Genomic DNA, 922,746 nt, shown 5'->3' with positions numbered 1-922,746 from the left:
TATCGATGGCCAGATAATACTTATTCATTCGCCCGATCGCTCCTTTCTGTACTTACCGTGTTTTATATGTTAATCATATACATTTCGCATATATAAAAAAAGAACACCTTTTGTTTAAAAAAGTGTCCTCATTTGCCATCTGCCAGGTTCTTCTGGCTGACTCTGTATTTTCTTGGTGTAATACCATATTTCTTTTGAAATAACCGATGAAAATAACTGATATTATCATATCCCACTGCCATACTGATATCCAGTACGGACATAGAAGTCGTATTCAGCATATAGGCTGCCTGACTCAACCTTTTAGCCTGTACCAGCTCAGTATAGGTTCTGCCGGTTCGTTTCTTCACCTCTTTGGAAAGCCAGTAAAGATCATAATGAAGGCTCTCTGCAAGTTCTGATAATTCCCCGTCTCTGTAATGTTCCTCAATATAGCTTAATACTGTAAGAATTAACTTCTGCCGCCCGCTTTTCCCGTCTGTTTTCAACTTGTCCATGTAATTCATAAGCTGCAGGAATAATAGTCCCATAGTTACCTGATTGGTACTGCGCTTATTGGGCTGCTTATAGATAATCGACCAGATCATATTTTCCATGAGATTCTGTACCGGAAGAACATCTGATACCTTAAAATGCAGATATGCTGACAGCTCATTCTCACCCCTGAGGCAATCCACAATAAAATCACGAAGCATATTTTCCTCTGTGCCAATCATATTAAGCCCATAATGAAAGAATTCCGGAAGTATAATGAAATTTACTGCTATATCATCTTTTCCTGCCGGATAGATTTCCTGCGTTGCCTTTTGATTCAGGAATAGTATTTCTCCCTGCTGCAGTATGACATCTTCTCCGTTTATTACATGATGGGTACTGCCGGAACACATATAAATTACTTCAATGTAATTATGGGTATGCTTCGGAAAATGTATGAACCTGGTGTGTGTACGTACTTGGATGAGCTTACCGGCATCCAGCATCTTTTTTGCATCAATAATATTTGTCTCTGAAGACATGTACAGGTCCTTTTCAATCTCAGCCCTGCCAGACAATATTTTCTGTTCTTCCGGTGTAATGGTCTTCAGTTCGGATAGAATTTCTTCTCTCATGGCACACCCTAGCGCTTTCATGATTTAATCGGTACTTCTTACTTTATTCATAGTCCGGTATTGTTCCGGTGTTTTGCCGGTTACCTTTTTAAATACCCTAAAAAAATATTTAATATTATTGTACCCTACAGCTTTGGATATCTGGTAAATAATCTGGTCTGTTTCCTTAAGCAGATAACACGCTCTTTCTATCCTGATTCTCGTTAAATAATCCGCAAAATTCACACCTGTTTTCTTTTTAAATAAATGGCTGCAATAGCTTCTGTTCAGGTAAAAAAGAGAGGATACAAATTCAATGCTAACATCTTTCCTGTAATTTCTTTCTATATAGATTTTCATCTTCTCCGTAACATCATCAATAGCATAAACGCTGTTTATCTTCATGCTTAATGATATATTTGTAAAAAACCGTATCAAATACTCTTTTAACTCATCAAAGTGGAAAATCACACTAAAAATACGCTGTACACTCTGGGAATTCTCCTGTCCTTTTAGTGTATCGTTATATTGGCTGTATAAGGATTTCGTCTTTTGACACAAATCTGCACAATAGAATTTTGCTTCCAGTAAAGTACATTCCTCTTTATTCTGAAATACTTCAAAGAGATCTTCCAGCAGCGTACCAACTTCCTCTTTTTCACTTGCTTCCACACGGAACAGAAATAAGTCTTCATTTTCCCATATAACGGGCTTTTCGGATGAATCTTCTTTGGTACAAAAGTAAAAGCAGTCCTTCTCATTATACCTTCTTTGATTTAATGCCTGGACTGTTTCCGCAAAAGCTTCATTCAGCTGAATCAGGTTTTCCTTCGGAGAACTGATACCAATGGACAGGCAGACGGTATTATCTCTTAAAAGTTCTATGATTCCCTTACAGATATCTTTCAAATATGTATCCAGTTTCTGCGGCAGCGGTATGGGAAAAAATAAGAGCAAAAAGCCAATAAATTTATTATTCGGATGAGGGATAAAAATGGATAAGTCCCCATGCCCAATTGTTAACGCATAATCACATAGTTTGGAATTATCGAATACTTTAGTTGAGTGAATTGTTAATAACACTGACCTATGCATTTTCTCAATGATTTTCAGTTTCTCACTGGTCAATTCAAAATTTGTTGAATTATAACCCAGAATAACACTCTGAATCATATTCAAGTCGTAATAAAACTTTGTCTTTTGCTCTTCATCCTTTAAGGAAGCCAACTTTATTTCATTGCTTTTGGAGTTATCCAGCAATTCGACAGCTCGTAGAATTGCACTTTGTATTTCCTCCCTGCCAAAGGGCTTTAAAATATAATTAATAACATTCGCTTCAATGGCTGTTTTTGCATAGAGAAAGTCTTTGTAACCGCTAATGACAATAATATGAATATCCGGGTATACCTCGCGTACTCTCTTTAGCAGGTCACAGCCATCCATAGTAGGCATGTACATATCTGTTATCAGAATATTAGGCATCACCTGTTCAATCAGTTTTAATGCTTCTTCTCCATTTTCTGCTTCTCCTGCACAGATGATTTGCTCCTTTAAGGGCTCAAGTTTCTTTATGGTTCCCTTTCTGGTAAGTATTTCATCATCAACTATAATGTAGGTATACATAAATTCACACACCCTCCTTGATTATTGGCAAGTTCACTGTGATACTGGTTCCAATTTTCTCTTCGCTTGAAATCGTAAGCCCGTATTGCACTCCATAGTACAATTGGATACGGGAGTGGATATTTTTTAATCCAATACTCTCCTTGGTACGGTGTCCAAGGGAGGTAAAGGAAGTAGGCTTTGCCAAAGCCGTGCGAATCTGCTCAACCTGTTCAGGGGACATTCCCAAACCATTATCCGTAATTGATATACAGATGTTTTCATTCTCTTCATGAACTTTTATATGGATGTTCCCTTCTATCACACAGTGATTGAGTCCATGAAAAAGTGCATTTTCTACGACAGGCTGAATAATAAGCTTTAATATTCTGGTCTGGTATAAATGCTCTTCTATCTCGTAAGATACAGTAAAACTGTAATTATACCGTATTTCCTGGATGGATACATAATTCTTTACATGCTGTAATTCTTCAGCCAGGGTTACCAGTTCACTCTCCGTCTTGATTGAATACCTGAACATATCACCCAGTGCCAGGGCAATGGTGGAGATACTCTCAACATTTTCAATCTCTGCTATACTATTAATTGCCTCCAGCGTATTATAAAGAAAATGGGAATTAATCTGAGCCTCAAGGGATTTCATCTGTGTATCCAAAAGAATTAGTTTATTCTGAAATTCTTCTTTAATATAGCGGTTTATTTCAATTATCATGTTGTTGTATTCATTGTAGAGAACTCCGACTTCATCCACTCGGTTTAAGTATTTTCTCGAGGTAATCGGTCCTTTTTTACTCTTGTCACCCATCCGGTCACTCAAAGCAGTTATGGGCTTTGTCAGATATACGGAAAGAATATATGATATAATTGCCAGCACCACCGTACATACTATAACAAGAATAATCAGGGTAACTTTGGTGTAGTTATAGCGGGCAGTCAGTTCGGAAAGCGGAAGACTTAGCTTTATTTTCAGGTTATATTTCTTGGCAGGCAATTCCAGGACATATTGCTGTTTGGAAGATTTCTGGTTTACAATTGTTTTTTCATCGGAAGAATTATCCGTAGTATAGAGCAGGTTATTATTACCGTCTACCACAGAGAGAACTGCAATGTCGGACAAGGTGTTAATAGAATCCAGTTCAAAAACATCAGGGGAACAGTCGATAAACAATACCCCCAAAAAGTCATGGGTATTCACATCATACAACGCTCTGGCAAAGGAAATTGACCTGTCTGCATTTAGAATAAAATTTTTTGTACTGTTGTCACTGATATACAGCTTTCCTTTCAAAGCAACCGCATCCTTGTACCATTTATCCTCAAAAGGTTCATATTCATATTTGATATCTATGTTATTTCCCCAGCCATAACCTAAATTAACACCGCTGGGTGTAAAGATAAATATTCCATTGACAAAGTCATTGGTATAAATGATATTCTGGCAGGTAAAACGCATGTTGTTCCGGCTTTTTACGATATCATAATAGGTATAGTTACCTTCTTTCTCGTACTTTTTCAAATCATCTATTATGGAATAAGTATTTTCTGTATAAAGTTGAAAAGTTGAGGTCATATCATTAATTTCTGACAGCCGCTGGTTGATTTTATATTGGGCATTGGAACCTATGTTATCAAGGACGCTCATGGATTGCTCGTTGATAAGTACTGTATACCTGTAATAGACATAAGTAGAAATGAGGATAATAGGTATAACAGAAATACAGGTAAATATATACAAGAAACGTTTTCTTAAACTCATTTATTCTTATCCCCCTTATAAAAATCTAACAAAAGTATACCATAATATCGAACCAAAGTATACTAATTCTATGTTAAATTATAAATGTAGCAAAAATCAATTAGGAGGTATTTTATGAAAGCAAGGAAATTTGCAGCAATTTTTATGATGTTTGCCCTAATGGTGACAGCCCTGGCAGGCTGCAGCCAAAAGTCGGGAAATACCGGCACTACCGGTACTGACACTTCTGCAACAGGTAATACTGCAGGCACCGATACATCCGCCACGGATGCATCCGCTAAAGATATTACCATTACTATGATGTTATCCGGCACCCAAGCTGACAACGATTTTGAAACAGAGCAGCTTCCCAAGTTAGTGAAAGAGAAATTCCCCAATATAACACTTGAAGTTACCAAACTTCCGGATGACCAGTATTACACCACTTTAAAAACAAAATTAGCTTCCGGTGAGTGCCCGGACATTATTCTAGTACAACCCAAATATGCAGGTTCCAATTCCGTAATCGGTCTTGCACAATCCGGCTACCTCTTAGACCTCACAGGTCTTAATGCCTTAAAGCTTGCCGGTACTTCCGCTACAGATGTCATGTCTTATGAAGGCAAGACCTATGCCGTATCAGAGGGTGTTTCCATTCTTGGTACATACTACAACAAAGATTTATTTGCTAAGTATAATCTTTCCGTACCAACAAACTGGGATGAATTCTTAAAGGTTTGTGAAACCTTAAAAAGCAACGGTGTGCAGCCGATTGTTATGGGTGATAAAGATTCCTATGTCATGCAGTTTGGACTATACCAAATTGCTGCAAATACCCTTTACCCGAAGAACCCTTCTTATGATGATCAGTTAAGAACCGGAAAAACCAAGTTTACCGACAAGGATACCTGGGATAAAGTGTTGGAGATGTACAATACCTTATATGAAAAAGGCTATATCAGCAACACCTCTCTTGGACTTGGAGCCGCTCAGGCAATTCAAGAGTTTATTGATGGAAAGGCTGCTATGACCTTTGATGGTTCCTTTAATGCTTCCGCTCTTAGTGCAGCAGGTGCCGTTTCTTTTGAAAGAGGTTACTTTCCGTTACCTGGTAATGCTGCCGGTGAACAGATATATGCTTCTATGGCTCCCGGTGCAGGCCCTGCCATCTACTCCGGCACAAAATATGCCGATGAATGCAAGCAGATCTTAGAATACTGGTTCGATGGTAAGTCCGATTTATACAAAGCTTTTGCCGATACCGGAAGATTCGTTGTAACCTATGGCTACGGAGTAGACAAAAATAATCCATTATTCAGTTCTTTTATGGATTTATATAACCAAGGCAAAGCATTCTACTGGTGTAACCAGGGCTGGCCCTCCGGAACAGAATCCGAAATGGAATCACTGTTCGGCGAAATGATTGGTGGCCAGGGAACGAAGGTCTCTGATATCACTGCCGGAATGCAGCTAAAATTCGAAGAATTGTCAGAATTATCACAGTAACAAAATCGACTCTTCTTTAAAACTCAATAACTTCTTACAGCAGAATACCGGCCTCAGCCGCACACACAACAAATCTGACTGAGGCTGTCTGCTTCAATCCTTATAAAAAGAAAGCAGGATATGAAATGAAAAAAGTAAGAAAAACCAAATCACTGGTTATGCCAAGGAGAATGTATCTCTTCGTTCTGCCTGCCTTAACTTTGTTTTTAGTATTTTGGATTTTTCCGGTATTGCAGTTATTTTACTACAGCATAACGAATTTTAACGGAATTAATTACAACACATATAAGTTTGTAGGTATGAATAATTACATACGGCTCTTGAAAGAAGGCACTCTGCTAAATTCCATAGAGAATACCTTAAAGTATACCTTTATCATTGTACTTTTGTGTAATCTTCTTGGATTACTGCTGGCAATGCTGCTTAACTTAAAGATAAAAGGCAAGACCTTTTTTCGAACAGCTGCTTATATACCTGCTCTATTCAGCGCTATTGTCATTGGTTATATCTGGTCCTATGTATATATGCCAGAAAACGGAATGATTGCTTCCCTGGTGAATCTTTTCGGTATGGATTCATCCAAATTAAATATTCTAGGTAATTTCAAAACTGCCCTATTCGGTATCTCCATTGTGGATGTTTGGAAGAATGTAGGTACTACAATGATAATATATTTAGCCGGTCTGCAAACCGTAGATGACAGTCTCTTGGAAGCCGGCCGAATCGACGGCTGCTCCGAATGGGGGATTATCCGCAGAATAAAGATTCCTTTGATATCTGCTACTATTACGATAAATGTTGTTCTAACAGTAATAAGCGGCTTAAAGGCCTTTGACTACTCTTTCATTATGACCAACGGCGGCCCAGGTAAATCCACCAATACTTTAATGTATACTATCTATAAAATTGCTTTTACGGACCAGATGATGGGAAAAGCCAGTGCCTTCAGTGTAGTATCCTTTATCGTAATTATCCTGATTACCATCGCCATGCTGGTTGTATTAAATAAAAAGGAGGTTGAACTATAATGAGTAAAAAAATCAGCAGAGGCATTATCTACCTTTTCCTGATCTGTTATGTGGTTACTTCGGTTTCCCCCCTTATCATTGTATTATCCAGTTCTTTTCGTTCCGTAGGTAATATGAAATCGCCTCTTATGTTGTTCAATGAATTTAAACTGGAAAGCTACCTCCGTGCCTTTACCAATATGAATTATCCCGGTGAGTTATTAAACAGTGTCCTGACCACCGGAGGTTCTGTTCTGGTTGTTGTAATTATTGCCTCCATGGCTTCTTACCCTATCTCCAGAATCAAGAGTAAATTAAGCCGCTTCCTTTACTACTTCTTCATTGCAGGCCTTGTAATTCCCGCCCAGATGGTAATTGTTCCGATTGCACAGACCTTCGGCCGTCTTAATATACCCAATACCAGATTTACACCTATGATTATGTTTATTACCTGCAGTCTGCCCTTCTCCACCTTCTTATTTGCCGGTTTTATTAAAAGTGTTCCGGTAGAGGTAGAAGAATCCGCCTTTTTAGATGGTGCCGGGCTCCTAAAGCGTTTTTCTATAATGGTATTTCCACTATTAAAACCAGCCACCGTATCCGTTATTATTACCCAGGGGTTATGGATATGGAATGACTATTTCTTCCCTATGGTATTCGTATCAAAGTCCTCCCAATATTCACTTCCTGTGGGAATGATTCAATTCCTGGGGGATAGGGAGAATCCAGCTCAATGGAATGTACTTTTTGCCGCCTGTATCTTATGTGTATTGCCTTTAATCCTGCTTTTCGCTTTCCTCCAAAAGCAATTTATTAACGGTATTGCCGCAGGTGCTGTAAAAGGATAAACAGGAGGTTAATAATGAATCATAAAGAATTTGAAAAGGCATACAGCCTAAAAGAATACAGCATTTCACCCTTCTGGTTTTGGAACGATAACATAGAGGATGAAAAAATGCTGGAACAGCTTGCCATCATGCACCGGATACATGCAGATGCCCCAATCATACATGCCCGGAGCGGGCTCATCAATGAATATCTGAGTGATGACTGGTTTGAGAGAATAAAAACTGCGGTGACATATGCTAAAAAGAATGATATGCAGATTGTACTATATGACGAAGATAATTGGCCAAGCGGAAATTGTAATTTCACACTTACAAAACAGGAAGAAAGCCGAGAGCATCACCTTGAATTTCATTGCCGCAGTATAAAGAAGGGAGACACTTATCATGCCAGTACGGCAGATGAGAATTATCTGAATATTACCCTTATAAGCACAACAGATGGGGATAATTACAGCGGTAACACGGAAGACACCTATCTAAATCTGTTGTCTCACTCGGATAAAGACGGAAATATAGTTTATACAGCTTTAAAATCAGGCCTCCTATATGAGGTAATTTTAAAAGTTAATGCATATGAACCCTTCGGTAAATTTTGCATCGACTATTTAAGCAAAGATGCCATCCAAAAATTCATAGAATCCACTCACGAAAAATATTATACTCATTTTAAAGAAGATTTCGGAAAGACCATTACTGCTGTCTTTATGGACGAAACCAGATTCTTCAATGCGATTCCCTGGACAAAGGAATTACCTGCTGAATTCAAGAGGCGAAAGGGTTATGAGATTGCCCCTTATCTGCCTTTGTTAATATATGATTCCAAAGAAAGTGCACTGTTTCGCTATGACTATTACGATGTTATATCGGATATGTATAGAGAAGCTGCTTTTCAACAAATATATGACTGGTCGGAGGAACGAAACATAAAAACCACCGGACATCTTCTGGGAGAAGAAAGTCTTGCCTCCCAAGTCCGATTTAACGGAGATATCATGCGGCAATATGCTGCTTTTCATATTCCTGGTATCGACCATCTGGGAAATGGCCTGGGAAGCCTGGATGCGAAAATCTGCGTCAGCGCTGCCCGAAATTACGGTAAAGACCGAATATCCTGTGAAGCCTTTGGAGCCTCCGGATGGGATATGGAATATGAAGATATGATAAAAATCTCAAACTGGCTCTTCCAGCAGGGAATCAATTATATTATTATCCACGGCTTCTATTATTCCATCAGAGAGGAAAGAAGCAAGGACTGGCCTCCCTCTTACTTTTACCAATGGCGCTACTGGGACAGCATGGAGAATTACACCAAGATGGCTTCCCGAATGTCCTATATGCTAAGCGGCGGTAGGAACGAAGCAGATTTATTAGTGTATTATCCGGTAGAAACCTTCTGGACACATTTTAAGCCCGACTTTACCATACAGACCTGCTATTTTAAGGAAGGACCGAATATAAAGGATGATACCGCCGAAAAAATGGACAGAGAATTTCAATACTTGTGCAGTATGCTTATGAATAAGAACTTGGACTACGATATCTGGAATTCTGATGCTGTATCGAATTTCAAAGTCCTGAATGGTAAATTAGTAAATATCCTTACCAGTACTTCTTATTCTGTGGTTATACTCCCCTTTGTAGAGCTGCTGCCGGAGGAAGTAACTATACTCCTAAATGAATTCCTGTCTCAGGGAGGTACTGTTTTAAATTATAAATCCAACGACATAAAGTCTGTTAGGAAATCCGGAAAGCATCCCCTTGAAGCTGCTCTGACATCCTTACAAGAAGATAAATGTATTGCTCTTGGTCATTGCAATGAAGTCATAGAAGAATCCAAAAAACATCTCAAACCTTCTTATGAAATAATCGATGGAGAATCGGAAACTTACAGGACCCAGATGAACTACCCTAATCGTATTCATGATCCTTATCTTCATGATGGGGAAAATGTATTCGGTATCGGTATTACCCGTTACCTCAAAGATGGCAGACGTATCTATAACTTCACGAATTACAATGACCGTGATGAGTATGTGAGGGTAAAGCTCTTCTCCCTGAAACCTCCTGTCCTTTATATCCCTGAAACCGGAGAAGAAAAAGAAGTACAGCAATATTCTTGTAACAACAATGAAACTATCATTGGCTTCAATATTCCCAAAAACCGCACTTACTTCCTGGTGGAAGAGCTGGATTAAGAAGCAAAAGGGGCTGTTGTAAGATGAACTCTGCAGGATATGATTAGCCATATACTGAGTCATTTTACATCAGCCCTTCTTTTTTCAGATTCCTTTACTAGCTTTCTGTATAAAAAAATTTATTCACTTTGTGCTCCTCTACACCTCTAATTCCGTCACTTCTTTTTTATACTCTCTTTCTCCTTCCTTTTTATCATGAAGGGGATTCCAAACCTGTGCAAAGAAAGGATCAACCTTTGCTCTGGCAGAATAATTCCAACTTGTTCGTTCACATTCCGGACACCAGTGTCCCCCTTCCAATACAAGACGGGGACTGGCTTCAAATTCATGTCCAAAGGCACACTTAAAGTTAAGTTTCCCCTTCCAGTCACCCTTTTTCATCGTTGTAGATTTACATTCGCCTCCCCGGAATTTAGCAGCATCTTTTATGTCCTCTATATCAAGTTCATCTTCCTGCTTTGATTCATCGTAACCATGGTCAATATGCACCACCTTATCCCAGTTTTTAAAGTGTTTAAAATCATTGATATTTACCGGAATTTCTTCCCAGGCCTTTTTACTTCCCCAATAGGCATCAATGTGGTCACCCATATTCTGCTCGATGAAACGGACAGTACCGTGCTCCGTTCTGGCATCCTTTATAAACATCTTCTTCATGATACTTCCCATGAGTTTCTGCCCTCCGGGTAGTTTGCACATAACCCTTGCAACTGTCGCAGTTAATCCGAGATTTTCTAAATAAGCATCGTAAAAATACTGCATGGAATCATGTCTGAAATGCAGATGTTTCTCCAGTTTATCCGAATCCAGATAAAACTGCCCATGGAAGTTTCTCGTTGCATACCACTTAGGTTCAATGACATATTTTAAATCTTTAAATCCAATAGCTCCATACAATTCCTTATACATGGTAAAAGTATCTACCCTACAGCTTTCTCCTCCGCCGATGTTATAAATATGTCCCCAGAAATCTTCTGACAGTTCACCGGTGTAATGAAAACGTGCAAGATTTCCAAGGAGTATTCCCGAATCCCTGTCAGATACGTATTCCAGCACATTATCCAGGCAGTTATGAAACATAATGGCATCCTTTATCTTACTCATGGCAGGCCCCATAATTCCAGTCTGTCTTAAGCTGGCCCAATATTTCAAACCCGATTCAATGAGGAGACGTTCTGCTGCTATTTTAGATACGGCATAATAATCATAAACACTAGGTTTTAAGGGATCGCCCACTCTTCCCCAATGAATAGGCGGCATACGATCTCCTGTTTCCGCTATGGTACCAATGGATACTACTTTTACTTCCTCCATTCTTCCCTGTTCTTTGATAGCCTCTATAATATTTTTCATGGACCCATAATTAATCTTCATGGCAAGTTTTGGTTTGTAATCAGCCACCGGTGATACCAGGGCTGCTACATGGAGAACAATATCCGCATTTTTGATACACTTATATACATCTTTATAGTTGGTAAGATCACCCCAAACAATAGTAAGACCTTTTTTATTTTCAAATTCTTTCATCTTCAATCTGTCCGCTTCGGTATCCAATACTAAAACAGTAATATCCTGCTTATCCGCATCCTTCAATAATTCCTTTAATCCGAGAGACCCCATACCACCCGAGGCTCCGGTCAATAATACTCTTTGTTTCATCCTAAATTATTCCCCTTTCCTAACAAGCACTCTTTTGCTTGACTTATTATTTATGTAGCTATATAATAACTGACACACTGTCTATTTTACAACCACCAGTTGTTTAATTATTGACGTTAGATAGACAGATTCAATAAAAATGTCATTAAACGAACATTCTCGCTAAAATAAACCATAAAATAAATTAGAAAGGAATAACATCCATGAAGAAAAAAGAAAATCAACGGATAATGCTTACGAAAACCCTGCTTAAAAATAGTTTAGTTGACCTGATGCATACAAAATCCATCAATAAAATTACCATTAAGGAGCTCTGTGAAAATGCGGATATCAACCGCTCTACCTTCTATCTTTACTATACAGACCAATTTGCCCTGTTGAAGGAAATCGAAGAAGAACTCTTGCTTCAAGCCAGGGAACATTTAAAAAACATTGACTCCAATTTAGACAATCTCCATTATCTAAAGGAATTACTGTATTATATGAAAACAAATTCCAATATTTTTTATACACTTTTATGCTGTCAGGAAAATTTGTCCTTTCAAATTTCTTTTATCGAAACCTCCATCCATAACTTAAAAACTAACCTGTCCCTTAAATGCGAAGAAAAAATCTCCGACTATATTTACCGTTATTTAACCATGGGGTGCTTAAGTATAATTATAAAATGGTTTGAAGACGGTTTTGATATGAGCCCTGAAGAATTGGCGGAAATGATTTTCCGATTGTCCGATAATGCCATTTCTATTTATGATGGCGGTAAGTAACCCTTCATAATAACCAATTGTAATATTGTTTTAATCATTGCAATCCTTTTTTAATTATCACAGTCTTGTTTTACTGTGTATAAACTATATCTTATGGAAATGATAGTTTACCTGGTTCCCATGAGAAGTGGAACGTACGCCTGCCAGGCGCAACTAAAAATAACGGAGATTGCAGAAAACTGAAATCTCCGTTATTTTAGTCAGCGCCAATACATCCAGCCTTTATACATCTAATAAATCTCAACTTTGTTTTTAAGCCGTCATTTTTTCGTCAATCACTGATAGTTATATTAATATTCAGGATACTTATTAAGCAATATCTTCCTGTCAGGAAATAGCCCTTACAGCTTCATTTGCCTCAGCTACTGCGTTCAGAGCCCGTCTTGCCTGAAGTGCATCCCCGATAACATATACCGGAATATCCTCTTCCTTGCAATAGGTTTTAATATCATCAAATCCTCTTGATCTGGAGCCTATTGCTACTACAACACTGTCACAGGGAATTTCCTCAATATTTCCTTGTCTCTCAACCACAACGGCGTCATTTCTGATTTCTATACATTTAGCATTTGTTACTGTCTGTACTCCTCCGGTATAAAGGCTCTCCATAACACATATGTTTCGAAGTTGCCCCAAATCCTTAGCCACTTTATCAAGCATTTCTACCACCGTAATGCTGTCAGTACTATTATGGATGTACTCGGCAACCTCAAGACCCACAAGTCCTCCTCCGATAACTACTGCTCTTCCGGTTACTCTGCTCTTTCCAGCGAGAACATCATGGGAATTCGTAACATGAGGCAGTGTGGCACCGGGAATTTTCAGATCAATCGGAGCTGAGCCAATGGCTATAAAAACTTCATCCGGCTTAAGTTCTCCTATAAGCTCTTTGGTAACCGGAGTATTCAATTTTACTTCCACACCTTCCCTCATTACTTGTTCCGCCATAGCCAGTGCTGCTTCCTTCATTTCTCCTTTCCTTGGAGCTTCTCCCGCAAGAGCAAACTGTCCTCCCAGAGAGGAAGAGGCTTCGCAAAGTACCGGGCTATGTCCCCTTTTCTTTAACTGAAGGGCAGCTTCAAGACCGGCAATTCCGCCTCCAGCTATTAATACCTTCTTCGGGTTCTCTGTCATACTAAACTGATATTCCTCTTCTCTTCCAAGGGCAGGATTACGTAAACAAGTAATAAAAGGCATTTCGGTTGATACAAAACCGTCATAACAACCCTGATTGCATCCTACACAGCGGACTATGTCCTCTGCCTTTCCCGCCAGGGCTTTATTGCAGAACTCCGGATCCGCGAGTTGGGCACGCCCCATTACAACCATATCCGCCTTGTCAGATTCCAGAATATCCTCTGCCTGGGAAGGATCGTTTATTCTGCCCACGGCTATTGTTAACATGCCGGTTTCTTTTCTGATTCTGGCCGCATTGTCCACGTTAAAACCTCTGGGCAAATCAATGGGCGGAACTTCGTATTTAATGGCGGCGCTGGAGAAATTTCCTCTTGAAACGTCCAGTACATCTACTCCGGCAGTTTTTGCCATCTTGCAGAATTCGATAACTTCTTCAATAGTAAGACCGCCATCCAAATAATCATCCTGTGCATCCAAACGCATAAACAAAGGCATATCCTCCGGTATGTTGGAACGAATAGCATCGATACATTCCAGCAAAAATCTGGCTCGGTTCTTAAGTTCACCGCCGTATTCATCTGTACGCCTATTAAAATAAGGGCTTAGGAAGGAATGAGGCGTATAATTATGCCCTGCATGGAATTCAATCACGTCAAATCCAGCCTCTACCGCTCTTCTAGCACTGTCTCCAAAAGCCTCCACCGCTTCTTTAATCGTATCAAGACTTGCTCCCGGCAAGGTGAATTCCGTTCCCGGTATAGGCATCGGACTTGGAATAATTATCATCTGGCTTTGGTCGCTTCCTACTGCAAGGCCGCCCAACCATAATTGGATTCCGGCTTTGCCCCCTTCCTTATGGATAGCCTCCGTCAAATCTTTCAGTCCGGGTATATATTTATCTTCACTGATAGCAAGAAATTTCTTCGGGGCAGCTTTACTGTATACAGAACAAACCTCGGTAAAATTCAGCCCACAGCCTCCCTTCGCTCTGGCCGCCTGATAATGAATTAACTGCTTCGTTACAAATTTATCCTCCGTTGCCATTTTTGTTCCCATGGCAGGAAATACAATTCTGTTTTTTAACTCCATTCCTCTTATCCGAATAGGACTAAATAAGTGCTTATAATTCATGACCCTTCTCCTTTTATGTTTATTTTATGTGTTCAGGCTTATTTATAGAGAATATAGAAACTTTTCCTGTTGTCTGAATTATAATACAAGGATTTGTTTAAATCAATATGTTTAAAACAATTTGTTTTAATATTAACAAATAAAAAGCACCGCAGTAATTTATTACTTACGGTGCTTACATTTTTATTAGTATCCATTTAGTTCTGCCTACTGATGAAGCATCAGTAACAACTGTCTGATATAAGCGATTCTGTTTTCCCTGCTATTTAATAATTCAGAATCAAAACTGGTAATACCATTATCCTCTACCGGGTAATTAATGGCAGACCAGAAAAGGATATGATTATACAAAATACCTTCGTTCTTATTTATATATTTATCCAGCAGAACATTTATTTCCTCTGTCATTTCATTGGATACCTTAAGTATCCTCTCCGATGTTTCGTCGTCTCTTTCTTTCGCATCTCTCAGAAGGACAGTAATACCGGGATACCTGATAATGTATTCCATAATTTCATTAGCCACAGTAATTAGTTTTTCTTCTGCCTCCAGAGTAGTATCGGTCATAATGGCTGAGATGGAGAGCGTATTGGTGATGTAAAGTTCCCGTACCTGCCGCATCATTTCTTCCTTGGTGCGGAAATAGTAATTAATCGCACTTACATTAACTTTTGCTTCCTCCGCAATGGCTCTGACAGAAATATTCAGGGATCGTTTTTTCCCAATCAAATACAGGGCTCTGTCCAATATATTTTCTTCAATACTTTTTAATTCTCTCAATTTAAACCTCTTTATCAACTTCCCTTTCCCATTTTGTTGAATGAATTGGGATTTTATTTTTTAAAATTATAACATAATACTTATTACTGATAAAGAATTTTTCTCTCTTTTAATTGATATGAGTATAAGCCATACTTTACTGCTTTCATTTTTACATTGATATGGATATTCTCTTAAAATTAAACTTAAGATAAATGCTCTGCCTTACTGCTTTTTGATTTAATATATCTATATATTTTCCAAATCACCGTTGTCCATATAAATACCTGTATAACAAGGAATCCTGCAAAATAATATTGTAAACCAAATAATAAGATTACTATGATCATCATTACAGCCCAGCCGATAAAATACCAAACAATTTCTTTACTTATAGTTATTTTATCTGTATTTCCAACCGTACTAACGGTATTATCTTCCCTATTAAATCTCGTGCTATTAATAGTTTGAATTTCGCTTTCACTTGTATTTATGGATTTGCCCTGTTCTCTTAGCAACTCATCCAGTGAAATACCAAAAAAATCCGCAATTTCAACCAGCTTTTCAATTGCCGGATATGACTGGTCCAATTCCCATTTTGATACAGATTGTCTTGTAACACCCAAAACTTCTGCAAAAGCTTCCTGCGACAAGTATTTATTCTTCCTTAATTCCTGTATCTTATTACCTAATGTCATCTCCCACACCTCCTATAGCTATTATAACATAATTACCGTTATCTTCCACCAAGCAGCGGTTGATTGTTGTCAACTAAAAGTTGCTAAGCGGCCGCAACCATTTAAGTTTATAAAGACTATAGAGAAGGTTGTATTATATTTCCCTGAGAATCATCATGTTCTGGCAGTTCTTAATTTAATCTATACCTTTGATGAAATTCTAAAGAACTAAAATCATTCTTCTATAATGTAGACTTCAAGAATTTTATCGGCATATTAAAATATGATGTTCTCATCATTTTTAATCCTATCCTGAATCTCATCGGCTGCTTTTAAATACTTAAACGCATTCTGATAATCCTCCATGGAAGAATATATTTCACTCATGCTCTTGTTGGCAAATATCAGGAACCAGGAATCACCCACAACGGACATCTTCTCAATACCTTCCCTGACAGCTTCTGCTGCTTCTAGGTTTTTGCCTAATTTATTAAGGATAAGACCTTCATACACCTTGGAAGACCACATATTGAGATAATCGAATTTATGTGTCTCATAGACAGGATAATCCACTTTTAGGATTTCTTCAAAGGCTTGTTCGTACTTTTCCATTAGAAAATATGCTCTTGCTCGAATTAGATGAAAGATATAAATTTCTTTACCATAATAATATTTGTTCTTATCTGCATAGAGAAGTGCTACCTCCGCCTGGTTATTTTGGACAGCCACTATTCCCTTCATTGCATATATTCTTGCAAGGCAGGGATTATCATTGGTGACCGTTGCAAACTGCAAGGCCATTTCAATGCTGTGCTCATATCCATCAGAATTATGTGTTAGATAATAGAAAATTGCATCAAGGCGGTAAATTTCACCTGTCTTATAATAAACCGATGTTTCTTCAGATAAACCTAAAGCTGCTTTTATGGCTATCGCCGCCTGTTTTAAATCCCCCACAGCAAACAGGATAATAAGCTTATAATAGTATAATTCGATTTCAAATAATGAGTCTTTATTGATACTTTTACGATACAATTCAAAGGCTTTTTCTGAGATAACCAGACATTCTGTGTAATCAAGGTTCTGATAAAAAGTTTTGGCTAATTCAATGTAAGCTTTGGCTGCTTCTAACAAAAATTCCCCTCTGCTATAATAATCAATGGATTCCTTCAGATACTTTTGTGCCTCCGCCTGTTTTTTCTTCCCTGATAAGGCTGCCCCCAGCTTAAATAAGATATCCGCAAATGGTTTACCAGTATTGTCAGAAATCTTTTCGCTAAGAATTACATTGATTTCTTTTTCTGCTTCTATTAAGCAGTCTTTTTCTATTAATTCATCTATCCGAACCACTTGCGCTGCCAGACTTTTAGTTGCAGCCTCCACCGATATAAAACTCTTATCCCGGTCTGATGAGTCTTCTAAAAAATAGGTTACCGGACGATTCAAACGGTCCGCGAGATATTTTAAGGTCTTAAGAGATGGATTCGACTGATTATTCTCTATTTGACTTAACATGCTCTTTGTGAGTTCTTCGCCGGCTAACTCAGTCTGTGTCATCTTTAACTCTTTTCGTAAAGCCTTTATCTTCTCACCTGCAGTAATCATTTCTTTTCTAACTCCTCCGCCCTATAATGTTTAATATTATTTAACTACATTCAAAAAACCTTTTTGCTTTTGTTTCCCTGTATATAATAAAATATATTAAATTAGATTTATTTTTATTTATGCTATTCGTTTTAATAATGATAGGATATACAAATTTCAATCATGTTAAACATTATTATACTCTAACTGTCGTTATTAATCAACAAATCATAATTATAAAATTATATTAAACTTGATATTGACAATTAATAGAAGAATGCATACAATAAGTTTAATAATATTAAACTTATTGTATAAAAGGGAGACTTGCATATGAATACAAATCTTAACATTTTAACGAAACCCGTAAAAGAATCATCCGATGTGGCAGTACATGATAGAGAAAACTCTAATATCTTACGTTTTCTATCCGCTAAGACCTTCTCGTTGCTTGGAACAAATTTATATACCTTTGCATTAGCACTTTACATCCTGAAAACAACCGGTTCCGGAACTTCTTTTGCTATCAATGTGCTGATTAGTATGCTGCCAAGAATCCTGATTGGTCCCTTCGCCGGAATTCTGGCGGATAGAGTAAATAAGAAAAAACTGACAGTCGTTTTTGATCTGATCAGCGGCGGGGTTATGTTTTCTCTTGCTGCATTTGCACAGATTTATGGGCTAAAAATCATGTTTATCTATACAGCGAATCTATTCCTGTCAATCCTTAATATCTTTTACGATACTGCGATGAACTCTGCTATCCCAAGCCTTGTAAGCAGTAAGAAACTTGTTAAGATTAATTCCTTTACCGCAACGTCAAGTTCTATGGCAGGTATACTCTCCCCAGTTATTGCAGGTGTTATATATAGCTTAGTCCCTATTAAATTATTTATTATTGTGAATGGTATTTCCTTTTTAATATCATCTATTCTGGAAATAAAAATTGATTTTAACTATAATTCGGATGAAGATAGGAATACTCAGTGCAAGATAACTTTCCAAACAGTAAAAAAGGACTTTAAAGACATATGGTGCTTTCTGAAAGAGCAAAATGAGCTGATGCATCTGTTAAAATACCTGTTGATTATTAACTTCTTTTTACATGCTTTCATAAATGTTCTATATCCCTATCTGATAAATCACGTATTACACTTGGCTTCTGTTCAATTTGGTGCTTTTCAGGCCTTTTATTTTGCAGGTATGATCGTTATATCCGTTCTGATTGGGAACAAAAAAGAACAGAAGAATACGAATATTGGAAGAGGAATCCTATTAACCGGCATAATCTCATTCCTTCTCGGAATTCCAAGCCTTGGGGTTTCTGTACTTACAGGTAATTTTATAATTACTATTTATAATATATTTCTTATCTTTACGATGGGTGCCGCACTAACCTCAATCAATATCCCGGCCATGGTTGCAATCCAACGTATGACACCTGAGGCTATGAGAGGAAGAATTATGGGAGTGCTTGGCATTTTAATGGCAGGCATTGCTCCCCTTGGAATTTTACTCTTTGGTATAATAATTGATATGGTTCATCCATTTATCCTGTTTTCCCTTTCAGGGATATGCATCACAATTACCGGACTGCGTCTTTCCAGAGATAAATCACTTATATTTATTCAAAAATCAGAAGCCGTTCAATCATAAATAATTGTATCACGCAGTTTTCAATTGTTTTCATGAGATACCTGAGAATCAATGAGATCATAATGCCGGTTGATAGCTTGTATCCCACGGGAAAGATCTTTTATCACAAGTCCTCTTAACATGTCTTCATGGACATTCATGAGCTGCTGAGCAGTTTCAGGACTAGAATTGGTAATTACTTCTTCAATTTGTCTTCTGCAAACGCTGGATAGAGAGGCCATAATACTAATAATTAAGGTATTACCGCTGCCTTCGGTAATTTTATCATGGAATTTTTTATCCAGCAGTACCTTTTCATCCCCTATACTATTTCCCATACACTCTGTTATATCGGCAAGTTCTTTTAAGTCAGAATCAGACATTTGCTGAAAGGCACAGTCATAGGTATAAAGCTCAATAGCACGGCGCAGCTTGCTAATCTGGCAGTAATCAATTTCCTTCATCAGCAGCATTAATTCCATGGATTCGATAAGACTTTTCTCTATGTTAGCAATGAGATAATTCCCGGAGCCTTGTCTGCTCTCAATCATACCTAAGGCGTCCATAATTCTTATTGCCTCCCGGATAGAATATCTCCCTACTGACAGAACTTCCGCCAGCTCCCTTTCGGTAGGCAGCTTCTCACCGGAATGTAACTCGCCCTTTGCTATTCGTTCTTTTACATAAGCTATAACTTTTGTATATTCTCTGTTCTCCATCTACTACCTTAAATATCCTTTTCTTTTTTCAATAAATTCTGATATCAAATGAGTGCAGGCATCAATACCGATCTCTCCGCTATCTATCGCCAGATGATAATTTCTTGAGTCTCCCCATTCCTGATCTGTATAAAATTTATGAAAAGAAGCCCTTTGTTTATCTATCCTTTCAATATACGTCTTCATATTCTTCTCTTCTATTCCGTATACTTCTCTGACACGCTGTATCCGTTTCTGCATGTCAGAATGAATAAATACGCTTACCATCTCCTTTTCCTCTTTAAAAATATAATTACCGCACCTTCCTATCATAACAAAGTCTTTCTTTTCGGAGATGCTCCTAATTAAATCAAATTGCAGGCGGCCGATATTTTCAGAATAGCTATTCATGGCTATGGCATATAAAAGGCTGTTTACTGGTTTTTCATCATAGAAAGAAATGATTTTATCATAAAAGCCTTTTTCCTTTGCTGCTTTTACTAGTGCCGCTTTATCAAAGAAGGGTATCTGATATTTGTCAGCCAGGCTTACTCCGATTTCATGACCACCGCTTCCATATTCTCTTCCAATTGTAATTATCATATTAATCTCCTGCAAGTTTACTTGCGAAACTGCTTAAATTTCTCCACTCTAACAAACACCCAGACCTATGTATGCCAATATCACAAGTTCCTTCATCCACATTTCCTATAAGAAGGTTGAAAACACAGAAGCTCCGATAACAGTGATAAGTCCGGCAACAGCTATTGCAAGGCTGCTCATGGCTCCTTCTATATCTCCCATTTCCATTGCTTTCGCAGTTCCAATGGCATGGGCTGCCGAACCGATTGCAACTCCTTTGGCAACGGGATCTGTGATGCGAAATATCTTACATACCTTCTCTGCAATAATATTCCCAATTACTCCGGTTACGATTATAACCGTAACTGTAATTGTAACAATACCACCCAATTCTTCCGATATTCCCATTCCAATCGCTGTCGTAATAGATTTCGGAAGCAGTGTTACATATTCGGCATGGGAAAAATGAAACAGAACCGAGAAGATTAATATACTCCCAAGGCTTGTAAAGACTCCGGAGAGAATTCCTGTAAGGATTGCTTTCAGATTATTTTTTAATAAATCCATCTGTTCATAGAGAGGTATTGCAAGACATATTGTGGCAGGCGTAAGCAGATAGCTTAAGTATTTGGCACCATTGTTATAACTGTCGTAATTCACATGAAAAATCAATAAAACACCAATCACAAAGATAATAGAAATCAGTAAAGGATTGAAGATGGTAAGTTTCAGCCTACGTTTTATATACAACCCTATCTCATAACCTATAATACTGATTAATACCCCAAAGAAAGTAGATTCTACCAGTATATCCTTCATGATTTGTTCCTCTTGTCCCTTTTAATAACAGCTTGTGTAACTCTACCGGTAATTATCATAACAAGGATTGTTGTAACAATAGTAATAATACTGATTGGGATAAAGATTCCTTTTAATACTCCCCACGTGTTCAATATTTGGACTGAAGCCGGAATGAACATTAAAGGCATTATCTCAATAAGGAAAGCAGAGACTTCTTTTACCTGCTCCAAATGAATAATTTGGGTCATTAAAGCCACAAGCAGCAATACCAAACCATATATTCCAGCCGGGATTGGCAGCGGAATAAGATACTTGCATACTTCTCCAAGAAAAGTAAAGAAAAGTATAATTCCAAATTGTTTCACAAATTTCATAGATATGTTCCATAGTATCGATTTTAATTTACTCGATTTCGTCCTTTCCCATGATGTCTTTTGTACTCATATTTAATCCAAAATTGGTAACACCAATTTCATTTAATTCTAGTCCTATCTCATAATAATGTCAATATGCTGTAATATACAAAAAGACATATGAAACAATATTATTACTTTCACTGTTTCATATGCCTTCTGTAATATATTTAATTAATATGAAAAATATTTATTCCTATACAAGAGCACCGCCGCCGTCAACGATAATAAATTGCCCCTGTACATAGCTGGAGGTATCACAGGAAAGATAGAGAATAGTACCGTTTAATTCTCCTTTGTTGCCAGGACGTCCGGCAGGGTTGGCAGCATTGTAGGCATTTAAGAACTGCTCTGATTTAAACAGAGTACCGGCTGTCATTTCAGATTCAAAAAGTGCGGGTCCAATAGCATTTACTGTAATTCCATATCTGGCATAAGAAGCTGCCATACCTTTGGTTAGACCAAGAACAGCTGATTTGGATGCATTATAAGAATGTCTGATAAACATATCATGCTTGTCAGCTACCACTGCATTAACAGATGCAATATTTACAATCTTTCCATATCCTCTTTCTTTCATATGGGGAACCACATATTTACTAGCTAAGAAAATCCCCTTCACATTCGTATCAAAAGACTTATTCCATTCCTCTTCAGACATACTATCCACACCTCCGCGAAGTGCGATACCTGCATTATTTAACAGAATATCAATATGACCGAAGGTAGTTAATACGGTTTCCATTGCAGCTTTTACACTATCTTCTTTTGTAACATCACAAACAACAGCGATAGCCTTATGACCAGTTGCTTCAATGGCGGCCTTCACTTCATTAAGCTTCTCAAAACGTCTTGCTAACAGTGCCACATCTGCTCCTGCATTCGCATACGCTAAGGCAGCATCTGCTCCAAGTCCTGAACTTGCTCCGGTTACAACTGCTACTTTTCCGGTTAGATCAAAGAAATTCTCCATTTTTTTATCCTCACTTTTTATTATATTTTTAAAAATAGAACTATAAAAATACCTTACAAAAACTGACTACTATTAAATTCTTCCCGTTTCCATAAATGCAGTACGATCGTAGCGCCCGGTCAGAAGATAAGGAATTATCTCATCTGTATCCAGTTTTTCTACCAGATTCAACTTATGCACCAATAGGCTGTTTTTAGAATAAGCGCCTCCTATAATGGTATTAACAGGAAGTTCTCCCCAAGGATCATCAACACTTGATTTTAAGTTAACAGTTACAAGCCCGGGCTCCCAGGATTGGTAGTTATATTCACACTGGTTCATAAGCAGTGCCCCATTCATAAAGTGAGACACTCCGCTTTCATCGGGTTCACGATCAAAATGGAAGTAGAAACCACCTCCGAAGGTCTGCTTTCCTGCTGCGGGGAATTGATAAAGAGCTGCTGTCAGAGAGCTGTTATATTCCCCCAGTTTCATAGTTGCTTCAATGAGCTGGGTCCCTCTTCTGGTTACTCCTGCTGTCACCGTATCACCGTTTCTTCGGATAACAAATTCTCCTCCCAATTTCTTTGGAATACTTCCGTTATCACGACCGCATTGAACCGCCATTTCTGCTCCTGGTCCTCCAAGAACTAACCCCATGGTATATAGTCCCAGAGTTTTACCATAGGTTGCATAAACCCCAAGTATTGCCTCATAATAATCGTCCGCAAAAGTAGGGTTATTCACATGGCAGATAGATAAGGTTACAACTGGCATAGAAAATGGCTTTAAAGGCGGAGGAAGTATTTTAGCAATCGCCGCAGGGTCCGTCAGATAACTGATATAGAGTCCTTCCTGGTTATCCATAAGAGAAACCTTACCAAAATTCGGTATATCCTCTTTGGGTATGTGAAAGCTTGAAGTCTTCTCTTCCTCTTTGAATAAATCACAAGCTGCTTCATAAGCCGTACGGGTTGCAGGTGCAATCGTTCCATCCTTTATAGCACTTCCGATTACAACTGTTCTCACACCTTTTTCTTCTAGTTCAGAAACCAGGGCTCTGTCCGGTCGAAAGCCCAAAGAAAGCACTACTGCATCTGCTTCTGCTTCTACTTCCTCTTTACTCTCTACCTTTTCCAGTAAAACCATGTCTCCTTTGATTTCCTTTAGAGAATGTCCCAGCATATATTTTACCCCTGCTTTGGTCAAACGACCGCAGACATCCGCTACATTTGTATGATTAGCACCAGGAGCCGGTTTATCAAGCATATCGATAATCGTTACCTGATTGCCCTCTTCACATAAAAATTCAGCAGTTTCCAGTCCTGTAAGCCCTGCTCCGATTACTGCCACCTTTTTCCCTTTTAAAGCAGCTTTCCCGGATAATACCTCTTCTACCGTATAAACATTCTTACCTGCTACTCCAGGTATTTTATCCGGTATAATGGAGGATGAACCGGTGGCTAGTAGTACCGCATCCGGATTATATGCCAATATTGTATCTGCATCTGCTTTTGTTTTTAGCTTAACTTCCACAGAAAGTCTGTCGAATTCATTTCCATAGTAATCCGCAATCCATTGCATGCGCTCTTTTAAAGGAGGTTTCTTCGCAATATTAACGGTTCCTCCAAGTTCGCTTTGATCATCGAGCAGTGTTACCTTTACTCCTCGTAATGCCAGTGTCTGGGCCGCACACATTCCTGCAGGCCCGGCTCCTACTACTACAACTCTGTGTTCTTTCGTATCGTGGAGGAGATTGCCATACTTCCTCTCTCTTGCATACCTAGGATTAAGAGCACATTCCGGAGGCATCCCTGCGGCATTGTATTCATTTAAGCTCTCAAAACAACGCAGACATGAGATGCATTTGCGAAGTTCCTTTTCTCTTCCTTCCTGAACTTTCTTACCCCATTCTTCATCTGCATTCCAGGAACGGCCCATGGAAACAAAATCAACAACGCCGTCTTCTAGGAACTTCTCAGCAGCAGCCGGTTCTCTTATAACAGATACTCCGATTACTGGAATCTTTACATGACTCTTCACCGCTAAGAGGATATCCCGTCTCCAGCCTTGAGGAAAGGAAATTGGTTCAATGCATGTCATTCCTGTTTCATACAAACCACAGCTAGGGTCGATAAAATCAATGCCTGCCTGTTCTAATGCCATGGCTATTCTAACACCATCCTGTACATGAATGTACTCCTCGGTTACTCCGGTCTTATCAAGGAATTCTTCGATACTAAGACGGACACCTATAGGAAAATCCGGACCGCAGGCCTTACGGATACCTTCTATAATTTCAACAACCATCCTTAAACGGTTCTCAAAGTTTCCCCCGTATTCATCTTCTCTTTTATTTGTGTAAGGGGAGAGAAATTGATGCAGCAGATATCCATGAGCTGCATGGAGTTCCACACCATCACAGCCTGCCTTTTGTACTCTGACAGCTCCTTCTATAAACTGATGGATAAGCTGCTTTATTTCTTCTGTTGTCAATGCTCTTGTTTCCTGATTCACTAACTTACAGGGAATAGCGGAGGGAGCCACCACCGGCTGACCTCCTATTAGAGCCGACACGGTTTCACGGCCAGGGTGATGTAACTGGATAAATATTTTACTGCCATGTTTATGTACTGCTTCTGCAAGTTGGGCAAGTGGCTTAATATGCCTGTCCTTTGTAACAGATAACTGTCTTAGAAGCCCCGCACCATTGACATCATTAATACGAGTAATTTCAGGTATGATAAGTCCTGCCCCGCCGATTGCTCTTGCTTCATAAAAAGCAATCATATCTTCTGAGGGAGTTCCGTCAAGATTAGCCAGTCCACAGCCCATAGGAGACATTACCAGCCGATTTCTCATAGTTACTTTCCCAATACTTCCTGCTTCAAATAATTTCTTGTACATCCTTAACCTCCAATTAGCATTGTATACCATAAGAATACTTGATAATTAATTTTTTCACAATGTGTATCATAAATGATAAAACTTTGACAATTTGTGTACCATGCACTAAAATATTAATTGAACATTGAAGACCGCACTGATACATTCCTTTGCGCTAAAGGGATAATTTTTGATAGAATGATCGGAGTAGATTATGACTTTAAAAAAACTGGTAGAAATGATAAAAGAAGAGTATCAGATAGATATACTTTCTCTCAAAGAGAATATAGAAATACAAGACATTGCCTTAATTGATGGTCGACAGAGCTATCTGCAAAACACCTTATATTTTGGTTATGATAAACAAATAAAGAACGCCGTCTTTCCGCCTCAATGTATCCTGGCTCATACCGGCAATGTGCAAAATTCAATTAACAACTTAAGTAATGCGGCCTTAGTAGAAGAAGAGGCTCTCTTCCCGGTGTTTAATGTTGCAAAACTTCTCATTGAGACTAATCGCAGCAAAGGTATTTTGGAAGAACTTACTTCTCTGGCAGATGAGACCCACAGCATCGAAGCAGTGATAGACGCTGCCTCAGTCAAGCTGGGAAATTTCCTGGTCTTTTGTGATATGAATTATAAAATCATAGCCAGCTCAGTTTCTATTCCTGTAGAGGATTCTCTTTGGAAAGAGAATATCCGCCAGGGTTACTGCGATTATGAATTTATCAATGCAGTAAAAGAATTGAGCTCTGTGCGTAACGCTTCCCAATCTACAACCGCCGTGGAAGTCACCTGCATCCAATCCCCTTATCGAAAAATCAGCTGTAAAGTCTTTCATAACAAATTACAGATTGGCTTTCTATTAATGATAGAAGGCAAAACCCCTTTTCAAGCTTCACATCTTGAAATGTTAAGTACTGTAAGCACTGCCATCAGCTATACTGTCGCCTACTATACGACGGATATACTGGAAGGCAACAGCCGTTATAATGAAATCTTATATGATATGCTGATTGGAGCTTCTGCCAAGGATATTATGCCAAAGCTTTCCCTCCTGCATTTTCCTCCTCAAATGCTGGTATTATTCCTGCGGCCTACCAGGTATCTCGGACAGCAATATCTTAAAAATTATACCTGTAAGAATCTGAAAACCATCATACCAGGAACTCATGTTACCTACCATAAAAACGGCATGGTTGCTATTATTCCGCTAAAAGCTGAGACGGATGGTACAGCCGAAGGATTGGAATTATTAGAATTATTGAAAGATTTTTCCGCAAAAGAATACGTCAGAATCGGAATCAGTTACCCTTTTACCAATATAGAGAGCTTTGTCAACCGATTTGACCAGGCATATGCTGCTCTGGAAATCGGGCAAAAATTAAAGGCAGAAGGAATGCTCTGCCTCTATCAGGATTATCAAATATTTGATTTGCTTTCAGAAGTAAAATGCCCTGATGAGCTTGGACGTTATTGTCATCCGGCTCTGGCTGCCCTAAGACAGTACGACCATGCAAATAACGCCAAGCTGTATCAGACCCTATGTACCTATATCGAAAAGGGCTGCAATATTAAGTTAACCTCTGAAAGCTTATTTATACATCGTAATTCTCTTGTTTACCGTATTTCCCGCATTACTGAAATATGTGGAATCGATTTGACCGATATTAATACACTATTTCTTCTCAGATTATCTTTTCTGATAGACCGCTTTAAAGAACTGAACACCAGCAATGAATGGGGGTAATCTTCTACTTATCTGCTACCGTTATCGATTACCGCCGATATATTCATCAATAGCCGCTGCAGCATTCTTTCCAGCTCCCATTGCCAGGATTACAGTTGCTGCACCTGTAACGGCGTCTCCGCCTGCGTAAACCCCTTTCCTGGAAGTCAGCCCTGTCTCTTCTTCTGTAATGATACCACCCCACTTCTGCGTTTCCAAACCTTTGGTAGTGGCTTTTATCAACGGATTGGGAGAAGTTCCGATAGATATAATTACACAGTCCACTTCCTGAAAATAGTCACTGCCTTCAACTGCAACAGGTCGTTGTCTTCCGGAAGCATCCGGTTCTCCAAGGGCCATCTTCTGACATACCAGCCCTTTTACCCATCCGTCATCCGTACCTTCAATCTCCAGTGGATTAGTTAAGAATGAAAATTGAATTCCTTCTTCTTTGGCATGTTCTACTTCTTCCAGACGTGCGGGCAATTCTTTCTCTGTACGGCGGTAAACTATAGTAACCTCTGCACCAAGGCGTTTTGCACATCTGGCAGCATCCATCGCTACATTACCGCCACCTACTACCGCCACTTTCGTTCCCTTTTGAATTGGCGTCATAGCATCTTCTTTATATGCCTTCATAAGATTGATTCTGGTTAAGAATTCATTTGCTGAATATACACCCTTCAGGTTTTCGCCTTTTATATTCATAAAATTAGGTAAACCAGCGCCGGAACCGATAAACACCGATTCAAACTCATAATCCTCAATTAATTCATCAATGGAAATGGTTTTTCCGATTACTACATTCGTCTGTATTGTAACACCTAGTTCTTTTAGAGAGTTGATTTCTTTTTGAACTATAGCTTTTGGCAGTCTGAATTCCGGTATTCCATAGACCAGAACTCCTCCCGCAAGATGCAAGGCTTCAAATACCGTGACCTCATAACCTTTGCGTGCTAAATCTCCCGCACAGGCAAGGCCGGACGGACCGGAACCTATTACAGCAACTTTATGGCCATTTAACACCGGTTTTTGTACTTTTGTATTACTGTTTGCATTGTGAAAATCTGCCACAAAACGTTCCAATCTGCCGATTGCTACCGGTTCTCCTTTTATGCCTCGAACACATTTTGATTCGCATTGTGATTCCTGGGGACATACTCTTCCGCATACAGCAGGCAGAGAACTGGAGCGGCTTATTATCTGGAAGGCCTCTTCAAAATTTCCTTCTGAAACTTCATGAATAAATTCCGGTATATCAATACGTACAGGACATCCTGACACACAGGGTCTGTGCTTACAGTTCAGGCAGCGTTTTGCTTCGTCCATAGCCTGTTCTTTCGTATATCCAAAGGTTACTTCCTGAAAATTTTTATTTCTCACATCTGCTCTTTGGGCAGGCATTTCATTCTTAACTAAAGACATATTTACAGCCATTTTATCTTACCTCCTTTACCAATAAGTTGCAGGTTTCCTCATGTGCATTACGCTCAAAGGTACGATACATGGTAGATCTTTCCATTGCTTCATCAAAATCAATCTCGTGGGCATCGAATTCAGGGCCATCCACGCAAGCAAATTTTGTCTTGCCACCTACCGTCAGACGGCATCCGCCGCACATTCCGGTTCCGTCTATCATAACCGGATTCATACTTGCTACCGTTTTGATACCATATTCTTTGGTTAATTTGCTTACGAATTTCATCATGATAAGAGGACCTATCGTGATTACTTCATCATATTTTTCACCGGATTCTATCAATCTCTTTAACGCATCTGTAACCAATCCCTTTTCACCACAGCTGCCATCATCGGACATCAAAAACAACTTACTGCTATTATCCTTAAATTCTTCTTCCAAAATCACTAAATCTTTATTACGAAAGCCGACAATTGCATGTACTTCCGTACCCTGCTCATGAAATTTCTTAACCACCGGGTAAGCAATTGCGCAGCCTACACCTCCGCCTACAACAGCAACTTTTTTCTTTCCCTCTGTATGTGTAGCCTGCCCTAAAGGCCCTACAAAATCATGGAGGTCATCACCGGCTTCCATATGGTTCAAAGCTTCTGTTGTAGCTCCAACTATCTGAAAGATAATAGTAACTGTCCCTTTTTCCCTATTATAATCTGCTATTGTTAAAGGAACTCTTTCCCCATTTTCATCTGTTCTAAGAATAATGAACTGCCCGGGTTGTGCTTTTTTAGCAACTAAAGGGGCATCAATCTCCATTAAAGTAACGGTTGGGTTCAGTATTTTCTTCTTTAAAATTTTATACATTAAATAGCCGTCCTTTCCGGCGCTTGCGTAAAGCACCAAACCTGTGTATAACCGGTAGCCTGACTTTCCGGTCTTTCTATTAATCACTAATAATAAAAAAGCTACGGCCCTTATGGCTGCAGCCTAATCAACACAGTATAACTAGAGTGTCAAAAGCCCAATCCCGTTTAGGACTTTTGACACCCAGTATATAATCTATATAAATAACTCTTGATTTTTTTCGGAGGAGAGGAATCCCCATTTCTCTCGTCCATTTAGCATTGTTTGGTTTTTAACCATTTATACGTCTATAGAAGATCTCTTATATTTCTAAAAGCGTAACTGCAAAGTAAATGCAATCTGCTTTTACTGAGTTTATATCAATATGATGAATAATTATTAAAATGTAACTTCGGTATCATAGTAGCAGCAATATAATAATTTTTCCATAACCTCAGGAGTTATCGCTCTGGGGTTGGAACCGGTGCAGGCATCTCCTACTGCAAGCTCAGCAACCTTAGGAAGTTTTTCTAAGAATTCCTTTTCATCAATGATGCCGCCTTCGTATTCCTTGATAGATGAAGGAATATTTAATGATTTGTTCATTTCCTTTATATGTGAAATAAGGGCATCTGCGCTTGGCTCTAATCCAAGGAAGGAAGCAATTTGTGCATATCTTGCTGCAGCAGCTTCATCTTTTGCATTGTATTTAATAACTTTAGGAAGATACATAGCATTAGCACAGCCATGAACAATATGTCCGCCGCTGTAAGCAGCTCCTGTCTTATGTGCCATAGAATGTACAATCCCAAGCAAAGCATTGGAAAATGCCATACCTGCAAGACATTGTGCATTGTGCATTTTCGCACGGGCGTCCATATCTCCATTGTAAGATTTAATCAAGTTCTCACTTACCATCTTAATTGCATGGAGGGCAAGAGGATCAGTATAATCGCAGTTTAATGTGGAAACATAAGCTTCAATCGCATGAGTCATAGCATCCATACCGGTGTGAGCTGTAAGCTTTTCAGGCATTGTTTCTGCAAGATCAGGATCAACAATTGCAACATCCGGTGTTATATTAAAATCTGCTAAAGGATATTTAATACCTTTTGCATAGTCTGTAATAACAGAAAATGCAGTTACCTCGGTAGCAGTACCGGAGGTTGAGGGAATCGCACAGAATTTAGCTTTTGTACGAAGAGTGGGAAAGTTAAAAGGAATGCAGAGGTCTTCAAAAGTTGTATCCGGATACTCATAAAATGCCCACATAGCCTTTGCAGCATCTATAGGAGATCCACCGCCGATGGATACAATCCAGTCAGGCTGAAAACTGCGCATTGCTTCTGCGCCTTTCATAACTGTCTCTACGGAAGGATCCGGCTCTACACCTTCAAATAAATGAACTTCCATACCGGCTTCTTTTAAATAGTCTTCTACTTTATCCAGAAAACCGAAACGTTTCATACTTCCGCCGCCAACAACTACAAAAGCTCTTTTTCCGGTTAAGGTTTTAAGAGCATCAAGACATCCCTTTCCATGATAGAGATCTCTTGGAAGTGTAAATCTAGCCATAATACTAATCTCCTTTTCAAAATATATTTTAGAAAGAATTCGATTTATACTTATGTATCACTTGCTATCGATTACTTGTTTATATTTTAACAATCTTTTTTGAATATGTAAAATTCATAAATCTTATATCGATATTCCATTATCGATATAATTCCTTATAATCCGATAATGTCTCATAACATTTCTGAAAGGATAATAGATTTCTTAGCGCTGTTCTAGTGAAATTCTTATTGTTCTGATATAATTTTAACAAACCGCAGAATATCCGCTCCGGCTCCTAATTATCCAGTATATTCCTAAATAGAATACAGAATCTCTAGTCTCCCTATTAAAAGAAACCTCCAGAGGATAATATATGATTAATTTCAATACAAATATAGAAAGAATTGTATATTTGATATTTCAAAATTTGAATATCGATATTCCAGTACTGATATAGCACACTTTACGCGAATAAAAGAAGAGATTCCAGGATTACTGAAATCTCTTCTTTGTATATTTTATTTATAATTACAAAAGGTAACTTCGTTTTTTGCTTCAAATAGTCGATTTACAAATCGATGGTCAAGCTCTGTAAATTTATAATCTTTCGGATAGATCAATACATCCTTATATATATTACCGGATGTTTTACATTTTCTTTGAACTAATTGATATCGTTTTAACCATTTTTCCGGTATTGGTGATACCCACATATAGGTAGTAGGAATGGCAGAAAGCAGATCATACTGGCTGCATCGTTCATAAACATAGATACATTTCGCAGTTTTAGACGGCAGTTCGATTCCTCCATTAATATTTGGCATAATATAAGGAATTGCTGTATCTCCATGAGAAATCTCCGTATAAAGTTTTAATTCCTGATAATCAACCTTTTCCACTTGAGCAAGTGGATGTCTTTCCGACATCAGCGCCAGATATTCATATTCCCATACAGTTTCATACCCTAACTGCTTCTCCGTCAGATAATCTTTAAAGTAATTCTCATATTCCGCTTGAAAACGGATAACGCCTAAATTAAACGGTCCGTCAATGATATTATTAACAACCTGAACAGAATTCGTCTCCTGCACATTCACATTCAACCCCTTATTCTGGTCCAGTTCCGCTACTAGGCTGGTAACTGCATCTGCAATATAGCTTCCTCTTGGAATGGAAATATTAAAGTTCTGGATATCAGCGTCGGCTGAATCCGATAACGCTTCCATCTTTTCAATCTGGTGAAGAACATTTCTGGCATAAGTCAGGAATTTGACTCCCTTTCTGGTAGGTATAACCCCTTTAGAGGTACGTTCAAATACGGTAAACCCAAGAGAATCTTCCAATTCCCTTATCGCTTTGCTCAGGCTTGGCTGTCCCATAAACAAATTCTCCGCTGCCTGTGAGATAGAGCTGGTCCGCTCCACTTCGATTGCATATTTCAAGTGTAGTGTATTCATACTTTTACCTTTCTGGCTCGAAAACGGAAGAAGCCCTGTTTATCATCGTAAAATATAAGGTTCTGTTACTTACAAAGATTGCTCTGAACGGCTTAATCACAAATTTTTCTTTAAATGATTGGTTAATACAGCATAGGATGCCGTAAAATTCTCATCTTTAACCTTGACATACTCCGGAACAGATAAATGAGCTTCTGTAAAATTCCAGATTGAAATTATACCCCCTGCTACCAATTGGTCACATACCACTTGTGCCTGGAAACCAGAGTCCGCAATTATACCGATATGTATATTCATCCGGCGGCAAAGATTGCTGATTTTATCAAGTGATAATACTTTAATTCCGTGAATTTCTTTCTCTGTTTCATCTAAACTGAAATCAAAAGCGGCTACAATCCTAAGTCCAAGACCTTTTAACCTCTCGTCGGATATAATAGCTTGCGCTAAATAGCCGCTCCCAATAATAACCGCTTCATTTATATTGTAATATCCTAAAAGTTCTTCCATATTATGAAGCAGTTCTGCAACTAAAAAACCAGTTTTAGGTTTTCCCTTGGTTGTATAAACAGCAGCAAAGTCTTTGCGTACCTGAACTTCATTTAAATTCAACAGCTCCGCAATTCTTGGTGCGGATACGGTCTGCACCATATTTTCCTGCATTATTCTTAATTGTTGAACATAATAAGGCATTCTCTGCAATGCCTGGATTGTAACCGTTTGTTGATTACATTCATACATAAGCTACCCCACTTATCAGTATTTGCATACTGATAAGTATAATACTGATAGTACTCCCTGTCAATTAAAGGTGTTTAGTCAGTTATAAATACTTTTCTATAATCTTTAGTATATCATTACCGTACTTCTTTACCTTCGCTTCTCCAAATCCTGCTATGGAATTAAGTTCATCTTTTGTTTTAGGCATCTTAATAATCAAATCTTTCAATTGACTATCATTATAAATATAATAAGGTTTTATTCTCTCCTCACGGCTTTTTGTCAAGCGGTATGCTTTCAACTCCAAAAAGATTACTGAATCTTCTATATTTTCAGTATAAACACACTCTTCTGCTTCACCTTCAGTTGCTTTCGTTCCAAGCATATTTACTACTTGTTTTTCTCTATCTTTTAAATCGATTTTTTGAGTCTCTATACCACTTGTTATTATCTCATTTATTTCAATTGTTTCATCTTTTATCTCTTCTATCAAATTATTGTGTTTAGCTTTATTTTCTAAATTCATAATTTCAGAAACATCACTAACAGCAGACTCTTCTTCAAATATTTGTGAAATGTATTTATCAACTCTGTAGGAATCATACTTATGGGTATAATCTTTCACAATTTCTTTATGCAAATTCAGATATGAATTTGCCCAGGTAAGTAGACCTTCATCGGACTCCTCCGCTGCTTTCGACTGTTTACAAGTCTCTTTTATATAAGTTATCAACTGATCTGCACGGATTACCTTTTCTTTGATCTCTTTTTTAGCATATTTAGCATTCAAAACTGTTTTAGGATTTGCCAACACAACAATGGATTTATTAAAATCATAAAATCCTTTTTCAACTAGGTATTTTATAAATCTATTATTTTTCCTATCTAAACATATTTCCTTCATCAACTCCAAATGTCGTTGATTTTGTGTTATCGGGGAATAAATTCCTTCTTTTTTACGCTTACCCCCTACCTCAACAGAACGTATGAAATCACCTGTATTATTGATTTCAATGTCCCCATAAAGATTTTTACATTCGATAACAAAACATATTTTTCTGGTAAATACAAGGAAGTCAATTTGTGCACTTAAGTCTCCTAGTTCCAAATATATATCATGTAGGATATACATAGGGATATGGCTATTCTTAAGTTCAAATATAATATTCTTTTCGCCTGCTATCCCATATTCAAGAAACTTTATATCTTGTCTGATTTTAGTTTGTCCTTCAGAATTTAAAAAGGGCTCTAACTTTTGTAATTCTGTTAATTGTATCTCTGCGTTGCTATTTTCCTTTAAAAAGACCGGCTCTTTTAATTTATTAAATAATCCCATATAACTTCCCTCTTTCGACTTATAATATCCATATAATACCATATATTCCCTGTTAAATAAACGATTTTCATATAATTCAATCAATTATATTCAGAGTTAATGTCGCATATTATCTGTTCTAAAAAGGTACAAAAAAAACTACCCCAAATAATATCTAGGGTAGTATCTTTTATACCTATTCTTAAATATTCTTTAAACATCTCCTTTTATCTCATTAACTGAAAATCTTCTAAACTCTGCATTACCATTTATTGCATAGATTCCAAGATATGTTCCGGTAAAAGTCATAGTCATAGTTCCTTCTGTGGTTAAACCAGCGGTTGCTGCCTGTCCTACATAGAACCTCTCTTTATTGACGATATAATAGAATTTATAGTATTGGACTCCTGTTACAATTTCTAATTCAATTTCATCTAAAGGCTCAATTCTTATGGATACAGCCTCACTGGTATAGTTATGGACTGTATTAATCAGTTTTATATAATACTCGTCCTTTTCTCTGGTGAGACATAATCCATAATAATATTCCTTATTGTAGAATGCTGTTATTCCTGCAATAGTCCCCATCTGAATATTTCCGACAGATAGCAGGGTTTTGGCACTCATATTGAATTCCTTCTGGCGAATACCAATAAAAGTAGGGGCAAAGTCTGATAGGGTTGCCTCTGTACCTTTTAACCTCATAATTCCCGGATGCAGTTCATAATTCGACATGATAGGATTACGTACATAATTCCAATCCAGCCCTAATTTGTCTGACTTAAATTCATCCAAAAAATCCTCTGACTTTAAATCCACCATTCCTGGCAGCTGTCCTTCCATATCAAGGGCTGTCCTTCCATTCGCCCCAACAATCGGCCAGCCTTCTTCACTCCAGGTAACCGGTGTTAAAAAAGTCTCTCTTCCAAGATTATGTAACATGACCCAAGGTAAGGTTCGGATTCCCAGGCTTACCAGCCACCAGTTCCCATTGTGATCTTCAAATAAATCAGAATGACCTGTAGCCTGTACAGAAGTACCCATAGCATCTCGATGTGAAAGGATGGGATTATCAGGGCAGGGTTCATAAGGGCCATATGGAGACTTGCTCCGCTGTATCGTTGTCATATGTCCATATTCCGTTCCGCCCTCAGCCAGCAAAAGGTAGTAAAACTCGCCAATCTTATATATATGAGGTGCTTCACAGTATCTTCCTCCGCAACCATAGGAAATAACTTTGGAATCAGTCAGCTTAGTTCCTGTTTTAATATCAATTTCACAAAGCAGAATACAGGAAGTTCCTTTCTCATCTGCGGATGCACTGCAATAATATACCTTTCCATCATCAAATAAAATTGATGGGTCTATTCCGCTCTGGTCTATTGCTATGGCATCTGACCATTCACCGGTAATATCCTTTGAGAAAACTATAAAATTTCCGAGATCACTTGTATTGGTAGTAGTCATATAAAAGGTATCTTCATAATACCTAATTGTCGGTGCATAGATTCCACCTGAATTTCTGCAATTCTCCAGATTCACCTGATTTTTTCTAGTAAGGCAGTAGTTCACCAGCTCCCAATTCACCAGATTCCTGCTGTGATAAACCGGAACCCCAGGGTAGAATTCAAAGGTAGAAGTTACAAGATAATAGTCTTGTCCTACTCTGCATATACTGGGATCCGGGTTAAATCCTTTGATAACGGGGTTATTATACTTCATATTGTCTCTCCATTCTTTTCGCTGTTCATAATCCGTTCACTAATGTCTATTGTAGTCCACGCTTTCTTTATTATATTCTATAATTAGTATTGCAACAATACTACTATTTAGAGTAATTGTACATTGTAATTTAGATACTTAATATTTTGTAAGGGACTGGGACTTTTGTGCCTGAAAATCGTGAAGTGACAGCATGAGCAAGTTGTAAAATAATTGGGATATATTTTGCTTGTTACATGTGAAGGACTTCCTCGGAAATTAGAATATTTATCACACCTCGCACAAAAAAGCAGGGAAATTATTATCTATAAAGAGAGGTTTGAACGTGCCTCTGTTAGAAAATAACTTCTCTGCAATTTGTATTCCTAAATATAATAAAATTCACTCATGTGAAAAAGGGCGCCGTTAAATTTAGTGCGACAGCCCCCATCATTTATGAAACTGCTATTAATCAGAACTATTACTTTTATCTTAGAACTAAGCTTGATTTATTTACTCAACCGTAAACATCCAATTGATACCAAACTTATCTTGAACTTGTCCATGAAGCTTTCCAAAGAAAGTGGGACTAAGTTCCATAAATATCTTTCCACCCTCTTTTAAAGTGTCCCAGGCTTTTCTTACCATTTCCTCATTACTTGTAGTCAGGGTGATATACATATTATTACTGGAGGTAGGTTTCTGTGAACTGTCCGCACACATAATTCCTGTACCATCAATAACCATTTTTGCGTGAAGAACAAGTTCCTTATCATTCTCAGCTATGGGGAAATCAGGATTTTGAGGCATGTTTTTGTATTTCATTACTTCGCCTGCTTTTGTATCAAATGCTTTCTCATAAAGATGTAACGCTTCTTCACAATTTCTGTTAAACATCAAATAATGACCTAACATATGAGCCACCTCTTTCTATTATTTTTTATTCAAATTTCCGCTCACACAATCAGCAATTCATTTATAGAGACAGGAAATATGCTTTTAAGGATTGTTTCTGCTTAAGACATCTTTAGTTTCTTTTTCTGACCAGTCCAAAACCCGCCCCGCAGATTCCGCCTATGATGTGAGCTGCGTGTGCTACTCCATCCTTTGCTCCGACACTTAGTACTTCTCCTCCAAGGTATACTACAAGAACCAATAACAGGGTAAGTGGAATCTTTCCATCTCTCATACCGGCAGCAGAGGATAAAACAATCATCATAAATACAATGCCGCTTGCTCCTAACAATATATTTCCGGGATAAAAAAACATATAAAACAACCCTGATACAAGAGCGGTTATAGCAATCATAAAAAAGAAATCCTTTGACTTATACTTCTCTTCCAAAATAGGTCCTAGCACCAGAAAAAGGACCATATTACCGGAGTAATGGCTCCAGCTGGCATGTCCCAGTACATGTCCGAAAGCCCTGAAATAAGCCAATGGATCTGTTAATGGTGAACGATAAACACTAAAAAATAAATGTGTAGACAGCCCTCTTGTAAGATATCCAAGTATTAAGGCTCCGAAAGAAATAAATGCAAACGTCAATGTTACCGGTGAATTATATTGAAATTTTCCAAGCAGTCTTTTCATATTAACCCCTTTCGTAAGTAACAAATCTTCGATTTGATACTCCTGAATAACTAATTGAAAAAACTGTCATTTGTTTTTTCAACCTAACCTCCACGAGAATATTCAATCTTTGCTTGAATATTCCTGAATCTGAAGTTGAAAAAACAGTCTTTTGTTTTTTCTACAAACCTCTTTCACGAATACTTGAACTATTTTATCATAAAAGCTTCCATAGTTCAATTAGCATACAGTCCTGCTATTCTTCTAGAAGTTCATAAAAAATCCCTTTCTTCTGGTAGAGTTCCAGAAAACTTCCCTGTTCTGTAATTCTCCCTCTATCCATCACAATTATTTCATCGAATTCGTCAAGATTTTGATTGACGTTATGCGTAATGACAAGACAGGTTGCTTCTTTTTGTGAGATTATCATCTTTGTAAGATTATTCTTACTGATATTGTCAAGTGCGGAATCCATCTCATCACAGATAATCACTTCCTTATCCGCAAGAATGGTTCTTGCTATGGCGATTTTTTGCTTTTCACCTCCCGATAATGGCAAGCTCTCTCTATCCGGATCAGAATCTTTAAAAAGCAAGTCTTCAATATTCATACGATTTACCAACTCATCCACGGATCTGGCACTATATTTTCCAAACAAAGATAGATTATCAGCAACTGACTCAAAAAACAGGAAAACCTCCTGACCGATATAGGATAGATTTTCGATACATTTATCTGCCGCTCTCTCTGCAGATATATTGTTATATGTTAGTTCTCCCGAAAATCCCTTAAGCCTTCCCGCAATTATTCGTGCCAGTGTGCTTTTTCCGCATCCGTTTTTCCCCACAAGAGCATACTTTTTACCTTTCTCCAGAGAAAGTGTGACATCCGATAAAGCTGGTTCCTCACTTCCGTCATAAGTAAAATTAATATTAGATAACTTGATACTATTAATTTTCTCGTCAATTTCTTTTACAGTCATCACAGGTGAAATATTAATCTCAGAAGAACTAAGTTCTTCTAAACTATGTTCTCCTGATCCATGTTCATCTGATCCATATTCTTTTGATCCATATTCTTTTGATCCATATTCTTTTGATATCTGTTCTTCTGAGCATACCAACTCTTGAAAACTAAGCTGCTCATCTAAGGATAATTGTTTTCCCAAACCAGACTGCTCACCTGTATTCATTAATTCCAAACATTTATCTTTGATATTCTTAACAGAATTTCTTTCGTTTATGCCATAAAGTACATCTGTTATAGGTGCAATCATATTGTTGGAAAGCTGAACCAGGGCAATCAGGGCACCGATGGTAATCTTTCCGGCTATGACAGAAGCGCCACCGGCTAAGAAAATCAACAGTATAATTATGACACTTATAAATGCCACAATAGTGTTCCCAAGAATCATTTTATTACTAAAATCAGCACATTTATCTTCTCTTTGCTTTATGGTTTTCATAAATTTATTTTCAATAACCTTTTGAATTTGAAAACCTTTAATTACTTCAAACCCTTGGAGATATTCCTTGGTTTTGGATAGAAGAAGTTCATTTGCCGCTACAAAAGCATCATTTGCCCTTTGCATAATACCGGTAAAGAAAACAGGTATTACCATGGACAAAAAAATACTGATAGCAACAACAGCAAAGGCTAGGGGATTAATAGTAAGATAAGCAATACATGTAATAAGTATCAAGAGTATCTGTCCCAGCATATCTACGGTTACCTGAATATAACTGTTCTCTAACATTCCTAAATCATTCGTAAAATAAGTCAGGTAGTGGGTGAGATTCTCTTTATTAAAATCGTGATAATTCATACGAAGGAGTCCCTTAAAGGATTCGGCTTTAATATGATACATACAGTTTCTTACATACTTCACTTTTAAGGTCATGGATATCACCGTAGTAATAACCTGAGTGCAGACCACAATGAACGCATAAAGCAAGCCTAACCGAAAAGCTGCCATATTACCCTGGGTCAGAGCGTCAGTAATTCTCATTAAAATAAAGGCAAACATTACATTGGAAAAACAATATAATGTTTGCCAGAACATAACAATGATTAATTTATATTTTTGATGAAATAAGCTCATCTGGTATCATTCCCCTCATGTTCTGATATAGGTACATAATTCAAAACTGGTTTTTTTACTGTTCTATTTTATCTCTTTTCCCTGCATGCTTCACCATAAAATAACATAGGACAAAGCTTACAAGCACTAATAGAATCATACCGCTCACAGGCGAATTATTCGTGGAAACCTCTATCATATCAGAATTATACCGCCTGCTGGTTTCGTAGATTGTATTCAAGGTATTTCCTGTATTTAACTGAACATTTACAAATATCCAATAAAGAACATTAATTCCCACATAAGGTATGACAGTAGGAATTTCCTTCATACTGTTATGTTCTTTCTGCATTTTAGTTCCTACAAAAGCCAATATTCCGCTTACTATAATTGGTAAACCCATGAATAAAATCAAGGTAAAGACATCCAGTTTGTTCTTAACTGCCATAAATATTGCTAACAGAACTGCATGTGCTAAAAATGAAATAACATAAACTATATTCTTTTTCACTTTTACTCCTTTCACGATAAACATCTTTTAAATACTAGTTAACATGTTATAAGCAAAATGTACCATTATTGAATAATGAATCTTTTTGCTTCTGTCATATACCACTCCCATTAAGATCGCACCAGGCAGACGGTATACTAAATTATTGTAAAAGCCTCTGTTGATATGAATGAAAAAAGCAAAGATTATACTGGAAAGCAGGATAATCGCTATTCGATTCGTTGTTAATTTACGAATTACAAAAAATAATATCCCTCTGGCCCATATCTCTTCGCAGAAAGCCACGGCCAATGTCTGAAGAGATAATAACAAGAGGCTGTAACTGTCCGTTTTACCTGTTAAATAGCAATAAAGCAATGTGAGAAGAAAAATCCCTGCAAGGATTTCTGCTATTTTAAGTCTTCTAACTCCAATATCCTCCCACGTTATCTTATATTTCTTATTAAGTATTAGAATTGGAAGTAAAACAAAGGAACATCCCATAACTGCCCAGGTCTGAAATAATTCTATCCAATCATTACCGGATTTAAATACAGCAAAGAAAATAAAACTAATTAGCAGAACTGCTGTCATCGGTGTGATAATTATCAATCCCAGAAACATTACTCCATCTATTGAGGAGCTTTTTACTTGCACAGTCCTGTTCATCATATATCACTCTTTTCCAGTTTGTTTTTGCCTGCGATATAAAAAAGCAGACAATAGAACACTGTAACCGCTGTCATAGCCAACAGCATCCAAATAGCATCTTGTGAAGTATCCATTATTCTTTGTGTATAATAAGCCGGTGAGAGAAACTTTACATAAGGAAATTCCTTTATGTACATGCCTGCTACTACAGTCAATGCATAAATTCCAAGTGCAGTACCTGATTTTAAATAAGCACTCAGCATAAAACTATAGAAGATTGACCAGACAAAGAATAAATAGACGCTAAAAAAGTTTGCAAATAGATACCCTAATTCATCACCATGAATAAAACTCGCCTCAGAAATGTCAGTCCTTTGCATTACCAAAGTGTAATATACCAGAATTGATACCATTGCAACGAACAAAGTTACCAAACTAAAGGCTGCAACCATAGCAAGATTTTTTGATAGGTATATCTTCTTTCTGCTGTTAATACGCTGTGAATATAACCTTATACTTTTATTTTCAAGCTCCCCTCGCAAAGATCGAATCACGCTCATGGACAGCAGAAAGAAGTAAATGAAAATCATGTAGATAAAAGAATACATATCTACAAAATATTTTAACCCATAGGATTTTTCCGTCCCCTCATATGTAACAATAGATGAATGAGTTGCCACTCCTATGGCATAAAATATCGGGATAATTATCATGGTATTTAAAATCCAAAAGTCTTTTCTTTTAAGAATTTTATATAATTCAATTTCAAATAAATATCTCATGTAAACCTCCTGCATAGTAAAAAATACTTTCGGATTTAATACTAATTTAGCAAAATCTGTTCCAGCTCATTTTCAATAGAACGGATTTTTAATATGGTGGAATAAGCTCCCGCAGTTTTCAGTATTTCATGTAGTTCTAACTTGCCCGGAAAATACAGCACTCTTCTATCAAGATCCATCGTAATCCCACAAAATTTTCTCATCTTAAGAATAAGATCTTCGCCTAGTTCATCTACATAGACCTCATACTTTGTTTCATTCTCAGGGATTCCATCATATACCTTGATGCCCTCCTTCATACATACCACACGGTGGCAAAGCTCATTCACTTCGTCCAGATTATGATCGGAGAAAATAACTCCTATGTTATTTTCCTTCGCCAGTCTTCGAATATGGTCTTTTACCAAAGCTCGTCCTTCAACATCCAGCCCTGCAAAAGGTTCATCCAATATAAGCATTTCCGTGCCGCTAAGAAGAGCCTGAGCAAATCCTAATCTTTGTTTCATGCCATAAGAAAAAGAACTGACATGCTTTTTAATCTGGTCCCCCAGTCCCACTAATTGAAGTACTTCCGGAATAGCCTTTTGAATATATGTTTTATCATGAATCCCCCCCGCCTTCATTAACAAAGCCAGATTTTCATAGGTATTCAGATAATCAACAAAACAGGCTTCAATCGATATACCGAACTTTCCTCGTACTGCCCCCTGTTTTAGGATATTACAGCCATCATAAAGCACAGTACCTTGTATGGGATGGATATTACCAGAAATACAATTTAATAAGGTAGTTTTGCCTGCACCGTTCTTACCGATTAACCCAACAATTTCACCACCTGTAACAGTCATAGAAAAGTCAGTCAACGCTGCCTTTTCACCATAAGTCTTACTAACCTCTGTAATTTCCAAGCATCCCATTTTAACACTCCCTTTACTTGTTCTCAGCTGCTGCAGCAATATTTTCCATGATATCTGAATAATAATTTTTAATCATGGTGCAATATGCATCTTTTTCATCCAGTACTGAATAATATAAATAACTTCTGCCTCTGCAGCCACCACCGCACAAATACTTATAATTACAGTTTCTGCATCCTTTCATATTATCCACAGATAAATGCTGAAAAGGATTGCCTTCTCTAAAAACAATGTCACTTATACTTTGCCGTAAGACATTTCCTAAAGCAAACTGCTCTTTGTGAAGCATATGACACGGGTAAACTGTACCATCTGCTGCTATACTAATAAGCTTATTTCCCGCTTCACATTTCTTTCTGCATACCAGATTGAAGCCATCAACAGGGAAGTCCTGCAAAGAAACCTCACCATTCAAATCCATAAGCTTCTTTTCTATCGAAAACAAGTCTTCATCCGTTAATACATAATCCCGAAACATCTCATTTTCCGGCTCTGCCGTAAAGATGCTAAAAGAATAATTCACACCCAGATATGCTGCAAAGGCTCTGTAATCCTCCATATAATCCTTATTCTTTTTATGTAATGTAACTATCAGATTGACTGTTAATCGTTCCTTTAATTTCTTAATCGTCTCTATTACCTTTGGCATAATACCTTTATCCCGTATGAATTCGGTATCCTTATTAAACCCATCTACTGATACATTAATTTCATCCATATAGGGAATTGAACTCTCGTATAAACTAAAATCCAAAGTACCATTGGTAATAACCGTTATATATTGGATATTGCATACTTCCTTGCCGTATCTTAGAATTTCTCCTAAGTCTCTCCGTAAAAAGGGCTCCCCTCCTGAAATAACCAGTTTTTTTATGCCGGCTTCACGTAAGGACAACAGTATGTAAAAAAAGTCATTGGTACTTAGGTCTTTTTTTTCATTGCGGCTGTCGACAAATGAATAGCAGCCAAGGCAATGGAGATTGCATCTATCCGTAACATGCAGATATGCTGCATCTATCTCTTTTTCTGTCTTGTGCTGATAAAAATCTAATTCAAGCAGCGCCTCTCTCAGCTCTGCAATATTGCTGCTGATTACTTCTGTTTCATCAATCATTTGGTTATTAAGTATATAGTCTTTTCCTTCCTCATCCAATCCGATAACCGCCCCATTTTGAAAGTTACCAAGGATGGAGATTCCATCTATCTGAAATAATTCCACATCTTTATTAAGATAATTATGCATTGTATACCCCCTCTAAAATTCTTTCCTACGTCTCTAACATGACCATGAGAATCTGCTGTACAGCTCTCATGGTCATATTAAGACAAGCAGGTGAATACACTCGGACAACACAAAAACTATGTAAACCAAACTAATTTTTAGTAGGTCTTACCATAGCTTATACAAATGTAATAACCGACACTTACACAGCCAGGAGCTGCAACTGCTTTTTTAGATCTAAATAACATGATGTTTACCTCCTTTCCTGCTTTAAGATGTTTTTAGTTTATCAGATAAACCTTAATCTAAGACATTTCCTTTCTTAAAATTACCTTAATCTGTAATATTTACCTTTTTTTGCCATTTATCTTTCGAATTATCTGTCGCAATAAGTGGTTATACAATAAAAACCGCCAGGAAGTTATATACTCCTTGACGGTTTTTTCAGTTAAGAATTTTATATAATTTAGCATTAATGCCACTTATCGTAAACTTTTCATTTATAATGCAATTTAGCATACTGGCAGAACCCGGGTTATCTTACAGCAATTCAATAATAAAGGCTTTGGTATAATCTCTCCAGTTATCTTCAATCCTTATGTTTCCATGATGCATACTGATAATACGGTTAACTATAGATAACCCCAGACCATTATGGCTGCTGTCACTGCGGGAAGCCTCCCCGCAGACAAAAGGTTCGAAAATATGCTGCTTTAGGATCTCTGGTATTGGATACCCCGAATCAGCAATTACAAGTGAAAGATACTCATTCCTTAAGATGGTCACATTGATTTCTGTTCCGGGTTCATTATGTGTAATTGCATTATTTAACAGGTTCACAATTGCTCTTCTCATTTCTTTTTCATCCACTTCCGCAAAGATATCTTCCTCCGGAATGTTTATTTCGATGGAAAGTGCTTTTTCTTCCATTATCTGATAATAATCAATAATAATCTTTCTTACAAGTTCTGTAATCTCAACTCTTTTTATATCAAGTTTATAATCAGCCCGGTCAAATTTTGTATAATCTAGTAGCATCTGCATTAACTCTGTTAAGTGCATCGTATTATTAAAACAAGCTTTTAAATACTCTTCTCTTTTCGCTCCTTCTTTAATATCTCCATTTAAGATGGCAGTTAAATAACCCTGAATAACAGTGATCGGAGTCTTTATATCATGTCCGATATCTGATAAGAGCCTGGTTCTGTTTTCTGCTTCCTTGAGATTCTCTTCTTTTAAGTATTCAAGCTCCTGAATCATATAATTAAAAGCATCCCGGATATAGATAAATTCATTATCAGCCTCCAATTCAAGGCGTGTATTATATTCACCTTCCCGGACGCGTCCTAAGGCCTCTGTTATAACATAGATAGGCTTTGTGACTTTTACATTAATCTGCCGTGCGAGTAATACAACGGTAGCCCAGTAACCTCCTAAAAACAGTACCACTGTAAACAGCATAATACCCACAAACTGTGAACCCACATCGGAAACATTTAAGATTGTGGATGTAATCTGTACCTTATCTGCGGGTATACAGGCAAGACAGACATAGGTTCTGCCGTCATCCCCCTGAAAACTCGCCATGGAAGCATACAACTTTCCCTGTTTTCCCTCATATTCACCATTTACCAGAAGAGAGATGTCTTCTGGGGTTAAACTTTCTCGTTTAGGTGCATTCGTTCCTTTGCTATATACTACCTGTAATTTATCATTCAATATGTAGAGAAAACCGCCGATTTTTTCGATCTTTGTAATATCAATCTTCTTATAATCTGTCTTTGCAATACCTCCTGCAAAATATTGACCTGCATTATGAATTACATAATCCTCCAGGATACTTTTGGCAACCATTGAAGAAATCTGAAAGAGAATAATGATAAGTATGGAAAACATAATAAAATTCTTTATTAATAAGATATTGGTTTTTTTAATTTTGGTTTTCTTCAAATTTATACCCCAACCCTCTTACCGTTTTTATGTATTTTGGTTCCTTCGGGTTATCTTCCACCTTATCTCGAAGCTTACTTATATATACCATAATGGTATTCTCGGAATATAAAACATCTTCTTCCCATACATGGGTAAATAGCTGTTTCTTTGTGTATACCCGCCCTGGGTCTGACATCAGGAACTTAAGGAGCCTATATTCCATATAGGTAAGGTCAATATAGTTTCCTCTTTTTAACAGCTGACATTCCCTGCACTTTAACATTAGCTCCTTAACCGTTATATCCGGCTCTTCTTCTGTTATCTCTCCTGCTCCCAGCTTATGAAACCTGCGAAGCTGAGCTTTCACTCTTGCCATAAGCTCCAGCGGATTAAAAGGCTTGGTTACATAATCATCTGCTCCCAGATTTAGTCCAAGTATAATATCGTTGTCCATGTTTTTTGATGATAATATGATAATGGGTAGGTTATGCTTTTCTCTCACTTTCTTTAGAACTTCATAGCCATTAATAATTGGGATCATAATATCCAGAATTATCAGATCTACTTTTTCTTCCGTTACATATTGTAACGCCCTTCTTCCATCCCCGGCTATCAAAATATTGAACCTTTCATTTTCCAGATACAATTTAATTAATTCTACAATTTCCAAACTATCTTCCACTATCAAAACTGTCAGTAGCTGTTCCATTCCATGCTCCTCTTATGCCCTGCTGCAGGGTTCTCCTCTGTATAATACCACTTTATCATACCACAATGCCCATATAATGTAAATTCTTGTTATGTTTATACGAGAAATGTCAATGCTTGAGTAATTCTGCTACACGAAGAGGATATAAGGATAGCTGCATCTTGGCTTTGAATATTTATCAAAATTTCTATGGAATGGATATCCTTAACGCTCCAAACCTTACATCAAATAGCTGGCATAAACCTTCCGCCGCATACCGGTATATAAGCACCTGTCGTAAAGGCAGCCAAATCAGATGCAAGAAAGCAAACCATGTTAGCAATATCCTGATCCGTTCCCCGGTGTCCTAAGGGTACCGTTTTATCATAATCCGGCTGAATTTCTCCGTGTTCTTTGCGGTCCTTCTCACTAATGGTCCAGCCTGGTGCTACCTGGTTTACCGTAATATTGTATCTTCCGATTTCTTTTGCAAGGCAGCGTACAATACCATCCAAGCCACGTTTACCAGCAACATATGCCGCGCTGCCTGCATCCGCCAAGCCCGCACATTCTGTGTTTATCACGACAACCCTGCCATATTGCTGTTCAATCATATGTGGCACAAATGCCTTGTTCATATATACATTGTGCATTACACAGCTTTCAAACTGACCGATAAAATCTTCATCCTCCTGCTCAAGTATATTCTTCCAGGTATATTGGATTACGGCATTATTAACTATGATATCCGGTTTTCCAAATTCACTATATACTTTATCTCTCATTGCAAAAACACTTTCTTTTTTCGTAATGTCTGCCTGATAAATACCGGAGAATCGTCCCATTGTCTTCAGTTCTTCGGCCAGTTCAACTGCCTGATTTGAATTACTGTGATAATGTATGGCAACATCCGCGCCGCACTGCGCCAAAGATCTTACAATACAACGTCCCAGCTGGCTGGAACCTCCTGTTACAATCGCTTTTTTACCGCTTAAATTAATTTCCATTAAATTATACCTGTCCTTTCTAATGTATTTATTTCTAACTTTATTTACGCCCCCTGTAAAAGGAAGGCGGTACCCCCTCTATTTTTCGGAAGGCACGGCTAAAGGTGTTGATATTCTCAAAACCGACCATGGTGGCAATATCCATCAAGCTAAAATTTGTAAACTGAATTTTTTCTTTTGCCTTTTCTATACGCAGCAAACAGTGATAATGCATTGGCGTATCCCCAAAGGTTTTTTTAAAAAGTCTGATTAAATGGTATTTACTGATATGAAAGTTCTCGGCCAGCTGTACTAAGGATAGCTCTTCCTCTGCATGGACACGGATATACTCCCGGATATGCTTTAAATCATCCATTCTGCAGTTAATCACTTTGTCATTGCCATAGTGATATTCACGCAATATATAAGTCCAGAGCTTAATAAATAAGCCTTTTATACTGATCTCATAGAATGGCATTCTATCTTGGAATTCTTCAATAATTTCAAAGAGCATTTCTTCAAAATAACTTAGGTTTCTAACACTTAACTTATTAGGAAGTTCTAAAAGCTTATTTTCTCTGAAATACCTCCTTTCCTCACCTGTCATCTGTTCATATGCTTTAAAGGAAACCTTTACTTGCGGACTATCTTCTTGATAAACCAGGTCAAAATGGAGGTGTGGCTGTCGAAGCGGCACCTCGCCAATTATTTTAATGGAATGCTTCTGTCTTGGCTTAAATAAAAAAATATCCCCAGGTCTTCCCTCATAGTTCTCTTCCTCAATCGTTATCTTTACATGTCCCTCTTTGATATACAAAAGCTCATAATCAAAAATATCCCTGGGAGCAAGGTACCATGGCGGACATATGATGCTATCCATGGCAACTCGGATATAAGGTGATAAATAGCTGTAATCCATGTAAAACCTCCATACTGCCAAAACATTAAGTACTTTTCATTAATAAAAATATCTCATACTTTTTATTGTACGGGCTGACAGTAAAATAAGCAATATATGTTTAATGAAAGTCAATCTAGGATAGATACAAAATGTTTAAAACAAGGTAATGTGTAGGTATATCATATGAGGAGGTCAATTTTATGAGTGAATTTAACGGATTAGGTCTGAATCTTGGTAATCTCTCCCGGCTGTCTACAGCCAAGACCCGTTCCATCAGCCCTGAGAATTTTAAAGGAGAGAAAGGCAAGGGCGGTATGGCAACGGAGGGCTTCGCATCCTATGAAGCGAGAGAACTGGGACAAGGCTGGAAAGTTTCTCCCTGCGTATCAATCAAACAAGGTGAGGTATATGAAGTTGCAGATATTGAAGGTCCGGGAGCCATCCAGCATATTTGGATGACACCAACTGGTAACATGCGCTTTAGTATCCTCCGGATTTATTGGGATGGACAGGAATATCCATCGGTAGAATGTCCGGTAGGTGATTTTTTTGCTAATGGATGGGGTAAATATGCTCAGTTAAGTTCATTAGCGGTCTGCATCAATCCAGGAAGCGGCTTAAATTGCTATTGGGAAATGCCTTTTAAAAAGCATTGCCGTATTACCCTCACAAATATAGACCCTGAAAATCCTATGGTGCTGTATTACCAAATAAATTATGTACTAACAGATATACCCACCAATTGCGCTTATTTTCATGCTCAGTTCAGAAGGGTAAATCCGCTGCCCTACAAGGAAGTATATACAATACTCGATCATGTGAAGGGACAAGGACAGTATGTAGGTACTTATCTGGCATGGGGCGTCAACAATACCGGTTGGTGGGGCGAAGGAGAAATAAAATTCTACCTGGATGATGATAAAGAGTTTCCTACCATCTGCGGTACCGGAACCGAGGATTATTTCTGTGGTTCCTATAATTTCGAAAATCCATTTACCCATGAATATCAGCCTTTTACAACACCTTATTCCGGTCTTCACCAAGTGATTAAACCTGACGGAGTTTATCAGTCACAGACTAGATTCGGAATGTACCGCTGGCATATTACCGACCCTATTCGATTTGATGAAAATCTTAAAGTTACTATACAAGCATTAGGCTGGCGCTCAGGAAGAAGGTATCTTCCGCTGCAGGATGATATTGCTTCCGTAGCCTATTGGTATCAGGTCCTGCCAACGGTTGAGTTTAACAAACTGCCGGATAATAATTGCCTGGAAATCATATAGAATTTTTATCACAGCTGAACAACTTCATTCTAAAGGTTTAAGGTCATAATCAAAAAAGCGGCAGTTGAAATTCTTATTATTAATTTCTTGCTGCCGCTAAACATATATAATTAAATATTGATATTATTTTTACTTCCTTCCTCCTGGAATAGCTTTATACTGCCCCGCAGGACCTTTCCCTGATATAACGCCTGGTCTGCACGGACAAATAATTCGGAAGTATTAATATCCTCGTTATATTCCGCCAGCCCAAAGCTAGCCGTCATTTCAATTCTTAGGTCTTCATCTGCATCCAGATATTTTAATTTACTTTGAATTAGTTCGCAGGTCTGTAATGCTTCTTTTCTATCTGCATTTTGGAATAACAGGCAGAACTCATCCCCGCCATACCGGAACGGAATTGCTTTTCCGCTGTTTTCCTTTAGGACTTTGGCGAATTCCACCAGACATTTGTCGCCAATCTGATGACCGTATCTGTCATTAATCATCTTGAATTTATCAATGTCAATAATAGCTAAGATAAAGGCATCATGCTGGTTATAGTCTTCCATGTCGCTTAAGGCATCATGTAATGCCTTCCGGTTATATATTCCGGTAAGTTCGTCGGTTATGATACGCTCCTGCAATAAGATTCTTTCCTTTTCAAGTTGTATACTCACCAGATTCTTCTTTCTCTCATAACGAATTACAATCATACATATGATTGAAAGGGCAAGAAGAATAAAGAGCGTAACAAGAAAATTACTCAGCCTTAGGATGCTGTGAAATATACTAATCTTATCAACATCCCATGTAATAAATAATTCCGAAATGCTCATTAAGGCTATACTGCAGATAGCTGTTGCCAAGGTCACATAAAAGCTGGCATAAACCGTCGTCAAAATGATAGCTCCTGAGATTATGTAATAGCTTGAGGTAAAAGCACCATGAACTGTAAATAAAACGAAACAGATAATAACATATACGATTGAGACAATATAAATCTTAGTTAATTGTGAGATCTTTTTAGATTTCATTATAATAGTTTCTGCTCCAATGCAAATAAAATTAACACCGCTTGGTATAGCAATAAACTTTATAACGTATTTTAGAAACGTTGTATTAAGTAAATCTGAATTTACAATAAAGATACTCATGACACATTCAACGATTAGAGCAAAAATAACCGTTGCTATTGATATCATATAATGTAAAGTAAGCCAATCTTTATCAATCTTTGAATATTCCCTTTGTATATCATTTTCTTGTGAATTATCCTGCTGTTCCTTGCGCATCTTGTCTCCTATTAGTTCAAACTACCTATATAAATCTATTTTAACACATTTTCCAACTTTTTGAATAGTGGTTTATATAAAAAGTGCATCTTAAATAAGGATTTATTTACCTAATTTAAGATGCACTTTATTTGATGGAGTTTTGTTATTTAATTGATGGAGTTTTGTAATTTACATGAACAATTCTGCGGCTTTCAACATTCGTTCTGCTATTGGAACTCCAAAAGGACAGCGCTCTTCACAGGACCTGCAGCTGATACAATCCGATGCATTGGCTGATAAACCGGTATAATGTGCTTTTACAGTAGACGGAATTTCTTCCTGCATAAGTGCTAAATCATAAAGTTTATTTACCATCGCAATATCGATGTAAGAGGGACATGGTGCACAGTGACCACAATATGTACATTGTCCTGAGTATGCATGAGCAGGTGCATTTGCCAAGACAGAAGCGTAATCCTTCTCATTCTCCGTGGCCACCTCATACGCGACGGCAGCATCAACTTCTTCCGTTGTCCTGCATCCCACAAGGACACTTGCTACTGCCGGACGTGTAAGTGCATAATGGAGGCATTGGACAGGTGTTAATGCAACTCCAAAAGGTGAATTTTGTGCACTGAATAATCTTCCGCCAGCATAACCTTTCATAACAGTGATACCAACATTTTCACTTTCACAAATTCGGTAAAGCTCTTCTCTTTCAGGTGCAATACCTTTCAAGCTCTCGTTATAATGTTCTGCAAAAAGATCATTAATATTCTCGCTTGCCGGAAGCATATCAAAAGCCGGATTCAAGCTAAATAAGATCATCTCAATTATACCGCTTAAGGCCGCCGCTTTCGCAACATCCGGATTGTGTGTACTTAAACCAATATGAAGGATTGTGCCTGCTTCCTTTAAATCCTTAACATATTGTAGAAATTCTCCTTCCATAATAGTATTAAATTCAGCAATCTCATCCACAAAGTGAATCATACCAAGATCTATATAATCTGTTCCCAGGCGGTGCAGTAAATCCTGAAATGCTTCCTTCACCTTATCCAGTTCACGTGTACGTACATATTGTCCATCCTGCCAGGTGGAACCAATATGCCCTTGTATAATCCAATAATCTCTTTGTCCGGCAATAGCTGCTCCGATATTGGAACGTACATTAGGCTCTGACATCCAGCAGTCAATGATATTAATCCCCTGAGCTCTGCTGTGTTCAACCACTTCTTTTACATCCTCTGCACTGTAACGCTCCAGCCACTCAGCTCCAAGTCCGATTTCACTGACATATAGCTCTGTTTTCCCCAATTGTCTGTACTTCATCCTGCTTCCTCCGTTTTAATTTTAGTAATATTTTTCCAGTAATATATATTAATAGTTTAGAAATTAACTAGCCTATATAACCGGACTGTTACTTGCTCCTAAACATAATTTACCAGAAACAGAGGAAAATCTCAAGAAAATTAATATGTTACTCTTCAAAAGTATCGCATATACACATAACGACAGGATTATGGTCCTTGCATCTTGTATAGAATAAATCCCCAGCCGGCTTTTTACCGGCTGGGAATTGAAATAAACTTTATTTAATTTCTATTGTCTTTTTTATTATCTTTTTCTTTCCGCTTTCAAGTTGTACTGTCACAGTAATATCTACTTTTCCCGGTTTCATGGCTGTCACATTACCTTTTGCGTCAATCTGAGCGATACTATCATCGCTTACTTTGTATATTACCTGTGCCTCTTCCTGTCCTGCAGGATTAGTCTTTTTGTTGAAAGATGTAACTTTTTGTATATCTGCAGGAAGAGATACCTTCATATTTGTAGTATTGCCAGTTTTCATTGTTGTCACAGTCGTATTAACAGATACCTTATCAACCAGAGTTGTAATCTTGCTGCCTGTAAGTTTATCGGTACTAACGACAAAATCACCACCGTTAACTGTAGATGTTGTAACTGTCCCATCTTTACCTACTATTACGGCATTATTAGCAACTTCCTCTAATTTATTGGTTTTGCTGTTATATCTATAAATGTATACCTTATCTCCAGCACTAATATTTTCAACATGGGGTAAATCATAGGAAAGTGTCATAGCTGCCCCAAGTGCTTTATTATCTGAAAAACTCACAATCTGAACTTCGGTGTCAGTTCTTAAAGCTCCTTTAAGTGTTTCAGCAAATTTTGAATCCACTTTCGCTACCTCATTATAACTTGAGACATTGAGTGCAAGATTCATATCTTTGCTTAACTTCCCTAAAGAATCAGCCGAAATCTTTACTGTGTAATCAGCAGCATTTCCGTTTACAAAGTTAAGCTCCAGATCTTTCTTATTTCCCGCAGCCAAACTTGCAACATCCTTTGATAAATAGGCACCATCTACATTTACATTTTCAATGGATGGAACTTTAATTGTTAAGGTGACTGCTTTCGTACCTTTATCCGCTAATGCTGTTTTCGTAATATCTGATGTTATCTTTATAGAAACATTTGTAGGGTTCTCCATATCAGCAACTGCATTCAAAATACTAAGTGGCATATCTACAGTTACAACAGTCTTACCATTTGTTTTAGAAACTTCAGAGGTACCTGGAGTAATTGTGGCTATGGATGATGTAATATTGCCATCCTTATCTGTTTTTATAGATTTTTCTGCCGTTGCTGTACTAGAATCAAGCGCAATTATTGATTGCTGGGTAGAACTGCCATCAGCTTTTTTAGTTGTAATTGCTGTTGTTGTTATTACAGAGGTTGTACCATCTGCTGCTGTTATGGTCTCTTTTATGTTCTCTGTTGTTTTGCTGGAACCATCTGCATTCTTTGTGGTTGCACTTGTATTTTCTTTTACTGTTTTACTTCCATCGGGTTTTATTGTGCTTACCGTTGTTGATACGGAACCATCAGCATTTTTAACGATATCTGTTTGTGTAGTTGAACCATCATTATTTTTTACGGTTGTACTTCCTGTGCCGCTTCCATTACTGGGATTTCCGGAAGAACTACCATCAGAAGGATTACCATTAGAACCACCGCCTGGTGCTATATATTTCGTAATTATAAAATCTTGCACTCCTGTAGTAGTATCGATGGAAAGTTCTAGATTTTGATCTAAGTTTGCTTCATCCTTCAATAAAGTAGCTCTAATCTTATACGTTCCTTCTGTTGACGGAAGTTCCTTGCTCCATACAATAGCACTGCCAGATATTGCACCGTACTCTGTTTTAATCTTATCATAAGAAGTTTTGCTATAGGGAACCATCGTAACTTTCGGTGCCTGGATAGCATTGGAAGTCTGATTTAAATTACTTAAGCTAAGAGTAACCGCTGAAGCTTTTCCAACTGTTATACTGATATATTTACTCTCCGCTGCATGATAGTAATCTGTCTCTGCAAGCCCTATCTCTACAACATACTTTCCGGTTATTGCTGAATTAATATGAACCTTTCCATCTGCCGCTATAACAAGACCTGAATCTGAGCATTTATACGTAATCGTTCCATCTACATTATTGGTTATACCTTCTAAATAAAAATCCGCATCGCCATAGGTTTTATGATAGGTCTCTTTATCGGTTGCAATCGATATTATTGCATCTGCCTTGCTTACAGCAGAATCAACAGTATCTTCAAGTTTTCCCGTATAACCACCAGCGCTAACCTTTACGGATATTGTTTTACCTATATCAGCAGCTGTTATTGTATATTCATTACTGCTTCCGGTTTTTATTGGTGTACTGCTTCCACTTCTATACCAATCGTAGACTAGTTCAGCATTGCTTTGATAATCAGTGACATGGGCTATTAATACCTGGTTATATTTTGGTGTCCCTGAAATCTCTACACTGCCTTCTAAAGAAGCTGTAAAAGGGGAGTTATTTGATATAGATAGACTTTCATTATAAAGTGAAGTTGCCTTTGCTCTGACCTGTAATTTCCCTATTTCAACTGCATTGTTTCCTACAGTTATTGTACCTGTTGTACCTGTAAGCTCAGGCACATCGCTCCAGGAAGAACCATTGTCTAAAGAATACTCATAAGTAACTCCAGAAACCCCAGTAAAGGTAAAGGTCTTATTAGCTCCATTATTATTAACTGTACCTGAAACCGGTACATTTACCTGCGGGCAATCTGCTTTTTGTACAATATCTGTTATTGCTTCTAAAGCCCCGCTGTAATTTGCTGAACTTACTTTCAACTTCAACTGGCAGTTAATATCATCTGCTGTAACAGTGTAAGTACTGCCTGTATTGCTTACTTCAGTTTCATTACCACCACTAACTCTGTACCATTTATAGGCAATTGTACCAGGATTAGAATTAGTAATATTATTAACTACTGCTGACATAGTTTGGCCAAATTTTGCATTCCCAGTTATAGAAACTTCACCATTTAAAGCCTCCTTGCCATAATTGTCAAAAGGCTCAAAGGTATAATGAAAGGTAGTCCATGTATTATGAAGTGGCGAAGTTTTAATTAAATCATTATCAGTATAAATATAATCCAAAGAAGTATCATTAGAAATAATACTTTCACCAATTGAAGTAACAGAATTTGGAATAGCAATGGATTTTAATGCACTCATATAAGCGAAGGCTGTATCCTTGATTGTCGTAACACTTTCAGGAATCTTTAAAGTAGATATGTTAGTACAGCCATAAAAAGCATTTTTGCCTATCGTTGTAACTGAATTTGGAATAGCTACGTTTACATATACATTTTCACTAAAATTAGCATTAGAGAATATTTGATCATTTATTATAGTTGTATCACTTGGTAGAGTTATATTAGCCGGTACAGTTAAACCATAATATGCATTTAAAAGCACACCGTTAATAACCAAATAAGGATGATCATCAGTTATTTTGGTTTTCAGCCATCCGGTATCACCAAAAACCCAATTTCCAAAATTAACTGCCGTATCAGGAATGCCTGATATAGAAGTAATAAATCTTGAATGGCCGAATGCATAATTACCAAGAGTTGTTAATTTCGATTCAGGTTCAAATGATATCTCGGTCAGATTTAAACAAGTATCAAAAGCTTCCTCGTTGACTGTTGTTACATCAGCTGGAATTACATAGGATGTTCCAAGCTTAGCTGGCGGATAGGTATAGAGGGTTGTCCCATCAAGACTATATAAAACCCCATCCACTGATTTAAAATTCGTACTGCCAGCTTCAACCTGAATATTCACCAGGCTTTTACAACCACCAAAGATATAAAATCCAGTTAGCTTTTCAGGATTTGTATATAAAACACCTATTTCCTGAACAGAAGCTGGAATTGTAATGTCAGTTAATTTATCACAGTTACCAAATGCATACCTTTGAATTACTTTTACCTGGCTTCCGCTTTCAAAATTAACTGTATGAAGGCTGGACCATCCCCAAAAGGCCATGGAAGAAATATTAACAATAGTATTTGGTATCGTGACACTGGTAACTAGTGTACAACTACTTAATCCAGAAAAGGATGTTACATTCTTTCCGTTTATCGTACTTGGAATAGTCACATCCCCTTTAACGGTATCTGATTTGTATGGTTTTACAGCATATGTATCACCGCTAACAGCAATCCCCATACTGTTGTCAATCATATATTGCCATACATTACCATCATTATCTGTATAAGTCAGGTCCTCCGCTAATACATTTGTACGGGATGTAAATGGAGTAATTGTTATTACCATTATCAATACCAATAAATAACTTAAGCTTTTCTTAATAATCTTATGCATTTATACCTCCTGGTTTTCTTTTTAAATTTGCACGAAATTTCTTAATATAAATATACCTCCTCTCTTCCAATTTGTGCAAACAGTATAGAAAATATTAACATTTAAGTATAATAATGTCAATTAAAATATCATATTTTAGATTATTATGTAATTATATGTATCCTATTGTTGTTTTTTAGTATGCCACTCTTTCTTAATTAAATCTAAAATTCCTAAAAAGGATTACAACGTTAAAGGAGCAGTTTGCTTCGCTGTAATGTATCAAACGCATTACAGCGAAACAAACTGCTCCTTTGAAAAATAATATGTTATGGCTTATGTCAGTTTATTATTTTACTTACCGTTTAACAGCTTTTACATAATAATTCCCGCAAGACTTTGCAGAATTCTTATATAGGCGTATGTAATACGTACCGGCCGGCAGTGATTCCTTCAATTTCTTATCTTCATAATAAACCAGCTGTTTCCTATCTGAACCTCCCACATCACTTAAATATCCGGTCAGCTTACCGCCGATTGCGGAACTGGTAAGTTCATAGTTGATATAACCGGCAGAAACATTGCCGCTAACCACTAAATCTACTTTTGTAGGTTTCGTTAAGGTGAATTTGAACCATTCATTTTTACTGGTTTTATCGTCAAGATAGAAAACTCCGCCTTTGGCTGCCCCCAGACTTAAAGCAGTTGCTTTGCTCTTAGAACTTCCACTGCTGTCCGAAACACTCTGAACTGACGTCTTTAACCGTACCCACCAGGCATTGGTGGTTACCTTCAGGTAATATGTTCCGGCCTTAACTACAATTGCTTTTTTACCTTCTATACCGGAAACCGTCATATCCTCTGTAAGTGCTTTTTTACTGCTGTTACAAAGGGTAATATACGAATTGGTATTTTCAGCCTGAAAATCCACCGACAGCAGAACTGCTTTCTTCACGGACACTTTAAAATAAACGGGCTTTGTATAATCCGTCACCCCGGCAGCCTGCCATTTACCTGCCTTTAATTCTGCAGCACCGGGATAGAGCTGGCAGCTAAAATCTGCCTTTAAGTTTACCACATCCTCTGCACCATAATCGCCATAAGAATTCACGAATTTCACATAGTAGGTTCCTGCTTTCGGTATTATTCCATAGGCATTGTACTCATTATAATCAAGTGGTGTGGTGCAAGCGGCATCACTATAAAACTCAACATCAATGTTCTCTGTTTCATCTTTAAAAAGCACCTGAAATACACCAGCATCCTCCGCTTTCAACGGAACAACCAACTCCTTGGCATCGGAAGATAAATTCAACTCATATTTCTCCCCCTTTGCCACATCCGCCTTATCACCAGCGGTCAAAGTATGAATCTTCATCTCTGTCACTGTCTGACCTGTCGTCTTATCCACTATTTGAGCAGTTTGTGCTTTCACAATCCCTTGGCTCACCAGGAACATTGCTGTTATCAGTACAAGAAGAAGTACTCCTTTTCCTCCAGTGAGCTTTTTCGTTAATTTTTTTACCATCATAATCTCCTTTCGTGAATATTCAATCTTTGATTTTGTATGAATTATACTTTTCAATAATTCACACACTCCCCTTTCTTTTGAATCTCAACAGTTACTCAAAGTAATCTGTTTCTGCCAGTATATATGAAAGCTCTATTACTGTATTGTAAAAGAACGACATCTTAAAGTTTTGTTCAATAATCTCTGATTACAATCTTTGAATAGACTTGTATTCTGGTAAAATATGGGCTCATAATTTTTCATAATTTTTTCCCACTGACCTATTAATTTTTTTCCTTCATACTATTCTCATAACAAGAAACAGAAGGTAAGTTTGAAAGTACCTTTCAAACTACTTTTTAAGACAATATCACAAGCAAGCTTGTGATATGCAGGAGGTAAAGAGTGAAAGAAAATATTATTTGAAAGGATGCCACAAACAGATTCTTTCACTCCTTTTATTTGTGGCAGTATCGCAGGCTAGCCTGTGATTTGCAATGGGTGTAAAAATGAATCAGATTATTTCTATGAAAAATGTAGGGAAGCAGTATATTATCGGTGAAATTACCATCGACGCTTTAAAGGATGTAAGCTTTACCATTGACGAAGGTGAGTTTGTTATTATTCTGGGAGCTTCAGGTGCAGGTAAAACAACTCTCTTAAATATTCTGGGAGGAATGGACAGCGCCACCAGCGGAAACGTGATGGTAGGCGGTGAAAATATCCGTCTGTATAACGACAATCAACTTACCAGATACCGGCGTGATAAAGTCGGTTTTGTCTTTCAATTTTATAATCTTATCTCTAACCTGAATGCTTTTGAAAACGTAGAGTTTGCAGCAGAAGTTTGCAAGAATCATCTTGATCCCCGTGAAGTCCTGGCTCGTGTGGGATTGGCGGAACGTGCCCAGAACTTCCCCCCTCAATTGTCCGGTGGTGAGCAGCAGCGTGTGGCAATTGCACGCGCTGTCGCCAAGAATCCGCTGTTGCTCCTTTGCGATGAACCCACAGGTGCTTTGGATTATCAGACGGGTAAAAAGGTGCTTTCTCTTCTGGCAGAGGTGAATATGACTTATCATAAGACAATAGTGCTTATTACTCACAACTCTTTGCTTTCTCCCATTGCTGATAAAGTAATCCGGGTGAAAAGCGGGCAAATTGAAAGTATAGAGATCAACCCTCACAGAATGGATGTAAAGGAGCTGGAATGGTAATGGGAAAACTAAATAAACGTATGATACGGGAGATCCGCATTAATTTTGGCCAATTCTTGTCCATTACAATGATTATTGCTATCGGAGCTATGCTGATGTCCGGTATGTTTTCAGCAATTACAGCTATGGACAATTCAACCAAGCAATATTATGAGAAGCAGAAGTTGGCGGATCTTTGGATATATTTTAAGGGCATCAATACGGAAGACGCACAAAAGCTGATAGAGGACACCGGTACTGAGGAGGCTGAGCCTCGTTATACTCTGAGTGAACAGTTCTCTGTAAATGGCTCAGATGCTACACTCCGTCTCCATAGTCTGACAAATATCAACAGTCCTCTTCTGACAGCGGGAGCATTACCCCAAAAAGAGGGGGAGATTATTTTAGATTATAAATTCGCACAGGCAAACAATCTTACCGTCGGAAGTGTATTGCAGGTAAACAATATCACACTTACGATTACCGGCTTGTTTATGGACCCGGAATATGCCTATAAACAAAAGGATAGCGGTGCCTCCGTCAATGCAAACCGCAGTTTTGGCATCGGTTATGCTTTAAAGGACACTCTGATTACTCAGATTAAGGCTTCTGATTCCTATCAGGAGGTCAATAAGCAGACTCAAGATAAGTTAGACGAAGCACAGGCTCAACTGGAGGATGCTCGTATCAAATTAAACGACGCAGAGCAGCAATATAACACTAAAAAAGCAGAATCCGAACACTCTGTGGCTGACGCTGAGAATAAGCTCCTTTCAACCAAGGAAACACTGGATAAAGGACAGTCGGACTTAAACTACCAGAAGAAACTTTCTGATGAGAAGGCTAAGAAGGCACAATCAGAGCTTGACGGATACCAACAACAGCTGGAAGCAGCAAAAGCTCAAACCGACCAGAGCTATGCACAATACGAAAAGCTACGGGATACGTTGCCGGAAGACCAGCAGAAAATGAAGGATAAAGCCTTTGCGAAGCAGTATCAGGAGCTTAAGGATAAGCAGGACGAACTGGATTCCAAACAAAATATATTGAACCTCCAGAATGCAAAAGTACAAGACCAGCTTTCTCAAAAGCAGTCACAACTGAATTCAGGATATGCCCAGTATGAGGATAGCATTTCAAAGCTAAACCTAACGAAAGAGGAAAGTTCCACAAAGCTCTCCGAGACCCGTAGTGAGCTGGATAAGAGCTGGAAGGAGCTGGACGAAAACGAAAAGGAATTTCTTTCTCAAAAGGAGGAAGCCAAAGAGGAGCTTATAAAAACCGCTGAAAGTTATCAGGAAATACTATTCAGAACCAGCCAGCCGGATACCGTTCTATCTGCGGCAAAAAAACTAGAGAGCTATCAGACTTATGTCAAACGGGAGAATCAACCAAGCTTTGTTAATGTAAACAGCTCACTTGACCCCATACGTTCGGTTTCCTATATCTTTCCGATGATTTTCTTTCTGGTAGCCGCAATTGTTGCTTTTATTTCCTTGTCTAAGACTGTAGAAAACCAAAGGACACAAATTGCAGTCATGCAGGCTCTTGGAATCTCAAAGATGCGCGTCCGTTTTTATTTTCTAACCTATGCGGCCCTTGCTTCCCTTTGCGGAGCCATACCCTTTGCCCTGCTTGGAAACTTCCTGATTCCAAAGCTTTTAATCCGGGTGTTTATGAGCCGCTTTGCTCTGCCCTCTCCGGTGGTTCCCGTTTACCTTATGTACTTTGCCATTCCTTTACTTTTAGCTCTATTATTCAGTGGTTGTGCAGCATTAATTGCAGTGCAGAAAGTTCTTCGGGAAATCCCTGCACAAGCCATGCGTCCCAGGCCGCCGAAGGGTACAAAGACTATTTTGCTGGAACGCATCCCTGTACTATGGCAAAAACTTGGTTATTCCGGTAAACTAATTCTTCGTAATATCTTTTTGAATAAAGGTCGGATTGTACTTAGCTCTATCGGTGTCATCGGAAGCTTCATGCTGATTTTTACCGGGCTTTCCCTGCAAAATTCCGCTTCACAAGTTATTCGGACTGCAACGGACAGCATTGGCTATGATCTATCCGTCAATTACAAGGAGCCTATTACTGACAAAAACAATTTACAATTTGATTTACCCGTGGAGCGAAGTGAACTTAGTGAGACAAAAAAAGCTACCCTCAAATTTTCAGAAGATGTGGATATCACTCTACAGCTGGTCGAAAGCTCCTCAACTATGATACATCCCTCCGGAAAGGACGGAAATCTAATTCAATTTAATGCTTCCAGCGTTATTCTGCCGGATTCGTTGGCTACGGAATATGGACTTTCCGTGGGAGATTCCCTTCAGCTTGCAGTGGCGGATGAAAACTACACGGTAACAATCACCGGATTTTGCACACAGTATACTTCCAAAACACTTTATATGTCTTTTGAAAGTGCTGCTGGCGTCGGTATGGATGCTTCCGCCCATACCCTGCTTCTCACTCTTCCTCAGGGTGAAAGTGCTGTAGCGGCCGCAGAATCCCTGTCAAATCTTGAAGCTGTAAAAAGCGCCGGTACCAGAGAGGATTTCATCTCACGAAGCCAGGAGATGCTCAAAACCTTGAACGCCACGATACTTATTCTTCTTGTATCTGCAGCAATGCTTGGCATGACAGTCATTTATAATATCACCTCCATCAATATTTTTGAGCGGACAAGGGAATATGCCACTCTGATGGTACTAGGATATTACAAAAGAGAAGTAAACAGGCTGATTCTCCGGGAAAATATGGTTCTAACCCTCTTTGGAAGCCTCTTCGGACTCCCTTCAGGCTATTACCTGTTTGTCTACCTGACACAGGTGATTTCCCAAAGTAATTTGAGTATTCCCAACAGCTTTGACCTTAAAATGGCTGCCGCCACCCTGCTGCTCACCGCTGTGTTTGCTTTGGTTACTAACCTACTGCTGCAGCCTAAGGTTAAAAAAATCGTACTGGTGGAAGCACTGAAAAGTGTAGAATAGGAGAATAAAATGATGCAAAAAATCATATTGGCTTTTACAACTATTATATTTTTAATCTTTATATGCCTTGTTTTCTTTCTGACCAACAAAACCGGTCAGAAAGAAACTTTCACCATCCCTACTGCTGCTCTGACCACAACACCAGTTGTCTCAGACTCTGCTCTAGCTACTCCCTCCGTAACTTCCTCCGCCCAGGCCACACCCTCAGCTGCCTCACCTTCTGGTTCCTCTGGTTCCTCAATTCCCTCCAAACCTTCCTCTGACAAGGCTACACCCCCTGCTCCAACCACAACCCCGGTTGACCAGACCATAGCTCCGGATACCTCCACTTCCGCTGCCCCAACCACAGGACACACCACCCCATTAACTACACCTCCTTTACCTTCAAAACCAACCAAAGCACCCCGCACCCCAACTCCCATTCCCTCTGATGTATTATCTGAGGCTAAAAAGTGCTCTGAAACACTTATTGAAAATAACCAGCTACTCGCTAAATATATCAAAGCCTCCGGAAACGGTATGATCGCACTGGTTGGTTTAGGAGAATTGATGGATGAAGTGAAAGGCGAGGCCGAGACAGCCTCCCAAAATACCGACGAATGTCTGACTCTTCTAGCCCATCCCACAGCTTCTATGAATTTGTCGGGATATAATGAAGAATTTAAAACGGTTCAATTGAATTTAAACTCACTAAATGCTAGAATGAAAGAAGCAAAGAAAAGCAAAGATATAGATGCAATTGAAAGTTCTCTAAACAGTATTCTGTCCGAGCTGAATGACTATAATAAACTATTGGAACAATTTCTTAAGAAAGTGGGGTGAAGCAAATGGCTCACATACTAATTGCCGATGATGATGCGGGCATCTCGACTCTGATTGCGGACAGTCTGCAAGATGAGGGTTATACGACTATTACAGTTCCGGACGGTAATGCAGCCCTTCTGACCGCCCAATCCACTGATTTTGATCTGATTCTACTGGACATTATGATGCCCGGAATGGATGGTCTAGAAGTCTGCCGAAAAATACGTGATAAGGTTTCCTGCCCCATTCTTTTTGTTACAGCCAAAGGACGCACCCTTGACACTGTACTGGGTCTGGAGATCGGAGCAGATGACTATATCACCAAGCCCTTTGTAGTGGAGGAGTTGGTTGCAAAAGTAAAGGCACATCTGCGCAGAGAACAGCGGCATGCAGCTTCCGGGGAGCATACCATTTCCATCGGAGACCTGCAGATTCACCCGGACAGCTTTGAGGTAGTAAAGGGTGGTGTACCTTTTCAGCTTACCACCAGGGAATTTCAGCTTCTTGTCTACCTGGCGGAACATTCCGGTAAGGTATTGACCAAAGAACAGCTTTTTGATGCTATCTGGGGAATGGACTATTCAGATATCGGCAGTGTGACTGTCACTATTAAAAACTTAAGGGATAAGATTGATCCGGACAACCGCATGATTAAGACAGTGTGGGGTGTCGGATATAAACTGGTACGCCCGGGGGTGTTTCCATGAGTATTAAATTGAAGATACCGCTAATCATGCTGGCAGCATTACTTCTGAATATTGTTATATTGCTATGTTATTTTGTATTTTATCTCTCAGTACGAGTGGATACCTATCAAGTGAAAATGCAGCAGACTGTATCGGAAGTAGCCCAGGAAATTGCTGCTGCGATTGATGGGGAGAGCTTAGACCTTGCGTCAGAATATCTGTCCCTCTATAAGAACCCCAAAAAGCTTGCCTTTGTATTGACCGACACGCAAACGGGAGAAGAAACTAACTGGAATATGGGCAAAGCTGAATCCATCGGCTTCACACAGACGAGTTTACTTACTCTGTCCGGCCATTCCTACGTGCTCCTGGTAAAAAAGCAGGTAGAACTGTTTAATTTTAGGACACACGGTGTATTTCAGGAACTGCTTTATTTTGAATTCGCCGTCCTCCTTGTTATTTTTTTGTTGTTAGGTGTAATCATTCACTTCCGGTATGTATCTTCTCTATTGAAGCTGAATGGAGCTATGCACTTGTATAAAGATAAAAAGCAGGTATTGCAGGAAACAGACCGCAAGGATGAAATCGGCAAACTGCAAACGAGCTTTGCAGCGTTATCAAGATCCCTTGAAGCAGAAAAACAGGTACAAAACCGTATTATATCCTCTATTTCTCATGATATCAAGACACCGTTAACCTCAGTACTCGGGTACAGTGAAAGGCTTCTAAAAAAAGAACTTAGCCCGCAAAAACAACAGCAATATACCCAAACTATCTATATGCAGGCACGGGATATAGAGGCCATCGTCGAGGAATTTGACGATTACCTGAGCCTGTCGGCTCCCCGGAAAGAACAGCTGCAAAAATATAAAGTTTCCTATATTTGCACCATGTTGGAGGACGAATACCGGCTCCGCCTTGAAGAGCAGGGAATCGTGTTTACACTTTGGAATCAATGCAGTGACAATACGGAAATATATACCGACCTATTAAAGCTGCGAAGGGTTTTTGCCAATATCATCGGAAATAGTATCCGTCATGCCAGAGTGACAGGCTTGCAGATTCAGGTAAGTTTTATAAGTTCGGCTGATAAGCTTTTCATTACCATGTCGGATAACGGAAACGGTATCTCCGAAACCGATCTGCCATATATCTTCGAGCCGTTCTACACCTCTGATCAAAGCCGGCGAATCTCCGGCCTAGGGCTTTCCATCTGCAAACAGATTGTAGAAGGGAATGGTGGCTCAATTTCAGCTGAAAATCTACCTGAGGGCGGGCTGTTGATCCGGTTTACCCTTCCTCTTCTGCCAATACCTTCACGGATTTAAGCAGGACAGCGATTTCTGCTGCAAGTTCCATGGACTTTTCCTCTGCCACAAGGTGGCCTATATCACAACCGGTTCCCCACACCTTCATCTATGTAATGCATCCTTTTTTAGCCCATAGAGAAGCTGGCAAAAAATATAAAATAATCAGTACTGTAAAACCACAGATGCTTGCCCAGGAATTTATAAGTGCAAGCAGGGTACACTGCAGATACAAGAATGGACCGCGTATGAAATGGCGCTTTATATTGAACAACTCCTTTTTCATAATGCCCTCTGCCAACAAATTATCATGCTTTAAGGCGTACCCCCATAGCCAGTTAAAGGGTATCCCACCCAGTGTAATCCAGCTTCCATAAACAAGTGAAGCAATCATTGAATTTCGATTACCCTCTGCCGCATATCTTCCCAATAATGCAGCACAGAAGGGAATTACAACAACATTAAGCATTAATAAGGTATTAATCAGCATCAATGGATGGTTCACGTACCGAATGTAATGAAACATTGTATGATGATTAAACCAGATAACAGAAATAATTAAAAAGCTGATTAAAAAGCTGATATAAGACGGCCAGTTTAGCAGTAATGAGCGAAACAAATCATTTTTCTCTGTAGGCCCGCTCTCTGGAATCTTAATCTCCAACATCAGCAGAGTTAATGCAATCGCAAAGATGGCATCACTATAGGCAATGATTCGTTCAGAAGGAAATATATCGTGTTTTATTTCCATTTTTACAATCTCCTCGTAAAGAATAAATAATAATTTCAATGAACTCACTATTTTAACTCATCCAGAAAAGTTATCAGGGAAGCTGCAAGAAAATATATGTTCTCATAGCCGGGCTCCTCCTCCGGTACTTCCTCCTCACTATCCCATAAAAATATCTTTCCTGAATTCTCTCCCACAGTACAAATGCAAATCTGACATCCACCTACGTTAGCAATGGGCAAAAGCTCTTTTGGTATACGGGAACGGTATTCTCTGCATACCCAAATCAAATCACACATACCATCATCCTTCATTCCATAAAATAATTCTACACTGTCAAAGCGATCTCTGTAGGGATTATAAAAATCACAGCGTTCAGGATGTCCACCATTATATAGCATCAGAAATTCAACGTAATCAGTTGGGATACTTCGCCCTATTCTCTCCTCTGCATGTTTTATATCCGTATATTCTAGTTCTGACCCTTCCATTGTGATTTGGTTCGGGTTGTTATCCCATTGTTCTAACAGGTCATAATTAAGTGACCGTACAGATTGCTGCTTCCAATGTATGGGGATATCAATATGAAGCATCCGCCTCTCATAAAAATGCAGCAGCAAAGCATCCTGCTGCTCAAAATTAGCTCCCCTTTCAAATAGATAGATAAGAGGTTCAAATGGATTTTCAGAAAGTTTTTCTTCCCGATTTTCCAGTTCACAGAATACAATCCACTCCAGATACCAGCGGCAAACCATTTGGTTGGATGGATTGGTTATTGCGGATAACACCCTATGGGTATACCCCAAAAGAGCATTGGAACCTCCTGTTCTTCCCTCCAGCATTGCAATCAGCTCTTCCGGCTTATGCCCATTATACTCTTTCATATAATGGCTTATTCTTACCCCAAACTCATGAAATAGTTTTATCTGAGAGAATTTTTTCGAGTAGGTTTTCTTCCAGTCAATCTGTGCAATTCGGTTCACTGCTTCCATGATTCTCGGCGAAGGTAAGGTTTCCTCTCTGCTATTCCATAGTTCTAATAGCCCTTTCTCTGCCCGCAGCTGCCTGACCTCTCTAAAAAACTGTTCCTCCCCTACTTCTTCCACATCATCGGTACTAAAATATATCTCCGCTAAGTATTCACTTCCTTCAATAAAATTGCCTGAATCCCAGTCATATTTCCAAACAGAATAAACCTTCTCAGGTTCCTTCATCATCCGTATGGGCCTGATTCCACATATGTGATATTCATTGATCCAGTTGCCGGGTGTGTCTTCTATATCAATAAACATGGATTCATGAGTTTGGTTCACTCCCAAATATACCGTATAATTTGTCAAATGGAATTTCATTTCGCCGCGATGATTGCCCACTCGCTTTTGCCAAGGGTATATCTTGTTATCCTGGCAAACAAGCATTCTTTGTACACCCCTGATTGCGTTGATTTTATTCTCTGAAAACTGTACTATATCTTTGGCTGCTTCTTTTAGTAGCGTATTGTAATCAGAGACCTTTTGATACTCTGCCATCTGCTGCTCCTTTCGTCATCTCTTTTTCCGAGGTATCAAAGACACGTTAAATTTCTCCTGCCCGGAACTGGAAGCTTTGAAAGTTTCCGGAGATGAACTATTGCTTTTCCATTTCTAGTTCCGGCTGATTCTTATGGAAGGTTGCCAGCTGCTCTGCCCCCTTTTGTTATCCTCTTCATATTCTTCTTTGCTCTCCTCGTCCTTCGGGGTTTGGAATTGGAGGATTGCCACCGGATTCCCCAGGGGCTCCAATATCAGACTTCCATACAGATATTTTTTACTTGTACAATTGTATTCCGCAATAATACGAAGCTTTTTCTCACCTGTTACCCTGCTCATCCTATGTGCAATATATAAAATGCAGTCCATCGAATCAGGCCAGTAGGGCGGTGCTTCGATTCCATCCTTGCTGGTAACAATCCAACCCTGTGGGTCACTGACATAGCAGCCCCAAAGAGAGCCATGTTCCGGATGTTCATACTCCTTTATCTGAAACAGCAGTCTTTCCTTGATTGTTCGAAGCTGTCTCTCCCCTTGTGCAAACCATTCTTCTCCGGGTTCAATCCCTCGTTGTACACGGGTTCTTAAACTCCCCGCATACATACGATCAACCGCCTCTTGTGCTTCCTCAAAAACTTCTTCCTCCCGTTCCAGATAGCAAGCTTGATAAGCTGCATACTCCTTACGGATAAATTCCTGTATAAATTCTATTGCTTCTCTCATTAGTTTTCCTCCTAGTTAAATTCTCGTAGTAAATACTCCCGCAAAAAGGCCTGTGGCAAAGGTTCCGCCCAGAATGAGCGGATATTCAATGGAATAAGGCGCTTGTACAATGTCCAGCTCCCCCCTGCCCTTTAACTTCTCCTTCAACATTTTTCCGGCCTGTTTGAAAGCCTTAATGGTTTTGGCATCCAGGTATTCCTTTAACATGGCTTCTTCTCCCTTTCCCCAGAAGATACAGCTGCGTTCTGTCCGCATATAGGATTTAAAATCCGTACCGGGCAGATTCGTACTGATCTTGTTAACAAAGCTGGGGAGATAAGCCAGCTTCTCATCCCTGCAGAGAAAAGGATAATATCTTCGATCCCCTGCAGAGCCCAGAGAGGTGCAGCCGCCTTCTTTTAAGATGTCTGTGACCTCATTCAAAAACTTCGTCGCTGCTATGATATCCTCCCAAGGGAGATTAGCCCGATATGGATCACTTCCATCAGGGAAAAAGCCATGGGTATAAAAACGTCCGCCAAGGAGCTTCAAACAGATTCTATAGTCCTCTGCCTCCCATAGAATCTTTTCTTCCAAAGCACCAAAGATACGGATAAATTCCTCCTGCCCGGGACTGGAGGCTTTGAAAGATAACTGTGCAGACGGAGTGTGGCTTTCCGCTACTTTTTCCGGTTTTTTTTCTACTTCTTCCGGTCCTTTTTTCGATTCCTGCAGCTTCTTGACAGAAGCTGATAGCTGCACTGCCAGCCTGCTGTCTTTTTCATATTCTACCCTGCTCTCCTCGTCCTTCGGGGGCTGGAATTGAAGGATTGCCACCGTATTACCCAAAGGCTCCAGCAGCAGACTTCCATAGATATATTTTTTACTGGTAAAATTGTATTCTGCAATAATGTAAAGATTTTTCTCACTGGTTACCGGACTTGTTATGTACGCTACGTATAAAATACAGGAATAGGAATCAGACCAATAGGGTGGTGATTCTATTCCATCCCGGATAGATGTCCATCCATGAGGGTCACTGACATAACAGCCCCATAGGGAGCCATATTCCTGATGTTCATATTCCCTTATTTGAAACAACAGCCTTTCCTTGATTTCTTGAATCTTTTTCTCCCCTTCTGTAAACCATTCTTCCTCCGGTTCAATCCCTCGTTGTACCTGGGTTCTTAAGTCACCTGCATACATTAGGCCCACCGCCCTCTGAGCCTCCTTAAAAACTTTTCTTTCCCGTTCCAGATAGCAGGCTTGATAAGCTGCATACTCCTTACGAATAAAATCCTGTATAAATTCTATTGCTTCTTTCATTGGTTAAATTCCTCCATTCCTCTACTGTCCATATAGTGCTGATAAATAGCTCCGACAGAAGTTGAGCAGCCCTAAGTGCCCGACGGATTAGTTCCTTATCCGATGTTTCTTCGTCTTCCCAATAGAAGGTGCTTAAAAAGCAGTTATCCCGGAAAAGAAAGTCGATTGGGAGCATGTTCCATCCAATCCTCTAAGACAGAAATCAATTCCTCTTCCTCATGAAATTCCAGCCCTATAATTCTGTTTTCCATATCATCTTCCTGAAATTTCAATTCATAGAATGGAACCTGCCGGTCCTTATAATAAACAGTGATGCATCCTACCTTATGTTTCTCTGCCTGAAACAGCAGCTGTGACGGAGCCTCTTCCCCCGAACTGCCGCCAAACTGTCTTCCTGTCTTATACCATTGGTTATAGTGAATCTCCCAGCCCGTTGCAATTCGAAGCGGAACCAGGGAATTCGCTTCCGGTTCGTCCTTCTCTTTCCATAAGGATAGGGTCATCTGAATTTCTTCCACTATATTTAATATATCATCACTTTGATATTCGTGGTATGCTTCTCCCTCATCAGCATTGTTTTTGAGACATACCTGGTATTTACCGGACAAATCCAAATCAATGCTCCAGCCCAAATCCAAACTTTTACTTCCATCCATTTTCTGAATGAAAAGAGTGTCTTCTGTAAAGTATTTTTCATAGTTACCCGGATGCTTTCTCGCAAACTCTGGCTGTATATCGCAAAAAGTATTCCATACAACTTTATATCCGGAAGGGATTCCCAAAGAGACTTTTCGAATTGTATTACCCGATGTGGGTTCGAAAGGAACTATCCTTTCATAACGATGGTCGGGAAGCTTTTCCATTACGATTTTCTCTTCTGATTTACCATCGACTTCCCAATAAGCAGCAATACCCTCATCTAACATACGAAGAAGTAATCCGGTAAGATCATAATTAAGTACTTTCCTAAAGTAAGTTATATTTACAAAAATCGTTTCCAACTCTTCTATATTTGAAAAGTCAAAACCAACCTCCACCACATTTTCATAGGTGAGATTATTTGTGATACTGGTAAACGATATATGTCTTTTTTTCGGATGAAACGTAACTTGTAGCTTACCTTGCCAGGAAGAACTCTTCTCCTCATAGAAGGCTTTCATTGGATTATCCAAAAGCAAATCATGATATTGGTAGATCTGTTCAAATTGCCAGCCATCTTCTAAAAAAGCATTATAAAACTGATAATTCATCGTAAATACGGTTGAATTTGCCGCCATAGTAAGCCATTTCACACATTGTTTTTTTACAGATTCGCTTGATATTTGGTAGTCTGCTTCTGTTACATACCATGTATGCCATTTAACTGGAGAACAAATGGGCTCCATGTTTCTCCAATCCTCATTGCAGTCCTCTTGGATAATTCCATATGCTTCTTCCTGATCAGCTGCCTGTAGAAATATCATCCATGGGCGGTAATTTTTGGTTTCAAAAGTCCAGAAGTCAATCCACACTTTTCCTGTTTCCTCATAAAAGTCATCTCCCTCTGGAGAACATTCACAGTAACCAACCAGTCGATACCAGGAAGCCTTCTGTTCCTGCAGGATACGTGAAAGTATTTCATCCCTTTTGTTCTCCACTATGGTTTCGGCAAGATCCTGTCCTTTAAGATTATTATTAGAAATATGCGGATATAAAAGTCTGATTATTACAGGCCGGGGATAGATTGCACCCGGGATTTTTAATTCATAGAGACAATAAAAATTATAACTGCCGTAATTATCAATCATTGTTTCTTCACTCATACGTAATAATTCCTTTCACTGGTATAGCCCTTTTGTTCTGTCATTTTACTTTGCAGCACTGCCGTCCTCATTATATCCGTAATCCTCCGAAAGTATATGCACACTCATAGTTTCTTTCGTGGAGGTATCATATTGCACCACCAAAAAATAACCTTCGTAGCCAAAATGTGCTTCGCCATTTACATCCTGTGACGGTTCTCCGAAGACCTCCTTGAATTTTTCAATAGCATCCCCTACGTGGGCGCCATTAAAATCAATGGTCTTATCAATCGTCCATATCTGAGAAGCATCTCCCCGCTCAAACCATACCCGGATATTTGCCTTTTTATAATCAAAGGCCTCATCCTCTGTTTTTTCCGGCTCCTCTCCTAATATCGGATTAATCTCATCCTGATGCTTCATAAGGAGACTTAAGTAGAGAGAAAAGCGGTCTTCTTCCAATTCCGCTGCCGCCTCCGATGGGGTTGGGGTCTCTGAGAGCTTTTCTCCCTCCGCAGAGGATGGTGTCACGGAAGCTTTTTCTCCCTCGGTGTTGGAACCGACAGCTGTATTTTTCATACCACAGCCAATCATAGCAATCATAACCAATACCAGGGTCAACATTCCTGCAATCTTTTTTCTCATATCCATTCTCCGAATTTTCATAAAAGCTGAAGTAATTCCTGTTTTTATCGTTACTCCTACGTTTTCTTTTATTGATGTCTTACAGCTGCTTCTGATTGTCTCTGTTATAGATAGTATCAAATTCCGCTTTTCCAATGTGGATACCGGAGCTCAGGAAAGCAGCGAAAAGGATTTACTCCAGCTTGGCAATATTGTAATTCAATAATTATGATTTGACACGCTTTCTGTTATAACTACCTGCTGTATTCTTCTGCAATCCCATTCAGCTCCTTCGCCAGCTCTTTGGCGTTGCTTATCATGCACATGTGGTCACTTTCCAGATAACGCAGGTCGGTTATAGCCAGATTGGCAGCATAATCCTCCTGCTGCTGTCTGGTCAGGGTCTTATCCTCCGTACACAGAATATAGGTCTTTCCAATGGGTGGGTAGGACTGCCAGTCCACCCTGTGGGTCAGTACACAGACCGGCTCCGGCTGGAATTCCTGCTGTAAGATATACGCTATATCCTCTTCCGAAGTCCGGTTGCAGAAATAAGTTCGGAAGGTGCTCTCCAGCAGCTTCATCGGAATCCGGTCAGCCTCGGCCTGCTTAGCTACTCCCTCGATGTTCTTCTGCCTTATTTCCTCTGCGAAGGAATCCAGCGCTGTCCCGCCGCTTGCCGGCAGATTGGCCGCAAGAAATACCACATGCTTTATTTTCGGGTTTCTTTTGGCAAGCTCCCCAGCAATCAGCCCCGCTCCGGAATGTCCCACCAGAATAATCTCTTCCAGGTCGGACTCTTTGATCACCTTGTCTGCATAGTCCAATATTTCCTCAAAACCGCCGTTCAGACGGTTCTCATAAGTATTTACTTCCATTCTCCTTGGTATGGTAACTGCTCTTTGCTTTAACAATGACGCCAGCTTTGTCCAGATCCAGTCGGACATGCCGGCTCCCGGTATTAAGATAAATCCTCTTTTCATTTTAACTCCTTTCGTAGTTGAAAATTCATATAGGCATTTTTATTCAACCTTCCACTTCTTAATTTTTTCACTATTCATAGCTTCTTTTGAAACCCTCCTTCTCTCTCTGCTTTTCTCTGAGTCTCCATAAACTTCTTTCTAAAGTTCTCCCAGTCAGCTTCGATCTTTCTTTGTTCTGCTGGTTCAAGCTTCTCATATTGCAGTGTCAGAAATTCAAGCAGTGTGTTTGTCAGAAAGGAAGGCCGTTTATCAAGAAAGAAATCACTCTCAAGTTCCTCGCAAACATCTATAAATAGCTTTGCAGATGGTTTCTCTTTCCTTACGTAATAGCTTTTCAAGGCTGCTTCCGGGTCAATTCCATAGAGGAGAATAAATGCAAAGCCTTGCAAATAATCATCCCCCAGATTATCCGTGATAATTTTACCTCCAAGCTGCAAGGCAAGTTGAGAATCACGCCCCTTTAATTCCAGAAGAGCTTCTCCCGCTTCTTCAAACCCTTCTATATTTTGGATAATAGTAAGAAGTTCCTGTGTTTTCAATGTTTTTATATATAAGAAATCCATCTCCTGTCTTCCCCTATCAATAACTGACCATCTATAACAGTTCCCAGCCCATCCCTGGAATTATCTAATTGACGAAGCCAGCATTCTTTACCTTATAATTATTCCTTCTTGCTCAAGACGGTAAGCGGCATTTATAATATCCGCCTCCGTAATACCCAGTTCCTCCAAAATACCATCAATGGGATATTGCTCTTGCTGTTCCTTCGTTTTAAGAATCGTCTGCTCCGTGGAATTCTCCCCCTCGCGATAAGACCTTATGAGTTCGCCGTCCATACAGCTTATTTCTTCAAAACCTTTCTCCGTCAGCTTTAAATTCTCTTCAAAGTCATCCATGTCACAATAAAGATGGGAATAAAGACAGCACCGCTCCTGCTGCTTTAGGAGCTCCTCCTTAATCTGAAAGAGCAGGGCTTCTTCCCGAAAGAGCTCGCATTGCAGATTGAAGCACTGCATTCTCCTGGCTATTCCATGAATAAGATAGAATACCGCAGACACCTGGTCATTAATATCAATATGAACAAAATGCTCCTCCGGAATTAATTCGGGTGCCTGTAATTTCTCAGGTAAATTCCTTAGAAAGTGAAAGAGAAACTCCTGATTTAATTCCTGTTTTTTGTATAATATAGTTGTAATGCATGTACTCATACGTTCCCTTAAGCCCTCCTGTATTTTCTCTTGAATGCTTCTTCTTCCTTCGCATAATCCTCTGTCTGGTAGACTTTCCATCCTCTATTCTTTATGACCTTATCTAATTCTTGTTTATCCAGAAGAACAGTCACGCCATCCCATATATCCATCTCATCAGCGGCATAAATATAATAACAACATTTTCCAGGTTACAGAATAAGTGCTTCATAAAGCCACCAATTCCAGAATTCCCGGAATTTTTCCGGCTTCCCGGTTTCAAAGCCCTCCATTTCATAGGGCAGGCCATCGGCAAAAGTACAGGCAGCATAAAAGTACATATCCTCCCTGTAGAAATCCTCTGCGGTATCCGTACCACCTGTCCTCCCCCAGGAATCTTCCGAAAATTCCCGGTTAACCTGTTCGTTTACCAGCTCTTCTATTTCTTTCTGCCTTTTATGTAATGCCTCCGGTGAAGAAGCCTCCACATCTCTGCCAAGTGTCTTCCATTTCTCTATAACCTCCATGTAGCGCTCCATTTCATAGTGAAGAAAATAGGCTCCCTGCATGATGCAATATCCTGCCAGTGAAGCGGGAAACTTGTGCGTTCTATGCTTCATATCACGAATCGTGGTGTGTTCCATAAAATCCCGGAGAATGCTCCAGATATTCTCCAGCTCTTCCATGATTATACGGCGTTTTACAGAGTTCTCTTCATATACCAGCTCCCTGCATTTTGTAAGTGCCAGGGAAAGATTGTTCTCCTCCCACCATGTATCCTGCCAAATCTGTGCAGCACGGGTCATGATATCCAATTCCAGCTTTAATCGAAAAGCGGCGTTTAAGAGATTCTCTGTCTGATAAAGACGAATATACAGGGAAAGTTCATGACAGATAGCCTCTCTGAGCCCCCGTTCCAGATGATGAAGAGGGTGTGCCTCCACCTTGACCATAGCTTTACGAATTAACTCTCCTTTTTTCCGCTTCTTTTCAAGCCAGTAAAGCACATCTTCGGGAGTGCAACACAAAAATTCCGTTCCGTCCCAGCCATATGGAAAAGGGAAGGCCTCCTGCTCTGGGTCCTTGATTATAATTTTACAAACAGCTATTTTCTCCTGTGCGTTCAATAGGCTTTGAGCAAAACTGCGGTAAATCCGCTCCTGCTCCTTACCGCCAAGGCTTTCTGCCCGCTGCCGGATATCCAGCGTAATATAATCCGCAGTACCCTCCAGCCAAAGGACAGCCACCGGCTGCCCCTCCTTTTCCACCAGCAGATAAATATTATAGCCACCGCCGTCCCCAAATCCTTGATTATCCTGCCCTAAGCTTGCGATTGCATTACGAATTCCTCCGGCAGTTAGCTGCCAGAGTCTTGCAAGGAGCCAGGAGGCAGCGTATCTGTCAGCGCCATGTTGCAGACGCAGCATATTTGCCTGTGAATAAGCCTGCTCCGGGTTGCCCTCCTGGTTGCCACTCCCATATTGTTTACGCAGCATTTCATAAATTTCCCCAGTAACATCAGAGCCGTCATAGAAGAAATCTCTGTCTGCCAAGCCACGTTCTGCTTCACGTGCCAGCTCTGCCCAATATTCCTCTCCCATGGTACTGGTCGGACACCAAGCGCTCTCATAGTGCAGATTGTCAATTAAATCTGCCAGTTTTTCTTCTGAAGTTCCGAGGATAATCCGGCAGGAAAAACCACCGCCAACAGTAAAATACAGCTGTGGATCTTGCTCATTATCAAGCAGTTCCATTCAATCTCTCCTTCCAAAAAAATCAGCGTCATATTCAAACCAGTCCTTGTAGTATATAATGCCTTTCACCCCTTCCAAGCGCCATACCATTTATTTTTTAGTTAAGACGTTATAAAGGTATCCTCACGGCCCTTTTCCGTTTTCCATCAGACCGGACACAAATTCAATGGATATCAGCAGCAAGGAACGATACTCCAGGTAGCGGACAGAAGCATCGGCCTCCACATTGATTTGAATCCACTCACGCATATTCTTTTTGCCCATGGGCTGAAAGGGTACAATCCCCTCCCGTCCCAGCCACAGTCTGGCCACGTCTTCGGGAACCTTGATTCCCAGTCCTCCCTCATAAAGACAGGCAAACATTTTTCTGTTCACATAATAAGCCGGATAACCAAACATTTTTCCTGCCCTTACATCGGGGATTTCCAATAGAAAAGAATCGAGAATCTGTTTGTGCCCGGGATGAAAAGATGCCATATCAGTTTACCTCCTCTTTTGCTTTCCTTCTTTTACTATACAATGCCGTCTTCTTTGCTGTATTGTAAAAGAACGACACCTTATGGTGCCGTTCCTTTAACAATTTTGCAGCCTTGAAGGTTTGCGGTTTTTCTTTGAATTCCATACTAAGTTCAATACCTTATGTTATGCAGGTTTATTGATTTCAAATACTGGCGAACCTCAATCATTCCTTTTATAGACCTCATACTCCTTCAGCTTTTTCCGGTCTTCCTCCGTCATCATGGAACTTTCCTTTTCTTTACTATAGATTAGCAATAAGTATTTCATTCTCAAACCTCCCCAAAAGTTCGTACTGTAAACTTTACTTTCCGTTATCTTCCTGGCTTGGCCTGTCCTTTCCTAAAACTTCCGCTTACTCACCAAAGGTTCTGGCCCACATCACATCCTTGATTGCGGTTTCATAAGGAATGCCCAGCTGTACCAGTCCGTCGGCAATGGAAGCAATGGAGGCGGTCGGGTTGTCTGCAAAGAATTGATTGCACAGCCTGTTAAAGTGCTTGATTTTCTCCTCCTGTTCTGCTCCCTCGTCAAGCTGCAAAGCATTCACAAAGCTGCTGATTACCTCACTGAATGTCTCATTTATTTTCTTCTGTACCTCCTCGCTTGCGCCCTTTGCAGGCTCAGCCACGGTGTAAGGAAGAAAATCGCTAAGATCCCCCAGATACCCCATCCAATGACGCTCTCGGGGCATTCTGACACTCAAACCCGGATCCTCCGGGTGCGGGAAATTCACCTCAACGAGCAGATGATCCATGCTTGGTATTCCGAGCACCCGTCCAACACAAAGGCACGGGTTGTCACTCCAAAAAACGCTGCCCGATTCCGTCCACTTTGTAGAGAAAATGAAGACGGGATCTTCCTCCTCACCAAATTCAAGTTCAGTCTTTCCCTCCGGGGTCAGGTGGAGCTCATATGCCTCCCAGTCATAGCCCCAAAGAAACTGTGTGATGGGCAGCGGTATTTCAAAACTCTGTTCATCATTGATTAAAAACATTTCCTCAAATTTCGGAAAATCCTCCTTTTTACGAATTCCAAGCCGCTCCAGTTCCTTTTGAATTGCCGGTAAAAATGTAATTTCTGTTCCTGACATTGTAATGTCCTCCTCTATGTTTTATAATCTTCCACAAATGCTCAAAATCTCCTATCATTTCTCTCATCCATATATCCGAAAAGCACTTATATTTTGTTCTTAGCCATCATGCTCCTCAGAAGACGCTTCATGCGCTCACTGCCCAGAGAAGCCCCCAGCCCGGCCTTTCCAAAACCTCTTGCAGGAGATTTAGCCAGGCTTCCAGATAAAAAAGAAAATCCTCCGCCGAGAAAATGAAACGGGGTGCCTCCAGCCTCAAGGAGGATTTCTGTATTTCTTCCTTTCGCTCTATGCTCCACTTTGCAAGAACGACGCGGATTTCCTGCTGGCTCAAGCAGGCGGAAAAATCAATTTCTGCAAGCCAATCCCCCTCCGGCTCCGGTTCTGCTTCAAAATTTTTCCAATACTGACAAAAGGAGTGGCTGAACAGGCGGCTGATGATAAAATCAAGACTTTCTTTGCACCCCTGTGACAGCTCCTCACGTAGCCGCTCATAAAACGCATTCGCTTCCTCCGCTACATCCCAATGCTCCACCAGTCTATCCCCAAAAGCGTCTATTTCCAAAATCCATTCCTGATATTCCGATTTCACAATTCCTTTATCATCTAAATACTTCTCCCAGAAGTCGCAGCTCATATTTCCTCGCTTCTCCCAATCGATGGTATAAAATAAACCATCCCAACTCATGCTATTGCCTCCCATTTATCTATTTCCATATAATCAGTTTTCTTCTAAGCTCACACTCCAATAATGGCGATTCATATCTTCCTTACTTACCTATGCCTCCTGTGACAGGTATCCATTGTCAGATTTTCCAGCTAGCTTAAGCCTCTCTAAAAATCCGTCAAATTTATCATGAGACCGCCTCGTTAACCCTTTCTTTTCAGAAGAATATCTCCCCAGTTAAGTGTTAATCCCCGTCCTTCATCCCCCTCCAGCTGGTAGTTTCCCCAACAAGTCCGGTCATTTGTTTCATTATCAATCATGATACGGTACTCATAATACCCATGTCCTGTCAGGGTTGGAAGGAAATGAAGAAAATACCTTCCCGGAGCATCAAGATTATTTTTTGAAAAAAGTTCCAATCAGATGCCAAGCGGTAATATTACACACTTTCACTATGGAGCAATTCACTTAATATCCCCATGATCCGTCGCGCATCCTCCACTGTCGGTGCATCCACGGAAAACATGCCCACCTCACAGTCAAACAAATACTTTGTTTTGTCCTTTTGCTGCTTCAGCTTTTGCCTGACCATCTGCTCTAAATCAACATTATGCTTGCCGTTCAGCTGGTCTGTAAAATCCCCAAACACGCAAAAGGTAATGCCCTTTACCGTTTTGTGCTCGTACAGCGAAATGTCTTGAACCATTTCCATAAATTGCAGAGAGGTTGTAGTCAGTTCGTTGTTCTTAAAATACAACGCTCCCCACGGATGGGTGAGCAGAATATCACAAAGCTGCTCCTGCAGTGCAGGCACAACGTTTATTTCCAGCTCCTGCAGCAAAGGCAGCTGCTTGAGGACAGACCAATCCTCCCCGGGACGAACCACAAACAGCCGAAGATTCTGCAGCTTCTGTGCCCGCAGCAACGCCTCCGGATGAAGCACCTTGGTAATGCTGTCCAGAAGGAGCACCTGCACGGTTTCCAATGAGCCGATGCTTTCCAGGTCAAGGACGGTATCCAGATGATCCAGAAACATTCTTAACATCCCTGTGTTATGGATCACACTTTTTGCGATTCCCGTGTGGTCGCAATTGAACACCTCAAGCTTTAAGGAAAGCTGCTCTTTGTCGGAGGTAAACTTACGAACGCCGAAGAAATAGAGCTCTCTTAAATTTGGCATCTGCTCAAGTAAATGCAGGTTTTTTATCTCGCCGACGCTGCTGAAATCCAGGCTTTCGAGCTGCGGATAGGCGAGAAGCTGCCGGATGTCAACACTTTTAAGAAAAATAAATTTGACGCTGTTGTATTCTGTGAGAGCTTGCCAGACTTCCTCCGTATTGTTATCCTTCCGGATATCCAGATTTTTGCGGCGCTCCTGTGAGGCCTCCCATGGTTCTATGTAGCTTTTGCGTCTTTCTGTATATCTTTGCCTTACCTCCCTAAAAGCTTCCTCCAGCTCGTCCTCGCTTACCTTCGACTTCAGATTATAATAAAAAGTCCCCCACAAGCCCAGCCTCTTGAAGGACGGCAGGATATCCTCCGTCCATTTCACATCCGGCTGAGACTCTGCAAATCTGCGGATTCGGTCCCAGTTATTTCCGCCCCTTGGGGTGTTCCATTCCCTCAGGCAGCAATCTAAAATCATTTTGTCAATCCAAAGCGCTCTTTCGTTCATAACGAACTCCTTTCCTTCAAACAAGGCTTCCTTTATAAAATTAACAGCTCCAGCAGCCCACTTTCGATAAATCTTTGTTTACGCCGCACTGCATCCTTCAGGTCCAGCTCGTCCGTTTCCGGAAAGATACGGAAGGCCTCCTCCCAAAAGCGTTCTCTGTCCTCCGGCATATGTTCAAAGGTCATCAGCAGGCACTCAAAATCCAGCTCCTGCAAAAGCACCCCGTACTTTACGTCCCATTCGCGCAGGGTATTGATATGCAGCTCTATGCAATCATCATAGAAAAACATATGTGCATAAGCCAGCCACTTATCCTCTGCCTTAAAAATAGTATAACGGGTAATCTCTATGTTGGTGCCGTTCTGCTCGTCATAAGCTAGGAAGCTCTTCCAGACCTGATAGCCGAAAGGTGCCAGCCTGCTACGGAGTGCTTCAAAAAAACGTTTCCGATTCTCCTCTGGGTCTTCTATGCCAATCGCCAGGAAAAGCTTGATTGCATCCGGCTTTTCTTCCGTTTTCACAAACAGTTTCTGGGGAGCATTTTCATACCAGTAGCTGCCATACTGGTAAAAAAGTGGCTCCTGACCCATGTAGTCCCATTCACCCCAACCAAACTCTGTAGGGATCATTCCCTGCTCCAGCGCCAAATCGGTGGTGATTGCCTCAAGCAAAAGAAGCAGTGCTTCCTCCTCCAGAAAACCTGCCAGCTCCAGAGGGGATTCCCCCGGCCGGTAGCCGTCAAGCACCTGTGCGCCAAGAGACAGCAGCAGGCTTACCAGCTCGGCATCCTTGTTGCGTATCGCGTATTGCAGGGGTGTACCACCCTCCGGCATCGTCTGCTCCATGGGAAAACGGTTATGCCCCGCAAGCATGAGAATGCGACTGAAATCACGCTCCTGCAACACTTTGACAGGATCTGCGGAAAGTGCTTCCTCTGTTTGGCGTTGCTCCCCGTAAACAGTCCGCCAATAGCTCCGGTTCTGCTCTCTACGGCGAAACAGAACCCGCTCCATCCACATTGGGTAAGTGAGGCAATCCAGCTTGTCCTGCCCATCGGCGAACCCCAGTCGTTCCCACCAGAGGTGCTGACTATCGTCCTGTTTGTTATCCATCCTATCTGCCTCCCTTCTTCCTGCATCATATTTTAAACTTCCATATATAGGTGTTTCTTGCCACCTGCAAGACCATTACGGTTTAATCTCCCCATGGGTCTTGTTATGATATATGCTTTTGCACTCCTCCAAAGCCTGATCCGCCCACCTTTCCATATAGGCCAGAAAGCCGGAGGCTTGCTTTGCACCCAAAACTAGTTTTCCTCTTTCATAAAATCCGTCCGGTTGTGCTCTCATGCTCTGACCGGCACATCCATCTACCTGCCAGACAGTTCCTGCCATCTCGCCCCCGACTACCAACACGTCCCAATACCTGTGTCCGTGATTCGTAAGAACTACACCCCCTTCTATGGAAAGGACACGAGGAACAATGTTCATAAAATACCGGTCGCGCTCCCCTGCACTCATATTCTCCTGCAGCGGAGTCTCCAACAATCTTTTGTATCGTTTTACATGCTTGCCTTTCAGCTCATGAAAATAAGTAATTCTTCCGTAGCCGGTATCCTTATTAAAATCTCTTTCTTCAAACCAGCCGCCGGTGTCTGCACACTCAGCATAATAACTGACGGAACTGTAGATTTGCTGATACAGCTCTCTTGACTCCGCAGGAGATAAAAGCCCATAACCCGGTCCGGTTCCGTAGCCTGCCAGTTTTAAATATTCCCGGTATTCCTCCGGTAATTTCAGACTGCAATCCGTTTCCCATTGCGCCAATTCCTCCTCGAAAACCGGATGGAACGTATACCGGTGCCCCGACTGCTGTCCAGCCGCGCCGAATATGCGAAGCTCTGTGTCCGTTTCCTTTAATCTCTGCAGCTTATCCCGAAGTGCCAGAATTCTTTCCTGCCTGCTCTTTTCCTTCATCTGACCGCTCCCTTCCTTTCCTTCACCGCACATTCCTTACCGCCGTTACGCCCATGGCATCTGTAAAATGCTATAGGAGAACAAAAACTTTCCCTTTATTACTTTTCCTCCTCAGCCAGTCTTGCCAAAACGCCTTCATCCATGGGTAAAAATGAGAAGCTTGGGTGCCCTGCCAGCTCCTTTAGCTCTGAAAAAGAACGGTCAAATGCGGCGGCCGCCGCTCGAATCAGCTGTTCCGGCTCTACCTTGTCCAGACTGTCATACCCCTCGCTGTTCTCAAACTCGCTTAGGCTTGCCTGAAAGGACAGCAATTGGTCAACCTTAAAAAGACTGTACGCGTCCTCCAGGCTGCTCCAAAACTGTTCAATACTTGCGTTGTCCGGATAGCCAATCCTTTCGGCGATTTCTCTGCCTCTGTCCGGATATTCCTCAAAGGGCAGGGAAATGACTCCACCCGTTTCAAAGGAAAGCACCAGCTTATAATATCTGCGCCCATAGTTTATTCCCCACACATAGGCAATCGGAACACCCGGAATGAAACGGTCTTTCGGACCAACCTTCCACATATCGTCATAGGAATAAAGCTGCAGGCAGGCCGCTCCAAACCCATTAAACTCCATGGGGCCATCCAAATTTTTTATGCTCACTGTATCCAGTAAATACTTTTCAGCCAACGGATGCAATATCCTTGGCCGATAGCGCTCCTTCACCGCTTGCAGGAACGCTTCCCGCTCATTTTGGGTGATGGCCAGAAACATCCCCTGTTCCACATCGTCCGACCCTTCCAGCAGCTGGATTTCTTCTTCCGAATACACTTCCATTTGATTTTCCTCCCTTGTAGTCGCAGGATATCTGCTCTGCATCATTCTTGTTCCCTGCGGTATACCTCCAGATTTTCAAGCGCCATTTGTTCTCCCATGGCCGCTGCCTGTTCCCAAAGTGCCTTCGCTTTTCTGACATCCTTCGGCAAAATCCCATGATAATAGAGCCGACCTAAATTATTCATGGCTCCCGTATGTCCTAACGCAGCAGCCGCCTCGTAAAGCCCGGCTGCCTTCTGCGGGTTTTTCTCCGTTCCTTTTCCATTCTCGTAGCATTGCGCCAAATCGAAAAGTCCGTGTTCATCCTTCTGCACAGCGGCCTTCCCATACCAGTAAAATGCCTTCTCAAAGGATTGCTCTACACCCTCGCCCCACTCATAGCACAGCCCAAGACCGACCTGTGCCGAGGCATCTCCCTGCTCCGCCGCAAGAAGATACCAATGGGCTGCCTGAGTAGGATCTATGCCGGTTCCTTTTCCGTATTTATAACACAGCGCCAGATTTAACTGTGCCTGGGCGTATCCCCTTTCCGCCGACTTTTTATACCACTTTACAGCCTGAACCATATCAATCTCCGTACCTTCTCCAAGCTCAAAGCAGGCGCCGGCCTTTGAGCAGGCAAGCACATTATCATTCTCAGCTGATTTTAAATACCATCGAAAGGCTTCCTCTGTATTCTTTTGGCAGCCTATCCCTTTCTCATAGCACATGGCTAATCTCAACTGGGCTAAGGGCTCCTCTTGATATGCTGCTTTCTGATACCAGAAAACCGCAAGCCCGTAATCAGCCGCAAGCCCATTCCCAAACTGATAAAACTCTCCCAGCTTTGACTGTGCGGCGGCATATTCCTGCTCAGCGGCTTTTCTATAGTAGAACAACGCCTCCAAAAGATTGCTCTCCACTCCTTCGCCCCGCTCATAGCAGCTGCCCAGATAATACTGTGCCCTGGAATGTTCGTGGGCTGCAGCTTTTGTAAACCACCGGACAGCTTCCTTTTTATCCTGTAAAACACCCTTGCCCTCATAATAACAAAGCCCCAGGTTCAGAAATGCATTGGGATAATCCCCTTCCGCAGATTTCCTGAACCACTCCAGCGCTTGCTCCATATCCTCAGGCACGCCTTCTCCATACCTATAATGCCACCCCAGATTGTTCTGTGTCCGGGGGCTTCCCCACTGTGCTGACTTTGATAGTAGGGCCACTGCTGCCGGTGCATTTTCCGGAACACCTCTTCCAAGGCTAAAGCATCTGCCAAGCTCGGCCATCGCCCCTGGCAACCCCAAAAGTGTGGCTTTCCCATACCAGTAAAAGGCCAGAATATCACTTTGCGACACCTTACTATCGCCCTTCTCGTAGTCCTGTGCCAGGGCAAACATGGCCTCCGCGTCCTCAGGATACGGTCCTGATTCCGGTGTTATCGTATCCAAGGCCTCCCTGATTCTTTTTTCCTCATATTCGCTCAGTGTCAGAACCGGTATTTTATCCTTTTCCATTGGTGCCTCCTTGATTTATTTTCCACGGCTTCCACAATCTCGTCCGAACGGAACATAACTGCACACACGTTCCAGCATTTCAGCGTAAGAGGGGAATGCTTTCCTAAAGGATACTTTCATACTCTTTTAAGAATTCTTCCCAGTTTAGTTTGGGATTCCATTTCATATATTGTTCCTTATTAAGAGGCTGCCCTTGAAATATGCGTTCCAATTCCACGACATCGAGCTCCACCTCATAATAATCCTTTGCCCAGCTGGCATAAGCCTCAGCACCGTGGATAATACTCTCAAGAATCGAAAGCTCACCAGCCTTCAGTTCATAAAGAGAATTCCAATTCTCGTTCTCAATCTGCCAGATACAGAAGCTGGTTTCTTCCGGAAGAAATGCCGGTTGAGAAAAGAAATCACAAAACTCTCCGGGAAGCAGGGTTTCAAAGGGAAACTCTCCCTTGACTCCGCTTATCCTTTTATGTATCCACGGACAGCCTCTCTCCAGTCCTTTGATGATTACATTATTCCCACGGAACAGTGCAAAATAATGTTCTCCGTCACTACCCCTCATGGAAGCCATAATTTCATCGGAGCCCCAGTATGCATCGTAAGAATAGTAACGATACTCCCAATCCGGCGATAATATGGCATCCATGACTGCCATTATCCTCATGGACGATTTCATTTTTTGAGCATCTGGTAATACACTTAAAATCTTATGATTCATCACTCTCCACCTTTTATTCCGTGGCTTCTACAATCTCATCCTCGCTGAACATAACCGCCGAAACACGTCCCAGCATTTCAGCATAAGAGGGGAAGGCCTGCTGTACCATAGACGCAGGGATTTCTCCTTTGCCGCCGTCCAGCCTCTTCACATCCTCATAGGAAAAATCATATACCGCCAAATCTCCGCTGTCGCCGCTCTTCACTGCAAGAACAGAACGCAGGTTTTCCATAATCGCCGCAACAATCAGCAGGGGTTCACCCTCCACGAGGATTTCTGAATACTCACCTAAATCCTTTGCAAAGCACTGGTCATTATAAAAGCTGTCCTGAAACCGGTAATCGTCATATTCCGAATGATCAAAGTGATTGAACTGATACCACAGCAGATTTTCGGAATCAACGCCCAGCAGTATGTTTCCCAGCTCCCGCAGCCAGGCCGGGTCTGATTCACGTCTCTCTTTTTTGAAAAATGTTTGGGTGGGAAAGCTGGAAATAAACTGCCCGAGGGCGGCCTTCTGTTCCTCTACCAGAGTGGACTCCATTACCCAGTTCTTTGCTTCTTCTGCTGTTCCTTTGATTCTCTTTGCCATTTTTTTCCTCTTTTCTTTTTATTTTCTGTGCATACACTCGACCGTCACAATGGACTCATACGTTTATTCCTTTAGCTCTTTTGAAAAAGCTGTCAGGGAATCTGCCAATAAATAGATATTTTGATAATAGGGCTGTTCCACCTCCGGCATTTCTTCCTCGCTGTCCCATAAAAATATTCTTCCGAAATTTTCTCCCTCTGTACAAATGCAAATCTGACGTCCGCCTGAATATGCAATGGGCATAAGCTCTTTCGGCATACGGGATGCGTATTCTCTGCACTCCCAAATCAAAAGTCTCCCCAAGGCCGTAAAATAATTCGGCACTATCCAAACGATCCGTCTCAGGATCTAGAAAGTTGCAGTGCTCAGGATGACCGCCATTATGAAGCATAAGAAAGTCAATATAATCCGTTGGAATATCACGCCCAATTTCAGCTTCTACTTTTTTTATGTCTGCGTATTTCAGCTTTGGGCCTTCCCTTATAAAGTGTTTTTCTTCCATACAAAATTCCCTTTCTCAGTTTTCCTCTTTTGTCATTGCGATAAATTCCTCCAAGGAATAGTCCTCTCCCGATTCCAGCTCATACACTCTGTCTGCTGTCAGAAAGACGCCGTCTATCTCCACTTCCTCCTGCAAGACAAGCGGCTCTCCGGTCAGCGCGCCAAGCTGTCCCTCCCAGTCGCCCAACTGTACGGTCTCTGTCTCTTCGTCATAGGCTCTGTACTCAAAAAGCAAATCCGAAACGTATCCGTCCGTCGCTGTGTTTCCGTCCTCGCCCTTTATGACAGGGGTACCCCCCTCTGTAAAGGAAGCGGTCAGCTTGCCCGGAACTGTTATGTTAAGGAATGGGTGAATATCCACAAAGTCCGTCTGTTCCCCGGCTGTATAGCACGTTATCCGAATGGTCTGCCCGTAGGACAGCAAGGCATAGAAGCCAAGGCTTGCTTTGATTCTGGTGAGCAGCATCTGCCGAAGCTTCTCCGTATCAGAGGATATCATGCGGAAATCCTCGCGCATACCCCCTGGCTCCGCAAGCATTTTCAGGTAATAAAAGCTTTTGCCATGCCCCTCTTTCTGTGCAAGGAGTGCCTGATAGTCTGTATTACTGCGCAGGGGCGCATAGCACGGATATGTATCCAGCTTACTTTTTAGCTCCGGCGCAATTTTCACGGCCTTTTGCAGCCACCGAACTGCTTCTTCCGCATTTTTGGCGGCAACGTACAGCTCCGCCATGGTCAGGTAGGGGAGCGTATTTTCCGGCTGAATGCGTATGCATCGCTTGAGACCATCGATTCCCTCCTGAAACTTTTCCTTTGGGATGTATGTATCACATACAAGATGGTTGACAGCGTCTACCACCGCCTCTGGGGTAATCCCCTCGGGCGCAAGCCTGATTACCCGCGGATCATAATCCAGCGCTCTGGCTAAATCCTCTGCCGTACCGGAGGACACGAGCAAGTCCGAAACCCATCACGTGGGACTGCCGCTTTGGTATTTCTCTGCCCCTGCACGGAAAAGCTTCTCCGCCGCCTCAGCCGCAAGCCTTTCCTCCCCGATGATTTTCCCATACCGGACATAGGGCTTTAAAGGCGCATAGCAGCCGTAACCCTCCAGCTTCCCGGCCCTTCCCGGTTCCTTTTCCACCGCTTTTTCCAGCCATTCCAGTGCATCATAAGGTTCTCCAGCCGCTGTCAAAAGCTCCGCCATGGTCAGCTGCCCCATGACATAATCCGGCTTTAGAAACAATGCGGAATCCAAAAATCCTCTCGCAGCGGTAAAGTTCCTGCCTCCAATATTCTGGCAGGCAAGGGAATTGAGCTGGGACAGTACAAAATCCAGCGAAAAGCCCTCCTTGTCAAAAAGGTTCTCCAATGTCCGATTAAGACGTAAAGCGCGCACGGCTTCCTCCGCCGCTATCCATATGCTGCCCTCATAATAAGCGGTCTGTGCCCGGCGAAAGATTGCTTCAGGCCATAAGGGCTCCTTCTCCGCCGCCATGCTGAAATACCGGTAAGCACTTCTGTTGTTCCCCTTCTCCAGGTACTCCATGCCAAGCCTGTAGTACTCTTTTCTCAAAGTATCAATTTCTACATTCATGTTGTCATCCTCCGTTTAATTGCAAATTTCTGCTGCAAGTTCTTATTTTTGCTTCTATCCCTAACTGCCACTACGATTTATTATTTCTGCTTCAAATCGTTACTTTTGCTACAATCACTTGTTCAGTTTCAATCTCTTCACTTCTGCTTCAATCCCTTGCTCTGACAATACTTGCAGCATTTTTTCATATCCATACATCCTGCCATTCATGTCATATTCAAAACAATCCCTATAATACAGGAAGCTTTCCAGTATTCGAAAAAAATGCCTGTCCTGACTACAGTCAAAGCGAAGCTCAAAATTTATTTGTTTGCTCATTGGTAAATATGGTTTCATTGAAATAGACAGTGATTGATAAATTGGCTCATAACGAACTGTGATTTCAGGCTGGTCTTCCCGGTTATGATACCATGCCTTCAGTTCTTCCTGATTCTCTGTATCGAGTATCTCGTATACCTGATCAAAGCTCCAACCATCTTCAAGAAAATCCTGAAGGAAGCGTTTCTTCCTGTATAATCGCATACAAGCCTCCTCAGAATCATTATATAATCCCTCAAGCTCCTTCGTCGCTCTCTCCTGAATCTGTTCCTCTTCGAGCAGAAAATCATTCTCTGTATGAAAAAGAGCTTGAACCCGTTCTGCCGGATAAATTGGACCAAGAGCATACAGCACGCCGTCAGCTTCTAACCAATCATAGAATTCTTTCTCTGTCTCTGCCTGCGATAATACGATTCGGGTTGGACCCGAAGCGGTACGGGTAAACCAAAGATTAATCACACGACCTCCATGTGCTTCCAAAAGCTCTTTGCCCCAAGGAATGTTCATAAAGCATCCCAGAAGTCGGAATCGCTTATAGTTATTTTCCTTCCACACCCGTCTCAGCATCGCATCCCGTTTTCTATTCATTTGAATTACTGCAAGCTCGCCTGCATCATCATCTTTGGGATCAGAATCTTCCTTTGCGACTCGAAGAAGGAGTTCATTTTTATGCCACTCTGTTTTCGTAAATTCATATAAGAAATATTCATCCATGGACCTTACTCCTTAACTTAAGGTTGCTCTGATTTCATAAAAGATGTTGTCAGTGCTGTGCTTTTGTTGCTTTCTCTAAAGCCAATGCAGGCAACTCCTTATTTCCATCCTGATATTTATAATTGAATTTCATCTTGGTAATTTTCCATTCCTCCTGAACCATTTTCAGATTAAAATCATAGCTTCCGACCACTATCCAGACATTTCCCTTTTCGTGTTCCAGATAATGACTTGCTGTCCCATAACAGAACACTGCAGCCTCTGTGGGTTGAGCCTTAATAATCATATTACCAAGCTGATGATGGGTACATGTGAATCCAGGCAATACATATTTCCAACCTGCTATGATGTCTTCTGCTGTTAATTCAGCAGCCGGCTGTCCATTCATAGATGAATAATCAAGAACCAGTTTTTCAGCAAAACACTCTTTCACTCTTGACCAGTCCCGTAAATCCACAGCAATAAATAAATGATTGATCATTTCTTCCATAGTCATATCATATTCCTCCTGATATTGATTGTATTTTATGTATTTTATTTGAAGCATCTCAAAATGCATGCAAGTTTTTATACTTTTAGCAAAGCATCCATTGTCACAATTTACAATTTATAGAATTCGGTTCTCACCTTCCCTGACTGCTTCTACTACACTCAGCTCACCTGCCAGAAGTTTCAGCAGGGACTCCTCATATCGGAACATGGTTTCAATTGCAATTTGAAACAGATCCTCCAACATACCCTTTGTCGGCTCCATTCCGATACAGCACATGGAATTTTTAAAACGTACTTGCCCATCGGAAGGATTAAATTCAAAATTTCCGTAATTCATGTCCTTATTAACCCTATGTATATATTCTGATACGGCTGCTCTTTTTTCTTCCTCCACCTCGGGAAGCATCTCAACAATCAAATCTGCATAGTTTCTTCTGATAAATGCTCTATAACTGTAATAATCAATTTTACTTTGATTTAACTTAGACTTAAAATTAATAGCGGCGTAATTTTCCTCTTCCTCAAAGTTGAATTTGAAATTCTTATTCTCCAAGTACTGCTTAATTCCACTTGTAATTTCCTTTGAATATGTACTCATACTCTGTCTCCTTTATTCATTGAAGGCTTCCTTCACCTGTGTTCTTCGTATCAAAGTGCCACAATTGCATATGCTTCATCCTGATAGGGCGGAAGGGCGCTCCAGCCGGCGATAAATCTAGCCTCCGGCATGAATTCTTCCAAATCCCCAAGATAGCAATCCTCTTCGTAATCATCTTCTTCTGTGTAAAAGTCAAAATGACTCTGCAAATAAAGCAGAAAACCAATTATTTTATTGTCCAGACCTTCCTTTATGAACGTCGGCAGACCTCGGTATCCTCCCCAGGATTTTGGATTTTGATTCCCATGTCCTCTGGATTCCATTCCCATAGTCTGAAGCAGCTTAACGACACTGTCCTCCTCCGCTAATGACTCGAAGAGGGATTCACTGTAGGGATTATATCTTAAAAAAGCAAAGCTTCCACCGGTAAATTCCTTGCACTCTCTGCCCTGCATCCATTCCCCCATAAGGTTCAATTGCCAGGAGAGTTCTTCCTCCTCATCGTCATCTGAGTCATCCTCCTCGTATTCCTTACCCTCATCTTCATCACCGGTCCTTCTACGAGAAAGCCCTCCAAATCTTCCGTTTTCAAAGAAATAGGCATCCATTTCACTTCCATCAGCAAACACAAAGGTTGTAACAGAAGCTCCGTCTTGCTGCTGTTCTTCCTCCACATGCTCTGTCAAACCAACGGCTTCCTTCGGTGATATGGTTCCTGCCATAACCTTTTTTAATCCAACAATATTTTCAGTGTATCCTGCATATGCCATTAGAATTGTTTCCTGCAACATCTCAATGGTTGGATGGATATCAGGCATCATCAACGTACATTTATAGTAGATTACTCCTTCGTCGAAATCGAATTCAAAATTTCCTCTTTCATTGTAATAATTGACCCAATGCAGATATTCCGCTACTCTCAATTTGTTGCTCTCATTGGCAGATAAATCTGTTTTCATAAAGACATTAACAAGTTGTTCCGACAACTTAATGTAAAACAGACCATTCAAACGAAACTTATCCAGTCTCAAATCAACAAAAAATGAACTATCTTCTTCATCAAATTTAAATTCAAAACCAAACTCATCTAATATTTTTTTTATATCCTCTGCTACCTGTTCTGAATACATGCTATCTCTCCTTATTATATTAATTCCGTGTAAATGTTCTTGTTCCAACTATACACAATGTCTGTTCCTATTGTATTGTAAAAGAACGACACCCTTCGGTGTCGCCCCATAATATGAGTATTTTTAGTTTTTTGAATATTTGTACAATAATGATTCCACTAGTAGACTTCAGGTCCGAATGTTCAAAATATGATCAGCCGCACACTCCCTGTGCAAAGACTATCCATATCTTCCTCGGAATCCAATCGAAATCGACCTAGACGACTTAGACTCTCCTTACAGTTTTGATAATCCGAAAATTAAATTCCATAAAGATTTAGATGGTTCAGATGTTCCAAATTCGATATAACGTAAATTGCAGACTGTCCGAGTATTTCACAGTCTTGCTGTCCATGCAAAAACTATAATGACTCATTATATGTCCTCCGGATACCAAGAATCATCTTCTTAATATGATTCTTCAAAGTCTCCGCATCACCTTCTGCTTCGATGACAAGAGCATGTCCCTCCATCATTATTTCACCAGACCAATAGTCGAACTCGGTACTCTCCGTCTGAAAACCGTCACTAAGACAGTATTTACCGTTACTAACCTCTTCGAAATTAGCATTAGAATTCTTCCATTCCTCAGAATCAGTAGCATAGGTGTAGAGGAATCGGATTTGCTGCTTCTCTAGTATAAAATAAATCGGAAAGATTTCCTTTTCCTCTTCATCATAATTAAATTCCGCTTCATAAGTTCCGGGAAGAGGTATCTCCCATCCACCGGGCAGGGTGTGGAGCAGAAAGCCATCTCTATATCCAATCACAGGAGAATTAACGGAAGAATTCGTACCAGACTCATAATCCACCTGCTGATTCCATACGATATAGGTTTTCAGGTTCGTATCATATTGCTCACCCTGTTCGCTCGTAAACCAAAGAAAATACCCACCTGCAAAAATCCGTTGTTCCTCCCCGGATTAAAGCATTCTGGAATAATTTGATGAAAAAGCACCCATAGGAGTCAGTATTTCTTCCTCTCGGATCGGTCGGATCTCAATTCCCTGCATGGCTGGAAGAAGTTTGTCCTTGTCCAGATAGCCTTGCTCGCCTGAAGCAGAAAGCTCCTTCAACGCTTTCATTAACTTTTCTACATAGAGGTCTTGAAGCTTTTCAAAATCACGATCTGCAAAAAATCCGCTGTCGTCGGTAAGTATCAGCCTCATTCCAAAATCTATCCCTATTTGATCTAAAAGCAGTACCACAGCTCGATGAAATCCCGGGCCTGCCAATGAAGTATCTGCCTGTCCTGATATTTGCTCCGATGCAAAAGAAAATTCAATCAATCCATTACCACTGCAGGTTTCCATCACAAGCTTATCCCCTTTTTGATAAATGGAATCCGGCGGGCATAGGGATTGTCCGTTGAACAGATAGTCAAAGAGCTCCTGCTGTGTTAGGAGCTCAGATGTTTGCAATGTTACAAAGGAGAACTGAATTCCTCTTTCTTGATAGCTTCTTATTTTCATATTCCCCTCAAGTTCTTCATAGGCTCTAACGGCCCGCTTGTGTGCCTCTGCACGAACATCGCAGTTCTTCCAGAAGTGAATTGTCAAGACATTTCACTTTGTGAAGAAGAAGTTAAAACTGAATTTCCTATGGAATTCAGTTTGGAGTTCTTTAGAAAGAATTCGGTCTCTCACGAATTCTTTTCATACTTTGATAAACCTTCCAGAAGTAGTGACGCATGTCTCCTAACTTCTTCCTCTTTATCATTTAGAGCCATTTTCACCAAGGGAATGATTTCCTTCCAGCATGTCCATGCCATTCCATAAAGTGCTGCGATCTTTACCTCCGCTTGTTCCTGTAGAAGAATCTTTTCAAAGATATCATAAATCGGTTGCTCAAATGGTTGTCCGCACCACAAGATTCCAAGCTGGTATATCGCACTCCTGCGGTTTAAAATATCTTTACCGTCCTTTAACTGATCAATTAAATCCTCCGAAGTCAGTAGTGGCATATTCTCCATGAGTCGTTCCTTGACTGCTTCAATATCCTCACCTTCCAGATAAAAGTATCTTGATGTATAATATGGCCTGTGCTCTGCTCTATAATATATGTATGTCTTTGTTTCATCTTCTTCAAACAACCTAGTATAAGGGCTCGTACTCGTCTCGTCTATTTCATCTCTCCATGACCAACGAAAAAAATAAATTTTCTTCATGATTTCTGCTAAGGTTATCGAAAGATGCGCAAGATATTTTCAGACAAATAAATATAATAGCTGTTATTTTCTTTCACACCATCAACGACATATCCTTTTATTCCTTCTTGCTTAAATTCTATTTTATTAAAATACATTCCGTATAACGTTCTGTAAAATGTTGGGCATTCCGGCTGAAGCCGGTTTAGATATGTTTCTGTTTGATCATTTACCAATGCCTTTAGGTTCGTACTATCACCGTAACTACTCCCGCAAATATTCCGGGAGCGAAGGTTCCGCCAATCACATAAGGAAATTCCGTTCCTTTCTCAATCTGAAATTCCACCAAATCTTTCAGATTCTCTCTCAGTAACTTATCCACTTCCATATATGCCTGATATGCCGAGTCCTCCGTCCCTTGTTCAAAGGTTTCTATAATGTCCTCTTCTATTTCATCAAACCAGAAACAGTTTCGTCGTTCTTCAACCGTATCATAGACTACCTTGGCGCCCTCAGGCACCTCATCCTTTGCAGCAAAATCCGGAAGGCCATCCAATAAAATCTCTCCACAGTATACGAAGGGAAGATAGCCGCAATCTCCTTCCGAATTCAAGGCACTGCATCCATCCGCATTTAAAATATCGCTTAGAAGATCTGCAAACTTCAATGCTTTTTTCTCCTGCTCCCCGGGTAACACCTCTGCCTCTGAGACCTTGTTATTACGAAGGAATCCATTGGTATAAAAGCGTCCCTCCAATAAGGGAAGCACACGGCTAAGAATGGAATTAGTACGAACATCTTCAACAAGTTTTAAAGACATCGAATTATTTATTGATTTATCAATTTTTAGATAAGAATCCTTGTTGCGTGTATCAGAATATTTATTTCTATTTTTTTCTTCCTCACTTTTCACCGACATTGGATCTCTATAATCTATACCCCGCTCAGACTTATAATCCTCGAGATCAATCCCATTGTCTGGTTCTACCACTCTCCATACTCTGGTAAAAATAGGAGCTTCCTTCTCAAAGTTTACTCCCTGCCTTCGTTCCCATCCATTGTGCCTCTGATTGATGAAATAGACAGAAATGATACGGTAGCCCTCCTCCAGTTTTGCCACATAATAGCTGTTGAAATAAACCTTACCCTTTGTTCGATCCGTTCCCGTATAGAAGCGATATACTGTTCCATAATCCTTATGCTCATAGCTTCGAACCAGAAAGCAAGTTCGGCATGCCTTAATCTTGATTGTCTCCTTTTGCTCCTCAAAACCAGGAGCTCCTAGCTGACGAAAACGAAGAACTCCTGATTTCAACCCCTCCCGGTAAAAGCCGTCCAGCTTCTCCACCTCTTTGATAAACCCTTCTGCATCGATATCATCACGTACTGAAGCTAATGTCACTTCATATTCCCTATCTAAAAAACTCTGAAAAAAGCGAATCGCCTCAAGATCAGGTAAAATATTCTGATATGGTTCAAATTTGATTTCCTTTAACATAATCCTACTCTCCTTTTATTGACCATAAGAGATGGGCCATACCACATCTCGTTGTTTACTCCATCCTTTTACTCCATTCCTCTGTTGATACAAACACTTCGGGATAAATCCGGATATATCATTTCTTTATACCGGTTCATAATCGTATATATCTGCGCTTTTTCTGTTCCGGTGTAGTTGATGCAGCCGGATCAGCTCTGCATAGTTCTCACGGCCAAGCCCTCGATATGCCTTTTTAAGAATCTCAGTAGCCTCCTCACTGTATTTCATTCCAAAGCTCCAGAGATTCTTACCAATCTGCAATGCATTTCCATAAAGCTGTTGCTCCAAAAACACCTCAGCCTGCTGACATATTCTTGTCACATCCTCTGTACCAAAGTTTTAGCCATAAGCCGATGGTTTCAGGTACCCATCAAAGTACTTTTCCTCCCAGCTTTGGAATGTAACCTTGGGAACGACAATTCCCATCCCTTCCCATGTTGGAGCCATACATGGTCTAATGTCCCCTTCAGCATAACAAATACAATATTCCTCGCCCTTCAGCTTGCGATCACCGGTTCCATATTTCATCAGAATATTTCGTAGCCCCGTCAGTTTACGTAACACCTTCTTTGTATAACGGATATCTTCCTCGTCTTGGTATTCTGACTCCTCCACATAAGCGCTTACCATAGTCTCCAATTCATAGCGGATAAATTCAAAAAGATTTGTCCCGTAATAATCGATTCCAAATGCGTCATTGTTGTAATAGCCAGCGATGCAGATATTCCCTTCACGAATATCATCCACCCAGTAGCCAAAGTGCAGCCCGTCATCCCGTCCCAGAAGGATGGTGTGAAATTCCGGCGGATCCATACGAAATCTCATATGATGGGGTATTGGCAGCTTCAACTCTTTTCCATCAAATTTACCGCTTAACACATCAAAAGGTCCTGTCGGATATATACCCAAACCATCAAAATCCTCCAGCGTTTTCTCATTGGGGGTTCCTTTGATTTCTTCATAGAAATTAAGAAAAATCCAAAAATCCTCCGGAAACTCAAATCCATAGATTCCCTTAAGAAGTTCTCGTTGCTCATTTGTCCCAAATAGATTAACCAATTTCTTGCTTCCTCCTATTTCTTAGAAACATGTGTAAGTTTGTTGACATTTTCCAAGTGTATCAATCTTCAAATTACATTAGTCGATTATAAGTTTTATACGCAGATTGTGATCTATATGATTGAATACACAAAATGCACGTATTCAGGATGAATCTTCCTTCTACGTGCACTTTAATGCTTATTATTTCAATACCATAATCATATATTAAGAATCAGGTATTATATTCATAAGTGCCCAAAGAAAAAATTAAATAATATCCCTCAGCATAAATATACCCGATAAAGACAAAACCTGTATTGTAATTTAACGACATTATTTAAGGTCTCATGAGCTTTTTAAGACTGAATTATCCTAAAAATGCTTCAGTATATAAACAGTCCTTCCTTTTTTAACTCAATAAACAATTATTTTATCTTTTCTTTATGATTTCCACCGGGCAGATATCCGCACAGTCGCCGCAATTGGTGCAGGTATCCGGGTTAATGGAATAATAACCGTCTTCAATCCACTCCTTAGACTGATTGTTATTCCCTGTCATACTCTTATCCATATTGAAAATCCTCTCTTTTTTTAATAATTTTATAAGAACTAGTTTTGGTTACTACTTATTCCTGATATCCCTTATTCTTTTTCTCAGTGGCTAATCGTTTCGCTTCTTTGAAAGCTGCCTCTGGTGAATCAAATTCCTTAATCTTTTTCTGACCTTCGCTTCCGTTTTTACCAAAACGGATCTCCTGCCGGTTACCAACTACTTTTATCTCCCAGAATTTATTTGACTTTTCATCCTCATAAAAGAGCCGCAGATTCATGGCTGTATATTCATCTTCCCACTTGTCTTCCGTAGTTAGCCCCACAAGAAAACCACTTAAGGAGTCCATATGGGAAGGCTCTTCCGACACAGAATCATAGGTGTAAACATCCGGATCTCCCATATTCTCATCCTTTAAGGAAACACAGATATAATAGGGTTGTCCGCTGCTCTTAAAGTAACCAATTACCAGATAAACGGTTTCATTGATACAAAAGCTTTCCTCCGCATAAAAGGAATAGGATATAGTAAGTTCCTTCTCTCTTTGCAGATACTCCTCATCCCCATCACAGAAGTCTTCATCATTCCAGGTCTCTTCACAGGAAAATGGTGGTTCCTTCCACAGAAGTTTCATCTCATTCCAGTGAACTCCCCACAAAAGCTGAACCATAGACGGCGGAATCGCCGCTTCCTCCTCTGTATCCAGGGGTGTAAAATAACGTTCCTCGGTGTCAATCTCCTCTAATCTAAAACCTAATCGAGCAAGCTCAGAAAGCACTTTCGGTGATAGCAATGGAGCCGTCCTGGTGGAGTTGGAGTTGTCTTCTAATTTACCGTTATTTAACTCGTTAATCTGATCTGTGATAAAATCCGGCCGTTCCTTCCGAATCTTCATAATCCGTTTCTGCTCTTTTTTTAGTTTGTTACCCTCCCCATAGAACTCACAAAGAGAGGGCAGTTCAAGCAGACCCTGCGGAATCGTTTCAATAAAATTATTTTTAATACTTAAGGAACTTAGTTTCTGCAAAAAGCAAAGGGAATCCGGAAGCTTCTCAAGAAAGCAGTTGTTAATGGATAATCGCTCCAATTGTTCCAGCTTTCCAAGCTCTCCTGGTAAACGAAAATGTAAATTATATTTATCTTTCATATATGGATGGGTGCAATCATTCATTTTCAATTCTTTTAATGATTTCATTTTCCCCAATGCCTGAAGTGCTTCTGAATCAGGGAAATACATTTCACTGATATCCAGACTTTCTAAATTAGTAAATACGGAAAGCTGTGTTAAAAGAACCGAATTACAGCCAATAAGACTGACTTTATGTATGTTAGGCAGATATTCCAGTTCCTCCGGCAAATTTTTCAGCTCAGGATTTCGATCTAAAATCAACTCTTCCAAATTGTCGAACCCCAATATCTCCAAGTCAATCTCCGTAATTCCTGCTTCTGATAAATCTAAAACAATAACCTTCTCCGGGCATTGCCTGCCCTCTTCCATTGTGAATTTGATTTTTTCTTCCATGAGCCATCCTTCTTATATTATCTTTGTTTATACTTTTGCCTCCAGCACACATCCGTCCTGGAACCGAATTGCTTTAATATGTCCATACATGCTGCAATAGGAATCGAATACAGGGGTCGCAGCCGCTGTCTCCAGATAACCAAACCCGTCCATTGGAATTTCAAGTTCTTCCAGTTCTTCCTCGTCATCCTCACCATTGGGGTGGACATCCTGATAATCAAATTCATATATGCTCCGATCCTCTTCATCAAAGCGAAGAGCCAGCATTGTCTTATAATGCTCCATATCAACTCCAACAAAATAAAGCATCTTTTCTTTGAAAATGACCTTCTCATGTTCGTCGGCTACCATAACCTGCTTTGTCAATCGATACCAGGTATCAGGAATCTTATCTGCCAGCGGATGATCGACTAATCCATGGTCAAATCCGTCAAATTGCACCCATATCTGCTGACCTCGTTCAAAGCCTGACAAAACCCCGCAATAATCAGATAACCACGCAGGAGGTGTCCCTCCTAAAGTCTGTTTGAAAAAAGTAAGTCCCTTAAAACACTGGACAAACCTCCTCAACGCTTCCTTATCTGCCTCTGATAAAGAAGACTCCTCAATCCATGATAAAACATCACCTGATTTTCCCTCTGTAATTATAACTGCCATAATTATCAACCTTTCCTCAATACAATTTAAGTTATCTTGGTCACCAATAATAGGAAATGTAGGGTATCAGCTTCCTTTCTTCAATTTCATAAAGCTTACCCGCTTACTCTCCCTTCCTATGAGACCTGAATCACCTTACAAATTTACCGCTTACTATTCCCTTATTTTTATGTTCTGCATAGTGCTCCGATATAGAACCTTTCATACTGCTCAGATTCAAAAGAAATATCCATCCCATCACGATATAATGCAATTGCCAGCGCAGCATTATAGTCCGGTTCAAAGCACGGGTAGTCCTCCGGCGCATAAACAGGTGTCCCTGTTGCTTCACACTGCTGCCAAAAGTACCGGGCAAAATCAATACACGCAGCCTTTACGCCGTGGGAATCCCCGGCGGCCAGCGCATCATAGAAGCGAAGCCAAATCCCATCGTCATAAAGTGCTCTGCTTCGGTCAATCTTTAGGGGCTTCCCAGTCATCAGGGCATACAGAACCAAATCCTGCGCTGCCTGGCTATTCGGAGCACTTGACCATTGCCCGAATTTTTCCTGCGAATATTCCCCAGAAAGCGCCAAATAGATCATATACTCTGATATATGAAAGGGCAGCTTTTCCTCTTTCCTCTGAAAAGAGCAGATTTCTGAAATTAACAGGTACCACTCTCTGCAATCAGCTTGCTCTGCACCCGCCCCGCAGGCAAGGGTAGCGAGTAAAATTGCGTGATTCTTTACCTGCTCCAAAGCCAGAAAAAGCTGATAATCATAGCTCCAGAATTTTTCTTCCCACCGGTAAACATCTGTCAAATATTCCATATGCTTCGGATAAAGGGTTAAAAAATCTAACTTTGCACCGGGAAGCCGTTCCTCTGTCAGGCAATGCCAATGATTCTCTAACGCCTTTATACCTTCCTTTAATCTAGTTACTTGTTCCAATCGTTCCATTTTCTAACTCCTCCCGTGCCCAGCCCAGTACCTCAGATAACTCTGTCCACTGATTCTTAACTGCAAGCTCCTCTGCAAAAGCAATGGCCTCCACCGGTGCTTTCTGCTCCCTCGCAGTATAAATAGCGGCGGCATTGGAGGCCTGTGTATAGGCAAGCAGCGGATTCTCTTCTGCTATCTCTTTTGCAAAGGCCAGATGTATCTCCCCATTATAGGTATCACTCTGAGCCCATGCTGCGGCAGCCTCATAAAGAAGCGGATACTCCTTTGAACAGGAATTGTCTCCGGATTTGATCAGCCACCGGATTGCATTTTTCATAGGAATCCAGGAGGAACTAGACCGCATCACAATATAGGAATCACAAATGATATCCTCTTTTATCATCTTCCAGACCATTTCACTCACATCCACACCGGCAGCACTTCGAATACAGCGATCCGCATAGGTGCTGATGAGTATTTTATTGTCCGGATATTTTTCCATCAACCTCTGGGTCTTCTCAAGGAGACAGCTCTTATCCTCCTCCAGAAGCTCCCCAAACACTTCAAAATATTCTGTCCTTACGCAGGCCCTCAGCAGCATGTTCTCATCCCATACCTCGGGCGAGTATACCTCCAGTATTGCCCTGGTATTGGAGGTATCCCCCCATACTTTTGCAAAGTCTGTTAATTCTTCCTTAATCTCCTTTGTCAGTATATTCCCTCTAACTCTTGAAAAGGCAAGTGCACCTGCCCCAAAGTCTGAGATCCTTGGTGCTATGGTTCTGGCTTGTGAAATTCCTTCAAAACAAATAACCACGGCTGCCTTTTCCAGGGGAACCGTGGGTAGTATTCGAAGTGCATATTGTTCATTCGGCGGCTTTAACGCAAAGGGAAGCCGCCCTGACATTGCAAAGGGAAGCATTCCAAGCATTCCACGGGCTGCCAGTTCCACCGAAGCAGACCGTATGGACTCCGTGTCTCTGAACAATAACCCTAAGCATTCTTTTACTGTCTCTGGAGTCTGTTTAGGAAGATGTTCTATGAATTCTGTAATTTTGGACATATATTCAACTCCTTTGAATCTGCAATCCGTACTGCAATCTGGTATGCAGGCTTATTCTTTGCATTGCATATTTCCTGATTATGTGGCCTGTAAATACAAGCTTCCTGTTAATTACATTTTATCGATTTTGCTTCTATAATTTCATCAGAAATCCTGATTTTCGTTACTCTGTTAAACATCTCATAAAAGGATGGGAATACCAGCTGAACCTCTGTGGTTTCCAACAATCCCTCCAAGGAGGATTCACCAGCTTCTTTTACATCATAATAAGAGAAGCGGTAGACTCCCAAATCCTCCTGAAGATATTTGGTCTTTTCAGCTTCCCTTTCCTCCATTTTTATGGCGAGGAACACCATCTCATTTAGGCAGGAAGCGATGATTAAAAGTGGGGTATCCTCCAGCATAATCTTCTCATACACCCCACAAGCCAGCGGGAATTCCGGGATACCATAGAAGGCATCTTCCAGTGTAAAATACTGCTCCTCATACTTTTTCACTTCCCACTCATCCGAATATTTCCCCCCATCCATGGAACTGAAATGATATCCGGGTAAGCCATTGTATACCCCCATAAAGATTTCTCCCCAGCTTTGCATCCAGGCTGTATCCATTTCAGAGCATAGCCTTTTATAAAATGTCATGCCCGGAAACCGGAGAATGAAATTCTTGATTTTCCTCTTCTCTGCTTCTGCAATTTTAAAGGTCTTCAACCACCCCTTCGCTTCGGTGGAATCTCCCGATGTAATATACTCCATGACCTATCCTCTCACTAATTTCCGTTAAAGCTCCTGGCCAATTCCAGCTGCTTTTGTGGTACCTCTGGGTTATCCCAAACTGATAAGCTGCTTCTCTTGCACTAGAACCGGCAGAAGCTTTCAGAAACTCTATAAAAACGCATTCAGAAGTGTATCAAACTCAATAAAATAAAGTGTATTTTCCTTTGACCTTCCATCAGGTCTTATTTGATTGAGAGAATCTCCTCCAGGAGTAACTCTCCTTTCTCCAGTTCCTTTAATAATCTAAGAGTATCCTTCACTGACATTTCACTCATGTCCAAATACAGCACCCGTTCCTTGTCTCTGTCTGCCTCTCCGGCAGTTCCTTTCAGCTCTGTTCCATCCGAAAGTCTGCATAGAAACGGAAACAGACCTGGTAATCCTGACTCCCAGTATGCCTTTTCTTCCAGAAAGCTGCCCATGACATATATCCTATTAAGCCTTTGCAGGCAATTATATTCCACCTGATACGTTATCCCCGAAGAATCCCTCAAGCGCAGACCGGTGTCCTCCATTATCCGCCTGTAGACTCTTAAAAGCGCAGAAAAGCGTTTATCTTTCGAGGATATCTCCATTTGATGAAGCGGCTTAGCGGCAGTGCTCACTCTCGGAATGTTTACATACACCGGAACCCATTCCCGGTCAATCGCAAGGTCATAGTATCCCCAACGAACGGGCGGCTGTATTGCAGCCAAATTAAACCGAATGATGATTTCTGCCCTCTGAATCCGTAGATATTCCCTGGTTATCAATCAAACACCTCCAAACTCTTTTCCTTTACTCCCATTCCATGTTTTTTCTGATATGATAGATTAAGAAAACAAAAAGCTGTTTTTTTAACTATGTATTCAGGAATATCAAATCGAAGATTTAATATTCACAAAAGGAGATAAAATAATCACTTTTCCAGATATTCAAACACAAAACCCTCTTCTTACTCTTCTGCCTCCAGCTCTGTATCATCGGAAAACCGTATGGCCGCCACTCGGTTTAACAATTTCTCCGCTGTGCTCTCCATACTGGCCTATTAAGGTGCGCTTCCTGCGCCTTCTCTTGGGTTTTTATTACCTTTGGCTTTTATTACCTTTGTCCTTTAACCTCACTCCTTGCCATCTTCCGTATGAGCCAGATTCCCTGCACAATAACCAGCATACTGCACACCATAGCCATAACCTGGGCACCTTCATCGCTGGCTGTTATCAAATCAAAGCCGCCGTGCCAGATAAGTACCGGGATGACAGAGAACCCACTGCCGTTACTTAGCCATGCCAGTAATACGGACCCAAAGGTAAGGCTGATTGCCCAGCCAATGATTCCCGGTCCCATATTCAGATAGGTGGGATTAAAGAAAAAGGCCGGCAGATGCCAGAATATCCAGACCAGGGCTACTAATAAGGAGCTAATTCGAAGAGAATACCTCTTGGTCAGCTCCGGTAATAAAAAACCTCTCCAGCCGGATTCCTCTCCCAATCCAAAGGTCAGAATCCAGACCAAAGCTGTCTGCCACAGATTAAAACCTGGTAGCTTTTCCGTCAAGCCGAACCGGCTAAAATCCGGCCACACCCCCATAGCCAACCGATGGGCAGCTATTCCGATAATTCCATAACTGATTGGCATCAACACTGCAATAGCCAGCCATTTCTTTGAAAATTGAAAGGAATAGGTTCTTTTAAACCAGGTTCTGATCTCCCCACCTCCGCAGAGCAGTGAAGTTATGATTGCCCCCAGAATAGGTCCAAAAGAAGCCAGGTAAAATTGACCGGGCAGCAAAGGAATATCTGCCCCTAATTGATAATTTAAGAGCAAGGGAATCCATAAAGCCCAGGTAATTCCATACGATAATATAATATAGATTAGAACTTTTCGTTTTTTCATCAAGTACCTCTTTTCACTCTTCTTGTTAATGAAATATCTTACCAGCTTCCGCCGCCACCGCCGCCGACTCCTCCTCCCACACCACCAGCAGAATCACTTCCGGAAGACATATTTACTTCAAAGCCTCCCATTCCTCTCTCAAGATACATCATATAAAATACAGGTTCAAACCCCATGTTTTGAGGTCCCATATACCAGGATGGCGGGCTTTCTTCCAACTTTTTAAAGGCAGACGCCCATTTCTTCGCCCGTCCAAAGACAAAGGCATAAGGAAGTTCCTTGTAGGAAAACTCTTCTTCCTTCTCTTCCCCTCTTTTACCTTTCTGTAAGAGAACTCTTCGGTAGCCAAGCACCTGCCCGAGAAGCTCTCCGCCGTATTTAGTCCTTCCCCCTGAAAAAGCTCCGAAGATGGCACTGATGCCGGCTGCCAGCCCGCCGACCGAATAAGGTAATGGCTGCAACATATATTTTCCGGTCCACCAGGCAAAAAACCATAGAAGTAATCCGTAAAATACTCCAAAGATAAGAAAGCCTAGCCATTTGCCTATAGAAAGCCGGTCAGCAAAGTATCCAAGGAAGGCAGAGCAGACAAAGGACATAAGGTAAAGCATGAGGCTGATAAACAATGTAAGTAAAAAGCCTCCCACTCCGATGCTGGTAAAGGAAAGTGCCTGCCCAGTCAGTAAAGCTATAATGAAAGCCGAGATAAGATATCCTCCAAGCCTTCCATATTTCGCTTTTTTTTCATGCATTGCTTGACCAGTACCTTCTAATTCTTCCCGCAGGGCCCTCTTAAATTCTTCCACTGCTGCTTGAAAATCCTCTTTTAGGTCAGAGGCCTTTACCTCATCCCTTCCTTCAAATAGCTTTCTTAGAAGCTGCTTTTCATAACCAGGTATATCCTCGCCTGGGTCACGGCCATTTACCAGCCGCAAAATATGTTTACCTTCATCCGCTATGTATAAGTAGCCGAGATTTGCCCAATAAAGTATCATAGCCGAGATTGCCCTCCGGCTCACATTTCCCTCTAAGACATAGCTGATTCCTGCAGGACTTAGCTGCTTTGGCGGTACATATTCCTCCGTAATCTTAACCTGTCCTGACCGTCCAAAGCGAAACCAAAGTAAAAGGCTGATAACTGCCATTCCTCCAAATAAAATACTCTCACCAAGGGGCAGCCATTCCTTCTTCTTAGTAAAATACCCATCAGTAAGGGGCAGCTGTATACTAAGGCCTTCTCCCGGCTCAAGTATTCTTTGTACGGACCCGGTAATACTATTGCCCTTTAAGGCCCAGGTAATATCAGCAGTTTCATGGCTGTCGGACCTGCCGGAATAAAGTAACAGGTTCTTGGCATCAAATTCCTTTGGCATATCAAGGGTGAACCGGATATGACTGATAGTAGTATCCCAGCCGGTGCCAATCAGGTTATAGCTCAGAATATCCCCCTTTGTATTCCTGTTAGCCCTAAAACCGTAATGATAATGAAGCTCATAGGTCTTCTCACCGGTAAGGGTGTGTTTGGAATCACCTATCTTAATGGTAAGTGAGCCATTGTCTGAATGAAGGGAATAAGGAATCACTTCTTTCGTGTCACCGTCTTGTACCGACACCTGCGATATCTTTGCAAGATAACGCTGCTTTTCTCTGAACGCTCCACCTTCTGCTTCGAAGGTTCCAGCAAAGGGAATTACTCTATAGATTCCATGCTTCTCACGGCTGAAAGAAACTGTTATTCGTTCAGTAATATCCATGGAAGCATCCTCTTCCACTTTTACGAAAATATCATAGCCTTTTATACTGTAACCGTTATATTCCATTTGAAACTCAAAGGTCTGTGCAGCATCTGCTTTTTCTGTAAAGCATATTACTATGGCGGCAACTATAAATATAGTTCTTATAAAGCTTTTCCATTTCATCTGCTATAATCCCTCCTCTGACTGCTTTTATCTGCCTTCCGGGTCTGTTCACCCATCTTATATACAAATTATATATTTGAAAGGATATTCTGTATTGTAATAAAACGACACATATTTATTTTGCTTTCAATAGAAAAAGACCGCTTATTCTCAAAAAGTTTGAAAATAAGCGGTCTCAAATTTTTTTCTTACATGGCGCATTGCCGTCGGAACATCAAGTCTTGATACCTGGCTGGGAGAGAATCCTGTCATACGACGGAATTCATGGTTCATATGGGATTGATCATAATAACCTGCCGCCACTGCCGTGTCTGCAAGACTGTTCTTATCCAATTCAGAGAAGGCTTTATAAAATCTCTGAATATTAAAATACTCTTTAGGTGTTACCCCAAAGAAGGCGGCAAATTGTCGCTGTAAATGCCGGCAGGATACAGGTAATTCTCCACTAATGTTTTTCCAATCCATCTTACGGCAAGCCGATAGAATTCTGGCTGTCTGTATTACATATTCGTATTGTCCTGTATTTATGGAAATATTAAGGAGAAGACCTCCAATATATCTTTCTGCTATATTACACCATTGTGCTGGCGGCAAATGATACAGCTCTTTGCCCAAAGCATAGAAAGGATTCTCTTCCGTAAGTAATTTGGACTCTTCTTTGAAAAAGGCAGGTGTCATCCCTGTCAAAGAGTAATAGAGAAGATAATCCATATCTATGGAGAACATAGACAAATTTTTAATATTCCAGCTGGTCAGCGGCTCATTATTCATTCCGCTTACAAACATGTGTCCTTTACTGACATTTAATCCATTGTATATGCATTCTCCGCCTGTAACGTAGATAATATGTACAATCGTATCAACAGGTGTGACGATAGGTTGATTACTGTCCAGATGCCAGTATACATACTGGAACAACCCCTGTTCTTTATACTTTGACGGGACGCAGCGAAAAGTTTCGTATTCTTCTTTTTCAAGTAAATCTCTGCAATAGTCCATGCTAAACCTCCATGCTTTCAAAGCTCCACAAATCCCGGTGCCAGCACAAATATTTTCTGCCATGCTCCTGAAACATAATATCATTTACTATATTTCGGATTATACTTTATTTAGTCATGACTTCGCAACTTATAAAATCATTAAAAATTTTAATAAATTTTTAATACGAAACATTCCGAGTTAATTTCTTTTATTTATTTCCATCCAAGAGTTGTACTTTCTTTCGGCTGAGGTACCGTTTTTATAATGGATGCCGCCAGACGGTTAAACGGTAGGGATTGCAGCCAGACCGTTCCAGGTCCTGTCATTGTGGCAAAAAAGAGTCCTTCCCCTCCAAGCAGAGCAGATTTCACTCCCTTTACCAGCTGAATATCATATTGTACTCCCTCTGTAAAAGCCACCAGACACCCGGTATCCACCTTAATTGCTTCTCCTGCTGTAAGTTCTCTCCGAATGATTGTTCCGCCGGAATGAACAAAAGCCATTCCATCCCCTTCCAGCCTTTGCAGAATAAAGCCCTCTCCTCCAAATAAACCAGCTCCGATTTTCTTGGTAAATTCCATCCCAATAGAAACTCCCTTGGCAGCGCACAGGAAACAATCTTTCTGACAGATGAGCGTATTCCCAAAACTATTTAAATCCATCGGTATGATTTTACCCGGATAAGGAGCAGAAAATGCAGCTCTTTGCTTCCCTTCAACGGTATTCGTAAATAAGGTCATAAAAAGGTTCTCTCCAGTGAGCAGTCTTTTTCCTGCCCCCATGAGTTTTCCCATAAGACCGCTGCCCTTCTCCTTATCGGAACCGTCCCCGAAGATTGTCTCCATCTGTATTCCCATATCCATATAGAGTAGTGAACCTGCTTCCGCCACTACACTTTCTCCATTGTCCAGTTCTATTTCTGCTATCTGCATTTCTTCACCGATAATTCGGTAATCCACTTCATGATTCATACTTAGCTCCTAACTGCATGCTCCGCACGCATACAAAATCAAAGGTTGTGAAAATTTCTCTCTCCTTCTTAGGATGTGTTTGTAAACACGCCCTAACCTCAATGCCGGTAACATATACTCTCATATGCTATATCTGGCTGGATTCCTCCGGCGTAAGTTCTCTTCCAGTTGTTATTTCCCGGAATATAATCGTATTACCGATACAACTTACGAACTCGTATCCTTTTGCCTTTTCCATTTCTTTGACACGGACTTCTGTTTCTTCTATATCTTTCTTTAATTTAGGAAATGGTGCAGCCCCAAATCCACTCAAACGCTCTTCGTTTCCATAGCCTTCCTTCCCGCCTGTACAGTAATAACGGGCTGCCTCCAGGTCCTTCCTGACAAACCAGAGTACTCCTTCTTTCTCCAGGTACTGTTTTGGATTTCTCTGAAACGCCGTATAGCTGTCTCTGTTAATAGGCGCCAGTCTCTTGTATGCATTTTCAAGATTGACTGTGGTGTTTTTCACACCCTGCTCCAGTCTATCAGAGGCTTCGTTTGCTGCATTTTGCAGCATATCTTTTCCAAGATTTTGAACATCACCCAGATTAGCTTTACCGTGTCCTGCCAGGCTTTGTGTGATATTCTCCAACAGTGAGCTTAAAAATCCCATATCGTTCTCCTTTCATTCTTTTATTCGGTAAAAACCGATATATCCTCACTGTTATTGTAATTTGAATACCATTCCTTTGTCTTGTAATTTAACGACAAGTTATCTTAAGGCACTTTCCTAATACATCTGTAAGATGCGCTTGTTATGCTTATTGGTATGGCAGGAGGGATGATACCACAGGAGCGCATTTTACCGGCGTCCAAGGTGAAAACCTTGCAAAATCCTTTGTCATATGGGACTGATCATAATATCCGGCCAGGATGGCTGCTTGTGAAGGTGTATTGTCCCTTAACAACCCAAGGGCATGCTGAAACCGGACAATCTGTTGATATTCCTTCGGTGTCATTCCAAGTACCTGTTTAAAGTTTCTTTCTATCTGCCTGGGTGAAATTCCTGCATCCCGGGCGATTCTATGTACATCCTTGGAGGATTTTTGATAATTCAATACGTAATTTTCATTTTCAAACTGAGTAGTATTGCAACCTGTCGGAAAAATGTTAACTGGCCTGCGGTACGTATGAGAACTTTGAAGGATTTTATTCGAAATGTAGTGAACACGTTCCAGATTTAGAGAATGGACACAATGTTTTTTTGCCAGATAGGAAGAAAGATAATTATCGGCAAGCCTTCGCCAGCAGTTTTGCGGAAACTCAATCAGTATTCTGGAAAGTTCCGACAGGGGATTCCAAACTCCCAGCTGCATTACCCCGTCTAAATCCCCCGGCAATATACCCGTGATATCATAAAACAATGTAAAATCCAAGGTCAGAATAAACAAAGTCATATTTTCAGAAATACCAGTAATCGGCTGCCTGTTAAGACCCAGTACCACCACATCTCCTGCCTTTACGCGAATGCCCTCATACTGTCCCGCCCCTTTCATGACAAATATGGCATAAAGAGAGGTATCCGCTGGCATCGGTATGATTCCGGCTCCCAATTCATAGATTATATGCTGTCTGATACCGGGACACTTTTCCGAGGTATAAGGAAGATATTTTTCCATTTTTAATTCCCACGCTGTATTCATCCCGTTTCCCACCTTTCTTATCGGCTCTGAAGATTATTACCTATTCATTATCCCCTTTGTGCAGGTTATCATTTTCATTCTTTTTCCCTAGCAGTTCCTCTGCTTCCTTTGCCCATTCGATATATGCATTGTATATCTTTTCTCCAAAAAGGACTGTTAAATAATAATATAGATGGTCTTCGCTCTCTTTTAGTACTTGTTCCAGATTAGTTCGAAACATTTTCATAATAGCCGCATTCTGAAGATGGCGCTCCTGAAATAATTCAATACGCTTTCGGTTCTCTTCTTCTGATACCAGTTTTCCAAAGAACAGTTTTACCAGGATTTCATATTTCGTATATTCCTTTGCTTCCGGAAGTAAAAGCCATTCTTTTAAGACTTCTCTTCCGCTGTCCGTAATAGAATAAAGATTCTTCTCCGGCCCTTTGCTGGTCTCACTGACTTTCTTTGTTATCATCCCGTTTTCTTCCATTGTCTTAAGGGTAGGATATATCTGTCCATATCCAATTTCCCAAAAATGGCTTATCATAAAGTCAATCTTTTTCTTAATATCATAACCGCTTAAATCCTCATGTTCTAATAATCCCAAGATGATATACATAGATGTATTTTCTTTTGCCATTAATAACTCCTTTCGCGAATATTCAATCTTCGATTGGATATTCGTAAATCGCTAGGTGAAAAAACTTCTTTTTTTTCACCCTAACCTCTTTTCTAAATTTCCACGCGAATTCTTTTCCTCTAACTTTTCGTTGCGGAAATCTCTTGACAAGACTATATTATGTTGATATAGTTTTCTTATAGTAACTATATCATGTTGTTATAGACTCTGTCAAATAGAATCTATATATGAAAGTAAATTATAAAGAAAGGATACCACTAAATTCTTCCTTCACTTATTTTTGTGGTAAAAGGTCTCTCCTATGAAAAGACAAAAAACAAGAAAATTGCTGATAACCCTATCCTTTTTCCTATTTCCGATAACTTTATTCTACTTCTCCCCCTACCTAATTATCCAGGGTGGTGCTGCCGGTATTATCTCAGGAAGTTTCCTGACCTTCGCTTCCCTTTTTCTCTTTTCCTTATTCTTTGGCAGGGCCTTTTGCGGATGGGTATGTCCTGCCGCAGGGTTACAGGAATCTTTATTTCCTGCCGTGGATAAGCCTGTTAAGGGCAATATAATAAATCGGATCAAATATTTCATTTGGGTTCCCTGGCTCCTTGGAATTATTGCAGCCTTCTATACCGCGGGAGGAATTCATTCAGTGGATTTTTTCTATATGACAGAGCATGGTATCTCCGCATCCTCCCTGCCCGGAATAATTACATATTTCGGTATTGTTTTCCTTATTACTATTCTGGCTCTCCTGATCGGAAAAAGAGGCATGTGTCATTCCATCTGCTGGATGGCTCCCTTTATGATACTTGGAAACAAACTAAGAAATGCTTTACATATACCCGGACTTCGTCTGCAGCCAGAACCTTCCTCCTGTATTAACTGTAAGCAGTGTAACAAAAAATGTCCCATGAGCCTTGATGTAAATAACATGGTTACTGCCGGAGACATGCGAAACAGTGAGTGTATTCTGTGCGGTGAATGTGCTGATATCTGCCCCAAGTCTGCAATCAATCTCTCATTCCATAATACTAAAACTCCCACATCTACCGAAAAAATAGAATAAAGTACTCTCTAGATACTTGTGAAAATAAGAAGAATAAGGATACATTAATAGTAATTATCATGATGTAATTACCATTGGTGTATCCTTATTTTTTTGAAATAAGGGGCTGTTGCAAAAAACCCTGGGTCTGTGGGAATAAGTCCTCTTAATTGGTAAATATCCTCAATTAATAATAGTTTACTTCTTTTCTCTCCATCTGTTATAATGGGTTGGATTGTACAAAGCCAGATAAACTAGGACTAATTTCCCATAATATGGAGGTATCACATTGTTTCATAAATTTAAGCTCAGCCAAAAGCTATATTTTGGCTTCGGAATAGTCGTAGTCAGTATGATATTCCTGCTTGGTTATACCTATTTCAATTACAACAAGCAGGTGGATGCTGTTAATCTAAACTTGCATACTTATCAGGTAATGCATGAAGCCGACGGTATTTTAGAAAGCATGCTGAGTATGGAAACCAGTGCCAGGGGCTTTGCCCTTACAGGTAATGAAGATTTTCTGGAACCATTTCAAAGTGCAATAACAGATTATGAGCAGCATTTTAGTACTATTAAAAACTTAACAAGTGACAATACCTCTCAGCAGGTAAGACTAGAGAAATTACAAACAAAATATGAAGCCTGGTATCAATGGGAATCCGGGAAGATTATTGAAGGAAGAAAAAAAGTTAATTCCGGACAAATGTCTTTGGATGAAATTATTGTAATAGCAAAAACAAACATCGGAAAAAAACAAATGGATGGTATCCGGCTGCTCGTAAAAGATATTAATAAAGAAGAACAGCGACTGCTTGACATTCGAAACCGTAATTTGAGAGATACCCAAAAAACCACGGCTTATGCAATCATAATAGGTGGTCTCTTAACTTCCTTGATTGCAATATTTATATCCCTCTTTACTGCCAGAGGAATCTCAAAGCCGGTAGGACTTCTTATTAGCGCCACACAGGAAATAACGGAAAAGAATTATCATTCGACTATTGACCTGAAAACAGACAAAGAATTAGACATTCTTATAAATCGTTTTAATGAAATGCAAAGAGCTATACTGCTTCGGGAAGAAGAATTGGAGAAAAAAAATGAATTGTTAAAAGCCCAGATGGCTGAGGTTAACGAAGCCAACCGACTTAAGAGCCAGTTTCTGGCAAACATGTCCCATGAGCTTAGAACACCGTTAAACTCCATCATCGGCTTTACCACTCGTGTTATAAAAAAGAGTGGTGACAGTTTGCCGGAAACACAAAAAGAGAACCTTGGTATTGTAAAGGAAGAGGCTTCCCACCTCCTGGAGCTTATAAATGGTCTTTTAGATTATTCGAAGATTGAATCCGGAAAAATGGAAGTTCATATTGAACCCTTTAATCTTGTAAAAGTATTAACAGAAGTATACCTCATGACAAATACTTTGGCAGATGGTAAGAATATCGATTATATTCAGGATATTTCAGGTTATGAAAATGCCCTGATTACCAGTGACAGAATTAAAATTAAACAGATAATGATAAACTTACTGAGCAATGCCTTTAAATATTCCGACAAAGGTACTGTTAGCCTATCGTTAAATCAAGAAAATGATTTATATTCTATTAAGGTAACAGACCAGGGAATAGGAATCTCCCCAGAAAATCTTGATAACATCTTTGACGAGTTCAGACAGGTGGACGGTTCTTATACCAGAAAAGTAGGCGGAACCGGCCTTGGACTCTCAATTACAAAGAAGCTCATTGAAATGTTAGGCGGAAAGATAACTGTGACCAGTACCCTCAATGAGGGAAGCTGCTTTACCGTTACCTTACCTGTCAATTACAATGAAAACTACAAACCTTTAGATGATCATCTGGAAATCAGGCCTATAAAAACCGGTAAAAGAGTTGTCTGTATTGATGATGACTTTAATGTACAGAGACTCTATACTCAGTATCTTACTGAGCATAATTTTGAAGTAATTCGATTCAACGGTCAGGAAGATGTTGTTGATAAGATAATCGAGCTCATGCCGGATGTCATTATACTTGATATTATTCTTCCCTATAAAGACGGCTGGGAAATATTAAGCGAATTGAAAAACAATATCAAAACAAAGAAGATTCCTGTTATTATGGCTTCTGTATTAAGTGAAAAAAATCTGGCTTACCGGATGAAAGCCGATGAATATCTGATAAAACCGGTTACTCAGGAGGAACTCATAGACACCATTACAAGAACCATAACAAATATGGCAGATGCTGATATACTGATTGCTGATGACGATCCCAATTTCTTGAGCCTCATGGAGCAATTCTTAAAGGAGGAATCCCTTACTTACCGCTTTGCCATGGATGGAGAAGAAGCTATTAAGCAAGTCAAGCAGAAAAAACCGGATGTTCTTATTCTGGATTTGATGATGCCCAAAAAGGACGGTTTTACTGTTCTGGATGAAATAAGGAATAGCCCTGGTATCAGTGATACTCCTGTAATTATAGTAACTTCGAAGGACCTGACCAATAAAGAAAAGGAAGAACTATCATTACACGCCGGTATGGTCATACAAAAATCAGGCGTAATAATTGAACAGGTTATGGATGTATTATTAGCAAAAATCAAGGAGAAATCAAATAATGACAAAAAAAATTCTGCTAGTTGAAGATAACCCTAATAATATGCGGCTTATCAAGCAGCTTATGGAAGATATAGATGAGAGCATTGAATTAATATGCGCAGACTGCGGAAAAACAGCTTTGCAGCTTGCTGCTGATACTTCCTTTAAGCTGGTATTAATGGATATCTCGCTTCCTGATATGAATGGAATAACCGTAACCAATAAATTAAAGGAATATCCCCAGTTGAAAGAAACTCCTTTTATTGCAGTCACTGCTTATGCTATGTCCCAGGATGAAGAAAGCTTTCGGATGACCTTTGATGACTATATCTCCAAACCAATTGATGATGATATATTTACAGATAAAATAAACCACTGGATACAGGGATGACAAGCTAGAAGCACTCGCCCCCTTGATTTTATAAGTATACTAAACCTACAAGTGCTTCGAATGAGCGCATAGATGGGAGTCAACGATGAACGAAAGAATTTTAATTGTAGATGATAATAAGAATAATTTAAGATTGCTCCAAAATATTCTGGAAGATGAAGATTTTGAGATTTATGCTACTGTCGACAGTACCGAAGTTGTGGATTTGGCTGTCAAAGTAAAACCTTCTGCTATCCTACTGGATGTCATGATGCCCATACTCGATGGCTTTGAAGTCTGTTCTCTATTAAAACAGGAGCCATTGGCTAGGGATATTCCGGTAATAATTGTTACGGCAAAAACAGAGACTCAGGATTTGAAAACAGCATTTGATTTAGGCGCCTTTGATTATATTAAAAAACCAATTGATGAAATTGAGGTTATATCGCGGGTAAAGTCTGCTCTCCGTTTCAAAGCCCAACAGGACAAATTAACAGAGATGGCTTCTCGAGATGGTTTAACCGGTTTATTTAATCATGCTCTTTTGATTGATCTTTTTGAAAAGGAACTTCTGAAAGCAAAACGCAATAAAAGCAGCCTAACCTTTATCATGATGGATATTGACTATTTCAAAAAAGTTAATGATAACTATGGTCATTTGGCTGGAGACCTGATTCTCAAACAAGTTGCTGAAATCCTCACAAATTCCGTCAGGAGCAGCGATATCGCCGGCAGATATGGTGGTGAAGAGTTCGGACTTGTGCTCCCTGAAACCAATGTTTCTAATGCCTGTCTGGTAGGTGAAAAAATACGTTCTGCTGTGGAAGAAAACCATTTTGATATTGGCAATGAATCCATACAGATAACCATTAGTATCGGTATTTATTCCAAAGAACCGGAAGAATCTATTGATTCAAAGGAAATGATTAAAAGAGCAGATGAAGCTCTTTATAAGGCTAAGACAAATGGCAGGAATAGAGTAGAGCTAGGATAAAATCATCCCTCATTTTCAACCTCACTCTAAAACTACAAAAGTAAGGGACTTGATTGAAATCAGCCCCTTACTTTTTACTATACATAACTTTTAAAGATTGGCTTTATAAACTTTTCTTTTGTATATACTTTTAGTGTTTTTCTTTTACTTTTCTTTTTACTTTTCTTTTGTATTTTTCTATTGTATTTTCTTTTATGTTCTTTCCTTTTAGTACTTTATTGTACTTTATGCATTAATTCTCGTTGCCGTAATTTTTATAGCTTACTATTTTAGATATTACATCCCAAAACGACAACTCATGCTTTTATAAATTTCATCCAATTCAAATTAAATCCACCGCCGCTGATATATGTTCTAATGGTATAAGTACCTGCAGTTAAGCTAAAAGTCCCGCTTGTAACAGTCGCCCATATATCTCCGGTATTGGTATTAACGGTAGCCAATACACTGCCATCTTTTATTAACTGTATTTGTGCTCCCCCATCCCATCCTTTTACTCTAAAATCGGCAGTATAGGTTCCCGAGCTGGTAATATTGATACTATAATCCATCCAGTCTGCGGTATCCAGATACCCTACATTTTGCCCGCCGCCAGCATCCGTACAGGGCTCAGATGCCACACCACTCATAGCTGTGTAATTCTCTGCTTCTACCAGGACAGATACCGTTCCGGAAGTGATTGTAATAACTGACGAAGTAATATCCGAATCTGTCATACCGATTTTGCTGGCAATTGCTTTCACTGTAGTTGTGGCTGAGACTGTAAAAGTCCCTGTATATAATGTTCCGTTTGTCTTTGAGGGAGTTGAACCGTCTGTAGTATAGTATATTGCTGCACCTTGGGTTGCATCTGTAATTGTTACCGTCTGAACCGAACCATAGGACCCAGAAGCCGGAGTAATTACCGGAGCTGCCACCTTTGCAGCCGCTCCCTGTAACTTAAATTCCATCCAATTGAGATTGAACCCTCCGCCGCTGCTGTATATTCTTATAGTGTAGGTACCGGCTGTTAACGAAAAGTTTCCGGAAGTTATAGTTGACCACACATCTCCCGTATTGGTACCGGTAGTTGCAAGTACATTCCCATCCTTCATCAGCTGAATCTGTGCTCCTGTATTCCAGCCATTTACTCGGTAATCAACGGTATAGGTTCCAGCGGTTGCAACTGTGATGCTGTAATCCATCCAATCGCCGGTATCAATATATCCCACATTCTGTCCGCCACCCGTATCACTGCAGGGTTCATTTGCCACGCCACTCATACTGCTATAGTTCTCTGCCTCAACTTTCAGTGACACCGGTGCGGAAGATATGGTAATTACAGATGTGGCGATATCGGAAGCTGTCATTCCTGATTTGTATGCGATGGCCTTCACAGTTGCTGTAGAGGATATAGTAAAGGCTCCGGAATATACTGTCCCAACAGTTTCTGAAGGGTTGGTTCCATCCGTCGTAAAACGCACGGTTACTCCGCTCGTTCCGTCGGTAATGGTTACACTCTGCGCTGCTGCATAAGTTCCTGTAGCAGGGGTAATCACCGGGGTAGCTGCTTTCTGTGCCTGAGACACAGGCTTAAATTCCAGCCAATTCAGGTTGAACCCACCGCCTCCTGCATACACTCTTATTGTCTGAACTCCAGCTTGTAATGTAAAAGTTGCTGAAGTTACGGTATTCCAGGTATTGTTCGTGTTCACTCCCGTTGCGGCTAGAGTTGTACTTCCTTGTTTCAACTGAATCTGTGCCGCCGTGTTCCAGCCCATTACCCTGTAATCTACGGTATAGGTGCCTGCAGCAGGGATATTTACTGCATAATCCATCCAGTCATCGGTATCAATATATCCTATATTCTGTCCTCCGCCATTGTCTGCACAGGGTTCTGCTGCAACGCCGCTCATGGCGGTATAATTTTCTGCTTCTATCTTAAGAGATTGGGACACTGCAGCTATGGTAATTACGGAGGTTGTTACATCCGAATCCGTCATTCCTGTTTTATAGGCAATGGCTTTTACCGTTGTGGTAGCTGATACGGTGAAAGTTCCCGTATATAATGTCCCATTTGTCTTTGAGGGAACTGTTCCGTTGGTCGTATAATAGATAGCCGCACCTTCTGTCGGTTCCGATATTGTTATGGTTTGTGCTGCCGTATAAGTTCCGGTAGCCGGTGTAATTACCGGATTCTGAACCTTTGTAGCATTCCCTGAAAGAATAGAGAACCAATTCAGATTAAAACCACCTTTGCTAAAGAGAAGTCTCAGTCTTTGTTTACCTGCCTTCAAATGAACAGTTCCCGTAAAAGTCGTCCAGCTGCCGGTGACAGGAATGTCTACTGTTGATAGTACCGCACTGCCGCTAAGATTTGACTTCAATTGAATCTGTCCCTGTGCGCTGCTGTTATTAATAGCTCTGACAGAAAATGTATAGTCTCCTTCCGTCTGTACATTTACATCATAAAGCGCTGAATCTCCCGAATCAATATAAGCAAGGCTTAAACCTCCCTCAGAACAGCTCTCAGTCATACAACTAAAGTTCGTATAATAGTTTTCTGCCTCAACTAACCCCGGAATTGCAATGGGTGCCGGATCAGCTACTGCCGCCGGAATCGTTAGTGAAGGTACTCCATTATTAATAAAAGGATTTACCGTCAATGTTGCTTTCGCAGGTACATAAGCTGAGCCGATATTGCCGTTACTGTTGCAAAACTGTACAAATTTAGTAGAATCGGTGGGATTCCAGATGACCGCACTGTACTGGTTTCCCTTTTTAAATACCTGGTAACCGGTCCAGTTACTTGACCAAATATCGGTGGCACGGTTTCCTTTTGCCGCCATATTCTGTACAAACCAATAAGAGTTAAATCTCTCATCATCCGGCAGTTTACTGTCATCCCATTTATTGATAACCGCTTGGGGATCTGAGAGTGCTTCAAAAGGCCAGGTAATATGAAACCACCCTTCCGGATCGGCATTTGGCGTTCCCTGAGCTGCCAGCTTCGCCTGATAATCGTTTTCATCCCTTCTGTAGTCACTGTTAATTCTGGCAGCGACAGCAGGTTTATATCCCAGGTAAGTTAATACCGGAGAAACCGGCAGCCAGTGGATTCCATAGATACAGCTTGGATTTCCGGAAAAATACGTTCCGTAGGTATAGGCATTTCCCCAGACCATTCCGGTAACGCCCGGGTCATAGTCACTTGCCCAGTTATCCTGGTCATAGTCAAACCAGTATTGTTCTATGGCATTTACCTCCAGGGTAAATCCCCAGATTCCCGCATCTCTGTAAGTATTATTTCCGGTAGCCAGTCCCCACAGATACTCTCCTGCCCAGGCAAAGGTTGCCTCGGAAGAGGATTCCTGATTGTTACTGCTCTGATTGTCTCCATATCCGCCTGCCCAGGAATGTCCTTCGTAAGGATCAAAGTTTCTCATCCAGGGATATATGGTATCATTCCTGTAAGGATTTTGTGCATCCCTTAATAACTGCTCAACCATTCCGCCATAATTATTCACAAAGTCTTTATCATAAGAGGCAACCACTCCTGCCGCAAAGGTAAAATACCCCCACAGGAAATGATGGTCTGACAGATTAATACCCATTCCATGATCTCCGCCCTGTCCTATCAAAGTTCCCCAGTCAGAGGAATAGTACATATAGTAAGGATAGTCCTCTGAGCCGTCATAAGTCAGCCAGTTTACCAGAATTTTTCTTAAAATACTGATGAATTCATCCCTCATTTCGTATTCGCCCAGCTGCTGAGAGATAAGGATGGCCATTGACAGCGGATGCATCTTCTTCCCTTCCCAGTAAGGATCTGCCACCCAATAATCCTTCGTGACACTTGCCTTAAAGGTATTCAGATAATTCATCATCTGTGTACGGCTATAAGAGCCGGATTCCGTAGGTTCACCAAAGGATGGTGTAATTCCATAGAATTTATTCGTTGTAGTAAAGGCATTTCCCTCAAGTACTTTCATGGTACCTCTTGCAGAGGTATAACTTAAATTCGTCAGTCCTGCAGTGGTGTATTTCCATTGGGTAGGAAACAGCGTCATGAGGGAATTTGAGGAAAAACCTGTTCGTTTTAAATCTACCGTATTGGTGTAGGTGGTAACAACATTTGCGGAAGCTTCTTCGTAACGGTAGGATACTGAAGTATTTGTTACAAAGGCATAGGCATGCTGGTAAGCATAACGTAAATCCGACCTGGCGGGAAGCACTCCCACAACCATATAGTTCTGGCCGCCTCCAAGGCTTATCTTTATCTTACTTCCCACTCTGGTAAATACGGTACCCTCCGGTGCAAATATGCCATAATCATGAATTAATGTATCCGTTACCGGTGCCGTATCGGTGTTGGTTACCTCAATACCGATATGATCCGCTGTAACAGTATCGCCGTCCTTTGCAAGAATTGCTTTATTGTTATCATCAAACAGACCTACAATTGTAGTACCTGAGACCTCTACAGAAGCCGGATCGGTAAAAGTGCTATATATATAAGGTGAGCCTTTAATTAAGGTATTCCTCATCTTTGGCGTGTCATTATCACTAAAGACAATAGTCGCGGAATAATCGCCATAAGCGTCCAGCTTTGCCACCGGCGTATTTACGATACTGCTTGTACTGATATACAAATCCATATTATTGCATTTCGTATCCATTCCACCATCATTTGGAGCTGTAAAGAGCTTGCTGGCATAATAGAATCCAAGTCCTGTGTCATAATACTGATACATTAAAGGCAGGGCCGCCATTCCGTCACTAAGGCGCTTGTAGATAACGGAGGTCCACCAGTCGTTGGAGGGAATCGGTCCCTTTATATTGCTTGTGATATATTTAGGGTCTCTTGGCTGTGCCAGGGTAGTATCATTGGTTAGATAACTGCCCTGTCCAACAGTCACTGTCTGAGGCGTGGGCAAAGCTCCTATGGTATAGGTGGTATGAGGGTCTCCTGTTACATATTGCAGCACCTTAAATTCATGAATAGAATAACCGGAGCCTCTTCCCATTGCAATTCCCTGCATTCTTACATACCGTGCCGTAGCATAGAGGGGAATGTTCTCTGCCTCTCCGGTTCCATGGAGCTGACGGTAAACAGTAGTCCAGCTCTGCGCATCATTTGATACCTGTATGTCATACACTCTTCCGAATTCTGCGTCCCAGGTAATATCTATCTCTCCAATGGTATAAACCTGTCCGAGGTCCACATACATCCACTGAGTATTAGGATCGCCTGTGGTATCCGACAGCCAGTAAGTGGACTGATTCCCATCCACCGCCTGGGCACCTGTTAAGGGAACCGTAACATTGCCATTGGCATCTTTTGACCACCAGGGTTGTAAAAAGGACGAAACCGTAACCTGCTTATTCAGGGCAAGATTTACTGTATTCTTAGGTGGAAGTGTGATGCCTCCGGTTCCGTAAATCTTATAATCACGAAGAGCAACGCCATATCCCGTAACGCATTTTGCCGCATACATTCTTACATATCGTCCGTTGCCGCTAACCGTCAGATCTTCCACACAATAATTATTTCCATTCACATCCGGAACTCTGACACCTCCGGTACCATTGTTCTGTGTATAGATGGTCTGCCAGTTTACTTCATCATTAGATACTTGTATTTGATACTGTGTCGCATAGGTATTAGGACTTTGCCAGGATAATACTACCCTGTCAATCTTCGCTGAAGCACCCAGGTCTACATCTATCCATTGGTTATCTACGTTCCAGGATGCTCCCCAAGCTGTATTAATATCCTCATCCGTCGCTCTAGCAGGCACATCTCCGCCATTGGCTGTTGATGCATAAGCAGGTCTGCCCAGTGATAAAAGGTAAGAGCCTGCAGCCGCCTTTACCTGCTGAATCCCTATCATTTCAAAAAGCATACTTAGTATACAAAAAAAAGCGATATACTTATTTCTTTTATTCATACTTTTCTCCCATCTGCGTGGTCATTAGCACCTTTCATGGGTACTGATACACGCGTTTAAAATCGGGGGAGTGAAAGATTTATCTTTCACTCCTACCTCCTCACCTTTTCTAATCTCATCTTTATTTTTCTATTAATTTTCAATTAGTCCCTTGTAGTCATCACCCACCTTTACCTAAGCAGTGAACTTTGAACAGAAGTCACAAATTTACGTTTAATAAGCTTGATCTTGATCTTCAAACCACCTCCTTGCTAATTTTTTTGTTCCTGTTTTGTTACTGTTTTGTTACTGACCTCATTCCTGACAATTGCTAAAAGGGGCCGATGCTTCTATATCACTCTAGCAGCGGCCCCACTCATCTAGTATATTAAGTTATTTATTGTAAGTTAAAGTTCATCCAGTTGATGTTAAATTTACCTCCACTGATATATAATCTTATCGTATAGGTACCTGCTGCCAGGTGAAAAGTTCCGGAGGTTACTGTTGTCCACACATCTCCAGTATTAACACCTGTAGTTGCTAGAACAGCTCCATCCTTCATTAACTGAAGCTGAGCTCCTGCATCCCAGCCCCTGACTCTGTAATCTACGGTATAGGTCCCTGCAGTGGATACCGTGATACTGTAATCCATCCAGTCACCGGTATCTATATATCCTACATTCTGCCCGCCGCCAACATCCGCGCAGGCTTCTATTGCTACTCCACTCATGCCCGTATAATTTTCCGCTTCTATCCTAAGGGATGCGGGTACTGCAGATATGGTGATTGCAGAGACTGCTACATCTGAAGTTGTCACACCGGACTTATAAGCCACTGCTTTTACTGTTGTTGTCAAGGTTACGCTAAAGGCTCCTGTATAAAGGGTACCGTTTGTCTCTGTCGGCACTGTTCCATCTGTCGTATACCTTATAGATACACCCTCCGTCGTATCACTAATCGTTACCGTCTGTGCTGCTGCATAGGTTCCTGTGGCAGGTGCTATTACCGGTGCTGCTGCTTTTTGAATCTGGGATACCGGTTTAAATTCCATCCAGTTCAGATTAAAACCGCCTCCGCTGATATTCAGCCTGATGGTATAGGTTCCTGCCGGTAAAGTAAATGTTGTGGAGGTTACGGTTGCCCATACATTACCGGTAGTTGTACCGGTAGTTGCCAGAACCGTACCATCCTTTATTAACTGAATTTTAGCGTCTGTATTCCATCCGTTCACTCTGTAATCCACGGTATAGGTTCCTGCGCTAGTGGTTGTAACAGTGTAATCCATCCAATCGCCGGTATCAATATATCCTACATTTTGTCCGCCGCCGTTATCAGTGCAATTTTCCGTTGCCACACCGCTCATAGCGGTATAATTCTCAGCTTCGATTTTTAGTGCCGCAGATACGGAAGATATGGTAATCAAAGAAACTGCCGTATCTGAAACTGCCATGCCTGATTTATAAGCGATTGCTTTTATTGTCGTGGTTGCGGATACAGTAAAGGCTCCCGTATACACTGTTCCGTTGGTTTCTGAAGGTACTGTTCCGTCGGTTGTATAACGAATTGCTGCTCCTTCCGTTGCATCTGCAATAGTTACTGTCTGTGCTGCCGAATAGTTTCCGGATGCGGGGGTAATAACCGGCGTTGCTGCCTTTTGAATCTGGGACACCGGTTTAAATTCCATCCAATTGAGATTGAAGCCTCCGCCGCTGATATTCAGCCTGATGGTATAAGTCCCTGCCGCCAGGTAGAAATTTCCGGAGGTTACAGTTGCCCACACATTATTTGTATTGGCACCTGTTGTCACAAGAACAGAGCCATCCTTCACCAGTTGTATCTGAGCTCCCGTATTCCAACCGTTTACTCGGTAATCTACGGTATAGGTTCCCTCACCGGCAACTGAAACCGTATAATCCATCCAGTCACCGGTATCAATATAACCTACATTCTGCCCGCCGCCTGTGTCACTGCAGATTTCTGTTGCAACTCCACTCATAGCACTGTAATTTTCTGCTTCTATTCTAAAGGAAGCTTGTGCAGCCGATATGGTAATTACCGCCCCCGCTACATCGGAAGCTGCCATACCGGACTTAAAAGCCGCTGCTTTTACGGTAGTGGTGGCCGATACTGTAAAGGCACCTGTGTACAGCGTTCCGTTTGTCTCTGTAGGCGTAGAACCGTCTGTTGTATAACGTATAACTGCTCCTACTGTGGTATCACTAATGGTTACCGTCTGAGCTGTGGTATAGGTTCCGGAGGCAGGCGTAATTACCGGAGTTGCTACTTTTGTCTGAGTAATAGTAATCGTGCTGCTTGCAATATCTGAATTCGCAATTCCTGATTTGTAAGCAATTGCCTTTACCGTTGTAGTTGCTGACACAGTAAAAGCTCCTGTGTATAATGTTCCATTGGTCTCAGAAGGGACTGACCCGTCCGTTGTATACCGGATGGAAGCTCCAGCCGTTGCATCCGTAATGGTTACTGTCTGTGCTGCACTATAGCTTCCGGTTACAGGTGCGATGACCGGTGCCGCTGTCTTTTCAACAGGCGTTCCGTTCACTTCGAATTCCCACAGGGAATAACCATATCCGGTTAACCTTGCGCTTCCCAGTAATCTTACATATTGACCCATTACAGGTGAATCAAAGGTAAGGGTCTCAGTTCCTCCCGTTCCTCCGGTCTTCTTATAGGCATCCTTCCAATTCACGTTATCTCCCGATACCTGAATTTTATAATCCTTTCCTGCCGCTGTCTCCCAGGTAAGCTTTGCTCCCGTTACATTGTAGCTTGCGCCTAAGTCCACAGTTATCCATTGGTAATCAGACCAGTCTGATGCCCACCGGGTGTCCGTATAACCGTCAAAGGCCAGGCATCCTGAGCCGGAAGAAGCGATTCCCGTCTTATTCAATGCAATATTATTGGCCAGAGAAGTATTAATCTTGATTGCTGAAGTTGCCACATAGGAAGTATTCATGCCGGCTTTGTAAGCAATTGCCGTTACTGTTGTATCAGCACTTACTGTAAATGGTCCTGCATAGACCGTTCCCGCCGATGCTGTCGGGGCAGAGCCATCCAGCGTATATCGAATAGTGGTTCCCGGAGTCACATCTGTGATAGTTACTGTCTGAGCCTTTGCATAAACTCCTTTTATCGGAGTAATATCCGGCTGTTCCACCTGATTGAAATAATCCGTAATAAAAGTTCTCATAATACCGGCTTTGGCAGTGTCTCCGGTGTTATTCACAATATGGGTTATTTCGCCATTACCATTTAGGAATACACTGGTCGCATTATGTATTTTTACTCCTGTGCTGTCAGGACACTTAACCGCACTGTTTAATTTGATGACAGCATCCCTGAAGTAAGAATATACTCCCATTCCCCATACTTCATGAGAAGTTACGGAGTCGGAAACTTTGTAGGAAGCATATCCATAATCGCTTCCGTCCATAAAGCTTGCCTGATTCGGGACATCATATGCAGTTTCACTTTGATAGAAATATACCTTTCCTCCATTACCGTTCCATATAGTGCAGTACTGGTTAAAATGCTCACAGAACAGGCCATACATGGTTACATTATTACCATTTACAATAAGACCGTTCTTAGCTGTATTCTCATTCCAGCCTACTCCCGTTCCATGGTCCGCACGCCATACCCAGAAATGGTCTCCTATTACATCACTGCTGTTTATGGCAACGCAAAGGTCTGTTTTTCCCGCATCCGTTCCGCCGACACGGAAGAATAAATCGCTTAATACCGTAGGATTTGCAGAATGTGCTGCCGTACTTCCCGCAGGTCCCACCTGAAGCAGTACCTTTGAATTATTAAGACCTGCTTCAAAAAGAATACCGGCTATCTTTACGCCGTCAACATCCGCTACATTTACGGCCGCTGTTCCATTATCCGGAATCAACGTTGCCAGTCCAAGACCAAGTAACACGGTGTTAGCACCTGTCACGCGAAGAGGTTCGCTAAGGTGATAAATACCCGGTGTGAACAAAATATTCTTTCCGTTCTTTAACGCCTGATTTAAACTTGCTGCAGTAGAGGTATCCGGATGTGCCACTACAAACTGATCAAGTGCCAGAGATGAACCCACTCCTGAATCATTCTGCCAGCTCACTCCCTGAACATTACTTCTTAATCCCGGTACGAAAACACGGTAATTCGTGCCGTCAAAATATAGAAAAGGCTTCTCACTGATAATCGGTGTCTGATTAATTACCGTAAAGCCTCTTGACTCATAGGAATCCGTTGGTGCTCCGGTATCTCCGACAAACATCATATTCCAGTTGGAATCATTCCAGGATGCCATCTGGCTGTTTCTTGTAAAGAACTGCTGCTGGGAACCGGAATAAATGGTTCCGTCAATGATGGAATCGGCTATGTAACCGCCGCTGGACCAGCTTCCGTCATAGTTGTTCGGATTAGGATCCCAAAGCATCAAATTGCCTTTTATATGTACCCTTCTCATGGGAGCAGCCTGTGATACTGCCCATGTTTCCGTCCCTGCAGTGGCCAAAGGATTGGCAGAATAGGTAGGAATATCCGTAAGGTTTTCAACGGACCGCCAGAAATTCATCGTAGCATTTCCTCCATTCCAATCAGCTTCACTTCTCACGGAACCGGTAATCGTAACATCACCGGGTTTTTGTCCAAGCCCTGCTACCTGTGTATAATAACCTACATTCACATTGGCATTATAGGAACCCGGTTTAAAGAGAAGGGCATACCGTTCGGAACCGAATTCATTGTATTGCATCTGACCAAGTATCGTATCGCATATGGTCTGAATGGTGGAACTGGACATAGACGGGTCAAATATCTTAACATTTGCTCCAAAGTCCAGCGTTGTAACTGCAGATACGGCAGAGGATAACAGTGATTCCCCGTTTCCGTTTACGGAAGTAACTTTATAATAGTAGGTTGCACTGTCAAGTCCGGTATCTGCATAATTCACTGTAGTTACAGGAGAATCATTCACCTTTACATAAATACCGCTTCCGTTAAAAGCCCTGTAGATATTATAACCGGCTGCACCAGACACTGCCGTCCACTTAAGGTTCACAGATGTTGCTGTAGCGGAAGCTACACTAAGGCCGGAAGGCGGATTAATGTTTACAGGCTGAATGGTGATAACGGAGGCCGCCACATCCGAATCTGTCAGTCCTGTCCGAATTCCCATAGCCTTTACTGTAGTCGTAGCTGCTACTGTGAAAATACCTTCATACACCGTTCCATGAGAGGCCGTGGGTGTTGAACCGTCCAAAGTATACATGATTGTATCACAAGGGGTATCCACCTTTATGCTTACGGTCTGAACATCAGCATGAACTCCTGTCCCAGGTGTAATCACTGGTGTAGAGACTTTTGTCGGTATTGCAATCGTTATGGCAGAGGTGGCCACATCTGATAACTTCATTCCGGCTTTATAGGCAACTGCTTTTACTATGGCTGTGTCAGAGACGATAAAGGCTCCGGTGTAAATAGTTCCGGTAGTTGCAGTTGGCACTGAACCATCTAATGTATACCGGATAGTTGCGTTTTGAGTTGAATCGTTTATACGTACGGTTTGTTTAACCGCATAAGTACCTGTTACCGGAGTAATAACAGGAGTCTGAGCCTTTTCCGTAGGACCAATTGCTGTGCCGTAAACCTCAAATTCCTTTAAGGAATAACCCGCAGCAGAAGTTCTTGCAGTTCCGGACATTCTTACATACTGCCCGGTCACAGGCACCGCAAAGGTAATATTCTCGATGCCGCCGGTTCCTCCGGTCTTCGTATAAGCATCCGTCCAGTTCGCATTATCGGAGGAAACCTGAATTTTATAGTTCTTTCCCGCACCGGTACCCCAGTTAAGCTGTACGCCCTTTACTTTGTAAACAGATGCCAGATCTACCGTTATCCATTGGGAATCGCTGGCAGCAGACTCCCACTTTGTAGTACTGTTGCCGTCAAATGCATAGCTTTCTATATTACCTGACGCAGTCGAAGAAGCTGTGCCGCTCTTGTTTAATGCGATATTCTGGCTGTATACATTAAATTCTCCGATTCTCCACCACTTCTCTGTACTGGAGCCGGTCTGCGTTATTTTGATGTATCGTGCGGATTGGCTAACAAATTGAAGCACCATCTTACTTCCGAATCCTGCGCCGCTCTTTAAGGTCGTCCAGGTATTTCCATCATTTGATACCTGAAGGAGGTAACCAATGGGATAATCTCCGGAATAGGCTGACGTAGTTTCAAAAGAAACCTGGTCAAAGGTTTTGCTCTCACCCATATCCACCTGGAACCATTGCCCGTTCGCCTGGTTTGTTCCGGTACTCCACCAGGTGCCTTTGTCGTTATCTAATGCATTCCCTGGCACCTGCCCTGTTTCTGTTACAGAGGCTGTGGCAGTCCATCCGGTTCTTGCATAAGCACCTCTGGATACCGCGATACTGCCATTGGTATATTTACTTACTACATTGATAAAATCCGTATTAGCTGTAAAGTTATCCGTACTGAATTTGTTCCATTTTGCAGCAATGGTACTGGCATCATCATGGTTAACATCCGGCACCGGATTCAGATTCGTGTTATAGAAACCGAAATTACCGCCGCCGCTCTCACTCATCCCTCCCCGTACCTTATAGGTCCAGTTAGCCCAGGATATATGGTTTTCATTCATTTTAGACATCCATTTCTCCCAAAGATCCTGGAAGAAATAGAAATTATATTCTCCGAAATTAACGGGTACATTATAACTGTTCTGAAACTGAACAGCTTCCTCAATCTTGGTATCAATCAGGTCATTCTGCGCATCCCAGCTGGTAGGCTGTTCCATGGCATAAGGATGGGCCGTATAAACAACATTAGTCCACCCATAAGTAGCAGGCGGTGTGATTGCATCAAGACTGCCAAGTGCTCCAAAAAATATGATATGATCCGGGTCAATGGTTCTGACAGCCGAATAAAGTCTGTTCAAGAATGTATTTTTCTGATTCTGCTGATCTTCCGTCTCCGGGAAGCCAAGTACTGGCTCATTTACCAATTCATAGCCGGCAATGGTTGCATTCCCTTTATAATGCTGTGCAATACCCTGCCAGATTGCTACAGTTGTATCCTGATTCCAGGTGTTGGTCCATAGTCTATTGGGGTTGGGCCCCGCCTGTCCGCTGCTGGCCCAGGGGCTTGCACCGCCAGGTGAAGCATGAAGGTCTAATACCACATAAATCCCTCTTTGCTTACAGTTGTTCACCAGCCAATCCAGTTGAGTCCAGGCTGAGCTCTTCCAATTTCCGCTCATATCCATGAGTTCCAGCCAGCTTATAGGTACACGTACATAATTCATGCCCATGTTCTTAATATTATCCAAATCACTGGTCTTAAACCAGGCATTCTGATAGCCATGAATTAAAGCATCTCCCTGGGTTTGTCCAAAGCGGTCATATAATGCTTTACGCATACTGTAATCATCGCCCATATAGATGTTGAGCTCGGAGATAGACCAGGGATTGCTTTTACTTTTGCTCTGAAATATCAGGATATAACGTGCTGCCTGTGCGCCGCAGGTTACCGTAATACATTGATCTTTCAGAGTTCCTGCCGGCATATTTGACCAGCTTATTCCATCAGCAGAAATCTGTATAAGACTTCCCGCAGGATAACCTCCTGTATTAGAACCTGCATCAAAAGTAATCTTATCAAAATACTGTATAGAGCCCATATCCACCTTAAACCATTGTCCGTCAACCTGAGGTACACCGGTGGACCAGGAAGTGTTCATATTACCGTCAATAGCATTTCCCGGGTTCGCTCCCGCAGAAGCTGTTGCTGTCCATCCGGTCTGGCTTAACACACCTCCTCCCAGAGGGGAAAGCCAGTCTTCCTGCATCAGCCACCCTCCAAGGTTGGTTCCGTGCAGGTCTACCACTGTTCCTGTTCCGTTGTTATTCTTTATTACTGTTCCGCTTGTTTTTAGAAAGTCAGCCGATGTAATCTCAGCCGCCTTCGATGGTACCGGAACTGAGAATACAGTACTAACGATCATCACAAGAACTAATACAATAGCTAGTCCTTGCTTTTTACGTGTATAAATCTGTTTTAACATAATTATCTCCCTTCTGCATACTCATTAGTACCTTTCATCGGTTCTAATGTTCGCAACATAATAAATAGATGTGAAAGCTAATCTTACACTCTATATCCTCCTCGTAAAATCCCTTTAAAATATTACTACTTCACCCCAATAAGCATACCCCCTTTAAATAAGTGCTTTATCAGCCCAATTAAAAACCGGATGTTAATTATAAAAAAACCAATGCATTATAAAATCAGTCCAAGCATTGGTAACTAGTTAATAGATCTAATATGAAGTTTTATATTAAGTAAATGTAGCTGTGTGGATAAAAGAGTAAGGAATTGTTAAATGAAATTATTAAAGTAATAGTAATAATTAAAGTAATTTAGATAGGTCTTTATTCTGATAATACTACTATACAAAAACATTGTGATATTATCATTAGATATATTTAAGACATTTTATTGTAAAATATTAACACAAAAATACGTAAGTTTTATAGTTCCACTCCTATACAGCTCATCATTTGAAATAGTTCAGTTCATTTCCCTTACTTTATCTAAAAAAAGTACCGCTTGTCATTCCAAGCGGTACTTGTATATTTTTAACAATGAATAAATTTCAAAAGTTGGAAATTCTCAATATATCTGATTAATTTAATTAAAATACTCACCCAATACCTCTTCTTTATCGATAATAATATTGCTAAATATTCCTTTATTCTTTAGATACCTGATAACTTCCTTAACAAAGTCATCACTTCCAACTATGTAATAAATGGAACTATCCTTATTTGATACTTTATCCAGAACCTTATAAAAATCACTTCTTGAATCTATCCAATAATTTTGATAACTGGAGCATTCCAATTTTGCTAGTTCCTTTTTATAAATAAAATCCTTAGCTGAGTTCACATTAATATTAATGACATCCGTTATATGAGTCCTGTCTTCTAAAAATCGATATATCAATGGTCTCATAGTTGCTATCCCAACTCCCATTGATAACAATACAACCCTTTTATCTTCCCGCCTTAAAAACATTCTTGAGCCACTTTTAAATAATATGACATCATCCCCGACATGCAGCTTGGACAACCTTTCTTTGAATTCTGACATAGGTTCAGAAATTCTAGTTGTAAATCCAATTTTATTCTCCTCCGGTAAAGTAATGATTGACATATGTCGGACAAGATCTTTGTTAGGTTTCTCCCCCTGGTCAAATCCCGGAATTCCTATATGTGTATGAGCACCCTCAAGCCAGGTGAAATCGGAGGGTTTTTCAAGAAGGTATGTTTTAACTCCGGGTGCTTCCTCTATAATGTCAGTAATCTTAAGCCTATACTTATCCATATATACTTCCTCCTTAACAAAAACCTCTGAATATTATTTACGCCAGAAGTTTGTGCATTCTGCTTTGTCTGCAATATTAAATTCAATAATTTTCTCAAGTAATGTAAAATCAACCGGACTGCTCCATGGAATGCGTATTAGACCTTTGGTACTATCATAGCCTGCCTGAGTAATTTCCTTAGCGAAACGAAGGATACCCGCTTCTTCAGGAGCTACCGCCATATGCTGCTTGGAGGCGCTAAAACCTATAATAAATGTTCCATGATCTGTAAACATAGGCTGTTTCCAAGCAAATTTAGGAACCAGGTTAGGATATTTATCTGCAACCCAATTAAATATTTCTTCCATGCGACTTCGATATTCAACATTATCTATACCTGCCAGATAATCTGCGAAAGCTTCCATAAGATTCCCTCCTGTTTAAATAATACATTTTTATTATATTTTCCATTTTTCTTGAATTTACTACAATCTTATATACCCTTTATAAATGACTCCACCTCTTGATGTGGAATAGGTTTGCTATAATAATATCCTTGAGCGATGTCGCAATTATAAGATGTTAAGGCTTCCTTTTGTTCTAAAGTTTCAATTCCCTCCGCCACCACCGTTAACTCCATTCTATGCGCTATTTCAATAATAGAGCGGACTACAACTTCCTCAAAAGTCTGTCGTTGAAGGTTCTGGACAAATTGCTTATCAATTTTTAAATGGTTAATTGGTATATTCTTAAGGTAATTCAAAGAGGAATAGCCAGTACCAAAATCATCCAGAGAAAATGTGATACCCTTTTCTCTTAGCTGATTCATGATATCAATGGTTTTTGATATATTTTCCATCGCAACACTTTCGGTAATTTCTAAGATTAGGTGTTCGGGAATCATATGAGTTTCATCAATTATATCCAAAATATCCTGAACAATATTCAGACTGTTGATCTGCTTGACAGAAATATTAACTGACATCATTATCCCTGTAAGTCCTGCTCTTTCCCATTCCATGCTTTGCCTGCAGGCAGTTCTTAGTACGTATTCTCCAAGAGGTATGATTAGACCGGTTTCTTCTGCAAGGTCAATAAAGTCACCTGGCATCACAAGTCCTCTTATGGGATGCCGCCAGCGTACTAATGCTTCCACTCCACTTATTTTACCAGAAACGATATTCACCTGAGGCTGATAATATACGACAAATTCCTTATTTATAATGCCCTGACGAATTTCATTGCGTAATTTAATCTTCTTAACCATCTCATCATTGATACTCTGGTCATAGAACTTATAGCGGTTTTTGCCTTCGACTTTCGCCTGATACATCGCACTGTCTGCTTTCATCAAAAGAGTCTCAATATCGACTCCATCCTCATGAAACATAGCAATTCCAACACTGCAAGATAGCAGATACTCATAATCTTTTATAATCCTGGGAGCATGTACCAGATTCACGATTTCTTTCGCAATTATTTTAACCTGTTCGTAGTCACAATCCTCCAGAATGAAGATAAATTCATCCCCGCCTATCCTGGCTATTGCATTGTACTTAATTTTTTCTTTTAACTCATTTGCAAGATTTTTTAATACCTGATCTCCAAAAGTATGCCCCTTCGTATCATTAATAGTCTTAAAATCATCCAAATCCATGAAAATGATAGCACCATTTTTCAGATGAAATTTTACCTCAGCAAATATCTTATCACCCTGTTCGTATAGCATTACACGATTAGGAAGTCCTGTCAATGTATCAAAATAAGCCAGCTGCTGAATTGCTTCCTCCGCTCTGATTCGCTCAGTTATATCTGTGTAGAAACCGGATACCCTAAGTAATTTGTTCTTTTTATTCAGAATTCCTTTTCCTCTGCAAATGAGCCATTTGATATCTCCTTTGATGTTAATAACTCGGAATTGAATTTCTTGATAAGAATCAGGATCACATTCAAAGTTATGCAGATAATATTCAAAAGAAAATCTGTCCTTCTCATGAATATGGGAAATCCAGGTTTCTAAATCAATCTCTTTATTATCTGCTTCTCCAATCATCTGGGCGCCTCTGGCTGATACATAATAATCATTTGTTTCCAGATTCCAATCCCATATGGCATCATTAGACCCTTCCACGGCATAACGGTAACGTTCCTCTGAAGCCTTTAGATCTTCCTCCTTTGTCTGCAACTTTAAATAGTTTTCATGCAGCATAATATCAGAGGCTACGATCCTTTGGAACATGATATTTATCCGGTCAGCCAACCGTCTGATCTCATGACTGTCATTTACATATATCCGTACGTTTCTGTCACCTTCCGCAAAAGCTTTAACGCCGGAATCAATATTATCAATAGCTGCTGTAACATTTCGTGTAAAAATATATACAATGAACCAGATTATAAAACTAATAATAATCGTCTCATAAAATCCGAACATAATCTTTTCTCTTACCATTTCATGGAGGTAATAAGCAGTAACTACAATATGTATATTACCAATTTTAATGCCTTCATACATTACATAACGGGTAAATGCCGGATACAATTGTTTATCATCATATTCTTTTCCTGTTTTATTAACACCATAGATTACATTGTTATTCTCATCCATTATATTAATTATGGCTACTCTTTTATAATCAGCAATTGCATCACAAATCTGTACAAGACTATCATCATTGTAAGTCCATAATGCATCTGTAGCAGACGCGACTGCCATGTTCATCAATTGCTCTGTACTGCTCTCTAATTCCAGTGTAAGACGTTCTTTATTTTGATATGCATTAAGCAGCGTTAACATCATCGGAATAACAAATATAACCATTAATATAGGAAATACATAGGCTGTACTGAGCCTTTTACCTCTCATTTTGTAAGTTACCTCCTTTGTGAAACACTTCTCATAGTAGAAGGCAACTCTGCTCTACTTCTGACTCTCACTGCTTTTTGTCTTTAAAAATTCTTCATTAAATTCTTTCAGAAGCTTTTCTGAATCCGGATAATACTTGGATGCCAGCATATAGTAATCCACTTGCTTTGCTTCTGTTTCTAAGGTTGCAAATGCATTCACATCCTCCGGAAACAGTCTGTGAATAGCATCTTTGCAAACCAATTCGTCTTCTATCATAAAATCAATTCTTCTTGTATAGAGCATTTTTAATAATGCATCCGAATCCTCTGCCCATTCTGCTTTTACACCAAGATTCAGAATATCCCGGCGGTTGCCATACCAGTAAGCGTTAGCTCCGCCAAAAACAAAATCCGTAAAATCGTCTAAGGAATCAAAATTCTTAGCGCTTCCTGCAAATTTCTTATTATCTTTCCTATAATAATATCTATGTTCTGTACTGTATATCATATTAGAAAGCAAATAAGTCTCCCTATTGATTTTCGTATCACCATAAGGGTAGGAAGCCCAGGCCAGACCTTTTTTTACCATCTCACGGCATCTTGCCCAAGGGTAGAATTTGATCTCATAATCAAAATCACAGTTTTTCAAGGTATTTTCAATCATTTCCGTAAGAAATCCCTGATTATTCAGTTTTTCTCCTACGTAAGGGGGATATTCGCCTGTTACAATCAGCACTTTCCCATCCTTTTCAGGTATTGAGGTAATAGTAGATGCCAGCACTTCCTCATGGGTTTTCATTTGTTTATCCGTATGCTGGCACCCTGTAAGCATCAGACAACAAATCATAATTAAGATTCCTATGGCCTTTAACTTTTCTAATCTACTGCTCATAATTATTAACAGCTCTTCCTCTATGAAATTCGCTAATTTTTGTGCTATATCGACAAAATACGGTATATATAAGCGTATTATATAATAAATTTTATAGAATATCAAGAAAGGGAACTGCCAAATCAAAGTAATTTATGATAATTATAACTTTTTTTCAGTCAGATAATAGCCAAAGGCAAGAACTGGAAGAATAATGCCTATAATCGAAGATGCCATCCAATTTCCCTGCGCATAAGACCAGCCTCCCAAAGCAGAACCAATAGCGCCTCCGACAAAAAAAACTGCCATAAAAACTCCGTTTACTCTACCTCGTATTTCATCTCCCAAGGAATAAATTGCCTGCTGCCCAAGGACAAGATTACCGGAAACAGACATATCTAATAGAATTGCCGCAGCACAAAATATCACAAGTGATATTGTATAATTGCTTTTCATTAAGTGGGTTATCAAAAAAGCTGCTGCTGCTATTACAAAAGCATACCCCGTCAACCTTTTCGTCCATCCCCTATCAGCCAGTTTTCCGGCAATAGGAGCAGCAATAGCTCCTGTCACACCTGCAAATCCAAATAAAGCAATCTCTTTTTGTGTTAAGTGGAAATGCTGCGACAAATATAAGGGTACTACGGTCCAAAATAAACTGAAACTTCCAAACAGTGCTGCCTGATATAATGATCTCCGGCGTAATACTGGCTTTACTCTAAAAAGGTACCACATGGATTTTAGAATAGCCTGATAATTATCTTTTTTTTCAGGTTTTCTCTTGGGAAGTAAACATCCTAATAGAATTGCAACTATACCCATAATAACTGCAGACATTAAGAATACCGACTTCCAGCCCCAGATTCCGGTGATAAGACTTGCGGCTGGTCTTGCAAGCATAATTCCAAGAAGAAGTCCACTCATTACATTTCCAACAATACTACCCCTCTGCTGTGCAGGAGCCAGATGTGCGGTAAATGGAACCAGAATCTGAGCAGCTACGGATCCCAAGCCTATCAAAATGGTTGCAGTAAAAAAGATAACTGTATTTTGGGATACGGAAATAGTGAAAAGTCCTATTATGGAAACAATCAGCACAGAAATTACCAGACGCTTGTTTTCCAATAAATCACTTAAGGGAACAAGAAGCAGAAGCCCTGCTGCATAGCCAAGTTGTGTCATTGTTACAATTAGTCCTGATAAGCCGGCAGATATTCCTGTATCGGCACTGATAGGTCCCACCAGGGGTTGAGCATAATAGAGATTAGCAACAATTAGTCCGCAGGAACTTGCTAACAAAAATATTAGCCAGCGGGGTAATTTTTTTTCTACAGATAAATTTGTATTCATATAATATCCTCCATTCAAGATTTATTTAATATACTGAACGTTTAGTTTATGTTTATATAATAAACGATGCGTTTAGTTTTGTCAATACTTTTTTTATGAATTAAAATATAGTATAATATACGTATCGTTTATATATGGCTTACTAATAAGCAAGAAGGAGATTTATATGGATAAAAAAATTGGGCGTCCACGAAGCGAAGAAACGAAGAATTCAATACTTACAGCTGCTTATGAGTTATTATTAGAGAACGGTTTTAAAACTATTACCGTTGAAGGTATTGCAGATAGAGCCGGAGTAAGTAAAGCTACTATATATAAATGGTGGCCCAACAAAGCCTCTGTCGTACTAGACGGCTTTTTCGCCGCCACTGAAACTATGCTCCAAGTACCTGATACCGGCTCAATAAAAGATGATCTTTTCATCCAAGTCAATAACTTAGCTTCCTTTCTTACCAGCTCTAAGGGGAAGGTAATTACTGAACTGATTGCTGAAGGCCAATTTGATCCTAATATTGCACAAGAGTACCGTAACAGATACTTTAATCCCAGAAGACTTATTTCACAGCATATCTTTGAACGCGGGGTGCAAAGAGGAGAATTGAAAAAGGAATTGGACATAGAATTATGTATTGATATCATGTTCGCTCCGCTTTTCTACCGCCTGCTGATAACAGGTGAAACCGTGAACACAGAATTTGTAAAAGATTTGATAGCAAATGCACTTTCTGGTCTTGCCGTTTAAGTTTCTTTTTATAATTAGTATAATTTCACTCCTGACAATAAAGAAAGGGAAGAATACAGTATTACACTTGCTGTATTCTTCCCCTACTAAATCAAAAATCTATTTAATCAATAAAACTAAGCGCTTGTGTATACTCTCTTCTATAACCGCATTTTCCTGTTTGTCATAGTAGGTACATGTCAAGTTAATCATATCATAATATAAGGTTATAAAACAATATTTTACTTTTACAACTTCTTAAGGTTGACAATTTGAGCTACTCCTGTTATTATATGAATGAATATTTTATTATTCATTCATATAATTAGTATACACATTAATATAAAGGAGGAAAAATATATTGGAAGATAAAAAGGCAGAAATATTTCGTTGCGGTAAAGAACTATTCAGCTCAAAAGGTTTTAAAGATACTAATGTTTCTGATATCACGAAATTATCCGGGATAGCCGTAGGCACATTTTATAACTATTACTCTTCTAAGGAGAAGCTATTTCTAGATATTTTCATGGCGGAAAATGAACAGCTTAAAAAAAACATTATGACATCTGTAGATTTTAATGAAACTCCGTCAAAATTAATTAAACGGTTAATGGAGTTAAACATAAGCGGCATGAAAGCCAATCCTATCTTGAAACAATGGTATAACACAGATACCTTTGGAAAAATAGAACAGCTTTACCGTGAAGAAAACGGAGTACAAAGTGTTAATTTTTTATATGATGATTTTATTGAATTGATTAGAACATGGCAGAAAAACGGAAAGATGAGAAATGATATTGATTGTAATCTTATTATGGCTTTTTTTACTGCACTGATTAATCTTGATACTCATAAGGAGGAAATCGGAATCCAGTACTTCCCCCAGCTTTTGGATTATATGGCAGACTTTATAATGGATGGATTATTGGACAATTCCCATAAGTAATATAATGGAGAAAGGAATATCCCTATGAAATCAAAAAGAAAATTTAAAATACAAATAGCCATTGTTGTAATCATTTTACTGATAACGGCAAGTTTGGCAGGTGGATTCTTTTTTACAGCAAGTGAACGGCGGGAAGCCAAGAACCTCCCTATCGACAGCATCGACTTCAGTCAGCTTAAGGATGGCACTTTTGTCGGTGACTATGAAGGCGGCATGTATAAATGGCGGGCTAATAAAGTCCAGGTAACGATAGCCTCCGGCAAGGTAGTAAACATCAAGTTACTGGAACAAACGGAGAAACGGCCGACTGAGTTTACAGAAGAATTGTTTGGGAGAGTGATTCAGACACAATCTCTGCAGGTTGATGCTATAAGCGGTGCAACTCTTACTTCCAAAGCATATCTTAAAGGGTTGGAAAACGCACTTAACAAGGCACAGATAAATAAATAATAATAAATTTTGGAGGTTTTCACATGAACATTAAAGTTATTTCATATTCCTTTACCGGCAACAATGAGTCTTTAGCATGCAGTATTGCACAGGAATTGTCCGCTGAACACATTAAAGTATCCGAACCCAAACCACGCACTATGGGAATTATAATTCTGGATATGCTCTTTAAAAGAATACCTCGGGTACAGCCGACACCTGAAGAATTGAATGGCTATGACCTACTACTCTTCCTTGGACCAGTATGGATGGGGCAAGTGGCAGCTCCTCTTCGCTCATACCTGAGACATCTCAAAAGTCACCCCGCCAACTATGCTTTTATTTCGATAAGTGGCGGAGCTGACGCAGGAAATGGGAAGCTTGAAGGTGACTTAGAAAAAAGAACGGGTATAAAACCTGCAGCAATTATTGACTTGCATATAGCAGATTTATTGCCTGTATCCAATAAGGTAGAGAGAAAAGATACCGCCAGTTACAAAATCAACAATAATGATATTACAAAACTAACTTCAATTACTATGACTCAGTTAACTTCTGCTATACCAAGAATAAAAGGTTAATGTACAACTTAAACTGATATTTGATGTTGGATTATTTTAGCCTAAATAGTACATATCACCAAATATCTTATTGAATAGGTTCAATCTATTTTTTAAATGCACTATCAACGGATTAAAGGCTTTCGTGAGGTAAGTTTTCTTACCAAGTTTCTTTCTTATCCCAACGACTAATTCACAGGTATCTGCATAATTATCATCCTGTAAAAAATAACAGCCTTGTGCTTCCTTTAGAACCAGCTCTATAATACAACTGCATAACCGATCTACATGTATCATGCTCCTTTTATTATGATAATCAGGAAAGACAGGTGTAAACCTGGCAATTTTACTTAGTTTCTGGTAATTCCCCTTACAGCCGTCACCATACACCATAGGTGCTCGGATAATTACTATTTTAAATTCTGTGCTCTCTAACTTAACAAGCTCCTTCTCAGCTGCTAATTTTGTCTTACCATAAAGTGTTGAGGGCACAGGTATCGTTTCCTTTGTTATACAGCCGTTAATTTCTCCGTACACAGCGGCAGAACTCATGAAAACAAACTGCTTCACATGATTTTCCCTAGCTTTATATGCAATTCGTACAGGAAGCCTATGATTTACTTTTTCATAGAGCTCTTTTGTTCTTTCATTTTCTTTTTCATATACAATTGCAGACAAATGTAATACCGTATCATATAAAGATAAATCTACACTTTCCCAAGCTCCATTTGAAGCACTCACCATATCAACCTCAATAAACTCTTGATTCAGTGAATGTATATATTCACAGAACTTCTTACCTATATAACTATTCGCTCCGATTACTAACACTCTCTTCATAACATTCTTATCCCCCGATATCAATAAAAAATAATTAAGTATTATAGTTAATATTTAATTATTTATAATATATGAAATCAGGTTATAAAATTACCGATATAAGGGTGTTATAATTACAGGATTAATCTAGTTCTTTCTTTTCCTGAGACCGGCAGCAATCCATTCTGGAGCATAAGCTGAGGTACAGCCTTTTGCCACTTTCATCTCCTTGTAGACTGCTAGGGTTTCACCAAGTGTAATGCACCTCTTTGTATACTTCGGATAACATATCCCGATTTCACAAAGAGCATGATTCATTGCCCATTGCTTAGCTTCAGGGGCAGTTTGTAAACCGGCTTCAAGGATTGCAAGAAGTTCTTCCAGTACCTCCTCTTTTAATTTACCTTCTGAAATTTTATAAGCAATGATATCCCAGCCGGCTCGTCCAAGATTGTCTCTATCTGAAGCAGACCATTCTTTCGCAAGTTCATCCGCATAACTTAGGTCACAAACAACCTCACCAATGAACTTATCAATCAAATCTGCATATGTCAACTCAGAAACCATACTTTTCACTTCATCCGGTGTCAGCTTCTTCCCCTCAAATATCATACAGGCAAGCCACCTGGCATCGGTATTTTCACTTTGCCATAATTCTAATGCCAGCTCCTGATTTGGCCCAAGCTGTTTTGCCAGCTTCCTTAATTCTCCCATTAAAACACCATAAGTGTTATCGCCGGCTCCCTTCTTCCTATACATCTCTTTTCGTTTCTCATTGCCTAAATCTGAAAGTATCTTGAGTACTTCATTTTTTGTCATTTAATCACGCTCCTAATTATAAATTTTTCTCATAGGTCAGAATGGTTATAAAGCAAATAAAATTGCCGTTTAGCTCTTATGTTGTTTCATTCTGTGGGTTTTACAGCTTGAACAATCTGAAAATAAGGTTTAAATTACTGTATATTATAACTGTTTAAATTTCAGGTAATACCTTGTTTATATTATACTGAGAATTAATTACCAGCCACATCTGGGCAAAATAGCTCATGATATTCCATATAGCTGAACCTTGTAGTTCATATTCCGGTACAAGCTTAATTAGCGCATCTATACTTCTTGCATCTTTAAACCAGACAATATGCCTGTAAGGCCTTCCTGAAATTTCAACAGTATATTCAAAGTAAGGTGTCTGCGAATTTTCTTCAAACATAATAATAGAATTTGTTTCCAGTGCTAATCCTATAGCCGCATCCGTGGTCAGGGCGTTGGCTCTTGATATACCCAGCACATATGGACTTTGCCAATCATAACCGATAACTGAAATTCCCGAAAATATTTTCTCTGAAGGAATCATAATAACTGCATTTTGAAGTAACATCCGTGTAAGAAAAACAGGGGAAGAAGGAGAAGGAGGAGCTGCTAAGGAACCCCATCCATATGATATTATCTGCAGATAATCTGCTATTCTTCCTAATTCCGTATAATCTAATTGCTCAAAAGATATTTCAGTCGAGCTTACCATGATTCTGGGTGTTATACTAATAAAAAGTAAAAAACCTTCTGCCTTTAAACGCCTGGAGAGTATTGTCATAAAATTTTCATATGCCGGTTTGTTCTGTGAATTAAGATTTATCAAAGAAACATTGAGACCATAAAATTCTTTCTCTCTTAGAATAGTTAATATATTACCAATATGCCGTTCCATAATATCTGTATTATAAAGAATATTATTAGTTGCCTCAATATTGCTTCTTCCCTGATAGGATAAGGTGGACAATGACATAAGTGGCGCAACTCCATATTCTCTTGCAGCAGCGATAATCTCTGTATCATCCTGTCCAACTATATCACCATTTTCCATTGCTTGATAATTAAAAATCGTTAAAAAAGTCAAATAAGGCAATGTCTTCCTGAGAGTTTTTTTATCGATAAACGGATACGCATATGCATTAATAGATACACTATCCTGGGTTTCATAACTAATTACTATCGTTTCTCCCTGATAAACAATATTTCTGTCGAATAGAAAAGGATTATTCCGAAGCAGCTGCATCCTTGTAACGCCAAAAGCCTGTGATATACTATCAAGGGTATCTCCTTCCTGTCCGATATAAACCTGCTCAGGATATGCAATAACAATAGTCTGCCCTACAACCAGATTCTCAGGGTTTACCAGCCCGTTTTCCTCTACCAGTCTTGTCACATCAACATTATAATATGCAGCTATTGTATAAATCGTTTCTCCGGCTTGAACAACATGTATAATCATGTTTTCCTCGATTTATTATTTTAGATAAATATATGATTCATTTCAACAAAAATAACCATTTCTTAATTATGGTATCTGCTCCTTATTGAGCTAAAAAGGAAAAGATATAATACATATTCTCCGGAAGTTGTATTTCAGGATTTGTAAGCTTCTCAAACCTTCCTGCTATACCCTTTTCTAAAACTGCCAAATGAAAATGACAGGCTGCGATACCAATATCCACTCGCTGGATATCAAGGGCAAGCTTCTCACTGTATCCTGGTGTCCTCGCTTCATAAAAGTGGTAAGTGTTGTCTTTTTGCACAATCCTCCAGGGCTGTTTATTGCTGGCAGAAGGTGCAAGACGCAGCATTTCCAGAGGGAATTCAAATTCACCTGCTTCTGCTTTCGTAAGGGGATGGGAAAAATCATCTTTAAAAAAGAGTTCATTCCAGTCTTTTCGCTGGTCTGCTTTTACTACTTTTCGAACAATTGACTCTGTTAAACGCTTTTTCTTTAAAGGGTACCCTATGGGAGTAATAGCAGGAAAAAGCTCATTTTCCTTTATCTCCATTGCAAGAGCAAACTGACTGCGTTTAAACGTACCACCCAGCCAGCAGGTTCCAATCCCCTTTGAGGCAGCATAAAGAATTAATTTTTCAAAGGAATAACCTAAAGCTTCCAACGCCAGTTTCTCGTCTGCTACGGTTGCTCCGATATAATCTTTCGCTCCTTTTATCATACCGTAAGTGCCTAACTTATCTCCATTTACTGCATTCTTAGATTCCAACAGGTGAAAGGAAACCTGAACGGAAAAGGGATTGGATACTGTTTCTGAGTAAGCTTTAAGTTGACTTTTTTCCTTCTCAGAAAGCAGACGTTCTTCGTAACTTCTGACACTGTATCGTGCTCTGACTGCTTCTTCTACCGGAAACTCCATCTTCATATTGTATATCCTCCTTTAAAAGTAAACTCTTTCATCATGAAATAAATATAAATGTTTCCATTATCATATATATGCCTTCTTATTTTATATAATTATTTTATATAAAACGCCATATATAAACAAGACCATAATATAAATGCGGGTGTATATTCGAAAGAACATACACCCGCTGCTCCAGTCTAGCTGTTTTTATCATTAATAAGAAGCTGTGCTGCTGAAAACACTTCTTCCATTGCAGCTGATACATTCATGATCTTATCGGACACATTTTCAATGTTTAAGAATATTCCATTAAAAGTTTTGCCGGCATCTGCGATAACAGCCTCTCCGTATTCTACATCTTTATTTACATTTTGTATGGTTTCAGCTGTCTGTTGAATCTCCTCCTCGATTGCATTGATTAATGCACCAATATCTTTTGCTGCTTCGGAAGATTGTTCCGCTAATTTTCGCACTTCGTTAGCAACCACGGTAAACCCTCTTCCCTGTTCCCCGGCTCTTGCGGCTTCTATGGAAGCATTTAAGGCTAAAAGGTTGGTCATCCTTGCTATTCTTGTAATCATTTCAACAATATTTTTTATTTCACCAGATTTTGATGCCAGCTTATCAATTGCATGAACAACGGAGTTAAAATTTCCGCGGATGGTAGTCATTTGGCTGACTCCGGTATTTATAACCTGCATTCCCTCTTCTGCCTTCGATGAAGCTTCTACAAAGGATTCCACAACATCCTGAAGATTTACATCAACCTCTTCGATTCCTGAATAAATCCGCTCTGTTACTGTCTTCATCTCATTCGTCTTGGATTCATTGCCTTTCAGACTATCTTTATTCGTATAATCTGAGTTATGTGATAAAAACATATCTGTACCTGAACTTGACTGTTCCATCAAGGTATCCTCCACTTTCTTATCCGTTGTTACCTTCCCAGTATTTATACTGGTACCTTTTCTTTTGTGCTTGTTATTCCCCGCATCCATTCCTTATAAAATTTTCAATTGCTCTGGCTGCTTCTTTAATAATTTTAGTATAAGGAGTTATGACAAAAATGTAAAATAAAAGAAAATAAATTATGTCCTGACAGTAGGTGACATGATTGGCATTATGCACTTTATATAACGTAATTTATATTATATGTTCTATATTATACAATTTCAATAATTAAATTGCTTTTTCAGAAAATAAACTGTAAAAGGACAGTATCAACGGTTTTAACCATTTTTACTGTCCTTTAAGTGAGTAAGCTTATCAGCCTTTTATATCTGACAAACTTTATGAGGATTTAGAATATTCTTAGGGTCAAAAGCTCTTTTGATTCCCCTCATTATCTCTACAGTTGCAGGATCCATAGATTCCATAAGATAAGATTTTTTTGCATAGCCAATACCATGCTCACCGGATACCTGTCCGCTCAATTCTCTGGCCTTTCCGTATATTTTATCCATAGCTGCCTTCATCTTTTCTTCCCATTCCTCCTGATTTAAATCATCCTTAAGTATATAGGCGTGAAGGTTACCATCTCCTGCATGACCAAAGCTCTTGATTCGGATATCTACTTCCTTGTATAATCCATGAATATATTCTACCATCTCATTAACGGAACCTCTCGGAACAACCACATCAACTTCATCCATATAAGTAGTTGAGCCCTTGATAGCTTCCAAAAAAGCCCCTCTTGCTTTCCATATAGACTCTTCTCTTTCATTGGTGTCAGATATTAGAATGTCGATTGCTCCCTGCTCAAGACAAATTTGAGCTACATTGGCATAATCTTTCTCAATCTCTTCAGTGGAATTGCCGTCAAATTTAAGCAAGAGATATGCATCTGCACTATTATCCGGGAACTTCTTACCCAGATATTTTTCGGCATCCAGTATTACTTCTCTTTGCATAAATTCAATTGCTGTCGGAATAGATTTGGATTTAATGATAAAAGGTACTGTACGTATAGCTTTTTCCAGGGTCGGAAAAGGAATCAGAAGGCTGATAGCTTTTTTGGGTAAGGGAAGGAGCTTTAAAGTTGCTTTTGTAATAATGCCCAGAGTTCCTTCAGAACCTACCATTAAATCCTTCATAGCATATCCGGTACTGTTCTTCACCACTTTACCGCCGAATTCCACAACCTTTCCATCTGGCAGAACTACTTCAAGTCCTCTTACATAATCTCTGGTAACACCGTATTTCACAGCTCTCATACCACCGGCATTGGTACTGATATTTCCGCCGATGGTCGCAGATTTTTCACCCGGATCCGGAGGATAGAATAAATCTCTGTCCTGAACGTAGGCGGACAGTTCCATTAACAGAACTCCCGGCTCTACAGTAATGGTAAGGTTATTTTCGTCCAGCTCCAGAAAACGGTTCATCAGGCTTGTATCCAACATGATGCCGTGCTCAATTGATACAGAAGCTCCTACTAAGCCGGTACCCGAGCCTCTTGGGGTAACCGGTATATTGTTCTCATAGGCATATTTCATAATCTCAGAGACCTCATCTGTGGATATTACCTTCACCACAACGTCCGGGTAACTGACAGTATCACTTAATTCATCATGACTATACTCTTCATTAATCTCCTCGGCATATAGAATTCGTTCTTCCTCTTTTATAATACTTCGGATAATTGTTAAATCATCCTCGTCTAATCTTTTATAATTCATATTTGGCTCCCATCTGCGTGCTTTAGCACGCGTATATAATCAGGGGGAGTGAAAGATTTATCTTTCACTCTTCCTCCATTCCTGCTGCTTAGCACTAAAGGCTTCAATGCACACTAATCCTATAACAAAGTTCCTTCTAAAAAAAGAGAATCTAGGCACTTACCGACCGGCTTTCCTTTATCTTACTAATTAAATCCGGTATTATATCATATAAATCGCCTACCAAACAATAATGTGCAGTCTTAAAGATAGGTGCATTCTCATCCTTATTAATAGCAATTATCTGTTCGGAGTTATTCATACCTGCTGTAAACTGTACAGAACCGGATACCCCACAGGTTATTATAAGTCTTGGTCTTACTGTACGTCCGCTTAAGCCTACCTGACGTTTAGCTTCCAGCCATCCGGCCTCCATAACCGGTCTTGTACAGGCTATCTGCCCTCCTAAAAGGTCAGCAAGTTCTTTTATCATAGCCAAATCTTCTTCTTTTTTTATCCCCCTGCCTGCTACCACAAGAACTTCCGATGCTTCTATAAACTGTTCCTTTTCTTTCTCAATGATATCCAGAACAGTAACCTTACTTGTGAGTTCATTCGAATCAATATCACATGAAATAATCTCTCCCCCAGCAGAATCTTTTCTGGTCGGTGCGTTCATAACCTTATAACGTACCGTAGCCATCTGAGGCCTGTGATTCGGCGTTAATATCTGCGCCATAATATTACCTCCAAAGGCTGGTCTTATCTGTACCAAATCTGTATTCTCATTGATATCCAATATTGTACAATCTGCTGTCAGTCCGGTTTTTAGTCTGGCTGCCAGTCTTGGTGCTAACTGTCTTCCTACAGTAGTAGCCCCCATTAAAATAGCCGTAGGTTTAATTTTTCCCACAAAATCTTCAAAGACTCTTGTATAGGGTTCCATCTTAAAACGTTCTAATTCTTCTCTATCATATACATATACTTTGTCGACCTCATAATGGAGCAGTTCTTCACACTGTGCTCCGATACCATGTCCTATCATAACAGCATAAACCGGGTGATTTATTTTCTCTGCCAATTCCTTTGCTTTTCCGATTAATTCATAGGTTACGGGATGAATAACTCCATCCATATGGTCAACATATACAGCAATTCCCTTCCAGTTTTCCTTATCTACCGTTTCAACTGTCTCTTCAATATATTCGATTGCCCCTTGAGGACCTTTCTTTACACATAGCTTACACATCTTACAGGCTGCATTTATCTGAAGTTTATTATCCTTTTCCTCCAGAGCCCCGAAGGGACAAATACGTATAAGCTCCTGGATGTTTCCGACTTTTTCCTGATTTATAATTAACTTAGCCATTCTTTTCTCCTTCTTATGCGAATTTAAGTTCTTTCAACTTATGAAGCAGTCTGCCTGTTAGCTCAGAGCCGTCACCGTTCCAGACCTCCCTGTGGTCATTTACTTCCGGAGGGAAAATACGCTGCACCTGAGTTGGAGAACCATTTAACCCATAATGCTTTTCCTCTTTGTCATCCAAATCTGCAAGAGTTATAACTGTTATCTCCCTGTCTTTTGTCTCCTGTTTTTTCACATAGGAGGGGAGCCTGGGAATAAATATATCTTTATCAACAGCCAGTAAACAAGGGTATTTTATTTCTGCAATTTCTATCTCATGGGTCATATCCATCTCCACAATGATGGAATCCTCTTTTAATTCCACAATCTTTGAGACGTTGGAGAGGCTTGGAATTCCCATCCATTCAGCCACTTCAGGGCCAACCTGGGCAGTATCGCCATCTGTTGTTTGCTTCCCGCATAAGATTAAATCATACTCACCGGACTTCATAATCCCTTGAGATATGGTATAACTTGTCGCTAGAACATCAGCCCCGCCAAATTTCCTGTCTGATATCAAGACGCCATAATCCACTCCCATGGCAAAAGCTTCTCTTATAATTCCAGCTGCTTGATTTGGTCCCATGGTTAAGGCAGTAATGCTTCCTCCCTGCTTCTCCTTAATGCGAAGTGCCGTTTCAATAGCATATAGATCATATGGATTCATCTTAGATTCCACACCGTTTCTCTTCAAAACTCCGGTAACCGGATCCACCTCAACCTTATTGCTGTCAGGCACTTGTTTGATACACACTAAAATATTCATTTCTTAACTCCTTTCGCTCCCATTTTTTAGGGAGATTCCATCTATTCACTTTCTTCCTGCTGTTTTTCCGTTTACATCAAGAATCTTGAACCTATATAAGTAATAATTCCTACTATCACGATAAACAAAATATAAAAATTTATTGTTCCTCTTAGGAGCTTATTTTCTTTGCCTTCCAATTTAACGGCAGCTACAGCAATCGCAATACTTTGAGGTGAAATCATTTTTGCCATAACTGCACCTGCGGTATTAGAAGCTGTAATCCAGGATTGATTTAATCCCAATGCAGTAGAAGTTTCTGCCTGCAATCCACCGAATAATACACTGGAGGAGGTTCCGCTACCGGTTACAAATGTACCGATAGAACCTAAGAAAGGTGCAAATAAAGGATAAAAAGAACCGGTATAGGTAACAAATACCAAAGATATGGAAGCAATCATACCGCTGTACCCCATCAATTTGGCTGTTGCCATAATAGCAATAATCGTTATAACGGTCTTCATCATCTGCAGAATTGTTTTTTTTAGAATAATAATCATTTCCTTTAAACTGATTCCCTGTATCTTACCGCCAATAAAAGCTGCGAGCATAATCCAAAGCCCAGGTGTTGCCAGCCAGGAAAATGTATAGGGTGCTCCACCCTTTCCTGCGTAAATACTAACAGTAGTTTTAAAAGTAGCAAGAAGCTCATTAAAAGGTGCTACCAGCTTAGATGTTCCAAGAAGGAATAAAAATATTAAAATAAATGGACTCCAGGCAATGAAAGCTTCCTTAACTGAAACTTTTTCTTCCTTCTTATCCTCTAAGAGATATTCTTGTTCAACCTTTCCTCTGCCAAGAAATTTGGCTGCCAGAACTGTAGCTGCCATGGAACAGACAGAACCGATAACAACGGGAAGCTCTGCACCTAAATATTTTGCAACCAGGTATTCCGGTATCAGGAAAGCTACTCCGGAAATAAGTGTAATGAGTACGACGCCTTTTAAGCTTCTTTTGTTTTTTCCTGTTAATAAGACTAAAACAAAAGGTGTTAATAAAATAAGTACTGCTAAAAGAATAACCGTATTGGTGGAAAGGCCAATTACGTTAAGTCCGGTAATCTTAGCCAGTGTTGTAGTGGGAATCCCGATGGAGCCAAAGGCTGTCGGTGTTGCGTTGGCAATCAGACAAACGATAGCAGCAAATACCGGATCAAATCCCAATCCCCATAGCATACTGGCAGGAATGGCAACAGCAGTTCCAAAACCTGCCATTCCTTCCATAAAACCGCCAAAGCCCCAGGCGATAATAAGCACGAGTATCCTTTTGTCCTTTGTTACACCGGCCAGCATTTTTTTGATTATCTCCATCTTACCTGTGGCAACACAAACATTATAGGTAAATATGGCTGCAATAATAACAATAATAATTGGCCATAATGCAAGAGCTGCCCCTTCTGCTACTGCACTCAGACTGTCGGTAAACGGCATATGCCACACGAATACGGCAAGTACATAAGCTATTGCCAATGCAATGGAACAAGCTTTAAACCCCGGAATCTTTAAAGCTGTAAGTGCTATTATTAGCCAGATAATGGGTAATAATGCCAATGCAAAATCAAAAATCATCTTCATGCCCTTCTCCATTCTCTAAATGATTTTATATTGGTCCTACCAATTTTATTTCCAAAAAAAAGGTGCTGCAAAACAGTTGTTTTACTACACCTATTTTCTACCAATACATCCTAATTGGTAGGACCACTTTGTAATTTTATTATATCTGTACTTGGCACATATGTCAACAAACGTCATTTTTTTAACAACCGCTTTGTGCATTTTCTCTTTTATAGGTCTTTTTTCACTATTTCTACGCCTTTTTTATCTAATTTTTCGTCAATAACGCCAAAATGTTTGTTAATAGATTCATAAGCAAGATTTTTATCCTTTGTAATTAAACTCTCAATCATCCCATTATGAGCTTCCATCAGGATTTTTCTGCTGTCATCTTCACTTAATATTTCTCTTCTTAAATCTACAATGAATTTATCCAATACTTCAGAAAGTGCCTCAAGTACATTAATGATTAAAGTATTCTTTGATGCCTGAGCGATATTATAATGCATTTTTTTATCCAGGATGACATTGTTTTCTTCTGTTTCTTTTTCTAGTTGGAAAATAACTTTTCTGAGAGTCTCGATTTCTTCCTCCGTAATGTTATCAATAGCTAACATCAAGGCTTCCATCTCAAGAGCCCTGCGCAGCTGACTGATTTGTTTATAATCTATCTGATTCAATAAAAACATCATGGACAGAGATTCTACCAGATTATTTTCAAAGTTTCCGATTAGGAAATTACCTGCTCCTTGCTGGCTTGATATCACCCCCATAATATCCAGGCTGCGGATTGCTTCTCTTACAGAATTACGGCTTATCCCCAATGTTTCTGATAGTTCTCTTTCCGCTGGCAGTCTGCCTCCGATGGTAAGTTCACCGTTTCGTATTTGTTTTTTTATGAAATCAATTACCTTCATATAGGATTTCTCCTGAGATACATGTCCTTCCATAAATTCCTCCGACTGTCAATATTGTTTTAAAGGTATCGAAATTTTAAATCCCGATACCTTAACAGTTATGTATTTATATTTTTCTTTAAGATTTGTTTCTCTTTGTACATTAAAATATCTGCTTTTTCAATCATTTCTTCTAGACTACAGTCCATACCGGTACGGTAATAAATTAACCCATGACTTACTACAATTTGGTAGGGTAATTCTCCATGGGCATTTTTTTCATGAATTTTTTTAACTAGTCCGTTCCAGATATTTTCTACCTGTTCCTTATTTCTGTCCTTGAACACAACGATAAACTCATCACCGCCCATTCTAAAAAAGATATCCTCTTCCTTCAGCACATCCTTAATAATATCACAGAAGGTTAGAATATATCTATCCCCTTCATTGTGTCCATAAGTATCATTAACATATTTTAAATCATTTATGTCTAAATAGCAAAGCACAAATTCCATAGAAGTTTTCTGTGCTTCTTTAAACAAATCTTCTAATTTCTTAGAACCCATTCTCCTATTCAGTATTCCTGTTAAGGAGTCAATAAAAGCATAGTTGCTCAGTTCTTTTTCATTTTCCTTTAGTTGTTTTCGATAGAAAAATTCCAGCATCCTATTACGGTAAAAAATAAAACAAAGTAAAAAGGCAGCCCCTGTAAAAATTGTTGCGTTCACCATTTTTGTAAGAAACTGACCAGTATCCTTACAAAGGATACTAAGACCTATAAAAAAAACAATATGATTTACACCGAAAGCCCAAATCATAAAGGATGGTTTTAAAGTAAAAGCTATCGCTGTTATCAACAGCAGTATGATATATGAATAAATATTTCCGGTATACCTTTGACTGTTTATGGAAGATAATGCTCCAAATAGAATATATAAAAACACATATACCTTAATTACTATAATAATAGTTCGATAATTCTTCTTTGCATTAGCGGTTATCCGTCGATAAAAAATCAGAAATGCAGCTGATGCGACCTCACTGATTGTATGCATTACAATTAAAGTTGTTGTGTAGATCCTGTCGGCACCTTTATCAATAATTATCCAATCCATGCAAGCCCAAAAGACTGATAGGAAAATTGTGGCAAGGGATATTAACCGTATTCTTCTAAGTACGAGTAAACTGTTATATTTCTCGAACTCAAGTTGTTCTTTGTCCGAACGACTTATTAAAAGTTTTAAGCCTTCCTTTATCCATTCCATGAGGTATTGTTCCTTTATTTTAACAATAACTACTTTGCTGATAATACAAGAAAAGCATTCCCGATTTTCAGGAATGCCCTTAAGATACTATTTTATTATAGCAAAATACAGCTTGAGAAGCAAGACAATTTTACTTTTCCTAACGTTATCTCCCTTTATTCGACTATTGCTAACACCCCTCTTGTCAACTTCAACGAACAATTCCTTTACGTTCTCTCTTTACCTTTACATGGACTTATCTGCTTTCTCAATTAATACTTCCATTTCGATACCATCTTCACTAAAGAGTGCATATCCAATGCTAACAGATGCTTCATACTAGGAGCTTTCTTCCGATTCGAATATATTCCATTGACACTTTTTCATATCAATATGTCCGTTTTTCAGAAAGATAACTCCTTCCTGTTCCAGTAATAAACGTTGTTTGCCTTCTCCTCCGAAGACATGAAGAGGAGCCATCTCTCCTGCTTTATTTACAACTCTATGGCAGGGGAGACCTAGCCCTTCAGGAACTCTACTCATTGCATAACCTACCACCCGATGAGCTCCTGGATGCCCGGCCATCCAGGCAACCTGTCCATAAGTAGCAACTTTACCTACAGGAATATCTGCTACAACTTCATAAATTTTCTCATATATATTTGAATGCTCCATTCATCTAATACCTTCCTACGCCTTACATTCTTATCTTTTTGTCCTATCTTTCCTGATTTAAAACCTGATTATTTTCCAGATATAAATTCAAGGCATTTTCAGAAATTATACTATTATCAATAACTTTCCATTTTTCTAAATCCAACACCAGGGCTTCTCCAAAAATTTTCTCGGATAACCCCTTGCTAATCAGGAAAGAGGCATATGGATGCGTCAGCGACTCATCATCCTTTGCCTGAAGAATTATATTCTCCAATATGTGATATGTATTGGGGTAGTAAATCAACTCTGCAAGTTTTGCTCTATATTCTAATTCTGCTCCTTGTATCTTCGGATATTTCTCATAATCACTTAAATGCTGTGCTTCATGCTTTAGGAAACTACACTGAAAATCATCCGAGTTAATATCTACCTCTTTCTTCCCGTTCATAACGCAGTATATTCCTTCTTCATTCGCCCATTCGCCAGTATAATGCCTGCCAAAAGTTGCAAAATGCAGCCAGCTGATCATAAGAAAGTCCGAAATAAAATACAATGTAATCTCCTGTTTGTCACATGGTAACTCTACCAAAAAGTCTTCTCGTCTTGTTGTCTTCCAGATATATGGACCATAAAAAGGCATAGTCATCCCCCCTAAGAAAGAGTATCCCTTTTCCTGAAAAATCATTTCTAATTTCATTTCAATATCATCCATACCCATATTTATATCAACTGAAAGCAACTCAGTTAAACTGCCGGTTAACGCTTTTTCAGCTTCCATGGCATTCTTATCCGTTAATACTGCAATAAAGTATTGGTAATAACAATTCACTACATCTTTTATCCAGGGGTCATCTGTATCGCTAATCAGAATTTCATCCTGTAAAACAAATCTATGCTCATACTTTTCTTCCAATTCTATCATATCTTTGCTTTTATTCTCAAAAGATTTTAAATAATTAATGGCTTCGAAAACATTTCCCTGAATGCATTTTGCATAGAATCTTTTAATGTCAAACATTTTTGCCTCCGTCTATTTCATTGCATCAAGTATAAACATAGATGCATCTTTATTCATAAATATTTTACTCCCGGAATAAAAAGTTTTCGATTGAATTTTTTGAAAGCCTATATTTTTTAGGAGTACAGTTAGTTCGTTCTGGTCAAAGCCATTATGAACCAGGTCGGAAATAATATCTTCATTTTTATTGAAATCTACAATTAATAAATGACCCCCAGGGTTTAGCATCTCGAAAAGTCTAGATAAAACAAAATCAGTTTCCTTAATATGAAGCAGTACTTGAACCATAAATATATAATCTGCATGGAATGGGGATGATTTCTCTTTCTCCAGGTCAAAGCATACTGTATCTGCCTTTACAATGTCATATTCCGTAATTTTTTTCTTTATCTGATCAATCATACTTTGGGATGAATCCAAAAAAAGAATTCTTTTAAACTCATTTAACAGATTCATACCAACAAGACCGGTTCCACATCCAAAATCAATTGCCTGCTTCTCCTTTCCATTTATTAGACTTTCTCTAATAGCATCGGATGCAAGTTTAGCAATTTGGATTCTTTCAGTAGTGTCATATTCATTTGCCATTGCATCAAATATTTCCGTATTACCCATATTTACTCTCCAATCTATTAAAACTGTTTCTTTTCTGCCTGTATTGAAATTCAGTATATCAAGTTAAGGCAATAATATCAATGAAAACAACAATTTCCTGGGTTATTAATATCCTAGTCGATTCCAGTTAATTCTAAATTTATTTCCAGCTTTTCTAAATTGCATTTAATAAGTCCTCCCCCCTATAATGAATTGTAAATGTATCAAATACATTTATAAATTACAATTGGAGGAATATATGAAAAAATTAAAGGGTTTCCTGTCTGCTATTTTATTCTTGTTATTAATCACGATGTATGGCAGCTTTCTATTCCCGGGTATAAATGCTGTTGCCGAAGCAGCAACTATTAAAATCAGTCACACTGAAATTTCCCTTCCTGTTAACTCAACGAAGACAATAGCAATCACCGGTACCTCAAAGAAAGTAACCTGGTCGTCCGGGAATTCGAAGGTTGCAACAGTTAATTCTAACGGATTAATAACCGCTAAATCAGAAGGAACAACAACGATAACCGCTTATGTTAGCGGCAAAAAGCTTAATTGCAAGGTAAATTCATATATTCCAATGTCTATCAGCAGTAAAGCATTTAACTTAAACACTAAAAAGAACTGCTCCTTAGAGGTTATCGGAACAACGAAGAAACCTACCTGGAGTTCCAGTAATGTTAAGATTGCCACAGTTTCAAAATACGGTACAGTAACCGGTGTTTCAAAAGGTTCTGCAATAATTACCGCAATGGTTGGAAATAAAAAATTCTCCAGTAAAGTTACAGTCCTGGAACCAATAACTATAAATACAAAAACAATTACATTGACAGAAGGTCAGAACTATAATCTTAAGATAAACGGTATATCATACCGGGCTGTATGGTCAACTAGTAACAGTTCCATCGCAGCTGTATCCATATATGGAACAGTTACAGCACTAAAAGAAGGTAAGGTAACAATAACAGCATTTGTAGATGGCGAAAAGTTAAATTGCGTAATTACAGTAAAAAAACCAACTGGTATAAGTGAATATTCCTTCCTGTTAAAGGCTGGGGAAAGTTCTGTACTAACTCCTGCTGTGATTACAGTAACTCCCACCCTTACCCCTACAGCAACACCTACAGAAACTCCTGATGTAACGGTAACTCCGACAGATACTCATGATGTAACGGTAACTCCGACAGAAACTCCTGATGTAACAGTTACTCCTTCAGCTGACAATAGTGAAATAACAATGTCTTTAAGCGATACTTCTTCAGAAGCATCTCCGACACCTGAAGCCATTCAATGGAACTCCAGTAACCCGCAAGTAGCTTCCGTTTCTGAGAATGGTGAAGTAAAAGGTATTAAGCCTGGTACCGCTATTATAACAGCGACCTATAATAATCAGACTTTTACTTATCAGGCTATTGTCCTTAGTCAATATAACCCTTACATTGGAAAGGCTCCTTTTAGCGTAAAGCAGGAAACCTATGAAAATATTTCTTATCTTCTTCCGTCAAATTGGGAAATCGAAACAGACCAGACGGTAAACGGAGAAGCCTCAATGGCTTATAATGCGACAGACAGTTCTAATATTATCATTACCTTCGAAAAAAACAGCACCTATGCACCAAATTATTTTAGTGCTAAAAAAGAGTTAAAAGGAGTTTATTCCTTAAACTCTGTAAAACTTATGTATGACAGTATATTTAAGGATACCGGAATTAGCTATAGCATAAAAAACTATGTCCAGAGTGATTATCAATCAGACAACGGACCAGTGTTAAAGACCCAGTATACAGCAACCATTGACGGTCAAAAAATAACTCAGACTATTTATGACTTGTATCTGGGTAAATATTCAATTGAAATCGTTGTTTCAGACAACAGTAAGGGAAGTACCATTCAAAAAATGGGTGAATTCATCCTCAATTCCATTACTATGAAGAACTAATTTTCTTTTCATCTGAATTTTTTTTAAAAAAAGTGTTGAGGCGAAGTAAACTGATGTGACCTCCCAAAAGCTAGATTTAAATCTAACTTTTGGGGATCAGTTCACTGCCTCAACACTTTTATATTCTTGAAATCCCTATTAATAAATCAGAATGTTGTCAAAATGCGCATGAACATTATAGTTTCTAACTCCGATAGCACCTGAGCTATAGGTTGAATCAGTAACACTAATCTTCGGCGTACTCATATCTGCTACATATATTTTTATAGATGTTCCTGCAGCAACAACTTTTACATGGTAAGCAATATCTGCATCTATTGCCATAGTAACCTTGCTAAGCTCTGTCCAGTTATTATTTGCTTTCCCAAGCTGTATATAGTCACCATTGGCACTTAAGCCCACATAATATCCACGGTAATTGTCCGCACCCACACTGGGATTACTTGCCCTGAATAATAAGCCTGCATTGTTATTACCCGATCCAGAGCTGATTTTAATATCTGCTTCATAAGTAAAATTAGTGAAATTTGTTCCGTCTGCAACAGCTTTTACACCATCACCTGCTTCCGTACTGTATTCACCGCTCTGAACTGCCCAGGTTCCCCCATAAGTAGTCCAGCCGTTTGCATTACCATCACTGAAATCATCCGAATATAAGGGAGTTACCGGGGGATTTACTGTCAGCCCTTTGGATTCTCTTATAAGTTGGAAATAATTATCTGTTCTTACTACCTGAACATTGGAATTTAATGTACTTGCAACATTTTTAATCATGGTAGGAGTAACATCCCAGGGTTCGCATTGTATTGCTACAAATCTCGGTGACGTGCCATTCCAGTTGGCAATTGCATTATTAACCTCCATTTGCAGGGAAGCCTGATCGTAACAGTATGTAGCATTCAATCTTTGAGATGGCAGCTTAGAATTATAGATATCAATCTGTCCTCCAGGTCCATTCATCGCTGTCAGACCAAGCAATGAAGGTGAATTATTTGCAAAACTCTCACCTACATTTGTATTAATTCCGCCGGTAATTGTATTCCAGATAGTTATTACACGAAGACCCGCACGCTTACAGTAATCTTCCGTCATCTTCGCAAAGTTATCTAAGCCCGTCTGACTCGGCCAGTAGTTAGGATATGTATACCCCACTCCTGAAGGTCCGCTGATAAAACAGTCATTAGCTGTTGCTGTATTATAATAATAGTTAAGTAAGGCAGGTGCAGCATCCAGTACTGCAGGTGAGATGGTCCAACCAATGGGTACACTTCCACGGTCAGGATTATCCCAGTGCTGCTTCATCTTATGCTCCATATATTGCAGGTTATCTCCGTCACTCATGATAAAGGTCAAATAAATTTTATTCTGCAGGACCGGTTTCTCAGGTACCGGTTTTACATTGACAGTTCTGGACATCCCAGCAAAGACTGAAAGGTTTGTGGACCAGTCACTTGCTACCGTAGATATACTGTATTCCGATGCCAACATAACTCCGGCTCCCTCATCCGTCCACCAGCCCATATAAGCAGACCCTGCCGGCATGGATGATAAAAAGCTTCGTAACAGTGTATTCTCGGCAGAAACATTGGGATCCAGCCAGATAACAGCCGCCCCTATAGCTACCGCATAATCACGTATAGTACCTTTGTGGGCATCGGGATTCAATCCAATTAACACCCGGTGTGTTGACAAGGGCCAGTAATTATTATAGAGATACTGATAGATCTGGAGTTTACTGTTAAATTGTCCTCGCAAATCTGCTAGGATAGGAAGGTTATAGGGAGCTGCGGTAAGAGCTGCCACCTGTGAAGGAGCTGCCACTATTGCATTTGATGTTCCGGCTATGGTTGTTGCCAGGTTGATAGTATCAAGGTAATTATCATCATAAACAACGATGCCGCTTATCTCATTTCTGTATTTTGTAATCATTGTCATCTTATCGGACACCTGATTATAGTTAAGATTAAGATTATTTAACCAGGTATACTTACCTTCTCCATTAACCGTATTGGTATCGTAGGTATAGATACGTGGCTGTGTCTTGTTTACAACTCCTTTTAAAGTAGTAAAGAGAACAGCATCTTCGCTCCATCGTTTAGGTGAGCATGTCACCCAATCAACCTTTATATAGGCCCGACCATACCAGTAAACCCTGAATTCCAGGGAATGTCCTGCAACAGGGTTAATATAGGCCAGATTAAATTCCTGGTATTTACTGGCGGTGGTAAACTGCTGCCTTGTGATATCCTGTGCAGCCAGAGAAGTACCTGTAGTTGCATCATAAACATCGATACGAACCTGTGGCAAGTTATCTGCTGTATTATTGTCAATCTTGATCTTAAAAACAGCAGTACCTGCTCCAGCTGGGATACTGGTATCATAAGGTCCATAGATCATATGCTGGTTGGGAGTATCAATTCCCGTCTGGCACAGCCATCCGTCTCCATCATTATGTCCTGTTCCATGAGCTACCAATGTGCCTTCACCTTCATAAGTCTTACTGGTCTCAGTGCTTATCACATCAAGAGTGGCTGCCGGCGCAGAAAGTGAGGGCAGGAACTGGTTCGCCGGCCAGCTCACCGCTGCTAAAGAAGATACATCATTCATAAATAAAGAAATGAGTAAACTAAGTACAAGAATCCAACTGACTTTTTTGATCCGTTTCATAAAAAATCCTCCTTAAATTAATTGAGTTTATTATGTAACTACGCAATAACTCCATAGAAACGTGACTATGTACTTATGCAATCCTCAAATGTCAATTATATCGATGTAATTATGCAATACCTGGTTGTTATCGATGCTGTGTATAAATAAAGCTATTTTAGCCCTGAACCACTTATCCTTTAATACCGGCAGAGGCAATACCCTGAATGATATATTTCTGGAAAAAGAGAAATATCAAAAGCGGTGGAATAATGGATACGCAGGATAAACCAAAAAGTTTTGGGAAGTCTCTATCCCCGCTCATTTCCTGAAGGGAAGTTGCCAGCATACCGATATAGGCCGGTAAGGTGGAATCCTTAATTCGGTTGATATACATAAATGGAGTAAACCAATCGTTCCAAGTACCAAGAGCTGTATTTGCTGCAATTACCGCAAGGATTGGCTTTTGCATGGGCAAAACCACCCGGGTAAGGGTAAGTCTGAAATTACAGCCGTCTATCTCGGCAGCTTCTTCAAAGTCCTTGGGCAGTGATTTCATGGACTGCATAAAGAGGAATACCCATAAAAGAACTCCCCATCCAAATGGCAGGTAAAGTACTAAAGGATTATTAATAAGTCCATGGCCGCCCATACCCATCCAGTTATTCCCTCCCAGGAATGGTATCTTAGACATCATTACGAAGGAAGGAATCATTGTGAGTACACTGGGTACTACCTGAGAACAGATGATAAATACAAGAAAGATTTTCTTTCCCTTGAATTCATACCTTGCCATTACATATCCAATCAATACAGCTACAAGAACATTCCAAAAAGTATACCATACCGTACGATAGAAAGTATTTAACAGCGGTGGAATACCTGTTTTACTAAAGGCGTATGTAAAATTATTAAACTCTACCTTTTTCGGTATAGGTAATAACGTTCCCATATTGGCAAAATCAGTTTTGTTATTTAAAGCCCCAAGAAAAGAGTATATAAAGGGATAGAGCATAAATAGAACTAGAATCATCATAGCTGCTATCCAAGCTATTTTTAATATATTACGCAATGCTTTATTCATTATTATCTCCTTTCGAAATGACTATAAATACCAGGAATGCTATAACGATAGTAACAAGTCCCAGTACAGTCGAAGCAGCACCGGCCATTCCCATATTAAAACTAACTACACCGTCCCGGTAAATTCGGTACATTAAGACATCCGTCTTTCCATAGGGGTTTCCATGGGAAATCAGCATGACAACATCAAACATTTGCATAACACCAATCAATCCGGTAAGCAGAATGTAGGCTGCAATAAAACGAAGTCCGGGTATTGTGATATAGAGTATCTGCTGGAATCTGCCGGCACCATCCACCTTTGCTGCTTCGTAAAGAGACGGATCGATGGATTGAAGCCCACCCAGCCAGATTATGGCTGCCGGTCCGGCAGAACGCCATACAAAGAAAACAATTATCCAGAACACCATCCAGAATTGGCTGTAATTCCAGATAATCGGGTCCATCCCAAGGGACTTAAAAAACATGTTTATTCCGCCATTAAACGGATTCAATAAAGCAATAAATACACCTGATGTTATTGCTGCCGCTGCTATATTCGGTATGTATACGGAAGTACGGAAAAATCCCCGCAACGGATGCTTAATATTTAATGCCAGAGCCAGCATAAAGGAAAGCACTACATTTGCAACAAGGCACAGGCTGCCCATCCACATCTGTCTTCCCAGTAATGTGAGATAGTCTTTTGAGGAAAAAAATGTCGTAAAATTCTTTAGCCCGACCCATTTCGGCAAGCCATTCAATGCATTAAAATCAGTAAATCCAAGTAGTAGTCCTATCACTAATGGCAATAAGCTCCATATTGCTATGTATATAAAAAACGGCAGGATAACTGCATAAGCTCTGCGGCTCTGCCGCTGCTTTCTGGTTAAGATACGTTCCCTTCTGCCGACTGCTTCCATTTTGGCACCCCCTAGTTATGTAACTGTTATGGCAGGCGGATAGCCACCCGCCATAACAGGATTGATTATTTCAATAAATTTTCTATTTCCGACTGCGCTTCTTTACAGATTGTTTCAATGGAATCGTTCGTCATAGTAGTACGTGCAAGAACTTTCGTATCAATGATCTCCCAAATCTGAGCATCATTCTTATCAAAGGTAGTAAGTCCTTTAACAGTACCGCTCTTTAAAGCATCGGCTGCTGCTTTTAAGGTTTCATCATCAGGATATTCCGCACTGCTGTCGATATAGATATTCAACGCGGAAGGAGTACCTTCATGCAACCAGTTCTTTTGAAGTTCATCATCCAAAAGAACACGTATAAGATTAAAGCAATCTTCTTTATGTTCTGCTGTAGTGGGGACACCAACATATACCGCACCTACCATACAGTTCCCGGTTACACCGCCTTCCGGTAACGGAAGTGCAGTTACACCCCAGTCGTATCCGTTATCAATTAATGCACCCTTCTGCCAGGAACCATTTACAGCAAAGGCGATGGTTCCTTTGTCCTTATCCTGGAATTGGCTCCAAAGAGGACCTTCATCACTGTTATTTCCAAGTCCGGCAGGGAAATTTGCATTCATATCTCTTATAAACTGCAGTGTCTCTTGAAGCTTAGGATCCGTTAAGTTAATGGATGAACCCCCTCCAAAATCCACACCCATCTGACGGAAGAAAGGTGTTGCACGAAGAGCACCTCCGGCATGAGGAAATGAAGGAACACCACCGCCAAATACTTCACCTTTGCCGCTTGCTGTAACAGCATCAGACATCTTCTTCCATTCATCCCAGGTTTTAGGAGGGTTCTCCGGATCAAGACCTGCGTTCTTCAAAAGAGTCTTATTATAGAATAAAAGAAATACGGAAGATTTATATGCTACCGAAACAGGTCTTCCCTGGGAATCATTAATCAGGAAGGAAGGATTCACCTTATCAACGATATCCTGAGGTAAAGGTTCAAGCATTCCGGAGGATGCATATACCGGCATAAAAGTCTCACCAGCAACAATACTTGGAGCGTTTCCGGATAAAATCAAAGAACGCTGTTTTTGATCAAGGGTCTCAGCCCATCCCCAATCTACATATTCCATTTCATAATTAGGGTAATCTTGTGCAATCTTATTTGTAACTCCTATGTAAAACTGATCAGCTGGTGATAAGTCTCTATTCTCCTTTTTCGCATTGTCCTTCGCTAGTTGAATTTGTTCATCAGTGAGCCCAACCTTTGGTGCTATCAGATGTATCTTTTCCGTAGATGCCTTTTTTGTTGGTTCTGAGGTAGTACCTTTTGAATTGTTGGTTCCCGTCGGTTCATTCTTGGACTGCGCCCCGCACGCTGTCAGCATAAAGACCATAATACACACTAATAATGTAACAAGCCATTTTCTCATAACTTTCACTCCTGTTCATAATTTTTATTCCGTCAAACCTTCTCCTCTTTTACAAACATAACTTTATAATTCATACTCCTAAAGCCTTTTCCTGTTGAGTATGAATTATGCTTTTTATAATTCATACTCCCCTCCTTTCATTCAATTATACCTATGGCAGTATGACGGTCTGCTGCCATATTCTAGTATTCTATCTTTAAGGTATGGATTTCAAAGGGTTTAAACTTAATGTTCACCTCGCACCCATACACTTCAAGAGGCATTATCTCTTGTTCCATAAGGTCTGTTAACACCACCCCTTTAGGAGGCAGTCCGAATCGAATTCCGGTAACAGTAGTAGTGCCATGACATTCATAGACCCTCAGAATGATATGACTGCTGTCCTCCGCTTTTTTAACAGTTTCTACAATAATATTGTTATTATCTATTTGAATAAAGCTAAAATCCTCAGACTCAGTTTTGCAAGTATTCTTCTCAAAATGAACACTTAGAGGCATATTTAATTCATAGGCAGCCTGTGCTACCATTCCGGTTGTCTCATTTCCTGTATGAGGATACAGACTATAAGTAAATTCATGCAGTCCTTGATCTGCAATTTCGTCTGGATATCCAGGGCTTCGCAGGAGATTCAGATCCAGTATGTTTTCCTTCAGACAATAGCCATATTTACAATCATTTAGAAGAGCTACACCATAGTCTGCTTCTGATAAGTCCACCCATTTGTGAGCACAAACCTCATACCTTGCCATATCAACTCCGGTATTACTGTGAGTAGGCCGTTTTACAGAACCGAATTGAATATCACAGCTGGCTTCAAGGGCTTTTAACTGCAGGAAAAAGGAGGTTCTTAACATCTTATTACTTTCATGCCAGCCCACTTTTGTTATAAAATCCAGCCTGCGGCTGCCTTCTGTCAGAATGATTCTCTGTTCTATCTGTGAAGTTCCAAATTGATATACCTGAACTACTTCTGCCTTGGGTCCGTTCACTGATGTACTGACTTTTATCAGAGCACAAGGCTGTGCTTCCCTTTGCCGGTATTGGATAGAGAAATCCCAGGCATCACCTGTATCATGATAGACCCTTAATACGTTTCCGGGACAATCTGGCTCTAAGATTTCCCTTTTTATTTCCTTATCATAAATAGATTGAATGGAGCCATCCTCTTTAAACTCTACCTTGAGGAATTCATTCTCCAATTTATTTTTTGCTGCCGTCAGGCTTAAGAATTCTTCCTGTTCCTTCTGGCATATATCACAGTTTAGAGTTGTAAATCCCATAGGCTGCGCTTCAACTCTTATGTAACGACCCTCAAATTGTACCCATTCCCTCCTTTTCCATGATAATGTATTGATTATAAAGGGAGTTGTCTGTCCAAGATGCTGGCAGGCATCTTGTAATAAATCCTTAATTTTAATTTCCAAAGCTTCATAGCGCCGTAGAGATTCATCATATACCCTATGAATGGACGAACCTGGCAGAATATCGTGAAACTGGTATAAAAGCATTTCCTTCCATATCTCTTCTATCTGCTCTGCTGGGTATATACTGTCCTTTCTAAGCCGAGCCATAGCTGAAACAAATTCCAGTTCACGCAGCAGGATTTCCAGTTTCCTGTTAAAGCGCTTATTTTTCCCTTGAGAGGTATAGGTACCCTGATGTTTTTCCAAATAGAGTTCTCCATGCCATTTAGGATAATTCTCATATTTACCCGACAATCTGTCAAAAAACTCTATACCAAATTCTTGTTTTACAGGAATCAGTCCGTTAAGATTTTCTTCTCTTTTAAGCCTCTCAAGATGCTCTTCTCCCGGGCCGCCGCCGCCGTCTCCTATACCAAAGAGCATCATACAGTCTGTCACAACACCTTTGTCAAGGTACTCCGTTTCAGCTTTATGGATGGAGGTTGGCGATGCTGCAGAATTATATGTTCCTTCCGGAGGCATATGGGCCAGTACCTCGCTTCCGTCAATTCCGGACCACAAAAAGGTATGGTGTGGAAACTTATTATAAGTGTTCCAGGATAGCTTAATCGTCATAAAGTAATCAACCCCTGATTTTTTCAGGAGCTGAGGCAGTGCACCGGAATAACCGAATACATCCGGAAGCCATAAAACTCTGATATCCTGACCAAATTCCTGCTTGAAATATCTCTTTCCGTACAAAATCTGCCTAATCAGTGCTTCCCCACCCGAAAGATTGGTATCTGCTTCTACCCACATTGCTCCTTGAACTTCCCAACGTCCTTCACTTACTTTATCCTTAATTTTCTCATACAATGCAGGATAATCCTCTTTCACCCATTGATATAACTGAGGTTGGCTGGCTCCGAAGACATAATCTTTGTATCTGTCCATCATGTTCAGAGCAGTTGAGAAAGTCCTTGCTGCTTTTCTTTTCGTTTCCCTGATTGGCCACAGCCATGCAAGATCAATATGAGCATGGCCGATAGCACTGATTGACAGAGAAGCATCCCCGCCTTTTTTCTCCAGTTCAGCTGCCAGAATCTCTCTTGCCTTACCTGCTTCTACATCCGTGTACTCATTAAGAAACAGGGAAGCAAGATTTAAGGAATGTATAATACTATGAAATCTTGCACTGTTTTCAGGTAAATTCTCTAATAAGTCCAGTAAAACTTCAAAATCATAATACAGCTCTTTCATTACTTTATTGCATTCAGCAATATGTGCTTCCATCAGACGCCCATGGTCCTGATACTTTCCAAAAAGGTCATTACAGCCTGCATCCGCCCAGAGATCAATACTCTCACCGCCTTTGGAAGAATTCGCTATCTCTACTACTCTTTTTCCCGGCTTTCCAAGACTTAAATCAAACTCCGAACTGATATTGGTCAACCCTTGTACCGGACACCCCTCTTCATTAAACAGGCAAGCTTCCCCGCTGATATCAATAAGAAGTACTATCTTTTTATTAACAGCTTCCTGCGGTACCTCCCCTTCAAAATGAATCCAGGCGCAATCCCAGATGTCTCCCCAGCTGTCACCAATACTTAGGGTTTTCATTTCTCCGCTGTAACGTTGTTGAAAGGAGACCGGTTCTGAGGTTTTCCACATTGTAACATTTAAAGGTTGCAGTTTTTTGTAAATAGCTCCTTCAATAGCTTGCAAAGTGCTTATAAAGTTGCGTCTTATCTCCTTCATAGGATATGGCATATTAGGTCTCCTTGTATGTATCGATATTCTTATTTGATATACTATATCACTTGATATGTTTTATATATTAGTTGATATGTTTATATTATGTTATAATTTTATAAATGTCAACAAGAATTTATGTAATATATACAAAAAATCAGTCCTGCCGTTAATTACTGAGGACTGATTCTTCAAGAAATATAAATCTTTTATTTAGTTATTGTGTTATTTTTATTTCTTTTACACTATCACGCTCTATAATATCTGTTTTTATCCGGATCGTTCTGGGCGGTCTGCTGCTATCGGCAATCTTATCCATAAGAACTTCTACCGCCTGTGTACCCAATTCTTCCACTGGCTGCTTTACGGTAGTCATTTTTAAAGGGATAAAGTTTAATATTTCATTATCGGTAAACCCCATAATAGACAAATCCCCAGGCACCGACTTTCCAAGCTCTCCTGCTGCATAATAAAGATAAACTGCAATATAATCATCCGAGCAAAATACAGCCGTCAGACTATCGTTGTTTATCAAATATTCTTTCAGTTCACTTACTAACACCATATTATCGTTTGTTTGAACACTTTCTAATCGAATCCGCTTATTTCCTTCCATCATAGCAGCCATATAACCCTGATATCGTTCCTCACGACTGGTTACATTTGAGATACTTTTTGATATAAATCCAATTTTGGAATGGCCTTTTCTGATTAGGTAACTTACTGCATCCTTTGCCCCTTGATAATTGTCATGGCATATGCTGTCAAATTCAACTTCCTTATATACTCGGTCAACTATGACGATGGGGTAGTTATGCACCTTATAGCTTAAAAGCTCTATACCACAAGTATTATTATCACCAGGAAATAAGATTACTCCCATAATCTCCGGTACCTTGGATATTTCCGAAAGTATCTGTTCTTCCGTTTCACTTATTCCGTCGGAGTACTTCACCACAACATGATAATTATACGCTTCTGCAGCTGTTAAGATTACTCTTACTATATTCCCGCAATAAGAATCCATCTTAGGAATTACAAGTGCCAGATAGTTACTTTTTACAGCCGAATAATTAGATGTACTATTTGAATCCACCATACTGCGTATCTTATTCAGGTCTACATCAGCTAAAAAGCTGCCCCTCCTGGGTATCCGGTAGATAATATGTTCCTCTGCCAATGAATTAAGTGCTAACTTGCTTGTCATTTTACTGACATTGCATAACTCAGCTATCTCCCCTTCGGAAGGCAGGAGTTCATTTGAACCAATCTGTCTTTCTATAATTATTTTTAGTATTTCGTTGCGGACTTTGTTGTAGAGTGTATCAGATGCACTCCCTCTGCCTGTTTTCGCCTCATCCATGTATCTATCCTTTTGCTTCATTCTTCACCCACATCTTCTGCATTATTTTTTATATATCATTGATATAGATTATACCAGATGATTGAAAAAGAATAAATACTTTATCACAAACTAATTATATTCGTTGATTTATACAAAAAAGAGCTGTTCCAAATGATATCAAACAGGGTATTATACCATAATATACCTGTTCTGTTTACCATTTGTAACAGCTCGAAAGGTTTTAGATATTATTTTTTAATTTCCTGGACTCCGGATACAGAACTTGTCGCATCCATAGTGAAACTATCTTTTACATCCTGGCTGGTAAAATAAAGATTACCTTGAACTACATTGTCAATTAGCTGAAAATTAGGTGCGTCAACGATTACATCCCCAACAAATTTTCCATGTTGCAGACTTGCATAGGGGCTCTTAATGGTAAGTTTAGGTGCTGTCAAGGTATATCTGGCAGTAATATTTCTTTGTTCATCCTGTGAATATAAAGCAATCTTACGCTGAACAATATCTTTGCCATTATCATCTTTCTTGCCGTTTGTAAATTCACCATCCAAAACAAGATCTTTATCAACTGTTAGATCTTTTGTAATAGCTATAATCCAGGTGCCTTGTGCACTTATAGCTTTCTCAAATGCACTTTGGGTATCTACTATGGATGCAGAGGATACCGCATCGGTATCACCGGTTTTTGTAGGGGTGGGTGTTGAGGTAGCTGTAGCTGTAGCTGTGGCTGTGGGAGTCGGTGTGCCTGTGTCGCCTGTTGAATTCGTATTCTTACATCCTGTTAATAAAAATACCATCATGGTGCCAGTTAATACAGAAACAATAGTACGGCTGAATAAACTTTTCTTTTTTGATTGATTCATTTTTATCATTTTCTCTTTCCTCTCATATCAGAATTTATTGGGAATTTTATATAATATTACCATTCTTTATATTATCTATCCATAAACAGGATTTTATACACAATTAATAAATTTTTTTTAATTCCCATCTGATAAAGGGAGGTTACTAGTATTCCCCTTTAATTACAAAAAAAGAACCGCGAATTGTTCCTGCCAGTTTAGACTTCTGCCTGGCAAATTTAAATTTTCCCTCTAATTCCTTTGGTATCTCCATCCCATCAGAGAGTTTAATTCCAACTGCTCGCTTTTTAGAATCATCAACCGTATACATAACATTAATTCCAAGCCCATCCTCATAAAACACATAAGCCATTTTTATATTTTCCACTTGAAAACGTGATGTTTCCAGAGGCTTGGCTGAAAACTCAATTCCACGTTCTTCCTTTAATATCCGGTTCACGTAATTTAGTGTTTCCTGGCTTTCGCTTGCCGGTTCCACCGTAAATTCATGTTTATACTTGGTCATGTAATAACGAGCTTCATTGGCTCGTAAGCCTGCAAGGGCTTCAGCTACAGGAGAAGATTCCAGCCCAACGGTAGAAACATTTTTAAAATCAACGATATAAGACATATTATTACCTCCTATTTATTATTTATTTTCGAACAACAGGAATCCACATTTCACCATAGATGAAACCGTTCTGTCTTTTCATCTCTACTGTAGTGTTTGGGCCGCCAACATAGGCGTAGCTTTTTGCATCCGGTAAAGCCTGTCCAAATGCCAGACCTGAAAGCTTATTCGCCAGTTCATCAGAGGTATTGCCTTCCCCTTTCACAACCAGATATTCACCTTTGGGAAATTGAATAATCCTAGCTTCCTCCGGTCCCTTGGCTTCCGTCATAACACCGGCATAGTGCATCATCTTGTTATTGATTGCTTCATTTACAGCAAAAATATAGTCATTAATGGCTATTGCCTTTAGAGCCTCAAGTCTTCCATCCTGACTAACAGCCTGCCAAAAGTCAGTTTTCTCCTTGTTTAAACCAGCAAAATCCGTATAATTACTTTTCAGTTCTGTTCCAATTCCTACAACGCTAAATCCATCTTTTTCTTCTATTGTATAATCTGCCATATTTTTGTCCTTTCTATTAAAAAAGTAATCAATTGACTTGTCATCTTCATTTGATAGGTATATTATAACCTTAAATCATGTCAAAAATTGATACTGTTTAGGAGTTTCGATGAAAAAAGTTGAAAGAATCAATATCATCATGCGGTATATCAATAATCGTACCCACTTTACAATATCTGAAATCATGCAGGAATTTCATATCTCACGTTCAACAGCCATCAGAGATATTAGAGAAATTGAAGCCTTGGGAATGCCTCTAGTCGCAGAAGTCGGCAGAGAAGGTGGTTATTTTGTCATGCGTAACTCTGTCCTGCCCATTGTCCGTTTTACCGACAATGAGGTCAAAGCACTTTTTATAGCCTTTATGGCTACCAGGAACCAACAATTGCCCTATCTAAAGAGCCGGCAGTCATTAGCAGAAAAACTACTGGGTCTGATATCAGAAAATCAACAGGATGATCTTGTACTTCTAAATCAGATTCTACTTTTTGAGGGGACCAACCCCAATAATCCTGACCTCCTTGATCTTTCAGACCTCCCTCATCCAATGCTGGAAAAGCTAATACAATTCCTGCTTTCAGACAGTTATCTGCTGATTACTATAGATGAGGATAAGGTATTAAAATCTTATGCAATTTTTCTCTTGCATCTGTATCATGAAAAAAGCCTATGGCTGATTGAAGGCTTTGATTTAGAAGAAGAAAAGAAAAAAGTATTCTCAGTTGACAATCTTATAGATGTGAAACCATACCTTGTTAAAAAAAGCCTCAGCAGGAAGAAAATCCTGGCTAAACTAAGTGTGCAGGAGGAATCTATAAACCTTATTATTGAATTAGGTCCAAAAGCCATTGCACAATTTAAGAAATACCACCCGCTTACAATCACAATCTCCTTTACGAATCCCTATCAAACCACAGCTATCTTACGAACCTTCATCAATGTGAATCAACCGGATGAATTAACTGAAATAATAAATTGGCTGCTTTTCCTGGGTGAAGATATTAAGATTCAAGAAATCCCGGAGAGACTGCTGGAAGCTTTACAGGCTAGAGCTAACATTTATTCTAATTAAATACACTTTATACTAATTAATATAAAGGTTTGCGCCATAATCAAAGATTATCATATAGATTTTTACTAAAATACCGGTCTCCACGGTCCGGAAATAAAGTTACTATAGTTCCTTCACCAATTTCTTTTGCTAATTTTGTTGCACCGGCAATTGCTGCTCCTGAAGAAGAGCCAACAAACATCCCCTCTTTCCGGGCAAGTAAGCGCGCTCCTTCATAAGCCTCCTTATCTGAAACTTTCAAGACTTTATCTACTAAACTCATATCCATGGTGGCTGCGATGAAATCATTTCCGATTCCCTCAATGTCATAATCACCATGTTCGCCGCCTCCCATGGTGGACCCAATTGGGTCTGCCAGCACTCCTCTTATTTCAGGCTTCTTCTCTTTTAAATACTTTACAACGCCTGTAAATGTCCCCCCACTCCCTGCTCCAGCAATAAAATAATCTATCCGTCCATCCAAATCCTCGTATATTTCCTTTCCTGTGGTTTCATAATGTGCCAGAGGATTAGAGAGATTTTCAAATTGTTTCAGAGATATTGCTCCCGGAATCTCTTTTACTAACTCAATAGACTTTTCCTGTGCTCCTAACATCCCTTTTTCTCTGGGAGTATTCACAATTGTTGCTCCAAGAGCCCTTAATAATGCTTGCTTTTCCTGAGAGAATTTTGTTGGAATTACGAAGATAATTTCATAACCCTTGTTTAATGCTGCCATTGCAATACCAAGACCGGTATTTCCTGCTGTAGCCTCCACAATTGTTCCACCCGGTTTGAGAATCCCTTTGCGCTCAGCATCCTGGAGCATATAGATCCCTGTTCTGTCCTTAACACTCCCGGAGGGATTCCAATACTCCAGTTTAGCAAATAGCTGAACTTTCTTTGGCAGCTCGATATGTTCCAACTTTACAAGTGGTGTATTTCCTATTAATTGCTGAATATTCTTATAATACATAACCCTTCCCCTCGCTTCGGATTAATCGATTTCTTTATCATCCACTGTTTTTAATGCCTGTTCCAGATCTTTTAGAATGTCATTTACATCCTCAATCCCAACAGAAAGTCTAATCAGCCTATCTGTGATACCTACTCTTTTGCGTATTTCTTCCGGTATAGAAGCATGTGTCATACTTGATGGATGGCATACTAAGGACTCAACTCCTCCTAAACTTTCTGCCAATGCAATGAGATGCAGTCCATCATAAAACTTCCGAATGTCCAATTCGTCTTCCAACTCAAAAGAAATCATTGCACCAGGCCCCTTAGCCTGTTTTTTTTGGATAATATATCCTGTGTCAGACTCCAGGCCCGGATAATATACATTCTTAACATTTTTTTGTTTTACAAGCCAATTTGCTACCTTTCTCGCATTTTCCTGGTGGCGGTCCATTCTAATCCCTAAAGTTTTTATACCCCTTATTAATAAAAAGGAATCGAATGGTTGAAGAATTCCACCGGTGGCATTTTGTATGAAATATAACTTATCAGCCAGTTCCTGATTGTTTACAACCGCAAGCCCTGCAATCAGATCGCTGTGCCCCCCTAAGTACTTTGTTGCACTGTGAATTACTATGTCAGCGCCTAATGTCAAAGGCTGCTGCAGGTATGGAGTCATAAAGGTGTTATCTACAATAAGAAGCTTGTTATGATGATGGCAAACAGCTGCCACAGTCTGTATGTCTGTGACTGTCATCAATGGATTGGCAGGACTTTCAATAAATACAGCTTTTACTTCATTGGTAATTGCCTGTTCTAGCGCACTAAGCTCCCTGGTATTAACAATTTCATAGGACAAACCAAAAGGTTTGAAAACCTTATCCAATACTCGAAAGGTTCCACCATATACATTTTCTGAGATGAGTATCTTATCCCCAGATTGAAACAGATGAAGGACTGCAGTTGTAGCCGCCATACCGGAAGCAAATGCGAAGCCGTACTTCCCTTCTTCCAGCTCTGCAATCAGCTTTTCCAGTGCTTCCCTGGTTGGATTTCCAGTCCTGGAATATTCATATCCCTTATGCTCCCCCAGATGTATTTGCTTATAAGTTGAGGTCTGATAAATGGGAATATTCACTGCTCCAGTTCTTTCATCTCCATCAATTCCTCCATGTATTAGATTTGTTAAAACACTGCTGGTATGGCTCATATTTTACTCTCTCCCTTCATTGTGTACTATTCATAGAGAATTAGTATGATATAGTATATTCATCTAAGATAAAGATGTTAACTTTTTTTACAAAAAGGTGTATATTCGAATCTGTCATTACAATAAAATACTTGAAAAGCAGATAATTGTATTAAGGTAATTTTAAAGCCTTAAAGTTCTAATAACCAAAAAAATCCCTCTGCAATATTCTATTTTGCAAAGGGACTATTTTAGCTTATAATATATAATCCTGTAATATCTATAAAACGTCATAATTTCAACATCTGGTTATTTTGATAAAAGTCTTTCCAGGGGTCCTCTCCCTCTATCCTTTTAAGTGCATCTGCCATGCTTATACCATCCGGAGCAACTGTATCAAGTTCCTCCCAGGCAATTGGCATAGATACTTTAGCGCCTTTTCTTGCTCGGATGGAATAGGGTGCAACACTGGTAGCTCCTCTGCCATTTCGAATCCAATCAATAAATATCTTATCTGTACGTTTTGCTTTTCTTACATTACTTGTGTAACGATCAGGCCACTTTTGCTCCATTACTTCCACAACACGCTTTGAAAAGTCATGAAAAGTATCCCAGGCAGCGAAAGGTTTAAGCGGTACCGCTACATGGTATCCCTTGCCGCCGCTGGTCTTAAGATAGGAGTTTAATGAAAGATCCGAGAGAATGTTTCTCATGTCCCGCACCCCCTGACGTACCTGACTTAAATCCATTCCTACATCCGGGTCTAGATCAAAAACCATCATATCCGGTTTTTCAAGCTGGTCAATGCGGCTGCCCCAGATATGAAATTCCAAGGTGCCAAGCTGCACCTGAGAAATAAGCCCGGATACATTTTCGATATAAAAGTATTCTTCTGTCTCTCCGTCACTATTGGTAATTGGTATTGTAGCGATTCCTTTGCTGTCCGGCCCCGGATGTTTCTTAAAAAAACATGCCTGTGTTATTCCTTTGGGACAGCATACAATGCTTAAAACTCTCTGACCTGCAAGAGGCAGCATACGTGCTGAAACCTTCTCATAATACCTCGCCACATCCGCTTTTGTAATTATGGGGTCATCAAACATAGCCTTGTCCGGGCTGGATATTTTTACTTCTTGAATAATTATATTTTTTGAATTTCCTTCCATAGGTTGCTCCGCCGTTTCACTGGATGATTGATATAAAAAAGCATCTTCTGCATTTTCTTTTCGTATTTCTTTCGGGTTCTTATCCATCCGTAAGCCTTTAAAACTTGCCTGCCTTAACAGATTCTCTTTTGTCCATTCGGCAAATTTGATTTCAGCTACCAATACCGGTTCAAGCCAGGTTACCTTCTCCGTCGATTTTGTTTCTGGCTCCCTTCGGAAAGGAGAATCTTGTCTCTTTAAACTTTCGAATTTTCCCTCCAGCATCCTCCTGTCAGCCTCGCTCATACCGGTACCGGCACGTCCGGCATATATTAACTCTTCACCTTCATAAACCCCAAGAATAATTGAGCTTACTCCCTCTGTTTTTTTATCCGTCAGTATATAACCTCCGATAACGAATTCCTGCCGCTTTTCACATTTTATTTTTATCCAATCTCCGTTTCGTGTTCCGCTATAGATGGAATCAACTTTCTTACCTACAATTCCTTCCATACCGGATTCCTCTGCTGCTGCAAAGCTCTCTTTGCCCATTCCTATTACATAACGGCCATAGTAAAGTCTTTTCGGTGCTGCCTTCATGAGAACTTCCAGTTTCTCTTTCCGTTCAGTAAGGCGAAGTTTACGAAGATCTTCACCATCCAGTGCTAAAAGATCAAAGACAATGTAAGTCAGATTCTGACCTTTGGGATTTCTCATATAGTTTTGTAACGCTTGAAAATCTGTCTTTCCTGAGGTATCTGTAACTACTAATTCTCCGTCCAGTACCATAGCTCTTCCATTAGCAAGCTCATTAAGGGAAGAAGCAATATCCTGAAACCTGGCTGTATAATCATTGCCATTTCTCGTCATCAGCCGAACGGTATTGCCTTCCACATATGCTATAATCCGATAACCGTCATATTTAAGTTCATAAAGCCAATCCTCACCTTCCGGAATTTCCTTTACTAATTTGGCTAGCTGTACATCAAGGCTTTGAAAGGGGTTCTTTACTAGTTTTTCATTTTCACCTTTCTCTATTTCCTCTACCGTACGTCCGGTTCTGACACTGGTTGTGAACTCCGATATACCGTCCGACGTTTTGACATACTCATCCTTTTCCTTTAGCAGGAGCCAATTGTCCTTTGACTCATTATCTTTTGCCTTTAAACGAACCAAAGCCCATTTTCCTTTCAGTCTTGTTCCCTTCAGAACAAACTTGAGTTCGCCTTTTAAAAGACCATCTTCTACATTTACATAAGGCTCCCAAAATCCCTCATCCCAGAGCATGACCACTCCACCGCCGTATTCTCCCTTCGGTATGGTCCCTTCAAAGTTCCTATAATCCAATGGATGGTTCTCTACCTGAACCGCAAGCCGTTTATCATGTGTATTAAAGGAAGGGCCTTTAGGCACCGCCCAACTAAGCAGCACTCCTCCCCATTCCAGCCTAAAATCATAATGATCTCTGCGGGCCAAATGATGCTGAACAACAAATCTCAGACTTTCACCAGCATATGCTATTTCACCTTCCGGCTCCAGGGTCTTATCAAAATTCCTTTTTTGATTATATTCACTTAAATTTCCGGCCATATAATCACGCAGGTTCCTTATCTCTCTTGGCTTTCTCTACACTGGCTTTAAGAGCTTCCATTAAATCTATTACTTTACCGGTATTATCAGCCTCCGGAGCAACAATTTCTTTACCGGATATTTTTGTCTCAATCAGAGCACGGAGCCTGATCTGATACTCATCTTTATATTTGGATGGATCAAAAGGTGTATCCATGGAATTGATTAAGGTCTTAGCCATATTAAGCTCCTGCTCTGATACCTCCGGTTTGGTGTATTGTTTTTGCAGCTCTTTGATATCATCAGCATAAAACATTGTAGAGATAAGAACCCCTTCTTCTCGCGGAATAATTGCCATCAGTGTATCCTTTGTACCTACTACCGTCTTGCCTATCGCTATTTTCTGTTCCGCCATTAATGCGCTTCGAAGGAGTTCAAATGCTTTTTCTCCTCCTGCCTCAGGTACTGCCTGATATGTCTTTTCATAATATACCGGTGAGATTTGGTTTAGTTGTGCGAAATGCAGAATCTGAATCGATTTTTCTTTTTCTGTCTTTATTTTCTCAATCTCCTCATCTGTTATGACGACATATTTATCATCATCGTATTCATAGCCTTTTACAATATCTCCTGTATTAATTTCCTTCCCGCAATGGGCACAAGTCTTTTTATACCGGATGCGGCTATTGTCATTTTTATGCAATTGGTTGAAATGAATATCATTATCCTGTGTTGTCGTGTACATAGCAATTGGTATTGCTACCATACCAAAAGTGATTACCGATTTACGTGTTATCATATTTAAACACCTCCTGGAACTATTGTTTCCAACCAAATTATAACTATTCGAAATTGGTTTACAAAGATTTATTGCCAGGTTTGAATACGTATGTTTACAAACCTGGCAATTCGTATATTTCATATAGTGGAATCAGATAGAAATAGGTTCAGATTGCATTTTGAAAATAATAATCTGCTTCCTTTTGGTCTGATACTAGATGTTGTCCTTCTATAATTTTACCTTCTCTGAATTTCCAAAGTACGCACATATTCTGATTTAAATTAATGTTATCTGTTCTTTGGGTATGAATATACTGGCATTCCGAAACATAATCCTCGCTGATTCCTAAAACCAGTTTTTCAACCTGTGTATTGGAACTGCCCATAATACTGCCCATGATATCAAAGAATTCTATTACTTCGCTAATACCTATCTTGTTCCCGCTTAGTTTATTATTACCTGGAAATATCCAATGAATATCTTCAGAAATAACTTCTTTTAAACTTTCCATATCCCTTTTGCCATAGGCTTCAAAAAATTTATTTATTCTGTCTAGATTTTCATTCATCCTAATGATTCCTTTCGATTATACCAAGCATCTACTCCCAAAATAATTCATTCAAAGTTTTATTGACCGCTTTACATATTGAAATGCAAAGGTTAATAGTAGGATTATAATCCCCTTTTTCAATAGCATTTATCGTCTGTCTGGAAACTCCTACAATATCTGCAAGCTGCTGTTGGGACATATCCAAAGCGGCTCTTGCTGATTTCAGCTTAAGATTTTTCATGCCGCCTCCTGTTCTCCCTTTCCATAACGTACTTTCTTAGCTAAAAGTGTGGCAAATAACACGATAAACATAATACCGCATGTTAAGTTACAGCTTCGAAAGTTTACCATTCCATTTGTTACAAACGTCCCATTTATGATATTGATGCATCCAATAACGAGGTTGAATATACCTATAAATCCAAAACCAATTAATACTTTTCTGGGATTTTCATTCAAAGAGAAATATGCGTCCTTCCAGATACAATATACTATATTCACTGTTATGGATAAACAAATTCCAATAACCATAGCAGATATCGTATCTAATAAAGGCTTTTCAACAGTCATATCCACAAAGCCATATAACACATTATATATCATCAGTGTAAAGAAACTTAACTTGTATGCTTTACCTCTTATATTGGACTGCCGCTCATCATATTTACATTTTGAATCCCCATCAGTTTTTGTAAATCTTAAGAAAATAGCCACAACTACCAATCCAACAATAAAACCTGCGAATAAACCTGCTTTCAAATAGATACTCATAAACCACACCAAATCCTTCCTGTTTTCATTTTTTTTAATAACATTAAAATGCTATCACTGTATTTAGAGAATAACACAGCAATAGCATTTTGTCAACTATATATTACATTAAGTATTGTTATTTTTACTTAATGTGAAATTTTACTGGCATTAAGCGTTATGCGTGGTTAATTGTGGTTAATTGTAAAGCGAGATGCCACTTTGTAAAACGAGACGTAATATTTATAATTGACAATTGAATATTTGTAAACAAAAAGGCACTTTTGTTCATATGATTAAAATCAGGTCAAGGTAATGCTTAATTCATTTTCTAAAAAAAAATACCTCTAACGTAATGATAAAAACACATCATTTACTATTAGCGGTATTCTTTCTGATTGCAACTCATCTTTCACTTCTATTATGTATGAATTTTGATAAACATATCCTTATTTATTTATTACATGATCCTCCCCGACAGTACGCGCAACCTCCACTCCATAAGTTGCCATAGCATCTGCAGGACTGGTTCCTGACACAACGGATTCCACCATAGTCTGAATGTTTGCAGAAACCGCCGCATATTTGCTGTCTTTCGGTCTAAAAAAGGCTACTTTTAAATAATCTGTAGCTGTCTGCATGAAGGGCATAGCAGAATATTTTACATTTTCCATGACATCTGTTCTTGACCCTATACTACCAAGTGCGATGACCGCATCCACGTAAACAGATGGTTCCATTAAGTGCTTGATAAATTCCATGGTAATGTCTTTGTTATCTGACTTGGACGGAATAGACCATGCCCAGCCTCCGGCCATTGTTATGTAACCAGAGCCTTTACCATTCTGAGTTGGCATAGGAGCAAAACCCAAGACACTGCTGTATCTCGGCCAGGGAGAAGCACCTGTTTCCAGATAATTCCCGGTAATCCAACTGCCGTCCAGAGAGATAACAACCTTACCCTGAGGCAGATATTCTCTGGCTGATATATTACTTGCCTGACCGTTTAACACCTTTGAAAGCGGTGGTCCGAAATCACTTTTATAAATCGTATCTAAAAAAGTTAGTGAGTCTAAGATTCCCTGACTGGATATAATCCACTTACCGGTCCCATCATCCTGAAGGCCCTCACCGGTTCCATAAAGCAGCATCTCGTATGTCTGCATTGACGTTGCCTCGCCGGTTGCAACAGAAGAATTGCACCAAAAGGGTATTACATCGGGAACATTTTCTTTAATCGTCTTACAGGCAAAGAGAATATCATCCCAGCTCTTAGGCTGCCAAACCTCTGGCAAGCCTGCCTTTTTAAATATCTCCTTGTTATACCACAAGCCCCTGGTATCAGTATTATAAGGCACACCATACACTTTGTTATCGGGACCGGTTACACCTGGTTTTAGGGTATCATAATAAGTACCGTCATTCCACTCTGCATATTTTGCCAGATAATTATCCAATGGTGTAAGGTATCCGGCTTCCACATCGGCTGTAAGTTGAAAGGTATCCTCCGCTACTAAGTCAGGAGCAGTTTTATCAGACTGTAGCATAAGAGCTATCTTTGAAAAATAATCACCTTCACATGCTGTAATCGGTGCAATATTTAGTTCACAGCTGTCCCTTTTATCAAAACTATCAAAAGCTGCCTGCAGCCATTTCCATAAGGCACTATTTTCACCCTGTCCGTCATCCCGGAAAGAGACTGTAATGACGCTTTTTTTAGTCAGAGCAACATCTTTGGTTGCGACTCTATAATGTTCACTACGGTCTTTTGACTGTAAGTCATTTGCATCTGCATCAGAATCCGCCGTATTTTTTGATTTCATACATGCGGTTAATATAAAAATTATAACAGCCAGCATCAACATACCCAATGACTTTTTCATCATAACCCCCATCTGTGTTTGTAAGACTGTTTGCAGTTTGACAAATATTTGTAGTCTAATAAACTATTTACAGTCTGCAGTGTGCGTAATATACCTAAACCATTGTGGCTGATTAACTACTACTTATCTACTAAATCTTATGCATTTAAAGGATGGTAACATAACACCTTCCGCCCATCGGCAGCAACTTTTAAATCAGGCTTTGACTTTCTGCATTCCTCCGTCGCATAAGGACAGCGGGGTGCAAACTTGCAATAGGTGATTGCATACTCTTTATCCTCTGTATCCGGCATAACCATTTCCTGATTCCACTTCTCACCTACCCTGGGAACTGCATTCATGAGCAGTTCAGTATAAGGATGAGCCGGTTTATCCATGATTTCTTTTGCAGGACCGTATTCAATCAAACAGCCTCGGTATAAGGTAGCAATATAATCTGAAACATAATAAGCAGTGGATAAATCATGGGTAACATAAATGAATGAAACATTGTACTTATCTTTTAATTCTTTAAACAAATTAACAATATTCATTTTCATGGATGCATCAATCGCCGCAACCGGTTCATCCGCTATGATTATCTTAGGCCTTGTAATTAATGCTCTCGCGATGGAAACTCTTTGCAATTCTCCTCCGGAGAACTGGGTAGGATATTTACCCTTAACAACTTCCAAGGATAAGCCCACACTCTTTAAAGTCTCATCTATCAGCTTTTCAGCTTCCTTCCTGTTCTTAGCGATTTTTAATCGCAGCGCGGTATTAAACAGGTATGAATCAACCGTTTTCCTCATTGAGAATGATTCATAAGGATTCTGAAATATAGGCTGTACATCCAGCCTGAATTGAAATGGGTTATATCGCTTACGATCTTTATAGGACCTTCCGGACAAGCGAATATCACCCTGGTCGTAATCATAGAGCCTGAGTATCATCTTACATAAGGTAGATTTTCCGCAGCCGGACTCACCTACAATGGAAAGAATGACCGGTTTCGTACCGTCAATATCAATGTTTATATCATCTACGGCGACAAGCTTCTTTTTACTGAGCATCCCGCCTATATGGAAGGATTTGCTGATATTTTTTATTTCAAGCAGTTTTTCTGACATATTAAAAACTACACCCTTTCCTGTACCTGCAAACCTCCGGTTCAGGCACACATTTGAGTATGTAAAACGTTAGTTTGGATTGTACTGTGAATCTCCAAGGCATATTCTTTTGCAGGATAATCCCTTTTATTTTTCCTACACTGTTGTATCATTTAATAAATGACAGGCTGCAAAACGCCCTGGTTCTACTTCATGAAACTTCGGTACCGTCTTTCTGCATTCATCTGTTGCCTTTTGGCAGCGAGGTGCGAACCGGCATCCTTCCGGCGGATTGGTAAGTGCCGGAGGCCTTCCGGGAATTCCGGTCTTCTGGCTCTTATCTCCAACTCTGGGAAGAGCTCCTACCAGCATCTTTGTATATGGGTGTAAAGGCTTTTCAAAAATATCCTCTGTTTTTCCCAACTCCACTAACTTTCCTGAGTACATAATGCCCATACGGTCCGTTATCTGGTAATGTACACCCATATCATGACTTACTATAACCATTGTATTTTTCAACTGCTTTTGAAGACGCATAAGCATCATAAGAATACCGCGCTGTACCACAACATCAAGGGCTGTTGTCGGCTCATCAGCCAGAACTACATTAGGTGACATAAAGGTAGCAAGTGCAATAATAACACGCTGCCTCATACCGCCGGAGAGCTGAAAAGGATATGCATTTAATAAATCCGGGGACAGGCTGAGTTCTTCCAGATAGTCAGCCACCTTTTTTAAGGTCTCTTCCTTTGTTTTCTTCTTTTTATCTTCCTTGCAGATAGAATCCAGGAATTGGTTCTTAAGCGGAACAATCGGATTTAGTACACTCTGTGCTGCCTGGGGTACATAGGATATATTATTCCACCAGGTATTTCTGATCTGTCCTGTTTCATAGGAAAATGCCTTCCCATTTTTTTCACCTGATAGTATCATCTTGCCCGAATCCACTACCAAAGGAAATTCAATAATATCATACAATGCTTTGAGCAGAGTTGTCTTACCGCATCCTGATTCACCGGCTATACCAAAAATCTCATTATCATATATTTCAAAATCCACATCATTAATTACATGTACAGGCCCGTTTATTGTTGAATACGAGGTGGATAAATGGTCTATTTTTATCATCTTGACTCCTTTCGTGAATATCATTTCTCCGATTTGATATTCCTGAATCTGTAGTTGAAAAAACTGCTCTTTGTTTTTTCAACCTAACAGCCATGCCCTTTCCAACGCGCCGCAAGATTGGGCCGAGGATTTCGCAGGCACAATCTTGTGTGCGAATTATTCTTTTCAATAATTCGCACTACCTTCCTCTCTTCTTAGATAAATAATCGTTATAGCCAGTTATCAAGAGGAACAGTCCGATAAACATAACAGCTGTTGTTACTATCGGAGAACCGATCCAGAACCACTGCTTGGTAAAGATTGCGTTACGGTCTCTTGCCCACTGGATCATATTTCCCAGAGAGATAAGATTACCGGGAGACAGACCAAGAACTGCAAGGCTCGATTCCGAAGCAATCGCAGCGAGAGTTGCATTCATAAAGTTAGAAAGAGCCCAGGTAAATGCATAGGGAAGTATTTCTGTTACCACCACCTGAACAGTACCTTCACCGGAAAACCATGCTGTATGAATAAAATCACGTTCCCTCATGGAAAGCGCCATTGAACGAATCTGGCGGCTCGGCCAGGCCCAGGCAAACATTGCCAGTACAAGTGCCATGATGAAAACAGTAGAGGTTCCCTTCATAAAGGATGTCATCAAAATAAGAATTGGAAGGGAAGGAATTACAATAAAAGTATCAGTTACAACTGTCAGTACCCTATCAAGGATTCCGCCGGAAAAGCCAGCCAGAAGTCCGATAAAAACACCGGCAACGGTACCTATCGTAGCTACGATAAGACCGATTAGGAGTGAGTTATGTATTGCTTCTATTAATAACCATAACACATCCTGTCCCATACTCGTTGTCCCAAGTATGTGTTCCGAGGAAGGTTTTAGTTTTCCTGGGTAGGAGTTAAAGGTAAAGGGATTAATATGGGGCAGAAAATAAATGCCAAAACCAATTACAATAAATATCGCTGTCAGTATTAACCCTGCTTTTAAGCTTAAATTTGTATTTCTCCAGAATTTCTTCACGCTTTCCACCTCTCCCTTTTAATTGTATCGAATACGTGGGTCGATAAACGGGTATATCAAATCCACAATTAAAGTTGCGGTTGATATTGCCACGATAGAAATCGTGATACATCCGAGTATCATATTGTAGTCTGACATCAGGATAGCCTTTTGCACCAGCGAACCAACACCCGGATACCCGAATACAATTTCAGTCATAATGGAGCCGCCGAATACACCGCCAAGACTCATTGCCAAAGCAGTAACCTGAGTAAGAATGGAATTTCTGAATACATAACTTCTTCCAATTTTGCCCTCTGGTATTCCCCGATAACGTGCAAAAAGAACAAAGTCTTCTTCTGAAGTAGTACCTGCAAGGGATTTCATGGATATAATCCACCAACCTGTTCCTACTAACAGCATAGACATTGCCGGAAGAATTGAGGCTTTTAAAAGGGAAAGGAACCAGACAGCAGTACTTCCCTGGGTATTTATAGTTGTTTGTATCGGAAACCACCCCAGAACAAACGCAAATACGATCTGCAGTACCAACGCAATAATAAAATATGGCACCGGATAAATACAAATAGCGATAGCTTCCAGTATTTTAGAGGAAGCTTTATTCTTTCGAAAACCTGCCAGAAGCCCGATTATATTACCAATAATCCAAGCAATCACCGTAGTTGTAAGGGAAAGAAAAAGTGTATATGGCAAGTACATTCCAATGATCTTGCCTACAGGCGTAGGATAACTCATAAGGGATGGCCCGAAATTAAAATGCAGTAACCCCCTCCATAAGAAAGTGCCATATTGCTCCAGTAAAGAACCTTCCAGCCCAAACTGAACTCTAAGCTGTGAACGAAGTGCCTCCATTTGAGTAGGATCCATCTGCCCAGAGCGCGACTGCATCTGACCAATCATATTTTCAACAGGATCCGAAGGAAACATCCGGGGTATAAAAAATATAAAGGTAATCCCTATCCAGATAGTTAATAAATATGTTAAAAATCTTATACCGAAATATTTGCGGAATTTCACTGTGTCACTCCTTTTCATCCGGAAAAATTATTCAAAAATGCCGCTGCTGCCTGGTGCACACCACCAGGCAGCAGCAAACCTTGTTACTTACTTTTACCTATAAACGTATTCATGACCTGGAACTTATTTACTTATTGAACGGGAGAAATTTCAGTTGTGATATATTTAAAGCAGCTCCACCACCACCAAGGTCCGTTATAAGGATTTTCAGCATTCGGATAGTTGTTCCAATATGTGCTGTTGGTAGGAACAAACTTAACACCTGAATGGAATCCAATAAAGGGAAGTTCTTCGATGGCATTCTTAAAGAATTCAATACCCAAATCGTAGGATTTCGGATCATCTGGCGAAAGCTTAGCCAGTTCATGAATAATCTCTGTTGCTTTGGCGTTATTCCAACGACTGGACTGTCCGGAACCCCTCTCGCCAATAGGAACAATAAGATCTGCATCCCATCCGTTTATCTGGGAATATATATCTTTGGTTATGAAACCGGTAGGCCAATATCCTGCTATATCGAATTGTCCTGTAGCACCATTGGTATCCCAGGTGGCACTGGATTCACTGACAAGGTTAATCTTGAAGCCAAACTTGGTCAACTGGTCATAAGCTGCCTGAACACCACGGCCTGCCTGAGCTTCTGTATCTGCCAGGTATGACATATTAAATGTAAAAGGTTTGCCGTTAAAGTACCAGCCGTCAGATTTCTTCTCAAGTCCTGCTTTGGTTAAGAGTTTCTCTGCAGCCTGAGGATCATACTTCCAGCAGCCTACACCGAACATGTCAATAAGTGTATCTTTATCAGTCGGAATATCATAGCCTTTATCTCTTAAAACACCTGCGATTCTTTCAGCATAACCGGAATCGAAAGGCTTAACAGTAGTGCCGTCTCCCAGGTCTAACTGGAAGGACTCTAACCATGAAAGGATAGGCTTAACATATAATTCCTGAGCAGCACTGGTATTGGTGAGGATAGGGAACGGTGACGCACGGCCTACACCATCAAATATATTCTGTGATATTTCATCAAAATTCATAGCAAGTGCAATACCCCAACGGAAATCCTTGTTATCATAAGGAGCACCTTTACCCATGGAGAAGGAAAGACCTTTTGAACAGGGATCATCACTGGTAGCATAAGGGAAATCCTTATACCAGCATGCAATATTAGGATTTTGCTCTGTCATAACCTGTAACATTTCAGGAGTAACCTCGCAAAGGATGTCAACTTCGTTATTAATAAGACTCATCTGACGGCTGGTATCATCGCCAAGATTTCTAAACCATACATACTTAGCTTTTGGCTCTTTTCCTGTTACAACACCAACAGTACTGGACTTCCAGTCTTCACGGCGTTCATAGAGAATCCATTTTCCTAACTCATCGTAAGCTTTCACGGTGTAAGGACCAGCAACAACCGGCTTGGAATCCTTAAACTGAGTAACATCAGCCTGTTTTGAGTAGATGTGTTCGGGAACAATTCTTAAATCATTACCCCAGATAGTAACACCAAACCTTTGAGCAAGTCTGGGAAAAGACTCTTTTGTAACAAGTTTAACAGTATAATCATCTACCTTTTCAACAGATTTGAAAATCTGATTGTAATAAGCATTCTGGCTTATTCCGGTATTGGTCATTATCATGTTAAAAGTAAATACAACGTCATCTGCAGTTAAATCTTCGCCATCCGACCATTTGATACCATGACGGATTTTAACGATATGCTCTGTAAAATCAGCATTGGACTCCGGCATACCTTCTGCAACTTCACCAAACTGTTCACCTTTTACCGTATCAATTTCCCACATCATAGCTGACATAAGCTGATGAATACCAAACCCCATCTGGGTTCCCTGCATATAGGAATTGAACTGTCCTGGTGTATCAGTCGGTGACTGACATTCAACAATTAATGTTTCATTTCTTGGAGTCCCAACCTCTGTCACCTCTTTTGATGGTGCAGGATCACCACTTCCATTGTCCGTATTGCCATTTGCTTCTTTTGTAACTTCTGCGTTAGTAGCATCCGTCTTGTCGCTTTTTTTACAGCCAACAAGCATTGACGACATGAGCATAATAATCATTACACATGCCATTACACGGTGCATTCCTTTTTTCATCAAGATCCTCCTCTACCCTTAAGAATATGTAAGCTGGTTACTTCTTTATCTTAACTCCTAAAGGTTTTTCTTAAAATTCCAATATTTTAAGAAAGGAGTAAATTCTTAATCTAATAAATATATTTAGTTTTCGATAATCGCTATTCTTACTTTGTCCTGCATTTGATCCGCTATTTCCCTTAGAGAAGGATCAGTTTGGCTGATTATTTGATAGATTCCATCCGATATCGCGGTGGAAATATCAAACCAGGAATTCAATGAACTTTTAGCTATTCCATGCTCTTTCTGTTTTTGTATAAATTCCTTGTCCAAAACAAATCCGTCATTTTTATAATTATAATTCACGTCCATTTGCACCGGAATGGTTTCTGTTGCCTCTGCTATCTTACTTACAATATTTTTATCTGTAACATAGTCAAGAAATTTAATTGATTCGGCATAGTCTGCTGTTATGGAAATGCCGATATTCTTACCATGAAACATATAATTTTCTTTTTTATCAAAAGGAACCGCATCAACTCCGACTTGAAAATCCACATTGCTGTTCTTTATGACAGACAAGGCGCTTAGATTATTTATCATCATGGCAACTTCCCCATCCATAAATTTATCGGTCAGGTCCGGTTGATTCCAATTGATGCATTGTACCGGCAGCAGCTTATTCGTCTTTAGGAAATTCAGCAATTCGAAAACTTTCATGCCTCCATCCCCATTAATCTCCCGAATAGAGCCTCCGGTGGAATACAGCAGCTGCATAAACAAAGCTGTTATCTCTTCCGGCTGTCTTGCACCTATTCCAAGCCCGTAAATACCTACTTTTTGGACCTTTCTGGCAGCGGTTTTTAGGTCTTCCCAGGTTCTTGGCACCGCTACATCACTTTTAGCAAATAGGTCTTTATTCCAGATTAGTACATAGGGGTCACAGGTAAAGGGGATTCCGTAATATTTACCGTCACTTCTGGTATTATTCCACTGTCCCAAGAAGTAATGAGGCCCTTTTGATGTCTCCTCGATGTAATCACTTAAATCTCTGAGTACATTCAGGTTTATCAGAGCAGGCATAACGGAATTGTCACAGATAATCAAATCTGCCAGCCGGTTCTGATCCAAATTCATACAGATTTCTTTTTTAAAATCATTTTTTGATATAAAATCTATCTCCACTTTCGGGTTATTCTCAATATAAGAGTATTGGGTCGCAATATCCTGAAGCATCTTGCAGCTTGCAGTCGTATCATAGGGAGATAAGATTCTAAGGACTTTCCTTTCATTCGCCTGACTTACAGTTTCCGTCTGTTTTAGACTATTCCGGGAATAATCGCTGATTAAAAGAAATAAGATAATCAGTACTCCTAATGACAGCAATACATTTACGCGAAACATCTTCATCTATATCACCTTCTTATACTCGGAAGGCGAAATACCGCAGACTGTTTTAAATACCTTATTAAAATATTTGGGGTCTTTAAATCCAACCTGATCGGCGATATCTTGTATACGATATTTTCCGGAGAGTATCATACGCTTTGCAACACTAATTCTAAAATTCCGTAAAAATACAACAAAATTAACATTGATTTGCTGATAAAACAATTTGCTTAAGTACTCAGGTGTAACCCCTACCAGATTAGCGGCATCTGATAAGGTGATATCTTTGCTGTAATTGTCTCTGATATAATTTATTACCTTTAAGATGGTCAAATTATCCGTATCGCTCTCTTCGTAATTCACCGCCAACAGAGTATTCACAATCTTTTCATAATTTGATATCAATTCTGCCTTCGTCTTGCTTTCAATGATATTATTAATAAAATAGTGAAATATCAGTAAAGGCTCAGCTTTCGCATTGTATTCCTTCGCCGCATTATAAATACTGGAGGAAAACCTGGCTGTATACTCCTTTACTAATTCAGGTCTGCCCTTGCTATCAATAATCAGCTCTTTAAATCTGCTGCTTACCTTAAAAGCCTTTTCATAATCTCCGTTCATGATTTCTTTCCGGATACGGTTATCCAAATCCAAGGGATAACAAATCTGGGCAAATTTAAGTTTCTCCACCATTTGCTTCTCCAATATAACGTCATTGTCATAAACAAAAGCATAGGATAAAAGGTCATTAAGCTCTGTAATGGCATCCTTTAGTCCTGTCAGACCTACCATTGAGGAATAGCTGCAATGACAACTGCCTATTGCTTGTAAGTTCGGAAGAATGCAGGTAGCAAACATTCTGTTTATATGTTTATTTTTCTCCGTATCAATAATCAGCACCAGGATACCATAGGAAAAGGATAGATGTATAACCTGAAAATTCATAATACACAAATCATTCATCCTTTTTCTGATACAATGGACCATTTCATCTGCAGTTTCCTGGTCTATACTATCCGGTTTAACCAAAAATGCTGTGATTTCCATTCTATCGCTTACATGCAGTTGCATGGACAGATTGCGAATTAACTGCTCTTTCATTTCTGTCTTGCATGTTATCAGACTCCATATTAAATGTCCCAGATCAATCTTCTCAGACTTTTCTTTTAAAATTTTTGCCTCCGTTTCCCTTAATACAGATATAAAACTTTCCATATCAACGGGCTTTAAGATGTAATCTACAACCCCAAGCTGTAATGCTGTTCTGACATAGTCAAATGATGAAAATCCGGTCAGAATTAATGCATAATATGGAATTTCCTCCTGTTCCACCTGGCGAAGCATAGCCAACCCATCCATTTCAGGCATTTGTATATCAGTTATAATTAAATCCGGTTTTAACTCTTTCATTCGCTCTAAGCCTTCCACCCCATTGGAAGCTACCCCGCATATTTCGTACTCTGTAAATTTACTGATTATCTTGATTAATCCTTCTTTGGTTTTTGGTTCATCTTCCACAATTAGAATACGCATCAGTCTCCTCCGATTCCCCACAACTTTAGCAGCTTTACGTAATTCAGCCAAGATACTTATATTTCAAATGGAATCCTAAGGGTTACCACTGTCCCCTGCTCTCCGGAATCCACATGAAAATAGCTGTTGCTGCCGTAATAAAGCTTTAGTCTTGTAATGACATTTCTCACCCCTATACTAGTTTCCACATTATCCGTCCTGTAATCATAGTTATTAAACAGTTCCACCAAATCAGAGGACATACCTTTTCCGTTATCCTTTACCTGAATTTCGATAAAGCTATCATATTGTTTTTGAATCAGGATGTGGATTTCATCATGACCTATCCCCCCCGGAAAGCCATGAACAATGGTGTTTTCGATTAGCGGCTGTATCAGTAATTTATGTATTTTGTTATTCTTTAGCCCGTCCTCCATATGAATGGTACATTGGAACGAATAACAAAACCGCTCCTGCTGCAAATATATATACTTTTTCAGATATTCCAGTTCTTCTTGGATGGTCACAATCTCATTGCTTCTTTGAATACTGTATCTTAGTATGGAGGCCAGATGAATCAGCAGTTTACTGATATGAAACTCTTCATGCTCAACCGCAACCCAATTGATTGCATCCAATGTATTATACAAAAAGTGCGGATTAATCTGGGCTTCCAGAGATTTGATTTCCGCATTCTTTTTCCTGACCAATGCTTCCTTTTCCTGCCTGTTGGATTCCTTTATCCGTACTATCATGTCATTAAAATGGTGAGCGATTCTTGCAAATTCATCCTTTCCCTCCAGAGCTATTCTGACATCGTAATCTCCCTGATCCGCTTTTCTCATTCCATGTATGATTTTCTTCACGGATTTGTCCGTATCAGCAGCAAAGGACATTGCAATTAAGACGCAAACGATACCAAATAAGATACCTATTAATATGATAATCCCTGATATATTCTGGACATCCTTTAAAGCATATGTTAAGTTCTGGACATTAATCAGAGTAAATACTCCGTCTTTTATACTGCTGGTATGCACCTCCAGTTGTTTCGCATTCATTAAATGCTTATCCTGAAAGAATTTTTTTGTGACCTCTTTTATACTTTCATCACCATATTCCTGATATAAATTCAAACCAATATAAGTTTTAATTGGGAAAGATATAATATCTCCTTTTTCATTTATGAGAAAAGTTATATTGGAATGAAAATCCATCCCTGGTGAATAAACATTACGAAGTGCATTTTCATCTATACATAAAATAATACTGCCCACCGGACCATTCTTATAGTTATTGAAGTCTGTGAGTTGATGGGCAATGTAAAAAAAGTTTTTACTGCCATAATTTATGTCTGCCTTATGAACGGTACTGGAATATATCGCATGCTTTATTTTAAGCGAATCCTTAAACATTGGATTCGTCCTTATATTGTTTACATCAAAACAAAAACTCTCTTCACCTGAACGTGTTATGGTATCATAAAAGGTAGCATCCCCATTCAAACCTACGATAGCGATACCAAGTATCTCAGAATAGACATACCCGATGTTTTCAAGTTTTTCCTCTAATTGATGTTTAGCAGGAAAATAATTCTTCGTATCCCATACATTGATGTACTTTAAGTTCTCAATATAGCTGTTATCCGTATAGATATCCAGCATTATATTATCATAAACATGAAAAAAGCTTAAAACACTGCTGCTGGACTGTTTAAGATTCGCGCTGATTAGTTCTTTTGTCTGCTTCTCGATAGTAGACGTACTTATCTTATAGGACGTAAACTGTATGAGGAATATAGGCAGAATCGATATTAGCAATAACATAATCATTAATTTTGTAAACAAATTCATGGATAAAAATATTTTAGAAATCATCTTGTGCAGCATACAACCTATCCTTTTGATGTGCTTATAAAATTAATAAGTTCTTTATTGCCTTCTTTTTATGTATATATTTCCTAAAATAATACCTTAACAGCACCATTTTATGTATCTATTGTCCAACTAATTATTTATAGACTAACATAAAATGTAAATGTTGTCATCACTTTTTACAATAATTTTATTTTCATTTTTCGATTTCTGGTAATTCAGTACCTGTTATTCCTTTTTCCTCATGGATTTTACAATTGCATTAACATTTTCTTCAGTAATCTCACTCTGTGAATACTTTTGATAATTCTTAATGTTAACATTATTAAAATCAATTTCCATTAATCTGGTTATAATTTCTTGATTAAAACGATATTTAAGGATGCGATTTCCTGCATAGATTGCATAAGGTGGTATATCTTTTGCAACCACACTGCCTGCTCCTACCACACATCCCCTTCCTAAGGTCACCCCTGAAAGGATAATTGCTCCAAATCCAATCCATACATCATCTTCAACCGTAATAGGTCCTTTACAGATGGCATCATATTGTGTGTGGTACGTAAGTTCCGGATATGGATAATTGGAAGCTCTTTTATAATTATGTTCACCTCCCAGGACAAAATCTACATTTCCGGCTATCGAACAGAAATTTCCAATATTGAGTCCTTCCTTCTTCGATCCATAAAAATGTGCATTGATATGTCCGTAGGTGCCTTTCCCTACTTTTATCAGATTCATTGGACTATTGTAGCTTATCGTTGTCAGGTTATGACGGTTGGCTTTCCGCCATTTTGCATTTCTTCTTTCCTGAAGGTATTTTGAAGCAAAAGGCGAAATCAATGCTCTAAAAAGTATCATATTAACTCTCCCCCTTGGTTTCCTGATAATATACTTTTATAGTTCTAATATATGTTAATATATTTCGCTATTTGCTTTCTATCATTATGTATACTATTAATTTAGTCTTTAAACAAAGGAACTAAGGTTTTATTTAAAATCGGCTCACCGCTATCCGGAAGCACTGATTCCTGAATACCATAGAATCCTAAGATACCTATGTACAGCGTATGGAGTATAGATTCCGGAATATTCCATGATCGAAAGAGTATCCTCAAAATACTTGAAATAAAAGCCAATAACTCGACATGCTGCATATCAGCTGTCAGGCTATTGGCTTCTATTATTTCTAGTATTTATCTTTCGGCCCATCACACTGCTTCCTTAAATTACAGGATATTCATAGGTAGCTACGCCTTCGACTTGAAGAAATCCTTCCTTTAAGTACAGTTCTTTTGCCTTTTCATTATCTGCATTGACACAAAGCATTACTTTTTTGTAATTCCTCTTTTGTGCAAAATCAATGGAGGCTCTTAACAGCTGCTTTCCTAACCCTTTACCCTGGTATGCCGGAAGGATAGCTAAGGGGCCAATATTCATGGCTGGTTCCCCTTCATAATCATCATGAGCACCTCTGACAATCCCCACAGGACTATTATCATGCATCAAAAACAACATGCCGCCTTCCAGGTATTCCGGACTGTTTATCTGCTTACTAACCATCTCTGCAGTAATAGTTGTCGTGTTCCCTTTCAGCGCTGAAAAGGCTGTATTTCTGATATGGCACCAACTCTCTTCCTCTGAACCAACCTGAAGACTTTTAATCCCATAACCCACCGGTAATTCTATTTTCTCCGGCTGCCTGATTTCTTTCAGAAGGAGATATACATATCTATCAATTGTAAAATGTAAACTTTTCATATTCTCAGATAACTGAGTATTAACAAGAGGAACAAACAAGAACAGCTTGTCAATTTCTTTTAAACCATTTAATATTTCTTTAAACAAGACAGAATAAGTATCAAACTCCTTGTCTTCAGAATAAAAGATTCGAAAACGCCCATTCCTCCCCCTTCTATGATAGTCGTCCAATATTAGAGAGACAGCTGCTATGATATTTCCGTCTTCTTTCACAATATATGTTGGGTTTTCCTCATTCGGAGAAAAGTTCTCCAAGTCCTTTTCATATAAGAAGGAATCATCTACTTCATGTTTATGCTTTAAGCAGAATGATATAAACTCCTCTTTTTCCGTATGTAATAATATTTCTGCCCGCATTCAGCACCTCATACTTGATAATAATTTATTTATAAATCTCCTATCTAATTTATCAATTTAACTCTGGAATCAATTTAATTGACATGTCACCCTCTAAAGAAAGTTTAATACCCTTCGGCAGATATACATTCTTTATTTCACTGACATCTTCCTCATCAAGTCCAAATACCTCATTAATTCCTACATCATCCGTGCTGAGATTACCGGAACCTGACACTGCTTCTATATTATAAACACCGGCTGGAAAATGTCTGCCAGCCACGTAATTTCCGGTTGTTAACTCCTTTGCCCCTGACATATTATAATTACGTCCGGAAAAGTTATCTTCCACTGATTTATAGATTAGTTGAACTGTCAGCCTTCCCGAAATCTCCAATATAACACCTCTAGACAATTTCAGCCCTTTGAAAGAATGTACATCCCCACGTTCGGTGCCGAATACTTCATTGATTTCATAATCTGAGCTGGAAATATTACCGCTTCCTGAAATAGCAGATACATTACAGATGCCTATTGGAATATCAATACCTGCCGTATAAAAGCCCGTTGACAAGGAATATTCCTTATCCAAGTTTGTTAAGTCCAAAGCTTGCTTTGTAGCAGTTGAGGTTTTAGTACCTGACTCAGAGGGTGCTGTATTACTAACTGCAGGATAACTAAGCGGTGACCCGCAATACTCACAAAAAGTGTTATTGCTTATTTTATTTGGAGCACCGCAGCTTTCGCATACAACAGTTATTGTTTCAACGGATCCATTTTCTATAGTATTATCTTCTTCCTCTGTCTCCTGTTCTTCTCTTCCTCTAAATAAATTCCTTATTCCTTTCATCATCAGTAAATTCTACCTTTCTTATGTGTTCTTTAGGGATACTAATGGACGCCTGTTATTCAAAATGAGAATGGTGTTAAAGACGCAATAACCGTTCTTTTTACTAAGCCATATTATAACACAATAAACCATACTCAGCCAATATATCGTAGAATTATATTGGGTATATAAATTATTATATTAATAGAAAGAGACTACACACTTTCATTTAATTGAAAGAATATAGTCTCTTTACCCATTTTACTCTTTTCTTTATACAGCTACTTCAAACTGGCTATTATAAAGTTCTGCATAGAACCCGCTGTGTGCAAGCAGTTCGTCGTGACTGCCGCTCTCAATAATATCTCCATCTTTCATCACAAGTATCAAGTCTGCATTTTTAATGGTAGAAAGCCTGTGTGCAATAACAAAGGAAGTTCTGCCAGCCGTTAACTGGTCCATTGCAGATTGTACAATGCGTTCCGTACGGGTATCCACAGAACTGGTTGCTTCATCCAGTATAAGAAGAGGTGCATTCTGTATCATGGCACGGGCAATGGTAATCAGCTGCTTTTGTCCTTCCGACAGACTGGCTTTATCATTTAGGACTGTATCATATCCATCCGGCATGGTTTTGATAAAATGGTGCAATCCTACAGTCTTGCAGGCCTTAACCACCTGTTCATCTGTAATTCCCTGTTTACTGTAAACAATATTCTCTTTTATTGTGCCTTCAAAAAGCCAGGAGTCCTGTAATACCATACCAAATTGTTCATGGACATTCTCCCTGGGTACCTGACTGATAGGTGTTCCATCCAATAGAATCTCACCACCATCCAAATCATAAAATCTCATGAGTAAATTTACAATCGTAGTCTTACCTGCACCAGTAGGACCAACTATTGCAACCTTCTGTCCCGGTTTTACTTTTGCAGAGAAATCATGAATAATAATTTTTTCAGGTACATATCCGAATCTGACATGCTTAAATTCCACATCACCCTTTATATTCTGTAATCCCTTCACCTTCTGGCTCTCGTCTTCCAGTTCGGTTTCTTCTAAGAACTCAAAAACACGTTCTCCGGCAGCAGCTGTCCTTTGTAAATTATTTGCGGCCTGTGCCATCTGAGACAGCGGCTGTGTAAACAAACGGATATACATCATAAATGCAACAATTACACCAAAAGAAATATTCCCATTCATAGCCAATACCGCACCGACAACACAAACAGCTACATAACCGAAATTTCCGATGAACTGCATTAACGGCATCATCAAGCCGGATAAGAACTGTGATTTCCACGCACTGTCATATAACTTGTCATTAATCTCTTCAAAGGTCTTTTTTGCTTCTTTTCCACCGTTATATACCTTAACGATATTATGACCGGAATAAATCTCTTCAATATGCCCATTAACACTGCCAAGTCCTTCCTGCTGTGCGGTAAAATATTTCTGGGATTTTGCCATAATAATCATCATTAAGGCAAAACCGATTACACTTGCAAGTACTGCAGTCAGCGCCAGAATCCAATTTGTATAAAACATCATAATTAATGAACCGACAAACATGGTAATGGAGGTAACCAGTGTACCAATACTTTGATTCATAGTCTGTCCAATAGCATCTACATCATTGGTAACCCGGCTTAGCACATCGCCATAGCTGGTACTGTCAAAATATCGAAGGGGCAGCCGGTTAATTTTTTGTGAAATATCGGTGCGCATGGTTTTGGATATTTTCTGCGTAACCGTAGCCATTATATAACTTTGTGTAAAATTCAACAGGGCAGAGCCGGCATAAAAACATACGAGCAAGGATGCAATACGGACTACCCTGTCCATATTAATTACCCCTATCACCGCTTTCCCATTTATTAAGGCCGGTAACCCTTTTGCAATCTCATTGGTCATATCTTTTAATCTATCAGGACCAATAATCTGCAGCACTGTACCGATAGCTGCTGCCACTAATGCAAAGATAATAACAGGAAGATATTCTTTACAATATTGAATCAGCTTAATCCATGTACCTTTAAAATCCTGGGACTTCTCAACTGCTCCTCCCATTCCTCCCATTCCTCCGGGACCATTCATTGTTCCTTTATTATTCATTTGCCTATTGCCCCCTAGGGTATTCTTGCTATTCATTGTCTTTTGTTTTCTTTTGATATTCTCACTCATTATGCCAGTTCCTCCTCACTAAGCTGTGACATTGCAATTTCCTTATATACCTGACAGGTTGTCAGTAGTTCTTTATGGGTACCCTCACCAACAACCCTGCCTTCGTCCAAAACAATAATCTTATCTGCATCTATAATTGTCCCGATTCGCTGTGCTATGATCATACTGGTAACTCCGGAGGTTTCTTTTTTCAAAGCACTCCTTAGCACACGGTCCGTTTTGTAATCCAAGGCTGAAAAGCTGTCATCAAAAATATAGATTTCCGGTTTTCGGCTTACTGCACGGGCAATAGCAAGCCTTTGTTTCTGACCGCCTGAAACATTCTTGCCGCCTTGTGAAATGTCTGCATTATATCCGCCATCCATTGCTTCTACAAAGTCAGATCCCTGTGCTATTGATACAGCCTGTTTAATCTGCTCTATCGTAGCAGGTTCTTTACCATTCTCCCCATATGCCACATTTGAGCTTACTCTGCCGCGGAATAACACTGCTTTTTGCGGAACATAGCCTATTTTATTATACAAAGCTTCACCTTTATAATCTTTCACATTGATCCCGTCAATCAGCACCTCCCCTTCCGTGGCATCAAAGAAACGGGGAACCAGATTTATCAATGTACTTTTACCGCTGCCTGTAGAACCAATAAATGCGATGGTCTCACCTTTTTTTACGGAAAAGCTGACATCCTGCAGTACATATTCTGCTGCGCCGGGATAACGAAAGCTTACATTTTTAAATTCCACTTCACCGGTAAGACTTAGGTTCCCTTCCGTCAGAAGGCCATCTAAGATAGTCGGCTGAGTATCTAACACCTCATTAATACGTCTGGCCGATACAGTAGCTCTAGGCATAAGGATAAAGAGCATGATCAACATCATGAAGGACATAATTACCTGTACGGCATAGGAAGAGAATACCACCATATTTGAGAATATTGTCAGCTTATCCATTGCCTGTGCACCGTCGATTAAATAAGCTCCAATCCAGTAAATGGCAAGGGATATACCGCTCATAATCATACTCATTACCGGCATCATAACTGCCATTCCACGACTAGTATAAAGCTGTGTTCCGGTTAATTCATCATTCGCCTTCTCAAACTTCTCTTCCTGATAATTTTCAGCATTGTATGCACGAACCACACGAAGCCCTGTCAGATTCTCCCTGGTGACCTGATTCAGGTTATCTGTAAGCATCTGCATTTTTTTAAACTTAGGGATAACAAAAACCATGATAAACGCAATCATAACAACCAGAACCAATACTGCCGCTCCTGTAGCCAGTGACCATTCGAAACCCTTGCCTGCAATTTTGGTAATAGCCCAAACAGCCATAATTGGTGCTTTTATTATCATTTGCAGACCCATAGTAACAAGCATTTGTATCTGTGTAATATCATTTGTAGAACGTGTTATCAGACTTGAAGTAGAAAAACGGTTGATTTCCTCCATGGAAAAGGAATCCACTTTGGAAAACAGCATACTGCGAAGTCTCTGTGAAAAGGAGGCTGCTATCCGAGCAGCAAAAAAACCTACAATGATTGCAGAAATAACACTTCCAAAAGCACATAGAAGCATATAAATACCTTGCTCCCAAATATCACTCATCTTACTGCCGGGCATCTGTACCAGTTTCGTAATTCCTGCCATATAATCCGGCAGCTTAAGGTCAAGCCAGACCTGTGTAATAATGAATATAAGACTGATGGCAGCCTGCAGCCATTCTTTTAATTTTAAATACTTAAATATTCTAAGCATATGAACTCCTCCTGTTTTATTAATGGTATTTGATACTAATAGTGTTAGTATTTTTGGTATTTTTTTGCGGCCACTTAAGTGACCGCAATATTGATATTGCTGTATTATTATTCTTTTTCCATTCTAACTTTCATTTCATAATCAAAGAACTTAGGCATCAGTTCTGTAAGTTTATCCATTATACGTATAAGATTTTTCGAATCCTCTTCGCCAAGCAATTCCAGCATATGTGCAGTAGCTTTTAATGCCATTTGTTTGTGTTTCAGTGCAAGCTCTCTGCCGTCTGCTGTTAAATCAACCAGAATCTTTCTCCGGTCGTTAACATCTATCTGGCGAGTGATCAGCCCTTTTTTCTCAAGATTATTCAGTGCTGCAGCAATCCGGGCTGTACTGATATCCATCTCACTGCTGATTTCACTTGGCAATACGCTTCTTCCGGTTTTCTCAATAAATATAACTACAAAGATTTCTCCATGCATTATGCCATCAATTGGTTTATGATGTTTGCCTTTTTGAAACTGATATGATTTTTCCAAAAATTGTATTGCAAGTTCTTTATAATCCATAGATACATTCACCTCACTTCATTAATATCTAACACTGTTAGTATATTAACCCTATTAGTTTCTTTTGTCAATAGAATTATGAAAAATATTATGTCTATGTATTAATACTCAGAAGGTTTCTTTTTCAATGATTTTAAGCTTTGATATTCTTCCATGGTAATCGTCAGGATGGTACCATGTTTAAAACCATAGGGGAACCAAAAGGATTGATCTGAACGAATAAATCTGCCGGATGATAAGGTATCCGTAAGGAAGGGTACATACCCCTGCTCTTCAGCTGAGCAGCCATAATAATCTAAAAACAGACACCACCTTCCGTCCTCCAATTTTACTGCTGTTGGTGCTTCATATAGTCCCTGGGCAAGCTCCTCCATACTCTTATCAAACTCCTTTAACTTTTTGAATGGACCGGTTATTATCTCTGACTCCATCAGAATAATTTTTTCCGGGTTTTTTTCACTCTTGAGAAATAAATAATATTTTCCTTTTTCTTCATACATGGCTGAATCAATAACCCCACTGTCTTCCTTCTGATATAATAATTCTGCCTTTGTAAAGGAGGTAAAATCCTTTGTTCTGGAATAATAGATGCCCTTATCACCGTAGTTGTTGCTGCTGTGAGGAGAGGACCAGTGTATCAGGTACTCATCCTGTACCTTATCATATATAATATCCGGAGCCCACAGGCAGCCAAAGTTTTCATCTCCCAATTTTACCATTCGCTGCGCTGACCAATGGACTAAATCCTCAGACTCCCATAGCACCAGACTTTTACTCCCGTTTCGGCTGATTTCAGCCCAAGAATTATGATATTGATTCAACATACCGTAGGAAAGACTTAGGTCTGTAGCCATAATAATAAATTTACCAGCTTTCGTTCTTATAATAGTAAAATCTCTAACTCCCTTATCCCCATAGTAACTCCATAAAACCGGATTGCCGTCGTTTACTTCTTCCCAATGAAAGCCATCTTTACTGAGAGCAAAGTATACCTGTTCACCATCAGGGGTTCTTTTTTCTTTAAAATGCACAAATAGATATGCCTGCATATTATTAACTCCTGTATTATAATATTTACTTAAAATATCTTCAGATTGGCTTAAAGGGCAGCTTAATACCCGGTAATTCTATCTTCTAAATAAGTAAATATCAGATATTTTCTTTATCATAACAGGAATCCTCTGGATTAACAGAGGCTTTCTTCCGGTATCCTTGACCTTCTTTCCGCTATAACTGGCCCAAGCAGTGATAAAAATAACGGGACACTCTTGTAAAGTGTCCCGCATTAATAAATAGCTGCTGTTTATGGTCCCCGAATTATTTTAATCCTTGGTATAAGGCATTCAACAATATTTTGTTCGGATCCTGGCTTAATTCCCAGACCATTGCACCGCTTAATCCATTTTTCTTAATATAGCCTGCTTTTTCTGTAATGGATTGCTCATTCTCATACGAGATGAATGTAGACCCGTTAAATAACCAGGGTACCCTTTGCGTAGAGTGAAAGAAATGTTGATAACCACTTGCGTTCAGATAATTAGCCGCAATGTTTCCATAACTGATAGAGCTACCGCCGGAGAAGGTCTGGTTTAATCCATTATTACTGTTTGGTACTGACTTATAGACATACCCATAAAAAGGAATCCCCATTATCATTTTATTCTTTTCAAAACCGGCATTTACCCAGGAAGTTATACCAGTATCCACACTATCATAGGAATTAGAAGCAGCATCACTATATAAAGGTGAATTAAACCCGGTATATGAATCCCAAATACCATTAATATCATAGGTCATGACATTAGCATAATCAACATACTTACTTAACTCACTTAATTGAGTGTTATTTGCATACCATTTCCCTGCCCCTCCCGCAAAGGAAAGAATGTAATGTTTTCCGTCAATTAAACCTCTGGCATCCAGCTTTTCCCTTAAAGTCTTCATGAATAAAGTAAAATTATATTTATCCTCCGGTCTGTAAATATTAGTGGACAAACCACCGGAAACCGGATACTCCCAATCAATGTCAATCCCGTCAAAGCCATACTTGATAATAAAATCTACTGCACTGTCAGCAAAGGTATCTCGGGAAGCTTGAGTCAATGCTGCATCTGAGAATTGATCTGACCAGGACCATCCCCCTACTGCAATGATTGTCTTAAGTTTTGGATTTATCTGTTTTAACTGGTTCAACTGGCTGATATTAGCTGCATCAACATCCGGATAGCCCAAAATAATTTTATGGTCACTATTGATATTGGCAAAGGCATAATTAATATGCGTTAATTTAGTGGCATCTAATTTATCCGGTGAAAATCCGGAATATTTAGCCCATGCGGCATAATAGCCAACTAATTTCAGTGATGTATTGACTTCTGGTACTACAGTCGGCACCGGTGTTGGCGTTACCGTTACTTTCGGTGGCTTCACCGTTACTTTACTGGATAATCTTTTACCAGATACAGAGGCATAGATTGTTGCCGTTCCTTCACTCTTCCCGGTTACTTTACCTCCTAAAGCAACCGCTGCAACAGTACTTTTACTGGTTGTCCAGGTTACCTTACTTGTTGTACCGGTTACTTTCAGTGTTTTTGCCATACCTTTTTCAAGTGTAATTGAGCTGTAGTTTAATTTTATAGGCTCTTTTACTATAACTTTGCAGGATAATTTCTTTCCTGCTACAGATGCATAAATTATCGCTGTACCGGATGCTTTCGCCGTAACTTTACCCCCGGTTGAAACAACAGCAACCGACCTTTTGCCGGAGGACCAGCTGACTTTACTTTTGGTGCCTGCTACATACAATGTTTTTGTATTACCTGTTACCAGCGAAATGGTGCTATAGTTTAACTGAATAGTGCCTGCCTCAATATTTTCTTTGTGCCCCATATAAAGAATTGACGGAATGATTAGACACAAACATAAGATAAATACTTTGCATATTAAGTTGATATGTGACCTCAAATTATCCCCCTTTTACCATTGGTTTATGTAGTTTGATTGATAGACTAATTATACACAAAGATTCATAATAATTCCTTATTAAAATACTGGATATAATGAAGCAGGCATCCGGATATTTTTCCGGATGCCTGGGATTTTTACTTTTTGCTCATTGCAGACTATTGCTTTTATTTGGCTCTTTTAAAAACCAATATCATCATTGAACCTGCGCCACCAACACATTGAAAGTTAACAAGTTCCCAACCTTCATTACCACATGTTTCAAGTATGGCATTGCATTTTTCTTTTAGCGAACGTTTAGTATCAAAAATTGAATCAAATGTCTCTGTCCTGTATTCCCACATAGTATACCTCCCTTAATAATTTTTGTTCGAAATATAATACAAACATGAATTACTTTCTTAAATACATACTACAACAAATATCATAATTTTTCCATTGTAAATATCCGTTGCATATAGGCTATTGTACCCTAAACACTAAGTTTCTGACCTTTTACTACTCTTTAATAAGTTAAATCTGAATCAGAGAAAATGAAACAAGGCATTAGGATTGATACTCCTGATTCCTTTGCCGGTTGGAATTTATATTTGAAAGAAGTAATTATCTATGTTATAATTGCTGACAATTACGATTACGAAAGCTGGTAAATAAATGAAATTACAAAAAGACAAAAATACAGACCCAGAGTTGTTGGATAATGAACAAGCTGAAATTCTACAGCACGCCAAAAAGCCACTCTTTGCATTCTTTAAAAATTTTCATTCCGACCGAAACTTTAATCTCTTCTTAATTGCAGGCCTTTTTGCCGGTGTCGGCGGTGGTATTAACTCATCAATATTTAATAATTATTTAAATGATATCTTTAAATTATCGGAAAACACAAGAGGTTTTCTGGAAGTTCCAAGAGAAGCCCCAGGTTTTTTTATTATGGTTATTCTAGCTGCATTAAGCTTTTTGGGTGACGTGCGTATCGCAATGTTTGGGATGGCGGCAGCTGGACTTGGGATGCTTGGTCTAGGCATGTTATCCCCGACCTTTGCTTTTATGATTATATGGATGATGATGTACAGCCTTGGCACACATATGGTCATGCCGGTTACACCTTCCATTGGCATGTCCTTGTCAAACCAGGAATCTTTCGGAGCAAGACTTGGAACAATAAGCGCTTTCAGCTTATCCGGAAGTATTGTTGCTTATGTTTTTATATTTCTGGGTTTTAATTTTCTACATATAACTTACCAGACTGCTTTTATTACAGGCACTGTCTTCTACCTTTTCGCAGCGTTTTCAATGGGGTTAATGAAGAGAGGTAAATCAGAGACTAGAAAAGTTAAGTTTATTTTTAGAAAACGTTATACACTGTATTATGTACTATCCGTGATAAGCGGAGCAAGAAATCAGATATTTATGACCTTTGCTCCCTGGGTGTTAATCAAAGTCTTTGGTGTAAAGCCTCAATTGTTTGCTATTTTGGGTATGGTAGTTGCACTTGTTAGCATCGGCACCAGAAAGCTGATTGGTAAATTAATTGACACTCGTGGTGAACGTTTTGTCCTGACTGTGGAAGCAGTTCTGTTATTTGCTATCTGTCTGGGATATGCCTTTTCCGCCAGGATTTTCTCCTTTGGTGTCGCTGCCGTTATCATAGCCGGTTGCTATGTCATTGATAATTCAATGTCCGCAGTCGAAATGGCTCGCTCTACTTATGTTAGAAAGATAGCTGTTGATTTGGCTGATGTAACACCAACCTTGTCCACCGGAGTTAGCTTACAGCACATTGCTTCTATGGTAATCCCTGTTTTTGGAGGTCTTTTATGGGCTGCTATCGGATATCAGGCAGTATTTATAGCTGCGGCAGTTATTGCTTTTTTAAATTTGATACTTTCACGTAAAATAACACTTGAAGTGTAATTTAAACACCCGACTATAGTTATGCCATATCTCTTCTGAACCTACACTATAACCATCCCAAACAGCTGCTGCAGCTTTTGCAGCAACTGTTTGCTATAATCCCCAAGGATGTATTCTTCTAGGATATTGTTATTCAGGTCACTTTTGGCTGTTGTATCTCCTTCTTTCTTTGAGGCGTAATAGTTTAAATAGCCCCTAGAAAATCCCCGTAGCCTTCCTTCTCCATCTCTTCTTCCGGTATAAATTTTAGCGATGCACTATTGATACAGTATCTCAAACCTCCCATTTCAGCAGGTCCATCCTCAAATACATGCCCCAAATGGGAATCTCCCACTTTACTTCTTACTTCTATACGTTTCATGCCATGGCTATGGTCAGTAACTTCGATTATTGAGGTACTATCAATGGGTTTAGCAAAACTTGGCCATCCGCAGCCGGATTCAAATTTTTCGCTGGAAACAAAAAGTGGTTCACCGGTAGTGACGTCCACGTATATTCCCTTTCTGAATTCATTAAAATATTCATTCTGAAAAGGCCTCTCAGTAGCACTGTTCTGTGTTACTTCATACTGGGTTTTGGTCAAAATACTTTCTAATTCTTCTTTTGATTTCTTTGAGTATTTATTATTCTTATTCATAAGCAATTACCTTCTTTCTATAATTCGCAAAATTAACTTAATCTATAGATACACTATCTATAAATTATGCCCATTTGTTATTTAATAATGATAATTATCTATTAGGTGCGTTGTTTTTCAGAATAAAAATGCGCGAGAGTCTTTAGCTCCCACGCATTGATTATAACTCATTCCATTCCTTTATGCACCATCTCCGGTACAACCATTCGTTATTTTAGTTTGTGCAGCTAAGGCTCCGCGTATAATCGCTTTTTCAAGAACTACTGCAGCAGCAGTACCTATCACTGTGATAGCAGCATCACCTTTATAATAATTGGAATCAGCGCCTGTCGCCAGACAAAAGACCGTATCCCCATCCCACTGTGTATGCACTGGTGAAATTGCACGTGCCATACCATCCTGTGCAAGAGCAGCCACTCTGCTGGCTTCTGCCTTATTAAGCTGTGCAGTTGTAGCTATTACTGCAATTGTGGTATTCATTTCACTAAACAGATAGGATGGTACTCCCTCTAACATTAACTTTGTCTGATTCACAAATTTACCATCTGGACATAATGCTCCAACCACAATACGTCCATGATCCCAAACATCTCCAAGCGGATTGACAATTGCTAAAGCCGCAACTACTGGCCCTCCCGGAATATGAATAGATGCACTGCCCTGTCCGCCTTTCATTGACTCACCATAGAATTTACCAATAGTTGCTCCTGCACCGGCACCATAATTTCCTTCTTTTACAGGACCGTTATTAGCTGCCTGGCAGGCGGCATATCCTAATGCGGCATCAGGCGGGTTTGAGCCCCTGGCATAAAGCAGGTCAAATATGACGGCAGCCGGTACATGGGGTACCTCTGCAATCCGTTGTTCATAAAGCCATCGCATTACTCCACTAGCCGCAGCCAATCCAAATCTACTTCCTCCAGTGAGCAGGACAGCCTGCACCGGGTCTTCTTTGGTACCGGGACGAATGCTGTCTGTTTCCATGGTGCCTGGATTTCCTCCAACTACTGATACCCCCGGAACTGCTCCGTTGGGGCATATAACTACTGTACATCCTGTACGTCCGCTTTCGTCCTCAGCAGTCCCAACTAGAATTCCCGGAACATCTGTTAGACCTCCTATAGTATTCACTAAAACCTTGGAATCCTCATGGATCATTTCTCTCCTCCTTGTCTTATATTACAAAAGTAAAACATTAATGCTCTATTTAAGTCAAACAATCTAATTCAAGGCTATTATCCTTATATTTATGTTATTCCCGTTTTTGCGTAATGTGCCGTTTATATTAGAATAATGTCTTTTATGCTCACAATATGGCGATTGCAGCATATTAATAATATACATGAAAAATTATTACTTTCAGGAATATAGAAACCAAATAAAACCAGATATGATTAACATTCTTGGAGAGGAGGATAGATAAAATGAATCAGGAGAATCTCTATGATAAGGAGAACTTACATTTACAGATAGATAATTCAGAACAACAGGTGTGGAATTTTATCTCGGCACCTGATCTACATCCTATGAAGGTAACAGTAAATGTAGCCAAGTACAGATCAGCACCCGGTTTCATATTTGTAGCGCCTTATACTTTATACGAAGCCACTATGATAGGACAGACAGGTTCATTAATTATGGATCAGTCCGGCAATCCGATATGGTTTAATCCCTTATGCAGTACTTATATTCAAAATAGTGACTTTCGAGTCCAAGCTTACCACGAACATCCGGTTCTTACTATGTGGCAGGGTACCATATCCGGGACTCAATCCTCAGAGTTAAATCTGCCGGCAGGAGATCCGGAACCTGGTGCATATTATCTTATTCTAAATCAGCACTACGACATCATCAAGAAAATCTCAGCACGTAATGGGTTTACTTCTGATTTGCATGAATTTACTATCACTAACCGAAATACCGCATTATTTACAGCCATAAAGCAGGTACCTGCTGATCTTACTCCATATGGCGGCCCGAAAGAGGGCTATATTGATGATTACTCCATTCAGGAAATTGATATTGAAACAGGAAAATTATTATTTTTTTGGAATGCCCTCTCCCATATTAATCCAGGCGAGTCCATGCTGCCTGCCGCTTCAGCTGCTGAAAGTAACAATATATGGGATTGTTATCACATGAATTCCATCGATGAAGGGCCTGATAATTCACTGCTCATTAGCATGCGTAATATGTGGGCAATATATAAGCTTGATAAAGAAACCGGAAATATTATCTGGCAGTTAGGCGGAAAGCACAGCGATTTTACAATAAGTCCAGATGCTTCTTTTTCCTGGCAGCATGACGCCAGATATAGAGCCGATAACCGAATAAGTATGTTCGATGATGCCTGCTGCGCATCTTCTACCTCTCCGCCTCAATGCCAATCACATGGTCTGATCCTTGAACTCGATTTCTGTAACATGACTGCTATTGCCCTTCGGAAATATTTTCACTGTCCGCCGTTATATGTTCCCAGTCAAGGAAATGTACAAAAGCTTCCGAATGGTAATCAGCTTATTGGATGGGGCCAGAAACCTTATCTTTCTGAGTTTGAAGAAGCGGGTAATACCATATCAGAACCATGTATAAATATTTTATATGATGTACAATTTCCCAATGAAAATATGTCTTATCGTGCATTTAAGAATAAATGGATTGGTCTTCCTCTATATTCTCCAAGTATTGCAGCTGTTAAAACTTCTGACTGTACTGAGATATATGCTTCGTGGAATGGTTCCACCGAAACTGCCGCGTGGCAAGTGCTTTCGGGGCCATCACCCTGTTGTCTTACCGTTATAATAGAAAGACTGCCTAGAACCGGGTTTGAGACTCATGCTAAAATAAATTCTGAATGTGCTTATTATCAGGTAAATGCTTTAGATTCCTGTGGTCATGTCATCGGTACCTCAAGAATTATTCATTTAAATGGCCAGTGAATCCACTAGCAAAATGTCTTTAAACCACAAAACCATGCATACCGAATTTATCATTCGATTCCTGCATGGTTTTTGTCATACCCCTATTCAAACGGAAATTTATATTTTGTTAAGCCAAGTTCATCTCGAACTTTTATTAATTCCTGTTGTACGGCCTCACTAATCGGAACTCCGCTGTCCTTGCGTTTCTGCCAGATGAGATACTCTTTTTCCCCTGCTGTATAAATACGTTCACACCCCGGTGCTTTTTGGGAATCTCTGAGTTCACGCAGTATATCTCCACATGTCTTTTTAAAGGCTTCCAACCCCATAAATGCTTCTGTATCAATTGCAATAAAGAAATGCCCCAAATGATAAGGTCCTCTTTTTCCATTTTCATCAATGCCGGTTAATCCCAGAAGAAAATTTCCCTGTTGTAATGCTGCGGAAAGAATTTCCACCACTGTAGCATATCCATAGCCTTTATAACCCGCAAGTTCCTCACCAATTCCTCCCAGAGGTGCAAGTGCCGCATGTCCGGTATTCAAGTCGGTTAATATCTGATCAGAATCCGTTATGGTTTCCCCATCCCTCCCTATTACCATACCGGCTGGCGTCTGTTTACCAACACGTGAATAATACTCAATGCGTCCACGCTGAGTTATCGAGGTTGCACAATCAAGCACAAAAGGGAAATCTTCATCTGTAGGCATACCAAAGGTAAGAGGATTGGTTCCAAGCATATTCTCAACTCCGAAGGTTGGTGCGATTGATGGTCTTGCATTCGTCCCGGTAATGCCTATACAGCCGGCTTTGGTTGCCATGGTAGCATAATAACCAGCGATGCCATAATGAGTCGAATTACGAGCCACAACCATGCCCATCCCATACCTCTTGGCTTTTTCAATTGCCAGACTCATAGACTTTACACCGATTACCTGCCCCATGCCATCATGTCCATCTACAACTGCTGTTGTTGGCGTTTCTTTTAGAATCTCAAAGTTTGTAACGGGACTTTGAATACCTGCTTTTATACGGTCCAGATAGATTGGTTTGAAGCGGTTAACACCATGGGATTCTATTCCTCTTTTATCCGATTCCAGCAATACATCCGCGCAGATCTTGGCATCCTCTTCTGGGATACCATACCCTATAAATGCCTCTGTTACAAAACTTGTAATCGTATTCCAGTCGACTATATTGGATTTTACTGACATTATTCTTCCTCCTTATATATGATACTTTTATGGATATTCTTAGCTCTCAATATACTTATACAATTTCTAATTATGTAGTACCTTTAAATTGTATGTTTACATTATTTCGCCACCGTTTCTCTTAATATATTTCATAGTAATTTATCTTTTTATTGTTATACATAAGAGTATCTATATACCTGAAAAAGTCATCGGATTTCATTCTCCGCTCATAATCGTATACAGCTGAACCAATTGCGAAGCTTAGCTTGTACTCTTTGTCGGAATTGCAATTGAACTTATCTACATTGCTTTTCATTCTTTCAACTGCTGTCTCCAGAATATGTTCATCACTGCTGTCTAATATTACAAAGAATTCGTCTCCGCCATACCTTGCAACGAAATCATCTCTTCGTAAAGAATTTCTAATTATTTGAGCAGCCTCCTTTATCGCTTCGTCACCGGTATCATGGCCAAAGGTATCATTAATTTTTTTAAATCCATCCAAGTCTATCAACATAGCGGAAAAAGTTTTGAGTTCATTGCTGTTCTTAATTCTTATATTAAGATATTTATCTAATTGACGTCTATTATATACACCTGTCAGATAATCCGTGTCTAAACTGGAATCCTGAATATTAATGTAGATTATTAATAATGACACCATCATTCCAGTCCAAGAAAGAGCCCAACCATAAAAAAGTATTTGAACCGTTGCCCTTATTGTGATTGGTAAGATGAACACCAGCATGGAATAATAATACCTTTTGTCTACATTTTTTCTATGTTTAAGAACGTAGTACATAGAGTATATCAATAAAATATAACAGTAAAAGATATGCACCAGGTAAATACTTCCTCTTGTGTATATATTGTTACTATCTACATAGAAAAACCAACCTGTATATAAACTTAATACTGATATAACTCCATTAATAAGAAAGAAACTTAATAATAAAAATTTTAGTCTCTCAACCCACTTTTCACTATGTTTAATCTGATAGCATACATATAATACCCATAGGGTACCTGTAAGAGGCTCAACCACGAATAACAAGAGATTAAAAATTCTATTCATCAGCAAAAACGATAGGCCTGGCAAGCCATCAAAGATCCAGCCTCCAATATCAATCAGTATTAAAGATATGTTTGTCTTAACCAAACCCAGATATATTCTATTACTAACAAATATCTTTTCTAACCGGTTCCTAGCATTGAAAAATATAAATACTAATATTATTAATGATAGTATACTTGAATCTAAGGTTTTAAATTTATCCATCTAATCCATCCTATTTAATAATAAGTCTTTTGCAATCATTATATCATTAGATGCATATTGCCTAAAGTACGAAGAATTCATTGCCCGTATAATACGAAAGGCAGTCATTCAAACAATTTTATGTTTTTCTTTTACAAATGCATAGAATTATATAAATAACTTGGTATAACAAGCATACCGGTAAAACCGGTATAATACACAGTGCCATCATTGTCCATATAAATACCTGATAAAAGGCATCCCATCCATATATTGTTCGAAGGTATTGCGGTAAAATCAATGTATATATATCATATCCAAAGATTGCATGATAGAGTGAATATCCCATTAAAAAGAAATATGGAAATAAAGATAACCAGAATATTATACGTAGAATTTTTACCTTTTTCACCATATGCCATTACCTCTGGTTTGAAATATAATAGTTGTTCTTTTACAATAATTATATCACTAATTACTCGTTGCCGAAAGCACAAATACTTTTCTTTGAGTAAACCTTTTATAAAGTAAAAGAAAAAATAAAACAAAGGCACCAGAACCTTTGGTTCCGATGCCTAGAGCTTTGTTTCTGTGAGATTTGTAATGAAAGTGCTATCCTATATTTAAGGGGAGTGTTAAACCTTTCTGTACGTTTCTGGATTTATCATACCTGTGCTTGTGGTATTAATAAAGTGTAGGTACCGGAACGCATGCTACTTCATCAATCAAATCAGGATCAAAACCAAAGAACGTCCATTTTCTTCCTGTCCAGCGGTACCCTACCACCCCGCCGTACTGAACACTGATTGGATAAAACCAAAATTCATCACCAAAACGTGGCCATACATACGTATAACTATATACACAGTCAATAATATATGAATTTCTTGGTTTTCTAGGTGGAACTCTTGGAGGAGGAGAAGAAGGTGCGCCATAAGGCGGCATATAATCTGACATTATATTAGCTCCTGTTATTTACTATAATTCATGATATGTATGATCACAAATTTTGTTCAATCCTCTAAGAATAAATTAAACCATTCAACATATCAGTCAGATTTTTACCCAGTTCATAACTGAAAATTAACCTAATCTTATTTTATGCTCCATCAATATCCTTAAGTATCTGTTTAACATAGCGGGTAACTTTTCCTAACTCTTCATCTAAAATCATATGACCGCTTTCCTCAAACTCGATGATTTCTAGTTGCTTTACTGCTGATTTATATTTTGATATATCCTCATCCGACAAATTGGATGGGATATATGAATTTACGTCTGTTCCCCTAAACAACCAAACTGGACAGAGCATCTCATGAAAAATATGGTAGAACTCTTCATAAGTTGACTCATGTTCTATTCCTTCTAATGCGTGAACATCAACATAATTATCCAGACGATATCCATTATAGTTCATATTACTCCAAAACAAGGCAGCACCCTTCTCCAACTTTGAGTGAATAGCCGGATAATCTATAATAATAATTCCTTTTGCAATTCGTAAATTAGCGGATAGATAACCTAACATATAGGAAACACCCTTTGAAAATCCTAAAAACACTGGCTTATTGATTGGTTCGTTTTGAAGCACACAAGCAAGGTCTGTCATATGATCATCCCAGTTAAATCCCGATTCCGGAGTACCGCTACCGCCGCGGCCCCGATAACTAAGTACTATACAATGTCTTTCTATAAGGCGTGAAATTAAAGGGAAAGCACGTTCAGCGGGTTCCCATATTCCCATTGATACTATCAAAGTGGCCTTCTCATTCATTTGATTGCTCACATAGTATTCGATTTCATTTCCGTTATTATTTACTGTTTTCTTTTGCATCGTAATCTCCTTAACTTACCTTTCCATGACATTCACTAATGAATCTTTCATCAAATCCTTCACTTAAAATACTCCATTGAATTACTTATTCATCAGCAAATGAGCCACTACTATTCCTTATCAGTACTTAGAATTGAGTATACGACCAGATCAACAATTCCTATCCCTTGCCAATATTGTGATTGTCTCAATATACCTTCTTTCACAAACTTGTTTTTTTGTAAAACTCTTTGGGACTTATAATAAAAAACATTAATCTAGTTCGATCCACTTTCCTTTGACTTCATCATCTATTTTAATATAAACCGGTTTATATTTATTTGCATCAAGATCTGTTACAGAAAACTCTACTGTATACTTACTGCGAACCACTGCCCCATAAGTATTCTGAGCATCAAAATAACCTTGGACTGCTACAATCTTTCCTTTTCTTTGCATCCCTACACCAGAAGAATCCATATCAGGAAATCTCGCAGTGCTTGGAGTCTTTATATTATCCGTAATAATATCCTCGGCATACATATAATACTTCACACTGTCCACTAACTGTCTATCAAGTACCCCTTGCTTATCTATTTTGATTACTTTGCCGGCATATAAAGTATAGAATTGCCACTTAATAGAAGATACCCCGCCATCCTTAAAGGCTACCTTTAAGTTAAAACCATCTGCCTTAAAGTCATATGTTGCTTTTCCGGTTTTACTTTTCTGAACAATATCAATCGTTTTAAATCCCATCTTTTTATAGAATAAATCATATAAATTACCTGCTGTTTTCTGGGTTATTCCGGTTTTAGCCGATACCTTTTTAATAAATTTTTCTTTCTTTGATACTGGTTTCTTTGTTGGAGCAGGTGAAGGCGTAGAAGTAAGAGTTAGGGTCGGGTTGGAAATAGGGGTTGGGGTATTTTCTGCTGCCACTTCAACTGTTTTCGCATTACCTGATGCTGTGGTATTCGTTGTTTCTGGCAAACCATTCATTTTTGTACCGAAATATATCATCAAAACATAAAATAATGTTATTATAGTTCTGGTAGAAAATTTAAATACTTTGTTTGTCCACATCAAAAATAATCCAGCAGGAAAGAAAACAATAAGTAAAAACACGATAAATCCTCTTGTTTCTGTTAACCTTTTTCTCTTCTTATGTTTCTTTGTATTAAATGCAGAAGAATCAGTTCTATAACCGTTATCAGACGTGTAATTATCAGCAGCATGACTATTTATTGTGTAGTAATTCGTTGTGTAGTTATACGTTGTACTGTTATCATCGGCATTGGTATTAATTGACTCGTTGTCTGTACTATAACGGTAATTACCTGCGGTATTGTTGTTTGTACCATAAGTATTGTTACCTGTGGTATCGTTGTTTGTACTATAAGTATTGTTACCTGTGATTTTGTTGTTCGTGGTAGTTGTAACCGGATGTGGAGCACCGCATTGAGGGCATTCTTCACCATCATATTCAAATCCACAATATTCGCATTTGTATGTCATTTGTCTCTCCTATGTATATAGTAATTACTATAAGTATAGGAAGCATGGTCATTTTTGTCAATAATAATGCGTTGTTAAAAAAATAGGCATAGCGAAAGCTATACCTATTTTCATTGAATCATGCATTTATGCACAAACTACCAGATCTCCTATATCGTCTTATCGGCTGCAGGAATCATTGACCATACAATTCTAATTCGTAAATTCTTGCAGCGCTATCGGTTGTTTGAGTTGGTGTTGTTATATAAAGTCTTACGTACCTGGCACTAAAGCTCGAAACACTTCTGTCAGTAATATTTGCGGTATTATTTGTAACGGTATCAACATCAGTCCAAGTCGAGCCATTACTGCTTGCCTGAAGTTTGAAATTTTTCGTATTCCAGGAAGTGGTTTCTCCGCCGGCTCCGGCATGTTTTACAACCCATCTGTTTATGTTATAGGCCGTACCTAAATCAACTGTCAGCCATTTGTCTCCACTTGCTGTTGAACACCATTTACTATTATTTGTAACGGATCCATCAACTGCTTTTGAGGGTGTCTCCCCTGTTACATATGAGTTTGCCGTGGCAGTTTTATTTAATGCTATATTTGTACTGGTTTGACCGCCGCTAAAAGCTGAGTTGATTGCATTAGCATAATCGGCCGTTTTATTCGGACTTGCAAGCTTCATCATATCATCATAAAGCCACATAAATCCGCCAGCTGAAGAACTCTTCCAATTAGTCAGCTTGGTATTTACTGAACTTGCAGAATCGCCGCCTGATGAATTATTGATACACCACAGACCAGGTATAACCTTCATTCCCATATAACCCATCCAAGTTGAAGGGCTATTTCCTGCTCCGCCTGCATAGCATTGCAGATATACTCTATCTACACTGGAACCCAATTGATTTTTTACACTTATCCAAAAGCTGCTGTTTGTATAGGGACAAAGTGTTACTTTATAGCCAAGTCCTACACACATCTGCCCAAAACTTACAGCTGATGCCACATCATAGCAGGACTCATCGTCAAAATCGATTGCATCAGCACCTGTGGCTTGCTTTAGAGCAGCAAAGTTTTTGTATAAAATCGAATTAGAACCCGTGCCCTGAGAAGCAATCAAGCTTTTTATATTCTCAAAGTCAGCACATCCCCATGCTCCCACACTAACTTCAATCCGTTTTACAGTGGTCGGAGCAGTTTTTAAAGAAGCCCACTGTGTTACCCAGGCTGAATTTCCAACATAGGAACCATTTGAGCAAACCAAGGAGTCATTTAGAACTAAATCTCCATTTGCATTCACATGGACGGACCATATAATTACAGTATTAAAACCGGATGCTTTCAAATCATTCATTACACTTTGCCCGCCCTGGTAAAAAGGTCCACCGCCAAAAATCGCCGATACACTCTCATCTGCTGCCGAAGCGGTAGGTCCAATCATGGATACCAATAATAGACATGTAATAATAAGACTTAATAACTTTCTTTTCATAGTAAAATTCCCCTCCTTAAGTTATAAATAGTTTAAACGTCTTTTGTAATCAGTCTAATCTCATAAGTTGGTTTTACTATTTCAGTAATCATATTATATGTATACAAGCATATCCATAAAATTATTACAATAATTGTACAACATATGGCTTCTAGTTATTCTTGTGTAACATTGAATTCCGCTGTTAACAGTATATTAGCCGAATTATTACCTACCATAACTTCAAATTTACCCTCTTCTACAACCCATTTAAAGCTTTTATTTAATACACGCAGCTGCTCATTTCCTAAAGTTAATGTAATAGTTTTCGTCTCGCCTTTCTTTAAATGAATACGTTTGAATCCTGCTAATTCCTTGTATGGACGCAAAACGCTGCTGTACTCGTCATGAATATAGAGCTGTGCCACCTCTTCGCCATCCAGGTCACCGATATTCGTAACGTCAAAAAGTACTTCAACTGTTTCATTTGCCTTAATTTCAGACTTTGATAATCTTATATTTGAGTACTTAAAATTCGTATAACTTAAACCATATCCAAAAGGATACAGAGGTAACCAATCCATTTCCACATATTTTGTTGCGCTAAACGGGCACCTGTTATAATGAACCGGCAACTGACCTACTGATTTTGGAAAGGACATAGGCAGTCTGCCTGCAGGATTAACCTCACCGAATATAACCTCAGCAATTGCCTTACCACCCTGCTCACCAACATGCCAGGCTTCAATTATAGCGGGTATATTATCATTTTCCCAGGTAATAGATAATGGTCTTCCATTTTGTAATACCAATACTATCGGAGTACCGGTTGCATAGATTGCTTTCACCAGGTCCAGTTGTTTACCTGGTAGATTCAAGTCAGCTCTGTCCAAATTTTCACCGCAGGTTTCTTCACTGTCCCCAACGGCTACAATAGCCACCTCTGCCGCTTTCGCTATACGAATAGCCTCCTCCATATTCAGGCGTCCGGTATTATATCCCAAGATAACTCTTGCACCTCTCTGGTCGTTTTTATATTCGATATTAATCTTATATTCTCTGCCTTGGATGAAATCAAAATCTACCATTTGGTTAGCATTCAATTCTTCCCAGCCATCAATTATTACTTCATCGTCAATCCATAATTTCATACTATCCATGGTACTAAGTCCTATACAGCCCTTAAAACTATGGTCTGTTACTAATGTTCCGCTCCAGCGTACTGCAAATCTATCTGCATTTACCCCGGGTGCCGGTTTTGAATAGATAAAGTTAAAGTTTATCATACAATCTGTTCTTGTACATACGGGGTCGCCGGAGAAATCAAGTTCATTATAATATTCGCCGGTCAAACCGCTTTTACCATTTCTGTCACGAAGCCAATTCTGTGGAATAGGTCTTATATCCGCATCTAAAATACTGCAGCCGGAGTTATAAGTAACAATCGTATCATCTGAAACCATTCCTTTAATTCCATCTAATAATGTAATTCCGCGGTCCACACTGCTTGCTGAGCTATAATCGCCAAATCTGCAAGCTGCCGCACTTGGACCAATAACTGCAATATTTTTAATGGACTCTTTAAGGGGTAATAAATTATTACTATTTTTAAGAAGACAGATTGATTTTTCCGCAACCTCTAATGCTATATTCTTATATTCCTGACAGTTTACAACCTTTTCACTTAAGGACTCATCGGTAAGCGGATTCTCAAACAGGCCAAGCATGAATTTTACCCTTAATACTCTGCTGCAGGAAAGATTAATCGTTTCTTCCGGAACTTCTCCGGTTTTAACAAAATCCATCAGAGTATTTTGATATTCTTCATGGGGATAATCATATAACTGCATGTCCACACCGGCCTCTATCCCCATTTTTATAGCTTCTCTGTCACTTTTAGCTGTATAATGGCAGGTATGCAGCATACGGATAGCTGTCATATCAGAACGTACAAACCCCTTCATCCCTAATTCGTCACGAAGCACTTTGGTAAGTAATTCTTTGTCTCCTGCAACCGCCACTCCATCGATGGTGTTGTAAGAGCACATCGTATTAAGAGCTCCGGCTCGAAAAGCAGCTTCAAATATCGGCAGGCAATAATTTGCATGGTCACGCCTTCCAAGCATTGCCGGACCACAGTTCAGTCCTCCGCTTGGTGCACCATATCCTGAAAAATGCTTTGGTTCCGATACAATGGCATTGTTTTGTGTCAAATCATCACCTTGCAAGCCTTTTACCATATCATAGGCAAACCTGGCCCCTAAATATGTATCTTCACCATAACCTTCTTCCACTCGTCCCCATCTCGGGTCTCTGGCTAAATCCAGTACCGGTGACCACCCCTCATGAACACCAACGCTTCGTGTTTCTGCAGCTATTGCTCTTCCCTGCTTATAGGCAAGCTCCGGTTCAAAGGTACCGGCTAAAGCAATCTGCTGTGGAAAAATAGTAGCTTCCGGCCAGACTAAGCCATGCAGCGTCTCTTCACTAAATAAGATTGGAATCCCAAGCCTTGTATTTCTAATATGGTATTCCTGTATTTGATTGTTGAGCTTAGCGGATGAATATCTGATTTGCAGGCAGCCGATGCCAGTCTCTCCATATAACTCCTTATATTTCTCACCATCAAAATTCGTTAATACTTTCATATCACCTAATAGCTCTGCTCCTGAATAAATATCAAGCTGACGCACTTTTTCTTCTAAGGTCATTCGATTTATCAAATCCGAAATACGTTCATCAATTGGTAGATTTTTATTCATAAAAGGATAATTTTTCAAATCTTCCCTCAGCATAATTTCACCTCATTTTCTCGTTTGTATAACAAGTTTATCTGTTTATTTCAACTATAAATTTATTTCTTTCTCCCGGGTAAATACTCTCCGAGTATTCAATTACAGAACCATCTTCCCCGTATCCGAAGGAAGAGATATAATGAATTGGAGAACCCTCACTGATTTCTAAAAGTTTACTGGTTTCTTTATTTGACAGCTTAGCTTCAATTTCCCTCACAGCTTTTTTAATGAATATATTATTTTCTTCTAAAACTTCATAAAGGGAACGCTTTTCAAAATCATAAAGCATTAGATTTGGGAATTTTTTAAAAGGGATATAAACGGTAGTGAGTAGAATAGGTTTATTATCCTGCTCCTCTTCACCATAGGCATAGCGAAGTCTTTTCAGCTTAATGATTTTTTCTCCCTCATCAACTCCAAGCTTCTCCAGCAGGATATCCGGACAAACTTTAATTGATATTTCTAATACTTTTGTTTCAGATATCAATCCTTTTTTGTTCATTTCACGGTTATAGCTCTCGATAAAACGGGTATTTTCCTGGATGATTTTTGGCTTGGTAACAAAAGTTCCCTTCCCCTTCTGCCTCTTTAAGTAACCTTTGGAAGCCAGGGTATTTAGCCCCTGTCTGACCGTTGGACGGCTAATATGAAACATATTGCTAAGCTCCATTTCTGTAGGGATGAAATCTCCTTCTTTCAGCTGATTGCTTTTAATAAGATCTAATATATAATTCTGCACCTTATAATATAAAGGTGTATTTGAATCGTACTCCATCTCTGGGAAAGCTCCTTTCTATATAAGATAAACCCAATTAAACATCCAGGAAAATTCAAAAGGGATACTTATAGTATTAATTTTTCTACTCTTCATCAATCATAAATGTCACAACACCGAAACCATTATCTTTCATTGTTTGAAAACTTTGCTCAGCATTAGTTGATTTCATGAGGTCAAGTGTATAACAGAACTCGGTGATACCTGAGAGGTCCATCTTAAAGTTCGTCTCCCATGTATTATTCATAATCCAGGAATACACATCCCTTTTATTATTCTCTTCCCTGTTATCACAAAGCAATATTGGGTGGTGTTTCAATTCCCCCATATAGATTAGCGGTGCATCCTTCGTTTGTATTAGGATAGTGTTTTCCTTTGATACATATGCCAGACCGTTATCCGTAAGATAATATTCCATACAAGTCCCCGGAATTTGGTCAATCCCCGGTCTCATAACGGCATCGCTTTTATCAATATATAATGCCCCATCAAGATTATCTAAGGTTAGCGGCAGATAGATACTCTCAATATCCGTTGATAAATTCTTAGCTATTTTATATTTAAATTCCAACTTTGGCAGAGTATTATAGAGCTTTATTACAACCGAACTGAAATAGGTACCTTCCAGTTCATAGACGAGCTCAATGGTAGTAAAAATAACACCATTCTCAATGATTTTAACCTCTGTCAAATCACCAATGTATTTCTTTGCATGAAGACCTCTTATGTTTCTTCCTAGAAGTCTTCTCTCTTCATAAGTATTTGTTCTAATCTTTGTGTTTTCATAGATTGGTGTAAAGAAGGTAGCGTCTCCTGTTTTCAGCATTTCAACCTTATCTGATTTATTATAGAAAGAAGTTACACCCTTCCCTATTTCATATGATATTTTAAAATATTCATTCTCTAGTTGGTAGGGTAATTTATAACTTGGATCGTAGTTGTTTACAATATCTTTTACTCTCTCCGCTCCAATATAAGCTACTCTTGAATTGATAGCTTCAATCTTGCCCAGAGCTTCTTCAAAACGATAAATTTTTTCTTCACCGGCTTCAAAGGAATCAATAAAACTGACAAGAACACCTCTTGGATGGGAAGACAATTGTGTAATCATTTCCTTCCCTGTGGTTTCACATACAACTTTTACCCCTGAATACTTCCCGGTTTCTATATAGAATTCAACAACTTTTTCACCTTTGCTCTCCGATACATTAATGGCCTTTACTTTTCCGTTCCGATCATAGTATCTGAGCTTATCTCCTCTGCTATGTGCTATACGGTTTAAGTTTTTTGCGGAGGCTTCATGAGCTTTTGAGGCGTAGCTTGTCTTTCTGATATCCAGATTCTGCACCATGGTATCATATGGATTTGTAATGGTAGCCGAATGACCCCAGGTATGCTCTGCATATAGCAGTAAGTTATCTTCTGCTTCTCTTATTAAATCTTTTTTACCTGCAATGCCATGGTTATCCAATCTTTCACATAAATGATACAGCCTTTGAGCTTCTTTATAATGTTTAACCGCATAAGGCGTGCTTCCCACACCATTGGCCCACCAATCATTTAAGTCTCCCCTGTAAACCGGCGCTCCTTGTACCTGCTCCTTGATTTTATCATACAATTCTTGAATTGTTACCATTTCCAATCGTATCTCATCGCCATAAATCTGATTAAACTCTGCAATCATCCTTATAATATCAGGATTAGGGGGAGCGTTATCGCTGAATACGCCCGATACACACGCAGGAATAAAGCTATAATCATAGCCATTTTCTTCACAGGAGGTCAAATAGGTAACTATATTATCCTTCAGAGTCTCAATCGGTGTTTTTTGAGCAAACCCCAAGAAATTGCCAAGATTATAGTGCTCTCCGTTAAAAACCAGAAGCCTTTTACCTGCTTTGTTTTCCCAAAAGTAAGGTTTTTGATTCTGATAAAGAGGATACATTCCATGGTGTGTATGAATGTTTGTAAAAAAGAACTCTATTCCGTTATCGATAAGTACATCAAGGGTTCCCAATGACACCCCGTTTACATCTGCATTCATGGCAGCCTTTACCGCAATTCCCTGGGCTTTAAAATGCTCAACCATTTCCCTGGTTCTTTTACTTAGTATCTCTTTATCCACTAAATCGTTAAAATTAAGATAAGTGGCTGATAAGCCGATATTATTTGTTTTAATCATGGAATAAAAATCTTGCTTCTCTTCTTCTGTTGCTTCCTCTAAGAATCTTTCCACACAGTAGTAAGTCTCACAGTTCCATTTGAAATCTTTATCGATTGTTCCGGTTTTGTGTCCTTCTTTTGCAGTTTTTACTGCTGTTCTTATATAGTCAACATGATTGTAAATTATTCTCTCCTGCAAATCGGTATAACCTATATCTGTATGAGAATGATGCAGGATATACACAGTCCATTTTCGATTTAACACAAATAAGCTTCCTCCTTAATTAATTTGAATTTGTAATTTTTTATTTTTTAATTGTGTAAATACAAAGTAAGATATGTATTTACATTTAAGGTATAAACACATTATATAATTATCTTTTTTTAATGTAAAGTTATTTATTTGTTCTTTTTCTGATTATGTAATTACTTGTTTAATCATTTAAATTTTGTTTGTAATTACATTTGCTTTTCAATAAATTTAAGTAACGACTGATTTCCACTATGAGATCTCCCAGGCACAAACCGTATTATTCTTTGAGTACAGATATTCTAGTAACAGATAGTATAGTTAGAAATTACATTTATTGCATTGAATCATTACGACTAATGGGTATACTTATATCAACAAGACTGTGACAGATTACTGTCACTGAGATTCTACTGCAATATTAATTTAGAGGAGGAGAAGCATTATGTCTGTTAAACCTTATAAAATCAAAGTATCCGATGAAGTTCTAAAGGATCTGAAGTATAGACTTTCTCATACCCGCTGGCCCGGTCAAATCGTAAATTCCGGTTGGGAGCGAGGTACGGAAGCCGGTTATTTTCAATCACTTCTTTCTTATTGGAGAGAGAATTTTGATTGGCGTAAACAAGAAGATGAATTAAACCATCTTTCTCAATTTCACTGTAATATTGAGGGTTCAGATATTCACTTCGTACATGAAAGGGGTAAAGGCACCAACCCTATGCCAATTATCCTTACTCATGGCTGGCCAGATAGCTTTCTACGTTACCAGAAGATCATACCTCTTCTTACTGATCCTGCTCGTTTCGGAGGTGACCCTAAGGATTCCTTTGATGTAATCGTTCCCTCATTGCCCGGATTTGGTTTCTCCACCTTGCCGCGTAATCGTAGTATTAACAATTTTCAGATTTCAGAACTCTGGGCTAAACTTATGACCGAGGAATTAGGTTATAAGAAATTTGCTGCCGTCGGCGGTGATGTAGGCTCTGGTGTCACCAGATACTTGGCATTTAATCATCCAGAGCTTTTAATTGGTATCCATCTAACAGACATCGGTATCCTAAGAAATCTTCTTTCTTCAAAGGATACTGCAAAGCTTACAGAAGAAGAATTACAATACAAAAGAAGTGCTCAGGACTGGATATCAAATGAAGGTGCTTATATGTCAATTCAATCTACCAAACCACAGACTCTTGCATATGGACTTTCTGACTCACCGGTTGGTCTGGCCAGTTGGATTATTGAAAAGTTTCATGGCTGGAGCGATTGCAACGGTGACCTCCAGCATAGTTATAACATGGATGAGCTGCTTACAAACATTATGATTTACTGGGTTTCTAATACCATTGGATCAGCAGCAGCGATTTATTATGAAAATACCCATTCTCTGCCACCCATGGGATATATTGAAGTCCCGACAGGTATTGCCCTTTTCCCGTCTGATGTATTACTGCCTCCGAAAAAATGGGCTGAGCAGAATCTAAATATTACCCATTGGGTTTTAATGCCTCGCGGCGGACATTTTGCAGCCATGGAAGAGCCGGAGCTTCTGGCAAAGGATATTCGTGAATTTTATAGACCCTTCAGAAATATATAGGTAGGTTATTATTGTATCACCTTGCAGGAGATGTATCGTAGACTTCTTATTTCTTTTATGCTATGATATAGTTCTTATTGAAAAAACAATTAATTTTAACTAACCAAGGTGAAAGTATGGAACATAAATACATTACAAACGATAATTTAAAGCAGATTCCTAAACTCCCGGGAATATATAAAATGTTGAACTCCCAAGGTGCTATTATTTATATTGGAAAAAGTAAATGCCTGCAAAAAAGAGTTCAATCCTATTTTGTTAAAACACCAAAGTGGGAAAAAGTTAATCGAATGGTACCCTTGATTAGAGATATTGAATATATTATTACCGATACCCATCTGGAAGCCCGTTTGTTAGAATGTTCCTTAATTAAAGAATTCAAACCCAGATTCAATGCCCAGATGAAAAATGACAGGAATTACTTTTTTATTAAAGTTGAGGATTATAATAAATATAATCCTCTAACTGTAATTGATGATAGAACAGAGCATTGTTTCGGACCATTCAGAAGTAAATATACGATAAGCGAATTTCTGGTTCATCTAAAAAATATTTATCCGATAACAAAAGACGGCGACCAATACAGATTTGAATATCATATATTCCCCATTACTCTGGAAAGGGAACTATTTGATCTCAATAAAACGGTGCTTTTTGAACTTCTTGAATCTGAAGACAATCTTCAATTAATGGTTAATACATTGCAGTCTAAATTAGAGGAAGCTGTTGAGTCTTATCGATTCGAAATGGCTGCTATCTACAGAGATATGATAGCCTGTTTTAAAATGATAAAAAACGGATTGAGCGGCTATAAAAATCTATCTTCACAAAGTATTCTGCTAAAGCTTCCGGTAGATAATGACCGATATAAACTGTTCTACATAAAAAATGGCAGTATCCTTCATAAAATGATTACAGACAAGGTTACAAACGAAATCCTGAAGAAATTTATCAATAGCAGTGAACAACTAATACCTTCTGTAAACAGTATTCAGGAGAATGAGAAAGAATGGATAGATTACCGGGATATTATATATTCGGAAATCTCTGCCTTACCCGAAGAAATGATTGTATTGCTGTAGTTATGTATAAAAAGGGCAAGACCGCTTTAAACGGTCTTGCCCTTTGATATTAATCATATAACTGCATAGTCATTCCTATTACACCTTTTTTATCATCGATCTCTAATTTGAAATACTTATCATAATCTGAGGAATAAGTATAAACCCAATATCCTAAATCATCCGATCTATAGGTGTCATCTGGTTTACCATAAGCTTTTACAACTTCTTTTAAAGTGCTTCCTTCCTTAATCCCGGCAGGTAAGGCAAAAGAAACAGGATTTTTTGCAAACCGATTGTTAATATTAATGGTCCATATTTTGCATTTCTTAATATCTTTTGCTTTCTTATCTGTATTGATGAATCCTACTGTAATATCAGAATCATATTTTGAATTCTCAAGACTTATCGTTCCGGTAATTTTATCACCGCTGTTCATGGTATAACTGTCATGACCATAATCTGATAAGTCAAAATCCCAGCCATTATCTTTTATCTGTTTGAAATCAAAGAACAAGGTATATTTTTCATTGTTCATTTTAAACTCAAGGTCTTTCCAATCAGCTGATAACTTTTGACTTCCTTGTACTTTAACTTTACATGTATATTTTTTGCTGTCAACCTTAGCAGTAACAACAGCTGAGCCATTGGATACAGCAGTTACTTTACCGCTTTTTGAGACCGTTGCGACATCTTCATTACTGCTTGACCAGCTTACTGTGCTTGAAGTTCCGGTTATTTTAAGGGTTTGAGACTTCCCTACACTCAAAGTCAAAGTTGTATTGCTGATTTTAACAGTTGCTGCTTCTGTTTGTTGCCCGTAAATAAGAGTACAGGAGGCAATAATCGTGATGCATAAAAGAATGCTGGTTAATAGTTTTAATGTTTTTTTCATAGACTTTCTCCTCTGTAATTATAATAAAATAGAAATCATAGTATTATTATTCCTTTTATACCATAATATCCCTGTAAATATTATACCTATTCATACATAAGATGTAAATCATTATTTGTATTAATTTGTAGAAAAAAACACTTTTTAAATTATACTCTCTACTATATATTCAACCCGATGTTAAGTTCAATCTTTCCCTGATCTGATTCAAAATCAATGGCGATAGTTTCAAAGCAGTTAATTTCAGCATTTTCTGTAATTACTCTAGGTGGATTAATCCTTGTCGCTAATCCAAAAGAAGAAATTTTTGTCGCGGAAGCCCCTGCTATCATACTGGATAATTCTCCTATTGCACTTTTGGCCATATCATCGATGGATGTAATACTCATGCCCATCATCATTATTGAGACTAATCTTTTAGCAGTCTCGATAGGCATAGAAAGAGCGATATCCCCTTGAACTGCTCCTTGAAAACAAATTATTGTAGATAACTCTGAATTCAAGAACATTTTGCTTTTCTTTTGAATATTACACCTTTTGATGTCATGTACCCCAAATTGTTCTAAAGTAGCAATGAAAGTTTCTAATATCGTATTAATATACTTAACGTCCATAACTTTTAAAATCTCCTTCTAGCATGACGCATCTATAAAGTATGAACGGTCAATTATTCGCAAAATATCCCTTTCTTTGATTAAAATCATCAATCAGCTGTAAGATTTTTATTTTTTGATACATTAAATACTGCAGTTCTTCATTACTTGATGTATTTTGTTCAATTCTTGAATCAATATTATCTAATACGATATGTAAGTCATTGATTGTCTGTTCACTCATAATATAATTCTCCTCTTCATTGTTTATGTAATAGGTTTCGACATTTCAGAAGAATAATATTACCGCTTTCAGACTATAGACCTATGAAGATAGGATAAAAGAACTAGGGATAAATAGCCCAAATATTTGCCTCATATGGCCTCAGAAAGGACAATCTGTCCTTCGAGGACAGGATGTCCTCGGTATAATTAGATAACAAAAGCCTGCCTTTTGGATGTTTTGTACGCTTTTTATTGGTGGTACTTAGGTTTATCTCAATATACAGAGCTTCGTTTTCGTCTTTACGATAGTAGGTAAACAGGTCTTTCACTTTTTTATTGCTAACAATTACATTTCCATAATAAATAACCTTATACTCCTTGCGCAATGCAATCAGCTTCTGAAAAAAGCGAAGGATGGAGTTCTCATCTTGAAGCTGCAGCTTAGCATTGCAGCTTTTATAATCCTCATCCATCATAATCCATGGCTTCACCGTAGAAAAGCCTGCATACTGTTCACCACTCCATTGCATTGGTGTCCTGGCATGGTCCCTTGAACCGGTTAAAATCTTAGAAAAAGCCTCTTCTTCTTTCATGGTATTGCATAACTCATCATATAGATTCAACGACTCCACATCCCGAATCTCCGAGATGGTTTTAAAACATTGATTTATCATTCCAAGCTCCTGCCCCTGGTAAATAAAAGGCGTACCTCGTAGTGTAAGCTGTATTACAGCTAAAAGTTTCCCCAGGACATACCGATACTTTTGATTTGCATTTATTTTAGAAATCATCCGAGGGTTATCATGATTTTCATAAAAGAGTGAAGGCTGGCAATGATTACCGTAATTCTCCATCCAGTTGACCATACAGCTTTTCAGGTAATTAAGGTCATATTGATAATCATCATAACGTGTATGCCCGGGTGTTTCCAGATGGTCAAAGGAGAACACCATATCAAGTTCCTTACGGTAATCAGCAGTCAGCAGTTTACTCATTTCCATCCCAGCTCCCGGAGTTTCGCCAACCGAAAAAGCATTATACGGCATAAACACCTTCTCCTTCAATTCATGCAAATAATCATGAAGACTAGGTCCATAAAAATAATGTTCCACACCATAATATCCCATTAGCTTACCGATGCTTTTATTTCCATCCGGCAATCCTTTACGCTTAGAGATATAATTAATTACATCCAGCCGAAAACCATCTACCCCCTTCTCCAGCCACCATTTTACCATGTCATGAATCTCATGACGCAGAGCTTCATTTTCCCAATTTAAATCCATCTGCTTCTTAGAAAATAAATGTAACGCATATTGATTCCGCTCTTCTACATAGTTCCATGCACTGCCGCTGAAAAATGATGTCCAATTGTTAGGTTGAGGTTTGAAAATATAATAATCACCATACTTGGAATCCGGTTCGTGAATAGCCTGCTGATACCACTTATGCTCATCTGAGGTATGGTTGACCACAAGATCCATAATAAGTCTCATGCCACGGTTATGAATCTCCGTTAATAATTTATCAAAATCCTCCATTGTTCCAAAGTCAGACATGATTTTATGATAATCTCTTATGTCGTAGCCATTATCATCATTGGGAGAATCATAAATCGGTGAAAGCCAGATAGCATCAATACCCAATTCCTTTATGTAGTCCAATTTACTTATGATACCCTGCAAATCACCAATTCCATCTCCATTGCTATCTTTAAAACTTCTAGGATAAATCTGATAGAAAACAGCTTCCTTCCACCATTCTCTGGGAATTATCTCGTCCGTGCTCCTTACTGTTTCATCTTCCGTATTCAAAAGTGTAAGCAAAGTATCCACAAATCCTTCATCCAATTGATTTTTTAACAGCTTCGGTAAAACCATTATTTTGAGATTTCCAACAATAGGATTCGTAACTGCCTTTCTATTTATATTCATTTGTAAGAGCATTCGATTAATGATATCCCGTCCAATGGGATTAGCGTATACATCTTTGATGCGGCTTTTTTTCGTCAGCATAGAATCTCACTCCTATTCGTAATTTATTTACCATCAGCCAATACCATGATAATCTTATCAGCTATCCGCTTTATGTAAATTATACCATAGAATCTTATATATGGAAATTTTATCCTGTATTCTAACCTCTCTCTCACTAACCGTCCCCTTAGGGTACATTGTTCGAAGATTTTTTATGAAGGGTTTGCTATTATTCCCTGAATTTGATATCATGTAACTGGTAAGAATATTCAAAAGTACAAGCTTAGCAGACGCTTTTGATTATATAAAAATAGCTAATTAAAAGGTGGAATCAATAATGGATAATCAAGAGCAAAAACATCAGCGCCGTCCCAGGTATAAAGGTACCCATCCGAAAGCCTTTAAAGATAAATATAAGGAATTACAACCGGAGTTATATGCTGATACAGTAGCAAAGGTTATACAAAAGGGCAATACACCTGCAGGTATGCATCGTTCCATATGCGTTAATGAAATATTGGAAATTTTACAAATCACCCCCGGGCAAACCGGATTAGATGCAACCTTAGGTTATGGCGGTCATACCTTAGAGATGCTTAAATGCTTGAACTCCAAAGGACATTTATACGCAACTGATGTGGATTCGATAGAATTGCCGCGTACAAGAGAACGTTTAGAGCTCTTAGGATATGGACCTGAAATTTTAACGATCAAACAGACTAACTTTTCAAATATAGATCAAATCACCTCGGAATCCGGACCATTGAATTTTGTATTGGCAGATTTAGGTGTCTCTTCTATGCAAATAGACAATCCTGAAAGAGGATTTTCTTTTAAGACGGAGGGGCCATTAGATTTAAGGCTAAATCCTTCCAAGGGCATCTCTGCTGCAGAACGGCTTAAAACCATCTCACAGGATGAATTACATGGAATGCTGCTAGAAAATGCAGACGAACCGCATTCCGCAGAAATAGCTCGTGCCATTATATCAGCAACAAAAAAAGGAGTGGCCATTACAACAACAAGTCAGCTTCAGCAAATCATCAAAGATGCGCTGAAATTTATACCAGAAAAGGATAGAAATGAGGAAATTAAAAAATCCTGTCAGAGATGCTTTCAGGCATTGCGAATTGATGTTAATAAAGAATTTGAAGTATTATATGAATTTTTAGAAAAACTTCCTGCTGCCTTGGCTGAAGGAGGACGTGTTGCAATCCTGACCTTTCATTCCGGTGAAGATCGTCTTGTTAAAAAATCTTTTCAGCATTTCTATCGTGAAGGCCTCTACAAAGAAATTGCTACAGAAGCTATACGGCCATCAGCCGCCGAATGTAATTCCAATAGTCGTGCCCGGTGTGCTAAATTACGTTGGGCGATAAAGGCTTAATCACCTATTTCTGCTCAAAATAATCCCCTTCCTCGAGATCTGTGAGCAGAGAAACATGCACTGGCTTCCAGTTCAGAAGTTCTTGCGTCTCTGCACTGGACCTTGGGATATCAAGAGCCGCAATGGGCCCTAGAAAACCAAAGTGGGATTCTGCCTCCTCACGTGAAATGCTGACTAAGGGCAGGTTTAACCTGCGGCTGATTATATTAGCGATATCATAAAAAGGTATCCCCTCATCTCCAACTCCATCCAGCTTAGATCCTGCCGGAGCAGACTCTAATGCCAGGCGGAAAAGGTGTGCCGCATCAAGACGATGTATCGCAGGCCAGCGGTTGGCTCCATCACCGATATAGGCAGAGAACCCTTTTTCTCGAGCAATACTGATTAACCTCGGAACAAATCCCTTATCTCCATCACCATGCACTGACGTAGAAAGTGATACAACCGATGCCCGTACACCACGCTTAGCAAGAGCCAGAGTTGCATTATCAGATAATGTACTATTAGCATGCGCAGTAGTTAAAAACGGCTTGCCGGTGCCCTCAAGTACTTCTCCTATTGCTTCAATTGCATGTAAATCCGTATTTAGTGAACCGCCAAAGTCCGAGAAATCATGCTTAAATGCCAAGTGAATAACACCATCAGCCATTGCGGCACCACTTCGAAGGCTATCCGGATCATCAAGTGCGCCAAAGTGTGCTTTAGCTCCGGCTTCCCTTAATTTTGATGCCCCTTTCTCTGAGCGTGTTAAACCAATGACTTGATGTCCAGCACCAAGGAGTTCTCGTACAACTTCAGAACCGATATAACCAGTTGCTCCTGTTACAAAGACAAGCATATTAAATCCTCCTTAAAAGATTATTAGCTGACATTTAGCCCCCCAGGTTATTTAGGATAGGCTTTAAATCATTTCGATTACTTGTTACATGTTTTTTATTTGGTTTATGTTTATTAATTAGTTACATGTTTGTTATTTTGTAACTTGTAATATAATGATAATATCATATTGAGTTACATATTACAATATAAATATTTTGTAACCAGTATAAATATTTAATTACAAGTAAATGCATCATTACAGTTAACCGCTTATAATTTAAATTCTGAAAAAAATAAGCCCTTAACCATCCTATATGGAAGGTCAGGGGCTAGTTTACTTAACATATTATTTATCTGTTCTATTAGGATTTTTAAGTCCTCTTATCAGAAGATCTACTACTGATTCAATATTTTGTTTTCGATTAGAATCATCGAAGGAATTTGGATGAATAAATACGCTGGTTGCAAGATAGACTGTTTTCGCTGCCTGATCAGGATTTTCTTCAAAAAATATACCCTCAGCAATTCCTTGAACTATAATATCTTTAATACAATTAGTTCCCTCTTCCACACTTTTCTCTATAACATCCCTTGAGCTTTGTGCTAATTTAAGATAGTTAGCAAACATTTCCGGGTCATTAACAGCACTGCGGCGTTTTGCTTCGGCAAAGTCCTCTAAAAGATGAAAGAGTTTTATATCTGCTGGTTTATCTTCTTTTATTATTTCATTTGAAGCAGCATGAAGATTTGAAAGCCAGCGTTCGGTCACCGCATTCCATAGAACGTTTTTACCATTATAATATCTGTAAAGAGCAGCATGGCTAACATTTAAAGATTTTGCAACGTCAGAAATATTTGCTTTTTCAGGTCCGAAACGTCGAATAACCTCTTCTGTTGCATTAAGTATCACTTCTTTATCTAACGAGATCTTGTCCAAAATCATCACCTCTCGTACTAAACTTAGTAATTTGTTTAATAATTATATCACTGTTAGTTTTAAGTTTCAAGTTATGTAAATTGTCATTATTAACCCCAAGATTAAATGAAGCCAAAAACTCCGCTAACAAGATAAAAAAGTATTAAAAAACTGCTTAAATACCCGGGCTACTTAGAAGCCCTCCATAGTGTTTAAGCAGTTTTTTCAACTTAATTCATTTCATCGCTTTACTAATATTTCACGTTTTATTAATATTTCGCGTTTTATTAAATTGCATTATGGCAAAAAGCTACAATACTACAAATGGGGATTTCACATACTGAACCAACCGAACGCCTTCTGTCACGATCTCTGTCATGATCTCTGTCACGATCTCTATCACAGTCTCTGTTATAATCTCTGTTATAATCTCTATTATAATCTCTGTTATAATCTCTGTCGCCTTCTCTGCCGCGACATCCATAATTATCGTTATCATTAAAGTCAGCGCTAAAAGAATTTTCTAGAGGACAAGCGGGAGCAAATCCCTGTCTTGAGTCAATGCGGATGGTATCACAATTAACGGAAAGAAGTACACCTGTAAAACCACTTCCAGAAACACCGCCGCTAGTTGTAAATACAATAACCGTCTGCCCAATAAAACGACAGAGGTGTCTGGTAAAACTTTGATCATTGTTAAATCCATCAAAATTATTGAATGACATAAAAACCTCCTTCTATTCTATAAGATTAAATTGCATTGTGGCAGAAAGCTGCAATCTTGTCGATCGGGATATCACATACTGAACCTAAACTGAAGGGTTCATGACGGCGATTATCATTATCTAAATCTCTGCAGCAAGAGCTATTGGGACCACCGATAGGATTAGCCGGTGAAGAACCCGTATCCGTTACCAATTGTACAAAATCATTGTTTATTCCAAAGAGTACACCTGTGAATCCACATCCGGAAACACCGCCGCTTTTCGTAAATATTGTTACTGTTTCTCCGACAAATCTGCAAAGACTTTGAACTAAGGATTGGTTTGAATTAAAACCTCCGCATACCATATGATTTGATTTCCTCCTTTTGATATTTTAGGTCTTTCGATTGTAAATCGTTATCAACCATACTTTATAATATGGTCTTGTGCAGATATTGTGACATTTTTTAATTCGAAAATACAAATTTTTTTGAAATTTCCTGTCAGTTTGGCAAAAACATTGTCTTTAAAGTTCGTTTTACAGATACTAGTCCATTTCCTACGATATATTTATAACAGTCTACCATTTACTCAAGGGTATAATGGGACATTGCGAAAAATAATGTTCCCTTATCGAGCAATTAGAAGGCTATGAAATAAAAGGTTCAAAATCTCATTTTTATCATGAATAAGAAATACAAGACCCCAGGTAATCCAATAATCACAGATAATATTGTGATTAAAATACATACTTTTTTCTCTTTTCCTAATATAGATAATAAAAATTTATACCCTATAACACCTATGAAGCCGCCCAGAGTGTTTAGAATAATATCATCAATATCCGACACACCAATACCGAAAAGTCCTTGAATGATTTCGACAATTATACTTGCAATCAATATAAATAAAAGATTAACAAATACCCTTTTATCTCTTTTAAATAACGGCAAATATATACCAAGAGGAATAAAAATAGCAATATTTCCGGCTACATTGACAAAAGCAAATCTTCTTACAGTATCAGAGCTGCCGGAAATATAGGCAAGAATACTACGAAAAGGAACTAGATTAATTGACCTAACTACTGTTCGCTCATTATGAAACAGTTCCGTTAGGGAGACTCTTGATAAAAACAATATTTTAATTAACAAAAAGATATAAGTAATGAATATACTGTATAACAACGCTGTTATAATTCGTTCTCTTTTCTCCATAATTCCTCCGATTAATTCCTGCTAATTTGATGCTTGTACTGCGTATGAAGATCTTCCTATTCTCCCATACTGTTGTATACTGTTAATGCATCAGTTATATTATATTGTTCAGAATGATGATTCCCTTTCGCCCCGGCTGAAATAAAAATATATTCCTGTTTATCCACTCTAGCGAGACTGGCAAGGCATAAGCCGGCTTCAGTTGTATACCCTGTCTTTCCCCCCAAAATTTCTCCATCGTTAATATTCTTGTCATTTAGCTTTTCAAACATAGTGCTATAGAAAGTCATTCCGCCCGGGTGTTTATTGGTTGGTGATGTAGAATGACGAGAGGATGTAAAAATCTCTCTAAAGGTATTATTATGCAAAGCATAGCTTAGGAGTAAAGACAGATCTTTCACTGTGGTATAATGGTTTTCATCCTGAAGTCCGGTGGTATTTTCAAAATGTGTAGCTTTCATGCCAAGATCAGCTGCCTTCTGGTTCATCCTATTTACAAACTCCTGCTCAGACCCCGCAATATGGTCAGCAATACCAATACAGCACTCCGCACCACTAGGCAGCAGTATCCCGTATAACAGATCGATTGCCATAACCTTTTCACCTGGTTGAAAACCAGCCATTGAAGCACCAGCCTCATAAAGTCCCTGAAATGTAGCATTTGTCAGCTTGATTTCTTCTTTCAGATCAGGCAAATTTTCTATAGCAACAATAGCTGTCATCATTTTAGTCAAAGAGGCAGGATAGATTTTCTCTTCGCTATTTTTCTGCATTATGGTAGTTTGATCTGATAACCGGATCAGTATAGCATTAGGACTATTCAACCTATCAAGAGACAGGGAATCAAAAGAAGGATGTTTTGTGTCTGTGGCTGGAGACGAGGTTGTCCTGGTATCCGATATATTAGGTTTGGCTTCTAAGGCGCTATACGAGGTGGTGTCATTGTCATATTCTTTCTTAGCACTTTCATGATTCCCTGGAATAATCGCTGTATTATTAATGACCGCAGCAATCCCTGCCATCATTATAAGTATTATAAATACTCTTATTTTTACTTTTTTCTTTTTTCTTCTTCCTATCATAAAAACAACTCCTTATTCTGTGATGAACTAATTTAATCACACAATAAGGAGTTATATTGGAATTCCAACTTATGAACTTCTTAAGATTATCTTATAACGGTATTTTTACAATAAATACCGTAGTTTCTGTGCTGCTTTCAACAGAGATTGTTCCGTCGTGAGCTGTTATTATTTCTTGCGCAATTGCCAAACCCAGCCCTGTTCCTCCTGCATTTGTGGAACGGGCAGAATCTAAACGGTAAAATTTTTCGAATATTGTTTCAAGTTTTGCTTTTGGAATTGGATTTCCCTGATTCGTAAAGGTTATAACCATATCCTTGTCCTGCTGTTTAGCGGAAATGTTAATGATACTGTTTTCATAACTATAGGCAACTGCATTTTTCAGAATGTTATTAAACACTCGAGCTAGTTTATCTGCATCTCCATTTATATTTAATCCGTAAGGTACATTGACAATCACCTGTTTTCCCTGTGGTGTCAGCATTGGAAAGAATTCATCTGCCATCTGCTGAAGCATTAACTGTAAATTGACCTGTTCTTTATTTAAAACAATTATTTGCAGATTAAATCTTGTAATTTCAAAAAACTCATTTATAAGCTGTTCCAGCCGATAGGCTTTTTCCAAGGTAATTCCGACATACTTAGCCTTCTGTTCAGGCGGCATATCAGGAGCTTCATCCAGCAGACTTAAATATCCTATTACAGAAGTAAGAGGTGTCTTAATATCATGGGCTAAGTAAACTACTAAATCATTCTTACGTTGTTCGGCTTCAAGAGCTGCCTTCTTTTGTTTTTCCAAGTTACTTTTTATCTGATACAGTTTATTTTCCATGAACTCCAATTCAGGTGATAAAATAATATCTTCCTTTGATTCTTCAGCAAGCCTATCCATTCCGGCACTTATTTCATCAAAATATTTTGTGAACCAAGAAACAGAAATTTTAAGAAAAATTACTAAGACTATGAGAATCACAATAAGTGTTATCGTTTCTATATTATTAATAAAAATAAAATGGGTAATCGTTAAAGCAGTTCTGTTTGACATATGAAATACATTTATAAAAAAGCTAGTAATAAGATCTCCAAAATCAAAGAAATCTTTTATCATAAAACGCAGGAGGATAACGGTTACTGTGACGGTGAGAATCGTAAGCAACATTCGAGCATATATTTTCTGTTCTATTTTTACATAATCATTCTTCTTACTTTTCAATTTTATAGCCCACCCCCCATACAGTTTTGATATATTTAGGGCGTTCTGCACTATCATGCATTTTTTCTCTTAAATGTCTAATATGGACCATAACCGTATTATTACAGTTCGTAAAATATTTATCCCCCCAGACCTCGTGGAACAAATCTTCCGAGCTGACCACCCGACCCCGTCTGGAACAGAGGAGCCAAAGAATAGAAAACTCTGTAGGAGTAAGGGACAGTTTTTTCTCGTTCAACGTACATTCATGGGTATCCATATCCAACACCAAGCCGGAAAAGGCAATTAAGTTATCTTCTTTTTCTGGACCCGAAGAATTATATTTCGTAAATCTGCGAAGCTGTGCCTTCACACGTGCAATAAGTTCCAAAGGGCGAAAGGGCTTGGTGATATAGTCATCAGCACCTAGTGTCAGCCCCGTAATCTTATCGATTTCTTCTTCCTTAGCCGTCACCATGATAACCGGAAATTTATGTCTCTCTCTTATCTTCTGACAGAGTGTAAAACCATCAATATCCGGCAGCATGACATCAAGTATGGCAAGCTCCAGCTGTTCCGACTGGGCACACAAAAGTGCGTCATGACCATTATAGAATTTAAATATTTTAAATCCTTCATTTTCCAGATAAACTTCAATTAGATCTGCTATAGACTGCTCATCGTCAACAATCATAATATTAATACTCATATGTTTTATCCCTTCCTCCTGCTTAAGCACTCATTGATATACTACTGCAAAACAAAAAACTATGTCCTTGGATTGTCTTATGAAAACCTTAAGGTTTTATTAATATCCGTTTCTATTTAGTTATCTGTAATAAGAAAACAGGACAGTATCTATAATGATGATACTGTCCTGCATATTGTTTTCCTCCTTCGGAAGAAATTAGCAGATAAGCTCTTAAGTTTTAATGCTTTTCTTTTTTACGGCTCCACGCCCCAGACCAGACTTCCAGCCAGATAACCTGTGGCTTTACTCCAGTCTATATAGCTGGAACTGCTTCCTTCAAAGGAATAATCCCCTGTCTGTGTGTAGTTAGACCAGTCTGCCTTTGAGAATCTGGCCTGAACTTCTATGGCCTGCCCTGCTGCTAAAGTACCTGCAGCGGCAGTAAACCCTACTTCCAGATAATTATCCGCTCCTGTCTTTGCAGATGGCATCTTTACAAAAGTTCCTGTTACATTTGCCGAACCCGCACTTGACCAGTCACACCAAAAATTCTGAGCCTTCTCCCCATCAATGGTATAGTAATAACGCAGCTTAACATCTGACAGGTTAATAGCTGTCGTTCCTGTATTATACAATTTAAATCTTGGTGCAATGCCATTAGTGGCGGCAGATACATTTCCGTTAAACATCTGAACCTTAATATTACCGGTTACTACGATAGAACTATCAATGATTGTTACGGTAAGTACCGGGTCATTACCCTTATTAAAATCAAAACTCAACTCTAATTTTCCCACAGCTTTTGCAGCAAGATAGGTTTTAAGAATTGTTATTGTATTACCGGACACCGTATAATCAGTACCTTGGGTCAGTGCTGTACTTCCGTTTTTTATACCAACAAAGGTATTCCCATTTAATGTTACTGTTACAGGAATATCCTGCTGATTACCTGTACTCTTATCAAACTGAGCCTGTGTGACAGATATGGTTCCGCTCGGTGCGGAATCTGTCACTGTAACAGTAAGTACAGGATCAATACCGGCGCTGAAATCAAAGGTGAGTTTTGCTGTGCCTGTTGCAAGGCTTGACAGATAGGAAGAAGCTAGTTTTATGGTATTACCGTTTACAATATAATCCGTTCCGCTTACCAAAGCTGCAGTGCCGTTTTTAATGCTATTTAGGGTATTTCCATTATAATTCACAGCAACCGAGAGATCAGCAGGTGCATATTTATCAAAGGCAGCTGTAACAGGATTGATGGAAGAACTGCTGGCAGCATTTCCCGGCTCGTTGCCAAATACCTTTACCCCAGTATCGTATACCGGAATGTAATTTGTTTTAACAACACTTCCGGAGGATACACCACTTAAATCAGCAAAGGAATAGTCATTGGTATTATCCCAGAAGGTTGTGTTCATTGGTCCGGAAATACGGAACTGGATTTCTTTCTTGTAAGCGGATTGTCCGCCGGGATAAATTTTTGTTCCTGTAAAATCCACATTTACATAATAAATATTCTTAGCTGCATCCCAAGGCAGGAGCTGAGATACGGTTGCACCTGAATTGTAATTGGTAGTTACGGTCAGATTACTTGCCGTATAACCTGCCTTGACTGCCTCGGTAATGTCTATGAAATACTTAAAGGATAATTTATCTCCCAGCCTGGCAGGCCAGCCAGACTGGTTGTTTAACAATGCTTTAATTTCAATGAAATTACTGCCTGAAGCATTGATGCCGGCTTCTACGAAGAATTCATCGTTGGTAATTGGTTCAATTGCTTTTAAATTGGCAATCGGTGTACCGCCGTATTCTCCGTATAATTTAGCCAGTGCTCCTACAAAACCTGCATTATAGTCACAGGCAACTTCATTATTGGTATAGTTGCTGATTGTATCCGTATAACCATCATCCTGACCAGGTCCTCCGACCAAGGCTCCATAGATAGTATGTCTGTGATTAGCAGGAGTTGTCTGGCTGTCAGCCCAGGAACTGTGTGCCGTTCTGTGATGCGGATGTACCGGTGGATTTGTACCAAAGCCCACTTCGTAACTGCGGCCTGAACTACCTAATGCATAATCCACCTGTTGCTTTGCAAAGGCTTTATATGCAGCTGATTTTGCTGCGCTGCAGCCGGACCAGTCAGCATATACACTTGCTAGAAAAGCAGTTGTAGTAGCATACCTTAAGGCTCCCCAGGAATCCAGCCAAGCCAGACCTTTCGGGGTATAGGTAATACGGCTTCCATTATATCCGGTGCTCCAGTAATCCAGATGCATTTCTGTGCTGGTCTTATATATCTGCTTGCCGGTTATTTTGGCTAGCAGCAGAGCTGCTCCGTAATGTACATCATCCCAATTCTGAGCCCATTTATAAGAAATCGTAGTAGATTGAGGCTCTGTACCCCAATTTGGAACATAGGACTCTGCCTTATTCAGGTATGTGCTGTCCCCGGATGCCATATAAATCCATACAGCTGCCCAGGACAACTCATCATAAAATCCACTATAGGAAGTATAGAAACCACTTGCAGCCGTATAACCGCTGTCACTCTTTGTAGTATCTGCAAAGGAAAACAGTTCCTTTGCATGTTTTAAGCAAGTTGCCGCATAAGCCGGATCACTTTCAGCAAATACGGCTGCTGCTGCCGCCAATGCTGCCGCCGCTTCTGCAGATACTGTAGAACCGGGACTGGTCAGATCCACCTTATAAGAAGGTCTGGCCATTTGCATCACTTCTGCCGGTCCCCACCAGGAGTGATCTGTGTTGCCATTGCCAACCTGATAATAGAAGACATTGGCTGACGGATGGCATTTGATAAGATAATCTGTTACCCACTTAATTTGCTTTAACAGGTAGTCTAACTGCCCGCTTTTATTTAATGCTTCCCTTGATTCATAGACACTCCAGGCAAGCATGGCGGCTGAATACGACATAGGCAGGTTGAATTTTACATGATCACCGGCATCATACCATCCACCGGTCAAATCCAGACCCACATCAGCACCGTCAGTCAAGCCGGAATCCCCTCTCCAGTTGTTGCGGATATCACTTGGCAGATCACCGGATTGTTGGAATTCATAGAACATAATTGCTTTTTGTAATGCTTCCCCATAATTATAATTTGTATCAGCTTTCGCAGTCTGCAGATATAATCCGGATGTCAGTAAACACACTGTCATAATAAGACTAATCACTTTACGCATACCAAAACCTCCTTCTTATGGACAACGCATCCAGAAAGACCAGGTAATTGATTTAGCAGAATAGCAAATCCATATCTCCCCAATTTTACAATGGATACGCTGACTCAATATAAGTTACCCTCAATTTTTATTGAATTTTTACCGTTATCTCATGGATACTCTTCATCCATACAGATTTCGTTCAGATTCATCGGTCTGTGTATAATTCGTCCGGTCATTTTTTAATAGAACTTACTTGTACCCTCATAGCTTGTCCTGCTGCCAGATTTAAAACTCACTCTGGTCATACATTCTATAACCTCCTTATAGTTTTATCTAACAATTAATTCAACAGCCGGCCCTGACCTGTGTAACACCCCTCACCTACTCCTTTCTCTACATATTGCAGGTGGATTTACGGCTGCTTGAAATAATTGAAAGCCCCTCTGAGAATTCTTACTCCTTTCTCGTTCCTATTCCTTGGCCTTACTCCCCAGTATCCAATGAATATATAATGTCGTTCTATTATTTATATAGATACTAAATTTTCGTAATTAATCACAAAATATTTTCCATATATAAATATTTTATGGAACTATTTAACATAAAAATAACATATATCTTTCATTAAGTCAATTAAAATAGTTAATATTTTACATATGTGAATCATCTTATTATATCGAAATTTTTCGTTGTTACTGCGATAGTCATCAACATTTAAACAAGTAACATTCTTTCTTTCGTTGTGTTTCTATATTATCGTGTATTGAGCTGCCATACTCAACCATAATTGGGGATACCATTGCATAATACTCCAAATACCAACACCGTACAAATTAAACTCCGGTACCAGTTTTAAAAATACCTCATAACTTCTAACATCCCAGAAACGTACAAGGTATTCATCTCCCGAATAGAAATAAAAAGAGACAGAATTAGTTAATGGGTCATAAGAAATCTGTGCATTGTTCTGTGCCGCCAGCTCAAGAGCAGCCTTATAACTGATAGCCCTGCCCTGGGACGCTCCGGCAATAAAGGGTAATTGATAGATATAACCTTGCATAGGTAAACCAAAAGATACCATATCCGAAGGTACCATTTTCGTAAAATCACCTATTACTCTCCGATAATTCTCTGTGCATAGAGTTCCAAGCGACAATCGATCGGAGTATCCGAATTCGTATACTATCAGCGTAATTCCTGACAGACCGCTTGTCATAAACTTGTAGTCAAAACCAAAAATTGGATTTTCAAAAGTATCCATTACTTTATAACCGGCTGAATTTATACAATCCAGCATTTTTGTGGCATGTCTCCGATAATTTTCTCTGTATCTGGGATGGATATAAGGTGTATGAAAGCTCACTCCGCTGTACCCTTTGGTTTTCAGGGTATGAAGTATTTGACTGATAAACCTGTCTTCAATTGCTATGTCAGATATGATAGCATCGACCACCGCCATAGCTTCGTCATTATTATGAGAAGCCGGAATAATCATCATTATGGGTTCTGTTCCATAAGCCTTTGCAAGTTTAATAATTTCATCGTCATCCAATTCACTTAAATCACCGGTGGCCGATACCGTATAACTGTAAACAGTGAGATAAGACAGATAAGGTAATGTCCTTAACAGGGTTTTTGTATCAATAAAAGGATATGCAAAGCCGTTAGTTGCGATTGTATGTCCTTTTTCTCCGCGAAAACTGATAACTATTTCATCTCCGGAATAGAGGGCTTGCTTCTCCGACAATTCCGGATTATACCTGAGAAGTTCAATTGGTTTCGTACCAAAAGCATCTGCAATCTGTACTAAAGTATCTCCTTCTTTCACAGTATAAGTTATTTCAGGTATAAGTATAATCAAGGCTTCTCCTACTACCAATGAGTCCTCTTCTGTCAAGTTATTATATATTTTTAGTTTTTTAACTGAAATACCATAAGAATCTGCTATGGAGAGTATAGTCTCTCCAGGTTTTACAATATGAATAATCATTACTGCTCCCGAAGGGTTTTGTTCCATTATATGTAGTTTATGAAGAGAGGTTTCTTATTCGGTAAAATTATGAATACCTGCTTGTAGCTTTACAAAGCATGAGCGAGGGTAATTTAACGTTAAACCCTCGCTCGCTGTAATATCAACTTAAATAATTTCAGCTCCTAGTGCGCCGTCGGATGAGTACTGGTTTTAGGAATCAATCCCTTCAGCATTTTGGTAATATCTCCGGTAAGTCTGAGATAGAAATCGGATGTACAGTGTATACCATCCGCATCCAAAGTGAGGAAGTATTGGTTGGTTGGTATCATGGAGGAATCTTCTGCCGCTTTTGCTATTGCAGTGCCTTCGTCGTATTCGTCAAACATAGCAATATAAGCGCTTGTTATCCCTAAGGTAGCAGTATTGTAGGCCTGATTCCACATAAAATCACCATGCAGTCTTGGAATTTCATTTTTAGGCGTTGTACCATTATGCATGTTAGACCATGCAAATCCCGGGAAGATTACCGGTGCATAATCCATTCCATTAACCTGGCAATAGTTATAATCCGGACCTATAATATAAGTTTTAAAATTGTCTGCACTTCCAGCTCCTGTGATACCCCTTATTCTTCCAACCATCCAAGGCTGAATCATATTAAATGCTTTGTATACATTTTGAAATCCAGTTTTGCTATCATTTGTAGCACCTGGATCGGAAGCGAGAGGATGTGCATTATCACAATCACGCCAATACGTTGGTACACCGCCTATAACATAACAACCCTGAGCTTTAAACCAATTGATTATGCTGATACATTCAGCCGCATCACCAGGGTGACCGCCATCGTTAAAGCCCATTCCCCAGATACATACGACCGGCTTACCGTTTTGCTTTGCATAAGCAGAAGAACTCAACAGATTCAGGGAACCGGTTATTGTCGAAGTCCAATCTGCTTCAAGCTTTGTGCCAAAATCCGAACCCATTCCTGAGATATCATACATAACATAGAATTTACGTCCATAGGTCTCGGAAGCAGTTTTCACCTTCATGGTCACACTGTCGCGCTGTGCCTTTCTGTTCGGGTCGCTTAATTCACCGCCGAATCGTTGAATTGCAGCACCATCAATTCCGTAAGTCTGCATCCATTCAAAATGCTTGTTCACCGTTTGGGTAGAATAAGACGAGAACAGCCTAGCAGGTGAACCATTTAATAGGTTAGCATAACCTGTGTTAAAAAGAGTAGTATATTCTCTTGTATCCGGATATATTTCAAAGTTCTGGTTCCCTGGTGCAGGCATGCTGCCGTTAGCCCAGTGGACCCAGTTATTTGCAGGTGCACCGTCTCCGGGTGCGTCAAACCACCCCTGATAGCCTACAATTACTTTTCCTACGATATCACCGGAGGAAGTTCCGCCCACAGTGATACTCTTTGTGAAGATATTGTTGGACTCATTGGACTCAGCAATCCGGTTCACATCGTCCACATAGGCTGTAATTGTATGGGTTCCGGATATTGCTGTCCATGTCGTCCCATTGGTTCCTCCATTCACTGTCAGAACAATGGATGACCCCGGCCCAAGAGATGCCGTATAGTTGTCGCTCCAAAGTGAAGTGGCTGCTCCATCTATCTGGAAGCCTACACCTAAGATAGTTCCTGCCGGCGTTGCCGCATTTCCCTGATTCTTAACCGTGGCACTTAAGGTTACAGCATTCCCAGGCTGCGGACTTGCAGGTGAGCAGGTAAGATCTGTTATTATGAGATCGGACAAACCTCCCCCTCCATTCCCATCCGTAAAATAAACATCATCCAGCTTGCAGGTTATACTCCCCGTCAGAAAATAATAGACCCTTACGAAGTTAATGGCAGTTAGATCCGGATTTCCTATCTTTGCGGCATTACTTAGTTTAAGGCTCAGCTCGTTCCATCCGGAAACAAGCCCGGCATTCATAAGATTCCAGGAATATTCGTTTACATCCGGACCGCCTGAGCTTGTAATTTCAAGCTGAGCTCCTGTTGAAGCTAATTTACCAGCATCCGATACATAAAGCCACAGGTGTATATAACCGTTGCTTTCCGAAACACCTGAGTTAACGGCGGGACTGAGCGTTTTCTTGAACCAGTCGGTTCCACTTCCTGTTTTTGTCAGACACCCTGTACCCTCTTTCTTGTTGGTGGTATCCAAAGACACGGAATCAGAACCAGACCATCCGGCTGTACTATCACATTTGTCAATGGCAGTAGATACTGCTTGAACGGTGGAGTCAAACACCATAAAACTGCTCAATAATGCCAGACAACAAATTATCATTAAAGCAACTCTGTACTTTTTCATTAACGGCCTCCTTTTACCTCTGAAATTCTTAAGGAAACAATACTTACTGGATCGTTATATAATCCAGATTAATGCCTCCATTTCCACCTACAAATTGAATATTATTATTTGTCCCGGAATTCAATGTAATAGATTTTTGAATACTGCCGGTAAAAGTACTCCAACCGCCGGTAGCTGTGCAACTGAGCGTTCCTGCAGGAGTCCCGTTCACAATTACTGTAATCGTTGATGCCTCGTTGGAAGCATAACTAATCTTTAATGTCCTACTTCCGCCGCTGCCACCATCGATATTGTTAATCCGACAGGAGGCGTTGGTAAGATGCATATTTTGCAAACATTTTCCTCCTGATGCAGCACTATCATTCGCAATAACCACACCATTTGCAAGGCTCCCGCTCTCTGCCTCGTATTTTGCTGTTGAAACTCCCTTCTCATTAAAGGAACTGATGGTGATATAGTCAATATTTACACCACCGTTTCCGCCGGTAAGTTTAATTGTATTGGCGGTACCTGGATTCAGCGGAACAGTCAGATATGTATGGCCGGTATAATTATTCCATCCCCCGGTAGAAATTGTATTCAGAAATGAATAATCAACTCCATTTAACGTTAAACCTATCTTCGCACCTGTATCATTGGTAGCGTAATAGATATCAATTGTTGCTCTGCCACCGGTGCCTCCATTTATATTGTTAAATTGGCAATAAGAATTGGTAAGATGCAGATTCTGTATACATTTTCCACCCGATGCCAAGCTGTCGGTTCCAACGGTTGCACCATTTCCTAAAACAGCATTCTCTGCTTCATATTTAATCAGGTTCGGATTAGGAGTTGGCGACGGTCCTACGGATGGTACACCGGTGGTAGTTGCTATAACCTTTTGTATTGTCCCATCTGCATTAAAGTTTAGCTTATCCACACAGGTAGTTCTTAACCAGTCATTATGAGAAACAGAGCTGTCAAAGTAGAATTGATACCACTGCCCTTTATATTCCACTACAGAACCATGAGCACAATAGCTATCTGTCGGATCCATATATACTCCTCTGGAAGTCCATGGTCCTAACGGATTGGTACTGGTAGCATATTGCAGTCTGTTATCTCCGGTTGAATCCGAATGATTATCTGCATAGGTCAGATAATATAAGCCATTTCGCTTAAATACCCAGGTCGCTTCATGAAAATCCGTTAACCCCGTCATCGTTTGCATTGATCCGTCTATTTCCATCATATTATCTTTCAGTTTCCCACCTTTGCAGACACCGCCGCCTCCATAATACAGATAGGTCTGACCGTCATCATCCTGAAATACGCAAGGATCAATCAAAGATTCAAGTCCTGGAATATACCCTTGCACTGTAAAATCACTGGCTGGTTTATTACTGGTAGCAACTCCAATCTTCCAGGTATTACCCCAATCGGTACCACTTGGATGCGGGAAGTAGAAATAGTAGGTACCATTTTTATAGGCACAATCAGGTGCCCACATGAAACCGCCTTCTGCTCTTCCCCAAGGCACTTGGCTTGCATTCAATATTTCACCCTCATCGGTCCAATTCACCATATCCGAAGAAGAATACACATGATACTTGTCCATTAAATCACAGCCTTGATTTGGGTCAATATCATGGGAAGCATAAATATAAATTTTACCGTCCGCCCAAACATGTGCAGATGGATCTGCTGTATAAATGCTTGTGATAACAGGATTCTGAGCAAAACAGACTGCAGAAGGTGCTGCCAGTAACATAATCGTAAATAAAGCTATTAGAAATAATTTTTGAGATCTTGTTAATACTTTGATACTTCCGCTTAATAACTTTAACATACTCATTCCCTCCTAAATAGGTATTTTATTGTGTTAAATGATGTTTCTTCAAATGAGGCATTCTCTACTCACTTGACAGTATGAAACTAAATTTACACCTCCTTTTTCCTAAAGTATTATTTGTACCGGAATGAAACATGATGTTTTGCTTGTCACAAGTAGAATACCCCTCCTTCGGCCGTAAACTGCCGTAAGTATTCTGCATCCCCGGGCGAATTAGAATACAGGATAGAGGATTTACCCAATTTATGCTATAAGTTGATGCGAAGTAAAACACTCATGTAAGAAATCCGGTAAAAATCTCTTAAGAACTTCTAATAAATATAATTACGATGCCGCTGTCATCGAGTATGCTTAATTTTTTGTATTTTATATGTAATATATTTGTTTTTATTTGATGATATTTAACATTCTATATTCTTCATTTGTTTAATGAACCAACTATCCATCGATGAATTTTACCCTTGTTGTTTTATTTTCAAAATAGCACATCTGTAAATTATTGTCAATATCTTATAATATAACTTTTCTTTCAAAAAATCTACAAAAAATGCCGGGATTTTATTTCATTAATCCCGGCAATCATATTATAATTGAAAAATCTTAATTCTTTCCGCCATAACTCTTATATGTGCCGTACACTTCATCTGCATATAAGTTTGCCAGAATAGGACGGCCATAAGAATCCGTAGCGCCCGGATACCAATAGTCTCCCCCGTTATAATGCAACAAACCATTATATATATTACCGAACTTTGTAATCTTTTCATTTAATATCAGCGCACCCAGATATACCTGATCCTGCTCGCTGCTATGGTTATATGCGTAGCCAAATGTTGAGCTGAATAAAGACAAATAAGCGCTGCGGGTGTTTGGCTCTACTTGCATCAAGCCATCACCGGCTGAGGGACTACCCGGTAAGCCTGCTCCAAAGCTGCTTTCCTTTTTAATAACAGCGCAGAGTAATAAAGCAAAATCTCCGCCTTTACCAAATTTATTGTCCGCATTCACTGTATAAGTCCAGATGTTGTTTGGTACTTCGGAAGGCTTTGTTACTGACGTGTTCGGTGAGCCAATATAAATCTTTACCGATGACATTTTATCATTTACAGAATCGCCCACCCAAGAGGAATCTGAAGTGTAGGTCCATTTCGTTCCTCCAAAATTATCATTCTCATAGACCTCAACTGTCCATCCGCCAGGAACCTTAAGAGAAGACATCCAGTCATTCGGTATCCCTTTTGCATTCAACTGAGATAAGGTATAATTACCTGCCCCAAGTATCACTGCAGTTCCTCCGAAATTTATGTCTGCATAGAATGTCGCTCCGTTTGTTGCTGGTGGTGTCGTACCGCCCCCTAATTCCCATAAAGCCGGAACATTAGATGGTTCCCAGCCTACGAGGGAAGTATGTGCCTGACGGCAGGTATAAGTACTTCCATTGTAAGTTACCGTATCACTTACTGCATATGCAGTATTTGGTGCCCATGCACCTCTGGCAGCAGCACTCACAGGTAAGGTCAGGCAGAATGTGGTTATTAATACTGCTACTGCAAATATTACCATGAGTGTTTTTAAAGAAAACCTCTTTTTAGACATTATCAAACCTCCTTGTAATTTATATTATCTGTGCCTCAACTCTGCGGGGCCACAGTTAACCGTACAATTTTGGTTGTTGCATAACACATAGCAAATACTTCTAATCATATTCGTTATGCTATTATTTTATGCCTATGATTTTCAGGTATACTCATTTCCTTTTACAGTTTTCACTATAGTATTTGAGGGCTTCCCCTATAAATTTTGTCGCACCTTTTCCATATTTTTTATCATGGATTTTTGTACATGCGGGCTTTGTTAAATACATATCCGCCATCAGCTCAAAATAGTTTTCTCCCATATCCATCTTAACAATTTCACTCTGCTCCTTAACCATATCATCCATTAATTTTACAATCTCCTGAATATCAGATGAAAAAGGATTTTTACTTAAATCAGATGTCAAAAGTTTCATTAATTGATCCATTTGTTCTGAATAAACATCTATATTATCTTTAATTGACTGAAACCCTTCCATAATCAATGGCAAATTACTGAGGTTATTTTTTATCGCTTCCGTGTATTTTTCGATACTGCCAAACTGTTTGATTGCCATTTTAGCACCCTCAAACTCTTTGGATTTCATTGTTTCAAGGATTTTGCTGAATTCCTCTACGCTGCCGTAATACTTGACAACTTCATTTTCATGCTCCTGCATAAATGCTTCCAGTACATTAAAATATTCACTCATATCAAATTCTTTAAAATTTACAGTACCATTATTATTTAGTTTTTCTTCAATAAGTCCAATTAGTTCATTTAATTTATCTCTTTTTAGGGAAAGTAATTCTTTTTGATTATGAAGCATCTGCACTTTGTCGTTTTGTGAACCATCCAAAGCTTCTTTCATCTTTTTCAAGGGAACATCAAGCTCCCTAAAAAAAAGTATATGCTGTAGAGTTTCTAAGGCCTCATCACCATATAGCCTATATCCCGCTTCTGTTATAGTAGTCGGTTTTAACAAACCGATTTTATCGTAATAATGAAGCATTCGAACACTAATACCCGTTAGATCCGAAACCTGTTTTATTGATTTCATATTTATACTTCACCTCCTGCTCATTTGCTCATATATTACACTATTACACAATGTCAGGGTCAATACTTTTCAGATTTAAATTCAGGTTTTCCCATTAAGTTAAATCATCCCGAAGTGCGTCAATGATATCTTCTTTTTTTATCTTGCTAATAGCATATAACATCGTAACAAACACAATAAAGAGTACGCTGAACACACTGATTACCATACTGCCCCAAGGGAATACAAAATTTAAGTTATCCATCTTTTCTGCAGACACTAACCCCTTGTATATCAGCCATGAAGAGATTACCGACAACGGAATTCCATACAGCAATGTCCTCATACCATAAAAGACACACTCGAAGTTCATCATTTTATTGAAATCCCTGTCGGACATACCTACCGAGCGGAGCATGGCAAGCTCTCGCCTGCGCAGTCTGATACTTGTGGATATCGTATTAAATACATTTGCAACCGCTATCAGTGAAATCATAATAACAAAAACATAGGTAAAAACATCTATCACAAAGGTCATATTGTGGTATTGCTCCACTAAGTCATATACATTGTATAGATTATACGACGAAGTAATTCCCTCACCTTGAATCATCTTTTCCATTTCAATCACCGACTGAGAAGGATTTTTTGACAAAAAGCCCAGGGCTATAATCGAATGGGTATCCGGGGTTTCAAACTTTTCTTTCAGCGAATAAGGTGCAACCACCATAAAAACGCTGGAATTTTGTTCAGAGGATTGCTTTGGCGGCGGACTTATCGGATATGTATCGACAAAGGTAATGTTTACATTCTGTTCCTGCTCCAATTTTGGTTTTTTGTTAATTTCTGGTGCAACTGTACTATCCAAAGAGCGATTGGCAAATATATCAAACAATTCGCTCCCTTTGTTTTCCCTGGCAACCCGCTGTTTAGCAACAGCAACCATTTTTGCGTTCTGCCCGGTATATTCTTCCGGAGACAAGCCCAAGTCCTTGATAAAACTCAGATATTCACTGTCCGAAATAAACTGAATGTCCATTGGCAGCGAAACGGTTTCATCAGCCTTCTTATACCCCCTATATTCCCGGTATTTGTCTGATAAATCCTCTGCCTTAACTAAACAGGAATACGCTAATACTGATTGATAAGAGCTTTCGTAAACCCCATCTGCAGTTTTTAGTTTATCATAAAGGGGAAACATCTCGCCATCGTTCATGTCCTGATTGGTAAAATAGATATCATAATCAATATCCACTGTATACTGATTCGAAAGCCTTTTTAACGTTGTTCCAAAAGCACTTCCCGATACAAACAACACAACACTCAAGGTGAGTGATAACACGATGCTGCGGTACCGCCTCTTATTTCTCTTAAAGTTTTTTAATGCAAGAGTCCCCTCTAACCCGAAAATATACTGAGTGAGCTTTGAAGTTTTCACGGCTTTCGCATCTGTTTTAATTTCATTAGTCTGTCGAATGCTCTCCATAATGGGAGTATTTGCAGCTTTTTTTGCAGGGATATAGGCTGAAATCAGAATGGTAACCAAACTGACTGCCCCTGCGGCTACAATTGCGGGTACGGATACGGATAGTGTTAAAGGCACAGTGCTTTTTAGGATATTCCTGAACTTCCCGTCAACTATTGGATTTATAAGCCCTATACTGCCTATACCTACCATAACTCCAATGGGTATGCCAATGGCTCCAATGCAAACCCCTTCAAACAATACTGAATTTCGCAGTTGTTTCGCTGTGGCACCAACTGATGAGAGAATCCCGAACTGTCGTGTTCGTTCATTCAAGGAGATATTAAAGGAATTATAGATCAGAAAAATTGAACCTAACATTATTATGGCGACTAAAATACTGCCAACCATATATAAAAACCCATTGAACAGTTTATTATCTGTAATTCCCATGAATCGCAAGACATCATCATTCAGGAGATAACCTCCCGCTCCGGCTGTGCTGTTTACATAAGCTTTCACTTTATGGGGATTTTTGAGCGTGACAAACAGACTGTTGCTGTCTGCTTTGTCTACAGTATCTGCTTTTGTTATCAATGTGTATCCCGGAGCGGAATGTTCCTCAAAAGCAGGTCTGTTACAGATGCCTACAACCGTGTAGGTTCTCTGTACTTTTGATACAAGAGTTTCTTTCCTGTATTGGTAAGGGTCATGCTGGCTTAGCTTTTTATCTCCCTCCAAGCGATCTCCAACAGCAAGTGAAATTGTGTCACCCACCTTAAATCTTACACCGCCCTTTGCAGCAACGTGGGACGGAACAAGAATTTCCCCACTGTTCTTGGGCAGTCTTCCGGCAATCAAGCTTATAGGCAAGGTATCAAACGTTTCTTTATTAAAACCGGCGATAAACAGATAAGGCTTCTCAGGGCTTTTTGCTCCTTCAAGGTCTGCATATCCTATATTTTCAAAGGCTGCGGTTTTGGTAACATTATGATCATGGGCTCTCTCCTGTACAAAAGAGGCGGCAGCATCAAAAAACTCAACGTGCCAGTCACCATATTTCTGGACAGAAACCTTTAACATAAAATTTAACAGGGAAGTACCAAAGGTAGCAACTGCTGTTATCATAGCGGCCGAGAGAATAACTCCAATAATCGTGACAACTGTCCGGGTATGGCTTTTTTTCATATTTTGCAGGGTGACTTTGTTAAAAATATTCATGGCTGTACCATCCTCTCATCCCGCGTAACTTTGCCGTCTGAGATACCGATAATTCGGTCTGCCTGCAGAGCAATATTTTCATCATGAGTAACGAGAAGCAGGGTCTGTCCATACTTTTTATTGCTTTCTTTGAGCAGTTTGACGATTTCATGTCCATTCCGGCTGTCCAAGCTGCCTGTGGGCTCATCGGCAAGCATTACGGCCGGAGCATTCATTAAAGCACGTCCTATGGAAACACGCTGCTGCTGTCCACCTGACAGCTGATTAGGCAAATGATTTTTACGTTCCTGCAGTCCAAGCATTTGGAGCAGGTCATTCAGTCGTTCCTCGTTAACCTTACGCTTATCCATCAGGATTGGTAACGTGATGTTTTCCACCACATTCAAGGTAGGGATGAGATTGTGAAACTGATATATCAGTCCAACCTGCCGTCTGCGGAAAATAGCGAGTTTCTCATTGCTTCCTGCATAAACATCCTGCCCTTCCAAATATACTTTTCCACTTGTCGGCACATCCACTCCGCCGATAATATGAAGTAAAGTAGATTTACCGGAACCGGAGGAGCCTATAATCGCAGTAAACTCTCCTTTTTCAATTGTAAGGGAAACATTGTCTAGAGCGATAACCTGATTCTCACCTTTTCCGTAGCTCTTACATAGATTTTCAATTTTTAAAAACTCCATTATGTGAGTCTCCTTTCCTGCGGATATTTTCTTCGCATTCAAGATTTGTGCCAAGAGTACTGCATTCACAAACCTTGGAGGTTGAATTGCAATCAACCTATACCCATATAATAGAACCTTAAGCTTACACCTTTGTGACTTTTAAGTGAGAGATTCGTCACTTTGAGAAACGGAGGGAAAAGATTGCACCACCCTGGGGGTGATTTTTAGCAGTAATCGTTCCTCCCTGCCGTGTTATAATCATCTTACAGAGTGCCAACCCAATTCCATATCCCTCGGCGCTTGAATTCTTCCCACGATAAAACCTGTCAAACAGGCACGGTAAATCTTTATTTTCAAATCCTAACCCACTGTCGTGGATCGTAATCTCCGTAAACAATGGATTATCCGTACAGATAATCTCAATCTTCCCATTCTCGCCTGCGCTTTCCATGCAATTTTTAAGAATATTTTGAATTGCTTCCGAAAGCCAGCCGGAATCCCCTTGAATAATCATTCCGGCGGGAGCATTTATTTGCAGTTCAATATTATGCAGATCCATTGGAATTAACAATGGGCGAAGGGAAGTTCGAATCAAGTTATTTACATCTATTGATTCCCATTGGAACACCACAATACCGGCGTCCAAGCGGGATAATTTGAGCAGTGAAGTAATCAGCCAATCCATTCTCACAAGCAATTCCTCTGTTTCCCGCATAAAGGCTTTACGCTCATTTTCATCCGAATTATTCTCTAGTAAGGAAAGTATAAGGTTTACTGAAGTGAGAGGGGTACGAAGCTGGTGGGCAATATCCGCCAATGAATCGGCAAGATGCTCTTTTTCTTTCTTTAGTGCTTCATTTTGCTCCCTAATGCGCAGTGTCATTTTAGTAATCTCACTTTGCAGTATAGAAAGCTCACCTTCTTCTGATTCACCAATATACAGATGGTCAGCATTATGAAGTACAAGGTCTATTTGATCTGATATTTGCTCAATGCTTTTATACCTGGCTTTGGTAAATAGAAAAAAACTTGCTCCAAAGGCAGCGGCAGCGGATAGGGAAAGGATGCCTGCTGCCACATTGATTATAAATCCCAGTACTACAGTGCCTGCGGCAATTACGGAGTACAAAATGACAAACTGCCGAAACTCTCTATTCCGAAGCATGCCAATCCCCCAATCGATACCCGGTACCACGAACGGTCAGGATTATTTGCGGATTTGCCGGGTCGTTTTCTATCTTCTCACGCAAGCGTTTTATGTATACGGTCAAGGTATTATCATTGACAAACTCTCCCGCTGCATCCCAGAGTTCGTCAAGCAGCCTGACCCTCGTTATAATACTTTTAGGATTGCTAAGAAACACCAGTAACAATCGATATTCCAAGGCAGAAAGAAAAACCTCACTGCCGTTTTTTTTCACAATACCACTTGCCGTGTCGACATAAAGACCTCGGATTTCATATTCTGAACCGGAACGGCTGCTTTTTCGCAGAGCGGTTCCAATACGAGCTATCAATTCCCGGGGACGAAAAGGCTTGGTAATATAGTCGTCTGCCCCCATGTTCAACCCGGTAACAACACTTGCCTCATCACCGGAAGCAGTCAGAAAGATAACCGGAATATCTTCTGTTTCTTTGATTTCTGTACATACCGTGAAGCCATTTCCGTCAGGTAAAGAAATATCAACCAATGCTAAGTCAAACTTGTTTCCGGCAAGGGCGGCAAGAGCTGCATTTCTTGTCGGGGCATGAGTGACTGTATAGCCTTCCGAGCGGAGTAGCAGTATAAGGTTCTTAGCGATAGCCTTATCGTCCTCAACTAAGAAAATCCGTTTCATTTATTATCACCCGCCTTTACTTTACTTCTTTTATAGCTGGCTTCTTTTGTTATTATATGATCCACGTATAGCACCTCCATAAGCTTATTATATTTCTTATGACAGAAATATACAAGCAGACAGCGGCTTAATGGTATCCATCAAGTATTTCTCCCAAGTAACGGTTGTTAAAAGTACGTATACCTATTGTTCCAAAAATCCAAGGTATAATGTTGATACGACTGGAAATGCTACTATAATTATTATATTAGACAGGCTGGTCATGATACTGGCCATACCAAAAGCAATAGGTGGTGATTCATATGTGGAAAATTTATACCTTAGCTATTGTAATATTTATTATTATAGCTTTTATATTACAACGAACGCTCTTTATAACTCTTGATAATTATTGGCTTCAAGCAATAATAGTAGGCTTAATCGGTGGCGCGGAAGCCTTTATATGTGAGCGGATAAAAGGGAAGTTCAATCAAAGAAAGTAAACTTAAGAATTTTTCATCATAATGGCAAAGATAGGGGATAGATTTGATTTTTATAGAAGAAATGAAATCTCAGATAAACTATAATCAAAATTAGAAGGACTTACCTTATGTTAAAAATTATTTTAGGAATAATATATTTTATTCTATTTGCAATTGGGAGTATGTTCTTATACTTTGGTATAAACTCACTAAAGAAAGCGCAGATGAACGATGATTCGCTATACGATAAAGCTATTCTCTATTTCAAATTATTTATTTTGATTTTGGTAGTAAATGGCATATTCACTATAATGTGTTTTGTACTCTTGCAATAGTTCCAATAAAGTGGCGGTAAGTTATACCGCCATTCTATTAGAATCTATTCTCCATAACCACTTATAGATATTCAATCTATTATGATATTTTGTTAGGTCTAGCGAATTCTTGCCCTATATGCTTATTTTTCTTTTCGACTTTGCCGGAGCCGATCTTTTTTTCAGCCTGTAAATAACCGCCTTTTGTTTTTTTCTCTTCTATAAATTTTTTCATTTTTTCCTTATCATTTATTGACATTTTGCTTTTCCCTTCAAGTATTAATTCGATTTAAGATGCTTCGAAAATAAAGTGCTTATTCTATTTATCTTATTCGGAACACCTTAATCTCATTATACTCATCTTTAACACTTCTGTCTATTAATACTGTTGTTAGCAAAATATAACTTATGGTAGTTTAATTGTCTTATGTCAATGGTGATATCGGTCCCACTCTATTCCTCTGTCAAACCAAGGTCAATCATGCTTTTCGCAGTCGCTATAATGGCTTCTTCTGCTGATCTTGGCTGCCAGCCAAGCAGCTTTTTGGCCTTTGCGTTGCTACAGGCTGTATTCTGGCCTAAAAATGTAGCCGGCATACGTAAGTCTTTCTTAAATAATGCCAGAACTTTTATAAAGAAATCCGGCATTTCTTTTGTGGAGACTTTTTTTGCTGCGCTGCCTAAGCTCTTCTGCAGAATTTCTGCTTCCTGCTTATATGTCAGATTCTCTCCGGAGGTTGCCAGGAAACGCTCTCCCAGGGCTTCCGTACGGGTCATTGCAAGCAGATGTAAGTCTGCTACGTCTCTGACATCTACGCAGTCAAAGCCGATTTTTAGGAGATATGGCATTTTACCCGTCAACATTGCTTTAATAATTTGATTGGAGTGAGAATAGTCCTTGCCAAGTATCGGACCCATGACCGCTACCGGATTGACAGCGGAAAGTTCTATATTCTCTTTCTTTGCAAACTCCCAGGCTGCACGTTCTGCCATTGTTTTCGAGCGTTGGTATGCATCAATATTACCTGTGAGATTCGTCCAATCCTCTTCCGTAAAAAGTCCAGAGTGTGCTTTATTCCCTGCTATTACCGCACCGGAAGCAGAAGTCAGGACCACACGTTTAACACCTGCTGCTTTCGCTGCCTTCATCACACGTAAGGTACCTTCCACTGCCATTTTAACCATTTCGTCGCCATCCTTCGGACGCGTTGCCGGTGTCGGCGATGCTACATGAATGACGTATTCTGCTCTGTCCACAGCTTCTATCCAATTCCTGTCACTGGTCAAATCTGTTTGGATGAACTCCAGTTTACTAAAATCAGTGATACCTCCCTGAGTGAGCATCGCTTTGACCTCATCCTGACGTGACATTGTTCGAAGGGTTGCTCGAACACGGTATCCTTGATTCAAAAGCTTTAAGATTATGTGTACGGCGATGAATCCGCTGCCGCCTGTTACTAAGACTAATTCTTTTTCCATACTTATTTCCTCCATTATCTAATGTTTCACTTGTAACCTCAGTGTCCTCAGTATATACTATCATTAGGTTGAATTCAACACGGAAACAATCATCTGTGACAAGGAAAGAGGTATTGTAATGGCAGCAACGAAACATGCACAAGCTATCAAAAATGATACAAAGGATTATATCACAACTGCACTTCTACAAATGCTTGCAAAAGAGAAGTTGCAGACACTGACAGTTTCTCAGGTTTGTAAACGGGCAGGTGTAAGCCGTATGGCTTTTTACCGCAATTTTGATGGGCTTGAACAGATTTTGTATCAGTATTATCAGCCAAAGATTGCGGCTGTCTTTGATATCATACATCAGAATTCACAAGACTCTGTCAAATATAACAGCCAGATGGAATTTTTCACTATGTTTGGTGATTCACTAATTATCTCTGCGGATCATGGGTTTGAACCAATTATTCAACAAATTTTTATCGAAGAAATAAAAAAATTCTATGCCCCTGACAGCGAAGGTTATTGGACTACTTTCATGTCTGCCGGTGTTTATGCAATTTGGCGGAAATGGTTACTTGAGGGACAGCAAAAACCACTCAATGAAATAATGGATTTTCTAAAGCAATTTGATTTAAGAACTGAAGAAAGTAACTTATAATCATAGATAATATAAAAAGAAGAGAACCAATGCCGGATTAAGCTATCGTCCTCATTGGCTCCCTTCTTTATCAAAACAAAATTTCATTATTCTATCGTGAAAGTCTTACATATCTTTCTACTTATACTTCTTGAAATAAACCTTTGGTTCCCTTTTGAAGAAACATATGCTCGATTCTTGGCAAGGAAATTCCCAGGGTTTCTTTCAATACATCTTCAATTGTTTCAACAGGTATTACCGTAAGCTGATTCTTTACTTCTTCCGGTACCTCCTTTAAATCAATCAAATTATCTCTTGGTATAAGCACTTTGTTAATACCTGCCCTCTGAGCACCTAATAATTTTTCCTTCAAACCTCCAATGGGCAGTACGGCTCCTCTTAAGGTAATCTCACCTGTCATGGCGATTTTGGAATCCACTTTAAGTCCTGTAATTAAGGAAGCAAGAGCAGTAAATAATGCAATTCCGGCTGATGGGCCGTCTTTGGGAACTGCTCCGGAAGGCACATGAATATGGAGATCTCTTTCTTTAAAATTAACAGTGTTTAAAGGAAGTCTGGACTTTAACAGGCTTAAGGAGATTCTTGCTGATTCCTTCATGACATCTCCCAGTTTACCAGTCAGCATAACCTCACCGCCGCCCGGCATATCGGTAGCCTCAATAAATAAGATTTCACCGCCTACCGGTGTCCAGGCAAGTCCGGTAACAACTCCGGGCGGATTATCCTGCTGAGCTTTATCATGTCTGGAAACTTGTCTGCCAAGAAGTTCCTCCAGCTCTTCCAGCTGAATCTTATACGGAAGTTCTGCTTTGTTTGAAACTATTCTTTCAGAGGCGACTCTGGCAAGAGCTGCTAATTGTTTCTTCAGTCCCCTGACTCCGGCTTCCAGGGTATAGTCATTAATAATTTTATAAAGGATTTCATCTTCTACCACCAGCTGTTCCTTTGTCAAACCATGCTCTTCTAAGACTGCCGGTATCAAATAATTTTTACCGATATGGAATTTTTCAACCACTGTATAGCTGGAAACCTGAATCACTTCCATTCTGTCCAATAACGGTCCCGGTATGCTCTCCAAAGAATTAGCTGTTGCAATAAAGAAGACATCTGACAGATCATAAGGAAGATCCAGATAATGATCGGTAAAACTGTTGTTTTGCTCCGGATCAAGGACTTCCAATAAAGCGCTGGCAGGATCACCACTGTAACCGCCGGCTGTCAGCTTGTCTACCTCATCAAGTATCATAACCGGATTATTTGCTCCTGCCTTTCGGATACTTTGAATAATCCTGCCTGGCATAGCTCCGATATACGTTCTGCGGTGTCCACGGATTTCAGCTTCGTCCCTGATACCACCTAAGCTCAAACGGATATACTGTCTGTCCAATGCTTCTGCAATACTCTTTCCTAGACTGGTTTTACCTGTTCCGGGAGGTCCCACCAACAAAAGTATGGATCCTTTTTTGTCATTTTTCAGCTTCATAACGGCCAGATGTTGTATAATCCGGTCTTTGACCTTATTCAGTCCATAGTGCTGTTCATCCAGAATCTGTCTGGCTTTGTCCAAATCAATTGAGCTTTGCTCTGCCTTTTTCCAGGGAAGCTGAACCAGCAACTCCAGATAATTGCGGATTACATTATATTCAGCACTGTTAGGACCCTGGGCATTTAGTTTATCCAATTCTTCAAGGGCGGTCTTTTCAATATCTGAGGGCATCTGCGCTTCTTTAATTTTGGTCAGATAATCCTTCTCTTTTTTATTTTCATCCTCATTGCCTTCATTTAATTCTTCCTGAATGGCTTTCAGTTGTTCTCTGAGTACGGATTCTCTGTAATACTTGTTGGCTTTTTCAGAGAATTTCTCTGAAATCTGTAACTGAAGCTCTATGGCTTCCTTTTGTTTTAAGAGATGATCCATAAAACGAAGACTTCTCTCCTTTAAGGACTCAATTTCAAGCAGTTCATACCTCTCTTCATTGGTAATAGGTATATACTGGCTTAAATAGACCATTAGACCATTTAAATTCTTAAAATCTTCTACAATCCGGATATATTGTTCGCCACCTTGGAATTTTACACTGATTTCACGAATTACTTTCTTAAGATAGTCAAGCATCTCTTCCTGACTCTTATGATCTAAATCCATTTTATCCGAGAATGTCTCATATCCGGCTAATATCAGACCACTATCGATATTCAGCTCCTTTACTTCTACTCGTTCTGTAATATGAACTGTAAGCATCATACCATTCTCTGTTTTTAAAGTATCCTTAACCGTAAATACTACTCCCATTCGATAGAAATCTTCTGTTCTCAGACCTTTCTGCTCGAAATTCTGTTTCAATGGCAATGCAATATTGGTGCTATTCTCGTTTCTTAGAAATTGCAGCTGCACATCTTCCGGTGTTTTAATAAAAAACTTAGTTGTTACCCCCGGCAATAAAACTGTATTGGATACAGGGAAAACAACTCCCCTACTTTTATTATTCTCTGACATACTATCACCCTTTCTTTCTGTTTAAATGAATATTCATTTATTATAAAGTGTTAATAATTGCGAGATTTCTTTGCGTATTTTACAAAAACATCTCGCTGAAACTTCTAATGTATTAGTACCGCATCCTGTATGATTATAATCATCTCCTTTAATAATTCAGCTCTCTCTTCCTCGCTTTTATGATTATCAGCTGCGATGGCTTTGACCGGATAAAAGATTATTGCTAACAGATTATCATAACGGTAATTCTTAATGATCTGCTTATTCTTCATATCTTCAATCAGGCTGTAAATATGACATACTCCCTTTTTTCCTGAGCAGCTGTTAACCAGGGAGGGACAATTGGAAAACTGCTCTACAAAACTAAAGATTTCCTTATTTTGAATGATATAGTTATAATAACTTCGAATGAGTATCTCAATGAGCTGCTGCCCGTCCATCTTTAAGTCAACACAGCTAAGTAAATAATCAAAAATGTCTTCAGAATATTCATTATATATATTCTGGAGCATGTCTTCTTTATTCTGATAATAGATATACACGGTTGCCGGTGAAACCCCAGCCATCTTCGCGATTTTTGAGATAGAAGCACCATGAAAACCTTCCTCAAGTATGAGTTTGATTACCGCTTCTTTTATGCTTCTTTCTTTTTCATCATCTTTTTTTCTCATGATATCACCCTTCGTGAATATCAAATCTACGATTTAATATTACTGAATCCATAGTTGAAAACTACCTTTGATTAAACTTCTTATTTTCAACGTATTTTTATAATAAACGAACATTCATTAATTGTCAATACTTTTTCTGCATTAATTGCATACTCAGCAGATAACTTGACATGCTATTGTCAGGTTATCCGTTTTATAATGAGATTAAGAAGATTAAGGAGATGGTACAATGCAGATAAACAGATTGTTTCAAATCGTTTATATTTTACTTCATAAAAAAACGATAACCGCCAAAGAACTGGCAGAACGCTTTGAGGTATCGGTAAGAACAATTTACCGGGATATCGATACCTTATCTTCCGCAGGGATACCAATCTATGCGAGCCAGGGAAAAGGCGGCGGTATCTCATTGCTTGATGATTACGTTCTTGATAAATCCGTACTTTCCGAACGGGAACAAAACGAGATTCTATATGCACTGCAGGGACTCTCAATTACACAGGCTCCGGAGACAGATAAAGTTCTTGCCAAACTGAACAGTCTTTTTAACAAAAACCGGACAAATTGGATTGAAGTGGATTTCAGTCCATGGGGTAGTGATGAAAAAAGAGCATCCCAATTTACAATTATAAAAGATGCGATATTAAGCCGCCGAATCCTGGAATTCAATTATTATAGTTCTTCCGGTGAAAAAAGCTTCCGTATAGTAGAACCGGTTAAACTCGTGTTCAAAGTAAATGCCTGGTACCTGCAAGGGTTTTGTTTGACGAAAAACACAGATAGATTCTTTAAAATCACACGTATGTCTGATGTTGTGATGACGGAAGAGCTTTTCTCGGAAAAGTCTCTTAAGGAATCATCAGACAACAACCAGATAGAAAAAACACAGAGCTGGATTGAGGTACGCCTGAAGATATCTGCTCAAGGAGCATATCGGGTGTACGATGAATTTGACGAAAATGACATTATTAAAAATAAAGATGATTCCTTCACCATTACCACCTCTTTGCCGGATAATAGATGGTTGATTCAGTATATCCTTTCTTTTGGCGCTGATATTGAAGTGCTAGCTCCTCAGAATATACGCGATATCCTTCGGAAGGAATTAGAACTGATTATCAGAAAATATTAATATAACCTGACTCGATGTTGTCAAGTTATAGTTGCTATAATCAATACATGATAACAATCATAATACAAAAACAGGAGGTTACATTTATGGAAAATTCGGGCCATATAATGATTGATTCCAAGGAACTGGCCGGCAAACGCGTTCTTGTTACCGGCGGGACAAAGGGCGGCATGGGGGAAGCGATTGTTAAACGTCTTACCAAAGCCGGAGCAACCGTCATCACAACTGCCCGCTCAGCCCCGGATGAATTAAAGGATTCTGAGTTATTTATTCAGGTAGATATCAGCACGCCTGAGGGTACTAATAAAATTGTGGAATATATACTTGAGCGCTTTGGAGGTGTAGATATTCTTGTTAATAATGTGGGAGGCTCTTCAACCCCGACTGGCGGCGTTCTAAAGCAAACCGATACAGACTGGCAGCGAACCTTCGACACCAATTTATTTGCTGCAGTTCGTTTGGACCGCGGATTGCTGCCACCAATGATAAAGCAAGGCTATGGTGTTATCCTTCATATCACCTCCATACAGCGAAGATTCCCCGGAGAAAACACAATGGCCTATTCGGCGGCCAAAGCAGCTCTTGCAAACTATAGCAAGGCTCTTGCAACAGAACTAGCTCCTAAGGGCATCCGCATAAACAGTGTTGCCCCCGGCTTTACAGAGACAAAAGCTGCCGAAAGACTCATCGAGCGCATGGCACAGGAACGTGAATGCGACTATAAAAACGCCCGGCAAGCTTTGATGGACTCTCTTGGCGGTATCCCAATAGGACGTACAGCACGCCCGGAGGAAGTAGCAGAACTTGTTGCTTTTCTGGTATCCGATCGTGCTTCCTATATTGTTGGTGCCGAGCATACAATTGACGGCGGCATTGTCCGCACACTTTAAAGGAGAATATTATGAAAAACGATAACTTTCAATCATCCAAACCAGCCAACATATCTTTTCAAGAGCTAAGCAAAAATGTTCCTGACAGCAAAGTAATATCATTGCCTCAGCCAATTGCAGCCTATTATCATGCCTCAGATACTTATGACGCTGCCCTGCTCGCTGCCTGCTTTGCAGAGAATGCCATATTAGTTGACGAAGGAGAAGAATATCATGGTGCCAAAGCTGTCAGCGAGTATATTCTAAAGGCAAACAAGGATGCAAATGTTATGACCGATATCACTAACTGTGCAGAAAAAAACGGTATGACAGTTGTCACCGCCACCATCTCAGGAGATTTCGATGGCAGTCCAGTACCGCTTGATTTCTATTTTACTCTTGCTAATGATAAAATCAAAACCTTGAGTATCATATTGGCCGGTGAATAATATGACATCAGAAAATTTCATCCAAGTGAATCAGTATAAATGTATAAAATGCGGCCTTTGTGTGAAGGTCTGCCGCGGTACTCTCGGTATGGGAGAACATGGTCCAGAGGTAGTTGATAATTTCTGTATAGCCTGCGGGCACTGTGTGGCTGTTTGCCCTAATGGTGCCCTGGACCACAAGTTGGCACCACTGGCTAATCAGGTCTTACTTGAAGCACCTTCCATACTGAATGCCGACATGGCAGCTCATTTTCTCCGTTCCCGGAGATCAGTTCGTTCATTCCAAAGAAAACGCATTCCGAGAGAAACCATTCAAGAGCTCCTTGCTATTGCACCTTTTGCACCTACCGCCTGCAACTCTCAGGGTGTATCATACCACGTCGTAGATGATTCAGTTACCTTAAAAGGAATCACAGCTGCAATTGCGGATTGGGCAAAGGAAGATTTAAGAAACGGCGTCTTAGGAAAATCCCCCTGGTCGGAAAACACTGCAAATACAATCCAGCGCTATTTCCAATATGGAGAGGATACGATATTACGGGATGCGCCCTGCCTCATCATCGCAACGGCGGATAACAGCAGCTTTCATCTCGGCAGAGACAATACCCATTTTGCACTTGCCTATACCCAGCTTTATGCACCTTCTCTTGGATTAGGTACCTGCTGGTCCGGTTTGTTTGAGTATTGTGCTGGGGCTGGGTATGAGCCTTTGCTTCAACTCTTAAAGCTTCCTGAAGGCAGAAGTGTTACAGGCGCAATAATTGCAGGATATCCCAATTACACATTTAAACGGCTGGTAGATAGAGATCCCTTACAGATAACCTGGCAGTAAATTTACGGAAGAAATTTCGTTCCTACTCTCTGTTGCAAACCATTCTCTACAGTATTATATAACCAATCGCAAAGACTGATTTCCTCTTCCTTTGCATCATAAAAGCTGTTTGCAACACTTAAAGTATGAGGGGTTGTTCCTTTCTTAGGGTCAAGTGAGTAGTCCGTTATAAAATAGTTATAGTTCTTATAAGTTTCTGCTAATTTTTTCATTGAGATAAGCATTTGTTTCGACCATATATCTTTATACTCTGAATCACCCTTCCAAACTCCATTCAATCTCTTCTGAAAGTTTATGAGCAAGTTGTCATATAGGGTATTTGACTGTAAAAAAGTTATATTGGGATATGCAGCGGCATCGTAAGAAAAGGCCGCTGTAATCAAATCTGCTTGAGGTTCATAACCAAAGTTATTTTTAAAATCAGCATTCCAATAGGTATTAATAATATCTTTCCATCTATTCGTTGTAATATAGGAGCTGTCAGAATACTCGAAGATCTGTGTATCTGGTTCCTTCTCAGCAATATACGGCGTCCAGAAAGCGGCTCCAAAGCCTCCGGCACTTTCACCGCATATGAATAATTTATCCGGATGTTCTGCATTACTAAAAAACCAGTCTAAGGACGCAAGAACATTGGTTCTTCCATTGTGATAAGAAGAATGGGTTATATCATTTTTTTGATATGTCACAGTATTATTCCCGATATGAAAATCGCCGGTACTGTAAGGAATATAGATAATATTCCAGTCATTGAACGGATTTCTTTTGTTGTCCGCTTCTAAGATTCCGCCCATGGTATTGAGCTTATAAAATGGAATATTGTTAAAGTAGGTAAGTGCCTTCCCACGAAGTATACTGGAAATAGTAATAGGTGCAGCCGTACTATTTACATCCCAATTCATTCCGCCGCCCGAAAAGAAGATAATCCATTTGTTGCTGTTACCTCTTTTGGTCAGCAGGTAATACTCTGAGCCATCTCCTGATTTCACCGGACTGGATAAGGTTATTTTGTTCCATTTGTTTACTTCTGTTTTACTGAAGTCATTGATATGTGTTGGTCTTTTGATGAAGAAGATAAATAATATTGCCAATAGCATAATGAAGAGCACAATAACAATGGATAACGCTATCAATATTCTTTTCAGTACTTTATTTTTTATTTTCATATGTTTCACCCCAAAAAATCAATCAAATTTCATATTCAAATAAACTCCAGATTTTGACTGAGCATTATTTAACAGTATTATATACCATCCAAGTTATAGACTCAACAGGTCTTGCAGAGTTTACTTTGCAAGCATCCTTTCATCTCCATATTAATTTTATTGCCAAATGATGTACAAGCCGGAAAGATGAATAATATTCTTTTACCTGACAATAATAACTGCAGCCGCCGAAAACCTTGTAATAAAAAAATAAACTTACTACGTAAAGGAGTACATTATATGAACCGTGATAAACTCATCGCCCAAGTTAAAAACGAGTATGCACGAATAGCCTCATCTGAATCCCAGCAACATTTCTACCAAACCACAACCGATATAACACCGGAAGCTTATTACGAAAACCTGTTAAGTAAAGCTATCAGCGAAATTAACAAAGGAACTTTTGACAATTTTAAATCCGGAGAGGAAGTAGTTACTGCTATTGCAAATGACAAAACCTGGCTTTCAGATTGGAAGTAACTTTAACTTATACAAAGGCGGCGCCATATATTCCATTGACAGCGCCGCCTTTTTCTTATAATTACACAATTGATTTTCTTGTATAACTTAACATTCCTTTATACTATAATGAGTGTAGTTGGTTCGGCTTCCCATATCATTTCCAAATCCAATACAGCCATTTTCATAAATAGAATCTATTTCCTTTTGAAACAGATTGTCATCATTGACCCATATATCAATCTGTTTATTTATTACCACAATTTTAAACTGATAAGAAACTCCATGCTGCCAATGAAAAGGAACCTCCTCCAGAATCTGATATTCCTTCTCTTTTCTGTATAATCTAACTGTGTTATTCTCCGCTAATCCTACTGCAATATTTTTAATTCCTCCCTGTACCCGGAATAAAACATTATGTCTTACTCCTTTCACCGGAATTAGCGTAACATTAAATTCGTAATTTTTCCAGTTGATATTGCCGGTATAACATTCTGCCGGTTTTCCGCTGCCGCTGACTGCAAGTCCATTTGTTTCAATACGAAGCATTCCCCTGAGATAACTAAAATGAGCAGGCTGCACATGTAAGGGATTCCATTTCTCCAACGGTAATCTATTTAACTCCATTTCATAATCTGCTTGATGAAGGATTTCGAACTCATCCAGATAGAGAACTTCTGTAAATTGTGTTTCTCTTATACCGCCTTCTAAGCATACAACATAAAAGCCAACTTCTTCTATAATTTCAGTATGTCCCTTTGGTAATTGGAACTCTATTTTTTCCCACTGGTCGGATAACATTTGTTCATATTCATATAAATAAACCAACTGATCTTTTATTCTGTCTTTGAAGTATGGAACCACCTTAATACGGTTTGCCTGCCATCCATTCTCCTCCCCTTTCAAATAAGCCCTTATTCTATCTCCCGGATATACGGTAGGTGAAAGTTCCGGGTTATACCGGCTGTCATCAAATTCCTCCGGACGGTAATACGGTTTATAATACAAATAAAAGGAATCTCCATTGTCAGTCCAAGGTGATACAATTTTAAGAGAATGCTTTCCTTGATAAGCATCTTCTGTTGTATTGGATAAAAGTATTTTCTTACTCTCATGGCTTCTTGCCCGCATTCCATGGATCGCTGTTGGAAATTCGAAATGAAAATAAGAACCTTCTTCCTTTTCGAATATTCTCTTCCAGATATCATCGGGTTTCAAGTCATAAATTCTGCTGGTTATCTTTGCACAGTATGCAGCTACCTGCGATACTGTCTGTATATTTAAAAAACCAATCGAGCTGGATGCACAGATAAAATCATGGACTTGCGGAAGCCATTTTCCATCAATGCCATCGATTCCATTGCGAACACCCAGGATGGCTCCCAGATTTCCCACATTACAGTCGGTATCCCATCCACACATATTCCCAATATTGATTGTCCTACTAAAATCCCCCTGCCCATGAATCAACGCTAAAAGAATAACTGCCGAATTCGGGATGATATGACAGCTTCCTTCATAATGCTGGTATCCAAAATGTTCTTTTACATATAGAAAACTTTTTTCCCAATCGTTATTATTTTCTTTACATACAGGGATTACTTGTTCTGCCATTCTTGCATATTCACTCTCTTTTGGTATCTCGGATAAACCTGCTTCTATAATACTATCAATATCTTCTGTCAGAAAAGCCTGTGAGATACAAGCGGCTATGAATCTTGCTCCATATATTCCATTTCTATCATGAGTTATGGATGCCATTTTTGCAGCCACTGCAGCCGCTTCCCCCGGTCTTCCGGGATATACGAGACCCCAGCAATCCGAAAAAATCTGGCCGCCGATCTGTTCTGCCGTAGCGCTACCATTTTGAGCAATGGAGCCGCTATCCGGAGCTAGAATACCGGATAGCAAATTCTCATAAGCAGTATGCTCAGTTGAAACGCCATAACCGCCCCACCAGAAAAAGCCATGTCCGTCCCCTACATAATTCAACATATTATCTGCTAATTCCTGCTCCGATATCTCACTCCCCTTATAATAATCCTCCAAAGCCCGTAAATAAAACAGAGGTCCATTGATATCATCATCCGAACAGAAATTTTTGAATTTCACCGGATAATCTTCAATATTTCCAAAACTCTCTTTAATTCTTTCATAGGGCCAGCCTTCAATATTGGCGCCATGAATGACTCCGATTACTTTTCCTATCCAGCCTCCGTACAATTGACTATAATACTTCTCATCTAATATCATCGTTTTTCCCCTATCTTAGTGGTTCCAAAGTAACACTGCTTTGCAGTAAACTGCATTCTTACTTATTTTCATCCTGCTTCCCTTATCAATTTCCTTCTTGCTTTTGAGCGGGATTATATAGCTATCCGTATATTATGATTTTCGTCATATTATTATCCTTTCACTGCCCCAATAATGATGCCTTTTATAAAGTACTTTTGAAAGAAAGGATATATCATCAGAATAGGTACAGCACCCATAACAGCTATCGCCATTTTGATACCTGTTGAAGGTAATACAATATCCTGATTAATAGAGGCACCGCTCTGGGCATTGGATAACAGGAACTGGACATCCATCAGCATTTTATTCAGCAACGACTGAATACTGTACATGGTGTCTTTATTGATATAATATAAACCGTTAATCCAATCATTCCAATAGGATAAGCCGACTAATAAAGTTACAGTTGCCACAATTGGAATTGACATCGGCAATACAATACTAGTTAAAATGTGTCTCTCTGTTGCCCCATCCATACGCGCTGCTTCTATAACTGCTTCCGGTATATTCGTTGTAAAATAAGTTCTCATCATTATAACATAAAATGCGCTCATCATTAAACCGGGAATAATATATGCCCACCATGTATTTTTGATATGAAAGACCTGTGTCCACATAATATACGAAGGTACCAGACCACCATTAAATAACATGGTAAAGAATATAAAGAACGAAAATATCTGCCGTCCGGGCAAATCCTTTCTTGATAAGGGATAAGCAAAGAGAACCGTTAGGAATACGTTGGCAAGGGTTCCCACAATTGTTACGCCAAAGGATATAATATAAGATTTAATAATAGTAGTTGAATCCACTAACAGATATCTATATGCATCCAATGACAGTTTCTTGGGGAAAAATCTATAGCCATAATGAGTTAAGGTTAATTCGTCAGTAAAGGAAGAAACAATCAGCAGTATAAATGGCAGCAAACATAATATTGCTAATATTATTAAAATTATATTTGCCATTATTTGAAAACTTATTTTTCTTTCAACCATTTTGTCTTTTCTCCTTTAGAATAGTGCATTTTCTTCGCTTAATTTTTTCACTACAAAATTCGCTGTCAGTACCAAAATAAAACCGACCACAGACTGATAAAATCCTGCTGCCGATGCCATACTCACGTTATTTAGCGTAATTAAACCTCGGTATACGTAGGTATCAATTGTATTGGTTACATCAACTAATAACCCACTGTTTAAGGGTACCTGATAGAACAATCCGAAATCCGAATAGAAGATTCGTCCAATTGACATCAAGGTCAAGGTTATGATTGTAGGTTTTAAACAAGGAAGTGTAACATGTTTGATTTGCTGCCATCTGGAAGCACCATCTATCGCTGCTGCTTCAAAATATCCCTTATCGATACCGGCTAAGGTCGCGAAATAAATAATGCTGGTATAACCAAAGCCTTTCCACAGATGCACTATTGTTAAAATAAACGGCCAATACTTTGGTGATGAGTACCAGGGTACCGGCTTTATTCCAAGAGGAATCAGAATACTATTATTGATGAAGCCTGAGTCCGAACTTAAGAAAGCATAAGCTAAGTAACTGACCACTACCATTGATATTAAAAAAGGAATTAAGATAATGGTTTGATAGATTTTCTTTAATCTGACTGCTTTAATATCATTCAATAATATAGCAACCGCTATAGCCAACACTGTTCCCAAAATAATGAAAGCAGCATTGTAGCATAAGGTATTTCTGGTTATTACAAAAGCATCTTTTGTTTTAAAAAGAAATTCAAAATTTTTAAATCCCACAAATTTGCTTGCTGAAATACCTTTGGTATAATTATACTGTTTAAAAGCGATTCGCAAGCCAAGCATAGGTATGTAATTATTGATGATGATATATATGACACCTGGTAACATCATCAGATATAACGGGATATACCGATTGAGGTGTCTTAATTTTTTCCTTACCTTAAGATTCATCCAAAACCTCCGATACAGAAATATAAGGGGGACAGCCGCGTCGCCACCGTTCCCCCTTATATGCTGTTATAATATGTGAATTATTATTTCTTAGCAGCCAGCCATTCATCTAATTGGCTCTGCTTTTCCTTTATAATGTTATCCACACCTGCAGCTTTTAAATCTTTAATGAACTGAGGTAAAGCCACCGCAGGATCTACCGAACCGCATTCTAATGCATTCGCATATTTATTTTGAACATTTTTACATGCGGTAACTTCGTTAATTACATTTTCATTATTCCAGCCAAATCCTTTTGCCGGTGAAACAATTGCAGTTTTATTATATTCATCTGTTAATTTCCAAAGATTTTCGTCGGCACCTTCCCAAACAGGAGTAATCATTTCATTAAGCCATGCCCAAGGATAGCTGGGATATCCTGTATTCGTTCCATCAACGCCTTTTGGATAACGAACCATGGTCTTTGCTGCATTGGCATACTCATAGTGTTTTCCTTCCACACCATTGGTTAAAATATTCTGTAATTCAGGGTTTGTATAAATTTCATTCATAACCTGTACGGTTCTTTCCGGTTTTTCACTATTATGAGCAACATACCAAAGAATATCAAGTCTGTTTGTAGTTGTATAGGCATCTGTCATTGGCAGTACTACTATTTCTTTACCAGAAGCCTTCTGCATTTCGGCTTCGATTCCGGGTTTTACATTGGTAAAACGTCCAAATGCCTTATTTGAAGCAATCATATTGGCCCAAGGTTCTGTATTGGAGGCTGCATCCGGCATGATTAATCCTTTTTGTGCCCATTCATATCTTCTCTCTACGATTTTACGATAGGTATCTGTTTCATACCAGTTTACTACTGTTTTATTATTAGGATCTGTGCAATTTTCTAATATACCAAAATCGCCTCCTAATTCATCATTCATAGTCATAGTGTTCATTGATCCGCCATTGGACATTACCGGGTACATATCCGGATATTTCTCTTTTACTGCCTCTAAAAGCGGTACTAAGTCTTCTTCTGTTTTAATTTTGGAATAGTCAATACCTAATTCATCCGCTACTGATTTTACAAAAGCAAATCCCCAGGCTACTGCTTTTTCTTTATTGGCAGGAACTGCATAGATGCCGCCATTTATTGTGGTACAAGCCCAATCGTCTGCACTGATCTGTGCCTTCATTTCAGGTGCATATTCATCCAGATACTGTCCGATTTCAACAATTTGCCCATTACTTACAGCTGATGTAAAACTACCCCTGTCATTATAGAGCATATCCAGTTTCTCACCGGAAGAAAACATAAGATTAACCTGCTGTGCATATGTACCAAATCCAACACGCACTATTTCAAGGGTCGTATTGTACTTCTTTTTCAATATCTCACTTGCCAAGGCGGAAACTTCTTCACAATCATTTGTTCCAGCTGTTCCGGGCAGCATGAGTTTAACGGTATAAGGTTCCTGTTTGCTATAATCTTTCACCCCTGTACTGCCTTCATCGGAAGTACCCTCTGACCCCTTTCCTGATACTGCTTCGGAATCCTTTGTTTCATTGCCGTTTGCTTTATTCTCACTCTTTCCACATCCAACAAACAATGTGGTAAAAAGAGTAATGACAAGCAAAAACGAAATAAATTTTTTCATCTTTCAACACTCCTCCTAGATTTTTATTAGGCATGCGCTTACTGCTGCCTACTGTTAAATTATAGCTGACTTCGCTTTACAGCAACTACCCGAATAATGACACAAAGTGTTCCAATGATGACTTATGATCTGAATACTTTGCAATTCTATTTATGATTTTCTTGTTTCATTTCACTGGGTGAGAGTCCAAAAATATGCTTAAAAGACTGGGCAAAATGCGAAAAATTACTATATCCAACTTTTGAAGCAACGATGCTGACAGAGAAATTGGTTGTCTTTAATAAATGATAAGCAATATTCATCTTTTCCTGCTGAATATAATCTGACAGTTTCATTCCCTTTTCCTTTTTAAAGAGTCTGGATAAATACTCAGGATTCAGATAAACTGCTTCCGCAATATCTTTCCTGGTAACATTCTTCTGTATATTTTTATGGATGTAATCCAATATTTCATCCATTCGTGATTCATTAATATTCTCCTGATTGTCCATACCCTTTAGATAATTCATTGTAAATACAATTAAGCTTTTCATTCGTGTCACAGAAGTATAAGAATTCATCAGAGCTTCATAATTATAGTCACTTTCACCTTCCATATAAAGATCACTCTTTCCATTGCCGCAATTCTTTATCCCCTCTAAGAATAAATAGATATAATCCTTATGGAACTTTCGCAGTGCTTCATCGTTCATTCTGCCGGACTGAGTCATATGATCCAGATATTTGCAAGCCTCCTTCTTAAGTAAATCATAATAACCATCCTTAATGTATTGTGCCCATTTATTACAATCCGGTGAGATATATTCCAGTCCCATCTCCATGGTATCATCCGCTTCCAGAATACCGTCTTTTTTAATTACATTTTTCCTACTTCTTTTTTCCAGCCTTTTTGCTTCAGCCGGTAATTCAGAAAAACAAGTTGTTCTGCCCGGATACAGGGCAATTTTACATTGAAACAGCTGTTCAGCCGTCTGCAGGAATAAGTTCATTTTCTGTTTTATATCCAGCTCTTCGTTCTGTTTTTGAAATAAAAGAATAAAATGCTCCCTGTCCAGACAAATAATAATTAATTTACCTTTTCTTATAGTAAGTAATTCATTCCAGATATTATCGATGGCATAAAACAATAAATCATTTTCCCAGTTCTCTCCCTCAAAATCAAACAATTGAATCATAATCATTTCATACAAACTGTCTGCTTCCACCGTATAGGATAGAGCGGATACATACTGAACCACTTCTTTCACATCACTTCGCAGTGTAAGCAAATACTCCCTTAAAAGACTTCCAAGGGTCTCTTTTTCTCTTTTTTTCAAGCCTAAGGCGTAATTATAATAGCTCTTTATTGTAGTATCCTTTTTGATCTGATCAATTGCCTTTAGAAGAGAATTCTCAATTTCTTTATAGGTGACCGGTTGTAACAGGTAATCAAATCCCTGCAGATGTACTGCTTTTTGAGCATAGGAAAAATCAGAGTGGGCTGTAAGAAAAATGCATTTCATAGTGTAATGATGTTCCAATACCCACTCATATAAATCCAAACCACTTCCCATCGGCATCTCGATGTCACAGAGTAATAATTCTATTTGCTGCTTTTGAATGATATTCTTTGCTTCAATAATATTGTGTGCTGTAAATTTCTTATCAATATTAACCAGCTCCCAATTTACACCGGCTAAAATTCCTTCTACCACAGTAGGCTGATCATCCACAATTAACAGATTCATTTTACAATCTCCTCCCTTATGCTTTCCCTTGGCTCCCTGGGCACTTCCACAGGTAAAATAATTTCACATTGTGCCCCTTCCTCCAAGTTGTTACATTGCAATATTGCTTTCTCATCATATATCAGATATAACCGCTGACAGATATTTGCTATGCCGACGTTATTCTCTGTGTATTGATAAGGTGTCTGCTCATTTAATTGTTCCAGTACTTCCTGGCGAAAGCCATTCCCATTATCTGTAATAATGATATCCAGCAGGTTACCTTCTTCCGTTTCTAGTTCAAATATTCGAATGGTTATCCGTAATGCCTGATCTGCTTTTCTGCCATACTTAAAGGAATTTTCAACAAAGGGCTGAATTAGTAGCACCGGTATAATACATTCCTTCAACTGATCTTCTATTTCAATATCACATTCAACATCTTGTTCTAAGCTGTACTTCTGTAATGAAATATAATTTTTTACATGATTAATTTCATCTCCGATGGTCACCAAGGACATATTATCTTTAAAAAAATATCTCAAATAACTGGAGATCTGAATGATCATATGCTGTATCTTTTCATAGCGTTTCAGTTCTGCCATACCATAGAGGTTTTTTAAACAATTGAGAAAAAAATGCGGTTTTATCTGTAGCTGGAGATATTGCAGTTCTGCGTGGTCCTTCTGCAATCGCCTCTCCCAGGATTCTATTTTAAGATTTTTGATTTCTGTCATCATCTGGTTAAAGGTAACATTTACTTCTTGAAACTCTCTTATTTTATAATTAGAATCTACTTTTTCATCAATGTTTCCATCCCTGATCTTATTCATCGTCTTAATGAGAGCTTCCATTGGTCTAAAATATGCCTTGGATATCATTACATAACAAACAGGAATCAATAATACCATAAAAAATGACAAAAATAAGAATAAGGACTGCATCCAATCCATGTGCGAGAAATACCCTTTATAGGGAATAAAATAAAAAAAGCGAACGTGCAGAAAGTCAGAATATTGATTCACCACCAGATACTTGGTCTCATTCTCCGTCAAATAATATTCCTGGTCCAATTTATCCGTCACAAGCTCTCTCTTCCCTATTTCTTCCTGTTTCGAAAGAGCTGCACCCTTCATTGTTGTATAGTAAAGAAAGCCGTCTCCATCTGATCTGTTATTTATTTGATTTTGAATGGTTACACTTAAATCCACAAACAGGAATGTATATCCGCCGTTATATCCTAACAGACGTACCAAAAATCCTTGTCCGTTAATACGAAAGGGCTGCCATCCTAATGAACTTTTCTCTTTCGGATTCAGAAGGTATTCCTCTACAATTCGGCTCATACCCTCCTTGGTTTTTATAGAATACCTGCTTTCCTGGTAAAAAAAACGTATTAGATCATTTTTTTGAGATACCAGACAGACACTTCCCAAATTCTGGCCATTCGCTAACAATGTTCTATATTTTAATCCTATTTCATAACCGGACAAATGCTTGGTTAATTTATCCACCTTATGTAACATATTTGCATGATCATAATCGTTTGCCCAGTAATCGGCGATGGTCTGACTAACCTTTTGCAAATCATACTCTACTTGTGATTGATATAGAATTATCGTATTCTTACCAACTTCTGCGACCTCATTGTTTAAGGTTTTAATAGAATAATAATTATAGAACAAAAGGCAGAAAATCATCGGAATCACAAATATACCCAGGGTATAAATCAAATGTTTCTTCAATGAGATTGATTTGAATTTCATATGTATAACCCGCTTTCTTTTTTTACATTACACTCTTTTCATAAGTTTGCTGCAGCTTTAATATTAGTATAAAAAAAAGTGAATAAAAAAGCCACTTAAACTATGATATGAACTATCACTATAATGACTTTCTATACACAAATTATGATAATCTAATTTCTTCCTATTGACCACTGAATGACCTTCTGTTAGCTTAGACTTTATAAAGATCCCAAAAGATAAATACATAAAAGGAGAAGCATTATGAAACAGTTACTTATCAAACAAATTTTAGAGGCACTTGCTGTTGGTGACAGTTTCTCAAAAGCAACGGAGTTTGCATCAAGAGAGCAGATTAAAGCCTCTTTTTCTTCCATAGATTCCCTCTTGTTACCTTCAAAATCCCTGGCCCACAAGGATATGCGCTATGGGCAGGTTACAGATGACACTGAGCAAAATCTCTTTCTGCTTGAGGACTATTGTAAAAGCGGTACTATTACGCCTGAAGTGGCAGCAAAGAGTCTCATACGCTGGTATAAGGAATCTCCAGAGCCGGAAAAATATATTGGTCCCAGCTCCCGAAAAGCTATTCTTGCCTTAATAGATGGTATTGATATCCGGCTAACAGGAACTTCGGGAACTTCCTGCGGCGGAATCATGCGTGTACCCTCTGCTTTTTTATGCAGTACAGATTTAAATTCTCTGCAAAGTAATATTATCAGCACCTTACTGCCTACCCATAATACAAATGCAGCCATGGAAGCAGCTATGGGCTATGGCTATGCTCTATTTGCCATGACAAAAGAACAGGATATGGATACCATCATACAGGCAGCCCAAATTGGCTGCAAAATAGGCCGCAGGATAAATAACGAAGAAATGGATCTGGCCTGTGCTCCTTCCTGTCAGGCCCGTATTCCGGTTCTTCTTCACTATCTTCCGCAGTTTGATTCGGATGACAAACTATTAGACTTTTTATTCTATGTGTTTGGAACTACAATTTCTTCCTGTGATGTATTTATAGCCGCTTTTGCTCTGTTTCTTTGGTGCCGTCAGGATGTATATAAAGCAATACGTATGTCTGCAATGCTTGGCGGAGACACCGATACCATAGGCTGCCTCGCTGCTGTTCTCTGCTGTTGTTATGGGAAGGGACACAATATTCCGGAAGAGATTGTTCAAAGTGTTGTATCGGCTAATCATCTTACCCTTGACGACTTATCTATACAAATCACTCAATATAGAAATCAAGACAATACAATAAGAAAGGAAACCTTATGAAAATAAAATATCTAGGTACTGCCGCTGCTGAAGGCTATCCAGGCATATTTTGCAACTGTTCTTATTGCCAGGAAGCCAAAAAGCTAGGTGGTAAGAATATACGGACACGTTCCCAAAGCATCATAGATGACCAATTATTGATTGATTTTCCGGCAGATAGCTATTCCCATATGCTGCAACATTATATAGATTTCCCAAATATCCACAGCATACTTATCACTCACACTCATCAGGACCATCTATATCTGGAAGATCTGGGGCTTCGCTGCGAGGGTTTCTCCCATTTCATTAACGGCGAGCTGACTCTTTATGGGAATCCATCCTTAAAGGCAAAATTTTCTCATATTTACAAACAGAATCCAAACGATACCCATTTATCAGGAAAACTGGATTGTGTTGAATTAGTAGAATTTATTCCAGTTCCTATTGAAAATTATATCGTAACACCTTTACTGGCGAATCATGATAAAAATGAAAAGTGTTATATTTATTTAATTGAAAAAGAGAATAAACTTCTCCTTTACGGAAATGATACCGGATGGTTTCCGGAAGCCACCTGGCAATATCTTTCTGGTAAAAAAATAGATTGCCTTTCCCTTGATTGTACTCATATGAAATACAAAGAAGGAAGCAATCATATGGGGTTTCCTGATATCCTGGAACTCTTGAAACAACTTGATACCCTTCATTGTATCAAACCGGATACCAGGAAGATATTAACTCACTTTTCACATAATGGACATCTATTACACAATGATATGGAGGCTTTCGCTTTTCCCTATGGCATCCAAATCGCTTATGATGGCCTTGAGGTAGTTTTCTAAACTGCCCTAGGCCCCCCTGATTTTATGGCCTTACTGCTGTACCATCCGGGAGACGGCTGAACATCCAATCATGATTCATCTCTACTGCAGGATACTTCTTAGCCTCTTTCTCATCGAATTCAACACCAATTCCAGGTCTGTCATTAACATAGGCATATCCATCATTAACGACAGGACAGCCCGGAAATACAAGTTCCTCCGCTTCATTAAAGCCGCAAAATTCCTGGATTCCAAAGTTATGACAGTGCAGGTCCAGATGCATCTGTACAGCCATTCCAATTGGTGAAAGATCATTTGGCCCATGCCATGCCGTACGCACTCCATAAGCTTCACAAAAGTTAGCAAGTTTTTTTGCAGGTGTCAAGCCACCGATATCGCTTAGGTGGACACGAATAAAATCAATCCATTGATTCTGAATTATGGGCATCCATTCTGCCGGATTAGTGAACAGCTCGCCCATTGCAAAAGGAACTGCTGTCTGCTCTCTAAGGTATTTATAGTAATTCACCTGCTCCGGTGGTAAAGAATCCTCCAGGAAAAACAACTCAAACTGCTCAAGTTCTTTCGCGAATGCTAAGGTGTCTGATAGAGAAAGCCTTTCATGTACATCATGCATCAATTCAAGCTCCCAGCCAAAGTCACTTCGTATCCTGCCTAATAGCTTAATAACACTATCCATATACATCTTTGGGTGGTAGTAGGCCCCATTCGGTGCACCTTTTGGCTTCACAATCTGCTGACGTTTTCCTCCAAAGTTCCCTCCATAAGTACCCATATGACATCTGATATAGCGATAGCCCTCCTCTTGATATTTCCGAATACACTCTTCTACTTCCTCAATACAGCTTCCATCCGCATGTCTATAGACTGCAATTCCTTCTCTGGATTTTCCACCCAGTAAACTATACAAAGGCATATTAGCAAGCTTTCCTTTTATATCCCAAAGCGCCTCATCCACACCTGATATCCCATTATTAAGAACCGGTCCATTGCGCCAATAAGAACTGCCCATCATTGTCTGCCAGAGGTCCTCAATATTATGTACGGATCTACCTTTTAACATAGGGCGCAGATACTCCTCTATGGCTGTAACAACTGCCTTATGTCTCCAGGTAAACGTAGCGCAACCATATCCAAAGAGTTCCGGTTCAGAAGTCTCCACCTTTACAACCACAAGATTAATTCCTCTTGGGGCTGTGACAAATACTTTCACATCCCTTATTGTTATATTATCCATCTCTTTTCTCTCCTTTTGTTATACTTATCAGCGTAGAGCCTGCATTCTCTGCGATTAGAAAAGCTTTATACTGTAATCATACACCAGCTTGTATGCTATTTCTTTGCATTATTTGGCTAAAAATCACCATTTCTTTCTCTATTTGAAGGACATAAAAAAAGCAGATACTTTTCTTAGCATCAGCTTTTTTTCTGCTTATCCCTCAAATCATGTACAAATTTTCGATATTGAAGAGGTGAAAGCTCCATAATATATTTAAATTGTCTCATAAAGGTATTCATACTGCTATAACCACATTTTTCAGAGATGGTAAATACACTATCATTATTATTTTCTAAAAGTTTGGCGGCTTCACATACCCGGACCATATTGATGTATCTATTCAACTGATACCCACAGTATTTTTTGAAATCCTTACTGATGGTGGAAGGATGTAAAAAGAATTTTTTGCTTAGGGAATTAAGATTCAATTCTTCGGTAAAATGTGTATCAATATATTCTTTTATCTCAAGGATACTGGTATTGGATGCTGCAATCGCTTTATTATTTCTCTGAAAATGGAAAGCCCTGAATAACACTACGGCTATCTGTGTGATAATGCTTCTTTGCATTTGGGTCCGGAATTGCTTATGAGGCTCTTCTTCATTTTTAAGATAACATAACAGATATAGTATTTCATGAAAAATATCCCGGTCTATCTTCTTATAATAAGAGTTAAACTTCTCAGGTGTAGGTGTTTCAAAGACTTTCAGTAAATCATCATCCGTAATGATACTTCTATAGTAATTCGATTTTATCGTAAACCCGTACCTTAAAAACGGAAGCTGGTCAATTCTCCTAAAATGGTGTTCCATGGCTCCGATTACCAGGATATCATAAGGCTCCACATGATATTTTTGACCTGAAATATAATAATCCGCAGAACCTTCCTCAATAACCAAAATCTCACAGGTGTTATGGATATGGTGCATTTCATTCTTCTCATATTCACAGGTTCGTGATATGTTGAATTTGTCTTCGCTGATAGCTCTGAAATGTTCCGGTTCCTGATAATCATTAATTTCTATTTGCATTTCAATTCCTTCTTTCCAACTAGGCAGATGCTATAAGAATACGAGATTTTTGTTCTGTTTGCAACCTACAATTATACCAACTTAAATATTTTATTCAACATAGTCAAGTGTAAAAAGGCATAAGTACTCATGAATTAATACCTACTAAAATCGTATTTTGTGTTTCTCGTAAAAGAGCAATAAAAGTTTCACCAGAAGAAGCAACCCATGGGTCTATCAATACAAATAGTCGGATGTTTTAATACTACACTATTTAAATAAAAAGGCAGTATGTTATACAAATCATGGTATACTTCAAGGAATAATAAAATCTACATAAAGGGAAGTAGCGATTTATACCTGACACTAACCAGTAACTGCTCACTAAGAAAATATTTTAACGGTTATCTTTTATAATGTTTTTAGATAAGAATCATAACTGTTTAGAACACCTTCAATAGCTATATTTTGGTCAGAATCAATCTCTAGCCCTTCCATTTTCTCCATCCGCAGAAATAAATCAATGTTTACTCTGACGACATATGGACGAATGTTTCGTTTTACCTCCATGGCACTTACCACGAACTTCACCTGCGCCAAATGTTTCTGAAGAATTGGAATGATCACGTAATATAGAGAATCTTCTGCAAGAGAAAGGTGTCCTAAAGAACCCCCTTTCTCATCAGAAAGCATAAGCCTGTTGTCCTTTAGAGAATCTGCATACAATAGGTCTCCGCTTTTCAGCTTTAACATAACACGAAATATCTTGCTGTCCCCTTTCGTTCCTAAAAATGCCTGAAATTTATATATATGTCTTCCTTCTTCATCTATTCTTATAGGACTAGCAAGCTTTTTCAAACAGGATACCGGCAGGATATACTGACCTGCAAGCGCATGAAATAATTGTACCTGATAGGGAAACCGCTGTGTTATTAAATCATATTCATAATCCTGAAAGATACCATTCTGATGCTCTGTTTTTTCCAGTAATTCCAATACTGCCTGATTCAGACTTTTCAACAGACAATCAAATTCCTCTAAATCAGGATCCCATTCATATCTTCCTCTTGTAACTTCTATATATTCTTTTTTATGGTCTTCCCATAGAATCATATAGATAGTTCTAACTGTAAAGGCATTTTCTAAGACTTTAGCTTTCCATACAGGAGTGGATGCAGGTATTTCCTTTCCCTGCATCAAATTTTCGCGGAGTATGGAATAAGCCTCATTAATTAACTGGGCTTTTTTGATATGTTCCGGTTCATCCGACCCTACCGCATCCGGATGATATTGTCCTATCATTTTCCGGAATTTCTGTTTGATTGTGCTGACATCGTCCTGTCTTAAAACTCCCAGAATATTTGCTGCTTCCTGTATCGTCATTTCCAATTTCACTCGTTTCTGTTATATCTTTGCAGGGTTTGAAAATATAAAGTCTTACATGTCTTTCATGTTTCAATTCTCCCTTTTTAATACAACTGTTACTGGGGTGTTAGCGGCTCGTTCAGAAGAACCATGTGAATATGATCCTCCCATTTACCATTTATATTTAAATATTTACGAGAAAGACCTTCGTTGTAAAATCCTGCTTTTTCGGCAACTCTTAGCGATCGTATGTTTTTTGGCATAATATTTGCTTCAATCCGATGAAGTCCAAAATCCCGAAACATAATTTCTGTTCCTGCTTTAAGGGCTTCTGTCATATATCCCTGGTTAATTTCCTGCCCATCCAGCTTATACCCAAGGAAGCAGGATAAAAATGCTCCTCTCATGATATTGGTAAAGCCAATGCAACCAATAATTCTTTCTTCATTCCCTTTTTTGAATATCCAAAGCCTGAAGGAATCATTGTTTTCCATATCATTACATAACAGTTTTTTCTGATATTCACTGGTATAGAATTTCTCTTCCCTCACTGGCTCCCACTCCTCTAAAAAGAATCGATTTCTTATGCAATAATCTGCTACCATATCCGCATATGAGTCATGAGAGGGTTTTAATAAGAGATGTTCTGTTTCGTAAACTGCTTTCATATGATACCTCCACTTATCTATAATGTTAAAATTTTGTAGAAGAAATATTATACAGTTTTTTGAATAAATGTCAATAAAAGAGGCATTGTTTATATAGTGGCGAAGCTTCTTGGATTCTTTTGGATAAATTTATTGATATAAAGCAAACAAATAATGTATAATAATATAAAGGGTTCCAATAGTTAGCATCTGTAAACCCCAAAATTTAAATTCAAATGAAAATAATTCTAGTCGGGAGGGGAGCAAATGAAAAAACAAAGGAATTTTCTATTAATAGCGATTATTTGGTTCATTGGTGCAATTACCTGGCTCATTACTGCATTGCTTTGGGCTAGTATACCTGCATTAAGCGAAAATATGCTTGCTTGGATTACAGGGGCATTGAGTTTATTTACTGGTTGTCTATATATAAGGAAGCATATATTAAGTTCAAAAACAAAAGAAAATTAAATCAAAAATAAATTTAGGAATTTTGTACTTTTCATTATCTTTTCATGATGAACAGTGCAATTTTTTCTCAAATAAAGATGTAAGGCATTGTCCTGCAATTGTGGCATTTGTGTCTCTTTTTATTCTGATATCCAACGACCCAGGATATTAACCCATTATACTTCAATTCTTTCAATTATCGTTTTTACACCATCCGCATAAAATGTGATACAAATCGGCTTACCAATCCAATAAATATACAATATACTATTAATAATAATATCGATAAGATAGGGATTCTGACACTCACAGATGACCCTGTTTACCGAAGATTAGCTTATAAACTACATCGACGCCTCCTTCAGGTAGCAGTTCGAGCATGGCAAGGAGTTTACCCGTACCAACTCTGTATTTCAGTTTTGGATGTCTGGATTCCATTGCATGAATCACCGTTTTTACCAAGCGGCGGGAGTCATTTTTTTGATTCAACTCCATCATCATGAGGGGCTTCATTTTCGTTAGAAGCTTTTTGTAGTACTTTGTATTCGAAATTGTCTTGTCAAAATTCTCGTAAACCTGTTGAGTAATATTCGTTTCATAGGAGCCAGGCTGAATTTTAATAACAGGGATACCTAGATATATAAGCTCACGACGCAGGCTGTCGTTATACGCATCGACAGCATATTTTGACAATACGTACGGTCCGGCAAAAGGCTGAGGTGTCATCCAGCCTGATTCTGAACTACAGTTGATAATCCTGCCATGACCTTGATAAAGCATATCAAAAAAGGTTCGGTTCACCCTGGCCGTACCTACCACATTGACATTAAGAAGTTTTTCAATGGCTTCTACGCTCTCACCTTCGATCAGAGAAGTAAAGGAAGTCATTCCAGCAAAATTCACAATGGCATCCAGCTTATTCGTATATGATTTAATTATTTCCAGTGTTGCATTCACACTCTCCTGTTTTGTAACATCCAGCCGGACGGGAATGATATTCGGCAGTTTCCCTAACTTCTCCAGTTCCGCTTCCTTGGTACCGCCTGCAAAAACCATCCAATTTGCCAATCGAGATAGTTCTTTCACGCAAAGCGTACCAAGACCGCCTGTCGCTCCTGTAAATACTGCATATTTCACGAGTCATCACCTCATTTCATATTTTACCGATTAATGTGTAACCACTATTTTTGCAATTCAATATTAACAAACTTGATCTTTTAAAATCAACATGGATTATAATAATATTAGCAGATACTCATAAAAAATGATAGTGATTACGTTTATTTGATTCTATTTCATCAATTACCTTCTGTACGATAGAAACTCAATCCAATATTTTTAAACTAGCTTAACTATCATAATACTGAGGTTTTTCACCAACAGCATAAAATTTTCATAAAATATTACATATTTTGCTATATTTATGCTTTTATCGCACCATATAACTATATTTATTGTAGAAAGGTAGTTAAATAGTATGTCTTACTCTGTTGAACAAAATTATCTTCTCTTTCGAACACAGGCTGGTGCAGTTACCATTCCCCCAGGCGAAACACTTCGATTGACCGCCGAGCTGCCCAATGGAATTCCAATAGAAAAATATAAAACCATCCGTGTTTACAGTAACTGCAGACCTGGTGGTACTGTGTCGGTTTCCATTCTTATTGGCGTTTTTCAAGTGGAAGCCGATGAGCTGATCTTTCCTCTTGATTCCTTCACCCTGCTGCCCGGTAGTACAACAACCAAAACCTATGATGTTCCGGGTCGATCGATTGTTGCCTTTGCCACAGCAAAGGAAGGAACCGGAAGTTCAGCCATTGATTTCGGTGTTTTGGGATTTGGTCCCTCCCCATGTAACTTTTAACTTTCAAATAAAAAAGCGGAGTTGATATCATGAATATTCCTAGTTATCTTATGCTCGATAACCGAGATGAATTTCTCAAGAAAATAGAAGCAACATCAGAACCTGCACAAATTATTGGTAATGATGCAGAAAATCAAGTAGTAATTGCCAGGTGCAAGGAGCACCCTTTGGCATATGTCTGCGTATACGGAAGCAATTATGTCTCGGTAGTAGATATCGTAGAAGCAAGGAGGCTGTTGGATATTACTGTTGATGAAGGACCATTTGATATCTGCATCGATAAGAAACATATGCTTGCCTATGTTTCCAATTTCTTTTCAAACACACTATCTGTTATTGACTTGTATATAAATAAAACCATTAATACGACCCCTGTGGGTAAACTGCCCATAGGAGTTGCGGTACTGCCTGGCGGTCGTTTTGTATATGTTGTCAATTATGGAGAACCGAGTGTTTATGTGCTGGAAGCACGTACGCTGAAAAAAGTGACAGAGATTGCACTGCCTTCCAACGGCTTTACAATCGATATCACTGCTAACGGCACACTGGCTTTTGTCAGCCTGCGGGATGCACAACAAATCGCCGCAATTGATTTGACCCTCAATAAGGTTATAAAGATAATTCCAGCAGGTCCCGGAACGGAGGTCGTTAAGGTCAGCCCCACCAATCGTCACGTATTTGTTTCCAATGAAGACGGTAATTCAATCACACCAGTTAACGTTGCGCTGGTTGAGGCAGCTGCCCCTTATACAGGACAAAGCGGACCTGTGGGTATCGCGTTCACAGACGGCGGAAATACGGTGTACTGTGCAAACCGTTTCGCTCAATCTGTTACTTCCTTCGATGTCTTCAGTCATCAACCGCTTTCAACAATCCCTGCCGGACAGGGTCCATATGGATTGGCTGCAGCCAACGGCGGTAAATTAATGGTTGTTTCAAATTCATATGAGGATACGATTTCGATTCTTGATACTCGTTCAAATAAATTGCTTCAATCCGTCGTTGTAGGAATTCCAGCGTTCCTTACGATTCTTTAATGCTATAATTATGGGCAAGACCATTTTCATTGGTTCTTGCCCATAATTATATATGTCAAACAATAAAAGTAACTTAGATTATTTACTTATAAGTTCCAATAACTCCAAAGTCATATGTTTTGTTATATATAGGATTGTTTGAGATAAAATGAATATATACAGGTGTATTATCAAGGTTTGGTTCTTTATCAAACAAGAATCTGTCAGCTTGGCGTAATGCTTGAAGTGCTGTAGGCATTTCGTTATAGAAAATCTCATCTCTTAAATGTGCATTTCCTATTACACCATCACCATCCACAATCACGGAGCCAATTAAAGCATATCCTTCTCTATATAGCTCCCAGGCAATTCTTACCTCATCACGCATTCTTGTGACTTGATCTTCCGCATAATTTTGACCTACAAACACAAATAGCTCTGCTGTTATATCCGAATGTGTAATAGTATATAATCTGCTCCTAACTGGTTCATATGGTCTTATATTATCCCGATATTGCACAAATACCTTTTGAGGATTAAGTTCTTTCACATTTCAAGCCTCTTTCATATATTATTTCGAAATGGAAAAGCTGTTGGCCATTATATGGTTGCCAACAACCTTCACAGCACATTTTATATGATATAATATATGCTTTATTTTATCCATGTGATATCTTTATGCTTATTTGTCACAGCCATTCAATATTTCGATAATTTTATGCAGACATTGGTCATAGGTGTTTATGATCAGATCTGCCTCTTCTCTATTCTGTTTGATTCCTGAACCTCCGTATCCAATAACATATGCTCCAGCATTTTTTCCAGCCGTAATTCCAATTGTTGAGTCTTCAATAACAATACAATCTTGTGGCATTGCACTCAGATATTCCATTGCTTTCTGGTACACTTGTGGATCAGGTTTTTTTCGATCACACATATCGCCGCATACAATACATTCGAAATAGGGTAACATATGCATTCTGTTTAATGCAGTTATGATTAATTTTGTTGATGTAGATGTTGCAATGGCCATTTTAATTCCTCTATCTCGTAAATATACAATCAATGCAATAAGACCTGGCATTGGTTGAATCTTACTATTTTCATATGTATTTCCGATTTTTTTACGTGTTTCCATAAATTCTTCCATTGTAATCTGCTTTGAAGCTCTATTTAATATGCCCTGCAATTCACTTGAATTATTCAGTCCTATTAAGCGATACATGTCTTCCTTAGTAAATCTTATTCCATACTCATTAAAAGCCTTCGCTAAAAAATTCCCGTTGCTCTCTTCTGTATTGGCTATTACTCCATCGAAATCAAATATTACATATTTTATATTCATTTTTCTATTTTTCAAATAATATTCTTGCGGTTTCCTGGATGTAAGAAATTTCATTCTTTGACAGATTCATAAAATCACTGTTTTCCATTGAGCAGTTAGAATCCTGAACATACATCATTTTTGTGTCTTTCTGTGTTATGGAATAGAACCAAACTTCCTTTGGAACATTATATACTTTCCCCTGTTCCATCAATGTTAGCTCAATATTAAAATGATCATTTTCACGCTCTGCAGTAATTAAAATTGCTTTTCCAGCAACAAGAATAAACTGTTCATCTGTTGAATGATGAATTTCGAGATGGGCAATTCCATTAATGTCATTATCTGGTTTCCAGTTTTTGATACTAACCAGCCATTTTTCATTTTTATATACACATAAAATACCTTCATTATTGTTTTCATATACATCTGGTCTCATAATTTTATCCTCATCCTTTTTTATTATTAATTTGGGTTTTTATATCTCTGTCTTTCCGACGATTGGTACTCCATATCCGAAGGCCCCTTCTATAGAACAGACCTTTGCGGCAAATGCAGCTCCTTGATTCATTGCAGTCAGTAAACGTGTTTCCATTTTGTTATTATCTTCTTCTATTAGCTCACCTGCTTCAGATGTTTCTAATAATGAGCAAAGAAATGCGGAAAAATATGAGTCACCTGCACCCATTGTATCAATCACATCGTCTGCATGTACGGCTTCTGCATAATAGAACTTATTCTTGTATAATACATAGGAACCATCTTCACCGACTGTTCCAAGTACAATTTTAACTCCATTTTCCTGTGCCTTACGCATCTCTATTTCTCTGTTTTTTTCATCTAAGTGCGCGCAGGATAGTATTGCAATTGTTACATATGGGCATATTTTTTCCAGATATTCATCCGTCCATCTGGTAGAAAAGTCATATGCAATCGGTACACCTGTTTCTTTCAGCTTTTCCAGGTCATTTTCAATATAGCTGTTCAAATTTGTGTAAATCAGCTGGAAATCTTTAATGTATGAAAAATCCTCATCAGTAAAATTAAAAGAATTCTCTTTCGCAATTCCTCCTTTATTGGAGCCCAGAAATACCCTGTCGCTGTTTATTAAGGTTACTAGTGCAAAACCATTTTCTCCTTCAAACATTCTGCAATGGCTGTCATCAATTCCTAACTTCACAAGAGTATTATGGACACAATCAGCCACATCATCATTTCCATACTTTCCAAGATATGCAGCTTCTGCCCCATTCATTTTCACATAAACACAAGTGTTAACACATTGTCCACCCGGATACATTATTCCTCTAGAGAGATATTTGTCGCAAACATTATCTCCTATAGCAATTATCTTACAGCGTTTCATTTCATCACATCCTTCTTCTTATTTATAAGGTAAATTTAAAGGCTACTACATTTAATACATTAAATCTTAATTATAATAGTTCATTTGTGTTATTTTTTAACCATGCTACTATGTCATCAATGGCTTTATCCGGATCATTATAGTAACGGCGGTCACTTATTTCAAAAGAAACCGATCCTGCATAGCCACGTTTTTTAATTGCTTCATAATATTCTCTCATAGGAAAATCTGAATCTCCTGGAACAGTATGTCCTCTGTCATTGAAATGAATATGCTGTAGTTTATCTCCGAGTGCGTCAAACCAGTTATCTATAGTTTCATTCGCATAAGTCATCTGATCCATATCCACCATTCCGACTACTGCCTTGGAATCAATTTCTTTTAACATTCTAGCAATATCGTTACTGGTAATCAAAACATTCGTCGTAGTTGTTTTAAGTTCCTCAAGGAGAAGCTGCACTCCTTTTCGTTCACAATAAGCAGCCAGTATATGCATAGATTCTAGACAGTATTTCCATGCTTCTTCACTTGACTGATTAAAATAGCCAAATCCCGTACTAATCTGAACACTTGGACATCCTAAAAATTCGGCTGTATCAATTGCTCTCTGATAATATAAAATACTGGACTCTCGAGTCAACATGTCTTGTGTACAAAAATTTACTGGATAAGTACAGTTTTCTGGTGTCATAGCCATAATCTCTAAATTTCTTATTCTTATTTCTTTGTCAAGACGAAGTAATCGCTGAAGCGGATAATTGAATATATTGAATTGTGGTGCAGAACAATAAAGGTCAATACTGTTAAAGGGAGATTGTTCGACTTTATCCAAGAATTTTTCAATTGGATACCTGATATAATGATAACTCATTGGTGCAAAATTCATATCAAATCCTCCTTATTATTTTATTTATAACTACAGCCTGCTATCAGCCCTTAATGGCACTGACACCAAGCTGTTGTCTAATTAAATCTGTTTAACTGATGGTCTGTTCTAGAAAATCACCGCACCAAGCAATATTGCTACTACTACAGATACAACAGTACAAACTAGACCCGGAATCATGTAACTGTGGTTGATAACAAATTTTCCAATTTTAGTTGTTCCAGCTGAATCAAAGGCTAGAGCAGCAACACACTGTCCTGATGCCGGAACAAAATAATTTGATGAACAAGCAATCCAACCAGCAACAATAATATTAACAGGAAGCCCTAACGCAATACCAATTGGTACCATTATCATTGTTGTAGAAGACTGACTGGTAGTAATCGCTCCAACAATAAATACTGCTATAATGTAAATCCAAGGATATTTATTAGTTAGAGCAGACATATTATCGGTGATAAAAGATGCCTGATCACCAATAAATGTATTTACTAACCAACAAAGTCCAAATGCTAAGACTACTGCAAACATTCCGGTACGAAATACAGGCTGATCCAACACTTTATTACTATCAAGTTTCGTTACGAGCACCATGATTGCTGCCGCAACTAACATAAAGATCTCAATAACTGTTGTTAATGGCAACTTGGATCCATCAGGTAGGATTGGAACTAACGCTTTAACTGCACCTAAAAGGACAATTCCTACCATTGCAATTAAAAATATTGCAACAGATCTCTTTGCTTCTTTTGTAACTTCTTTCTTTTCACTATGCTTTTTAGAGAAATCTTCAATCTGTCCAACAGCTACACGCCTTTGGAATTCAGGATCATCCGCAAGCTCTTTTCCCTTTTTAATAACTGCAAGTGCTGCTGCTACTGTTCCAATCAATGTTGCTGGAACACAAACCATAAGCAAAGTAAAAATATTTACACTTTTATATGTAGACTCTGCCATGAATGCTAGAATAGCAACGGTTGCTGCAGATATTGGGCAGGCAGTAATCGCTTGTTGGGATGAAACAATAGATGCAGATATTGGACGTTCCGGTCTTACCCCTGTATCAATAGATATTTCATTAATAACCGGAAGCAAGCTGTATACAATATGTCCTGTTCCACACATAAATGTGAAAATATAAGAAACAATTGGTGCTAATACTGTAATCATTTTAGGATTCTTACGAAGAATCTTTTCTGCAATCATTACTAAGAAATCAAGACCACCGCATGCTTGCATTGTTGATGCGGCGCAGATTACTGCAATCATAATTAAAATAACTGTGATTGGTGGGTCAGATGGTGCTACATGTAATACAAATATCATGATAAACATTCCAATACCACCTGCAAAAGCTAAGAATGTTCCTCCTTTACGTACACCCAGGAAAATAATTGCCAATACAATAGCTAATTCAATCCAAAACATAATGGATCCTCCTCTTAAATTGAGTAATTTTTCTCTAAACAACAATGTGCGCACATCATTCATTTTTAATACTCGCAATCTTTCGATTATATTTTTTGCATATAATGTATTGCTTTGTATTAAATACAATGATATACATTAGATGTTTTATTGTCAACAATTATTATCAATTTCTACAAATTATACAATTTTATTTATATATTTTTAGCTACTTTTAACAAATGAAGTATACTACAATCTATATTACATCTACTCAGATACCACTCCATAGTTATTATCATTGCATTTTCCTGATTCATAATGTATCTTCAATCTAAAATCTCAATGCTAATGCTCACGTCTAGTATTCTACTTTCCACATATAACGACGCGTAGCCAATGGATGCTGACGTATTGTAGCCAATTCATGATTATAAATAGGATATACATTGTTAAATAAAGAATGATTGAAATAATCTACAACTGAAACATCAATAACGGATAATCCCAGCTCTTTAGCATCCAGAATTTCAATATTCTTTGCATATTTTTGCAAAAATATTAATGCACGTTCATCCAGCGAACGAGTACTTCCTTCTGAAATTTGAATTACAAAAGGTCTATTCGCATCTGTTATTTCAAATGGGCCATGGAAAAATTCACCTGTATGTATTGAACTGGAATCCAGCCACTGCATTTCCATAAATATACATATGCTCTCCATGTATGCTGCACCATAAGACGCACCACTTCCCATTGTATAGATAACACTATCATTTTTGCGTGCTTTTGCAAAGATTTTTGCACGCTCTTTCACATGCGTTCTTGCATTTCGGATAATGTTTGTAATCATTCCTGCACCTTCATAGAATTTATCATAATTTTTATAGCCTTCTTGTGTCTGCGCAAGAAGTTCTACTGCCACATAAAGTGCACAAAGTGTCTTTTCGCCTGCATAATCAATATCGCCAGCCAAATGGTCCTGGCTTGCATCAAATGAATATAGTACAATATAGTCTCCAAACTCAACTATTTCAGATTCCTCTAACCATGTAAGTATAATAACTGCAGCGCCTTTTTCTTTACCTAACTTCGCTGCCTGAATTGTTTCAGGTGTATTACCTTTATGACAAGCCATAACAAGAATTGAGTTTTCTCCAAAATCATTCGGTGTGCAATGTACAAATTCGTTACTATTTATCCATGCACTCTTAATGCTTGCACTTTCTTTTTCCATAAATGTTTTAGCTGGATAGAGTGCTCCTAACGATCCCCCACATCCTACAAAATAAAGAGACTTAATGCCTCCTTTGTCTCTTTTAGCTTCCAAAATTTCTGCTACTATACTTTTAATGTCTGTGCTCTTGTATCCCATTGTTTTTTCTCCTTTTTGCTTTAATGTTTTATATTGTATTTTATATGTCTCGATTCAACAATAATACAATACAATACATTTGTCAATATTAACTTAATTTTTGTCTGATTTATATTTTACGATATACAAATATTATCAATTGTATTATAATTATATTAATAAAACGTTATTACTGATTTTAAATACTCATACATATAGAAAGGTGACACTAACATGGAATTAGATAATACTATCGCTACTCCGCTGTACCAGCAGCTAGGAGATATTTTACAAGAGGAAATAGAAAGCGGTCGTCTGCCAGCAGGGGCACGAATACCAACCGAAAAAGAACTAAGTGAACAATACAATGTAAGCAGAGTCACAGTAAGAAAAGCGCTTGGAATGATGTCTGATTCAGGATATCTAGAACGCAAATCAGGAAAAGGTACTTTTGTTGCTGAAAAAAAAATACAAAGGGGTCTGTCCTCTGGTGCTATAAGTTTCACAAACATGTGTAAAATGATTGGAGCCATTCCCGGATCTAAAACAACAAAAATTGCACTGGAGGATCCAACACCACGAGATATTGAGTTAATGGAATTAAACCCTGATGATAAAATTGTTGTGCTGGAGCGAATCCGTTATGCTGATTCTAAACCAGTTATATTAGAATCCAATAAGTTTCCTGAATTTTTTTCTTTTTTGTTCAGTGAAGATCTTAATAATCATTCTCTTTATGATTTATTAAAAGTTAAGCATAATATAACACTTGAACACTCTTCGAAAGCAATTGATATTACTTTTGCTTCCTCAAAGGAAGCAAAAGCACTTCAAATTACAAAAGGTTATCCTTTGCTCCGGATTGATAGTATTGTTCATGACCCAGAGAACAAAATTACTAATCTATGCCAACAATTATGTATTGGCGATAAATTCAAATTTTTAGTATAAAATCATAGCCACCAATACTGGTGGTTGATTGCAATCAAAATTTTTATTTAAACAATTAGATATCTCCGTTCATTGGAATTGTTTTACAATTGATATTAATTAAATACACAGCAAATATAAACTGTTATATTTCATTCCGATATTAGAGTTATGTAGATTTATTTAGAGATTATATTAATGGTCTATGTTGAACTTAAATTTACTTACATATTTTACCTTGTCATTGTTTGTTTTATATAAAACTAAAAGATGTATACATTTTCTATGCAGCTTTATGCTGCCATCAAAACATATACATCTTTATTAATCTCAAGATATTAAGCCAGCCGAATATTTCAAATTAAAAAACGCATATCTCCGTATATTAGCACCATGATTCTACGTCACTAACATCATCTGACTATTAGCTATTTCTTTGTGTTTTATAAGCCGATTACCTTACGTTCAAATACCGGAGAGTATTCGATTGGTGCATCAACTGATACTGTTATGCCACCCGTATATGTTTCTCCGGTAGAGGTCAAGATCCACTTACCTGCTGGGAGGTATACATCTCTTTTGTATTCATATAAATGAAGAATCGGAGCTACGAGATATTTGTCACCAAACATATACTGATCCTGAAGTTCCCAACATTTCTCATCTTCCGGAAATTCGTAAAACATAGTACGAATTAACGGAGAGCCATTTGTATGAGCCTCTTCATAAAGCTTTTTAATATATTCATGCATACTGATACGGATATCGTAATATTTCTTCATGATCTTATAATTATCTTCTCCATAACTCCAGAGCTCATTTGGCTGGCCAGTATGAAGGTAGCCGCCACCCCAGTCTCTGTTATCCAGCGGTGGAATATTATAAGGGCCTCTGTCCCCGTGCATACGCAGAACAGCGGAATATACTGCGAACTGATACCAACGAATTAAGAGATTTCTAAAATCAGGATCATTTACATCATCCGTCATGAAACCGCCGATATCAGTGGTCCACCAGGGTATGCCTGCCAGTCCCATGTTCAGACCGCACTGTAACTGATCTGCGAAGGCTTCAAAGGTACTTGGTACGTCACCGGACCAAACCACGTTGCCATACTTTTGAGAGCCGGCCCAAGCACAGCGAAGCAGATTCACAACAGGCTTATTTTCCTTACTCATCTCATCATAGAATACGCGGCTGTACATCTGAGGATACATATTACTGATACTAAGTGCTGGTCCATCACAGTATCTGTAATTTTCAAAATCATACACTCCATAATCCGGTTCAGAGTTATCCAGCCAGAAAGCATCAATGCCTAAATCGTAGTAATTCTTCTTGCACACTTCCCATACATACTTACGTGTCTCAGGGTTGAAAGGGTCAATCTCCACACAATCCCCTTGATAATCATAAGTCTGGGCAGCTCCGCGCTCTGTCTTAATCAGAAGACCTCTTTCCATCATCGGACCAAAGTTTTCACTCTTACGATCCACAGAAGGCCATACAGATACGATGACCTTGATGCCCATTGCGTGCAGCTCATCCACCATAGCCTTAGGATTCGGCCAGTACTGTGAATCGAATTTCCAGTCACCCTGTACTGTCCAATGGAAAAAGTCAATGACAATCTGGTCAATCTTAATGCCTTCCTTCTGATATTGACGAGCAACTGTCAGAACCTCATCCTGGGTTCTGTAACGCAGCTTACATTGCCAAAGCCCCATCAGCTCTTCCGGAAACATATCCGCGCGACCGGTAACTGCGGTATAGTTAGCCAGTATCTGCTTCGGTGTTTCTGCCACAGTGATCCAGTAATCCATTTCCTTGGTAGATCTTGCAATCCACTCTGTATAGTTCTTACCAAAGGTTACACGGCCGACAGCCGGGTTATTCCAAAGGAAACCATAGCCTAAGGAAGATACGGCAAAAGGAACAGATATCTGCGAATTACGCTGTGCCAGTTCCAATACACAGCCCTTTAAGTCCATATCATTTTGCTGATATTGGCCCATACCGAAGATTTTCTCATCTTTATTACTTTCAAATTTTACATTCAAGGAATAATCGCTTCCACCAATGATTCCCTTCCACTCACGGTTAATCACTTTCAAGCAACGACTTTCTTTCGAAATGGTTCCGTCATACATACGGAAATATTCACGAAGGAACAGCTTATCCTTTTTGTAAAATGAAATGATACCCACAAAATTCACAACTACTTTCATATTACCATTGGTAATAGAAGCAATTTCCCTCTGATCAATGGTCCCATCTCCAACCCAATGGTCTTCCATTTCAATCTTTACACTGGTATCTATATTGTCAACCTTTTCTGTCAAAGCCCAGTCATTTCCATTAAACTTGCCAAGCATAGTGGTACGTACTCTGACAGAATCCTTACCCCATGCTTCGATTCGCCCCATTTCACCATTTTGGTAAAATACCAAGGCCCCATTGTCATCTAAAAATTTCATAGTACCTCCTATATGTTAATTGATTTTTCGGATTACAATGATATAATACTCTATAGACTATTATATTTCTTCTGAAATACTATATATTTATGATACTATTCTATGATTTAAGTTTAATTCATGTTTGAAAGTTCCTTTCAAGCTTCTTATTAAAGAAGTATCGCAGGCAAGCCTGCGATATGCACGGGGTATGTTTGAAAGTTCCTTTCAAGCTTCTTATTAAAGCAGTATCGCAGGCAAGCCTGCGATATGCACGGGGTATGTTTGAAAGTTCCTTTCAAGCTTCTTATTAAAGCAGTATCGCAGGCAAGCCTGCGATATGCACGGGGTATAAATATGAAATATACGATTACTGCATCTCAAGGTAATAAAGAACAGCGCCAGCACAGTTCCTCATTGGTTCCCTATAGTATTTATGATTGCCATATACCAGATTCTTTTCCCAACGTACCTATGCACTGGCATAGCGAGTTTGAAATTGATTATGTATTTCAGGGAAAGGGCGACTTCATCTGTGGTGATGAACACTTTCCTGTAAGTCATGGAGACGTAATTATGATTCCACCCAATATGCTGCATGCCGCCTACCCTTCTTCGGGCAGGAAGCTGCATTATATTGCCTTTGTATTTCATGCCAGCATGCTCGGAATTGAAAGCAATGATCGCAGCAGCACTCACTGTATACGTCCTCTTATTACAGGACAACTACATGTAAATTTGAAATATAATCCGGACCATCCGGATTATTCGGTTATACGCTCCCTCACAGAAACCATCGTAAGTTGTGCAAACAAAAACAATCCATATGATGATCTTTTACTAAAAAGCGTACTATTACAACTTTTCTGGTATTTTGAAAAAAACGATAATCGGTCTTCCTTTCAGGGTGATGATATCAGTTATTCCTCCCTAATCCGTCCTGCACTGGAGTTTATGACCTATTACTATATGGATTCCATTACGATTAACGAGCTTGCCGCTAAATGCGCCATCAGTTCAAGTCACTTCATGAATTCCTTTAAGAAAGCCGTTGGCTGCAGTGCTATTGAATTTCTGACACATCTGAGGATCAAAGCCGCATGCACAGCGCTGACTGAAACAACAGAGGACATATCAACTATCTCCTTTAGCTGTGGCTTTAGCAACCTGTCCAATTTTAATAAGCAATTTAAAAAAATCACAGGAAGTTCACCTCGGGAATATAGGAAACGATAAACCTATGCTCTTTTTTCCGCTGTTTCACTGCATTTTTATTCTCACTGGTATTCATCTTGTTCCTGTCCTTCCTAATATTCCTTCGTCTTAATGCTTTCCAGCATTTCTAAAATCATATTTTCCGTATGTTCCATTCCTAATGAGGTATCAATGCATAGCTGATAATTAGAAGCCATTCCCCAAATTTGATGCGTATAATAGCGGTAATGTTCTGCTCTTTGTCTATCCATCTGCTGTATCTTTTTTCTTGCCTCTTTCTCACTTAAGCCTTCTGTCTCCATAATTCTTTTTACACGGAATTCTATTGGGGCGTAAAGATAAACCTTTAAGCATTCACGACGTTCTCTTAAGATATAAACGGCCCACCGACCTATAATTACACAATTGCTTTTCTGTGATGCTTCTTTTACTACACTTGCTTCCGCTTCAAAAATAGCATCCTCCGGTGCTGTATGCTCCTGGGAATACACATACATTTGATTAATCATATCAAAAATAAGGCTGTTGGTCATTTTTTCTTCTCTTTCGGATATGTACTTCGGCGTATAACCTGTTGTCTGCCTATAAACCTTGCTGTAAACCCTACCAGTACTGCTGCCACAATTGTGCCTTCCCGTACACCGTAAAGGCGTTTTTCATAGCAAAAGGATAATACCCCTGCTGACACTGCCATAGTAATATCAAAAGCAATCTTTGTAATGCCGAATTCTGTTTTCCATCGAAAAACAACAGCCCTAACAAAGGCTTCTCCCGGCAGCATAACAACATCCGCAAGAACTTCCATATACACACCGATTCCAAGAATGAAACAGCCTGCCAAAAGGCATAAAATTTTAGTTATATACCATCCCGGTTGAACATCTTTAAATAAAGCCATACATAAATCAATAAAATACCCAAATACAATTGATACCGGAACCTGCAATAAATGTTCCGGCTTAAAATTATTCCTTAATATCAGCAACTGCAGCAAAATCAATAACAAGCTGAAAAATATAGTAAAATTTCCCGGTGAAAAAGGGAAATTCAAGCTTAACACATAAGGTATAGATGAAATCGGCGATGTCCCCAAATTCGCCTTTGTAATCAGGCTGACCCCCAGTGAATTAATGAAAATTCCTACCATAAATATGACATAACGCTTAACTTTTTCCATCTTCAATCATTTATCCTTTCGTCTTCAAAAAACTCTTGCTTTTGCATTTTCATAGTTTTTCCTTTAAAGATTTTTTCTGACATTCGTTTTTCCTCCATTAGTATGAAAATAAAAACATGTAATTAATTACATATTAAATTTTCAATATTTATGCTATACTAGATTAAATTAAATGTCAACCAGATTTTTGGAGGAGTGATATGGCTCAAAAAAACTTATTAAAATATATTCTTTTAGGCTTGCTGGAGAACGAAAAAAAAACAGGTTATGATTTAAAAAAATTATTCGAAACAGAAATTGGTGAATTTTGGTCTGCGAAGCATAGTCAGATATACTTAGAATTAAAGCGCTTGGAAGAAGAGGGATATATTTCATCCGAAACTGGTTTATTCGGAAATAAGCTTGAAAAGACATATTATACCATTACAGATAAAGGACAAAGGGTACTAAATGAATGGGAGGAAACCCCCACCGGAGAACTTCCATTAAACAAGGATGAGTTTATTCTTAAATTATATTTTATTCACGATAAAAATGACGAACGCATTCAAAAAATGCTGTCCGAGCAATATAGATTACATACTTCAAAATTATCCCATTTAAAAAAGCGAATGATTCTGCTATTCAAGGATGAAGTAACTCGTTCTAAAAACTACGGTCATTTTTTAATACTTGACCATGCTATTCGAAGAGAAGAAGAATATATTGGCTGGATAAAGCAATATTTGCAATAATACTGGGAATACCGGGAGTATCCCCCTCTAATCTGTTGTAAAATATGCTTACTCAGCTCAGAGGGGTCAATGCTGCTATAAAGTTTTTCTTATTAGGGTATTTAACTCTGCAGCTGTTTCTCAAGTTTGGACAAAAAGCCGTCCATCGCCTCTCCAATATCAATCTCCATGCGTTGCGCCAGAACTATCAGCCACCATATACCTTCACTAAGCTTATGTTTCAGTTCGGCTTCTGTATTACTGCCATTCGGCCAACGCCCTTGTTGGGACATGGTTAAACGGCCAACCAGACCGGCATCTGTTAGAAAAGCGAGGGCATCTTCCTCAACCGACCACTTTTGACCATGATATTGTTCTTCCAATTTGTGATAAGTTTCTCTTATGGCGATGGAGCGTTCAATAATCTTGTTAAAATCCATATCTTTCATATTTTCCAAACCTCCTGTAAGTTTTCCATATTCTATTTGGCTAAATAGCGATTTTGTTAAATTCCGAACCGGAACTAAAAAATATATTACAATTGTTACGATACCCTTATTTTCTAATTGTCATAAAATTTTTTCTGATAGCATTTGTTTTCTCCTTAAGATAGAATCGAATAAATTCGGTGTTAATTTTCGGGTTGCTACTAATAAATAATAGCATATATAATATGACAACACACTGTCATATTATATATGCTATTTACAACGTAAACGTATTCATGCTGATTGTATATCTCGTCTTGTTCCCACGCATATGACAAAGCTCTTAAAATATTAAACCTGTACTCTCAAGAATTGACCAGAAAGAATTATATAGATAAAACCTTGCTAAAATTCGATAGATAATACCTCCTGCTTATTTAACATTTCCAAAGAAAAATGAATATCCATCAGACTTTCCAAGTTGCTCTCTCGATGTTTTGTCTACTATGAGAATTGCTTCTATCAGCGATTCCACCTGTTCCCTCATGAGACTAATATTAAATTTGTCCATTTCCATGCCTTTACTACTTACCGTTAAATAATCAGGCATTTGAATAAGCCCAATAACCGGAATGCCTGCTTCGAATAGAGGCTGACTTTCACCAAATTCAAACTTATTATGCCCTCTAATCATAACTGTTCGTGTCAGGCTTCTATTTTCAATTGCCTGTTTCCATATTTCTCCCATCTTTTTATTTCCTATATAAGTATATTCCGTTTGAATATTTCCTGTTGCCTCATATTCTCCTTCTGCATTTTCTTTCCATTCCATGCTGCCCAAATGCTCTACTGTGATTCCTGCAACCGCTTTTTTATTGCCATTCTCTCCATCCCATAATTCTGGATGCTTCAATAACCAGGTTGAGGTTGCTTGTGAGGTTCCTTTAAATACTGGCAAACGAAAATGTCCCGTTATAAAAGCAAAAATCATGGTGCGCTCCGGGTGGCTGTTTTGTAAATAACGTATCATGGAGAGCATTCCAAGAGCTCCATTTTCCTCTACCACATTAATCCCATCCGAATGAGAATTAATCAGAATCGTTTCTTCTTTGTTTTTACCTTCTATTTTCACGTAAAAGCTTTCCGTTGATGCGCTATCTTGTTTCTCTGCTTCTAGTATGATTGTCCCTTGTTCTTTTCTTTCTGCTGCTGCAAGCACTTTTTTTCCTTCTGTCTCATTCACCCATATCGCCGGTATACCCTTATACTGATCTGTAAATGGTAAATACTGATCTTCTACCTTATTATTGGATACACCGTTCCAAATTAATATAACCGCTTTTACACCCTTTTCTCTTGCCTTTTTTAAATTAGGATTTTTTAATACAGAAGTCAATACAAGATCACCATCTCCTGCTGCAATCCCTGTATTACTAGGAAAAGCCTCCCTTTTATTCATAATAAGTCCAATCGGGAGTTTTTTTACTGTATTGATTTTTATGACAGCAATTTTCCCTTTTGCTTTATTATAGTTTCCGTTTTTAACATAAATCAGTTCTCCAGTTACTCCATTATGATCCGTCTCACCGGAATATGGGTAAACAGAGGATACATGAATTTCTTGCTGGTTTATAAATAAAGCCCTTTTCTTTTCCTCCCAGCGTTCAAAAGTATAGGTATCACTATATATTTCAAATCCCATAGAACCAAGCTGCTGCTTAATCCATGTGATAAATTCTTGATGACCTTTTGAACCCGTTGTTCGACTTCCAAAGGAGTTCATCATTTCTATTTCTTTTTTCATCGTTTCTTCCGAATCTAATCTACTCTTCTCTATTATCATTTGACATCCTCCACAAAGATGATCTTTTTCTATTGTACACAGTTACGAAGTATGACTTTACATTTGTAATGTCGATTACTATGTAGTATAATAAAAAAAATTCCGTAGAGCAATATCATTCCGCGGTACACCTGGAAAAACGAACAAAAGGGAGGAAAGTGTAATGTCAGCTTCAACCAAATGCTATTCAAATAAAGAAACCAACCGCTTGACAAGGGAAGCAATATGCACTGCTCTTATCCTACTTATGAAAGAACAAGCCTTTGATAAAATCAGTATTACCGATATTGTAAGACGAGCAGGAGTATCTCGTACCGCATACTACAACAATTATTCGTCCAAGCAAGAAATTCTGTACGATCTTGTGGACACTCTTATTTTCGAAGTCAACCAAAAACTGCTTCCCTATACAGATACTCGAACCGGTAAAGCAATGCAACCAAGAAAATTTATCAACGCTATGTTAGAAGTTTTCACTCAGCAACAAGAGATCTATAAAATATTATTTCAAGCACATTTTAATCATATTATTTTAGACTGCTTAAACGACAGTATGCTTTCCAATATAGAAGACAAGTCGGATGAAAATGTATACCGCATTTATTTTAATGCTGGAGCTTTATATAATGTCTTTTCAAAGTGGATTCAGTCCGAAACGACCAACACAGTTGAAGAAATGACTGATATTTGTCTTAAAATATATCATACTCCCATGTCACAGGATTAAGATAGTCTACTCTTGGAAGATAGCGGTCTATATGCTTCTTTAACTACAATTTTGTAATCACAGGGAAGATAATCAGCAGCTTCCATCAATTTTTTAACAACTGATTCTCTGGCATAGCAAAAAAATCTGATTTGCTGTCTATTTGACTTCGAGATTCATCAATCAACAAATTTTTGTGAACATTTCTTAGTGTTATCATTTTCTCTTTATTATCAGTACATGTAACATTTAAAATTCTTTCATCATTTAAAGTATCATAGCATTCTAACTCCATCATTTGCTTATTTTCCAAAACAGCAATCCTTTAATATTCTAAAATCAGTCTTGGCTCAAGAAATTCCAGAGCACAGTTCTATTCATGCGTTACTCAATATAAGTAGTCCACTTACCACATTTATTGCACCAGTATATAACGAAGTCTAATGTTTCATCAGCTGCTTCTATATCAAAAGTAAATATTTTACCTTCTTTAATGAAACCTATATCCCTTCGACAGACACTAAAGCTTTCCGCATCACATTGTGGACATTCAGAATCACATTTCCCAACATACTCAAAATCGTCAATTGTTATCTCGTTATCTTGTAAAAATTGAACGATAGCTTCTTCATAACCTTCATCTGAAAGCTCAATGAAATCTTCTATCCATTCCCCTTTCATTAAATATTCGCTAATTTTTCGCCAAAGTACTCTGCCTGCTCCCTGACATCAATTTTTTCTAAAAGCACATTTCGATCTGCGTTACAAGACGGGATAACAAATGAATACAACCTGGTTTTGAACTCCAATGCGAAATCCTTCATATATTCCTCCAGAAGTGGCAGACCGTTGCTATTCTCGGCTCCTGTGGTTGCAATAATAACAAAAGCCTTGTTTTCAAATTTAGGATTAGCCATATGACCGTTATTAATTTTAATATGACTATACATACGATCCATAAAACTCTTCATCTGAGCAGGAACCGTTCCAAAATACAATGGCATTGCAAACACAATAACATCATAATCTGTCATTGCGTACACTGCTTGAGAAATATCATCGTTAATGAAGCAACGATATTCATCTGAATTTTGGCATCTTCTACAGCCAATACAACCATTACCCACATTCTTCATTGATGTTAGATTTAATATATCAACAGTAGCACCTTTTGAATTTGCTCCTTCCTGCACCCAATGAACCGCAATCGAAGTATTTCCATTCCTTCGAGGACTTCCGTTAATAATCAATATTTTATGCGACATATAATCCTCCCTTAATATGCTCTCATTTTTTAATTTGGCTTCTTAGCTACAAGTTTATCATTCTATAAAGTTGAGAACCGAGGTTAATTACGAATCCAAATATTGTGTAAAAGAATAATCCCATTTTTCATCCTTCTCAATTTCAATAATTAGCTCCTCCGTTGTTTTGATTTCCATCAGCAATCGATTTTGCTGGTAGATCAGCATCATCTTCATGTTAAACGGTATTTTTGTGGCGTAAAGCTCGAGATGTTCCTGTGTGTCCGAAAGCAGCGTCTCTAATTTGACAAGGCGCTCTCTTAAGTAACTTAGTGCGTCCTTTTTTTCAATCGAGCTTATATGAAAAAGTGCTATGCCGAAATTGCTAGCTTCCGCTTCGTAGGAGGCTAAACCATTTGCCAGATCCTCACTCAGTTCTTTTTCCCCGGATTCGGATAATGAATATACTGTTTTTACCGGAAAATTCCCCTCCTGAACACTTTTACCAGCGATGTATCCCTTTTTTTCAAGATTCTTAATTGTTGTGTAAATTGATGCCGCCGTCATCGGAAACCATCTTTGAATTACCTCTTTGTCCGACAGTTTAGCGACTTCATATGGATTCATGGGTCTTTTATGAAGCAACCCCATAACATATTTTGATAATTTCGAAACCATTCTAGCCTCCTTGTACTTAACCTTCATACATTGGTGTGGATAGATACCTTTCGCCCGTATCAGGTAACAGTACCACGACCGTTTTGCCTTTGTTTTCTTCTCTGGCTGCCACACGGGAGGCAGCAAAAGCGGCAGCCCCCGACGATATCCCGACAAGTAGGCCTTCTTTTTTCGCAAGCAATTTTGAAGCCTCATAAGCTTCTTCAGTCTTTACAGAAATAATTTCATCAACAACTCCCGGATTATATATGTCAGGAATAAAACTAGGAGCCAATCCCTGAAGCTTGTGCACTCCGGATTTTCCTGAGGATAAAATAGGTGAATCAAAAGGTTCCACTGCGATTATCTTAATATCAGGCTTTTTCTTTTTTAAAGCTTCTCCAACTCCGGTAATAGTTCCGCCTGTTCCGACTCCGCCTACAAAAAAATCGATTTCTCCTTCGGTATCCCGCCATATCTCCTCAGCAGTAGTCTTACGGTGAATTTCAGGATTAGCAGGATTTCTAAACTGTTGAGGGATAAAAGAACCGGGTATGCTTTGGGCTAATTCTCCTGCTTTTCTGATTGCGCCTGGCATTCCTTCACTACCTGGAGTTAAAACCAATTGGGCTCCCAAAGCAGTAAGCAACTTGCGTCGTTCATGACTGAATGTCTCCGGCAGAACAATGATTACCTGATAACCTTTTACCGCAGCTACACAGGACAATGCGATTCCGGTATTTCCGCTAGTCGGCTCTATAATCACGGAATTCTTTGTCAATAGTCCCTGTTTTTCTGCCTCCTCAATCATTGCCAGCCCGATTCTGTCTTTAACGCTTCCGCCAGGATTAAAGTACTCCAGCTTCGCAATAAGCTCGGCTTGTAATCCACTTTCGTAGTGGGAAAGCCTTAATAAAGGAGTATTCCCAATTAGGTCTGTAAGACTCTCGTATATTTTCTTCAAATGAACACCTCCTACTACTATTAATTCTTACTACTAATATATATAAGTAGTATGATACTACTATATTCATAAGCGCATCTAATGTCAATCAAAAATTTGAATTATTATCCTTTCCATACAAAATGTGCAGATACCTTTATGTACTAAAACAAATTTAGTGATGTATTTCAAAGTCTTTGTAAACTTGAAAAACTGCAATAAAACAACACACCAATAAAAATGCCAGGGAACTTGTTAAAGCTTAGTTTCCCTAGCATTTTTATTGTACCTATTAAATTTCAGAACATCTCAGTTTTTATTAAAAATAATCTTAATAATTGAACTGTCGATAATAACGTCGAATAACCATTGGGTGTCTGAATTCTTTTTCCATGTAGGCATCTACACGATTATTGACTGCATGCATTACCAAATGAGAAACAGATCCTCTATACTCAGACCGAATACCTTTCAGTTCATAGTCTTTGGTATCAATTACGGTATAATTCTTACATACCTTCGGTAAAAATGCAGCAACCCGCTCGGACAATGGTCTTTGTTCATCTTCCCCAATAAATACGGTTACAGGTGTTTCTGCCTCGATTATCTCCAGCATTCCATGGAAAAATTCAGCGGAAGTAATTGATTTTGTTCGAATCCAGAGCTGTTCCTCCCAGTAACACATCGCATACGAATAGGTGGCTCCCCATTGGTTACCCGCACCGATGAAGTAATGCGGCATATCCGGATGCTCTTTATAGTATTGGTATTTTTCTTTTGCGTATACCGCTGCCCATTCGTCGGCTTTCTTTTCAACTTCTACAAGGGCCATAGGAAGATATTTCTCCATTTCCTGATTATAAATATCATAATCCGGAAATTCACCATTGTTATACATTAATCGGTTTGCTACCATGTAAAATTTTAATTGTTCATTCATCGGATAAGAAATGCAGGTATCACATAATTTTGCCAGTGGTGTATCTTCTACATCAATAAAGCCCAACACTCTTGCTCCTACCTCTTTCGCTTTTTTTATGGCATCTACCATCTCTGTTGTGCTTCCTGTTACAGAAGAAAAAATGACTACTGATTTATTGGTAAAACGCTTATTTCCAGTGGTAATAAATTCCGCAGCATTTTCCACATATACCGGTAATGAACTTCTTCCTCTTAAATATACCTCAACCTGCATACCAGAAGCCCATGTACCTCCAATTCCTATAAAATAGAGTCCGTCAAATCCCTCTTTTTGGATTTCATCAACTGCTTTTTCTATTTGAGGACGGATCATTAAAGCACCCTTCACACTATCTATTTGTTGTTGTTCATTGAATTTTAACATAATTTACTCCTATCTGCTTTATTTATGAAAATGTACCGTGAAATTACATTTATCTCCTCTTGTATACGAACGAGAATATTCTATAACATTTTCGCTTTCATCATATGTAATACAAGAAAATAGAAATACGGTCTGATCTTTCGTAATATCAAGAAGTCTCGCATCCGCCTGTGTCAAACTTACCAAATCAAGAGTCTGCCATGCCCTTACCGGATTTATCCCATAAAATTTATAGATTTCAAACATACTGAATACGGAAGGGTCTATTCCTTCCATTTTCGGCACAAGATTATATGGGACAAAAATCTCCTGCAAGGCGATTGCTTCTCCATTAGCATAATCCAGGCGTTTTATATAATACAAATCGTCTTCTTCGTTGATTTTGAACATCTCGGCATATTTACTTCCGGCTTTACGTTGGCCTCTTTGTAAGATTTTCGTCTTTGGCTGCAGATTTTTATCATACATGGTTTGTGAAAAACCGCCTAAGACTTCTAAGTCACGCTCAATTGGTGCAAGGACATAAACACCCTTTCCCTGTACCCGCTTTAACAGACCTTCATTTACCAATTCATCAATTGCATTGCGCACAGTAAGCCTATTAATTCCATACATATCTGCCAATGCATTCTCGGATGGAATTGCTGTACCAGGAAGATATTCTCCCTCTTCAATTTTATTTCTTACAACTTCCCTTAGCTGTAAGTAAATGGATGACTGATAATCTATTTCTGCTGACTTTTTCAACGTAAATCTCCTTCCGTTCTACCAAGCTCCCCGATATTCCAGCGTAATACTGGAATTGGAGGCTCCCATTTTCATACATTCTTCTATGGTTTTTTCTTCTAATATACCTTTTAAAAATCCTGCTATATAGCTATCTCCGGCTCCCATTGTATCTACCACATTACATGGAATGATTCCAAACCGGACAAATTCAGTTCCATCATATACAATGCTTCCACGCTCTCCTAATGTTGCAATTACAAGCTCGGGACCCTTTTTGTAAATCTCAATCATTTTTTCTCTCAGCTCTTCTGTCTCTGAGTCATCTGTCGCAAAAAACAAATAATTCACATGTGGTATTGCTATTAATGATGCTTCATCATCTGGCCTTGTTGCAGCATCAAAAGCAACTTTTACACCCCGTTTGCGAATTTCTGCTAAATTATGTTCCACATTTCCCCATAGTCCCGATACAACCAAGTCCTGACTGCAAAGAAAATCGATATCTTCCTGTGTTAATTTAAAATCGGCAAGAACGCCTTCCTCATAGTCTCCAAAGACACGGTCTCCGTCCTTTAGCTCCACATGGGTAATTGCTGTAGTTCCTTCCAGAAAATGAATGTGGGATGTATCAACACCTTTTGCCCCAATCGCATCCTTCATTCGTTTTCCATATACGTCCGTTCCGACTGCACCCGTATAGGAAGCCTCACCACCAAGCCTTACAAAATATACCGCAACGTTTACTGGATTTCCACCTGGATAAGCGTCACCCAAACCGTCATATACATCCATACAATTATCCCCAACCGCTGCTATCTTCATCGCAAGTCCTCCTTCAATCACCCGCTTAGAGCCGCTTTAATTCGCTGGCAAAGCAGACATACTCTGAGCGGGTAATAGATTTAAAATATTCAAATATCTTACCATTTTCATCAACCGCAACACCCGTCTGATAAATAACCGGAGCACCTTCATTAATCTCAAGATAATGTGCTTCTTTTTCATCACAATAAGCAATGCTTAATTTTTCTTTTCCCCCCGTAATATCCAAGCCATATACTTTTACAAGTATCTGATACAGCGAAGAAGTCTCTGTTATATATTTGTCTATTTCTGGAAAACGTTCATAATCCAGATATGAAGTTTCATACATCACCGGAACCTCTTCTAAAAAACGGACACGTATCACCTGTAAAAGCTTATGTCCTAATGGCAGTTCCATTTTTCTTCCTAATTCTTTTGTTGTCTCACAAAGCTCAGAACTGATTATTTTACTTAAAACAATCCGGTCTTCTTTCCTTGCCGTCTCATAAAAACCTTCCACATCCTGGAGATTTTTCATAAGCTTCTTTCTTGATACAAAGGTGCCGGAACCATTCTTGTTGTAGATTTTTCCTTCCGAAATCAACTGCTTGATGGCACTTCGAAGGGTGGTACGGTTGAATTCCCACATCATACACATATTTCGTTCCGAAGGTAATTTATCATTTGGTTTTAATTTGTTTTCAATAATATAACTTTCTATTTTTTCCATCGCATCTTCGCGTGGTCTTTGATTGTCCATACTCATGGCAGATATTCCTTTTCTTCTTAATTGATTAACTTTGTCCTAGTTAAATCTTAAGTCATCTGCCAGCAAGTGTCAATCACACCTTATAACAAAAGTTATCTTATGCCTTATTCTGTTCTTTTTTATTTCTGCTTTCCCAGAAATAATATACCGGTAGTCCTGTTGCAACTGCAATGACAGCACAGGTAATTCCTGCTGTGGGAGCCCACATAAAGGTTGACCAGATTAAGGTTCCTGTCATAAGCATAGCGACTGCTACCATCAATAATCTGGCCGGCATTCTGTAGGTAGGCTTATAATTTAGTTTGTTACGGAGTACAAGTACCGTACCAAATGTCAGGAAGTTCTTTAACAGTGCAACTAATGTAAAATATCCCAAAAGGTCTGAAAGAGAAGTTGCAAATATCAGAATAATTGCAACAGCACACTGTACAATAATTGAAAAATATGGTGTTTCATATTTGGGATGTACCTTAGCAAAAGATTTAAAGAATAATCCATCTTTTGCCATTGCGTATTCGATTCTTGGCTGGAACATAATACAGCTGGATAGAGAACCGATAACAACAATAACTGCCATAATTGCGACAACCGTACCAGCATATCCACCAATTAAAGGTATCTTTGAAGCAAGTAAAGCAATTGGAGCATCTGATGTAGCAAGTTCATTAACAGATAAAAGACCTGATGCTGTTAAAGTTAAACCTACATATAATGCAAGGACTATAAATGCTGTTAAAATCAATCCTTTTGGAATGTTTTTTTCCGGTTTTTTGATTTCACCTGACATATAGCATGCAGCACTCATACCATCAAAAGACCAGGTTGTTGCAGAAACCCCTGCTAAAAGAGCTGTAATTCCAGTAGCTGCAATTCCAGTAAGTGGTGCTGCAGAAAGGAACAAATCTCCTTTAATAAAGAAAATACCAATTCCAATAATCAAAACGAAAGGTATTATCTTCAGCGCTGTTATGATTGTCTGGAACTTACTTCCGCCCTCTACCGAACGCAGATGAAGCATCATGAAAATCAATACAAATCCAACTGCAACAATTCTCAAAACAATTCCATGAACCGGTATGAAGAATGCAAGATAGTTTGCAATTGCCAGTGCCATGATAGAAATTGACGGCGGATCGGTTGCCCAAAAGCTAATCCACCCACATAGAAAGGCAAGTGGACGAGAACCAGCTTCTCTGAAATATATATACTGTCCTCCATCCTCCGGAAATGCACTTGCAAGCTCTGCATAGCAGAAGTTTGCTGGAATCTGAACAATTCCTCCAATTAAAAATGCTAATACCAAAAACAGGCTGCTTCCTGCTGCACCCGCAACGGATCCCAAAGACGAAAAGATTCCTGATCCAACGGTTGTTCCAACACCTAGCGCAATGACTGCACCCAAGCCAAGTTTACGCTTTAATTCTGTTTGATTGTGTTGATTTGACATGCTTTTATCTCCTTTTTATTTTTTTCAGGCTTACAGTGCCCACCCTTTTTATCAACATCACGCATGATTGCATGTTGTTTCTTTACTCCCCGATTACCTGTACCAACACTGTTCGCTGTGCTGGTCCATCAAATTCACAAAAATAGATATCCTGTGCATCTCCTTTTAAGACATCCCCATCACTGATTACAAAATGACAATGGTTACCCGTTAGATGTGCCTTTAAATGTCCGGTGGGATTACCCGCCGTAGAGCCGTAGTCCGGAAGCATTCTGGCATGCGCATATGGTAAATGTTCCGGAACAAGGCGTGTCAAAAACTCTTCGATGTCACTTTCCAGACATTCCAGTGATTCGTTGACGGTAATTCCGGTTGTTGTATGTTTTGTAATTACATGAACCATTCCATTCTTTATGTTGCTTTCGCGTACAAGCCCCATTACCTGTTCCGTTATTAAAATAAACTGATTATATTCGGTTGTTAAAAGCTTAATCTGCTTTAATTGAACCATCTGCTTACACCTCCTTTTACCGCCCATTCAAAAATTCCAGTGCATTCCCACCTTTTATAAGCTCCAGTGTGCTGTCCCTGAATCCAAGTTTTGTGATTGCATCTGCCATGCGTATCTGCTCAAATCGTGGATTGTTGCTTCCAAACATAACCTGATGGCGAAGACTTCGATCAATCCATGTTATCGGAATATCTTGGTGAAATACCCGTTCATAAAACTCATAGGCATTATCAAAATATAAAAGTCCGGTATCCGCATATACATTAGGATATTTCAACATTAACATGGCAGTTTCCTGTACCCATGGCCATCCAAAATGCGCCAGGCAAATCCTTAAATTCGGATGATTTGCCGCCAGTTCTTCAAACTCTGTCGGTCTTGCATACTTTGTATACGTATTTGGTTCAATCGATAAGCCGCTGTGAAATATAATCGGTTTATTATATCGTTCACAAACTTCAATTAAAGGTCCCAGTATTGCATCACTGGGATAAAAATGCTGTCTGGACGGATGAAGTTTTAAACCACTCAGCTTAAGTTCGGTGAATGCGTACTCTAGTTTATCCGCTGACTTCTTATCATATGGATCTGCCCCTGCAAACCCAATAAATTTATCTGGTGCCAAATCCAAGAGCCTTCGGATTTCTTCGTTTGTGACAACAGCTCGTCCTACCTCAGTGGAATAATCCTCCGGCAAAAGACAGAGACGATCTAAGGAAGCGCACTTCATCTGATTGAATATATGTGCCAGCGGCGCAGTTCCGTTTTTATGAATATTAAGCACTTCATGTCGCATTTCTTCTACTCCGGCATCCTCATTGATTGGCTCAAAAAAAGCCGGATGGACATGCATATCAATAAACATCTTTTTACCTCTTTTCTTATTTTAATATCCTGCATCCCTCATATAGGTACGAACCTGATCAATGGCTCTTCTTGCATAAAGTCTTGGCTCATTGATATAACCCGTCACAAGTTCCAGCGTCACAGTTCCATCATATCCGGCATAGTTTAATTCTTTGAATAATTCCGGAAGTGGTATTGATCCTTCTCCTGGCACAATATGGCTATCCGTTCCCTGTTCACCATCAATAACGTGCATGTGGTACATTTTCTTTCCCAATTTTTCTAAATATGCCATGATGCTCTCATGTTGTACAAAGGGTGGTACGAGGTCACACATTCCAACAAGATAGGGTGAATCAATACGCTTAAATAATTCCAGTAAATCATTTGCACTTTTAAATGCATTCGTCTCATAAGGAGTTAATGTTTCTACTACCAGTTTCACTTTTGTCTTTTCTGCATGTTCCGTCAGTTCTCGAATCGTTTTAACCATCCTGTTCCATATCTCTTCATAGCTGGCAAGGTATCCTGCGTGTGCAGGAGAAATCAGCATATAATCGGAATTCATTTCTTTTGCCATATCCAGACAGAGTTTCAGATAATCAACTGCATCCTGTCTCTGGTGTTCACTTCCAATCATAAAGTTATAGGGATAGGCATTGTGCTCTGGTGTATAGCCAAGAACCGGCATCTGATACTTCTCTACCAGACGTTTCACTTCGTTAATTTCACCAGCTTTCAAATCCGGTGCATAAGCATGAGGCCGTCCTCCCCATAGTTCGATAAAGTCATACTCAAACCGTTTTGCATCTTCAAAACAATGTTCCAACGGATTTCTCTGATATCCGGATGTAAACATACCAAGTTTCATTTAAAGTTCTCCCTTCTCCTCTTTTATTGTCAAAATCTTATTTTATTTACATCACCCACGGTTCAAAAACAGAAACGATATCCGCCGCCAATTTTGCTCCGGTATCAAGACAACTTTCGATATCCTGCCCTGTTAAGATCCCGTATAGAAATCCTGCAATAAAACTATCACCAGCACCTACTGTATTTACAATCTTTGCCTTATATATTTTCCCATCAAAAAAGTGTTTTCCATCATATGCCAGACTACCTTTTTCTCCAAAGGTAACAACTGCCACCTTCATTCCACGGTCTACTTTATCTTTTAGAAAATTTTCAATAAAAGAATCTCTTTCGGAAGAATTATTTTCATTATGATAGGAATAGAATCCATAGTCTACAAATGGAAGGGTGCTTTCAACCAGTTCATGAGTAAGTCTGTCCGCATAGTCAAAGCTGATCAGCACATTCTTATTCAGCTCCTTTATTTTTGGAAGTGTATCCTCCGCCTTTCCCCAAAGAGCAGAATGAACCAGTGTGTGCTCTGCAGCAAAACGGATGTCTTCCTCATCAAATATCATAGTTTCCAAAACACCCTCAATATAGTCTCCATGCACTCGGTCCAGACCATTCATATCCATATAGGTAATCGCCGTTGCACCTTCTGCAGTCTTAAAATGACTCAGTTCCAGATGTTCCTTCAAAAGTGCTTCTTTCATCCAGTTTCCATTCTCATCCGAACCAGTTGTACTAATAATTGAAACTGGAATACCCAAGCGCTGTAAATTCACACCAGTATCCACGATATTACCAGTCGGATATTTTTTCCCAATTTTTTCATAAACATCAATACAATTATCTCCGATTGCTGCTACCTTCATGCCTTCCTCCACATATACATCTCAGTTGTTTTGTTATACCAATTCAGTAAATAAAATAAAGACCTTTTGTGTGAATCAAATATATACTTTTCTTTTTTTTAACATATTTTGTTACTTTTTCATATTACAAAACATCTTTTAATATCACTCTCAACGATGGTAACCTCTTACCCAAATATAGTATTCCCCAGCGTCGCATCCATGGGAAGCATTGCTATGATTTGTTTTTATGTCTGGAAAATCTCTTCCATCAAAAGACTTTAAGCATCTTTCCTCCTTCTATATCTACATATGTTTGCTTGTTTATTGTACCACTTATGATATCATCTGTTTTTTATTAAGTCAACAACTTTTCTATATATTATACCACATTTTATTTTAATTTGTATAATATGCACAATTATGCGCTTTTTAATTAGCACATATAACGAATTTATAGCTTAAAATGCTTTTACAATTGAATCAACAACTTTGTTGTGTTATCATCATGAAATAATCGGTATATTTATCTACCGTACTTATATATAATCATTCAACCAAAATGGAGGTATTTTATGAAAGCAGATATTGTATTACAATCCAATGCTATTTTCACTGGTTTAAGCAAGCACCCAATCAGCGGATGCATTGCAATGAAAGGAAACACGATTCTTGCTGTTAACAAAACCGATGGTTCTGAATACATTGACTGTCATACAAAGGTATTAGATTTAGGAGATCGGCTAGTATGTCCTGGTTTTACTGATGTCCATTGTTTCTTCACCGGTTATCTGCTAAGCATTGCCGGAATTGATTTAGAGCAATGCGAAACAGAAGCTGAGTTGTTAGAAACTTTAAATACATACAAATCGAAGCTTAGTGAAGGTGCTACGATTCTTGGAAGAGGCGTGAATCCTAATTTTTCCACTCTAAGCAGCGATTTTTTGGATAAAACCTTTGGTATGGTACCTGTTATCCTGTTTCATAAAGATAGTGAAAGTTGTTTTATGAATACGGCAGCTATCAATACCTATCAATTCACGCCAGAGAGCTGTTACTCAGAGAGTTATTGGAGACTGCTAAAATATGTACTTAGCGATACTAAATTTTCCGTACCTGCCTTTATAAACTATCTAAAATTTATGAACTCCAGAGGTATAACCTCTATAAAAGAAATGGGATTTGATGATTTTTGGGGATTCACAGAGATATTGGATCAATTAGAAAAAAACAAAGAGCTTACCGTTCGTGTCAGTTTTATGAGTCAACCCGTAGGCGCGCCTATGAACTTAGCTTACGGACGTAATATGCGTGAGAAATTTACTGGAGATTATGTACATTTTTCCGGATACAACCAGATGACGGATGGTTCTATCAGTCAGTTAGAAGGAGAAATGAAAGAACCATATCTTTGTAAGGATACCTTTTGTGTTAAAGAAATTGATTGGGATATATTAGAGCAAGACACCCTTGCTGCTGATAACGAAGGCTTTCGTTTTTCCCTGCATGCACAAGGAGACCGTGCCATTGAGAAAGTTATTGATATCTATGAAAAATGCCATAAAAATGCAGATGGAACTCTAAAAAACCGTCATGCCATTACCGATTTAGAATGCACTGATCCAAAGGATTTAGAACGTATGGGGCAGCTTGGAATTATTGCAGAAATATACCCACAGATTATGTCCCTTGCAAATCGCAAGGATAAACTTTCTATGATTCAGGATAAAATCGGATTAGATCGTGGAAAAAATTACTGGAACCGCAGAAAAATGGCAGATAGTAACATCACCATTTCCTGTGGCACAGATTTACCCCTTTTGTTTGATGATATACCAGAATCTGTCTACCATACCGTAGGTGCCAGATTTCCTGAAGGCGGGGAGCCGTATAATGCCGAGAACACGCTACTTTTACATGAACTATTGAGAGCATGGAGCTTTGGTGGTCAATATAATCTAGGCTTCGAAAACCGCCTTGGCACGCTTGAAGCCGGTAAACTCGCAGATATCACAGTACTTAGCCATAATTTGTTTACAACGCCGCTTGAAGAAATCCGCGAAGCAAAGGTCTGCCTTACGTTGGTAGATGGCAACATCGTATATAACAATTTGTAACAGATTTCCATAAAGTGGTACAGTGTCCTCTATGCTCTTATGATATACCAGAAACAGTTTGGATAAAACTACACTTGTATCAATAATCTTTAATAAGGATGGATTGTTCGTATTCTTTTTCCAATAAGCATTTGCTTCAAATAGTTTTCCCATCTTTAAATACTCTTAAAGATAACTCATCAAACGCTGATAACATACTCAATCAGATAAATATAGAAATACCTATAAAGAAAAAACAGGAATGGCTACTTACCATTCCTGTTTGTTTAAATTATGATTTTTTATATTCTTATTTACCGAGTGTCTCTTTGGGTCCCTGAGCCGGTGTCAGCGTAACAATATCAGTTTTGAAAAGATTTCCGTCATCCGTAACATAACCATAATCATCGGTTTCCGAACTAAAAAGTTTATTTTCACCAGTCGAATTTTCATAGAGTTCACTCTTTGCTGAGAGACCAGTATCCGGATCAATAAATTCAATCAGCTGCATATCGGCCTGAGTAGTGTCGTTGATATAAGATTGATAGCTCCTTAGAATCTTATTCAATGTCTTTCCCTCTGAAGTTGTTTCAGTACCGATTGAAGTCCAGGCATCACTATTCAGATATTCCTTATCTGAAGCAAAATTGTCGAGGTTCATTTCTAACTTTTCAAATACAGCCGGCTGATCAGCTTTCTTCATTATTGTACCGCTTAAAGGCTCTCCATTGTTATCTCGTTGGATGATAACCAGGTCATTACCGCCATTGGTCAAATATGTGCTCTGAAATTTTATAAGTTGACCATCTGATGAGTATTCATGAATATCAGATCTATTCTCCTTCGTTTCAGGGTTATACCAACGCTCATATGTCACGTTCTGGCTACCATCCGCCCTTGTGTAGACTCCTTTACTGTACTGGATCGTACCTTGTGTTATTACCTTCGTATCTGACATCGCCTGTGTGTTGGGTACCGTGACTACGCTGTCTTTTGATACGACATCATTTAAAGTTGACGCATATACCGCTGTCATTCCCAATCCGCCGATAACAAGAGCCGCAGCCATCGCAATCCCTGCCATTTTCACTTTGTTTCCAGTTTTTCTAATCATATTAAAATAACCTCCATTTTTTATTGTATGTTGTCCAAAGCAACCTTACAGATACATAATAAAAAATCGTTATTTCAGAAGTATCGATATGTTGTAAAATAGTTGTATTATTTAAAAAATCTGATTTTAACTGTGGTGCCTTCACAAAGCTTACTCTCAACATCAATCTGCCCCTCATGCAAACGAACGATTTCGGCACAGATTGCAAGACCTAGCCCAAATCCATGATTCGCCTTGGATTGGATACTGTCTACAACAAAAAATGGTTCAAATATCCTTGAGATATTTTCCGAAGAAATCCCGACTCCATGGTCTTGGATATCCAATACATAACCCATATCTTTTATAACAGAGCCTCTTAAGACAATTTGACCGCCAATATCCGAGGCTTTAATAGCGTTGTCCAACAAATTGGAACATAGCAGTTTAAACAAATCTCTCTCCAGCAACATTGTATAGGATTCTGCTTTCACCAATAACGTAATTTGTTTATTTTCCAGTTGCGGTTTCAATGCAGCCTCTAATTCACCGCATATAACAGCAATATCCATATATTCCATCTCCGGCTTTTTATTTCCAATGAGAATTAAATCCATCAATTTAAAGGAAAGGCTCTCCAATCTCTTTCCTTCTGAATAGATATAAGTCAGCGCCTTGAAGAATGTCTCTTCATTGTATTTAGCTGTTCGAAGTAAGTCGGCATAACCAATAATAGAAGTGAGCGGCGTCTTGAGTTCATGGGTTAAATAGTTGATAAACAGCTGACGGCTTTTTACCGTTTCCTCCAATTCAGCCACTTTGCTCTCTACTGCTTCAGCCATCTGATTGAAATTCTCTGCAAGGATGCCAATCTCGTCACTTGAAGAAATTGGGACCCGCTGTGAATAACCCCCTCCGGCAATAGCCCTTGCCGATTCATTAAGTGATCTGATTGATCTTGTCAGATACCAAATTAATAAATACAAACCACCCGCTAGTATAATGGTAATGACAATATTTATTTTAAAGAACAGGCTGACTTGTGAGTTTTTATCTTGGTAAGTCTTGGAGATATCACGAATGTATATGAGTTTAAAAGCCTTTGCACCCAGTGATAAATTACCACTTATAAATAAATATGTTCTTCCTTCCACGTCACGGATGATGTATTTTCTGTCATCACTTTCCGACAAGTTAAGTTCTTGCCGATTTTTGTCATTCTTCCCTGGGAAACTGGTGAAGACGGTCTTGTCATGATTGTCTAATATTTCGAGAAAAACCTCATTGCTATTAAAAAAGCGCGTATATTTGTCTGCGTTATTTTCTAAAAAATCTTGAGCATTACTGGTCAATTGAATTTGTCCGTTCAAGGTACTGAGATAAGTCCAATCAGTCCGAACCTGCGATTGAATGATCATCTGTTCAGAAAGTCCACGTTCGATTACCGCACTTAAATTGCTGTTGAAATTATGCTCAATCAGATAAAAAGAAGAAGTGTTAAATAAAACTTCAAATAATAAAAATGTGCCAAGGAAAACTTTTTGCCAGAGCTTCATGCTTTGTCCTCCAGCCGATACCCATATTTGTAAACGGTTTTAATCTGCTCTTCCCAGCCCAGTTTCTTGCGGATTTTCTGAATGTGAATATCCACCGTACGTGTTTCACCTAAGTAATCATAGCTCCAGACTAATTCCAGTATTTTTTCTCTGGAGAGCGCTTTGTTACGATGCTTTATCAAAAGGAGCATTAGCTCATATTCCTTCATAGTCAACTCAACAAGTGTGCCATCTTTTCGTACTGAACGTTCTTCCGTATTGATTTCCAGATTCTCAAAACGAGTTACCTCCGGGGCTCTGGTATTTCGGCGAAGTACGACTTCTATTCTTGCCAGCAGCTCCAGTGCTTCAAAGGGTTTGACAATATAATCATCAGCACCCATTTTCAATCCCTTTAGCTTATCTGACAGACTGTTTCTAGCTGTAAGGAAAATTACCGGCAGCGCTTTCTCCATCAGTAGTTCCATAAGTTCAAAACCTTCCATATCTGGCAGCGATATATCCAGAAGCACAAGTTGAGGATTGAATCCTGTAAGCACTTCCTGTGCTTCTTTACCGGAATACGCCTGCTGGCCTTTATATCCTGCTAATTCAAGATTCCAAAGAATTAAATCTGAAATGGCTTTATCATCTTCTATAATAAGAATATTATCCATAGTCATCACCTCCATAGGTGAATTAAACAATTTATACTAACATTTGATTAGCACATTATATCACAGAAACAAATTAAAGTTGTAAAATAGTTGTAAAACTGAATAAGTTTAATCACATGCCCCAATATCTACATGATCATCAATTTCCGTATTCCCATTCATAAATTCAGGATCACGGATACTACCAATGACAATGATTGCTACAATAAAAATAGAGAATGTAAACATAAATGGCAAGCGACGGTCAAAACTTGATAACCATCCAGCTAAGTAGCCAAATGGTGAGGCAAAAGCAATGGTAAAGGACATAATCAAAGCATTAATTCGAGCCCGCTCCTTCGGATTAATATTTAACTGAAGTAAGGTATCTTTTCGAGGCATTACAAGAGCATTGGCTACTGCAGCAATAATAACATAAAGAATAACCAACGATATCTTCTCCTTTGGAGTCAGTATCAGAAGAATTGAGCACCCAGCATATAACACCAGACCAGTCCACATAGGTATCCGTAATTTCACAGTTTCTAAACGATGCTGTATTCCAACCATAAACATCAGCATAACAGCCGCATTTAAAATAGGGAAAAAGGCTAAATAACGATCTGCTATACCTAATCTTTGTGTTACATACAAGCTAAAGAAATTGTTACTGACAAGATTGGTTATATGTAATATTACGCATACAAGAAGGACTTTCATAATCTCTTTATTCTTCAGCAACTTTGGTATCAAATCCTTATATTCATATAACAACTTTAAAGCAGAGGTATTTTTCGTCTCAGCTTTACGGATCTTTCCTTGTCTGGTTTCATTACAATGCTTATAAGTAATAACCACCTTAATCAGCATATTTATTGCAAATACAAGATATAAAACACGGACAACCGGAACTACAGTAAAAGAGCTTATCAATAGCCCTGAAATAGGAGCAAAAAAGATTGCAACGAGACCACCTATATTTACCCAGGTATATATCCCTAATAAGTCCTTGGGTTCTGCATCTTCAATCAACAAACAAAACCAAGCCGTCTGGTTTATTTGTTCAAAACTGTTAAATAAAACTGCAATTAAAAAGAGCCAAAAGTTATCAGAAATTGCCCATATTAAACACGCAATGCTCCATCCAAAGAAATCACCCAACATTGTTGTATATTTGCGTCCCAACTTATCAGTAAGTATTCCGCCAAAAAAAGAAAAAAGCACTTGAACAAACATAGCTATTGATAGAATCAGTCCGATTTGAACATCTGTTATTCCCTGAGTGTACATATATAGTGTGGCAAAAGGTGCGATTAAATTATACGGAATACCCCAGAGAGGTTCCATTAATATTAGAGTTCTTGCATTTCCTTTGTTATTTCTTAATAGTTCAATTAGTGGGTGCTTTCGCAACGTTTTTTCTTTATTTACTATACTCACTGGTATCTCCATTCTGCTACTTTATCTATATTTATAACTCCCTTTTATAAACGGTATATTATAATCCTTGAAAATGTCGCATTAATAAAAATCTTTCGATATTGCTTCTGTCGCTTTATCAATAAAAGCAGCAATTTTACTGGGACTTTCCTTCATACCACTAGTAACCCATTTTTTTATTATGGCTATACTGCCATATGCGGTAAATGTATACCATTTATCAAATAACTTTTGATCTATATTTTTTACTTCCTTCTTCCATTTTTCAATATTAATATCGTGGCTGATATAAAGAATACGTTCTAATAATTCCTTGTCCCCATTCTCTGAAAATAACACCTCACATATATTGCTATTTGCTTTTATATACTTGCAAATTTCATAGGATAGTTTTCCGGAATTTTCAAGGTTCATAGTATGCCCCACAACCTGTCTGATTTCTTCATATAACTCATCTTCAATTTTTGAAAGAAGCTCAAACTGATTCGCATAATGTGTATAAAAAGTATTGCGATTGATATTGGCCTTCTTGCATATATCTGTCACTGTAACTTTGCTGACAGGACGCTCTTTCATAAGTTCCAGTAAACTATTTTTTATAACCATCTTTGTATATCTCACTCTTTGGTCTGCTTTTTCGTATGCCATAATATCCTCCCTAATTAATTAGTAAACGAACAACGTGTGTGTTGTTTGTAAGATATCGAACGTAATGTTATCGAACTGCCTGTTGATTAAGTAACTCTGTATCAGTATAATATATTTGAACGTTCAACTCAATCATAATTTTACATGGAGGTAAAACAATGGGAAATATAACGATTGTTCCTGTTTGGATTATTCAAGATATTTTAGTTCTAATCATCGCTACATTAATGGTCTTCTATATAATTAAAAACGAAGAACGTCCAAAAATTGTATTATTGCAATTCATATGTTTTGTCTTTTTCTACGCCTCAGTCTTTGAAAATGTTGCGGTATCTATGGGACTTATGGGAAATGAAGGTTTTTACGCATATGGGCATAGTATCCTAATGATATTCAATATACCATTAACTGTTCCAATTATCGAGTTTCTTATCGTTTACTCAACGTTACGTGTTTTGAAGACGATAAATATACCATCTTGGACTAAACCATTCATTACTGGACTTTGTGCTATGATTTTTGACTTTTCACTGGATCCAGTCGCAGTAAAACAGATATTCCAAACTTCGGAAGGAATCATTGGCAGGTGGAGTTATTTCCCGATACCTGGTGAGCCTGTAATATATGGGGAACCTGTCATGAATTTTACAGGATGGATCTATATAGCCGGATACTGGACTGCCTTTATTTTAATCGGTGAATGGTGGCATAAAAAGAAAGGCTACAGTAATCTTATTGGTTATTTATATCCGTTTTTGGCTTCCATTCTTTCTGTAGTTTGTTTGGTTTCACCTCTATCCAATTTCTTTAATTATATGGGACCATTTTTCGCCAGAACTTCAAATATGCAATGGGTAATGTTGATCTCTCTTTCTGTTATTTCAGTGGGAATTTTAGTGTTAGCTTTCGTCAAGTTCTGGGATCGTAAAGTCCTTCGTTCTATGGATTACAAAAACGATTTCCCTATCATGTTTACATTCCTGGGTTTTCCTATGGTTAATACCATATTCTGCATTATTGGTGGATACTGGAAGATACTATGGCTTGTTGTACTGGCACAGGTATTATTATTGCTATGCTGGGGTGGAATTCGCATTTTGAGTAAAAAAGGTATTTCTCAAAAAGGTTAAAGTATTAATCTTCTGATCCCTCGCATATATTATGATAAATTATTAATAGAGCGAAAAATATGGCAACCATCAGAGAAGATGAAAACCCTGGTAAGAAAATGGTGTTAACAGGGAAAGGTCAGGTATCCGTCAATCCGGATCTCGCCATTCTAAGGCTTGGTGTTCTAACTACCGGAGAGGATGTTACGTCTGCTCAGTCTGAAAACGCGAAAATTAGCCAGCAGGTACTGGAAGTGTTGAGACAGCTCGGAATTACAGATATAAAAACGGTACAATATCAAATTGAAAAGATTATTGATTACCAAAACGGTAACCAGATCGACCGCGGATATTCTGTCCGCAATCTTTATGAAGTTAGTATAGAGGATTTAGGGTTTGTTGGAACCATCATCGATAACGCTGTATACAACGGGGCAAATATTATTGAATCCATACGCTTTGAAGTAGCTGAACCTGATTTATATTATCAGCAGGCACTTAATTTAGCAGTGGAAAACGCTTATGAGAAAGCGAAATCCATCTCGTCCAGCTTAAGAATTATCTTTGACCCCATTCCTGTCTTAATTACCGAAGTAAGTACACAACCGATTCCTTTTTCTCCTTCCTTTGCACTAAGAGAAGGTACCTCAGCCACACCAATCGAATCCGGAACTACAAAGATTGAAGCCTCAGTAATTGTGGAATTTATCTATTAATAAGTATTAGAGTGTCAAAAATAGAATCAAAAAGGCCGGCGTATGAGTTGTAGGTACTCTCATCAGCCGGCCTGGCTTTTTTATAAAATCCACCCATACGAACGATGAGGCCATGCTATTCCACCCCATCAAAAGTTATAAGTAATCAAATAAGTTAGATTAACATGCACTTCATTCTGCTTATTCATTAACTGTAATAATTTTTCCTTTTTTCTATAGTTCCTTTCTTAATGAATAAATAAGAAGTATAGTTGATATGAAAAATGCCATTATAGTTGATATGGGAAAAGAATACCATACTCCATTTAACCCATATATTCTGGACATGATTAAGGTAACTGGTATAAAACATAGAATATAATTACACAGTGATAATATCAGGGAAGCCAGCTTTTTCCCCACTGCCTGAAAATAAGTCGACTGTATGGATTGTATACCGCTGAATAAAATTCCTAGGTTAATAATTTTTAAAATATAGCTGCCCATACGAGTTACCGCCGGATCAGATGTAAAAATATACATAATCGGTTCTGCCAGTACAATTAATGAGAGAGATATCACAACTCCATATATACCTGTTATAAAAGAGGCTCTTTTAATAGTTTCCCACACTCTTTGTTTCTTTTGCGCTCCATAATTATAGCCAATAATCGGTTGAATTCCCTGTACAATCCCATTCATTGGAATAATCAAAAATGTATTAATCTTACTAACGATTCCATAAGTACTTATGGATAAATCACCTCCGTATTTTTTTAATATATGATTTATGATAATAATTGAAATACTATATCCAAACATTTGAATGAAGGATGGCATTCCAATGAAAATTATCTCCTGCAGGATTTTTCCATTCGGAATAAAATGTCTCAATTTTATCTTTAACGAACTCTTTCCTGATAAGAAGAAATAATTAATACTCATTACTACTGAAACACATTGGGCGATAACTGTAGCAACTGCCGCTCCGGTAACTCCCATATGGAAGCCAAAGATGAATACCGGATCCAGGATAATATTCGTAAGCATCGGGATTACCCATACATACATAGCATATTTACTACTGCCCTCTGCTCGGATCAAACTCGAAAAAGCTGTACTCGTTACAGCTCCGATTAAAATGATTTTAGTAAAGCTCTTCGCATAGGGCAAAAGTGAATCCGTAACCCCCATAGCATAGAGTAGCTGATCCAAAAATATCAGACCAAAAATTGTAATGAGAATAGCTATGAAATAAAATAATCCGAAAGTATTTGCTGCAGTTTTATTTGCTTTTTCATAATCCTTTTCCCCAAATGCTCTTGACATAACAGATGCAGCTCCGCTGCCTAAGGTTGTTGTTACTGCAGATAAAAACAAAAATAGAGGAAATGAAACTGCTAAGCCTCCGGCAGCATTTGTTCCTACACCTTTTGCTACAAAAATAGTATCAATGATGTTATAAACATTATAAGCCATCACTCCTATGATTGAAGGAATTGACATTTTCCATATTAATTTGCTAACTGAAGCCTCCCCTAGCAAAGACTGGTATATATTTTCCATGCTAATCTCCATTCTGCCCTTCTACAGCATTCCAGGTTATAACTGTTCCAGTTCCTTCAAACATTTCCTAACAATACTTTTTGAAAAGGTGCCCTGTAAGTGTGCATATAAAAATCCATATCGGAAGGTTTCCGCGGCCATAATCGTAAAGATATACATCCGGTATAATTGATATCTTTTTGCATCCGCTTCCGTATATTGCTTCTTTTCTTTGTTTTCCTTCAAATAGCTATTTAAAAAGGCTTCGTCTTTTCGTATATCATCCAACATGATAAAGGCTGCCGGGAAATCAGCGATAGGATCTCCCCAGAAAGCACGTTCAAAATCAAGAATACCTTCTATTACATATTCCTCTTCAACCTGCTTTACAAAAATATTACCTTCATGACAATCATACTCCACCAGTGACGGGATTGTTATCTCTTCCAGATAGTTCGAATTATCCTTTAAAACCTTCTCGATTCTCTCGTAGGGTAATTTAACTTTATGTTCCCTGCCGTCCTTCAAAATCATATCAAACATATGTAAAAATGCATCTTTCCAGGTAGTATACTGATATTTTTTATCATCGGTAAAGTATCCAAAATAATCACCTCTAATCTGATGCAGCTGTGCGAAGTAGCCTGCCAGATCAGTTTTAATTTTCTCCAGGTTATGCTTTTCCATTTTTCTGGATATTTTATTCAAGGAGGTACCTTCCAGGGCTGTCATGAAAAAATAATTACTATTAATATGTTTTTTGCTAAAATCGAATGCTAAAATCTTAGGTGTAGGAATTGTTGTCTGCTCTTTAATTAATTGAAAACATTTAACTTCCGTCGGCATTACATCCTGCTCATAGGTTAACAAAGTAGTTCCTGGTATTACACCTACTTTTAACACAATCTTATCTTTTTCATTGATCCTCTCAATCAAATACACTGAATTAAACATGCCGCCTTTTAATTCTGTTACACTTCCAACCTTACATAAATCTCCAAAATTAACTTTTACAAGTGTCTTAATCTGCTCTTCTGATAACAAATTCTTTGTTTTGCTCTTCATTACTAACCCTCCATTAAAAAATCTCCTATGGATTTCTATATATTCCATTATATTTACTGGAAATTATTATTCAATCTTTTTTCATAACCTTACATATCCTTTAAAATGACTTTTTAAGTCATTTATTTAATACAGGTAAAAGCCCCAAAATAAGGGGTAAGTCAAATTTCAGATGTCCGCTATAAAAAGAGCAAAAAAATGCCGCCTAAAGCTAGTAAAGCCTTAGCGGCGACCTATATTTCAGGTGAAGTACCTGTTCCGCTGATTTATAATAAAATCCGGTGTATACATTTATTTTACATCACAAGTTAAAAGTATGTAACAAAAGCTTATTGAAATAATGCTTCTATTTATTAACTTTTATTAAACCGACAAGCTGTTCAGAGACTTCTGTAATATTTTCTAAAATTGCTGTGAATCGAAGGTTTTTCTAGATTTCCATGTAAATATTTAACCATTTCATTGGGAATATCAGGCATAAGATACTTTTTGTTTTGAATATCTACTCCATTGTAAAAAAGAATGATAAATTTATAAAGTGTAAATATTATTAAACGAAATATGTGTAAAATTTTAAACATAATAATATTGATTATGAAACATCCACATCCCATTAATATTAAAGAAAAATAACAGCAACCTTTTTTTATAAAAAGAGGTTGCCCTGAAACTAATAATCGTTCCGGGCAACCTCTCATAAACCTCATATTTAATACACATAAGACTAAAAGTTAATTTTTAAACAATTCGTATATCCGGTCGGCAGTACAGCGGGAAGCTTTACTGTTAAAACCCCATAATACTGGCTATAATCCACCGGACCATAACCTAATAATGATACAGCAGAAACTTTCTCATCAGATGTAAGTGTTTTAATAACAGCCACTCTGCTATCCGGTGCTTTCATAAGATATGCATACAAGGTATTATCTTTTGAAGTGAAACGGTAATCGGATGAATTCCATTCGGTCTTGTCTTCCTTAAATCCTTCAATCATAACTCTTGTATCGCCTTCCCCAAATCTCCTGAAAGGTCTGGTATCATAAACTGCTTCCCCGCAAATTTCAAACCATTTTGCTAACTCCTCAAGGATAAATCTGGCTTCCTCATCAATGGTTCCGTCCGGCCTTTGGAGTATATTTAACAACATGGTTCCATTCTTGGAAATAATGTCCACCAGCATTTCTATAATCTGATCCGGTTTTTTATACTTTTGCTTTGCATCATAAAACCAGTTGCCAATACAGGTATCTGTCTGCCACGGTTTCTCCTGGATTTGATCCAGCTGGCTTTTTTCTATATCCAGAACTCCTACCCTGTAGATTTCTGCCTCTCTGTTCTTCTGGTTATATACCGCCTGGTTTTTACCATGTATTTTAATTGAATCATTATACAGGTAAGAGACTGCCTCAAGCCCCGGCTGATAACCCTCCTCTTCAAAAGGCAGCCCACTGTCGGAATAAAGTAGATCAGGGTGATACAAATCGGTTAACTCTTTTATGGTATCCAGCCAATATTGGTGAAACTTTTTATTTTCGGTCAACCACTGTGCCATTTTGCCTTCTGGGAGAATATGCTCATTATTTGCATGATAAAAGTCTATATGCTCTATGTTATTGCCGTCATAGGGTACCCCTTTGTAAGGTCCGTATGTATCTGCTCCCTTGTTGGTATGCCACCAGGAAAAGGAGGCTCCTAAATGTTCCGTCAGTCCAAAAGGCATATGATATCTTTCGGCCGCAGCTTTCCACATCCCGCATATATCCTTACCAGGCCCAATATTAACAGAATTATACCGGTTTATTTTTGATGCATAGTTAAAAAAATTATCATGGTGCATTGCCTGTGCCACAAAATATCTGGCACCTGCTTTATAATACAAATCCATAAGCTCATCAGGATCGAATTTCTCCGCTTTCCAGCGTTTACATAAGTCCAGATAACCGAATTTTGAGGGATGTCCGTAGTGTCTAATATGATAATTGTACTGGTCAGTTCCCTGTATATACATATTTCTTGCATACCAGTCCCCGCACATAGGTACACTCTGTGGTCCCCAGTGACTCCAGATACCGAATTTAACATTTCTAAACCATTCCGGGCATTCATAGTTTTTCAATGATTCAAAGGACGCTTCGAATTTTTCAGGCATAATAACCCTCCTATAAGAATTTTTATGCTTCTATTATATCAGTTGAAACTCCAAGATGAATGGAGAAAGTTAACAAATATGTGGACAATATTATGATATTATATTATACTATCCGCATATAAATCTTTATAACAGAAGGGCATTATGAATTCTTATTACTCTACCTATTTTCAACAGTTTAATCCTAGTCTGCTTGTTGCCAGCCTGAATGTGGTTGCATCCAATTGGGGGGAAACTAATTGCTGCTACGATTACCACAAGTTTTATTATTTTCAGGACGGCGAAGCCACCCTTACCATCCAGCAAAATACCTTTCATCCCCAAAAAGGAGAGCTTTACTTAATCCCTGCCGGCGTAAAACACACTTACAGTCATAATCCGAAACACCCTGTTTATAAATACTGGTGTCATTTTTCCATAAATCCTTCCGACGTCTGGCATTTTTGCTATCACCGTGATACCTTGTTTTGCTACCCTGATCCGGATAGTATCATTCCTTTATTTGAGCAGCTGATACAGACCTATCAGGCTCCTTCTATGTTGTCAGCAATGAAACAAAACTATTTGCTTACTAAATTATGTTATGAATTTTTCAGCAAGGTTGATTTTCCACTTCTTTTGCGTGAAACCAAGAGCAGCTTTTACTCCAGTATAAGTAATTATATCCAGGAGCATATCACAGAGAAGATTCTGCTACAGGAACTTGCTGACCTTACACACCTGCAAAAGAATTATTTTATTTCCAGATTTACAAAGGAATTTGGCAGCACTCCCATTGATTATATTAATGCTCTGCGGCTTGAGAGTATAGCAAGATATTTGCATGCTCAGCCATCCGCAAGTATTAGTGAAGCAGCATTTCTATACGGTTTTCAGGACTATCGCTATTTCACCCGTCTATTTAAGCAAAGATATGGGATTACACCCTCATCCTTTCGAATGAGTTTACAAGCCACTTCTCCTAATATAAACTAATATATGACAGTACCTCTGCTTTACAGAAAGAGGCTGCCAATAAAGACACATTCACAACCAATAGTTCTGTTCGATATTACCTGTTATTTCCTTTTATTCAATTGTCCGTATATACTATTGGAGTACTTACTATTGCACACATTTCAACGATTGTATCTTGTATATTTAAACATCAATTATCAAAACTGACGGAAAAGCTTCACGCCTATAACACCAAGTTCTTTTTACAGCTTACAGCCAGTGCTGGGCGATCAATAATGCCATTTGCAGCCAAAGGTGAATTTATCGCACCCTAACCGGTATCAAACAAGTGAGATCCCAATATTCAGCATCGCGCCTTAAATACTGAGGAAATCAAACAAATTGTTCAGGCGTTTGGCAGTGCAGCGAAAATCTGCAAAGATTGCCGAGCCGATGGAATCGAAGTACACGCTCTTCACGAAGGCTATATGCTTGACTGTTTTGCAATGGAATTTTTTAATCAGCGCATAGACGAATATGGAGGCAGCCTTGACAACCGCCTGCGGTTTGCCAAAGAAATTGTAGAGGCAATCAAAACTTCGTGTGGTCCTAATTATCCTGTAGCGATGAGATTCAGTTTAAAAAGCACTCATATCAAAGAATTCTTCAATTACAGCGGTCTTGAAGCAAAAAGTCGCACACCTTTTTTGTAACATTTACAAGTGCATGTCCTTCACCCTCTAAATAATTCGTTTGTGCTTGCGGTAAAAGTTTTTTTATTCTCTGGATTGTGTCTTGGGAAGAAAGCATAATATCTTTCTCTCCGACAATAATACAACAAGGAACTGCCAAATTCTGAATCTCTTCATCAGATAATATCGGTATTTTTCCCGTTCTGTATTGGAATCCATTTCGAATACACTTTTGATATCGTAACATATTTGGGTGCAGTTGTTTTCCTCCATTTATCTTGCTTATTAGCTTTTCTACACCTTTCTCTCCCCTTAAACCATACCAAATAGCATATAATAAAAAAGATACTTTTTGTTTCCCAATTCCTGAAGGCGATATAAGAACAAGTCTATCGACATCGTCTGGAAATACGATTGCATAATTTAGAGCCATCCATCCCCCCAGTGATATTCCTACAACATTTGCTTTTCTAACATTTAACTTCGTCATCACGTCATGTAACCATTTAGAATAGGAATTATCAGTAAGTGGCATTTGTATTGGGAAGCTCTTTCCTGGCTCACCTGGTATATCTACCGCATACACTCGGTAATATTTTGCATATTCCTGAAGCTCTCCCAGCCACATGGAAGAATTCATCCCTGATCCGTGGAGTAAGATCAATGGTGGTTTATTTTCCTCTCCACACACTAAAACATGAGTTATCCCTTGAATGGTCTCAATTTGAATACTTTTTACAAATTCATACCTTTTGACAAATTCGTCATACATACTAATGATCTCATTTTTTGCATCATCTGATTTATATATTTCATGATTTAACTTCATCTGAATCCTCCTTATCTAACAGCTTAATAATAGATTACCACACGCAATAAATCCACGAACAGTTTTATGGTGCAATCCTAAAATATCCGCAACTTCATATACCGTTAAGAAACTATTATTCATGTAACTCACTCCATTTCAATCACTTATGCATATCAATGTACAACAAAATCTCATTTATGTCAATATGTATTGCTATTTATTTAACTTTTATGTATTTTGTTGTACTATACAAGCATTAAGAAGTGGAAAATCCGCCAAAAACAATTTGTCCCTTTTTGGCCGTTTGATTCTCCTTCGCAAAACAAAACAAATCTATTTCAAAGGCGATGTATCTGAAGGGCCAGCAAATAGTATAGGATATAGTAATGATGCAAATGATAATCTTACAACCATTATTGCAACGGCCGGCACTGCAAGTGTACACTATTCTTAAATTTATCCTTTGGAATGGCAATGGCTAAAGTATGGGACAGATTTGATATTCATAGAAATAATGGAATCTTAGATAAAATATCTTAAGAGGAGGTTTACTCTCATGCTAAAGATAGTTTTAGGGATCATATTTTTTATTTTATTAGCTGTTATTGGTGTATTCTTTCATCTTGGAATAAAATCACTGCAGAAAGCTCAGAAAGATAATGATATTGATCTAAATCGTAGAGCTGTAACTTACTTCAAAATGCAAATTTTATTTATAGTACTAACCGGTATATTCTTTATAATATGCTTAGTACTTTTAAGTTAATTTGTCTTGTTTTTGGTTAAAAAAAGTGAAATAACATATTCCTCAGCTCAAACCCTTTCAAGAAGAAAGGCAACCCTACGATGGGAAAATGGACAATAATACAGCGCTGTTGTGGACAATAATGTGCTATGTTGTGCCAACGATTTTTCGAATCTGTTTAAAAGTCTGAGTAAAATGAAAAACTAGTATATATTTTAAAGTGTAATTATGGGCAAGAACCACTTTTCAGTGGTTCTTGTTTTTTTTAGTGCCCGCAACGCGTTGTATTCTCCTGATCTGTCAGATATTTTGCTTTCTTCTAAAGTATTAACTGCAAGCAAAGGATTTCTTTGAAGAGAAGATTACTATTAGAGTGATTCTTTCACTTAATTCATGTTTTTCACTTTTATGATATCGTTCCGAAAAATTCATATTCATTTGGTGCTAATTCTAGTATAGGTTTGCCACCAAAATTAAAAGAAAATGGCTTTCCGATATGAATACTTGCAAGCCACAGGTGGCATAGTGCAATTCCAATGTCGATCTGGTTGTTTCGCGAGTAGCGTTTTTGTACTTCATCCGATACTTTTTCGCGTTTTAATTCAAAGTTACCATCGTTGTTAATGAAATTATCAGATTCTGCCCTCTTAACGATATATACTTCAATACGTCCGTCCTGACACACAAAAAACCATGGCTGTGAGTTGGAAGTAGACGGCGCTACACGGGCATACTCAATCCTTTCGTCCTGACCTAGCATTATTTCAGATATTGGTTTACGTTTTGTTGAAATATCATAAAGTGTACTCATGTTGAATTCCGAAAATCCGAGGCGGGGCGGGGCGTCCGGTATACCGAAAGCAAGAACGATAACATACTCCATGTTATTCTTTACTTTTTGTTCCGGTCTCCCTACTCCTAACCAAAGGCTTCCAAGACCGATGGTGAAGAGATAAAGATCCATCTGCTGTAACATAAAGCCTGCATTGGTCAAATAGCCCTCTTTTTTCTCTGAGTAAAATACAATGTAATATGGTGCAGTGATGGGCAAATTAAAGTCCAGCTTCACCGCAGCTCCGGAGACAAAATCCATTTCAGTTTTTATGCTTTCATCCAGCGGTTTTACACTCCTGCTGAATGATTTAATCTGCTCCATAGTATTTGTTGAGATTTCTTCCGAAGTGTACTTGCGGATTGATCTTCTTTTAGTTATTGCATCTAATAGTTGCATAATATCCTCCTTAAATTTGCACTTGTTTGGTTAAACTAGATGTTACAAAAACCTTCAGTGCTGATGCTTTCACCACTTAACTGACTTGTATATTGCTCTTCTAATGATATCTGCTCTTCATCTAAGAGTCTGTTGAGCATATTCCTAAATACCTGTTCGGGCTGTGCGCCAGATATGGCATACTTTAACCGTATGCTGTTCCGCAAATTGACTAATTACGTTCTCAAGTCTTTTTTTCCAATGAAACAGAACGGGCAGGAATAATCACTCCAAATATCTATTTCTATTTTCAATGTCATCATCTCCTATCTATTTATTATATCTTGGCTTTATCTACCTGGTTTAGGTATTATCGATGTTCCGTAACATTTCTAACACGTGTTGCAAAAGCGACTTGTGTATGTTATTATATTAAAATTAAGTATACACTATTTCAACCATCAGATATCGGATTGTGTTGCATATACAACACATGAATTAAATTGATGTGAATTAATAAAAATATTTGCTAAACATGAGGATTTTAATATGAAAATTAATTCTAAAAAAAATGATCCGCGGGTTAACAGAACACACAATTTAATCCAAGATGCATTTTTGTCCTTAGCAAGTGAAAAGGATTTTGAAGCTATAACAGTTAAGGATATAGCGGATAGGGCAATAATAAACAGGGCAACGTTTTATGCGCATTTTGAGGATAAATATGCACTTCTAGATAATTTGATTTCAGAGACATTTACGAGCTTAGTGTCAGATAAAATAAAACCTGAAGCAGAGTTAACAGAAGAAACTCTTAAAGAATTGATTTTAATCATGTGTGATTATAATGAAACAGTTAAATCTCACTGTAAACAAGTATATCGCTCTGCTTCTTCGCTATTTGATTCTAAGATACAATTAAAACTGTATACTATTGTTAAGAACTTGCTATTGAATAAAGTTACTAGTACTAAGGTTGATGAAAAAAAAATAGATACCTATGCCATAATGATCAGTGGTTCCATATATTTTGCCACAAATCAATGTCATAAGGAGGTAAAATCTAATAACAATTCTGAATTGGTCTCACAAATACTTCCTTTTATATTAGCAGGTATAGAAACAGCATATGTATAGAATTTTATATATTGAATTTAAGGAAATGATATCTACTTTAGACGAAAGCGTTTGTTGGGAGTGTCCCAAAGTTTGTACACAAGGTTGAAGAGCAGTTTCTGGCGGACATCGGAAAGTCTGTTGTGGTGCTCCTGGATCAGATGTCATTTGAAAAACTCAACATCGCCCATCGTAGGAGAAGCTGCATCAGAAAGCACTGATGACATTATTGCTTAACTAAGCTACCTAAATCATTTGAGCTAAAACGCCATTATATTTAATCCCGAAATGTAAAAAGCCGCCCATCAAAGAAGCAAAAATCTTCGATAGGCGGCTATTATTACCATTTATTAAAATGAATTTTTTCTGACTCAAACCTATCGGGCTGTTGGTGATGCTCATTTCCATACCCCAAGGCTATCCCACAAAAGGGCTTAATGTGGTCGGGAAGTTGAAATAAATCCGAAAAAGAGTTCTCCCATTCCTTGTAAGGGTAAAAGCTAATCCAACAGGTATCCAAACCGAGTGACTTAGCGGCAATCATAATATTTTCTGTGGCAAGACTGCAATCGGCAACATAACTCCCCGGATAAGATTCCTGTTCTGTATCTCCACATACCACAATACATATGGGAGCGGTATCAAGCATTTTGGTCCATTGATGAACCTGCTGTATTTTTGAAAGGGATTCCTCTATATCACAAACAATAAAACTCCACGAACGCTTATTTTTTGCAGATGGGGCATACATTCCTGCCCGAATTATTTCTGTAACCAAATCCTGACTTACTGGTTTATCTAAAAACTTTCTTATACTTCTTCGTTGGAAAATAGCATCTAACATATATTATTGCTCCTTTAATCATTATTTGAACGTATTCACTCTTTACGAAACATAATACCAGTATTACACAAAAAAGACAATACGCACTATTTCGTAACATACTTACTAAAAGGGGGAATTTCAAACAAGACTTGCATCTATATTAGGGGGAAAACTGAGATTTATCAAAGATAAGAATCGCTCTGGATGATAGAAGTTGGCAATATTTTATGCTTAATAATAATTTTTATCATTTAAATTGTAATAAATTAAAATGTTTACAATATAATTTTAACAAGTACACCAGATAAAGACGAACTATAAACAATTCCTTAAAATAATACTCAAAAATTAGATTTTAAGAAAGGAGAAAAACATGAACAAAAACTCATTCTACACACCAGATATTAGCAAGATATCTAATAACCATCCGAACACCACGATAGAGCTGACAAACAAACGCACTCAATTTTCCACTTGCTTTGCAAATCCGGATGGCAGTTTTACAGAAGTTATATATAACACACCTCAATTTTATCAGGACACGCAAGAAAAACAATGGAGAAAAATAGATAATACCTTACACACTGTCGCAAACAACTTTGAAAATACTTATAACCGTATGAGAGTAAAGTTTAAGAATAAAGTTTCTACAGCTAATCTTTTAATAATTTCAGAAGGCGAAAAAAGTATTTCATTGAACCCAGTAAATGCAAATACTGTGAAAGGAAAAGTAGACGGCACTGGGATTACTTATACAAATATCTTCCCAGGTACTGACTTAAGTTACCAATTACAAGGCATGTCCGTAAAAGAAAATATAATCTTTTCGCAATTGCCAGATAACAACACTCTTACCTTTGAACTCAACTTAAAAGGAGTAATTGATGTTGTTGAACCAGATGGCACAATTACATTCTCTACAGATGACGGTGATAAGATATGGGTTTTTAGGAAGCCATATATGATCGATGCTAATAATAAAATTACAGATAAGGTAACTTTAGTATTGCGCAAGGAGGAGCAAGGGACTTATCTGGATGTGGTTGCGGATTATGACTTTCTTCAAGATGATTCGACTCAATATCCGGTTGTTCTTGACCCGACTATTGACACTTGGGATGTCATGGAAGATACCTTTGTAGCAAGCCAGTTTCCCACTTCAACTTTCTCAAATTTGCCGTTGACTTACACAGGAAATGATCCTTCCTATTATGGTATAATGCGTTCTCTTACAAAGTTTTTTCTGCCAAGTCTTCCGAGCAGCAGTAGAATTTTAAGCGCTTCCTTTAATGCATATCAGACTAATTCTGATACAACAAACTCTACAATTGGGCTGCATCGAATAACCAGTAACTGGGGAAGTTCGGTAACGTGGAATACTCAACCGGTAACAAATACTGCGCCTGAATCTACTACAACGAATAATGCTTTCAATACCTATTGGCAATGGGATATTACACAGCTCGTAAAAGATTGGTATAACGGCAGTCTATCAAATTATGGATTCGTACTGAAACAGCAGCCTGAAACGGCTTCCTTCCGGTCATTCAGAAGTGTTAACAGCGGTAATTTCACACCAAGACTTTCAATTAATTATTATATTGATGCATTGGGCATAGAAAGTTTTTGGAGCTATACAAAGGATGGAGTTAATCCTTCAAACGGTAACCTAGTACAGCAATATACCGACTTCTCAATTCAGGGGAGAGGTATCCCTGTAAGTGTTGTACGAACATACAATAGCCGAAGCTTGGCCGCAGGTATCTTTGGCTACGGCTGGAGAAGCAATATAGAGCTACAGGTCGTTGATGCCGGAACCGGTCCTATAACTTTTATCGACTCTGATGGTACAAGACATATTTTCGGGCAGGCAATAGATGGAACTTATACTGCTGCCGGTGGCATTTATCTTACTCTTGTGAAACATACAGATGGGACATACTCAATTACCCAAAACAATGGAACAATAACTAATTTTAACACCACCGGTAACATTAGTTCTATTGTTGATACCAACAACAATATCACAAATTATTCTTATACCAGTGGCAGATTAAGTTCTATTACAGACGCCTCCGGAAGAATAACAACAATATCCTATGGGACAAATGGATATGTATCAACCATCACTTATGCAGGAAGCAGAACTGTCACTTACGAGTATGATGCTAATAATAATTTGACGAAATATACGAACGCTATAGGTAAATTCATTACTTATGGCTATGATGGTAATCATAATCTAACTTCGATTACGGACGAAAGGAATATTACAACAGAAACGATTGCATATGATACTGCAAATGACAGGGTCAGCAGCGTAAATAGGCTTATTACAATTAACGGTGTCGTGCAGACAAGCGCCAGTACCTATGCATATGATACGACAAATAACGTCACCTCTGTGGTCGATGGAGAAGGCAGACGTATCGACTATACCTATAATCCCAATGGAAATATAGTTCAAACAACGGAAAACCCTTTGGATCCATCAACCAGAGCTATTACAACCTTCTTCTACGATAGTAATAATAACCTTACACAAATAGTTGATCCAAATTCGAATAGTGCCGGGGGCACAAGCTCTTATGTCTATACCTATGATTCCAATGGCAACATAACCAGTTATAAACAACCAGAAAATCAAATAGCTAATTACACTTATGATAGTAAAAATAATTTAACCCAGGTAAATGATTTTAACAATAATATTACCGGCTTTGATTACAATGCGAATAACAATTTGACAGATATAATTGATTCTAATATACAAGCTACCGCGAGCAGATATTTTTCTAATGGAAATACTGCTTATGATACGTTGGCTATGTCAACCACAAATAACCTCATTCCAAATTCCAGTTTTGAAATCTTTGATAGTAACAATAATGCTTCCTACTGGACAAAGGTAACTGAAACAGGGAAAACCGCAACTTTTACTTTGGTGAACAATCCGAAATTTGGTCTGAAAAGCTATAGCATTTCAAATACAACGGGCTGGGCTACTATAGCCTCCTCTAACATTCCTGTTACAACCGGACAGAGTTATATTGTGAGTGCCTATTATATGGCACAAAATGTTGTAAGTAGTAACCGTATAATTATTAAGATAGAATTCTTTAACAGCACTAATGTAAAAATAGGCGAGCAAACTTATCCTTATGGGCTGGGGGCTTTCTATATAGCTGACTGGGCACGCATACAAGCCGTAATAACTTCCATTCCGAACGGAACAAGTTACCTAAGGGTTAATCTTGGGATAAGCGGAGCCATGAGCGGCATCCTTTATTTCGATGGTGTTCAACTTGAGGCAGGCACAGTTGTCAGCGCATATAATCTTGTTGAAAATTCAAGTTTTGAACGTTCCACTATCACTTCTCTTATGCCCGACTACTGGATTGGAAGCAGTACTTTAACTGCTGCCGACCACTTGGACTCGTCCGAAAAATTAGTAGGATCCTATTCCTTTAAGATTACCGGGCAAAGTGGTATAAACAAATTTATCAGACAACGTATTAATCTTTCAGGTAATGGTAACAGCAGGTTTACATTATCCGGATGGTCAAAACAAGTCGGAGCTAATCCCTCCGGAGGGTATTATGAGTTACAGATAGCGATTAACAACACGGATGGCACCACAGACTGGAGTAATGCAAACGACTTTCGTGCAACCACCGAAGGCTGGCAGCATATTGCGGTAAAAGTCCAGCCTGCACAAAACAAAACATTCAATTCTATTGACGTATATTGCTATTTCTATAATCAAACCGGAACAGCATGGTTCGACGCAATGCGTTTAGAAATGGAATCGACTATCACTGCCTATAGTTACGATACCAATGGCAATTATCAAACAAGCGTCACGGATCCCTATGAGAACGAAGTTATATCTGTATTCGATGCTGTTGGAAATGTTACTTCCGTTACAGATGCCAAAAACAATACGAGTTCCTTTGCATACAACAACATAAACCTTCTAACCCAGATAACAGATGCCAAAAATGGAATTACATCTTTTGAATATGATAATGCAGGTAATTGTGTCACCGTAAAAGACGCTAAGAACCATTCTACCTTCTATCAATATAATGAACAAAATTTACTTACAAGCATTACAAATCCGTTGGCTCAAGTAACGAAATTTGACTTTGATAAAAATGGAAATACAACAAAACAAATTTATCCCAAAGGAGACACCATAACCTATTCTTACGATGCCCTAAACAGAAAAAATGGTGTATATTACAATGGTGTTCAAGTTTGGAGCTATCAATATGACAGGAATAGCAACATTACGAATACAAGTAACCTCCTGACAGGAAAATCAACAGCTTATACCTATGATGGAAATAATCAATTAACGAATGTATCCGAAGGGTCAGCCAACAGTATAGGATATGGTTATGATGCAAATGATAATCTTACAACCATTACTGCAACGGCCGGTACAACAAGCCTACAATTTGGAGCTACTTATGACAAATTAAATCAATTGATTGCGCTCCAAAGAAATTCAACAAACCTTGCTAACATCATTTATGATGAACGTGGAAATGTTGTAACAATTCAACGTTCAAACGGAATTTACACAACTTTAGTCTATGATGCTTTGGGCCGGATAGCTTCCATAGGAAATTACAATACGGGTAGTACACCATTTGATTTCTTACTATACTCTTACGATGCAAACGGAAATACCACCAATATAATAACCGGTGTGGGAAATCTTTCCTATAATTATGATTCATTAAATCAATTAGTAAAAGAAACATCTTTAGAAGGTGCAGAAATAGATTATCAATATGATGCGGCCGGCAACATTGTTCAAAAAAAGTATATACCGCCTTTTGGAAGTGCTACTACAACTACTTATACTTATAATAGTGTAAATGAACTTATATCCGTTGGAACACAGCAATACACCTATGATGTCAATGGTAACCTGATAAATAATGGTAATCGAATCTTTGTTTATGATGAGATCAATCAACTAAAACAGGTGAAGGACTCAGCCGGAAATATGATTGCATCCTTTGTATACGATGATAAAGGACGACGGATAAGTGCAACTGTATCGGGTGTTACAACTTATTTTCATTATAATGATAATAACAATAAGGTTATATACGAAACAGATGCTGCTAACAATATCACAGCCGAATATACTTGGGACTCTTTCGGAAACCCTGTAACATTTACCAAAAATGGTATAACTTACTATTATCATTTAAACGCACATGGTGATACAGTTGGATTGACGAATAGTAATGGAGCTATTGTGGCAACCTATGAATATGATGCTTGGGGAAATGTCACAGGACAATTGGGAACCATGGCATCAGCTAATCCATATCGGTATGCCGGATATCGGTACGATGAATATACGGGCTTATATTATCTGATGGCGAGATATTATGATCCGAGTATTGGAAGATTTATTAATGCAGACAATCCTTTATCTGTTAAAGAATTAATAGATACATTAACAAAAAATCCAGTACCTTTAAAAACCCCTTTAACATTCATACCAAATGGTTACCTATACTGTGCAAACAATCCTGTTAACTATACAGATCCTTTCGGGCATTTATGGAACTTTAATCAACCTTGGAATAGCGTGAATAATATTGCCTTCACTATTGATGCAGCTATCTTCGTTATAGGTCTGGCGATTGGCCTTGTAGGTGCTACAGGAACGATTAAAGAAATATTCAGAAAAAATGCTAAAGGCCTAGTACTTCAGGCAACAAAGCAAGCATTGCTGAAAGCCCGTTTAAAACTAGCTTCAACGATTATAAATGGAATTGTTGCAGGACTGAGTCTATTCTTAAATTTATCTTTTGGAATGGCAATAGCTAAAGTATGGGACAGATTTGATATTCATAAAAACAATGGCATCTTAGATAAAATATCTTAAGAGGAGGTTTACTCTCATGCTAAAAATAGTTCTAGGTATTATATTTTTTATTTTATTAGCTGTTATTGGTGTATTCTTTCATCTTGGAATAAAATCACTGCAGAAAGCTCAGAAAGATAATGATATTGATCTAAATCATAGAGCTGTAACTTACTTCAAATTGCAAATTTTATTTATAGTATTAACCGGCATATTCTTTATAATATGCTTAGTGTTATTAAGTTAATTTGTCTTGTCTTTGGTAAAAAGGACAATAACATATTACTTAGCCCAAACCCTTTCAAAAAGAAAGGCAAACGTATGAAAAAGAAACTTGTTGATTTGACAGCAATGATAATTGTTGGGATTGTTCTGTTTCTATTTATAAAACATAATGGGAAAATGGACAATGAAACGGCCCTGGTGTGGACAATAATGTGCTATGTAATACCAATGATTATCGGTTTAGTTGTACTCCCGTTTATTACGCGTATCATTATGAAAATCTTTAAAAAATGATGGCTTCAAGCGTAGAACTAGTCTGGCTAAATTATCGGAGCTGTTTCGAGACCGTTTCAAAGTCCATGTAAACACAAAAAACTGATATAAAATTTTAACTATAATTTATGGGCAAGACCATTTTTAGGTGGTTCTTGCCCATTCTTGTATTATAAGTCTTATACACACTACGCCTTGAGTTTCTCTTTCTGATACCCTATAAATTCATCCGTTGTCAGAAAAATCTCATCATAGCCTAAACTTCTACACAGCTTAGTGACATTTGGCTGCTCCAAATTAGCCTGCCTTAATATATCTTCCTTCGCAAATACCTCTCTTGTTGTACCATCTATAAGAATCGTTCCATGAGCAACAACTATAGCTCGTTCAAATGTATCTGCCACAAAATCCATGTCATGAATTATTGTTATAACGGTCTTTCCTTCAGCGCGCAGCTTACGAATGACGGTTTTAATCAATTCTTTTCCATGATAATCCTGAGCGATTGTTGGCTCATCCAATATAATTACCTTCGTATCCATCGCCAGAATGGAGGCGATTGCCACCAGCTTTCTGCTCGACAGTCCTAAATCATATGGATTTTCATCAGCTAACTCCAATAACCCTACCTGTTCAAGAGACTCCATTGCTTTTTGTTTCGCTTTCGTCTCGTCCATACCAATCTTTAAAGGACCAAACATAACTTCATCCAATACACGATTTTTAAAAATCTGATCGTTTGGATTTTGAAAGACCATACCAATATGTTTTGCCAATTGCGCTACTGTCATTGCTGTTATATCTTTACCTTCAAAATCTATGGAGCCACTTGTCGGTCGGAGCAGACCTTTTAGTAGCTTTACAAGAGTTGTTTTACCGGCACCGTTCTGGCCAATGATTGCAGTGGAACGTTCATCCAGCTCAAAATTGAGTCCCTTCAGAATCTCCTCTCCCTTCTGATAGGAAAAAGACAAATCCTTTATTTTCAGTATTGGGTTTTGATCCATTATTTCTCCCCCTCTACTTTTTTGATAAAATCCTCGGCTTCATCTAAGGTCACCGGATAGCAACCCGTCTGTTTATTTGTGATGCCTAATCCTCGGCATATTTTTGTAAATACCGGTGATTCTACACCATAATACTCCAAGTCATCTCTTGAGAAAATCTTCTGAGGAGTATCAAATGCGATTTGCTTTCCTTCATGCAACAATAGGACGCGGTCACTGTAAGCAGCAATTTTCTCCATATTATGATCCACCATAATAACAGTAATACCGCTTTTACTCAGCTTCTGAACCGCCTGATATACTTCTTCTCTACCTTGTGGGTCAAGTTGGGAAGTTGGTTCATCCAAAACGATAACCTCCGGCTTCATTGCAATAATGCTGGCAATAGCCATACGTTGCATCTGACCTCCGGATAAATCAAAAGGATACCGATCCCCTAAGCTTTTGATATCTAATAGTTCCATGGCTTCATCGATTCGTTTTATCATTTCGGATTTTGGCACTCCTAAATTCTCTAAGCCGAAGGCTATTTCTTCACAAACTGTTAATTTTGATCCGGTAACCTGATTAAAAGGGTTTTGAAATACAGTTCCCACCTTTTTACATAGGTCACTGATTTCTTCATTCTTAACTTCCAGGTCATCAATCAGAACCTTCCCGCCATATGCCCCTTTATAAAAGTTTGGTACCAAACCTGCAATTGCTTGGCAAAGTGTGCTCTTACCCGATTCGTTCTTGCCTATAATCCCTATAAATTCGCCCTCCTCAATGGAACAAGAGATTCCATCCAAGGCCAGATGTTCGGTAGCCGGGTATTTGTATTTCAGATTTTCTATCACTATTTTAACCATACCACAATCCTCCAGCCAATACCAAGCAGCAATAGCAAAAGCATTGCAATCTGTATTATTTTATCCATTCCCGATTTCTTCTCATCATTATAAAATGTCTTCTTATTCTTAGCATTAAAGCCTCGAACCTCCAGTGCTAGTGCCCGCTCCTTCGTATTAATCAAAGAACTCATGACAACCGGGGATATCAATGGTATAAATGCTTTCATTCTTACAAACAGGCTGCCTTCCGTCTCCATTCCTCTGCTTCGCTGGGCATCCGTAATCGTAGCCATCGTTTCCGTCATCTGCGGAATGATTTGAAATACAGATAACAAGACATATCCGAATCTTGGTGAGAAGCCTTTACGAATTAAGTTCTCAACCATATCCGAGGGCTTGGTGGTTAAAATCAGGACACAAAAGCTAAGTAATATGTTTAACACATTAATTACGATGCTTAACGCAAACAATAAGCCTTCTTTATAAAATACCAAGGGGCCAACATGAACCAATGGTGTTACATTACCTGCCCTGAACAACCCTTGAATAATGACAACGGTTACTAATACAAAGCCGGATAATCCCAGTATCGGCAGCGTATGCTTTATGACTTTCGAAGCTAGCAGAAGGCAGAGGCTGCATAGAATAAATACCACGCTTACGATTCTACTGCCTGTAATTACAGGTAGTAATAATGCAATTATGATATATAATATCTTACTTTCCGGTGCCAGTTTATTTAATATTGAATTCTTTTCCCTATATAAGCTGATACTTTTCATGACCACTCCTATTGTCTTTTGCAGGTCTGCTTATTCACCTTCATGCTATCCTACTTATTATTTATCATCCAGGCTTTCTACCTTATCGCTTGTCTGATAGAGTGCGATCAAACTCTTAGGTAAACCTTTGCTGATTGCAAAAACGATTAAAATTACAGCAATTTTATCCGGTAAATCCACAACAATCTCATCAAAGAAAGATGCAATAAATACAGGAAAATGATTTGCTATTGCAGTTGCATAAAGAGCATCTCCCCATACATTACCGGTCTGTCCGCCCCAGAAGATAACATTCAAAGGAGTTGATACGACAACTGCTGCAAGTCCGGTCAGAATTGCTGTCAATAATGCCGCTAATATATTCTTCATATACCCGTTATATGCCATAACACCAACTACCACACCGATTGCTATATTGGTCAATGCATAAATTGTCGACACCGGATCCATAGTCAAACCGTAGATAATATTATTTACTGCGCCAACGATTGCTCCGGCGATGGGACCGGCAAGAACAGCAGCCAGACAGGTACCGATGGAATCCAGCCACAGTGGAAGTTTTAATACTCCTGCAAATAATTTACCAAGATAGTTAATACCAATTGCTGCCGGAATCAATACCAATGTTGCTGTGTTAAATTTCAGTGACCATAGATTTTTCCCTTTTTTACTCATTGTCCCTACCTCCATTATTTTTATTTTCTATCACAAAGGCTTCCAGTGCCGTGATAATTTCATGCACCTCACCTTGTTTTACTACTGATTCTCCATCCACATAGTCATTGATGTTTTTTGTCAGATCCTCTTCGTATTCAACGACAGTATTCAAAATCGAAGCACATTTGACTCCTCTGAGAGCTCCAATGGTAAATAGTGCAGCCGTCTCCATATCTGCTCCTAAGATACCGCGTTTTGACCAATAGGTATCAATCTCTTCTTCGCGGTCTGTGTAAAAACTGTCATGGCTTCTTGCCCTTCCAATGTGGAATCGGCATTTCAGTTCCTCGGCCGCTTGAATTGTAGCCATTAATAGTCTTGTATCAGGGATAGCAGGATAAATTGCCTCTATATAAGCCTTCGATGCCCCCTCATCACGAACCGCCCCATTGACCAGTATCAAATCCCCCAGTTGGATGGATGGCTCCAGTGCTCCGCAGCTTCCAATCCGTATCATATATTCCACACCAATATTATGAAGTTCCTCTACTGTGATACCAGTTGACGCTCCTCCCATTCCGGTGGACACGGCTAGTACTTTAATTCCTTTATAATAACCACTGATACTTCTCATTTCGCGGTTATATGCAAGTTCCTTCACATCGGATAGATATTCTTTGATTGAGTCAATCCTTCCGGGGTCTCCGGGTAATAAAGCATACCTGGCACTTTCCTGTCTCGACAATCTGATGTGCGCCTGTTTTTCTTCCATGATACATACCTCTTCTTCTGTCTTTGTTATGTTGTACCATTACCTTACGACAACAATTATAATATCTAATCGCTAATCCTACAAGGTAGTTTGTCTTAATTATGAAAATTTACCATTTAATAATAAATAAACCAGGAATTGCTTGTTAAGGACAGGATTGAAGTTATTAGAATTTTGGAACACCTTCTAATTAGCTACCATCTTGATCATTTCTTCATACATATCTTTGCTGATATAGCAGCCGGATGCAGGATACTTTGTAGCATTTATAGCACAATCAAGTACATCAATCATACCAGAAACAGGCTGAAGGAAACCACTCCACTCAGGTCCATACTCCATATTTAGTCTCTTCCAATCAGTAAACATACGAACTGCATCTCTATTATATTTTCCTTTCATAGTTGGAAAATTTATTTGCAGTCCCTCCTTGAGTACAGTTTTTCCATTTTTATCAGCTGTAGGTATTTCTCCTTCTGACTGCATTGGAATAATAAACATGGCTTTGGTCATCTCAATAGACATGAACCTGTAATATAACTTATAAATAAGCTCTGTATCTGGAGTTTCTGGATGTCCAAGCTGTCCTATAAGAAGCATCCATCTCATAAGATCTGGATTAGTAACCGGGATATTAATTTGTGGTGTATCACCATAATCAGGCTTTGGCACAAGCTTGCTGGCATCAATTGCAGTCTGCTCAGAAAGAATTGCAACACCACATGCTCCGTTTAAATAAAATGTACTTCCCAGAAAATTATAAATTCCATCCTTATTTGTACCATTTTCGATTTTTCTAATTTCAAATTGATCTGCAGAATACATGGCTTCATATTGTTTTGAATAGACCTTTGAAATGATCATGATATCCGGCGGTGTGCACATATATGAATCGTTATCTTGCTTAATCGTATGTGAAAACATATGAGGCTCGCCAGTTACCTTATTGAAAACAGTATAAATCTCATCTGCGGCTAATATCTTTTTACATAAAGCACAAGCAAGTTTTTCTATCTTTTCACGATTTGCAAGTTTTTCCTCTTCTGACTCATTTGCAGAATTCTTTGAATGAAACCAGTTAAATAATCTCCAAGCTTCAGTACAATCAGTTATACTCATAGATGCAATCTCATCATCGGATAAATCTAAATTTTTACGCAATACATATACGTCACCTATTGCTGAAATATACGCATCATGAACCTCCTTCGTACTAATGTCTCGTGTATGTACAATTGAGCCTATTTTTATATCAACCTTTTGACCTGCCTCAAGCTTTAATGCCACCAAACAATCGGTAGCCGTATCCACGGGTGTTTGATCGATCTCAAGTCCTAAAACTGTTGTAACGAGTATTGAACCATTATCATCTCCAAAGTTAGAAACATAAACTGCCATACCTGGATATACTGTTCCCTTTACTCTGCCAACAACTACAAGATCATTAGAATTGAGTAATTTAAATGTATCCTGGACGCCATATACAAATGAACCGCTAACCAATTTCTGGTCGGCTGAACTTGCTTCGGTTAATTTAGTCTCTTTGGCATTCTGCTGCTCAGCAACCTGCTTATCTTCTTTTTTTCCAAAAAGGTCCCATAGCTTTCTCATATAAATCCTCTTTCCTATATATTATTTCTAATACTTTTTTTTCATTATCTGCATATTGTTATTATTGAGGTTATACTTTGCAATAAATAATACCATGGTTTTCCACATTGTTCCACCAAAACTTACAAATAAACAGGTGTTACTGATTGTATAAGGTATTCTATTGTCATCATAATAATTCTATAGTCTCTACCTACTTATTAACTATCCTATCTTCTCGACCAACCCAATATTCATTCTTTCAACTCACCCTATAGCTTTTTTCAATGGATATATTTTTACAGTATTAAAACATAAAAAATCCGAGAGCTATGAATTATGAATTAACTCTCGGAATATCTCAGTATTTCTACATATTCAATTATTTATTTCTGAACCCTTGACATCAATACTACCATTCCAATGTGCCTTGAGTACAGATTGTTATTTTCTGTTGTTCGCAGCAATCATCTCTTTCAAGGAAACATCAGGGTTCCGCCATCTTACTTCATTCTTTTCATGTCTCAAATGGATCGCATTTTTTGGGCAAAGGTGGACACAGCCCAGGCAGCCTTCACATTGATCTGCAAATATCACTTTATCAGAAACGGTAATATTTCCGGCAGGACAGACCTTTGAACAGGTGCCACACTGATTGCAATTTTGATTGACTTCATAACGCTGCCCCTGCTTGCCGTTCACTAAGAGATTTTCACCACGTTTTATCATTGCAGTCATGAACCTCCAACCGATTCCGGCCGTAGCATCAAGCGTTTTCCGGTTTTGAATATCTGCTATGATTCGTGCAAGATTTTCGTCAACGCGTTTCTCCGGCAGCTTAGCAACCTGGTCATTTATATTAAAGCCCGGCAGATAATTGTCAACCATCAGCAGACTTTCGGCATAGTCAAACTTGTAACCATGCTGCTCGGCGAATCTCTGGACATTCAACATACACGCGCCGGGAAGATTGCCGTAGGTACCGATGGCGAACATATAGGCTCCTTGAAGCTTTGCTGTTTCAAGGAACTTTTTCACCATTTTCGGCAGTCCAAAACCGTAAATTGGGAAGACCACACCGATCACATCATCTGCAAAAGCCAAGTCTGGTTTGCCAACGACTTGCGGAATGGAAATGAGTTTCGTGTTACCGTTACCGATTTTCTTTGCAACGGCAAGGCAATTCCCTGTGGATGTAAAATAGAAAATAGTCATTGTTTTCCTCCTGCCATCTGTTCTGCAATTTTCAGCACCGCACCGAACCAAAAGGGTTCTAGTTTCTTCTTCACGTTGCCTAGTTCTAATGGAATGTTTATATGCTGCGGACATTTTTTCACGCAAGCACCGCATTTTACGCAGTTTGTAACCCGCTTACCGCCCGATGAATGAAGGGCATCCGTGCTTGTGAGATACTGTGTCATCCCCGTGACAAAGCCGTTTGCATAGCTTGCATTGTATGCCGCAAAGCATCCGGGGATATTGACGTTTTTCGGGCAGGGCATACAATAGTTGCAACCCGTACAAGGCACTTTGTAGCTCTCCTCGAACACTGCTTTGACTTTGCGAAATACTGCGAGCTCGCTATCCGCAAGCGAGTCGGCAAACGCATTTTCGGCGGTGCTGATATTATCATCAAGCTGCTCGGAAGCATTCATTCCCGACAGCACTACCGTCACCTCCGGCTGATTCCACAGCCACTTCATAGCCCAGGCGGCAGGTGTAATGTCAGGATTTGCCTCGCCAAACAGCTTCACAGCCTTTTTCGGGACACCACTTGCAAGCCGGCCTCCCAACAAAGGCTCCATAATAATCACAGGCAAGCCTTTTTCATGAGCCTTTTGCAATCCAAGCCGGCCTGCCTGATAGGTCTCGTTCATATAGTTATACTGGATCTGGCAAAACTCCCAAGGGTACACGTCAAGCAGCTCCAAAAACGCCGCTTGTGTGCCGTGAAAGGAAAACCCGACGTGACGAATTTGTCCGCTTGTCTTCTTTTTGGCGAGCCATTTCTCCAAGCCGACTGCCGACACAGCGTTCCAAGCCGCCATATCGGGTAGATTATGAATCAGATAATAGTCGATATAGTCCGTTTTCAGTCTTCTGAGCTGTTCGTTGAACAAACGGTCGAAGTCTTCATAGGTTTTGCATTTGCCATGGGGTAATTTTGTCGCAAGAAAAATCTTCTCGCGCACATTATTTTTGTACAAAATTTCTCCGAGCGTGTCCTCGCTTCCACCGTAAACATAAGCGGTGTCGAAATAATTTACTCCTCTTTCAATAGCATCAAGCACCAGCTTTTCGCTTTTAGCAAAGTCAATGCTGATTCCTCGAGGGAAACGCATACAACCAAAGCCCAACACTGACAGTTTATTACCCGATTTCGGGTCAACACGGTATTGCATATTATTCTTCCTCGCATTCACAAATTTTTCGGAGTTCCTCAATATGGTTCACAAGAGTTACAAGTTCCCCCCAAGCCCCGCCGAGTTCTAGATAATAAAAGTTCATCGTGGCTTGTCGGCGCAGCCCAATCACTTCAGTATCAAGCAGAATTTTAAGGTGATGCGACACGGCAGGGCGGGATAGGTGCGTCCTTTCGGTTATCTCCCCCACGCGCATACCCTCTTTGCAGTCAGCGCTGGCGAGTACAGTGATTATCATCTGCCGCGTTTCATCGCCAAGTGCACTCAATAGCTTGCGACAAGCGGCAAATTGGTTTAGCATTGCTTTGTCATCCATAATATTACCTCGTCAATAAGTTTAATCGTTCCTTTGTTTAGACTATTGTATCTCCATTAAGTCTGTTTATCAAGATTCGATATGATTGAGAAAGAAAATCGAGACGAAAGAAAACAAGTACCCCGACAGCTTTAAGATTTAATTCTGTTTATTGTAATAGTTTGTTTTCAGATGTAGAAAGCTTAATTATAGAAAAATGAACAGAACTTTTTCATTTAGACTAGTCCTACGGGTTTCCATAATCTCTTATTGACAAATAGTCAATAAGAGATTATGATTAAGCCTGTCAAGACTAACCAACATAAGGAATGAAAAATGGGGGTATGCAATTATGAGAATACTTGTTTATGGTGCAGGAGTATTAGGATGTAATTTAGCACATTTACTCTATAAATCCAAAAAGAATGTAACGCTTCTTGCAAGAGGAAGTTGGTATGAGGAAATCAAACAAAATGGTGTAACAATCAGACATAAATTTAAGATTAGAAATACAAATGATAAAATACGCGTGATTAATTCTTTGACGGATCAGGATTTCTATGACATAATCTTTGTTGCCTTGCAATATACACAACTGGAAAGTATCATTCCGATTTTAAATCAGAATCCGAGTAAGAATATTGTTTTTATTGGAAACAATACATGTGCAAAAGGATATTTAGATCTATTGAAAGAGAAAAACGTATTGTTTGGATTCTTTAGTGCAGGTGGGCAAAGAACCAGTAAATATGTTGATTCTTTTTATTTAAATGAAATGACGATTGGAAGGATAGATAATTCTCATGAAAGTGATGAATGGATAAAGAGTATTTTTCAGGGAACAAAAATGAGACTTACCATTGAAAATAAAATGGATGATTGGCTAAAAAGTCATGCAGCATTTATTCTTCCGTTTGTATATGCAGCATATTATACAGGGTATGATTATAGAAAAATCAAGAAGGATAAGGTGTTTTTGTATAAAATTATAGATTCTGTCAGAGAGTATTATGATGTGTTAAAAGAACTTGGGTATGAGGTGTTGCCGAAGAGTGACTACGAATTTGTTACCTCGAAAAAAATCAAGTGTTATATATTTTTAAAATTGTGTTGCTATACGGCACTGGGTGACCTGTGTGTATGCGATCATGCAAAAAATGGTAAGAATGAGATGATAAAATTAAATGATGAATTCAGAGAATTGTTAGCAAATGCAATGTTGAGAACACCCCATGCAGATGTTCTTGAAAAATACATACCAAATAAATAATGGGGAAAAATCTATGACAAAACGAATTAATGATACAAAACAAAGAGAAAAGCAAATAGTACAGGCTGCTCAAAAAATATTTCTAAAAAAAGGATACTTTAGAACGACGATTGATGATATTGCCGCAGAAGTAGGCGTAGTAAGGGGAACAGTTCTTCACTACTATAATAGTAAGGAAAAGTTAATGGAAGCAGTGCTAAACCATAAGGATGATTCTTTTATACCATACGTTATAAAGATTATGGAAAATCAGGATATTTCCGTAACAGAACGTCTATGCAAAGTTATAGAACTGTGCTCAGAGCAGTTTTCAAATGTCAAACCGCAATTGATAAGATACCAGAGAGATTATGAAAAATTTCGTTTTCTTCTTGATCAGATGAGGATTCAGACATTTTATCAACTGTGTGAACCCTTTCAAAAGCTGTTAGATGATGGTTGTAAAGAAGGTGTCTTTTGTATTCACGATACTAAAGCCAGAGCAAATAGTATTGTGTTTGCAATATTCGGAGTAACCGGTGCTGACATCTCAACGGAAGCACTCCTTGCAGAACTACAAATTATAATTGATAAATTTACTCAATCACATATAAATTAAGCACTCACCATTTCCATTTGTAGGGTACAACTCGGAATCAACAAGAGCATAATATTCAGTTGGTAGAAGCCCCAAAAGAGGTTTCAAATTCTCAACGGACTCTTCGAGAGAAATAAATTTTTTATTTAATACATCTCTCATTTCCGATATTACTTTCTGGTCGCTCATATTTAATCCATATCCTGCTGCAACAAGCTTTTCACAAATTGGACAGTAATAGGGTCCGTCTCCATGGAATTTGATTAAGGGAGTATTTCCGTAAGCCAAGGTAGCGAATGTTTCATTTTCTAATGAACCATATTTTACAGACAATAAGCTTTTACCGTTTTTTACATAGAAAACAACTCCATTTCCTCCCCAGCTTGGCTGATGGGTATTAATTGTTTCTATTGTAATTATCTCTATATTGGATTTATTTAAAAGTTTACGAAACATTGTTCCTCCGATAACATTCAGGCAACCTCTGGTACTTGGGTTTGGGTTAATCTTTGACCTTCTGACTTTCTGGTAAATCTTCATACATACAATAGTATATCCTAAATACCATCATATCTCTCAGCTCTCTAAAACCTGCTGCTTTAATCATTTCTAATATTTTTAAATTAGTATCCAAGCCGGTTATCCTGATACCACATATAATTTCCCATTCTTTTTTATGTTCCAATGCCCATGATGTAAGTTTTTCATTGTATTGGTCCCCTTGCATTTTTTCACCCTCTTTTTGATATAATCTAGCATTAAAATTAAAACTCTTAATTATTATCGTATAAAAGCTCCTTAAACAATTTATAAAGATGCCGCCTAAATCTGATTAGGTTTGGCAGCAGTATATAATATTAAATTATCCTGTCACTACTAAAGTATCAGAAAATTCATACCTCCCTCTCTCGAATATTATTCAGTCATACTTACCCCTTCAATTATAATACGCCGTCATTATGCCGTCAATAATTAATTAGCCGTCATTTAGGCGGTATAATGATGTCATATAAATCTGATAAAGGAGGTGTTTTTATGCCGATTCAATTGTCTAAGTTCACGCTGCGGATAGATACTGAATTGTTAAAAAAGTTCCGTTTTATCTCAGATTATAATGCTCGCTCTGCTAATCGAGAAATAGAAGTGCTTATGAAAAATCATGTTGATGAATTTGAGAAAAAACATGGCAAGATTACAATCGAATGATTATATTGGTAACCGTCAAATAAGCTAATTTATATAAAAACAGTCAACTTTCTGATATATTTGAAAAGTTGACTGTTAACAGTATATCTTTTATTTAAATCTAAGTTATATCATTTATATTTTTAATTCTTCTCTTTTATCTATCATCCATTGACGTACCGCTTGAACGTAGCTTTCCCATCTACTATTATCAGACACTTTGTTAATTATACACAGAAAGAAATATTCACAACTGAAAAATATCTGTATTTGAAAGCCTTACGAGGTATTGCAATTATTGTCTCAACAAAAGGTACCGATAAAAATGCAGACAAAGCCATTCGTGGAACTTTGAGAGAAAACGGGAAATTGATTATCAGTTTAACAAATAAAGATTTAATTACCATGATAGAACGGAAAGCAACTGACAATAATTTACCCGCAGAATTTTTAAGCGAAAAGTTAGATAATATGTTAGTGGACCTTGAAAAGTAATGTAATATAGAAAAAAAGAGTTGACACATGGCAGCTCTTTTTTCTTACCCTAAAGACAAATCCATTGCTAATTGCCTTTCTTGAACTAAGCAATCTAGCTACTTTACTTAATATAATCATTACTGTTGACGAAGTTCATTGATTAATCGATCTTTTATCTCTATAACATTAACCTCATCAATATCATATTGAAAAATTGATGCAATGATAATTTGATTATCAGAAAAGTCACGATTTAAAATATCAATCATAGCCTTAACGTTTTCTTTTGTAATCTCTCTACCACTTGGAGAGTCGAGAATGATTGGTAAAGTCATATTTATTTTCTTCTGCACCTCTATTATGTAGGCAAGCTTAAAAGCAAATACAATCTTATGTAATATAGTTCCTGATAAAGATTTTAAATCATCAGTAAAAATATAATCTGAAGAAGGAGTAATAAACTGCTCAAAATCTAATTCTTTAGCATACTTCATAACAGTTTTATGGATACTTGTCACAACATCGTTATTATATTTTGTTAAAAAAGTAATTTGCTTATTTAACCGATTTTTTTCCTTTTCCAAACTTGAAATCATATTTGACACCGAAAGTTGATCTACTTCAATTTTGGAGATGTTTCGGTCAAAACTTTCTATAAGAGTTTCTGTTTTAAATAGTTGCAATTGCCCTTCCAGGCTTCGCTCATACTTCTCTGCCTTGCTTTTCAAAGAGGAAATTTTAGACGAAATCATTTTTCTTTTTGCTAATAAAAATTCAACCGAAAAATCAAAGCCAATAATAGTATCTCGATTAACGGGAATTGACTCTCCGTTAGATCCTTTAACTGCAATTTTCATTCTTTCTATAAAATTTTTAAATGAGTTGTTTTCAGCAATAACAGTATTAACCCGTTTCAATTCAGCTTCTAAGGAAGTAATCTCCGAGTTTAGAATTTCCAGAAGTTTTTGTTCTTCTTCATCTTTAGTATCAAAAACAATATTATTTTCAGCTTCGTTTAGTTCTTGCTGATATTGCGAAATATTGAACATCTGCTTATATTTATTTAATTGTTGTTTAACAGAACGTAGGTCTTTGGTTAAGTCGTCACAGCTTCTGTCAGATAAGCCACGTACCAATTGTTCAATATTAAATCTGATTTTGCCAATAATGATACCACGATTAAGTAAGGTCCAGCCTTTTTCTTGGTCGACATAGAATACACCCAGAATATTATTTAATAAGTCGTTATTTTGAGTTCCATAAATTTTAGCATGGAAAAGATTTTGGTCAGTTGGAAGAACAAAATTTTCTTTGCAGCCATTTTCAAGACTAACTTCCAGATATTCATCATTTCGTAGAACTGTAATCTTTCCCATTGAGCAAGTTAGGTTGACCTCTGTTATACATTTTTCAAAACGTATATTTTTGGTGCTTGGTACTGGATAAGCCAAAGAATATAAAAAAAAACGTATCAATGTTGTTTTTCCCGTACTGTTTTTCTTGCTATATATTAAGTTGGATTTTTCCGTAAGATCTATGACTCTCTCAAACATACCTTCTGTTATTTTAAGAGAATGAAATATCATAAATTCACCTTCTTTACAATGTCATTTGCCAGAAATCTATTAGTAATAATTTTTTGCAATATTATTTTCACAACAATGTCTTGCACTTCGTCACGGATTTCGTTTAGCTCAAAAACGTCTTTGTAATCATCACATTTTGTAGCAATAAATTCCGCTACCTTTTTATTACCCTTTTCATCGGATCTAAACTCTTGAAAGTCAAACAAAACTTGAGAAATAAATTCAAATTTTTCACAACGATTATTTATCAAATATCTATAGGAGCGAATAATTTCTTCGACTGCCCCATCGTCATAATCTCCTAAGAAGGTATGCTCCGGATGAAGTTGCGATTGTAAAACAATTATTGACCACATAAGGTCTTTTTTCTTTATAACTAAATCTAAATCACCCTGTGTGCAATTTTGAAAAAATTCATGTTGCCATATTTCCAATAATTCATCTGCCATCCCACGGGTATTATTATTAAGCTCAAATAAGAACTTATCAACACTATCTTTAATCACTCTGTATCTTTGCTGAAAATCATCTGTAAAAAACGGAATTACATGTATTTCTAGTTCGGATTTATCGATATGTATTAATGGCTTGTTTTCTATCTCTTTATCAATTATCTCTTTACACGATTGTGGCAAGTCATTATATGACAAACGAGAGTGTCCATAAAAAGCACTCATAGAATTTTCAACATTAAAAGGATTTGGTGAATTCGTAACATAAATTAGCTTATGATAATCATCACAAGCTGCATCATCATTTAGCGTTTCTAAACCAGCCTTTAAATTACTTCTTACATTTCTATAATCATCAATTCGCATTACTGATTTCGCCTGTGCATATATGTTTTTCTTGCTTTCCAAAAAAAGTTCAATATCTTCTTTTTTGCCTTCAACTCGAACGCTTTTAATTGTTTTAATATTTTCAAGCATTAGTACAATTGCTGCATTTATTTGAAAATCCCAGCCAAAAGATGAAGGGGTCGCATTTCTACTCATTGAATGCACCTCCAAACTTATTATTATCCACAATAATTATATCAAATTAATCCCTGAAATACAACACCAGAAGGAAGTGTTACTATCGCTACCACACGTTTGATTTCCATGCATCAAAACAAAGGTAAATCTATTGTGGATTGTCTTGCTAACCGCACCTATTACGCCAAAAATCCTGCTAAAACAAACCAAAGCGAATACATCAGCTCCCATGAATGCGCCACAAAAACAGTGAAGAGAGAATTTCTTCTATCCAAGCGGATTTACAGCGACATTACAGGCAGAGAACACAAAAGATGTGATTGCCTATCAGATACGCCAGTCTTTTAAACCGGGGAAAATAATATACGTACTGTCTGCCGTTGCTGAAATAGAGCGTGAAAATATCATTGAGCAGACAAGAGACATCAGAATCTCCTGAGCTCAAACTAAAATAATTCAATCATACAATGATTTTTTAGATAAAGCATTTAGCGTAACTTATCTTCTGACAAGCCATTTATATATTTAATTAATTTTCTTTTCAATTTCTTTATATTTGTTAAAATATATTATCAAATATAAAGGAGCATACTACTAATGAAAAATTTACAAACTATCATTTCAGATTATTTATTATTCTGTCACAACCAGAAAAGACTGGATTATAAAACTATCAAGGCATACAAAATTGATTTATCACAATTTTCGAATTTTCACTCATGTGATTTTTCTAAATCTATTAATCCTGACTCCATAGAGGATTTCATTTCTACACTTCACCAATCTTATAAACCTAAAACTGTTAGACGTAAGATAGCAAGTTTGAAAGCTTTTTTTCATTATTTAGAATATAAGGAAATCATTCTAATTAACCCATTCAATAAATTACAAATAAAATTTCGCGAACCTATAAACTTACCAAAAGTCATACCTTTACACATAATTGAAAGCTTTCTCATTACATTATATAAACAAGAAGATTTAGTCTCAACTTCATTTCAAGCAAAATGTATTTCACGTGACATTGCAGTCATAGAACTCCTATTTGCAACCGGAATTAGAATTTCAGAACTTTGTTCTTTAAAACAATCCAATATTGATTTTATAGAAAAGAATGTACTAATTAATGGAAAGGGATCAAAAGAACGTCGAATTCAAATCGGTAATGATGATGTAATTTTAGCCTTAAGAAATTACCATGAATATTTTAAGAAAGAACTTATAAATTCGGATTATTTTTTTATAAATCAAAGAAATAATCGTCTTTCTGAACAATCTGTGCGGAATATGATAGATAAACATTCTAAATTAGCTGCTATTGAGCTACATATTACACCACATATGTTTAGACATTCATTTGCAACATACCTTTTAGAAGAAGATGTCGATATTCGTTACATACAAGAGATGTTAGGGCATAGTTCTATAAATATAACACAGATTTACACACATGTCACAATGGCTAAGCAAAAAAATATTTTAACAAAAAAGCATCCTAGAAATACGTTTCTATTCAAATGATTTAGATGCAGCCTTGAAAAATTAGGCTGCACTTTTGATTATTATACTTAATATTTTGAAATCTACAAATCTCCTTTTTGGATAAAGGATAATCAACTATTATCCTTCAAAGAATTACTTTAATAACGAAATGATTATTGATTGTTAACTTATATATATATCGTAGAATTTAAAGTTTTGTCCTAAAAACATCGATGAATAAATTTCATATAAATAGGTAAATGAGCGTAAAAACTCTAAAAGCCCAATATAATCTATAATTAATAATGCTATGATTCACTCACACAAAGGAGAATGACAAAATGACAGATAATAAATTGCTTGAATTTATTTTATTGTATTATAAAAACATTAACATAGATTTTGACGTATATGTTATAGCCGATACACAGGTGAAGACTAATCAATATGGAAATGGAACCGTTATTCATTCTGATGAAAGTGAATTTTTTTCTCGCACAGAATTTGCAGAAATTGCGTCTGCGATTTTTTATTGTTTTGGGTTTGTCAAAGTCTTTTATAGTGAACTTGAATTTATTAAATATATACTAGAAAATAATATAATTAATACTAAATATATTGTTTATAATTTTGCTCGAGACGGACGATCAAATGGCAAAAAATCATTAATACCAGCTTTCTGTGATTTATTAAACATAAAATACACCGGTAGTAATGCTTTTGTTATTTCTTTGCTGCGTAATAAATTTATTTATACAAAATTTTTAGAAACAAATGGCATAAATGTACCTAAGAGTGAAATCTACTGTAATAATACCAATTTTGATGATTTATATCCTACATACAAAGCGCAGAAAGTCATTGTAAAGAACAACCATGAATCTGCAAGTATAGGCTTAACAGACGAAAATATTTTTTTATTTAACGACACTTCTAAAGAAATCCTTGATAAATTGATAGATAATATGAATACTAATACTTTACTTATACAAAATTATATAGCTGGAATTGAATGTGAAGTTTTGGTATTACAATACAGTGGAAAATATTATGCTTTGGACCCAGTTGAAATTGTCTTTCGCAATAATAATTATTTCATTGATACAATAACATCTAATGCATATAATTATGATTTTGCTATTTTAAATTCACCAATAAAAGAAGATATTAAAATAATTGCCCAAAATGCCGCTGAACTACTAGGAGTTAAGGATTATGCTCGTTTTGACTTTCGAATCAAAGATAATACACCATTTTTAATCGATATTGCAGGGACTCCATATACTATTTATCATAGTTCAATTGCATACCTGTTTACACAATATTACAAATTGCCATATGAAACAATATATAAAATAATTGTTGCATGTATGATATCCAATTATGATAAGTAAACTAAAAATATGATGTATATTGTAGGTCAGATACCATCAACCCTCGATAAAAAAACTTAGATATAGTCTGTTCATTTCGATTTGTATCAACTAGATTATTACAAAAATCAAACGGGTTAGTAGTTTGCTTATTATCGATCATATATTGTACTGAACTGTTTTTCTTTTCCCAGAATACTTCTTGTTTTTTAAATAATGCTGGAACAAAATCTTTTAGTAGTTTAACATATTGTTCTGCTTTCGCCCACTCACAATTATGAATCATTCTGAAAAGCTCAAACCACCCAAAATAGTATCTATAAAAATCATCGATGTTTTTATCTTCTAAATCATCAATTCTTTTACAATTATATGATTTTTCTAATAAATGTTTATATTTCAGATACTGTTTATCATTATTACAATATAATGATAGTGAACATATATTAGTAAGTATTACAAATTGGGCTGTGTCAGCAGTCTTGTTAACACATTTTTTCAACTTTACTAACGCTTTTTTTGCGGACGATATAGCTCTATTTATATTTTTTGTTTTTTGTTCTGCTAATAGAAACTCCGCAATAATTTGATTGTTATATAATTTATTAATTTGTGGGAGCAATATATTCTGTTCTTGACATATTTCCTGAACTTTACAGCAAAGCTCAAGTGCTTCCTCAAATTGTTGTATAACAATACTAGTACCAGCTTCACATACAAGTGTAATACAATATTCATCCCATATTTTATTGGTCAAGAAAAAGTTTTTAGCTTTTTCATAATATATCTTACAAGCAGCTTGATTAACAAATAGAAAAGCCTTTCTATTAAATACATTTTCTATATACTGTCCTAAATTACATCTTTTTGAATTATATTTGATTTCAGAGAGTTCTTTACTTTTTTGATATAACATTTGAAAGCTATCATAATCATTTAACTGATCCAATATACATGGCGCAATATCATAGATAATTTTTAAACGTAAGATAGTTTCGTCTATACTAACAACAAAATCTATATCAGATACGTTGAGTTTTAATTTTTGTAACGCATATTCTTTACACTGATATAAAACATTTAAATAAGCAGAATCATCCATTTTGGTATTAGTATAAAGATAATGAAAATATTCACATGTTAATTCTGCTTTAACCACTAATTCCAAAGAATCAATATGAACTGCTTTATAATTTCCCTTTACTTCTGATAGCGATTTATTAGCAAACAGACTATCATAAAAATTAATAATACGTTGGAAATTATCATTTTCAGCGGACTCTTTTATATATAAATTTTTTAAATCAATTACCTTTTTTGTGTTAATATCATCAGACATTTTCCGTGCCGCAGAATAAGCAAGTACTAAGAGTGAAAATGAAATAGAGCTAATTTCATCTTGATATTTAATTAAATAATAAGCTCTAAGATAATATTCATCTTGTTCGTTTTCTGAATAATAATTGTAGTAAGTAATTAACCAGTTTTCATGATTTATTATTGTCATATCCGCTATATGTTTTTGTATATCATTAGATATAAATCTATAATATTTTTTCATATCCTGAGTCAGTAGTGCTTCTTTTTTAGCGATTTCAAGGCTGCTGGAGATATTTGTAATGTTTTGCTCAACTATTTCTGTTAGTAATCCTGCTGAAAATTCTTTTATAGCCAACGAAGCTGAATAGATAATATTTTCAATGTCTTTACCAGCTAATTCTTTTTTTTCGCCTTGCATTTTTATTAAAGCCATTTTTTTATTTACAATATCATTTAACGTCGAAAGATGATTATTCCCATATACTAGAATTTCCTCAAAAAGAAAATCTGCTATGTGTAAATTACCACTACTTAACTCAAATATTTTTTCTATATTTAGTTCATCAAAATTAAATATTTCATGCCTCTGTTTTAGAAAAATTTTCACATCGTTTATATCATAATCTTGTAATTTAATTATTTCAGTTGATATATTGTATTTGTAAATAGTGTCTTGTTCGTATACATCAGTAATGAGGACAAAGATTCTTTTTTTAAATTCTTTTTCTAATTTCTCTATATTATAGATTATATATGATAAAAGTATCCGTATACTACTATTCGCAATACTTATATTTTCTACACAAATAAGTATATTCTTATTCATATGCTTAGATAACATATTTCTTATTTTGTCATAATTTGAATGCCGATTTTCCCAACCCACCCCTACACCTAAGGAAAAAGCTGGTATACCAAAAGAAAAATCAATAGAATTTAATTCTTTAGATTTAGAAGAACTAGAACACAATATAAATTCATCTTCTTGATTTGTAAAAATTTTTATTTCTTTATAATTTTTAGATAGATCATCAATTAACAAATTCATAACATATGTCTTGCCCTGTCCATATCCCGCATTTATTACTGTGACCGATTTAGCTACTTTATTTATATATTTATCCTTTAGTTCATCAGTTAACAGCTTACGACCTACAATACCTCGAAAATTATCCATAGCATACCTTTCGTATAATAATTGAATAAAGGATAATAGTTGATTATCCTTTATTCATTATACCAATTTTACTGACAAATTAAAACATATTTTTTATTATCTGGAAACATTGTCATTTATTACTTTAAATCACTCTTAAATACAATAATTATAGTCCTTTATTCTCTAGTAAACATTTCAAACGTTTACAATATAAAAATATACCTTTACAAACTTTGATTTTCATTAAACCCAAACCGTTTATAAAGGTATACTTATATAATAATTAATCTTCCAGACTATAATCATAAATTTATATGGAATTATTTAAATCTTTTCTTTAACTAAAAGGCAAATACTTTCACAGTGATTCGTATTCGGAAACATATCCACTGCACAAGCCCTTTCCACCTTATATCCTCTCTCCTGCAATATCACCAAATCCCTTGCCAAACTGGTCGGCTTACAAGATATATACACCATCCTATCTACCCCATACTGTATAATCTTCTCCAACGCTTTCGGATTAACCCCATCTCTCGGCGGATCAATCACAATTAGATCCGGCTTCTCTTCAATAGTATCAATCACCTTCAGCACATCCCCTACAATAAACTCACAATTCTCAAGCTTATTCCTAGCCGCATTTTCTCTCGCTGCAACTACTGCCTCTTCCACAATCTCCACACCAATTACCTTCTTGGCTACTGGTGCTAGCAGCTGCGCAATCGTTCCTGTCCCACTATATAGATCGAATATCAACTTGTCCTTCGTCTCTCCAACAAATTCTCTGGCAGTATCATAGAGTACTTCCGCACCAAGTGAATTCGTCTGGAAGAAGGAGAAGGTTGATATCTTAAAGGTTAAACCTAATATCTCTTCATAGAAATAATCCTGTCCATACAGGATATCTGTTCTGTCACTTTGTACCACATCCGCCTGACTGTCATTCACTGTATGAAGAAATCCTACAATCTTTCCTTCAAGCGGTAATGCAAGGAGACGTTTCTTCATTTCTTCCAACATTTCATTCTCAGCTAAGGTATTCGCATCTAACGTATTGTCCGCTCCCAAATCTCCCCACTGCGATGAAGTTACCAGGTTAATCAGAATTTCCCCTGTCTTTTCCGCCCTGCGAACAAGCAGGTGTCTTAAATAACCCACATGTGACAATTTGCGGTAGAAGGTCATGCCCAGTTCCCTGCTATATTCTAATACGCAGCTAAGTATCTGATTATAATCTGAATTTACGATACAGCAGCCGGTAGTTGTTACAATATCATGAAAGCTTCCCTTCTTATGAAGCCCCAGGCACAAAGGTCCGTCCTTTACCTCATCTCCAAAGGAGAATTCCATCTTATTACGGTATTCCCAATACTTCGGGCTGCCTTTGATTCCCTCAAAGGGCAGATCTGTGGTAACTGCTCCAAGCAATCTCTTTACCTGATCCTCTTTAATACCTAACTGAGTTTCATAAGGAATCGTCTGGTAATTACAGCCACCGCAGGGTCCAAAGTGCTTGCACTTTGCTTCTACGGTTTCAAGCGGGGATTTCTCTAAGGTTTCAAGCAAACGGCCTTCGCTTTTTCCTTTTCTGGATTTACTGATTGAAAAGTTGACTTTTTGTCCTGTAATGGTGTCTTTGATAACGACTTTTTCACCTTCTATATTTACAATCCCTTTTCCCGGGAAATCAATTCTTTCTACTGTTCCTGTACACATTGTTCCTTTTTTCATCTTTAGCTCCCATCTGCGTGCGTTAACACGCGTACAAAATCAAGGTAAGTGCCGGATTCATGCCGGCGGCAGGTATTCATCTGCGAAGCTTATTATACGTCATCTTAAGAACTTTTGTCTATAAAAAGTAAGAATTTTGCACCTTTACATCGGTATCGTATGGTGCTAGAATGTGTTTCATCTTACAAGAAGAATATATCATTCCATATAATGGTTTTTTAATATTAACAGACATTTGGACGTAAGACCACTTAATGCCTGAGGTGAAATGTTTATTGTTTCATAATATCTTATAAATGATATTATTGGCTTTGGGTTATACTATGGAAAAGTATTTAATATGTGAAAGAAAGGACTTCCCTATGAAATCACACAAATCTATTTTTGTTTGTTTATTATTAGTATTAACTTTGCTTACCAGCGGCTGCAGCAGAATTATTCCTTCCACTCCCGGCGGTACTGCTGCAACAGATACTGTTACACCTACCCCAGATACCGGGACCGGCGATATTACGGATACCCCTGAGGGAACCGGAACCCCTGCCACAAATGTACCGATACCTTCCATTAATCCGGATGATAATGCAGTTTCCGGTCCGACCGACGGAGCAGATGATGGTATTACCAGTCCTGTTTCCGGTAATGGCACTGTTTCAGGCACTCCTACGGTAACACCAACGGACTCCTCATCTTCCAACGGCTCAGACGGCGGCACTAAGAATGACGATTCTTACGAAGCAAGAGCCACGGAACTAGTCTCCCATATGACCCTTGCAGAAAAAGTCGGGCAGATGTTTTTCGTTCGCCTTCGAAAAGACACCGGAGTAAAGGATATCACAGATTACCAATTAGGCGGCTATATTCTCTTCGGGGACGATTTTAAAGACGAAACCCCTACCAGTATCAAAAAGCTGTTAAACAGCTACCAGAAAGCCTCCCCTATTCCCATGCTGATAGGTGTGGATGAGGAAGGCGGTACGGTTAACCGTGTCAGCAAATATCCTGCCTTTCGCAGTACTCCTTTTGAATCCCCTATGGACTTGTACAAAAAAGGAGGTTTTGAAGCAATACAGAATGACACCAAAGAAAAAGCAAACCTGCTATTAGGGCTTGGTATTAATGTGAACCTTGCTCCTGTCAGTGACGTATCTACCAATGCTTCAGACTTTATCTACAAACGTTCCTTTGGTAAAGATGCAAAAGCAACTTCCAACTTCGTTACCACAGTTATCCTTGAGATGAAGAAAGACCATATCGGAAGCGTATTAAAGCATTTCCCCGGCTATGGAAGCAATGTGGATACCCACACAGGAAGTGCTACAGATAACAGGAAACTAGAACAGTTTGAAAAGAATGACTTCCTTCCCTTCGAGGCTGGTATTAAGGCTGGTGCTGACAGCATTCTGGTATCCCATAACGTAGTTACATCCATGGATAAGAACCGTCCGGCTTCCCTTTCTCCAGCCGTACATGATATCATAAGAGATGACCTAGGCTTTGAAGGCGTTATAATGACAGATGACCTTAGTATGGACGCCATAAAGAATTATGCCACAGAAGATGCCGCTGCAGTTCTGGCAATCCAAGCCGGTAACGACCTATTGATAGCAACAGACTTTGACAAACAAATTCCAGCTGTAATAGCCGCCGTAAAGAAAGGCACAATAAAAGAAGAACGGATTGATGCATCCGCTATTCGAGATATTGTATGGAAGCTGCGTCTAGGTATCCTTCAGTAAAAAACTAATGAATTAACATAATAAATAAAAGTGGCGGTATCCTCCGAATTGCTTCATTCAGAAGGTCCGCCACATTTTTATGATATTCTCACCTTATTGATTTCAACTCCATGCTCTGGAATTTATGTTCTATTCCTTATGCGCTGGTTTCAACTTCATGCTCTTGAATTTATTCCTTATACTCTGGTCTTCTTATCTGACCTTCATTATATAACCCACATAATCAAGTCTACATACTCCGACCATCAAAACCTAAATCCCAATCAATACACAGGCAATCGGCACAAAACAGAAAGAACGAATGCGCCTTGGAACCAGCGCATGAGTCTTTCTGATTTGTGCCGATTGCCGTCCCATTGCCATAAACCAGTTTTACCAACAGCTCCAACAATAGACTATTCTCCTGCCAGTCTCCCGATATCCTCACCCGTCAACCGGTAAGTCCTCCATTCATCCATATGCCTGGCATTAAGACTTTCATAGAATTCAATAGAAGGTTTATTCCAGTTAAGGCAGGACCATTCTAGCCTTGGGCAGCCTTCTTTGCTGGCCACGGCCGCAACTTCGGCAAGCAAAGCTTTCCCATAACCTTTTCCGCGAAACTCTGATTTTACATAGAGATCTTCCAGATAGATACCGGCCTTTCCCGTAAAGGTGGAGAAATTGTAGAAGTAAATGGCATACCCGATAGGCACTCCATCGTATTCAGCAATCAATGCCTTTGCCACCTTCTGCCGAAAAAGAGATTTCTCCAGTATCTCTTCCGTTGCAGTTACCAGATGATCCATCTTTTCATAGGCTGCCAGCTCTATAATTAAATCCAATATAACTCTTACATCCTGTCGTTCTGCATCTCTTACGTTGAAATGAACGTCTTTTATCATTGGTATCCCTGCTTTCTGCAATCTTATAAGATTTCTCTTTGGATTTTGGTTATCTCACCTTCGGTGTTGCTTTCGATAAAGGTAAGAATATTGTCTAATATACTGTCTATCTGCCTGGTATCCTCCGCCACACAGGCGATGCCGAAGACGGCCGTCTGATGGGTATCCTGCTCTTCTACTTCCGCCACGGATACATTGAATTGATTCCGAAGCTTGGCACAAAGGCTCTTTACCACCATACGTTTCTCTTTTAACGAATGCACCCAGGGCATATACAGCCAGAGTTCTAGTGTTCCTATTCTCATCCTTTAGTTCTCCGTAACCTTCTTACCCACAGCTGCTGCATACACGGTGAATTCACTGTCTTCTTCCGATGAATATGCATTGGACAGACCAATTAAGCTGTCTGTCAGCTGTTGATCATAAGCTCCGATTGCGCAAACCCCGCAACCTATGGCTTCTCCTGCCAGGTAAAGGTTCTGACAGATATGTCCTGCATCCAACAAGGCATACTTTTGCGCATCCACGGAATAACGCCACTCACTGCGATAGGGAACTACGCTCCATACGAAGCTCACCGGCGCACCTCCTGCAAAGCTCTGCCCTAAGAATGCTTTTGTCACTTTATTTTCCTGGTCGGCATCTTCTCGTATTAACTCAAGTTCATGGGTCAAAGCCAGATAGTGATACATTCCCTGTTTTAACCCTTCCACATTATTTACAAACAAATATGTTTCAAAGGGATGTCTGGCTCCCGCAGAGGGAACTGTCCTGAGAGTTGCCTTTCTGTTATTACCGATAACCCTCTTAACCCCTTGAGTAGCCCAGAGTAAGAAGGACAGTTCTGTTAAGGTTAAGGCGTCCTCGGCATATTTTCTCTTACTGTTTCTGTTATTTAATATTGTTAGAAAATTGTTGTCTGTCAGGACGTCTTCAAATTCTTTGGAAAGCTTTATTATGTTATCCGTAGACTTTTCATTTGACAGTGACGGCTGGGGTACTCCCTTTGCCTCATCACTTTCCACATCAAAATCGGATGCTTTCATGATTTCCCTTCCTTGAATTATTTTCTGTTTATAGTTATCTTCCATAGGTATTCTCCTTCCAGACAGGCATTTCTTGCATGCCTGCCACTTTTATTATGAGTATCTGGTGGCTTCTTATACTTGGTTTCAGCTGTATGCTTCTATCTATCTGCATCTATATGTGTAAAAACAAGAAGTCCTCTGCAAATGCAGCTATAATTATTGTGATCAACCATAAGTGACACAAATCTTAACCATACAGTTACCGCTTAAAACCGTTCTTTCCTACTTTAATTTCTTTTGCAGGAAATTACATAATGCTTCTACGCTTGCAGGAGTTGTAGCCCAGGAGGTTACAAAACGGATGGCACTCTGCCCATTTCCCATGTTCTTTTGAACGGAAAATAGGAATTCTTCCTTCAGTTCTTCTAAGAATTCCTCTGAAAGAATAGGAAACAGCTGATTGCTGACAGGTGGTGTAAGAAACTCCACACCCAATTGTTTTAGGGTACTGCTTATCTTTTCAGCCATATCATTGGCATGTTCCCCTAACTCAAAGAAGAGATTATCCTGAAAGAGTGCTTCAAACTGTATCCCTGCTACAAAACCCTTTGCCATCAAAGCACCTCTTTGTTTAATCAGGTAACGGAAGTTGGTTTTAAGCTCTTCTTTTACGATAACAAGGGCTTCACCCAGAAGGGCACCATTCTTCGTGCCGCCAATGTAGAACACATCCACAAGACCGGCAATATCAGATAGCTCCATATCATTTTCCTTAGAGGTAAGCGCTGAACCTAACCTTGCACCGTCCAGGAATAAGAGGAGACCTTCTCTGTTACATAACTGACGTATCTGATAAAGTTCTTCCTTCGTATATACCGTTCCTAGTTCCGTGGAATCAGACAGGTACACCATTGCAGGCTTTACCATATGTTCGTCACTATGGTAACGTACTGCATCCAGAATACCATCAGTAGTAACCTTTCCATCTTTATTCGGTATTGTTATTACTTTATGCCCGGTAGCTTCAATTGCGCCTGTTTCATGAACATTTATATGTCCGGTATCGGCTGCAATGACTGCTTCAAAAGGTCGTAAAAAGGAAGATATCACCAATAGGTTGGTCTGGGTTCCGCCGGGAATAAAGTGGATATCTACGTTTTCTTTTCCAACCAGCTTCTTTATATAATCCTTGGCTCTAAGAGTATGGGTATCTTCTCCATAACCGGTATTTTGCTCCAAGTTGCTCTTCATTAGCAGTTCCAATACTTTGGGATGAGCCCCTTCACTATAATCATTCATAAAACTATACATTATCTGCCTCATTTCCGCGCCTGATGCGCCTATCTGGATTTACATTATTTGTTTGTTAAATTGACCTCTTATCAAATACAGCATCTGCTCTTTGCTGCAAGTAAGACCTCTTTTACTATGTATCTGTTTTACAGATTCACCGTCTGAGGTGTTTTATCCTACCGATGAATTATGTCTGTATATTCCCTTATCTCAAGGTATTTCTCTTCTAATCGGACACTTTTCTGAGACAAAAGAAAAGAACAGAGTGTAAGGTCTGTTCTTTTCATTATAGTCATATGGGAATATATTTGCAAGGGATTCAAATAGCAAAGATAATTAACATGATTAGTATCGCTACCAACATATTTATCTTCCGCTCTAAATAAGCTTTTACGTTCATAGCAGCTCCTTTCCTGCTCTTGTGTTATCGAATGTTTGATAACACACTACATTTCAACAAATACCATTCCGGCAGCCTTGCAGCTTAACTGCTTTTGCACCCCATCCAAACGGATGGTAACAGGACCCTCCAGGGCTCCGAACTTCTCAACGGTTACTTTACTTCCTATGTGTATATTAAGCTCCTGCAGGTAATCCATCAGGTCATTTTCCTCTGTTACTCTCCGGATTACGGAAGCTTCTCCTTCTTTCATTTCAAGTATGCTTTTTAAGTTTGGCTTCTGTATTCTGCCATCTGCCCGGGGGATTGCATTGCCATGGGGACAAAAGTCCGGGAAGCCTAAGTATTCTTCCAGTCTGTCAATCAATCTGGCGGGTGCCACATGCTCCAGCTTTTCAGCATCATCATGTGCTTCGCTCCAGGTATAGCCAAGTCGTTCTATGAGAAAGACTTCCCAGAGTCTATGTCCTCTTAATAACGTAACTGCGGCATCCATACCCTTCTCAGTTAATTTAGATCCTTTATAAGGTTCATAAACAATCAACTCTTCCTTTTGAAGCTTTCCTAACATTTCCGTAACCGAGGCTGGCGCTACATTCAATATTTCTGAAATCTGCTTATTATTTATCTGTTCTTCTGCCCCGCCAAGCTTATAGATTTCTTTAATGTAATCTTCTTTATTCCGAGTCATATTGTTCACCTCTTTTTTAGGTATCCCTAAATTTAATTTTATTATATACCTAATTATTTGCATTATCAATAGGTTTTATAAAATATTTCAAATATTTTTTCTTTTTCCTATATTTAAAGAGTATGACAATCTCTAAAGCATCTGTGATATAATCAATATTGATACATAGTTTTAATCTATATATGCAAGTAGATATACTAATTAATATAATAACTATAACGATTATAAAATGAAAAAGAGGGGGATTTAACATGTATAAATTAATTCAACCCACGTTTGACGAATGTTGCTCATTTGATAAATTCGAGAATGGCATAAATACTATAAAACATGAAAAATTTCAAACCCTACTTGATATTTGCTTTCATTCAGCATCCTGTTTCTCCCTTTCTAAAGCACCTTGGACTATTTGCACAGAGGTAGAACTCACCAAAGAACTAGAGCCGTTTTTGGTGAAAAAGGTTCGGGTACAGAAGTGGTTTTGTTATGATTTTTCTTCAAGTGATCAATTTATGGAAATAAATATATATAAAGCCAATCCCTCCACACAAAGCATTTTGCAGAAGTATTTTTATGATATATTTCTACGTGATCAAAAAAATGGTTGTCTGGTGGATTCTACTCAAACATTAGAGGATTTATGTATATTTACAGAAACCTCACTTTTATTGGGAACAGTCTCACATGAATATATGTGTCATGTTTATCCGCCAAACGAAACTGCAGCACAAAAAATTGTTCTGACTGGAAGATGGAAGTATGGCCCCGATATTCCTTCGGAGCAAATTAATATTGAACAGTTAATTTAGAATTACCGAAACTCATCTGAATGCCAGATTCTTCTTTGTTAGTCTCTTGAAGTATAGAAAATCTAAACTATAAAAGTAAAAACAATATTTAAAGTATAGGGGCAATAGATAACTCCACTTTCCATAATTCTTTTCTCATATGTCAGATAGTACCGTTCGAACATACGGCAAAAATCTTTATAAACAATGTCATGGCGGAGTCTCCCCTTTTGCCTTTTTGTTATTTGATAATATTTCTGCTATCTTTTAATTTGAAGAATCTTTATAATAATCCTGAAAAAAGCAGCAGGATCTGTTCTAATCCTGCTGCTTCTATTATTTGATCTTGATTCATCCAGTTATTACGTTTGTTGTATCATCGGTTCTGATTTTTAACTACAGCTATCTAACTTAAGTTTTATGCTGTATGTGCTAGGCTAGTCGTTTGACCCTAACCAATATCTATGTTCTCATTTACCCACTATGTTCTTACTAACAATTTAATTATCAGTTCCTGCTCCACTAACCAAGAATGCCAAGATGCTGCAGCAATATCTTGGTGCCAAGACAGACAAGAATAATACCGCCTGCCATCTCCGCCTTGGATTTTAACTTTCCGCCAAAGATATTTCCGATATATACACCGGCAGCGGATATCAGGAAAGTCACAACGCCGATAAAGGAAGTAGCTGCCAGAATATTAACCTTTAAGAAAGCGAAGGTAATACCTACAGCCAGAGCATCAATACTGGTGGCAACAGAAAGAATCAGCATCTCTTTTACCTTCAGAGAGTTATCCACATCCTTACAGTTCTCACATTCAGCCTCTTCATCCTCTTCCTTTATTGAGCCTCTGATCATATTGATACCGATGATTCCCAATAAGATAAATGCTACCCAATGGTCGATTGCACTTATTTTATCGCTGAACTGCTTTCCCAGGAAATATCCGATTAACGGCATGACTGCCTGGAAGATACCAAAGTATAAACCTACAATTACCGGGTGCTTAACGGATATCTTCTTTATGGATAACCCCTTACAGACGGCTACAGCAAATGCATCCATTGCCAGTCCTACAGACAGTATAAGTAATTCCAACAGATTCATAATAATTCTCTCCTTTTTTGTCTTAGTAAAATGTCTTTGTGTTATGTATCCCTTGCTTACTTCAAGAATTTCGGCAAAAAAAAGACCCACCTCCAGCCTGACGGCTGTAGGTAAGTCTCGTTATTTAAAATAAAACCAGATAAAATTCTATCAGTATGTTGGCTCTATTACACACAATCGGCTAACTACTCCCTTACTACAATATATAAATGATACTTGATACAGGATAGTTTGTCAATCTTTTTTTACCTTCCAACCATGACAGAGTCTCCCAGAATTCGTCTATAGACAAAAGCCGGAATTCTTAAAATGTTTCTCATATAAGCTATTGCTGCAAACAGCAGTCAGCTTTATTGCTTCTTCTCCGTAATCAAGAGCGGTCACCGTCCCGTTCTCCTGCAAGAATGCCACCCATTTACTGTCTTTATAAGGAAGACTTAGCTGTAGGCTGACCTCCCCTTCAAACAAATCTTCTGTGACATAATTAACAAGCTTTTGAATGTCTTCTTGCTTCTTAGCAGACAGATAGATACAGTCAAGTTCACCATTTTCCTCTTTGATACTCTCAAGTTCTTCTGCTGTGAGCTTATCTGTCTTATTAAATGCATAGACTACGGGAATATCGCTGGCACCTAACTCCTCTAAAGTGCTCTCTGTAACAACCATCTGCTTCTTATATTCCTTATCCGAAATATCTATCACCTGAATCAGAAGGTCAGCCATCAGAACTTCCTCCAAAGTTGAACGAAAAGCCTTTATCAGATGATGAGGCAGTCTGCTGATAAAACCTACCGTATCTGTTAACAGGAAAGTCCTGTTCTCCTTGGTGGTAATCTTTCTGACGGATGTTTCAAGAGTTGCGAATAACATATCTTTCTCAAGCACCAGCTTATCTTCTGCAATCTTATGCAGCCCCAGGACAGAGTTCATAACTGTTGACTTTCCTGCATTGGTATAACCTACTAAGGCTGCCAAAGGAATCTCATTCTTTTCTCTCTTCTGTCTCTGGCTCTGTCGTCTGCCTACCAGCTCATTTAAGTCTCTCTCAAGTCTTGCTATTCTCTCTTCGATTCTTCTTCTGTCAAGCTCCAGCTTTGTCTCTCCTGCTCCCTTATTGTGTAGCCCGGAGCCGCCGCCCTGTCTGCTTAAGCTGCCGGTAAGACCGGATAGTCTTGGCAGCATATACTTTAGCCTTGCCATTTCCACCTGCATTTGTGCTTCTTTTGTTTTTGCACGTCTCGCAAAGATATCCATAATAAGCACCGAACGGTCTATCACTCTGCATGCTAAGAATCTTTCAAGATTCCTTGTTTGAGAGGGTGAAAGTTCTTCGTTGAATATAACAAGGTCTGCCTGTAATACTTCCAGACTCTCCTTTAACTCTTCCGTCTTTCCCTTTCCAAAATACAAATCTATATGGATTTTCTCGAGGTTCTGGGTTATCTCTCCCACAACTTCCATATCACAGGCAAATGCAAGTTCTTTTAATTCTTCCATGGATGAATTAAATTCTTCATCCCCTTTTCTTCTTCCTCCCGCAAGGAGGACTCTTTCTCTTTCCATCATATATGGTCTCCATTTCTAAGCAGCTGCCTGTTTAGAGAGGTGTAATTACGAGAGTACGAATTTTACGCACAAAAAAAGAAGGCACGATTCTCCTTCCCTGCTGACACCTGCTGTTTGCGTGGTTCTATTACAATTCTATTGCAATACCTTGCATTACAGCTGACAAGCTAACTGTGATTTATTCCTTGTACACAGTATCTTATCCGATAAGTGATTTATTAAAAAAAGGCAGATTAATCCCGTTTACTCTCTGACAGACAGAGCTTTAAGCACTATGAAATTAGCAGCATAAAGAAAATAAACGTAATCTAATCCACATTTGTTAAGTACCTCCTTAGGTTAACTACAGGTATTATAACAAAGTATAATGTAAAATACAAGAAAAATATGAAATCTCTTGCATATACATTAATAAGAAAGCACATAGAGATGAAGCCTATCCGGAATACATAGTCCTTCATCTTATTAAGGAAAAGTATGATTATGAATAAAAGGCGCTGTAGATTGTCTTCCTGTGAACTTGTTACTCTTGTTACGGCAATTGCCTGCAATATTGCTAATTGTTACTCCGAAGAAGAGGTGGAACTTTTTGCCGTCGTTTTTGCTCAGCTTGGGGATACCCTTGCTACCATTCAGGTAAGAGAAGCTGCCTTATCCGCGAATAACTCAGAGGAACAAGAAGAGGACTCCTCCTGCGGTGATACGAATGAGGACTCCTCTGATGATTCTGATAATAATTCAAATAAGGGAACTTCTAACGATTCCAATAATGATAACAAGAATAATTCTGATACAGATTCCGATAAGAGCTCCAACCCATGTTCTGATAAGAGTTCTGATACGAGCTCTAACCCATGCTCCAATAAGAGTTCTGATACGAGCTCTAACCCATGCTCCGATAAAAGTTCCGATAAGAGCTCCAAACCATGCTCCGATAAGAGTTCTGATAAACACTCCAACCCATGCTCCGATAAGAGTTCGGATAATACTTCCGAAAAAGATTCGGATACGGATTCAGATAATACTTCCAACGATAATAATAACGATAACAATAATAATAGCTCCGGTAAAACACCTTATAACTGTTCCGAATGAGACTTCATAATACTAGCGTCAATTATTACATAATATCTTTCGCCTTAGCTCCATAACTATACTTATCCTTAAGCTACCATAATATCGCTAGTACCCTTTATAGTTATAACCTTATCATAAGAGCTTTTTGTATCCTGAAAAATGACATGGCTTACATTAATTACGGTAATGTCTTTCAGACCAAGTATGGTCTTTTCAATTTCTTTGGCCCTCTCCATGTCCAGGGAGGCAAAGGCTTCATCCATAAAGAGAATTCTGGCTTTACTAAGCAGTGCTCTGGCTATAACGATACGGCTTCTCTCACCACCGGAGATATTCTTTCCGTTTTCGTATATAATTGAATCAAGTCCCTCCGGCAGTCTGTTTACGAAGTCTGATAGACCGGCATCTTTAATTGCTTTCATTATTTCTTCATCGCTGTATTCCTTATAAAGCGTAATATTATTACGGACAGTATCCTCAAATAAGAAGACCTGCTGTTCAATATTTGCAATTAGTCCAAAATAATCTTCTTTTTTCACATCCATCATATTATATCCGTCAATCAGAATTTTTCCTTCTGTTGGATTGACATATTTACGAAGCAGTCTTAAGAAGGTAGACTTTCCGCCGCCGCTTGGTCCAACTACCAGATACTTGCCATTCTTCTTAAGTGTGAGATTTATGTTGTTTAATATCTGCTTTTCATCGTCTTCATAATGAAATCCCACCTGTTTAAACTCGATTCCGCTCTCAAATTCTTTTAATTCTACAGTTTCCTCATAACTATCTGCATTCTGCAAGGACTCTTCTATTTTCTGAATCAGATCACCTGCGGTAAAAAGCTTTGGCAGATTCTCCGCCAGATCAAAGATGGGAAAGGTCATGCGGTTAATACCTTCCATAATTACAATCAAACCACCTGCTGTTATTTTACCGATGACTGCCAGATAGCCAATCCCGCAGAGAATTCCGTAGAAGCTTCCATTCATGAAGAAGTTCTGAGAGGCATTAACAAAGGACATCATGCGATCTATAATAAAACCTTTGTGCTGTATTTCTTCACTCTTCTGGTAATAATCCTGGGTAACCTTCTCCTGAAGATTGTAATTCTTAACGATATGAAAGGCTGAAAGGACTTCTTTAATGTATGAGGTATAACCATCAAATAAATCACTTCGCTCCTTATAGTTCTTCTTCATAGGTTTGGAAGTAAGGAAGGAGATGGTAAGATTCACCGCAATAATCAATATAGCAAAGAGAATCATACGGTAATCCACCGTCGAGAGCAGCCACATACCGGCAAGGAAGTTAATTGCTGCTCTTCCAACCATATAGATTCCCATAATAAGGTTTGTTTCCAGGGTGTTAAAATCATTGGTCATTGCCGAAAGGTATCTGCCGTTATTTTCTTTCTGAAATTCCCGGATATTTTTACCAAATACCTTATCGATGTAATAATTCTTTATATTTAGATTAACCCTTTTCCGATAGAAGTTGCCGGTGATTGCTTCTGCTATCCCCAAAGGTACAAGTAATACTGCGCCAGCAAGGAGAGACGGCGTCTGGGATTTTACTTCCTGGATATTTCCTTTAAGAGCAAAATCCAATATACCAAGCATTTTTTTTGTAACCACCGCATCCAGCCCTGCTAACAGAAAAGATACCATTAACGACAACAGGAGGTAGGGAAACGCTTTCATTAATTTTTTTAACATATCGTAGCCACGCCTTTCTGGGAGCCTGTCAATCGAAATAGCAGGCTCGAAATATATAATATCTGTGTTTTTTCACATGGGGATAATATATTTTTCTATGCTCTCCACATCAATACCTCATGAAAATACTCCTGTGCACTGAACTGATGTATTCTTCCGTTCTTAATTTCCAAGACATAATCATATTTATCTGTGACCTCCTCATAATAACGGTGGCTGATTGCAATCACCGTATTGTCCAACTCTAAAAATACTTTTTCTATTTCTCTTCCCAATTCTTCATTTAAGCTGGAGGTTCCTTCATCTACAAAGAGAATCTCCGCATCCTTAGCAATCGCTCTGGCAATGGATATTCTCTGCCTTTGTCCTCCTGAGAGATTCTTTCCGTTTTCTGAAAGCATGGCCTCCAGTCCTGCTTCCCTTTCTTTGCAGATACTTTCAAGTCCGCAGACTTTAACGGCAAATTCTATCTTATCCTCCGGGATATCCTGATATAATGCGATGTTATTGCGGATTGTATCCTCAAAGAGAAATACATCCTGATAGACAAATGCAACCTGTCCATGGAAGGACTTTTCGTTTATATGCCTGTAATCGATGCCATCCGCTGTTATCTCACCGGTATAATCCTCCGTGGTTTTTGCAAGAAGGCTCATAAGAGTGGATTTACCGGCACCGCTGGTACCTTTTATTAGATACTTTTTTCCCTTTTCTATGGTAAAGGAAGCATCTTTAAATATCTCCCTTTTATCATAAGAAAAGCTTACATGATTAAAATTAATCTTGTTGTGAAAGTGAAATTCCTCGTTGCCCTTATCCGCTTCTTCCACACCTTCCTCCGGCTCTGCTATCTTTTTGTAGATAGTCATAGAGGCCTTCATTTGATTTTTCATCGGAAAGGCACTAATCAGATAATTGCCGCTGGAGGAACAGAGCTGAAATAAAAAGCCGCCCATACTCAGGCTTAAACCGTTTATGAAGCTATAAGCCAGATAAATCATAACTGCTACAGAAGAAACAAAGGATATTATTCGGATAACGTGCCTTTGCATATCTGTAAAGAAGGCAGCGGCAAACTTTTTATTTTCCGCTCTTGTAACTGCATCCATACTCTTCTCTTTAAATTTCTCTTCGATATGGTTAAGTTTTAAGATTTCCATACCATTAAAGGTATTCGCCATGTCCATTGTAAAGTTCTCATTGCTTTCTGAGAGCTCCTGCTCCAGAGCAGTAGCCTTTCCGGCAAATACATTAGCCAGAGCTGTTAATAGTACCGCCTGAATAGCCATAGCAATGGCTAATTTATAGTCCAGAAATACAAGGATTAAGATAGACAGCAGGAACATTCCCATATTAATCAGGTAATTCAGCAGACTGATAAAGAATTTATTTTCAAAGGTATTGATATCATTAATCAGATTCGAAATATAGATTTCCTTAGACTTGGCTGAAAATCGTTTAAAGGACATATGTATAATCTTATCAAAGGCCTGCTTCCTGACATCCAGTATGGTATCCCTCATATAGCGGATACGTAGCAATCTGGATATCACAAAATTCAGTGGTGCATATATAATAAACAGGATCGTTATACCTGCTACAATACCAAAATGCTTCACATCTCCCTTTTCGATAGCCCTAAGTAACAGCACGAATATCCCCATCTGAGCAAAATGGTCCCCGATAAACAGGAAGGTCGCAAATAAGTACTGGATAAATTTACTCTTACGCTTTAACAATAATTCTTTCATAACTGCCGTTCTCCCTTATATACCACCCATACAAGCAGCATCACCTTCAATGCTTTTGTATGGGTGTAAATGACTCCTCTTATAAAAATGGAGCAAGTTTTATAAATTCCTTCATATTGCCTTCCTTCATCAGTTGGTCAGCCAATTTTCTTGCGGTGTCACTTTCAAGAAAAGGATATAAACCAACACAATCTCCGATATGTCCTTTGGCTAAAGCCATATCTACTAAATTATTAATGGTCTTATCGGATAAAAAAGGTGCCAGCCCAACCACATGTGATAAATCCCCGATTGTTTCAATCTTCTCGACAATACGATCAAGAGAATCTTCTGATAAGAAAGGCGCCAATGCTGTTACACCATTTAAATCCAGTAGAATATCCAGATTATCAATCCATTGCATTAAGTATTCTTCGCTAACAAAAGGTGCAACTTTTACCAGATCCTTTAAGGACACCTTATCAGCATTTTCTGTGATAATTGTTTCCAATAAACTCTCTGTCTGACTTGGCTTAAGAGCCGGACCGGCAGAGGCCACATCTTCAATGGATATCTTTTGTTCTTTCACATATTCCTTTTCTTTTCCTTTAATAATATTTTGGAACAAATCGCTTTCCTTCTTATTACCAAGAAGTTCATCAATGGTGCAATCCAGTACCGATACTAGTTCGGATAGCTTGGAGATATCCGGCATAGAATTCCCTCTCTCCCAATTACTGACTGCCTGATAACTTATTCCTAAGGCATCTGCTAACTCCATCTGTGTCATATTCTTTTGTTTACGAAATTCTGCAATTTTTCTTCCAACTTCTAATGTACTAAACATAATATAATCTCCTTTCGATTTACTGCAGTTTCATACATACCGCAGTCCCTAAATTTACAGGTTCACAAGTTCTAAAATACTGCCAATGTATCCGACTAGAGTATTTCTAGTTTCTATGCTGTCAGGCAGGTTGCTTATCGGTTACAATCTCATTATATCGAAATGGCTGGAAATAGGAATAAAGCGGTAATTGAGTTGCATAAAAAAATAACTCAACTGCTGCTTGAGTCATCAAAACCCAGTAATATTAAGGCTTTCAAAGCATTGTTTTAAAAAATACCACATCAGAGTAATAATTGACTATAAAAAAGTACAAACAAAAAAACAGTCAATTATTGCTACCATAGAACTGAAACTTATCAGAATTATTAATCAAATTCATCAAAGTAATCTAATCTATCTTGATTGTTAAATTATTAATTAGCTCAAGCGTCGCACTTAAATAAATGCAACGTTTGAGCTATCTTATTCTTACACTATAAAAATAATAAAAAACTAACAAAGCACGTCCACTATTACCAAATACCACGTTTTTTTACCAAACACCACTGATGCATTGTTTTCACTAAGGATGTATTGTTTAATTAAGAGGTAAATAATTTAACTGTATCACACCTCAAAGTTTTGTTTTCATTATAAATAACTCTTTCTATAATTATAAGTTTTGGCAGAAACCATTATGTAAATATCACCAAAAGTTTCATAGCCATTTTTTCTATTATCATTTGATTATAAATAGTTTTTTTAAATAATACAAGATAATATCATGAATTAGGGCGATTTTGTAAAATTTTGACCTAAAAGAATCTCTGTATTATTTAATTCGAATAACTTACTGTCTTAAAACCTGTTTGGATGGACGATTTCTTTCCAGACTGGTTTCCCAATGGTTCCTTCATCCAAATAGTATATTATTAGGAGAATATGAAATTGAATACAGTATTTAATAATATAACGAAAAACTACTATAAAAAATATAGGTACTACGAATGGACATTCATAATCATATTTTTGATGCTTTTTATATTTTGTGGTAAATCCAGTGATTCAAAAATTTATTTAATATCAACCTATGTTTTAGGTTTAAATATTCTTTTTATGTTTAGTGCATTAAAAATTAAGCGTTTGATAAATAAAGGTAAAATTATAAGTTATACTACCAAAAAAATATGTGAGTTTGAGGGGACATATAGCATTTATATAGTGCTCATTTTATTCTTAATTACTTTATATGTCACAATAAGTGAAGTATTGAACTGGATGCCGTTTAGTACACTAAGAATGTGGATGATATTTGATATAATAGTCTTAGCTTGCATTCGTGTGTATTGTTTTGACTTTTGTATAATATTTTTTGATCAATTTTACTTTGTTGGATATAGGAAGTTTTACTACCAAGATATAACAACATTACATGAATTAAGATGCATAAACCACGGCTTATCTGAAGGAACTGTTTGTTATGAAATTTTTAGATCTGATAAAAAAATTGGATGTGATAAATTTTACTTAAGTGACTATAATTTTTTATATAGCAAAATTAAGAGAGAATCAGATCAATGCCAAGTTAAAGAACTTTTTTAGACATTTAAGCATTTTTTATCAAGTAAATTGCTCATCCGTTTTTATTTAATACTTTCTCTTCGAACTTTATAACAAATTCAAGTTATAAACTATAGTTTTAAACTGTTTGCTCAATGGAATTCAAAAAACCGCTTGTATTTTCCTCACATTTGTGTATAATAAATACAAATATATCAATAAACAGCATTGATAAAAGCTACGATTATGAGGTTTCCAAAGAGAGCCGGTGGTTGGTGTAAACCGGTGAAAGCTCAAGTCTTTCCACTTTTGGAGCTGTCGGTGAATAGAAGTTTTTATGAAGCCGAAAGGGCGGCAGCCTCTATCCTGCCATGTTGAGAGGCCGTAAAGTTAAGTGCTTACGGCAATTTGGGTGGCAACGCGGAATCCTTTCGTCCCATGTATTGTGTGGGGATGATAGGATTTTTATTTTTGCCCATTTTTAGACTAAATTATATGCCGCCAGCAGCGGCTGAATGGAGGAAATGATGTTAGACATTAAATTGGTCAGAGAAAATCCTGATATTGTAAAACAGAATATCAAGAACAAGTTCCAGGACAACAAGCTTGGCCTGGTGGATGAGGTTATTGAACTGGATGCCCAGTCCAGAGCCACAAAGCAGGAGGCTGATGCTCTAAGATCTGAAAGAAATAAGATATCCAAGCAAATCGGCGGTCTCATGGCTCAAGGCAAAAAAGAAGAAGCCGAAGAAATGAAAGCAAAAGTAAACGCAGAATCTGAAAGACTGGCCGAACTGGAAGCAAAAGAAGCCGAGCTGGAAGAACGTATTAAGAAAATCATGATGACTATTCCCAATATAATTGATCCCAGTGTTCCTATCGGCAAGGATGACAGTGAAAATGTTGAAGTAAAACGCTATGGTGAACCGGTGGTTCCGGATTTTGAAATTCCTTACCATTCAGAAATCATGGAGAAATTCAATGGAATCGATTTAGATAGCGCAAGAAAGGTTGCTGGTAACGGCTTTTATTATCTCATGGGTGATATCGCAAGACTTCACTCTGCTGTTATCTCCTATGCCAGAGATTTTATGATTGACAGAGGATTTACTTATTGTATTCCTCCCTATATGATTAGAAGCGACGTTGTCACAGGTGTTATGAGCTTTGCAGAAATGGATGCCATGATGTACAAGATTGAAGGGGAAGATTTATACCTTATCGGTACCAGCGAGCATTCAATGATCGGTAAGTTCATTGATACTATTCTTCCGGAAGAAACTCTTCCTCAGACCTTAACCAGCTACTCACCTTGTTTCCGTAAAGAAAAAGGTGCTCACGGTCTGGAGGAACGCGGCGTATACCGTATTCACCAGTTCGAGAAACAGGAAATGATTGTAGTATGTAATCCGGAGGACAGCCCTAAGTGGTTCGATGTGTTATGGCAGAATACCGTTGATCTTTTCCGCTCCCTTGATATTCCTGTAAGAACCCTGGAGTGCTGCTCCGGTGATCTCGCAGACCTGAAGGTTAAGTCTATTGATGTGGAAGCCTGGTCTCCCAGACAGAAGAAATACTTTGAAGTAGGCAGCTGTTCCAACCTTGGTGATGCACAGGCCCGCCGTTTAAAAATCCGTGTTGTAGGCAAAGACGGCAAGTACTTTGCACATACCCTGAATAATACGGTAGTTGCTCCTCCGAGAATGTTAATTGCATTCCTGGAAAACAACTTAAACGCTGACGGATCTGTTAATATCCCGAAAGCATTGCAGCCGTATATGGGCGGTAAGACGGTTATCAAATAAACTTTTACAGGGCTGTTTCACATAGAAAACTGAAACAGCCCTGTTTTTGTAATATTTGAATTCCTTTTCCTAATCAGCTATCATTTCCACTCTTTAAAGGAGTCTTTATGTCATCAACACATACAATAAAGGGCCATATTGCGGCCTTATTCAGCGTAATATTTTGGGGTACTACATTTATATCAACCAAGGTATTATTAAAAGCTTTTTCCCCTTTTGAAATATTAATCCTGCGCTTCCTTATCGGATATATCGCTCTATGGTGCATCAAACCAGGCAAAATTGAAAAGATACCAGGTCAAAAAATATCCCATGAGCTGCTGTTCTTAGGAGCTGGTTTATCCGGCGTTACGTTCTATTTTCTTATGGAGAATAACGCATTAACTTTGACCTATGCCTCCAATGTAGGTGTCATTGTTTCCACTGCACCCTTCTTTACCGCACTGATGGCACACTTTCTATTAAAGAATGAACGATTCCGTCCCTCTTTTTTTCTTGGCTTTTTAGCAGCCATAGCGGGGATATGTCTTATCAGTTACAATGGAAGTACTGTTCTTTCTTTGAACCCAATGGGTGATTTACTTGCCCTGGCTGCTGCCTTCGTATGGGGTATATACTCCATTTTCACAAAGAAGATCAGTGATTTAGGATACAACATGATGCTGGCAACCCGTAAAATCTTCCTGTACGGACTTATTACCATGCTGCCGTTAATCCCCTTCTTTCACCCCTCCTATGATTATAAGGAGATTATAAAACCGGTACATTTGGGGAATCTGTTATATTTGAGTCTCGGAGCTTCCGCACTGTGCTATGTAATCTGGAACTGGGCTACAAAAGTGCTGGGAGCCGTTAAGACAAGCCTTTACATATATATCATCCCGGTAATTGCAATCCTAACCTCCGCCTTATTCCTTCATGAAAGGATGACCTTAATAGGTGCTTTGGGTACTATACTAACCATAGCCGGTCTTGTAATATCAGAAAATCCTTTTTCCAAAAAGACAACTTCCGCAGTTAAATCAATTGATATCCATAAACAGTGATATCTGTCTGCTAAACTGTCAGACATCCCAAAACTATGATATCTGCTGAACTGTCAGATATCCCAAAACTATGATATCTACTGATTTGTCAGATACCCCAAAACTATGCTGTTTGTCGAACTGTCAGATATCCCAAAACTATGCTGTCTGCTAAACTGTCAGACATCCCAAAACTTTGATGTCTGCTGAACGATCAGACATCATAACTTTCAGCGACATAACAAGAAGTGCTGACCTCCGGTATATTCCATCCGGAAATCAGCACTTCTTAAATTATATCTGTTATTCTGGCAGTCAAATCAACCGCACAGAATCATTTTTATCTGTTTAGATTTATCTTGTCTAACCGTTAATACTTCCTTTATAAATAGGGGAAGGTCTTATAACTTCGCTAATACGAAAATATTATAAATAGCGTTGATAGCTACTTCAAAATCCTTATTACTTACCCCAATAATAATGTTGAGTTCACTGGAGCCTTGGTCTATCATTTTAACATTTACATTAGCATGGGCAAGGGCTGAGAAGATTCTTCCCGCTGTTCCTCTGGTCTGACGCATACCTCTCCCAACGACAGCAATAAGAGCCAAATCGCTTTCCAAATCAACAGAATCCGGGTTGGCAGCATGGTCTAAACCTGCTAATACACTCTGCTCTTTTTCAACAAACTCGTCCTGGTGAACAAAAACTGTCAAAGTATCAATTCCGGAAGGCATATGTTCAAAGGATATTCCATTTTCTTCGAATACACGAAGTACTTTTCTCCCAAAACCAATCTCCGAGTTCATCATATCTTTTTCTATATTAATTGCTACAAAGCCTTTCTTTCCAGCAATACCGGTAATGGTATATTCAGGCTTTAAGCAGGTATTCTTTACAATCATAGTTCCCGGGTCTTCCGGTGCATTGGTATTTCGGATATTAATAGGAATGCCTTCTTTTCTTACCGGGAAAATAGCATCTTCATGCAAAACACCAGCTCCCATGTAGGATAACTCACGAAGTTCCTTGTAAGTAATAGTTGATATTACTTCCGGGTCCTTAATGATTCTGGGGTCTCCAACCAGGAAGCCGGACACATCCGTCCAGTTCTCATATATGTCAGCTTGTACAGCTTTTGCTACGATAGAGCCTGTAATATCGGAACCGCCGCGGGAAAATGTCTTAATATCTCCATTTTCCAGAGCTCCATAAAATCCAGGTATAACTGCCCTTTCCGTACTTTTCAGTCTTTCAATCAACACGGCATCTGTTTTATCAGCATCAAACACACCGTTATTATCAAAAAATATAACATCCTTTGCATCTATAAATTCAAACCCTAAATACTCTGCCATGATGAGACCGTTTAGATATTCTCCTCTGGAAGCAGCATAATCGGAACCTTTTTTTGCTTTAAAGTCAACAGCTATCTGCTCAAATTCCTTATCAAGAGACATTGAAAGGTTAAGACCTTCTATAATCTCCATATAACGCTTTTTTATATCATCCAGGGCTTTTGTTGTATCCTCTTCTGCCACTGCCATATCGTAGCAATGGTAAAGCATATCTGTTACTTTCGTATCCTTGGAATCACGTTTACCGGGCGCTGAAGGAACTACATACCTTCTCGCTTCTTCAGAACGAATAATGGCCCCCACCTTTTTGAATTGTTCTGCGTTTGCTAAGGAACTCCCGCCGAATTTAACTACTTTAATCATATCTTCCTCCACCGTAATTAAAATATTCTAGCTTTCTAACTTTCAAGAGGCGCACCATATCTATCACAGGCATTCTTAAGACTGCCAGGAAATAGCGCGTAACTGAAATTAAAAGTGGAAATTGCTTTTATAACTTCCACAATATCTGTAGTCTGTGCCTTTAAGCAAATATTTGCCGCGGGTAAGAACAAATATACGTAAAAATAACAGCACGATGTATGCTATATGCAACAATCTGCCGGGAAATAATACCCCTTTGTAGTTCAATAAATTTTTGCTTTTTATAATACCACATATCCAGCTTGTTTGCAATGAATAAATAAAGTATTTATACAGAGATTATATCTGTATAATAATAATGATTTCTATTAGAATCTGCTCAGATACCATTAAATTCCCAGCTCCAGGTTTCCTTAATTATCCATAGTATGCATGAAACTCATAATCAATTGAATATATATTCACACAATAATTTACCTGAAAACACCATAGCAGTACTAATCTCAGCCTTTTAGGGTGTACTATGAAAGAGAAACTTTTTTATAAATTTCACCTTCCAGATTCTTAAAATACACTTCCTCCTCCCAAAGGATATAACTATGCGGACTATTTTCCTTCGGTATGGATACAGAACCTGGGTTGACATAGATAAAATCCTCCCTCTCCTCCCATGCCGGAATATGGGTATGTCCATTTAAAAGGATATCTCCTTTCTTAATGGAGGGCTTATTATCCGGATTAAAATGGTGGCCGTGGGTAGCAAATACCAGGCGGTTATTCAAATAAAGGATGCAGTATTCTGCCAGAACAGGGAAATTTAATACCATTTGATCAACTTCTGTATCACAATTACCCCGAACACAGAGAAGTTCATCCTTTAAGTTATTTAGAAGCTCAATAACTTTTTTCGGTTCATAGCCCTTAGGCAAATCATTCCTTGGTCCATGATACAGAATATCCCCCAATAAAAGCAGCTTATCTGCTCCCTCTCTCTTATATGCTTCCAGCATTTTATCACAGTAATAGGCAGATCCATGTATATCCGATGCAATCATTAATTTCATATCCGGCTCCTTTCTTATATAACAGCAGCTTCTTTTTCTTAAAGCTGTGAATTAATCTTTTATTCATTTGAACAAAAGATAAACGCAATTAATTTAAAATAACTTCTTTTATTATCTCAATAAATTTACCGGTTGTTACCGACAAATGTTTGTTTTTGTTATAGATCAGACTATATGGATATTCTAACTTGTCACAGTCAACATGCAGTTCTGTAAGCATTCCTTTTTCAATCTCTGATTTCACAGCATAAAAGGGGAGGATGGATACTCCAAGATCTGCATAAATAGCATACTTAATAGCATCAATACTTCCAAAGTGCATACCGATATTTTCCGTCAGCCCATATTCCTCTATAAACTTCTTATAATAAGTATAAAGCTGCGAGGTTATGCTATGGACCACAAAGGTTATATCGGATAATTCCTGAATCTCAATGGAATTCTTTGCTGCAAGAGGGTTGTCCGGTGAAGCTACTATCACCAACCTATCCTGAAACAATTTTTGGGCATAGATATTATTGTTGTAATTACCGTTGCCACCGTTTACCGCCACATCAAGGGTTCCATTTTCGATCAGGTTGGCAATTTCCGAAGTATCCGCCACATGAAGATTGACAGAAACCTTGGGGTATCTCTTCTTCATTTCACCAATGACTTTCGGGAGAATATATACTCCCGGCGTATTGCTTGCACCTAAATTTATCGTTCCGGCTATCTCATTCCCAAGATTTTGAATGTGGTTCTCCAGTTCCTCCACAACAGCAAATATCTTTTGGGTATAGCGGTAGAGCATCTCACCGTCTTCACTTAATACAATTCTGTTTCCTATTTTATTAAATAGCTTCAGCCCGGTTCCGCTCTCAAGCTTCTTTATCTGAATGGAGAGAGCTGGCTGACTGACACAAAGAACCTCAGAAGCCTTTTTAAAGCTCAAGTATTTTGCTATGGTATGAAATATTTTTAGATAATGCAGTTCCACCTGAACTCCTCCTGTCTCTTATAGGTCATAACTTTTATTTATCTGTCCCATTTAAACAATAAATTGGCTATATGAATAAAAGTATATTATACTTGTAATTGTAAAAATTCAAATCACCTAAACCTTTTAGAGCTTCCGGATTTCAAGTAATCTGATTACTTACACCAGTTTTCGCGGAGGCTCTTTTTCCGTCCATTTTTCAATAATTACATTTATAGCATCTTGAAAATAACACATAGAGAATTATAGCATACTCATGAAAAAAAACAATTATTTTTCCTTTATTGCTATTCTTCCTCCATTATGATAAAGTAAGGATATCCCCCCTGGGGGGATATCCTTACTTTTTTACCGGTTAGTTTACTATTTTAGTGCTTCTTGTATTATCTGTTTTCACTATGAGGGTACTTAGATGGAATAAACAAATTGTACTAGAAATGAGGTCAACATGAAACCCACCGCACATTCTTCCTATGTATATGCCATATTAGCAGCCTTTTTATTCAGTTTAAATGCTCCCTTTTCGAAGCTGCTCTTAAATGACCTTCCGCCTACCTTCCTGGCAGCTTTATTATACCTGGGAGCAGGCTTTGGTATGATCCTGCTTCATCTGATTGCCAGCACATCTCACCGACGTCAGGAGGCCAGACTAACAAAAAAAGAGCTGCCCTATATCTTTGGGATGATATTCCTGGATATTGCAGCTCCCATATTATTAATGCTCGGCTTGACAAAAACCAGTGCTGCCAATACCTCCCTTTTAGGTAACTTTGAAATTGTGACAACTGCCCTTATTGCAGGTTTCATCTTTAAGGAAACCATTGGCAGCAGGCTCTGGAAGGCTCTCTTTCTTATTACTGCCGGTTGTCTGATACTTAGTATGAATGATATCAGAAGCCTTGACTTCTCCTCCGGCTCTCTTCTTGTATTAGCAGCAAGTGTTTGCTGGGGTTTTGAAAATAACTGCACCCGAATGCTCTCCCTTAAGAGTCCCATGGAAATTGTCATCCTAAAAGGCTGCGGTTCCGGAATTGGTGCCTTGCTTATAAGCATCGTTACCGAACATATTACCCTGCGTATTTCTTTTATACTGGCAGCCTTTGTTCTTGGTTTTATTTCTTATGGCCTTAGTATCTTTTTTTATGTACTGGCACAGAGAGAATTGGGAGCTGCAAGAACGGGAGCATTATATGCTGTTGCTCCTTTTCTTGGGGTGCTGCTATCCTTCCTGATTTTTCATGGACAGCTGTCCTTTGGCTTTTTTATCTCTCTTCTTCTCTTTCTGGCAGGCGCTTATCTGGCTTCCAGTGAGAGACACAGGCATCTGCATATACATGATTCTCTAACACATGAACACAGGCACAGCCACAATGACGGACATCATTATCATAACCACCAAGAGTCAGTGACCGGAGAACACAGCCATATACATACCCATGTTTCCCTAAGCCATTCTCATAGTCATACGCCTGACCTGCATCATACTCACAATCATACTCATAGCCATAATCACAATCACAGCCATAATAACATTCACAGCCATAATAACATTCACAGCCATAATAACAAACATTAATGTAATACACCAGGCTGTGATATTCTTATATATAATCATAAATCAAGGAATTCTTCGCTTACTTAACCTCACGAAGACAGCCTTTAAGTAGATAACCCAAATAAAATAATGACTGTTGTAAAATGTAAACCTTGTTCCACAAAGCATACCTTTACAACAGCCTTTATCTATTAATTCGCAGGTTTTCTTTCCATAATACCGTCAATCAAACCGTATTCCACGCTTTGTGCTGCGGTCATATAGTTGTCTCTTTCGGTATCCCTTTCTATCACTTCCAGGCTTTTACCGGTGTTTTCAGAAAGGATTTCATTGAGGCGGCGTTTTGTTCTCTGGATCTTCTCACTTATAATCCGAATATCACTTGCCGTACCATTGCCTCCGCCGGAGGGCTGATGAATCATAATCTCTGCATTGGGAAGGGCGTAACGCTTTCCTTTGGTTCCGCCAGCTAACAAAAAGGCACCCATACTGGCAGCCAAACCGACACATATAGTAGATACATCACATTTGATAAATTTCATAGTATCATAAATAGCAAATCCCGCTGATACAGAACCTCCGGGACTGTTGATGTAAAGGTAGATATCCTTATTGGGATCTTCTGCCTCCAGGAATAACAGCTGCGCTACAATAATGCTTGCAGAAACATCTGTAACCTCCTCGTTCAGGAATATAATTCTATCCTTTAACAGCCTGGAGTAGATATCATAACTTCTCTCTCCTCTTGAAGACTGCTCTATTACATAAGGAACCAGACTCATGCTGCCATCCTCCTTTCATAGGTCTTACTTAAGCTCATAGTAAAGCTTACACGGTTTAAAGCCTGCTTGATGTTATTACGGTAACTGCCGGGAGCTGTTTGATATAATCTTTTGAATGCCAATGTAAATGCCTGCTGAGATTCATAACAGGCTCCTAGGGCTATCTCCAGAATAGAAGCATTCGTAAAGGCAAGCTGAATCGCCGCTCTTTTTAATCTTTCTTCCCTGATATACTTTGTTAATGTACAGCCATAATGCTTCGTAAAAAGCCGTTCCAGATGATACTTTGAGTAACCGGCTTCCTTGGCAAGTTTATCCAGATCCAGATTTTCCTGCAGATTGCTGTCTATATAGTTCTTAATTTTCTTTAGGGAATTTTCTTTCTCCATGATATTTCACCTCATTTCACTACTTTTGGATAATATTTTTTAAAGCAGAGGTTTATAAGTAAATTTCTTATACCGCTATTATATCAATTAATTTAGATGTTGTTTTAATAGAAATTGCGATACTGCTTCAAACAGATACCGCAATTCATGTTAACACTATATCAGGAACTTTTTCCTTGAAGATTCTCTTCCTCTAAGGTTTGAAAATTAGCTTCGTACTTACTGACTACCTGAGAAAGTGTTTGATGGATTAGTTCCTTCCCTCTATTCTCAAGTTTAATTAAAGCGGCTGTATTCCTATGTTTTTCGGCGCATATCTTTGCCGAGGGCAGCAGCTTATCTCTCACCTTTCTTCCGCTATGGGTTAAGTATTTATCCAACAGCTCCTTAAATGTGCTGCCGGTTCCTGTTATATCCTCCAGCCGTATCGTTCCATCGGTAATGTCATCCAATCTTTTAACATAATGCTTTAAGGTAATTCCGTTGTCATCTGCTATTTTTATTTCAATATCTACAATCATTTTTCCACCCTATTTGTTTTCTGATAACTGTATCGGATAAAATAGGGTATTACTTTATGAGTTTCCTAATTCTTCAATTTTAGTTCTTTGTTTACCAATTACCTGCATTGGTTTCAATTACGCAAAAAAACCGTATTCTGTACACTAACGAAGCAAATAGCTTGTCATGGACAGTGAGCCCAATACATAGGCTTCATTGAATATTTCTGTTTGAAACTTCTCTCCCGCTGCCCCCAGAACATAAAGCAGTGGATAGAAATGTTCCGGCGTAGGAAATGCTTCTCTGGAAGCTTTGGATTTCTGATAATTCAACACACTGTCAATATCCCCGTTTATGATTCCTTCCTTAATATAGGTATCGAATTCGGCTGCAAAGGGATATCCCTCTTCTTCCATCTCCCAGTTAACCTTTCCCAGATGATGAACTACATTTCCACTCCCCATTATCAATACCCCTTTTTCTCTTAAAGAAGCAAGTTTCTTGCCTAATTCATAGTGATAGAGAGCGTTCTTCGTACTGTTAATGCTTAACTGAAATACCGGGATATCTGCCTTGGGATACATCTTGCATAGCACAGCCCAGGTACCGTGATCCATTCCCCATCTGTTATCCGAAACAGCTTCACCCTTTAATAACTCCATTACTTCTCTAGCATATTCTACAGAGCCGTTGGCATCGTATTTTAGTTCATATAATTCTTTGGGGAATCCATACATATCATAGATCTGTCTGGGCTTTGCTTCTGTAAATACACCCGTATCCGGTGTGTACCAATGTGCAGACACAGACAGTATCGCTTTTGGCCTAGGGATTTTAAGAGCAATTCTTTCCCATCCTTTTGTAAAACGGTTGTCTTCAATTGCATTCATTGGTGAGCCATGACCTACAAATAAAACCGGCATTATTTCTTTCATATCCATTCTGTGACCTCCCTAAGTTTAATAGTCATTAAAGTCCCTGATTCTATTATTTCTTTAACTTTCTTATATCTTAATTTCCCAAATTAAGAGTATTACTTCACCTGTAATTCTTTTGATATGGTTTGGCTTTCATCTAGTTCCTATCATGATTAAACTTATTATAAAACTTCCGGAAGTAAAATGAAATACCTAAGAAAAACAAACCGTATAATAAATTCGTCTAAAAAAAATAGGAGTCCCTAATCGGACTCCTATCAATATCAATATATGCACTTTTGTTGTGTGATACAGCAATTACATATGCTTTTTCATGCTGTAAATCTCAGCAGTTCTCTATTGTATAAAAGATTATTCTCATGTAGTCTTTCGGATTGGTGATATCCAATGAGAGTTTGAGACAATTCTTGTTATCCCTGTATTTTTGTAGCAAGTCACTTTGTATCTCATATTGCTTGTTGATGTTTTCTTTTCTTCCGTCCGGGTGTAATAGGTTAACCCGTCCGTCACATTCATTTACCTTTTGAAGAAAGCCATTCATATTTCTTAAGATATTTAACTTTATCATTTCATAACCTCCACCTTTGATTTATAAGATGAAGGCAATAATTCTACTCTTCCGATTGCTCTTCATCTCTATGGAAGTCATTATAACTTAATAACCTATAACTTAATATTTTGTACCTGCCTTAATATATCATTATCCTGCCATTTTGCGCCGATATTCTAAGGGCGTACAGCCAATGTATTCCCGAAAAACCTTTCCAAAGTGACTGCTGCTTTCAAAGCCACAAGCATGGCCGATATTGGTTATGGATTCGCGGCTCCTTGCAAGCATATGACAGGCCATCTGTATTCGGTAGTTTCTGATATATTCAACTGGCGTCATATGAAGATTATCATGAAATTCCCGAAAGCACTCACGTTCGCTGGAGTAAGAAGCTGCGGCAATTTCTGAGATTGTGAGCTTTTTCATATAATTATCATGGATATATATCATCATCATTTTAATCTTGTCATTTATTTTATTAGAAGCATTTTTTTCTTCTAGCAAAGGTTTTGTTATTGATAAAAGCTGAAGCCATATATCAGATAAGACAGACCGAAGTTTTATTTCATATCCGAAATCTTTATCTGAGAGCTGAAAAGAGCTGCGTATGGTATCAAGCACCTGTGTATGTGCTGCATTATCCGGGTATAAGGCTATTACCTCAAGCTGAGATGCTGCAGTAATCGGTGTTATATACTTTTGTTCTATCCGGCTTCCCGGCTGCCCAGCTATGAAAGCGGCATCAAATATATGCAAGAATTGAATATTTTTATCCAATTGTGTCAGCGGTCTTGTCATATGTAGTATATTACTATTTACCATTCCTCCTGAACCCGCAGGAAACAACACTTTACCTTTTGGTGTACAATACTCCAGTAAACCGCTTTCAATATAAAATAATTCTACCGCTTTGTGCCAGTGCCAGGGAACAAAACGTTCTGTGAATTTATCCAGCTCTGCTCTGGATGCAATGTAGGTAAAATCGGACTCAAAACCTGGCAGTAATTCTTCCTTGCTCCCCGCATGAAATTCTATTGTTGAAACATTATTCAAGCTTCTTCCACTCCCTTCGGAAAAATCACTATATTCTTTAAACCTTATCCGACCCACTATAAAGGTATTACTTCTTGATTTATCTGTTCTGAAACTATTATACCAAACTCACATATAAAAAAATAGCATTGAATAACAGCTATGCTATTCAATGCTAGGAAGTACGCTTTACTTTGAAGTATGTTTTGTTATGAAATATGCTTTGTTATGAAGTATGCTTTGCTTTGTATTTTCTTTACCACTTAATAACCAAAGCCATAAAGAACCGGAACCCTTAATCGGGTTCCGGTTCTTTCGCTTTAATTAAAGGTAATATTAAAACCGCTCATAATCAGATACTTCTCAGGAGCTTCAATATTGCTGGTTGTAAGGTTAGTAAAGGTTGCAGAGCCATTAGAGGTATAGGTAAAGATTGCTTCTCCAAGATGGGGTGATGAGAATCTGGAGGTTGTGATTGCATCCTTTCCTGTTCCATTGATATTGATGTTCTTAAATACAATATTACTGAAACCTCCGCCATAACCAAACTGGATAGCATCTCTCTGGCTATTAATAATATCGATATTTTCGAAGGTTATGTTCTTAATACCGGTATTGGAAGCTTCCAGGTCAATAGCTCCTCTTTCACCGTTATAGCAGTCCTTACTTGTTCCGCTGTTGATAATAGTGGTATCGGAGAAAATAATTCCAGTGTTGTTTTCAAAATGATATCCGGGGAATACGGTATTTAAGCGGATACCGGAACCCATAAAGCAGTCTTTGACATAATTATATTGTGCCTTATGACCGGAACCTCCAAAGATTGCAATAGCTGCTGCTCTCCAGTTATTTTCTATGGTGTTATAAAGGAATGAGTTATTAACCTCCATAGGAGCACCCATTGTACTGTCAGGCCACATAGCAAGACCATCATCACCGTTGTTTCTGACACTGCAGTTTCGTACAGTAGAGTTCTTGGTACCCTGACAGAAATTAATGCCATCAGCCAGGTTATTTCTTACTCTGCCGTTCTCAATAAGAAGATTGTCTGCAACTACTACCGGTGTGTGTGCATAATCAGCAACCCAGAAACCGCATTCAAAATGATCCTCCCAGAAATCATGGATCTTAGAGTTAGTACCAAAGTTATCCATAAAGCATTTATAGATAGCATTTTGATTGTATCTGGTTCTTAAATTAGAATTCAGATATACATTGCTAAAATCTACTGTTCCGGTAATGCGGAAGGAAATACCGCCGCTGGCTGCATTGGGGGAGGTAAACTGAATATTGGTATACCACATGCCGGCACCGGTAATTGTGATATTCTGAGCATTGATTGTCCACATTCCGCCAAGGTTAAAGGTACCAGCAGGTATATATACAGTCTTTCCCTGGGAAGCAGCAGCACTAACGCAGGCATTAAATGCATTTAAATCATCTGCACCATCATTTGCCACTGCACCATAGGAAGTTACTGAAAGAGAGTTAGCAGGCTGAGAAATAGCTGATGGCACGGGTTCAACTTCTACAAAGTCAACACCATACTCAAGGCTGTCTCCATTAGACTTTTGTATGCGAAGCTTATCACCTGCTTTTAAAGCTGTTCCAAGCTTCCAGTGAACTTCATCAAATCGGAAAGCCGCCTGTCCGCCATTCGGTGCATCCCCTGGTTGGTCTCCGGTAAAGTACTGCCAGGAATAATAGGAGGTTAAATTAATGGTTTGTACTTTTGTTCCATTTACATAGCAATCCAAAGAGCCATTCAAGCCCATACCATCGGAGGAATCCGGCATGGTAAATCTCATATCAACCCCGGCTCCGCCCTGGTTAATCGTGTATTCTACGTATGAACCGTTGGAAGGAAGTGCTACATAGGCTTGATTAGAAGCTTCTGATGCAATTAGGGCATAGTTAAAATCAGGTGCTGTACGAAGTACGGCTCCTCCGCCTATCTGTGCATCTTCTGACTCATATCTGGTATAAGGAACCGTTGCCCCTCTGCCGCCGCTGCCTACTGTTAAGTTAACAGCTAATGTATTATTGGTTTCATCTGTTTCACTTACTGCACCGGTACTGTCAGCAACAGCAGTAATTACATGGGTGCCGCTTGTTGCTGTCCAGGGAGAAGTTGCAGTAACAGTCATTGTTCCGCCAGCTGCAATAGAATTCGTATTATTTGCTGATGCTGTTACCTGTACACCATCAACTTTAAATGCTACTGTGCCAACCGCACCGGCTATCGTTCCCTGATTTTTCACAACTGCATTAAAGGTAACGGCATTGCCGGCTGTTACATAAGAAGGTGTATAATTAACCTGCGTAATTACAAAGTCAATTCCTGCCTTCGGATTAACGGTTAGAGTTGTGCTGTAGGTATTGTTGGTTTCATCACTCTCAGCAGTTGTGCCCGCTGCATCAGTAGCAGCTGTTATCGTATGACTGCCTGCTGTTTGGACTGTAAAGGTACCGGTAACAGTAGTGGTAGCTCCAACAGTTAAAGATGTGGTATTATTTGCTGAGGTGTAAACGGTAGTTCCGTCAACACCGATTGCCAATACTCCTGGTGCTCCTGCCGCATTTCCCTGATTCTTAACTACTGCGCTAAAGCTTAAAGTATCTCCTGCCGTAGGAGAAGCGGGGGTTATTGTTAACCCTGTAACCACCATATCCGGCATAGGTGAAGTTGTTACTGACAGACTTTCTGAATACTGGTTGTTGTTTTCATCCGTTTCAGTGATTCGATTTACATCATCTACATAAGCTTTTACCGTATGATTTCCGGTTGTTGCTGTCCAGGAGGCAGTTCCAGAAGGCCCGCTGTTTGCTGTCAGCGTTACAGAAGCACCTGCAGCCAGTGAGGAAGTTGTTGTATCTGACCAGCTTACCTGTGTTCCATCAATAAAGAAGCTTACTCCAAGTATTGTTCCGGCAGGTGTTGCACCGGTCCCCTGATTTTTAACAACTGCAGAAAATACCGTTGCATTGCCTGTCAAAGGAGCAGCTGGTGATGAAGTTATATCGGTAACAATCAGATCCGGTGTACCTGTACCACCGCTCTGGCCGTTTATTGTAATGCTCTTACTGTACTGATTGTTGCTTTCATTGGATTCGCTGATTCTGTTAACATCGTCTACCCAGGCATTGACCGTATGAGTACCGGAAGCTGCCGTCCAGGAAGCCGTACCACCCGGTCCGCCGTTTGCTGTCAAGGTTACCGTGGCTCCTGCTGCAATGGAAGATGTATTATTGTCAGACCAGCTTACCTGTGTTCCATCAACTAAGAAGCTTACTCCATTGATAACACCAGCTGCTGTGGCACCGGTTCCCTGATTCTTAACAGTTGCAGAAAACACCACGCCATTGCCGGCCGAGGGATTGGCAGGATTCCAACTGATATCTGTAACTATTAGATCCGGTGTACCAGTACCCGTACTTGCGGTTCCATAGATTTCAAATTCGGCAGCTTGTCCGCCGGAAGCTTTGGTATTGGCTGTAAATTGAAGTCTTACGTAACGGGCATTTACCTGATTAAAGGTAATGGTCACTGTGTTGGAAGAAGAAGGACTAAAGGTATAGGCTGCTGATGCAACCGCAGTATTATAGGTTGAATTATCATTACTAGTTAAAATGCTTAATGTCTGAGTTCTTTCTTCCCAGGAAGAATTCAGTTTTAATACGATCTTATAAAAAGGTTGGCTGCTTCCTAAATCAGCTGTTAAAGTATTAGGATAGGAATTCGCTGCACCTTCCCAATAGGTATTTACATTGCCGTCATTGGCATTGGCTGCTACATAACTCTGAGTATAATTATTAGCTGTCACGGTCTTTCCCAGAGCAAGATTTGCGGTATCTGCCGCTTTGACGATGGTTTCAGGGGTGTAAACGAATACCTGACAGATTACAAGCATAAGTGTTGTAAGTACTGTTAATAATTTTCTACGATTTCTTTTCATTGATACCCTCCACATCATGATAATAAATTAATAAGTAACAAATAAAGGTAATATTACTGTTCCGGATACAGTAATATCTCCCCCATTGGTCCTGCTTGCCCTCAGGCTTAATGGATATCCATTATAAGCATGAACCTGGCCCTTCACCTCCCCAATGATTAATAAGAGCTCTCTGGTTCCATAAAAGCAGTTATATTAGTTTAACGTTAAACTAGCCGAACCCTACTTTTACTTCATATTTACATATTAACATGAAATTTTTGGATATGCAATATCTTTCTTGGTATATTTGTATATTATAATCATAATAGTCAAAATATTTTTGTACCTTTTCCATGACTAGTTACCGAATTAATATAAATAATCATGGTAAAACTGCTTGTTTTCTTATGGAGAGGTTTTGCACTCTGATACCCCATTTCATTGATATCCTGTGAGATCAAAACGGGTTGACAAAACACATCAATGACTTTAAAATTGTCTTTGCCAGCCATTGTATCACTGTGTCGTGCTGCTGTGCAAAAACAAAAGGAGTTAACTGATGCATAAACAACATAAATACCGCCAGGCTTTCCTGGCTGCTTTCCCACAAACTATTCCAATACTGACCGGCTTTGCTTTTCTTGGGTTTGCTTATGGATTCCTCATGAGCTCCAATGGTTATGGACCTGTTTGGTCTTTTCTGATGAGTTCCGTTGCTTTTTGCGGCAGCATGCAGTTTGTCGCCGTCACGCTGCTCACCAGCCCATTTGCCCCGCTCCAGGCATTTTATATTGCACTTATGGTTAATGCCAGGCATCTATTTTACGGATTATCTATGTTAGAAAAATATAAGGGTATCGGAAAGATTAAGCCCTTTCTGATCTATGTACTGTGTGATGAAACATTTTCGATAGTAAACAGCAAAGAAGCACCCGATGGTGTGGACAGGGGTGCTTTCTTCTTCTTTATATCCTTTCTGGATTACTTTTACTGGGTAGCAGCATCCACACTGGGAGGGCTGCTGGGAAATGCTGTTTCCTTTAATACGAAAGGACTTGATTTTGTGCTGACTGCCCTTTTTATCGTTATCTTTCTGGAACAATGGCTGGAAGGTAAGAATCATTTCTCTGCTGTTACCGGTATCCTTTGTTCAATTATAAGTCTCTTATTCTTTGGCACAAAGAATTTTATTATACCAGCGATGCTGCTCATACTGTCTGTCTTGACCTTATACCGAAAATTCTATAAAGGAGAACCTGCCTCATGTACTTAACGCCTCTTCAAACGCTGATTATTATTGCAGCTATTGCTCTTGGAACCATGTTTACAAGATTCCTTCCCTTTCTTCTATTTCCTGAAAAAAAGACTCCTCCTCTCTACATAAACTATCTGGGTAAAGTACTGCCAAGTGCAATTATCGGACTTTTGGTGGTTTATTGTATGAAGAGTATTTCATTTATCTCCTCACCTTATGGCATTCCGGAGGCTGTTGCTGTCTTATCCATCCTCTTATTGCATCTCTGGAAAAGAAATACCCTGCTAAGTATAGCAGGGGGAACGATTGTCTATATGCTTCTGGTACAATATGTCTTCAAATGATATATTTTGGTCCTAAGGCTAACTCGTTCTTTCTGTTTTGTATTGTTTCCATATAAATATATTAATATTAATATAGTAATTTTTCAAACATACCTATTATCTAGGTTAGAAGAATCTTCATCATTTTCTCTGCGGCGGAGGATAAAGGATGGGAATGAAGTGTGACCGCACAGATATATCTCTCTTTTAGAGGTTCTATGATATCTATAAGATCCACAATTCCTTCTTTTATAGCGGCGGCGGCAAAGTTATAGGGAACAAAACCGATCCCAAGGCCGTAGGCTGCGGCCGGCACCACCAAATCCGTGGAAGCTAGTTCGATGTCAGGCACCAGCCCTTCTCCCTGAGATAAAAACAATTCCTCCAGATACTGTCTGCTGATAGTTCCTTTTTCCAAACAGATAAATGGATAGCGGACCAGCTCTTTTAAGGGTACTTCTCCCTCGCAGAGGGGATGACCTTTCCTGGCTATAAATACATCCCGAAAAGCTTTGAGTTTATAGATATTCAAATCCTCCTCTTCTATTGGAGATATTATGACAGCCATGTCGATACTGCCGTTGCGAAGTTTTTCAACCGCAGAGGGGGTAGAACAGTTGGATATTTTAAGACGGATATTCGGATACCAATTCTTATACTTTTCCAGATATGCTAATAGAAAATGCTGCATTGTCATCTCACTTGCTCCTATGTGGAGAATCCCTTCCTGCAGCTCCTTCCGGTTCATCAGTTCTTCTTCTGCCAGATCAATGTGTCTATAAGCTTTTGCTATATGCTCATAGAGGATTTCAGCTTCCGGTGTTAACACCACTCCCTTTTTAGACCGGATAAATAATGTCATGCCAAGCTCTTTCTCCAGATTCTGAATGTATTTGCTTACCGTTGGCTGAGACAGATATAACTCTTTCGCTGCTGCAGTTATGCTTTTATCCTTTGCTACAAAGTAAAAAATCTTATAGTGTTCCAGATTAATCTTCATATTTCATTCTATCCATTCACTTTTTCTATGGATAACTCCCCATTTTACTATTTTACAAATGATTTTAAGAATACTATAATAAAAGGCGTGCAAAGAAGCAAGAACTAATTATATAAATATGAATTAGAGTAAGCACAGCAATATGTATAAATAAATCAAATTTGTGTCTGCAATATATGAGCAGGTACCGGAAAGGTATATTTAATAATATGATAAAAGATTTGACAAAAGGAAGTCCCAGTAAAGTTCTGATTCAATTCTCTATTCCTATGTTTATCAGTGTTATATTCCAGCAAATGTACAGTCTTTCGGATAGCGTAATAGCCGGTAAGTTCGCAGGTGAAAATGCCCTGGCTGCCGTCGGTGCTTCCTACCCCATCACTATGATATTTATGGCTATCGCCTTTGGCTGTAATATCGGCTGCTCTGTTATTATATCCCAGCTATTTGGCAGAAAAGAACATGCCAAATGTAAAACCGCCATTTCCACTACGTTAATTACAACTCTGGTGTTATCGGTTATTTTAACTGTAATAGGCCTGTTAATCGCAGATCCCATGATGCGAATGATTCAAACTCCGGCAGACATCTTTGCGGACAGCTCTCTCTTCTTTAAGATATACATAGGAGGTTTTGCTTTCCTTTTCTTATATAATGTAGCAACCGGCATCTTTACTTCCCTGGGGGACTCCAATACACCCTTGTATTTTCTGATAGGTTCCTCCCTTGGTAATATCGGTTTATGTCTGTTGTTTGTTGGATATTTTCACCTGGGTGTAGCTGGTGTCGCCTGGGCTACCTTTATAGCACAAGGGACTGCTTGTATCCTCTCTTTAATTACCCTGGTATTCCGGTTAAGGCAGCTAAAAACAGAGAGCTACTCTCATTTTTCCACTCCTGTGTTATGGCAGATTGCAAGAGTAGCCATACCAAGTATCTTACAGCAAAGCTTTGTATCCGTAGGAAATATCTTCGTGCAAAATCTTATTAACGGCTACGGTACACCTGTCATTGCAGGCTTTTCCGCTGCTATTAAGCTTAATACCTTTGCAATTACTTCTTTATCAACCCTTGCGAACGGAATGTCCAGTTTCACCGCTCAAAATGTTGGTGCTAGAGATTACAACAGAATAAAAAAGGGCTTTCACAGTGGTATTGGCATGGTGCTTACCATCTGTCTGCCCTTTGTAATATCTTATATGTTTTTCGGAAGCCAGCTTATAAACTTTTTTAAGGTTGACAGTTCCTTAGGTCTTGCAACCGGTGTGCATTTTCTTCAGATAGCTTCTCCCTTTTATTTTATTATCTCTGTTAAATTATTAGCCGATGGTGTATTAAGAGGTGCCGGTTCCATGGGCCAGTTTATGGCAGCTACCTTGACTGACTTGGTATTAAGAGTTATACTCTCTTACATTCTCTCCCCGATATTCGGAACCAATGGAATCTGGGCATCCTGGCCAATCGGCTGGATTGCTGCAGCTATCCTCTCTATGTCCTTTTATTTCTCCGGTAAATGGAAAGAGACCAATGTTTTAAGGGACTAAGCTCCCTTAAAACTCCCTCTTCTCATATAAACGGACGGCGATTGCTGCAGACAACAGGAACAGCAGAATTGATACAACTATTATGAACCATAAATTATTCGATAAATAGTGAAGTATATCCAAACTAACCGTAAAATTACTGTACGCGAAGACTCCTACTCCTCCAGCAAGACCGCCTGTTAAGATAATAAACCACAATCTTGCCTTTTCCACACCAAGATAAAAAACAATGGGCAGGCTAAAGCTAGGATAAATCAATCCTGCAATAATTGTTAATATAACAGTTTCCCATTGAAATAAATCTCCTGTTTTGTCTAAGATGAGATTATATGTGAATCCACTTACAATATAGATAACACCTAACGCAAGAAGACCTAACCCAATTAATATATAGCGGCTTAGTACAATATCCCTTTTATTATAAGGCATTGCAATCGCCAGATAATCCCATTTGCTCCGTTCATCTATTCCCATTAATGTCAAAGGCAGCATAGCAATGAATAAAGACGAAAAAATTCCGAAAGACTCACTTCCTCCTACCGATAAAACTGTATAAAGTACAATACATAAAAGCATCATTCTTCCTTGCTTTAATAATACATACCAATCTTTTAACAACAAACCTTTCATTATGCGATTCCCTCCTTAGCCATTAATAAAATGATATCTTCAATTCCCGCCTTATCCATAGGATATTCTTTAAAATCTCTGCTTTTCTTTATTAATACATCGGCTCCATAAGCAGAAAGTCTTTTTCCCAGAATTTTTTCTGCCGGAATATTTTTTAGATTTTCTTTGCTGCAATGAAGAATGGCATACTCCTCCAGCAATCGGTCCTTTTCCTCACTAAAGAGCAGCCTTCCTCTATGCAAAAAGGTGATATAATCGCAAAGTTTCTCTAAATCTGATACAATATGGGAGGAAATAAGAATACTGTGTTCTTCATCCCTTGTGAATTCATAAAATAATTCCAGTATTTCTTCCCTTGCCATTGGATCCAGTCCGCTAGTGGCTTCATCCAGTATCAAAAGCTTTGCTTTATGTGACATAGCCGCAGCTATAGAAAGTTTCATCTTCATTCCTCTGGAAAATTCTTTGAAAACTTTTTTCTCCGGAATATTAAAGTGTTTCAAATAAGTAAAAAACCTATCCTCTTCCCAATTCTTATAACTATATTTCAAGAAGTTATTAATCTGCCGGCCAGTCAGATACTCGGGATAATATGCTTCATCCAGTACAATACCAATATCCTCTTTGGTTTCTTTAAAATCAACGCTGTTATCTCTTCCAAGGACTGAAATCTCTCCATTATCTCTCTTTATGGTATTCATAATCAGCTTAATGGTCGTACTCTTTCCGGCACCGTTTTCACCGATAAGCCCCATGATACACCCCTGAGGAAGACTAAAACTGATGTTATTCAGACTGAACTCCTTATAAGATTTATTTAGATTCTTTACTTCCAAAGCATTCATACTATTTTCCCTTCTGTCTTTCTTATTTTATTTCTGTTCTAATTACTGTTGTCCCTTCCTCTTTCAACTATCTTCTTTTAATAGCGTGCGGAACATCTCTATCAAGTCATCGTTGGTCAGGTGACTGGAAATAGCCAGTTTTGCGATAATTTGCATGTGTTCCTCGATTTTCATTAAATTTGCTTCCTTAAGCATCTCAATACCTCTCTCGGCAACAAAGCATCCTTTTCCCGGAATGGTATCTATATAACCTTCTCTTTCCAACTCCTCATAAGCTCTTTTGGTTGTGATTACACTGATACGTAAATCTTTCGCCAGAGTACGGATGGAAGGCAATGCTTCTCCGCTCTCCAGTTTTCCTGATATGATTAAATCCTTTATGCTTTTGCATATCTGGTCATATATAGGAATATTGGACGAATTACTGATAAATATCTCCAACTTATCACTCCTCTTCTCTTTCCTTCTTACTGTATATCAAAACCAGGCATACTGTATATATACAATATATACAGTATGCCTGGTTTTGTCAATACTAGAATTTTAAAATTTATTTTCTTTCAGCCATTTCACTGATTCAGTAAGGCTCCAGGCTGTCTTGGTTTCCAGAACACACCTGCTTTTCGTATCCTCTGCCGTTTTTAATCTGCCGAAAAGGTCTATTTCTCCGCTTCCCAGGGTTAGATGGTTTTGCAGCCCCAAAGCATCATGAATATGAAAATGCTTTAGCTTCTCTCTGTGAAGTAATATGTACGCTTCATCCATATCCTTTGCTGCATGGGAATGACCGATATCCCAGGTTAGTGTAAAAACAGGATATTGGAGCAACCTATCAATTCCTTCTCTTTGAAAAGATTTATACCCGTCCGTATTCTCAATAGATATCACAAGTTTTCTATCTCCGATAATTTCAGAACAACATTTTCCGAACCTCTCAATCTTCTCCAGATACCTATCTTTGTATTTATCAAATAGGAATTCCTTCTTATCAGGCAGAGTAATATATACTCCTTTGTGCATGTGCATATTAATTAAAGGAACTTCTAACTTAATTGCTGCCTTTAGGGTTTCATAAACTGTTTCTTCATAAGCATCTGCAACACGATTGTTAAAGTCACATACATTCATATTCTCATCCAGATGGATCGTGTAATAAATACCGTATTGCCTGCTTATTTCCGTAAGGAAGTCCACATTACGAACTGCCTCTTCTGTATACTGTGGCAGATTCATATTAAGTTCTATGAACTTGAGCCCTAAATCATGGCATAAGGCTGCATTTTCCTGTAGAGTATCAAATTCGATTAATGTTGGCATACCGTAATCCATTATCTTCCTCCCTTTCTCCGAACCTATTGTTTACTAACCAGATTCTTCCACCATTAATCCTAGCACAAGAAAAGATGAATTACAACTTGGGATACTCGGCGAGGCGAATAAGCGGTATATATAAACTATTAATATGATAATATTTATCAAATTAATAGTTTATTTAACTTTTATATTGAAATTCATTATCATTTATAGTAAAATGCAATCAAAGATTATACTATTTATAAACTTAATAATCTTCAAATTCAATGTTAAAGGAGAGAAAATTATGAAAAATACAAATAGTAATCTTGACAAGATTACCGGAACGGTAAAAGAAAATGCAGGAAAAATAATTGGCTCAGAACAACTGGAGCTGGAGGGCAAGCTTCAAAGAAAACGTGGTGAATTATCAGAAGCAGCTTGTGATTTAGGCGAATCTCTAAAAGAAAAAGCTTCAGAAGCAGCCAACAAGATTATTGATAAACTGGATAAGAAAGATAAGTAAATAATCTTGGTATACATAAAAAATAAATCACTACAGAAAGGATAAAAATTATGGGACTATTAAGTTGGATTATTATCGGCGGTATAGCCGGATGGTTAGCCAGTATTTTTACCGGCAATGATAAAAAAATGGGACTGGGCGGCAACATATTGGTAGGTATTCTGGGCGGTTTAATCGGTGGTTTCTTAATTAATATATTGGGCGGAAAAGGAGTAACCGGTTTTAACTTATGGAGCCTTCTGGTATCCTTTATCGGATCCGTAGTATTACTTGCAATTATTAATGCCTTTACAAAGAAATAATATGAAAGCAAAAACATAAAATCCATGAAACTCTTCAGGTAAAGAAATCATCAGTCTAAGAGTTTCATGGATTTTTGTTTATTTATTCTAAGTGCAGCAGGGTAATAACTGTCTTAATTCATATTTATACTGCAATTATTGAATTAAGCTCTTTTCTTTCTTCCCTGTATGGATGTGATACTAAAAACCACTACAGCTCCAGCCATAAGTATCATTGGAACTACACTAAGCGTTTCTCCTGTCTTTGGAACATCGGAAGTCTCTGCAGCCTTGTCGGTTTTACTACTTTCAGCTGCTGGGGCAGCAAGCACGGGCCAGCCTTCTTCTGGTTCCGTATGAAGTACGGCTGCTACACCGGATACTCCCATATCATTATCTGCTGCTTCACCGCCTACTACGATCCAATATTCCTTGCCGTCTTTAGACAGATCATTGATATTTCCGGATTGAGGTGTTCCGGGCTTTGCACTGAATACCAAATTAAGGTTCACTTTAGTGTCAAAAGTATAGGTATACCATCCATCGCCTTCCGCTTCCATAGCAGTTCCTGGCCATACTCCGGCTGTTTCACCATCATCCCCCCAATTGTAGACGTTCATACTTCCCCATTTGGCTCCGTCCTTCACATGAATTGTAACCTGATTACCGGCAGCAAATGCCTTTAATCCGGTTCCGGCAGTAATTACAACTGCTGCCAGCAAAAACACCATTACTTTTTTCCATAAATTTTTCATAACTTTTACCTTCCTTCTTTTTATTTAAACGGTTTTCAGATACAGAGCAGAATCAGCCGGTACTAAAAAGCTTTTATCCACAGCGTTATCTCCATAAGTCTGGCCGCTTAGTAACTCACTTATAGCAGTGAACTCTTTATCAGGTAATTGATAATGTTTTTCTTCCTCTGTATTATTTATTACAATATAAATGTTTTCTTCCCTAAAGCTTCTCTTCATAACAAAGAGATTATCATTACTATGAAAACTGATTGTTCCATCCTTCAATGCCATCTCAGTCTTACGAATCTGTATAAGTTTTTTATAAAAAATATACAAATCCATATCCCAATTCTCCTGCTTCCAGTCAAATCCTCTCCTGCACCCCGGATCATACGCTCCGGTCATACCGATTTCTGTTCCGTAATATGTACAGGGAATACCTCGATAGCCAAAGAGAAAGGCTGCCGCATTCTTAAGCTTCTCTTTGTTTTCGCTGCAAGCATAAAGAAAACGTTCCGTGTCATGACTGTCTAAAAGATTTAACATTGCCTCATTTACCTGATCTGTATATCTCATTAATAAGGTACCAAGTCCCTTTTCAAACTCTTTTGCTTTCATGGTTCTTCTTGCAAAATAATCAAGGCAGAGCTTTGTAACCGGATAATTCATCACACTGTCAAACTGGTCTCCCATAAGCCATGGATAGGCATTATGCCAGTTCTCTCCGATTATTACCGCATCTTCTTTGATTTCCTTTACAAGATTTCGGAATTCCCTCCAAAAATGATGATCGATTTCATCGGATACATCAAGTCTCCAACCGTCAATCTCGAATTCTTCCATCCAGTATCTCACTGTATCAAAGAGATATTTCTTTAGCTCCGGATTGGAAGTATTCAATTTCGGCATATAAGAAACATATCCAAAGGTTTGATAATTTAACGGTTTTTTACTTAAAGGAAATTCTTCTATGCAAAACCAATCATAGTAAGGTGAAGCTTTTCCTTTTTCTTTTACCTCTAAAAAGGGCGGAAAATATTCGCTGCAATGATTAAAAACAGCATCCAGAATTATTTTTATTCCTTTTTCATGGGCTTTTCTTACGAATTCCTGAAAGACTTTCTTATCACCAAAATACTTGTCAATCTCTTTGTAATCTACGGTGTCATATTTGTGATTGGAGGGTGATTCAAAAATAGGGGTTAAGTAAATCCCGTTAATTCCAAGTTCCTGCAAATAATCAAGTTTCAACAGGATTCCCTTCAAATCTCCCCCGTAGAAGCTCTTTGGCTTTGGTTCCGAGTCCCAGGGCACCAGTTCCTTGGGAGAATTATTTTCATCACCATTAAAAAATCTTTCTACAAATATTTGATAAAACACTGCTTCTTTGACCCACTCCGGTTCTTTATGGATATCTGCCTTATTGATGTAGGGATACTGAAAGAAATAGCAATAAGACATATCATCGGGAAACTCCTCTAAAAACCCGGCTTCTGTATAGCAGATACTCTCCTCTTTACCAGTTATTTTAAAATAATAACCGATTCTTGTATCTGATAGTTCAAGATTTGTCTGATAATAGTCATATAGCTCATCTGTCAGTATCTTCTTCATGGAGACTTTCTTATGATTCATCCAATCATATTTAATGCCATATACCAACTCTATTGCACTTACATCATCCTTTGCCGTCCGAAGACGAATATGCATGGTGTTTTCTCCATAGGCATAGGCATCGCTGCTTTTTGGTGTATGATTAATTGCCTCTAAATTCATTCTGTTCTTCTGCCTTTCTGTGGTGTTTTTCTTTTATTAGCCTGCTGCTCTTTGTAAGTTCTTTATTCCGTTGTAAGCATAGTCTTCCAATCGGAAACTGCTTTTTCTCTGCCTTCTTTAGGTGTTAGGGTGCCGTCAAACACTGCCTGACAAGTCCCTGCAGAGATAGTCCAATAGAAGGAGATTCTCTGTACAGAAGGCATAGGATAAGAATTAGCAAATTGTTCAACAAAAGGTTTTATGTATTCATCCGTTGATATCCCTTTAATATTGCTGACATTCTTAAGAGTAGTTATTTTATTAGCCTTTTCATATAACAACTGTGCTCCCTCATCACTAACCAAAAACTCTGCCAAAAGCTGTGCTGCTTTTGGATATTTGCTAAAAGCTGATACATGTGCATTCTGGACTCCTGCAAATGGTGTCATTGTCTTTCCCTTATAAGTAGGTAAGGAAGAAACGCCAAAGTTAACTCCGCTGTCTTTGAATTCTTTGATATCCCAGGGACCCGAAATCTCATATGCAACTTTACCCTCCTCAAACTGACTTCTTAAGAAGCTTACATTACCAAGATCTGTAGAGCTAACCGGCATAATATCATGCAGCTCTTTTATAAGTTCAAGGCCTCCTTCAAATTCATCACTGTCAAAACCGGGATTATCATTATCCTTTCCCTCCTTGCCGAAGAGGCTAAAACCTTCTGCACTGAGAAAAGGATAGATCTTATATCCGTCACCAATGGTACTGAGAAAATAAAACTGATTCTTATCTGTATTGTTAAAGGACTTTGCCTTATCCATTATCTCTTCCAATGTTCTTGCCGGCTGCTCTCCCACAATATCCTTATTGTAGAATAAGCAACTGGTTTCCAGGGATACGGGTACTCCATATATTTTTCCTTCCGAAGTCACTGTCTTAATTCCAACCTCATTCACCCGTTCCTTCAGTTCTGCTGCTACAGAGTCCTCCATCGGGAGAAATAACCCGGCTGCTAAACCGTGCTGAAAAGAATCATGAGGACTCATGAAAACATCGGCACCGGTACCTGCAGGCCCGCTTAAGGATATCTTATCAATTGCACCAAGACCTACTTCTTCAACAGAAACCGGAACCTTATATTTTTCCTGGAACTTAGCAGCAACCGCCTTGCCAAATTCCAAATCTCCTGTCCAAAACAGAAGCTTTGCTCCTTCTTCCGGCGTTAAGGAAGGAGTTTCTTCTGCTCCGCCGTTATCCGAGGTCTTTGTATCTACGCTTCCAGAATCAGTTGTATTGGCATTCGTCGTATCGCTGTCTGCTGCTTTTACCTCTGTATTTGCATCAGCCGAAGCTTTATTTACAAGATTATCTTCCGGCGGAAGCTCTCTTTTACAGCCTCCTAACATGGCCATCAAAGTCACAATAAGAATCAAAGCCAGAATCTTTCTCATTATCAATCCCATAGCTACCGCAGTCTTAGGAATAGTCCTCTGCAGTACTGCCACATTCAATCCAGGTTGAAAGAATCCTTTCGTGGCATCCTTTCTATCATTTCTATTTTCTTTCAACCTTTCTATCATTTTGCACGGTATCTCATGTACACTGTAAATCGAATTAACCTTTGTTCGCGCCGGCAGAGATTCCTTCCACCAGATACTTTTGAAACAACAAATACAGAATAGTGATTGGTACGGCTATTAATACCGCACCGGCTGCAAAGGTGGTAAAGTAGGAGTTTTCATTTCCGGTTATCATAGCATAGAGTCCAACTGCAATCGTTTTTGTGCTTGTTCCGGTAAACAGCAGATTTGGCAGTATGTAATCCATCCAGGGAGCCATAAATTGGGCAACGGCACAGTATACGATAATCGGTTTCGACATTGGTATAATTATCTTGAAAAAGGTGTTGATTTTGGAACTTCCGTCTATGTAAGCTGCTTCATCCAGAGAAATTGGTACTCCGTCCAGATATCCTTTCACCAGCCAGACGTTATAGGGAATTGCCCCCGCAGAATATACCAGGACCAGTGACAGGGGAGTCTTATTCAAGCCAAAGGTAATAAACAGGGTATAGATAGCAGTCATTGATAGAAAACTAGGAAACATCGACAGGATTAGCATAGTCATAAGGCCTGATTTTCGTCCCTTGAAGTGAAATCTTGATACTACCCATGCTGTTACCAATATCAGGACAACAGAAACAAAAGCATTTAAGATTGCTATGGATAAGCTGTTCTTAAACCATATCAGATAATCTGTTTCCCGAAATAAACGAACATAATTCTGCACCGTTAGTACGCTAGGGATCAAGGATGAACCGGTTAGCCCTGTGCCTTTATGAAAGGAAGACATTACAATCCATATAACCGGTATTAGTACAATCAGTGAAGTAATAATTAGTTCTGCATTTATCAAAAATGCTTTTAAACCCCTTGGATTCTTTTTTCTGTTCTTCATTCCTAGACCTCCTTAAAAGCACTGCTTCTTTTAAAATTCCAAAAAGATACACCGCCAACCAGTATGAAAAGGATAATACACATAACCGCAGCCATATCATATATCTGATTATTCAAGGTTAGTTTATAAATCCAGGAAATCAATATATCCGTATCGCCTGCAAGCTGATAATTCGGGTTGACCGGACCGCCTTCTGTTAAGAAATAGATAGACCCGAATCCGTTAAAATTACCTGCAAGATTCATAACCAAGAGCGGTCCCGTTGCCTGAAAGACCAGCGGCAGGGTTATCTTTTGAAAAACCTGTAAATCTCCGCCCCCATCTATCTGAGCCGCTTCATACAGACTCTTGTCAATATTAGAGAGAATTCCCTGTATCATAATCATAAACATGGGAAATCCCATCCAAAGATTCACAAGCACCACTGTTACTTTTGCAATCATCGGATCTGTTAAAAAGGGTATTCGCTTATTGGTAACTCCAATATCAATTAAGAACTGACCTAATGGCCCAAACTGACCATTTAACAGATTCTTAAATACTAATAAGCTTATCATCTGGGGAATAGCCCAGGGTAAGATCATAATACTCCGATACAACGATTTCACTTTCACATGTTTGCTGTTTAAGAGCACTGCCTGAAACATTCCGAAAAAATAGGTAGTAAAGGTAGCAAGCAAGGACCAGATAACCGTCCAGATAAGTACCGAAAAGAAAGTTCCTGACCAGATGGGTACCTTAAAGAGTTTCACAAAGTTCTTTAAGCCCACCCAATCCACAAGGCTTGCCGGTGGCAGATGGTTTTTGTTATAGTTTGTGAATGCTGTTAAAAATGAAAATAATATTGGCATTAATACCATAAAGGCTACCAGTATGATAACCGGTGTCAGTACGATGTAAGGAAAAGATTTGCTTAAAGTATGTTTTAAATATTCCCCTGAGGTAGTATAGACCCCTTTACTATCAATATCTTTTCCTGTCTGGTAGGCATCTCTTAAATTCCAGATATACAGGAGTACAAAGAGTGCCAGAACCATTATACTGATAATACCTTCTATCATCAGCATGGTAGAATGATCCCCATACCTTGCTCCGGCTTTATCCCCCAGTGTAAACAGTCCCCAGAGTCCTCTTGTAAAAAAGCCTCCATAGATTCCAATTCGGAAATGTACGATATTACCCGCCAGATAATCCAGCCAATAACCCGAGAAGAACTCTATCGATAAAAAGATAAGTTCCATACAAAAGAATAAAAACCCTTTCATCTTCTGCTTTCCGATAAGAAATTGCCCTCCGCCCCATATAAATACTGATATCAGAAACGATACCTTCCTCTTTGCCATAGTACTAGCCATGCCTTTCTGTTAGTCTATAAACCCTTTTTGTTGTTAATAATGAATATATTTCTCATTAATTTGATTTAACTTAAGCGCTTAATCTAACTATAGATTAGCACCAATTTTTATCTGTGTCAAGTAATATTGCATAATTAATTGTGTATTCAATCATATTTTATTATATATATTATACATATTTTCAACTTAAACATTATTTTGTTAAGTAGTTTTTAATCAATTCTAATCCTTATAAATAAAGGCTTTTTGCTCTTTTTTCCAAAAAAATTAAGTTGATTAATTTTTATCTAATTGTACTTTTCATTGAACCAAAGAAATAGTTTTCCTGATGCCGACCTCTCTTTTCCACTTATTGAAAGGCTTGTAACATAATGTTATAATTGTTTTAACAGAAGGGAAAGGCTGGGGTTATATATGAAAAGAGAAAAGGTTACAATGAAGGATATCGCAGATAAACTAGGGCTCTCCCTTGCTACGGTATCCTATGTTATGAATCATTCCGAAAAAGAGAAAATCAGCCATGATACCAGAATTAAAGTATTAGAGACTGCCAAAAGCATGGGGTATGTACCAAATCAGACAGCGAAGTCCTTAGCCAGCCGGAGAAGTAATCTGGTCGGAATTATTGTAAACTTAAACAACCAGGCTTCCTCCAATCTAAAGTACCAGTATTTGGATCTAGCTGCGGAACTTGAACAGGAACTCTATCTAAGCGGATATGATTCTATTCTTTCCGTTGCGTATGACTTAGAGAACATCGAGATGAAATACAAGCATTCCCTGGAAGCAGTATTTATGATAGACATTAACGAGAAATCCTTAAGAAAAGTAACGGGAAAATATTATGTTCCGGTGATTTTCCTGGAATGTGATTTTGACGAGGGTTTATTCTATAAGATATTACCGGATTATAAAACAGCAATTAACCAGGCTAAGGTACTCCTTCAAGAGGAATCCCCCTACCTGGTCATGGAAAATGTCACCAATAAAACGCTAAAAGAAGCAATAACTGACTGTTTTGCCAAGGAGGATATCTATATCCATCACAAGGATGCTGAATTGAAGGATTTTCTTTATGCCAAAAAGAATCGTAAGGGTATCATCATTGGTGATCTCTTAGGTTCTAAGGTAGAAAGATATGTAGATAATTCTGAAATTACAGTAATATCCTCGAATCAGGACACAGATATCTTAATGGCTGATACCAGACGAATTATCATAAGTAACAGTCAAAAGGCAAAGGCAGCGGTAGAAGTACTAAAAAAACTTATAACTCTGGAATACGATGCCAATGGTCATACAAGAATTCTCCTCCAGCCGGAGGTTTATGGGAACTCCATCAGATAACAAATGCTTACAAAACATCAAAATGAATTAGATGTAAAGGGGAATTTCACATGGATTTAAAAAAGCTTTCTGTAATTCTCATCACAGAAAGCTTTTTTAGACTAAATATTACTTATACCGGCCATACCAGTCTTGACGTCCATTTCCCAAGGATTACAGCGATAAGCCCAAGTCCTAAATTCAGGGTGGCATACAGGATTCCTATAACATACCTGCTGTCGGACATAAAATTCACCGTTTCCAGTCCGAAGGTTGAAAAGGTAGTAAACCCGCCTAAAATTCCTGTGGTTAGGAACAATCGAATCTCCGGTGTTACATTTTTATTATGAGCGCTTAATTCCATAATAAAACCAATAAAGAAACATCCCACAACATTAACGATTAGAGTTCCCGCGGGAAATTTGCCTTCAAACCATTTTGAGGTACCCGTAGATACTAAGTATCGCAATCCACTGCCCAAAAAACCTCCAAGGCATACCAATAACAATCGAATCATCTCTTCGCCTCCATAATATCTTACCTTATTGTCATCCGACAATTAATCTTCCAGATAAGTATTTACGGCTTCTTTTACAGTCTGTAACAGCTTCCTATCAGTCTGTAGTTCTTCTGACTCCGGTATAAACGTATTAGAAAGGATGTCCCCCTGCAGAAGAGTTTTGTACCATGTAAGTGCCAGGGCATAACGGCCGTAAGGTATATTCATATGAAAACCATCCCGGCAAAGGCTAATTCCACCATTTCCATAGTCAAATTCCGGAAGACTTCTTAAATACTGAATAACGTCTCCGCAGGGTATCTGCTTTAAGGAGAGTTTCTTTGCTGCAAGATTATAGGCTTTTGTTAATTCCTCATACATCTTGTTTTGATTATTGTCATAATATTGATATTCCGAATGAGTTGAATCTTTCTCATAAGCCCAGGTCTTATGTATCCACTGGGTTGCATCCGGTACTAAACTCTTTACATAAGCAGATAATTTTTCAATATATGGATTATAGCTCTCAGGTAAACCACTCTGTCCGCTGCACTGCTGCAGGGTAATAATATCCCATTTTTCTTCCTGAAGTGCTTCTTTCACGGCTACCTTACGGCCTGTATAGCTGCCGTTTAACTGGTAATCATAATCTGGGATATCTCCCTCCACGTTGTTCCAATGCCGTTGCAGAGAACAGCCTCCAATATAGAGATTTACCACCTTCATATCTCTTCCGCCATTCTGAGCTATTTGATACAGGTATGCGGTAGCATCTTCCGAAAAGCTGTTACCAATTGCTAAGATTTTCATATGTCCTCCATTCCATGCTGCTGATTATTCTTTTATCTCTATGATACCGCAAATACCCCAAAGAAGAAAGTATAAAATCATTCTTCCGAATGGTTTACTCCAGCACTATATTCTTCAAAACGTCCGTCACTGTAGATTCTTATGGCCTCTGTAACAGCTTCCTTTTCACTAAAGTTCTCTGTCCTTAAGGACTCCCCCCACTTAGTTAGAATCTCTTCATAGGTATCATTTTTTACATCTGCTTTCGGAAGCTCTGCTACATACCAGAAGAAAGTACCCACATCTTTTACACCTTTGTAAGACCAGGTGGTCCAGCTAAGCCCCTGTTCATTACACATTGAAAGACCATGTAAATTCTGAAATTCTCCCACAAACCCTGCAACCCCATATCGGTCTCTGGTCTCAGCCATGGCTAGTGTCCACTTATAGAAATTCTCGTCATCATCGTACAGATGTGTCTGATACATCATATTCTCCCAACCAAGTTCTTTCGGGTCCGGCAGATTAGATACCCTCCAGATTCCTTCCACCGTTATGATATGGTCTTTATCGATATTCCTGATGACCTTTATCATGCGATCATAGACTGCATTACTCATCTGCCAGCTTTCTTCCAGAAAAGGGTCGTAGCTGTGTTCTCCTTCATAACCGCCGTTATTCTGAGGCTCGTTCATAATATCATAAGCTGCCACTGTTTTATTCTCTTTATAACGTTCCGCAATTGCAGCCCATAAATTCTCCATTACTTTTAAATACTCTTCCTTGGTATAAAGGTCATTTCTGCATAAAGTACCACAGCAGTGGTCCATACTCTGACCTCCCGGGCAGCCATGCATATCCAGAATTACGTACAAGCCATATTTTTCAGCCATTTTTATTATCCAGTCAAGACGTTTGAAACCGGGGTTCTTAGAGAAATCCTCTTCTATCCAGGTTCCGGTTTCATCAGTCATAAAGTTTCGGTACCAAAAGGGTACACGTAGAGCATTTAACCCTTTCTCTGCTATATTCTTAATATCCCATTCTGTTATCCAGTTATCCTGATAGGTTTCAAATAGAATCTGTGTCTGCTCTTTTCCGAATCGTTCTTCCAGTATGTTCAGAGTATCCAGGTTAGCCCATTTACGGTCTTCACCGCTTACCGGACACATCCAGCTCTCTTGAATCAGCCAGCCTCCCAGATTTACACCTCGAAGTACTATTTCTCTTCCGTCTTCTTCTAATAATCTTCCGTTAACAACTTTCATCTCTTCACCATTTATTACCGCAACACTTCTGCAGTTACTTCAAAAGACTGCAATACTAGCCCTCTGCGGTATCCTTTCACATTTCATTTTCTTTACCCTTAGTACCTCTTTTATTTTGACGTTATTCTTTTTCCTGGAATTCCTTTGGAGTGACTCCATTTACTTTCTTAAAGGCTTTATGAAAATACGAGGTACTGGAGAATCCTACTCTTGCTGCTATCTCATTAATTGAGAGTACTTTATTCTTTAATAACTCCTTTGCCAGGTTCATTCGTAATTCACTAATGGTATCCTTAATTGTGGTTCCATTGGTCTGTGAATATACCCTGCTGATATAGGGTACTGATTTATTTAATGCATCAGCCAGACTTTCCACTGAGAAATCCGGGTCCGAATAATGTGCATAGATATATGTTTTCATCTGCTCGTAAAAAGTCTCTTGTTTAGCGGCTTTTTTCTTATCCAGTTCCTTCCCGACATTTTCAAAGAAGCTGTAAAAGCTCTCAAGGAATTCTTCTTTTGAATCCAGCTGATGCAAGGAAAGAATCATATCTACATTTTCAAAGCAATTGCTGCTGTTCTTTCTTAACATGCTTACCATATTATTGAGGGTTACTACCAATCGGGCAGTTGCCATGTTAAATATGGAGATGGGGTAATCCTTAAGTTCCTCCGTAACAGAGAGAAAAGCTTCCTTCGCCTCTGCTATCTTTCCTGCCATTAATGCTTCTACCAACTGTTTCTCCTTCGATAGAGGATATTCATATTCATTTGCTTCCTTGATATTTATGTATTTCGCATCTATGAAGCTTCCTTTCGGATAAAATACTCTATGCAGTACCGCCTCCATCACCTGTCTATATAAGCTCATAAGCTGCTCTGGTTTTTTTCCGTCACTGCTAAGTATCAAGGATAAGGTAATGTTAAAATAACTGGCCACCAGATTCCCTGCCTGCTGCAGCTTTTCTATAAACTGCTCACGGCTTTTTTCTGCTGTGGTATTGATAAATAAGATAATATCCCTTTCATCCAAATCAGTTCCCTGAACTTTATAATCCTCTCCTAACATTTCTGTAAACACATTAATGACAGCAAACTTTATAGCATGTTCAACCTCCTGTTCCTCCTGCTCTGCTTTATTTCTATACCGGTCTATCCGGATGAGCAGAAGCTGCAGCTCTTTCTCGAAGTCCAGCTCCATGTTTATCTTCTGAAAGTAATTACGCAGATACTCTTTCTCCGGGGTTTCCTTTAAGGCCAACAAATCACTGATATATACTCGCTTTAAGATATTCTTTGCACTTCTCTTCTCATGTTCCAATTCCTTTATATCCGTCTCCATCTCATAAATAGGATGGTATAATCTTCTTGTTATCCAGAAAGCTAAAAGAATACTGAGAATTACAAATACTACACTGACAGACATTGTGAGTATCTGAATATTTTGAATACTCTCTTCCATTGTTTTATATTTGGTCAGACTGACATATTGCCAGCCGTATTTATCTCTCTGACTATATACAAAGAAAAGCTTTTCCTTACTTACTGTATCTGTAAAATACCCCTCTTTGTCTCCATTATCCAGAATTGTTCGAATATAACTTGCTGGATGATAATTCTTTAGCATATCAAATTTTGAACCAGTGGAGACAATATCCCCTTTCTCATCGACAATAAAGTACTCTGAATCATTTTTCTGATTATCTTTAAAGGAATCCAGCAGATAATCCGTATTAAAATTTATCATCACGCAGCTTGTATCCGATTTGTTTGTATAAGAATCATACATAAAGAAGCTGTAAAAATACTTGGTCTTCTTCTTCGTCGTGGAATAATAGGATCTAGGTATGGGCTTAAAAGGCTTATAATCTTTGAAGTTTGCGATAATATTTTTCGCAGACACATCCAGAAATCCATCGTTTAATTTTTCATAACCATGTTCCGTAAGTTCCGAATATTCACTGCCGCCTTCCACATAGACATAGTTATTATACTTGTTGTAAATATAGATGGACTCTATATAAGGAATAGAGGCTCTGTATATACGAAGCTGTCCAAAGGCTGCACTCATATCATTGACATTTGGATCTTTTGTATAAAGTAATTTTGTTATGTTCATATCGTGGTATATTTGATTGCCGATTTTAACAGCTACATCTGACAACTTGGACACCTGTCCCTGCTGGCTGCTAAGCTGTTCTGCTCTGGCCTGATACTCATAGCGCATCAAGATAGACTCAAAATTGGAATAAAGCACAGCTGATGTAAGTACAATTGCTGCCACTACACATAGCGTAATATTCAGAAATAATTTTAGAAAGATACCTTTCTTAAATAAACGCATCAAAACTCCCCCCAAAACCGTAAAATGCAAAAACAGGGTGCCAAAAGCAACACCCTCTCATATCTTACTTTTTATTAATACCCATAGTTTTCACAATATGCCTCCCACTGCTTTGTATAAGCTTCCTGTATTTTGGTTAAACCTGCTTCTGCAGCTTTTTGGAGAAACTCATCGACTGCACCATCTACATCATCAACTAATCCGGCCTGTAATGGTGCAAGATACTCAATCATAACATTAGCAAGTGCGGCTCGCTCAGAAGCATAGTCATCATATACTTCCACGAAACCGGAAGCAATATCTACATCCGGATACTTTGTTTTAAGTGCTATCCTGTGCAGTTCTGAAAAAATCTTATTCAACTTATCATCCCCTCTTGACGGCAACGTAAATAAGGGATTACGCAGTCCCCAGGCATTGGCAGATTCCGCACTGAAGTCTGTGTGCTTTTGTCCGTCTTTATAGTATCCCTCTGCATCCAGGGTATAATGAGTGCCTTTTATACCATATTGCATTAATCTGTAGATATCCTTGTCCATATATAATAGGTTAAGAGCCATGGCAGCTCTTTCCGGATACTTAGAATTGGTCGGAATAGCTGTTCCGTTTCCGCTGGGATGATTGGCATAGGCAATTCTGTTGATACTGGCATAAGGCACATAGCCAACCTTCCAGTCTTTAGCCAGCCTGGAATTATAGTATGTACCAACAAATTTAGCAGGGTTCTGTCCATCAATAATACAGATATCCTGTCCGTTGATAAAGGCATCGGAATTATTGGCATCGGATAATACACTTCTGGACCAAAAGCCGGCATCCGCCCATTTCTTCATAGTCATCATATCATCCCTAAAATCATCCGAAGCCCAATAATTAAAGAGTTTCGACGGTGTATTATATTCAGCTGCCAATCCATAGGGAGCACCTGATTGCACCCAGGCATATTTTGCCTGAAAGGCCATGGTTGCGCTAAAGGAATAGGAAAATGATGCGGTATTTACGGAAGGTTTCATAATACTTTGTGTGGGATTGTTTTTCTTTACTCCCATCAGATACGCTTCCAGATTTGAAAAGCTATCCGGCACCGGCAGATTATACTTCTCTCTTAAATCTTCCCGGTACATTATACCAGCGTTCGTATATTCCTTCTTCGAGCTTGGTACGGAGTAGATCTTCCCCTTCACTTTCATCTGTTTCCAGACATCCTGAGTAATATCCTTATAAATATCAGGTGCATATACCGGAAGCAGCTCGTCCAGTGGTGTAAAAGCATTGCTGTTCGCCAGTTCCGCATAATTCATCCAATTGGCAGTATAAATCAAATCACATTCTTCACCGGAGGAGAGTATCATGTTATATTTTGTCTGCCAGTCCGTCCAACTGGTGTATTTAAAGGTTACTGTAGTGTTGATTTTTTGAAGCAGTAATTCATTTATCCGGTCCTGTACCAAAGGCATGTCATTAGGCGGGTCCCCCATCAGGTAGAATACCAAGTCGACTCTGTCTGATGTATCCGGGTTCCCCTTTGTATCTTCCTTATTAACATCGGCTTTGGTCTTACCCTTCTTTTCCTGTGTTCCTTTTTGAGCTGTATCACCTGCCTTCCCGTTATTTTTTGAACAGGCTGTAAATGATGTTAACGCATAACAGAATAGCAGAAGCACATAAATAGAAACTTTCACTTGTTTTCTCATAAAATACTCATACCTTCTCATGTATCTGAATTTTAATCTACAGGCAAAAATTTACGTATACCACAAAATCATAAGGAGATTATCGATAAAGCTTCCTGATAACTCCTTATGATTGCTGTGAATTTTAGATTAAATACAAGTTTAATTTTATGATATTTTTGCAATAGGTGCAATAAATAGAATCATACTTTGCTTCTACATTTTATACTTTTTCGAATGAAAGTATATATTTTGCGTTTATTTTGCTACAGTTACTGAAATACTCTTTATCTTCTTTCCCTTGGACAGAATGATTAGCGTATCCTTACCTGCAGAGGTTCCGGTTACTTTCACAGTAGTCTTACCGCTGTTAATACCTACCGATGCAATGCCCCGTTTGCCAGTCAGCCAGGTAATATCACTATTTTTGTAGCCATGTAAAGCTATACGAAAGCTGCTTGTTTTTCCGCTCTTTATGGTAGTAGGAGCTTCCAAGACTTCAACCCAGGCGTTTTTAACAGTTACCGGAACCTTCACTATTCTGGAGGTGCCATCAGATAATTTTGCGGTTACTGTAATAGTAGCCTTTCCTGCTTTCTTTCCGGTCACTTTACCGTTTTTATCAACTATTGCAACACTCTTATTGGAAGAAGCATAAGTAATAGCCACCGTATCAACACCGGAATCCTTTACCTTACTGCTTCCTGTCTTTACTAAGGTCTGAGGCAGCGTAACCTTAATAAGTTTGGTATTGCCCATTGTACCGTTTACATATACAGGTACTTTATCAGCAGAGACATTAATCTGGTCGAGTAAAGAAACAAGAATAGACTTATCCGGTTCTTTTGCCAGAATGACATAATCGGAGCAATGAGTAATAGGAACTCTGATACCGTCACTTGCTACCATTATCTTATTATTGGGTATCGCAAGGAGCTTTCCGCTTGCCTGATCATGGTAGTAAACATAAGCGTTGCTTCCAACTGTTAAGCCAGCATCTTTAAAGAATGAATCTGCTAATGACCCACTTGGTGATAATGTAATAACAGCAGTGGAAGGAAGTAACCCGGAATGATTGAAGGAAACTACAAGTCCCCTCTGGGTTATAGCGCTTCCTGTAATAGCAGCAACACTAATCTGTCCCATCAGGTTGATGTCTGTAACCGGGCGCTTAGAAGCTTTTAAAAGCTCTCCGTCAAAATGCCAGTTGAGAGCAGCATCCTTTAGAACAATCGTGGCATCTACGGATTTTTGTGCAGCTGCTATCTGTGTTAATAGATTGCTGGACAATACAACTTTATCTACTACAACATTAGATATACTCAGTGCAGGTGTTAAATCCAAACGTATAGAAATGTCATTGCCGCCCTTTATCTGTGCTGCTATCTCGTTTTCCGGAAGAGCTGCTGATAAAGTAAGTTTCTCTTTGCCCTCTGCTGCTTTTTGTAATTCAGCTTTGGATAGAGACAAACTAATAACTGCCTTTCCATCCTTAACTTGTATATCACTTACCGTCGGTACTGCAACAGCAACTGAGGAATTATTGTTATTTTGATTACTTCCGTTGTTACTGCCGCCATTGCCATTGCCACCGTTTCCGCTATTATCACCACCTCCGGGGTTACCGCCTGAACCTTCGGAGTAAGGAACCGCAAGTGGTATGTTCTTCGAAAAATAAGGCTTTAAAACATCTGCGAATGTTGTGTTTCTTGTAAAGCCTGTTGTTGTATCAATCGTACTCCACTTGTTCATTATAGTATCAAAAGAATCGGTATTAACCAATACAGGATTGGATTTACCGGTGTATAGCCCCCAACTGCTGCCTTCTCCGCCATCGGCTACCTTAAAGGTCCAGGTGGTATAACCATACCCCTCTGCTTCAATCAGATCCATACACTGTTTCCAGCTGTCAGGATTGCTAAAGAAAGTAAACTCTCCGATAAAGGAAGGAACATTATAATTCGTTGTTTCTTTGATCATCTTAATCTTTTCTTTGATGAAATCTGACTGTACCTTAGCATCTGTCAGACCGCTCCACTGATAGAAGTGGTATTGGTATACCACATTTTCCCATCCATAAAGAGACGGGTCCGGCAAATCCGTAGGATTCCAGATTCCCTGAAGGAAAATCATATGATCTTTATCCACTTCTCTGATTGCTTTGTAAATCCTGTCATAAACATCATACTGAACCAATTTTGTTGCACTGGGCTCATTTAATAAATCATAGCCGCATACCATGGGTTCATTCTTATAACGTTTTGCAATCTCTTTCCAAAGAGTCACTGTCTTACTGATATTCTCTTCATTACCATAGAAATCTCCGATATCCGCTATTGTTGTGTCTCCTGAATGGTCTTTTCCGTTCTGAGAACCTACAGCACCATGCATATCAATCATAACATAGATATCACGCTTCTTAGCTTCGTTTATAAACCAGTCAAGTCTCTCAAAAGCTGTTGTCTTTAAGCTTCCGTCACTGTTTAACATTTCAAAATACGTAATAGGAAGTCTTAGAATATTAATTCCTTCTGCCTTTACATAATCAAAATCCTTTGAAGTCCACCAGTGATCCTGATACTGTTTGATCAGTTCGGCGGCTTTCTCCTTGCCAAAACGCTCGGTAAATACATTCATCATCGTAAGCATATCCTTGGCGTCAAGAGGACATTGCCAATTCTCCGTTACAAGCCAGCCCCCGGCATTTGTACCGCGAAGAATTACTTCCTCACCTGTGCCGTAATTGTTCCTAATCTTCTTTCCATCTGCCTTCAAGAAGTTGGAGGGGCCGCTCTTGATGGTATACTGATACTCTGATATACCGCTTACTTTACTGCCCAGTACAGCGATTGCCTTTATTGTGGTATCTGTACTTACTGTAACAGCTCCTGTATATAACTGTGAGGAGGTAGTTGGATTTGAACCGTTGGTCGTATAATAAATCTGGGCACCGACAGTTCCTGAAGTAAGTGTCATGGTTCTTGCTGCGCCATAGGTACCGGCAGGCAGAGAAGACTTCACAGCTTTTACGCCTGCTTCTGTGCCTTGAATAATATATTCAAAGGTCTTAGTATCACTTGCTGCTCCATTGTCATATCCAATTGCTTTTAGAGTTGTAGTTTCTTCAATTCTAAAGGGTGAGTTATAACGGATGGAGGAAACAGTAGGTTCACTGCCATCTAACGTATAATAAACCGGTGTGTTATCTTCTGAGGAACGAAGTGCCACTATAACTGAACCTGTATAGGTTCCCGGCTCTCCAAAGATTGTAACAGGTTTACCGGGTTTAATATTATATTCAAAGCTGAAAACATTTCCGCTTATACTGTTCTTAACAGAAATTGCTTTTATAACCGCAGGTGCTTTCAAATAGATAGCTCTGGTATACTTCTTTGAAGCTGTTGTAGGGGTAGTTCCGTCAGTTGTATAGTATATGTCAGCTCCTGTTTCTGCCGCAAGTTCAACAGGAACGAAAACATCATAGGTGCCGGGTGCTTTGCTTGTCTGTATTTCACCTGCTGCCGGATTAAGAGCCGGTGTTTCTGCTCCCGGAAGTCCGGTATAGAGCTTGTCGGTAAAGTACATTTCATCAATAAGATAGGTTCCGGTATTATAAAAACCAAAGGTTACTTCTTTGATAAAAGCCAAGTCCAGATTAGCGTATCCATCCATACTGCTTAAATCCACATAGTACATATTCCATTCGTTGTACTTCGTGCTGCAGGTAGTCCAAGCAGACGCTTCATTACCAAAGTCATCTTTGATAAACATTCTGGTATTGTTATAAGCCTGTTTATCTTTCACATAAAAAACCAGGTATTTGGAAAGCCTTACATCTGCTGTTGCACCGTTTTTTGGTGTTACGGTAATACTTCTGACAGTTTGTGTAGGGGAGCCGCTTAAGGTACTCATCTCATAGGTAATACTCTTTCCTTGGTAACTGTCTGTGCTGTTAGCGGTTACTTTCGCGCCAGTTCTTGCAATTACTTTTCCGGTTCCATCATCAAAATCATTGAAAGGAACAACAGCACCGGCAGGGAGTGCTTTAACATGGTAGGTATAGGTTACTACCGCACTGCTTTCATCATCTGACTGTCGTATAGCAGCTGCCTTTACGATAGTATTCTCAGTAAAGGTCAGGGGTGTCTGATACTTTATTGAAGCTTTTGTAGGTGTGCTGCCGTCTGTTGTGTAGTAGATATCGCAGCCTGCAGTGGTCGTGGCTAAGGTTACTCCTTCTAACTTCTCATAAGTACCGGAAGCATAGTTTGACTTCGGACTAGCAGGCAGAAGGTTATTGGTAAAATAGATATCATCTATGTAATATGTTCCGGAATTCCATTCGCCAATGTAGATTCCTTTTATGGCAGAGCGGTCAATCTTATCAATACCGGAAATGCTGCTTAGTTTTACAGCATATTCCGTCCAGGTATTCTTAATTGAACTGCCTTTCTCTGTGGTTAGTGTATTAGTCCAGGCAAGTCCGGTCTTGTTTCCATTTTTATCTTTAAGCCCAAGTTTTACGGTATTAGCACCTTGGGTGTCCTTTAACCAAAATACCAGATAATTATATAAAGAGGTGTCTGTATTAGCACCTTCAGCATAGAAGCTGCTGCTTTCTGTCGGGTCCGCGGATGCTGTGAGGATATAGGAAGCACTCTTTGTACCACTGTATTTTTCTGCATCTGTTACCGTTCCGTTTGTAATTACAGGTGTTCCTTCAAAGTCTTCGAACATCACTTTTTTAGGGATATTGCTTGCTACAACAGAATAATTAAGGGTAAGTACTCTGCTGCTCTCTCCATTCTTGATAAAAACTGCCTTTAAAAGGGTGGAAGTATTTATCGTAATTGGTGCTGTATAAAGGGATGAACTCTCCGTAGGTTTCGTTTCATCCGTTGTGTAGTAGATAGCACCGCCACTCTCCGGAGCTGTCAGACTCACCTGAAAACTTTCAGTATAAGTTCCCTCTGAAACATCAGATACCGGTGGGGCTGGGGGCAGGATACTGGTAAAGTAAATATCATCTATATAATAATTACCGGTATTCCACTCATATATCTTTATCTGTGTAATTTTACTTAAATCAACGCCATGACTGCTGTATTTGCTAAGCGGTACTGCAATTTCCTTCCATTGGTCTTTCAAGGATTTTTGTAAAGCATCATTCCCATCGGTCCAGTCATCATAGGAATTTCCATCAGCATCTGTAAGCGCAAGCTTTAAATTATTGCTGCCGTTCGTGTCCTTGAGCCAGAATACAATATAGTCTTTACCAGTGGCATCTATTACTTTGCCAGGGTTGATAATTGCTTCTCCTCCCCCGCTATCGTTACCCTGATTATAAATGAGGGAAGTACTTCCATTGTTCTTATCAGCCTGGGTGAGCTTATTCGTTCCGTTATTCGTATTATAATAAAGACTCTGTTCAAAATCCTGAAACATTACTTTGTTGTTATTTGCGTCTTCAAAATAAATACTGTCAAAGTAATATGCACCGTCATTCCATTCCCAAACAGCTATTTGCTTAATCGCTGCCTTATTTATTCCGCTATACTGATCCAGCGGAACTTCCAGTGTAGTCCACTGATCCTTTACAGCTTTTTCAGCAGTATATTTAGCCGAGGTATTATTATTTTCATCAATCAGTTTCACTTCAAAATTGTTGGCACCGACTGTGTCTTTTACATGAATAACTATCTTTGTCATCCCAGAAGCATCAATTGCACTGCCAGATACGCTTCTTACCTTAATGTCGTTATCCCACTTCTTTCCTTCGCTCTGTACATACTGGAGGGCTTGCTTTCCTTCATAAACATTGACACTATCTCTGGTGATACTGTTTCCATAAGCACCAGCCGTATAGTCCGTTGACTCAAAATCCGTAAATATTACCTTATCGCTTCCCGCAGCAGAAACCTTATTGTCTGCTCCCTGTCCGGGAAGACCTGCGTTGAAAATAAGGGTTAACGTAAGTGCGGCTGCAACCCATTTTTTCCAACTATTCCTGCTAAATATTCCTTTCTTCATAAATCTCTCCCATCTGCGTACTCCTGCACGCGTACAAATTAGGTAGTGTGAAAGTTCATCCTCCAACACACCGCAAATACTTGCATTTTTAATGGTAAGAAATTTCAACCAGCTTGTATATTTTAAATACATCATATTCCTGTAATTATTTGTTTTTACAGTATTGTAATTTCATAACTTTATTGTAAAAACAATAAGAAAAAGCCGGCTTACGTATTATCTATCCTACGCTGACCGGCTCTCATAAATATCAATTGTACTTTTTTATCTAATTATAAAATATCTTTCTCCATAATAAAATCATCCATTACATAACCGTTTCCGATATCACTTACCTGAGTCTTAATGACATGAAAACCAAATTTTTCATATACCTTGATACTGTTTTCATTATTCCGGTTAACAGTAAGCCAGATTTTCTTAATGCCTCTTTGCTTACAAAGTTCAGTCATAAAGTCCATTGCTTCTCTGGCATAACCCTTTCCCCTGTTTTCTTTCAATATGTAGAACTTGCTTAGAAAAAGAAAATCCTGTGGTGTTTCCTTTACTCCTATATATCCGGCAATGGCATCCTCCGGTTTTAGTAAATAGTATTCATAGCCCTGATTCTCAATCTGGTCGGCAATCGCCTCCGCTGACTGGAACTTATTCACCATATAATCGATTTGCTCTTTTGTAATTATCTGAATATAATATTCATTCCATATTTTAAGAGCAGCCTGTGCCAACTGTTTAATATCTTCCGCCGATACTACTTTCGCTATTTGTAATTTCATAATTTCTCCTTTCGTAATAAAACCTAAAACCCTGGTATATATGTAAATATTTCCATGTTTTTACTCCCTGCTACCGGATAGTTTTTTTTACATCCTTTAGTAGTTCATCAATGGGGTAGTTGTGTGAACGGCATATTCTTTTTAATCGAAAAAGTGCTTCTTTATCATTTGTTAGTTTATTAATCCCGTAATCACAGGTCAACGCTGCTTTAAATCCGAGTTTTTTAATAATATCAATTGTGTTATCATTGTATTCACCGTAAGGAATAGTAAAGGTAGTGGGGGCATTCCCGGTCATCTCAACAATTTCCTGTTGAAGTTTCATGATATCTTCGGAAAGAACCGCTTCATATTCCTCTGCTGATTCGTTCCTTTTTTGTTTACAGCCCACTCTGCCGGCCCGTGTTGAATGTAGATTGTAGGTGTGGTTTTGTATTTCAATCAATCCTGATTGAAGCATCTCATCTAACAGGGGCCAGGTAAGATGTGCATATTCCAGGTGATCATCTCCCACCCTGGTAAAGTCATCAGTGCTTTTACCAATGATGGATAAGACAATCTTCATTTGATATTTCTGCAGCAGAGGATAACCATACCGGTAAGTCGTAAGATAGCCGTCATCAAATGTTATCATGATTGGATTCTCCGGAAGAGGCTTACCATCATAAACATAATCAATAACATCCTTCATGGTGATAGTTGTGTAATTATTTTCTTTCAGATATTTCAGATCACTTTCAAATTCGCCTGGATTAATGATATCCTTGCCAGCACTATTCTTTTTAATATCATGATACATGATAATCGGCAGATATACATTCTCCGTATTTTCTCCGACAGCGTCGGATTGTGAAGACAAGGCGGCCTTCCAGGAATCCTTTGTTTGATTAATTAACGGCAGTGTTAGAAAGAATAAGGTCACTGCCAGGATAAGACTTACTAACAAATGTTTTTTATTAGACATATACAAGCACCTATAAACCGATTATTACAATATATGTCTTTGACTCTGCTTTATCCCTGTTAATTTAATCTGAACCCTCCGACCTTTACAAGCCTTTTATTACTTCTTCCAACAATATGCTCAGGTCTTTCGATGCTTTGTTGGCAGTTTCAATAACTCTTTCATGAGAATGTTTTACCTTCTGAATCCCTGTTGCCATATTCGTGATGACAGCTAAGCCAAGTACCTTTATTCCAAGATAATTCGCAGCAATTGTTTCCGGTACTGTGGACATTCCCACTGCATCCGCACCAAGAGTCCGAATCATTCTGATCTCTGCGGCCGTTTCATAGTAAGGTCCGGGAAAACCTGCATATACTCCTTCCCCAAATGGCAGACAGTTCTGTTTAGCAGCCTTTCTAGCCTGCTCCAGCAGATCCAGACTATAAGGTTCTGTCATATCCGGAAATCTGGGGCCGAATCTATCATCGTTGATACCAATCAGTGGATTTGAAGGCATCAGATTGATAAAATCGGATATCAGCATAATTGTACCGGGAACAAAACGTTCATTAATTCCTCCGCAGGCATTGGTTAGTATCAATTTCGTAATTCCTAGTAGCTTCATTACAAATACCGGGTAGGCTACCTCTTTCATGGAATACCCTTCAAAAAAATGAAATCTTCCCTGCATAATCAACACCGGTGTTCCGGAAAGCTTGCCCACTACTATTCTTCCAGCATGTCCTTTTACGGTAGAAGTCGGAAAATTCGGTATATCCTTATATTCTACTATTTCTTTCTCTGTAAGGGACTCAACAATATCTCCAAGTCCTGAGCCAAGAACTACCGAAAGCTTCGGTGCCAGTTTTATTTTGCTTTTAATATACTCTGCGGATTCTAATACTTTCTTATACATATTTCACCTCATATCTGCGTGGATTTTATCAATAAACAGAACTTTTGAGTTATTTACTCGATAATTCACTCTCAACGCATATTTTACTTTAGAAAATTGCATTTTAGATTACTGCATTTTCTATCATATATTATTATATGTTATTTTCTGCCCCTTCGCAAATAACAATTCATCTTCAAAGTTTATAATATAATCCAATATATGGGTCTAATATGTTTAATTATAAACATTAAATATTTTAATATTCAAATTAATAATATTAATTATCATATAAATATTTTTAATTTCATTATTGACATTATCAATTTATAGTAGTATATTTTAGTAAATCAATTAGGAGGTATAATCCATGAAGTACAAAGCTCCCGGCAATTGCCCGGTATGCGGTGAAAAACTTTCTATTACAAAGCTCGGATGTCCGAAGTGTCATACCTCCCTGGAGGGGGACTTTGAACCCTGTGAGTTCTGCCGTTTACCGGCCGAGGACCTGGAATTTGCAAAAGTATTCATAAAATGCAGGGGTAATATAAAGGATGTAGAGAAAGAACTAGGTATTTCATATCCTACCGTCAGGGGTAAATTGGACTCAGTAATCCGAAACCTCGGCTTTGAAGTATCTGTAAAGGAAGCAGCCAGAGACGTAGATTTACTGAAAGAAGCAAAAAATGAAATACTAGAACAACTCTCCCGTGGAGAGATAACACCAAAGGAAGCTACGGAAAAGATTAAAAAATTATCGATATAATCAAGAAATAAATAATATGATATATGGAGGATAATGAAAGTATGGATGAACAATTAAGGATTTTGGAAATGATTGAAAAAGGTCAGATTACATCTGCCGAAGGCTTAGAACTCCTGGAAGCCTTAAGGAACACCAAAGAAACTGCCGAATCAGCAGCTCAAACTACTGCTGTTCAAAATCCGGTTATCAGAAAAACCAATTATAAATTTTTAAAGATTAAAGTTTCCTCCGATAATAAGACACTGAATGTCAGCGTCAATGTTCCCATCGGCCTAATTACCGCCTTAGGTGAGGTAGCCGGCAAGGTGTTAACACATATCCCACCTGATGCAAGAATTAAGATGGAGGCAAAAGGCGTTTATATATCAGACATTGACTTTCAGAGCATTATCCGTGAATTATTAAACGGAACTCTGGAGGATCCTAATATTGTTGATGTGGAAGCATGGGATGATGACAGCCAGAGCATGATTAAGGTTAAAATATATGTGGAATAGAGTATGTACTATCCTATGGGTTTCTGTTAAAATAAAAGAAAAAAGAGGTTTTGCCTTTCCGGTGCCACTAAACTTTATTGACGAACTTATCGTAAGTACTGCAGATCTGTTAGCTGTAATCCAGATCTTTTTCCGCAAAACAAGTGTTCCTAAAATAACCTCCGGTGAAAAACATTATTATTTTTCGCCGGAGGCAATTAAAATCCTTCTTGAAAGCACATATACTCTGCTTCATTCCATCAAAGGCTACGGTTCCTACGAATTAGTAGCGGTCGAAACAGAAGAAGTACGGATTGTTATTAAAATCTTATAATTCAGAGGGACTTATGTTAATAAAACAAAAGGTATTTTTCAACATCATCTTCAGGAATATTCAATCGAAGATTTGATATTCACCGAAAGGAGTTACTATGAAAAAGGTATTTTTTCACTATATTTCTTACATAGCGGTTATCTATCTGCTCTCCCTGGCTATACCGTCTGTATCCGTTTATAGCAGTGCCTCATTATTAATCGTCGGCCTGGTATTACTGTTTGTGAACCTGCTAATAAAACCGCTGTTATTACTGATAACACTTCCTTTTAACATCATAACCTTGGGATTATTCAACTTTGTGGTTAATGCATGGACCATTATGATTGCAGATCACTTTGTTACCGGAGTAAATATGGGAGGTTTTCTAAATTCCCTCCTTGCTGCCTTCTTAATCAGTATCCTTAAGAGTTTTTTGGAAGATAAAAAGTAGTATTACTCCTTACGTTCATCTCCGACAAAATAAAGTGCAACCGTCCCGGGGCCAGTATGGGATCCGATAACCGTACCTATGTTATTAATCATTACCTTACCATCCAGCTTCGGGAATTTTTCTTCTATCATATCAGCAACTAATCTCGCATCTTCATAGCAGGCAGAATGGGAAAGATAACATTTACCTGAGTAGTCATAGCGGTCTTTTGCAAACTGCTCCATTCGCTTAACCATCTCTTCACTTACCTTTTTCTTTCCCCTATATTTATCTCTGGGAATTAATTTACCTTCATGATTTACATTGAGTAGCGGACATATCTTTAATATAGTGCCGAATGCTGCGGAAGTAGCTGATATTCTTCCCCCTCTGTAATAGCTTGTCAGATCGGTAGAGAAAAACCAATGATGTATAGTTAATTTATTATCCTGCAGCCACTTCTCACATTCCTCCAAGGTACTTCCGCTCTTCTTCTTTTCAGCAGCGAGAGTTACCAATAACCCGTAACCGGAAGAAGCAGCCAGCGAATCAACTACTGTTACTTTATTATTCAGGTATTTTTCATTTAACATCTCTCTTGCAATGCAAGCAGAATTATATGCTCCGGAGATCCCGCTGGAGAGGCTGATGTGAAGCACATCCTTTCCAGCTAAGAGAATAGGCTCCCAAACTTCCATATATTGCTCTGCATTCGGCTGGGAAGTAGTAGAAGCCGCCCCTTCTTTAATCTTATTATAGAATAAGTCTAAGGGCATTGATTTTCCAAAGTCGTCTTCATACTCTTTCCCTTCCATCGTATAATGAAAATGAACTATGGGTATATGATTCTCCTGAAAAAAATCAACTGACATATCTGCTGTGGAACAGCAAGTTATAATGTAATCAGACATTCTTTTACCTCCTGGCTCTTTATGAATCAAATTTATTTTCACACAAGTATTTACTGTTACCATCTTATGTAGTAATCAAAACTATTATAGCTCTAGATTTAAGCCTTGTAAAGTGAATAAAATTAAAAGGATGTGGCGGACGGACGATGACCAGGGGATTTGGTGTGGTATTTTGTTGCTCGGGAACCCTTATTCCACTAGAGGACCAGAAACTATAGCTTGACAGGTAAGCCCGTGCCAAACTCGCTGTGTTTGTTTTGGCTGCTTAAGTTTCCTGCGCTCAAACATTGGCACTGGCTTACCTAGCTATATTTCCTGCTCCTTAAGTGTCATAAGGAACCCCTCGAGACAAAATTCCAAACCAAATCCCCTGGCCATCTGTTTGTTTCCATATTGACTTGGTATTGCAGATGAATATAAATAGAAAGAAAACAGCCTGACTTTAGGGAAATAGTCCACTTTAAATGTGTCATTTCCCCGAATCAGGCTATTTCCTTTATGGTATTTTTATATTACATTATAGCGCTTTAATAAATCTTCTATTACGGTTCCTGATACTTTCTTTAATGCTTTTTTCTTGACAATGTTTAAAGGGAAGGGAAGTTTCTTGTCTCCTATCTTCTCTCCGTCCATCATTTTGGAGGTGGAATCTAAGAGTACCCGGATATCATAGCAGGAATTAAATACTTCCGGTACGCCTCTGTCCACATCCAGCAATGTGTATACCGCTTCCATGGCAGTACGAACGGAATATTCTGTTGTGAATACAGTATCTCTAACGGTATCTGCAAACTGTCCGATAAATGCAAAGTTTACACAGGCCTCCGGCACTACCTTGGGTCTGTCGCCTGCTGTTCTGGGCATGAAGAAAGCTGTGATATAGGGCATCATTACAGGAACACACCTTGCGGAATTTACAGCCATATCATGAATCTGGGTTTCCGGTACTCCTAAATGGTACAACCACTCTTCTGTAATCTCTATTCCGGTGCAGTCCTTCATAGGTTTCTTGACATAGTCCCCGGGTACATCTGTAAATAATCCATAAACCCATACAACCAGCTGATTTCTTGGCTGTTCTTTAAAATGAGGCTGGCGGTTTAAGGTGTAGCTCATTAACCATTTGGAATCTTTGACTGTAATAATTCCGCCGGTAACGACTTTACCGCTGAAAGGATCTCTCTTGCAGATCTTCTCAATATAAGGTGGAATCCTGTCATCCAGCGTTGTAACTGTTGCAGATTCCCAATTAGTTGCTTTAATATCGGTACAGAACTTATCCGGATGTCCAAAGGAAGGGTCCTGTTTTGCGATGTTTCTCCAAAGCTCCCAACATCCTCCCGGGCCGTCCTTTAATACAGCCGGATGATCATTGTCTCCTAAAGAGGAGTTTTCCGTACAGCTGCCGTTTGTTACAAATACCAGATCATCTTCTATCAGATCAATATTCTCTTTTTTGCCTTCTCTGATACATTCAATTCTGACAGCAACTTTCTTGCCGCCTTTCTTTTCAAATACAACATTGGTTACCCTTGTGTCGTATTGGAAGGAAACATTATGTGCCTCCAGGTATTTCACCATTGGAAGTATTAAAGATTCATACTGATTGTACTTTGTAAATTTTAAGGCTTTAAAATCAGGAAGGCCGCCGATATGATGGATAAATCTCTGAATGTAAAGCTTCATCTCAAGGGCACTGTGCCAATCTTCGAAGGCAAACATGGTTCTCCAATAGAGCCAGAAGTTTGAATCAAAGAATTCCTGGGTGAAAACATCGCTGATCTTTTTATCATATAAGTCTTCATCTTTGGTAAAAAAGAGTTTGATTATCTCAGTGGAAGCTTTTTCGCTGAGTCCGAATTTACCATCCGTATGAGCATCCTCTCCACGCTTTACCGTTGCTCTCATTAAAGAATAATTAGGATCCTTTTTATTTAACCAATAGAATTCATCCAGTACAGAAGCTCCTTCTGTTTCCAGGGAAGGAATAGAGCGGAATAAATCCCACAGACATTCGAAATGATTCTCCATCTCTCTTCCGCCGCGGATAACAAATCCTCTCTCGCTGTCTTTAATACCATCACAGGCTCCGCCGGGAAGGCTCATCTCTTCTAATATGTGAATACGTTCACCTTTCATCTGTCCATCTCTTACAAGAAAGCAAGCAGCTGCTAAAGAGGCAAGACCTGAACCTACCAGGTAAGCAGATTTTTTATCTACGCCCTCCGGCTTTCTTGGACGAGCAAATGCTTCATAATTTCCATTACTGTAATACATACAAGTTACCTCCGTCTTTTTTCTTTACTATATCTCTTTCCTTTGACAGCCGCAATATACAATACCAGCCCACTGCTGGAACTTTAGTCAGTGGGCTGGTATTGTATAAAATTTATACATTTAAGGATTTTTGTATAAATACTTTCTATTTTAAATTCAAATTCAAAGGTGCTACTATCCTTGCTTTTCAGAATTTGTTTTTGCAAAGATAGAAGGTTTTGTTTTAAATTTATCTAATGCGTTCTTAAAATCACCTTGAAGTAATATACTTAGCCTTTCCATTAAGTCTTTTGGCTCCTCTTTCATACCTTTGCCAATCCAGTCAAGCACCAGACCTACGAAAGCAAATTTATAAAAGTTTGCAATAAAAGCTTTATCTTCATCTCTTACAGACATACCTTCTGCGAATTCATTCAATACGCCAATCAGCAAATTGAAGGTTTCATTATAGAGATAGGATTCCAAATGCTCTCTGTTAACAGAATGATAGGTACTCTTTACAAAAGCTTTGTTCTCCAGAATATATTCAAATATCTGAAGGAACCCCTGCTGCCAGGTCGTAGCAGTCTTATTCCCATCCAACGCTTTTGTAGCTTCAATGGTATAGATCCACTCCACTAAATCATAAATATCTCTAAAATGATAGTAAAAGGTCTGTCTGTTAACTTCACAGTCCTCGGTAATATCTGTTACTGTTATTTTATCTAAGGGCTTTTGCTTTAACAGCTTCTTCAGAGAATAAGCTAAGGCCTTTTTTGTCGTTTGTGACATGGGAAATCCTCCGATTATTGTATCATTCACAAAACTATTATACAGAAACTACCTCCTACAATCAATAGTTTTGGAGTTTCTTACAGAATTATTGATTTTCAGATGTATGTTCTTTATAATACAGATAACAGATTTGCAGGTAATAAATGTTTAGAACTTACATTTATAAAGGAGCAAAGTATGGACAATTTGCACCAGAATACAATTAAAAACTATTTCCTTCCCCTATTACGAGAACAATGGAGAAAGGCAGAAGAAACACTTCCTGTCTGTATGGTAAAAGTATCACCGGAGGAGAAAGAGCGAAATGAGGCTTATATAAAAGATATGTCAGCTGTATTTCGGCAGCAATTCGGCAGATATCCTCGGTTACCAATCGGTAAAAATAAATGGAGCAAAGATACCTACAGACTCATATATCAGGTATTAAACGAAGAGCCCATACTTCATATCCAACATTACCTGCCACAGGAAAGACTTGAATGTCTGGTAACAGAAATGAAGTCTTTTATGAAAAAAGTACGAATGGATGCGCCGGAATTGTCACAGGAAGATATGGGGCAGGCAGCTAGAAATTATGTCGTTTATCTGATGTTTAAAGAAATCCATCATGACACTGCAGATTTTTCAGAAGCATGTTACGGTTATAGTATGCTTTACCCCTTTACCGATAATTACATAGACAATATCTCCTGTTCTAAGGAGGAAAAATGCCGCTATAACTCTTTTATAAGAGATTATCTAAAAGGCAATGCTCCTGTTCCGGCCTCAGCCTATGATGAAAAAACAATGTATTTTCTTTCATTAGCCGGTAAGTCCAAAAGTGTGGAAAGCTCCTGCCCAGCTTCAGAACTCCTGCTTATGATGTTAGAAGCACAGGAGGAGAGTCTTCAACAGCAAAGTATGGATACTATTTTAGATTATGAACGAAGACTTGGTATTTCTTTGTTTAAAGGCGGACTCTCCGTCCTTATTGATCGTTTTTATGTCAAAAAGGAACTCACCAAGGAGGATATGATTTTCTACCTGGGTTTTGGATTCTTTCTGCAGCTTGCTGATGATCTGCAGGATATAAAAGAAGATTCAAATAATGGGCATCAGACACTTTTTACCCTTAATCTCTCTGCAAAAGCGGAAGAAACGCTTGTGAATAAACTGTTCTTCTTTATTACGGCTTTATGTTCTGCTTTCCCGGCTGGTAACAAAGTATTTCTGGATTTTGTCCTGACGAATTGCTATCAGCTTATACTAATGGGAGTGCAAAAAAGCCGGGAATATTTTAGCGAAGCTTATATTACCCAATTGGCAGAATACTATCCGGTTTCCTTTACATACTTCGCTTCACCGGATAATCTCTTTTCAGGTATAAAAGGTGATGAAAAAAGATTAGATAAAATAATAGAAACCCTGCTGTTATAAGGCCAAAGCCCTGTGTGAAAAATTACTGAAAATAACCCTTGACTCTTACGCCGCGTAACCTTCTACAATAGTGTTATCAAGTTTTTTCAACTATTGATTTTGGAATATCCAATCAAAGATTGGATATTCAGGAAAGAGGTTAGGTTGAAAAAACAAAGAGATGTTTTTTCAACTACAGATTAACGAATATCCAATCAAAGATTGGATATTCAGGAAAGAGGTTATTATGAAAACATATCTAATTACTGGAGGAGCAGGTTTTATTGGCTCCAACTATATCCACTACCTGATGGAAAAATATAAGGGAGATATCCGTATCATCAATCTGGATGCCCTCACCTACTGCGGGCGCAGGGAAAATGTCAGCTGTTATGAAGACAGCGGTGCTTATGAATTCATAAAGGGTGATATCTGCGAGGAGGTTCTGTTAGAAAGGATATTCAGAGAGAATACCATCGACTATGTAGTGCATTTTGCAGCACATTCCCATGTGGACAGAAGCATTGGCTCCCCCAGGGAATTCGCCCTGGTAAATGTCTGCGGTACGCTAAACCTTTTGGATGCCGCAAGAAAAGCCTGGGAAGATGATTATAAGCAGAAACGCTTTCTCTATATTTCTACAGATGAAGTGTACGGCGAACTTCCAGCCACCGGTAAGTTTACGGAAACCACACCTCTCTCCCCCAGAAATCCCTATTCAGCCAGCAAAGCAGGCGGCGACCATATGGCTAGAGCTTATTATGAGACTTATGGTCTTCCCGTACTGGTTACAAGATGCTCCAACAACTACGGGCCTTATCAATACAAGGAAAAATTCATCCCTAATTGTATCTTAAACTGTCAGCTGACGAAGCCTGTTCCCATCTATGGAGACGGACTTAATGTACGAAATTGGCTTTATGTTACGGATCATCTCAGTGCTATAGACACTGTGCTCCAAGGAGGAAAACCCGGTGAGGTCTATAATATCGGAGCTGCCGAGGACTATACGAATCTGGAGGTGGTTAAGCGTATTATGGATATTCTCAGCCAGGATTACCACCTTGTAGTACCTCCCCTTATCTTTGTAGAAGACCGAAAAGGTCATGACAGAAGATACTCTATGGATTCCTCCAAGCTTCAAAGGGAACTTGGCTGGAAACAGAAAGTTTCCTTCGAGGAAGGAATCAGAAAAACTCTTCATTGGTATATGAAGAATAAAAGCTTCATGCTTATGTAATAGAAAGGAACTCAGATCATGGAACCAAACCTTTATACAACCGGAGAATTCTCAAAAAGAGCTAACATATCCGTTAGAACAATACGGTATTATGATGAGAAAGGCCTATTAAAGCCTTCCTTAATGGCAGAGTCCGGTTATCGCTATTATACCGACAGGGATTTTGCCAGCCTCCAGAGAATCCTGGTATTAAGAAAACTGGGGTTTGGCCTGGAAGAAATCCGAGAAATCACCCTGAATTCCACAGATGTTTCCTATCTAAAAGAATCCTTGCAGCTGCAGCAAAAGCTTGTACAGGAAAAAATCGCAGAACTAAAGCATATTGGGCAAATCCTTAATGAAACCTCTGCTGTCTTATCGGAGAAGCAGGAGCCTGACTGGGATCATATGGTGGATCTGATACACCTTTTAAATATGGAGGATACCCTTTTAAATCAGTATAAATCCTCTAAGAATCTTAAGGTCCGCATCGATTTGCACAAAAAATACTCTCAGAACCCCACAGGCTGGTACCCCTGGATATCAAACACTATCCCTATTCGTGACCATAAGAAGGTTCTGGAAGTCGGCTGCGGCAGCGGTGAACTCTGGTATCAGATGAGGCACTCTCTTCCTAATGGCATTTCTGTCCTGTTAACAGACATCTCCTCCGGAATGGTAAGAAATGCAGCTTCAAGATTAAAGAACTCAGCGGCTGACTTTTCTTTCAGAAATATCACCTTCACCTCCAGTCAGATGGATATGCAGGATATACCCTATGAAGAGAATTCCTTTGATCTGGTTATAGCGAATCATGTACTGTTCTACGCCAAGGATAGAAAAAAAGCTCTTGATGAACTTAAACGTGTATTACAACCGGGAGGCTGCCTTTGCCTTAGTACCTATGGAAGAAAGCATATGAAAGAAATAGAAGAGGCTGCGAAGGAATACGATGAGCAAATTGCTCTTTCCGAAGTTAAACTTTATGATATCTTCGGCTTGGATGAAGGGGAAGAAGAATTAAAAGCTTTCTTCCCCACCGTTAAAAAATATATTTATCATGACAATCTTCTGGTAACAGATGTGAGGCCTCTGGCTGATTATATCTATTCCTGCCATGGCAATCAAAACAGTATCTTAAAGGATAGGCAAATTGATTTTGAGAAATTTCTTACAAAAAAAATCGGTAAGAATGGGCTTACTATCACAAAGGATGCCGGAATCTTCTGCTGCTTTAAATAATTTCTGTTATTGGGAGATATGCAAAATCTGATAGAGTTCCTTTTCAACTGCCGGACACTTTTCGTAAAAATAAAACATACTAAATTTCCATTTGTCAGGGTTATAGACACATAACCTAGACGTAAAACTGTTATCAAACGCTTTTCTGCTTTTTATTTCTTCCTGAAAACCTGTAAGACTGGAATCTGGAAGGATATCGCCGGTTTCTTCCACCATATATTTTGAAGCAGAGAAATTATTGCTTAATTCCATAAATAAGGGAATCCCAATATTGACCTGCTGCCAGCCAAAGGAATGAATAATATTATCATAAAAACCTTCAAAAAGGAATTTATTCATTCCTTCGCTGGTCTTCCATACATATAGGGGAGCATACATATTCTCCATACTCTGGGGACCTTTTTCTTTTATCAAATAGCATTTGAACAACAACTTTTCAAAGCCATCCGTTTTATGCCCATTATTACGGACTCTTTGTTTTATAAGCTCCATATCATAAACTTCCGGTAATGTAATTTTGTATTGCATACCAATCATAATTTTCCTCACTTTTCTTCGTTATTAATAGCATATTTTCATTGTTTTGGTTTACGGATTAATTATAAGCCAATTATGAAACATTGTATAATTTCTGATAATTATATATAATATCGTTACGGATAATATTAGAGAGTGGATAAATCACTTCCCAAATAATATGAAGCAACCATTGATTATCACGAAAGGGGTTATTATGGAACTGAATGATATCCGAATATTTATTGAACTTTTTCAAAGTAAATCTGTGTCAAGGACAGCCCAAAACCTAAATTATACGCAATCCAATGTATCAGCCCGATTAATGAAGCTGGAAAAGGAATTTCATTCCGTGTTCTTTGTACGCACCAAAACAGGTCTTCAGCCCCTGCCTTCTGCCGAACGATTTATGAAATATGCGATACAAATTGATAATCAAATAAAAGACCTGCAAGAGGAATTCAATATCGATAATTATGAAATAGATATTGCCTCCACACAATTGTTATCCAGATTGTATTTTCCATTTTTATACCAGAATACTAACGTATTCCGCCTTCATACTTCCTCCGTTAAAGAATTGATTACCGGCTTTGATAATCAGCTATTCGATATCATTATTACTCACACCAAAATCAATGCTGCAAAAGAATTCCTCCAACTTAGTAGGACTGAGGAATTAGTTTGGGTGCAGTTTGAAAATAGAATAAACAGCCCAGAAAAACCCAGCCTGATTATTAACAGAGACAAGGATTGCCCGCTAAGAAAAGCATCCCTGCAAACAATAGAGTCCTATGCACCGGATATGAATGTCATCGAAGTAGATACCCTGGATCTGATGCTCTCTTTACTTCATTCAATTAACAGTATCGCACTTTTACCGAAAATAATGACAGACAAAGAAAATGGATTGACAGAATTCAGGGATTTCCCCCCGGAACCTCTGACAACCCATATATATTGCAGTAATAATAAGAATTTTCTTCTTATTCGAGATATACTTCACACTTTTTGCTGAGAAATATTATTTTATAAGCTCATCCATTCTTCCATATGAATATCCAGCTTCACAGACAACTCTTCCTGCCTTTGGTATAAGTTGTTCAGTTCCTCTAGGGGAATATCACATGAATCCATACGTTCTCTTATGACGGCTATTTCCTTTTCCATCTCCCCGATGAGTACCTCCAGCTTTTCTTTTCTAATCGAATTTCCTTTGGATTTATTATCTCCTGCTTTCAAATTATCCTTTATATTATCTTTTTTAATTGAATTCTGTTTATTACTGGGTGTATCATCCCGGTGTCTGTCTCCATTATTACTATTCTTACCATTGTTTTCTTTCATAGGCCCTTTCAGCTGCTGTTTTCCCTTAGAATCCTTTTTCAAATCTTCTGCGGCTGATTTCGCCAGTTCGTTCACGAGTTCTTTTTCCTTGGCTTCCTTATAATCCTCATAATTTCCAGCAAAACTACTCAATTTCCCATTCTCCAGGGAGAGTATTCTATCAGCGGTTTTATTAATGAAATATCGGTCATGGGAAATATAAAACACTGTCCCCTTAAAGGCTTCCAGAGTATTTTCGATATTCTCAATAGAAACGGTATCCAGATGATTGGTAGGCTCATCTAAGATCAGCAGATTTGCCTCATGAAATATCAGCTTGGCAAGCATTAAGCGTACACGCTCTCCTCCTGAAAGGTATTTCACCCTTTTATACGCACTGCCGCCAAAGAAAAGGAATCTTGCCAGATATTCTCTGGCCGCCCCTTCCAGAATAGAGATATTCTCTCTGAAGCACTCCACCACCGTCAGTTCCTCATTACGAAAGGTAAGCTGCTGAGGAAGATAAGCCACCTTAACACTGCTACCTAGTTCCACTATTCCTGCATCCGGTAATTCTTCCCCCAGAAGCATCCGCAAAAAGGTGGTCTTACCGCTGCCGTTTTGCCCGATAAGCGCAGCTCTCTCACCGTAATAAAGTTGAATCTCAGCGTCGTCAAAGAGTACTTTTTCACCATATGATTTTTTAAGGCCTTCCGCTTTTATAACGATTTTCCCTGACCTGTCAGCTTCTGAAAAGTTTACCAGCATACCTTTTTTCCTGTTGTTTGGCTTCTCAATCCGCTCCATTTTATCAATCTTATTCTGGATACTGGCAGCTCTTTTATAGAATTTCTCATTTCCGCTTTTACCCGCCCATTCTTTCAACTGCTTGATTGAACTCTCCATAGCACCGATTTTCTTTTGCTGTTCTTTATAATTTTCCTGCCATATCAACAAGTTCTCTTCTTTTTTCTTTACATATTCCGTATAATTTCCGATATAAGTTTCACTTTCCTTATCTTCAATCTCAATGATCTTGGTTACTGTATGGTCCAGGAAATATCTGTCATGGGATACTATAATAACGGTTCCTTTATAATTTCTTACATATTCCTCTAACCATTCTACCGATTCCATATCCAAATGATTGGTAGGTTCGTCAAGAAGCAGGATATCCGGGCTATCCATTAAAAGCTTTCCAAGAGAGACTGTTGTTTTCTCACCGCCGCTTAGTATATTAAAGTCCTTATTCAGGAACTCATTACCAAAGTGAAGTCCTTTGCAGATTCTGTTCAACTTTTCATTGACTTCATATCCACCCTTACTCTCGTACAACCTGAGACAGTTATCATATTTCTTTAGAATTCGCTCAAGTTCTGCCCCTTCCTCCTGCTGCATCTTAATCTCCAAATCCCTAAGCTCAGCTTCCAGTTTATACACTTCTTCAAAAGCCAGGTTGAGTACATCAATTACTTTTACTCCTGCTTCATATTCCGGTATCTGATTTAGATAGGCACAACTGGTATCCTTTGGCATCACTACCCATCCCTCATCGAAGCCCGGCGGCACCGGTGCATAAGGGTAGCCGGCACAATGATTTAGTTTTAAGATACCTGCTATTAACTTAAGAATCGTTGTCTTTCCGCTGCCATTTTCTCCTACAATACCTGCCCGCTCTCCTTCATTTACCATAAAGGTGATATTATTTAACACCAGGGTTGTATTCATATATTTTTTTACGCCGTTTACAAATATGTCTTTCACTTTTTTTACCATTCCTTCCGGTTTTACTGTAATCGGAATCTTTCGTTCATTTTCAGGCATAAAATGGGCATAAAAAAACTATAGAAAGAATACTCCTTCTACAGTGCTGTACTACTTTTTTTAATTATCCCTTCCTATCGCAGGTCTGCTTGGGATATCAGCAAAGTATGTCCATAAAAGCGCTTTCTTCATAACGAATCCACAAAAGATTCCCTATTTAATTTATTCTAAACTGCATTTTATGAGGTGTCATACCTTACCGCTCCTTCCGCTTTCATCTATAACTGTATCATACCAGAATCTATAATTTATGAAAACCTCAAGAATTTTTTTAATAATTCTTGACACAAAACTGGAAATTAAGTATGGCTTCTTTTATTATTAAAGGCTGTTGCAAAATAGCCATAATAAACTCTAAAACAGGACTGGGTGTATAATAATACATTTCGCGTCGACTGGCCGAGCTCTTCTTGTGAAGCGGAGCGTTTTGAACGAGCGAGGGAAAAGCAGCTAATGTATTATTATACACCCAATCCTTTCAAATGAGTAAATTAGCTATTTTGCAACAGCCTCTTATGCTCTTTTATTGAACTTCAATATTTTCAATTTTAAAACCATCCCAGTAAAGAGTAATTTTATCTCCTTTGTTTACTGCATGATCTCTGTTATAAAATAAAACAATCCCGCTATTGGTATGCTTTCGTATATTGGTTTTTACTGCACCGAATTTGGAGATATGCAATAAACCTAACTTTTTATTCTCTCGGGTCAGTAAATAAGGAGAAGTTTTTGGATTGATTTTATCCGGACGCGATAGCCAATAACGTATATCAATAAAGCTTTCATCACCGCTAAAAGTTGCCTGAAGCACAATCATTTTAGGCCGTACAAAGCGATAGGTCATTCTAAAGTATAGTTTTTGAAGATATTTTTTCATATACATTCCCTCAGTTGCCGATACTGCACTTTTATTACTGTTCACTTTCCATATAACCAGAAGGGGCATCAGCCTGTATCATGGTTAATTGTCCGCCGGGATAATTACTAAATGCCGGAGTTTCCAAGGTGTTTGTATTGGTAACCTTATAATCATCATGATTGTGCATCGGATAGAACTGTGGAAAGAACTTAGTCTGAGCACAGAGATTTACATAATTTACAGTATTGGTATTGTTACACGAAACTGGCTGCGTAGGAATATCAGCAATTAAAGCAGGATCAATTGCTTGAATTTCAGACATTTGTTCACATAAGGAGGGAATCATATCCTGACCCTCAAAAATATAACGGCCATAAACTGGTTCCTTATTGTCAGCCATCAGCAGTAAATCATGGGTTTCACCAGAGCCGATTGTTTCTGTGAATCCCATGTTCATCATCTCATGATTCATCATGCCATGATTCATATTCATGGAATTATAACAGCAGTACATATATTTTGATATCTCATCTAATTTTTGGGAGATGCTTAAAAACGGACTTGGATGCGCATCTTTCCCTATCACATTAAAATGCCAGCCATGAATATGCCAAGGTACCACCGCATACCCCATATTGATCATTCGCAGCAAAAACTTTTGATCTGTCTTTACATGGACATAGGACTCATAATTAATCTGTGTAAGGTTGGGGTTACTACCTTCCGGAGGAGTTTGCGGATGTGGCAGCAGGGTATCCGGAAATGCACGGCCATTCACCAGCCAGAAATCAGGTTTAAAATCCGAAGCATTAAATGAAATACCGGTTTCTACTGTAGTTTGCACAGTTTGATGCCATTTTAAATCTATGTCAGATAATAGCATGACATACTCTTTATCATAATACGTCTGGATGTCGTTGTATGCAAACTGCCGGTGGCTGGCATAGCGGGGTATCTGTTCTTGTATCTCTCCTTTATATCTCCAATAACCGCATGCATCCATCTTAATAGAAGCCTCTTCAAGGCTAATTTCTGATGGATAAATCACAAGTGCGCCATACATCCCCATCTGCACATGTTCACTCGCTTCAACATGACAGTGATACATATACGTCCCCGGATGCTCCGGCATAAAATAGTAGGTTGCGGTCGGAGGAGTTTCATTAGGTCCCATCCACATAGGAACAGAAAATGAAGTTTCCGGGAAACCATCTATCTGAGTAGCAACATGAGCTCCGTGTAAATGGATAGTATGAGGATCTTCTAAATGTGATACGGGCATTCCCAGATTAATCAGTGTAACATATAATCTATCGCCTTGATCTGCCCACATAATGGGGGAAGGGATAGATGCAGTAGTCTGCATTGCCCATAGACTGCTCCAGTTATTCGGGTCTTTCCAGTTTAAGGATTGATTTTCATATGTGACTTTATCATCTTCAATAACCTTATAAAGCCCGCCGACGAATCCAAAAACATAAAGCTTTTGCAAAGTATCCGGAAGAGGGCATAACTCCTTTGTAGTCGGTAAATCGATAAAACCATCGGTAGCCAATAAGACATAATGCCGTATTGCCATATTCATCACCATTCTTTGATTTAATATGAGTAGTGTATACTAACTCATATTAATATTTTATGGTGTCGATTTTTAAATGTTACAGGTATAATATGTAATATATAGACGTTTAACCGATTATTATTACGAAGTGTTACCGAAACTAAATATATAACAGAAATAAATATTTCCTGGATAGAAACATAAAAAAAGCAGAAAGAATATTCCTTCTGCATTATCGTTATAAAAACCGAATCATAATAAAATTTTACAAACACCCCTTCTTTCCTTACCGGAAATTAATCACTATACTTGCTTGTAAGCTCCTCCAGTATATCCAGACAATGCTTTTGTACTCCCTGAGCATTTGCTTCGTCTTCAAAAGCCCTTACTCTTTCATCTACCGAGATAAGAATGTCTTCCGTCAGAGTCTTTTCAGCATAGGGATAGATTACTTCGTTTTCTTTTCCGATGTGTCTTTTTAATAATTTGGCATAACCGGAAGCTCCTTCAATTATTCCAAGCTTGTGGAGAGTTATTGGTGATTCCTTATAAAGTTTTATAGATTCCTCCAGGTCTGCTATATGAAGACGACCAAGGTCATGTTCTACCAGCATACCGTGCTGAATTAAATTGGTTCCGATTTTACCGAGATGGTTTGTCATTTCTGCAAATAATACCTGCTCTTCTTTTCCATGGTGATGCTTGTCAGCATAGTTTCTGGCAAAGTATATCATTTTCTCGAAATCCTCTGTATTTACCTCACCACCTTCAATGATACGGCAGCAGGCATTTTCCACTGCACCAAGAAGTTTTAATATATTATCATGTTCCATTACCATTAATTCTACGCTGTACATTGCATTACCTCCTGATTTATTCTTCTGAAATTCTATAGACACTCTCTTCTTGTTCTTCGAAAGATAGTTTTGTTCCACTCAACATGCCTTCCGTAATCTTCTTGCGAAGTTCGTAATAGATATCTGCTGTTTCTCCCAGGCTTTCCCAATACCTGGCATGAACACAGGTAGTCTGCTGCCAAAGAATATAGTTATCACCTTGTTCCAACACTTCGTTCACCCGATCACAGGGCATACCGTCTATTAGACTGTCGTTGATAGCCTGAAAGGCATCACTTGCCGAAGCATCTTCTGCTATCGCATGTTTCTTACCAAAGTCAAATGCTAACTGAAGTAGGCTGTTCTTACGATTTCCATCTTCCTTTAGTAAAGTGGTCACGGCAAAACTTAATCTTCCTTCAGTAACAGAGATTCTGCTCTGAAGCCATCCATGTATGTTACTTCCATCTATTATTTCTTCCAAAGGTCTGTTATCAATTACTCCACAGGCATTTGAAAGCTTATCTTCTAATTCAGTGTCCCAATTATTATCATTGGAAGCTTTTATAATATCTTTTATAAATTCTTCCTGCAACGTTATTTTATTATATACCCAGTAATGGATTGGTCCTAAAAATGCGCTCATATGTTTCTCCTTATGAATGGACTTTCCTGGCTGCTGCAAACTTTGGATGAGGGGGAGTTGCAGCAGCCCTTTGGCACCAACTGCCTGGCAATTGGCACGTTCGGAAATTCCATGTTGCTAAAAGTGGATAACTCTATCGAAATAAAGGAAGAGAGCTGGTACTGTTTTTGCTACATGTACCGATAAAATTACACTTTATGCATTATTTTGCTAACTGATTGTTTAATCTGGCAACTACTTCATTTACATCAATACCGTGTACTGCGCAGGCATCCTCTAAGGATTCCATCTGTGAGGAAGGGCAGCCTAAGCAGTGCATACCGATCTCTAATAAAGCAGGCGCAAGGTTTGAATCAATGCGAAGAATGTCTCCGATTAACATATCTTTGGTGATAACACCTTCTTCTGAAGCAGCAGCTGCTTCCTCTTCACCAAAGAACAGTTCCATATCATCTTCTACTGTACCGATTCCGGCAATACCAAAGTTTTCAACTAAAACCTTAGCTACATTAGGAGAAAGGAAAGCAGGAAGTGTGGGTCCTAAGTGGATGTTCTTTACACCCAGGTATAATAATGCTAATAATACGATTACTGCCTTCTGCTCATACCAGGCAATGTTGTAGATAATAGGAAGATCATTGATGTCTTCTAATCCGAATACTTCCTTTAATTTTAAAGCAATAACTGCAAGGGAATAGGAATCGTTACACTGTCCGGCATCCAATACTCTCGGTATTCCACCGATATCACCAAGCTCAAGCTTGTTGTATTTATATTTTGCGCAACCTGCTGTTAAAATAACCGCATCCTTCGGAAGTGCTTTTGCAAAATCTGTATAGTAATTTCTGGATTTTACTCTGCCGTCACATCCTGCCATTACTACGAATTTCTTAATTGCTCCGGATTTTACAGCACCAACTACTGCATCTGCAAGAGCAAGTACCTGATTATGAGCAAAACCTCCGATGATTTCACCGGTTTCAATCTCAGTAGGAGCTGCGCACTTTTTAGCAAGTTCGATAATTTCTGAGAAATCCTTCTCTTCACCGATTTCACCGGGAATGTGCTTGCAGCCTGGGAAACCCGATGCTCCTGTTGTAAAAAGTCTGTCTTTGTAGCTGTCCTTTGGAGGTACGATACAGTTAGTAGTCATTAAGATTGGTCCGTTAAAGCTATCGAACTCTTCCTTCTGCTTCCACCATGCATTGCCATAGTTGCCTACAAAGTGAGAGTACTTCTTAAAGGCAGGGTAATAGTGTGCAGGAAGCATTTCGGAATGGGTATAAACATCAACTCCGGTACCTTCTGTCTGCTTTAAGAGCATTTCCATATCACGTAAATCATGTCCTGAGATAAGAATTCCGGGACGGTTTCCAACACCGATATTTACTTTTGTAATTTCAGGATTACCATATGCTGTTGTATTCGCTGTATCTAAGAGTGCCATACCATTTACACCGTATTTACCGGTTTCCAGAGTAAGGGCGATTAATTCTTCTGCTCCAAGAGTATCATCTAATGTCTTGGCAAGAGCCTTCTGCATGAAAGCATCTACTTCTTCGTCATCATTCAGAAGTGCATTTGCATGCTTGCTGTAAGCGGAAAGACCTTTTAATCCGTATGTGATAAGCTCTCTTAAGGATCTGATGTCTTCATTTTCAGTAGAAAGAACGCCTACTTTTGCTGCCTTCGCTGCGAATTCTTCTGTTCCAGCTTCCCATAGGGCTGCTTCACTAAGATTCTCTTTATTGCTTAACTGTCCTAACAGTTCCTTTTTAACATCTATTGTTGTAACAACTTTGGAAACAATCGCTTCCTCGTCGAAATTTGCATTTGTTATAGTAGTAAACAGATTCAAAGATACCAGGTGATTGATTTCAGAACTTACTTTCTTACCTTCTTCACGAAGTCTAGTAGTCACTTCGGAAAGCCCCTTGGTAACGTAAACTAACAAATCCTGCATTGCTGCTACTTCAGGACTCTTACCACAGACACCTGCCTGTGTACATCCGCTGCAGCCTGCTGTTTCCTGACATTGATAACAAAACATCTTATTCTCCATCTAAATATCCTCCTGTAAAGATTAATTATCAGCGCTTGCTCTATTGTGTGGTGCGCCTTGATGTGTATAGCTTAACAGAATAGCATAAAAAAGTCCGTAACATATGTTACGGATTGTTTTTTTATTTGTATATTTTTAAAAATCTTTTTTTACTCGTTATCTTCAATAATTCCAATACCATAACTATTCTTACCATTGTTCTTTACCTGGTATAGGATACTGTCTGCTATATCAAAGAGATTTTCCAGCCTATCCGAAGCTTTTGGAGTACGGCAGCAGATTCCTAAGGATACGGTTAGATAGCCATTAATCGGAGCCGCTTTATTGGAAATTTTACTCTTTGCAATGTGTTCCATAATTTTCTTTGCGACTTTTTCAGTCACTTCATAGGTGGCATTGGGTATTATCAGCACAAACTCGTCCCCGCCATACCGATAGATATCACCATAACCGTCCAGGCAGTTATCCAGAATATTTCCAACCTGCTTTAGAGCGGTATCTCCTCGTAAATGTCCATAGGTATCATTCAATTCTTTGAAATGGTCTACATCTAGGATACCTACTGCAAGCATTGTTCCGGTTTCATGAGCAAGTCTGACCTTTTTCGCTCCGTGCTTTTGCATGGCATAACGATTTTTAAGTCCGGTTACATCATCCTTTTCCAGTCTGAGTTTGGCAGCCTTTACGTTATCTTCAGCCTGCTGCAGCTCCAGCTTAGCATTTAGAGCCATTATCTTGTCCTGGTTGATAAACTTCTTTAATGCCATATAAAGCTGGGTATGGCGGATACACATTCTTTTATGCTCTTCTGACATGCCTCTGCTTGAGTAATAATCCAGCCAGAATTCAACTGCCTGAAGCATTACGGTAGGAGATTTCACCTCCCTGGATATCTGGTCAAATTCTTCTATGCATTGTCTCCATAAATCATATTCTCTCAATGCTTTCAGTATATCTATAAAATTAATGATATCCTGCATATAGTCATTTAAAGGGGACAGCTTTAATCTGGCATATTCCATCATTTCCTGTAAATTTTCTCTTGCATATTCCTCTTTTCCTCTTGCAAGATAGACTTTTGAAAGCCCGCACAGAATCGTAAAGCTGTAGGTATTATCGGCGGTATCTTCCGAGATTTTCATGGCTAACAGCAGATTCTCTTCCGCCGCCTCCAGCTTCCCAAGTCGTGAATAAACAACGCCGAGATTTAATCGTACAACAATCAGCCATCTTTCATATAGTCCTGAAAGTTCATTACAGTTCTCCTCTAAATCTTTCAGACTGCTTATAAATAATTCAAGTGCTTTACTGTTCTCTCCCAGTTCCATATATCTTGTACCGATATTGGAATAGAAAAGATGATTCAACCCCTTAATCTGGTGCTTTTGGCAATACTCTAAGCCTGTAAGATAACAATCTACGGCCATCGTCTCATTATCCATGGCACCATATATGACTCCTTGAAGGTTCTGGCATCTGGCGCATTTGAAATATTCTCCTAATTCCTCATAGCCCTTGATAGCTTCCATACAGTATTTAATCGCTTCGTCCAAATGGTGGGACTCCAGCTCTTCCAGACTCTTATAAAACATTCTATCAACGTCTTCCCTTGTACCCTTCATACCAACCTCCATACTGCCAATGCACCGAAAATTTGCCCCCAAAGCTTTTTCTTTATCCATTTACACTATTAAACAATTATAAGTATTCTCTAAAAAAGTTACAATACTTTTTTATTATTCTGTAATTAATTGCTTGGTTAAACAATATTCAAATTGATTTTTTCTCTTTATTAATACCAATCTGCAAACCAAGTATATGAAACATAACAAAAAGCTTAAACCTTATAGAAATATCTATAAAGTCCAAGCTCCTTCGCTTATATATATTTTTTATTGATACAGGAAAGCACGGCTTTTCCCAAGCACCGACCTTTTATTTGCAAGCTGTTCAACATAAATCTGTTTACCGTCCAATTGTCTGTAAGGTATCTTAAGAAGAGAATCACTGACGAATTCCGTTTTGCAGCGCTTTCCGTCTGCAACGACCATACTGCATTCTGTAAATCCATTTCCGCTGATAAGAAGGCTATCTCCTTCTTTGGTAATATCCTTGATTTCCGGGGGGATAACTCCCATGGTCATATCTTTTTTCTTATCCGGATTCTTTTTATCAAACACATATTTTTTCCCATACAGCATATCATACTGCAGCAGTTTTAGTTCTTTCTCATAATCTGTATCCGAAAAGCATCTTTGATGGAATTTCGTAAGCAGACCATCCTCCATTCCAAGTCTATTAAGAACATAAGCGCTTAATTGGTAGGCCGGTAAGTCATATCTTGTTTTCTCCATCTGAAAATTACTCCATATTGCATATTCGGTAGAATGCCTGTCAAGAGAAATATCCTTTTGCTCCAATGAGAGGGGCGGGAGGTGATCCCCGTAGAAAACCACAACCGTTGGTTCTTTAAACTCTGACAGTTTCTCTGTTAAAGCACCGATAAACTGGTCCGTCTCCTTGAGCTGATTGACATAGTACTCAATGCTGTTTGTATAATCTGACAGTGATTTATACAGGTTATCCGGATAAGCAAGGTTTTTAGAGTCAGGGATTACTTTGATTCTTGAATTTACATCCTTGTCACTTGGATAAATTCCATGAGACTGCACTGTAATAGTATAGATAAAATCCCTGTTGGTATCTGAAGTCAAAGCTTTCAGAATCTCACCGGTCAGTACACTATCCTTTGCCCAGCCGATTTTATTATATTCCAACGAATTCATATATTCGGCAGAATCAAAATTATCAAAACCAAGTCTTGGAAACACATCATTTCTATTATAAAAGGTTGCAGCGTTATTGTGTACCACCATACTGTGATACCCGATCTTATCCAAATTATAAGGAACACTGTCGCAAGTTTTTGAACGAAGCACGGTTCTATAGGGGTATTCTCCCGTACCAAAGTATTTCATGCTCATACCGGTAATTACTTCAAATTCCGTATTAACAGTTCCGGCTCCGTATACAGGAACCTTTAAAAATCCAGACGGGTAATCTTCTTTCAGTTTACTGAAGTTCGGGACAGGATTTTCAGAAAAAGTATAATTCTTCAGATAACTTACATCAAAAAATGATTCCAGCTGAACCATTATGATATTTGGGTTTTGAACCTTAGCAGGCGCTCCGGTATATAATTTATCTTTTCCTTCTTCTATCTGCTTTAAAACTTCCGCCATTCTTTTTGAGGAATAATCCTTCGGTTTTTCAATTCCTCTCTCAAAGATACTGTTGGAAAAGCAATACGCAAAGCCGTATTCCAAATAAGCATCCCGCAGATTGTCAAATCCTTTCTGCAGAATATTATCCCTGGTGGCAGTAAAGAACAGAATACCAAATAGCAGTATTGAGGTTAAAAGCACTGTAAAAGGAGCAATCATTATTCTTTTTGATTTTTTAATTTTTTTCCAAAGAACTCCAATAAGAACAAGTACTCCAACTAGTACAAGTGCGATAAAAACAAGTCCAATGGTGTTCATATAATTTGGCAGGGAGATTATTGCTTCTTTTACCTGATAGAAGTCCATCGCTGAAATAGGCGTCAACCGAAAGCATTGGACCACTCTGTTAACGATACCTAATATTATCCATACAACGGCTATTAATAAAAAGAAGAACTTTCTTCTTACTGTGAATAACGATATGGATAAGGTTATCAGGATAACAGAGAAATTGAGAAAGAATAATAAAGGCTCCTGCCCTAAAAATAAAAATGCCTGATAGAGCGATACACGGCTCAAACTTTCTATGATAAATGTAAGCAAGAAAGCCGTTACTATAGTGCCAAATATCGGATATATAATTGTTTGATTCATCTTTTTTTTATTTTGTTCTACGTTCATCCTGCTGCCTGTTCCTGTCTTTTTCTTTCTGCAGTTATCAAGCCGTATGAAACACACCAGCTAATCAAAACTGACTAGCAAATTATACTTCTAATCATAATTTTGTCAAGCCTTTCCTTAAGAAAAAATGGTATTTTTCACTATATCCAACCATTAGCTCTCCAATAGGCAGTTTCAATCTCGTTCCATTCCATGTTCCGATGCATTAATGTCATAATCTTGAACATTATTCTGGATTTTAGACTTTGATGAACTTTTCCATAACGGCTGTTGATTCTGTGTGCCAGCCTCTGAACTTTCCTGTTCAGCTTCAGAATTCGCTTTTCGGGAATTTCTTCCCATCTGATTGCATTTACTGTAAATGAGAGGCTATAGGTTCTGCCTATAGACCACCAAAACAGCTGCTTGCATAGCTCTTTTGCCGTTTTTCCGGCTCCCATCCCTGCCGTTGTGGATATACCGACACCAATTTTCTTTCTCATATCAAAGGGGCGGTGGCTCATCCAACGGTAACCCAGATGATCGCAGAAATTCTTTAATTGACCGGTCATGCCCATACAGTAATTAGGAGATGCTAATATAATAACATCCGCTTTCTCCAAGGCTTCTACAATAGGCTTCATACTCAATCTATGAGGGCAGAGATTCTCATCCTTTAAGATGCATTGTGTACACCCAGTACATTGCCCGATACCTCCCACATAAAATTCCTTAATATTTTCTTTCTCACAGCTTAGTTGTTCCAGCAGCAGCTGTGTAAGTCTGTAGGTATTGCCTCTATGGTTCTGTCCATGTACCACACAAATCTTCAAACTTCATACACCTCCATGAATTTCAACGTAATCTTTTCTATTAAAAGTAACGCTTCCTGCATCTTAATCGTACCATTATCATATTCCTGCAAGATAAGAAAGACAGGTGCATAGAATTGATAAGCCATCACTTTTGCGCTGCCTGGATTATCTTCCTTATTGCTATCATTCTTCACTTGGAGTGTAGCTAGTAATTTCTCAAAAACTAAGCTATTAAAGAGTATAGGCTCCGTAATAAAGTTCTGAACATACAAGTTTCCGATCTGCTCATTTCCCGGTGAACTAATCATAAAAAGTTTTCTGCATCTCGAGATGAATTCATCCACGGCAAAGGTCTGAAAAGTCATCTTCATCATAGCTAACAGCATTTCTTTTGACATTTGAGCATAATCTGTTGGAGTCTTTGGTGATATCTGAAAGATTTCCTCTGTTTTTTCTCTGTAATGACTTACAATAGTCTTAAAAATATCTTCCTTACCGCTATAGTGCTTATAAATTGAACTTTCCTTTATACCTACAGCTCCGGCAATATCCCTGATAGACACCCCCGAATATCCGTGTATACTAAAGAGCTTAAGCGCTTCTGCTTCGATTCTTTCCTTAGTAGTCATGATTCCTCCAAAACTTACATTATCTGCATTCAGTATAGCTAACAATCGTTAGCCAGTCAAGTAAAAAAATAAGATACTTTCATTCTTGCTTTCTTATTCTTTTATGCTACAATGGGTTTTAATGAAAACAGAAGAATTTACTTCAGATAAACAAAGGAGAATATCATGAGGGGATTAGGCACACTGGTTAATTTTCTAGCAGTTATTGCAGGAAGCGGTTTAGGACTTTTCTTTAAGAGCGGATTAAAGCAAAGGTTTCATGAAATCCTGATTCAAGCCTGTGGCCTTGCAACTTTATTTATCGGGCTTGGCGGTGCTATGACAGGTCTTATGAAATTGTCGGAGAAAGGTACCTTTGAGACCACCAATACCATGCTGCTGGTATTTTCATTGGTAATAGGCGGTCTCATAGGTGAGTTATTGCAACTTGAAACACATATGGAAAATCTGGGTGGGAAGCTTAAGAGTCTTTTAAAAGCGAACAATGACTCCCAGTTCGTAGACGGCTTTGTCACCGCTACTCTTGTAATCTGTGTTGGTGCAATGGCCATTGTAGGTTCCATCAGAGATGGGCTTACCGGAGATTACACTATGCTATTTGCAAAAGCAATCCTGGATTTTATCATTGTAATGGTATTCGCTTCTTCCATGGGTATCGGTGTAATGCTCTCTGCCATTCCTTTATTAATCTACCAGGGAACAATAACAATGAGTGCCGTACTTATCTCACAATATATGGATGATACCTTAATTTCATATCTTTCCTGCATTGGTTCCGTACTTATCTTTGGCGTAGGGGTTAATCTTATCTTTGGAAAGAAGCTCCGTGTTGGGAATCTTCTTCCCGCTATATTAATTCCAGTTGTTTATTTTATTTTTTTCTAAATTAACAGCCTATTTCATGTTCTCCGTTCCGGTTATGGGATTGCTATCCATGATTTTCTCAACTTCTTCGTAACCGGTGGGGAAAGCAAAGTTATATCGGGGCGGCAGAGCAAATACGTATTTGGAATTTTCTGCCAGTTTGCTGGGAGGCACAGGAGCGGCACTTACGGCAACTTTCTCTGCTTCTATCGCTTTCCACTGTTCTTTTGTAAATATCATAATAGGAATATCCTGATAGGGATTTTTCTTCGTCCAGTTAGGATTACGTAATAACAGTTTTGTTCCTGATTCAATTACTTTTCCCGCGTCTTTCCCTGAAAGATTTGTCCCTTGCCAGGTATCTTCCACTATGGTATAACCTTTCCAATCAGCGGGTAATTTTACATCAAAGCCGAAATCTGTGTTGCTGTATACAATTGAATCATTCTCTGAAGCAGATGTATTGTCCTTATCAGGTGCTGCGGTGGCCTCCGGATCCTTACCTGATGTATTAGCTGAAGGCTTATCACTGCCTGCTGGTGTATTACTATTATCATTCTGTGAATTACCGTTGTTTACATTATCTGTATTATTATTTTGTGTATTACCATTGTTTACACTATCTGTATTATCATTCTGTGAATTCTCACTGTTTTGTGAATCCGTGTTATTACTGCTCTGATTGTCAGTATCACTGCCTGTTGCGCCACTATTTGAGGTATCATCTTTACCGGAGTTGGTTCCCTGATTATTTACAGTACTAGCTGTACTTTTTTGAGTATTCCTGCCTCCCATGGTATAAGCCCCCAGCCAAAATGCTGCAGCGCAAAAAACCAAGGTTATAATGATTGACAAAGTTTTTGACTTCTTTGATTTTTGATTTGCCATAATAATTGTACTTATCCTTTCTTTCATGCTCTTCTTATCCTCATACAAGGTTGAGGATAAGACAGAAGAAAATCTTGGGGTATTCTCTGAAACTGCATCCAATAATACATTTCCATATACCATCTTTTCTTCTCTGCTTAAGTCTCTTGCAACCGCTTCATCACAGGATATCTCGCATTGCAGATTTATCTGTTTGTTCATAACAGTGACCAGTGGATTGAACCAGTGAATGCATTGAATTAGTCCGCTAAACCACTTGTACCATAGATCATGCCTTTTATAATGCATCAACTCATGCCGCAGCACATAATAGAGTCTGGCATCATCCCATCCCAGTGTTAAATCTGTCAGATAAACAGAAGGCTTGATAAGCCCTATCAGCATAGGTGATGCAATCCGGCTATTAACTTTCAACTGAGGCACCCTGGTAATTCTGACCTCCCTGGCGGCTCTCTCTAATAGCAACTTTATTCTCTTATCTGCCACAGGTTCTGATGAGTTCTTCATTAGACGCAGAAAGCTGAAATATCTAATCTGCCTTATTAGAAAGAGAAGAACCATAACAGACAGCCACAAATAGATTCCTATCCTCCACAGGTCGATAGATATTTTCTCTTCTTTCTGACTGGTTACAACAGAATCCTCACCCGCCGGTTTATCCGGTTGACTCTGTGAGTTATTTTCCTGGACAGATGGGTTGGTATTCTGGGGGCTTACCATCGTTTGCGTATAATTATGTATCGGCTTCTGGTGGAATAGATTATTTACCATACTAAATTCCGGCGAAAATGGCAATATAAGACGGATCAGCACAATAATCCAGAGGTAATACTGCCAGGCTTTGGAAAACCGATTCTTTACTATCGGTCTTATCAAAAGTATTAAAAGAATTAGCAGAGAGCCGGATAGCGACATGGATAAGACTTCTTTAAACAAATTATTCATTGTCCTCTCCTTCCAATTTTAAAAGGCTCCGAAGCTCCTCGATATCTGACTCTGTTAGATTATAATTTTCTACCAGTGAACTTACTAAACGTGTGGCACTGCCTCCGTATAAGCGCTGTACAAAGCTCTTGGTCTGTTCATCACAATACTCTTTCTCCGAGATTGCGGGCAGATAGCAAAGAACCTGTATCTTCTGTGTTATAACCGCCCCTTTTTCAGTCAGCCGCTTTAGCAGTGTACGGACAGTTGAACGGTCCCATCCCAGTTCTGTAAAAAGTTCTTGGCAGATATATCCTGTAGGAACTGGTCCGCAGGCTTTCCATAATATTTTCATTACCTCGAATTCTGCCTGGGAAATGCGGCTAATATTTGGATTCATCCTCTGTTCCTTTCTTGGGTTTTACTGTAAGCGAGTTACTTTCATTGCTATGTTTGATACTTTATCAGCAATTTAATACTTTGATTTCTTTGATTGCTTTGATTGCTTTGATTGCTCTGATTGCTCTGATTGCTCTGATTGCTCTGATTGCTCTGATTGCTCTGATTGCTCTGATTGCTCTGATTGCTCTTGGTTACATCTGTCACCGTGTATTCATGTTACAACTGTCACCACCTTTTGTCAAGTAAATTTTATGACCTTTCTGCTCCCAAAAAAACCAGAACCTCATGGCCTATCGATAAAGCTGACAGTAGGCACATGGGCTCTGTTAATGTTTTAAAACTATCTACAATTTTATACCTGTTTCAGTAATGCAAATTATCGCTTACCCGTTAAGTAGTACACCGCCAATTGAGTTCGGTGTGAGATTCCCTCTTTATCCAAAATATTGCTAATATAATTCTTTACAGTACCTTCCGACAAAAAGAGTTTTTCACCGATTTCTTTATTGGATAAACCTTCGGCTACAGCCCGAATGATATCCATTTCCCGTTCTGTATATAATTCGGTTGGAAAATTTTTCGCTCCGCTTAGTATACCTGCATCATCCTCCGTCAGTTTTGCCAGTATACTTTCCTCCATGACTCCGGCACCATTATGTATAGATTTTATCATCTGCTTTAACTGGTCCGGTGTATGATTTTTAATAAGATAGCCCTTAGCACCTTTTCTAATTGCCTGTTTTACCAGATCATAGTCATCAAAGGTAGTCAGAATAAGTACTTTAGCCAGCTTCTCCTCCACTATTATCCCGGTGGCCTCAATGCCATCCATCACCGGCATTTGGATATCCATTAACACAATATCAGCGGAATTGCTCCTGGCTGCCTCCACCGCTTCTCTTCCGTTAGCCGCACAACCTGTTACTTCGAATTCTTCGTCTACGCCTAGAATAATTCTCATTCCATCCCGGACGAAGTCACTGTCATCTGCTATTATAACCCGAATTTTATCTGCCATTATACCTCCCTTTAGCTGCCTTCTAAAGGCAGAAGCATATTAATCACAAAGCCGTCTTCGCCGGAAAAGCTGATAAAGCCGTTCACTTCTCTGACACGCCTTCTCATTCCCTCCAGACCCATACCTGTTTTGACATCTAAACAGCCTTTACCATTATCTGAGATTGTACAGCGTACTATGCGGTTCATTACTAATATTTCTATATTGATTCTGGTACAGTAGGAATATTTTAAAGCATTGGAGACTGCTTCAAAACAGTTATCCAGGATAATCTCCCAGTACCTCTCTCCTATTTCTTCCCCAGCTCCGGTTAAAGAAAATTCCGCCTCTATACCATATTTTCTTTTGCAATCTTCACAAAGACTATTTAACTGAATAAAAGCAAGCTGTTTCTTATCCGGCCTCTCCTGGCGCAGCAGATATCTGATTTCTTCCATACTGGACCTCAAGTTATCAATCACTGCCTGCAGCATGACTTTACTCTCTTCACTGTTCTTCTCAAACAATACCTTAACAGCTTCCAGCTGGTAGACGGAACCATTGATACTGTGTCCCAACTTGTCATGAAGGGCCTGAGACAGTCTGGTCCTTTCCTCCAATATCTTATTGTCATAATACAGGCGATTTCTGTCAAGCTCCTTATGATACCTAATTTCACTTCTGCTCAAATTTCTTTTTAGTTCCTCTTCCTTCCCTTCACTTAATTCACTTTTTATCTGCTCCTCTTTCACTATGTTATAATGCTGATAATAAAGTATCACTGTAAAGGATGCAATCGCGAAATAAGCTACCTTCTCGTTCGTCAGAAGAAGGCCTAAGTAGACTGACATATAGGAAAATGCCTTTCTTCTGAAAATAACGAAGATATCCAGAATCACCATTGGCAATAAATAAATATAATCCCTGTCGAACCCGCCAATAAGAACAGCCGCAAAAACCAACTCCGCCGCAAGAGGAAGAACAGAATTTAATACTGCCAAAGGAGCCTTGGCATCTGAAATCTCCAAGGCTTCTCTTTCCCGTTTTTCTTCTTTTAATTCCAGCCAGACGACTGCCATAAACAACAACGCTGTCAAACATAAGGTCTGATAAGTAATTCCCGCCGCCTCATTCCTGGTATACAAAGCTGCATAAACGGTGACAGTAATAATCATACCAAGTTTAATCCATACAAAATATCGTAATTCCTTTTGTCTTTCCATTCTATTCATTCCTGCTTCGTCTTAATCCCACAGCCCCCGTACTCAATATAATCAGCAGGTATGCCATTGTGATAGATAAAATCATAATGTATACTGAAGAATTTCCTGCCATAATACCTTCTGCCGCCACAACCGTCCACTTTTGAGGCATTAGGTTGGAGATACTCTTTAGTACCTTTCCGGCATCCTCTAGAGGAAAATACAGACCTGCTAACATGGAACTTACACTCCAGACCATAAAGGCCAGATAACTGGCACTCATAACATTGTTCAAGAGTATTCCGGTCACCAGACTCAAATTACAGAATATTAATCCCAGAAGACTAATTAAGAATAAGTAATTCCAAATGCTGATTCCCAAATCTGTTTTTACAAACACTGCTATTCCTATCCCCATTATAACAGTTTGGAAAAAGCCTGTCATTAAGGTTACAATAATTTTGGCCAAAATATAAGTAAGCTCTCCGGTGCCGGTAAGTTGAAGCCTTGTATATACCAGATTATTTTTTTCCTCCACGGCAGTCTGTGCAATAAATATACCTGCATAAAGAAAAGCGATTGTCACAATAGAAATCGAAATCTTGACAGAATACAATGCTATTTCCTGATCTCTGGTGATTGCCTTGGAATTACTGGTATCAAGCAAAGTTACCTGCTTTTTTGGAAGAGACCTTTGATAAGCTTTTAATTGCTTTAATAATTCTTCCTTCCCTTTCCCTTCATTTGCCTTCAGAAAAATAACAGAAACCTGCTCTAAGGTTTTACCAAAGAGTTCTTCCCTTTTATCCAGCCCGGTTTGATAGAAGGATAAACCTTCATCTATTTTTCCGGACATAATCTTCTCCTCAAAATCCTTATCTACAGATAAAAAACATACAACTGCATCCTTATCCAGATGATATTTCATATTACTTTGCAACTCTGTATCGGACATATTAGTGGCATTCAAACGGTAAATCTGATAAAGTCCTGACTCTGTAAGCTGGTTTAAGAACAACTCCGACAATTCCGTCATGGATTTATCATAGACCAGTACCGGCATTAGGTTATAATCCCTCTCATAGGCTGCTTTTTCTTTCATACTTTTAAGTTCAATTATTTGCTGCTGCTTTTCCTTCGATGTCGCAATATTTGTCATACGGACATTTAACAGTACAACGGAGAAGATTGGAACAATAAGGAGAAAGAAAAGAAACCCTTTGTTACGAAGTAATAACTTAATATTCATTGCTAAAAGAGTATATAGTGCATTCATTGATTCTTTTTCCCCCTTCCGTCAGCTAATAACAAACCAAAGATAAATGATACAATACTAATCACTGCTAAGTATATAAGGCACCTTAACAGGTAAGCACTGCTTCCTGCCGTCGAATACTCTACTAATGTTCTGTTAATATAATAGAGCGGAGACAAGTCCTTGATGTGCCCCGGAGTTGTGGAAAACATATAGGTCTCAAAGCTTCCGCCAAGAAATCCTGCAATCCACACCAGTGTAAAAATCACTCCCACCGTTACCGCCATATTTTGAAGGAGGTTATATATAAAAATACTAAACAAGGATGAGGCTATAATACTTAAAGCCATAACCAGCAACGTAACCGGAAGACTCCCCCACTTTATGTCAAACAGTATTGTTGAAACCAGAGCACTTATAAGGGTAAGGAGCATCGTAAATACTATGCAAGGAAGCGCTTTCCCGATAAACAATGAAATATTTGATAAAGGAGAGGCTTTTAGCCTTGGTGTGATCTTGTTCTTCTTTTCACTGCTAAATACAGGAGACATAATAATTACACTGCACCAGCTAAAATACACTATTTCTATTATGCCATAATAATCTTTGGAATCCGGTCTGGGAGCTGCCGGAAAATCAAACACTCTTATCTGTACTTCCCTGGTAATTCCATTGTTATTTTCTGTCTGACCCAAGGAATGGATTGCCTGATAGAGGAAATATTCCAACACGCCCGCTTCTGTCTCCTCTCCCTTTTGTTTATAGATGTGATAGGAACCTTGTTTAAATTCTACAAATACAGCCGCATCCTTTTGTCTGAAAATCTTCTCAACCATCGTAGTAACAGATGTATCTTCAGGATTGAACTCCCTTAATTCAATCCCATTGTTCTTCGCAGCCTCTTTGATAGCCAGAACACTCTCTCCCCAATTGCTTCCAGGTTCGGTGCAGTAGCCTGCCACAAAATCTCTGACCGGAGCATACCCCTTCATCATTTCTTTAAAGGCACTGGATAAGGCCGCAATTACTACAATAGGTCCAACAATCATAAGTACAATAACCCATTTATTCCGAAGCATCAGCTTAAAATTATTTTTTATCAAAGCCCAAGGCATCTCTTATACCCCCTCTGTATAATCCCGTAATTTCTTACCGGTTAATGTCAGGAATACTTCTTCCAAAGTAAGCTCATTATTTGCATCTGCCGTCACGAGCTGCCTAAGCTCCTCTTTGGTACCTGTAGCAATGATTTTTCCACTATCCATTATAGCGATTTTTTTACATACTGCTTCCACCTCTTCCATATAGTGGCTGGTATAGATAACAGTGGTTCCGGCTCTGTTTGCCTCTTTGATTTTTTCCAGAATAAAATTTCTGGACTGGGGATCAATCCCTACCGTTGGTTCATCAAATATCAGCAATTCCGGCTTATGCCCCAAAGCACATGCAATGTTAAGTCTTCTCTTCATGCCTCCTGAAAAGTTCTTTGCAAAAACATTTCTTTTATCAGACAGACCCACAAATTCTAAAGCATCCTCTACCGCATTTTTTAGTTGTGCTCCTTTTATGCCATAAAGAGAGGTGAAGAGTTCAACATTCTCCCAAGCCTTTAGATTCTCATGAATAGCCAGTTCCTGTGGAATATAACCTATCTTCGACAGTGCTTTTTTTCCCTCTGTTTTCAGATCTCTTTCAAAAAGGTGAATACTGCCTGCATTTGGCTTCACCAGCCCGCAGATCATGTTCATAGTCGTAGACTTACCCGCTCCGTTAGGGCCAAGGAGCCCAAATATCTCCCCTCTTCGCAGTTCCAAAGTAAGATAATCTACCACTGCTCTGTTATTATATTTCTTCGTAATTCCATCAGTCCTTAAAACGATATCGCTCATTCTGCATCCTCCCGTCTTCCACTCTCTGCAGATATCTTAGCATGTAAATGATGGCTATGGTAGTGAGAAAAGAAAGAAAGGGATATGACGAAAGTCATATCCCTGAATGGTAAGCCTTAATTTTCGATTATGAAGTCACTGAAAACACTGCTGGCAAGGAGTCATTTCTGATGCCATTTACTATTCTGACTGCAAAATCCTTTCCAAGAATCTTAAAATATTCCTCCATATCGCCCTTATCACAGAATACATTCTGAAACATATCAGAGAGTAAACTATTTATCTTATTTTCAGCAGCAGTCTCATTATCCTCTATAAAATATTGCTTTATACCGGACAAATCACTCTCGGTTAGCAGAAGTCTTCCCACCGGCTTATGAACTATGATACAACCAACCACCGTTAAGAGTACCTCATAAGCTATATTTCCATAGTACAGTTTCCTGTAATCAGGTATAACCCTATCTAATAGTTCCTCTACCTGTGCCTCCTTGAAGGCTTGTAGAAAATCATTTTCGATTTTGATATGCTGAACATACCTATAGATAGCATCTATACCGCAGGAATCATACACACTCCATATCACAGGGTAATCAAGGGTCAGAATATGATCCTGAGGCTTAAATTTAGGGTCATATTGTACAAAAAAAGCCGGTATACCATCTAAAAAAGTCTCTTTTAAATTCTGGCAGCCATAATCAGAAAAATCCTCCAAAGCAGCATGATATAACTCCTTCGTCTTATGAACCTTCGCAATTACCGCTTCATAGCCCAACTGATAAGCCATAGCTGCAGTAGTTTTTTCCTTCGTCCTTAACAGAAGTTCCTCTCCTTGTTCCTCATATTCCCTGATGCAGTAAATAATGGCTTCCATCAGCATTCTGGCTGTTTCATAAGTGACCGAGCTGCTGTCCCCGGAAGTGTATTTAAAGGTGAGCCTTTCTACAAGAGGCAGCAATTCTTCCATTTCGTATTCCATCGTATCCTCTTTCTTTCATATTAAACCATTTTTAGGTGTTCTCTAATCCCAAAAGATTTCCTTTAAAACCTGCATATACAAATCCTTATCCCAGCGTGTAACATCATCAAACTGGCTGTATTCTCCATGGCCCCCAGTTTCCATATAGTCTCTGTAACCGGCTCTGATTGCTTCAGCAAATTTCTCCAAACAGGTACCTGACAGATACTCCAGATCTCCCATACAGACATCTTCAAACTGTTCTTTCATAAAGGTAATCAGTTCGTCATCTGTCAGATTATCCTCTGCTTCATTTTTAAACTGATAGAAGATTTCCTGAAGATCTGTTAATGTTTGAAGGTAATTCTCCTGATTGATATACTGTGAGTCACAAAACTGGTAAATGAGCTTATTTAAGATACCGTCTCCGAATTCAACTCTTTTCGTACTTTTGAGACTTTCATTGCGGTTAATAACCAACTCCCTTGCTTCTTCATAAGAGAGCGTGAGACCGAACTTCTCTGTCCGTGCATTCACTGCCATTAATGCATGAACTTCTTCTTCCTGTTTCTTTTGTTGCATTAATTCAAAAAGATTGTCCTCCATAATAACTATCTCCTTCAAAGTAAGTACCTCATTATAGGTCAGTTTACAATCTATTACAAGTCTTGAAAAAATCTTGATTTTATGGTATGATATAATTAGAAAGAGACAGATAAATAAACATCTGTCTCTTTTGTTTTATCCCATTATATTACAAGGATGAATATGCAATTTATCTTAAAAAGCACACCAGTCAGACACTTTACCCATAAAGCAGTCAATAAAAAAATCATTATCTGCTCTGGTATACTGCCTGGTGTGCTTTTAATTACTTCTCTGTAAAATCTTCAAAATCAATTTCTAAAAATTTTGTAACTTCCTTTTCCCATCTGCTTGCAACAAAAGCTTTATGAACCGGATGGTTATTATAGGCTGCATAATCTTCTGAAGTTTCAAAGATCATAGAAAATCCGAAATTATAATCATTCTTACTGCTAATCTGGCGTAATACCTGAAAGTCTTTTACTACCGGTATGGAGGTTAATAACTCTTGTCCGTCCTTTAGGAATTTTAACTCTTCCTGGGAATCTTTTTGATGTATTAAATTAAATATTACCATATGTCTGATTGGTTTTGCCATAAACACTAATTCCTTTCTGCTATTTGAGTCATTAACACTATTCTACTGTCTCTTCACACCAAAGCTTGTGATCAGAGTCTAAACATCAACTTATCTATGGATTTTTCTTTATAACATTCACTATAATTTCCTGTTCTGCAAACAGTCTTTCTACTGCTTCTTCATAATCCTTAAGCCGCTCAGACTTCTTTATTTTCTTTAGATATTTCTCATGTTCTGTGAATAGAGCAGCCAGATATATCCAAACTTCTTTCATCTTAAACAGAACATTTCTTTCTCCTGAAAGAAAATCTTGATAATCGTTATAAATCATATCATGAAACTTTCTTACCCTAATCTTATCAGAAGGTTTGTTCTCCGTTATCAGTTCAATCAATCCAGGATTAGATAACAATCCTCTTCCAAGCATTACCCTATCCACTTGGGGAAATTCCTGTATAAGTTCCTGATAGTCTTTCAGCGTAAAGATATCCCCATTATAGCAAAGAGGATTTTTGCTGGCTTCCAAGGCTTTCTTAAACACTTCCTTATTGGGTTTATTTTTATAGAAATCCTTCTGTACTCTGGGATGGATAATAAGTTCCTCCAGGGGATATTTATTATATATCTCTATCAGTTTATTAAATTCCTCCGGCTGGTCTTTCCCAATTCTTGTCTTAATGGATATCTTCATAACCGGATTTGCGAAGATTTCATCCAGGAACTCCTCCAGCTCTTTTGTAAGTGCCAGGAAACCGGAGCCTTTATGTTTTGCTACCACCGTACCGGAAGGACAGCCCAGATTTAAATTAATTTCTTCATACCCTAACTGTTTAATTCGCTCTGCGGCACGGTTAAAATCATTTGCGTTATTCGTAAGCAGCTGGGGAACCAATATCTGCCCTTTATTATTCTCCGGAAGAATGTCATTAATATCTCTGCTCTTAAAGGCAGCAGACTGATTTGTAGTAATAAAAGGGGAAAAGTATTTATCCACCTTACCAAAACAGGTATGATGTGCATTGCGGTAGATATACCCGGTAATCCCTTCTAAGGGGGCAAAATAAAATCTCATCGACGTTGTTTTCTCCTTTAGTATACATCTAGAAAAGAGTATAGCTTATTAAGAAGAAGGTTTCAAATATATTTTATTATTTCTTTCAAGGCAGATATCTCCCTAGGCAGAAATGATATCTTATGCTCCAAATCCTTTGATAATAACTCCTCATTGCAAAGAATGGCTTCCTCTGCCTTAATAAAAACCGGCTGAAATTCCAAATCCTTCTCATATTCATCGAGTTCCTGCTGAAAGTTATCAAGGCTTGCTTCGCAGCGATAAAAAACAGAGGTCATGGAAAATACTGCCCCTTCTTCATAGGAATCATCATAATTCTCTATAATCTCGCCAATCTTTTCTATGACCTTTGTTACCCTATAACCGGTTTCTTCTTTTACTTCCCGCAGAATAGCCTGGTAGTAAGTTTCCTCCGGTTTCATTCCCCCGCCGGGGAACTTATAATCTCCTCTTTTGGTTTGAATCATTAAGAGTTTACCCTCTATGAGAATTACCGCTCTTACTGTATTTCTTAACGTAAGCTTTCTATCTGCAATATCTTGAATTCCAAGAATATGCTTGAAATACATTCTGTCTAATCCCCCAGTCTTGTAACTCCTGTTACTAAAAGTTCTCTACAATAACTTCTCCGCCAATGGAAATAATCTTAGAGGTTGCATCCTTTAGATACCAGGTTTCTGTATTTCCGTCACCAGGTTTGTACATGTTTAAAAGAGAAGGATATTCCTCGAACATACTCTGATGTGCTTCGATTCTATCATCTACCACAGCGGTAGCTTCCAGGCGAATCCACTTTCCTTCCGTAAATGCACTGATTTCGATTTTAGGGTTGGCATGCATTTGCTTTGATACATTTTTTACCTTACCGGTCTGAATGTATAATTTCCCTTCAAATATATTCACAGTTCCAAAAGGTCTTACACGGGGCTTGTCCCCATCCATTGTTGCAATATAATAAGTTCCGCATTTTTTAAGAAATTCATAAGTTTTTTCCATTTATTTGTCTCCTATTTGTTTTATAGTGAAAGCATACCCTTTTTTTAATAACTTTACAAGTATTAGCACCTGAAAGATTATACATTCTCATACGGTTTTGGTTTCTAACAGGCTAGTCCTGGCATATCCTATAGGGAGTAAAGTAAAGGGGAATCGTATGAAAGTAGGAATATTAACCATGTTTAACAGCCTATCCGCCATATACTCTCCCGTAACCATTGCAGCAGACCATATTAGAATGCTGCTGGCAGAAGGTGTTGACGTCAGATTGTTAGTCAGTGAGGATTTAAAGGAGGAAGAACGCTGGGGTATATACTTAGACCCCAGAATTGAATGGGTGCAGGTATGCAACCATTATAAAGGGAAACAGCTGACTTGGAGAGATTATAACTCAACAAAAATACCTATCCACAGTACTTTTATGGAGGAAGCAAGGGCCGTCGGGGAAGATTTACTTCAGAATTTACAAGACCTCGATGTATGTATTCTTTATGATATCTTATTTCAGGGCTTGTATCTGCTTCATAATATAGCTGTCCGGTATGCAGCAGAGCGTTTGCCAGAGCTGCGTTTTATTGCATTCTCCAACTCAATTCCCGATGAAAGTCTAGTAGGAAAGCCTGTACCCTGGCCTCACTCAGCCAGGTACTCACCACTTCCCAATACAGATTATGTCTACCCTGCTCTTTGTGGGCTTAAGCCTCTATCCAGACAATGCCGGGTCCCACTGGAAAGATGCCATGTACTTAATAACTCATTGGATATCCTGGAGAATATATGTGACGAAGTAAAAATTCTTGCCGGTAAAACCGGACTTCTGGATGCAGATATCCTAATTGTATATCCCGGCAGACTTACAACCGGTAAAAAATTTGAAAAAGCAGTTATGCTTGCCGGAGCTTTAAAAAGTGTCAGCACTTATGAAGTTAAAATAATTTTCTGTGAGTACCCATCGGCAGATATTCAGGCTTTGAAATATAAAAGCCTGATTAAGGAGAAGGGAATTGCCGCCGGCTTACAGGAGGAAGATATTATTTTCACCAGTGATTATGGTTATCCGGATGGCTTGCCAAGGCATGCAGTTCTGGATTTATTCACTCTCTCCAATCTCTATCTCTGCCCCTCCTATTCTGAAGCATTCGGACTGACCGTGCTTGAAGCTGCCAGCAGGGGGAATTTTCTGGTATTAAATGAAGCTGTTCCCGCACTGGAGGAGCTTGGAAAAGACTTAGGTGCATATTTTTTAAGATGGGATGCCAAAAATTTTGGCTTTTCAACCAAAGAAAGTTATCACCCCAGCGAAGAAGCTTACTATGAAGTGAATAGCAAAAGAATCTTAATAGCAATGGAGCACAACAGTGTGATTTCCGCCAAAATGAAAGTACGGAAAAGATACAGCCCCAAGTGGATCTATGAAAATCAGTTAAAGGAACTTATCTTTAAAACCGATAGTACTACATCAATCTAAACTTATTTTATAAAATACAGCTGCCATAATTGGTTTTTAAGGAACCAATTATGGCAGCTGTATAAGTATCTATAGGGTTATTTATCTTACCGGATAAGAATACTGAAAGTCACTCACATCCCTTTTACGAATACATATGTATTACCATCGGATAAACTCTTCTCATACTGAAATCCAAGGCTGCGAAACTCTTTTATGTCTTTTATCTGTTCAATTTGATTTTGCGCCATAAAACGAACCATCTCGCCTCTTGCCATCTTAACGAGAGTTCCTTTTTCTACTATTTTCCCACCGATTCTTTCACCAAAAATACAGGTAATATATTTTATTTTATCCGTTAAATAGGCTGATATGCATTTACTGTATTCAACAGAAGCCAGATTAACAACACAACTGCTTTCAGAAAAAAGCTGATTACTTAGCTTACTGTTCCAGAATTCATACAATGAGTTGAAGTCTTGGCCTCTTAATCTCGCCTGCATTTCCAAACGATATGGTATTACTCCGTCAAAAGGCTTTAATAAACCATAGAATCCGGATAATATTCGAAGATGCCTTCTGATATACTCATACTCTTTTGTCTCAAAAACCCCGGGAGCCATGTATTGATACTGGATGCCTTCATAGCTTAGAATAGCCGGGGTCAGATTATGATACAAATCTGCTCTGCTTATCCTTTCATAATTACAGCCTGCTATTTTATCATTGCAGTTCCACAGAGATTTAGCTTCCTCATAACTTAGTTGTCTTAAATGTGATAAAAGAAGTGCGGCTTCCTCTAGAAATATCGGTAAACCACGATATTCAAGGGTATCTGTGTCAACCTTCATTTTCTTTGCAGGTGATATAATAATTCTCATATTTTCATTTCTTACTTTCTCTCATAATCTTCTCTTAACATACCATATATCTTGGAATCAATATATTCACCGTTATAACAGAAATCTTCACGTTTAATACCTTCTAACACAAAACCTGCTTTTTGATAAACTCTCTCAGCTCTCGGATTAAAACTAAAGACCTCCAGCCCAATCTTGTGAAATTTTAGAACTTCCATTCCGTATTTGATAAAGATTGTAATTGCTTCCGTTCCAAACCCCTTGTTACAGCCACTCTGTCTCATAAGAACCCGGAAATTAACGTTTCCGGTTGTTTCGTCGTATTCATTAAAGACTACTTCTCCGATAATTTCATCTTTTTCCTTATCAATGACTGCCAGGTCCAGACGGTCTGTTTTATCATTACGGCTTTGATACCATTCCTTGATTTTTTCTGCTTCCTCTTCGCTTGTGGCCATTGCCGCTTCCTCATCCTCTATAACAGAACCTGTCAAGCGTCTTAATTCAGGTTCCTCCAAAATCACCAGCATCTCTTTCCAGTCCTCTCCCTGAAAAGGCCTAAGAATGACCTTCTCCCCCTCGAGTATCGGTTTATTACTAAAATCAATTTTCTGATCCATAAAACATTCCTCACTGTTCTTTTCAATTAAGCCTTAGTACTATTTTAATACTCTCATCCACTACACTTATTAATCAGCAGTTTCTGTGGTGTTATCAAGCTTTATAGCTTCTAGAATATCAGCTATGGCTTTGAAAGACAAGTATTATTTAAGATTATTCGTTAGGTACCTTAAAATATCTCTTGACAATCTTATAACTTCGTGTAAAATAGTATTTCGTAAGGTGCCTTATAAAATTTAGGAGGTTATTAAATGGATTCCAATATACCAGAGAAATTATTTGAACAATTTCATAACTGCGTCAATCTCTTTGACCGGAGCCGCTCCTTGCTTATGCCAACTGCTTTAATGAAGGACATAGGCAGAGGACAGGGACATGTAATGGGGATACTCTTAGAACAAGACGGATTAACACCAAAGGAATTATCTAACACATTGAATATCCGTGCGGCTTCCCTGGGTGAATTAGTCGATAAATTAGAGAATAATGGCTATATCACACGTCAGGCTCATGAAAGTGATCGCAGAACATTTCGTGTTTTCTTAACGGATAAGGGAAGAGAGATTGCCATAGAACTGACAGATATTCGTAAAAATGCCCTTGGTTCGCTTTTTCAGGGTCTGTCAGAGGAAGAACAGCAAACTCTGGAAAAACTGTTGGATAAGTTGATTGCCTCCCTGCACCAGCCTGACAGGAAGCTGGAAGATTAGAGCTTTTCTTACGAAGTCATCTTGTACAGGATAACACTGGTAAGGATTTAGGCTCTTGAACTACACGTTACACATAGAGATAGGAGAATACTATGTCACATACAAAAAATCATAACTCCAACACAGCAGACCCGTCACGTCTTACCCCCAGGCTCCGTGCGATTCTGGCTGTTGTATTAATTGCAGATATGCTCGATTTGATGGATTCTACCATCACCAATATTGCTGCTCCTTCCATCGTTACCAGTATCGGCGGCGGAGAGTCCCTCATCAAGTGGCTTGGTGCCGCTTATGCCCTTGCTATCGGTGTTTTACTGGTTGTTGGCGGACGCCTCGGTGACAGATATGGAAAGCGCAAATTGTTTTTAATAGGTATTGCCGGCTTTACAGCAGCATCTGCCTTCTGCGGATTGTCCGTAAGCCCTGCCATGATAATTATAGGCCGTTTGGTACAGGGAAGCTTCGGAGCTTTATTGATTCCTCAGGGTATCAGTATCCTGATGGCCACCTTTTCACCTGCACAGTTTCCCAGTGCAGTCAGTGCTTTTGGTCCGGTAATGAGTATTTCCTCCGTACTAGGCCCCATACTGGCTGGTCTAATTATCCAAGCCAACATAGCTGGTCTTGGCTGGCGTCCCATGTTCCTAATGAATATTTTACTGGGTCTCATTGGATTTATAACCGGTATATGGCTTCTGCCAAAAGATAAGGGGAATCCCAATGAAAAGCTTGATATGATTGGCTCCCTGCTACTAGGTATCGCTATGTTTGGTATGATATACGGACTTATAGAAGGCTCCGCAGAGGGCTGGCAATCCATACAGATTATAATCCTGATAGCCGGTGTTATATTTTTGGCCCTTTTTGCACTTCATCTTCGACATGCAGAAAATCCGCTTATCAAGCCTTCTCTCTTTGGTAACAAAGGTTTTACATCGGGGTTACTTTTAGGGCTTGCCTTTTTTGCCGCGGTTAATGGTTTATCCTACCTTATCTCCTTATTCTTTCAGCTTGGGTTAAAATTATCCCCCTATCAGACAGCACTTTATATGACACCAATGGCCGTGGGCATTGTTATTTCTTCTCTTATTTGCCGCCCCTTGTTAAATAAACTGGGTCGCAAGCTGGTTGTAATCGGACTTATGCTGACACTTGCAGGAGCTGTAGGATTGGCTTTTAGCATCTTATATCTGATAGATGGAAATAGCGCATTGATAACCATACCATTCATTCTAATTGTCGGTGCCGGTATGGGTGCCTGCTTTAGCAGTATCTATGAAGTTGCTCTTGGAGATATTTCTCACGAAGAAGCCGGAAGCGCCAGCGGTTCCCTAAGTGCCGTACAGCAGCTTGCCGCCGCTATCGGTTCTGCACTGGTTACAACCCTCTTCTTCCGACTACAGTTAAAGGCAGGCGATACCAAAGCTATGGTAATCAGTGTTTTCGTTGTCGCTTCTATTGTGTGCCTATGCCTCCTGCTGGTATGGCTTCTGCCAAAGAATGCTCCGGCAGAGGAATTTCAGTAAAAGAAAAGTTGAAAAATAAAAGGCTATTTCATAAAACAGCTCTCCGAATTCAGAATAACAATGAATTAGAGAAATGCTTGTGAAATAGCCTTTTTAAACTATTATTTCCTTCTAAAATCTTTATCAGGGATATTCTCTTTCCTGAATCATTACCAAGAGTATTCTCTTTCCTCCTTATCCCTGATAACAATCCTTTTCTCATCGGAATGCTGCCAGGATTCCTCTTCCAGGCTTCTGTCCTGTAGTATATAACTTACAGCATAAGATGCTTCTGTCAAATCTTTAAAGTCCATCACTCCATATACCCGAAAGGTATAACCTGAGGGGCTCAGCCTGTTAAACAGAGTTTTAACTGCCATATTACAGGCAGCGGAAATAATTCTCTCCCAGTGGTCACTGGTTCTTGTATTATTAATACTGGACTCTATGGAGGTAATAAAACAAAGCCTCTTTTTCCTTCCCCTGTCTAAACGTGGCAGGTATTTCGAAGTCTTTCTTAATAGCTCCAGCGCTGTATTTTCATATGCCTTTAAAAGAGCATCATAATCAAACTCATCACAGGAAGGCGGATTGATACAATACACCAGAATATCCACATCCTCATCTTTTTCTGCCTCATTCACATCGGCTTTCAAAAACTCTTTTACAAGTACTTCCCTGAAAGAATCTGCTTCTCCTTCTATTGCTACCTTGTATCCCATAACAGCCTCTTTTCTCTTATTCCTTATTTTTTATAAAGCCCATCCTAAACCTTTTATACCAAGTGTGACTTTGAAAGTTAGAATGGCCAAACGGTGAATTCATTATCATACATCCGAAGCACATCTTCCTGCATTAAGTTTTCTGTAAAGAACTTACTGGCAGAAGCAGCAGATTCCTCCGGTTCGAATTTCCCTTCCGTGCTTTTAGTCCCGGTCATATAGGATTTTACCCAACCGGGATGGAATAAGCGGAAGGAATAACCCTTTGGATATAACTCTTCAAACAATAAGCGTACTGCCATATTTAAGGCTGTCTTTGACATTGGGTATACAAAACCATCTGTACGGTGGCACACGCTGATGCTTCCGGCTTCTGAAGAAACAAAACACAATCTCTTTCCTTCTCCCCTCTCCAATAAGGGTAAAAAGGCATGAACCATACGTAAAGGACCAAGAGAATTGGTATTGAACATAGCCAAACCCTTGTTTAAATCTCCCAGTTCATAAATATCCCCGGCGCCGCCGGCAATTCCAGCATTATTTATAAGCATATCCAGCGAATCCGCCTTTTCTTTTACCATACAAACAGCAGCTTGTACGGAGGAATCTTTGGAAACATCCAGAGGCAATAGACAAAGACTTTCTTCATATTCCTTCTTTAGCTCTCCAAGCTCTCCCCATTCACTCATATACTGACCTGCAAAAACAAGATAATCTTTTATTAAAAATTCTCTAACCAGTGCCAGTCCCAATCCTCTATCAGCGCCAGTAATTACTACAGTTTTTTTCATAACAGCTCCCATCTGTGTGCCGGAACACACCTACAAATCAACTTCCGCCACTATTCTATCACCACTTTATTGTGAAATCAATAAAGGATACGCGATAAAACCCAATAGTACACACATGGGAATCCAAGTATAATTTCGCGCATCGACAATACCTCCAACTTCGGATATACTGTAAGAATAATTCTTCCAAAACATGAAATTTGCTTTAAAGGAGTAACCATATGATTGATGTATTATTGTTGTGTGATGACCTTTGGCATCCTGCCGAAGTTGTGGAACTGGGTATCGAACCACTTAAGAAGCATTATAACATTACCTTAGTGAAGTCTGCCAAGGATATCCTTACCCCGGAAATGATTTCAAAATACCCTGTAATTATCTGTTGTAAAGGTAATGTCGTGAACTCCGCCAACACAGCTCCCTGGTTTGAAGAAGGTGTTACCGAGGTCTGCCCGAAGGAATTGAAAGAATATGTTGCTAATGGAGGCGGTTTTCTTTCCCTTCATTCCGGTAATACCTCCAGGCAAGGAGATGCCTATACAGAGTTTGTAGGCAATTATTTTGTAGGACATCCTCCCCGCTGCAGTGTGGAAGTAAAACCTGTTAAGGAACACCCTATCAATGAAAATGTCAAGGATTTTACAATAAGAGACGAGCATTATAATATTGCTGTAACCGCTCCTGATGCAGAGGTCTTTTTAAAGACTTATTCTGAGACCGGCGGGGAACAGATTGGCGGTTATAGCCGCACCATTGGGGAAGGCCGTTTATGTGTGCTTACTCCCGGACATACCTTAAGTGCCTGGCAGCAGGAAGACTTTTTACAACTGCTGTGTAATAGTATTAATTGGTGTGCCGGAATAATCTAGATATCTTTATTTAATATAGGCAATAGAGACAAAAGCAGTTTGAATTCCCTTCATACAATACAGTATGCTAAGGAGACTCAACTGCTTTTTCTTTTCCGATATTTCTTTTCAGATATTCATTTTACAAATATTTCTTTTCAAATATTCCTTTTACAGATATAGAGGAAAACTTCGATCTATTGCTTCTTTCTATGAAGATGTTTACAGGATGATTTTAACTTATTAGTAATAATATGTTTATATTTTATAATTTTTAGAAGTAAACTTCAAAAAAAATATCAAAAAAATAAAATTTGTTGTAGAAATCTTCATTAGTCCGTGTTATACTACTCAAGAAAATTATGAAGGAGGTTTTTTTTTGTGGAAAAACGAAGAATTATTCAAGTTGAAGAAAAGGTAGAGCCGAAGCTACTGATACCTCTATCACTGCAGCACATGTTTGCAATGTTCGGTGCATCTGTTTTAGTTCCTATTATTTTCAATATCAATCCCGCAGTCGTACTGTTGATGAATGGTATTGGTACTCTACTATTTATTCTTATTACAAAAGGCAAAGCTCCCGCGTATCTCGGTTCTAGCTTTGCTTTTCTTGGGCCCGCTGGTATTGTTATTTCTCAATGGGGTTATCCATTTGCACTGGGAGGTTTTATTGTAGTTGGTTTTGCACTATGTGTCTTATCTCTCATTATTTACAAGTTCGGTGTCAAATGGATTGATGTAGTTCTTCCCGCCGCTGCCATGGGACCTGTCGTTGCTCTCATTGGTCTCGAATTAGCAAAAACAGCCGCAGAAACAGGCGGTGTTGTCTCCACTTCTCCTGATGTTCCGATTGAACCTAAGAATGTTCTTGTATTTCTTGTAACTCTTGCTGTTGCCGTGTTAGGTAATGTACTCTTCCGTAAATTCTTTGCTGTAATCCCCATATTAATTGCAATTGTTGCCGGATACATTACAGCACTTTTTGCAAAAGTAATAACCATCTCCGATCTTAGCAAGGCAGTTCATGTTCCTTTCTTTCATATGCCCAACTTCCAATTACCCCAATTTAAAATTGAAGCTATCATTATGATCCTGCCTGTAATTTTAGTACTTGCATCTGAACATATTGGACATCAGATTGTTACCAGTAAGATTGTTGATAGGGACTTGTTAAAGAATCCCGGTTTGCACCGTTCTCTTTTAGCTGATGGTATTTCAACAATGCTCTCCGGTTTTGTTGGCTCCGTTCCTACTACTACATATGGTGAGAATATCGGAGTTATGGCTATGACAAAGGTTTATTCCGTACAGGTTATTGCAGGAGCTGCTATAATTTCCATCCTTTCCGCATTTATCGGTCCCGTAGCAGAATTGATTCGTACAATTCCCGGCCCTGTAATCGGTGGAATCTCCTTCCTATTATATGGTACAATCGGAGCTTCCGGTATCCGTGTAATGGTAGACGGACAGGTGGATTACAGCCGCAGCCGCAACCTGGTTCTGACCTCTGTTATTTTTATAACCGGTCTGTCAGGTGTTACATTACAGTTTGGTAAAGTTACCTTAACCGGTATGGTTCTTTCCAGTATTGTTGGTATGGGATTATCTCTTCTCTTCTATGCATTTGAGAAGTTACACATGATGAACGACCAGCAGTAAGTATATGCTCCCTTTTTATAAGACTAAAAGGATAGCAGGAATATAGAAAAAGTGTTATAGAAAACAATTACGAAATGATATAAGCATACAGAATGAAAAGGACATAACCCACAGAATATATTTTCTGAGGGTTATGTCCTTTTTTTATCTGCTGCCTGCTTTCTCTTTACTTCGCATCCAAACGTATTATCTGATATCTGCCGGCAGCCAGGAGAATGTTTAGTCCTGACTCTTTCTTATCATAAGATAAGTCTGAATCCTTTAGAGCTATACCATTCACGATAATTTTATCTTCCTCCGTCTCATCTACCAGAAACTCAGCTTGTGCATTAAAAGGAATCAATATATTGTAATGAAGACCATCTTCTTCATAACTCCAACCGCTCTCATAACTTCCGGCTGCCGTCTTAAGGGATGCCTTTACCTGACTGATTCGTTTATCCGGATAGGGTTTCAGCTTGATTTTTTGAAAGCCCGGATACTCTTCTGTGGGATTTATCCCGCACATATTGCGGTACATCCACTCTACGATAGAACCGTAAGCATAGTGATTCAGGGAATTCATCCCCAGCTCACCGAATTTTCCGTCAGGAAGCAAGGAGTTCCACCTCTCCCAGATAGTGGTTGCACCAAGCTTTATTTCATATATCCAGCTTGGATATTCTTCATTGAGTAACAGCTTATACGCAATATCATTATGCCCATTCTCCGATAAAACTCTGCATAAATAAGGAGTTCCAACAAAACCTGTCTTTAGAAAATAATTATTTTCTTTCAGATTCCTGCAAAGATCTTCCAGCACCCTGCCTCTAAGCTCATTCGGTATCAGGTTCATAAACAGCGGCAGAATATAAGATGTCTGAGTATCTGCCACCAGCCTTCCTCTTGGTGATACGAATTCTTCTGTAAATGCTGCCTTTATTTCCTTTGATAGCTGCAAATACTCCTCTTCCATCGCTTTCATTCCTAGTACTCCTGCAGCTTTTCCAACCAGCTCAGAGGAATAGGCATAATATGCGGTAGCTATGATATCTCTTGGTGTTCCGCCAAAGGTGTCATACTCGCTTTTGCCATCCAAAGCTACCCAGTCTCCAAAGTGAAATCCGCTGTTCCAGAGCCTGCTGCCGTCATCCTTTCTTCGGATGCTGTCAACATAGGCTTTCATGCTGTCAAATTGTTTTCTTAAAGCACTCTTATCTCCGTAATACAAGTATAGGTTCCAGGGAATAATCGTTGCCACATCAGCCCAAGCACTGGAATTTCCTGCTGCAAAATCCTCTCCATCCTGCGTATTTATAAAACCGAAGCTTGGTACTGTATGAGGAACGACTCCATTATAATTGGCCTGTTCCTTTGCCAGATCATATAAGAACTTTCGAAAGAAAGCATCACAATCCATATTAAAACATGCAGTCCCGGAGAACATCTGGGCATCTCCTGTCCAGCCCATTCTCTCGTCACGCTGAGGACAATCTGTGGGAACATCCAGAAAGTTTCCTTTCTGCCCCCATAAGGCATTTAAGAAAAGACGGTTAATCATTGGATTGGAAGTCTCGATATTTCCTGTTCTTTCAAGATCGGAATAGATAACACATCCGGTAAAATCCTCGGGATTTATTTCTTCTCCCAATCCTTCAACCTTTACATAACGAAATCCATAGAAGGTAAAATAAGGCCTGACTTCTGAGGCTTCTCCATCGGATACATATTCAAACTCTGCTTTGGCAGTACGCAGATTCTCCCTGTAGAAGCACCCTTCCTGCATCTCTTCTCCGTATTGAAGCCAGATACGTGTACCCTTAGGTGCCTGTACTTTAAATTGAATAAAGCCTACCATGTTCTGACCCATATCAAGAACAGTTTCCCCTTTTGGAGTATGAATAACTTTAACCGGCTTACGTTTTTCTTTTATGATAACAGGAAGACTTCTTCTAGCTTCTAAAAGCCCGGTGTCCTTATCCCATACTCTGACCTTCTGCCAGTCTGCTATTGAAAGGGAAGTCTCTGACCAGCCTTTTATGTACTTGTTGGCATCCTGTGCTTCTCCATCATAGATATTGCTCTTTGTGATATGGGAGGAAGTAGAAAGAAAACTTTCATCGGAACAGATTTTTTCCATGGTACCATCGGTATATTGAATTACAAGTTCACTTATTAATAAGAAGCGATCCCCGTAATATCCCTCTTGTCTGCCGCTAAACCCAAAACGTCCCTTATACCAGCCATTTCCAAGAAGGGCAGCCAGACAGTTCTCCCCCTGGGTTAATAGCTTCGTTACATCAAAGGTCTGATACTGAATCCAGTCATTATAATCATTACAATAAGGTGCAAAATATTCATCACTGACCCTGCTGCCATTCACCTCTGCCTCATATAAACCTAAGCCGCTAATATAGAGTCTGGCAGACGCTACTTCTTTTGATATATTGAAATTCTTTCTGATAATAGGGTGCACGGATGTATCCTCGGTATCCGGAGTAATCCATTTGGCCTCCCAGGCTTCGTCAAGTTTAGCAGTTTCAAACCAGGCAATATCACTCTTAGCCTCTCCGGCATCCGTCCAAACGTGAACCTTCCAGAAATATCTGGTCCGGGGCTTTAACTCTATTGGCAAAGGAACCCCAATACCGCTTAACTCCTCCCTTTCATTGCTGTCAAAAACGATTGAGGAAAATCCTTCGTCTTCTGCCACTACAATACGGCAGGCTTTCTGCAATTTAGCTTCTTCTGTCTCAACAATCCAGCTAAGTACAGGTTCGTCTAATTCAAACCCCAGCGGGTTGATTATGCGATTGCATTTCATATCTGTTATTCTCATAAGATTGATACCCCTTTCACAACATATCAGATGCTTGTCATTTAATTCTATGAGTTAATTATACATTTTCTGTTTTCAATTTCATGGGGGTATATTATAATGAAATGGGGTGAATTTTATGAACATAATTCCAGTCTACCGGGATACCGGGGAGAAACTATTTGAGAATGGTAATTCTATCTATATAAATAATATTATTGAAGGTTCTGAACCGCACTTACATGCCCATGAGTTCATAGAGATATCCTATGTTGCCTCCGGATCAGGTGTCCACATTCTGGGTGATAAAGAATATCGAGTTAATAAAGGTGACCTATTTCTTATTAATTATCATATTCCCCATGAGTTTCGTTCTTTTCAGCCTTCTGATGCAGAACCTATCAACGTGTATAATTGTGTATTTAAGCCGGAGTTTATTGATATTAACCTTCTAGACTACAAAGATTTTAAGGATGTAATACAATATCTCTCCTTTCGCTCCATTTTCTCACTAAATCCAGACAATGTAGATGATCTGAAGTTATCAGAAGGAGAGAATCCTGCTTTAGAAAACATATACAAAAAGATGTTAAAAGAATTCACAGCAAAGGAAGACGGGTATATTGAGCTTTTACGGGTTTACCTGATAGAGCTCCTGATTCAGATATTCCGGTCCATGAAAGCTTCGATCCACAAAAAAACTGACATGATGTCTCATCATGCCAGCCTTATGGAACAGTCCATACAGTACTTAAAATCCAATTATAAAGTCAATGTTAAGTTATCTGAGCTTGCTTCCCTATCCTTTTTAAGCCCAACTTACTATTGTAAACTGTTTAAAGATTATACCGGTGTAACCATTTCCGAATATATTCAAAAACTTCGAATTGAAGAAGCCTGTAATTTATTAATGACTACTGATTTAAAAGTGATAGCTGTTGCTCAGAAAATAGGCTACAGTGATATCAAGCATTTTAACGAAGTTTTTAAAAAGCTGACTGGAACAACACCAAGTGCTTATAAGAAATCCCATTAATCTATCAGGCTTGCCTTGTTCTTTCCAGCTTTTTTGGACATATACATTGCGGCATCGGCTCGTTTTAGAACTTCTTCAAAACTGTTGTCCTTCTTATTAAAATAAGCGATTCCAAGAGATATGGTAGGGTTGATATAATCTTCACCTTGCTGTATCTTTAGGCCTGCTACTGCACTAACCACCTTCTCGCAGATATAAACCGCATTCTCTTCCGTAAGCCCTCTAAAGATACCAACGAATTCATCACCACCCCAGCGTATCAGACTATCGGAACTTCGTATTACCTGGTAGACCTTATTTACAATCTCCGTAAGCACCTTATCTCCCACATCATGTCCATAAGTATCATTAATTCCTTTAAAATTATCCACATCAAATAAAACGATTGCTGTATCTCTTCTTCTGTTTTTCTTAAATGCTTTAAATGCTCTTGTCAGTTCTATGGTACCATATCTTCTGCTGTTGGCTTTTGACAGGATATCCTTCTTCATCTCCAGTTCCATCTGTTTTCTGATACGTTTTGTATAAAGCCTCTCTAAAATTAAGAAAAGAATAAGACTGCACCCAACAACAATAACCATTAAGGATATTAAGGATATCATCTGGCTTCTGACGGTTTCCATACTTTTTTTGTTGGTGCGGTCAATATACTTCCTGATATCATCCAAGGGAATGCCCATATCAATTACCCAGTTATAATCCTTGTACAGCTTGGCATAGGTCAGTTTTTCTGAGACTTCACTGCTGTGTAATTCTTTAAAATAATAAGTAAAAAACAGCTCTCCGTATAGTTTAACCCCCTGGAGTTCTTCGGAATAGGGGTGATTTCCTTTGATATCTGTCATACTTGTTGAGAGATGCATGCCTTCTGTGCCTGGGAGATTGGGATGCACCAGCCGGATGGCATAGTTATCGCCTCCATGGTAATTAATTATTTCATTTACCCATACATAAGAGCCGTTCTCAAACCGCAGCTTTCTGATTTTATCAGCCATTTCTTCTTTCACTTTATTATCAATGTAATTCCTGCTGACTCCGATTAACCCAAACACTTCACCATGTACAATGACACGGTAATAGGATAGTAATGGTTTTACCCGTTTTAATGTCTCACTGATATCCCCGTTATGAAGACGTGCGGGATCATAGAGAACTTCTTCCGTATTATTATTCCATAAAAGCACCGTCCACTCATTTTGGCTGATGTCCTTTGAATAATCCGCACTGAACCAATGGATAAAATAATCCTTATATTCCTTATCAGACAAACTGGGCTCGTAAGAAAGGGTCTGATATCTTAGCTCAATACTCCTTTTATAATCTTCTCTTTTGTTCTCCCTGTCTGCGGCTATCTCCCGAATGATATTATTTACGGTGTCCTTCAGAAACAGCTTGCGCATATTTGTAATAGAAAGCTTGGTTTCTTCCTGATACACATCATTAATATGCTGGTACGATACCCAGAAGAAAATGCTGATTACTATACATATGGTAATTATCATTACGGTACTGGCAATCGTATGCCTTTTAATCATTTGGACATCACCCCATATTATTGAAAGACAGTCTGAGTGCCTGTTAAATCGTTAACATTTTACAGGACATCTCGTTTACAGGTTATATACACGATGAAATGCAGCGTATGTAGGAAGAATACTGCCATTATAGTATAAAACAAGCATACAAGATATTAATATACATGTCAATGGAATAACGTCCAAATCATTTATTTTTCGACTTTTTTTGACCATTTCGCTACTGCTCTATATCACAAAAATCAATAAAGTTTTTTATCGCTTCTGTCAGATATTTATTTTTATGGTACACCAGTTTAAATTGACGCTTAAAGGCTAGACCATTCATATTCACAATCTGAAAGAGACCTTCCCTGGCCTCTTTTTCAACAGCCCTTTTTGAGATTACAGAGATTCCCAGACCTTCTGCCACTGCCATTTTGATTGTATCTGCATTGCTGCAGGTCCAGCTTGCTGTCCAATTCAACCCATTTCCAGCCATAACATCTTCAAAGGTCTTTCTGGTTCCGCTTCCTACTTCCCTTAGAATGAAGTTCTCTCCTTCAAGTTCCTTAGGTTCGATAACCCCGCGCTGTGAAAAAGGATGCTGGTTGGAACATATCAGAACCAAAAGATCCTCAGCCATAGGTTTACTGATAATATCCTGTGATACAATCTCACCTTCTACAAGACCTATATCAAGCCTGTCTGTTATTATCATCTGCTCAATTTTTGTAGTATTATCCTCTGTAACTTCTATTTTTAATCCTGGTGCTTTCCGCTTAAAGTCAGCCACCAGTTTCGGCAGAACACAGGACCCGATAGTCACACTGGCACCAATCCTCACCCTCTCATGTTCGCTTAAGGTGCGTAGTTCCTTCTCTGCTGCAATGTTAAGTCCAATAATATGCCTGGCATATCCTAGCAGTTTTTCACCAGCTTGAGTAAGGTGCAATCTTTTTGACAGTCTTTCAAAAAGTCGTACATTATAGTATTCTTCCATTTCTGCTACCGCCTGACTTACGGCTGATTGCGACATAAACATACCGGAGGCTGCCGCTGTCATATTCATAGTATCACAAACAGCTACAAATATCTGAAAATGTCTTAATGTCATATGATTTCCTCCTATCACTTAAGTTATTCATTCGAATATTTATATCAATAAGTAATTACTTATTATATATATCAGATAATAATATTTTACTTATGTCATGTCAAGAGATATACTAAATCATAGTTTATGAAGGACTGTTTCATTTACACAGACTGATAGACTTAATAAAAGGGAGTGAAAGGAAGAGAATTAACAGCTTCACTCTAAGAATTATGCAACCGCATCAGAACCTGCGGTATGTAATGGGAGGAAATATGAATACAACCAGTGTTACAAAAACAACTACTAAAAAAACGGATCTATTACCGGGAATCCTATTAACGGCAATAATTGCAATTCCTGCTTGGTTCATCGGTGAAAAATTCCCCATAATCGGAAGTCCCGTATTGGGTATTCTCTTTGGTATGATACTTGCCTTTCTAAAAAGGCCTAAATACTTTGATGCAGGAATTTCATATACTTCAAAAAAACTCTTGCAGTATTCTATTATATTATTGGGTTTTAATATGAATCTCTACAGTGTGCTAAAAGTAGGGAGTCAGACTATCCTGCTTATGATATTTACTCTTTCCGCTACATTTTTAAGTGCCTTTTTTATTGGTAAATTATTAAAAGTCCAGAAAAACACCAATATTCTAATAGGTGTCGGTACCGCCATCTGCGGCGGCTCTGCCATAGCTGCTACCGCCCCTGTGATTCAGGCTGAGGATGAAGATGTTGCAAGCTCCATCTCAACCATATTTTTCTTCAATGTTATAGCAGCTTTTCTCTTTCCCTTTTTAGGCCATTTTCTTCATATGACAGACTATCACTTTGGACTCTGGGCAGGAACTGCTGTAAATGATACCTCCTCTGTTGTAGCTGCCGGATATTCCTTTAGTAATGCTGCCGGTAATCTTGCTGTTATTGTGAAGCTCACAAGAACTCTGATGATTATACCTGTAACGCTTGTTCTGGCATATTGGACATCCAGAAATAGAACGAAAGATACTAAGATTAATTATAGTATATCCAAAATATTTCCCTGGTTCATCTTAGGCTTTGTGGCTGCTTCCATATTAAGCACCTTCCTTCCAATACCGGTGTTTATGAAGGAGGTTCTTGTAAAGGCAGGAAAATATGTGATAGTTATGGCTATGTCAGCTATCGGTTTGAATACCAACCTTGTTAAACTTGTTAAAAACGGATTACAACCGATTTTGCTAGGGCTTTGCTGCTGGGCTATTCTTTCCGTGACTTCTTTGCTGGTACAGTTCTTACTGTTAAGTTAAAGATTTTTCCCCTTTGACCTTCTTTTGTAAATTATGGTAAAATACCTTAAGGAACAAATCAACTTACTATAATGTATTTGGGAGGTATCTATTATGGCTTACAAAGAGGTAAAAGTAATAAAGAATAACCCCAGTCTGGAAGGAATGGCAGTTATGATTCCTGATGTTATATTCTCAACCGCTCAGGGAGTCGATCTAAAACTGCAGTTATTTATGCCCTGGAAGGATGAAACAGCGAAGGAACCAAAGAAATATCCCTTAATTGTATTTGTACAGGGCAGTGCCTGGACCTTTCCGGATGTGTATTATCAAATCCCTCAGTTGGCACAGTTTTCCAGGGAGGGCTATGTGGTGGCCACCTTAACCCACCGCAGCAGCTTAGAGGGGCATCCCTATCCTGCCTTTCTGGAAGACGTTAAGACTGGAATCCGTTACCTTAGAAAAAATGCTGAAAGGTACCAGATAGATACTGAAAGAGTAGGTATCTGGGGAACCTCTTCCGGCGGGAATACCGCCTTACTGGTTGGTCTAACCGGAAATGAGAAACAGTATAAGACACAAGAATATCCGGATCATTCAGATTCAGTTAAGATAGTAATCGATTGTTTCGGACCAGCAGATTTATCCGAAGCTATTGAGAAGATCGAGTTAATGGAGGAAGATTCTAAGAAGTTATTTGCAGCACTTCGCGGGGAAGATACAAAAGAAAACGTAGCAAGGCTTCAGGATATGAATCCTGTCAACCATGTCAGAAAGGGTGCAGCTTATCCACCCTTCCTGATTCTTCAGGGTAATCAGGATTTTATAGTTGAGTACTCCCAAAGTGAGTTAATGTATCATAAACTGCTTGAGGCTGGTGCGGATGCTGCTCTTATCTGTGTGGATGGCGCTCCTCATGAGGGCTCCTTCTGGAGTAAGGAATTGCTGGCATTAATTAAAGATTTTATTGATGAACATCTGTAAAAAAATCCTACATAACTAAAAAGTTGGACTGTTCTAAGATAGAAACAGTCCAACTTTTTTCAATGCTTATGGTTTTTTAATTGTCTAAAAAATCCTGTACTACCCAATGGATTCCAACTCATTAATTATTAGCTGGAATCTCTATCCTTGAAGCAAAGAATCCGCCACTATATATTTTTTGTACTGCAATCTGATATTTATCAATACTTGCCCAATTACCGGCACAATTGCTGTGCAAATGATACTGAGGAAAATCAGATGAGGATATATCTAAGCGCAGCCTGGAACCCTTGTGCAATTCATACACAATATCCCACATATCGATGGAAACTTCTTCTACAGTACCCGGCTCGTAGGCATGCCCAATATCATGGCAAAGGCTTGTGATAGAGGAACGAATGTTATATGCCTCCCCACTCTCTCTTATCTCCATAACCTTTGCAGTAAAAGCTGTATCCGGACAATCAGAAGATACATAGAGAAATGCTCTTATCTTTCCGCTTATCAGCATATTCTCTAAAAGAGGTTCAGAAACAAAACTTATTACATCCGGCCTGTAACCGCATTCCGGCTGTTTTAGGCTGCCGTTATGCTCCATATTCTTTAAGAGGGCTTCCGCTCCATAGGATATCACGGGGTTCTCGGGATTATATATGTATGTATACATCGCCAAATCAGCTTGAGGCGCCTTTTCCAGTACTCCTAATGTTCCCACTGCAGTATTATTATCTTGTGATATTGAATTTTCTGTTGCACTTTCTGTTGTTTTCCATTCTATTGTTATACTTTCTATTGCTTTACTTTCTATTGTTTTACTTTCTAAATCTTTATTCTCTGGAGTTTTACTCTTTTCTGTTTTACTCTCTGCGCTTTCTTCCCGTCTCTCCTGTCCCATATACCATATACTTAATTTACTGTCCTTTTCCGGCCAACTCTTACGGCTGATCCATCTGTCTGCTCCGATAGCATAGGTACGGATTCTTCCCTTTGGTATTTCTTTTTTCTGCAGCACCAGATCAAACCATTCCAGAATCGCTGCCACCTCATTACTGCCGCTGTTCTCAGTACTGCAATCTTCAAGGCAGGGCTGAAAGGAATGATTCCATCCTCCGATATCTAACCAGGACTTCTCTTTTGTTTCCGGTCTTAGGTTATCCCAAGTACGCATAGAGCTGCCATGATGATGGTCATACCAACCGCTGCGGATATATAGGGGGACCTTTACTTTAGAAGGTATTTCATATAATTCCTTCCAAAAGCCCTGCTGCCAGTAATTATCTTCCCTGTGTGTGCTGCTTATCCAATCCCTGTACCAGTCAAGCCGTCCACCCCACAATTTTTCATCCACTTCTAACTGCGGCATATATTTCAGGGATTCCGTATAATCAGCAGTAACTTTAAAGCCGGAGTTATCCATTGCCCAGGAAGTCAGTACATCCTGTCGGAACATTCCCTTTTCATAAGCTGAGTAATAGCGGTCTGTACCATAATGGGTCAGACACATACCTTTCACCTTGTCCGGTACCCGGTCTGCTATTGCCCAGCCGGTCAGTGCCAGATAGGAGTTTCCCCAGTACCCTATTACATCCACCCAATCCTGCTCATTCAACCAATTTATAGTTCTTAGCCCGTCCTCTCTTTCATTAACATTGGGAAACCACTCCCCCTCAGAGTCTCCGGTTCCACGGCAGAATTGAACTACAAAGGCATATCCCCTCTTAGCCAGATTCTTGCCGTGAATTCTGTACTCAGACAGCTGAGAAGGATAACAGCTTCGAACCAGAATTGCAGGTAACGAAGTGTTCGTCATGCTTCCTGTTTTGTCAATTGGCTTAAATAAATATGTCTTAAGCTTTATACCATCAGCCATAGTAAGCATCTCTTCTGATTCAATATAAGATGAAAACAACTCTTGATAGCCGGAATTGTCGTATTCCATCTGTGTTTTTGCATTTTCCATAATCCAACTCCTGTACTTTGCTCTCTAAAATCTTATAACTAGTGAATTCATCACCATTCATGAAAATATTATAAATATTTTTAAGTGCATCAGTCAAAAGTTTCTGAGTCTTTTTCTAATATTTTAGAATGAAAGTTTATTATATAAGGTTGCAAGTGATATCCCCAATTCCTTTGCAACCTTCTTTTTCCCCTCTGTATCATAGCCATATAAGAAGAGCATCTCTTCAATTTCTTTCTTTTCAAATTCTCTGACTCTTTTCTGCAGGGTTTCCTTTTTCTGTGTCTTTCTTTTTTCTTTATCAATGGTAGTGACGATAGAAATAGTACCTGTGAGAATTTCATTTTCAAGAATAGGATATATATTGGTATAATACTCCTGATTCCCTTCCGTCCTTAGAATGTTTTCCTTTTTTCTTCCTTTCCTCAGAACTTGGGGAACCTGCGCACCGGGACGTAGTTTGCTAATAGGCATACCTGCCACTTCCTCTAATCTCTTGCCGAGCATCTTGCCATATGTATCATTAAAATATACAATTTTTCCTTCTTTGTTGCATATCAGAATTCCCTGTTTAATGGAAGCCAGTACTGAACTCATATGAATCATAATGATTAACCTCCTCTGAACCTGCCTGGCAGAGCTGCCTGGGTGCTATGTTTTTCTTTGTTTACAAGCAAAAGAAAAATTAAATTTCGTTTTCGTATTCCTTAAAGGCTCCTACCCCCTTGGAGGATAAATCCATGATTAGCTGAGTTATTTCTTTTACCGGCTTCTTCATCCCTTCTTTCAGCCACTTTATGATAATACCGATGCTGCCGCTGGCGTAAAACAAATAGACATACTCTGCCGTATCTCCCTTCGCTGCCTGGAGTGAAAAATGCTGACTGCCGATTATATTCGTAATTTCCTGCTGAAATTTCGTATCTCCGCAATAATTAAGAAGCACCTCAAAGATTTCAGAATTTTCTTTTATGTATTCCAGGACCTTATCTAACATTTCAATGGGAAATTCGTTTACTGTCCGCAGATTATAGATTCCAAGGTATTGATTAATATCATTGATTATATCATTTTCGATCTGCTGCAGCAGGTCATATTGGTCCTTGTAATGTGCATAAAAAGTAGCACGGTTGATATCTGCTTCTTCACATATTTCTTTAATTGTTATCTTGGATATTGGTTTGATCTTTAGAAGCTTTACAAAGCTTTGTTTAATCACCATTCTTGTATATCTTACACGCCTGTCTGTTTTCTTCTCCATACTTACCTCCACAAATACAGAAATCATCTGAAAAACTTCTTATTACATCTTCTTTACTTATATCTAACACTTTTTATAATATCTTCTTTACTTATACCAAACACCAAAGTTTTTTATACAAGTGTAAAAACTTCAGTACTTGGAAAACCTTCTATTAAAGTTCTATTAATTTTCCAACACATTAATAAAATATGTTGCCTAAATTTCATATCTTTCTATTTTGATTATTGAATGAAAGCCACGAAGTCAGTATACTATATCAGAGAAATTTATACAACATCATGTTCAATATCTTGGAGGATTGTACCCATGGCATTTATCGAGCTAAAGAATATAAAAAAAGAATATAACATAGGAGATGTTACCATAACTGCTGTTAGAGACTGCTCTTTCTCCGTAGAAAAAGGAGAGCTGGTCGTAATTCTTGGGCCTTCAGGAGCAGGAAAAACTACCGTATTGAATCTACTTGGCGGCATGGATAGTCCCAGTGATGGCAGTATCCTGGTGGATGAAAAGGAAGTTCATAATTATAATAAGCGGAATCTTATAAATTACAGAAGAAATGATATCGGATTTGTATTTCAATTCTACAATCTGGTAGCCAATCTGACAGCTCTTGAAAATGTAGAGCTGGCCTGTCAGATATGCCGTGATTCCCTGGATCCCAAATCCATCCTGGAACAAGTCGGTTTGGCAGAACGCATGAATAACTTTCCAGCTCAGCTCTCCGGCGGTGAGCAGCAGCGTGTGGCAATTGCAAGAGCCATTGCAAAAAATCCCAAGCTTTTATTATGTGATGAGCCTACCGGAGCCCTTGACAGCACCACCGGACAGCTTATCATAGAATTGCTTCAAAATACCTGCAGAACCATGGGCACAACAACAATTATTATTACCCATAATGCGGTTTTAGCAGATATTGCTGATAAGGTTATTCACATTAAGAACGGAACCGTCCATCATATTGTTGAAAATGAAAATCCGAAAAGTCCAAGTGAGATTGTGTGGTGAGAAAAGTGCTTTATAAAAATACTTTGATTAAAATAAAAAAGTCCATCGGGAGATTTCTCTCTCTTTTTATGATTATACTGGTAGGAGTAGGCTTCTTTGCAGGAATCAATGAAAGTGTTCCTGATATCACTTCTTCCCTCAGCAATTATATGCAGACCCAGAAACTAATGAACTTTCAGATTGTCAGCACCATGGGGCTGACCTCGGAAGATGTAACTGCCCTAAAAGCTCTGAAAAATATTCGTACAGTAACCCCCAGCTATTCCCTGGATGTACTGGCGGATGGTAATGCACTAAGAATTCAAGCCCTGGAACAGGACATCAATACAGTACAACTCCTTAAAGGCCGTATGCCGGAAACTTTGACCGAATGTATTGCAGATAACAGCCATTATAATCTTGGAGATAAAATTAAGATTACCAGTGATGAAAGTGATAAACTAAAGAATACAGAATTCACTGTTGTCGGTACCATAAAAACTCCCTTGTTTCTCAACGCAGATTATGGAAGTACTATTGTAGGAGACGGTAAACTCTATTCCTTTCTTTATGTAAAAAAAGAGAATTTTATCCTCGAAGCCTTTACCAATATCAATATTCTGGCAGCCGGAACAGATAATCTCAATGCCTTTTCTTCAGAATACAAAGCTAAGACTACAAAGCTGCAAACTGAAATTGAAAGTATAAAGTCTTCCAGAGAGACTGCCAGATATCAGGAAATATATGATAAGGCAAATAATAAAATCTTAAGCAAACAAAGGGATTTTGAGAAGGAAAAGGCTAAAGGTGAAAAGAAGCTATCGGATGCTAAAAAAACTCTCGATAAGAATGCATCCAAATTAAACACCGCAAAAAAAGAGCTCTCAGAAAAAGAATCCGATCTGAATAAAACTATCACAAAACAAAATGCAACCTTTGCAGATGCGAAGAAACAAATAGCAGACGGGTGGGCCCAGATTGATTCTGCTTTAGCAAAGAACGGCATAAAAAGGAGTGAGTTGGATGGCAAGATAGCCGAACTTGGCTCTGCTCTAGACACTTTGAAAACAAACATGAGCCAATTGCCAAAAGACAGCCCTCAATATAAAGAACTTGATGCACAGCTGCAGAACTACACCGTTGCTTATCAAGGTCTTCTTTCCTTGAAGAATTCCATTCAGAACCTGACTGTCAAGGAAAAAGAACTAAATGGGGGTATCGCTGCCTTTCATACACAAATAGACAGTGCCAAAGTTCAGATAGAAAAGGGAAAGAAAGAACTTGCTAAGAATGATAAAAAGATAAATGACGGTTATGATAAGTACAACAAAAATTTAAAAGAATTCCAAACCAAGATATCTGATGGGGAATCCAAACTAAACGAAGCAAAAGACAAACTGGCAGATATAGAAAAACCAAAGTGGACAATTCTGGAACGAAGTAATGTGATTAACGGGTACGATGATATAAAAACTGCAGCTGGCACAATACAGCAGATTGCTGTAGTCATTCCCTTGTTCTTTATTCTCATCGTTGTTTTGATGACTTCCAATACCATGGGACGAATGATTGCTGAAGAAAGGGGAGAACTTGGTACCCTTGCTTCTTTAGGCTTTAGTGATCCAAGTATCGTTACCACCTATTTGCTTTATGTACTGACTGCTACTGTTTTAGGCAGTATCAGCGGATATTTTATAGGCTGCAGTGTAATTCCTCAAATTGTTTATAAGTGCTTTCCGTATATTCTGCCGCCGTTAAACCTGCAATTTAATGCCATTAGCTTTCTTCTGATTCTGGTGGTAGCGGTATTCCTTATGACCATTGTAACTATTATCTTCTGCCGTCATGAGTTAAAAGAGCATCCGGCTGCCCTGATGCGACCCATTCCACCCAAAAAAGGGCAGATTATTCTTTTAGAACGTATCGGTGTAATCTGGAAGCATCTTTCCTTTACCTGGAAGGTTACAATGCGTAATATCTTCCGGTATAAACCCAGAGTATTTATGACTGTTATCGGTATATCCGGCTGCACAGCCCTGCTGCTTACGGGCTTTGGAGTAAAAGACAGCATTACCGGGGTGGCAGAGAAACAGTACGGAGATATCTTCCGTTACAACGATATGATTGTTTTAAAAGAAGACACCAATAGTATGGATAATGAACTTACTTCTCTGTTAGAGAAAGGAGAAGTCATAAACCCTTTGCTGATTAAGCAAATTTCCGTAACCGCTCTCTCCAAAAAGAAAGAGCTGGATGCCTATTTAATTACACCTGAGGACAAGAAGGCATTTACAGACTATTATAAGTTAAGCAATTACAAGAATGGTTCAGCCATCAGTCTTAATGATAATGGTGTAATTATATCAGAAAAAATTGCTGAGCTCTTTCATCTTAAGATAGGTGATGCACTAAGTATGAAGGACCCCGATAATAATTCCTACTCTTTGCCCATAAGTGCTATTGCAGAGAACCATATAAAGAATTATATCTACATCAGTAAGGCTCTTTACACGAAAACCTTTCAATCAGAACCCACTTACAACATGATAGTTTCGGATTATAAGGGTGATGGTGCTGCTCTTGCCAAAAGCCTTCTTGCTAGTAAAAATGTAATCAATGTTACTTTTACAAAGGATATTCTTACCCGTGCTATCAAGGAAAACAGCAGCCTAAACAGCGTTGTTCTCCTCCTTGTAGTAATCTCCTCCCTCCTGGCAGTGATTGTTCTCTACAATCTGACTTCAATTAATATCAGTGAAAGGAAACGTGAAATTGCCACTTTAAAGGTTCTTGGTTTTAATGACATGGAAACAAATGAGTATATTTACCGGGAAGCTCTTCTTCTGACCATAATCAGTATCGGAGTCGGCCTTTTATTAGGTGTGGTTTTCCACGGTTTTGTTATGGGTATGATATCAAGAGACGAATTTGTATACTTCAAATCCGTAAAAGGCTTAAGCTTTTTATGGACTTTCCTCATAACCATGGTCTTTTCTCTGGTTATGCAGATAAATACGTATTTCAAACTCAGACAGATAGATATGATAGAATCTTTAAAATCTGTGGAGTAAAACCAACGGCTAAAAAAATTATCGCCAGGCTGTATGGTAATCGTTCATTACATACGATTACCATACAGCCTGGCATTTTTAGCAGATTAAAGGATAACTGAACTGCTATGCATCCTTTAAATAATATTGTGCCTGGGTATTCCAGAGCTCACTATACTTGCCTTTTTTATTCGCCAGTAATTCTTCATGACTTCCCTGCTCAATCATTTCACCTTCATGGAAGACAGCTATTTCATCGCAGAACCTACAGGAAGAAAGTCTATGGCTGATATAGACCGCTGTCCTTTTACCGACTATCTCATTGAATTTCGTATATATTTCATATTCCGCTACCGGGTCCAGGGCTGCTGTCGGCTTTTTAAGTCAAGCTTTTTATAGGAAATTATAACAGAATAGATGTAAAATGCAAATATTATCCACTTCTTCATTTGCATTCATTACAAATAACCTTTATAATAAGCTTGTATGAACTAAATTAATAAAAGGAGAATTCAAAATGATTAAAGTAGTTGCAAAAAATTATATCAAAGCAGATAAATTAAGTGAATTCCTTACTATAGCCAAGCAGCTTGTAAAGGACACCAATGAAAAGGATGCCGGTTGTATCCGTTATGAATTATTTCAAGATACATCCGATTCTAAAATTTTAACAATTATCGAAGAGTGGGATGATATGAAATCTCTGAATGAACATATGCAGGCAAAGCATTTTAAAGAAGCTACCTCTGCTTTTCCTGATTTTCTGGAGAAACCCGGTGAAGTTAATCTATACGAAAAGCTGGCATAGATTTTTTTAACGGAATGCCAGATGAATGTGTAAAGAAAGGCTGTTATAATGAATATTAACCCTTATGTCAGAAAAGCAAATTATTATGAAACAGACCAGATGGGCATCATCCACCATGCTAATTACATTCATTGGATGGAAGAAGCCCGTGTGGACTTTATGGAGCAAATTGGTTTTGGTTATGACCGTGCGGTAAAGGAAGGAATTGACTTTGCTCTGCTGGGTTTATCCTGTGAATATAAATCCATGGTTCGCTTTGGGGATACTGTAAATATAAAAGTTTCTATCCGTTCTATCACCGTAACCAAAATGACGGTATATTATGAAATTACTGACGCTGCAACCGGGAAACTCAGAACTACCGGAGAAAGCAGTCACTGTTATTTTGATTCAGTAAGAAAGCGCCCTGTTTCCCTAAAGAAGGTACTGCCGGAATTATATGATTTATTTTCCTCAATGTGTGAAAGTTAATTATTACCCCATATATAGATAATAAGAGCCGCCCAGATTTTGAATTGATATGCTTCCTCTAAAGTAGACAGATAAAATATAAAAATCTGTTACTTCGGAGGAAGCATATCATTACTCCGGGCGGCCTATTATTAATATTATAATTCTTTCTTATCAGGAACTACAATCTGCTGATAACGTTCAATCTTTTGATTCAGACGCTCCAAAGTCATCGTTATCTCTTCAACCCTCGCCTCCAGCAGGTCTCTCTGCTCAATCAGTAACTCTTTTCTGGAGTCTAGCTTAGTGTCGTTTTAACTATTTCGTTATGTATAATTCTTTCCTTTTTCTTAACTGTATTATCAATCTTCCGTCTTCATAGAGAATAAATGAATTTTGCTTATTATAAGGCTTACAACTATCCTTAAAAATACTCCCCGTTCGAAATACGGAAAGCATAAATCCAATAAGCATTGAATTGATTAACAATGCCGTTTTACCATAAGATACCAGAGGCAAGGAAAGTACCGATAATAAACCGTAACCTAAATTACCGATGATATAAACCACCGTCTGTATTACAACAGTAAGAAGAATTGACAATGATACCATTACTCCCAGAACGCTTTTTTGCTTTGCTATATAAAGGAATCCTATGATAGAAAAGGCAGCAAAAACAATCACAACACCAAAAAATGCAATCCACCCATAATATGATGTCAATGCCGTCAGTACCAAATCAGTTCCATATAGCGGGTTGAACATGGAATTCGTACTCATTTGCTCAAAGGCCGCACCTTTTCCGATAAATTCTGCTTTCGATAACATATTCCGAATGAGAAGAATCTGATAGCCCTTTGGATCAGAATATGGATGTAAAAAAGCACTAATACGGCTTATCCGATAGGAATTGAGCACAAACCAATAAGATAGAAGTGCAGTTGCAGTAACTGCAGGGATTATCACTAAAAGTAAACCTCTTTTTCTACTGCCCCCAAACCACCCCCGTGTAACAGCGACACAAAGAAGGACAAGAGCTGAAAAAGTATACAATATAAAACCTGTAACTGTAGGAATAAGCAATAAAATAATTGCATATGGAATATAACCTACACCACTAAAGATGATACCAATTATTCCCCTATTTCTCATTGTGTAGATGAATAATGAATACGTTAATGGAAATAGTAAGGATAAATATACCAATCCTAACGAAATATCACCCCATATAAACCATGCTTTCCCATTAACCTGAGAAGAGAATAACAACCCTGCCAATCCAATTACCATAATCAGAAAATAGCACTGTTTCGGGTACTTTCCCAATATAGAAAAATCCACAAAATAAGCAGTGAAAAATACTGCTACTGCGCCAACAAAAGGTAAAATATGAAAATTACTCTGTGCATTCCATTGAATACTATTTAAACTACTGATTCCCCCTCCCATCAATATCAATACTAACGTTAAGGTAATTAGTATCCATTGAGGCTTTGGCCTGTGAATGATGTCCAATTGTGAACCGACACTGACTGCATCCCCCATTTCATTTATCGCACAATAGGTTGCCTCTTCCTCCCCTTTACCTTCCTGTATAAATACATCTCTCTGGTCGTATATATGATTCTCTAATTCTTCAGTAATTACGCTATGCGCTTTTTTCCACCTTATTTGTTCGCATACGGTTTGGCTGTATTTTCTTACTTCGTCAAGTGGCTGCATAAGCTATACCCCCTTTCAATACCTTATTAACTGCCGAGGTATAGACTTCCCACTCTTGTTCCTTTTCTTTCAAAAGCTTCTGCCCTTTTGTAGTGATATGGTAGTACTTTCTTACTCTTGCCCCATCTGTTTTATCGTCATAGGACTCCACCATCTTGTCCTTTTCTAGACCATGCAAAATAGGATATAAAGTACCTGCTTTTAGAGTAAATGTATCATCTGACTTTTTTGCAAGGGTTTCAATCATTTGGTAACCGTACATATCTTTTTCTTCCAACAGTTTCAAAATTAAAGTTGTTGTACTGCCCGTCAGCAGACTTTTATCAATAGGCATATATCGGCCTCCTTTATATAGATTATCTATATATATCATTATAGATAGATAATCTATATAAGTCAATATAACAATACAATTCTTCCCTTTTTTCTAATCTCTTAAGATAAATTCTTCGTCTATGGATTTGATACCACCGGTTATCAAATCCATTAAGAAAAGCGACATATCCATGGAAGATATTTTCAGATCATCCTCCAGCCACTGCTGGATTGCTCCGATACAGCCGGAGATGGCAAAGGGCATAAAATACCTTCCCATATCATCTCCCATTTTATACATGATGGGCGGCTGGTACTTTAGAATTGCTTCTTTGAATTTATTTAAGAAGTTGTAATCACCATCCTCTCCTAAAAGAATCTTGCAGATATCAGCATTCTCTCTGATGAAATCAAAGACAAAAATAAAGAAAGACAGAGTGCTTTCCTTTTTCGTTTCTGAAAGATACAATTTGTTCAGCTCTATGCTAAAATCATCAAACATTTCATTTTCAATCTTTTCAACCATATCATAAATATCTTTGTAATATAGATAAAAGGTAGAACGGTTCACATCAGCTAACTCTGTCAGCTCCGTAACGGTAATTTTATTTATTTTCTTTTCCCTCATCAAAGTAGTAAGACTCTTGGTCAAAAGTTTTTTTGTCCTTCTTACCCTGCGGTCATTGATATTATCCTTCATCATAACTCCTTTCACGAACCTTAAATCTTTGATTTATTATAATTTTTTTATAAACTATTCTACAATTGTCCCTTATTTGTCGATTATCCCACAAAATACCCCTGTATTAACGATTGAATCAAATCTTCTCTTATACTAAAATACTCTCACTTGAGATAATATACAAGTGTTTTATATCAAACATCTTGTACAAATGCATTTCAATTAAGGAGGAATAAATATGCGCAATATGATTCGCTTCCGCTATCTGATATTAGCTATTTGGGTTGCCGTAACTGTACTATTTGTATTTAACCAGCCTGACATCAGCAGTATTCTCGGCGGAAAAGGGGAAGCGACACTACAGGAAGATTCTCCTTCCAACGTTGCCCAAAAAATGCTGGATGAAATGAACACTTCCAGCGGCGATACTTTAATCGTAGTATTTCACAATGAAAAATCCCTGTCCGATGATGACATGGATGCTATCAGCAAAGGAATTGACAAGTTAAAAGCTGATAAAGAAAACTTAAAAATCACCAATCTTATTGACCCTTTTGGTACACCCTCAGCTAAGGATCAGCTAATATCTGAAGATAAAACCACTTTGATGGTTCAGATTACATATGACAGCGCTGACAGAAACCGAAAAGAGATTATTGACAGCTTTGATACTGCCGTAAAAGATATTCCCGTTGAACATTATATAACCGGCGGACCTGCAATAGCCAATGACTATATGAACACCGTTAATAAAGGCGTGGAAAAGAGCGGTGCTATCACCATTATCTTTATCCTGGTAGTACTAATCCTGATGTTCCGCTCTGCTGTTACTCCTTTGGTTTCCCTCTTAGCGGTAGGAATTTCTTACATTTGCTCAATGGGTATTGTAGGTCTCCTCAATACAGCTTTTGGCTTCCCCATCACCAACTTTACCCAGATGTTTATCATTGTAATACTCTTTGGTATCGGTACTGACTATCATATACTGTTACTCAATCGCTTTAAGGAAGAGTTATCCCACGGGCTTTCTGTTGATGATGCGGTTATAAAGAGTCTTAAAACCTCCGGTAAGACCATTCTGTACAGTGGCTTAACTGTATTTATGGGATTCGTAAGCTTAAGCTTCGTACAGTTCCCGGTATACCGCTCTGCCAACTCCGTAGCTATCGGAATTGCTATACTGCTTCTTGAAATCCTCACTCTGACTCCGGTATTAATGAGAATATTAGGACCACACCTTTTCTGGCCTTCTAAAACAGCTGCCGGACATAAGGAAAGTAAATTCTGGGCAGGACTTACCTCTAACAGTGTAAAACATCCTATCCTTTCATTATTAATTGTTGCAGCTGTTATCACTCCGGTAATATTCTTTAATACCACAAGACTATCTTTTGACAGTATGGCTGATATGCCTGCAGGTACACCTTCGGTAAAAGGCTTTCAGATCATTTCCGATGAATTCGGTGCCGGCAAGGCTATGCCTGTAACCCTGGTTATCAAAAATCCCTCTGCCATGGATAACAACGAGGCACTGGCTGCGCTTGATAATCTGACAGAAGCCCTGAAAACTGTAAATGGTGTTGCCTCCGTATCCGGGCCTACCCAGCCTCTTGGCAGTCCAATTGCCGATTTGTATACGGACAGTCAACTTAAGACAGTAACAAAAGGCTTGTCTGACGCTAAGGATGGGATAGGAAAAGTAAACGACGGACTTGGTACCATTGAAGATCAATTAAGCGTTCCGGACTTTTCTCAACTTAACGATCTGACAAAAGGCGCTGGTGATCTGGCAAATGGACTTACTGCGATTAATAGCGGACTTAAGGCTGTTGACACAGGTATATCCCAAGGTGCAGGGGGTGCTTCCTCCCTGTCTGATGGTGCCACGAAACTAAAAACAGGAATTGCCGCCTTGAATAAAGGTCTGAAAGATATTAAGACCAATTTGGATAAAATCAAAGCAGGTTATGTAAGCTTGGCAGACGGTTATACAACCATGACTTCTTCAATCAGCCAGCTAAAACAATTGGAACAAATGATGGAAGTTTCCGTAGGTAACCTTGATAAAAAGCTGCCTGGTGATGTAGACGTTGCTACTCTTAAAGCATATCTTGCCACACTATCGAAATCCCTTGACCAGTTATCTCAGGGAATGACTCAGGCAAATACGAATTATACAGCGCTAAATAATGGGCTGAATCAGATAAGCAGTGGTCTATCATCTGTAATAGCAAGTACTTCCGAAGAATCCGAATTGGTTAAAGGAATCGACAGTCTGGCCACAGGTGCCAAGGCCCTCTCCGATGGCTTGAATAAAGGAAGTGCAGGACAGCAGCAGATAATCACAAATATGGCTAAACTGCAAAGTGGTGCTGATCAGATACACGAAGGTGTAGCAACACTTACTACAAAGCTTACTGCTCTTGGCGGCGGAATAGGTGATTTAAAGGATGGTATCAGTGCCGGAAAGGACGGTCTAACTCAGATTACCGATGGTCTAACCCAGGGAAATGATTTCCTTAACCAGTTAACTGCCACAAAATCCTTCTATATTCCGAAGGAAGCTTTAAACTCCGATGACATTAATAAAATGCTGAATGCATATATGTCAGACGACAGAACCTATGCGAAGTTATCTATTACCTTAGATACCGAACCTTACGCAGATTCTTCCATACAGTTGATAGATACCCTCAATGAAGTTGTAAACAGTAACCTGAATGGTTCAAAGCTTCACAATGCATCCTTTGGTTTTGCAGGAGCCACAGCCGTATCTAAGGATATGAGTGATATGGCTACCCATGATATTACTTTTACCCAGATTATTGTACTTTCGGCCATTTTTGTACTGTTGATTTTAGTTACCCGTTCCTTCTGGATTCCGGTGTATATCATCGGTTCCCTGATTGCGGCTTACTATACTTCCCTGTCGATTACTTCCTGGCTTTCAGATGTATTATACAACAATCCAAATGGTATGGCATGGAATGTTCCCTTCTTTGCATTTGTCATGATTGCAGCTTTGGGCGTTGATTATAGTATCTTCTTGATGGAACGCTTCCGTGAATATCCGGAACTTCCTCCAAAAGATGCTATCGTACTGGCAGCCAAACATGTCGGTTCTGTGGTATTGTCCGCTGCAATTATACTCTCCGGAACCTTTGCCACCTTGTATCCGTCCAACCTGGTAATTCTGATGGAACTTGCAATTGCAGTAGTAATCGGCCTCATGCTCCTAAGCCTTGTATTCCTTCCTGTTGTTATTCCGGCTCTCATAGATATTCAGGAAAAGATAACAAGCCGTACTAGAAGAAACAATCCGTAAATAGCTATTAAGTGAAGCAATTCTTCTAAAATCGGGTACAAAAATCATAAAAAGCATTTTGCTGGGTTATCCAATTTATCGGTTTTATATGATAAATTGGATAACCCAGTATTTATTTCAGAATAGACTCTGTTAGATAAAAAATATCTGAAACTACATTAATCTCCAATTATAGAATTTGCTAGTGCATTTAAATCTTCACAAGGCTGATATTTTGTTTTATAACCAATATCATCTATAATCAAAAACGGATTGTAAGCCCCTATTGTTATAACCTCACGATTCTTTTTGGTAATTGTATATTGTACATATTGGCCGCTATATTCTCTCCATGAATTATCTTTTTTGTAGATTGTAACATTATTTAAAATCTCAACTAATTTTTGAATCTGTGCGCTATCCGATATTTCCTTCGTTGTATTAGGTGGTTGTACTAATACCTCGACTTTTATGACATCATCCATCTGTAATACTTTAAATGGTTTCTTTCCTGATAAATTTAATAATAAAACAACAAAAATCATTATCACTACAGATAGCAAGGATAGAATAGTTACTTTTTTCATAACATTTGCCCCCATACTTGAAAAATTTGATATTATATTTATTAGACGATGTTTCTTCGACTTTGGTTTACTATATTAAATATAGTGATTTACATTTCAATAACGTTGTGATAGGATGATTAGAGATTTTAAGACCATATTATTTGTGTCAAAGGCGCGCATATGAAAAACTTAATGTTACATAAAAAGAAAATCTTATTATATACTCTGTTAACAATCTGTTGTTTATTTTCCCTCCTATTTGTGTATAACGATTATAATTTCTATAAAGAAACCATTGTAAAGGTAACCACTGTACAGATAGTAAAAAAAGAAAAAATTACGGATTATTATAAGAATAATGATATCCTTTACACGCAAGTTCTCACCGGCAAGATTCTAAATGGAGCCTTAAAAGGGAAAACTGTCGAGTTAAAAAACCAATACTCCTATTCCGGTGCAGCGGATAACCAATATAAGGCGGGAGACAAACTGTTTGTTTCACTGGATAACACTAGTATCAACGCTAACAAAAACGATAGCTCTGCTTCTGCTATTAGCGGAACCATTAATGGGCTAAAGAGGGATACCTATCTTGTATTTATGGCTGTTCTTTTTACCGTTTTTATTATAGCAGTCGGCAAGAAGAAAGGGCTTTTCTCTTTATTTAGTCTTATCTTTAATATTGTTCTTTTCTCTCTTGTGATGGACTTGTATTTAAAAGGAATCAATCTGTTGCTGGTCTGCAGTATTGTTGTAATTGTATTTACCGTCTTCTCACTTATTCTGGTCGGCGGCTACAACCAGAAGACTTTTACAGCAGTTATTTCCACACTCCTTGGTACCTTTCTTACGCTTATTATCGCCTATATTGTAATGAAAGTAACCAATGAAAAGGGTGTTAGATATGAAGAGATGCAGTTCCTAACCCATCCTCCTCACGAAATCTTTATGGCTGAGATTCTGGTTGGCTGCCTTGGGGCTGTTATGGATGTGTGCATTACCATCTCCTCTTCCATCTATGAATTGTGTGAAACCAATCCCAGCCTTTCCTCGAAGGCTTTAATGGATTCCGGCAGAGAAATTGGAAAAGATATTATGGGTACTATGACAAATGTACTGTTTTTTGCTTATGTCAGCGGAGGTATTCCTATGCTGTTAATATATCTAAAAAATGGCTTTCAGACAGGATACAGCTTCTATATGAATCTTTCTCTGGAACTGATTCGTGCCCTCACCGGAAGCATCGGAATCGTTCTTGCCATTCCTCTTTCCTTGTTCACTACGGTATTCGTGCAACAAAAATTCAAGAAAAGGAGTGGTCTGACCAGATGAATGTAATAGTTGTTTTAGCCGTTATTCTTTTTCTTCTTATGAAGATAATCGGTAAAGAAAAGGGAACAAAATCTTTTCTTTCCTTACTGATAAATTTCTTTATTATTTATGTTGCTATTATACTGATTGCACATAATGTTAACTCAATTGTGGTAACAATTCTGGCCTGTATCCTGATAAGCTATGTTTCTCTTTTCTACATTAACGGGAAGCATCCCAAAACCACTGCTGCTTTTTTATCTACACTTCTTACTTTAGTTATTTTATTTTTCTTTATTTATATTATTGGATCTGCAACGCGTATACAGGGTTTTAGTGAAGAGGAATTCGAAGAAATCAGCCTCTACTCCCTTTTCATCGGTACCAACTTTACTAAAATTGTTATCAGTACGATTATCATGAGCTTAATCGGTGCGATTATTGATACGGCTATCTCTATTTCTTCTTCCATGAATGAGGTATACCTTCATAATCCATCTATTTCAAAGCGCGAATTATACCAATCCGGCTTAAATATTGCGAGAGATATCCTGGGAACCACTACAAATACGCTTTATTTTGCATTCATAGGAGGCTACATGGCTCTTATCCTATGGATGAAAGACCTGCATTACTCCCTTGGCACTATAATTAATTCAAAGGTATTCTGCTCTGAAATAATATCCATACTCTGCAGCAGCCTTGGAGTTATCTTGATTATACCGATTACTGCAGGCATTAACTCCTATATTCTCCTTACCAGGAAGCAAAACCTTGAAGGTGATATTCCCTTTAAATTACCGCAAGAAATCAATGATAAACTTCCATCAGAAGACACTGATAAAGCAAACCCTGATAAAATATCAATTCTGTAAATAATAGATAAATATAAAAAGACTGCCTCCTTTTAAAATTGAAGATGCAGTCTTATTATATATAGAGATGGATTAATATGGAATTTTCTAGATAACTCTTAGCATTTCCTGCAGGCATGCCTTTGAGACCTTCATCAATTGCTTCTTATCTGCCAACAATCCCAGCTTCAAATTCTCACATGTGTTAAGAGCCAGTTGAAACAGTTCCTCTGAAATGTCCTTCTGATTAAAAGCTTCTTTCAATTCATCCATATCATCCATATAGATTTTACCGTCAGGATAAACCACCAAATCCAAATATAAATCATCATAATACACTATCCCGTCTTCATCGAGCCCGGAATCCGCTATCATATCAATATACCACAATATAATTTCATCTTTCTGGTTTATCAAGGCACTGATTACATAGTATTCCTTATCCGGCAGCAATGCGAGCCACTTCATACCGTCATCACCTATAAGGATATTATCATTTTGAAAGTTCCAGCGGATTGGCTCTTCCACCTTATCCATGCAGATAAGCCGTACCATTCCATGAAAGAATGGGTTATCTATCCTTTGCTGGCAGAATCTTTTTTGCGGTAGATTAGCATACCATTCATCATATGTAAATCTTCTTCTCTTCAAGGTTTTCTTCTCCCATCCCTACGTTTCTGTCCTTAATAATAAGTCTGATTATAACACAGTTATACTGCTTTTCCTTGGAGATGTCAACTTCGTGCAGGCAAGTTCCTTTTTTTCTTATCAAATTCCTTATATCACTTAAACTATGTCTCTTATTTTCCGAAAAAGCAGACAGGTCACGAGCTTGGGGCTTGAACATACAAATCACTAGTAAATAAAAAAGACATTGTAGAGTGTTAGAACTTTACAATGTCTTTTCTATTTTAGCAATCATAAATACATTTCTTTTCAAACATAAGCTAACAGCCCTATAACCTTGTATTTACACTCTGCTTGTCTGAATCTTCTGTACTAATTCCTTCTCTTTTTGATCTGCATTTGCTGCATATCCAAAGCTTGCACCAATAAGGGCATGGTATCCTTCCGGTATGGAAAGAGCATCTTTTAAGCTCTGATCGGCCTCAACTACCATAGCTATTCCCCAAACAATAACACTTCCTATTCCAAGGTCTGCTCCTGCCAGCAGCATATTTTCCATCACACAGGAGGCGTTGGTATAATCAATACCGGGAGCCTCAGCTTCCTTGGAAGAAACTAAAATCAGTGTCTGAGCATTATAGAGAGGATCTCCTTCTCTCTTCATCATTGCCTTGATGCCTGCTGAAATCTTATTGATTATGTCCTTATTCTGGATTACTGTTATATGCAAATTATCAAATCTTCCCATACCAACAGGTGCCGCACTGCCGGCAGATAGTATCGTATCTATTTTCTCTTCTGCTATTTGTTCATCATTATACGCGCGCACTGACTTTCTCAGTGCAATTGCTTTCATTAACTCCATATAATATACTCCTTCTGTAATATTTTTCGTTACAATAATATCACATCGACTTTGTAATGTCAACTATTACAATTGACTTTTTTTTCAAAATCGGTTACAATCTTATAGGGTGATAAAATATGCGTGTCAGTACACAATTTCCCATCGCAGTTCATGCTCTGATGATGGTTGCTTTTTTCCCGGAGAAGCGGATTACCAGTGACCTTGCCGCTGAAAGTGCAGGTTGTAATTCCGTTATTATCCGCAATATATTCTTAAAACTAAAAAAGGCAGAATTAATATCCATTAAACCCGGCAGGAGTAAAATGGAGCTTGCTAAGCCTGTCAGTGAAATTTCCCTTTGGGACATTTATGCTGCTGTTGAAACAGATGAAACGGATGAAATCTTTAAATTTCATTCCAATACTTCCTGTACCTGCCCTGTAGGAAGTAATATCCGCAGTCTCTTAATGTCTCATCTGGATGATGCAATCGCGGCTATGCGAGCCGAATTATCAAAGATAACCTTGGAAGATTTGACAAAAGAATTAAAATCCTTTCCTGAGGATAAGCCCTCTTTTCAAGCTTAAAAGGGCAAAAAGCACAGGTTTATCCTTAAGCCTGTGCTTTTTGCCCTTTTTTTATTCCCCAGCTATTTATATTGTACCATATTTCAACTGCTGCATTAAATGCTTGCCAACTTTTCAACTGCCTCATCCTCTGTGGAAACAAAAAATGTATCTTTTCCATGATTGCTCTCATAGATCAAGTCTTTTAAAGGTTTACTTGTATAATGGGAAAAGTCTCCGATAATTGCCACTTTCATATGATAATTAATAAACTTCTGCAAGATTTCACCAGCAATTCCGGTGCTCAGCCGAAAGAACTCCTCCGAAATCCCAGATTTATTTATAACAATATGTCTGCTGCCGGTTTCATAATTGATAGACATTATGAAATCCAATGCGGATTGAGCATCTGTTATAATAACTTCCTCACTTTGTATAATCGCAATTAAAGTATTGTTTCTTTCTAACGTTTTAATATTCATCTTTTTCATTTATGCGTATTTACTTTGAAATACCGTCATATTCTCCTTTCTGTATTTAAACCTAATCAGACTCCAGCAACATTGTAACCAATTCCATCATGCTTTCTATAAATTTTACCGGCCCCCAAAGGAGTATCTTTAGTTGCCTCTCACTTTCGTAGTATTTTACATGGAGCGTAGAGTCCTGGAATTTCGTATCTCTGCTGTTCATGGAAGCAATAAGCGTATTGGAAAGCCTCATATATTCGCTTTTACTAATGTCATTGATATCAATTACAGAGGATACCGTTATCTTTCTTTTAGTAATATCTGTTGACATTGTATTTGTCATAAACTCTAATGACGTTTCCCCTTCTATCTTACCTTCTGATTTTTTATTATCTTTCTCCATAAATGCAGATAAGTCACTGTCTGAAATTCTCCACTGTTTTCCGACTTTTGTAGCCCCCAGCTTTCCCTCTGCAATAAAATTTCTTATTGTTTTATGATGCATTCCCAGTAAATCAGCAACCTGATAAATTGTATAGAATATATCTTTTGCCATGATTTCCTCCATATGATGAATTTTTATGTTCACCTTCCAGCTCATCGGTAGCTCAATATTAGCTTAATCTATAATATTTGTCAATATTAAATTGGTGTTTTATATATTTTGTTTATTTTTGTTGCTATTTGTTTCTATCTATTTTTATAAGCTTCTATTCTTTTTGTATCTTTTTCTGCCACGTTACTTCGTACTCTATTCCATTATAAAAACAAAGGCCAGCCCTTTATTAAGGCTAGCCTTGTTCTTATAGGATTAGTATGTGATTAACAACTTGTTTAATAAACCACATATGCTATATACTTACCGTCCGGGGACCAGGAATTCACATTGATTGTACCCTGACCACCCATGAATTCTGCTAACATCATGTCATTCTTACCGTCTATATCCATAATCCGAAGCTGAACATGTTTATCCGGTAAATGTTCCTCCGGTTTTAATTCATCTAGCCGGTATGTTAGATATACAACTCTATCCCCTTCCGGAGACACATGAGGAAACCAGCAGTTCATCTCAATATTTGTTATTTGACGCTGATCACTGCCATCCCTGTTCATCGACCAAATCTGCATAAGGCCGGAACGTGAAGAATTAAACCAGATTCTTTCTCCTTTGGGGTCGTATTCCGGCCCGTCATCCAGTCCGGCTGTATAGGTCAGTCTTTTTTCACTGCCGCCATCAGCAGATATAGTATAGACATCATATATACCTTCTCTTTCTGCGCAATAAGCCAGTTCTTTCTTATCAGGTGACCAGCCATGCAAGTAACTCGGTCCCTTAGGAGTAATACATCTTGGTATCCCACCCTCAATTGGCAGAATATATATTTTAGATACGGCTGTTTCTTTCTCAAAATGGCTGATTGCAAGCATTCTACCATCTGCTGACAGCACATGGTCATTATTACACTGATTCGCAAAATCAGTATCAATACAGCTGCTAGTACGTGTCTCCAGTTCAAAACGATATAGGAGCCCTTCACTGTTATATATTAAGGCCTTACCATCTCTGGTCCAATTAGGTGCCTCAATAACACGGTCAAACTGACCTAATACTGTCCTGTTTCCGGTGCTGACTTCCATAATCTCCAATGTACATTCTTGTTTTCTGCTCATAGTTCCCTTTCTTTCCCCTTTCATTTGATTATTCCCATTCCGACCTGATGTGATTTATGCTTAATTCAATTCCTCGCTTCTCCTTCGCTGCCACATAGCTGTAAAAATCGGAACTAAAGTCACTGATGTGATAAGGTTCACCTACACCGATTTCTAATAACCGCTTATAGATTTCCATCTGTACCATTATTAGGGTTAATCATCTATAATTTTAACTCATTCTATTATTTTTTATCAATAGGAATTATAATTGTATTAAAATTAATTATAGAAGAAAAAACAACTAAAATCGAATCCTCATAAGAGGCTTGCAATAAATGAACAGTGACTGCACGGCATTTTCTTTTATACAATGTTACATTATGTATAGAGAAAAGAGAGAGTTGTAAAGCGAAGGCAGCATTTATCAGCAATGTACGCAAAAGTGCATAACATGGAGGTTAATATGACATGGCTTGAACGAATGAATAAAGTTCTGGACTATATTGAGGAGAACCTGGGTAACGAAATCGATATGGATAAGCTTGCATCGATTGCCTGCTATTCCTTGGTTAATCTGCAAAGAGTCTTTTCAATTATTGCAGAGATTCCCTTATCTGAGTACATTAGGCGCAGACGATTAACACTGGCGGCTTTTGAGCTCCAAAACAGCAATATAAAAGTAATTGATCTGGCTCTAAAATACGGCTATGACTCACCGGAAGCTTTTACCAGAGCTTTTAATTCCCTTCATGGCACAACTCCTTCCTTAGCACGTCGTAAAGGCGTTATGTTAAGAGCTTATCCACGTATCTCTTTTCTACTAACATTAAAAGGAGCTATACCTATGGATTACAGAATTGAGAAAAAGGAAGCTTTTCCTGTGTACGGTATTGAAGGGGTCTTTACTTCTGAAAATGGTGAAAATCTGCAAACTATACCTTTATTTTGGCAAGAAGTGATTTCCAACGGACAATATGAAAAGCTGAGACAATCAACTCATCTACAGGACGAGGAGACAAGGGATTTGTGTTTGATTAATTCTATCTGCGATTATGAAGTATTAGACAGCAATCAGTTTCCCTACATGATTTTTGCCTTCCAAACGGACAAAAGTGATACCTCCGGTTTTAAGACTATTGAGGTACCGTCTGCGACCTGGGCAATATTCAAAAGTGAAAAACACAAAATTGAAGAAACCAGCAACGTCATACAAAAACTCACCAGCCGCGTGTATACAGACTGGCTCCCAACTGCCAGCTATGACAAAGTAGACGGCTTTGAGCTGGAGTTATATTATGGAAGCGGCGACAATTGCTGGTGTGAGACCTGGATCAGGGTAGAGGCAAAGTAATATAAAGGGGCAGCAGCAAAATAGCCATAATAAACTCTAAAACAAGATTGGGAGTGTATTATTATACACCCCCAATCCTTTCAAAAGAGTAAATTAGCTATTTTGCAACAATCCTTCAAACATACAGGAAAGTATAGACATTTTCTATCTCTAAATTTTTATCTTTCTATTACATTAATATTCTTTAATATGGCTTGTCTTATACTTCCGCATAACAAACGCCAACTGTACCCGGGCCGCAATATACCCCTACAATAGCACTAATTTGCCCGATTAAATACACATTTCTAATACCTGGGTTCATACGAAGTCTGCTGCATATTTTTACGGCATCCTCTTCCACATTTCCATGAATGACATATGCATCACATTTATTTTTAGCGGTATACTTCTCACCCATTTCTATCAAGCGGTTAATGGACTTTACCCTTCCTCTGATTTTCTCACAGGTATAACATTGTCCGAATTCATCATCAAAGCTTACAATAGGCTTGATATTAAGAATATCTCCGATTGTACCGGAGATTTTACCGATTCGGCCGCCTTTTATGGCATATTCCAGGGTGCCGAATACAAAATACATATGCACTTTCTTTTTCATTTCCGGAATTGCTTTGACTATTTCTTCAAATTCAATCCCTTTCTCAATTAATTCCCCGCATTGCTTTACCAGAATCCCCTGAATGGCAGAGGTTGATTTTGTATCATAAAGAAATGTTCTTATTTCTGGATATTGGCTGCTGATAAGTGCAACCCCATTTACCGTCCCCGATATACCGCTGGAAATATTAATCGAAATTACATGGGTATAATTCTCCTCTTGGAGCTTTTGATACAGCTTTTCAATATCTTCCATTGCCGGTTGTGAAGATGTTGGAATTTCCGTTTTCATATTAATATAAACTTCCTGTGGAGTGATATCTATCCCATCTGTATATTCACGTTCTTTATATATAATCTTAAAGGGCAGAACATGAACTTTATATTTTTTAAGGGTTTCTTCGTCAATATCACATGCAGAATCTGTAATTAAAGCTATCTTTTCCATCTGTCTTCCATACCTTTCTCTATACCTCTATTGTTTGTGTCAAAGCTACAAACACAAACTTGTGCAGAAATGATTATGTATTCTTGTATAATCCAATCTCCATCTATTTCTCAAGTGATTATATATGCTGTAATATCAATATCATCATATCTGGTTATTATAACCAGATTAGCACGTTTTTGACATCAAATCAAGTCTCTGATTCTTCGTATTAGAAGGTATTTCTGAATAAAGATAAAAGTATGAAAACAGATAGCAAAATATAAAAATATGTGTTAAAATCATATTAGTCCGTTTACGGACTATATAGAAGGAGGTAATTCTATGCTTAATAATGATATCCTCCAGAACATCAAAAATTACTATGATGTTTATTGGGGTATCAATTCAATCTATGAGAATTGGGCCAAACATCACGACCTTACAATTAATTCTCTGTTTACATTGTACTTAATTTATGAAAATCCGGGACATTGTACTTTAAGTTTTCTTTGTGAGAAACTGCTTTTCCCAAAGCAGACCATAAATACGATTCTTGATTCTTTTGAAGAGAAGGGATATTTGGTACGAGAAACCTCCGCAAAGGATAAACGAAGCAAGAATATCCTGCTTACAAAAGCAGGCGGTCAATATGCTGCCAGTCTTTTAACGGAGTTACTTAATTTTGAACAGGAAGCTTTTCTTCAGATGAGTTCTGCAGAGAGGGAAGGCATGATGAACGGTAATTTTGCATTTTATCATAATTTAAAAGAAGCACTTGAGAAATCCGAGAAACAATCCGGAGGTATCAGATGAAAAAGCAATTTTGGAAATACATTCTGCCCTCTATGATAACCTTTTTGGTTACGGGAATATATGTCAGCGTGGATGGTTTTTTTGTAGGACGAACAGTAGGTGATGTGGGACTTGGCAGTATTAATGTTGCTTGGCCTTTAGCAGCCCTGATTCTTGATATCGGTACCGGTATCGGTATGGGAGGTTCCGTGAACATCTCCCATTACATGGGTGCAGGAGATAAAAAAAGAGCTGATAAAGCTTTTGGCAACACTCTGGTATTACTAATGCTATTCTCTATATTTATTACCGTTTTTTTACTCCTTTTCGGAAAGCCTTTACTTCGCCTTATGGGTGCGGAGGGTGAACTTCTCAAATTAGGGAGCGATTATATAATGATTCTTTCTTCCGGTGCTGTCGTTCAGGTATTTGCTACCGGTGTCACACCACTGCTTCGCAATCAGAACAAGCCGATGCTTGCAATGGCTTTGATGTTGATGAATTTTACGATTGATACTATACTTAGCGGTGTATTTGTAATGGTTCTTGGCCTTGGTGTAAGAGGGGCTGCCTTAGCTACATTAGCAGGTCAGCTTATCACTTGCATACCAGCCCTATTCATTCTGTTCAAGAAAGAAAACCGCATTCCGGCTTCCTGTTACCTTCCAAAGAAAGATGTAATCGGAAGCATTATAAAGGTAGGTACACCTGTCTTTGGCCTTTGTTTTATTCCTTCTCTGACAATACTGATTATTAACCGGCAGGCAGCTACTTACGGCGGAACCACAGCAATAGCAGCATTTGCAGTTATCTCCTATGTCTTAAGCATCGGACAGCTTCTCTTACAGGGTGTGGGAGAAGGAACACAACCGCTTATCAGCTTTTATTATGGTGCCAAAGATAAAAAAGCTGTAAAAACTTTTCGAAAATGGACCTATTATATGGCTTTTACTGTGGGGATATTAGCAACTATTATAATTATTCTGCTTCGAGATCAAATTGCCGGCTTCTTTGGTGTATCCCATGAAACCGCAAAGGTCTTACAGACAGCCCTCCCCTTATGTGCCTTTTCCCTGCCGCTGTATGCCTTTTCCCGTGTGACTACAGAATATTTTAATGCAATAAAGAAGAGCAGGAGTTCTGCGGTTATGGTATATGGAGAAGCCATTGTACTGCTGCCCCTTGCAGCCTTTTTTCTTCCAAAACTCTTTGGTATTGACGGTGTATGGTACACGGTTGTTTTAGTACAGTTACTACTCTTATTTACAGGGATCATCTTACGGCTATCAAATTACCATGCTGGAAAATTATTGCGCAGTTAAGAATTCAAGTATGATAATGCTGTTTTAGGTGGTAATTTACTATATGCATAAAATACTTCTTAGGAAATATCTATCTTTACCATTAATTCTAAAATTGTAAAAAGGAGAAGCAACCTCTTTGGCTTACTTCTCCTTTTCTTCATGTATCAATTCACTTAACTGCTTCTTTGCATCTTTCGATAAGTTGTCAATCAGATGGTTGCGTTTATGTTCCTGTAAATCCGTATATTCCTGACGCAGTCTTTCACTTGCCGCATCCATATCCTCCTTCAATTCCCTGGCAGACAAAAGAGCACAACCAGCTCCTCTGATTATCACCTGCTGCAAGCCATCGGAGGTAGCTACTACAATATTGTACTTTTTCTGGTTGTCATGGGCAAATTTCTCTATATACTGGTCTGCTGTCTGGGCTTCTCTGGTAAATACCATATGGATATTGTGGTAGTCTATGACTTCTTCGATATGTCCCTGCACAAGATAAGCATCAAATACAACAATAATCTGTCCTCCCCGAATCCCCTGGTAATTACACAGAGCATCCATGAGCTTCATTCTGGCACCATCCATATTCTGTGCTGCCAGTTCCTTTAAATCAGGCCATGCAAAGATAATATTATAACCGTCTACCAGCAGATATTCTTCCCTGGTTTCTTTCTGTTTTCCACCGCTGCTTGAGTTTCCTGAACCTAAACTTTCATAGTAGCTTTCCAACGCTGTCTTTGGTCTTTTCCATCCGGACTTCTTTCCCTGGTTACTGTATGCGGTATTATTAATAATCTTGTCTATTTCTTCCAGGGATATCCATGGTTCTTCCACCTGTGGTGCCCTGCTCTCGGCCTTTTCTTTTTGACCGACAGACTTCTCTTTTAGATATCCTTCTACATGCATATACTTCTTAACATCGTACCATTCTACCAAAAATCCTGTACCATGGGCACAGAATACCGAACCGGTCGGATTCATGATATCTCTTTCCGAATCATAACCGATAATCTCAAGCACCTCTTCTGTGTTATGGCAGGGCTCGTATCCTTCCAGACTCAAAAACAATCTGCCAAGCCCCTGGGTATAAGCCGCCACTTCTTTCTGATAGTTTCTCATGGTAATTACTGGCCCGCTGCCTGTAAGAAGTGCCATTCCATTATGATTCTGGGCCAATTCGCTGGTTCCGCACATCTTCTCAATGTCTGCCATAGCCCTGCCGACCATTTTCTCCGGCAGCTCCAGTTGAAAAGAATAATAGGGTTCTAATAGTACAGACTTCGCCTGTTTAAGCCCATTTCGTACCGCCCGGTAGGTAGCTTCTCTGAAGTCCCCGCCTTCCGTATGTTTGTTATGTGCCCTGCCGGAAATCAATGTGATTTTCATATCTGTTATAGGTGCACCTGTCAATACCCCTCTATGCTCTTTCTCTTCCAGATGAGTAAGTATAAGTCTCTGCCAGCTCTTTCCAAGGATATCCTCACTGCAATTTGTTTCAAAAATCAGACCACTTCCGCTCTCTCCTGGTTCCAGCAACAGATGAACTTCCGCATAATGGCGCAATGGTTCAAAATGCCCTACCCCTTCTACCATATCAGAAATGGTTTCCTTATAGACAATCTTTCCTTCGCCAAAGGCTACTTTTACTCCAAAACGGGTTTCTATGAGACTGCATAGAATCTCTATCTGTACTTCACCCATAAGCTGGGCCTGTATTTCCTGTAATTCTTCTTCCCATACAATATGAAGTTCCGGTTCCTCTTCCTCTAATTGCCGCAATTTCGGCAGCATTGCCCTGGGATCGCACCCTGCCGGGAGCAGAACCTGATAGGACAATACCGGTTCCAGGATAGGTGCATGGACTGCACTTTCTATGCCTAAGCCTTCTCCCGTCTTTGTACCGCTAAGCCCAACTACTGCACAGACTGATCCAGCAATAGCTTCATTTACGGTTTCATATTTTTGACCGGAATATATACGTATTTGATTTACTTTATCTTCCCATATACCATTGGATAAGATGTCTCTTATCTTTAGGCTTCCTCCGGTAATCTTCAAGTGTGTAAGACGGTTACCCTGTTCATCTCTTGTAATTTTAAATACTCTGGCTCCAAATTCTGCCGGATATGAGGGTATGACAGAGAAGCTGGCAATACCTTGCAGCAACTGCTCCACTCCTTCCAGTTTTAAGGCAGAGCCAAAGTAACAGGGAAACACTTTACGGTTTCGTATAGCCTCTTTCATCAGAACGGTTTCGATTGTTCCTCTTTCAAGATAGGCTTCCAGCATCTTTTCATCACACATGGCAAGCTGATCGAAAAAAGTTTCTGTCAAAGTATCTTCAAATTCGATACATCCATCATCCAGCTGTTTTAATTCATTCATCAAGCTGTTCTTGCTAGCGCCTTGCATATCCATTTTATTAATAAATAAAATAACCGGTATATGATACTGTTTTAAAAGTTTCCACAAGGTTTTTGTATGTCCCTGTATTCCGTCTGTACCACTTACTACCAGAATTGCATAATCCAGTACCTGGAGTGTCCTCTCCATCTCTGCGGAAAAATCCACATGTCCGGGGGTATCCAGCAAAGTAACCTGAATATCACCGGTTTCAAAGACTGCTTGTTTAGAGAAAATAGTTATCCCTCTAGCCTTTTCCAGTTCATAGGTATCCAAATAGGCATCCTTTTTATCTACTCTCCCAAGCTTACCGATTTTACCGCTTAGATACAGTATCCCCTCGGACAGGGTTGTCTTACCTGCGTCTACGTGGGCTAATATTCCGATAACAAGTTTTCTCATAAATAATATAAAACCTTCATTTCTAGTCTATTTTAAACTTCTTGTCTTTTAGAAGCTCATTTATTTTTTGGTATTCCGCTCTTGCAGAGTAACTTTAACCATATCTCCCGGTTGTTTACCAATCTTTTCGCGAATCTCCTTGCGTATTCCAAGGATATGGCAGGGAGTCTTCATCTTAACCAGACTGCCGTCATAAGGCTCTCCGTCAAAGGTGGCATGTACCGGAACTCTTCCTTTTCCATATCTCTCTTTTACATCAAAGGGTATCTCAACATAAGCTCCGTCAATATCAGGAACTTTCTTTATAACTGCATCAAATTCACATAACTCTTCCTTAAGGACTGTCTCACTGATGTCAAGACTTGTATCCGCAACACCATTGGTTGCTTCATTCACTCGAAATCTTGTAATCTCTTCAATTAAATCATAAGGGATAGGCTGAGATAATGGAAGTTGTATAGCCCCCTTTGAAGTCTTATAACCTGTCAGTTTATCGGCAAATACTTGTACACCTGTCGCTCCCGGATATATACCTATGTGGTTCTTCATAGCAGCAAAGTGAATTAGATTCTCCTTCTGCCAGAAAGTTGGCATCTGCCAGCTAATCTTCTCGATTGCTTCCGGAGCCGCTGCTCTTATAGACTTGCGGATCTTCTCAAGGATTTCCTGAATATCTTCCGGAAAAAGGGCAAAATACTCCTCAAAATTGTGATATTCTGTTTTTTCCTTGGCTGGGCTTGTATTGTTCCTTGAATTGCGATTTGACATTGTCAGTTCATATGCAGCAGCAATCCAACTGATTAACTCGGAAAATAAAGTATCATCTGTAACTTCAAAATAATGAGCAACTCTGTTCTTTGAGGTTCTGATAACTTTGGCTGGCCCCCATTCCTCATGGATACTGTCCGAAGCAAATCCTATAATCATACAATCCTTTTTTGCATTGAACTCAGCAAAGCTAGAAGTATGTTTCCATATAATTGAACCGGAGGACTCATATTCATTAAAAGCTCCCAATTTTTTTTCCGCCGCCCCACGAAACTCTTCATATAAGGGTAACCATTTGGCTCTAACACCGGTAAATACAGAATTCATTCTAATTATTTTCCTTTCTTATGTTTATAATTAACAAGCAGCATGTCCCTTAATACAATCCTCAAAGTCATATTAAGGTTTAAGCAAGCCATCTAACGGTTATACAGGTATTTTTACCTCCATTAGAGTTCCCTTATTCTCCTCGCTCATGCAAGTGATACTGCCACCCAGCAACTCCGTGATTCTTTTTACAATAGATAATCCAAGCCCATTCCCCTGCTTTTTATGAGATTCCTCGCACTGATAGAATTTTTCAAAAATCTTTGGCAGCTTTTGAAGGCTGATTCCTTCCCCTTCATCCTTAATAGTCACCAATAGTTGTCCGCTTACTATTTTGCCGTTAATCCATATACTGCTGCCTTCGCCTGAATATTTTATAGCATTATCTATAAGATTTACCCATATCTGCATCAAAAGGTCCGCATCACTTTTCACGAGAAGATTATCGCACTCCACTTCATAGTTTCTATATTTATCCGGCCATTTTTCAGACAGCATAATAATGCATTTACGAATCTGTTCATCCACACGAACGTTATCCCTTTTTACAACAATCTGCTGGTAATCTAACCTTGACATACGAAGCATATTTTCACATAGGCGGGATAATCGGAGAGATTCCTTATTTACTAATTGGAGATATTCCTGCTGTTCTTCAGGACTAAGACCACCATCCATCAGAATTTCCGTAAATCCGGTTATTGCTGCTACCGGTGTCTTTACTTCATGGGATACATTACTCATAAAATCCTTCCGCATATAATCCATTCCATTTAATTCTGCTGCCATTGTATTAAAGTTCCTGGCAAGTTCATCTATCTCATTGGTGTATTCATATTCCCCATTCTTATGTTCTCTCCTGTTAATATGCGCTGTAAAATCACCGCTAGCTACCCGTTTTACCGCTTCCGTCATTTCTCCAATGGGCTTTGTCAGATGTATAGCTCCAAACCAGAGCATAATACCTCCAAAGAACATTGTAAGAAAACAGATAAGGAGACATACAATAATAGCAGCCTGTGGGGTGAAGGCTCCATGGTAGAATAGTTTCAAACCAGCCAAAACCAGCACCAAGGAAAATACACAAGCACTGCATAGGGTTGTAATGGATACCAGTGAGAAATAAAGCCGCAATGACATCCGGTAGGTTTTCTTTGTCTTTTTGTGATGTTTCATCATTAATTATCCGTTTTCCTTCCCAAGTATTTGCTCCATACAGTAAGGTAGTATTTGATATCTGTAGGTTGTTCATCGAATTTCCATACTTAAAAAAAGGAAGTCTTCTCCTCTGTAATCTTCATGGCTACAGGGTAAAAACGATTGTACAGATTTTGTATAGTAGTTTTTGGAGTTATCTGCAGCTCACGCTGGAGATAATTTTTCAATTCGTTATAATGTCTAAGAAAGGCTATATAATCATTATCCTGCAGATATACTTGCAACAGCAGTTCATGGGTATATTCGTCCGAGTAATCAACCTCCAGGATTTTTAACAGAACCCGTTTTGCTGCATTATAATTTCTCTTCATAAAATAATATTTTGAAAGAGCTAATGCTGCTGAATTGAACTTGGTACGATAAAAATTGCAATCTGAATGTGCCCATAAATAACCATTTTTTTCAAGAAAGTCCCCCGTATACAACTCTACTATCTTCTCAAGTGATGCTCTTGCTATATCATCAACACTATCGAAAGGCAGAACAGTATCCTGAATTAATTTACTAAAATGCAGCAGATCTGAATAGTAATCATCCAGATAGTAAGTATAACAGCCATTTTTAAATACTGTTTCGAAAAAAATCCCTGCATTTTTCAGATCCTTCTTCATGGAATACAGGGTATTGTGAAGATACGCTCCGGCTTTGTAGAACTCAACCTCCGGCCAAAGACTTTCCAGAATTTCATCTTTCGTTATACAATTATGAGTTCTGGTTAATAAAAATGCAAGTAGTTCTTCATTTTTTAGAGTTGTCCAACGTATCGGTACAGCGTTCCCCGGGCCATAAACCGAGAATTTTTTAAAGAATTGAATACGGATTTTTACTATATCATTCACTTTATAGGAAGCCTCTGTTTCTGATAGACTCCTTAATTTTTCCAATAGTTCATTTTCATATTGCTTCCGTCTGGTAATATCTCTTGATACACCAATTATATCCACACTTCTTGTATTCTCATTTAAAATCAGTCTTGTAGATACCTCAATATTTTTAATGGTTCCATCCTTGCAATAAACTTCAAAATCACTGACATTTATCGTAACTTCTTCACTCCGATCACCCGCCAGAAATCTGGGTAAGCATTTATTACTAGCATTCAGTATTTTCTGAATACTTTCAGATGTCATTGAACTTTCCAAGGTCTCTTTCATTGCTTCTTCTACCGTAAAGCCTCGTTGTGTATAGATAGCAGGACTAATATAAAGGAATCGATTCTCTGCCAGTGAATATACCCAGATGCAATCGGCTGTATTTTCTAATATGGCTAGTTTATCATATTCTTCCGAAGATTTCTTCACTTCTTTTGATTCTTTCATATTTTTCGATTCCTTTCCTTTTGCTTACCTTTATTATCTGGCGATATCAAATCAGATATACGATGTAAACAGAATATCACTGCGCTAAAAAATTGTAAAGATACTGCCGATATATGTCGAAAGAATTAAAATTCTATGTCGATTTTAGATATTTATTAGAGAAAATTTTGAGAATGCTATAGTATAGTTAATCTATAAATATCTATATCTTAATAAATTAATTATTATACAAAGGAGGAATTTACAGAAGTATTTCATAATCTTTCGGGGAGTAGTTTTAAAAATTTGCGAGGTATAATAAAGGAGAGAGACATTTATGAAAATCAAACACAAATTAATTATTTCATTTAGCGTAATAATTATAGCAATCGCACTGCTCAGTGGTATTTCTGTTTATTCTTTGAATAAGGTAAACCAAACATCAACAATTATAGCGGAAGAGGTAATCCCAAAACTGGAATGTATTAATAATATCAACTATGATTTAGCAAGATTCCGTTCTCACGAATATCAACATATGCTGACCGAAACATCGGATATGGATGAATTGGAAGGTAGAATGGATACATTAAAGAACAGTATCCAGGATGGTATTAAGCAATATACAACCTATGAGCAGAGTGATAAAATAGACCTACTCATGAAGGACTGGAAGAGTTATCTCACAGAGCATGACAAAATTATTGCCCTCAGCCGTGGAAATGACAAATCCAGTTCTTTGAATGAGATAAAGGGGGAGAGCAAGCGTACTTTCGATGAAATAGCTTCGATTATACAGGAGTTTAAAGCAAATGATGATAAAGAAGCAAAACAGATAAGTGCAAATGGTGATGCAATTTATGCCTCTACCAGCAAATTTATGATCGGTTCTGTTATCATAATTATTGTAGTCAGTGTAATAATGGCTGGTTGGATAATACTTTCTTTCACAAGGCCGATCTCACTATTACAACGTAAATTACAGGATTTAGTGGCACAAGGCGGAGACCTTACAAAAAACATCGATATTAAATCCAAGGATGAAGTGGGCTCCCTCTCAGATGCTGTAAACCAATTTATACAAAATGTCAGGGAAATCATTATTGAAGTAAATACCTGCAGTGATATGGTCTTTGAATCTGCCAACCAAGTTTCCAGCCATTTAACTGTTTTAAGTAAAAATGTAGAGGAATCCTCTTCTATTATTGAAGAACTTTCAGCAGGTTTGGAAGAAACCGCCGCCGCTGCGGAAGAGATTAATGCCTCTTCTGCGGACATTGAAAGAGCAGCCGTAGACATGTCTGAAAGGTCACAGCAAGGTTCCATGTCTGTTAATGAAATTAATACTAAAGCAACCGCTTTGAAGCACAGCGCCATCAGCTCTAAGAATAAGGCAACTAATATCTATTATGGCACAAAAGAATCACTGGAGCTTGCTCTTAAAAAATCAGAAACCATCTCTCATATTGACGCCTTGTCTGAAGCTATACTTGAAATCTCAGGGCAGACTAATCTGCTTGCACTAAATGCGGCTATTGAAGCTGCCAGAGCGGGAGAAGCCGGCAGGGGGTTCTCCGTTGTTGCCGAAGAAATCCGAAAACTGGCAGAGAATTCAGGAAGCACCGTCAATGAAATACAAAAAGTAACCGGAGAAGTCCTACAAGCTGTAACTGAACTTACGAATGCTTCTAAGACCATATTGGGATTCTTTGATGAAACTGTTTTAAAGGATTATGATGCTCTGGTAAGCACCGGAGAATCTTATGGACAGGACGGAGCCTTCGTTGATAGTATGATAACGGAATTCAGTGCTTCTTCCCAGGAATTATCTGCAACAATTGAAGGCATTATAAAAGCAATCAACGAAGTGGCCATTACAGTAAATTCAGGTGCTTCTGAAACACAGGAAATATCAGAAAGAATGGTTCAGATTGTAGCGATGCAGGATGAAGTACAAAAACAGATGTCAATTGCTGTTTCTAATTCTGAATTACTAAAGCGTGCTGTTAGCAAATTTACCGTATAAGAACCTACCAAGGGCTGTTGCAAAATAGTAAATTGGCTATTTTGCAACAGCCCCTAATAATCTGCATCGGACCCTGTATAGCATTCGGCTTCCAGGTTTAATATTTTGCCTTGTATCCCAAACCTCTTACAGTAATTATTTCAAAGTCCGGATAATCCTCAAACTTACGTCTTAATTTCTTGATATGGGAATCTACCGCTCTTTCATCCGCCTCCGAATCCATTCCCCAGATTTCATCCATTAACTCCAGTCTGGTAAAAATCTTATTCGGGTTGCTTAACAGCTTAAACAGCAGATAGAATTCTTTTGGAGGCATCTCAAAATATTCATCTTTGATTCGAACCGTTAAAGCATTATAGTCTAACACCGCCGTTCCAACAACGACTTTTTTGTCATTGGCTATTTGCGCCCGGCGCAGCAGTGCATTCACTCTTAATATCATTTCTTTCATTCGAATCGGCTTCACCAGATAATCGTCTGTTCCTGCCTTAAAACCACATTCCATGTCTTCCATCTGATCTTTTGCGGTTATCATTAATATCGGTAACTGGTAAGAAGCACTCCGTAAGGTTCTTGTCAGCTCATAACCATCCATTTTCGGCATCATGATATCGCAGATTATTAAATCAATGTATTCTTTATCCATAACCTTAAGTGCATCTTCTCCGTCAAAGGCGGGAAACGTTTTAAAATTTTCTTGTTTCAGCTTTGCACATATCATTTTATTTAGAGTCTCATCATCTTCGACAACAAGTATTGAAAACATTTCCTTTCCTCCCCTTGATTATTCCCTTGAAATATTCTTACAGACTGCTTTTTTACAATACATCAACACCGACTGAGAATTACATTCAACATATGTTGAAAAAATCATCAATATCTACTACAAAGCTGAGAGTAATAACTTCCCTTGTTCTAACCGGTATACCCGGTCCACTAAATCCAGAATACGCTCATCATGTGTCACCATAATAGCTGCTGTATTTCTGTGTTTTACTTCCTGTCTTATCATCTCAGCAATCTGACGGCCTCTTGTCCCATCCAGACTTGCGGTCGGTTCATCTGCTAATATTACCTCCGGTCTGTTTATAAAGGCTCTTGCGATAGCAACTCTCTGTTTTTCACCACCGGACATCTGTTTCGGATATTTTTTCTTGCAACTGCTGATTCCAAGTTCTGCTAACAGCTCATCCACTGTACTATTTCTCTCTTCTTTACTGCTAAAAGGTTTCATATCAGCAGCCAGTATCAGTTGTTCTTCTGCTGTCAGATAGGGAAGAAGCTGATGATTCTGAAAGATAAATCCAAGCTTTTCCCTTCTTATTTTTGTCCATTCTTTTTGTTTCATTTCGTCCATGCTGCTGCCATTAATTATTATATTGCCTTTATCCGCAGAAAGCAACATCCCTGCTATTGTTAGAAGCGTGCTTTTACCGGAACCGGAAGGGCCAAGAATTGCTATGAACTCTCCCTTATTTACTTTTAGAGAAATATCATTTAATACAAGATTTTCTCTGTCCCCGTCCAGATATCCTTTTGTTATATGATTTAATTCCATTGCATACATAATTATTCCTCATTTCCTCCGATAATTTTGACAGGGTCAACCTTTGCAACCTTAGCGGTTGAAAGCAGACTGCAAACCAGGGATATAGCTACAAAAGCTAACGATATGATAAGAGCATTTATCTCATTTAAATAAAAGGGCATAGACTTTGGCAGCATGGCGGCCATTCCAAAAGCAAGCCCATTACCGCAGAATATACCAAAACATGCTAGGAGCAATACTTGTGAAAACTGCATTTTAGCGATTTCTCCCATTCTCATACCGATTGCTTTCATTACACCAAACTGCTTATACTTTTGTATAGTAAGAATATAGAAAAACACTCCTAGTATAGCAGCTGATATAAATACCAGCACCCAGAGTATCATATTGATGGTGGTTTGTTCTGCCTGATAGCCTGGGATGTGAGATACAATTTCAGCTTTACTGACAACCTCTGCCTTATCAATGGTTTTGCCTACCAGATTATCACTTTGCAGGGCGATAGCATGGTATCCGGCAACATAACCTGGATTAACTGAAGTGCGGATATCCGTATAAGTATTTGTACTGATAAAACCTACCGGAGTGTGTCCATACATCGCATCCTTTGTAAAGCCTGCTACTGTAAGTTCAATACCGGAAGTAGAATCCACTATGGTGTCGCCTGTCTTTATACCGTTATCCTCAAAAGCCTGGTCTAGAACAATTGTATTTGCTGTCGTTGTTAGTTTATCCCCTTTTATTACTTCAGGATTTAAGAACTCATCCGGATTAATTGCAAAATAGGTTATATCCAGTTTCTCTGTTTTTCCTTTTATATTCACATTCATTCTCTGGATATCCAGGGTGGCTGTTTGCCCGACAGCAGCTTCTTTTACCTGCGTTAATGTATCCTCACTAATGTTTGAAACTGTTATCAGATCCTCTGCATCAGAACTTAACACAAAATTAGCGGCATTCATATTTTCAATACCAGCACTTACCGCTCTTGCAAGTCCATTTGCGAGACCAGACAAAAACATTACCATAAATATCATAAGAACAAGAAGTATCTCTATAAATAAATACTTCTTCCAGTTGTATTTGATTTCCTTCCAGGCTAACTTCATCTTACTACCTTCACTTCCTTTGTCATCTTAATTACTGATTTTTTCATACTGTCGGTTTTAATAAAATATCGAATGGCAGTTATCATATAAGAATTTTATCCTCCTGTGATTGTTATGCATTAAAATAAGATACAGATAAAATACCATAGTAATATGTCCTGAATATGTCCATTCTATAAAAAGAAGGGGCTGTTGCAAAATAGCTAATTTACTCTTTTAAAAGGACTGGGTGTATAATAATACATTTAGCTGCTCGAAATGTATTAGTATACACCCAGTCCTGTTTTAGAGTTTATTATGGCAATTTTGCAACAGCCCCTCCAAATTTATTTAATATAAAAATTAATAAAGTTAGATTCAGGCAACCTCTGGATTTCTTATGGAAGATTCCAGCCTGCGTATAAACTTTTTAGCCAGAACAACAGAAATCACCAGTGTTACAAGCATGAAAAGAGTCACGATAATAAGAGCCACCCAAGCCGGCGAATAGGTTCCATAATGGTCAGCTACCGCACCGGTCACAGGTGCCGCTATGGCTGTTCCAATCATTTCAAAAGCAGTAATGATTCCCACTATAGTACCAATGTCCTTTTTCCCAAATTCATTCACCGCCATTAAAGGTGGTGCAACGGTACCAAGGCAGGTACCAAAACCGAAGGTAACCGCAAACACATAGGGACCTATGGCAGAGGCGGAAAATAACAGGGAAATAACACCAAGAAGTGTGGTTATACTCCCAAACACCGTTCCTGCAATTAATCCAAAACGGTCATAAACAGCACCAAGTGAAATCTTGCCGATAATTACGGATGACATATAAACAGACAGAATCATGGCGGCAAACCCGGGAGAATGACCTGCATCTGTCATTTGGGCAGAGATGTTGATGATAACACCACCATTTACCATCCCCATAAAGACAAAACCAAGCATCAGCATCCAGAATGCACTGGATTTACGTACAAGTTTAAAACCAACGTCAATTTGTATAGGGGAATCTGCAGTCTTATTATTTTTCTTCGCAGATGGTTCATCTGCTCCATATGGCTTAAGCCCCATACTGTAAGGATGATTTCTAAAGGTAAGTATCGTAAGGGGCATACTTGCAATCAGCGTAATGACAGCAAGTAGCAGAAAAGTCCGATGCCAGCCACTGTTAATTATCATCCAGCTGATAATGGGACTAAGAACTACACCACCGAAACCGCTTCCCATCAATGCAAGTGAAACTGCTAGTCCTCGCTTCCTGTCAAACCAATTTGTAATAAGTACCGATATTAAGAGCCTCGTTCCTGCCAGAACGCAAAAACCTGTTATAAAAGCTAATATGTACATCTGCCATAAATGCCTTACAAATGCCCAGCCTGCCAAGTCCAGAACAATAATTCCGATACTGATAGAGCCGATAAGCCTTGCATTATACTTATCCAATAATTTTCCGACTACAAGAGAAGCTACAATACCAACTACCGCGCTGATACTTAAGCACAGATTAAATTGCGCTCTTGTAATATTTAAATCCGTGGTAACAGGAACAAGAAAAAGACTTATGCAATTAACAAAGATGGTGTAACAGGTTGCCATAATCAGAAATCCTCCGATTACAATATACCAACCGTAAAAAAACTTGAAGCGCTTCATAAATTCCCCCATTCCTGCCAGCACTTAGCGGCAATTTTCCAATATCTTCATGTTACCATGATTTTTACCCCTTTTCAATAAATAAAATGAGGCAAACAGCCCTGTTAGTAAGTCACAAATTCTTATCTGAACTTAACTATCAAGTCTGTTTGCCTCATTTTATATTCTTATATGCGCTCTTTTATAAGTTTCTTTAGTATTAATCTTAAAAATACAAGGCAAATTATCAAAAGAATACTAAAAGCAATTATCATCGGTGTATTATCCGCTGATGTCTTAATAGCAGAAACAACCATTAATGATATAATATTTACACTAGTTATCCCTGCAAAAACCAACATCATCGGTGCAAGGAGGAATCCTAGGGCTTTCTTTTTTTTAAGCTTAACCGCAGCGACCAACATTAGCGGTAAATAAAAAGAAAAATCTAATGCATGAACCGGATTAGTAAGGAGTCCATCGGTCTGAATACTTTCCGGTACTGTATTTGCCAGTGCAGACGGAAGTGATTGGGAAAGCCATAAGAGAACAAATAAAATACCTACAATCAATAGGAAGTTTCCCACTGCCCTTGTTGCAACTCCTTTTTCATACCATTCCCTGAAATCTTCTTTCATATATTGAGAGAAAAAATAAATCACAGCATAGATAGACAACCCTAATATCAGGCAGTACAGGAGAAACAGAAAGTTAAAGTGAACAGCAAAGGCATAAATCACATAGGAGTAAATATTCGTAAGCATCGTACCTGCCCAGATAATTTTAGCACCTCTTACACCTTTTGTTATCAGGAATGCAGATATTATAAGAATCGGAGCCACACAAACCAGATTTGATATATCCTGTCCAAGACACTGTGACATCCAGTCTATCGTTTCCTTAGCATAGACATCCTGATTCAGGATACCGATACCACTGCAAAGGATAATTAAAACAACAATTGGGATAGTAAAATATACAAGTACTTTATCTTTGTTTATTTCAATGTTTTTAGAGTTTATGCTTTTTGTATTTATGTTTTTTGTATTTATGTTTTTTGTGTTTACATTTTTTGCTTTTACGCTGTCTGCTTTCTTACTTTCAGTCATATTTATATCCCCCTTCATTTTTATCCATTTCTGCTATGTTAGATAGCATTTTTTTTAGGAAGCTTCGTGCTGCTGCCTTCTCCTCATCACTGATATTTTTAAACAATGCTCCCATAAATTCAGCACTTTCTGCTCTTAAACTCTTCCAGAAGTCCACGCTGTTTTCTGCCAGCCTAAGCCTTGTTGCACGTGAATCCTTCTCATCTTTTTCTAAAACCAGCAACCCCTTTTGCTCCAATTTTAATGCCACTTGTTTCACATTCTGATGCGAACTGCCCATCTCTCTTGCAGCTTCTTTGATCGTAGGAGGACAATCAAATAAGTTATCAATCACAACAGATAAGAACCACTGTTTCGTTGTAATATCAAATTTCTTGAATTCCCTTTCCAATAAGGTATCCACTCTGTTAGCTACTACAAAAAGCGCTCCGAAAATATATTGTTGATTCGTCATTTCTTCAAGTTTACTCAATCTTTCTCCCATCTGATTACTCTGGTACATATAAAAAATGAATGAAATAAAATGCTCCGTACCAAAGCGGTAAAGCTTATTATGTTGCCCTTTTAAATAGATAACACATTACCTATATAGATAATATATTACCTAATTTTATATGTCAAGTATTTAGTAATAAAACATTGTCATTAATTTTTCCCGTTATAATAACCCCCTCTGCCAATAAGCGAATTCTTGCTAATTGGCAGAGGGGGTTTACTATATTTTTATTCATAAGCCCAAATAAAGTATTAAGTGTCCCATCTGTTCTATTTTAATTTAAATTCACGTAGTGCTTTTGATGTAACTTCCTTTACGCTCTCGTCCGTTTCCTTGGATAAAAGAAGCTGTAAAAAACTTCTGGCCTGTTCTGTTCCAGTGTTAGCAAAAGCAACAATTGCTGCTTTCCTGATTTCTAGATTTTCATGATCTATCAACTTGCTAAGCAGATTAAACGACTTTTCATCCCGAATAATGGCAAGCCCTGCTATCGCTGCTTTAACAACTTCTACATCCTTATCGTGAAGGAATTGTTCAACCTTTTCTGTCTTTCTCTTTTCCGTCAGTTTCTGAATTTTCTCAACCGTTCTTTCTTCACTCATTATGCTGCTCCTTCTTTCTTATAATTTGTAATCTTACAAAATATAATATTAAGCATTATTGATACCAAAAGCTGCTTAATTCTGTAAGGTCGCAACTTAACTATAGTCCTATTTCATCCACAGTGCAAGTAAAGGTACTAATTATTTTTATTCTGTATTACAGTTCAGCCTAATGGATGAATTATAATTTTACTTTTCATAAATCGGGTCATGATTGATAGTACTCAAGCTTTTGGTTTCTGTATATCCGCAGGAACGCCAGAATTCACCTGCTTCATCTGAAGTAAGATAAATATGCTTAGTACCCTTGTCGTAAAGCATCATTTCTGCATGATCAACTAAAATTGACCCAAGCCCTTTTCTCCGCATGTTATGACTAATGTACATTTCTCTGATAAATCCCCAACCCTCACGTTCACACCAATCACTCTTTTGACTATCAACCTGATAGCTGATAAAACCAACTAATTCTCCATTAACTGCTAACATATCTAATGCTGTAACCCCTGTCATAACGCTATCTGCTATTTTATTGCATAACTCCTCTGACTTCTTATCGGATATATCATACTTAAAATCAGTTCTAAAATAGCTACAAAACATTCTTATAAAATTAGCCATATCTATATCGCTATAAGGGCGAATTTCAACTTTTTTCAATTCCATAAGTATCCTCCATAATTTGTACTACATCAACTGTTTATATGTAATACATAATTATACTGTATTTACTGGGTAATTCATAAAGACTTTTACATTATAATTATTCTTGCCCACCGTATAATACGTATAATCCCAATAAAACACAAAAAAGCAATACGGTTTCTTGTATAATAATGAGAAACCGTATTGCTTATGATTAATATGATTAAATAGAAATAAAACTTACCTATTCCTGATTTTCTATTACAGTACTTTCTGCTGCTGCAGCTTCTTTGGCAGCGGTTTCTTTTGCAGCGGCTGCAACATCCAGATCTTCGCTCCAGGGTTTCTCAGCCGTATTACCTAATGATACGCCCAATTTCTCCATGGTAATGAATCTTAATAGGGTATCTATGATGGTACTGCCATTTCCTTTACCGTCACCTTCTCCCATATTTACCACGGTCTTAGGTACAATATCTACTTTGGCAGTCTTCACAGCATCGGAGAGCTTATCGGTTACTTCCTGAATAACACGGAATTCTGCTCCGCCATAAGCTTTAACCTGTGCATCAATTGCTCTGGCCTTTGCAAGACCGACATTACTTTCCTTGGAAGCTTCCGCCTCGCCTTCCAGCGTAATTCTTGAGGCATTAGCCTTTGCAAGAGCGATAATCTGGTTTGCTTCCTGTTCTGCCTTGCTGGCAAGAGCAGCACCGTTATTTCGCTCAATATCAATCTGAATCTTAGACTTTGTCAGGAAGCTCTGCTGTTCAGCAACTGCCTGGGCTTCACGAAGGGATTTCTCACTTTCTGCTGCTGACTGCTGCTTCTGGTAAGTAACCTTCTTTTCTTCGGCAATCTGTCTTTCTCTGAGCTGCGTAAGGATATTTTCAATCTGTATATCGGAAGTAGGGGATTTGGGAGTACCAATCAGAACTTCCTCCAATTGCAGGTTGTATTTATGGAATTTTTCTAACATCTCTCCCAATGCTCTTTCACGGATTTCACTACGCTCCTGAATAAGTTCAATTAAGGTCTTTGTCTGGGCGACATCTTTAAAGTAAGCACTTACCAGAGGATCAAGAGACTGGTTAACCAACATATTGATGTCACCAAAACGCTGGATAACCCATGGAGCCTGCTTATAATCAATATGCATAACTACTGATAACGGCAGTGAAGGTTCAAAGGCATCTTTCGTTATAATATCCACTTCTGTCAGATTTTCATCGTATTTATGGGAACCGACTTCTGACTTATTCCATTTTAAGATGATATTCGTAGTCGGTACAAGTACAACTTTACCGGCATCGGTATTAAAAGCATATTTACCGGGCATTAACGGTTTTTCAAGAACACCCTTGCAGCCTTCGCCAACCAGTTCGCCATGCTTATAGTTCTCACCGGTGGTATCTACTCCTTCTTTACCAAAGAAAGATACTACAACACCTACAAAACCGATAGGTACTACAGTTTTAGCACGGTATTCTACTGTTGCAAATAAACGGTTGATATAATAGGTACCATCTGTCAATACCTGTATTTGCTTACCTCTTCTGCCGCTTAATGCCAGGAATTTCTCAGGGTCCTGGAAGCTTGCATGGGCTTCTCCCACATACGGAGCGATAATCTCTCCTTCCTGGAGGGAAGGGCCGTCATGAACAGTAACAATTCCCATAACATCGCTAGCTTCAGCCCCCTGTCCCATAATAATAACAGGGCTGAAGGCGTTGCGGTCCAAGAGAGTCTTTTGCATGGTAACCAGCTCCATACGCTCACTCTTCGAACTGTTAAAGACTGCTTTTATATCTGTAGGTGTAATAACAATAAACTGTGCCAGGTTAATTGCATAGGTACCTTCTCTTAAGATACCTCTTTGAGGGCCTCTCTGGCCTCCATTTTTTAAGAAGCCTGTTACATCCTGAAAGTTATTAGCTTCAGGGATTACTTTACCTAAGGTCTGTGTCGGTTCCAGTGGCTTACCGTCACGAGCGAATATGTATGCTATCTGACCTTGCGGAATTGTAATCAAAGGATATTTATGAATCTTGTACATTAAAGCTGTTTTAAAATGTATACCACCACGAAGCAGCATGGGTGCATAACCGGCTTCACCGTTTAATGCAATAATAGAATCCTTTAAGGACCCTTTAAAACTCCACCATTTCTCCACCACTGCTACCTGGTCAGAGGAAATAACCCTAAGCCCGAGAATAACAAAAATTAAGAGGTAAAATACAAGAATTGCACCTAATACAATACATGCTAACCAAATAAGTTCCATATTACCTTCCACTTCCTTCTACGTATTTTGTCACATTATTTGCTATTTTGTGACAATTAAGTTACTACCTAAATATACGCCTGATTCTCTGAAAATACAACTGGGAAGTTATATATTTTTTTCATATTTTTACAGCATTTTATAACATTAAATACAGATAATTGAAATGTCTCTTTACTGCCCTAATTTGATGAGTTGAAATCATGCTTATAGCATAATATTTCTTAGATAAGTGCATCTAAAAAGTATCTGTCGTAAATAAATTGTTTAGGTTGTGAAACAATAGTAGATGCTCAAGTGTGAGTTAAAAACAAAGGCATGCAACTCTATAAAGCTGGCTACATGGCCGCAATAAAAAATGCAATAGTATACGCGAATATTTATTTTAGGCTTTAATATATTGCAATGAATAGATTCAAGGTGAAGTTATGAAGCATGGTAAAAAATGTAATTTTATCGTCATACTAGTTTTATCGGGTATATTACTCTTTGAAATGGTTTTTTATTATTTAAATCACACCATACCAACATTTAGTGTCAGGTCAACTACCGAGTCTGAAATAAAAGATGAATTAATCATTGCCTTATTTATGGACAATATCATCGCCGATAGCAGTAATTTTTATGATAATTATTTTCCAGATTCGTATCCGATAGAATATTTTAATTATGAATTTAAAATTAAAGATATTAAAAAAGAGGGCGAACCAGTAAATGTTTACATTACATTTGAGACAACCCCAGTTATAGGTCCACATATTCCAATAGGAGATGATGAAATTATTTATAAAGTAGATGCACTCGGTAATAAGATACTTGTGAATTTTATTCATAAAAAATCATACGAAATTCCCGAAAGGTTAAAACCTAATATGATTAAGTCTTATCCCGAAACGAAGTAATAATGTGGATTAGCAAAAAAATAATAGTTGGAAAATATGGACTTGTGTCAATAACATAGACACAAGTCCATATATATTTAATCTCTTTTCTTTTAGAATCTATCTTAAGTTCATGCTACATTAAGTTCTTACTAGCTTAAACCCTTGCTAACACTAGTTCATATTATTTTATTTCCAGATAACAATATCACTTAATGGCTGTCTTGTCTTTTCAAAGCTTGGTGCTTCTGCGCGATAGCCAAAGCTTGCCATAACGGATACACCGAACAGGTTCTGATCCAGAAGCCCTTCATTTGCAAGCAGCTCTTCAACTGCCTTTTGATGAAAACCTTCAATGGGACAGGAGTCAATCCCTAAAAATGCTGCCGTAGTTAACATATTTGCCATGGCAATATAGGTCTGCTTACTAGCCCAGTCAAACAATGCTCTATCACTTTCCAGCAGGTTAAAATCATTTTGCTGGAAATTACGAAATGCCTCTCTCTTACCTTCTACAATCTGCTCCGGCAGCTTCTGTACATCCCGCATTATATGGGTTACATAGTCGGAGCTATAAATAGTATCAGATTTTTTTCTGGCTAATAATATCACCAAATGACTGGCACCCTTTAAACTATTCTGAGCTCCCCAGGCAATCGGGTAAAGTTTCTTTTTTATTTCTTCATCCTGAACTACTATCAGTTTCCAAGGTTCGAAGCCAAAAGAGGAAGGGGACAGATGTGCTGCCTCTAAAATAGTATCAAAATCTTCTTTTGATACAGCTTTGTTTCCATCAAAATTCTTGCAGGCATGGCGGAATTGGAATGCCTTTATAATTGTTTCATTGATATTACTCATATTTGTTACCACCTTTCGTTTAATGTAGCCATATTATCACTTAATGTCAGATAGTTGAAGTACGCAAAAAAATGATATATAATATACTCAAAGTATTATTACTATCATTTTATATAGTATTGGAGAAAAACTATGGAACATTATACACTTTCACCGGATTGCACCAATGGAATCTGCCCTGTTGAAACCACTTTAAATATTATAAGCGGAAAATGGAAAGGCATTATACTTTTCCGGCTTCTGGGCGGAAAGAAGCGTTTTGGCGAATTAAAAAAACTAATGCCAACTATTACCTTTCGTACTTTAACTCTTCAATTGCGTCAGCTTGAAGAAGACGGTATCGTTGAGAGAACGGTCTATGCGGAAGTTCCTCCTCGAGTGGATTATGCCTTGACAGAACTTGGCGAATCCATGCGCCCGATTATTCAGGCAATGTTTGATTGGGGTATAGGCTATCAGAAACTGACAGGTAAGCTAGAACAGTAAACCGGTAATGTCTATTATATCCAGATTTGATAATCTCCCCTGTGTTTGCAGTAAACAGAAGGCGAGCATCCGGTAAGCTTTCGAAAGGTATAGGCAAAATGCTGGCGGTTGTTAAAGCCAACACTAAATGCAATGTCCGTTACAGGCAGCCTGCTGGTTTCAAGAAGAAGTTTCGCCTTTTCAATCCGAAGCTCATTCACTTTATCCACCAGTGTCTTACCGGTTTGTTCTTTAAACAGCCGCTGAAGATAAGCGGAGGATATCCCTATCTCTTCTGCAATATCTTCAATTCTGATATCTTTATCGTAATTATTATTCATATAAGCAAGAGCCATGCGCACATACTTACTCCCGCCATCGTTCCGATATTTTTTCATTCTTTGTCTTCCAAGCTCAATCAGAAGTCTGGCCAGGTTCAGATTCTGCATTACCTTATGTTCCATTTCATCCGTTGAATTTTGCAGCTGCTTATGAATATCTGTCAGAATCGAATGCAAATTGCCCTCTGCATCATAACCCTTGAATATGGGGACCGGCATTTTCAAAAAATCCTCCAGGGATTTGGACTGACCGCTAAGCTTTTTTATACTCAAATCCTCCACCTGTGGTAACAGCGAGATTTCCAGGTTTAATATTCGGCATCTTACTCCTCTTACTACTTCCAGCTGATGTTTTGTATCACCGTCAATGATTACATACTCTCCTTCTTTCATCTCCCATCTTTTTTCTTCCTTTTGAGTCCAGCTGTATATATTACAGCAGCCGCTGGCTATATACATAATCTCAAATTCTCCGTGGGTGTGGGGTTCCATCTCAAAGAAATCAAAGTTCATAGCGTAGTACCTGTTAACCTTAAACCAGTTATCCCGATTGTTCCTACTGTATAAGCTTACATTATCTGCTGCTTGAACACTTTGCTCTCTAATGAAATCTTTCATATTCCTATCTCCTTTTCGGATAATTATACCAGTTAATTTTAATTTAAATATTCATGGATTAGTTTTAGTAATGGGAACGCAATCGTCCAAACCAGAAAGATAGACTCATGCGCTGGTTCCAAGGCGCATTCTTTCTTTTTGATTTAGGCGTATTGCCTGTAAACATAAGGGAGAAAGGCTTTCTAGCCCAGAATCAATTATATAACTCTAAATACAAACCATACGAAATACATACAGGCGTAATCAAGAATAAAATAGCTCATTTCCATACTTATATATCATAATTTCTTACATTTAATGATAAAGTTAAGAATTCTTTCCTTCTCTTCTTTTATTATAGAATATAATACTGTTAGCATTACTGCAAGTAAATAATTTACTACCATACTTAACAGGAGGTTATAATTTATGTCATTTAAAATTGCTTTTATCGGTGCCGGAAGTGTAGGTTTTACAAGGACTTTATTCTCCGATTTGATGGCAGTTCCTGAGTTCCATGATCTTGAAGTAGCTTTTACTGATATCAATCAACACAATTTGGACATGGTTACATCTCTTTGCCAAAGAGACCTTCAGGAGAATGGTCTCTCCATCCAGATTCACGCAACCACTGACCGTAGGGAGGCCTTTACAAATGCCCGCTATATTATTAATTGTGTCCGCATCGGAATGCTGGAAGCTTTTGAAACTGATGTGGAGATTCCTTTAAAATACGGAATAGACCAATGTGTGGGCGATACCTTATGTGCCGGAGGGATAATGTATGGCCAGCGTGGTGTGGCTGCAATATTGGATTTCTGCAAGGATATCAGAGAAGTTGCTGCCCCTGGTGCAATTATGCTCAATTATTCCAATCCTAATGCAATGCTTACCTGGGCTGCCAATAAATACGGAAAAGTTAAGACCATCGGTCTATGTCATGGAGTACAAGGCGGCCATGACCAGATTGCCCGAGCTCTTGGATTAAAGAAAGAAGAAGTTGATATTATCTGTGCCGGAATCAATCACCAGACTTGGTATATCTCTGTTAAACACAAAGGGGAGGATATGCTGCCTAAAATTCTTCCGGCTTACCTTGCAAATGAAGAATTATCAAAGACTGAGAAGGTTCGAATTGATGTCTTAAAGAATTTTGGATTTTATTCTACGGAATCGAATGGACATTTGTCCGAATATGTTGCCTGGTACAGAAAACGCCCTGACGAAGTGGAAAAATGGATTGACTTAGGTGTTTGGATTAATGGTGAAACCGGTGGATATCTCAGAGTTTGCAGGGAAGGAAGAAATTGGTTCGAGGATGATTTCCCTAACTGGATGAAAGAACCAGCAAAGCAATATACTTCAGAGAATCGAAGCCAGGAACATGGCTCCTACATCATTGAAGGTCTGGAAACCGGACGGGTATACCGCGGACATTTTAATGTGATGAATGACGGTTGTATTACGAATCTTCCTGCGGAGAGTGTAGTTGAGGTTCCTGGATACATAGATGCTAATGGTATTAATATCCCAAAGGTAGGTGATCTGCCCCTTGGTTGTGCTGCTATTTGTTCTCAAAGTATCTGGGTACAGCGCCTGGCTGTAGAAGCTGCTGTAACTGGTGATATTGCCCTGCTCCGCCAGGCAATGTTAATGGACCCATTAACAGGTGCAGTCTGCACACCTGCAGAAATCTATCAGATGGTGGATGAAATGCTGGTCGCAGGCGAAGCTTGGTTACCTCAGTATCAGGAGGAAATTAAGCTGGCAAAGGTAAGACTGTCTTCTGAAAACTTGATACCTTCCAAAGACTATAAAGGTATCAAAGTACCTGAGAAGTCCATAGAGGAAATGCGAAGAAACAAAGAAGAAGCCAGCAAAAATGCAGCGCAAACCGATAAAGCAATAGAAAGGCCAGCTTCAAGATAAACCATTAAGCTGGTTTCAGGGACTGTGTAAAGGGAAGTTACGGGTTAAAGACGGGTTGACCCCTGTGGAAGCAAGACACCATTCCGAAATTCCTTTTACAACAGTCTCAGAATTGTACTTTTAAAAGCATTTCGTATTGGCCAACCTGATAATTAAAACCTGATTGAACCAGAAAATCATTCATGCTTTTATCAGAGGCCTCTACATTGAGTACACTAACTCTCTGTGCATCAGTACTTCTAACTAATTCGGACAATATACTGCTCCCGATCCCTTTGCGCCTGATATCCTTATGAACCGCAATCTGAGGTATATCACCGGTCTTTTTATCAATCATACCATAAGCTATCACAGTACTGCTGTATTCCGCAATGACATATTCGAAAGCTTCCGGTACAGCTTCAATTGATGACTCAGAATTCTGCCAGGAAGGTTCAAAGTTCCAGAATTCTCTTAGTTCCTTAAGCTCAAGCCTCTCAAGGTGCTTCACCTTAACACTTGTTTTGGGGATAAATTTTTCTTTCTCTAATTGATAGCAGGAAAATTCTCTTTGTAACTCAAATCCCTGCTTATTATAAAGCTCTATGGCAGATTGGTTGGTTTTCAGCACTTCAAGTAAATATTGCTCCACCTGCTTTGTCTTAAGTAAGCTTTTGACTTGCAAAAGCATCTCACTGGTTATACCCTGTCTTCTGAATTCCGCAATAACACCGGTTCCAAGATCATATGCGGTAACCTTTCCCTTCCATTGTCGTAATCCATTCAGCACGATCCCGACCAGCCTCTCATCCTGGAAAGCTCCTATAGATATTGCAGGATGATACCCTCTTCTTAGAAGCATCTGCTGAAACTTCCAGAGCGGCAGCTCTATCTTAACCTGATAATCTGAAAATGCCTCCTGAAAGGTTTTATGTACAACTTCAATACTGATATTGTCTAAAGTCTTAAAATAAATCATTATCAAATCCTCCTTACACTCATTTCCGCAAAATACCACAACTCACAAATTAACAATACTATAACACTGCCTGAAACTCTTGTCCAGGAATTGGGTTACAACATAATAAACGAATGAATATTGTTGACAAATATAATAGTGCTTGATATTATATGTATATACATATAATAATAGAATATAATATGATTTCGAAAGGATAAGTATCTGTATGATCGAATCAATCGCATTATCAATAAAACAAAAGGCTTTAGAATTAGGCTATGAAAAATGCGGCATCATTCCAATTCCTATGCTGGACGGATATCAGGAGAAACTGGAGGAACGGGTTAAAAATGTTCCGGACTCCGGAGTATTTTATAAAGGCCAACAGCGCCTGGCTCATGTTCAGGAGGAATTCCCTTGGGCGAAATCTGTAATTATACTGACTGTTCCTTATTCGAAGTATCATGTTCCAGAAAATGTTTCCGGACATATTGGGAAGTCATACCTTTTTGATGTACGTATTGACGAGAATACCACGGAATATCAACAGAGCCGCCAATTGGAATTATACCTGCAAAGCCTTGGGCTGAAAGTTGAAATCAACCGGAAATTTGGAGTTGTCGGAATGCGCTGGGCAGCATTACAGGCTGGTCTGGGAATTATCCGACGGAATAATTTTTTCTATACGGAATCTGGTTCCTGGGTTCATCTGGAAGCATTTTTGATTGACATGGAACTGGAACTTAAAAGTAATACCACTCTGCCTCCCTGCCCGAAAAACTGTGACCGTTGTATCAAAGCCTGTCCCACCGCTTCCCTTTGTAATGCCTACACCATGAATCCCCTTCGCTGCATTTCCTTTTTAACAACTTTCGGCGGAAGGAACCTCCCACAGGAACCTATGGCCGAGAATTTTGGAGAATGGATTTATGGGTGTGATGTCTGTCAGGATGTATGCCCTATGAATCACAAAAAGTGGGCAGCACAAGAGGCTTTTCCGGGACTTACTGAACTCGCCCCTTCTCTTACCGCAGAAGCCCTTCTGAATATGGGAGAGGACTTCTATCGAGATAAGGTCCAGCCCAAATTTTTCTACCTTACAGCAGATGAACTCTGGAAATGGAAGGTAAATGCACTTAATTATATAAAGAACCATTACCAAGAGCAATACCGTCAGTTAGTTTTGGACGCTTTGGAAAGCCCCTATCCTAAAGTAAGAGAAATGGCAGAAAGTATCTGCGTCCTTTATTCCATCGATAAGAATTGAGAGGCAGGAATTTTTACAGCACTTGACAAGCGGTTTTTCAACCTTTATTGTTATATATATTATTTCTTTGAAAAAACAAAAGACGTTTTTTCAACTACAGATTCAGGAATATCAAATCGAAGATTTGATATTCACGAAAGGAGTTAAGATGAAAACAGATAAAAAGGAAGAACCGAGACTAATAAACTGTGCATGCCGAAATCTACGTATGACAACCCGAATGGTTACACAGTATTATGACAAGGCACTTAATGATTCCGGTATAAAATCGACGCAGTTCGCTTTATTAAATGATATTGCTTCCAAAGAAGAAGGCCTTTCAATTAACGAACTGGCTGAATATTCCATGATGGACCAGACAACTGTCACACGTAATATTGAAATCCTACGTAAGAATGGGTATGTAATTGTTCAAACAGAAGAGAAAGACTCACGCAGAAAAAGAATTACCTTAAGTGATGAAGGAAAGGAGAAACTGAAGGACGCCCTACCCCTTTGGAAAAATGCTCAAACCAATCTGCAACAGTCAATTGGTGATGAGCAATATAAAAATTTCCTTGAGACGCTTTCACTTCTTAAGAAAATAAATAATTAGTTGTTTGTCTGCTTTTGAACGAACAATATTCTTATTCCAAGAATAACAAACCATGTTGAGAAAAACAGTTGTGTAATAAAGTACAAAACATTTCCAATCACCCAGGGAAAAGCACCTATAAGAACCAATGCCGCAGTCAAAAAGCCGAAATAAGCAATCATTTTACCAATAGCGCTTTTTCGAATCAGATAACAAAGTATAATGATAGCTATGCACCAAAGGATAGCTGCACAATGCATGCCTCCGTAGAAGACACTAAGTATCAGTTTATTGATACCGGCTGACATTTCCATATTATATACCGGGTAAGCCAATCGTCCCAGAATAATATCCAGGAATACATTAATCGGAAGAATAAGCGCTATAATTCCGCACCCAATTAATGTTTTTGCTTTTTCTGTATTTACCAGTAGTTGATATAATGCTGCGATAGTGGGAATCAATGCTAAGGTTGCAAATAAGAGCACTTCATCTGCCATGGCAATGTGAAAATGCCATCTGGAAAGCCAAGTTTCTAAATCCGTATCCATAGCCGGCGGACTAAATACAGGCAGAAGGAACAGGTTCTGAATAAGAGTAAGAATACCGGAAATAATGGATGCAATTCCGCCTATTTTTATGATACTATTTTTTTCTTTCATAAATCTCCATTCTAACTAAGATTTTCTATTCTTAAATAAGAAAATTGTTCTCTTCATTTGCTTGCTCCAGCGTTCTTATTTCAAAGGATTTATATCCGAAGGCAATAAAAGGATCCGAATTCGCTATGGTAATGGCCTCGTCCAAATCTTTGGCTGTGAAAACTACCATTCCGCCGGGATAATCTGTGAAAGGCCCACAAAGCACAAGCTTCCCTGTGCTATCTAATTCTCTTAGATGTTCTACGTGACTTTTTACCACCTCTTCATTGAGAGGCTTTAAATTCTTCATAAGATATACATACATAACTGTCCGCTCCTTATTATAGAAAAAACTACTTTCCATGATTATCAGCTATAAGACTTTCTCTTCTCTTTCACCACTAACGCAATAATCGCCACTGATAACATAATGGTTGTTACCAATCCACCCTCTGGTCCAAAACTTCCACCTGTTAGAAAAGCAGGTCCAATCTCTTGTGCCTTAAAAACTGTACTGCCGTTGGCTAAGAAGCCACTGACAGGAAATCCATAAATATTACCAAGAGCAAAATTCCAGGCAAAATGCAGTCCGCAGGTTCCCCATATATTCCCGTTAAGAATCGCATAAACGGCGAAGAATATACCGGACAAGGTTAGATTAACAAAGGATAAGACCGTTACTCCGGAACTAAACAAATGGAGGATACCAAATATAACTGCGGTTATTGCAATAGCAATAATAGGGTTAGTACGATTTCCTAAACGTGGAATCAACCACCCTCTTATTGCAATTTCTTCTGAGGCACTTTGTACTATCCATCCCAATGCCAAAATGCTTATGTTGATAATCAGGTACCTATCTTGTATCTGGCCGCTTGGAAGTTTAACCTCACCTGTATAAACCAAAACGGCTGTAACTGCAGAGATTGTGCATACCCCTACGATACAGCCAATTATGTATGATTGCAACGGTTTTCCGCCCTGAAAACCTATGGATTTTACCGGGCAGCGTTCTGCAAACTTTACCCAGGAAAAGAAAATTATTATCTGTGTCCCGCAAACGATAAACTTCCTCAGCGCGACAGAAAGACTTTCTGTAAGTTCACCTGAATGTTTTATTAGATTTATAACAGGCATTGCCAGCAAACGTCCCAAGGCCAGTCCAATCAGCCATAGAGCAAAATAAATTAAGATAGTTATGGGAATATTTAATTTTACTTTACCAGTATCTGCCTGCTGGAATAAAACGCTGTTTTTTAATGGAAGATTCAACCTTTTCATATGACCTCTTTTATGTAATTTTCATTCGTATATATGAAAGCCAAAGATTTAAACCGCTGATTTTAACGGTAGATATTAAGCCAATTATCTTGTAAACAGCTTATTCCTGAGCAAATATATCATTCTCTTTATCAGAATTCCAAATATATTCAATGGCATCAGCTATCTTGGCAGCTGCCGCTTCCCCGAATCTGTCTGAGATAAAACCAAGAGACATATCAATTCCAGCCGATACCCCCGAAGAAGTATAGAACTTGCCATCGACTACCCATCTCGCTTTTGTAATCCAGTCTACCTTCGTATTTACAGATTTAACCCAATCAAAAGCTCTCTTATTCGATGTAGCTCTATGTCCATCCAATAAACCGGTTTTCGCCAAAAGAGCAGAACCTGTACACACACAAAGACAATATTCCGCTTTTAAAGCCATCTGATTCAATAGTTCAATAAATTCAGGATTATTGACAAGAAGTCTTGTCCCCTGACCGCCGGGAATCAATAATATACCGGAATAGTCGGCCTCTTTTGCAGGCATTGTCTGAATCTCTGTACCCTGGCGGCTTTTAATTAAACCACCGGTGGCGGAAATATAACGAAGTTGATAATCCTTCCAATGTCCCAAGACTTCCACCGGGCCGAATACATCTAAGGTTTCAAAATCAGTAAATAGCAGGATATTAACATCCACCTCATCATCCTCACTTTGCATTTCCATTTCTTTCATTATAGACAAGGGCCAAAGAGCTGTCAAATCTATTATATTATATTTTTCGCGTTGCAAAGAGCTCACCATAAAGTATCCATATGGCGCCGTCCTGAGTTCCCATGCTCTGCCAATGGAAGGAATTCTCCGTAACCTCTGAAAATATCCACTTCTTTTTTCCTTCTTTGATTTCTGTCAGTAGGATTGTTTCACCGTTTCTTCTTGCTTCCAACCGAGTCATCTGACCGGTACATCCATAAAATATATCCCATCCATGGGTTTTAGGATTATATATTCTTATGGTCGTGCCATATTCCGCATCGGGTTGGTGATTATTTATTCGTTCTTCTCGGGATGGACAGATGAATACATCCTGGATGGCTATTCCACCTAAGACCCAGGAAAAAATCCACTCACCCTTGATATGCCTCTCCTGCTCTGTACCATGCATATCAATCCATTCAAAATCCCACTCACCTATCAATGAACCAAATAAATTATGTTCATCGGGTATATTGCTGCTTTTTGATTCGCAAATCAGTGCTTTTGCAAATTCATTCATCTATCCTGCCTCCTTTTTTCTTTATTTTACCAACACTTCATGACAACTGTATGTCATATTTCTACACTGTTCTATTTACCTTGGAATATATGTTGCTGGCATATTCCCGGGCTTTCTTCAATTCACTGGAATTTGGATGATTTCGGTTAAGTACAAGCCAAGACTGCCCCTTACAGATAAAAGGCTCACTTATGACCCTAATCCCTTTTGCCTGTAAAAGCTTACTTATATCATTTCCAATGGTCTTCTGCCCACCATAGCTGGCAAAGACAGCCACATTCTTTACAACCTTGGGGTCTAATGTAGCAATAAATGAGCTGGTCTTCTTGTTTGGCTTACCAAAATAGACTCCATCTCCAATAAATAATAGATCGACGGGTTCTGAGAAAGAATCACTATTATGCTTTTCTATCTTCTCAGCTTCCACTTGCATTACATCTGCGATAACACGGGCAAGTTTTTCTGTATTTCCGGTTGTCGAATGATAAAACACCTTGATATTCATATCTCTTCCTCCTAATAAACTATAGTTTTTTATATTTTAATAAAACATAATAAAGAACTCCTGCAAGTATCGGAAATACTGCCATAAATGCGAACATACCGCTATGCCCAGTTATTGCGGATATAAATCCTGCTAAAACTGCTCCTACTCCTATTCCTCCGTCGAACCCGGTAAAGAAGGTGGCATTGGCAGCCCCGGTTCTGTCCTTTGGCACCTTAACGATAGCCATTGTCTGTAAGCTGGACTGTGCTGCTCCTATACCAATTCCATAAAATACTGCACATACCAGAAAAGCCAAGAGACTGCTGCTAACTGAAAGTATGAGCAAAGCAATGGGAATTAATATAACTCCCGGCCATATCCCGGCACCAAAACCTTTCCGGTCAACTAACCTTCCTAAATAGGGACGGGTTATCAGCATACTCACGGCATACACTGTGAAGAACAGACCAACACCTTTGATAGATTTTTCTGCACCATATAGTGCTAAAAAGGTCATAATAGAACCATAAGTAATCATTATAAGAAACATTATAGAGGATGGCAGAATAGATTCTTTTGCATAAGGAGCCACCTTCTTTTTCACTAATCCCTGTGTATGCGGTACTTTTTGGTATTTGATTAGAAACGCCAGCAAAAGACTTACTATTAGAAAGGCTAAAGCCAGTAAGACATTTTTTTTCATACCAAGTGAAAGGGCTATAGCCGGCGCTATTGCCATAGCGATACTGCTGGCTAGGCTGAAATATCCCATACCTTCTGCAAAACGTTCTTTTTCAATACTATCAGAAGCTACTGTACTGCAAGCAGTATTTGATAGTCCCCAGACCATTCCGTGGGTAAAGCGAATCACAAAGATAATAGCTACCACAGGAAAGAATCGGTAAGCTGCCGTTGAGAGCATCATACCAATCAGCCCTGCAATAAATAATCCTTTCCGCCCATATCGGTCAAGAGCTAGTCCCGCAAAAGGACGGACAAGTAAAGTTGCAATTGTTATTACCCCCTGCAGCAGCCCTAATATGCTATCAGGTGCTCCAAGAGATTTTAGATAAGGCGGCAGGGCTGAGGGAAACAGTTGGAAGGCAAAGAACATAAAAAAATTCACAAGTGTAATTAATACAAAGTTTCTTGTCCAAAATTTTGTCTTATTCAATTTCAATATCCCTCCCTGATAGCGTTGCATTTTCAATAATCAGGTTATTAAGCACTTTGTTCATAAGAAACAAAAGCTGCTCTGATTCTTCATCGGATAAACCCTTTGAAGCTACGTCCAGATTCTCCTGAAATATTTTCGCAACAGTTGGTGCTTCTTTTCGTCCAAGTTCTGTCAGATATAGATGGTCAACCCGAACATCCTTCTTATCCTTATGCTTTACAACATATCCTTTACTGACCAGGTTCTTAACAGCTTTAGCGGTGGTGGATTTCCCGATATGCAGATGTTCACTCAGCTGCTTTTGAGAAATCCCTTCATTTAACGATATTACAAAGAAGAAATCATACTGTCCGTTCTTGATGTTTAACTCTGAGAGTCTGCTGCTTATCAGCATCTGCATATTACGATATATTGCTGCATTGACTTGACCTATAGTATTCATAGATTGGTGGTATCCTTTCAAAAATGAGTTCATTTACTCTTTTTAACGTAATGCCGCATTTCGGCATTCCATATAGTTTCCTTTGCAACTATATTACCACCGGATAGTTTCCTTTGCAACTATTTTTTTTATAATATTTCATATTAGGATTAAGTATTAAAAAATGTCGATGCATTTTAATGGATTTATTGTTGCATTATACTATTAGATGGAAAGCACACCAGACCAAAACGGCTGCCATCAAGACATTCAGCATCCGATAATGTTTGGTATATTGATTTTGCAGCAGATGTCCAGCAAATGCCCAGGTAATACAGCCTGAGATCCCTATTAACGTATTACAGACCACACTGGCACTCAGCAATACTTTAGAATTCGAATAGGGAAGGATATACCCGGTATAAATGGTTATAGCATATAAAATAATCTTCACATTAATAAACTGCAGCCCAAAACTTGCCCAGAAGTCACTTTTTCGTCCATCCGAATCATTCATTCCTTTACTTAAGAGGATATGGATTGCAAGCCATAGGATATATACAGCTCCGATATATTTCATAATCACAGCTAACTTCGGCATTATCCTGGACAGTTCCAGACAAGCGGCTGCACTGATAATCATTACAAGAAAAAAGCCGGCAGCAACACCAAGCAGTGTCATCTTACCCTTTCGGATTCCCTTTCTGCTAACTGCATTCAGAACCAGGATATTATTGGGTCCCGGGGTATAGGCCGTTATAATAGCATAGGGTAAATAGCTTAAAATTAAGTCCATGTTCTTGTCATCTCCCTTTTTTTCTTATATAATACGAAGAGAAATCAATTTAATCAAATTGAATCTTTTAATAATATACTTCATATATTTTGAACTATTAAAAGGAGAGAACATGGAACTCAAATATCTACATACCTTTAAAACCATCGTTTCTGAAGGCAATTTTACGAAAGCTGCTGAAAAATTAAATTATACCCAGTCAACCATAACCTTTCAGATGAAGCAGCTGGAACGGGAACTTTCTATAAAGATATTTGAAAAAATAGGAAGAAATATGATCCTGACAAAAGCCGGTCAGGAATTAATTCCCCATGTTGAGGAAGTTCTAAACTCTATGACTAGGTTATCCTGCTTTAGTGACAACCTATATGACTTAAAGGGGGGATTACAAATAGAAATGGGGGAAACATTACTCTGTTATAAAATGGCTCCCGTACTGAAAGAACTGCACCAGCTTGCCCCGCAGGCAAAACTGTATCTGAAATCAACGAACTGCTATGAAATATTAGAAAAAATAAGAACAGGAAAAACAGACCTGGGTGTCTTCTATCTAAATGTATGTGATTCCGAAGAATTTCTTCAGACCTACCCTATAGGTGAGTACACAATGGATTTAGTCGCTTCTCCCAGGATCAAAGAGAGATTCCCTGATTTCATTACCCCAAACCAGAATTTTAATCTGCCCTTTATTATAGACGAACCTGACTGTATTTTTCGGCAAATCTTTGAGGAATATCTGAAATCCCGAAGTATTACGCTGGATCATACCATTGAATTATGGAGTATTCCAACTATCAAAAATCTTGTTAAAAATGATGTTGGTATCTCTTATTTACCTTCTTTTACCGTTGAAGAGGAGTTAAAAAATGGCGAATTATGCAAAATCAAAACCGCCATTGATTCCCGTAAATTAACAGCGGTTTGCGCTCATCACAAGAATAAATGGGTTAGTCCTCTTATGAAACTTTTTATTCAACTGGCTACTAACGGAGCATAAAATTCATTTACTTATTTCATCTGATGTATGGGTGCATCCATTTTATAGCAATATATCCATCACAGAAGCTATCGCTAAAAAAGCCGCACATATAATACCTAAGGCGGTCTTATAACCAATGATACGAAAATGCTTCCTCCAGCTGTCCATTTCCGAAAATTGCTCTGGTTTTTTTCCTTTTGCTAACAGCATTCCCGCCAAAAGGAACATGCCCAGAGATGAGATAAGAAGCAGCCCGTCTTTCCCTGCTTCCAATCCCCTCTCTTCCCTAAATCCTCCTGAAAGAAAACCAGCTAAAAAAAGCACCCCGCCTGCCGTCGCCGAGATGGCTAAACCAAGAATTGCTGCTTTTATAAAATCAATTAAAATTGCTTTTATTTTTTTCATATTAACCCTCTGCATGACGTGCTATAGCACGTACTCAACTTAAAAGTATAAATTGTTTTAATTACCACTTTAACAATTATCTCCTTCCAACACGCCTCATGTTTGCGCCGAGGATTTCGCAGGCACAAACATGTGTAGAAAATTATTTTTTAATTTTCTACTAATCCTCTGTCATCTCACAATAGTGGCAAGCAACATAATGGTGATCTCCAACATCCTTTAGCGCCGGCATTTCTTTTTCACAAATGGGCATTGCATATTTGCATCTGCTCCGGAATTTGCAGCCTGGTTTTGTATTAATAGGACTTGGAACTTCACCTTCCAATTTGATCTTGCTCTTATCCCTCTCTTGTTCTATTTCAGGGTCTGCAATAGGAATAGCCGACAGCAATGCCTGGGTATAAGGATGCCTTGGGTCTGAATACAGCTGTTTAGAACTCGTAAGTTCTACTAAAGTACCAAGATACAACACAGCTACACGGTCGGATATATGCTTTACCATCGATAAATCATGAGCTACAAAGAGGTAAGTAAAACCCATTTTCTTCTGAAGCTCCACCAGGAGATTTACAATCTGCGCCTGAATAGAAACATCCAGAGCAGAAATCGGCTCATCAAGGACCATAAATTCCGGCTGTACTACCAATGCCCTGGCAATTCCGATTCTTTGCCTTTGTCCGCCTGAAAACTCATGGACGAAGCGGTTGGCATGTTCACGGTTCAAGCCTACCATTTCCAGGTAATCATAAATCATATTCTGCCGTTCCTTTTTATTTGCAGCAAGATGATGTATGTCAATTCCTTCGCCGATGATATCCGAGACTGTCATTCGAGGGTCCAGTGAACCATACGGGTCTTGAAATACCATCTGCACCTGTCTCTTAAATTCAAAACGCTCCTTACCCGTTAATCCATGGACATCCTTACCCTTATAGAGCACTTGCCCGTCTGTTTTATCATACAATCCGATACAGGTGCGTCCGCAGGTGGTTTTACCGCATCCGGATTCACCTACCATTCCCAGGGTTTCACCTTTATATATATCAAAGGAGACATCATCAACGGCTTTTAACACTTCTCCCTTTCCCACAGAAAAATACTTCTTCAAATGTTGTACAGAAAGGACGATTTCCTTTTCTTCCATGTTATTTTCCTCCTCTAAAATCAGGCATATCTACTTTGGGTGCCATGGGATGATGCAGCCAGCAGGCTGCCTGGTGACCGTCTTCAAACTCTGTGGCTTCCGGCATAGCTTCTCTGCAAATCTGCATACAATAACTGCATCTTGTAGAGAAAGGGCATCCCACCGGTGGGTCTAAAAGATCCGGCGGAGTTCCGGGTATGGACATGAGTGTCTGTTTATTTTCCAAATCAAGTCTTGGAACGGACTGAATCAAAGCCCAGGTATAAGGGTGTTTTGGAGTATAGAATATATCCTTTGCACTTCCGCTTTCCACAATCATACCGGAGTACATTACTGCAATTCTCTGGGCAATATTAGCAACAACACCAAGATCATGAGTAATCATGATAACGGAAACTTCGCGCTTTTTCTGTAAGTCCTTGATAATATCCAGAATTTGACCCTGGATGGTTACATCAAGGGCTGTGGTAGGCTCGTCGCAGATAAGCAGATTCGGATCACAGGCGAATGCAATTGCAATCATAACCCTCTGGCGCATACCGCCTGAGAATTCATGGGGGTACTGTTCTACCCTCTTCTCCGGTTCAGGAATTCCTACCAGGCGAAGCATTTCCACGGCTTCTTTTGCAGCCTCCTGCTTACTCATCTGTTTGTGGACCATAAGGTTTTCCGCAATCTGCTTACCAACTATCATAGTCGGATTTAATGCGGCAAGGGCATCCTGAAAAATAATGGCACATTCTCCGCCCTTATATTCTTTCCATTTGCTTTTATTATATTTTAATATATTGCTTCCATTATACAGTATTTCACTGCCATCTTTGATTTCACCCTGAGGGCCTTTTATTAATCCCATAATGGCTTTCGCCGTCACAGATTTTCCGCAGCCGGATTCCCCCACAATGGCAAGAGCTTCACCTTTATCCAGATAAAAAGATACCCCCCTCACGGATTTTACTTCCCCGGCATAGGTATGGTAAGAAACCTTCAGATTCTTTACTTCCAGAATATGCTTCTTCTCGTTCATCATTTTACTGTCCGTATCTCCTTTCCTGTTAAACTTCCAAAATAGCTTGCCAGATATATTATACTAAAAATACTCACTGGCGAAGTTTCGGATCCAGTGCATCCCGCAGTCCATCTCCTAAGAGGTTAAATGCCATTACTATAATGCATAGGAGCAGACAAGGGAAAAATAGCTGATAGGGATAAAAATCCATAGAATGCTGCCCCATAGAAATCAAAACTCCCAGGCTGATAGCCGGAGACTTTAAACCAATACCGAGAAAACTTAAACCTGCTTCTGTAAAAATGAAGCCGGGAATAGCTGTGGATGCATCCAGAATCAGAATTCCAAGCATATTCGGTATATAGTGTTTAAAAATAATACGAATAGGCTTCGCTCCCAGCACTTCTGCCGCATAGACATATTCTGATTCCCTCAGCTGCTTTATCATACCCCTAACCTGTCTGGCTGTATTGCACCAGGCTGTTATACTTAAGGCTACAAGAAGTGAGAACAAGCTATTCCCTAAAACCATCATAATTAGAATAGTAATAAGCAGAGAAGGAATTGAATTAATCACTTCAATCACACGCATCAGAACTTCATCTACCCATCCGCCAAAATGTGCCATCAAAGCACCATACAGAGTACCAAATACTAATTTTAGGGCAGTTGCCACAAGGGCTATGATAATAGATGCTCTTGCACCTGCCCAGATGCGGGAAAAGAGGTCTCTTCCCAGATTATCTGTTCCAAACCAGTATTTTGAGGATGGAGTCAGATTCTTCTGCGCCACATTCATGGTAACATAATCATATCCCCTTATCATAGGTCCGATAATTACCATAATTACCATGACAATAAGAACTGCTATGGAAACCATTGCTATGGGGTTTTTCTTCAGACGTCTCCACGCATCCTGCCAATAAGAGATTGCAGGACGTGTGATTTTATTAATATCATCTTTTTTATATCCGATAATTTCAAATTTTCCTGGTGTTAATTCCGGCATATTCTTCTATCCTTCCTTTAGCTGTTCTTGCCTGTCAGGCTGATGCGCGGATCCACGGCCACATACAGCAGGTCCGTTATAAAAAGTACAATGATATACATTGCTGCCAGAATAACCGTCTCTCCCATTAAGATAGAAAGGTCCTGGTTATTTACCGCAGTAACATAATACTGTCCGATTCCGGGGATAGAAAAAATGCTTTCGATAAAAAATGAACCGGTTATACACATTGCAACTGACATGGGAAGCTGGGTAATTACAGGAATAAAGGAATTTCGCAGGATATGCTTCCGGATAATTGCACCCTTGCTAAGTCCTTTGGATTCGGCAGTCATTACATAATCCTGCCCGATAACATCCAGCATGGAAGTTTTTAAGAGCCTTGCATAAGCCGCAATGTAGCCAAAGCATCCTGCCAGGGTAGGTAAAACCGTATACTCCCAACCCCCAAACCACAAATCTTTTCCTGCCGGCCACCCAATAGTAGGAAACCATTTTAAATTTCCTGCAAATATCTTCTGCAGCAGTAATCCAAATATCAAACTCGGCACCGAAATCATCAGTACCGATAAAACAATTACCAGATAATCTGCTATGGTTCCCCGTTTCATAGCCGCCAATATTCCAAGAAGCAGGCCAACTGTTATTCCCAAAAGTACCTGTTGAACACCAAGTCTGGCGGAAACAGGTAATCTGTCATGAATCAAGCCTTGAACCGTCTGTCCCGCATAGACAAAGGATTCTCCGAAATCACCAGTAGCAATTCCTTTCATGGTAATAGCATAACGCTCCATCATCGGCTTATCCAAGCCATATCTTTTATATAAGTTTGCCTTCACAGTAGGTGCCAGCTTTTCTGCCCTCTGTGTCAGCGGATCACCGGGAACAGCCTCCAGTAGAAAGAATGTAGCTGTTGCAATTAAAAACAGCGTAAGTATCATTTCAGCCACTCTGCGTATTAAATATTTCCCCATTACTACTCTCCTTTATTAGCCAAAATCACAGCTATGTTTCTATACAGCAAAAAAGGGCTGGAGGTGATAGCCCTTTTTTGCAATCCCAATGTATAACTTATTTGCCGGAAATAGATGTATGATATACTTCCTGGCTTGCTCCGAAAGATGATGTATTAAAATCTTTCACCCAATTCTGAATATAAAAATGGTTATCGGAATAATACAGAGGGGCAGCCGCACAATCTTCCAAAAGTAATTTATTTTCAAGCTGCTGATAGACTTCAAAGCGTTTTGTAGTGTCTTTAAGACCGGTTAAGGAGTCTAACAAAGCATCATAGTCTTTATTGGAGTATAAACCATAGGAATGATATACACCAGTTCTGAATATATCCAGGTAATCCAAAGGATCATTGTAGTCGCTCCACCATCCGGTAATCATGATATCAAAATGGAAAGCGTCTCTTTCGGAGGTAAACAGTGAAGAATCACCTACTGTATTCAGTTCAACTTTAATTCCAAGATTCTGCTCGATGGACTGCTTGAGATATTCACGTTCTGTCTGGTTCTGAGTAGAGGAACCGGAAGTAAGCAGTACAATTTTAACATCACTGATTGGAGTCTTCACTCCCAGCTCATCAAGGCCCTTCTGGAAAAGTTCCTGGAGTTTTGCCTTATCTCCTGCATATTCTTTATATTCTGCACTTATGGGCTCTTCTGTCTGAGCACGGTAAGATTTCTCATTAAAGGTAATTGCCGGAGCTATAAGACCATAGGCAGGTGTATATCTTCCGTAAACTGCACCGACCATCTCATCTCTGTTGATACTGTAGGAAATTGCCTTACGGATGTTGACGTTCTTCATTAATCCGGATTCTCCGCCGTTTTTAAATTCATAGCCTAACATAACCGTTCCGGGATATTGTGTAGAAAGTGACTGTATCTTACCTGCACTTGCTTCTTCATCATACTTCTTCAGATAATCACCGGAGCCGTTAATGACATCCAGCTGTCCATTATCAAACATAGTAGCTGCTGTGGCATCTTCTGCAATATCAAACCAGTTTACCTTTTCCAGTTTAACATTGGCTGCATCCCAGTAATTCGGATTCTTTGTCCATACCATCTTGTTGTCTTCTACAAGGTCAGATAAAATATAGGGTCCGTTGTAAACACTTAATTTCCAGTCTTTACCCCAATTATCTCCAGCTGCCTCAGCAATATCCTGACGGGTAGGGTAAAGAGGAGTTGCAACTAATTTTGATTCGAAGGTAGGATCTGCAACCTTTAACTTCACTTCAAAGGTATAATCATCTAAAGCTTTAATCGCTACGTCATCCAAAGAACCTTTACCGTTATAATATTCTTCAGCACCTACAACATTGAAAATAAATGCTGCATAGCTGTATCCTTTGTTTGGATCTAATAAACGATCCCATCCGTATTTATAGTCATTTGCTGTAACAGGCTTACCATCAGACCATTTAGCATTCTGTCTTAAGTGGAAAGTATATGTAAGTCCGTCCTCAGATACATCAATGGATTCTGCGCCTGCAAGCTCAAACTTATCACCGTCAGCGCCTCCGACATCACGAAGCAGACCTTCATAGCATTCTGCCATCATCCAGCGCCAGCCCATATCCTGAACATCGTAGTTATTGCCAAAGGCAGTTGCTCTCAAATTAAGTTCCTGTACACTGTCTCCTGAGTCTTTCGTTGTATCGTTCGAAGCAGTTGCATCAGGCGTACTGGATGTCCCTGCTGTATCTCCTGCTGTTGCTACTTCTGTCTTACCACTGCTGCAGGCTGTAAGTAACCCTGTTACCAGAATTCCTGCAAGTATCATAGATAGATACTTCTTCACTTTTTTCATTCTTTTTGTCCTCCATGCTAATATTCAACAGGTGCCTTAAACGTCTAAACCCATCTAATATTTTTCAATTCATATAATTCATATTAGATTAATAGGTTTTCACAAATGCTAGTATATTTCATTCTTTTCTCTTTGTCAATATAAAATTTGAGAATGGTAAAAAATTATAAAATGATTAGCTGACAAAGGGTAGTTTTTCACAATGGGACGGCAAATTGCACAAAACAGAAAGCCTCATGCTTCGATTCCAAGGCATAAGAAGTCCTAATTCTCTGAAGATTTTATGCTTGACATATTATAAAACAGATAACTCGCTACGCATGAGTACACTACGTGTACTCAAACAATCTGTTTTATAATATAGCACAAAATCTTCTGAGAAAAGGACTTCTAATGCCTTTCCATAGGCGCATTCGTTCTTTCTGTTTTGTGCAATTTGCCTGTGTATGTATGAAATTAAGTCATTTGTCAGGTAAATCATAGAATAAAATCAAGCCTGAATTACGATATATAATTCAGGCTTAAAACTTCTTGTTTTTTTACTTCACTTGTATTTCACTAGAATTAACTTAGTACGACTTTTCCCTGCCAGATAGTATTACAGCCATCCGATAACATTAGTTTTATATCTCCGGTCTCCGGTACGAAATCCATTTTATCGTTCCATATTGATAAGCTTTCTTCATCCAGACTTAAAACTGCTCTTTTTGTTTCTCCTTTTTGAATCCATATCTTTGTAAAGGCTTTTAACTCCATCACACGGGTGATAACACTGGCCTGCATGTCTTTCGTATAAAGCAGCAGCAGTGCATAGCCGTCATAGTCGCCCACATTGGTTATATCAGCCCCTATTTCAATACAGCCATTTTTTAAGTTATCCAATGTAACTATGATACAATCTGTTGTTTCCTTTTGTACCTTCTTTTGGCCTTCTAATGCCTCTTCAGGGTATCCACTTAAATTCCGGTAATTCAGTGTAAGGTCACTATACTGAAACCGTGTGTAGGATAAACCGTATCCAAAAGGATACAGAGGCCCTTCAGACATATTATAATAATTCATGCCCTGATAAGAGTCTTTGTAATTATAATAAACCGGCAGCTGTCCTACATGCCTTGGTATAGAGACCGGAAGATGACCCGATGGACATGTCTCTCCAAATAGTATCTCTGCGATAGCCTGCCCGCCTTTCATTCCAGGGTAAAAGGCACATAGCAAGGCCTTTGAATACTTCTCTATTTCAGTAATTGCATAAGTACGTCCCTGAATCAGGACAGAAATAACCGGCTTCCCGGTCTCATAGATTGCTTCCGCTAAACGGTTTTGAAGTCCTGGCAGGTTCAAATCAGCCGAATCAATCCCTTCACCACAATCCATCTCTACTTTCCCATTTAATTTTGCCGCGCCATTTGCATCAAATTCCGCACCACCAAATCGGCTGGAGGAGCCGCCTAATACTAAAATCGTATAATCAGAGGATTTTGCCAGCCGGACTGCCTCCTCTATATAATCTTCCTGGGTATCTAATAACCCGCAGCCCTTAGAAAATCTGATCTGGATTTCCTCCCCGCTGTTTTTGGCAAAGTCCTGGATTCCTTTTAAAACAGTTATACCTTCTGCATCACGAACAGGAGGGGTATAATCTCCCAGCTGATGATAGATTTCATCTGCATTTGGTCCGATTATTGCAAGAGAGCGTATTTGTTTTACATTCAGCGGAAGAATCAGCTCTTCATTCTTTAACAGGCATATAGATTCCCTGGCAAGCTCCAAAGCCTCCGGATGGTCCTTATAGGTATGTGAAACAGACACATCCTTTTCCTCAATGTAAGGATTTTCAAAAAGTCCCATTTCAAACTTAAGCTTTAGAACCCTAAAAACCGCTTTATCCAGTTCTTCCATAGTTATAAAGCCGCTGTTATATGCCTCTTCCAGCCTGGTAAAGCCTTCATCCCAGAGACTAATATCAACCCCTGCTGTCAAAGCTCTGGCTGCTGACATCGCATTATTTCCCGTCATAACATCCAGCCGGTCAATTGCCAGACCATCTGCCATTACAACACCATCAAAATTCATCTCACCCCGGAGAATATCTGTAAGAAGCCTCTTATTACTATGGCAGGGTATTCCATCAATTTCATTATAAGCAGCCATAATGCCTTTTGCTCCTGCCTTACTGCAAGCTTTTGCTCCAGCCAAATGGATTTCTCTTAGTTCTCTTTCCCCGATACGGGCAGCACTGGCATTGACTCCACCGGTACCTTCTCCCTGGGCACAGAAATGTTTCGCAACAGCAGCTATACCATTACTCTGGATTCCGGTTACCGCTGCTTTTGCCAGTTCACTGCTAAGGTATGGGTCTTCGCTGTAACATTCTTCACTTCTTCCCCATCTGGGATCTCTCAAAACATCCAGCACAGAAATAAGTGCCATATGTACTCCCATTTCTTTTAACTGACTGCCACAAACCTCATAGGCTCTCTTTAAAAGCTCCGGATGAAAGGCTGCTCCCGCATTCAAATTAACTGGAAGCAGATATCCGTCAAGGGCTTGGTGACCATGAGGGCATTCAGAACTTAAAAGCATGGGTATACCAAGTCTTGAATGCTCCAGAACATATTTCTGAACCAGGTTATAAGCTTTAGGAGCTAGTATTCCTGTCAAACCGCTTTCATAGTTTTTCCCTGACCAGGGGTCTGCCCGGTACAGTCCATAGAGTGCTCCCAGACCACCATAATATTCAATTTCTTCTTTTAAATCCTGACTAAGGAGAATATCATTATTTTTTCTTTCATAAACCTGAAAGCCGTAAAGATGTTGATTCAACTGTCCAACCTTCTCCCTGACAGTCATATGGGATAATAAATCCTTTGCACGTTCACTTGGTGTAAGTTCGCTGTTCTTATATATATACTCCATCAATCATGCCTTTCTAAAAGGGGCTATTTTGCAACAGCCCTTTATTTATGTGGAAGTGTACTTAATTTTCAGTTTTTGCTTATCCTACCTTGCCGTACTGCCGGCAAACCACAAATTTGAACTTCTATCTAAATTTCTGCAAGAAAAACGAAAAGCTTTTCCTACAATTCTCTGAGTCGGTCCGCATACCACAGTATGACATCCTGAATACGGTATAACTCTGATTCTTTGCTGACACTTCTCCAAACTTCCTTATAGTGATAAAACCAATGTTCAAGCTGTTCTGCCAGTACTTTAGGGTCTGCCTGCACTTCATTTTTCACCCCGTACAACTCCTGGCACATAACGGCTCCGATGATATTAAATAATTCCATACCTTCTGCTGCAACAATATATGGTTTCACAAGCACCTTCTTATTACAATCCAGATGCTTCAGGTTTCTATATAGATTATTAATACCTTGGTTAATGACTTCATTTGCTGCCTTTACACCACTAAAATCCAAGGCAGTGAGATAATCTCTCTTCTCTTTAGCGCTTTTCCCCTTGCTGTCCATTTCCATATAACGGACAATATGATACCATTCAAAAACACTCTTCTCAGACAAAAGGGCTGCATTATGAACAAATGAGAGGGAACTGTCGCCGAATTCTAAAAGAGATATCTGTCCTTTGATTTCATCATTATCCGGAATCTGACGGTTCCAGGAGAAGGCTGCTCCAAAGATCATACCGGTAATGCTGAATTCCGGATGATTAATATGTCCGAAATCGCCCCAATCGGTATTTAGAATCCCGATTGCCTGATACTTATGAGCGTAGCTGCACATCCTGCTGATATTCTCGTAGGAAGCATCAATAAAATTGATGAACTGATTCCAGCCGGCAACACCAGGGCATAGATATTGAGTTGCTCCTGCTTCATGTAATGCAAGGGCTGCCTCCTCCCCTTCATTCCTCGAGTATCCCCAGTTCAGGCAGATTGTTTCAGCCGGTAATTGGTTGATAGCATCCGGGAAGCCTTTGATGATGTCTCCCCAGAACATAGGACGTTTCCCTTTCTCAATCAGATATTCGCACAATTCCTTCACGAAGCTGACATACATATTATCAACACCGATTTGATCAGCCAAAACTTTAGACTTTCCTTTTCCCAAATCAAAAGTTTCATCTGCGCAGAGGTTAAAATGCTTCGATGAGAACAGGGGAATATATTCGTCGATTAACTTCTTAACAAGTTTCATACTTTCTCTATTCGTTACATCAACGGTATGGTGATCCATCCGGTCATTAAAGGAAAAAGGTTCTTTATCCGAATCCGGCAGTTCACACAAAGATGCATAAGTCTTCGTACTTAATAACTTATAGAGATGCCCAAAGCTTGATAAGGAAGGTATCAATTCAATATGAAATTGTCTGCAGTATGCATCTAATTCCATGATTTCGTCGGCCGTCAGAGGGGTATCATCTCTCCATACCTCACTTAACCCCTGAAAAAGAAAACTATGTTCTACATAAAGCTGTAATTGGTTTATTTTATAATAACTTAACTTTTCTACAAAGCTTTTTAGATAAGCGAGAGTTGGAATACGCCCCCTGGTAGCATCAAGGTAATAGCCTCGATTTGGCATATCAGGATAATCATTTATAGTAAGGCAAGGTAAGATTGCTCCTTCCACTGATATGATTTGTCTTAATGTCTGTATTCCGTATAATATACCTGCATTACTTCCGCCACATATCCGGATACCATCCTGTTGTATGGATACGGTGTACTCTTCCTTCTTCATGGTCTCAGCGCATTTTAAGTAAATACATCCGTCTTCAAACTCACCTTTTGTTATAGCCGCATGAAAGCCTAAATTAGCCTCGATATCTTTACTCAAAAGCTTTGCATGTGTGAATACCTCAGAATCACAGGAAGAATCAATTACTATTCGTCCCCGATAAGTAAATATGAAGTTTTCTTTTCCCAAAATAACACTTTGGGGCCTTGGTAAAATATTCATATGCATCTCACTTTCTTATTTTTGTAATTATCTCTCTATCTGGAGGTAAGGGCTGCCGCACTTTCTCATCTTGGGAGAGGATAAATCTTCCACCCTGAATGTCTATTATGCAACAGCCCTTCTGTATGAAAAAAATATAATTCTAATAAGTTAAATGATAAGACAAATTATTTGAACTTGATTCTATAAGTCTTTATCTCGTAAGGTTTGATTTCAATCTCAAATCCATTCTCTGTCTTTGGAACAGTTTCAATAAACTCTTCTATCAAATTGCATTCCTCAATGGATACAATCTCTGCTGCCCTATCCAGGCTGATCTGTGCTTTTGTCAAGGAGTTCTCGTATTCATAAATACGAATTACAACGCCATTTCCGTCTTCTGCTTGTTTTACTGTCTCAATCATTACATTGGGTTTATTAACAGATACAAAGGAGAATGCTGTACCAGGGTTACCGCCCTGCCTTGCGAAAGCCGGCTGATTAACCTTAGCAGCTTCCATAACAGTACCGGCTGCTCTCCAAGTCTCTGCATGAGGATAAAGAGCATAGGTAAAGAAATGTTCTTCCTGGTCTGTTGTAGGATTGGGCTCGATTCCGGATTTTATCAGTGTAATAGCCATATTTCCATCTTTTACAGAATGTCCGTATTTGCAGTCATTTAACAAGCTGACACCGTAATGTCCTTCCGATAAATCAATCCATTTATGTCCGCAGCTTTCAAATCTGGCAACATCCCAGCTGGTATTGCTGTGTACCTTTCTCGTCAGATTACCAAATTGGATATCAAAAGTAGCTTCGTCTGAGTGAATATTAACAGGGAAATGTACCTTTAATAAGTGCTGGTGTTCCTTCCAGTCAACATAGGTATTGAACTCGATTCTTCTGCTGTCAGCATAGAAATAAATCTTCTGTCTGATGAGGGAGTTACTGATATTTCTTTCAATTTCCAGGGTTGCACGCACTTCTCCAACTTCTGTCCATTCCATACGGGAAACTTCAGTTACATCCCAGAATTTTTCTGTGTGGAAAATGTCAATATCCCAGTTATCATAGTAAATTGGCTTATCTTCATACATACGGAAGAGATTTCCCTGCATACCGTTCTGTAATACCTGGCGGTCATTCTGTTTATCATAAATAGATGTAAATAAGCCCTGTTCATCAATTTCAATAGTGTAATAAGGTGTTTCCAGACAATTGCCGTTTAAGCTGAAAGGTTTAGCTTGTTCCATTTTACTTACTATTTCAAAAGTCTTGCTGCCCTTAGCAGGTATACCTTTTAGGTATGCTACCGCTCCGTCTGCTGATTTTTGTACCGGATAAGTAATTCCTGTCTCATCTTTCAGCGCTTCTGCATTGATATCACCAAGATTTACAACATCATCGCGAAGGAATCCAAGTGTGTTAAAGATGGTAACTCCTTCTCCCTTGCCGGTTAATTCAGTCAGACAATTATCAATAATAACTTCTGCCTTTTCTGACAGTTCTTTGTATTCTTTCTTTGTTACTTCATATACCTCTTTAATAGAGGAACCGGGTAAGATATCGTGGAATTGATTCAACAATACTTTCTTCCACATAGCATCCAGCTCTTCAGCCGGATAAGGTAACTTATTCAATGCAAGTACGGAAAGCAGCTCCAGATCCATTAACATAAGCTCGCTCTTACGATTGGAACGTTTATTTCTAGCCATGGAAGTGTAAGTTCCTCTATGGTATTCGAAATAGAATTCTCCTTCCCAAACTGCCACTCTATTGTTGTCCTTTACACGTTCGTGTAATTCCTCAAAATAAGTTCCTGCAAATTCCTGACGTACTTTTGGTATACCACGCACACCTTTTTCCATACGTATTGAGGTCTCCAGCATTTCTCTTGTAGGGCCGCCGCCGCCATCTCCGTATCCGTAGGAAATCAGGATATCATTGTTAATGTCTTTATTCTGATATCTGGTCCATCCACCCATAATGGAGTCAGGATGAAGCATACCGTTATAGGTAGTAAAGAATTCCTCTGTACTCTGACCTACTCCAAGGGTTGTAATAAGGTGGGTAAAAATACTGGTTCCATCAATACCCTTCCAGTACATGGTGTCATTAGGTATCTTATTAAACTGATTCCATGCCAGCTTGGTAGTCATGAAGTAATCAATTCCGGATTTCTTCATTATCTGGGGAAGTGCTCCTGAATAGCCGAATACATCGGGAAGCCATAATACTCTGTTATCCACACCGAACTCATCTTTAAAGAATTTTTTACCATGCATGAACTGGCGAACCAGTGATTCTCCGGAAGTAAGGTTACAGTCGGCTTCAACCCACATGCCGCCTTCCGGTTCCCATCTGCCTTCTTTTACTCTTTCTTTTAATCTGGCGTAAAGTTCCGGATATCTTTCTTTCAGGAAATAGTATAATTGAGGCTGACTTGACATGAATTTATAATTTGGATATTCTTCCATAAGCTTTAATACAGTAGCAAAGCTTCGTCCAACTTTTTCCCTTGTCTGCTCAACAGTCCACCACCAGGCAACATCGATATGAGTATGTCCGATACAGGTAGCTATAACATCATCATATCCTGCCATATCTTCATATAGAGCCTTCTCAAGATATGCATCAGCCTCTGCCAGAGAAGCATAGAATTCCTTAGAATAAGGAGTTCTTAAATCCAGGTAGTTAATGCAGTTATTTAATACTGCTTCAATATCTCTTCTTACCTTATCATCCTGTTCCATACGGGTAAAGGCACTTAAAGGTACACTGATATCATAATATAATTTCTCAATTCTTGGATCAATCTCAAGCATTTCTACTATCAGATTGAACTCACTATGAAGAGTACCGGTATAGGACTGTAAATCCAAGTGATATGTCTGTCCTAAAACAGCTTCTCTTGTTAAAAGGACTCTTCTGTGATTCATATCAATTCCCTGGGTAGCTACATTGTCAACGTATAATAAAAATTGAGGATTCTTGCCGTCATCCCATTCCTCAATCTGGGTCTTAACATTCATCCATACAGCTTTGCCCGCCATTGACTGAGGCACTGTGAATTCACCGCGGAACCAATAATGTTCATCGGGTCCATACCAGTGCATTGTTCTGCAGTCAAACTTTTCCCATTCAGCTTCCGCTGCCTCAGCATCCTTCGGATATATATAATTGCCCTTTTTATATTTCCAGTCGTCAACGTTTACTTTTTGAACCACTGATAATTTCTTTAATTCGTCACTTATTACACGAACTCTTTTATCTAAAAATACCATGTCGCCTCTTTCTACATATATATCCTATATGTTAATGTAAGAATACTTTACCCAATGTTAATTTGTTCCTACGTTCATTTCCTTTATTATATAAGTTAAAATCATATCAACTGCTTTATCCTGGGGAGAAGAACCATTTATGATTAAGTCCGCTCTCCATTTCGTAGGTTCCACATACTCATCATGACGATAGCGAACCATATCCAGATATACCTGAGAAATTTCATCAAAGCTTAATCCCCACTCCATGTTTCTGTGAAGTCTTCTGACAATTCTTTCATCAGCTCTGCAATCTACAAACAACTTTAAATTCAGGTATGGATAGATATCCTCGTCCCACAGTGCTAGCAACCCTTCTATGATAATAATATCATAGCTTTCATTTACAGCTTTCTTTAAGTCCAAGAATAACTGTTCCAAATACATTGTTTCCGGATGATTGTCATCCACATACTTTTTCTTTGTAACAGGAGCAGCAACAAAGGGACGTTCCTTTTCAGGTTTAAAGTAGGAATCCATGTGAAAAATTTTAAGTGAATACTGGTTTAACTCTTTCTCCAGTTTATCACATAATGTGGATTTACCGCTGGCACTACCCCCGGCAATTCCTATTATGTATGGCTTTTTCATTACACGTAACCTCTCTTTTACTAATTTTCCTTATTATACCACGTTTATAAAAAGCCATAAATAATTCTTTTATACTTCTTCCATTGCTGCCATTAATTCGTCAACAGTGGTAAAAGCCAAGCCAACTACAGTATCTGCAGCGCCATAATATACAGCGATTCTGCCGGTCTTTGCATCTGTTAATGCCGCACAGGGAAATACTACATTAGGAACATCTCCGGTTGTTTCATATAATTCCCTAGGTGCTAGAATATAATTCTTTGTTCTTTTCTTTACAATCCAAGGTTTTTCTAAATCCAAGAGAGCGCATCCCATACGGTATACAAATCCATTACAGGTAGCCAAAACACCGTGATATATTGTCAGCCAGCCTTCATCTGTCTCTATAGGAGTAGCTCCGGCACCAATCTTTGTTGCCTGCCAGCCGGAAGCTTCAAAATTGGTTGTTCCCATAACATAACGGTGATGTCCCCAGTACTCCAGGTCATTACTTTGACTGTAATAAATATCACCGAAAGGTGTATGTCCATTATCGCTGGGGCGGCTTAGCATAGCATACTTGCCGTTAATCTTTTTGGGAAATAAAACACCATTACGGTTAAAGGGTAAGAAGGCATTCTCTAATTGTACAAATGTTTTAAAATCAAAAGTATACCCAACACCGATTGTTGGTCCATGATATCCATTGCACCAGGTAATATAGTAACGGTCTTCTATAAAACAAACCCTTGGGTCATAGCGGTAAACCTTAGCCAATATTTCTTCATCCGCACCGGTGAACTCAATAGGTTCCGGATTGATATCCCAAGTTATTCCGTCTTTACTAAATCCTGCATAGATATCCATGGTTACAGCTCTGCTGTCACACCGGAATACTCCTGCATAACCATCACCAAAAGGCACTACCGCACTATTAAACACACTATTGGATGTGGGTATTGCATCTCTATCTATAATGGGATTTGCATCGTATCGCCATACGGGATGAAGGTACCCTTCCGGTTTATCCTGCCACGGAAGATTATCATAAGATCCTCCAATAATTTTACTCATATTTTGTTCCTCCATTATACTATTAGTCAAGTACTGCTGCCGTCCGGCGTTTCCAGTATGATCTATTTAACAACAGGATATTTCTCATAGGTAATATCCTAATTATTTTCAAAGTTTCGAATATCAGTTTTTGCTTCATTAGACATTAAACGGGCTATTGCAAAATATTGGCGCGAACCATCTGTCTGCATTTTGTAACAGCCCGTTTAATCTTTATATCATTATGCTATTTTAAATCTTACTTGTTATAGTAAGCATCAATCTGGCTCTGTACTTCAGTGATAATAGTATCAAGTCCGCCAGCTTTTAACTCTTTTGTGATTTTAGGAACAGTAACTTCAGGATCAGAAGCACCTGTTAAAAGCTCACTCTTATATTTGTTGTATACTTCTCTGCAGTTAGCAAGTTCATTCTGGATCTTTGAGAAATCTGCGTTAAATCCTAATAAAACGGAAGGTTTTGCATTTTCATTTAACTTCTTAACTTCATCCCACTGATTTACAGTATCGGTAGACAGCTGAGATACAGTGAAGAATGTACCCTGTGTATAACCTGCCATCGGCCATTCTGTGTTAAGTTTCTCAACCTTGCCGTCAGCTGTGTATTTGAAGTTTTCTCCTTCAACACCATAATAGAAGGCATCTCTTACCTTAGGATCAAGGTTTACAAGCTGTAAGAACTCAAGGCATTTTTCAGGATACTTGGAACCGGAATAGATAGCATTAACGGAACCACGAACTGTTTCATTGGATACGATAGTGTCGTTGATCTGAACAGCTTCTGCTTCTACACCCATTGCAGGTCCCCAGGTTGTCTTAGCTGCTGAAGGCCATCCCTGTGCAATACCAACTGCTTTGTAGGAAGGTGATTCAGATGTAGCAGGTGCATCAGAATTGATAACGCCGGATTTATACCAGTCATGAAGTGTCTTAAGCTGTGACATAACATCTTCCTGCTCAAGAACGTTTACTACTTTACGGTTCTGATCATCAAATTTAACACCAATAGCAGGAACTCCAAGTCCAATACCATCATATAAACTTAAGATCATTGCAAGTCCGTTCTGGTCTAAAGGTAAAGCAGGTGTTCCTTCGCCTTCTGTAATTTTCTTTAAAGGCTCAGTAAGTCCGTCTAAAGAGTGGATATTCTTATAGTCAACGCCATACTTGTCAGCTTTTGCTTTATCCCAAACAATATAGTTTGACATAGAGGAATCTTTGTAAGTAGGTACGCCGTAAACACCACCATTAATAGAAACCGCATTCCAGTAATTTTCAGGAATGTATGAATATAAATCAGGTGCACTTGTCTTAATAATATCTTTCATATCATAGTAAGCACCTAAAGCAACATCGCTTGTGAAATTTCCGCCATCTGTGAAGAGAATATCGAAGTATTCACCGGAGTTAACGATAATATTTCTTCTGTTACCCCAATCACCCCATGATACGATTTCCATATCAATGTTAACCCCAATTTTCTGTTCCAGATAAGGATTGATTTTAGCTAACCAAGCATCGTAATTTTTTGGCATACCGCTACCAACAGCAATCCATTTCAGTGTGACTACTTTATCACCGGATGTACCATTATCTTTTCCGTCAGGTGTTGTAGTTGCAGTAGCTCCGTTAGTAGTTCCATTGTTAGTTCCTTTGTTGCCGGTATTTTTATTGTTGTCTTTAGAGCATCCGGCAAAGATTGTACTTAATACCAGTACGATCGATAGTAACAAAGCGATCTTTCTTTTCATAAAAACCTATACCTCCTATTGTTTTCATATTTATTTACTAAAGTATAAATACTTTTAATAAATCAACCTTTTACTGACCCAATGGTCAATCCTGATACAAAATATCTTTGGAAGAACGGGTAAGCGCATGCAATTGGTACTACGATTAATACCGCGATAGCCATTCTTGCTGATTCCGTAGGCATCATATTCTTATACTCCTGAAGTGATAAGCCGGCGGAAGGATTGTTTGCCAGGAATTCAACATTTTTTTGAATGTTATTCAATATAGCCTGTAAGGACATTAACTTGCTGTTATTTATATAAAGTGATGACTGGAACCAGTCATTCCAATAACCAAAGCTTAAAAATAACCCTATAGTAGCTAAAAGAGGTTTTGAAATCGGTAAAATAACTCTTGTATAGATACTTAACTGATTTGCACCGTCGATTTTAGCAGCCTCTACAATAGAATCCGGTATACTGGTCTTAAAGAAGGTTTTACAGATTACCACATTGTAGGACGATACCGCCAACGGAAGGATCAATGCCCATACCGTATCCTTTAAATGCAGGATATTACTATTTACAACATAGGAAGCTACCATACCACCACCGAAAATCATCGGAATAAACACCACCCAGGTCAAAAATCCTTTTAATTTAAATTCTGATCTGGATAAAACATATCCCATAGAGGAGGTAAGCACCAAGCCAATTATCGTTCCTAGTATCGTTACCAGTAACGAAATTCCAAAAGCGCCTAATATCGTATGTTTTTCATTCCATAAGAACAGGTATGCATCTAAGGAAAAGTTCTTAGGTATGAATTGATATCCCCACTTTGCAATAGACTGCTTTGATGATACGGATATCATTATTACAAATATAAAAGGTACAATCGCTACCGCTGCACAAATTACAAATATTATATTGAACAAATAGTTTGTTGGTTTTGAAATTCTGTTTAATTTATAAGCAGAATCTTCTTCTTTATTTTTCTGAAACATCTTTCTTCACCTTCCTTTATATTGTCATGCTTATATAATCGCGTACTCGTCATCCACTTTTTTAACAACCCAGTTAGCCATAAGAATTGTAAGGCAGCAGGCTACTGACTGTAACAGTGATGTTGCTGATGTCATTCCGATTGGAGCATTGGATCTTATCGCATTATAAATATAAGTGTCAATCGTTGAAGATACATTATAAAGTGAAGCTGGTATTCCTCTGGTTACCTGATAGAAAAGACCGAAATCAGAGCTAAAGATGCCTCCTATACTTAAGATGAACATCATGATAATAATTGGCTTTAAAAATGGTATTGTGATATATTTTACCTGCCTCCATTTTGTTGCACCATCGATTACTGCTGCTTCATAGTAGGTGGAGTCAATTCCTGTAATACTAGCAAGGTATACTACTGTTCCGTAACCTACGCCCTTCCACATCTTCATAAATATCAGAATATAAGGCCAGTATTTCGGTTCCATATACCATTGAATCGGTTCACGTCCGAAAGCTTCCAGAACATGATTTAAAATACCTTTATCTGCACTAAGGAATGCAAAAACAAAATAACTAACAACTACCCAAGATAAGAAATGAGGGAAGAACATGCAGGTTTGATATACTTTTGATTTAAACTTGCTATGTACCAAACTAAGCATGATTGCCAAAGTTACCGGAATCAAAATACCCAAGATAACAAAGACAATATTGTAAAGAATCGTGTTACGCAGCAATATTGCAAAGCTGTTGGATTTAAACATGTATACAAAATTTCCGGTTCCTGACCAGGCGCTGTGCAACAGATTGTATAAAAATCCTTTTCCGGCAGTGATTCTATAATTCTTGAAAGCAATTATTACACCAAACATAGGTAAATAACTAAACAGTAAATACCATACGAAAGTAGGTAAGGCTAACAAAGATAATTGAGAATCATCTTTCGACCAACGTCTTCTTTTTATTCTTTTTTTTCCAGGATCTTTTTCCATAATAATACCTCAGCCTTTCATTATCTGCACATTATGCAACTAAAATTAACTCATACGACAAAATGTTAACTAATCAATTAATATAATCTCTATTTTTTAAATATTGATGATAATTTATTTAACATTTAAATTAACGTATTCCCCAAAAAACTTAACATAAGTTTAACATGATGTAACTCTAATGTCAATATATTTTTAAAATTATCAACAAAAACATTTCATTACCATGATTGTTTATATGATTTTTGCCTAAACCCATCGGTATCATTTGCTTTATAGCCGTTTAATTATCCTTTTCTTTCAATTAACGTTAACAGTATATTTATGTTAATTAAGGTTCACTAAAACTTACATTTCGTATTAACCGCACTGTTTTAACATGTATTTAGTATAATCCTATTGTCTGAATAACAGGTGCTACGCGGTATTCCTTAAATACAATTCTCAAGGATATAATTTTTGTAGGCGGAATTGCGCAGATCTTTTTATACCCTATGGTAGTTCCGCTATAGATTAATCTTTCCTCTGTGACCTCAGTCTCTGCCCATACTTCAAATCGTTCCACTCGCTGGCTTAACTTAATCTGCTCTTGAAGCACAATATATTGAAGCACTTCAGGTTCTTTCAATCTGATTACAATATCGCAGCAGGCAGAGTAATCAATTGCTTTCCAATAAGTATCATTTTCTTCTAAAACATTGTAAACATCACTTCCCGGTTCAGTAGAAGAAGCTGTTACCTGTGCTTTCACTGCATAATTCTCCTGAAACGCCTCTCGAATAAAACTGCCCAATTCTGTTAATCTTTCTTCATCGTAGGTTGTAATATAACCATCCTTGTGCGGCGGTATATTTAAAAGAAATAAACCATTTCCTCCTACAGCATTCAGGTATATTCTTTTCAAGTCAGATAAGGACTTTACAAGCAGATCTTCTGATTCGTGATAAAACCAGCCGGGACGGATAGAAACATTAACCTCGGCAGGATACCAGATTAGTTTATCGGCTTTTTCCACAATCTTACGGCTTCCAAGGTCATTGGTTTGCTCATCAAGACCTTGTTTTCTGAATTCAGCATCATCGTTCTTCTGAGATTTCTCCATAATATCCGATTGTGAAAACACTTCCGCAGGTACAACACTCCATTCGGATTCTCTGCAATCACCGGCCTCATTACCGCACCAGCGCACATCCGGTCCGCATACCGATATTACTGCTTCCGGCTGCAATTTTCGAATCAGCTCATAATAACGCTTCCAGTCATATTCCTGTTTTTTACCATTCGGGCCTTCACCGCAGGCACCATCAAACCATACACTATATAACTTTCCATAGTTTGTTAATAATTCAGTTAATTGGTTGCAAAAATAGTTATTATACTCCTCACCACTGCCATAGACAGATTCATGTCTATCCCAGGGTGACAGATAGACCCCTAACTTAATTCCATATTTCTTACAGGAAGCTGCAAGTTCTGCTACAATATCCCGTTTAAAAGGTGTATGCATTACAGAGTGGTTTGTATATGCCGTATTCCAAAGACAGAAACCATCATGATGTTTCGCTGTAATAATACAGGCTTTAATTTCTGCCCGCTTTAACACTTCACACCACTGATCCGTGTTCAGATTTTTAGGTGAAAATATGGATATATCCTCTTTACCCGTACCCCATTCACGGTCCGTAAAGCTATTAATTCCGTAGTGGAAAAAAGCTGTATACTCAAGTTTCTGCCAGTTAATCTGGTTTTCAGTTGGAACAACCGATATTAATTTTTCCAATAAATCATCCATTCATTCATTCTCCTTATCTCTTTCTTACTCATTTTTATCTTCAAAAGGGGCCGCTGCATCCAAAGTAGCCTTTTACTTTATTAATGCAACACCCCCTTCATTTATTATTTTATTTCTAATTTAAGCCCTAACCTCTAATGACAGCAACTTACCTATCATACTTTGCATGAATGCCAAAGGAGAAACTAAAATTCTTCTCACGGAGCCTATATTTCTCAATCAATTCAGGACCACAGCTATGAGAGCCGATACCACTGACTTTGTAATCCACTCTGGCTATTGTGTATTTACTTGGTACCAATTCATAATTGTGCAGGGCATTTGTAAGTTGTTCTGAAGTATAATGTGATACATTGCATTCAAAGCCTTCTTCAGAGTAAAATTCCAATGCGATTCCCTTATCATTATGCAGCTTCAGGTACTTGACGCCAGTGTGATTACCATGTTCCTGGGGCTTGATATATGGAACATATTCTTTGGATGCAGTCGTATAAAACCGTCCGGTTTTCACATGGTGGCACATATCTATATAATTTTCATAGGGTCCTTTACCAAAATACTCCACCTGTTCCATCTCTTCCGGCAATACGAATTCAAATCCGAATCTTGGAAGCCATATACAATCCTCATGTATTTTTACATTCATATCAACCTTTAGATATCCGTAAGAATCTACGGCATAGCATGCATCATATCTGGCAAAAGGCTCTCTGGCAACTCCTGCAAGGCTTCCGCTTACCTGGATTGAGATTGAATCATCCTGGCAGACTTTCCAATCCATACGGTAGCATTTATGAAACAGCCGGTTCATGTTCCAGCCACTGATATTATCCGTAAAGATTCCCCATTGATATTTAATATGTCTGTCATTATCCGTAGGCGCTCTCCAGGCAGTTATTTTCGCCTCTTCCTCCAACAAATTCTGTCCCTTTACTTTGATACCGCAAAGACACCCTTTATTCTTATCAAAGCTGAACCCACTGCCATCTGCGCAATATATCTCCAGCACATTATCATTTTCTTCAGCGTGAAGGCTTTCCTTTATAGCGCCTATTTCTTCCCTGTAAACTTTATAAAAAAGACTATCTGCCTCAACTTCCGTCAAAGCTAACTGAACCATGGCAGTTTCATAACCGGCTTCCGCCCACTGACAATCCTCACGTCTGATTAACGAAAGATTCAGAAAACATCCCAGCTCACATTTTTCCGGAAGCTTATAGGCTAATACAATTTTTTTAGATTGATGAGGTTCAAGGTCTAATATTAATTCTCCCTGTACTTCTGTCACCCCGTCCTTCACAAGTTCCCATCTCAAAATAAAATCATTTAGATTAGTAAAATCATAGAGATTTGTTATCATTACTTCAGAACCAGAGCCCTCTACAAGTTCTGCTCTTAAATATTGATAAGCTGCTTTTGCTTCCAGGGAACCGGCTTTTAGACTTCGATCTGCGAAGACAAGTCCATCTACACAGAAATTCCCGTCATGAGTCGCCTCACCGAAATCCCCGCCATAATAATATTTACCATCTTTTAGAACCGTATGATCTGCCCATTCCCAGATGCATCCCCCAAGCAGGCGGGGATAACGATAAAATACGTCCACATAATCTTTCACATCTCCGGGACCATTTCCCATTGCATGAGAGTATTCACATAGAAAATATGGCCGTGTATCCTTACTTTCCCCTTCCTTTTCCAAGGTAGTTATGTCCATATACATATAACTGACAACATCCACACAGGGAGGATTGTCAACCATGTTCGCTCTTTCATTATGTATTAAGCGAATCTTGTCCCTGGTCTTAATCCATTCGCACATTTTATCATAGTGGGAACCATATCCGGACTCATTACCCAAAGACCACATGATAACGCAGGGATGATTTTTATCCCGTTCTACCATTCTTCTTATTCGCTCCAGCAAAGCCTCTTCCCACAAAGGATCATCTGTAAGCCAATCCTTAGCATACGCTTTATATTCCCAGCCGGTTATCTTGGAGACAAAGCCATGCATTTCAATATCTGCCTCGTCCACAACATAAAAACCGTATTGATTACATAACTCCAGGAATTCTGATGTGGGCGGATAATGGGATGTACGTATTGTATTAATATTCAACTGTTTCATTGTAATAAGATCTTTTTTAATATCTTCAATTGACATCACATGTCCTTTTGTAGGATGTGTATCATGGTGATTTACACCTTTTAGTTTCACTGGTGTTCCATTAATAAGCAATTCACCCTGATTGGATGTTTCAATTGTCCGAAATCCCACATGTATGGGTATATATTCTTCTCCCATCTGAAATATCATGGAATATAGGTTGGGCGTCTCCGCTGTCCATAATTTTGGATTACTCACAGTAAATGTAACCTTGTTAGCAATTACCTGTTTCTTTTCAAGCAGAACATTTCCATCATAAAGACTGCTCCAGACAATTGCTTCCTCGTTTAAGTTCCCGTTATCGCAAATCTCAATTCGAGCAGAAACCTTTGACAGATCATTTTCGATTTTAATATCTCTAATATGTGTTTTTTCCCTGGAAATAAGATAAACATCTCGAAAGATTCCCGATAACCGGAAGAAGTCCTGATCTTCCAGATAACTTCCGTCACACCATTTTAGGACCTTAACCACTAACTCGTTATCCCCTTGTTTCATGTAAGGTGTTAAACGAAATTCAGACGGCATATGACTGCACTGGCTGTAACCAATTTCCCTTCCGTTGACATAGAGATAGTAGCAGGAATTAACACCTTCCAGTACAAGGTATGTATCTTGTTCCATCCCCTGTTCATCGATACAGAATCTTGTTCTGTAAACTCCGCACGGATTATCATCAGGTACATAAGGAGGGTCTACCGGATGCGGATAATTTACGTTGGTGTAGTAGGGCTTATCATATCCATGCATCTGCCAGTTTGAGGGAACTGTTATACGGTCCCATTGTTCAATTACTTCCGGTACGTCATAGACTTTCTCATAATACTTAAAATCCCATTCCCCATTTAACAATTGATAAGAAGAAGATTGTTCTTTGGTGCCTTGCAATGCTGTGTCCATATTACGGTATGGGATAAAATAAGCTCTTTCTTTTTCTCTGCCTTTTTGCAGAAACGTCGGGTCCTGCCATTCTGTCTTGTTCATTCCTACCCCTTCCACCGCCCGGCAACACTCCTAGGACGCCTACTGGCGGTTTCTTTACTAATGAATATGATTGGTCTTTTCCTTAACTCGTTAACGTTATTAACACACATAGTAACAAAGTTAACATCATAATAACATAGTGTAAATTTGATGTCAATAAAATTAAACAAAAAAACGCCTTGGAAAATGTACTTTTTTGTGGTATTTGTACTTTTCCAAGGCATATTCATATTACAGGATATATTAATTTCAGAGGAACTAATTTATATTACCCTAACCATCTAATTCTAGATTTCCGTTGAATTTCTGTAGACAACTCTTGTGCGAATATAAGTTACCTCAAAAGGATCCTCCGGATTGTCAATTCGATATAACAGCTGCTTTGCCAGTCGTTTACCGATCTGAGAATTATTAACCTGAACGGTAGTTAAATTCTTTGTATAATTAAATTCATTGTTATCATCATAACCGGATACCGCCACATCCCCGGGGACTTGATGTCCATGACTTTCAAGATACTGCACTAGCATATTTGCTGCATGATCGTTCACACATACAAATGCATCTGGCAGCTGTTTTATGTTATTCATAAATTCTTCTATTATCTCTACATATGTTTTTACGGTCATATTTCCGGTATAACATATATTCGGTTCAATGGGCATGCCAAATTGATACATGGCTGATACATATCCTTCGTATCTTTCCATATTTGTTTTTGCATATTGTATATCTCCAATAAAGCCTATATGCTTACGTCCCCGCTTTATTAAAGTAGTAACGATTTCTTTAATGCTATCACGGCCTTCCAGCAGTAATAAATCCCCATTCAACGATTCCACTGACATATCCGTAACAATATCCAGAAATACTTTTGGTATTGACAATCCGTTTAATAGCTGAAGCATCTCTTCATCATATACATTCATTATGATAATCCCCTGAATGCTTCCATCTGTTAAAGATTGAGGCAGCACATAACCCTCCGGTATTTGTGCAGGAAGGTAGGTGTACATTAATCCGATTCCGCTGTTTGAGAACTCTTCTGCCAATTGGTGTATAATCTTCACCCAAAATGCAGAGGTTTCCGGCCTTGACACTACAACAGATACCAGAGTCTGTTTTTTTAACGGAATAGCCAATTCAACTTCCTGGAGCTTGGAAGGCTGGTAGTTTAACTCCGCCGCACATTCTAATACTTTGCGTTTCATATCCTCTGAGACGCCATCTTTGTTGTTAAACACTTTCCAAACAGTTACCCTGGAAATATTCAGTAAGTCAGCAATATCCTGTATTTTTGCTCGTTTCATCCAATATAACCCTTTCATATACTACGAATCAAAATTTGAATCACTTCAAAAATGAATTATTGATATATGGAATTATAACATAACCTCCCCCAAAAGCAACAACATTTATCAATTATGTTCAAATTTTTTTAACATTAGTTAACAAACTTTCAAAATTTAACGTAGTATTCATTCTTTTCTATCGTCGAGGCATTCCACAAGAAGTCGACTATAAATCAATTGATTCGAAAGAATATTACAAAATTTACAAATTTATTACTATCTCTATTATAGTCTCAAGACAATTGTTGTCAAGGATTTGTGATATTCTTAAAATAAAAGCTTTGCCCAGCATATTAGACTGGACAAATTATTTTACATGCATGGCACATCCGATTTAACGTTTTAATTACCGACTTTACCATTGCTCGTATCGGATAATTTCTTCAATACATTTTCTTGGGCGTCTCTCTGGCACTTCATCGCCGTAACCTACAGTTATGATTCCGCATACATACTTATCCTTTGGAATGTTTAAGACAGGTCTGACATCTTCTTGTTGAAACCAAGCCGTCCAACAAGTTGATAGTCCTAAATTCTCTGCTTCCAGTAAAATATGTTCAATGGCAATTGCGGTATCTCTTATTATTTGCTTAAGCTCCGGATCAGGACTATACTCATCCAAACTGATTTCGCCGCCATGCTCAATTCGGCTGCGAATATCAGCTATACATACTAAGAATAGAGGGGCTGATAACATCCACCTTTGATTATGGTCAGCTCTCGTTAATTTTTCTTTTGTCCCTTCCGATTCAACTATAATAAAGTTCCAGGGCTGGGTATTGCTGCCTGATGGAGCTAATCTGGCACTTTCCAACATCTGTAGAATTTTCTCCTTCTCCACTTTTTTATCCTGGTATTTGCGCACACTTCTTCTGCTCTCAATTTGTCTCATCTGCAATCTCCTTTATCCCATTTTATTTTTCATTACTTGGCTTTTTTACTTGAATGTCATGTAAAAGTAGTTAGAAATTGATGTCATTATATTCCTGTTAGGCCAATATGGCAAGATACCTCTCTTTCAAGAGTACTCCTTCACCATGGTGGATCTGTTAATAAAGTCAGCAGAAGTTGACAGATTGTTAACTTTGCACTAGAATGTTTGAAAACAGATTATCGGACGAAATAATCTGCAATATGAAAGGAGGAACATTATGCTGTACGATTTGTTAAAATCCAGAAGAAGTATCCGAATGTTTCAAAAAAAAGAAGTAGAGAAGGAGAAAATTGACCTTATTCTTAAGAGTGCCTTACTCTCTCCCTCCTCCCGTTCTATAAGACCCTGGCAGTTCATCGCTGTCACTGAACCAGAACTGCTCTTACAACTCTCACAATGCAGAACACCGGGACCAAAATATTTAGCAGCGGCTCCCCTCGCTATTGTTGTAATCGCGGATAAAACAGCAAGTGATGTATGGATTGAGGATGCTTCTATCGCCTCTGCTTTTATCCAGCTGACCGTAGAAGATTTAGGCTTAGGTTCTTGTTGGATTCAGGTAAGGGAACGTTTTCATACGGAAGAGGAAAAAGCAGAGGAATATATTAGAAAGGTCCTTGAGATTCCAGAAGAATTTAGTGTTGAATCCATTATAGCTATCGGTTATCCAGGAGAAGAAAAAAAGCCTTATGATGATAGCCAGCTGCTATATCAAAAGCTTCATTTCAATAAATTTTAGTAATATATAGCCATATTAAACTTCTAGCACTATGGCTATCCCATCCGTATTATTTGGGCAGACTGTAGTTTCTCATACAAGCCTGCCCTTTTGAAAATACTTATTCCTTTTCCATTTCCAATGAATCATCTGGTATTTGATTTCTCATTACATGAATTTTTAAAACAGTTTACCTGATGCGAATCTGTATGGATAATCTTTTAGTACTGTACATTAAACGGTTGTTTCCGTATAATGTTTAAAATTATCCAGTATGGACTGCCACCCTGCCTGCTGCATTTCGATAGAATTGGTGCTCTCTGCATCAAATACTTCGACTATCTCTGTGCACTCTCCATCACGGGTAAAAGTAATCCTGACCTTTCTCTCATCTCCTAACTTATATGCGATAATTTCATATAATTTCACTTCATCATAGACACCTGAAAAGTCAAACCCAAAGCTTCCGTCTTTTGCTTCCATCCTGGAGAGGAACGTACCACCAACCCTTAAATCATTAACTGCTGCTGTAGTATGCCAATCCTCTGAGGCATTGTTCCATTTCTTAATATGTTCCGGTTCTGTCCAGCACTTCCACACTTCTTCTACAGGCGCATTCACTGTTGCACTGATTTTAATAGCATGCTTCTCACCCATACTGTTGCTTTCCTCCTTCGGTATTAGTTTATAATTAGCTTAACATTATTAATGCCCAATATATCATTCTATTAATGCGTCAACCAGAAACAAAGAAGTCGCCTTTCTTCCCTTTTTAGAATACTTCACTGACTATCTCGTGAATCAGCTTCAATTTAGCCCATTGCTCTTCTTCCGTAAGTTTATTTCCTTCTTCTGTGGAAGCAAAGCCACATTGTGGACTTAAGCAAAGCCTCTCCAGCGGGATGTATTTTTCTGCTTCATGGATACGTTTGATAATCTCCTCTTTTTTCTCTAATTGAGGTGATTTTGTCGTGACAAGCCCTAATACCACCTGCTTATCAGCACTTACATATTGAAGAGGTTCAAAATCCCCGGACCGTTCATCATCAAATTCCAGATAAAACGCGTTTACATTCTCCTTTGCAAATAGATCCTTTGCAACTCGGTCATAGCTGCCCTCACAAGCCCAGGTAGAATGAAAATTCCCACGGCAGATATGACTGTTTATTACAAGATCTTCCGGTTTTCCTTCAATAGCAAGATTATTGATATGAATCAACTTGTCAATAATCTCCTGCAGTCCCTCTTCATCTGTTCCTAATATAAAACAAGCATTGTGATCAACACAAACACCCCAGGTGCAGTCATCAAACTGAATGTTCCTGCAGCCGGCATCATACAAATCCTTTATTACTTTTTTATACCCTTCAGCTATATCTAGTATTAAATCCGATTCGTTTTGATATATGGCTTTTGACTTCTCTGCGTTTCCGGGGATAATCATTTGAAATAAAAACTGTGCCGGAGCAGGGATTGTCTGCCTGGCCACCGTATTATTATCTTCAAATTGTTTCACAAATTTAAAGTGTTCCACAAAGGGGTGACTGTCAACAGACACTTTACCGGTAAGAAAGGTATCATCAATCAAAGCAGCTTCATCATGGAAAGGAATACCGTCTTTTGTTTTTTCATGCCCAACCCCGTTAAAAGCCCACATAAAGTCTAAGTGCCAGGAACTTCTTCTGAACTCTCCATCTGTTATAACAGGCAATCCAACTGCTTTCTGTTTTACAATTAATTCTGTTATAGCTCTATCTTCCACTCTCTTTAGCTCTTCGGCTGCAATCTTTCCATTTGCATACTCTTCTCTTGCCTGTTTTAGATAAACAGGTCTTAAAAAACTTCCTACTATATCAAATTTAAACGGTGCATTTTTACTCATATATCTGCCTTCCTTTCTTAATGGGAATTCATAATAATTTTTGTATATCTGTATGTAATTTGTAAATGTTGTTAGTAGTATAATGCATTTCAATAATATTGAAAAATACAAAAAAATATGTGTTTGATATAGCAATTAACTATATCCGACACATATTATACAAAGATTTCTATCATTTTTATCAGCCTACATTACTTAACCGTATATTCTGACACATGCTTTTTCAAAGCCTCAATGTATGCTTTTCCATAGCGGCTAAGAGGCATATTTCTTTGCTTTATAGTCCCTACCCGCATATATTCGTCTACCATAAGAGGTCTTGCAATGATATTCTCACCATTGAGTTCTTTGCTGATTACTCCGGTACTGACAGTATATCCGTTTAATCCTACCGCAAGATTAAAAAGGGTTGCCCTGTCCCTTACTTTTATATTTTTGTTCCGGTCAATGGTACTAAGAATCTCTTCCGAGAAATAAAAAGAATTATAATCTCCCTGTTCAAAAGAAAGGTAAGGGTACTCATCCAGTTCTTTTAAAGTAATCTGCTCTCGCTTAGCAAGAGGATGTTTTGAACTAATAAACACATGGGGCTTTGCAACAAAGAGCTCCTCAAATTCCAGACTGTTCTGCCTTATGAGTTTTTGAATTACTTCTTCATTTTTTACTGAGGTATATAGAATTCCTATCTCACTCTTTAACCTGCTTACATCTTCAATAATCTCATTCGTTTGTGTTTCTCTGAGGGTAAAATCATATTGACTGCCTCCAAATTCGCGAATCACATCGACAAATGCATTTACGGCAAAGGAGTAGTGCTGCGCCGAAACGGAAAACCTCGCGCTTTGTTTCTTCACATTCAGATATCTTTCCTCTAAGAGATTGGCCTGTTCAAGAACTTGTCTGGCATAAGCAAGGAATTCATCTCCCGCATTGGATACGATAATACCTTTATTTGTTCTGTTAAATATGGTAATCTGCATTTCATTTTCCAGTTCTTTGATAGCATTTGTAAGGCTTGGCTGAGAAATAAACAGTTCTTTTGCAGCCTCACTTATCGTTCCCTTATCTGCTACGGTCACCACATATTTTAATTGCTGCAATGTCATCTCTTTGTCTCCTTTTAAGCTAATTCCTGATTTCAAAAAGCATATAACGTAAGAAACCATCCAAATTGTCTGCCAGATTATTCTTGGATTCAATCATCCATTCAAAAAGGTTATTCCTATACTATCATAACTACTATTAGGAAGATATGCAATATATAAAACTTTCTATGGTAAGGAAGAGAAAGAAAAGAATATCAAACGGACGATGACAGGTGGGGATATTCCGAAGATTGGTTCCTCAAGAACCCTTATTCCACTAAAACTGCCGGAAACGTAACTGGCAGTCAAACCAGTGCCAAACTCGCTGTGATCAATATGGCTGCGTAAGTTTTCTGAGCTCAAACATGGCACTGCTTTTCCTAGTTACGTTTTCGGCAGCTTAAGTGTCATAAGGAACCTTTCGAGACCAACCTTCCGAATATCCCCACCTGTCTTCTGTCTGTGACAAATTAGTAGTAGCCATTGCCGTACTATATACTAAAGTCAGTCTTGGAATAGAGGAATAGATATTGTTTATCAGTACACAGATGGCAGCTGATTCCATTCAGCCATTTTCTATTGAGGAGTTTCGTATGACACTTAAATGGCAGCAGTTATTCCTAGGATAAATTACGCCATGTCTGAGCGCACCATATTACACAGCCAAAAGAGGAACAGCGAGTTTGGCTTAATTTAGCCTGTCAGGAATAACTGCTGGCATTTTAGTGGAATTCGAAACTCAGAACAAGAAAATGGTTGAATGGAATCAACTGCCATCGTCCGTCCCCAAAATCCCTATTTACCATTCGATACCAAACTGTAGCTTTGTTGCGAACCGCCCCAACACCGCCATTTACAATCTAGTGGTATATGTGTATAATAGTTATGCACTCTAAGATGGATATTTAGAAAAGAGGTTATAATGAATAAGAAACCAAAGGGCCACCTGATAAAAACAGTAGCCCCCGATTCCATTGGTGAAGAGATGGGCATTGAACCTGGTGACTATCTTATTGCTATCAATGAGGAAGAAATAGATGATGTTTTTGATTACCAGTACCTTATCAAGGATGAATATATCGAGATTCTTATCAGAAAAGGTAATGGTGAAGAGTGGATTCTTGAAGTTGATAAAGATTATGATGATGATTTGGGGATTGATTTTGAGAACAGCCTTATGAGCGATTACCGCTCCTGTCATAATAAATGCATCTTCTGTTTTATTGACCAGATGCCAAAAGACATGCGTGATACCCTGTATTTTAAGGACGACGATTCAAGGCTGTCATTTCTTCAAGGGAACTATATTACTCTCACCAATATGACAGAGAAAGATATTAACCGAATAATTCGCTTTAATCTTGCGCCTATTAATATCTCCGTACAAACTACCAATCCGGAGCTTCGCTGTAAAATGCTCCATAACCGATTTGCCGGACAGGCTCTTGAGAATCTGGATAAGCTGTACGATGGACACATAGAAATGAATGGTCAGATTGTTCTTTGTAAAAATGTCAATGACGGTGCGGAGCTAGAAAGATCCATTAATGACTTGTCAAAGTACCTGCCTTTTATGAGAAGTGTATCCATTGTTCCCGCTGGGATTACCAAATACCGGGATAACCTGCATCCCCTTGAATTATTTACGAAAGAAGAAGCCGGTGAGGTTATTGATCTGATCGAAAGTTATCAACCGACTTTCTATAACAACTTCGGACTTCATTTCATACATGCCAGTGATGAGTTTTATATTACTGCCGAACGCGATTTTCCTGAGGAAGATCGTTATGATGGTTATATACAGCTGGAAAACGGTGTAGGCATGATGAGATTATTTATCACTGAATTTAATGAGGCTTTTGAGACTTTGTTAAAATCAGAAAATTATCAAAGTATGAAACAGTCTATCAGCAGAAATATTACAATTGCTACGGGAAAACTCGTATACAAGACGCTAGTTTCCTTCTCTGAGAAAATCATGGAGGTTTTCCCCAAAGTTAAGATTAATGTGGTAAGCATACGTAATGATTTCTTTGGTGAGACAATTACCGTCGCCGGCCTGATTACCGGACAGGACCTTATAAAGCAGCTGAAGGAGAAGAAAGAACAGGGTTGTGATCTAGGTGACAGCCTTCTTATTCCATCCAGTATGTTAAGAACCGGTGAAAATGTGTTCCTGGACGATATAACCGGAGATATGGTAGAGCAAGAACTTTCTATTGATCTGGTCCCCATAGAATCAAGCGGTTCTGCCTTTTTAAATTCCGTATTAAACAAGGACTATAAAATGGGCAGGAGCAACGAAAACTTTGTATATATAAAGGCCTATGAGGAATAAATCCCTATAAAACATTTTATCTACATGCTTATAAGAGCAGTATGCTTTCTGTGAAGAGAAAACATACTGCTCTCATTATTTTAGCCCCATAAAGCACTGGCATCTGTAGCACTTCTGTTCAGGCGTGAAAAATCCGTTCTTACAAATGAAATTGTTGACAGTAATAAAAATACCGCACCAATTGCTAATATAATACCAAATGACATAATGGGAGTAACAATAAATCCATTAATTTTAATTGCCAGTTCCTCTTTTATTAAATTAGCCGTTGGCTGATTCGTCTTTTCTAATACAACCATACGAAAAAATGCCGTGGCATAGGTCATTGGATTAATGTATGCCACATATCTAAGAGTCCCAGGCAGCATAGACAGAGGAATATATGCTCCTGAAAGGAAGGTCAGAGGCATTGTAACCGCAGTTTTCACTATCTGAAAAGTTTGCCCGTTTCGAACCTTGGTAGCCATAAATAAGCCGACTCCGGAGAAAACTATCCCTATACTCATCATTGAGATAAGAATATATAGTGGTGTGGTCCAATCTGTAAATCGAATGCCGATGAACAATCCCACTACAAGTATCAATATCCCTTCAACGGTTGATACTGTTGCAGCTGATAATATTTGTCCCATTGCAACTGCAATTCTCTTAGCCGGAGATACCAAGACCTCCTTCATAAATCCACTTACCATGTCATCAACGGTTGAAGAAGCCAAATTCAACGAGCTTTCAAATACCGTAGTTATAATAACACCGGATAACATATATGCGATTGGATTTTCAATAAAGTCATTCTTAAAAATAGCCCCAAATACATAAACAAAGAAAAATGGGAATATCAAAGAAAATATCAGTCCTGTTTTATTTCTGATAAAGGCCTTTAACCCTCTTATCCATAAGGCAATTATTGTATTCATATTAACTCCTTTCGTATCTCATCAATGTTTGGATATTACTGAAACATGATTAATAAATATCGTTTTACTTTCACTATTCTTCTCTGATTTTTTTCCCGGTTATCTCCAGAAAAACATCGTTGAATGTTCCTTTTTTAATTTCTATATTTGTAATGTTTTCTTTATGAAAACTTAGCACCTCTAAAAGACCATCGAGATTTTCTGCTTCCACTTTATAATACCCATCCTTTTTTTCAAATCCCAGTTCATATTGTATTAATAACTGTTCGAGCTCTGTTTCATTCTTTGTTGTGATGTAAGCTTTGTCCTTTGTATACATCTTTTTCAAAGCATAAGGTGTATCATGAGCTACAATAATACCCCCATCGATAATAGCTATTTTATTGCAAATCTCTGCTTCTTCCATGTAGTGGGTCGTCAGAAATATTGTGATATTTCTTTCTTTTTGAAGCTTTATAATATATTCCCAAATATGTGCCCTAGTTTGAGGGTCAAGCCCGGTTGTAGGCTCATCAAGAAATAGAACTTTGGGATAGTGAATTAATCCACGGGCAATTTCCACACGGCGTTTCATACCGCCGGACAAAGCACCCACAAGCTTTTTTCTTTCACCTAATAAATCTACTAATTTCAAAACGAATTGAATTCGCTCCTCCACCTCTTTTTTCGGTATGTTGTAAAAAACACAGTGCATCTTGAGGTTTTCTTCGATGGTCATTTTAGCATCCAGGGTTGAATCCTGAAAAACGACTCCTATAGCCGCTCTAACTTCATCTTTTTGGCTTGATACATCTTTTCCGTCGATAAGCAGGGTTCCCTGGGATTTTTCAAATATCGTACATAAGGTATTGATTGTTGTACTCTTTCCGGCACCATTCGGCCCCAAAAAGGCAAAAACTGTTCCTTCTTCCACACTAAAGGATATATCATTCACAGCTGTGAAATCGCCGTATTTCTTGGTAAAGTTCTTAACTTCAATTATTGGATTCATAGTGTTTCCATCTCCTTTGCCTATTAGATTCTATCCACTGTATCTGTACTAATAGAATCTTATGATTTGGGTGAATCAAAGCTATAATTTCTTAAAATAATATTTTTACATTATCTGTTAATGCTTCCATGAATGTAGTAATTCATTATTACATTAGAGGATTATAATGTCAATATCCCTTCTCTTTCATACAATGTAATATTTATGTAATGAGGTATTTGGGCAATAAAAAGGTACAGTCTGATAAAAAATCAGGCTGTACCTGAATAAACATAGTATTGAGTTAATTTTATTTTATCCTTTCGTAATGCTGTTACGCTTATCAACAATTCATATATGCTGTAATACACTAATCTTTACCTGTCTATTAGAATTTCCACATATCCTTCTGTGCCATGAACACGAATCCGCTGACCGTCTTTTATGAGTTTTGTAGCGTTCACTACTCCGACGATTGCCGGTAATCCATACTCTCTTGCAATAACCGCACCATGGGTCATCAAACCGCCTACTTCGGTAACCAGGCCTTTGATTGTAACAAATAATGGAGTCCAGCTAGGGTCGGTAAAGGTGGTAACTAGAATATCTCCCTCTTCCAGTTCGGCATCTTCTATTTTTAAGACGACACGTGCCCTACCTTCAATACATCCGGAGGAGACTGCAAGACCTGCTAGAGCTCCTGTTGGAAGATCTGTTCTTTTATATGACCCGGTAATAATCTCGCCGTCGGAGGTAAATACACGAGGAGGGGTTAATTTTTCAAATAGCTTAAACTCCTCTTTCCTTTGATTAACCACCTGATACTCTACTTTTTTTGTATGGACAGCATCACGAAGTTCTTCAAAGGTAAGGTAATATGCATCCTCTTTTTCCGCAATGACGCCTGCTTCTGCAAGTAGATTTATTTCTTTTAACAATGCTTGTTTATAAATAAAATACCGGCTGACGATACCATACTTCGGGTATTCACGATAACCGGCTACAGCTCTTAGAATATCAATTTTTTCTTTTGTTTCTTTTACTTTTTGTTCACCCTCCGGCAATTGCTTTAATCGTTCTAGTAACTCCTGTTCCTTTCTAGACGCTTCTTTAAGCCCCTGCTCAAATTTATGATAACTGGCATTAGGTTCAAAGTTCTTGATATTGTTAAGGAGCATTGGTAAAAGGATTGCCGGCTTCTCACTCCAACGAGGCTTCGTAATATCAATCTCACCGCTGCATCGCATCCCGTATTTATTAAGGTAAGCATAAATAGCATCCCGTACTTTATTGCCGCCCTCAAACTGCTCTAATTTCTCTAAGAAATCATCCTCTTTTACCTGTTGTAAATAACTTATTACTTGCGGATAAGGACGTATTATATCTGCCACATTCATCAGTTCCAGACCCATTTCCGAAGTTATATTATTGGCTACGGAATATGATAGTATATCTGCGGCATTCTTTTCACCCAACCATTCATACATCTTTTCATTAATCCAAGCTGTAGTATTAAATCCTTCCATAATTAACCGCATACTTTGTGGGTTGGTAAGGCTGCTCTTTAACTGCAAAATATCTTCCTGTATGAAATGGAATAACTCCGTTCCTGATTTATGCTGTATGTTTTTCTTTAATTCTTCGATTAATATCTGATTGTTCTTAATAAGTTCAGTTACAATTTCCGAATTATTTTTATTTTGAGATGAATCTGCTGTAGATGCGCTATTACCGCCCTTTAGATTACTTTGCCCTTCATCCTCCGGTGCGGTTCTAATAAAATCTCCCCGCTCTATTATAGTCAGAATTGCATCTTTCATAAGATGTTCTGATTGCCCCAAGGTACTCATTAACGCCTTTCTGCCAGCGGAAGTAGCCAGACTTTGAGCGACATCTACGAACAGCCTCCCACCTGCTTCATACCTGGTCCCTATAGAGGTCATCTGGTATACGGACATTCCCAATGGTTTCAGTGGATCTGTCATCATCTGCTGATGACCGACCGATATATATACATGATTCTCACTGTCAGCAACTTCGGGAATGGGATATAGAGTTGTAATCGGCCGGCTTTGAACAATATAAAACACATCATCAGCCAGACACCATTCAATATCCTGAGGACAGCCAAAATGCTCTTCCAGCTTTCTTCCCATACATTCAAGCTGCAATATCTGCTTTTCTGACAGCACCTGCTGGCTCTGTAGTTCAGGTGCTAGTTTCTGTTCTGTTGTCCCACCCTTTTCCAAAGGATAAATAGCCATCTCTTTTACCGATATTTTTGTTTCAATAACCTTACCGTTACATACTTTGTAATTATCCGCATTAACCAGTCCGGAAACCAGAGCTTCTCCAAGACCAAATCCCGCATCAATTGATACAACCTTCCTGTTAAATGTAACAGGATCTGCTGTAAACAGGACTCCTGCTGCCTTTGGGTATACCATCTTCTGAACAATCACAGCCAGATGAACCTTCCGATGGTCAAAATTATTCTGAAGCCGATAAATCACGGCTCTCTCCGAAAACAACGATGCCATACACTTAATGATATACTTTCGTATCTCTGCTATTCCAATAATGTTCAGATACGTGTCCTGCTGCCCGGCAAAGGAAGCTGACGGTAAATCCTCTGCCGTTGCACTGGAACGTATTGCATAAGCACTATCTTCCCCTATTCTTACAAGAAAGCTTTCAATCTCTGCATTAATATCTTCAGGGATTGCTGTTCCTTCCAGGGTTTCCCGGATTTTCCCGATAAGTTCACTGATTTTCACCCGTTCGTCCATTTTTAACCGTGATAGCTGATGTAATAATTCATTCATTGAAGGTGTTTCCTGTAGAATCCTATAAAAGGCATCTGTTGATATGCAAAAACCTTCCGGTACAGGAATCCCCTCAATTTTCATAAGTTCACCCAAATTTGCACCTTTTCCCCCGACAACAGCAAGCTTGGTCTTATCAACATCTTGTAAACTGAGAACATAGGAACTCATTTTTCTTACCTCCTTTGGTAATTTTTCTGGAATGATTTTATGGGCAGTCTTTTCGAAATGTTATTGAATTATAGCACCGGCCCTGCCGAACATATAGACTTTATTTATATCTTTTTCTATGTTATAATTAAGTTGTAGAGAAAATAGAAAAAAAGGTGCTGTCGGAAGACAACACCTTTTTCATTACTTAACCCTAATGTAATAGTTTATTTTATTCATTGGCAATAATAATTTCTTTCAGACTAATATTCTTATTTCTAAATCTAGCTTTACTCTTCTCACCTTGTAATCGTATTGCATTTTGAGGACAGTTCTGCGTGCATGCAAGACAACTTATACACTTGTCATCGAAGATAGGTTTTGCATCATTTACTGTAATATTGTTTACCGGACAGACTTTCGCACATGTACTACATTTGGTACAAGTGTCTTCAATACGAAAGAGTCTGTCAATCCCATGAGCTTTTTCTATAGTTGCTGTTTGTTCTTTCGTACGTTGCAAACTCTCTAAAAAATAGTTAGACATCATTTTATCCAATTTCGTATCCTTGTGTACGAAACCTTTCGAAGAATTGATATCCGATATAATAACTTCCAGATGCTTCTCAATCTGCTTCTTATGCTCATTCTTTACCTGATTCTCCATACGAAACCTTGGAATCCAGTTATCCACCATTTTAATAATGTTAACATAAGAAAATGCTATTCCTGTCTGCTCCGCAACCTTGAGAAGGTTGCTGGTGGATGCCCCATCAAACATTCCATAAGTCATAACAGCAAAAAGATAATTACAATTGAATTTTGCTTTTTTTATGAACTCTATAACGTATGGAGGTACTGACAGATTATAGATTGGAAATACAAGACCGATTTTCTCATCACTAAATTCATATACCCCCTCCTTTATTGCTTTAGGGATGGAATATAGCTCCCCACCCATACGCTTTGCTACATACAGGCAATTGCCTGTCGATGTAAAATATAATACTTTCATATTCCGTTTCCTTTCTGAAACAATGACTTACATCCGCAATATGTAATCTCACAGTACATTATCTATGGATGCAAAATATAGTTTGACATATGTAAATTTTAATCTTATTATTATACTATCTTTGACACATGTCAATGCTGTTCATATAACTTATACAGAATGAGGAAAATGTAAATGTATGAAGGAAATAATCCCATCGCACTTCAGTCGAGGACCTGGATGGTAAATGCTTTAATTGCTTTAATGGAGGAGCGGCAATATCAAAAGATTACAATAATGGATATCTGTAAAAAAGCTGATTTATCCCGCCAAACCTTTTATAACATTTATTCCGAGAAGGATGATGTATTACGGTACTACTTTCGAAATTTATTTAGGGAAGAGCCCTATAACCTGGAATTGCGGGGAAGACTTAAGCTTAGTGATATCACGGACTTGTTTTCAAAATTTCTAGTAGAACAAGATACCCTGTTGAAACTCATGGTGAAGAATAACCTTGAAGGAATTATATTCGAGGAGATGTCTGCCTCCGTATCAACTTGTACCACCGGAGCCACTCCATGTAATCAATACGCAACACATAAATATGGGAATGCTTTTTTTACTGGTGCTCTGACCCAAACCCTAATCTGCTGGTTTAAAGATCCGGAAAGAATCACCTCAGAAGAATTATCTGAGTTACTTTATAAAATCCTTACCGGCAATTATTATGAAATCTGTAAATAAATATTCTACTGTCATTCTCCGTGTATCAGAAAATGCACTCTTGGTTCCGGGCAAAATAATAAGACAGGAATATTATTTCAATATTCCTGTCCCAAAAATGACGATAATCAGATTATTCTATCAAATATATTTTTTATAAAAAGAGTTTAAGCAATGCACAAATGGCAGCTGATATTACAAAAGTAATCGGAATCGTCGTAAACCAAGCTGATACCATTTTTTTTGCTGTAGTCCAGTTAACCCCTTTTACTCGGTTGGAGGCACCCACTCCCATAATCGAACAAGAAACAACATGAGTAGTACTTACAGGCAGACCGAATTTTGTTGCTATCTGGATAATTAATACGGAAGAAAGGTCAGCTGCAACAGCATTAACAGGTTTTAATTTCATAATCTGCGTTCCTACGGTCTTAATAATACGCCATCCACCAATAGAAGTACCAAGGGCCATTGCCATTGCACAAAGTAACTGTACCCAGTGTGGAATTGTCATGTGACTCTGATAGCCAAAGCTTACCAATGCCATAGTAATAATACCCATCGACTTCTGAGCATCATTAGTACCATGAGAAAATGCCTGTAACGCAGCAGTTAAGACCTGAACTCTTCGAAAACCTCTATTAGCTCTGGTTGCATTTGCTTTTTTAAATATAAATTTTATTAAAGTAAACATTAAAAAGCCTACTGACAAGGCTAGTATAGGAGAAACAATAAGCGAAGAAACTACTTTCACAAATCCCTTTAATTTAATTGCGTTGAGACCTACATCTGAGAATGCAGCTCCGGCTAGAGAACCGATAAGTGCATGGGAGGAACTGCTGGGAATTCCAAAATACCATGTCATCAGGTTCCATAAAATCGCTGAAATCAAAGCAGCAACCATAACTGTTGAACCATTGGGAATTCTATTTAAATCCACAATATCCTTCGCTATTGTTTCAGCAACACCGGTAGAGACAATCGCACCTAAAAAATTCATAAGTGCAGCCATTATGATAGCTCTTTTTAAGGTTAAAGCTTTAGTGGATACTGCTGTTGCAATTGCATTGGCGGTATCATGAAATCCATTGATAAAATCATAACTTAATGCTAATAAAATAATTAAAATTAGTAAAATCATTTCTTCTCCTATAGTAACATCATTTTTATTTCATATTAGACCTTTTTTAGCCGCAAGACCTATTTTATATCAAAACAGAAAAAAATCCAACATAAAAATTATTTTTTAATGCATTTTCTGATGAATATAGCAGAATTAAGATTTTCATTGTTATTTTTAGTTCATTGCTCAATTCCCAGAGACCATCACAACGATTATTCAACGAGATTTTCTTTCTTTAATCTTGCTTTTTTATCTCACTTAACAATTCCTTGAACCACTCTATATTCACCTTATGATGAGAATGTGAATTTTCAAGCATCTTTCTAAAATAGTATGGAGTTTCTTTATTGTTCTTTAGTGACTGTTCAATCAAATCAATCTTATTCTGGGTTTGCTCCATTTGTATTTCAATCAGCTTTATGAATTCCTCTTTTTCATATAGATTGTAAAATAACATTGCTGCATAAAATGAGAAATTTATATAGTCTGTCTTGGAGCCGTATTTGTTCATCAGTTTATCGAATTCTTCATTACCAAGTTCGGTAATAATATAATTATGAGTTTCTCTGTTTTTGTCTCCCTGATTATCTTCAATCTTCTGAATATACTGTTTTTCTTCTAATTGCTGAAGATTGTAGTAAAAAGACCCTTTCGTAAAATTTACGATATACTTATAATGCCCTTTTTCCATTAAAGCTAACAATTCATAACCATAAGAACCAGGATTTTGCTTTAATAACCCTAAAATCAGTAACGGTATCATATGTTTCACTCCCACCATAATGTTTATATGAATAGTACAAACCATTTAATATTTTATAATCTTGTTTTTTGAAGTCTTATATTTTGCTTATTTCTGCGAGGTGATATTCAAACTCCTCATATGACAGCTTTCCCAGGGCTAACTCCATACTTTTTATATATAGCTTTTCTGATTTCGTATACTCTCTTGTATTATAGCTATTTAAGATCTCGTTTTCATCTTCTAAAGGCTCAAATATGTGCTGCCGCCTTGAGAATGCTTCAAAATACCGTAACCCGAATTTTCTTTGCGATGCAGCGTTTATGTGGATGCCATCCGGATTTGAGGCTAACCCTGCTGCTGTGACAAAGTAACAATTATTCTGTTCCAGTGCAAATCTCTGAAGTTCTTCATTAATGAGTTTATATTCGGTACAGTTTTCCCCAAAGCCTGCCTTGCCTAAAAAATCCCCAAGCCCTCCGATAATGATTGGAAGCTCAGGTATTCCCAGCTCTTTTCTAAGGGCCTCAAAAATTAAAAGTAATTTGTTATAATAAACCTTGTAACCTCCATGATAGCTGTCACTTTCCCCTTGATGCCATAAAATACCGGTTAACTCACTGGTCTCCATAGCAAATCTGGCTTCCTCTACCGCATGTCTGAAAAGAAGACCATCTATAGCCCATTCATCCAGTGAACTTCCTCCCTCTGCACAGGGAATCAAACCAATACTATCTTTTTCGTACCCATGGCACCATGCGTCTGCAAATGACCCGGCAAGGCTGATTCCTGAAACAGGGCGGTCGTAATTTATAGGTTCTGTCATCATCTGCCACCTGCCATTGCGCAGCATTTGTATCCTTTCATTATAGATGGGAGGAACTTCATGAAGAAATCCCCTTCCAGCCATATTAGACTGTCCTAACATTAAAAATGAGTGTATCATTTTATTCATCCTTCCTTATTTAACCAAAACTTTTTTGTCAATAGTTTAATTAGACTATTCTCACAATCCATTATAGTCTAATTAGATCATTTATCAAGTAAAATTTATTAATTTAATCATTCTAATAAACTGCAATATAAAGGAGAGAGTTCTAAACAAACTCTCTCCTAGATTACCATTACAAGTACTCCTGTGCTTTATACGATAACCAGATGCTTTTCCCCATCATCTACTAAGGAAACTCTATTTCCCTGGATCACCTTATCATCAACCTTTATAGTCTCTATAGTCATTGTTCCTTTACTTCGACTCTCGACCTTGATTTCGTAAAGAGAATTTCCATACTTGTATTCAATGGAATAATCTCCGAAATTCGAAGGTGTTGCCGGATCAATGATCAACTCATTCCCTTCTTTTCGTATACCTAAAAACCAGTTTAACAGTCCCTGATACATCCAGCCGGCAGAGCCGGTATACCAGCTCCAGCCTCCTCTGCCGGTGTAGGGCGGGCTAAGAGAGATATCCGCTGTCATTACATAAGGTTCTTTCTCATACCTGAGAGCTTCTTTTCTGGTATCTGTTATACAAATAGGATTAAGTATGGTAAATAAAGTCCTTGCCATGTTACAGTCTTGCAGCATTGAGGTCGCAATTGCCAACCAAACTGCCGCATGAGTATACTGTCCGCCATTTTCACGGATTCCCGGTATATAATTTTTGATGTAACCCGGATTTTTGTTGGTCTTATTAAAAGGCGGTGCTAACAGTAAGGAAAGTGCTTCCTCTTCCATAACCAGATACCTCCATGCCGACTGCATTGCGGTCTTAGCCCTCTCTGTCTTCGCCCCCTTTGATATCACACTCCAGGACTGGCTGATGGAATCTATTCTGCATTCATCATTTTCCTTGGAGCCAAGTTTTGAACCGTCATCGTAAAAGGCTCTAAGATACCACTCCCCATCCCAGGCATGTTCTTCAATGTTTTGAAGTAAGGTTTCCCGTTTCTGTTCCAATTCCTGCCCATAGGCTGTATCACCTTCTATATTGCACAAAGGTATAAAGTCTCCCAATACAGTATATAAGAACCACGCCAGCCATACGCTCTCCCCTTTTCCATTAATACCAACTTCATTCATACCATCATTCCAGTCCCCTCCCCCCATAAGAGGAAGTCCATGTTCACCGAAGTGGGTCCGTTCTATGGTCTTTTTACAATGTTCATAAACACTTCCTTTAAGCTCTGATACCTCAGGAGTAAACATTACATCATGCTGGTCCTCATTTAACACCGGTCCCTTAATGTAATGCACCTCTTCTTTTAAAATTGTATTATCTCCGGTGCTTTTTATATAAGCCGCAGTACAGTAGGGCAGCCATAATAAATCATCGGATATCCTCGTTCTTACACCAATTCCCATAGGTGGATGCCACCAATGCTGTACATCCCCTTCTTCAAACTGCCTGCTGCAGGCAATCAGAATCTGTCCCCGTAAAATACTTGAATCGGTGAAAAGAAGTGAAAGGGTATCCTGAAGCTGATCACGATATCCATAGGCTCCTCCGCACTGATAAAAACCGGCTCTTGCATTGATGCGGCAGGAAACCGTCTGATACAGCAGCCATCCGTTAACCATAATATCAAGTGCCCGGTCTTTCGTTTTTACCTGTACCGTACCTAATAATCTGTCCCAGTAGCCTTTTACCCTGTCAAGCTCATTTCCAGCAGCTGTGATATCTTTATATTTATGCCTGAGTTTATTTATCTCGTTCATATCACTGCTCTGGCCCAAGCCAAATAAAACCGTCTTACTTTCCTGAGGCGGAATTACAATGGATACCTGAATTGCTCCACAGGTATCAGAACATATTCCCGTTTTGCAGGAGAGTTTCACTTCTGCTCCTCTCGGTTCTCTGATATTTCCCTTTGCTCCTAAAAATTCCTGCCGATCGCCGGTATATCCGACGATCATCTCACTGGAAAACAGATAGGAATAAGTATTCGCAAAATTTAACGTATAGATATTCTTTGCATATAAAAACTCATGTTCATTGTCATAAGAGGTCAAAATATAAGGATTGGTATTTTCTCTTTGTGTGCCCAGAACCCATTCCACATAATAGGTCAGGCTTAGATATTTTACTTTATCCGAATGATTTGTCAAGTGAAGATTCCATAATTTCAAGGACTCATCCAAAGGGGTAAAAACCGTAAGTTCCTGGTCTAAGAATTCTTCCTCATGAAGGAATCTGCTATATCCAAAACCATGTCTTGTCCGATATGTCCCTCTATCAGACCTTCCAAGGGACATAGGTGTCACTACCTCGCCGGTAATTTCATCCAGAATATAGATGGCTTCAGAGGCTTTGTCACTTACCGGGTCGTTGGACCAGGGTGTAAGCTTATTCTCCCTGCTATTAACACTCCAGGTGAAACCGGCACCTGATTCCGATATTTGAAACCCAAAATTCTTATTTGAAACAACATTAATCCAGGGAGCCGGCGGTCTGTTATTCCCCTCCAACAGTATTTCATACTCTTTACCCTCACAGGCAAATGCCCCGAAGCCATTAAAAAATTCGTAATTTTCTATTTCTTTCTCCTGTATCGTTGGTGCATATGCTGTGTCCAAAACCTCTTCCTCCTTCTCATTCCACTGCAAGCATGTGCCGGGATTTTGCAGGCACATACTTGGGCAGGAAAAATAGCTTTTTATTTTCATTTTCTCAAGTTTGTGCCGGGATTTTGCAGGCACATACTTGGGCAGGAAAAATAGCTTTTTATTTTCATTTTCTCAAGTTTGTGCCGAGGATTTCGCAGGCACATACTTGGGCGGGAAAAATAGCTTTTTATTTTTCCTGCTTCTCATACATATTTTCTTTTAGATTCGTAAAATAGATACCCGTCTTTTCCGAAAAAACAACTCTTGCTACTGTATATAACAAGTCGATTTCCGCCGGTATCATCTCATAGGTATGCAGCATAAAGAAGCTTGGCTTCTCACTTGCGGAATCATAAATCCTAAGAGAACTGGTAATATCGTTTATCAAGATATCAACCTCTTGAAAATAACCATGTTTGGAATCAATAAGAATCACCAAATCTACCATTACATGATTAATTCTCAGATATTCATAAGCCTTTAATACATCCTTCACAATTCCCCCATCTTCCATAGAGGAAATTTTCAAAAGAAGAATTGGATTATCTCCAGATATCCCGAACTTCCATAAAAAGCTCTGATTCTTAAAATTCCTCCTTATACTTTCTTCCGGACCACGGTAAATACCGGCAGAATAGAAGATAGGACTGATTAGATCCTGAAACGCATTCAGTTGAAGATTTGTAATTTCCAGATACTTTAGTTCCAGATCTTTTTGAAGTCTGAATTTCTCCAGAATATCATCAATCCGGTAACTAACATTGAATTCTCCTGCAATTTTAATTGCCTCCTCTTTACCGCTGCAGACTCCGGTAATAAAGGATATGCAGGCTGTTTCGCCTGGTCCGATACAAAACTGCCCTCTTAAACTCATAATCGGATCATTGCAAAAACCTGAATTATTAAAGAAGGTAACACTGTTAACAACGGAATCCGGGTCTTCCAGGGTGTTATTTCTTCCGATGAAACGTTTTCTGTCATTTTCATGTTCTATTTTTTTGCATAGTTTTGATCCGGTTCTTACCAGATGCATAAGATAAGGATTATCCTCCTCTTTCTTACGCCTCCTCTTTGTAAGGAAGATTTCATGTTCTTCCAAATATTCACTTTCCAGAAAGAGCTTATTAAATGCAGGATGGCTTAACTCTGCCGGAAAGGTATCATCCACTACCTCCAGATAACTTGTTACCTCCAGCAGTCTTTCCTCATTTCCATGATTGGTAAATACCACCTTACGCACCTCAAAATCATGATCCGCATCCAGACTGACCGTCATATGGGTTGAGATATCTCCATCTCTGCGCTTGAATTCCGCCTTATGAGGCCAAAATACCACCTGGTAATCATCCGGCTCGGTTCTGGTAGGGTTATAAGTTGTACTCCAGATCTTTCCTTTGTTCACATCCTTTACATAGATGTAATTACCTGTGTTAGCATAAATATCCGAACGGAAACGGTAAAGCATTCTATCCTCATATTTACTGAAACCATCCCCATCAGAAGTTAACATTAAAGAATACTTTCCGTTGGACAAATAATTTGCAACAGGTGGATTCACCGCCACACTGCTTACAAAACGATTGCTGTAAATAACTTCTTTAAAGAGAGGCTTGCCGATTTTTATGGTATATCCACGCTTAGCAATGGAAATTAAGTTGGATTGGCGTTTCTCCTCCAGCAATACTTCTGTTGCTTTTATCATCATTTCTGCATGGAATCTTTCCCGAAGGATACTCTCGTTTAAATAATTATTTATGGCGGCCAGAATCATCCCCTGATGATGTGCCATATAGGATTTGACAATGCAGTAAGGAGTCATGTCCACTGAATTCGGTACATTAAAGTCAACTGCTTCATAAAAACCATAATCGCCGAAAGCTCCTAACTCTTTTAACTGTCCCAGATTCTTCATACATTCCACATCAACGATATCCAGTGCCAGCATGGTAGCATAAGGTGCTACCACCAAACTATTTCTTCGAACGGGCTGAAGCCTGATTTTAGGAACACCGAAAGCCTGGTATTGGTAGTTGGAATTTAAGTCAAACCGGTAATACTGAGATTCTGAGATACCCCAGGGTATCTTGGTCTCCTCCGCATATTTTATATGCTGAAGTACTGCTGCTTTGGAGGTCTGAGAATATACCGAACCCTCATACTCTTTGAATACAATATTTGGCATCAGATACTCAAACATTGTTCCGCTCCAAGATACAAAACACGGAATTCCCTTAACGATGGTTAACGGTCTGCCTAGTTTATACCAATGCTTTAGAGGAACTTCTCCCTTTGCTATGGCTAAAAGGCTTGTAAGTGCTGATTCCGATGCCATTAGGTCATAACAGCCATCATCCAGCATGTGTGAAGACACATGATATCCGATATGAAAGAGTGTTCTCTTCTCATTAAATAAGAAACGGAAATCAACATTTGTTAAAAGATAATCAATTCGATTACTAAGTGCTTTCACCCGGTTAATCATGTTATTGGCAAATTTATTGTCACTTGCTGCAATAGTTCGAAGAGTGGGACAAGCTGAAAAACTTTCTTCTTTCAGCTTAAATGCAGAGGCTTCATCGACAATACTGTCAATTAAATTCATTAATTGCCTGCTGATATGATAATCTTTAGGCGGATTAAGGTCTCTATCATGTAAATCTTCCCAGATATCCGCAATATCTTTTACAACCTCACTGATCTTGGTATAATTAATTTTAAGCTCATTTCTTGTAGGAATTCCTGTACGTTGTTTAATTTCCTCATTGCTCTCTCTTAGCAGTACCCTAAGCTCAGATAGCAGACTGTCAGTATAAATCGGCTTTTCAATCTGTTCAAGGAGGCCATTTTTTAAGGCGACCAGGTGTCCAAAGAAGTTACCGCTGTCTACCGTTGATATATAAGCTGGATTTAATACCTCCAGAGTTTCAAGATGATACCAATTGAAGAGATGCCCCTTCCATTTTTGCATTTTATACACGGTTTCCATCAGTTTTTCTGTTGTTTCAACGGTAGAACTTAAGGTTTCAAACCCCAAATCTCTGGCAGATAAAATAGCCAGAAACTGTAGCCCGATATTAGTTGGGGAGGTTTTGTCACTGACTTTTGGAGCCATTCCAATCTGAAAATTATCCGGGCAAAGCCAATTCGTTTCTTTTGTAGAAAGCTCTTTGAAAAACTGCCAGGTTCTTCGGGCAGTATCAAGAAGAAGTTCTTTATCATCCTCTTTCACCCGCATATAGAAATTCTTTTCCGGCTGGCTGATCTGGTAGGCTACTTCAAAGGCAATGCTCCAATCCGCAATCAGGATTGCAGCCAGGATAATTCCTGCCAGGGAGGGATATCCCAAAAATAATGTTACCACCAGAAAGAATACCGGAATAAAATTAGCCCACATTGTAATAAGATACCCTTTTCTGGTATTGACAATAGACGCATCCACTGCTTCCGCAGTGTTCCAGCGGAGCAGATTTTTTTTGCTGACAAAGAGTCGGTACAGGGTTCTGACAATCGCATCCACTGCAATAAATGCCCGGTAAGGAGTAATTGTGAACTCCAGAAATGTCCTTTCTAACATCGTCGCCAGTTCTTTTAGGAAACCTTTATAAATCAGAGCAAGATTAGGGCGGATAAATTTCTGTGAAATCACCGCAATGATCAAAACAATAAAATTAAATATATCACTAAAGAAAACAAAGGGGATCCAAAGGTAATAGGCTCTTGGCATCCAGGCCATATTCAGCAATATAAACAGTACCTTACTAAGAGGTACCAAACTTCGTCTCAGGTTGTCAAAAATCTTCCACTTTGATAAGGGGCTCAAGCCTCTTCCATCCGGCGTTTTTCTAATAAACAGCCAGGGCATAATCTGCCAGTCTCCGCGCAGCCATCTATGTTCCCTTTTGGTAAAGGATAACACACTGTTTGGAAAAGTATCCATTGTCTTAGCGGCACTTGAAAAAGCAGTTCTGGCATAACAGCTCTCAAACAGATCATGGCTGAGAATACGATTCTCCGGAACCTTCTTATAAAGGAGCTTGTGAAAAGCTTCTATATCATAGATACCTTTTCCAGTGTAGATACCTTCTCCGAATATATCCTGGTAGATATCTGATATTACCGTTCCATAGTTATCAAGGCCTGATTCTCCGCCGAAGATTTTTGTAAACCTGCTGCCATTTCTCCCAACTATATGATTTCTTACAGCCGGCTGGATGATAACATAACCTTCCTTGACTTTCTGTCCTGCCTCATCCAGAACTGGTTTATTTAAAGGATGGTTAATCAAACCAACCAGCTTTGCAGCGTTGTCACGAAGCAGGTTTGTGTCTGCATCCAATGTAATTACATAACGGAAGGTAGTAAGCATTTCTTTCTCACAATACATAGAGGAAAAGGAAGTCTCCTCTTGTTTTGCTCCCGTTAGAAGATAGTTAAACTCCTCCAGTTTTCCTCTCTTACGCTCCCATCCCATGTAACAGTTTTCTGCTTCATTCCATTTACGATATCGAAAAAACATTGAAAAGCGTTGGTGCTCCGACGGATAAGTTTCATTCAGTTCCTGCAAACGTGCGGCAAGTGCTGTCTCAATCATCTGATCCTTCGGAAGGAACTGTTCAGCAGAATCTTCAAAATCAAACAGCAGTGCAAAATAAAGATTCGGCTGACGATTAGCCAGATAATGTTTCTGAAGCCGTTCCAGATAAGTCAGTCCTTGTTCTTTCGAGGAAATGATAACCGGCATGACAACAAAGGTTCTTGCTTCCTCCGGTATTTCCTTCATATAGTCTAAGGATGGAATCTTCTTAACAGTAATTCTTCTAGTAAAAATATAATTCACTATCTCTATGGCAATACCGATAAGCAGCGGCATAACAGCCAGAAGGGTAAGTACATTTAGTCCGGTAACTTTCAGATTACCAAGTGTCCGAGATGCATAGAGAATGCAAGCACTTAAGAATACAATAAAAAGGCCCAGAGAAAGAAAATAAATACTGCCCTTTATGTTTCTCTTTTTCTTAAGACTTTCAGGAATTGGTTTTCCTAAAGCTTTCGCTTTCAAGATGGGATACCCCTTACCCACAAGATAAGCTCCTACGTGATGGGAACAATGCAGATCTTCTCTTCCATTAATTGCCAGCTCCAGACAATCCCTTGCAATCTTTTCTTCCATCAACCGGTAACGCAACGATAACTTTACAATAATTCCTCGATACATTCCTCTTGCTTCCAGATCCATTTTTGAATAAATACCATCAGGATCCTGTGACAAAATATTCTCCAGGCAGGAATACTCCTCAAAAAATTTCTCTTCATCCACTTCATTGATATCCCTTAAACCAACGATTAACGTCCGGATATTCGTCTCAAGGAAGGCTTCCATTTTTCCTTCCTGAAGAAATATTTCGGATGTTTTCACCTGTCTTTCCAAGGGTGCGAAATGATAATCCAGATATTTCTGAATAGATACTTCATCATAAGACATATTCTTCAGCATATATACAACATGGGCATGGAAGGAATAATTAAGCCTCAGGTCATCTTCTAAGTTACAAAGAAGTTCTGATATATCGGCTGTGTTCTGTTTATTTTCCCCAAGCTTTTGCTGTAGAAACTTCTCAGCCTTTGCTTTCACATCAATCATCGTAAGGATTTCGTCCGCAATACCAATGATTTCTTCCAGAATACAAAAGCCCAGTACTTCAGGTAATACCCAGATTTCTTTATCCGTAAGGGATATCTTCTGTTGATAAGCCCTTAACATTACTGCAATATTTTCTTCACTTAAATGCCCGCCAGAAAGAGCCACCATCTTTTTTGCTACAATATAGATGCGGGGAAAATTGCGATATTCTTTTCCCTTTAGGACCGGCAACACGGCATAGCTAGTTCCCGAGGTACGTACCTTTTTGATTTCCCGATACATCATCTGAAAATTATCAAAAAGCCAGCGTGCTGCGGGAATCAAAGATATGATATCCGTAGATAAGGCAGAAATTCTGTCTCTGATTTTATTCAGTTTCTTATATGCTACCTGATTATAATCATTTAGAACGAAGCTGTATCCGGTAAGTCTGACCAGACTGTGGTTTTCTGCCAGATTTAACATCTGCTTCTCCCATTCGCTTGGTCCGGGCTTCTCTCCTTCTCCCAGGGAATAGGGCGGAAAATGCACTTTCTTACCAAAATGGCTAAAGCGGTTATACAACATTAATAAAACCAAGCAAATCAGTGTGACCAGTAGCAATAATATAACCTTCAAATACGGTGAATTTATATAAAAACTAATTCCATCCAACAAGATCAGCAATTGGAGTTCCTCCTTATTTAAGAAATACTTCAGGCAAAATGGCATTTTCCGTGAGACATTTTGCCCGCTTTTCTATAAAAAAAGCATAATACTTTATTATAGGCATTTCTTATATTTTTATTTATTTTTTGTTAAATAAATAAAATTTATACAAAATTAAAGAACCTTCTAAACTAAGTTTATAACTAATAGGCTATTTTTTATTACTTTCCGCCTGAAATCACTTTAACGTATTCTTCAACGGATAACATCTCTGAGTTCAAACCGGCTGCCACCTCAGCGGATATCTTAACCTTTGATGCGACCTGATAACCGGCTTTTTTAACAAACCCAAGGTATTCTTGCACCTTTTCTTGTATTTCAATTTTATTCATTCGAAGCAACATACCATTGTTTCGATACAATTCTAAGATCGGATTAGAGGTCTTCATTACTTCATGAAAGGTATTAAAATTGTTTTCACCCGGGAAGCCTGAATTTGATATTACAACGATATCCGGTAATTTTAACATTTTATTCTCCATATCAAAATTACCGTCTGTTTCCACAACTGTCGGGTTTTTTAGTGGAATTAACCTGTCAGCAAAGTTCTTAAGACAGGCTGTCATATTCCATAGATAAACCGGAGTAGCAAAACAAACAATATCTGAACTTTTATAAAGTTCAAGTAAATCGTTCATATCATCCTGATAAATACATTTCCCTGGCGTTTTAAACCAGCAGGAAAAGCAGCCGCTGCAGTGATTAATGTTCTTATGAATCAGAAAGATATTTTCAGTTTCCGCACCAGCTTCCCGTGCTCCCTCTAAGAAAGCTTCCACAATTACATTTGTATTGCTATGAACTCCCTTAGGACTTCCGTTAAAAGCAGTAATTCTCATATTACTATCATCTCCTTCAATATTTTTATCTGCTGAACTACCAGTTCTTCTGTGACTGTCAGAACAGAGGAGGAGGTCTTAAATCCATCAAAAAAGTAAATAATATGCGCTGCTAGGGCCGGTACATCAAATTGTTTAAATTCTCCTGTATCCTGACCATATTGAAACAAACGGCAAAGCAAATCAACTGAAAGTGCCAATCTATTATCAAAATAAGCACGTTGATCAGGCTCTGCAAAAGCAAATTCATGAGTAGCAAAAAACAATCCTTTATACTCACTGAATATCGCCTCTTTCTCATGCTCCAGATAATGTTCCAGTATTGTTTTAGCAGGTGCCTTTTCCTCGATTGCCTGTTTCATAGCCCTTATATCATCATCTATATCTCTATCAAGCAGAGCAATGAAGATTTCTTTGGTGGAAGAAAAATGACGATACAATCCTCCTCTGCTTAATGCGCAACTATCGCAAATATCTTTCATCGTAACTACTTGATACCCTTTCTCAGCAAATAACCCCATTGATACATCAATGATATGATTTCTAGTACTATTTCCCTTTTCTGACATTACAGTTCCTCCTTGCATAAAAACGACACTCGTGTCGCTTCATTCATTTTAAGACACGCGTGTCGCTTTGTCAATATTTATTTATTCTCACCGGATTTAATTTTACATAACAATATAATCGGGTATAATATAATAGTGAAATGAAAGGAGTATCCTATGCATACAGCAGATTACTTTATTAAGAATTTGAACATGATATCCCATCCGGAAGGAGGGTTTTATAAAGAGATTCATACCTCCGAAGAAACTATAACAGCAAATGGGTTACACGTAAGCTTTGAAGGTTCGCGAATGCTCTGGACAAGTATCTACTTTCTGCTACGAGATGGGGAAGTATCTAATTTCCATCGGTTAAAATCTGATGAAATGTGGTATTACCATTCAGGCTCCCCTTTGACCATTTATATGATTAGCCCCACAGGTGAACTTACTACGGAACAGCTTGGTCTTGACATCAAACACGGTGAAAAACCTCAGGTATTGGTTCCCCAAAATTATATCTTTGGTTCTGCTATGAATAACAATGGATATGCTCTTGTTGGATGTATGGTATCACCTGGGTTTGAATTCAGGGACTTTGAATTATTCAAAAGAAATGAATTGCTTGAGAGGTATCCTGAACATCAGCAGATAATTCTTAAACTGACTTCCAAGGATTAGCTATATACTATATTTTTATCCTTGCCTATGATATTCTATAAATAAATTTAGTATTTATATGGAGGTGTTTTTGTGCAGGCAGAATGGGGAAAAAGCGATGATATAGATGAGTGGATGAAACTCATTGAAGCAATAAGCTGGAATTTTCCAGGACTAGAAACAAGAGAGCAAATAGATGAACATAAAAAAACGGTTCTGCGTTTTATAGATAAAAAGCAAGCTTTGTGTGTAAAAAACGGAACAGAAATAATCGGAGTCCTTTTATTTTCAAGAAGGTATAATATGATTTGTTGTTTAGGTGTTTCACCTAACTATAGAAGATGTGGTATAGCAACAAGACTGCTTGAAAAGGCAATTAATGAATTAGATAGAACTATAGATATTACAGTTTCAACCTTTAGAGAAAATGATGTAAAAGGAATTGCACCAAGAGCATTATATAAAAGCTTTGGGTTTATTGAAGACGAGTACATAGAAGAATTTGGATATCCTAATCAAAAATTTGTTCTGCATCCATAAATCTAAAATTATTGAGATGATAAATAACATTGAGAATAGTGAACTGTTTGTTTTGATGATAATTGGTTAAAAATAAAGGCACGGGAATTAATATGACCCTGAAAAGTTAGACCAAAATCTAACAACTGGAGGTCGATACAAATTCCCATGCCTTTAACCTTGATTAAACATCACTGCTGACCCAATTAATCATCACTTTTAGATACTTTCATCATTAAGTATTCATCAATCCCTTTACGATAAAGACTTGGAATTGTACCTACCTGTTTATATCCTAATTTCTCATAAAAAATCTTTGCTCCCGGGTTATAGTCACCTACTAATAAGAATATTTTATCTCTGGTCTCAAACAGCTTAGCTTCAATAAATTCTATTAATTTCTTCCCTATCCCCATACCCCTATATTCCTCATTAATCGTAATGAGATGCAGATAAGGAAAAGCATGAAAGGCTCCCTCTAAGATAAAATATGCAAACCCGGCACATTTGCCATCCCATAGCGCAACGTAAAGAGTTTCTTTGTTTAATCCTTCCATCACCGCATTTTTTCTGCTTTCTTCCGTTTGAAAATAAGCATTGCTCAGTGTCGAATGTTCCATCGCTTTGATACAATCATCCAGATTCTCTATCGTACCTTTTTTGAATTGAATATCCATGTTCTCCCCCTTTAACAACATCAATTATACTTTAATATACTTCCATTTTCCATCATGCACCCTGGTAAGATACATAATCGATCTGGAACAAAAATCGAAGAATATACCAATCATAACTGCAGTCAAACCTATATGCAATAAATGAATAAGTACGAAAGATAAGATAACCCGGAAGGTCCAAAGCCCTACAAAGGAGGTAATCATAACATATTTAATGTCCCCGGCAGCTTTTAAAGTTGCAGAACACAAATTCAATATTGCTAATAAAGGTTCTATCACACCAAAGGTACAGACAATACCGATAGACTCCTTTATTACCAGGGGATCACCGGTATATAAAACAGCCAGGTACTTCGCAAAAATTATCATTAAGATTCCGATAAAAAAGCCCACCGCCATTGTAATCTTCATACCTTCACGGGAATAGGTTTCTGCTTTTTCATAATTCTTCTCGCCAAGACTTTGACCTACAAGTGTTGTGTTTGCTATTGCAAAACCGAAAATCGGGAAAAACGCAAGTGCATTAATATTTAACCCGATCTGATATGCTGCCATAGCAACTGTACCCAGAGGAACAATGATAATCTGAAGTACAAGGAAACCGCCTTGCATTACAGCTTGTTCAATGAAACCCGGAATACCGATATTGATAATTCGCTTAATCATCTCTGGTTTGATTGAATAGTCATCCTTCAGACTAAGATTAAGTTTGAGTTTTTTATAGTTGTATAGAACAAGCACTCTCACCGTCACACCAATGATTCTGGATACCGTTACCGCTATTGCTGAGCCTACGATGCCAAGTGCCGGGATATGAAGTATGGGCACTCCGAATATTAATACCGTATTCAATATGATATTGATAATATTCACGCCTCCGGTGATAATCATAGGGGTCTTTGTATCTCCTGCACCTCTCATCGCTCCGGAAACTATGATATCAAGTACAAGAAAAGGCAGATTAATAAGTACAATATTAAAATAACTGATACCGGCTTGAAAAACTTCCGGCTCTGCTTTACCAAAAAATAAGTTTAATAAAGGAAGTGAAAATACTCTGCCGATTACTGCCAGGAGTACTCCGACTAAAATTGCCATATACCCGGATTGTATAAGGGCTCTTTTAGCCTCATGGTGATTACCCTCACCGGTCACTCTTGCTATAATGACTGTTGTTCCGATTGATAAACCCGAAAAAACAGTTTGCATAAATCCCATAAGCATATTTACCATACCGACGGCTGCAACTGCGAATATACCTATTCTTCCCATAAAAATGGTAGAAACCATACCCACCATCATCTCAAGAATCTGCTCCGTTATAGAGGGCCATGCCAGTGAGATTATTTCTTTGTCCGCTTTTTTATCCAGTTGAAACCATTTTCTTTTTTCCATTCCTTACCTCTTTATCCGTATGTGATTAACGCAACGCTTTTAATTATAAATCAAATATCAGAAGGAGGCAATCTGAAATCTTTCAAATGGGTTAAACGCGTACTCTTAAGTCTTTTATGAATTTCTTATAATCGCTGTAATCTGTTCTCTTGCTTTTTTTGATTCCGGAAAGAAAAACAACGGCCAGATATGAATCATGGATGGATATTCAAAATAGTTTATTTCTACTCCTTTTTCTTCTGCCAGCTTCTTAAACCTTTTGGTATCAGGGTAAAGAATATCATGTGTACCTATAAATAAGCTGATTTTACCTAGTCCCTCAATATCTCCATTTATAGGACTGATCAGGTAATGTTCTGTACCTATATCACCGGCATACCACTTCATGATATCACTAATTCCAGGTACAGCTAATATCGGGTCAAGTTTCTCAACTTCATGTATTTCTGTATTCGTGAAAGTCATATCCAAAGTAGGTGATATAAGAATAATATTCCCTGGTTGGGGCACACCTTTTTCTTTCAGCAATTGTGCGAAAGAAAGGCTCAACCCTCCGCCTGCGGAATCACCCATAATCACTACATCCTCTGATTTCTTTTCCGAAATAATCTGCTGATAAATGGGAAGAATCATTTCAAATACATCCTGATACTGATGCTTTGGTGCTAACGGATAGATGGGAACCGTTACGCTGCACTGCAATTCATCAATCATTTTGCCCAGGAACTCCCAATGAGGGCTCATAATTTCATAAACAAATCCACCTCCATGTAGGTAAAAAATATGTTTATGCCCTATCTCATTTAAAGGTTTCATTACATAAAAACAATGACCATTCCAATCATTAATCTTAATATCATATTTCTTCTGTATTTCTTTCGGAGGTTCATGACTATCTGAGAGCTGTTTTTTCTCAATATAATTTCTTAGTTCATTGCCTGTTAATTTCCACATCTTATTTAGACGAACAATTCGAAGTGCGGTTTTAAGCAGTTTACTCTGAATACTTCCCATTTTCTATCCCCTTCTTCTCTAATTCGTTTTTTAAATGTTTATCCAATTTTTCAAAAATTCTGATGAGAGTATCCTTTTCACACTCATTCATTTGGCTGAAAAAAAGAATATCTCTATCAATTCTATCTTGGTGCAGACTTTGATGCTTTAAATAAATCTCCCTTCCAAGTTCAGTAATTCGATAATAAATTTCTTTTTTGTTTTCTGGTTTTTGATATGACTCTATAAGACCGGCTTTTATGAGCCTTTTTGTTAATTTGCTAATTGCTCCTCTTGTCATACGGAATGCTCTTGAGAGTTTTGTAACATTAGGATCTGTCATTTTTTCTATGAAATCAATGCAATGAACTTCTAAAGCATTATGTTCTGATATGAACTTCATTTCTTCCAAACTGTTTAAAATACCGTGATGCTCCGTCACGTTGTTAAAGATTGTACTGATGATTTTTTCCTTGGTCATATTCCTCTCCTTTTTTGTTGACAATGGAAACAAAATAATTATATAAAATATTGTTTCCATTGTCAACAAAATCCCCTGAGTTTTTATTCACTCAGGGGATTGAAGAAGGTTCAATTATTATAAATTACTTATTTACTATTACTTACTGCTCAACCTTTGATACCTTCAACTGTTTTGTACCAATCGGAGTATTTTTCATTGTCTCCAACACCAGAGGCCCCTTACCATTCAATATTTCTACAAAGGTAAGGGTATCTTGAATAGTTATAATTCCAATGTCATCAGCTGTGACACCTTCAATATTTGATATCACTCCTACAAAATTAGCTGCCCGCAGCTTCTTTTTCTTTCCTCCCTGAAAGCGCAGTTTCATGATGCCTTCATTTAATTGGTCACCTTTCCTTTGCCTGATGATTGGAGCTGAACTTTCTTTTTCCTCAAAAGCTGACTTCAAAAGAGCTACTTCCTCCCTTGACGGCTTTTCTAGTTTTTCAATCTCAAATCCGATAAGATTCTCAATATCTCTTAAATATCTCAACTCTTTCGATGTAACTAAGGTAATTGCTTTCCCGTATTGACCTGCACGCCCGGTTCTTCCCGTACGATGAACATATACTTCCCTTTCATAAGGGATATCATAATTAATGACCAAAGAGATATTCTCAACGTCAATACCTCTTGCCGCCACATCGGTAGCTGCCAGATAATTAAATTCACCACTTTTAAAGCGTTTCATGGCAGTTAACCGGTCATCCTGTTCCATTCCGCCATGAATTTTATTGCAGCGGTACCCTCTTTCCGATAGCATTTTGCATACCAGATCCACCCGTTCCTTTGTCCTGCAGAATATAATACAGCTATCCGCTTTTTCGATAATAGTAACATCCCGAAGCAGCGCCAGCTTTTCTTCCTCTTCCGTAAAATACAGGGAATGCTCAATATCACCAGCTGTAATACTATCCTCACTGACATCGATATACATTGTATCCTTCATGTAATTAGATGAGATACTTTTAATACCTTCGGGCATGGTAGCAGAAAACATCATAGTAACCCGGTCTCTGGGGAGCTCTTTTAATATGCCCTCAACTTGCTCCGCAAATCCCATATCCAGCATTCGATCCGCTTCATCCAGTACCAGATACTGAATCTTATCAAGTGATAAGGTTCCTCTCTCAATATGATCCATGACACGCCCTGGTGTACCGGTAACAACATGTGCCTTTTGCTTTAATTCTGTCTTTTCCATTGTAAATGAATGTCCGCCATAGATTGCTACCGCTTTTAATCTTTTGAATCTGCCGATATTGGTAAAATCCTCTTTTACTTGAACTGAAAGTTCTCTTGTCGGTGTTAAAATAAGCGCTTGGGGTTTATTTTCCAGCCATTCGATTAATTCACAGATTGGTACCGCATATGCAGCAGTTTTGCCACTGCCGGTCCGGGCTTTTACAAAAAGATCCTTTTTTTCTAATGCCAGGGGAATTACTCTCTCTTGAACCTCAGTTGCTTCCTCGTACTCCAACCCCTTCAGTGCTTTTCTTATTTCTTCACTAACGGAAAAATCTTTAAAACTTCTATTATCCATATCAATAATCCTTTATCTCCGAACAATCGGTATTTATTTAAATTTGGCAATCTATCTTCATATTCAAAAAATTTAGCAATGCTCTGCTTATTCTATTACGCATCTGTATATAATTATCTTAATGGTATTCGTTACATCCATATTTAGATATATTCATAACCTTCCTTGAATGATTAAATTATAACAGTGGATAATAGAATATCGCATATCTTTCAGTACTTCAACTGCTTTCTTATGAAATGATTGAAATAACTGATAAAAGATGTTATGCTACCAATGGCAAACTCATAAGATAAGTGGAGGAATAAATGATAAAAGTTGATAACCTGTCCTACTCATTTCCGCAGAAGGATTTATATAATAACATCTCATTTACATTAGAAGAAGGTCAGCATTGCGCCTTTATAGGGACCAGCGGAAGTGGAAAAAGTACACTGGTTGATATCCTTATGGAACCGGAAAAATATATGTTTGAAGGAAAGCTGGAAATATCCCCTGATTACAGAATCGGATATGTCAGCCAGTTCTCACAGCTGGATAATACAAAAGAAATAACCGTTTATGATTATATAGGGGAAGAATTTATTAAACTTCAGAATGAAATAACCGCTATCTGCACCGAAATGGAAACCTCCTCAGACTTAGAGCCTCTTTTAGAAAAGTACCAGGAAGCTTTGGATGCATTTCAAGCAATTGGCGGAGATAATTTTGAAAGTAACATTACAAAGCAGCTGACTCTGGCTAACTTAAATAAGCACGAAGGACTGGCTGTATCTAAACTTAGCGGCGGCGAATTTAAGCTGATTCAGGTAATTAAAGAAATGTTAACAGGTCCGGACTTAATGATAATGGACGAACCCGATGTATTCTTGGACTTTGAAAACCTTAATTCTCTTATGAATTTAATTAATTCCTACAAAGGTACCATGTTGGTTATAACTCATAACAGGTATCTATTGAATCATTGCTTTAATAAAATAATTCACCTTGAAAACAAGCTTCTCCAAGAATTTGACGGACGATATATTGATTATAACTTTTCCCTGCTTCAAACAAAAATAGAGTTACAGGAACTGGCTGCGGCTGACACAGAAGAGATCAAGAGAAATGAGGTTATTATTAATAATCTCAGATCTATCGCAACGGTTCATACGGAAGCCTCCAGAGGAAAATCCCTGAAAGCAAGAGTCAAAATTCAGGAACGATTGGAAGCTCGCAGAATTCAAGCCCCCTTTGTTGATATTAAACAGCCGGCAATTAACTTTGTAGCAGATAGTATTCCTGAGGAAACTGTCGTTTTGAAGGTAAAAGATTACAGCATATCTTTTGAGGATATGCTTTTGGAAAATGTAAATTTTGAGATAAAATCAACCGACAAAGTGGCTTTAATCGGCGCAAACGGTACCGGTAAAACAACTTTACTCCGAGAGATTTACAAAACCAATCAAGAGTCCATTGAATTAGCTGAGACAATTAATACAGGTTTCTTATCTCAAATTCAAGGAGAAATGCTTCATGAGTCTGAAACCATACTTGAGGAGTTCTTTGATTTAGGCTTTAAAACATATGACGAAGTTAAAACCTACCTCTCCGGTTATGGCTTTGACGAAGAAGTTCTTCAGCAGAAGATAGAAGCTCTATCCGGCGGAGAAAAAAATATCCTTCAATTAGCCAAGCTATCAGCAGTGAAAACAAATCTGCTGCTTCTTGATGAGCCGACAAGTCATCTTGACACCTATTCCCAACTAGCACTGGAAAAAGCTATTGAGAACTATAAAGGTGCAATATTAATGGTTTCTCATGATTTTTATACTATCATAAACTGTGCGGATTATGTTTTAATCATAGAGGATAAGACAATTCGTAAAATGAGTATGCGAAAGTTCAGAAAAATGATTTATGCGAATCATTTTGATAAGGACTATTTAGAAATGGAACAAAAGAAAAAGACAATAGAAACCAAGATAGAGTTAGCCTTAAAAGATACAGATTTTGAGCTTGCAAAAGTGTTATGTGAGGAATTAGAAGAACTGATTAAGTTACTCTAGACTTTTCAAGGTGGGTGAAGAAAAGACTGTAAATGCTTTCTATGATTATTAATTAAGGATCTTGAGTCTGTTCCTAAGCAGTCCAATCCTTGAATATACTATAAATTAGTTTCCTTCTGTTCTTTAGTTTTATTGCCTTTTTTAAATTTTTTAACTTTATATTCTAATACAATAAATGAGGTAACCATTAGTAATGCATTAAAAATAGCAGTTATAAACTCCATTTTGTCATACGATATTACATTTCTACCTCCAAATACTAATATACCTGTAAGTACTAATGAAATTATACCTACTGTTATAAATATTTTAGGACCCATTTCTTGTGCATAAACCCAGTGCTCATTTGACTTAAAGGCTGATGGTATCTGAAAACCAGTCATAAGAAAATGACCTGGTTTATCTAATGGTATGGCTCCAAATAGTAGACCTAAAAAAATGATGAGCAAAGGACGAAAAAATAATATAACCATTTTATCAATTAACTCCTTAATTTTTTAACAGTATTATATTTATTGTGTGTATTATTATATCATATAATAGTATTAATTTCCAATTATCTGTACATGATTTCCAGTTGACTTTATAACCAATAAATATCTCTCGTCGATACTAAAAACACACGCTTTAAATCGACCATGAGCGGCTTGATATCCTTGTAGTTTACGAAATAACTGGTAACACAAACATTGCAAGCTCCCTTATATCGATTAATCGATATAAGGGAGCTTGTATGAAATCACTCTAATCTCCTTTCCCTAAATCCAATCACTCATATTTTCTTGAATAAATGCAATTTCATTAACGTAAAACTGTTGGTGCCCTTCTTCTTTCATCTTTATAAATGCCGAATTTCCTTTGCCACATTCTGTATCAAAGAGCTGAACTAAAGCCTGTAGCCGCATAATTACATTTTGTAAGACTTCATGAGAATTGCCAATACCATAAGTGTTAATAAATAGATTTATGAAAGATTTTCGCTCTAAACAGTCAAGGGTCTTGTCATATAATCGGTATTTTTTTCTGATTGGATCGTATACTTCCATGCTTAGCGGAACGAATCGATAAACCGCGTATGCTATATCCCAAATTCTTGGTGCAGGACACACCGTATCAAAATCGATCATACCAACTGGCTTATTATCTTTAAAAGTAATATTATAAGGTGCAAAATCATTGTGACAGATGACCTCTTTTTGTAATCCGCCTTCATAATTCAAAAACCAGATATCCTCCGGACATCTTTCAAAATCTAATGTTGCATCGTGATATACTCTTAACATTTTTGCTGCCATTTGAACTGTTACGGATTTACTCTGCAGCTCCTTTTGGCAGGGATAATTTTCAATCGTATCTCCTTCCATAAAGCTAAGCATTTCCTGATTGTTTTCATCCACACCCAGAAAACGGGGAGTAAAGGTAACTCCCTTATTCTCCAGATGCAGAAGCAATCTATGGACCGTACTGCTTTGGGGTTTCAAATCTCTGTAAACAATATTACCATTCCTTGTAACCTTTGAGATGTTTCCCTGTCTCAATTCTTCTGTATCCTTTTCCATCTTCTCTTAACTCCCCTGCACATTAAAAGTCAACCCTTTATAGCTTTTATTTTACACAATTGGTATATAATTTCAAGTTGTTTACCAATGCAAGTTCCTCCAAGGAAGTGTTCAGCAGGAAGTATCACAGAGGTTTAACAGGTATGTACGATTATATTATCATCCATAATACGTTCAAGAGGTTCCCCCGTCACGTCCTTAATATTGAGAAAAGAACAAGGAAGCCCACGCCCTGTCAGAATATCCGGTCTATCCATCAGCTGGAAATGTAAATGGGGGCAGTTGGAAAGACCTGTATGTCCAACTTTACCAATAACCTGACCTTGCTTCACCTTATCCCCTTTTTTAACGGTCAAGCTATCCTCTATCATATGTCCATAGAAAGAACTCTCCCCATTGGAATGTTGAAGGATAACGTAATTACCGAATTGAGCAGCCAATCCATATTGCTTGAAATAAGGTTCTCTTTCCTCCCATACCCACGAAGTTGTAATTGGTATTGAATGAAAACAATCAATTACTTCACCATCTGCTATGGCTAAGATTTCCTTCCCATAAATAACATAGTCTTCTTTACGCATTTCTTCCTGAAAGGAAAGCTTTTGCTCCTTGTTATATTGAGCCATATCAATGGCAAATTCCATTGAATAATGCTGTCTGTGATCTAAAAGACAATTATAATTCCCGCAAGTAGAAATACACCCCTTTAGCGGAAACAGATATTTATTCTTGTTCACATAGTTTCTTAAAGGAATTGATAATTCCTGCCTATATTCCTTTCCTTCCTTCTCATAAAGAACTGCGACAGATAACAAATCTATCATTTCTTTATTTATTACTACAAAATATTCATTAAATAATCCTGTTTCCTGATCCGGCATTAATGTTTTGGTACTGCTGAATTTTTCAGGGTTCCAGAAGCCTTCTTTTCCTAAAAAAAGCTGAGCACCAAAGCCTTTTCCCAACCAAGTGCATTCCTGTGCAAATCGTTCTATTGTATTGATTAGTGCTTTACCACTATAGGTCACTTGCTTTACAAAGGTCTCAGCAGCATATAACTCCAAATTAATCTGATGTATTACTACCGGCATATCCGTATCATTTTTTATCTTCAATCCGTGTAGCAAAAAATTTGATTCGACCTTACCGTGACCTTCTTTGGTCATGTTAATGATATAATCTTCTGGTATCGTTCTAATTTCCATATTTTCTCCAAATTTTAAGTTTTATTTGTAGCATTCACATTTTTACTATTTTCTTATCTTATTTCTATCCCTTTTACCATAGTTACCACACCCCTTTATTATGTTATAAAAATTATACACCTGAAATACCCCAACAGATACCTCATGAATTTTTAAGAAGAAATAATGTACCGGAATTCACACTGTCACTCCTTGCCATCACCTCCCTGTTTGATATAATACAATTATCCTACATCAATTAATTATCCGAAAAGGAGAACGATATGGAGCTTATGTGTAACTGCTGCAGTAAAATGTGTACCTCGAAAATTCCTCTCTTTGAGCCGCTCTCCTTAGAAGAGCAGAGAGAACTTGTCTCAAAGGCAAGACATCTGGATTACAAGAGAGGAGAATCCGTTTTTCACGAAGGTGATCCTGCGGATATAATAATGATTATCCGCTATGGCAAGATCAAGATCAGCCGCTATTCGCTGGAAGGAAAGGAATATGTGCTTGATATACTGACAGCTGGTGATATATACGGAGAACAGAATATCTTTGGAGGAAAAGCCTTTGAGGCAACTGCTGTCGCTCTGGGAGAATGCGGAGTATGCCTTATTTCAAAGGCAGACATTCTTGAGTTGATCTTAAAAAAACCTGAGATAGGGGTTAAAATATTAAGTGTTGTTGGAGAGAAACTGTCAGTAGCCAACGAACTGGTGCAACTGTTATCAGTAAACGATGCCAAAGCCCGGGTTGCTGGTTTTTTATTATTCAGAAGCAACCGGATTAAGGGAGAAACCATTGAATTAAGCCGAGACGATATATCCGCTTATATAAATGTCAGAAGAGAGACCATCAGCCGAAAGCTTAGTGAACTTCGTAATGAGGGAGCTGTTGAGCTGGAAGGAAATCGTAAGATTCATGTTTTGAATAAAGATAGTTTAAGGGATACCTTTGAAAATGATAAATAAATGAAATATTTTTTAGATAATGATTCAAATCACATTTTTAGTACTCTTTCTTGGTTAAAATAACCTTACAAAACAAACCTTGCTAAAAACAATGAACTCAGAAAGAGGAGCCAAGAGTGAAATATTACTCTTTTACTCCCCCTGACTTAATAAGCGTGGTAAGCACGCAGATGGGAGCCAAGAGTGAAAGATAAATCTTTTACTCCCCCTGACATAATTCGCGTGGTAAAGCACGCAGATGGGAGCAAAATATGATAACAGGTAACATGAAAATAACTGATGTGGTAAAAGCCTATCCGGAAGCCATTGAAATCTTCAATGATTTCCATATTGATTATTGCTGCGGAGGAAAGGACGCCCTAGAAGCAGCCTTAGCGGAACTGGGAATCGAATCAAACAGCTTTATCGAATTATTAAATAAGAAACTGATTAAATCCTCTCATAAATCAAGTAACGGACAAATATTGGCAGTGGATCATCTGACCGAAATGAATATTACAGAGCTGATTGATTATATTATAGATACCCACCATACCAAAGAGAGATATCTGCTGGCAGAAATTGATGAGTTGCTTAATAAGGTTCTGCTGGTTCATTATGAACATCATCAGGAACAGCTGGTCCCCTTACACGGCCTCTTTTCGGATTTAAGAAAAGAACTCCAGGAGCATTTCGCAAAGGAGGAAAAGGCTATTTTCCCATATATGAAGAAGAACTTTAACAAGGAGAAGGGAATTCGTTATGTAAAAGACCTGGAGGATGAGCATGAAGCTGCCGGAAATCTGATAAAAGAAATTACTGCCTGTACCAATGACTTTACTGCTCCAAAAGACGGCTGCGCTACCTACCGCCTGGTCTTTCAGAAGCTGCAGGAATTGGTTAAAGATGTGTACAATCATATATTCACTGAAAATTCATTGCTTTTCCCCAAATACGAAGGAGGTATAGAATCATGAAAAAGCTTGTAAAAAATAATGTATATTGGGTAGGCTTTATGGACTGGGAGCTGGAATCCTTCCACGGTGCCGACTATTCCATAAACCACGGTTCCAGCCAAAATGCCTACTTAATTAAAGAAGAAAAGACAGTTCTTATTGATACGGTCTGGAAACCCCATTCTACGGAATTCATCGACAATCTGGAAAAAGAAATTGATTTAAAGGAAATTGATTTTATTGTTGCCAATCACGGGGAAGTGGATCATAGCGGTTCTCTTCCTGCCTTATTAGAGAAAATCCCCGGCACTCCTATCTACTGTACCGCAAATGGTGTAAAATCCCTTACCGGTCAATATCACCACCCGGAATGGAACTACCAGGTAGTAAAAACAGGAGATTCCGTTGATATCGGTAATGGAAAGAAACTCGTCTTTGTAGAAATGAAAATGCTGCACTGGCCTGACAGTATGGCCACCTATCTGACAGGTGATAATATTCTATTTTCTAATGATGCCTTTGGACAGCATTTTGCAGTGGAAGAATTATTTAATGATAAAGCCGATCAGTGTAAGCTCTGGGAAGAGGCCATCAAATATTATGCCAATATTCTAGCCCCCTTTTCTCCCTTAGTGAAAAAGAAGGTCGAAGAAATACAAGGCTTGAACCTGCCAATTGATATCATTGCTACCAGCCATGGTTCAATTTGGCGTGAGAATCCATTGCAGATTGTGGAAAAATATTATGAATGGTCACAAAATTATCAGGAGGACCAGATTACGGTGGTTTACGATACTATGTGGGATGGCACGAAACAGCTGGCCCATAAGATCAGTTCCGAAATTTCCCGTATCTCACCGGATACCCGTGTGAAGATATATAATATCTCCCAGACTAATAAGAATGATATTATAACAGAAGTTTTTAAATCGAAAGCAATCGCTCTGGGGTCTCCAACTGTAGGCTGTAATATTCTTTCCTCTGTAGGCGGATGGCTTGATTTCCTGAAAGAATTGAAGTTAAAGGGAAAAAGGGCTGCTGTGTTCGGTTGTTATGGCTGGAGCGGCGAGGGAACAAAGGTACTACGTGAACGGCTGACAGAGGCCGGCTTCTCCGTAGTTGAAACGGAAGCCAAATGTTTATGGAACCCGGAAGAAAAGGATTTTCAAAATGCTGCAGAAGTTGCCAAGGCACTTTGCCAGCAGTAAAAACACTATGTCAATGAAACTTGTAAACTTTAAATATTCTACAATATAAAGAGGGCTAAGTCTTTCAATCAGCAGGTGATGTGACTCCTAAATGTTAGATTTTAGGTCTAATACTTGGGGGTCGGTTCAAGGTGAATGAAAGACTTAGCCTTTTATTTGGGCTCTGTATCAATAGTTGAGGTGTGTAAATAACACATTCCCAACATTTATTATAGAACCTTTATCTTATTGGACAACTATAATAGTAAAAATATTATTTCTTTAAAGTTACTTTAAGTGTTGCCACTTTATAAGGAGGTATCTGGAGACTGACGGTATTTTGGTGATATTTGAGCTCTTCTATAACCCTTTCAAAATAATCCGTTATCGAAGTATTTTCAATATCAGCTGTAAAAGTAAAACCGACAGTTTCCTTTTTATCCGATATATTATACATGCGAATAACCATTCCATCTCCTGTCTCGCTGTTTTTTACCGCAGAGATCATGATATTCGGATTATCTTTGCTGATAAAGGATTGTACAGCCTCAAGAGTTCCGGTCGGATTTATCGGCCCGCTGACAACATCCATAGGATTATTGAATTGCTTTGATTCTCTTAAAGTATCCAAAACATCTCCATAACCTATTCTGAAATTAAAATAATGCACTCCTGTTTCAGGATGAGTATCAGGATTTGAGGTACTCCTCAATAATGTCAATGAAAGACTGTCATCCAGTCCACGGTAACCATATTTTGATTCGGTTATGATGGATAGTCCTAAATCCTCCTTAAATTTTGCATAGGCAAATGTGCTTCCGGGTACCTCGTCATTTATAGGTCCGCGTTCGATTATGCTCATTGGAATGTCATAAATGTATTTCTTTTGATGATTCTTTAATGGTATATGAAAGTTTAACTGAGGAGTATAGACCTGGTCACCTATCTGATTCCATTGGGCTACCACTTTATATTCCAGATATTTCGCATTACTTTTAAGAATAATCTCTACATCCAGTTTAGAGTCTGCTATTTCCATGGTATAACTGATTTTTTTCAGCAGCTTATTACTGGTATATTCTTTCTTCATAATCTGTTTACGGCAGTTATCCATCGTTATATAATCACCGACCACCCAGGCATTGCTGTTCTTTGCATTCTCCTGTATATAACGGAAATTTGCTTTGTCTTCTATCAGTACAAGGTCATTCTGCTTGTCTGTTAATTTGATTAAATCTAAGGTTATCGGGTCAAATTCTGCATGTATATAATCATTTTCAAGGATGTAATCAACATAATGGTTAACCCTCGGATCATTTTTAGATGGTATATAGGAGCTTTCAGGGAAGTCTTTTTCTTCCTGTGTAATGACTACTGTTTCATAGCCGAAGGAGGGTACGGTAACCTGTACTAAAATTTCCGTATACCAGTGTCCCCAATACTGATTATAACCATCACTTACTTTTTCAAAGGTAAGTTTCTCTTTCTTCGAAGAATACACAGCAAGCTTATCAAGATCATCCTTGTAATCCCAGAGCATAATAGTCACGATATCCTTGCGGTCATATTCTGTACTATTAAAGATATAGAATGCGCGGTTTGGTCCTATTCCTCTGGAAACCTGGGACAGATTTAAGTTAAAGGACAGACCGCCGTCTCCATAAAGTCTGGAAGGATTCGTACCACCGCCTGCGCCATAAGCTGTTTCATTTTTATTTGCAATGGAAGTAAAATTGGACAGCTTTATCTCTTCAATCAGCTTTGAATAGCTTGCCCGCTTTACTTGATTTGCTGTTGCAAGTATCTCTTGGAATTTGCCTAATGCATACTCTCTTGTAAATACCATACCACAGCCGGGAAGTATATCATGGAATTGATTGAACAACGCATTTTTCCAAGCTTTCGTAATCTTATTACTTTCGTTTTTCACAGCGCTTAGTTCATGTCCCAATAAATTTGCAAATTCAGCCTGATACAAAGAGGCCTCCGAATACCGGTTTGCCATCTTCATCCTTGATGATGAACTGTAACACCCTGTTAATACAAAGTTCATTTCTCCCTTTACTACAGGAAACTGTTCTCTGTATTTTTCTGCATATTGAAAAAACTTGTGATAAGTGCTGAAAATAAAGTTTGGAAACAATGGCCAGGTATTCATATCAAGAATTGCCTCGATATCTCTCCTTGTAGGACCGCCGCCATGATCGCCGACTCCGTATACATACAGCATCTCAGATAGTCCAAGCTTTTCACAGGAAACAGGAATATGCCTTGCAGTATTAGGTGTGATGGAATTGTTATACCAGATTTGATCCCTGAATGCCAATATCCGCTCACCACTGTTACTTTCCCAGTTATACAAGATATCACTTTCATTACCACGGCAATGGTAATAGTATTTCACGCCTCCATTTATCAGTATCTCCGGTATATTTGCATTATGTCCGAAGGTATCCGGTTCGAAGTCAATATTGATTTCATCAGGGTTTACTCCAAATATTTTATGCAGATACTGTTTTGTGGTAGTAATATGGCGTACCATACTTTCGCCATTCGGCATGTTTTTATCATTTTCAACCCATGTTGAAGCGGCAAGTTCCCAGCGTCCTTCCTTTACCCGCTCTTTTATCTCTTCTAACATATCAGGATCATATTCCTCAACAATCTGATACACAGAGCCTTGGGATTGGGAATAAGTAAACCCAGGATACTCCTTCATAATATCAAGCATGGTCCTAAAGGTATCCAGGGTTACCTGGACGGTTTCATGGTATCCCCATAGCCAGTTCATATCAATGTGAGCATGGGATACACAATGAACAGTATAGCGTTTGGCCTCCTCTTTCAGTACCGGTTTAAGCAGTTCCTCTACTTCCAATACGAAATGCTTTGTGATTGAGCCTTCCTCTTCCATGGTATCTATCAGCTTTTTTGACATTTCCTCAATCAGACTAAGATACTTATGATTTTTGATGATAGAGATTTCCATCAGATATATTAATTCATAGGCTATTCGGTCCTGCCAGTAATTCACCTTCCTGCCAGGGTTATTAGCAGAGGTCATTTGAACCCAGGGTACGCTTAAGTCATCTACCAGATGCTTAACCCTCTTAAAGTAACTCATTTTTCTCTCTCCTTTGATGCTTTATTCAATATCTGTCTTAACTCTATTCCACTTTACTTCACATGTAAATGTCATATTTTATGGAATGAGATAGATTATTTTCATTAATATAAAAGAAACCAAAACCATACACATAAAAAGGGGATTATTGGGCTATTACTCACCAAATCTTATGACTAATCACTTATATCTTGCGCGGCACAAACTACTCAAATCCTTGGTGCAGTTCAATTGAAGAAAGCCATTCTCCCTATTATCTATAAGGAAAATGGCTTATTCTTATTTTAATTTATAGGTTATTCTGAAAGAAAAGTTCCAGTGCTTCAATTGCTTCTTTTTCATCGTCACCTTCTGCAGTTATCGTAACTTCCTGCCCTTGTTTTACTGCCATTGCCATAACCGCAATCATTCTTTTTGCATCCACCTGCTTTACGCTGTTATTCAAGGTTATTGTGCTGTGAAACTGAGCTGCTGCCTTTACAAGCAAAGTAGCCGGCCTGGCATGAATGCCCAATGCATCCTGGACGATGTAACTAAATGATTTCATATATCTGTCTCCTTTTAATCAATTGCTCTGATTCTTTCTCTTAAGGGCAGAATGAATACCGGCGAAACCGATAATTCATCTACCCCAAGACAGAGCAGTTGTTCTGTTATTTCCATGTCTGCTGCTAACTCTCCGCATATGCCGCACCAAATTCCGGCATCATGAGCATTATTAACCGTCATTTCAATCATTCGCAATAATGCCTTATGATGGGGATTGTAGTAATTCTCCAAGGATTGGTTCTGACGATCAATTGCCAAAGTATACTGGGTAAGGTCATTGGTTCCGATGCTAAAGAAATCCACTTCCCTCGCTAGTTCATCACTGACCATTACTGCTGCAGGGGTCTCAATCATAATGCCCAGCTCTACCTGTCCGAAGGATATCCCCTCCGCCAGCAGTTCCTCCTTCACCTCTACTACAATCTCCTTGATTTTAATTATTTCCTCCAAGGAAATTATCATTGGAAACATGATTGCTGTAGTTCCAAAAGCTGAGGCCCGGTAAATAGCTCTCAATTGTGCTTTAAATATCTGTACTCTTTCAAGGCATATTCTAATGGCTCGAAATCCCATGGCTGGGTTCTCTTCCTGAGGAATTTCAAAATAATCTGCCTGTTTATCGGCACCGATATCCAGTGTACGAATGATAACAGGCTTTCCCTTCATACCCTGTATTACTTTCTGGTATGCTTGAAATTGTTCTTCCTCTGAAGGATAATCCGATCTTCCCATATATAAAAATTCACTTCGGAAGAGGCCAATTCCTTCCGTATCATTTGATAATGCCATATCCAAATCGTCAGGGCCGCCGATGTTGGCGTACAGCTTTACCTTTCTTCCGGATTTTGTAGCGGAAGCCATTCCCTTCAGTGCAAGCTGGGAAGAACGTTTTTTAAGTAATGCTTCCTGCTTTGACCCATAAGTCAGAGCTGTAGCGGCATCCGGCTCGAGAAGTAAGATACCCTCTTCACTATCCACAATAGCCTGCATATTGTTTAGTTCCGAAAGCAATTCAATATCACCGGCAATCAGATACGGAACATTCATCATTCTTGCCAGGATTGCTGTATGGGAGTTGGCAGAACCTTTCTTTGTTACAAAGGCTAATACCTTTTGTTTATCAAACTGTATGGTTTCACTGGGTGTCAGATCTTCCGCAATTATTATGACAGGCTCTGTCATCTGTAACACCTGTGTCTGACTGCCACTCATAATAGAAATTACTCTTTGTGACACATCTAGGATATCCGTTGCCCGGGCTTTCATGTAATCATCATCCATCCCAGAGAAGATTTCCGCAATATTCTTACCTGTTTCAGAAACAGCAAATTCCGCATTTACTTTATTCTGAGAGATCATATTGCTGATTCCTTCTAAGAAATCCAGGTCATTAAGCATCATCTGATGTGCATCAAAGATCAGGGCCTCTTCTTCTCCAATCTCCCTCTGGGCCTTCTGATAAAGTATTTCTAATTGTTCCACCGCTACAGCCTTTGCCTCCAGAAAACGCTGCATCTCATCTTCGATGTTTTCCACTGTGTACTTCTTTATTGCATGATTCCCTTGCTTTATTAAGCAAACCGGACCCATTGCGATGCCTGAAAACACGCATTTCCCATAATATGATTTCATACAAAGTTCTCCTTATAGCTCGGAAGCAATGGTGTAACCTTCCAGTGTTGCTTCTTGTATTTTTCTAGGCCTTTCACAATCACCTACCATGTAGGTCATAGGCACAATTCCATAAAAGCTTTCTGCCAGTTTACGGTTCGCTCTGACCCCTGTAGCGATAATGACAGTATCTGCAGGAAGTGTCACTTCCTTACCCTCTTTATCAATTACACGGACGCAGTCGCTGAGTATTTCCTTACATCTGGCTTCCAGCATAACGGATAAGGTCTTTGCTTCTTCCATTTTATGACGTAGCGCAATCTTATACAGCATATTGCCCTGTGCTGCGATGGTATCAGTCATTTCTACAACGGTAACATTCTTACCTTTTAACAAGGCTAGTTCCAGACCTATTTCAGCTCCAATGGTACCACCACCGATTACTACGACATTCTCTCCGACTTCTTCTTCCTTCGTAATCGCATCATAGAATCCTATTACATTGGGCTGCTGTATGCCTGGTATGGGTGGTGCTGCCGGTTCTGCTCCGACCGCTATAATGACGGTGTCCGGTTTCAGAGCTTTCACCAGCTCCGGTGTTGCTTCCGTACCTAGTCTTACCTCAACCTTGGATTTCGCCAGCTGGGCTTTCAGATACTCCAGATAAGCTTTGATATCCTCTTTAAAATATTCCATTGCGACATAATGGATTGCGCCGCCGATATAATTCTCTTTTTCCAGCAGGATTACTTCATGGCCTCTTTCCTCAGCTGTCAGCGCTGCTTTACATCCGGCAGGTCCCGCACCGATAATCACTACTCTGCGTTTTTTCTCTGCCTTAGATAATACCCTTGGCACCCAGGCTTCATTGGTATATCTGGGATTCACAGAACAGCCCACATTTCTGCGGTTCGTGGAGATATGGTAGCACTGAAGGCATCTGATACAAGGTATGATATCCTCCGCTCTTTCCTCTAACGCCTTTATCGGCCAGTCCGGGTCCGCCACCAATGGTCTTCCCAGAGCAACCATATCTACAATACCATCTGCTATCAGACCTTCTGCTTCCTCCGGATTCATGATGGCACCAACAACAGATACCAGAATATTCACATTCTCTTTTACTACCTTGGCATATTTTACGTTTGGCATATGCTCTGAGAAATTCGTCGTAGCCATATAAACATTGGCTTCATGTTCAATATCAAGTCCACAGGATATTTGAACCATATCGATATATTCCTGGGCGGCTTTAATGAAAGTTAATACATCATCAAATTCAATACCACCTGGCATCCACTCAGTGGCAGAAACACGCATCTCAACGGGAAATAAAGGACCAACTGCTTCTCTGATGGCTTTTAAGATCCGTAGGGGAAACTTCATTCTGTTTTTGATAGGACCGCCATATTCATCCTCCCTTTTGTTAAAAAGAGGTGACAGGAATTCTGTTACCAGCCAGCCATGACCAAAGTGCAGGAATATCATATCAAAGCCTACCTCCTTGGCATCTTTTGCGGCTTGGGCAAACCAATAGATAACCTCTTCCATCATGGCTTCATCCATTGCCCGTACTTCCACGCCATCCGCTCTGGTATAGGAAGTAGGTCCAATGGCAAAGTCACCGGCAGCCACACGAGCATACTGGCCAGCATGTCCAAGCTCTATAGAAGCTTTTGCACCGCCTCTATGGGCAGTCAATATTCTCTGCCTTGTTTTTTCTACTTCATATTTATGAAAGCCGTAGGGTTCTTCCGGAGAAGCCCAGGAAGACTTACCGGGTTGGGTAATCACTGATCCGGCTATTACAACTCCTGGTCGTCCCAGGGCTTTATCTTCATACACATGACCTACTGGATTTGCAATGATTCGGTTACTGACCATAATAGAGTTAATTTTTAAGGGTGAAAATAAATGTGGGTACTTCATAATAAACCTACCTCTTCTTCCAGGTCCTCACCATTGCTGGCGATTACTTTTTTATACCAGTCAAAAGAAGCTTTTTTCTTTCGGTTTAAACTTCCTTTTCCCTCATTGTCTTTGTCCACATATATAAAACCATAGCGTTTCTTCATCTCACCGGTACCGGCAGATACCAAATCGATACAGCCCCAGGGGGTATATCCAATCAGCTCTACTCCGTCCTCACCTACAGCCAGTTTCATCTGTTTGATGTGCTCTCTCAGATAAGCAATCCGGTAATCATCCTGTATAGTCCCGTCTGCCTCAATCTTATCCACTGCTCCCAACCCATTTTCAACAATAAACAGAGGAAGCTGATAACGGTCGTATAAATTATTCAAGGCAATCCGCAGTCCGACAGGATCTACTGTCCATCCCCAATCAGAAGCCTTTAGATAAGGGTTTTTAATCGCATTCAGCATATTGCCGCCGGTCATATCTTTCTCCATCTGATGTGAGGCCACATTGGAGTTGTAATAACTAAAACCAATATAATCTACCGTACCATCCTTCAGCGCCAGGGCATCCTCTGTCGCCATTTCCAGATGAATCCCATTACGGCGAAAGAAGCTAAGCGCCTTACGGGAATATTCTCCTCTTACCTGAACATCAGAAAATAAATAATGACAATCAATTGCTTCCATGCACTTCAACTGGTCTAAGGGATGACAGGTTTCTCCATAAAAGGTGGGATATAGCATCATCATTCCTATCTTAAAATCAGGGTTAATGGAATGCCCCAGGCTAACTGCCTTCGCGCTGGCAACTAGCATATTGTGGGCCGCCTGATATACTACCTGATTATAGTTTTCGTCCTTTCCTATCCGTATACCGGCAGCCATTACCGGATGTAATATAATGACATTAATTTCATTAAAGGTCATCCAGTATTTCACCTTGGATTGGTAACGTTTGAATATTGTTTCACAGAATTTCAGATAACAATCTATCATTTTCCTGCTGCGCCAACTCCCACACTTTTGTACCAGCCCATAGGGGGTTTCATAATGAGAAATCGTAACAACTGGCTGAATCCCATATTTTAAACATTCATCAAATAAATCATCATAAAACTGAAGACCTTTTTCATTTGGTTCTGCTTCATCGCCAAGAGGAAAAATCCTGGACCAGCTGATGGAGGTCCTAAAGCACTTAAAGCCCATTTCTGCAAACATTGCAATGTCTTCTTTATAGCGATGATAGAAATCAATGGCTTCATGGCTTGGATAATTTTCCCCTGCCACAATACCGTCCGTATACACTCTAGCCTTATCGACCGTGCCTGCTGTAATACAGTCCGCCGAACTGATGCCTTTTCCATCAGCACAATAAGCCCCTTCACATTGGTTTGCAGCCACTGCCCCTCCCCATAAAAAGTTATTCTGTAATGTTGACATCGTCTCTCCTTATGTGATGGGCTGCCGCAATAGGTATCTCTGTGGATATGGCTTGCCATACTGCACAGAGCTTACTTTGCGACAGCCCCTTGAAATTTATATTTAATTACTATTCTGCTGCTACGGATTCTTCTTTTACAATCTGTCTGTCTACAAGTCTAAAGAACGGGAACCAAATCAGCGTAGTAATGAGAATTAATATGATCTGAAGTACTGCCGTCGGAATACCCTGGGCAAGAAAGCCGGATATAATCGTAGGCATTGTCCAGTTAACCGTTGTTCCGGTAAGTCTGGGTGTAATCCCAACCGCGATAGAAATATAACTGATGGAGGTACAAATGATTGGATTCAAAACATAAGGAATGAATAATAAAGGGTTTAACATAATGGGAATACCGAATAACAGGGGCTCATTGATACCGAAGATAGCAGGTACAATTGATAATCTTCCCAAAGTCTTCATTCTCTTGCTCTTAGCTGCAAATGCCATCAGGAATGCAAGTCCGAAAGTACCGCCGATACCACCGGGCTGGCACAATACGGAGAAGGAATCGATTATAATATGAGGCAGCGGTGTTCCTGCAGCCAATGCGCTGAGGTTTTCAGCAGATGCATTCATGGTAAGAGGAGAAATAATACTAAAAATCGCATTTCCATGAATACCGCAGAACATAAACAGGGTTGACAGAACCTGTACAAACAGATAAGCCGGGAAGGAGAGGCCAAAGCTCTGTAAAGGAGTCTGAATAAAGGTATAAATCACCTGATGAATGCTTCCAAAGCTGGTCTTTGCCATTAAAACATTGATTGTTATACCCACAACAGCAAATATTAATGTAGGTAGCATCGCTTTAAAAGACTCTTCCACCATAGGGGGTACGCCATCGGGCATATGGATATACAAGCCCTTATCAACCAATAGCTTGCTAAGTCTTACTACAATCACAGTAATAATCATGCAGGTAAATAAACCGGGGAAACCTAACCATTTTTCGGGAATGTTGGTATAAAGTTCCGTAGGAGTAACCAAAAGAAAAGTCATAAAGGTTGTGATTGCACTGGAAAGAGGAGCTCCTCCAATTTTGGTTGCGTATTGATACGGCAATACAAAAGCTATGTAAAGCGTAATTATACTAAGCGTCAGGGACTGAACTGTCATGAATACAGAAGCGAGTCCTGTGCCGGTTACAAAGCTCTGCCAGGCAGGAATATTTAAAAACGCACCAAGGCAGGAAAAGGAACCAATCATAATAATTGGCAGCAATATCTGGAACGTAGCTCCCAACGCACTTAAGAATTTGATTGCGCTGATCTTATTTGCTAACGGCATCAAAGCTTTTTGCAATGAATCAATTAATTTATTCATTTTTTTCTCCTTTATTTGTCGGCAATCTTAATTGCATCGTTTAGTATTTTTTCTCCGTTCATCATTCCAAAATCCACCGGACTTATGGTTTCCATCTTATCTGCATATTTCTCAAAAGTCTTCTTTGCCTGGGTTAACTTATACGCCAGCTGGGGTCCGAACAATATTACATCTTTTTCTTCAATAAAATTCTCCAGTTGTGTAAATGGGTACGCTTTTATCTCTGCTTCTATTGCCTTTTTTTCAGCTGCAGCCTGCATTTTACGTACTACCATCCCGGTACTGGCACCATTTTCACATACCAATGCTATCCTATACATTTTTAATCTCCTTATACATATGAACGATTTCTTCTGCCATCTCTCTAATAATGTCAGCACTCGTCAAGTGGTCTGCGGCATGCACCAAAAGCATTGAAATCTGTAAATCATTATGCTCTGCATCATAAAACAGTAATTCACTATGCTGCTGGTGGCATTTCACAATGGCCTCGTCTGCTTGTTTCAGTAATTCTTCTGCTTCCAGAAAGGCTCCTACTCTTGCTTTTTGTATTGCCTGCATAGCAAGGCTCTTGCCTTCGCCGCCATACGCAATGATTTCCATGCTTTTCTCAATTCCGTCCATGAGCATATCCTCCTTCCCTTTTTCGTGTTTGTGCAACACCTTATGAATACATTATATTTTTTTACTCATAATTTTCTATTACAGGATTTGCACTATTAAAGTGCAATCGTTGCCATTGCTTTAATTTTGGGATTCTATATAATAAAATTGTAAAAAGATATTCTAATTCTTAAAATCGAGGAGAATGAGGATATGTATCCCAATTCACAAAATCGTGTAGACTGTCAGATAGGTATCCTAATTTATAAAGTCATGTAGAAAGGAGGATTTGAGTGAAAGATAAAAAATATCAGGTATTAACTTATCTAAGCCAGCAGAAATCATGGGTTACCGCCGTTGAAATCTCCGTTGCTCTAAGTTACTCCGTACGCAGTGTAAAATCTTACATTGCTGATTTAAATTCAGCCTACCCGGATATTATTGCCTCTTCCCGCAATGGCTTCCTATTGGAGAACTTTTCTCTGGCTTCTCAGATTCTTAATACCTCACCCTCCTCTATTCCGCAGAATTCAGAAGGACGGATTTCTTATATCATAAAGAAATTAATTATGGAAGGGCTTTCTTATAATCTGGATCAAATGGCGGAGGACCTATGTATCTCTCCTTTGACCCTGACCAACGAAATCAGCAGGCTGAAATCCAAGCTGGGTGAATTTGATTTAGTATTTAAGAGCAAAAACAATATCGGAAGTATTGAAGGTTCCGAAAAGAATAAGAAAAAATTAATATCCCATCTAATCTATGAGGATACAAAGGATTTCTGCTGCAATCTTGAATCCTTACAGGTTTATCTGCCGAATCTTGACCTTAAGATAGTAAAGCATATTATCACGGATATTCTGTTAAAGCATCAATTATTTATCGATGATTTTGCTTTGATGAATTTTATCCTCCATGTAGGTATTACGATGGAGCGTTCCAGAGAAGGAGCAAGCTCTAAGGAATCCCTGCCTGAGAATGTGGACGACATCATTGCTCCCTTCATCCTGGAAATTATGGAGAAAATGGCAAAAGAGATAAAGCAGTATTTTAACATCACCCTTACCTCCGGCGATATTTATGATTTATCACTTCTTCTAATGTCCCAGGTGGTACCTGAAAATCTGATGGATTCAAAGAAAACTTCGTTAGAAGATGTCATTACGCCTGAAATCCATGAGTTAATAGAATTAATTCAGAATAAAGTACGTAACACTTACCGCTTTAATCTAAACAGCCAGGATTTTATCCTTCGCTTTGCACTGCATCTGCGTAATATGCTGGTAAGGTTAAAGCATAATATCCACCTGCGCAATCCGCAGTTTTTGACCATAAAGAATACCTGTCCTTTTATATACGATGTTTCTGTTTTTATCGCTGATATCATCAACCAGCGGGAAGGCTGTATTCTATCCGAAGATGAGATTGCTTATATCGCCCTGCATATCGGTGTATTGATTGAAGAGCAGCGGGCATTGATGAATAAGGTCATGGTATTAATTGTGTGCCCGCAATATTATTCCATTCATCTGAATCTGGTAAAAAAGATTGGTATGATATTTGAAGATGACATCATTATCGCCGGAGTCATATCTTCCTCCGATGAAATAATAAACTACAAGGATTATCAGTTTATTATCTCCACAATTCCGATTATTCCTCATCCGTCTGTTCCCCTGATACAGATTCCGGTTCAGATGGGAAATAAAGATATCGGAGCTATAACTTCCGTCATTGAAAGTATCAAAAAACAACAGTTAAAAATGAAAATGGAGAACAAACTGAAATTCCTTTTTTATGAGGATTTGATTTTCTTCAATCAGGACTTTCCTTCTGAAAAAGAAGCTATTACTTTTATGGCCGATGCTCTAGAACAGCAGGGATTTGTAGATGCAGATTTCAAAGAAAGTATTTTTGAACGGGAATCTATTAGTTCCAGTGCTTATACCAATATTGCCATGCCTCACCCCTTTGAGATGTGTTCAAAGCAGACAGCCATTGCAGTGTCTGTTCATCCCTCCGGAATCAATTGGAAGAACAACAAGGTCAATATCATCTTTATGTTGGCCATCCAGGAGGATGACCGTCCGATATTCCGGGATATCTTTGATTTTGTAACAGAAATCATATCCGATAACCGGTATCTGCATGCACTGGTATCAACGAAATCTTATCAGGAATTTATTGATTTACTTGTTTCACTAGTTTAAGAATAGGAGTTATTGGAGGTAAGAGTGAAAGATTTTTGGTCCTTCACTCCAAAGCGCTAAAAGCATGCGCAGAAATGAGGTTAAGTATGTTAAAACAAGCACCTGTAACTAAACGATTTATCGCCTTTATTATTGATTGGTATATTGCTTCTTTATTGGGAAGTGTACCCGTAATTATATTTCAATCCATCCAAGGCAGAGATCTAATCATTACAAATACCCTGGAGGGTCTTTCCCTTGGTTTGGCATGGACAGCCGGAATCGCCGCCCTCCTCTGTCATTTCTTCTACTACTGTATTGTACCTTACCGATTCAAAAATAAGGGACATACCGGACAGACCCTTGGGTGGCGCATGATGCGTTTGCAACTGCTTCCCTCTGACAAAGTACGAGCGGATGTAACCCGGGGGAGCGTATCCAAGGGCGTAGCCCGAGTGAACACCGCCCGAGTGGATGCAAGCCTGAGGGACACAACCCAGGGAGCAGCCTCCGTCAACCTGAAGTCGCTCTTTCTACGTCACATGATATTCTTTGTGCTGCTGCAGGGATATTTAACCACCTCCAACATTTATATCATTACACTGATTAAAATGTCCTTTCATATTGATGTGGTAGCGTATTCTCAAACTTTTTACTATATAACTTCACTCATTTCACTCGCCGTTTATTTTCTGAGCAAAAGAAAGCAGCTGCTCCAGGACAAATTATCCCAAACTATGCTTTATGAATTAGAACCGGTTAAGGAACCCCAGAACCTTTCAAGCCTTCAAAAGCATGCAAATGCTCTTAAAATGCCTTGAGAAGAGTAAAATATGCCGTCAAAAGTCTTATGGACCTTGACGGCATATTTTTTTATGGCTTAATATTAATTACTGTTTCTTTGTTAAGGCATCCTTTCTGAAATTTAACCTTGAATTTTCACGTACCGCAACCTGCTGTAAGACTATACCGAGGTTTTGCAGGCACATCTCATATGCACATTATTCCTCATAATAATTCACATTTAAATTTGTGATAAAGCTTTTCATCCATTAAAAATCTGGAATTTACAAATTCATTTACATCGGTTTTATGAAAGTTTATATTTATCAATCTTGCAATCTCAGGCTTCAGGTATTCTCTCATGGTCTTTAGCTCTTCGATTTTCTTTACCACAATGGATTTTTCTCTTACCGGTGTTCCATCGCACAGTTTATACATTTCCCTGTAGGTTGCCATACTTTTCTGCCTGTAGACAGAAAGCAAAGAAGTGAATTTGTACACCTCTGCAATATACTTATTTCTTTTGCAGCTTGTGGTAAGGAGGGAAGCTTTTTCGTACACTAAATCACTTTCATTTCCAAAGCAATCTTCAATACCATCCACTCCGAAGAAATTCTTAAGAAATCTCTTCTCGAACTCTTGATCATCGGTAGCTGTATTCCAGTATTTATCTGCCGAATAAATAAGCGGATACCACATAGTATCAAAGAATGGGTGCGGGGGTGCTATGGTACCGGTGTAATTTGACCAGACTGTAGTTATTACACCCATCAAATCAAACCTTGTTGATAATATGCTCCAGTCATTAATGTTTATCAGGCGGTCTTTCATATTGGGCATATCAAGGTAATCCGAACTCATTCCTTCACAACATTTCGCTGAGGAAGCTCCTATTACCTGAAAACCAGCTTTCTTATATTTATTAATCAAGGTTATCCCTTTTTCCAGATCACCCTCATAATAAAGCCAGCACATAATTACGATGTTCTTATCCAGTAACTCAAATTCTTCATCTGAAAAGCCTCTCAGTAAATCATCCCAGATAACCGGTGATTTGCCCAATGCTGTAACAACTTTGGCCACACGGTTTGTGTGTTCCAGAAAAACCTTATGATATCCATTCTCCCCATACTTTTCTTTGCACAATTCACAGTGGATTAAATTCCAAGCCTCGTCACAGCCTATATGTATATACTTGCTTGAGGGATACTTATCCGCCATCTCCCTGCACATTTTTTCTATCAAATCATTGGTTTCTTCATTGGATGGGCAAAACTCGTCGATATCATTAAAGGAAAGATTGCCTATGGGATTGAAGGAAAAAGGAAGTTCACTATTTACCACACCGCTTCTTACTTCCCTCATATGATAGTAGTCATCATTTTTCAATATGTATTCAACATGTCCCAGGGTCTGCTGAAGGGGTATTATTTCAATGTACCTGTCATTTGCGTACCGGACGATTTCTTGTAATTGCTCTTTATCTAGAGCATTCTCCGAGGTTATTCCCTTAAGCTCATCATATGGGAATTTGTCTTCCAATTCCATTAGAATGGTATTGAACTTGTATCTGCACAGTTCATCGATAATCCCTATTATTCTTTCAAATTTCGGAATGCCAAATCTCGATTCAAAATGGTATCCTCTGATACCATTATCCGGCCAATCAATTATTTCAAGTTCTCTGTCACACCCCAATTCTCTTATTTGTAAAAAGGTTTGTATCCCGTAGAATAGACCTTTACTGCTCCCGGCTGCAATAACCGTTCCTTTCGTTCCAATCTTTAATATATACCCCTCTTCTTTATCTTGTAATATTTCAGGCAAATGTTCCATATAAAAGTCAAATTCATCTGATATCTGCAAAAAAAAGAATGGAACTGTAGCTTTCAGCAAGATATCCTGTTGGAACAGAGCTTTGGTATACTCCACCAGAAATCCGTTTACATTGGTATATATATATATTCCTGAAGGAATACCATTCTGCAGAAGCTGGCCTTCCGTTAGGTTTTTGGGCATTGGTATTATGTTCATGGGTCACCTCCATATAATGTATTCTGAACGACAAAAGCGTGTTAATTTCCTTTTATTTCAAACTTAAACCTAGTTCATCAATTTCTTTTCATATACCATTTTTCCTTTAATAATTGTAGCCTTTATGTTTATTTCTGCATCAAATATTACCACATCCCCATCCTTACCCGGTACCAGACTTCCCTTTCTATCATCGATGCCTATAACCTTGGCCGGTGTACTGGAAATCATTCTTATAGCATCCATCAAAGGTACTCCGGCTGTTTTAACCATTGTCCTTACAAGCCTGTCGGCGGTAACAACACTGCCCGCAAAGGCCTTCCGATCAGGCAGCTTGGCAACTCCGTCCTCCACAAAGACTTCTATGCCATCTTTTAGACTGCCTAATATACTTGGTCCTTCTCCCATACCTGCTGCACGCATAGAATCAGTAATCAGTACTGTTTTGGATGCTCCTTTTATTTTGTAGACCAGATTAAGGAGGTCCGCCGGAATATGTATTCCGTCTGCTATAACCTCTACTGTCATTTCATCTAATAAAAAAGCACTCTCAATTACTCCCGATACCCGTAATGCATTTACTCTTTTTACACCTGACATAGCTGAATACAAATGGGTTATATGTGAAAAGCCATTTTCAAAGGCCTCTGCTACCTTTTCCCCGATTGCATCGGAATGTCCAATAGACATTAAGACACCTTTATTCCTGGCATATCTGGCAAACTCCATCGCACCTGTAATTTCAGGAGCTGCACTCCATCTGATAATATCTTTACTCCAATCAAGGATTTGTTCATACTCTTCTCTTAATGGTACCCTGATATATCTGGGGTCCTGGGCACCCTTTTGTTCCGGTGAAAAATACGGTCCTTCCAGGTGTAATCCTATCAATTCTGCCCCAAGTTTATTTAAGGACTTTGATTTTCTAAAGGCTTCAAAAGATTGCTTTAGACCTTCATTGGTGCTGGTAAGGGTAGTGGGAACAATTGCAGTCGTTCCATACCTGGCATGGGTTTTAGCCGCACCAAGATAAGCTTCTACCGTTGCATCCATGAAGTCAAAGCCACCGCCCCCATGGGTATGAATATCAATAAATCCAGGAGCTATATAATGCCCCTTTGCATCTATTACTTCCGCCTCTTGTACAGCTACCTCTTCCTTTGAGACGCACGAAATAACTCCGTCTTCGATGACAATCGTTCCTCTCTCAAGCAATCTGTACGGAGTTATAATATTACCATTAATAATTTTTATTCTATGCATTATACTCCTTCCTATTTGCACCCTGCAGCGCTATCCTCATCCAGATATAACTCTACTGCCTCATGCCTTCGGAGTATGGACGCAGGGCAGGCTTCGGAGATTTTACCATCTAGTGTTTGCGACACTGCCATGGTTTTTGACTTACCAGGAACCATACAGTATATATATTTCGCTGACATTATAGCTGGAATTGTAAGCGTAAGCGCATGAGTCGGCACCTGCTCAAGGGCTAAAAAGCATCCGTCATTTACCTGCTGCATTCTGCAAATCTCATCTAATTTTACCACCTTAACCAAGGCTTTATCTTTAAAATCCGCTACCGGCGGGTCATTAAAAGCAAGATGACCATTCTCTCCTATACCGATACATGCTATGTCCAAAGGATGTTCCTTTAAAAGCTTAGAATATCTGTCACATTCAAGGAGCTCATGGTTACTCCTCCCATTCAGATAATTCACGGACTTAAACCCAACTTTACCAAACAGTCTATCTCTCAGAAAGTTTCCAAAACCTTGTGGTGCTTCGCTACCTAAACCAATATATTCATCCAGGTGAAATGCATTAATCCGTTCCCACTGTATTTCCGGATTGGTTACTAACGCTGCAAGGAATTCATTCTGGGATGGAGCCGCTGCAAATACCATATTAATTTCACTTTTAACCTCCATCAGCCTGAGGATTCTTTCAGCAACTGCATCCGCTGCAGCTTTTCCCATCTCAATTCTATTTCTATATACACGAAGCTTTAGATTGTCCTTCTGCTTATCCTTTGACATAACCTTTGATATATCCTTTGACATTTTGTCAGCTCCTCCATTTCTATCATATATTTAACCCTATCGATGCCCGTCTCAAAGCATTTATAACAAGCGGTTTGCCAATAAATCAAATTCTCCGGGAATATCGCTTTTTTCTGAATTCACCAGGATTGGACCCGGTAACCTTCTTAAATACCTTTGTAAAATAAGCTTTATTGACATGTCCTACCATGATTGAAATTTCTTCGATGGATAAATCCGTGTCTGCCAAAAGTTCTTTTGCCTTATCCATTCTCATATTAGTAAGAAAGTCAACAAAATTACCCCCGGTTTTACTCTTAAAATATCTGCTGAAATAACTGCTGTTCATATTTACATAAGCAGCTACAGTATCAAGGCTGATTTCCTCCTGTAAATTCTCCGTAACATAATGAATAATCTTTTTCATCTCGGGAGTACAGGTAAACGCGGCATTTTTATTTAAAATTTCTAATACACTCTTTAAAAAATTGTGAAAAGTTTCATTTAGTTCATGAACACTATCCATATAACTAAGCTGATTTAAATAGGAATCCGGAAGAACCGGCTGGTACATAAAAACGTTCTTTTGAAGATATTTCTTCAGACTATTTACGAATCTTTCAATTACCAGTTTTACATCAACTGCAAATATATTTTCCTTCTTCACTTTTTCAAAAAACAAATATTCCAGATGCGTAAGCAGCTCTAGGTTTCGATTATCCAAATGATGATCAAACTCTTTTAACAAGTCATTTACATAATGAAAATCAATATTTGAAAACTTTGCTTCACTTTTTGAATAATACAGCACCAAGCCATCCTGCATATAGAATCTATTGTTTTTTAAGCTAAGAATATCTTCATATGCACTCTTTAACTCATGCATGGAACCTAACTGGCGTCCAATATAAGCAGTACAGGTTGTTTTTAAGACCTCTTTGACACAACTCTGAATTTCCTTTAAAACAACAGCAATTTTTTCATCCATACTAATTTTAAGATTTGGGTTGTAATTAAAAATAATCACATAACTATTTTCACTTTTAGGAAATACTTCTCCGATATCATATTTTTTAAGAATCTCTTCAACCACATTTATAACTGCAAATTGTATCAGTTCTTCCTCTTTATTAAAGGTATTACTCTTTAACAGATCAATATATCGGTCTATGGTAAGTAAGGATAGGATATACTTTTGCTTTGATAAGTTGTAGTTGTAAATATTTAATCGTCTTTCAAAACTATGTATATCTACCAACTCTTTTTTTAGTAATTCATTAATAAGTATTTCACTTAGCTGACAACGATTGCGATTTAATTCGATTGTAAGCTCCTTCGCCTTTTTCTTTTTCTGTCTTTCCTCAATACCGACTTTGATCTTAGCTAGAGCCGCATAGATTTCTTCTCTAGTCATAGTATCTTTTATGAGGTATTCATCAATGTTTAGATTTACGGCTTTCCTTGCGAAATTAAAGTCCTTATGACATGTCAGGAATATAATACTTACCTCCGGCTGCTTTTCCCTTATCCTTTCAGCCAACTCTATTCCATTCATTTTATTCATTGTAATATCTGTAATTATCAGGTCAGGTTTATACTCCATAGCCTTTGTAAAGCCCTCTTCCCCATTATAAGCCGTGCCAATAATTCTAAATCCATGTTTTTCCCATTCCACAGAGACTTTCAGACCTTCAATCACATTAACTTCGTCATCAACCAGCATTACTGTCAGCAATGTGTGTCCCCCCCTTCTGGAATGGCAGATATAAGGTGACTTTTGTCCCGCTCATTTTTCCGCTCCCGATATCTATTCCATAGTTCTGCCCATATATAAGCTTAATCCTGTTGTGTATGTTTTTAAGACCAACACTTTTGTAATACTTTTTATCATCCGGTATTTGAGACTCTCGATTTAAAATGCTCTCTAAAGTATCGCCTCCCAGCCCTTTCCCATTATCCGTCAGCTCAAGTGTCAGTAAGTCTTCCGACACCACAGCCGTTATACTGATAACACCAGGCTCATTTAGATCCTCAAACCCATGGATAATCGAATTCTCCACAATTGGCTGCAGCAGAAGGTGAGGTATCCTGTAGTTCATAATTCCTTCATCTATATTGCATTCAAAAATTATAGTGGTACCCTGTTTCATCTGAACTAAATCCAGATAATTCTTTAAGATATTAATTTCACTTTCAAGTGAAACCATTTCCTGACCATTAGAAATACTGGCTCTGAGTAATATCGATAATGCATGCACCATATCCTCGACCTTTTTATCACCATAAGCAGCTGCCGCCCATCTGATAGAACTTAAGGTGTTAAAAAGAAAATGTGGATTAATCTGGGCTTGCAATGCTTCAAATTCAGCATCTCTCTTTAATCTTTCCTGCTCTTTGGTAAGTATCAGAAGTTCGCTGACCTTATCTAACATATTATTAAAGTTCCGGCTCAGCTTACCAATCTCATCTTCACTCTCAACTTCTACTTTTCCGTTAAAATCGCCGTTTTCCACTTTCAGCATACTCTTTCGCAGATGAATGATTGGCTTACTTATGATATTGGAAATAAATAAGGCTACAATTAAGAAAGAGATCATAAAAATCAAATTGATAAATAAAAGAATATTTCTAATATAGGTTAATGGTGCTACCAGCTTCTCGTAAGATATAAGGGACACCAGGATCCAGTTACCTTTGTCAATAGATACTGTATTAACTACCATCTTCCTTCCGTTATTGTCTACATCAATATAAGACTTTCCCAGGTTTTTTACGATCTTTGAGACATTTAACCTGTAATTTATGTTTTTAGAAATTTCCACTTTGTTTTTGCAGGATAAGATTTCACCATCATGTTGTAAAAGATAGATTTCGTTTGTTTCGTTATCTGTATTTAAAGCCTTATAAATATCACTTTCATTGATTCGTATATGTACAACCCCTACTCTTGTCAGGCTGCTGCTGCTTTCTTTTATTGGCATTGCTGCTTCTAAAAAGTAATTACCGATATCTTCAACACCAGGCTTGACTCCAATCCAGCGTATTCTCATATCTTTCGATTTTTTCATTTCTTTATACCAGGTGCTTTTCTTCATCTCACCTGTATATCGTGAGAATTCTTCCCAGTTCCCATAATCAAAATGCTTCTCACCTAATATCGTGATGCAGGTATTATAGGTCATTAAGGAGATTGGTATGTTTTCAAGTATATTATCAAATTTCTTTTGATTTATATATCTCTGAAGCTTGCTGAACTGGTCTTTTTTATCATCATCACTAAGGATTTCTCTTACACGGCTATTATTTGAGATGTTTAATAAGGTAAAGGCAATATCATCAAGTGTTCTGTTTAATACTTTGGAAGAATCATTGATTGAATTTTCATTTAAGCTGGCTATTTCCCCCAACATAAAATTTGTAACAAGATTATTAGACAACAAAAGCGAAGTTATTAATGGGAATACCACAATAACTGAGAAGGATATTATTAACTTTCTTTTAATACTTAAATTTCGGAATTTCCCGATTATCGTTTTCATTAAACCACCCGCTAATATTATACCATCCCACAATTTAAATATCTATATCTCCCTAGTAACCCTGCTCAACATGTTACATAGTTCCATACCAGCCAAAATAACATCAACTATTCGTCACCAATACTGTCCCCGCATCATTTGCCTTGATGATTCTAACTGTTCAATCTTTTCACGCCTTTTGTGAAACAAGACTGGGTAAAGAAGAGAACATCTCTTCATTTACCCAATCCCATATATCAAGACAACTTTCTATCTATTTCTCTGCCTTTTCAACAATGGCATTTGCCTTATCAATTGTGTTTTTCATAGTGTCATCCAATGACTGCCCGCCTACAAAATACTTTTCCGCTTCAGCAGTAAATGCATCGATAACTTCACTTTCTCCAGGTCCGGATCTTGTTACAACATTGTCAACCCTTTCCGGATCATATATAACACTCTTAAGTGCCTCTAAGTCGTATAAACTGTCATCCGTGCCAATAATCCCTTTTATAACTTCATCCTCATTGGCTTTTTTCCATGGTGTCCACTTTTTGTGCCCTATTTCCAAGCCTTCCGAGGTTAATGCAGTTAAGAATTTGTAGGCAGCTTCCTTATTGGGAGACTTCGCATTAATCGACCAGCCGAATCCGGCTCCGTCTAGCTGGGATGTATTCGGTTTGCTGTCCTTACTCCATCTTGGATAGGTAGCAAAGGTTGTTTTAAAGGTATGGGGATATTTATCAGTAAGCTGAATATCAGAAACCATCCAGGAGCCCATACATACCATAGCTACTTTTCCGCTGAAGAATTGTGTTCTGTATAAAAGTTTCTCAGAGGCCATATCCACATAGGGAACCTGACTCTTATCCACATTTTCCAAATCATAACGGTATTGTAAGCCGTCTCTGAAGACGGGGTTTTCAAAATTCAGCTTGTTATCTGCCGTAAAGAAAGGATCATCCATGATTTCGCTCTGGGTGCCGACAGAGAAGAAATTGGACCAGTCATTCATAAAGGAACCATATATCTTATTCGCACCATCACCTTTTGTCAGCTTTTTCGCATATTCCCTGTAGTCCTCCCAGGTCCAGTCTCTTGGAGGAACAGGAAGACCTGCCGCATCAAGCATATCCTTGTTTATAAATACCAGCCAGGGTGTTATTTCTTCCGGTATTGCATAGATCTTACCTTTGTAAGGGGTAACACCTTTGTATTCATCCGATAAATTCACTCCCTCTTTCTTCGCATAGTCATCAAGAGGTTCGATTACACCATTATCAATCCATTCCGTTAATTCATACAAAGCAGAAGACTTCACCAAATCAATCTGTTCACCGGCTGCAATCATAATATCTACTTTTTTCTTATACTCATCATTATTTACATTTGCAACCAAAGGGGCCATATCAACCTTAATACCGGGATTATCTTTTTCAAACTTCTCAATAAATTCCGGCCATTTAAGCTGTTTATTGGTAGCCTCATCGGTAGGAGTATAGAACTTAAGAGTAACTGTTTTTGCGTTTGTTCCATCCGAGGAAGTCTTGGAGGAATCACCATTCTTAGCACTACAGCCGGAAAGTACTGCCGACATGAACAATATTGCAGTGATAACAGTTGATAAAAGTCTTGCATATCTTTTCATAAAATCTCTCCTTTTTTTATTTATAATTGTGGCGCTCGTATACGCCTAATTACCATGGGTTAGCTTATTAGCCCTTAACACTTCCGGCAGTCAGACCCTCGATGATGTATTTCTGACCAAGTGCAAATACTATAAACAGAGGAATAATTGCCGATACCGATGCTGCCATAATGAGTGAATAAAAAGATCCGTATCTATCAGTAAACATTCGTACACCAATTTGTATTGTAAACAACTTAGCATTTGTTATAAAAATCAATACATTCTGATAATCATTCCAGGACCAGATAAACTTAACAATAGCCATGGTTGCAATAGCCGGTTTAGCCAACGGTAATATAATGCTTAAGAAGGTTCTTAGGGTTCCGGCACCGTCAACTTTAGCTGAATCACTTAGTTCTCCCGGTAATGACTTCATAAACTGTGTGATAAAAAATATACTGGATTGACTAAACAGCATACTAATAATCAAACAGAAATGCGTATCAAACAAATGAAGCCATTTAAAGTATAAAAACCTTGGAATAAGTGTAACCTGGTCAGGAATTATCATTGTTGCTATAATCAAAACAAATATTTTATCTCTGCCCGGAAAGTTGAGCTTAGAGAAAGCAAATGCTGCCATACTTGATATTAATAGTGAAAAGAAAGTTGTTATAACTGTAACCTTAATGGAATTAAAATAATACAGGGCAAAAGGTGCATCTCCAAACCAAACTTCTTTATAATTCTCAATAACTCTAAGCTTTGTAGGAATCCACTGTATTGGAAAGGTAAATACATCCACCTCATATTTCATAGATGTAGATAACATCCAAATAAAGGGCAGAATCATCACAAAGCCTAAAGTAAATAATAGGAGCGTAACTGCAATCTTCCCTACTTTAATTTTTTTATGTAAGTGTAACCTATTCATACTATTCACTGCAATATCCTTCATAATAGTAACCAAGCCTTTCTCATTTTGCTATTCATGTACCCATTTTTTTCTGCCTAACCATTGAACCAACGTAATGATAAAAACAATAATGAAAAGTACAACCGTAATCGCTGCTCCATAGTTTATATGGCTGTTTCTAAATGCCTGTTTGTAAAGATAATAAACAAGCACCTGGGTTGCGTCCCCCGGGCCGCCGTCCGTCAAAACACTGATCTGGTCAAAGATTCTAAAGGTTTCCATTGTCTCATAGATGATAAGGAAAAATATTGTAGGTGTTATCATGGGAAGCGTGATTTTTCGGATCTTTACAAACCAATTGGCTCCATCCATATCGGCAGATTCATACAGTTCAAAGGGAACAGTCTGCAGGGCGGCTAAAATGATGATGATATCATAACCAAGGTTCTGCCATACAACCATACCGGATAAGCTTGGCAGCGCCCAGTGTAAGTCAGACAGCCATTTGGGAGTATTTTCTATTCCGATTGCTTTCAGCATTTCTGTAACCGGACCATATGAGGGCTGTAAAACAACCATCCATATAGTTGCAACCGCTACGGTACTTGAGATATAGGGCAGGAAATAAATTGACTTAAAAAAGTTCTTAAAATAGCAAAACTTGTTTATCATTACTGCTAATACAAAACTTAACAGCAACTGTATGGGTATAGTGTAAACAAGCAGCAGGATATTATTTTTTAAAGCGGTATAGAAGGTCTCATCCTTGAATAAATCCAAGTAATTTTCAAAACCCACAAAAGATACCTTCGAAAGATCGGTAGCCACCGAACCCCAATTGGTAAGACTGATAATCACAGTTAAGAAAACCGGTAATATCGCCATGAACAGCAGAAAAAACAAGCATGGTAATAAAAACATATACCCGGCAAAGGTTTCATTTTTACGCAGAGATTTTGTCTTTCTAGTAGATAACTCCATTATTCTCGACTCCTTCATTATTTGTTTAACCATTAATCCAAATCCTTGAATTTATTATATACTCAGGGCTATACTGCCTCAATCTTCTATTTTTACATATAATATTTATATTTTTACTTTTTTACCAGGATAGATATCTAAACATTAGAAAGAGTCCAAGTTTGAAGTTCTTAAGAGATTTCCCTTATGTGTCATTAATTGATTATCCAAACCAACGTTGGTATGGCAGTAAATCAAAAAAGCACTGTTTGAGCAAAATAGAATGAAAGAAAGATAAGGATATCCCCAGTCTTTCACCTCTATTATCAAACAGTGCAGTTTAAAATTATTTTAGGATAAATCTTTTATATTTATTATTCAATCTGATGGCTTTTAAATGAATGAAATGTAAAGGGTATTACTAATGAGCTAATTACTAATGCAAACAAAGGCATAAACACATATGGTTTAATTATCAATCCGAATAACTCAAACTGAATTCCGTCCAAAACCGTCCCAAAGGCCATCATATTAATCGGTAAGAGAGAGGACAGCTTATATAGAATAACACTTGTCTCTGGAACATTTATAAACATAGGAACAATCAGCAGTAAACTAATTAGTATAATCACACCGAAAGGTGTTTTTAATTTTGCAGACAACAGCATGGTTAAGGCGGCTGTCATAAGACAGGAGAAAAGCGTACATAATGCCAAAAAGCCAGCTGCCTGCCCCATGGTTATCGGATAAGGAGAAAGGATGACGTAGAGCTGCAGCGGCGCTCCTCTTCCGTCTGCTCCAAAGATCAGCATTGACAATAGGTATGCTAGAAAAATCAATATCAGACAAATAAGAGCAGACAGTGAAAAGCCGGTTAACAGCTTTGCTTTAATCAACTTATTCTTTCCATACCTAGAAGAGAGAATGAGCTGATCCGTACCGGAGGTATACTCTCCGGAAAACAGCGGAGCGATACAAATTGCCATGGCTAAGGCTGCTGTTAGACCAATGGAATATAGAATAACAAAGAATCTTGTATATCCATCGGTATAGGAAAATGATAGAGGAGTATTTATCCGGGTGTCCAGCTCCAGTACCTGCTCCTTTGACTTCTTACTCATAACGGTTGTCTCCACTATCTGAACCAGCTTCTCCCGTCTCATATTATAGAACTGCTCTGCCTCTTTGCTCGTTAACTGCTGAAAGTCCTCCATATTAAACCGACGAGATTCCATATTAAAGACCGTACGTATTATCCCATAGATTGCACTATAAGGCCTTGCAAATTGCTGATAATCTCCCTTTTCCTGATACTTATCCGATTCTGAGATCTTAGAGTAGCCCTTTACTGCTTTTAATATCAGCTCACTGTTAATTTTTTCTCCGTTAAAAGCACGTGCATAATTCCTGTCTTTAAGCATTGCGTCATAATTGGATTCATAAGGCTTGCCATCAATATAAGTGCTGCCAAATAATGTACCGGGAACACTGATGAAAGATATGAGAACTGCTGCGAGTAATGTTATACGGACACTTCTCTTCTTTAAAATCTTCTTGTATTCAAAACATATCAGACTCCATAACCCACTCATCTTTCACTCTCCTCACTAAAATAATACAAATAAAGATCCTCCAGTGTCGCTGTAGTATTCACTGCCGCATTACAGGGCTGCCCCTCTGAAATCAAGCGCAGAAGTAACTTATCCCCTTCCTGCCTCTGATTAATGACCTGATATTTATCACATAGCATATCTGCCTCACTCTGAAAAACCGTACAATCCCAAACTTTATTATTAATTGTCTGAATGATTTCTTCCAAGGTACCTTGATGAATCAACTGCCCGTCTTTCATCATTAAAATTGTATCAGCAATATACTCCACATCCGATACAATATGAGTGGAAAGCAGCACGATACGATCTTTGCCAAGGCGAGAAATCATATTCCGAAAGCGCACCCTCTCTTTCGGGTCGAGGCCGGCTGTGGGTTCGTCCAGTATTAATATCTTAGGGTCATTTAACAATGCTTGGGCAATGCCAAGCCTCTGTTTCATACCGCCGGAGAAGGTTTTAATCTTCTTTTTGGCCTCTCTCTCCAGTGATACCAGTTCAAAGAGTTCTCTTGTTTTTTCCTTTGCTCGATACTTTGGTAAGCCTTTCAAAGCAGCAATATAAAGCATGAAGTCCTGGGCAGTAAACTCCGGATAATAGCCAAAATCCTGCGGCAGGTATCCCAATGCATCCCGGTAATTCTCAAGATTGACATCTATCCCATTAAACTGAATTGTACCTGATGTAGGGAGAAGTACACCACACATCATACGCATTAAAGTAGTTTTTCCCGCACCATTTGCTCCCAGAAGACCGTATACTCCTTCCTTAAACGTCAGTGATATATGGTCACAGGCTATTTTATTACCATAATTTCTTGTTACTCGGTCAAGAATAAGTTCCATGTTCGCTCCTCTACTTCCTTTATAAATTTCCGTATTTCCAATGCAATAAATATACAACTAAACGGGAAGAAAATCAGCCAGCCGTGAAAATATACACTAGTGTACATGAATTGAGCGATATTGCTGAAAATCAAGTTCCCGGTACAACAAAGACAAACAGCTGCTGCACAGCCATATATTCCTTCCTGACCTCTTACATGATTTAAAATCAGTAAGCAGACGCCGCATACTATCAGGTAAGGAACCATTAAATAGACAATAATCTGCACTAAACTAAAGGATGTAACCTGATGCAGAATCGACAATAACAAAATTAGTATTATGAAGTTCCCTCCTCCTAATAAGGTTATACGAGCCATAACGACCTGTGACAGGCAATACCGGCAGCTAGCTTCCAACTCCACCATACGGTAAGCGGTGGAACGATAAATCTCCGTAACACTAAACATAGCCAGAAATGGAAGGATAGATGAGATAATCCAGATTTTATTTGCTTCAGAATTCCATTGTATGTATGGTACTGACAAATAGGCTGCTGCCCAACCTATTATTAAAATCATAATAGATACCGTCCATACTCGTTTTCGAATATAACAAAGCTGGCTTATAAGGAACCTCCGATAAGTGATTTTAGGAAAGTTCAAGGTCTTAAGAAATTCCTCTTTCTGCACCGGAGGAGGTGCCGCAAAGAAAGCCTGTATCTCCCTTTTTAATTTCTTATTCATAAAAATCCTCCTTTAGTAATTCTTTCAATGCAGCCAGGGCTGAATTCGCCTTTCTGTATACCGCGAAACGGGATATTCCCATGATAGTGGCAGTTTCGCCGACAGAAAGCTCATTAACATAACGAAAAAGTAATATTTCCTGCTCTTGGATAGGCAATGTTTTGAGAGCATGCCAGAGGGTAATATTAAGCTCCAGTCGTTCAAATACATCCGTATCCGGGATGTCATCATTAAGAACTTCCGGTTGTGGTTTACGAAAAGTATCTATGCAAAGGTTTCTTGCTATGGTATACAGATAAGCCAATTTCTTTCCATGTTCTATGTAGGAATTCTGAGAAAAATATTTAAGAAAGGTTTCCTGGGTCAGATCCTCAGCCAAAGTAGTATTACCGAGCTTATAATAGCAATAGCGATGAATTTTGTCGTACTCTTCTTGAATATCGATCGACACACTAAAACCTCCTCTCAAATTGATTAACGATTTACATGTTTGCTATGTGCGGGAAAATTAAATAATTATATAGATTATTTTAACGTATAGTATTAAAATTATTGTTTTTTGCTCCAGAGGCCAATAATACCACCAATTATCTTAAAAGAAATAACTGCTGCTTGTAATAGACTCGCATTAACAATCTGAGTAATATTAGAAACATCACTATAATCATTATTGATTAGTTAAAGGTAGCATATCACAAAGATAACAATTTCACCAAAACAAGTAAATATTTGTTTAATTAAAAAGAGCCCTCCCATATACAAAGTATACCTGTATATGATGTTAGTTTAAAAGCTACTATAGCGTTTGAAAAATCAATGTATATAGTAATTATCTGCTGCATGAAGTCATTGGCTATAGTATAATATAAGTTGAAATTCACATGAATAGACGAAACATAAAATTGATTATATTTTGCAAGGAAATTATTTGAATGGTACTATAAAAATATTTGAGGGGATCTATTGATGGTGCTTAATGTTCAGAGGTTTATTAATCTATACCACAAAATGCCGAAAGCAAAAAGCCCCGACAAAGTATTCAATTATTATGAGGGAGATATGATATGAAAACCATTTTAATTATCGAAGATGATGAAAATTTAAACAGAGGTATTGCTTTTGCTTTTGAAAAAGATGGCTATACAGTCAAATGTGCCAGTACAATAAAAGCTGGAGAAAAATCTTTCATTCAATATAATATTGACCTTATAATTCTTGATTTAGGATTGCCTGATGGAAACGGTATAGATTTCTGTAAAAGTATTCGGGACAAAACCTCTATTCCAATCATCATGCTTACTGCCCGCGATATGGAAATAGACGAAGTATCTGGTTTGATGTCCGGTGCAGATGATTACATCACAAAACCATTTTCCCTGTCAATTTTACGTGCCCGTGTGGAAGCATTATTTCGTCGCATGGAAATACCAGATAAGAATATAGTAAAAATCGGAAAATATCAGCTTGATACTTCATCATGCAAATTTTATCGCATAGATTTGAATGATATTGAGGAAATACCAATCAGTTCAACCGAATATCGGCTCTTGAATTTTCTCATGGTTAATGCTGGACAAATTCTTTCAAAGGAACAAATTCTCGCCGCATTATGGGATAATCAAGGTAATTTTGTTGATGAAAACACCTTGCCGGTCAATATAAGCCGTTTGAGGACAAAAATTGAAGATGACTCTAAAAAGCCAAGAACCTTAAAGACGATTTATGGAATGGGTTATATTTGGGTAAAAGAATGATGGGAATGGTGATATATATTATTCTTGCTGCCGCAATCATTATTTGTATCCTGACGGCATTATTCTTCCGAAGATATGTATTGAAAATTTTTAATTCTATCGATTCTGTTTTGGAGCGTATATTATCAAAGGATATAAGCGAGCCTTTTGAAACAATCGGTGATAACCGAATATCAAAACTCACATACAAAGCAAACCGCATAATAGATATGTACGTTTCTGATGTGCTCCGGATTAATGGTGAAAAGGAAACAATACAAGGTTTTATATCGGATATGTCGCATCAGATGAAAACACCTCTTTCTAGTATATCAATATATTCAGACCTACTATTAGCAGAAAATTTAAGTACAGAAGAGCAAGAAGAATTTTTACTTCGCATTAGATCAGGGACAGAAAAATTACAATGGATGATGGACAACTTAATCAAGATGTCGCGTTTAGAAGTTGGAACCATCCAGCTTGCTCCGCTTGAGACAAATATAAAGCAAACTATTTCAGACAGTATTGGCAATGTTGTTGCAACAGCTTCAAAGAAGAATATTGACATTGTTGTTTCGGATTTTGAAAATTATCAGATATACCATGACAAAAAATGGACGCGAGAAGCCATAACAAATATACTTGAAAACGCTATTAAATATTCGCCGCAGGATACAAGTATAGAGGTATCTGTTGAGCAAATGACTCTTTATACCAAAATCAATATAACTGATCATGGGATAGGTATTGAAAAAAATGATTGGAATTTGATTTTCAAGCGATTTTATAGAGGCAGTAACGTAAAAGATAACGAGGGTACGGGGCTTGGCTTATACCTTGCCTCACTGATTATGGAAAAGCAAGGCGGTTATATCATGATAGATTCCATTCCTAACGAATTTACTTCCTTTTCGTTGTTCTTACAGAACAGTAAGAAATAAATTCAATCATAACAAAACTGTAAGAATTAAAACCAGTCTTGATATGATCCTGTAAGAAATATGGTTTATGATATAGTCATAAACGAAGGAGGTTAATTAAATGGCAATTTTAACAGTACAAAAATTAAAAAAGTATTATGGTAAAGAACCGAATCTTGTCCGTGCTCTTGACGGTATCGATTTAGAAATCGAAGCAAGAGAGTTTGTCGCAGTCGTTGGCACATCAGGCTCTGGTAAAAGCACGCTTCTTCATATGTTAGGCGGGCTTGATACCCCTACGGATGGAAAAGTTATTGTGAATGGTCACGAACTATCAAAAATGACTGACGAGCAACTCACTATTTTTCGCAGGCGTAATGTTGGCTTTGTATTCCAGAACTATAACCTAGTTCCTATTTTAAGCGTTTATGAAAACATTGTATTGCCAATAGAGCTTGACGGCAACACGGTTGACAAAACTTATGTAGATGAAATTATCGCTACTTTAGGACTTAACGAAAAGCGGGACGCAATGCCCAATATGCTTTCAGGAGGCCAACAACAACGTGTAGCAATTGCCCGCGCACTTGCTACCAAGCCGTCAATACTTTTCGCTGACGAACCAACTGGCAACTTGGATAGCAGGACAAGTCAAGATGTTTTAGGGGTTCTGAAAATGACATCGACACGTTTCCATCAAACTATGATGATGATAACTCACAACGAACATATCGCACAGCTTGCCGACCGAGTAATCCGAATTGAGGATGGAAAAATAAAAGGTGAGGTGGGTAGGTAATGAGAAATAACAATATTGCTATTGTTAGAAAAATTACAAAGCGTACATTATCCTCAGATAAAAGACGAAATTTCTTTATTATTGCTGCAATAACATTGACTACTTTTATGATTGCTTCCGTTTTCAGTATTGGAGTAAGCTATTATGATTCTATCAATATGCATGAAAAACGTATGCAAGGCTCCATTTCTCAGATGGCATTTTCCAATCCCACTAGTGAACAATTAGAGAAAATATATTCCCTCGATTATGTGAAAACTATCGGTCTAGGTGCTTATGTGGCGCAGACGAAAGATATACCTAAATTGGATGAACTCAATATAGCTTATGTGGATAAAACACAATGGAAGAAAATATTTTCCCCGACATTTACAAATATTATTGGGCACTATGCAGAACAAGAAAACGAAATTATGTTATCCCGATATATCCTAAACGCAATGGGTATTAATGAGCCTAAAATCGGTATGAAAATACCTATATCATTTATTATTAATGGTACGAATGAAGTCAAAACGGAGACTTTTACTTTGTCATGTATTTACACGGAATATGCTCACAGTAGGCAGAACGGATTTGTTGCCATATATTCCTCGTATGCATTCGCAAAGAAATATGATAAGATCTCAACAAACAGTACAATGGTAAACATAATTTTCAAAGATTCAAAAAATATTAATAAAAATATAGAACGATTAAAAAACGATTTAGCATTCACTAATAATCAAAATTATACTGAATCCCCAGCATTCACCAACACATATGGGAACATTACAAACTATATAGCGTTACTTGTTATAATTTTATTCTTAATGTTTACAGGTTATCTACTTATCTATAATGTTATGTATATCTCTATTTCAAAAGATGTACGATTTTACGGTATGCTAAAAACCTTAGGGACAACGCCTAGACAAATACGTCATATTGTTATAGGGCAGATATTACGCCTGTGTGTGATTGGCCTACCTGTTGGGTGCATAGCTTCAGTTGCTATTTCAATGTTAATTGTTCCTGCTGTCATTTCAAACAGCGGCATCGATACCGGCTCTGTCGTTTCATTCTCACCAATAATTTATATTGGAGCAGTTGTATTTTCGGTTTTGACCGCATTATTCGGTGCTGCAGCACCTGCAAAAAAAGCAGCGAACATTTCACCTGTTGAAGCATTAAAATTTACAGCGGGGGATATCGGTAAAACGAAGATTCCAGTCACCACAAACGGAAAATCTTATAAAATGGCTCTCCTTAACATCTTCCGTAATCGCAATCAGGCAACAATTGTAATGTTAAGCCTATTTTTAGGTATTATGATTTTCTCACTAATCATAACAATAGTTAGCAGTATGGATATTGATTATCGTGTAAACTCCGAGTATAATTATGATTTTTCTATTTCTTCTCAAAGTGCATACCCTGATTATGGTTTAAACGACGATTTTATTAAAAACGTAAAAAGTTTAAATGGAATTACCGAATCAGGAATTACAACAATTGAATTTGGGGAACTCATTTATTCCGAAGCACTTGATAAATATATTGATTGGCTTAGCAACGATAATAATATGACAAGGGAGGAATCCATAGCAAAGCTTCTTGGCTGTGAACTAAAAGGTATTGATTCTTTGAAACTACGCGAAATAAATAAAACTCTTTCTGTTCCAATTGATATAAAAGAATTCGAAAGTGGTAAAATTGCATTAATTAATATAAGAAATGGTTCCACTGACGATGTTAAAATGGCGAATTGTTTATCTGATATAGCAACATTTGATATCAAATACAATGATAAAGGTGATTATTTCCATATTGCAAACGGCGGTAGTATATCAACGGAAACCAATGATTCATTTAGACTAGGTGGTCCCGAAATCTTAGTGTCAAATGCATTCTTGCATCAGTATTTTCCCACATCGCATGTTCTTTCCATCGATTTAAATGTGAAAAATGGCTATGATGAACAGATCTATAACGCAATTAATGATTTAGCGGTTTCTATGGACATAACAATGATTTCACGTTATGCAGCACGAAAAGCTATGCAAGATGCAAAAACAATTATGATGGTGTTGGGAGGCGGTGTTTCATTTATACTTGCATTAATTGGCATATTTAATTTTGTTAATGTAATGTCTGTGAGTATTATGACACGAAAACGGGAGTTCGCTATTCTTGAAAGTGTTGGAATGAGCAAAAAGCAAATGCGCTCAATGCTAAGAAATGAGGGATTAGGTTATGCAATCATAACTATATTATGCTCCTTAACGATTGGTAATTTGATTATTTATGTTCTTTTCACCTTACTAAAAAATGTAGAGAAATACGCTCAGTTTACCTACCCATTTATTCCCATAATAATGATGTACGTTACCATTTCACTGATTTGTTTTATCACACCGAAAGTTGTTTACAGGAGTATAAGTAAGATGTCCATTATAGATCGTTTGAGGGAGACTGAATAAGTGTACTTAGAAAAATATACTTTGGAGACATAATATAAAATTATTAGGTCAATATTTGCGTACTTTAAAAACACCATTGGTCATGCTTTTTATTTGCATACTATTTCACCCTTCAATAAATTTATTAAGAAAGATACTCAAACGAAAATCCAAGTTATTTTTAGAATGCCTAAAAGTATTCTGCTGTTTGGCAATAAAAAAAGGCGAACGGAATATTCTCAACCGTCGCCTTATATATTTTAATAATTTGATTTGATATAACCGATTTATCTGGCAAATTCTCGATTTCAACATGTCAACTGGCATATATTATAAAATAAAAAAATATATACACCTATAGAAATGTATTAGAAGTCCTAATATTCTGAAGATTTAATTCTAACTGCTGTCCCCATGTGAAAACCTACCCCATTTGCCACGCAAATCCTATATTGTACTTATTTAACCGTTAAAGCAGGCTTATTAGCTGCATTCTCTTTACTATTAAAACTTATAGTCGCTCCATTACCATTCTCAACCTGCAGCTTAAATGTCATCTTCTTATCCCCGCTCATCTGACTGTTCACATAACTTGTTACATCAATATTATACCAACCTGCGGCTGTAACATTCAGTGTTCCGATGGTTACCGCACCCGTACTGCCAGGCTGATTATTCCAGGTAATACTGCTGCTCCCTGATTCCACCCAGGTATCTGTGCCGGATAGACCGTATATTACCACGGGCGTCGCTGCCGATACCGCATTACAATATACCTTTAAGATTGCCGATGAAACAGAAGTTCCTGAACGTCCTGTAAGGTCGAACTTCATAAAACCCTTCCGGTTATAGCCTGTATCCGGATCCCCTTTGACATCAATTGTTGCAGCTGTGCCATAATTCGTTCCAGCATAGGTTCCATCCCTTACATAAGCATCCGAGGCGGCTATATAATCAACTGAGGAGGCAGATGCCGTCGTGGCACTTACAGCAGTACTCCATACACTGGTACCGGTGCTGTTCACAGCTCTTACTTTATAGCTATGGGTTGATCCCAGAGCCAAGCCTGAATGTACATAAGGAGAAGTCACATTGTTTATTGTTGTTCCGTCTACTTCAAGGTCATAACCGGTTGCACCGCTTACAGCACTCCAAGTCACATTAATTTGTGATGTTCCGGTTGCTACAGCAGTCAACCCGGTTGGTACTGCCGGTACGCTCTGTGTATAACTTCCACCCATAAAAGCAACCATAGCCATTCCTGCTACATTTCCGGAAATCGTAACCTCATTTGTGGCATAATCTCTTCTATTGTCATGCCAAACCATACGGCTGTCATTAAATTGTACTACATTCGCATTCTCCTGTCCCGAAAGCAACGGGTCCAATTGATCTACTGCATATTGGGCACTTGTTTCAAAACCCTCGCTCCAAGCTCCAAGGAGCTGGTAAGAAGGATTGCTTACACGATTCAATGTTGTTACACGGTGGCGGGGATTCTGAAACCAGTTGGTTCCCGCACCATTTAACATACTGACACCCCAGGGATTTTTGCCCAGCATAAAGTCCAGCTGCTGCCCTGCCAGATTAGAATATGTTGTATTCCCCGACAATTCCTGATACATCATGGCTTCCACAGCATTATTACTCATTGCTTCATAAGTACCCCATTTGGGCTGACTGCTGTTATTCCAGAATTGTGCATCCGCATAAGTTTTCTTCACATTGAGATGATTATTCATACGGTTTATAACCGTACTTTTATAGGATGAATCAAGGGATGCGACTTCATAATTTACCCAGGCGTAAGCCCTGGACCAGTTGAGGCTGGTATCAGATTTGTTATACCATTCACCGGCACTGTCACAATAGGATTTTGCATCTGTCAAATAAGATGCTGTGCCGGTAGCACGATAGAGCTCAGCTGCCGCCCAAGCCATATCGTCTTTATAATCTGTATCCACATAGAACTCATCAGCGTCTCCAGCAATACCAGTTCTTGTCTTGCCCCAGGTATATATCTGCTGTGCTGCTGTAAGATAATTGCTGGCTAAAGCTGCATTGAAACTGGGTCCATTTTGGTCTCCCCATATTTTAGCTCCCAATGCGAGCGCTGCTGCCGCTTTACCGGCCAGATTTGCTCCGGTTCCTGCAGGACACGGATGGACGGGTCTGGAGGTACCGTATATGGTATTATCTTTTTCCGGCCAGCATTTACTGCGGGAATCAAGATCATCATTCTCAACATCATGGTCAAGGCCATCGGCTACTTCCATATATAACATCTGATTAGTGTTATCCCACATCTTTTTTATAAAATCCAAACCAACCTTTGCTTCGTTCAATACACCGCTGGTACTTCCGGGTGAAGGGAACACTTCCGGATGATGAATATAAGTTGTAAGCATAACATCCGTAACATGTCCGATAGTACTCATGAATTTGATGTAATCCGAGGCATCATGCCAGCCCCCCGTTACATCAATGGTACCGGAGGCCCCATCCGGTTTTCCATCCACCGATGAACTTGTTCCTGCTACGTGGCAGGTTCCATGGTCTTTGGGATTAGTATTTCCGCAGCGCTGTACCTTAAAGAACTGCATTGATAAATCCGCTAAACTGCTGTAAACAGAATCACTGACAGTAAATGCCGGTGAAGTATAGGAGTTGATTTTTATATAATATCCACTGCCTACTGTACTTAAAGAGCTAAAATCGAGGGCATAGGTATAAGCACAATTGGCACCTCCCACATCCCCCCAGCTTCCTTTGTTGCTTGCTGAAATTGTTCCATTTAAGACCGAAGTGTTGCTTGAATTAAAAACATCATATCTTATTCCGTTTAAATTGGTATTGGATAATACCATAGCCACTTTACTTGCCGATGGTTTATAGCCAACCTGGTTAACTCTGATAAAAACCCCGCTTGCATTTGCTTTTGCAGCTGTTCCGGGCATAATTAATGTTACAGTCATTACAATTACAACCAGAATCGAAATAATTCTAACTTTTCTTTTCACCCTAACCTCCCTGCCTTTCATAGAAAGTGAAATTATTATTCAAAAGCTTTTAAAACCTTTTCTCTATGGTGCTTTTTCATTCCGCTTTGTTCCAGTGCCCATAAAATAGCACCTGCTACAGGCGGTGCAGTAAGAACCTTGTAGGTAATAATTCTATCTTTATGTTTGTTTGAAATTTCCTGTCTGATTTTTTCAATAGCTCTGGAATTTTCACCTTTTACAAAGATTGAACCGGCTAATATAATCTCTACAGGTTCTTGCTTACAAAAGTCCAGATTGTTTATGACTGCACTGATACACCTTGCATATTCTATCCCCATATTGTCTAACAGACCCTGCGCTACTGCATCATTTTTATTCGCCGCTTCGAAAACCAGCCTGTTAAAATAATCATATTTATAGGTGCCGTCATCAATCTTACCTTTTAGTGCTTCTACAAAATCGAATTTTGATGTTATACCTAAGGTGTCAAAAAACATATCTGTTATTAAAGTCTCTGAGTCTCCTTTAAATATAGAATTATAAGTTGCTGCGATAGCCTTACCTGCCAGATATTCACCTCCTCCGAAATCTCCTCCGCTTAATTCTCCTAAACCTCCTATCTGCAGCATATTTCCCTTAGAATCTATTCCACCTATGGAAAAAGCTGTTCCATTAATCGCACAAATTCCAGTGCCATTTTCACTTCCAGCCTTTACTCCCAGATAAGAATCATTGCAAAGTGTAAAATCCCTTATCCCTAAATCAAAAATCATATTCGTAATAAATTCATGCTGCCATTTCGTATCCACACCGGCCAATCCAAAGACACACCTCTCCAAATCTTCTGTTCCTATATTGTTTTTAGTAAGGATATAGGTAAACAGTTTACTAAGCTCAGCCTGTAGCTCAGCATAACTACCGCTAAGACATTCATGGTTTGTCGTTCCCCAGCTTACCAGATCGACCATATTTCCATCCAAATCAAAAATGGAACAATGGGTCTTCGTTCCGCCGCCATCTACTCCAAGTACGTATTTTTTCATAAATTCTATTTTCCTCCGAAAAACTGCGGTAAAAATTCCTTATTGGCTTCCAACATCTCATCAAGGACATTCTTTGCTTTATAGTAGTCACCAATAAGAGGATGTGTCAGTAAAGCTCCCAATGCTGCATTATAATCCCCTTCAATACCCGCTTTTACCGTTAACTTCTCAAAGGCTTTCACAGCCTGCATCAAACCGATAATGTGCTGATTGTCAAAATTATTCAGTTTTAGCGGAGTTGCACCATTTTTATTAATGATACATTTGGCTTCGATTACATCATTCTTACCCATAAAGCTCAAAGCTCCATTATTTTTTACATCAACCACATGAACTTCATTCTTATCGTTTTCTATAGCATCCACAACAGAAATCGCAGCCTCTGAATACAGTGCCCCACCTCTTTTATCCAGAACTGCCGGTTTTTCTTTCAAGCTCGGGTCCTTGTATAACTCCAGAAGTTCCGCTTCTATCAGCTTACATTCTTCCCCTCTGGTCATATCAGCCTCCTGGCATTTTTTTACCATCTTGTCCCTGAAATAATAGTAATTAAGATAGGATACCGGAAGGCCTTTTATGGCTTTTAATAATTCTTCATCATACACAACTTCGGGTATGTTCTTTAAACTGTTATTCTTATAGCCTCCCAAAAATAAGTTCTGCAGAATTTCTTTATCGTCTGCATAAAGGGCAGTCAGCCAGAACAGGTGATTTAAACCTACAAAGTCATAATCAAATTTCTTTGTGTTTTCAGGCAGCATTTCCTTTGCACGCCGAATCATATTAATTGGCGCATTACAAAGGCCAAGCATTTTAACATCAGAATTATTTAAGAGGGCTTCTGCTATTATACCGGAAGGATTTGAGAAGTTGATAAACCAGGCATTCGGCGAAAGTCTTTCAATCTTTTTTGCAATATCCATCATGACAGGTATTGTCCTCAATGCTTTCATAAAGCCACCTGCACCCGTTGTCTCCTGTCCAAGTAGGTCATATTTTAAAGGAATCTTTTCATCCCTTATTCTCGCATCCAGCTTTCCAACTCTAATCTGTCCCAATACGTAGTCAGCACCTTCTATTGCCTCATCCATCTTGTCAGTAATGATAACTCTTGCATTCAATCCGTTGGCCTCAAGCATTCTCTTACCAAGCCCGGTTACAATCTCTGTTTTTTCTTTATCAATATCCATCATGTAAAAGCTGTCAACTTTTAATTGTTTGTTTCTTGTAATGAACCCATTCATGAGCTCTGGCGTATAGGTACTACCGGCCCCAATCACAGCAATTTTTAACTTTTTCATATTATACCTCCTTATAATGCGCTTAGCGCATACTCAAATCAAAGTGAAAATTGTTCTTTCATTTTCACATAACCTCCATTTGATGCGCTTTAGTGCATACTCAAAACAATCGAGAAAATTGTCCTTTAATTAACACAAATAATAAGTTATCCTGATTATATCCCTGGATTAAAGCAGCCTCAATGTCATATTTTTACGGATATTTCTTCTTTTTTTACATTACAAAAAGAGGCTGTTTTGAACACTTTTCCACAGCCTCTTGTATGATACAAATTATTATTTTTTCATTACTAATCACTTACTCCTAGCAGCAGCTTCACTAGCATACTTCACTTCCCATAACCTCCCGGTATAAATCCAGTGCATGCCCGGTCTTTCTAGGCTCTCCCTCTATTAACCGAAAGCTTCTAGTTCCGTCATCTGCTCTGTCAGCCCGCAGAAATACGTCTTCTGTCCTGTTCTCCCGATAAAGGCGATAACTGAACTCATAATTATGAGTAACATAAATGCAGGTTATATTGCTGTCTCTAATTCCTGCCAGAAGTTCTTCCGCCAGGTAAGCGGCATCATAGTCCGTAGTAGTTGCGAAGGTTTCGTTCAGTAACAGCAGACTTCCCGGGGTAATACAGGTAATAATATCACTTAGTTTTAGCAGCTCCTGCTCCAGGAGTCCGTGCTTTATAGCCGTATCTTCCTCTTCCGGAAAATGGGTGAAAATTCCCTGATATAGATTGCATTTATACTGCTCTGCAGCAACAAAATACCCGCTTTGGGCCAGAAACTGGGCTATGCCAATACTTCTTAAAAAGGTTGTTTTGCCACCCTGATTCACTCCGGTAATAATCCAATTGCTCTTATCTCTGTATGATAAGCTGTTGGTCACTGCCAATCCATCCTTTATTACCAGAAACAGGTCAGACAATGTGGATACGGATAAGCAATTACAAGTATCCGCAAATTCCGGAAAGCATATTGAAATCCTCCGTTCCGACAGATATTTTTGCAAATTTAGTCCGCCACAGTAGAATCCGAATTGAAATTTTAGTTGTTCCAGTAGATACTTCACGGAATAATTGAAATCACTTACTGCTTTTAAGACCCAGGTAAGCCCAACGTCTATCATTTCACGCACTTCATTTTCTATGGTGATGTTATCTATTTTTATTTCATCCACATTTTCAGACTTGTGGCCAAAAGATAATAAGCCTTTCTTTTCTTGGGGTAAAGCTTCATTGGTAAGGATACGGTGAAGGGTCATATCCGTCAGCTTCAGACCTTTTCCAATATGTGCGCCAATGGTAATGGCATCTGTTTTCTTTAATACCGTCAGAGATTGAAGAATATTTCTCACCTCATCGATATAATCCTTCGTATATTTACTGGTAAACCAATGACAGAAGGAAGAAAGCATCTCCGATTCAGGATTATTTATTTGACTTACACTGTTCTTTATTTCTCCCAGGTATTCCAATATGGTGAAAGCTGTTTCCACCTGGGTAAGTATCTTTTTGGGAACTGGAATTACATAATTATATTGATGTTTGGCGGCATCCTCATACTCCTTTACCTTTTGCACCGCCCCAAGAGCAGAACGATAGATAGACTGAAACTGTTCTGTATGAGCTATTGCATCCTTTAAAACAGCCTGTCGTTTTAGGATTTCAGTACTCTTGGTGGAAGGGTTCAGCAGAACCTGACTGCAGATTTTATAAAGTTCGCTATCACCGCCTGATAACACATCAAAAAGTACAGAGAATTTTAAATCCCTAATAAGTAAATTATTATCTGCTTTTATATCATGGCTGCTGTTGTCATTTATTATAAGATTAATCTCCATTTGCCATACGCTCCTTTATTTGTTCCCCCGATAAATGATATTTTAAGGCTATATCAATAGCCCGGGCACTAAGTACCGCTTCTCCCGGTTCTATTTTATAGGTTCTTTTATATCCGTCTTCTTCTCTTACGGAAGCAATCAGACTTGTCATTTTATCCCTTCGCCTTGCCAGTTCAGGAACATGGGTAACACACAATACCGTGCCGGATTTCTGAAACATCTGCGGCAGCAGTAAATTAGTCAGTTCATAGGTATCCGCTGCCGTTGTGGAAGAGAACATTTCATTGAGAATATAAAGACAATTGTCAGGAGCACTCATAAGTATTTCTTTCAGATGATGTAATTCCTCCAGTAACTTTCCGTTGTTCACCAATTGATTTTCTTCCACAGTAAAATGGGTATAGATACCATCAAAATGACAAAGCTTTGCTTTATTCGCAATAACAGGCATTCCAAGCATACCAAGATAAATCGTCTGGCCCACACTTCTGGCAAAGGTGGTTTTTCCTCCCTGATTAACACCGGTTATAAAAGCTCCCTGACTATCCTCCTGTAATAACAGATTGTTAAGTGCAATTTCTTTTGCTTTTCCGGCAGTTAAGGCAAGCTTGATGTCACAAATCCCCTGAAGATTAACAGTTCCCTGCTTCTGTACTTCCGGATAGGTTAGCTTAAATCCCTTTTCTTTCAGTCTTTCCGTAAGACTATGACCAGACAAATAAAAGTCTGATTCCCTATACAGCCTCATAAGAATCTCATCTACCAGGGGTTGGCTGACAGCGGCAAAACTTAAAACTTCTTTGCATAACTTAGGATACTCTTTTTCCACAAGGGACATAAGCCTGCCCTCAAATTGATTCAGCACCGGCTGGTTAAAAAGGCTGATTGAAGGAATACCGGTCTCTCCCTCCCGAAAAACCTTCTGAACTGTTCCAAAATAATCTTCCGTACTCTGTTGGAAGCTGACTTTCACAACATTTCCATCTATCGATAAAGTACAATAGATAGCTTCCAATTTAAACTTTAGGTCTTCTGCATGAAGGCAGAACTCATAATAATCTTTCCGTTCTAAATAAGCAGCCAAAATAGGTACTAAGGTAGTCAGTGCAGTAGAGACAGCATGCTCCTTAAGAATATAATACAACCCCTTTATGGTTTGATAATAAAGGATGGCTGCATCCAGGTAATATTTCCCCTTCTGCAGGGGATTGTCTGATTGTAGACGATAATTTAACAGCCTTTCAGCTTCTGTAAAACCCTTTCTGAACTCTGTAAACCCCAGATAAACAGCCGGTTTCTCAAGATCCTGATAGATTTCCTGCCGGTATGCAATTATACTGGTATCGTGAGGGAAACTAAATAATAGCTCCTTTATATTCTCCGGTATAGCCCCATCATACCAAGGCAGGAAAATTGCATCCAGATTCAAATCCTGAAAAAAACTCGGTAAATTCTCCGATGAATCTACCGCTTCCTCCTTCACCATCATCCTGGAACCTACGAAGTAAGTCTTTTTTTGAATTTTTTGCTTTGCCCTGTAATAAACTTGTTTTTGTGACTGTTTTTTTGCTGTCTCTTCCTGTTCCGGATTTTCATAAAACAAACTAAAATACGCCATAGATACACCTCCTAAAAGAAGTGTAAACTATGACGCATGTGTAGAGTCAATTAAAATTTTTACAGCCATAAGATATGAGAAAACTCATTTTCCAGCTTTTCATTTTCAAGGCAATAGATTCTGGAAAGCTTTATGGCTTCCGCTTCCGGAGTTGCCTTTTCCGGTTGATCCTCCAGAGTCACAAGTAAGGAATCTATTGATTCATTATTATAATTTAAGATTTGGATATTGGTATTATTCTCCGCTTTCTTTTTCTGTAATTTACTGATTACTATTTCTTTGGAGTAAGCCTCTGCTTTCATATCCTTAATATCAGCCAGTGATATTCCAAGCCTTTTAAAACTAATAATAGTGTTTAGTTCTTTCATCTGTTCCGAATCGTAATAGCGGTACCCATTGGATTGGTCGATTTGTGTCGGCGTCAGCAGCTTAAGCCTGTCGTATAAATGCAGGGTACGAACAGATATATCACAAAAATCTGCAAATTCTTTTATTTTCAGCAGCATATGGCATCTGCTCCCTTCGTTTGGATCACTTCTTTCCTAGGTTCGTTTCAACATGATTTTAGCACAGATTTCCTTATAATCTCAATATATTTTTCCATATATTATGTTACCGTCAGGAAATCCAAATAAAAAACAAGCTGAAAATGTACTTTCCAGCCTGTTTACTCTGTTTCTTTAACGATTGTTTATCCCCTCAAACATTTTTAACAGCCGGATATAATGATTCGCTTCCCGTAAGACATGGTCCCCTAACAACGGGATAATAATCGATTTTACTTCACAGGATAGAATTCCTTGTGTACCTTGTGCCTTGAAATCCCGCAGTTCCATAGTTGCCTTTAAACTGTCATCTGTAACTGTTGCCAGCGGAACTGTCATATCCATTGCATCCTTCGCTTCGGCTGTTAATTGATCAAACTCATTTCCAAAATTATTTGCCAGATTAATTAAATTCTCTTCCGTTGGATCTAGTAAACCACGGATAAATTTCGCATGTTCCGCCATTTGCCGGTTCCAGAAAAACTCCTGCTCATAGGCTTCTCTTTCCAAATTTTGTGCTGCTCTATTTTGAAGATTACTTAGTGTCTGCAGATAAAGCTCCGCTTCTCGAATTATATGTACAATAAGCAAGGGGTAATTAAATGTAAACATGTTACAGTTTGTAACATTGGACAAAATATTTTGCTTAAAACGTATTAACTCAGATGTTAAATACAGAGCTCTTTCATTCAGACTAAATACTCTTTGTTCAAGGATACGGCTATTCGATACCAAATCCCCACCTGTTAATTCTGCTGTTGCCTGTGTAAGTTGAGTCGGTATCTTGACACCGGTATAATAAGCTGTAGCCATTTCCGCATTTCGTGTAAAAGGTGTTATCACTTCACCAGAATCAAGTATATCAGGATTAACATTACCATTAGAAAGAGAAACAGCTTCCTCCAAAATTTCATCAAATTCTTTTCGAAAGGTATCTGCCATTTGAGTGAAACTATCATCCCTAGGCGTAAATCCCAATTCTAGAAATAATGAATGCTCTTTCATAATCCTCGCAAAAAACAAATGCAACCCTAGTGATTGACTAATAAAATCCATACTTGTAAGCATGTTCTATACCCTCTGTAAATTCACATCATATTTACATTTTATGTTGTTTCCGAATTGTTTATTACAGGATATTACAGATTAATTGTCTGGGAATTTTTGAAATAATGATAGACAAATGACACATCTTACTATAATATATTACAGGAGTGTGTCACATTAGAAAATACCGAATATAGAGAAGTTCAGATACCTCAAATTAAATAAGTTTTATTCAAATAATTAGTGGTACCAATGGCATCGATTATATAAAATAATATTTAAGACATAAGTAAAAACTAATATAATATTAATGCTTTTATAATTCTTAAATTACACTGCTTATGTTAAGCTATATAACTATATAATAAGTAACTAATGATTCATATCTTAATGAAGAAAATGAACGCACGCATATTACCAATCTATTATCTAATAATACTTTATTAAAACAAACATCTTTAAAAGGAGTAAAAAACAGTGGTTTCATCAAAAAAGTCTCATATAACCAAACTCTCACTTGGAGGAATTCTAGTAACATTAGGTGTCGTATACGGAGATATCGGTACTTCGCCTCTTTATGTAATGAAGTCAGTTCTTCAAGGGAATGGTGGCTTAGAAAACGTATCAGATAATTTTATTCTAGGAACTTTATCATTGGTTTTTTGGACGCTAACTATCTTAACAACCATTAAATATGTTTTTATTACACTTAGAGCTGATAACAAGGGAGAAGGTGGTATATTTTCACTTTTTGCACTTGTAAGAAACCGTTCCAAATGGTTGGTTATCCCTGCCATGATAGGAGGGTCTGCTTTACTGGCTGACGGTATGCTGACACCTGCGGTAACAGTTACATCAGCCGTCGAAGGATTAAAACTGCTTCCGGTATTTAATGATATTTTCGGAAACAACCAACGCAATATCGTTATTCTCGTTATCGCAATAATCTGTATATTGTTTTTTATCCAGCACAGCGGAACAGAATTTATCGGAAAATTATTTGGACCTATTATGTTTTTATGGTTCAGCAGTTTAGCTGTTTTTGGAATAATTAATCTTGCCGATAATCCTTTTTTGCTGCGTGCACTGTCACCTCACTATGCTGTATCCATACTATTTAGCAGCGATAATAAACTTGGCTTTTTTATATTAGGCAGTATTTTCTTGTGTTCAACAGGTGCAGAAGCCCTCTACTCAGATCTTGGACATGTTGGGCGTAAAAACATCTATTTCACATGGCCTTTTGTTAAATTATGTTTACTGCTTAACTACTTTGGTCAAGGAGCATGGATTTTATCTGCTAAGACCTCTCAACACACGCTGGAGGATGTTAATCCCTTTTATCAGATGATTCCATCCGGATTCCTGATCTATGGCATCGTTATCTCTACCCTTGCAGCTATTATAGCTTCCCAGGCATTAATATCAGGCTCCTTTACCCTTGTATCAGAAGCCATTAAATTAAATCTGTTTCCAAGATTACATACGTTATATCCTTCTTCCCTAAAAGGGCAGCTCTATATTCCTGCAATTAATAGGATATTATGTGTAGTCTGTATCGGAATTGTACTTTACTTTCAGAGTTCCGATAAAATGGAAGCTGCCTACGGTCTTGCTATTACCGTTACCATGCTTATGACAACAATTCTCCTATTTAACTATATGCGAAAGAAAAATGCACCAATTGTACTTGCAGTCATTATGCTTGTTTTCTTTATGAGTTTTGAAGCATCTTTCTTCCTTGCTAATATTATTAAATTCTTCCATGGTGGATTCGTTGCCGTAATTATTGCTATTTCTATCTTGTTTATTATGTATATCTGGGATAGATCTCATATAATTAAGATGCGTTTTCGCGAAGTTGTACCGATAGAAAATTATATTGCACAGTTAAATCAATTACGTCACGACCCGGATGTTCCAAAATACGCAAGTAATCTTGTATGCTTGACCAATTGTCCTAATACCAAAGAAGTAGAACGTAAAATAATGTACTTTCTATTAGATAAGAGGCCAAAAAGGGCTGATGTTTACTGGTTTGTTAATGTGTATGTTACAGATGAACCTTATCAGGCTGATTATGTAGTTGAAAAATACAATACCTCCTTTATCGTAAATATACAGATTAACCTTGGTTTTAGAATTGAACAGAATCTGAATGTATTTTTACGCCAGATATCAACAGAAATGGTGAATAACAAGGAAATTGACAATCAATCCAATGCTTATTCCATTATTCCGAACCGTAAACTGGGAGACTTTAGGTTTGTATTTATTGAAGAAGTGCTTTCCAATCAGTCCTCACTGTCCGGCTGGGATTCATTCCTGTTAAGAACAAAGTTTTTTATTCAGAAATTTACGGTATCACCATCTAATTGGTTCGGCCTTGACACCAGTGATGTTTATATTGAAAAGGTTCCTATGATACTTGGCCATTCCAATCGTACTGTTTTAAAAAGGAATTCAAAGCCTTCTTGTGAAAAACATTAATAAATAGCAACAATAATAAGACACAAAACATAATAGCTTCGTCACAGGGTGTATTAATCCGAGTGACGAAGCTATTTTTATTTTACTCAAATGATATTATTAACGTTCCCTGTTCCATTTTAGCATTTGCAATTTCTTTATCCTTTAGGTATTCCGGAAGGGTTAAACAGCGTTTTTCGTTCTTTAATGATATTTGAATTTCTCCATTTTGCTGTACCAAGTCCATCTCCGACTTTACAGCAAAAGGAAGACTGATTATCATTTTATAGGTATCATTTTCTTTATTTATCGTATATATCTCCTCACGGGCCAATACATCAATCGGATTGATATCCCCATACAAGTTGCCTGCTTTTTCAAGTATCGGGATGGTTTTTAATTCTTGCTTATGTAGTTGAAGTTCGAATACCGGTATTTCCCTAAAGCTTTCTTTTATCTCATTCAGACCCTCCTTTTGTAATTTCACCCATTTATTGAAATAACCTTCAAGCGCTTCTTCGGGGTACACCTTATTAACTATAATTGCATCCACATTGTAATTGTACAGATGCAAGCAGGTAAAATTCCTTTTTGTTTCACTAATTACAACTTTCTCTGGAGTGGTAACTATCCGTAAAGATACAATATCCTTGTTAAGCATCAACGTCTGTAAACGCTCTAATTTATCCATTAATCGTTCAAAATCATCAAAAACATCATCCTCAGGCATCGGTATTTTAGCCAGTGTCTTCACCAGTGGCCGTGCAATTTTAGCAGCCTTTCTTTTCATAGGCAAGGCCTTGCTGATTACATCACCAAAGAGTTCCGGAAATTTAAGAAGGGAGAGTGTTTCTCCTGTAGGTGCACAGTCAACAATTAATACATCATACTGATTATTTTCATAGATTTCTAGGATTTTAAACAATGCGAACAGTTCTTCTAATCCGGGAAAAACAAGGAGTTCCTCCGCCTCAATTCCACCTTCGGCACGGGATGTAAGCAGTTCCTTGATAAACCCTCTAAAGTTCCCCCATGCCTTCTCATTTTCATCCACAACATCAATTTCAAGAGCATCCAGGTTAGGTGCTATTGTTTGGGATAACCCATTTAATGAAATTCCGAAGGAATCTCCCAGGCTGTGGGCTTGATCCGTACTCATTATAATAACTTTTTTGCCTTCACGGGCAAGCTTAACAGCAGTGGCTGCACTGATACTAGTCTTTCCGACTCCACCTTTTCCTGTATATAATATTATTCTCATCAATCGATATCCACCTTTCTGGCTCCTGAAGCAGAAGCTTTTTGAGGGTTTTCCTGTCTTGTCCCTTCCTGCAAGGTAAAGCTTTCTTTAATCATAGATGTCAGTTCCTTGCCAATCACCTTTAAATGTTCTTGGGTTTGCTCCGGCAATAAGCCCATTAGTGCCTCTGCCTCCATCTTTTTTGCCTCCATCAGCTTTTGCATCGTTGTCATTCTATTGGTTCTAGTCATTCCCTTATACCTCCTTCCGTAAAGTTAACCGTCAATATACCATCAGATAATTGTGCACCGGTTACAGCATAATTTCTTAGCGAATTGGGTTTTGGTATACATCGTTTGAAATTACCGATTTTAAGAATAATATCCGTGCCGGATTCGTGTAGAATCACTTCCCCCTTTTCAATAAAGGGAAGCTTTAACAGAAGGTTGTAGCCATTCTCAACTTTCTCGAAACATTGACTAACTAATTCCTCCTGTATACTAAATACATCTCTGCCTTTCAAAACATTTTGTTCAATACGATCTACGCCGGATAACCCGTTTAAGTCCGTGTCGAACCAAGGAATTTTATAAATAGGCATGCCATCAAAGACTGCTTCCAGTTCTTCAATATATTGATTCTGAATTGCTATCCAATCAATAAAGAATGGGTTATCCATATCTTTAGGTAAAATGCGGTTAATGTAAATGCCATCCACATGATAATCATAAAGGTTCATATACATAAAGTTTCGCTTAGTTTCCTCAACCACCATTTTTTCTGGCATTGTAACAATCCGTATTGATGTCGTTTTACGGTCCTTCAAAAATTCCTGTAATTCTATCAGTTTCCTATATAATCTCTCTATATCTGTCATGGCATCGCTATCCGGTAATTGAATCTTGAAAACTGTTTTTGATATCGGTGCTAAAATTTTCATAGCGACTTTACCTATGGGAAAGAACTTTTCCATATACCATGCAAGTAACTCCGGAAATTTAAGCAGGGCAAGTGTTTCACCCGTAGGAGCACAATCAACGATAATTCGGTCATATTCTCCACTTGCATAGATTTCCTTCAGCTTCAAGAGTGAAAAAAGCTCATCCATTCCCGGAAATATTGATAACTCTCCAATATTACCAATCGGTATTCCAGATGATTCAATGACTTTAATAAGAGCCTGCTTCATATCTGCAAAATCTTCCTCCATTACGTAACTTGGATCAATCTCAAGGGCATATAAATTGTCAGATACTTTTTGAATGGTTTTTCCAATTCGTAAGTCAAATATATCATTAAGACTATGAGCCATATCCGTACTTACAATTAATGTCTTTTTACCTTCGTTGGATGAATTTCTTGCATGGGCGGCAGCAACACTTGTTTTTCCAACTCCACCTTTTCCTGTGAATATAAGCATTCTGGTCATAAAACACCTCCGTTTTTTCTTATACTTTCCTTTACTTTTATTTCTTAATTGTTTTGATACTTTTATTTAATACTAAAATAATTCATCTTTCGAATATTTCGAGTACCGAAGTATATATTCTTAGAGAAGCGAACCTTAAGTTCGCACTCTATTCTTTGTATATTCTATTCAATTGTTATCTTTCTTATCTTTTTAGTCACCTCTTGGGTGTCTTTATGATTCACATTCCGCAGCATATTAATTACTTTATCCAGTACATTATGAAGGATTTTCAATTCCTCCTGCGTCAAATCCTTCATTAACAGCTGACCATAATAGGCAAAGTTCTTAATTATTTCATTGATTTGCTGCTTTCCAGCATCCGCTAAAATAAGGGTTACCACCCGCTTATCGTCTACATTACGGATTCTTGAAACCATCTTCTTATTCTCCATCCTTGTAATAATACCTGTGGCGGTATTCAGGGGAGTACATAGATATTCTGCAACCTGTGACATATTGCTTTCGCCTTTTCGATAGAGAAAAAGTAACACCAGCATTTCATTTTTTGAGCACTCCATCAAGACATTTCCCCAGGTTTCAGGTGAAATAATAAGGCGAAATTGTTCTATATATTCAAATAAGATGTCTTCCATGTTATTTTGATTTAACTGCAATATACTTCCTCCTTCGAACTAAATTAATTCTAACTCCGAAGTATTTATTTGTCAATGGAATTTCTTGCTTTTCTTATCATTTCGTTTAATAACTACGGAATAAGGATGGTCACCAGTCCCTACGGAAAGTTTTATGAACTCACCTGACTGTATTAATGCTTCTATTCGTAAATATAGCAAACGGTCACCAACTCCTGGTACTTGGCCTATTATTTTGCCAATTACTTGTCCAATTCTTATAGGTTCCTCTGAGATGTTAGCAAGAAGAGTAAAATCATAAAATTCAATCGGTACACTAATTACACAACCATTTATAATTGCACGCAAAGGTGCATTTTCAAGCACCAGGTCACGCCATAACCCCGCATAGACACTTCGCTGTAATCCGCTTACCGCTTCCTCATATTGAACAAATGCTCCAAATTTTTCTGCATCTACTTCTCCCGTACTGCGATACCATATAATACAGTTATCACTCTCAAGCTGTGTTGGAATAGATACAACGGAAAGTGGTGTCTTGGAATCTGACATCAGATGACATATAAAATACATACCGCACATTTCAGCGGGATCACTGGTACTTATCCACATTCGAATGGGTTCCAGCGAGGTTTTCGCTTCTTGAAGACGGAGCATAGCATACTGATTTTGCTTCTTTATTCTTTCAAGCTCCTCTGGAAAATCCGTAAAAAGATTGTCAAACATCTTTCTACGCTTACTAATATCGGAATCCACTTCCGAAATATCACCGATGTCCAACTCCAATGTTAATGCGATGACATCCTTAGAACTGCCTTCCATTGTCATACCAGACCATCTATGAGGTTTCATCGCTTCACGTTGTTCATTTTCAGTACCTCCAAACACAGCGACTGCACCGCCTACATTTTCTCCCTGCTTCCTTGATTTTGCAAGCTTAAGAGCACCGGCAGGGCTTTCGCCAAAGGTAAGTTCTATCATATGACATTTTCCTTCTTTCTTATAGGATAAAGCTATCCATCATTGGGAGTTTGTACATTAATCTTAATACCACTAATATTCCAGTTTTTTACACGGCAGATAATATCCAAAAGTAAAGAGATTATTCCCGTCCTCTACTATTTTCGCATACTTCTCAAAGGAGTAGTATTCCATGGATATTCCAACAACTGAATAATCCGGTACATAGCCATTTTCTCTCATTACCTTCTCTGTCTTAGTATGAGCTCCTTTTTCCAGATGAGAGGTATTTCCTTGTATCCAACCAATTCCCATGAGACAGTCAGGAATATCACGGTAAGAGAATCCATCAGGTACAATTGCATCCGGCTTGGCAAATACTCCGGCAATATATACAAACTCTTTTGTCTGGGGATTATATTCCCCCATCCATCCAATGGTATCTCCAAGGGGAGATACGCGTTCAGGCAAGTTTTGCAGAAAATCGTTTGTTCCATCCTTTAGAATATTATTCCATAACTCCGGAACAGGATTCTTCTTTCCAACGACAACCTCTTTTCCTATGAATCTGACTGCTTTAAAGTTTTGTACTTCAAAGTATGTTTTTACTCCCATTATACCTCCCTCTATTATACTGAAACTGTCCCTTTAAATCTATATGAGCTATTCTCATTACTGTTTTTTTATGAAAGGTATATACAATTCCATATAACTGACTTCCGGTGTGCTACCGTAATATATCTCAGGTGAAAAGGCATCCATCGTCAGGTTATGCTTTTCAAGCCATAGCCCGCTATACTTAATTGCCTTGTTAAGGGCAACCGTAACAAGTTCTTGAAAATCACTTGCTTCAAAGCCACAAACGATATATTCACGGGCAGGTAACTGCCATGACTGAAAATGCTCATCCTCAATCACTTCTTCCACTTCAGCTCCAGCGAAATAGGTAAAACATCCGGTTGGAGCATCTCCCAAATATGCAACCCCTATTTCGCGGCCATTCGCCTTTCGGGCAATCAAAGCCTTTTCCTGGTGGAAGCGTCGCCATATTTCTCCGGGTACATCAACACCGGTCGATTCCCCAACTGGCAACTGCCCGGCATTTGGAACATAATCAAAAAAACCCACAAAATAAATTGGTTCCTTTAATAACCTGCGGTTCATTTCTAAAACAAGACCCTCACTAATCAGTGGTACACCTTCATCAATTAGTGTATATCCAAGCAATAAATCAGGTTTATCAAACCGGTTAAGTGAAATCGGCTTTTCCCGATATTGCTCCGGTGTCATTCCATACAACTCTTTGAACCCTCTTGTAAAGGTTTCATGACTGCCAAAACCGTATTCCAAAGCAATATCAAGAATACGTTTATTCTTGTTTTGCAGAACTTCCAGTACGATAGCCATCCGCCGCATTTTAATATATTCACGTACCGGTTTTTTTACCAAACGACTAAACAATCTCTGATAGTAAAACAAGGACAACGAAGCAGTATCAGCCAATTCTTCAATTTCTATTTCTTCTGTTATATGTTCCTCAATATAATCCAGTGTTTTCTGGATTGCTTCCCATGCATGCATCCTATGCACCTCCTATATGGATAGGATAATATATATTTTAAAAACGCGCTTGACTGTGTCTGCTCTTTTTCTTATAAAATGGACCAATCTAGAAACTTAGAAGTAGATTTTTCATACTCACCAGTACCTGTAAGTAGCTAATAAACTTAAATATATTGTATGGTAAATTGGGAAATATTTCAACTCTAATCTTGCCTTGAAAATAGCTAATACCGGACATTCCTTCGAGGAAAAAACAATCCATAGTCTGTAAAGAACTTAAAGGTATCGAAACAAAAAGAGTATTAAAAAGTTGCCATGGACGTATGCAGATGTAGCAAAAGAGATAGTATCTGAAATAACAGCGGCAGAAATAATAGTAATCCCTATATGGTACTAATAGAATCGTTCTAATCATATTTTATTAAAGAAATCAATAGAATGAGGTTAAGACATTGATAAAAGTTAAAGTTAATTTATTGCCCCTGGTAAGTAATATAAATTTGCCCACCGTTTTGAAGACGGCTATATTACCGGGCGATACAGTAGAAAGATTATTTATCGCAACCCAGGTAGGGGAGATTTTTTACATAGGAAACGGAGTGATAGAGACATTCTTAGATATCCGCCCGCGCATCCTTGAATTAGGGGCTTCTTCCGGCGGCTATGATGAACGGGGCTTACTGGGACTAGCGTTTCATCCAGCCTTCTACTACAATGGTCTGTTCTATCTTCATTATTCGGCAGCCGGATCACAAGGCCCGGGTGCTCTTGCCGGAACCTTTGAACCCGACCCATGTGACCCTGCCACCCAAAACCTGGAATGGACAAATCGAGATGTTAACTATAATCACATTGATACTGTTGAAGAATGGATTCTACCATCAAATGCCCAACCTCAAAAACGACGGACTTTATTAAACATAAGAAGACCTTTTTTAAATCACAACGGTGTCAATAGTTTAAACTTCTCTCCTGAGACAGGTAACCTTATATTAACAACAGGGGATGGGGGATTAGGCTATGATCCATTCAATTTAAGCCAGAATGCTATGGAAATTGCCGGTAAAATAATTGAAATTGATATAACGAAAAATATATTTTATGATAATCCACCTGTGGTTACACGTTTTGATGAACTTCCCCTACCTATTCAGGAGACGCTTACGGTTATAGCAAAAGGAGTCCGCAATATTCCGGGCATTTCTTTTCAAAGGTTTTACAATCGGTATATCAAATACGTAGGGAATGTCGGGCAGGATCTGGTAGAATCTATTTTTTCATTCGTTGATTATAAACCAATACCAGTTACTGAGCTTGTGCAATCTTCTTTTGGGGAAACAGAGTCTGAGCAAGAAGGATTTGTTAATTTTGGTTGGCGAGGGTGGGAAGGTGCTTTTCCTACTTCGGTAATACGCGATTGTTCTGCAGATCCAACTTTGAGTGAAAAAGTATTTGCTTATTATGATGAAGCCGTTGAGACTTCCGTACGGCGCCTTCCTCCGCTGATCAGCTATTTTCATCAAGATTCCCGGCCAGGTAAATTCGGAGCAACCGCACTTACAGGAGTCCAGCCCTATGAGGGAAGTGAAATCTCAGATTTATCGGGAAGCATTGTATTTACCGACCTGGCTCAGGATGAAGACTCTCCTCCGCCTGTTAGAGGTGCTTTAGCTTATACCAGAGTAAGCACAGATTGTAAACTGGGGGATTATAGTGTTATTGAAACAGACTATGATTTTGGATCTGAATCATCCTATTATGTCAGCTTGGGAACGAATCTGGATCAAACCAAATTATATTTAGGAGTTTATGGCTCCATGAAAGTATCCGATTATAATAAAGGTACCATTTACGAAATTATCCCATGATTTATAGTTTCGTTCCTATATAACTCTATCTGGAAAGGCCATTTAGGTAGTACTTTAAATGGTAGTTAAAGTATTATATACTACCAGGCTGGTTAATAAAAAACAGCCTGGTTTTAGGTTCCAGATAACTATGAACCGCAATATTGTAATAAGAAATAATCCCATTTTCACCCTCGGAATTCAATTAACTCACCATCGGGACCTTGAAAGACAACTCTTTTCCAGCCTGTCTCCTGAGGCTTTCTGGGCTCGGGAATGTGCGGTTTCGTTACAATTGGAATTCCTGCAGCTCTCAGCCTTTGATAATCCGAATCAAAATCATCACTAATGAGGCAGAAATGGTATCCTCTATTTTCCTTTCCATCTGTCCAATGCTCAAACTCTAGCACGGTATCACCCAACTGAAGGTAAACAACCTTTTCAAGATTCGGAACTCCCGGGACGTCATGTTCGTAATATGCCTTGAACCCAAAGTTTTTTTCATAAAAATCTATGGACTTCTGCCTGTCTCTTACAGAAAAAGCAACATGGTCAATTCTTGTAAACATTAAATAATACCTCCTTTTTCAACCTTGTATTTATGGATATCTATTCTTTTGATGATATGTCAATTTTTATCTGAAGTACAACCCAATTATCAGAACTGGTATTATGAAATCCATGGGTCTCACCAGCTGGTGAAAAAATGATATCCTTCTCTTTTACAGATATTTCTTCTTTGTTTATTGAAATTGTACCTTTTCCGGAAATCACATAAAAGACTTCATCAATATCCGAATGCTTATGATCAGGTGTTGTCTGCCCAGGAGCATAAAGCAAAAGTCCTGTATCCAGACTTCCTGCCTTAAAGATTGCCTTACGAGCGCTTTTTTCAGCGGTAAATTCAAGAATATCAGCTATATTAATTTTTTCCATTTTATTATTCCTGCCTTTTTAAAATTTAATGTTGGTTTTTAGGTGTATAACAACAACTTAGACAATTGTTATAAACCTACTATAATATCATCACAAACCATTTGCAAGAAGGCACTATTTAGTGCTATACTAACCAAAAAGTAAGTATTGAGTAACGATAAATAAGGAGTGATATTAATGCCATGTGATAAATCCTGCCCTATTGAACATACGGTCAATCTAATCGGGCATAAATGGAAAGTGCTTATTTTAAGAAATCTGTTCAATAACGGAACGCAAAGATTTAATGATCTCAGCAAGGGAATCAATAAGATAAGTCAGAAGATGCTGACACAGCAGTTGCGGCAGCTGGAGGAGGATGGGATTATTTCCAGAAAGGTATATCCCGAAGTACCGCCAAAGGTCGAATATTCTCTTACAGAACTGGGTCAATCTTTAAAGCCGATTTTAGACGAGATGAATACTTGGGGAATACAACACCTAAAACAAAGTAACTCAAAGCAGCAAAGCAATGAATAAAAAAGAAAAGACATTAACACCTAATTCCCAGTATAAATAGGTGTTAATGTCTCTTTTTGTTTACTTTTACGGTCTTTTCTCACTCTTATTAGATAACAGCTTATCCAGATAGATGGATTTGAACTGCTTACTGGCTAACATCTGCTTTAATGGCGGTAATTTAAGGATAACTCCAAATACTGCTGCCATTGCACGATGATTAGCAAATGCCTGATTATCGAACACTAGATTCTGGAGGGTTCCTTTTTCAATTGCCTGTAATACAAACCTATGGGTACTATTTACCGGCGTAATCACTTGAACCTCTCTGCGTACTAATTCTATTGCACCTTTGGGGCAGCTGCGTACACATACACCACAACCAAGACAAACCTCTTTATCCACCACCGCTGTCTTACCCTCATTTGCACTTGTTATTGAAATTGCTAATACCGGACATACCTTTTCGCATTTGCCGCATCCCACACATTCATCCGATATTTTTGGTATATAATTCGTAGTAGCCACCGGCTGCATGGGACTAAATTTTCTAGCAGCCTGCAGGGCTTCGCAACAACAGCCGCAGCAATTACATATAAATGCCGGGTCCTCACGTACATTTTCACCGATTTGCACCAAATTCGCCGCATAAGAACGTTCTAATACATCCATAGCCTCTTTCTTGTCAATTAGTCTTGCATGCTGCCCATGCTCTGCAAGTGAACGGGCAACATTTCCAAAGGTAAGACAAACATCCAAAGGAGCATCTATTTCGCATGGGTGCCCTGCATGTAACATCTTATGCCTGCAATAACATGTTCCAAGACCTATATGAGATGCTTCCTCCACAATATGACTTGCTCTTTCATAATCCAGGATATGAATTGTGTTACGATTGGTCAGAACCGGTTCCTGCACGTATACTCGTCCAAGATGTGTTTCTGTTGCGTAAAACAAGTCCTTTACAAAATCTTCTTCCACATTCATGTATTGATAATACAGTTCACTTAAATATTTCTGATCTATATCACCTCTTGTACGCATTAAAGCAAATTCAATAAAACCTGCCATTGGCGGCGGCATTACAAATTGGCGTACCCCTTTATAAAAGGAATCCACTAGCAACGCTTTGTCACAAAGATGCTCCAAAAACGCTTCTGCTTTTCCCTCACTGGTATTCCAGATTTTAGCTGCTTTTTTTGCAGTGAATGGACGAACCGGCAATAGTGCCATCCATTTAGCTTCTTTTTCAGTAAACAAAACCTGCAAAATTTTATAAAGGCTGTCTGATACCGGCGCACCTTGTGTAAACCAATTGATTCTTTCTTCTAGATTTTTATAGGCATCTCTGCTAGTTATATGACCCATGGATTTTCCTTCCTGATAATAAGTATAGATTGATTAAAACTATTCTATCAAATTCTATCATAACTTACCAGACAATCAAAAGATAATTTGGGGCAGGTAGCTTATTTCTCGAATCACATTGGACTTATCTGATAGTTCTCTGAAAGTGTTAATTCAAGATTATAGCTTCTTATAACTTCTCATTGCAAAGAAATAAGCAACAACAGCTATTGCTATACACCATGCAAGGGCATACCAAATATCCCTGCCAACCGGTTGGTTCTCTAACAGGTTACGGATTGCTTCTACAATTGGTGTTACAGGCTGGTTTTCTGCAAATACACGAACTGCTAAAGGCATTGTATCAGTTGGTACAAACGCAGAACTGATAAACGGTAAAAATATAATCGGATATGAAAATGCGCCTGCACCATCCGGTGTTTTAGCTGCAAGTCCCGCTATTACAGCAATCCAAGTTAGAGCTAGCGTGAATATTCCTAGGATTCCAAAAACAATCAGCCAATCCAAAACTCCAGCCGAAGAACGAAAACCCATTAGTAATGCTACAAGTATTATCACAACTACTGAAATTCCATTCGATATTATTGAAGTTAATACATGCCCCCATAGTACGGCAGAACGCGCAATAGGCATAGAATGAAATCGTTCAAAAATACCACGCTGTTTATCCATAAATAAACGATAAGCCACATATGCAATTCCACTGCCAATAGCCATTAACATAATTCCCGGTAAAAGATAATTCACATAATTTCCGGTACCAGTTTCGATAGCACCGCCAAATACATAGACAAATAGTAACATCATTGCAACTGGAGTAATACATACTGTAATAATAGTATCCAGACTTCGAAAAATATGACGCATAGAACGCCCAAACATAACACTCATATCTTTTAGAAAATATTTATTGATAGATTCCATTTATTTTTCCTCCTTTTTTCCAATGATGGTTAAGAATATTTCCTCTAAAGTAGGTTGTTTTTCAACATATTCCACTTTTGCAGGAGGAAATATCTGTTTTAACCCATCAAGTGTATCATTCGCGATTATTCTTCCTTCGTGGAGAATAGCTATTTTATCAGCCAGCTGCTCTGCTTCCTCTAAATATTGTGTTGTCAGGAATACTGTCGTTCCTGCTGCAGATAACTCTTTTACAATTTTCCAGACTTCTAGACGTGCTTCCGGGTCAAGACCTGTCGTAGGTTCATCCAGGAATATAATCTTGGGATTTCCCACAAGGCTCATAGCAATATCAATTCTTCTTTTCATGCCTCCGGAATAGGTACCCACTCTGCGGTCTGCTGCCTCTGACATATTGAAACAGCGAATCAGGTCCTCTGCAATTTGTTTATGGTTCTTAAGATGTCTAAGCTTTGCTATCATTTGTAGATTCTCCCTTCCAGTTAATATTTCATCAATGGCAGCAAACTGACCGGTAAGGCTGATAAGGCCTCTAATTTCCCTGGAATTTTTCTTGGTGTCAAACCCATCGATTGTCACACTTCCGGAATCTGCTTTCAATAAAGTAGCCATAATTCTGATTATCGTTGTTTTTCCTGCTCCATTAGAACCTAGTAAAGCAAAGATGCCTCCCTGTTCAACTTCCAAATCAACTCCTTTTAGAACTTCTACGTTTTTATAAGCTTTCTTTACTGCTTTAATCTGTATGATATTTTTCATTACTTCTCCTCCTCTACATGATTACAACTTCACAGAAGCTGCAATTAATTCCTTAAAGTACCAAAATCACAACAAAAAAGCCGACAACTATGATTTTACTCACATGTTATCGGCTCTGCGTCTTAGCGTCTGGCTCTTTGATAATTGAAATATTCAATTGTTTTACGTTAATCATTGTTTCCTGTTTACACTTGGGACAAAACAGCGGGAAGTTCTGAAGCACTGTATCCTCACGTATTTTGACTCTTGTTTTATTGCCGCAGACCGGGCATAATATCCAATCGTATTTACCCACAAAACCCCCTCAACTTTCTTTATTTATCCGATGATTTTTTGATTGCTTTATAAACATCTTCGTTTGCGGATTCCTGATAGATATCCGCATAAGTTTTAGAATCCTTTATCAAATCGTCACAGAATGCCGCTACATCACTGCCTGTCACTTCCAGTACATCTTTCCTCATTGCCGCACCTTCTTCAAAAAGATCGACAATTCCTGAGAGTAACCCAGTCCCTTCTGTCAGTTCCACAGGACCAACTTTGTAGAGATATTTTTGGATTTCCTTATATACAATCTGATACTCCTGCGGAAGCCCTTTGACACGTGCCATGTGAGCTCTCCACTCTTTTTTACCTTCAATGATATCCTGAATACTCATATAATCCTCCATACAATTCCGGAGCTTAACTTACGAAGCTCCTATTCTCCTACTATCTACCTAATTTTTTTGCGACATTGTTATTTAGCTGCTCACGCCACTTATCACGATAAGACTTTGCTCCTTCTTTATCGACTAATGCGAAACAGAAGCCTTTAATATCATCACCTAATGCCTCTTGGACACTCTGCCCCTCTGCGGCTGTTTCTTCAAGCAGTCCAAGTACACCATCCAGAATCGGCATGAGATTACGTCCGGTAAAATCTGAGTATGACCAGAGATTGACATTAATCTTATCCCATGCTGTTTGATAATCAACTGGCAGCTCCTTTACTCGCGCTTCCAATTCTTTGAACTCTTTCTTCATGTCACTTCCTGTGATTTTCTCCCAAAAATTCATTCTTTTTTCTCCTTTAACTCATTAATTCTCGAGGCTACAAATTCCCATCTATCCCAAAAGTTCTGCAGCTCTGCACGGCCTTCATCGTTTAATGTAAAAAACTTTCTCGGAGGTCCCATATCGGATGGTTTTTTTTCTATATTAACAAGTTTATTCTTCTCAAGTCTCACCAAAATGGTATAAACCGTTCCATCCACAACATCCGAAAAACCGAGAGCATTCAAGCGGCGAGTAATCTCATAACCGTATGTTTCCTCATGGCTTATAATTTCCAGGACACAGCCTTCCAGTACCCCTTTTAACATCTCTGTTATATTTTCCAATTTCTTCACCTCTTTACTCTCTAGTTTTACTGTATCTGGTATTACTTATTACTGCTATTTAGTATTACTGATATTCTGCATTACTTACTACCACTATATAGTAACACGCAGTACTGTTGATGTCAATACCCTATCTTAATTTTTTTACTGTATTTATGAACCCAAAAGTACATTAACTTATCCAGCCTGATAAAACACAGGTGCTGCAATATAATAGAGCCGAAAAAGAATTCTTTTCCGGCTCTATCTTACGCAGTGATAGTATTGTTTATTTTATGCTTCTTTTATATAACGTCTTAAATTGTTCATTCCGATTGTGAGAGCTTTCATATTTTCTTCCATTCCCTCAAATTCAATGGAAATGTAACCATCATATCTTGCATTCTTTAGAGCTTTGATACAGTGAAGGACCGGAACATCCCCATGGCCAACAATGGCTCCTCTTAGATAATTACCGCTTCTTGTTTTAAAAAATCCCTCACCGGGATCGGGCAGCATTGCGGATTTCATATGAAAATCCTTCGCATGTGCATAAAAGGCATAAGGTGCAAGCCTTCCAAAGGCCTTTTCAGGTGCTTCATCAGCACATAAAAAGTTACCCATATCAAGAAGCAGTCCGAAATTCTCATGATTAACGGCATTATATAATTTTTCCATCCTGTCACTATCCTGACAGAAAAACCCGTGATTTTCTACGGTAGTTCGTACCCCTTTGGAGGCCGCATATATTGTAATTTCGTGGCAGGTATCAGCCAGAAACGGTAATATGGAATCAAAGGATCTGCCGTCGCCGGTGGTAGCATCATGCCGGATAACCTTGGCTCCCAGAATAACCGCGATATCCACCATTTTCTTCACTCGCTCAATTTCATGATGAATATTGCCTTCGCTTCCATTTAACAAATCGGCACCAAAGGTAAAACTGGACACAGGCATGTTAAGATGCTTACATTCATCTGATAATCTTTTGGCATACTCTTCCTTTGAGGTACCCTCCGGTGCAAGTATATCTACAAATTCTATCGCATCAAAACCAATGTCCTTTGCTTTTCGGATGCAGTCAAGCTGACTGATTTCACCCGAATATAACATGTTTCCAAAGCTATATGTACTGGCTGATATTTTCATAAATTTAAACCTTTCCAATAAAAAGTATTAAAATAAACCCCTTATAAAATCACTTCATGACCTGTTGCGGCGGATTTATAAATTGCGTCCAATATCGCCATGATTTCAATGCCATCCTGAGCAGGTGATTTACAGGGTATCTGATCGGTGATACAAGATACAAAGTGATCAATTTCCTTGGCAAACAAGCCGTCGAAACTTAATGAGGTCTGTGCATCTAATTTAACATCGGCCAGGTAATCGTTGACCTCCGTGTAAAGTTCCAGTTCCGGATCCAGTTTGGCTCCACCCTTTGTACCGAAAAGCTCTATTTTTCCTTCATCTTTCTTGATATTCAAACTAAAGCTTGCTTCAATGGAAAGGACCGCACCATTATCAAAGCGTATCATAGCACTTGCTAAATCCTCCACATCACATATATCATTATTGGTAGTTCTTGAGGCAATATACTGCTTCTTTCCTTTAATGTTTCTTCTGTCATCCAGCTTCTTAAAGGTGGTGCCATATACGGAAACAGGTTTCGGATTACCCATTAAAAATCGAACAAGATCAATTACATGGACTCCCAAATCTATTAACGGACCTCCTCCTGAACGTGACTTATCACCGAACCAGCCTCCTGGATTCCCATTCCGCCTCAGATAAGTTGCTTTTGCATAATAGATCTCACCGAAATAATCGGATTCAATAAATTCCTTTAATATACCGCAGTCATTTCCATAACGTCTGACAAATCCAATCATCAGCAATTTGGAGTTTTTTTCGGCTGCCTCTTTCATGGCCTGTGCATCTTCTTGAGATACAGACATAGGCTTTTCACAGAGTACATGTTTGCCTGCATTTAAAGCTGCAATGGTACAGGGTGCATGTGCTGAGTTCCAGGTGCATACACTGACCGCATCAACCTCTTTCAGACTCAGCATCTCATTCATATCAGTAAAAGTACGCTTAACCTTATATTTGTCCGCCATAAATTTCAGACGTTCTTCATTTATATCACAAAAGGCGTATAATTCAACGTTTTCATTGTTCTTATAAGCTTCTATATGCTGCTCGGAGATAGAACCTGTACCGATAATTCCGATTTTAATTTTTTCCATCATTTCCTCCTATAAACTTTTCATCCTATTCAGAAAAGTAACTGCATTTTTTATATCCTCTTCCGGATTGTCCCCAACTTCACGTTCTATTGTTAAGAACCCCCTATAACCTATATCATCCAATGCCTTTAAGTAATCTTTGAATTTAACATCCCCTTCTCCCAGCGGAAGTTCAATAAAAGGCTGGTTTGTTTCCTGAGAAAGGAAATCATACTGCGGTATGTCACTAATTACTTCTTCTTTGATTTTATAGATAATTTCGGGGTCTTTTATTTGAAGACGTCTGCCGTCCTTGGCATGAGTGTGTACAATGTAATCTTTTAAGGTATAAACGGCTTTAACAGGGTCATCTCCCGTTACCATTACGAAATTAGCTGGATCAAGATTTACTGCAACCCCTTTTGAATTAAGTCCATCTAAAAATTCTTTTAAAGTAACTGCAATTTCTGGTCCCGTCTCAATGGCAAAGTGCCCATTCATAGAATCTGCATAGCGGCTAAGAGTATAGCAGGCCTCCTGCATAATCTTATATCTTTCATGATTCTTATCTGCCGGAATTACTCCGATATGAGTAGTGATAATATCTGTTTCTAAATCTTTTGCCAGCTCCATTATACGTTTTGATTTTTCAATGAGCTCTGGATTTTTCTCTTTACTGCCGAAGCCGTGACCTAAATCTCCGCAAAGGGCAGAAAAAATAAGCCCGTTGGATTTAACCATATCAAGAAGTTCTTTCCTCTTACTTCCAGTTAATGCTTCCGGGGAGTACTCACCGGAGGTTGCATACATCTGGAGCCCTTTTGCTCCGAGGAGCGCTGCTTTTTCTATAGCATTTTTCGTACTTAGTTTAAAGGAATCCAACATGACTCCAATTGGGAAATCGTACATAATAACCATCCTTTCCATAAAAAAGTTGTCTGTTTGTGAACCTCATTGTATAATTGAACTGACAGGAAGTAAAGAAATGAAGTTGCCGTAAATTAACACTATATTGCTCAAATTAGATTTGTTAGAGGAAGCTGCTGATGAATACCAATAATTTTTATGAACCACATACACACAAGGACCCATCGTTTCCAATTATTTTCCACTTGGATACGATGCAAAAATATCAGTCTAATTTTTTGCCTCACTGGCATGAAAGTCTTGAGATCTTGTATATCCTTCATGGAACTATTAATGTTCTGGCGGATGCTGCCAGTGTTACCGCCGGTAAGGATGAAATAATTGTGATTAATTCAAATAATGTTCACTATATCCAAACCCTAGCTGAGGAATCACAATACTACTGTTTAATTATCGACCGGAAATTCTGCGAGGAATTTAATCTGGATACCGGTGAAGTGGTATTTCAACGGCAGATACAAGATCATGAGCTGGGAGAGAAATTTAAGATTATCAATGAGGAATTTCATTTGCGGAAATCCCTGTATAAAGCAAAAATAAAGGCAACAGCCATGGATTTAGTCATCAGTCTTTATCGAAATTACACAGTTGCAGAGTCCTCCTTATCCAGACAGATAAAAAGTGACAAAATAGAAATCATAAAAAAAGCAATCCGTTACATACAGTCCAATTATACGCAAGAGATTACGATTACAAGTATCTCAGCCGAGATTGGCATAAGCAAATATTATTTTTGCCGAATATTTAAGGAAATTACAGGTTACACCACTGTAAGTTTTCTTAATATAGTAAAATGTAACAATGCAAAAAAATTATTGCAAAGCGGTAAGTACGGAGTAGAAGAAGCTGCTTTGATGTCTGGTTTTGACAATCTTTCTTATTTTTCAAAGACCTATAAAAAGCATATGGGTAATTTGCCTTCCTCTGATTTACTTCCTTCTGCAACGCGGGGTATTTCAGACTAGGCAATGATAGTAAATAGAAAAAGACGCAGAAATGAGGCTTTTCATCGTTTCTGCGTCTTAATATTTGTCTCACGGATATTGAACTAGATTTCGTTTTCCTTATAATTAAGTACTATGGTATTTAGTATCGCTATCACCATTATCCCAGGTGTTATGCGTATCTTGCGCCGCCTTCAACATGGATGGTTTCCCCTGTAATATTTCCTGCATTAAGGAGCCATAGAGCCGTATCCGCAATATCAGCGGCTGTTCCGGCACGCCCTACCAAGCTGGAGCCTGCAATACTTTCCAGCCATTCCTTTTTGCCCTGTTCTCCTAGAGAGTTCCATGTACCGGAATCCGTAATTCCCGGAGAAATTGCATTCACACGTATGGGTGCAAGTTCTTTCGCCAGCTGGGAAGCCAGAAAAGCAACGGCACCATTGGTAACCCCCATCACCGTATATCCGGCGGATGGTGTCCAGGCAGCTACTCCGGAGAACAAAAGAATGGAACCTGTCGGTGGCATAATAGGAGCAAAGTGCTTTGCCAATAACATCGGGCCAATCACTTTAGCTTCAAAAGCAGTAATGATTTTTGCATGGTCCAAGTCCTTAACAGGCACGTTATGGTGAGCAGATGCAGTTATAACTACATGGTCCACATGACCCAGCTTCGCTGCCGCAGAAGCAATCGTGCTTTCGTCTGTTATATCAATCTGAATTGCACTAGCAAAAGAAAGCTTCCCTGCCGCCTGTGAAGCCTGTTCCAGATTACGTGCTCCTATCACTACCTCTGCTCCGGCTTCGCTGGCTTCCTTTGCAATCGCAAGGCCTAAGTATTTTGAACCTCCTATTACCAATATTCTTTGCTTACTCAGTTGATTTTTCATTTTATAGTCTCCTTTCATATTGAGTTTTAATTGTTTAAAATGAAATAAAATCGATAAATATATCCTCCTGTGATTCCCCGTCAAACTAAGTAAAAATATCTGTACTCAGCTCAGAGAAAATCCTCCACATACTGACATCGGTATATATACAAGTGGAATGAGTTATGATATATTTCTATTTACATAATAATCTTAGATAATAAGTTTGCCTAATTGTTTTTGTACATAATGGGTATAACCAAAATGCATAACTCACTTTTCATTTGAGTATGCGCGAAAGCGCATCACATGGAGGATAATATGATAAGCCTTGAACAAATACGATATTTTCTGGAGGTTGTACGATGCGGCAGCTTAAATCGGGCCTCCGAACAGCTTTATATCTCACAGCCGTCACTTTCCAAACAGGTGCAGCGCCTTGAAAAAGAACTAGGCTGTGCACTGCTTCATCGAAATTACGATGGTGTGGAGCCAACTCCCCAGGGAATGCTTCTTTATGAACGAATGAGTGGAGTACTGGATGAATTTGACCGAACAATTGATCATGTCAGAAATTTTGAAGAAGTTCACCAGCTTCGCATCGGCGGCCTTGGGAACCTGGTGACTTATTTTCTTCCCCGTTACATGGAAAGTCTGAATGCAAATGGTCAGAACAAAGTGATTGTGGATACCCGTCTTTCTAACCGAGAACTTGTAGAGGGCCTTGAAAATGGAAAGTTTGACATTGTACTGCTCTCTAATGCCGAACCTCAGCAAAATATTGCCGTAATTCCCCTCATGACAGAGCCGCTTTATGTGGTATTCCCTGTAACTCATCCATTGTTTCAACAGAAAGACATCAGTTTTATGGATATCGTCACTCATGAAAGACTGGTACTCTATAAAGATCCATGTACCATCCGCGCTTCTATCCGCAAACAATGTAACCAAATGAAAGTCACCCCTAATATTGTTATGGAACTGGACTTGACGGAATCACTTTTAGGTTATGTAAGCCGTGGGGATGGAATTACTCTTCTGCCTTCCATTGTGGCAAAGGGTATTCAAATGCCCTCCATTGCTGTACGAGAGATCAGCCGTATTCCAATCTACCGTGAAATCTCTGTCGCCATGAGAAAAGAAGATGTTTCCTTGTATTTACCTATGTTTTCCGGGGACACTGAAATATCCTAGTTTTGTTGAACTAAGTAATACTTTCATGGATATGCGATTTATTTAAAAATCTTGTATTGAACAATTTTCGCCATGAAGCATATAATAAAAAAAAAGCTTAAAGGTTATATTATGGAATTACTTGAATTTGCAGAAGAATACCCTGAAATCTATGCAATGCTAAATGATAATGTAAATTATATCATCGACAACAACCATATGAACGGTGAAGAGTCCCTCTTAACTCTAAATAATATGGTCGACAGCCTCATAGATCAATATGAAGAAAATAATTATTACGTCTTAGATAAGATCGATAGTCAGCAGATAGATGAATTCGGAAATGATGGCAGATACCGCCGTAGACGACGCAGACGTTTTCGTGATTTTAATGTAAGAGATATCTTAACACTTCTGTTTTTTAGAAATTTGTTTAATAGACACCGCCGTTATTAACAGAAATAACCATAGTTTTTGAAACCTTAAATTATGCATGTATTTGTCTAATATAAATATTAGCTGAATACATGCATTTATTAATTTACAGACTACTATTGTTTTTGTATATCAGAACGACAGGAACCTGGTGTATATCCGAAGTGTTCTTTAAATAGGGTAACAAAATATGGGTAGGATGAAAAGCCGCAAACTGCGGCTATTTGCTTGACTGGAAGATCGCTTGAATGCAGGTATCGTTGTGCAACCTGCAAGCGGTATGCTGCCAGATAATCAGAAAACTTAATCCCCATTGTATTATGGAATATCATTGAAAAATAAGTTGGTGATAAGCCGGCTGCATTTGCAGCATCAATCAGATGTATGGGATTGCGATAGTTTTTTTGGATAAAAGAAACCGCTTTTCGAATCGGCTCCTGTGGAATCTGAAGATTTATGGTATTCTCCGCCTTCTGATTTCTTAATAAATAGATACAAAGATTTTCTACATTGGCTCGAATATATATTTGGCTTAGAATATCTTCAGAGGACTGTTTAAACTCTTTATGAATTTTTTTAAGCAGCCTTAGCATATCGTCCCATTCAGCAGTACCGACTGTAGCGCACAACGGCTGCTGTACCTTTTCAAGTTCTTGTAACAATGGTTCTGAAAGAAATGCTGCGGAAAACATTAGGTTATAATATCGAATATGTTCGCCGCTTTCCGTAAGCTGTCTGTGATAATCAGATGGACGTATAAGCTGCATACTTCTGATTCCCATGGTAAATACTTCACCATTTACAAGAAACCTTGAGGCTCCCTCGTAAATAATGGATAGTTCAAAAAAATTATGAAAATGCAGTTGTTCATTAAAACTGCTCTCGTGTTCCGAATAGCAATCCCACATATTAAATTCTCTATTTTCTAAATAATAATCTGATATCAAGATATCAGGTTTCTTATTATTTATATCTCTCTTAATATTTAGATTCTTCTGCTTCAAACAGAAACCTCCTTTATGTAGTAGGTACATTTCTTAATATAGCAAAATACTCTTACTTTAACAAGTTGTTTCGATATTTTACGATTTCTTATTAAATATTATTGAATTTTATGATTTCTATTTACTAGCTTTTCGGAAAATGCTACTATTTCGAAAAAGGAGGTAGGAATATGCTTTCACTAATGGAACTACAAAAGCAATTTATCAATATGAGGTTAGGAACCTTCATTCACTTTAACAGCAGTACCGTTCAATTTAATTCAAGTGAAATGGAAGACTGGGAATATGATTGTGAGAATAATGATAAGCCCAGACTTTATCCTTTCGATGAGAAAGACTGGAATCCTTCACATTTGGACTGTGATCAATGGGCTGCCGTTGCCAAAAGCGGCGGATGTAAATTCGCCGCATATACCGCTAAACATCACGAGGGATTCGCAACCTGGCCTACTGCCTATTCCGAGCATAGCGTAAAAAATGCAACGAATAAGACAGATGTGGTGGCTGCCTATCTTAAGGCTTTTCGAAAAGTGGGGATTGAAGCTGGGTTATACTTCTCTATACTTGATTTAACAGCCGGAATCAGCAAAAAATCATGTAATGAAGAGCAGAAAAAAATAATAAAAGGACAGATTACTGAACTTCTAACCAATTATGGTGATATTCCATTCCTGATTTTGGATGGTTGGAATGCCCCCTGGGGAGGCCCTTCTTATGAAATGCTTCCCTTTGAAGAGCTCGATGATCTGGTAAAATCTTTACAGCCTGACTGCCTTCTGATGAATATTGGATGGACAGAAGGCATTGATGGCTCCGATATTTTATTTTTTGAAAATGGTGCAGGACAGGATGTCTATTCTGATTTTAAAGGTCCTGGAGTTTTATGTCAGAAATTAACCGGAACATGGTTTTGGCGGGCTTCTGATCCGGTTACAAGTCCTGTCAGCGCATCATGGGCGTTAGAGAAAATGCATCAATATTTTACGATGAATGTGAATTTTGTCCTTAATCTCAGTCCGAATAAAGAAGGCAGAATTGATGATAATCTGGCAAACGAATTTGAGATAATCGGAAAGGAACTCGTTCTGCCGGAACCAATTAAGGAACTTCCTTCCGGCTGGTTGAAAAGGTAATACTAAACGATTTCGCTATTCTGTAAAAGCTTCTCATCTGTCAGTGCTATTATTCTGTAAACCCAAAGCTTGCAACATAAGATTCTATCCTATACCTGGAGTTGATGGAGTCAGGCTGGACTGCGATAAAAGCCAAAATTGAAACAAAGGTATCAAGACATGCTATCCTGATACCTTTGTATTTTTATACTATAAATTTATCTACTAAATAGGTTCTACACGTAAACGCGTTGTTTGATTCTTGCCATTATTCTTAGATTGATAGAGCAGTTGATCCACTTCAACCAATAGTTGGTCAAAGCTCCAATGGTGTCTGCTTAGTGTACTAACACCAATACTTATTGTAAACGATATCATTCCGTCTTTGATGGGTATTTTAAGTGATTCAATATCAGCACGTATTCTTTCAGCTATATTATAGGCCTCTGCGTTATTAGTACCAGATAAAAGAATCACAAATTCTTCACCGCCATATCTTGCAAATATATCTTTCCGCCGTATGTTTTGGTTAATTGTTTCGGACATTGTTATAAGGACCCTATCTCCTAATTGATGGCCATATTGGTCATTAATCTTCTTAAAATCATCGATGTCCAGCAAAATAATAGAAAAAGGCTTATTATTCATTTGATGATTCGCAAAATATTTTTCCCCTGCTCCATTAAGATATCCCCGATTAAAGGTACCGGTCAGCGCATCATGATCAACTAAGAATTGCATTACCTTTTCCTTTCTAGAGAGCTGAATCGAATAGGTATAAAAGATTATGAACATAGCAATCAGAGTTATTATGAGACTTATATGCTTCAATAAATTTAGATTAATACCTTGCATAAAATCTAAAATTGGTGTGTTTGCATAATTTTCACAAATAAAAAAAGAAATAAATATTGCTATTGCAAGACCAATGGATATATTTCTTTGTCTTGGTTGGTATAAGTCACTGATCAAAAATAATATAGCCATGGTATCAAAATATTGATAGTGGAAACACACTACATTAGAAAAAACAAAAAAGGTTTCGAATAGAACAATCCATATCGCATCTAGAATTGAAATGAAAATCCCAACAGTCTTATGACCTTTTTGATACAGATACAGGGCAACCGGAAATGGAATAAACGCAATGAACAACAGCAGCGTTGCAAACCAATAACCTTTCCACACAAATAATACTGCGAAAAATACAATGACTGCCATTGATATCGTGCTAAAAACTTTAAAAATTAATTCTCGAATATCTTTCATATTTCTATAACTTTCCTTATGCGTTAGATCCATTTTACCGATCTCCTCCTTGTGTCGCTGCGACTATTAATCTATTATCGCTCCCTTATGAAGATATCCTTATTCCCTGAACTCATAACCATACGATAACATTTGAAAATTAAAGTGTCAACAGTACAACACATTAGATGAAACTTATTTTTAATAAAATAAGTTTCAGCCGCTTTCACTCATTTGAAGGCGGCTGTTTACTATGCTTATGTAAAGTTCTTTGAATCGGAAACCCAAACCCGTTTTATACTTTTACTCTTTCCGAAGAAGGTAATATAAGGCCCCATAAAGATTGGCATCAAGGGCCAGTTCGCCTTTTTTAACCTGAATCTGAAAATCACCTGTATCAACACTAGCCATCTCAAGCATTACAGCGACTTCCTCCCCTTCCATGATTTTTTTAGGAAGCTCTAAAAGTTTTCGATTGACCATATCAAGTATGATACCCTGTTCAGAAAGTCCACCGGTTATAACGATACTGTCAAGGTCCAGAAGCATAGCAGAGTTATAGACAATCAGAGCAATGCACTGGCAATATTGCTGAAGCATCTGTAAGGCAAGAGGATCACCTTCAGCGGCGAATTCGAAAAATCTCTCTCCCGTCATCTGTTCCATAGGTATCTGCTTCATGGCAGACAACTGATATAGTAACAAATAAAAAGCAGTTGATATTCCTGCCAGCTCATATTGGCTGCCGCCATAAGCGTTTATCATCCCAAACAACATAGCTGCGTTTAATTTAGAGCCTTGATAAAGTTCTCCGTTAAGAATAAGACCACACCCAAGTCCACTGCCCAAGACTATTACCAAAAGATTTTTAGTACCTTTTCCCGCACCTTTCCACCATTCTCCCAAGGCTGCTGCAAAGCCGTCATTTAATACAGTTACAGGAAGTCCCGTCCTAAACTCCATTTCTTTCTTCAGATTAATTCCCTGAAGTAATTTTCTAGTATAAGCCCTATAAGTGTCTCCGTCGGTATACATCCTGCCATTGGTACTGATGGCAATCTCATCGGCTTGATGTCTATATTTTGATACAATCTTCACCATATTGTCAAAGTATTCGTCCACCGAATGATAAACCGTAGGTACCTTCTCTCTTTCCAATATCTTACCTTCCGTACTCATCAATGCAAACTTTGTATTTGTTGCCCCAATATCAAAAACCAGTTTATTCATCTCTACACCTCATTAAATTATAATTCTTCCCCATTACTGGCAATCACCTTTTTAAACCATTCAAAGCTTTTCTTTTTATAGCGGGCAAGATCCAAAAGTTCCGTATCTGTACGATTGACGTAGATAAATCCATATCTTTTCTTCATCTCTCCCTGGGAGCTTAATATATCGATAGGACCCCAGGTCAAGAATCCCATCAGATTCACACCATCCTCTGAAACGGCTAACTTAAGCTGATTTAAATGATTCTTAAAATACTCTATACGATAATCATCTTCTATGGACTGATTCTCATTTAGTTCCTCATTAACACCGATTCCGCATTCTATAGTAAAAACAGGAAGCTGATAACGATCATATATTTCCTTTACCGTCAGTCGGATACCAACTGGATCTATGGTCCAGCCCCATTCTGTCTGTTCCAGATATTCATTTTTTATAGGTTCTGTAAGCAATTTCAATATGATTGATATTCCTTCCGCTGTCTCTCGTGCCTTTACCGGTGCAGACATGTAATAGCTGTGAGCAAGAAAATCCATTGTACCAAGCCGTATATATTCCAAGTCCCCATCCTCAAAGGGAGGTGTTATTCCAGCTGCTTTCCATTCATGAAGAAGGTCCGCCGGATATTCGCCCTTTGCCAATACATCAAGAGTCTGATAGTTATACCCGCGGTTTGCTTTTTGAGCAGCAAATACATCCTCCGGCCTGCAGCTGGCAGGATAAAATGGTGTAAAATTGACCATTCCCCCTACTTTTGCATGGGGAGCATATTTACGCAGGATATGGCTGACGGAGGCGGAGGCTAAAAACATATGGTGCATGTTAACTGCAATAATTCGTTTCTTTTCCAATTCCGACGTATCCTTTGGCAGATATAGAACAGAAATCAAAGATGCGGCATTCTGCTCATTAAATGGGATATAATACTTTACCCTGGTACCAAATCGTCTTATTACTATTTCAGTATATTTCTTGAATGCATCAACAGTTTCCCTGCCTATCCAGCCTCCATATTTCTTCATTAATGCAACCGGCATGTCAAAATGATAGAGGCATACCACTGGTTCAATATTATATTTTAAAAGTTCATCAATTACTTGCTCGTAAAAGAGCAATCCCTCTTCATTCAGCTCACCTTCTCCGTCAGGAAGAATTCTCGCCCAGCTTAGTGAGAATCGATAGGCAGTAAAGCCCATCTGCGCAAACAAAGCGATATCCTCTTTATAACGGTGATAGAAATCAATGGCTACTTTCCAGTCTGACCCTGATTTCGTTTTTTCCTGAAGATCATAAACGGTGAGGCCTTTTCCGCCTTCATTCCAAGCACCTTCTGTTTGCATGCTTGATACCGAACCACCCCACATAAAATCCTTTGCAAATACGCCCATATAAAGTTCTCCTTTAGAATATGAATGAGATTGGTCAATACTGACGAATCTGTTGTAATTGTAGCATTTCTTTGATATAATTCTTGTAATATTTTATGATTATCATAATTATTTTGAGGTGGTTTTATGAGTAGAAGAGAAGCAGAAAAAGCATTGAAACAAATGCTGATGTCTAGTTACAATCATTATTCCAGAACTTATGAACACAAGATTATCACTGCCTTTTTTCAGGGAAGTAATGCTCAGCTGCCTGATCTGACAAAGTATGAATTTCCGCTGGCACCGCAACCTCTAAGATCAATGAAAAACAATATGATCTGTATGGTTGCAGTAATCTGCCGTTACGCTGCAGATTTTGGTGCAGATGATGAACGCTGTTATGCACTCAGCGATTATTATATAAATAAAATTGAGACCGGCACAGATATAAAGAATTGGGATGATTTTTCAACTGAGATTTTGAATCATTTTGTTGAATTGGTGCATACCGGAAGAGAAGAAAAATACACTTTACCGGTCCGCAGAGCGATTCGTTATATTAATCAGCACCTTTATGACCCCTGCAGCCTAAGGGATGTGGCGGTTGCCATAAAACTAACCCCCAGCTACTTATCAGCATTATTCAAGTCAGAAACAGGGATGACTCTTACCCACTATGTAAGAGATAACAAAATCAAAGAAGCTAAGAGCATGCTTCAAGAAGATGGTTATTCCATTTCTGAGGTAGCTGATATGCTGGGCTTTGACAGTGTCTCCTATTTTTCTAAGGTGTTTCGTATCATCAATAACTGTTCACCTCAGGAATTTATTCGTGGTTATAGATGCTAAAGTACCCACTGTAAATAATCATGATACTGTTTATTACCAATCTATAACAGTAAAAGTCCGTAGTCATCAGGATACTATTTTTTCTGTATAAGAATAAGCAAGACAAACTATATACACAGGATGCCTTGCTTATTCTTTGTTTTATTCTGTTAGAGATAGTACATGAGCAGAATATACCTATTTCCATACCAGTGCAAATACTGCTATGATAATTATTCTTCCGGATAAAACTGGAACCATTTAAAATCAAAACTGCTTCCCGGTAAAAATAAAAAACTCACCTTTTGCTTTCCTGTAACCTTATTTACCTTAAACTCATATTCTTCATAATCAACGGAATATGGAATCTCAAAACTTTGTCTTTCTTCAGATTCATCACCCTCGAAATTAATATTAATGGTATTTTTATCTGTTCTGGATTTCCCGCAAATAACCACTTTTTTTATTCCCCGTTCACCAAAATCCATATTATTAAAATCAATGGCAACGTTATTTCCTATCTTTTCTATAGCCTCTTTCGTAACTGTAAAACAATCTCCGTATATGTTATTGTAATCTCTGGCGTATAGTCTGGCATAGGCTTTTTCGTAATAAGTAAAAGTAAAGCCCTGGATATCTAATTTGTCCTTAATCCCGATACACAAGGTAGTAATTCCTTTTAGCCGTTTTGGTAGTTTATATGTCTCGGTCTGATACGTATTCCAAATAAAATCCTTATCATAAACCGTATCCAAAAGCAGATGGGAATCTTTCTCTCCCGGAATTCCCTCCCAGAACTCAATCCGGGTTGAATTATGACTTAAGTGATAAATCGGCAGTGTAATTTCATCCGATCCATAATCACCAAAATCCACATTCTTAAATCCTATATAGTTCGAAGTATCATCTGTTGAGACACCCCCTAAGAGTCCGCTATGGAATTCTCTGTTGCCATAATTGTAAAGGCCGGCTGAAACAAATTGATACGGATTTATCAAAGCCTCACCCAAACCGGTTATTTGAAATTCCAATTCCGATATAACCCGCGGATTTTTGCCTCCGTTTTTAGCCATACAGCAAAGTCGAAACTCACCGTCCCCCATAGCGGTAACAACAGCTTCCCCTTCCTTTACCCTGACCTTGGCTATATTTGAAATAATACCGTTTACCGTCATGGCTTTCCATTCAATCTCTTTATAGGTCGCATTTTCCGGAAGTATCCTGGCAGCTACAATGGTTTCCGGGGTTTCTTTGGTCAAATGGTTTACCCCTCTGCTTATCAATTCGATTTTTCTGATAGGTATTTCCTTCTCTTCCACTGATTGTATATTCTCGGTTACTGAGGAAACCCCCGGTATCTTTTCGCAGGGCAAAGCATCTAAGCGCAGTACTTCTGTTTTCATTCCCGGCGAGGATACCTCACAGATAATACTGCCCGCCTCTTGCTTTGAAGCTATCATAGCAAGCAGTTTTCCTGAGAATAATCTTCTGCTGGTTCCTTTATAAGAATCGTAGTCCGTGCTGTCACCATTATCAAGGCCTACAAGTCTGCCTGCACCGCTTAGCTTTACCTCTACCCGGTTACCCGCATTCCTGACCGGAACTCCCTTCTTATCTGTCATGGATATTTCTACAAAGGCCATATCCAGACCATCCGCCTTTAGTGTGCTTTTATCCGGTTTCAGAATTATATTTGCTGCATCCTCAAAGGAACTTTGCATATCCGTTGCTATCACCTGGTCATTTTCATCATAGGCTACGGCTTTAATAGTGCCCGGCTGATAGGGAATCTGCCATTCTCCGCTAAGTTGTTTTCCTTTTTCATGATCTATATAAAACACTCCTAAAGAAGTATCATTAAAAAACAGTTCTATTTTCGGTGCATTAGAATAGACTCTGATATCGATTAACTGCCTTTCATTAAAATCCCAATAGGGAAGAAGATGTATCATAGGATTCTGCTTATAATCAGTCCACTCTGCCTGATAAATATAAAAGGCATCCTTTTTAAAACCAGCAGTATCTATCTGTCCAAAATAAGAATTCTTTGTAAAGTAAGGTGTGGGTTCTCCAATGTAATCAAAACCGGTCCAGATAAACTGACCAAGGCAAAATTTTGCATCCCGGTCATCTATAATATTTTTTTGTGAATTTTTTGCTCCCCAATTGGTAGAGCAATTTCCTAAAGAAGAACACTGCTCGTCTTCATGGGTTACAAGTACATTACTGGCCGGAAAATGATAGATGCCCCTGCTTTGAATCGTTGAGGCAGTTTCACTGCCATAAATAATCCAATGGGGATATTTTTTATGATGCTCATCGTATAAGGCTTCACCATAATTATATCCTGCTATGGGAAGCTCTTCGGTACATTTTTGTGCATTCTCCCATTTCATATAGTTAGATCCTATAGTTACCTGTCCGTTTTTCTTGGGGTCGTGCTTTAGGACCAGATCTCGAAGCATTTTTGTTATTTCAAGCCCTCTTTCACTGGCATGGGTATCATAAATCTCATTTCCAATGCTCCACATAATAATACTTGGATGGTTTCTATCCCGACGAATCCAGCTTGCGACATCCTTATGGCACCACGCAAGGAAAAACCTGGCATAATCATATTCGGTCTTCGGCCGTTCCCACATATCAAAAGCTTCTGAGACTACTAAAAATCCTAATTCATCCGCCAGCTCCATTAATTCTACCGCAGGCATGTTATGGGAAGTCCTTATTGCATTAACCCCCATTTCCCTTAGTATCATAAATTTTCTGCGAAGAGCAGCTTTATTCACAGCTGCTCCTAAGGCTCCCAAATCATGGTGTTCACATACACCATGAAGCTTAATCCCCTTCTCATTCAGGTAAAAGCCTTCTTCATTGTCAAACCTAAGAGTACGAAATCCAAAGTTCTGGCTTACCGAATCTATCTGGCTTCCCTCAATGAAAAGCTCTGTTTTTAATTCATACAAATTGGGTTCTTGAAGATTCCAAAGAAGTGGATTGTCTAACATTAAAACCTGAGGATAGCATGTAACTTCCTTGGTTAAATTAATTTCCTCCTGGCAGACAGCTGCTATGTTCCCGGCTTTATCCAGAACCGTATTCTTAAGGATACCCTTCATGTGAACCCCGGACTCATCTATTAATTCTGATTCAATCTCAAGCTTCCAGCCCTCTGCTTCCTTACTGGTAGTTATATAGATACCATCTGAAATGAAATGTACCGGTTCCGTAATCTTCAGCCAGACACTTCTGTAAATACCGGCGCCGGAATACCAACGGGTATTCAGATTCTGATAAACCACCCGGACTTTAATTTCATTTTCACCTGGTTCTAAATAATCCGTTATGTCAAATTCAAAGGAGGAATACCCATATTTCCATTCCCCCACCATACGATTTCCCACATATACGGTAGAGTCCATATAAACTCCCTCAAAATAAAGGAAATAATGCTTCTTACCAAGGTCATCTAACGTCAATTTCTTTTTATACCAGCCTTCGCCGGTCTCGTATAGCTCCATCGTATTATAAATCAGCCAGTCATGAGGTATATCAACTTCCTGCCATCGGATATCATCCTGACTTATTCTTTCAAGAGAGGTTCCTATATCCTGTTTTGTAAATTTCCATCCTTCATTCCATAAATACTTCATTTTCTTATTCCTTCCTCTTATTTCATACGGCCGTTAAATGAATCAGAAATCCCTTAAAGTCTCCCGATATCTTAGTCAGATTCAAACCGGCAAACATTAGAGTATCACCGCCATATATCCTGTCTTCCCCTTCAATTTTATAATTCTTGTTCGGATCCAGACCTTTTAAATAAATTCTTCTGCTATGGTAATTGGGTCTGTTTAACACCTGTATATAGGTTACCAGGGCTTCATCTTTCTCTTTCGATACGACCTGAAAGCAGTCATAGAAATGATTTGTCCTATAAGAGGCTATGCGGTAGTAATCACCGGTACGGATCAACTCATTGTATTTCTTATACAAGGCAATCTGTTCCGGTATCTTTTTTCGGTCTTCTTCCGGTATTTTGGTTACATCCAGTTCATACCCAAAGGTACCGGCAAGTGCAACATACCCCCTTGTTTCAAAAGGAGTTACTCTTCCTACAGTATGATTGGGACAATCGGATACATGAGCACCAATGGTGGATAAAGGGTATATGAGAGCAGTCCCTTCCTGTATTAATAGCCGTTCAATGGCATCCGTATCATCAGAGCACCAAATCTGTGGACTGTAATACAGCATTCCCGGATCAAATCTGGCTCCGCCGCCGGAGCAATTTTCAAGTAATAAATAAGGGAATTCTTTTAAAAGGCGTTCCTGTAATTCATAAACCGCAAGAACATATCGATGGCTTAATTCTCCCTGACGGTCCTTTGGCAGTCCCAGACTTCCCAAATCCGCCAACTGCCTGTTCATATCCCATTTTACATACTCAATATTAGCACTTCTTAGTATACCTGCCACGCTTTCATAGGTGTGTTCCAATACTTCTTTTCTTGTTAAGTCCAGAACATATTGATTTCTGCATAATCCCCTGGTACGTCCCGGTATACCGATTGCCCAGTCAGGATGTTCACGGAATAAATCAGAATCCGGTGATATCATTTCAGGCTCAAACCAGATACCGAATTTCATTCCCAATTTATTTACTTCCTCTACTAAACTTTTTAAACCTTTGTTTATTTTTTCTTCGTTTACTTTCCAGTCGCCCAATGCCCGGTTATCATCATATCTGTTCCCAAACCAGCCATCGTCCATAACAAGCATTTCTATTCCAAGTTCAGAAGCTTCTTTTGCAATGGATATCAGCTTATCAGAATTAAAATCAAAGTAAGTTGCTTCCCAATTATTAATTAAAACAGGTCTCTGTTTATCTTTATATTGTCCTCTGATCAAATGATTTTTGTACAAATCATGATAGGTACGGGTCATTCCGCCAAGTCCCTGCGAAGAATAAACCAGTACTACCTCCGGAGTTTGAAAGGTTTCTCCTGCTTCTAATTTCCAGCAAAAATGATCTGGATGAATTCCCATAACAGCGCGAACACTTTCAAATTGGTCTAAGGATACATTTGCAATAAAATTGCCGGAATAAACAAAATGCATACCATAGACCTCTCCTGTCTCCTGGGTAGCTCCTCCTTCTTTTAAAGCAAAAAAAGGATGGTACTGATGACTTGATTCTCCTCTGTTTGAACTGACTCCCTGAAATCCATGACATACTTTGCTCTCCTGAATATGCCTCTCTCTCGCCCAGGAGCCATGTAAAGTAACAAGTTCAAAATCTTTATTGTCCATATCAATACATGCAGATAACACCTTGGTTAAATAGATATCCTTCTGTGATGTATTATGAACATGCACACTTCTTATAATAGCATCTATTTCTTCGAATACAGAGTAGAATAGCGTAACAGTAAGCCCTAAATTAGAATCCCTCAGCCTTAGTTCTAAGGTGGTACATTGATCTTTTTCGGCAAAAACGGCGGGTAAACCTGTAAGTCCCGGCTTTCCATCGTATATTTTATAAGAATCATAAAATAATTCCAGAGCCTCATATCCTTCCTGATCTCTGATTTCAATAGCACTTTCCCTAAAATCACCAACACCACCAGTTGGATATTCATAAGAAAAGGTATCTAAAAAAGGAAGCTTATCCCGTTCATTAACAGAAGGTGTAAAAGGAGGTTCTTTTATTCTTAATAATTCCGCTGCGTCCAGTCCCCTTAATTTTCTGCCATAATAAACATGCCCTGCATATTTTTGATCTGCAATTTTTATTAAATAACTGCTGCTTGGGGAATCCAGTTTAAATAAACATTCATCTTCATAATATTTAATTGCCATGTAATAACCTCACATTTTTTGATTAATTCCTTATACTTTTAATGGACCTTACAGGATACACAAAGGTGTATCCTGTAAAGTCCATCTATTAGTTAACCGGAATACTGATTAAGAGTCCGGTAACAAATTTGAGTTTTATTTGACTACTGCTGCTCTGGCCTGTTTTTGTGCTTCTGCATTCGCCTTATCTACTTCTAATACCTTATCATAACCAAGACCCAATGCAGTTTCCTTCATATCTTTGATATACTTATTATATTCGTTATCGTCTTTAGCAAATACTGCACGCCATGAGTATTCCTTTATTACTTCCTGTATCTGATTTCTTATGGTAGTAATATCAGATGCTTCTGCCGGAGTGGAATAACCGCTGCCAGGTGAAACCACAATCTGATTGTTTTTTGAAAAGTAATCAACTGCATTTTTTGCATTCATATGAGTCTGCCAATCTTTTTCAATATCGGAAAGGCTCTTTTGAGTAAAGGAATCCCATAAACTATAATCATAAGGGAATCCTGTGTCTGGATTAACTTCACCTGCAGATATGGTTTTATAATTCAACTGTGACATACCATCCTTATATTTTCCTCCCCCTTGTTCCTGAGGCATATCCGTATTGGCTGGATCTGTCATGCACTGATAACCTAAATCCGTTAATTGCGGCTGATTATCCTTCATATCCCAGGTAACTCCCTTTGCTCCTGTTGTAATTAAGGTAATTGCTTCCGGTGAATAATACCAGTCAATAAAATCCATTAACCTTTCTTTATCCTTTGCCTTGCTGCCTATCATCATTGCTACACCTGGATTACCTTTTGCATAACATCCCCATGTATATAATTTAAAATCATTGATTGCAGCGGTATCGAATAACTTACCTTCCTGTTTATGTTTGTCTGAATTATATCCGGCAGACAACCAAGGCCAGGGAGACCATAAGATAGCACCATCTACATATTTATTATAAACAGTATCATAACTTTGGGTTGTGGATTCCGGATCTACAAGTCCCATCTGGTTTGCCTGGTAAAAGAACTTAAGGCCCCTCATATATAACGAATCATCATCCAATGTACTCTGCGGTTCAGCAGAATCGTCTGCTTTTTGCCATAAAAATCCTGTATTGGCATAGCCATAATAAGAAGCTACCTGAGTTGCTATGTTCATAAATGAACCATCCCAATCTTTAAAGAATGAAAAAGCATATGCTTTTTTACCGGAATCACTTACAACATTCATATCCTGCATTTGTTTCATTACAGGAAGCAAATCCTCCATGGTTTTCATCTCAGGATAACCCATCTGTTTGTATAAATCCCATCTTAAGTAAGTACCAAAATTCAAGGTAGTACCGCCTAACGGTTTCGTGGCCGGATTTACTGAAACTTCTGACGGAATTCCCCAAGTACCGGCTGTTGTGCTGTTATTTTGATTAGAGAATTGGATAGCCTCCTTATATTTCTCCAGATTTTTTTCTCCGCTCATCATATCTGTCATATCAACAATTAATCTCGCATCAACCAAATCCTGCAGTTTTCCTCCCGACATGGGATAAATAATTAAGTCACCAAGATTTCCGGCGGCACTGCGTGTCTGATACAATGTTTCACCACCACCTGCTACATTGGGAGAAATGATATTTAATTCCATATTAAATTTGTCTTTTACAATTTTCCCAAACCACCCTGTTTGAATTCCTTGATAATTTGCAAGGGAATCAAATACATCTACAGTAATGAAATCCTTATATTTTTTACTTCCATCACCGGCACTGGAATTCTCTTGAGCTGTGTCGGTATCCGTATTCGTTTTTACCTGGTTGGTTCCCTCTTTGCTCCCCGAGCATCCGGATAACAGGGATATCACCATACCAAGACACAATAGTACACTAATAATTCTTTTCCTCATTTTTTTCCTCCTATACATTATAAGTTTTATAATAAAATAAATTTTATTATCCTTTTACAGAACCCATCATAATTCCCTTAATAAAATACCGTTGGAATATTGGGTAAATAAATAATATTGGCAGAACTACTATGATTGAAACCGTCATTCTAATAGAGGTCGGCGTCTGTTGTGTTATTAAGGACTGTACATTAACACCTCCGCTGGTGCTCGTCTTAACCAGCTGCGCTAAAGAATTAGCCTGGTTAATATATACATATAGCAAATACTGCAAGGAATAGAGCTTCTGGTTTGTTATATAAATCAAAGTATCCCCAAAAGAATTCCATTGTCCTACTGCAGAAAAAATGGTAATTGTTGCAAGGATTGGTTTTGAGATAGGGAATATAATCCGGAAAAATACGGTTAATATTCCGGCTCCGTCAATTTCCGCTGCCTCCTGCAAAGATGCAGGTGTTGATTCTATGTAAGTCTTAACCAGAATGATATTAAAAGGCTGTACAATTGCCGGAATGATATATACCCAGAAGCTATTTGTTAAATGAAGATTTTTCATCGTAAGATACATAGGTATCAGCCCGGCATTAAAATACATGGTTACTACCAGAAGACGGTACCATAATTTTCTTTTCCACATATCTTCCTGAGAGAATAAATAGCCAAGAAAAGCAGAGCTCATTACGGTACAGGTAGTTCCAATTAATGTCCTGCCTACGGAGATTAATGCTGCTCTTGAGAGGCCTTCCAGCTTTAGGACCTGAATATAATTTTCAAAATGTATATTCTTTGGCAGAAAACGAATAAAGCCATTTGCACTTAAATCATTTGCACTTATTGTATTAATTATAAGATAATAAAACGGATAGAAACATACCAGGGTAAACAAAGCAAAAAAAGTATAATTAAAAATGCTAAATGCAATATCCTGCCCTGTATTATTCTTTATTTTTTTTCGAATTCTCATTATAAGCTCCCATCTGTGCTTCAGTGCACACCTAAAATCAGGATGTCTCTTATCTAACACCAATAACTTTTAGATAATTGACTGTCCTCTGGTTTTTTTCGATACATAATTTATAAAAACCAGCAATGTGACGCTGACGATACTTTTCATCATGCTAATGGCGGTAGCCAATGACAAACTGCTTCCGGACATACCGATGTTATAGACATACAAATCCAAAACCTGTATATGTTCTTTATTAAAGGCATTCTGAAAAACATAATATTGATCCATACCGTTATTGATAAAATTAGCCACACTAAGCATAAGTAAAACAAAATAAGTAGGCATCAACTCAGGAATGGTTATATATTTCATTAGTTTAAAGCGGTTTGCACCATCAACCTTTGCTGCCTCATATAATTCCTGATCAATACCTGCAATAGCTGCCAGGTACATAATTGCTCCCCATCCAAGCCCTTTCCAGGTACCCCATAGCCACATAGCTAAATAAGTATGTTTATCACTGCTCAGAAAATCAATAACACTATCTGTGATTCCCCATTCCTGTAAAAGTGTATTTACGAGGCCCGTATTGGATAACAAATTAAAAGCTATTGAATAAACAAGAACCCAGCTGATAAAATTGGGTATGGTTGTTAAAGTCTGTACAATTTTCTTAAAGGGAGTACACTTGATTTCATTGAGAAATACGGCAAACAAAACCGGTAAAAAGGAGGTTGCTATCCCAATTGTGCTCATGGCAAAAGTATTTTGCATTACCTGCCCCAATTGTTGAAGCTGCATTTTATTTGCAAATAATAACTTAAACCATTTCAGACCTACAAAATCAGTTTGAAATAACTTTAAAGGTGCCTTATAATCATAAAAAGCATATATCCAACCATGTAATGGAAAGTAGGAAAATGCAAATACTAATACGAGAAAAGGAAGAGTTAATAAAAATAATTGCTTCCCACGCTTTGAACGGCCATTTTTGACGTTTTTTGATGCTGATACTGACATCTATTTCTTTCCTCCTCTCATAAACATCACTATCAGCCACTATAACCCGTCTGATAGGATTGATGTCTATGTTTTTGATTTACGTTGATTTTATCATCCTGCTAGATTTCGTTCTACCCCAAACATCCTAGCTTTTTTCTTTAAAAATTCATACTAAATTTCTAAATTCACTAAAATTCAAAGGATTTAGGTAGGAATTTTAAGGTGGAAATAATGAAGGATTACTGCTATTATTAAATACTAACAATAATTACACTATAACAGGCCATATTGTATACATATTATCTATAGTAAAACTTATTGTTTTACAAAAATGTTATACATAACATATACTTGTCCTAAGACTGGCGTTGCTTTTGATCATATCTCTACTGTTTTTGTGTAAGCTGATCAATCACAAACGTATTAACAGTTCGATGGCAGAAATTTAACGATAATAGAATACGATACTTCTACTATAAGAAAGGCAGATGTGATAAGTTATGTATACAGTTTTAATCGCTGATGACGAAGCTATTATAAGAAGAGGCTTAAAAAAGATTATAGATTGGGAGATGCTGGGGTTTAATATAATTGGGGAAGCATCCAATGGAGTTGAAACCCTTGCTGAAATAAATAAAACGAAACCAGATATTGTATTATTAGATATAAAAATGCCCGGAATGGACGGATTAGAAGTTTTAAACAATGCACGTTCAAATAAATACAAAGGAAAAGTTATAATCTTAAGTGGGTATTCTGATTTTAAGTATGCTCAGGAAGCAATCCGGTATGATGTAAAGTATTATTTAACAAAACCTATTGATGTAAATGAACTGAAAGCAGCTTTATCCTCACTCTCTGATCAAATCAAGGAGGAATCTGCTCATCGCTTAACAATCAATCATTATAAGGAAAAAGCTGAAAATACAATATTACTGGATTTGCTCCAGGGCACTGCTGATTTATCAAACATCAATTTTGATGACTTGCACCTGAACGCAAATATTTACCAGGTATTGATTTATGAAAAATACAGCCGTAATATTGCAGATATCACTTATCATTTTTCCGAATTATTGAAAGTAACGAATCAGGATAACAGTTCCTTTCATAGTGTTAATGCCGGTAATAATGAAGTAATTATACTGAAAGGTGAATTTGCAATTCTGAAATTCAAGGAATTTTTAAAACATTTTGAAAGAGAATTGAAGCCACAAAAAGGTTCTCCCTTGGATTCTTTATTTATAACTTATGGACGAACAGTAACGTCCCCTAAGGATATCCATATTTCCTATAAAGACTCCTTTTCTCTGTTACAACGTCGTTTTTTTTGTGAAATAGATCAGCATACTATCGGTTATGAGCAGCTCCCTGAAAACAATAGCAATGCGTATTATATGACCCATGAGCTGTTATTAGATTATTGTGCCAGACTGGTTGCTTATATCCAGTCCTTTAATCGTAAAGCCGTCGCTGATACGCTTCATAATCTGGAGATAAAATTGTACAATTCACAAGACAGTATTCATGATATAAAGTTATTTTTAACAGATTTATTTATAGAAATAAAAGATAAACTAAATAACCTTTATTCGGCAAAAAAATTGACCATACCTACAAATGCACAGATTATAGATTTTATTCAGACCAAAAATTATCTGTATGAAATATTTTTATTTTTTACAGAGCAGTTTGAAGTTGTTATGAACTGTATTGGTAATTTTTCCAGAGACAGTGTTATTGATGATATCCTTTATTATATCCAGCACAATTATATGGAAAATATAAGATTGGAAAATATAGCTTCTCTTTTTGGGTATAACAGTTCCTACCTGGGTAAAATTTTTAATTTGAAGATTGGAGAAAGTTTCAACTCCTATGTCGACAAAATAAGAATAGAGAGTTCCAAAGAATTATTGAAACAAAAATCTCTGAAAATCTATGAAATTGCAGAAAAAGTTGGTTATCAGAATACAGACTATTTTTATATGAAATTCAAAAAGAATACCGGATTAACCCCGGCGGAATACCGAAAAAAAGACCTATAGGTTAACATCTTGTAACAGGAGTATATATGATTCTACCTAAAAAACCAAATACTGTACTACAGATTAAAGTCAGAAAACAAATGTATTTTATATTAATTCCATTAATTATTATACCCGTTTCATTTATCGGTATTGCCTTAACTTCCTACTTTGTAAAAGCTTTGTACCAACAAACCAGCTCTCAGCTGGAGTCTGATAATATTCGTGTAAAGTCTATCATCGTTGATTGTGTTATAAATCTCTTTAATGTGTCCTCTGATCTGATAGATGATAAAACACTTCATAAGATCCTAACAACACATTATGCCAACCCCAAAGATGCTTCAGCTGCAATAGCTGATTATGACCGCTTTCAGGATTATATGGATACAACTACTTCCATGACTTCAATAACTGTTTATACCACAAATCCTACTCTTGTTGAGGGTAAATATATTAAGACTGCGACTCCGGAAATAATAGATAAATTATTCTCCAAGGTATCCGTTCCTTCCGGCAGTTCCTGGGGTTATAATTTTTTTAACAGGACTATTGGTAATCCTTCCTCAGAATTATTATTGGTTCGCTCTATCCCTTTGGTAAAGACTGATTATTCTGCCATTTTAGTGATTACTGTCAGCAATAATTTTTTAAAAAACAAAATCCAGAATAATTCTTTATACACAGCTATATCCCTTAACAAGGAGCCAATATTTTTCAGTACTACACGTTCCATGCAAGAAAAGGACCAGTCCGTTCCGATTAACTATAATTCGCGCTATTTCCTCTATAATGGCTTGATACATTATAAAGATAAGACTGTCTTTGGCTATATATCCTCCCTGCCCGTCTACCAGTCAAAGGATATACTTTATGTTACGACCATTGATTTTGCTGCCAATAATAAATTTGTTAATATTGTTATTTTGTGTGCAGCTATAACCCTCCTCTCTGTTATTATTCCTTTAATGGGCATTGTTTTTTATACTAATTTTTTCAGTTCCCGTATTTTAACCTTAAGACTGGCTATGAAAAATGCCAGCAAGGGAGACTTTAATATGATAGATTCCCTTCGAGGAGATGATGAATTATCAGAGACTTTTACTGATTTACAGCATATGGTGCTGGATTTAAAAGATAAAGAAGCTAAAATGTACGAAGCACAGTTGCTTGAAAAAGAAATGTTAAATCAGCAGCAGCAAATGGAGTTTAAAATTTTAACAAGTCAGATAAATCCTCACTTTATATATAATACATTGGAAACAATCCGAATGCTGGCCATTGAAGAAAATAACCAGAATGTATCCAGTGCCATCCTGCTGTTGGGTAAATCCCTCCGTTATGTGCTGGAAAATGCAGAAACCTTTTCTACTACTCTGGATAAAGAATTAGATTACATTGATGTTTATTTACAGATTCAAAAACTTCGATTTGAAGAACGTATTGATTATACCATTGAAATACCAGAACATTTTTCCCCCAGCGAATATCAGATTTTGCCCCTTCTATTACAACCACTTGTTGAAAATGCTGTTTTACATGGGCTCGACGATATTTCAAAAAATGGTGATGTTATCGTAAGACTTAGTACAGACAACTGCACAAGATTAATCATTGACATCATGGATAATGGCAAAGGAATGCCCGAAGAGGTTATAAATGCTTTTAATTCTGAAATAACGCTTGAAAAATCAGCCTCTGACCGAACAAGTATTGGTCTAAACAATATAAAAAGACGTATCCGTTTATTTTATGGAGATAATTATTCCATAAATATTATAAGTTCCACTAAGGAAGGAACTCATATTCAATTAATTCTTCCTTTAATACCGATTTAACTTCCCCGGTAAGTGACCTGCCGCAAGTCATCCATTGCTTGTATTTGATCCCTAATTATATAGAAAGAGCCTTAAAATTGTATGATCATTGACATTTTAAGGCTCTTACCATTTAATCATCTGATTTTTCTTTTACTTTCTTTATATTCTAAAAAGCTTTACAGCTCCAATTAACTCTTCCACAGCATCTTTAACTTTTCCTGTTTCAACAACTGTTTTACTCGATTCTAAGGCTGATTCACCGGCCCTTCCGGCAATATTGGCAGTTCCCTGGGCCCCTTCCGTTGTAGCCGTTGCAACTTCGGTTATTGCTGTAGTAATATTTTGTATCGATGCCAATAGCTCCTGTGATGTTGAACTTAAGTCTGTAACAATATCATCCACTTTATTTGCATCATTGGTATATTCATTCGTTGCTGAAAGTATTTTTTGATAATCCTCGACTACATTTACCGAGACAAACTGCATCAACTCCTTTGCATGTTCGGATAAATTGCCAACTGCGCTTAATACCTGCTGATTAATCTGCTGCATCTGACTTACAATTCTGGTAGATTCATCCGCTAATTTACCTATTTCTCCTGCAACTACAGCGAATCCTTTGCCTGCATCGCCTGCCCGTGCTGCCTCAATCGATGCATTAAGAGCAAGCAGGTTTGTTTGACTTGCTATGCCAAGAATCCCATTCGCCAGCTCGTTAATTTGTATAACTGACTTTGCTTCTTCCAATGATTTTTCCAATTTAACCTGTACTCGAGTGCGAATGTTATAAGCTTCCTGCTGTGCCTTTTCAAAATCACTCTTAAGGGTTAATGCCCGGTTATTAATGTCTTCTACCGTGACTGCACCATACTGTGCCTTTTGCGAAACATTTTGTACTGCTGAATTAATCTCTTCAACGGTAGCAGTCACTTCTTCTGTAGAGGCTGATGTTTCTTCCATTCCAGATGACAATTCTTCCGTTATTGCAGATATATCTTCCATATATTCATTTAAACGATTTATACTAGTATTTACTGAATAAACCGAATCATTTACTAAGAATGCACTGTCTGATACCCTATGAAAAGAATTTCTAATCTTTTCTATAAAAAGATTCAGAGCATCTGCCATGGCACCGATTTCATCATTGCTTTTCACAATGATTTGACAGGTTAAATCATTGTTTTTCTCAGCTTCCAACAATTCTTTCTGCATTCTTCTAATAGGTTTAATAATCATTCCTGAAATCAGAAAACTAAGAATTATTGCTACAATAAGAAATACTATAATTGATGCTATTACTATCTTCTCCATCATCGCTGCTGCCAAGGAAGAGGAGTTTAGCAATTCAGACATTTGATTTTCCCGATAAGCTTGATATTCATCCAATTTATCACTTAAAGCTTTCGCAGCGGGAACCATCTGATTTTTCATAATATCAAGTACTTCACCGTCTTTTCCTTCCTTTACTGCCGGAATGAGGCTGCTAGTTGCTATTTTGACATAATCATTTTCTAATTTTTGGGATTCTTCTCCTAACTTCTTTTCCGACTCCAAAACAGAATTATGAAGTATTTTATCAAAAAGAGCATCCGACTTCACTGTCAGCTCCTGAAAGTGGGTAATAAAAGATTCATCTTCTGTTATCACATATCCTCTCAATGCTGCCACTTCCGCCAAGGAGTTTTCTATCACCTGATTTGTATTCTCATACAAGGGCAGATAAGTATTATTAATACTACTTGCTGTAAGCGTAATGGAGTGGATTTTTGACAGTATGAGTATTAATACTACTGCAGCCGTTACTGTAATACCCAGAAATCCTCCAACTATCTTGACCATAATACTGCTTCTTCTTTTCATTTCTTTTTCCTCACTCTCTAGTTTTTAATAAAAAAATAAGAGACCTAAAAAAAGCCTCTGCTTACTAAATAAATAAAATAGCATGAAAAAGCAACATACCACGCTCCTTTATTACATATTCTGACAGATTTATACTTATTAAATGTAAATCTGACTTAATATGACTTTGTTTCTATTTTAACATTTATAATTCACATTGCTCGCCAAATCGGCATATGTTACTATGAATATTATAGCCATATTTAAGGTTTTTTGTATCAAATTCCACACAAAGGAGCTTGGTTATGAACGAGATTAATTCATACAATTACCTGGGTTATTCCCATGCGAAATATTTAGAAAATGATCCTGTACAATACGATATAAAAGTGAATGAAGTTATTTTTAAAGAAAACCAAGGAACACACTTTCATGATGATGTTGAACTACTCTATGTTGTAAACGGTGAAGCAAAGCTTTTTGTAAATAATGAGTTAAATAACATCTCTGCAGGTGATTTGGTTATGTTAATGCCATATCATGTACATGCTATTAAACTTATCAGTAAAAGTTTAACCGTATATCAAGGTAAAGTATCCTTAGGATTACTCTTGTATTCATCCATATCCCGTATTATCGAAAAACATATATCCTACTCTCTCGCATATGGAAATGTAGTAGCTAAATTTACGGATAAAGAAAAAAAGAAAATACAACAGAATTTTGAAGAAATAATTGAAGAACTGAATACCGATACTTTTTTAAATACAATGATTGGGCTAAGCATAATTATTAAGATTATTTTAATGTTCAGCCGCAATATTGCAGGAAGTATTTCGGCTCATGAATGTTATGAGCATAGTATAACCTGGAAACTTATGCAATATATGCATATGAACTTTAGCAATGATATCTCAGCAAAGAGTCTGGCAACCGAGTTTTCTATGAGTCCTAACAAAATCAACAATTATTTTTATCTTTTAACCGGTGAAAATCTATCGGAGAACTTACACAGAACGCGAATTCGTTATGCTTGCAGTATGTTTCAGTTTGATGAGCTATCTAGCAGTTATATCGGAAAATATGTTGGTTACAAGAACACCTCTTCCTTTTTTCGCAAGTTTAAGGAAATTAAAAAAATGACGCCGGATGAATATCGAAAATCACATATTCCGGACGATGGAATGTATAGAACACTTAATACTTCCTGGAAAATATTACTGTATCTCTTTGAGCATTACGCTGAGCCTTTGGATGTACTATCTATATCACAGGCACTATTCCTTTCTCCTGAGACAATACATACGGAACTTCTTTCAAACTTTGATACTTCCTTGCCAGATCTGATAACCAAAATCAGACTGCAGTATGCACAATCTTTTTTGCAGGTTATAGATGCGCCAATATTAAAGATTGCATATATGTGCGGGTTTTCATCTATCCGGACATTTAATCGATGTTTTAAAGAATTAATTGGCTGCACCCCTCTGGAATTCAGAAAAGCAAAAGCTCCAAAGAGCTGAAATCAGGTAATCCATGACGGAATATTTCTTTCAGTAGCTATAGAAAAAGAGCGGTATCCATCCTTTCTATGAATACCGCCTTATTATAAAATAATCTTTTAATCCTTTCCTGGCATATCCTGAAAATTATCCCGTATTTCATTCATCAATATACCTGTTATGAATTTAATTTCCTGTACCAACAGAAACCATAACGACAATTTTACTGTTTAAGTCAATTGCCTGATCTGATATAGACTGGTACATAATCTTTCCTTTACCTATTTCAGAAGAATATCCATTTATAAAGTCAATTTTGATATTTGCTTTCTTCTTGTTTACCTCTTTCATCCAATCAAGTACTTCTGACTTGCTCTTGCCCGTAAAATCTGTTACAAACAACTTACCAAGGGATAAATTGATTTTTAAATATTCTCCCTTAGGCAGGTAGGTATCTGAATAATTTTGCCCATAGAGCTTTCCTTCTTCATAAGAGTCACTATAGCATTCATTGATAATATAAGGCACGGAATTGGTATCGCACCATAGTTTTATATCTTCCGATGCAAGTCCCTCGAAATTCTTTATTAGTATTCCATTATCCGTCTGGGATACCCATACCTGAATTTCCTGCTTAAGTCCTACCAACTCTTCCAGGATACTCTGGTTTGTTACGGTACCTTTTGCTTTATTGGTATTGGTATCTGAAATAAACTTCAGTTTTATACCGGCTCCTTTTTGATTGACCTCATCCTTCCACTTAATAATATCAGACTTTGTCTTACCAATAAAATTTTCAGCCATAACTAACCCAAGGGAACGATACACTGTAAGTACTTTATTGGAAGATATAAAATCCCCAGCCTTGCAATCCTGTCTATAAAGCTTTCCTGCCGGATAATCACTGCTGTAACATTCTATTACGTTTAAGGTGATTCCTTTTTGCATCGCCCAGGCCTTTGCATCATTTAAGCTTAACAGCCTTAAATCCTTCGCAGGTATACCACTGTTAACAGCGATAGTAAGAAGAATCTCTTCTCCCTTTTTAACTCCTCCTTTAGGCTTTATGTCCTGATTGATTACACTTTGATTGGCAACTTTTGCAGATTCCATTTCACGATAACTTAATACAATCGCTGCATTTTTTGCCAGAACCTCTGCTTCACTTTTTGACAAGCCTTTAAAGTCAGGAGTAATAACCTGTTCATCATTTTCCTTCAGTAATAGTGTAACAACCTGCTTCTCATTAATCTTTATACCGGCTGCAACAGACTGGGTAGCAATAATTCCCTGATCTCCTGTTTCATCCGTATTTTCGAGAAACACCTTCATACCATAAAGCCCTGCCAGACTGACAGCTTCTCCTTTTGTCAGACCTTTAAAATCCGGGACAATTATTTTCCCATCCTCCTTTGCAATCTGAAGAGTCAAAATCTGCTTCTGGTCAATTTTACGACCCGCCGGAATATTCTGACCGATGACTGTATCTACTGTATCTGTGCTAATCTTAAGCTTGAAGAATACACTCATGCCATAAAGAGCAGCCAATTCAGATGCCTCGTTTCTGCTCATTCCGTTAAAATCAGGTGTTTTAATTGCCTTTCCTCTGGAAATGCTGACTTCCACCACATCCTTATGGGTTATTTTTGTATCCTTTTTTATATTCTGGTAAAATATTTTACCGTATTCAACATCTGGATTAAATATTTCATGAATCTTAACCTTCATCTGGTTATCTTTCTGCCATTGCAGAACTTCGGCTTTCGATTTACCATAAAAATCAGGCATTTTGACTGTTTCATTCAGCTCTTCATTACCGCTTGAAACATAAATTACCATCCTGTTTTTCCGAAGAAACAAATCATTAGAACCATCAATCAGCTCATAGTTTATTACCTCATCCTTTGGGATTACTTCGCTGGTTTCGTTCTTAATTGTAACCCCTGCCATCTGATTCTCCGTAATCCAGGTTTTTATCTCAGACAGCTTCATCCCCTTAAGATCTGGCACCTTCACTGCTTCCTCCGGGTCTGCACCCAATGAATACTTTACCGTAAGAACTGTGCCCTTACTAATTTTTCTTCCCTTTTTTATATCCTGGGATATGACCTTGTCTTTTCTTGTTTCCTTGGTATAAACTCCGTCTAGTACAGTGTTTTCATGCTCTTTTAGGACCCAGGTCTGTACCTCATCCAACTGCCAGTCTGTCATATCAGGGACTGTTGTCTTTCCTAACTGTAGAAAGAGGAGTATTAGAAAGCAAACAAACAGAGCAGAGACGGCGGCGGCAACTAGATGCCCCACCTTTCTCTGAGCCGGTATAAAGGTTTCTTCCTGAAAACTTTCCGGTTTATCACTTCCTAAATCTTCAAGAAAATTCTTTTTTTCCTGCATACCCTTCCCCCTATTCTGCTGTCAGCTTACCATCTTTTAACCTTAGGGTAATGTCGCTGCTTCCTGCCACATCATCGGAATGTGTGACTAAAATAATTGTTTTTTCGTAGTCATGAGCCAACTGTTTAAATAATGCAATAATCTCCTTGGCTGTTGCCGTATCCAATGCCCCTGTAGGTTCATCCCCAAGAATTAATTCCACATCCTTGGCAAGAGCTCTTGCAATTGCAACTCTTTGCTGCTCCCCACCGGATAGCTTCGTCACCAGTCTTTCTGCCTTGGATTGCACGATTCCCATAGAAGCCAATATTTTGTATGCAATCTTCTTTCTCTCCGATCCCTTCTTCCGGTCCACAATCATCATGTTTGATTCCACATTTTCCACTCCGGTAAGGTAATCCGTCAGGTTATACTTCTGGAATATCATTGCCATATGATTGCGTCTGAATTTTGTATATCCGATGCTTTTTACATCCTTTCCCTGATATAGAACCCTTCCTTTTTCCGGGACATCCAAGGCACTGGCGATAGCCAATAGTGTTGTTTTTCCGGAACCCGAGGGCCCCAGGATGGTATAAAACTTTCCTTTTTCAAACTGGAAGGAGAGGTCGTTTAGAATCATCCTCTTTTTTCCTCCGTCTATGTAACCATAGGAAAGATTCTCTAATTCAAATATTGCTGACATAGTCTAATTTCCTCTCTTTCTAATTCTGTAGGGATTCTCTTGGTTTATATCCTAAAATAATCAACAGCGGTGCTCCTGCCGAAAGGATTACAATCCCCAGGCTGATAAGCAGCAGACGGTATACCACCTCACCGTCGACGGATACATTAAATTCTCTGGCAACATCACTAATCTTAACTTCCTGTTTCCCTGTTCCGACGGCACCGCCAACGGATATCATTCCCATACTGGACTGTGTATTCTCTTCCACCAACTGGTTCTTAACAATCCAGGAAGCAGTATAGTCGGCAGAAAGCCTGCTGGCTGCGGCTGCTACCGTAAAGGCAATAACAGATACCAGAAGAATTTCAAACACAAATTGAGATAAAATTTTAAGCCTTCCTTCACCGCTTGCTAACAATAGTCCAATCTCAAATCTCCGGTCACGTACAAAAATTGTGACAATTGCAAGCATAATTATGGTTCCTGCTGCAAAAACCACTGCCAAAAGAATAGAAATCACAGTACTGATTAAATCAAGAGGTCTTGTTAAAGAGTTGTATTCATTATCACTGGCATATAAGGTAATATAATCGTTGGGCATCTGATTTATATGCTGATGAATAAAGGTGTCAATGTCCATGGGGTCCTTAAGACGAAAACTGATAGAAGTTGCATTACTATCATCAGACTGGGTTCCGGCTAATTTCTTTTCACTCTCTAGAGAAGTATACAGTTGGTCTACCGTATAAGGCGCGCTGCCTTTAAAAACACCAATAATCTCAAAGGAATAAGTCTCGTTATCCGTACCTGAAGTCAAATCAATCTTATCACCCGGTGCCAGATTATTTTTGCTGGCAAACTCTTCTGATACAATTAGAGTATCTCTTCCTTCATCAGAGCTGTCCCAAAGCCGCCCATCCGTAATCTTATAGGTACCCTCATCAAACTCCCGGGGATTGCCTGTATTGCCTATCACTATAAACGGTGTACCCTGGTCGGAGGAGGATATGGGAACCGCAAAACTAATACTGTCTCCTCCCCCTGCTCCACTTCCTTCCGTATTTATTGCACTTTTCAGACTTTTATTAAAGGCACTGGTAAGTTCCGATATATAAAGCTTTTCTACCAAAGGATCTTTTGCAATGTCTTTCGCCAGTGAGGCTGAAAGATTTAATTTTGAATACTCCTGTTGTGATAGCTGATCCTTCATCGCTTTCATGTAGTCTGCTTTCATTTCCACCACCGCTCCTAAGGCCTTTCGTACATAGGTCTTGGATTGATTCACACTATTCTGAATAATAATTCCTGTAAATACCAACCCATACACGACAAATAATATAGCAAATATCATAATGCCTTTTGTTGGCTTCCTAATGAGACTTAGGAAAGCATGTTTTATTGCTCTCATCTTAATCTTCCTCCTGTTTCCAAATTGGCTTACTGCCATGTGATAAAAGTAACAAACCCATGTGTGATTCCTGTGTGAGTTCTGTGAGACCTCAATGAAACCTTGCTTTTCTTCTCTTTCACACAAACAACACATCAAAGTGGTATGATGTTATTATAAAATGAGGTGAGGAAGGATTCAGTTTTATGAGTTATCGTGTGCTGGTTGTTGAAGATGACAAGAAAATGAGTGAGATTTTAGTAGATTATCTGGAATCGGAAGGTTACCAGGCATATTGTGCCTCAGATGGGGTTGAGGCCTTATCCCTGTTCGACCGCGAAGAGATTCAGTTGGTTATACTTGATATTATGATACCAAAACTGGACGGCTGGTCCGTATGCCGGCGTATCAGACAAAAATCCGACGTCCTTATTATAATTATCAGCGCCCGCAGTGAAGAGGAGGATAAACTGTTAGGTTATGAGCTTGGAGCCGATGAATATATTACCAAGCCTTTTAGTCCTAAGGTGCTTCTTGCCGCTATTGCCGCCTTGCTAAAACGCAGTCTGGCAGCTCCTCCCCCGGATACGCTGTTACGCTGTAAGGAACTGACTATCAATAAAGAAGCTTATACTGCCATGCTCTCCGGTGAAAGGCTGCCCTTAACTGTAAAAGAATACGAACTGCTGCTAAAGCTTATGGAGAACCCGGGTAAGGTGTTCCGCAGAGAAGTCCTGATTACTGCCATATGGGGCTATGATTACTTTGGAGATGGCCGAGTGGTAGACACAAACATTAAAACTCTTCGAAAGAAACTGAGGCATTGCGCCAATTATATTCAGACCGTTATCGGTGTGGGCTATAAATTTGAGTCTGACACTTAATATACTATTTATACAAATACATACTAACCGGAGGATACCATGAAAACATCGCTGTCAGCAAAAATGTTACTTTTGACCCTTGGCTCTTTTCTGCTTCTAATATTTGGTATTACTGCTTCCTTATATCTTTACTTTAACCGCTTTTATGAACCGGAAAAAATCAATCAGATGATAAATTCCATAAATAGATTTACAGCAGAGCTTGAAAACAGTCAATGGAGTGACGAAGAACTCTATTCTGAGGTTTCTAAATTTATGAAGAACCAGAATGCTACCATGAGTATTCAATCTCAGCTTTCTCTGGTCATGGCAGCTCCGGCAAAAGCAGCATTAACCGCTTCTATCCCTGATTATGTGGTTTTAAGCAAGGAACCCGCTAGAGCAGATTCCATTTCCCCTTTGAATTCCACCGCCTATGCTCCCCTTATAACCTCTTCCTCTCTTGATACTGTAGATGCCGCCAATATAAACGGCTCCCTTGTACTGTATCCCACAGCACTTACCACTGCAACTGTTGCCAGTCCTTTGGATATTAATAAAAAGAAAGGGGTAACGTACACAATCAGCACCATTCCTTATACTAACTATAGACAGGTAAATTTCATAAAGAAAAGCACTTTAAAAAGTGGGGAAGTTAAGATTACAAGTGTTAACCTGTCTCTTCAGTCCGTTAATGAGGTAACCAGCTTCCTAATCCGCTTCTTTCCGTTTTTAATCAGTGCTTCTATCCTATTATCCTTTATAATGGTGGTCGTTTACTCCAAAACTATCTCCAAGCCGATTATTAGTATAACAAAAACTGCCAACCGCATGGCCAATATGGAGCTTGGCATCTCCTCTGACATTAAACGCAATGATGAACTAGGTGCATTGTCTTCCAGTCTTAACACCTTATCCGTTAATCTAAAGAATGCTCTGGACGACCTTAGTCTTGCTAATACAAAGTTAACGGCTGACTATGAAAAGGAACTATGCCAGGATAAAGCCAGAAAGGAGTTTGTAGCAAATGTTTCCCATGAGCTTAAGACACCTCTTGGAATAATCAGAAGCTATACGGAAGGAATCAGGGATGGTGTAAGAGCTGAGAAGAAAGAACATTATATGGAAGTAATTCTTAATGAAATTACACATATGGACCAGATGATTCTGGAAATGTTAGAAATATCAAGGTATGATGCCGGTGCTGTTATTTACACAAAAAAAGCTTCCGATATCAGCCTTTACTTAAAGAAATCCATGCAAATATTTTCAGAGAAAGCATATGAAAAAGGGGTAAACATTCAAATCTTAGGTGAATTCGGTACCGTTATAATGGATGAGAAAAAAATTGAACGTGCAGTGAATAATCTGATGGAAAATGCAGTGAAATACTGCTCCCCTAATTCCACTATTCAAGTCTTTGGCGAACGAAACGGCAAAGAACAACGAGTTCTGATTGAGAATTGCTGTCCTGCCTTAAGTGAAGAGGCTATCAGTAAAATCTGGGACCGGTTTTACAAAGCCGATGCCTCCCATAACCGTGAGACAGAAGGAACCGGACTTGGACTGGCTATTGTTAAGTCCATCTTTGAGGGTCATGGTTGTTCTTACCAAGTAAATAACACAGCCTCCGGCATCTGCTTTTCTTTTACGCTGGAGGCTGTGTAAAAGTCCCCCAAAAAAGGCAGAACTTCTGCGATGACACATTGTTATAATCTAGGTAGCTCTATTTTTCATGCATATCATCTTCATTTCCGAAACCCCAATATCGTCTGCAATCACATTACATTTTGTCATTAGCAGAAAATAGATATTCTTATTCTCATTGCTTAAACATTCATAGTTTGCTTGTCCTTTTGCGATCACAATATCTGCACTTTGGTAAATTTCTTGAAACCGCTTTGAAGTTCTAAATAAAACAGTTCCCATAGACGAATCCTCATTGCTTATTACAGTTGCATACTCATCAATCCCTACAAAGTAAGCATCTTCTTCTATAGAATCGTTTACGACTGCTTCACCTCTCGTACCAAAGAAAATTTTACATGATGGGTTTAACTCTTTCATTTTCTTAATTAGAATCTTATCAAGACAGATTTCACCGCAATTATCTCCCAAATACAGAATTGTATCTGCATTAATAATCTCCTGCATCAGAAGCTTTGAATCGTTTATTCCCAGCTGTTCCCCTTTTAAACGCAGGAAACTGGCTTCAATATCAGGAAGCAATAGATTATGAATCGGATTAAAATCAATTATATTTCCTATAATAGCATATTTGATTGCTTCTAAGAATGGATTTCCAACTCCATTTATCTCACGTTCTATATCCGGAATACGTTCCAAAAACATCTCATTATAATGCTCTCTTGTTTCTTTATATGGATCCGCATTCCCTGTTTCCTTCTTTAATAACGTAAAAATTTCTCCGATAAGTTCTGGTGTTGAAGATGTGTTAAAATCGACCTTACTTAAATATGTAAATACTTTTCTTAATAATTCATTTTTATCCTCTAAGCCTACCATATCTGCAACCTTAATTGTTTGATTGATTATACATGGTATGCATTTTTCTTGTATCCTCATATGTTGTATAACCCTTCTATTTCTTATCTTTACCGCTTACTTGATTTTACCTTCTTCTGTCTCCACTCCATTCACAAAGTCCATATAGTAACGCACAGCACCGTGATCTTTTAGTACCGTAGCTCTCGTGATACGAATTGCCAAAATAATGCAGTCTTCATCTTTTTCATTGTTAGCATCGTCGTACCAATTAGCAAATGCTTTACGTAGTTTAGGCCTTAACTCTGCATTTTTAGGGTCTAAAACCCAGCCGAGATTTTCTCCGATTCCATTTCCGGAAAACCACTCGTAGCAAACTGCAAAGGCAACTTCCGGATTTTGAGCTATCTGTTTCATTTTAGTTGATTTTGCCCAGGTTGTAGTATAAAACACACCATTTTCATAAAAAGCATCCACATCACGAACATAAGGACAGGGGTTACCGTCAGCGTTTGGTTCTATTGCGATTGTCGAGAGAGAGATGACATTATCTTTTCCATTGCCACACCTTTCCTCTATAATTGCTAATCCTTCTTCATACCTGCTCATTTTTTCCTCCTCCTAATATAAAATACTTCATCTATTTTTATAGTGCTTCAGATTTCTGATGTTTCATAATCCTCAGGTCTGAAACACTTTAGAAACGATAAGCTTATAAGTCACTAATCTCCATTATATACCAATAAACTTAAAGTTTCAAAACATTTAAATGATTTAGACCATTCTGTTAGGAAATGCTCCTCGCAATCGTACCCAATGGCAGTTTTACAATAAAAACAGTGCCTTTCCCAATTTTGCTTTGTACTTCAATGGTTCCTTCACACAGTTCAATTATTCTCTTAACTAAAGTCAAACCCAATCCGTTTCCGGTTAATGAGTGAGATTTGTCTCCTTGATAGAATTTGTCAAATATATGTCCCATGGTTTCATCATCCATCCCGCATCCCATATCTTCAAGATAGAAGGTTGCCATTTGCCCGCTCTGCCATAAGCTTACTTTTATTTCACCGCAATTGTTTGTGAACTTGATAGCATTATCAAGAAGATTAACCCAAATTTGCTGTATTAGATTTTTATCACCAAGTATTTCGATTCCATCTTCAAGCTTAATGTCAATATGAAGATTTTTATCACTCCACTTTGGCTCTAACATTACAATCGCAAGTCTAATCTGCTCATCAAGCTTATAGATAGCTTTTTCACTTATGATCTCTGTATTTTCTATTTTTGAAAGATTAAGAATGTTGGTGGAAAGGCGGGCAAGGCGCTCTGATTCTTGTACGATTATGCTTAAGTATTCCTGCTTTTCTTCTTCGCTGGCATCACCTGCCTGCAATAGTTTGGCAAAACCGCTAATTGAAGTAATGGGTGTTTTGAACTCATGGGAGAAGTTTCTAACAAAGTCACTGCGCAGAGTTTCAATCCCTTTTAGCTCCTGCACCATCTTATTGAAACTCCCGGCAAGCGCATCCAATTCAAAGACAAAACTGCCTTTAACCAGCACCGAGAAATTGCCCTTGGATACCTTTTTAGTAGCTTCCATCATATCCCTTATTGGTTTAACAGAACGCCTGCTTAATAATGTTGCTATTACCACACCTAAAAAAATGCTGATATATATCATTACGGAGATAGCACGGCTTTGACTTGCAGTACCTTCTACATCCATGACACCTATTTGAATCAGAACATAAGCAATCAAACCGGCAGATAAAACGGACAAAAGCATGACCAGAAAAACCAAGGCCACCAAGGAAACCGCAAGGCTTATTTTCGGAAAAAGTCTTTTTTTAGTTTGCCTCATATACGCCTCCCAATTTTATACCCCAGACCACGTACAGTTATAATTTCAAAATCAGGGTTTTCTCTCAATTTGTCCCGCAATCTGTTGATATGAACATTTAAGGTATGTTCGTCTGTTTCTGTTTCTAATCCCCAGAATTCGTCCATTAGCTGATTACGTGTAAATATCATATTGGGATAACTCATGAGCTTAAAAAGTAGTTGGAATTCCTTTTTGGGCAAAGCATGTTCTTCCTCTTTCCATGAAATAGTAAGTGTATTGTAATCCGCTGTGGTTTCACCTATGATAACCCGGTGCTCACTGGCAATTTGTGCCCGGCGTAAAAGTGCCTTCACCCGGAATAGCATTTCTTGTTCATCAAAAGGTTTCGTCATATAATCATCCGTTCCGGCTAGAAACCCTTTATACTTATCTGTAGCCTCCTGATTGGCTGTTACCATCAGTATTGGAAGGTTCTCTCCCACATTGCGTAATTGTTCACAAAATTCATAGCCGTCCATACGCGGCATCATCAAATCTAAAATAATCAAATCAAACCGCTGGTTTTCCATCCTTTCAAGTGCTTCAAGACCATCTTTTGCTGTATATGTTTTATATCCGCCACGCCTTAAAACAGCACACATTAGTTTTTGGGTATTTATATCATCTTCAACAACTAAAATGTCAAACACTATAGCCACCTCCTTGTTAAATATTATATCACCTGTAAGGTAAACTGAATATCAACGAAATTGAGACAAAAAATTGAGGTTCAGTTGATGTTATAAAATTAAAGTTCATTATAGCGTTAAATAAACCGCAAAAAGAAATTCACAAAAGGAGTGTATAAATGGGAAAATCAACTAGTGCTGGCTCCGCTGCAATACAGCTATCAAATCTCACAAAAAAATTTGGCGATTATCGTGCCGTTAGCAATCTTTCACTTGAAGTAAATAGTGGTGAAATATTTGGGTTTCTTGGTTTGAATGGGGCTGGCAAATCAACCACAATTAAAATGATGCTATCATTGCTCAAACCCTCATCCGGTAGTATTTATATGCTGGGAAATAAAGTTGACTCCAGAGCTCATAAGTTATGGGAGCAAGTTGGCTATTTAGAGGAAGCTACCTATTATCCTGGGCTGACTGTAATCGAAAATTTAGAGATTGCCCGCAGGATGCAAATGATATCTGATTGTCGAGCCATAACCCGGGTAATACAAAAGCTCGGTTTAGAAGTTCACAAGAATAAGAAAGCGAAAAATCTTTCCCTTGGAAACAAACAGCGACTAGGTTTAGCAAAAGCAATGATCCACAATCCAAAGATTTTAATTTTGGATGAACCAATTAATGGTCTTGATCCCGCTGGTGTTGTGGAAATCCGGGAAATGCTTTTCGATTTATCAAAAAATTACGGTGTTACGGTTTTTATATCCAGTCATCAGCTTGAAGAACTTTCTAAACTTGTTGATCGAATCGGTATCATACATGAAGGACAATTGGTCCAGGAAATTAAAATGAAACATTTGGAACAGTCTTTACAAAAACACCTGGTTCTGGATAACCGCGATAAAAAGGCAATGAAACATATACTTACAGAACACGGATATCATTTTAAAGAAAACATAGATGGGAAATTACTGCTTTTTGAAAATTCCGCAACAGAAAAACCTGAAAGGTTGGCTGAACTGCTGGTTCGCTCTGGACAATCGCCAACACAACTTAACATTGTTACAGAAGATTTGGAAGGTTATTTTTTACGGATCATTCAAAATAAAAGGAGGATATAATGAATGAAAATATTATCATTTATACATTGTGAAGCCCTTAAAGTATTACGCTCAAGCGTTTTTTGGATCATGGTTGCCGCGTTTGCCACTATGCCAATTATGCTTGGTTTAGTCACCTATATCAATGCTGCTGATGTCGGATGGAAACCATACCTAACAGACTTACTCGGCACTATCACTGCCCTTTTGGTAATTGGCTTCTCTTTCACCGCTTGTTGGGTCTTCGGACGTGAATATACAGATAAAACAATCAATGAATTGCTGGTGAAACCCGTATCTAAATTTTATGTGGTACTTTCAAAGTTCATTGTAATTTTTCTTTGGGATGTCTTATTGGCTTCTTTCATGTTCGCGGTCGTTTTCATTATGGGTATTTTGATAGGACTTCATGGTGGAACTTGGATGCTCATCATGAATAATTTTCTGACTTTTATGGTAACATCACTGCTAATTATGGTCGTCAGTACCATAAGTGCCCTATTGGCAAATGTCAGCAAGGGATATTTAGCTCCTATTGGATTTGCATTTCTAATTGTAGTCATTTCCAATGTCATTGCACAGGCTGGTCTTGCCGCTTACTTTCCTTGGACAATTCCATCATTATTTATTTCAAATGTTCCTCTTGGCTTTGCTAGTATCGCTATACTCGCTGTTACGGGAATAACGGGGTTTATTGGAACCGTTGCATGGTGGAGATTTGCCGATCAACAATAGGCTGATAGCTTAATAAAAGGGTTATGCTTTTCCTTTCAGAAAAACATAACCCACATTTTTACTCAGTAATTCTCACTTATCAATGAAAAAAGGTCATTAAACATCTGCATCTGTTGCAAAAGCTTCTGTACCCATAGGTGATATTGTGACATAAAGGCGCAGGACATCTTCGCCTGTATTTATTACCTGCATGCTTTCCTGCCCATCAATCTGCATTAACTCGCCTGCCTGCAGCGGAGTCTCTTTTCCATCCGTAAGAACCTTGGCATTCCCCTCCATAACCTGCAGTAAAAGGGTGGTTTCTAAATGTGTGTGTCCCGGCAGCATTTCCCCTTTTGCAATGTTTAGAACAAAAGCAATTACATTATCACTTTTAAAGATCATCCGCTTGGCGATTTTCCCAAGAGGCTCTTGAAAATAATCATTGAAAATAAACTTATTCATAGATAAACCCTCCTTTTATAAAATCTCAAACTTTAATATACCCAATTAGGGTATATATAATAACTTATAAGTTCCTAATCACAATTTCTCTTAGAACCGGTAAAACATCCTTTTCAAACCATGGATTTTGTTTCAGCCAGCCTAGATTTAATGGAGAAGGATGTACCAACGGAAAATATTCCGGTAGGTATTTATGAAAATTTCTCACTGTTTCAGTTAAACTTTTCTCACGTCTTTTATCTAAATAATATTTCTGTGCATAGTTACCGATTAAAATTATAGTTTCAATATTGGGCATTTCCCTCAATAAAAGCGGATGCCATTTTTCTGCAAAACCTTTTCGCGGCGGAGCGTCACCGGTTTTCGCTTTTCCAGGATAATAGAAATCCATAGGCAAATGAGCGATTCGATTCGTACTATAAAACATCTCACGTGATACACCCATCCACTCTCGTAATCGGTCGCCGCTTAAATCATTCCAAAACAACCTGGTTGCTTCTGCCTTTTGTCCCGGTGCTTGTCCAACAATGGCTATCCGGGCCTCTGCAGAAGCTTTAAATAACGGTGGAATTTCCATTTTGGTATAGGATTCGTTCATTGGGTCAGCCATAATCTCTTGTTTGATTCTTTCAAATATCATCCTATTTCACTTCCCGTATATTTTAATATTTGCCGTTACGATATCTAGGTTTGTTATCCTTCAGAGTGTCTTATTTATTTTTTTCTACTGTTAACCCTATGAGCAATATCGAGAGTGATTGAAGCAATAAGTGAACTGGCACACGCAGTTAGTAATAAAATCCCCATCACAAATTTGCCTAATGACTGAAAGCTCTCGTTGGTTACACTATACATGGTTATAAAATTGTATATCATAAAAGGTAACAATACAACTGCCGGTATATATTTCACATATCGTAATTTCTTAAACAATAAATTTAAAATCAAAGTTATGACAATAGCTGCTATGGATATTAAAATTAATATTAAACCAAACCTCATACATATTCCCCCTTCTTTCATATCTTTTATAATTAGACGAATGAAATAAATGATATGTTCCATCACACTAATATTATCACCAGATACTTTTCTCCGTATTCTATGTAAGTTTCAAAAAATCCCTTGTGAAGTATAAGACGTACTGACAGGCTTTTTATAATCTACCACACTCATACACTTGTTCACGGATTAAAAGGGGTATTTCATATTAATAAATATCTTTCTTTGCCAATTTATACTCTGCGATTCCTAATTTACGTCTTACATCGATGCCGTAAGGACATTCCGGCGTACATTTGCCGCAATCGGTACAGCTGTCAGCCTTAACCTCCAATTTGTGATAAAGGTTCATAGCCATATCTCGATTACCAAACCAAAAGCGCAGCCTTTCCTTTAAGGCATAATCGGAAGCATTGGTTACGATACCATCTGCCATTTGCCGGTCGAAATAACCTTCATAAAGGAAGATATCAGTAAGGGGAATCCTCTCTGGACAAACCATACATTTCCCACATTGTCTGCATACATAGGTACCAAGCTCCGGAGCATTCGTATATAAATCCTCAATCTCTTCCTCAGACATTGCATTGAATTCATTCGCGTACCGTAAATCCGCCTCTAATAATTCTCTATTATTGATACCTGCAACCACAATGGAAACCGGCTGACTAAATGCATAACGAAATGCCTGTGGAGCAGAGCGCCACAATAAACCGTCTGCCACCGGTTTCATTAAGATAATGGCAGTATTTTTCTTGTGCGCTAACGGAATCAGTACCTCTTGTATTTCAGGGAAGTTGAAATGATCATAATAATTAATGGTCGTCATAACAGCCTCAAAAGGATACTCCTCTAATGCTCGGATTAAGACATCAGGCTGTCCATGCATTGAGATTCCTATGTGATGAATGCGGCCTTCCTCTTTCGCTTGCAATGCCCCTTCCAATGCACCGTCGGGTGCAAGTATCTGATCCAATTCCTCCATGGTTCCCACTGCATGCATAATAAGAAGATCCACATAATCCGTGTTAAGATTATGTAAGCTGCGCTCTAAAGAGCCTAACAATCCGTCTTTCGATCGTTCTCCCGACTTCGTTGCCAGAATGAATTCTTTTCTTCTTACTGAAACACATTGTCCAATTTTTCTTTCTGACTCACCATCCCCATAGCTGGCAGCAGTCTCAATATAATTACCCCCTTCATCTAGATATCGGTTCAATAGATAGTTCGCCTCGCTTACTGGAATTTCCAGCAAATGAAATCCACCAAATCCAAGAATTGAAGTGTGTAAACCTGTGTTTCCAAACGGTCGTTTTTGCATAATAACACCATACCTTTCTTGTTTCCTTTATAGACATCATATCATTGTTTAATTTCATGTCAATATAATAGTATGGTAACAATTTATCATACATGCCTGGTAGTTATTCATGATATGAAGCAGATGCAAGTTAACCTGAGAAAACTACAGTTGAGATGCAAATTACTTTTAATAACTACCCTAAATTGATATTAGAATAAATCACATCACATCCCAATATATTGATATAAAGCTTTCCAATTTGAGGTTCGACTTTGACAGCTGAAGAGGCAAAAAGAATCTATAGCAATGAGTTTGCCGACTTAATAGTTGAATATGCCGGCAATGAACCCTCTTTCAAACAATACCCCAATGCCACCTTTCAGAGTCTCATCCACAGTGAACCTTCTGAAGGTCATGGCCATGTTACCTATGTGATGAGAGTTCCCATAAATGAGCTTTCCAATCAGACAATTTCACAGTTAGGATATATTGCAATGCCTGCTCTGCTTGGAATCATCAGCGAATCGGCTGTTGAAGCATCCGGTATTACCAGAATCAGAACGATTCCCAAACTTAATCTCAGAGGCGAAGGCGTATTGATCGGTATTGTGGATACCGGTATCGACTATACCAATCCCATCTTTCTAAAAGCAGACGGAACAACAAAAATATCGCTTCTCTGGGATCAGTCAATCTATGGAGAAGACTATCAATCCAATACATTTTATGGTACTGAATATACCAGCGAGCAGATAAATCTGGCATTAAAAAGCCCGAATCCTTATGATATCGTTCCAAGCAGAGATGAAATCGGTCATGGAACCATGCTGGCCGGTATCATAGCTGGAAACGAGGTACCGGAACAGGGATTCACGGGAGTAGTACCGGATGCCGAACTTGTGGTAGTTAAATTAAAGTCTCCCAAACAATATTTAAGGGGGTTCTGGAAAGTACCCGATAATACCGTGTGCTTTCAGGAGAATGACATCTCCCTCGCTTTGGAATATCTTGAATTAACAGCCAACCGGTTAGGAAGACCCATGTCTATCTGTTTGGCTCTTGGTACGTCTCTGGATTCCCACGACAGCAAGAGTTATTTAAGCAAATGGGTTTCTATAAGAGCAGAAAATTATAATTTTTCTATCCAAACTGCTGCAGGTAATGAAGGTAGTGCAAAAAGACATTTTTGGGGTTCCATTAATCCATCCAAAGGATTTGAAACCGTGGAATTAAAGGTGGGTGAAAATCAAGGGGATTTTTCCATGGAGTTATGGGGAGATTCTCCAGGACTGTTTTCCATGGATATAAAAACCCCTTCAGGCGAATATATACCTTACATTATCCCAAAAGTTAATGAGACAAGATTAGCTTCTTTCATTTTTGAACAAACAAGAATTAATATTGATTATCAAATTGTTGAATCCGGCAGCGGTGATCAGTTGATATTGCTTCGGTTTACCAAACCGGCTCCCGGTATATGGGTTTTTAGAGTCTATGGTAAGGGTGATTTAAGCTTAAGTTTTCATATCTGGCTGCCAATGGAAGGCTTCATTTCAAATGATACCTACTTTCTCCGCCCGGATCCAAACACTACCTTGTTATCTCTTGGTAACAGTACGGAAGCTATCACTGTGACATCCTATAATCATGAAGATCACAGCTTTTATATGAATGCCAGCAAAGGTTATACCAGAACCGGCGTTATAAAACCGGATATTGCTGCACCCGGAGTAAATATCCTAAGTCCTGATTTAAACCATGGATTTATAGCTGTAAGCGGAACCAGTCCTGCGACTGCTCACACTTCCGGTGTTGCCGCCATGCTATTAGAGTGGGGTATAGTAAAAGGTAATTTTCCCTCCATGAAAACCGCGGATATTAAAATTTTAATGATCCGGGGTGCAAACAGAGCACCTGAACTTTTCTTTCCGAATAAAGAATGGGGATACGGCATTCTGGATGTATATAATATTTTCAACAGTCTTAGGGAAGGTTTATAAACTCATGCTATTTTATTTTCATTATTAGAAGGAGTCTTAATAAATGACCTTGGAAGAACACTATAAAATTATAAGTAATGATTATGCCGATTTATTTATAGAGTATAATAGAAATCCAAAATTATTAGAGATTTTCCCTAATTCTACTCCTCATTTGATAAATACTAGATTTGCTATTGCTTATGTTCCTTCCAATCAATTAAATAGTACCTTTATCAGTCAATTCAGTTATTCCGCCATACCTAACCTGTATGGCCTAACAAGCCAGGAAAGCCTGGAGGCTTCCGGTGTCCGGAAACTACGAAGGATTCCTGGCTTTAACCTTCTTGGTAAAGACGTATTGGTCGGCATCATTGATACGGGAATTGATTATAAAAATCCAATTTTTCTACATCCGGATGGTTCCTCTAAAATTCAATATTTATGGGATCAAGCCCTGGATAGTAATAACGTACCGGAACGGTTTTTCTACGGCACAGAATTCACTAAAAATCAGATAGATCAGGCATTAACAAATAATGATCCATTGTCTTTGGTTCCAAGTACGGACGAAAACGGCCATGGTACCATGCTGGCAGGAATCATGGCCGGCTCAGAGGATGTAAAAAATAATTTCTATGGAGTTGCCCCGGAAGCTGACCTTATTGTTGTTAAATTAAAACAGGCAAAGCAAAATTTAAAGGATTTTTATATTATTCCCCCTGATAACCCCTGTTATCAGGAAAATGATATTATGTGGGGTATCGAGTACATTTTACAAAGGGCAGAAGAGCTAAAACGCCCCTGTGCCGTATGTATCGGCCTTGGCTCTTCCCAAGGTGGACATGACGGAAGAGGTGCATTAAGTAACTTGTTATCGATATACAGTGGTGTACCAGGTTTTATCATCTGCCTTCCCGCCGGTAATGAAGGAGATAAAAAACGGCACTACAGTAATTTCATTACTCCTTCAGACGCCCCCAAAGCTTTTGAACTGAATATTGGAGAACAGGAACTTGGCTTTTCTATGGAATTTTGGGGCAATCCCCCAAATATTTATTCTATCGATATTTCATCTCCTACCGGTGAATTTATACCAAGTATAACCAAAAGCCTCAAATCCCACCAGCTTGTCTCCTTTCTCTTTGAAAAAACTTTAATTGATGTTGATTATCAATTAATAGAATCACGTACTTCTGCAGAATTAATTTTACTGCGCTTTCATAATCCCACACCCGGTATATGGAGATTCCATATTTACAGCAAAGGAAATACCATGGGAGCTTATAATATCTGGCTTCCCATGAATGGTTTCATTTCAAAGGACACCTATTTTCTCCAGCCAGACCCTTATACGACTATTACTTCCCCCGGGGATGGAACAGCACCTATCACCGTTACAGCTTATAATCCGGATAATGATTCTTTGTTTCTTGGAGCAAGCAAAGGTTATACCCGGGATGGAATTATTAAGCCAGAGCTTGCTGCTCCCGGTGTAAATATAGTCACGCCAACCCTTGGTAATGGCTTTATCTATTCTTCCGGTACGGGAATCGCCGCTGCACATGTTGCCGGAATATCTGCTATAATGCTGGAATGGGGTATCATTCGTGGATTTTATCCGGATATGGATACCGAAGTAATTAAAAAATATTTGATTCGAGGTGCAAAGAGAAGCAATACCCAGCAGTATCCGAACAAAGACTTGGGTTATGGTATTGTAGATATCTATAATGTCTTTAATGTATTAAGAACAGATTTTCCATCGGTACCCAATCAATACTAACAGAAGTAAGTCTATCAAATTATCTTCTGTTAGTATTGAGTAACGAACTTGCATTACATATCCTTTATAACAAACTATTTAGAAAGTGTCGTATATACATTTTTGCTATTTGCGTTTGTTCCTTGTTAAAGCGATCAGAATAACAATCCATAAATCCATGACTTGCCTGTAATATATGTAAATCGACATTTGGTTTCCCACCAAGCTGTTCAGCGACAATTTCTACCTCGAAGGAATCATGCTTCGCAAAAAGTAAAAGCACTGGATTTGATGGTTGTAGTGACATATATTCGCGGATACGAGAACCATAACAGCATATAATTCCATCACAATTTGTCTGCTCACAACACCTCCAGGCAATCGTGGCACCTACACTAAACCCAATAATAAATACTTTATCATAGGTAAGCTTTAGCTCTGAAACTAATTCTTCTATTCCCTTGTAATATTCAAACCCCTTATTGTTCAAGAAATACTGATACGCTTGTGCAGCTTCTGAATACAAAAACCGTTCTCTATGTATCATGTCAGGGCAAAACACATCAAATCCCTGCAATTTATAGTCATTACAAATTCCTTCTATAAAGCTATTTATCCCATAAATTTCATGCAGGATTATTACTGCATTTTTTTTATTACTTGCTTTTCTGATCATTTAGTTGCCTTTCTAAATAATTCATTTCTGCTTATCACACAAATACATTCACAATGCCTTGGATGTTTTACGATTTAGAAAATTGCGGGCTGTTTACCGAATAACCTGTTTAGCGTATCTGTAATCTCTATCGGGTTATCTTCATTAAACTGAGTAATCGCAACCCTGACCGCAGTAAAGAGCATTGCAGCACGCACGTGTATAAAGTACTGCCAGCTTCTGTTATCCAGACCAACTTCTTCTTGGATAAAATTTAGTTTATCTCCAATTATAAAAGCAAGTCGAGTTTGAAACTCTCCGTATAGATTGGCTTTAATCAAAGATAGAAATAGTTCTTTATGACCAAGCCAGAGTTCAAATAGAGATTTGACAATCACATTGGAATCGGAATAAGGACCAACGCGCCAGATTAATTCAGTGAAGACTTCTTCCATTTGATACAGCACAACATCTGATTTATCGTCAAACAAACGATAAAAGGTAGCTCTGCCGACTCCAGAAGCTTTTACAATATTTGTGATAGAGATATCCTCATAATTATGTGTTCGTATCAATTCTTCTAACCCTTGGCAAATGAGCTTTGCGGATTGTTTTTTGCGTTTATCATTTCCGATGCGATACATTATTGCTGCTCCTGTTCCACTTCTTGAACTTGTATTGATTTTGTTCAGTTTTATGATATATTTGTATCATAACTCCTGGTTTTTTGCAATAATTTACGGCAATCAGACAGCCAGAATGGGGCTGATTTATTATCTCATCATGCCGAAAGCCTGGTAAATAGCCAGACGTTTTGCTTCTAAAAAAAGGTCTGACGGTGTAAAGGAGCTATATTCCTAAGGGCAGAAATTACCTCTTGGGCAGCACTGAATCGGCTACAAGAAATAATAATAAAAACAAAGGTGAAATATTACATGAAGGAAACTGAAAGAAAAAATTTGTTTAATACTATAGGTTTTATACTGTTATTAGTGCTTTTATTCGGCATTGTTCTAGTGCTGATGATCAGCAGCGGTGAACGCTGGTTTGCTTATCTGTTACTGGCAGTCAGCATCGGCTCCCTTGTATACCTGAGAAGGAAGACATTCTGGCATGGATATCGAGTCCTGCTCTGCTGGATAACGGCACTTGCCATTGCTTGGATTAGTCTGTTCATCGGCCAGCCTTCGGCTTATTTACAGCCCTATACCGCTAAGAATCCAGAACAACCCAGCGCTTCCTATCAACTTTTACTGAATAACTTAACCATTGTGGATACACAAACTGGCAAGTTAACTTCCAACATGAGCCTTCTGTGCGCTGATGGTAAAATCAAAGATATTGCTCCAGCTGGAAGTATCCAAGCAGGCCAAAATACAAAGATCATTGATGCCACCGGAAAGTATGTGGTTCCCGGGTATTTGAATATGCATATGCATGTGATAGGTGAGGAGCACACCTCTGAATCCATGGCTCTATTACTTGCCAATGGCGTCACTGGATTCAGACAAATGAGCGGCTCCGGTAAACTTCTTAAAGAATGGAGATCAGGTGCCTTTACCAGTTCTACTAGTGAGCCCGCATTGCTGACAATGCCAGGCGATATCATGACACCTATGAATGCACCAACACCCAAGGTTGCCGTAGAATTTGTCCGTCAGCAGAAAAAAGCAGGTGTTGATTTTATAAAAGTTGGCGGTGTTTCTTCGGATGTATTTAATGCAATTCAAACGGAAGCGAATAAACTCGGAATACCGGTCGTAGGACATGTGCTTCCCGATATGGACTTAAAAGAGGTCTCAAAAAATGGCTTTCATAGTATCGAACACTTTGGCATTAACTTCGGGGCTCTAATTTCCTGCTCAACAGATGAGAAAGCCCTAAGAGCACAGGCAACAGGGATTCCTACCAAATTCACTGAAAATCCCATCTTCGTACAACTCATGAAGATCAGGGGTATCCAACTTTTTTTGAATGAGCAGCTCATAAAATGGGGTACTAAGACTTCTGGAGGTTCAAAAGATGAAACACAGTTGACACATATTATTAACACTTACAGTGAAGAAAAGGCAATAGAGCTTGCCGATGTCTATGTCAAATATAATACCTGGCAATGCCCAACTATGGTTCGCATGCATTCCGGTTTGTTTGGTGGAAGCAGTGCAGCTACTGCCCAGAGTCTCTATAATCTATATTTAAGTCTTGTCAAAACTTACGATCTGGAAGGCGTTAAAATGATGGCTGGAACCGATGGAAGCGAAGGTGACGCTATTCACAAAGAATTTGATGAACTTGAGAAGGCCGGCATCTCCCCGCTCCATGTTCTTCAGATGACGACCTTAAACGGAGCTGAGTTTCTGGGACGCCTGAATGATATGGGCACTGTAGAGATCAACAAGGATGCCGATTTGGTACTTCTGGATGCAAATCCCATAGAGAGTGTTCAAAATCTTCATAAGATTGACGCTGTTATACGTGCAGGTTCCTTTCATAGCAAGGAGGAACTAGACTCTATTAAGGAAAAATATAAAAACGATTAAAAAATCAGGCCGAAATAACTTTTTCGGCCTGATTTTTACTCCATATGTATTAATAAACTTTGATAAAAGCGTTTTATATTAAATGTACTTTTTAGAATAAGTTTTTATGTAGCTTTATTTATCAAATAATGCACCCCTTCATTCGAAATTCTATTAATTAATCATTTTGTTCGATAAATCTGATGAAACTGGTGTTTCTATATTGTAAAATGATGGTATCCACCCCCACAAATAAGGGACGTATGATTGAAAATAAACCAAAAAATATTTTTCCAAAACCCCATAGGACCCCTCATCGTACTTTCTCACCCTTTTGTCTTTTCTGCCTTTCATGTTGTTCTCCTTGTATTTTAAAGTAGTAGTTATTGAGTAAAAGCAAGAATAATATTCCAATTCCAAAGCCACCTTTTACTGTCGCAGCAAAAAAATCAACTAAATCCATTGGCTACTGGATTGGTATAGTCAATAGGCAGCAATTCTTCATAAAAATTAGTCTGATGTAAAAATTGGATTCTCTTTAGTTAGTCTTGACTAACTTATGTTTAAAAAAATTTGCCGCTTACAACTGCAAATTCCATCTATATTAGCAAATTAACTCTTTAATCTTTGCTATCCATAGTATAAACCCTAATTTCAATAAATAAAAATATATTATTATATATATACACATAAACATTTATATATTAATTTGCAACAAAAAAGCATACTAATTTATTGGTATGCTCTTTCGCTGTAATTACCTGTAATATTGAAATATTGCATTACATATTCACGGAAATTTCTTGCCGCTTTTGAAAAATAACGTTGCTCTTTCCATACAAGTTGCAGAATATTCTTAAAATTAATTCCCTCAATCTTAAGTAAAACAACAGGCAATTTCTTTTCTTCCTTTTCAGAACAAGGTAAAAAAGACACACCAAGCCCAGCTTCGACCAAGTTTATAACCGCTGTATATTCACTGCACTCACAGATAACATTTGGTACAAATCCACTCTTTTTGCATATTTCATTACAAAATTCCTGCTGGCTATAATTCGCTTTTAATCCGATAAAGGCTTCGTCCTTCAAATCCTTAAAAGAAACTGTTTGGTAACTAGCTAGAGGGTGCAATGGTGGGACTGCTAAATAAATGTCTTCCTCTGCCAATTTCATGGTAGAGAAATTGGTATTCTCATCAATGGTGTTGATAAAAGCAAAATCGATTTCATCTTTCTCCAATAGATAAAGCTTTTCTCGATCATCACCTGACTGTGTAATATGAAAATTAACTTTTGGATATAGACATGAAAAGCTGCCCAAAAATTTACCGAATTCCTTATTCAAAGATGTGGTTGCAATAGAAACAGAACCCATTTCATTTCCGGACAAATCAGATATTTCCTGTCTTCCTTCTTCGACCTCTTTTAATATTTTATCGGCACGTTTTAGAAATACTTTTCCATATTCATTTAAAACAATATTACGCCCTGTTCGATTAAACAAAGGAACGCCCAAATCTTCCTCTAACTTTGCGATCATGGCACTTAAGGCAGGCTGTGCAATTTGCAATACCCCAGCCGCTCTTGTCATGTGCTGCATCCGCGCCACAGTTTGAAAATATTTAATTTGCAGTAAATCCATGAAGCGCCTCCTTCATAATAGCTTTATTCTTATTATTTTCCTTTATTCAATAACTATTTATATATCATAGATATAATATCAAGGTTAATTGGATTTATCAAGCGCCTTCAGATTTGTTTCCGGTGACTATAATTTAAAATTGGCAGAAGAACTTGAGTGCATTAGCAAAACCAGGATGTCTATTTTAACATTACTGCATGGTTAGCATTAGTACAATAAACGCACTCAATACCAACTCTACTGAGTGCGTTTATCCATTCACAATCAATTCCTTTTTAGCTTATATAACAACCAACATATCACAAAAGATTATTATTTATCATATTGCATCTGTTTGAAAAACTGAACTGTCTCTCTCCAAGAATCTGTTGTTGCTGGTATTCCTTTTTCAATGCTACCACCATACTCTTCACAGTTAGGAATTGGCTGATACGGAAGTGTCAACATATGCCCTGCTCCTGCATAAATAAGTTTTTTGCAATTTTTTTCTTTTTTATTATCCTTCATTATTTGATATGCTTCTTCTATGTACATATCAGATGGCCAGATACTATCCGTGTTTGAAGCTATTAATAAGAAAGAAGCATTGCATTTTTCGATCTTTATTCGTGCATTAGGAAAATTGGCATTTGTATTCTTCCATGTCACAAATTTATATAATTCACGAAATGCCCTAGGATTTTTTTTAATCATACCAATTACTAATCGAAATAAACTCCCTTTGGATACTTTTATAAAATGCATTTCTTTTTCCTTGAAACTCCATGAACTATGACCTGAAGTTCTTGATCCTCCTATAATACCCTCATGAATATATGATGATGGCGTATTTGCAACCACATATTTTATTTGGGGAAAAAGGGTTGCTCCAAGCAACACCATCTCTCCCCCTTTACTCCTGCCATAGATTCCAATTCTATCAGCATCAACTTCTTGCCGTTTTGACAACCATACGATTGCATTTTCTAAATATTCCATAGGTATCCGATCTAAATTATCCGGAACATGTTTCATACCAAAATAACACAATGCTAATGTAGAGAATCCTTTCATTGCCAGGCATTGTGCTATTGCCTGTGCTTTTTCTATTCTCCCATCGCTGCCACTAACGACAATAACCGCCGGACGTTTATCATAATTGCTTCCTGTAAAATATCTTGCAAGCAACCGATCCGAAATTATATTTTCACTTACAATGGTATCATCGCAAAAAACACGTTCATGTAGATTTTGTGCAACTATAGTATTCCCCTTAGATAATTTAAATGCAATATGACATTTTCTATTCTCTTTTACTCTGGCAAGATCCTGCTCTAATTTGCTTTTGTTACCATTTACAATATGCATAGTAGTGAATACAGAAGCATCAAGGGTTTTTAGTCCATCACTGTCAAGCTTAATTTCTATAACATTTTCCCATTGACTTCCCTCATCCATAATGCGAAGATCACCGTTTATATTGTAGTAATCAGTTGTAATTAGTTGTAATTGTAGCGATTCTTCGGGATTCCCTACGATTTCAATTCTTACCTCTTCATCCATAAAAGAAATTTCTGGTGTAATCTTTATTTGATATTTTTTTACTATATTCATCATTTCTAAGCCTCCTGTCATAATTTACCTCATTATAACAGTCAGCAATTTATTTTTTTTGACCTATCTTGCTCTTTTATCGGAATAAAAAAAAGGCTTCCATCTCATAACAATTTGGTATAAATCCATTGGGATAAAACTCATATGCATAATTATCACATGGGGTATATAAATCATCATCAAGCAAGCTCAACCAGATCTTCTTTATCTGAATTGGTATCTTTTCAATCATAGGTGTCAATGTAAACATTGCATACTTATTCTCCGGTAAATATTTGGACAACAATTGAGCATCTGCCCTATCTATATATCTAATATACCTGCTATCAATTCCAGCGATAAAATCAAACTCAGAATTCCTCATATCTTCATAAGTACAAATATCCAATCCGTAAACTCCATCAACATAATTACCTATTTCATTAAAATGTAGTTTCTGTGCAGCTTGGTTAAATGTCCGGGCAACATCATGTTTCTGATTAACCCCATGATACGATAATCCTGTTATCTCAAAAGCCTCTTTATGTATTATCTGGTATTCTATTGCTGTTCCATTCGACATCATCATCTCGATATCTTCTTGTGTATGCGCATATTTGTATAAATTAAGATATGGAATCTTTCTGTCACGATAAACCTTTGGAGTAACACCAAAATAAGCTTTGAACATACGGGTAAAGCTCTCCTGAGAACTATATCCACACATCATAGCTATATTCAATATACCATTGCTTTCCTCTAATAAATTCATAGCAGCAATAGTTAGCCTTCGTTTCATTTGATAATCGCCGATGTTCTCTCCCAATACCGTTTTGATTAGTCTTGCATAATGAAATTTAGAATAATTAAAATATTTTGCAAGCTGGTCTAATGAAACTTCCTCAAATAAATGATCTTCTATATATCTAATTGTTTCAAAAACATAATTTTTTGTATTCATAACATCCCCACTAAAGACGTATAGAATTATACTGTCTCACCACGATTAAAGCAAAGGTTCGATTTTCTTTTGTATAAACTGGACGCGGTCAAAGATCCGAGGCTTGAAGGTTCCTGCGATTCCGACGCAAACGCCTTTTGCCTCGTTAATATAAATGATATTTCCTCCATCGCCTATGGCTGCATAGATTCGTTTGTTAGCGTCTATGATCCACCACAGGAAACCGTATGACATATTTCCAAACCTGTCATCCAAATCGATATATGGAGTAGAAAATGCATCAATCCATTCTTCAGTTACAATCCTATTTCCATTATATATCCCTTTTTGAAGGCACATAAGACCTATTGCGATAAGATCGTTAGCTGACAGAGCAAGTCCCCAACCAGCAGTGTTCACAATCTGCGGATCTGCATACCAGACATTGCCCTTCGGTTCCTTGCTCATTAAAAAGTTGAACTGCTCTTCTTTTGTACTGCCTTCCTTATTCGTATGACGCGGAATACTAAGGGGTTCAAAGAGAAAGGTATTGGCAAAATCAATCACCTTCATACCGCTGGCATTTTCTATCACACCGGACAGTATCTGAATCCCCAGCGTTGAATACTTGAATTCACCCGTGATGCCGTTTCTCCCACCAAGGATGTCAAGAGCCGCTTTTGTCCAGTTATCGCTGCTACAAACCTTTGTCCAGGGTTCAGACTTGTACTTGTACGGGGCTGTCATTGTGAGAAGATGGCGGATTGTAATATCATAAATTGTCTTCTCTCCACGCTTCACAAGGTAGTCCGGAAAGAACTCCAGAACTTTTTGGTCAACACTCCTGATAAGTCCTTTGTCGATTGCGATACCGGTCAATAGTGCCATGACACTCTTGGTGACTGACATGACATTAAGTGTATCCCCTCGCCGGTATCCATGCCAGTAGTCCTCATAAACTATCCTTCCGTTTTTGATGGCGGTTATCTCACATATGTTCTTCTCGTTGCCTGAACTCTCCTCTACATACTTGTGCAGCTGTTCAAATTCTGTTTTCTTTGTAATCATTTTTCTACTCCTTTAATTTGTTAAAGGATATCCTTGAAACAAAGTATAAGGGCATTAAAAATCAATTGCAACCCCCATTATAAAATTTACCGCAATTAACACAACCAAATATATCGATATTCTAATTGATACTTTGCGGTAGTGAATTTCTTTTTAAAATTAGTTCTTTTGCCATTTCGAATGAAAGAGGAAGCCTGATGAAACTATACTTTCAGTTTAATCATATACAGGATAATTGTAACAAGACATAACAACATAGTCCCAATAGATAGTACTGCATGAAAATTAACGTCCTTTTCACCTGGTCCGAATTTCATCCAAAGACCGCAAAGTAACGTACAGGCGATTGCAATGATGGAAATAATCCCTAAATATTTCATTGTTATATACCTCCTTGAAATTAATCATTTAATAACAACTTTAAAATTGTTTGAAATAACGCATCCCTCTGCTCTTTATCGTTGATATCAACTCCTGTATATTTCAAAAAATCAGTAGAACGATAAAATATGAGCTGCGAAAAAGATATGAGCTGATAAGCGATAATCCTGCACTCTGTTTCAGAGCGTTTATCTCCGATGCACTCCTTTACCATGGGAAGAATGTAGTATGGCAGTTCTATCTCACCCTCCAACAATACATAGGGAACTGTAGGCCTCGTAAGTTCTGCATAGTCAATTGTAATGTCAGACATTGTAATTAAAAACTCTTTTAGCCTCTGCTGGGGGGTAATTTTACTGTTCCTGATCACTTTCAGTTCATCGGCTCGATCCTCCAAAATTTTACTGACAGCGAGAGTTACAAGTGCATCCTTGGAACTAAAGTAATAATTTATCATGGCTAAATTTACACCTGCTTCATTTGCAATTTGTCGAGCTGTAATTTTTCTTGAATTTTTATTTTTAGTCAACAACTGTACTGTAGCTTGAATTAATGAATTCTTTACATCATCTACTTGCATTGTGTATTTCTCCTATAAGTGTTTATTAAACATGTTTAAAACAATTTTAGTTTAGCGCATCATGTTTCATATGTCAATAGAAAAAAAAGACATTAATGTATTTATCCTACATAAACACACGAATGCCTATTTTATTACCTTCATTTTTACTTATCTATTTAATATGTCAAATTAGTTTAACGTGGTATAAGATGCCTGGTGTATGGTTCCAGTAAAAACATAAGCTGCTCTGTAATTTCCTGCACACTGCAGGGCATAGAATTATTGATCCACCATTCGATAGTTCCAATAAAACCGGAAGCCAAAAAATGAGTGGTTACACCGTTTGATAATGCATGGTTTTCTGACTTTATTCCGATAACCTCGGTTACTGTTTGCGCAATAATGGCATATAAGCGGTTACTGAAAATTCCGAAGCCTTCCTTACCAAAAAGCAATTTATATACTGTATAATTTTTCTCTAAATATTCAAATATACTTTGAAATGCGCTTACACTTAGAGTGGTATCCGTACTATTGGCACAGTGATTTAGCAGCAGTTCAACATATTTTTCTATACACTTATCCAGTAAATCGAATTTATCCACGAAATGCAGATATACAGTCCCTCTGTTTATGTTCGCGCGCTCTGCAATGTCATTAATGGTTATTTTCTCAAATCCCTTTTCACCTAGAAGGTCTATGAAGGTACTTATAATCAGCTCTCTTGTTTTTTGTATTCTTCTATCCATAAAGTTTCCTTCCAGATATTCAACAAATTCGCACAATGTGTTGAGTTATCAACAGTTTGAACTATTGTAACTATTGAAATTCTCTCCCCAAATCAGTAAGCTAAGAATATCAAACACCTGTTGAAAAGTCAACAGATGATCATTCTGGAGGATGTATTATGAAAATATTAATTTTGGGCCGCGGTGTAATAGGTACACAGTACGCCTGGGCTTTCGAAAACGCAGGCCACACCGTTGAGTTCTATGTTCGTGAAGGCAGGAAGGCACAATATAGCTCCTATGTAAATTTGGAATTATGGGACGCAAGGAAAAGTAAAAAAGACAGAACAGTCAAAGAAAAATGGCCTATTGTGATGCACGAAGAGATAAAGGCCAATCACGACTATGACCTCATTATTCTGAGCGTCAACCCCGAACAGGTATCAAATGCGGTTAAGTACCTGGCACCGCGAGTTGGAAATGCAACAGTCCTTTTTTTCTGTAACTTCTGGCAGGACCCTCAATCCGCCGTTCAACCAATTCCACCCAGTCAAATTGTTTATGGCTTCCCAGGTGCCGGCGGCGGATTTGAAGGAAACACTCTTTACGGCGGACTTTACAAAACGGTTCAGTTTGGAACATTTGAACCCGAGCCTACCAAAAGGGATTTAGAGGTTCGTAAACTTTTTGCCCAGACAGACTTCAAGATAATGGTTCAAAAGGATGTAAAAAGCTGGCTCTGGAATCACTTCGCATTCAACGCTGCAATGGAAGTCGAAGTCTTAAAAACCGGCAGTTTTGCAAATGTAGTTTCTTCACGGGAAGCACTCAATGGATTAGGTTGGGATTTGAAAGAAATGATCCCTGTTTTAAAAGCAAAGGGTTCAAAGCTTGATGTTATGACAAAAGTGTTGAGCAGCCTTCCGCCTAAAGTTGTTGGATTTCTTATGAGTCACGTTGTTTTTTCTCCGAAAAGCATCTCCTATGCACTTGTGGCGCATAATCACTATAAAGTTGGCTATGCCGTACAGGAAATTATAACAGATGCCAGAAAGTACGGAATAAAGGCACCACGGCTCTACGACGTAGAAAGCTTAATTACGGAACAATGAACAGCTCCAGGAAAAAGGCATTGACGAAAAGACCTCCTATCGCAGAATAGTAATTACGACAGGAGGTCCTGCTTGTGGGGAAGATCAATCTATTATTTCATTCACAGAAAGCAGGCGGTATACTTTGCGGATAGTGGAAAACATTCTTAGGGTCATATTTGGCCTTTATCCGGGTCAATCTTTCGAAATTACAGCCATAGTATGCCTCCGGCCAATTCTCAATCAACAAATCAGGTGTATTGACATAAACACCTCGAGTGAATGGAAGCATAGCCTTACGAAAATCCTCTACCCATCGAATGCCCTGTGCCGCGCCTTCAGGAGCATCCCAAGTAGCCCAGGGTGACATATTTGATAAAGCTTTACGATAAAAATATGCCGTTTCCGTGTTTCCTATTTCAGCTACTGCTCCACCTAAGCCATGGAATAGGACGGTGGCGGTAATACCGGAAGGCGCTTCGGTAATAAAATGCTGGATGATATCAATTGCTTTATCGGGTAGCAGCTGCTCAACAAAGGGTCCGACGCTCTTGAAAGACTCCGGTATATCAGGTTGGGTAGCTCCTATCAGCGCAGCTGCTTCAAGCCAGGGTATCTCTTCAATCGTACTTTCTATAGGTGGACTAGACTGCAGCAGAGGCTCAAGCAGATATCGAAGCTCCCTCTCTGATCCAAGAAAAATCCCTTGCATCAATAATAGCGGCTTCTGACCTGAAACAATTGATAGCAGCGGCGTAAGTCGTCGGTCAGCCCCCGGTACTGTATATTGCTGCCAGACATAAAGTACCTGTTTTAAATCCTGAAGCTCCCACTCAATCCAGGCATAAGCAACCATATCAATAGGATGCGTCTTGAAACGGAATGAGGTACAAACACCAAAGTTACCGCCTCCGCCTCCCCGCAATGCCCAGAATAAATCACAATTGTGTTCAGCATTGGCATAGAGTACACAGCCGTTAGCATCGACCATTTCCACCTCTACTAAACTGTCAATTGCCAATCCCCATTGACGGGACAGACTGCTTTGTCCGCCTCCCAAGGTAAATCCTCCAATACCGGTGGTAGGACAAAGACCAGGAGGTACTACAAGCCCATCCCTACCTAGCACCTCTGCCAATTCGAAGTCACGCAGTCCAGTTTGCACTGTAACGATGCCAGACCTATTATCCAGCTCTACCCGTTTCATCTCACTAACATCAATAACAACACCTGCGTCAACTACGGATAGGCCTTCATAATTATGCCGACCGGAACGTACACGGATTGGTATCTCCCTGCTTCGCGCCCATCTTATAGCATTAATTACATCCTGTATTTCTTCGGCAAATACAATGACCAAAGGAAATCGATTAAAGAAGGTATTAAATTCCCTTCGAGCATCGTTATACTGAGGATCATCAGGTAAAACGATGCGTCCGGTTAATTCCTGCCTCCTGTCATAATTCATACAAACAACTCCTTGATTCTTATTCAAAATACATAAGCAATTTCCATGTTTGCAATCACCTAAAATTTTTCGAATTAGATTTAAACAATTCCTGACATGTTGATTCATGATTCATAATAGCTAATCATTCTCAAGCTTGTTCCCATTAAAGGCATTAAATAGAATTGCAATATGTTTACATTATAGTATGCCTTATGTCGAATTTTGTTAATTATTGTATTTCATTCTGATTTAAGAATAGTTCTCCTATTTTAAACAACCCGCTTTTCAATGAAAAGCGGGTTGTTTTGAAGATCTGTTATGAACAAAGGATAACTTCTGTAATATCAAACTGTTCAGCGCTTGAAGACTATCCTGCCTCTTATCCCCCTCCAGGCTCCAATCATCATTTGATATTATCAACTGCAGTTTTACCTGCAATCCGTCCAAAGGTAAAGATATCAGTTAACGCATTGCCGCCAAGGCGATTGCCTGCATGGATACCTCCTGCAACTTCTCCGGCTGCATAAAGATTTTTAATTGGCTGTCCGTTTTCGTCTAATACACAGGCATTGGTATCTATTTTAAGACCTCCCATGGTATGATGAACGGCTGGCTTTCTAGGGGTGGCATAAAACGGGGCTTTCTCCACTTTTAGGCTAAAGGTATCCTTATGAAATTCAGGATCAAAGCCCTGATCTACATAGGAATTATATTTCGCAACGGTATCTGTAAGAATTGCAGGATCCATACCGACTTTCACTGCCAGCTCCTCAATGGTATCAGCTCTAAATAAGGTACCAGCCTCTACCTGATGGTCTATTTTTTCCTGACTCGTATTAGCTGCAGTTTTCTTTATCTCATCATCAGCGATTAAGTAGAATAAACCTCCCTGATCGATGGCTGCTTTTGTTAAAACATCTCGTCCGGAAAATTCATTGACAAACCGTTTTCCTTCTCTATTAACAATTACAAAGTTTTCAGGTGGTACCTGAAGTCCACTGAATAATTCGCCAGTCTCAGGATCAGATACAGGCATCATCTGAGTAAATCCCATTCCAGTAAGTGCTGCTCCTACCGTTTTACCAAGCTGTATTCCATCGCCAGTCATAGCGTAGGAATTCGTTGTTCTTATATCATCATCAATGTTACTCCAGTAGGTGTTATATTCTTTTAGCATCTTTGTATTCGCACCAAAACCACCACTTGCCAGAATAACTGACTTTGAGTGTACTGTTATTTTCTGTCCATTGACACCGGTGGCAATAACTCCTTTTATTTCACCATTCTCTATTATAAATTCCTTTACCGGACTGTCCGTGATAATCTTTCCTTTGTGCTCCTCTACATATTTGCTTAGAGCTAGTATAAATGCAGTTCCATAGCTTTTCACAGGCTTATGTCCACGGCGCCAAAGTGCACCAACCGGAGCAAATACGAGGCTTTTATCATACTCAACACCTATCTCCTCCAGCCAATTTACACTCTCTAAGGCCCTGTCCGTCAGGATTTTTACCAGGTCATATTGTCCGTATATGGTGTTGCCCTTCAAGTCTGTTCGTTTTCCACCAAAATAAGTCTGCATTCTGTGAAGGAGCGGTGAATCAAATAAATATCCCTTTTGTGTGCCGAACTTGTTCTGGTAGGCAGCGAATTCTTCTTTCAATGCTCGGAAATCCTCCAGATATTCTGCGTGGATCTCACTCTCAGCTGTACTTAGTAACGCCTCAATGGTATGTCTTTCTCCCGGATTCTCTTCAAACTGGCTCTGCCATTGGGGATCTGCTGCATTGACAGGACCGCCGGAGCGTATGGTGTTTCCACCCACTGCCGGATATTTTTCAAGAACAATCGCACTGTAACCATTCTGCAGCACGGTAGACGCTGCACTCAGTCCGGCACCTCCTCCGCCTACAACCACTACATCACATGTATATTCTTCGTCTTCCCTGATTCGGCTGCTAGCTGGCTTTGGCCGTCTCTTTAAGATATCCGGATTTACCCCTGCAAGCTTTACTGCTTTTGCTACACCGTCAATGACCGCATTGCTGGTTTCTGATGCACCAGAGAGTGCATCTACATTTAAAGTCTGTCCTTCCAGGATTTTATCCGGTATTCTTACGAAAACCACATCGGCAATGCCTTCTGTTTCACCCTTGGTGTCTATCTTAATACTCTCGATTCGTTTTTCGCTAAAGGAAACTGTCATTGGAAGATTTCCGCTGTGACCAATTGCATTTACTTCATAATTCCCCGGTTCAAAGGAAAACTCCTCTTCCTCATTCAGCTGATTTGCAATTTTAGCATAGCGCATAAAGCGTAAAAAGCATATCTCCAGGAAATCTACGGTTCCTTCATTGCTAAGGTTACCGGCATCATCAAAAGCAGTATTTGCTTTACCAAGTAAAAACTCATATCCCGGCATTACGTTTGCATCCACTCCTGGTGCATCCAGGATCTGACGAAGATGCAGCTGTGCACGAGAGGACCCTTGTGTTCCAAGAGAAGCACCAACAATCATAACTGGTTTGCCAGCCAGTGGATGGAGATCAAAGCTTAACCATTCAATCAAACTTTTTAATCCGGATGGAACAGAATGATTATATTCAGGAGTAGCTATAATAACACCCTCCGCTGCAGTAATCTTATCATTAAACCTCTGGATTACTTCACCATAGGACTGATTATCTGATTGATTAAACATAGGTACATCGGTAATTTCAAGGAGTTCTATTTCTGCCTTGGATTCAAAGTGTTTTTTCATAAACTGAAGGAGTTTACGATTATATGATTTTTTTGCATTTGTTCCAACAATAGCTATAAATTTCATTGATATTCTCCTCATTTCTACGTTGCTTTTTCCGCATCACAAGTTGTGTTCACAGCGCAAACACAACTTTTGCCAAGTGAAAAATTATTATCTTTCACTCTGTGAAGGATTTCTATTTTCAACTCTTACGTTATTACTCCTGCCAGGTATATTTTGTAACCTTTTTGTTCAAAACTTTGTCTTTTAGAAGCTTTGTTGTAATATCCGTAAACAGAACAAACTCTCTAAAAATTTCTTCCAGCTCTGACACCTTATCCAAATAGATGAGATTCCCGGAACTATCAAAGGCACCTTGGGATTTTCCTAAAAGGAACTCACTGCTTGGCATGATTCTAGCAGCAAGCTCAGGGGAATCAAGTATTTGTCTTAGATGGGCCTGTGCTCTTGAGGAGCCAAGGGTACCATGAGATGCTCCTACGATTAAAACAGGCTTATCCGTAAGTGCCTGACTCGTATAGCTGATCCATTCCAGAGCGCTCTTTAAAACTGCGGGTATCGCATGATCGTACTCTGGAGTTGCTATAATTACTCCATCCGCTTTCAAGATTTTATCAGATAACTCTGCAACCTTTTCTGGAATCTCAAAATCCTCCGGTTCCATAAAAGCAGGTAACTCCTTAATTTCATATACTTCTATCTCTGCCTCATTTGCAAAATACTTTTGCATATACTGAAGCAGCATACGATTTGTTGACACATCTGAATTAGTGCCTACGATTGCTAAATATTTCATAGTAATCTCCTTCCGATATCGAAACAATTACCTATCTTTAATTTTCACAACTATGGTCATGTGTTTGATATTATTTTAACATGCCATACTTATATTATCTAATAGTTATTCATTGAAGTTTGATAACAAATTTGTTATAATCAGAAAAATCAAATTCTATCGTTACCGAAGGAAGTAAGGAAATGTCAAACATCGGCTCTCAAGATATCCTTTTTTATATTGATGCCCTTTTAAAATACAGCAATTATAGTAAAGCTGCTAAATCACTTTATATCTCTCAGCCTTATCTGACACAGATTATTAAAAGGGTGGAACATGAGTTAAACTGTGAACTGATCTCCCGTAACAAACTTCCCTTTCGTTTAACCGAACAAGGGAAAATCTACTATCAGTATTTGACTACCTTAGAAAACAACTACACGAAGCTGCTTCGTGAAATATCAGATGTATCAGACAGTGATACCACAGTGATAAGGATAGGAGTACTTCCAAGTCTTGGCACTTACCTTTTACCACTTTTTTTACCTGAGTTTTTGAACACCCATCCAAACTGCAGAATTGAGCTTGCAGAGATTTTACCGGAGAAAAGCGAGAAGCTCACACAAAACAATGAATTGGATTTTTGGATTGGACAAAATTCCAGCAACATTTCACCAAATTTAAACTCTGTTAGCTGGGGAAGACACCGATACAGGGCTGTAATTCCGCGCTGCTGTAATCTATATCAGAAAGATATCGCAATCATTCCAGAAGGAATGATCGATATAAGTGAAGTCTTAAGTCAAAAACTGATACTAACTTCCAAGGGCTCTGCCATCAGAAAACAGATTGACCATCTATTAAACGTGTATAAGGTAGAACCCCATATCATCCTGGAAAGCACTGAAATCAATACTGCACTTAAGCTGGCTACGAATAATTTAGGGTTGACTATTATACCCGAAAGCGTCTATGTTAAGGAGTGCCCGTCGGATTATAATATATATCCCATTCCCATTGATGAACTAAGTTTGGATTATTTTATAGCATATCAAAGTGAAAGAACCCTGACCAGTATCGATAATGACCTGATAAGCGCCTTTCTAGTTCACGGGCAGAACAATTCCAAGATAGGAGAATGAAATGACTGAGTATACAAAGATTATCTATCTTATGGGAACAAAAATCTCCCTCTATATCAAAGGAAACGATGCCGAAGGTCTGGTTAAAAAGGCTGAGGACATGCTGATTCATTACAACAAAGTCTTTAGTGCTAACACCGATACCTCACAGCTTGCCATGCTAAAGAAGACAGCTGCGATCGCTCCCCAGAAGGTAGACGATGAGCTGTATGAACTGATTAAAATAGGAAAAAAGCATAGTTTATGCGAAGATAGTTATTTAAATATAGCAATAGGCCCATTAATAAAATTATGGAGAATCGGTTTTAAAGAAGCACAGGTGCCAGAAAAAGAAGCAATCAAGAATGTGCTGGAGCTTTTAAAACCTGAAAATATACAATTGGAAGACAGGGGAAAAACTGTCCATTTCTTAAAAAAAGGTATGGAAATAGACCTTGGTGCGATAGCGAAAGGTTATTTTGCTGATAAAGTAATGGAGTTATTTAGGGAACATGGAGCTGTCTCAGCTATGGTGGATCTGGGGGGCAATGTTCTTGTTCTTGGAGAATCCCCTTCCGAGGGCGGTGATTGGAAAGTAGGAATTCAAAATCCGTTATTACCTAGAGGAAATGCGGCAGCACTTGTCACAATCAGAAACCAATCGGTTGTAACTTCAGGAATCTATGAGCGAGTTCTTGAACAGGAAGGCAGTAAATACCACCATATATTTAACAGCCAAACAGGCTATCCTATAGAAAGCAACATCGCTTCTTTAACAATTATTGCTGACAGCTCCCTGGACTGCGATATCTATACTACCAAACTGTTTGGATTAGATGCTGCCACAATTATCCGCAGCGTTAACCAAATGAAGGATATGGGTGCTGTTGTAATAACGTTGGATGGAGCTCTCGCTTACACTAATAATTTAAAGGGAAAGATTTTCTATTCAGCTCCGGAGCTATAAGACTAATACAATAATATCTCTTTAATCTTTGCTTCAACAAACCCAGCTGCCGCCTGCAATTCTTCATTGCATCTCGGGAATTTTTAAATAAAGTAACTATTTTACCTAATTGAAACATATTCAGTTAATAATTTCACCCTTGCTTTTTGCTAAATTTTCACGCCATTTGCTTCGTTCCGCAGTTGTTAGTTGCCTCCACTCTGTTTCCTCACCAATAATTCTTAAAGGTTCTTTTGAGCGATAAGAACGTGTTAAGTTACCTGGAAATTTTTTGTCGGTAACGTTAGGGTCGTTTTCAAATTCTCCTGTTGGTTCTACTATATAAACGCGTTCTCTTCCTTCTCCTTTTGCTAATGCTGCTGCAAGTCCTGCGCCATTGGTATTAGCTGTAAAATAAATGTGATTCATTTGAAGACCAGACTGGTAATTTGAAATTCCGCCCGCTGTCAGTAAATCACCAACCTTTAAATCTGCCTTTGTCCCATGATAAAACGGTCCTTTATCAGTTGGCTTACCTTTATATAATTCAGACAAATCATAATTTCTTTTTGCATTATCCGTATCCTGCAACTCCTCATAACACCAAGAAATGTTTGCATACAATGTTGGGTATGCACTCTTTACATTATCATCATTTATATTTAAGGCACACTGTAAAGACGTTTCCATCCATTTTAATTTGTCTGCAATATTCTTTTGTTGACGAGCTAAATGATAAGCTGCAATAAATTTTTCATAGTCATTTGTTGCTTCATTCCATGCTTTATGAAACATCGAGATTGCTTCTTCTTCGTTCCCACTATCTTCTAAACCCATCCCCATTATACAGAGTTTAATAATATTATTATTGGGATCAAATTTTATATTCATCTAATCTTACCTCCAAATTAATGAAATCACATACAGATATAGTATTAATGCTTTTTCAAATTAAATCTTTATTATTTCATCCCTGTAAAGTAGCTCATTGCAATATTTTTCCCGAAGTCTTTACATAATAAACTCGCTTTATTCGGGATATTAAATTACTTACAAGTTATTGATTTTGTTCATTTAAATTCCATTCTCTTTTAAGAATCGCATATAAATAACTGTTCACATATATAGGATTTCCAGTACTATCGTTTTTAAAAGTAACGTCTTCAATGAAATGCCCTTCTTGTCTCATTCCTAAACGCTCTAATAACTTAATTGATGAATAATTATCGTCATTGCATTGCGCGTATACTCTACGACCTCCCACTTCACTAAAAATGTGATTGAGTACAGCAATACAGGCTTCTGTAGCATACCCATTATTCCAAAACTTTTCATTAAAGTCATAACCAATTTCGTAAGTTCCTTTCTCTCCTTCCTGTGAAAAGTTAATATCACCAATCATCTTTCCACTATCTTTTAAAATAACTGCCATCACATTATCCAATGTAATTCTTCGTTCTATGGCGGAAGTGCATTCTTTGTATGTCTGTGGTTCAAAATCTTCATACTTTGCTGTACTTTCTAACCTCATATATTCATAAAAGTCATCAATATCACTCGAAATAAAATTTCTCAATATCAGTCTTTGGGTTTCAAATTTTATCATAACATATCCTCTCACATTAAATTACAACTACGTCTTTATTTTAGTAAGGCATCACTTTTATTTCTTTCATTTTCATTACCTTTACTAATATGAATAAGCTATATTATACCATTATTTTCACCTTTGTCATCAACACAATACACTCAACATGCATTGAACAATCAATAAAAAATGTATTACTTATTACAATAGTCACCAAGTACGTAAAGACTTGGTTTGGGCATACGGTTTTGTGTTATGCGGTCGACCCCGATTAGTCCATATTTTTTTACAAAACCTTTATACCACTCGTAGTTATCGAGCAAGCTCCAATACATATACCCCTTAACGGGAATACCATCAGCAATACATGCCTGCACCCCCGCAACTGCCCTCTGAATAAACTCCACCCGGCGAGTATCGTCTTTCGTGCAAACACCATTTTCAGTTACAATAATAGACAAAGAAATTTCTTCAGCCACCTTACGAATCACATTGCTTAACGCTTCAGGATAAAATTCATATCCCTGCTCCGTTAGCTCTATCTCCTCGGAAGCAGACATACTGTTCTTATCTCCTATAAACTTACGTGTATAGTTCTGTATGCCGATAAAGTCATCCTTTTGCAAGAAAGGTAGATAGTGTTTGAAATCTTTTTCCCATTCCGCTATAGCCTCAACATTATTGTCTGTCTCCGCCTGAATATCTAGCAGTGAGAGGGTAACGCCGACCTTCAGATGTGGACACACAGCCTTCATAGCATCGCGGGCTGCTTCATGGGCCCGCATTATGAGCCGGTCTCCTTCCTCTGTACGAGGTGACAGGAAAATATTAGCCCGGTTTTCTTCTGCCAATCCAAAGGCTTTTGCTGTCTCGGTCATCAGCAGCTGCCTTTCCGCGGATATAGGTATATTGCTCTGCAGCTCAAGGGCCTCAGAACACATCTGTGCACCCACATTGGCACAGTTGATTGTACAGATATATTCCATTTGATCACCAAGGTGTTCTACGACATATATGCAATAATTCTTAAAGTATTCCACAGTCGATTCCTCTTCCCACCCTCCTGTTGTAATAAGCCATTCAGGCGAAGATATGTGATGCATAGTGACAATGGGTGTAATATTCTTTTCATGACAGTAAGCCAATACTTTACGATAGTGCTCAATCTCAAGTTCGTCGAATTTACCCTGTTCTGGCTCTATACGGGCCCATTCAATGGAAAAGCGGTAGGCATTCAGCCCTGCCTTCGCCAATAGTGTGATGTCCTCCTCATAGCGATGATAGTGATCCACCGCATCCAAAGAGGGTTCGTCAAATTGGTTATTCGGCAGTTGTTCGATAACCCATAAATCACTGTGTATATTGTTACCTTCCACTTGGTGGGCAGATGTAGCTGCACCTAAAAGAAAACCTTTTTCAAACTTATTCATAACTGATCTCCTCACTCGTCTATTTTTATACTAATAGTAGCATTTTATTACCTGCAGTAACGACAAGCAAGAATCCTTCTGACTTATTATTATGTCAATATTGACTTTTTTACTTTGAATGTTATATTCTTAAAATCTAGAAATGTCTAACACGAGGTTAAATACAGCTATGTCAAAACATGAAATCATAGTTTTGGAATCAGGGTTACCTGTTAAATTTGATATATATAAATCTTTCAACAGATTGATCCCAAGCCATTGGCACAACCACTTGGAAGTTCTCTATATCTACCGAGGCACCATGCAGATAGTTCGTAATAACAAGACCTATACCATCACTGACAATGATTTATTCATAATCAATTCCGGTGATATTCATTTGACTCGAAGTCTTGGGCACGTTGAAGTTCTATGTCTTCTAATACCTTATGAGCTCATTACCAAATCAATTTCAGAGGACAAGTCGATTAGATTCAGAGAGTATTTCTCCCACGATGAATTGTATGAAGATCCAGTATTTAAAAGTATGTTACATCAACTGATTTCTATGAGAGCGCTTTACGAGCAACGCCCAAAGGGATTCCAATTCCTTTTTATCAGTAGTCTTAATCTCTTTCTCTATATACTTTACAATAATTATGTAGTATCCCAAAATATCGAAATTGATAAAATTACAAAGCATCTGCCACGCTTAAAGGAACTGCTGGATTATGTGGAAATGAATTACAGCGAACGTATAAGTTTGAAGGACGCAGCCTCTTTTGTAGCATTGAATCCTGAGTATTTTTGCAGGACTTTTAAAAAACTTACCGGTTTCACTTTTATAGAATATGTCAACCTGGTGAGACTTGCTCATATTCACAAGGACATTTTAGATACCGATGATAGCATCACGGCTATTCAAGAACGTCATGGTTTTACAAATAATAAGGTCTTCAGTCGAATGTTTAAGGAAACATACGGATGTACACCATCCAAGCTTAGAGGTTAAATGATATATAAATAAGTGTACTTTAACCCATATCGATTGTCCATTATTTATAACAATTCAATACTTCAACCTTAGCATATTTTCTGCTAATTTCAGGGAAAACAGCATTCTCTTTCCTGTACAAGTGTTTATTAAAGAAAAATTGCGAAAGCTGTGTGGTTATTTCAAATAGAATATCATTTGGTAATTTGCCGACCATCCCTTTATTATCACAAGGCAGATACCTCCAATCAGTGTAGCCCATATGAGTCACGTTCTTTAAAGCTATATCATAAACAGCCGCTGTACTGTAAGCAATTGGAGTTAATGCCGTATATTTCGATAACGCTTGTCCTATTCTCATATATGGCCGCTCTATATCCTGCAAACTGCATGCACCAAAAACCTGACCATCAAAATTCAATACACAGCAAAATCTCTTATCCATGTAACAACTGTCCACCGCAGCACATCCACCAAAAGAATGACCTGCTAAACCAACTCCGTTTGTAAAGTCAAACCGTTTCTTTAAAAAGAAATCACTATCTTGGTTTAACTCAATTAGTTTATCCAAAACAAAACTGTTATCCTGTGTCCATGTTGTGATGTGGTCTCTTGCTTTCCTTATATGCTTCTTGATAATGCGCTGCTGCCGCATTGCTAAAACTTTATACGATGAGATAAAGTCTAAAAACAAGCCTATGTACCTTATACTTTCAACTATGCTCAGATTGTCTGCAATTTTTTCAAAAGGTTTGTGAAAATTAATTACACTTCCATCTTGATAATAAACCACATCTGCTTCATATGGATGACTTATAGAGACAACAATAAAACCATGAGATGCCATGTCAGCACAAAACGCAGTATTTATATATAAATTACTACCATATCCATGACTGTAAATAATTGTTGGAAAGCTGCCCTTGGCTGGTTCTATGTTTTCATAACATTCTATGAAATTGTTCGACCATGGTATATTTAATTTCTCTAGATCTTCTTTTATACCATAGTGCATCTTCTCACCAGGTTCAGCAACAGCCGGATAGAAAAACCACATGGCAATCTTTCGGTTTTCAGAAGGTATATTGTAGGTGTTTTTTCTATTATTATCTACTATATCCATTTTATAAACACCTACCTGATATTCCCCAGTAGGTTTTGGAATGTATTCTGCCATAATCAGCCTCACCTTATAAACTATTTTTCAAATTGTTTCATATGCCAGTCTAAATTCCTGAAATATTTGTTCTCTTTTATAACCCCTTTGATTATTAGTGGAAATTAATTCATTTGTATACTGTGGCTTTTAAACTAAATGACATAGGTATTTTATCATCATTGAAATCGTAATTATACAAACCATTTCCGCCTTGATTTTTCATTCCTCCTGCATTAAAAAAGTTCTCCTTGAACTCATTAAAATAATTAATATGCAGACCGGCAGAGGTAAGCGAATTGATTAAATCCGAAACGGTATACATCCAAAAATAAGCTTTTACACCGTATTTTGGCTCAGAAGCATATCCCCCGATAGATTCTTCAACATCAGGTACTTTACTGAAATATGGATATTGAATCTCCATTACATTACTAGATAATTTTTCAGTGTTAAAAGTCAGGAAGAACGGGTGAGAGTCAAAAACATAAAAGAAACCATCATCTTTTAAAAGATGTCTGATAGTTTTCGCCCATCTCTTCAGGTCTGGTAGCCAACCAATTGCACCTTCTGAAACAAAAACCACATCATATTTTTCATTATGCTTATCCATAAATTCCATAATATCGGATTCAATAAAATCAACATTTGTAATATTTAAGTCTTTTGCAAGCTCCTTTGCATAGAATACATTTTCAGGCACTAAATCAACACCTACCGCACTTGCAGACATTTTAGCCAAAAGAATAGTATCTGCTCCTGTATTACATTGTAAATGTATTATCTTTTTGCCAGATAAATCACCAATTTCATCTTTAATATACGGATTAAATTGGTGTGTTCCATTAGACAGGGCTTTTTTAAACGTATCGTAATGGTCTTTTGATACCTGTCCCCAAGCATGTTTGTTTGAATCTATTTCTTTCATTTTATTCCCTCCACTTAATAAAAATTAGCTAAATTATACCATTATTTCGCCCTTGTCATCAAGACAAGCACTCAACATGTCTTGAAGCAACCAAAATAACAATATAATTTCCCCTGTATTGTTGTCGAGCCTTCAAAACCAACCTTTTCTCCTTCTTTTATATGCTCCATTATTAGACTAAATCAGCCTGTCTTTACGGAAGCCCGACGTTATAAAGCGCCATATCGCCTTTCTGTTTGTCAGCCAAGCGATCTGAGTGTCGCTCTTGGTGTTGTTGAGTATTCTTGGTATGAAAAATTTTGCGACTGTTTCAGGTTTGTCTGCCAATATGTTGAATAACTTTTTAAACTTTTCGTCCGAGATGACTTCCGACTGTTCTCCGTCAGGCGTTTTTGTGATGAAATCGGTCAACATCATACCGGGCGATAATCGCCCCGCTATTACACCTGTACCCTCCAGTTCCTTGGCAAGTCCTTTCATAAAGTACGTTAACGCATGCTTGGTGGTACCATACAGTATTGTTTTGAGCTGTATCATATTGTTTGAGCCAAGGCCCTCCATGCTGTATATCGCGCCATGCCCCTGTTTGATCATCTCAACTGCCGCAATCTGTGAACCGTATATCATACCTGTAATATTTGTCTTAATAATATTTTCAGTATAAGTTTCGCCTGTTTCCCAAGAAAATGCATGGGGCGTGTTTTGCCCTGCATTATTGATCCATATGTCTATGCTACCCCATTTTTCCAAAGATACGTCCCAGAGGTTTTGCAAACTTGCCTTTTTCTGGACGTTGCATGGGACATAGATGTATTTATCCTTAAAGTGCGATAGGGAAGCCCCGGTCGTTTCCGGTAACGCTTCACCCCTGCCGGATAATGTAACGTTACACCCGGCTCGCAGAAACTCCTTTGCCATAGAATACCCAATACCCCGTGTACTGCCGGTTATCACCACATTTTTCATAAAAAACCTCCTTCACCTTGTGTTCAGCCATTTTAGAACAGGCTCAAGATTTTCCTCTTTTACGCCGTCAAAGCCGTTTTCAATGATAGATATGGCTTCCTCGAGCTTTTCATCTTTATCCTTACGGCTTTTTAGCATCTTCAGAAACATGGAAAGCATGATTTTATCCATGCCCTTTAACTCTTTCAAAGGGAAACATCCGCCACGCAGATAGAAAAACGGTATGCCTTCAATCTTATTCCTTGCGATAACTGCTTCGTTATCGGGCTCAGCAGTTCGTCCAGTACCCGATCCGCAAACAGCTTTGACGTTATATTTTCGCAGTTTATCAAGCCCCTTTATCTTCCCGACTTTCATCCAACCGAGAAAAATGATTTCTTCGTCTTGATTAACCTTTGAAAGTTCTTTTACTCGTAACACCTTTAATCTCGTCTTTGCAGCGAGCATATTGGCATACCTCTTTGTAAAACCTGTTTTTGATTCATAAACAATTAACATCTTATCTTTAACCTCCATTTCATTCCTTCCAAAATGTGTTCAACCAAAACGAACTGTACTTGACATCTCTTTATGAGATTTATTTTTCCTGATTGAGATTAACGCTTCTTTCAACTTAGGATTATCGTAAATTTCCTAATTATTTCAACAATTGAATATAACTGTGTCAGTCTTTTATCTTACTTTTATTCCAAATATTACTATAATTATAGCAGATTTCTTTTTAAATAGTAACACCTCACCTTTAAAATAGATAATGAAAATCTAATACAAAGGATTTTCTTATCAATATATTCTCTCCTGCCGACGCAGGGCCGTGCTTCCGAAGAAAATCACTGCCAAGTTTTCATTATTACCACACCTACTCTCCATAATTGCAATTCCAACTTAACATATTACACTTGTTCTGCCTAGCATCTAACTCTTTATTGTATTTTTTTCTGTAGAATATCAGAAGTATCATTCCACCCGAGAAATTTATTGACTATTCTATGAAACTGAGTTATACTGCTCTGTATAAAAAATTTGTGATGATTTGAGGTGGAAAGGTGATTTAATTTTCTTGCTAGCATTATTATGCATAACAATAAATTTACAGACAGGATGCCTGTGCTGTTGCCTTTGTTGTGTGATTGCAAGAAAGTTCGATACCTATTCACTCATATATATTTGTCCTACTATATCTGGTTTGGTTTGACTTTGCTTTATTTATGAGATGCAAGAAGTAGCTTTCTTGCATCTCATTTTTTATGCGGAGGGTATTGATAAATGTCTTTAACTAATATAGTAAATCTAACTTTTGCTTGTTCAGGAAAGTTACAGTAATATTAATATAGGTGTCCGCTTTCAAATTGACACCACGAAAGTGCTTTTTGCAGCAATATTGCAACATTAATTGTATAATTATAAATAAGGAAATAGGTGAAACGATGAATAGCTATAAAATTGCCGTTACTCATGATGGGCTCCATGCAAAGCCAGGTGCTGCTGGCGGTCTTTGCATGGAGTAATAACGAACTAACCGCCACTCATGCTGGCTTTGCTTCTTGATGATTTCAATTTCAAGAGGAGGAAAGCCTACATGAATTACTCAAAATATGAAAGAATGAAGCAGCTTATAGCAGACATGAAATTACCGGATTATCGCTATGAGCAAATTATTAAAGCAATCTTTTTACAGCACATTTCAACTTTTGAAAGGATGAGCACACTGCCTATAAAGTTGAAAGAAACTTTGATAGATACCTTCGGGCCATCTGTCTGTTGTACTGTACCTGCCGCGTGCCAAACTTCAGGACAAGCAGACAAAATATTATTTTTGCTGCCAGATGGCAACTGTGTGGAAACCGTAAACCTACATTACAAAAAGGGGTGGGAATCTTTTTGCATCTCATCTCAATGCGGCTGCGGCTTTAACTGCCAATTTTGTGCAACGGGAACTCTTGGTCAAAAACGCAATATGACTGCCGATGAAATTACAGACCAACTCCTTTATTTCTATCTAAACGGTCATAAACTAAACAGTATTTCTTTTATGGGAATGGGTGAACCATTGGCCAATCCAAACCTGTTTGACGCCTTGAATATTTTGACAGATTCGTCTTTGTTTGGTTTAAGCCAACGGCGTATCACCATATCGACTATTGGAATCATACCAGGCATCAGACGGCTGACAAATGAGTTCCCTCAAATTAATTTGGCCTTTTCACTGCACTCACCTTTTGAAAAACAGCGAAGCGAGTTGATGCCTGTGAATCGTTCATTTCCACTACATGAGGTAATGGATGCATTGGATAATCATATACAGCATACCGGGCGGCGATTGTTTCTTGCCTATATCATGCTAAATGGAGTAAACGATTCGCCGGATCATGCTAAAGCATTGTTAAACCTTTTACAGAACCGTGGACCCTGGACGCATTTATATCACGTTGATCTAATTCCATATAACGCAACAGATAAAACTTCACGAACATTCACCTCATCTGACAAAGGTACTATGAAAAGATTCCGTGATATTCTGCATGGAAATGGTATTAGTGTAGCTACAAGAACACAATTCGGTTCTGATATCAGTGCTGCATGTGGACAGCTCCATGGTGTTGAAAAGGATTGTATAGCAGCTGTTGAATCATTTCATAAGAAAAATGAGGTATAACTGATTCCTACAACCGATGATAAGCTGTATCTTACTTAAATAAGTCCCATTGGGGCAGAGATTAATCGAGAAGAACGTAGTCTCCGCTGTATAGTAATTTACTAAGTGTCCTTTGGACAGATTTTGCTTTTAACTATCCTATGCCAACCGTGGGAAACGAGAAAAAGAGGACTAAAAATCACAATTTTTAGTCCTCTTTTTTCTTATTTTCCAGTCAAAAACCGCTACATCTTGGACTTTCCCTATTTACTCTGCGGTGCACTAGGGTTAAGAACAGAATCCTTTAAAGGCACAGTTCTGTCACGTCCCAGATACATCTGATAATACGGCGGAATGCTATTGATCTTGTTCACAACTTTTTTCTTGAATTGTGCCATCATCGCTAAATCGATATTAGGCAGATCTTCTTCCTTAACAGGACCCTTTATTCCATTAAACTTCTTCATACGCTCGATCATGTAACGAACATCGAAACGGGAAGGATTAACCTCAATGATATCCTTGTCTAAGCCCAGAAGTTTATAAACTCCCTCGAGACCGGTACGAACGGAGGTCTCAACAGTGAATACAACATCATCATCGACTTCGACAAACTGACCGAGGAAGGCTAAGTTGGTACATCCATCCGGAACGTTTTTGGGACGGTCCTCTACCTTACGCGGCATAAACTGACTTGTGCAGTAAGGCATCATAGCGGTAGACATATAAGTATGAGCCAGTACTTCGTCCTTAATATCAAGCATTCCCAGATGATAGAGCAGCTCGGTCAGTATCTCGTCACCGGTACAGTCACACATAGGCTTTTTAATATAATTACCAATATTCTCTCCATACAGTCCATAGCCCCAGCCAACCTCTTCGTTGTCAGCCTGAAGTGGGAAGAAAGGTTTATGATGTATTTCAAAGGATATATCCCAATTGGAATCTTTGAATGTCATCATGCCGCCGGTGCCCGCTTTGCTTCCTGTCATCTTTTCTATTCTTTCAAAAAACTCAGGATAGTCCTTGATGGTCGGGAAGAAAGAAACCCATTTCGTCTTATCAATATCACTGAGGAATTTTTCCGGATGACCAAATTTTTCATCCTTTTTGGCAAGATTCTGCCAAATCGTAAAGGTTCCCATGTCTTTTGTGTCTCGGTTTGTAGGAGCAACCGTCTTATTATCACCAAAGCAGCTGTTTTCACTTATTGAGCCGTTTGTAACAAACACTAAATCTTCCAAGCCAACACGAACGGTCTTCACTACATCATTCTGGTACATACGAATACCATGCACTGTCTTGCAATGGCCATCCATATCTAAATCATATACTGAGCAGCCGCATACAAAGTTTACACCTTTATCAATAAGCCATCTTTCAATCGGGAGGATTATAGTATCATACTCGTTGTATTTCGTATGGATAAAGCCATCCAGATATTCATGGCGGTTAGCGAATGTAAACCTCTGCCAATAGCGCCTGCACTCAATAACACTGTGGTAGCGTTTAAAAGCCAGCTGGCTGTGGAAACAGGTCCAGAAACTAGTTTCAAAGAATGGTTCGTCAAAGAAGTCCTCGATCGTAAGATCAGCGAGTTCTTCTTCCGTTGAAGCAAAGATCTTGTTCATAGCTGCAACATATTTAGGATCAAGCTTATAATCATGTACATGGCTGTAAATCTCGCCTTGATTTACCCACAAACGTGCCTCAGAATGAATGGGTTCATCCCTGTTAAAGTCTACAACATCATCAAGAACAGTACGTCCTTCGTTTTCAAGAGAAGGTATTTTGCTGCACAGATACCAGAGGCATTCCATATATGGCTCAAGCTCACGCTCACCACGGCAAAGATAACCGAATTCATTTTTGGTTCCGTCCATGGAACCACCCATAACCGGTTTCTTTTCATATATGGTGATGTTCTGTCCAGGCATCTTAGCGTCGTCAATCAAAAACACTGCTGTGGCAAGTCCGGCAATTCCTCCTCCGACGATATAGGCTTTACATCCGTCTATTCCTGCTGGTTTGTGAGGATGGTACATAGTTTTGTAAATATTCATAATGATCTATCCTTTCTAATTTGTTTGTAAGACATTGTCTTGCATATAATATAAGTCATCAGGATAGTCAAAACAATTTACAATCAAATTGAAGTGTAAAGAGTATTTACATTTCACCTTATCTGTAAATTATGATTAATTCGCGTATTTTCTCAGTGCTTTTTCAAAATCACCTTTTATTAATACAGCTGTTTGCTCTACTATATCTTCCGGTTTTTCTTTCATCCCATCCTTTATCCACTCACAAATGAGTGCTATGAAAGCCAGGCTGTAAAAATGTGCAATAAAATTTTTGTGTTTTTGGTCAACAGACATTTCATTGGCTTGTCGTTCCACTACTGCAAGAACCTGATCATAGATTACCGTATACATATATCTTTCTAAGGAATCCCGGTTGGTAGACCGATAGGTGTTTTGAACCAGGACTTTACTGTTGCTAATAGAAATCAACAGCTGGTAAAATCCCTGCTGCCAAGTATCATAATCCTTATTTTCTGCAAGTGATTTTTCAGTAGCCTGTAAATAAATCCATTCAACAAGTTCATATATATCATAAAAATAATTATAGAAAGTCTGTCGTGTCAGACCACATTCCTCGACAATATCCTTAACGGTTATTTTATCAATGGGTCTTTTTTGCAGTATATCTATTAAAGCATTCGCAAGTACTTCTTTTGTGTCATTATGCAAAGAAAAAACCTCCCTTAAATCTATGTATAAAAACAAATCATTTTCAATAGACCTTTTTATTCCACCTATCTATTATTTCGTGCAATAATCAACAATCATTCCAACTTCAGCATAAGCTGCAAATTCTGTTTTATCAATCATTGAATATAAAATCTGGCTTTATTATACTACTTCTTGTAAAAACAAGAAAGGAGTTTTCAATAGGATGAAAAAATGGACAACAAAAGATTTTACAATTGGACGAACGATAAAACAATGCGATTGATATTGTATATAAATATTTTTCATGGAAAAAGCTCCAGTAAAATGGGCACCTGCAAAGGTGAATCCTACTGCAGGTGTCCATTGTTTCAGGGTTCTCCGTTACGGGTATAACGTAGCTTTTATTTTTGTTTTTCTGCACTTTTAAAGCTATCCGCCCATTCTCTTACTCTACGAACGCTTTCTTCTTCCGATAAATCCTCGATTCTAGTCATTATGGACCATCTTACTCCAAAGGGATCTAAAATACTTCCGTATCGGTCACCTGAAACAAAGTTGGTAATCGGCTCTCTAACCTGCGCTCCTCTTATCACTGCATTTTCAAATGTCTGATCAACATCAGCAACGTAAATTGCAAAAGAATAACATGCATTATCCTCAGTTGGCGGCAAGACCAATTTATATGACGGATTCGCTGCACCTAGCTGTAAAAAACCATTTCCAAAGTCCAATTCCGCATGAACAACTAATTTATTACCATCTTCATCAGGAACTTCAGTAATATCTTTGATCCTTGCATTGAAAACCATTTTATAGAATTCTATTGCTTCTAAAGGATTCTTCACTACTATAAATGGGGTAATTGATGTAAAACCGTTAGGTGTTCCATTCTTTGTGTATTTACCTGACACTCCAATATATTTTTTACCATTAGTCATTTTTATTCCTCCTTAAATAGGACATAGCATTATTGGATTGAATTCATCAACTCATAATAATATTCGGATTCATGAGTCCTATAAAGATTATACCAGGCATCTAGCGTTTTTGCAGAAAACACGTCCAATGCTTTCAAGACATATAGAGAGAATTCCAATGGAGCTATCCCGGAAGCAGTTATCAGTTTTCCATCAGTTACAGCAGACTCCTGTTTATAGTACTTTTCTCCCGCATAGTTAGGACAGATCATTTTAAGATATTCTAAGTCATTGCTTGTATGCTGCCTCGAATCCAATAATCCTTTCTGTGCAAGACCCATTGTAGAACCACAAATCGCAGCTACAATAATACCTTTCTTCAAACACTGCTCTGCCTTTGACAATATAGGTTCATGAATTGTTTCTGTCCATGTATCTCCACCAGGTAAAATCAAAGCATCAGCGTTTTCGATGCTGCAATCCTCCAGCTTAATATCCGGTAATATTTTCAAGCCCCCTTTTGTAATAACAGGAGTTTTTTCAATTCCCACTGTAATTATTTTTGATGGGGGTAATCCTTTCTTATAATATCTTCCGGAATTCAGTTCAGCAGTTAAATAACCTATTTCCCAATCCGCCATGGTATCAAATACATAAAGATATACAGTATTGTTCATTAGTATGTCCTCCATTATTAAAATATATAAAGCACTATTCAAACGTCCATCAAAGATTAAGATCAATGACTATCTCCATAATAAAACAACTTCACTGACAACTACTGTCAGTGAAGCTTTCTATAATTGATAATAATCCATTATTTCTGATGCAACAGAAACGAGCCTTTTCTTCAAACTCTGCGGTTCGATTACTCGAATAGCCTTTCCATACGGCAGAAGAAAATAAGGTACATATGCATGAATTGCTCCTTCGTCAAGTAAAAATACTGCTTGATTTGGAGTCCTCTCTTTTAGATGATGACCTAAAAACCAATGAATGCACAAATCGTCCAATGCTTCTGATCTGCCACTGATAATGATTGAAACCATTCCATTCTTACTATCTGGGTCAGGTAAAAGATTATGAAGAAAAAATTCCCTGGCGGAAAAGGCATCAGGACGTTTAAATATCCTTTGTGTCCGCTTTATCTGTAAAATCCGTTCAGCACGAAAGCTTCTAATTTCATTTCGAAGATGGCAAAATCCAACGGTATACCATTTATTGTTCCAATAAAGCATTCCATAAGGGTCAATCACTCTTGTCCGTGGTTGTTCTTCATGACCTGTGCGGTAATCAATTTCTATAGAATATTCGTTTGCTACAGCCTTCTCCAACTCTTCCAACTTCAGCTTAACAGATGGAGCAATATCACGATGAATTACTTCGAAACCAGCTAAATGGCGATTGAGAGCACTTTCCTGTTCCCGGTTTGAATACATTTTTAGTTTTTGAGTTGCATTGTTTAGCGACTCACTAAAAGGGTATCCAGCTTCTTTCGCAAATACAGCAGCATGAAGCAGCACTTTTTGCTCTTCCAAATTAAAAAACAAAGGTGCATGGATAAAATTGTTCAGTAAACTATATCCACCATTCTGTCCTGCATCTGATACAATCGGTACTCCGCTTGCGCAGAGCGAATCAATATAACGGTAAACGGTTCGTATATTTATTTCTAATTTTTCCGCTATTTGCTTCGCAGTTATTTTTGCTCCTGAATTTAACATCCATAAAATTGCCAGCATATTATCATTTTTTGCCATTAGTATGCCCTTCACTCCTACTTTCTTTCGTTCTCTCCAACTCCTCCGAAATTATATATTTATCAGGAAGCCAATCCATTATTTCTCTAAAAACTTTTTCAAACCTTAATTCACCTTATTCCGTCCCAATAAGCAAAGCCAAATATCCCCATTCCCATATTAATTATATCTTATTTTATTTTTGAACGGCATAACAAATATCATTTCAATTCTTCACTATCTATATAATTCTGTATCAAAGTATTTTTCTTGAAACATTGTCTTTTCTAAAATCTCCTCATTAGAAAAGATTTTTCCTTGAGGAGCAACAACCCATTTATCCTCTATATCATTATTTCTATGTATGACTGCTATAACAACCCCTTCATACCTCGATACAGGCTCATCAACACCAAGTAAATAGATATCTTGTTCAGCACCATCTCCTGCAATTATCCCATCTACATAACCATAATTTACTTCATAAAAAATATCTGAATGCTTTGGGTGAGTAGTTCCCATTGGTCTATCAATAGTTCCAGATACTTTTTTTCCAATAATGTCTGAATAGTCTAATTCATTCTTATTCTTATTCAATGTAGCATCTATATAATAATGCATACTATTCTGTTTTCTATTTTCAATAAAGCAATCATCAATATGTCTAATGCGATTAAGCGAAAATTTCTTGAATAAACGAATAATGTCGTCCAAATCAACATAGTAATGTGGAACATCTTTTTCAGGTCCATCCATTGATTTAATTATTGTATTCTCATCAATATGTTCAAAATTCGCTTCCCTAAACGACCAAGTTTCTTTCGAACACATTGTTAGATAAATTGTTCCATTAGGTTTTAGAACTCTTTCTACCTCATTTAATATTTCAAGAAATCCTTCTGTATCTGTATGTGAAATAACATGATATGCCCAAATACAGTCAAAGGCATTATCTGAAAAGGGTAATTTCTTCATATCACATTTTTTTGTCAGAATATCTAGATTCTCTTTTTTCTGCCAATCTTTTAAATGGCTAACTCCATATTCAGATAAATCTACTGCGGTTACCTTAAATCCACTTTTTGCAAATTCAATAGAATGCCTTCCTAATCCACAACCCAAATCCAAAATAGAATGCCTGCCTTCATTTTTCCACTTTTTTATATAGTAATAGCATTCTTCACACGGTTCCAACCAGTAGCCACCTTTTTCATGTTCCCAATCCCATTCCTTTGAATTAACCATCTTGCTCTCCCATTATTCTTACGATTTCATTTCTATTTCAACATGATATGCCTTTTTCTTTTTGTTGGATAAAAGAACCACTGTCTCAACATGCCTTGTACGTTCAATAAAGATGCCGCTTGAAGCTGGTACCCTCTTGGTAGCATTATGTATTTCAGTCTAATAGGTTTTGCATCTTAGAAATGCTGAAATAGATTAACAATATTTTTGTTTTTTTCTTCTCCGCAATGGAGAACGCAGTTTCTTCCTTTTGGGATTCATCATCCGGGTCTGCACCATGACTTAAAAGAAATTTTGCAATTTCTGCATAATCATAACAAGCAACATATGAGATGCTTTACCAAATCAGCATCTCCAGTCCATACCGCATGCTTGAGAGGATAGGTTTGATGTCATTGGAACTGTCTAATTGAGAAAACATATCGACTGCCACCCTTAATATTTCATCTATAGAATTGGAAACAAGCAATACATCTCAGGATACTCAAGCTCAACCGTTTGCTTTGGATAAACTTCCAATGTACATTCATTATTCAGTTTAATCTTTTCATTCTTTGCCCATTTCTTAGCTTCTTTTTGTCTTGCCATTAACTTCGTATCCACCATGTCTTGATGATTTTCTCCATTAAATTCTACCTTTATATACTTTCCTGCTGGAATTGTAAAACTCTTGAATCCTGCCTCCGCTTCTTGGATTTCAGTTACTTCAACACCAACTATATAGTCTGGCACTTTATTCAAGCAAACTGCATATTCAATCTCTTTATCTACACGATTCGGAGTACTATTCTTTATATCCTCCGTGTATTTGTCCCACATCACTCCAAGACTATTAAAATTAATCGGCAAGCCAGAACTCTGTAAATTCAACCCATAAACTATAATATCTTCCAAAACTGTTATAACTTCGATATTACACTTTTCATTATACATATGCATATTCCCTTTCTATAAAACATGATTATTCTTTATACCAATATGGTTATTTTTATAAATATGTAAAATCTATATGACTATATTATTTCTTTTCAAAATATTAAAACCGAATGCTATAATGGCATTGCGCTAATTCATCACATTATTTCATGCTTCCATTAATTTCATCCATAATTCCATCTTTGTTGTCTCGGGAGTATGTGTTTCATAATATTCCATACAAAACGCCTCTGTCTGAAGTTTGTGATTAGGTAACCATGTACTAAATAAATATTGTTGTGCTTTATATAGCGCATCTGAAACTAATAAATCAAAATTCTCTGCTTCAAATGAGCAAACAATGTATTCACCCTGTGGCTGTATCCATTGTTCAATCTTGCTTTCCATCTCACAATTATTTACATTAGCACGTATTCCAGCGAAGTAGTTGTAAAACCCATTTTCAGAGCAAGGTAACATAACTCCGACTTCTTCAGAACCTACTACCATACTCCGTACCTGATTTTTATATGCATGTATCTCTTCCCATAGAGTACCTAGTATATCAACACCCGGGTCAACTCCAAGCCCAGCTCCATATTCAAGCGATAACTTCTTTGTAAACCCTATATATGTAACATCCAGATCAAAATGTCTCCGGTTAATCTCAATCACTATACCATTAGTTATTAAAGGTACACCTTCATCAATAAGTACATAATTCAATAGAAGCTCGGGCTTTGTCATACGATTTAAAATTTGAGGATTTCTCCTGTATTCGTTTGGAGTCATCCCATAAGTGTTTTTGAAAGTTCGTGAGAAATGCTCATGTGTTTCAAACCCAAGTTCCAGTGCAATATCAAGTATCCGTTGTTTTTTATCCAGTAAAATGTCAACCGCTTTTGTCATACGTCGAAGTCTGATATATTCCGCAACCGGTTTCTTTACTAACCTATGAAATAATCTCTGGTAGTAAAACTGCGATAACCCCGCTTTTTCCGCTAAAGTTGCAATACTAATTTCTTGATTCAGATGGTCTTCAATGAAATCAATTGTAATTTGAATTTGTTCCCATGCATGCATTTTGTTTTACACCTCCCTGAACACATAATATCAAATAACAGGAATATATGCTTGTCTTAGAATGCTCTTTTTTCATAAACAACAATATTATCGTAATTGTATATCTTTGATAAAGTTATTTCAACAAAAGTACAATATTTCCCAGATTTCCTTGTTCTTTGTGATTAATATCAAATATTTCCAATAAAAAACCCTTCGATATGTATGCATAAACACATGCCGAAGGGTAAAATCAAGTCGTATTACCATTGCACTCACACCATGCATTGCGTGCAATCGTGCTGAAAATTCACTTGAAATTTAGAAATGAAGTTTTTCAACCAATCCTCTGACTACGAATTTAACAGGCCCGGCTTTGCAGTAAGATTGATTATTCAGTGGCCGTGCTTTATGTGTTGCTTGGCAGGCTTTACAATTTCCGTGGTTTTTACATTTTTTATTGATGCACTTACATGCAGGATTAATAATAGTTGACATAGGTTTTGCCTCCAGAATATTTAATGATTGTTAGAGTTTAAATATACTGCTTAAAAAAACTCCATATTACATATGGTGTATCCAAGTCAAAGGTCGATTTCCCCATTATTCGCGGAAACCTATTATACTTATTTGGAAAGACATGGCCAATACCTGCCGCCGTATATAGTTCTACCGTTTTTTTATCGGTATCGCGATAAGTGGCGCGGATAACGGCAGTATTTCCTGATTGCTCCAGGTGCGGGAGAAATTCAACTGTTGGGGGACTGCTAATACCATTTCTTTTGGCATAGAACTCGGCAGTTTTGTAGGCTGACATCGCCAAACCCCTTGGTTTCAAAAAAAATAACTGAATAAGGCCTCCATGATAGGGTACGGTATGATCGTCAGTTCCTGCTACAAGAAGCATAGGAACTTCACCGCCCGTTCCATTACCGATAAAATTATCCATAGTTGGATGCGTTGCCATTATGGCCGCTAATCCTTTAAATTCCTGAGAAATATTAGAGGCTAGCCGATGAATTAATTGGCCACCGTTGGAAAATCCAACACCAAAGACACAGTGTGGATCAACATGATATTTTGATTCGAAATATGCAATCATTTGCTTTACGAATTTCGTTTCGTCGATATTTTCAATTCTGGCGGGATAATCCCCAACTTTCCTTGCATCGTTCCAGCTTCCTTTATAGGCATCCGGATAAACAATGATGACGCCATTGCTTTCCGCAATTTCATCAAATTCATAACCGACCGCCTTACGAATTGTTTTACCTTTTTGCATAGTTCCATGAAATACAAAGATTAGAGGCATTTTTTCTACATGCGCTTTTGGAATTACTGCATGAAATGACCGGGTTACTCCATCAATTTCTATTGTTTCGGATAACTCCGTTATATTCAGGTTCTTTTTTTTAACTTTTGGAGAATAGAAAAAATAAAAACTAAGATAAATTACAAATAAAAGCAACAATATTAAGATTGTTAATAATACAGGCATAATTTTTCCTCCCACGTTCAATTATTATATCAGTGCACCAGATTTCAATTTAGACAACCTCTCTTTTGTGTTTATTTCCAAAATATTCGATTTTGTTTTAGACGAAAGCAAGATGTCATATTTTATTTCATATTAATCCCCCTTTTAATGTTACAAACGTAAATTAGTTTACACTTGTAACTTATTTGATTGTATTGTAAACTGATATCAATATAAGGTCAATGGTCTAAAAATGATATGTAACAAAGGAGGGTAAATTGGTGCATAAAAAAACAGATAAGAGGATCGTTAGGACACAAGAACTGATTTTTAACAGTTTACAGTACTTTATGGAAAAGGGGGTGGCATATAGTGAAACTTCCATCCAAGATATAAGTGATAACGCAGGAATTGCAAGACAAACATTTTATCGAAACTATCTAAGCAAAGATGAGGTTATTTTATTAAAATTAGATGAGGTTATGGATTGTTTCATGAGTAATATAGTCGATTGTAAGATATTGCATGCAAGTGATCTGGCAGCTATTTTGATTAAATATTGGAGTAATGAGGTTAAGATGTTTGAGTTGCTAGAGTGGGCGGGTTTAGAAAAAAAACTGATAGATAGATTAAGTACTTTCAATAAGCAGATTATTGAGAAAAATGAGAAATCTGTAGATAATATAGAGTATGTAGCAAATTATTTCGCCGGCGCCATTTATATGTTTTTAAAAACATTTATAACCAATAAAAAGCGCAATAATCTGGAAGAAATTATTAATCTGTTTTGTAAATTGACTAACAATTGTTCCGCTCTATTAAACATTGGATAAAACTATAAGAAAACGTAAAAAGGATTCAAACGATGATGAGACCTGTGTTCCGAATGTTGCCGCAAGAGCAATCGTAAATCGAACTACCTTTTACACTAATTTTGATGGTAAAACCGCACTTTTAGAATCGATTATTTATGAGGCATTTCAAAATTTTATATGGAAAAATTAAAGCCCGGAGAACTAAATGAGGAAAGCTTCGGGCTTTAATCTTAAATAGAACTGAATCGATATTTGCACCTCCAATAATATGACTGGTCACAGCGGATTGGCAATGGTTTTTATTTTGAGTAAATCCATAAGAATATCCAAGACAGCGGCATTAATAAATCCGGAATTGAAGTTACTGCATTATGATGATGGTAATTTTTATTAACAACCATTTCTCGTATATGATTAATGCCAGCCAGAATAAATAATGGTGTTACGGCTACTATTGTAGCAAACCAGAATTCCTTGCCATTCCAAATGCACATGATCCCGGCAATAGCAAAACCAAGTTCTGCATAGCCGAGCTCTTTCTGAAAAGGACTGCCTTTACTCCAACCAATTTGCTCGGCAACTATGTCAGATCTGAAAACATGCCCAAGAAATCCAATCAATCCTGAAAGCGAAATTGAGACAGTTAATTGATAAAATAACAGGTTACTACATACTTCTCCAAAGGTATGTATATCTGGATTAGTCATTGCTGTAAAAAAGCCGACTACAAGACCCACCACCCAAGTTAATATAAAAATCATATTACATCACCCTCTTTCTCTTTTTCTGTTTTAACTTTTCCTATTACCAGTGAGTACCTCCGTATTCCTGGGGTATGTTGCCCATAATTGTACTGTTGCAAGGCATATGAACCTCACTCCGTTATTAATGTGAGCATTTACTCATGTTATTATATTAAATCTTGATTGCTTGTTTGTCAATACAAATATGAGTAAATACTTATATTTATGTTGACAAAATAACTCCTTCATTTTACAATAAATTCAACAAGGAGCTGATGAATATGAAGTCTGAAAACCTGGCAAAACCAAATAGATCAATCCGTAAACCAAAACAATCCCGAAGTATTGGCATGAAAGAGAAAATTCTTAATTCCGCCCTTCAGTTATTTTGTGAAAAAGGATATTATAACACTACAACAAACGAAATCGCCCAGAGAGCAGAAGTTTCAATAGGAAGTCTCTACTCATATTTTAAGGACAAGGATACAATTTTTCTGGAAATACTGGAGAAGTATCATGAGAAATTTGACATGGCAAAAAACTATGTTCTAAACGACTTTAACCTTTTAGAAACAGACAGTAAGGCCTGGCTGCGTCTTCTTATTGAAAATCTTATTAAAGTACATGAGGAATCAAAAGAGTTAAACAGAGAACTGAACGTACTCTCCTATTATAATCCCAAAGTGGCTGAAATTCTGGATGAGCAAAGGAGAAAAACCTTGCAGACAACAATCGGCCATTTCAAGCAATTGAAAGATAATTTTAAATCGACTGATATTGAAGCCGCCGCAATTGTAACCTTTGATTTAATATCAGCAACCGTTGATAGGATTGTGTTCGAGAAAAACGAAATCGACATGGAAAGACTGATTAATGCGACAATTGATGTTATATATAAATATTTTTCATCATAAAGTGAACTTACCAGGAAATCAAAAAATAAATCAACCGAAAGGTTGATTTATTTTTTATCAATATCTATGGGAAGTTTCAGGCGAACACAGCCTGTTATCTAAAGTTTAACCCTGCTTTCTCTGAATGATGACCTTTCCTCTTTTGGGATTTATTTCACATTTTTGATACGCTTCGGTTAATCCCTGGGAAGTAAAGGGGTAAATCCCACCCAAATGAACCTTCAATTTCTGCTCCTGGACATATTGAAGTATAGATACCAGATCATCGTGGTTTGGCTCGGCATGGACAAATTGAGCTTCGATTCCACGGATTTTCGGATACTCATTAATAGCCATAGCAACCAAAGAGAGGAACTTGCCACCGTCCTTCAATACAGAGAAGCTTTTTTGACCGGTTTCACCTATTGTAGGATCTAAAACGGCAGTGCTCTTATCCATAACCATATCCAAGACAACATCCACAGGGCTACTTATGGTTTGAGTGAAATCATTTATAGCATAATCAATGACCTCGTCGGCACCTAACTGCCGTACAAAATCATGGTTATATTCACGTGCTGTTGCAATGACATAAGCGCCTGCTTGCTTGGCAAGTTGAACAGCAATATGACCCACACCGCCTGCGCCTGCATGAATCAGAATACGCTGTCCCGACTGCAGCTTTCCATATTTATACAACGCCTGCCAGGCAGTCAACCCGACCGTTGGTAACGCGGCGGCTTCCTGAATAGACAGCGTCGGACCAATTGCAGCAAGTGCGTTTTCTTCCACTGCTACAAAATCCGCATAGGCGCCGCCGTTGTTAACGGGAATCCCCATGATACGGTCGCCCGGTTTCACAAGCGTTACCTTATTCCCAATTTTCGTGACCACACCGGCAAGATCTGCACCGAGAATGTACGGTAACTGGACCGGCAGAATGTCCTTAACGGCACCGGACCTTAAAACATAATCTGCCGGATTGATTGATGCTGCAAACATTTCCACAAGCACCTGTGTTTCTGTAATTGCTGGTATATTTACCTCTTGCTCCTGTAAAACCGCCGGAATTCCGTACTCTTTCAAAACAATAGCTTTCACAGTAAATCCTCCTATTTTTAAATATTTTTTTAACACATGTTTACTTATTAACATCTGTCTGATATCATGATGTTAACAAAAGTGCTAGATGGATTCAATAGTTAAAAAAACTGTATCTGATCATTTATTTACGAAATTCGGATTTATGTTTAATTACTAAATAAAATTTACTTTCACTAAGTCGGAGGGGGATCATGGATAGACGTATATTAAAGACACAAAAATCGGTTATGAAGGCTTTTGCCGAACTGCTTGCAGAGAAGGATTTTAATCAGATAACAATCAATGAAATAGCAGATAGAGCTGATGTCAGCCGTGGTACAGTTTATCTGCATTACATTGATAAGTTCGATTTGTTGGATAAATGTATGGATAACTATTTTAATAAGTTATTCGAAACCTGCATGCCACTTGACGATACAAATCGTTTGCCTTCGAAATATCTTATCATTCACGCTTTTGAGTATTTAGAGCAGCATGCTTCGATATATACTGCGTTGCTCAATAACAAAGGTGTTCCCGCTTTCAGAAAGCGCATGTCAGCCGCAATTCAGGAGAGTCTCGGCGAACTTGTTGATTCCAGAGGCATAGACCAAGAAATGAGCCGTGAGGTTTTGATACAGTTTCTGTCTTCAGCTATAGTTGGCGTATTAGAATGGTGGATTATCAATTCATTACCCATACCTGCTGCGGATATCGTAAAACAATTGTGGTCTCTGCTGGAACGTTTTCAGGTTATACCGTATTTTTCTGATTCTAATTAACCATCTATCAAATGCCGACTCATATCATTAGGTAGAGCGCTACATGTTCATACATTGTTTCATTCACCTTATTCCGCCCCAATAAGCAAAGCCAAATATCCCCATTCCCATATTAAGTTTTCAAAGCTTTTATCCAGATATTCACAAATATCTTCTTGGTCGTATCCCATCATTCGTGATATAACTACAATATAATTACGTACCACAGTATAAGATAGTTTTTCTTCTTCAAGTAACCAACTAAGAAAGATTGAGTGCCTCATTATCGCATATTCCATAGCAATCCACTGAATCATAACAACTAGACTTTCCAAATCCGATTCTGGCATCAAACTATTTGAGAAAATTTCTACAACAAGGTAATTGCGAAATAACTTTTCATAAGAAGAAAACTGCTTATCGAATTTCTGTAATTGTACGATCACTTTACGCTTATCATAGTCTCTCGATAAGTTTTCCGCTATCACAGCTATTGGTTCCAGATAACTGGTATATAGCTCTTGTTTTCGATAATTTTCAGCTATGTCTAAAAAAAGTTCATTATTTTCTTCAAAAGTATCTAAACTTAGAAATTGCATGTTATCTATGGTATCTGATAATTCTTTTAAAATGGCTTTGTCCTTATATTCGTCTATCTCTTTTTTTAATACGGATTTGTTTTGATAAATGTCCAGAAGAATATAAAAAATCATCATCACACTCTTTGAAATAGAAAAGTGCTGATTTTGCATAATAGTAATCATCATCGTACGAATCTGCAACAAAATGTCTTCATCCAGATCAAACAAATTCTTCGTAAAACAAATTTTATCCTGTTGATTCATTAAATCCACAACTTCTGGGCAGCCGGGTAACAAAGAATATTCTTTTCTATCTGCAAATTCGTGTATCTGCCTTGGGAAAATCGCACAGGTTTCAGACAAAACTTCATCTCCAAAATTTAATACCAGATTGCAAAGTTTCTGTTCATTTAAGAAAGGGCACTGCTTCTGTTCATTCAATGCAATGACACGTGTACCATCTTTTTGCTTTACATATTGATCTATATAATCATTATTTTGCTTTGTTAAGCTTAAGTGATTCCATTTTATATAAGTATCATCATCTACTGCAATCTTCCACTCTTGACAGCAATTAAACGAACACTTGCCTGCAATGCATGTAAAATTGTCATAGTAATCTGTTTTGATTTCTTTCTTCATAATCATCTCCTAACGTCAGGTTCTATAGAGAATACCCTATTGAAGCCGCCTTACTCCTGTGTATGCTTGCTAAGCTGCGTTTCTCCCCATTGAAACATAAGGTGCAATATTGGTATTAAAGTTTTCCCCTCTTCCGTTAATGAATATTCTACCTTGGGAGGAACTTCGTTGTATTGCTCTCTATGGATTAGATTATTTGCTTCAAGTTCTTTTAACTGCTTGCTTAATGTTCTGTGTGCTATTGGCTGCAGTTCTTCATGCAGTTTGTTATAGCGTATGATTTCAGCTTCATGAATTTTCCATAGTATAACCCATTTCCATTTGCCTTCAACAACCGACATTGTATAGAACATGGGGCATTGTCCATATTTATTTTCAAAATCCATAATGAAAGCCTCCTAACCTTTTTATGAATATCAAATCTTCGATTTGATATTCCTGAATCCGTAGTTGAAAAAACTGTCTTTTTTTCAACCTAACTAACCTAAAGGTTAGTATATAACATATTTGTGCATACTTGACCAACTTCATATTACAATATACAATTTGGCTTGTAAAGTAAATAAAGATAAGGGAGGATGCATTTATGAAGGTAATAGCAATTAACGGAAGTCCTCGAAAAGATTCGAATACGGGCACTCTACTGAAAAGTGCATTGGAAGGAGCTGAATCCGAAGGAGCCCAAACAGAAATAATTAATCTATATGATCTTTCTTACAAAGGATGTATCAGCTGTTTCGCCTGTAAGCTTGCCGGCGGAAAAAGTTATGGAAAATGTGCATTACAAGATGATTTGACTCCAATCTTTGAAATGATAAAAGAGGCTGATGCTTTGGTACTGGGATCGCCTGTTTATCTTTCTGATGTAACAGGCGCATTACGATCTTTCCTGGAAAGATTGATATTTCAATATTTGGTATATTCTAAAACAAAAGATTCTTTGTTAGGAAAAACTATTCCCAGTGCTTTTATTTATACAATGAACGTTAATGAAGAAACTGCTCATAAGCTTGGATATGAAAAACACTTTAAAAATACCGAGAATACCATGTCAGTTATATTTGGTCCAACTCAGTCTCTCTTTGTAACAGATACAAAGCAATTCACTGACTATTCCAAGTATGTCAATCATTTGTTTGATCCTGAGAAAAAAGCGCAAAGACAGGAAGAAGTTTTTCCTCAAGATTGTAAAAAAGCTTTTGAGTTAGGTAAAAAGCTAGTACAGAAGTAAAGAAACAAATAACTGAAAGACCTGGATTTTCCAATCCATGCATAAAATTCAGCGCAAGATGATAATATAATTTAAAATAAAGGAGGAACATTTTATGGCAACAAGAATTGGTATCAATGGTTTTGGCCGTATCGGCCGTCTGGCATTCCGAAGAATCTTAGAGGTCAACAGCGATTTGGAAGTAGTCGCAGTCAATGATCTTACAAGTCCAAAAGTCTTAGCTCAATTACTCAGGTATGACTCTTCCTTCGGTCCTTTTAAGGGTGAGGTGGAATATTCGGAAAACTCCATTATTGTAAATGGAAAATCAATTCGTGTATATGCGGAAAAGAACGCTGAAAACATTCCATGGGGAGAAGAACAGGTTGATATAGTTATCGAATCAACCGGCTTCTACACCTCGGCGGAAAAATCAGAGGCTCATCTAAGAGCCGGTGCGAAAAAGGTGCTGATCTCCGCCCCCGCCGGTAACATGAAAACCATTGTCTATAACGTGAATGATGACACTCTAACAAAAGACGATGTCATAGTTTCTGTTGCTTCCTGCACCACGAATTGTTTGGCTCCTATGGCAAAAGTACTCAACGACAAATTTGGAATAGAACTGGGTACAATGACTACAATTCATGCTTATACCGGCACCCAAATGCTCGTAGATGGTCCAAGAGGCAATGACCTTAGAGCCGCCAGAGCTGCCGCTGCGAACATTATTCCCCACACCACCGGTGCCGCAAAAGCAATCGGATTGGTTATTCCTGAATTGAAGGGAAAACTTCAGGGACACGCCCAGAGAGTTCCCGTAATCGACGGTTCAGTAACAGAACTTGTAAGCATTCTATCGAAGTCAGTAACAGTTGAAGAAGTTAATCAAGCTATGAAAGAAGCCTCTCTTGGTAACGAATCATTTGGTTATAACGACCATGAAATCGTATCCAGCGATATCGTAGGGACCACGTTTGGTTCTGTCTTTGATCCGACACAGACCGAAGTAAGCACGTTCGGAAATATGCAGTTAGTTAAGACCATAGCCTGGTATGATAATGAGTATGGCTTTACTTCCCAGATGATCCGAACCTTGGACAAAATTGCTAAACTATGAAGTTTTGCATTAAACTGACTTTGTATTCAACCTAGTGGAAATCGGATTATCAATCTGCTCGCTGCTAGAGGGTATTAAGTTTATTTCATACAAAAAGTCCGATTACTATAATTCGGACTTTTTTGTATATTCTCTAATTGCATTCTCTGTAATGGTAATTCTAAGAATCGCTATTTGTCAGGTATCCGGTTTTAAATAGAATATAGCACCTGCTTTCTATTATTTTATATCACTGCTTTTCCACTAATCCAGACCCCTTTGACATCCTTTATTGCCTGAATATCCAACGTGGGATCACCTTTCACAAGCAGTAAGTCAGCTCTGTGTCCGACAGCAATAACACCTCTGTCCTTGAGTCCAAAATAATCCGAAGGTTTGTTTGTGACGCTTTGCAGTGCCTCAACAGGTGTCAAACCTGCATCAACCATAAATGATAGTTCAGTCTGAAGACCGAAACCGTATGGTATCGTACAAGGAGCTGTCGGGTCGTTGTTGGAATCTGTACCAGCCAGGATATTTATACCTGCTTTGTGAATTGCCGCAACCGACTGCCGTACAAATTCGTAGTTAAACGGTACCTGGGGATTTTGCTTTTTAACCGATTCGACAATGCCTTTCATCATACCCATTGTCGGCACCGATACACACCCTTTAACAGCCATCGCATCTATAATGGGCTGCGGCAAGGGTATTGCAAAAGGAATATGTGTCAAAACATCCACGCCAGCCTCTATGGCGACTTTATAGGATATTGGAGAAACGGCATGAGTAATCACACGCTTATCCAAACGGTGAGCTTCCTCAACAATGGCAACGATAAGTTCGAGCGGGAATTCAGCACCGCCGCTTACTCCCTGCTCTTCCAGAAGGATCTTTATATAAGCCGCGCCTGAAGAAATCTGTTCCTTGACAAATTGAACGGCTTCTTGTTTGCTCTTTATTTCTGCATTATCCGGATATCCCATCTTAGTGCGGACATCACTGCCCGGTGGAAATGCCGGCAGATAGCAGCTCTCAATACTGGGTAAACCTGGATGGTTTCTTAATGCATTGAACGCTGTTGCAGACCTGGTAGCCATATCAAGCATAGTCGTCACACCGCAAAGCGCTGCTGCCTCTAAATCATGCAGTGAGTCAAGATGAACGTGGGAGTCAATAAGGCCCGGGAGAAGTGTACAGCCAGTACCATCAATGGTAATTTCACCACTTGTTTTGTCGGTAATCAATCCGTCTTCAAAAACTACCGTACCTGTCCTTAAGATATTTGTTCCATTGAAAATTTTTGCATTTGTTATTGCAGTTGATGCCATAATATTACCTCCTTATTTTTTGATAACTGTGCTACTGTACAATCTCAGCTGCATAAATCACTTGACTGATAATAATTATAATATTAAACTACATATAATTCTGCAATGTACTCAGATTCAAAGGTTTTGAATAAATTGCATGCATGATTGGACTATTGCACAACTAAGGAGATCTTTATGGAATTTAACAAAAGTGATTCAACGGAAATAAGTGATCCTGAAATAAAAGTTGCTTTGTATATGCAGGAACTCTCTGATGTTTTTTTTGCAAATAAGAGTTTGCAAACCTTAATTGATAAAGCAAGAAAGATTTTCGGCCGCCCGTTGATGCTGTATGATTCAAGCTTCAAAGTTCTTGCCGCATCATATGATACAAGTAGTGTATTTCAGTTTGAATATAGCGATAACGGCAGCCAATATCTCAGCAAAGTTTCCAAAGATTTGATTTACTCTAACCATTCACCGGAAGATAAAAAACCAATTTTATATTTTAGCCAGAAGGATAAGTCCTTGTTCCAAGGCATGCTTATTGCTTCTGTAAAAATAGACATCATTGAGGTGGCCAGTTTTCTAGTCCTTGAAGAGGGTATGGCATTTCAGGAAATAGATTATATGCTGATTGAAAAACTTCGTGGTCTATTAGCTGCCCAACTTCAACGTAATATTCTCTTAAACCTCGATAACAATCATAACCCAACTTATATTCTTTCCGACCTTATTGAGGGCAGAACGGACGATAATACATTACACGGTATGAAATCAAACCTAAATTGGATCAGGTCGAATTTCATATACATTTTAGTTATCTGCAGCAGTATGCAGGAAGCATTTGACAGTAAAGTATCCGTTGTTTTTCAAAGATTAAAGTCTTATATTCCGGTGGGGCAGCGTATTATCTATAACTCAGCTATAGTTGCATTTGTTGACGAAATTCTCTATGCGGGGTTATTTAATTCACCAAATGGCACTTTTCCCAAATTCCTGGAGGAAAATAATTTATATGTAGGGATCAGCCAGAAATTTTCCGTTCTATCGGAAGCAAAGAAGCAATATCACTATGCACTTGACGCTCTTGAGATCGGCCAGAAAAGGAACTCTCATTGTATATGTTTTGACGACTGTACCTTGTATATTATTTCCGAAATGATATCCGACAGGTATGATCCCATGGATATCTGCCATTCGGCTGTTATATTGCTAATAAATTATGACAGGAAAAATGGCACTTCTCTTCTTAACACATTGAAACAATATATATATTTCTCATCCGCACCGGCTGAGGCCGCAAAAGCACTGAATATCCATAGAAACACCTTGTTCTACCGGATAGGGAAAATAAAAGAGATTACTGGAATCAAGCTAGATAATGGCGACGAAAAAAGCAAGATTTTCATGTCTATAAGATTGCTTGAGAACAAAGGCATAATACTATGAATATAGGAATAAAGTGAATCTACTATCGGAGCGTTAAACATTAGGTTTTGTGAATTTACATCCCAGCAAATTCTCTTCGTCATCTGAAAAAAGCAAAAAAATCGGGCTGAAAAACACATTTTTCAAACCCGATTCTTTTTCATTTTAAGCTTCAAATCCGTTACATACTGTGGTCAACCAGGTTCCTTGCAAGCAACACCACAGTGATTATTGCAAGCATTTTACTCAAGTCCAGTAAAATTGCTGGCGGAATAACTCAACTACAAATGGGAATTTAAATACATCTATAATATTTGCCTGCTGTAACTAGATATTTCGTTATATTGCGCCTGAATTCTATCAATACAGTCTTGTATAGTATTTTTACTTAAACCAGATAATGCTGCTTCCACGGCGTTCGCAAAATCTTTTGGGATAAATGCTTCTTTTTGCCTTAGCAGTCGCCCCAGACTGCCTTTTTCGTTAAGCATATACATCCCATTTATGGCATACAGAACTTGCAGTAAGCTGACTGCACACCGAAACAGTGAACCGGCAGCATATAGAACATCTCCTTTACCGATTGCCTTCGTCCCGCACTGTAGGGAAAACTCACATTCCCATAAGAATTTTTCTATGGTAGCTGTCTGGTAGCTTTTAGGTAATTCTATAAGCCTTTTTTTCTGTTCCGAGATAAGGCTGTTATTGCTGCTCAAAATTATGCAATATGCAACCTCTCCCATGTAAATAGAGTTCACAAACCCAAACGGATGACCGCATTGATAGTCAATCGAGATTTTTCCATCAATACAATCATCAATCACAGTAATAACTTTTCGGGTATCCCTGAAAAGAATATCCACAGCAATGCCATCAATTTTCAGCCATCCTCCGCCGTTAATCCACGGGCCCCATTCGCCGGGATCGGTTATTATATTTATTCGGTGTTCATCATCAAGTGAGACAGCTTTTTGTCTGAATGATGTAAGGTCAAATGACGCCTCATCATAGTAGATTCCTATATCTATATCGGAATCCTTATTCGCTGTGCCTGTAGCGCGGGAACCACCCTAAACGATGGCATCAATTCCAGCAACTCCGTTAAAGGCCTTTATGATCTGTGTTAATATATTTTCTGTTATATTAGGCATATATCTCTCTCCAACTCTATTATTCCGCAAAGTGTAACAAAATGTTCTCGATTATTAATCTTTAAAATTATCTTTCCACTACTTCTTGAACGGGTTTTGGAGACATTTCCGGTATTGGTATTACTGCTATTGCACTTAGTAGACCGTTTACCGCAAGTGCTCCAAAGAAGAATGTCCACCCACCTATTCCAAGAAGGATAGGGCCAGCAAAAGGTACAATTGATTGTGGTATTGTGTTAGCAATGTTCATTATTCCAAAGTCTTTTGCGGCATCTCCCTTATTGGGCAGAATCCGCGCTACAAGAGCCATATCAACAGCTAGGTAAATTCCATAGCCAAAGCTGGATACTGCATAGCCTATTATTATATAAGTCACTGTAGGTGCAAATGCATTTATGACAAGCCCCATTCCTACAACAATTGCAGAAGATATCACAAATGGCTTTTGCTTTCTGTATTTATCAGAAAGTACTCCTCCAAACAAACTGGACACGGCCAAAAATGCCATACCTACAATTGATATAAGCGTTGTCATTCCGGTTGTCTGTTGCTGTGATAAGTGATATCGCTGCATAAGCATCATAGCGTTGTAGGAACTGCTGCAATAAGCCAAAGCTACAAAAAATCTTGTCAGCCAGCCCCATGTAAATGCCGGATATTTGCGTGGACTGGGATAAATTTTTGATAATGCCTCGCCAAACGATAACTTAACTCTTTCGTTTTCCGGTTGTTTGTACTCTACCTTACCTTCTTTTATCATCATACAACTTATTATAGCAGAAATTATACCAATAGCAACCAATACTCCCCACTTTGCAGTTAATGGAGCCTTTCCCATAATTGTCATAATCACCATACCTAGAATTGGGCCAATTGGGGCGACCAATCCAAGAATTCCGGATATGGAGCCACGTAGCGATTCATCTACCTGGTCAGGTACTAATGCTGTATAAGAGGCCATTGCAAAGTTGAAAAACAACTGTACACAGCACCAGAAAACAACGACCATCCAAACTTTAGTTGATAGCAATATTCCAATAAGCGAAATTGAACCAAGGACAGACCCAATAAGTATCCATGTACGCCTGCGACCAAAGTTTAAGCATGTACGGTCACTTATAGCACCACCTACAGGATTTGCAGAGAGTGCAAAAAGTGCACCGACTCCAGAAACCATTCCAAATGAAGCTGCAGCATGCAGAGGGTCAATATCCATGATCTTAAAAGTCAAAAGCAGCATTACAGGGGTCAAAAGGGAAATATACAGCCCCAACTCACCAATAATCAATGCTGCAACCAGCCTTTTAAATGGCGTTTTTTTATGTTCTATTAATATTTTTTCTTCCATTGTTATTTCCCCTTCGTTTTTTATTTATCGAGTCTTATAAACTACCGGCATTTTTTGCGATATCATAAACACTTACTACTGTAAGCTGATCCCTGAACTGGTCAATAATAAGCTTTTCTGAAAGGCTGGATTTCTTGACCTCAATAACTTTAACTGCATTTGCCGAGATATCGAAATAATTGTCACTGAAAATGCAATCCGCTTTTTCAAGATCTAATCCTACCGATCTTGCATAGGCTGCTGATTTCACCTTCAAAATAAAGGATGTTTCATTCTCCTCTACCAAAACATTTATTTCAGGATTCAAGAATTTAAATTCCTTTGCAGGTACAAATATAGTTGTCCCTCTACCTAATTCATTTGCTCCCGATGCCAATGAAAATTCTATGTAATAGTCCTCAGGTCTAAAATCCTTTACTTCATCAGAAAAATCAAGCTGTATATAGTTTTTTGCAGAAAGTGGCTCTATGCTCACTTCTTCCGCTCCATTAGCTATAACATCAGACCTATTGTCTTTTAGTTCCCATTTCAAAGTTCCATCTATTGTGTCAAAGGTATCATTTGTTACATAGATTCCTACTCTTGAGCCCTCATCACATGCCGAAACCAGGACTGGTGCAAAAAAACGCTTTGAATAATACAACTGCGCCTTCCATCTACCAAAGTAATCCCTACCAGCCCATGAAATTACTGGCCAACAGTCATTTAACTGCCAGGTTATCATTCCCATACAGCGGCCTCGGTTTCTACGCATGTGCTCTGCTGCATATTTCAGGACTTCACCAGCCAGAATCTGTGATGTATAAATGTACAGCCCAAAATCCTCCGGTATATTGAAGTCTTGCTGCATATACATTTCAATAACCTTATTTCCATACACGCTCTTTTGGTGTTTATACATTATTGGTGAATCAGGATAGCGGTCTTCAGGTAATGTGAAAGCCTTAATTGTTTTCATGCTGGGATAGCTCTGGAATCCCATTTCAGACACAAATCTCCAATAATGTTCACGCTGCTTTCTGTAAGGAGTCGTATTTCCATTACCGATATAGTAATGAGAATCCCCTCTATTCTCACTTAAATGGTCAAAATATACATCGTTTGAGGGAGAGCTTCGCACATATGAACGCTGCGGATCGAGTTCCTTAATCAATTCAGGTATTATTTCTGCAAAAAGCTTTAGATATTCCCCTTTTATAAGACTTTCATCAACATCAAACCGGGGAAGCCCAAAACCTTTCCTTATTTCTTCCATTTCAGGACTCTTACTAACAAACAAGTCTAAAACAATTTCTATTTCATTACTTCCATTCCACAAGCCCAGGCATGCATGATGTCTGATTCTTTTTACGTTATCTCTGATTTCTTCCCTTACATTCTCGAGGAACTCTTCATATACAGGGTAAGCATTGCACGCAAACATAAAATCATGATAAAGTACCAATCCCAGCCGGTCACATGTCTCATAAAAATCATCATTAGGATAAAGGGCTCCTCCCCATACCCTCACACAGTTAAAATTCGCTTCTGCACAGTCCTTAAGCATTTTTTCGGTACGCTCCCTGGAGTATCTGGCAATTACGCTGTCTTCAATAATAAGGTTTGAACCTCTTAAGAAAAGTGCTTTGCCATTAACAACAAATTCATATGATTTACCCCATTCATCTTCTTCACACCTTAACACGATTGTTCTTAAACCTATGTTTACCTTTTTGGAGTCAATTAAAGTATCTTCGACCATTAAAAGCATCGATACTTCATACATCGGCTGTTCACCATATCCATTCGGCCACCAGAGCTTCGGATCAGCAATCTCAATATTTGCAACATATTTCTTATTAACCGCATCAACCGGCCCTTTAGCAATTATTGTTTTTTTATCCGGCCCGGTTACTATTATCACAGCATTAAGAGGCTTGTCATTCCATATCTTGAAATTAATATTTGCCTGCAGTGTAACTTTATCCTTTTCATGTTGCTGTGTTATATAAAATTCGTCTATTACCGCTGTATTACTGCACTCGATATATATATTTCTCCATATACCTGAATCCGGCAGGCTTAGCCCCCAATCCCACCCAAAGGTACATTGTGCTTTTCTAATTTGATCTATTCCGTTATTCGCTGCAAGACTTGGAAATCTGCTTAACACTGCTTTGCTTTCAATATACTTCTTAGGTGAATGCAATACAATATGAATTTCATTTGTACCAATCACAAGATTTTTCTTGATATCAAACTTGTATGTCCGGTGCATATTTTCGGTTTTAGCAACCAGTTGTTTGTTTAAATAAATGTCGGCTACAGTATCAATACCCTCGCACCAAAGCACCACTTCATCGTTCCCTAGATGGTTGCTTAAAACTTCAAATTCACAGGCATATTCATAATCCTCAAAAAACAAATCTTGTATCTTGACCTCATTGTCTCTGAAAAATGGATCATCAACAAGTCCTGCATTTTGCAAATCAGCAAAAACAGTTCCTGGGACTTTTGCTTCAATCCACTCTTCTTCTGCAACATTTTTCATTTTCCATTTTCCGTTTAAATCAATCTTGTACATTTAAAAAACCCTCCTTAAAAAAACTACCTGCTTTTTAGTTAGAAAAAATTATGTATTCAAAAACCAAGGATACGGTTTAAGAATAGCACAGGCTATATTTGAATCATTGATATTTATTAAGCAGCATATATCAATTTGGATTATCTTAAATAGATAGAATTTGTCCAGAAATCTGTCATGAACCTCTTAAACCCTTTAACTCCAGGTGTTGCAGAGCTTAACCCTCATATTATTCAAGCCTGTTTTTAAGTGAAAGGTATTTTTATATAGTTGAATTTCTGACGTTTTAATGTAATAATAAAGTGAGTATTAATTGTATAATTCATATAAATTTATTCCATATTAGGAGATGCAGACCATGATGAAAATTCCGCTTTACATTAAAAGTCAAGATCTACAAAATGATCTATTTCCTTACTTCATGCGGAATACTCGCCTTTATCAAAGTATATCCATGCACAGACATGATTTCATAGAAATGGAATTTGTTCTATCAGGATATGGTAGGCAAATTGTGAACGGATTTGAGTATGAGCTTAAAAGCGGCTCTTTAAACATAATTCTTCCATGGCATATGCACGAAATAATACCTGCTTCAGAAACTCCACTTGAAATGGTATCATTAAGCTTTGGTTTGGATGCTTTAATGGATAGTAATCCTTGTTTAGAACTTGGCGAACTACTTTTCAACGATATGGATAGCCTACCTTACGTGCATTTTGAAGGTTTAGAATATGAATATATTAATGGGGCAATTAATGAACTATTAATAGAGTATGCAGATATCAAACAGTGGAAGAAAACAATTTTTGAAGTAAAGATTGCTGAAATTCTCGTTTTATTCAACCGTAAAAGAAGAGAACAATCGGTATCAGAAGATACCGCTTTAAAGCTACAGAAAAATATAAGTATTTGGGATATTATTAGTTTCATTCATTTTAATTATAACAAGGACATATCACTTACAAATTTAGCAGATAAATTTCATTACAGTAAGTCACATTTGAATATGCTCATAAAACATCAAACAGGATCAAATTTTAATGATTTATTGGATGAAATCCGGATACGGAATGTCTGTGCACTTATGCTTTCCGGATTATCTTTTTCACATATTGCCCTTCTTGTTGGCTATAAAAATAAACAAGCATTTTTCAGAGCCTTCAAGAAAATAAAATGTCTTGCACCTGAGGACTTTAGAAAAGTATATTTCAGCAATAATATAACAGAAAATAACCTGACCTTTTCTTCAAATATATATTCACAGTTAATTTACTATTTACATCTGCATTACAAAGAAGAATTAACCTTAGAAGACATAGCAAGCCAATTACATTATAACAAAAACTATTTCTGCAATCTTGTGAAAGTTCAAACAGGTCAAAGCTTTATTGACCTTTTACACCAAATTCGAATTTTCCATGCTTGTTCCCTTCTAAAAGCCACCGACAAGCCTATATATGAAATTGGCTTTGACGTGGGCTTTAATACTATTGAAACCTTTTTTCGGGTTTTTAAAAGTTTGAAGGGAATTTCACCTGGAAAATACAGAAGCGTTGAGACAAATATAAATGAGGCAGAAAGTCAAGAGGTATCGTCCTTAGGCTGATTTGATACATCATACTGATTATTGGGTTGACTTAATGATTACTTATTTATCAAATTCAATTTAATTTATGAGGTGCTGCCAGTGGAATATGTACAAAATAATTTAAAAAGGGATATTGGTCAATATCATATAGCTTATTCATGTAATAATAAATATATTCCTATTCACAAGCATACCTTTATAGAAATGATGCTCGTACTTTCCGGTCAAGGTAAGGTAATCGTTAACGGAATGGGATATGAGCTAAAAAGTGGTTCTTTATGCATTATGCTCCCATGGCATATGCACGAAATTATACCCGATACAAATAATCTGCTTGAGACAATAACATGTTTCTTTGATTTAGAAATATTCACTAGAGCCCACGCAAATTCTGAACTTGACGATTTGATTTTAGGCAATTTGGATGCTTTATCATATGTTTATTTTGAAGGACCTGATTTTAAACGTGTATCAGATATATTTAAACATCTTTTACGGGAATATACAGATCAAAATCATTGGAAAGACCCATTAATCTATGCAAAAATAGTTGAAGTTTTAGTTTTGTTTGACCGCATGAGAAAATCAACATCGGAGATTGTTAAACACATTACAGTTGAAAACAATCATGTCATTTGGGATATCATAAATTTTATTCATTTACTCTACCGTACAGATATTACACTGTCAACTATTGCAGAAAAATTTAATTTAAGCGAAAAAGATTTGAACATTCTATTAAAACGCCACACAGGTCTTAACTTTAATAATCTATTGGATGAAATCCGCATAAGAAATGCCTGTTTTCTTCTCATAGTTTTTGATTTGTCTGTGCCATTGCTTTCTAACCTGTTAGGATATAAAAATACACGAATATTTTTAAAAGCATTTATTAAAATGAAGAATATGGAACCTGAGGAATTTAAAAGATCGCATTTTGTCAATTATGAATCAGAAAACATTGAGATAGTACCTTCCAAGCTTTATTCGCAGGTAATTTACTACTTGCATCTGCATTGCAAAGAAGAACTAACACTTGCAGATATAGCCAGAGAGTTCCACCTTGATGAGAACTATCTGTCATCTATTTTAAGATCACAAACCGGTCAAGATTTTATTGACCTTTTGAATGAGATTCGAATTTTTCATAAGAAAGTCCGATCCATTAAAAAGCTGAAATTGAAAAATCATATTAGAGACTGTGAGAAGTAGTGTGTAAACATAAAACTTCTCACAGTTTTTTTGTAATCGGTAAATCAGCGTACCAATATAAAATGAATGCCGCCATTGCAGGCGGCACGAAATGATTACTTATTAACGATAGATTTCCGGCATTCTGCTGACAGTGACTCTGACCAAGGCAAAAGTTCTCTAGCACAAATACTCTCACTTTTTCGACGAAGTCCAATCGCTTCTGGCCAATCTTGAACAACTTATTTTGCGCAAGGTATCTTGAGATAATTCTGTTAATTTAAAATTAGATTGACAACGTTCACAGCTGAGTCTACCGCCTGATTAGTACCCATTCCCCAACCTCCTGCATCATTACCGACGTAATACAAATTTTTTATGGGAGACTTAGCGTTGGGTCGCTGATCGCCTGACTGACCGATAGCATTGGCTACTCCGTAAGATTCACCTCCGAAGTCTGATGCCATTTTATCTGTGCCAAATGTAGCGGACTGCTCAACGCTCATAATCTCAGTCTTATAGATGTGGTCAAAAAGATCCGGCTGTATTCTATGTATCATGTTTTTAATATATTCAAGCATAGGTTTAGTATCAATCTTCGGGTTCGGGTAGCACGACATAACAGCATATACAAGTTGCTTTCCCTCCGGAGCTGTGTTCGGAAAAAGGGATGTCGTGCCAAAATAAATGTAATTTTGAATATCCCTTTTGCCCTCCGACATCGCTTTAAACTCATCCCACGAGTGAAGGCCACCCTCTGGGAAGAAGACCAACGAAGGACTTTTGAGGACAGGTGCGTCCAAAAACCAACGGTACCCCACGCAGGCTAGGTTTGGCAGAAGAGACTTGATGCGGTTAACGTAAGCCAAATCAAATTTTTCTTCACCGATAAGATGGAGGACTGTCTGGCGGATTCCAGCGTCACTGATCACGATATCGGCCATGTATTGATCACCGTTTTGTAAAGTAATACCCTTAGCGATACCGCCCTCGACATCAATGCTCTTAACTCGTGTATTGTAGAGTACTGTTCCTCCGAGCTCTTTCACCGTTTCGGCATATACTTCAAATACACGCCCAAAACCATATTCATAATAGCGTCCTGATCCAAATTTGTTCGATTCTTGATAAAATCGAATGTAGTCCGCCGCAGGTACCTTGTCGCAGGTCATTTCAAATGCACCTTCGCAGATGAACAGAGTAAATGTTCGGAATAAGCCTGGAAACGGGCCGTAGCTATCAACAAATTCCTCAGCTGATATGTTATAGAGCTTGTTGATTTCCCCTTCCGGCATAGTCATGATTGCTTTAAAGAATTTCTTTACTCTGTTTAATCCGAGAGCATGCATGGGATTCATGGGTGAAATGTGCAGAGAATGTAGCATTTTTTTGCCCATCTCACTCATCTCGTGCCAGCGTAGTTCTCCCTTGGAATTCATTAAACACATAAGGTCAACCAACCCCAGTTCATTGGGTTTTATTCGCTTGACCGCATCCGTCTTTCCAATCAACTCAAGGACATGTTCCATCTGTGATCCCTCAGTAGGACAACCGCTGATTGGAAACAGTTCATAGTGGAAACCTTCCTTATCGTGAATTGTCATCATTCTTCCACCAGCAGATTTGTTCTTATCCACGAGCATAACCCTTTTTCCTTCTTTTGCAAGCAAAGCGGCAGCAGCGCTGCCTCCGGGGCCAGCTCCAACAACGATAACATCATATTTTGTAGTACTCATGTATGATCTTCCTTTCCAGTATTTCTTCTTAAATTAGACAAATGACACATGTAACACTTGTATCATTTATTTGTGTATGTTATTATAATACAGTCAACAAGAAATACAAGTCTTTTGAATAAAGTTAGACAAACCGGAGGTTTTGTAACATGTATGCAACGAATGACAACTTACAGGCTATTGCTTCCAGAAATATGATTAAAGATGCATTGATTACCTTGATGAAGCAATATCCTTATAAGGACATTACAATCACACAGATCTGTCAGGAAGCTCAAATCGTAAGACAGACATTTTACAGGAACTTTGAAGCAAAGGATGAGATTTTAATATTCCTGTTGGATGGTATGATACGGCTATATTATACTGATTATCGCAATGAAAACAATGCTTATATCCAGCTTATGAACTTCTTTACGTTTATGCTGATTAACAGAGAGCTTTTGCTATTGCTCTCAAAGAATAATCTATTATTCTTAATTGACAAAACCATTACCTCAAATATCACTGTACTGTTCGAAATCCGACAGATATCGGAAATCGAAGAAGGGACTGAAAAATATGTGATCGGCTTTATTGCTTCAACTGTCTGCTCACTGCTTTCAATATGGATCAATGAGGGGTTTGCTGAAACGCCTGAGACAATATGCAAATTGGCACAAATATTTTTAAGCGGTCTGAGCGCTCCTAATCGCTGACAACGGCTTAGTCATTTCTTCCCGAAGAGGTTGCCCAATTGGGTCATATAGACGAGTTATACGGTTTGCTAATTGCTTATTTTGTTGGTTTGTTTTAATGCATATGGTGTACCGTATGTCAAGTTAAAAAAATAAGCTATTATTAATCTTAATACATCGATTAATAATAGCTCATATATTTATCAGTGTTTTATTTCAATCTCAATTTATAATCAGCAGTATTTTTTCGAGTTAATAAAACGCACGTCTCCACATGAATGGACGCTCAAATTTTGCTTATCATTTCTTGGTAAGCAAAATTATAGTCTCAACGTGATTCGTCCAAGGGAACATATCCACCGGTACTGCTTTTTCCGCCTTATACCCCTTCTTCGTCAGATACTCCAAATCCCTTTTCAAAGTCACTGGATTACAGGATATATAAACCACCTTCTTCGGTTTTAAGGTCACCAAAGAACCAAGGAATTTTTCATCACTTCCGGCTCTTGGAGGGTCCATAAATACGACATCTATATTTTCCTGCTGTTCTGCCAGCTGTTCCATAAATTCACCAGCATCCTTGAGATAAAACTGGATATTGGATACGTTATTTCTTTTTGCATTTACCCTGGCGTCTTCTACAGCATCTTTGTTCAGTTCAACGCTAATAACTTTTGCAGCTTTATCAGCAGCAATTAAGCCGATGGTTCCGATACCACAATAAGCATCCAATACAGTTTCTTTTCCGGTAAGTCCTGCCATATCCATACCAAGGCGATAGAGTTTTTCAGTTTGAGTAGGATTTACCTGATAGAAGGATTTGGGGGAGATACGGAATACCTTCTCACAAAGGGTGTCTTCAATGTATCCTTTTCCGTATAGAATTTGTTCCTTGTCCCCAAGTATCATACTGGTATTCTTACCGTTAACATTTACCACGATTGTAGAAATCTCAGGATGAAGCTGTCTGATGGCTTTAACAAAGTTATTTTTTGACGGAAAGATTGGTGAGCCAATAACCAATACCACCATTATCTCATTGCTGTGATATCCAGTACGTATTAATACATGGCGAAGTAGTCCATAACCGGTATCTTCGTCATAGGTTTTTATTTTGAAGGATTTTAACAATCCTCGTATGGAAGCTATAATTTCATCTGCCTTTTGATTATGAATCAAGCATCTCTCAATTGGTACAACTCTATGGCTTCCTTCTTCATATACACCGGATATTGCATTGCCTCTGCGGTCCCTGTCAAATACAACATGAACTTTGTTCCGATAGTGGGTAGGATCTTCCATACCAACGATCTGTCCTACCGAACAGTACTCACCTATTAATTCTTTTACATATTTTTGTTTCTCTGCTAAATGGTCTTTATATTCTTTCTCATGGATTCTGCAGCCGCCGCAGTCTCTTCTATATGGACATGTATCTGCAGCTCTAATAGCTTGCTGTTTACCAGTACGATTAGTCTTTTGATCTATGTTTCTATTAGCCACTCTTTCGGAATTCCTGTTTCCGGTATCACTTGTTTTTTTGTAGGAAGTCCCCTCGAAATTTTTGCCAGGCTGTCTTACTTTATCACTTACTTTCTTGTATCCTGTATTTCTTTCTTCTGTTCTTCTTTCTTCTCTATCTATCGTAGTATTACCTTTTTGCTTTAAGGATGTAAAATTACTTTTATTATTTGAAGCTTTTGCGGGATTTTTCGGAAATCCATTTGCCTTATAATCTATTTTTTCATTTTCAATATTTTGCGAGGTTTCTCTTGTCTTTCTCTTTCCCTTATTTACAGCATCAATTACCTTCTCATTCACTGCTGATTTCTTTTCTGATACCCATTTAGGAGCTTTTTTATCGGTCTTTTTAGCTTGTGTATCCTGAAAGCTTTCCTTTGCTCTCGGATAACCTTTTTGTACTTTCTGATTCATATATTTTCCTTTCATTTCCGCACAATTGCACTGTACTTGCCTGCTGATGTTACTGATATATAAACAAATCTCTTAATTCACTTAATTATTTATTATATATTTAATCTCTTAGTTCAGCTTCCATAACTCGGAACATAATAGAATTCCATCTTATAGATTACTCTTGTCTAACAGATCTTAATTACACTATTTAGCATATATATGAGTAAAAATAGATTAAATTAACCTTTTCTCCCCCTATATTCCCTGATAATCAAAAGCAGGAATAAAGCTTTCCGAAGCAGTTTCCCCTTCCTGTATAAATCCGTTTTCAACTCCTAATTCCAGAGCATAGTCCACCAGGTCATCGTATTCTTCCTCTGTAACCTTCCGGTTTATTTCGGGATATTCCTTTACCTGTTCGAGAGGGGTATATTGATTCATGATACTGATAAAGATAGTATCTTGATAAGTTTCATACAGGTACTTTATTACTCTTTTCGAGTCTTCCAATCCTCCGGGCAGCAGCAGATGTCTTACAATTACACCTTTTTTCATGATTTCATCCTCAAAAACGGCTTCTCCGGTCTGGCGCACCATTTCCTTAATAGCTTGGGAAGCAATCTGAAAATAATCACTGCTTTTTGAATAACGGTTTGCCATTATCTCCCCCAGATACTTAAAATCCGGCAGGTAAATATCCACAATTCCCTCTAACATCTTAATTGTATCTACCTTTTCATACCCGCTGCTGTTATATACTATGGGAATGATAAGCCCCATAGCTCTTGCACGCTGAACAGCATTTACGATTGATGGTACATAATGACCGGGAGTTACCAGATTGATGTTATGCGCTTTTTGCTCCTGAAGCTCTAAGAAGATCTCCGCTAATCGCTCCTTTGATATCTTTTTACCGGCTTGATAACTAGAAATATCATAGTTCTGACAATATACGCAGCCTAAGGAACAGCCCGAAAAAAACACTGTCCCGGAGCCATTTGTTCCGGAGATACAGGGTTCCTCCCAAAAGTGGAGTGCAGCTCTGGCAGCCGTTACCTCAGCCCCCGCCCTGCAGTAGCCAAGGCTGCCCTTAACACGGTTTACATGGCAGTTTCTCGGACAGAGGGTGCAATCTTTATAATATTCTTGTTCATTCAATTCATTAAATTCATTTATACTCATTTTTTTCTCTTCTCTTATTCTAACCCAATAGAGGTATTTTACCTTATCCATCAGATAAATACAAATAAAATGTAAGCTTCACTGCTGTATTAAAGGGCTTTAACCGATATTGCAAAAAGGTACCGTCATAAAACAGTGAAGGAATATCCATTCAGCTGTCCGATAACCGTACCTTTTACTCCAAATTCAATACACTCCAATTTTTAGATAAACAGATTTACATTAGACTCTTCCGCTTCTCCCAGATAATACCCGACGCCGCCAATCTTAATTCCATCCATTAGTTCCTCCTGCCTCAATCCCATCACATCCATAGACATCTGGCAGGCTACGATCTCAACACCATTTCCCATTGCTGTACGGATCAGGCTCTCCAGTGATTCCACGTTTTTATCATTCATAACTTTGCGAATCATCTTAGCTCCCATCCCCATCATGTTCATATTTGATAGTTTAAGCTTTCGGCTTCCTCTAGGCATCATCTTACCAAACATACCATCCATAAAACCTTTTTTCAATTTTACTTTTTCAGGTTTTCTTAGAATATTCAGTCCCCAGAAGGTAAAGAACATGGTAACCTTCCTTCCCATGGAAGCAGCACCGTTTGCTATAATGAAGGATGCAATGGCTTTATCCAGATCACCGCTGAATACAACCATAGTCTTGTTATTCTTATTACTTACAGATGCTTCTTCCTCTAACTTTGCTGCTCCTTTTTTGATAAGCGCAGTAATTCCACCCTTTTCTCTCTCTCTGGATAGTAGTTGATTACCGGTATTTTTACACCAGGCATTAACGTCTTCATAAAATCCCGGGTCGGAAGCATTGGCTTTTAGCACCTCTCCTACCTTTAACTGATCTACCGCTTCTTTTACACGAAGCAGTGGGCCTGGGCAGCAGATTCCTGTACAGTCCAAAGTCTTGTCAATCTTGATATCCACAGTTTCTTTATCGCTTCCCACAGCTTTACTCCTATCATTCTTCTGCTCTAACGCCATATTACTTGCAATGGGTGTATCTGAGATTTCAGCCGCACGTATTTCTTCTCTTTCATTGCTTTCATTGCTTTCCTCTCTTTCGATCTGATAGAGAAAATCTTTGGCACTTAGATAACCGCCGCTGACATTCTGAACCTCGTAGCCTTTTTGGGTGAGAATCCGGTCTGCTATATACCCTCTAAGGCCAACCTGACAGTAGAGAATAATCTTTTTATTCCTGTCAAGTTCATCCAATCTTCCTCTTAGTTCATTCACAGGAATATTGACGGAACCATCCATATGTCCAAGGTCATATTCTTCCGCATTTCTCACATCCAGGAATTGATATTCCTCCGTCTCATCATATACTTTCTCCCAGGTCGTCACGTGACTAAGACCTTTCCTTACATTTTCCGCTGCGTATCCGGCCATATTAACCGGGTCTTTGGCTGAGGAAAAAGGCGGTGCATAAGATAAATCCAGCTTGGTCAGATCCTCTGTGGTTCCCTTTAAGGTCATGACCGTAGAGATTACATCAATACGTTTGTCAACACCTTCATAGCCTGTTGCCTGTGCTCCTAGTATCTTTCCTTCCATGTCAAAGAGCAGCTTTAGAGATATGTTAAAGGCTCCGGGATAATAAGAAGCATGAGACATAGGATAGAGATGTACGGATTTGTAGTTTATACCTGCCGCTTTTAAGGTTCTCTCATTCGCCCCTGTTCTGGCTACTGTCAGGTCAAATACTTTTATGATGGAGGTTCCAAGAAATCCTTCAAAGACAGAGGGAATCCCAGCTATATTATCTGCTGCAATCCTCCCCTGCTTATTGGCAGGCCCGGCTAGCGCCACGGCAGTTTTACTGCCTGTTACATAATCCACACCTTCTATGGCATCACCTACTGCATAGATGCCTTCTATATTGGTCTGAAGCCGTTCATTTACCTTAATGTGTCCTCTTTCTCCCAATTCAATTCCACTGTTGCGAAGAAACTCGGTATCCGGTCTGACTCCCATAGCAAGAATAACAAGCTCTGCTTCCAATACCCTGCCGCTCTTTAACTGTACTTTTACACAATGTTCCGTATCAGAGAATCCGGTGATACCATCGTTTAAGAATAAGCGGATACCATTCTGCACTAGTTCTCTTTCCGCGGATATAACCATATCCTCATCAAAAGGTGCTAGAATATGAGGGGCTGCTTCCACTATAGCAGTCCTGGTACCCTTTTCCTTCAGATTCTCAGCCATCTCTACTCCGACAAAACCACCGCCGATTACAATTGCACTGGAGGGCTTTTTCTCTTCTACTACTCTTTTAATCTTGTCGGTATCCGGAACATTCCGAAGTGTGTAGATATGGCTGCTGTCTATTCCAGGTATTCCCGGCCGTAACGCCTTCGCCCCCGGGGAAAGTATCAGGTCATCAAAGCTTTCCTCATAGATTCCTCTCTCCTTGCTCTGCACAGTAACGCATCTTTTTGCTGTATCAACTGCAATTACCTCACTATGAATTCGGACATCAATTTGAAATCTATCCTTCATTGCCTGAGGTGTCTGTACCAGCAGCTTTTCTCGTTCCTTAATAGCGTCACCAATATAATAAGGGAGTCCGCAATTTGCATAGGAGATATAACCATCTCTTTCAAACATAATTATTTCAATATTTTCATCTAATCTTCTAAGTCGTGCTGCTGCAGAGGCTCCGCCTGCAACACCGCCTACTATCAATACTTTCTTCGCCACGTTTTCGGACCTTCCTTTCAGAATTATTATTTAATCAGTATCTTTATTAATTCCGACACTCTCTCATCGCAGACGCTGTAATAGATTTCCAGCCCTTCTCTGCGGCCTTCTATAATTCCGGCTGACTTTAGTTTCTGTAAATGCTGGGATATCGTGGACTGAGGAGCATTTAAACAGGTATACATATAACTTACATTGCACTCCCCCTTCTCCAGCAGCCCCTTTACCATGCACAAACGTACAGGATGTGCAAGTACTTTAAGCATCTCTGCCGCTTCATTGTAATGATTCACATTATTATCCATAAAAACCTCACTTTGGAAAACATAAATATATTTTAGATAAATTAATTGCTTCTATATCTCAATATTCATATATTACGATATATAAATATATATGTCAAGACCATGAAAAAGTTTCCTGATAAATTGAATTATTCTAAAAAACACCACTTAAAGGAGTTCCTTTAAGTGGTGAATCCTACTGCAAGATTTTAATTTGAATAATGAACCTCTGCATTAAACGGTTCCTATGGTAGCAAGATAGATGAACCCCTTCGGTACGGGAGTCTTATTAAATTCTACCTTCATGGATTTTCCCTGATTTTTAATGGATAAGCTCAGATGGCATAATGCAATCCCCATATCAATGGTATTTAGCCTTGCCATAATCGGTTCTTTGAGAAGCCCGGTATGCTTTCTGCATGCAATGATATTATCACTATCACCGGTGAAATACCAATTCTGAGAATTTGTTGCAGAGGGAGCCAGGCGGACAGCTTCTAATAGCTCTGTGCCATCCTTCCTATCAGTAATTTCGTTCATATCCTTCCTTTTGAACTCATCTGTGCTGTTTCTATGCACCTCTTCCTGTGCTTTTCCAAAAGCTAGCATAATCACAAAAGAAAGGCCATCCATGGATTCCGGTAAGGCTGCCGAAGGTTTCGCCATTCCAAGCCAACAGCTGCCCAGATTATTTTTAGAAAGAAATAAATCCATCTGCTGCAGCATATAACCTGCATTCAGAAGATAATTTTCTTTATTCTCAGAATAAATTCCAACATAATGAGGGGCTTTTATCGCCATCAGACTCTTAACCTCTTCATTGGAAAAGAAACCAAACTTTACATTGATTCCGGAAACCAAAGGCTCCACTGTCTCGCCAAATTCTTTTATACTCTGTAATATACTGCTATCCAAAGGTGCCATATCATATTTTCTTACAGATTTTCGTTTGTACATTGCTTCGTATAATTCTGTTTCCATATTTACACCCATTTCCTATCACAGTTTGCCTGTGATACTGCCACAAACATAATGAGCGAAAGAATCTGTCTGTGGCAATCCTTTCAATCAATACTATTTTCTTTCACTCTTCTCTATCAATTTATTATTAATGGATTATTCCAAATATACCCTTCAAGGTAATCTTGATATAAATTTATTGCAATAATCTACTCTTTTATAATTTTTTCCTGTTTTTTACACTTTGTTTTCGAACTACGGACATCCATGTCTACCATGTCTTTTATGCTTTTTGCTAAAAAGCTCTTTCACCCGCGGTAATACTTGCATTTATAAGCATTCACACAATAAAAATATCTCTTTACTTTAATTCTGCGTAGTGTTAAAATGATAGTATCAAAGCAACCCTTAGAATATAACAACAGGAGATGAAAAATTGAGTAAAAATATAAGAACCCATGCTGTGGATTATTTATTTGAAGCTATCCTAAGTCTGAAAAGCCAGGAAGAATGCTATACTTTCTTTGAAGATATCTGTACGGTAAATGAACTCTTGTCATTATCACAGCGTTTTGAAGTTGCAAGAATGCTGCGCGACCATAAGACATACTTAGAAATTGCTGAAAAGACCGGTGCCTCAACCGCTACTATCAGCCGGGTAAACCGTTCCTTGAATTATGGAAAAGACGGATATGATATGGTTTTTTCAAGAATATCCGACTATAAAGAAGACGAGTTTTCCGAAGGGGAAGAAATTAAAAACGATTAAATAATAAAAAGTCTGTCTGAAAGGCTATTCGCCTTAAAGTCAGACTTTTATTGTTTTTTCTTAATTTCATTCGTTGCATCATCAATCAGCTTCTCAATCATTTGTTTTTTGAGATATACATCAAATCCCAACATACAGATAAAGGAGAACATGTTTAAGAATTCTTTATCTTCCGGAGATTTTACGTCTTTAAAGGTCTCCTGAGACTTCCTATACTTTCTGATAACATCTTTTAACAGATTGTCCATCTGCTCTTCTTCATATCTAAATACTTCTTTATATATCTCTTCCAGACCAATCTCCGAATCTTCCCAGTATTTTTCTGTTAAGGGATTAAATATCTGCTGAATATCGTTGATACTAAGAATATTCTTAAAATAATAAATGAATATCAGCATCAGCATGTGCTCTTTCGAATATTTCTTCTTATTGGGCGGCGGCAGAAGCTCATTCTTTGTATAGTTGTTAATCATGGTCTTTGTAAGCAGCTTATCCTCATTGTAACGCTTTGAAGATTTCAGATGCTCGTCCATAAAAGTTGTGACCTGATCCATATATAAATCAATGCCTGGAATATCATCCGGATCTACATAATCCAGTTTTTTCATTCCCTGAATAAGAGCCTTTAAATACTTGTCATCCTTAAAATCCATCACAATCACCTCTTCTCCCATTATATAGTATTAAAAACTTGATGTAAACAAATATTTAACAAGGCAATACGAAATCAAGAGAATTACAGAAGGTGACTTTGTTTCGTTTAATATTTTTTTGATAGACTTAACACTCTTTCTTTCATTTTTCATATACTGGTGAGAGGTGATTTTATGTGTCCGGAAGAATTGGCGGCTCTTGCCGCTTCTCTTGCCATATCGATTGCAAAAGGTAAAACTACAGATGAACTCGACCTGATAGCTGTAATATTATCCCAGATCAGCAGTACTCTTGCAACTATATCTGTTCAAAGAAGCAATCTGGAACCAAAGACATCTTCCGATAATAGCTCTGCTGTTGTAGCCGGACAGCAGGCAGCCCAAACCAGCGGAGAAACCACACAAACATAATTATTTCCTTATCAGTCAGCCAATTTATAAGTTCCTTTGTAACGAAACAGGTATTCCTTGTCTCCCCCCCTATTCCATGTTATAATTAAACATATGTTTGCCTAGAGCAAATAAAGGAAAAGACTATCGAGAGTTTTTAAACATACAGGAAAGGTGAATTAACATGAGCATTTACGATACCTTAAACACAGAACAGAGAAAGGCTGTGGAACATGATAAAGGGCCGCTTCTTATACTGGCAGGAGCCGGCTCCGGCAAAACCCGTGTATTAACCCACCGGATTGCCTATCTGATGGAGAACAAAGGAGTAAATCCCTGGAATATACTTGCCTTGACCTTTACCAATAAGGCTGCCGGAGAAATGAGAGAACGTGTGGATAAAATCGTGGGATATGGCTCCGAGAATATCTGGGTCAGTACCTTCCATTCCACATGTGTTAAGATACTAAGAAGATGGATTGATGCATTGGGTTACGATAAAGGTTTTACCATCTATGACAGCGACGATCAGAAAACATTGATGAGAGAGGTCTGCAAATATCTACAAATTGATACGAAGAATATGAAGGAACGAAGCCTTCTCTCAGTTATCTCCTCTGCCAAGGACGAGTTAGTAACTCCCGAAGAATACGAACTGCGTGCGGTTGGTGACTTTACAAAACAGAAATATGCTTCTGTCTATAAAGAGTATCAAAAACGTCTTAAAGCGAACAACGCCCTGGATTTTGATGATCTGATCTTTAAGACGATAGAGTTGTTTCAGACCAGCAAGGAAGCCCTGACTTACTATCAGAGACGCTTCCAGTACATTATGGTGGACGAGTACCAGGACACCAATACTGCTCAGTTTAAACTTATCAAGCTTATGGCAGACGGTATGAATGATAACGGTGTAAGAGAACATAACCTGTGCGTTGTAGGTGATGATGACCAATCCATCTATAAGTTCCGGGGAGCTAATATCTATAATATCCTGAATTTTGAGAAAGAGTATTCGGATGCAAAGGTTATCAAGCTGGAGCAAAATTACCGTTCCACAAAACGGATCTTAGAAGCTGCTAATGAAGTAATTGCAAACAATGTAGGACGAAAAGACAAAGCCCTCTGGACTGACAACGGAGAAGGTGACTCTGTACGTTTTACCCAATTTGACAGAGATATTCAGGAAGCTGAATATATTGTGAACGAAATATACCAGACTGTACAGTCAGAAGAAGCGACCTATCAGGATTTTGCTATTCTTTACCGCACCAATGCCCAGTCCCGTATCTTTGAAGAGAAACTGGTGGTAAAGAATATACCATATAAAATCATCGGAAGTATCAACTTTTATGCCCGTAAAGAAGTAAAAGATTTGCTCTCCTATTTAAAAACCATTGATAACGGTCTGGACAGCCTTGCTGTTAAGCGTATTATCAATATACCAAAGCGAGGAATCGGACTAGCTACCATCGATAAAGTAGACGATTATGCCGCCAGAAACAATATCAGCTTTTATGAAGCTCTCCGTCAGGCAGACTATATACCCGGTCTTCAAAGGGCAGCATCTAAAATCTCTCCCTTTGTCAGCCTTATAGAAATTCTAAAATCCAAGATAGCTCAACCGGATTACTCTATCAGCAACTTATTGGATGAAATCATTGAAGCTACCGGTTACATAGAGGATTTAAAAGAGCAGGAACTTGAGAATGAAGACGACAGAATTGAGATTATCGGAGAATTAAAGAGTAAAATCGTTGCTTTTGAAGAAGCCGCCTTAGAACCTCCTACTCTCAGTGATTTTCTGGAAGAAGTTGCATTGGTATCAGATCTTGATAATCTGGCAGAAGATAATAATGTAGTGGTTCTGATGACCCTTCACAGTGCAAAGGGCCTGGAATTTCCATATGTTTATCTGTGCGGTATGGAAGAAGGTATTTTTCCAAGCTATATGTCCATCCATGCAGATGACCCGGAGACTGAGATTGAGGAAGAGCGAAGACTCTGCTATGTTGGTATAACGAGAGCTATGAAGCGACTTTCCTTGAGTGCCTGCAACCAGCGAATGCTAAGAGGTGAAACACAATTTAACAGACCTTCCCGATTCATCCGTGAAATACCGCGATATTTACTTACGATGGAACAGAATCCTTTTAATTCCAATCCCTTCCGCAGTAATTCCCATGCCAGTCTGGTACCGGAGTTTAATAACCGGTTACAGCCGGCAGGAGTAACCCGTCCGGGGAATGGTTACCAGCCTTCCGGTGTAAACTATAAAGAGAAGTTCTCTAATTCCTCTGGTCAGGCCGGCACCTTAAATAACAGAGATATCTATGCCGGAAGTATATTTGACAAAAACAAATCTACTGCACCACAGCCAAGGGAATTCGGTGGCAGCAATCTTGGTAAGATAGACTACGGAATCGGTGATACGGTTTCTCATATCAAGTTTGGAGTTGGATTGGTAACAAACATTAATAATGCGGGAAAAGACTATGAAGTTACTGTAGATTTCTCCGCGGCAGGCACGAAAAAAATGCTTGCCTCCTTTGCAAAATTACAGAAATTATCATAAATTCAACCATTTCCCAGTTTTTTTATAGTAAAATGAACCTGTTCGTGGTATAATAAACTTGATGAAATGGAAATGACTATTATACACAGAAAGTATACCCAGAAAGGACGTGCTATTATGAATGCAAAGATGGAAGATTTACTAAATGCGGTAAAGCTAGGGGATTTATTACACAAAAAACATGAGGAAAAATCCGGCAACTGCATCGTAATGATATTGGCTGTAATCGGTGCTGTAGCTGCTGTAGCAGGTATTGCTTACGCTGTTTACAGATATTTTACCCCTGATTATCTGGAAGACTTTGATGATGATTTTGACGATGACTTTGATGACGATGAAGAAGAAGACTCCTGTGGCTGCGGCTGTAAGAGCAATGTCGGCGACAATGCAACCAAAGTTTCTGAAGATACTAATACTACTGCAGAAGAATAAAATAAGTATCCGATTACTTAAGTATCCATTCTGTAAAAACAAATCAAACCGTAACTGCAAACATGTAAAAGCAGTTACGGTTTGATTTGTTTTACAGTTGTGAATATAGAGGTTTACATTTATATGATAAATACTTTACATCCTTGTGATAGCAAGTTATTACACTATAAGCTATAACTAAAGTAGATGCAAAATCACTTTTTCTATAATCTCTGGGAGGTTAAGCCTATGATGATACTGCAAGTTCTGTGGAAACCGGCTTTTTGGATTCTTTCCTTTCTTTCTAGTATTGGAATGTTCTTTTTCTTTGTCAAACGTCATTTTTTATCCAGAAAATATATCTATGTCCCTTTATCCCGCTATCATTCCTAAGTAAGCTTACTGCCCTTTTCGCAGTGAGCTTTTTTCATTACCCAAGCATTTCCAGGTTATGTTACCGGACGTCGGAATTTGAAAACAATAACAATGGAGGTTTCCCATGACAAAAACTTATGTTTTAGACACGAATGTTTTGATTCAATCTCCTTATGCTCTGCTTTCATTTGAAGAAAACAAGGTGGTATTGCCCATCGCTGTATTAGAAGAATTAGATAAATTAAAGAATGAAGAAGGTGAGCGCGGGGCCAATGCCAGACAATCTATCCGCTATCTGGAGCAGTTAAGGCAAACCGGCAATCTTTTTGAAGGAGTTTCCTTAAATAAGGGTGGCCTTCTTAAAATAGAAGCTAATTTCGTACATGTGGACCTTCCCTTTGGTTTTATATCCGATTCCAATGATAATCGAATACTAAAGGTATGTAAAGGACTTGCAGAACAGGGAGAATGTGTAATACTTGTTACGAAAGACATCCTTGTGCGCTTGAAATCCCAAAAAATCGGCATTATCGCTGAGGATTTCACCACTGAACAATCTCCTCAACTTGGAGATCAATATTCAGGCCGGTTGGATGTATTCACTTCTGATAAAGCTATGAGTGAATTTAAGAAAAAGGGAATTTCCATAGATCAGATATATCTTCCTGCAACGAATCCCTCCCATAATGAGGATGCCTCCTTCAGGCAAAAGGTTAAACCTATAAATAATCAATTTTTTATTATACATTCTGAGACCAATGCGAAAAAAACACTTCTTGGCAGGTATAACGGCAAGCTTATCCTTCCCCTCAAAAATCTGAAAGAGGAACCTTTCGGTGTTAAGCCTGCCAATGTTGGTCAAAAATTTCTTCAAGAAGCACTGTTGTTGGAAGCGGAGACCGCTCCTCTGGTTATTGTCAAAGGCCCTGCAGGTACAGCTAAGACTTTCTATTCCCTTGCGGTAGGTCTTGATCAAATATTTAACACCGATAAGAAGCACTACCGCAGAATCTTAATTACAAGACCCAATGTTCAATTTGATGATGATATCGGTTTTCTGCCCGGAACAGAGCAGGAAAAGATCGCGCCTTTTCTAAGACCCATCATTGATAATCTGGAAATCCTGGTCGACAGAAACGAGAATGAGCGATATAAGAATGAAAAAGAGTTAAAAGGCAAGATAGACGAATTGTTTTCCCGGGGTATCATAATGGCGGAGGCTATGAATTTCATCCGTGGCCGCTCTATTACCCATACTTATCTGATAATCGACGAAGCTCAGAATCTGACACCGAAGCAGGTAAAAGGTATCGTAACCCGAGTCGGAAAGGGTACCAAAGTCATTCTTCTTGGTGATCCCGGGCAAATCGATCATCCTCTCCTTGATGAACGTACCAACGGACTTAGTTATGTATCCGAGAAAATGAAAGGAAGTCCTCTTTGCTATCAAATCACCATGCTGACAGAGGAATGTGAACGGTCAGCTCTAGCTTTGGATGCCGCTACGCGCATGTAAGTATTTAATTTCTGAATTGTAAAAGGACTGTTTCCTATTGAGTACCCCTTATAAGTCAGACTAATTCTAACTTATGAGAGGTCTGTACATAAATGCCATGGGAACAGCCCTTATTTTTATTGCTGCTTTACTGTAAAAATCACATAGGAGTTATCAATCCAATCTGTCTTTATATTGACATATAGATTATCCGGATTATCTGGATTGAAGTATATCTGACCTTCTGCTTTAAACTTTCTTTATAAGAAAGCTATAAAATCGGAATAACTAACAATATTAATCCGGCGATGCCTAATATTATAGAAAATACTCGGCTGCCTGCTGCCAGCTTCAGGTCCTCACTCAAACCTCTGGACCACTCACTGTTTAATTTGGTCTGATTATCTTTTACGTTGCTTCGAATGCTAATATCTCCAAAAAAGGATAGCCCTCCTGCTGCAAGTAATAGAATTCCCACATTCTCCAGAACATGCATATATTGAAAATGGTAGTGCCAGCTAATAAGATAGCATACTCCTATCATGACCGCTACAAATAAAAGGAATAAGGCTATCCACACCCAAAGACTGAATTCTTTTCGTTTTTTATACCTTTTCATATATATAATCTGCTCCTTTTCAGCATGCTTTTTATTACCACCTATTTTAAAAACAAACAAGCAGCCTAAGTCTATTATGATCTGATCTCAAATCCTATCTTTTAGTTGCATCTTCAAAGCTTACTCCCGTAATATTTTCACTTAACTCGAAGAGTTCTCTTGCCATCTTTCTACTCTTTGCTGCCTTTGAGGTCTTTGCCATCTGATTACGGTAGAAATATTTCCCGGTAACCATTCCTCCCATCGCTTCCGTGGCCAAATATACCGCTGTCTTCGCACCTTCTTCCGGACTTAAGAAGAAAGGCTTTAAACATGAAGTTATCCCTTTACCAAACCCAGTATTTCTATCTACACCTATCGAAGTTGCCACTGCACCTGGATGGCAGCAATTCACCATGATTTCTCTGTCCCGTAATCGTTCTGCCAGTTCTCTGGTGAATAAGATATTGGCAAGTTTTGATTGCCCATAAGCTCTTATTACATAGAAAGGCTTAAAACCCTTGGTCAGATTATAGTCATCAAAATGTATCTTTCCTATCTTATGTGCACCGGAAGCAACATTAATAATCCGGCTTCCTTTCTTCATACAGCTTAAGAGTCCAAGAGTCAAGAGAAAATGCCCTATGTGATTTACTCCAAATTGCTCCTCCAAACCATCCACCGTCTCTCTTCTGCTTAATGAGATAACTCCTGCATTGTTTACCAATACATCAAGGGAAGAATAATTATCCTTAAACTCTTCTGTAAAATTTCTGACACTTTCCATGGAACCCAAATCACACTGCATAACCTTGATATCTCTTTGCTGCTTTATCTCAAGAAGTTCTTTTCTTGCTGCCTCTCCTCTTTCACTGCTTCTGACTGCCATTACAACACTATAGCCCTTATCGGCAAGTGCAGCTACTGTTGCTTTTCCCATGCCGGAATTTCCGCCTGTAACTACTGCTACTTTTTTTATATTCATCCTGTTCCTCCAATTCTTTATGCACGACTGTTTTAATCATCTGTAAATCTTTGTATTCCCTTATTATACCAAAGACTGCTAATCGCCGCAAGACATCCGGAAGAGTCTATCCGAATGATGGTTCATAACGAAGCCCTGAATGACCTAAGGGCTTGCCAGCTTTTGGAATCCCTGACAAGCAGAGAATATGTTCTAGACCTCTTGGAAGGTGAGCTTTCCGAACCAATAACCTTCCACTGTTCCCTAAATCAGATATGTATCTGCTTCAATTAAGAAACCGAATTACTAAAGAGATCGATAAAAACAGCTCATTACACAAAGGTTAAATATAATAAACCCGTTAGAACTTACGCCTGCCGGCGCACCTTAACAAAGTCCGAGACAATTGCCTCGGACTTTGGATTATAATAATCTTACAAAATTTCTTTGTGTTTCGATTTATTCTGCATTTTCAAAATATTTTAACAACGCAAGAAAATCACTGACTGATTTAATCGTTACTTTTAGTTTAAAGTTTATATTGTTTGAGATTTCAAAATCATTTACAGTAATCGCTTCAGGAAGCACAATGGGGAAGGTTATTTCAGAGTTAGCCGAATTTACGTTCTTCATTTTATCCTTTAGAATATCGAATAGGAAACTTTTTAAAACCGGAAGCCGGCCCATATACGCTTTGTCGACCTTAATAATAACATTATTATCTCTTACCTGAATATTCGTCTTCAATATTACCTGTGTTCTTATGGTTGAAAATAGCTTTAGGTCTGCATAAAAAATAGCATATCCGTCTTTTATTACACAATGCAAGCTATCAAGGTTTCCCTTTTTTAGTAGATCTGTCTTTCCTGAAATAATATCATTTACGTCTTGTTCCGATAAACTAAATTGAAAATCTTTCTCGCCGGTAAACATCTTATTAACAATTGAATCCAGCATATCTCTTTTGAGTACTTTTTTGAAGGAAGTGCTTTTGACCTCATAAGTATCAAACTTCTTAACCGGTTGTATGATAAAAAGGAAACCGATAATAAGAACTATCAAAAGTAATATAAAAATAAACGGTATATTATTTTTATTTCTGCTCATTATTTTTCTCACAATCATTCGTCTAAGCCGGGTTGGCTACCTATTTTAGATAAAGTATACTAATAAAATGACATATAATCAACACACAGATTAATTTATAATGCTAATAACTTTGCAATCATAGAAATCGAAAATCTTAACGCTCCTAATAAAATAAAACTGCCAGAAGAACTGAGTATCTCAAACAGTCCTCCAATGGCAGTCTTGGTATTAAAAGCCTTCGTTATTCACTACTTGTGTTAAATAAATTTTCTAGATAATTTTCTTCCTGTATTTTATCTATTTCATTTTCTCAGCTTCTCCTTCTTTCACGTTAATAATTACCTGTGCATAACGGGTAATCGGTTTTTTTGCATCATCCTGAACTTCTAAGATTAAGTTAAAATAATCACCAGGTTTGGCATCCTTTGGAACTGTAAAGCGAGTACAAAAATGCATCGGTTCCCATACACGCAGATCCGTTGCTATTCCGGAATAATTACTGCCTTGATGATATACAAACCAACATGATTTTAAAGAATCCCCATCCGGATCCGAAGCGTTTCCCTCAAGTAAAACAACTTCACCGGCTGCAGCGGTTATATCCCCTTTTTTCACACTGACAATAGGGGGGTGATTGCATTCTTCAAAGGGTTTGACACACCAATCGGCACGGGCTGCCCATTCCTCCTGATATGCACGCAGGAACCGGTTGGGGTTGCCTACATCTCCGGTAAAGTAGTTGTATCCCTTCTGCGGCCTGTTACCACTTTCAAAAACACGTCCCAGCAGTGTTCCATAGTTCCCATTTTCTAGTCCTCTTAACCCAACATCAAACAGCAGCACATAGGTCCCGCTGTCTCCCTCTCCCAGAAAGTCATAGGGATTAAAAATCACATTAGGTATTGCGTCAAATCCCCAGTTTAAGGATAGCTGAGTGCCATATTGAAAAATCTCCGGTTCCCCCTCAAAGTAAGTTCCATCCCCAAAAAGACCGTACTTAGACATCAAATCCCCATGACCGTATTTTATATTTTTCTTCAGCCACTCACTGCGAAAGGTTTCAATACAATCCCCTTGCTCACTTATGGAAGCCATAAAACTACCGTACATAAAATCCGTATTCAGTATTTTAATATCCGGGTATAGCGCCTTTGCGTGGTCTTCGTAACTATTATCCTGTCCGACACCATCAAAAACGCCCAGAATTCTAACCTTACGGCACACTAACTTATAGATCTTCTCCCACTGGTCCGTACTTTTATATTCATCTGCTATTGATAATAAGGCACGAACAATTGTATTTACACCACCCCAGGAAAGCAGGTAGAGTATTCTTTCATCCTTATCCAAAATAGCTTCTTTAATGAGGTTAGATCCCTCCGTATCTTCTCTGACGTCACCTTCAAAGGCGATATTTCCATACTTTGTAATGCTTAATAATCTTTCAGGAGAAGGATAGTCCGGGTTATGTTTCAGTAAGTATGGATAGGCAAGGGCATATTCCTTCTTCCAGAGTGATTCTATCCAGCCAGCCTCGAAGGGACGATAGCTCTTTAAACTTTTGGCTTCCGGGTCCGGATGAGGATACCCGATATGAGTCTTGTATGCGGCTTCCCCCTGGCAGCGGTAGTTCGTATTTACTTCCCCAAGGGTATGTATTCCGTCACCATTAAAATGGAACTGGGATGCGGTATATACAATACCATCTATGTCGATTTCATTCAGATAAAGACAAAGATGGATTAGTGAGTTCATATCATCACATTCCAAATCCGTCGTTATAATTGCTCTTGGTTTTATTTTATTCATGTTTTGCCTCTCCTTCTATTTATCCCAAATTCTATTAAGGTAGTAACATACCCTGCAGCCATTCATCTCTAATTGTCTGTCAAAGATTCCGTCCGGGTTTAGCTTTCTCATGAAACAAAAACAACCTCTGCCATCGGTAAGCTCAAGATGTTTCCCGAAACCCTCCGCCTTCATAGCCTCAGCCACAAAATCCATATTGGGGCTGCGTCGTGGATAAACCGGCTTACCTTCCTTACTATTAACAGATGCTCTTGAATCCATATAAGGAACATAGAATTCCTCCCCCTCATTCTCATGACCGTTAAGAATATACTTCAGCGTTTCATAATATCTTTCAACATAGCTCCCATCATGAATGCCGTTACCGGCACAGAGGATATCATAGGAATCTCGAATGGACATCCAGCGTTTGACATTGCGGAATGAATGTTCTACCGAAATCCTGCTGTCAAAGAAGTTTCCGTTCAACTCGTCGCCACAGAACAAAATACGTGCCTTTCGATCCAGAAACTGAAGAGAGCCGCTGCAGTGCTCTTCTATATGAAAGACCTCCAATTCACGTCCTTTGAGGTTAATAACATCCCCATCCTTTAAGAAAACAACAGGATAGTCATCCGGAATCTCCATGCCTTCGAAATCTCCGAAAGGCTGGCATCTGCCTTCATAACTCTTCTGTGACATGTACACAACATCAAATAAAAAGTTATTAGCGGTATGGTCAAAGTGATTATGTGTGTTAAAAAGACGGTACAAAGGCTTTTCGGATAAAGTCTGACAGAATTCTCGAATGTTTCCCGCACCCATACCACTGTCAATGGCAATCAGCTCGTCCTCTCCTTCCACTACATAAGTATAATCACCGTCACTGAGTACCTGCCATGTTCCCGGTGCAATTAATTTGGCCTTAAAATAAGGCATATCCTTAGGCTGTAGACCTCCATCCTCATCCTCAATCAGAACATCATGAAACTTAGACATATCCAAAGGCCCCATATTCTTTTTCCAATACATTTAATAAACCTCCTAAATTCCTAACGGAACATTTTCACCAATAAAGTTTCTAATGTAAGGTTATATTAAAACTGAGGAAACATCAAGCGATGTACGGTTTTGAGCATTAAAGGTAAATAATTTCGCAGAATAGAGCAAATTCAATATCATTGCATAAATTTTTTCATATATTTCTTTTAATATCTATATTATTTCATAAGTCATTAATTAATTTAAACTTAATCATTACTATAAAAAACAGCAATAAATAGGAGGAACCTGGATGGATGATGATATTTTAACGTTAGAACAAGCATGTACCTTTTTAGGGGTAGGTGAAAGAACGCTGTTAAAAATGCTAAATGAAGAACATATACCAGCTAGAAAGATAGGCAGAGAATGGAGATTTAGTAAGTCTGCCCTTACAAACTGGGTTGCATCCGGGGACTCCTATGAATATGCCAAAAAAGAAGAACTGTATGAAGTGTTTAAAGATACCAACGGAAATTATGAGATTTTGCTGGAAAGTATTTCAGAGGAAATCTCAAATATTAGAACTAACAGAAATATCAGTGTTTTACTAAATGATGTTCCTCCCGGAATTGAAATTCCGGATAATATCACCTTTAGGGTTAGTTATAAGCAGAAAAGAGAGCTCGAAAAACTGGATTTTAAACTATTTTGGCCCTTAAGAGAAGATCTGAAGCAAATTACAAAGGAAAACAAATAGAAAATGATTAAGTATTTAAAACAGAGCAGTTGTCCTGTTGGATAGCTGCTCTATTTTAAAGTTCTGTTTTAAACTCTATTTGATTTCTTGATTTTTGCAGCTTATCAGATGATATCTAATTTCTCTCCGGGTGATACGCAGTAAAGCTTTTCATCTTTTTTAAAATAAAGATCCGTGAATGTTGGATTGAATGCCTGCATTCCATCTGCTGAGAATTCCAGTCTTCCAAAAGCCTGTATATAATCATAGATTTGAATATTTGTAGCATACCAGATGTCCTCACGGTCACCTACATATGCAGCAAACTCCTCAATCACCTGCCAATTGTCGTGTTTGTCAAACTCATAGCTGTGTCCCCAGAGATAAAAGAGCCAGGCTTCCCGCTGAGGTGCCTGCTCCACAAACTTTTTGGAAAGGGGCATCAACTCCGGGTCATTGTGATGACAGGTTGTTTCCAGTCGAAGCCAATTCTGGGGGAGCTTAAAATTATGGTTGGATATAACCGTTCTTGCATACACAATTCCCGCTTTTTCCAAACAACCTACAACCATATCGTTATAGGTTCCAAAGGGATAGGCCATACCACGAATTATTGTATGGAACTGGGTTTCCAGATTATTTCGATCTTTCATTACCTCCCACATAACCATATTTTCGGGTAGTTGTTCTAGGAATGGATGAGTCAGCCCATGTACCGCTACTTCATTACCGCAATCAGTATAAAGTGCAGTGGCCTGATCCTTCGTCATTCTGCGATGAATATGTCCCTTGGGGTATAACGTACCTTCTGAGGCATATTCACCGCTGTTAAGATTGAAGGTTCCTTTAAGACCGTGGTGATTCATAATATCTATGAGCCGTATATCCTGCTCTACTCCGTCGTCGTAACTTAACGTCAGTGCTTTTGCTTTTCCTTGCGGAAAACGCATAAACATTCCTGCCATATTGTATCTCCTCGCTTTTATTGTTTTGTTTTATAATTAGCATCCTTAGCGGATTACTTATTTTTTCTGAACTGAGTTGGCGGCTCACCGCATATTTCTGAAAATACTTTACAAAAATAATTTGAATCGTTAAATCCTAGAAAAGATGCTATTGTTTTAACAGGCAAGTCGGTCCCTGATAGATATGTCTTTGCATCCTCTACTCTCAGCTGGTTTATATATGATTTAACATTAATTTGCATTTTCTTTTTAAAAGTATGATTGATATAAGATTCACTGCAATGGCATGAATGGGCAATATCCTGCACTGATATCTGATTTTTATAGTTTTTTTTGACAAACGCAAGAGTATGTCCCAGGATATTATCTTCACTTGAATTGTACCTGAGATTGTTTAACACATCAGGATGAGACAAGGAAATATCAGAATAAATTCTCGCTATATACTCTGCTGCAATGCCTAAAAGGCTGTTTATTTTTTCAATCCCCGGTATTTTCATATTTAAGGACGAATAATACAACTTCAAAAGGGCGGTCTCATTTAATGCAGAAGACTGTGAAATTCTCTTAACAAATCGTTCACCTACTTTCGTATGTGAACAGAACACACCTGCATTTATGGTACCGATTAATTGACCATTGCAAGTAATCGGCACTATATATTCTTCAACACCTGCATGACACATTCCATAGAAAGTGCCCTTTTGTACCCTGCATTTTTCTGCAATAGGTTTTTTCATACTTTGGCATTTATCCCAAAGAGCTTTATCTGATTTTATCATCATGCAGTAAGGATTTCCGTGAATCATAAAGGGTTGTAGAAGCTCGGTCAGCTCCCGGTCATGGAACAGAAAACCAGAAAAATCATTGATACATATAGCAATTCCAAACTCATAAGAGATTTGTTTCAGATAATCCGTTAATACCGAATAAGCCTGTTTTGGCATTCTTTCAAACTCCCTTCATCTTTAAATCTAATTTTAACTTATTTCTGCTTTTCCATCAATAATATTGCAGAATTTTTAAGATTATCAACAGTGTTTTTAAGGTGTTTTATCTCTGCTTCCTTTATAATTCCTTTATAAGAAATTCTCATAGGAGGTACTAAAATGAGTAAAAAGGCAATCTCTAAAAAATATGACATCGTAATCGTAGGAGGTGGAATGTCAGGAGTATGTGCGGCAATATCAGCTGCCAGACACAATGCAAAAACCGCATTAATTCAAAACCGGCCTGTGCTGGGAGGAAATGCAAGCTCAGAAATCAGAATGCATATATGCGGCGCAGATTCCCATGGCAAGAGACCAGATTCAAGAGAAACCGGAATTATAGAAGAATTATTGCTTGAAAATAGGAAAAGGAATCCTCAGCACTCCTTCTCAATTTTTGATACAGTTTTATGGGAAAAGTGCCGTTTTCAGGAAGGGCTTGACCTTTATCTTAATACTCATATGACAGAAGTCATTACAGAAAAGGATAAGATAAAGAAAATAACAGCCAATCAGCTTACCACTGAGAAGATTTTTGATATAGAAGCCAACATATTTGTAGACGCTACAGGTGACGGTACCCTGTCTTATTTAGCAGGTGCAGGGTATATGTGCGGCCGTGAAGGAAAATCGGTATTCGGTGAGAGATTTGCTCCGTACGAATCAGATAGTGTAACAATGGGAAATACCCTCTTATTTAAAGCAGTTGATTTCGGAAAATCAGTACCCTTTGAAAAACCTTTTTGGGCTAATAGCTATACAGAAGAAGATCTGAAATTCAGAGATCATGATGAAATTACCTATGGTTACTGGTGGATAGAATTGGGGGGAGACAGTCTGGATATCGTTGCTGATGGTGAAGTAATTCGAGATGATCTTCTTAAGGCCGTTTATGGAGTATGGGACCATATCAAAAACAACGGAGACCATAAGGCCGATAACTTTGTACTTGACTGGGTAGGATTCTTACCCGGAAAACGAGAAAGCAGAAGGATTATAGGTGACTATATACTAAAGGAACCGGATTTGCTGGAAGGAAGAATCTTTGAAGATGCAGTGGCTTATGGCGGCTGGCCCATGGATATGCATGTTGCCGGTGGATTAAAAACAAAGCTTCAACCCACTGATTATATCCATTTGGACAAAATATATACGATTCCATATAGAAGCCTATATTCAAAGGATATTAAGAACCTTATGCTTGCCGGACGGGCCATAAGTTCTTCCCATATGGCCTTTGGATCAAATCGGGTTATGGCTACTTGTTCCGTGGTTGGGCAGGCTGTGGGAACTGCAGGAGCTATCGCAATTGAAAAAGGATTAAGCCCGGCTGAAGTATCACTATATATCAAGGAGTTACAGCAAAAACTAATAAAAGATGACTGTTACATTCCAGGATTCAAGAATGAGGATGAATCAGACATTGCAAAAACTGCAATTATATCATGCTCTTCCGCTATAGAAGAGGGTAACTGTGAAAATGTAATAAACGGTATATCCCGAAAGGTAAAAGAGCAATCCAACTGCTGGATTTCTGAGGAAATAGCTTCAGGCGGAGAATGGTTGAGTCTTGTATTTAATTCGGCTGTCAATGTTAAAGAAATTCATCTGAAATTTGACTCTAACCTAAGTAAGGAAATCATGTTATCTATGTCACATCGTACTAATTTAAATCAAGTGCCCGGAATACCACCAGAATTGGTAAAAGATTATGAAATTAATTATTACCTAAATGGTAAAAAGATATATACAGAAAAGGTTTCTGATAATTACTACAGGTTAAAGATTCATAAGCTTGAAAATCCGTTAGAATGCGATAAAATAACGGTAAAGGTATTGGCAACAAACGGGGACAAGTATGCACGAATATTTGAAATAAGAGTATATTAATCTTAGTGAGTGTGTGAATAATATCTTCTGTGACCCATCATGGTTGGCCTCGAATAAAAGAACCCAATCCTCATGTGCACCATTATGAGAATTCTGATTCAAGTTTATTAGAATTTATTTATTGAGATACAAGAAATTTTAATTTAGAATATAATAATAAAAAGGCTATATTAATATGGAACGAGATTATCATCACGAACATGCAAAGGAACTAAACGCTTTATCTCCTATTGCTGTAAGTACAAATCAATGTTATAATACGGTTATCGTAATTTACGATAACCGTATTACATTATAAAGGAGGATACACTTTGGATGAAAATACTATAATCCATAAACTCTTGGATGTTTTTCAATATAAAAACGAGTACCAGCTTCAAACCTCAAACAACCAACCTCAGGATATGTATGTATTAGAAAGAATATATCTCAACGAAAAAGTGTTAGTCAAAGACCTTTCAAAACAGTACTGCATTCCCCCTTCCACTCTCACTGGGATTATTGACCGGCTGGAAAAGAAAAAACTTATTGAAAGACTTAGGACAAATATTGATAGGCGAGCTATTGAGCTTGTTGTCACACCGGATGGGAAAATAATAGTAGAGAAGCATATAGAAGAAGATTTGCTATTTTCAAAAAATTTTTTTAATACTTTGGAACAGAATAAAAAAGAGAATCTTAAAGAACTTCTTTCAGAATTATTAAATAGCATCAACAAAGAATCTCTATTTTCTTCTGACAACAGATAATATACGGAGGTGCGAATTTTGTCATTACTTGAATTTCAAAACGTTTCATTTGAAAGTGACAACAAATCTATTCTAAAAAATATATCGGTAGATATTGAAGAAGGCGATTTTTTTTCAATCGTTGGCCCGTCTGGCAGCGGTAAAAGTACATTTCTTAAGCTTTGCAGTCACTTAATCAGCCCTATAAAAGGAACTATATCTTATAAAAATAAAAATATTTTCGATTACAATCCTACAGAATTGAGAAAAAATATAGTTTACTGTTTTCAATCTCCTTATCTTTTCGGAGATACAGTGATTGAAAATATTAATTTTCCTTTTACTATAAGAAACATCAAGCCCAACCAAAAGAGAATAGATGAATTGTTTTCCATGTTTCATATGGATGGAGATTATCTGCACAAAGATATCATAAACCTTTCCGGTGGTGAAAAACAAAGAATATCACTAATAAGAAGCTTACTATTTATGCCCGAAATTTTGCTTCTAGATGAAATCACTTCAGCTCTTGATGTGGATAATGCCGTAATAGTTGAAAATGTTATATCGGCTCTAAATAATAATGGTACTACTGTTTTATGGATCACCCATAACCTTGAACAAAGCAGGAAATATGCAAATAAATTATTGTTGATAGAATCTGGTGAAATTAAATCATTGGAGGTATTAAAATGAACGGTATGAATAACATCAGTATTACATCGTTACTTATCTCATCTTCTCTAGTATTGGTAGCACTTTTTTTCTCCTATTGGCAAAAACTCAAGCTTGAAAAGGAAACCATTATTAGCGTTATCAGGGCTGTAGTTCAGCTTGTTATCGTTGGATATATTTTGGAATATATTTTTGGTTTTAAAAACCCATTTTTTACAACTCTATTAATACTTTTCATGATCTTCAATGCATCATATAATGCTGCCAGAAGAGGTAAAGCCATTAAAAGGGGGCTTATTATATCATTCTTATCTATCGTAGTTGGAACTATAGTTACTTTGTCAATTCTTCTTTTATCAAAGACAATACAATATGAGCCTTATCAAATTATTCCTGTCAGTGGTATGATTATCAGTAATGCAATGGTCGCGTTAGGGTTGTGCTATAAGCAGATAGTGTCTGATTTTAAGAATAAACGAGAAGAAGTCGAAACAAAGCTTTCCTTGGGAGCAGATATACTTCCCTCTTCCATAGAGATCATACGTGACTCGATAAAAACAGGAATGTTACCGACAATTGATTCGGCCAAAACACTAGGTATCGTATCCCTCCCCGGCATGATGACCGGTTTAATTCTCGCTGGATCGTCACCGATGGAAGCTATAAAGTATCAGATAATGGTAACATTTATGCTGCTTTCAACGACATCGATATCTTCGTTCATTGCCTGTTATCTATCTTATAGAAGTTTTTTTAACAGCAGGAAGCAGTTGATTTCAATAAAATAATTCTAATCAGTATTATTGATTCTTACTCATCTTACATTGGTACTATAAATTAAGAATCTAGTTATTGTACAAGGTTAGATACTTGTGCTTATTTAATTTATCAGCAATCCTCTATATTGAAAATAATTACTTATTAAAATAATTACATAAGAATAAATAAACTATAAAACATAAGACCACATTAAATGGAGAATGCGGTCTTTCACTTTTGATATTATCAGTATATTAATTTACTTAGTTTATAAAATGACACAATTGGCTTTCATTAACTTCATTTGACTTCCAATCAATAGCTGCAAATTTACCTTTTGTATGATTATCAATCCGTTTAATCCATTCTACCTCATGCTCTGCTTTTGCTAACAGCATTTCATTCGACGTGCTAGTATAATAAAATGATGCATTAATAATCCACCAGTTTACCGCTATGTTAGCACGATTTAGATCTTCTTCTAGTCTTAAGGCTTCATAAACAGGTGTTGCTTCAGCTAAAGTAACGATTATAACTTCTGTTTCATCTGAATTACAAAGTCTTGGCAATAGCTTTTCAACAGATTCCGGAATGTCACCTCGTGTTCGTTCAATTTCTCGATGATAGCTTTGTGTTGAATCCAATAAAAGCAATGTATGGCCTGTTGGTGCTGTATCGATAATTACCGTCTCATTTTCAGCTTTTTCTACTATCTGTGCAAAAGCCCTAAATACAGCAATTTCCTGCGTACAAGGTGAGCGAAGATCCTCTTCTACATAAGCGATATCTTCTTCTGACATAACTTTTCTTGCTTTTTCCAGGACTTCACTCTGATACTTAATCAGCTCTGCCTGCTCATCTATATGACTCATAGTTATCAAAGAGTTTTCTTTCATAACATATTTCAAATGAGCTGCCGGATCTGTAGTAGCTAGATGTACTTTTACTCCTTTTTCAGCCAGCCCACAAGCCACAGCTGCAGCTATCGTGGTCTTCCCTACCCCACCTTTCCCCATAGTAAATATAACCTTTTTTTTACTTTTGTATAAATCTTCTATAACATCTTTAAGTTCTTTACTTTCTGCTAGACTAGGACTTTTCGTCTCATGACTAATATTATCAGTCTTAAAAAAATATCTTACATTTTTTATACCTGTAATATTATAACTTCTAAGTGGTAATTGATAATTGGGTATATTCTTTAAATCATCCGGTATTTCACTTAGTGCTTTATTCTGTTTGTTATACATACACTCTGAAACAGAATCATTAAATGCTTCTAATACACCATTTATTATGAGTATTTGATTGTTGATTCCAATAACCTTTAATTCTTTAGATGCTCTTTCTGCCTCAATTAGCGGCATTGACTCAGGTCTTGTAACAAGGATAAGGGAGGTAGCTTTTTCATCAGTTAACGTATCAACAGCTTTTCTATAGATTTCTTTTTTTTCTTCTAAACCGGAAAGTTGACCAAGACAAGATGCCCCATGGGTACTTTCACTTATAAAATCGCTCCATGCAGAAGGTAGTTGAAGCATTCTTAGTGTATGCCCGGTTGGTGCTGTATCAAATATTATATAATTATATTTCTCACTGATTGATTCATCTGTTATAAAATTAGAAAATTCATTGAATGCTGCGATCTCTACAGTGCAAGAACCAGATAATTGCTCTTCCATATTATTTATTACTACATCCGGTAATTTACCACGATAAGGTGCTATTACAGCTTCTTTGTATTCTTTCGCTGCTTCAATAGGATCAAGATTAGCTACTATAAGATTATCAACCTCTTTTATTGGCGTCCCTTTATTGGTTAGCTCAGTTTCAAATACATCTTGTAAGTTTGACGCTGGATCTGTACTAATCAGTAGAACCTTATAACCAGAATCAGCTAATGTAACTGCTGTAGCACATGCAATAGAGGTTTTTCCGACTCCTCCCTTACCTGTAAAAAATAGATATTTAGATAACTGAAGATTGTATGGATTAAAGTATTCCATGAAATTTCCTCCTATATAACATTACTTATGTGAGTGGTCAATTATCAAAATGAACTTATATGATTATTAACAGCAGCTTCCATCAGAACAACCACAGTCATTCGATTTAGCTTTTTTTATATTTAGCCGAACTGGTTTCGCCTTATTAACAAGGATATCAGAAGGTACATCAAGTAATTTCACAAATTCTTCATTTGAAGGATACCTCCCTGACATAACTATAGTATTATCTACGACAATTACTGGTAATTCATCAACTCCATTAATATTAATAAACTCATTAACCTCTTTGTTATTAATAAATTCTTGTGGTGCATTCGATAGGTTATAACGTTCTACTATTATTCCATTTTTCTTTAGATTATTAAGTGTTGTAGATATCCTTAACAATTCAGGATCAACAGATACACCGCAAAGACCTGTCGAACAACACATAGCCGGTTCGTAAATAAACATTTTTTTCATATTATTTCTCCTTTATTTTATGTTTTTAATTAATATATTTTGTCTTGAACTTCTTATTAAAAATAAAGCCAGTTTTACTAAGGCAATCATAACCGGAACCTCTATTAATGGCCCTATGACAGCTGCAAATACTTGATTAGATGTAATTCCAAAAACTGCAACAGCAACGGCTATTGCCAGTTCAAAATTATTACTAGCTGCAGTAATATCGTTATATTACAGAATATGCACCAGTTGTTCTCCTCCTAAATATTAAGGCATACCACAACTGGAATAGGATATAAAACTATCCTTTTCATATACCTCCTCCTACTTTATTCACAGCAGCAACTATTTTCAAAATCAATCAATACAGATGCCTCCATTATTTGTGCTAATAATTGGTTTGCTTTAGTAAATCCTTTCATACTAAGAGAATAGTGCATCCATTTACCATCTCTCCTACAGTTTATAACACCTGAATCACAAAGTAGTTTCATGTGATGTGATAAAGTTGATTGAGATATATTCAATTCTTCTAGTAAGTTACAAGCACATTTTTCACCATTCTTTAATAAATCAATTATCATCAAGCGATTGGGATCACATAGAGCTTTGAATACTCTCGCATTTTGTTCGTATACCTCTTTCATTAATTTACCTCATATCTATATTTATCGATATATATTATAAACAACATATCGACACCCGTCAATATGTTCATTTATAAATAGACTGCCTAAGGCAGTCTATTTTATTGTACACTTTATAGATATTTATCTTATGCAACATGGCTTTCTTCTACTCCAACATTCATTACGACAGTATTCATCGTAAGCTGCATTATTTTCATTTGGAAATAATGAAAGAGCAAATAAAAGTATCATCACTACTATTAAAGCTATCATAAACTACACCTCCAATCATAAACCTTCAATTTTACTTCTTCTTTCAACCAACACAACATCATACCATTTACCATTATCCATTTTACCTAGTCTTTCTCGATATCCTATTTCTCTAAAACCACATTTCTTATGTAAATTGAGGCTAGCAATATTTTCTTTAATAATTCCTGACTGTAATGTCCAGTATCCGTTCTTTTCAGATAACCTTATTAGCTCTTCTAAAAGCGCTGTACCCACTTTCTGGCCTCTATATTTGTCCGATATATAGATGCTTAATTCCGCAACACCAGCATATACACATCTACTGGATACAGGCGATAACGCTGCCCACCCCAGTATTTCATTTTCTAATCTTGCAACTAAACGACATGTTTTACTATGCCCATTATTCCAATCTTCCCAACTGGGAGCTTCACTTTGAAATGTAGCAATTTTAGTATTAATCCCTTCAGTATAGATATCAGACACTTGTGACCAATCTGTTTCTTTCATTTCCGTAATTACATATTCCATATTACTCTCCCTATTTATAAGCCTTAACATGTGCTCCGGCAAAAGCTCCATCTAATGCTTCTTCATCTAGCTTTGAATAGATAGCTCCTAAGTTTTTAGACTCGGCAATGTCTTTTATTACCTCTTTCGTATAGATATTAACCGGTGTAATCTCAATATCTTTAAAGCCAACTTGCTCTAATATCCTTCTGTATTCATTAACCGTTAAAGCACCTGAGATGCAGCCTACCCATAATTGTATATTTTCTTTTATTTCATCAGGTACAGCTTTTAGTTGGACAATATCAGCAATAGCAAGCCTTCCTCCATCTCTAAGAACCCTATATGCTTCACTAAGTGCAATTTCTTTACTTTCACTTAAATTAATAACACAGTTCGATGTTACAACATCTACAAATTCATCTTCTAAAGGAATATCTTCAATATACCCCTTTATAAATTCAACATTACTAGCACCACTTTTCTCTTTGTTCTGATTAGCTAATGCCAACATATCATCCGTCATATCAAGACCATATACTCTTCCAGTATCACCAACATACTTTGAAGATATCAGTACATCAATACCACCGCCACTTCCCAGATCCAAAACAACTTCTCCTGGCTGCAGCCTTGCAAGCACAAGAGGGTTTGCACAACCTAATGATGCATTAATAGCCTCCAAGGGTAATCCAGTGATAAACTCTTTTGAATAGAGTAATGATTCATACGTGTTATTACCACAGCATGATTCTCCACATCCACAAGAATTATTAGCATTCTCACTAACTCTTCTTGCTATACCTCCATAATACATCTTGATTTCGTCTTTTTTACTTTTAGACATTTCGTCACCTCCAACATTTATTTTGTTATTTCAGTTAACAACAACGATTTTCTTCAACTGCAGATGTAAGAAGCTGTAGACTTTCGATTATCTGATCCCTTTTATCTTCTGGTATTGAGTTAAAAACATCTTGATAATAATTATTCATGCTTTCTTCCGTATTTCGAAAAATAATTTTCCCGTTATCTGTTAACTGAATGATAACATAACGTCTATTTTCCATATCAAGTTCACGTAACACTAGGCCAGCATCTACCAGGTTATTAATAGTTCGACTCATTGTACTTTTATCTAATCCCAATATATCAGCCAAATCTACTAATGAAATCTTATCTGCCCTTCCAATTTCAACAATGGCATGGCACTGTGCTAAGCTTATACCACAGCAAGAGGCATCACTCTTTTCCAAAATACCCAGATTTCTAACTAGGATTCTTAATAGTTCTCGTAATTCATTACTTAAATTTTTTTTCACATTTATCACCTCACAACTATATCATATCACAACTGTTGTATTTTGCAACTATTATTTTAAATATTTTTTATAATCCATTTATAGCAAAGTTTACTACCAATTGTTAACCTTAAAGGAAATACATTAAAAAATCCCCAGGCACTTAGACCTGGGGGTGGTTGGGGTCATGTATTCTATTTGGAGCTACCTCAATTCGAGCTCTCTATCGACCGTTCAATTTTAAACATATAAATACAGGGTAAACCTTAGATTTATTTTATATTCGATTTAGAGAATTACAGAACAGAAAAAATGTCTAAAAGAATAACTACTCATTATTATCAATAGATTATGTATTTTTTGAATATGTCTCATCTTAGCAATTTTTAACCAAACACAAATCCTATCCTACTTTGAATCAATGGAATGTATTGTAATTAATATGTAGTTTAAAGCATACAATGCATAAATTTATAAGCAAAGAAATTATATTAAATGGATAATTTACCAATTTTATATGTAAGCTTTATAAACTATAAGGATAATACTATATCTATACCTGTATATTATTATACATGGATTATTAAAAATACCGATGGAACAACAACACAAATTACCGGTGAAAATTTTTTACACCCTTTGGACAAAGTTAATTCTTTACCAGAAATACAAATCCCTTATTCAAATAATTCTATTTTATTAACGTTTTCCACTTCCCCAACAAATTATACAGTACAATATTGGATTTATTCAAAAAGTGATTATAATGACTGTTATAAAGTACATGATAACTACATTCCAATTTCCGATAACCATTTATTATTCTTACCGAATTTATCCGACAATTACGTTATACAAGTAAATGCCAACTGGCCACAAGGACATATCAGTTATGATTTTTTTGTATCTTATTATTAATTAGGCTGATCAAAAGAGGTAGCATTATTGCTACCTCTACCATGACACTCGTGAAGTTATTATTATATGCAACTGAAGCGCTTATATCTTTTAAGCCAATAGTATGCACAATTTCATGCAAAAGGATAATTTAATTTCCTTTTCCTTAATAAAATCTTTAAGTGTCTTAATTTCCGATTTTCTTTCAATTTCAGGCAACGTGTAAGCTGATATTTCCTTTGGTTCCTTTTGATTAGTATTAGCTTTTAAAGGAATACCTTGATTTACCTTTATAGGTTTTTAACAATGTCGTCAGCTGATTTAGATGGAACAGCGGACTTTGAAACAGCCTCAGACATAATAGAACAGCCATCTTAAGATAGCTGCTCTATTAAAAAATCCTTACCAATTTAGAATCTTTTATATTATTTTGCTTTCTCCGCATAAGTTGTTGTTACCAGCTTATCATAAGGTGCTCTTGTTGTAATAACTCCACCGTCCTCAAGAATATCCTGTAACAGGTTGAAGCTGTCTTCATCCAGTACCGTGTTATCTTTCCAGGTTTGCTGGTCATAATATCTTTTTACAATGGTAGTAAGGGTATCCAAATCTGTTTCCTTAAACTGTGGTTGAATCGTCTTGGCAATTTCCTCCGGTTTATGTGAATTCACATAAGTGAGGCCCTTCTGAATGGCATTGGTGAATTTCTGAATAATGTCCGGATGTTTCTCTATATAACTTTTCTTGGCAGAATATACGGTATACGGTACTTTTCCGCTCTCAACTCCAAGAGAAGTCGCCACTTTACCGGTTCCTTCCTTCTCCAGGGCTGTGGCAGCCGGTTCAAACTCGATGGTATAATCTCCGGTCCCTGCGGCAAAAGCCTGCGCTGTTAATCCGAATTCAATATTCTGTACAATGTTAAGATCTGTCTTGGGGTCAATTCCATTCTTTTTCAGAATATATTCGAATACCATTTCCGGCATTCCCCCAGGTCGTCAAGGACTCCATGTAAACATTGATCATATTTTTCAGGTGATCCTTGTTTACCGTAATATTATAAGGCTTTAAAGGGTCCTCAGTTGCTTTTAAAATCCCTTTATCAATCATAATTGCTATGTATGGCAGTACAGATTTCTTAGATTTAGAGAAACCTGCATTCGTTAACTCTCTTGATAAATACTTAGCTGAAGTATAATTCCTATCCTCTTTCCAAATAAGCTGCATCGTAGTCAGTATGATTTCATTTTCTCTTCTATTTAATTCTTCTAAAGGATTGTATTTTATTATTTCACTTAATCCATATCTTAATTTTATATCTGGAAATCCTTCCTCATCAACTATAATTGAGTCAACCAAAATTTCAATATCCTTGCCAGTTATATTATTCTTTTCAATAATATTATCCACTACTTTAATTGCTGTATCAAGTTTATCTTTCACATTTTCAGTTTCCATTTGCGATTGATCGAACTCACGCAATTGACTCTCGTATCCATTTAACTTAGCTAGAATTTCTTTCTGTAATTCTTCATAAGTTTCTGCCAGAACTGATTGTTCAAACCCATTTAGTGTTGTTTCCTTCAGTTTCTGAGCTAAAAGTCCCTTTAATTCATTTTTTTTGTTTTCAATAGAAGTGGTTAAGAACTTTCTCTTATCTTCCAGGTTACTTTGTTCGGTAGTAAAATCCTTCAGATCATAAGTCTCAATAATATGCTGTAAACCGTTTCGACATAGTTTTATGTAGGCTAATATGTCCTTTAACAATGATTCTTCAGTTATTTGATGAGACCTATTACAAAACCTCTTACCCTTCTGATTATATGTATTACAGATATAATATTGTTTGCTGGAATTCTTTCTAGTGATTGGAGTTAATCTTGAACCACAGTCTTTGCAGAATAAACAACTACCAAATAATCTGTTTTCACCTTTTCCTCTGTAATTTGTTCTCATTCGCTTTTTCATAGCCTCTTGGGCTAATTCGAAATCATTTATTGTAATGATAGATTCATGATTATTTTTAAAAACTATTTGATTTTCTTTAGACACTCTTGTATCATTTCCATTAATAAGAATTCGTTCTCTTTTATGTTGTCTAAAAGTCCCAAGGTAAAAATCATTTTTTAGTATGTCCCCTACCATACCATCACTCCACTGATCTCTTGGTATGGTCTTTACTGTTTTTCCTTGTTTTATTAATCTATCTTTTCTCATAGCTGAAGGCGTCGGAATTTCTTGCTCCGTTAATAGATTGGCTATCTTTCTATATCCATAACCTTCAAGATAAAGATTAAATATACGTTTTACGATTTCAGCTTCTTCTGCTACTATATTCACTTTATTTTTAACATTAACATCTTTCTCATATCCGAACGGTACTCCAGTCAAAAATGTTCCCTCCTTTTGACGTGCCCTTATTACTCTTTTTATTTTCTTACTAGCATCTTTCACATACCGTTCATTATACCATGTTTTTATACCAATTACATCATCATCATCATTTAAGGTATCATAATCATCATCAACAAGTAATAATCGTTTCCCCTTTTCTTTCAACTCATCAAGTAATAACAACACTTTCGCATTGTGCCTACCAACTCTCGATAAATCTTTTGCTATTATAATCTCTATGTTTTCTAAATTATTAAGTAAATCAACGAAACCAGGACGGTTAAAGCTATATCCAGAAACACCATCATCCTCATACCACTGATCTATGACCATATTCTTCTCTAATGCAAACTGATTTCCTATCATTTTCTGATTTTCTATTGATATATAATTCTTTTTATCTTCATCTCTTGATAATCTGGCATATCCAACTATCATATTCCAATCTCCATTCATTATTACGGCAATCACTTTATAATATAGCACAATGTAAATATAGAATATATATAATTATTGATAAAGTCAAGGTATTAAGAAGATCTAAGATGATTTTGAATAATTGCTTTCATAGCAATATTAATGTCTTTATTACAGTCTCCATCCTGAAAAACTACAGTACGAAACCCCATAGACTGCCAATAGAGTTTCTGTTTGCAAATGTCATCCTCATCTGAATCATTAGTTTTCCATATGTAATAAGTAGGTTTGCTTTCATACTGGCGCATCATTTATTCCCGCCCTTCTTCACATCTCTAGTGAATTATATGTAAATAAAAATACCAATAGTCAATTAAGCATAAGACAGAAAAAATTAATTAGGGGAGTATTGATGGGGAAATTGTCTTATGCTTAACTGATTATTGGTTATATAAACTGCTGGGTGTAGCTCTAATACGCCCAGCAGTATCTTTGATTAAATGCGTATAGTGTACGCGAAGTGTTCAAACGAGGCAGGTTGTGATATGTTTCTATAACAATTCAATAGAATACTATCTCTTCTCTCATATCCGGCATCAACCTTGGATCTACCCATTCCTATGGATAGCTGTCCCAATTATTACGAACAGAAGTATCATTATCTCCTCCGGTGGTCATGGCGAACAGGTAACCAATTCCTGTCTTTACTGAACCATTTCTCGCTTGGCACCTTTGATATTATCTTATTTACAGTCGTATTACCAGCTGCAGGTGGTCGTGGCGTGGTCAGTCATCGCTTAGCCTTTAGGGCACATTGAGAGCAAACCATAAAATCGTTATTCGAACATCACAGTCTGTCTCACGGAGGAACGTAAGAGAACACTTTTATGGAATTTTCAAGGAACAAGCAAGGAAATATCCTTGTTATGTTCATTTTAATCCACGTAAAGGTAATTGTCAATGCCGAAAAGTCCATTTTTGCAGATTTTAACAAAAATGCTTAATTATATATTATAATTATTTTGATATAGGAGGCATTATGGTGAGATTAGGACATTATCTGCGTGAATTAAGAGAAAATTTAGGTTTAATGCAAAAGACTGTAGCTAATAAACTGGGTATAAGTAATAAGGTTTTATCTAATTATGAAAAGGATGTGCGCATTCCTGATTTGCAAACCTTTGCAAGTATATGTAAATTTTATAATGTATCTGCTGATACTCTTTTAAATTTAGACATAAATAGTAAAAATAATATAGAGATTTTATCAGAAGAAGATAAAAAAGTATTAACTTATTATAAAAGGTTAGCAGATGAAAATAAAGAGTTTATTATTGGACAAATGATAGGATTATATAAGGAACAACGAAATAATACTACTTATCAGAAACCTAATCCCATAGATTCACTTATTAATTCCTCAAATATAGAAATTCGTGAGGAGCTTGAAAATTATAAAAATCAATTAATTAATGAAGATAAGCATAATACGCAACAGTCAGTTAATAAAAAAAAAGCGTGATTGAGTAATCTCTTAATTAAGGAGTTAGAAAAATATTTATCAAATGCTTTATTGGTAATTATGTAATTCAAATTACTTATTTTTATTGTCGTATTTTGTATAATAATAACATTTACTATTATCCCTTTAGTTGGTAATATTTAACTTGAGGTGAATAATATGCACAGAAGAATAAGGAACTTAAGAATTCATTTAAAACTTACTCAAAAGCAATTTGCTGATAAACTTGGTGTCAGCCATGCTTACATTTCCAAAATTGAAAACCGCAAGACTCCTATTACAAATAATTTCTTAGTAAATTTGGCTGATACTTTTAATATTGATATTGCTCAGCTTAAAAATGAAACCCCTAGCATATCTGAGTCTAGTGAAAACATTTCTATTACTGTTAAAAATTCTATTATCAATTTTCTGGAATCCGTCGATGATCAATTATTCAATAGTCTAGTTTATGATTTAACTAAATTGATTTCAGTTATTAATCCTCAGGAATCTCTTTATCACAAACTAACCTCATATAAAAACGAGTTGGAAGCTGAAAAAAGGGGACTAATATTTATAGCTTTACAAGATATAAAAGGCATAAGAAGTTGTGATTTGAAAGTAAGATTAGCGTTTTTACCTAACAAAAACATTAACGCCACCTACAAGACAGTGCTGATTTCCTAACTATTGTTAGCACAACTACTGCAATAGCATCCATACAGACTTGATGGACTAAGAGCATATCTCTTGAAACGAGGCAGGTCAATTTTAACCTGCCTCGTTTTCTAATAATAGAATAGCAATTTCTTTTATTAAGAGTAAGTTTTAGTTTATTGTTAAACATCACTGATAATGTAGGCACATAATTTAAGAGTATACCTAAAAATTATTCCGAATACGAGCATTTTACTCAATCTTTATCTTGCATAGCTTTTGGATTGTTTCATTCTAAGGTGCAAACTTTGCTAATTCACTATCTGATATGTCCGTGCTTTAGTTCCTTTAGCACGAGCTTCAGATATTTATATAGATTTAGTCCATATAACTTTACCATCTCTACGATGGTGAGATAGAGTGTATTAGCTGTTACTCCTTCCTGGGTGTCTGAAAAGAGCCATTTCTTCGACCTACCGTTACTGGCGTATGGTTGCAGTTTCGCTGAAGTTGTTGCTCAGGTTGCATCGACCATCTACCAGATAGGTCATCAGAAGGTCTCGACGGTTATTGATGTATATGATTGCTTTCTTCTTCGTACATAATACTTCTCCGATGCACATTGTTGTAAAAATAATTAGATGTAAGATTTAAAACTTATCCATTCCGTTTAAATAGAATCAGGAATGTTCCTTCTTCTTTCTCTGTTATTAAGTCCACTGTAATTTCACCCTCAATATACACGGTTCAGCTTAGCGTACCTATATCTTCAACCTTAATACAATTTAATATTGCCGGTGCTGCGTCCCAACTGCCAGAATACTTCATCTTGTCATCAAATGCACATTTTCTGACAACTGCTTTTAAATCATCGAGACTATCTACTCCGAACAATATCATCATTTTTTCGCAATATCTACGAGATTTCATTTTGCCCCATTCAATAGGCATACTCTTAGTATAAACATAGCACGTTGGGAACCAATAAGCGCAATGCCAGCTTTGTTCACTATCTGCTAAATCATATGCATTACAAACCTGATAGAGAAACAAGTCTGCCTCTGCAATTGCCTCTCCTGAATAAATTGGAAGTTTTTCTCGCTGATTGCAAATGGTATCACCCATAAGAGTATATTTATTCTTCATTTCCGTTTTTGGCTTATAACACTCCTCAACAACATGACTATGATGCCTAAAAGCCGTATAATTATTCTGCTTGATGCTACCTCCAAATACGCTTGTTTCTAGAAAATATGTATATGTAAGAATTACATTTATCGCCATATAATCTTTAACATGACGCATAAACGCAATAACACAAATAAATAATTCCCACACATGATTTTTAAATACATCCAAGTCATTATCAGAAACTGAACCCGCATTTGGATCAAATGTTTTGATACAGGTCAACTGGTTATACATCGCTTCAAAACACTCAGCTAATATCTCTGCATAATCTGACTCTGTCTCTGCAATCACCTCCACAAAATCCAAAAAAATATCCCTAATTGGCTTGGTATTTAAAAATATTTCGTACATTCGTTCAGGTGCAGCACCTTTTTCAAAATATACCTTCAAAACTTCAATGTAAGCAGATTGAAACCTGGATATACAATTTTTCCGTTTATTGTCCGTATTACTTCCACGTATTTGACGAATCAAATCCTTTAACGGAAAAAAATCTGTTTTTTCCTCATCAATCCATTCCGGTCTTTTTCCTAACTTTGGTCTCATGAATTGCGGTTTTTCATAAACATTCCGAAGAAGTTTTTCATATTCCTCCTCATATGTATCAGGATCAGAAAGATCAATGTATATCCTTGTCTTTATATATGTTGGAACATATGGTTTTCCTTCTTCATCCTTTTCTGCAATAACGGGAATAAATTTTTCTTGCTTTATATTCCCGTAGATTTCGCTAGAAATAATTACAGTCTCATCTCCTACTCCTCCGGTACGATTATTAGCCTTTTGAGCATATGCTTTGTCACAGATAATAAGAACCTTTGTAATCTCAGACTCATTAACACAGCGTTCCATAAATGCATACTTGTCCTGACCTTCTTTTAAATCCCATTTATCAATAACAACATTAATTCCATGAGAAACTAAGCGCTGAGCCAATTCTAGCACCTGTACATCACTACTCCAAGAGTATGAAATGAAAACCTTGGGTATTGTGTCTTCCTGCAATATCATTCCCTCCTTATCTACTTATCATCTTTATTTCATTACCATCCAGCAACACAAATGTCTGCTTATATCCAATACTAAACACCTCCGAAAAGACCGCCATTTCCTCATAGGAAACGGACCTCGTATCAGCTTTTTATTATATCTACTTAGAAATTACTTCTCAGTATCTACATGATTCTGAAAATACGATAAGAGCATGCATCTTGCACCTTTCTAACAACGGTTTAACTATATAGTAATCTACACGTTAGTATTTTATAATCACTCTAATAAAACCAACCAGCATCATCGATTTCCACGCGGTGCCTCCTGTTCGATCCATGTGTCACTATTAATATTTCCTTTGCCATCCATACAATATAAATAATTATAATTCAAACGTCCAAAGAATTTCGTAACATGTGGAGAGAATAACTGTTTTTCTCCGCCAATAAGCCATATTAATACATAGTCGTTTTTATTTAGCCATTCACAAAAAGCTTTCTTTTCAAACAAGGCACATGGCTGAGTATTAACATCCAGACTTGGATCTCTAAAAACAGCGATATTATCCTTCATCCATTCTCCAGGATTTTCTTTATTGTTAGTCAGCCCCATTTCTTCAATAATCTTTTTGGATGGCATATAAAATGATGATGTTTCATCTTCCATGTGATCAAATCTACTTGTTGAAAACTCATACTCATATAGCGGAACATGATATTTACATTCCGGACCATTATCATATGCCAACCAATCAACTATATTATCATAGCTTGGATGCCACGGATACTCTCCCCAAAACCGTTGATTACCTGTATTTGGAACATAAATTATATTTGGATCCCCCAACCATCTTCCGGACAAATAAGTCCTATATGAATTAAAATCTCGCTGATTGATTATACAAGTATTGATTCTATACCATAGTGCAGGTTCGCCGTGTTTATCATCATCAATTAAAGCTTTTATTTTCCAATCACAAAAAGAACGTAAGGTTAACCATTGGATATCTGTTCCCGGCTCGACTGTACAAATTATCTTCTGGAAGTCAGGCAATGACATTTCATCACATAGCCACTTTTTTTGCTCTGCTAAATCTTCAGAATCAAAATTAAAATAGTATGGTCGCCACCAACGATTTACTATATCATCATAACAAATATCCTTTTTAGCTTCAAACCAATAAGTAGGGTCCATTTCCCTGACATTAATCTGCCATGGTCCCCAAAACTTACTATCATCGACATCTTCGTAACCTCTATCATTAAAGTATAAGTTACCTGATAAATGTTCTAACAATTCATAGTAAGCAATCCATTGATATTTCTTCCCGATCCTTTCTATTAGTCCCCCATTTCTTCTATATGCGTCCCCACAATAAATTCTTTCAAATTCTTTAAACAATTTCGAGGTCCAACCTAATGTATAAGCTCTCTTTATCACCCATCGTTTAGCCCATTCCAAATCAAATTTTGCATTACGATCTGTAACACCTTCATGGCATAGCCATCTTAAATATTCTCGATTTATTTCGTCAATTTTATTACGAAATATGTCAAAGCAGGATTCTTCATTGAATTTTTCTTGAGAATTTTCCTCACGATCATCCACATTATCAAAATCCATCTCTCGATCATCTAATTTGTCTTCACCTTCCTGAAATAAACTTAACAAATCCTCTTTATCTCCGAGCAGGCTATTTATCCATGTTCTTGTTTTTAGCCCCCTGGCCTCTTCCTCTACTACTCTTTTATTCAAAATTTCCATATACTCATTGTTTAGTTCCTTTGGGAGGCTTTCAGCAAAATCAACATTAAACTCATAGCATGTCTTTGGTCTAGGCTCTGACAGATTGGTTGCTGTCCAGTCCGTAACCTCGTTCATGATATAATTTCCAAAATCATTTAAAAACCCTTGAACTGAGCTTTTTATTGAAGAATGCTCTACATCCAATGCATCGATTTCAGAAGGTAATGGGTTCTCCAACGGCCAGGTACTTTTATATGGTGGACGAAATTCATCAATATTCTCAATCACATACCCCTTTTTATTATAAGCATATTCAATAATACCTCTGGCATAATCCCGAGTCAACAAATGCGGATTTTTAACATTCTCAGTAAATTGATGTTCAATTACACTTCTAACAATCTCGTCAACACTAATCTTATCCGGCAAATTTACTATTGCTCCATATGCTGCTGCAAATAGGCCATTTACTACATATGAATCATTTAATCCGGAATATTTACTAAGAAAACCAGAAATCTCATAAGGTATTCGTGAAAAAACTTTTGCTAGTGCTTTTATTGCTGACTGTCTCAACATTCGCTTCGAAGATGAACTTGTCCAAAGTAACACAATCGCAACCAAACGCAGACGCTCATGCTCTACTTTCCCCAGATTTTCATGATTAACCCAATTAATAATTGTCCTGATTGGCGACTCTTTCTCACCATCACCTTCTGAATAATCATGTGTAGATATATATGTAGTCCAAAGACGATCCCGTTCTGCTAATAATCGTTTAAATAAGTTTTTATCCAGAAAATCTGCATTCCAAGGGTGCCCAGGTTCAGTCGATAGTGATAATAATGTATCCAATGCCATGTTATCAAAAGAGGTAGGACGCACTTTATTTAAATAATTTAAGGAGTTATCACTAATCGAATCTTTTGAACGTAATAATATTCCATCAAGAAATGTACCCTCCAAATATTGCTCGTATTTCCAATCATTATTTTTATCAAATTTCAAAAAATCAAGTAGCTCTCGATGAAATTTTTCAGGGACAGCAATGCCAAGAGCTTTTACAATTCCCCAATATTGAAAATCATCAATTATAGCTTTAAGAGTTAGATCCTCATTTATTAGTTTTTGAAATTCTTCTTCATTCTTACAGTTTGCAACAATAGCATTGGCAATCGCAAAATCACTAAATCTCTCATACGTAAATCTTATTATTTCAGTCTTAATCCCATCTCTACTTATATCAATATCAAATGAAAAAAGTCCCTCACTAATTAAAATATCAAATAAGGTCCGCTCTCCATTGTTTCCGCTGTCATATCGATTGATTATCTTTTCTGCTTCATTAACAGGGATGCCCCAAAGCCTATCTGGATAAAGTTTATTCACCATTTCAGATACTGCACTTCGAACTATATCTGTTCTATATACTCCTTTATCCCTTCTTACCACATCTTGAATGCTGTCAAGATAGAATCCAAACAGATTATTATACCCTTGCAGACCTTTGGGAAATTCTTTAAATCCACTATCCTTCAGCGTCTTACAAGTTATTTTAAGAAAAAGTGGGTTGCTAAATTCTGGAGCCAGAAAAGGGACTGCAGGTATACTGATATCATGCTTACTTAAATATTTTAAAGCAGCTCTTTTTTCAAATCCTTCAAAACCTCTGTGTACTATTTTAGGGGTGTTTTTTAAAACTACATCCGGGATAATAAAATCTGTATAAGTATTACGGCAACTGAAAATAACCGCAATATGTTCAAATGACTGAAGATCTAAAATAAATTTATGTATGTAAGAATACCAGTCTCTTCTATAATTCCCTTCATTAATTGCGTCAATTACAATAAGGGTATTGGTTTTATATGTCACACCTAACGTTTCCAAGGCACCTAGAACACTCGAATTACTATGATTTAACAAATCTAATGTTTCAGCTAGAAAACGAATTGGATCACCGCCATGATAATGCTCCCCTAACAAAAAAACTGTAGGTAATGCATTATCTATTCTCCTCAATACAAAATCACATAATAGATGTGACTTCCCACTACCTGCTTCTCCAGTTATTAATAAACGTCTCAATTTTCCCGCTTGAAGTTTCTCGTTTTTAAATAACTCATCGTATTGATAGAGAACGTTGTTAATACTATTAATTTGACGATTGATATCAGCCCTATCATTTCGTGTCTCTGGTTCCTTAACATTTATATTATAAATAAAGTCACTTAAATCATTTAAGATATTAGTTAACACTATAATTTGGTCGCAATACACTGAAATGCGAGAAAGCAAAGCATCATTATCTTTAAATTCTATTATATCATTAACAAATCTATCATATTTTTCTATGAGCTCTATGAGAGTTTGCTCCTTTTCAGTCTTAAACACATTGCACTTAGTTATTGACTCAATGTCTTTTCTACAGCGATAGATTTCAGAGACAATGTTTCTAATTTCACCTCTCCATTCGGATGCTCTATCAATACATGTAAGCATCTTCATAACCGGAAGTTCTACGTGATTTTCAGGGGTGAAACGCTCTCCTAAACATGTTTTAGCATTCATAGCGATACTTCTAAATTTTTCACTTGTAACCACCGCTGCATCAAACCAATAGAGTATCTTACCAGTATATATAGGATCATCTTTCTGAAGAATATCAACTAACTCGCTCTTCCCCCAATATATAAATTCTATTTCATTTCCCCTTTCAATAGCTTTCTTTTCCCACTTTTCCTTATATGAATTCCATGTGTCCAGTGAAGTTACCACTGGTTCACCCTTCTTATTCTTTCTTCTGCTATCTGTTCTATCTCTTGGCACACATATAAAGTATTTTCTTATATTAGGGTGCTTCTGTATCGCATTCTGTACGGATTCATCAATTTGGCTCCACTGACTCGTATCCAATGCTTCGGTAAAATATTTTGCCTGCCATGCCAATTCTGTTCCATCAGTACAGATCCAAAAGCATTCTACACCTGCATCTCCTCCAGCTCCTTCTTTTCTAATAAAGGATTTTGCATTTTGGGGTGGATCCAATCTTGCAAGTTGGCATACTAATTCTTCAAAACCGTTTTGTTGGCTGCCATCATATGCTCTAATACTCTTAAAATCAATATTAATCATCATTTGAATTTCTCCTGAATAAAGTTTATATAATGGGGACTTATGGGAAGTTAACTACGTATCAATCCAATTTCAAACTCCTCCGTACTCATCTTCTTTACTCTAATTATTTTTATTATCTATTGTTCAAAACAGCTGATTTATTATACAAACATAGGTAAAAAGATATTCTTTCTGCCGGAATAAATCCAGATGGTTTGCCTGCACATAAATTTAGAAATACCGTAGCTACTTTAATGTATAAATGTGGTCGCGTAGACATCCGATCTTTAAAATAACTTCACGGACATGAAAGTATTGTAACAATGGAGATCTGAACACATGTTGATGAGAATCAGTTACAAGCTGCTGTAAATTCCAATCCTCTAGCCATGATGTTCAATTGAATATCATGGCTTACGAATATAATCTTAAATTATATAAACTTCATTATTATGGGTAAATGCGGAGTAAAGTAAAATACCACTGACTTAAAGTTGATATAAACTTAAGAAGTCCATATATTACTGTGCTTGTAGTCTTATAAGGTCAAATTTTGGTTTAGACAATATATCATCAATTAACGTTACGGAATTTGATTCATATGTTCGCTGTGTAAATAAACCTTGGATAATAGATTGCTCATCAGGTGTAAATTTATTAAAAAAATTTTCTTTAGATAAATATAGCTCCTCATAAGCATCTACGACAATATTATTTAGAATGTCAACAAGCTCTTGATCTGAGCATTGATTTACTCGACGTAAAAAATCAAGTGGAGATTGGGTGCTGTGCCTGCAACTGATTGCGAAAAATACCGTAATTTGGCTTGTTGGAATATCTGGTAAAACAATTGTTGATATTTGGTTGTAACGTTTGTCTTGAAAACTAGATATTGTTGAATTGCTATACAGTTGGTCAATTTCATCTTTGCAAAGATATTCTCGAACAGTTTGAAAACAAAAATGAGGATTCCGAACTCTCAAAGTCCTAATGGAATTACAAATTAATACTTGATTTCTTATTTGCCATATATGCTTAGTTGTCTCATAATTTGTTTCAATATCAGCTATAATTTCGCTCAATTCTTGGTATAATATTTGATTTTTTCTTAAATCCAATATTAGATCTACTGCTGTTTGGGCTTGATCCGAAGAATGTGGAACAAAGTCTTTTTGATAATAACATGGTGCCCCTCTTAATGAGGTTTTGGTAATTATTTGCTGAGTTACTTCTTTTTTTGTAAGCATGTAATAAAAGTTTCTATAGGCAAGCGCATACTGTTGTTCTTGTGAAAAAGTCATAAGATTGTTAGCTTCAATAACTTCAAACAACTCCCTATCATGGATATTACAAAATCCATTAAAGGTACTAGCCAAAGATACCGTTTCACCTTTTAACTCAACACTTTCGTTTTCCAATGTCCCTATGGGTATAAAATGATATACGTTTTTATTTACATCAAAGATTTGATTTAGAAACCTATTGTTCTGAATTGAGTGACATCGCTGAGTGTCATTTGTACATCCTGCCCAATGGCATTTTTGAATTTTCCACTTTCTGCGATTCCACACCTCATTTTTTAAATTATGATATATTTGTTTTAAATCGTTTTGAGTTTTACATTCAAGTGGTGCTGCCTTGCAACACCACTTATATTTTTTACCAGAACCACATGGACATAACTCATAAATATCAACTCCGTTGACCCGAATAAATTGCCTGATTTGTAGTTCATCTATCTCCAATTTCATGATTCTTTCCTGCTTTCATATAATCTAAATATTTACATAACTCCAATTATAAGCGAGATTCCTAATCTATATTGTTTATGACTTAATAAGCATAATAAGAAGAAAATTCAGTAGAATACAGGCCACATTTAAAATATAAATCTACTACAAGGTTGTCAATAATTATCCATTATGTATTGATTGCAATTTCTAAATAATTCATATGTTTGTTTTTCATTCTCTAGCATATCAAACATTTTTTTTATAAGTTGTTTTTTACAATTATTAGATAAAATGGTATTCACTTCATCGTCATACATATCTAAAAAAATACTTCTCCATGAAACAATATCTAGATCTTCATGTAATAATGAAATCAATATATTATATGCTTCCGTTTTATCTCCAATTTGATACTTTGCCAGCATATAATATTGGCGGACCCAAACTTTATCTTGAGATTGTAACACGATTGAATCTTTCTTTATTAAGCCAATAACTTTATCAAATTGTTTTGAATAATATAAGTACTGTATTTTATCAAAATATATATCCCTAATATTTAGGTTGTTTTTATATACTATCTGTTGAACTCTTACATATAACAGATATAATTCATAGTAATTATCGCTCATATATGATATGTTTTGATGTTTAGCTTCATAGGGTGAAAAATACAATTTTTTGTCTAGATAAAAATCATATACAGATAGCTTCTTTCTAATACTAAAGAAAATATTAATTTCATCTTCAGAGAGGAATTCATTAATTATCAAAACTTGAGAAATCAAAGACTCTAATTCCTTAGAAATATTTTCTAGTTTTTCCCCGATAGCAATAAATTTTTCAGCATACCCATCTGGTTTAATATATTCCTTATGTAAACATTTATTTTGCAAAGCAAGTTTTATATCCTCTTTTATAAGAGTCCCTGCCTTAATTTGTTTTTGATACATAACGTTATCAAAAATAATATTGAAAACAGAAAATAATTTATTTGAAACTTCATATTCAGTTAAATCTATATTTTTTCTTACACTTTGTTTCCTATATTCTATCGGTATTAAAACTGTCATTATAAAAAAAACATATGACAAGATATAACCTATTGCAATTGGAAATATAAAGTCATGATAAATAGTATTCGCATATGATGATGGTGCTGGCAGGAAATAACCTACCATTCCTATTATAGATACAATTGCAAAAACGTGAATAAATTTACGAAATATACTTGCTTTCATCGTCTTATCTCCTTTTAGTAGCATTATATACTCCACTTGTTTTGACTTCATAATTATATCTATGTTCCGGGAAGCATATTATGGATATTTGTACTCCTTATTCAACTACCCATTATTGTTATAATAAGAACAGTTTTTATCAACCAAAATATAATTGAAAATTAATAAAATCATTTTAGTATTTCGCGGTTTAAGAAAATAATAAACAATATGTATTCACTATAGTATATATTTCCTACCATATTATAGCACTAATTACTATTTTCTGTCTAGTTTTGAAATATTATGTATATTAAATCTAGTAAATCAGAATAGACTTTAGGTATTTATTTAATGTAAACATAAAAATCTTCTTTCCTGCACAATTATATTGAAAATATAACGCCTATTAAAACAACTGCATAAGATAAAAATAGACTCTAAAACAAAAGACCACATTAAATAGAGAATGCGGTCATTCATTATCAGCTTTATTAATTTACTTAGTTTATAAAATGACACTATTGGCTTTCATTAACTTCAGTTGACTTCCAATCAATAGCTGCAAATTTACCTTTTGTATAATTATCAATGCGTTTAATCCATTCTACCTCATGCTCTGCTTTTGCTAACAGCATTTCATTTGACGTGTTAGTATAATAAAATGATGCATTAATAATCCACCAGTTCACCGCTATGTTAGCACGATTTAGATCTTCTTCTAGTCTTAGGGCTTCATAAATAGGTGTTGCTCAGCTAAAGTAACGATTATAACTTCTGTTTCATCTGAATTACAAAGTCTTGGCAATAGCTTTTCAACAGATTCCGGAATATCACCTCGTGTTCGTTCAATTTCTCGATGATAGCTTTGTGTTGAATCCAATAATAGTAATGTATGGCCAGTTGGTGCTGTATCGATAATTACCGTCTCATTTTCAGCTTTTTCTACTATCTGTCAAAAGCCCTAAATACAGCAATTTCCTGCGTACAAGGTGAGCGAAGATCCTCTTCTACATAAGCGATATCTTCTTCTGACATAACTTTTCTTGCTTTTTCCAGGACTTCACTCTGATACTTAATCAGCTCTGCCTGCTCATCTTTATGACTCATAGTTATCAAAGAGTTTTCTTTCATAACATATTTCAAATGAGCTACCGGATCTGTTGTAGCTAGATGAACTTTTACTCCTTTTTCTGCCAGCCCACAAGCCACAGTGGTCTTCCCTACCCCACCTTTCCCTATAGTTAATTGAAGCCGATTTGGTTATTCTTTCAGTGGTGTTAAACCTAACACAGAGCTGGCGACGATAAATATATAATTAAAACCATACCTCCATTATATTTTTAAATAGAACCCATAAAATTATTTCGTGAGTAGTAAGTCATATTTTCATTTTTTGATGAGGCATTTTGGGGAAAGTAGTAGAGTTCTCTATACTACTCCCCAAACCACACTAAACTGAACAATATTATCAGAAACGTACTCATTTAAGATTAAAACTTTTTATGAACTTATAAATATCAGTCTTAGTACCGTTTGAATCTATGACTGTATTTTTTTTATATTCCCAGCCTGTTACTTTCATGGGGTCAACTCCGGCATCAATTAACATTTGGGGATCTAACAAAAACTGAATATCAGAATCATTATTAAGCATATTTTTAGCCCAACTGAATATATTACCGTTTTCTAGGTTAACTCCATAATGATCTAATTCAGAATGATATACTATCTGATTTGGTTTTATTTCAATGAATTTTTTAAATGAGTCTAAAGGAGTTGCCTCACCATTGTATGTTAGTTTTTCATTACTTAGTTTTACACCGACCATTATTTTATTATTAAGTACAATGTTCGTTGGCAATTTACTTATAACAAGTCCAGCATCTACAAAAGGTTTTGAGTCAAATTCTATCAACACATCATGATATGGACTTTTACTGTAATCTTTGCTCCAAATAAATCTTTCATCACCATCTGGTGCGGTCAGTGCCCAACCACCATATATGTCATCTGCTTTAACGTTTTCTGGTATAGTGTCTAATAAGTCTTTAAACGAAGAAACTATCACTTTATCCTCATTTTTACGTTGTTGGCAAGAAACAAGAAAACTCATCATTAAGAGTACAAAGACGAATACAACTATTTTATTTTTCATATTAACATGTATGATTAATTAAAACAATAACCATACGTCTCCTTTCATATTATCGTTACTATACATTTAGATGCTGTGGTACTAATGATTTTTACTGAAACTTGGCTAACAACTAAGTGTATAGCCGTTATCTATATAAGAATTACTTATTAGATGGATGTACCTATATTTTACTTATTAACTATTAATATTGTTATAATATTATGATGCCGTATCACAGATTTTTAGCAATGCATACATATACTTAATTTATCTAAAATGCCTTTATTAGTATTAACTATAAAACTATTTTTTATTTCATCTCCATTTTCTTCCCTCATTGCATCTCTTTCTTTATTTAGCAAAGGATTTTTGAGCTTTGACTGCAGTCACAATAAAATTTTCATATGACCCTTCAAACAATTTTATAACTAAATCAGAAATTTCCCTTTTCTGGACTTCTTCACGATTTACTAGTGCTTTGCACATAAATCTGGTTCCATATCTTTCTATTGCTCCCCTTTTAATGCACTTATTAATGTGTGTATACACAGTGTTACGATGCCATCCGGTTTGACACACAATTTCATCGAATATTCTTGCGGCAGATAATCTACCATTATGCTTCCAGAGCACATTCATGATATTTAGCTCTGCATCAGTTAATTTTTCTCTCATTCTAACCCCATATTAATTTTTATTTTTATTTAAATAATAGATAATTTAGATTACGCAACTTTCAGTAATAAATCACCAAATTGAACATGTCCCCAATTATATTCCCATACTACAACGAGTTCAGATCCTATATATAAAAGTGCTATTTATCATTTATATAATGTAATAGATAACTTTAGCTCTTTGATAAATAAATTCAAAGTAACCAACTTTGATTTCGTTTAGTTTGACCTAGAAGTACAATTTTATTGTAATACAAAAGTAACACAATAGATTTTTATTTCATATTACTAATTTCAATTTTTTTAACTATGTCTCCAGCGAGATTCGTAATTTTAACTTTTACAAACCCTGCCTTTCTAACATTGTCCACTGTTTTCCTGTTAATATTAGCACCATAGAGATTAACAGTAATCGGATTAAGTACATCCATTATTAGGCCAATTACTTTTATCTCACTCCTGACATGTTCAATCATAATAATTTTTCCATCTGGTTTGCATACTCTCTTTATCTCCATCAACCCCTTAACCGGGTCTGGTACCGAACAAAATACACAAGTAGTAAATACATTATCAAATGTATTATCCTTAAAATCCATATTTTGAACATCCATATGAAAAAATTCTATATTTTTTTTCAATACATTAGCCTTATCTTTTGCCTTTTCAAGCATTTTTTCACTAAAATCAATGGCTGTCATATCTATGCCATCCGGATAAAATGGAATATTTTTTCCAGTACCTACACCAACTTCCAGGCATTTTCCATTTAATGAACTTAAAACCTCAGTTCTCCATTTCTTAAATAACATAAGTTCCATCGGCTGTTCAAAAATGTCGTAAACACTTGCTATCCGATTATATCTTCTTTTTATTTTTTCATTAATATCCATGGCATTTTCTCCTTGAATATGATTTTATTTATATAAATCATTTAAATAATTATTTATACCATTATATATTTAGCTATTTATTCAAAAGCAATTGTATTGCTTCATTAACAGTAAAAATTGATTTTCCAGAAACCATTTCAATAAATCAATCCATATTACTATTTTTATTAATTATAGGTGTCCCGTTGTTATAGCTTTATTAATCATATTACGTATTCTTTCATTATCTAAAGTACTATCTTTATAAATAATATTTATATTTTTATTCACCATATCAATATCAAGTGACTTAATATTATCGATCGCAGAAATCGCAATAATTGCATTATTAAAACATTTTTGACAGTACATATTCGTTTGATGTATTTTCAAACTCCTGGCTTTCACCCTAATTCCTCCTTCATATTTTGATGAAAAATATCTATCGTATCATTTTTCTTTTTATATTAATGATATTTATTATCTTGATTCGATATAATTATAGAATTTTAGTATGTAGGATATATGTTTATTCTTCGTCCATTAACTGAAATAATTAATTAATTTGCAACACAATTCCATACATCAAAATGATATCTTGCTGGGTCAGGCTTTTATCTCATATGATGAATTTCCCTTTAAATTAAAAAATTGGAAGAACCACTATTCTTTGAAAACATAATAGTTCTTCCAACAATCTTTACTATATTTTTATTAGCAACCAAATTAGATTTATATTATAAAACGTCTATTCCTGTAACCTCATATCCTGCTTCATCAATGGAAGATTTGATATCCCCATCTTTAACATCCTGGGATGTCTCAATGATTGCATTATTGGAAGCTAAACTAACTTCTACTTTTACAACACCGTTAAGTTCTTTTAAAGCCTCTGTAACATGATTTACACAGTGCTCACAACTCATACCATCAATCGTTATTTTCTTAATCATTCTGTGTACCTCCTTATTTTTTCACATTTATTGAATTGGTTTAAATGCCTTTAACCTTAAAGCATTAGACAAAACGGATACCGAACTAAGACTCATAGCCGCTGCAGCAATCATAGGATTCAGTAACGGTCCTCCAAATAAATGAAGAAGCCCCATTGCTACCGGTATTCCCAAAGTATTATAGCCAAATGCCCAGAATAAATTCTGCTTAATATTACGAATGGTACTCTTGGAAAGTTGTATTGCTGTCGGAACATCCATTAAATCGCTTCTCATTAATACGATGTCTGCTGATTCCATGGCTACGTCAGTTCCCGAACCAATTGCGATACCGATATCTGCCTGTGCTAATGCCGGCGCATCATTGATACCGTCACCTACCATAGCTACTTTTTTTCCTTCAGCCTGCAGTTTTTTTACTTCATTTGCTTTGTCCTGTGGCAAGACTTCTGCCAGTATACGGTCAATACCTACCTGCTGTGCAATTGCTTCTGCAGTCCTTTTATTATCTCCGGTTATCATAGCAACTTCAATACCCATACGATGCAAGCTGTCAATGGCTTTTTTACTATTTGTTTTAACTGTATCAGCAACAGCTATGATACCGGCAATCTTATTATCAATTGCTATATACATTGGAGTTTTACCTTCGCTGGCTAATATATCTGAAGTGGCTTCCAGTTTTTCTAAAGAAATATTACGTTCCTTCATAAGTTTCTGGTTTCCTGCCAATACATTCTTATTATCAATCGTTACTTCTATACCATGACCAGGTATTGCCTTAAAAGAATCCGGTTTTATAAACGCTAATCCTCTCTCCTCCGCTCCTTTCACAATAGCTTCTCCCAGAGGGTGTTCTGAGCCCTTTTCAGCGGATGCTGCCAATTGTAATAATTCATCCTGTGTAATATCATTTGTAACAATATCTGTTACTTTAGGCTTACCCTCTGTAATGGTACCAGTCTTATCAAAAACAATGGTTTGTATTTTATGGGTAGTCTCCAAAGCAACACCACTCTTGATCAAGACACCGTGTTCTGCACCCTTTCCTGTTCCAACCATGATTGCCGTAGGAGTAGCAAGCCCTAGAGCACAGGGGCAGGCAATTACGAGAACCGAAATAAAAATTGTAACGGCAAATACTACGGATTCTCCTCCAAAAAAATACCAGGATAAGGATGAGATTAACGACAATAAGATAACAATCGGTACAAAGTAACCGGAAATAATATCTGCCATCTTGGCAATGGGTGCTTTTGAACCTTGGGCATCCTCAACCAATTTAATAATTTGAGCCAGGGCTGTATCTTTTCCAACTTTTGTAGCTCTATATTTTATACTTCCATTTTTATTAATACTTGCACCAATGATATTATTACCGGGATTTTTTTCTACCGGGATACTTTCGCCGGTCAGCATGGATTCATCAACAGATGTGGTTCCCTCAACGACCACCCCGTCTACCGGCATCTTTTCTCCGGGTTTTACTAAGATAATATCTCCTACTTCTACTTCATCGATAGGAATTTCTTCCTCTTTACCGTCTTTGATTACAATAGCTGTTTTAGGAGCAAGACCCATCAGTTTTTTAATCGCTTCCGAGGTTTTGCCTTTTGTAACTGTTTCCAGATATTTACCCAACATAATGAGTGTTATGATTACACCTGCTGCTTCAAAATACAGATCATCGACATACTCTTTATTACCACCACTAATCTGTACGATTGCATATATACCATATAACAATGCTGCCGACGTACCGATTGCTATCAGGGAATCCATATTAGGGCTTCTTCTAAATAAAGCGGAAAAGCCGACTGTATAGAATTTATATCCGGCAATTATCGAAGGAATTACTAACATAAGCTGCACTAAAGCAAAATTCAGAGGATTCATTTCTGGATGCACAACACCAGGAAGAGGAAACATAAGCATATGACCCATTGCCATATATAAAAGCGGTAATGTAAATATGGCCGAGATAACAAATCTTCTCCATAATACTTTTCTTTCCCTTTCTTTTCTCTCCTTGTCAGCGTCAACAGCAACTTCATCATCAATTACCTTATATCCGGCTTTCACAATGGCACTTTTGATATCGGAAATTTTCACTTTAGCAGGATCATAGCTTATGTTTAATTTTTCAGTTGCAAAATTAACATTTGCTTCTGCTACCCCTTCTATCTTCCCAGTTACTCTTTCTATTGTTTTAGCGCAAGAAGCACAGGTCATTCCCTGAATCTTAAAAGTTTTGCTTACAGAATCAGATAATGCCTTATATCCGGCTTTTTCAACAGCAGACTGAATATCTCCTACGGAAATCATCGCTTCATCAAAACTGATATTCAATTTTTCAGTTGCAAAATTAACATTAGCTTCAAAGACACCTTCCAGCTTTTTTGTGGCCTTTTCAACTGTCTTTGCACAGGATGCACAAGTCATCCCCTGTATTTGAATGGACTTATTTTCCATGTTTCTCCTCCTTTAGTTATTTCGACATGAGACCACCCCACCCCCGTGGGGTATAATAAAAGTATATTGTCAAATCTTTTGTTTGTCAAGACCAAATAAATAATTTTTATTTTCACTGACTTATCTATTAAACGGGATCTAAATTCAATAAAACCGATCTAATAACCTTAAACCCCAACATCAATACTATTTTTTTCTACGGGCTTTATGTTATCCTGGTATCCTATTCTTTCATTCGGGCAAGACTTTACACAAACACCACATTGGATACAATTGTAAGAGCTTAGCTTCGTCCCTTGATATTCATGAGGTGCCAGTCCCATTGGACAACTTTCTTCGCATTTTCTGCATTTGGAACATTGTTCTGATACATTTAAGACCTTTTTCCTGTTACTAAGATAAGTAACAAAAGCTCCGGTACTCCCCATGGGACAGAAGTGACACCATACTCTGTTATGATAAATAACAGATAGAAAAGTGCCGGTAATCACAGCCTCTAATATCATCTCATAAAAAACCATTCCCATCATTACCGGTTTACCGAATGAATAGAAGATTTCAAAACTAAACATGGACATCATCAGGGTAGTAAATATGATACGAATCCATTTGGATTTAAAAAATTTCGGTGCTTTCTGATGATTACTTATTTTTATTAATACATTATCAAAAAAAATACCGATGGGGCATATGTTGCCGCACCAGAATCTACCTGTAAAAAAACCTGTTAAGGAAGGACCAATCATGCAGATAAAAAAAACTAACATGATCATAGGATATTTTAAACCGATTACCATTACCAGTAACATTACGATAGCGGCATAGTTTTTCCACCACTTCAAAATTGTTGCCAAAGTTATCTACTCCTTGTCTTTTAGAATATACTGAAAAAACTCCCGCCTTAAAATAAGGCAGAAGTTTTTCCCGATCAGCTAATCTATCCATTATTTTTTGGTAAGGTTTGATTTGGCTCCATTTTTGATTCATCACAGCAGCTGTGTTTTCCACCTTTGAACATCATAAACATCATACTGCCCATCATAATCGGACAGATAAAGGGAGCTATAATCCCCAGTAAACCTGCTACCGCCGGGCTGAACCTGGCTATAAACGGTAATGAAAACACGATAAGGATTGGCAGCCCACAGCAAAGGACCATATGAAGTATATGCTTCATGGGGCTATGTCCTTTACTGTCATGATCTTTTCTATCTTTTAAAAAATTCATTCTATTACCTCCTAATATTTTAAATCTGTTGATGTCTTTATTATAATCTTTCCATATGAAGACTAAATGAAGATTTCAAATATTGTCCCTTTTCCCAATGAACTTTTTACATTTATGCTGCCATTATGATCTTCAATAATCCGGTAGAGTATGGGAAGTCCTAAACCTGTACCCTCCGATTTCGTTGTAAAGAACGGATCAAAAATCTTTTCCAGATTCGCTTCCTCAATTCCCTGGCCTGTATCCTCAAATACTATTTTGACTTTGTTATCCTCTAAGCTCTGTGCCGAGATACGAATTTCTCCGCCTTCCGGCATGGCATCAACCGAATTTAAGATTAAATTAACGAACGCCTGAATCATTTGTTCCCTGTCATAATAACCTACAGGCAATTCAGATTTTATATAATTGACATTTACCTTGTGTTGTGAAGTATATTTATTGGTAATGATTAATACATCTTCAATAACCTGATTAATAGAATACAAACCTTTTTCATTTTTACTTGGTTTACTAAATTCCATCAGGGACTTAATCACTTTATTTGCCCGTTCTACTTCTTCATCAATAATATTTAACTCCTTAAGCTGGTTTTCATTATTAACTTCCTTGCTCATGGTCTGTTCAATCATTTTAATGATAGCCAAGGGGTTTCTGATTTCATGCGCTATTCCCGTCGCCAGCTGCCCGACGGAAGCAAGTTTATCATTCCGATGCATCTGAATTTTCATCTTATTTATTTCAGTAATATCATCGATGATTATAACCAGGCCTTTGTTCCTGCTTTCTAAGCTCAATGGAAATATATCTATTTTTATATTAACTTCCTGATTATCTTTCAGAAGCTTTTTTTCAATATTAATTTGGGGTGTATTTTTTTCATTTGCTTTATTAATTATGTCTTCAAGATCTTCACAAGAAGGAAATACATCAGCAAAATTCAGACCTATACAGTCATAAGTTACACCTATTATTTTTTTTGCACTTTCATTCATTGAAGTAATAAAAAAATCTTTATTAATCGCCATAATACCAAGATGAATGCTTTCCAGCACAGAATTGGTATAGTTCTCTAGAATTACATATTTATTTAGTTGACTGTCCATTGTTTTTAATGCAATATTTTTCTTTTCTACCAATATTCCGGTAACAATTCCGGCTGCAACAAAGAGGAATACATCCATTAATTCATAAAACCCTTTATATTGAGGCCCAATAGATAATAATTTCTGAGGAGAATAGATGATACTGATTATAATTGATACAGTGGTTCCTCCTTTAAAGCCAAATTGTACCGAGGCCAGGATTATGGGTATGAAAAACAGGATTTTATACATTTGATGCAAGGGCAAATCTTTCGTTTTGGTTAAAAAATGCATCGTTGTGATAACTGCTATTAAAATTAGAATTATAATTTTATAAGCAAGCTTCTTTTTCATCCATTTTCACCTTTTCTTAATTGTACTTCACAGTAAGGGCAGTATTTCCAGTTGATATCCACCATTTTACCGCAATCCGGGCATTTTTTCCTCAAAGTTTCCTTGCATACCGGGCAGACGTTATAGTTTGATTCAATAGGGTTTCCGCAATTAGGACATTTCTTCCCATTTATCTGCCCAAAAATATTTTTATAAGCTTCTTTGTAAATGAATAAGTAATAAATAATTAAAATGATAGCTACTAAAAATAACAGAGTCATCTTTCATTCACACTCCCGTCTTTTAGTGTGTTTCCACATCTGGGACAAATCTTCCATTCATGGTTTTCTATCGTCAATCCACATTTCTTACATTTCTTCTGTCCGGAAGTTGAAAATATTTTTATTACTGCAATGATTACTATCATCGCGCTCAGAATAAAAATAATTAAGCTAATAAAATTACCATAATAAGTAATTGAATTATTATAATAACCATAAGACTCATGCATTCCCATTCCAGAATTATATTGAATAGAGAAGAATGGCAATCCATAATTATAGATAATAATTAAAATAAATATACTAAACAGCAGAAATAAAATTGTCTTTTTAAAATTCATATTGCCCTCCATGATGCCATCCACCATAATTAAATCCATAGCAGATACCATCAGAAACTTTTCTTAATATCCACCTGCGTAAACCTGATATGCCCGCTTAACACAGGTGGATAATCTGCATCTCTGCTTAATAAAAGAATTGATTATAAACCAATTCGATGCTTACATTTTAGAAGCCGGCATTATACCATACATATAAATTAAGTAACCTACAACTATGACTACCACAACCCCTGCTACGATACCTAATATTGTCAAAGCTTTTTTATTCATAATTTCACTCCTTTTTTATAAGTTTGTATTTATTATTAAAGCAAGTTCCATGCCAATGATATCTGGCATAATTTTTGCTTTTTTATATTAAGACTGTCCCGATAATCCAGGGACAGTTTTTTTGTTGTAAAACCTTATTGTACAATAATCTACACCTAATTGTTCAAATTCCGGCAGTATCAATGGATAATGTTTAAATTAGTTTGAATAAACTTTTCTTTTGGCAGAAGACCTTATGCCCAGCTCTTCTCTATATTTAGCAACTGTTCTCCTGGAGATATTCATATTCAGATTCTTTAGCAATTCATAAATTGCCTGATCCGATAAAGGATTAAGCTTATCTTCTGCTTCAACCACCCGGTTAATTTCTTTTTTAATAACATTGGATGAGATATTTTCTTCCTTTGTTCCACTATTGATTCCATTGGTAAAAAGATCTCTAAGCCTTATGGTCCCAGCGGGAACACTGATAAATTTATCTTTTACTGCTCTGCTGACTGTGGATTCATGTAAATTTAAATCTATTGCAAGCTCTTTCATATTCATTGGCCTTAAATAAGCTTCACCCTTATCGAAATAAGCCTTTTGATATTCTGTGATTTTTTCGATAATCCTGTATATCGTATTTCTCCTTTGTTCTATCCCTTTTATAAATGCCAGAGCGCTGCTAATTTTATCTTTCATGAAACTGACAGTCTCTTGATTCTTATTCTCTTTCAAAATTCTCTGATAGTATGAATTGACATTCAACTTCGGTAATAAATCGTCATTCATGATAATATAATATTCATTTCCAATTTTTTTTAAGAATGCCTCAGGTATAATATACTGTGTTGCCTCCCCGGTATAAAATCCTCTTGCAGGCTTTGGTTCCAAGGTTTTAATAATATTGACATAGTTTTGTACGTTCGCTACAGTATCATCCAGAATCTTTGCAAGTTCCTTTATTTTATTGTCTCCCAGTAATTCCAGGTGTTTCATAATAATCTCTTCTAATTTTTCATTATATTTATTTTGCTTCTTTAACTGTATCATTAAACTTTCCCTAAAATCCTTAGCTCCTATTCCCCATGGCTGAAAATCTTTCAGAATTTCAGATGCTTCAAAAACCATTTGATATGGCTTTGAAATCAACTGAGAAATATCTTTTATCTCCTCTGGTATCAATCCATCTTCATTAATGAATTCAATTAAGGATGCACAAATATTCAGTATTTCCTCATTCTCATCCCGTTCCATAAGCTGCTCTTTTAGATAATCTTTTAGCGTAGCAGTTTGGGATATATAATTGAATGGGTTATTGTCATAATCATCATCTGAATCATGATAAATTATTTCACCTCCATAATTATCATATTTATTATTCTGTATATATTTTTCATAAAAAAATGGTTCTTCCTCTTTCTTAATGTCTGCATTATCCGTATCTTCATTAAGATCTGAGTTACTGTAGTCAATTTCAAGAAGAGGATTTTCATTTAATTCCTTTTCAATACACTCCTGTAAATCATCGATTGGCATCTGAAGAAGCTGTAAAGACAGTTTCATATCACTAGTTAATAACAGCCTTTGTTCCTGCTGTATATTTTGTTTCATATTCATGTCCATTCGCTTCATCCCTCCCTTCGCTGAATCATAAAAATTATATATCTGTGTTATGAAGTTTATATGTAGTTTCATGTTACCGTCAAAAATTGCAGCTTACTTTAAGTAAAATAAAAATCAGAGTTATCCGTATTTACTATTAAGTGGGATAACTCTGATTTATTTATTAAAATATTGTAATTCTTATTCTTATGTTACATATGGCCGCCCATCATGTCATCATCCATCATGCTGCCACTACCTGAACTTCCACCCATCATGTCATCGTCCATCATTCCCATACTGCTACTAGAGCTTCCATTCATATTGTTACTGGAGTTTCCGCTCATACCGATACCTGAACTTTGTGTATTCATTCCAGAGTTCATATTACCTGGCATATTCATACCGCTATTCATGTTATTCTGCATCATTCCATTCATGTTATAGCTGCCGTTCATATTATAGCTTCCATTCATACCATTCATATTATAACCGCCATTCATATTGTAAGAACCGTTCATTCCATTTTGGTTCATGTAATTATGATTGCTGCCATATGACTGATAGTTGGAAAACTGGTTAACCCCCCAGAGAATCGCAAAGCTGATTATAATTCCTGCAAAAGATACAACCGCTAATTTTAACCACGGGTTATTATTCATATAATTACCTCCATTTTATTATTATTTCGCTTCTGTTCCACAATAAGGGCATACCTTCCAGTTATTGTCTAAGGGTTTACCACAGATATCACATGTCTTCCTGGGCTGTTCAACCGGTGTTGATCCGCTTTTATAAGCTTCCATGTTCTGCGGAGTAAAAATATAATTCTTCGCTACCATGATTAAACCCACAATCAGCGCAACTACAAACAATACAATTAAGACCTTAATCAGGAATATTAATAATACGGAGAATGTTCCTGCACCAAATCCATAATTTCCACTCATATACATATGCTCACCTCCATAATTTCCTGAAATATTAATACCTAAATAATTAGATGGGAATAAAAGTTCTTTTGCAAACCATAAAACAACAATACCTATAAATGAGATTATTATTAGTTTAAGGAATGAATCCTTTTTCATGTTTTACACCTCCTTTCAAATGATCTTTACACCAATATAAAAAGCAAGTTCCATGCCAACAAGACTAGTTTGAAAATATGGTAGGTAAAACAGTATTAAATCTTGTATCATCAATCAAAAGCACTAGTATAGAAAGGGTGTATTGTCCAAATCCATACACATCATTGTTGAAAATTGAACATCTCTATTTAAGATTAAATTTTTCTATTCGATAGATTAAAGCATGTCTGGATAATCCCAATAACTTAGCTGCGTTAGTTTGATTACCTTTAGCTATCATCAACGCCTGCCTTACAAAACTTTCTTCCACTTTCTCTAAATTAATACCTTCTTCCGGTAAGATAAAGTCTTCTTTTTTTCCAGAAAACACTTCTTTTAATATCTCTTTGGGTAACAGAGACGGTTCAATTACCGGATCAGGAGACAGAATGACCAACCGTTCAACTAGATTCTCTAATTCCCTTATATTGCCGGGGAAGTCATAATTTCTTAATAAATCAAGAGTCTCCTTTTCCATAGTTAATTTAGTTCGATTTACTTCTTTGCTGTATTTATCCAAAAAATAGTCAACCAGTTGAGGAATATCTTCTTTTCTTTCTCTTAAAGGCGGTAAATAAACGGGTATGACTTTTAGCCTGTATAAAAGGTCTTCTCTGAAGTCTCCTTTCTCTACCATTTGTTCTAAATCCCGGTTAGTTGCTGCAATAATTCTAACATCGGACTTGATTACCTCTGAGCCTCCTACTCGTTCAAATTCTTTTTCCTGAAGCACCCTTAATATCTTAACCTGAAGGGGAAGGCTGAGTTCACCGATTTCATCTAGGAATAGGGTACCGCCCTGGGCCCTGTCAAACCTACCGGCTTTTCTGGCATTAGCTCCCGTAAATGCTCCCTTTTCGTAACCAAATAATTCGCTTTCAATCAAGGTTTCAGGAATTGCACCGCAGTTTACTGTAATAAAAGGCTTACTGCTTCTACTGCTTTTATTATGTATAGAAGCAGCAATCCCTTCTTTTCCGGTACCGCTCTCTCCAATAATCAGAACAGAGGCATTTGTATTTGCTACTTTATTTACTAGATCAAACACATCCTGTATCTTTTTACTGTTTCCGATTATCTTACCGTTAAAAATCTGTTTAGCAGTTTCTTTTAAATAATCAATTTCTTTATTCAGTTTATCTATATTCAGCGCTTTAAAAATAGAAAGCTTCAAATCATTGATATCAAAAGGTTTTGAAATATAATCTGCCGCCCCAAGCTTCATTGCCTCCACCGCTGCATCTGTACTGCCATGGGCAGTTATCATAATAACGGGCAGCTTGGGGGTAATAGTCTTGATTCGTTTTAGCACTTCCATCCCGTCAATTTTAGGCATCCGGTAATCCAATATCACCAGGTCCGGTTCTTCATCCAAAAACAGATGAAAAGCTTCTTCTCCGTCACTAGCTTCTATTATGTCAAAATTTTCTTCTCTGAGGTTTTTTCCCAAAATCCATCTCATATTCTTTTCATCGTCCGCTATGAGAATTTTCATATACATCCTCCCTTTTGGGGTATATTTACTTAACGAATTTTACCCTTACATTTGTACCGACTCCTTCTTCGCTATCCACGTCAATGGAGGCGGAATGATGCAGTAAAATCTGTTTGGTTATAGTAAGTCCGATTCCGTTTCCTTCAACCTGATTCCTGCTTTTATCCCCCCGGTATAACCGCTCGAATATAAAGGGCAGATCTTGCTTGTTTATACCGATTCCATTATCCTTAACACTCAAATAAATAAAGTCTTTATCAGAAGTCAGATTTATTGCAACCGTTCCCCCGCTATTTGTAAATTTAAAAGCATTGGATAAAATATTATAAAACACCTGCCGCAATTTATCTTCATCCCCAAGTATGAAATACTTTTGTTTTGGCTTGATCTGCAGGGATACCGCAATATTATTGCGTTTTGAATGCATTGAGAAAATATCTGTTAATTTTACTATTAATTCTTCCAGATCTACTCTTTGCATATGCAGTTCCACATTGGTTTCTTCCAGTTCTTTTAAAGCATCCAAGTTATTTAAAAGCCTGCCAAAGCGTATGACTTCATCGTTTAAATTAATAAGCCGATCTGTCGTAACTGGAAATACTCCGTCAATCATAGCTTCCAGATTGTTCTGGAAAATATTCAACGGAGTACGTATTTCATGGGATACATCAGAAACCAGACGTTTTCTCAGCTCATCCTGATATTTTAATTTTTCTCCCAGTATATTGATACTTTTAATTAGATTATCAATTTCTAATACATTGCTTTTCATGACTGCTTTCGAAGTATATTTTCCCTCCGTCAGGTCAACGGAAGTTTCTGATACTGCCTTAATTGGGTTAGAGAATTGTTTAGAAAAGTAAATACTGATTAAGGAAGCAAAAGCAATAGCTACCACAACGCTTACAGCTATACTCCGGTTTATGGACAGTTTAAAATTAATATCCTGTTCCGACACCAGTACCGGTTCATATTGGCCTATAATCACATAACCTACAGCTTTCCCCTGATAAGTAATGTCAAAAGTAGCAGTCCGGTATTCGTTTCCTGCATTCTTACCACTCATATTCAATATTTCTTCCGGATTCATAGCCCAAATCACATTTTTATCTTTGTCCAACAATGTCAGGCAATAATTGCTCATATATCCTTCATGCTGTATTTCTTTACCCGAATCCGCGGTCCAGTTTAAATCTCTTTTATATACTTCCTCAAAATAGCTGACAATCCTTTCGTTTCGCATTTCTTGATTATCAGAAATGTATTTATTAAAAGTATTGTTTATAGCTAAATTTACAAATATTGCAGAGAATAACAATGTTAACATGGTACATGAAATTAAAATAAAAGTTAAACGTCTCCGAATGGAATGCATCAGGTGCCACCTCCAAACTTATACCCAGCTTTCTTTACCGTTAATATATATTTAGGATTTCTTGTGTCTTCTTCTATTTTTTTACGTATATTTTTGATATGGACATCAATTGTCCTATCAGAGCCTTCATAGCTGATATCAAAGACCTGTTCAATCAACTGTTCTCGGTTAACAACACGCCCCTTATTCTTCACTATGGTATACAATATATCAAATTCATTTGGTGTCAATGAAATCTCTTTTCCAGCTAATCTAACAACTCTCTTGTCGTAATCTATCGTCAGAAGTCCGTCCTCTGAAGTATAGAGGGAAGACTGTAAAGTTTCAAATCTACGGAATAGTGCATTCACACGAGCAGTCAATTCTCTGGGACTGCAAGGCTTTGTCAGATATTCATCTGCTCCTGCATTTAACCCTTCAATTTTATCATGCAACGTAACCTTAGCCGTCAGCATAAATATATGGACATCCGATACACGCCGGAGAATTTTGCATACTTCTTCTCCGTCTATATCCGGTAATAAAAGATCTAATATAACAAGCTTGAAATTCATTTTCTGGAACAGCTCGATTCCTTCCAACCCTCTTGTGGTACAGTATACCTTGTACCCCTCTTTTTCCAGATATGCTTTTATTACATCAGAGACCTTAATTTCATCTTCAATTACTAAAATATCATTCGTCATTTCTTACCTCTCGTAAAAACAATTTTAAATATCGCCATGGCTCATTATTCTCATAATCCCATGGCGATATTTATTTTACTCTATTGGTCAGCGTAATTACATCATAGGCATACTACTACTGCTAGAATTATTATTCATATTATTACTGTTATTAGTGTTATTACTGTTACTATTCATATTATTACTGTTACCCATATTGTTCATGCTACTGTTGTTATTCATAGCGCTGGAGTTATTTTGCATACCATTCATGGAATTATTATTCATCTGATTTTGTAACTGATAAATCTGCTGTTGGATATTGTTCAATTGCTGTTGGATGGAGTATAAATCATTACTGCCATTCATAGTTCCCTGTGAATTTGTCATGCCCTGCATACTTGACTGCCCGTACATACTTCCCTGCATATTCATAGATGCCATATTATTCTGTGTATTCATATAGTTATAGCCCATTGTATTTCCTGTTTTCGGTAAAGCGGTAAGAATTGCCGCACTAATAATAATGCCTATAAACGAAAATACTGCCAGTTTTATAAATCCATTGTTCTTCATGGTAAATCCTCCTATAATATCTTTATTTTTTATACTTTGAAGCTTTAAATTATATTTTTCTTTTAATTTATCCGAGTTTTCTTTTATTTTATCTTTCTTATTCATGATTGCATTGATTCCTGCCCAGACAGCCAATCCTGACCCCAGAAAAAGTACCACTAATAAGAAGAATGTATATAGTTTCCCAATGGAACCTAAGATGTCCATAATAACCTCCATCAGTCTTTTATTTAATCCATACAATAGCTAATATGATTGCCCCACAGATAAGAAGCGGCAGCAATGCAAAAATAATTATGGTAGTTATAATTCCCATAGTCTGCACTGCAGAGTTTTTGTCTTCATGATGTTGGCTGGTATTAGCTGTTTGCGCTGTAGTTCCAGAAGCCTGGCTGTTATTTTCAGAATCTGAGGAACCAACCAAATCATAAATCGTAATATTCTCAAGATGAATACTGGCCATGTTAGCCATACTTTCAGTCATCATGGACGCCTTTTTCTCCTGAGGGGATAAGTACAGGGAAATTAGGGTTATTACCGTAAAGCTTAAGAATATTACTGTTAATCGCCAGAAATTTAACTTCTTTTTGTCAAACATGTTTCTCCTCACTATTTCTTTTTCTTAAGAGAAACCCGGCTATTATACTGAGCACCACTGCAAGTGGGAATACAGCAATGGACCAAATCAGGATCATCTTCAGTAAACCGTTTCCTTCAATCCCCATCATAACTCCCATAGCTGAATTTTCCATAGCCCCCATCATTCCGGTCATATATTTCATAACTTCGCTTTCGGAAGGCCCTGGTTTTAAGAATGATATTACAGTTGCCGCTGCAAGGTAGAAGAAAAAACTTGCAAGAAACCAGACAAATATTTTAAACCATGGTTTTTGTAACATAACTCTCCTCCTGACCTTATTTAATATCCTGCTTAACTTTATTTTTTGGCCATATCAGAATGTGCGTTTTTTTGAAAATATGCCATATGATACTGATAAGGGATAAATAGGATATATTTTCATGAATTAAAAGAGCAAATGCCACTGCTTTTTCATTGAACTCCATACATATCCAGATAAGGACTCCGCTTAAGATAAGAAGCAGTGTTATTATAAAGTTAAAAAGCTGATAACCGCTTCTTCCGATAATATTCCAAGGCTGAGGCCGGTTATCCTTTTTAATTTTTCGTATAATTTCATGTATGACTGCAATAAATGTGATTAGTACAAAGGCTGATGCACTGAATCTGTGTACCGTGTCCGCCATGGTAAAGTTGAAATTTAAGATCCATCCAAACTTTGCACCTATCATAGCAAAACCGCTGATGGCAAGTAAGGCCCATATGATTGCATATAACCAATGCATCACCAAGTCAAATCTCACATTTTTCATAAGTGCACCTCATTCCTTTACACTGTTGTATTGTCAAAAGCCTTATCACTTCCACAATAAGGACAGCATTTCCAATCATTCTTTAATTTCTCTTTGCATTCCGGACAATCTTTTGTTATAGCATCAGGTGATTCTTCTGTTTTTATACTGCCTTTATTTAAAGAGTTTTCTTTTAGATACATGATTACCCCATAAGCAAGAGCTATGATAAAAATTAAAATCAGAGCTTTCATTAAAAACAGAAATAACGTGGTAAGACTAAAAGATATATTAGAGAATGCATAAGGAGAATTGTTTTTGAAAAAGGATAAGGCAAAAATCAAAACTACTACTGCACCAGTTATGATAAGCGCATTTCGGATTATACTATCCTCTTTTATCCATGAAAAACGGTTAACCTGTCCGTTACCGGTTTGCTTTGTAACAGTTCGGAAAATCCATATCAGAACTCCTAATAACAAGCCTATTATTACTAACTTTATAAGCAGACCTATTATATTTTCCAATGTATTGCCAAGGGAATATCCTGCACTCACCATAGAGCCATCTTCCATAGAGCTGCCTCCCGCTCCAAACATAATGTTGAAAGCGAAGCCAAAAGCCAATACTCCGATAAGTATGACGGCAATTGTTTTTATTAAAGGATCTTTTTTAATTGTTTCCCACACTTTTTATCACTCCTTCCAATTACTATATCGTATCATACCGGATTATCCATTGTTGTCTTCTGACCACCTGATTTAAAAAGTTTTACAATGCTTCCGATCAAGGTGATAATAAAAATTACAACAAAAGCAATTAATACTATTGTGATAATATTAGTTATATTCAAACCAGAAGAAGGCATGTTCATAGTCCCTGTATTATTCTGGCTCTGCTGTAACTCACTATATGCCTTCTGAGCTAAAGTACCAAGATCAACTGATTGGGATAACAAATCATCATTCAGCTTATTCAGAGCTACTACTCCCTGAGCTATGGTATAAATACTGTCATGAAGCTTGGCCATTCTCTGTGAATCATATACGAGGCCATTGGCATCAACATAAGGATTGATATTAATTAAATCCACAGCTTCATTGATATAAGATAGTGCTTCCTGTAATTTGTTTTTGTTTTGTACGGTTTTATAGTATTGATTCATATAAAATTCCGTTTTACTACTGGTATCAACACCAGCCTTTTCAATCTGCCCGGTAATATCATCCTGAAGTTGGTTTAAAAGCTGCATACCAACCGATACTTTATATAATCCTACATGTAGTTGCTGCATCTTATCTGCATCATAGGTCTGCCCCATACTTTGCATTTGTGATGACTGTTGACCTGAAACACTGCCATTATATATATTTATTGTTGTTTTATCCTGGGAATTACTTGAATTCGTATTGTCATTTTGCATATTTCCCATAGAATTACCATTCATGGATGAATTCTTATCCGCATCTGTAGCATAAGGATCTAACGTCATCTTATTTAATGCGGCAGAAATCGTTTCATAAGCCTGTGATAACGCTTCTTTGCTCTTCATTATCTGGTTGGTTTGGCTAATTTTATATGCATTTTCTGCATTTGACTGAGAATTAGACTGAGTATTATTTTGTGTGTTTGCAGTTTCGTCTTTCGTACCAGAATCTGTTGTGTTAGTTTTGCCTGTATCTGTTGACGTCTTGTTAGATGCCATATTCATTCCAGGCATACCATCTGCATTTTTAATAATGTTAAATCCCAGATAACCAACGCCTCCTAAAATAATGATGATTAAGAAAAAAACTACCAGGCCGCTTAAAAAGCTTCCCTTCTTTTTCATTGTAAAACCTCCTTATAATATAATGTTCGACAATATATTATAATTTCCATATGTAGTTTATATAAAGAAAGTTTCCTTTTTCATTTATTTTGTAGAATTTTGAATAAAACATTTTTTACATTACTCAGGCTTGTTAGCCTGGTTATTCGGATCCGGAATATAGCTTGATTTATAATCTGAATAAATGACTTTCTGCATCATTCCTGCCGCCGCATGATGAAGCTCATGACAGTGGTAAATCCAGTTACCAGGATTATCAGCTTTAAATGCTATCACATATTTCTCTCCAGGTTTTATTAAAAGAGTGTCCTTCATGATAGGTGCTCCCATATAGGGGGTATCATTTTTTGATAACACCTGAAAGAAATGGCCATGTAGATGTATAGGATGATCTACCTTCCCTTTATTTTCATATATGATTTTTACAGTGTCACCGGTTTTTACAGTGATTGGAGAAAGTTCTTGATAGGTCTTCCCATTTATAGTGTATATTAAAGTACCGTCCTTTGAATCAGCATTTAATTCAATATTTTCATCAATATCATATCTTTGATTCATAGTAAATTCACCGGTTGAATAAGTTCCATAATTCATGAAATCAAAATACGGTAATTCCTTTTCACTATCCTCTTCTGCCAGTATGCCATTGCCTCCTGATACCTTTACAGGTATTTTCAATTGTTCATTATATAAATTGTCATCATGGAAATCTATAATGAAATCTTCATCTGTATTTACTGTAAATTCAATATCATATCTCTCACCGGGAGCGATAAGAATAATCTGATCTTTTATCTCCTCAGCTCCTTTAATGTCCTGACCATCTAAACTGACCACCTTAAAATTCTGTCCCGGAATATGTATACCATGTGAACGGTATCCAGCATTAATGAAACGTAATCTTACAGTATCCCCTTTCTTGACTGCAAGTGGCTCTATCAAATCACCTGATTTACCATTAACTGTATATATATTATACAGTTCCTTCATCATCTGCTCTTCTTGTAGCTCCAAATCTTTGCTATCCATATCTCCATTACTCTGTGATGAAGTATCCATCTCATTTCCCATACCCTGCATATCCGAGCTTTCTGAGGACATGGTCATCTCTCCCTCACCGTTTTCTGCCCACTCATCAAGTATTAAAGTATAATCTTCATCAGCTTCTAATTTATCTTTCGGCAATACAACAAGGGCTCCGTACAGCCCCTTATCAACCTGCTTTGAGCTTTCCTGATGCGAATGGTACCAGTAAGTTCCCGGCACATCGGCTTTAAATTCATAAGTATAGCTCTGTCCTGGTAATATAGCATCCTGTGTAAAGCCTGGAACTCCATCCATATCCGAAGTTACCGGATATCCATGCCAATGGATAGTTATGGGTACGTCCAACTGGTTTGTTACATGAACCTTAACATAATCACCCTCGGTTACCCTGATTTCTGTGCCCGGGATAGTACCTCCGTAAGTCCAGACAGGCAATGTTACACCCGGTGCAATTTGAGTTTGTGTTTCCTTTGCAATAAGATTAAAATCCTTGACATTTTGTTCTTCTTGGGGTTCTTCCGTATCCACAGTCTGTTCTTCTTTTTTTATTGTCTGGGATTCCTCCTTGTCAGAAACTGTTTCAGTTACCTCTGTTTCTTCCTGGGCTTCAGCTAAATTTTTATTATTTTGTAATTCCATGCTTCTATTATGATTCCAGGTTATAGCAGATAAGACTACAACAATAAATGCAAGGATCGATAAAATCCCTATTGCTTTATTCATAATTAAGTCCCCCTTTCATACAATCTTCCTTCTTATAAATTTATAAGCTCCAATAGGAGCTAACCTAAGTTTGTATTTTCATACTCACCTGGTTCGCCCCTGTTAAAGTCGGTATTTGGGTATTCCTTAGTGCATACCCATACTTTTCTGGTTGTTATTCATATTGTCCATCATGCCCATACCTGAACTATTACTTGGCATGCCCATATTTCCCTGCATGTATGTGCTATTGCCACTATTATTCATTGAAATTTGCATACCATTTTGATGTTACCTCTCTTAATCCAACTTTTCTGATTCTGCACAGTAAGGGCAAACTTTCCACTCATTCTCTAATGTCTTACCACATACACTGCAGGTCTTTTTCTCTCTTGCTACCGGAACAAAAACACTTTTAAATGCCGCTATATCCTGCGCATTGAAAATAAAATTCTTTGCTACAATAACTAACCCAATTATTAAGGATAATATAAAGACAACAACCAACAGCTTAATGAAAAAAACTAATCCTACGGATATGAAACCTAATCCGCTCCCAAGACTTCCGCTTGAATACATACTATTTCCTCCTTTATAGTGTAATTATGTTACAAGGGGTTTACAAATATTAATTTCTATCCCTTACCAATAGATATAGCAATAAGTATGCCAAAACGGAATCTTTAGCGTATTCTTCATTTTTCAAACTTAAAGTCATTTTTTTAAATTAATATGTACTAAAAATTACAGCTGGCTGTAGAATTTTGAACAGTTATAAAATAGACACCCGAAGGTGTCTTATTCATTTCATTGAGACCGATTCCTCCAAGAAACACCATAATAACCATCACAGCAGACAAACCTATCAATATTTTCTTTCGAAATCCCATTCAGATAACTTCCTGTTCGTATTATGGTCTTATTTACCATATGAATCATTAGTTTATAATAATATGAGTATGTGTAACTTATATGTAGATTAAAATTATGTTTATTTGTACCTAATAAAAAAAGGACAGTCTTAGAAACTACAAAGTTCCGAAGACTGTCCTTAAATTTTTTATATACTTAACATTTTTTTCTTTTCCTTTTTTTCTATTTTATCCTCTTTAAATACGGCACTGTTTGAATCCTGCCAATTATACAGTTTGTCCAGGAAGTCGTCCTGTATTTCTACCTTTTTGTCACTTAACTTTAACGGGTCACTCTGTACGTGGTTTTCGTTCATGGTTTTGTTTTGATAGTTCCCAGTCATGATATGGTTATGAACCAGCCCTATTAATTCATCAGAAAGTTGGTTCCTGCTTTCCATGACTTCAAACCATTCCGTAATCTCCTTTGATGTTTCGGAAGGAAGACTTATCGAAAATATATGTTTTGGTATATTGTACATAGAAAAATCATCCTTTCTAAATTCGGGTGGCCGCCGTATAATCCAAAGCGGATTCTTCCTGTAAATCGTTCTTTAATCGGTTTGCATTTTTCCAGGCACCGATTGCATTGAGCATTATGGCATTTTCGCTAAATATCATAGGAATTCTATTTAGGTTCTTCTTAACCACTTCTTTAAATAACAGGGAACCTCCTCCGCATAAAATGATAAGTCCGATGTCCGGAAGCTGTATACCCGCCGCCGCAGCTTTGGAAGTAAATTCATCGACCAACTGTCTGGCTTCATAATCAATATATTCTTTGCAGATATTATGTAAATTAGGGATTTCTTCTCCGTAAATAAGAAGTTTCTCTCTCCTGGTGATAGCATTATCAAGCTTATGTCTTGGTACGGTTACTTTGTAATCAGTTTTAATATAATCTATAATTCTGTTTAACGGATCAATGGTTCCCTTATCAATACCAAAAAAGGTCCGCAGCTCAAAATTATGGACAACTGTAACATCCGAAGTCAATGCACCGATATCAAAACCGAGAATGGTACGCTCCGAATAATTGTTTTCATATTCTGCCAATAGGTTCCCATCATCGTCATACATAATGGCATTCATAGCGCATAAACCTTCCGGCTGCGTATTAACACCCAGGATTTCAAATTCAACTTCCACTCCGTTAAAAACAGGATTTAAAAATCTTACGCGGTGAGTACCTTTCAGCTTTTCTTCCAATACTGTAACATTTTCTTTCTGATTTTTAAAGTACTCTTCCGTAGGCAGCATGGTACCTAAAATAACTTTTTCTTTGATAATCCTAACATTGGGTTTTAATAAAGACAAGGCGATTGAGGTTAATAATACAATCATAGTTTCAGAATCGTTAGCTTTACCATTATGACGGTCGGCAACTGAACGTTCCTTTAATATGCCCCTGTTAAAATTATAAGCCATACCTCCAACAAAATATTTACCAAAATTCTGATTATTACTAATCACTTCAACTTCAAGCAAATTTAAAGGAAACCTGGTATCTTCATTTACAATCCTTCTTTCATGCCATGGTGCCAGAATGTTCATGATAAATAATTCTCTTTTTGTTGGACCGATGATTTTAAAGGCATCATTTCCCATATCCGCACCGACAGTTAAAATATTGTTCTTCATGTATATCCCCCTTGTACCGTTAAGTATAGTATATGCATGGGAAATACTCTTATATTTCATATCACGAAAAGCGTAATTTCCCTATATCAACCCGGTTAATGTATTACGATAACCGATCTTTATGTAGAATTATTATATCTTGTCTATCTTACAAATTCAAGATTTATTTTACATATATTGTAATTTATAAAGCTAGTTTTAATTTTTTTCAATACAGCTAATTTCCAACAAAATCACGTATAACCTGCTATTTTTCGCTTTTGACAAGAACATATAATATCGTGTATTATTTGGTATATGAATATAGGGGGTGTAATCATATGAACTATGAGAAAGATAACAAGATTGTTTTAATAAGTGCCTGCAAAAACTGCGGGCAGAATTTAGAATATGATTGGAATATCTGTCCTTACTGTAAAACTCCGGTTGTCTCCATTGTATGCAACTACTGCGGACAAGAAATAAAAACCAATTGGAATTACTGTCCTCATTGTAAAAATAAAGTTAAAGCAGAAATAAAAGATAAATTACGCATTGATGAGTTCAATGCATGGTTAAGGGCAGTTTTAAAATAAAACTGCACTCTTTCTAACATAACGAATATGAAATCCATTGTGAATTAAAATTGATACCTGCGTTATGCTTTAAATTATCCAATTAAAAATTAAAATAGTTATGATAATTAATATTACATTCCTTATGGGTATATACCCCCGTCTTATTATTCAAACAATAGCTATGTTTCAAAGTATGTAACTAAATGGGCAAGAAAGAATTATAGGAGACTTGTAAAGGAATTATACAACGGGTATCTCAAGTTACCGATACGGCATTTTACGAATCCTTATTTATACCAATTCATCCTTATTCACCATAGCTTCATTATATAATTTTTCAATACTAAAAAAACGAACATTTAGCTAAATTAACTACTAAATGTTCGTATTTTAATCTAACACTTACCTTTAAAATTAGATTGATTTTTTACATGTTAACCATGTTTTTACATTCACTAGCACATTGCCTGCATGTATCTGAACATGTTGGGCAATGATTATCTTGAAACATACTGCAATCATCTGCACATTGCTCACAGATTGTAGCACATACATTGCAGATTTCCTGTATATTCTGACTTCCTCTTGACATATAGCAGGCTGTTATTGAGCAAATTTCTGAACAATCCTGTAATGACTTAATACAACTTAGTCTAGCTTTTACATCATCCTCTTGTAAACACATTGTAAGACATTCCTGACATATCTGAGCACATTTTACACAAGCATCAATACAAGTTTGATGAGGATTTCCATTCTGCATAAGTGATACCGGCATTTTTTCCATAGTTGCAAACATAGTTATGACCTCCTAGTAAAAATAATCATTTTTGTTACAAATTTATTATCCACCCTCATCATAAATTTATACGCTTACATTCCTATTCTTCTTATTATTTCAGTATTAGAAGTTATTTAAGTGAGTAAGTAATAATTTATAATCTGGAAAAAAATTTGCCGGAGATGCTATTGATTCAGAATTAATTATCGTAAATTAAAACTTGACAAATTATATTAAAAGTTCAGCTCATTCCATGCATATGAGCTGTATCGATGGATAGTGCTTTTTCAATTTCAATCTGGGTCTGAAATGAAATATCATTTTCACAACCAATAATCCAGCCATGCATAAAAGGCGGCTGCGGTTCAGCCTGAGATATTGGCTTAACTGATTCTATATAATTACGGATAACACTAGGTAGTCTGTTTTTATCTATTATGAGGATAGGGCTATGCTTTCCTAAATGAGCAAACAGCGCACCTGATACGCTATTAAATGGATTTTCGATAGCGGTAAAGGTAAAAGCGTGCCCGTTTCGATTGGTTTTTCCCCAACCAAATTTACCATCAGGGCTTTTATATTTAGAAAAATTTACAGATACATCATATGGATCATTACCTGTAATTCGCTCAAGATAATTTATATTCAATCCGGTTAGTTCTTTTTCTACCTGTTCTGAAATATCATCTGTATTGCCAAACAAAAATACATTGGCGTGATTTGCATTTACAATAACATTAATTGTCTCATACGGCAGTTGATTCTTTTCCGTAAATAGAATAGGTACACCCATATGTGCAGCCCAAGCACAGGCTGATAGCCCGTTAAGATAATTTTGAGAAGATAAAATAATTATATTATCCAGGTTGTCAAGAAATCTTGCTACATTAGCTGCTGTTTCATAGATATTTGCTCCAGATATTATCTTTACAGCAAACCCTAATGATATTAGATACTGCCCAATAGCTTCAGATATACCGCCTATTAAAAATATTTGAATCCCATTTACCCCTTGTGGATTTAATTTATAAATTTGATTTAAGGTATTTATATCGATATAATCGGTATGGGAAAATAAAATAGGAGCATTGTAAGGAAAGTGAATTACAGATGTTGAAATTATTGCATCATGTATTATTTCTCCATTCGTAATTATGATAGAATCTGGCGATTTGTCTGCATAAACGACATCAGATATTGCAACAGCATTTTGAAAGTGATTACCTCCACATATGCGTGTTGTATTTAAAGTATTTACATTTTTACCAATATACATATAAATCCCTCATTGCATTATTTATATATATTTATGAATGATCATTTTATTAATTCACGTTTTATATTTCAAATTTGCTGTTATATAAGAAAGTACAAATCTTTTATAGTTTTTCTCCTTACATATTGAAAACTACTGTAATAATACCAATTATGAATCAGATTAATCCCGTAGCAACAGCAAATTCAAGTATGCTAATACCTATTTTTTAGTAGTTATACATTTCTGCTCATCAAAAAAGAACACATATTTACAGAATATAGTAAACATATGTTCCAATGTAATATGAACCAGAGATTCAGAGTTTAAAATCTCTTGACAAGTTTTATTAGATATTTTGTTTAAAAATACATTCTTTAATTAACATTTTTTCCAAATTCTGCTGTACATATTGTATCAATGAAACAAATTTCTCATCCTTATCTTCCTTTGTCACTTTCACCGGTTCATGAAAACTAATCTCCACTTTGTTAAACGGAAATGGGATTTTAAAAGCGTCCCACCTTCTTTTCAGCTCTATCATTCTCTTTACTTGTACCGAAATCGGCACTATATTTCGTTTGGTCAAATAGGCAATCGCGAACGGAAAATATTTGGGGACATGATATGGTCCAAGCGGCCCATCCAAAGTAATAGCAAGGTCTGCTGCATTATCCTGGGTTATTTTTTTCTTAAACTTAAATATATAATTTCCGCCATCAGAATTATCCGGCAGACGTATGGCATGATAACCAAAATGTCTACAGATTTCGGATGTTGCTTATCAGTCATAAAATTAGTTTGTTTTAACTGAGAATCCTGTTATATTAATTAGTGGTGTAAAAGAAACTGAAGTAGAATCACTCGCAGAATGTACACCTGAATATGCCCAACCATTATTGTACCATGAATAATATGGACCTCCGCTATCACCACCAGCACTTGATCCGGACGTAATATTTGCATTTGTCATTCCCTTTATAACATATGTTGTACCATCTGACACAACACTCATTGATTGATTTGTTCCAGTAACTGTAACTGCAGCTATACCAGAAGTACCACCATATTTATATAAAAGCGTTCCTACTGGAGGGTTATTGTAAGTACCAGTGATAGCAAAATTCTGAGATGATCCTTTTACAAGATTTGTAGTGTTAAAATCACTGTTTACAGTTGCAATACTGTTATCACCTACTTGATTATTACTAAATTGTTTAGCAGCTAAAGTCCCTAATCTTGTCCCTGATGCAGTGTCTACTTCATAGCCTGGGGCTGTAAAATGGCCATTAAATAAAATAGCTTTACTGCCATAAGCACTTCCTCCGATACTTAATGTAAAATAATATCCATTGTGAATTATAACATCTCCTCCAACTAAATTAGTGGCCTCTGTTTTTTGATAATCATTATCTTCCACAATCGAAATTGGATTAGAATTATTCTGAGAACTCCTATTCATGCCCTTTACTTTATTATAAACTTAACAATAAGTTCTTTGTTATTGACTTTTTTTATATATTGATATTGGCCAGGTGATATACTATAAAGATCTAAGCGAAGTATATCATGTTTTACTGAATTAGGTCCTAAAACTAATCCAACATCTGCGAAATACAAGTTAAGGTTATTATCAACATATGCTACGTCTTCCCATTTATTATCTTTATATACTTGAAAATCATATCGTTCTCCGTAGATATATTGTTCTTTTGTATCATTATGAATATTTATTGTGATTTCTTTCTCTTTTTTATCATACACCTCCTTAACCAAACTCAAGTAAACCAAATCTTTATCACCGGCATGTCTAGTTAGTAGTATGATAATTACAGTAAATATTGCTAAAAAAATAATAATAGCGCATATAAATAGCTGTTTTTTTCTCATATATATTTATATCTTAAGAAACACCTCCTTTGTTATATACTTTGTCCTTATTGTAATAATATTACAATGCAATTATGCCATATATTTACATATAGGACTAGTGTTTTTTTATTAAGACTTTTTGTATAAATAAATATACTCTTTTCCAATATCTATTTTTATCGTATAATTTGGGTGTCACCATGTCACCCCTAATAAGGGCATAAAAAATCCTACCTTAAATATCACTATGATAATCCTTATGTATTTCGTAGAAGCTAAATTTTCTTTAATATACCAACCATATTCACATAGTTCTATATCATTTCTCATTAAAAAGTCAAAGCAAAGGAAAGCTTCATTCAACTTTAGAATAAGCAGCCATTTGATATTCCAGCACAAATCAACACTTTCTCTTACATCTTTCTTTTTCTCAATTGTAATGGCTTTATGTTCGGGTATATTAATAAATACTAATTGCTGCGTGGATTCATAGATAATTGGTATATTATGGTCATCTTGATTTTCATTATAGCTCATAAATACCTCAGTATCTGATTCGTCATATACTGGCCATTCTAACCCTTGCGCATGCACTTCTGTTTTCACTGATGCTTCCATGAGTAATTCATCAATCGAAACAATCTCGAATACTAAACAGTTCTCTGTTGCTTCTACTACTTCAATCTCATTATCATTAGTTATGTTTGTATTAAGCTTATATTCATTAGAGGACTGCCTACCTCTGTAAATCCTTTTTTCAATCGTTATAAAATTCTTTTCCTGAAGCTTTTTAGTAGCTCTCTGTACTGTTCGATCAGAGACTCCACAATGCTTTGCAATCGTATTAACTGAAGGATAACACTCACCAGATTGGTTTGATTTATAGACAAAATACTGTGCCACTAACTTTTCCTTGGATGTTAGGGTGCAGCTTTCACAGATAAGATTCAACATCTTAAATTTTTTCATGGCCATATTCAATTCTCCTATTAGTTTTTTAGTTTTTATTGAAAATAAAAATACAAAAACCAGGACTAAATACTAAAAAACTATAGGGTAGCTATTTACTATTCTTATACATATGATATAATAAAATTAGCTATTAGTTTTTTAGTATAGTCAGTTTACTGGCTAGATAAACGCCACTTGCCCTGGCGTTTATTTTTTTGTCTTTATTCGATTTCATTTAAAAATTCTTCAATAATTTTATTACCAGCAAAGCCGGAAGGTAATAATAAGTCTGGGCAATATTTTATGTACGTTATAAGTCTAGCTTCATTCTGATATTTCGTTTTTAGCTTTATTATTTCATTTTCCATAACCAAATTAAAAAGCAAGTTAATCTTAGTGTTATCTGCAATCATATTTATTGCCGTATCAAGCGCTAATTGTTCATAAGATTGCCTTCCTGATACCAGGATAACACTATCCATAGTATCAACAAATTGATTAACTTTATCTTCATACTCATTAATACATCCAAGATCAAAAATGATAAAATTATTGCCGGCATTTGAATCATATTTATACTCTTGAAAGTATGAAACTGCTTTTTTCAAATAATGGTCCTTTACTTTTAGGAATTCGTAATCACCTGCAATAAGCTCCAGATGGTTATGAGCATTAGCTTCGACATATGATACTTTGGCACCGATAGACTGTAAATAATTAGATAGCTGGATTGCTGCAGTAGATGTACCTACCTTTCTTTCTACCCCCATAATGCCAATCATAAAATTCTGGCATTCCCATTTATTTTTAATTTTCTTTTCCTTAATAAAATCTTGAAGTGTCTTAATTTCCGATTTTCTTTCAAATTCAGGCACCGTGTAAGCTAATACTTCCTTTGGTTTCTTTTGGTTAGTATTAGCTTTCAAAGGAATGCCTTGATTTACCTTTATAGGCTTTTTAACAAAGTCGTCAGCCAATTTAGGTGGAACTTCCGGATCTTTAGTTTGCAGTTGCTTGTCCATCTTCTTAGCTTTTATTGTATCCTCAATCGGATTCGCTTCTACTTCTTCATCCCTTTCATTATTTAGTGTTTCTTCAGAATTAATTTTATCTATGATATTATAGATTTCTATTTCAGGATTATCAGGTTCAGCTATTATAAATAGCTTATTGATATACTCAGCCTGCAGCTGATACAAAGTATCTCTCTTACCCTCATCTTCAGGCAAAATTATAATTCGGCTCTCCGGATATAACAAATAAAACGATTCAAAAGCATCTTTTAATACCATATAATCATCAATCTCAAAGCAGTTAAGATCAAGTAATAGAGAATCAACTTTAAGGTTCCTCATTTCTTTTTTAAGATATTTCATAAATATATCGTAATTCATATTCTTTTTGACTTCTTTACTTAGTATGAAACTTTCCTGCAGGAAATCAAATTTCTTTTCTTTGGCTTCTGTTGTTATATAAAAAAACATTATTGTACCCCCTCAATTACCGGATTGTTTTCACTGCCATCATAAACAACAGCAGGGACATCCTTATCCGGTCTATTCTTTACATCTTTTAAATTAAGAAGGATGCCTGCAGCTATCACAACTACTGCTATAACACCCCAAAGAATGAGCGTTATTATTTTATTATCTTTCAATATAATTCACCTCTCATATAATTTACTTCTACTACATACCGTGGAGTAGCTACGTAATCACTATTCGTTATTTTATCCTGTTCATATAATTCATTCATTATGTCACGTTCCTAGTTGCTAAATTATTTACTTATTGCCCAGAAAGGACCACCAGCTCCTGCACTCCCTTTCGATTCATTAATTATTGTTTCAATATCCCACTCCCGGTTGGTACGCTGCCTACTCGCACAGTCAGCGACTAATATTTTCCCTGATTCTGTTACTCCACGTAAAACAATAAAGTGCCCTCCACTTGTAAAATGTCCAGGCCCCATGATAGCAACTACAAGTTTACCTTCAGACAATGCCTCATATAATCTTTTAGCGGTTTCCTTATCCTTGTTTATACCTGTACAGCTAAGATTATATTCATCTACCAGAGCCGGTATTAAAGCGTGGCTCGACATGGCATATGGCACTCCGTCGCTATAACCCTGTACTAGGTATCCATGTTGGAAGGACCAATTAGCGGTTATCTCCGGTGTTATCTCTTGCCCTGTAAAAGTAGATAATACGATCGCCATGGAAGTTGGTCCACAACCACTTATACCTATCGTTCGAACAGTTCCATACATCATGCTTTTCCATGGATTATCATTCTGATTATAATATGTAACATCTACTTTTCCGCTTTTGATGACTGTTTTTTCATAGTCCATCGTATAACTTCCATCGTCATTAGATTCATCTGAGTATTCAATGCTTACCTGACTTTTTAATTCAGTCAACCCCACTGTATCCTTATTGTCACCCAATATATCTTCTAAAGGAGCAAAAACAATATAAAGAAGTGTAGATATTAGCATAAATACTATAAAAATGGGGACTAAAACGATTGCAATAATTGCTTCTCTTTTTTTTTCGTCCTTTAAAACCCTTGCTGCCTCTGCAGCAATCTTTGCGGCAGATACCACTCCCATCTTATCTTCCACCTGCCGTTCCGATATATTCGAATTTATATTCCGGAATATCAAAATTCACATGAAGCCTTTTAGAGCCAATCATCATCAATGCATGTCCTCGCTGTTTACTCAGTAGCAGTTCTTCTTCAGCACTGGTTAAGTCATATAATTCTTTAATCTCTTTTAGATTTTGTCCATCACATCCAAATATGATTTTATAACAAGGTGAATCCATGAGGGCTTGTCCATACATTTTTATAGAAGGATCAAGGAAATCTACTACGGAATGTGATATTACTCCGATTCCGGCTTCAAATTTTCTGGAACTTTTAACACTATTCCTTAAGAACGCTAATGACTGAGGAACATTAGAATCTATTTTTAAGTAAGCCTCATCATATAAGCTCAAAACAGGTTCTGTAGGATCCGCCGTCATAATTTCCCATGTCCAACTATCAATATTAAAATACTGAGCGCGCTTTACATTATCAGGAGCATCCTGAAGGCTTTTTGTTACCAGACATATTACTCTTGATTTAGGGTTAATTGTAGTGTATCCATTCCATAAAGCACTGTCTGATCCTTTCGCCGCGTCTTCTAGCAAAATAGATAATGTTTCAAATGCATTGATATCATTGCCTTTTCTTACTTTATCCTTCTCTTCAGCTTTTTTTATTAAAAGGTTATACAAATCCTCCATTATTGGAAAGTCCTGCGGTTTCAACAAAGAGATATCAGTATCCCAAAAGATGTTAAAATTGTTATATAGTTCAATAATAGTAGATTTTAATAATGCCTTTTCAATCGCAGTAAGCGAAGGTAGATAAATTGCAAAGAAAACTTCAAGATGCTTTATGTATAATGCCATATCTCCCATTCCAAAGCCCTCATCTGCATAGACCTTCGTTGTTTCATCACTTGCATCTTCATCGGTGTCTCTTGGAATCGCACGAATTTGAAGAGGGTTAATTCTTCCATCCTCGCCACCACCGGCATTTATTAAATCTCCCCCTAGCTTTTTACAGAGATATTTATACTCGCCCTGTGGATCAGTTAAAATAATCTTCGTTCCTTTCATAAATTCAGAAATTACAATATGTTTTATGGCAGTAGATTTTCCTTGGCCTTGAATTCCAAGGATAACAAAATTAGTATTTGTTCTATCCCCGGAGCGCAACCAAAAATCCAAAATGACTAATCCACCGGAAGCATCCTTTGCAACATAATAACCGCTACCATCATTAAAACCGGAACTGGCATTAGCAAACCCTCCCATAACAGCTGAAAGTGGAACAACTCTTTCTGTTACCTGCTGTATATAATCATCCGTCGTATACATTGGAGACATATGCTGTAAAGCTCTGTGCTGCAGGTCTGATAAAAGTCGTAACTTACATTTCGAGGCCATTACTGATCCTACAGCCTTACGCCTAACTTTTTCAAACATTACAGGTTCTGTAGCAAAGGGCATAATGGTAGTACTTAATAAACCTACTAATTCACCATTTTGATCAATATTTTCTAGTAGCCTTTCACCATCATCGGCAGCCTTTTTTGCTCTCTGCTTACTTAAGGTATCTTTTGTAGTCTTCTCAACACCTCTTTCAAAACTTATATTTCTGTTAAGAGCATCTACAAAATCACTGTTATTAATTGGCTTAAAATGAAAACTTGCCAATGTACCTGGAATATTTGTTATTTTAGACATCCAGCCATAATCCGGCTTTGCAGGATATTTTATCAAACCATATATTTTCCCGATATTTTCTCCTACGGAAAGGCTATTTTTCTGAAAGTATAATCCAATAGGAGATATAAGATTTAATAGAGCATTATTTATATGTTCTGCATTCTTTTTCATGGTAGTACTCCTCTGCTTAATACTCATCTAAGATTGGTATAACTGCTTCGGTTCTTGTATCTTCAATCGCGGCAAAAGCCGGGTTATTGATTAGATTACAAAGCCTTATGATTTCAGGCTTTTTTATTACTTCAGCTTTTAAACCGCATGCATTCAGTTTCTCTGAAAAGTCTTTAGCTCTTTTACGTAAATCAGTTTCCGCATCCTCTGTTTGTTTTTCCCACAACATGTAATAAAATTCTCTCTGTACTACCTCCCCTGAAAGAGAAAAATCTGAAATCACTGAAATTTCGTTCCTGAGAACTTCTTTTCTTATCAGATTGTTGGTATTCTTAATCATTTCTGTATATTCCAAAACAAGCGGTGTTATATCTACAGGCCGGCTTACGGCCAGAAACTTAAAATCCTCTTCTAATTCTGAAAATGCAGCTGTCAATTTTTTTGTTAGCAGTTTTTCTTCATTTTTGCTTAGAAGATCCTTTTCAAAGGACTGAACCTTAATATAACTAATAACATAGCCACTCCGGTTATATAGGAAAATATCATTGATATCCCGAACATTAACAAAGTCCTGCGCTGTTTTCTGCGGGACTTCAGGGGAAATTTTTTGACTGTTCTCTGATTTCTTAGCACTACGCTTCAAATAAATAAGCATAAGTATCACTGCTACGATACATAATACAATCATTACTAACGGAAATATTAACTCTCTCATATTGTTATCCTTTCATTATTTTTTACATTTCTTCTTCCATTTCGTATTGTACTTCATGTAAGACATCGACTAGTGATTGCATTTCATTCATTTTTTCAAGCATATTTATATTTTGTATAATTAGCTTTAAGTCTTTCGTTCCATAAATGGATTTTGCTAAATCATATGCCGGGTCAATTGAAATTCGACTGTTACAGGATTTAATTCTCTCTGGCGAATTAATAGAATAATAACTATAGTAGTCCTCCCAGGTTCCATGAAAATCCTCAACCGAATCAGCATAACCAATTTTAATTTTAAGGTTAAGTGCTACGTTAGCTTCATCTTTCGTCAGGTATGTAAGATTACTTTTTACATGATGCGAACAACCATTTGATATCATGGAATGTTTGGTTTCATTAGTCATTTTATTCGCAGATTGAATTCTTTCTATCACATCCGATGTGGCTAAAGTGAAATCCTTCACGCTAACCTCGTTTTGCTCTGCTTTAGATATACCCATAATTATCTCTCACTTTCTTTAACTGTAATATATAATTATCTTACCTTACTTTCAGCAAATTCCACTTCTTCTACAATAATCTGTAATCCTAAGATTGATTGGCCATTGTTTCCTATGTAACTATAATTTTGCATCCTCCCTACTACAAGTATTTTGCTACCCTGTTTAATATACTTCTTTGCAAATTCAGCCTGCTTGTCAAAGGTGATGCATTTTATGTAATCTGTTTCCTCTTCACCATTATTTTCAATTCTTCTGATTACAGCCAGTGTAAAACCAGCAAAGGGTAATCCCTTAGTACTGACTCGGACTACTGGGTTTCTGGTTAGCCTTCCCATTAATACTGCCTTATTCATACACACTCTCCAAGTTTAAAAAAAGCAGCTGTAAGCAGCTGCATTTTAAATAGTATTCTTCTTCTGAATCCTCTTATTATTCTGGCTCGAATTCTTCCTCTCTTTCAGAGATTTCAGAAATCTTACTGATTGCAATAGGCATATAATCCGACATCTTTGGCAGTTGCTTCATATTGTCCATATATCCTTGTTCTTTCATTGATAAATAGCGTTCTCTTCCAACTATTATATGATCCTGTAAAGGTATACCCATGGAATCAAAAATAGCAACAAGTCTTTTGGTAATAGTAATATCTTCTTTGCTGGGATGCGGGTCACCAGATGGATGATTATGCCCAATAATAATGCATGCACAATCAAATTGTAAGGCCCTCTTCACTAAGTCTCTAGGCTGTACTGAACACATATTAACACTCCCTTGATATTCATCACAGCACATAAGCTGCATCTTTGAATCTAAATAAGCTATCATAAAAGACTCTCTGTCTTTTTGATAGTTCACCTTTGAGAAGAAATAATCTGCTATCTTCTCCGGAGAATTATAACTTTGCATTTCAGAGTTCCCTTTTCGATAATATTGATATGAGTTAATAAATTGCTTTAACATTAAAAGCTTCTGCTCCTGACTGCTGGTAGCATCAATTAGCATAGGGTGATCCATTATCTGCAGAAGTTCTGCTTCACTCATATGTTTAAGCCTACTACTGCTTAAACCAACAAATTTACAAAGTCCCTTTATAAATACTTCTTTATTGGTTTGCATGATATTCATAGGGCCTCCCTAAAAGCTATCATTTCAGCCAACAGCTTCAATTTTCCGGTAGTCTCCTCAGAGATTTGTAGTTTGGGTTGTTGCTCAAGAAGTACTACTAAGTTATTGCTTTGCAAATACTGTTCTATCTCATTACGATCTTCCTGCTGTACTTCCATTATGTTAAAAAACATTTCATTTAATTGATTTTCATCCATCATTAACTCTCCATTTCAATAATTTGGTAAGATGCTAATATGCCAGTTATCCCACATTGAACCTTGAACATTAATGCTGGCTGTGGCATAGTAACTCAGCATTCCACCAGGTGTCCATGCATCTAATGTCTCAACGTACACGGTATAAGTCTTATCTGGAAACCATATAGGTAGAAAATGTATTCTGCTTTTATTTATTGAATACAAATTTACAGGAAATTGAATAGTTTCATTCAAGCTTGCACCAGCAAGTTTCCCTAATCTTCGCCATGTCTTATAATTAAATTCAGGAAAATAAAATGCAGCATTCTGCATTCCTGTTACATCTGCATCACCAGTGATTTTAGTATTTACACGAAGTTCAATACCATAGCCACTCTTTATAGTTCCACTAGATGGATTAGCTTCCTTTACAGCTGTATCTGTCACAATTGATGCATTTTGCGAAGTAAGTGAAGCAGAATAATTATTGGTAGTGAAAGTGTATACGGTTTCATATATCTTAATCTTGTTACCATAATAATCATGGACATAATTTCCATACGCATCAGTTTCATAACCTCCTGTCCAAACAGAAGATTTTGTACAGGTATAAGTATGCCAGGAAGTTGTAGTAATCGGTGACGTATAATTTCTTAATTCCCACATTTTTGGAAATGCTGGCAACGTGTCATCGAAATTCTTTGGTTTTGTGTCATCCGCTGTTGGATTAGGCGGTTCCTGTTCTACTAATGGTTTTATCACAATATCCAGATCCGATGTAGATACCGTGCTACTCCCTCCTGTTATCGATACATGTATTGTTGATGATGTCTGTAGCTTCAAGTCTGGTGTTCTCCATTTAATCCATACAGGTCTTGAACCACCGGGGGGAATTACTATCCCTGAAATCGTAGTTGTAGGGATCATTGCACCTGAAAACTTGACTGTTATTGGATTGTCACAGGTTGCTCCATCTCCAGCACCATCTACACTAACATTAACTGCCGTAATAACATCAGTATTGGGTCTGTACCAATATGATCCTCCCCCAACCTGTACTTCTGTATCAGGTTCAAAGGATAATATTCCGATTCCCAAATACTTAAGGATTTGTGCATTTTGAACTCTGTCAGTTTTGCTCCCTGTCCAACGATTCACTCCAAATTCCTTCTTCTTTAAGAATATAGATAGTGGTAAATTCTTGTGTGTAAAAGAAACAAATTTGGCTCTCAACTGTCCGCCTGTTGTCGCGGTACCGCCAAGAGCCAAATCCAGAAGAGCAACTTCATGCGCTGTCATGGCCATATATTTTCCTTCATAGGTAAGGTATATAATTGGTTCAATAATAAGTTTATAATTACCATTTGTCATTTCTCCATATGACATACCAACGCGTGAAGCAATAACTTCTAAGCGCGCCTTATCATCAAAATAGTTCTTTATTTCATCAATATCAGAATTACCAAGGGAACTACTTACAATCGTTGGCATTTCCTCTACTTGATATGCAACAGTTTTACCACCGGAATCAACTCTATACCCTTCTGAAGATTGCTGTAATGCCTTTGAAGATGAATAACCTGCAACTCCCATATATTCTAGTTTCGAATACTTTCCGAAATGGACAATTGCTTTATTCTCTTTGGATTTTCTGAAATAATCAATTGTCCAGGTACCATTGGCCCTTATTCCTGTTTTTATGTTTATAACAGTTATTCTGACTCCATCATCTCCAGATGAATAATAATTATCACAAGTTCCATCTTGTGTTCCGCCACCACTTCCTCCTCCATCCATGTTTGAATCTGCAAAAACCATTCTGTTGCCTTGAAATAATAATAAAACAATAAAAATTAAAATAAATAATTCTCTTCTTCTTTGCATTGTATTCCTCCATAAAAAAAGCATAGCTTTCGGCTATGCTTTTAATTACTATAAATTACCCCCAATTTCCAACATGTTCACCACTAGCCGGAACATCTCCGTTTACATCAGCTCCCTTTTCAGGATCAACATCAAAGAACTTAAATCCACCTGAAGAATCTTTATCATTGGTGTTATTTTTTTTATCATCTTCTGATGTTTTATTATTACCAGTTGAGATTGCTTCTTTGTTTTTTACATTTACTGTAATGGTTTTAGTAGTTGTATTCCCAGCGCTGTCCTTTACCATGTATACAACGTTGTAAATTCCTGCCTTTGAAAGATTCACTTCATCATTGTTCACTTGTATTTTAGAGGTAAGATTTCCGTCTCTATCATCAAATGCACTAATTCCAGCTAAGTATTTAATTTTACTATTAACATAAACTGTCTTGTTTTTTAATCCTTTAAACACTGGTGCTTTATCTTCCAAAACTCTAACATATGTCTGCTTTTTTACTTCATTACCAGAACGATCACTAACTGAATACGTAATTATATATTTACCAGGTGTTTTTAAATCTACATTTTCTGTGTTGACTCTTATTTCTGTAGTCAAATCACCATCCCGGTCATCCGATGCACTTATTCCTTTAATATAATCAACTTTATCTTCCATAAAAGTTTTTATGGGTTTTATTCCTCTTAAAGTAGGCTTTATCGTATCACCAATTACTTTAAACGTAGTACCTAAATTGCTTTTATTACCTGAAGCATCAGTCAGAACCACTACTTCACTAATTTCTCCACCTTCTACATAAGTATGGCTTTCCTTACCATCCTCAAAAGTTATTGATACAGAATTGCTTGTATCCTTTACATTAGTTACTAAAGCAGCTGCTTTAACCACTTCATTGGTTAAAAATTCTTTTCCTGATAAAACAGTTGCTGTTGGAGGTGTAGTATCCGTTACTTTTACATGAAGATCTAGCTCTGTCGCACCATTTGTTATATGAGCTTCATATAATCCTGTTTTTTCAATGTATACATTTGACATATCCATTTGCGCATGTGTAATATTTCCTTTAACATACTCAGATACGTTCGTACTAAGTGACTCCCCCAACTCAGTCACAACTGGATCTGTTATAAGCTCCATCTGATAATGCCGGTAAACACCAACACCGGTAATAACTGTAATTAGTAAACATATACATCCAAAACCAACATATTTCCCTTTCTTCATCTAAATCTTCCCCTTTCTAAATGTGTATTAATTCCATTTTCCTACGTGCTCACCACTTGCAGGAACATCACCCTTTACATCTGCTCCTTTTTCTGGCTTTACATCAAAAAATTCAATAGGCCCTTGGTTTTCTCCACCCTTATATTCGTTTTGTTTGCTTTCATCTTTTATAGTTTCAGACGATTCATCAATAGTAACGGATTTTCCATTCGTTATAGCTTTTTCAGTGCTACTTCCTACCGCACTGCTTTTATCATTGCTTTTGTCAAATGAAGTTGATGCATTATCTTTTATTGTTTGATCAGGATCTAGTTTACTGTCTTCATTTCCATTATTGTCTACCGCCGGATTATTAAATGACTTATTCAGATTTACAATGTCATCATAATCAACAAGATTAAGGTCCTGCTTTGTATCTGTATTACTACTTTTTTCAGGCTTAGAAGATTCTTTTACCTTTTCATTATTTTTAGCAGCTAAACTTGTATGCTTGTTGTTAACTGATGTGCTTTTATTTTTATTAAATATTATCAAAGAAGTAATAATCACAGTAGTAATAAGCATTACAGCCACTGCGATAATTGTTAACTTGCTGACTCTTTTACTTTTTATTTCGGATTTTATTTCCATTAATTTAACCTCACTTTCGATAATTTAGCCAATAAACAGCATTAAGGTTAAATATTTCCAATTTAATTATACATCATAATGCTTTGGTTGGCAAGTTTTTTACAGTAATTTCTTAGGAACTAAAATAAAGAACCACCTGTAATAATACAGATGGTTTCAGTAATTAATTTTATATTGACTTATCATCATATCTATTGATAGACCGGATAAAGTACTTTTTCTGATTATAGACCTCATGGATAATTACACTTTTTTCTGTCACCTGATAAACAAGAGTATATTCTTTATAGAACCATTCCCTGTAAGTTTCATCATTCAATTCTGGTATTTTCTTTCCCATCATAGGATTATCAGGTAATTTTCTTGCTTCAGCTCTTAACTCTTCTATAAATGAAAAAGCTCTATCCATATTATCTTCAGCAATGTACTCCCATATAGTATCCAAGTCTTCCACAGCATCTTTTGACCATTCTAATTGCATAATGACCTCTGTGTTTGCTCTCTTTTCTCTGCAAAGTGTGCGGCAAGTTCATCATCTGTCAAGGTGCCTTCTACTTCAACCCGCTCTTTGCTATGCTCCAATCTCAATAACATATACAGACGATTGAGTATTTCTGTTTCACTTGTAATATCATCCGGAACCATTTTTAAATGTTCTAAAACTTTAGCTTTGGCCTCACTCATATTATCGCCTCTCTTTCATAATCAGAGTATAACATAAATCAATGAGATCAATCAATCTTCTTTTATATTACCCTGTTTTAACTGTTTAATAAGATAAATTAGTATTTCTGTTTCATCAGTAATATTGTCTGGAATATTATCCATACAATTTATTATTTTACTTTTTGCATTATTTTCACTACTATAATCATCAATATCATCCCATATATCATGCCTATTATTCCTTTTTAGCCAATATGCTTTTATACTAATGGTAACCATGCTAAAAAGAGATATACACAAAAAGGGTAGTATTAAAAGATATATCTTTGTTAATATGTAATTAAATATAGACGGCAACATATTTCTTATTAATTCACTGTTAGTTGAGAGGGCAACTTCAAGTTCCTGTTCATTCTTATACATTTTTTCTAATGTTTCAAGTGACGGATATGAGCTTAAATATAATGAACTTATATAAGTTCCAGCAGTAAACAATATAGTCAATAACACTGATATTATTTCATTGACTAGTTTAGCCGTTTCACTCTTGGCAACCAAAGAAGTAAAATACCATAATCCAAAATAAACAAGTGTAAATATGAAGACGAATGCTTTATTAAGAAAAAGGTGTTTATAATGCTCTAAATATATGACTAATTCATATACGACCAAGAACACCATAATTATGTTATAGCTAAACAATAGTTTTAACATTTGTCTCACTGAAGAATGCCATTTGTGCACAGGATAATAAGATATAAAAAATAAAAGTAACATAAGTAGTATAATAGCAAAGCCATTAAATTTAAGAAATAGTGAAAGCAATATTCCTCCCAAAGCTGAACCACTGATTATTAAAACTTTCTTCTTATTACAATATAATTTATCAAATACAGCTACCTTGCTCTGACATCTTAATATAAAATACATGAATTTATCTAGACTCTTTATTTTACATCAATCCCTCTTTTTCTTGAAATAATAACATAAATATCCATAATAGGCAAGATGAGGTGAATAAATACCAAACTTCATATTAATTGGAATCAATCCGATATTTATATAAAACCCAAGAATGCATGCAAGTGCTAACATACTGTACCATTGTATTTTATTATCTGAAAAACATGTAATAATTGTTTGTTTTTTAATTTCAGTAACAGCGATTATAACCTTGACTTCTAAACTTAAAATCAATATAATACAAACTCTGAATTCTGATATTGGATTACTGATATACAAGTTAATAATTGGCAATATAAGAACAATCCCCAAAGTAATGATGCTCATTATTTTATAAGAGCGATTTTTCTTCACCAATAAATAATATAGACTCTTTAAACTATACAAGCCTAAAAAGATAATAACTACAATCCACCAGTTATATGCAAAGAAAGCATGTACAAAGTCAAATAGATTTTTAAACGTAAAATTAACCTCCTTCCTAGTATTTTGGTGTATAGGCCGTCTGTATAGACACTGGCAAATTTATATCCATAATCTTAACTCCTGCAAAATGTAAGGGGAGAATTAGTTTAAGCTTTCCTCGAATTTCATATCTTCCTCCAGCATTAACGCTAGAGTTATTTACTTCAACCTGAATATTCTCCAATGTATAATTATCCTTATCATTCTTAATGGCATTATCCACTTCCTTTAACTTGAGGAGATCCCGCAGCTCGTCTTCTACATCACCATAATCATTAATAGCTACCCATTCAGGTACCTCATCTTGGTTTCCTCCTCCAGCCGGTCCGCCATCATAGAAACCTCCAATATTGTATTCTTCTCTGAATCCTGCATATACTTCATTGTAGTTTTCGGCTGCCACCGTAAGAGATGCTCTTTCAAAGCTATCTCTTACTCCATTAGCAATTATTTGCACCCGTAAATATTCAAAAGCTACGGAAATAAGAATCATGACAAAGAGAAAAATCACTACTGCTTCAATGAGTCCGAATCCTTTTTTATCAATTAATTTCCTTTGTAATCTTTTTCTTATTTCCAATATGCATCACTCCTTGCCTGTGCAACACTTTTTACGGTTATAGGAAAACTCCCAAAGGTAAATATCCCAATATCATATTGGGTAGTAACTTTAATGTTGATTTCATTGTCTAATTGAATTTTTTTTGTACCTGAAATAAAATCTGTTCCATCCGTCGCTATAGTTACATTCCCGATCTCACTTTTTACCCGCAACTCTTCTATCATTTCTTGAACGTGGCTGTCATAACAACCTTCAACAGAAACAATTTTACTTACTTGTGTAGCAAATGTATTTAACTGGTTTTTAAGAATAAGAACAGGTAAAAATTTTATTGCAAAGACAATAGCTAGGACAAAAATTAGAATTCCTATAACCATTTCTATGTAGGTTGCGCCTGACCGATCCTTTAGCACCCTAATCAACTTATTTTTCTTGGTCATTGCATTCCTTTCTATTATCTGACCATAACCAAAGTGTATACGGCCAATATAGTACAATACATAACAAGTAGTGACATAAGCAGTAAAAACAAATATTTCTTAATCTTGCCCGGCTGTTTCATCGCAATATTTTCTAAGCGCTGTACTTCAAGGACATCCAAATCATGACTAAGCATATCAAAATAGCTTACATTGTTATCTCCTCTTAAAACGCCTACCAGACCTCGCGTAATGTCTGACAATGCTGGAATCGAAATTCTACTTTCAAAGCGAATCAGAGCGGCTTCATAATTACCTGAACGCATATCTGCTACCGTCTTATCCAATTCTGCTTTCATAGCTTCCCCCGCATTTCTTGTATAGCTCTCCAGTATCGTCAGAACATCTCGGCTACTTACAAGCTCTTGTTTCAAAGTACTGGCGAATCGCGGAAGTTCAAATTCAATACTTTCTCTTTTCTTTTTCAGTTGCTCCTGGACGTCCATATCTCCCTTAAAATAAACAATTACTGCAGCTGCAACAAATACAATGGATAGTATTGGTGCAATCAGAACGCAAGGTATAATACCCAATAATAAAAATATTGGTACTATCAGTGTTTTAGCTTTATAAATTTCGGGTGATTCTGTCTTATTAAGACTTTTGAGATCAGCTTCGAGCTTTTTACGTTTGTAAGAATCCATCCGGATATATCTCGAAAGTTTAACAGCCAATGTTTCAAGAAACACATCGGGTTCCTGAAGTTTCTTATAACGGCTGTGATATACCTGGGCTGCTTTTTCTGCTTTGGCTGAAGCCAAACCAAGTACACTGGTTAATATCGTATAACTTCCATATGCAGTCAAAAGAAAAGTGACTGCTATTGCTGCTATAATCATAGAGTTAGTGCTCCTCCTTTCAATTACCTCTTATATTCAATTGGCTTTGATATCCTAATAACATTAATAGTAGAAATAAATATTACTGTAGCGCAAAGCGCAAGAACCAACTTACCAGCAGTATGGAAAACCAGAATTTCAAACCATGTCCGGTTAATAAAGTACATTAACGGTACATTGGCGACAATCAATAATACCATTGTAATAAACTCCTTAACAGGCGCATAAAGCATAGCATCCAATCTTACACTGACTAGTCGTATATTAGAGAGCTTCTTGACTATTGGAAGTAATGTTGTTTTAAGTGCCCCATCATCCTGGCAGGCAACAACTGCATCGCACCATTCTTCAAAGACGGTATTATCTATTTGCATCTTCATGTTGTACAATAATACTTTGACATCCGGATTTACTAGATTTGCCTGTAGAACAAATTGTTGAAAAACCTCTTTCACCGGATGGTTCAAATAATCCTTATTCTCTTCTATTGCTGTTACGATATTTTCAGAGCGTATGTAGGAGGAAGTAATAATGGATAAAGCTGTTTCTAATTCTTCGTTTTGTTGCTTTTTAAGCCTAATCCCAAGGTATTTGATGTAGATAAATGGAACAGTACACAAACCAGCACACAGTACAGGAACGATAAAAAAATTGGATAACGTAAGTCCAAAAAGCATTCCTACTATGGAAAGAGTAACAGAAAATACACATACTTTTGGGAAATCTTCTTCTTTCCCGTTCAGTTTTAATATATTTCTAGTATCCTCAATCATAAGAGAAAATGTATTTTTCTTACGCTTTCCCTTTGCAAGAAGTATCCGGTTTTTTAAGCTTTCCCTTGCACTAAAAGGTTCTGATAGCTCCTGCATTACTTCTGCAACGTTTAATCTTAACAGATAAAAAATCCCAAGAAGATACAGGGCAAATGACAGAATTCTAATAATCCCCAACATTACTGATTATCTCCTTTCTCTAGAAAACACATCTCGCTTTTCTGAACACCCCTCTTTAAAAGTAACTTAATCAATCGATTACTGATATTATTCTTTTTTACAAATCTTCCGGAATAATGAATATGCCCTTGTTCATCTTTAGTGGATGACTCAATTTCATATTCATACAGAGTAACAATCTTACTATGTCCCTCTTCATCCCACACACATTCAGTTATCTCAGTTATCCTTCTAACATTATCCTCATACTTTTCAACAAATGCTACAATTGGGAAGGCCTTCATAAGGGTTTCTCTTAATGTAGTACTATCAAGATTAACCTTAAGCCGGCAAAGATCTTCCATACGTGAATAAGTTTCTCTGCAGCCATTTGCATGGGTAGTAGTTATCACGGTATGCCCCGTATTAGCTGCTTCCTGTGCAGCAAAACTTTCTTTACCCTTCATCTCCGCAACACATATAACATCCGGATTCATAGTCATGGCTGTCTCAAGCAATTTCTCCTGGTCAATTACCTTTGAAGGATCTTCCGATTTTCTCGTACAGGTATGTACTACATTGTTAAGAACATTCCCATTTTCATCGTAAACTACAAGGTCAAACTCTCTTACATCCTCTTCAATGGTAAAGATACGTTTTTTGTATGGAACCTGCTTTAATAAGTGACTCATTATTGTTGTCTTTCCACATCCGGTCTCTCCTGTAATGCACATAGATACACCATTTCGAAATAGTGTTTCAAGTGTACTGATAATCTCTTCTGTTGCAGTTCCTTTCTGAACAAAATCTGACTTATCAAGGCTTTTTGGATTAACAATTCGGATAGAAGCGGCTAGACCGATACTTTTGTCAACAACACCATCTCCCATGACAGTGATACGTATCTTATTGGATAAATGACCTCTTACAATAGGCCTAGATTTATCTAGTATCATCTTGGATTCTTTATTCAATACTCTTCGGACTATATTTTCACAATGTCTAGGGCCGGAAAAATGTTCGACGCTTTTTGTGGTTCCATTAGAAAAGCTCACTTTTATATCATTCCAGGCATTGATATTTATCTCTTCAATATCTGTCCTATCAGAATCCAAATAAGCATTCAGCACTGAAAATTCCGTCATTTCACTGTATAATTTTTCAATGGTTTCCTCCAGTGATAATTCTTCAGCTTTTAGTTTCCGATCAGTTAGGTATTTTTTTACAGTATTTTTTAACTGCTCTTTGGTCTTATCTGTTTCCTGTTCTGTAATTAACTTGGAGAAATTCTCCGCTACATAACTTTGTACTTCATTAAAAACCTCCATAAAGTTTTTTTCTCGAAAGTCTATTTCATTTAATAAATAATTATCCATTATGATTACAATACCTCCTTTTTCCGGAACTTAAAGGCAGATCGGACAGATTTCAAGTCAGATGCGGCGTTTTTCCCAGATTTCTTATCCTTCTGTACTTTTTCTTTCTTACTTGATTTCTTCCAAAGCGGCTTATCATGTTCTTTATCTTTAGTAAGTTCCACTATTTCTTCATCCATGATAAATGCAATAATCTTATTAAGACCTTCATTGTATTCCTTCATTGCCTTACCTTCCGCTTTCTTAAATAGCTCACCCTCTAACATCTGATTTTCCAAATCTTCTGAATAAGGTAATTCTGCCTGTATACCTCCGAAATGGCTTATTGCAATTTCTTTTGCCTGGCTTCTCTTTCCCTTTGCAAGTACCTTATAGTGCTGGTCAGTTTTGTACCGGCTATCCTTTAAAAGAGCCATGTTTGAGTCAAAGAAAGAAAAGGATTTCATCAATGGTTCATGTAACCTGACTACCTTATCAGCCAGTTCCAAAGATACCATAGTCAATATATTGAAAGCAAATTCCTCCACACAGTCTACTATGATATAATCTGCAAGGCTTTTCAGCTTCACAAAAATATCCAGAATATTTTCTTTGGTATACTCTGGATATGAAAAAACATTCTCACCACTCTTAAAAGCTAACACTGCCAGATGTTTGGAATCCGTAACATTACATGCCTTTAAGATGGTATCCATGCTGCAGTCCGGAGTAGACCACAAATGGCCCATCGTTTGTAGATCCTTTCTAGCAGGCATTAAACAATTAATATCCGGAGCAAGAATATCAGTCAATACAAGTATCGTATCAATCTTTCTTTCAGCAAATTCCGATGCGATTTTTACTGCGGCAGTAGTCTTTCCACACCCCTTGCTTCCCCATACAGAAATTACTTTACCGTTACTCATTCTTATCACCTGCCCCTATAGTATTCTGCCCCGTTTCTGTTGTAGACTTTTCTTCAGCGTTCTGTTTTCCAGATACATTCTGTTCTGTATTTGTGTTAACTTCAGCAGAATTATTATACTGTATTGCCGTATCGGAATTAGAGGAAGAATCATTTTGAAGTTGCTCCTCTATTATCTTTTTCTGTTGTTCTAAAAACACATTCGCCTCCTGATTAGTTCCTCTGAAAACAAGTTCCAAATGTGCTTTCTCCAACTGCTCTATTTGTGCCAGGGCAAGGGCTTGTTTTCTTGTAACCTGTAAAGTGACGGTTAAAGGAAGATTGTCTTCATCATCATTGTTTTTTTTACTGTCACTTTCCTTAATATCCTTCCCTTTTTGTGTTGTACTAGCAAGGACCCTCACATATTGTAGTTCCGGCATAATATTTGTATCTTGTGTGGTGTCGCTTGTTGAAATAACACTTACGATGTCTCCGGGTAATAATTTTCCTGATAGACCAGCTGCAAAGGATTGCAGTGTAATGCTAATAGCTCCATAAGTACCATTCATTCCTTCCAAATACTCCATTCCGGATAGCGGCTCATCCGAAAGCTTGGTTTTTAGAATATTTTCATCTTGATACATGTTGTCAACTGCATACTTTCCAACCACATCTTTTTCTGTATGTAATACATCATCCTGCATATTGTAGCTGCCGACTTCCACCACTTTTACATCGCTCTTACTTATAAGACTTCCCTTTTCAATGAACTTCTCTACCCTAACAACCTTTGTTTTAGCCTCAGAAGCCCTGTTATATAAAGGACTCACAATAAAACATAATAGCAAACCAACAACAATGGCTATTATACCGATAACAGTTTTATTTTTTAAATATTTCATATATCTTCCTTTCATTTGTCAAATTACTATTAAGGGCCATTATTCTATGTTACAGTAGCCCTTAATAGTATGGATAGGAGAAAGCCTGTAGAGAGGAATGGAACCAAGGGTATTTTCCTTTGATATTTGCTCTTTCCCGATCTGTTTTTTGTAAATAAAGCATAAAGAACGGCTACAGATAATCCAGCAACAATGCCAGTATAGGCTGCCGAAAAGCCTAAAAACAGAGTATTGAAAAAGAGATATTTAATATCCCCTCCACCGATACCATCCTTATATAATGTTAAAAGCATAAGCGGTATTGTTATTACTACCGCTCCTAGAAGCTTCTCCAAATTCATGTTTCCGGATAAAATGGTTAACAAGAATAACACAAAGTGAACCCGATTTTCTACTATCATATATTTTCTATCATAAACGGAAGCATAGAAAAGAATCATAAAATATAGCCCTAAAGTAATCACTGCCATTCATCCTGATAGACATAAAAATATTTTTTCTGTACTCTTGCATAATCAAGCATAAACTTGACTTGATCAGCAACTGAGATATTGCAGTTATTCTTTACTATTACAAATACTGTGGCAGTGGGTAATGCAAGCACCTCAAACACGGAAGCAATAATACTCTTAAAGGGAATATAAATCAGAAAGCCAATCGCAAGAGCTATAAAAGTGGCTAGTAGCGTTATAGTGAATTCTTTCTTTCCATATCCATAAAAATACTCTCTCTTTGTCTTAATGCCCTGCGGTATATAAAGACCTTCTTTGTTCTGTTCTTCATCCATCATTTTCACCTCTCTTTCAAAGAAAATACGATTCTGTCAGAATCATCAAAGCCAAACTGCTATTAGCAAATGCTGCATAGATAAGGACATGTAAGATCTTTTTTACATAGGACTCTTTCTCATCTGGGCTTCCCATTAACCTCAAAAGGCAATAAAGGATCCGGAGTGCAGCACCACCATCAGCCAATATAATCAAGAACTCTATTGCATTCAGTAATGTTCTCATTCAGACTCCTTTACTTTACAAAACTTCTTATCATATTAGCGGTATAGGCCGTCGATGTGGCTCTCTGAACAACACCCGGCCCACCGGAATATGCCATAACAAATTCGTTCAGGAACTGCGGAGCTTTTAATGATAACATGATGGCTGCCATTCCAAACATATAATGGCCGTTTATCATCAATGCAAGGGACAATTTCAACATAAAAGTCTGTAATAGCACTGTAAGGAACTCTTGAGAAAACTTTTTGAGGTACGCTTTATATACTCCCCCATCACTGTCCATTAGACCGACACATGCCAGGGGAACGCCAAGCTTTAATACAAAAATTTCAAGCCCATGCTTTATAAACTGCAAATATAGTATGATGTAGCAAATAATATACACTACGGCAAAGATCATCATAATAATTCCATTTAGCAGATACTGGTGCAATACAGAAGTCAGGGAGATGTTATTTAGATCAACATTATTTATAGATCCTAAAATTTGATTCATAAAATCCACAATGATATCTACAGCAAACCCATACAAGCTATTGAAGCTAACGGCCAGTGCAATTGCTTTAAAAAAGCCTGTGAATAGAATAAAGGGATCCATTTCTGAATCCCCATCCGTCCATAAAATATATACATCAAAACCCTTTTTTAAAGCTTTCAACACAATAAAATATAAGCCAAATAACCGAATTACTGTAAATAATGAGTTCAAGTTCATGCCAAGATAACTGGTCATATACTTTTCTGCATTAAATGAAATGTCTGCTATATTTATTAAACTTGTATCAAATGCTTTTAGAGCTTCATTCAGAAGGTGTGAAATAAAACCTTCGAAACCGAAATTAAAAATATTCGATATTGTATCTTTCAATCCATTTACTGAAAACAATTCGCCACCTACTTTCTTCCGGATACCTTCTTACTCAAAATATCCACCCTAAGCAGCTGTTAGATATGTCCAGTACTCCGGATCCGCTGTGCCATCATCTACTCTGACTTTGATATAATAAATGTAGCTACGACCTTCTTGGTCAACAATGGCCAGTATATCGGTATTTCCTTTCTTAAGACCTGTTATTGTACCATACTTCGAAATGTAAGCTATATTTGAATCGGTATTCACATAAGTAATACGAGCATTTTTACTTAAACCACTGATATCAAGCTTTGTACTTGAGTCCTTTTTCAGCTGCTTATACATCATAAGTACTGGACTGTCGCTGGAAGTTTGTAGTTCTTGTGCAATAAAATTCAGTGTTGGTTTACCTTTACCATCTGCAACTGTAACAATTACTTTGTATGTATAATTCGTTTTCCCTTTCACTGTGCATGAGATAACAGCATTACCATAGTTCACCGATGTAATAACACCGGACTTATTGACACTAGCTACTTTTTTATTAGATGAACTGTAACTTACCTTGCCATCAACATTTGCTAGTTGTACCTGGTAGTCATATCCCAGATAAACGGTTTTATACATAGTAAATACGGGTGAAGTAACATTGCTTTTTTCAGTGGATACTTTAAATCCCACTGTTTTATCAACGGTATAATTACCATTCTTATCAATGAATTTCACATAAACACGGAAGTTTTCTTGCTGTTTCGGAATAGTAACTGTATTCCCCTCCACGTCCTTCCAGGTGCCGTCCGGATCAAAGTCCATGCTTTCAGGTACTATCTGGTATTTTATAGCTGCTCTTCCATACTTTCCATAATCTGCACTAAGTTTTAAGGTTATTGCTTTATCGGCCAATGTATTGTAACTATTCTCTGGAGTAAAGCTTCGAGGTTCTTTTAATAAGGATGAAGTTATACTTGTAACAGGTGTTGTGTAATTCTCTTTTTCAATATCAACAGAGCATACATAGATATTGTTTTTATCTGCTACTTTTCTAGCATAGAAGGTGTATTTCATATAACCATCTTTTGTATCAATCAGACCGGCTACTGGTACTCCATTATAGCCAACTGTCATGGCCGCTCCCAAAACTCCGGTGTCCGAATTAAGTCCATTATCAAAAAAGGTATACAGACCGGTGTAGCTTTCTGTTACGGGTGATAAGGAATCAGACCAAATGGCATTTTTTGAAAGAGAAGAAGATAGCTCCCAGCCGTTCTGTGCCACAACATCTGTATTAACACCATTCTTAATAACAGGATTAGTGACAACCTCATTTACATTATCAGGGTTTACTTCTTTAATTATTGTACTAGGAACAGAAGGATCAGCTATTGTATCCGTTCCACCTTCACCAGAACTACCAGGTACAACAACCGTTACCGGATTGTTTTTCAAATCTTCCAACTGTTGTTTGAGCTTCTCTATATTGTCGTATGCATTAGTCAATTCGTCATTTAGCTTATTAATATCATCTTTTAGCTTGTTGACTTCATCCTGGTTGCCGCTACTATTCTGTAAATCCTGAATCTGTTTTAACAGATCAATAATCTGAGCATTTTTTGCAGCCAGCTGAATTGTAAGGTCATTAATTAGGGCATCCTTTACATTCAATTGCCCAGTTAAATCATTTACCTTCGTATTCAGTATGTTAATCTGCTGTGTCAGAGAGTTAACCTGTTGTGTAAGTTCAGCGACAATATCATTTCCACCTGTAAGTGAATCTATCGTATCCTGCAAGGACTGCACTTGATTCTGGAGGTTGTTAATTTGCGTATTTTTTCCAGCAATTTCAGTATCTTTTTGTGCTATCAAAGCAAGTAATTCTGTTATCTGAGCATCTTTATCCCCCAACTGCCCAGTCAATACATCAATTTGATGTTGTAACGATGTCAGCTGCGTGTTCACTGTGTCTAATTGCGAATTTAGGCTGGAATTCAGGGCATTGGCTTCATTTAGATCAGCGGTTATATCCGTCTGTTTATTTTTAATATCTTGTATTTTCTCTAGCAGGTTATTCCCTTCATACTCTGATAACTCAGACAGAGCATTATTAATCTGATTCTGAAGATTGACAATGGTACTATTCATGCTTGATATTTGAGTATTCAAGTCAGCAATAGTTGTATTGGATATAGTCAAATGATTGTTTAGGCTCGTCAGATCTCCCTGAAGAACAGTTATCTGATTAATAAGAGAATCTTTATCACTGTCAGCTTGTCCGAGCTGTGTTTGTAAATCTGTTATCTGTCCATTCAAAGTATCTACTTGTGTCTGAAGCGCATTGCTTTTAGCTATCTCCAAAGTCAAGCTGCTTTGTAAGGCAGTAATTTGATTTTCTGCGGCCTGTAACTGCTGACTCAAGGAACTATTCTCTCCCTGCAGGCTTAGGATTAAATTGTTTAAATCAGTGATTTGTGTGAGCAGAGAGTTTTTGTCCTGTACTAAAGTTGTAAGGGCATTCTTGAGTTCACTGTTTTCCTGTAGGATTTTATTTATTTTATCCTGAAGAACGGTACCTTCATATTCAGACAGGCTATCCAATGCATTATTAACCGCTGTCTGGAGATTTGTAATTGTAGTATTCAGATTACTAATCTGTACATTAAGCGAAACAATCTGAGAATCCTTTTGGTTTATTTGTGTAGTCAAATTATTAACCTGGGTATTTAGGGTACTAATCTGTTGTAGCAATTCAACATTGTCCGATCCAGTATTGTCAAGCTGATGTTGTAAATCCACTATTTGAGCCTGCAAAGTATTAACTTGACCTTCTAAATTCGTATTCTGTGTGGTCAGTGCATTTACCTGTCCCTGTAAAATAATAATCTGAAGAAGTGCAGAATCAAGTTTCGATGACAAATCATGATTTTCATTCGTTAAATCTATAATTTTCTGCTGTAAATTAGTAATAGTATTATTAGCAGTATCTAATTGAGTCTGAAGAGAATCACGTTCTGAGGTTAATGTAGTTACTTGAGATACCAGATTATTAATCTGTATCGTCATATCACTTATCTGTACATTTAATGAATCAATCTGATTTTGTAGTTCCTCATTATCATGTTCACTTGCATCCAACAGTGACTGTAAATAGGTTACCTGGTTATCCTTATTTGTAATTTCTGTATTCAAATCATTAATAGTGATTTGAAGTGCTGCCTTTTCTGTATTTGCATTATCCAGGTCTCCCTGCAGTTTACCTTTTTGAATGATTAAGGCATTGACTTGGTCTTGAAGGTTCGATACATTGCCACTTAAGTCATTTATTTGACCATTCAGAGCTGTTATCTGATTGTTCAAATTATTTATCTGGCCTGTAAGTGTATCAATCATATCCTGTAAATCAGATAAACTTTCATTTGCAGTATTGATCTGTGTTTGCAAAGTATTAACTTGAGTAGTCAAGTTATTAACCGTATCCTGAAGTTCAGAAACATTACCCGAAAGTGGATTTGGTACAACTGTCAATGTAATCGGATTAGATGTTATAGCTTCACTATCTTTCTTCAAAATACAAGTATATGTAGCCTCATCTGATTGCTTAACGGTACTAATATTATATTTTGATGAAGTAGCTCCATTAATATTTACACCATCTTTTTGCCATTGATAACTAACTCCCTCGGTTATGTTCGGTACTACATAGAATTCCGTTGTTGAATCTTCTGTAACAGTCTTATTTCCTGACTGAGCTAGGATGTTCAAAGACATTGCATTCGTACTATCTACAACGGATACTGCTATTGGTGAAGAGGTTGTAGTTCCTAATCCATCTTCCGATACATTACATGTATAGGTTCCAATGTCTGCATCATTCGGATTTGAAAAGGTTAGTACATTATTAGTTTCCCCCGTTAAAGGACTACCATCTTTATACCATTGCATCTGCAATGTATCATTTGCATTAACAGGCTTTGCATTAACAAATATGGTTCCCTGGCTTCCCTTTATCAGCGATACATTTCCAGCAGATTGGGATACAATTTTAGGTTTTAGCTCTATTAGACTACCTGCATTTCCAGATTCATCTTTCGTTACTGAATACAATTTACCATTATACTTCAGATATATCGTACCAATTCCATCTGGAAAAACCACCTTGAACTGACAGTTCGAATCTGTGGTCACTGGTGTCCAAGTGCTCTTATCAAAAGAATAGCTTATTTGTGTGTTAGCATATGGACTGAAAGTAATTGTTGTTGGCTGTATAAGAATGGAAGGCTCATTTGAAGTGGTATCGTTAGTAGTTATGGCTGCATAATCGAGCTTGTAACCTCCAAAATTAGCTGTCCCCGTTTCGTCTGTGGCCTGAAACAATAGATTAGTGCTATTTTTCGGAACAAAAGGATATAAATATCCATTTGTATCAGATAGCAATTTAGAAATATGCCCATCTGGAAAGGTTACAAGAAAATAGGTATTCGGGTTATCCCTAAATCTTACTTTCTTTAAAAAGACATCATTTGCATTGTCATCTGTTGGTGTTGAATCTAGTACCCAACCTTCGCCCGCATCATTGAAACTGCTGTGGTTTATTTTATAAGTTCCAATTAAAAAATTCGAAGTCGCTATTGTGGTATTTGCCAATGTACTGTCGATTAAATTAAATAAGCTTGCACTAAAGTTTGACCAAAAATTGATTATTACTACATTCTTAAAAGTAGCCTTATTTTGATTAATTCCCCCAAAATAGTTAAAATATGAATTTTCTACTGTTATACTGGAAGTTTGTGAATTTTGTATATAGCAACTATCAATTTCTGAATTGCTAATAAATGTATTAATTGTTGTAGTGGAACTACTGTTTGCCCTTATTACTACAAGATGATTTGCAATAACATTATTTATTGTCAAGTTATTATTACTAAACAATCTTATTGATTCATTGCTAACCAAAGTCTTACTCTCAGTGAGTTTAATATTGTTCATATCAAAAGTGCCTAATGTTTGTACTCCCGACTCCAAAGACATACAGTTAATATTTAAATTATTTAGTGACACGCTTCCGATATATTTCAGTGGATTACTGCTATAACCCATGACGTAATCAGCTGTTAAAAAAGAGGTTGCCTTATCCAAACCAACTACTTCTAATTTTGTTGTATTAGACGTAGAAGTATTTGAGACGTAAACTAACCCACAAGAAGATGCATTTTTCGCTTTAACATTACCTACTATTACCAGCTTGCACCCGATACTTGATTGTATATTAATATAACCTGACCACTCGGTCTCTAGTAAATAAATTGTTGGTACATAATTTACATTAGTTATTGTTATTGTATTTGCACTACTTCCTTGTCCTTTAATAACATATGCATCACTTGATGCATCCCAGCTCTCTGTAGCACCATTTGTCTGAGTATACCCCGTATCAGAAATGGTTATATTACCAGTATTGATATTTAACTGCTTAACATACTGATGATTTAAGGTATATTGTGTTCCACTTGCACCTGTAACGACTGCACCTGTTGCTGCATTAACTGTCATCTGCATGGGCTGAAAAATTATGGCAACTAGTAAGATAATTACCATTAATTGTTTTATATTTTTATTCTTCATTCCAGTTCCTTTCTTTTATATTATTCATAGTACGGTACCAGATAAGTATTGGTACCGTACTGTTGCTCTTAAGCGGAGAAATTGAAAAAGTCTTGTACCTTTGTCCCCACTGACGGTATGATTACGTTTTTGAAAAGCAGATAAATACCCCCCATAAACAAAGCACCTATAACAAGTCCAATAATATACTTAAGAGCTTCTTCGAGGAAGTTTCCGTTATTCTCTGATAACTTATTGATAGCTGCCTCAACTACCTTTGCAGCTTTAACTTTAAAAGCTATTATTTTTTTCTGTGTAAATTCATTAAATTTTCTCATATCGTTATCCTCCAATTTTATTTAAAATATCCTGTAAAAAGATTAATGGAACTTGAAACGAGTACCGCACCAACAACACATATGCCGGTTATTGTCAACCTTTTATTCCATTGCTTTTGATCCTGCTCATCTGCAGCATTTTTTCGAATGAGGAAATAAAGTGCAGTTAGACCGCCAAATACAGGTGAAAGAACTAATAAGAATAGGGAAGCATCATTGAACAATCTAATCAATCCCTTTCCTCCCTGGCTATCAGCTATTGGGTTTGACGCTTTAACAATCACGCTATTACTCAATAAAAAAAGTAAAGTCAATAGATAAGTGACTTTACTTCTTAATTTCTTTCGGCTTAAATGAGCCATATTCAGTTTTTTCATGTTGCTTAATACTCCTTTTCTAAAGTAATACCTTCTAATCTCTATCTGGCTCCACTCCTAACATCAAGTCTTGCCATCGCTCAAAATCTTCGGGGTCCATAAATCCATTAAAAACATAAGGATCTGGTTCTCCCTCTATACCATAAGGCCTTTCATACCATATACTATTATCAGGAAGTCTTTCCGGTTTTGGATACCTCACTGTTTCCTGCATCACCTCCTTAACTATTTCCAGACCTACGATAGCAGAGTAGTAATCAAAAAATACTTTGTCTCCATATTGAGAGTTCATATTCATAATATCTCTACAGAGTGCGGAAATTATTGCTATCTTATCGCTATCAATCATATTGTCCCTCCGAAATTCTTAAGTATCAAAAAACTGTCCTGCCTGTGCTGCAGCCATCTGCTCTGCCATTTCTTTCATCATTTTAGCTGATTTTTCTTTTTGTTCTTTTACCAGTAAAATCTTATATTCATCCCAAATACCCCAAAGCTCAAGCTTATGTGATACACTTCTTATTGTTCTGATATTATCTCTTGCCATGCGAACTCTTCTGTTATGTTCCTCATTGCCTAATCCCAAAAGTTCATTAAAATACCAACTAGATAAATCCGGAGAATATAAAATAGCCGGATCATTGCGGCTAGTTACAAGTGAATATGGCCTTTTGATTTTTTTAATTTCATCCGTTGTTAATAGCTCCCTCCCGGTTAGGCTAACATTATGGGAAGAGCTAGGATTACTGAATTTCTGATGATTAGCGCTGAGGGAGTAAGTACTAATAGTGTATTTACCCAGTTTTTTAGACAAGCCCTCTAATGTGTCGGGATCGTCTGTCTGCAGGTATATCCAGTTTTCACAGTTGCTTCGGATAATCTTGCCTTGTGTGGGTTCATAAACGTCATCAACCTGATTATAATCCTGAACAAAGAGGTTAAAACGTATTCCCTTACCTCCACCAACTGTCTGCATAGTAGTAAAGTTAGGAATTTTAGCAAAGTTACCATACTCATCTAAAAGATAATTGACCCTACGTTTTAATCGCCCTCCTCTTAAATCAGCTGCTCGACTTAACAGCTGGTATTGCTGTGTAACATACAATGTAGCTAAGGAATAGTAGGTTTTTCTGTCATCGGGTAATATAATAAATATGGCTGTCTTCCCATCTCCAACTTTCATAGGATCATAATCAGTTGTAGACGTCATATCTGCTATCAGCGGATTCGTAAATAATTTTAAAGTCATTAAGGCAGATGTATAGAAGCTACCTCTTGTTCTGGATGGTGCAATATCGGCTACGGCAAGTAATCCTTTAGAGGGGTGTTCATAAGGCAGATCCTGTACATATTTTGATATAGGAAGCACAAGTTCTTTACCAACCTGAACAGGAGTGCACATTTGGCTTAAAAAATAATAAACATTGGTTAAATTTCGGTATATATGATTTTCAGGTGACCTGTTATCATAAACAACTGCCATAGTACAGGCAGCAATAGTTGAGGCTTCACCATCGTTCCAAAGTCGTTCACCTTTAGGTTCGCCTACGAGCTGTGATACCAAATCCCATGTGGCATCAATGGCACCAGGAATATCATCATCATCCACCCTATCAATAATAGGTTGTAGATAATTAAACCTTGTACTTTTTCTGGGATTCTTAAAATCAATAGTTATTGTATTATATCCTAACAGCTCCAGTATTTTTTTATAGTAGTAATATGATTCTGCCTTTGGATCCGTTACTATAATACTTTCTCCTGCTAAAAGCAATGAACCAATCGTTTGCATTACAACAGTTCTTCCTTTACCAGCTCGTGTTGCTCCAAGTACCAGTGTATGTACATCCTTAAGAATAGTATAAATTACTTCTTTTGATTCCACTTTACCGGATACAAGTTCTATAAGGCTGCGGATTACATTGCTTTCATTAGGCTCCTTTTTTCCTAATACAACCCCACCTTTCTGTGGAGCAAATTTATTTAACTCCCCTTTCCTAATTCTTTTCTTTATATCATCATAAGCTTCTGGATTGCTCACTTCTTTAATGATCTTATCTTGATCCACCAGCTCATGTTGTTTTAGGTCGATGATTGCTTCAAGCTCTTTAACACGGTTCAAATCATCTTCTTGATCTTTTTCCATTGTTAATTCATCAATTTCTGCCTCTACTTTTTCTATACGTTTGAGTTCATATTTAATATCATTAAGGCTCGCTTCTGCAATCTGCTTTAAAAGTTTATTACTGTGATCTAGGGTAAAATTATCAAAAGCTGTATCAAAGTTACTTGATTTTAACCACTTTGCATTACCACATTGCCCCTGCCCTGCAGGCGCTGGAGTTGAGATATCCGGAGTAACAAATATTTGCTTGCTTTGATAATCTTTACTATCCTGCAACACTGTTACTATTACAAACATTATGATACCTGTAAGTAGAATTAAAAAAAGCTTCCCTGCATTTTTACTGGAAGCTACATAATTAATAATATATAGAAGATCCTCATTTTTTAGCTTTTTCTTTAGCAGCACACTATCAAAGAAAGCGGAGAAGTATAAAGCTGCTATTGAGAATACAAGGATTAAAAAACTATAGGGAATCCATTTCTTTTTATTCACTGTAATCTCCTTATTCTCTTTCCCAATCCAGGCCTTTTCCTTTCTGTGATTCAATAGCTCTATCTCTTAATGCTTGCCCTTCAACATAAAAAGGTTTAAAGGCTACATTATTTTGAAATGGGTATTGATTATTGTAATCATGTGTCAGAGTATTGGCCAACTTAAATAACTGGCTCCTTAACATAGATTGCTCCACTTGGATACTATGATTTTTATTTTCCTCTACCTGACGGTTGATGGCGAATTGCTTTTCAAGTGCTTCTTTTGTAAGGGGCGTAAAATTTCTGGACGGAAAGCCCAATTTATCTGAGTTGATTTTTTTACCATCCCAATTAGTAAAAGTAATATCCTTCCGGCTATCTTCCCAACGAACTTCATATCCAAACTGCTTCATTAGGTCGATAAATTCTTCACGATTACGAGATACTCTTTTTGTAGCCATTCCAGTGTAGAGGGTTTCTGCCTTCCAACTCCGGCCATCCTTTATAGCACGGTATTCACCATGCAAAACTGGCTCATGTAAGCGATTCTCCGTTCTACTCTTGGGTATCCGGTTTCTCTCCATTTTAGGCAGTATAGAGAGATTATTTTCTCGACACAACTCATTGCTCCAATCCTTAATACACTGAAGGTCATTCTTTGAGATATGCCACCTTAGTCCTGTTTCATAATTTACCGAGTTAATTGCAAAGTGCGTATGAATATGCTTCTGATCCGTATGCACTGCATAAACAATCTGAAATCTCTCAAACAATTTATGCGTAAGTAATTTATCTGCAATCTCTTTTGCAAGTTCCGGAGTAATTTCTTCTATCTTAAAGCTCTGTGTAAAATGAATAACTTCTTCTGATTTTGAAATTGCTCCTTCAGGTAATTTACCATGAATTGCTTTTGTCAAGACAAACTCCTCAAAGGCTGTTTTGGGATTACATAATAGGCCTCCCATTAGCTCTTCTCTCGTTTTACTTTCCTGTAGAATATAATTTATCAGCCGTCTTACACTTCCAAGCGTTTTATAGGTAAGCTTTTCACCTTTTTTATTCTTTCTTCTATTAAAAAAAGCAATGATTGCCATAATGTCACCTGCCTGGTTTAATTCTTTGGTTTATTTTCACAAGCTCTTGATACAGCCTGCTTAAACACTCCTTTGTCTCCGTAATATCCGGTGTCTGTATTAATCCTTGATGGCAGAGCATAGTCAGCTGATTCAAATTGTTACCTATTTTATTCAGTTCTTTGCTAAAATCCTTTAAATCATTTATCACAATAATTTGCTTATCTTGGCAGCAAAGTCGAACAAACCGGCTGAAGTTTTTTATGCCAGAAGTCTTCCATTTTTCAACAATAGCTTTCTTCTCAATTTCGTTAACTCTTATGTGAATATTCCGCGAATCGCTATTTATAACTGTATTAAGCATTGCTGGCGATTGTAATGGAACCTCTCCATTCAGACAACAAGCAAGCACATATTCACCTTCTTTTATAAATCCTGCTTCCTTTGCTTTGCGCTGAATAATTACTTTTTGCTCTGGTGTGACTCTGGATTCAATCCTTTTTGTTTTAGTACTGATTTGCTTTTCCATGATGATCACCAGCTCGATTTAAGGTTCCAGGTCTAAGTCATTTTCTTGATTGTCGTATCCTCTTAAAAAAACATCTACAAACTCTTTATTCGCTGTAGCTGCCTGATCAATAACTTTCTCAATACACTTCTTATCTTTATCAAACATATAAACATAATCTGAAAGCCTATCTTTAGGATCTACCTGTTCTTGATTAACTGACCTTACCATAAGTTCAAGCTGCCTTACGTTTATCTTACCATTGTCAGCTAGTAGAATTACTTCATCAACTGATGATGGAAGTATATAAATACTGGAACCAAACTTTTCTGAAAGTTTTTCAAGCAAACCAGGATAGACTAAAGAGGAAGCCCCATTGCTATTGTGTTCGTTAGTTAGTACATACATGGTCATGTCAGCTGAAAATCCTTTATCTATTTTAAACTCATCAATTGTAACTAACGAATTGCGTAGTACCTGATCCATGTTACCTACTCTCGCCGGATAAAATCTCATAGTGTTTTTTACAGCCAACTCATGTAATTCGTTCAAACTAAACCCAAGTCCATTCATCGTCTGATTATTAATTAAAGCAGAATGGATTCCTTCAGAATCTTTCATAGCAACCATCCTATATGTAATAAGCAGATTATTTTGTAGCTTATATGGATGGGATTTCATCAACTCTTTATTCCCTTCCTGGTTCACTAATCGTAAAATAATATTGTTTTTCATGTCATCCATATTAAATTGTTTTGTAATTTCTTTTGTCATTTAGTCGCTCACCCTTTCTTGATCGTTGTTTGTTTCGTACATTCTCTCTCTTTAGATCAGCTTTTTTAGCACGCATCTGCTCGATTGATAAATTGTAATCCGCATATTGTGAAACCTCTAATCCCTGAAGCAAACCATCTATTATTTCTGCCATTTGTGCCTGCTTAAATCTTGGATCATCAAAAATATGTACATCCAACTTTTTTTCATAGCCAACTCTTATTTGATGAATTTGATTGTGATTGTGTGTGTTCAGATAGCTTGTCAAATCAAACCCTTCCTCTAAACCCACTCTTACTTCAAGCATCTTCCACTCATTGTTTACAGAAGAAGAATAAGATTGATAACGAATACCAGAAACCATACCCAGATAAATTTGCTCTCTCTGTTTAAAGTTTAAGTCTCTGTCCAAAAGCAACCCGACATCAAATCCTTGTTCCATAGCCTTGCGTATAATAGCCATATCCTTTGAATGTAAAAATCGGTCAGAATAACAGGTTATATCCAACCCATGTTCCAGACCGATCCGTAATTCACGTATTTGAGCATGATGATAGTAGCTTTTGGCAATCTTACTTATATCAATCTCTGAAAGGATTCCAATCATGATTTCATCCAATTGTTTTTCATTAAATTCATCTCGAAGCAACTCCCCTATTTTGAAGTTGTTCTTATCCAAATATTCTTTACCTCCTCTAATGATCTGGTTCTAAAAATTTTATTGCTTTTAAGGTGGGATCATATTGTTCCAATTTCTTATCCCGTAACGTTTCGGCTTGCTCTGCATATCTTTCAGCCTTATCACACAATTTTTTTATAGTTGAAACATCAGTTTCGTTAATTAGAATTTCAATTACAGCTGTATTACCACCATAAGCAGTTCCTATAAGATAATAACTTGGTAGTTCACCACCATAGCAACTACAAACTACTTCGAAAAATTCACAATCAATTTCTACATTTTCAAATTTATCAGTAAATATAATCCCCATAAAACTCCTTCCTTTTTTATACTCACTGTTTCAGTAATTTTTATAGTACTTCCTTTACTGTTACAAGAGGGTGTGGGATTCTTCCCACTTCTGGGGTTCGGGTCTCCCGACAAGATCTCTTTGTGTGACAACAGTCACACAAAGGGGAATCTTGCCAGTTATACACCTATGGTGAGTTACCCTCCCTTCGAGGGGCGATATGGAAAAAGAATCAAGGTTCTTGATTGTAACCCATATCCTGACCATCATTTTCTGCGGCATAATCCTGTTCTTCTTCAAAGTCTTTAATAACTTCTTTTAAACACAGAAGTTTGAAAAATTGCCTAGCATCAACATCTAATAATTCCGGATGTTCTGCTATAATAAGTAACTCTGCTGCACTCTCTTTGCTATGAGGTAGAAATTTCACTGGTATTTCTGTTAATCCCGATATACTCTCAAGAAGATTACCTTTATGAACTAAAATATTATTTAGCCATTCAATAGCCCTCTTCGTTTTAATACTTAAAACAATGGAGTCTGTATTTTCCAGGAACGTTTTAATCCCTAAATCTTTAACCAGGGTATCTATCAAAACTTTCTCATTTCCTGCAGCTCCTATCAACCGTAATAGCGCATTTGAATTCATCCTAGAAACAGTGCAAAACACTTCTCCTTTCCATAAAAACTACATACAAAATTTTAATGCGGTTCATTATTATAACTCAAGCCGGCTCACATCCTTGGCTCAGTTCATTTTCTTCTAACTGCTGAGACTGCAATTGTTCAGCTCTCTTAAAGTTAATAGCAGCCAAGTCTGCTTTCAAAACTTCATTAAAATCTTTTTTCTTGAACGATATCCTTTTTATTTGATACTTTTCAGAATAGTTCTTATATATACTATTGCATGCTTCATTTCCTGCCTTATCATTATCCAAGCCCAGTTGAATTGTTTTTATCTCCGGATGATCATGCAGGTACTGCTTCAATGCAACATCACTTACGCCACCTAATGACAGTATGTGATCGTCTCTTATAAGATGCTGCACTCCATGATAACGATAAATTGACATAAAACTTAGCAGATCAATTGGAGCTTCTACTATCGTTAATCTGTCATTCGTTCCAATCTTTGCAAATCCAAACCTTTTATCAGATCCGGATGCCTCTCCCTTAAAAGGTTCGCCGGCTGTATTAGTACTCCTGATAGACGCATACTTTTCTGTACCATTTTTGTCAGTACCTATAAATACACAACTTCTTTTACTGTTTTCGTAAATAAGCTTTTTGTCTACAAATTCTTTAACAACTTCCTGATGAATCTTACGAGTTTGTACCAAGTATGCAAAGATATGCCGGTAGGTATCATTTTTTTCAGGCATAACCAGCACCTTGTTATCATGTTCAGAGTTGGTCTTAGTGGGTACATGATGGCTATAAGAGCTTTCACCATTAAGTAGTTCTGCCATGGCCTCCTGCCAAGTTACACCGTCCAAGTACATTATTAATTGTATAGGGCCTCCACCTATATAGGCGGTGTGACAATACCATCGATTACCGAGCTTATCAATTGATAGCCCACCTTGGCCCTTAATCTCCGCCCAACGCCCCTTCTCTTTAACTTCATATTTCTTATCTCTTGCAATGTCCACTATACTCACCGAGTTTGCCTTTGCAATATCTTCATCACTGTAGATGAAATAATTAATCGGTACTCCTTCTCTTGTATAACGTACTTTATTTTCCATATAATCACCTCATCAAAAAAGAGTAACAGCATAAGCCATTACCCTAACCTTAAGTATATTTTTGAGATTATTACTGTTCGACCATAAGTTCTTGTACTATCTTTTCTTGATATATCTCTTCCGTTTGCATTGAAGATATAATAGCAGCACTCAGTTCCTTGCCAAAAGTTGGTGACACTGTACTTATAATTATTCCTGCTTTTTCTTCATAAGTCATATCTGAATTATTATAAAGCTCGACTACTTTATTACGAAACTCTTTATAATTTTCTAAAGACATTTGCATACCTGTCTCCTCAAATCGTATAAAACCGCTGGCCTCATTAGGCACATCTGCAAACAGTGTCTTTGAATGGTCCTGAGATTTCAAAAATTCTGAGATATCACTTACCACATCGCTTGTGTTTTTATACACTTTCTTTATGCCAGTTTCGCTATTATTTATAAAGTTAACTTTATCAGCTTCTTTGGTAGGATCCAAATCCAGGAATGGTTGAAGTTTTTCATGCATATTAGTTAACAACGACCTTTCCTGATCATTTAGAAGCATCTCCTCTACTGATTGTTTGGGCAGCTCTGGAATAAAGTCATCAGGCGATAAACGACTTATTAATTTTTCAGTTGTTCCGTCACCGAAAACTCTTTCAATTGTACGATCAAGTATAGATTTCTTAACCTCCGAGGGCATCGTTGAATTATTGACTATAGAATTTGTAAATTCCATTATGTTATCGTTATAATCAATTTCATTCTGATAAAATTGCTCAACATAATCTTCTTCCAACCTCTCTAGTGCCGCTTGCTTAAGCGCTTCTTCTTGTTTTTCATCAACTAAGGAGTTTATAGCTTCTTCAAGTGCCTGACTCTTTTCAATGTCGGATTTTTTTGTAATATCATTTTCATTGACCTGATTCGATACCGTCCTTAGAGCGGAAATAATAGCATCTTTTTTCTCTTCCAAGGGTAGATTCTGAATCTCATCTGCAATAGCTTCATAAATACTTTCAATAGCATTTTTAACTTCATTGATGGCCACTTTTTCAACATTTGTATTTGGAGCTAGTTCAGAAGGGCCATTAATCTCACTTCCTGGTACTTGGTTATTCCTGCCAAGACTTTGATCATGAATAACTTTATCTTTAAATATAGAGATAAGACTATCAAAGAAATTTCTAAGCTGAATCTTTATTGCTTCCACGATATGATTAACCATAATAGTCATTCTAATAGAGTGAATATCTTTAGCTGAATAACTGCCATTTCCCAAATTTCTCATTTGAACCATGCCATCTTGAAGTCCAAGCCTCATTTCTTTCATAACTTCAGAATCAAGTCCTTCTTTAGCAAAAGTAGCAACTTCTTCAGGCATCAAGCCATTTTGTTTCCCAAGTCGTATCTCTTTAGCTTGTTCAGCAGAATAAATAAATTTATTCTCGTCATTCTTAAAAACACTTAAGTCCACTCCGTTTTCAGCTGCTAAACGTATTTCTTTCATATAATCAGCTGTAAGAGATGGATCATTAAAGTCCTCCGGGTTTATGCCATTCTGTTTTGCAATACGAAGTTGTCTCATCTGGCTCGGTGATAGATTTGGGTTGTCAAATGCAGATACATCAATGTTTCTACGATATCCGGATAGAAGCTCTGACAGCTGCTCTTTGGTCATTGTTTTGCGAATCCTGGAGTGTTGTAAATTTTGACTAGTTTCTGGCTCATTTTCAGTAATAATAGGTTTATCATTTAGATCTTCAGATTTTGATTCACTTAGTTCAACCGGTTCATCAGGAGCTTCTACTATTTCTTTTTCCGTACTATTACCTGAAATTTCTCCTGTGTCTGCATAAGCTGTGAGTGATTCAATTGCTTTTTCCCTACTTATGTTCTGGATTCTTTCAGCAAATTTGATTGAATCACCATCATGTACGAACTTTGAATTCCAATCCCATTTATTGCTTGAATTATAAATCAGCAAACCTTCAAATCTGGGATCTTTTATTATCGAAATTTTACCTCTGTTTATCTCTTCAACCGGCAGCCCCAAAGCCCTGGCATAATCAGATATACTTATGTTTCTAACTTTATGCTTCTCTACATTATTCAAATTTCTGCTTTCTGTTGATTGTACATTGGCAACTAAAGGTTCCTGATTGTTAATTGCATACATTTTTTCATATGCAGCATTGTATTCACTGGATGAGAGGTAATCCCCTCTTTCTTCTACCAATTTGTCAATCGCTTCTCTCCATTCGATGTTTTCCATCTTTGCAACAAATCGAATGGTATTGCCATAGGTCTTTATCTCTTCCTCTCCATTGGATGAGGACCATGAGTTATTATCTTTGAAAACCGTTAACAAATTACCACCAGCCGCTTCTATCCTGGCAATACTGCTGTCTTCGTACAGGATATTCATTTCGTTTTTGTTTGCATAATCAAGTATACTTATACTATTTGCAACTTCAACTTTTGCATCCTCCCTTCCTTTTTGATTTTGCTTGACCTTTGTACCCGTTTCGGCCATAAGTCTTCCTCCTTTTTAAATAAAAAAAGAACAGTTTATACTGTTCGTCTTAGGGTTACCAGATTTAATATGATCAATATAATACTCCATCTATTATCCTCACTTGAATTTCTATCGCTCCATATCCATTTCATCCTCAATTATGTAGGTACTCATAATTTCCTTGATAGTCAAGCTACTATTCTCTCTTTCCATATCTATATCATCATCTGCCAATACCTCATCATTCTTATCCAGTTCAAGCAACTGGTTTAGTTCTGTCTGGCGCTTGATTTTTTGCGTCAGCTCATCCTCATAAGGAAAAGTTTTGTCACAATTTTTCTGAGCTTCTAACAGATTATCTTGGGCAATACTTAAATTCATTTTAAAGATTTCAAGTTTATCTTCTAGTCCATTTAAAAGATTATCAAGGCGATATATATTACCAACACCACTGGTGCCTAAATCTTGCGTATATGTACGGTTGCCTTCAACGAGGATATTACTTCTATTCTGCGTATTTTCAGTTGATATTGAAAGCAAGCGAAAACCACGATAAGTACCAATTTCTTTTGGTATTTCATTCATGCCCATAATAGCAATTATAGTTTCACCTGCTCTGGCTCTTTCAGTAAATACAGCATTTAAAAGATTTATTTTAAAGCTATCTTCTCCTATTGGATAAGAATCTCTGAGCTTAATATCTTTTTCTGTGGCTTGTATTTTTGCCTTATAATCCGCAATCTGTTCAGGGTATATCCTGTGATATCCTTCCTCGTATTTGTATTTTTCATTCAAAAATCCCGCCTTTAACATCTTAAGTCTAGCAACCTCTGTATCTATGTCCATCTTTTCTTTAATATAAGGGTTACCGGTTGCCAAGGCTTTTACCTCTGCGTAAGACAAAACCGTTTCATCGATATCTTCACAAGTACGATCAACCATCTTATTGGACATAAGCTGTGAAATAAATTTCTGTTTCTGTTCCACCAATTGCCAGTTATACGAATCAAATGTGTCTTTTGTCACGTAACGATACATTGCTACTTCATCATTCATATTTCCCTGGCGTAGAGAGCGCCCGGAACGTTGCTCCAGGTCGCTTGGCCTCCAAGGGCAATCAAGGTCATGTGACGCTACTATCCTATCCTGTACGTTTACCCCTGTTCCCATCTTTGGTGTACTGGCAACGATAACTCTTTCTTTACCATTTCGTAAATATTCAAAAAGCTTTTCCCTTTGTTTATCTGTTTTTGCATCATGTATAAAACATATCTCTTGTTCTGGTATGCCTAGACGAATAAGTTCTTCTTTAATATAAGTATAGATAGACCATCTCTTGTTCTTATTAGGTGTTCCTACATCACAAAAAATAATCTGAGTACCTTTTATCTTCGAACTTTTAAGATATTCTTCATATACAATTGCCGTACATTGGTTTACCTTGCTATCAGGATCATTTGGTGCATTTGGGTCAAGCAATCTGGGATCTGTTCCAAGCAGCCTCGCTTCATTCGTTACCTTTAGCATATTATCAACATACGGCTTTACTGCACCGTTCCTGATATCTTCTGCTCTTTCTGCAAAGCCTGTCATCGCTTTCCGGATATATTCAGATGGTTCAGAAACTATAACTTTGTATTTACCATCCCTCAGTTTTGGTACTGGTAAATTGAGCATTTCAGGTAGCTGAATATCTGCTATCTCTCGGAACATTGTCAATAGCTCCGGCACATTTGTAAATTTAGCAAATCTGTTTTTAAAGCGGTAACCTGTACCCTCTGGTGCTAATTCCAAAGAAGATATTACCTCGCCAAAATTTGCGGCCCAAGCATCAAAATTATCAATTCCTTTTTCTATTAATCTTTCATTTTGTAAGTAACGTTGTATGACATACAATTCAGTCATAGAATTTGATATCGGGGTTGCTGTTGCAAAAACTACCCCTCTTCCATTATTAATTTCTTTAATGTAATGACACTTCATTAACATATCCGTTGACTTCTTAGCCTTACTGGTAGATATTCCTGCCACATTACGCATTTTAGAGAAAACTGGACAATTTTTATAATAATGTGCTTCATCCACAAATAGAGCATCAATACCCAAATCCTCAAAAAATATTGTATTGTCACGTTCACTGTTTCGTAAGGACAATAGTTCAGTTTCTAGGCTCTTCTTAAATTTTTCCATCTGCTTGATGGACCAATTCTCTCCATTTTCTTCATGAATTCTTTCTATAGCAGCCTGAGCTTGTTTTATCTGTCCCTCCAGCATAGCCTGTTCCCGTTCTGGTGAGATTGGGATTTTTTCAAATTGTGTATACCCAAGTATTACAGCATCATAATCACCTGTAGCTATTTTATTGATGAATGTTTTACGATTCAACGGCTCAAAATCATCCGCTGAAGCTACTAATATATTAGCTGCCGGATAAAGCTTTATAAAATCATTTCCAATTTGCATCGTCAGGTGTTTAGGCACACAAAACATACACTTACTGGCAAGACCTACCCTCTTAAGTTCCATGGCACTTGCTATCATTTCAAAGGTTTTGCCGGCTCCAACACAATGAGCTAATAAGGCATTCCCACCATATAAAACCCTAGCAACGGCATTTTTCTGATAGGGTTCCAATATAATTGCCGGGTTCATACCTGGGAATTGCAGATGTGATCCATCATACTCTCGAAGTCTGATATTATTAAATAAATCATTGTATTTTCTAACATACTTTTCACGTCTGTTTATATCAGACCAAAACCACTCTTGAAATTTATCTTTTATGATGCCTTGTTTCTCTCTTGCTAAAATTGTTTCAGCTTTATTGACAACATAATAGAAATTACCATCTTCATTTACCAACCGGTCCTTAACTACAACTGTCTTTAAATTTAGGCTATCTTCTATAATCATATAAGCATTCATACGACTGGTGCCATAGGTTTCCGATGCTCTAATACGGCTGGTAACATCATAAACTTTATTTGTCACAGAATACGCATAAGTGAAACTATTGTAATGAATTGCAGTTACCCTTTGTCCATTCTTTCCGCCCTTTAACCGATAATTATCCGGTGTTTCCAGAAGTTGATACATGAACAGATTAAGATCTTCTTCTTCAATCCAGGTTGTCCCCAACCGGACAGCAATTTCACCTGCCTTTAGGTCTTCTGGCTGCACATTATTCAAAGCTTCTACATTAATTTCAAATACCTTATCATTTTTAGCAAATAGTTCAGCCAGTTTAAGTTTTGCCCGAACATTTCCTGATAAGTATTCATCTGCCGTTTCATAACCAGCATATGGATTTTCCTTATCTTGCTTCTCTGGATTAAGAAAAATTTGTCCAGTTAGATCAATTATAACCTGATCTTCTGTAATACCTGCTAATCCTGCAATATATGGTATATCTACTTTTCCTTTTTCCGTAAGTGATACCATCAAACCTTCTCTGGCTGTCTCTACAAACTCTATTGATTTGTAAGGCTTGATTGTCCTTTTATTAAAGATATCAGCTTTTTCAACTTTATTCTGCTTATTCACATATTCAAGAGAAAGTAGTAATGGATAGTCAGCATCCAACTTAAAGAGCGTATTATTTTTATGGCCTAATACCCCATATTTTTTTACAAAGGTATTATATTGACTATCAAGTTGTTTTTGCAGATTAGAAAGCTCCTCATCAGAACAGTTCTGAAGCTGAGCTTCTATAATTTCTCTGGCTACTATCCTTAGATTTATAAGTCCCATCATCTGCTCTCTTTTTACATCAGATAGAGATATTTCTTTCATAACCGAACTTTCACGGTAATAAATCCTGTTATCAAAAATAGTATAACAGTAGTTTTTAACCTTCGGATCAGCTGGTATTAAGTCTGCTGATACTTCTTCTTTTTCCATAATTACATCGTTCAGATTTTTTATTTTACCCTTAATACTGTGAATAGCTGCCATGAAGTCTTCCTGTAAATGTTCAGTATTCTCATGAATAAGTGTTGTGTAATTACTATCTTCTCCAAACATCCTATTGTCAAAAACCATTTTGCCTAACATCATTTCCGGATGCTCCAAATAATACAGGTTAACTGGTACTTTATCATTCGTAAGTCCTGTAAATACCCAAGACGGTTCCATGACCTGATGTCTTTCTCTTTTCTGCAGGAAAAGTATATCACTGGTTACATCCGTATTTGCTTCTTTAAAGATGTTGTTTGGTAGCCTGATAGCGCCAATCAGATCAGCTCGTTCTGCCAGATATCTACGAAAGGATGGATTTGCTTTATCGAGTGTACCTTTACTCGATATCAAAACAATCAATCCACCAACTCTCACATTGTCCAATGATTTTGCAAAATAATAATCATGGATATGAAAGTTGTATTTGCTATAGTTCTTGTCAAAGACCTTAAAGTCACCAAATGGTACATTACTTATTACCAAATCAAAAAAGTTACCAGGAAGCTTTGATTGTTCATACCCACAAATTTGGATATTTGCTTTCTGATATAATTGTTTTGCAATCCTTCCAGTAAGGCTATCTAATTCAACTCCGTATAACCTAGACTTAACTTCTAGCTCATCAGAGATATGGGAAAAGAACCTTCCGGTGCCAAGAGCCGGCTCTAATATGTTACCTCCCTTAAACCCTAATTGATCTAATGCTTGATATATGCCTTTAATAATCTCTGGTGGAGTGTAAAAGGCTGTTGTTGTAGAAGCTCTTGCACTCTTATATTCCAGATCTGTCAGCAGTTCCTTTAGTGCAAAATACTCATTTGTCCATGTAGTATTTTTCTCATCAAAGGCTGCTGAAAGGCCACCCCATCCAACATAACGATTTAATATAATCTGTTCATCTATTGTGGCAAGGCGCTGTTCATTCTCAATCTCTTTTAAGAGCATTATAGCCGCTACGTTATTAAGGAATTTCTTTTTAGGCCCACCATCACTTGTATCTTCATGATACTTATAATTAATTAGATCGGTGTTATAAATTGGCTGTAGTGTTTTAAGCTGTTTATTTTCGTTCTCTAAATTGTCGACTTCATTATTACTGGTCTTATCAGCAAGAATAGGTACTATGTATTTATCAGCAAGAATCATCTTTTCTAAGATGCTTTCTAATTTGCTCCAATGTATAATTTCATTACTAAACCTTGAATTTTCATACCATGTTACTTTAATACCCATATTATTTATAGTCTGAATACCAATAAACCCTTTAGACCCGTTTTCATCATAAAAGTCAGTTTTCTCATAAGCTTTCTTTAGATATCCTACTTTATCTGTATAAACAGATCCGTTGTTGTAAAGTTGTAATATACCTGACTGACTGCCTTCAAAACCGGTTCCATAATTAATTACATTGATAAGTATTTCATCTGGTAGCATAGCCTGTCCAAAACTTCTACTAACTAAAAAAGAAGAAACCGAATTAGTTTCTTCTTCAATATCTGTATTAAGTTCTTCCAGATTAAGTTTTAATTGTACACTATCTCCTGAAGGACGATTTCCTCGGCTTGATCGTGGATTCTCTGCCTGTGACGATAGGCTTCCATGGTATCCGACGGATTCTTTATGGGTTTTTCCTTCATCATTTGCTCCTGGAGCTGTTCCATCATCTGTTCGGCCCTTTCCTGTATCTTTAACATGGTTTCTACCATTATTCCGTCTACTAGAAGTTGTTGTAATTCTACTGGCTTTTCTTCCTCCCAATACTTCATTGCCAGATTGCCATACTTGGTTAGCTGATTCAGACTCGCTTGATTGTTCTTCTCCTCTTCCACTACTCCGAACCAGAGACCCTCTCTCTCCTCGTATTCCATCTCCATCCCATTTTGTAAGGTTTCGATTTTCCTGTTGTTGACCATTCTGCTTCTCCTTCCTCATTTCTAATACAATATCTTTGCTGGCTAAAAGAATCTCCCTAGCAGTTTTTACGGTATAATAACCAACGGTTCCAATATTCTCAGGTTTAATTTCACCATCATTATGTACCTCAATTCGTGGATCCTGATTTTGATATCTATATTGTACCATGTAATCCACACTGTTAATAATAAAATCTGATAACAAGGCACTTTTTACTTCTAGCTGTTTAGCTTTAGTATAGGCCTGTCTTAGCTGCTCTACAACCATTTGATGACGTATATCATCGGCTGACTGGATATAATCATCAAGATAATGCTGGTTTCTCTTCATAAACTGGTAATTGAATTTCTCAAACTCTTCTTTTGTAATGGCCCAGTCCTTCAGCTTTGGGTTACCTTGCAACTGAGATGCATCAAAAAAATGTGCTACCCCATTATTATTCTTAATCATTACCGGAATACTTTTTTCATTCATTCTGACTTGTTTTCCGATTGCCTTCCAGTCATCATAGGAAGCAAGCTGGGTTAATTGTGGATTCTGAGCATAGGCTGTAACAAGAGTTGCAAAGTCGTATTTGTACATATTTCCAGCATATTGAAGAAAAGCTTTCCACTTATCTGTATCTTCAAGCATTTCTTGTACTGTCTGGTAATATAGCTGTCTTAAATTTTCTAGTTTACTCATATGTCACCTCTCTTAATTGGGATTCCTCCTTTTATAAATCTTCACTGACTTTAAAAACTTATAAAAAAAGAAATAGCATTATACTAATCCGTGTTCGTTTCTGTCATTCCTTCTCGATTCGTTGTTGCTTTTCAAAATTAGCAAATAATAAAACAAAACCACAAACAGAACATATCTGAACTAAATCTTCACATCTTCTGTTATGTGTATCGTGATATGAAGAAATACCAGAAATTTGTTCTTCTTGGGTTTCAATAAAGATATTATTAAATATTTCTCTAAGTTTTTAAACAATTTTCCTCCTTTAAACTAACTCCTTTCTACCGGCGGCTTAACCGCCGGATAAGTTGGTCATTTCATGGCAACAGTTGTGATATGTATATCCAGAAAAAAGATGCTAACAGGTTAATATATTGCATTTAACAATAAAATGAAAAACCAAATAATATCAAAAATAAAAGCAGCAACCATAAATAGCACAATCCAAATACTACGCTTATATTTGGTTGGATTCACCAAAAGAATTAATACTAAAACTGCACAAGTTCCAAAGAATCCAATTCCTGCAACTTCATCATAAATGTACCGCATTATCATTCCCCCGAATAGACCTTAATTATATAGCCCTAAGAATAACCTTCCATTAAATCACTACTTGTGGACATGATGTCCATAAGTTTCATCCTATTTCTAATTCATCTTCTAAGTCAAACATAGATATTTGACCCGACTCTTTTTCATTCCGCCACCTGACTTTCTGCTAATTACTTATTTTGTGAAAAATATAATTCCAAAGCTTTGTCAATAATACTTTCAACTTCTTCAGTTGATTGATTATTGTTGAAGTACTTTTTAACAATATTAGGCTTTACCTTCACTGCCTTAAATCCTGATTTCTCTTGTTTTACATTACTTTCAACTAATATTTTTTTAATAGCAGCTTCATCAAGCTTTCCAGCTTCTTCTGCTTCCCTTAATGCTGAAGCTATATCTGGCGTAATTTTTATTTTGCTATTATTCAATATATCAATTAGATAAAGTTGATTTTCTTCTGTTAGATGAGATAACTGAACTCCAGCTGTAAAGCTAATCATTTTATTGTCAATAAATTTTTTCATTTCATCACAAAGCATATTTATTCTTATATATCTGGCTATCGTCCTGCCATCCAGATTGTATTCTTCCCCTACCTGATCTCTTGAATTGGACTTGTGGACATCATGTCCACAAGTCTCTTCTTCATCTTCTCTATTTGATTCAAGCAACTCTTTAACTTGATTAATAATATCCGTTCTTCTTCCTTGAGATTTTAATGATTTATAGTGCTCGTCAATTACTAATGCCCTTTCAGAATAACTTAAATCTGTGAATGATCTTTGTAATAGATTTGTTTCAATAACAACTAACTTCGCTTCCTCATCAGAAAGACCTTTCATTATAACAATAGGTACTTCCTCTAATCCGGCGGTTATTGCAGCATTCCATCGATTGTGTCCGGCTAAGATTTCAAACTTATTTGTTTCAATATTATAATCTTTAAATTGAACAGAATCACTTATGTATGCTCTTACTATGATAGGCTGCAGTATACCAAACTCTTTAACACTACGCACCATTTCATCAAACTTTCGTCCTGTATAAAGCTTAAACGGATGCTTATTAAAAGGTACAAGGGATTTAGTTGAAGCTTTCATAACCTTGCCCTTTTCATCGTTATTTGTCTCTTTTAATTCACCAAATAGAACATCTAGTGCGGTTAGTTTATTGTCCGACATAATTTATGACCTCCTTGGCTAATTCCAAGTATGCTATCGCTACGGGATTCTCAGGGGTAAAATCTATAATACTAAGCCCTTGATCATCAGATTCACCAACTTTTACAGAGGACGGGATTTTAGTTTCAAATATATTAATACCGGAACCATAAGATTCATTTATATTTCTAAATGTCTTTTTAGATATATTAGTTAATCCGTTAAATTTAGTAAGTAATATACCCTTAATATATAATTTAGTATTAATTCTTTTTAATATTCTAATGAAAGTCCGTAAAAACAATTCTAAACCTTTTGAAGCCAAGTAATTGCTATCAACAGGAATAATAACACTGTCACAAGCTGCCAGAGCATTAATAACCAACATCCCTAAAGAAGGGTTACAATCAATAAGAATATAATCATAATCCCCTCTTAAATCATCAAGTATACTTTTTAGTATATATTCTCGTTCCAAGATACCTACTAACTTCATTTCGGTTGAAGATAATACAATATTGCTCAACAATATGTCAAAATGAGCGGTATGTTTAATGTACTCTTCCTTATCTGGTAACTCCTTCATTTCAATGGCCCTATCCATAAGGTCACCTATCGTAAATTGTTCACTGTCAGTATTCGTATAACCTAATGATGTCGAGAGACTGAACTGAGGATCAAAATCGACTTCTAATACCTTCTTTCCATTTTCAGATAAAGCTCTTCCTAAATTTTTAGTTGTGGTAGTCTTACCCGCTCCACCTTTCTGATTTGCTACAGCGATGATTTCACACATAATTATATCTCTCCTTTTATTTGATTTGACTCATCTCCTTACATATGTATAAGGTGGTGTTGCGCAACACCACCTTATTAGGAGAGAGTATATTCCCCGTCGTGCCGATAGGACAGCAATAAAAAAAGATATTGAAAAGTAATATATACTTTCAATATCTTTAAATTATTAAAATAAGTCTTTAGTTTTCTCTTCTCCAATCATATACTTCTTTTTCAACATTCAAAAGGTGTCCGTTTATTACAACTGTATCTTTATCCTTCCATTCGACTTTAGCTTCAGTTTCTCTATAATTCCAGTATATGGTTTTGGGTTTCTTATTCCTTAAATTGTAATTCAATTCACCTCGTATACAATACGCAACCGTAGCACCACCATTGACCAAATAAGCTTTTAATGTATATTCACCATCTGGTGATACTATCTCCGATATAAGATCTCCTTTTGGAAGTCTATTCATATCATAGAATGCCCAGTATATACCATAAAACACTAGTACACTAATGAGTAATAAAATCAATCCAATTCTTAAAGGTTTTTTCATGATAATCCACTCCATAAAATAAAATATATGAAAAGTATAGTTACATTTAATCTATGTAATATTTATTTTAGTAAAATATTCCGTAACCTACATCAATGTTAGCGTTACTGTATCCATCACTAATGGCTGCTGAATCTCTAGGGTCATCAAAATAGCTACTTACAAATGACCAATCTGATGTTCCAGAAACTATTTGATAAAGACCTGCACCAAATTGAAGATACGACAGAGCAAATCCACAATGCTCCCCCATATAACCAAAATGATGATTTCCGATGTACTCACCAGTTCTGTTGTTATTTAACAACATATAGTAATTATTTAAACCAAGGTATTGTTTTAAGTCCCATGGGCCTCCTGTTTTTACATTCATTATAAATATCGCGTTTCTATAAGCTACTGCAGTGCCACCATTATGAAGAGCTAAAAGATAAAGATAGTCATCATATATTTTATCTGCAACTTTTACATTATCAACATAATAAGCAGCTACTCTCATATCTGTATTATATATCACAGCCATAGGTATATTTAATTCCGCTTCCTTTTGACTTATTTGTTCCAATTTTGTATTGGCTAATTCAGAAAAATACTGAGCTTCTCTATATCTATACACAATAGCTTTAGCTAAAATAAGTTTGTTTTCATTTGTCAACCCATCGATATTACTTAAACTATCATATTGCTGCTTTTCTAAGCTATCCAAAAAGTTATAGGTGGAACCTGTGATATTATTAGTTGCTTTTTTTGAAATACTAAGTTCACTCTTTACTTCATCCGTCATACGTTCAAACAATGCGTCACTGCTTAAGGGCTGTTCTTCTTGTAAGTACATATTTTGATTTGTAAGTGATGTATGCCCATCTAAATTATCGGCTAACACATTTGGTCCGCTAAATATAAACATACCGAAACTACCTATCAATAAAAACACTTTAAGTTTTGTCATATCATCATACTCCTTTTTGCTTGTAATGTAAGATATACTTTTCAAAAGTATTATACCATTTTTATACATTATTTACTATATATTGTTATATTGTTTATAAAATCGTAAGATTTAGTCTGATATATCAGTTTTAAATGTATAGATTGTCACATACATATGTTATAAGAAACTACTAAAATAGTCAATGGACACATATGTCTACTAAAATAAAAAAGAGATTGCTTCTTTCAATCCCTTTTATATAGCACTGTGGCCATTTCTTATACTTGATATCGCACGATTTGATACACAAAATCTTTGATATCACACTTTAATTAATATATTGAAAGTTATTAAGTCTTGTAATCTTATTAACCCAATTACAAATTAAAACAATAGACTCATAATTTACATTATGCTTTGGCGCCCCCCTGCACGGCCGCCTACAACCGTTTTACCTTTCAGATTATCCCAGGCAAAAGTTTCGTTCTTATCCCTGGTTACTAAGAAATTCCCAGCACGCTGAGTTAACTGGGCAAAGTTCACTACATAATCTTCTTTTCCTTCATTATATACGTAAACTGTTGCCTCCGGACCCATAAAACCAATATCTGCATCTCCGCTGAGGACAGCTGTCATCGTCTTGTCGGCGCCAAGTCCGTTTACAAGTGCCAAATCAATACCTTCGTCCTTAAAATATCCCAGTTCAATTGCCGCATATTGAGGAGCATAGAAAATGGAATGAGCTACTTCGTTTAATTGTACCTTGGTCATACTACCATCATTCTTAGCACAGCCGGGTAAAAATACCGCTACAAGCAGAATGACTGCCAGTACTGCGATTCCCTTTCTCTTCATTGCATCTCTCCTTGTAACTTAAGCTTACAATATGTATATTTTTACAAGAATGATTTTGTGCATGTCTATGCCAGATTTACTTCATCATTTATAAGTTCAAACAATACATCACTGCTTAATGGTTGTTCTTCTTGGTAAGTATTTTGAGTTGTAAGTGCTGTAGGCTCATCTAAATTCTGCAAATTATAAATTACTTCCCTAGAAATTCATCGAGCAATTTAAAAAACAAATCAAATGCTTCGTTTTCTGAAGATGAATGAAATTCAATGATATTGTCCCATGATTGCGAAAAAGTTATCTGATACTTTTTAGCCACAAAATCTTGAAAAGAACCATTAGTAAACCAATTTGTACTTCCTTCAATTTCTTTGTTCGTACCTTCTCGTCCAATCAAAAATCCCAATATAAAGTTTGATAAATGAGTGAGGTTTCTTCTGTTACCAAAATATAATACAGGTTTGTTACGTATTTTATATAAAAATTCAATTAAATCATTCATAAACATCCTCCAATATGCATTGTGCTCTGATGCCCGTAGCACGCTGAGTTATCAGCGCAAAGTTCATCACATAGTCATCTTTTCCTCTATAATATATATGTAAACTGCTGCTTCTGGTCCCATAAAATCGATATCTGTGCCAAACTAGCTTTCATAAATTTTGCTATTTAATTTTTATTTAAATCTTTCATTTCACCTTTTAACATAATCTTTAATACATCACGCCATACCTCAGCATTTGTAGTATACTCATTGTCTTTTCTCAAATCCGGATTATACGAAAGCTCAGTATATTCTGCGACTTTTACTTCATTATTAGTTGAAAACTCCAGGAATCTTTTTGCCCCGTCTTTATAAGCAAAAGTAAGACTAATACCATTGTCGCTTGAGCCAGTTTTTTCGGGCTCCTCAGCTTCCATCTCATCTTTTGAATCAGTGTCATACTCCGTATATTCTGTACTCTTAAGTAGTTTCATAAGTTCATTTATTTGTTTTTCAGTCTTTAATGTATATTGAATATCAATACGCATAGTTATTATCGACTCTATATCTTCTATATCTATAAATAAATTATTTATATCTGATTTAGATTCCTCTGTATTATTCTTATTCGTATCTTCTATTTCAGTTTTCTTGCTACTACAAGCGAATAAACTCATCATGATTAAGAAACAAGATAAGGATATTAATAATTTTTTCATAGATACCTCCAGACTATTTTTATCATATATTAAACTTTGGGTAATAAATTGAAGAGTACTGATACAAAAGATAAGTTGAAATCTGAGGAGACCGAAAAAACTTGCTCAAGGGGTAATATCCTTTAATTTCCATATATTAGATTCAAAAGTATCATTAACATAAAGAAATGACACACCATCATAACCAACCAAATAATCTGTTAAATAATCTTGAAACACCATCAAATTAGAATTTTTTTACATCACCTAATATACTTTACATTTAACTGCCAAAATAGTCAATAGATACATGCGTCTATTGACTATTTTAGTAGTTGTTCGTTTTATTCAGTATAACATACTCTCAACATTACTGATTATCCGCTAATTTAATTTCTGAAACAATTCACACTGCACTCTTTGCCTAAATAATACATGCATTCAAAGGTCTATATATTCTAGCTTGTGCAGCCATTTTTGGAATAAAGATAGCTGTAAAGAATTCCATGTCTTATCTCGTCCGTTATGATTTCAATCATCATATTAATATGCTCGGGATATTGCATAGCATAGAGAATTTTACGATACTTCTGTACAGCATTCTGCTCTCCCATAAGCGCATGGGACAGACCATCGCAATAACTCTCCGGAGGAACGAACTGTTCACCAGGGGTCGGCTGGGGCATTATACCGGTTAACTCATAGAACAGCTGTTTAAATAATGCAAAGTGGCCGATTTCATCATCACGGATTCCGGATATGATCTGTCTGTCATCCTCTGAATCTGCCTGCCCGATGAGCCAGGTATAAAATGCTCTGTCCTCGGTTTCACCGGAAAGTGCATGTTCGATCAAATCCAGTGCATTCGTGAAATTTTGCGGATAAGTAAATTTATCGCCGGGCTGAGGCTGCTGTACTGTCATTGATTCATCCACCCTTTGCATATAAGGGGTGGTATACCCATAATTATAGGAATCAAAATTACCGTTTTTATTATAATTCAAAGTTTTTCTCCTGAAAAAAATGCTCTAACTATTATATGAGGCTTTCAGGAAGCATGTGATTATCATAGACCATATATCCTTCTTATCCTTTTCGAAGTTTATGAAATAATTTTATTGGTTCATACCACAACACTGCCAGCATTGCAATCCCGAATGAACCAAAGAACTGTCCTGGCGAAAGAGGTGCCAGTTTTAATAAACCAGAGAGAGGAGTAAAGAGGATAATAACAAGCATAAGCAGCGTTCCAATATTGGCAATCCACATGACTCGGTCTTTGATAAGACGATTTATTGTTTGGAATATAAAATCATTCTCTGAGCTATTAACCTGAACTATCAGCAGATTAGCAAGCATAAGTATAGTAATTCCCATGGAGCGTGCAACCGATGCATTCTCTGGATTGCCAGCGAGGGTAACATAATAGGTTCCAAAGGATGCCAGAAATATTGTAATCCCCTGTAAAATACTTTTAAGCATGATGTGTACATTTAAAAGTTTTTCGCCAGAGTCCCGTGGCTTACGTTCCATTAAGTCAGTTTCAGCCGGCTGACGCTCTAATATAATGGAACAGGTGGGATCTATGAGCAGTTCTAATAAAACAACGTGCAGGGGAAGCAATAACAGGGCAGAGGGGGTTACATGAAGCACTGGGGCCAATAATGATGCAAAAGCTATAGGGATATGAATTGTAAAAACATATCCGACAGCTTTACGGATATTATCAAATATTCTTCTCCCATCCTTTATTGTTTCTACAATTGTGTTGAAATTATCATCCAGCAATATAAGATCAGCAGCTTCTCTAGATACCTCACTGCCACGCTTCCCCATAGCGATGCCAATATCGGCATACTTTAGTGCCGGTGCATCATTTACACCGTCACCTGTCATAGCCACAATCTCACCATTTGCTTTAAATGCTTTCACTATTCGCATTTTATGCTCAGGAATTACACGGGAAAAGATTGACACTTTCTTTACCGCCTCCTTCAGCTCTTCTTCAGTCATATCATTAAGCATGTCACCGGTAATGATATTATCCTTATGCTCCATGCCGATTTTTTCTGCGATGGTAGAGGCAGTAATCCCATTATCCCCGGTAATCATGACGATTCGTATGCCGGCCTTACGGCACATTTCTACATCCTCTTTGACACCCTCTCTTGGCGGGTCAGCAAGACCTATCAAACCGCAAAGGTTCAATCTGCATTCCATAATCGACAGTGGAATCTCGGACTCTGACTTAAGCATAACTGCAGCTACTGCGATTACACGCAGCCCCTCTTTGGACATTTCTAGAACCTTATTCCATGCAAGTTCTCTGTCTTGAGACGTCATGCTGCATATTGATAAGATTCCTTCCGGTGAACCCTTAGCAGCTATCATATATTTTTCATTCCTGCGCCAAACATGCCCCATCATCTTTAATTCATTGGTAAATGCATATTCATTCACCAATTCTCCGTCAAAAAGGGTTTCCTTTGAGATTCCATGGTCATCACAGTAAGCCAGTATTGCTTTTTCCATTGGGTCATAAGCATCCGTTTCACAAGCGAGACCCATTACTTCCAGAAGGGTATGTTCATCCCCCTCCGGTGTCCAGGTATTTTGTACCGTCATTTGGTTCATTGTGATAGTACCTGTTTTATCAACACATAATACCGATACTAAGCCTAAGGTTTCAACAGATGGTAATTTGCGGACAAGTGAATGCTTTTTGGCAAGCCGCCATGCTCCCATAGATAGAAAAACGGTCATAATCACAGGAAATTCTTCCGGAATCATTGCCATTGCAAGGGTGATACCGGAAAGAATGCTCTCGGTCAAGCGTGGTCCGGGGGTATGATCAGTCAGGTTTAAGTAAGTAAAAACGCCGACTAAGGCAAAAAATCCAACTGCAATTACAGCACATACTTTTATCAATCTTCCGGTCTGCTTCTGAAGCGGTGTTAGTTCATCGCCAGCTGTTGCTACATTTACTCCGATTTTCCCGTATTCGGTTGCCGCTCCAATCTTATCCACACAGATTATACCGTTTCCCTGTATTACCAGTGTGCCGGCGTAACAATAGTCCTTTCGCCAATAATCATCTGTTGACTCTGTCTTATCCTTTACATTCTTCCAGACTCCTTCTGTTTCACCGGTAAGAGAGGATTCATCTACTTGAAGGTCATTGCACTTAATCACAATTCCATCTGCCGGGATTTTAACACCTTCGTAAATCATCATTAAATCGCCCGGAACAAGATCCTCACTAGCAATTACCATCTCTTCCCCATCCCTTATAACAGTGACATGAGGAGCTGACAAATCCTTGAGCGCATTCAGAGTTTTATCGGTTTTCCACTCCTGAATTATATCAATGCTAATAATTCCAATGACGAATATCAGCATGATAGCACCATCTCTGGGTTCACCAAGGATAAAATAAATTACAGCTGCTGCAATCAATAAAAGGAACATCGGTTCAGACATAATATGAAGAACTTTTCTTATAAAGTTCTCATGCTTATCAGGTGTCAGTACATTTTTTCCGAATTGCAATTGCAATTCAACTACTTCTGCGGTTGTTAATCCTGTTCTGTTTTTCATGATTTTTGTCATAAAAGAATCCTCCGTTTTCGTCTATTACGGTTTTTGAATTTCTCTTATGGCACTCCATTATAGGTCCATCTTCTGTTCCATGGTATAAAAAAACACACCTATGGAACATAACAACTGTCCCACAGATGTGCACAAGACGGCAATCTGCTGCTACTAAATTCGTAGCCCGGCCCCATAAACCCTACAATGCAGGATTTATCGCCTGCTCAGTTTGTACTGTTGATCTTGCATTCATTTTATAGAATGTAATGCAGCGCAAAGAGATTACCCTGTATTATATGCATCACACCTATTTCTGTCTACAAAATTATGAACTAATTACTAATTAATGCCCACTTATTCCCATGAATCTATTTCAATGACTGTTTAGAGGAGGATATGCATATATATTATTTAGAACAAGATTTTAAGAGGCTATATGGATATATATGTAGTGCAAGAAGGGGATACAATATCCTCAATAGCAGAACAATATAAAGTCACCGTAGATCAGTTACTTATTGATAACGGACTTGAAAATGCAGATAATCTTGTGATTGGTCAAACCATTGTCATCGCATATCCCCGCCAGACATATACAGTCCAAGAAGGAGATAGTATAAGCAGCATTGCCCATAGCTTTGGTATTACGATTAATCAGCTATTAAGAAATAATCCCTCATTGAATGACAGAGAATTTATATATCCGGGGGATATCCTTGTGATAAGCTACAATACAATAAGAGAAATCTCAACCAATGGTTTTGTATATCCTTATGTAAGTATGGATATTCTCAAAAGGTCCTTACCATATTTGACCTTCTTATCCATCTTTAATTATAGAGTAACAGAAAAGGGTAATATCATTTCATATGGCGACGATACTGAAATTATTAGATTAGCAAAGGCTTATGGAACATTGCCATTACTAATGATATCTACCCTGACACCACAGGGTGAAACGAATTTAGAAATTGTCTATGAAGTATTACTTAATGAAGAATATCAGGCTAATCTTATAAATACTGCCTTAAACTTGTTAACAGAAAAGGGACTTAGCGGAGTTAATCTTGTTATCTCCAGCATAAATTTAACGAATCAGAATTTATATATTAAACTGATAAATAAATTCTTTAATTTGCTTAATGATAAAGGATTTTTATTATTCGTAACGATTAATCCCAATATTAAGGTTGAAGATGGGAACTTTACCTTTGAAAAGCTTGATTATAAATCAATTGCCGAAATTGTTTACAGGTTAATTTTTATACAATATTATTGGGGAGTTAATAAGAATCCCCCAGCACCAGTAAGTTCAATAGCTGCTTTGCGTGCCTTTATGGATTACATTACATCAATAACCAGTGCTAGAAATATCTCCATAGGAAAACAATTAATTGCTTATGATTGGGCCCTTCCCTATAAAGAAGGAGAAACAATAGCACATGCACTTACTCTGAATTCAGCGATTGCTCTAGCAAGCGATACCAGTTCCCAGATTCTATTCGATGAGGTATCACTAACTCCGTATTTTTACTATTACTCCTCCTTTACAGGGGAGTCCTTCGAGCATATTGTATGGTCCATTGATGCCAGAAGTATAAAAGCCAATGATGATTTGATCATAGATTATGGAATAAAGGGCTCGGGTATTTGGAACCTAATGGTTTACTATCAACAGCTGTGGACTATTATGATATCCGAATTTGATATTATTAAACTGCTTCCCGAGAAGTTTCAATAGTACAAAAAATCCAAGGGTTCCAGAACTTATCAATAATTCTGGAACCCTTGGATTTTTTAGAACAAATAAAATTATATTTTAAATTTTGCTACTGCCTGACCCATTTCTTTTGTTAAATCACCAAGATTAACTGCTGATGCAGCTACATCCTCTGTGGATTTTGCGATTTCCTCCGTGGAGGCTGCAATTTCTTCTGAAGATGCTGAGGTTTCTTCTGATATTGCAGAGATATCTTCAATTTTGCTCATGATGTCATTTTTCTCTGATTTAATTAAATTAGCGGATTGATTAACCGTATCGATCTTAGGTATGATTTCATTTACCGCATCTATAATAGCCTGGAAAGATATAAGCGTAGACTCTATAGCCTCTGATTGATTTGTAAATTCCTTGCTTACAAAACCGGCAGTGTCTATCATAACTTTACTTTCTGTCTGAATATTACTAATTAAATCTGAAATACTAACCGCTGAAGTTCTTGACTGTTCAGCTAGTTTACGGATTTCTTCCGCAACAACTGCAAAGCCCTTGCCGGACTCACCTGCTCTGGCAGCTTCAATGGCAGCATTTAATGACAAAAGGTTAGTCTGCTCTGATATCGAATTAATTAAATTTGTAATTTCATTTATTTTGCTTATGTTTAAGTTAAGATTCGTTATTCCGCTCTTAAAATCTGAAAAAGTTGTATTTAAATCAGCCAAAGACTTTGCCAGGTTTTGCATATTGGTATTACTTTCCTTTGAAGAAAGATAGATATCATTGGCATTTGTATCTACTGTTTTTATATCAGAGGTTATTCGATCAATATTAGAACCGAATACACTGATACCTTGTGCTATATCCGCTAAGGCATCTGTCTGTGAGACGGTACCTCTTGCAACTTCTTGAATAGAATTTGTCATTACATTGGTCGAAGCACTCATTTCCAACGACACGGCTGACAGACTCTCCGCATCTTTATCAATTTGTGCTGAATTGTTAATAATTAAACCAAGCATTTCTTTTAAGGATTTTTGCATAACACTAATACCGTTTAACATTTGCCCGACTTCATCTTTTATCCTTAGATGTTTTTCACTGATCTCAACCGTAAAATCCCCCTGAGCCATTGGTTGCATATAATTTACTGCGACTTTAATACCCCTGGTAATACTTCCGGAAATAAAGTAAATAAGTATGCTTGAAATGATTAAAAACACGACTGCCATTACGATACAGACGGTAATGAGAGAGGTAAGCTCTGAGAGCAACTCACTATCTTTTACTGTAACAGCTAAAGACCAGCCTGTACTGCCCACGGAAGTGAATACCATGAATTTATTTACACCATTATAATAATATTTACCATAACCCGATTCACCAGCAATCATTCTCTTTTCCAACTTAACTAGAGACGCAAGCTCCGGATTTTGCTTCACATTTTCAAGATCATTATCCTGCTTATCAACTAATTCTTGAGTATAATGTGCAATTTTTACGCCATCCTTATTAAGCATGAAAGCTTTTCCGGATTTACCAAAGGTAATTGCATTTACGATGTTACTAATTTCGCTTCCGTCCTTTACAGCAGTTAAAACACCTGTTACTTTTCCTTCCTTCATTATAGGTACTGCATATATTTCAACGATAATACCCTCTGTTTTACTTATCAAAGGATCTGAAGCATTGGATTCCCCTTTACTTGCTTTTTGAAAATACTCTCTGTCTGCTACATTTGTATTCGTACCATTACTAAAGATTGTATTGCCTTCAAGATCAGCTAATCCAACCTTTAAATACCCATTCTTTTCGATAGCATCTGAAAAATGTGTCAATTTCTCTTCCATGCTGCTAGTATCGTCCATTAGGAATTCGCTTTGTGCCAGCGTCTCTAAAACTGAAATCTGCCAGTTAATTTTACTTTCAACGACCTCGGCCCCCTGCTCTACCATTGCCTCCATTGTTTTTTCTGCTGTCTTTTCTAATGCACTGCGTGCACTGATAACAGATAATACACTTACCCCGGTAATTGCTAGAAAAAGTAATACTGCCGTAAATAGGTATAGTTTTGTTCGAATGCTTTTCATCCTTAATCCCCTTATTAATATTAGTATTTTAAATATCACTTCACAAATATATCATATTACCACATTATATTTTATTTTTCGACAATTATAATTAAAAAAAATAATTTTTCGTAATCGCTTCTAACAGTTGATAAATTCAAATTTAACCTTACTGACGTATTTTTAAGTATTTCATAACTTTACCACCCTCTGATTATTTTAGTGAAAATTAAAAATTTAGTAATTAATTACATTTTTTGTCTTTTGTTCAAAACCCCCTTAATTTCATCAATAGTACTAGTTTACCATTAATTTATTCAATAAACCATGGTATAATATTCCATTTATCATAAAATATGCACTAAAATTTTAATTTTATATTTATCATATTTGTATATAATTATAATAATAATCATTACTTATATTAAGTTACAATTAAATAATAAGTATAGTAAAAATCTTTTGATTACCGATAGAAAGTAACAGAAAAAAGATATTGAGAAATTTCATTCAATATCTTTCAAAATTTATTAAAGCTGCAATCCCAGAGATTACAGCTTAAGATTCCTACATATTAAATTTCTTTATCACACATGCAAATCGGCGGAATACTTTGAACAAAGTTAAAAACATTTTCCGGGTCGTAACGTTCTTTTATTAGACGAAGCCTTTCAAAATTACCGCCATAATATTCCTCACCATAATTTCTTATACATAAATCAGGGACATTAACATAGGAACCGGTTATATAGGGCTGCAGTCTTGTACGAGTCTGTTCGACTAGTCTAATGCTCTTTCGCGTTTCACAATCATCCGTCCATGAGGCATCCCATTCCATATAATATCTCGTGTTACGCCAGAAAAATGCTGTATCTTCAGGTGGTATCTGATTCATTACCCCTCCGGAGTTCAGGAAGAAGAAATTGGATTCGGTTCCGGTAGCTTTTTCAAGAAAGTCTCTCATAGCTGCAATCCCCTCTTCCGGTACATAATTCTCAACCCAAGCTGATGACCAAGTACTCTTTTGTGAGTCAAACAGAGGCTCATTCGGTGCCCAAAAGTCAATTGCTTCTAATAATGTAACCTCATCCACAAACACCTTAATTGGTGCACCTGTATTGGTTAATGGTAAGATAATTCTTTCCAATTCCTCAGCTGAGCCAAGGAATATTCCTTGGGAGTGCAGTAAACCATTGGTTTTTGAGTATGCCTCTAAGATGGTACCAAGTCTGGTATCTACAAAAGATGCCCACCTTTGCCAGGCATCAATAACTTCATTTAACTGTTCCCAAGGCCAGACTACTTCAAATATTCCGACTTTACAGGGAGCAGTTCTTACTTTAAACGTGTAAGAGGTTATGATTCCGAAATTACCTCCTCCACCACCGCGAATAGCCCAAAAAAGGTCAGAATTTTCGCAAGCATTCACCTGCAGAATTCTTCCATAGGCATCCACTAAGGTAACACCCAGAATATTATCGGAAATCAATCCAGCAGTGCGCTGTATCGCAGTGATTCCCCCGCCGGGGCTTATACCGCCTATACCTACGGTTGAGCTGTCACCAAAAGGTGCCAGGATACCTTCTCTTGCAAGCATTCTTACAAGCTGACCTACACGTATTCCTGCTTGAACTTTTGCTATATTGTTTTCCTTGTCAAGCATGACATTTCTCATATGACTGGTATCTATAACAATTCCGCCATCGGTTTGGGAAAAATCTTTTGCTAGCGCATGCCTGCCGCTTCGCATACGAATGGGTACTTTATTCTCACGAGCCCATTTAACAGCATTTGACACATCTTCATCGTTTTGAGCAAAAACAAATACGATGGGAAATGCGTTAGTAAACGGATTCCAATTCATGCGGGCCTGCTGGTATTCCGGGTCATTTGGGTAAACTACCATTCCGGTCAATTTTGTATTATGATTCATTTAGTCACCCTCTATTTATAATTGGCTTCTTATTAGTTTATTCAACATAATAAATATAGCCATATTATTATATGTACTACTATTTACCCGGTTCCACTCTTTCGACATAATTCAGGTTCCGACAGTTCATAGCAGACACATGGTAATCCAATTAGAGAATGTCTTTCTTTATCATAATATCTATTAGAAAACGCCTAACAACTAGCTTTTAGAAAATTCGTAAAATAACTGTATCAGAAGGGTTATGTTCTCACTTTCACTTCTTGTTCTTAACCCAATTCGATAGGCATCTTTTCTAACACCATAATGATTCTCTACAGAAAACTCCTCCAGGTTATACTCCAAAATACTGTTTTCATAAGCTATCAGCAGCTGGCCCTTCTCTCCTGCTATAGAAAGCTTTCCCCCTTCTAAAAGAACAGGACGGATATAGGTTACAAAGCTTTCTTCCAGTGCAACGGCATTTGCTGCTTTTACGGAATCTGTTAATTTAATTCCCCTCTTATCCATCTCTGACCTTAGGGTACGTCTTAAGCTTATCAGTTCCGGTACAGGATATAACTTCCCAAGTTCCATGGTGATTTCTGCGAAATCATCCTTTCGTATAACCTGCTCCACTCTACATTTTTCTGGTGTCGATATCTGTTCCTGTCCCTGTAGGAGGGGCAGATTATGATACCTTGACCTGGTATGTACATGCTCATAGCGTTTCTCACCAAAATAGTCCGCCGTATATTTGCCAGCTCCCAGATCAGCCAGCAGCAATTCTCCGTCTATGGCAAATAGAAAGCTGCCTGTGTCGTTATGATTGTGCTGTTCTTGGTTATTACCGCCTTTGACAGCAAAAAAGTATCCATCTTTCCTTTGAAGAAGCCACTGGCGGCTTTCAAGATAGACTGCCTCTTTCCCAAGTTCTGTATGAAATATCCGGCTGTCTGTCCACCACAAATCCCGGCTGATATGAGCAAACCGAAAGCAATGATCAAAGTCAAAGGATGTAATCTGTGTACAAGCAGGCATTTCTACTTCGTATTCCTGCTGCAGATAGGATAGCAGGCCTGTAGGAAGAAGCGTTTTTTCAGGAACATCTGAAAATGGTACAAAAGAAGACTCATTCATTTGTACAACACTTGGAAATTCAGCCAATTTCCTGAGCTTTACCAACACCTTCTCTTCTATATGAAAGCTTGTATCCAGTTCTTTTCGCATAGCTATGTAATAAGTGTAATATCCAAATCCATAGACCCAGTATCCAATCCCCTCTTCACAAGCTCCATCCTCGCCAAAACTATTCAGATAATGAACCAGGCTTTCGTCTACTTTCTTTAAGAGCTTTTCTTTCCTCTCCCCCTGTTCCAATAATAATGCCGCCATACCAATACAACCGTTGCACACAGCACACCAGTTGCTTTGCACTGTCTCCCACCACCAATTCTTACGAAGAAAAGGTTCAAATATACGTTCTGAAATCTGCCTTCTTATATGTCCTTGTAAAAACGGATGGATTTTATCTGCGTGGATGGATAACAGCTCTGCTAAGGTATCAGCTGTTTCCGCAGCAAATAAATCTATCTGAAACTCCGGGCTTTCAAGGAACCCCTCCTTATTCTGAGGCAGATGAGCTGCAACACACCAGGAAAATTCATTGGTTACAGACCACAAGAGCTCCTGAAAATAATTCAGTATTTCCTCGTACTGTTCTTCTGTATTCCGGTGATATTGCAGATATAAACCAAAGGCTGCCAACTGTTTTCTTCTCTCAAAATAAACCGCCTCTGACTCTGCTCTGCTGCCCTGTTCAATGAACTTACGATAGCCGGAAAAAAGAGACTGCGGAATACTTCTGCCTAGGTTCTGCTTTACATATTCGTCGATTTGCATTCTTAAACTGAGAGTATCCCCACTGCATTCCCATCCCTGCCTTTGCATAATCATACACCTGCCTTATACTATTCTCATTGTATTTTTACCAATGGGATTCTTATTTTAACGGAAGTTCCAATGTTTTTCCTCGATTCAATTGAAACTCCGTATTCTTTTCCAAATACAATTTTAATTCGTTGATTCACATTATATATGCCGATATGATCTTCTGACAGGCTGGACCTGTCATTTAGTTTCTGATTGATTTCCGATACCAGGACCGAATCCATCCCAACACCATTATCGCTTACTGTCAGTACAATTTCCTGTTCACTTGAGATGACCTGAATCTTTAGCAACCCGCCTTTTCCTTTAGGCTTGATTCCATGATATACCGCGTTTTCTATAATTGGCTGCAGGCATATCTTGATGATGGAATATTGCTTTACCTTCTCATCAATCTCCCATTTGGATTCAAAGACATCTCCGTAACGCAAGGCAAGTATATCCAGGTAGTTTATAGTGTTTTCTATTTCCTGCTCAATAGAAATAATGTAATCTCCCATGTAAACATTATTACGGAAAAGCCGTGCTAAACTGTTGACTGCTTTTGATACCTTATTCTCACTCTTACTTAAGTCAAAGGCCATCCAGTTAATTGTTTCCAGTGTATTATATAAGAAATGGGGATTAATCTGGGATTGTAGCATTGCAAATTGTGACTGCTCAAGCATTTTCAATTTGCTGTCCAGTTCATCTTTCATTTTTTCATTGGTCTGTATCTGCTTTAAAATAGTGCTGATGATATATCTAAGTTCATTCAATCTAGCATTCCGGCTGTCACCATGAGTACTAAATCGCTCCGGCTCCTCTAATACTGCTATAATTTCCGCTACCGGCTTATAGCTGCGAATCGCTGTAAAAAAAGCAAATACAAGGCTTAATATAACTAACAGAATACTCAGAATTACGATTTGCAGCTTCAACTGGTCCAGTTTATTCTGGTATAGAAGCATCGAGGTCCGGCTGACATAGGTAAACCCAAACTTCGTGGAAGGAATAACGGATACGACGGAGTTCATACCATCAATATTTTTGATAACAGAACCGGTGCTGTCGCTTTTTAGTATATTCTTCAAATAAGGGGTATCTTTTGAGGCGGCTCCAAACAAATCTTCCTTGCTGGACATAATTATATTGCCTGTATTATTGATTAAGAAAATATCACTTTGATTCTGATATTTTTCTGTAGTAATGATATTATGCAGCTTCTCACTGTTGATATTTAATACAACCGCTCCTCTTTTAACTTTATCAATAATAATAGGCTTGATAATGGTTATAAGCTTTGGGTAATTACCATTTTTAAGCCTGGGTATTGTACTGCCGGAAACATCCTCAAGGTTGTTATATTCCTCCATCCAGGAGATGTCCTTTAGCTCCTTAATCGGACTTTTTCTTTCTCCGATATAAACGGACTTGTTGTATTCGGAATAGACATAAATGGAATCTATATACTTATAAATCAAAGGAAGAGCTCTCACCAACTGGGTAAACTCTCTCATAGATTTGCTGTTTATATTGGAAAACCAGTCATTTACCATAAACATCTGAACATTATCGTTATAGGAGATATAAGTACACAGCATATCGCAATCGCTTAGTATACTGTCTGAAATATCTCTTACACCATAAAGCAAAGAATTGTTCTCCATAATAATTTCTTCTTTTGCCACATGTTCCATATTCCGGTAGTACAAATCGCTAAGTATAAAAAAAGGAATGGAAAACATAATAAAAACCAATAAAAAAGTTCGAATGAACATGCTGTTGAATTTGAAGTTTTTAATATATGACCATGTGCTGTTTTTCTTCTTCACACTTATGCCATTCCTTCCTTTATAAACCAGGTCTGTGCCCCCTGGCAAGCACAAACCTGGTTTATAAATATACTCTTGTCCTACCTGTTGCTTATGAATCGGCGTGCGTAATCCTTTGGTGTATAGTTGTAGTATTCTTTAAAGATTCGTGTAAAATAACTTGGATCATGATACCCGCAGGCTTCACTGATTTCTGTAACCTTCTTGTTTTTTTCAAGTAATCTGACCGCCTGCTCCATACGAACTCTTAACAGATAATTACTAAAGGTCTCACCTGTCTGCTTTTTAAAAAATCGGCTGAAATATACTGTACTAAAAAACATTTTATCAGCGACATCCTGCAAAGAGATATCCTCTTGTAAATGCTCCTGCACATAATCCTTAATATCCTGCAGCAAAAATACATTGGGTGCTTCTTCTTCCACTAACAACAGGTGGAATATTTTCTCGAGAATCTCGAGGGCACATAATTTTATCTCATTCACATCTTCCAAGGCTAGCAGCTGGTTTAAGTTAAATTTGTCCGCATTCAGCTGGATTTTCAGATACAGATTGAACTTGTCAAAAATAATTTCGTATAAGTCATAAAAATATTGATTTATTTTTGAAACCGGATTGTCCTTGACATCCTCAAAAACTGACAAAAGTATATTCTGCGCTTCTATTTTTTTATTGGATAAAATATTAGAATAAAGCAGCTTGATCTTATCCATAAAAAGCACCTGGTCTTTTCTGGATTTCATCTGTTCCAGTTCCGTTTTCATTTTCACCAGTACATCCTTAAATTCCGCAAAATCCGTAGGTTTTAGGATATAATATTTCACTCCATATTGTATGGCTGATCTGGCATATTCAAATTCTCTGTAACCACTTAATAAAATCACTTTTACGCTAGGTTTATTTTCAAAAATATATTTTGCAAGCTCGATACCGGATATGTGAGGCATCTTAATATCCGATACCACTAAATCAACATCATTGGTTTTTAAAAAATCCACCGCTTCTGCGCCGTCACAAAAGTTGTGTATAACTTCAAAATCTTCTATTTCAGAATTGATGAAATTCGTAATCCCACTACGTATAACTAGTTCGTCATCTACTACGATTACCCGATACATACCTCATCTCCTCGCCAAGAGCTGCTCTAAGTCTTAAAATTCATTATAATACTATAGCACACTGGACATTATACTTCTACTGAGAATTCTTTTCTACCTTCTATATGCTCTATAAACACTTTTTTGTCTCTGTTTTTTATGGTGATGTGATATTTACAGCCCCTAAAGACTCTCTCTATCCGGATATTCTCCCAGTCTTTTGGTATACAAGGAGCTATCTCAAGACCTTCCCACCTTGGTTTGACTCCTAATAAATACTGGGTAGCTGCCAGATACATCCAAGCTGCCGTACCGGTAAGCCAGGAAACATTCGCCAGACCGAATTTATCACTCTCCGGTCCGAATATGTTGGAGGCATATACATAGGGCTCGGCCTTGTACCGGTATTCTCCTGCTCTGGATTGAACCACCATCGGCAATAACTGATGGTAATACTCATAGGCCAAGTCACTTCTGCCTAACATACATTCGGCAATAATAGCCCAGGTATTGGCATGACAGAAGACGCTGCCGTTCTCCCCGCAGCCTTTGTTATAATAGGTAAGGGGGTCTTCCTTGGAAGGATAATCCTTCATGGCAGGGTGTATTTTCTTAATGCCAAATTCCGTATTAAGATACTTTCTCACACTATCCATTGCCTGAACTTGTTTGGCGGGATCTCCCATACCGCTGATAACTGCCCAGCTCTGGGTATTCAGCCAGATTTTTGCCTGTTCTTCGGCCTCAGATCCGATAAAGGTTCCCTCATCCGTGATACATCTCCTGAACCATTGACCATCCCAAGCCACAGTATTTATCAGTTGCTTTTGCTCTTCGTAGGTCCTGTTGTATTCTGATGCCTCTTCCCCCATAAGTTCTGCTATCTGAGACATCATATTTAGTACAGTACCAAACTGCATGGAGGTCCAGATACTCTCACCTTTTCCTTCACGGCATACCTTGTATAGCATATCATTCCAGTCTGAGGAAAGCATTAAAGGAAACCCTTTTTCACCAAGGTGTTTCTTTGTAAAAGCAATGGATCTTTTGATATGTCCCCATACAGTGCCATTTTCACCACCGTCATAATAGGGCAACTCTGTAAACAGATAATCAAGCTTACCCTCTTCCATGACAATATGGTAAACATCCATTACCAGCCATAGGTGATTATCCGAATGGATACGCTTTACCGGCTCCCACCCTTCTGTGGGGAAAAAGTAATGGTTACAGTGTCCGTCCTGGTATTGCTGGGTAAATAATAAATTTAATTTATCTTTTGCCCTCTTTGTATCAAAGGGTATCATGGCTAGAATATCCTGCGCCGTATCTCTGACACCGACGCCGCGAAAGGTTCCGGTAGCATAGTAGCTGATATTGCGGGAGAACTGAAAATTCCGCTCCATCTGATAGGGATTCCAGATATTAATCATTGTTTCTGCTTCCTTATCCGGCAGCTCACATTGAAACTTCTCTAAAAACTCATCCCAATCCTGCTTTAGCGCTTCCATTGATTTGGATATAAAGTTCTTCTGCCTGCAGTTTTTTACGGAAGCAAGGATTTCCTCTTCTGTCATGGCTGTTCCAAGGAATATATGAATTTCTTTCTCCTCTCCGGCCTTTAAGTCAACAGTTAGCTGAAACGCAAAGCAAGGGTCGCCTCCATATAAAGTAGAGTTAGAGCAGGCATTTTCCTCAACCCTTATAGGGTTTTCTTCACTCCGGTAGCTTCCGATGAATTCATCACGGTCACAGTCAAAGCCGCTTATCTCCGTATCACAGGCAAAATATACAAGGGGTGTTTCTTTCGGTTTAGGCTGATCTTCTACTCCATAACGATAAATAAGGATATCCTCCAGATTATAGGCAGAAAGCTGATGTTTGTTATAGCATTGCCACTGAAGTTCTCTCATAAACTCCATCATACCAAGTTCTACATAGGGAAAAACCGTTATTTGCTTATCCTCATCGGATTTGAGCTTTAGGTCCCAAAGGAGGGCGTTTTCGTACTTACCCACCATATAAGTCGCTGTCACCTCAAGCCCATTCTTACTTGCTTCATAACGTGTATAACCCATGCCATGGGCAGCCTTCCATTGATCCGGCTTCAGCTTACAGGGCTCACTGGTGGGACACCAGATATCTTGATTATCCTTAATATAAGTGTAGAAGCCACTTCTATCCGTAGGCAGATGAAAAAAACGGTAATGGTTGATTCTCCAGATCTGAGGTGAACGATAGAATGCTACGCCGCCTCCTGCCTGTGATATCATGGTATGAAAGGTTCCGTTGGACAGATAATTCATCCAGGGGGTGGGGGTGTTATAATGATCAATTGTAACTTCTTTTCTATCCTTATGAAAATGATACATTCGGATCTCCTTTAACGCAGCGCAGCCATTCTCTTGCGATTAATTGATTTCCGGCCATGGTTAGATGAATTCCGTCCGTTGACCAATAATTTGCTGGTGCAATTTCAAGTGCCTGCTCAAATACTTTTCCAAAGGGAACAAAGATTGCCTGGTACTTTTCTGCCAGGGACTTCACTATGGCTCTTCTCTCCAGCATATGGCCATTCCAAACATCCCAGTTTTCAATGATATCCGCAGAATTCTTTGCTTCATTAATATCCATTTTAAATAAAAAGGGCTCGCAAAGTACGATTTTCGCCTGAGGCCTTGCCATTTTGACCTCATGTAACATTCTGTCATACACAAATTCAAATTTCTCAGCATCCGCTCCCATATTCAATCTTAAAGCATAGCCAATGTCATTGATACCGCATAAAATGCTTAAAACATCAAATTCAATGTTTAAGGTATCCTCAATCCATCTGCCGTATAAATCTGAAATCCTGTTACCGGAAATAGCAGTATTCCTTATATTAATCCCCGGATAATCACATAATAGACTCGCTCCGATAAACTGAACATAACCATCACCAAGGATTCGGTTCTTATCCTTTCCCTCACGATCCCGATTAGCATCGGTTATTGAATCTCCCTGAAATAATATTGTTGCCATATGTATTTACCTTCTTTCTTTTTTATCTGTTCATAACTGTATCTGTCGTTATTACCACATTAGCAAACATGTGGGCACTCGTAGTCGGTGTTACCGAATGAAACATAGTATAAGGGTATCTATACTTTGAGACTTCTTCTGTTTTAGCTTCTATTTCCATCCAGAAATGCTTTGTTTCTGTAGTAAGTCCAAGGTCTGTCAGCGGGATTGATATTATTCCATTCCCTCCTCCGTCTAGGACGATTTTTTTGATTTCCTTCACTTTAGGCTCATTCTTAAATACCAGGGTTATCTCTAGCGGGCAGCGTAATTGGGGAGCTGGTTCCAATTCATGCTTTCCGCTGATTACAGCGGGTACAACACCAAAATCCGTCTCTTCAACGGAAAATACCACTTCTTCTTCCCGTCTTTCTACTGGCTGTGCAGTATATAAAACCAATGAATTCTTTTCATCTTTTAAAATATCCGACTGTAGGACAAGCTCTCCCTTGCAGATTGTGGCTTTTAAGCCCTTGGTTCTGATATTATAGTAATTTATAAATTCCAGCTCAGTGGCTTTTTCTAACTCCCTTCCCTCCCAGAGTATCCAGTCTAACTGCAGGAACTTCCATGCATAACTGACATTTGCATCATGGGATTGAATTGCTATTACATATTTTCCGGGGGGCAGACTGACATCATAATCAAAGCACTTTCTCTCACCTGCTTTTATTGCAAGTCTTTCTGCCTCACGCTTATACGCTCCCATATGAGCAGGAGAAATCTGAAGCCAAAACGCAGTAAGCTGATCCTTCTCTCCGGTGTTATTTATATTTACCCGGACTCTGCCTTTGTAAGAACCGTTATCCGTCAGGACGAAATCATCCAGTATTTCTATTCCGGTCTCTAAAAGGTTCATCCTCTCTGTTTGTTCATCCGAGCAGAATACCACATTCTCCACATACTCCATTACTGAGAGTCCGCATTCTCTTTCGTTGCCGGCAATTTTGCCAAGTATATTGATATTCTCAAAGAATATATTATGGATAGCCGACGCTTCACTTAATCCCTGTAACCGGGAGCGGGACAGCAGTAAATCTGAACCGGGATTTCCGATATAATGAATATTCTTAAAATAGATATCCTTTATGTTTCCTTTTTCCTTATCTCTATTCCAGAAGGAGTCCCGAATCCGGATATCAAAGAGCTGTGCTCCCGGTGCATTTTCAATCCGAATGTTTTCAAAGTGAATGTCTGATATCTCAGCCCGGTCTCCATGATGGATTCCCATTAAGGGATAACCGGTAGGAGAATGAATAATATCAATATTCTCAAACCGTACGTTACTAACCTTTTCCGCCCGAAGCTCAACCCCTACTTCTATTGGTCTTGCAAAATCATTCCAAAGAATGGAATCCTTAAAAGTAACATTCTCAAGATCACCTGTATTAAAAGCCTTTACTACCAGGGAATCATCCCATACTCTCGTGAATACATTCTGCACGAGTACATTCCTGGAGCCGCAGATGTCGATTCCATCGGAATTCCCCCTGCAGCCGAAGATTTTTACATTGTCGATTAATACGTCCTCGCAGCCAAAGATTCTTAAACTCCAGTCGTTGCTGTCGGTAATTGTAATATCTTTAATGCAGACCTTCGTGCAATGCATAGCATCCACACAGCGGTGATAGATATTACGTACCTCCAGTGGATATTTTTCCATGCTTATTGTTCCATACCCGCAGATGGTAACATTATTACAATGGTCCAAATCAATCTTACCATTTAGAAAAGCGCCTTCTTCCAGGTAAACAATTGTATTATCCTTATTGATCGTAAGTATATCCACCGTATGAATCCCGCGTTCAAAATACATGACATTCCCGGCATATTTATCAAACTCTTCATATTGCATAGCTTCTGCAAATACCAGCAGATTATTATAATAAGTGCCGTTTATCTCAACAGAGAACTTTGCTGCTCTCTCCAGATGGATTACTATTTCATGTTCCCGGTAAGTATACTCTAATCCTAAGCTTAAGGGCCGTATGATAACATTCTCTAATAAAGCTTCTGATTCAATGCGTAAATCTACCGGCTGGCTCATCTGGAAGCTGGTATACTCCACTTCCTGTACTTCATTGTATGGCATGGGAAATACCTTGGCGGTGCAGATATTTGTACTTTTTCCATTTACATAAACCTTGTAATTCATACACTGTCCTTCTTTCTCTGTGTTTGCTTTGCTGTCCTTCTAGTTTACAGCGCCATCTTCCCGGATATCCCTTTTGTAACATCCGAAGTTCTAATGCTCTAATACAAGCATCTGATGCAAATTTACTTCCGGAACAACGATATTAACCACCCCATCTTTCACCTGATATTCCAGGTCCGTTCCCTGAGGCGCCAGATATGTTCTCCTTACCTTCTCTTTCACTTTCAACTGAACCTGTATATTATAAAGAGGCTGTATATCTTCTATAACTTCTGTGTTTAAACCACGTTTAACCGGCACTCCATATAACAAATGAACAATATATCGATTTATTTGCTTCGTTACCGTCGCTATCCCCTGGGCAGGAAGAGTGGTCTTTAAGGTCAGATTTTCTTCTATGAGTTCATTGATGGCATATTGGACCATGCGTTTTAATATCAGACTTCCCTTTGTGGCATAATCCTGAAAAACTTCCCAGGATATATAAATCCCGTCCTTTCCCCTTACCATGCCTGTGCCTGCTTTTTCATTCCTGCACGGAGTATGCTGATGGGAGCAAAATGCTTTGTAAGTACGGTTAAAATATGGATTTTCACGGCTTCCAAGCTCTCTTCCGGATATATTTTTAATGTTATATCCCTGAGAGTACATAACAAAAGCTGCATTTTCCAGATCAGGTACCTGAAAGGAAGGTCTGAAATAATCCGGATTATATGGATTATCCCCAAGGAAATCAACACCAAAATCCAGCATGAATTTTGTTTTGTCCCTATCGAGGCCTGACTTGCCGGTTGCCAGAATCCTTCCGCCCTTCTCCACATATTGCTTTAGCTTATCCCGACTCTCTTCATCCAGTAAAACAACATCCGGCAGCAGAATTAATGAATACTGATCAAAATCCTCATTTGTATCTATTACGTGAAACAGATAGTGTCCCTCCAGTAATATACGTACGGCGCCGACGTCTGCTCTTTGAACTTCGTCTAAGGTAGTATCCTTAATCCCGCCGTTCATTTCCCAAACTGCCTCTCCTGAAAGTACGCCGATATCTGCTATATTCTGTGCTTTATAAAGCCAAGGTTCCTTCTCCTCTAATTCTTTATATGCTTTACCAATGAGGGAATAGGTAGCCGGATCCATTTCCCCTGACGGGTGAAGCTGGTCTCCGATGGAAACTCCTGCGCCGTTTGCTGCCGACAAAGCGGCTTCATAACGCAGGGCATTGGGATGCTTAAACCCACCAAACTCTCCCCAGGATAAATGGAACTTTCCCGTCATACCCAGATATTCCATACCAAGGGTTCTCGCATAGGCTGCGGATAAGGGGAAATGATCATAACCCCATCCTCCGGTAGGCAGACTCTCCAGTTCCAAGTGGGTATTCTTATTTGCCAGGTCTCTTCTGCCCCGCCTGATATGCCCGCCGTTATGAAACAAGGGAAGGCCTGGTTTGATACTATCGATTGTCTCCCTCACTTTTCTTGCATAATTAGCATAAACGCTCTCAGCCAGGAGTCTGACCTCATCTTCCTTAAGAGGGTCCAATCCTCTGTCTTCCATAGCTTCTCTGCAATATTTACAGTAACAGGGCTGAACACCTATAATGTCCAGAAAGATTCCATCCGCCTCATAGTTTGTTAGAACCTCCTGAATCTGTTCTAACAACTCCTCCAGATAGGGTGAATTAATACAGAGTTTATGATACCCCGGTTCCAGAAAGGTCTTTGTCCATAGCATGGTATCATCCTTTTCTCTTACCACCCATTCCGGATGTCTTCGTGCGGTCTTTTCATCAAAGCCAGCTGACAGGTATACCGGTGTCTTTACTCCGATTTCATGAGCCGCTTTTATTTGTTCGCCCAGTAGATCAAATTTCAGATTCGGGTGCATCTCATTACACTTGGAAGGATGATAAGACCATCCATGATGGCACTTTGAAAACAAGGTAATTGAGTTAACATGCCCTCTTTTTAAGGCATCCTGAAATTGTTCCTTTTGAAAGGCTTCACCAATTCCTTCAATTTTTTCACTGGTATGAAAGTCCAGATGGACTTGTCTGTAATTCATATGATTTCTCCTTTAAACACCTTTCATCTGTTAGAACAAATTTACACCGAAGATTCCGGCCTCAGCTCCCCAGCTGCTTATTACTTTGATTTCAATCTTGCTCACCTGAGCTCTGGGAATCTCAATTACCTGATACCGCCTCCAATTATCCTGAACTCTTTTTGTAATAAGATTATCCTGCGTATAAATTGTCAGTTCAAAATCTCTGACCAGACTTTCCGGCATATCCATACTAGTTTCATTTTCCAGGCAGCTGTCAAAAATAATAGCTACTTTACTGGCCTCAACAGGTGCTTCTGCTGTTAAAGTCAACGTTTGCGGGAATTCTCCTGCCCCAATCCATAAATTCGGCATACCATAAGGTCTGGTAAAAGGAGACAGAGCCATTGCAGGTGAAAATAATCTTTGAGCCGGAACCATATCCTTAAACAGGATGTTTCTATCTCTGTCATACCGATGTTCAAAAAACAGATATCCGGTTTCCTTCGAAAGCGGAATGCTGTCATGATTACATTCCTTACAATTCTCAGCCGTATACATTCTAAGAGTAATTGCACCCATAGGTCTTTGAGATGCAACCTCAAGAGAAAGAGAAGGATTTTTTTCAAATATCAGATACAGCTTTCCATCTTCTCCTCTGTCCCCATTCACTGTAAGCTGAAACCATCCACCATATGCTTCCGGTATGGAGACTTCACTTACCTTTTGAACTTTCTCCGGTAAAAAGGTTTCTTTATGACCGCCTGTCAGTATTTTATAACGCAGAAGCTGGGTAGTATCTGATTGATTTCTAATCTTAAGTTTTATGCTCTCCAGATGCTCTGTCTCAAGCATCAGTGCCAAGCCGTAATCATTTTCAAGTTTTATGCTTCCGCTGCTTATTACATTTTCATATTTTTTTTCACTGGTGGCGGAGGCTTTGAAGCTTTTCATAACCGGGTTAAGACTGTTTACACCTAGTATCGTCTGATCATCGTAAACAAGGGTTTGCTGTAATTCTTTTATATATAATTTTGTCACTTCTCGTGGGGATAAATTCTGTTCTATGCAGTATTTTGCGGCAGTTCCTACCGCCTGACCCATTGCAGCACAGGTTGCCATAACCCTGGTTGAGCCTAAGGCAATATGACTTACGCTGATATTTCTGCCTGCAAACATCAGATTATCTAAATCTCTTGCGTAGAGAGACCGCATAGGAATATTATATAATCCAGTAACCGGAATAAAATTGCTGGCAGGAGCACTGTCATAAATCCCAAGGTTTGCATGGACATCCATAGGCCATCCGCCGATGCACACAGCATCCTCGAAGTTGATCTTATTTTCAATATCATTTTCCGTTAACACATAGTCTCCCAGGAATCTTCTGGATTCTCGGGCACCTGACTTTGTATAGATTCTTTTTAAACAATAATTCTTTGCTTCCGGATATTTTCCGCTGTTCTTTATATAATCCCATATACCGTAGATCAGCTTACGAAGCTCTAAGTCGATCTCCTCATTCTGATAAATTACATCCACCTGTCCTCCGTATTCCAGAGACCAGTGGGCTCCTTTTACCGTTATATTACGGAAATTTTTCGGGTTATGTATCTCTTTTATAAAGTCCATGTCAGCTACCTTATGGGCGAATTCCGGTGGTGTGAAGGTAACCTCCCTCCCGCAGTCAACGGTTTCAAAATAAAACGTATTTCCCATGGTATATTTATCTGCTGTATCCGGTGCCCAGGTTTCCCCGTATTCCGCTTTTCCTTCCCGTCCCATACGGAAGCTGCAGCCTGCCTCATAGGCTAAAACACCATTTCCTGTGGCATCCACATAGATTTTACTCTCAATCTCAAAGATCTCATTGCTAACAATATGCCTTGCATAACATCTCGTAATTTTGCGTTCTGTCACCTCACAGGAATACACAGAGGTATTTAATAACAGGGTAATATTACTATTTTCATAGATTAAATCAAAAAAAACGGCATCCAGCAAAGCTCCTTTGTCATAACCACCTCCGACTGCATACTTTGACATGCGAAGCCTGATTTCTTCAATAATTCCGCCTTCTCTCGCATAGATAGAAGGATTAAGGCCCAGATGACTGGCACCGGAAATCTGAATTCCGATTTCACTAGAGGCATTTCCGCCTAATACAGAACGGTCATTAACCAATAATACCTTCAGACCTTTTCTGGCTGCTGCTAATGCTGTGCAGATACCGGCCATTCCTCCTCCTGCTACCGTAAGATCAAAATTAAGCTTTTTCATACTCTCTCCGTTTCAACGATGTGTCTTCCGGATCTATAATATAACATTCTTCTATGCCATTAAGGCTGATGAAGCTTACCTTAACAGCATAGAAGAGAATTATGCATCGTTTATTTTGTTATCATTTTACTTTGCTTTATTTGGATGCACGCCACTCATCAATCTGGCGCTGAATTTCTTTTACAATTTTATCATCGCCCGCTTTTACCAGCTTATCAACGAAATCCTTGTACAGTGCTTCCGCATCCGGTGCAGCTCCTGAGCTTAGTGTTGTCTTATATTCACCTACTACGGCATTAACCTGTGCAAGCTCAGTTTTAATAGGATCGGTATTCAGGGTAAAGCCCTTCAGCTTGGAAGGTGCTGCAGCTGCATTTACTTTTTTGATAAAATCATTTTGAAGAGTAAGAGGTTTATCCTTCATGTAAATCTCATAGCCATTGAATATATTGCCGATAGCCCAGTTATACTGTCCGTAAGGGCTGTCTGCTGTAGGCTGTGAGGTATATCCGATTGGTTCAATTTCATGATCATTGATTTTCTTATAATGTTTGCCCTCGATGCCATATACCATCAGGTTGTATAAATCTTTTCCTTTTTCGGTATTCAATAATTCAAGTAATTGAATGGCTCTTTCCGGATTTTTTGAATTGGAGGAGATAGCCATATTGGTAGCAGAAGCAGTGTAAGGAATATAATGTGAGTTATCAAAAGGAATCTTTACATAAGCAGTTGAACCGGCTGCTTCACTGGTTGCTATTTCAGATTCGGTCGGATAATATCCCTGTCCTACAAGGTAATTTCCACCGCCGCGAACCTCGTAGATATCCTGTGATACATTGTCAGCTGTCAAGATATCCTTACGGATGTAACCTTTCTTGTACCAGTCTGAATATACCTTTACAAAAGTTTCATATTCGGGAGTTCTGTAAAGATTTATAGGTGTATAATCATCACTGTAAATATCGATTTTATAAGGATTCAGAATCCATTCGTAGCCTTTTTCCACATGATCGGCAAATCCGAAGACACCCTTCTTTAAATCCCCACCGTCTTTAATCATGACAATGTATTTCTCGATTTCATCCCACAAGCTCTTATCCATTTTTTGATGGGAGCTAAATAAAGCAGCAAGTTTTTCTACATCAATCTTATCCTTGTATTTCTCATAAATTTTTTCCGGAAATTGCAGGGTGGACACATAGGAAACCATCTGCTGCATGCAAGGTATGCTATAGAGCTTACCGTCAACTCTGGATTTATCCAGAATGTTCTCCGGAATTTCTTTTAAGAGGGAAGGAGCATTCTTAGCAATTAAATCATCCAGTTCCATATAAGAACCTTTTCTAACTTCTGTTACGTAAGGAATCATCCAGCCATGCCATACAATATCAACATTTTCCTGTGAGGCGCTGATTAACTTCCACTTTTCCGCATAGTCCGCAGAGGTTATCCCCTCAAACTTAACGGTAGTACCCGGCAGATATTTCTGCAATTCTTCATTGAATTTATCCCAAACTTCCTGGGCATCCTTTTGTTCCCCCGGGCTCATAAATACCCATTTTAAGGTAACCGGTTCTGCCTCTTTGGCACCTTCTGTTGCTGTTCCGGTAGCCTCTTTGCCTGTATTATTTGTTTTTCCTGTTTCTGTAGATGAGTTACTGCTTTTGCAGCCAGACAGAACAAGTGAGAACATTAGGCAGATTACCACAAATACTTTCATTCTTTTAAACATAAATACCCTCCTTTTTCAATGTAAACCTCTATTCTTTTACCGCTCCTACTGTTAAACCTTTCGCAAAATACTTCTGAAAAAACGGGAATATAATCAGCATAGGACCGGCCGCAACAATACACATGGCAAATCTTATGGTTTCAGAAGGTAAATTGGAAAGATTGATACTGACACCGGCCACCGGTGAGCTCTCGGCCATATCTTTTATAAATTGTACTTCCCTTAATATCTGTTGAAGTAAATACTGTAAGGAATACAGGTTTTTACTCCTGATATAAATCAAAGCAGTATTCCAATCATTCCACCTGGCCAGTAAGTTTAATAAGGAAACTGTGGCTATTACCGGTTTTGACAGGGGAAGAACAATTTTATAAAATACCTGCAGCTCTCTGGCTCCGTCAATCTTAGCAGATTCAACGAGTGAAGGCGGTAATCCCTGGAAGAAAGACCTGATTATGATAATGTGAAATGCATTTGCCAGGTTTGGCAGTATGTATACCCAGATGTTATCCTGCAGATGCAAATATTTGGTCATTAATATATAAGTAGGAATCAATCCTCCAGAAAACAACATTGTGAAAATAATAAAAAATGTTACGGGCTTTTTATATTTGTAACTCGCCCTCGATAAGGGATATGCCATCATAGTCATAACTACCATACTAAGTACAGTGGCTATTAAGGAATAAATGATCGTTACTTTATAGGAATTCAGTAATTGTCCCGGGCTTTTCATAACATATTTATACGCTTCCAGTGAAATCTTTGATGGAAACAGCTTATATCCATTGGCTAATAGTGTATGTTCATCTGTAATAGAAGCAGATATAATCAATACAAACGGCACTATAAAACACAATGAAAATAATATAAAAAAGATATTTACAGGAATATTAGCTTTCTTGCTTTTCATATTTGGCTCCCTTCTGCGTGCTTTAGCACGCGTACAAAATCAGGGGGAGTGAAAGATTTATCTTTCACTCTTGGCTCCTAACTCTGTGCTCATTAGCCTTTCGAAAAATGCGCTAATGCACGCTATATTATCAGAACAGTGAATTTTCTGGAGAAATCTTCTTAACAATCTTATTCGTAGTTACTACCATAATCAATCCGACAAATGACTGGAAAAGACCAACCGCTGTGGTGATACCAATATCATCACCGGTCTGAAGTCCACGATATATGTATGTGTCAATGATATCGGTGGTGGGATAAAGCAGACCAACATTGCGGGGTATATTATAGAAAAGTCCGAAATCACCTTTGATAATATTCCCAACATGGAGTATTGTAAGTACAATCATTAATGGAACCAGGGAGGGAATGGTTATATAGCGGATTTGTTTCCATTTGCTGGCTCCATCCACCGTTGCTGCTTCAAAGAGCTGTTCATCTATGCCCATTAAAGCTGCGTAGTACATAATACAGTTTAGCCCGACAGTTTTCCAAACATTAACGATCGGCAGAATAATGACCCAGTATTTGGGTTCCAGATACCAATCAACACTTTTCATTCCAAAAAACTGAAGAATCTGATTTAAGATACCCATATTGGGTTCCAGTAAAATATAAGTAATGTATCCGACAATGACCCAGGATAAAAAGTGAGGCAGAATCATTGTTGTCTGATAAAACTTTAGTGCCAGTCTATTTTTTATTTCATATAAAAGTATTGCTATGGCTACAGAACAAATAATCCCCAATATTATAAATGCTAAGCCATATCCAATGGTATTTCTGGCAATTCTCCAGGCATCCTGAGATGTGAAGAAGAATTTAAAATTCCGAAACCCGACCCACTTACTCCCTAATATGCCCAAATTGTTACGATAATCTTTAAACGCAATAACAACACCAAGCATTGGCAGGTAACTAAATACCAGAAAAAAGATAATACCAGGGACTAACATTACAGACAGTTCAAAATTATCTCTAAAGGTCCTCCATCTGCTCTTCCTATTTATTGTTAAATTTGCTTGTTCCTTTCTTGTTTTCGCCATAAGCTCTAACACCTTTCCGTCACTTTGTATAATTATTCTTGCTCTTTCTGTAATTCATTATATCTCTTCAACAAATCCCGAACAATAATAGATATTTAACATAACCGCAGTATTTTAACCAACCTGTTTATTTTGTACTGTTTTTTTGTACTGTTTTATTTTCTATTGTTTTATTTTCTATTGTTTATTTTGTACTGCATTGAATTGTACTGCATTGAATTGGAACATTGTATTAACAGCGATAACACTTTCATCAGAGAACTAAAAAGACTGCAGTCAATTGATCTGCAGTCCCATAATTTTGAATCCATTAAGTTTTTATTGAATTAAATTCGTCATGTCATTGATGTTTTCTATAATTTCGTCATACACATCCGCCTTATCCTGAACCTCATTTAGCTTCTCCAGCGTATTCAGAAGGCTATCTGTTTTATTCGATTTTCCATCCGAGTATGCAATACTGCCCTGATACTCCATCCAGACAGCTTTACAGATTGTAATACCCGCATCCAGAATATATTCTAACTGCCCCTTGTTGATTATCATCGGTTCCATTATTCTGGCTTTTACCATAAACACCTTCATCTCAAGCAAAGCCATCTTATACTGGCCTCTATCCAGGTACTCCATAACAGCATTCAGATTCTTAATTAGTGGATTTTTAAGATTGTCTTTGATATCCAGATTATATACATAATCCCTTAAAGTATCTGTTTGTACTTTGGCAGACAATTCCCTGGGTCCATAATCCTCCATGCTGTGGTTTTTAAAAAACGGCATTTGCTCAAATAAGGGAAGCCCGTCCTGCAGCTCATAATTTCCGCTTGTATATCCGACAAATCCCGGATCTATGGTCGTAACTATATTGTTTGTACCAAGCATAAGTTCTTTTGCACCTCTGGCACCGCTTGATAAGGGGGTTCCGTTAATCAGGCTCAGAGGGAACTTAAGATTCACAGTCAGATTCTCATCAAATACATTTGTTGCTACCGCTGCATAGAATTCCTGGTCAAAAGTCAAAAGTTCCGGATACTTGGCAGCATAAACAGGCTTTGCGGCATAGGTTCTGACAAGTTCCAGTCTTCTGTTGGTTTCCGGATCTGCTGTGTTCCATGTCATGTCAGGTTTATAGTTGTCAAATCCCCAATAGGTAGCTGAACAGTCTAAAAACAAATTACCCTTTACCATATTACGTGTTCCCTGAGCTCTCACCGCAACAACATTATTCGCTCTGTCGGAGCCGATATTGGCAAAGATATTATTGTAGAGCTGAAGCCCATGGCCATTATTGTCCGTTCTGATTCCGCAGACGTTAAACTGCTTGGTATATTCACCTACCGGATAAATTCCCATGTTGTAGATATAGTTATTCCGGAACACGGATCCCCTCTGCTGAGGACTGATTTCATTACGCGTATAGATAGCATCCATATCCAGACATTCTTTTACCGCATCGTGAATTTTATTGTATTCAAAAATATGGTCATTTCCGCCAAAGTTCAGAATACAATGGGGACCGTCATAGATATCATTGTATGCAACCCTGCACCCGACTCCCTGTAAAGCTATTGCCGGGTTATATGCCCTGTGCTGATAACCAATTCTATGAATGGTATTACTGATTATCGTATTCTCACTGGAGGTAAGGGTTTCATAATCTCCTCCCGACAAAAATATTCCTGTTCCGCCGATATTCTTTATCTCATTATTCTCTAATTTAATCTTTGTTCCTCTGAATATAAGACCACCTTGTCCAAAATTGCGGATCTGGCAGTTTCGGAAGGCAATTCCTTCCACGCCCGCTCCGTCATCCAAAAAGCCATCCCAAATATGACCGGGAAATACCTGAGCTTCCGGATAATTTGCGGGATTGGCAAGCTTGAGATAATTCGTAGACGCAGGATCAAAGATCAGCGGATTCGTGACATTATTTTTAATCAGGAACTCGCCATAGGTCATCATTTTATAATCCTTCGTGGTTCCCAAAGCCGCATAGCCTCTTCCGCCTTCGATGGTCATATTGGTTACTTCTATATTTTTCGCTCCATTAAAGTAAAATATGGGTTTTCCTATGGTGGACAGCTCTATGTTATATTTTTTTGTATTAAAATCCTGGGGAGGAAGATAGTAAAGTTTGCCGGCATCTCTGTCAATATAATATTCACCGCTCTGGTCTATCTCTTCCAAAAGATTTTCCGCAAAATACCATCCGTTGGTATAATAGGTCTTTATCTTTCCTTCTCTTAGCTTGATCTTTTTCTCAACGGTATCTATTTTCTGAATCGGGTAATAATTATTTTCATAATTAATAGATAACGTACCGCATATCCATGCATCCTTGGCATTCGCCCAGTAATTTGGCCGGTCATTGTCATATTTAAAAGCCAGCTCGTCCGGTAAAAGATTTTTATTATTTACCGGAATTGTCCCTGTATTCGGATAGCGTGCAAGGGTCTGATTCTCCCCGTCTACGATCAGTTCTGAGGCCATATATTGTCCCTTGTTAAAGTAATGATAACCTCTTGTGTTTAGTACACCGTACTCCGTAATACCATGTTTTCTCAGATCTGCGACTACTACATTAGCAGCAGCGGACTGATCAATTATGGGGGTTTTCTCCTCCTCGCTTATAGGACGAAACCAGCTTT

General features: G+C 37.9%; 797 protein-coding genes, 6 pseudogenes, 1 riboswitch and 1 other annotated feature (2 of these 805 only partly in view). Of the genes and pseudogenes, 173 read left to right on the top strand and 630 right to left on the bottom strand.

The genetic code is table 11. The annotated features are described in order from the left end of the window. The 4 genes from rhaB to bsdcttw_RS11190 all read right to left on the bottom strand — a co-directional run. A protein-coding gene (rhaB, locus tag bsdcttw_RS11205) for a rhamnulokinase (RefSeq protein ID WP_185259444.1) crosses the window boundary here: on the bottom strand, positions 1–28 show its 5' portion. The gene continues 1,373 nt to the left of window position 1, outside the view; the window shows 28 of its 1,401 coding nt (coding positions 1–28); its start codon is at positions 26–28; its stop codon lies beyond the left edge, outside the window. Positions 29–128: 100 nt separating this feature from the next. Then, on the bottom strand, positions 129–1,109 hold the full coding sequence (locus bsdcttw_RS11200; protein WP_185259781.1) for an AraC family transcriptional regulator: 981 nt from the start codon (positions 1,107–1,109) through the stop codon (positions 129–131). Positions 1,110–1,133: 24 nt separating this feature from the next. Continuing rightward, a complete protein-coding gene (locus tag bsdcttw_RS11195; protein WP_185259443.1) occupies positions 1,134–2,711 on the bottom strand; it encodes a response regulator transcription factor in 1,578 nt (525 codons plus the stop codon). A 4-nt stretch (positions 2,712–2,715) separates the two neighbouring features. Beyond that, positions 2,716–4,467: a sensor histidine kinase gene (locus tag bsdcttw_RS11190; RefSeq protein WP_185259442.1), complete on the bottom strand. Its 1,752-nt coding sequence runs from the start codon at positions 4,465–4,467 to the stop codon at positions 2,716–2,718. 114 nt (positions 4,468–4,581) lie between these two features. Between bsdcttw_RS11190 and bsdcttw_RS11185 the strand changes: the two genes are divergently transcribed. From bsdcttw_RS11185 to bsdcttw_RS11170, 4 genes are all read left to right on the top strand, one after another. After that, a complete protein-coding gene (locus tag bsdcttw_RS11185; protein WP_185259441.1) occupies positions 4,582–5,952 on the top strand; it encodes an ABC transporter substrate-binding protein in 1,371 nt (456 codons plus the stop codon). 125 nt (positions 5,953–6,077) lie between these two features. Beyond that, a complete protein-coding gene (locus bsdcttw_RS11180) occupies positions 6,078–6,980 on the top strand; it encodes a carbohydrate ABC transporter permease (RefSeq protein ID WP_185259440.1) in 903 nt (300 codons plus the stop codon). Continuing rightward, positions 6,980–7,807: a carbohydrate ABC transporter permease gene (locus tag bsdcttw_RS11175; protein ID WP_185259439.1), complete on the top strand. Its 828-nt coding sequence runs from the start codon at positions 6,980–6,982 to the stop codon at positions 7,805–7,807. Before bsdcttw_RS11180 ends, bsdcttw_RS11175 begins: the two co-directional genes overlap by 1 nt. A gap of 14 nt (positions 7,808–7,821) precedes the next feature. Further along, complete coding sequence (locus tag bsdcttw_RS11170; RefSeq protein WP_185259438.1) at positions 7,822–10,002, top strand: glycosyl hydrolase; 2,181 nt, start codon at positions 7,822–7,824, stop codon at positions 10,000–10,002. Between the two features lie 138 nt (positions 10,003–10,140). Here bsdcttw_RS11170 and bsdcttw_RS11165 read toward each other — a convergent pair whose 3' ends face one another. Next, complete coding sequence (locus bsdcttw_RS11165) at positions 10,141–11,661, bottom strand: NAD-dependent epimerase/dehydratase family protein (protein WP_185259437.1); 1,521 nt, start codon at positions 11,659–11,661, stop codon at positions 10,141–10,143. Positions 11,662–11,864: 203 nt separating this feature from the next. Here bsdcttw_RS11165 and bsdcttw_RS11160 point away from each other — a divergent pair, with 203 nt between their 5' ends. Beyond that, positions 11,865–12,428, top strand: a complete 564-nt coding sequence (locus bsdcttw_RS11160; RefSeq protein WP_185259436.1) for a TetR-like C-terminal domain-containing protein — start codon at positions 11,865–11,867, stop codon at positions 12,426–12,428. A 327-nt stretch (positions 12,429–12,755) separates the two neighbouring features. Here the strand turns inward: bsdcttw_RS11160 and baiCD are convergent, their stop codons facing one another. From baiCD to bsdcttw_RS11140, 4 genes are all read right to left on the bottom strand, one after another. Continuing rightward, positions 12,756–14,696, bottom strand: a complete 1,941-nt coding sequence (baiCD, locus tag bsdcttw_RS11155) for a bile acid Fe-S flavoenzyme BaiCD (RefSeq protein WP_185259435.1) — start codon at positions 14,694–14,696, stop codon at positions 12,756–12,758. 207 nt (positions 14,697–14,903) lie between these two features. Further along, positions 14,904–15,476: a TetR/AcrR family transcriptional regulator gene (locus tag bsdcttw_RS11150; RefSeq protein ID WP_185259434.1), complete on the bottom strand. Its 573-nt coding sequence runs from the start codon at positions 15,474–15,476 to the stop codon at positions 14,904–14,906. A gap of 185 nt (positions 15,477–15,661) precedes the next feature. After that, positions 15,662–16,153 carry a helix-turn-helix domain-containing protein gene (locus bsdcttw_RS11145; protein ID WP_185259433.1) on the bottom strand — a complete coding sequence of 164 codons (492 nt, stop codon included), beginning with the start codon at positions 16,151–16,153 and terminating at the stop codon, positions 15,662–15,664. A 255-nt stretch (positions 16,154–16,408) separates the two neighbouring features. Continuing rightward, on the bottom strand, positions 16,409–17,737 hold the full coding sequence (locus tag bsdcttw_RS11140; protein WP_185259432.1) for a helix-turn-helix domain-containing protein: 1,329 nt from the start codon (positions 17,735–17,737) through the stop codon (positions 16,409–16,411). A 312-nt stretch (positions 17,738–18,049) separates the two neighbouring features. On the opposite strand from bsdcttw_RS11140, the gene bsdcttw_RS11135 reads away from it, so the two are divergent. After that, positions 18,050–19,372 (top strand): MFS transporter, encoded by a 1,323-nt coding sequence (locus tag bsdcttw_RS11135; RefSeq protein ID WP_185259431.1) that lies wholly within the window; start codon positions 18,050–18,052, stop codon positions 19,370–19,372. 20 nt (positions 19,373–19,392) lie between these two features. Here the strand turns inward: bsdcttw_RS11135 and bsdcttw_RS11130 are convergent, their stop codons facing one another. From bsdcttw_RS11130 to bsdcttw_RS11105, 6 genes are all read right to left on the bottom strand, one after another. Then, on the bottom strand, positions 19,393–20,070 hold the full coding sequence (locus bsdcttw_RS11130; protein ID WP_185259430.1) for a FadR/GntR family transcriptional regulator: 678 nt from the start codon (positions 20,068–20,070) through the stop codon (positions 19,393–19,395). 3 nt (positions 20,071–20,073) lie between these two features. Next, the gene (locus bsdcttw_RS11125) at positions 20,074–20,652 is read right to left on the bottom strand and encodes a cytidylate kinase-like family protein (RefSeq protein ID WP_185259429.1); all 579 of its coding nucleotides are present in this window, start codon (positions 20,650–20,652) and stop codon (positions 20,074–20,076) included. 105 nt (positions 20,653–20,757) lie between these two features. Further along, positions 20,758–21,450, bottom strand: a complete 693-nt coding sequence (locus tag bsdcttw_RS11120; protein ID WP_185259428.1) for an LrgB family protein — start codon at positions 21,448–21,450, stop codon at positions 20,758–20,760. Beyond that, positions 21,447–21,806, bottom strand: coding sequence for a CidA/LrgA family protein (locus bsdcttw_RS11115; protein WP_185259427.1), 360 nt, complete (start codon positions 21,804–21,806; stop codon positions 21,447–21,449). Before bsdcttw_RS11115 ends, bsdcttw_RS11120 begins: the two co-directional genes overlap by 4 nt. 235 nt (positions 21,807–22,041) lie before the next feature. After that, positions 22,042–22,818: an SDR family NAD(P)-dependent oxidoreductase gene (locus bsdcttw_RS11110; RefSeq protein WP_185259426.1), complete on the bottom strand. Its 777-nt coding sequence runs from the start codon at positions 22,816–22,818 to the stop codon at positions 22,042–22,044. 72 nt (positions 22,819–22,890) lie between these two features. Continuing rightward, complete coding sequence (locus tag bsdcttw_RS11105; protein WP_185259425.1) at positions 22,891–25,704, bottom strand: oxidoreductase; 2,814 nt, start codon at positions 25,702–25,704, stop codon at positions 22,891–22,893. 193 nt (positions 25,705–25,897) lie between these two features. On the opposite strand from bsdcttw_RS11105, the gene bsdcttw_RS11100 reads away from it, so the two are divergent. Continuing rightward, the gene (locus tag bsdcttw_RS11100; protein ID WP_185259424.1) at positions 25,898–27,433 is read left to right on the top strand and encodes a PucR family transcriptional regulator; all 1,536 of its coding nucleotides are present in this window, start codon (positions 25,898–25,900) and stop codon (positions 27,431–27,433) included. 21 nt (positions 27,434–27,454) lie between these two features. Here the strand turns inward: bsdcttw_RS11100 and gltA are convergent, their stop codons facing one another. From gltA to bsdcttw_RS11000, 19 genes are all read right to left on the bottom strand, one after another. Further along, positions 27,455–28,849, bottom strand: coding sequence for an NADPH-dependent glutamate synthase (gltA, locus tag bsdcttw_RS11095; protein WP_225903838.1), 1,395 nt, complete (start codon positions 28,847–28,849; stop codon positions 27,455–27,457). A gap of 1 nt (position 28,850) precedes the next feature. After that, on the bottom strand, positions 28,851–29,693 hold the full coding sequence (locus bsdcttw_RS11090; RefSeq protein WP_185259779.1) for a sulfide/dihydroorotate dehydrogenase-like FAD/NAD-binding protein: 843 nt from the start codon (positions 29,691–29,693) through the stop codon (positions 28,851–28,853). Between the two features lie 378 nt (positions 29,694–30,071). Then, the gene (locus tag bsdcttw_RS11085; RefSeq protein ID WP_185259423.1) at positions 30,072–31,247 is read right to left on the bottom strand and encodes an iron-containing alcohol dehydrogenase; all 1,176 of its coding nucleotides are present in this window, start codon (positions 31,245–31,247) and stop codon (positions 30,072–30,074) included. Between the two features lie 500 nt (positions 31,248–31,747). Further along, a complete protein-coding gene (locus bsdcttw_RS11080; RefSeq protein WP_185259422.1) occupies positions 31,748–32,686 on the bottom strand; it encodes a LysR family transcriptional regulator in 939 nt (312 codons plus the stop codon). A 96-nt stretch (positions 32,687–32,782) separates the two neighbouring features. Continuing rightward, entirely contained in the window at positions 32,783–33,424 is a 642-nt protein-coding gene (locus bsdcttw_RS11075) for a redox-sensing transcriptional repressor Rex (RefSeq protein WP_185259421.1), read from the bottom strand. Between the two features lie 82 nt (positions 33,425–33,506). Then, on the bottom strand, positions 33,507–34,739 hold the full coding sequence (locus bsdcttw_RS25060; protein ID WP_225903837.1) for an HRDC domain-containing protein: 1,233 nt from the start codon (positions 34,737–34,739) through the stop codon (positions 33,507–33,509). A 192-nt stretch (positions 34,740–34,931) separates the two neighbouring features. Beyond that, the gene (locus bsdcttw_RS11060; protein WP_185259420.1) at positions 34,932–36,440 is read right to left on the bottom strand and encodes a glycoside hydrolase family 43 protein; all 1,509 of its coding nucleotides are present in this window, start codon (positions 36,438–36,440) and stop codon (positions 34,932–34,934) included. Positions 36,441–36,932: 492 nt separating this feature from the next. Next, on the bottom strand, positions 36,933–37,334 hold the full coding sequence (locus bsdcttw_RS11055; protein WP_185259419.1) for a VOC family protein: 402 nt from the start codon (positions 37,332–37,334) through the stop codon (positions 36,933–36,935). A gap of 112 nt (positions 37,335–37,446) precedes the next feature. Beyond that, positions 37,447–38,013 carry a rhomboid family intramembrane serine protease gene (locus bsdcttw_RS11050; protein WP_185259418.1) on the bottom strand — a complete coding sequence of 189 codons (567 nt, stop codon included), beginning with the start codon at positions 38,011–38,013 and terminating at the stop codon, positions 37,447–37,449. A 235-nt stretch (positions 38,014–38,248) separates the two neighbouring features. Next, on the bottom strand, positions 38,249–40,093 hold the full coding sequence (locus tag bsdcttw_RS11045; RefSeq protein ID WP_185259417.1) for an ATP-binding cassette domain-containing protein: 1,845 nt from the start codon (positions 40,091–40,093) through the stop codon (positions 38,249–38,251). Between the two features lie 55 nt (positions 40,094–40,148). Then, positions 40,149–40,583 carry a hypothetical protein gene (locus bsdcttw_RS11040; RefSeq protein WP_185259416.1) on the bottom strand — a complete coding sequence of 145 codons (435 nt, stop codon included), beginning with the start codon at positions 40,581–40,583 and terminating at the stop codon, positions 40,149–40,151. A gap of 27 nt (positions 40,584–40,610) precedes the next feature. Then, positions 40,611–41,234: a CPBP family intramembrane glutamic endopeptidase gene (locus bsdcttw_RS11035; protein WP_185259415.1), complete on the bottom strand. Its 624-nt coding sequence runs from the start codon at positions 41,232–41,234 to the stop codon at positions 40,611–40,613. Further along, the gene (locus tag bsdcttw_RS11030) at positions 41,231–41,995 is read right to left on the bottom strand and encodes an ABC-2 transporter permease (RefSeq protein WP_185259414.1); all 765 of its coding nucleotides are present in this window, start codon (positions 41,993–41,995) and stop codon (positions 41,231–41,233) included. Before bsdcttw_RS11030 ends, bsdcttw_RS11035 begins: the two co-directional genes overlap by 4 nt. Positions 41,996–42,036: 41 nt before the next feature. Then, a complete protein-coding gene (locus bsdcttw_RS11025) occupies positions 42,037–42,912 on the bottom strand; it encodes an ABC transporter ATP-binding protein (protein ID WP_185259413.1) in 876 nt (291 codons plus the stop codon). Between the two features lie 13 nt (positions 42,913–42,925). Beyond that, a complete protein-coding gene (locus bsdcttw_RS11020) occupies positions 42,926–44,155 on the bottom strand; it encodes a radical SAM/SPASM domain-containing protein (protein WP_185259412.1) in 1,230 nt (409 codons plus the stop codon). A 519-nt stretch (positions 44,156–44,674) separates the two neighbouring features. After that, a complete protein-coding gene (locus bsdcttw_RS11015; RefSeq protein WP_185259411.1) occupies positions 44,675–46,084 on the bottom strand; it encodes a HAMP domain-containing sensor histidine kinase in 1,410 nt (469 codons plus the stop codon). Next, entirely contained in the window at positions 46,065–46,775 is a 711-nt protein-coding gene (locus bsdcttw_RS11010) for a response regulator transcription factor (RefSeq protein WP_185259410.1), read from the bottom strand. Before bsdcttw_RS11010 ends, bsdcttw_RS11015 begins: the two co-directional genes overlap by 20 nt. A 224-nt stretch (positions 46,776–46,999) precedes the next feature. Then, on the bottom strand, positions 47,000–47,761 hold the full coding sequence (locus bsdcttw_RS11005; RefSeq protein ID WP_185259409.1) for an SDR family NAD(P)-dependent oxidoreductase: 762 nt from the start codon (positions 47,759–47,761) through the stop codon (positions 47,000–47,002). 40 nt (positions 47,762–47,801) lie between these two features. Further along, the gene (locus bsdcttw_RS11000) at positions 47,802–48,659 is read right to left on the bottom strand and encodes a helix-turn-helix domain-containing protein (protein WP_185259408.1); all 858 of its coding nucleotides are present in this window, start codon (positions 48,657–48,659) and stop codon (positions 47,802–47,804) included. A 182-nt stretch (positions 48,660–48,841) separates the two neighbouring features. Between bsdcttw_RS11000 and bsdcttw_RS10995 the strand changes: the two genes are divergently transcribed. Further along, positions 48,842–49,927, top strand: coding sequence for a glycoside hydrolase family 172 protein (locus bsdcttw_RS10995; RefSeq protein ID WP_185259407.1), 1,086 nt, complete (start codon positions 48,842–48,844; stop codon positions 49,925–49,927). A gap of 110 nt (positions 49,928–50,037) precedes the next feature. Here the strand turns inward: bsdcttw_RS10995 and bsdcttw_RS10990 are convergent, their stop codons facing one another. The 4 genes from bsdcttw_RS10990 to bsdcttw_RS10975 all read right to left on the bottom strand — a co-directional run bounded on the left by bsdcttw_RS10990 (position 50,038) and on the right by bsdcttw_RS10975 (position 58,436). Next, positions 50,038–51,201: a GGDEF domain-containing protein gene (locus bsdcttw_RS10990; RefSeq protein WP_185259406.1), complete on the bottom strand. Its 1,164-nt coding sequence runs from the start codon at positions 51,199–51,201 to the stop codon at positions 50,038–50,040. Between the two features lie 171 nt (positions 51,202–51,372). Further along, positions 51,373–52,515, bottom strand: coding sequence for an aldo/keto reductase (locus bsdcttw_RS10985; RefSeq protein ID WP_185259405.1), 1,143 nt, complete (start codon positions 52,513–52,515; stop codon positions 51,373–51,375). A gap of 259 nt (positions 52,516–52,774) precedes the next feature. Then, positions 52,775–56,929: a leucine-rich repeat protein gene (locus bsdcttw_RS10980; protein WP_185259404.1), complete on the bottom strand. Its 4,155-nt coding sequence runs from the start codon at positions 56,927–56,929 to the stop codon at positions 52,775–52,777. A 337-nt stretch (positions 56,930–57,266) separates the two neighbouring features. After that, positions 57,267–58,436: a hypothetical protein gene (locus bsdcttw_RS10975; protein ID WP_185259403.1), complete on the bottom strand. Its 1,170-nt coding sequence runs from the start codon at positions 58,434–58,436 to the stop codon at positions 57,267–57,269. A gap of 491 nt (positions 58,437–58,927) precedes the next feature. Here bsdcttw_RS10975 and bsdcttw_RS10970 point away from each other — a divergent pair, with 491 nt between their 5' ends. Both bsdcttw_RS10970 and bsdcttw_RS10965 read left to right on the top strand, forming a co-directional pair. Continuing rightward, positions 58,928–59,632, top strand: coding sequence for an ABC transporter ATP-binding protein (locus bsdcttw_RS10970; RefSeq protein WP_185259402.1), 705 nt, complete (start codon positions 58,928–58,930; stop codon positions 59,630–59,632). Next, positions 59,632–62,598 (top strand): ABC transporter permease, encoded by a 2,967-nt coding sequence (locus bsdcttw_RS10965; RefSeq protein WP_185259401.1) that lies wholly within the window; start codon positions 59,632–59,634, stop codon positions 62,596–62,598. The genes bsdcttw_RS10970 and bsdcttw_RS10965 overlap by 1 nt, the downstream gene beginning before the upstream one ends. Positions 62,599–62,693: 95 nt before the next feature. Here the strand turns inward: bsdcttw_RS10965 and bsdcttw_RS10960 are convergent, their stop codons facing one another. Continuing rightward, on the bottom strand, positions 62,694–63,101 hold the full coding sequence (locus tag bsdcttw_RS10960; RefSeq protein WP_185259400.1) for a hypothetical protein: 408 nt from the start codon (positions 63,099–63,101) through the stop codon (positions 62,694–62,696). Between the two features lie 46 nt (positions 63,102–63,147). Here bsdcttw_RS10960 and bsdcttw_RS10955 point away from each other — a divergent pair, with 46 nt between their 5' ends. The 3 genes from bsdcttw_RS10955 to bsdcttw_RS10945 are packed head-to-tail and all read left to right on the top strand — an operon-like array spanning position 63,148 to position 65,416. Next, the gene (locus bsdcttw_RS10955) at positions 63,148–63,420 is read left to right on the top strand and encodes a hypothetical protein (protein ID WP_185259399.1); all 273 of its coding nucleotides are present in this window, start codon (positions 63,148–63,150) and stop codon (positions 63,418–63,420) included. Between the two features lie 5 nt (positions 63,421–63,425). After that, positions 63,426–64,109: a response regulator transcription factor gene (locus bsdcttw_RS10950; protein WP_185259398.1), complete on the top strand. Its 684-nt coding sequence runs from the start codon at positions 63,426–63,428 to the stop codon at positions 64,107–64,109. Then, positions 64,106–65,416, top strand: a complete 1,311-nt coding sequence (locus bsdcttw_RS10945; protein ID WP_185259397.1) for a sensor histidine kinase — start codon at positions 64,106–64,108, stop codon at positions 65,414–65,416. Before bsdcttw_RS10950 ends, bsdcttw_RS10945 begins: the two co-directional genes overlap by 4 nt. Here bsdcttw_RS10945 and bsdcttw_RS25225 read toward each other — a convergent pair. The 50 genes and pseudogenes from bsdcttw_RS25225 to bsdcttw_RS10700 form a co-directional block, all read right to left on the bottom strand. Further along, positions 65,379–65,504, bottom strand: a complete 126-nt coding sequence (locus bsdcttw_RS25225; protein ID WP_269140620.1) for a hypothetical protein — start codon at positions 65,502–65,504, stop codon at positions 65,379–65,381. The genes bsdcttw_RS10945 and bsdcttw_RS25225 overlap by 38 nt on opposite strands. Next, on the bottom strand, positions 65,505–66,146 hold the full coding sequence (locus bsdcttw_RS10940) for a TMEM175 family protein (RefSeq protein WP_185259396.1): 642 nt from the start codon (positions 66,144–66,146) through the stop codon (positions 65,505–65,507). It abuts the gene before it with no gap. 47 nt (positions 66,147–66,193) lie between these two features. Continuing rightward, positions 66,194–67,654, bottom strand: coding sequence for an SMI1/KNR4 family protein (locus bsdcttw_RS10935; protein ID WP_185259395.1), 1,461 nt, complete (start codon positions 67,652–67,654; stop codon positions 66,194–66,196). Between the two features lie 114 nt (positions 67,655–67,768). Next, positions 67,769–68,377 carry a hypothetical protein gene (locus bsdcttw_RS10930; RefSeq protein WP_185259394.1) on the bottom strand — a complete coding sequence of 203 codons (609 nt, stop codon included), beginning with the start codon at positions 68,375–68,377 and terminating at the stop codon, positions 67,769–67,771. A gap of 15 nt (positions 68,378–68,392) precedes the next feature. Continuing rightward, positions 68,393–69,682: a hypothetical protein gene (locus bsdcttw_RS10925; protein WP_185259393.1), complete on the bottom strand. Its 1,290-nt coding sequence runs from the start codon at positions 69,680–69,682 to the stop codon at positions 68,393–68,395. A 143-nt stretch (positions 69,683–69,825) separates the two neighbouring features. Next, positions 69,826–71,484: a hypothetical protein gene (locus bsdcttw_RS10920; protein WP_185259392.1), complete on the bottom strand. Its 1,659-nt coding sequence runs from the start codon at positions 71,482–71,484 to the stop codon at positions 69,826–69,828. A 45-nt stretch (positions 71,485–71,529) separates the two neighbouring features. Beyond that, entirely contained in the window at positions 71,530–72,108 is a 579-nt protein-coding gene (locus tag bsdcttw_RS10915; RefSeq protein WP_185259391.1) for a hypothetical protein, read from the bottom strand. A 233-nt stretch (positions 72,109–72,341) separates the two neighbouring features. After that, positions 72,342–73,070, bottom strand: coding sequence for an alpha/beta fold hydrolase (locus bsdcttw_RS10910; protein ID WP_185259390.1), 729 nt, complete (start codon positions 73,068–73,070; stop codon positions 72,342–72,344). A 74-nt stretch (positions 73,071–73,144) separates the two neighbouring features. After that, positions 73,145–73,633 (bottom strand): hypothetical protein, encoded by a 489-nt coding sequence (locus tag bsdcttw_RS10905; RefSeq protein WP_185259389.1) that lies wholly within the window; start codon positions 73,631–73,633, stop codon positions 73,145–73,147. A gap of 87 nt (positions 73,634–73,720) precedes the next feature. Next, positions 73,721–74,278, bottom strand: a complete 558-nt coding sequence (locus tag bsdcttw_RS10900; protein WP_185259388.1) for a hypothetical protein — start codon at positions 74,276–74,278, stop codon at positions 73,721–73,723. An 8-nt stretch (positions 74,279–74,286) separates the two neighbouring features. After that, the gene (locus bsdcttw_RS10895) at positions 74,287–74,430 is read right to left on the bottom strand and encodes a hypothetical protein (RefSeq protein WP_185259387.1); all 144 of its coding nucleotides are present in this window, start codon (positions 74,428–74,430) and stop codon (positions 74,287–74,289) included. Between the two features lie 39 nt (positions 74,431–74,469). Next, positions 74,470–76,011 (bottom strand): hypothetical protein, encoded by a 1,542-nt coding sequence (locus bsdcttw_RS10890; RefSeq protein WP_185259386.1) that lies wholly within the window; start codon positions 76,009–76,011, stop codon positions 74,470–74,472. Positions 76,012–76,134: 123 nt separating this feature from the next. Further along, on the bottom strand, positions 76,135–76,488 hold the full coding sequence (locus bsdcttw_RS10885; RefSeq protein ID WP_185259385.1) for a TfoX/Sxy family protein: 354 nt from the start codon (positions 76,486–76,488) through the stop codon (positions 76,135–76,137). 394 nt (positions 76,489–76,882) lie between these two features. Continuing rightward, a complete protein-coding gene (locus bsdcttw_RS10880) occupies positions 76,883–77,620 on the bottom strand; it encodes a hypothetical protein (RefSeq protein WP_185259384.1) in 738 nt (245 codons plus the stop codon). Positions 77,621–77,747: 127 nt separating this feature from the next. Beyond that, positions 77,748–78,308, bottom strand: coding sequence for a hypothetical protein (locus bsdcttw_RS10875; protein WP_185259383.1), 561 nt, complete (start codon positions 78,306–78,308; stop codon positions 77,748–77,750). Positions 78,309–78,726: 418 nt separating this feature from the next. Then, positions 78,727–79,962 (bottom strand): hypothetical protein, encoded by a 1,236-nt coding sequence (locus bsdcttw_RS10865; RefSeq protein WP_185259381.1) that lies wholly within the window; start codon positions 79,960–79,962, stop codon positions 78,727–78,729. A 32-nt stretch (positions 79,963–79,994) separates the two neighbouring features. Continuing rightward, positions 79,995–81,074 carry a hypothetical protein gene (locus bsdcttw_RS10860; protein WP_185259380.1) on the bottom strand — a complete coding sequence of 360 codons (1,080 nt, stop codon included), beginning with the start codon at positions 81,072–81,074 and terminating at the stop codon, positions 79,995–79,997. A gap of 75 nt (positions 81,075–81,149) precedes the next feature. Beyond that, the gene (locus tag bsdcttw_RS10855) at positions 81,150–81,971 is read right to left on the bottom strand and encodes an SMI1/KNR4 family protein (protein ID WP_185259379.1); all 822 of its coding nucleotides are present in this window, start codon (positions 81,969–81,971) and stop codon (positions 81,150–81,152) included. Positions 81,972–82,036: 65 nt separating this feature from the next. Then, positions 82,037–82,804 (bottom strand): hypothetical protein, encoded by a 768-nt coding sequence (locus bsdcttw_RS10850; RefSeq protein WP_185259378.1) that lies wholly within the window; start codon positions 82,802–82,804, stop codon positions 82,037–82,039. Next, on the bottom strand, positions 82,801–84,252 hold the full coding sequence (locus bsdcttw_RS10845) for an SEL1-like repeat protein (protein WP_185259377.1): 1,452 nt from the start codon (positions 84,250–84,252) through the stop codon (positions 82,801–82,803). Before bsdcttw_RS10845 ends, bsdcttw_RS10850 begins: the two co-directional genes overlap by 4 nt. Before the next feature lie 103 nt (positions 84,253–84,355). Further along, entirely contained in the window at positions 84,356–84,970 is a 615-nt protein-coding gene (locus bsdcttw_RS10840; protein ID WP_185259376.1) for a hypothetical protein, read from the bottom strand. Positions 84,971–84,983: 13 nt separating this feature from the next. Continuing rightward, positions 84,984–85,562, bottom strand: coding sequence for a hypothetical protein (locus tag bsdcttw_RS10835; protein ID WP_185259375.1), 579 nt, complete (start codon positions 85,560–85,562; stop codon positions 84,984–84,986). A gap of 63 nt (positions 85,563–85,625) precedes the next feature. After that, positions 85,626–85,853, bottom strand: a complete 228-nt coding sequence (locus tag bsdcttw_RS25055; RefSeq protein ID WP_225903887.1) for an SMI1/KNR4 family protein — start codon at positions 85,851–85,853, stop codon at positions 85,626–85,628. 55 nt (positions 85,854–85,908) lie between these two features. Then, positions 85,909–86,064, bottom strand: a pseudogene (locus bsdcttw_RS25505) (SMI1/KNR4 family protein); the annotation flags it as partial. A gap of 15 nt (positions 86,065–86,079) precedes the next feature. Next, complete coding sequence (locus bsdcttw_RS10825) at positions 86,080–86,796, bottom strand: TPR end-of-group domain-containing protein (RefSeq protein ID WP_185259373.1); 717 nt, start codon at positions 86,794–86,796, stop codon at positions 86,080–86,082. Between the two features lie 237 nt (positions 86,797–87,033). Continuing rightward, a complete protein-coding gene (locus bsdcttw_RS10820; RefSeq protein WP_185259372.1) occupies positions 87,034–87,660 on the bottom strand; it encodes a tetratricopeptide repeat protein in 627 nt (208 codons plus the stop codon). A 114-nt stretch (positions 87,661–87,774) separates the two neighbouring features. Then, positions 87,775–88,692 (bottom strand): hypothetical protein, encoded by a 918-nt coding sequence (locus bsdcttw_RS10815; protein WP_185259371.1) that lies wholly within the window; start codon positions 88,690–88,692, stop codon positions 87,775–87,777. Positions 88,693–88,741: 49 nt separating this feature from the next. Continuing rightward, a complete protein-coding gene (locus bsdcttw_RS10810) occupies positions 88,742–89,188 on the bottom strand; it encodes a nuclear transport factor 2 family protein (protein WP_185259370.1) in 447 nt (148 codons plus the stop codon). Positions 89,189–89,299: 111 nt separating this feature from the next. Further along, positions 89,300–89,782: a type III secretion system chaperone family protein gene (locus tag bsdcttw_RS10805; RefSeq protein ID WP_185259369.1), complete on the bottom strand. Its 483-nt coding sequence runs from the start codon at positions 89,780–89,782 to the stop codon at positions 89,300–89,302. A 50-nt stretch (positions 89,783–89,832) separates the two neighbouring features. Further along, a complete protein-coding gene (locus bsdcttw_RS10800) occupies positions 89,833–90,912 on the bottom strand; it encodes a type III secretion system chaperone family protein (RefSeq protein ID WP_185259368.1) in 1,080 nt (359 codons plus the stop codon). 401 nt (positions 90,913–91,313) lie between these two features. Beyond that, the gene (locus bsdcttw_RS10795; protein WP_185259367.1) at positions 91,314–91,763 is read right to left on the bottom strand and encodes a hypothetical protein; all 450 of its coding nucleotides are present in this window, start codon (positions 91,761–91,763) and stop codon (positions 91,314–91,316) included. 111 nt (positions 91,764–91,874) lie between these two features. Beyond that, a complete protein-coding gene (locus bsdcttw_RS10790) occupies positions 91,875–92,423 on the bottom strand; it encodes a hypothetical protein (protein ID WP_185259366.1) in 549 nt (182 codons plus the stop codon). Positions 92,424–92,593: 170 nt separating this feature from the next. After that, complete coding sequence (locus tag bsdcttw_RS10785; protein WP_185259365.1) at positions 92,594–93,118, bottom strand: HEAT repeat domain-containing protein; 525 nt, start codon at positions 93,116–93,118, stop codon at positions 92,594–92,596. Between the two features lie 220 nt (positions 93,119–93,338). Then, a complete protein-coding gene (locus bsdcttw_RS10780) occupies positions 93,339–94,595 on the bottom strand; it encodes a hypothetical protein (protein WP_185259364.1) in 1,257 nt (418 codons plus the stop codon). A 126-nt stretch (positions 94,596–94,721) separates the two neighbouring features. Beyond that, positions 94,722–94,931 (bottom strand): hypothetical protein, encoded by a 210-nt coding sequence (locus bsdcttw_RS10775; protein ID WP_207726530.1) that lies wholly within the window; start codon positions 94,929–94,931, stop codon positions 94,722–94,724. A 45-nt stretch (positions 94,932–94,976) separates the two neighbouring features. Then, positions 94,977–95,696, bottom strand: coding sequence for an ADP-ribosylation family protein (locus bsdcttw_RS10770; RefSeq protein WP_185259362.1), 720 nt, complete (start codon positions 95,694–95,696; stop codon positions 94,977–94,979). Positions 95,697–96,108: 412 nt separating this feature from the next. Continuing rightward, positions 96,109–96,249 carry a 4Fe-4S binding protein gene (locus tag bsdcttw_RS10765; RefSeq protein WP_185259361.1) on the bottom strand — a complete coding sequence of 47 codons (141 nt, stop codon included), beginning with the start codon at positions 96,247–96,249 and terminating at the stop codon, positions 96,109–96,111. Between the two features lie 55 nt (positions 96,250–96,304). Further along, positions 96,305–97,750 carry a WGR domain-containing protein gene (locus tag bsdcttw_RS10760; RefSeq protein ID WP_185259360.1) on the bottom strand — a complete coding sequence of 482 codons (1,446 nt, stop codon included), beginning with the start codon at positions 97,748–97,750 and terminating at the stop codon, positions 96,305–96,307. Positions 97,751–97,777: 27 nt separating this feature from the next. Further along, positions 97,778–98,407, bottom strand: a complete 630-nt coding sequence (locus bsdcttw_RS10755; protein ID WP_185259359.1) for a hypothetical protein — start codon at positions 98,405–98,407, stop codon at positions 97,778–97,780. Between the two features lie 167 nt (positions 98,408–98,574). Beyond that, positions 98,575–99,348, bottom strand: a complete 774-nt coding sequence (locus tag bsdcttw_RS10750) for a hypothetical protein (RefSeq protein ID WP_185259358.1) — start codon at positions 99,346–99,348, stop codon at positions 98,575–98,577. After that, on the bottom strand, positions 99,323–100,393 hold the full coding sequence (locus tag bsdcttw_RS10745; RefSeq protein ID WP_185259357.1) for a hypothetical protein: 1,071 nt from the start codon (positions 100,391–100,393) through the stop codon (positions 99,323–99,325). Before bsdcttw_RS10745 ends, bsdcttw_RS10750 begins: the two co-directional genes overlap by 26 nt. 107 nt (positions 100,394–100,500) lie before the next feature. Next, the gene (locus bsdcttw_RS10740; protein WP_185259356.1) at positions 100,501–101,148 is read right to left on the bottom strand and encodes a hypothetical protein; all 648 of its coding nucleotides are present in this window, start codon (positions 101,146–101,148) and stop codon (positions 100,501–100,503) included. Positions 101,149–101,351: 203 nt separating this feature from the next. Further along, complete coding sequence (locus bsdcttw_RS10735; protein ID WP_185259355.1) at positions 101,352–101,921, bottom strand: hypothetical protein; 570 nt, start codon at positions 101,919–101,921, stop codon at positions 101,352–101,354. Between the two features lie 328 nt (positions 101,922–102,249). Continuing rightward, positions 102,250–103,044 (bottom strand): CPBP family intramembrane glutamic endopeptidase, encoded by a 795-nt coding sequence (locus tag bsdcttw_RS10730; protein ID WP_185259354.1) that lies wholly within the window; start codon positions 103,042–103,044, stop codon positions 102,250–102,252. Between the two features lie 38 nt (positions 103,045–103,082). Continuing rightward, on the bottom strand, positions 103,083–104,963 hold the full coding sequence (locus bsdcttw_RS10725) for a DUF2207 domain-containing protein (protein ID WP_185259353.1): 1,881 nt from the start codon (positions 104,961–104,963) through the stop codon (positions 103,083–103,085). Between the two features lie 150 nt (positions 104,964–105,113). After that, positions 105,114–105,962 (bottom strand): helix-turn-helix domain-containing protein, encoded by an 849-nt coding sequence (locus bsdcttw_RS10720; protein WP_185259352.1) that lies wholly within the window; start codon positions 105,960–105,962, stop codon positions 105,114–105,116. A 194-nt stretch (positions 105,963–106,156) separates the two neighbouring features. Continuing rightward, positions 106,157–106,915: a TIGR00266 family protein gene (locus tag bsdcttw_RS10715; protein WP_185259351.1), complete on the bottom strand. Its 759-nt coding sequence runs from the start codon at positions 106,913–106,915 to the stop codon at positions 106,157–106,159. 127 nt (positions 106,916–107,042) lie between these two features. Continuing rightward, positions 107,043–107,570 (bottom strand): hypothetical protein, encoded by a 528-nt coding sequence (locus bsdcttw_RS10710; RefSeq protein ID WP_185259350.1) that lies wholly within the window; start codon positions 107,568–107,570, stop codon positions 107,043–107,045. A gap of 148 nt (positions 107,571–107,718) precedes the next feature. Then, positions 107,719–108,600: a helix-turn-helix domain-containing protein gene (locus tag bsdcttw_RS10705; protein WP_197979843.1), complete on the bottom strand. Its 882-nt coding sequence runs from the start codon at positions 108,598–108,600 to the stop codon at positions 107,719–107,721. A gap of 40 nt (positions 108,601–108,640) precedes the next feature. After that, positions 108,641–109,222 (bottom strand): PadR family transcriptional regulator, encoded by a 582-nt coding sequence (locus bsdcttw_RS10700; RefSeq protein WP_185259349.1) that lies wholly within the window; start codon positions 109,220–109,222, stop codon positions 108,641–108,643. Between the two features lie 301 nt (positions 109,223–109,523). Between bsdcttw_RS10700 and bsdcttw_RS10695 the strand changes: the two genes are divergently transcribed. The 4 genes from bsdcttw_RS10695 to bsdcttw_RS10680 all read left to right on the top strand — a co-directional run bounded on the left by bsdcttw_RS10695 (position 109,524) and on the right by bsdcttw_RS10680 (position 114,227). Next, positions 109,524–110,282 (top strand): 4Fe-4S binding protein, encoded by a 759-nt coding sequence (locus bsdcttw_RS10695; RefSeq protein ID WP_185259348.1) that lies wholly within the window; start codon positions 109,524–109,526, stop codon positions 110,280–110,282. A gap of 268 nt (positions 110,283–110,550) precedes the next feature. Next, on the top strand, positions 110,551–112,908 hold the full coding sequence (locus bsdcttw_RS10690) for a response regulator (RefSeq protein ID WP_185259347.1): 2,358 nt from the start codon (positions 110,551–110,553) through the stop codon (positions 112,906–112,908). Further along, the gene (locus bsdcttw_RS10685) at positions 112,883–113,254 is read left to right on the top strand and encodes a response regulator (protein ID WP_185259346.1); all 372 of its coding nucleotides are present in this window, start codon (positions 112,883–112,885) and stop codon (positions 113,252–113,254) included. The genes bsdcttw_RS10690 and bsdcttw_RS10685 overlap by 26 nt, the downstream gene beginning before the upstream one ends. Positions 113,255–113,339: 85 nt before the next feature. After that, a complete protein-coding gene (locus bsdcttw_RS10680) occupies positions 113,340–114,227 on the top strand; it encodes a diguanylate cyclase (RefSeq protein ID WP_185259345.1) in 888 nt (295 codons plus the stop codon). Between the two features lie 296 nt (positions 114,228–114,523). Here bsdcttw_RS10680 and bsdcttw_RS10675 read toward each other — a convergent pair whose 3' ends face one another. From bsdcttw_RS10675 to bsdcttw_RS10595, 7 genes are all read right to left on the bottom strand, one after another. Then, positions 114,524–120,157, bottom strand: a complete 5,634-nt coding sequence (locus bsdcttw_RS10675) for a carbohydrate-binding protein (protein ID WP_185259344.1) — start codon at positions 120,155–120,157, stop codon at positions 114,524–114,526. Between the two features lie 376 nt (positions 120,158–120,533). Further along, positions 120,534–128,231 (bottom strand): chitobiase/beta-hexosaminidase C-terminal domain-containing protein, encoded by a 7,698-nt coding sequence (locus bsdcttw_RS25045; protein WP_225903836.1) that lies wholly within the window; start codon positions 128,229–128,231, stop codon positions 120,534–120,536. A gap of 626 nt (positions 128,232–128,857) precedes the next feature. Further along, the gene (locus bsdcttw_RS10615) at positions 128,858–129,553 is read right to left on the bottom strand and encodes a ferredoxin reductase domain-containing protein (RefSeq protein WP_185259343.1); all 696 of its coding nucleotides are present in this window, start codon (positions 129,551–129,553) and stop codon (positions 128,858–128,860) included. 33 nt (positions 129,554–129,586) lie between these two features. After that, positions 129,587–129,958 carry an iron chaperone gene (locus tag bsdcttw_RS10610; protein ID WP_185259342.1) on the bottom strand — a complete coding sequence of 124 codons (372 nt, stop codon included), beginning with the start codon at positions 129,956–129,958 and terminating at the stop codon, positions 129,587–129,589. Between the two features lie 68 nt (positions 129,959–130,026). Further along, on the bottom strand, positions 130,027–132,399 hold the full coding sequence (locus tag bsdcttw_RS10605; RefSeq protein ID WP_185259341.1) for a bifunctional diguanylate cyclase/phosphodiesterase: 2,373 nt from the start codon (positions 132,397–132,399) through the stop codon (positions 130,027–130,029). 54 nt (positions 132,400–132,453) lie between these two features. Next, positions 132,454–133,272 (bottom strand): substrate-binding periplasmic protein, encoded by an 819-nt coding sequence (locus bsdcttw_RS10600; protein WP_185259340.1) that lies wholly within the window; start codon positions 133,270–133,272, stop codon positions 132,454–132,456. Between the two features lie 141 nt (positions 133,273–133,413). Further along, entirely contained in the window at positions 133,414–134,601 is a 1,188-nt protein-coding gene (locus tag bsdcttw_RS10595; RefSeq protein ID WP_185259339.1) for an MFS transporter, read from the bottom strand. Between the two features lie 166 nt (positions 134,602–134,767). Between bsdcttw_RS10595 and bsdcttw_RS10590 the strand changes: the two genes are divergently transcribed. The 4 genes from bsdcttw_RS10590 to bsdcttw_RS10575 all read left to right on the top strand — a co-directional run bounded on the left by bsdcttw_RS10590 (position 134,768) and on the right by bsdcttw_RS10575 (position 137,278). Further along, a complete protein-coding gene (locus bsdcttw_RS10590; RefSeq protein WP_185259338.1) occupies positions 134,768–135,343 on the top strand; it encodes a TetR/AcrR family transcriptional regulator in 576 nt (191 codons plus the stop codon). 340 nt (positions 135,344–135,683) lie between these two features. Continuing rightward, the gene (locus bsdcttw_RS10585) at positions 135,684–136,268 is read left to right on the top strand and encodes a TetR/AcrR family transcriptional regulator (protein WP_185259337.1); all 585 of its coding nucleotides are present in this window, start codon (positions 135,684–135,686) and stop codon (positions 136,266–136,268) included. A gap of 24 nt (positions 136,269–136,292) precedes the next feature. After that, positions 136,293–136,718 carry an FMN-binding protein gene (locus tag bsdcttw_RS10580; protein WP_185259336.1) on the top strand — a complete coding sequence of 142 codons (426 nt, stop codon included), beginning with the start codon at positions 136,293–136,295 and terminating at the stop codon, positions 136,716–136,718. A gap of 23 nt (positions 136,719–136,741) precedes the next feature. Next, positions 136,742–137,278 (top strand): flavodoxin family protein, encoded by a 537-nt coding sequence (locus bsdcttw_RS10575; RefSeq protein WP_185259335.1) that lies wholly within the window; start codon positions 136,742–136,744, stop codon positions 137,276–137,278. Between the two features lie 36 nt (positions 137,279–137,314). Here bsdcttw_RS10575 and bsdcttw_RS10570 read toward each other — a convergent pair whose 3' ends face one another. The 14 genes from bsdcttw_RS10570 to bsdcttw_RS10505 all read right to left on the bottom strand — a co-directional run bounded on the left by bsdcttw_RS10570 (position 137,315) and on the right by bsdcttw_RS10505 (position 152,102). Continuing rightward, positions 137,315–138,097, bottom strand: coding sequence for an NAD-dependent epimerase/dehydratase family protein (locus tag bsdcttw_RS10570; RefSeq protein ID WP_185259334.1), 783 nt, complete (start codon positions 138,095–138,097; stop codon positions 137,315–137,317). A 126-nt stretch (positions 138,098–138,223) separates the two neighbouring features. After that, complete coding sequence (locus tag bsdcttw_RS10565) at positions 138,224–138,895, bottom strand: DNA alkylation repair protein (RefSeq protein WP_185259333.1); 672 nt, start codon at positions 138,893–138,895, stop codon at positions 138,224–138,226. A gap of 154 nt (positions 138,896–139,049) precedes the next feature. After that, positions 139,050–140,345 carry a LysM peptidoglycan-binding domain-containing protein gene (locus bsdcttw_RS10560; protein WP_185259332.1) on the bottom strand — a complete coding sequence of 432 codons (1,296 nt, stop codon included), beginning with the start codon at positions 140,343–140,345 and terminating at the stop codon, positions 139,050–139,052. A gap of 82 nt (positions 140,346–140,427) precedes the next feature. Beyond that, positions 140,428–141,270 (bottom strand): nitroreductase family protein, encoded by an 843-nt coding sequence (locus tag bsdcttw_RS10555; protein WP_185259331.1) that lies wholly within the window; start codon positions 141,268–141,270, stop codon positions 140,428–140,430. A gap of 179 nt (positions 141,271–141,449) precedes the next feature. Beyond that, positions 141,450–142,160: a methyl-accepting chemotaxis protein gene (locus bsdcttw_RS10550; protein WP_207726529.1), complete on the bottom strand. Its 711-nt coding sequence runs from the start codon at positions 142,158–142,160 to the stop codon at positions 141,450–141,452. A gap of 366 nt (positions 142,161–142,526) precedes the next feature. Further along, positions 142,527–143,930 (bottom strand): FAD-binding oxidoreductase, encoded by a 1,404-nt coding sequence (locus bsdcttw_RS10545; protein WP_185259329.1) that lies wholly within the window; start codon positions 143,928–143,930, stop codon positions 142,527–142,529. 151 nt (positions 143,931–144,081) lie between these two features. Next, on the bottom strand, positions 144,082–145,278 hold the full coding sequence (locus bsdcttw_RS10540; protein ID WP_185259328.1) for an electron transfer flavoprotein subunit alpha: 1,197 nt from the start codon (positions 145,276–145,278) through the stop codon (positions 144,082–144,084). Between the two features lie 13 nt (positions 145,279–145,291). Continuing rightward, the gene (locus tag bsdcttw_RS10535; RefSeq protein ID WP_185259327.1) at positions 145,292–146,080 is read right to left on the bottom strand and encodes an electron transfer flavoprotein subunit beta/FixA family protein; all 789 of its coding nucleotides are present in this window, start codon (positions 146,078–146,080) and stop codon (positions 145,292–145,294) included. Positions 146,081–146,151: 71 nt separating this feature from the next. Then, the gene (locus bsdcttw_RS10530; protein WP_330602422.1) at positions 146,152–147,693 is read right to left on the bottom strand and encodes an L-lactate permease; all 1,542 of its coding nucleotides are present in this window, start codon (positions 147,691–147,693) and stop codon (positions 146,152–146,154) included. 209 nt (positions 147,694–147,902) lie between these two features. Then, the gene (locus bsdcttw_RS10525; RefSeq protein ID WP_185259326.1) at positions 147,903–148,622 is read right to left on the bottom strand and encodes a FadR/GntR family transcriptional regulator; all 720 of its coding nucleotides are present in this window, start codon (positions 148,620–148,622) and stop codon (positions 147,903–147,905) included. A 65-nt stretch (positions 148,623–148,687) separates the two neighbouring features. Beyond that, positions 148,688–149,833, bottom strand: a complete 1,146-nt coding sequence (locus bsdcttw_RS10520) for a GGDEF domain-containing protein (RefSeq protein ID WP_185259325.1) — start codon at positions 149,831–149,833, stop codon at positions 148,688–148,690. A gap of 318 nt (positions 149,834–150,151) precedes the next feature. After that, positions 150,152–150,487, bottom strand: coding sequence for an MGMT family protein (locus bsdcttw_RS10515; protein WP_185259324.1), 336 nt, complete (start codon positions 150,485–150,487; stop codon positions 150,152–150,154). A gap of 43 nt (positions 150,488–150,530) precedes the next feature. Then, positions 150,531–151,487, bottom strand: coding sequence for a hypothetical protein (locus bsdcttw_RS10510; RefSeq protein ID WP_185259323.1), 957 nt, complete (start codon positions 151,485–151,487; stop codon positions 150,531–150,533). A gap of 12 nt (positions 151,488–151,499) precedes the next feature. After that, the gene (locus bsdcttw_RS10505; protein WP_185259322.1) at positions 151,500–152,102 is read right to left on the bottom strand and encodes a class I SAM-dependent DNA methyltransferase; all 603 of its coding nucleotides are present in this window, start codon (positions 152,100–152,102) and stop codon (positions 151,500–151,502) included. Between the two features lie 238 nt (positions 152,103–152,340). On the opposite strand from bsdcttw_RS10505, the gene bsdcttw_RS10500 reads away from it, so the two are divergent. Beyond that, a complete protein-coding gene (locus bsdcttw_RS10500) occupies positions 152,341–154,026 on the top strand; it encodes an Ig-like domain-containing protein (RefSeq protein ID WP_185259321.1) in 1,686 nt (561 codons plus the stop codon). Between the two features lie 138 nt (positions 154,027–154,164). Here bsdcttw_RS10500 and bsdcttw_RS10495 read toward each other — a convergent pair whose 3' ends face one another. The 9 genes from bsdcttw_RS10495 to bsdcttw_RS10455 form a co-directional block, all read right to left on the bottom strand. Next, a complete protein-coding gene (locus tag bsdcttw_RS10495) occupies positions 154,165–156,693 on the bottom strand; it encodes a GxGYxYP domain-containing protein (RefSeq protein ID WP_185259320.1) in 2,529 nt (842 codons plus the stop codon). A gap of 172 nt (positions 156,694–156,865) precedes the next feature. Beyond that, positions 156,866–157,756, bottom strand: a complete 891-nt coding sequence (locus tag bsdcttw_RS10490) for a carbohydrate ABC transporter permease (RefSeq protein WP_185259319.1) — start codon at positions 157,754–157,756, stop codon at positions 156,866–156,868. After that, on the bottom strand, positions 157,749–158,657 hold the full coding sequence (locus tag bsdcttw_RS10485) for a carbohydrate ABC transporter permease (protein WP_185259318.1): 909 nt from the start codon (positions 158,655–158,657) through the stop codon (positions 157,749–157,751). The genes bsdcttw_RS10490 and bsdcttw_RS10485 overlap by 8 nt, the downstream gene beginning before the upstream one ends. Before the next feature lie 65 nt (positions 158,658–158,722). Further along, positions 158,723–160,090: an extracellular solute-binding protein gene (locus bsdcttw_RS10480; RefSeq protein ID WP_185259317.1), complete on the bottom strand. Its 1,368-nt coding sequence runs from the start codon at positions 160,088–160,090 to the stop codon at positions 158,723–158,725. Positions 160,091–160,272: 182 nt separating this feature from the next. Further along, complete coding sequence (locus bsdcttw_RS10475) at positions 160,273–163,263, bottom strand: alpha-mannosidase (RefSeq protein ID WP_185259316.1); 2,991 nt, start codon at positions 163,261–163,263, stop codon at positions 160,273–160,275. A 199-nt stretch (positions 163,264–163,462) separates the two neighbouring features. Further along, positions 163,463–164,629: a substrate-binding domain-containing protein gene (locus bsdcttw_RS10470; protein WP_185259315.1), complete on the bottom strand. Its 1,167-nt coding sequence runs from the start codon at positions 164,627–164,629 to the stop codon at positions 163,463–163,465. Positions 164,630–164,838: 209 nt separating this feature from the next. After that, positions 164,839–165,483: a hypothetical protein gene (locus bsdcttw_RS10465; RefSeq protein WP_185259314.1), complete on the bottom strand. Its 645-nt coding sequence runs from the start codon at positions 165,481–165,483 to the stop codon at positions 164,839–164,841. 136 nt (positions 165,484–165,619) lie between these two features. Further along, entirely contained in the window at positions 165,620–166,084 is a 465-nt protein-coding gene (locus bsdcttw_RS10460) for a phage tail protein (RefSeq protein WP_185259313.1), read from the bottom strand. Between the two features lie 22 nt (positions 166,085–166,106). Then, entirely contained in the window at positions 166,107–166,586 is a 480-nt protein-coding gene (locus tag bsdcttw_RS10455; RefSeq protein ID WP_185259312.1) for a GyrI-like domain-containing protein, read from the bottom strand. 109 nt (positions 166,587–166,695) lie between these two features. On the opposite strand from bsdcttw_RS10455, the gene bsdcttw_RS10450 reads away from it, so the two are divergent. Next, a complete protein-coding gene (locus tag bsdcttw_RS10450; RefSeq protein ID WP_185259311.1) occupies positions 166,696–167,658 on the top strand; it encodes a helix-turn-helix transcriptional regulator in 963 nt (320 codons plus the stop codon). Positions 167,659–167,698: 40 nt separating this feature from the next. Here bsdcttw_RS10450 and bsdcttw_RS10445 read toward each other — a convergent pair whose 3' ends face one another. From bsdcttw_RS10445 to bsdcttw_RS10325, 25 genes are all read right to left on the bottom strand, one after another. After that, on the bottom strand, positions 167,699–168,613 hold the full coding sequence (locus bsdcttw_RS10445; RefSeq protein WP_185259310.1) for a PLP-dependent cysteine synthase family protein: 915 nt from the start codon (positions 168,611–168,613) through the stop codon (positions 167,699–167,701). Positions 168,614–168,634: 21 nt separating this feature from the next. Continuing rightward, positions 168,635–169,804, bottom strand: coding sequence for a trans-sulfuration enzyme family protein (locus bsdcttw_RS10440; RefSeq protein WP_185259309.1), 1,170 nt, complete (start codon positions 169,802–169,804; stop codon positions 168,635–168,637). Positions 169,805–170,073: 269 nt separating this feature from the next. Then, a complete protein-coding gene (ligD, locus tag bsdcttw_RS10435) occupies positions 170,074–172,518 on the bottom strand; it encodes a DNA ligase D (RefSeq protein WP_185259308.1) in 2,445 nt (814 codons plus the stop codon). Positions 172,519–172,522: 4 nt separating this feature from the next. Beyond that, positions 172,523–173,296: a non-homologous end joining protein Ku gene (gene ku, locus bsdcttw_RS10430; protein WP_185259307.1), complete on the bottom strand. Its 774-nt coding sequence runs from the start codon at positions 173,294–173,296 to the stop codon at positions 172,523–172,525. Positions 173,297–173,444: 148 nt separating this feature from the next. Continuing rightward, the gene (locus bsdcttw_RS10425; protein WP_185259306.1) at positions 173,445–173,846 is read right to left on the bottom strand and encodes a nuclear transport factor 2 family protein; all 402 of its coding nucleotides are present in this window, start codon (positions 173,844–173,846) and stop codon (positions 173,445–173,447) included. A gap of 31 nt (positions 173,847–173,877) precedes the next feature. After that, positions 173,878–174,069 (bottom strand): helix-turn-helix transcriptional regulator, encoded by a 192-nt coding sequence (locus bsdcttw_RS10420; RefSeq protein WP_185259305.1) that lies wholly within the window; start codon positions 174,067–174,069, stop codon positions 173,878–173,880. Next, positions 174,066–174,599 carry a hypothetical protein gene (locus tag bsdcttw_RS10415; RefSeq protein ID WP_185259304.1) on the bottom strand — a complete coding sequence of 178 codons (534 nt, stop codon included), beginning with the start codon at positions 174,597–174,599 and terminating at the stop codon, positions 174,066–174,068. Before bsdcttw_RS10415 ends, bsdcttw_RS10420 begins: the two co-directional genes overlap by 4 nt. A 428-nt stretch (positions 174,600–175,027) precedes the next feature. After that, a complete protein-coding gene (locus bsdcttw_RS10410) occupies positions 175,028–176,461 on the bottom strand; it encodes an extracellular solute-binding protein (protein ID WP_225903835.1) in 1,434 nt (477 codons plus the stop codon). A gap of 137 nt (positions 176,462–176,598) precedes the next feature. Then, positions 176,599–177,570 (bottom strand): ABC transporter ATP-binding protein, encoded by a 972-nt coding sequence (locus bsdcttw_RS10405; protein WP_185259302.1) that lies wholly within the window; start codon positions 177,568–177,570, stop codon positions 176,599–176,601. Between the two features lie 135 nt (positions 177,571–177,705). Next, complete coding sequence (locus bsdcttw_RS10400) at positions 177,706–178,677, bottom strand: ABC transporter ATP-binding protein (RefSeq protein WP_185259301.1); 972 nt, start codon at positions 178,675–178,677, stop codon at positions 177,706–177,708. Positions 178,678–178,855: 178 nt separating this feature from the next. Beyond that, entirely contained in the window at positions 178,856–179,692 is an 837-nt protein-coding gene (locus tag bsdcttw_RS10395; RefSeq protein WP_225903834.1) for an ABC transporter permease, read from the bottom strand. A gap of 18 nt (positions 179,693–179,710) precedes the next feature. After that, entirely contained in the window at positions 179,711–180,709 is a 999-nt protein-coding gene (locus bsdcttw_RS10390) for an ABC transporter permease (protein WP_185259774.1), read from the bottom strand. A gap of 131 nt (positions 180,710–180,840) precedes the next feature. Next, the gene (locus bsdcttw_RS10385) at positions 180,841–182,829 is read right to left on the bottom strand and encodes an ABC transporter substrate-binding protein (protein WP_185259299.1); all 1,989 of its coding nucleotides are present in this window, start codon (positions 182,827–182,829) and stop codon (positions 180,841–180,843) included. Positions 182,830–182,952: 123 nt separating this feature from the next. After that, positions 182,953–184,218: an ABC transporter substrate-binding protein gene (locus tag bsdcttw_RS10380; RefSeq protein ID WP_185259298.1), complete on the bottom strand. Its 1,266-nt coding sequence runs from the start codon at positions 184,216–184,218 to the stop codon at positions 182,953–182,955. Continuing rightward, positions 184,219–185,730, bottom strand: coding sequence for a response regulator transcription factor (locus bsdcttw_RS10375; protein WP_185259297.1), 1,512 nt, complete (start codon positions 185,728–185,730; stop codon positions 184,219–184,221). A 56-nt stretch (positions 185,731–185,786) separates the two neighbouring features. Continuing rightward, positions 185,787–187,598, bottom strand: coding sequence for a cache domain-containing sensor histidine kinase (locus tag bsdcttw_RS10370; RefSeq protein ID WP_225903833.1), 1,812 nt, complete (start codon positions 187,596–187,598; stop codon positions 185,787–185,789). A gap of 213 nt (positions 187,599–187,811) precedes the next feature. Then, positions 187,812–188,444, bottom strand: coding sequence for a CatB-related O-acetyltransferase (locus tag bsdcttw_RS25335; protein WP_185259296.1), 633 nt, complete (start codon positions 188,442–188,444; stop codon positions 187,812–187,814). A 363-nt stretch (positions 188,445–188,807) separates the two neighbouring features. After that, on the bottom strand, positions 188,808–189,701 hold the full coding sequence (locus tag bsdcttw_RS10360; protein ID WP_185259295.1) for a GNAT family N-acetyltransferase: 894 nt from the start codon (positions 189,699–189,701) through the stop codon (positions 188,808–188,810). Between the two features lie 52 nt (positions 189,702–189,753). Next, positions 189,754–190,533, bottom strand: a complete 780-nt coding sequence (locus tag bsdcttw_RS10355) for a zinc ribbon domain-containing protein (RefSeq protein WP_185259294.1) — start codon at positions 190,531–190,533, stop codon at positions 189,754–189,756. Positions 190,534–190,782: 249 nt separating this feature from the next. Continuing rightward, positions 190,783–192,624 carry an ABC transporter ATP-binding protein gene (locus bsdcttw_RS10350; RefSeq protein ID WP_197979862.1) on the bottom strand — a complete coding sequence of 614 codons (1,842 nt, stop codon included), beginning with the start codon at positions 192,622–192,624 and terminating at the stop codon, positions 190,783–190,785. A gap of 68 nt (positions 192,625–192,692) precedes the next feature. Further along, entirely contained in the window at positions 192,693–194,450 is a 1,758-nt protein-coding gene (locus bsdcttw_RS10345) for an ABC transporter ATP-binding protein (RefSeq protein ID WP_185259293.1), read from the bottom strand. 107 nt (positions 194,451–194,557) lie between these two features. After that, positions 194,558–195,016 (bottom strand): MarR family winged helix-turn-helix transcriptional regulator, encoded by a 459-nt coding sequence (locus tag bsdcttw_RS10340; RefSeq protein WP_185259292.1) that lies wholly within the window; start codon positions 195,014–195,016, stop codon positions 194,558–194,560. A gap of 101 nt (positions 195,017–195,117) precedes the next feature. Further along, complete coding sequence (locus bsdcttw_RS10335; RefSeq protein WP_185259291.1) at positions 195,118–196,065, bottom strand: glycoside hydrolase family 43 protein; 948 nt, start codon at positions 196,063–196,065, stop codon at positions 195,118–195,120. 268 nt (positions 196,066–196,333) lie between these two features. Continuing rightward, positions 196,334–197,980, bottom strand: a complete 1,647-nt coding sequence (locus bsdcttw_RS10330; protein WP_185259290.1) for a glycosyl hydrolase family 18 protein — start codon at positions 197,978–197,980, stop codon at positions 196,334–196,336. 167 nt (positions 197,981–198,147) lie between these two features. Beyond that, positions 198,148–198,324, bottom strand: coding sequence for a DUF4177 domain-containing protein (locus bsdcttw_RS10325; RefSeq protein WP_185259289.1), 177 nt, complete (start codon positions 198,322–198,324; stop codon positions 198,148–198,150). Between the two features lie 310 nt (positions 198,325–198,634). Between bsdcttw_RS10325 and bsdcttw_RS10320 the strand changes: the two genes are divergently transcribed. After that, on the top strand, positions 198,635–199,894 hold the full coding sequence (locus bsdcttw_RS10320) for an MFS transporter (protein WP_185259288.1): 1,260 nt from the start codon (positions 198,635–198,637) through the stop codon (positions 199,892–199,894). Positions 199,895–200,078: 184 nt separating this feature from the next. Here bsdcttw_RS10320 and msrB read toward each other — a convergent pair. Beyond that, a pseudogene (gene msrB, locus bsdcttw_RS10315) lies at positions 200,079–200,507 on the bottom strand (peptide-methionine (R)-S-oxide reductase MsrB); the annotation flags it as partial. A gap of 204 nt (positions 200,508–200,711) precedes the next feature. Next, on the bottom strand, positions 200,712–201,689 hold the full coding sequence (locus bsdcttw_RS10310) for a P1 family peptidase (RefSeq protein WP_185259286.1): 978 nt from the start codon (positions 201,687–201,689) through the stop codon (positions 200,712–200,714). A 266-nt stretch (positions 201,690–201,955) separates the two neighbouring features. Here bsdcttw_RS10310 and bsdcttw_RS10305 point away from each other — a divergent pair, with 266 nt between their 5' ends. Next, positions 201,956–203,470, top strand: a complete 1,515-nt coding sequence (locus tag bsdcttw_RS10305; RefSeq protein WP_197979841.1) for an arylsulfotransferase family protein — start codon at positions 201,956–201,958, stop codon at positions 203,468–203,470. An 83-nt stretch (positions 203,471–203,553) separates the two neighbouring features. Here bsdcttw_RS10305 and bsdcttw_RS10300 read toward each other — a convergent pair whose 3' ends face one another. The 9 genes from bsdcttw_RS10300 to bsdcttw_RS10260 form a co-directional block, all read right to left on the bottom strand. Next, a complete protein-coding gene (locus tag bsdcttw_RS10300; RefSeq protein ID WP_185259285.1) occupies positions 203,554–204,666 on the bottom strand; it encodes an Ldh family oxidoreductase in 1,113 nt (370 codons plus the stop codon). 121 nt (positions 204,667–204,787) lie between these two features. Then, positions 204,788–205,309: a GGDEF domain-containing protein gene (locus bsdcttw_RS10295; protein ID WP_207726528.1), complete on the bottom strand. Its 522-nt coding sequence runs from the start codon at positions 205,307–205,309 to the stop codon at positions 204,788–204,790. Positions 205,310–206,590: 1,281 nt separating this feature from the next. Continuing rightward, positions 206,591–206,863: a transporter gene (locus tag bsdcttw_RS10290; protein ID WP_225903832.1), complete on the bottom strand. Its 273-nt coding sequence runs from the start codon at positions 206,861–206,863 to the stop codon at positions 206,591–206,593. A gap of 142 nt (positions 206,864–207,005) precedes the next feature. Further along, positions 207,006–207,740, bottom strand: coding sequence for an alpha/beta fold hydrolase (locus tag bsdcttw_RS10285; protein ID WP_185259283.1), 735 nt, complete (start codon positions 207,738–207,740; stop codon positions 207,006–207,008). A 252-nt stretch (positions 207,741–207,992) separates the two neighbouring features. Continuing rightward, complete coding sequence (locus bsdcttw_RS10280) at positions 207,993–209,237, bottom strand: hypothetical protein (RefSeq protein WP_185259282.1); 1,245 nt, start codon at positions 209,235–209,237, stop codon at positions 207,993–207,995. Between the two features lie 175 nt (positions 209,238–209,412). Next, positions 209,413–210,717: a discoidin domain-containing protein gene (locus bsdcttw_RS10275; protein ID WP_185259281.1), complete on the bottom strand. Its 1,305-nt coding sequence runs from the start codon at positions 210,715–210,717 to the stop codon at positions 209,413–209,415. 155 nt (positions 210,718–210,872) lie between these two features. Then, the gene (locus bsdcttw_RS10270; RefSeq protein ID WP_185259280.1) at positions 210,873–213,491 is read right to left on the bottom strand and encodes a glycoside hydrolase family 3 protein; all 2,619 of its coding nucleotides are present in this window, start codon (positions 213,489–213,491) and stop codon (positions 210,873–210,875) included. Positions 213,492–213,525: 34 nt separating this feature from the next. Then, positions 213,526–214,266, bottom strand: a complete 741-nt coding sequence (locus bsdcttw_RS10265) for a GntR family transcriptional regulator (RefSeq protein WP_185259279.1) — start codon at positions 214,264–214,266, stop codon at positions 213,526–213,528. Between the two features lie 85 nt (positions 214,267–214,351). Then, positions 214,352–216,694, bottom strand: a complete 2,343-nt coding sequence (locus tag bsdcttw_RS10260; protein ID WP_185259278.1) for a glycoside hydrolase family 38 N-terminal domain-containing protein — start codon at positions 216,692–216,694, stop codon at positions 214,352–214,354. Positions 216,695–217,124: 430 nt separating this feature from the next. On the opposite strand from bsdcttw_RS10260, the gene bsdcttw_RS10255 reads away from it, so the two are divergent. Further along, positions 217,125–218,276 carry an epoxide hydrolase family protein gene (locus tag bsdcttw_RS10255; protein ID WP_185259277.1) on the top strand — a complete coding sequence of 384 codons (1,152 nt, stop codon included), beginning with the start codon at positions 217,125–217,127 and terminating at the stop codon, positions 218,274–218,276. Positions 218,277–218,392: 116 nt separating this feature from the next. Next, positions 218,393–219,358, top strand: coding sequence for a GIY-YIG nuclease family protein (locus bsdcttw_RS10250; RefSeq protein ID WP_185259276.1), 966 nt, complete (start codon positions 218,393–218,395; stop codon positions 219,356–219,358). A gap of 49 nt (positions 219,359–219,407) precedes the next feature. Here bsdcttw_RS10250 and bsdcttw_RS10245 read toward each other — a convergent pair whose 3' ends face one another. The 4 genes from bsdcttw_RS10245 to bsdcttw_RS10230 form a co-directional block, all read right to left on the bottom strand. Then, complete coding sequence (locus tag bsdcttw_RS10245) at positions 219,408–220,232, bottom strand: Ig-like domain-containing protein (protein ID WP_185259275.1); 825 nt, start codon at positions 220,230–220,232, stop codon at positions 219,408–219,410. A 161-nt stretch (positions 220,233–220,393) separates the two neighbouring features. Continuing rightward, positions 220,394–220,846 carry a chemotaxis protein CheX gene (locus bsdcttw_RS10240; protein ID WP_185259274.1) on the bottom strand — a complete coding sequence of 151 codons (453 nt, stop codon included), beginning with the start codon at positions 220,844–220,846 and terminating at the stop codon, positions 220,394–220,396. A gap of 49 nt (positions 220,847–220,895) precedes the next feature. Continuing rightward, positions 220,896–221,069 (bottom strand): hypothetical protein, encoded by a 174-nt coding sequence (locus bsdcttw_RS10235; RefSeq protein WP_185259273.1) that lies wholly within the window; start codon positions 221,067–221,069, stop codon positions 220,896–220,898. Between the two features lie 103 nt (positions 221,070–221,172). After that, the gene (locus bsdcttw_RS10230; RefSeq protein WP_185259272.1) at positions 221,173–223,065 is read right to left on the bottom strand and encodes an alpha-glucosidase; all 1,893 of its coding nucleotides are present in this window, start codon (positions 223,063–223,065) and stop codon (positions 221,173–221,175) included. A gap of 298 nt (positions 223,066–223,363) precedes the next feature. Here bsdcttw_RS10230 and rsmH point away from each other — a divergent pair, with 298 nt between their 5' ends. Next, complete coding sequence (gene rsmH / locus bsdcttw_RS10225; RefSeq protein WP_185259271.1) at positions 223,364–224,413, top strand: 16S rRNA (cytosine(1402)-N(4))-methyltransferase RsmH; 1,050 nt, start codon at positions 223,364–223,366, stop codon at positions 224,411–224,413. A 4-nt stretch (positions 224,414–224,417) separates the two neighbouring features. On the opposite strand, the gene bsdcttw_RS10220 is transcribed toward rsmH, so the two are convergent. From bsdcttw_RS10220 to bsdcttw_RS10135, 18 genes are all read right to left on the bottom strand, one after another. Then, on the bottom strand, positions 224,418–225,251 hold the full coding sequence (locus bsdcttw_RS10220; RefSeq protein ID WP_185259270.1) for an SDR family oxidoreductase: 834 nt from the start codon (positions 225,249–225,251) through the stop codon (positions 224,418–224,420). Between the two features lie 327 nt (positions 225,252–225,578). Next, entirely contained in the window at positions 225,579–226,169 is a 591-nt protein-coding gene (locus bsdcttw_RS10215) for a TetR family transcriptional regulator (protein WP_330602420.1), read from the bottom strand. A 266-nt stretch (positions 226,170–226,435) separates the two neighbouring features. Then, positions 226,436–226,873: a hypothetical protein gene (locus bsdcttw_RS10210; RefSeq protein WP_185259268.1), complete on the bottom strand. Its 438-nt coding sequence runs from the start codon at positions 226,871–226,873 to the stop codon at positions 226,436–226,438. Positions 226,874–226,898: 25 nt separating this feature from the next. After that, the gene (locus tag bsdcttw_RS10205; RefSeq protein ID WP_185259267.1) at positions 226,899–227,219 is read right to left on the bottom strand and encodes a hypothetical protein; all 321 of its coding nucleotides are present in this window, start codon (positions 227,217–227,219) and stop codon (positions 226,899–226,901) included. Between the two features lie 298 nt (positions 227,220–227,517). Continuing rightward, positions 227,518–228,069 carry a VanZ family protein gene (locus tag bsdcttw_RS10200; protein WP_185259266.1) on the bottom strand — a complete coding sequence of 184 codons (552 nt, stop codon included), beginning with the start codon at positions 228,067–228,069 and terminating at the stop codon, positions 227,518–227,520. Between the two features lie 56 nt (positions 228,070–228,125). Beyond that, positions 228,126–229,151 (bottom strand): D-alanyl-D-alanine carboxypeptidase family protein, encoded by a 1,026-nt coding sequence (locus bsdcttw_RS10195; protein ID WP_185259265.1) that lies wholly within the window; start codon positions 229,149–229,151, stop codon positions 228,126–228,128. Between the two features lie 91 nt (positions 229,152–229,242). After that, entirely contained in the window at positions 229,243–230,421 is a 1,179-nt protein-coding gene (locus bsdcttw_RS10190; RefSeq protein ID WP_225903831.1) for a sensor histidine kinase, read from the bottom strand. Next, a complete protein-coding gene (gene vanR, locus bsdcttw_RS10185) occupies positions 230,354–231,052 on the bottom strand; it encodes a VanR-ABDEGLN family response regulator transcription factor (protein ID WP_185259264.1) in 699 nt (232 codons plus the stop codon). The genes bsdcttw_RS10190 and vanR overlap by 68 nt, the downstream gene beginning before the upstream one ends. A 236-nt stretch (positions 231,053–231,288) precedes the next feature. Beyond that, complete coding sequence (locus bsdcttw_RS10180) at positions 231,289–234,237, bottom strand: glycoside hydrolase family 9 protein (protein WP_185259263.1); 2,949 nt, start codon at positions 234,235–234,237, stop codon at positions 231,289–231,291. A gap of 730 nt (positions 234,238–234,967) precedes the next feature. Continuing rightward, complete coding sequence (locus tag bsdcttw_RS10175; protein WP_185259262.1) at positions 234,968–236,209, bottom strand: LysM peptidoglycan-binding domain-containing protein; 1,242 nt, start codon at positions 236,207–236,209, stop codon at positions 234,968–234,970. A 164-nt stretch (positions 236,210–236,373) separates the two neighbouring features. Beyond that, entirely contained in the window at positions 236,374–238,527 is a 2,154-nt protein-coding gene (locus tag bsdcttw_RS10170) for a CARDB domain-containing protein (protein ID WP_185259261.1), read from the bottom strand. Between the two features lie 43 nt (positions 238,528–238,570). After that, positions 238,571–240,355, bottom strand: coding sequence for a family 43 glycosylhydrolase (locus tag bsdcttw_RS10165; protein WP_185259260.1), 1,785 nt, complete (start codon positions 240,353–240,355; stop codon positions 238,571–238,573). A 603-nt stretch (positions 240,356–240,958) separates the two neighbouring features. After that, the gene (locus tag bsdcttw_RS10160; RefSeq protein ID WP_185259259.1) at positions 240,959–241,954 is read right to left on the bottom strand and encodes a carbohydrate-binding protein; all 996 of its coding nucleotides are present in this window, start codon (positions 241,952–241,954) and stop codon (positions 240,959–240,961) included. A gap of 151 nt (positions 241,955–242,105) precedes the next feature. After that, entirely contained in the window at positions 242,106–242,993 is an 888-nt protein-coding gene (locus tag bsdcttw_RS10155; RefSeq protein WP_185259258.1) for a MerR family transcriptional regulator, read from the bottom strand. A 94-nt stretch (positions 242,994–243,087) separates the two neighbouring features. Continuing rightward, a complete protein-coding gene (locus bsdcttw_RS10150) occupies positions 243,088–245,658 on the bottom strand; it encodes an FtsX-like permease family protein (RefSeq protein ID WP_185259257.1) in 2,571 nt (856 codons plus the stop codon). Further along, on the bottom strand, positions 245,655–246,341 hold the full coding sequence (locus bsdcttw_RS10145) for an ABC transporter ATP-binding protein (RefSeq protein WP_185259256.1): 687 nt from the start codon (positions 246,339–246,341) through the stop codon (positions 245,655–245,657). Before bsdcttw_RS10145 ends, bsdcttw_RS10150 begins: the two co-directional genes overlap by 4 nt. 157 nt (positions 246,342–246,498) lie before the next feature. Further along, complete coding sequence (locus bsdcttw_RS10140) at positions 246,499–247,488, bottom strand: sensor histidine kinase (protein WP_185259255.1); 990 nt, start codon at positions 247,486–247,488, stop codon at positions 246,499–246,501. Then, positions 247,475–248,161, bottom strand: coding sequence for a response regulator transcription factor (locus bsdcttw_RS10135; protein WP_185259254.1), 687 nt, complete (start codon positions 248,159–248,161; stop codon positions 247,475–247,477). Before bsdcttw_RS10135 ends, bsdcttw_RS10140 begins: the two co-directional genes overlap by 14 nt. Before the next feature lie 302 nt (positions 248,162–248,463). Here bsdcttw_RS10135 and bsdcttw_RS10130 point away from each other — a divergent pair, with 302 nt between their 5' ends. Then, positions 248,464–248,643, top strand: a complete 180-nt coding sequence (locus bsdcttw_RS10130) for a hypothetical protein (RefSeq protein WP_185259253.1) — start codon at positions 248,464–248,466, stop codon at positions 248,641–248,643. A gap of 393 nt (positions 248,644–249,036) precedes the next feature. Here bsdcttw_RS10130 and bsdcttw_RS24920 read toward each other — a convergent pair whose 3' ends face one another. Further along, positions 249,037–249,195 carry a hypothetical protein gene (locus bsdcttw_RS24920; protein WP_207726527.1) on the bottom strand — a complete coding sequence of 53 codons (159 nt, stop codon included), beginning with the start codon at positions 249,193–249,195 and terminating at the stop codon, positions 249,037–249,039. Between the two features lie 194 nt (positions 249,196–249,389). Next, complete coding sequence (locus bsdcttw_RS10125) at positions 249,390–250,415, bottom strand: SDR family oxidoreductase (protein ID WP_185259252.1); 1,026 nt, start codon at positions 250,413–250,415, stop codon at positions 249,390–249,392. 118 nt (positions 250,416–250,533) lie between these two features. Between bsdcttw_RS10125 and bsdcttw_RS10120 the strand changes: the two genes are divergently transcribed. After that, positions 250,534–251,061, top strand: coding sequence for a TetR/AcrR family transcriptional regulator (locus tag bsdcttw_RS10120; RefSeq protein WP_185259251.1), 528 nt, complete (start codon positions 250,534–250,536; stop codon positions 251,059–251,061). A gap of 121 nt (positions 251,062–251,182) precedes the next feature. Here the strand turns inward: bsdcttw_RS10120 and lon are convergent, their stop codons facing one another. Both lon and bsdcttw_RS10110 read right to left on the bottom strand, forming a co-directional pair. Further along, positions 251,183–253,558, bottom strand: a complete 2,376-nt coding sequence (gene lon / locus bsdcttw_RS10115; protein ID WP_185259250.1) for an endopeptidase La — start codon at positions 253,556–253,558, stop codon at positions 251,183–251,185. Between the two features lie 104 nt (positions 253,559–253,662). After that, positions 253,663–254,229, bottom strand: coding sequence for a TetR/AcrR family transcriptional regulator (locus bsdcttw_RS10110; RefSeq protein WP_185259249.1), 567 nt, complete (start codon positions 254,227–254,229; stop codon positions 253,663–253,665). 229 nt (positions 254,230–254,458) lie between these two features. Here bsdcttw_RS10110 and bsdcttw_RS10105 point away from each other — a divergent pair, with 229 nt between their 5' ends. The 4 genes from bsdcttw_RS10105 (at position 254,459) to bsdcttw_RS10090 (ending at position 257,511) form a co-directional block, all read left to right on the top strand. Then, a complete protein-coding gene (locus bsdcttw_RS10105) occupies positions 254,459–255,361 on the top strand; it encodes a helix-turn-helix transcriptional regulator (RefSeq protein WP_185259248.1) in 903 nt (300 codons plus the stop codon). Between the two features lie 86 nt (positions 255,362–255,447). Beyond that, entirely contained in the window at positions 255,448–256,251 is an 804-nt protein-coding gene (locus bsdcttw_RS10100; RefSeq protein ID WP_185259247.1) for an SDR family oxidoreductase, read from the top strand. A gap of 11 nt (positions 256,252–256,262) precedes the next feature. Then, on the top strand, positions 256,263–256,679 hold the full coding sequence (locus bsdcttw_RS10095) for a nuclear transport factor 2 family protein (protein WP_185259246.1): 417 nt from the start codon (positions 256,263–256,265) through the stop codon (positions 256,677–256,679). A 1-nt stretch (position 256,680) separates the two neighbouring features. Next, positions 256,681–257,511 carry a nitroreductase family protein gene (locus tag bsdcttw_RS10090; protein ID WP_185259245.1) on the top strand — a complete coding sequence of 277 codons (831 nt, stop codon included), beginning with the start codon at positions 256,681–256,683 and terminating at the stop codon, positions 257,509–257,511. Between the two features lie 2 nt (positions 257,512–257,513). Here the strand turns inward: bsdcttw_RS10090 and bsdcttw_RS10085 are convergent, their stop codons facing one another. Then, complete coding sequence (locus bsdcttw_RS10085; RefSeq protein ID WP_185259244.1) at positions 257,514–258,677, bottom strand: pectin acetylesterase-family hydrolase; 1,164 nt, start codon at positions 258,675–258,677, stop codon at positions 257,514–257,516. A 279-nt stretch (positions 258,678–258,956) separates the two neighbouring features. On the opposite strand from bsdcttw_RS10085, the gene bsdcttw_RS10080 reads away from it, so the two are divergent. Further along, positions 258,957–259,196 carry a hypothetical protein gene (locus tag bsdcttw_RS10080; protein WP_185259243.1) on the top strand — a complete coding sequence of 80 codons (240 nt, stop codon included), beginning with the start codon at positions 258,957–258,959 and terminating at the stop codon, positions 259,194–259,196. 87 nt (positions 259,197–259,283) lie between these two features. Here the strand turns inward: bsdcttw_RS10080 and bsdcttw_RS10075 are convergent, their stop codons facing one another. The 6 genes from bsdcttw_RS10075 to bsdcttw_RS10050 all read right to left on the bottom strand — a co-directional run bounded on the left by bsdcttw_RS10075 (position 259,284) and on the right by bsdcttw_RS10050 (position 268,528). Continuing rightward, positions 259,284–261,428: an ADP-ribosylglycohydrolase family protein gene (locus bsdcttw_RS10075; protein ID WP_185259242.1), complete on the bottom strand. Its 2,145-nt coding sequence runs from the start codon at positions 261,426–261,428 to the stop codon at positions 259,284–259,286. A gap of 152 nt (positions 261,429–261,580) precedes the next feature. Further along, positions 261,581–262,468: a carbohydrate ABC transporter permease gene (locus bsdcttw_RS10070; RefSeq protein WP_185259241.1), complete on the bottom strand. Its 888-nt coding sequence runs from the start codon at positions 262,466–262,468 to the stop codon at positions 261,581–261,583. Between the two features lie 15 nt (positions 262,469–262,483). Further along, the gene (locus bsdcttw_RS10065) at positions 262,484–263,413 is read right to left on the bottom strand and encodes an ABC transporter permease (RefSeq protein WP_185259240.1); all 930 of its coding nucleotides are present in this window, start codon (positions 263,411–263,413) and stop codon (positions 262,484–262,486) included. An 83-nt stretch (positions 263,414–263,496) separates the two neighbouring features. Next, a complete protein-coding gene (locus bsdcttw_RS10060) occupies positions 263,497–265,056 on the bottom strand; it encodes an ABC transporter substrate-binding protein (protein ID WP_185259239.1) in 1,560 nt (519 codons plus the stop codon). Positions 265,057–265,202: 146 nt separating this feature from the next. Continuing rightward, positions 265,203–266,783 carry a response regulator transcription factor gene (locus tag bsdcttw_RS10055; RefSeq protein WP_185259238.1) on the bottom strand — a complete coding sequence of 527 codons (1,581 nt, stop codon included), beginning with the start codon at positions 266,781–266,783 and terminating at the stop codon, positions 265,203–265,205. After that, a complete protein-coding gene (locus bsdcttw_RS10050; protein ID WP_185259237.1) occupies positions 266,780–268,528 on the bottom strand; it encodes a sensor histidine kinase in 1,749 nt (582 codons plus the stop codon). Before bsdcttw_RS10050 ends, bsdcttw_RS10055 begins: the two co-directional genes overlap by 4 nt. A 243-nt stretch (positions 268,529–268,771) precedes the next feature. Here bsdcttw_RS10050 and bsdcttw_RS10045 point away from each other — a divergent pair, with 243 nt between their 5' ends. Continuing rightward, a complete protein-coding gene (locus bsdcttw_RS10045) occupies positions 268,772–269,788 on the top strand; it encodes an ADP-ribosylglycohydrolase family protein (RefSeq protein ID WP_185259236.1) in 1,017 nt (338 codons plus the stop codon). Then, complete coding sequence (locus bsdcttw_RS10040) at positions 269,785–270,612, top strand: MBL fold metallo-hydrolase (RefSeq protein WP_185259235.1); 828 nt, start codon at positions 269,785–269,787, stop codon at positions 270,610–270,612. The genes bsdcttw_RS10045 and bsdcttw_RS10040 overlap by 4 nt, the downstream gene beginning before the upstream one ends. Positions 270,613–270,634: 22 nt before the next feature. Here the strand turns inward: bsdcttw_RS10040 and bsdcttw_RS10035 are convergent, their stop codons facing one another. The 5 genes from bsdcttw_RS10035 to bsdcttw_RS10015 all read right to left on the bottom strand — a co-directional run bounded on the left by bsdcttw_RS10035 (position 270,635) and on the right by bsdcttw_RS10015 (position 274,934). Further along, positions 270,635–271,849, bottom strand: coding sequence for an enolase C-terminal domain-like protein (locus bsdcttw_RS10035; protein ID WP_185259234.1), 1,215 nt, complete (start codon positions 271,847–271,849; stop codon positions 270,635–270,637). A 179-nt stretch (positions 271,850–272,028) separates the two neighbouring features. Next, complete coding sequence (locus bsdcttw_RS10030; protein WP_185259233.1) at positions 272,029–272,922, bottom strand: helix-turn-helix transcriptional regulator; 894 nt, start codon at positions 272,920–272,922, stop codon at positions 272,029–272,031. A 127-nt stretch (positions 272,923–273,049) separates the two neighbouring features. Beyond that, on the bottom strand, positions 273,050–273,142 hold the full coding sequence (locus tag bsdcttw_RS25500) for a hypothetical protein (protein ID WP_185259232.1): 93 nt from the start codon (positions 273,140–273,142) through the stop codon (positions 273,050–273,052). Positions 273,143–273,312: 170 nt separating this feature from the next. Further along, the gene (locus bsdcttw_RS10020) at positions 273,313–274,296 is read right to left on the bottom strand and encodes a J domain-containing protein (RefSeq protein WP_185259231.1); all 984 of its coding nucleotides are present in this window, start codon (positions 274,294–274,296) and stop codon (positions 273,313–273,315) included. An 86-nt stretch (positions 274,297–274,382) separates the two neighbouring features. Next, positions 274,383–274,934 carry a GNAT family N-acetyltransferase gene (locus bsdcttw_RS10015; RefSeq protein WP_185259230.1) on the bottom strand — a complete coding sequence of 184 codons (552 nt, stop codon included), beginning with the start codon at positions 274,932–274,934 and terminating at the stop codon, positions 274,383–274,385. A 246-nt stretch (positions 274,935–275,180) separates the two neighbouring features. Between bsdcttw_RS10015 and bsdcttw_RS10010 the strand changes: the two genes are divergently transcribed. Continuing rightward, on the top strand, positions 275,181–275,384 hold the full coding sequence (locus bsdcttw_RS10010) for a hypothetical protein (RefSeq protein ID WP_185259229.1): 204 nt from the start codon (positions 275,181–275,183) through the stop codon (positions 275,382–275,384). A 285-nt stretch (positions 275,385–275,669) separates the two neighbouring features. On the opposite strand, the gene bsdcttw_RS10005 is transcribed toward bsdcttw_RS10010, so the two are convergent. Further along, the gene (locus bsdcttw_RS10005) at positions 275,670–276,449 is read right to left on the bottom strand and encodes an SDR family NAD(P)-dependent oxidoreductase (RefSeq protein ID WP_185259228.1); all 780 of its coding nucleotides are present in this window, start codon (positions 276,447–276,449) and stop codon (positions 275,670–275,672) included. 391 nt (positions 276,450–276,840) lie between these two features. On the opposite strand from bsdcttw_RS10005, the gene bsdcttw_RS10000 reads away from it, so the two are divergent. Both bsdcttw_RS10000 and bsdcttw_RS09995 read left to right on the top strand, forming a co-directional pair. Beyond that, entirely contained in the window at positions 276,841–277,227 is a 387-nt protein-coding gene (locus tag bsdcttw_RS10000; RefSeq protein WP_185259227.1) for a hypothetical protein, read from the top strand. A 167-nt stretch (positions 277,228–277,394) separates the two neighbouring features. Then, positions 277,395–278,264, top strand: coding sequence for a YncE family protein (locus bsdcttw_RS09995; RefSeq protein ID WP_207726525.1), 870 nt, complete (start codon positions 277,395–277,397; stop codon positions 278,262–278,264). Between the two features lie 82 nt (positions 278,265–278,346). Here bsdcttw_RS09995 and bsdcttw_RS09990 read toward each other — a convergent pair whose 3' ends face one another. The 7 genes from bsdcttw_RS09990 to bsdcttw_RS09960 all read right to left on the bottom strand — a co-directional run bounded on the left by bsdcttw_RS09990 (position 278,347) and on the right by bsdcttw_RS09960 (position 284,601). Further along, the gene (locus tag bsdcttw_RS09990; protein WP_185259225.1) at positions 278,347–278,793 is read right to left on the bottom strand and encodes a staygreen family protein; all 447 of its coding nucleotides are present in this window, start codon (positions 278,791–278,793) and stop codon (positions 278,347–278,349) included. Between the two features lie 132 nt (positions 278,794–278,925). After that, a complete protein-coding gene (locus bsdcttw_RS09985; protein WP_225903830.1) occupies positions 278,926–279,603 on the bottom strand; it encodes an HAD family hydrolase in 678 nt (225 codons plus the stop codon). Next, positions 279,593–280,006: a cupin gene (locus bsdcttw_RS09980; RefSeq protein ID WP_185259223.1), complete on the bottom strand. Its 414-nt coding sequence runs from the start codon at positions 280,004–280,006 to the stop codon at positions 279,593–279,595. The genes bsdcttw_RS09985 and bsdcttw_RS09980 overlap by 11 nt, the downstream gene beginning before the upstream one ends. Before the next feature lie 39 nt (positions 280,007–280,045). Then, entirely contained in the window at positions 280,046–280,933 is an 888-nt protein-coding gene (locus bsdcttw_RS09975) for a fructoselysine 6-kinase (RefSeq protein WP_185259222.1), read from the bottom strand. Positions 280,934–281,003: 70 nt separating this feature from the next. Beyond that, on the bottom strand, positions 281,004–281,819 hold the full coding sequence (locus tag bsdcttw_RS09970; protein ID WP_185259221.1) for a sugar phosphate isomerase/epimerase family protein: 816 nt from the start codon (positions 281,817–281,819) through the stop codon (positions 281,004–281,006). 108 nt (positions 281,820–281,927) lie between these two features. Beyond that, on the bottom strand, positions 281,928–283,247 hold the full coding sequence (locus bsdcttw_RS09965; protein ID WP_185259220.1) for an anaerobic C4-dicarboxylate transporter family protein: 1,320 nt from the start codon (positions 283,245–283,247) through the stop codon (positions 281,928–281,930). 340 nt (positions 283,248–283,587) lie between these two features. Continuing rightward, positions 283,588–284,601, bottom strand: a complete 1,014-nt coding sequence (locus tag bsdcttw_RS09960; protein WP_185259219.1) for an SIS domain-containing protein — start codon at positions 284,599–284,601, stop codon at positions 283,588–283,590. Positions 284,602–284,814: 213 nt separating this feature from the next. Between bsdcttw_RS09960 and bsdcttw_RS09955 the strand changes: the two genes are divergently transcribed. Continuing rightward, positions 284,815–285,531: a GntR family transcriptional regulator gene (locus tag bsdcttw_RS09955; protein ID WP_185259218.1), complete on the top strand. Its 717-nt coding sequence runs from the start codon at positions 284,815–284,817 to the stop codon at positions 285,529–285,531. 422 nt (positions 285,532–285,953) lie between these two features. Here the strand turns inward: bsdcttw_RS09955 and bsdcttw_RS09950 are convergent, their stop codons facing one another. Then, positions 285,954–287,987, bottom strand: a complete 2,034-nt coding sequence (locus bsdcttw_RS09950; RefSeq protein WP_185259217.1) for a glycoside hydrolase family 31 protein — start codon at positions 287,985–287,987, stop codon at positions 285,954–285,956. Between the two features lie 336 nt (positions 287,988–288,323). Here bsdcttw_RS09950 and bsdcttw_RS09945 point away from each other — a divergent pair, with 336 nt between their 5' ends. Next, positions 288,324–289,202, top strand: coding sequence for an AraC family transcriptional regulator (locus bsdcttw_RS09945; RefSeq protein WP_185259216.1), 879 nt, complete (start codon positions 288,324–288,326; stop codon positions 289,200–289,202). A 71-nt stretch (positions 289,203–289,273) separates the two neighbouring features. Here bsdcttw_RS09945 and bsdcttw_RS25030 read toward each other — a convergent pair whose 3' ends face one another. Together bsdcttw_RS25030 and bsdcttw_RS25025 are read right to left on the bottom strand one after the other, a co-directional pair. After that, a complete protein-coding gene (locus bsdcttw_RS25030) occupies positions 289,274–289,714 on the bottom strand; it encodes a cytidylate kinase-like family protein (protein WP_230989135.1) in 441 nt (146 codons plus the stop codon). Next, complete coding sequence (locus bsdcttw_RS25025) at positions 289,711–290,358, bottom strand: YczE/YyaS/YitT family protein (RefSeq protein WP_225903829.1); 648 nt, start codon at positions 290,356–290,358, stop codon at positions 289,711–289,713. Before bsdcttw_RS25025 ends, bsdcttw_RS25030 begins: the two co-directional genes overlap by 4 nt. A gap of 200 nt (positions 290,359–290,558) precedes the next feature. On the opposite strand from bsdcttw_RS25025, the gene bsdcttw_RS09935 reads away from it, so the two are divergent. Beyond that, positions 290,559–291,092: a PadR family transcriptional regulator gene (locus bsdcttw_RS09935; protein ID WP_185259215.1), complete on the top strand. Its 534-nt coding sequence runs from the start codon at positions 290,559–290,561 to the stop codon at positions 291,090–291,092. A 101-nt stretch (positions 291,093–291,193) separates the two neighbouring features. On the opposite strand, the gene bsdcttw_RS25020 is transcribed toward bsdcttw_RS09935, so the two are convergent. Beyond that, the gene (locus bsdcttw_RS25020) at positions 291,194–291,520 is read right to left on the bottom strand and encodes a nucleoside triphosphate pyrophosphohydrolase family protein (RefSeq protein ID WP_185259214.1); all 327 of its coding nucleotides are present in this window, start codon (positions 291,518–291,520) and stop codon (positions 291,194–291,196) included. Between the two features lie 412 nt (positions 291,521–291,932). After that, positions 291,933–293,342, bottom strand: coding sequence for a zinc-binding metallopeptidase family protein (locus bsdcttw_RS09925; RefSeq protein WP_185259213.1), 1,410 nt, complete (start codon positions 293,340–293,342; stop codon positions 291,933–291,935). Positions 293,343–293,505: 163 nt separating this feature from the next. Here bsdcttw_RS09925 and bsdcttw_RS09920 point away from each other — a divergent pair, with 163 nt between their 5' ends. Next, positions 293,506–294,069: a TetR/AcrR family transcriptional regulator gene (locus bsdcttw_RS09920; RefSeq protein ID WP_185259212.1), complete on the top strand. Its 564-nt coding sequence runs from the start codon at positions 293,506–293,508 to the stop codon at positions 294,067–294,069. An 85-nt stretch (positions 294,070–294,154) separates the two neighbouring features. Here the strand turns inward: bsdcttw_RS09920 and bsdcttw_RS09915 are convergent, their stop codons facing one another. From bsdcttw_RS09915 to frlD (bsdcttw_RS09850), 14 genes are all read right to left on the bottom strand, one after another. Then, the gene (locus bsdcttw_RS09915) at positions 294,155–294,361 is read right to left on the bottom strand and encodes a hypothetical protein (protein WP_185259211.1); all 207 of its coding nucleotides are present in this window, start codon (positions 294,359–294,361) and stop codon (positions 294,155–294,157) included. Between the two features lie 71 nt (positions 294,362–294,432). After that, the gene (locus bsdcttw_RS09910; RefSeq protein WP_225903828.1) at positions 294,433–294,729 is read right to left on the bottom strand and encodes a hypothetical protein; all 297 of its coding nucleotides are present in this window, start codon (positions 294,727–294,729) and stop codon (positions 294,433–294,435) included. Further along, a complete protein-coding gene (locus bsdcttw_RS09905) occupies positions 294,729–295,313 on the bottom strand; it encodes a flavodoxin family protein (RefSeq protein WP_185259210.1) in 585 nt (194 codons plus the stop codon). The genes bsdcttw_RS09910 and bsdcttw_RS09905 overlap by 1 nt, the downstream gene beginning before the upstream one ends. 87 nt (positions 295,314–295,400) lie before the next feature. Next, positions 295,401–295,970, bottom strand: a complete 570-nt coding sequence (locus bsdcttw_RS09900) for a PadR family transcriptional regulator (RefSeq protein WP_185259209.1) — start codon at positions 295,968–295,970, stop codon at positions 295,401–295,403. Between the two features lie 16 nt (positions 295,971–295,986). Next, a complete protein-coding gene (gene cysK / locus bsdcttw_RS09895) occupies positions 295,987–296,913 on the bottom strand; it encodes a cysteine synthase A (RefSeq protein WP_185259208.1) in 927 nt (308 codons plus the stop codon). Positions 296,914–297,223: 310 nt separating this feature from the next. Continuing rightward, the gene (locus tag bsdcttw_RS09890; RefSeq protein WP_185259207.1) at positions 297,224–298,237 is read right to left on the bottom strand and encodes an SIS domain-containing protein; all 1,014 of its coding nucleotides are present in this window, start codon (positions 298,235–298,237) and stop codon (positions 297,224–297,226) included. Positions 298,238–298,255: 18 nt separating this feature from the next. After that, positions 298,256–298,984 (bottom strand): GntR family transcriptional regulator, encoded by a 729-nt coding sequence (locus bsdcttw_RS09885; RefSeq protein ID WP_185259206.1) that lies wholly within the window; start codon positions 298,982–298,984, stop codon positions 298,256–298,258. 18 nt (positions 298,985–299,002) lie between these two features. Further along, complete coding sequence (gene frlD / locus bsdcttw_RS09880) at positions 299,003–299,788, bottom strand: fructoselysine 6-kinase (RefSeq protein ID WP_185259205.1); 786 nt, start codon at positions 299,786–299,788, stop codon at positions 299,003–299,005. A gap of 25 nt (positions 299,789–299,813) precedes the next feature. Further along, on the bottom strand, positions 299,814–300,536 hold the full coding sequence (locus bsdcttw_RS09875) for a GntR family transcriptional regulator (protein WP_185259204.1): 723 nt from the start codon (positions 300,534–300,536) through the stop codon (positions 299,814–299,816). A 100-nt stretch (positions 300,537–300,636) separates the two neighbouring features. Next, positions 300,637–301,986 carry an amino acid permease gene (locus bsdcttw_RS09870; protein ID WP_185259203.1) on the bottom strand — a complete coding sequence of 450 codons (1,350 nt, stop codon included), beginning with the start codon at positions 301,984–301,986 and terminating at the stop codon, positions 300,637–300,639. An 82-nt stretch (positions 301,987–302,068) separates the two neighbouring features. Further along, positions 302,069–302,497: a secondary thiamine-phosphate synthase enzyme YjbQ gene (locus tag bsdcttw_RS09865; RefSeq protein ID WP_185259202.1), complete on the bottom strand. Its 429-nt coding sequence runs from the start codon at positions 302,495–302,497 to the stop codon at positions 302,069–302,071. A 16-nt stretch (positions 302,498–302,513) separates the two neighbouring features. Beyond that, positions 302,514–303,362 carry an amidohydrolase family protein gene (locus tag bsdcttw_RS09860; protein ID WP_185259201.1) on the bottom strand — a complete coding sequence of 283 codons (849 nt, stop codon included), beginning with the start codon at positions 303,360–303,362 and terminating at the stop codon, positions 302,514–302,516. Between the two features lie 21 nt (positions 303,363–303,383). After that, positions 303,384–304,214 (bottom strand): fructoselysine 3-epimerase, encoded by an 831-nt coding sequence (frlC, locus tag bsdcttw_RS09855; RefSeq protein WP_185259200.1) that lies wholly within the window; start codon positions 304,212–304,214, stop codon positions 303,384–303,386. Between the two features lie 46 nt (positions 304,215–304,260). After that, positions 304,261–305,073 carry a fructoselysine 6-kinase gene (frlD, locus tag bsdcttw_RS09850; protein ID WP_185259199.1) on the bottom strand — a complete coding sequence of 271 codons (813 nt, stop codon included), beginning with the start codon at positions 305,071–305,073 and terminating at the stop codon, positions 304,261–304,263. A gap of 554 nt (positions 305,074–305,627) precedes the next feature. On the opposite strand from frlD (bsdcttw_RS09850), the gene bsdcttw_RS09845 reads away from it, so the two are divergent. After that, complete coding sequence (locus bsdcttw_RS09845; RefSeq protein WP_185259198.1) at positions 305,628–307,169, top strand: amidohydrolase; 1,542 nt, start codon at positions 305,628–305,630, stop codon at positions 307,167–307,169. Positions 307,170–307,458: 289 nt separating this feature from the next. Here bsdcttw_RS09845 and bsdcttw_RS09840 read toward each other — a convergent pair whose 3' ends face one another. From bsdcttw_RS09840 to bsdcttw_RS09820, 5 genes are all read right to left on the bottom strand, one after another. Continuing rightward, complete coding sequence (locus bsdcttw_RS09840) at positions 307,459–308,262, bottom strand: hypothetical protein (RefSeq protein ID WP_185259197.1); 804 nt, start codon at positions 308,260–308,262, stop codon at positions 307,459–307,461. Between the two features lie 107 nt (positions 308,263–308,369). Further along, positions 308,370–309,797 (bottom strand): sensor histidine kinase, encoded by a 1,428-nt coding sequence (locus tag bsdcttw_RS09835; protein WP_185259196.1) that lies wholly within the window; start codon positions 309,795–309,797, stop codon positions 308,370–308,372. Continuing rightward, positions 309,794–310,453 carry a response regulator transcription factor gene (locus tag bsdcttw_RS09830; protein WP_185259195.1) on the bottom strand — a complete coding sequence of 220 codons (660 nt, stop codon included), beginning with the start codon at positions 310,451–310,453 and terminating at the stop codon, positions 309,794–309,796. The genes bsdcttw_RS09835 and bsdcttw_RS09830 overlap by 4 nt, the downstream gene beginning before the upstream one ends. 108 nt (positions 310,454–310,561) lie before the next feature. Beyond that, positions 310,562–311,872 carry an MFS transporter gene (locus bsdcttw_RS09825; protein ID WP_185259194.1) on the bottom strand — a complete coding sequence of 437 codons (1,311 nt, stop codon included), beginning with the start codon at positions 311,870–311,872 and terminating at the stop codon, positions 310,562–310,564. A gap of 81 nt (positions 311,873–311,953) precedes the next feature. Continuing rightward, positions 311,954–312,520 (bottom strand): TetR/AcrR family transcriptional regulator, encoded by a 567-nt coding sequence (locus bsdcttw_RS09820; protein ID WP_225903827.1) that lies wholly within the window; start codon positions 312,518–312,520, stop codon positions 311,954–311,956. Between the two features lie 158 nt (positions 312,521–312,678). On the opposite strand from bsdcttw_RS09820, the gene bsdcttw_RS09815 reads away from it, so the two are divergent. Then, positions 312,679–313,650, top strand: coding sequence for a carotenoid biosynthesis protein (locus bsdcttw_RS09815; protein WP_185259193.1), 972 nt, complete (start codon positions 312,679–312,681; stop codon positions 313,648–313,650). Positions 313,651–313,709: 59 nt separating this feature from the next. Further along, a complete protein-coding gene (locus bsdcttw_RS09810) occupies positions 313,710–314,345 on the top strand; it encodes an SIMPL domain-containing protein (RefSeq protein WP_185259192.1) in 636 nt (211 codons plus the stop codon). 213 nt (positions 314,346–314,558) lie between these two features. On the opposite strand, the gene bsdcttw_RS09805 is transcribed toward bsdcttw_RS09810, so the two are convergent. The 3 genes from bsdcttw_RS09805 to bsdcttw_RS09795 form a co-directional block, all read right to left on the bottom strand. After that, on the bottom strand, positions 314,559–315,902 hold the full coding sequence (locus bsdcttw_RS09805) for an MATE family efflux transporter (RefSeq protein ID WP_225903826.1): 1,344 nt from the start codon (positions 315,900–315,902) through the stop codon (positions 314,559–314,561). Positions 315,903–315,926: 24 nt separating this feature from the next. Continuing rightward, on the bottom strand, positions 315,927–316,934 hold the full coding sequence (locus bsdcttw_RS09800) for a phosphotransferase family protein (protein WP_185259191.1): 1,008 nt from the start codon (positions 316,932–316,934) through the stop codon (positions 315,927–315,929). A gap of 724 nt (positions 316,935–317,658) precedes the next feature. Next, positions 317,659–319,086 (bottom strand): alpha-L-fucosidase, encoded by a 1,428-nt coding sequence (locus bsdcttw_RS09795; protein WP_185259190.1) that lies wholly within the window; start codon positions 319,084–319,086, stop codon positions 317,659–317,661. A gap of 144 nt (positions 319,087–319,230) precedes the next feature. On the opposite strand from bsdcttw_RS09795, the gene bsdcttw_RS09790 reads away from it, so the two are divergent. Both bsdcttw_RS09790 and bsdcttw_RS25495 read left to right on the top strand, forming a co-directional pair. Beyond that, positions 319,231–320,061 (top strand): helix-turn-helix domain-containing protein, encoded by an 831-nt coding sequence (locus bsdcttw_RS09790; RefSeq protein WP_185259189.1) that lies wholly within the window; start codon positions 319,231–319,233, stop codon positions 320,059–320,061. Between the two features lie 323 nt (positions 320,062–320,384). Continuing rightward, positions 320,385–320,735 (top strand): oxidoreductase, encoded by a 351-nt coding sequence (locus bsdcttw_RS25495; protein WP_185259765.1) that lies wholly within the window; start codon positions 320,385–320,387, stop codon positions 320,733–320,735. Here bsdcttw_RS25495 and bsdcttw_RS09780 read toward each other — a convergent pair. Beyond that, complete coding sequence (locus tag bsdcttw_RS09780; RefSeq protein ID WP_185259188.1) at positions 320,689–321,543, bottom strand: alpha/beta fold hydrolase; 855 nt, start codon at positions 321,541–321,543, stop codon at positions 320,689–320,691. The two genes, bsdcttw_RS25495 and bsdcttw_RS09780, sit on opposite strands and share 47 nt — an antisense overlap. A 538-nt stretch (positions 321,544–322,081) precedes the next feature. On the opposite strand from bsdcttw_RS09780, the gene bsdcttw_RS09775 reads away from it, so the two are divergent. Continuing rightward, complete coding sequence (locus bsdcttw_RS09775; RefSeq protein WP_185259187.1) at positions 322,082–322,291, top strand: hypothetical protein; 210 nt, start codon at positions 322,082–322,084, stop codon at positions 322,289–322,291. A 385-nt stretch (positions 322,292–322,676) separates the two neighbouring features. Here bsdcttw_RS09775 and bsdcttw_RS09770 read toward each other — a convergent pair whose 3' ends face one another. Then, positions 322,677–323,501 carry a nitroreductase family protein gene (locus bsdcttw_RS09770; RefSeq protein WP_185259186.1) on the bottom strand — a complete coding sequence of 275 codons (825 nt, stop codon included), beginning with the start codon at positions 323,499–323,501 and terminating at the stop codon, positions 322,677–322,679. Between the two features lie 528 nt (positions 323,502–324,029). Here bsdcttw_RS09770 and bsdcttw_RS09760 point away from each other — a divergent pair. Then, positions 324,030–324,617: a TetR/AcrR family transcriptional regulator gene (locus tag bsdcttw_RS09760; protein ID WP_185259185.1), complete on the top strand. Its 588-nt coding sequence runs from the start codon at positions 324,030–324,032 to the stop codon at positions 324,615–324,617. Positions 324,618–324,936: 319 nt separating this feature from the next. Here bsdcttw_RS09760 and bsdcttw_RS09755 read toward each other — a convergent pair whose 3' ends face one another. Next, positions 324,937–325,440 carry a nitroreductase family protein gene (locus tag bsdcttw_RS09755; RefSeq protein ID WP_185259184.1) on the bottom strand — a complete coding sequence of 168 codons (504 nt, stop codon included), beginning with the start codon at positions 325,438–325,440 and terminating at the stop codon, positions 324,937–324,939. A gap of 355 nt (positions 325,441–325,795) precedes the next feature. On the opposite strand from bsdcttw_RS09755, the gene bsdcttw_RS09750 reads away from it, so the two are divergent. The 3 genes from bsdcttw_RS09750 (at position 325,796) to bsdcttw_RS09740 (ending at position 331,837) form a co-directional block, all read left to right on the top strand. Continuing rightward, positions 325,796–331,339 carry a DNRLRE domain-containing protein gene (locus tag bsdcttw_RS09750; protein WP_185259183.1) on the top strand — a complete coding sequence of 1,848 codons (5,544 nt, stop codon included), beginning with the start codon at positions 325,796–325,798 and terminating at the stop codon, positions 331,337–331,339. Between the two features lie 16 nt (positions 331,340–331,355). Continuing rightward, positions 331,356–331,565, top strand: a complete 210-nt coding sequence (locus bsdcttw_RS09745; RefSeq protein ID WP_185259182.1) for a hypothetical protein — start codon at positions 331,356–331,358, stop codon at positions 331,563–331,565. A gap of 74 nt (positions 331,566–331,639) precedes the next feature. Continuing rightward, entirely contained in the window at positions 331,640–331,837 is a 198-nt protein-coding gene (locus bsdcttw_RS09740; protein ID WP_185259181.1) for a hypothetical protein, read from the top strand. Between the two features lie 167 nt (positions 331,838–332,004). Here bsdcttw_RS09740 and bsdcttw_RS09735 read toward each other — a convergent pair whose 3' ends face one another. From bsdcttw_RS09735 to bsdcttw_RS09695, 9 genes are all read right to left on the bottom strand, one after another. Beyond that, positions 332,005–332,823: an energy-coupling factor ABC transporter ATP-binding protein gene (locus tag bsdcttw_RS09735; protein WP_185259180.1), complete on the bottom strand. Its 819-nt coding sequence runs from the start codon at positions 332,821–332,823 to the stop codon at positions 332,005–332,007. Continuing rightward, entirely contained in the window at positions 332,823–333,674 is an 852-nt protein-coding gene (locus bsdcttw_RS09730) for an energy-coupling factor ABC transporter ATP-binding protein (RefSeq protein ID WP_185259179.1), read from the bottom strand. Before bsdcttw_RS09730 ends, bsdcttw_RS09735 begins: the two co-directional genes overlap by 1 nt. Continuing rightward, a complete protein-coding gene (locus bsdcttw_RS09725) occupies positions 333,662–334,438 on the bottom strand; it encodes an energy-coupling factor transporter transmembrane component T family protein (protein WP_185259178.1) in 777 nt (258 codons plus the stop codon). The genes bsdcttw_RS09730 and bsdcttw_RS09725 overlap by 13 nt, the downstream gene beginning before the upstream one ends. 57 nt (positions 334,439–334,495) lie before the next feature. Then, positions 334,496–335,113, bottom strand: coding sequence for an ECF transporter S component (locus tag bsdcttw_RS09720; RefSeq protein ID WP_185259177.1), 618 nt, complete (start codon positions 335,111–335,113; stop codon positions 334,496–334,498). Further along, complete coding sequence (locus bsdcttw_RS09715; RefSeq protein ID WP_185259176.1) at positions 335,106–335,867, bottom strand: nucleoside phosphorylase; 762 nt, start codon at positions 335,865–335,867, stop codon at positions 335,106–335,108. Before bsdcttw_RS09715 ends, bsdcttw_RS09720 begins: the two co-directional genes overlap by 8 nt. A gap of 186 nt (positions 335,868–336,053) precedes the next feature. Further along, on the bottom strand, positions 336,054–337,478 hold the full coding sequence (locus bsdcttw_RS09710) for a hypothetical protein (protein WP_185259175.1): 1,425 nt from the start codon (positions 337,476–337,478) through the stop codon (positions 336,054–336,056). A 423-nt stretch (positions 337,479–337,901) separates the two neighbouring features. Then, entirely contained in the window at positions 337,902–338,672 is a 771-nt protein-coding gene (locus bsdcttw_RS09705; RefSeq protein WP_185259174.1) for an EFR1 family ferrodoxin, read from the bottom strand. After that, the gene (locus tag bsdcttw_RS09700; protein ID WP_185259173.1) at positions 338,669–339,859 is read right to left on the bottom strand and encodes an aldo/keto reductase; all 1,191 of its coding nucleotides are present in this window, start codon (positions 339,857–339,859) and stop codon (positions 338,669–338,671) included. Before bsdcttw_RS09700 ends, bsdcttw_RS09705 begins: the two co-directional genes overlap by 4 nt. A gap of 1 nt (position 339,860) precedes the next feature. Then, entirely contained in the window at positions 339,861–340,196 is a 336-nt protein-coding gene (locus tag bsdcttw_RS09695; RefSeq protein WP_185259172.1) for an ArsR/SmtB family transcription factor, read from the bottom strand. A 331-nt stretch (positions 340,197–340,527) separates the two neighbouring features. Between bsdcttw_RS09695 and bsdcttw_RS09690 the strand changes: the two genes are divergently transcribed. Further along, positions 340,528–341,445 carry a ketopantoate reductase family protein gene (locus tag bsdcttw_RS09690; protein ID WP_185259171.1) on the top strand — a complete coding sequence of 306 codons (918 nt, stop codon included), beginning with the start codon at positions 340,528–340,530 and terminating at the stop codon, positions 341,443–341,445. A 13-nt stretch (positions 341,446–341,458) separates the two neighbouring features. Beyond that, on the top strand, positions 341,459–342,043 hold the full coding sequence (locus bsdcttw_RS09685) for a TetR/AcrR family transcriptional regulator (protein WP_185259170.1): 585 nt from the start codon (positions 341,459–341,461) through the stop codon (positions 342,041–342,043). Here the strand turns inward: bsdcttw_RS09685 and bsdcttw_RS09680 are convergent. Continuing rightward, entirely contained in the window at positions 342,029–342,478 is a 450-nt protein-coding gene (locus tag bsdcttw_RS09680) for a hypothetical protein (RefSeq protein WP_185259169.1), read from the bottom strand. The genes bsdcttw_RS09685 and bsdcttw_RS09680 overlap by 15 nt on opposite strands. Positions 342,479–342,524: 46 nt before the next feature. Then, positions 342,525–342,749, bottom strand: a complete 225-nt coding sequence (locus bsdcttw_RS09675; RefSeq protein WP_185259168.1) for a hypothetical protein — start codon at positions 342,747–342,749, stop codon at positions 342,525–342,527. Between the two features lie 308 nt (positions 342,750–343,057). On the opposite strand from bsdcttw_RS09675, the gene bsdcttw_RS09670 reads away from it, so the two are divergent. Together bsdcttw_RS09670 and bsdcttw_RS09665 are read left to right on the top strand one after the other, a co-directional pair. Further along, complete coding sequence (locus tag bsdcttw_RS09670; protein ID WP_185259167.1) at positions 343,058–343,228, top strand: hypothetical protein; 171 nt, start codon at positions 343,058–343,060, stop codon at positions 343,226–343,228. A gap of 249 nt (positions 343,229–343,477) precedes the next feature. Then, complete coding sequence (locus tag bsdcttw_RS09665) at positions 343,478–343,702, top strand: hypothetical protein (RefSeq protein ID WP_185259166.1); 225 nt, start codon at positions 343,478–343,480, stop codon at positions 343,700–343,702. Positions 343,703–343,821: 119 nt separating this feature from the next. On the opposite strand, the gene bsdcttw_RS09660 is transcribed toward bsdcttw_RS09665, so the two are convergent. Together bsdcttw_RS09660 and bsdcttw_RS09655 are read right to left on the bottom strand one after the other, a co-directional pair. Next, a complete protein-coding gene (locus bsdcttw_RS09660; RefSeq protein ID WP_185259165.1) occupies positions 343,822–345,270 on the bottom strand; it encodes a hypothetical protein in 1,449 nt (482 codons plus the stop codon). After that, positions 345,267–346,265, bottom strand: a complete 999-nt coding sequence (locus bsdcttw_RS09655) for a hypothetical protein (RefSeq protein ID WP_185259164.1) — start codon at positions 346,263–346,265, stop codon at positions 345,267–345,269. Before bsdcttw_RS09655 ends, bsdcttw_RS09660 begins: the two co-directional genes overlap by 4 nt. Positions 346,266–346,844: 579 nt before the next feature. On the opposite strand from bsdcttw_RS09655, the gene bsdcttw_RS09645 reads away from it, so the two are divergent. Beyond that, positions 346,845–347,768, top strand: coding sequence for a tyrosine-type recombinase/integrase (locus bsdcttw_RS09645; protein ID WP_185259162.1), 924 nt, complete (start codon positions 346,845–346,847; stop codon positions 347,766–347,768). A gap of 302 nt (positions 347,769–348,070) precedes the next feature. Then, positions 348,071–349,123, top strand: coding sequence for an ATP-grasp domain-containing protein (locus bsdcttw_RS09640; RefSeq protein ID WP_185259161.1), 1,053 nt, complete (start codon positions 348,071–348,073; stop codon positions 349,121–349,123). Between the two features lies 1 nt (position 349,124). On the opposite strand, the gene bsdcttw_RS09635 is transcribed toward bsdcttw_RS09640, so the two are convergent. Then, a complete protein-coding gene (locus bsdcttw_RS09635) occupies positions 349,125–351,599 on the bottom strand; it encodes a hypothetical protein (RefSeq protein WP_185259160.1) in 2,475 nt (824 codons plus the stop codon). Between the two features lie 306 nt (positions 351,600–351,905). Further along, positions 351,906–353,315 carry a 23S rRNA (uracil(1939)-C(5))-methyltransferase RlmD gene (gene rlmD / locus bsdcttw_RS09630; RefSeq protein WP_185259159.1) on the bottom strand — a complete coding sequence of 470 codons (1,410 nt, stop codon included), beginning with the start codon at positions 353,313–353,315 and terminating at the stop codon, positions 351,906–351,908. Positions 353,316–353,677: 362 nt separating this feature from the next. On the opposite strand from rlmD (bsdcttw_RS09630), the gene bsdcttw_RS09625 reads away from it, so the two are divergent. Next, positions 353,678–355,054: a glycoside hydrolase family 3 protein gene (locus tag bsdcttw_RS09625; protein ID WP_225903825.1), complete on the top strand. Its 1,377-nt coding sequence runs from the start codon at positions 353,678–353,680 to the stop codon at positions 355,052–355,054. Between the two features lie 395 nt (positions 355,055–355,449). Here bsdcttw_RS09625 and bsdcttw_RS09620 read toward each other — a convergent pair whose 3' ends face one another. The 5 genes from bsdcttw_RS09620 to bsdcttw_RS09600 all read right to left on the bottom strand — a co-directional run bounded on the left by bsdcttw_RS09620 (position 355,450) and on the right by bsdcttw_RS09600 (position 359,350). Next, positions 355,450–355,938, bottom strand: coding sequence for a GNAT family N-acetyltransferase (locus bsdcttw_RS09620; protein ID WP_197979840.1), 489 nt, complete (start codon positions 355,936–355,938; stop codon positions 355,450–355,452). 23 nt (positions 355,939–355,961) lie between these two features. After that, positions 355,962–356,243, bottom strand: coding sequence for a DUF503 domain-containing protein (locus bsdcttw_RS09615; RefSeq protein WP_185259158.1), 282 nt, complete (start codon positions 356,241–356,243; stop codon positions 355,962–355,964). 3 nt (positions 356,244–356,246) lie between these two features. After that, on the bottom strand, positions 356,247–357,029 hold the full coding sequence (locus bsdcttw_RS09610) for a SagB/ThcOx family dehydrogenase (RefSeq protein ID WP_185259157.1): 783 nt from the start codon (positions 357,027–357,029) through the stop codon (positions 356,247–356,249). Between the two features lie 219 nt (positions 357,030–357,248). Next, positions 357,249–358,277 (bottom strand): threonine aldolase family protein, encoded by a 1,029-nt coding sequence (locus tag bsdcttw_RS09605; RefSeq protein ID WP_185259156.1) that lies wholly within the window; start codon positions 358,275–358,277, stop codon positions 357,249–357,251. Between the two features lie 428 nt (positions 358,278–358,705). After that, complete coding sequence (locus tag bsdcttw_RS09600; RefSeq protein ID WP_185259155.1) at positions 358,706–359,350, bottom strand: metal-dependent transcriptional regulator; 645 nt, start codon at positions 359,348–359,350, stop codon at positions 358,706–358,708. Positions 359,351–359,601: 251 nt separating this feature from the next. Here bsdcttw_RS09600 and bsdcttw_RS09595 point away from each other — a divergent pair, with 251 nt between their 5' ends. Then, on the top strand, positions 359,602–360,159 hold the full coding sequence (locus bsdcttw_RS09595; RefSeq protein WP_185259154.1) for a hypothetical protein: 558 nt from the start codon (positions 359,602–359,604) through the stop codon (positions 360,157–360,159). 501 nt (positions 360,160–360,660) lie between these two features. Here the strand turns inward: bsdcttw_RS09595 and bsdcttw_RS09590 are convergent. After that, complete coding sequence (locus bsdcttw_RS09590; RefSeq protein ID WP_185259153.1) at positions 360,661–361,248, bottom strand: manganese efflux pump MntP; 588 nt, start codon at positions 361,246–361,248, stop codon at positions 360,661–360,663. A gap of 282 nt (positions 361,249–361,530) precedes the next feature. Continuing rightward, positions 361,531–362,814: a GTPase HflX gene (hflX, locus tag bsdcttw_RS09585; RefSeq protein ID WP_185259152.1), complete on the bottom strand. Its 1,284-nt coding sequence runs from the start codon at positions 362,812–362,814 to the stop codon at positions 361,531–361,533. A 483-nt stretch (positions 362,815–363,297) separates the two neighbouring features. Between hflX and bsdcttw_RS09580 the strand changes: the two genes are divergently transcribed. Continuing rightward, a complete protein-coding gene (locus bsdcttw_RS09580; protein WP_185259151.1) occupies positions 363,298–363,909 on the top strand; it encodes a DUF6774 domain-containing protein in 612 nt (203 codons plus the stop codon). Positions 363,910–363,977: 68 nt separating this feature from the next. Here the strand turns inward: bsdcttw_RS09580 and bsdcttw_RS09575 are convergent, their stop codons facing one another. The 3 genes from bsdcttw_RS09575 to bsdcttw_RS09565 all read right to left on the bottom strand — a co-directional run bounded on the left by bsdcttw_RS09575 (position 363,978) and on the right by bsdcttw_RS09565 (position 368,183). Continuing rightward, the gene (locus bsdcttw_RS09575; protein ID WP_185259150.1) at positions 363,978–365,606 is read right to left on the bottom strand and encodes an ABC transporter ATP-binding protein; all 1,629 of its coding nucleotides are present in this window, start codon (positions 365,604–365,606) and stop codon (positions 363,978–363,980) included. Positions 365,607–365,701: 95 nt separating this feature from the next. Further along, a complete protein-coding gene (locus tag bsdcttw_RS09570; RefSeq protein ID WP_185259149.1) occupies positions 365,702–367,357 on the bottom strand; it encodes an ABC transporter ATP-binding protein in 1,656 nt (551 codons plus the stop codon). Positions 367,358–367,436: 79 nt separating this feature from the next. Beyond that, on the bottom strand, positions 367,437–368,183 hold the full coding sequence (locus tag bsdcttw_RS09565; RefSeq protein ID WP_185259148.1) for a helix-turn-helix domain-containing protein: 747 nt from the start codon (positions 368,181–368,183) through the stop codon (positions 367,437–367,439). 930 nt (positions 368,184–369,113) lie between these two features. On the opposite strand from bsdcttw_RS09565, the gene bsdcttw_RS09560 reads away from it, so the two are divergent. The 3 genes from bsdcttw_RS09560 to bsdcttw_RS09550 all read left to right on the top strand — a co-directional run bounded on the left by bsdcttw_RS09560 (position 369,114) and on the right by bsdcttw_RS09550 (position 372,576). After that, positions 369,114–369,767 carry a hypothetical protein gene (locus tag bsdcttw_RS09560; RefSeq protein ID WP_185259147.1) on the top strand — a complete coding sequence of 218 codons (654 nt, stop codon included), beginning with the start codon at positions 369,114–369,116 and terminating at the stop codon, positions 369,765–369,767. A 177-nt stretch (positions 369,768–369,944) separates the two neighbouring features. Then, positions 369,945–370,167, top strand: a binding site (T-box leader). 85 nt (positions 370,168–370,252) lie between these two features. Then, positions 370,253–371,530: a serine--tRNA ligase gene (gene serS / locus bsdcttw_RS09555; RefSeq protein ID WP_185259146.1), complete on the top strand. Its 1,278-nt coding sequence runs from the start codon at positions 370,253–370,255 to the stop codon at positions 371,528–371,530. 107 nt (positions 371,531–371,637) lie between these two features. After that, the gene (locus bsdcttw_RS09550) at positions 371,638–372,576 is read left to right on the top strand and encodes a DMT family transporter (protein WP_185259145.1); all 939 of its coding nucleotides are present in this window, start codon (positions 371,638–371,640) and stop codon (positions 372,574–372,576) included. Positions 372,577–372,956: 380 nt separating this feature from the next. Here bsdcttw_RS09550 and bsdcttw_RS09545 read toward each other — a convergent pair whose 3' ends face one another. The 3 genes from bsdcttw_RS09545 to bsdcttw_RS09535 form a co-directional block, all read right to left on the bottom strand. After that, on the bottom strand, positions 372,957–374,276 hold the full coding sequence (locus tag bsdcttw_RS09545) for an aspartate kinase (RefSeq protein WP_185259144.1): 1,320 nt from the start codon (positions 374,274–374,276) through the stop codon (positions 372,957–372,959). 521 nt (positions 374,277–374,797) lie between these two features. Continuing rightward, a complete protein-coding gene (yfcE, locus tag bsdcttw_RS09540) occupies positions 374,798–375,340 on the bottom strand; it encodes a phosphodiesterase (RefSeq protein WP_185259143.1) in 543 nt (180 codons plus the stop codon). Positions 375,341–375,428: 88 nt separating this feature from the next. Next, on the bottom strand, positions 375,429–376,319 hold the full coding sequence (locus tag bsdcttw_RS09535) for a LysR family transcriptional regulator (protein ID WP_185259142.1): 891 nt from the start codon (positions 376,317–376,319) through the stop codon (positions 375,429–375,431). Positions 376,320–376,767: 448 nt separating this feature from the next. On the opposite strand from bsdcttw_RS09535, the gene bsdcttw_RS09530 reads away from it, so the two are divergent. Further along, entirely contained in the window at positions 376,768–377,895 is a 1,128-nt protein-coding gene (locus bsdcttw_RS09530) for a DMT family transporter (protein ID WP_185259141.1), read from the top strand. 170 nt (positions 377,896–378,065) lie between these two features. On the opposite strand, the gene clpP is transcribed toward bsdcttw_RS09530, so the two are convergent. From clpP to bsdcttw_RS09495, 7 genes are all read right to left on the bottom strand, one after another. Then, on the bottom strand, positions 378,066–378,656 hold the full coding sequence (clpP, locus tag bsdcttw_RS09525; RefSeq protein WP_185259140.1) for an ATP-dependent Clp endopeptidase proteolytic subunit ClpP: 591 nt from the start codon (positions 378,654–378,656) through the stop codon (positions 378,066–378,068). Continuing rightward, complete coding sequence (locus tag bsdcttw_RS09520; RefSeq protein WP_185259139.1) at positions 378,653–379,045, bottom strand: helix-turn-helix domain-containing protein; 393 nt, start codon at positions 379,043–379,045, stop codon at positions 378,653–378,655. Before bsdcttw_RS09520 ends, clpP begins: the two co-directional genes overlap by 4 nt. A 161-nt stretch (positions 379,046–379,206) precedes the next feature. Beyond that, positions 379,207–379,566 carry a hypothetical protein gene (locus tag bsdcttw_RS09515; RefSeq protein WP_185259138.1) on the bottom strand — a complete coding sequence of 120 codons (360 nt, stop codon included), beginning with the start codon at positions 379,564–379,566 and terminating at the stop codon, positions 379,207–379,209. Positions 379,567–379,710: 144 nt separating this feature from the next. Continuing rightward, positions 379,711–380,487 carry a 4,5-DOPA-extradiol-dioxygenase gene (gene ygiD, locus bsdcttw_RS09510; RefSeq protein ID WP_330602417.1) on the bottom strand — a complete coding sequence of 259 codons (777 nt, stop codon included), beginning with the start codon at positions 380,485–380,487 and terminating at the stop codon, positions 379,711–379,713. A gap of 322 nt (positions 380,488–380,809) precedes the next feature. Beyond that, positions 380,810–381,052, bottom strand: coding sequence for a ribonuclease HII (locus tag bsdcttw_RS09505; protein WP_185259137.1), 243 nt, complete (start codon positions 381,050–381,052; stop codon positions 380,810–380,812). A 132-nt stretch (positions 381,053–381,184) separates the two neighbouring features. Then, complete coding sequence (locus bsdcttw_RS09500) at positions 381,185–382,087, bottom strand: AraC family transcriptional regulator (protein WP_197979839.1); 903 nt, start codon at positions 382,085–382,087, stop codon at positions 381,185–381,187. A gap of 299 nt (positions 382,088–382,386) precedes the next feature. Continuing rightward, the gene (locus bsdcttw_RS09495) at positions 382,387–386,022 is read right to left on the bottom strand and encodes a CARDB domain-containing protein (RefSeq protein WP_185259136.1); all 3,636 of its coding nucleotides are present in this window, start codon (positions 386,020–386,022) and stop codon (positions 382,387–382,389) included. Positions 386,023–386,563: 541 nt separating this feature from the next. Here bsdcttw_RS09495 and bsdcttw_RS09490 point away from each other — a divergent pair. Together bsdcttw_RS09490 and bsdcttw_RS09485 are read left to right on the top strand one after the other, a co-directional pair. Next, entirely contained in the window at positions 386,564–387,277 is a 714-nt protein-coding gene (locus tag bsdcttw_RS09490) for an AzlC family ABC transporter permease (RefSeq protein ID WP_185259135.1), read from the top strand. Next, the gene (locus bsdcttw_RS09485; RefSeq protein WP_185259134.1) at positions 387,268–387,603 is read left to right on the top strand and encodes a branched-chain amino acid transporter permease; all 336 of its coding nucleotides are present in this window, start codon (positions 387,268–387,270) and stop codon (positions 387,601–387,603) included. Before bsdcttw_RS09490 ends, bsdcttw_RS09485 begins: the two co-directional genes overlap by 10 nt. 100 nt (positions 387,604–387,703) lie before the next feature. Here the strand turns inward: bsdcttw_RS09485 and bsdcttw_RS09480 are convergent, their stop codons facing one another. Beyond that, complete coding sequence (locus tag bsdcttw_RS09480; RefSeq protein ID WP_185259133.1) at positions 387,704–388,582, bottom strand: LysR family transcriptional regulator; 879 nt, start codon at positions 388,580–388,582, stop codon at positions 387,704–387,706. 209 nt (positions 388,583–388,791) lie between these two features. On the opposite strand from bsdcttw_RS09480, the gene bsdcttw_RS09475 reads away from it, so the two are divergent. Continuing rightward, entirely contained in the window at positions 388,792–390,126 is a 1,335-nt protein-coding gene (locus bsdcttw_RS09475) for an MATE family efflux transporter (RefSeq protein WP_185259132.1), read from the top strand. A 6-nt stretch (positions 390,127–390,132) separates the two neighbouring features. Here the strand turns inward: bsdcttw_RS09475 and bsdcttw_RS09470 are convergent, their stop codons facing one another. The 4 genes from bsdcttw_RS09470 to bsdcttw_RS09455 form a co-directional block, all read right to left on the bottom strand. After that, positions 390,133–390,756, bottom strand: a complete 624-nt coding sequence (locus bsdcttw_RS09470; RefSeq protein WP_185259131.1) for an ABC-2 transporter permease — start codon at positions 390,754–390,756, stop codon at positions 390,133–390,135. After that, entirely contained in the window at positions 390,756–391,601 is an 846-nt protein-coding gene (locus bsdcttw_RS09465; protein ID WP_185259130.1) for an ABC transporter ATP-binding protein, read from the bottom strand. The genes bsdcttw_RS09470 and bsdcttw_RS09465 overlap by 1 nt, the downstream gene beginning before the upstream one ends. A gap of 63 nt (positions 391,602–391,664) precedes the next feature. Continuing rightward, positions 391,665–392,042 carry a GntR family transcriptional regulator gene (locus bsdcttw_RS09460; protein ID WP_185259129.1) on the bottom strand — a complete coding sequence of 126 codons (378 nt, stop codon included), beginning with the start codon at positions 392,040–392,042 and terminating at the stop codon, positions 391,665–391,667. A 102-nt stretch (positions 392,043–392,144) separates the two neighbouring features. Beyond that, complete coding sequence (locus tag bsdcttw_RS09455; protein WP_185259128.1) at positions 392,145–392,930, bottom strand: TIM barrel protein; 786 nt, start codon at positions 392,928–392,930, stop codon at positions 392,145–392,147. Between the two features lie 271 nt (positions 392,931–393,201). Between bsdcttw_RS09455 and bsdcttw_RS09450 the strand changes: the two genes are divergently transcribed. Continuing rightward, positions 393,202–393,420, top strand: coding sequence for a CsbD family protein (locus bsdcttw_RS09450; protein ID WP_185259127.1), 219 nt, complete (start codon positions 393,202–393,204; stop codon positions 393,418–393,420). A gap of 50 nt (positions 393,421–393,470) precedes the next feature. After that, positions 393,471–393,722, top strand: coding sequence for a GlsB/YeaQ/YmgE family stress response membrane protein (locus bsdcttw_RS09445; protein ID WP_185259126.1), 252 nt, complete (start codon positions 393,471–393,473; stop codon positions 393,720–393,722). A gap of 143 nt (positions 393,723–393,865) precedes the next feature. Here the strand turns inward: bsdcttw_RS09445 and bsdcttw_RS09440 are convergent, their stop codons facing one another. From bsdcttw_RS09440 to bsdcttw_RS09420, 5 genes are all read right to left on the bottom strand, one after another. Further along, positions 393,866–394,456, bottom strand: coding sequence for a starch-binding protein (locus bsdcttw_RS09440; protein WP_185259125.1), 591 nt, complete (start codon positions 394,454–394,456; stop codon positions 393,866–393,868). Positions 394,457–394,480: 24 nt separating this feature from the next. Further along, positions 394,481–396,214, bottom strand: coding sequence for a glycoside hydrolase family 13 protein (locus bsdcttw_RS09435; protein WP_185259124.1), 1,734 nt, complete (start codon positions 396,212–396,214; stop codon positions 394,481–394,483). Positions 396,215–396,276: 62 nt separating this feature from the next. Beyond that, positions 396,277–397,773, bottom strand: coding sequence for a sugar ABC transporter substrate-binding protein (locus bsdcttw_RS09430; protein ID WP_185259123.1), 1,497 nt, complete (start codon positions 397,771–397,773; stop codon positions 396,277–396,279). Positions 397,774–397,807: 34 nt separating this feature from the next. Then, positions 397,808–398,650, bottom strand: coding sequence for a sugar ABC transporter permease (locus bsdcttw_RS09425; RefSeq protein ID WP_185259122.1), 843 nt, complete (start codon positions 398,648–398,650; stop codon positions 397,808–397,810). A gap of 2 nt (positions 398,651–398,652) precedes the next feature. Continuing rightward, positions 398,653–399,993 (bottom strand): carbohydrate ABC transporter permease, encoded by a 1,341-nt coding sequence (locus bsdcttw_RS09420; RefSeq protein ID WP_185259121.1) that lies wholly within the window; start codon positions 399,991–399,993, stop codon positions 398,653–398,655. 426 nt (positions 399,994–400,419) lie between these two features. Here bsdcttw_RS09420 and bsdcttw_RS09415 point away from each other — a divergent pair, with 426 nt between their 5' ends. Further along, positions 400,420–401,352, top strand: coding sequence for a LacI family DNA-binding transcriptional regulator (locus bsdcttw_RS09415; RefSeq protein WP_185259120.1), 933 nt, complete (start codon positions 400,420–400,422; stop codon positions 401,350–401,352). A gap of 112 nt (positions 401,353–401,464) precedes the next feature. Here the strand turns inward: bsdcttw_RS09415 and crcB are convergent, their stop codons facing one another. The 9 genes from crcB to bsdcttw_RS09370 form a co-directional block, all read right to left on the bottom strand. Beyond that, entirely contained in the window at positions 401,465–401,848 is a 384-nt protein-coding gene (gene crcB, locus bsdcttw_RS09410; protein WP_185259119.1) for a fluoride efflux transporter CrcB, read from the bottom strand. 42 nt (positions 401,849–401,890) lie between these two features. After that, complete coding sequence (locus bsdcttw_RS09405) at positions 401,891–402,640, bottom strand: DUF4886 domain-containing protein (protein ID WP_185259118.1); 750 nt, start codon at positions 402,638–402,640, stop codon at positions 401,891–401,893. Positions 402,641–402,717: 77 nt separating this feature from the next. Then, entirely contained in the window at positions 402,718–403,887 is a 1,170-nt protein-coding gene (locus bsdcttw_RS09400) for a glycoside hydrolase family 5 protein (RefSeq protein ID WP_185259117.1), read from the bottom strand. Positions 403,888–404,008: 121 nt separating this feature from the next. Next, a complete protein-coding gene (locus bsdcttw_RS09395; RefSeq protein ID WP_185259116.1) occupies positions 404,009–406,231 on the bottom strand; it encodes a helix-turn-helix domain-containing protein in 2,223 nt (740 codons plus the stop codon). A 74-nt stretch (positions 406,232–406,305) separates the two neighbouring features. Further along, entirely contained in the window at positions 406,306–407,925 is a 1,620-nt protein-coding gene (locus bsdcttw_RS09390) for an extracellular solute-binding protein (RefSeq protein WP_185259115.1), read from the bottom strand. Positions 407,926–408,162: 237 nt separating this feature from the next. Continuing rightward, complete coding sequence (locus bsdcttw_RS09385) at positions 408,163–413,934, bottom strand: chitobiase/beta-hexosaminidase C-terminal domain-containing protein (protein WP_185259114.1); 5,772 nt, start codon at positions 413,932–413,934, stop codon at positions 408,163–408,165. 272 nt (positions 413,935–414,206) lie between these two features. After that, entirely contained in the window at positions 414,207–414,710 is a 504-nt protein-coding gene (locus bsdcttw_RS09380; protein ID WP_185259113.1) for a GNAT family N-acetyltransferase, read from the bottom strand. Between the two features lie 70 nt (positions 414,711–414,780). Next, positions 414,781–415,674: a polysaccharide deacetylase family protein gene (locus bsdcttw_RS09375; RefSeq protein WP_185259112.1), complete on the bottom strand. Its 894-nt coding sequence runs from the start codon at positions 415,672–415,674 to the stop codon at positions 414,781–414,783. Positions 415,675–415,759: 85 nt separating this feature from the next. Further along, a complete protein-coding gene (locus bsdcttw_RS09370; RefSeq protein WP_185259111.1) occupies positions 415,760–416,572 on the bottom strand; it encodes a purine-nucleoside phosphorylase in 813 nt (270 codons plus the stop codon). A 349-nt stretch (positions 416,573–416,921) separates the two neighbouring features. On the opposite strand from bsdcttw_RS09370, the gene bsdcttw_RS09365 reads away from it, so the two are divergent. The 4 genes from bsdcttw_RS09365 to bsdcttw_RS09350 all read left to right on the top strand — a co-directional run bounded on the left by bsdcttw_RS09365 (position 416,922) and on the right by bsdcttw_RS09350 (position 418,560). Beyond that, positions 416,922–417,317, top strand: a complete 396-nt coding sequence (locus bsdcttw_RS09365; RefSeq protein ID WP_185259110.1) for a DUF2089 domain-containing protein — start codon at positions 416,922–416,924, stop codon at positions 417,315–417,317. 41 nt (positions 417,318–417,358) lie between these two features. Next, positions 417,359–417,814 (top strand): SHOCT-like domain-containing protein, encoded by a 456-nt coding sequence (locus tag bsdcttw_RS09360; protein WP_185259109.1) that lies wholly within the window; start codon positions 417,359–417,361, stop codon positions 417,812–417,814. Beyond that, entirely contained in the window at positions 417,804–418,127 is a 324-nt protein-coding gene (locus tag bsdcttw_RS09355; protein WP_185259108.1) for a hypothetical protein, read from the top strand. Before bsdcttw_RS09360 ends, bsdcttw_RS09355 begins: the two co-directional genes overlap by 11 nt. A 97-nt stretch (positions 418,128–418,224) precedes the next feature. Then, the gene (locus tag bsdcttw_RS09350) at positions 418,225–418,560 is read left to right on the top strand and encodes a phage holin family protein (RefSeq protein WP_185259107.1); all 336 of its coding nucleotides are present in this window, start codon (positions 418,225–418,227) and stop codon (positions 418,558–418,560) included. 2 nt (positions 418,561–418,562) lie between these two features. Here bsdcttw_RS09350 and bsdcttw_RS09345 read toward each other — a convergent pair whose 3' ends face one another. From bsdcttw_RS09345 to bsdcttw_RS09335, 3 genes are all read right to left on the bottom strand, one after another. Then, entirely contained in the window at positions 418,563–419,450 is an 888-nt protein-coding gene (locus tag bsdcttw_RS09345) for a DegV family protein (protein WP_185259106.1), read from the bottom strand. Positions 419,451–419,957: 507 nt separating this feature from the next. Continuing rightward, the gene (locus tag bsdcttw_RS09340) at positions 419,958–421,727 is read right to left on the bottom strand and encodes an oleate hydratase (protein WP_185259105.1); all 1,770 of its coding nucleotides are present in this window, start codon (positions 421,725–421,727) and stop codon (positions 419,958–419,960) included. Between the two features lie 174 nt (positions 421,728–421,901). Next, on the bottom strand, positions 421,902–422,498 hold the full coding sequence (locus bsdcttw_RS09335) for a TetR-like C-terminal domain-containing protein (protein WP_185259104.1): 597 nt from the start codon (positions 422,496–422,498) through the stop codon (positions 421,902–421,904). A gap of 180 nt (positions 422,499–422,678) precedes the next feature. On the opposite strand from bsdcttw_RS09335, the gene bsdcttw_RS09330 reads away from it, so the two are divergent. From bsdcttw_RS09330 to bsdcttw_RS09320, 3 genes are all read left to right on the top strand, one after another. Then, the gene (locus bsdcttw_RS09330) at positions 422,679–423,917 is read left to right on the top strand and encodes a hypothetical protein (protein WP_185259103.1); all 1,239 of its coding nucleotides are present in this window, start codon (positions 422,679–422,681) and stop codon (positions 423,915–423,917) included. A gap of 226 nt (positions 423,918–424,143) precedes the next feature. Next, positions 424,144–425,136: a dTDP-glucose 4,6-dehydratase gene (rfbB, locus tag bsdcttw_RS09325; RefSeq protein WP_185259102.1), complete on the top strand. Its 993-nt coding sequence runs from the start codon at positions 424,144–424,146 to the stop codon at positions 425,134–425,136. A gap of 18 nt (positions 425,137–425,154) precedes the next feature. Further along, entirely contained in the window at positions 425,155–426,357 is a 1,203-nt protein-coding gene (locus bsdcttw_RS09320; RefSeq protein ID WP_185259101.1) for a MerR family transcriptional regulator, read from the top strand. A 6-nt stretch (positions 426,358–426,363) separates the two neighbouring features. Here the strand turns inward: bsdcttw_RS09320 and bsdcttw_RS09315 are convergent, their stop codons facing one another. Continuing rightward, positions 426,364–426,894, bottom strand: coding sequence for a DUF4865 family protein (locus bsdcttw_RS09315; RefSeq protein WP_185259100.1), 531 nt, complete (start codon positions 426,892–426,894; stop codon positions 426,364–426,366). Between the two features lie 196 nt (positions 426,895–427,090). Between bsdcttw_RS09315 and bsdcttw_RS09310 the strand changes: the two genes are divergently transcribed. Continuing rightward, positions 427,091–427,891 carry a LysR family transcriptional regulator gene (locus bsdcttw_RS09310; RefSeq protein WP_207726524.1) on the top strand — a complete coding sequence of 267 codons (801 nt, stop codon included), beginning with the start codon at positions 427,091–427,093 and terminating at the stop codon, positions 427,889–427,891. Positions 427,892–427,902: 11 nt separating this feature from the next. Here the strand turns inward: bsdcttw_RS09310 and abc-f are convergent, their stop codons facing one another. The 10 genes from abc-f to bsdcttw_RS09255 form a co-directional block, all read right to left on the bottom strand. After that, on the bottom strand, positions 427,903–430,023 hold the full coding sequence (gene abc-f / locus bsdcttw_RS09305; RefSeq protein WP_225903824.1) for a ribosomal protection-like ABC-F family protein: 2,121 nt from the start codon (positions 430,021–430,023) through the stop codon (positions 427,903–427,905). A gap of 523 nt (positions 430,024–430,546) precedes the next feature. Continuing rightward, positions 430,547–430,900, bottom strand: a complete 354-nt coding sequence (locus bsdcttw_RS09300; protein ID WP_185259098.1) for a hypothetical protein — start codon at positions 430,898–430,900, stop codon at positions 430,547–430,549. Between the two features lie 34 nt (positions 430,901–430,934). Continuing rightward, positions 430,935–432,461: a multicopper oxidase domain-containing protein gene (locus bsdcttw_RS09295; RefSeq protein ID WP_185259097.1), complete on the bottom strand. Its 1,527-nt coding sequence runs from the start codon at positions 432,459–432,461 to the stop codon at positions 430,935–430,937. A 278-nt stretch (positions 432,462–432,739) separates the two neighbouring features. Next, positions 432,740–433,300, bottom strand: coding sequence for a hemerythrin domain-containing protein (locus tag bsdcttw_RS09290; protein ID WP_185259096.1), 561 nt, complete (start codon positions 433,298–433,300; stop codon positions 432,740–432,742). A 16-nt stretch (positions 433,301–433,316) separates the two neighbouring features. Next, a complete protein-coding gene (locus tag bsdcttw_RS09285) occupies positions 433,317–433,925 on the bottom strand; it encodes a hypothetical protein (RefSeq protein ID WP_185259095.1) in 609 nt (202 codons plus the stop codon). A 202-nt stretch (positions 433,926–434,127) separates the two neighbouring features. After that, the gene (gene hcp, locus bsdcttw_RS09275; protein WP_185259093.1) at positions 434,128–435,987 is read right to left on the bottom strand and encodes a hydroxylamine reductase; all 1,860 of its coding nucleotides are present in this window, start codon (positions 435,985–435,987) and stop codon (positions 434,128–434,130) included. Between the two features lie 149 nt (positions 435,988–436,136). Then, positions 436,137–437,609 carry a tetratricopeptide repeat-containing diguanylate cyclase gene (locus bsdcttw_RS09270; protein ID WP_185259092.1) on the bottom strand — a complete coding sequence of 491 codons (1,473 nt, stop codon included), beginning with the start codon at positions 437,607–437,609 and terminating at the stop codon, positions 436,137–436,139. A 270-nt stretch (positions 437,610–437,879) separates the two neighbouring features. Beyond that, complete coding sequence (locus bsdcttw_RS09265) at positions 437,880–439,892, bottom strand: LTA synthase family protein (RefSeq protein ID WP_207726523.1); 2,013 nt, start codon at positions 439,890–439,892, stop codon at positions 437,880–437,882. A gap of 140 nt (positions 439,893–440,032) precedes the next feature. After that, positions 440,033–440,704: a flavodoxin family protein gene (locus bsdcttw_RS09260; RefSeq protein ID WP_185259090.1), complete on the bottom strand. Its 672-nt coding sequence runs from the start codon at positions 440,702–440,704 to the stop codon at positions 440,033–440,035. Then, entirely contained in the window at positions 440,701–441,315 is a 615-nt protein-coding gene (locus bsdcttw_RS09255) for a TetR/AcrR family transcriptional regulator (protein ID WP_207726522.1), read from the bottom strand. The genes bsdcttw_RS09260 and bsdcttw_RS09255 overlap by 4 nt, the downstream gene beginning before the upstream one ends. Positions 441,316–441,480: 165 nt before the next feature. Between bsdcttw_RS09255 and bsdcttw_RS09250 the strand changes: the two genes are divergently transcribed. After that, on the top strand, positions 441,481–442,200 hold the full coding sequence (locus bsdcttw_RS09250) for a DUF554 domain-containing protein (RefSeq protein WP_185259088.1): 720 nt from the start codon (positions 441,481–441,483) through the stop codon (positions 442,198–442,200). A gap of 9 nt (positions 442,201–442,209) precedes the next feature. On the opposite strand, the gene bsdcttw_RS09245 is transcribed toward bsdcttw_RS09250, so the two are convergent. Both bsdcttw_RS09245 and bsdcttw_RS09240 read right to left on the bottom strand, forming a co-directional pair. Then, a complete protein-coding gene (locus tag bsdcttw_RS09245) occupies positions 442,210–444,012 on the bottom strand; it encodes a M56 family metallopeptidase (RefSeq protein ID WP_185259087.1) in 1,803 nt (600 codons plus the stop codon). Continuing rightward, complete coding sequence (locus bsdcttw_RS09240) at positions 444,005–444,391, bottom strand: BlaI/MecI/CopY family transcriptional regulator (RefSeq protein ID WP_185259086.1); 387 nt, start codon at positions 444,389–444,391, stop codon at positions 444,005–444,007. The genes bsdcttw_RS09245 and bsdcttw_RS09240 overlap by 8 nt, the downstream gene beginning before the upstream one ends. 44 nt (positions 444,392–444,435) lie before the next feature. Here bsdcttw_RS09240 and bsdcttw_RS09235 point away from each other — a divergent pair, with 44 nt between their 5' ends. Beyond that, positions 444,436–444,639 carry a hypothetical protein gene (locus tag bsdcttw_RS09235; RefSeq protein WP_207726521.1) on the top strand — a complete coding sequence of 68 codons (204 nt, stop codon included), beginning with the start codon at positions 444,436–444,438 and terminating at the stop codon, positions 444,637–444,639. 130 nt (positions 444,640–444,769) lie between these two features. On the opposite strand, the gene bsdcttw_RS09230 is transcribed toward bsdcttw_RS09235, so the two are convergent. The 11 genes from bsdcttw_RS09230 to bsdcttw_RS09180 all read right to left on the bottom strand — a co-directional run bounded on the left by bsdcttw_RS09230 (position 444,770) and on the right by bsdcttw_RS09180 (position 453,927). Next, entirely contained in the window at positions 444,770–445,411 is a 642-nt protein-coding gene (locus bsdcttw_RS09230) for a response regulator transcription factor (RefSeq protein ID WP_185259084.1), read from the bottom strand. 11 nt (positions 445,412–445,422) lie between these two features. Next, positions 445,423–446,613 carry a sensor histidine kinase gene (locus bsdcttw_RS09225; RefSeq protein WP_207726520.1) on the bottom strand — a complete coding sequence of 397 codons (1,191 nt, stop codon included), beginning with the start codon at positions 446,611–446,613 and terminating at the stop codon, positions 445,423–445,425. A gap of 1 nt (position 446,614) precedes the next feature. Beyond that, positions 446,615–447,868: an ABC transporter permease gene (locus bsdcttw_RS09220; protein WP_185259082.1), complete on the bottom strand. Its 1,254-nt coding sequence runs from the start codon at positions 447,866–447,868 to the stop codon at positions 446,615–446,617. After that, a complete protein-coding gene (locus bsdcttw_RS09215) occupies positions 447,865–448,962 on the bottom strand; it encodes an ABC transporter permease (protein WP_185259081.1) in 1,098 nt (365 codons plus the stop codon). The genes bsdcttw_RS09220 and bsdcttw_RS09215 overlap by 4 nt, the downstream gene beginning before the upstream one ends. A 3-nt stretch (positions 448,963–448,965) precedes the next feature. Then, positions 448,966–449,736 (bottom strand): ABC transporter ATP-binding protein, encoded by a 771-nt coding sequence (locus bsdcttw_RS09210; protein WP_185259080.1) that lies wholly within the window; start codon positions 449,734–449,736, stop codon positions 448,966–448,968. 127 nt (positions 449,737–449,863) lie between these two features. Continuing rightward, positions 449,864–450,715: a DUF6179 domain-containing protein gene (locus tag bsdcttw_RS09205; protein ID WP_185259079.1), complete on the bottom strand. Its 852-nt coding sequence runs from the start codon at positions 450,713–450,715 to the stop codon at positions 449,864–449,866. Between the two features lie 42 nt (positions 450,716–450,757). After that, positions 450,758–451,300: a DUF6323 family protein gene (locus bsdcttw_RS09200; RefSeq protein ID WP_185259078.1), complete on the bottom strand. Its 543-nt coding sequence runs from the start codon at positions 451,298–451,300 to the stop codon at positions 450,758–450,760. A 265-nt stretch (positions 451,301–451,565) separates the two neighbouring features. Next, complete coding sequence (locus bsdcttw_RS09195) at positions 451,566–451,877, bottom strand: Dabb family protein (protein WP_197979838.1); 312 nt, start codon at positions 451,875–451,877, stop codon at positions 451,566–451,568. A gap of 94 nt (positions 451,878–451,971) precedes the next feature. Then, positions 451,972–452,931 carry a tRNA dihydrouridine synthase gene (locus tag bsdcttw_RS09190; protein WP_185259077.1) on the bottom strand — a complete coding sequence of 320 codons (960 nt, stop codon included), beginning with the start codon at positions 452,929–452,931 and terminating at the stop codon, positions 451,972–451,974. A 62-nt stretch (positions 452,932–452,993) separates the two neighbouring features. Next, the gene (locus bsdcttw_RS09185; protein WP_185259076.1) at positions 452,994–453,500 is read right to left on the bottom strand and encodes an NUDIX hydrolase; all 507 of its coding nucleotides are present in this window, start codon (positions 453,498–453,500) and stop codon (positions 452,994–452,996) included. Positions 453,501–453,534: 34 nt separating this feature from the next. Further along, positions 453,535–453,927: a pyridoxamine 5'-phosphate oxidase family protein gene (locus bsdcttw_RS09180; RefSeq protein WP_185259075.1), complete on the bottom strand. Its 393-nt coding sequence runs from the start codon at positions 453,925–453,927 to the stop codon at positions 453,535–453,537. Between the two features lie 157 nt (positions 453,928–454,084). Between bsdcttw_RS09180 and bsdcttw_RS09175 the strand changes: the two genes are divergently transcribed. Beyond that, positions 454,085–455,395, top strand: a complete 1,311-nt coding sequence (locus tag bsdcttw_RS09175; RefSeq protein WP_185259074.1) for a glycosyltransferase — start codon at positions 454,085–454,087, stop codon at positions 455,393–455,395. A 113-nt stretch (positions 455,396–455,508) separates the two neighbouring features. Here bsdcttw_RS09175 and yaaA read toward each other — a convergent pair whose 3' ends face one another. Together yaaA and bsdcttw_RS09165 are read right to left on the bottom strand one after the other, a co-directional pair. Then, positions 455,509–456,255 (bottom strand): peroxide stress protein YaaA, encoded by a 747-nt coding sequence (yaaA, locus tag bsdcttw_RS09170; RefSeq protein ID WP_185259073.1) that lies wholly within the window; start codon positions 456,253–456,255, stop codon positions 455,509–455,511. A gap of 11 nt (positions 456,256–456,266) precedes the next feature. Next, positions 456,267–456,854: a GNAT family N-acetyltransferase gene (locus tag bsdcttw_RS09165; protein WP_185259072.1), complete on the bottom strand. Its 588-nt coding sequence runs from the start codon at positions 456,852–456,854 to the stop codon at positions 456,267–456,269. A gap of 252 nt (positions 456,855–457,106) precedes the next feature. Between bsdcttw_RS09165 and bsdcttw_RS09160 the strand changes: the two genes are divergently transcribed. Together bsdcttw_RS09160 and bsdcttw_RS09155 are read left to right on the top strand one after the other, a co-directional pair. Beyond that, positions 457,107–457,565, top strand: coding sequence for a MarR family winged helix-turn-helix transcriptional regulator (locus tag bsdcttw_RS09160; protein ID WP_185259071.1), 459 nt, complete (start codon positions 457,107–457,109; stop codon positions 457,563–457,565). Positions 457,566–457,657: 92 nt separating this feature from the next. Continuing rightward, positions 457,658–459,091: an MFS transporter gene (locus bsdcttw_RS09155; protein WP_185259070.1), complete on the top strand. Its 1,434-nt coding sequence runs from the start codon at positions 457,658–457,660 to the stop codon at positions 459,089–459,091. 149 nt (positions 459,092–459,240) lie between these two features. Here the strand turns inward: bsdcttw_RS09155 and bsdcttw_RS09150 are convergent, their stop codons facing one another. Then, complete coding sequence (locus bsdcttw_RS09150; protein WP_185259069.1) at positions 459,241–459,792, bottom strand: Rossmann-fold NAD(P)-binding domain-containing protein; 552 nt, start codon at positions 459,790–459,792, stop codon at positions 459,241–459,243. A 77-nt stretch (positions 459,793–459,869) separates the two neighbouring features. After that, entirely contained in the window at positions 459,870–460,583 is a 714-nt protein-coding gene (locus tag bsdcttw_RS09145) for an SDR family NAD(P)-dependent oxidoreductase (RefSeq protein WP_185259068.1), read from the bottom strand. Between the two features lie 221 nt (positions 460,584–460,804). Between bsdcttw_RS09145 and bsdcttw_RS09140 the strand changes: the two genes are divergently transcribed. Together bsdcttw_RS09140 and uraA are read left to right on the top strand one after the other, a co-directional pair. Continuing rightward, on the top strand, positions 460,805–461,452 hold the full coding sequence (locus bsdcttw_RS09140) for a ThuA domain-containing protein (RefSeq protein ID WP_185259067.1): 648 nt from the start codon (positions 460,805–460,807) through the stop codon (positions 461,450–461,452). Between the two features lie 360 nt (positions 461,453–461,812). Further along, positions 461,813–463,090 carry a uracil permease gene (gene uraA / locus bsdcttw_RS09135; RefSeq protein ID WP_185259066.1) on the top strand — a complete coding sequence of 426 codons (1,278 nt, stop codon included), beginning with the start codon at positions 461,813–461,815 and terminating at the stop codon, positions 463,088–463,090. A gap of 166 nt (positions 463,091–463,256) precedes the next feature. Here the strand turns inward: uraA and bsdcttw_RS09130 are convergent, their stop codons facing one another. Next, positions 463,257–465,908 carry an alpha-L-rhamnosidase gene (locus tag bsdcttw_RS09130; protein ID WP_185259065.1) on the bottom strand — a complete coding sequence of 884 codons (2,652 nt, stop codon included), beginning with the start codon at positions 465,906–465,908 and terminating at the stop codon, positions 463,257–463,259. 118 nt (positions 465,909–466,026) lie between these two features. On the opposite strand from bsdcttw_RS09130, the gene bsdcttw_RS09125 reads away from it, so the two are divergent. After that, positions 466,027–466,923, top strand: a complete 897-nt coding sequence (locus bsdcttw_RS09125; protein ID WP_185259064.1) for an AraC family transcriptional regulator — start codon at positions 466,027–466,029, stop codon at positions 466,921–466,923. Here the strand turns inward: bsdcttw_RS09125 and bsdcttw_RS09120 are convergent. Beyond that, entirely contained in the window at positions 466,920–468,458 is a 1,539-nt protein-coding gene (locus tag bsdcttw_RS09120) for a sensor domain-containing diguanylate cyclase (RefSeq protein WP_185259063.1), read from the bottom strand. The two genes, bsdcttw_RS09125 and bsdcttw_RS09120, sit on opposite strands and share 4 nt — an antisense overlap. A 220-nt stretch (positions 468,459–468,678) precedes the next feature. Further along, positions 468,679–469,554 (bottom strand): LysR family transcriptional regulator, encoded by an 876-nt coding sequence (locus bsdcttw_RS09115; protein ID WP_185259062.1) that lies wholly within the window; start codon positions 469,552–469,554, stop codon positions 468,679–468,681. Positions 469,555–469,808: 254 nt separating this feature from the next. Between bsdcttw_RS09115 and bsdcttw_RS09110 the strand changes: the two genes are divergently transcribed. Both bsdcttw_RS09110 and bsdcttw_RS09105 read left to right on the top strand, forming a co-directional pair. Further along, on the top strand, positions 469,809–470,825 hold the full coding sequence (locus bsdcttw_RS09110) for a YeiH family protein (protein ID WP_185259061.1): 1,017 nt from the start codon (positions 469,809–469,811) through the stop codon (positions 470,823–470,825). Between the two features lie 93 nt (positions 470,826–470,918). Continuing rightward, positions 470,919–471,788 carry an alpha/beta hydrolase gene (locus tag bsdcttw_RS09105; RefSeq protein ID WP_185259060.1) on the top strand — a complete coding sequence of 290 codons (870 nt, stop codon included), beginning with the start codon at positions 470,919–470,921 and terminating at the stop codon, positions 471,786–471,788. A 121-nt stretch (positions 471,789–471,909) separates the two neighbouring features. On the opposite strand, the gene bsdcttw_RS09100 is transcribed toward bsdcttw_RS09105, so the two are convergent. The 3 genes from bsdcttw_RS09100 to bsdcttw_RS09090 form a co-directional block, all read right to left on the bottom strand. Then, positions 471,910–473,748: a CocE/NonD family hydrolase gene (locus bsdcttw_RS09100; RefSeq protein ID WP_185259059.1), complete on the bottom strand. Its 1,839-nt coding sequence runs from the start codon at positions 473,746–473,748 to the stop codon at positions 471,910–471,912. A 123-nt stretch (positions 473,749–473,871) separates the two neighbouring features. Further along, a complete protein-coding gene (locus bsdcttw_RS09095; protein WP_185259058.1) occupies positions 473,872–474,354 on the bottom strand; it encodes a PAS domain-containing protein in 483 nt (160 codons plus the stop codon). Between the two features lie 79 nt (positions 474,355–474,433). Continuing rightward, positions 474,434–475,009, bottom strand: a complete 576-nt coding sequence (locus tag bsdcttw_RS09090) for a TetR/AcrR family transcriptional regulator (protein WP_185259057.1) — start codon at positions 475,007–475,009, stop codon at positions 474,434–474,436. A 309-nt stretch (positions 475,010–475,318) separates the two neighbouring features. On the opposite strand from bsdcttw_RS09090, the gene bsdcttw_RS09085 reads away from it, so the two are divergent. The 4 genes from bsdcttw_RS09085 to bsdcttw_RS09065 all read left to right on the top strand — a co-directional run bounded on the left by bsdcttw_RS09085 (position 475,319) and on the right by bsdcttw_RS09065 (position 480,328). Next, the gene (locus bsdcttw_RS09085) at positions 475,319–476,020 is read left to right on the top strand and encodes an ABC transporter ATP-binding protein (protein WP_185259056.1); all 702 of its coding nucleotides are present in this window, start codon (positions 475,319–475,321) and stop codon (positions 476,018–476,020) included. Then, entirely contained in the window at positions 476,017–479,070 is a 3,054-nt protein-coding gene (locus bsdcttw_RS09080; protein WP_225903823.1) for an FtsX-like permease family protein, read from the top strand. The genes bsdcttw_RS09085 and bsdcttw_RS09080 overlap by 4 nt, the downstream gene beginning before the upstream one ends. Positions 479,071–479,566: 496 nt before the next feature. Then, positions 479,567–479,857 carry a putative quinol monooxygenase gene (locus tag bsdcttw_RS09070; RefSeq protein ID WP_185259054.1) on the top strand — a complete coding sequence of 97 codons (291 nt, stop codon included), beginning with the start codon at positions 479,567–479,569 and terminating at the stop codon, positions 479,855–479,857. Between the two features lie 48 nt (positions 479,858–479,905). Beyond that, the gene (locus bsdcttw_RS09065) at positions 479,906–480,328 is read left to right on the top strand and encodes an acyl-CoA thioesterase (protein ID WP_185259053.1); all 423 of its coding nucleotides are present in this window, start codon (positions 479,906–479,908) and stop codon (positions 480,326–480,328) included. Between the two features lie 297 nt (positions 480,329–480,625). Here bsdcttw_RS09065 and bsdcttw_RS09060 read toward each other — a convergent pair whose 3' ends face one another. The 3 genes from bsdcttw_RS09060 to bsdcttw_RS09050 form a co-directional block, all read right to left on the bottom strand. Beyond that, positions 480,626–482,029 (bottom strand): FtsW/RodA/SpoVE family cell cycle protein, encoded by a 1,404-nt coding sequence (locus bsdcttw_RS09060; protein WP_185259052.1) that lies wholly within the window; start codon positions 482,027–482,029, stop codon positions 480,626–480,628. Continuing rightward, positions 482,016–482,363 carry a PadR family transcriptional regulator gene (locus bsdcttw_RS09055; protein WP_185259051.1) on the bottom strand — a complete coding sequence of 116 codons (348 nt, stop codon included), beginning with the start codon at positions 482,361–482,363 and terminating at the stop codon, positions 482,016–482,018. The genes bsdcttw_RS09060 and bsdcttw_RS09055 overlap by 14 nt, the downstream gene beginning before the upstream one ends. A 93-nt stretch (positions 482,364–482,456) precedes the next feature. Then, positions 482,457–483,044, bottom strand: coding sequence for a TetR/AcrR family transcriptional regulator (locus bsdcttw_RS09050; RefSeq protein WP_185259050.1), 588 nt, complete (start codon positions 483,042–483,044; stop codon positions 482,457–482,459). 220 nt (positions 483,045–483,264) lie between these two features. Between bsdcttw_RS09050 and bsdcttw_RS09045 the strand changes: the two genes are divergently transcribed. Continuing rightward, the gene (locus bsdcttw_RS09045; protein WP_185259049.1) at positions 483,265–486,351 is read left to right on the top strand and encodes an MMPL family transporter; all 3,087 of its coding nucleotides are present in this window, start codon (positions 483,265–483,267) and stop codon (positions 486,349–486,351) included. A gap of 158 nt (positions 486,352–486,509) precedes the next feature. Here bsdcttw_RS09045 and bsdcttw_RS09040 read toward each other — a convergent pair whose 3' ends face one another. After that, the gene (locus bsdcttw_RS09040; protein ID WP_185259048.1) at positions 486,510–486,917 is read right to left on the bottom strand and encodes a hypothetical protein; all 408 of its coding nucleotides are present in this window, start codon (positions 486,915–486,917) and stop codon (positions 486,510–486,512) included. Between the two features lie 162 nt (positions 486,918–487,079). Between bsdcttw_RS09040 and bsdcttw_RS09035 the strand changes: the two genes are divergently transcribed. Together bsdcttw_RS09035 and bsdcttw_RS09030 are read left to right on the top strand one after the other, a co-directional pair. Next, complete coding sequence (locus tag bsdcttw_RS09035) at positions 487,080–488,231, top strand: YibE/F family protein (RefSeq protein WP_185259047.1); 1,152 nt, start codon at positions 487,080–487,082, stop codon at positions 488,229–488,231. After that, positions 488,228–489,085 carry a YibE/F family protein gene (locus bsdcttw_RS09030; RefSeq protein WP_185259046.1) on the top strand — a complete coding sequence of 286 codons (858 nt, stop codon included), beginning with the start codon at positions 488,228–488,230 and terminating at the stop codon, positions 489,083–489,085. The genes bsdcttw_RS09035 and bsdcttw_RS09030 overlap by 4 nt, the downstream gene beginning before the upstream one ends. A gap of 87 nt (positions 489,086–489,172) precedes the next feature. On the opposite strand, the gene bsdcttw_RS09025 is transcribed toward bsdcttw_RS09030, so the two are convergent. After that, the gene (locus bsdcttw_RS09025; RefSeq protein WP_185259045.1) at positions 489,173–489,715 is read right to left on the bottom strand and encodes a DUF402 domain-containing protein; all 543 of its coding nucleotides are present in this window, start codon (positions 489,713–489,715) and stop codon (positions 489,173–489,175) included. 319 nt (positions 489,716–490,034) lie between these two features. Continuing rightward, positions 490,035–490,556, bottom strand: coding sequence for a nitroreductase family protein (locus bsdcttw_RS09020; RefSeq protein WP_185259044.1), 522 nt, complete (start codon positions 490,554–490,556; stop codon positions 490,035–490,037). A 119-nt stretch (positions 490,557–490,675) separates the two neighbouring features. Between bsdcttw_RS09020 and bsdcttw_RS09015 the strand changes: the two genes are divergently transcribed. Continuing rightward, positions 490,676–491,125, top strand: coding sequence for an Rrf2 family transcriptional regulator (locus bsdcttw_RS09015; protein WP_185259043.1), 450 nt, complete (start codon positions 490,676–490,678; stop codon positions 491,123–491,125). A gap of 95 nt (positions 491,126–491,220) precedes the next feature. Here the strand turns inward: bsdcttw_RS09015 and bsdcttw_RS09010 are convergent, their stop codons facing one another. From bsdcttw_RS09010 to bsdcttw_RS08995, 4 genes are all read right to left on the bottom strand, one after another. Next, complete coding sequence (locus bsdcttw_RS09010) at positions 491,221–491,586, bottom strand: DUF4180 domain-containing protein (RefSeq protein WP_185259758.1); 366 nt, start codon at positions 491,584–491,586, stop codon at positions 491,221–491,223. A 61-nt stretch (positions 491,587–491,647) separates the two neighbouring features. After that, complete coding sequence (locus bsdcttw_RS09005; protein WP_185259042.1) at positions 491,648–492,130, bottom strand: helix-turn-helix domain-containing protein; 483 nt, start codon at positions 492,128–492,130, stop codon at positions 491,648–491,650. A gap of 278 nt (positions 492,131–492,408) precedes the next feature. Further along, entirely contained in the window at positions 492,409–493,272 is an 864-nt protein-coding gene (locus bsdcttw_RS09000; RefSeq protein ID WP_185259041.1) for a TolB family protein, read from the bottom strand. 4 nt (positions 493,273–493,276) lie between these two features. After that, a complete protein-coding gene (locus bsdcttw_RS08995; protein WP_207726519.1) occupies positions 493,277–493,435 on the bottom strand; it encodes a hypothetical protein in 159 nt (52 codons plus the stop codon). Positions 493,436–493,693: 258 nt separating this feature from the next. Between bsdcttw_RS08995 and bsdcttw_RS08990 the strand changes: the two genes are divergently transcribed. Beyond that, entirely contained in the window at positions 493,694–494,581 is an 888-nt protein-coding gene (locus bsdcttw_RS08990) for an AraC family transcriptional regulator (protein WP_185259039.1), read from the top strand. Positions 494,582–494,780: 199 nt separating this feature from the next. Here the strand turns inward: bsdcttw_RS08990 and bsdcttw_RS08985 are convergent, their stop codons facing one another. Then, a complete protein-coding gene (locus bsdcttw_RS08985; protein WP_185259038.1) occupies positions 494,781–495,629 on the bottom strand; it encodes a DegV family protein in 849 nt (282 codons plus the stop codon). Between the two features lie 324 nt (positions 495,630–495,953). On the opposite strand from bsdcttw_RS08985, the gene bsdcttw_RS08980 reads away from it, so the two are divergent. Both bsdcttw_RS08980 and bsdcttw_RS08975 read left to right on the top strand, forming a co-directional pair. After that, entirely contained in the window at positions 495,954–496,424 is a 471-nt protein-coding gene (locus bsdcttw_RS08980) for a MarR family winged helix-turn-helix transcriptional regulator (RefSeq protein WP_185259037.1), read from the top strand. Then, positions 496,421–497,725: an MATE family efflux transporter gene (locus bsdcttw_RS08975; protein ID WP_185259036.1), complete on the top strand. Its 1,305-nt coding sequence runs from the start codon at positions 496,421–496,423 to the stop codon at positions 497,723–497,725. Before bsdcttw_RS08980 ends, bsdcttw_RS08975 begins: the two co-directional genes overlap by 4 nt. A gap of 123 nt (positions 497,726–497,848) precedes the next feature. Here the strand turns inward: bsdcttw_RS08975 and bsdcttw_RS08970 are convergent, their stop codons facing one another. The 5 genes and pseudogenes from bsdcttw_RS08970 to bsdcttw_RS08950 all read right to left on the bottom strand — a co-directional run bounded on the left by bsdcttw_RS08970 (position 497,849) and on the right by bsdcttw_RS08950 (position 504,144). Beyond that, positions 497,849–500,512, bottom strand: coding sequence for a translation factor GTPase family protein (locus bsdcttw_RS08970; RefSeq protein WP_185259035.1), 2,664 nt, complete (start codon positions 500,510–500,512; stop codon positions 497,849–497,851). Between the two features lie 60 nt (positions 500,513–500,572). Next, positions 500,573–500,866 carry a DUF1905 domain-containing protein gene (locus bsdcttw_RS25390; protein ID WP_185259757.1) on the bottom strand — a complete coding sequence of 98 codons (294 nt, stop codon included), beginning with the start codon at positions 500,864–500,866 and terminating at the stop codon, positions 500,573–500,575. A 51-nt stretch (positions 500,867–500,917) separates the two neighbouring features. After that, positions 500,918–501,607, bottom strand: a pseudogene (locus bsdcttw_RS25330) (DUF5655 domain-containing protein); the annotation flags it as partial. 99 nt (positions 501,608–501,706) lie between these two features. Next, complete coding sequence (locus bsdcttw_RS08955) at positions 501,707–502,786, bottom strand: HAMP domain-containing sensor histidine kinase (RefSeq protein ID WP_225903822.1); 1,080 nt, start codon at positions 502,784–502,786, stop codon at positions 501,707–501,709. Between the two features lie 86 nt (positions 502,787–502,872). Then, entirely contained in the window at positions 502,873–504,144 is a 1,272-nt protein-coding gene (locus bsdcttw_RS08950; RefSeq protein WP_185259034.1) for a PAS domain S-box protein, read from the bottom strand. Between the two features lie 316 nt (positions 504,145–504,460). Between bsdcttw_RS08950 and bsdcttw_RS08945 the strand changes: the two genes are divergently transcribed. Further along, positions 504,461–506,149 (top strand): methyl-accepting chemotaxis protein, encoded by a 1,689-nt coding sequence (locus bsdcttw_RS08945; protein ID WP_185259033.1) that lies wholly within the window; start codon positions 504,461–504,463, stop codon positions 506,147–506,149. Positions 506,150–506,246: 97 nt separating this feature from the next. Here bsdcttw_RS08945 and bsdcttw_RS08940 read toward each other — a convergent pair whose 3' ends face one another. From bsdcttw_RS08940 to bsdcttw_RS08900, 9 genes are all read right to left on the bottom strand, one after another. Then, positions 506,247–506,915, bottom strand: a complete 669-nt coding sequence (locus tag bsdcttw_RS08940) for a response regulator transcription factor (protein ID WP_185259032.1) — start codon at positions 506,913–506,915, stop codon at positions 506,247–506,249. 117 nt (positions 506,916–507,032) lie between these two features. Next, positions 507,033–507,716, bottom strand: a complete 684-nt coding sequence (locus bsdcttw_RS08935) for an ABC transporter ATP-binding protein (protein WP_225903821.1) — start codon at positions 507,714–507,716, stop codon at positions 507,033–507,035. 2 nt (positions 507,717–507,718) lie between these two features. Then, the gene (locus tag bsdcttw_RS08930; RefSeq protein WP_185259031.1) at positions 507,719–508,807 is read right to left on the bottom strand and encodes an ABC transporter permease; all 1,089 of its coding nucleotides are present in this window, start codon (positions 508,805–508,807) and stop codon (positions 507,719–507,721) included. Between the two features lie 357 nt (positions 508,808–509,164). Continuing rightward, on the bottom strand, positions 509,165–510,448 hold the full coding sequence (locus bsdcttw_RS08925) for an MFS transporter (protein WP_185259030.1): 1,284 nt from the start codon (positions 510,446–510,448) through the stop codon (positions 509,165–509,167). A gap of 167 nt (positions 510,449–510,615) precedes the next feature. Further along, the gene (locus bsdcttw_RS08920; RefSeq protein WP_225903820.1) at positions 510,616–511,536 is read right to left on the bottom strand and encodes a hypothetical protein; all 921 of its coding nucleotides are present in this window, start codon (positions 511,534–511,536) and stop codon (positions 510,616–510,618) included. Continuing rightward, entirely contained in the window at positions 511,529–512,008 is a 480-nt protein-coding gene (locus bsdcttw_RS08915; protein ID WP_185259029.1) for a MarR family winged helix-turn-helix transcriptional regulator, read from the bottom strand. The genes bsdcttw_RS08920 and bsdcttw_RS08915 overlap by 8 nt, the downstream gene beginning before the upstream one ends. A 293-nt stretch (positions 512,009–512,301) precedes the next feature. Next, entirely contained in the window at positions 512,302–512,634 is a 333-nt protein-coding gene (locus bsdcttw_RS08910) for a HEAT repeat domain-containing protein (RefSeq protein WP_185259028.1), read from the bottom strand. Between the two features lie 189 nt (positions 512,635–512,823). Beyond that, positions 512,824–513,300: a GNAT family N-acetyltransferase gene (locus bsdcttw_RS08905; protein WP_185259027.1), complete on the bottom strand. Its 477-nt coding sequence runs from the start codon at positions 513,298–513,300 to the stop codon at positions 512,824–512,826. 223 nt (positions 513,301–513,523) lie between these two features. Continuing rightward, a complete protein-coding gene (locus bsdcttw_RS08900; protein ID WP_185259026.1) occupies positions 513,524–515,563 on the bottom strand; it encodes an SPFH domain-containing protein in 2,040 nt (679 codons plus the stop codon). A gap of 428 nt (positions 515,564–515,991) precedes the next feature. Here bsdcttw_RS08900 and bsdcttw_RS08895 point away from each other — a divergent pair, with 428 nt between their 5' ends. Next, positions 515,992–516,465 carry a DUF3888 domain-containing protein gene (locus bsdcttw_RS08895; protein WP_185259025.1) on the top strand — a complete coding sequence of 158 codons (474 nt, stop codon included), beginning with the start codon at positions 515,992–515,994 and terminating at the stop codon, positions 516,463–516,465. A gap of 168 nt (positions 516,466–516,633) precedes the next feature. Here bsdcttw_RS08895 and bsdcttw_RS08890 read toward each other — a convergent pair whose 3' ends face one another. Beyond that, on the bottom strand, positions 516,634–517,302 hold the full coding sequence (locus tag bsdcttw_RS08890; RefSeq protein ID WP_185259024.1) for an NAD(P)H-dependent oxidoreductase: 669 nt from the start codon (positions 517,300–517,302) through the stop codon (positions 516,634–516,636). Positions 517,303–517,434: 132 nt separating this feature from the next. Here bsdcttw_RS08890 and bsdcttw_RS08885 point away from each other — a divergent pair, with 132 nt between their 5' ends. Continuing rightward, positions 517,435–517,788 carry a winged helix-turn-helix transcriptional regulator gene (locus bsdcttw_RS08885; RefSeq protein ID WP_185259023.1) on the top strand — a complete coding sequence of 118 codons (354 nt, stop codon included), beginning with the start codon at positions 517,435–517,437 and terminating at the stop codon, positions 517,786–517,788. 14 nt (positions 517,789–517,802) lie between these two features. Here bsdcttw_RS08885 and bsdcttw_RS08880 read toward each other — a convergent pair whose 3' ends face one another. After that, a complete protein-coding gene (locus bsdcttw_RS08880; RefSeq protein WP_185259022.1) occupies positions 517,803–518,726 on the bottom strand; it encodes an AraC family transcriptional regulator in 924 nt (307 codons plus the stop codon). 408 nt (positions 518,727–519,134) lie between these two features. Here bsdcttw_RS08880 and melA point away from each other — a divergent pair, with 408 nt between their 5' ends. Further along, the gene (melA, locus tag bsdcttw_RS08875) at positions 519,135–520,634 is read left to right on the top strand and encodes an alpha-glucosidase/alpha-galactosidase (protein WP_185259021.1); all 1,500 of its coding nucleotides are present in this window, start codon (positions 519,135–519,137) and stop codon (positions 520,632–520,634) included. A gap of 106 nt (positions 520,635–520,740) precedes the next feature. Here the strand turns inward: melA and bsdcttw_RS08870 are convergent, their stop codons facing one another. Next, positions 520,741–521,592 carry a GNAT family N-acetyltransferase gene (locus bsdcttw_RS08870; RefSeq protein WP_185259020.1) on the bottom strand — a complete coding sequence of 284 codons (852 nt, stop codon included), beginning with the start codon at positions 521,590–521,592 and terminating at the stop codon, positions 520,741–520,743. A gap of 208 nt (positions 521,593–521,800) precedes the next feature. On the opposite strand from bsdcttw_RS08870, the gene bsdcttw_RS08865 reads away from it, so the two are divergent. Together bsdcttw_RS08865 and bsdcttw_RS08860 are read left to right on the top strand one after the other, a co-directional pair. Beyond that, entirely contained in the window at positions 521,801–522,841 is a 1,041-nt protein-coding gene (locus bsdcttw_RS08865) for an epoxyqueuosine reductase (RefSeq protein WP_197979835.1), read from the top strand. 148 nt (positions 522,842–522,989) lie between these two features. Next, on the top strand, positions 522,990–523,436 hold the full coding sequence (locus bsdcttw_RS08860; protein WP_185259019.1) for a MarR family winged helix-turn-helix transcriptional regulator: 447 nt from the start codon (positions 522,990–522,992) through the stop codon (positions 523,434–523,436). Here bsdcttw_RS08860 and bsdcttw_RS08855 read toward each other — a convergent pair. From bsdcttw_RS08855 to bsdcttw_RS08815, 9 genes are all read right to left on the bottom strand, one after another. Next, a complete protein-coding gene (locus tag bsdcttw_RS08855; protein WP_185259018.1) occupies positions 523,433–524,077 on the bottom strand; it encodes a hypothetical protein in 645 nt (214 codons plus the stop codon). The genes bsdcttw_RS08860 and bsdcttw_RS08855 overlap by 4 nt on opposite strands. A 31-nt stretch (positions 524,078–524,108) precedes the next feature. Beyond that, positions 524,109–524,381 (bottom strand): YciI family protein, encoded by a 273-nt coding sequence (locus tag bsdcttw_RS08850; RefSeq protein ID WP_185259017.1) that lies wholly within the window; start codon positions 524,379–524,381, stop codon positions 524,109–524,111. A 44-nt stretch (positions 524,382–524,425) separates the two neighbouring features. Beyond that, complete coding sequence (locus bsdcttw_RS08845; RefSeq protein ID WP_185259016.1) at positions 524,426–525,337, bottom strand: CPBP family intramembrane glutamic endopeptidase; 912 nt, start codon at positions 525,335–525,337, stop codon at positions 524,426–524,428. Positions 525,338–525,437: 100 nt separating this feature from the next. Next, positions 525,438–526,118 carry a DJ-1/PfpI family protein gene (locus bsdcttw_RS08840; RefSeq protein WP_330602411.1) on the bottom strand — a complete coding sequence of 227 codons (681 nt, stop codon included), beginning with the start codon at positions 526,116–526,118 and terminating at the stop codon, positions 525,438–525,440. Then, positions 526,099–526,602 (bottom strand): hypothetical protein, encoded by a 504-nt coding sequence (locus bsdcttw_RS08835; protein WP_185259015.1) that lies wholly within the window; start codon positions 526,600–526,602, stop codon positions 526,099–526,101. The genes bsdcttw_RS08840 and bsdcttw_RS08835 overlap by 20 nt, the downstream gene beginning before the upstream one ends. 61 nt (positions 526,603–526,663) lie before the next feature. Then, the gene (locus bsdcttw_RS08830) at positions 526,664–527,107 is read right to left on the bottom strand and encodes a flavodoxin family protein (protein WP_185259014.1); all 444 of its coding nucleotides are present in this window, start codon (positions 527,105–527,107) and stop codon (positions 526,664–526,666) included. Between the two features lie 19 nt (positions 527,108–527,126). Further along, on the bottom strand, positions 527,127–528,263 hold the full coding sequence (locus bsdcttw_RS08825; RefSeq protein WP_185259013.1) for an MFS transporter: 1,137 nt from the start codon (positions 528,261–528,263) through the stop codon (positions 527,127–527,129). Continuing rightward, positions 528,256–528,708: a MarR family winged helix-turn-helix transcriptional regulator gene (locus bsdcttw_RS08820; protein WP_185259012.1), complete on the bottom strand. Its 453-nt coding sequence runs from the start codon at positions 528,706–528,708 to the stop codon at positions 528,256–528,258. Before bsdcttw_RS08820 ends, bsdcttw_RS08825 begins: the two co-directional genes overlap by 8 nt. A 196-nt stretch (positions 528,709–528,904) precedes the next feature. Beyond that, positions 528,905–529,483, bottom strand: coding sequence for a LysE family transporter (locus bsdcttw_RS08815; RefSeq protein ID WP_185259011.1), 579 nt, complete (start codon positions 529,481–529,483; stop codon positions 528,905–528,907). A gap of 112 nt (positions 529,484–529,595) precedes the next feature. On the opposite strand from bsdcttw_RS08815, the gene bsdcttw_RS08810 reads away from it, so the two are divergent. Continuing rightward, positions 529,596–530,480 carry a LysR family transcriptional regulator gene (locus tag bsdcttw_RS08810; RefSeq protein WP_185259010.1) on the top strand — a complete coding sequence of 295 codons (885 nt, stop codon included), beginning with the start codon at positions 529,596–529,598 and terminating at the stop codon, positions 530,478–530,480. 42 nt (positions 530,481–530,522) lie between these two features. Here the strand turns inward: bsdcttw_RS08810 and bsdcttw_RS08805 are convergent, their stop codons facing one another. The 18 genes from bsdcttw_RS08805 to bsdcttw_RS08720 form a co-directional block, all read right to left on the bottom strand. Continuing rightward, positions 530,523–530,867, bottom strand: coding sequence for a hypothetical protein (locus tag bsdcttw_RS08805; protein WP_185259009.1), 345 nt, complete (start codon positions 530,865–530,867; stop codon positions 530,523–530,525). A gap of 160 nt (positions 530,868–531,027) precedes the next feature. After that, positions 531,028–532,011: an ABC transporter ATP-binding protein gene (locus tag bsdcttw_RS08800; RefSeq protein ID WP_185259008.1), complete on the bottom strand. Its 984-nt coding sequence runs from the start codon at positions 532,009–532,011 to the stop codon at positions 531,028–531,030. Between the two features lies 1 nt (position 532,012). Further along, the gene (locus bsdcttw_RS08795) at positions 532,013–533,038 is read right to left on the bottom strand and encodes an ABC transporter ATP-binding protein (RefSeq protein WP_185259751.1); all 1,026 of its coding nucleotides are present in this window, start codon (positions 533,036–533,038) and stop codon (positions 532,013–532,015) included. A 73-nt stretch (positions 533,039–533,111) separates the two neighbouring features. Beyond that, positions 533,112–534,029 carry an ABC transporter permease gene (locus bsdcttw_RS08790; RefSeq protein WP_185259007.1) on the bottom strand — a complete coding sequence of 306 codons (918 nt, stop codon included), beginning with the start codon at positions 534,027–534,029 and terminating at the stop codon, positions 533,112–533,114. A 17-nt stretch (positions 534,030–534,046) separates the two neighbouring features. Further along, positions 534,047–535,003, bottom strand: coding sequence for an ABC transporter permease (locus tag bsdcttw_RS08785; protein WP_185259006.1), 957 nt, complete (start codon positions 535,001–535,003; stop codon positions 534,047–534,049). Positions 535,004–535,100: 97 nt separating this feature from the next. Continuing rightward, positions 535,101–536,855: a peptide ABC transporter substrate-binding protein gene (locus bsdcttw_RS08780; protein ID WP_185259005.1), complete on the bottom strand. Its 1,755-nt coding sequence runs from the start codon at positions 536,853–536,855 to the stop codon at positions 535,101–535,103. Positions 536,856–537,419: 564 nt separating this feature from the next. Beyond that, a complete protein-coding gene (locus bsdcttw_RS08775) occupies positions 537,420–539,774 on the bottom strand; it encodes a glycoside hydrolase family 3 N-terminal domain-containing protein (RefSeq protein WP_185259004.1) in 2,355 nt (784 codons plus the stop codon). A 161-nt stretch (positions 539,775–539,935) separates the two neighbouring features. Then, positions 539,936–541,783, bottom strand: a complete 1,848-nt coding sequence (locus bsdcttw_RS08770; protein WP_185259003.1) for a glycoside hydrolase family 20 zincin-like fold domain-containing protein — start codon at positions 541,781–541,783, stop codon at positions 539,936–539,938. Between the two features lie 167 nt (positions 541,784–541,950). After that, positions 541,951–545,046 (bottom strand): alpha-mannosidase, encoded by a 3,096-nt coding sequence (locus bsdcttw_RS08765; protein WP_185259002.1) that lies wholly within the window; start codon positions 545,044–545,046, stop codon positions 541,951–541,953. Between the two features lie 57 nt (positions 545,047–545,103). Beyond that, a complete protein-coding gene (locus bsdcttw_RS08760; RefSeq protein ID WP_185259001.1) occupies positions 545,104–545,676 on the bottom strand; it encodes a uridine kinase family protein in 573 nt (190 codons plus the stop codon). 69 nt (positions 545,677–545,745) lie between these two features. After that, positions 545,746–546,729 carry a glycoside hydrolase family 130 protein gene (locus bsdcttw_RS08755; RefSeq protein ID WP_185259000.1) on the bottom strand — a complete coding sequence of 328 codons (984 nt, stop codon included), beginning with the start codon at positions 546,727–546,729 and terminating at the stop codon, positions 545,746–545,748. Positions 546,730–546,967: 238 nt separating this feature from the next. Then, a complete protein-coding gene (locus bsdcttw_RS08750) occupies positions 546,968–548,479 on the bottom strand; it encodes an ABC transporter substrate-binding protein (RefSeq protein WP_185258999.1) in 1,512 nt (503 codons plus the stop codon). A 62-nt stretch (positions 548,480–548,541) separates the two neighbouring features. After that, a complete protein-coding gene (locus bsdcttw_RS08745) occupies positions 548,542–549,468 on the bottom strand; it encodes a carbohydrate ABC transporter permease (RefSeq protein ID WP_185258998.1) in 927 nt (308 codons plus the stop codon). A 30-nt stretch (positions 549,469–549,498) separates the two neighbouring features. Then, positions 549,499–550,458: an ABC transporter permease gene (locus bsdcttw_RS08740; RefSeq protein ID WP_185258997.1), complete on the bottom strand. Its 960-nt coding sequence runs from the start codon at positions 550,456–550,458 to the stop codon at positions 549,499–549,501. A 385-nt stretch (positions 550,459–550,843) separates the two neighbouring features. Further along, positions 550,844–552,250 (bottom strand): alpha-L-fucosidase, encoded by a 1,407-nt coding sequence (locus bsdcttw_RS08735; RefSeq protein ID WP_185258996.1) that lies wholly within the window; start codon positions 552,248–552,250, stop codon positions 550,844–550,846. Between the two features lie 148 nt (positions 552,251–552,398). Further along, positions 552,399–555,404, bottom strand: coding sequence for a glycoside hydrolase family 2 TIM barrel-domain containing protein (locus tag bsdcttw_RS08730; protein ID WP_185258995.1), 3,006 nt, complete (start codon positions 555,402–555,404; stop codon positions 552,399–552,401). 287 nt (positions 555,405–555,691) lie between these two features. Then, positions 555,692–556,714 (bottom strand): LacI family DNA-binding transcriptional regulator, encoded by a 1,023-nt coding sequence (locus tag bsdcttw_RS08725; protein ID WP_185258994.1) that lies wholly within the window; start codon positions 556,712–556,714, stop codon positions 555,692–555,694. 397 nt (positions 556,715–557,111) lie between these two features. Further along, the gene (locus bsdcttw_RS08720) at positions 557,112–557,648 is read right to left on the bottom strand and encodes a nitroreductase family protein (protein ID WP_185258993.1); all 537 of its coding nucleotides are present in this window, start codon (positions 557,646–557,648) and stop codon (positions 557,112–557,114) included. 259 nt (positions 557,649–557,907) lie between these two features. Between bsdcttw_RS08720 and bsdcttw_RS08715 the strand changes: the two genes are divergently transcribed. Further along, positions 557,908–558,429: a nitroreductase family protein gene (locus bsdcttw_RS08715; protein ID WP_185258992.1), complete on the top strand. Its 522-nt coding sequence runs from the start codon at positions 557,908–557,910 to the stop codon at positions 558,427–558,429. 213 nt (positions 558,430–558,642) lie between these two features. Here the strand turns inward: bsdcttw_RS08715 and bsdcttw_RS08710 are convergent, their stop codons facing one another. The 4 genes from bsdcttw_RS08710 to bsdcttw_RS08695 all read right to left on the bottom strand — a co-directional run bounded on the left by bsdcttw_RS08710 (position 558,643) and on the right by bsdcttw_RS08695 (position 561,940). Next, on the bottom strand, positions 558,643–559,065 hold the full coding sequence (locus tag bsdcttw_RS08710; protein ID WP_185258991.1) for an SRPBCC family protein: 423 nt from the start codon (positions 559,063–559,065) through the stop codon (positions 558,643–558,645). Between the two features lie 115 nt (positions 559,066–559,180). Continuing rightward, the gene (locus tag bsdcttw_RS08705; RefSeq protein WP_185258990.1) at positions 559,181–560,290 is read right to left on the bottom strand and encodes a 5-methyltetrahydropteroyltriglutamate--homocysteine S-methyltransferase; all 1,110 of its coding nucleotides are present in this window, start codon (positions 560,288–560,290) and stop codon (positions 559,181–559,183) included. 191 nt (positions 560,291–560,481) lie between these two features. Beyond that, positions 560,482–561,396, bottom strand: a complete 915-nt coding sequence (locus bsdcttw_RS08700) for a LysR family transcriptional regulator (RefSeq protein WP_185259750.1) — start codon at positions 561,394–561,396, stop codon at positions 560,482–560,484. 379 nt (positions 561,397–561,775) lie between these two features. Further along, positions 561,776–561,940, bottom strand: a complete 165-nt coding sequence (locus tag bsdcttw_RS08695; protein ID WP_185258989.1) for a hypothetical protein — start codon at positions 561,938–561,940, stop codon at positions 561,776–561,778. 357 nt (positions 561,941–562,297) lie between these two features. On the opposite strand from bsdcttw_RS08695, the gene bsdcttw_RS08690 reads away from it, so the two are divergent. Continuing rightward, positions 562,298–563,713, top strand: a complete 1,416-nt coding sequence (locus bsdcttw_RS08690; RefSeq protein WP_185258988.1) for a DUF512 domain-containing protein — start codon at positions 562,298–562,300, stop codon at positions 563,711–563,713. Between the two features lie 80 nt (positions 563,714–563,793). Here bsdcttw_RS08690 and bsdcttw_RS08685 read toward each other — a convergent pair whose 3' ends face one another. The 4 genes from bsdcttw_RS08685 to bsdcttw_RS08670 form a co-directional block, all read right to left on the bottom strand. Then, complete coding sequence (locus bsdcttw_RS08685) at positions 563,794–564,630, bottom strand: ABC transporter permease (RefSeq protein ID WP_185258987.1); 837 nt, start codon at positions 564,628–564,630, stop codon at positions 563,794–563,796. Between the two features lie 73 nt (positions 564,631–564,703). Then, a complete protein-coding gene (locus bsdcttw_RS08680) occupies positions 564,704–565,621 on the bottom strand; it encodes an ABC transporter ATP-binding protein (RefSeq protein WP_185258986.1) in 918 nt (305 codons plus the stop codon). Positions 565,622–565,977: 356 nt separating this feature from the next. Next, positions 565,978–568,596 (bottom strand): phosphoenolpyruvate synthase, encoded by a 2,619-nt coding sequence (gene ppsA, locus bsdcttw_RS08675; protein WP_185258985.1) that lies wholly within the window; start codon positions 568,594–568,596, stop codon positions 565,978–565,980. Positions 568,597–568,807: 211 nt separating this feature from the next. Then, on the bottom strand, positions 568,808–569,590 hold the full coding sequence (locus bsdcttw_RS08670) for an EFR1 family ferrodoxin (protein WP_185258984.1): 783 nt from the start codon (positions 569,588–569,590) through the stop codon (positions 568,808–568,810). A gap of 174 nt (positions 569,591–569,764) precedes the next feature. Between bsdcttw_RS08670 and bsdcttw_RS08665 the strand changes: the two genes are divergently transcribed. Beyond that, positions 569,765–570,316, top strand: coding sequence for a TetR/AcrR family transcriptional regulator (locus bsdcttw_RS08665; RefSeq protein WP_185258983.1), 552 nt, complete (start codon positions 569,765–569,767; stop codon positions 570,314–570,316). Between the two features lie 133 nt (positions 570,317–570,449). On the opposite strand, the gene bsdcttw_RS08660 is transcribed toward bsdcttw_RS08665, so the two are convergent. From bsdcttw_RS08660 to bsdcttw_RS08630, 7 genes are all read right to left on the bottom strand, one after another. Next, entirely contained in the window at positions 570,450–571,436 is a 987-nt protein-coding gene (locus bsdcttw_RS08660; protein WP_197979834.1) for an inorganic phosphate transporter, read from the bottom strand. A 217-nt stretch (positions 571,437–571,653) separates the two neighbouring features. Then, the gene (locus bsdcttw_RS08655) at positions 571,654–572,181 is read right to left on the bottom strand and encodes a PadR family transcriptional regulator (protein ID WP_185258982.1); all 528 of its coding nucleotides are present in this window, start codon (positions 572,179–572,181) and stop codon (positions 571,654–571,656) included. A 76-nt stretch (positions 572,182–572,257) separates the two neighbouring features. Further along, positions 572,258–573,115 (bottom strand): sialate O-acetylesterase, encoded by an 858-nt coding sequence (locus tag bsdcttw_RS08650; protein ID WP_456298246.1) that lies wholly within the window; start codon positions 573,113–573,115, stop codon positions 572,258–572,260. A 188-nt stretch (positions 573,116–573,303) separates the two neighbouring features. Further along, entirely contained in the window at positions 573,304–575,736 is a 2,433-nt protein-coding gene (locus tag bsdcttw_RS08645; protein ID WP_185258980.1) for a GH36-type glycosyl hydrolase domain-containing protein, read from the bottom strand. A 217-nt stretch (positions 575,737–575,953) separates the two neighbouring features. Further along, the gene (locus bsdcttw_RS08640; RefSeq protein ID WP_207726518.1) at positions 575,954–582,073 is read right to left on the bottom strand and encodes a glucoamylase family protein; all 6,120 of its coding nucleotides are present in this window, start codon (positions 582,071–582,073) and stop codon (positions 575,954–575,956) included. 203 nt (positions 582,074–582,276) lie between these two features. Then, a complete protein-coding gene (locus bsdcttw_RS08635) occupies positions 582,277–582,954 on the bottom strand; it encodes a flavodoxin family protein (RefSeq protein ID WP_185258978.1) in 678 nt (225 codons plus the stop codon). After that, positions 582,951–583,523 (bottom strand): TetR/AcrR family transcriptional regulator, encoded by a 573-nt coding sequence (locus bsdcttw_RS08630; protein WP_185258977.1) that lies wholly within the window; start codon positions 583,521–583,523, stop codon positions 582,951–582,953. The genes bsdcttw_RS08635 and bsdcttw_RS08630 overlap by 4 nt, the downstream gene beginning before the upstream one ends. Positions 583,524–583,679: 156 nt before the next feature. Between bsdcttw_RS08630 and bsdcttw_RS08625 the strand changes: the two genes are divergently transcribed. After that, complete coding sequence (locus bsdcttw_RS08625) at positions 583,680–584,183, top strand: cupin domain-containing protein (protein ID WP_185258976.1); 504 nt, start codon at positions 583,680–583,682, stop codon at positions 584,181–584,183. A gap of 72 nt (positions 584,184–584,255) precedes the next feature. Next, positions 584,256–584,702 carry a GNAT family N-acetyltransferase gene (locus bsdcttw_RS08620; protein WP_225903819.1) on the top strand — a complete coding sequence of 149 codons (447 nt, stop codon included), beginning with the start codon at positions 584,256–584,258 and terminating at the stop codon, positions 584,700–584,702. Positions 584,703–584,887: 185 nt separating this feature from the next. Here bsdcttw_RS08620 and bsdcttw_RS08615 read toward each other — a convergent pair whose 3' ends face one another. The 5 genes from bsdcttw_RS08615 to bsdcttw_RS08595 form a co-directional block, all read right to left on the bottom strand. Continuing rightward, positions 584,888–585,358, bottom strand: coding sequence for a GNAT family N-acetyltransferase (locus tag bsdcttw_RS08615; RefSeq protein WP_185258975.1), 471 nt, complete (start codon positions 585,356–585,358; stop codon positions 584,888–584,890). A 24-nt stretch (positions 585,359–585,382) separates the two neighbouring features. Then, positions 585,383–586,753, bottom strand: coding sequence for an MATE family efflux transporter (locus bsdcttw_RS08610; protein WP_185258974.1), 1,371 nt, complete (start codon positions 586,751–586,753; stop codon positions 585,383–585,385). Between the two features lie 114 nt (positions 586,754–586,867). Then, the gene (locus bsdcttw_RS08605; RefSeq protein WP_185258973.1) at positions 586,868–587,767 is read right to left on the bottom strand and encodes an alpha/beta hydrolase fold domain-containing protein; all 900 of its coding nucleotides are present in this window, start codon (positions 587,765–587,767) and stop codon (positions 586,868–586,870) included. Continuing rightward, positions 587,748–588,227 (bottom strand): MarR family winged helix-turn-helix transcriptional regulator, encoded by a 480-nt coding sequence (locus tag bsdcttw_RS08600; RefSeq protein WP_185258972.1) that lies wholly within the window; start codon positions 588,225–588,227, stop codon positions 587,748–587,750. The genes bsdcttw_RS08605 and bsdcttw_RS08600 overlap by 20 nt, the downstream gene beginning before the upstream one ends. 142 nt (positions 588,228–588,369) lie before the next feature. Further along, entirely contained in the window at positions 588,370–589,815 is a 1,446-nt protein-coding gene (locus bsdcttw_RS08595; protein WP_185258971.1) for a DEAD/DEAH box helicase, read from the bottom strand. 308 nt (positions 589,816–590,123) lie between these two features. Here bsdcttw_RS08595 and bsdcttw_RS08590 point away from each other — a divergent pair, with 308 nt between their 5' ends. Further along, on the top strand, positions 590,124–591,863 hold the full coding sequence (locus tag bsdcttw_RS08590) for an ABC-F family ATP-binding cassette domain-containing protein (RefSeq protein WP_185258970.1): 1,740 nt from the start codon (positions 590,124–590,126) through the stop codon (positions 591,861–591,863). Between the two features lie 98 nt (positions 591,864–591,961). Here bsdcttw_RS08590 and bsdcttw_RS08585 read toward each other — a convergent pair whose 3' ends face one another. The 3 genes from bsdcttw_RS08585 to bsdcttw_RS25325 form a co-directional block, all read right to left on the bottom strand. Beyond that, entirely contained in the window at positions 591,962–592,336 is a 375-nt protein-coding gene (locus bsdcttw_RS08585) for an SdpI family protein (protein WP_185258969.1), read from the bottom strand. A 285-nt stretch (positions 592,337–592,621) separates the two neighbouring features. After that, positions 592,622–593,422: a phosphotransferase gene (locus bsdcttw_RS08580; protein ID WP_185258968.1), complete on the bottom strand. Its 801-nt coding sequence runs from the start codon at positions 593,420–593,422 to the stop codon at positions 592,622–592,624. A gap of 134 nt (positions 593,423–593,556) precedes the next feature. Next, positions 593,557–594,627, bottom strand: a complete 1,071-nt coding sequence (locus bsdcttw_RS25325; RefSeq protein WP_185258967.1) for a M23 family metallopeptidase — start codon at positions 594,625–594,627, stop codon at positions 593,557–593,559. 263 nt (positions 594,628–594,890) lie between these two features. On the opposite strand from bsdcttw_RS25325, the gene bsdcttw_RS08570 reads away from it, so the two are divergent. The 3 genes from bsdcttw_RS08570 to bsdcttw_RS08560 all read left to right on the top strand — a co-directional run bounded on the left by bsdcttw_RS08570 (position 594,891) and on the right by bsdcttw_RS08560 (position 597,723). Next, a complete protein-coding gene (locus bsdcttw_RS08570; RefSeq protein ID WP_185258966.1) occupies positions 594,891–595,580 on the top strand; it encodes a Crp/Fnr family transcriptional regulator in 690 nt (229 codons plus the stop codon). Positions 595,581–595,831: 251 nt separating this feature from the next. Then, the gene (ric, locus tag bsdcttw_RS08565; RefSeq protein ID WP_185258965.1) at positions 595,832–596,536 is read left to right on the top strand and encodes an iron-sulfur cluster repair di-iron protein; all 705 of its coding nucleotides are present in this window, start codon (positions 595,832–595,834) and stop codon (positions 596,534–596,536) included. Continuing rightward, positions 596,533–597,723, top strand: a complete 1,191-nt coding sequence (locus bsdcttw_RS08560; RefSeq protein WP_185258964.1) for an oxygen-binding di-iron domain-containing protein — start codon at positions 596,533–596,535, stop codon at positions 597,721–597,723. The genes ric and bsdcttw_RS08560 overlap by 4 nt, the downstream gene beginning before the upstream one ends. Before the next feature lie 253 nt (positions 597,724–597,976). Here bsdcttw_RS08560 and bsdcttw_RS08555 read toward each other — a convergent pair whose 3' ends face one another. The 8 genes from bsdcttw_RS08555 to bsdcttw_RS08520 form a co-directional block, all read right to left on the bottom strand. Further along, positions 597,977–600,826: a glycoside hydrolase family 38 N-terminal domain-containing protein gene (locus bsdcttw_RS08555; protein ID WP_185258963.1), complete on the bottom strand. Its 2,850-nt coding sequence runs from the start codon at positions 600,824–600,826 to the stop codon at positions 597,977–597,979. A 289-nt stretch (positions 600,827–601,115) separates the two neighbouring features. After that, positions 601,116–601,373: an HPr family phosphocarrier protein gene (locus bsdcttw_RS08550; protein ID WP_185258962.1), complete on the bottom strand. Its 258-nt coding sequence runs from the start codon at positions 601,371–601,373 to the stop codon at positions 601,116–601,118. A 14-nt stretch (positions 601,374–601,387) separates the two neighbouring features. Further along, entirely contained in the window at positions 601,388–603,007 is a 1,620-nt protein-coding gene (gene ptsP, locus bsdcttw_RS08545) for a phosphoenolpyruvate--protein phosphotransferase (RefSeq protein WP_185258961.1), read from the bottom strand. Between the two features lie 12 nt (positions 603,008–603,019). Further along, a complete protein-coding gene (locus bsdcttw_RS08540; protein WP_185258960.1) occupies positions 603,020–604,915 on the bottom strand; it encodes an oxidoreductase in 1,896 nt (631 codons plus the stop codon). Beyond that, positions 604,912–606,345, bottom strand: a complete 1,434-nt coding sequence (locus bsdcttw_RS08535; RefSeq protein WP_185258959.1) for a 6-phospho-beta-glucosidase — start codon at positions 606,343–606,345, stop codon at positions 604,912–604,914. Before bsdcttw_RS08535 ends, bsdcttw_RS08540 begins: the two co-directional genes overlap by 4 nt. 109 nt (positions 606,346–606,454) lie before the next feature. Continuing rightward, on the bottom strand, positions 606,455–607,711 hold the full coding sequence (locus bsdcttw_RS08530; RefSeq protein ID WP_185258958.1) for a PTS sugar transporter subunit IIC: 1,257 nt from the start codon (positions 607,709–607,711) through the stop codon (positions 606,455–606,457). An 11-nt stretch (positions 607,712–607,722) separates the two neighbouring features. After that, positions 607,723–608,031, bottom strand: coding sequence for a PTS sugar transporter subunit IIB (locus bsdcttw_RS08525; RefSeq protein ID WP_185258957.1), 309 nt, complete (start codon positions 608,029–608,031; stop codon positions 607,723–607,725). Next, positions 608,024–608,335 carry a PTS lactose/cellobiose transporter subunit IIA gene (locus tag bsdcttw_RS08520; protein ID WP_185258956.1) on the bottom strand — a complete coding sequence of 104 codons (312 nt, stop codon included), beginning with the start codon at positions 608,333–608,335 and terminating at the stop codon, positions 608,024–608,026. Before bsdcttw_RS08520 ends, bsdcttw_RS08525 begins: the two co-directional genes overlap by 8 nt. Before the next feature lie 272 nt (positions 608,336–608,607). Between bsdcttw_RS08520 and bsdcttw_RS08515 the strand changes: the two genes are divergently transcribed. Then, the gene (locus bsdcttw_RS08515; RefSeq protein ID WP_185258955.1) at positions 608,608–610,524 is read left to right on the top strand and encodes a BglG family transcription antiterminator; all 1,917 of its coding nucleotides are present in this window, start codon (positions 608,608–608,610) and stop codon (positions 610,522–610,524) included. A gap of 86 nt (positions 610,525–610,610) precedes the next feature. Further along, positions 610,611–611,324: an RDD family protein gene (locus bsdcttw_RS08510; protein WP_185258954.1), complete on the top strand. Its 714-nt coding sequence runs from the start codon at positions 610,611–610,613 to the stop codon at positions 611,322–611,324. 187 nt (positions 611,325–611,511) lie between these two features. Here bsdcttw_RS08510 and bsdcttw_RS08505 read toward each other — a convergent pair whose 3' ends face one another. The 12 genes from bsdcttw_RS08505 to bsdcttw_RS08450 form a co-directional block, all read right to left on the bottom strand. Next, a complete protein-coding gene (locus bsdcttw_RS08505; protein ID WP_185258953.1) occupies positions 611,512–613,320 on the bottom strand; it encodes a family 20 glycosylhydrolase in 1,809 nt (602 codons plus the stop codon). 69 nt (positions 613,321–613,389) lie between these two features. Beyond that, positions 613,390–614,583 (bottom strand): N-acetylglucosamine-6-phosphate deacetylase, encoded by a 1,194-nt coding sequence (nagA, locus tag bsdcttw_RS08500; protein WP_185258952.1) that lies wholly within the window; start codon positions 614,581–614,583, stop codon positions 613,390–613,392. A gap of 11 nt (positions 614,584–614,594) precedes the next feature. Further along, positions 614,595–615,383, bottom strand: a complete 789-nt coding sequence (locus tag bsdcttw_RS08495) for a glucosamine-6-phosphate deaminase (RefSeq protein ID WP_185258951.1) — start codon at positions 615,381–615,383, stop codon at positions 614,595–614,597. A gap of 85 nt (positions 615,384–615,468) precedes the next feature. Then, positions 615,469–617,097, bottom strand: a complete 1,629-nt coding sequence (locus tag bsdcttw_RS08490) for a response regulator transcription factor (RefSeq protein WP_185258950.1) — start codon at positions 617,095–617,097, stop codon at positions 615,469–615,471. After that, complete coding sequence (locus bsdcttw_RS08485) at positions 617,075–618,901, bottom strand: sensor histidine kinase (RefSeq protein WP_185258949.1); 1,827 nt, start codon at positions 618,899–618,901, stop codon at positions 617,075–617,077. The genes bsdcttw_RS08490 and bsdcttw_RS08485 overlap by 23 nt, the downstream gene beginning before the upstream one ends. Positions 618,902–619,154: 253 nt before the next feature. Continuing rightward, positions 619,155–620,528, bottom strand: coding sequence for an ABC transporter substrate-binding protein (locus bsdcttw_RS08480; protein WP_185258948.1), 1,374 nt, complete (start codon positions 620,526–620,528; stop codon positions 619,155–619,157). Between the two features lie 67 nt (positions 620,529–620,595). Continuing rightward, complete coding sequence (locus bsdcttw_RS08475) at positions 620,596–621,444, bottom strand: carbohydrate ABC transporter permease (protein WP_225903818.1); 849 nt, start codon at positions 621,442–621,444, stop codon at positions 620,596–620,598. 51 nt (positions 621,445–621,495) lie between these two features. Then, the gene (locus tag bsdcttw_RS08470; protein WP_185258946.1) at positions 621,496–622,407 is read right to left on the bottom strand and encodes a carbohydrate ABC transporter permease; all 912 of its coding nucleotides are present in this window, start codon (positions 622,405–622,407) and stop codon (positions 621,496–621,498) included. A 353-nt stretch (positions 622,408–622,760) separates the two neighbouring features. Next, the gene (locus bsdcttw_RS08465; protein WP_185258945.1) at positions 622,761–623,978 is read right to left on the bottom strand and encodes an ABC transporter permease; all 1,218 of its coding nucleotides are present in this window, start codon (positions 623,976–623,978) and stop codon (positions 622,761–622,763) included. Continuing rightward, positions 623,975–624,841 carry an ABC transporter ATP-binding protein gene (locus bsdcttw_RS08460; protein ID WP_185258944.1) on the bottom strand — a complete coding sequence of 289 codons (867 nt, stop codon included), beginning with the start codon at positions 624,839–624,841 and terminating at the stop codon, positions 623,975–623,977. Before bsdcttw_RS08460 ends, bsdcttw_RS08465 begins: the two co-directional genes overlap by 4 nt. Next, the gene (locus tag bsdcttw_RS08455; RefSeq protein WP_185258943.1) at positions 624,817–625,566 is read right to left on the bottom strand and encodes a hypothetical protein; all 750 of its coding nucleotides are present in this window, start codon (positions 625,564–625,566) and stop codon (positions 624,817–624,819) included. The genes bsdcttw_RS08460 and bsdcttw_RS08455 overlap by 25 nt, the downstream gene beginning before the upstream one ends. Continuing rightward, on the bottom strand, positions 625,559–626,017 hold the full coding sequence (locus bsdcttw_RS08450) for an RNA polymerase sigma factor (RefSeq protein WP_185258942.1): 459 nt from the start codon (positions 626,015–626,017) through the stop codon (positions 625,559–625,561). The genes bsdcttw_RS08455 and bsdcttw_RS08450 overlap by 8 nt, the downstream gene beginning before the upstream one ends. 613 nt (positions 626,018–626,630) lie before the next feature. On the opposite strand from bsdcttw_RS08450, the gene bsdcttw_RS08445 reads away from it, so the two are divergent. The 4 genes from bsdcttw_RS08445 (at position 626,631) to bsdcttw_RS08430 (ending at position 631,483) form a co-directional block, all read left to right on the top strand. Next, positions 626,631–627,320, top strand: a complete 690-nt coding sequence (locus bsdcttw_RS08445; RefSeq protein WP_185258941.1) for a response regulator transcription factor — start codon at positions 626,631–626,633, stop codon at positions 627,318–627,320. Beyond that, the gene (locus bsdcttw_RS08440; RefSeq protein ID WP_185258940.1) at positions 627,305–628,243 is read left to right on the top strand and encodes a sensor histidine kinase; all 939 of its coding nucleotides are present in this window, start codon (positions 627,305–627,307) and stop codon (positions 628,241–628,243) included. Before bsdcttw_RS08445 ends, bsdcttw_RS08440 begins: the two co-directional genes overlap by 16 nt. Positions 628,244–628,343: 100 nt before the next feature. Next, positions 628,344–629,021, top strand: coding sequence for an ABC transporter ATP-binding protein (locus tag bsdcttw_RS08435; protein ID WP_185258939.1), 678 nt, complete (start codon positions 628,344–628,346; stop codon positions 629,019–629,021). Then, a complete protein-coding gene (locus bsdcttw_RS08430) occupies positions 629,021–631,483 on the top strand; it encodes an ABC transporter permease (RefSeq protein WP_185258938.1) in 2,463 nt (820 codons plus the stop codon). Before bsdcttw_RS08435 ends, bsdcttw_RS08430 begins: the two co-directional genes overlap by 1 nt. A gap of 437 nt (positions 631,484–631,920) precedes the next feature. Here bsdcttw_RS08430 and bsdcttw_RS08425 read toward each other — a convergent pair whose 3' ends face one another. From bsdcttw_RS08425 to bsdcttw_RS08395, 7 genes are all read right to left on the bottom strand, one after another. Then, complete coding sequence (locus tag bsdcttw_RS08425) at positions 631,921–634,482, bottom strand: glycoside hydrolase family 9 protein (protein WP_185258937.1); 2,562 nt, start codon at positions 634,480–634,482, stop codon at positions 631,921–631,923. Positions 634,483–634,517: 35 nt separating this feature from the next. Next, the gene (locus bsdcttw_RS08420) at positions 634,518–635,507 is read right to left on the bottom strand and encodes an N-acetylglucosamine kinase (protein ID WP_185258936.1); all 990 of its coding nucleotides are present in this window, start codon (positions 635,505–635,507) and stop codon (positions 634,518–634,520) included. Positions 635,508–635,512: 5 nt separating this feature from the next. Continuing rightward, entirely contained in the window at positions 635,513–636,808 is a 1,296-nt protein-coding gene (locus tag bsdcttw_RS08415; protein ID WP_185258935.1) for a 6-phospho-beta-glucosidase, read from the bottom strand. A gap of 319 nt (positions 636,809–637,127) precedes the next feature. Then, positions 637,128–638,645, bottom strand: coding sequence for a MutS-related protein (locus tag bsdcttw_RS08410; protein WP_185258934.1), 1,518 nt, complete (start codon positions 638,643–638,645; stop codon positions 637,128–637,130). Further along, positions 638,635–640,263 carry a MutS-related protein gene (locus tag bsdcttw_RS08405; RefSeq protein WP_185258933.1) on the bottom strand — a complete coding sequence of 543 codons (1,629 nt, stop codon included), beginning with the start codon at positions 640,261–640,263 and terminating at the stop codon, positions 638,635–638,637. Before bsdcttw_RS08405 ends, bsdcttw_RS08410 begins: the two co-directional genes overlap by 11 nt. Positions 640,264–640,322: 59 nt before the next feature. After that, positions 640,323–640,769, bottom strand: a complete 447-nt coding sequence (locus tag bsdcttw_RS08400; protein ID WP_185258932.1) for a MerR family transcriptional regulator — start codon at positions 640,767–640,769, stop codon at positions 640,323–640,325. Between the two features lie 174 nt (positions 640,770–640,943). Continuing rightward, a complete protein-coding gene (locus tag bsdcttw_RS08395; RefSeq protein WP_185258931.1) occupies positions 640,944–641,876 on the bottom strand; it encodes a DUF2935 domain-containing protein in 933 nt (310 codons plus the stop codon). A gap of 456 nt (positions 641,877–642,332) precedes the next feature. On the opposite strand from bsdcttw_RS08395, the gene bsdcttw_RS08390 reads away from it, so the two are divergent. Continuing rightward, positions 642,333–644,345, top strand: a complete 2,013-nt coding sequence (locus bsdcttw_RS08390) for a KUP/HAK/KT family potassium transporter (protein ID WP_185258930.1) — start codon at positions 642,333–642,335, stop codon at positions 644,343–644,345. Positions 644,346–644,427: 82 nt separating this feature from the next. Here bsdcttw_RS08390 and bsdcttw_RS08385 read toward each other — a convergent pair whose 3' ends face one another. The 7 genes from bsdcttw_RS08385 to bsdcttw_RS08355 all read right to left on the bottom strand — a co-directional run bounded on the left by bsdcttw_RS08385 (position 644,428) and on the right by bsdcttw_RS08355 (position 650,169). Further along, positions 644,428–645,585: an ArsA family ATPase gene (locus bsdcttw_RS08385; protein WP_185258929.1), complete on the bottom strand. Its 1,158-nt coding sequence runs from the start codon at positions 645,583–645,585 to the stop codon at positions 644,428–644,430. Next, positions 645,585–645,815 (bottom strand): hypothetical protein, encoded by a 231-nt coding sequence (locus bsdcttw_RS08380; protein ID WP_185258928.1) that lies wholly within the window; start codon positions 645,813–645,815, stop codon positions 645,585–645,587. The genes bsdcttw_RS08385 and bsdcttw_RS08380 overlap by 1 nt, the downstream gene beginning before the upstream one ends. Next, positions 645,812–646,993: an ArsA family ATPase gene (locus tag bsdcttw_RS08375; RefSeq protein ID WP_185258927.1), complete on the bottom strand. Its 1,182-nt coding sequence runs from the start codon at positions 646,991–646,993 to the stop codon at positions 645,812–645,814. The genes bsdcttw_RS08380 and bsdcttw_RS08375 overlap by 4 nt, the downstream gene beginning before the upstream one ends. A 164-nt stretch (positions 646,994–647,157) precedes the next feature. Beyond that, complete coding sequence (locus tag bsdcttw_RS08370) at positions 647,158–647,649, bottom strand: MarR family winged helix-turn-helix transcriptional regulator (RefSeq protein WP_207726517.1); 492 nt, start codon at positions 647,647–647,649, stop codon at positions 647,158–647,160. Positions 647,650–647,700: 51 nt separating this feature from the next. Beyond that, a complete protein-coding gene (locus tag bsdcttw_RS08365; protein ID WP_185258925.1) occupies positions 647,701–648,609 on the bottom strand; it encodes a DUF3658 domain-containing protein in 909 nt (302 codons plus the stop codon). A gap of 72 nt (positions 648,610–648,681) precedes the next feature. Then, complete coding sequence (locus bsdcttw_RS08360) at positions 648,682–649,203, bottom strand: AraC family transcriptional regulator (RefSeq protein WP_185258924.1); 522 nt, start codon at positions 649,201–649,203, stop codon at positions 648,682–648,684. A 57-nt stretch (positions 649,204–649,260) separates the two neighbouring features. Beyond that, positions 649,261–650,169: an AraC family transcriptional regulator gene (locus bsdcttw_RS08355; protein WP_185258923.1), complete on the bottom strand. Its 909-nt coding sequence runs from the start codon at positions 650,167–650,169 to the stop codon at positions 649,261–649,263. Between the two features lie 434 nt (positions 650,170–650,603). Between bsdcttw_RS08355 and bsdcttw_RS08350 the strand changes: the two genes are divergently transcribed. After that, positions 650,604–652,019 carry a PQQ-dependent sugar dehydrogenase gene (locus tag bsdcttw_RS08350; RefSeq protein WP_185258922.1) on the top strand — a complete coding sequence of 472 codons (1,416 nt, stop codon included), beginning with the start codon at positions 650,604–650,606 and terminating at the stop codon, positions 652,017–652,019. Between the two features lie 167 nt (positions 652,020–652,186). Here the strand turns inward: bsdcttw_RS08350 and bsdcttw_RS08345 are convergent, their stop codons facing one another. Together bsdcttw_RS08345 and bsdcttw_RS08340 are read right to left on the bottom strand one after the other, a co-directional pair. Continuing rightward, on the bottom strand, positions 652,187–652,567 hold the full coding sequence (locus bsdcttw_RS08345) for a VOC family protein (protein ID WP_185258921.1): 381 nt from the start codon (positions 652,565–652,567) through the stop codon (positions 652,187–652,189). A 40-nt stretch (positions 652,568–652,607) separates the two neighbouring features. Further along, positions 652,608–652,934: a cupin domain-containing protein gene (locus bsdcttw_RS08340; protein ID WP_185258920.1), complete on the bottom strand. Its 327-nt coding sequence runs from the start codon at positions 652,932–652,934 to the stop codon at positions 652,608–652,610. Positions 652,935–653,111: 177 nt separating this feature from the next. On the opposite strand from bsdcttw_RS08340, the gene bsdcttw_RS08335 reads away from it, so the two are divergent. After that, positions 653,112–653,453 carry a winged helix-turn-helix transcriptional regulator gene (locus bsdcttw_RS08335; protein WP_185258919.1) on the top strand — a complete coding sequence of 114 codons (342 nt, stop codon included), beginning with the start codon at positions 653,112–653,114 and terminating at the stop codon, positions 653,451–653,453. Positions 653,454–653,519: 66 nt separating this feature from the next. Here the strand turns inward: bsdcttw_RS08335 and bsdcttw_RS08330 are convergent, their stop codons facing one another. The 10 genes from bsdcttw_RS08330 to bsdcttw_RS08285 form a co-directional block, all read right to left on the bottom strand. After that, the gene (locus tag bsdcttw_RS08330) at positions 653,520–654,800 is read right to left on the bottom strand and encodes a 4Fe-4S dicluster domain-containing protein (RefSeq protein ID WP_185258918.1); all 1,281 of its coding nucleotides are present in this window, start codon (positions 654,798–654,800) and stop codon (positions 653,520–653,522) included. 159 nt (positions 654,801–654,959) lie between these two features. Continuing rightward, positions 654,960–655,724: an ABC transporter permease gene (locus tag bsdcttw_RS08325; RefSeq protein ID WP_185258917.1), complete on the bottom strand. Its 765-nt coding sequence runs from the start codon at positions 655,722–655,724 to the stop codon at positions 654,960–654,962. Further along, positions 655,725–656,483 (bottom strand): ABC transporter ATP-binding protein, encoded by a 759-nt coding sequence (locus bsdcttw_RS08320; protein WP_185258916.1) that lies wholly within the window; start codon positions 656,481–656,483, stop codon positions 655,725–655,727. A gap of 106 nt (positions 656,484–656,589) precedes the next feature. Continuing rightward, the gene (locus bsdcttw_RS08315; protein WP_185258915.1) at positions 656,590–656,778 is read right to left on the bottom strand and encodes a cysteine-rich KTR domain-containing protein; all 189 of its coding nucleotides are present in this window, start codon (positions 656,776–656,778) and stop codon (positions 656,590–656,592) included. A 19-nt stretch (positions 656,779–656,797) separates the two neighbouring features. Then, on the bottom strand, positions 656,798–657,142 hold the full coding sequence (locus bsdcttw_RS08310) for a DUF1048 domain-containing protein (RefSeq protein ID WP_185258914.1): 345 nt from the start codon (positions 657,140–657,142) through the stop codon (positions 656,798–656,800). A gap of 52 nt (positions 657,143–657,194) precedes the next feature. Beyond that, positions 657,195–657,542, bottom strand: coding sequence for a DUF1048 domain-containing protein (locus bsdcttw_RS08305; RefSeq protein WP_185258913.1), 348 nt, complete (start codon positions 657,540–657,542; stop codon positions 657,195–657,197). Beyond that, positions 657,539–657,865 carry a PadR family transcriptional regulator gene (locus tag bsdcttw_RS08300; protein ID WP_185258912.1) on the bottom strand — a complete coding sequence of 109 codons (327 nt, stop codon included), beginning with the start codon at positions 657,863–657,865 and terminating at the stop codon, positions 657,539–657,541. Before bsdcttw_RS08300 ends, bsdcttw_RS08305 begins: the two co-directional genes overlap by 4 nt. Positions 657,866–658,138: 273 nt before the next feature. Then, entirely contained in the window at positions 658,139–658,993 is an 855-nt protein-coding gene (locus bsdcttw_RS08295; protein ID WP_185258911.1) for a sugar phosphate isomerase/epimerase family protein, read from the bottom strand. 41 nt (positions 658,994–659,034) lie between these two features. After that, complete coding sequence (locus tag bsdcttw_RS08290) at positions 659,035–660,093, bottom strand: Gfo/Idh/MocA family protein (protein WP_185258910.1); 1,059 nt, start codon at positions 660,091–660,093, stop codon at positions 659,035–659,037. Positions 660,094–660,102: 9 nt separating this feature from the next. Beyond that, positions 660,103–660,981: a sugar phosphate isomerase/epimerase family protein gene (locus tag bsdcttw_RS08285; protein WP_197979833.1), complete on the bottom strand. Its 879-nt coding sequence runs from the start codon at positions 660,979–660,981 to the stop codon at positions 660,103–660,105. A 137-nt stretch (positions 660,982–661,118) separates the two neighbouring features. On the opposite strand from bsdcttw_RS08285, the gene bsdcttw_RS08280 reads away from it, so the two are divergent. Then, positions 661,119–661,964, top strand: a complete 846-nt coding sequence (locus tag bsdcttw_RS08280; RefSeq protein WP_185258908.1) for an AraC family transcriptional regulator — start codon at positions 661,119–661,121, stop codon at positions 661,962–661,964. A gap of 151 nt (positions 661,965–662,115) precedes the next feature. On the opposite strand, the gene bsdcttw_RS08275 is transcribed toward bsdcttw_RS08280, so the two are convergent. Next, positions 662,116–662,835, bottom strand: a complete 720-nt coding sequence (locus tag bsdcttw_RS08275; RefSeq protein WP_185258907.1) for an SDR family oxidoreductase — start codon at positions 662,833–662,835, stop codon at positions 662,116–662,118. A gap of 300 nt (positions 662,836–663,135) precedes the next feature. Here bsdcttw_RS08275 and bsdcttw_RS08270 point away from each other — a divergent pair, with 300 nt between their 5' ends. Together bsdcttw_RS08270 and bsdcttw_RS08265 are read left to right on the top strand one after the other, a co-directional pair. Further along, positions 663,136–664,008, top strand: a complete 873-nt coding sequence (locus bsdcttw_RS08270) for a LysR family transcriptional regulator (RefSeq protein WP_185258906.1) — start codon at positions 663,136–663,138, stop codon at positions 664,006–664,008. A gap of 111 nt (positions 664,009–664,119) precedes the next feature. Then, a complete protein-coding gene (locus bsdcttw_RS08265; RefSeq protein ID WP_185258905.1) occupies positions 664,120–664,443 on the top strand; it encodes a hypothetical protein in 324 nt (107 codons plus the stop codon). 95 nt (positions 664,444–664,538) lie between these two features. Here bsdcttw_RS08265 and bsdcttw_RS08260 read toward each other — a convergent pair whose 3' ends face one another. Next, positions 664,539–665,426 (bottom strand): helix-turn-helix transcriptional regulator, encoded by an 888-nt coding sequence (locus bsdcttw_RS08260; protein ID WP_185258904.1) that lies wholly within the window; start codon positions 665,424–665,426, stop codon positions 664,539–664,541. Positions 665,427–665,596: 170 nt separating this feature from the next. On the opposite strand from bsdcttw_RS08260, the gene bsdcttw_RS08255 reads away from it, so the two are divergent. Further along, entirely contained in the window at positions 665,597–666,559 is a 963-nt protein-coding gene (locus bsdcttw_RS08255; RefSeq protein WP_185258903.1) for an alpha-L-fucosidase, read from the top strand. 204 nt (positions 666,560–666,763) lie between these two features. Here the strand turns inward: bsdcttw_RS08255 and bsdcttw_RS08250 are convergent, their stop codons facing one another. The 3 genes from bsdcttw_RS08250 to bsdcttw_RS08240 all read right to left on the bottom strand — a co-directional run bounded on the left by bsdcttw_RS08250 (position 666,764) and on the right by bsdcttw_RS08240 (position 670,407). Continuing rightward, positions 666,764–667,840: a GGDEF domain-containing protein gene (locus bsdcttw_RS08250; RefSeq protein WP_185258902.1), complete on the bottom strand. Its 1,077-nt coding sequence runs from the start codon at positions 667,838–667,840 to the stop codon at positions 666,764–666,766. A 249-nt stretch (positions 667,841–668,089) separates the two neighbouring features. Further along, positions 668,090–669,016 (bottom strand): ROK family protein, encoded by a 927-nt coding sequence (locus tag bsdcttw_RS08245; protein WP_185258901.1) that lies wholly within the window; start codon positions 669,014–669,016, stop codon positions 668,090–668,092. Between the two features lie 17 nt (positions 669,017–669,033). Next, on the bottom strand, positions 669,034–670,407 hold the full coding sequence (locus bsdcttw_RS08240) for a glycoside hydrolase family 1 protein (RefSeq protein WP_185258900.1): 1,374 nt from the start codon (positions 670,405–670,407) through the stop codon (positions 669,034–669,036). Between the two features lie 126 nt (positions 670,408–670,533). On the opposite strand from bsdcttw_RS08240, the gene bsdcttw_RS08235 reads away from it, so the two are divergent. Next, on the top strand, positions 670,534–671,235 hold the full coding sequence (locus tag bsdcttw_RS08235; RefSeq protein ID WP_185258899.1) for a helix-turn-helix domain-containing protein: 702 nt from the start codon (positions 670,534–670,536) through the stop codon (positions 671,233–671,235). 212 nt (positions 671,236–671,447) lie between these two features. On the opposite strand, the gene bsdcttw_RS08230 is transcribed toward bsdcttw_RS08235, so the two are convergent. The 5 genes from bsdcttw_RS08230 to bsdcttw_RS08210 form a co-directional block, all read right to left on the bottom strand. Next, a complete protein-coding gene (locus bsdcttw_RS08230; protein WP_185258898.1) occupies positions 671,448–674,867 on the bottom strand; it encodes a glycoside hydrolase family 2 TIM barrel-domain containing protein in 3,420 nt (1,139 codons plus the stop codon). Between the two features lie 22 nt (positions 674,868–674,889). Beyond that, a complete protein-coding gene (locus bsdcttw_RS08225) occupies positions 674,890–677,076 on the bottom strand; it encodes an alpha-galactosidase (protein ID WP_185258897.1) in 2,187 nt (728 codons plus the stop codon). Between the two features lie 135 nt (positions 677,077–677,211). Beyond that, positions 677,212–678,984: a type 2 periplasmic-binding domain-containing protein gene (locus bsdcttw_RS08220; RefSeq protein ID WP_185258896.1), complete on the bottom strand. Its 1,773-nt coding sequence runs from the start codon at positions 678,982–678,984 to the stop codon at positions 677,212–677,214. Between the two features lie 46 nt (positions 678,985–679,030). Continuing rightward, positions 679,031–679,948 (bottom strand): carbohydrate ABC transporter permease, encoded by a 918-nt coding sequence (locus bsdcttw_RS08215; RefSeq protein WP_185258895.1) that lies wholly within the window; start codon positions 679,946–679,948, stop codon positions 679,031–679,033. Between the two features lie 69 nt (positions 679,949–680,017). Further along, positions 680,018–680,953 carry an ABC transporter permease gene (locus bsdcttw_RS08210; protein WP_185258894.1) on the bottom strand — a complete coding sequence of 312 codons (936 nt, stop codon included), beginning with the start codon at positions 680,951–680,953 and terminating at the stop codon, positions 680,018–680,020. A 482-nt stretch (positions 680,954–681,435) separates the two neighbouring features. Here bsdcttw_RS08210 and bsdcttw_RS08205 point away from each other — a divergent pair, with 482 nt between their 5' ends. Both bsdcttw_RS08205 and bsdcttw_RS08200 read left to right on the top strand, forming a co-directional pair. Continuing rightward, complete coding sequence (locus bsdcttw_RS08205; protein ID WP_185258893.1) at positions 681,436–682,983, top strand: response regulator transcription factor; 1,548 nt, start codon at positions 681,436–681,438, stop codon at positions 682,981–682,983. 26 nt (positions 682,984–683,009) lie between these two features. Then, positions 683,010–684,800 carry a sensor histidine kinase gene (locus tag bsdcttw_RS08200; protein WP_185258892.1) on the top strand — a complete coding sequence of 597 codons (1,791 nt, stop codon included), beginning with the start codon at positions 683,010–683,012 and terminating at the stop codon, positions 684,798–684,800. A gap of 141 nt (positions 684,801–684,941) precedes the next feature. Here bsdcttw_RS08200 and bsdcttw_RS08195 read toward each other — a convergent pair whose 3' ends face one another. After that, on the bottom strand, positions 684,942–686,645 hold the full coding sequence (locus bsdcttw_RS08195; RefSeq protein ID WP_185258891.1) for a methyl-accepting chemotaxis protein: 1,704 nt from the start codon (positions 686,643–686,645) through the stop codon (positions 684,942–684,944). 284 nt (positions 686,646–686,929) lie between these two features. On the opposite strand from bsdcttw_RS08195, the gene bsdcttw_RS08190 reads away from it, so the two are divergent. Beyond that, positions 686,930–688,147, top strand: coding sequence for an AraC family transcriptional regulator (locus bsdcttw_RS08190; RefSeq protein WP_185258890.1), 1,218 nt, complete (start codon positions 686,930–686,932; stop codon positions 688,145–688,147). A gap of 165 nt (positions 688,148–688,312) precedes the next feature. Here the strand turns inward: bsdcttw_RS08190 and bsdcttw_RS08185 are convergent, their stop codons facing one another. Genes bsdcttw_RS08185 through bsdcttw_RS08175 form a run of 3 tightly spaced genes read right to left on the bottom strand, consistent with a single transcriptional unit; the run spans position 688,313 to position 692,595 of the window. After that, positions 688,313–690,520 (bottom strand): PASTA domain-containing protein, encoded by a 2,208-nt coding sequence (locus tag bsdcttw_RS08185; RefSeq protein WP_185258889.1) that lies wholly within the window; start codon positions 690,518–690,520, stop codon positions 688,313–688,315. Positions 690,521–690,530: 10 nt separating this feature from the next. Next, positions 690,531–691,205: an ABC transporter ATP-binding protein gene (locus bsdcttw_RS08180; protein WP_185258888.1), complete on the bottom strand. Its 675-nt coding sequence runs from the start codon at positions 691,203–691,205 to the stop codon at positions 690,531–690,533. A gap of 19 nt (positions 691,206–691,224) precedes the next feature. Next, positions 691,225–692,595 carry an ABC transporter permease gene (locus tag bsdcttw_RS08175; RefSeq protein ID WP_185258887.1) on the bottom strand — a complete coding sequence of 457 codons (1,371 nt, stop codon included), beginning with the start codon at positions 692,593–692,595 and terminating at the stop codon, positions 691,225–691,227. A gap of 185 nt (positions 692,596–692,780) precedes the next feature. On the opposite strand from bsdcttw_RS08175, the gene bsdcttw_RS08170 reads away from it, so the two are divergent. Beyond that, complete coding sequence (locus bsdcttw_RS08170; protein WP_185258886.1) at positions 692,781–693,458, top strand: response regulator transcription factor; 678 nt, start codon at positions 692,781–692,783, stop codon at positions 693,456–693,458. 39 nt (positions 693,459–693,497) lie between these two features. Then, positions 693,498–695,105 (top strand): sensor histidine kinase, encoded by a 1,608-nt coding sequence (locus bsdcttw_RS08165; RefSeq protein ID WP_185258885.1) that lies wholly within the window; start codon positions 693,498–693,500, stop codon positions 695,103–695,105. 48 nt (positions 695,106–695,153) lie between these two features. On the opposite strand, the gene bsdcttw_RS08160 is transcribed toward bsdcttw_RS08165, so the two are convergent. The 4 genes from bsdcttw_RS08160 to bsdcttw_RS08145 all read right to left on the bottom strand — a co-directional run bounded on the left by bsdcttw_RS08160 (position 695,154) and on the right by bsdcttw_RS08145 (position 698,477). Beyond that, on the bottom strand, positions 695,154–696,023 hold the full coding sequence (locus tag bsdcttw_RS08160; RefSeq protein ID WP_185258884.1) for a damage-control phosphatase ARMT1 family protein: 870 nt from the start codon (positions 696,021–696,023) through the stop codon (positions 695,154–695,156). 36 nt (positions 696,024–696,059) lie between these two features. Next, complete coding sequence (locus bsdcttw_RS08155; RefSeq protein WP_185258883.1) at positions 696,060–696,551, bottom strand: pyridoxamine 5'-phosphate oxidase family protein; 492 nt, start codon at positions 696,549–696,551, stop codon at positions 696,060–696,062. A 178-nt stretch (positions 696,552–696,729) separates the two neighbouring features. Beyond that, complete coding sequence (locus tag bsdcttw_RS08150) at positions 696,730–697,806, bottom strand: sensor histidine kinase (RefSeq protein ID WP_185258882.1); 1,077 nt, start codon at positions 697,804–697,806, stop codon at positions 696,730–696,732. Further along, entirely contained in the window at positions 697,803–698,477 is a 675-nt protein-coding gene (locus bsdcttw_RS08145; protein ID WP_185258881.1) for a response regulator transcription factor, read from the bottom strand. Before bsdcttw_RS08145 ends, bsdcttw_RS08150 begins: the two co-directional genes overlap by 4 nt. A 158-nt stretch (positions 698,478–698,635) precedes the next feature. On the opposite strand from bsdcttw_RS08145, the gene bsdcttw_RS08140 reads away from it, so the two are divergent. Both bsdcttw_RS08140 and bsdcttw_RS08135 read left to right on the top strand, forming a co-directional pair. Next, positions 698,636–699,574 (top strand): ABC transporter ATP-binding protein, encoded by a 939-nt coding sequence (locus bsdcttw_RS08140; RefSeq protein ID WP_185258880.1) that lies wholly within the window; start codon positions 698,636–698,638, stop codon positions 699,572–699,574. 3 nt (positions 699,575–699,577) lie between these two features. Continuing rightward, the gene (locus tag bsdcttw_RS08135) at positions 699,578–700,288 is read left to right on the top strand and encodes an ABC transporter permease (protein ID WP_185258879.1); all 711 of its coding nucleotides are present in this window, start codon (positions 699,578–699,580) and stop codon (positions 700,286–700,288) included. Positions 700,289–700,384: 96 nt separating this feature from the next. On the opposite strand, the gene bsdcttw_RS08130 is transcribed toward bsdcttw_RS08135, so the two are convergent. The 3 genes from bsdcttw_RS08130 to bsdcttw_RS08120 form a co-directional block, all read right to left on the bottom strand. Continuing rightward, the gene (locus tag bsdcttw_RS08130) at positions 700,385–700,732 is read right to left on the bottom strand and encodes a cupin domain-containing protein (protein ID WP_185258878.1); all 348 of its coding nucleotides are present in this window, start codon (positions 700,730–700,732) and stop codon (positions 700,385–700,387) included. 64 nt (positions 700,733–700,796) lie between these two features. After that, positions 700,797–701,372 (bottom strand): uracil-DNA glycosylase family protein, encoded by a 576-nt coding sequence (locus bsdcttw_RS08125; protein ID WP_185258877.1) that lies wholly within the window; start codon positions 701,370–701,372, stop codon positions 700,797–700,799. Positions 701,373–701,942: 570 nt separating this feature from the next. Beyond that, positions 701,943–702,989, bottom strand: coding sequence for an aldo/keto reductase (locus bsdcttw_RS08120; RefSeq protein WP_230989134.1), 1,047 nt, complete (start codon positions 702,987–702,989; stop codon positions 701,943–701,945). Positions 702,990–703,309: 320 nt separating this feature from the next. Between bsdcttw_RS08120 and bsdcttw_RS08115 the strand changes: the two genes are divergently transcribed. Together bsdcttw_RS08115 and bsdcttw_RS08110 are read left to right on the top strand one after the other, a co-directional pair. After that, a complete protein-coding gene (locus tag bsdcttw_RS08115; RefSeq protein ID WP_185258875.1) occupies positions 703,310–705,037 on the top strand; it encodes a S8 family peptidase in 1,728 nt (575 codons plus the stop codon). A 43-nt stretch (positions 705,038–705,080) separates the two neighbouring features. Next, positions 705,081–706,802 carry a S8 family peptidase gene (locus bsdcttw_RS08110; protein WP_185258874.1) on the top strand — a complete coding sequence of 574 codons (1,722 nt, stop codon included), beginning with the start codon at positions 705,081–705,083 and terminating at the stop codon, positions 706,800–706,802. Positions 706,803–706,866: 64 nt separating this feature from the next. On the opposite strand, the gene bsdcttw_RS08105 is transcribed toward bsdcttw_RS08110, so the two are convergent. Both bsdcttw_RS08105 and bsdcttw_RS08100 read right to left on the bottom strand, forming a co-directional pair. Further along, positions 706,867–707,457, bottom strand: coding sequence for a dienelactone hydrolase family protein (locus bsdcttw_RS08105; RefSeq protein ID WP_185258873.1), 591 nt, complete (start codon positions 707,455–707,457; stop codon positions 706,867–706,869). Positions 707,458–707,531: 74 nt separating this feature from the next. Then, the gene (locus bsdcttw_RS08100) at positions 707,532–708,080 is read right to left on the bottom strand and encodes a TetR/AcrR family transcriptional regulator (protein WP_185258872.1); all 549 of its coding nucleotides are present in this window, start codon (positions 708,078–708,080) and stop codon (positions 707,532–707,534) included. A gap of 291 nt (positions 708,081–708,371) precedes the next feature. Between bsdcttw_RS08100 and bsdcttw_RS08095 the strand changes: the two genes are divergently transcribed. Continuing rightward, complete coding sequence (locus bsdcttw_RS08095) at positions 708,372–709,976, top strand: amidohydrolase family protein (RefSeq protein WP_185258871.1); 1,605 nt, start codon at positions 708,372–708,374, stop codon at positions 709,974–709,976. 153 nt (positions 709,977–710,129) lie between these two features. On the opposite strand, the gene bsdcttw_RS24915 is transcribed toward bsdcttw_RS08095, so the two are convergent. The 8 genes from bsdcttw_RS24915 to bsdcttw_RS08055 form a co-directional block, all read right to left on the bottom strand. Continuing rightward, positions 710,130–710,309, bottom strand: a complete 180-nt coding sequence (locus bsdcttw_RS24915) for a hypothetical protein (RefSeq protein ID WP_207726516.1) — start codon at positions 710,307–710,309, stop codon at positions 710,130–710,132. 378 nt (positions 710,310–710,687) lie between these two features. Then, positions 710,688–711,596 (bottom strand): LysR family transcriptional regulator, encoded by a 909-nt coding sequence (locus bsdcttw_RS08085; protein ID WP_185258869.1) that lies wholly within the window; start codon positions 711,594–711,596, stop codon positions 710,688–710,690. A gap of 312 nt (positions 711,597–711,908) precedes the next feature. After that, the gene (locus bsdcttw_RS08080; protein ID WP_185258868.1) at positions 711,909–713,192 is read right to left on the bottom strand and encodes an acyl-CoA thioester hydrolase/BAAT C-terminal domain-containing protein; all 1,284 of its coding nucleotides are present in this window, start codon (positions 713,190–713,192) and stop codon (positions 711,909–711,911) included. A 73-nt stretch (positions 713,193–713,265) separates the two neighbouring features. Continuing rightward, positions 713,266–714,129 carry an AraC family transcriptional regulator gene (locus bsdcttw_RS08075; RefSeq protein ID WP_185258867.1) on the bottom strand — a complete coding sequence of 288 codons (864 nt, stop codon included), beginning with the start codon at positions 714,127–714,129 and terminating at the stop codon, positions 713,266–713,268. A gap of 45 nt (positions 714,130–714,174) precedes the next feature. After that, positions 714,175–715,176 (bottom strand): serine hydrolase domain-containing protein, encoded by a 1,002-nt coding sequence (locus bsdcttw_RS08070; RefSeq protein ID WP_185258866.1) that lies wholly within the window; start codon positions 715,174–715,176, stop codon positions 714,175–714,177. 203 nt (positions 715,177–715,379) lie between these two features. Continuing rightward, on the bottom strand, positions 715,380–715,556 hold the full coding sequence (locus bsdcttw_RS08065; RefSeq protein WP_185258865.1) for a hypothetical protein: 177 nt from the start codon (positions 715,554–715,556) through the stop codon (positions 715,380–715,382). A gap of 20 nt (positions 715,557–715,576) precedes the next feature. After that, on the bottom strand, positions 715,577–716,137 hold the full coding sequence (locus tag bsdcttw_RS08060) for a TetR/AcrR family transcriptional regulator (protein WP_185258864.1): 561 nt from the start codon (positions 716,135–716,137) through the stop codon (positions 715,577–715,579). A gap of 176 nt (positions 716,138–716,313) precedes the next feature. Beyond that, on the bottom strand, positions 716,314–716,868 hold the full coding sequence (locus tag bsdcttw_RS08055; protein WP_185258863.1) for a TetR/AcrR family transcriptional regulator: 555 nt from the start codon (positions 716,866–716,868) through the stop codon (positions 716,314–716,316). A 158-nt stretch (positions 716,869–717,026) separates the two neighbouring features. Between bsdcttw_RS08055 and bsdcttw_RS08050 the strand changes: the two genes are divergently transcribed. Next, positions 717,027–717,959, top strand: coding sequence for a ketopantoate reductase family protein (locus bsdcttw_RS08050; protein WP_185258862.1), 933 nt, complete (start codon positions 717,027–717,029; stop codon positions 717,957–717,959). 97 nt (positions 717,960–718,056) lie between these two features. On the opposite strand, the gene bsdcttw_RS08045 is transcribed toward bsdcttw_RS08050, so the two are convergent. The 3 genes from bsdcttw_RS08045 to bsdcttw_RS08035 all read right to left on the bottom strand — a co-directional run bounded on the left by bsdcttw_RS08045 (position 718,057) and on the right by bsdcttw_RS08035 (position 722,948). Continuing rightward, a complete protein-coding gene (locus tag bsdcttw_RS08045; RefSeq protein ID WP_185258861.1) occupies positions 718,057–719,406 on the bottom strand; it encodes an FAD-binding oxidoreductase in 1,350 nt (449 codons plus the stop codon). A 385-nt stretch (positions 719,407–719,791) separates the two neighbouring features. Continuing rightward, positions 719,792–722,215, bottom strand: a complete 2,424-nt coding sequence (locus bsdcttw_RS08040; protein ID WP_185258860.1) for a flavocytochrome c — start codon at positions 722,213–722,215, stop codon at positions 719,792–719,794. A gap of 133 nt (positions 722,216–722,348) precedes the next feature. Next, complete coding sequence (locus bsdcttw_RS08035) at positions 722,349–722,948, bottom strand: NADPH-dependent FMN reductase (protein ID WP_185258859.1); 600 nt, start codon at positions 722,946–722,948, stop codon at positions 722,349–722,351. Positions 722,949–723,130: 182 nt separating this feature from the next. Between bsdcttw_RS08035 and bsdcttw_RS08030 the strand changes: the two genes are divergently transcribed. Both bsdcttw_RS08030 and bsdcttw_RS08025 read left to right on the top strand, forming a co-directional pair. Further along, the gene (locus tag bsdcttw_RS08030; RefSeq protein WP_185258858.1) at positions 723,131–724,069 is read left to right on the top strand and encodes a LysR family transcriptional regulator; all 939 of its coding nucleotides are present in this window, start codon (positions 723,131–723,133) and stop codon (positions 724,067–724,069) included. Between the two features lies 1 nt (position 724,070). Beyond that, positions 724,071–725,015 (top strand): FAD:protein FMN transferase, encoded by a 945-nt coding sequence (locus tag bsdcttw_RS08025; RefSeq protein WP_185258857.1) that lies wholly within the window; start codon positions 724,071–724,073, stop codon positions 725,013–725,015. A 195-nt stretch (positions 725,016–725,210) separates the two neighbouring features. On the opposite strand, the pseudogene arr reads toward bsdcttw_RS08025, so the two are convergent. From arr to bsdcttw_RS08010, 3 genes and pseudogenes are all read right to left on the bottom strand, one after another. Continuing rightward, a pseudogene (gene arr, locus bsdcttw_RS25320) lies at positions 725,211–725,549 on the bottom strand (NAD(+)--rifampin ADP-ribosyltransferase); the annotation flags it as partial. A 502-nt stretch (positions 725,550–726,051) separates the two neighbouring features. After that, positions 726,052–726,600 carry a GNAT family N-acetyltransferase gene (locus bsdcttw_RS08015; RefSeq protein WP_185258855.1) on the bottom strand — a complete coding sequence of 183 codons (549 nt, stop codon included), beginning with the start codon at positions 726,598–726,600 and terminating at the stop codon, positions 726,052–726,054. Positions 726,601–726,776: 176 nt separating this feature from the next. Then, a complete protein-coding gene (locus bsdcttw_RS08010) occupies positions 726,777–728,012 on the bottom strand; it encodes a glycoside hydrolase family 1 protein (protein ID WP_185258854.1) in 1,236 nt (411 codons plus the stop codon). Between the two features lie 301 nt (positions 728,013–728,313). On the opposite strand from bsdcttw_RS08010, the gene bsdcttw_RS08005 reads away from it, so the two are divergent. Further along, positions 728,314–729,003, top strand: coding sequence for a helix-turn-helix transcriptional regulator (locus bsdcttw_RS08005; RefSeq protein ID WP_230989133.1), 690 nt, complete (start codon positions 728,314–728,316; stop codon positions 729,001–729,003). Between the two features lie 43 nt (positions 729,004–729,046). On the opposite strand, the gene bsdcttw_RS08000 is transcribed toward bsdcttw_RS08005, so the two are convergent. The 4 genes from bsdcttw_RS08000 to bsdcttw_RS07985 form a co-directional block, all read right to left on the bottom strand. Next, positions 729,047–730,162 (bottom strand): alpha/beta hydrolase, encoded by a 1,116-nt coding sequence (locus bsdcttw_RS08000; protein ID WP_185258852.1) that lies wholly within the window; start codon positions 730,160–730,162, stop codon positions 729,047–729,049. 109 nt (positions 730,163–730,271) lie between these two features. Next, positions 730,272–731,069, bottom strand: a complete 798-nt coding sequence (locus bsdcttw_RS07995) for a class I SAM-dependent methyltransferase (protein ID WP_185258851.1) — start codon at positions 731,067–731,069, stop codon at positions 730,272–730,274. A gap of 177 nt (positions 731,070–731,246) precedes the next feature. Next, complete coding sequence (locus tag bsdcttw_RS07990) at positions 731,247–732,035, bottom strand: SDR family NAD(P)-dependent oxidoreductase (protein WP_185258850.1); 789 nt, start codon at positions 732,033–732,035, stop codon at positions 731,247–731,249. 12 nt (positions 732,036–732,047) lie between these two features. Beyond that, complete coding sequence (locus bsdcttw_RS07985) at positions 732,048–732,551, bottom strand: flavodoxin domain-containing protein (RefSeq protein ID WP_225903817.1); 504 nt, start codon at positions 732,549–732,551, stop codon at positions 732,048–732,050. 1,063 nt (positions 732,552–733,614) lie between these two features. Between bsdcttw_RS07985 and bsdcttw_RS07980 the strand changes: the two genes are divergently transcribed. Continuing rightward, a complete protein-coding gene (locus tag bsdcttw_RS07980) occupies positions 733,615–734,691 on the top strand; it encodes a Cfr family 23S rRNA (adenine(2503)-C(8))-methyltransferase (protein WP_185258849.1) in 1,077 nt (358 codons plus the stop codon). 242 nt (positions 734,692–734,933) lie between these two features. Here the strand turns inward: bsdcttw_RS07980 and bsdcttw_RS07975 are convergent, their stop codons facing one another. The 9 genes from bsdcttw_RS07975 to bsdcttw_RS07930 all read right to left on the bottom strand — a co-directional run bounded on the left by bsdcttw_RS07975 (position 734,934) and on the right by bsdcttw_RS07930 (position 744,781). Further along, positions 734,934–736,733, bottom strand: coding sequence for an oleate hydratase (locus tag bsdcttw_RS07975; protein ID WP_185258848.1), 1,800 nt, complete (start codon positions 736,731–736,733; stop codon positions 734,934–734,936). 135 nt (positions 736,734–736,868) lie between these two features. After that, positions 736,869–737,423, bottom strand: a complete 555-nt coding sequence (locus bsdcttw_RS07970) for a TetR/AcrR family transcriptional regulator (RefSeq protein WP_185258847.1) — start codon at positions 737,421–737,423, stop codon at positions 736,869–736,871. A gap of 383 nt (positions 737,424–737,806) precedes the next feature. Further along, a complete protein-coding gene (locus bsdcttw_RS07965; RefSeq protein ID WP_185258846.1) occupies positions 737,807–738,343 on the bottom strand; it encodes a VOC family protein in 537 nt (178 codons plus the stop codon). A 29-nt stretch (positions 738,344–738,372) separates the two neighbouring features. Further along, positions 738,373–738,999 carry a type 1 glutamine amidotransferase family protein gene (locus bsdcttw_RS07960; protein WP_185258845.1) on the bottom strand — a complete coding sequence of 209 codons (627 nt, stop codon included), beginning with the start codon at positions 738,997–738,999 and terminating at the stop codon, positions 738,373–738,375. 120 nt (positions 739,000–739,119) lie between these two features. Then, entirely contained in the window at positions 739,120–740,082 is a 963-nt protein-coding gene (locus tag bsdcttw_RS07955) for a helix-turn-helix transcriptional regulator (RefSeq protein ID WP_185258844.1), read from the bottom strand. A gap of 216 nt (positions 740,083–740,298) precedes the next feature. Then, positions 740,299–741,306, bottom strand: coding sequence for a class I SAM-dependent methyltransferase (locus bsdcttw_RS25315; RefSeq protein WP_330602406.1), 1,008 nt, complete (start codon positions 741,304–741,306; stop codon positions 740,299–740,301). A gap of 447 nt (positions 741,307–741,753) precedes the next feature. Next, positions 741,754–742,239: a GyrI-like domain-containing protein gene (locus bsdcttw_RS07940; protein ID WP_185258843.1), complete on the bottom strand. Its 486-nt coding sequence runs from the start codon at positions 742,237–742,239 to the stop codon at positions 741,754–741,756. Positions 742,240–742,389: 150 nt separating this feature from the next. After that, positions 742,390–743,304 carry an AraC family transcriptional regulator gene (locus bsdcttw_RS07935; protein WP_185258842.1) on the bottom strand — a complete coding sequence of 305 codons (915 nt, stop codon included), beginning with the start codon at positions 743,302–743,304 and terminating at the stop codon, positions 742,390–742,392. 514 nt (positions 743,305–743,818) lie between these two features. Further along, a complete protein-coding gene (locus bsdcttw_RS07930; RefSeq protein ID WP_185258841.1) occupies positions 743,819–744,781 on the bottom strand; it encodes an alpha/beta hydrolase family esterase in 963 nt (320 codons plus the stop codon). Positions 744,782–745,041: 260 nt separating this feature from the next. Between bsdcttw_RS07930 and bsdcttw_RS07925 the strand changes: the two genes are divergently transcribed. Together bsdcttw_RS07925 and bsdcttw_RS25490 are read left to right on the top strand one after the other, a co-directional pair. Further along, the gene (locus tag bsdcttw_RS07925) at positions 745,042–745,593 is read left to right on the top strand and encodes a TetR/AcrR family transcriptional regulator (RefSeq protein WP_185258840.1); all 552 of its coding nucleotides are present in this window, start codon (positions 745,042–745,044) and stop codon (positions 745,591–745,593) included. Next, entirely contained in the window at positions 745,586–745,765 is a 180-nt protein-coding gene (locus tag bsdcttw_RS25490; protein ID WP_185258839.1) for a TetR family transcriptional regulator, read from the top strand. Before bsdcttw_RS07925 ends, bsdcttw_RS25490 begins: the two co-directional genes overlap by 8 nt. A 109-nt stretch (positions 745,766–745,874) precedes the next feature. Here the strand turns inward: bsdcttw_RS25490 and bsdcttw_RS07915 are convergent, their stop codons facing one another. Continuing rightward, the gene (locus bsdcttw_RS07915; protein ID WP_185258838.1) at positions 745,875–746,336 is read right to left on the bottom strand and encodes a DUF6790 family protein; all 462 of its coding nucleotides are present in this window, start codon (positions 746,334–746,336) and stop codon (positions 745,875–745,877) included. Positions 746,337–746,599: 263 nt separating this feature from the next. Between bsdcttw_RS07915 and bsdcttw_RS07910 the strand changes: the two genes are divergently transcribed. Beyond that, positions 746,600–747,232 carry a TetR/AcrR family transcriptional regulator gene (locus bsdcttw_RS07910; RefSeq protein ID WP_185258837.1) on the top strand — a complete coding sequence of 211 codons (633 nt, stop codon included), beginning with the start codon at positions 746,600–746,602 and terminating at the stop codon, positions 747,230–747,232. Positions 747,233–747,337: 105 nt separating this feature from the next. Here the strand turns inward: bsdcttw_RS07910 and bsdcttw_RS07905 are convergent, their stop codons facing one another. Further along, a complete protein-coding gene (locus bsdcttw_RS07905; RefSeq protein WP_185258836.1) occupies positions 747,338–748,312 on the bottom strand; it encodes an NADP-dependent oxidoreductase in 975 nt (324 codons plus the stop codon). Between the two features lie 194 nt (positions 748,313–748,506). Between bsdcttw_RS07905 and bsdcttw_RS07900 the strand changes: the two genes are divergently transcribed. Further along, positions 748,507–749,076, top strand: a complete 570-nt coding sequence (locus tag bsdcttw_RS07900) for a TetR/AcrR family transcriptional regulator (protein ID WP_185258835.1) — start codon at positions 748,507–748,509, stop codon at positions 749,074–749,076. Between the two features lie 68 nt (positions 749,077–749,144). Here bsdcttw_RS07900 and fliB read toward each other — a convergent pair whose 3' ends face one another. Both fliB and bsdcttw_RS07890 read right to left on the bottom strand, forming a co-directional pair. Beyond that, positions 749,145–750,278 carry a flagellin lysine-N-methylase gene (gene fliB, locus bsdcttw_RS07895; protein WP_185258834.1) on the bottom strand — a complete coding sequence of 378 codons (1,134 nt, stop codon included), beginning with the start codon at positions 750,276–750,278 and terminating at the stop codon, positions 749,145–749,147. A gap of 50 nt (positions 750,279–750,328) precedes the next feature. Beyond that, positions 750,329–750,664 carry a winged helix-turn-helix transcriptional regulator gene (locus bsdcttw_RS07890; protein WP_185258833.1) on the bottom strand — a complete coding sequence of 112 codons (336 nt, stop codon included), beginning with the start codon at positions 750,662–750,664 and terminating at the stop codon, positions 750,329–750,331. 200 nt (positions 750,665–750,864) lie between these two features. Between bsdcttw_RS07890 and bsdcttw_RS07885 the strand changes: the two genes are divergently transcribed. Next, on the top strand, positions 750,865–751,509 hold the full coding sequence (locus tag bsdcttw_RS07885) for a flavodoxin family protein (RefSeq protein WP_185258832.1): 645 nt from the start codon (positions 750,865–750,867) through the stop codon (positions 751,507–751,509). Between the two features lie 94 nt (positions 751,510–751,603). Next, positions 751,604–752,608: a type I glyceraldehyde-3-phosphate dehydrogenase gene (gap, locus tag bsdcttw_RS07880; RefSeq protein WP_185258831.1), complete on the top strand. Its 1,005-nt coding sequence runs from the start codon at positions 751,604–751,606 to the stop codon at positions 752,606–752,608. Between the two features lie 224 nt (positions 752,609–752,832). Here the strand turns inward: gap and bsdcttw_RS07875 are convergent, their stop codons facing one another. Next, positions 752,833–753,918, bottom strand: coding sequence for an amidohydrolase family protein (locus tag bsdcttw_RS07875; RefSeq protein WP_185258830.1), 1,086 nt, complete (start codon positions 753,916–753,918; stop codon positions 752,833–752,835). Positions 753,919–754,095: 177 nt separating this feature from the next. Here bsdcttw_RS07875 and bsdcttw_RS07870 point away from each other — a divergent pair, with 177 nt between their 5' ends. Continuing rightward, entirely contained in the window at positions 754,096–755,352 is a 1,257-nt protein-coding gene (locus tag bsdcttw_RS07870; protein ID WP_185258829.1) for a PucR family transcriptional regulator, read from the top strand. 284 nt (positions 755,353–755,636) lie between these two features. Here bsdcttw_RS07870 and bsdcttw_RS07865 read toward each other — a convergent pair whose 3' ends face one another. From bsdcttw_RS07865 to bsdcttw_RS07855, 3 genes are all read right to left on the bottom strand, one after another. Beyond that, positions 755,637–756,194, bottom strand: a complete 558-nt coding sequence (locus tag bsdcttw_RS07865) for a hypothetical protein (RefSeq protein WP_230989132.1) — start codon at positions 756,192–756,194, stop codon at positions 755,637–755,639. 355 nt (positions 756,195–756,549) lie between these two features. Continuing rightward, positions 756,550–757,830: an MFS transporter gene (locus tag bsdcttw_RS07860; RefSeq protein WP_185258828.1), complete on the bottom strand. Its 1,281-nt coding sequence runs from the start codon at positions 757,828–757,830 to the stop codon at positions 756,550–756,552. Positions 757,831–757,864: 34 nt separating this feature from the next. Further along, positions 757,865–760,393: a beta-mannosidase gene (locus bsdcttw_RS07855; protein ID WP_185258827.1), complete on the bottom strand. Its 2,529-nt coding sequence runs from the start codon at positions 760,391–760,393 to the stop codon at positions 757,865–757,867. 358 nt (positions 760,394–760,751) lie between these two features. Between bsdcttw_RS07855 and bsdcttw_RS07850 the strand changes: the two genes are divergently transcribed. Together bsdcttw_RS07850 and bsdcttw_RS07845 are read left to right on the top strand one after the other, a co-directional pair. Next, positions 760,752–762,002: a helix-turn-helix domain-containing protein gene (locus bsdcttw_RS07850; RefSeq protein ID WP_185258826.1), complete on the top strand. Its 1,251-nt coding sequence runs from the start codon at positions 760,752–760,754 to the stop codon at positions 762,000–762,002. An 81-nt stretch (positions 762,003–762,083) separates the two neighbouring features. Beyond that, positions 762,084–763,196, top strand: coding sequence for an AraC family transcriptional regulator (locus tag bsdcttw_RS07845; RefSeq protein ID WP_185258825.1), 1,113 nt, complete (start codon positions 762,084–762,086; stop codon positions 763,194–763,196). A gap of 254 nt (positions 763,197–763,450) precedes the next feature. On the opposite strand, the gene bsdcttw_RS07840 is transcribed toward bsdcttw_RS07845, so the two are convergent. Next, positions 763,451–764,911 (bottom strand): phytoene desaturase family protein, encoded by a 1,461-nt coding sequence (locus bsdcttw_RS07840; protein WP_185258824.1) that lies wholly within the window; start codon positions 764,909–764,911, stop codon positions 763,451–763,453. A 149-nt stretch (positions 764,912–765,060) separates the two neighbouring features. On the opposite strand from bsdcttw_RS07840, the gene bsdcttw_RS07835 reads away from it, so the two are divergent. Continuing rightward, positions 765,061–765,609, top strand: coding sequence for a TetR/AcrR family transcriptional regulator (locus tag bsdcttw_RS07835; protein ID WP_185258823.1), 549 nt, complete (start codon positions 765,061–765,063; stop codon positions 765,607–765,609). Between the two features lie 279 nt (positions 765,610–765,888). Here bsdcttw_RS07835 and rlmD (bsdcttw_RS07830) read toward each other — a convergent pair whose 3' ends face one another. The 5 genes from rlmD (bsdcttw_RS07830) to bsdcttw_RS07810 form a co-directional block, all read right to left on the bottom strand. Beyond that, entirely contained in the window at positions 765,889–767,523 is a 1,635-nt protein-coding gene (rlmD, locus tag bsdcttw_RS07830; protein WP_185258822.1) for a 23S rRNA (uracil(1939)-C(5))-methyltransferase RlmD, read from the bottom strand. A 237-nt stretch (positions 767,524–767,760) separates the two neighbouring features. After that, positions 767,761–768,687 carry a radical SAM protein gene (locus bsdcttw_RS07825; RefSeq protein ID WP_185259744.1) on the bottom strand — a complete coding sequence of 309 codons (927 nt, stop codon included), beginning with the start codon at positions 768,685–768,687 and terminating at the stop codon, positions 767,761–767,763. 203 nt (positions 768,688–768,890) lie between these two features. Beyond that, positions 768,891–771,410, bottom strand: coding sequence for a CoA-disulfide reductase (locus bsdcttw_RS07820; protein WP_185258821.1), 2,520 nt, complete (start codon positions 771,408–771,410; stop codon positions 768,891–768,893). Between the two features lie 26 nt (positions 771,411–771,436). Further along, positions 771,437–771,715 (bottom strand): ArsR/SmtB family transcription factor, encoded by a 279-nt coding sequence (locus bsdcttw_RS07815; protein WP_185258820.1) that lies wholly within the window; start codon positions 771,713–771,715, stop codon positions 771,437–771,439. A 213-nt stretch (positions 771,716–771,928) separates the two neighbouring features. Beyond that, a complete protein-coding gene (locus bsdcttw_RS07810) occupies positions 771,929–772,675 on the bottom strand; it encodes a nitroreductase family protein (RefSeq protein WP_185258819.1) in 747 nt (248 codons plus the stop codon). A 415-nt stretch (positions 772,676–773,090) separates the two neighbouring features. On the opposite strand from bsdcttw_RS07810, the gene bsdcttw_RS07805 reads away from it, so the two are divergent. Beyond that, positions 773,091–773,423 carry a YerC/YecD family TrpR-related protein gene (locus bsdcttw_RS07805; protein ID WP_185258818.1) on the top strand — a complete coding sequence of 111 codons (333 nt, stop codon included), beginning with the start codon at positions 773,091–773,093 and terminating at the stop codon, positions 773,421–773,423. Between the two features lie 47 nt (positions 773,424–773,470). On the opposite strand, the gene bsdcttw_RS07800 is transcribed toward bsdcttw_RS07805, so the two are convergent. Continuing rightward, a complete protein-coding gene (locus bsdcttw_RS07800) occupies positions 773,471–774,076 on the bottom strand; it encodes a DUF1836 domain-containing protein (RefSeq protein WP_185258817.1) in 606 nt (201 codons plus the stop codon). A 174-nt stretch (positions 774,077–774,250) separates the two neighbouring features. On the opposite strand from bsdcttw_RS07800, the gene bsdcttw_RS07795 reads away from it, so the two are divergent. The 4 genes from bsdcttw_RS07795 to bsdcttw_RS07780 all read left to right on the top strand — a co-directional run bounded on the left by bsdcttw_RS07795 (position 774,251) and on the right by bsdcttw_RS07780 (position 779,343). After that, complete coding sequence (locus bsdcttw_RS07795) at positions 774,251–774,487, top strand: DUF6774 domain-containing protein (RefSeq protein WP_185258816.1); 237 nt, start codon at positions 774,251–774,253, stop codon at positions 774,485–774,487. 163 nt (positions 774,488–774,650) lie between these two features. Beyond that, positions 774,651–777,041 (top strand): ATP-dependent helicase, encoded by a 2,391-nt coding sequence (locus bsdcttw_RS07790; RefSeq protein ID WP_185258815.1) that lies wholly within the window; start codon positions 774,651–774,653, stop codon positions 777,039–777,041. A 117-nt stretch (positions 777,042–777,158) separates the two neighbouring features. Beyond that, the gene (locus bsdcttw_RS07785) at positions 777,159–777,473 is read left to right on the top strand and encodes a hypothetical protein (RefSeq protein ID WP_330602404.1); all 315 of its coding nucleotides are present in this window, start codon (positions 777,159–777,161) and stop codon (positions 777,471–777,473) included. Between the two features lie 478 nt (positions 777,474–777,951). Beyond that, positions 777,952–779,343, top strand: coding sequence for a PhoH family protein (locus bsdcttw_RS07780; RefSeq protein WP_185258814.1), 1,392 nt, complete (start codon positions 777,952–777,954; stop codon positions 779,341–779,343). Between the two features lie 250 nt (positions 779,344–779,593). Here bsdcttw_RS07780 and bsdcttw_RS07775 read toward each other — a convergent pair whose 3' ends face one another. The 5 genes from bsdcttw_RS07775 to bsdcttw_RS07755 form a co-directional block, all read right to left on the bottom strand. Next, positions 779,594–779,941, bottom strand: a complete 348-nt coding sequence (locus bsdcttw_RS07775) for a hypothetical protein (protein ID WP_185258813.1) — start codon at positions 779,939–779,941, stop codon at positions 779,594–779,596. A gap of 94 nt (positions 779,942–780,035) precedes the next feature. Beyond that, complete coding sequence (locus tag bsdcttw_RS07770) at positions 780,036–780,905, bottom strand: SDR family oxidoreductase (RefSeq protein WP_185258812.1); 870 nt, start codon at positions 780,903–780,905, stop codon at positions 780,036–780,038. A 438-nt stretch (positions 780,906–781,343) separates the two neighbouring features. Then, positions 781,344–781,991, bottom strand: a complete 648-nt coding sequence (locus bsdcttw_RS07765) for a hypothetical protein (RefSeq protein WP_185258811.1) — start codon at positions 781,989–781,991, stop codon at positions 781,344–781,346. A 279-nt stretch (positions 781,992–782,270) separates the two neighbouring features. Continuing rightward, a complete protein-coding gene (locus tag bsdcttw_RS07760) occupies positions 782,271–783,782 on the bottom strand; it encodes a nucleoside hydrolase-like domain-containing protein (protein ID WP_185258810.1) in 1,512 nt (503 codons plus the stop codon). Positions 783,783–783,797: 15 nt separating this feature from the next. Beyond that, positions 783,798–784,793 carry an MBL fold metallo-hydrolase gene (locus tag bsdcttw_RS07755; protein WP_185258809.1) on the bottom strand — a complete coding sequence of 332 codons (996 nt, stop codon included), beginning with the start codon at positions 784,791–784,793 and terminating at the stop codon, positions 783,798–783,800. 262 nt (positions 784,794–785,055) lie between these two features. Here bsdcttw_RS07755 and bsdcttw_RS07750 point away from each other — a divergent pair, with 262 nt between their 5' ends. Beyond that, entirely contained in the window at positions 785,056–785,502 is a 447-nt protein-coding gene (locus tag bsdcttw_RS07750) for a helix-turn-helix domain-containing protein (protein ID WP_185258808.1), read from the top strand. Positions 785,503–785,606: 104 nt separating this feature from the next. Here bsdcttw_RS07750 and bsdcttw_RS07745 read toward each other — a convergent pair whose 3' ends face one another. Then, the gene (locus tag bsdcttw_RS07745) at positions 785,607–786,446 is read right to left on the bottom strand and encodes a polysaccharide deacetylase family protein (RefSeq protein ID WP_185258807.1); all 840 of its coding nucleotides are present in this window, start codon (positions 786,444–786,446) and stop codon (positions 785,607–785,609) included. 53 nt (positions 786,447–786,499) lie between these two features. After that, positions 786,500–787,393, bottom strand: a complete 894-nt coding sequence (locus bsdcttw_RS07740) for a helix-turn-helix domain-containing protein (protein WP_185258806.1) — start codon at positions 787,391–787,393, stop codon at positions 786,500–786,502. 162 nt (positions 787,394–787,555) lie between these two features. Between bsdcttw_RS07740 and bsdcttw_RS07735 the strand changes: the two genes are divergently transcribed. From bsdcttw_RS07735 to bsdcttw_RS07720, 5 genes are all read left to right on the top strand, one after another. Then, positions 787,556–789,325, top strand: a complete 1,770-nt coding sequence (locus bsdcttw_RS07735) for an FAD-dependent oxidoreductase (protein WP_185258805.1) — start codon at positions 787,556–787,558, stop codon at positions 789,323–789,325. Positions 789,326–789,500: 175 nt separating this feature from the next. Then, the gene (locus tag bsdcttw_RS25220; protein WP_269140617.1) at positions 789,501–789,623 is read left to right on the top strand and encodes a hypothetical protein; all 123 of its coding nucleotides are present in this window, start codon (positions 789,501–789,503) and stop codon (positions 789,621–789,623) included. A gap of 13 nt (positions 789,624–789,636) precedes the next feature. Further along, entirely contained in the window at positions 789,637–790,074 is a 438-nt protein-coding gene (locus bsdcttw_RS07730; protein ID WP_185258804.1) for a MarR family winged helix-turn-helix transcriptional regulator, read from the top strand. A gap of 18 nt (positions 790,075–790,092) precedes the next feature. After that, positions 790,093–790,749, top strand: a complete 657-nt coding sequence (locus bsdcttw_RS07725) for an ABC transporter ATP-binding protein (RefSeq protein WP_185258803.1) — start codon at positions 790,093–790,095, stop codon at positions 790,747–790,749. Next, positions 790,746–791,516 (top strand): ABC transporter permease, encoded by a 771-nt coding sequence (locus tag bsdcttw_RS07720; RefSeq protein ID WP_185258802.1) that lies wholly within the window; start codon positions 790,746–790,748, stop codon positions 791,514–791,516. The genes bsdcttw_RS07725 and bsdcttw_RS07720 overlap by 4 nt, the downstream gene beginning before the upstream one ends. Positions 791,517–791,750: 234 nt before the next feature. Here bsdcttw_RS07720 and arsA read toward each other — a convergent pair whose 3' ends face one another. The 6 genes from arsA to bsdcttw_RS07685 form a co-directional block, all read right to left on the bottom strand. Beyond that, positions 791,751–793,493 (bottom strand): arsenical pump-driving ATPase, encoded by a 1,743-nt coding sequence (gene arsA / locus bsdcttw_RS07715; RefSeq protein ID WP_185258801.1) that lies wholly within the window; start codon positions 793,491–793,493, stop codon positions 791,751–791,753. A gap of 66 nt (positions 793,494–793,559) precedes the next feature. Next, the gene (gene arsD, locus bsdcttw_RS07710) at positions 793,560–793,958 is read right to left on the bottom strand and encodes an arsenite efflux transporter metallochaperone ArsD (RefSeq protein ID WP_185258800.1); all 399 of its coding nucleotides are present in this window, start codon (positions 793,956–793,958) and stop codon (positions 793,560–793,562) included. A gap of 314 nt (positions 793,959–794,272) precedes the next feature. Next, positions 794,273–794,590 (bottom strand): ArsR/SmtB family transcription factor, encoded by a 318-nt coding sequence (locus bsdcttw_RS07700; RefSeq protein WP_185258799.1) that lies wholly within the window; start codon positions 794,588–794,590, stop codon positions 794,273–794,275. Between the two features lie 270 nt (positions 794,591–794,860). Beyond that, entirely contained in the window at positions 794,861–795,358 is a 498-nt protein-coding gene (locus tag bsdcttw_RS07695; protein ID WP_185258798.1) for a GNAT family N-acetyltransferase, read from the bottom strand. Positions 795,359–795,368: 10 nt separating this feature from the next. Continuing rightward, on the bottom strand, positions 795,369–796,184 hold the full coding sequence (gene arsM / locus bsdcttw_RS07690; RefSeq protein WP_185258797.1) for an arsenite methyltransferase: 816 nt from the start codon (positions 796,182–796,184) through the stop codon (positions 795,369–795,371). Between the two features lie 34 nt (positions 796,185–796,218). Beyond that, positions 796,219–796,659, bottom strand: a complete 441-nt coding sequence (locus bsdcttw_RS07685) for a MarR family winged helix-turn-helix transcriptional regulator (RefSeq protein ID WP_185258796.1) — start codon at positions 796,657–796,659, stop codon at positions 796,219–796,221. Between the two features lie 474 nt (positions 796,660–797,133). Between bsdcttw_RS07685 and bsdcttw_RS07680 the strand changes: the two genes are divergently transcribed. After that, positions 797,134–797,556 (top strand): hypothetical protein, encoded by a 423-nt coding sequence (locus tag bsdcttw_RS07680; protein ID WP_185258795.1) that lies wholly within the window; start codon positions 797,134–797,136, stop codon positions 797,554–797,556. Between the two features lie 404 nt (positions 797,557–797,960). Here the strand turns inward: bsdcttw_RS07680 and bsdcttw_RS07675 are convergent. From bsdcttw_RS07675 to bsdcttw_RS07665, 3 genes and pseudogenes are all read right to left on the bottom strand, one after another. Then, positions 797,961–798,533, bottom strand: a pseudogene (locus bsdcttw_RS07675) (ABC transporter substrate-binding protein); the annotation flags it as partial. Next, entirely contained in the window at positions 798,475–800,367 is a 1,893-nt protein-coding gene (locus tag bsdcttw_RS07670) for a recombinase family protein (RefSeq protein ID WP_185258793.1), read from the bottom strand. The pseudogene bsdcttw_RS07675 and the gene bsdcttw_RS07670, both read right to left, overlap by 59 nt. A 92-nt stretch (positions 800,368–800,459) precedes the next feature. Next, positions 800,460–800,657 (bottom strand): hypothetical protein, encoded by a 198-nt coding sequence (locus bsdcttw_RS07665; protein WP_185258792.1) that lies wholly within the window; start codon positions 800,655–800,657, stop codon positions 800,460–800,462. A 728-nt stretch (positions 800,658–801,385) separates the two neighbouring features. Between bsdcttw_RS07665 and bsdcttw_RS07660 the strand changes: the two genes are divergently transcribed. Next, positions 801,386–801,868, top strand: coding sequence for a helix-turn-helix domain-containing protein (locus bsdcttw_RS07660; RefSeq protein WP_185258791.1), 483 nt, complete (start codon positions 801,386–801,388; stop codon positions 801,866–801,868). Between the two features lie 159 nt (positions 801,869–802,027). After that, positions 802,028–802,537, top strand: coding sequence for a helix-turn-helix domain-containing protein (locus tag bsdcttw_RS07655; RefSeq protein WP_185258790.1), 510 nt, complete (start codon positions 802,028–802,030; stop codon positions 802,535–802,537). A 717-nt stretch (positions 802,538–803,254) separates the two neighbouring features. On the opposite strand, the gene bsdcttw_RS07650 is transcribed toward bsdcttw_RS07655, so the two are convergent. The 34 genes from bsdcttw_RS07650 to bsdcttw_RS07490 all read right to left on the bottom strand — a co-directional run bounded on the left by bsdcttw_RS07650 (position 803,255) and on the right by bsdcttw_RS07490 (position 837,493). After that, complete coding sequence (locus tag bsdcttw_RS07650; RefSeq protein WP_225903815.1) at positions 803,255–804,709, bottom strand: toll/interleukin-1 receptor domain-containing protein; 1,455 nt, start codon at positions 804,707–804,709, stop codon at positions 803,255–803,257. A 282-nt stretch (positions 804,710–804,991) separates the two neighbouring features. After that, positions 804,992–809,575, bottom strand: coding sequence for an NACHT domain-containing protein (locus bsdcttw_RS07645; protein ID WP_185258788.1), 4,584 nt, complete (start codon positions 809,573–809,575; stop codon positions 804,992–804,994). Positions 809,576–810,075: 500 nt separating this feature from the next. Next, positions 810,076–811,305: an SEC-C domain-containing protein gene (locus bsdcttw_RS07640; RefSeq protein ID WP_185258787.1), complete on the bottom strand. Its 1,230-nt coding sequence runs from the start codon at positions 811,303–811,305 to the stop codon at positions 810,076–810,078. Between the two features lie 155 nt (positions 811,306–811,460). Then, a complete protein-coding gene (locus bsdcttw_RS07635) occupies positions 811,461–812,528 on the bottom strand; it encodes a hypothetical protein (protein WP_185258786.1) in 1,068 nt (355 codons plus the stop codon). A 706-nt stretch (positions 812,529–813,234) separates the two neighbouring features. Beyond that, complete coding sequence (locus tag bsdcttw_RS25385) at positions 813,235–813,426, bottom strand: hypothetical protein (protein ID WP_334297352.1); 192 nt, start codon at positions 813,424–813,426, stop codon at positions 813,235–813,237. 29 nt (positions 813,427–813,455) lie between these two features. Next, positions 813,456–813,719, bottom strand: coding sequence for a hypothetical protein (locus bsdcttw_RS25310; RefSeq protein ID WP_334297350.1), 264 nt, complete (start codon positions 813,717–813,719; stop codon positions 813,456–813,458). A 271-nt stretch (positions 813,720–813,990) separates the two neighbouring features. Beyond that, entirely contained in the window at positions 813,991–814,665 is a 675-nt protein-coding gene (locus bsdcttw_RS07625) for a hypothetical protein (protein WP_185258785.1), read from the bottom strand. Positions 814,666–814,998: 333 nt separating this feature from the next. After that, positions 814,999–815,322 (bottom strand): BlaI/MecI/CopY family transcriptional regulator, encoded by a 324-nt coding sequence (locus bsdcttw_RS07620; RefSeq protein ID WP_185258784.1) that lies wholly within the window; start codon positions 815,320–815,322, stop codon positions 814,999–815,001. Between the two features lie 277 nt (positions 815,323–815,599). Beyond that, a complete protein-coding gene (locus tag bsdcttw_RS07615; RefSeq protein WP_185258783.1) occupies positions 815,600–816,217 on the bottom strand; it encodes a class I SAM-dependent methyltransferase in 618 nt (205 codons plus the stop codon). 171 nt (positions 816,218–816,388) lie between these two features. Then, a complete protein-coding gene (locus tag bsdcttw_RS07610; RefSeq protein ID WP_185258782.1) occupies positions 816,389–816,604 on the bottom strand; it encodes a cation transporter in 216 nt (71 codons plus the stop codon). Positions 816,605–816,933: 329 nt separating this feature from the next. Then, positions 816,934–817,149 carry a heavy-metal-associated domain-containing protein gene (locus bsdcttw_RS07605; RefSeq protein WP_185258781.1) on the bottom strand — a complete coding sequence of 72 codons (216 nt, stop codon included), beginning with the start codon at positions 817,147–817,149 and terminating at the stop codon, positions 816,934–816,936. Between the two features lie 27 nt (positions 817,150–817,176). Next, positions 817,177–819,621 carry a heavy metal translocating P-type ATPase gene (locus bsdcttw_RS07600; RefSeq protein ID WP_185258780.1) on the bottom strand — a complete coding sequence of 815 codons (2,445 nt, stop codon included), beginning with the start codon at positions 819,619–819,621 and terminating at the stop codon, positions 817,177–817,179. 167 nt (positions 819,622–819,788) lie between these two features. Beyond that, positions 819,789–820,475, bottom strand: a complete 687-nt coding sequence (locus tag bsdcttw_RS07595) for a 4Fe-4S binding protein (RefSeq protein WP_185258779.1) — start codon at positions 820,473–820,475, stop codon at positions 819,789–819,791. Positions 820,476–820,558: 83 nt separating this feature from the next. Further along, positions 820,559–820,849 carry a hypothetical protein gene (locus bsdcttw_RS07590; protein ID WP_185258778.1) on the bottom strand — a complete coding sequence of 97 codons (291 nt, stop codon included), beginning with the start codon at positions 820,847–820,849 and terminating at the stop codon, positions 820,559–820,561. A 62-nt stretch (positions 820,850–820,911) separates the two neighbouring features. Beyond that, the gene (locus bsdcttw_RS07585; protein ID WP_185258777.1) at positions 820,912–822,288 is read right to left on the bottom strand and encodes a two-component system sensor histidine kinase NtrB; all 1,377 of its coding nucleotides are present in this window, start codon (positions 822,286–822,288) and stop codon (positions 820,912–820,914) included. Continuing rightward, a complete protein-coding gene (locus bsdcttw_RS07580; RefSeq protein ID WP_185258776.1) occupies positions 822,285–822,548 on the bottom strand; it encodes a double zinc ribbon domain-containing protein in 264 nt (87 codons plus the stop codon). The genes bsdcttw_RS07585 and bsdcttw_RS07580 overlap by 4 nt, the downstream gene beginning before the upstream one ends. Beyond that, a complete protein-coding gene (locus bsdcttw_RS07575; RefSeq protein ID WP_185258775.1) occupies positions 822,545–822,928 on the bottom strand; it encodes a hypothetical protein in 384 nt (127 codons plus the stop codon). The genes bsdcttw_RS07580 and bsdcttw_RS07575 overlap by 4 nt, the downstream gene beginning before the upstream one ends. A gap of 432 nt (positions 822,929–823,360) precedes the next feature. After that, positions 823,361–824,770, bottom strand: coding sequence for an RNA polymerase factor sigma-54 (rpoN, locus tag bsdcttw_RS07570; RefSeq protein WP_185258774.1), 1,410 nt, complete (start codon positions 824,768–824,770; stop codon positions 823,361–823,363). Between the two features lie 191 nt (positions 824,771–824,961). Beyond that, entirely contained in the window at positions 824,962–825,411 is a 450-nt protein-coding gene (locus tag bsdcttw_RS07565) for a hypothetical protein (RefSeq protein WP_185258773.1), read from the bottom strand. A gap of 21 nt (positions 825,412–825,432) precedes the next feature. After that, positions 825,433–825,840 (bottom strand): zinc ribbon domain-containing protein, encoded by a 408-nt coding sequence (locus bsdcttw_RS07560; RefSeq protein WP_185258772.1) that lies wholly within the window; start codon positions 825,838–825,840, stop codon positions 825,433–825,435. A gap of 184 nt (positions 825,841–826,024) precedes the next feature. Then, on the bottom strand, positions 826,025–827,374 hold the full coding sequence (locus tag bsdcttw_RS07555) for a sigma-54-dependent transcriptional regulator (protein WP_330602398.1): 1,350 nt from the start codon (positions 827,372–827,374) through the stop codon (positions 826,025–826,027). A 25-nt stretch (positions 827,375–827,399) separates the two neighbouring features. Next, positions 827,400–828,518, bottom strand: a complete 1,119-nt coding sequence (locus bsdcttw_RS07550; RefSeq protein ID WP_330602397.1) for a sensor histidine kinase — start codon at positions 828,516–828,518, stop codon at positions 827,400–827,402. Between the two features lie 230 nt (positions 828,519–828,748). Beyond that, positions 828,749–829,435, bottom strand: a complete 687-nt coding sequence (locus bsdcttw_RS07545; RefSeq protein WP_185258769.1) for a response regulator transcription factor — start codon at positions 829,433–829,435, stop codon at positions 828,749–828,751. Positions 829,436–829,531: 96 nt separating this feature from the next. Next, positions 829,532–830,197 carry a hypothetical protein gene (locus tag bsdcttw_RS07540; RefSeq protein ID WP_185258768.1) on the bottom strand — a complete coding sequence of 222 codons (666 nt, stop codon included), beginning with the start codon at positions 830,195–830,197 and terminating at the stop codon, positions 829,532–829,534. A gap of 19 nt (positions 830,198–830,216) precedes the next feature. Then, positions 830,217–830,588 (bottom strand): hypothetical protein, encoded by a 372-nt coding sequence (locus bsdcttw_RS07535; protein ID WP_185258767.1) that lies wholly within the window; start codon positions 830,586–830,588, stop codon positions 830,217–830,219. Continuing rightward, on the bottom strand, positions 830,581–830,889 hold the full coding sequence (locus bsdcttw_RS07530; RefSeq protein WP_185258766.1) for a hypothetical protein: 309 nt from the start codon (positions 830,887–830,889) through the stop codon (positions 830,581–830,583). The genes bsdcttw_RS07535 and bsdcttw_RS07530 overlap by 8 nt, the downstream gene beginning before the upstream one ends. A gap of 16 nt (positions 830,890–830,905) precedes the next feature. Next, a complete protein-coding gene (locus bsdcttw_RS07525; RefSeq protein WP_185258765.1) occupies positions 830,906–831,382 on the bottom strand; it encodes a cytochrome b/b6 domain-containing protein in 477 nt (158 codons plus the stop codon). Between the two features lie 17 nt (positions 831,383–831,399). Beyond that, positions 831,400–832,050: a zinc ribbon domain-containing protein gene (locus tag bsdcttw_RS07520; protein ID WP_185258764.1), complete on the bottom strand. Its 651-nt coding sequence runs from the start codon at positions 832,048–832,050 to the stop codon at positions 831,400–831,402. Between the two features lie 32 nt (positions 832,051–832,082). Continuing rightward, positions 832,083–833,192: a hypothetical protein gene (locus tag bsdcttw_RS07515; RefSeq protein WP_185258763.1), complete on the bottom strand. Its 1,110-nt coding sequence runs from the start codon at positions 833,190–833,192 to the stop codon at positions 832,083–832,085. Between the two features lie 120 nt (positions 833,193–833,312). After that, positions 833,313–834,962, bottom strand: a complete 1,650-nt coding sequence (locus bsdcttw_RS07510; protein WP_185258762.1) for a multicopper oxidase family protein — start codon at positions 834,960–834,962, stop codon at positions 833,313–833,315. A 279-nt stretch (positions 834,963–835,241) separates the two neighbouring features. Continuing rightward, positions 835,242–835,520: a hypothetical protein gene (locus bsdcttw_RS07505; protein ID WP_185258761.1), complete on the bottom strand. Its 279-nt coding sequence runs from the start codon at positions 835,518–835,520 to the stop codon at positions 835,242–835,244. Between the two features lie 158 nt (positions 835,521–835,678). Continuing rightward, entirely contained in the window at positions 835,679–835,831 is a 153-nt protein-coding gene (locus bsdcttw_RS07500; protein WP_185258760.1) for a hypothetical protein, read from the bottom strand. A gap of 170 nt (positions 835,832–836,001) precedes the next feature. Beyond that, complete coding sequence (locus bsdcttw_RS07495; protein ID WP_185258759.1) at positions 836,002–836,334, bottom strand: hypothetical protein; 333 nt, start codon at positions 836,332–836,334, stop codon at positions 836,002–836,004. 16 nt (positions 836,335–836,350) lie between these two features. Further along, entirely contained in the window at positions 836,351–837,493 is a 1,143-nt protein-coding gene (locus bsdcttw_RS07490; RefSeq protein WP_185258758.1) for a ParM/StbA family protein, read from the bottom strand. 320 nt (positions 837,494–837,813) lie between these two features. On the opposite strand from bsdcttw_RS07490, the gene bsdcttw_RS07485 reads away from it, so the two are divergent. Then, positions 837,814–838,068, top strand: coding sequence for a zinc ribbon domain-containing protein (locus bsdcttw_RS07485; protein ID WP_185258757.1), 255 nt, complete (start codon positions 837,814–837,816; stop codon positions 838,066–838,068). A gap of 409 nt (positions 838,069–838,477) precedes the next feature. On the opposite strand, the gene bsdcttw_RS07480 is transcribed toward bsdcttw_RS07485, so the two are convergent. The 55 genes and pseudogenes from bsdcttw_RS07480 to bsdcttw_RS07200 all read right to left on the bottom strand — a co-directional run bounded on the left by bsdcttw_RS07480 (position 838,478) and on the right by bsdcttw_RS07200 (position 896,278). Further along, the gene (locus bsdcttw_RS07480; RefSeq protein ID WP_185258756.1) at positions 838,478–838,849 is read right to left on the bottom strand and encodes a four-helix bundle copper-binding protein; all 372 of its coding nucleotides are present in this window, start codon (positions 838,847–838,849) and stop codon (positions 838,478–838,480) included. A 223-nt stretch (positions 838,850–839,072) separates the two neighbouring features. After that, positions 839,073–840,107, bottom strand: a complete 1,035-nt coding sequence (locus tag bsdcttw_RS07475; RefSeq protein ID WP_185258755.1) for a cell wall-binding repeat-containing protein — start codon at positions 840,105–840,107, stop codon at positions 839,073–839,075. A 775-nt stretch (positions 840,108–840,882) separates the two neighbouring features. Next, positions 840,883–841,548, bottom strand: coding sequence for a chymotrypsin family serine protease (locus bsdcttw_RS07465; RefSeq protein WP_207726515.1), 666 nt, complete (start codon positions 841,546–841,548; stop codon positions 840,883–840,885). Between the two features lie 5 nt (positions 841,549–841,553). Continuing rightward, complete coding sequence (locus bsdcttw_RS07460) at positions 841,554–841,976, bottom strand: immunoglobulin-like domain-containing protein (protein WP_185258752.1); 423 nt, start codon at positions 841,974–841,976, stop codon at positions 841,554–841,556. A gap of 177 nt (positions 841,977–842,153) precedes the next feature. Next, positions 842,154–842,933: a helix-turn-helix domain-containing protein gene (locus bsdcttw_RS07455; protein ID WP_185258751.1), complete on the bottom strand. Its 780-nt coding sequence runs from the start codon at positions 842,931–842,933 to the stop codon at positions 842,154–842,156. A 197-nt stretch (positions 842,934–843,130) separates the two neighbouring features. Further along, positions 843,131–844,393, bottom strand: coding sequence for a hypothetical protein (locus bsdcttw_RS07450; protein ID WP_185258750.1), 1,263 nt, complete (start codon positions 844,391–844,393; stop codon positions 843,131–843,133). Next, positions 844,393–844,566, bottom strand: a complete 174-nt coding sequence (locus bsdcttw_RS07445) for a hypothetical protein (protein ID WP_185258749.1) — start codon at positions 844,564–844,566, stop codon at positions 844,393–844,395. The genes bsdcttw_RS07450 and bsdcttw_RS07445 overlap by 1 nt, the downstream gene beginning before the upstream one ends. Before the next feature lie 122 nt (positions 844,567–844,688). Continuing rightward, positions 844,689–845,525 carry a C39 family peptidase gene (locus bsdcttw_RS07440; protein WP_185258748.1) on the bottom strand — a complete coding sequence of 279 codons (837 nt, stop codon included), beginning with the start codon at positions 845,523–845,525 and terminating at the stop codon, positions 844,689–844,691. Position 845,526: 1 nt separating this feature from the next. Beyond that, the gene (locus bsdcttw_RS07435) at positions 845,527–847,368 is read right to left on the bottom strand and encodes a VirB4 family type IV secretion system protein (protein WP_185258747.1); all 1,842 of its coding nucleotides are present in this window, start codon (positions 847,366–847,368) and stop codon (positions 845,527–845,529) included. Between the two features lie 16 nt (positions 847,369–847,384). Further along, complete coding sequence (locus bsdcttw_RS07430; protein ID WP_185258746.1) at positions 847,385–848,083, bottom strand: hypothetical protein; 699 nt, start codon at positions 848,081–848,083, stop codon at positions 847,385–847,387. Between the two features lie 22 nt (positions 848,084–848,105). After that, positions 848,106–848,549 carry a hypothetical protein gene (locus bsdcttw_RS07425; RefSeq protein ID WP_207726514.1) on the bottom strand — a complete coding sequence of 148 codons (444 nt, stop codon included), beginning with the start codon at positions 848,547–848,549 and terminating at the stop codon, positions 848,106–848,108. Positions 848,550–848,620: 71 nt separating this feature from the next. Further along, positions 848,621–848,941: a single-stranded DNA-binding protein gene (locus tag bsdcttw_RS07420; protein ID WP_185258744.1), complete on the bottom strand. Its 321-nt coding sequence runs from the start codon at positions 848,939–848,941 to the stop codon at positions 848,621–848,623. A 76-nt stretch (positions 848,942–849,017) separates the two neighbouring features. Continuing rightward, positions 849,018–849,713, bottom strand: coding sequence for a JAB domain-containing protein (locus bsdcttw_RS07415; protein WP_185258743.1), 696 nt, complete (start codon positions 849,711–849,713; stop codon positions 849,018–849,020). Continuing rightward, positions 849,710–849,913, bottom strand: coding sequence for a hypothetical protein (locus bsdcttw_RS07410; RefSeq protein ID WP_207726513.1), 204 nt, complete (start codon positions 849,911–849,913; stop codon positions 849,710–849,712). Before bsdcttw_RS07410 ends, bsdcttw_RS07415 begins: the two co-directional genes overlap by 4 nt. Positions 849,914–849,925: 12 nt before the next feature. After that, complete coding sequence (locus bsdcttw_RS07405; RefSeq protein WP_185258741.1) at positions 849,926–851,776, bottom strand: hypothetical protein; 1,851 nt, start codon at positions 851,774–851,776, stop codon at positions 849,926–849,928. A gap of 55 nt (positions 851,777–851,831) precedes the next feature. After that, positions 851,832–853,001: an immunoglobulin-like domain-containing protein gene (locus tag bsdcttw_RS07400; protein WP_185258740.1), complete on the bottom strand. Its 1,170-nt coding sequence runs from the start codon at positions 852,999–853,001 to the stop codon at positions 851,832–851,834. Between the two features lie 27 nt (positions 853,002–853,028). Then, positions 853,029–853,631 (bottom strand): hypothetical protein, encoded by a 603-nt coding sequence (locus tag bsdcttw_RS07395; protein WP_185258739.1) that lies wholly within the window; start codon positions 853,629–853,631, stop codon positions 853,029–853,031. A 169-nt stretch (positions 853,632–853,800) separates the two neighbouring features. Continuing rightward, a complete protein-coding gene (locus bsdcttw_RS07390; protein ID WP_185258738.1) occupies positions 853,801–854,112 on the bottom strand; it encodes a type II toxin-antitoxin system RelE/ParE family toxin in 312 nt (103 codons plus the stop codon). Continuing rightward, on the bottom strand, positions 854,103–854,315 hold the full coding sequence (locus tag bsdcttw_RS07385; protein WP_185258737.1) for a hypothetical protein: 213 nt from the start codon (positions 854,313–854,315) through the stop codon (positions 854,103–854,105). Before bsdcttw_RS07385 ends, bsdcttw_RS07390 begins: the two co-directional genes overlap by 10 nt. Positions 854,316–854,366: 51 nt before the next feature. Further along, positions 854,367–855,227: a hypothetical protein gene (locus tag bsdcttw_RS07380; RefSeq protein ID WP_185258736.1), complete on the bottom strand. Its 861-nt coding sequence runs from the start codon at positions 855,225–855,227 to the stop codon at positions 854,367–854,369. A 514-nt stretch (positions 855,228–855,741) separates the two neighbouring features. Continuing rightward, positions 855,742–856,305 (bottom strand): hypothetical protein, encoded by a 564-nt coding sequence (locus tag bsdcttw_RS07375; RefSeq protein ID WP_185258735.1) that lies wholly within the window; start codon positions 856,303–856,305, stop codon positions 855,742–855,744. After that, complete coding sequence (locus bsdcttw_RS07370; RefSeq protein ID WP_185258734.1) at positions 856,296–856,727, bottom strand: DUF4320 family protein; 432 nt, start codon at positions 856,725–856,727, stop codon at positions 856,296–856,298. Before bsdcttw_RS07370 ends, bsdcttw_RS07375 begins: the two co-directional genes overlap by 10 nt. A 14-nt stretch (positions 856,728–856,741) precedes the next feature. Beyond that, complete coding sequence (locus tag bsdcttw_RS07365) at positions 856,742–857,605, bottom strand: secretion protein F (RefSeq protein ID WP_185258733.1); 864 nt, start codon at positions 857,603–857,605, stop codon at positions 856,742–856,744. A gap of 23 nt (positions 857,606–857,628) precedes the next feature. Further along, on the bottom strand, positions 857,629–858,558 hold the full coding sequence (locus tag bsdcttw_RS07360; RefSeq protein WP_185258732.1) for a type II secretion system F family protein: 930 nt from the start codon (positions 858,556–858,558) through the stop codon (positions 857,629–857,631). Then, the gene (locus tag bsdcttw_RS07355) at positions 858,558–859,913 is read right to left on the bottom strand and encodes an ATPase, T2SS/T4P/T4SS family (protein WP_185258731.1); all 1,356 of its coding nucleotides are present in this window, start codon (positions 859,911–859,913) and stop codon (positions 858,558–858,560) included. The genes bsdcttw_RS07360 and bsdcttw_RS07355 overlap by 1 nt, the downstream gene beginning before the upstream one ends. 5 nt (positions 859,914–859,918) lie before the next feature. Further along, the gene (locus tag bsdcttw_RS07350; RefSeq protein ID WP_185258730.1) at positions 859,919–860,818 is read right to left on the bottom strand and encodes a hypothetical protein; all 900 of its coding nucleotides are present in this window, start codon (positions 860,816–860,818) and stop codon (positions 859,919–859,921) included. Continuing rightward, the gene (gene cpaB / locus bsdcttw_RS07345; RefSeq protein ID WP_185258729.1) at positions 860,811–861,701 is read right to left on the bottom strand and encodes a Flp pilus assembly protein CpaB; all 891 of its coding nucleotides are present in this window, start codon (positions 861,699–861,701) and stop codon (positions 860,811–860,813) included. The genes bsdcttw_RS07350 and cpaB overlap by 8 nt, the downstream gene beginning before the upstream one ends. 44 nt (positions 861,702–861,745) lie before the next feature. Beyond that, positions 861,746–862,165, bottom strand: a complete 420-nt coding sequence (locus bsdcttw_RS07340) for a prepilin peptidase (protein ID WP_207726512.1) — start codon at positions 862,163–862,165, stop codon at positions 861,746–861,748. Beyond that, a complete protein-coding gene (locus bsdcttw_RS07335) occupies positions 862,162–862,491 on the bottom strand; it encodes a hypothetical protein (protein ID WP_185258727.1) in 330 nt (109 codons plus the stop codon). The genes bsdcttw_RS07340 and bsdcttw_RS07335 overlap by 4 nt, the downstream gene beginning before the upstream one ends. Before the next feature lie 13 nt (positions 862,492–862,504). Beyond that, a complete protein-coding gene (locus bsdcttw_RS07330) occupies positions 862,505–862,714 on the bottom strand; it encodes a hypothetical protein (RefSeq protein WP_185258726.1) in 210 nt (69 codons plus the stop codon). Between the two features lie 10 nt (positions 862,715–862,724). Continuing rightward, positions 862,725–863,600, bottom strand: a complete 876-nt coding sequence (locus bsdcttw_RS07325) for a conjugal transfer protein TrbL family protein (protein ID WP_207726511.1) — start codon at positions 863,598–863,600, stop codon at positions 862,725–862,727. A gap of 48 nt (positions 863,601–863,648) precedes the next feature. Further along, positions 863,649–869,183 (bottom strand): immunoglobulin domain-containing protein, encoded by a 5,535-nt coding sequence (locus tag bsdcttw_RS07320; protein WP_185258724.1) that lies wholly within the window; start codon positions 869,181–869,183, stop codon positions 863,649–863,651. A gap of 68 nt (positions 869,184–869,251) precedes the next feature. Then, positions 869,252–869,500, bottom strand: a complete 249-nt coding sequence (locus tag bsdcttw_RS07315; protein ID WP_185258723.1) for a DUF6133 family protein — start codon at positions 869,498–869,500, stop codon at positions 869,252–869,254. A gap of 17 nt (positions 869,501–869,517) precedes the next feature. Then, positions 869,518–869,877, bottom strand: coding sequence for a hypothetical protein (locus bsdcttw_RS07310; RefSeq protein ID WP_185258722.1), 360 nt, complete (start codon positions 869,875–869,877; stop codon positions 869,518–869,520). 34 nt (positions 869,878–869,911) lie between these two features. Continuing rightward, positions 869,912–870,226, bottom strand: a complete 315-nt coding sequence (locus tag bsdcttw_RS07305; RefSeq protein ID WP_185258721.1) for a hypothetical protein — start codon at positions 870,224–870,226, stop codon at positions 869,912–869,914. A gap of 18 nt (positions 870,227–870,244) precedes the next feature. Continuing rightward, on the bottom strand, positions 870,245–872,551 hold the full coding sequence (locus bsdcttw_RS07300) for a VirD4-like conjugal transfer protein, CD1115 family (RefSeq protein ID WP_225903814.1): 2,307 nt from the start codon (positions 872,549–872,551) through the stop codon (positions 870,245–870,247). Further along, positions 872,508–873,572, bottom strand: coding sequence for a relaxase/mobilization nuclease domain-containing protein (locus bsdcttw_RS07295; protein ID WP_185258720.1), 1,065 nt, complete (start codon positions 873,570–873,572; stop codon positions 872,508–872,510). The genes bsdcttw_RS07300 and bsdcttw_RS07295 overlap by 44 nt, the downstream gene beginning before the upstream one ends. A gap of 4 nt (positions 873,573–873,576) precedes the next feature. After that, the gene (locus bsdcttw_RS07290; RefSeq protein WP_185258719.1) at positions 873,577–874,080 is read right to left on the bottom strand and encodes a plasmid mobilization protein; all 504 of its coding nucleotides are present in this window, start codon (positions 874,078–874,080) and stop codon (positions 873,577–873,579) included. Positions 874,081–874,098: 18 nt separating this feature from the next. After that, positions 874,099–874,833 carry a DUF5688 family protein gene (locus bsdcttw_RS07285; protein WP_185258718.1) on the bottom strand — a complete coding sequence of 245 codons (735 nt, stop codon included), beginning with the start codon at positions 874,831–874,833 and terminating at the stop codon, positions 874,099–874,101. After that, the gene (locus bsdcttw_RS07280; protein ID WP_185258717.1) at positions 874,805–875,512 is read right to left on the bottom strand and encodes a hypothetical protein; all 708 of its coding nucleotides are present in this window, start codon (positions 875,510–875,512) and stop codon (positions 874,805–874,807) included. Before bsdcttw_RS07280 ends, bsdcttw_RS07285 begins: the two co-directional genes overlap by 29 nt. A 16-nt stretch (positions 875,513–875,528) precedes the next feature. After that, positions 875,529–875,825 carry a hypothetical protein gene (locus tag bsdcttw_RS07275; protein ID WP_185258716.1) on the bottom strand — a complete coding sequence of 99 codons (297 nt, stop codon included), beginning with the start codon at positions 875,823–875,825 and terminating at the stop codon, positions 875,529–875,531. A 211-nt stretch (positions 875,826–876,036) separates the two neighbouring features. Next, complete coding sequence (locus tag bsdcttw_RS07270) at positions 876,037–876,399, bottom strand: hypothetical protein (protein ID WP_207726510.1); 363 nt, start codon at positions 876,397–876,399, stop codon at positions 876,037–876,039. Between the two features lie 130 nt (positions 876,400–876,529). Further along, complete coding sequence (locus tag bsdcttw_RS07265; protein WP_185258714.1) at positions 876,530–877,552, bottom strand: DUF3991 and TOPRIM domain-containing protein; 1,023 nt, start codon at positions 877,550–877,552, stop codon at positions 876,530–876,532. Between the two features lie 70 nt (positions 877,553–877,622). After that, positions 877,623–880,073, bottom strand: a complete 2,451-nt coding sequence (locus tag bsdcttw_RS07260; protein WP_185258713.1) for a hypothetical protein — start codon at positions 880,071–880,073, stop codon at positions 877,623–877,625. 111 nt (positions 880,074–880,184) lie between these two features. Further along, positions 880,185–886,610 (bottom strand): helicase-related protein, encoded by a 6,426-nt coding sequence (locus tag bsdcttw_RS25610; RefSeq protein ID WP_230989131.1) that lies wholly within the window; start codon positions 886,608–886,610, stop codon positions 880,185–880,187. 405 nt (positions 886,611–887,015) lie between these two features. Next, entirely contained in the window at positions 887,016–887,201 is a 186-nt protein-coding gene (locus bsdcttw_RS07245) for a hypothetical protein (RefSeq protein WP_185258710.1), read from the bottom strand. Positions 887,202–887,374: 173 nt separating this feature from the next. Then, the gene (locus bsdcttw_RS07240; protein WP_185258709.1) at positions 887,375–888,385 is read right to left on the bottom strand and encodes a ParB N-terminal domain-containing protein; all 1,011 of its coding nucleotides are present in this window, start codon (positions 888,383–888,385) and stop codon (positions 887,375–887,377) included. Further along, complete coding sequence (locus bsdcttw_RS07235; RefSeq protein ID WP_185258708.1) at positions 888,372–889,160, bottom strand: ParA family protein; 789 nt, start codon at positions 889,158–889,160, stop codon at positions 888,372–888,374. The genes bsdcttw_RS07240 and bsdcttw_RS07235 overlap by 14 nt, the downstream gene beginning before the upstream one ends. A 181-nt stretch (positions 889,161–889,341) precedes the next feature. Then, positions 889,342–889,704, bottom strand: coding sequence for a DUF5412 domain-containing protein (locus bsdcttw_RS07230; protein WP_185258707.1), 363 nt, complete (start codon positions 889,702–889,704; stop codon positions 889,342–889,344). Positions 889,705–889,771: 67 nt separating this feature from the next. Next, the gene (locus bsdcttw_RS07225) at positions 889,772–890,653 is read right to left on the bottom strand and encodes a polymorphic toxin type 44 domain-containing protein (protein WP_185258706.1); all 882 of its coding nucleotides are present in this window, start codon (positions 890,651–890,653) and stop codon (positions 889,772–889,774) included. A 405-nt stretch (positions 890,654–891,058) separates the two neighbouring features. Further along, positions 891,059–891,490 (bottom strand): annotated as a pseudogene (locus tag bsdcttw_RS07220) (ABC transporter substrate-binding protein); the annotation flags it as partial. 190 nt (positions 891,491–891,680) lie between these two features. Continuing rightward, a complete protein-coding gene (locus bsdcttw_RS07215) occupies positions 891,681–891,989 on the bottom strand; it encodes a hypothetical protein (RefSeq protein WP_185258704.1) in 309 nt (102 codons plus the stop codon). A gap of 167 nt (positions 891,990–892,156) precedes the next feature. Then, positions 892,157–892,690 carry a hypothetical protein gene (locus bsdcttw_RS07210; protein ID WP_185258703.1) on the bottom strand — a complete coding sequence of 178 codons (534 nt, stop codon included), beginning with the start codon at positions 892,688–892,690 and terminating at the stop codon, positions 892,157–892,159. Between the two features lie 437 nt (positions 892,691–893,127). After that, positions 893,128–893,673, bottom strand: coding sequence for a ferritin family protein (locus tag bsdcttw_RS07205; RefSeq protein ID WP_225903813.1), 546 nt, complete (start codon positions 893,671–893,673; stop codon positions 893,128–893,130). Between the two features lie 82 nt (positions 893,674–893,755). Further along, positions 893,756–896,278, bottom strand: a complete 2,523-nt coding sequence (locus bsdcttw_RS07200; RefSeq protein ID WP_185258702.1) for a cation-translocating P-type ATPase — start codon at positions 896,276–896,278, stop codon at positions 893,756–893,758. Between the two features lie 112 nt (positions 896,279–896,390). Beyond that, a riboswitch (NiCo riboswitch) is annotated at positions 896,391–896,498 on the bottom strand. 198 nt (positions 896,499–896,696) lie between these two features. Here bsdcttw_RS07200 and bsdcttw_RS07195 point away from each other — a divergent pair. Beyond that, positions 896,697–898,001 carry a LysM peptidoglycan-binding domain-containing protein gene (locus tag bsdcttw_RS07195; protein ID WP_185258701.1) on the top strand — a complete coding sequence of 435 codons (1,305 nt, stop codon included), beginning with the start codon at positions 896,697–896,699 and terminating at the stop codon, positions 897,999–898,001. 71 nt (positions 898,002–898,072) lie between these two features. On the opposite strand, the gene bsdcttw_RS07190 is transcribed toward bsdcttw_RS07195, so the two are convergent. The 14 genes from bsdcttw_RS07190 to bsdcttw_RS07125 form a co-directional block, all read right to left on the bottom strand. Beyond that, positions 898,073–900,067 (bottom strand): methyl-accepting chemotaxis protein, encoded by a 1,995-nt coding sequence (locus tag bsdcttw_RS07190; RefSeq protein ID WP_185258700.1) that lies wholly within the window; start codon positions 900,065–900,067, stop codon positions 898,073–898,075. Positions 900,068–900,620: 553 nt separating this feature from the next. Continuing rightward, positions 900,621–901,979, bottom strand: a complete 1,359-nt coding sequence (locus tag bsdcttw_RS07185; RefSeq protein WP_185258699.1) for an FAD-binding oxidoreductase — start codon at positions 901,977–901,979, stop codon at positions 900,621–900,623. Between the two features lie 201 nt (positions 901,980–902,180). After that, complete coding sequence (locus tag bsdcttw_RS07180; RefSeq protein WP_207726509.1) at positions 902,181–903,908, bottom strand: heparinase II/III domain-containing protein; 1,728 nt, start codon at positions 903,906–903,908, stop codon at positions 902,181–902,183. Between the two features lie 26 nt (positions 903,909–903,934). Then, a complete protein-coding gene (locus bsdcttw_RS07175) occupies positions 903,935–905,557 on the bottom strand; it encodes a sensor histidine kinase (protein WP_207726508.1) in 1,623 nt (540 codons plus the stop codon). Between the two features lie 245 nt (positions 905,558–905,802). Next, on the bottom strand, positions 905,803–906,840 hold the full coding sequence (locus bsdcttw_RS07170) for a response regulator (RefSeq protein ID WP_185258696.1): 1,038 nt from the start codon (positions 906,838–906,840) through the stop codon (positions 905,803–905,805). A 68-nt stretch (positions 906,841–906,908) separates the two neighbouring features. Next, positions 906,909–909,191 carry a GH36-type glycosyl hydrolase domain-containing protein gene (locus tag bsdcttw_RS07165; RefSeq protein ID WP_185258695.1) on the bottom strand — a complete coding sequence of 761 codons (2,283 nt, stop codon included), beginning with the start codon at positions 909,189–909,191 and terminating at the stop codon, positions 906,909–906,911. After that, positions 909,175–909,843, bottom strand: coding sequence for an SGNH/GDSL hydrolase family protein (locus tag bsdcttw_RS07160; RefSeq protein ID WP_185258694.1), 669 nt, complete (start codon positions 909,841–909,843; stop codon positions 909,175–909,177). Before bsdcttw_RS07160 ends, bsdcttw_RS07165 begins: the two co-directional genes overlap by 17 nt. A 22-nt stretch (positions 909,844–909,865) precedes the next feature. Beyond that, positions 909,866–912,037, bottom strand: a complete 2,172-nt coding sequence (locus bsdcttw_RS07155) for a glycosyl hydrolase family 28 protein (RefSeq protein ID WP_185258693.1) — start codon at positions 912,035–912,037, stop codon at positions 909,866–909,868. 90 nt (positions 912,038–912,127) lie between these two features. Next, positions 912,128–914,104, bottom strand: a complete 1,977-nt coding sequence (locus bsdcttw_RS07150) for an alpha-amylase family protein (RefSeq protein WP_185258692.1) — start codon at positions 914,102–914,104, stop codon at positions 912,128–912,130. A 30-nt stretch (positions 914,105–914,134) separates the two neighbouring features. Beyond that, positions 914,135–916,363 carry an FAD-dependent oxidoreductase gene (locus tag bsdcttw_RS07145; protein ID WP_185258691.1) on the bottom strand — a complete coding sequence of 743 codons (2,229 nt, stop codon included), beginning with the start codon at positions 916,361–916,363 and terminating at the stop codon, positions 914,135–914,137. Between the two features lie 136 nt (positions 916,364–916,499). Beyond that, a complete protein-coding gene (locus bsdcttw_RS07140) occupies positions 916,500–918,098 on the bottom strand; it encodes an ABC transporter substrate-binding protein (RefSeq protein ID WP_185258690.1) in 1,599 nt (532 codons plus the stop codon). A 28-nt stretch (positions 918,099–918,126) separates the two neighbouring features. Then, positions 918,127–919,011 carry a carbohydrate ABC transporter permease gene (locus bsdcttw_RS07135; protein ID WP_185258689.1) on the bottom strand — a complete coding sequence of 295 codons (885 nt, stop codon included), beginning with the start codon at positions 919,009–919,011 and terminating at the stop codon, positions 918,127–918,129. A 130-nt stretch (positions 919,012–919,141) separates the two neighbouring features. Then, positions 919,142–920,098, bottom strand: coding sequence for an ABC transporter permease (locus tag bsdcttw_RS07130; protein ID WP_185258688.1), 957 nt, complete (start codon positions 920,096–920,098; stop codon positions 919,142–919,144). A 318-nt stretch (positions 920,099–920,416) separates the two neighbouring features. Then, positions 920,417–922,746, bottom strand: partial view of a right-handed parallel beta-helix repeat-containing protein gene (locus tag bsdcttw_RS07125; RefSeq protein ID WP_185258687.1) — the 3' portion only. Its footprint extends 397 nt past the window's final position; the window shows 2,330 of its 2,727 coding nt (coding positions 398–2,727); the start codon falls outside the window, past its right edge; its stop codon occupies positions 920,417–920,419.

Source organism: Anaerocolumna chitinilytica, assembly GCF_014218355.1.
GTDB classification, from domain to species: Bacteria; Bacillota; Clostridia; order Lachnospirales; family Lachnospiraceae; genus Anaerocolumna; species Anaerocolumna chitinilytica.
Note: the sequence above shows the minus strand (reverse complement) of the source record. Positions and strands in the feature narration are given on the sequence as shown.

Coding starts and splice junctions, on each gene's coding strand:
- bsdcttw_RS11200 (WP_185259781.1), bottom strand. CDS start 1,109: ATGAGAGAAGAAATTCTATCCGAACTGAAGACCATTACACCGGAAGAA.
- bsdcttw_RS11195 (WP_185259443.1), bottom strand. CDS start 2,711: ATGTATACCTACATTATAGTTGATGATGAAATACTTACCAGAAAGGGA.
- bsdcttw_RS11190 (WP_185259442.1), bottom strand. CDS start 4,467: ATGAGTTTAAGAAAACGTTTCTTGTATATATTTACCTGTATTTCTGTT.
- bsdcttw_RS11185 (WP_185259441.1), top strand. CDS start 4,582: ATGAAAGCAAGGAAATTTGCAGCAATTTTTATGATGTTTGCCCTAATG.
- bsdcttw_RS11180 (WP_185259440.1), top strand. CDS start 6,078: ATGAAAAAAGTAAGAAAAACCAAATCACTGGTTATGCCAAGGAGAATG.
- bsdcttw_RS11175 (WP_185259439.1), top strand. CDS start 6,980: ATGAGTAAAAAAATCAGCAGAGGCATTATCTACCTTTTCCTGATCTGT.
- bsdcttw_RS11170 (WP_185259438.1), top strand. CDS start 7,822: ATGAATCATAAAGAATTTGAAAAGGCATACAGCCTAAAAGAATACAGC.
- bsdcttw_RS11165 (WP_185259437.1), bottom strand. CDS start 11,661: ATGAAACAAAGAGTATTATTGACCGGAGCCTCGGGTGGTATGGGGTCT.
- bsdcttw_RS11160 (WP_185259436.1), top strand. CDS start 11,865: ATGAAGAAAAAAGAAAATCAACGGATAATGCTTACGAAAACCCTGCTT.
- baiCD (WP_185259435.1), bottom strand. CDS start 14,696: ATGAATTATAAGCACTTATTTAGTCCTATTCGGATAAGAGGAATGGAG.
- bsdcttw_RS11145 (WP_185259433.1), bottom strand. CDS start 16,153: ATGACATTAGGTAATAAGATACAGGAATTAAGGAAGAATAAATACTTG.
- bsdcttw_RS11140 (WP_185259432.1), bottom strand. CDS start 17,737: ATGATTACTGCAGGTGAGAAGATAAAGGCTTTACGAAAAGAGTTAAAG.
- bsdcttw_RS11135 (WP_185259431.1), top strand. CDS start 18,050: ATGAATACAAATCTTAACATTTTAACGAAACCCGTAAAAGAATCATCC.
- bsdcttw_RS11130 (WP_185259430.1), bottom strand. CDS start 20,070: ATGGAGAACAGAGAATATACAAAAGTTATAGCTTATGTAAAAGAACGA.
- bsdcttw_RS11125 (WP_185259429.1), bottom strand. CDS start 20,652: ATGATAATTACAATTGGAAGAGAATATGGAAGCGGTGGTCATGAAATC.
- bsdcttw_RS11120 (WP_185259428.1), bottom strand. CDS start 21,450: ATGAAGGATATACTGGTAGAATCTACTTTCTTTGGGGTATTAATCAGT.
- bsdcttw_RS11115 (WP_185259427.1), bottom strand. CDS start 21,806: ATGAAATTTGTGAAACAATTTGGAATTATACTTTTCTTTACTTTTCTT.
- bsdcttw_RS11110 (WP_185259426.1), bottom strand. CDS start 22,818: ATGGAGAATTTCTTTGATCTAACCGGAAAAGTAGCAGTTGTAACCGGA.
- bsdcttw_RS11105 (WP_185259425.1), bottom strand. CDS start 25,704: ATGTACAAGAAATTATTTGAAGCAGGAAGTATTGGGAAAGTAACTATG.
- bsdcttw_RS11100 (WP_185259424.1), top strand. CDS start 25,898: ATGACTTTAAAAAAACTGGTAGAAATGATAAAAGAAGAGTATCAGATA.
- gltA (WP_225903838.1), bottom strand. CDS start 28,849: ATGGCTGTAAATATGTCTTTAGTTAAGAATGAAATGCCTGCCCAAAGA.
- bsdcttw_RS11090 (WP_185259779.1), bottom strand. CDS start 29,693: ATGTATAAAATTTTAAAGAAGAAAATACTGAACCCAACCGTTACTTTA.
- bsdcttw_RS11085 (WP_185259423.1), bottom strand. CDS start 31,247: ATGGCTAGATTTACACTTCCAAGAGATCTCTATCATGGAAAGGGATGT.
- bsdcttw_RS11080 (WP_185259422.1), bottom strand. CDS start 32,686: ATGAATACACTACACTTGAAATATGCAATCGAAGTGGAGCGGACCAGC.
- bsdcttw_RS11075 (WP_185259421.1), bottom strand. CDS start 33,424: ATGTATGAATGTAATCAACAAACGGTTACAATCCAGGCATTGCAGAGA.
- bsdcttw_RS25060 (WP_225903837.1), bottom strand. CDS start 34,739: ATGGGATTATTTAATAAATTAAAAGAGCCGGTCTTTTTAAAGGAAAAT.
- bsdcttw_RS11060 (WP_185259420.1), bottom strand. CDS start 36,440: ATGAAGTATAATAACCCCGTTATCAAAGGATTTAACCCGGATCCCAGT.
- bsdcttw_RS11055 (WP_185259419.1), bottom strand. CDS start 37,334: ATGTTAGGTCATTATTTGATGTTTAACAGAAATTGTGAAGAAGCGTTA.
- bsdcttw_RS11050 (WP_185259418.1), bottom strand. CDS start 38,013: ATGAAAAGACTGCTTGGAAAATTTCAATATAATTCACCGGTAACATTG.
- bsdcttw_RS11045 (WP_185259417.1), bottom strand. CDS start 40,093: ATGAGCTTATTTCATCAAAAATATAAATTAATCATTGTTATGTTCTGG.
- bsdcttw_RS11035 (WP_185259415.1), bottom strand. CDS start 41,234: ATGATGAACAGGACTGTGCAAGTAAAAAGCTCCTCAATAGATGGAGTA.
- bsdcttw_RS11030 (WP_185259414.1), bottom strand. CDS start 41,995: ATGAGATATTTATTTGAAATTGAATTATATAAAATTCTTAAAAGAAAA.
- bsdcttw_RS11025 (WP_185259413.1), bottom strand. CDS start 42,912: ATGGGATGCTTGGAAATTACAGAGGTTAGTAAGACTTATGGTGAAAAG.
- bsdcttw_RS11020 (WP_185259412.1), bottom strand. CDS start 44,155: ATGCATAATTATCTTAATAAAGATGTGGAATTATTTCAGATAGATGGA.
- bsdcttw_RS11010 (WP_185259410.1), bottom strand. CDS start 46,775: ATGGAACAGCTACTGACAGTTTTGATAGTGGAAGATAGTTTGGAAATT.
- bsdcttw_RS11005 (WP_185259409.1), bottom strand. CDS start 47,761: ATGGAAATTAATTTAAGCGGTAAAAAAGCGATTGTAACAGGAGGTTCC.
- bsdcttw_RS11000 (WP_185259408.1), bottom strand. CDS start 48,659: ATGGATTACAGCTATTTATCACCTTATATCCGAGTTGCCATGGATAGC.
- bsdcttw_RS10995 (WP_185259407.1), top strand. CDS start 48,842: ATGAGTGAATTTAACGGATTAGGTCTGAATCTTGGTAATCTCTCCCGG.
- bsdcttw_RS10990 (WP_185259406.1), bottom strand. CDS start 51,201: ATGCGCAAGGAACAGCAGGATAATTCACAAGAAAATGATATACAAAGG.
- bsdcttw_RS10985 (WP_185259405.1), bottom strand. CDS start 52,515: ATGAAGTACAGACAATTGGGGAAAACAGAGCTATATGTCAGTGAAATC.
- bsdcttw_RS10980 (WP_185259404.1), bottom strand. CDS start 56,929: ATGCATAAGATTATTAAGAAAAGCTTAAGTTATTTATTGGTATTGATA.
- bsdcttw_RS10975 (WP_185259403.1), bottom strand. CDS start 58,436: ATGGTAAAAAAATTAACGAAAAAGCTCACTGGAGGAAAAGGAGTACTT.
- bsdcttw_RS10970 (WP_185259402.1), top strand. CDS start 58,928: ATGAATCAGATTATTTCTATGAAAAATGTAGGGAAGCAGTATATTATC.
- bsdcttw_RS10965 (WP_185259401.1), top strand. CDS start 59,632: ATGGGAAAACTAAATAAACGTATGATACGGGAGATCCGCATTAATTTT.
- bsdcttw_RS10955 (WP_185259399.1), top strand. CDS start 63,148: ATGGATGAAGTGAAAGGCGAGGCCGAGACAGCCTCCCAAAATACCGAC.
- bsdcttw_RS10950 (WP_185259398.1), top strand. CDS start 63,426: ATGGCTCACATACTAATTGCCGATGATGATGCGGGCATCTCGACTCTG.
- bsdcttw_RS10945 (WP_185259397.1), top strand. CDS start 64,106: ATGAGTATTAAATTGAAGATACCGCTAATCATGCTGGCAGCATTACTT.
- bsdcttw_RS25225 (WP_269140620.1), bottom strand. CDS start 65,504: ATGAAGGTGTGGGGAACCGGTTGTGATATAGGCCACCTTGTGGCAGAG.
- bsdcttw_RS10940 (WP_185259396.1), bottom strand. CDS start 66,146: ATGGAAATAAAACACGATATATTTCCTTCTGAACGAATCATTGCCTAT.
- bsdcttw_RS10935 (WP_185259395.1), bottom strand. CDS start 67,654: ATGGCAGAGTATCAAAAGGTCTCTGATTACAATACGCTACTAAAAGAA.
- bsdcttw_RS10930 (WP_185259394.1), bottom strand. CDS start 68,377: ATGAGAGAAGCAATAGAATTTATACAGGAATTTATCCGTAAGGAGTAT.
- bsdcttw_RS10925 (WP_185259393.1), bottom strand. CDS start 69,682: ATGAAAGAAGCAATAGAATTTATACAGGATTTTATTCGTAAGGAGTAT.
- bsdcttw_RS10920 (WP_185259392.1), bottom strand. CDS start 71,484: ATGAGTGAAGAAACAATGATTGATAATTACGGCAGTTATAATTTTTAT.
- bsdcttw_RS10915 (WP_185259391.1), bottom strand. CDS start 72,108: ATGAGAAAAAAGATTGCAGGAATGTTGACCCTGGTATTGGTTATGATT.
- bsdcttw_RS10910 (WP_185259390.1), bottom strand. CDS start 73,070: ATGAAAAGAGGATTTATCTTAATACCGGGAGCCGGCATGTCCGACTGG.
- bsdcttw_RS10905 (WP_185259389.1), bottom strand. CDS start 73,633: ATGGATTTCTTATATATAAAAACATTGAAAACACAGGAACTTCTTACT.
- bsdcttw_RS10900 (WP_185259388.1), bottom strand. CDS start 74,278: ATGAGTACATGCATTACAACTATATTATACAAAAAACAGGAATTAAAT.
- bsdcttw_RS10895 (WP_185259387.1), bottom strand. CDS start 74,430: ATGGATATATGGGATGGCGTGACTGTTCTTCTGGATAAACAAGAATTA.
- bsdcttw_RS10890 (WP_185259386.1), bottom strand. CDS start 76,011: ATGGAACTGCTTGATAATGAGCAAGATCCACAGCTGTATTTTACTGTT.
- bsdcttw_RS10885 (WP_185259385.1), bottom strand. CDS start 76,488: ATGGCATCTTTTCATCCCGGGCACAAACAGATTCTCGATTCTTTTCTA.
- bsdcttw_RS10880 (WP_185259384.1), bottom strand. CDS start 77,620: ATGTCAGGAACAGAAATTACATTTTTACCGGCAATTCAAAAGGAACTG.
- bsdcttw_RS10875 (WP_185259383.1), bottom strand. CDS start 78,308: ATGAGTTGGGATGGTTTATTTTATACCATCGATTGGGAGAAGCGAGGA.
- bsdcttw_RS10865 (WP_185259381.1), bottom strand. CDS start 79,962: ATGAACGAAAGAGCGCTTTGGATTGACAAAATGATTTTAGATTGCTGC.
- bsdcttw_RS10860 (WP_185259380.1), bottom strand. CDS start 81,074: ATGGATAACAAACAGGACGATAGTCAGCACCTCTGGTGGGAACGACTG.
- bsdcttw_RS10855 (WP_185259379.1), bottom strand. CDS start 81,971: ATGTGCGGTGAAGGAAAGGAAGGGAGCGGTCAGATGAAGGAAAAGAGC.
- bsdcttw_RS10850 (WP_185259378.1), bottom strand. CDS start 82,804: ATGATGCAGAGCAGATATCCTGCGACTACAAGGGAGGAAAATCAAATG.
- bsdcttw_RS10845 (WP_185259377.1), bottom strand. CDS start 84,252: ATGGAAAAGGATAAAATACCGGTTCTGACACTGAGCGAATATGAGGAA.
- bsdcttw_RS10840 (WP_185259376.1), bottom strand. CDS start 84,970: ATGAATCATAAGATTTTAAGTGTATTACCAGATGCTCAAAAAATGAAA.
- bsdcttw_RS10835 (WP_185259375.1), bottom strand. CDS start 85,562: ATGGCAAAGAGAATCAAAGGAACAGCAGAAGAAGCAAAGAACTGGGTA.
- bsdcttw_RS10825 (WP_185259373.1), bottom strand. CDS start 86,796: ATGGCGGAGCTGTACGTTGCCGCCAAAAATGCGGAAGAAGCAGTTCGG.
- bsdcttw_RS10820 (WP_185259372.1), bottom strand. CDS start 87,660: ATGAATGTAGAAATTGATACTTTGAGAAAAGAGTACTACAGGCTTGGC.
- bsdcttw_RS10815 (WP_185259371.1), bottom strand. CDS start 88,692: ATGGATGAATATTTCTTATATGAATTTACGAAAACAGAGTGGCATAAA.
- bsdcttw_RS10810 (WP_185259370.1), bottom strand. CDS start 89,188: ATGACTATGGAAGAAATGATCAATCATTTATTTATTGCTGTGGATTTA.
- bsdcttw_RS10805 (WP_185259369.1), bottom strand. CDS start 89,782: ATGAGTACATATTCAAAGGAAATTACAAGTGGAATTAAGCAGTACTTG.
- bsdcttw_RS10800 (WP_185259368.1), bottom strand. CDS start 90,912: ATGTATTCAGAACAGGTAGCAGAGGATATAAAAAAAATATTAGATGAG.
- bsdcttw_RS10790 (WP_185259366.1), bottom strand. CDS start 92,423: ATGAAAATAAGAAGCTATCAAGAAAGAGGAATTCAGTTCTCCTTTGTA.
- bsdcttw_RS10785 (WP_185259365.1), bottom strand. CDS start 93,118: ATGAAGAAAATTTATTTTTTTCGTTGGTCATGGAGAGATGAAATAGAC.
- bsdcttw_RS10780 (WP_185259364.1), bottom strand. CDS start 94,595: ATGTTAAAGGAAATCAAATTTGAACCATATCAGAATATTTTACCTGAT.
- bsdcttw_RS10765 (WP_185259361.1), bottom strand. CDS start 96,249: ATGGATAAGAGTATGACAGGGAATAACAATCAGTCTAAGGAGTGGATT.
- bsdcttw_RS10760 (WP_185259360.1), bottom strand. CDS start 97,750: ATGGAAGAAAAAATCAAATTCACAATGGAAGAGGGCAGGCAATGCCCG.
- bsdcttw_RS10755 (WP_185259359.1), bottom strand. CDS start 98,407: ATGGCAGTTATAATTACAGAGGGAAAATCAGGTGATGTTTTATCATGG.
- bsdcttw_RS10750 (WP_185259358.1), bottom strand. CDS start 99,348: ATGGAACGATTGGAACAAGTAACTAGATTAAAGGAAGGTATAAAGGCG.
- bsdcttw_RS10745 (WP_185259357.1), bottom strand. CDS start 100,393: ATGTCCAAAATTACAGAATTCATAGAACATCTTCCTAAACAGACTCCA.
- bsdcttw_RS10740 (WP_185259356.1), bottom strand. CDS start 101,148: ATGGAGTATATTACATCGGGAGATTCCACCGAAGCGAAGGGGTGGTTG.
- bsdcttw_RS10730 (WP_185259354.1), bottom strand. CDS start 103,044: ATGAAAAAACGAAAAGTTCTAATCTATATTATATTATCGTATGGAATT.
- bsdcttw_RS10725 (WP_185259353.1), bottom strand. CDS start 104,963: ATGAAATGGAAAAGCTTTATAAGAACTATATTTATAGTTGCCGCCATA.
- bsdcttw_RS10720 (WP_185259352.1), bottom strand. CDS start 105,962: ATGGACTATTGCAGAGATTTACTTGAAAAAGAAGAATACGAAACTTTT.
- bsdcttw_RS10715 (WP_185259351.1), bottom strand. CDS start 106,915: ATGAATCATGAAGTGGATTACCGAATTATCGGTGAAGAAATGCAGATA.
- bsdcttw_RS10710 (WP_185259350.1), bottom strand. CDS start 107,570: ATGGGATTTTTAAGCTCACTGTTGGAGAATATCACACAAAGCCTGGCA.
- bsdcttw_RS10705 (WP_197979843.1), bottom strand. CDS start 108,600: ATGAATACAGCGTGGGAATTAAAAATGGAAAAATATCTTCCTTATACC.
- bsdcttw_RS10700 (WP_185259349.1), bottom strand. CDS start 109,222: ATGGCAAAAGAAAATACATCTATGTATATCATCTTGGGATTATTAGAA.
- bsdcttw_RS10695 (WP_185259348.1), top strand. CDS start 109,524: ATGAAAAGACAAAAAACAAGAAAATTGCTGATAACCCTATCCTTTTTC.
- bsdcttw_RS10685 (WP_185259346.1), top strand. CDS start 112,883: ATGACAAAAAAAATTCTGCTAGTTGAAGATAACCCTAATAATATGCGG.
- bsdcttw_RS10680 (WP_185259345.1), top strand. CDS start 113,340: ATGAACGAAAGAATTTTAATTGTAGATGATAATAAGAATAATTTAAGA.
- bsdcttw_RS10675 (WP_185259344.1), bottom strand. CDS start 120,157: ATGAATAAAAGAAATAAGTATATCGCTTTTTTTTGTATACTAAGTATG.
- bsdcttw_RS25045 (WP_225903836.1), bottom strand. CDS start 128,231: ATGTTAAAACAGATTTATACACGTAAAAAGCAAGGACTAGCTATTGTA.
- bsdcttw_RS10615 (WP_185259343.1), bottom strand. CDS start 129,553: ATGGATAAGTATAGGCTTAAGATTACTGACATTATAGAGGAAGCACCC.
- bsdcttw_RS10610 (WP_185259342.1), bottom strand. CDS start 129,958: ATGGAAGCTTTCGCAGATTATCTGGCAGGTATAGATAATGTTGAATAT.
- bsdcttw_RS10605 (WP_185259341.1), bottom strand. CDS start 132,399: ATGAGAGGTAAAAGGCTCAGTACAGCCTATGTATTTCCTATATTAATG.
- bsdcttw_RS10600 (WP_185259340.1), bottom strand. CDS start 133,272: ATGAGCAGTAGATTAGAAAAGTTAAAGGCCATAGGAATCTTAATTATG.
- bsdcttw_RS10595 (WP_185259339.1), bottom strand. CDS start 134,601: ATGAATACAAATTTATCTGTAGAAAAAAAATTACCCCGCTGGCTAATA.
- bsdcttw_RS10590 (WP_185259338.1), top strand. CDS start 134,768: ATGGATAAAAAAATTGGGCGTCCACGAAGCGAAGAAACGAAGAATTCA.
- bsdcttw_RS10580 (WP_185259336.1), top strand. CDS start 136,293: ATGAAATCAAAAAGAAAATTTAAAATACAAATAGCCATTGTTGTAATC.
- bsdcttw_RS10575 (WP_185259335.1), top strand. CDS start 136,742: ATGAACATTAAAGTTATTTCATATTCCTTTACCGGCAACAATGAGTCT.
- bsdcttw_RS10570 (WP_185259334.1), bottom strand. CDS start 138,097: ATGAAGAGAGTGTTAGTAATCGGAGCGAATAGTTATATAGGTAAGAAG.
- bsdcttw_RS10565 (WP_185259333.1), bottom strand. CDS start 138,895: ATGACAAAAAATGAAGTACTCAAGATACTTTCAGATTTAGGCAATGAG.
- bsdcttw_RS10560 (WP_185259332.1), bottom strand. CDS start 140,345: ATGATTATACATGTTGTTCAAGCCGGAGAAACGATTTATACAATAGCT.
- bsdcttw_RS10555 (WP_185259331.1), bottom strand. CDS start 141,270: ATGAAGATGGAGTTTCCGGTAGAAGAAGCAGTCAGAGCACGATACAGT.
- bsdcttw_RS10550 (WP_207726529.1), bottom strand. CDS start 142,160: ATGGAACAGTCAAGTTCAGGTACAGATATGTTTTTATCACATAACTCA.
- bsdcttw_RS10545 (WP_185259329.1), bottom strand. CDS start 143,930: ATGAATTATAAAAGATTAGACGAGGATGATTTAACAATTATCCGAAGT.
- bsdcttw_RS10540 (WP_185259328.1), bottom strand. CDS start 145,278: ATGGCTAAGTTAATTATAAATCAGGAAAAAGTCGGAAACATCCAGGAG.
- bsdcttw_RS10535 (WP_185259327.1), bottom strand. CDS start 146,080: ATGAATATTTTAGTGTGTATCAAACAAGTGCCTGACAGCAATAAGGTT.
- bsdcttw_RS10530 (WP_330602422.1), bottom strand. CDS start 147,693: ATGAAGATGATTTTTGATTTTGCATTGGCATTATTACCCATTATCTGG.
- bsdcttw_RS10525 (WP_185259326.1), bottom strand. CDS start 148,622: ATGGAAGGACATGTATCTCAGGAGAAATCCTATATGAAGGTAATTGAT.
- bsdcttw_RS10520 (WP_185259325.1), bottom strand. CDS start 149,833: ATGGAATGGATAAAGGAAGGCTTAAAACTTTTAATAAGTCGTTCGGAC.
- bsdcttw_RS10515 (WP_185259324.1), bottom strand. CDS start 150,487: ATGGAGCATTCAAATATATATGAGAAAATTTATGAAGTTGTAGCAGAT.
- bsdcttw_RS10510 (WP_185259323.1), bottom strand. CDS start 151,487: ATGTTTGACATTAAAAGATTCTATGCAAAATGCATTCAGGGAAATGTT.
- bsdcttw_RS10505 (WP_185259322.1), bottom strand. CDS start 152,102: ATGGGTAATACGGAAATATTTGATGCAATGGCAAATGAATATGACACT.
- bsdcttw_RS10500 (WP_185259321.1), top strand. CDS start 152,341: ATGAAAAAATTAAAGGGTTTCCTGTCTGCTATTTTATTCTTGTTATTA.
- bsdcttw_RS10495 (WP_185259320.1), bottom strand. CDS start 156,693: ATGAAACGGATCAAAAAAGTCAGTTGGATTCTTGTACTTAGTTTACTC.
- bsdcttw_RS10490 (WP_185259319.1), bottom strand. CDS start 157,756: ATGAATAAAGCATTGCGTAATATATTAAAAATAGCTTGGATAGCAGCT.
- bsdcttw_RS10485 (WP_185259318.1), bottom strand. CDS start 158,657: ATGGAAGCAGTCGGCAGAAGGGAACGTATCTTAACCAGAAAGCAGCGG.
- bsdcttw_RS10480 (WP_185259317.1), bottom strand. CDS start 160,090: ATGAGAAAATGGCTTGTTACATTATTAGTGTGTATTATGGTCTTTATG.
- bsdcttw_RS10475 (WP_185259316.1), bottom strand. CDS start 163,263: ATGCCATATCCTATGAAGGAGATAAGACGCAACTTTATAAGCACTTTG.
- bsdcttw_RS10470 (WP_185259315.1), bottom strand. CDS start 164,629: ATGAAGCAAAAGGATAGATACATGGATGAGGCGAAAACAGGCAGAGGG.
- bsdcttw_RS10465 (WP_185259314.1), bottom strand. CDS start 165,483: ATGATAAAAATGAATCAATCAAAAAAGAAAAGTTTATTCAGCCGTACT.
- bsdcttw_RS10460 (WP_185259313.1), bottom strand. CDS start 166,084: ATGTCTTATATCGTTGATTTTAAAAATGTTTCTACCGTTGGGCTGGAA.
- bsdcttw_RS10455 (WP_185259312.1), bottom strand. CDS start 166,586: ATGGCAGATTATACAATAGAAGAAAAAGATGGATTTAGCGTTGTAGGA.
- bsdcttw_RS10450 (WP_185259311.1), top strand. CDS start 166,696: ATGAAAAAAGTTGAAAGAATCAATATCATCATGCGGTATATCAATAAT.
- bsdcttw_RS10445 (WP_185259310.1), bottom strand. CDS start 168,613: ATGTATTATAAGAATATTCAGCAATTAATAGGAAATACACCACTTGTA.
- bsdcttw_RS10440 (WP_185259309.1), bottom strand. CDS start 169,804: ATGAGCCATACCAGCAGTGTTTTAACAAATCTAATACATGGAGGAATT.
- ligD (WP_185259308.1), bottom strand. CDS start 172,518: ATGGCCGGAAATTTAAGTGAATATAATCAAAAAAGGAATTTTGATAAG.
- ku (WP_185259307.1), bottom strand. CDS start 173,296: ATGATAACACGTAAATCGGTAATCACTTTTGGTATGGTAGCAATACCA.
- bsdcttw_RS10425 (WP_185259306.1), bottom strand. CDS start 173,846: ATGAATGAAAATCTAGACAGAATAAATAAATTTTTTGAAGCCTATGGC.
- bsdcttw_RS10420 (WP_185259305.1), bottom strand. CDS start 174,069: ATGAAAAATCTTAAGCTGAAATCAGCAAGAGCCGCTTTGGATATGTCC.
- bsdcttw_RS10415 (WP_185259304.1), bottom strand. CDS start 174,599: ATGAGTATCTATTTGAAAGCAGGTTTATTCGCAGGTTTTATTGTTGGA.
- bsdcttw_RS10410 (WP_225903835.1), bottom strand. CDS start 176,461: ATGAAAAAGTCATTGGGTATGTTGATGCTGGCTGTTATAATTTTTATA.
- bsdcttw_RS10405 (WP_185259302.1), bottom strand. CDS start 177,570: ATGTCAGAAAAACTGCTTGAAATAAAAAATATCAGCAAATCCTTCCAT.
- bsdcttw_RS10400 (WP_185259301.1), bottom strand. CDS start 178,677: ATGATAAAAATAGACCATTTATCCACCTCGTATTCAACAATAAACGGG.
- bsdcttw_RS10385 (WP_185259299.1), bottom strand. CDS start 182,829: ATGAAAAAAGGAATGCACCGTGTAATGGCATGTGTAATGATTATTATG.
- bsdcttw_RS10380 (WP_185259298.1), bottom strand. CDS start 184,218: ATGAAGATGTTTCGCGTAAATGTATTGCTGTCATTAGGAGTACTGATT.
- bsdcttw_RS10375 (WP_185259297.1), bottom strand. CDS start 185,730: ATGCGTATTCTAATTGTGGAAGATGAACCAAAAACCAAAGAAGGATTA.
- bsdcttw_RS10370 (WP_225903833.1), bottom strand. CDS start 187,598: ATGCTGCACAAGATGATTTCTAAAATATTTTTATCCATGAATTTGTTT.
- bsdcttw_RS25335 (WP_185259296.1), bottom strand. CDS start 188,444: ATGATACTTTTTAGAGCATTGATTTCGCCTTTTGCTTCAAAATACCTT.
- bsdcttw_RS10360 (WP_185259295.1), bottom strand. CDS start 189,701: ATGCGGGCAGAAATATTATTACATACGGAAAAAGAGGAGTTTATATCA.
- bsdcttw_RS10355 (WP_185259294.1), bottom strand. CDS start 190,533: ATGATGAAAGGAATAAGGAATTTATTTAGAGGAAGAGAAGAACAGGAG.
- bsdcttw_RS10350 (WP_197979862.1), bottom strand. CDS start 192,624: ATGAATAATAAAGGAACAATGAATGGTCCCGGAGGAATGGGAGGAATG.
- bsdcttw_RS10345 (WP_185259293.1), bottom strand. CDS start 194,450: ATGCTTAGAATATTTAAGTATTTAAAATTAAAAGAATGGCTGCAGGCT.
- bsdcttw_RS10340 (WP_185259292.1), bottom strand. CDS start 195,016: ATGGATTATAAAGAACTTGCAATACAATTTTTGGAAAAATCATATCAG.
- bsdcttw_RS10335 (WP_185259291.1), bottom strand. CDS start 196,065: ATGCAGGCATATCTATTTGTGCATTTTAAAGAAAAAAGAACCCCTGAT.
- bsdcttw_RS10325 (WP_185259289.1), bottom strand. CDS start 198,324: ATGTGGGAATACAGGACAGAGACATTTGATTCAATTTTTGATACTAAA.
- bsdcttw_RS10320 (WP_185259288.1), top strand. CDS start 198,635: ATGAAATTACAAAAAGACAAAAATACAGACCCAGAGTTGTTGGATAAT.
- bsdcttw_RS10310 (WP_185259286.1), bottom strand. CDS start 201,689: ATGATCCATGAGGATTCCAAGGTTTTAGTGAATACTATAGGAGGTCTA.
- bsdcttw_RS10305 (WP_197979841.1), top strand. CDS start 201,956: ATGAATCAGGAGAATCTCTATGATAAGGAGAACTTACATTTACAGATA.
- bsdcttw_RS10300 (WP_185259285.1), bottom strand. CDS start 204,666: ATGTCAGTAAAATCCAATATAGTCGACTGGAATACGATTACAAGTTTT.
- bsdcttw_RS10290 (WP_225903832.1), bottom strand. CDS start 206,863: ATGTCAGATTATATGCCGCCTTATGGCGCACCTTCTTCTCCTCCTCCA.
- bsdcttw_RS10285 (WP_185259283.1), bottom strand. CDS start 207,740: ATGCAAAAGAAAACAGTAAATAATAACGGAAATGAAATCGAATACTAT.
- bsdcttw_RS10280 (WP_185259282.1), bottom strand. CDS start 209,237: ATGACATACAAATGCGAATATTGTGGATTTGAATATGATGGTGAAGAA.
- bsdcttw_RS10275 (WP_185259281.1), bottom strand. CDS start 210,717: ATGAAAAGAAAGTTATTAAGTCTTATTATTACATGTCTATTATTGGTA.
- bsdcttw_RS10270 (WP_185259280.1), bottom strand. CDS start 213,491: ATGCTGAGGGAAGATTTGAAAAATTATCCTTTTATGAATAAAAATCTA.
- bsdcttw_RS10265 (WP_185259279.1), bottom strand. CDS start 214,266: ATGGAGTACGATTCAAATACACCTTTATATTATAAGGTGCAGAATTAT.
- bsdcttw_RS10255 (WP_185259277.1), top strand. CDS start 217,125: ATGTCTGTTAAACCTTATAAAATCAAAGTATCCGATGAAGTTCTAAAG.
- bsdcttw_RS10250 (WP_185259276.1), top strand. CDS start 218,393: ATGGAACATAAATACATTACAAACGATAATTTAAAGCAGATTCCTAAA.
- bsdcttw_RS10245 (WP_185259275.1), bottom strand. CDS start 220,232: ATGAAAAAAACATTAAAACTATTAACCAGCATTCTTTTATGCATCACG.
- bsdcttw_RS10240 (WP_185259274.1), bottom strand. CDS start 220,846: ATGGACGTTAAGTATATTAATACGATATTAGAAACTTTCATTGCTACT.
- bsdcttw_RS10235 (WP_185259273.1), bottom strand. CDS start 221,069: ATGAGTGAACAGACAATCAATGACTTACATATCGTATTAGATAATATT.
- bsdcttw_RS10230 (WP_185259272.1), bottom strand. CDS start 223,065: ATGCTGACGAAAAAAAGCCGCATCAAAGATGTATACGCTAATCCCATT.
- rsmH (WP_185259271.1), top strand. CDS start 223,364: ATGGATAATCAAGAGCAAAAACATCAGCGCCGTCCCAGGTATAAAGGT.
- bsdcttw_RS10220 (WP_185259270.1), bottom strand. CDS start 225,251: ATGCTTGTCTTTGTAACAGGAGCAACTGGTTATATCGGTTCTGAAGTT.
- bsdcttw_RS10210 (WP_185259268.1), bottom strand. CDS start 226,873: ATGTCATTCAATAATTTTGATGGATTTAACAATGATCAAAGTTTTACC.
- bsdcttw_RS10205 (WP_185259267.1), bottom strand. CDS start 227,219: ATGGTATGCGGAGGTTTTAATTCAAACCAATCCTTAGTTCAAAGTCTT.
- bsdcttw_RS10200 (WP_185259266.1), bottom strand. CDS start 228,069: ATGGAGAAAAGAGAACGAATTATAACAGCGTTGTTATACAGTATATTC.
- bsdcttw_RS10195 (WP_185259265.1), bottom strand. CDS start 229,151: ATGATAGGAAGAAGAAAAAAGAAAAAAGTAAAAATAAGAGTATTTATA.
- bsdcttw_RS10190 (WP_225903831.1), bottom strand. CDS start 230,421: ATGATAGTGCAGAACGCCCTAAATATATCAAAACTGTATGGGGGGTGG.
- vanR (WP_185259264.1), bottom strand. CDS start 231,052: ATGAGTATTAATATTATGATTGTTGACGATGAGCAGTCTATAGCAGAT.
- bsdcttw_RS10180 (WP_185259263.1), bottom strand. CDS start 234,237: ATGCGTAAAGTGATTAGTCTTATTATGACAGTGTGTTTACTGACATCC.
- bsdcttw_RS10175 (WP_185259262.1), bottom strand. CDS start 236,209: ATGATTATTCATATTGTAAAACCTGGAGAGACTATACTCTCCATAGCA.
- bsdcttw_RS10170 (WP_185259261.1), bottom strand. CDS start 238,527: ATGAAAAAGTACAGAGTTGCTTTAATGATAATTTGTTGTCTGGCATTA.
- bsdcttw_RS10165 (WP_185259260.1), bottom strand. CDS start 240,355: ATGTTAAAGTTATTAAGCGGAAGTATCAAAGTATTAACAAGATCTCAA.
- bsdcttw_RS10160 (WP_185259259.1), bottom strand. CDS start 241,954: ATGTCTAAAAAGAGGTTTTCTTTAAAAACACTCATGGTAATATTTGCA.
- bsdcttw_RS10155 (WP_185259258.1), bottom strand. CDS start 242,993: ATGAAATCAATAAAACAGGTTTCGGATCTAACGGGTATTAGTGTTCGA.
- bsdcttw_RS10150 (WP_185259257.1), bottom strand. CDS start 245,658: ATGAATATTTTTAACAAAGTCACCCTGCAAAATATGAAAAAAAGCCAT.
- bsdcttw_RS10145 (WP_185259256.1), bottom strand. CDS start 246,341: ATGGAGTTTTTAAAAATTGAAAATCTATGTAAGAGCTACGGAAAAGGT.
- bsdcttw_RS10140 (WP_185259255.1), bottom strand. CDS start 247,488: ATGCTTCGGAATAGAGAGTTTCGGCAGTTTGTCATTTTGTACTCCGTA.
- bsdcttw_RS10135 (WP_185259254.1), bottom strand. CDS start 248,161: ATGAAACGGATTTTCTTAGTTGAGGACGATAAGGCTATCGCTAAGAAC.
- bsdcttw_RS10130 (WP_185259253.1), top strand. CDS start 248,464: ATGTGGAAAATTTATACCTTAGCTATTGTAATATTTATTATTATAGCT.
- bsdcttw_RS24920 (WP_207726527.1), bottom strand. CDS start 249,195: ATGTCAATAAATGATAAGGAAAAAATGAAAAAATTTATAGAAGAGAAA.
- bsdcttw_RS10125 (WP_185259252.1), bottom strand. CDS start 250,415: ATGGAAAAAGAATTAGTCTTAGTAACAGGCGGCAGCGGATTCATCGCC.
- bsdcttw_RS10120 (WP_185259251.1), top strand. CDS start 250,534: ATGGCAGCAACGAAACATGCACAAGCTATCAAAAATGATACAAAGGAT.
- lon (WP_185259250.1), bottom strand. CDS start 253,558: ATGTCAGAGAATAATAAAAGTAGGGGAGTTGTTTTCCCTGTATCCAAT.
- bsdcttw_RS10110 (WP_185259249.1), bottom strand. CDS start 254,229: ATGAGAAAAAAAGATGATGAAAAAGAAAGAAGCATAAAAGAAGCGGTA.
- bsdcttw_RS10105 (WP_185259248.1), top strand. CDS start 254,459: ATGCAGATAAACAGATTGTTTCAAATCGTTTATATTTTACTTCATAAA.
- bsdcttw_RS10100 (WP_185259247.1), top strand. CDS start 255,448: ATGGAAAATTCGGGCCATATAATGATTGATTCCAAGGAACTGGCCGGC.
- bsdcttw_RS10095 (WP_185259246.1), top strand. CDS start 256,263: ATGAAAAACGATAACTTTCAATCATCCAAACCAGCCAACATATCTTTT.
- bsdcttw_RS10090 (WP_185259245.1), top strand. CDS start 256,681: ATGACATCAGAAAATTTCATCCAAGTGAATCAGTATAAATGTATAAAA.
- bsdcttw_RS10085 (WP_185259244.1), bottom strand. CDS start 258,677: ATGAAAATAAAAAATAAAGTACTGAAAAGAATATTGATAGCGTTATCC.
- bsdcttw_RS10080 (WP_185259243.1), top strand. CDS start 258,957: ATGAACCGTGATAAACTCATCGCCCAAGTTAAAAACGAGTATGCACGA.
- bsdcttw_RS10075 (WP_185259242.1), bottom strand. CDS start 261,428: ATGATATTAGATGAGAAGTATTATAGTCAATTGTACGGAGGCTGGATA.
- bsdcttw_RS10070 (WP_185259241.1), bottom strand. CDS start 262,468: ATGGTTGAAAGAAAAATAAGTTTTCAAATAATGGCAAATATAATTTTA.
- bsdcttw_RS10065 (WP_185259240.1), bottom strand. CDS start 263,413: ATGAATCTTAAGGTAAGGAAAAAATTAAGACACCTCAATCGGTATATC.
- bsdcttw_RS10060 (WP_185259239.1), bottom strand. CDS start 265,056: ATGAAAAAATTTATTTCGTTTTTGCTTGTCATTACTCTTTTTACCACA.
- bsdcttw_RS10055 (WP_185259238.1), bottom strand. CDS start 266,783: ATGAATCTGTTAATTGTGGATGATCAGCCTACTGTGGTAGAAGGAATT.
- bsdcttw_RS10050 (WP_185259237.1), bottom strand. CDS start 268,528: ATGAAATTCAAATCAATCTCATTGAAGAAACATTTGATTTATACCCTG.
- bsdcttw_RS10045 (WP_185259236.1), top strand. CDS start 268,772: ATGAAACAGTTACTTATCAAACAAATTTTAGAGGCACTTGCTGTTGGT.
- bsdcttw_RS10040 (WP_185259235.1), top strand. CDS start 269,785: ATGAAAATAAAATATCTAGGTACTGCCGCTGCTGAAGGCTATCCAGGC.
- bsdcttw_RS10035 (WP_185259234.1), bottom strand. CDS start 271,849: ATGGATAATATAACAATAAGGGATGTGAAAGTATTTGTCACAGCCCCA.
- bsdcttw_RS10030 (WP_185259233.1), bottom strand. CDS start 272,922: ATGCAAATAGAAATTAATGATTATCAGGAACCGGAACATTTCAGAGCT.
- bsdcttw_RS10015 (WP_185259230.1), bottom strand. CDS start 274,934: ATGAAAGCAGTTTACGAAACAGAACATCTCTTATTAAAACCCTCTCAT.
- bsdcttw_RS10010 (WP_185259229.1), top strand. CDS start 275,181: ATGAAAAAACAAAGGAATTTTCTATTAATAGCGATTATTTGGTTCATT.
- bsdcttw_RS10000 (WP_185259227.1), top strand. CDS start 276,841: ATGTCTTACTCTGTTGAACAAAATTATCTTCTCTTTCGAACACAGGCT.
- bsdcttw_RS09980 (WP_185259223.1), bottom strand. CDS start 280,006: ATGAGACCAGATGTATATGAAAACAATAATGAAGGTATTTTATGTGTA.
- bsdcttw_RS09975 (WP_185259222.1), bottom strand. CDS start 280,933: ATGAAACGCTGTAAGATAATTGCTATAGGAGATAATGTTTGCGACAAA.
- bsdcttw_RS09970 (WP_185259221.1), bottom strand. CDS start 281,819: ATGAATTTTGCACCAATGAGTTATCATTATATCAGGTATCCAATTGAA.
- bsdcttw_RS09965 (WP_185259220.1), bottom strand. CDS start 283,247: ATGTTTTGGATTGAATTAGCTATTGTATTGGCAATTATTTTCCTGGGT.
- bsdcttw_RS09960 (WP_185259219.1), bottom strand. CDS start 284,601: ATGGGATACAAGAGCACAGACATTAAAAGTATAGTAGCAGAAATTTTG.
- bsdcttw_RS09955 (WP_185259218.1), top strand. CDS start 284,815: ATGGAATTAGATAATACTATCGCTACTCCGCTGTACCAGCAGCTAGGA.
- bsdcttw_RS09950 (WP_185259217.1), bottom strand. CDS start 287,987: ATGAAATTTTTAGATGACAATGGGGCCTTGGTATTTTACCAAAATGGT.
- bsdcttw_RS09945 (WP_185259216.1), top strand. CDS start 288,324: ATGAAATATACGATTACTGCATCTCAAGGTAATAAAGAACAGCGCCAG.
- bsdcttw_RS25030 (WP_230989135.1), bottom strand. CDS start 289,714: ATGACCAACAGCCTTATTTTTGATATGATTAATCAAATGTATGTGTAT.
- bsdcttw_RS25025 (WP_225903829.1), bottom strand. CDS start 290,358: ATGGAAAAAGTTAAGCGTTATGTCATATTTATGGTAGGAATTTTCATT.
- bsdcttw_RS09935 (WP_185259215.1), top strand. CDS start 290,559: ATGGCTCAAAAAAACTTATTAAAATATATTCTTTTAGGCTTGCTGGAG.
- bsdcttw_RS25020 (WP_185259214.1), bottom strand. CDS start 291,520: ATGAAAGATATGGATTTTAACAAGATTATTGAACGCTCCATCGCCATA.
- bsdcttw_RS09925 (WP_185259213.1), bottom strand. CDS start 293,342: ATGATAATAGAGAAGAGTAGATTAGATTCGGAAGAAACGATGAAAAAA.
- bsdcttw_RS09920 (WP_185259212.1), top strand. CDS start 293,506: ATGTCAGCTTCAACCAAATGCTATTCAAATAAAGAAACCAACCGCTTG.
- bsdcttw_RS09910 (WP_225903828.1), bottom strand. CDS start 294,729: ATGAAAGGGGAATGGATAGAAGATTTCATTGAGCTTTCAGATGAAGGT.
- bsdcttw_RS09905 (WP_185259210.1), bottom strand. CDS start 295,313: ATGTCGCATAAAATATTGATTATTAACGGAAGTCCTCGAAGGAATGGA.
- bsdcttw_RS09900 (WP_185259209.1), bottom strand. CDS start 295,970: ATGGTTTCGAAATTATCAAAATATGTTATGGGGTTGCTTCATAAAAGA.
- bsdcttw_RS09890 (WP_185259207.1), bottom strand. CDS start 298,237: ATGTTAAAATTCAATGAACAACAACAAATAGATAGTGTGAAGGGTGCT.
- frlD (WP_185259205.1), bottom strand. CDS start 299,788: ATGAAGATAGCAGCGGTTGGGGATAATTGTATGGATGTATATGACGGT.
- bsdcttw_RS09875 (WP_185259204.1), bottom strand. CDS start 300,536: ATGAGTATGGACAATCAAAGACCACGCGAAGATGCGATGGAAAAAATA.
- bsdcttw_RS09870 (WP_185259203.1), bottom strand. CDS start 301,986: ATGTCAAATCAACACAATCAAACAGAATTAAAGCGTAAACTTGGCTTG.
- bsdcttw_RS09865 (WP_185259202.1), bottom strand. CDS start 302,497: ATGGTTCAATTAAAGCAGATTAAGCTTTTAACAACCGAATATAATCAG.
- bsdcttw_RS09860 (WP_185259201.1), bottom strand. CDS start 303,362: ATGTTTATTGATATGCATGTCCATCCGGCTTTTTTTGAGCCAATCAAT.
- frlC (WP_185259200.1), bottom strand. CDS start 304,214: ATGAAACTTGGTATGTTTACATCCGGATATCAGAGAAATCCGTTGGAA.
- frlD (WP_185259199.1), bottom strand. CDS start 305,073: ATGAAGGTAGCAGCAATCGGAGATAATTGTATTGATGTTTATGAAAAA.
- bsdcttw_RS09845 (WP_185259198.1), top strand. CDS start 305,628: ATGAAAGCAGATATTGTATTACAATCCAATGCTATTTTCACTGGTTTA.
- bsdcttw_RS09840 (WP_185259197.1), bottom strand. CDS start 308,262: ATGATTAGAAAAACTGGAAACAAAGTGAAAATGGCAGGGATTGCGATG.
- bsdcttw_RS09835 (WP_185259196.1), bottom strand. CDS start 309,797: ATGAAGCTCTGGCAAAAAGTTTTCCTTGGCACATTTTTATTATTTGAA.
- bsdcttw_RS09830 (WP_185259195.1), bottom strand. CDS start 310,453: ATGGATAATATTCTTATTATAGAAGATGATAAAGCCATTTCAGATTTA.
- bsdcttw_RS09820 (WP_225903827.1), bottom strand. CDS start 312,520: ATGGCATACGAAAAAGCAGACCAAAGAGTGAGATATACAAAGATGGTT.
- bsdcttw_RS09815 (WP_185259193.1), top strand. CDS start 312,679: ATGGGAAATATAACGATTGTTCCTGTTTGGATTATTCAAGATATTTTA.
- bsdcttw_RS09810 (WP_185259192.1), top strand. CDS start 313,710: ATGGCAACCATCAGAGAAGATGAAAACCCTGGTAAGAAAATGGTGTTA.
- bsdcttw_RS09805 (WP_225903826.1), bottom strand. CDS start 315,902: ATGGAGATTAGCATGGAAAATATATACCAGTCTTTGCTAGGGGAGGCT.
- bsdcttw_RS09800 (WP_185259191.1), bottom strand. CDS start 316,934: ATGAAGAGCAAAACAAAGAATTTGTTATCAGAAGAGCAGATTAAGACA.
- bsdcttw_RS09795 (WP_185259190.1), bottom strand. CDS start 319,086: ATGCCTGAAAAATTCGAAGCGTCCTTTGAATCATTGAAAAACTATGAA.
- bsdcttw_RS09790 (WP_185259189.1), top strand. CDS start 319,231: ATGAATTCTTATTACTCTACCTATTTTCAACAGTTTAATCCTAGTCTG.
- bsdcttw_RS09780 (WP_185259188.1), bottom strand. CDS start 321,543: ATGAAGTTAAATCATGAAATATATAAATCAGATGATGCAAAAAATGAG.
- bsdcttw_RS09775 (WP_185259187.1), top strand. CDS start 322,082: ATGCTAAAGATAGTTTTAGGGATCATATTTTTTATTTTATTAGCTGTT.
- bsdcttw_RS09770 (WP_185259186.1), bottom strand. CDS start 323,501: ATGCAACTATTAGATGCAATAACTAAAAGAAGATCAATCCGCAAGTAC.
- bsdcttw_RS09760 (WP_185259185.1), top strand. CDS start 324,030: ATGAAAATTAATTCTAAAAAAAATGATCCGCGGGTTAACAGAACACAC.
- bsdcttw_RS09755 (WP_185259184.1), bottom strand. CDS start 325,440: ATGTTAGATGCTATTTTCCAACGAAGAAGTATAAGAAAGTTTTTAGAT.
- bsdcttw_RS09750 (WP_185259183.1), top strand. CDS start 325,796: ATGAACAAAAACTCATTCTACACACCAGATATTAGCAAGATATCTAAT.
- bsdcttw_RS09745 (WP_185259182.1), top strand. CDS start 331,356: ATGCTAAAAATAGTTCTAGGTATTATATTTTTTATTTTATTAGCTGTT.
- bsdcttw_RS09740 (WP_185259181.1), top strand. CDS start 331,640: ATGAAAAAGAAACTTGTTGATTTGACAGCAATGATAATTGTTGGGATT.
- bsdcttw_RS09735 (WP_185259180.1), bottom strand. CDS start 332,823: ATGGATCAAAACCCAATACTGAAAATAAAGGATTTGTCTTTTTCCTAT.
- bsdcttw_RS09730 (WP_185259179.1), bottom strand. CDS start 333,674: ATGGTTAAAATAGTGATAGAAAATCTGAAATACAAATACCCGGCTACC.
- bsdcttw_RS09725 (WP_185259178.1), bottom strand. CDS start 334,438: ATGAAAAGTATCAGCTTATATAGGGAAAAGAATTCAATATTAAATAAA.
- bsdcttw_RS09720 (WP_185259177.1), bottom strand. CDS start 335,113: ATGAGTAAAAAAGGGAAAAATCTATGGTCACTGAAATTTAACACAGCA.
- bsdcttw_RS09715 (WP_185259176.1), bottom strand. CDS start 335,867: ATGGAAGAAAAACAGGCGCACATCAGATTGTCGAGACAGGAAAGTGCC.
- bsdcttw_RS09710 (WP_185259175.1), bottom strand. CDS start 337,478: ATGAGAAAGCTATGGGACCTTTTTGGAAAAAAAGAAGATAAGCAGGTT.
- bsdcttw_RS09705 (WP_185259174.1), bottom strand. CDS start 338,672: ATGACTATTTTCTATTTTACATCCACAGGGAATTGCCTTGCCGTTGCA.
- bsdcttw_RS09700 (WP_185259173.1), bottom strand. CDS start 339,859: ATGCAATACCGTGTTGACCCGAAATCGGGTAATAAACTGTCAGTGTTG.
- bsdcttw_RS09695 (WP_185259172.1), bottom strand. CDS start 340,196: ATGGATGACAAAGCAATGCTAAACCAATTTGCCGCTTGTCGCAAGCTA.
- bsdcttw_RS09690 (WP_185259171.1), top strand. CDS start 340,528: ATGAGAATACTTGTTTATGGTGCAGGAGTATTAGGATGTAATTTAGCA.
- bsdcttw_RS09685 (WP_185259170.1), top strand. CDS start 341,459: ATGACAAAACGAATTAATGATACAAAACAAAGAGAAAAGCAAATAGTA.
- bsdcttw_RS09680 (WP_185259169.1), bottom strand. CDS start 342,478: ATGTTTCGTAAACTTTTAAATAAATCCAATATAGAGATAATTACAATA.
- bsdcttw_RS09675 (WP_185259168.1), bottom strand. CDS start 342,749: ATGCAAGGGGACCAATACAATGAAAAACTTACATCATGGGCATTGGAA.
- bsdcttw_RS09670 (WP_185259167.1), top strand. CDS start 343,058: ATGCCGATTCAATTGTCTAAGTTCACGCTGCGGATAGATACTGAATTG.
- bsdcttw_RS09660 (WP_185259165.1), bottom strand. CDS start 345,270: ATGATATTTCATTCTCTTAAAATAACAGAAGGTATGTTTGAGAGAGTC.
- bsdcttw_RS09655 (WP_185259164.1), bottom strand. CDS start 346,265: ATGAGTAGAAATGCGACCCCTTCATCTTTTGGCTGGGATTTTCAAATA.
- bsdcttw_RS09645 (WP_185259162.1), top strand. CDS start 346,845: ATGAAAAATTTACAAACTATCATTTCAGATTATTTATTATTCTGTCAC.
- bsdcttw_RS09640 (WP_185259161.1), top strand. CDS start 348,071: ATGACAGATAATAAATTGCTTGAATTTATTTTATTGTATTATAAAAAC.
- bsdcttw_RS09635 (WP_185259160.1), bottom strand. CDS start 351,599: ATGGATAATTTTCGAGGTATTGTAGGTCGTAAGCTGTTAACTGATGAA.
- rlmD (WP_185259159.1), bottom strand. CDS start 353,315: ATGAAAAAAGGAACAATGTGTACAGGAACAGTAGAAAGAATTGATTTC.
- bsdcttw_RS09625 (WP_225903825.1), top strand. CDS start 353,678: ATGAAATCACACAAATCTATTTTTGTTTGTTTATTATTAGTATTAACT.
- bsdcttw_RS09620 (WP_197979840.1), bottom strand. CDS start 355,938: ATGATAAAAGACGTTCATTTCAACGTAAGAGATGCAGAACGACAGGAT.
- bsdcttw_RS09615 (WP_185259158.1), bottom strand. CDS start 356,243: ATGAGAATAGGAACACTAGAACTCTGGCTGTATATGCCCTGGGTGCAT.
- bsdcttw_RS09610 (WP_185259157.1), bottom strand. CDS start 357,029: ATGGAAGATAACTATAAACAGAAAATAATTCAAGGAAGGGAAATCATG.
- bsdcttw_RS09605 (WP_185259156.1), bottom strand. CDS start 358,277: ATGTATAGTTTTATGAATGATTATAGTGAAGGGGCTCATCCCAAAGTA.
- bsdcttw_RS09600 (WP_185259155.1), bottom strand. CDS start 359,350: ATGACTCGGAATAAAGAAGATTACATTAAAGAAATCTATAAGCTTGGC.
- bsdcttw_RS09595 (WP_185259154.1), top strand. CDS start 359,602: ATGTATAAATTAATTCAACCCACGTTTGACGAATGTTGCTCATTTGAT.
- bsdcttw_RS09590 (WP_185259153.1), bottom strand. CDS start 361,248: ATGAATCTGTTGGAATTACTTATACTGTCTGTAGGACTGGCAATGGAT.
- hflX (WP_185259152.1), bottom strand. CDS start 362,814: ATGATGGAAAGAGAAAGAGTCCTCCTTGCGGGAGGAAGAAGAAAAGGG.
- bsdcttw_RS09580 (WP_185259151.1), top strand. CDS start 363,298: ATGAATAAAAGGCGCTGTAGATTGTCTTCCTGTGAACTTGTTACTCTT.
- bsdcttw_RS09575 (WP_185259150.1), bottom strand. CDS start 365,606: ATGTTAAAAAAATTAATGAAAGCGTTTCCCTACCTCCTGTTGTCGTTA.
- bsdcttw_RS09570 (WP_185259149.1), bottom strand. CDS start 367,357: ATGAAAGAATTATTGTTAAAGCGTAAGAGTAAATTTATCCAGTACTTA.
- bsdcttw_RS09565 (WP_185259148.1), bottom strand. CDS start 368,183: ATGTTTAGTACATTAGAAGTTGGAAGAAAAATTGCAGAATTTCGTAAA.
- serS (WP_185259146.1), top strand. CDS start 370,253: ATGTTAGACATTAAATTGGTCAGAGAAAATCCTGATATTGTAAAACAG.
- bsdcttw_RS09550 (WP_185259145.1), top strand. CDS start 371,638: ATGTCATCAACACATACAATAAAGGGCCATATTGCGGCCTTATTCAGC.
- bsdcttw_RS09545 (WP_185259144.1), bottom strand. CDS start 374,276: ATGATTAAAGTAGTTAAATTCGGCGGGAGTTCCTTAGCAAACGCAGAA.
- yfcE (WP_185259143.1), bottom strand. CDS start 375,340: ATGAAATTAATGATTGCATCGGATATACATGGATCTGCCTATTACTGT.
- bsdcttw_RS09530 (WP_185259141.1), top strand. CDS start 376,768: ATGAAACCCACCGCACATTCTTCCTATGTATATGCCATATTAGCAGCC.
- clpP (WP_185259140.1), bottom strand. CDS start 378,656: ATGAGTCTGGTTCCTTATGTAATAGAGCAGTCTTCAAGAGGAGAGAGA.
- bsdcttw_RS09520 (WP_185259139.1), bottom strand. CDS start 379,045: ATGGAGAAAGAAAATTCCCTAAAGAAAATTAAGAACTATATAGACAGC.
- bsdcttw_RS09515 (WP_185259138.1), bottom strand. CDS start 379,566: ATGATTGTAGATATTGAAATAAAAATAGCAGATGACAACGGAATTACC.
- ygiD (WP_330602417.1), bottom strand. CDS start 380,487: ATGGATATGAAAGAAATAATGCCGGTTTTATTTGTAGGTCATGGCTCA.
- bsdcttw_RS09505 (WP_185259137.1), bottom strand. CDS start 381,052: ATGATAAAGTTAAATATCTTAAGAAATATGAATGGCTTTCTTCAAAAG.
- bsdcttw_RS09495 (WP_185259136.1), bottom strand. CDS start 386,022: ATGAAAAGAAATCGTAGAAAATTATTAACAGTACTTACAACACTTATG.
- bsdcttw_RS09490 (WP_185259135.1), top strand. CDS start 386,564: ATGCATAAACAACATAAATACCGCCAGGCTTTCCTGGCTGCTTTCCCA.
- bsdcttw_RS09485 (WP_185259134.1), top strand. CDS start 387,268: ATGTACTTAACGCCTCTTCAAACGCTGATTATTATTGCAGCTATTGCT.
- bsdcttw_RS09480 (WP_185259133.1), bottom strand. CDS start 388,582: ATGAAGATTAATCTGGAACACTATAAGATTTTTTACTTTGTAGCAAAG.
- bsdcttw_RS09475 (WP_185259132.1), top strand. CDS start 388,792: ATGATAAAAGATTTGACAAAAGGAAGTCCCAGTAAAGTTCTGATTCAA.
- bsdcttw_RS09470 (WP_185259131.1), bottom strand. CDS start 390,756: ATGAAAGGTTTGTTGTTAAAAGATTGGTATGTATTATTAAAGCAAGGA.
- bsdcttw_RS09465 (WP_185259130.1), bottom strand. CDS start 391,601: ATGAATGCTTTGGAAGTAAAGAATCTAAATAAATCTTATAAGGAGTTC.
- bsdcttw_RS09455 (WP_185259128.1), bottom strand. CDS start 392,930: ATGGATTACGGTATGCCAACATTAATCGAATTTGATACTCTACAGGAA.
- bsdcttw_RS09450 (WP_185259127.1), top strand. CDS start 393,202: ATGAAAAATACAAATAGTAATCTTGACAAGATTACCGGAACGGTAAAA.
- bsdcttw_RS09445 (WP_185259126.1), top strand. CDS start 393,471: ATGGGACTATTAAGTTGGATTATTATCGGCGGTATAGCCGGATGGTTA.
- bsdcttw_RS09440 (WP_185259125.1), bottom strand. CDS start 394,456: ATGAAAAATTTATGGAAAAAAGTAATGGTGTTTTTGCTGGCAGCAGTT.
- bsdcttw_RS09435 (WP_185259124.1), bottom strand. CDS start 396,214: ATGAATTTAGAGGCAATTAATCATACACCAAAAAGCAGCGATGCCTAT.
- bsdcttw_RS09430 (WP_185259123.1), bottom strand. CDS start 397,773: ATGATAGAAAGGTTGAAAGAAAATAGAAATGATAGAAAGGATGCCACG.
- bsdcttw_RS09425 (WP_185259122.1), bottom strand. CDS start 398,650: ATGAAGAACAGAAAAAAGAATCCAAGGGGTTTAAAAGCATTTTTGATA.
- bsdcttw_RS09420 (WP_185259121.1), bottom strand. CDS start 399,993: ATGGCAAAGAGGAAGGTATCGTTTCTGATATCAGTATTTATATGGGGC.
- bsdcttw_RS09415 (WP_185259120.1), top strand. CDS start 400,420: ATGAAAAGAGAAAAGGTTACAATGAAGGATATCGCAGATAAACTAGGG.
- crcB (WP_185259119.1), bottom strand. CDS start 401,848: ATGATTCGATTGTTATTGGTATGCCTTGGAGGTTTTTTGGGCAGTGGA.
- bsdcttw_RS09405 (WP_185259118.1), bottom strand. CDS start 402,640: ATGAAAATCTTAGCAATTGGTAACAGCTTTTCGGAAGATGCTACCGCA.
- bsdcttw_RS09400 (WP_185259117.1), bottom strand. CDS start 403,887: ATGAAAGTTGTTAACGGAAGATTATTAGAAGAAGACGGAAGAGAAATA.
- bsdcttw_RS09395 (WP_185259116.1), bottom strand. CDS start 406,231: ATGCGTTTATTTAAGAAAGGTATCTTTCTAAAATTATTTCTGAATATT.
- bsdcttw_RS09390 (WP_185259115.1), bottom strand. CDS start 407,925: ATGAGAAAACAAGTGAAAGTTTCTATTTATGTGCTTCTGCTATTCTGT.
- bsdcttw_RS09385 (WP_185259114.1), bottom strand. CDS start 413,934: ATGAAGAAAGGAATATTTAGCAGGAATAGTTGGAAAAAATGGGTTGCA.
- bsdcttw_RS09380 (WP_185259113.1), bottom strand. CDS start 414,710: ATGAAATTACAAATAGCGAAAGTAGTATCGGCGGAAGATATTAAACAG.
- bsdcttw_RS09375 (WP_185259112.1), bottom strand. CDS start 415,674: ATGTCTAATAAAAAACATTTGTTAGTAAGTCTTATCCTGGCAGTGACC.
- bsdcttw_RS09370 (WP_185259111.1), bottom strand. CDS start 416,572: ATGTATAAGAAAGTATTAGAATCCGCAGAGTATATTAAAAGCAAAATA.
- bsdcttw_RS09365 (WP_185259110.1), top strand. CDS start 416,922: ATGAAGTACAAAGCTCCCGGCAATTGCCCGGTATGCGGTGAAAAACTT.
- bsdcttw_RS09360 (WP_185259109.1), top strand. CDS start 417,359: ATGGATGAACAATTAAGGATTTTGGAAATGATTGAAAAAGGTCAGATT.
- bsdcttw_RS09355 (WP_185259108.1), top strand. CDS start 417,804: ATGTGGAATAGAGTATGTACTATCCTATGGGTTTCTGTTAAAATAAAA.
- bsdcttw_RS09350 (WP_185259107.1), top strand. CDS start 418,225: ATGAAAAAGGTATTTTTTCACTATATTTCTTACATAGCGGTTATCTAT.
- bsdcttw_RS09345 (WP_185259106.1), bottom strand. CDS start 419,450: ATGTCTGATTACATTATAACTTGCTGTTCCACAGCAGATATGTCAGTT.
- bsdcttw_RS09340 (WP_185259105.1), bottom strand. CDS start 421,727: ATGTATTACAGTAATGGAAATTATGAAGCATTTGCTCGTCCAAGAAAG.
- bsdcttw_RS09335 (WP_185259104.1), bottom strand. CDS start 422,498: ATGTCACAAACGACAAAAAAGGCCTTAGCTTATTCTCTGAAGAAGCTG.
- bsdcttw_RS09330 (WP_185259103.1), top strand. CDS start 422,679: ATGGACAATTTGCACCAGAATACAATTAAAAACTATTTCCTTCCCCTA.
- rfbB (WP_185259102.1), top strand. CDS start 424,144: ATGAAAACATATCTAATTACTGGAGGAGCAGGTTTTATTGGCTCCAAC.
- bsdcttw_RS09320 (WP_185259101.1), top strand. CDS start 425,155: ATGGAACCAAACCTTTATACAACCGGAGAATTCTCAAAAAGAGCTAAC.
- bsdcttw_RS09315 (WP_185259100.1), bottom strand. CDS start 426,894: ATGATTGGTATGCAATACAAAATTACATTACCGGAAGTTTATGATATG.
- bsdcttw_RS09310 (WP_207726524.1), top strand. CDS start 427,091: ATGGAACTGAATGATATCCGAATATTTATTGAACTTTTTCAAAGTAAA.
- abc-f (WP_225903824.1), bottom strand. CDS start 430,023: ATGCCTGAAAATGAACGAAAGATTCCGATTACAGTAAAACCGGAAGGA.
- bsdcttw_RS09300 (WP_185259098.1), bottom strand. CDS start 430,900: ATGAAAAAATATCTTCAAAAACTATACTTTAGAATGACCTATCGCTTT.
- bsdcttw_RS09295 (WP_185259097.1), bottom strand. CDS start 432,461: ATGGCAATACGGCATTATGTCTTATTGGCTACCGATGGTTTTATCGAT.
- bsdcttw_RS09290 (WP_185259096.1), bottom strand. CDS start 433,300: ATGTACAGCGTAGAATTAATGGTAATGGAACATGATAATATATTAAAA.
- bsdcttw_RS09285 (WP_185259095.1), bottom strand. CDS start 433,925: ATGAGCGCATTTTTAGGACCAATCCATTACTGGGTATATAATAAAATA.
- hcp (WP_185259093.1), bottom strand. CDS start 435,987: ATGGAGAATAAGATGTTTTGTTATCAATGTCAGGAAACAGCAGGCTGC.
- bsdcttw_RS09270 (WP_185259092.1), bottom strand. CDS start 437,609: ATGAAGGGTACAAGGGAAGACGTTGATAGAATGTTTTATAAGAGTCTG.
- bsdcttw_RS09265 (WP_207726523.1), bottom strand. CDS start 439,892: ATGAACGTAGAACAAAATAAAAAAAAGATGAATCAAACAATTATATAT.
- bsdcttw_RS09255 (WP_207726522.1), bottom strand. CDS start 441,315: ATGACTACTAAGGAAAGAATCGAAGCAGAAGCGCTTAAGCTCTTTAGT.
- bsdcttw_RS09250 (WP_185259088.1), top strand. CDS start 441,481: ATGAGGGGATTAGGCACACTGGTTAATTTTCTAGCAGTTATTGCAGGA.
- bsdcttw_RS09245 (WP_185259087.1), bottom strand. CDS start 444,012: ATGAATAATTTGTTTAAAGAAGTCTTATCCATGTCGCTATCCGGCTCT.
- bsdcttw_RS09240 (WP_185259086.1), bottom strand. CDS start 444,391: ATGAATCCAAATATTAGCCGCATTTCCCAGGCAGAATTCGAGGTAATG.
- bsdcttw_RS09230 (WP_185259084.1), bottom strand. CDS start 445,411: ATGGCAGATAAAATTCGGGTTATAATAGCAGATGACAGTGACTTCGTC.
- bsdcttw_RS09225 (WP_207726520.1), bottom strand. CDS start 446,613: ATGGAAAGACAAAAGGAATTACGATATTTTGTATGGATTAAACTTGGT.
- bsdcttw_RS09220 (WP_185259082.1), bottom strand. CDS start 447,868: ATGAATGCACTATATACTCTTTTAGCAATGAATATTAAGTTATTACTT.
- bsdcttw_RS09215 (WP_185259081.1), bottom strand. CDS start 448,962: ATGCCTTGGGCTTTGATAAAAAATAATTTTAAGCTGATGCTTCGGAAT.
- bsdcttw_RS09210 (WP_185259080.1), bottom strand. CDS start 449,736: ATGAGCGATATCGTTTTAAGGACTGATGGAATTACGAAGAAATATAAT.
- bsdcttw_RS09205 (WP_185259079.1), bottom strand. CDS start 450,715: ATGGAATACGAAATGGAAGAATTGCTGCCTCTTGTAGAAAGGCTCACC.
- bsdcttw_RS09200 (WP_185259078.1), bottom strand. CDS start 451,300: ATGGAGGACAATCTTTTTGAATTAATGCAACAAAAGAAACAGGAAGAA.
- bsdcttw_RS09195 (WP_197979838.1), bottom strand. CDS start 451,877: ATGGCAAAACCAATCAGACATATGGTAATATTTAATTTAATACATCAA.
- bsdcttw_RS09190 (WP_185259077.1), bottom strand. CDS start 452,931: ATGAGATTTTATTTTGCCCCCTTAGAAGGGATTACCGGGTATATCTAC.
- bsdcttw_RS09185 (WP_185259076.1), bottom strand. CDS start 453,500: ATGTATTTCAAGCATATTCTTGGAATTCAAGATATTGCAGATAGAAAG.
- bsdcttw_RS09180 (WP_185259075.1), bottom strand. CDS start 453,927: ATGGAAAAAACTTATGAATTTCTTAAAAAATGCGGAACTTATTATATT.
- bsdcttw_RS09175 (WP_185259074.1), top strand. CDS start 454,085: ATGAAAGTAGGAATATTAACCATGTTTAACAGCCTATCCGCCATATAC.
- yaaA (WP_185259073.1), bottom strand. CDS start 456,255: ATGAGAATTATTATATCACCTGCAAAGAAAATGAAGGTTGACACAGAT.
- bsdcttw_RS09165 (WP_185259072.1), bottom strand. CDS start 456,854: ATGGATCAGAAAATTGATTTTAGTAATAAACCGATACTCGAGGGGGAG.
- bsdcttw_RS09160 (WP_185259071.1), top strand. CDS start 457,107: ATGGATTCCAATATACCAGAGAAATTATTTGAACAATTTCATAACTGC.
- bsdcttw_RS09155 (WP_185259070.1), top strand. CDS start 457,658: ATGTCACATACAAAAAATCATAACTCCAACACAGCAGACCCGTCACGT.
- bsdcttw_RS09150 (WP_185259069.1), bottom strand. CDS start 459,792: ATGGGATACAAGGTAGCAATAGAAGGAGAAGCAGATTCTTTCAGGGAA.
- bsdcttw_RS09145 (WP_185259068.1), bottom strand. CDS start 460,583: ATGAAAAAAACTGTAGTAATTACTGGCGCTGATAGAGGATTGGGACTG.
- bsdcttw_RS09140 (WP_185259067.1), top strand. CDS start 460,805: ATGATTGATGTATTATTGTTGTGTGATGACCTTTGGCATCCTGCCGAA.
- bsdcttw_RS09130 (WP_185259065.1), bottom strand. CDS start 465,908: ATGAGAATAACAGATATGAAATGCAATCGCATAATCAACCCGCTGGGG.
- bsdcttw_RS09125 (WP_185259064.1), top strand. CDS start 466,027: ATGAACATAATTCCAGTCTACCGGGATACCGGGGAGAAACTATTTGAG.
- bsdcttw_RS09120 (WP_185259063.1), bottom strand. CDS start 468,458: ATGATTAAAAGGCATACGATTGCCAGTACCGTAATGATAATTACCATA.
- bsdcttw_RS09115 (WP_185259062.1), bottom strand. CDS start 469,554: ATGACATTAAGACATTTTCAGATATTTGTAGCTGTTTGTGATACTATG.
- bsdcttw_RS09110 (WP_185259061.1), top strand. CDS start 469,809: ATGAATACAACCAGTGTTACAAAAACAACTACTAAAAAAACGGATCTA.
- bsdcttw_RS09105 (WP_185259060.1), top strand. CDS start 470,919: ATGGCTTACAAAGAGGTAAAAGTAATAAAGAATAACCCCAGTCTGGAA.
- bsdcttw_RS09100 (WP_185259059.1), bottom strand. CDS start 473,748: ATGGAAAATGCAAAAACACAGATGGAATACGACAATTCCGGCTATCAA.
- bsdcttw_RS09095 (WP_185259058.1), bottom strand. CDS start 474,354: ATGATTCATATGAGTTCAGTACTGGCTTCCATTAAACAGGGAATTCTG.
- bsdcttw_RS09090 (WP_185259057.1), bottom strand. CDS start 475,009: ATGGAGAAGAAAACAGACAGGCGTGTAAGATATACAAGAATGGTGATT.
- bsdcttw_RS09085 (WP_185259056.1), top strand. CDS start 475,319: ATGGCATTTATCGAGCTAAAGAATATAAAAAAAGAATATAACATAGGA.
- bsdcttw_RS09070 (WP_185259054.1), top strand. CDS start 479,567: ATGATTAAAGTAGTTGCAAAAAATTATATCAAAGCAGATAAATTAAGT.
- bsdcttw_RS09065 (WP_185259053.1), top strand. CDS start 479,906: ATGAATATTAACCCTTATGTCAGAAAAGCAAATTATTATGAAACAGAC.
- bsdcttw_RS09060 (WP_185259052.1), bottom strand. CDS start 482,029: ATGCAGCCACTTGACGAAGTAAGAAAATACAGCCAAACCGTATGCGAA.
- bsdcttw_RS09055 (WP_185259051.1), bottom strand. CDS start 482,363: ATGCCTATTGATAAAAGTCTGCTGACGGGCAGTACAACAACTTTAATT.
- bsdcttw_RS09050 (WP_185259050.1), bottom strand. CDS start 483,044: ATGAAGGATAATATCAATGACCGCAGGGTAAGAAGGACAAAAAAACTT.
- bsdcttw_RS09045 (WP_185259049.1), top strand. CDS start 483,265: ATGCGCAATATGATTCGCTTCCGCTATCTGATATTAGCTATTTGGGTT.
- bsdcttw_RS09040 (WP_185259048.1), bottom strand. CDS start 486,917: ATGAAAAAAGTAACTATTCTATCCTTGCTATCTGTAGTGATAATGATT.
- bsdcttw_RS09035 (WP_185259047.1), top strand. CDS start 487,080: ATGAAAAACTTAATGTTACATAAAAAGAAAATCTTATTATATACTCTG.
- bsdcttw_RS09030 (WP_185259046.1), top strand. CDS start 488,228: ATGAATGTAATAGTTGTTTTAGCCGTTATTCTTTTTCTTCTTATGAAG.
- bsdcttw_RS09020 (WP_185259044.1), bottom strand. CDS start 490,556: ATGGAGTTAATGAAAGCAATTGCACTGAGAAAGTCAGTGCGCGCGTAT.
- bsdcttw_RS09015 (WP_185259043.1), top strand. CDS start 490,676: ATGCGTGTCAGTACACAATTTCCCATCGCAGTTCATGCTCTGATGATG.
- bsdcttw_RS09010 (WP_185259758.1), bottom strand. CDS start 491,586: ATGAATATTAAAACGTTAGAAAGAAACAATACTTTAATTGCGATTATA.
- bsdcttw_RS09005 (WP_185259042.1), bottom strand. CDS start 492,130: ATGGCAAAAGATATATTCTATACAATTTATCAGGTTGCTGATTTACTG.
- bsdcttw_RS09000 (WP_185259041.1), bottom strand. CDS start 493,272: ATGAAAGGGGAAAGAAAGGGAACTATGAGCAGAAAACAAGAATGTACA.
- bsdcttw_RS08995 (WP_207726519.1), bottom strand. CDS start 493,435: ATGGTACAGATGGAAATCTATAAGCGGTTATTAGAAATCGGTGTAGGT.
- bsdcttw_RS08990 (WP_185259039.1), top strand. CDS start 493,694: ATGACATGGCTTGAACGAATGAATAAAGTTCTGGACTATATTGAGGAG.
- bsdcttw_RS08985 (WP_185259038.1), bottom strand. CDS start 495,629: ATGGAAAAGATAGCTTTAATTACAGATTCTGCATGTGATATTGACGAA.
- bsdcttw_RS08980 (WP_185259037.1), top strand. CDS start 495,954: ATGCTTAATAATGATATCCTCCAGAACATCAAAAATTACTATGATGTT.
- bsdcttw_RS08975 (WP_185259036.1), top strand. CDS start 496,421: ATGAAAAAGCAATTTTGGAAATACATTCTGCCCTCTATGATAACCTTT.
- bsdcttw_RS08970 (WP_185259035.1), bottom strand. CDS start 500,512: ATGAGAAAACTTGTTATCGGAATATTAGCCCACGTAGACGCAGGTAAG.
- bsdcttw_RS08955 (WP_225903822.1), bottom strand. CDS start 502,786: ATGATGAAACATCACAAAAAGACAAAGAAAACCTACCGGATGTCATTG.
- bsdcttw_RS08950 (WP_185259034.1), bottom strand. CDS start 504,144: ATGAAAGAATCAAAAGAAGTGAAGAAATCTTCGGAAGAATATGATAAA.
- bsdcttw_RS08945 (WP_185259033.1), top strand. CDS start 504,461: ATGAAAATCAAACACAAATTAATTATTTCATTTAGCGTAATAATTATA.
- bsdcttw_RS08940 (WP_185259032.1), bottom strand. CDS start 506,915: ATGTTTTCAATACTTGTTGTCGAAGATGATGAGACTCTAAATAAAATG.
- bsdcttw_RS08935 (WP_225903821.1), bottom strand. CDS start 507,716: ATGTATGCAATGGAATTAAATCATATAACAAAAGGATATCTGGACGGG.
- bsdcttw_RS08930 (WP_185259031.1), bottom strand. CDS start 508,807: ATGAAGTTAGCCTGGAAGGAAATCAAATACAACTGGAAGAAGTATTTA.
- bsdcttw_RS08925 (WP_185259030.1), bottom strand. CDS start 510,448: ATGAAGCGCTTCAAGTTTTTTTACGGTTGGTATATTGTAATCGGAGGA.
- bsdcttw_RS08920 (WP_225903820.1), bottom strand. CDS start 511,536: ATGACTGAAAGTAAGAAAGCAGACAGCGTAAAAGCAAAAAATGTAAAC.
- bsdcttw_RS08910 (WP_185259028.1), bottom strand. CDS start 512,634: ATGAGTGAAGAAAGAACGGTTGAGAAAATTCAGAAACTGACGGAAAAG.
- bsdcttw_RS08905 (WP_185259027.1), bottom strand. CDS start 513,300: ATGGAATTGAAAAAAGTTGAAATTCGCCCTTATAGCGATATAGATATG.
- bsdcttw_RS08900 (WP_185259026.1), bottom strand. CDS start 515,563: ATGGAACTTATTTGGTTAGCATGTATTGTATTAGGTGCAATTCTTGTA.
- bsdcttw_RS08895 (WP_185259025.1), top strand. CDS start 515,992: ATGAAGCATGGTAAAAAATGTAATTTTATCGTCATACTAGTTTTATCG.
- bsdcttw_RS08890 (WP_185259024.1), bottom strand. CDS start 517,302: ATGAGTAATATCAATGAAACAATTATAAAGGCATTCCAATTCCGCCAT.
- bsdcttw_RS08885 (WP_185259023.1), top strand. CDS start 517,435: ATGGAACATTATACACTTTCACCGGATTGCACCAATGGAATCTGCCCT.
- bsdcttw_RS08880 (WP_185259022.1), bottom strand. CDS start 518,726: ATGAAAGATTTCATTAGAGAGCAAAGTGTTCAAGCAGCAGATAATGTA.
- melA (WP_185259021.1), top strand. CDS start 519,135: ATGTCATTTAAAATTGCTTTTATCGGTGCCGGAAGTGTAGGTTTTACA.
- bsdcttw_RS08870 (WP_185259020.1), bottom strand. CDS start 521,592: ATGATTTATTTTAAGACTTTAGACAATATCAGTATTGAAGTTGTACAT.
- bsdcttw_RS08865 (WP_197979835.1), top strand. CDS start 521,801: ATGATCGAATCAATCGCATTATCAATAAAACAAAAGGCTTTAGAATTA.
- bsdcttw_RS08860 (WP_185259019.1), top strand. CDS start 522,990: ATGAAAACAGATAAAAAGGAAGAACCGAGACTAATAAACTGTGCATGC.
- bsdcttw_RS08855 (WP_185259018.1), bottom strand. CDS start 524,077: ATGAAAGAAAAAAATAGTATCATAAAAATAGGCGGAATTGCATCCATT.
- bsdcttw_RS08850 (WP_185259017.1), bottom strand. CDS start 524,381: ATGTATGTATATCTTATGAAGAATTTAAAGCCTCTCAATGAAGAGGTG.
- bsdcttw_RS08845 (WP_185259016.1), bottom strand. CDS start 525,337: ATGAAAAGGTTGAATCTTCCATTAAAAAACAGCGTTTTATTCCAGCAG.
- bsdcttw_RS08835 (WP_185259015.1), bottom strand. CDS start 526,602: ATGAATGAATTTGCAAAAGCACTGATTTGCGAATCAAAAAGCAGCAAT.
- bsdcttw_RS08830 (WP_185259014.1), bottom strand. CDS start 527,107: ATGAATATCAAGGTGTTTTATCATTCGACAACCGGAAATACAGAAAAA.
- bsdcttw_RS08820 (WP_185259012.1), bottom strand. CDS start 528,708: ATGAATACTATAGGTCAAGTCAATGCAGCAATATATCGTAATATGCAG.
- bsdcttw_RS08815 (WP_185259011.1), bottom strand. CDS start 529,483: ATGGACTTAATTTTAAGCTATTTACCCTATGCTATTATAACGGCCTAT.
- bsdcttw_RS08810 (WP_185259010.1), top strand. CDS start 529,596: ATGGAACTCAAATATCTACATACCTTTAAAACCATCGTTTCTGAAGGC.
- bsdcttw_RS08805 (WP_185259009.1), bottom strand. CDS start 530,867: ATGAAAAAAATAAAAGCAATTTTAATTGATTTTATAAAAGCAGCAATT.
- bsdcttw_RS08800 (WP_185259008.1), bottom strand. CDS start 532,011: ATGGAAGAAAAGGAAATCGTCCTTTCTGTACAACATTTGAAGAAGTAT.
- bsdcttw_RS08795 (WP_185259751.1), bottom strand. CDS start 533,038: ATGAACGAGAAGAAGCATATTCTGGAAGTAAAGAATCTGAAGGTTTCT.
- bsdcttw_RS08790 (WP_185259007.1), bottom strand. CDS start 534,029: ATGCCGGAATTAACACCAGGAAAATTTGAAATTATCGGATATAAAAAA.
- bsdcttw_RS08785 (WP_185259006.1), bottom strand. CDS start 535,003: ATGGGGAAATATTTAATACGCAGAGTGGCTGAAATGATACTTACGCTG.
- bsdcttw_RS08780 (WP_185259005.1), bottom strand. CDS start 536,855: ATGAAAAAAGTGAAGAAGTATCTATCTATGATACTTGCAGGAATTCTG.
- bsdcttw_RS08775 (WP_185259004.1), bottom strand. CDS start 539,774: ATGGAGTATATATATAAGAACAGCGAACTTACACCAAGTGAACGTGCA.
- bsdcttw_RS08770 (WP_185259003.1), bottom strand. CDS start 541,783: ATGAATATTTTACCAAGGCCCCAAAGTGTTATTTTGGGAAAAGAAAAC.
- bsdcttw_RS08765 (WP_185259002.1), bottom strand. CDS start 545,046: ATGGTATTTTTAGATAAAAGAGTTCGTGTAATAAGTGACGAATTAAAG.
- bsdcttw_RS08760 (WP_185259001.1), bottom strand. CDS start 545,676: ATGAAAAAGCCATACATAATAGGAATTGCCGGGGGTAGTGCCAGCGGT.
- bsdcttw_RS08755 (WP_185259000.1), bottom strand. CDS start 546,729: ATGAGTAAAATTATTGGAGGATCTTATGATAATCTTCCGTGGCAGGAT.
- bsdcttw_RS08750 (WP_185258999.1), bottom strand. CDS start 548,479: ATGAAAAGAAAGATCGCTTTGTTACTATCGATCGTACTGGTATTAAGT.
- bsdcttw_RS08745 (WP_185258998.1), bottom strand. CDS start 549,468: ATGTTTCAGAAAAATAAAGAAGAAGATTCTGCTTATAAATTAAACAGA.
- bsdcttw_RS08740 (WP_185258997.1), bottom strand. CDS start 550,458: ATGGAAAAAGATCCTGGAAAAAAAAGAATAAAAAGAAGACGTTGGTCG.
- bsdcttw_RS08735 (WP_185258996.1), bottom strand. CDS start 552,250: ATGGATGATTTATTGGAAAAATTAATATCGGTTGTTCCAACTGAAAAC.
- bsdcttw_RS08730 (WP_185258995.1), bottom strand. CDS start 555,404: ATGAACAAGACAGAATGGCAGGACCCGACGTTTCTGCAAAAAGGCAGA.
- bsdcttw_RS08725 (WP_185258994.1), bottom strand. CDS start 556,714: ATGAAACGAGCAAAAATACAGGATATTGCTGACTTACTGAATATTTCC.
- bsdcttw_RS08720 (WP_185258993.1), bottom strand. CDS start 557,648: ATGAGACAAATTGAGAGCAGAAGAAGTGTGCGCAAATACCAGGATAAA.
- bsdcttw_RS08715 (WP_185258992.1), top strand. CDS start 557,908: ATGCTGTACGATTTGTTAAAATCCAGAAGAAGTATCCGAATGTTTCAA.
- bsdcttw_RS08710 (WP_185258991.1), bottom strand. CDS start 559,065: ATGGGTGAGAAGCATGCTATTAAAATCAGTGCAACAGTGAATGCGCCT.
- bsdcttw_RS08705 (WP_185258990.1), bottom strand. CDS start 560,290: ATGAGTAAAAATGCACCGTTTAAATTTGATATAGTAGGAAGTTTTTTA.
- bsdcttw_RS08700 (WP_185259750.1), bottom strand. CDS start 561,396: ATGACATTGCAGCAATTAAAATATGTGGTGACCGTAGCAGATAAGGGA.
- bsdcttw_RS08695 (WP_185258989.1), bottom strand. CDS start 561,940: ATGGAATCAGCTGCCATCTGTGTACTGATAAACAATATCTATTCCTCT.
- bsdcttw_RS08690 (WP_185258988.1), top strand. CDS start 562,298: ATGAATAAGAAACCAAAGGGCCACCTGATAAAAACAGTAGCCCCCGAT.
- bsdcttw_RS08685 (WP_185258987.1), bottom strand. CDS start 564,630: ATGAATACAATAATTGCCTTATGGATAAGAGGGTTAAAGGCCTTTATC.
- bsdcttw_RS08680 (WP_185258986.1), bottom strand. CDS start 565,621: ATGAATCCAATAATTGAAGTTAAGAACTTTACCAAGAAATACGGCGAT.
- ppsA (WP_185258985.1), bottom strand. CDS start 568,596: ATGAGTTCCTATGTTCTCAGTTTACAAGATGTTGATAAGACCAAGCTT.
- bsdcttw_RS08670 (WP_185258984.1), bottom strand. CDS start 569,590: ATGAAAGTATTATATTTTACATCGACAGGCAATTGCCTGTATGTAGCA.
- bsdcttw_RS08665 (WP_185258983.1), top strand. CDS start 569,765: ATGTATGAAGGAAATAATCCCATCGCACTTCAGTCGAGGACCTGGATG.
- bsdcttw_RS08660 (WP_197979834.1), bottom strand. CDS start 571,436: ATGATTTTACTAATTTTAATTATTTTATTAGCATTAAGTTATGATTTT.
- bsdcttw_RS08655 (WP_185258982.1), bottom strand. CDS start 572,181: ATGATACCGTTACTGATTTTAGGGTTATTAAAGCAAAATCCTGGTTCT.
- bsdcttw_RS08650 (WP_456298246.1), bottom strand. CDS start 573,115: ATGAATAAAATGATACACTCATTTTTAATGTTAGGACAGTCTAATATG.
- bsdcttw_RS08635 (WP_185258978.1), bottom strand. CDS start 582,954: ATGAGAATTACTGCTTTTAACGGAAGTCCTAAGGGAGTTCATAGCAAT.
- bsdcttw_RS08630 (WP_185258977.1), bottom strand. CDS start 583,523: ATGTCAGAAAAGGGAAATAGTACTAGAAATCATATCATTGATGTATCA.
- bsdcttw_RS08625 (WP_185258976.1), top strand. CDS start 583,680: ATGCATACAGCAGATTACTTTATTAAGAATTTGAACATGATATCCCAT.
- bsdcttw_RS08615 (WP_185258975.1), bottom strand. CDS start 585,358: ATGGATATTCAATTCAAAAAAGGTACGATAGAGAATCTGGATGATTGT.
- bsdcttw_RS08610 (WP_185258974.1), bottom strand. CDS start 586,753: ATGGAAAAAAGAAAATGGTTTCAACTGGATAAAAAAGCGGACAAAGAA.
- bsdcttw_RS08605 (WP_185258973.1), bottom strand. CDS start 587,767: ATGGGAAGTATTCAGAGTAAACTGCTTAAAACCGCACTTCGAATTGTT.
- bsdcttw_RS08600 (WP_185258972.1), bottom strand. CDS start 588,227: ATGACCAAGGAAAAAATCATCAGTACAATCTTTAACAACGTGACGGAG.
- bsdcttw_RS08595 (WP_185258971.1), bottom strand. CDS start 589,815: ATGGATAATAGAAGTTTTAAAGATTTTTCCGTTAGTGAAGAAATAAGA.
- bsdcttw_RS08590 (WP_185258970.1), top strand. CDS start 590,124: ATGATAAAAGTTGATAACCTGTCCTACTCATTTCCGCAGAAGGATTTA.
- bsdcttw_RS08585 (WP_185258969.1), bottom strand. CDS start 592,336: ATGGTTATATTATTTTTTCGTCCTTTGCTCATCATTTTTTTAGGTCTA.
- bsdcttw_RS08580 (WP_185258968.1), bottom strand. CDS start 593,422: ATGGAAAAGGATACAGAAGAATTGAGACAGGGAAACATCTCAAAGGTT.
- bsdcttw_RS25325 (WP_185258967.1), bottom strand. CDS start 594,627: ATGGAAATTAGAACGATACCAGAAGATTATATCATTAACATGACCAAA.
- bsdcttw_RS08570 (WP_185258966.1), top strand. CDS start 594,891: ATGGAGCTTATGTGTAACTGCTGCAGTAAAATGTGTACCTCGAAAATT.
- ric (WP_185258965.1), top strand. CDS start 595,832: ATGATAACAGGTAACATGAAAATAACTGATGTGGTAAAAGCCTATCCG.
- bsdcttw_RS08560 (WP_185258964.1), top strand. CDS start 596,533: ATGAAAAAGCTTGTAAAAAATAATGTATATTGGGTAGGCTTTATGGAC.
- bsdcttw_RS08555 (WP_185258963.1), bottom strand. CDS start 600,826: ATGAGTTACTTTAAGAGGGTTAAGCATCTGGTAGATGACTTAAGCGTA.
- bsdcttw_RS08550 (WP_185258962.1), bottom strand. CDS start 601,373: ATGAAATCATTTAGTTACATCGTCCAGGATGCATTGGGCATTCATGCC.
- ptsP (WP_185258961.1), bottom strand. CDS start 603,007: ATGAAATCATATTATGGGAAATGCGTGTTTTCAGGCATCGCAATGGGT.
- bsdcttw_RS08540 (WP_185258960.1), bottom strand. CDS start 604,915: ATGAAGTACCCACATTTATTTTCACCCTTAAAAATTAACTCTATTATG.
- bsdcttw_RS08535 (WP_185258959.1), bottom strand. CDS start 606,345: ATGTCAACATTACAGAATAACTTTTTATGGGGAGGGGCAGTGGCTGCA.
- bsdcttw_RS08530 (WP_185258958.1), bottom strand. CDS start 607,711: ATGAATAAATTAATTGATTCATTGCAAAAAGCTTTGATGCCGTTAGCA.
- bsdcttw_RS08525 (WP_185258957.1), bottom strand. CDS start 608,031: ATGTATAGGATAGCATTGGTATGTGAAAATGGTGCCAGTACCGGGATG.
- bsdcttw_RS08520 (WP_185258956.1), bottom strand. CDS start 608,335: ATGGACGGAATTGAGAAAAGCATGGAAATCATTGCGTATGGCGGCGAA.
- bsdcttw_RS08510 (WP_185258954.1), top strand. CDS start 610,611: ATGTTAAAACAAGCACCTGTAACTAAACGATTTATCGCCTTTATTATT.
- bsdcttw_RS08505 (WP_185258953.1), bottom strand. CDS start 613,320: ATGAACATAATACCAATGCCCAAAAACCTAACGGAAGGCCAGCTTCTG.
- nagA (WP_185258952.1), bottom strand. CDS start 614,583: ATGCATAGAATAAAAATTATTAATGGTAATATTATAACTCCGTACAGA.
- bsdcttw_RS08495 (WP_185258951.1), bottom strand. CDS start 615,383: ATGTCAAAGGATATATCAAAGGTTATGTCAAAGGATAAGCAGAAGGAC.
- bsdcttw_RS08485 (WP_185258949.1), bottom strand. CDS start 618,901: ATGAAAACGATAATCGGGAAATTCCGAAATTTAAGTATTAAAAGAAAG.
- bsdcttw_RS08480 (WP_185258948.1), bottom strand. CDS start 620,528: ATGAAAAGATATGCAAGACTTTTATCAACTGTTATCACTGCAATATTG.
- bsdcttw_RS08475 (WP_225903818.1), bottom strand. CDS start 621,444: ATGAATAGGTTACACTTACATAAAAAAATTAAAGTAGGGAAGATTGCA.
- bsdcttw_RS08470 (WP_185258946.1), bottom strand. CDS start 622,407: ATGGAGTTATCTACTAGAAAGACAAAATCTCTGCGTAAAAATGAAACC.
- bsdcttw_RS08465 (WP_185258945.1), bottom strand. CDS start 623,978: ATGAGTGGGTTATGGAGTCTGATATGTTTTGAATACAAGAAGATTTTA.
- bsdcttw_RS08460 (WP_185258944.1), bottom strand. CDS start 624,841: ATGGAACTTATTCTTGACCGAGTAACAAGAAATTATGGTAATAAAATA.
- bsdcttw_RS08455 (WP_185258943.1), bottom strand. CDS start 625,566: ATGAATAAGAAATTAAAAAGGGAGATACAGGCTTTCTTTGCGGCACCT.
- bsdcttw_RS08445 (WP_185258941.1), top strand. CDS start 626,631: ATGAAAACCATTTTAATTATCGAAGATGATGAAAATTTAAACAGAGGT.
- bsdcttw_RS08435 (WP_185258939.1), top strand. CDS start 628,344: ATGGCAATTTTAACAGTACAAAAATTAAAAAAGTATTATGGTAAAGAA.
- bsdcttw_RS08430 (WP_185258938.1), top strand. CDS start 629,021: ATGAGAAATAACAATATTGCTATTGTTAGAAAAATTACAAAGCGTACA.
- bsdcttw_RS08420 (WP_185258936.1), bottom strand. CDS start 635,507: ATGAAAAAATACGTACTTGGAGTAGATGGCGGCGGAACGAAGACCCAT.
- bsdcttw_RS08415 (WP_185258935.1), bottom strand. CDS start 636,808: ATGAAAAAGTTAAAAATTGCTGTGATTGGGGCCGGTAGTACCTATACG.
- bsdcttw_RS08410 (WP_185258934.1), bottom strand. CDS start 638,645: ATGGAGATTAATCTTATAATAAATGACAACAGCAGCCATGATATAAAA.
- bsdcttw_RS08405 (WP_185258933.1), bottom strand. CDS start 640,263: ATGGCGTATTTTAGTTTGTTTTATGAAAATCCGGAACAGGAAGAGACA.
- bsdcttw_RS08400 (WP_185258932.1), bottom strand. CDS start 640,769: ATGCTGCTGAAAATAAAAGAATTTGCAGATTTTTGTGATATATCTGTT.
- bsdcttw_RS08395 (WP_185258931.1), bottom strand. CDS start 641,876: ATGCTTACAAGTATGGATTTTATTAGTCAATCACTAGGGTTGCATTTG.
- bsdcttw_RS08385 (WP_185258929.1), bottom strand. CDS start 645,585: ATGAGAATAATATTATATACAGGAAAAGGTGGAGTCGGAAAGACTAGT.
- bsdcttw_RS08380 (WP_185258928.1), bottom strand. CDS start 645,815: ATGACTAGAACCAATAGAATGACAACGATGCAAAAGCTGATGGAGGCA.
- bsdcttw_RS08375 (WP_185258927.1), bottom strand. CDS start 646,993: ATGACCAGAATGCTTATATTCACAGGAAAAGGTGGAGTTGGAAAAACA.
- bsdcttw_RS08365 (WP_185258925.1), bottom strand. CDS start 648,609: ATGATAGAACTTACCTTTGGCGAAAGCCCTGCCGGTGCTCTTAAGCTT.
- bsdcttw_RS08360 (WP_185258924.1), bottom strand. CDS start 649,203: ATGGGAGTAAAAACATACTTTGAAGTACAAAACTTTAAAGCAGTCAGA.
- bsdcttw_RS08355 (WP_185258923.1), bottom strand. CDS start 650,169: ATGCATGCATGGGAAGCAATCCAGAAAACACTGGATTATATTGAGGAA.
- bsdcttw_RS08345 (WP_185258921.1), bottom strand. CDS start 652,567: ATGTTTACAAGAATTGACCATGTTGCTTTTTCTGTAAGAGACAGGCAG.
- bsdcttw_RS08340 (WP_185258920.1), bottom strand. CDS start 652,934: ATGGAAAAAATTAATATAGCTGATATTCTTGAATTTACCGCTGAAAAA.
- bsdcttw_RS08335 (WP_185258919.1), top strand. CDS start 653,112: ATGCCATGTGATAAATCCTGCCCTATTGAACATACGGTCAATCTAATC.
- bsdcttw_RS08330 (WP_185258918.1), bottom strand. CDS start 654,800: ATGGGTCATATAACTAGCAGAGATGCCTATAAAAATCTAGAAGAAAGA.
- bsdcttw_RS08325 (WP_185258917.1), bottom strand. CDS start 655,724: ATGGAATCTATCAATAAATATTTTCTAAAAGATATGAGTGTTATGTTT.
- bsdcttw_RS08320 (WP_185258916.1), bottom strand. CDS start 656,483: ATGAAAAATATCATACAGATTAAAGCAGTAAAGAAAGCTTATAAAAAC.
- bsdcttw_RS08310 (WP_185258914.1), bottom strand. CDS start 657,142: ATGAGTATTCAGGATATCATTGAAGGTAAAAAAGAGTGGAGAGCTCAC.
- bsdcttw_RS08305 (WP_185258913.1), bottom strand. CDS start 657,542: ATGAATTTTTGGGAGAAAATCACAGGAAGTGACATGAAGAAAGAGTTC.
- bsdcttw_RS08295 (WP_185258911.1), bottom strand. CDS start 658,993: ATGAAAATATCAGCCAGTACATATAGCTTTGGAAACATGTTATATTCG.
- bsdcttw_RS08290 (WP_185258910.1), bottom strand. CDS start 660,093: ATGGAAAAAATTAAAATCGGAATTATCGGTACAGGTTCTATCTCCGAG.
- bsdcttw_RS08285 (WP_197979833.1), bottom strand. CDS start 660,981: ATGTACGATTTCCCAATTGGAGTCATGTTGGATTCCTTTAAACTAAGT.
- bsdcttw_RS08280 (WP_185258908.1), top strand. CDS start 661,119: ATGAATACCAATAATTTTTATGAACCACATACACACAAGGACCCATCG.
- bsdcttw_RS08275 (WP_185258907.1), bottom strand. CDS start 662,835: ATGAAAAATCAACTGAGTAAGCAAAGAATATTGGTAATAGGAGGTTCA.
- bsdcttw_RS08270 (WP_185258906.1), top strand. CDS start 663,136: ATGATAAGCCTTGAACAAATACGATATTTTCTGGAGGTTGTACGATGC.
- bsdcttw_RS08265 (WP_185258905.1), top strand. CDS start 664,120: ATGGAATTACTTGAATTTGCAGAAGAATACCCTGAAATCTATGCAATG.
- bsdcttw_RS08255 (WP_185258903.1), top strand. CDS start 665,597: ATGCTTTCACTAATGGAACTACAAAAGCAATTTATCAATATGAGGTTA.
- bsdcttw_RS08250 (WP_185258902.1), bottom strand. CDS start 667,840: ATGGATCTAACGCATAAGGAAAGTTATAGAAATATGAAAGATATTCGA.
- bsdcttw_RS08245 (WP_185258901.1), bottom strand. CDS start 669,016: ATGAATAAACTGGTTTTTGATATTGGGGCAACAAATACAAAGTTTGCA.
- bsdcttw_RS08240 (WP_185258900.1), bottom strand. CDS start 670,407: ATGGGCGTATTTGCAAAGGATTTTATGTGGGGTGGTTCGGTATCAAGC.
- bsdcttw_RS08235 (WP_185258899.1), top strand. CDS start 670,534: ATGAGTAGAAGAGAAGCAGAAAAAGCATTGAAACAAATGCTGATGTCT.
- bsdcttw_RS08230 (WP_185258898.1), bottom strand. CDS start 674,867: ATGAAGTATTTATGGAATGAAGGATGGAAATTTACAAAACAGGATATA.
- bsdcttw_RS08225 (WP_185258897.1), bottom strand. CDS start 677,076: ATGGCAATTAAATATTATGAAGATGAATGTTTATTTAAACTGGATTCC.
- bsdcttw_RS08220 (WP_185258896.1), bottom strand. CDS start 678,984: ATGAGGAAAAGAATTATTAGTGTACTATTGTGTCTTGGTATGGTGATA.
- bsdcttw_RS08215 (WP_185258895.1), bottom strand. CDS start 679,948: ATGAGAATTCGAAAAAAAATAAAGAATAATACAGGGCAGGATATTGCA.
- bsdcttw_RS08210 (WP_185258894.1), bottom strand. CDS start 680,953: ATGTCAGTATCAGCATCAAAAAACGTCAAAAATGGCCGTTCAAAGCGT.
- bsdcttw_RS08205 (WP_185258893.1), top strand. CDS start 681,436: ATGTATACAGTTTTAATCGCTGATGACGAAGCTATTATAAGAAGAGGC.
- bsdcttw_RS08200 (WP_185258892.1), top strand. CDS start 683,010: ATGATTCTACCTAAAAAACCAAATACTGTACTACAGATTAAAGTCAGA.
- bsdcttw_RS08195 (WP_185258891.1), bottom strand. CDS start 686,645: ATGAAAAGAAGAAGCAGTATTATGGTCAAGATAGTTGGAGGATTTCTG.
- bsdcttw_RS08190 (WP_185258890.1), top strand. CDS start 686,930: ATGAACGAGATTAATTCATACAATTACCTGGGTTATTCCCATGCGAAA.
- bsdcttw_RS08185 (WP_185258889.1), bottom strand. CDS start 690,520: ATGCAGGAAAAAAAGAATTTTCTTGAAGATTTAGGAAGTGATAAACCG.
- bsdcttw_RS08180 (WP_185258888.1), bottom strand. CDS start 691,205: ATGTCAGCAATATTTGAATTAGAGAATCTTTCCTATGGTTACATAGAC.
- bsdcttw_RS08175 (WP_185258887.1), bottom strand. CDS start 692,595: ATGAGAGCAATAAAACATGCTTTCCTAAGTCTCATTAGGAAGCCAACA.
- bsdcttw_RS08170 (WP_185258886.1), top strand. CDS start 692,781: ATGAGTTATCGTGTGCTGGTTGTTGAAGATGACAAGAAAATGAGTGAG.
- bsdcttw_RS08165 (WP_185258885.1), top strand. CDS start 693,498: ATGAAAACATCGCTGTCAGCAAAAATGTTACTTTTGACCCTTGGCTCT.
- bsdcttw_RS08160 (WP_185258884.1), bottom strand. CDS start 696,023: ATGAGGATACAAGAAAAATGCATACCATGTATAATCAATCAAACAATT.
- bsdcttw_RS08155 (WP_185258883.1), bottom strand. CDS start 696,551: ATGAGCAGGTATGAAGAAGGATTAGCAATTATAGAGGAAAGGTGTGGC.
- bsdcttw_RS08150 (WP_185258882.1), bottom strand. CDS start 697,806: ATGAGGCAAACTAAAAAAAGACTTTTTCCGAAAATAAGCCTTGCGGTT.
- bsdcttw_RS08140 (WP_185258880.1), top strand. CDS start 698,636: ATGGGAAAATCAACTAGTGCTGGCTCCGCTGCAATACAGCTATCAAAT.
- bsdcttw_RS08135 (WP_185258879.1), top strand. CDS start 699,578: ATGAAAATATTATCATTTATACATTGTGAAGCCCTTAAAGTATTACGC.
- bsdcttw_RS08130 (WP_185258878.1), bottom strand. CDS start 700,732: ATGAATAAGTTTATTTTCAATGATTATTTTCAAGAGCCTCTTGGGAAA.
- bsdcttw_RS08125 (WP_185258877.1), bottom strand. CDS start 701,372: ATGATATTTGAAAGAATCAAACAAGAGATTATGGCTGACCCAATGAAC.
- bsdcttw_RS08110 (WP_185258874.1), top strand. CDS start 705,081: ATGACCTTGGAAGAACACTATAAAATTATAAGTAATGATTATGCCGAT.
- bsdcttw_RS08105 (WP_185258873.1), bottom strand. CDS start 707,457: ATGATCAGAAAAGCAAGTAATAAAAAAAATGCAGTAATAATCCTGCAT.
- bsdcttw_RS08100 (WP_185258872.1), bottom strand. CDS start 708,080: ATGTATCGCATCGGAAATGATAAACGCAAAAAACAATCCGCAAAGCTC.
- bsdcttw_RS08095 (WP_185258871.1), top strand. CDS start 708,372: ATGAAGGAAACTGAAAGAAAAAATTTGTTTAATACTATAGGTTTTATA.
- bsdcttw_RS24915 (WP_207726516.1), bottom strand. CDS start 710,309: ATGAAAGGCAGAAAAGACAAAAGGGTGAGAAAGTACGATGAGGGGTCC.
- bsdcttw_RS08085 (WP_185258869.1), bottom strand. CDS start 711,596: ATGGATTTACTGCAAATTAAATATTTTCAAACTGTGGCGCGGATGCAG.
- bsdcttw_RS08080 (WP_185258868.1), bottom strand. CDS start 713,192: ATGATGAATATAGTAAAAAAATATCAAATAAAGATTACACCAGAAATT.
- bsdcttw_RS08075 (WP_185258867.1), bottom strand. CDS start 714,129: ATGAATACAAAAAATTATGTTTTTGAAACAATTAGATATATAGAAGAT.
- bsdcttw_RS08070 (WP_185258866.1), bottom strand. CDS start 715,176: ATGATTACAAAGAAAACAGAATTTGAACAGCTGCACAAGTATGTAGAG.
- bsdcttw_RS08065 (WP_185258865.1), bottom strand. CDS start 715,556: ATGAAATATTTAGGGATTATTTCCATCATTGCAATCGCCTGTACGTTA.
- bsdcttw_RS08060 (WP_185258864.1), bottom strand. CDS start 716,137: ATGCAAGTAGATGATGTAAAGAATTCATTAATTCAAGCTACAGTACAG.
- bsdcttw_RS08055 (WP_185258863.1), bottom strand. CDS start 716,868: ATGGATAGAAGAATACAAAAAACAAGAGAGCTGATTATAAGTACCTTC.
- bsdcttw_RS08050 (WP_185258862.1), top strand. CDS start 717,027: ATGAAAATATTAATTTTGGGCCGCGGTGTAATAGGTACACAGTACGCC.
- bsdcttw_RS08045 (WP_185258861.1), bottom strand. CDS start 719,406: ATGAATTATGACAGGAGGCAGGAATTAACCGGACGCATCGTTTTACCT.
- bsdcttw_RS08040 (WP_185258860.1), bottom strand. CDS start 722,215: ATGAAATTTATAGCTATTGTTGGAACAAATGCAAAAAAATCATATAAT.
- bsdcttw_RS08035 (WP_185258859.1), bottom strand. CDS start 722,948: ATGAAATATTTAGCAATCGTAGGCACTAATTCAGATGTGTCAACAAAT.
- bsdcttw_RS08030 (WP_185258858.1), top strand. CDS start 723,131: ATGTCAAACATCGGCTCTCAAGATATCCTTTTTTATATTGATGCCCTT.
- bsdcttw_RS08025 (WP_185258857.1), top strand. CDS start 724,071: ATGACTGAGTATACAAAGATTATCTATCTTATGGGAACAAAAATCTCC.
- bsdcttw_RS08015 (WP_185258855.1), bottom strand. CDS start 726,600: ATGATAAAATTTGAAACCCAAAGACTGATATTGAGAAATTTTATTTCG.
- bsdcttw_RS08010 (WP_185258854.1), bottom strand. CDS start 728,012: ATGAATAAGTTTGAAAAAGGTTTTCTTTTAGGTGCAGCTACATCTGCC.
- bsdcttw_RS08005 (WP_230989133.1), top strand. CDS start 728,314: ATGCAGATAGTTCGTAATAACAAGACCTATACCATCACTGACAATGAT.
- bsdcttw_RS08000 (WP_185258852.1), bottom strand. CDS start 730,162: ATGGCAGAATACATTCCAAAACCTACTGGGGAATATCAGGTAGGTGTT.
- bsdcttw_RS07995 (WP_185258851.1), bottom strand. CDS start 731,069: ATGAAAGAAATAGATTCAAACAAACATGCTTGGGGACAGGTATCAAAA.
- bsdcttw_RS07990 (WP_185258850.1), bottom strand. CDS start 732,035: ATGAAAAATGTGGTGATAACCGGCAGTACACGGGGTATTGGGTATTCT.
- bsdcttw_RS07985 (WP_225903817.1), bottom strand. CDS start 732,551: ATGGAGGTTAAAGATAAGATGTTAATTGTTTATGAATCAAAAACAGGT.
- bsdcttw_RS07980 (WP_185258849.1), top strand. CDS start 733,615: ATGAATTACTCAAAATATGAAAGAATGAAGCAGCTTATAGCAGACATG.
- bsdcttw_RS07975 (WP_185258848.1), bottom strand. CDS start 736,733: ATGAATATTTACAAAACTATGTACCATCCTCACAAACCAGCAGGAATA.
- bsdcttw_RS07965 (WP_185258846.1), bottom strand. CDS start 738,343: ATGACTAATGGTAAAAAATATATTGGAGTGTCAGGTAAATACACAAAG.
- bsdcttw_RS07960 (WP_185258845.1), bottom strand. CDS start 738,999: ATGAACAATACTGTATATCTTTATGTATTTGATACCATGGCGGATTGG.
- bsdcttw_RS07955 (WP_185258844.1), bottom strand. CDS start 740,082: ATGGCAAAAAATGATAATATGCTGGCAATTTTATGGATGTTAAATTCA.
- bsdcttw_RS25315 (WP_330602406.1), bottom strand. CDS start 741,306: ATGGTTAATTCAAAGGAATGGGATTGGGAACATGAAAAAGGTGGCTAC.
- bsdcttw_RS07940 (WP_185258843.1), bottom strand. CDS start 742,239: ATGTATAATGAAAAGTGTAATATCGAAGTTATAACAGTTTTGGAAGAT.
- bsdcttw_RS07935 (WP_185258842.1), bottom strand. CDS start 743,304: ATGCATGCATGGGAACAAATTCAAATTACAATTGATTTCATTGAAGAC.
- bsdcttw_RS07930 (WP_185258841.1), bottom strand. CDS start 744,781: ATGCCTGTATTATTAACAATCTTAATATTGTTGCTTTTATTTGTAATT.
- bsdcttw_RS07915 (WP_185258838.1), bottom strand. CDS start 746,336: ATGATTTTTATATTAACTTGGGTGGTGGGTCTTGTAGTCGGCTTTTTT.
- bsdcttw_RS07910 (WP_185258837.1), top strand. CDS start 746,600: ATGAAGTCTGAAAACCTGGCAAAACCAAATAGATCAATCCGTAAACCA.
- bsdcttw_RS07900 (WP_185258835.1), top strand. CDS start 748,507: ATGGATAGACGTATATTAAAGACACAAAAATCGGTTATGAAGGCTTTT.
- fliB (WP_185258834.1), bottom strand. CDS start 750,278: ATGAAGAAAGAAATCAAAACAGATTACTATGACAATTTTACATGCATT.
- bsdcttw_RS07890 (WP_185258833.1), bottom strand. CDS start 750,664: ATGGATTTTGAAAATAAATATGGACAATGCCCCATGTTCTATACAATG.
- bsdcttw_RS07885 (WP_185258832.1), top strand. CDS start 750,865: ATGAAGGTAATAGCAATTAACGGAAGTCCTCGAAAAGATTCGAATACG.
- gap (WP_185258831.1), top strand. CDS start 751,604: ATGGCAACAAGAATTGGTATCAATGGTTTTGGCCGTATCGGCCGTCTG.
- bsdcttw_RS07875 (WP_185258830.1), bottom strand. CDS start 753,918: ATGGCATCAACTGCAATAACAAATGCAAAAATTTTCAATGGAACAAAT.
- bsdcttw_RS07870 (WP_185258829.1), top strand. CDS start 754,096: ATGGAATTTAACAAAAGTGATTCAACGGAAATAAGTGATCCTGAAATA.
- bsdcttw_RS07860 (WP_185258828.1), bottom strand. CDS start 757,830: ATGGAAGAAAAAATATTAATAGAACATAAAAAAACGCCATTTAAAAGG.
- bsdcttw_RS07855 (WP_185258827.1), bottom strand. CDS start 760,393: ATGTACAAGATTGATTTAAACGGAAAATGGAAAATGAAAAATGTTGCA.
- bsdcttw_RS07850 (WP_185258826.1), top strand. CDS start 760,752: ATGATGAAAATTCCGCTTTACATTAAAAGTCAAGATCTACAAAATGAT.
- bsdcttw_RS07840 (WP_185258824.1), bottom strand. CDS start 764,911: ATGAGTACTACAAAATATGATGTTATCGTTGTTGGAGCTGGCCCCGGA.
- bsdcttw_RS07835 (WP_185258823.1), top strand. CDS start 765,061: ATGTATGCAACGAATGACAACTTACAGGCTATTGCTTCCAGAAATATG.
- rlmD (WP_185258822.1), bottom strand. CDS start 767,523: ATGAATCAGAAAGTACAAAAAGGTTATCCGAGAGCAAAGGAAAGCTTT.
- bsdcttw_RS07825 (WP_185259744.1), bottom strand. CDS start 768,687: ATGAGTATAAATGAATTTAATGAATTGAATGAACAAGAATATTATAAA.
- bsdcttw_RS07815 (WP_185258820.1), bottom strand. CDS start 771,715: ATGGATAATAATGTGAATCATTACAATGAAGCGGCAGAGATGCTTAAA.
- bsdcttw_RS07810 (WP_185258819.1), bottom strand. CDS start 772,675: ATGGAAACAGAATTATACGAAGCAATGTACAAACGAAAATCTGTAAGA.
- bsdcttw_RS07800 (WP_185258817.1), bottom strand. CDS start 774,076: ATGGATTTTAAGGATGACAAGTATTTAAAGGCTCTTATTCAGGGAATG.
- bsdcttw_RS07795 (WP_185258816.1), top strand. CDS start 774,251: ATGTGTCCGGAAGAATTGGCGGCTCTTGCCGCTTCTCTTGCCATATCG.
- bsdcttw_RS07790 (WP_185258815.1), top strand. CDS start 774,651: ATGAGCATTTACGATACCTTAAACACAGAACAGAGAAAGGCTGTGGAA.
- bsdcttw_RS07785 (WP_330602404.1), top strand. CDS start 777,159: ATGAATGCAAAGATGGAAGATTTACTAAATGCGGTAAAGCTAGGGGAT.
- bsdcttw_RS07780 (WP_185258814.1), top strand. CDS start 777,952: ATGACAAAAACTTATGTTTTAGACACGAATGTTTTGATTCAATCTCCT.
- bsdcttw_RS07775 (WP_185258813.1), bottom strand. CDS start 779,941: ATGAAAAGGTATAAAAAACGAAAAGAATTCAGTCTTTGGGTGTGGATA.
- bsdcttw_RS07770 (WP_185258812.1), bottom strand. CDS start 780,905: ATGAATATAAAAAAAGTAGCAGTAGTTACAGGCGGAAATTCCGGCATG.
- bsdcttw_RS07765 (WP_185258811.1), bottom strand. CDS start 781,991: ATGAGCAGAAATAAAAATAATATACCGTTTATTTTTATATTACTTTTG.
- bsdcttw_RS07760 (WP_185258810.1), bottom strand. CDS start 783,782: ATGAATAAAATAAAACCAAGAGCAATTATAACGACGGATTTGGAATGT.
- bsdcttw_RS07755 (WP_185258809.1), bottom strand. CDS start 784,793: ATGTATTGGAAAAAGAATATGGGGCCTTTGGATATGTCTAAGTTTCAT.
- bsdcttw_RS07750 (WP_185258808.1), top strand. CDS start 785,056: ATGGATGATGATATTTTAACGTTAGAACAAGCATGTACCTTTTTAGGG.
- bsdcttw_RS07745 (WP_185258807.1), bottom strand. CDS start 786,446: ATGGCAGGAATGTTTATGCGTTTTCCGCAAGGAAAAGCAAAAGCACTG.
- bsdcttw_RS07740 (WP_185258806.1), bottom strand. CDS start 787,393: ATGCCAAAACAGGCTTATTCGGTATTAACGGATTATCTGAAACAAATC.
- bsdcttw_RS07735 (WP_185258805.1), top strand. CDS start 787,556: ATGAGTAAAAAGGCAATCTCTAAAAAATATGACATCGTAATCGTAGGA.
- bsdcttw_RS25220 (WP_269140617.1), top strand. CDS start 789,501: ATGGAACGAGATTATCATCACGAACATGCAAAGGAACTAAACGCTTTA.
- bsdcttw_RS07720 (WP_185258802.1), top strand. CDS start 790,746: ATGAACGGTATGAATAACATCAGTATTACATCGTTACTTATCTCATCT.
- arsA (WP_185258801.1), bottom strand. CDS start 793,493: ATGGAATACTTTAATCCATACAATCTTCAGTTATCTAAATATCTATTT.
- arsD (WP_185258800.1), bottom strand. CDS start 793,958: ATGAAAAAAATGTTTATTTACGAACCGGCTATGTGTTGTTCGACAGGT.
- bsdcttw_RS07700 (WP_185258799.1), bottom strand. CDS start 794,590: ATGAAAGAGGTATACGAACAAAATGCGAGAGTATTCAAAGCTCTATGT.
- bsdcttw_RS07695 (WP_185258798.1), bottom strand. CDS start 795,358: ATGGAATATGTAATTACGGAAATGAAAGAAACAGATTGGTCACAAGTG.
- arsM (WP_185258797.1), bottom strand. CDS start 796,184: ATGTCTAAAAGTAAAAAAGACGAAATCAAGATGTATTATGGAGGTATA.
- bsdcttw_RS07680 (WP_185258795.1), top strand. CDS start 797,134: ATGGATAATTTACCAATTTTATATGTAAGCTTTATAAACTATAAGGAT.
- bsdcttw_RS07670 (WP_185258793.1), bottom strand. CDS start 800,367: ATGATAGTTGGATATGCCAGATTATCAAGAGATGAAGATAAAAAGAAT.
- bsdcttw_RS07665 (WP_185258792.1), bottom strand. CDS start 800,657: ATGATGCGCCAGTATGAAAGCAAACCTACTTATTACATATGGAAAACT.
- bsdcttw_RS07660 (WP_185258791.1), top strand. CDS start 801,386: ATGGTGAGATTAGGACATTATCTGCGTGAATTAAGAGAAAATTTAGGT.
- bsdcttw_RS07655 (WP_185258790.1), top strand. CDS start 802,028: ATGCACAGAAGAATAAGGAACTTAAGAATTCATTTAAAACTTACTCAA.
- bsdcttw_RS07650 (WP_225903815.1), bottom strand. CDS start 804,709: ATGATATTGCAGGAAGACACAATACCCAAGGTTTTCATTTCATACTCT.
- bsdcttw_RS07645 (WP_185258788.1), bottom strand. CDS start 809,575: ATGATGATTAATATTGATTTTAAGAGTATTAGAGCATATGATGGCAGC.
- bsdcttw_RS07640 (WP_185258787.1), bottom strand. CDS start 811,305: ATGAAATTGGAGATAGATGAACTACAAATCAGGCAATTTATTCGGGTC.
- bsdcttw_RS07635 (WP_185258786.1), bottom strand. CDS start 812,528: ATGAAAGCAAGTATATTTCGTAAATTTATTCACGTTTTTGCAATTGTA.
- bsdcttw_RS07625 (WP_185258785.1), bottom strand. CDS start 814,665: ATGAAAAATAAAATAGTTGTATTCGTCTTTGTACTCTTAATGATGAGT.
- bsdcttw_RS07620 (WP_185258784.1), bottom strand. CDS start 815,322: ATGAGAGAAAAATTAACTGATGCAGAGCTAAATATCATGAATGTGCTC.
- bsdcttw_RS07615 (WP_185258783.1), bottom strand. CDS start 816,217: ATGGATATTAATGAAAAAATAAAAAGAAGATATAATCGGATAGCAAGT.
- bsdcttw_RS07605 (WP_185258781.1), bottom strand. CDS start 817,149: ATGATTAAGAAAATAACGATTGATGGTATGAGTTGTGAGCACTGTGTA.
- bsdcttw_RS07600 (WP_185258780.1), bottom strand. CDS start 819,621: ATGGAAAATAAGTCCATTCAAATACAGGGGATGACTTGTGCATCCTGT.
- bsdcttw_RS07590 (WP_185258778.1), bottom strand. CDS start 820,849: ATGAATTTTTTAAAAGATAGAAAAGATCATGACAGTAAAGGACATAGC.
- bsdcttw_RS07585 (WP_185258777.1), bottom strand. CDS start 822,288: ATGAAAAAGAAGCTTGCTTATAAAATTATAATTCTAATTTTAATAGCA.
- bsdcttw_RS07580 (WP_185258776.1), bottom strand. CDS start 822,548: ATGACTCTGTTATTTTTAGTAGCTATCATTTTAATTATTTATTACTTA.
- bsdcttw_RS07575 (WP_185258775.1), bottom strand. CDS start 822,928: ATGGATTTAATTATGGTGGATGGCATCATGGAGGGCAATATGAATTTT.
- rpoN (WP_185258774.1), bottom strand. CDS start 824,770: ATGGACATGAATATGAAACAAAATATACAGCAGGAACAAAGGCTGTTA.
- bsdcttw_RS07565 (WP_185258773.1), bottom strand. CDS start 825,411: ATGAATAATAACCCGTGGTTAAAATTAGCGGTTGTATCTTTTGCAGGA.
- bsdcttw_RS07560 (WP_185258772.1), bottom strand. CDS start 825,840: ATGAAAAAGGATTCATTCCTTAAACTAATAATAATCTCATTTATAGGT.
- bsdcttw_RS07555 (WP_330602398.1), bottom strand. CDS start 827,374: ATGAAAATTCTCATAGCGGACGATGAAAAGAATATGAGATGGATTTTG.
- bsdcttw_RS07550 (WP_330602397.1), bottom strand. CDS start 828,518: ATGAGCAATTATTGCCTGACATTGTTGGACAAAGATAAAAATGTGATT.
- bsdcttw_RS07545 (WP_185258769.1), bottom strand. CDS start 829,435: ATGACGAATGATATTTTAGTAATTGAAGATGAAATTAAGGTCTCTGAT.
- bsdcttw_RS07540 (WP_185258768.1), bottom strand. CDS start 830,197: ATGGACATCTTAGGTTCCATTGGGAAACTATATACATTCTTCTTATTA.
- bsdcttw_RS07535 (WP_185258767.1), bottom strand. CDS start 830,588: ATGTTTGACAAAAAGAAGTTAAATTTCTGGCGATTAACAGTAATATTC.
- bsdcttw_RS07530 (WP_185258766.1), bottom strand. CDS start 830,889: ATGTTACAAAAACCATGGTTTAAAATATTTGTCTGGTTTCTTGCAAGT.
- bsdcttw_RS07525 (WP_185258765.1), bottom strand. CDS start 831,382: ATGAAAAATGTGAGATTTGACTTGGTGATGCATTGGTTATATGCAATC.
- bsdcttw_RS07515 (WP_185258763.1), bottom strand. CDS start 833,192: ATGAAAAAGAAGGGAAGCTTTTTAAGCGGCCTGGTAGTTTTTTTCTTA.
- bsdcttw_RS07510 (WP_185258762.1), bottom strand. CDS start 834,962: ATGAATAAAGCAATAGGGATTTTATCGATCCTTGCATTTATTGTTGTA.
- bsdcttw_RS07505 (WP_185258761.1), bottom strand. CDS start 835,520: ATGTATTCAAGCGGAAGTCTTGGGAGCGGATTAGGTTTCATATCCGTA.
- bsdcttw_RS07500 (WP_185258760.1), bottom strand. CDS start 835,831: ATGGGATTTCGAAAGAAAATATTGATAGGTTTGTCTGCTGTGATGGTT.
- bsdcttw_RS07495 (WP_185258759.1), bottom strand. CDS start 836,334: ATGTACAATATACCAAAACATATATTTTCGATAAGTCTTCCTTCCGAA.
- bsdcttw_RS07490 (WP_185258758.1), bottom strand. CDS start 837,493: ATGAAGAACAATATTTTAACTGTCGGTGCGGATATGGGAAATGATGCC.
- bsdcttw_RS07485 (WP_185258757.1), top strand. CDS start 837,814: ATGAACTATGAGAAAGATAACAAGATTGTTTTAATAAGTGCCTGCAAA.
- bsdcttw_RS07480 (WP_185258756.1), bottom strand. CDS start 838,849: ATGTTTGCAACTATGGAAAAAATGCCGGTATCACTTATGCAGAATGGA.
- bsdcttw_RS07475 (WP_185258755.1), bottom strand. CDS start 840,107: ATGTATATTGGTAAAAATGTAAATACTTTAAATACAACACGCATATGT.
- bsdcttw_RS07465 (WP_207726515.1), bottom strand. CDS start 841,548: ATGAATAGGAGTTCTCAGAATAATTCTAATCCAATTTCGATTGTGGAA.
- bsdcttw_RS07460 (WP_185258752.1), bottom strand. CDS start 841,976: ATGAGAAAAAAACAGCTATTTATATGCGCTATTATTATTTTTTTAGCA.
- bsdcttw_RS07455 (WP_185258751.1), bottom strand. CDS start 842,933: ATGGCCATGAAAAAATTTAAGATGTTGAATCTTATCTGTGAAAGCTGC.
- bsdcttw_RS07450 (WP_185258750.1), bottom strand. CDS start 844,393: ATGTTTTTTTATATAACAACAGAAGCCAAAGAAAAGAAATTTGATTTC.
- bsdcttw_RS07440 (WP_185258748.1), bottom strand. CDS start 845,525: ATGGGAGTGGTATCTGCCGCAAAGATTGCTGCAGAGGCAGCAAGGGTT.
- bsdcttw_RS07435 (WP_185258747.1), bottom strand. CDS start 847,368: ATGAAAAAGAATGCAGAACATATAAATAATGCTCTATTAAATCTTATA.
- bsdcttw_RS07430 (WP_185258746.1), bottom strand. CDS start 848,083: ATGAGAGAGTTAATATTTCCGTTAGTAATGATTGTATTATGTATCGTA.
- bsdcttw_RS07420 (WP_185258744.1), bottom strand. CDS start 848,941: ATGAATAAGGCAGTATTAATGGGAAGGCTAACCAGAAACCCAGTAGTC.
- bsdcttw_RS07415 (WP_185258743.1), bottom strand. CDS start 849,713: ATGAATATCATGCAAACCAATAAAGAAGTATTTATAAAGGGACTTTGT.
- bsdcttw_RS07410 (WP_207726513.1), bottom strand. CDS start 849,913: ATGATGGATGAAAATCAATTAAATGAAATGTTTTTTAACATAATGGAA.
- bsdcttw_RS07405 (WP_185258741.1), bottom strand. CDS start 851,776: ATGCAAAGAAGAAGAGAATTATTTATTTTAATTTTTATTGTTTTATTA.
- bsdcttw_RS07400 (WP_185258740.1), bottom strand. CDS start 853,001: ATGAAGAAAGGGAAATATGTTGGTTTTGGATGTATATGTTTACTAATT.
- bsdcttw_RS07395 (WP_185258739.1), bottom strand. CDS start 853,631: ATGGAAATAAAATCCGAAATAAAAAGTAAAAGAGTCAGCAAGTTAACA.
- bsdcttw_RS07390 (WP_185258738.1), bottom strand. CDS start 854,112: ATGCAATTAGAATGGTCAAAAGATGCTGTGGAAGACTTGGATACTATA.
- bsdcttw_RS07385 (WP_185258737.1), bottom strand. CDS start 854,315: ATGAGTGAGGCCAAAGCTAAAGTTTTAGAACATTTAAAAATGGTTCCG.
- bsdcttw_RS07380 (WP_185258736.1), bottom strand. CDS start 855,227: ATGTATTTTATATTAAGATGTCAGAGCAAGGTAGCTGTATTTGATAAA.
- bsdcttw_RS07370 (WP_185258734.1), bottom strand. CDS start 856,727: ATGACCAAGAAAAATAAGTTGATTAGGGTGCTAAAGGATCGGTCAGGC.
- bsdcttw_RS07365 (WP_185258733.1), bottom strand. CDS start 857,605: ATGATTATAGCAGCAATAGCAGTCACTTTTCTTTTGACTGCATATGGA.
- bsdcttw_RS07360 (WP_185258732.1), bottom strand. CDS start 858,558: ATGTTGGGGATTATTAGAATTCTGTCATTTGCCCTGTATCTTCTTGGG.
- bsdcttw_RS07355 (WP_185258731.1), bottom strand. CDS start 859,913: ATGGATAATTATTTATTAAATGAAATAGACTTTCGAGAAAAAAACTTT.
- bsdcttw_RS07350 (WP_185258730.1), bottom strand. CDS start 860,818: ATGAGTAACGGTAAAGTAATTTCTGTATGGGGAAGCAAGGGGTGTGGA.
- cpaB (WP_185258729.1), bottom strand. CDS start 861,701: ATGAAATATTTAAAAAATAAAACTGTTATCGGTATAATAGCCATTGTT.
- bsdcttw_RS07335 (WP_185258727.1), bottom strand. CDS start 862,491: ATGATGGATGAAGAACAGAACAAAGAAGGTCTTTATATACCGCAGGGC.
- bsdcttw_RS07330 (WP_185258726.1), bottom strand. CDS start 862,714: ATGAGAACATTACTGAATGCAATAGAGTTCTTGATTATATTGGCTGAT.
- bsdcttw_RS07320 (WP_185258724.1), bottom strand. CDS start 869,183: ATGAAGAATAAAAATATAAAACAATTAATGGTAATTATCTTACTAGTT.
- bsdcttw_RS07315 (WP_185258723.1), bottom strand. CDS start 869,500: ATGAGAAAATTTAATGAATTTACACAGAAAAAAATAATAGCTTTTAAA.
- bsdcttw_RS07310 (WP_185258722.1), bottom strand. CDS start 869,877: ATGAAAAAACTGAATATGGCTCATTTAAGCCGAAAGAAATTAAGAAGT.
- bsdcttw_RS07305 (WP_185258721.1), bottom strand. CDS start 870,226: ATGATTGATAGCGATAAGATAGCAATAATTTCCGCACTCTGTAGAGAT.
- bsdcttw_RS07295 (WP_185258720.1), bottom strand. CDS start 873,572: ATGGCAATCATTGCTTTTTTTAATAGAAGAAAGAATAAAAAAGGTGAA.
- bsdcttw_RS07290 (WP_185258719.1), bottom strand. CDS start 874,080: ATGGAAAAGCAAATCAGTACTAAAACAAAAAGGATTGAATCCAGAGTC.
- bsdcttw_RS07285 (WP_185258718.1), bottom strand. CDS start 874,833: ATGACAAAAGAAATTACAAAACAATTTAATATGGATGACATGAAAAAC.
- bsdcttw_RS07275 (WP_185258716.1), bottom strand. CDS start 875,825: ATGGGGATTATATTTACTGATAAATTTGAAAATGTAGAAATTGATTGT.
- bsdcttw_RS07265 (WP_185258714.1), bottom strand. CDS start 877,552: ATGGAAAATAAAGTACGTTATACAAGAGAAGGAGTACCGATTAATTAT.
- bsdcttw_RS07260 (WP_185258713.1), bottom strand. CDS start 880,073: ATGGCCGAAACGGGTACAAAGGTCAAGCAAAATCAAAAAGGAAGGGAG.
- bsdcttw_RS25610 (WP_230989131.1), bottom strand. CDS start 886,610: ATGAGTAAACTAGAAAATTTAAGACAGCTATATTACCAGACAGTACAA.
- bsdcttw_RS07245 (WP_185258710.1), bottom strand. CDS start 887,201: ATGCGGTACATTTATGATGAAGTTGCAGGAATTGGATTCTTTGGAACT.
- bsdcttw_RS07240 (WP_185258709.1), bottom strand. CDS start 888,385: ATGTCGGACAATAAACTAACCGCACTAGATGTTCTATTTGGTGAATTA.
- bsdcttw_RS07235 (WP_185258708.1), bottom strand. CDS start 889,160: ATGTGTGAAATCATCGCTGTAGCAAATCAGAAAGGTGGAGCGGGTAAG.
- bsdcttw_RS07230 (WP_185258707.1), bottom strand. CDS start 889,704: ATGAAAAAACCTTTAAGAATTGGATTGATTTTATTACTCATTAGTGTA.
- bsdcttw_RS07225 (WP_185258706.1), bottom strand. CDS start 890,653: ATGACAAAACTTAAAGTGTTTTTATTGATAGGTAGTTTCGGTATGTTT.
- bsdcttw_RS07215 (WP_185258704.1), bottom strand. CDS start 891,989: ATGAATGATTTAATTGAATTTTTATATAAAATACGTAACAAACCTGTA.
- bsdcttw_RS07210 (WP_185258703.1), bottom strand. CDS start 892,690: ATGAAAAAATTATTAATATCCTTATCTTGTTTCTTAATCATGATGAGT.
- bsdcttw_RS07200 (WP_185258702.1), bottom strand. CDS start 896,278: ATGACAAAAATCATGAAAAACAGAACAGGATTAACAACCGCAGAAGTA.
- bsdcttw_RS07195 (WP_185258701.1), top strand. CDS start 896,697: ATGGATATATATGTAGTGCAAGAAGGGGATACAATATCCTCAATAGCA.
- bsdcttw_RS07190 (WP_185258700.1), bottom strand. CDS start 900,067: ATGAAAAGCATTCGAACAAAACTATACCTATTTACGGCAGTATTACTT.
- bsdcttw_RS07185 (WP_185258699.1), bottom strand. CDS start 901,979: ATGAATCATAATACAAAATTGACCGGAATGGTAGTTTACCCAAATGAC.
- bsdcttw_RS07180 (WP_207726509.1), bottom strand. CDS start 903,908: ATGCAAAGGCAGGGATGGGAATGCAGTGGGGATACTCTCAGTTTAAGA.
- bsdcttw_RS07175 (WP_207726508.1), bottom strand. CDS start 905,557: ATGGAGAACAATTCTTTGCTTTATGGTGTAAGAGATATTTCAGACAGT.
- bsdcttw_RS07170 (WP_185258696.1), bottom strand. CDS start 906,840: ATGTATCGGGTAATCGTAGTAGATGACGAACTAGTTATACGTAGTGGG.
- bsdcttw_RS07165 (WP_185258695.1), bottom strand. CDS start 909,191: ATGTATCATTTTCATAAGGATAGAAAAGAAGTTACAATTGATCATTAT.
- bsdcttw_RS07160 (WP_185258694.1), bottom strand. CDS start 909,843: ATGGCAACAATATTATTTCAGGGAGATTCAATAACCGATGCTAATCGG.
- bsdcttw_RS07155 (WP_185258693.1), bottom strand. CDS start 912,037: ATGAATTACAAGGTTTATGTAAATGGAAAAAGTACAAATATCTGCACC.
- bsdcttw_RS07150 (WP_185258692.1), bottom strand. CDS start 914,104: ATGAATTACAGACAAGTCCATCTGGACTTTCATACCAGTGAAAAAATT.
- bsdcttw_RS07145 (WP_185258691.1), bottom strand. CDS start 916,363: ATGAAAAAGCTTAATTTTGATCTTACGGTAGCAGGAGGAGGAATGGCC.
- bsdcttw_RS07140 (WP_185258690.1), bottom strand. CDS start 918,098: ATGTTTAAAAGAATGAAAGTATTTGTGGTAATCTGCCTAATGTTCTCA.
- bsdcttw_RS07135 (WP_185258689.1), bottom strand. CDS start 919,011: ATGAAAAGCAAGAAAGCTAATATTCCTGTAAATATCTTTTTTATATTA.
- bsdcttw_RS07130 (WP_185258688.1), bottom strand. CDS start 920,098: ATGGCGAAAACAAGAAAGGAACAAGCAAATTTAACAATAAATAGGAAG.